The sequence below is a fragment of the Psychrobacillus sp. FSL H8-0484 genome (assembly GCF_038005325.1).
Lineage (GTDB): Bacteria > Bacillota > Bacilli > Bacillales_A > Planococcaceae > Psychrobacillus.
Genome location: NZ_JBBOSZ010000001.1, coordinates 2,173,675 through 3,096,420, shown reverse-complemented (window position 1 = coordinate 3,096,420; position 922,746 = coordinate 2,173,675). Strand labels below are relative to the sequence as shown.

Here is a 922,746-nt window from a genome sequence, read left to right as displayed (position 1 = left end):
TATCTGGATATATTAGTGAGCATGATCTGAAAATCGCGAAAAAACTTGCATATGTTATTGCAGGTGGGGAAGTTCCATATGGCACGCTAGTAGATGAGCAATATTTACTTAATTTAGAGCGTGAAGCTTTCTTAAGTTTAGTTGCAGAACCAAAATCACAAGCAAGGATGCAGCACATGTTAGTGAAAGGTAAGCCATTACGCAACTAAACATGTGTTAGGTAAAAGGAGGAGAACTCATGCGTGAAGCAGTAATCGTAGCAGGTGCTAGAACACCAGTTGGTAAAGCGAAGAAAGGATCTTTAGCAACTGTTCGCCCAGATGATTTTGGGGCATTGGTTGTAAGAGAAACGTTAAAAAGAGCCGGTGGATATGATGGCCCGATAGATGACTTAATTTTAGGATGTGCGATGCCAGAAGCAGAGCAAGGGATGAACGTTGCTCGTATTATCGGTGCATTAGCAGGTCTTCCAGATAGTACACCAGCTATTACGGTAAACCGTTTTTGTTCATCAGGTCTGCAATCGATTGCCTATGCAGCAGAGCGTATTATGCTTGGACATTCCGAAGCAATTATTGCGGGTGGAGTAGAATCGATGAGTATGGTCCCTATGATGGGAAATACAATTCGCCCCAATGCGCATCTTGCTCAAACAGCACCACAATATTATATGGGAATGGGTCATACAGCAGAGCAAGTGGCGAATAGATATGGTGTAAGCCGTGCCGATCAAGATGCTTTTGCCGTTCGTTCACATGAACTTGCTGCAGCTGCAATTGCCGCTGGAAAGTTCAATGACCATATTGTTCCTGTTGAAGTAGTGAAGTATTTTGTAGATGAAAATAACAAAGCTCAAGAGAAAAAGTTTTTATTTGAAATGGATGAGGGCGTTCGTGTTGGTACGACAGTTGAAACACTTGCAAAATTACGCCCTGCATTTAACGTTCGTGGATCAGTCACAGCAGGAAACTCTTCACAAACCTCAGACGGAGCAGGAGCAGTACTTGTGATGGACCGTGAAGTAGCAGAAGCTCAGGGATTAAAACCAATGGCTAAATTCCGTTCATTCGCAGTTGGCGGTGTGGCACCAGACCTAATGGGTATTGGACCAATCGTAGCAGTACCAAAAGCATTGAAACTTGCAGGATTATCGATAGAGGACATCGATATTTGGGAAATTAACGAGGCGTTTGCTTCTCAATCGATTCAAGTAGTTCGTCACTTAGGAATCGACATCGAAAAAGTAAATGTTAATGGCGGTGCAATCGCTCTAGGACACCCACTTGGAGCAACTGGAACAATTTTAACATTAAAAATGATGAGCGAGCTGAAGCGTCAAGGTAAGCAGTTTGGGGTAGTAACAATGTGTATCGGAGGCGGCATGGGGGCAGCCGGCGTATTTGAGCTTTTATAAGACAAACAGAATAACTATCACATAGGGGGATTAGGATATGACAAAGGTTCAAGATGTAGTTAAAGGTGGAAGCTTTTTAGTAGAAGATATTGATGCAAACCGTGTATTCACACCAGAGGACTTCACGGATGAGCAAATAATGATAGCAAAAACAACAGAAGACTACGTGATAAACGAAGTATTACCTGTTGTTGAAAACTTAGAACATCATGAGTTTGAACACTCAGTACGTTTATTAAAATCTGCTGGAGACCTTGGTTTACTTGCAGCTGATATTCCAGAAGAATACGGTGGTTTAGGTTTAGACAAAATTTCTTCTGCATTAATTGCAGAAAAATTATCCGTAGCTGGTGGTTTCTCTATTACACACGGGGCACATGTTGGGATTGGTACTTTACCAATTGTTCTTTTTGGAAATGAAGAGCAAAAACAAAAGTACTTACCAAACTCTGCTTCTGGAGACAAAATTTCTGCATATGCATTAACGGAGCCAGGTTCAGGTTCTGATGCACTTGGAGCAAAAACGATTGCAAAATTAAATCCAGAAGGCACTCACTACATTTTAAATGGTGAAAAGCAATGGATCACAAACGCAGGTTTTGCAGATGTATTTGTAGTATACGCAAAAGTAGACGGAGATAAATTCACGGCATTTATCGTGGAACGTGAATTTCCTGGTGTTTCCGTAGGAGCAGAAGAGAAGAAAATGGGAATCAAATCATCTTCTACTCGTACGCTAATTCTACAAGATGCAGAAGTTCCAGTAGAAAATTTACTAGGTGAAATCGGTCGTGGACACATAATCGCCTTTAACATTTTAAATATTGGTCGGTACAAATTAGGGGTAGGTACTGTAGGTGGTTCTAAGCGTGCATTAGAATTAGCGATTTCATACTCCAATCAACGTCAACAATTTAAAACACCTATTTCTTCATTTAATTTAACTAAGCAAAAATTAGCTACAATGGCATCTAAATTATATGCGACAGAAAGCTTAATCTATCGTACTGTTGGATATTTTGAAGACCGCATGGGCCAATTAAGTGAAGAAGAGCAAAAGGACGGAAAAGCAATTGCTGCTTCTATCGCGGAATATGCAATTGAATGTTCTATTAATAAAGTTGTTGGTTCGGAAGTGTTAGATTATATTGCAGATGAAGCTGTTCAGTTACATGGTGGATATGGCTTCATGCAAGAATACGAAGTAGAGCGTATCTATCGTGACTCACGTATTAACCGTATTTTCGAAGGAACAAACGAAATTAACCGTCTAATCGTGCCGGGCACGTTCTTGAAAAAAGCATTGAAGGGTGAATTACCGCTGCTTCAAAAAGCACAAAGCTTACAAGAAGAGCTATTAATGATGATGCCAGAGGAAGTTGGAGATGAAGCATTAGCTCAAGAGAAAGTATTAGTAGCGAATGCGAAGAAGATTGGTATTTTAGCTGCTGGCCTTGCTGCACAACGTTTTGGTACGAAATTAGAAGCAGAACAAGAAGTACTTGTGAATATTGCAAACATCGCCAACAACTTATTCGCAATGGAATCTGCCGTTCTTCGTACAGAAAAAGCAATTGGCCGTAGTGGTGAAGAAAAAGCAAACCAAAAACTTCTTTATACACAAATTTTCTGCCAAGAAGCTTTTGATGACATCGAAAAAGCAGCAAAAGAAACGTTAATTGCATCTGCGGATGGCGATAATTTGCGCATCATGCTTTCTGCTCTTCGCAAACTAACGCGCAATACGCCTTATAACTTGATTTTGAAAAAGCGTGAAGCATCTGTAAAGCTAATCGACGCTGAAAAATACATCGTTTAATCTAGAAGGGGGCTGTCCAATAAGCCCATAAATTGATCTGACCCAAAAAAGTTAGACATATTTAGTTAAGCAACTTCTAAGACCTGAGTTCGGTACTCCACCGGGCTTAGGTCTTTTAATTTTTCCTTCATTCGTTTGTGATTGTAATAGTGAATATAGTCTTTGAGTTCCTGTTCAAAATGTGCCATGGATTCAAACTCTTGTAGATACAGGAGTTCAGATTTTAATAAGCCAAAGAAATTTTCAATGACTGCGTTGTCCAAACAATTGCCCTTACGGGACATACTCTGCATTATCCCATGTTGTTTTAATGTTTGTCGATACTTTTTCATTTGATAGTGCCAACCTTGATCCGAATGAAGAATGACTTGATCACTTGATTGAAGGCGCTCCAATGCTTGTTCTAGCATATCATGGACTAGTTTGTACACTGGACGACTCATTACTGTGTATGCAATGATTTCGCCATTGCATAAATCAAGGACGGGTGATAAATAGCGTTTCTCACCAAATAGATGGAACTCTGTCACGTCTGTTACCCATTTCTCGTTCATTTTTTTCGCTGTAAAATCGCGTTGTAATATGTTTGGGGCAATTTTTCCGACGTTTCCTTTATACGAACGGTATTTCTTCATGCGGACTTCACATTTTATGCCAATGGCATTCATCAAATAATTAATCGTTTTAGGATCATAATGAAAGCCGTATTTTTTCAGTTCTTTGGCAATCCTACGATAACCATAACGTCCCTTATGTTCAAGATAAATGGACTGAATTGCGACTTTCACTTCAGCGTATTTATCAGTACGATTCAAACGCTTTTCCCAGTAATAATACGTACTACGTGGAATATCAGCGACTTTGATTAATTCCACTACTTCATAGATTTCCTTTAGTTCATAAATTACTTGCGCTTTGATTTGATTGGTAATTTTTCTTGCATTTGAACTAAAGTATTCAACTTTTTTAAGTACGCATTCTCCATTTCTAATTGTTTAATACGTGCCTCTAATGCCTCAACAGATCCTTCAATTGGTGTTGGTTTCGTTGTTCTATTTGTTTCTTTTTTCATGGATGGACGCCCCTTTTTCTTAGAAACAAGGGCATCATAACCACCAACCTCAAAATTCATTTTCCAATTCCGAATCATACCAGGAGATGAAATATTAAATAGTGCAGCTGTATTAATCGAAGATGTACCTGTCTCGTTCATATAATTAAGTACATTCATTTTATAGTCAGCTGAATATTTTGTATAGGACCTTAAGAAAGTCTCTACACCATTTTTTTGATAGCGGCGAACCCATTCATTTACAACCCGATCTGTCACTCCGATATCTTTTGCGATTTCAATCATAGATTCATTTCCATTTAAGTATCGTTGAACTGCTTGAATACGTTGTTCAGCCCTTACTTTTGCCATAAAAAACCCCCGTAAAAGTTAGATTGGTGTCTAACTTTTACGGGGCAGTTCACTTTTTCTACACCTGTTTTTTGTATACTTTTTATTAAAACTACTATTTTTTGTAAGCAATTGATTGTAGAGAAAGACGGCGACTCCAGCGGGAATAGCATGAGCTGAAGGCCCCGCAGGAGCGAAAGCGACGAGGAGACTGAAGCCATGCCCGCGGAAAGCGTCCGTCTGGAACGGAAATCAATTCATTGGAAAAGGGACCATCTCTCAGTCAATGTATGACTTTAGGGGCAGCCCCTTTTGTTTTAAGATATGAAAATCCAATGAATTACACGGAAAGCAGTGTTTATCTGTTAATAAGAATTTATAAAAATCCTTTTAAGAAAAGAATTTCTACCTCATTTCTCATACTTGTAATAAACACGAACATATTTTAAAACAGCAACAGAGCTCCCGACTCGCGCAGAAACCCGTGTGCTCCTGAGCAAAGCTCGTCGCAGACAACCCGTGTGCTCCTGCGCAAGCTCGTCGCAGAAACCTGTGTGCTCCTGCGCAAAGCTCGTCGCAGAAACCCGTGTGCTCCTGCGCTAAGCTCGTCGCAGAAACCCGTGTGCTCCTGCGCAAAGCTCGTCGCAGACAACCACTGCTTTTGGCAGTGGTTGTGTGCTATGATAAAAGAAAAAAGGTGAGATTTTATGACGATTCAATTTTTTGGATATCCAAAGTGTAGTACATGTAATATGGCTAGTAAATTGTTAAGAGACAATGGAGTAGAGTTTATTTATCACCATATAGTAGAAGATCCTCCTTCTAAAGAACTTTTAAAGGAAATGCTTGATACAAGTAATGTTGATTTAAAGACGTTTTTTAATACAAGTGGTATGAAATACCGTGAGCTTCAATTAAAGGACAAGCTTCCTACCATGTCGGAAGAAGAGCAACTGGCACTTCTTGCAACAGATGGAATGCTTATTAAACGTCCACTTGTTTTTGATGGGAAACAGCTTACGTTAGGTTTTAAGGAAGAACAGTTTACGAATAGTTGGATAAGCAAATAAAGCACCTTTCACACGTTGATAGTCATGCATGATCCTGCGCCATTTCATTTGCTCATCGCAGAAAAAGATTTGCAACCGTTGCGACATGGATGTCGCGAACTTAGGTTGCCTTCCTAGCCAAGCGTTTTCAAGACAGTCTAAGCTGAACCTTTAGAGATCAGACGTCTGACGCCTTAATACTACTTGTTTTTCCTAATAAAATATGTGACTATAATAAGTGGATGTATAACAATTTTGAGAGGGGTATATTTATGAGCGCACCTAAAGATTTAAAGTATTCAGCAGAGCATGAATGGGTAAAAACAGAAGGCGAGAACGTTCGCATCGGTATTACTCATTTTGCACAATCAGAACTAGGAGATATCGTGTTTGTAGAGCTTCCACAAGTGGGAGACGAGATTAAAGCAGGAGATCCTTTTGGTAGTGTAGAATCTGTAAAAACTGTTTCAGAACTTTATGCACCTATTAGTGGGAAAGTTGTGGAAGTTAATAGCGAATTAGAAGATAGCCCCGAATTTGTAAACGAGTCTCCATATGAAAATGCATGGATGATAGTAGTAGAGCCAACTGATGTAACTGAAGTGGATGCATTATTATCTTCAGAAAAATACGAAGAATTAATTTCATAGTAATAATGAAAACGCCGGTTAATTGTCGGCGTTTTTTTCATATAATGATTGAAAGAAAGTAGTAGGGAGAGAAGCTAAATGGCTAATGTATTTAGTGAAAAAGTAATTCTCGTCGAAGGCAGATCAGATAAGCTACAGCTTTTAACACTTCTGGATGAATCCCCAGAAATCATTTGTACAAATGGAACTATTTCTAGTGTAAAGCTAGAGGAGATTCTGAATCCCTATGTAGGTTTACCAATTTATGCTTTTTTGGACTCAGATAAATCAGGTGAGCAAATTCGTTCGATTGTTAGAAAAGAATATCCTGAAGCAATTCATTTATACACGAATCCAATGTATTGTGAAGTCGCTAATACCCCTTTTAAAGTTTTGGCTTCCATATTGAAACGTGTTAATATTAAAGTGAAAAAAGAATTTTTACTTTAGGATGATGCATTGTGAATGAATGGACACGAGAACAGTGGGAGCAACATAAAAATAATTCTCAGCTTTCTTTATTATATATTTATACACCTATGTGCGGTACTTGCCAGGTAGCAAGTAAAATGCTGAATGTCATAAATGAAATGGTTTCGTATCCATTAGGTCAAGCCAATATAAACTTTTTAGGAAACCTAGCTCAAGAATATGAAATTGAAAGTGTACCATGTCTTCTTATAGCGAAGAATGGGATTATTTATAAAAAAATATACGCTTTTCAAGCTGTACCATATTTGTTAGAGACAATAAAAAGTATTGACGACCAAGTAGTCGTATGATAATATTCGATTTGTACTAAAATTTAATAGTGTCGCTCTTATTAAGAGAGGTGGAGGGAAGTGCCCTACGAAGCCCGGCAACCGTCATGTAAATGAAATGGTGCCAAGTCACGCAAAGCGAATGCTTTGGGAAATGAGAGAATGGATGAGTGTTATTTAAATTGATAACCTACACCCCTTCTGCTCTTTTGCAGAAGGGGTTTTTTAATGAAAGGTGGTTAGATTTGCATGATTAGTTTAAAAGATATTTCCAAAAAGTTTAATACGAAGCAAGGGACGATTGTTGCTGTTGAAGATGTAAATCTTGACATTAAGCATGGCGAAATCTTTGGGATTATTGGATATAGTGGTGCTGGTAAAAGTACATTAATCCGATTGCTTAATGGCCTAGAGAAACCGACTTCGGGCCAAATAATCGTAAATGATAAAGAAATTACTTCCATTTCAGAAGATATGCTTCGCCAAGTAAGACAGAAAGTAAGTATGATTTTCCAACATTTTAACCTTTTATGGTCTAGAACAGTTGCTGAAAATATTGCATTTCCACTAGAAATTGCAGGTGTCCCAAAAGAACAGAGAACAACTCGAGTGAAGGAATTGATCGAGCTTGTTGGACTGGAAGGAAGAGGAGATTATTATCCTTCCCAATTGTCAGGTGGACAAAAACAACGAGTAGGGATTGCCCGTGCATTAGCAAATCGTCCGGAAGTATTACTCTGTGATGAGGCAACCTCTGCACTTGATCCGGAAACAACGGATGCTATTTTGGATCTGTTAGTCAGCATTAATGAGAAGCTAGGCTTAACGATTGTATTGATCACACACGAAATGCAAGTCATTCAAAAGATTTGTAATCGAGTGGCAGTAATGGAAGGTGGGCATGTTGTGGAAGAGGGCGACGTGTTAGAAGTTTTCCAAAACCCACAACAACCAATAACGAAAAGATTTGTTACTCAAGTTTCGGAATCTACACAAACAATTCAAACGATACAAAACCTAGTGGATTTATATCCAAATGGCAAGTTAATCAAACTCACTTTTGTGGGAGAGCAAACAGAACAGCCAATACTTTCTAGGCTGATCAAACAATTCGAACTAGAAGTCAATATTGTGCAAGGGAATATTTCGCACACAAAAAGCGGTGCATTTGGCACGCTAATTCTCCAAATAGATGGAGATGCTTTAGCAGTCGATGAAGCGATTCGATTTATTCATGAACAGAAAGTAAGTACAGAGGTGATCAACAATGATTAATACGCTTTTTCCGAATGTTGATTGGCCTAGAATGTGGGAAGCAGCACTTGAAACACTTTATATGACCGGAGTATCAACAATCTTAACAGCTGTCTTTGGTCTCGCACTTGGATTGCTATTATTTTTAACAAGTCCACATCAAGCATGGGCGAATAAAATGGCAAACTGGTTAACAGGAGCAATTGTAAATATATTCCGCTCTATCCCTTTTATTATATTAATCATTTTACTTATACCATTAACGAAGTTGTTAGTGGGAACAATGCGTGGTCCGAATGCAGCATTTCCTGCACTTGTCATAGGGGCAGCACCATTTTATGCACGTATGGTGTTAATAGCTTTAAGGGAAATTGATAAAGGCGTTTTAGAAGCCGCAAAATCAATGGGGGCTAAAACGTCTACGATTATATGGAAGGTTTTATTGCCAGAATCAATGCCAGCATTAGTGTCTGGGATAACAGTTACTTGTGTTTCACTTGTTGGATACACTGCGATGGCAGGAATTATAGGTGCTGGTGGTTTGGGAACTTTGGCTTTCCTAGATGGGTTTCAAAGAAGTAGAGAAGACGTTACATTAGTCGCAACCATACTAATTTTAATTATTGTATTTATTATTCAATGGATTGGCGATGCGATTACATCCAAAATAGACAAGCGTTAATAGGTGTTTGCGAGTTTACTCGATCAAATATAAATTGGGGAAATATAAAGGAGAGAATGAAAATGAAAAAGTTTTTAGCTGGGGCATTATTATCAGTAAGTGCATTAACTCTTGCAGCTTGTGGAAATGAAGAAAGCGGCGAATTAGTAGTTGGAGCTTCTAACGTTCCACACGCAGAAATATTAGAACAAGTAAAACCTATTTTAGAAGAGCAAGGCATTGAACTTAAAATTGAAACTTACCAAGACTATGTATTACCAAACAAAGATTTGGAATCTGGAGACCTAGATGCTAACTTTTTTCAACATATTCCTTATTTAGAGGGCCAAATTAAAGACAATGGGTATGATTTTGTAAATGCAGGTGGAATTCACATTGAGCCAATCGGTGTTTACTCGAAAAAATACAAGTCATTAGAAGAGTTACCTGAAGGGGCTACAATTATTATGAGTAATTCTGTTGCCGACCATGGACGTGTTTTATCTTTATTAGAAGCTAAGGGATTAATTAAACTTGCGGATGGTATAGATAAAACAGCAGCTGAAGTAAAAGACGTTGTAGAAAATAAGAAAAATCTAAAATTTGATGCCAACTATGAACCAGCATTACTTGTTCAGCTTTATGAAAATGAAGAAGGCGATGCAGTTCTTATTAACTCTAATTTCGCAATTGACGCTGGAATCAACCCATTAGAAGAATCAATCGCATTAGAAGATAAAGAATCACCATATGTAAATATTGTTGCTGTACGAGCTGAAGATAAAGACAAAAAAGAAATCAAAGCTTTAGTTGACGCATTACACTCGAAAGAAATTCAAGATTTTATTATTACTGAGTGGAACGGTTCTGTAGTACCAGTTAACTAATATTATAGATAGAGGGAAAGCAAGCATTGAAAAATGCTTGCTTTTTTTATAGGGGGAACTGAAAAACTCTATTACAGAATTTTTTATGATAAATATTTGATGTGACGATACTGTGTACTATAGGATTTAGCATGGCGGCGTGAGACTCCTGTGGGAAAGCGAGACAGCCGAGACCCCGCACGAAGCGATTGAGAGGAAGGAAGGCTAAGGGCGCCTCTTCCTGAGACAACGCCTTCCTGACCAACATCGTGTTGGCCCGAGGAGGCTCGGCGCTCGCCCACGGAAAGCGAACAGAGCCGTGCTAAATCCAATTAGCGGATATTTATTAGGAATTTTATTAGAATACCACTTTTTCAGTGCCCTCTTTTTATATGGATGTATTTTTCAATTACGAATATTACCTATATTAATAATGGAGCAATGTTAGGTTTAATGATTGCACTTGCGATTATTGTTGATAAATTTTCAAAAGAAAAATAAATGTTTAAAATGGAATGACATGGGTATGTACTATAGTGTAAGCGTTAATAATCGAAAGGACTGATTCATTATCAACTCAGAGGAGTTACCTTACACAGAACAAATGGACCACGCATTCAGGGGAGTACATGGATTTGGGTACGACGAATTACGAAACAGCCAAGCATTACGCTTAAAAGTTGAAAAGCGTCGACAAAAAGATTACGAGAAGAGTATTCAATTGGTTGCAAAAATTGATGCGCAAGCTTACCGAGGTTAAAATAATAAAGGAAGATCCATGAAGACAAATTTCTTCATGGATTTTTTCTGTTAACACTGTGTTCATAGTGAAATCGATTCTCAATTAGAGTACTCTTATTGAAAATGTAAGATATTACTACTCTTTAAGTAATGTAAGATGAAAAATCAGTAGAAATCATAACTATGAATGTTTTTTATTATAAATGGTAAAGTTTTTCAAAAGATTTGCAAGGGAATACAGTTTGGGTTAAGATTAGAATGATAATAAATTAGAATGGTTATACATTCATAGTTACTTAATGGAGGTTATTAAATGTCGACTTTAGTTATTAAGGATTTACACGTTGCAATCGACGGTAAAGAGATTCTAAAAGGTGTAAATCTAACAATTAATACAAATGAAATTCACGCAGTTATGGGTCCAAATGGTACTGGTAAATCTACTTTAGCATCTGCTATCATGGGTCATCCGAAATATGAAGTAACATCTGGTTCTGTTGAACTTGATGGTGAAGATGTATTAGAAATGGAAGTAGACGAGCGCGCACAAGCTGGTTTATTTTTAGCTATGCAATATCCAAGTGAAATTACTGGAGTTACAAATGCTGACTTCTTACGTTCAGCTATTAATTCACGTCGTGAAGAAGGCGACGAAATTTCATTGATGAAATTTATTCGTGAATTAGACAGCAAAATGGAATTTTTAGAAATGGATTTGGACATGGCACAACGTTATTTAAATGAAGGGTTCTCTGGCGGAGAAAAAAAACGTAATGAAATCCTTCAATTAATGATGCTAAAACCAAAGTTCGCTATCTTAGATGAAATCGACTCTGGTTTAGATATCGATGCACTTAAAGTAGTTTCTAAAGGAATCAACGAAATGCGTGGAGAAGGATTCGGAAGTCTAGTAATCACTCACTACCAACGTCTTCTTAACTACATCACTCCAGACCATGTACATGTAATGATGCAAGGTCGCGTTGTTAAATCTGGTGGTCCTGAGCTTGCTCAAAAATTAGAAGCACAAGGATATGACTGGATTAAAGAAGAGTTAGGAATTGAAGACGAGACAGTTGGACAAGAAGCATAAGAAAGGGGACGAATCAGCATGACGGTTGAAACGAAATTGGCATTAACCGAGCAGGATATCCGCTCCTTTTCAGAAGGCCACCAAGAGCCAAGCTGGATGACGGATCTTCGTCTAAAAGCACTAGGTGAATTTGAGACGCTTCCAATGCCAGCACCAGATAAAACAAAAATTACAAATTGGAATTTTACTGAATTTCCAACTCATACTGTAGAAAGCAATGTTTTCGCATCTTTAGATGAACTTCCTGAAGAAGTGAAGGCACTTGTAAATGCAGAAGAACAAAAAAATATTTATATTCAACATAATAACACACCAGCATTTCTTTCTTTATCGGAAGATTTACAAGCAAAAGGTGTTATTTTAACAGATATTTATACAGCTATCCGTGAGCATAGTGATCTTGTTCAAAAATACTTTATGACAGATGGCGTTAAAGTCCGTGAGCACAAGTTGACAGCACTTCATGCTGCACTTCTTAACGGTGGCGTATTTGTATATGTACCGAAAAATGTAGTAGTGGAAGAGCCAATTCAAGTTATTTATTTGCATGACAATCCTACATCATCTTTATTCAATCACACATTACTTGTGGCGGATGATAATAGTGCAGTTACGTATGTGGAAAACTATTTATCAACAGTAGAAAAAGCAAACGGCCTAGCAAATATCGTTTCCGAAGTAATTGTAAAAGATAATGCAAAAGTTACATTTGGAACAGTAGATGTACTTGCGGAAGGTTTCACTACGTATGTAAATCGTCGTGGGGTAACTAGCCGTGATGCAGTGCTAGAATGGGCACTTGGCATGATGAATGATAGCGATACAATTTCTGAAAATGTAACACATTTAGTTGGGGACAATTCAGAAGGTCATGTAAAAATGGTTGTTGTAGGTCGTGGAAAACAAAAACAAAACTTTACAACGAAAGTTATTCATTGGGGTAAACATACAGAAGGGCAAATCTTGAAGCACGGTGTGATGAAAGATGAAGCTTCTTCTATCTTCAATGGTGTAGGTAAAATCGAATTCGGTGCAACGAAATCAAATGCAGAGCAAGAGTCACGTGTACTAATGTTAAGTGAAAAAGCACGTGGGGATGCAAATCCGATTTTATTAATTGACGAAGATGATGTAACAGCAGGTCATGCAGCTTCTGTTGGCCGAGTAGATCCACTTCAGTTGTACTATTTAATGAGCCGTGGGATTTCAAAACACGAAGCAGAGCGTCTGGTTATTCACGGATTCCTTGCTCCAGTAGTTAACGAATTACCGATCGAAGGCGTGAAGAAACAGCTGACGGAGGTTATTGAAAGGAAAGTTCGCTAATGCTCAATATTAAAGAGATTCGAAGCTATTTTCCGATATTAAATCAAGAAGTTAATGGTCATCCACTTGTTTATTTAGATAGTGGAGCTACTTCTCAAAAACCTATTCAAGTAATTGAAGCGATGAAAAAATACTATGAATTTGATAATTCAAATGTTCACCGTGGTGTTCACACATTAGGCAATCGTGCGACTGAAAACTATGAGGGAGCACGTGAGAAGGTTCGTAAATTTATAAATGCTAAATCTACAGAGGAAATTATCTTTACACGCGGGACAACTACTGCCATCAATACAGTTGCAAAAAGCTATGGCCTTGCAAATGTAGCAGAAGGCGATGAAATTGTTATTACGTATATGGAGCACCATTCGAACATCATTCCTTGGCAACAACTTGCAAAAGAAACGGGTGCTATTCTTAAGTATATTGACTTAGAAGAAGATGGGACAATTTCTTTGGAAAAAGTCCGTGCAACCATTACGAATAATACGAAGATAGTATCTGTTGTTTACGTTTCCAATGTATTAGGTACGATGAATCCAATTCAAGAAATTACACAAATAGCGCACGAACATGGTGCAGTTATGGTGGTAGACGGAGCACAAGCTGCGCCGCACATCAAACTGGATGTTCAAAAACTTGGTTGTGATTTCCTTGCTTTTTCAGGACATAAAATGTGTGGGCCAACTGGTATCGGCGTTCTTTATGGAAAGAAAGAGTTACTGGAAGTAATGGAGCCGATCGAATTTGGTGGGGAAATGATTGACTTTGTAGGCTTGTATGAATCTACATGGAAAGAACTACCTTGGAAATTTGAAGCTGGTACACCTATAATTGCAGGTGCAATAGGTTTAGGAGCAGCAATTGATTTCCTAGAAGAAATCGGTCTTGATGCTATTGAAAAACATGAGCATGAGCTTGCTGCTTATGCGATGGAAAAAATGTCTACAATTGAAGGCTTAACGATTTATGGACCACAAGATCCGTCGCAAAGAGCTGGAATTGTAACATTTAATTTAGATGAAGTGCATCCGCACGATGTAGCAACTGTCCTGGATATGAGTGGTATTGCTGTTCGTGCAGGACATCATTGTGCTCAACCATTGATGAAATGGTTAGAAGTATCCGCAACTGCAAGAGCAAGTTTTTATCTGTACAATTCAGAAGAAGATATTGACCGACTAGTTGCTGGCTTACGCACTGCAAAGGAGTATTTCGGAGATGGCTTCTAATAATTTAGATCAACTATATCGACAAGTAATTATGGATCACTATAAAAATCCTCGTAATAAAGGCAGTATAGAGGATGGAGCTTTAACAATTGATATGAATAACCCAACTTGTGGAGACCGCATACATTTAACACTTCAAGTGGAAGATGGCGTAGTCCAAAACGCTAAGTTTGACGGGGAAGGTTGTTCCATTTCTATGTCTTCTGCATCGATGATGACGCAAGCGATAAAAGGGAAGAACATTGAGGAAGCACTTCAGCTTTCCACCATCTTTTCAGATATGATGCTTGGTAAAGAATACGATGATTCTATTGACCTTGGGGATATTGAAGCATTAAACGGTGTTTCTAAATTCCCTGCACGTATTAAGTGTGCAACACTTGCGTGGAAGGCGATGGAAAAAGGCGTTTCAGAAAAGAAATAAAATGAGAACGGAGGAAATACGATGGCAAAAAAAATGCCTGAAATTGGCGATTATAAATATGGCTTCCACGATAAAGACGTATCCATTTTCCGTTCAAAACGTGGTTTAACGAAAGATATCGTTGAAGAAATCTCACGTATGAAAAATGAACCACAATGGATGTTAGATTATCGTTTAAAAGCTTTAGAAATTTTCTACTCAAAACCAATGCCACAATGGGGTGGAGATTTAGGGTCATTAAATTTTGATGAGATTACGTATTACGTGAAACCATCAGAACAAACAGAAAAATCATGGGATGAAGTACCAGAGGAAATCAAAGCAACATTTGATAAACTGGGAATTCCGGAAGCTGAACAAAAATACCTTGCAGGTGTTTCTGCACAGTATGAATCAGAAGTTGTTTACCACAACATGAAACAAGAGCTTCAAGATTTGGGAATCGTATTTAAAGATACGGACTCTGCTCTTCGTGAAAATGAAGATATTTTCAAGAAACACTGGGGAACAGTTATTCCTTCATCAGATAATAAATTCTCTGCACTTAACTCGGCAGTATGGTCGGGTGGATCATTTATCTATGTACCACCAGGCGTAAAAGTGGATACACCACTTCAAGCGTACTTCCGTATTAACTCAGAAAACATGGGTCAATTCGAGCGTACGCTAATCATTGTAGACGAAGGCGCATCTGTACATTATGTGGAAGGATGTACAGCACCTGTTTACACAACAAACTCACTTCATAGTGCAGTTGTTGAAATCATTATCAAAAAAGATGCTTATTGCCGTTACACTACCATCCAAAACTGGGCAAACAACGTATACAACTTAGTTACAAAACGTGCTGTTTGTGATGCAAATGCTACAATGGAATGGATTGATGGTAATATCGGTTCTAAATTAACAATGAAATACCCAGCTGTTATCCTTAAAGGAGAAGGCGCACGTGGTATGACTCTTTCTATCGCGATCGCTGGTAAAGGACAACACCAAGATGCTGGTGCGAAAATGATGCATTTAGCTCCAAATACTTCATCTACAATTGTTTCGAAATCAATTTCTAAACAAGGTGGTAAAGTAACATACCGTGGTATCGTTCATTTTGGACGTAAAGCTACGGGAGCTCGTGCAAACATTGAATGTGATACATTGATCATGGATAATCAGTCTACTTCTGATACAATTCCATACAACGAAATCTTGAACGATAACATTTCTCTAGAGCACGAAGCGAAAGTTTCGAAAGTATCTGAGGAACAATTATTCTACTTGATGAGTCGTGGACTTAGTGAAGAAGAAGCAACTGAAATGATCGTAATGGGCTTCATCGAGCCATTCACAAAAGAACTTCCAATGGAATATGCGGTTGAGATGAACCGATTAATAAAATTTGAGATGGAAGGCTCTATCGGTTAATACAGATAGACCGTCCAAAAGGCAGCAGAGTGAATGTAATTTCATTCCTGCTGCTTTTTTAATTCTTTTATTTTGTCTGACAAGCTAACGCAGTGATATGATAATATAATTAACGAGGTGATTGCATGATTCAAATTGGTTTAACGGGTTGGGGAGATCATCCTGATTTATATGTATCCTCTGCTAAGCAAAAACTTCAGGATTATAGTGCGCATTTCCCTGTCGTGGAATTAGATACTGCCTTTTATGCCATTCAACCTATTAAAAATAGCTTAAAATGGATAAACGAGACTCCTGAAAACTTTCAATTTATTGTGAAGGCGTATCAGGGTATTACAGGTCATTTACGAGGAGAATTTCCGTTTAATTCGCAAGAGGAAATGTTCGAGCTATACCGACAGTCTATTATCCCTTTTCAAAAGGCTGGAAAACTTTCGATGATATTAGTTCAATTTCCTCCATGGTTTCAATGTGAGAAGGAAAACGTCGCTTATATTCGAAAAGTTAGAGAAGAACTAAAGGACTTTGAGGTGGCCATTGAGTTTCGCCATCAGTCTTGGTATGCACAAGAGTATAGAAAATCTACCCTTCAATTTTTAAAAGAAAACTCTTTTCACCATAGTGTTTGTGATGAACCACAGGTCGGAGATGGGAGTATCCCATTAGTGCCAGTCGCTACCTCTAGTAAAGTACTTGTTCGTTTACACGGAAGAAATACATACGGTTGGCTTAATCCAGGTAATAACGAAAAATGGAGAGAAGTTCGATATTTATATGACTATAATAAGGAAGAGTTAACATATATCCAAAACGTTTGTGAGCAATTACAGATGCAAGCAAAGGAAGTTATCGTATTATTTAATAATAATTCCGGTGGGCATGCGGCAAAGAATGCAAAAACATTTCAGCAAATGCTTGGAATTGAGTTTAATGGATTAGCACCAAAACAATTAGATCTATTCGAAGGAGGATTGTAAAATGGAATGGTTTTTATTAGCAGTAAGTGGACTTTTTTCTGGTATTATTGGAGCTTTAGTGGGTCTTGGCGGAGGCGTTATCTTAGTACCAGCAGTACTATTATTTGGTACTACTCTCGATTTAATTCCTAATATTACTCCACAAAGTGTGGTAGGATTATCTGTCGTAATGATGATCTTTACTGGACTCTCTTCTACCCTTTCTTATATGAAAACGAAAACAGTCGATTTCAAAAGTGGAGGTATTTTCTTTATTGGAAGTATACCTGGAACAATTTTAGGTGCTTGGGTGAATAAAGGATTAGACTTACCTTCCTTTAATTTATACTTTGGTATTTTACTTGTAATCTTATCTATGCTATTGCTTGTTCGTAATTATTTGAAGCCAGTCCATTGGTTTGTCGAGAATGGCAAGAAAAGAACATTCAAAGATGAGAATGGTACATATGTATATGGGTATCCTGTTTGGTTTGCACTTATATTAACATTTGCAGTTGGTTTTGCATCTGGGTTATTTGGTATTGGTGGAGGTTCGATTATCGTACCAGCAATGATTTTATTATTCCTATTTCCACCACACGTTGCAATTGGGACGTCAATGTTCATGGTGTTCCTTTCGTCGATCGTCAATTCAGTAACGCATATTTCGTTAGGAAATGTCCCTTGGTTATACACAATTCCAGTTATTCCAGCTGCTTATATTGGAGCAAAAATTGGAGCAAGATTAAACAAAAAGTTAAACTCAGAAACACTTGTTTTGGCACTTCGTATTGTACTGCTATTACTTGGTATACGCTCTATTATCGCTGGATTATTATAACTTTATTCAGGAATACGTCCAAACGTCTACTGTAGGCCTTTGTGAATATATATATAAATAAAGAGGTGGGTGGAGAATGAGAGAGACAATACATATTTATCATACGAATGACTTGCATAGTCATTTAGGAAACTGGCCTACAATTCATCAATTTCTCTCAGAACGCCGAAAAAATCATGGACCAACTGATTCCTATCTTACGCTAGATATCGGGGACCATATAGATAGATCGAATATTTATACTGAAGGCACTCTTGGAAAAGGGAATGTCCAACTACTAAATGATGCGCAATACGATTACGTAACGATTGGTAACAATGAAGGTATAACGCTGAGTCATGAGGAGCTGGACACTTTATATTCCGATGCTAAGTTTGAAGTCATCGTGTCCAATTTTACTGACTTAAAAGGAAATATTCCCTCTTGGGTACTTCCATATAAAATTCATACCACCCCCTCAGGAATTAAAATTGGTCTTGTCGCTGCAACCGCTGATTTTGGAGAGTATTATGAAAAATTAGGTTGGTCAATCCAAAATCCAATGGATCGCTTGAAGGAAGTTTGTAAGGAAATCGGAACTAGCGTAGATATATTAATTTGTATGTCTCATTTAGGCATTTCTCTGGATGAAACAATGTCCGTAGAAATACCTGAAATAGATCTTATTTTAGGTTCTCATACTCATCATATCTTTGAGGAAGGGAAAGTAATAGCGAATACATTACAAGCTGCTACGGGCAAATTTGGTATGTACGTGGGGCATGTGACGATAGAATATGACCTAGACAGTAAAAAAATTGTTTCTAGGCAAGCGACCTTGTATTCTACGGAAAATTTACCGGTTCCTAAAGAGGCAGAACTTCAGTTAGAAAAATGGAAGGAAATAGGGAATCAAAAACTTTCCACTATTGTATTTGAAAATCGCTCTCTATTAGCAAAGGAATGGTTTAGTGGCTCTGACTTATCCAGTTTTTTTGGAAAGGCGTTAATTACTTTTACTAATGCTGACTGTGCTATGTTTCCCGCAGGTATCTTTTTAACGGATCTACCGAAAGGTCCTATTACGGCTAGTGATTTACATGGTTGTTTACCACATCCGATTAATCCGTGTGTGATTACATTGACCGGATCAGAATTACTAGAAATTATAGAGACCTCTAAAAATGAAAAATGGCCGAGTCTAGAAGTAAAAGGACTTGGTTTCCGTGGGAAATATTTAGGTTCCATGCTGTATGAACAACTTATAGAAAATGAATTCGGTGACCTTTTTATTAAGGATGAATTGTTAAATCTCGATAACATATATACACTAGCTACGCTAGATATGTTTACATTTGGCTATTTCTTTCCTACGTTAAAGTTTGCTAATAAGCAATATTTTATGCCAGAGATGATTCGTGATGTTGTAAAATGGTATGGAAAAATAGAAGAACGTATATATTTGTCATGAAAATCCCTCCGTTTACATATTGTAACTAGGGGGATTTTTTGTTGTTCTATCGAAAAAAGAAGCGTTTCTCCATATTAACTACTCAGCGAAAATTAGCGATTTTTCTTGCATGCTTCATCCTATCGGTTGCGGGAGTTTTTTATTATGTGAATGCACAACTAACTCCAACCTATCTTCGATATGCGGAAGTCCAAACGAATAAAATTGCGTCCATGGTTATTAGTAAAGCCATTAATTCGAGAACGGCTAACGTATTAGATGTAAATGATATTATTGAAGAAGTGCCATCCGATAGTGCAAATATGGTCACAACGAAATTTAATACAGAGATCATTAATCGTGTTCTATCCGATACAAATAGTTTAGTACAATCGCATTTAGAGCAAGCTGAGCAAGGAAATTTATCGAGTTTGCCTTATTTAGATGACATCGAATATGACAAGCAAACGATGGAGGATCAAGGGGGAGTTGTATTTTTCGTGCCGATGGGGCAGGCAACGAATATTCCACTCATTGGTAACTTAGGTCCTAAAATTCCGATTCGGTTTCATGTAATCGGAAATGTCCAATCAAATGTAGTGCCAACCATTCAGGAATTTGGTATTAATAATGCGTATGTAGAGGTCAGTATCCATATAAAAGTAAATGTCCAAATTATCGTTCCATTGGCAAGCAAAATGAGTGTCGTAGAGCAAAATATTCCGGTTGCAATGGGATTAGTGCAAGGGCAAGTGCCTTATATTTACACGAAAGGTGAAGGGAACTCTCCATCTGTAGAAGTGCCTTTACCGTTGCCAGAAAAATAAAAAATATTAAGATGCATAGAAATTACTGATACTATAATGTAAATGAATAAAATAGGTAGAGGCTGCAGAGCTTAAAAGTACTATACGGTAGGATGACACCGAGGATCGTATACGAAAGGAAGTTTTGCCGAAATTAGATATGGTTGGTCAAACAATATTTAGTTGGGGTTATTTTGAATAAAAATAACACTGTCATTTATATGATTTATATAAATGGGGAGCTACAAAAATATGGATAAAAGTTTTAATACTTAAATTCAATAGTAGAAGCCAACCTATAATAATTAGGGTGGCTTTTTTTATTTTGAGGAGGAGCAGGTTTTGGAGAATACAATTTTTTCTTTAGTACCACCATTATTAGCAATTATTATGGTTTTAGTCACAAAAAGGGTTTTATTATCATTAGGAGCTGGGATTGTTTCCGCTGCATTACTTGTAGAGAGTTTTGCTCCTGTAGATTCTTTAACACTCTTATGGGAATCTTTTAAAACTTCTTTTTGGGATGAAGGGTTAAATACGCATAATATTTATATATTACTCTTTATATTGTTATTAGGCGTTGTGACAGCATTTGTTAGTTTGTCTGGTGGGAGTGAGGCATTTGCTGCATGGGCGGTTAAAAGAATTAAGACAAGACGGGGTTCAAAGCTACTTACTGTATTTTTAGGAATCATCATATTTGTAGATGATTATTTTAATGCACTAGCAGTTGGACAAATAGCAAGACCTATTACCGATTCACATAGAGTATCACGTGCAAAGCTGGCTTATTTTATCGATTCTACTTCTGCACCAGTTTGCGTGATATCACCAGTTTCCAGCTGGGGTGCTTTTTTAATTTCACAGCTAGGGGTTATTTTTACGACACACGCAATAACTGAGTATACACCCTTACAAGCATTTATGTTAATGGCGCCAATGAATTTTTATGTAATTGCAACTCTATCCATTGTATTTTTTATTGCATGGACAGACTTTGATATATTAGATATGAAAAAACATGAAAAAAGAGCGTTAGAAACAGGTCAACTATTCGATATGGAGAAAACAAATCCAGGGGATCTTCAAGGGGATTTCCCGGAAAATAATTATGGTAAAGTAATTGACCTAGTACTGCCTATCATTTCATTAGTTGTTGTAACACTATTAGCCATGTTTTGGACAGGCTACAACCTGTCTGGAAGAGAATTTAATCTACTGGTGATTTTTGAAAATATGAATGTTCCATTTTCTCTACTTATCGGAGGATTAACAGCAAGTACTTTATCTATATTATTGTATTTACGTCAGTTTAAAACAAATCCGGGTGCAAACATTAGCAACGTATGGAAAGCTCTAGTCACAGGTGTTAACTCTATGCTACCGGCAATCTTTATACTCGTATTTGCGTGGGCTTTGTCATTTTTAATCAATGAATTAGAAACAGGTGCGTTTTTAGCTAAATTGGTAACGGAAAACAATATCCCAGTTGGGGTCATTCCTTTCCTATTATTTGTCTTAACAGCGTTTATGGCATTTGCAACAGGTTCGTCATGGGGGTCTTTCGGGATTTTATTACCAATTGGAGCAAGTATTATAATGGCCATAGAACCCGAGTTATTATTACCAGTTCTTGCGGCTGTATTGGCTGGAGCAGTTTTTGGAGACCATTGCTCTCCTATCTCAGATACTACGATTATGTCAGCAACTGGAGCAGGGGTAAATGTAATTGACCACGTTACAACACAATTACCATACGCCATTATTAGCGCCGTAATTGCTGGAATTGGTTATTTAGTTTTAGGATTGACAGGGTCGGTAATGATTGGTTTTATATCAGTTGTAGTTATGATTATACTATTATTTACTGCTTGGAGAATTAGAGGTAAAAAAGCCAATTAATACATGTTACTTAGAAACCTCTCAATACTTATTTATACTAGGTAAATATAGATTCAGAAGGTTGTTTGAATTCTCATAATATGTTACATTGACAACAGTAAAGTTAGTTTATTTGGAATGGGGTCGAGAGTAGTGACATCGTGCAAACCAACAAAAACTGAGCATGAGCGCAAGCCTGATTGGTTAAAAATAAAATTAAATACAAATGAAGACTACAAGGGTCTAAAAAAATTAATGCGTGAAAATAATTTACATACAGTATGTGAAGAAGCGAGATGTCCAAATATCCATGAATGTTGGGGTTCGCGAAGAACAGCAACATTTATGATATTAGGAGCAGTTTGTACACGTGCATGTCGTTTTTGTGCAGTGAAAACTGGGCTACCAACTGAGCTAGATCTAGCAGAACCAGAACGTGTTGCAGATTCAGTAGTTATTATGAATTTAAAACATGTAGTTGTTACTGCGGTAGCTCGTGATGATTTAAAAGACGGTGGCTCGGAAGTATTTGCGGAAACAATACGTGCAATCCGCCGTAAAAATCCATTCACAACAATTGAAGTTTTACCTTCGGATATGGGTGGAATCGAGCAAAACATCCAAAATATTATGGATGCCAAACCGGATATTCTAAATCACAATATTGAAACCGTACGTCGTTTAACGCCGAGAGTTCGTGCAAGAGCAAAATATGACCGTTCGCTTGAATTACTTCGTCGTGCAAAAGAAATGCAACCAAGTATTCCAACTAAATCATCACTGATGTTAGGTTTAGGGGAAACGCATGAAGAAATTGTAGAAGTAATGGATGATTTACGTGCAAATAACGTGGACATCATGACAATTGGTCAGTATTTACAACCAACTAAAAAGCATTTACCTGTTCTAAAATATTACTCACCCGCTGAGTTTGGTGAGTTACGTAAGATTGCAATGAGTAAAGGATTCTCGCATTGTGAAGCTGGTCCTCTTGTAAGAAGTAGTTATCACGCAGATGAACAAGTGAATGCTGCTGCGAAACAAAGACAAGCACAAGGTGAAGAACTACTAGCTACTCAAAATATCTAATGGGTGGTGATTAAATGATAGTTGTGGAAGGTTTTACTTATGAAGTTTTAGAAGATTACCGAGATGCATTTAAAGAAGATGCTTTTTTGGATCGGTATAGCGAAATCTTAACGAAGTATGACTATATTATGGGTGACTGGGGATATGGACAGCTTCGTTTAAAAGGATTTTTCGAGGATCGTAACCATAAAGCAACTTTTGATACGAAAATAAGTACCATGAAAGATTATTTGTATGAGTATTGTAATTTTGGCTGTGCTTATTTTATTCTCAAAAAAACAGGAGTTGCCCCAAAAGTGGCTCCACTAGAAATTAATGAAAACCTTGAGCAAGATCATTCGTGATCATAGCTCAAGGTTTTTTTAGTTTAGCTCGAGTGACAAGTGTTTACCATTTGTTACTAATCTTAGCTGAGTAATTCTCTTAAGTAGTCTCTTAGTTCTTCTGCTTCTTCTTCTGTTCTATTATATACATGTTCGAGATAGCCTGGTTCCTCTAAATCGTCTGAACCTAAAATAGCTGCTCGACCATATTGAATATCCATAACAAGCACTTTCCCAAAAAAACGAGAGCTTTGTAAAATTGCTAAATCATATCGTTGAGAATCTCCTGTAAATCCAACAAATCTTGTTTTAGTATCTTCTACATCATCGTATAAAAAAAATCGTTCCACCCGGCAACACTCCTTCCTACCTATGAATTATGGTACTATAGAATAGAGGTATATATCAACTGAAGAAGAATTAGGAGGCTTTTCAATGTATTTTGTGGATCGAAAAAAAATTGCAATGACTTTAGCACATATGAAAGAATTGCTTGTCTTAATAGACCAAAAAACAGATTGGCATGCAGATGAAATATCAAAATTAGCGTTCGAACGAGTTGGCCAAAATATGATTGAATCGATTATTGATGTAGGGAATTCGATGATTGATGGTTTTATCATGAGGGATCCTGGTGGCTACGATGATATTATCGACATTTTAACTGATGAGAAAGTGATTACCCCTGAAATGGATGCTCCTATCAAAGAAGTGATCGAATTTCGAAAAGAACTTGTGCGTAGTTTTTATTCCGTTGATCATAAAAAATTAGAACATATACTTGTATCCAACTTAGTGTATTTAAAACAATTTCCTGAAAAGGTAGAAAGTTATTTGGTAAATGAACTTGGTCCAGTTTCTGCTTTTCTACCAGAGGATTCGAATGTTAAGTTATAAGGCTTACTGTCTAGACCTGGATGGAACGGTGTATAGAGGTAAAACGCCAATAAAAGAAGCAGTGGATTTTGTGCAGTATTTGCAAAGTAAAGGGGTGGAGCCTTTTTTTGTGACGAATAATTCATCCATGACCCAAAAACAACTGCAAGAAAAGCTAGCGAAAATGGATGTACATACGGATCAAGATCATATTATTTCTTCTTCGATTGCGGCAGCGAATTATATGGATGAATACTATCATGGGAAGTCAGTATTTATGATTGGAGAAAGTGGTTTACAAGATGCGCTTGATTCTAAACAAATAGTCATAACGGAAGATATTGGTGATGTGGTTATTATGGGGATTGATCGCGCCATTAATTACGAAAAGCTTGCAACTGCTTGTCTTTCGGTTCGTGCAGGAGCAACCTTTATTTCTACCAATAGTGATCATGCATTTCCAAACGAAAGAGGACTTGTTCCCGGAAATGGTGCTTTTACAAAGTTAGTAGAGCATTCCACTGGTGTAGAGCCAATATTTATGGGAAAACCTCAGCCGTACATGTTAGAGCTTATACAAAAGAAGTATGGATTTCAAAAAGAAGAAATGATTATGATTGGAGACAATTATCAAACAGATATATTGACAGGCATCCGTATGGGTATTCATACAGCACATGTGAATAGTGGTGTAAATCGTACAGAAGAAGTGCAATTGCAGAGAGAACAGCCAACGTATTTTCTACAATCGTTATTGGAGTGGACAAATTAAAAAGACTGCAGCAGCTATTGCTTGCAGTCTTTTTAAAATGACACTGTTATATTTTATTATTGTTTTTTAGCATGCAATTTTTGGTAGAATTCGTGCAGACTCCTGCGGGAATAAGAGACAGACGAGACCCCACAGGCGCAGCCGAGGAGGTCCTTAGGTTCGCCCGCGGAAAGTAAGCGAGTTCTACTATATAGATTAACAGGGCATTTAAAATAATGGATTTTCTTCAATATATGCATATATTTTAGCTACAAGATCAGCTGAAGATTCGCCTTCCACCACTTCGCCATTCACAATGGCGAATAAAGTTTCGGAGCACAAGGAACAATAGCTTAAACAGCCATATTCAAGTACATCTAAATTCGGATCTTGTTCTAAAATTTCAAAAGCTTCTTGAGAACCATTTGCAAGGTTGCTTATACAAAATTCAACCATAGGATTCATAGCTGTCACCTCACTACTTCGTCATGCTACTCTTTTTTTATCGAATCGTCAATAAAGAAGTTTTATTGTGAAATCCATCACAATCATTTATAATTTGAAATGACATTGAAAGAAAAGGGAGAATATTATGCGGAAATTAGTATTACTTGGTGGAGGATACGGTAATATGCGCGTGTTACTTCGTTTATTACCGAACAACTTGCCGGATGATGTAGAAATCACATTAGTAGACCGAACACCATTTCATAGCTTAAAAACAGAGTTTTATGCGTTAGCAGCAGGAACATCACCTGATAATGAGATTCGAGTAGCTTTTCCAGAGAGTACTAAACTAAAGATAACGTATGGTGAAATTGTAGAAATTGATGTAGAAACTAAGCAGGTTTTATTAGCAGACGGGCAAGCAGTTGCGTATGATGATCTAGTTATTGGACTTGGTTGTGAAGATAAGTACCATAACGTCCCTGGAGCAGATGAATTTACGTACAGCATTCAAACTATTGGGCGGTCACGTGACACGTATAATAAAGTTGGTGGATTATCAGCGGGATCTATAGTTGGCATTGTTGGTGCTGGACTAAGTGGGATTGAGCTAGCAAGTGAACTTCGTGAAAGTCGTCCAGATTTAAAAATTAAATTATTTGATCGAAGTCCACGCGTATTAAGAGATTTCCCAGAACGTTTAAGTAATTATGTGCAAAAATGGTTCGATACGAACAATGTAGAGGTAGTAAGTAACTCCAACATTACAAAAGTAGAACCGAACAAGTTATATAATCACGAAGAAGTTATTCCAGTAGATGTTGTCGTATGGACAGCTGGTATTCAACCAGCCGCACCAGTGCGTGCATTACCTGGAGAAAAGGATAATACAGGACGTGTTATCTTAACTCAATATCATGATCTACCTAATTTTGAAAACGTATTTGTCGTAGGTGATTGTGCTTCTCTACCATTTGCACCTAGTGCTCAATTAGCAGAAGAACAAGCGGAACAAATCGTAAAAGTTTTACAAGCACGCTGGAAAGACATGCCACTTCCAGAAAAAATGCCGGACATTAAATTAAAAGGTTTTATGGGATCTCTAGGAAAAAAACAAGGCTTTGCTTACTTGGCAGATATCTCCGTAACTGGCCGTATCGCAAGAATAATGAAATCCGGATTACTTTGGATGTATAAGAGACATAATGGGTAATAAAAAAACATTGAAATGTTGTTATATCAGCATTTTGATGTTTTTATTTTGGAAATAAAAAATAAAACACACAAAAAAACGAGCGTAGCTTATGCTTTGCTCGAATTTTAGCTCAGTTTGTACTCACATACCCATATTTCTCAAGTGCCGCATATACTGGTTTTAATTGAATATAACCTTCACCAATTACTTCCTCATTTATCATTACAAGTGGGTAGAAAAATTCATCTTCGGCAATACGATTGGCGATGTCTTGTTGTTTTTCATTCTCAATAGGTTTCTCGATATTTATATATGTGAATATAACTTGGTGATTTGGAAACTTTCGGTCGATTGCTGCTTGGAGCCATTCATATGTATCTTTAGAAGATGGTGCGTTCACGCAACTTGCGCATACTATGTCGGCACCGTATATTTCAATCGTTATTGCTTGTTGTATCATAATTGTTCGTCTCCTTTAGATTTCTTTATTGGATTTTTTTCTTCCTTCACATTATAATGATTATAGCGAAAGGAGTCGATAGATATGACTGATACATTAAATGAACAAGTTCAAGAAGTTTTAGATAAATTACGTCCATTTTTACTACGCGATGGGGGAGACTGTGAGCTTGTAGACATTGAAGACGGTATTGTAAAGCTACGCCTTCTAGGAGCATGCGGAAGCTGCCCAAGTTCAACGATTACATTAAAAGCAGGAATTGAACGCGCTCTACTAGAAGAAGTTCCAGGAATAATTGAAGTAGAACAAGTATTTTAATTAACTATATTAAAAAAGAAGCCTTATGGAGATAGGGCTTCTTTTTCTTTGTCTTCACGCATTTCTTGCCAGCGTTCTTTTGCCATTTCAATTATTTTCGGCTCAATCGATTTGTTTTGTTTTTCAATTACTTTGGAAAAATAGCGGGTTGCAATTTCATTTTCACCAATTCTTCTAGATAACTCTGCTATTAAATAAAGTATCCGTATTTCTGACATTTGCGTTCCACTATAATCATCACTTGAATAGGAATCTATGTATCGATCACGAGCAATTTTCATAAAGCGTTTTTCTTGCTCCTCTTCGTTTTCTATACGGTATAACCAAGCAGTACGTAAAGCTAAACCAGCAATATTAACATTTTTTTCTTTCTTTAAGGATCCACAATGGACTCCTAGTTTATATGCCATAATTCCTTCTTGTATAGATCTTTCATTCCCAAAAGAGTGCGGTACCCATTTAAATGCAACTTCCTGTTGAATTATTTCTTTTACTCCAGGCGCAAAGTATTTGGTGAAGTCCTCTGTGAATGAAAAGCCACAATGTTCACACACGAAAGTATTATAGAGAAGTGGATTCACTCCTTTGTTTTGATATATAGGTTGAAAGTCCGATTCATGGCTTTCTATTTTGACAAACCTAGAACGTACTTTTGTTGTTATAAACTTCTTTTTACAGTGCAAACATTCTATATCTTTTTGATAATATGGAGTTATTTCCAAAGTTGACCCTCTTTTCACTCAGTTACTTAATTAGTTCTATTATACTTGATTCGTTTATCGAAAGTGAAGTAATAGTTTGAGTAGTTTTCCTTGTATACATGGTGAAAATATTGATATGATAAATAAAAGGAAGGAATGGTGATTCAGATGACAGATGTAGTAGTTTTGTCTGAAGCGGCAGCTTACCGCGTTAAAGAAATGATGACGCACAACCGAGAAGAAGGCTCTTTACTTCGTGTATCTGTTAATGGTGGCGGGTGCAGCGGACTTTCTTACGGGATGGGTTTTGAAAAGGAAAAACAGGAAGATGATATAGAACTTCATCAACATGGTATTGATATTGTCGTTTCAAATGAAGATGCATCCATTTTAAGTGGAACTACAATTGATTATAAAGAGTCTTTAATGGGCGGAGGATTTACCATCGAAAATCCCAACGCTATCGCTTCATGTGGTTGTGGTTCTTCGTTTAGAACAGCGAAAAAAGAAGGCACACCCGAGAATTGCTAAAATAAACTAGGACATTTTCTTCTAAAAGAGAATGTTCTTTTTTACGCGGAGTTTTCAGTATATTCGAATGTTAATGATATCCTAATAATGTATTGAAATCATATGATAAAAGGGCTAATATAAGGAGTAAGAGATTTTTGTCGGATTATAGACAAAAAATGAAGAGCTTGATGATGAATCTTTTGTGTCGTTGTGCTTTTCTTAAAAATTATAAAAAGGTGGTTGCGATCTTCGTGAAAAGACCAACAATTCTAGTATTAGGTGCAGGATATGGTGGGTTATCTACTATAGTTAATCTTCAAAAAATAGTAGGCACCGATGAAGCAGATATAATTCTAGTGAATAAAAACGATTACCATTATGAATCTACATGGTTACATGAAGCTTCTGCTGGTACGTTACGCCCAGATCAAGTACGTTACGACGTAAAAGATGTCATTAATTCTAGCAAAGTAACGTTTGTAAAAGCGACTGTAGATGCAATTGACGTAAATACGAAAAAAATTGCAACAAGTGCTGGTGAGTATACTTATGACTACTTAGTCATTGGTTTAGGATTTGAAGGCGAAACTTTTGGAATTCCTGGTTTAGACAAGTATGCGTTATCGATTGCTAACGTAAATGCAGCTCGTCAAATTCGTGATCACATTGAATATCAATTTGCTACATGGTCAACAGAAGATGTACAAGACGATACTCGACTAACAATTGTTGTAGGCGGAGCTGGATTCTCTGGTATCGAATTTTTAGGTGAATTAGGTAATCGTGTTCCTGAACTTTGTAAGGAATATGATGTACCAAAAGAAAAAGTGCGCGTACTATGCGTCGAAGCTGCTCCAATGGTACTTCCAGGATTCGATCCTGAACTAGTAGAATATGCTGTAAGACAATTAGAGTCTAAAGGAATCGAATTCTCTATTGGTACACCAGTAGTAGAAGCTACTCCTGAAGGCGTTAAAATTAAAAAAGGCGAAGAAGAATTCGAATTCATCAAAGCTGGTACAGTTGTATGGGCTGCCGGAGTTCGAGGAAATCGCTTAATCGAATCATCAGGCATTGAAAACATGCGTGCGCGCGTAAAAGTTGAAAAAGATATGCGTGCTCCTGGATTCCCAGATGTATTTATCGTTGGGGACTGTGCACTTATGATCAATGAAGCTATCAACCGTCCATACCCTCCAACTGCACAAATTGCGATGCAACAAGCAGTAACTGTTGCAAAAAATATTGTTGCTCTAATGAAAGGGAATGAAACAGAAGAATTCGTTCCTGAATTAAAAGGAACAGTTTGTTCTCTAGGAGAACACGATGCGATTGGTGATGTAATGGGTAGAAAGATTACTGGAACTAAAGCATCTATCATGAAAAAAGTGATTGATAACCGTGCGCTTTACATGATTGGTGGAATTCCACTAGTTGTGAAAAAAGGTAAATTTAGTTTGTAATTTGAATAACAAAAAGCTCTCACTGTAAAAATTAGTGGGAGCTTTTTTTAAAGGGGATGTATTGCTTGGCAAGAGAAGATCGTGGAAATGTTTGGCTTGGGGTAGCTGGACTAGTGGAGAATTATAAAGGGGAATGGCTAGTAGTAAAGAAAAGATACGGAGGTCTTCACGGTCGTTGGTCTTTACCAGCAGGGTTTGTCAATAGAAACGAAACCGTCGATCAAGCCGTGCTTCGTGAAGTAAAAGAAGAAACGGGTGTATCTGCTACAGTACTCAAGATGATTGGCTTTCGAAGTGGGGTAATCCAAAATAAAACGAGTGATAACATGGCTATCTTTTTATTATCACCAATAGAGAAAGAACCGATTTTACAAGCACAACTATCGGAACTCTATGAAGTAATATGGGCACACCCATCAAAGCTAATAAAAGATAGTGACGCCTCAGTTATGCTTCATGAGCTAGCGAAGAAAACGATAGATGACGGATTTCAAACCATCGAAGGGATAAATCCGGGTGATGTATTTGGCTATACGAGTTATAAATTATTTATTAAATGAGTTAATTTAATAAATACTACCCTTTGTCATTAAAATACGAACATTTATTACTGTGTTGATTGAAGCGGCAGGCGGCGACTCCAGCGGGATGGGTGAAACAGATAAGACATCACAAACGGCGCATAGCTGCGGTGATGGCTTATCTGTCACATCGCGGAAAGAGTCCGCCTATAGCCGAAATCACCTATACTTTATTTCGCTCAAAATATATATTCTTTAGTATTGTTCGTGGGTTTTATGCAAATTGGAATGATGAAATTGATTCAAATAGTAGTAAAGAAAAACACAAATACAAGGTTTGTGTTTTTTATTTACAAATAAACATTTCCATGATATATTATCAGAATATTATAAAAAAACAAAAAGGAGGCGTTTTAATGCAAAAAACAACTAAAGAGGGCACAAAAAAATCCTGTCCATATTGTAAAGGAGAAGGTTACTTCCAGCTAAGGCTAGGTGGCTCAGAAACTTGTGGACGTTGCAATGGTTCTGGAAAAAAATAAAATTATTATGACAAAAAAGTGAAAACAGACAAGTAGATTGAATACTAACCTCCGTTAAGGTAAACTATTTAAAGATACTACGGAGGTAATAGATTATGGATTTTATGCTCGTACAAATGATACTTTCAGTTGTCATATTTTTTGTTATGTTTTTTGGAATCGCCTTCTTAATAAATATGTTACTTAGAATGACTTGGTTTATGGCAATTCTTTATCCGATTGTTGTCGTGTTTATAATTGATGAAGTTGGCTTTTTTGATTATCTAACAAAACCAAGTTCTGCTTTCCGGGCCCTTGGGGATAAAATAATTTCACTCCATGCAGCAGATATTATCATTTTATCTAGTGGATTGATCGGAGCAATTGCAGCAGGTTTTGTAATTAAATACTTAAGAAAAAATGGATATCAAATGTTTTAATTAGAAAAGGATGACTCTGTAATGGAGTCATCCTTTTTTCATACTATCGTTGTATAAATGATGATAGATATCAAGATTCCGGTTAGTGCACCCATAAAAACTTCAATTGGTTTATGACCGAGTAATGTCTTCAGCTCTTCCATCTTTTCCTCATTTTTTTTATGAGCCCACCCTTTCGTTTGTTCTATAAAAACTTGAAAGTCGGCACGCATTTGATTAATAATAATTGCTTGCTGTCCTGCTTGGAAACGAACGCCAGTTGCATCAAACATGACAATAACAGCAAATACTGTCGCAACTGCAAAGAGTGGTGAATCTAGTCCCGTTTCAAATGCAATAGCAGTACAAAGAGATGTTACAGCAGCAGAGTGAGAACTAGGCATTCCGCCAGTAGACGTGAATAACTTCCAATCTAATTTCTTTGTCATTAGAAAATGAATAGGAATCTTTACAAATTGTGCAAAGAAAATAGAAAATAGTGCAGCCATTAATGGAGTGTTTTGGAAGATTGCCAAAGTAGACACCGCCTTTCATCTAATACTTTAAGTAAGAATAGTATAACACATCATACAATTCGAAAAATTAATCTTCTTCCTATATAATAAGATTGTATCCGAATTTTAGGGGGAAAAATAATGATTATTAGTACAAATGCAGTTTTATTTGATGAAATCCAATCTGAAACACTTGTTGTTGGTGTTTCTAAACATCCTGAAAATACAACGAAATGGGAAGCTTTTTTAAGCTACTTTGGGGAGCATATTTTAGAGTGGGTTAAAAGTGGAGATATTTCCTCCGACCTGAAAAAAATTGTAAAAGTTCCCGTTGCAAATAAAGAAACGGTTAAAAGAATTTTGTTTGTAGGAATAGGTGACCGTAAACAATTAACACAAGAAAATATTCGAGAAGCATTTGGCCTAGTTGGGAAAGAACTTCTATCTAGTAAACCCGAATCTGTAGCAGTTTGGATTCCTTCTTTTACTTCTGATTCCACTGCTGATGCGGACGTAGCTTATTTAGCTGCGGAAGGCCTTGGAATGGGTTCTTTTACTTACGAGGGATATAAAACAACCTCTAATGTTCCGGACTATTACTTACCAGCTATTGAGCTTCTAACGGATGTAGATACAGAAGAAGTAGTGTCCTATTTTGAAGTTGGAAGTATTTATGCTGATGCTGTTAATGAAGCGAGAATATTAGTCAACACACCTGGTAATGTTTTAACTTCTACTCAATTAGGTGAGTATGCAAGAGAATTAGGAGAAACATATGAATTTGAAACAGAAATTCTAGGTAAAAAAGAAATAGAAGAATTAGGAATGGGTGCGCTTTTAGCTGTAAATCAAGGATCAGTAGAGGAGCCACGTCTAATCGTCTTAAAATATCAAGCGACTGAAGCGTGGGAAGATGTTATTGCCCTTGTCGGTAAAGGAATCACATTTGACACAGGTGGCTACTCCATTAAGACAAAAACAGGTATTGTAGGGATGAAAGGTGATATGGGAGGAGCAGCAGCTGTATTAGGTGCGATGCAAATTATTGGTGAGCTTCGTCCAAACAAAAATGTTATTGCAGTTATAGCTTCTACAGATAATATGATTTCCGGAAATGCATTCAAACCAGATGATGTGATCACATCTATGAGTGGGAAAACTATTGAAATATTAAATACAGATGCAGAAGGTCGTCTAGTTTTAGCCGACGCAGTTACATATGCAAAACAACAAGGAGCTAATTATATCGTGGATGTCGCTACCTTAACAGGTGGAGTTATTACAGCCCTAGGGTATGATAAAACAGGAGCTCTTACAAATGATGAGGAGTTTTTCGAAACATTTATGGAATCTTCTCTCGAAACAGGTGAATTTGTTTGGAGACTCCCATTAACGGAAAATGATAAAAAACGTATTCGTAAAAGTGATGTAGCGGATTTAAACAATTCTCCAGGTAGCGATGGTCATATGATTTTTGGTGGTGGATTTGTTGGTGAGTTCGTGGAAAATACGCCATGGATTCACTTAGATATTGCAGGTACTTCTGATACAAAATCTGCACATGATTTTGGCCCAAAAGGCGGTACTGGCGTAATGGTACGTACACTTGCAACGTTGGTTGAAAGAATGGCAGACGAAGAATAGGGAAAACGCACAACCTCCCTTTCCCTAGTAGCATACACTGAGGTGAAAGGAGGAGAAGCATGGTAAGATTTCAACGGGGTGGTTTTGGTGGTTTTAGAGGTCCCGGTTTTGGTTTTGGCTTTGGAAATTTTGGATTTCCATTTTTCGGAGGTTTCTTAGGGGGTCTATTAGGTTCTTCGTTAGGAGGTTACGGAGGGTATAGACAACCATATTATTCGTATCCACCTCCTTACTATTACCCGTATCCACCATATCCATATCCTTATTATTATGATGGTTATTATTAAAAAACAAAAGCTTTTGCAAGCGTAAATTAATGCGGCTTGCAAAAGCTTTCTTATTTTTCAAATTCTCTTTTTCTCTTAACGACTTCAGCGAGATCATCACGTACTGATTTATCCCACATTTTCACTCCAGAATAATATGCTGCTCGTCCCATCATATGTCCACCAACTGGTCCGGTGATAAATAAGAAGAGAATTCCTAGTAATATGCGAGAATTAAAATAACCTTCATTCAACCAAAAGTGAAAAAATACTCCTAGTAGGATGCTCATAACGCCTAGTGTTGCACTCTTGGAAGCAGCATGTGCTCTTGAATAGGCATCAGGAAGGCGAATTAATCCAATAGCAGTGACAAGAATAAATATTGTTCCAAAAGAAATAGTAGCAATGATAAGTAAATTAGCTATTACGGTCACGTTGAATGATTTCTCCCTTCTCCGTGAATTTAGAAAAAGCAACAGTACCTATGAATGAAAGAATTGCTAATAATAGAATGACCTCTAAGAAAAATCCAGTATCAAACAAAATGGAAATAAGGCCAATTAATGAAATTAAACCCACTCCAATTGCATCTAATGCAATTACACGATCCGGAGTAGAAGGGCCTATCACTAGACGATACACAAAGCCGAGGAGGGATATACTAATTAAAACGACGATTACCCATAGAAAGGCTGTCATGATCTACTCACCTCCAAAATTGCTTTTTCAAATGTGTTCTTTATAGAATCAATTGCTTCATCCACATCGTCAAATTCAATCGCGTGGATATATAGTGTTTTATTGTCATCGGATATATCTATTACTATTGTTCCTGGCGTTAAGGTAATCAAACTAGATAGGAGTGTTATTTCCCAGTCTTGTTCGAGTACAGTAGGCATTGCGAATATCGCCGGACGAATAGGCATATCTGGTTTAATAATAAGCTTTAACACAGAAATATTTGATAAGGTTAATTCTTTTAAGAATAACATAATTAACTTTATAACAGCCCAAACACGTCCCATATAGAATCGTGAATTAAAAGATTTACGAAGCATGAAAAGCATAAGTATCCCAATTAAATAACCAATAATAAATGTTGTTGGTTTAAAAGAGACGGATAAGAACATCCATGTTAGCGCAATAAATACATTTAATAAAATCTGAAAAGCCATTATTTCACCCCTCTAAATACAGCATCTACATAAACAGAAGGATCGAGCAGCACAGTAGTTGCATCCGTCATAAATGGAACTAAGTATTCTGCTCCAATTCCGAATAGGACTGTAAGACCAACCAACGTAATCGTTGGAGCTAATAAATGACGATACTTTTTCGCGTTAATAAGGTGTTCTCCTTTTTCCTCACCCCAAAATGCATAGATGAAAATGCGGATGGCAGAGAGTAGAACGATGAGACTGGAAGCTAAGATAAAAATACTTTGCCACAAAAGCTCGTCCTCAAAACCACCTTGCACAATGAGTAACTTTCCTACAAATCCACTAAGCGGAGGAATTCCTGCGAGACCAAATGCTGCGATTAAATAGCTCCACGCAAGAACCGGATAACGCTTCATAAGCCCTCCCATTTTACGTAAATCGGATGTACCTGTAATGCTAATAATAATGCCGATTAATAAAAACAAAGCCCCTTTAATGAGAATATCATGAATTAAATAAAAAACAGAACCCATCATTCCATTTTCATTCATAATGGATGCTCCAAACAAGATTACTCCAACTGCTATAACAATATTATAAATAATAATTTGCTTCACATCGAAGTATGCAAGAGCCCCAATAGATCCTACGATAATCGTTAGAATAGAGACAATCATCAAAAGCTCATGTGTAAATCCGGTATCTGTTGTGAAGAACAATGTGTATGTACGCATAATGGCATACACACCGACCTTTGTTAGCAGTGAACCAAATAACGCAAGTACTGGAACAGGAGGAGCAGCATATGATCCTGGTAACCAGAAAAATAGAGGGAAAATACCTCCTTTAATTCCAAAGACAATCAAGAACAATACAGCTATAACGGTTACAATTCCGGATGGACCGATTTCTGCTATCTTCACCGAAATATCAGCCATATTTAGCGTTCCAACTACGGAATATAAATACCCTACCGTAATAACAAACAAAGAAGAAGAAACAATATTGACAAGTATGTATTTAATCGACTCTTTTAACTGAACTTTTTCTCCCCCTAATACAATGAGTACATAAGAGGACATTAATAACACTTCAAAGAAAACGAACATATTGAATATATCGCCTGTTGTAAATGCTCCATTTACCCCTGTTAACATGAACATAATGGCTGGGTAATAAAATGTCTTTTCTCTTGCTTCTCCAATTGAAGTAAAGCTATACCATACAACAAATAAAGCAATAACTAGAGAGGAAGTGACAAGTAGTGCTGAAATCATATCCGACACCATCGTAATTCCAAAAGGAGGTGCCCAGCTACCTAACGTGAGTGTTTGAACGCCATCCGTTTTTACTTTTAGAAGTAAAACAATTGCAGAGAATAATGCAAATAGTAAACCAATAATTGTAACTACTCGTTGAGCCATCACTTTTTTCGGGAAAAATAACAATATCGCTGCAAATAGGAAAGGGATGAGAACCGGAAATAATAATAAATTAATCATTGTCTTCAGTTCCTTTCATTAATTCCATATTGTCCGTACCAACTTCTTTATAAGTACGATAAGCTAGTACAAGGGAAAAAGCTGTAACACCGAAACTTATTACGATTGCAGTTAAAATCAGCGCTTGTGGTAAAGGGTCTACGTAATCTGTAACGCCTTCTGCTAAAACAGGAGCAGATTCCCCGCCTAAACCGCCCATCGTTAATAAAAGCAAATGAGTTCCGTGACTTAATAAACCCGTTCCAATAATGATGCGAAGCAAGCTTCTCGAAAGAATTAAATAGACTGCAGCCATGAATAGAAAGCCGATTAAAATGGACATCAAGATTTCCATTATTCATCTCCCCCTATCATTTGAATAATCGTCATCGTTACCCCGACAACTACTAAGTAAACACCCGTATCAAAAAACATTGCTGTATGAATAGAGGTTTTACCAAGTAAAGGTAAGTAAAAATAATCGTAGACATGCGTAAAAAATGGAACATTAAAGAATATAGAACCGGCGGCTGTTGCAAGAGATATTAACAAGCCTACTGCTGTAACAACCGTATAATTTATAGGCAACATTTCTTGCACCGTTTTTAAATCGAATGCAAGCATTAATAAAACAATGGCACTCGACATTAATAATCCACCAACAAATCCTCCACCTGGCGTGTAATGACCTGCAAAAAAGATATGAATGGAGAATAGAAAAATGATGAAAAAGACTACTTTGGTGGTCGTTTGAATAATTAAATCATTTGTTTTCAATTTTTCTATCTCCTTTCTTTTTTGTTAGACGAAGCGTTATCATTCCAATAATACCAAGCGAAGCAATCGTTAAAACACTAATTTCAAACAATGTATCAAAGCCACGATAATCTACTAAAATGACATTTACGATATTTCCTCCACCAGCTTCCGTGTACACAGTTTCCTTGTAATACTTAGAAATCGAAGGAATAAGTTTTTGAGAGTGCGAGGAAATAGCTATTAACGTAACCATTACACCTACTCCAAGCGCAATAAGGAAGTTTCCTAACCGGAAACCGCGATCTTCTTTTCCTTTTTCATGTTTGTTCATTTTGGGAAGGTGGTAAAATGCACCTAAAAACAACGCGACCGAGACGGTTTCAATTACTAATTGAGTTAACGCAAGGTCAGGTGCTTTGAAGATAATGTAGAATAATGCCACCGTATATCCAACTGCTCCAAGTGCGATAATTGCAGTTAATCTTGATTTTGTAACTAAAATCGTAATAGTAGCTACTATTAAGATAAAAGAAATGAGTAGTTCAAAGAAACGAATCGGTGCTAAGTTGTCTGTGTTTAGAACAAATGCGTCTTTAAACCACATTGTACTTCCAAGTAATACAATAATCGCTGCAAACATGTATATTAGATAAGATCGAATAGATCCTGTCATATAAATAGATGAAAAACGATTTGCTCCACTATCTGCTAGTCCCATTAGTCCATCGTATATACGATTTAGTGAAATCTTTGACGGTACTTTTTCATAAGCGGGAGCCCATCTTGTAAGTGTTTTAAATAATATAAAACCAACTAAAAATACACCAAGTGTCATATATAAAGCAGGGGAGTCAAAACCATGCCAAGCTTTGATTGTGAATCCGACATCTGCAGGAACTTGATATGCTTCGGGTTGAATAGCTGCTACAGCTGGTTTAATAAACATGTTACCGAAGAAATTTGGAACAAAGAAGATTACAACTACTAGTGTAGCTAGAATACCAGGTGAAGCAAGCATACCAATTGGTGCTTCATGCGCTTTCTTCGGTAATTGTTCCGGTTTATGTTTCCCACGGAATGTATGGAAAACAAAATACAAGCTATAGACAAATGTAAATACACTTGCAATCCAAGCAACGATTGGGAATAAAACGCTCCATGTATCCATTGCATAAAGATCGAAATGTTGTAGAGCTAAAGTAGAGTCTAAAAACATCTCTTTACTTAAGAATCCATTAAACGGAGGAACTCCTGCCATCGATAAACTACCAATAAGCGCAATTGTAAAGCTTACTGGCATTAAACTCATAAGTCCTCCGAGTTTCCGGATATCTCTCGTTCCGGTTTCATGATCAACAATACCTGCAATCATGAACAAACTTCCTTTAAAAGTAGCATGGTTCATGAGATGGAAAATGGCAGCAAATGTTGCAAATGTATACGTGGTAACTAAATCACCTGTTACATGATAAGCAATAGAACCAATTCCAAGTAAAGACATGATTAAACCAAGCTGACTAACAGTAGAAAAAGCTAGAATTGCTTTTAAGTCTGTTTGTTTCACGGCAAAAAATGATCCCCAGAATAATGTGAGCATACCAATGCCAGTTACGAGCCACACCCAAACTTCAGAAATTGCAAAAATAGGGGTAAATCTTGCTACTAGATACAAACCAGCTTTAACCATTGTTGCAGAGTGTAAGTAAGCACTAACTGGTGTAGGGGCCTCCATTGCATCTGGTAACCAAATATAAAATGGGAACTGTGCTGACTTCGTAAATGCTCCGAGTAGTACTAATACAAGCGCCCAAACAAAAAGGTCTTGTCCAGCAAGTTCTGGAGCCTGCGCAATCAATTCACGTATGGAGAAACTGCCTCCAATAATACTAAGGATTAAAAATCCTCCGAGCATCATTAGTCCACCGAATACCGTAATCATCATGGACTTTAACGCACCAAATCGAGAACGATCACGAGTGTACCAATATCCGATTAAAAGGAAAGAGGAAATAGATGTAAGTTCCCAAAAGAAATACAGGCTGATTAAATGATCCGATTGGACAACCCCAAGCATCGCACTCATAAACATTAATAAGTACAGGTAAAAGTTCCCTAATTTCTCTTTTTTCTTATCCAGATAAAAGATGGAGTAAAGTACAACTAGTGCCCCGATTCCAGTTATCAACAAAGAAAACAGTAAGCTTAAACCATCTATGTAAGAGATAATGGATATTCCGAGTGATGGAATCCAGGGCATTTCGTTTGTATAAGTTGTTCCATCCATAACAGAAGGTATGTAAGTCCCATAAAAAACAACAAGTGCAACTGGAACTATTAAGACGAACCAGCCTGTGTGGATGTTAACAGCTTTTTTAAATAGAAATGGGATAAATATTGCTACAATAATTGGTAAGAATATTCCAAAAACTAATAACAAAAGAATCCTCCTTTCAAAACAATAGATTTAAAATGCATACTTAAAATTATAACGCAATTAAGCAGTAAATGCATGGAGAATTATTTACCTACTTGCAGAACTTATGCGCACTTCGATATGATACATAGGAAACTATTTTATAGAGTAAGAGGAGCAACTATGAAAAACCCATATGTGTTTGGTTTTCTACCATTAATCACAATCGTATTTTTTAGCTTAACCTTTTCTACCTTCACCATGAATAAAGCAATCGAGCTTTTCAAAGTCATTGGTGTATATAGCGGAATGAGGGAGTTTCTGTCGGATTTGGAGCTAAAATTATTCTTATTAATTTTATTAGCCCTTGTATACTTTATGCTATTTTCAGCAATGAAGCTAATTGCGGAAACAATTCATGAGTTAGGAATGTTGTTTTTCTCAAAGGATTACGAAGGGAAGACAATGGCACAGGCTCGTGGCGGATATGTTATCTTTTTTGTAGGAGCTGTCATTTCAGCTGTAGGCTTTCAATCTATTCAGATATTACTCCTTATTTTTCTTGCAACCGCATTTATTTATTTTGTATATGTTGTATATAAGCTAAGTAGCTCTATGAGCGTATTAGGTACACTTGGGTTAATCATGTTTGAAATTATTGTGTGGAGTCTTTTTTTAGCACTTGTGGTGTATGTTATTATTAAGCTATATAACGGAATTATTGCGAGTCTACCATTTTTATAACAAACGCTGTTAAATAACATGGTTGTTATTTGGTAGAATCCGCTTACTTTTCGAGGGCGAACCGACAAGCCTCCTAGTCTGCGCGGATTCTACCGCAAATTTTATGCTAATAAACTACAGTAAATATAACAGCACCATCTAATAAAAGGAAAGAGAAGCCAGCATGTAGGGGCTTCTCTATTTTGTGTTCATTATTTGATTGAAAATCCTATGGTGTATTTTTTTCGATTCAATTGTTTTCATATTTCTAGGCATATCATAACCAATCCATACTGCAGACGTATAGGTATCTGTAAGTCCAGCAATCCAATAGTCATAAAAATCATTCGTAGTTCCCGTTTTAGCACCAACGTAGGTAGATGGAATAGATATTCCTTTTCCTGTCCCGTTTTGTACAACATCGGAAAGTAATCCTCTCATTGTTTGTACTGTTTTTGGGGTCCAAACTTCTTTTTTTTCTTCCTGCCATTCATATAAAACTTCTCCATTTTTATCGACAACCTTACGAATGGCGTGAGCTGGTTTATACATACCATTGATAAAACTAGTATAAGCATCTGCCATTTCTAAAACAGTCACTCCATTAGTCAGTCCGCCTAATGCGGACGCATAGGAATGATCAGCCTCCGTTATATGGCTAAATTGAAATTGGTCTAGTTTGGCAAAAGCATTGTCAATTCCCACCGTTTCTAAAAGACGAACAGCAGGAGTGTTATGACTAAAGCGAAATGCTTGTTCAAGGGTTACATCTCCATAAACAGCTCCACCATAATTTTGTGGACAGAATGTACCGATACATAATTTCCCGCCGTTAATCGTATTATTTGCTGTTAACGAAGTCATATCAAAGACAGGTGCATAAACAAGCAATGGCTTTAATGCCGATCCTGGCTGCCGAACTGCTTGGTAACCACGATGAAAATCAAATTTCTTATAATCTTTTCCACCATACATGCTAATAATCTCTCTTGTTTCATTATTAATAACGACAGATGCTGCTTGTACATCGGATGTTTTATGTAACAAATTATTAACGTATGCTTCATCTTCCTTTTGCTTGAGAGGATCAAGTGCTGTATAAATCGTAACTCCTTGTGCAATGATTTCATTTACTCTTGTTTGAAGTTCATTTTCGAAAAAGATTTTTTGATGCTCATTTTGGGCATTGCTCATTTTTTCCTTGTAGCCCTCTTTTTCTGCAATGAGACTCTTTAATTCATCCAACACATATGTACTATAAGCAGGATAAAGCTGCTTTTTCTTTTTTGTCTGTAAAACAATTGGTTCCGCTTTTAATGCAACTGCTTGATCAGTGGAAATCCTTCCGTTATTCACCAACACATCTATAAGTAATTCTTGTCGCTTTTTGGTTGCCTCGAAGTTTTCTAAAGGATCATACATACTTGGATTATTCGGGATCGCACTTATAAATGCAAGCTCCGCTTCTGTTAATTGGTTTAAAGGGCGACCAAAATAATAGGTTGCAGCTGCGCCAATTCCATACACTTGGTTACTAAAGTAAATTTCATTTAAATAATTTAATAAAATTTCTTCTTTTGTCGACTTCTTTTCCATTTCATATGCATAAACAAGTTCGGTAACTTTCCTCTCGTAGGTTTTTTCCGTTGACAAATAGCGGAGTCTAACTAGTTGTTGGGTTATTGTACTAGCTCCTTGCTCATTTGCATTTGCAGAAGCATTGGCAAAAACCGCACGGAATATCGCGCTAAAGTTAAACCCAATATGATTGTAAAACTCTGCATCTTCACTTTGAATGAAAAGCTCTTGCACAAAGAGTGGGATGGATTCTATCGGTAGAGGATCTCTCCATTCCACATAATCTTCAGAGAAAATTTTATTATTTTCATCGAGCATTACAACCGGAGAAGCGAGACTAGGACTTGATAATTGAATGGATTGCTCCAAATTATCTTTGAAGGCTGAGGCAGTCAATAGCTCTGTGTGGATGAAGGAATACAATATCCATATAATTGGGAAGCACACAAGAATGATGAAAAACCCTATTGCTTGTCGCATATACTGCACTCCAATTCGTTTAATCTATGTTTGCTGTTAAAATAGATAGCGTTATTTGGTAAAATCCACTCGCATTCCAGCAGGAGTCTACCGAAAATTATTGCTAAAAAAAAACAGTAATATATAACAGCGCTAATCTATTAAAAAGAATAGCACACTTTCTATAGAAAAGTGTGCTCATGTTTTAAGATAATTTTGCGTGAAGCTCTTCCTCTAATAGGACGTTTTCAAAATTTTGGACTGGTTTTTTCCTTGCAAAATAAATAATGAAAAAGGCGATCATGAACAATGCGCCTGTTACGAAAAATACCGAGGATATTCCAATATAACCACTAATAAATCCGCCGAACATCGGTCCTATTATATTTCCTAAAAAGCGAAAGCTTGTGTTATAGCCAATTAATTCGCCCTGAACTTCAATCGGTGCTTCTCTTCTAATTATAGCTGTTGTGATTGGAATTAATCCACCAGATGCAATTCCAAATAAAAAGCGAAGAACGATTAATTGCCACAGTTCCGTTACGAATGCCTGAGGAACAATGAATAAAAAGGCAATAACAAGTAGGGCAGATAATACTTTTTCATACCCAATGGTATCACCGAGTCTACCCCAAGGTCTAGCGAACAGTAAACTACCTACTCCGGTAGCACTAAAGGTAATGCCTGCTAGTAACGCAACTTCACTGGAATCTGTTAAATGAGAAACATATAAAGAGAGAAGTGGTTGAATGCTAAATAAGCCAATTTGAATAAGGGAACTAATCATGAGTACATTTAAAATGAGTCGATGATGAAAAATACCTGAGATAACTGTTTTTCTAGTGTATTCATGATCTCCTTTATGCTTTACCCTTCGTATTTCATGTATTCCAAAAATAACGAGTAATGCTGCTAATGATACAGCAATGGAAGTGATGATAAATGTATATTGGAACCCGAAAGTATCTGCTAAAAATCCACCAATAATAGGGCCGAAAAGTGAACCTGAAACACTCCCCATTTGCAGAGTCCCCATCGTTTTTCCAGCTACATTTTTAGGAGTTTGTGAGCTTATGAAAGCAAGCGAGGTGGGGATAAATCCAGTTACAATCCCCATAAATAAACGCAGTACAAAAAATGCTTCAACAGAATGAACAAATCCCATTAGAAACACGCTTGTTGCGATACCGAAGCCATTAATAATAAGAATAGGCTTGTATCCATATTTATCTGCAATTCTTCCCCATACGGGAGACATTAAAAAGGCTGATACAAATGTTGCACCGAATACGAGTCCAGACCATTTTTGAACATACGCTTCCGAAAAATCGCCCATTGTATTAATATATAGCGACAGAAAAGGCATAATCATCGTCATTGTGCTGGATACAAGAAAGTTAGAAAACCACATGATCGTAAAGTTTCTTTTTTGTACGCTCATCGAAATCCCTTCTTTCTATTTGTTGCGTACTTAATCATTATTTATTATAGAACATTTCGTGTAACTAAGAAAGGTTAGATACTTTGTCACTGAAAATGCACTTTTAATATGGTAAACTATTTTGGGGTGATTAATTTATGAAAAAAGTCTTCATTTTTATGAGTATATTTACTGCAATAATCTTAAGTGCGTGTGGAAATGATTCAGTAGACACACCAAAAGAGAATGTAATACCCAAAGAAGAAACATCTGTAAATACAGATACCCAACAACAAGGAGAGAAAATCATGTATCCACAACTTTCAACGGAAGTTGCTTCAAACGAAGCATTAGTAATTATGAATACATCAATAGGCGCAATAAAAATTAAGTTATTCCCAGAACTAGCACCAAAAACGGTCGAAAACTTTTTAACACATGCAGAAAATGGCTATTATGACGGTATCATTTTCCACCGTGTTATTGAAGATTTCATGATTCAAGGCGGAGATCCGACTGGAACTGGTATGGGCGGAGAAAGTATTTATGGGGAAGAGTTCGAAGATGAATTTTCCATGAATCTTTTTAACTTACGAGGAGCTCTTTCGATGGCGAATGCCGGACCAAATACGAATGGTAGTCAGTTCTTTATCGTTCAAGCTTCACAAGCTCCAGGTACAGTGGAACAACTAAAATCAGGTGGTTGGCCAGATGAGATTGCAGAAGCATATGTAGAAATGGGTGGAACACCACACTTGGATCAAAAGCATACAGTATTTGGACAAGTGTTGGAAGGTATGGACATTGTCGATCAAATGGCGGCAGTTGAAAAAGATGCGAACGATAAACCAGTCGAAGATATTACGATAGATTCCATCGAAATTATTCAAAAATAAGTAAGGAAGTGTCAATGTGTTTACATTTTTACCGCTAGGTTTTCTCTATTTATATTTCCCAGAAGATAAAACGGAATATATTCCAGTAGTACTTGAATTTCTATTTTTATTGATTATTTGTATTCTGGTCTTTAGATGGATAAAAAAGAAATCGCACAAAGACGCTGAAAAAGCAAGAGAGATAGAAGAGAGAGTTTTGAAAGCGAGAAAAGATGAAATGGAAAAGCAGTTACCTCTACAATGAGGTAACTGCTTTTCATATTTGGGGTTAAGACAGTGCATGGATGAAGCGTGCGACACCATCTTTTAATGTAATAGGTGGACATGCAACGTTCATACGTAAAAAGCCATCTCCTGATTGTCCAAACTTCGTTCCAGGTTCGAGTGCAAGTTTGCCTTTCGTCAGTAAACGATTCATCATGTCTTTTTCAGAAAGTCCTGTACCACGGTAATCTATCCAAATTAAATAGGTGCCATCTGGTTTGGCTACTTTTATACCATCTAATTTGGAAAGATGCTCTATCACATATTCGATATTAGAGGATAGTACTTCTAACAGTTCATCTAACCATGGTGCCCCTTGCTCATAAGCAGCTTGCAAGGCTGTTAAGGAAAATACATTTAACCCCATATCGCCTCGACTCTTGGATATACTTTCTAATACCTTTCGTTTCTTTTCATCTGGAACGACGGTAGCAGCAGCTTGAATACCCGCTAAGTTAAATGTTTTAGTAGGTGCAAAAAAAGTAATGATATTATGCAAATCATCTGCTACAGAAAGCATGGGTGTATGCTTGTTGGGGTGGAATACTAGATCAGCATGAATTTCATCCGATAAAATTAGGACATTATATTGTTGACAGAGTTTTGCCATTTTCGCTAAGTCTTCTTTGCTCCACACCTTGCCACTCGGATTATGAGGATTACAAAGGATAAATAACTTTACGTTAGATCGTAAACACGATTCAAATGCTAACCAATCCACTTCATAAGAATTTTCTTTTTCAATTAGACGACATGTAACAACTTCTCGCTCTAGATTTTTGGGTATACTTGTAAAAGGAGGATAAACAGGTGTATGAATACATATTTTATCTCCTACGTCAGTAAAAGCTTCTATCGCTTCTGCTATTGCAGGGATTACTCCTTGACGAAATAGAATCCATTCGTTTTTGATCGCTAATTGATGTTTAGAATAAACCCAATTAGTTAGAGATGACCGTGTTTCTTCAGGAGCAATAGAGTATCCAAAAATAGGATGTTCCAATCTCTTCTGTATAGCGTCCTTAATAACGGGAGCAATAGCAAAATCCATATCGGCAACCCACATTGGAAGTATGTCAGTTGCATCATCTATTAAATATATTTTTTTTAAATTATCCCATTTCTCGGAATGCGTATTTCGTCTTTCATGTACGGTAGTAAAATTATACAAAATAATTACCCCTTTCAATTTGCTATTATTATGTTATTATATCCCTAACTAATAAAAAGTAATAAGGTGAATGTATGGACTCAATTGAAATGAATAGAAAAGCAGTGTGGATACTACAACAATGGGATCCATTCAATATTGGGGTAGATGGATACGAAACAGAAACAGCTGATGTAGTCACTGATCTACAAAGCATCGATCATCCATCTGAACTAGCGAAGCGAATTCAGGGGATTTATGAACATTCGTTTGAACAATGGATTCCGCTTGAGAAATGTGTAGAGATTTCATATAAATTGATTGCGTTAAAATATGAAATGAAATGTATCATTTAATAAAAATGCTCTATTAAATTAGGTTGTTGTTTTATAGAAGCATATATTTTCGGTAGGTAACAACATTATCTTTTAACTCAACCAATAAAAAAAGCTTTCGGTTATTACACCGAAAGCTTTTTTTTATACTTCTTGTACGCCATCCAATAGATTGGAAGCAGGAACTTCTAAAGCATTTGATAATTTTAAGATTGTTTGTACAGAAGGTGTTTCACTTCCAGATTCATACGCTTCAAGTTTCCCGGTACCAATTCTTGTTTTTAAGGCTAGTGTTTCTAAAGAAATATTTTTTTCTTCTCTTATTTGACGTAATTGTTCATGTAATTCTTTTTTCATAATTCCATCCACCCCTTTAGAAAGTCTTAATTGTTATTATATTATAGCACAATTTCTTTTAGAACGGGTTTAAAGTATTGTCAGAAAAAGCAAATTTTCAAATAAATAATTTAATAACGCCCTGCACAAATACGATTATAATAGCAATAGGAGCGGCATACCGCACAATAACATGCCAAGTATTTAATAAATAATTATTTAAATTTAATTCATTTGAGAGATCCATTTTGGAGAACTTAAAACCAGCAAATAGGGATATAAACAACGCTCCTAGCGGTAATCCAATGCTACTCGTAAAGAAGTCTGCAAAGTCAAAGAATGACATTCCTAATATCTGAATGTGAGATAGGACTCCAAAAGATAAGGCACTTGGGATTCCAACTAAAAAGATTAAAAATCCATAAACCCACGCCGCTCGTTTTCTTCGATCATAATTTGATTTAATGCCTATAGATACAACAATTTCTAACATGGTAATGGAAGAAGTCAGTGTTGCAAATAACAGTAATATGAAGAACAAAATTAAGAAAAACTGACCGAAAATAATCTGCTCAAACACTGCAGGTAAAATTATAAAGACTAATCCTGGTCCTGCATCAGGTGAAAAACCTAAAGCGAATACTGCTGGAAAAATAACTAGACCCGCCATAATGGAAATCCCGATATTCAAGAGAGATACACTAAGTGCTGAGCTACCTAAATTTGTTTCCTTCGGTAAGTAGGAAGCATAGGTGATCATTCCTGAGACGCCCACACTTAAAGAGAAAAATGCTTGTCCTAGAGCAAGTAATGCTGTCTCCCACGTGAAATAAGACCAATCTGGGACTAATAAGAATTTAACCCCTTCTATAGCGCCTTCAAGAGTTAAAGAACGAATCGCTAATACTACAAAGAAGATAAGCAACAATTGCATCATCCATTTACTTGCTTTTTCAATCCCGCCCTTTATACCACCAGAAACAATACAAATAGTTAACAAGATAAAAATACCCTGTCCGAGGAGCACTTCCCATGGGTTGGAAATAACTGTATTAAAAAGGTCTTCATAGAATGTCTCGCTATTACCATTTAAACTAAATGTAATCGATCGAACTAAATAGGATAAAATCCATCCTCCAACGACACTATAAAACGATAGTATGATAAACGAGAAGATAAAACCAGACAGCCAATTAAATACCAAGGTTTTCCGGGAGAAAGTTTTTTAAATCCCGTAACAGCGTCTGCCTGCCCTTTTCTTCCAATAATAAATTCGGCTAATAATATTGGTAGTCCGATAAGGAGTGTACATAAAATGAAAAGTAATACAAATACGCTACCACCGTTTGTTTCAGCCATATATGGAAACTTCCAAATAGCACCTAAGCCAATTGCACTTCCAGCTGCCGCTAAAATAAATCCGATTTTCGATCCAAAATGATCTCTTTTTGTCATAGTAATTCCTCTTTTATCCCGCATTAACGGGCGGTAAAACGCCCACATCAGGACTTAGAAAAACTAAAAATAATATGTGGGAGGTCATCTGCCCGTTAAAGCCCGAATGGTTCAACTAACAATCCGTATGAGATAAACCCATGCGGATTGAAGTTTCACTTTTTTATGACTGTACTATTGTACACGAGGTTTAAAAGAAAATGTATAAGTAATTGTGAAACATAATTGAACGGTCTTTCGTATCACCCATATGGAGAGAGTGAGGGGGAGCAATGTCCGAATACGAACTAATTGAGCAAGCACAGCAAGGAGACAAAGCTGCATACACGGCGCTTATTGAAAAACATCAACGAACAGTTGAGAAATTTGCGTTTCAATGTGGAGTTCGTGTAAATGACATTCCAGATGTCACACAAGAAGTATTTGTAAAGCTGTTTCGATTTTTACATCAGTTTCAGCGTGAGCGTTTTACTACATGGTTATACAAAATAACTTTAAATACAACGAGAGATTATTACAGGAAAGAAACAAGAGAGAAAGAAAAACAAGAAAAGCTAAATAATGACGTAGCTGTAACGTACTTCACAAAATCTGCAGAAGACCGAGTACTCATCTTTGAAGAAGACCGAGAATTACATCAAACAATCCAAACATTAGATGAAAAGTATCGTCATCCGATTATACTGTTCTATTTTCACGATTTATCGTACGAACAAATAGCAGATGTCTTAAATCTTCCTATCTCAACAGTTAAAACAAGATTACTCCGAGGAAAAGGACAACTAAAAAGCCTACTTTCAACAAACGGAGGTGCAAAGCATGGACGATAAACAACTCGAAGATCGATTGGATTTACTGAAAACATCTTATGAACGATTACCATCACAAATCGATGTAGATGACATATTAAACAAAATAGAGGAAGAACCACAGGTTACTGAAAAGAAAAATAAAGGAACCAAATGGCAACGAGTGACAGTGTGGACAGTTAGTATTGCGAGTGTTTTCATAATTGGTATACTTGGTGCAAGTTTACTACATGGTGCTAACGATAAAAGTACAGAAGACACGGAATATACCGAACAGGATATAGAAAAGTTAGTACAAAATTATGCAACAGAAAGACAGAAGCGTCAGAAACAACTTGAAATGACGGAGAAGGAGTTTTCAAGTCTAGGATTTGTTCAATATGCGGATTCTATTTTTTCAGCCCAAATAAGTCCAGGTACTTTAGAAGGGAAAAATGATGATCTCTTTATAGGAGATGCTTATGAAAAAGCGATAGAAGGATTAAAACTTCCATCAGAAATGATTGAAGAAGTTAAAAAGAAAGAAAAGATGGATTCAAAAGAAAGTATGATTTTTGTAGATGATTTCATTGCTAAAACAGAATATTTGATGGCACACTATGAGCAAATTCTTTGGGAAAATGAAGAAGCTCTCCAAATAGCAACATTCAACGATAAACCAAGTGCACACGTATTTATTTCCAAACGAAATGAAATGCCAGAAGAATTACAAACGATGGTCAAGGTATTACCGAAACAAGGATTAAAAGTGGCAGTCAATAATGAAGAGACCGGGTTCCTAATTCGACCAGATTTGACTATATATTATAGAGATTTGGTAACTGTTTTAAATGAGAATGAGTTCTCTTTTTTACTTCTTTATAATGAAATTCCAGGCAGTAATGGTTTAATGACATTATTGAATGAAAAACCAGTATCATCCCTAGGTTATTATTTAGGAGATATAGAAAAAACTTTGTTAAATACGGATATCTCATCAGCCCTACATCACAGATTCGAAAATTATTATTTTGAGCTAGCAGAGCAACTTCTATTTCCAAAGGAATCAAGCTTTGTATTTAACGAAAACAATGAAGTCGAGATACATGCGCGAATGGTTTGGGAGTCATTAGCTAATTTATCCGGAATTTCTCCATTAGGTACTTTTTTGAAGCCATTAATTACATCGATGGAGGCGAATGGATGGAAATATAACGCAACCTATAAAGAGTTAAATATCGAACAACTAAGATCCTATTATACTCAAGCGCTTAATGGTGAGCTTGGGATTAAAAAATTGGATTGGGATAGTGTTTTGCCACAAGCACTAATTAGTAATCTCCCAGATTCAATTGACCATAATGGTTTTGGGGAATTGTATGAAAAGTTTAACGAGGACTTTGATCCACTGGTACTTCATGGCATTGATCCAATAGGTATTGCTCTCTTATATGAATATGCGAGCAAGCAAAACAACCATGAAATGATGTGGGAGTTAATAAGTGAAGCGGCTATTTTAAGCTGGGATAAAGAGGCTTTCTTAAAAGATCCAGCTATAAGAAGTATAATAAATGATTCATCTGACAAAATTTATTATCATACATTTCAATCCAAGAAGGAGAATGGAGCATTAACAACTATTTTAGGTACAGAAATAGAGGGAAAAATAGAATTTAATATACCATTTAGACTTGATGGCGACGATATTTGGCGTTTAAACATTTCAAAGTATGTAAGTGTTGATGAAACAAAGGAACCGGAAGTTGATGTGAATGATGACTTTATACAACGAGTGCATACCTTGTATAAAATGTTTGCGGAAACACATGACCAAAAAATTTTAAAAGATGCGACTGCAAGTGAAATTGTTGGCCTATTCTATTATACAGAACAGTTGGAGGATTTTGAGACCCAATATGAGTTGTACATTAAGGGTGACAAGTACTATTCAATTCCAAAAGAAGAGTTGTTAAACGCTGACCGCTCAACTCCAATAGAAGTTCGAAATTTGTTTACTCATATTAGATTTGAAGAAAAGGAAGTAATGGATGGGAGTGAAGACAGATCAGGTGTAGCGTATTTGACTACTCATCCGGATCAGGTGGATGAAGGAAAGGACTTTATGATTGGTTTTCAACTCATCCATACTGAAAATGGTTGGCGGGCTGCCTTCATGCCGACTCAGTGAATTTTGCCCACTTACTTTCTACTATGTTATAATTTAACATGACTAAAACGTATATAAGAAAGTAGGAACGGGTAATATGGCAAAAAATTATAAGGTAGGAGATGTGATCGCGGGCAGGGTTACTGGCATTCAGCCCTATGGAGCGTTCGTTAGTTTAGATGAAAATACGCAAGGTCTCGTGCATATTTCTGAAATAACGTATGGCTATGTAAAAGAAGTCAGTGAATTTTTAACGATTGGTCAGGAAGTGGAAGTGAAAATTTTGGAAGTAGACGATGGAGCTGGGAAAATAAGCTTGTCTATTCGTGAACTGCAAGAAAAACCACCTGCTCCTAAAAAAGAGGATAGACCACGTAAAACTCTACAGGATCGTGTAGATGAACATGATGACGAAGGATTTAATACATTAAAAGAAAAACTAGCAGATTGGATCAAACAATCCATTCGATAATAGAAGCAGGGAAGGCTCTAAGAATTGTTTACTAACAATATTAGAACCTTCCTTTTTTTTGTAGTTGTTTTAGAAGAAAACGTTTAGGAATAAATCCTAAAATCGCTACATCCATGTGGAAACGGATTTGCGTATGTCGGTTTCGGCTTTCGACGCAGAAAGGGTTGTGACCAACATCCTATGTCCGAGGAGGCTTGGCAGTTGTCCGCGGAAAGCGAGCGGTTTTTCAAGAGGTAACAACATGATCGTTTAACAGAGCTTTGTGTTAAAACGCTTCCCTATAATTCACCAATTTCCTCCATTACTTTTTCATTTTCCGTAAGCGATATTGTAAATTTTGGCGACTCATCCCCAAAGCTTCCGCAGCCTTTGTAATATTGCTATCGTATTTTTCCATTGCTTTTTGTAAATAATAAAATTCCGCTTCTCTTAGATATTCATCCAAAGGAAGTAATTCTTTATCGGGGGAGATAACAAAATCCTCTGCTTTTTTAGAGGTTTCATTAAAATCCTGAACCTTCAATTTAAAGTGTAGAGGGAGCATATCAAATTTTAAAATACTTTCCGTTGTGATCATAGAGCTGATCTCATCTAAAAGTAGCTCTAGTTCTTTTAAATTCCCTGGCCATTCATAGGTTAAGAACGCTTGGATTACTTCATCTTCAACCTCTTGAATGGTCGAACCATAACGATTTAAATAACGATGAAAATAATCATGTATGATAGGTAAAATATCATCCGTTCTGTACCTAAGTGGCGGAATATTAATCGTAATAGTTGCAAAATAATAGTACAGCTCTTTACTTAATTGATTTTGATAAACTAAATCGATTGGGTCCTGTCCTATACTTGCGATATATAGATTTTGATCTCTATTTTCCATTAGGATTTGTAAAAGCTTATTTTGTAAGTCAATGGATAATAAGTCGATTCTTTCACAGAATATAGTGCAGTTAGATAGATGTAAAAGTTCTTGTTCAAATTTATTAATAAAGTGATCATCTGAACTATGGCAAGGAAGGTTAATAAATTGTTCATTTGTCGGAGAAAGTTGATTGTGAATAGCTTCTGCAATTAAATCCTTCCCAGTACCAGCTTCTCCTATTAAAAGGACGGGCATTCGAACATGGGCAGCTTTCAGCGAACGTTCTTTTACTTCCTTCATTAATTGAGATTCTGCGGCAATCGTGGAGAGTGTTATCGCTTCGCTGTTCCTTTTTAAAGGTTGAAAAATAAGTCTTTCTAATGTGGTGATATCTCGGGAGAACTCAATCGCACCAATCAGGTTACCTTGTTCAAAAACGGGGTATGTATCATTAATCGTAGTAATTTCTTGTCCATTTCGATTCCAATAGGTTTGTTTAACACTTAATACTGGCTTGCCACTATGCAACACTTTGAGTAATGTACTTTCTTGTTGCTCAAATTGAAAAACCTCCAGAATGGAACGGTCGACCACGTCTACAGAATTTAGTCCTTCAATTTCTTTCATTTTTTCATTATAAATGATTGTTTTACCCAAGATGTCGACGGCGTGGATCCCTACAGTCACTTGCTCTGTTGCAAATTTATAAAAAGGAAGAAGATTATCCATAGTGTTAGTCATTTGGCTCACCTCGAAAAAAAATTGTGATTTTAGAATATTTTACTTGATTAACGCAATAATCTTTTGCATTATTATATATGTAATTGAATTAAAAGCGCAAATTTTTTTTGCTCTAACAATTAAAGGAGGATTTACATGATACCTTATAAACATGAAGCATTCACAGACTTTTCGAAAGAAGAAAATAAAAAAGCAATTAAAGAAGGCTATAAAGTAGTAGAAGCATACTTAGGTGATGAGTATCCATTAATCGTTGGTGGAGAAAGAATTACAACAGAAAGCAAAATTGTTTCTTATAATCCAGCAAACAAAGAGCAAGTTGTAGGTTCTGTATCTAAAGCTTCAAAAGAAATTGCTGCAAAAGCAATGGATATTGCAGATGAAACTTTTAGCACTTGGAAAAAAGTTAAACCAGAAGTGCGTGCTGACGTTCTTTTCAAAGCTGCAGCAATTATGCGTCGTCGTAAATTTGAATTCTCTGCATTATTATCTAAAGAAGCAGGTAAAACTTGGGTTGAGGCGGATGTAGAAGCTGCTGAAGCGATCGATTTCCTTGAATATTATGGTCGTCAAATGCTTCGTTTGAAAGATGGTCAACCAGTGGAAAGCCGTCCAGGCGAATACAATCGTTATGACTATATTCCACTAGGAGTAGCAGTTGTTATTTCTCCATGGAACTTCCCGTTTGCAATTATGGCTGGTACGACTGTTGCGGCAATGGTAACTGGTAATACAGTATTACTTAAACCTGCTTCAACAACTCCAGTTGTTGCGTATAAATTTATTGAAGTATTAGAAGAAGCTGGAATGCCAGCAGGTGTTGTTAACTTCATTCCTGGTTCAGGTGCTGAAATTGGTGACTATCTAGTTGAGCATCCACGCACTCGTTTAATCAGCTTTACAGGTTCTCGTGATGTTGGTTTAGGAATCGTTGAAAAATCTTCAAGATTATCAGATGGTCAAATTTGGATTAAACGCTCTATTTTAGAAATGGGCGGTAAAGATACAATCGTTGTAGATAAAGAAGCAGATTTAGAATTAGCTGCTCAATCTATCGTGAAATCAGCATTTGGATTTAGTGGACAAAAATGTTCTGCTTGTTCACGCGCTGTAATCGTTGAAGATGTATATGATCAAGTAGTAAATCGTGTAGAAGAGTTAACTAACGCTTTAACAGTTGGTGTTCCTGATAATGATGAGCATTTTGTTGGTCCAGTTATCGATGGTGCTTCTTTCAAAAAAATTATGAGCTATATCGAAATCGGTAAAGGAGAAGGTCGCCTTGTTACAGGTGGTACTGGTGATGATTCAAAAGGTTTCTTCATTCAACCAACAGTAATTGCTGACCTATCTCCAACAGCACGTATTATGCAAGAAGAAATCTTTGGTCCAGTTGTAGGTATTACAAAAGCTAAAGATTTCGACGAAGCAATCGAAATTGCTAACAACACTGAATACGGCTTAACTGGTGCTGTTATTACTAATAACCGCATGAATTTAGAAAAAGCTCGTGAAGACTTCCACGTAGGTAACCTTTACTTTAACCGTGGATGTACTGGTGCAATTGTTGGATACCAACCATTCGGTGGATTCAATATGTCAGGTACAGATTCAAAAGCAGGTGGTCCAGACTATATCGGACTTCATATGCAAGCAAAAACAACTTCTGAAATGCTTTAATATTTACGGAGGTAGACCCATCACATTGATGTGTCTACCTACCCTTTAAAAACAAAGGAGTATGTATCCATGACTATTTCACAAAAAATGATTGAGCAAACTGAGAAATTTGGTGCTAATAACTATAATCCACTTCCAATCGTTGTTTCAGAAGCGGAAGGCGTTTGGGTAAAAGATCCTGAAGGCAATAAATTTATGGATATGCTTTCTGCGTATTCTGCAGTAAACCAAGGGCATCGTCATCCAAAAATTATTCAAGCATTGAAAGATCAAGCAGATCGAGTTACTTTAACTTCTCGTGCATTCCATAATGACCAATTAGGTCCTTGGTACGAAAAAGTTAGTGAGTTAACTGGTAAAGAAATGGTATTACCAATGAATACAGGTGCTGAAGCTGTTGAGACTGCTTTCAAAGCTGCTCGTCGTTGGGCATATGATGTAAAAGGTGTGGAAGCAGATCAAGCAGAAGTGATTGCATGTAATGGGAACTTCCATGGCCGCACAATGGGTGCAGTATCTCTATCATCAGACCCTGAATACAAACGTGGATTCGGACCAATGCTTCCAGGTATCAAATTAATTCCTTATGGTGATCTAGAAGCGCTTAAAGCTGCGATTACTCCAAATACAGCTGCTTTCTTAATTGAACCAATTCAAGGAGAAGCTGGTATCATCATTCCTCCTGCAGGATTCATGAAAGCTGCACTTGAATTATGTCGCGAAAACAATGTATTGTTCATTGCCGATGAAATTCAAGCAGGACTTTGCCGTACTGGTAAAATGTTTGCGTGTGAGTGGGAAGAAGTTGAACCAGATATGTACATTCTAGGTAAAGCACTTGGAGGCGGGGTATTCCCAATTTCTTGTATCGTTGCTAACCGTGATGTATTAAGCGTATTTAATCCAGGTTCACATGGTTCTACTTTTGGTGGTAATCCAATGGCATGTGCTGTATCTTTAGCAGCTCTTGATGTTTTAATTGACGAAAAGTTAGCAGATCGTTCTCTAGAACTAGGAGAATATTTTGCAAATGCATTAAAAGAAATTCAACATCCTTCTATCAAAGAGGTTCGTGGACGCGGTTTATTTATCGGAATGGAATTAACAGAAGAAGCACGTCCTTACTGTGAAGCATTAAAAGGATTAGGATTATTATGTAAAGAAACACATGATACAGTAATCCGTTTTGCTCCACCACTAATTATTTCTAAAGAAGAGTTAGATTGGGCTATCGAGAAAATCAAACAAGTTTTTAATAAATAATAATTGATAGACAAACATCTACTAATTTGTGTTACAATTGTTCCGAAGAAAAACATTATGAATTAAAGAGGCGAAATAATCAAATGGCTGAAAATTTAAACCTGTTCACATCAACTCAGGCTGTAATTAAAGAGGCTTTGCAAAAACTAGGCTACGATGAAGCGATGTTCGAATTACTAAAAGAACCACTTCGTATGTTAGAAGTTAGAATTCCAGTTAGAATGGATGATAATACAGTAAAAGTATTTACTGGTTATCGTTCACAACATAACGATGCAGTAGGTCCTACTAAAGGTGGAGTTCGTTTTCATCCTGGAGTTACTCCAGAAGAAATGAAAGCACTTTCTATGTGGATGACTTTAAAAGCAGGAATCGTAGATCTTCCTTATGGTGGAGGTAAAGGTGGGGTAGTTTGTGACCCACGTGAAATGTCTATGGGAGAAATCGAACGCTTAAGTCGCGGATATGTTCGTGCAGTTGGACAAATCGTTGGACCAGCAAAAGATATTCCAGCTCCTGACGTATTTACTAACGCACAAATTATGGCTTGGATGATGGATGAATATAGTCGTATGGACCAATTTAACTCTCCAGGATTTATCACAGGAAAACCTTTAGTTCTTGGTGGATCACAAGGTCGTGACCGAGCAACTGCACAAGGTGTTACAATTATTATTAACGAAGCTGCTAAAAAACGTGGTATTGATATGACTGGTGCTCGTGTAGTTATTCAAGGTTTCGGTAACGCAGGAAGCTTCCTTGCGAAATTCTTAAGTGATCAAGGTGCAAAAGTTATTGGTATTTCTGATGCATACGGAGCGTTACATGATCCTAATGGTTTAGATATCGATTATTTATTAGATCGTCGTGATAGTTTTGGTACTGTAACAACTCTATTTGAAAATACAATTTCTAACGAAGAATTATTAGAGTTAGATTGTGATATTTTAGTTCCTGCTGCAATTGAAAATCAAATTACTGCTGAAAATGCTCATAACATTAAAGCTAATATTGTGGTAGAAGCTGCAAATGGTCCGACAACTACTGAAGCTACGAAAATACTTTACGACAGAGGTATTTTGTTAGTACCGGACGTATTAGCTAGTGCAGGTGGAGTAACAGTTTCTTACTTTGAATGGGTTCAAAATAACCAAGGTTATTATTGGTCAGAAGAAGAAGTAGATGAAAAACTAAATAAAAAAATGGTAGAAGCTTTTGAAAATATTTATGATGTAGCTACTACACGCAATATTGATATGCGTTTAGCAGCATATATGGTTGGTGTACGTAAAACTGCAGAAGCATCACGTTTCCGTGGTTGGGTATAATCAATAGATAAACAATAATGTGAACCGCTTGAATTTTTCAAGCGGTTTTTTTATGATTAATAAAGTAGGTTAGAGGAGGAGTTTCGATGAATGCATTTTCATTTTATAATCCAGTAAAATTAATTTTTGGTAAGGGACAAATAGATAAGCTATCGGATGAGCTTTCTTTATACGGAAAAAAAGTACTTGTCGTGTATGGCGGGGGAAGTATTAAAAAAAATGGCTTATACGATCAAGTCATGAATAGTTTAAAGCAGGCTGATTTCAAAGTCTTTGAGTTAGCTGGTGTTGAACCAAATCCAAGACTTTCTACCGCAAAACGTGGAGCAGAGATTTGTAAAAAAGAAGGAATTGATGTTGTCTTAGCGGTTGGTGGCGGTTCTGTTATTGATTGTACAAAACTAATTGTAACAGCAGCGAAGTATGACGGTGATCCATGGGATCTTGTAACACAAAAAGCATTTCCGAAAGATGCACTTCCATTCGGTACCATTTTAACCTTAGCTGCTACAGGCTCTGAGATGAATGCAGGCTCTGTTATTACGAATGAAGAAACGCAAGAAAAGTACGGATGGGGTAGTCCTTTTAACTTCCCGAAATTTTCAATATTAGATCCAGTAAATACTTTTACAGTACCACTGGATCAAACAGTTTATGGTATTGTGGATATGATGTCTCATATGTTTGAACAATATTATCACAATGCAACAAATACACCTGTTCAAGACGAGATGATAGAGGGCGTTCTTCGTGCTGTTATTGATACTGCTCCAAAACTTATAAGGGACTTAGGGAACTATGAGCTTCGTGAAACAATCTTATTCGCTGGAACTATGGGATTAAACGGATTCTTACAAATGGGATATAACGGTGACTGGGCAAGCCATAATATAGAACATGCAGTATCAGCAGTGTACGATATTCCTCACGCAGGAGGCTTGGCTATCATTTTTCCAAGATGGATGCGCTATAATTTGAAAGTAAATCCAGAACGATTTGCGAAGTTAGCAACAAACGTATTTCATGTGAATCCTACAGGAAAGTCTGTAGAAGAAGTTGCACTAGAAGGTATTGACCGCTTAGCAGAGTTTTGGGCTTCATTAGACGCCCCAACAAATTTAGCGGATTACCATATTGATGGTTCTAAAATTGACCTAATGGTTGAAAAAGCGATGGCACGTGGAAATTTCGGTAACTTTAATCAATTAAATGCAGAAGACACGAAACAAATATTAACTGCATGTTTATAAAAAAGAAAAACACATGACTGGAAATCAGTCATGTGTTTTTAATACAGTTCGAGCATCCTTATGGGTCCAGTCTTGAACGCCATCATCTTCATCAAATGAGATGATTACATCTGTAACGCCCTGTTGACTTAAAATAAGGTCTTTTAATACATCACGGATGTCGTCTAGTTGTGCAAAGGTAAGGGTCGGATCGATTTCTGCAACTAACTTCACGTGCAAAAATTCTCCTTCTTTTATTACTTCTAATTCTTGAATATCTTTTACCTGTTCGTTTTCTGAAACGATAAGTGCTATATGAACAAGCATTTGCTCATCTGTTTCACCTAATGCGCCTCGTGCATTATCTAAGAAAACTTTTCCTACAACATAGAACATCATAAGTCCAATCATTATTGAAGCAATACCCTCTGCTTGTAAAAATCCTGTAAAATGAGAAATCAGTACCGCCACGAATGCCAGTACACCACCAGATGTAGCGACTAAATCTTCCATAAATACAAGTTTTGTAGCAGGTTTAGCACGTTTCAAATGAGCGATACTAGTTGTAAGCGGAGAAAGGAATGATGTTCCTTTAACACCAACATCGTGTAAGATTTCTTTTCCAGCCTTATATAGAACTACTGTTTCCAAGATGATACCAATTCCTAAAACGATAAGTGAGATAGCGACACCTGTTGATTCTGCTGGATGTTGGATGTGGTGCCAACCTTCTTTAATCGTCTCATATGAAAGGATACCAACCAAAATAACGGCTCCTAAACAAACGAGATTCACTAGTCTTCCAAAACCGTTTGGAAATTTGGGCGTAGGTGCTTTTTTGGATAATGCCGAGCCGATAAACACAAAAAACTGGTTAGCTGCATCTCCAATTGAGTGCATCATTTCTGCAAACATAGCTACATTACCTGTGAGAAAAAATGCTCCACCTTTTAAAGCAGCTATAATTGTGTTAACTATTGCTGCAATTAAGGAAGGTTTGTTTCCTCCTTTTAACAGTCTAAAAAATTCTCCCATATGTTAGCTCCTTTTGTTAAATAGATTCTACTTCTACAGTTTCGATGAACTCCAGATTTATGATGGAGTGATAAAATTCAACAGTATTTTTTTGGGTAAGTATAGATAATCGAATATAAATCTCATGCTTAACAATATTATTGTCTAAAATGATATCTTTAATCCGAATACTTTCTATATAGAAGCCATTAGCTTTTAAATACTCATACATTTTAGTAATACTGTCTGTATTTGAAACGACCACTTTTAATGATAATTCCTTGGATCTCAGTCTTTTTGGTCCAATTTTAGCTAAAAGCGGAGGAAGAACCTCAATACCAATTAAAACAATAAAAACGCTTAAAGTAGCTTCTAAATAAAAACCTGCTCCAATTGCAATTCCAATCCCACCAGCTCCCCAAATCATGGCAGCGGTTGTCAAGCCGCTAATGCTATCGTTTCCTTTACGCAAAATAACGCCAGCACCAAGAAAACCTATACCACTTACAATTTGAGCAGCTAAGCGTAGTGGATCCATTGTAATGTTAACACCTTCATGTCCATGGGCTTTGTATGCTGATTCTATAGATATGTATGTTAACAAACAGCTAAAAGTAGCGATAACTATACTTGTCTTTAATCCAATCGGTTTCTTCTTTAGTTCCCTCTCTATACCTATTATTAAACTTAATACTGCTGCAAAAGATAATTTAAATATGATTTCTGTACTTCCGTTTAAATTGGCAAACCAATCCATGATGTATACCTCCTCTTCACTTGCGATATATAACAATATGTGAAAATCGAATTCTTATTCTTACATACCCTTTTAAAAGATGTATCACTTACCTCATTAGAAAAGGGTGTTTCATTGAACGTATATTTTATAATCTATATTAATAAAGTACTTAGTTTAGTAGAAAAGCTAAAAGCTGTACGAGGAGAGTGTAATGTTCATTAGTGGAAGTTTGATTGAAGTGGTAATGTAATCAAATGAATAAGGAAGAAAAGTGTTTATAAGAAATCAAATTTCCATTTAAGTATATGTATTAATAGGAAATAGAGCTATTAATGAATTAAATATACCTTTTTAATAAAAAAGGGTTGCTTTTTATTTTATAAACATGTATATTAATACTTGTCCTTCGGAACGAGAGTTAAACAAATTTAAAAACTTTAAAAAAATGTTTGACATCACATTCGAAAGAAGTTATACTAATAAAGTCGTCAAAACGAGACAACAACATGAACATTGAAAACTGAACATGCAAAACGTTAAGAAATATAGTTTGAAAGACTAACTCCAGTTAGTCCAAAAACAAAACAATTTTTGACATCATTTAATGATGATGCCAGCAAAACAAATGAGCTTTTTAAGTTCTCTATTATGGAGAGTTTGATCCTGGCTCAGGACGAACGCTGGCGGCATGCCTAATACATGCAAGTCGAGCGAATGACGAAGAAGCTTGCTTCTTCTGATTTAGCGGCGGACGGGTGAGTAACACGTGGGCAACCTGCCCTGTAGATTGGGATAACTCCGGGAAACCGGGGCTAATACCAAATAATCCATTTCCTCACATGTGGAAATGTTAAAAGACGGTTTCGGCTGTCACTACAGGATGGGCCCGCGGCGCATTAGCTAGTTGGTAGGGTAACGGCCTACCAAGGCGACGATGCGTAGCCGACCTGAGAGGGTGATCGGCCACACTGGGACTGAGACACGGCCCAGACTCCTACGGGAGGCAGCAGTAGGGAATCTTCCACAATGGACGAAAGTCTGATGGAGCAATGCCGCGTGAGTGAAGAAGGTTTTCGGATCGTAAAACTCTGTTGTAAGGGAAGAACAAGTACGAGAGTAACTGCTCGTACCTTGACGGTACCTTATTAGAAAGCCACGGCTAACTACGTGCCAGCAGCCGCGGTAATACGTAGGTGGCAAGCGTTGTCCGGAATTATTGGGCGTAAAGCGCGCGCAGGCGGTCCTTTAAGTCTGATGTGAAATCCCACGGCTCAACCGTGGAAGGTCATTGGAAACTGGGGGACTTGAGTACAGAAGAGGAAAGCGGAATTCCAAGTGTAGCGGTGAAATGCGTAGAGATTTGGAGGAACACCAGTGGCGAAGGCGGCTTTCTGGTCTGTAACTGACGCTGAGGCGCGAAAGCGTGGGGAGCAAACAGGATTAGATACCCTGGTAGTCCACGCCGTAAACGATGAGTGCTAAGTGTTAGGGGGTTTCCGCCCCTTAGTGCTGCAGCTAACGCATTAAGCACTCCGCCTGGGGAGTACGGTCGCAAGACTGAAACTCAAAGGAATTGACGGGGGCCCGCACAAGCGGTGGAGCATGTGGTTTAATTCGAAGCAACGCGAAGAACCTTACCAGGTCTTGACATCCCGCTGACCGTTCTAGAGATAGATCTTTCCCTTCGGGGACAGCGGTGACAGGTGGTGCATGGTTGTCGTCAGCTCGTGTCGTGAGATGTTGGGTTAAGTCCCGCAACGAGCGCAACCCTTGATCTTAGTTGCCAGCATTTAGTTGGGCACTCTAAGGTGACTGCCGGTGATAAACCGGAGGAAGGTGGGGATGACGTCAAATCATCATGCCCCTTATGACCTGGGCTACACACGTGCTACAATGGACGGTACAGAGGGTCGCAACCCCGCGAGGGTGAGCTAATCCCATAAAACCGTTCTCAGTTCGGATTGTAGGCTGCAACTCGCCTACATGAAGCCGGAATCGCTAGTAATCGTGGATCAGCATGCCACGGTGAATACGTTCCCGGGCCTTGTACACACCGCCCGTCACACCACGAGAGTTTGTAACACCCGAAGTCGGTGGGGTAACCCTTACGGGAGCCAGCCGCCGAAGGTGGGACAGATGATTGGGGTGAAGTCGTAACAAGGTAGCCGTATCGGAAGGTGCGGCTGGATCACCTCCTTTCTAAGGATATATTACGGAATACAGATCTTTATCTGTATCTTAACGTTTTGCAGTTCAGTTTTGAATGTTCATTTTTATGAGCATTTGAAAACTTGTTCTTTGAAAACTGGATAAAACGACATTGAAAGAAATAAATTCAAGAAATTCGATTTATAATCACTTCGGTGATTATAGATTGTGTAGTACTTTTAACTACTAATTTTGAATGGACTCCAAGTAATTGGAAGCCATATTAGGTTAAGTTAATAAGGGCGCACGGTGAATGCCTTGGCACTAGGAGCCGAAGAAGGACGGCACTAACACCGATATGCTTCGGGGAGCTGTAAGTGAGCTTTGATCCGGAGATTTCCGAATGGGGAAACCCACTGTTCGTAATGGAGCAGTACATTTACGTGAATACATAGCGTATCTGTGGCACACCCAGGGAACTGAAACATCTAAGTACCTGGAGGAAGAGAAAGAAAAATCGATTCCCTGAGTAGCGGCGAGCGAAACGGGAATAGCCCAAACCAAGAGGCTTGCCTCTTGGGGTTGTAGGACACTCTACATAGAGTTACAAAGGAATGAGCTAGACGAAGCGATCTGGAAAGGTCCGCAGGATAGGGTAAAAGCCCCGTAGTCAAAAGTTCATTCTCTCTTGAGTGTATCCTGAGTACGGCGGAACACGTGAAATTCCGTCGGAATCTGGGAGGACCATCTCCCAAGGCTAAATACTACCTAGTGACCGATAGTGAACCAGTACCGTGAGGGAAAGGTGAAAAGCACCCCGGAAGGGGAGTGAAATAGATCCTGAAACCGTGTGCCTACAAGTAGTTAGAGCCCGTTAATGGGTGATAGCGTGCCTTTTGTAGAATGAACCGGCGAGTTACGATTACATGCAAGGTTAAGTTGAGAAGACGGAGCCGCAGCGAAAGCGAGTCTGAATAGGGCGAATGAGTATGTGGTCGTAGACCCGAAACCAGGTGATCTACCCATGTCCAGGATGAAGGTAAGGTAACACTTACTGGAGGTCCGAACCCACGCACGTTGAAAAGTGCGGGGATGAGGTGTGGGTAGCGGAGAAATTCCAATCGAACCTGGAGATAGCTGGTTCTCTCCGAAATAGCTTTAGGGCTAGCCTCAAACGTTAAGAATCTTGGAGGTAGAGCACTGTTTGGACTAGGGGCCCATCCCGGGTTACCGAATTCAGACAAACTCCGAATGCCAATGATTTATGTTTGGGAGTCAGACTGCGAGTGATAAGATCCGTAGTCAAGAGGGAAACAGCCCAGACCACCAGCTAAGGTCCCAAAGTATTTGTTAAGTGGAAAAGGATGTGGCGTTGCTTAGACAACCAGGATGTTGGCTTAGAAGCAGCCATCATTTAAAGAGTGCGTAATAGCTCACTGGTCGAGTGACGCTGCGCCGAAAATGTATCGGGGCTAAACAAATCACCGAAGCTGTGGATTGATACCTTTGGTATCAGTGGTAGGAGAGCGTTCTAAGGGCGTTGAAGTCAGACCGGAAGGACTGGTGGAGCGCTTAGAAGTGAGAATGCCGGTATGAGTAGCGAAAGACGGGTGAGAATCCCGTCCACCGTATGACTAAGGTTTCCTGAGGAAGGCTCGTCCGCTCAGGGTTAGTCGGGACCTAAGTCGAGGCCGATAGGCGTAGACGATGGACAACAGGTTGATATTCCTGTACCACCAAACCACCGTTTGAGTAATGGGGGGACGCAGAAGGATAGGGTAAGCGTGCTGTTGGTTATGCACGTCCAAGCAGTAAGGTGTGAATGTAGGAAAATCCGCATTCTATAACATTGAGCTGTGATGGCGAGGACTTAGTCCGAAGTTCCTGATTTCACACTGCCAAGAAAAGCCTCTAGCGAGGTGATAGGTGCCCGTACCGCAAACCGACACAGGTAGTCGAGGAGAGAATCCTAAGGTGAGCGAGAGAACTCTCGTTAAGGAACTCGGCAAAATGACCCCGTAACTTCGGGAGAAGGGGTGCTCTTTTGGGTGAATAGCCTAGAAGAGCCGCAGTGAATAGGCCCAGGCGACTGTTTAGCAAAAACACAGGTCTCTGCAAAACCGTAAGGTGAAGTATAGGGGCTGACGCCTGCCCGGTGCTGGAAGGTTAAGAGGAGTGCTTAGCGCAAGCGAAGGTGCGAATTGAAGCCCCAGTAAACGGCGGCCGTAACTATAACGGTCCTAAGGTAGCGAAATTCCTTGTCGGGTAAGTTCCGACCCGCACGAAAGGCGTAACGATCTGGGCACTGTCTCAACGAGAGACTCGGTGAAATTATAGTACCTGTGAAGATGCAGGTTACCCGCGACAGGACGGAAAGACCCCGTGGAGCTTTACTATAGCTTGATATTGAATTTTGGTGCAACTTGTACAGGATAGGCAGGAGCCTTAGAGCCCGGAGCGCCAGCTTCGGAGGAGGCGTCGGTGGGATACTGCCCTGGTTGTATTGAAATTCTAACCCATACCCGTAACCCGGGTAGGAGACAGTGTCAGGCGGGTAGTTTGACTGGGGCGGTCGCCTCCTAAAGTGTAACGGAGGCGCCCAAAGGTTCCCTCAGAATGGTTGGAAATCATTCGAAGAGTGTAAAGGCAGAAGGGAGCTTGACTGCGAGACCTACAAGTCGAGCAGGGTCGAAAGACGGGCTTAGTGATCCGGTGGTTCCGCATGGAAGGGCCATCGCTCAACGGATAAAAGCTACCCCGGGGATAACAGGCTTATCTCCCCCAAGAGTCCACATCGACGGGGAGGTTTGGCACCTCGATGTCGGCTCATCGCATCCTGGGGCTGTAGTCGGTCCCAAGGGTTGGGCTGTTCGCCCATTAAAGCGGTACGCGAGCTGGGTTCAGAACGTCGTGAGACAGTTCGGTCCCTATCCGTCGTGGGCGTAGGAAATTTGAGAGGAGCTGTCCTTAGTACGAGAGGACCGGGATGGACACACCGCTGGTGTACCAGTTGTTCTGCCAAGAGCATCGCTGGGTAGCTATGTGTGGACGGGATAAGTGCTGAAAGCATCTAAGCACGAAGCCCCCCTCAAGATGAGATTTCCCATTACGCAAGTAAGTAAGATCCCTCAAAGACGATGAGGTAGATAGGTTCGGGGTGGAAGCGTGGCGACACGTGCAGCTGACGAATACTAATCGATCGAGGACTTAACCAAATTAGAATTTACAGAATTCAATGTCTTTTATCCAGTTTTGAAAGAATAATTTTATTTTAAAAAAATACTTGTAATTTTCTACACAGTTGTTATAATAAAACTTGTCTTTCATTAATTATTCAAGTCTAGTGATGATGGCGAAGAGGTCACACCCGTTCCCATACCGAACACGGAAGTTAAGCTCTTCAGCGCCGATGGTAGTTGGGGGTTTCCCCCTGCAAGAGTAGGACGTCGCTGGGCTTGCGATAAGTACATAATAGTAACTTGTTATGAATTATATTACCCAGGAGGATTAGCTCAGCTGGGAGAGCATCTGCCTTACAAGCAGAGGGTCGGCGGTTCGAGCCCGTCATCCTCCACCATATATTTACTCCTGCCGGAGTAGCTCAACTGGTAGAGCAACTGACTTGTAATCAGTAGGTTGAGGGTTCAAGTCCTTTCTCCGGCACCATTTCTTTCGAGCCATTAGCTCAGTTGGTAGAGCATCTGACTTTTAATCAGAGGGTCGTAGGTTCGAATCCTACATGGCTCATCACTTTTAAGTGAATTATGTATGCGGGTGTGGCGGAACTGGCAGACGCACTAGACTTAGGATCTAGCGCCGCAAGGCGTGGGGGTTCGACTCCCTTCACCCGCACCATTTAATTTAATAACCGAGCGGAAGTAGTTCAGTGGTAGAACACCACCTTGCCAAGGTGGGGGTCGCGAGTTCGAACCTCGTCTTCCGCTCCAAAGATTCATTTAAGTGCCGGGGTGGCGGAACTGGCAGACGCACAGGACTTAAAATCCTGCGGTAGGTGACTACCGTACCGGTTCGATTCCGGTCCTCGGCACCATTTTTTAAAAAAAGAATTTAAGCGCCCGTAGCTCAATTGGATAGAGCGTCTGACTACGGATCAGAAGGTTGTGGGTTCGACTCCTGCCGGGCGCGCCATATATATCGGGAAGTAGCTCAGCTTGGTAGAGCACTTGGTTTGGGACCAAGGGGTCGCAGGTTCGAATCCTGTCTTCCCGACCAGTTATTATTACATTTGGGGCCTTAGCTCAGCTGGGAGAGCGCCTGCCTTGCACGCAGGAGGTCAGCGGTTCGATCCCGCTAGGCTCCACCAAATAATATTAAATTATAAAAAATATCATGGCGGCGTAGCTCAGCTGGCTAGAGCATTCGGTTCATACCCGAAAGGTCGTGGGTTCGACTCCCTCTGCCGCCATCTTAAGGACCTTTAGCTCAGTTGGTTAGAGCAGACGGCTCATAACCGTCCGGTCGCAGGTTCGAGTCCTGCAAGGTCCACCAACACAATAATACGGAGGAATACCCAAGTCTGGCTGAAGGGATCGGTCTTGAAAACCGACAGGCGGGTCATACCGCGCGGGGGTTCGAATCCCTCTTCCTCCTCCATTTTAACTTGTTGTTAGTGGAATTAAGAAAAAGATTGTCTTAATAAAAGCTTTGACGTATATTATTGTCGCGGGGTGGAGCAGTTCGGTAGCTCGTCGGGCTCATAACCCGAAGGTCACAGGTTCAAATCCTGTCCCCGCAACCAAATGGTCCCGTGGTGTAGCGGTTAACATGCCTGCCTGTCACGCAGGAGATCGCCGGTTCGATCCCGGTCGGGACCGCCATTTTTTTTGAAAATACATATGTGGCTCAGTAGCTCAGTCGGTAGAGCAAAGGACTGAAAATCCTTGTGTCGGCGGTTCGATTCCGTCCTGAGCCACCATAATAATGCGGGTGTAGTTTAGTGGTAAAACCTCAGCCTTCCAAGCTGATGATGAGAGTTCGATTCTCTTCACCCGCTCCAAATAATGGGCCTATAGCTCAGCTGGTTAGAGCGCACGCCTGATAAGCGTGAGGTCGATGGTTCGAGTCCATTTAGGCCCACCATTATTCCGAAGTAGCTCAGTGGTAGAGCAATCGACTGTTAATCGATTGGTCGTAGGTTCGAGTCCTACCTTCGGAGCCATATGGGGAAGTACTCAAGTGGCTGAAGAGGCGCCCCTGCTAAGGGTGTAGGTCGGGTAACCGGCGCGAGGGTTCAAATCCCTCCTTCTCCGCCATATGTTGGCCCCTTGGTCAAGCGGTTAAGACACCGCCCTTTCACGGCGGTAACACGGGTTCGAATCCCGTAGGGGTCATATTTTTAAGTGGAAAGTAATCACTTGCTTGATTACTTTTTTACTTCCAAGTAGCTAGTATGGCTAAAGGATTTTATTTATAGATTTAGGTCATACAGCTATTATACACACAATAATACGGAGGAATACCCAAGTCTGGCTGAAGGGATCGGTCTTGAAAACCGACAGGCGGGTCATACCGCGCGGGGGTTCGAATCCCTCTTCCTCCTCCATTTACAACTTATTGTTTGTTGATGAAACACTTAAAAAATAGTTTAGTATATTCTTTTTGAAATGACACTTTTAATATTATTGTCGCGGGGTGGAGCAAATCGTCAAACGAAGATGACGATTAACACCGATGCAGGCAAAGCCGAAGCAGGTGTCCAACTTTCTTCGAGCGTAGTAAAACTTAAACTGCAAGTATAATATTGTCGCGGGGTGGAGCAGTTCGGTAGCTCGTCGGGCTCATAACCCGAAGGTCACAGGTTCAAATCCTGTCCCCGCAACCAAATGGTCCCGTGGTGTAGCGGTTAACATGCCTGCCTGTCACGCAGGAGATCGCCGGTTCGATCCCGGTCGGGACCGCCATTTTTTTAAAAATACATAAGTGGCTCAGTAGCTCAGTCGGTAGAGCAAAGGACTGAAAATCCTTGTGTCGGCGGTTCGATTCCGTCCTGAGCCACCATAATATGCGGGTGTAGTTTAGTGGTAAAACCTCAGCCTTCCAAGCTGATGATGAGAGTTCGATTCTCTTCACCCGCTTAAATTAATTGGTCTATGCACAGTTAGTTAGAGTGCACGCTTCATAAGTGTGAGGCCAAGGATTCGATTTCGAATCATATGGGGAAGTACTCAAGTGGCTGAAGAGGCGCCCCTGCTAAGGGTGTAGGTCGGGTAACCGGCGCGAGGGTTCAAATCCCTCCTTCTCCGCCATATATTTGGCCCCTTGGTCAAGCGGTTAAGACACCGCCCTTTCACGGCGGTAACACGGGTTCGAATCCCGTAGGGGTCATCATTTTAAAGAAAAAGGTAATCATTCATTTGATTATCTTTTTTTTTGTAGAAAAGTATGGATATTTATTTTATATCTTTCTTCAGTAGTTGATTTCTATTAAGCTTACTCTACTTGGAATAACTTTGTTTGTGGAGGCAAGAAAGATATGAAATAACAGGACCAACTCTTTTAATTCACCATTTAAGAAGCAAATTTTATAATTATTCCACCAGTAAATGCCTTAATGATTGTACTGATTAACAAAGTGTTTGCAGCACCGGCCATGAATGATGTATTCGTGATTAATAAATGGAACAAGTGAGGATCAACAGAAAGCGTACTAACCCTATTAAGTACGAAAACCTTCCCTAAGCTTAAAATGACTATAATCCGAAGGATTTGTCTTACATATAAATTGGAGCTGATATGCGCGGATTCTACCGCAAATTATATGCTAAAAAACAACAGTAAAATATAATAGCGTCTTCAACTAAAAATGCTAGGAAGGTATATACCTTCCTAGCATTTTTATTGTTCTACTTAGATGAAATACCCTATAAGTAAGCCTATTCCAAGTAAGAAAACAAAAATAGTATTTGTGAGTGCAGTATCTTTCATTGCAAGCCCGACCTCTAGAGGGTTTTCTTTTTCTTTAAATAGTTTTATTGCATGCATTGGTTTTTTTATACTTAACAGTACAAGTAAAGCAAATGGAGTAACAACTTGCATCAAGACTAAACCTACTATCCAAAGGTAGGAAATGATAAAGAAGGAAGACAAAACCTTAATGGCATTTTTTCTTCCGACAAGAATTGCCATAGTTTTTCTGCCACCTTCCTTATCTTCCACTAAATCTCGAATATTGTTAGATAGCATGATAGCCGCTACAAGCAACGCACTTGGTATGGAGATTAAAATGGCTGAGTTAGGGATCGTACCAACTTGAATGAATGTTGATATAAGAACAATTAACATTCCCATGACTACACCACTAAATAGCTCCCCAAACGGAGTATATGCTATCGGGTAAGGTCCACCAGTATATAAATATCCTATTAGCATACTAACCGCTCCTACAACTAGTAACATCCAGGAAGACTCGTAACAAATATAGATACCTAGTAATGCTGCAACTCCGTATAGTAATAATGCTAATTGCATGACTGTTTTCGGTTTAACACCGTTTCGAACGATTGCACCGCCAATACCAACCGACTCTTCACTGTCTAGACCGCGTGCAAAGTCGTAGTATTCATTAAACATATTTGTAGCAGCCTGTATAAGCAAACAAGCAAATAACATAGCTAAAAATAATAGCCAGTTAATATTGGTGTCATAAAGAGCAATCATTGTTCCTAAAAATACCGGAGCAAATGAAGCAGTTAATGTATGAGGTCTTGTTAATTTCCACCAAATCCGCCAACCCTTATCGGCTTGAAGTTCATGTGACATAGGTTTTTTCTCTCCTTTAAAAGAATCAACCTCAATTTTAGCACATATTTGTTGCTAAATGTGTGCCGAAAAGTGTAGAAAGAGGTATGATTAAAGGTAGAGTATTTTAATAGATAAATTTATCAGTAAGTTATATTTACGGAGGTCATATTTATGCCGAAAACCACCGGTCAAATGAAAACAACATTACGTTTTTATACAGAAACAATAGAAGTATCTAGATTGTCCGCACATGCATTTTTTGAGGCGGGGGACGAATCTTATAAAGGAAAACGTTTTTTCTGGCAAAATAAAGAGAAGACTTTTACTTTAGTTGGATTAGGACACGCTCATATTTTCTCGAATGAATTAGAAGATACACGATACAGTGACATTGCAACTAAATGGAAAGAGATATGTCAAACCTCGTTAAAAGAGAAAGTGGATGTATCTCCAATCCTTTTTGGTGGCTTTTCCTTTGATCCAAAAAATAAGATTGCTTCTGAATGGGATACATTTCCTTCTAGTTTTTTTGTTGTATCTACATTTCAGTTGGTGATCAAAAATGAACAAGCTTATGTAAGTATTAATTATATTACAAATGAAGAAGAGAGTTCAGAAGCATTTGAACGATTACGTATGGAACGTGATGCCTTAATACACACTGCACAAGTAAAAGAACTTAAGGTCCATGCAAAACCTAGTTTAATCGGAAGAGAAGATCGATTGAAAGATGAATATTTGCAAGCGGTGGAAGAAGTTACGAGTCAAATTCGAAACAATGTAGTAAATAAAGTAGTAATTGGCCGATCGTTAAAGCTGACGTTCGACGATACATTTGCTTCCTCAACAGCTATTTATAATGCATCGATGGAGCAACCAGAAAGTTATTTATTTGGGTTAGAAAAAGATGATAAAATCTTTTTTGGTTCAACACCAGAGCGATTAGTAAAAGTAGAAAATGGACATGTTCAATCAGCAGGTCTTGCTGGTTCTGTTAGACGCGGAAAAAATTCCATGGAAGATAAAGAACTTGGGGATAGTTTACTTTCCGATCGTAAAAACTTAGGGGAACATCAATTTGTAGTAGATATGATACGGAAAGTATTTAACCAATATTGTGAAGATGTAAAAATTCCATCTAGACCAAAACTAATGAAAATAAGAGATATTCAGCATTTATTTACTCCTATTGAAGGGAAAATAAAAAAAGAGGCTTCCTTGTTTGAGTTTGTAGAATCTTTGCATCCTACACCTGCACTAGGTGGAGAACCTCGGAGAGAGGCAGTAGCTATTATTAGAGAATCGGAACAGATGAATCGTGGGTATTACGCAGCACCAATTGGTTGGATTAATGCAGAAGGCGACGGAGAATTTGCAGTTGGAATTCGCTCTGCATTACTAGAAAATCAACATGCTTATTTGTTTGCGGGCGGAGGAATAGTTGCGGAATCCTCCTCATTAGAGGAATTTGAAGAAACAAGAGTGAAGTTTCGACCAATGCTCCGAACACTTGGAGGAAATATGAATGAATAATATGGAGTATTTGACGTCTTATGTCAATCAATTTGTAGAAACAATAAAAAGAACAGGTGTAGAAGATGTGGTCATATGTCCAGGCTCTAGATCTACACCATTAGCATATGCATTTGCAAAAAGTGAAGGTTTTCAATTTTATCGTCAAATTGATGAACGTTCAGCTGGTTTTTTTGCATTAGGAATAGCAAAAGCAAAGAAAACGCCAGTTGTTTTATTGTGTACATCGGGAACAGCTGCCGCCAATTTCTTTCCTGCTATAGTGGAAGCTTATTATGCGCGGGTTCCATTACTTGTTGTTACAGCGGATCGCCCACATGAGTTACGTGAAGTAGGAGCACCTCAAGCGATTGACCAAATCCATCTGTTTGGAAAGCATGTAAAGTGGACTGTCGATTTTCCAATTCCGGAGGATAATGAAGAAAGTCTACCTTTTATAGAACGTCATATCTATCGTGCTGTTTCTACATCAAAAACTTCCCCTATGGGTCCAGTTCATATTAATGTGCCATTTCGCGAGCCCCTACTTATCAATTTGGATCAGCATCATTCTGCGTTACAAGTTAGTAAGGTGGAAATGGGGCAGCTTGTACCAGGGGAAGAGTTTATTCATTGGTACAAGGGTATTTTGCAAAAAGAAGAGAAGGGTTTATTCATAGTTGGTGATTCACTTCATACAACGGAAGGTTTTTGGGAATTTGTTAAAACGGTCCAATGGCCGGTATTGGCAGATCCATTATCTAATTTACGTAGCTCCGTTCCGGAAGATTGTATGCATTTATGTATTGATCAATATGATGCGCTGTTAAAAGAGAGTTCATTTAAAGAAAATGTTGTTCCGAATGTTGTCGTTCGATTTGGAGCACAACCAGTTTCAAAACCGCTCACACAATTTTTAAAAGCATGTAAACCAACCGTGTTTATAGCAGTAGATGAAAGTCCTATTTTCCGTGATTCTCTTCATATTGTGACGCATCATGTTCAAGTAGAAGCAACATCTTTATGGATTCCAATCCAAGATAAGCAAACGTCTAATTACTTAGAAAATTGGTCGAAAGCGAATGAAATTGCTACGACTCATATCCAAGCTTATTTAGAAATGGAAGAGGATGAAGGGGCACTTGCAGGTACATTATTCGAATCGCTACCAAACGGTGCGGATTTATTTGCAAGTAGTAGCATGCCAATTCGCGATGTAGATACATTTTTCAATAAAACATCCAAAGATATTCAAATTTACGCAAATAGAGGAACAAACGGAATAGATGGCGTTGTTTCAACTGCATTGGGTGTACAAGCAGCTACCGGTCGTCAAAGTTTTTTACTTATTGGTGATTTAGCTTTTGTACATGATGTGAATGGTCTAATCGTAAGTAGATTCCAGCAAACTAATATAACCATTGTTGTGATGAATAATGATGGGGGAGGTATATTCTCTTATTTACCTCAATCTACTGAGAAAAATTATTTTGAGCATTTATTCGGAACTCCAACAGGTCTTGAATTTTCGCATATTGCAGCAATGTATGATGCTCAATATGATGCGGTTCATACAAAAGAAGCATTTAAACATGCTTTGAATCAGACTAAAACAAAAGATGTGCGTATTATAGAAGTGTTTACGAATCGGCAAGTTAATACAGAAACGCATCGAAAACTATGGTCTGCCATTTCTAAGGAGTTAGACTCGATTTGGAGAGCATGAATGTAAATGTTCATAATATAAATATGCATATGAAAAGATATAATATAGGAGCAAAAGAAAAAGTTATATTTCTCCATGGGTTTACTGGATCTAGTGATACATGGAAGGAAGTAATAACGTATCTTCCTTCAACAGTGGAAGTACTAACAGTTGATCTAGTCGGACATGGACAATCATCTAAGCCAGAGCAGATTAAACCATATACTACGGAAGAACAAATAGAAGCACTACACGAATTATTACTCCAACTGAAGTGGAGTAATTTTACACTTATAGGCTACTCTATGGGAGGTAGATTAGCGCTCGCTTATGCTTCTAAATATCCTGTGGCCAAGTTAATTTTGGAGAGTAGTTCTCCAGGTCTAGCAAGTGAAGATGAGCGAGTAAAAAGAAAGCGTGCAGATGAGTTGCTTGCAGAAAGAATTACAAACGATGGAATTGTCTCTTTTGTAGATTTTTGGGAAGGTATTCCTTTGTTTCATTCACAAAAAAGCTTATCACTCGAAAAACAGCAAAAAATACGAGCAGAAAGACTTGCGGGATCCGAAGTTGGGTTCTCGAATAGTTTGAGAGGCTTTAGTACAGGCGTGCAACCTTCTTATTGGGACAAGCTAGTGAATATCAAGAATCCAACCATTTTAATTACTGGAGAGTTAGATCAAAAATTTTATGACATAGCAAAAGAAATGCAAAAACTTTTACCAAATTGTCATCATAAGCAAGTTAATGATGTGGGACATGCAATTCATGTGGAAAATGCCGAATTGTTTGCTACAATAGTAAAGGATATAATTTTGAAGGAGGATGAATGATGACTCGTGAATGGACAACATTACGTACATATGAAGACATTAAGTATGAGTTTTATAATGGTATTGCAAAAGTAACGATTAACCGTCCAGAAGTGCGAAATGCATTTCGACCAAAAACAGTGATGGAGCTAATTGATGCTTTCTCTCGTGCTCGCGATGATCAATCGATCGGGGCAATTATTTTAACTGGTGAAGGTGAGCATGCATTCTGTTCAGGTGGGGATCAAAAAGTACGTGGACATGGTGGCTATGTTGGGGAAGATGAAATTCCGCGTTTAAACGTATTAGATTTACAAAGATTGATCCGTGTTATTCCTAAGCCTGTTGTGGCGATGGTAGCTGGCTATGCAATTGGTGGCGGACATGTTCTTCACGTTGTTTGTGATTTAACCATTGCTGCGGACAATGCAAAATTTGGACAAACAGGTCCTAAAGTTGGTTCGTTTGATGCTGGATATGGTTCTGGTTATTTAGCACGTATTGTTGGACATAAAAAAGCGCGTGAAATTTGGTTTTTATGTCGCCAATATGATGCACAGCAAGCACTTGATATGGGCTTAGTAAATACAGTGGTTCCATACGCACAATTAGAAGACGAAACGGTTCAATGGTGTGAGGAAATGCTAGAGATGAGCCCAACTGCTCTTCGTTTCTTAAAAGCAGCGATGAATGCGGATACAGACGGATTAGCTGGTCTTCAACAAATGGCTGGAGATGCTACACTTCTTTATTACACAACTGAGGAAGCAAAAGAAGGCCGCGACGCATTTAAAGAAAAACGTAAACCTGATTTCGGTCAATTCCCACGTTTTCCGTGATTTAGCACGATGCAAAATCTGGAAGCAAATACGCAGGGCGAATTTGATATTAATGAAGCTGTCCTTCTCTAGGGCAGCTTCTTTTTCTAAAGGAGATAATGGTATTCAATGTATCCCAATCTATTATTGAAACGTGCAAGTTTAACACCCAATCGAATTGCATTACGGTTTTATGAGAAAGAATGGACATTTGCGCAAGTCTATACAGAAGCGAATGTATTTGCAGAAAAGCTTCGAACAAAAGGCATTTTACCCGGAATGAGAGTTGCTATTTTAGCATCATCTAATCCTCAGCTAGTGGTTGTATTACACGGTTGCATCCAGCTTGGTTGTGAGTTAGTGATGCTAAATGAAAGACTGACAGAGGAAGAACTGAGCTATCAATTGCAAGATAGTAATGCCGACTCTTTATTAGTAGATTCTTTTGAAAAAAGAAATTTAGCATACCCAAATAGGCTTTCTTTTGAAGATGTACATCTTGCAGAACAAACTGCTATTGAAATGGAAAAAGAGTGGCTAAAAGATCGTACCATTACGATCATGTATACGTCAGGAACGACAGGTAATCCGAAAGGTGTTCGACAATCACTTGAAAATCATGTGATGAGTGCGACTGGTTCTGCACTAAATTTAGGTGTACAGCCACATGATTGCTGGCTATGTACAGTGCCGTTATTTCATATTAGTGGCTTTTCCATTTTAATGCGTTCTGTGCTATACGGAATGACTGTCCATCTTCATACAAAGTTTGATGCGGAAAAAGTTGTAGAGGACATTTTAAGTGGTACTGTCACGGGAATGTCCGTCGTTGCAGTAACACTTGAAAGAATTATTACAGTACTTGAAACGAAAAATCTATCCTTCCCAAATACATTTAAATCCATGCTCGTTGGTGGAGGACCAGTTCCATTAAATTATTTAGAGAGAGCGATTAAACGAAATATTCCAGTGTTACAAACATACGGAATGACGGAAACTTCCTCTCAAACCACGACATTATCCAGCGAAGATGCTATTCGGAAATTAGGTTCTGCAGGTAAACCGTTATTTTTTGCCGATGTGCGTATTGATGGGGAAGAAAAAATCGGAGAAATTTGTATTAAAGGTCCTCATGTGACAAAAGGGTATATTGGTGCTTCTGAATCAAGAAATCCATTAGTTGATGGTTGGCTTCATACAGGAGATATGGGGTATATAGATGAGGAAGGTTATTTATTTGTTGTGGATCGTCGTTCTGACTTAATTATTTCTGGTGGTGAAAATATATATCCAGCAGAAGTAGAGCAAGCATTAGTTAAACATCCAGCGGTGAAAGAAGCAGGTGTTGCTGGAAGGTCAGATGACAAGTGGGGGCAAGTACCTGTAGCATTTGTAGTTTTAAAGGAAGATACTGGGGAAGAAGAATTGAATGCTTTTATGAAGACACAAATTGCTTCATATAAACAACCTGTGTCTTATTATTTTGTGGAGCAGCTTCCTAGAAATGCATCGAACAAATTGATGAGAAGAGAATTTTTCAAACATATAAAAGACACTTAGAATTCTAAGTGTCTTTGTGTCATTTTAATACAGTTTTTAATGTTTCAAGATTTTTATTCATTAGAGTAAAATACGTTTCCTCATTAGTAATATCTTCTTTCGAAAGCACGCCTAAGTTATGAAGAACTAAGCTTTTCGCACCAACCTCATGTTGAATCACTTCTGTTAGTTTAGAAGATACATTTTGTTCAAATAAAATGTACTCTATATTTTTTTCTTTCGCTAAATCAATAATTTTTGTTAATTCTTTTTGAGAGGGTTCATCTTGAGAATTAAGACCTGCCACTGCCACTTGCTCTAACCCATACGTATTAGCGATGTAACCAAAAGCGGCATGTGATACGAAGAATGTCTTATTAGTCGCATTATGGGCCATTTCTTCAAAGTTAGCATCTAGTTGTTGAAGTTCAGCGATTAAAGATTGGTAGTTTTTTTCAAACGTCTCTTTTTGATCTGGAGCAGCCTCTATAAGAGAGTTTTTAATAGACAAAGCAAGGCTTTGACTAATTTTCGGAGACATCCATACATGTGGATCTATTTTGCCATGGTCGTGTCCATCGTGACTGCTGTCCTGATGTTCTTCCGTTGCTTCATCATGCATCTCTTCTTCGCCTTCATGCTCATGCTCATCATGGGAGCTTGCTTCTAATTGATCATCCGAAACTTCATCAATCGTTGCAATCATTTTCACTTGTTCATCCGCTAATGTTTTTTTAGCATTTTCCACAAATCCTTCAAGTCCCAAACCTATGTAGAAAAATAAATCTGCATCTGCTAATGCAATCATATCTTTTTGAGTTGGCTCAAATGTATGTTCATTTGCTCCAGCAGGATAGATAGAAGATACAGTTACCTCTTCACCACCTATACGCTCTGCAAAATATTGTAAAGGGTATACGGTCGTATAAATTTGGAGATCATTTTCTTCTTCATTAATAGATTCTTCTTTATTTCCACAAGCCGTAAGGAATAATAAAAAGAATAATAAGCACACTAATGTAATGCGTTTCATATAAACTCACCTTTTCTAAATAGTAATGATTACGTTTTAAAAACAGAGAACTATATTAGCTTACAGTAGTTTGTGTAAAAAGGCAAGAAAAAATAGCCTTTGATTTATTTTTTCTTCAAAGGCCATTCTTCTGGGACTGGATCTACTCCACCTTCATGAAATGGATGACATTTAGATATTCTTCTAATGGTTAAATAACTTCCTTTAAGTGCGCCATGTTTTTGAACAGCTTCCACCCCGTAATGGGAGCATGTAGGATAAAAGCGGCAGCTGGGAGGGGACAAAGGAGAAATAAACTTCTGATAAAAGCGAAAAATACTTATAATAATATGCTTCATTTAAATATCCAGGTCCTTAGGTTTCGGGTCAATTTTCAATGGTTTTTCATTCATTGCCAATTTATATAAAAATGTAAAGCCAAAAATACTCAGTAATATTGCAGCGCCTAAAATCCAAAATACCATATTGCTTCACTCCAGTATAAGTTTCATTATTTTTATTGTATGAAATTAAAAGGTATATGAAAAGTGAAAGCAACTATTATTACAGGGAGAGTGACAACTTTATGTCGACAGCATTAAATAATGAATTAAACAAGCAAGTGGCAACATGGTCCGTTATGTATACAAAGTTGCACAATTTTCATTGGTATGTGAAGGGATCATCTTTCTTTACCTTACATGCAAAATTTGAAGAACTTTATAATGAAGCGACTTTAAATATGGATGAAATTGCGGAGCGCTTATTAACTTTAGGAGCAAATCCAGTAGCAACCTTAAAAGAGCACTTAGAGCTTTCCGAAGTTAAGGAAGCGAACAATAAAGAAACTGCAGATAAAATGGTTGAAATAGTCGTAAAGGACTTTGATCTAATTATGAAATCACTTAAAAAAGGGATGGATGAGGCTGCAAAAGATGAAGATGATATGACGGAAGATTTGTTAAATGCAATTTATCAAAAGATAGAAAAACATCAGTGGATGCTAAATGCATTTTTAGGTGATTCAAACAAATAAGTCAAAAGACCAACAATTCATGTAATTGTTGGTCTATTTGTGATATAAGTCACATCTGAGTACACTCTCTTTTGTTATGCTTGAATTAAGCAATGAAAGGAGAGATAAGCATGAATAACGGAATAGGAATTGCATTGGGGTTATTGTTTATAGGAACAATCATAGGAGCTGTGATGCTAACAGACAAAATGAGCGTAGAAATACCCGAACAGCAAGTAGCATCCTCAAACGGTGAATCTAGCAAAGAGGTTCTTGCTTATAACCCACCAAGTATGGAAGACGTACCAGAAGGCCCATTGGGGGAAGCTATTACTTATGGTTACGACTTGGTGAATGAAACATATTCTGTGGCGGATCCTTATGTAGGAAATAACTTATCATGTACAAGTTGTCATGCAGGAGCTGGATTAGATCAAAATTCATCTTCACTCGTTGGAGTCACAGCTGTTTATCCACAATATATAGAGCGTTCAGGCAAAATTGTGACAATAGAAGATCGTATTAATGGGTGTATGGTAAGAAGTATGAACGGGGAAAAATTTGAGGCAAATAGCGAAGAGTTAAAAGCAATGGTAGCATATTTTACATATATTTCAGAAGGAATTCCAGTTGGAGCCGATATCCCGTGGAGAAATACAAATTCTATGGATGACGTGCCTACTCCAAGTGTTTCAAGTGGAGAAGAATTATTTCAACAATCATGCATAGCTTGTCATGCTGGAGACGGAGCTGGGACTGGTCCAAATACTGGGCCGGCTTTATGGGGTGATAACTCTTTCAATGATGGAGCGGGACTTGCACGTATTTCAAAAATGGCAGGGTATATAAAAAATAATATGCCAGCAGGTGGAGAAGGAACATTAACAGATCAAGATTCTGCAGATTTAGCAGCTTATATATTATCTCAGGATCGACCAGAATGGAAAAATCACGATAAAGATTGGCCAAATGGTAGTAAGCCGAAAGATATAATGAACAAAGAACTTCGTGAAAAAGTGAAAGATGGAACAGTAAACTGGGACGAAGTATTGTCTAAGAATTAATAAATTGTTAGATTAGCCGATAATATGCATGTAAGAAGGAGGAATGACTATGGACATTAATTCCATTATGTCTTCTCAGTTAATGCAGCTACAACAAACCGTTCAAATGAGTGTGTTGCAAAATGCACTAAATATGGAAACGGTTGCTGCAGTACAACTTTTAGAAGATATGCCTCAAGCATCGCATCCTTATAAAGGATCGGTTGTAGACGTTCAAGCTTAATTGTAAAAAAGTATGCCCCAATTTTCTTGGTGCATGCTTTTTTACTTTTTACGCATACTACGTTAAAAGGATGTGTGAAAATAATGACAGTAAGCAAAGTGTACGTATCTGTTGTCCATCGAAAAGTGTATGCTTATCCCGATGAATCTCCTTGGGAATTTGAAATAAACGCAAATCAGGAAATTATTCCTGTGTTTGACAAGCTTTTCGACCAACTAAATGTTGTAGAAATAAAAGATTTTTGGCGATCACATATTCCGATCAAGCTTTATCATCATGATAAAGAAAATGATCAATATGACATAAGAATGAAGAAAGTATATGCGTTGATTCATGAATTTTGCAATCCTGAATCCAGATCATTTATCGAGCAACTACCATATTTTCAAGAAAGGAGGATGGAGTTCGTTGAGTAAAAACATTAACCGAAAAGGAAACGAGAACTCAAATTATCGTAATATCGCTCCTTTATTAAAGCAATCCCCTCAAATCAAAACAAAAGTAAATATTGCACAAAATAGAGAAGAAGGAAATGGACATTACAAATTAGATCAAGAAAAGGATTAAGTAACAATAAAGACTTAGCATTATTGCTAAGTCTTTTTTCCAAAGAATAAGAAAGTATATAATTTTCCGTTCGATAAATACTGCTGATTTCCGTTCCAGGCGGACGCTTTCCGCGGGGTGAGCGATGAGCCATCACCGTAGCTCACGCGTCCGTTGTGATGTCTCATCTGTCTCACTCATCCCGCTGGAGTCGCCACCTTCCACTACAATCAAGTAAATGTTTTCAAATCAATCATAAAAGAAAGGACAACTAAAAGATAAGGAAGTATATAGTTTTTGAGTGCATAAAGTCACTGGTACTTTGAACGATAGGAATATGCAGTGGGTTGTATAAAAGGTAAGGTAGAGGGGATGGACCTGTTAGCTAGCGAGAATCTTTAAGAAGAGCATTTCTGCTAATTTTCTTATACTGGTAAAGAGTATATGACTAAAATAGTTAGCATCTATTGTATAGAGGAGCATTAGAGCACCCGAAATTGCATCTTCGGGTGCTTTCTTTATGAGTTGGAAAGCATCTTTTCACTCATTATCCAAAAAGATCTAAACCTTATTCGTACTGTTGAAGGAGGGCGACGGACAGACAAACGCCATAAGATTACCAAGAAAAGAGAGGCTGGTCGTGACGTAAGTCACGACCAGCCTCTCTTAAAAATCAATCGGTAATGATATAGCAATAAGTCTGTCCAAAGACCTCCGAAAACGATGCAAAACAGGTTTTGCACTTAAAGGGTGCAATGCGCTTTTCTAGTTTATAATAGGCTTAGCAGTTCGTCTGCGGAAAGTGAGCGGATTTTGAGCGGTTAACTACATAATCGTATAACAGAGCCAAGCCATTTAGTAAGATTTAACTTACACCAAAAACCGAAAAGTAGGAGAAATTATGATAAGACAAATTATTTTATTAATAGCACCTACTGCCATGATATTCGTAGGTCTACCAATTTTAGATAATGTCACAATAACCTTTTTTCTTTTTTACGGATGGTTATTGTTTATTCCCCTTATAGTTACTTATTGGAACAAAGAGTTTAGGTATCCTCTCCAACTTCTTTTTTCCAAAAGGTCAATTGTTGTGGGGATTAGTAGCGGGTTAATCTGTTTATTGGCGATTTATGGCTTCGTCGCTATTCATCAATCGTCTGTTTTGGATATAGCGCAATTACGCAGACAGCTTATTGAATGGGACTTTATAGGTCGAAAGGTTATATTGCTTATATTAGTATTAATTCTTATCAATCCTATTTTGGAGGAGTTTTATTGGAGAGAGTTTATATACAATCGAATTTTTCCTAAAATGGGTAGTGTAAAAACTATTGTAATTACTTCTTTTTTCTATAGCTTGTATCATCTTATGGTTGTCATAGAGATTTTTAGTTTTCCATTCAATGCATTGGCAGTTATTCCAGTATTTCTTGCAGGCATAATGTGGGGGATTTTTCGCTTCCTATTAAATTCTATTACCGCATCCATTATTAGTCATTGTCTCGCTGATATTGGAATCATGCTCGTGTATTGGAATATTATTCTTTAATCTACTTTTACGTATGTTACACTTTTTATAAACAATATAAAGGGAGGATGAGAGCATGGTTTCTTTCCAAGATTTAAATGACCTACGTGTGGAATTATCATTTGAAAAAGGCACATTTCCTATCAAACCAATGCATGTGCTAGTCCTAGCGAAACACAACAACAAATGGTTATTAACGAAGCATCCGAAACGAGGAATTGAGTTTCCAGGTGGGAAAGTGGAGGCGCATGAAACACTTGAAGCAGCTGCGATAAGAGAAACGCTAGAAGAGACGAATGTGACAATTCGTCACGTAGAGTGGTTGGCTGAATACCTTGTATATGATAAGAAACCTTTTTGTAAGGCGGTTTTTATTGCACATGTTGGCTATATTAATAATGAAGGTACGAATTTTGAAACAGAGGGAGCAGTATGGTTATCGACAGATGAATTATTACGTTGTAATAACTTAAGTTTTCATATGAAGGATGATGGAATGAAAGTAATCTTAGAAAAGGTGAGTACGTATGAAGGGAAATGGAGAAATTGAGAAAGTTCGTGTGTATCCATCTCCTAATCCACATATCCGCTTAACTGAAATTACATATTGGTCATGTGGGTTGAGAGTGAAAGGATTACTCGCAACGCCTAAAAAGGAAGGTAAGTATGAAGGGATATTATATTGTAGAGGAGGCATGCAAAGCATAGGGATGGTTCGACCTGCTCGTATTGCTCAAATTGCATCCGAAGGTTTCATTGTCTTTGCGCCATACTACCGAGGAAATCGTGGAGGAGAAGGTAGGGACGAATTTGGTGGGGAGGATCGCTGGGATGCCGTTTATGCAGTGGATGTTCTAAAACAGTTTTGTCTACCAAGTCGCATTCATTTATTTGCTTTTTCTCGTGGAGGGATCATGGCTCTTTGGACTGCGATACTGCGGAAAGATATTACGAGCATTGTAACCTGGGCGGGAGTATCGGATATTTTCTTAACTTATGAGGAAAGACAAGATATGAGAAGAATGATGAAGCGTGTTATTGGTGGTACACCGGCCAATCGAGTAGACGAATATGAAATCAGAAATGCTCTTGCGCTCATCGAGGAAATCCACGCATCCACGCTTATAATTCATGGGCTTCAGGATACAAATGTTTCATTTGAGCATGCTCAAGCCTTAGAAGAAGCATTATTAAGGAATAACAAAGTGGTAGAAACATGGTATTACCCTGAATTTACGCATTTTTTCCCGAGCAAAGTGAACCGCCAAGTGGTGAAGGATGCATGTGTGTGGATGAAAATGCAGAAAGGGGATTAGTTAATGGGTAATATTACCGTTACAATTGAATCGAGTAGTGTAGAAGGAAAGTCTTCATGTCCAGTTGATACTAGTTTTTGGAAAAATATATGGGAACAATACACTACTGAATTTACTGAATTAATAATACATTGTTGGATGGAAGAGCAGGAAGTAGTGAATGAATTAGGGGCAAAGGCAGTAAACGTAATAAATGAAGGTTTAATGAAAGTATTTACGATCAATTTAAGTGAAGATAATCGCCTTTTCTTCTGTAATTATTCTATAGATCCGAAAGGTGGCTTAAAATGGTTTAAAATGTTTTTTCACGTGAATGGTGATGAACGATTAGAAATAGGTCATTATGGCTCTGAAATTACTTTGTACAATGTGGATAAAGAAAAAGCAACGGAGTTTTCTGCACTTTTTCCTAGATCATCTATCTCAAATTTCCATGATGATTATGAAGAATAAAGGGATGCCTTAAATGCCGTTTAAAAACGGCTTTAGGGCATCCCTTTTTGTATTATTTGCACTTACTTAAGGTGATAACAACTTGCACCCAACGGAGCACAATAACTGTGCTAGCTTGAGGATGATTATGCTATTGGACCGCCCTTAAGCGAAATGTCTTCTGATACTGTACCGAATTTGTTAAAGTTTTCACGGAAAGCTTGTGCAAGGTCCGCAGCTTTTGTGTCGTAAGCTTCTTTATCTGCCCATGCATTACGTGGAATTAATACTTCAGATGGTACGCCCTCAATATGTGTAGGGATTTCAAGACCGAATATTTCATCTTTAGCTGTTTCTACATTAGTTAGTTTTCCGTCAATTGCAGCGCGAACCATTGTACGAGTATAAGCCAGTTTCATTCGGCTACCTACTCCATATTCGCCACCAGTCCAACCAGTATTTACTAGGAATACTTGTGCACCATGCTCATCGATTTTCTTCCCAAGCATTTCTGCATACACAGTTGCGTGTAATGGTAAGAAAGGAGAACCAAAGCAAGTTGAGAATGCTGGTTGTGGTGATGTGATTCCGCGTTCAGTTCCTGCCAGTTTAGATGTAAATCCGCTTAAAAAGTGGTACATCGCTTGTTCTTTCGTTAATTTACTGATTGGAGGCAGTACGCCAAATGCATCAGCAGTTAAGAAAACAATTGTGTTAGGGTGACCTGCTACAGAAGGATCTACAATGTTTTCGATATTTTGGATTGGGTATGCTGCACGTGTGTTTTCAGTTAAAGAGTTATCCGCATAGATTGCAATGCGAGTTTCTGCATCAACTACTACGTTCTCTAAAACAGTACCGAATGTAATCGCGTCATAGATTTGTGGCTCATTTTCACGAGTTAGGTCGATACATTTTGCATAGCATCCACCTTCTATATTAAATACACCATTATCTGACCAACCATGCTCGTCATCTCCGATTAATTGTCGTCCAGCATCAGCAGAAAGTGTTGTTTTACCTGTTCCAGACAGACCGAAGAATAAAGCTACATCGCCTTCTTCCCCAACATTTGCTGAACAGTGCATTGGTAAAATGTTTTGTTCTGGTAATAAATAGTTCATAATAGAGAAAATAGATTTTTTCATTTCTCCAGCATATTCTGTACCACCAATTAGAACAACACGTTTTTCCATAGATACGATGATGAAGGTTTCTGATTTAGTTCCATCAACTGCAGGGTCTGCTTTAAAGTTAGGAGCACTTATAACTGTAAAATCCGCTTCGTGAGATGAAAGCTCCTCTGATGAAGGGCGGATGAATAATTGATGTGCAAATAAATTGTGCCATGCATATTCATTGATTACTTGAATGCTTAGACGGGATGCTTTGTCTGCACCAGCAAATCCTTTAAATACAAATAATTCATCTTGTTCCTTTAAATACTCTGTCACTTTAATATATAATGCTTCGAAAATTTCAGAGGAGATAGGTTGGTTTACTGAACCCCAATCGATTTTATCTTTGGAGATAGCTTCTTCAACAATATATTTATCTTGTGGAGAACGACCTGTGTATTTACCTGTCTCTGCTTTTACCGCTCCAGTAGAAGTTAAAACTGCTTCTCCTCTAGATGTTGCCTTTTCTACAAGTTGTGGTACTGATAATTGAACGCTAATGTTGTTACCAGCTAACAATTCGTTCAGTTCACTCACAGTATCGATTGAATTCATGTTGTCTTACCATCCTTTTTTTAATTATTGCCTCTTGTTTAGAGGATTTTTCATTGATATGTGAAATAGTATAACACATTTAACTAATTAGTCTACACTAATGAATTGAATATTTTTTGCATATGTGAAAACTTTTCAAAATAACGCTTGACTTCTACTTACTAAGTACGTATGATGGTAAATTGAACGGATACTCTTATCCCGAGCTGGTGGAGGGGTCAGGCCCTATGAAACCCGGCAACCTGTAATTAGCAATTTCATTACAAAGGTGCCCAACCTGAGACAAGGTGAAATCCCTTGATTGATAAGAGTGAAAGGTGCTTATGATATTAATCCTTTCCTCATGTATTTTTGCGTGAGCGGGAGGTTTTTTTATTTAACATCGCCCTTTATCCTTGTGTGCCAAGTCCGAAACGGCTTCAAGTTTAATCTAATTGAAATGGCTTGACATGGGAATGAGTACCGTATCAATTCTTGAGAGAAATCTCGCAGGATATAGGAGGAACAATCTATGACACAACGTCGATTATTTACATCGGAATCAGTAACAGAAGGGCATCCAGATAAAATCTGTGATCAAATTTCTGATGCTATTTTAGATGCAATTTTAACGGAAGATCCAAATGCACGTGTTGCTTGTGAAACAAGCGTTACTACTGGTCTTGTATTAGTTGCAGGAGAAATCACAACTTCTACTTATGTAGACATCCCTAAAGTGGTTCGTTCTACTATTAAAGAAATTGGATATACTCGTGCAAAATATGGTTTTGACTCTGAAACTTCAGCAGTTTTAACTTCAATTGATGAGCAGTCTGCTGACATTGCAATGGGTGTTGACCAAGCTTTAGAAGCTCGTGAAGGATCTATGACGGATTCAGACATTGAAGCAATCGGTGCAGGTGACCAAGGTCTAATGTTTGGTTATGCTTGTAATGAAACACCAGAACTTATGCCGCTTCCAATTAGCTTAGCGCATAAACTGGCACGTCGTTTAGCAGAAGTGCGTAAAGATGAAACATTAGATTATTTACGCCCAGATGGTAAAACGCAAGTAACAGTGGAATATGATGAGAATAATAATCCAGTTCGTATTGATACGATTGTTATTTCTACACAACATCATCCAGAAATAACGCTAGAGCAAATTCAAAAAGATTTAAAAGAAGTAGTAATCAAACCTATTGTTCCTGCTCATTTAATCGATGAAAATACAAAATACTTTATCAATCCAACTGGCCGATTTGTAATTGGTGGACCTCAAGGAGATGCTGGTTTAACAGGTCGTAAAATCATCGTAGATACTTATGGTGGATACGCTCGTCACGGCGGTGGTGCATTCTCAGGTAAAGATCCAACGAAAGTGGACCGTTCTGCTGCATATGCTGCTCGCTATGTTGCCAAAAATATTGTGGCGGCTGGAATTGCAGATCGTTGCGAAGTACAATTAGCATATGCAATTGGTGTAGCACAACCTGTATCTATTGCTGTAGATACATTTGGAACTGGGAAAGTAGAAGAGGCACAATTAGTAGCGCATATTCGTGAACTATTTGACCTTCGTCCAGCAGGAATTATTAAAATGCTAGACTTACGTCGCCCAATTTACAAACAAACTGCAGCTTATGGTCACTTCGGTCGTACAGACATCGACGCACCATGGGAAAAAACAGATAGAGCAGAAGCTTTAAAAGAAAAAGCTGGTCTATAATTAAAAAAGCGATACTTTCCTTGAGAAATATAGGGAAGTATCGCTTTTTTGGTATAGTTTTCTCATGGAATATAACTTTCGGTAAATGGCAGTTACTCTTATAAAAAAAAGACGCTCAAACCTTCTTCTACCATTACAACGCGCACGGAAGTGTCATTGCTTTAACCGATCAAAACGGTGAGAAGATAGCGACTTATGAATACGATGCATGGGGAATGTATTAAAAGTAGATGAAGCGGAAATTGCATCTTCGGGAGCTTGCAATAGGAATAGGAAAGAGTCTCTTCTTTTTATCCAAAAAGGCATTAACCTATTTTCGAAAGTTGTAGGAGTGCGACAGACGGACAAATGCCATAAGATTACCGAGAAGAAAAAAGAGGCTGTTCGTGACGTCAGTCACGAACAGCCTCTCACAAAAATCAAACGGTAATAATATGGCAACAAGTCTGTTCAAAGCCCTCCGGAAATGAAAGAAAATAGGTTTTGTTCTTAAAGGGCGCTTGCTCTTTTTTTATCCCTGTAACGATTTATAATACTGCCCTTTTTCTACATACTCACGAATAATACGTTGTACATCTTCTTTATCAGCATCCGTTAATTCTCGTACAACTTTCGCTGGGCTCCCCATAGCAAGGGAATTAGGTGGAATTTTCTTTCCAGGAGGTACAAGACTCCCTGCTCCGATGAATGCTCCTTCTCCTATTTCTGCGCCGTCTAATATGATCGAACCCATCCCGACTAAGGCACCCTTTCGAACAATACAACTATGTAAAGTAACTTGATGTCCAATGGTCACTTCATCTTCTATAATAAGTGATTTATTTGGACTTTGATGAAGGCAACTTAAATCTTGTATGCTCACTTTTCGTCCAATAATAGTAGGAGCAACGTCACCTCTAATTACCGTATTAAACCAAATTGTAGACTCTGGTCCGATTGTCACATCACCTGTTATTGTGACATAATCAGCTATAAACACTGATTCATCAATTGTTGGTTTTTTGTCTTTATATGGATAAATCAAGATATACACGCTCCTTATAAAATAGAATATAATTAATGGTATCAAACAAACAGTTGGAAAGAAACAAATTATACAGAGTATAGAGTGATAGAAAAGAGGTGTGATGTGCATGTGGAAATGGGAAACAGAAGAAAAACCAAAAGCCGTCATAGTCATTGTTCATAGTGCATATGAGCATCATAGAAGATATGCTTGGCTCATTGAAAAACTAAGAAGTTCCAATTACCACATTGTCATGGGTGATTTACCTGGTCACGGTGAGCTTAACAAAGCTAAAGTCCTTCATGATGAAACCTTTGAACAGTATAAAGAGTACATAAAACAAGCTCTTCAAGTTGCGGTAGCTTATGATCTTCCAATATTCCTACTAGGACATGGCCTCGGTGCCACATTGTTAGTAAAAGTTTTGCGCAAATTAGAAATAGAGTACGCAGGAGTTATTCTGACTTCGCCATGGTTGCAATTGCAAAAAATGCCGTCTAAATGGACAAATACTTTAGCAAAATTATCGGTTCAGCAAAAAATTAAGCATGATATACAGTTAAATGATTTAACAAGAAACTATGAAGTGTATCAACAATTTGTAGATGATTATTCTTATCGTACACTTATAACAAATGATTGGTATAAAGAACTCCAACATCTTATGAAAACGGTAGTTCAATCTACGAATTCCATACCCAATGTTCCTTTATTATTAATGACTGGCGAAAGAGACAAAGTTACGGACACAAAAGCTTCAGCAAGTTGGTTGAAACAGCAAGAGCTTTCAGAATATCAATTTAAAGAGTGGAAAAATTGTTTCCATGATTTATATCAAGAACCTGAAAGAGAAGAAATTTTTGCTTACTCACATTCGTTTATCAATAATGTCCTAAGATCTATTGGATATATTGTTTAATAACTCATTTTAAGTGTAAAATGAAGGAGAGAGAAATTACTATTTTCAAAACATAAAAGAATCTTCATTCTTTTCGAATGAAGATTCTTTTATGTTATAATTCAATGATGTAAATAGAGAAAAATTAAGGAGATTTGACATGGAAAACCAACATATCATTCGTAATATAATAGTAGAAACACCTTCTAAGCCTGGTAACTTTGCTAAAGTTGCTACTGCAATTGGGATGGCTGAAGGAGATATTGGGGACATTACTACTTTAAAAAGTGGAGCATTAACAACTATTCGAGATATTACAATCACATGTAAATCTAAAAATCAATTGGATGAAGTTATTACTAATATTCAAGCTATTGAAAATGGAGTAAAGATTCATGCGGTCACTGATGATGTGTTGAAAGCACATGAAGGTGGTAAAATAGCTATGAAGAGTAGATTAGATGTTCGCTCACTAGGAGATTTACAACGAATTTACACACCTGGTGTTGCAAGTGTTTGTTTGGATATTGTAGACAATCCTGAAAAAGCAAACTACTTTACGTCAATTGGGAGTTCAGTTGCAATTGTAACGGATGGAACAGCTATTTTAGGATTAGGTAATATCGGTCCAGTTGCTGGAATGCCTGTTATGGAAGGAAAAGCGGTATTATTAGACCAATTTGTTGGACTAAGCGGTATACCGATTTTATTAAACACTAGTGATCCGGATGAAGTAGTGGAGACAGTTAAACGTATTCATCAAGGGTTCGGAGCTATTTTACTAGAGGATATCGGATCTCCACATTGTTTTGAAATTGAAGAAAGATTGAAAGCAGAACTTCCTATACCGGTTATGCATGATGATCAGCATGGTACAGCTGTAGTTGCTTTGGCAGCAATTTTATCAGCTTGTAAGGCGACGAATGTAGACGTGAAAAAAGCCAAAATAGGTCAAATTGGTCTTGGAGCAGCTGGACTTGCGATTTGTCGTATGTTAATGGCATATGGTGTAGAAGAGGTTTATGGTCTTGATCGTCAGGAAGAAGCTCAAAATCGCTTAATTGGATATGGTGGACAAACAATTCCATCACTAGAAGAAATGATGCAAACATGCGATATAATTATCGCTACAACTGGGGTTCCTGGTCTTATTAAGCCAGAGATGGTTCGCCAAGGTCAAATTATTTTAGCACTTTCAAATCCGAACCCAGAGATTCTTCCATCTGCCGCAATTGCAGCCGGAGCAGCGTTTGCAGCCGATGGTCGTTCTGTAAATAATGTGATCGGCTTCCCTGGTATATTTAAAGGAGCATTAAATGCAGGTGCAAAGGAAATTACATATTCCATGTTAATTGCAGCAGCACAAGCAATAGTAGCACATACAAAACCTGGCGAATTAATACCTAATCCACTAGATCCAACAGTACATCATCTAGTAGCCAGAGCGGTTGAAGAAGCATCCAATAACCAAATCAATAATTAAGGTAGTAAATTTACAGATTATCAGAGGAAGTTTTGTTGCAAGTCACGGCTGTTGATTATCCAATTTGCACTTGTACGTTTTCGGTTCGCTTTGGACGAAATGATCACTACATCATAACCGAGGGCTAAGTGTAGCAGGAAGTGACTCCGTCAGTTCCTGTTACACTATTTTCGATCATCCTGTTGTGGATATTTAAAGGAGCACAGTCTAAGTACGCGACATCGTGTCGCAACGACTGTGTGACCTGCATCGTGCAGGCCTCCGTTACGTACCTACAACGCTCAAAAGAAAACCGAAATGGATTTGGAAAAAGAAAGAATAGCTACCTTTCTATTCATAGTGGAAGTGTCCGAAGATGCAATTTCGGGCACTCTATCGATTTCTATCATGCGTTCCTTGCTTATTTTGGCAAAGTTAATGACAGCAATAGGCTGATGCTATATAGAAAAGGGACACTTCCTTCCAATCGAAAAGGCGGAAATACGATAGAGAAAGACTGAGCAGCCAAAATTGCATCTTTGGCTGCTTACTGTATAAATAGGAAAGTGGCTATTCTTTCATTTCCAAAAGCTTTGGTACTTCTATTACAAGTAGCTGTGGAGAGTGACGGACGAACGGCTACCACACGATTATCGAAAAAATGGGGCTGTCCAATAAGCCCATAAATTGAAGCAGGTGTAGAAAAACGAGGCTTTTTCTACACCTGTTTTTTTGTATAATTTTTATTAAAACTACTATTTTTTGTAGGTAATTAATTGTAGTGAAAGACGGCGACTCCAGCGGGAATAGCAAATGTTTTCTGCACCGAAAGCGAAGCGGCAGGTGCATGAGCTGAAGGCCCCGCAGGAGCGAACAAAGGAACAAAGGCTAAGAACGCCACCTCGTGTGGCAACGCCTTTGTGACCAACATCGTGTTGGCCTGAGGAGACTGAAGCCATGCCCGCGGAAAGCGTCCGTCTGGAACGGAAATCAATACATTGGAAAAGGGACCATCTCTCAGTCAATGTATGACTTTAGGGACAGCCCCATCAAGAAATCCAGGTAATGGTGTAGAACTCGTTCCGTTCCAAACACTCCAAAAGCACCTAATATAGAGTGCTTAGTGTGTTATCACCATTTTAATAAGCAATTTACTGGGTACTCTTGGTTAATCAACACGTGTCGTTGCAAGTATAACTATATATTTGCGGCGAGCTTTGCGCAGGAGCAATTGAAATAATACAATAAAAAGAAGATTTAGGTTATGAAGCCGAAATCTTCTTTTTAAATTCTTTCGTATAATTAGTAGCTTCCATTAAAGCTTTTTCTTCAAGTGGAATTCGAACAGAAAGCATAGCAAGGTTTAATAAAGTAAAAGAGATAGCAGTTAAGTATGCTTGAAACATGAGTGGCAATAGAGCGATTTCAATACAAACGACTACGTAATTTGGATGTCGTATAAAAAGATATGGTCCTTTTGTTACCACATTGGCACCAGGTAAAATAATGATTTTAGTGTTCCAAAATTGACCTAAAGAAGTTAAACACCAAATCCGCAGGGCTTGCACAAATAGAAAGATTAGAAAAAACAGCGGAAATAAAGGAGATATGCCTCGGTTAAAGATTAACACTTCAGCAATCAGGCAAACAAAAAAGCTAACATGAAGAGCAATCATATATGGATAATGCGAAGCACCCACCTCATAAGCCCCTTGAGTAAGCATTCTCTTTTCATTTCGTTTGGCGACAAAAACCTCAATTAATCTTTGCGTGATGACTAGAGAAATGATAATGAAAAATAACAATTTAATCCCTCCACTTTAGTAAAAGTGCTTCTCCGCAAAATCCAGGACCTAATGCCACTAATAAACCGTAGTCATCTGGATTATTATCCTGCATCATAAATTGTTCTAATACGTAGAGAACGGTTGGAGAGGACATATTGCCGTGATTTTTTAACACTTCTCGAGAAATAGAGGTTTGATTTTCTGCTAATTGAAGGGTATCTTCGTACGCTTCCAGTACTTTTTTTCCTCCAGGATGAGCAACAAAATTTACGAGCTGATCTTTTCTTATTTCCTGTTCGTTTAAGAATTCATCTATGAATGGTCCAAGCCAACTGGAAATAATAGAAGGAATACTTTTCGAGAAAACTACATGTAATCCATTGTTTTTTATATCCCAACCCATGACATCTTCGGAATCAGGCATCCACTTAGAGGCTGTATTTACAATATAAGGGACGGTTTTTTTTGTTGTAAGTTTTACTTCATCTCCACAAACTAAAGCACAAGCTGCTCCGTCTGCAAAAAGAGATGCACCGATTAGATTGCTTTTAGAAAAGTCATTCGGTTGGAAGGTAAGACTACAAAGTTCCACACATACAACAAGTACTTTTGCAGTGGGATTGGCTTTACAATAGTCAAATGCTCTGCTAATCCCAGCAGCACCGCCAGCACAACCTAACCCCCAAATTGGGATCCGTTTCATCCTGTCTGAAAAGGGAAGATGGTTCATCACACGTGCATCAATGCTCGGAGTAGATATTCCGGTACTACTTACAAAGATAATTGTGTCAATTTCTTCGGGAGAAATGGCATTTTCTAAGAAAGAATTGTTTTGAAGGCATGCTCGAATTACTTCTACGCTATATTTGGTAGCCAAGTCTATATATATATTATTGCGTTCTTCAAAAGAATGCTCTGTCTGATGCCATTCTAATGGAACGCAAAAATTACGAGTTTTAATATCCCCATTTTCAAATACTTTTAATAAGCGTTCAAGCTGTGCAATTTTATCTTGAAAAAGCTCTTTTGTAAGTTGTTCAATATTTGATTGTTCTAATGCATACGGAGGATTATATGTACTAACAGAAGTAATTTTGGGCAAGGCAATTCTCCTTTTTTAGTGTTAGTTTCTCCATATTCTCTCTATATATACAAAGATGTATATTTAGATTTAATTAGCTTTCATTTTTTCAATTACAATAATAAAAGGTGGGTGGTTATGTTGATTTAAAAATTGATAAGATAGCACATGTGCAAAAGATTGAGGTAACTGCTGTACGAAAGATATTATTTCGTCTTTTTCCTGTTTACCACCCTCATGCCCATGATAAACTACCAAAACAATTAATCCCCCAATCTTTAATAGATCTAGAAGTGATTCAATTGCCTGAATAGTAGATGCTCCTCTTGTCACGACGTCTTGACTGCTGCCGGGCAAATATCCTAAATTAAAAATGGCTGCAGACACTTCGGAATGTACATAATTCGAAACATTTTCATGGCCATCTTGAATAAGTATCGTGCGTGTCTTCAAATTCGCTTGTTCCAATTTTTCTGCAGTAGCTTGAATGGCTTCTTCTTGTACATCAAATGCATATACATGTCCATTTTCACCTACTAACTCAGCTAAAAATAATGTATCATGTCCATTGCCTGCAGTTGCATCCACTACGGAATCACCTGCTTCAATAACACTAGTTAATAATTCTTTCGCATATGGCAGTATTCGTTTTAATTTCATTTTAAGGCACCAGCCTTTTCAAAAAATTTCCCTTGATAGCTATCACGAGTTGCTAACTCTGCATCAATTCCATTTAGCACATCCCATTTGTTGACACTCCACATAGGTCCAATCATTAGATCAATAGGTCCGTCCCCTGTAATGCGATGTATAATCATCTCTGGTGGCAAGATTTCTAATTGGTCTGCAACGAGCTGAATATAGGGATCTCGTTCCATAAAATCCAACATTCCTTTTTCATATTGCTTGACCATTGGAGTTCCTTTAAGCAAATGAAGTAAATGAATTTTAATACCTTGCACATCAAGTTTGGCTACTTCTCTAGCTGTTTCCATCATCATGTCGCGGTCTTCTAAAGGTAAGCCATTGATAATATGCGTGCATATTCGGATATTATGCTTTCTTAATTTGTTTACCCCTTCCACATAAGTAGCATAGTCATGTGCACGATTAACAAGCTTTGCTGTTCTTTCATGCACCGTTTGAAGACCAAGCTCTACCCATAAATAAGTACGCTTATTTAACTCGGCTAAATATTCCACTACGTCATCTGGTAAACAATCGGGTCGTGTAGCAATCGAAATCCCCACAACCCCTTCCAAAGCAAGAGCTGCTTCAAATTTTTCTTTGAGTACTGGAAGGGGAGCATGCGTATTTGTGTATGCTTGAAAGAATGCGATATATTTTCCTGTTTTCCACTTTTCATGCATCTTTACTTTAATTTTTCCAAATTGTACTGGAATCGGATCTACTTTATCTCCAGCGAAATCTCCACTACCAGCTACACTGCAAAATGTGCATCCTCCATAAGCCACAGTGCCGTCTCTATTGGGACAATCAAACCCAGCGTCTAATGCTACTTTAAAAATTTTCATATCAAATATATTTCGTAAATAACGATTCCATGTATAATATCGTTTTCCATCAGATGGAAAAGGAAGTTTGTTTTTCTCCATGTTCATTCACTCCTTAACAGGATTATTTTAACACGTCTTTTTAAATTTTTGTGAAACCTTCTTGAAGTGTTCTGCGAAAAGGAATACACTATTCTGAGCGTAGGGAGAAAAGAGGTGGTAGAATGCCAAAAGCTGTATGGTTTTTGATAGTAGGAATGTTTGTTAATACGATGGGAAATTCATTTTTGTGGCCTTTACATACTATTTATATACATGATTATCTTGGACAAACTCTCACGATGGCTGGAATTGTTTTAATGATTAATGCTGGTGCTGGGGTCATAGGTAACTTGTTAGGTGGATTTTTATTTGACCGTATTGGTGGTTATAAATCCATTATGATCGGTATTATTTTTTCAATAATTGCTTTAGCATTCTTAATATTTTGGCATGGATGGCCAGAATATATTTGGTTTGTTGCAATTTTAGGATTTAGTGGAGGGATTATTTTTCCTAGCATGTATGCGATGGTTGGAAGTGTTTGGCCAGAAGGCGGGAGAAAAGCCTTCAATGCCATTTATTTGGCACAAAACCTTGGGGTGGCCCTTGGACCAGCTATTGCAGGTCTTGTGGCGGAAAATAATATAAATAATATTTTTATAGCAAATCTATTTACATATGTATTATTTTTATTTATTACTTGGTTTTTTTACCGAAAAATCACGGTGGTATCGAATCTACATGCAACAGTTTCGAATGAGCAAAAGAATAGGAATCAGAAAGCACCTTTTTATGCAATGCTGATTGTGTCAGTTGGCTATTTGCTTACGTGGATTGTATATGTACAGTGGACTTCGACTATCTCTACTCATGTGTTAGATTTAGGCATTTCGCTAAAACAGTATAGTTTATTATGGACGATTAATGGAGCACTTATATTAGCAGGTCAACCACTTATCAAACCGATTATTAGCCGATTAGAGCATAAGATAAAAACACAAATGGTTATTGGTATCGTGATTTTCATGGGATCATTTGTCGTTGTAGCTTTTGCAGAAAGCTATGCAATGTTTATTACATCAATGGTGATTCTTACCGTTGGTGAAATGTTTGTGTGGCCAGCGGTACCAACCTTAGCAGGTCAGTTAGCACCTAAGGGAAAAGAAGGATTTTATCAGGGAATTGTAAATAGTATGGCGACAGTTGGACGGATGATCGGACCTTTTATAGGAGGAATTCTTGTGGAAGCTCACGGTACTCCTATGATGATCCTAATCCTTACATGCTTGCTGTTTTTTGCTATCTTTACAACCATCATTTACGATTTACCACTTAAAAAGCGCACCGAATGAATATTCGATGCGCTTTTGTTATTGGGAAAGTAGTAATTGTTATTCAAGCGCTGAAACGAGCATAGTAAGGTATAATCCAGACAAATCTAGATTTTATCCGAGCATAACCCCTTTTACTAATTTACTAATCTATAATAGCTAAATGATAATCTTACTATTCATAGATTAGTAATTGCTTAGTTGTCTGATATTTGAGAATATAAAATTAAGATGTTTAAAAAGGAGGGGATAGAGTGGAATCTCTGTTGAAAAACTTATCTGCATCCGTGCTTGCGCAAATATTAGAAAATGCTTTCCAATGGTTTGTTGTTGTAGATAAGCAATCCAATATACTCTATATCAACGAAGAGTATTGCCGCTTCCTAGAAGTAAAGAGAGAGAATGCAATCGGCCAACCAGTTGAGGATGTTATAGAAAATACAAAAATGTATGAAGTAATTAAGTCGGGAATAGCACATATTGCTTCCCCTCACTATATTAAAGGAACGTATATGCTCGCGAATCGTGTCCCGCTGGTTGTCGAAGGAGAAATTGTTGGGGCTTATGGTAGCGTAATATTTCGAGATATGTCCGATTGGAAAAAGCTAAGTTCTCATGTTCGAACAACAATGGAGCGCATTCAATTTAACAAAGAGGACAATAGTTATAAGGAGTATCGTTTAGCGGATATTAAAGGCACTTCTTCGGCAATGCGCAAAATAAAAGAAACGGTAGAAATGATTGCACCTAGTGACTTACCGGTTTTAATTGAAGGAGAAAGTGGAACTGGAAAAGAAATATTTGCACATAGTATACATCAACTTTCAGAACGTTCAGATGCCCCTTTTGTTAAGGTAAATTGTGCAGCAGTGCCACCAGAGTTATTAGAACAAGAATTGTTTGGAAAGATAGATGACCTAACTGGACAAATTCGAAAGGGAAGATATAAGCAAGCGGATAAAGGGACTCTTTTTATTGATGAAATTAGTGCACTCCCCCTTACATTGCAAGCCAAGCTTTTGCGTGCCATGCAGGACGGCGAGATTTTTTCTATGCTTTCAGAGCAAGGGGAAAAAGTAAATGTCCGAATTTTAGCTTCATCGAATCTATCTTTATCCAAGCTTGTTGAAGAAAAAAGATTTCGAGAAGATCTATTTTATCGTATTCAAGCAATTACTTTATGGATTCCTCCCCTGCGAGATCGCATGGAGGATTTCACAGAGCTTCTTAACTTTTTTTTACAGAAATTTGTTGTACAGGCGGGCCGAAGAAAAGTTGTGTTAGCTACGAAAACTAGGGATATACTTCAATCTTACCATTGGCCAGGGAATGTTCGAGAATTGCAAAATGTTTTACAAGCAGCTGTTTATTTAGCAGAGGATGACATTATTATGCCAGCTGCACTTCCTACACAGGTAAAGAAGCGAAATGCTATTTCCTTTCAAGAAACTGGGAAGTTAGCTGATATTTTAGTTCAAGTAGAAAAAAATATCCTTAGGGATCTACTTGAAGGAGAACCTGATAAAGCGTTAGTTGCTAAACAGTTGGGAATAAGTAGATCAACTCTTTATGAAAAAATAAAAAAATATAACTTATGACCTAATTCCGGTTTTTTGGACTATAATCCAGAAAATCGGAATTTTATATTTGCCGTAAACTATAATGTAACTTTATTTTAACGCAATAAAATTCCAATATTTCAGATTTTAAAGGAAATTTTGAGCCTAAAAGTTGTCACATGTGCTATTGCTCGAATATTTTGAATATGTTTTAATAACCTATGAAAGCGCTTTTATTATAGTGTCAATAATGTAAGGGGGACGTTCCAATGAAACCGATTTATTCTTCTGCAGAGGAAGCGGTAATGGAAATTCGAGATGGTGCAACAATAATGGTCGGTGGTTTCGGTTTGGTAGGAATTCCGGAACAACTAATTCTTGCGCTAGTGGAGAAGGGTGTTAAGGATTTAACTGTCATTTCAAACAACTGTGGAGTCGATGAATGGGGATTAGGGCTTTTATTGAATAACAAACAAATAAAAAAAATGATTGGTTCTTATGTAGGAGAAAATAAAGAATTTGAACGACAAGTATTAGCAGGTGAGATTGAAGTAGAGTTAACTCCTCAAGGAACGCTTGCAGAAAAAATTAGAGCTGGTGGAGCAGGTATCCCAGCATTTTTCACGCCAGCAGGAGTTGGCACACCGATAGCAGATGGAAAAGAGATTCGTATTTTTGATGGGAAAGAGTATGTTTTAGAAGAATCTTTACGTGCAGATTTTGCTCTTATTCGTGCTGCTAAGGCAGATAAATTTGGAAATCTAATCTATAACAAAACAGCACAAAACTTTAATCCAATGATGGCGGCGGCAGGCAAGTTTACAATTGCAGAAGTAGAAGAGATTGTGGAAACAGGGAATTTAGCCCCTTCCACTATTCATACACCAAGCATTTATGTACAAGGACTGTTACAAGCTAAACAAGAAAAACGGATTGAACGATTAATGACACGTTCATAGATGGGAGGTATGTAAAGTGACTTTATCAAGCAGAGAACGAATTGCAATTCGTGCAGAGAAAGAAATTGATGATGGGAATTACGTAAATTTAGGCATTGGTATTCCTACACTAGTTGCCAATTATATCTCACCAAATAAGACGGTAGTGTTGCAATCGGAAAACGGGTTGCTTGGAATTGGGCCGTATCCAACAGAAGAAGAAGTAGATCCAGATTTAATCAATGCTGGGAAAGAAACCGTGACAACGATACCGGGTTCTGCATTCTTCTCAAGTGCGGAATCATTTGCCATGATACGTGGAGGCCATGTCGATGTGGCAATTCTAGGAGGTATGGAGGTTTCTGAAAAAGGAGATCTAGCCAACTGGATGATACCTGGAAAAATGATTAAGGGCATGGGTGGTGCTATGGATTTAGTGCATGGTGCCAAAAAAATTATCGTTATTATGGATCATGTAGCAAAGGATGGTTCACCAAAAATAAAAAAATCATGTTCCCTTCCTTTGACAGGTAAAGGGGTAGTCAACAAAATTATTACGGAACGTGCCACTATTGAAGTGACACCAGAAGGACTTGTACTAAGAGAAGTGTTTGAGGGGTTCACTGTACAAGACATCATTGATTCCACAGAAGCTCCATTAAATGTAGATAATGTGCAAGAAAATGTTAGATTTTAACACATCTTTATAAAACATTCGGGGGGATTTGTTCATGGAAGCATTAAGTATGATCGGCCTTATTGGAGGCTTAGCTTTACTTATAATCTTGACTATGAAAGGTGTAAATATTTTAATAGCAGGACCAATATCTGCATTGCTAGTTGCGTTGACGAGTGGGATGCCGTTATTTAAGCAGCTGGCTGGTGAAGGAGAAGCTGATTTTGTAACAAGTTATATGACAGGTTTTACAGGATTTATAGCGTCCTGGTATATGATGTTCTTACTAGGGGCTGTCTTTGGTAAAGTCATGGAAGATAGCGGAGCAGCAGATTCAGTGTCCAAATGGATTGTCGATAAATTAGGGATGAAATTTGCAGTACTTGCCATCGTTATCGCCTGTGCCGTTCTTACATATGGAGGCGTAAGTCTGTTCGTTGTTGCATTCTCTGTATACCCAATGGCAATTTCATTGTTTAAGCAAGCAGACTTACCACGACGTTTTATTCCAGCGACATTAGCATTAGGTTCAGTTACGTTTACGATGACATCCGCAGGATCTCCTGAAATACAAAACTGGATTCCGATTCAATTTTTAGGAACCAACGCTTATGCAGGGTGGGAAGTAAGTATTATAGTAGCGGCATTTATGGCGATTTTTGGATATTGGTGGCTAAAACGTATTATCCAGGGAGCTGTTAATAAAGGTGAAAGATTTATGGGGCGTGAGACGGACCCGACATTTGATACAACAAGAAGTTTACCGAATCCATTTTTAGCTATGATTCCTTTGCTTGTTGTGTTAGTGATTTCATATATCTTCCATGATAAACTTGCGCAATCAGCCTTGATTATAGCGCTACTTGGAGGAGTTATCGCAACTTATTTTGTAGGCAGAAAGTATTCGAAAGATTTCTGGGAGGCATTTTCAGCAGGTACTGTCGGGGCAATTATTGCAATCGGTAATACTGCAGCTGTTGTTGGATTCGGAGGAGTTGCAAAAAATGTACCTGCATTCACAACTGCTGTTGAAGCAATGACAAATATCCCAGGCTCTCCTTTAATCGGGGCTGCTATTGCGGTATCCGTAATTGCTGGTATGACTGGTTCTTCCTCTGGCGGTCAAACAATCGCTTTACCATTATTGGCACCACATTATATGGATATGGGCGTAAATCCAGAGGCGTTGCATAGGGTAGTCGCTATTTCATCTGGTGCACTTGATTCACTGCCGCACAATGGATACGTTGTAACTACCATTCAATCAATCTGTGGAGAAAAACATAGTGCAGCATATTGGTCCGTTGGAGCAACAACTGTAGTAGTGCCAGCACTAGGAACAGCTATTGCAATTATATTATTCTCGCTTGGTTTAGGTATTTAATTTTTTCAGCCCAAAGAGCTTAATGGCTGATTTTTGGAGGTAAACGTATGGTAAAAGATAGAGTACTTCTCATCACTGGAGCAGCGCAAGGGATAGGGTTTGAAGTTGCGCAGGAATTTTATAAAGCTGGTGCGAAGATTGTTTTAACTGATATTAATGAAGAGAAGGTTAAGGATGCTGCATCATCACTAGGTAATGATGTACTTGGTGTGAAATGTGATGTGACAAACGAAGAAGATATTATCCATTCTATTAATAGAACGTTAGAAGAGTATGGACGAATTGATATATTAATAAATAATGCTGGAATGCAGCACGTTGCAATGCTAGAAGACTTCCCAACAGAACGCTTCGAACTATTAGTGAAAATTATGCTAACAGCTCCATTTGTGGCAATTAAGCATGTTCTCCCACATATGCGTAAGGAAGGCTTTGGAAGAATCATCAATATGGCTTCTATAAATGGTCTAATCGGCTTTGCTGGAAAAGCAGCCTATAATTCTGCCAAGCATGGTGTAATTGGTTTAACAAAAGTTGCTGCACTGGAAACAGCTGCCGATGGAATTACAGTAAACGCAGTTTGCCCAGGATATGTGGATACACCACTTGTACGTAACCAATTCCTGGATCTTGCAAGCACACGTAATGTTCCAGTTGAATCCGTTCTAGAGGAAGTATTATTTCCTTTAGTTCCGCAGAAACGTTTGTTAGATGTAAAGGAAATTGCTGATCTAACCTTATTTTTAGCAAGTGATGCGGCAAAAGGAATGACGGGTCAAGCGGTTGTATTAGATGGTGGATACACGGCGCAATAAAAACTTGCTATTTCATGATATTTCCTCTAAAATACGAAGTAATAGCAAGACGTCGACAAGGATTAGTAAATAGACTGTATTTCTTTAGAGAGCTAACGGTTGGTGAAAGTTAGTGAAATGCCCTATTGAACTCGCCTTAGAGTCTGTATAAGTGAACGAAAAGTAGCTTATACCGTTTTCCGCGTTAAGGAATCAAGTTGAGTGAAGTTTTCACTAATTTGGGTGGTACCGCGTGAGTATATACTCTCGTCCCTTAGTTTTTTAAGGGGCGAGTTTTTTTAATTTGAGGAGGAATTTATAATGAGCTTTAATCATGAAGTAATCGAAAAAAAATGGCAAAATTATTGGAATGAAAACAAGACGTATAAAATGATCGATGACCCTTCGAAACCTAAATTTTATGCATTAGATATGTTCCCATATCCTTCTGGAGTTGGTTTGCACGTTGGTCATCCACTTGGTTATATTGCGACAGACATTTTAAGTGCATTCAAACGTAAGCAAGGCTATAACGTACTTCATCCGATGGGTTGGGATGCTTTCGGACTTCCTGCAGAGCAGTATGCAATCGATACGGGTAACGACCCTGCAGAATTTACAGCAAAGAATATCGCTACATTTAAACGCCAAATGACAGATCTTGGTTTTTCATTTGACTGGGATAGAGAAGTAAATACGACTGATCCATCTTACTATAAATGGACGCAATGGATTTTTATCCAGCTCTACAAAAAAGGGTTAGCTTATGTTGATGAAGTGCCAGTAAACTGGTGTCCTGCATTAGGAACTGTTTTGGCAAATGAAGAAGTAATAGATGGATTATCAGAGCGTGGGGGACATCCAGTAGAACGCCGCCCAATGCGTCAATGGGTGCTTCGTATAACTGCTTATGCAGATAGACTTTTAGAAGATTTAGATGACCTTGACTGGCCAGAAAGCTTAAAAGAAATGCAACGTAACTGGATTGGCCGTTCAGAAGGTGCTGAGCTAGACTTTGAAGTAGACGGCACGAATGAATCGTTCCGTGCTTTTACAACTCGCCCAGATACTATTTTTGGTGCAACTTACGCAGTATTGGCGCCAGAACATAAGCTAGTAGATGCGATTACGACTACTGAACAGATGGATGCAGTGCAAGCTTATAAAGATCAAGTAAAACTGAAAAGTGATTTAGAGCGTACCGACCTTGCAAAACATAAGACAGGTGTATTCACTGGAGCTTATGCAATCAATCCGGTAAGCGGAGAAAAAATGCCTATTTGGATTGCTGATTATGTATTGGCGACATACGGAACAGGTGCAATTATGGCAGTTCCCGCACATGATGAGCGTGATTATGAATTTGCAAAACAATTCGACTTACCAATTGTAGAAGTTGTTTCTGGTGGAAGTATCGAGGAAGCAGCTTATACAGAAGATGGTACACTTATTAACTCAGACTTCTTAAATGGTTTAAACAAAGAACAAGCGATTGCCAAAGCAATTGAATGGTTTGAAGCAAACGGAAAAGGTGAAAAGAAAATTACGTATCGTCTACGCGACTGGTTATTTAGCCGCCAACGCTATTGGGGTGAACCAATTCCAATTATTCATTGGGAAGATGGCACTTCAACAGCAGTAGATGAATCCGAACTACCACTAATGTTGCCAGTAACAACGGATATTAAGCCAAGTGGAACAGGTGAATCACCACTAGCAAATATTACAGAATGGGTAAACGTTGTAGACCCAGTAACAGGGAAAAAAGGACGTCGTGAAACTAATACGATGCCACAATGGGCAGGTAGCTGCTGGTATTACTTACGTTATATCGATCCTAACAATGACGAAGCGCTAATTGATCCAGAACTAGTGAAACGCTGGCTTCCTGTCGATATTTATGTAGGTGGAGCAGAGCATGCTGTATTGCATTTATTGTACGCGCGTTTCTGGCATAAATTCCTTTATGACATTGGTGTTGTCACAACGAAAGAGCCATTCCAAAAGCTATTTAACCAAGGCATGATTCTTGGGGAGAATAACGAAAAAATGTCTAAATCAAAAGGAAATGTAGTGAATCCGGATGATATCGTGAAAAGTCATGGTGCCGATTCTCTTCGTTTATATGAAATGTTCATGGGACCACTTGATTCTTCTAAACCATGGTCCACAAACGGACTTGACGGATCAAGAAGATTCCTAGATCGCATTTGGCGTTTGTTGGTCGATGAGAATGGGAAGCTTAGCGCTAAAGTTAGTGATACTTCCTCGGAAAATATGGAAAAAGCGTATCACCAAACAGTCAAAAAAGTGACAGAAGACTATGAAGCAATGCATTATAATACTGCTATTTCACAAATGATGGTATTCATTAATGAAGGATATAAAGCAGAACGTATCGCAAAAGAGTATGTAGAAGGATTTGTGAAACTAATTTCTCCAATCGTACCGCATATTGCAGAAGAGCTTTGGAGTATTTTGGGTCATGAGGATACAATTACGTATGAAGCATGGCCAACGTTTGATGAGTCAAAATTAGTGGACAATGAAGTGGAAATTCCTGTACAAATTAAAGGGAAAGTACGCGCGAAGTTACTTGTTGCTAAAGATGCTACTAAAGATGAATTGGAAGCATTAGCGCTTGCTTCGGAACAAGTTCAACAATGGCTTGAAGGGCAAGAAGTGAAGAAAATCATTGCAATCCCAGGTAAAATGGTGAATATCGTTATCTGATAAAACAAAAGCTGCTTAGTCTCTAATTTTGAGATTAAGCAGCTTTTTACTATTTAATTGTATCTATAAACGCTTGAATTAATTGATCTCCTTGCTCTGTTCCAATAGATTCTGGATGAAATTGAAGTCCATAAATTGGGTAGTCTCGATGCTTAATGGCCATAATTTCCTTGTCATCTTCTGCTCTAGCAAGTACTTCTAATTTGTCACTTAATGTTTGCTCGTCAATGACAAGTGAATGATAACGCATAACAGAAAATGGTTCGTTCAACTGCGCGAATAAGGATGAGTGATTATGTTCAACCGTTGATAACTTTCCGTGCATGATGGTTTTGGCCTGTATAATATCTGCCCCAAATGCTGCTCCAATGGATTGATGGCCTAAACAGATTCCGAGGATTGGATACTTTTCATGTAGTTGTTGAATTACTTCGATCGATATACCAGCCTCTGAAGGATTCCCAGGGCCAGGAGATATAATTATCGCTTCAGGTTGTAGATTTTCAATTTCTTCGATTGTTATGGCGTCATTTCGCACTACTTGTACTTCTTTACCAAGGCTACTCACTTGTTGAAATAAATTATACGTAAAGGAATCGTAATTATCGATTAACAAAATCATCGTTGCACCTCCAGAAGTGCTTTCGCCTTATTCAATGTTTCTTCGTATTCACTTTGCGGTACGGAATCATACACAATTCCTGCTCCTGCTTGAACATGTGCTTGATGATCTTTTACAACCATCGTACGAATAGCAAGGGCTAAATCCATGTCACCAGTTACGGAGATATAGCCGACAGCTCCTGCATAAACACCACGTTTCGTATTTTCTAACTGATTAATGATTTGCATCGCTCGGATTTTTGGCGCACCAGAAACAGTTCCTGCTGGCAAACATGCAGTTAACACATCTAATACATGAGTGTCTTTTTTTAAACGGCCAGTTACTTCTGAGACGATATGCATGACATATTTATAGTATTCTATTTTCATATATTTTTGGATTTTTACAGAGCCAATTTCTGAAATACGACCAATATCATTGCGTCCAAGATCAACTAACATACGATGTTCCGCAATTTCTTTTTCGTCGTTCAGCAATTCTCTTGCTATTTGTGCATCCTCCTTAGGCGTTTTTCCACGAGGCTTCGTACCAGCAATCGGATTAGTTGTGACTAATCTATTATTTACCTTTACTAAGCTCTCAGGTGAAGTGCCTAATATCGTATATGTCTCAAAGTCCATATAAAACATATAGGGAGATGGATTGGAAGTGCGTAACTTACGATAAAGTGTAAATGGATTTCCTTCAAAGGGAGAAGTAAATCGTTGCGATAATACTATTTGAAATACATCGCCTTTCACAATATGCTCTTTTGCTTTTTCGACCATTTGTACAAATGCTGTCTCGTCAATCATTGGTTGAAATGAAAGCATTGCTTCCGTTTCATCTTCATGAATAAGACCTTTTTGTAAATCAGAACAGATGAATTCAATTGCATCGGACATTTCCTTCTGTGTCCGACCTTTTTGGAATAGATCAATTGCCGCAACCGTTACTGTTTGCTTTAAATGATCATACACAACAAACGTATCGTAAAACATTAGATGGATATCTGGCATTTCTAATTCATCTCGCAATAGTTCCCCGATTTTCTCACTATAAAAAGCAGTTTCATAACCAAAATAACCTATCGCTCCTCCAAAGAAAGAAAAGGGATAGCTTTCCTCATGAAAAGGTATCATACCTTTTAATTTTTCTAAAATAGAACCTGTTCCTTTTTCTAATTGTTCTCCAGTTACTTGTAGAGTATATCCTGACTGATCCCCAATTATTTCTGCAATTGGATTTAACGCAATAAATGAATAACGTCCACTTTCCTCATGCTTAGCAGATGATTCAAATAACATCTTTTTCTTTCCATTTAAGGAATGATAAATGGAAATGGGCGTCATCATATCCCCTTGGATTTCTTTCATTTCAAAGCTTCTCGTCTCAACTGTCATAACTCAGCTCTCCTTCTCTCTGCTCGTCTCTACTTGTATTCATTTGGCGTTTGGTCACCAGCTGAATAATGTTAAAAGAATACAAAAAGGCCCTCCATCGTAAAGGACGGAGGGCCGTGGTGCCACCTTTATTGATTACTATTGTAATCCTCTTAATTGCAAACTAACATTTGCGAGTCTTATAACGTAGACGGACGCCAAAGCCTACTAACATGTTCAGCCTTGGAGCTCAGAAGCCCATTCACTATATGTTTCGCACTGACTTGCACCAACCGTCAGCTCTCTAGCGCGTTACATAAAGTTACTATCCTTCGTCATTGCTTATTAAAGCCAATTGTATGATAAATAGTGTTAAAATTCAATTTTTATTTTAAAGATAGTTAACAAAGAGCAACATCTTCTAAAAATAGTGCGCAATAATGTGATTCTATTAGTTACCGCTAGGATTTAGCGCTCTGGCGTTCGCGAGCGACGAGCCTCCTCGGGCAAACACGATGTTGGTCATGAAGGCGTTGCCTCAGGAAGAGGCGCCCTTAGCCTTCCTTCCTATCTCGCGCTAGGTGCGGGGTCTCGTCTGTCTCACTTTCTGAGCAAGATCTCACGCCGCCGCGCAAAATCCAATAATAGTTAATATTTTTAAAAAATAAAAACCAATAAATGGTTGAACAAGACAAAACAAGTTACGAACGCGACAAATTACCCTTCGAACAAGACAAAGCCCATCTCGAAAGAGACAAACCGACCGCTGAACGCGACAAAACCATTCAGTCAGATGCTGTCTTACGCATTATTTCTATATTGTATCACGGCTGTTGATTATCCAATTTCATCCATTAAAATAACACTTGAAATGCGCAAGGATTCCATTTTGCACTTGTACGTTTTTGGTTCGCTTTGTACGAAAGGATCACTACATCATTATCGAAAAAATGCGGAGGGATGCGACTTTGTCGCATCCCTCCGCATCAAGAAATTTCGATAATGGTGTAGAACTCGTTCAGTTCCAAGTACTCCAAAAGCATCTATACATATAGTTCCTAGTGTGTTATCACCATTTTAATAAGCAATTTAATGGGTACTTTTGGTTAATCAACACGTGTGATATTGCATATAAGTTAGCGGGTAAATCAATTAGCTAGCGCAGCGCTCATGCCAGCAATTTTGCCAGTTACAAGCGCAGAAGTAATATTATAACCACCAGTATACCCATGAATATCCAAAATTTCTCCGCAGAAATAGAGTCCAGCTTTTTTCTTGGAAGCCATAGTTTTCGGTTCAATTTCTTTAATAGATACACCGCCACCAGTGACAAAGGCTTTTTCAAGTGGTTGTGTTCCATAGACGCTTACTGTAAATTGTTTCAACAAATGTGCAAAAGATCTAATTTTTTCATGAGCAAGGTTTTGTCCATCTTCATTTTCTGGAATACCAGCTTTTTGCAATAAAAATAAAAGCCATCTTTCTGGAACGAGACCTTTCCAAACATTTTTCAGGGCTTTTTTCGGTTCTTCTTTAATAGAAGAGAGAAGCGCTTGAAAAGTTTGTTCTTCGTTTAGATCTGGCAAATTATCAATGCGCACCTGTACTGGTTGGCCTCCATTTTTCTTCAGTTCTTTTACAACGAATTGGCTACAACGTAAAATAGCGGGGCCGCTTAGCCCAAAATGGGTGAATAACATGTCCATTTGATGGGTAATAATGGCTTTTCCTTTTTTATTTAATACTGAAACGGCTACATCTCTTAGTGCAAGACCTTGTAGTTCTTTCGATTTAATAAAAGGCTCATTTGATAATAAAGGAACTTCTGTTGGATATAAATCTGTAACCGTGTGTCCTGCTTTTTCCGCCCATGGATAGCCATCCCCAGTCGAACCCGTTTGTGGAACTGCTTTTCCACCAACTGCTACTACGACAGCACCTGCGACAATTTCTTCGCCTGTAGCTAGTCGTACACCAATTATTTTTTCATCATTCATCAAAAGTTTGGAAACTGGAGAACTCAATTTTATTTCCACATGCAGTCGTTTTAACTCATCAAGTAGTGCATTCACGACATCCATTGCTTTGTTAGAGACAGGGAACATTCTCCCATGATCTTCTTCTTTTAAAGGAACTCCTAAATTTTCAAAAAACGCAATAATATCTTCATTGTTAAAAACGGAAAACGGACTGAATAGAAATCTTCCGTTTCCAGGAATGTTTTTTACGATTTCTTCTTGAGGGAGCCTGTTTGTGACATTACAACGACCGCCTCCAGATATAGCAAGCTTTTTCCCAAGCTTTGTTCCTTTTTCAACTAGCAATACTTTTTTGTTTTCTGCACCTGCGGCAGCTGCGGCCATTAATCCTGAGGGACCCCCACCTATTACAATAACGTCATACATAAATAAAATCACACTTTCACTTTTTTCTTTATTATACATCATTGTGGTTTTGTTTCGACAGATGTACACTGTAGAGTAGACATTTTTATAAGATTGGGCGGGTTAGATGGCATCGAATTTATTAAAAGGGACAATGATCTTAACGGTTGGTCTCTTATTATCTAGAATACTAGGTGTGCTTTATGTTATTCCTTTGTATCAAATTGTTGGGGAGAAGTATATGGCGCTGTATCAATACGCGTATGTACCATATTCGATAATGCTTGCGATAGCCGTTTCTGGAATTCCTATTGCAGTTTCTAAGTTTGTTTCAAAATATAATGCATTAGGCGATTATGCCACTGGAAGAAAGCTAGTTAAATCAAGTATGGTTTTAATGAGCATAACAGGTATTTTAGGCTTCATAGTTTTATATTCATTGGCTGAACCTATAGCTCAACTTGTCATAAAAAATGATGAGTCCTTTTTTACGATAAAAGATGTAGCAAGTGTCATTAAGTATGTCAGTTTTGCCGTTATTATAGTTCCTTTAATGAGTTTAATTAGGGGCTTTTTCCAAGGGTATCAACATATGACTCCTACAGCTATTTCTCAATTACTAGAGCAGATTGTGCGAATTCTATTTGTTCTAGTGGGAGCATTTTTTGTCATTAAGGTCTTTAATGGGACAGAGAAGACAGCAATCTCTTTTGCTGTATTTGCCGCATTTATAGGGGCAATCGCAGGTCTAATTATTCTATATTGGTATTGGAAGAAATTGAAGCCAGAGTTTAATGATCTACTTACTAGTAGCGGTAATGTTACTTCGAATGTTTCTTTAAAAGAAATTTATAAGGAAATTCTAATATATACAGTACCATTTGCTTTAGTTGGAATAATTAATCCATTATTTCAATTTATTGATATGATTACATTTAATCGTGCAATGTTGATGATTGGCAAAACAGCTGACATATCCAACACATATTTAGGAATGCTCAACATGTATACCCATAAAATTGTGATGATTCCTGTTATGCTAGCTACAGGCTTTTCCATGACGTTAATTCCGTTAATTACAAGTTATTACGCAAAACAAGATTTCGGGCAAGTGAGAAAATCATTAGACCAATCATTCCAAATATTGTTATTTTTAACTTTACCAGCAGCATTAGGCATTTCTGTTTTAGCAAATGAATTTTATCATGTGTTTTACGAGCAAAGTGACACTGGAGCTACGGTTCTTGCACATTACGCTCCTGTAGCTATATTATTTGCGCTCTACCCAGTAACGACTTCGATTTTACAAGGAATTGATCGTCAGAAGCTAATTATATTAAATTTATTATTAGGAATTCTAACGAAACTTGTTCTAAATACTCCACTTATAAAAACATTTGAAACGGATGGAGCTATTTTAGCCACAGCATGTGGATATATTGTAGCTATCAGTTTAAATATGTTTGCCATACGAAAAACGTTACATTATAAATCTAATATGGTAATGAGAAGAATTTTTCTCATCATGGTTGTCAATGTTGGAATGCTATGTCTTGTATTTATTGTGAAGTGGGGCTTAGAAAAAGTCTTTTCAATTGATAACAAGTTTGAAGCCTTATTAGTAATTATTGTATGCGCATCTATAGGAGCAGCTTTTTATGGTTTTGTAACTTTGCGACTAGGACTCGCTCAAAAGTTATTTGGGGAAAGGCTTACAAGGTTCACGAAAAAAATAGGTTTTTAGGAGAATAAAATGCGATTAGATAAATTTCTAGCTCATATGGGCTTTGGAACAAGAAGAGAAGTAAAAGGACTAGTTAAGTCAAAGGCAATTCAAGTAAATGATGTCGCTGTGAAAGATAGCTCCATGCATGTCAATGAGCTTACAGATCAAGTAACTGTTTACGGAGAAATTGTGGAATATAAGGAATTTATTTATTTAATGATGAATAAACCAGCAGGAGTTATTTCTGCAACAGAAGATTCAAGAGATCAAACGGTTATTGATCTCTTAGACGATGATGTACGTCATTTCGAGCCTTATCCAGTTGGAAGACTTGATAAAGATACAGTAGGTTTACTTTTATTAACTAACGACGGTGCTTTAACGCATCGTCTTTTGTCTCCGAATAAGGATGTGCCAAAAGTATATTTTGCACAAGTAGAGGGCATAGTAAACGAAGCAGATATAGAAGCCTTTAAAGTTGGCGTCACATTAGATGATGGTTACCACACGAAACCTGGTTTACTACGTATTATTAGTAGTGGTCCAATCTCCGAAATTGAATTAACAATTACAGAGGGAAAATTCCATCAGGTGAAAAGAATGTTTGAGGCTGTTGGAAAAAAAGTAGTTTATTTAAAAAGACTTTCTATGGGTTCATTAAAGCTAGACGAATCCTTGCCAGAAGGAACATACAGAGAGCTAACGGAAGAAGAATTAGAACTAATACAGTAAAAGAATGACCTTGCTAATGCAAGGTCATTCTTTTCATATGGTTGAAGCTCTAGGATGTAAGTTTAACTCGTTTATTCGTCGTGGTCCATTTACCTCGTGTTGGGCTAATAATTAGGTCATTAAAAGCAAGTACATTCAAGTCTCTTTGAATAGTTCGAGGAGTGATGCCAAATTCATCGACCAAATCTTGAGTTGTAACAGTTCCGTTATCTCGGATGAACATATACATATCTTTAATTCGAGTGAGCATCCGATCAGTAGTAGGTTTCAAAAGTAACCACTCCTTCATCATCATATCTCGTGGCAGGACTAGCGGACGACTTGGGTGAAAAGCAACAAAGTAATTGCAATTTACAGCCCCTTTACTATATTGTTAGTCAGTACTTTATTATCTGACAATTTAATTATAGTAGATTTTCATTAAAAATTCTATAAAAAACACTTAATTTACAAAGGTTTAATAATAAATAGTGACAATTTTTTAAAAGACGTACTATTAAAATAAGTGTAAAATAGCTATATATCTTATATCGAAGGAGATTTGCATATGAATTGGTTAGAACGTGCAGAAGAGAAAAAAGAGGACATTATTGCAGAATTACAAAGCCTCATACAAATTCCAAGTGTGTTACAAACTGATCTGGCTACCTCTGATATGCCATTTGGGCCTAAACCTTTAGAAGCGTTACTTCATATGCTTCGAGAAGGAGACAAAGCTGGATTTAGAACGAAAAATATTGAGAATATGGCCGGACATATCGAAATGGGAGATGGAGAAGAAATTCTTGGTATCCTTTGTCATGTAGATGTAGTACCGGAAGGGAAGGGCTGGACATATCCTCCATTTGAAGGCGTCGTAGCTGACGATAAAGTGTATGGCCGAGGTGCAATTGATGATAAAGGGCCGACCATTGCTGCATGGATGGCAATGAAACTAGTAAAAGAAGCAGGAATTGAGCTTTCTAAAAAAGTGCGTCTTATTATTGGTACGGATGAAGAAAGTGGTTTCCGTTGTGTAAAACGGTATTTTGAAGAAGAGCAAATGCCGGAAATAGGGTTTGCCCCTGACGCAGATTTTCCTATTATCAACGCGGAAAAAGGAATAGCCGATTTGATTTTTACACAAACAGGTTCAACTGAGACAGAAACGATTCAATTTTTCCAAGCTGGAAAAAGAACAAATATGGTTCCAGATGAAGCATTTGCATATGTTTTTGGAGGAGCACACACAATAAAACAAAAATTTAATGAATTTGCTAAAGAGCACGGTATTACTGGGGAAGTTGTGCAGGAAGGTCCCGTAGTAAAAGTATTAGTACACGGGAAATCGGCACATGCAATGGAACCTAACGACGGGATAAATGCTGGAATTTTACTTGCAAAGTTTTTAAAAACCATTAGCTTAACTCCACACTCTAAAGCATTTGTCGAATTTTTAGTAACAGCATTCGGAGAGGAGAGTAGAGGGCACGCTTTATCATTAAACTTTGCAGATGAAGTGTCTGGTGAAACTACTCTAAATCCGGGTGTTATTCATTATGCTCCAGAGCAAGGGTCATGTACGCAAGTAAGCTTACGATATTCAGTTACCTATCCATTCGAAGAAAAATTAAGTGCTTGTAGAGAAATAATTCAAAATACAGGCATTACGCTGGATCTTGGGTCTAATTCTGAGCCACATTATGTCGATAAAGAGGATATACTCATAACGACTTTACAAAAAGTATATGAAAGACAAACAGGACAAGAAGCGAAGCTACTTTCCATTGGTGGCGGGACATATGCACGTGTTCTGAAAAAGGGTGTAGCATTTGGAATGCTTTTCCCTGGAAGAAAAGATGTAGCACATCAAGTGGATGAATTTGTGGATATTGAAGACTTAATAAAGGCAACAGCAATTTATGCAGATGCAATAGTAGAACTAGCAGGGAAAAATTAAACTAGGGGGAATTAGTAATGAAGATCTTATGGAATGATCAAATTGTGGATGAAAAAGAAGTGAAGATTGGTTACGAGGATCGTGGCTATCAATTTGGTGATGGCATCTATGAAGTAATAAAAATTTATAATGCTGATGTATTTACTGCCACAGAGCATATTGACCGATTATATGCTAGTGCAGATAAAATTCAACTAGTCATTCCATATACAAAAGATGTTTTGCACAAAATGCTCCACGAATTAATCGAAATAAATGAAGTACAAAACGGACATATTTATTTGCAAGTGACACGAGGCACAAGTCCAAGACAGCATAATTTTCCGTTGCCAGTAGTGGAGAGCGTATTAACTGCTTATACGAAAGAAACAACTCGTCCGCTAGCCGAACTAGAAAATGGAGTAAAAGTATGTTTTGTAGAAGATGTTCGATGGCTACGTTGTGATATTAAGTCATTAAATCTTTTAGGAAATGTCCTTGCTAAACAAGAAGCTGTTAGTAAAAACTGCTATGAGGCAATACAGCATCGTGGAGAAATCATAACAGAAGGTTCTTCTTCTAACGTCTACGGGATTAAAGATGGAGTGCTTTATACGCATCCTGTGAGCAATTTAATCTTAAATGGTATAACAAGAAAAGTTATTTTAGATTGCTGCCAAGAAGTAGGTATCCAAGTTGTGGAAGAAGCGTTTACAAAAGAGCAAGCATTAGAAATGGATGAGTTCATCATGTCCTCTACAAATGCAGAAGTAATGCCCATTATTTCAATCGATGGACATATGATTGGAAATGGTAAAAGAGGGGAATGGACTGAAAAGCTGCAACAAGCTTTTGAGAAAAAAATTCCTGCAACTCTGGAAGTATGAAATCCCATTACTTTTTAGGTATTAAAGTTCCGCCCTCTATTGCCAAATCTATCGTGGAAGCAAGAGATAAAACAAATTTGCGAGAGACACATAAAACTTTGCCAGTGGCAGAGGATTTGCATATTACCCTTTTTTATGTAGGAGCAATAGAACAAGCTGTATTAGAGCCAATTATCCAGTCGTTCCAAAAGATCGATTGGAGCTCTTTTATTTTAACAACCGCAGGACTTGAACATTTTGGAAATGATCTTACACCTAGAGTGGTGTATATAGGGTTAGAAGAAAGTGATTCTTTAAATCATTTACAGCAAGATGTAATGCAAAAAATTACTAATGTCATCGAAATAAATACTTCAAAAGACTTTCATGCTCATATAACAATTGCTAAAAAATGGTCATCCACAGCATCGCTCTTAATAGATGACTTCCTATTGACTAAAGAATCTTTCGAGGTTAGCAAATTTTCTATATTTAAAATAAATCCAACTAGAATACCTCGTTACGAGGAAGTTGGTTCAATACAGTGTAGGAGGGTATAAAGGAATGGCCCAACTCGTCAAGCTTCAAGATTATGTTTCTCGATATCAAATAGATTTGAAAAGATATCCAACTCAATTTGTTCGACTAAAACAGCAACAGTGGGAGCGAACAAAAGGAGAATGGGAAAAGGGAACACTCGATTCTTCTTGGATGGAACAAGAAGAAGTGGAAGAGGAAGAATTAGCTGAAAAGAAGTCATTTTTTTCAAAGTTTTTTACACGTACTAAGGTAGAAATGGAACAAGAGGAAGTTTGGGAAGAACATGAATTACTAGAAGAAAATTCAATCCCCGAAGAGTCCACCACCCTTCATTTTCAACCGAATATTGTGTATAATCCACAGTCAATAGAAGAGTTAAAACGAATGTATTTAGATCAACTTTTTCATTTTCAGTTAAAGTGGGCAAGCTCAACGTTGCGTGAAAAGTCTTATGTGGATCCGAAGTTTATGCGTGATACATTATTGCGGTCTCTGACACTTCGTCTCCCAGATAATTATTTTTTGTTTTATTATCCTATATTAAAGATAAAGCAAGCTCCTGTTGAACTGGAAGTAATCATTATTTTACCAACCGAAATTCTATGTCTTGTTGTACTAGAGGCAAATGATTTAGATGCTTTTATAGGTAGTAGTGATCGGTTTTGGCTGCGAAAAAGTGGCAAGGAGGAGAAAAAAATATTAAGCCCAATGATCGGCTTGAATAGAATGGAATCAATCTTAATGCAAATATTTAAGAAAGAAGATATAGACTTACCTATTAGAAAAGTCGTTCTATCAAGAAATGGTTATATTGATTATCCCGGTGCTTCATTTAACACCCAATTTGTTGATACTAGAAATTTTCCCGAGTGGTTTATGGCATTAAAATCCTCTCCTTCTCCTATGAAGCATATGCAGTTTAAGGCTGCTCAATCTATACTTGAGCTAGCGCAAACAACATCTTATTCTAGAGCAGGATGGGATGTAGATAGTGAGGAAAAAAATGAATAAAGTGGTCTTTATCCTCAATGAACATGCTGGCAATGGTCGATCCAAAAAAGTATGGGATTCCTGGAGGGGTAAAGTAACTTTCCCTTACACATTTTGTGTAACAGAGTACAGTGGACATGCAACGGAAATAACGAGGCAATGTGCTATAGAAAATCAGGAGCCACTCTTAATTGTTGCTATTGGTGGAGACGGAACCGTTCATGAAATAATCTCAGGAGCTACCGGTTATGAACATGTTCGAGTTGGAGTTATTTCTGCAGGAAGTGGAAATGATTTTGGTCGGACTTTTTCTGTATTTCAGTCCATCGAACAGTTAGAAGCGTATACATACGAAAAATATGATTTAGGTAAACTAACAAACGAGCGATCTACCTACAATTTTGTCAACAATGCTGGCTTTGGCTTCGATGCGAAGGTGGTATATTCTTCAAATAATTCCAAATGGAAAAAGTGGTTAAATGCATTTGGATTAGGTAAAATAACGTACATACTTTATGTTGTAAAAGAATTGCTAGTTTTTCAAACTTTTTCGTTCTCTTTACTTACGAAAGAAGATACGTTAAAGTTTGATGATGTTTGGTTTATTGTCGTTTGTAATCAAGCGTATTTTGGTGGAGGTATGAAAATTTCACCAAGTTCGCTACCTAACGATCAATTAATTGAAATGACAGTTGTCCATAAGTTAGCTAGATGGAAATTACTGTTCATTTTTGGGACAGTTTTTTTCGGTAAACACACTAAATACAAAGAAGTAAAACAACTTCAAGCTAAGGATTTTACTATTCGTATGCATGAGAAAGTTTATGGCCATGTAGACGGGGAATTCTCTTGTGTAACAGAGCAAGAACAGTGTTTTTCTTTTTCGGTTCAACCGAAAGCTTGGAATTTAGCAAAACCATTAAGAAGCAAAAGGAGTTAATGTAATGAGGTTAAGACACAAACCGTGGGCAGAGGAATTTATTCATGCTAACCCTGAAATCGTAATACCAAATCCAGAGGAGTTAATGGGGAAATGGGATACGGAGTTTAAAAACAATAACCCTCTTCATATTGAAGTAGGTACTGGTAAAGGACAATTTATCACTGGTATGGCTAAGCAAAATCCAGCTATTAATTATATTGGAATTGAATTATACGATAGTGTGATAGTTTCTGCACTTGAAAATGCTATTGCAGCCCAACCCCTTCCAAATTTACGCTTACTAAAAGTAAACGGTGCTCATTTGGCTAAGTACTTTGAGAAAAACGATGTAGACCGTGTGTATTTAAACTTCTCTGATCCGTGGCCAAAGATTAGACATGCCAAAAGACGTTTAACGCATGAAGGTTTCTTAAAGCTTTATGAATCTATTTTAGTAGACAACGCGGAAATTCATTTTAAGACGGATAATCGAGGATTATTTGAATATTCTTTAACTAGCATGTCGGCTTATGGTATGTTAATAAAAGATGTTTCACTCGATTTGCATGTAAATATGCCAGAAGATAATATTATGACTGAATATGAAGAAAAGTTTTCTGCAAAGGGACAACCAATCTATCGAGTAGAAGCAAAATTCGTATAATTACGAGAAACATATTTTCTGTGTAGCTGAACGAAGTGAAGCAGTAGTAAAATACGTCAAAAAGGGGACCTGGGAGTATGGATGCGTTTCAATTTCACGATATGTCATTGACATGGTTAAAAGGCGGTACTACTTATATGGATGGGGGAGCCATGTTTGGAGTTGTGCCAAAACCTTTATGGGAAAAGAAATATCCTGTGAATGAAAAAAATCAAATAGAATTATCGTCAGATCCACTATTCATCCAGTATAAAGGTCAGAATATTTTAATGGAAGCCGGGTTAGGCTTCGGGAAATTTACAGAAAAACAGCTACGAAACTATGGGGTGTCGGATCAGTCGATGGTGGAGGACAATTTAGTTGAACTTGGCTTTTTACCTGAGGATATTGATATCATTCTTATGACGCACCTTCACTTTGACCATGCTTGTGGATTGACGAAATGGGAAGAGGATAAATTAGTTTCCAGTTTCCCTAATGCTAAAATTTATGTATCAGATGTCGAATGGAATGAAATGAAAAACCCAAACATTCGGTCACAAAATACTTATTGGAAAGAAAATTGGGAGCCAATAGAATCCCAAGTAATCACTTTCACTGACAGGTTAGAAGTAGTCGAAGGAATTGAAATGATTCATACTGGTGGACATAGTGATGGACATAGTATTATATTGTTCAAGCAAAATGGAGAGACCATTATTCATTTAGCTGACTTAATGCCAACCCATGCACATCAAAATCCATTATGGGTTTTGGCTTATGACGATTATCCAATGACTTCTGTTTTTGCAAAAAAGAAATGGGTCACTGAAGGATTACAAAAAAACTATTGGTTTAGCTTTTACCATGATGCATTTAATCGGTTGATCAAATGGTCAGTAGACGGGAAAGAAATTGTAGATAGAGTAGAGCGAACAAGATAAAAAATCAGCTGCGCATTATGCGTAGCTGATTTTTTTGAATGATAAGTAAGAATATGAAGTTAGACTACCACGAATCAGAGTTCATGGTGTTTTGAAAATACATCCATGTGGCAACGAATTTTCGTCTGTCGGCTCTGCCTTACGTCCGGAGAGCGAGGCGGATTTTCGGCACGTAACAACATTCTCATTGAACAGAGCAAAATCTTACGTTCCATAAATCCAGTGTTTTAGATATTTTGGAGAAAAATATCGATTAATACTACTGTTGATTTCCGTTACAGGCGGACGCTTTCCGCGGGGTGAGCGATGAACCATCACCGTAGCTCACGCGTCCGTTGTGATGGTTCATCTTTCTCACTCATCCCGCTGGAGTCGCCGCCTTTCACTACAATCAAGTAAATGTTTTCAAATCAATCATAAAAGAAAGGGCAACTAAATGATTAGGGAAGTATATAGTTTTTGAGTGCATAAAGTTACTGGTGCTTTGAACGATAGGAAAATGCAGTGGATTGTATACAAGGTAAGGTAGAGGGGATGGACCTGTTAGCAAACAAGAATCTTTAAGAAGAGCATTTCTGCTAATTTTCTTCTACTGGTAAAAGAGTATATGACCTAAAAATAGTTAGGATCTATTATATAGAGGAGCACTAGAGCCCCCAAAATTGCATCTTCGGGGGCTTTCAACATGAGTAAGATAGAATCTATTCACTCATTATCCAAAAAGATCTTAACCTTATTCGTACTGTTGAAGGAGGGCGACGGACGGACAAACGCCATAAGATTACCGTGAAAAGAGAGGCTGGTCGTGATGTCAGTCACGACCAACCTCTCTTAAAAATAAACCGGTAATGATATAGCAAAGTCAGTCCAAAGTCCTCTGAAAACGATACAAAACAGGTTTTGCACTTAAAGCGCGCTTTACGCTTTTCTTAGTTTAAGTAAAATTGGTCTAGCTCCATTTATTGTCATTAAATTAACATTTTCTTCAAATAAAGAGAAGCCTATTCTACAATGCTTCAACTCTATGGCTAAACTTTCACTAAGTCTACAACCGTACCTGTTTTGGCATCTGCTGCAAACTCAAATTGTTCGAGTTCTCCGTTTTTTACGCGGGAAATTCCACCTTTGTATACATGTAAGCTAATTGCTTCTTTTTGAAAGGGTTCAGGGCTCATATATATCCACGAGCCATCAATAGGACCTTCTTCTTTAAATGATTTTTTTATATCGCTTAAAACAAGCTCTGCAGAACGATTAAAATTCATTTTACTGGCAGCTTGACTTGCGATAATACCAATAACAATTCCAGTCCCAAGACCCATCATATAATCCTTTAATTTCATTTTTGTTCCTCCCTTTCGCCTTTTTTTTAGTGTATCATACAACTCGCAACCGATTAAATTTTTCGATATCCGAAGGTTTATTGTAGTAAACTATTCGAAATTTTATTACAATAGAAGAGGAATCTTTTTGAAGATGAATATATTTATTACGGAGCTTTAGGAGGCTTTTTAACATGAATGAAGAAACACGCTCATTATTTAAAACATTAACAGAATTACCTGGAGCACCTGGAAATGAGCATGCTGTTCGTGCATTTATGCGCAGTGAGCTATCAAAATATTCGGATGAAATCGTTCAGGATAATTTAGGCGGTATTTTCGGTCTGAAAAAAGGTGATGAAAATGGTCCTAAAATTTTAGTTGCTGGACATATGGACGAGGTCGGCTTTATGGTTTCTGGGATTACAGACAACGGCATGATTCGTTTTCAACCACTTGGCGGCTGGTGGAGCCAAGTATTACTTGCACAACGTGTAGAACTTGTGACAAATGAAAAAACAATTCCTGGTGTCATTGGTTCTATTCCTCCTCATTTATTAAGTGATGAAGTGCGAAATAAGCCGATGGACATTAAAAATATGCTAATTGATGTCGGAGCAGACGATAAAGAGGATGTTCTTCGAATGGGTATTAAACCGGGGGATCAAATCGTTCCTGTTTGTCCATTCACACCAATGGCCAATGATAAAAAAATTATGGCAAAAGCATGGGATAATCGCTATGGTTGCGGACTTGCCATTGAACTGTTGAAAGAAGTACAAAATGAGCAATTACCAAATATGCTGTATTCTGGTGCGAATGTAATGGAAGAAGTCGGTCTTCGCGGGGCTCAAGCTTCCACGAATATGATTAAACCAGATCTTTTCTTTGCATTAGATGCTAGTCCTGCCAATGATGCTTCTGGTAATAAAAATGAATTTGGTCAGTTAGGTAAGGGAACATTACTTCGAATTTTTGACCGGTCTATGATTACCCATCGTGGTATGAGAGAATTTGTGTTAGATATGGCGGAAACACATCATATTCCTTATCAATATTTTATCTCTCAAGGCGGAACAGATGCAGGGCGTGTGCATACATCCAATGAAGGAGTTCCAAGCGCAGTAATTGGCATATGCTCACGTTATATTCACACATCTTCTTCGATTATTCATACGGATGATTATGCAGCAGCAAAAGAATTGCTTGTGAAATTGGTGAAAGCATGTGACCGAACTACATTAGAAACAATCAAAGCTAACGTATAATAAAAAGATGCCCTTTATGGCATCTTTTTTTATGAAGGGGAATAGAATGTATGAAAATATTAATAGGAACCAACAATAGAGCTAAAACAAAGGCCGTTCAGTCCATATCTAGTATTTATTATCCAGACGCTAGTTTTGTAAATAAAGAAGTACCTTCGCTAGTTTCCGATCAACCGATGAGTAATGAAGAGACAAGACAAGGTGCGATTAATCGTGCAAAGCAATTAATGGTACAAGCAGATGCCCATTTTGGTATCGGTTTAGAAGGAGGAGTACAAGAAATAGACGGAACAATGTATATTTGTAATTGGGGAGCACTGGCAACGAACGATGGAGAGGTCTACACTGCAACAGGAGCAGGAGTGCCTTTACCAGAAGAGATAGCAATTCAACTCCGTGAAGGGGCGGAACTTGGACCTGTCATGGACGTCTATACTAATAAGAATGATATACGACATGACGAAGGTGCAATTGGCGTATTTACGAACAGTTATGTAAAAAGAAGTGATATGTTTGAACATATTATGTTATTGCTAATTGGTCAGTATGAACTTTCTTTAAAGATGCGAAAATAATACTTAGTATATTTTTATATTCTAAGGTTTGTCTTTCGCTTTTCTTTTATAAGCTATAGTAGTTGCATGTAGTATCAATCATCGATAAAATATATAGCAGTCATGCTTTGAATGGAGGAAATCAAATGACTCGAAACTGGATACGAGTAATTACCGCTTCACTGGCAGTCATTTTATTATTTGGATGTGCAACATCAATAAACGATCAAACGACAGATGGTCTTGAAAAAGCAAAACTAGCTTTTCAAGGGGATGCTGAAAAACCTAATGAAGAAGTGAATGATGTAAAGATATTCATACCGAGTGGTTTTTCCATTGAAGAGGAGACTGATAAATCAAATATTATTTTATCCAAAGGGAAAGATTCCTATATATTATTTATTAATCCAAATGAGTTACCAAGCAGTGAGTTATACTATGATTTAATGATGGAAGATAGCAATTTAAAGGTTGTAGAAGAAAAGAAATTTGAACAAAATGGTCGTTTCGGGTTTGCGGCAATTATTGAAAATAGTGAAGACAAGTACGAGCTTATTACAAGTATTGGCGGTATCAAGCTTACGACCATTTCGAAACAGCAAAATATTGCCGATAATTTAGAACAGATGATGACAATAGTGAAATCTATAAAGACCAAATAGGGGGGATTTAGATGCAAAATTTAACTACAATGGAGCAATTTGAACAATTAAAGAATGAAGAAAAAGTAGTTTTCAAATTTACGGCGGATTGGTGTCCTGATTGCCGTTTTATCGACCCTTTCATGGGAGAAGTAGAAGAGAAATTTTCAGACTTCACATTTGTTTCAGTAGACAGAGATCAATTTATTGATTTATGTGGCCAATTAGACATTTATGGTATTCCTAGTTTCATTGCTTTTGAAAATGGGATAGAAACAGGACGTTTTGTTAGCAAGGATCGCAAAACGAAAGAAGAAATCGAATCATTTCTTCAAACTATTTAACTTTATTCAGTAGCCGTCCCAATGTAATAGAGTGGCGAGAGTGAAATTTGGACCCTAATATGCCAATGCTTATTTGATAATAATAAAACGGTTCACGACTTGTGGACCGTTTTGTTTATGGAAAGGAAATGTTTAAAGTGAAAGCACTTGAACTCATAAGGCTTCTAAAAACAAAGCTATCAGAAGAAATTTACACGTACGACTATAATCGAGAAACAAATAAACTTCGATTAGACCATAAAGAATTAGCAAAAGGAATTGATATTTCTATTCCTCCTATATTAGCTAAATATGAAACGAAAAAAGAGAAAGCGATTGAGGAAGTAGTTTATACAATTCAGCAAACCTTTCAAGCAATGGAAAAAGAAATCGCAGGAGAAATTGATCCTGCTGCCTCTATTTATCCTGTTATTCGTTCCACTTCGTTTCCACAGAAGTCCAATGAAGGGAACCGTTTTATCACGAAAGATCATACAGCAGAAACGCGAATATATTATGCATTAGACTTAGGGAACACGTATCGATTACTCGATGAAAAAATGTTAGCAGAATGGAATATTCGAGAAACTGAAATACGAGAAAGAGCTATTTTTCAAGTTAGAAATTTAGAAACAAATTACAAAAAAGATGAAGTAGCCGGTAATATTTTTTATTTCTTTAATAATAATGATGGCTATGATGCAAGTCGCTTGCTGAATGAATCGCTGCTAAGAGATATGAAAAAACAGATTGTTGGAGATATGACTGTTTCTGTACCCCATCAAGATGTTATGATAATTGGTGATATAAGAAATGAAACAGGTTACGATGTTCTCGCTCAAATGACTATGCATTTCTTTACTGTTGGAACCGTACCTATTACTTCATTATCTTTTATATATGAAAATGGAGATTTAGAGCCGATCTTTATTTTGGCAAAAAATCGAGTAACAAAGGAGAACGAAGACAAATGAATATTTTTTACAATGAAGTTGGCGTAGGGGACGTATTATTAGTACAGTTGACACCCGAAAAAACGGAAAAAGTTATTACAGAGTCAAAAGGAGATGTGACGTTAGTAAAAGACGCACAATCAAACGAAGTATTAGCGATTAACGTTTTTGGTTACAGTAAATATGACCAAATACAAACAACTGGACAAGTTTCTCTAACGGAGGAATTAGTAGCAAAAGTACAACATGCCCTGGCAGAAAATGGTGTATCTTACACGTTTGAAGTGGATTTATCCCCTAAATTTGTTGTTGGTTATGTGGAATCATTAGAACAACATCCGAACGCAGATAAATTAAAAGTTTGCCAAGTAAATGTTGGAGATACTACACTACAAATTGTATGTGGTGCTCCTAATGTAGAAGCAGGTCAAAAGGTAGTAGTAGCAAAAGTTGGAGCTGTAATGCCTTCTGGAATGGTTATTAAGGATGCAGAGCTTCGTGGAATTGCATCAAGTGGAATGCTTTGTTCTGCAAAAGAATTAGCATTGCCAAATGCACCAGAGGTAAAAGGCATTCTTATTTTAGATGAGCAACAAGAAGCAGGAAGTCCTTTTCCGCAATCATAAAAAGTAGGGCAAAATTACTTTATTTTTGTAAAATATCCAGTTTTATATCATCATTATTAGAGCATGCCGATTAGGTGTGCTTTTTTTTATGTTTTTCTATTATATAATAGGGACGTATACTGGTATTACTGGTAAAATAGAAGGTATCGATTAGAAAGAGTGATGAATTTGAATTGGTTTAAAAAACTATTTGCAGTTAATGAAGATGAATATAGAGATGAAACAGAGGTAGAAGTACAAGCTGTCCCAAAAACAACACAACCTAAAACACCATTTCGTTTCCCATTAATTTCAGATGAAGAAAAACATGAATTTTTATATGGGTTACCAAAAGAAGAAAAAGTGGTGGAAGAACCATTTTTAGAAAAAAAATCTAATGATACACAATCGTTTAAACCCTTACATACGCAAGGTATTTGGCAACAGCGGAAGCAGCAAACGGTTGTTCATCGTGCAGAAAAAAAAGAAATAGAAGAGGCTCCAGCAATTATAAGAAAAAAAAGAGCATTTACACCAACAGATGTACCTTCTCCTATTTATGGTTTTTCTAAAGAAAAAGAAAAGATAGTAGAACCAAAACAGGAAAAAGAAATAATAGTAGAAGACCCTATCGTAATGGAGGCTCCAATTCCAGTTCCACAGCAGGTTGTAGAAGAGTCTGCTGCACAAGTTATGGAAATCATGGAGAGAGTAGAAAGTGAAGTAGAACAATCTGTACTTCCAATGGAAGAAATTCATGAAGCTATAGATACATCACCAATCGAAGAGGTCGAAGAAACTAAGCCAACAGTTCCAAAAGAAAATATTCGACCTTTTAATGTACTCATGTTGAAATCAGATAAACAAAAGCAGGTGGAAGAAGCTGCTGCAACAGTAATGGAAATAATAGATGAGGTGAAAGTAGAACAAACTTCTCCTCTAATTGAAGAGATCCAAGAATTTAAGGTTAATATACCAATCGAAGAATATAAGGATACACCGCCGATCGAAGAGGTCCAAGAAGAAAAACCAACAGCTCCAAAAGAAAACATAAGACCATTTAATGTAATGATGCTGAAATCAGATAAACAAAAGATGAATAAACTAGATAATAATCCTATGTCACAGACTGAACAACCATCTGCACCAAAACCAGAAACACAAATAGTAACATCAAAAGAAGCGCTTATAGAAGAAGTGAAGCAGGAAATCGTTCCATCTTCTTATACAAGACCATCATTCAGTTACTTGCTTCCTCCGGAAATAAAGGATGAAGATAATGAATGGATGGAAGAGCAAGCATTTACACTAGTAGAGGCCTTATCCCATTTTCAAATAACGGGTGAGATTGTTCAAACTTTTCAAGGACCTGCTGTCACCCAGTTTGAACTAACAGTAGGACATGGGACAAAAGTAAGTAAAATTCGTAATTTAGCTGACGATTTAAAATTAGCTTTAGCAGCAAAAGATATTCGCATTCAAGCGCCTATTCCAGGAAAAAGTTCTATTGGTATTGAAATTCCCAATAGAAAGTCCCGAGCTGTCCGCATTTCAGAAGTTCTTAATACCGATGTGTTTACAAACTCTGATTCACCACTTGAAGTTGCACTTGGGTTAGACCTTACTGGAAAACCAGTGACACTTGATTTACGAAAAATGCCGCATGGTTTAATAGCTGGTGCGACAGGGTCAGGAAAGTCAGTATTCATTAATTCATTACTTGTTAGCCTGTTGTATAAAGCAACTCCAGAAGATGTAAAGCTGCTTTTAATTGATCCGAAGATGGTTGAACTTGCTCCTTTTAATCATATTCCACATCTAGTGAGCCCGGTAATTACGGACGTTAAAGCTGCTACAGCGGCTTTAAAATGGGCAGTGGAAGAAATGGAGCGTCGCTATCAATTATTTGCTCATGTAGGTGTGCGCGACATTAGTAGATATAATACGCTTGCGACAGAAAAACGACAATTCGCTCAAAAACTACCTTATCTTGTGATTGTCATTGATGAGCTTGCCGATTTAATGATGATGGCACCTGCAGAGGTGGAAGAAGCAATTTGTCGTATTGCACAAAAAGCAAGAGCCTGCGGAATTCACTTAGTATTAGCTACTCAGCGTCCATCTGTAGATGTCATTACTGGTTTGATTAAAGCAAACATACCAACCCGTATTGCATTTTCTGTTTCTTCTCAAATCGATTCTCGTACAATTTTAGATCAACAAGGTGCAGAGCGATTACTTGGTAAAGGGGATATGCTTTACCAAGGAAATGGCATGTCTAGCCCTGTTCGTATTCAAGGTACTTATGTATCGGACGATGAAATTGAAAGTGTTATCGATTATGCAAGAAGCCAGGGAACTCCTGACTATATGTTTGAGCAAGAAGAGTTAATGCAAAAAGCAGAAATAGCATCCGAACAAGATGAATTATTTGAAGAGGCATGTCGTTTTATTGTAGAACAAGGGTCTGCTTCGACCTCCTTATTGCAACGTAAGTTTCATTTAGGTTATAATCGAGCAGCTAGATTAATAGATGCCATGTATGAGAATGGATATATTACAGAGCAAAAAGGAAGCAAGGCGAGAGAAGTATTACTAACTAACGACAATTTAGAACAAATATTTAGTTAATATTGTTTATTAAATTTTTGTGTTAAAAAGTGATATAATTGGGAATACGTCTATTAAGACGATTGTATTAAAAAATGTATATAAGTGGGACTAATCCCAGGAGGGTTACAACGTATGACAAAGTATCATTTTACAGGCATTAAAGGGTCTGGAATGAGTCCGTTAGCACAAATCTTACATGATATCGGAAACGAAGTGCAAGGTTCTGATATTGAAAAGTATTTTTTTACGGAAAAACCATTACATGACCGACATATAAATGTTTTATTATTTGATGAAGCAAATATCGAAGAAGGTATGACAGTTATTGCAGGGAATGCATTCCCTGATAGTCATCCTGAATTAGTGAAAGCAAGAGAACTAGGTTTAAATGTAATACGTTATCACGATTTTTTAGGCGACTATATGAGTAAGTTTACGTCCATTGCTGTTACTGGAGCACATGGGAAAACATCTACCACAGGACTACTATCTCATGTGTTAAGTGGTTATAGCCCTACTTCTTTTCTAATTGGTGATGGTACTGGTAAAGGGGAACCAGATGCTTCTAATTTTGTGTTTGAGGCATGTGAGTATCGTAGACACTTTTTAGCGTACAGTCCTGACTATGCAATAATGACAAATATTGATTTCGATCATCCTGATTATTTTCAAGATATTGACGATGTATTTAGTGCATTCCAATCTATGGCGATGCAAGTTAAAAAAGGTATTATCGCTTGTGGAGATGACCACTATTTACAAAAGATTAAAGCTGCTGTACCGGTCGTTTATTATGGATTTGGCGAGCATAACGATTTTGCCGCAAGGAATATAGAAAAAACGACGGAAGGTACTTCTTTCGATGTATTTGTTCGAAATGAATATTATGAGCGTTTTACTATTCCTTTGTTTGGTGACCATGCAGTCCTAAATTCGTTAGCAGTTATCTCTCTATGTCATTACGAGGAAGTGCCAGCGGATATTATTCAAAAAGGCTTAGAAACGTTTGAAGGTGTGAAAAGACGCTTTACAGAGACTGTTATTGGAGATCGTATTATTATTGACGATTATGCACATCATCCAACAGAAATTAAAGCAACAATTCAGTCAGCTCGACAAAAATACCCAAACCGTAAGATTGTCGCTATATTTCAACCACACACGTTTACGAGAACGCAAAAATTTCTGCATGAATTTAGCGAGAGCCTAAGTTTAGCGGATCAGGTGTATTTATGTGATATCTTTGGTTCAGCACGGGAAAATGCTGGTACTTTAACCATCCAATCACTAGGTGACCTAATTGAAGGAAGCCATATTTTACATGAAGATACAGTAGATCAATTGCTGGTTCATGAAAACGCTACTTATTTATTTATGGGAGCAGGAGATGTACAGAAATACCAAGAAGCTTTCAGCCAAAAACTAAATAAATGATAAAAATGCTTAATCCATTTGTGATTAAGCATTTTTTTAAAGGAAATTTCAAAGAAACGTAGTATAGTATAAAGAAAGAAGTTTAGTTTGTTTCTTTTAGGGTAAAATTACAATATCACAATCAAGTTAGAGGAGAATGATCAATGGAAAATCTTTTATACATAGCTGCTATTATAGCTGCAATTGCATTTCTAGTACTTTGTATAAGCCTTGCTGTTACGTTATCTTCAGTTAAAAAGACTTTAAATAATGTTGCGGATACACTGGAAGGGCTAGATACACACTTACAAAATGTTACGAAAGAAACAGCGGAACTTCTTCATAAGACCAATGAATTAGCAGAAGATATCCAAGAGAAATCAGTACAACTAAACACAGTGGTTGCAGCAGTCAAAAATGTAGGAACTTCCGTAAATGGTTTTAATAATTCTATCCAACGTCTTACATCATCTGTTACAACAGAAGTAGAAAAAAATGAAGAAAAAATAGCACAAGTTGTTCAGTGGAGCAGTGTAATTCTAGGTCTACGAGACAAATGGAAAGAACGAAAAGCAATGGATCAAGCAGAGTTTTATTCCTTTGAAAATGATAATAAAACAAAAAACTAATAAATTGGAGGAATTTTAATGAGCAATCATGAACAAAACAAACCAAATTATAATGAAGCAAAATTTAACCATGAGTATTATGCAAACCAAGCTTCCTACGATCGTCAATCGCAACCAAACTATCCACCTGCTCCTTCTTATAACGAAACGAGAGAGAACATTTATCGTGATCAAGAAGTGAGTGGTAAGGACTTTATCATTGGAGTAATAATTGGAGGTATTATTGGAGCTACTACTGCTTTGTTATTAGCACCTAAAACTGGGACAGAGTTGCGTGGAAATCTTTCAACACAAGCTGGCCAAATTAAAGAAAAAACAATGGACTTATCTTCTACAGCTAAAGAAAAAACAACTAAAATCTCTAAGCAATTACAAGAACAATCCGAGCAATTAGTAGATAAAGTTAAATCCATGAAGGGAAAACCAATGTCACCTTTAGACGATGGAACTGCTTCCTCAGAAGGTGAAGAGCCAATGGAATTCATGGCAACTATTTCACATACAACGGAAGAATTAGCGGAGGAAGATGAAAATCTGACTGTAGTAGCCGAAGCAATTAAAGAAGCGGTTACAGAAGAAAATAATCCGAATAAGAATTAAAAAAAACGGGCCTTGTGCCCGTTTTTTTAGTTGAAAATTATTTCGAGTTCGTCTCCGCCAAAGATTTCTTCATCAAAGCGAGAGGGTTGTCCGTTTTTAATGATTTGGAAAGAACCTGCATTTTCTGGTAAAGTCCACTCGGAAAACCGAAAAACATCTTGGTATATCCAAGCAGAGGTATTAACCTCTTCCCACTGAAGCGCTGTTCCATTTGGAATTACGTCCGAGGGAGATAAAATAGTATTTTCACTGATTACCTTAGCACTTTCTTTAAAAAGTTCGATCGTTTCTTGTTGAAATTTGATTGTAATACGGTCTAGAAGTTTTTTCTCTAGATGATCTGAAAGTTGCTGCAAAGTAGGAGCAGTAGCTATATTCATTTGTAATACATCATTGTCTTGAACAGGATATTGTAGCTTTACAGCGTTCCCGTTTAATAATAATGTGGTGGAAAAGGATGGGATGTAATGATTTTTATTATTAATAGAAATTGTATAAGACTTTAATTGGTTTAAGTAATTTTCTTTTTGAATTGCATGCAAAAGTTGTTCAATCGTATGTGGAGTTTCAACTGTGATCTTATCTCTTTCTACAAGTGAAGTTTCTAGTGAAACTCTCTCTCCATTTACTTGAACAGTTGGTTCTACAATGTGTTTAACTCCCTGAAAGGTAATTGTTTTTACAGATGCTTCGTCTAGTAAATCTCGGACTGATGCTGTACCTGCATTACCATCTTTTCCTTCTATGAGTTCTATTTTATCTTTATTTTTTATTAGTGTTTTTGTATTTGCTTCCTGACCATTAAGCTCAATAACAGCGGGCTTTCCATGCTCTCCTGGAATATGGATTGTTTGTCCATTTACTTGAACGGAAAGAGCTGCTCCTGGTCTTCCATACAACTTACGAGTAGAAATATTTGCGGCAAGTAATGCATCTCCAATAGTCATTTCTTTTAATTCAAATAAACGAACAACCTGTTGGTTTACCTCAACAGACATATATTGAATGGGAGCACGTTTAGCAGCAATTGCAATTCCTATTGGTGTAACAAGTTCCGGAGATACAGGAATATGATCTTCTTTCGTTAGGTTTTGAATGGCGTCAATTCCTCGTACGGCAACTCGATTTACAGGTAAATTTAATTTTTCTGCAAGAAGTGTTGTGAGCGAAGGGGTTAAGCTTCCTCCACCTACTAGCATGACAGCCTTTGGTGGATGGTTATTATTTAATCGGAAAATTTCCGTTGAAACAGCCGATGCTAATTCCAACGTTGCTGGTCTTAACGCATCAATTACTTCTTCTTTAGGGATGTTTTGATCAAAGCCTAGAATATCTTTTATTTGAATAAATTCATTTGTATTTATTGCTCTCTTTGCATCTTCTGCAAGTGGAAAGTCTAGAAGATAAATGTCGCTAAGTGCTTCTGTTATTTCATCGCCTGCATAAGGTACCATTCCGTAAGCAACAACTGTCCCATAATTGGTAATGGCAATATCGGATGTTCCTGCCCCTATATCCACTAGTGCCACATTGAGGCGCCTCATAGTTGGTGGAATTAATACATTAATCGCCGCAATGGGCTCTAATGTTAAAGCTTCCATTTCTAAATTAGCTCTTTTCAAAGCAGAAAGTAATGATTCGACAACGACTCTAGGTAAAAAAGTGGCAATTACTTCAATAGATGCTTCATTTCCTTGTTGATCTACTAGGCTACCAATTTCTTCACCATCAAGTCTGTAGTAAAGTACACTATATCCCACACAGTAATAATGACTTGATTGTCTTTCTCTGTCATTTTGGACTAAATTATTTTGTGCTTGTTGAACTGCTGTGAGTTCAAGTCGGCTGATATCGTCTTCTGAAAAGATAGGTCGGTTTTTGATGTCCATTTTCATCTCTGCTTGTTCTGTTTTTAACGCTCGTCCAGCAGCCGCAACGCTTACTTTTTCCAAGGGTCCGTGTTTTTCTTCTAATTGTGTTTTTATAGATTGAATGACTTCCACTACTTTTAGCACATTATGTATTTGTCCATCCACCATCGCACGTTCTTTATGTTCTTCTACTAGAACATCAATTACATGAAATGTTTCATGGCGCTCTTCTAAAATAATTCCTACTACGGATCTAGTACCAATATCTAATGCAAATAATTTTGATGACAAATTTCCACGTCCTTTTCAGACAAATACTTTAGTGAGTTGAATCGCTAAAATAAAATGCGTGACATTCTTGTATACATTGATTATAATATGATTTATATCTTAAAATGTATCATAATTTTCAGTCGATAGAAAGTATCGATGGAGAGAAGAGAGGAGAAATATCTATGAGTCAAGTAGATTTAGAGGCTTTACGTAGTCGTGTAGATGAGATTAACGTAGAAATTTTACAGTTAATCAACGAAAGAGCTGGTGTCGTTCAAGAGATTGGAAGAGTTAAAGAAAAACAAGGTGTCAATAGATATGATCCCCTTCGTGAAAGACATATGTTAGATCATTTAAAAGAAAACAATTCTGGTCCACTTCCACAATCAACAGTTGAACATATTTTCAAGGAAATATTTAAAACTGCTCTAGAATTTCAAGTAGATGATCAAAAGAAAGCTCTTCTTGTTTCACGTAAAAAGAAATCAGAAGATACAATAGTTGAAATTAATGGAGAAAAAATAGGCACAGGAATACCTTCATTCGTATTTGGTCCTTGTGCAGTAGAATCTTACACTCAAGTGGCAGAAGTTGCTGCGGCAATCCAAGCTAAAGGCCTAAAACTTATTAGAGGTGGAGCGTACAAGCCACGTACCTCTCCATATGATTTCCAAGGTCTTGGTTTAGATGGATTAAAAATATTAAAACAAATTTCACAAAAATATGGCTTAGCGGTTGTATCTGAAATCGTAACTCCAAGCCATTTAGATGAAGCACTAGACTATGTGGATGTTGTACAAGTAGGTGCTCGTAATATGCAAAATTTCGAACTATTAAAAGCGGTAGGTTCTATTAATAAGCCAGTCTTATTGAAACGTGGTATTGCAGCTACGTTAGATGAATTTATCCATGCTGCAGAATATATTATGTCACAAGGAAATGACCAAATCATTTTATGTGAACGAGGTATTCGAACGTATGAGAGAGCAACCAGAAATACATTAGACATTTCTGCGGTACCAATATTAAAACAAGAAACACATTTACCTGTATTTGTCGATGTAACACATTCAACTGGACGTCGTGATATCCTTTTACCTGCTGCAAAAGCAGCAATTGCAATTGGAGCAGATGGAGTTATGGCTGAAGTGCATCCAGATCCAGCGGTGGCATTATCAGATGCTGCTCAACAAATGAACTTACAGCAATTCGATGAGTTTTATGATTCCTTACAAAAGTTTATGAAAACGCATGAAGTTCACGCGTAATTCGTGAAATAATTCACAAAACCGACTCTTCTTGAAGGGTCGGTTTTACTATTTAATTGAATGTTAGGAAGGAAATCAAGTATTATTTAATTATATACTTAATTAGACTAGTAAAGGAGGGTACGCGTTGACTATTACAATTTATGATGTAGCAAGAGAAGCGAATGTATCGATGGCAACTGTTTCACGTGTAGTAAATGGTAACCAAAACGTCAAACCAGCAACACGTCAAAAAGTGTTAGCAGTAATAGAACGATTAGATTATAGACCCAATGCAGTGGCAAGGGGTTTAGCAAGTAAAAAAACAAAAACAGTTGGAGTAATTATTCCAGATATATCAAATGTATTTTATGCTGAACTAGTGCGAGGTATTGAAGACATTGCTACTATGTATCGTTATAATATTATTTTAACAAACTCGGATCAACAAGAAGACAAAGAAGTACAGTTATTATCTACATTATTAAGTAAACAAGTTGATGGTGTAGTCATGATGAGTGACGAAATAACAAAGGAAATGCTGCGTGAAATGGAAAGGACGGATGTACCAGTTGTTTTAGCTGGAACAGTAGAAGATTCTAATTCTTTTCCATCAGTCAATATAGAATATCATGAAGCAGCTGTCGACGCGGTTAACCGCTTAATACAAAACGGTCATACTAGAATTGCATTTGTATCTGGGTCCATGTCTTCTACCATAAATAGAGTATACAAACTTTCGGGCTATGAAAAGGCTTTGAATGCAGCAAATATAGAAATTGACTCAGATTTAATCGTTGGCGTCGATAATACATATGACGATGGCCTTGTAGCGTGGGAACAGCTCCGCAATCTTAAAAATCCACCAACAGCATTTTTTGCTGGGAACGATGAAATTGCAATTGGGCTTATTCATGGTGCTCAAGATAGTGGGTTAAACGTACCAAAAGATATTGAGGTAATTAGTTTTGAAAACTCCAAACTTGCTCGAATGGTAAGACCTCAACTCACAAGCGTTGTTTTACCTTTGTACGATATCGGTGCCGTTTCCATGAGGTTATTAACAAAATTTATGAATAAAGAAAAAATTGACGAACAAACAGTAGTTCTTCCTTACCGAATTGAGGAAAGAGACTCTGTAAAATAAATCTTCTAATAAAAACCACCAGTAGGCACTAGACTACTGGTGGTTTTTATATGACTGTTGATTGCGTAACAAATACAACGCTTTATCTAACATTTGTTTATTTTTCTCCATTATTTCTAGTTTTCTTGGAATAGGCTCATATAATGGATGAGGATCCATCCAAGTAGAAATAAGAGGTATAGGTGACTCCTTAGCCCAACGATCAAGCCAAGATTTCGGCAAGTTACCTATCGGAGACTTTACATCATTCATTTCCATCCACAACAATGACCATGCACGTGGAACAACTCTCCAAATATCATAACCACCACCACCAACAGCAATCCATTTACCATCGCAAAACTCATGAGCAAGTTCATGTGCCAGTTTAGGTATCTCTTGGTATAGGTTCATCGTTCCATATAAATGGGTTAACGGGTCAAAATAATGAGCATCCGCACCATTTTGGCTTAAAATAATATCGGGTTTAAATGACTCAACTATCTCGCGAATACTTGTACGATAAATATCTAAAAATGACTCATCCTCTGTAAATGCATCCATTGGAAAATTAAAAGAAGTTCCATATCCTTCACCAGTGCCTCTTTCTGTAATATTGCCAGTTCCGGGAAATAGATACCTTCCTGTTTCATGGATGGAAATTGTACATACATTAGGATCATCATAAAAGCTCCATTGAACGCCATCCCCATGATGTGCATCCGTGTCTATGTATAAAACTCGTGCATTATACTTTTGCTGCATGTATTTAATTGCAACGGAACTATCATTATAGACACAAAAACCGGAAGCTCGTCCTCTAAATCCATGGTGGAGACCACCCCCTAAATTAAGTGCATGAGACGATTTACCCTCCATCACATAATCCACTGCAGTTAAAGTACCTCCAACAAGACCTGCGCTTGCTTCATGCATATGAGGGAAAATAGGGGTATCTTCTGTTCCAATTCCATAATTTTCATACTTCGTAGTGTCGCTTGTTTCCAAACTTGCTTTTTTAACAATCTCAATATAATGAGGATCATGTATTAAGCTTAATTCTTCATCTGTTGCAATTCTAGGAGCAACTATATCTGATAATGATAAAGCATTCATTTCCCTTAATAAATCGACTGTAAGTGTTAAGCGTTTTTGATTGAACGGATGGGTTTCCGAAAACTTGTAGCCTAACTGGTCCTCTGAAAAGACAAACACTGCATTTTTTTTCATATATTCATTCCTGGGTGATTTGGCCATAGCACTTCGAACCCTTCAGCTCTTATTGCTTCAATAAGCTTGAGTGGATTCATCGTCTTCACTCGAAGGACTAATATTTTATAATCACTTTTATCTTTATCTGGATATACTAGCACGCTTAACACATTTATTCTTTGTTCATAAAAAACTCTAGATACTTCAAACAAGACACCTGTTCTATTTGGAACGCGAACCTCTATTTGAGAACCAGGTTGATGTACACCTGTTAGTTCAATAAATTTGTACAATAAGTCGGACTCTGTAATCATACCGATTAGTTTCCCTTGGCTCACAATAGGTAAGCATCCTATGCGATTATCATAAAAAATGCTTGCCGTTTCTTCTACAAAATCTAATGGATGGCCGGTGATTGGGTTTTTCGTCATAATTTTTTCTAACGGTAAATCATAAATTTCTGCATTCTGACTGCTGATTAAGGAGGAAGGAGTTGCTTCTTTTAAATCGCGATCAGTTACAACACCTAATACTGCATTCTCCGAGTTAACTATTGGGATATGACGAATTCGTTTTTCCTTTAAAAGCTTTAGTGCATCATTAATTGTATGAGAGGGGCTTAAGGTTGGTACAGATGTATTCATGATTTCTTCTACAAGCATGTGAATGAACTCCTTTTTATAAGAAAGTTATACATTTTTGTTTTAATACATGAAACGGTTCATAAAGCGTAGTTGATCAAATTGCTGAATGGAATCATTATCCACTCTATTCCCTATTTTAGCCATTAAACAATTAGCGGGATGAGAACTAATTTCTGGATCGTCTGTTGCAAAATACATAAGTCCGCCAGCCTGCATCATTTTCTCCATCACTTTTCGGTATTCCCAGACATTTAATCCAGTCCCTTTTAAATCCCAATGCCAATAATATTCAGTAGTAATCGTTATATAGTCTTCCATCGCATCATCCATCATGGAAACTCGTAGAAGTGTTTTTCCTACTCCAGTTCCACGATATTTTGGAATGACTTCGATAGCACCAAGCTCTATCAAGTTTTCCATATTGCCTTTAGACCATGTTTCTAAAGGGTCTGGGTGTAAAAAAGTGCAGTATCCAACTATTGTTTGTTGATCTCGAACAATAATAATTCTTCCTTCAGGTAATTTTGCAATTCCAATAATTGCTTTATGCTGTGCGTCAGGTAATCGAAAAGCTACTAAGTCCTCATGAAATTCTAATTTTGCTATTTCCTCTGATACAATAGGACCTTCAATAACGACGGTGCCATGCTTTGTTTCTAATTCTACCGCATTATACGTTTTTTTGTGTATCACGAATTCACCACCTATAAATTAATTACAATTGAAACTATTATACATGATTTTAATAATAGAAAGCGTTATCTTCATTAATTGTAATAAAACATTCAAAAGAGTAAAAAAATTAGCAAAAATCGAAAAGAGTATTGTAAAATAAAAGATATAGTTATAGAAAGGGTGAATAGGATGAAGATAGAAGTGTTACCAGTTGTGCAAGGGGACTATCGCTTAAATGATTATGAAGCGACTGTAAAATCTTTTCAATGGGAAGATGCAGAAAAGTCTTTTTCATGGTATGAAACAGGAAAAGTAAATATGGCATATGAAGCTATTGATCGACATGCTGAATCTGATAAAAAGGACAAAATTGCACTCTATTATCAAGATGCAGACAGAAAAGAATCATATACATTTAATGATATGAAAAACTGGACAAACAAAGCTGCAAATGTCTACACCCTACATTCCAATTTAACAAAAGGGGACCGTCTATTCATTTTTATGCCTAGATCTCCTGAATTATATTTTTCTTTATTAGGTGCTGTAAAAATGGGTGTTATTGTTGGACCTCTTTTCGAAGCATTTATGGAAGGTGCTGTGTACGACCGTTTATTGGATAGTGCTGCAAAAGCAATTGTTACAACTCCAGAATTATTAGATCGAATTCCTTTGGATAAATTACCTGATCTTGAAACTGTATTTTTAGTGGGAGACAATATTGAAGAAAAAGATAAATTTATTGATTTTAAGAAAGCGTTAAATAGTGCTTCCGATTCTTTTACAATTGAGTGGGTAGATAAGGAAGACGGGTTAATCCTACACTATACATCTGGGTCAACAGGGAAACCTAAGGGGATTTTACATGTACATTATGCAATGGTTCAACAATATCAATCAATGAAATGGGTAATGGACATCCGTGATGAAGACATTTATTGGTGTACCGCAGATCCAGGATGGGTTACTGGAACTTCCTATGGAATATTTGGACCTTGGTTAACTGGCGCTACTTCCTTAGTACTTGGAGGTCGTTTTTCACCAGATGCTTGGTATAATGCCATTGAAGATTATCGTGTAACTGTATGGTATAGTGCTCCAACCGCATTTCGCATGTTAATGGGAGCAGGAGATGCGATTGTAAAAGAGCATGATTTATCCACTCTTCGACACGTTTTATCCGTTGGAGAACCATTAAATCCAGAAGTTATTAAATGGGGAATGCAAGTATTCAATAAGCGAATTCATGACACTTGGTGGATGACAGAAACAGGAGCACAAATGATTTGTAATTACGGTTGCTTACCGATTAAGCCTGGTTCAATGGGGAAACCACTACCAGGACTAGAAGCTGCCATTATTGATAACCAAGGAAATGTTGTTCCACCTTATACGATGGGGAACTTGGCAATTAAAAAAGGATGGCCATCCATGATGCGTCAGATTTGGAATAATAAAGAGAAATATGAGTCTAGCTTTATGAATGATGAATGGTATTTTTCAGGCGACTCTGCTTATATGGATGAAGAGGGCTACTTTTGGTTCCAAGGACGTGTAGACGATGTCATAATGACGTCTGGGGAGAGAGTAGGACCATTTGAAGTAGAAAGTAAATTACTTGAGCATCCTGCTATTTTAGAGGCTGGGGTGATTGGTAAGCCGGATCCTGTGCGTGGGGAAATTATTAAAGCATTTGTTGCATTAAATGAGGGATATGAACCTTCGGAAGAATTAATTGCAGATATTCAGCAGTTTGTGAAAAAAGGGCTTGCTGCACATGCAGCACCTAGAGAGATAGAATTTAAAGATAAGCTACCAAAAACGAGAAGCGGCAAAATTATGCGTCGAGTTTTAAAAGCCTGGGAATTAAAATTACCGACAGGTGACTTATCCACTATGGAAGACTAGAAAAGAAAAGCCACAGCGACCTTACATTTCAGGTCGTTGTGGCTTAAATAATTTAACTCTTATGTGTTTGTATCTTCGTCTTCAGGGGGTGCTTCTTCCTCAGGAGGAGTTGTTTCTCCATCTCCATCTCCGTCTCCGTCTTCATTACCCGGAGATGTTTCCTCTTCATTTTCCTCTTCTGGTATTACTGGGTCAGGTTTTTGTTCTTCTATCGATACAGTATTAGAAGGGACTGACAGTAAACCAGTAATATCAACAGAAACAATGACATACTGCCCGGTTCCATTAATGGTATAACTATAATTTTCCGCTTCTCGCTTGGATGCCACTTGAATTCGTTCACCGTTCACCACTTGATATATTCTATATCCTACAACATCAGAGGAGGCAGCTTTGGTCCAAGTAAGTGTTTGTCCGGAAAGAGTGGCTGTAACGGAAGCTGGAGCACTACCATCCGCTTCAAATACATCTTCAGATACTACGTTTCCAGCAAAAGTAGATTTTGTAGGGAAAAGTTTACTTGCATTTCCTCCAAATTTACCAAGCATCCGTTTGATAAATGCTTCGTTTACTCCATATCCACCTTTGATAACAAATTCATCAGGAGTAGAATCTAAAGCTCGGTATTTATTCCCATCAATTACTACAAAAGAAGCGGATATTAAACTATCATCTGATGCAGTTGGTAACATAGCTTTAGCATTAAACAAATCAGATTTGACTAATCCTGCTTGTTCGCATGCTTCCGAGGTAGCAAGTCCAGAAATACCACAGAACGACCTGGTTACAACACCTTCTGGAGCTTGGAATGCGTTAGGTGCATCTACTAGCTCTGGATTCACATCATACATGGCATTCATCATATTAGACCAAAGTGTATTTACACGTACGCTTGGGTGGTTATAACGATTATTCAGATGAAATAATGAAATACTGTTGTCGTCGTAACCAAGCCATACACCAAGAGAAACATTTGGGTTATATCCGATAAGCCATGAATCATTGTGATTTTGGGTTGTACCCGTTTTTGCAGCAAAATCTGACTGGAACTTTAGTCGTGAATTTGCAAGTTTTGCAGTACCTTCCGTTAATACATCACGAAGAATGTCTGTCATGATATAGGCAGTTTCAGGACTGAATACTTCGACTGGTTCTACTTCATGCTGATAGATAATATTTCCTTCCACATCTTCAATCTTTTCAATCATATACGCATCGATAAATTGCCCGTTGTTCGCAAATGTTCCATAGGCGTTTGTATTTTCTTCAACACTTGCACCATTGTCCATTCCACCAATCGATAGGGCATGGTTCGCATATTCGTTCTCGTTGATATGTTCAAAGCCCATTTTATATAAGAAATCAGTAGGCTTTCTATCCATGATCAAATCATAAAGGCGAATTGTCGATAGGTTTTGTGATGTCGTTAAAGCTTCACGTGCTGATATAATTCCTTTTTCTTGCTCAGTCGTATAATTCGAAGGTGATTTTGTCCATGTTGTACTGCTTAAATCTTCTAGTTTGACATCGACAACTGGACTTCCTGCACCAATAACACCATATTCAATAGCAGGAGCGTACACTAATAAAGGTTTAATCGTAGACCCCATAGATCGAACGGCTTGAGTAGCATGATTGTACTTTTCTACATTATAATCACGTCCTCCAAGGAAGGACAAGATTCTACCTGTTCCATTTTCGATAAGCATGCTTCCTACCTGAACAGGAAATTCTTGCATGATCATCTCACCAGTATTTGGATCCTTTACTTCTTTCGTGTGGGTATGCCCATAGGTTTCAAACTCATCTCTTACCTTAAGCATAGTTTCATACATCTCTCTATCAATTGTTGTATGAATGCGATATCCACCTGTACTCACTGCTCGTTGTGCTATAATATCATATTTTTCATAGAGTTTAGATTCGACTTTTAATCGTTCCGGATCAATACCATCTTTTTCTGCTAATTGTCCTCTTAAAATATCCTTTACTCTGTTTTCTATTTCAATAGTTAACCATGGATATTTTTCTTCTGGTAAAATTTCAGGTTGTCTAAAATCTTGTGTAATATCATATTTTATAGCAGAGTTATATTCTTCTTCAGTAATATAACCTGTTTCTTTCATCCGAAATAGTACTGTTTTCATACGATCTATTCCAGGTTGTAATGCCTTTGCTTCTTTTAATACCCCTCCTTGTCTAAAAGGAGTATAAGCGAAAGGAGCTTGAGGAATTCCAGCAATATAAGCAGCTTGTGGCAAACTTAAATCTATGGCTTTTACATTAAATATTCCATTGGCAGCTGTTTCAATTCCAGCAATATTTCTACCATTAGCGTTTCGACCATAAGGAATAATGTTTAAATACGCTTCAAGTATTTCATCTTTTGTCATAAACTTTTCCAAACGCATTGCTAAAAGGATTTCTTTTGCTTTTCGCTCATAAGATACTTCGTTCGTTAATATTTGGTTTTTAATTAATTGTTGTGTTAGTGTAGAACCACCTGTTTGTGTATCTGAATTCGAGACATCTTGAAGTAATCCACGGAAAATCGCTTTTGGTACAATACCATCATGCACCTCAAAATATTCATCCTCGGTTGCTAATACAGCGTCCAATACGTATGGAGAAACTGCGGAAAGTTTGGTTTCCGTACGTTCAAGGTCAGTCCGTAATTTACCTAAATAGACATTTTCGGCAAAGTAAATTTCGGAGGTTTCCTCATAGTTAAATACAGCAGCTCTCATTTCCTCTTTATCACGTAAAGGTTCTTCTTTCACTAGTGAAGCGAAATAACCAGCTGCAAGTGATGCAGCAAATATTCCAAGAGCAAGGCCTACTACAATGAATAGTAAACATAAATTCCATATAACGCTGGAAGAAATTCGTATGCTTTTTGCCCAATTTGTTGATTGCCATGTATCCAACTTATCTTTGTAAAATTGGAATTTCTCCATCCATTTATTCATTAATATTCCACCCCCAAATCATGAATTATTATACCATAATCGTTTATCATAAGACGATAGTTATTGACATACGTTTTAAATTAGGTAAAATAAAAATATATTTTAGCGAAGAAGAGTCCGAAGTAGTTATTATACAAACTGTATAGAGAGCTAGCGGTTGGTGAAAGCTAGTCAGTGTATAAGAACGAATTACAGGCTTGGAGTTAGACGTTCTCACAACGATATCGTGATTGAAGCGGAAGGATTTCTCTCCTTCAAGCTGGGTGGTACCGCGCTAATTAACTAAGCGTCCCTGCATGATATATATATATCGTGCAGGGGCTTTTTTTATTTGGCTCTGTTAAATTATGCTGTTGTTTTTAACATATAATTTGCGGTAGAATCAGCGCAGACTCCTGCGGGAAGCAAGCGGATTCTATCAAATAACAACAATGTAGTTTAACAGAGCATTTTATTTTAAAGGAGGAGTTTCAAATGACAAATTCATTATTAGAAGATTTATCTTGGAGAGGGTTATTGTATCAGCAGACAGATAAAGAGGGGATGGAAGAGCTATTATCCAATGAAAAAATTTCCTTGTATTGTGGTGTAGACCCTACTGCTGATAGCATGCATATTGGACACATTGTACCGTTACTTACTTTAAGACGTTTTCAACTACATGGTCATCGTCCAATACTTTTAGTAGGTGGAGCTACTGGTATGATAGGAGATCCATCTGGTCGGTCAGAGGAGCGTCAACTGCAAACTACAGAACAAATTGACAAAAATGTTCAAGGTATTAAAACGCAAATGGAGCAAATTTTCGACTTCCAATCAGAAAATGGTGCACAAATGGTTAATAACCGTGATTGGATTGGATCAATGAATGTAATCGAGTTTCTTAGAGATTTCGGAAAACTAGTGAATATTAATTACATGTTAGGTAAAGATTCCATCGCTTCTCGTTTAGATACAGGGCTTTCGTTTACAGAATTTACGTACACCCTAATTCAAGGTATTGATTTCAATCATTTATTTGATCATTACGGCTGCCGTGTTCAAGTTGGTGGGTCTGACCAATGGGGGAATATTACAACAGGATTAGAAGTGATTCGCAAAACACATGAAGAAGAAACAAAAGCATTTGGCATAACAATCCCACTTGTAACAAAAGCAGATGGAACGAAATTTGGTAAATCGGCGTCTGGTTCTGTCTGGTTAGATGCGAAAAAGACCTCTCCGTATGAGTTTTACCAGTTCTGGATTAATACAGCGGATTCAGATGTGATTAAATACTTGAAAATTTTCACATTCTTGGAACGTAGTGAAATTGAAGCGCTGGAAGTAACAGTACAAAACGAGCCGCATTTACGAAAAGCACAAATTACACTTGCAGAAGAAATGACTCGTTTAATACATGGTCAGGAAGCATTAGACCAAGCGATTCGTATTTCACAAGCATTGTTCAGTGGAAATTTGAAAGAACTGAATGCAGAAGAAATGAAGGATGCGTTTAAAGATGTACCTTCCGTGGAGATGTCAAAAGAAGAAAAAAATATTGTAGACTTTATTGTAGAAGCAAGCGTCTCGCCCTCTAAAAGACAGGGGCGTGAAGATGTGACAAATGGAGCTATTTCAGTCAATGGTGAAAAAATAACAGATGTTGGATATATAATAGGTAAAGATGACCGCCTTGAGGATGAATTTATGATTATTCGAAGAGGAAAGAAAAACTATAAAATGATTAAATTTGTATAAATTAAAAGCTACTTCTCATAATAATGGGAAGTAGCTTTTTAAATCTAAAAAAAATAATTCACACTATTCTAGCCTGTTTATAGCATTTTTTTTGCTATTTACCACATTTATCCTCCTGAATTATTTCTATAATTTTCTTTTGTTTACTTTAATAGGTTATTCGTATGGTAAATATTAATTATAATTTAAAAAATACTCAAAATAGATGATAAAAGAGTATGAGATAGTATAGAATAATAAATGTGGACAAATTTACATTAAAAATAAAATAAAATATTGTTATTTTATATATTAATTAATAATTTATTTAAAAGATCGAGGAGCTGTTCGTAGTGGAATCAAATAAGTATGTATTAGATCATTTCGATGATTTTTTTGTAATATTTTTCGGAAAAAATAATAAAGCCAACAAGCTAGTTATTTTAAAAGATAAGTTTACAATAGATGCAAAAGAAGGAGATTTGTTAGAAATTTGTATAAATAAAGACAAATCGGGTTATGACTTCAAGATTTTAAAAGAAGAAGCAGATGAAACAAAACAAAGACTACTTGATTTAATCGCGAACATGGAGAAAGATAAATAGTTCGTAAAAAAATTCCCCCGTAGAAGTTGATTAACACAACTTACGGGGATTTTATTTAAGTGACACTATGCAGCGTATTGGTAAAATGGTGAATTAATATAGGTGCAAGGAATTTTATATTACCCGAATCACAACATATTTTTGGTTTATCCTATTGTTGTACACGTGTTGATTAACCAAAAGTACCCAGTAAATTGCTTATTAAAATGGTGATAACACACCAGACATTCTATGTATAGGTGTATAGGTGCTTTTGGAGTGCCTGGAACTGAACGAGTTCTACACCATTACCTGGATTTCTTGATGCGAAAGGGGCTGTCCCTAAAGTCATATAGTGACTGAGAGATGGTCCCTTTTCCAATGTATTGATTACCGTTCCAGACGGACGCTTTCCGCGGGCATGGCTTCAGTCACCTCAGGCCAACACGATGTTGGTCACGAAGGCGTTGCCACATGAGGTGGCGTTCTTAGCCTTCGTTCCTTTGTTCGATCCTGCGGGGCCTTCAGCTCATGCACCTGCAGCTTCGCTTTCGGTGCAGAAAACATTTGCTATTCCCGCTGGAGTCGCCGTCCTCCACTACAATTAATTGCCTACAAAAAATAGTAGTTTAATGAACGGTATACAAAAAACAGGTGTAGAAAAAACTCGTTTTTCTACACCTGCTTCAATTTATGGGCTTATTGACAGCCCCCTTTCGCATTTTTTCGATAATCGTGTGGTAGTCGTTCGTCACTCTCCATAGCTACTTGTAATAGAAGCGTCAAAGCTTTTGGAAATGAAAGAATAGCCACTTTCCTATTGGATCATTTCGTCCAAAGGGAACCGAAAACGTACAAGTGCAAAATGGGATCCTTGCGCATTTCTTGTGAAATTTGAATAGTGGAAATTGGATTATCAACAGCCGTGCTATTGTTGGATATTAATTGAACAAATTTGAACTGTCGATTTCTTAGCGTAGAGAAAATCGACTTTTTTACCCCCTCATATCTAAAAGGGGCATGGAGATAGTGAGCAAGTTACTTCATTTTTATATGGACGGATTCAAACTAAAAATGTTAATTGGCTGGTCCATTTGTTAATAATACGAAGAGTTCCTTGTTTCAAAAATATGAAAGATGAATTATTTAAAGCTCTTCTAACCAGGGGCTTTTTTATGCTATATCGGAAAAAATAAAAAAACCTCCAAAACCCTGTATTATCAAGGTCTTGAAGGCTTTTAATATTACTCTTTGCAGAGTAATAAAATTAACGAGAGTAGTACTCAACGATTAGAGATTCGTTGATTTCAGCTGATAATTCGCTACGTTCTGGAAGGCGAACGAAAGTACCAACTTTTTTGTCTGCGTCAAATGTTACGTATTCTGGAACGAAGCTGTTCACTTCGATTGATTCGTTTACAACGTCCAAGTTTTGAGATTTTTCACGAAGAGAAATTTCTTGACCTGGTTTAACGCTGAATGAAGGAATATCAACACGTTTACCGTCAACCATAACGTGACCGTGGTTAACTAATTGACGAGCTCCACGACGAGTGCGAGCAAGACCTAAACGGTATACAACGTTATCAAGGCGAGTTTCAAGAAGAATCATGAAGTTTTCACCATGTTTACCTTGCATTTTACCAGCTTTGTCAAATAGAGTACGGAATTGACGTTCGTTAACACCATAAGTGTGACGAAGTTTTTGTTTTTCTTGTAATTGCATACCGTATTCTGTTAATTTTTTACGTTGGTTAGGACCGTGTTGTCCTGGTGCGTAAGGGCGTTTTTCTAATTCTTTACCAGTACCGCTTAGTGAAATACCAAGACGACGTGATAATTTCCATGCTGGACCTGTATAGCGAGCCATGAATGACTCCTCCTTTTGTATTGGTTTTATTTTGTTGTAAAATAAGACCAGATGTATTCAGACTAGCAGACATTTTGTTTTCATGTAACATCGCCCTAGCAGCCGAGGGTTACTTGATACACCATCTATTAAAATAGAGGAACAAAATGAGCAATCTAGGCCATACAACTGCTGCATTTATTTTACACAAAGTCAATTGTATATCTATAGAATGAGAAAGTCAATAAAATTCATTTCTTAATGATTGATATAGAACAGAAATCTATTTTCTGAAATTTGACAAATGGATGGTAATATAGTCAAATTGAATTATAAGTTGTATTGGGATAAAAGTATCACATCCACTCGTTGAAAGTTGAGAGGTGTAAAAATGAAAAATGATGTAAACATGATTCTGTTGAAAAGTCGTATTTTAGATATTTGGAATGAAAATGTATTTACGCATGAATCCAGTGCCAAATGGTTTGAAGACTTAAAAGTTATATTAACAGAATTTTTTGACGTTGAGTTTGCTAATTATTATATCTATGATACAGATACGTTTGTGCAGTTAAAATGGAATCATTCCTTGTCAAAAAAATTGAACGCGATTAAGTGGCAAGAAATAGAACCGTTTTTCTATGAGCAAGATTTTGTAGAAAATTCTTTTTTACAAAAAGAAGATAGAGTGAACCGAGAAGTTGCAATTTTACTAAAAGACGAAGAGAATCAAATTTTAGGATTACTCACCACGAATCTAACTGAGAAATGGCAAAAATTCTCTCAAACTCCACAAGTTAATGATTTTATAAAAACGATAAGCAAACTGGTGAAAACAATTCGGAGATCTGTCTTTTTAACGCAGCAGGAACATCAATATCGTAATTTGTTTAATGTAACGAAAATGTTTCACTCAACATTAGAGGTCGGGCAAATTTTAGAAGGCACTTTATTTGCTATAAATGATGCATTTCCGGATTTTGAGTCCATCTTAATATTATCGAATGACCAAGAGCGAAAAACTTCAGTACCATATAAATTATTTGACTACACCTCTGAGCGAACTGCTACAGTTGAAGCATATGTATCGGGCGAAATTACATCGGAGCTTGCAAATGATTTGGGCGTTCGACTACTAAATGTACCGATAAAAGGGAAACAAGGGATTTACGGTATATTACAAGTATCTACTCCGATTGATTATTTGTTTTCTGTCAGACAAAAAGAATTTACATCCATGTTGGCTTCAGCTGCAGGTAACGCATTGGAAAATGCTAAACTATATATCCAATCGCATCGCTTAGTAGCTGATTTGCAATTAATTAACGAAACCTCTCGTAAGTTAAATATGAATATTTCTTTAGAGGAAATGCTCCTTTTTTTAAGAAACCAATTAATGAAATCCTTCCATCCAGAACAAGTTTGTTTTGTGTTTATGGGAGTGGATGAATATAAAATATCAACAGCAAGCTCGGAATTTTTCCATTCAAATGGTGGGCAATTGTATATTCAGCATGTAGCTAATCATTTTATAAAAATGAAAGATTCTTTATTTGTTGCTGATTTAAATCGCTTAGCTGATATAAAATATGAGTATCGATCGTTAGTCGCTATTCCATTTAGAGAGCAGAATACAATTACTGGATTTAGCATTGTGTTACATAAAGAACCGTATTTCTTTTCGTTCGATAGCTTTAAATTAATGCAATCATTAATCCAGCATTCTTCTCTTGCGATTAGCAATTCTGCATTACGCAATAAACTGCAGGAAATGGTAAATCGTGATCATTTAACTAATTTGTACGCGCGTACATATTTAGATAAATTTGTGGAAGCCTCCATGGATGAGGAAGATAGTGGAGTGTTTGTATTAATGGATATTGATAACTTTAAACAGGTGAATGACACACATGGTCACCAAGTTGGAGATGAAATATTAAAGCAAATTGCTTCTATAATACAAAAGAAAGTAGATCAAATTGGTATAGGTGCTAGGTGGGGTGGAGAGGAGCTTGCATTATACTTTTCTCAAATGACCATTACACAAGGCACTGAAATCTGCTGTCAGTTGCTAGAATTAATACCTACCAATACAAATCCGAGAGTTACAGTTTCTATTGGCGTTTCTGGCTGGAAACAAAAAGACAACATAAGTTTCCACCAATTATTTCATAATACTGACACCGCTTTATATGAAGCGAAAAATAGTGGCAAAAATAAATTGAGTATTTTTGAGGCATCTCATCTTTCCTGATGAGTGCCTTTTCTTTTTTATATAATCCGTGTACACTATATGTAAGCGTTTACAAAAAGGGGTGCAACGTTTATGGATAAATTAAGTTATGAGAAGGAAACATTATATGTTCACAAGGGGTATAGTTCTAAAAATCACCAAGGAAGTTTGTCCGTTCCACTATATCAAACCTCTACTTTTGCCTTTGAAACTGCGGAACAAGGGGCAAGAAGATTTGCAGGAGAAGAGGAGGGTGGCATCTACTCCCGCTTAGGTAATCCAACTGTTCACGTATTGGAAGAAAGAATGGCTGCAATGGAGCATGGAGAAGGAGCACTTGCTTTTGGTTCTGGAATGGCTGCTGTTAGTACGATATTAGTGCACTTAACGAAAACAGGAGACCATATACTTTGTACACGAGGAATTTATGGTTGTACATTTGGACTTCTTAATATATTGGAAGAAAAATATAATATTACACATGATTTAGCAGATTTAACGACAGAAGAGAAAATTGAAGCTGCGATTAAACCAAATACAGTGTGTATTTATATAGAAACACCAATTAATCCAACGATGGAAATAGTCGATATTGCTCAAATAACGAGAATTGCTATAAAACATGGTATTCAAGTTGTTGTCGACAATACATTTTCCTCCCCTTATTTACAAAATCCATTAGAATTGGGAGCAGACTTTGTCTTGCATAGTGCAACAAAATATATTAATGGGCATGGGGATGTAATAGCTGGGATTTTAGTAGGAAAAAATCGAGAAGATATTAATAAGATTCGTTCTACCGTTCAAAAAGATTACGGTGGTATCATTTCCCCATTTGATGCATGGTTACTCATCAGAGGGTTAAAAACGTTGCATGTACGTATGGATAGACATTCTAATAATGCTGCAGATATTTTTACATTTTTGAAATCAAACCCAAAAGTAGAGAATATTTATTATCCTTTTGATGAAGGTAATCCTCAATATGAGGTTGCGAAAAAGCAAATGAAAACTGGAGGGGGGCTTATTTCATTTACAGTAACTGGTGGAATAAATAATGCCCAAAAGCTTATGAATGAATTAAGATTAATCAAGATTGCAGTGAGTTTGGGAGACGCGGAAACGCTTATTCAACATCCTTCAACGATGACACACTCGGTTGTGCCAGAAAAGGAAAGAGTCGAAATGGGAATTACCGACGGGTTGCTTCGCCTCTCTGTTGGACTTGAAAACTCTCTTGATCTAATAGAAGATTTGCAGCAAGCACTATCTAAAATATAGGCGTAGTTATATTTTACAGTTGTTTTTTAACATTTAATTTGCGGTAGAATCCGCACAGACTCCTGCGGAAAAGCGAGTCAGACGAGACCCCACAGGCGCAGACTAGGAGGCTCTTAGGTTCGCCCGAGGAAAGCAAACGGAATCTATTTTGGCTCGTTAAACTACATGAGTTAATTTCATAAATAGTACTTTGTCATTAAAATACGAACATTTATCACTTTGTTGATGGAAGCGGCAGGCGGCGACTCCAGCGGGATGAGTGAGACAGATAAGACATCACAAACGACGCGTGAGCGGCGGTGATGGCTTATCGCTCACCCCGCGGAAAGCGTCCGCCTATAGCGGAAATATCAACTATACTTTATTCCGTGTAAAAAATATTTCTTTAGCTTCCTTTAATAAAGTTCCAAGGGCTGTCTCTAAAGTCATAAAGTGACTGAGAGATGGTCTCTTTTCCAATGTATTGATTTCCGTTCCAGACGGACGCTTTCCGCGGGCATGGCTTCAGTCTCCTCGTCGCTATCGCTCCTGCCGGGCCTTCAGTTCATGCACCTGCCGCTCCGCTTTCGGTGCAGAAAACATTTGCTATTCCCGCTGGAGTCGCCGTCTTCCACCCCAATCAATTGCCTACAAAAAATAGTAGTTTTAATAAAAAGTATACAAAAAACAGGTGTAGAAAAAGACTCGTTTTTCTACACCTGCTTCAATTTATGGGCTTATTGGACAGCCCATTTTTTATATATGTTTTACTAATACTTCAATGAACTGCTCTAAGCCTGCTGCATCTTGGTCGGAAAAACGATCTTTAATTGGGCTATCGATATCAAGGACCCCTATTAACTTCCCATCTTTTAAAATAGGTAGAACAATTTCAGATTGGGATGCTGCATCACAAGCAATGTGACCAGGAAATGCATGAACGTCTGGAACAATAACCGTTTCTTTATTAGTTGCAGCTGTTCCACATACCCCTCTTCCAAGTGGAATTCTTACACAAGCTGGTAAGCCTTGGAACGGACCCAAAACTAATTCGCCATTCTCCATTAAATAAAAGCCAACCCAATTAATTTGATCAAAGAATTGATTTAAAAGTGCAGATGCATTACTTAAATTAGCAATTGCATTTGTCTCCCCAGTTAATAGCGCGTCTAATTGCTTTGATAACATCATGTAATTCGCTATAGCATCTTCTGAATAGGTTGATTTTGTAAACATGATCTATTCTCCATTCTCAAAAAAAGTACTTAATTCATTATAATACTGATGTAAATCATTTGCTAGATGCGCATCCGAGCCGAATACAAGCGGGACCCCTAGTTTTTTTGCGAAACCAATATAGGCTGGGGGTGGATAGCTTTCTAGACAATAAGCTTTCGCTAAACCGGCACTATTGACATCAAGGGCAAGGTGTTGGTTCTTCATCTCTGTTAATATAGAGTTTATTTCCTCGTGATCATCTACCTTTTCGTCCAGTGCATGTTGAAATTTATGAACAAGTGTAATATGACCGATTCGATTTGGTTTATATCTTCCTAATTCACTCGTTATTGAATCCATTACTGTTTTATAATACAATTTATACACAGACATCGGACTTCCCACTTGTTGAATAAAATCTAAGTAGGTAGATTTAGAAAAGTCGATACATGTGTAGGTTTGCTGAAATTGTAAAAAATGTACGGATAAAATAGAATCATCCAAGTATTTCCCGTATGAATTTAAAAAGGAAATCGTTTCTTGTTCAAAACCGGAAATAAAATCGATTTCTAATCCAGTTGAAATAACAATATCTTTTTTGTATTGTCTTTTCAATTTGACTAAATCGGAAATATAATTTTCCAACTGTTTGAAGTCCATTCCACTGTCTTTTTCTGGTGTTGGATCGATAAAATTAATAGGTAAGGGCGCATGCTCGGTAAATGAGATTTCATGAAACCCATTTTTTATAGCTTTTTCAATGTATAAATGGAAAGGGTCAAGCGTTCCATGAGGACAATATGGTGTATGTATATGACCATCTTTTTTCAAATAAACCGCCCTCCTTATCGTTGAAAGACAAATATTTCAAAGAATTCATTGCTTTTCTAGTGTTTTATGAAACAATAACATAAAAAGCATGGTAAGATATAGAGTAACATATAAATTGGAACTTTTTGATTTTGGAACAGGGGGCTTACGATGAAGTATATCATCCCAGCAATCATTATACTTTTAGTAATTGCAATTTTTGCGTTTATTATTAGAAGAAAACATAATTCAGAAATAGCGCGGTTAGAACATGAAAAGCATCAAATTCAAAATAAACCTATTTTAGAAGAAATGACGAAAGTGAAACAATTGAATATGAACGGGCAAACGGAAGAAATGTTCGAGGGATGGAGAAATACATGGACAGAAGTAATGGATGTTCATATGCCTAAAATCGATGTTCTATTATTTGACGCGGAAGAAACTGTAGATAGGTTTCTTTTCTTAAAAGCTTCCAAAGTTGAAAGGGAGATTCAAACATTAATTTCTCTATGTGACGTCAAAATGTCTGGAATTTTAAAAGAATTAGAAGAACTGATTGGCAGTGAAGAAAAGAACCGAATTGAAATGGAACAATTAAAAGAGCAGCATCGTGCTGCAAGAAAGACATTACTTGCTCATCAGTATTCATTTGGAGAAGCAGTGCCAGCATTAGAAAGAAAGTTAGAATCATTTATACCTCATTTTGAAGAGTTTGATAATTTGACTGAGACAGGCAATTATTTAAGTGCTCGAGAGATTGTAATGGCAGTTCAAGATGAAGGGCAAAAATTCTTTCAAAAATTGCATGTTATTCCGACAATACTTACGGAAATTCAACATAAGATTCCGGCTACTATTCACGAATTAAGAAATGGTCAAAAAGAAATGGAAGAAAGCTCGTATTATTTACAGCATCTTGAAATGACTAAAAAATTGGATGCGATTGAAATAGAGTTAGTGGATTTAAAAGCTGCGATTGTAGAGCTTGAAGTTGCTAAATCCATCACACGTGTGGAAGAAATAAAGGATGAAATTGAAACTTTCTATGATTTATTAGAAAAAGAAGTATTAGCTAAAAAGTACGTGGATAATTATAAAGATCAAACAGCTCATCGGTTGAGAGAAGTAACTTCTGTAACTAGAGCAATAAGTGAAGAAGCAGCTTTTGTGCAGCAAAGTTATCGTTTACCAGAAAAAGAAGCTGAAATTCCCCAAAGTTGCTTAAAAGAGCTAGAGGAATTAGAAAAGAAATTTGAACTTCTTTCCACTCGTGTAGAAGAAGAAAGATCCGCTTATTCTAGCTTACAAGAAGAGTTGAACGAAATAGCAGAAGAGATTGATCGTTTATATGAAGAACAAGACCGATTTGCAAATCGATTAAAAAATCTTCGAATTGATGAAAATCATGCACGAGAGAAGTTGGAAGAATTAAAGAACTTACTACATGATACAGATCGCATGCTACAAAAAGCGAATATTCCTGGAATTCCTGAAGAGATGGACATTCGGTTAGAAGAAGCAGAAGAACATATATATGTAGCCATGCAAAGTCTTCAAGAGGTTCCACTAAATATGACGTTAGTAGACAATTATTTAGAGAAAGCGGAAGCTTGTATGGAAGAAGTGCATAAAAGAGCAAAAGAAATGTTAGAAAATGTGTTATTAACAGAGAAAATTATTCAATATGGTAACCGTTATCGAGCAACTCACCCCACTATGCATGCACGCTTACTGGAAGCAGAAGAAGCATTTAGACAGCTACGGTACGCAAAAGCTCTGGAAGATGCTGCTACAGCGGTGGAAGAAGTAGAACCAGGTGCTTTAAAGAAAATTGAAGTTTTAATAAAGGAAACTGCTTGGCGTACATAACTATATGTCTGATAAATGGATAGGCATCTAGACTGGACTTAAGTATATACTTTAGAAAACAGATATATATACAAACGTGAACCACCTCACTATAATTGTGATGGTGGTTTTTTTCCGAAAAGGAGAGAGGAATACATTGATTTATTTTGACAATAGCGCCACAACAAAAGTGCATCCTGAGATTATGAAAACATTTGTGGCGGTAAATGAAAATTTTTGGGCGAATCCTGCATCCATTCATGAATTTGGTCATCAAACAAATGAGTTATTGCAATCTGCTAGAGAGCAAGTGGCAGATATTTTACACACGTCTAGTGATAAAATTTATTTTACATCCGGTGGTACAGAATCCAATAATCTAGCCATATTTGGATTGGCCACTAAATATAAGCATCGTGGAAATCATGTACTTGTTTCAGAAATTGAGCATCCATCTGTGCTAGAAGCTGCAAAACAATTAAGCAAAGTTGGATATGAAGTAGAGTGGATTCCTGTCGATTCGGAAGGAATTATATTATTAGATGCGCTAAAAAATCTACTTCGTGACAATACTGTTTTAGTAAGTGTTATGCATGTGAATAATGAGACAGGAGCAATCCAACCAATTCAACAAATATCGAGCATTGTAAGAGGGCAAGGTAGAGCGTTGATTCACGTAGATGCTGTACAAAGCTTTGGTAAATTACCGGTACATTTTCAAGCATTCGATATTGATGCTCTTACGATTTCTTCTCATAAAATCCACGGTTTAAAAGGTTCAGGCCTACTTGCATTAAATAAATTCATTGAAGTAGAACCAATCCTTTTTGGAGGTGGACAGGAATCAGGTATACGAAGTGGAACAACACCTGTTCCGTTAGCAGTTTGTACAGCAAAAGTAGTAAGACTTGCAAGTGAGCAAATGTCAGATGTTGCGGAAAAGATGCAAAAGATGACTAATAACCTTATTCATTTTTTAAATTCCTTTCCAAACATTAAAATTATTTCTCCCCCAGATAGAGCTCCGCATATTGTTTCGTTCTCAGTGAGCAAAATAAAAGGGGAAGTTCTAATTAATGCATTGCAACAAAAAGATGTTATTGTTTCTACGAGCAGCGCATGTTCATCTAGGCAAACGAAAACGAGCCATGTATTAAAAGCTATGCATATACAAGATGAGTACATTAAAGGAGTAATACGATTAAGTTTTAGCTCCATTAATACGGAAGAAGAAATAGAACAATTTAAAAATATATTTACACATGTGATGAATGTAATTAAAGGAGACTAAATTTTATGAAGTGGGAAAAAATATTAGTAAGATACGGTGAATTATCAACAAAAGGAAAAAATAGGAAACAGTTTATTAGCCATTTGAGAAATAACATCAAATTTTCATTTGTTGATCTACCAAATATTAAAGTACAGGCGGAAAGAGATCGAATGTTTTTAACTTCGACGGAGGACTCAGAGATTCAAGAGTTAATTCAACGACTTCCAAAAATATTTGGCATTCAATCATTCAGTCCAGTTGCATCTTGTTCACAGGGTTTAGAGGATATTCAAGCAACAGCACTGCAAATAATGGGAAGTCTAGATAGTCAAGATAAAACATTCCGTGTAACTGTAAAACGTACAGACAAACGTTTTCCAATGGATACATATGAATTGCAAAAGACCATTGCTAGCCATGTTTTAAGACATCATCCTACTTTAAAAGTGCAAATGAAAAAACCGGAAATTGACCTACGCATAGAAGTGTTGGCAGATGCGGTTTATATGATGGCGCAGGTAATTCCAGGAGCAGGTGGAATGCCATTAGGTTCAAATGGACGCTCCTTATTAATGCTTTCTGGTGGAATAGATAGTCCAGTTGCTGGCTATATGCTGTTGAAGCGTGGAGTTCGACTGGATGCAATTCATTTTCACAGTCCTCCATTTACAAGTGAACGTTCAAAAGAAAAAGTAATGGACTTAGCCAATCAGCTAAGTCATTTTGGAGCAACAGTGAGACTACATGTTATTCCTTTTACAGATATTCAACAAAGCATACAATCGCAAATTCCAGAAAATGTAACTATGACAACAACTAGAAGAATGATGATGAAAATTGCCGATATTGTTCGTGAAGAAATAGGAGCATTAGGAATAGTGACAGGAGAAAGCTTAGGACAAGTTGCAAGTCAGACACTTGAAAGCTTGACTGCAATAAATGCAGTTACTACGACTCCTGTTTTTAGACCACTAATTTCAATGGATAAATTAGACATTATAGATATTGCCCGGGAAATAAAGACGTATGAGACTTCCATATTACCATATGAAGACTGTTGTACGATTTTCACGCCATCTTGTCCAAAAACAAAACCAAAGCTTGAAAAAGTGGAGTATTATGAAAGCTTTAAGGATTTTGATGATCTGATAAAAGAAGCGGTTGAAAACAGAGAAGTGATTTCGTTCCCATTGAGAAAAAACAGTAATTTCGAAAACTTACTTTAAGAAATAGCTCTGTTAAACTTGATGGTTGTTATCTGGTAGAATCCGCTTGCTTTCCGAGGGCGAACCGATAAGCCTCCTCGGCTGGCTATCTTTCCCGCAGGAGTCTGCGCGGATTCTACCGCAAATTATACTAAAAAACAACAGCACAATATGACAACGCCTAAAAAATAGCAAAATATACCTCCTTGAACCTGTGCATGATTTGAATGAAAAAAGCCATTCTAATTTCACAAGGAGGTGAGAGACATGCCAAACAACAATAAACTTGTAGTTCCAGGCGTAAAACAAGCGATTGATCAAATGAAATATGAAATTGCTCAAGAGTTTGGAGTACAACTTGGACCTGATGCTTCATCGCGTGCCAACGGATCCGTAGGCGGAGAAATTACAAAGCGATTAGTGCAACAGGCTCAACAACAAATGAATGGATTTTTAAAATAATATAACACTGTAAAACCGGTAGCAATTATGCTGCCGGTTTTACTTTTTTATGCTTTAATAGACGTATAAAAATTACATTAGAATGATATCAGAAAATTAAATATATATTTAATTATTACATAATTTACTTTATAATTTAATGATAACTTAAAGGAGGAAATGGAATGATAAAACAAGATTTGATTGCTCCATTGCATTATAACCTAGTAAGTGAATTTGAAAAGTTTACTGCGGATGAAAACAAGTTAGCATTAATTTGGGAGTCAGAAAAAGGCGAGACGAGAAAAAGTACGTATAAACAATTAATGCAACGAGCAAATAAAATTGCTAATCTTTTTACGAGAAAAGGTCTTCAAAAAGGCGATGTAATTTTAGTAATGGTACCTCGATTAATTGAAGCATATGAAGTTTATATTGCAGCTTTAAAAGCTGGGTTAGTTGTAATACCTAGTTCTGAAATGCTAAGAGCAAAGGATATTGAGTATCGTTTAGAACATAGTGAAGCAAAAGCAATTATTGCCTATGAGCCATTTTTACATCAATTTAACGATGTAAAACACTTGGAGGAAAAATTATTATTAGTAATTGGGAATGGTCATGGAAACTGGTCTTCTTTAACGAATGAAATGGAAAATGAAAGAGATGAGTTTCAAGCGATAGATACATTGAAAGATGATATGGCATTCCTATCTTATACAAGTGGAACAACAGGTAATCCGAAAGGAGTTGTACATACACATGGATGGGCATTTGCACATTTGCGTACATCTGCTCCTAACTGGCTTGGTATCCAAGAAGGGGATATAGTTTGGGCAACTGCGAGTCCTGGATGGCAGAAATGGATTTGGAGTCCTTTCCTTGCAACGCTTGGTAGTGGGGCGATTGGGTATGTATATAATGGGAAATTTGAACCGAATATATATTTAAATATTATTCAAGAGAAAAAAGTGAATGTCATCTGTTGTACACCAACTGAGTATCGTATTATGGCGAAAGTTGAAGGGTTAACAAACTATAATCTTTCTTCCCTTCATAGCGCAGTATCTGCTGGTGAACCTTTAAACAGAGAAGTTATTGACACATTCGGTAAATTTTTCAATTTAGAAGTACGAGACGGCTATGGCCAAACCGAAAATACATTACTTGTTGGAACAATGAAAGGCATGGAAGCAAGACCAGGCTCTATGGGTAAACCGACACCCGGAAATACAGTGGATATTATTAATGAACATGGCGAAATTTGCGCACCGGGCGAGGTAGGAGATATTGCAGTCCACATAACAACTCCTGCACTTTTCAAGGAATATTTAAAAGATGCTGAAAGAACTTCGATGCAATTTAGAGGAGACTATTATATTACAGGTGACCAAGCGAAAAAAGATGAAGATGGCTATTTCTGGTTTGAAGGTAGAGGAGATGACATCATTATTAGCTCGGGTTACACGATTGGACCGTTCGAAGTAGAAGATGCACTAACAAAACATTCCGCTGTACAAGAGTGTGCGGTTATTGGAAGTCCACATGAAGTTCGTGGATCAATTGTAAAAGCATACGTTGTTTTAAGAGATTCAACTGTTCAAGGCTCAGCTGAATTAGTGAAGGAGCTGCAAAATCATGTAAAGGCCATGACTGCTCCTTATAAGTATCCACGCGAAATTGAATTTATAGCTGAACTACCGAAAACAACATCAGGTAAAATTAGAAGAATCGAGTTAAGACAGAAAGATCAAATGAAAAAATAGAAGAGAAAACACGGAGAGAGAATTAATCTCCGTGCTTTTTTTATTTACTTTAAAGAGCTTAAGCAATATAATGAGTCTATTATTTCGTGTATCAAAATAAAGAGGTGAAGTATTGCAAACGGAAGAAAAGCAAGGAATAATAATGGTTGTAATAGCTTATGTATTTTGGGGATTCATGCCAATATATTGGAAGTTACTAGACCATGTCTCCAGTGATGAAATATTATCAGGTCGAGTCATTTGGTCTTTTATATTTACTTTACTGCTTGTGATAGTTGGTCGTAATTTTAAACAACTTATGATGGATTTAAAAGAGTTATGGGGCAATCAGAAAGATTTCTGGAGCCTAGTCATCGCTTCGTATTTAGTAACAGGAAATTGGTTTACATACATATATGCAGTAAATGCAGGGTATATTGTACAAACAAGCCTAGGATATTACATAAACCCTTTACTCTCTGTCGTACTCGGTATAGTATTTTTTAAAGAAAAATTATCAAAGGCGCAACATTTAGCTGTTGTAATTGCTGCTGCTGGTGTATTAATTTTAACAATCTCATATGGTGAGATTCCCTGGATTGCCTTTACATTAGCAATTACGTTTGCATTTTATGGACTTATTAAAAAAAGGTTGAAGATTAATGCATCAAGGGGACTAACGATTGAAACATTTTTTGTACTTCCTGTAGCGCTAATTTATTTTGGATACTTGGTTGCAACGGACAAAGCAATGTTTTTCTCATCGGATTTATCTACGGTCATTTTGTTAATATTAACAGGTGTAGCAACTGCGGTCCCTCTTATATTTTTTGCAAAAGGGACTAAAACAATGCCACTTTATATGTCAGGATTCATTCAGTATATTGCACCAACGATTATGTTATTAGTAGGTATCTTCATGTACGATGAACAATTTAGTAAAATTGAGTTTTTGTCATTTTCTTTCATTTGGTGTGCATTAATCCTATTTACTATTTCAAAAATTGTGGAAGTACGAAAAAACAGGTAGTCACGTTTGACGACGAAACTACCTGTTTTACTTTCTAAAAGGCTCTGTTAAACGATCCTGTTGTTACTTGTCGAAAATCCGCTCGCTTTCCTTGGACGAACTGCCTAGCCACCTTGAGGCAACAAGATTTGTTCCTATAAGCTCGGTGCGGTGTCTTGGTAGCCGGTTTTTCCGCAGGTGTCTCGCGGATTTTCTTCAGAAAATTTATTCTTCTAATAAACAACAGAGTAATTTAACCTAGCCTTATAAAAAGGTACGTTTAACTTTTTCCCAATAGCTATTATTTTTAAGTTTTACTGTTTTTACTACTTTATCACTAAGTGAGATGGTGACAGACTCTACGTGTTGAATACTTAGCGCTTCATTATCTGTACTCATGGAAGGGTAATCGTTCCAATCTTTATGTAACTGAAGTTCTAATGATCTACTACCACTTAAAATAAATGAAGAACCTAATGTTCTAAACTCATTACTATTTATAGAAGCAATCTCTGCAACTTGAATACATGGTAGAAGTGGGTCGACGATAGCCCCATTTAACGATTTATTATAAGCGGAACTACCAGTAGGAGTCGATATGACCATGCCATCTCCTCTAAACGATTCAAAATGCTTATGGTCAATAAAAATATCTAATACAAATGCCTTGATAATATTAGACCGTATTGTAAACTCATTTAAGCATAAAAATTTTGGATTATTGTTTACCGAAATTTCTAGGACAGGATACTTACGAACTTCAATTTTATTAGTTAAGACAGCTTCTGCCATTGCCTCGATATCATCAGCAAGGAAATCACAATACATACTTAAGGAATCTGACGTTGAAATACCAGCATACAAGCAATCTTGTCTAAAACCCGTATTGCGAACGGCTTGTAAAAAAGAACCGTCTGTTCCAATGCTTACTATGATTGAAGCTTGATGATCTTCTTCTACGACTTTAAATCCATGTTGTATAATTGCTTTTTCCAATGTAGCTTTTATTTGCAAAGACTTTGTGTCATTCTTAGTATATAAATATATTGTATTTCTGGAGGTCATAAGTATTCTCCTTTTTATATAATTATATATATTTTAGCATTACATGAAACGTTTTGACATTTTTTACGTATAAAAAGAGGAAAGTTAAAGGAGGAGTAACATTTATGAATATGAAACGCTGGTTTGCTATTTTAGGGGCGACCATATTATTGGTAATTTCTATAGGCGTTAACACGCTTTCAAGTGCCTTTTCAACAGATTGGACAGCTTTTATGGATGATTTTGCATCTGTTGCCAGTTCAGATTTTTTTGAAACGGTAATAGAAGAAGGAAACGTGAACGAACGCGTAGCTTTATTAACAGTTGACGGAGTAATTCAAGATACAGGAAGTGCTAATACACTATTCGGAGCAGAAGGGTATAATCATCAATTCTTCTTACAACAATTAGAACAAGCGAAAACGGACGAATCGGTGAAAGCGATTGTACTACAAGTTAATTCACCAGGGGGTGGAGTTGTAGAATCAGCCCAAATTTATAAAGAAATTAAGGAAATACAAGAAGAAACAGCAAAACCAATTTATGTATCAATGGGAAGTATGGCTGCTTCTGGTGGATATTATATTTCTGCACCAGCAGATAAAATTTTTGTGAACAAAGAAACAATTACAGGATCCATTGGTGTTATCATGCATAGCATTAACTATGGAAAACTGGCAGATAAATACGGAGTAGAATTTGTAACGATTAAATCTGGTCCATACAAAGACATCATGAGCCCAACAAGAGAAATGACAGAAGCAGAAAGAAATATGCTGCAAGAAATGTTAAACGAATCGTATGAGGATTTTGTCGATATTATCGAAGAAGGTCGTAACATGACAGAAGCTGAAGTGAAAAAAGTGGCAGATGGAAGAATCGTAAATGGACGTCAAGCAATTGAAGCAGGTTTAGCGGATGACTTTGGATTTTTAGAAGACGTAGTGCAAGCTATTAAAACAGATTATAACTTAGAAAATGCTGAAGTATTTGAATATGGTTATACTCAAAGTTTTGGTTCAATATTTAAAATGAAAGCTCAATCAGTTTTAGGTGTTGATATGGAATCCAAGATAATTGCCAAGTTAATAACAGATAATAATGCACCAAAAATGATGTATTTATACGGGAATGAATAAGGAGGGGTCCAGATGAGTGAAGTTGTACAGACAGATGAGCATGATGTGCAAGAGAACACATCGATAACCCAAAAGGTTGTTGTTCATCGAACAGCACAATATGAACCGAAAGCTGCTGGTTTTTGGATTCGCTTTTGGGCTTATACAATAGACATCCTTATATTGTCATCCATCGGTATGTTACTAATAAAACCTGTGTTTCGTATTTTTTCATTAGCTCTTAATGATTCCAAATGGTACGCACCTTTTGCCATAATTACTGCAATCATTTTTTACACTTATTTTGTATTAATGACGAAGTTATGTCATCAAACAGTAGGGAAAATAATTGTTGGCATTCGAGTAGTTTCGAAGGATGGCGGAAAATTAACATGGAGTACTGTTCTGTTTAGAGAGTGGATTGGACGTCTTATTTCCGTAATTCCATTTAATATTCCGTATATTGTCGTGGGATTTACACCAAAGAAACAAGCAATTCACGATTATATCGCCGATACTTTAGTAGTATATGAAGCATCTTACGAGAAAAAGGAAAAAGTAGAATATGAACATCCTTCAACTGCAAAAGAGTTGCAAGAGCAGAATGTATTCTAGTAAGATAAAGATAATGAAAAAGGAGGCTACATATATGGCTCAAGTAACATTTAAAAATAATCCAGTAACTTTAGTAGGTAAAGAAATAATAGTTGGAGAAAAAGCGCCAAACTTTAAAGTACTAGCAAACGATTTATCAGCCGTTACACTTCAAGACTCTGCTGGTAAAGTTCGTTTAATCAGTGTAGTTCCTTCCCTTGATACAGGTGTTTGTTCTATCCAAACAAATAAATTCAATCAAAGCGCTGCTAGTTTAGGTGACGATGTGGTTATTTTAACAATCTCAGTAGACTTGCCATTCGCGCAAAAACGTTGGTGTGGGGCAAATGCAGCAGAAGCAATTCAAACTTTATCTGACCACAGAGACCTATCATTCGGAGAAGCTTACGGTGTATACATGGAAGAATTACGTTTACTAGCTCGCGCTGTATTTGTAGTAGATAAAAACGATGTTGTAACGTATGCTGAATATGTAAGCGAAGGTACAGATCATCCAGACTATGAAAAAGCTCTAGAAGCTGTTAAAGCAGCAACGAATTAATAATACACGAAACCCACTCGCAGTTGAGAGTGGGTTTTCATATGAGGGATATTTATGCATACAAATGTTGAACAAATTTTTACCTTTATTGACCAAGAAAGTACGTTTATAGAAGAACAACAATCAGCAACCTATTTAGAAGGCGTTGTTTACGCTCTTGAACTATGGCTAGAAGAGAAAAAAGTTCCTACCGTATATAATCCAGACAAAGAACAGATTCGAAAAGCAGTTCAGTTGGCCATCTTAAAAGGGATGAAAAAATCAGCTCAAGTGAATCATCAAATGACTCCAGATGCCATCGGTTTATTAGTAAGTTATTTTGTAAAAGAAATGGCGAAAGGCAAAAAAGAACTTTCTATTTTAGATCCTGCGCTTGGAACAGGTAATTTACTGTACACCATAATGAATGCCATACCTACAGAAAATTACGCTTTTGGTGTTGAAATTGATGAGTTACTGATTCAACTTGCAGCTCAAACAGGTGAACTGCTAACACATGATGTACAGTTGTTTCGACAAGATGCTCTAAAACCTTTATTAATTGATCCAGTGGACATCGTAGTAAGTGATTTACCGGTTGGTTTCTATCCGGATGAGGAAACTGCACAAGACTATTTTCTACAAAGTAAAGATGAAATGTCTTATGCACATCACTTATTTATGGAACAGTCGATGAAGCATGTGAAACCAGGTGGTTATCTATACTTTTTAGTCCCTGCTACTATTTTTGAAACCAAACAAGCAGCACAGCTTCATAAATTTATTAAGGAACAGGGATGGATCCAAGCAGTCATTCAATTTCCATCTTCCATCTTTAAAACTAAAGGACAAGAAAAAAGCTTGCTCATTTTGCAAAAGAAAAGTGAGGCACTGAAAGCACCACGAGAAGTGTTGCTTGCAAAAGTTCCTAATATGTCGAACAAAGAAGCAATGGAACTATTCTTCCAAAAAATAGATATATGGCAAGAAGAAAATTCCAAGTGAAAGTTGCTCGCCCCTAAAACGAACGGTACAATTAAAGTACTAGTTCAAAGAAGGGGCGTTTTTTTTATGCCAAATATTTTAGCAATAAATGCAGGAAGTTCTTCTTTAAAGTTTCAATTATATAAAATGCCAGCAGAAGTAGTAATTGCGAAAGGTTTAATAGAGCGAATCGGTTTAAGTGATCCAGTTTTTACTATGTCGACTAAAAACGAGCGTATTCATATGATTCAATCAGTTGAAAATCATGCACAAGCAGTCAAATTATTAATAAACATGTTATTGGATAAAGGTGTGATTGACTCGTTAGACGATATACAAGGAATAGGACATCGTGTCGTCCATGGAGGAGAGGTTTATAGTGACTCTGTACTTATTACGGAGGATGTTTTAGTGACCTTAGAAGAGTTGTCCGAGCTTGCACCACTTCACAATCCTGCAAATGTGGCAGGTATTAAGGTATTTGCAAAGGAATTGCCGAATGTTCCTGCCGTAGCCGTCTTTGATACTGCCTTTCATCAAACGATGCCAGAAAGTTCTTATCTATACTCTATTCCTTATAATTACTATGAAAAATATGGAATACGAAAATACGGCTTTCACGGTACATCTCACAAATATGTAGCGAATCGTGCTGCAGAACTGTTAAATCGACCGTTGGAAACTACTCGTTTTATCTCTTGCCATCTGGGCAATGGGGCAAGCATCGCTGCAATTCACCAAGGAAAGTCGATTGATACATCTATGGGCTTTACACCACTTGCAGGTGTAACGATGGGCACTAGGTCAGGTAACATTGATCCCGCTCTCATTCCTTATTTAATGGAGAAAACGGGAAAAAGTGCAGAGGGAATATTAGATGTGTTGAATAAAAAATCTGGAATGCTTGGTGTTTCTGGTTTTTCAAGTGATTTAAGAGATATTGTAGTAGAGGCATCTAAGGGGAATGATCGTGCTCAATTAGCACTTGATGTATTTGCTAATAGAATACATAAATATATTGGATCTTATGCTGCCCGTATGAACGGTGTAGACGCCATTATCTTCACAGCTGGTATTGGAGAGAATAGTGATGTTATTCGCGAAAAAGTGTTGACGGGACTTCAATTCATGGGTGTTTATATGGACCCTGATTTAAACAAATTGAATGGTAAGGAAGGGTTTATTAATTACCCACATTCTCCTGTTAAAGTCATCGTGATACCAACAAACGAAGAAATAATGATTGCGAGAGATACGATGAGAATTGCAGGGGTATAAAAAAGGATAGCCGCTTTGGGCTATCCTTCATGTATTAATCTGGTTTTTCTTCTGTACGAACTACTAATACGTCGCAAGATGCGGAACGAACGATATATTCGGATACACTTCCGATAAGAAATCTTTCCATAGCATTAAGACCAGTAGCACCACAGATAATTAAATCTGCTTCTACCCTTTTCGCGATGTCTTTGGAAATCATGGATTTAGGTGAACCGTAGTCCACTATAATATTAACTTTTTTAACCCCTGCTGCAATTGCTTGTTTTTTGTAGCCTTCTAGTAATTCTTCTGCAAATACTTGAGCTCTTTCGGCAATGGAACGGTCATAAGCTTCGATTGCAGCGAATGATCTAGTGTCGATTATGTTGATCAGATTTAAAGTTGCGTTATTTCTAGCTGCGATTGATGCTGATTTTTTAAATGCAAATTCTGCTTCCTTTGAACCATCCACCGCTACAATAATTTGGCTATATTTCAATGTCATTATTAAAACCTCCTATACTTGTTATATATATATATTTCGAGATTTATTGGTATATTCCTTCTACTATTATTTATTTAATTTGGATAATCTGTGAACATTTCCTTTTAATTAATTTATTTGTTGAGCATTTTTGATTTATTAATGATAAAATGGACTTGTTTGAATGTTTCATTTATTATTGCTTTGATTAAAATGCTTACATAGGGGGATAAAAAAATGCGTATTGGCGTTCCGAAAGAAACAAAAAATAATGAAAATCGGGTGGCAATGACACCAGCAGGAGTAGTAAGTTTAAAACTTTATAATCACGAATTATTTATAGAAGCTGGCGCTGGATTAGGCTCAAGTTTCACGGATGAGGATTATATTGCTGCAGGTGCAACAATTGTACAAACAGCAGAAGAAGCATGGAATCAAGAGATGGTGATGAAAGTAAAAGAGCCTACTCATGAAGAATTTGCACTTATTCGTGAGGAATCAATTCTTTTTACTTACTTGCATTTAGCTCCTGAAGAAGATTTGACGAGCGTATTACTGGAAAAGAAAGTAACTGCTATTGCGTACGAAACAGTTCAACTTCCAAATAACTCGTTACCATTGCTAACTCCTATGAGTGAAGTTGCTGGTCGTATGGCAACGCAACTTGGTGCTCAATACTTAGAGAAAATTAATGGTGGAAAAGGTATTTTACTTGGAGGAGTTCCAGGGGTACCACGTGCAAAGGTTACGATTGTAGGTGGAGGTATTGCCGGTACAAACGCAGCTAGCATAGCTATAGGTATGGGAGCACAAGTAACAATTATCGATTTAAATGCTGATCGTCTACGTCAATTAGAAGACTTATTTGGTAGCAATGTTCAAACATTAATCTCTAATCCTTATAATATTGGACAAGCAGTAAAAGAAGCAGATTTAGTAGTAGGAGCAGTTCTCATCCCTGGTGCCAAAGCTCCTAAGCTTGTATCAGAAGAAATGATTAAATCTATGTCTCCTGGTTCTGTTGTAATTGATATTGCAATTGACCAAGGTGGTATTTTCGAAACTTCTGATCGCATTACAACACATGACAATCCAACTTATGTAAAACATGGCGTAGTACATTATGCAGTTGCTAATATGCCAGGAGCAGTACCTAGAACTTCCACAATGGCGTTAACAAATGCTACTGTCCCTTATGCAGTTCAAATTGCAAACAAAGGGTATATCCAAGCATGCTTAGATAATCTTGCTTTACAAAAAGGTATTAATACTTTAGCAGGCCACGTAACATTTAAGGCAGTTGCGGAAGCACAAGGCTTGCCTTATGTTGATGTAGCAACTCTTTTAAACTAAATAGTAAAAGGTCTTCACCCAAACCTGTACAGGCTTGGGTGATTTCTGATTATTAGCATCAATGGAGATGAAAAAATGATGTTTTTTTACGTAGGGGTTGCAGGCGCAATGGGTGCAATTGCAAGATATGTTATAGGATATATATTTTTTTCACAATCAGTGTTTCCATTCGCTACATTATGTGTAAATTTAATAGGATGCTTTGCTTTAGCATTTATAACGTCTAGAAGCATGTTTTCTGAACAACTAAAAGTAGCAGTCGGGACTGGATTTTTAGGATCTTTTACCACGTTTTCAGCATTTAGTGTCGAAACAGTCCGTTTGTTTCACGATGGTAATACTATTCTTGCTTTCGTTTATATTGGAGTAAGTGTGGTCGGTGGAAGTTTAATGAGTAACATAGGGTGGAAAAAAGAGGTGAGTAGGTGAGTATCTCCTATTTGTTTGCTGTTGGCATCGCGGGATTTGTAGGAGCGATTGCTAGGTTTTACATTTCAGAGAAATGGAACAATAAATCGGATGGGTGGTTTCCTTACGGGACGCTTTCAGTTAATATTGTAGGTTCATTTCTTCTTGGGATAATTATTGGGATTAACATGGAAGAATTTTATTTATTAATGATTGGGACCGGTCTTCTAGGGGCGTTTACAACTTTTTCTACCTTCAATAAAGAATTATATACACTCCAAAAGAATCCGATTAGATGGCTTCTTTATTTTTCTACTACCTATTTAGGGGGACTAGCATTAGCGGTTATTGGCTATATGATTGGACAGTAAAAAAGCACCCTAAAAGGGCGCTTCTATACTATAGAATTTGTAATTCTTTTGGAAACTTAGTTAGCACTTCGACTCCATCAGCTGTTACTACAACGTCGTCTTCGATACGAACGCCTGTTATTTCTGGGTGATAAATTCCAGGTTCAATGGTGAAAACCATCCCAGCTTCTAGTTTCATATCATTTACTCCTGTAATAGAAGGAAACTCATGCACAGAAATTCCAAGTCCATGTCCTAAACGGTGTGTAAAATAGTCTCCATAACCTGCATTTGTAATAATATCACGAGCAATTTTGTCTAGTTCCATCGCAGTAATACCTGGTCTAACAGCTTGTACTGCAGCTTCTTCCGCTTGACGAACTGTTTCGTATATTTCACGTTTATCCGAAGTTGGTTCACCAAAAGCAACGGTGCGCGTAATATCTGAGCAATAGCCATTGTAGACAACCCCAAGGTCAAATAATATAAAGTCACCTTTTTGGATTTTACGATCACCTGGAGTTCCGTGAGGAGAAGCTGTCTTAGGTCCGCTTAATACCATTGTATTGAAGGACATTTGTGTCGCACCTTTTTCTTTTACTGCTAATTCAATCGCGTTTAATATTTCGAGCTCAGTCTTACCTTCTGCAATTTCATTGCATCCAACTTCAATTGCATAATCAGCAAGTTCTGCAGCTTTACGCATATTCACTAATTCTTCTTCCGTTTTGATCACACGAAGCTCGTTTATCTTTTCATCAATTCTAGAAACTTGTAAAGAAGGGATTCTTTCCTCCAGTGCTTCTAGTCTCTCCACAGTTACATGTGCTTTTTCGATGGCAAGCGTATTTATGCCTCCAACTTTTTCTTGGATCGTTTGAATAACGATATCCCAAGCATTTTCTGTATCTTGATGTCCTACAATATCACCTGTCCATCCAGCGGCTTTTGCGTCTGGAATTTCCATTTTAGGGCAAATAATAAAGGGAGCGGTATCTTTAAAAATAACAACCCCCAATAAGCGTTCATGTGGGTTGCTTCTAAAGCCGGTAAAATAAAACACATTGTCTGGAGTTGTTATGAAAGCAGCATCCGTATTATTAGATTGTAAAAATGATTGAATTTTTTCTATTTGATTCATAAAGACACCTCTTTTTAGTTTATATAATAAGAATAGCAGAATAAAGGAATTCTAGCATCTACGTTGAATGAAGAATAAGAGGAAGTTTAAAATTATTAAAGGAGATGATGACATGAGCATTAGCTATCATGGACACTCAGTAATCAAGATTAAAACAAACACACACACAATTTTAATTGACCCATTTATTACTGGAAATGGGCAAACAGATTTAAAAGCTTCGGAAGAAAGTGTCGACGTCATTTTATTAACGCATGGCCATAATGATCATGTGGGAGATACGGTTGACCTCGCAAAAAGAAATGATGCAGTCGTAATTGCTACATTTGAGCTTGCGAATTATATAGAATCACAAGGAGTAAAGGTGCATGCAATGGGAATAGGCGGAGCATTTGACTTTGACTTCGGAAAAGTCAAATATACACAAGCTTTTCATAGCTCTTCATTTACAACAAATGAAGGAAAGACCATCTACGCTGGAATGCCTGCGGGAATCCTGCTCACAGTTGGAGGAATAACTATTTATCATGCTGGAGATACCTCATTGTTCGGAGATATGAAGTTAATCGGGGAACGAAATAATATTGACGTAGCATTTTTACCAATTGGAGATAACTTTACGATGGGACCTGAAGATGCTGCATATGCTGTGCAATTACTTAACCCAAGAATAGTGGTTCCGATTCACTATAATACGTTTCCGGCGATAAAGCAGGATCCAAATGAGTTTAAAGACCTTGTGAAAACTGCAGATGTACAAGTACTGAATGCAGGGGACTTTGTCCAATTGTCACATAAATAGATATAGTGAAAATTGTGGTACAATAAACGTATAACAATCGTTTGGATGTGACTACATGACAACAAAACATGAGCAAATTTTAGCATATATAGAAAATCTTCCTGTTGGAGATAAAATATCCGTTAGACAAATTGCAAAGGATTTAGCAGTCAGTGAGGGTACAGCTTATCGAGCAATAAAAGAAGCGGAGAATAGAAGACTAGTTAGTACGATTGAACGAGTTGGTACAATTCGAATCGAACTAAAGAAGAAAGAGCATTTTGAAAGACTAACTTTTGCTGAAGTTGTAAATATTGTAGATGGACAAGTTTTAGGTGGTAAAACGGGTCTATATAAAACATTGAATAAGTTTGTAATTGGTGCAATGCAGCTGGATGACATGATGCGTTATGTGGAGCCTAGTAACTTACTAATAGTTGGGAATCGCTTAAAAGTCCATGAGACTGCATTACAAGCAGGAGCAGCAGTATTAATCACAGGTGGATTCGATGTTTTAGACAGTATTAAAAAGCTAGCAGATGAATTAGAGTTACCCGTTATTTCAACTAGTTACGATACATTCACAGTGGCAACAATGATTAACCGTGCAATAGACGATCAACTAATTAAAAAAGATGTTTTACTCATCGAAGATATTTATGTACCCATACAAGACACGTCCTTTCTATATACAACGGACCAAGTTAAGCAATACCGGGAGTTAAACCATTTAACGACACATGGTGGATTTCCAGTAGTAGATAAATCGAATAAATTAGTCGGGATCGTTACTGCTAGAGATGTAATAGGGAAATCAAGTAATGAATTGATTGAAAAAGTGATGACGAAAAACCCAATATCCATAACGATGAAAACAAGTGTTGCATCTGCTAGTCATCGAATGATCTGGGAAGGAATCGATTTGTTGCCAGTAGTGCGAGATAGTAATTATTTAGAAGGTGTTATTAGTAGACAAGATGTTTTAAAAGCTTTACAAGCCGCTTCTAGACAGCCGCAAAATGGAGAAACAATCGATGATATCGTTAAACAGCAAATAAAAGTTATATCCACGGAGGAATTTTTATTTGAGTTTGAAGTAACTCCGCAAATGACGGATCACTATGGAGCGATGTCTTATGGGGCTTTTACTATCCTGTTAACAGAAACTGGCGCGCAAACATTGAAGATTCGGAAGCGTGGAGAAAGTGTTGTTGAAAATATGACAATTTATTATACAAAACCAATTCAATTGGAAAGTATTCTTAGAGTTCACGCTCGTGTTTTAGAAATGAGCCGAAAAGTAGCGAAGATGGATATCGAAGTATTTAATGACAAACAACTAGTAGGGAAAGCAATGGTAACCTATCAGTTGTTAGAAAGATAAAGTGTAAGGATTCTATGTAAATAAAAAAATGATGCAGCATTTGGCTGCATCGTAGGCGATTATTGATTTAGAGAAACTTCCTCTTTTACAAACTGACCATAGTGTTTAGCAGCCTTAAAATTATGATACATAAAATAACCGCCTAGTAAAATGAATAATCCAGAAACAACATAGGTTACACCGGATTGGTAAACAACTAAAAAGTTAAGCCCAAAAAATAGTAAAAATGCTCCAAGACATGCAGAAGCTTTTGCTGCGAACCATTTTTTACGAATAGGTAAAGTTGTGCGTAGCTGTTTAGTTTTATAATAAAAATACCAAACAAATGAGACAACTATAGCAATTACGAATAGTACATTTAGAAACATAATGAACCTCCAATAAAAGATAATCTTCTATTATTGTAAAGGAAATTTCTAAAAATGCGAATAGTAAACGAGTCTCAATGGGGGAAAATAAATGAAAAGACAAATCATAGACACAATCGAACGCTATGACAAAATAATTCTACACCGTCATGTTAGGCCAGATCCCGATGCATACGGCTCACAAATAGGTCTTAAAGAATTAATAGCATTTAACTATCCAAGCAAAAAAGTATTTGCAACAGGAACCCATGAAAATACATTAGACTTTCTTGCTCATCCAGATGTAGTGACAGATGAAGACTTTCAAAACGCATTAGTCATTGTAACGGATACTGCAAATACGGAAAGAATAGATGATGAACGGTATAAGCTAGGTAGTTATCTCCTTAAAATTGACCACCACCCAAATGACGATGCATATGGAGATTTACTTTGGGTAGATACAGATGCCAGTTCTGTGAGTGAAATGATTTTTGAATTGTTTGCTGAGGCTAGAGAATATAAGGGTTGGAAAATGGATGCTGTCATAGCAAGATTACTTTACGCAGGAATAGTAGGGGATACAGGCAGATTCATGTTCCAAAGTACGACAGAACAAACGATGAACGTTGCAGGTGAATTAATTTCCTATGGTTTTGACCGTACAGCACTTTTTAATGGCATGTATGAAGTGGAAAGTAATATACTTCAACTCAAAGGCTATATTTATGCAAACTTTGAGATGGATGACAAAGGAGTCGGTCACGTGAAATTGACGAGAGAACTCCTACAAAAGTATAAGGTAGCTGAGTCAGAGGCTTCTTTATTAGTAAGTTCGTTAGCGGACGTTAAAGGAATGAAATGCTGGGTGTTTTTCATTGAAGATGCAGATGCTATTCGTGTTCGTTTACGCTCTAAAGGTCCGGTTATTAATGGAATTGCTAAGAAATACGGTGGTGGAGGTCATCCGCTCGCTTCAGGCGCTAGTGTTCAAACATGGGATGAAGCAGATCGAGTCGTGGAAGATTTGAAAAAGCTATAAATTGAGGTGTTTAATATGAAAACAGTATATCCACAAATTGTCACATCAGCGGATATGCTGAAAAGTACAATTCAATTGGAGCAGCTCATTCAAAAGCTGAAAGAAAATAATGCAAAGGCAGCTGCCATTACAAACAGTAGATTGTATGGGTTGTTGCCTTTTTGGCATGAATTAAGTAAACATCAAATTCAGCCAGTCATAGGTCTTTCCTTGAATGTCCAATTAGAAAGTAAATCTGTTGTTGTCGTTCTATATGCAAAAAATAATGAAGGTTACGAGAACTTATTGAAAATATCTAGTAGTCTTGAGACAAGAGAACTTACTATCCTTCCTAAAAAATGGCTACATGCCTATAAAACTGGTCTAATCGCTGTTTATAAGGCTGACAACCATTTTTCTGCAGAAGTACTTTCAGAGTTACATACTATTTTCGATATCTCTTCTCTATATATTGGAATGGAGCGTCCAAATGGTAGGAAGCTTGAATTGGAAATAGAAATAATACAGGCCGCGCAGCAAACCTCTACAAAAATAACCGTCTTTCATATGAGTCGCTATGTACAAAAAGAAGATGCATTTGCCTACGAAGTATTAAATGCTATGGACCAATCCGTGAAAATGACGGATCATAATCGACTAAAGCCTTCGGATCATTCGTATCATGTTTTAACAAATGAAGAATGGAACGAGTGGTTTTCAGACGTTCCTCACTGGCTTGAAAATACGCAGGAAATGTTGATAGGATGTCAAGTGAACTTTGATCAACAAGCACATATTATGCCGAAATTCCCCTTGCCGGAATCCGTGCTAGCAAAAGATTACTTAAGAGAGCTATGTGAAGCAGGATTAAAAATACGTTTACATGAAGTGAAGCAACAGTATAAAGATCGACTTCATTATGAACTTCAAATTATTAATCAAATGAATTATGAGGATTACTTCTTAATTGTGCAAGATTTTATGAAATTTGCAAAGCAAGCCAATATTTTAACGGGACCTGGTCGAGGTTCATCTGCAAGCTCACTTGTGGCTTATTCTCTATTTATTACGGATGTGGATCCCTTACCTTATGGGCTTCTTTTCGAGCGTTTTTTAAATCCCGAACGAATAACCATGCCTGATATAGACATCGATTTCGCTGATTCCAGAAGAATGGAAGTAATACATTACGTTGCTGAGAAATATGGGAAAAATTACGTTTCTCAAATTATTACGTTTGGAACCCTATCTGCTAAAGCAGTTGCTAGAGAAGTTGCGAGGGTGTTTGGATTTGAGTCTACTACATTAGAGGCTATTTCCTCTTTCATTCCAAATAAATTAGGTATCACCTTACAAGAAGCTTTCGAGCAATCACAAAAATTACGAGAATTCATACAGACAGAGGATATTCGAAAGAAATGGTTTCAAGTGGCCCTTGCTTTAGAAGGTTTGCCAAGAAATGCATCTACCCATGCAGCAGGTGTTGTGTTGTCTCCTGTTCCGCTTGTGGATGTAGTGCCTATTCAAAACGGACATGATGAGATATTTTTAACACAATGGCCAATGAAGGAAGTAGAACAAATAGGCTTGTTAAAGATGGATTTTCTAGGTTTAAGGAATCTGACGATCATTGAACGAATTTTAAAGCTTATTAACAATAATCGTTCTATGAATTTTTCTTTAACCGATATTCCTCTAAATGACGAACGTACATTTCACTTGTTACAACATGGAGATACGACAGGTGTCTTTCAGTTAGAATCAGCTGGGATGCGAAATGCGCTGAAACAAATACAGCCCACTAGATTGGAAGATATAGTAGCAGTAAATGCATTATATAGACCAGGTCCAATGGATAGTATTCCACTATACGCAAAACGTAAATTAGGTCAAATACCGGTTACGTATGAACATCCTGTTTTGCAGCCTATTTTACAAGAGACGTATGGCATTATAGTATATCAAGAGCAAATTATGCAGATCGCCTCCCAAATGGCTGGATTTACATTTGGAGAAGCCGATTTATTGCGAAGAGCTGTAAGTAAAAAAAATCGAGATATTTTACAAAAAGAGCGTACCCATTTTGTTCAGAAAGCAATTCAACTTGGTCATTCAGAGCAAGCAGCTTCTTCTGTTTATGACCTAATCGTTCGATTTGCAGACTATGGGTTTCCAAAAAGTCATGCGGTTGCCTATAGTCTCATATCCTATCAAATGGCCTTTTTGAAAGCCCATTTTCCACTGGCATTCTACTGCGCTCTATTAAGTACAGCTACAGGAAATCAAGAAAAGTTAAACCAACTAGTTATGGAGATGAAACAAAAAGAGATTCCGGTATTTCCTCCATCCATATTTAAAAGCCTACCATTTTTTACAGTTGAAAATGATGGAGTGAGATTTGGTTTACAAGCAATAAAAGGGGTTTCACATCAATTTACGCAGAAACTACTGAAGCAGAGGATGGATGGATCAACGAATTGGGAAGATATATTTGATTTTGCTGCAAGTATATCCGCTATTCATTTTACGAGAAAGAATATAGAGCCGCTTATAAAGGCTGGTGCATTAGATGACTTTGGTGTGGAACGTTCGACCTTACTTGCAACACTAGACGCAGCAGCAAAATATGCAGAGCTTGTAAGTCCTGCAGAAGAAACGGACTTATTTGGAGGAGATGCTTCACATTTTGGGAAATCCAAATATATAAAGTCAGAACCATTGCCTTTAATGCTAAAACTCCAATTTGAAAAAGAAGTATTAGGACAATATTTTTCTGAACATCCAACGATAGTTAAGAAGAAAAATATTACTGAACCAATTAATAATATATGGAACATACTGCAATCTACAAAAGACTCGAAAGTAAGAGTAGTGGGATTAATCCAAGAAATAAAAAGAATCCGTACGAAAAAAGGTGAAGCGATGGCTTTTGTCACTATTCAAGATGATACTGGAAGTCTTTCTATTACTTTATTTCCTGAAGAATACGCGAAGTACAATAATCTGCTAAGTGAGCTTTCTATTATTTTGGTCGAAGGCAAATGCGAAAAACGAAATGGAAAAGTTCAAATATTAACAAAAACCATTTTAGACTGTTGAAAAAAATACTTTTGAATAGAGTATGCAGACTGTAGACAAACTCAATTTTGGGTGCATAGAGTTGTAGATTAAATTCGGCAAGGACCACCACTTCGCTTTCCGTGGGCTTGGCTTCAGCCTCGGGCCAACACGAGGTTGGTCATGAAGGCGTTGCCGCAGGACGCGGCGTTCTTAGCCTTACTTCCTCAAGCGTTCCTGCGGGGTCTTCTGCTCAAGCTGTTCCCACAGGAGTCTTCGTGGTGGACCTTGCCTTATTAAACAATTCCTTATAGATATCCACTATCTTTACTTTTAATTAGATAAAGTTACCTCTTCAGGTGTATTTATTATTATTATTCATAATAATTTATAAAAATACTTTTGTCGTCAAGCTGAATACTCTTAAATAGAGTATGTTAAATTAGGATTTGTTTTTAGTAGCGTCTATTTTATGACGAAAATCTTCGATACTTATCCTGGAAAAACGGGCTGTCATGACCCCATAGCGGGCTTATGAGGGCACTGAAAAATGGTGATGTAGGATTTGTTCCGATAAGCCCGAGGGCACTGAAAAACTCTATTACAGATTTTTTTATGATAAATATTCGATGTGACGACACTGTATATTATAGGATTTAGCACGACGGCGTGAGACTCCTGTGGGAAAGCGAGACAGCCGACACCCCGCACTAAGCGTAGTGTAGGAGGAGGCTCGGCGCTCGCCCACGGAAAGCGAACAGAGTCGTGCTAAATCCAATTAGCGGATATTTAATAGAACACCACATTTATGTGGCGAATGTAGGATTTGCGTCTATCGGCTACGGCTTTCGACGCAGAAGGAGGGTCGCTGTGACCAACATCCTGTTGCCCTAGAGACTTGGCAGTTTGTCCGCGGTAAGCGAGTGGATTTTCGGCAGGTGATCACATGATCTTTTAACAGACCTTTTGAACAAAATATTAACTTTATCTCTAGACTGTACATTTTTTTGTACAGTTTTTTCTTTACGTTTTAATAAATCTTTTGTATGCTAATACATATAAGTGGTCAGACCACTTTGTAATAAATGGAAGAGTGAGGATTGGATGAATCCAAAAAACAACTCAAGAAAAATGTTTTTAGAAATAGTCAAGCAGCTAAGACAGCTTATTCATGATGAACAAGTTGCGGTGGGTGGTAAGCTACCTTCCGAAAGAGAACTTGCAGAACGTTTACAAGTAGGTAGATCAACTGTAAGGGAAGCACTTAGAAGCTTAGAGCTATTAGGATTAATTGAAACAAGAAGAGGAGAGGGAACTTTTCTTTCCGATTATCGTAAACATCAATTAGTGGAATTATTATCCACTTTTATATTGCAAGAGTCTAAGTCGAAGGAAGATGTTCACACGACAAGAGAGGCTTTAGAAAAAGATGCCATTCGAACGATTTGTCTGACAGAGCATCTTCAAAAACTAACAATTTGGGATGCATTTGTAGAAAGATTACTACAAGAAGAAGTGCTTCGAGAGGATATTATTAGAGAAATACTCATTATATCTGATAATAGACTTGGATTAAAAATTTGGTTTTTATTAAAACAGTTTGCTGGAGAGCCATATCGCAGTTACATGGATTCAGAAGAGAAAAGAGCCTGGATACAGCTTCTGACATCCTTGCAAAATGGGGATGAGCAGCTTGCCGTATCTTTTTATAATGAATGGCTTTTGTTAATGAATAGGGGAGAAGTTTAAATGAGTATTCGAGATATATTTAGAAAAAATCAGAAAAAGAAATATGCAACGATTCCTACCGAGAGAGCAAAAAATGATGTGCCAGAAGGAATTATGATGAAATGTCCGGAGTGTAGAAAAAATGTGTTTACAAAGGACCTCATGAAAAATTTAAAAGTTTGTCCTTCGTGTGATCATCATATGAAAATGACGGCTTTTGAACGCGTTGAAATCTTTTTAGATGAAGGGTCCTTTGTATCGATGGATGACCATTTAGAAACAATAAATCCACTAAACTTTCCTGGTTATACGGAAAAGGTTAAATCAGATGCAAAAAAGACTGGCCTAAATGAAGCTGTCTTAACAGGTGTTGGACAACTAGAAGGTCAACAAGTTGTAGTTGCTATAATGGATTCTCATTTTAGAATGGGTTCAATGGGCTCGGTAGTCGGGGAAAAAATTACAAGAGCGGTTGAAAAAGCGACAGAACTTCGTGTACCTTTCATTATTTTCACTGCAAGTGGTGGAGCAAGGATGCAAGAAGGGGTATTATCCCTCATGCAAATGGCGAAAACTTCCGTAGCGTTAAGAAGACATAGTGATCATGGTCTTCTATATATTTCGATTTTGACTCACCCGACAACAGGAGGAGTTTCTGCAAGTTTTGCTTCCGTTGGAGATATTAATATTGCAGAGCCAAAAGCCTTAATTGGATTTGCAGGTCGAAGAGTAATCGAGCAAACTGTTCGCGAAAAACTTCCAGAAGATTTTCAAACCGCGGAATTTTTATTGGATCATGGTCAGTTGGATGCGGTAATACACAGAAAAGATATGCGAGAAACAGTAGCATTACTTGTTCAAATGCATGAGCGTAAGGAGGTATCCCCATGGTAAAAGCACTACCGTTTGAAGAGCCAATTATTCAACTGAAAAATAAAATAATTGAACTAAAAGAATACACTGTAAATGCAGAAGTAGATATGACAGTAGAAATTGAAAATTTAGAAGATCGATTAAGAAAATTAGAACAAGAAATTTATGAAAATATGGAACCTTGGGACCGTGTACAAGTAGCCCGCCATCCAAATCGTCCGACGACAAGAGACTATATTCAATTATTATGTACAGATTTTATTGAACTTCATGGAGACCGTTTGTATGGGGATGATGCGGCAATCATAGGCGGAATAGCTTTATTAGACGGAAAACCAATTACTATTATTGGGCATCAGCGAGGCCTCGATACGAAAGAAAACATTAGACGTAATTTTGGGATGCCACATCCAGAGGGATACCGAAAAGCATTACGTTTAATGAAACAAGCGGAAAAATTTAATCGTCCAATTATATGTTTTATCGATACTAAAGGAGCTTATCCAGGTAAAGCTGCAGAAGAGCGAGGTCAAAGTGAAGCAATCGCTAGGAACTTAGTAGAAATGGCTGGCTTAAAAGTTCCGGTAATTAGTGTCGTAATCGGCGAAGGTGGTAGTGGTGGAGCACTAGCTTTAGGAGTTGCTAATCACATTCATATGTTAGAGAACTCTACTTACTCCGTAATCTCACCAGAAGGAGCAGCTTCTATTTTATGGAAAGATTCATCTCTTGCGAAGCAAGCTGCTGAAGCGATGAAGATTACAGCACCTGATTTAAAAGAAATGAATATTATTGATACGATTGTTCGAGAAGTACATGGGGGTGCTCATAGAGACCTAGATGCACAAGCAACGTATATGAAAGAAGCACTTATTAACTCTTTACAACAACTATGTGAGCTTTCAGCAGATGAATTGATTGAAAATCGTTATGCTAAGTTTAAAAATATTGGGGAGTTCACGGAGGGAAATGCGTCTAGATAAGACGCATTTTTTTTTTAAGCCATTTCGTGATAAGCTTATTTTATTAAATACATAGGGTGGAGGGGAATTAGTTGAAGCGCATAGGTGTATTAACAAGTGGAGGAGACGCTCCGGGCATGAATGCTGCAATTCGTGCAGTTGTCAGAAAAGCAATTTATGAAGGACTTGAAGTAGTAGGTATATTTCATGGCTATCAAGGCTTAATTGATGGGAATATGGAATTACTAAATCTCGGTTCTGTGGGTGATATTATTCAACGTGGAGGAACGAAGCTATATTCTGCCAGATGTCCAGAGTTCCGGACAGAAGAAGGACAACGCAAAGCAATAGAGCAGTTAAGAGCAAATGATATTGAAGGGTTAGTTATTATTGGAGGCGATGGTTCTTATCGTGGATCTATGACCTTAACGAAAAATGGATTTCCATGCGTTGGTATACCAGGGACTATTGATAATGATATTCCAGGTACAGATTATACATTAGGCTTTGATACGGCGCTAAATACGGTCATAGATTGTATTGATAAAATAAGAGACACGGCAACCTCACATGATCGAACGTTTATTATTGAAGTAATGGGAAGAGATGCTGGTGATCTTGCATTATGGGCAGGTCTTGCAGGAGGCGCGGAAACAATTATTATTCCAGAAATTAAAATAAATATGGAAGAAGTTGTGGAACGTTTACAAAGTGGACATGCACGTGGTAAGAAACATAGTATTATTATTGTGGCAGAAGGAGTTATGAGTGGCTCGGAATTTGCATTAAAACTAATGGAACATGCAAATATTGAAACTAGAGTTTCAGTGCTTGGTCATATTCAACGTGGCGGTTCTCCAACTGGTCGCGATCGAGTGCTTGCAAGTATGTTCGGTGCTAGGGCAGTCGAAGTTTTACTAGCAGGTAACGGAGGGCGTGCGGTTGGCATCCAGAATCATCAAGTGGTAGACTATGATATGATGGAAGCATTTGAAAAGATAGAAGATTTTGATACGAATATGTATCAATTATCGAAAGAATTATCTATTTAATCAGCTAAATATTTCTTTAATTAGAAAGGACTGTACTATGAGAAAAACTAAAATAGTTTGTACAATTGGACCTGCAAGTGAATCGGAGGAAATGTTAGAAAAATTAATTGAAGCTGGAATGAATGTTGCCCGATTAAATTTTTCACATGGTAGCCATGAAGAGCATGCGGCTAGAATTAAAACAATAAAAGCGGTATCTAAAAAACTAGGGAAAATTGTTGGGATCTTATTAGATACAAAAGGTCCTGAAATTCGAACACATAAAATGGAGAATGATTCTATTGAATTGATTTCTGGACAAACAATCGATATTTCCATGACGGAAGTGTTAGGAAACACAGAACGTTTCTCTATTTCCTATGAGAAGTTAATCGAAGACGTACAGGAAGGTTCTATTATATTACTTGATGACGGATTAATTGAGTTAATTGTGAAAAAGATTAATATAAGTGATGGAATTATTTCAACATACGTTCAAAATGCTGGTACGTTAAAAAATAATAAAGGTGTAAATGTTCCAGGAGTATCTGTCCAATTACCAGGAATAACAGAAAAGGATGCAAAGGATATTTTGTTTGGAATAGAGCAAGATGTAGATTTCATCGCGGCATCCTTTGTACGACGTGCAAAAGATGTATTAGAAATTAGAGAGCTTTTAGAAAAAAATAATGGTGCTCAGATTCAAATCATCCCTAAAATTGAAAACCAAGAAGGCGTAGATAATATTGATGAAATTATTCTAGTTTCGGATGGCTTAATGGTTGCAAGGGGAGATCTTGGTGTTGAAATTCCTGCAGAAGAAGTTCCATTAGTGCAAAAAAGTCTTATTCAAAAATGTAATGAAGCTGGAAAGCCAGTAATAACTGCAACTCAAATGTTAGATTCTATGCAACGTAATCCAAGACCAACTCGTGCAGAAGCGAGTGATGTTGCAAATGCAATTTTTGACGGAACAGATGCAATTATGCTTTCTGGAGAAACTGCAGCTGGTTTATATCCAGTCGAAGCAGTTCAAACGATGGACAAAATTGCAAAGCGAACAGAAAACGCTGTAGATTATCGGGCGAATGTAACGAAGCTAAGTAAAGCTAGAGAAGTAAACTTAACAGATGCGATTGGACAAGCTGCAGCGCATACAGCGATCAACTTAAAAGTGAAAGCTGTCATTGCTCCTACAGAAAGTGGCTATACTGCTAAAATGATTGCTAAGTTTAGACCGGGAGTTCCAATTATTGCAGTCACTTCCTCTATTACACCTTCTCGAAAATTGACGCTTGTATGGGGTGTTTACCCGATTGTTGGGAGGAAAGCACAATCTACAGACGAAATTTTAGAAGTAGCAGTCGAGGAAAGTATACTACATCATTATGTAACTCATGGAGATCTTGTGGTCATTACAGCAGGAGTTCCTGTTGGAGAAGCTGGTACTACTAACTTGATGAAAGTACATATAATTGGTGATATGGTTGCGAAAGGCCAAGGAATCGGTAGAATGACTGCATTTGGTAAAGCCCTTGTTGTAAATAATGCGAAAGAGTTAGAAGGAAAAGATACTTCCAATAGTATTATTGTAACAATTGGCTCCGACAAAGATATGATTCCTGGAATTGAAAAATGCAAAGGGCTTATTACGGAAGAGGGCGGCTTAACAAGTCACGCGGCAGTAGTAGGTTTAAGCTTAGGAATTCCAGTCATTGTTGGCGTTGAAAATGCGACTAAATTAATTGAAAATGGTCAAGAATTAACGATAGATTCTGTAACTGGTGTAATTTATCATGGTCATGCAAGTATTATTTAATAGTAATAGCCTCACCCAGTGAGGCAACACCTTTAAATTAAGATTTTTCTACAACATAATGCCTCACCCAAAAGGGTGAGGCAATTATTATATATATGGAAGGTGAATGTATGAAATGGATTATTAGTTTGTTCATCATAATTCCTGCAATTGAGTTATATATTTTACTCCTATCCGGTAAAACAATAGGTGTTGGAAATACGTTTCTTTTAATAATAGCAAGTGGAGTGATCGGTGGATATTTTGCGAAAAAACAAGGTATGAAAGCATTCCGAGAAGTTTCAGATAGTGTGAAGAATTATCAAGCACCCGGTCAAGCTGCCATAAATGGAATTTGCATTTTTGTTGGCGCGATTTTAGTAGTGCTCCCAGGTTTCATTTCAGATATCCTTGGCTTCATGCTTTTATTTGCTCCAACTCGAAAATTATTTAAACCAATTATTTATCGATGGATTCGAAAAAAAATGAAAAATGGTCAAGTTATTGTGATGAAGTCTTCGTAAGGCTCTCCCACTTATTTGCGAACAAATAAATAAATGGGCTAAATAATATACCTATAAACCCAAATAATAAAATGGCTGCCGCGCTTAGAAAGAATACGTGGACAGCCTTTATTTGCATAGAGGCAGACCAAAGCATAGAGTCGACAATATGTCTTGTTAATTGAACAAATAGATAGAGAAGTAAAATGATTGTGCCGACCATCTGTTCATCCATCAGAAAGAAATATACACTAAGCGGAATTAGAATGAGGCCAGTACCTAAAAAAGGGATACTATCTACTAATGAAATTAGAAAAGCGTATTTTATGGGATTATGTAAGCCTAAAACACTAAATCCGATGGATAATAGAATCAAGGTTAGTAAAAAAAGTTTTAACCCCACAGACAAAAATTTATTTACGACAACAGAGGCCTTTATCAGAGCCCTTTGAAAAAAGGAGCGAGATTTTTTAGGAAAGTAAACGAGAAACCAAAGACGATCTTTTGTAGATTCGGTTAGTGAAAAAAATAACCCAATACTAAAAAGGAACACTTCAAAAAAATAAGAAGGTAGATGGGTGAGATTTATTAATAGATTATTTAATAACTTATTTAATAATTCCTGAAACTCCCCTTCAAACATTAAAAAGATTGGATGCTTTTGTAATTGATCGATTGGTAATAGGACTACATGGTCGTGTATAAGTGGGATGAGATCGATTAATGTCTGCACTATAAAGAATAGAAATAATAAAACTCCTGTTAAAATCAGTGCTTCTGTTAACAAAACACTAAAAATAATTGGCATTTTTATTTTACTATAGAAGAAATTTGTAATTGGGAATAGAAAGTAACCACATAATATAGCCAATGAAAGAGGATAAGCAATAAATAATATTAGTATAATTATTCCAATTGGAACCCAATAAGTCACGATTTCTTTTTTATTTATTTGCAGAGCAATCATTTTCATCCATTCTTTTCAATAAATTAGGAGATTGAAATTTCTTATTTATTTTATTTCAAGCGTTTTCATTCACAAATTCGCCAATTATGATATATAATATGAGAGTAAAGAATTCAGGAAACATAATACATACAGATAGTATTTCGGTTTACGAAAGAGGTAGAGCGAATTATTGTACTGTTGAAAGGGAGATATAAAAATGACAGCAACTCGTGGTTTAGAAGGAATTGTAGCAACGCAGACAGCCATCAGTTCTATTATTGATGACACACTTACATACGTTGGCTATGATATCGATGATTTAGCAACTAATGCAAGCTTTGAAGAGGTTGTGTACTTACTGTGGCATAAGCGCCTACCAAAAGCAGCAGAGCTATCAGAACTAAAACAACAATTAGCTGATAATATGGCAGTCCCTCAAGAAGTTTTAAATCACTTCAAAACTTATCCAATTGATAAAGTTCATCCAATGTCTGCTCTAAGAACAGCAGTCTCTATGCTAGCATTATATGATGATGCAGCTGAAGATATGTCCGAGGAAGCAAACTACTTAAAAGCAATTCAACTGCAAGCAAAACTTTCCACTTTAGTTACTGCATTCTCACGTGTACGTAGAGGTCTAGATCCAGTTGCTCCTAGAAATGATTTAGGGTATGCTGCAAACTTCTTGTACATGCTTTCAGGTACACTTCCAGAAGATATTGAGGTCGAAGCATTTGATAAAGCACTTGTACTACATGCAGATCATGAGTTAAATGCATCTACATTTACTGCACGTGTATGTGTGGCAACTTTATCTGATATTTACTCGGGGGTTGTAGCTGCAATTGGCGCACTAAAAGGACCACTTCACGGTGGAGCTAATGAACAAGTAATGAAAATGTTAACTGAAATCGACTCACTTGATAAAGTGGACGAGTATATTAAAGCTAAATTAGATAATAAAGAAAAAATTATGGGCTTTGGTCACCGTGTATATAGAAAAGGTGATCCACGTGCAAAACATTTACGTGAAATGTCTAAAAAGCTGACTACACTTCGTGGAGAATCAAAACTATATGATATGTCGATTCGCATTGAAGAAATAGTTACTGGTCAAAAGAAACTTCCACCTAACGTAGATTTTTATTCTGCTTCTGTATATCATTCTCTAAATATTGATCATGACCTATTTACACCTATTTTTGCTGTTTCACGTGTATCTGGTTGGACTGCTCATATCCTTGAGCAATATGCAGACAACCGTTTAATTCGTCCACGTGCTGAATATGTTGGACCGGGTATGCAAACGTATATTCCGATCGAAGAAAGATAAGAATAATTTTTTAAATAGAAAGGGCTTTAACATATTGTCTTTATGGCCCTATGATTATAATAGTAGGAGGAAATAACAAATGTCATCAGGTAAAATTACAGTAGAAAACGGTGTTCTTAACGTACCAAACACAGCAGTAATTCCTTTCATCGAGGGAGACGGAACGGGTCCGGATATCTGGGCTGCAGCATCACGTGTATTAGAAGCTTCAGTAGAAAAAGCTTATAATGGTGAAAAGAAAATTGAATGGAAAGAAGTTCTTGCAGGTCAAAAAGCGTTCGACCAAACAGGCGAATGGTTACCTCAAGAAACTTTAGACGTTATTAATGAGTATTTAATTGCTATTAAAGGTCCTTTAACTACACCAATCGGTGGAGGTATTCGTTCATTAAACGTAGCATTACGTCAAGAGCTTGACTTATATACTTGCCTACGTCCAGTTCGTTATTTCACTGGAGTACCTTCTCCTGTTAAACGTCCAGAAGATACAGATATGGTTATCTTCCGTGAAAACACAGAAGATATCTACGCAGGTATCGAGTATGCAAAAGGAACAGACAATGCTAAAAAATTAATTGACTTCTTAAAAACAGAATTCGGTGTTAAAAACATTCGTTTCCCTGAAACTTCTGGAATCGGGATCAAGCCAATCTCTGAAGAAGGAACTAAGCGTTTAGTACGTGCTGCTTTAAACTACATCATTAAAGAAGGTCGTACTTCTTTAACATTAGTTCATAAAGGGAATATCATGAAGTTTACTGAAGGAGCTTTCAAAACTTGGGGTTACGAAGTAGCTGAACAAGAATTCGCAGATAAAGTATTCACTTGGAATCAATACGATCAAATTAAAGAAGAACAAGGCACAGAAGCTGCTGATAAAGCACAATCTGAAGCTCTTGCAGCTGGAAAAATCTTAGTAAAAGATTCAATCGCTGATATCTTCTTACAACAAATTTTAACTCGTCCAAAAGAGTTCGATGTAGTTGCTACAATGAACTTAAATGGAGATTATATTTCTGATGCATTAGCTGCTCAAGTTGGTGGTATTGGTATCGCACCAGGTGCTAACATTAACTATGTAACTGGACATGCTATTTTCGAAGCAACTCACGGAACAGCTCCAAAATATGCTGGTCTTGATAAAGTAAACCCATCTTCTGTAATTCTTTCAGGTGTATTAATGCTTGAACACCTTGGTTGGAATGAAGCGGCAAAACTAATCATGGATTCAATGGAAAAATCTATTGCTTCTAAAGTAGTAACATACGACTTTGCTCGTTTAATGGACGGCGCAACAGAAGTGAAATGTTCCGAATTCGCTGACGAACTAATTAAAAACATGTAAGCTGAAAACGAAATTTGGTTTTTAGGAAGGGAATTTCCCTTCCTTTACGTTAGAACAAAAGGAGAGTTTTCTAATGACATTAAAAAGAAATAAAATCTCAGTAATCGGTGGCGGATTTACAGGTGCTACAACTGCATTCTTATTAGCTCAAAAAGAACTTGGAGATGTTGTATTAGTTGACATTCCCCAAGCTGAAAACCCAACTAAAGGGAAAGCTTTAGATATGGCGGAGGCAGGTCCAGTTCAAGGATTTGACGCTAACATTATCGGTACTTCAAATTATGAAGATACAAAAGACTCAGACGTAGTAATAATTACTGCTGGGATTGCACGTAAACCAGGTATGAGCCGTGACGATTTAGTTCAAACAAACCAAAAAGTAATGAAAGCTGTAACAAGCGAAATCGTAAAATATTCTCCAAATACAACAATCCTTGTATTAACTAACCCTGTTGATGCGATGACTTACACGGTATATAAAGAATCAGGCTTACCAAAAGAACGCGTAATCGGTCAATCAGGTGTACTAGATACAGCTCGTTTCCGTACGTTTGTTGCACAAGAATTAAACCTATCTGTTAAAGATGTAACTGGTTTCGTTCTTGGTGGACATGGTGATGACATGGTTCCTCTAGTAAGGTATTCGTATGCTGGTGGTATCCCATTAGAAAAATTAATTGACGCTTCTCGTTTAGAAGAAATCGTTGACCGTACACGTAAAGGTGGAGCTGAAATCGTTAACCTTCTTGGAAATGGTTCTGCTTACTATGCTCCTGCTGCATCTTTAGTAGAAATGGCTGAAGCTATTCTTAAAGACCAAAAACGTGTTTTACCATCAATCGCTTACTTAGAAGGCGAATATGGTATGAACGGAATTTATCTTGGTGTTCCAACTGTCCTAGGTGCAGGTGGGATTGAGAAAATTATTGAATTAGAACTAACAGAGGATGAAAAAGCGTTATTAAGCAAATCTGCTGAATCAGTTAAAGCAGTAATGGACGTTTTAGCATAATCTATAATAAGATTGGGGCTGTCCAATAAGCCCATAAATTGAAGCAGGTGTAGAAAAACGAGTCTTTTTCTACACCTGTTTTTTTGCATACTTTTTATAAAACTACTATTTTTTGTAGGCAATTGAATGTAGTGGAAGACGGCGACTCCAGCGAGAATAGCAAATGTTTTCTGCACCGAAAGCGAAGCGGCAGGTGCATGAGCTGATGGCCCCGCAGGAGCGAACAAAGGAACAAAGGCTAAGAACGCCACCTCGAATGGAAGGCAATCTAAGTTCGCCGCGTCCTGCGGCAACGATTGCATGACCCACATCCTGTGGGCCTCAACGCCTTCGTGACCAACATCGTGTTGGCCTGAGGAGACTGAAGCCATGCCCGCGGAAAGCGTCCGTCTGGAACGGAAATCAATACATTGGAAAAGGGACCATCTCTCAGTCACTATATGACTTTAGGGACAGCCGCTTTTTGGGCTTTAGGAAATTATAAAATCTACGTCATGTGGATAACTTTCAGGGGCTATACGCTTTTCTTATTGTCTAGGTAATTAATGCTACATTAACCGTCAATACTCTAGCACCTTGCACTTTTATTGTACTTATTGTTAAGATAGAAGTAGTTTACTGACGAGGGGATGAAGTATCGTTGTTAGGTAAAATAAGGAAAATGGGAAGAAACATTGAAGAGTTAATTGTTGGAGAAAAATTAATGATTACTGAAAAAATAGAAGACAAAGACTTACTTCTTTATTTGGGGTTAACAAATGATAATAATCCTTTGTATATTCAGCGTGATTTTGCCTCTAAATCAATTTACGAAAATCCTATTGTTCCACCGATCATGTTGACGGGTATAATTACTTCTGCTTTATCAAAGTATTTGCCTGGACCAGGCTCTCATTTAACAAGGCAAATCGTCTCCTTTCCAACGCCAACCTATCATTATGCTATTGTAACGTTCAATTTTGAGGTAAAAGAGGTTCATGTACATGCTAATGAAGTAGTCATTTATGTAAACGCACAAAATGAGCAAAACGATACGGTCGTGGACGGTATATTTCATGTGACACCACCAGTTAAAGAAAACTAGAAGTTCCTATACAAAGTTCATGTTTCAGTCAATGATTTGGAATGGGGGTTTCAAATCGACTTTGGAGGCCAAAAAAATGAAAAAAGTATTAGTTGTAGATGATGAAAGCTCAATAGTAACATTATTAAAATACAATCTAGAAGATGCTGGTTTTGAAGTAATAACTGCTAGTGATGGGTTGGAAGGATTAAATCTTGCTCTAGAGGAGAATCCAGATGTTATCGTGCTGGACTGGATGTTGCCGCATATGGATGGAATGGAAGTATGTAAAGAGCTTCGTATAAAAAAAATCCAAACACCAATTATTATGCTTACAGCAAAAGATGAAGAATTCGATAAAGTGCTTGGCCTAGAATTAGGTGCGGATGACTACATGACAAAACCGTTTAGTCCTCGAGAAGTTACAGCACGCGTCAAGGCAATGATTCGTCGGTCTGGTATGTCATCTGACCACCAAAATAGCCAAAAGCAAACTTCCGAAGAAACTTATACATTTGGTTCATTACAAGTTTTCCCTGAGCGATTTGAAGTATTACTAAACAATGGACCAATTGAGTTTACTCCAAAGGAATTTGAGTTACTTGTTTATTTAATTGAAAATAAAAATAGGGTGCTTACGAGAGACCAACTATTAAGTGCGGTATGGAATTATGATTTTGCGGGAGATACACGAATTGTTGATGTTCATATTAGTCATTTAAGAGAGAAAATTGAAGAAAATACCAGAAAGCCTATCTTTATCAAAACAATACGTGGTCTTGGATATAAGTTTGAGGAGCCGAAGTCTTCATGAAGAAGACATTTCAATCCCAAATATTAAGAACGTATTCTATAATAATTGGGTTAATATTAGCTGGTCTAGGTCTTATTCTTGGACAGCTTTTTCCTATTTTTTGGGAACATTCAACAAAGGTCCATTTAGACGCTAAAATGGATGATGTAGCCGATTATTTAGAAGCAACAGGACTTTCTAAAAAAGAGCAAGCGGATATAACGGAAATATTGTCATCTACAATACATTATAAAGATATGACAAATGAACAACATTCGCTTTGGTTATATTTATTTTTTGCATTATTGATAGCGTTTATTCTTGCAATATTTCTTGGTTCCAATATATTTAAAAAATATGCACAACCTATTGAGCATTTAACGGAGACTGCAATGGAACTTGCAAGGGGGAACTATCGAATTAGAGCTTTTGAAGACGATTTTTCTGGTATGTCGAAGTTGAGTAATTCTATTAATATACTAGCCCGTAATTTACATGATATTTCAGTTATGCGAGAAACAGAGAAAGAGCGTTTGAAAACGTTAATTGAAAACATGGGTAGTGGTCTAATTATGATTGATCGTAATGGCATTGTCACTATCGTAAATCGATCATTTTTAAATCAATTGCAAATTTCATTGGAGGATGTAGATGGCAAACTATTTCGTAAAATCGGACTTCCTGAAAAAATAGAAGCTTTTATTGATAAGTTATTTTTAACAGAATCTTTAAATCGAGAGCAAATACAGATTCAACGTAATTTACATACCTATTATATGAATGCGTATGGGGCTCCTGTTATTGGTGAACATGGAAGATGGCTAGGTATTGTTGTGGTCATGCATGATATTACAGAGCTTGTTAAGCTAGAGCAAATTAGAAAAGATTTTGTTGCTAATGTTTCGCATGAGTTAAAAACGCCTGTTACCTCGATTAAAGGTTTTTCAGAGACGCTATTGTATGGTGCTTACAAAAATGAAGAAACATTACTTTCTTTTTTAGAAATTATTCATAAGGAAAGTAATCGTTTGCAAATGCTTATAAATGATCTCTTGGATCTTTCAAAAGTAGAGCAAGTTGGATTTGAAATATCACTCCAAAAAGTGAAGCTGAACAACGTGTTAAATCGAAGTATTGAAATGACAACACACTTAGTAGAAGAAAAAAATATGGATATAGCTGCAAACATAGATGATAGTGTAGAGGTTCTCGGAGATCCAAACCGCATCATGCAAATTATGATGAACTTACTGGGGAATGCGATTAACTATTCAACTGAAAATACTACTGTACATATTTCCATTTATAAAAACGAGAAATATGGCATCTTTCAAATAGAAGACCAAGGAATTGGCATTAGCAAAGAAGAAATTAATCGAATTTTTGAGCGTTTTTATCGCGTAGATCGTGCGAGAAGTCGAAACTCAGGTGGTACAGGTCTTGGACTTGCGATTGTAAAGCATTTAGTTGAAGCACATCATGGTTTGATAAAAGTAGAAAGTGAAGTTGGGAAGGGGACAAGTTTTACTGTGTCCATCCCACTTGTTAAAAGTTAATGGAGGTCAATATGAAGAACCAATCTTTTATCCCGATTATTATTGGGACAGATATAAATGCCTATAATATGGCAATTTCATTTCATGAAGAATACGGTATTAAGCCAATATTAGTTGGTAAAGAGGAAATGTCGTTTACTAAATGGAGCAGTATTATTGAACGAATAGAAATTCATTCTAACTTATGGGACAAAACAGAATTTGTTGCAGTTTTAAGTGAAGTGGCAAAAAAATATAAAGCACCTGGCAAACAATTATTATTAATCGGAACAAATGATTTCTATGTTCGTTTAATTATAGAAAATACAGAAGCCTTAAAAGAAATGTATGTATTTAACTATATGTCGGAAGAATTAATGAATAATCTTCTTGTAAAATCGAATTTTTATAAACTTTGTGAAGAGCATGGAATAGATGTCCCAAAAACCTATAACTATTCTTGTGCAAAAAAAGAGCCTTTTACAGAAGAAGTATTATTCCCATTAATTATTAAGCCAAGTAATGGTGTTCAATATTATAAAAATAAATTTCCAGGGCAACAAAAGGTTTACAAGGTAGAAACGCACGAAGAGTTAAATAATGTAATCAACCAAGTGAATGCAAGTGGCTATCAAGAGGATCTAATTATTCAAGATTTCATTCCTGGTGATGACACATATATGTGGGATTCTGTTTTTTATATGAATTCAAAAGGTAAAGCGCAACTGAGCACACTGGCACAAGTAGTGTTACAAGAACATACAGTGACTGCTATTGGAAATTATACAGCACTTATCACGAGATATAATGAAGACCTAATGAAAAAGCTTCAACACTTTTTAGAAGCGGTAGGATATGTAGGTTTTGCAAACTTTGATTTGAAGTTCGATGAACGGGACGGAAAATTTAAAGTGTTCGAAGTAAATATTAGACAAGGACGTTCTAGTTATTATACGACTGCTCTTGGGCATAATATGGCACGATATTTTGTGGATGATGTGATCCATGAAAAAGAAAAACCCCTTACGCTATTAAATGAACATTATTTGTTTACGGTAGTCCCTAAGATTGTATTAAAAAAATTTGTTGACAATAAAGAAATTCAAAAAGAAGTTCGCATGTTACTTAAAGCAGGAAAATGGGGAAATCCTTTATTTTATAAACAGGACAAAGATTTTAAGCGGAAGTTCTATTTGATTGCCCGCCAGTTTAATTATTATAGAAAATATAAAAATAATAATTGGTGATGAAAAATTTACAAATTATTCACAAAGTATTTACAATGGTCTGTTACATTTAATTAGACCCCTTTTCCAAACGATTTACCCAAAGAAGCTAGCGCTTGTCGCTAGCTTTTTTTATTATTTTGAAACTTATTACTAATGTATGCGTAAAGAAGGTATACATACGAAAGGGGAAAAGATATGAGTACAAAAAGATTGATGACGATCATCACTATATCCATTATTGGAATCATTTTATTATCTGCGGTATTTACTTCGTGGTATACAGTTGATGAATCGGAGCAAGCAATAGTCATAACGTTTGGAGAAGCAAGTGATCCAATCACAGAATCTGGTCTGAAATTTAAATTACCTTGGCCGATTCAAAAAGTAGAAAAACTTTCAAAAGAAACATTTAGTCTCAAATTCGGCTATAAACAAACACCTGATGGAGAGGTTACTTCTTTTGATAAGGACACAAAAATGATTACTGGAGACGACAATATTGTATTAACAGATTTAGTCGTTCAGTGGAAAATTACAAATCCAAAAGCTTATTTATTTAATTCAGAGAGTCCACAAGAATTATTACATGATGCAACATCAGCATCTATCCGTTCTGTAATCGGGAATTCGAAAATTGATGATGCCTTAACATCCGGAAAAGCACAAATAGAAGCAGATACAAATGAATTGCTAGGATCCCTAATAGAAAAATATGATATTGGAATAACAGTATTGACTGTTAAATTACAAGATGTAGAGCTACCAAATGCAGAGGTACGTTCAGCGTTTACAGCAGTAACAGACGCAGAGGAAACGAAAAATACGAAAGTAAACCAAGCAGAGAAATATGAGAATCAAAAAAAGAGTGAAGCAATCGGTGAAAAAGATGCCATTATCTCCAATGCAAATGGGTACAAGACAGCTCGTATCGAGCAAGCAAAAGGAGATATTGCGCTTTTTGATAAGCTTTATGCGGAATACCAAAATAATAAAGAGATTACAAGACAACGACTTGTAATGGAAACATTAGATGCTGTTTTACCAAATGCCCAAATCTATATTATGAATGACGACGGTGGCACGATGAAGTATTTACCACTTCAAACACTAGAATCTACAAAACAAACATCACCACCAACTTCAAAGGATACAGAAACTAAGGCTGAGGAAGGGAGTGGGCAATAATGGCAGATAATAATAATCCTTTTGCAAATATGGAATCCAAATTTAAAACCGTACAAAATAAAGCTAAAAAAGAAAAGACTCCAATTGACTATAAAAAATATACAAAGTCATTTATTGCTATTTTCATAATGTTTGTCGTTATTGTCATTGCATTTGCTAATATTTATGTTGTAAAAGAAGGCGAATACAAAATAATCCGCCAGTTCGGTGAAATTAAAGATGTAAAAGAGACGCCTGGTTTGCATATGAAAGTACCATTCATTCAAAGTGTCACAACAGTTCCAAAATATCAAATGAACTATAAACTTTCTGAAAAAGAGATTAACACGAAAGATAAGAGACGTATCATCATTGATAACTATGCAGTTTGGCGTGTTGTAAATGCAAAAGAAATGATTTCGAGTGCAGGTAGCTTAGTTGGTGCTAGTTCTCGTATGGAAGAGTTTATCTATTCTGTTGTTCGCTCAGAGCTTGGCCAACTAGAATATAGTGAAATTATAAATGATGAAAACTCATCTCGTGGTAGCCTAAACGATAAAATTACGAAGCATGTCAATGAACTACTCGAAAAGGATAAGTATGGGATCGAAGTAGTAGATGTGCGTATTAAGCGTATAGATTTACCAGAAGAAAATGAACAATCGGTTTATAATGAGATGATATCCGAAAGACAAAGTATTGCACAAAAATATTTATCTACAGGGGATGCAGATAAGCGACGTATTGAAGCTGAAACTGATCGCCAAGTGAGAGAAATGCTTGCAACTGCTAAAAAAGATGCTGCTATTATTGAAGCAGAGGGAGAAGCGGAGGCAGCGCAGATTTATAACAAATCTTTTTCAAAAGACCCTGAGTTTTACTCCCTATACCGTACGCTAGAATCGTATAAAAAAACAATTGGGGAAGATTCGATGATTATTATTCCATCTGATTCTCCTTACGCTAGAATTCTTTCTGGTTATTTAGAATAGGTTATGAATCGTCATTCCCCTTACTCTCATGGTAAGATATAGGGAATGACGGTTTTTATTTATATAAATAAATTCAGACGAGGAGCTGTCCCTGAGAATAGCTCTTCGTAAAAAATGCCACATTTCAAATTGAAGGAGTGAAATATATGTCATCCGAAAAAATTCTTTTATTAGATGGGAATAGTCTCGCATATCGAGCTTTTTTTGCTTTACCTTTACTAACAAATGAACATGGAATACATACAAACGCAGTTTATGGTTTTACATTGATGCTTCAAAAAATTATGGACGAAGAAAATCCTACTCATATGCTCGTTGCATTTGATGCTGGTAAAACAACTTTCCGACATTCTACTTTTGGTGAATATAAAGGTGGAAGACAGAAAACTCCACCAGAACTTTCCGAACAATTTCCGTATGTTCGTAAGTTAATCGATGCATATGGCATTAAAAGATATGAGTTAGAAATGTACGAAGCAGATGATATTATTGGGACGCTTTGTAAGCAAGCAGAAGCGAAGGGCCAACAAGTAATCGTAGTTTCTGGTGATAAAGATTTAACGCAACTAGCAACGGACAATACGACTGTGTACATTACGAGAAAAGGAATTACGGATATTGAAAAGTATACGCCTGCTCACGTGGGAGAAAAATATGGTTTAACTCCTCTTCAAATTATTGATATGAAAGGTTTAATGGGTGATGCCTCTGATAATATTCCAGGTGTTCCCGGAGTTGGTGAAAAAACAGCTATAAAATTATTAAAAGAACATGGTTCTGTAGAAAATCTCTATCAAGCACTAGATACAGTCAGTGGAGTGAAGTTGAAAGAAAAACTTACGGCTAATGAAGAGCAAGCGAAAATGAGTAAAGTTCTGGCGACGATTGAAACAAATGCACCAATCGATGTTTCTTTAGAAGATTTAACTTACAGTGGTCCGAATATGGATGAAGTGATCACTATTTGGAAAGAGCTAGCATTTAAAACACTTCTTGAAAAATCGGAGTATGTTGCAGAAGAACAAACTACAACAGAAACTAAGTTTGAAGTAATAGAGCAAATAGATGCTGCTATTTTACAGGATGAAATGGCCGTGCATCTTGAAATGTATGACGAACAATATCATACAACAGAGTTATTAGGGATTGCGTTATCAGATGGGGAACATTCATATTTCGTTCCTGAAGCTATTGCGTTTCAGTCAGATGCATTTCGTGCGTGGCTAGAGGATGATTCCAAGAAGAAGTATTTAGCAGACTCGAAAGCGACCCAAGCTGTAAGTAGAAAATACGACGTTAGTATTCAAGGGGTTGAATTTGATCTACTTTTAGCTGCCTATATTGTTAATCCGTCGATCTCATCTGATGACGTATCTATCATTGCAAAAGAATTTGGCTATTATAATGTGTTAACGAATGAAAATATTTATGGAAAAGGCGCGAAAAAGACAACTCCTGAACAGAACAAGCTTGCAGAACACGCCTCAAGAAAAGCGCAAGCGGTGTGGAAGTTAATGCCGATTCTAGAAGAAAAATTAGAAGAGAATGAGCAGTACGCTCTTTATAAAGAACTCGAATTACCACTCGCTTCCATTCTTGGGACGATGGAATCAGACGGCGTAAAAGTAGATAAACAAATTCTTGTGGAAATGGGCCACGATTTAGAAATAAAGCTGCAATCCATTGAAAAAGATATTTATGCATTAGCAGGAGAAAAATTTAATATTAATTCACCTAAGCAACTAGGCGTTATTTTATTTGAAAAATTAGGATTGCCACCTTTAAAGAAAACGAAAACTGGTTACTCAACTGCAGCGGATGTTCTAGAAAAGTTAGCAAGTGAGCATGAAATCATTGAACAAATTCTTCACTATCGTCAATTAGGTAAACTCAACTCAACTTATATTGAAGGATTGTTAAAAGAGATACATGAACAAGATGGAAAGATTCATACACGCTATCAGCAGGCGCTTACTTCTACTGGTCGTTTAAGTTCCATAAATCCAAATCTACAAAATATTCCAGTTCGTTTAGAAGAGGGGAGAAAGATTCGTAAAGCATTCGTTCCTTCTCATGCAGGTTGGGTTATGTTTGCAGCGGATTATTCTCAAATCGAACTACGCGTACTAGCGCACATGTCCGAAGATAAAAATTTAGTGGAAGCATTTAATAACGATATGGACATTCATACCAAAACGGCAATGGATGTATTCCATGTAGCAAAAGAAGATGTGACGTCGGATATGAGACGAGCTGCAAAAGCGGTTAACTTCGGAATTGTCTATGGGATTAGCGATTACGGCTTATCTCAGAACTTGGATATTACTAGAAAAGAAGCAGCAACATTTATTGAACAATATTTAAATAGCTTCCCTGGCGTAAAAGGATATATGGATGAAATTGTCCAAGAAGCTAAACATAAAGGGTATGTTACGACGATTTTAAATAGAAGAAGATATTTACCAGATATAACAAGCTCTAACTTTAATCTTCGCAGCTTTGCGGAACGAACAGCGATGAATACACCTATTCAAGGAAGCGCTGCAGATATTATTAAAAAAGCTATGATTAACATGGCTTTGCGTTTAAAAGAGGAAAATATGCAAACAAAAATGCTTTTGCAAGTGCATGATGAATTAATTTTTGAAGCACCACAAGAAGAAATTGCATTACTTGAAAAAATAGTTCCAGAAGTAATGGAATCTGCAATTAAGTTAATCGTTCCATTAAAAGTAGATTATGCATTTGGTTCATCCTGGTACGATACGAAATAAGGAGTTTTTTAGATGCCTGAATTACCTGAAGTGGAAGGACTCGTTCGTTCGTTACAACCCATTGTAACGGGTAAAATAATTCGATCGGTAGATGTTTCGGAAACAATTATTACTTCGAAAGCAAATGGGAAGGAAGCAATTATTAAAGGGGCGGACGTGGAGTCTTTTCGAAAAGCGATACCCCAAAAGACAATTGAAAGAATTGAGCGGCGTTCTAAATATATTTATTTTCATTTAACTAAAGACGGTATCCCACAGTTACTCGTTTCTCACCTTGCTATGTCTGGTGCCTGGTTTTACGTAAGAAATCTTCATGAAATAGTAGAAGAAAAATTTAAGCGGCACGTACATGTCATCTTTCATTTTGAAGAAGGTGACATGCTCGTATACGCTGATATTCGTCGTTTCGGAGAGCTTCGTTTATTAGAAAACGAAGCGGATTACCCTCCTTTATTGCTCATGGCCCCAGAACCTTTTGACCACGGTGCATTAGAGCATTTCCTGGAAATGAGCGTCTTGTCAAAGTATGAGAATAAAGCAATCAAAGAATTCATAATGGATGGACATGTTGTCTCTGGTTGTGGAAATATATACGCAACAGAAGCGTTATTTAATAAGAGAATTCACCCAGCTAGAAAAGTAAAACGTATTAGTAAAGAAAGAAGAATAGAGTTATTTAATGAAATCGTCCTTGTCCTATTAGATAGTATTGAACATGGAGGAAGTAGCATTTCCGATTATCGGTCGATTAACGGGGAAGCCGGGAATATGCAAAATAGACTACAAATGTATGGTAAAAAGAGTTGCCCTATATGTGGTACGAAAACGAAGCAGAAAACGATTGCTAGTCGAACTTCAACTTATTGCGGGATATGTCAGAGGTAACGGAGGATTCACATGATTATTGGTTTAACAGGAAGTATTGCAAGTGGGAAAAGCACAGTTTCGGATATGTTAAAAGCGTTAAACTATCCAATTATTGATGCTGATGTTGTAGCACGAGTTGTAGTGGAGAAAGGAACAAAGACGCTGGAAACAATTAAGGAAGTATTTGGGGAAGAAGTCATTTCAGAGGATGGTTCACTTAACCGTGAGAAATTAGGAACCATCATTTTCTCAACTCCACAAAAGCGAAAACAATTAAATGATATTATACACCCCGCAATTCGTGTGGAAATGATTCGTCAAAAAGAAGAACTTTTAAAAGATGGCCATCCAACGATTGTGATGGATATTCCTTTGTTATTTGAAAGTAAGCTCCAATCTTATGTAGATAAAATTCTCGTGGTTACAGTGACAGAGGAAACACAGTTGCATAGATTAATGGCTAGGAATAACTATTCATTAGAGGAAGCAAAAGCAAGAATCCAGTCTCAACTACCGCTTTCGATTAAAGAAAAAGGGGCAGATGCAGTGATTTATAATAATGAAACGTTACAATCTACAGAAGAACAGTTGAAAAAAATATTAGATAGTTGGGTCTGCTAATTGCTTACAAAGAGAACAAAAAAAATGTGTCAATTGGGAGTGCATAATCCGGAAAATGTGTTATACTAATTCATGGCAATAAAACATAAAGTATCACACAGTTACAGGAGGACTTTCAAATATGTCAGCTTCAATTGCAATTAATGGTTTTGGTCGTATTGGACGAATGGTGTTTCGCCAAGCAATAGTACAAGAGGATTTAAATGTTGTCGCAATCAATGCAAGATACCCATTAGAAACGTTAGCGCATTTGATTAAATACGATTCAACACACGGGACTTTCTCTGGTGAAATAGTGATTGAAGAAAATACACTTATTATAAATGGAAAACGTGTACAAATTGTAAACGAGCGGGATCCAGGAAAATTACCTTGGAAAGATTTAAATGTTGATATTGTAATAGAGTCAACAGGTCAATTTAATGATGGTGAAAAAGCATCTCTTCACCTAAAAGCTGGTGCGAAAAAAGTAATTATTACTGCTCCTGCCAAAAATGAAGATGCAACCATTGTGATGGGTGTAAATGACGACAAGTTAGATTTAGCCATTCACCATATTATTTCAAACGCAAGCTGTACGACTAACTGTTTAGCACCAGTTGCTAAAGTGTTAAATGACACTTTTGGAATTGAGAACGGTCTAATGACTACAGTTCATGCTTACACGAATGATCAAAATAATTTAGATAATCCACATAAAGATTTAAGACGTGCTCGTGCATGTGGGCAATCGATTATACCTACTTCTACGGGTGCTGCAAAAGCGCTAACATTGGTTTTACCTGAACTACAAGGGAAAATTCATGGTATGGCACTTCGTGTACCTACCCCAAATGTCTCTTTAGTAGATTTAGTAGTAGATTTGAAAAAAGATGTAACTGTAGAAGAAGTGAATGCTGCATTTATGAATGCATCGGAAGGACCTATGAAAGGTATTCTTGGTCTGACGATGGAACCACTTGTTTCTATCGATTTTAATACTTCAACAAACTCGTCAACTGTAGATGGCCTAACTACAATGGTTATCGGAAATCGTAAAGTTAAAGTTCTCGCTTGGTATGATAATGAGTGGGGTTATTCAGCTCGTGTCGTAGACTTAACGAAAAAAGTAGCTACTGGCCTTTAATAGTGGATCCTTTTTCTAATTTTTTTAGAAAAAGGATTTATTATATGTTGCATAATTTTCTAAAACAACATATAATGAGAATCGTGTTACTTAACGTACACAGACTACTTAAAGGGTTAGGACCTCTTAGGACTAACTTTCCCCCGTGGTAGTCAACTTTGATGTTCAAAATAAAACTAATCAAAGGGGGAAACGGACATTGGAAACAATGGGACGTCACATTATTGCAGAACTATGGGAGTGCGATTTCGACAAACTTAACGATATGCAATTTATCGAGCAAACATTTGTTGATGCTGCACTGAAATCTGGAGCAGAAGTCAGAGAAGTTGCGTTTCACAAATTTGCACCACAAGGTGTAAGTGGAGTCGTTATTATTTCCGAATCGCATTTAACGATTCACAGCTTTCCAGAGCACGGTTATGCGAGCATTGATGTATATACATGTGGTGATTTAGATCCATCAATCGCAGCTAACTATATTGCAGATGCTCTTAATGCTGGAATACGCGAAACGTTGGAAATGCCTCGTGGTATGGGTCCAGTAAATGCACCTAAATCACGTATGACAGTTCAAGCGTAATAAACTTTAGCCTAAATGATTGAGCAGAGGAAGAGATTCCTCTGCTTTTTCGATTTTATTGAAGAATGTTGCTATAATAGATATATAAATTAACGTGAAGATTTAGGAGAGGTCTATATGAGATGCCCAGCTTGCCATTTTAATGGGACAAAAGTTGTCGATTCTCGTCCAGTGGATGACAACAAGGCGATTAGAAGAAGAAGAGAGTGCGAAGACTGTGGGTTTCGTTTCACCACATTTGAAAAGGTAGAAGAAACTCCATTAATATTAGTAAAAAAAGATGGCTCACGAGAAGAGTTTAGTCGTGAAAAAATATTGCGTGGATTAATACGTGCCTGCGAAAAAAGACCAGTTGCGCTTGATCAGTTAGAAGATGTTGTGTTTTCCATTGAAAAGGAATTAAGAAGAACGGGTAATTCCGAAGTGAAGTCTGAGGAAGTAGGCGAAAAAGTGATGGACAAGCTAGCTGAAATAGATGAGGTAGCTTACGTTCGATTTGCATCTGTATATCGTCAATTTAAAGATATAAATGTATTTATTGATGAACTAAAAGAGATTCTTAAAAAGAATCCATCATTATAAGTAAGAGGAGAGTAGGCGCAATTGTCGATGTTATATAAGGAGCTACAGCCAGCAGATTTGTATATGATTCGGTTGCCATATTCTTTTTCAGACTATGATCGTCAGTTATTAACTTTATTTTATCAACCACTAGTTGGAGCTGAAGGCATTAGCCTGTATTTAACATTATGGGCAGATGGAGAATTAAGAAACAACGAACAATGGCCGCATTATCAACTCATGAATGTATTAGGTGTTTCAATAGGTAAGATTTTTCAGGCGAGAATAGCTCTCGAAGCTATAGGATTGCTTCGTACATGGCAAAAGTCAGGGGAAGATGGCCGTGTTTTTTACTACGAGCTCGCTGCTCCCTTAGACGCAGAGTCCTTTTTAAAGGACCCTCTATTGTCCATGTTTTTGCTGAATAAAATTGGAGAAAATGCTTATAAACAATTGCGAAACCGCTATATACATAAAGCAAATTGGAATAATGGATTTACAGATGTTTCTCGAACGTTTATGGATGTTTTTAAACCGTCTACGAAAACCGGAAATGTTATCTCCCATACAGATGAATTTGAATCAAAAGAAAGAAAGTCTTCTATTCCTTTTTACTATGAAGAATTCGATTTTGCTTTATTACAAGAAGGTTTATCCGAACAATTGGTACCAAAATCTGCGATGACCATTGAAGCAAAAGAAGTGATTGCTAAACTTGCTTTTTTATATAACTTAAATCCAATTGAAATGCAAAAAGTGGTTATCCTTGCTTTAGATGACGAATTACATCTTTCAGAGGCTAGATTAAAAAAAGCATGTGCAGACTACTATAAACTTACCGTTTCCAAAACTGCACCAGTCATTGAAAAAATAATGGAACAACAGGTAAAGCCAATTCCGAAAAATAGCCAACCTTTATCGAAAGAAGAGGAACTTATACATTATTTAGAAACAACTTCCCCAACAGTTGTATTAAAAGATATTGCAAATGGAAAAGAGCCCATTCTTGCGGATGTCCAACTAGCGAATTATTTCGTGACTCACTATAAAATGCCTATTGGTGTTGTAAATGTTTTATTGCAATATGTACTTCTTCGAACGGATATGAAGCTGACGAAAAACTATGCAGAAAAAATTGCTTCCCATTGGATGCGAAAAGATGTAAAAACAGCGAAGCAAGCAATGGAGCTAGCAAGAAATGAACATGAACAATATATTAAATGGAAAAACGAAGGCTCTAAGCAGAAATCCTATGCGAAAAAACCAACACGCGAAGAAAAAGTTCCGGACTGGTTTTACAAAAAAAATGGGGAAACAAAGCAATCTGGAAACGAAACAAATGGAATACAAAATATAGATGAAGAACGACAAAAACTACTAGCCGAACTAGGTGTCAAGAAAAGGTAGGTGACGCAGATGGAACGAATAAATGAAACATTAAAAAGAGTCATATCACCGGAATTTACCTCTAGATTAGATGACATGAAAAAAGAAGTTTTAGAAAATCCAGGAGTACAAAAGTTTTTGGAAGAAAATGCTGCCGATATTTCCAAGCAAATTGTCGATAGAAGCTTAAGTAAACTCTATGAGTATAAGTCCCAATCCCATGATTGTGTGTCCTGTCCTTCTTTAGAGCAATGCGTGAATCACCTAAAAGGATATGAACCAAAACTTGTATTGGATCGAAACTTAATTGATTCAGAATATGTACGCTGTAAGCGCGGCGTCATTGAGGATGAACGGAAGAAAGTAACATCTATGATAGATAGCATTCATATGCCAAAAGAAGTAATGGAAGCTAGTCTTTCTGGTGTTGATTTAGAGGATGGAAGTCGTGTAGTAGCGGTTCGCGCTGCAAAAGACTTTTTAAACGAGTGGGAAAGTACAAATGTATTGCCCGTAAAAGGGCTCTATATTTACGGACAGTTTGGGGTTGGAAAATCCTATCTGCTAGGAGCATTAGCAAATGAGTTGGCAGCTAGACATATACACTCGGTAGTTGTATACGTGCCGGAATTTTTAAGGGAAATGAAACAAGCAATTCAAGATCAGTCACTTGCTGAAAAAATTGAATTTGTAAAGCGTGCTCCTGTTCTTATGCTAGATGATATAGGTGCGGAAACGATGTCGAGTTGGACAAGAGACGAGATTTTAGGCACCATCCTTCATTACAGAATGTCGGAGCAATTACCTACATTTATGTCGTCCAACTTCAATTATGATGAATTGCAGCATCATTTATCGTTCACCCAACGTGGCGAAAAAGAAGTGGTGAAAGCCGGTAGAATAATGGAGAGAATCCGTGCCCTAACAACTCCTATTTCACTCAAAGGGAAGAACTGGAGAGAAAATTAACTTTATACAGCAATTTTCAGCGACAAGCTTGCACAGGAACAATCGTTTCGTCGGAATCGAACCAAAACGCTCAAGTGGAAGTAAATAAGCCTTGCCATTTTCTTAATAACGACTTGCAAATGGTTTTTTGGTGGCGTATAATCATTTTCATAAGAATAAGTAAATGCGTTGAAGAGGACAACAATCAGTTTGTACGACTTTTAAGAGAGAGAAGCCTTGGCTGGAAGCTTCTTAAGTATCGGCAATCGATTTACCACCTTGGAGCAATAGCTGTGAACAAATTATTTAGCAGCTGTCGGTCACCGGCCCGTTAGCCGATGCAGAGCTTCGTCTATTTTTATTTTGGATAGACAGAAGAAGGGTGGAACCACGATTGAACCTCGTCCCTTTTTAGGGATGGGGTTTTTTGTTTTTTTTACATTTATTTAAGAGGAGTGTTCAAAATGGCAGAAATTATTAAATTGCAATTCCCAGATGGAGCAGTAAAGGAATTTCCGATGTCTACAACAACAGAAGAAATAGCTCAATCGATTAGCCCGGGATTACGTAAAAAAGCTTTGGCGGGTAAATTAAGTGGTCAACTAATTGATTTAAAAACACCAATTACAGAAGATGGCGACATTGCAATTATTACACCAGAATCCGATGAAGCTTTAGAAATTCTTCGTCATAGTTCAGCTCACTTACTTGCACAAGCTGTAAAGCGTTTGTTTAAAGATGTAAAATTAGGAATTGGTCCAGTTATTGAAAACGGATTTTATTATGATATTGATTCACCTGAACCGATTACTGCAGAAGATTTAGTGTTAATCGAAAAAGAAATGAAAAAAATTATTAATGAAAACATCGAAATTGTTAGACATGACGTTTCACGTCAAGTTGCTTTTGATAAATTTAAAGATGATGAATACAAAGTAGAACTTCTAGAAGCAATTCCAGAAGGAGAACAAGTTTCTATATACGAACAAGGTGAATTTTTCGACCTTTGTCGTGGCGTACATGTACCATCTACAGGAAAGTTAAAAGAATTTAAATTATTAAGTATTGCTGGTGCCTACTGGCGCGGAAACAGTGACAACAAAATGCTTCAACGTATATACGGGACTGCATTCTTCAAAAAAGAAGATCTACAAGCGCATCTACAAATGCTAGAAGAAGCAAAAGAGCGTGACCACCGTAAAATTGGGAAAGAATTAGATCTTTTCATGAATTCTCAAAAAGTAGGACAAGGTTTACCACTATGGCTACCAAATGGTGCGACAATTCGCCGTGTAATTGAGCGCTACATAGTAGACAAAGAGTTAAAGCTAGGTTACAAACATGTATACACACCTGTTCTTGGTTCGAAAGAGCTTTATGAAACATCAGGTCACTGGGAGCACTATCAGGATTCCATGTTCCCTCCAATGGAAATGGACAATGAAACACTTGTATTACGTCCAATGAACTGTCCTCACCATATGATGATTTTCAAAAACGGCATGCATTCTTATCGTAATCTACCTCTACGTATTGCAGAGCTAGGTACAATGCATCGCTATGAAATGTCAGGTGCTGTGTCAGGTTTACAGCGTGTACGTGGGATGACTTTAAATGATGCTCACCTGTTCGTACGTCCTGATCAAATTAAAGCTGAATTCCAAAAAGTTGTAGAGCTAATTATCTCTGTATATAAAGACTTCGACTTAAAAGATTACTCTTTCCGTCTATCTTACCGTGATCCACAAGATACAGAAAAATATTTTGATGATGATGCAATGTGGGAAAAGGCGCAAAGCATGTTAAAAGAAGCAATGGATGAGCTTGGCTTAGATTATTTTGAAGCGGAAGGCGAAGCAGCGTTCTATGGACCGAAATTAGACGTTCAAGTAAAAACAGCTATTGGTAAAGAAGAAACTTTATCAACTGTACAACTTGACTTCTTATTACCAGAGCGTTTTGACTTATCTTACGTTGGGGAAGATGGAAAGCAACATCGTCCAGTTGTTATTCACCGTGGCGTAGTTTCAACGATGGAGCGTTTTGTTGCATTCTTAATTGAAGAATACAAAGGTGCATTCCCAACTTGGTTAGCACCAGTACAAGTCGAAATTATTCCAGTATCTAATGAAGTACATTTCGATTATGCAAAACAAATCGAAGAAAAACTAGTCGCTGCTGGTTTACGTGTGGAAATGGACGACCGCGAAGAGAAACTTGGTTATAAAATTCGTGAAGCACAAATGCAAAAAATTCCATACATGCTTGTACTCGGAGATAAAGAGTTAGAGGCTGGCAATGTAAATGTACGTAAATACGGAGAACAGCAATCAGAGAGTATTCCTTTTGAAGACTTCTTAGCGCGTATTCAGCAAGAAGTACAACATTAAGAAATATAGTTGACATGCTGTTAGGTACGTGCTATAGTTATTAAGGTTATTGAATACAAGTTTGTGGTATAAGAAGAGGCTGCCCGCTTCTCACCTGCTTGACACATTAAGTTGTTGACTGGTAAGCACACGATCGACTGTAACATGTAGTTGCTACATGTTCTCATATCGGCGGGCAGACATAAAACTTATGTCTGTCTGCTTTTTTTATTGGATCGAAAACGGCTAATTCGTTTCTACGGAATTTATGCCTCAAACCATGTATTCGCGACACTATCTGGAGGTGGATTGTTATTAGCAAAGACATGTATGTGAACGATGGCATTCGAGCACGCGAACTACGAGTTATTGATCAAAATGGTGATCAATTAGGTTTAAAAACACGTAACGAAGCACTTGAAATCGCAGGTCGTGTAAATTTGGATCTTGTCCTTGTGGCTCCTCAAGCCAAGCCACCGGTCGCTCGTATCATGGACTATGGTAAATTCAAATTTGAGCAGCAAAAGAAAGATCGTGAAGTTCGTAAAAATCAAAAAATCATCGTGATGAAAGAGGTTCGTTTGAGCCCAACGATCGATGAACATGATTTCCAAACGAAATTGAAAAACGCGATTAAGTTCCTTGAAAAAGGAGATAAAGTGAAAGCATCTATTCGCTTTAAAGGTCGTGCCATCACTCATAAAGAGATTGGTCAACGAGTTTTAGATAGATTTGCAGAAGCTTGTACGGAAGTATCCACAATCGAGTCAAAACCGAAAATGGATGGCCGTAGCATGTTCTTAGTGCTTGCACCAAAGAACGAAAAACAGTAATAGAGTACAATTGTTTAGGAGGAATTCGACATGCCGAAAATGAAAACTCACCGTGGAGCTGCGAAGCGTTTCAAAAAGACAGGTACTGGTAAATTAAAACATGACCGTGCTTTTGGAAGCCACTTATTCGCAAACAAATCTACTAAAGCAAAACGTAAACTACGTAAAACTAAAGTAGCTTCTTCAGGCGATTACAAACGTATCAAAACTTTACTTACTTACATGAAATAATAAAAGAAATTCAATCATTCGAAAGAATAGCAGGAGGTAATGAATCATGCCACGCGTAAAAAGCACACCAGTAACAAAAAGACGTCGTAAAAAAGTTTTAAAATTAGCTAAAGGTTATTACGGTTCAAAACATACATTATATAAAGTAGCAAACCAACAGGTTATGAAATCTTTAATGTATGCATACCGTGACCGTCGCAACAAAAAACGTGAATTCCGTAAATTATGGATTACACGTATCAATGCGGCAGCACGTATGAACGGACTTTCTTATAGCCGTTTAATGCACGGATTGAAAGTAGCTGAAATCGAAGTTAACCGTAAAATGTTAGCTGACCTAGCTGTGAATGATGCTTCTGCATTTACACAACTTGCAGATGCAGCAAAAAAAGCAATTAGTAAATAAGCATAGATGAAAAGGCTGATAGAGATTCTATCAGCCTTTTTTTGCAAATAAGAAAGTATAACTTTTCTACAAAGCAACTGTCCAGACTCCAGTGCCTGTGCTTCTGCACAAGCTTGTCGAAGGTCGTGCTTGTCGGGGCAGACATAGGGGCTTACGCTTTTCTTATTCAAGGAGGTCGAATCCAATGACAGAAATCATTCTAATATTTATTCTAGTAATGTCGATTATCGCATTCTTTGTAATGGGGTATGATAAGTCGCAAGCAAAAAAAAGAGGGCAACGAGTATCTGAGCGTACATTATGGATGCTAGCTTTGTTAGGTGGAGGAATTGGTGCATACTTAGGAATGCAATTATTTCGTCATAAAACAAAGCATACAAATTTTCGTGTTGGCTTTTTGATGTTATTAATTGCATATATATTCTTGGTTTTTTGGCTATTAAAAACAGACAGCCCTATTATTTCTTAGGACTGTCTGTTTCTATTCATCATTCATTAATTGTTCAATAGGGCTTTTCCAATTTATTTTGGCAGAAGGATAATTCATACGTATTTCATTTTGTAGAAATCGGAAGTCTTCTTTTGTGAAGCCTTGAAGTTTAGAGGAATCTTTCGTCCAAACGAAAATAGAAACGACTTCAAATGCTTGATCGGTCGTACCTAAATACTTTTCTCCTTCAAATAGAGCACCTTTATAGGTAATAAAAAAGTTTTTACGGACATTTTTTATATCATCATAATAATAGTAGCTTTCATTCTCGTACGCTTCATCTAATTTTCTTTTTGGATCAAATAAATAGCGAAGAATTTTATAAAATACATATATAATAATGACAATTATAAGCAATCGAAGTATATGGACCATCCTTAATGTCCTCCTTGTAAAATACATTGTATCTGCTATACGATAGAAGGAGTAGTTTGGTTTCAAAATAAATTAAATTTTTTGGAGGAAATAATGAATTTAGAAAAACTTTTTACAATGCAGCAAGCATTAGATGAATATATTCAAACTAATATGCAAGTGAATGAAGACGTTTTTATAAGAAAAGGATTGGCACTTCTTGTAGAACTTGCGGAACTAGCGAATGAAACTCGCTGTTTTAAGTTTTGGAGCACAAAAGGTCCTTCCGAACGGGTAATTATTTTGGAAGAGTATGTAGATTCGGTCCATTTTTTACTATCACTTGGAATTGAAAAAGATTTTCACGATTTAAAGGATTGGCCAAAAGATAAAATAGAAGAAGACTTAACAAAATTATTTCTTTTAACAAATGAAGCTATCTTAGTATTTTTAAACAATCCAACGAAAATTGATTATGAAAAAATATGGATTTTGTATGGAGCAATTGCTGAAAAATTAGGATTTAGTAGCGAGGAAGTATTACATGCGTATATTTCTAAGAACGAAACAAATTATGAACGCCAACAAAATGGTTACTAATAGTTTAGGAAGTGCAGAAGCCAATTAAATTTCTCTTCTATAAATTTTGAATATGCGCTTAATTTAGCATATAATATGTTTTGTAGGTATATATTTAGGAGGGCGAAATAATGACGAAGTTAGATGAAACATTAACAATGTTGAAAGAATTAACAGATGCAAAGGGGATTCCAGGGAATGAGCGTGAGCCTCGTCAAGTGATGGAAAAGTACATAACACCTTTTGCTGATAAAATAGAGTACGATAATTTAGGGAGCTTAATCGCTGAAAAAGTAGGCGATGCGAACGGTCCTAAAATTATGGTAGCAGGACATTTAGATGAAGTAGGATTTATGATTTCCAAAATTGATGAAAAAGGATTTTTAAGCTTCCAAACAGTTGGAGGCTGGTGGTCACAAGTTATGCTTGCTCAGCGAGTAACAATTGTTACGCGTAAAGGAGATACAATTACAGGTGTGATTGGCTCAAAACCGCCACATATTTTAACACCGGATGCACGAAGTAAAGCAGTAGCTGTAAAAGATATGTTCATTGATATAGGTGCCTCTTCCAATGAAGAAGCAATGGAATGGGGAGTATTACCGGGAGATATGGTCGTACCTTATTTCGAATTCTCAGTGATGAACAATGAAAAACTATTACTTGCAAAAGCTTGGGATAACCGCATTGGTTGTGCCATTGCAATCGACGTATTAAAAGGGTTAAAGGATGAAAAACATCCGAATATTGTATACGGAGTTGGAAATGTGCAAGAAGAGGTTGGCCTTCGTGGTGCAAAAACTTCTACCGTAAAAGTAAATCCGGATATCGGCTTCGCAGTAGATGTAGGTATTGCAGGGGATACACCTGGAATAACTGCAAAAGAATCGACAAGTAAAATGGGTGCAGGTCCACAAATTGTGTTATTCGATGCGTCTATGGTGTCACACAAGGGATTACGTGATTTCGTTGTAGATACTGCGGAAGAAAACAACATACCATATCAATTTGAAACAATTCCAGGTGGAGGAACGGATGCAGGTTCTATGCATATTTCTTTAAATGGTGTTCCATCATTGTCGATTGGAGTTGCTACTCGATATATTCATTCTCATGCAGGAATTCTACATCGCGATGATTATGAAAATACAGTCAAATTAATCGTAGAAGTAATTAAAAAATTAGATCGCGATGCAGTGAACAAAATTACGTTTGATTGATTTAATACGTCTAGAAGAGCATAAAGGATGCTTTTCTAGACGTTTTTTATTTAATATAGTGAATAAATAAATAATAGGGTTTTCCGAAGCTTACCGCTCGCTTACCGCTCGCTTACCGCGGGAGAAGAATTGAGCCTCCTCGTCGTTCCTCCTGCGGGGTCTCAATTACTCCGCTTTCCCGCAGGAGTCGAGCGGACGCTTCTCCAAACACTTATAAAGTTCAGACTTCTGATCATTCTTATTACTTCTGTAAAGAATATATTGTACGCAACATTGATTGACTTCACACAATATATGATTAGCTAGCAATTTTCCGTTGATTAGAGCGGAAGGCGGCGACTCCTGCGGGAATAGCTTGAGCTGAAGACCTCGCAGGAGCTAAGCGACGAGGAGACTGAAGCCAAGCCCGCGGAAAGCGTCCGCCTGAAGCGGAAATCCACTTTGTTCGGAAAACCTGATACACTTTTCTTTTTATTTTTGCATAAAAATTCAGTTGACTTTATGTTTATTCATAATTATAATGATAATTACATAAATATACGAAAAGGGGAGTTTTTATAAATGAAATTATTAGAATGGGTGAACTTAAAAATTGTCGACAGTTTAAAAGGAAAAGACTTATTGACGCTTTTTGATTACTCAAAAGAGGAGATAGAAGATTTAATTCAGCTTGCAGTTGATTTGAAAAATCTAACAAAAGCGGGGAAATGCCCCCCTCTTTTAGAAGGTAAAACATTAGGGATGATTTTTGAAAAACATTCTACACGAACTAGAATTTCGTTTGAAGTCGGCATGAAACAATTAGGTGGAAATGGTATGTTTATGCATGCACGTGATTTGCAAATCGGTCGTGGGGAATCGGTTTATGACACGGGGCATGTATTGTCAGGTTATTTAGATGGGATTATGATTCGTGCGAATTCACATGAAATGGTGAGAGAATTGGCAGAGCATGCAAGTATTCCTGTCATTAACGGATTAACGGATATTTATCATCCATGCCAAGCTTTAGCAGATATCCTGACCATTCATGAAGTGAAGGGATATACGAAAGGTTTGAAAATTGCGTATATCGGGGATGGAAACAATGTAGCACATTCATTAGTCATTGCTGCAGCATACATGGGTATGCATATTGCAGTAGCAACTCCAGTTGGATATGAAGCGAATGAAGAAATCATTCAAAAAGCTAAGGCAATTGCACTAGAATATGGAGGATCGCTATTTACTTCAAATGATCCATTAGAAGCGGTTGTAAATGCAGATGTGGTATATACGGATGTCTGGACTTCCATGGGTCAAGAAGAAGAAGCTTCAAAACGACTTGCTGACTTTAAAGAATTCCAGATCAATGATGAACTAGTAGCCAATGCAAAATCAGACTATATGTTTTTACATTGTCTACCTGCTCATCGTGAAGAAGAAGTGGCTACATCTGTAATTGATGGGCCAAACTCATATATTTTCCAACAAGCTGAAAATCGTTTGCACGCTCAAAAAGCAGTACTTGCTTCCGTAATGGCATAATGAACAACAGAATGTGATGGTAGGGTTTGCCTAGCAGTCTGCTATATACACGCGATGTCGATCGTCAAGATGGATGGCTTCATCGCTACATAGGAAGAGTGATTCGGGAGACGCTGAATCACTCTTTATTTTTGTTACGTAACAATATTCCTAAATATAGATATTTAAAAACAATATTTCCAAATAAATGTTATACTACTAATTACATTAAAGTGGAAAGGGTTTTAAAAGAATATGAGAACAATTTATATTTTATTATTTTCAATATTGTTAATGGTATTTATTCCGAATGCTTATGGAAACGTACTTGCAGCTAGTGATACTACCAACAAGATTCAAGAAGTTACAATGGACGCAAAATTTACAGATGTCTCCGATATATACTGGGCAAAAAATGAAATTATGCAACTTGTAGACATGGGAATAATGACTGGGGATCGTGATTTACAATTTCGACCCGATTTATTTGTGACAGTCGAAGAAGCTGAAGCAGTATTGACAAAAGCATTTAAACTAGAGCCACATATGTTAAGTAATTATCTCTTGGGAGATAAGAAAGACTTTGTAACGATGAAGCAAGTAGAAGCTGCACTAGAACACGCAATTAACGTGACAGAAACAGAGGAGAATAATAGTTCGCTTCTTGAAGGAAAAAGTGAATTAGTATCCCTACTTAGCACACCCTCCATTAATAAAAATAATTTCTCAAATTTGAATAATACGATCGATCGTGCTACATTCGCAGTTATGTTACATGAAGCACTAGTTAAAAGTGGAGCCATAAATACGATTAAGAATTACTCCCTAAAGAATTTATCGTTTTCAAATAATTACAGTCCACTCCATTCAGAAGCAAATTTAATGAAAGTTTCGTTTGATGAACACCCAATTTATTTAAGATCGACTGAAAATATTGTGTTTACAAATCATACAAGAATTGATAATTCATTTTCACGTGATAATGTTTATACCTATGATGTAGGTATGAACGGTGCGACAATAGAGTTAACTGTTCGTTCTTTTGATAATGGGGATTACTTTTTATTTTCCAAAATTGATAATCCAACTAACTCTGCTGTAGCAGTTGATGTTATTCAAAAGGAAAATCAAGTTGATTCATTAGAACTCTTCCGTTATGATCGCTACGAAATTAAACGCAGTAGTAAGGATGTTTTTGGAAGTGATATCACGTCTTATCCAACAGGATTACTTCGCTTTGTGAAGCAAGATGGTACAGTAGAAGAGCGTATGGTAGGTCAATCGTATATATCTAAACAGTTATCTTTAACGTATCCGAATAATGGACAAAGCTATATGCGCGATTTGCTTGCTGAAAAAGAAGCGTTATCGTATGCACAAGTTGGTGAGACATTAATGTCCATTCATACATTGGAATCTGAAGGTAAAGATATTGTTGAACAGTGGTACTTGAATGCAGATAATCCATTATTTGCTAGTAATGAGCATATGGAAAACTGGATGCTCGAATCGTCGGAGAACTACAAAAAGCGTAATAAGTGGTACACCGCAGACGGTCAATACAGTAAAATGGCTACAACAACCGAACCAATGCCAGAGTCTGGTCAAGGATACGGACGAATTTTATTATTACAAAAAGAGGATCGCGCATTAGTCTTATATAATCAACAAAAAGACCGTTATTTTGAGAACTTAATCTATAATTCTTTTGTTAACTTAAAGAACTTTAAAGGTGACAAGGGATATTGGGAAACAGAAGTAACAAGTACGTATTTGAAAAGTTTATATGAAATTACCGCTCCATTTATTGATACACGCTTTAATGAACAAATTGCGTTGTTTTATTATAATAGTGCGGATGCATTTGGAATTGAAAATGGAAAAGAGCCCCTTCGTAATTATGCAGACTTACTTGTATCACAGAAAAGTAAAGGCAATGTCATTCCAGTAGATGATGAATCTTATTACATTTCTGATTACTTCCCAGTCGTGCAAGATACCACAACACATGCTTCCATGAATCATGTGTTAGGAGGTATGAATATATTACTAATGGCTTACAATGAGTTTCATGATGAGAAATATTTAGAAGCGGCACATGCCATTCAAACAGCGATTGCAAAGGATAAGGATGATTGGATTCGAGATAACGGGGATATTTGGTACCGTATTTCTCCAGTGCAAGATTATAAAGGTGACGACTATAAGCACCTTACTTTAGAGGATTTAATTAATTCGTATAAGCTTTGGAAAGATATAGACCCAACCTATTTACCATTACTGGAGGAAATGATTGCTTCCAAAGCATCCTATTTATCGAATGAGAACCTAGGGTACACAACGAAAATTAAAAATGGATTAGCTGATATCGGGTTAATGCAATACCTTCCAGAAGGAAATGAGCAAACGGACGCATTATAAAAAAGATATTTTTATCATTAGAATAAGAGACTAACTCTGAAATTATCTCCTTTAATTGACGTTAAACAAATCATGTATTGTCATGGAAGTGCTCACTTCACTTAAAGGGGATTTTATTATGACGAAAAAAGAAAAAAATAATCCGTGAAGAGTTATTATTCTTCACGGATTATTTCTATTTGAATGCGGTCGCCACTTCATTTAATACGGAATTTCGTTTTGTATCATCCGCCATTTTCCACCATTTTTCAAAGATTACTCCAAGTCCAGGTAGTAAATGTTCTTCTCCTCTTTGAATGGCATCTTCGACTACCTCTCGAATATCAGTTGTCGAATTACCTTTCAAATTTGCAGTTATAGCTTCTCGAATTTGAAAATCCAATTTTCATCACTCCTCGCAATTATGTTATCCAAACTCTCGCAAGCTATACATGAATTTGTTACAATTAATCAAGAAAAGTGTAAGGTATTATTAAGCGGTCTCCAATGAGCGGCTTTACATATAAACTAGACAGATACTAAGTAGAAAAGCTATACTTTGTTATCTATAAAAAAGGCGGTCACACATAAATGAAACGAATTGAATCTCCACAAAATTCACTGGTGAAGCATTGGAAAAAATTATTAAGTGTTAGAAAAGAACGGGATAAAACAGGTGAATTTATTATAGAAGGCTTTCACTTAGTAGAGGAAGCAATTAAACAAAAAGAAAATGTGCTAACGATTATGATAAGTGATACTAGTGAGATTCCAGTGAATTGGGATGTAGAAAATATTGAAATGGTTGAAATAAATGATGTCATAAAAAAAGAACTTGCTGAAACAGAGCATACACAAGGTATATTTGCTCACTGTAAACAACAAACTGTGGTTGATCAAGAGCAAACGAACTGGAGTCGCCTATTATTAATTGATGCCGTTCAAGATCCAGGTAATATTGGCACAATGATACGTACGGCAGATGCTGCAGGAATAGACGCAGTGATTCTTGGAAAAGGATCTGCGGATGCATATAATTCCAAAACACTACGATCTGCACAAGGATCTCATTTTCATATTCCTGTAGTAAAAGGGGATCTACATGAATGGGTGGATCAGTTGAAAAATCGACATGTGCCAGTTTTCGGAACTGCATTTGAAAATTCTACACCGTTTAATGCAGTTAAAAAAGGTGATACGTTTGCGTTAATCGTTGGGAATGAAGGAAGCGGTATACATACAGAGCTACTACAGAAAACGGATCAGAATATTATAGTACCCCTTTTAGGTCAGGCTGAATCATTAAACGTAGCAGTTGCAACCGGAATTCTTCTATATGGATTAACATTAAAATAAAAGGCACTTGAAGATATGTCTAAAAATACGTATAATAGACTATAATTTGATAAATAGAAAAAGCTATGATCGGGAAAAGTATATATGATGATTCGAAAAAAGGGATTTTACACCGTGACTGAAAGTGTAAATAGAGAATGCATATAGAAGTTCACCCCGTTAGCTGCCACCGGGACCAGCGATTGCTGTAAAGGTGTGCCGGTGTAGAGCCGTTAGTCGAATTGAGTGATTGCACTTACTTTTGTGCAATAATCAGGGTGGTACCGCGAAATTAGTCCTCGTCCCTTTTATAGGGGCGGGGCTTTTTATTTTGTAAAATTTCATTCAGCCGAGTAATGTTGAATGAAATCATAGCCTCTGGCGGACGTCACAGATTTGCAAAGCAGGTCATCGAGCTAGCTCGATGCAAAATCTGGACTCCATTACGCCAAGGCGAATTTGATTAAGGAGGATTATCAGATGGAAGCACAACTTCAACAGTTGAAAGAGGAAGCAATTCAAAAAATTGCAGCTTCTCAAAATGTAAAAGAATTAAATGATGTGCGTGTTGCATATTTAGGTAAAAAAGGACCGATTACGGACTTACTAAAAGGAATGGGTAAACTTCCTGCAGAAGAACGTCCGAAAATGGGGGCACTAGTAAATGTAGTCCGTGAAGAAGTAACAGAAGTACTAGAAGCTCGCATGACATTGCTTCAAGACCAAGCGATACAAGAACAGTTAGAAAAAGAATCCATTGACGTAACATTACCAGGGCGTCCAGTGAAAACAGGTAATCATCATCCACTTACTCGTGTAGTAGAAGAGATTGAAGATTTATTTATTAGCATGGGATATGAAATTGCGGAAGGTCCGGAAGTGGAAAAAGACTATTATAATTTTGAAGCTTTAAACTTGCCAAAAGGTCATCCAGCTCGTGATATGCAAGATTCTTTCTATATTTCAGAGGATATTCTTCTTCGTACACATACTTCTCCAGTACAAGCTCGTACAATGGAAGCAAAAGAAGGCAAGCCGATTAAAATCATTTGTCCAGGTAAAGTGTACCGCCGTGACAATGATGATGCGACACATTCACACCAATTTACACAAATCGAAGGACTTGTAATTGGGGAAAATATTCGCATGAGTGATCTAAAAGGAACACTTTCTGTCTTTGCGAAGAAAATGTTCGGTGATGATCGTGAAATCCGTCTTCGTCCAAGTTTCTTCCCGTTCACAGAGCCATCTGTTGAAATGGATATTTCTTGCTTTAAATGTGGCGGAAGTGGCTGTAACGTTTGTAAGAAAACAGGGTGGATTGAGATTTTAGGTGCTGGTATGGTACATCCAAACGTACTTGAAATGGCTGGCTATGATTCGAAAAAACTATCTGGGTTTGCATTCGGTATGGGTCCAGAGCGTATTGCAATGTTGAAATATGGAGTGGAAGATATTCGTCATTTCTATACGAATGATGTGCGTTTCTTATCGCAATTCCACCGAACAGAAGTGTAAGGAGGAAATGACATGTTAGTTTCTACGAAATGGTTGGCAGAATATGTGAATACACAAGGACTTGATCCAAAAGAATTGGGTGAAAAAATCACTCGTTCAGGTATTGAAGTCGATGCAGTAATAGATCGCTCTCACGGTATGACAAATGTAGTTGTAGGTTATGTGAAGGAATGTGTGAAGCATCCAGAGGCAGACAAATTAAATATTTGCCAAGTAGATGTTGGAGAAGAAACAACACAAATTATTTGTGGAGCTCCAAACGTTGCAGCTGGTCAAAAAGTAATCGTTGCTCGTCCAGGAGCAGTGCTTCCTGGTGGCATGAAAATTAAAAAAGCAAAACTTCGTGGAGAAGAATCAAATGGTATGATTTGTTCGCTTCAAGAGCTTGGAATTGAAGGCAGACTGGTAGCAAAAGCTTATGCAGAAGGTATTTATGTGTTGCCAGAAACAGCTACTGCTGGAGAAAGTGCACTTCCACTACTTGGATTAGATGATACAATTCTTGAACTTGGCTTAACACCAAACCGTTCAGATGCTCTAAGTATGCTTGGAGTAGCTTATGAAGTTGGGGCAATTCTATCGGAGGATATGAAATATCCAGAAGCAACTTACACAGAAAGTAACGAGAAAGCTTCTGATTACTTAAGCTTACGTGTAGATGCTGCTATAGAAAATCCAATGTACGTAGCAAAAGTTGTGAAAAACGTAGTAATAAAAGAATCACCACTTTGGTTACAGCATCGCCTAATGGCAGCTGGCGTTCGTCCACATAATAACGTTGTAGACATTACGAACTATGTGCTAATGGAATATGGTCAACCACTTCATGCATTTGATTATGACCGACTGGAAACAAAAGAAATTGTCGTGCGACTTGCAACTGAAGGAGAAAAAATTGTTACACTGGATGATCAAGAGCGTACGCTAAAATCCAACCATTTAGTTATTACAAATGGCAAAGAGCCAGTTGCTATTGCTGGTGTTATGGGTGGGGCTAATTCAGAGGTGTATGAAGGAACAACAACAGTTGTCATCGAATCTGCATACTTTGTAGGCGGATCCGTTCGCCAAACTTCTAAGGACCATAACTTACGTAGTGATGCGAGTGCCCGTTTTGAAAAAGGTGTCGATCCGAATCGTGTTATTCCAGCTGCAGAACGTGCGGCAAGTCTTCTTGCAGAGCTTGCTGGTGGAGAAGTCCTAGCTGGTTCAGTGGTAGTTGATGAGCTAGATAAAACTCCAGCTGAAGTAGTTGTGTCGCCTGACTTTATTAATAATCGTTTAGGAATGAAAATTTCATTAGAAGAAATGACTTCTATATTAACTAGACTTAAATTTGATTTCGAAGCGGCAAATGGATACTTGTATATTAAGGCACCAACTCGTCGCCAAGATATTAAAATTAAAGAAGATATTGTAGAAGAAATTGCTCGTATGTATGGGTACGATGAAATTCCAATGACATTACCAGTGGAAGAATCAAAACCAGGTGGATTAACATCTTATCAAGCAAAACGTCGTCAAGTTCGCGCTTACTTGGAAAGTGCTGGTCTTTATCAAGCAATTACGTATTCATTAACATCAAAAGAAATGTCTCAAAAATTTGCATTAGAAACTGCTCCAGTAACTGAGTTATTAATGCCAATGAGTGAAGAACGTAGTATCCTTCGTCAAAGCTTAATCCCGCATTTACTAGAGGCTGTTTCGTATAATACGGCTCGCCAAGCGGATACAGTTGCTCTTTATGAAGTAGGTTCCGTATTCTTAGGTGAAACAGAATCAGGCTTACCTCATGAGCAAGAGCATTTAGCCGCTGTAATTGCAGGTAAATGGTTAGATCATAGCTGGCAAGGTGAGAAAAAAGTTGTCGATTTCTTCGTATTAAAAGGAATTGTCGAAGGATTAATGGAACTACTTGGACATACAAGTGAGCTTACATTTGAACGTTCAGTAGTAGACGGGTTACATCCTGGACGTACTGCTTCCATCAAGTTAGCTGGAGAAGAGATTGGGCTTATCGCTCAATTACACCCATCTGAGCAAAATGCACGTGACTTAAAAGAAACGTATGTAATGGAATTGAATCTAGCAAAAGTATTAAATAAAGAAGATGTAGCATTATACTATGCACCAGTTTCTAAATTCCCATCCATTACTCGTGATATTGCATTAGTAGTGGACAGCGAGAAAGCTACTGGTGAACTACAAGCAATTATTCAGTTATCTGGTGGAAGATTATTAAAAGGTGTGCATCTATTCGATTTATATGAAGGAGAAAAAATGGAGCCAGGCAAAAAATCGGTTGCATTCTCTCTCACATACTTCGATCCAGAACGTACCCTTACAGATGAAGAAGTAGTAAATGCACATAACAAAGTATTAAAAGCACTTGCAGAGCAAGCAGGAGCAGAGTTACGAGGATAATAAAAATAAACAAGAGCAACACCGATAATGGTGTTGCTTTTTTTATTTGATTTGATATTTGTGACCGGATAGGAAAAAATGTGACTGGATAAAAATATTTCTGACCGGATAGGAAAAAATGTGACCGGATAAATTTTTTTCTGTCCATATAGAAAATTTTTAGACCATCTTGGGTATGTTCAATATGAAAATAAACATAGGAGTAACACGAATTACTCGTGTTACTCCTATGTTTATTTATTTAATTTATGTTTACGAATCGTCAATAGTATACCAAATAACACGCCGATGAAGGACATAGCCGAAATGATGAAATAAAACGAATGCCCACCAAATTCATTATAAATATATCCACCTGCATAAGATGCGATGATACTCGATAATCCAAAAAATAAGAGTGCAAGAATGGTTTGTCCGGTAGCACGCCATTCCTTTGGCATAATTTGATATAAGTATTGAATTGCTGCGGTGTAAAAGATTGGGAACGTTAGCATTTGTAACACTTGTAGCAATGTAAGAACGATCGGACTCGTTACGAAACCTGAGGCCAAAAAACGTAAAAAGTAAAAAAATGTAGCAATCGTGATGATTTCCATTTCTTTTCCTTTGCGTAACCACCAAAAACTTAACGCAAAAATAACAATTTCACTTGTTGCAGCTATGAAGAAGGCGATTCCTACTAATGAAGTGTCCCCGCCAAGTGCTTTTATATGAATGCCTAAAAATGTATCGTTCATACGAGCCGGTATAGCGCTAATAAACACTAACGCTAAAAATAGAAGCATTTCTTTATTGTTTAATACTTGTTTAAAGCCTTCCATTGTCACTGGTTTTGATGAGGCTTGTACTTCTGGCATAAACCAAATAACTCCAAATGAAATAATTCCTACTATAATAAACAAAATAGATACACTGCTCACACCAAAATAATCCATTGCAAAGCCGGAAATTAATGCCAACACCGCATAACCTAGTGCACCATATGTACGAATAGACCCATAGCTAACACGTGCCATTTCAGAAACAGTAAAATTGAGGCTTTCAGTTAGTGGATCAATTGGCATCAAGAAAAAATAAACAAGCAGTGCAAAAATAATAAGTAACATGAAGCTATCTACGTTAAATAAAAAGTAACCGAAAATTGCTGTTAAACTAACGAGTAATAGCATTACCTTACGAATTGTTTTTGTTTTATCACTAATGAAACCCCATAACGGTTGTGCAATTAACGTCACAAAGCCCCCCGTTCCAATAATCAGACCTATTTCGCTCGCCGATAAACCCTGTTCACCCAAATATACAGGTAAAAATGGAATAAAGAGCGCAAGTAAACCGAAAAACAAAAAATTATAACCTTTTAATAATACTTGTACTTTCAATAAAATTTCTCCTTCTGAGGTAAAAATGCTTGCCTTCCATCTTTATTAAGATAATACCATTGATTATTGTAACTGATTTTCCTACCGAAAAGCTGTTTTTATTGTAATAAATGACCATTTTTCAATTTACTAATAAATCAGAAGAGTCCATCTGTTATAATTTGTAGTATTAAGGGGTGACAGTTAAAAATGAGAAGAGTAAATGTCGTGTATGCGTTGATTTTAAATGAGGATACGAAGAAAGTATTGATGGTCCATAATATTGGAGCAAGTTGGACACTTCCTGGGGGTGCAGTAGAAGATGGGGAGACCTTGGAACAAGCGCTTATTCGTGAGGTCAAAGAGGAGACCGGATTAGTAGTACAAGTGGGGGAAGTTGTATCAATTAATGAAAAGTTTTTTGAACAAAAGGGAGAACATGTTTTATTTGTAACTTTCTTCGTGAATGTAATAGAAGGAGAAATCTTCATTCAGTATGAGGACGAAATTTCAGAAATAAAATGGGTCGATAGGAAAACTGCTAATGAACTAATGCCTTATTATCCTGGTGGAGTAGAAGGTTTACTAAAATCAGCTGCTCCATACATATTTCAAATCTAGTCTAAATAACGTTAAGGAGTAAGATAGGATGTTTAATCTGTTTAAAAAAGAGGATCAAGAAGAAATTAATGATGGGGAAGACGAATTCATAGATGAAGAGGAAATAGGAATCCTTATTCAATATACATCTGTAGCGGTGTATATGTATCTCTGTTCAGATGGTCGCATTGAAAACGAAGACGTGCTTTTTGATGCGGCAGGAAGAGAAACGATCGTACAAGGTAATACTATATCGATAGTTGTAGAAAGACCAACTGAAATAGCCGAAATTATAGAACTTTATGGGTTGAATAAAATCAACCTTCCATTATTCACGATAGATGTGACATTGTATTGATTCAGAAAAAATAGTAATAAAGGGGGGAATGGATGTATAACCTGGCTTGGTCTCAAGCAAATAAAATTACTACTAGTAATACAGAAGGAAATTTTGATCTACTTAACTATTCAAAGATTCATAAGGAGATGTTAACGAAACTTCTTAAATAGAGGGAGGAAGATAGGAATGCGCAAAGTGGAGGTAATAGCATATTCAGAGGATTGGAAGAAAAAGTTTGAGGAAGAAGCAAAGCAGCTTCAAGCGATTTTTGGTCCAGAAATCATCGCTATTCACCATATTGGCAGTACTTCCGTACAGGCTTTATATGCAAAACCAATTATCGATATAATGCCTGTTGTTCGGGATATAACAAAAATTAATACATATAACCATGCAATGCTTGCTATAGGATACGAACCAAAAGGAGAAAATGGGCTTCCTGGTCGTAGATATTTCCAAAAAGGTGGAGATAATCGGACGCATCATGTCCATATGTATGAATCGGGAAATCCAGAAATTCAGCGACATCTTGCATTTCGAGATTACTTACGTGTATATCATGATGATGCAAAAGAATACGGAGATTTAAAAAAAGCGTTAGCAAAGAAGTTTCCTTATGACGTAGAGTCGTATATTAATGGAAAAGATCAATTAGCGATGGAGATCGAACAAAAAGCAATTAGATGGTATATGGGTAATGAAAAGGAAAGAAATTTTCATCGTGCATTTGGTGTCTATGGTATTTGCGTCCAAAATGAGAAGCTGCTAGTTATCAATAAAAATGGAGGTCCTTACATAAATCGTTTTGATCTCCCAGGGGGCAGTTTAGAAGAAAGAGAAAGTTTAACAATTGCAATGAAAAGAGAGTTTCTAGAAGAGACAGGTCTTGAAATTGAAATTATACAAAACCTAGGAACCACGGATTTCATGATTTCGTCTAACTGGAGAGGCTTGACGGATGTTCATCATATCGCTGTATATTATTTAGTTAAGCAAATAGGCGGCAGTTTAATAGAGCCCGAACAATTTGATGGCCAAGACTCACTAGGAGCTATATGGATTTCTGAAGAAGAGGTATCCGTTGAAAATGCATCACCTTTAGTGTTGAAAGCATTTGAATGGTTAAAAACAAATGATTTAGGGTTAGATGCGGTTTATTATAATGATTGGAAAGTGAAAACGAAATAAAGAAAGATTTCTTTAAATGTATAGAAATAATAGTCTTTCATATATGGTTCTCTTAAATGAAACACAGAAGGAAGTTTGATTTAGAAACTTCGATTCTGTGTTTTTTTATAAATCAAATAGTAGGTTTTTCAAGATCATGCTTTTTTATATGATATTGCAAGCTTTGCCGAGTGATACCAAGTTTTTGGGCAGCCTGTGATACATTCCAATTCGACTGTACCAGAGTTGTTTCAATTAGTTGCTTTTCCGAACTTTTAAAGATTTTTTTAAGAGGTCTTTTTATTTCGTTACTTTCTTCGAATGAAGTAGTGGAATGCACCACTAATATCTTTCCTCGCATATAGGATGGAAGATGATTAACTTCAATCGCTGTAGCATTTTCAGGCACACGAATAATTAGGTTTTCAATCATATGCTCTAACTCTCTTATATTTCCTGGCCAAGAATATTGAAGTAAACTTTTTTGTAATGAATTAGAAAGTATTGGAACTGATTTTGCTAGTTTTCTTTGATATGTATCTAAAAAATAATTTATAAAAAAATGTACATCTTCTATGCGTTCCCTAAGTGGAGGAATGTAAAGGCTTGTATGTGCAATTCGATAAAACAAGTCAATGCGCATTTTATTTTCCGCAATCAGTTTCTCCGGATCTTCGTTGCATGCACTAATAATAGTACATTTCACAGGTGCCACATCATTAGAACCTACTTTTCGAACTAACCTTTCTTGTAATACACGCATTAATTTGGTTTGCAAAGTAATAGGCATGGAATTAATTTCATCTAAAAAAAGGGTTCCATCTTGAGCGTATTCAAACAGTCCTATTTGATCCGTTGCACCAGTAAATGCACCTTTTACTGTTCCGAATAGAGTACTTTCCAGTAAATTCTCCGGAATTGCAGCACAGTTTATTGCCACGAATGGCTTATTAGCTCTAGGACTATGATTATGCATACTTTGCGCAAACAATTCTTTGCCAGTTCCCGTCTCTCCGACAATCAATGTATCGGCATTATGGATAGATACATTTTGGGCTTCCTTTATGAGATCTAAAAGTACAAGGCTTTTTCCTTTTATATCATTAAACGTAAAAATTGTACCGTTCTTTGAATGGACCTTCTCTTGGTGTGTAACATTTGCTTGTCTTTTTTGTTCGATTGTTTGATGAAGTCGGTCTTTAAGCTTTGATTCATTTGTACTCAGTGAAAACACAGAAATGGTTTTTCCATCTTTTTGAATTGGATATGTACTATAGTTTACATATTTCGGTATTCCGTTGATGGTAGAATGTGCACGATACCTTGAGAAAATTGGTTTTCCTGTTTTAATTGTATGCTTATGCTCGGAATATTGTGGATTGTAATTGTAAACAGACCATAAATGCTTGCCTATAATATTTTGACTGATTAAACCCTCCATTTTTTCTTGTGCTTCATTATATAAAGTAATTTCTCCTTCAGAGTTGCTCATCATGACACCTTCATCGAGAGAATCTATTATTTTTTCCAAGCAATACAATCGCTCTTCCATATTAGTCGTTTCATTAGTTAAATCTTTTAGACATAAGAAAATAATAGTATCCTCCGTAGATAAAACTTTGACGACAATCGATAATTGTTTTCCGTTTAAATCGAGAAGAAATGTTTCATTGTTTATAAAATGTTTGTTATCACATTCCATAAAACTACTAATAGTCATCCCTTTTGAAATATTAATAGGGATATCCTCTTTAATGTCATGCCAAAGAATTTCACGTTGCTCGTTTAAAGCAATCACTCCATCTACAAAACTTCTTATAATCGATCCTATAGACGCAACAGTCAAGGTAGTTTTACTCCTTCCTAAATTAAAATTATCAATAGTATAACATAATCTTCTGATTATTTAGAAGAGTCTGCATGTAAAATTTATCTGCACTAGATGAAAAGCATTGCCCGCAAGGAATTATAAAATATTTACTGAATTTTTAGATTAATAATGCGAATATATCTGCGCTATTGTAATGTCTTTTTGCACTGAAGACCATTTAAGATTTACTGATTCAATGATGAAAATAAAAAAATAACCACTGATGAGACACGATTATATGAAAATTTAACTTTATTTTTTGTCGAATGAAGAAAGTTGGCACGACTCTTGCAATATATAAAAGTGTAAAACACAAATTATTCTTTTAGGAGGAAATATCGATGACAACACCAGAAATCTTATACTCAGTAAAGGCACAAAGAGGTCCAGTATTACGTTGTAAAGGATGGAGACAAGAGTCGATTTTACGCATGCTAGAAAATAATATGGAAAATGCAGAAAAGCCAGAAGAGCTTGTTATCTACGGTGGAATCGGGAAAGCAGCCCGCAACTGGGAATCCTACCATGCAATAGTGAAATCATTAAAAGAGTTGGAAGATGACGAAACACTTGTCGTGCAATCTGGTATGCCAGTGGCTATCTTCAAAACACATAAATATGCTCCGACTGTAGTGATGGCAACGACAAACATTATGAAAGCAGACTGGCCAACATTTTATGATTTACAAGACAAAAACTTAACTATTTACGCCAACTATACAGCAGCACCATGGGAATATATCGGTACACAAGGGGTAATTCAAGGAACGTTTGAAACACTTTCTGCGATTGCCCGCCTGCATTACAATGACTCACTTGTTGGGAAAATCCTTTTAACTGCTGGTGCAGGGGGAATGGGTGGTAACCAAACACGTGCGATGACAATGCACGGAGGAGTAGCGATTCTTTGTGATTCGAATATTGAAATCATTCAACGTCGTATCGACAAAGGGTTTATCGATGAGGTGGCTAATTCTTTAGAAGAAGCAATTACGAAGGCAAAAGAATATGCGGCTGCAGGTAAACCACTAGGTATCGCTGTTGTAGGAAATGCCGCAGATATTTATGAAGAAGTACTTGAAAAAGGATGGTTGCCGGATATCTCTACTTCCATGACACCAGGACATGACCCAATTTCTTACTTGCCATCGGGCTATACAGTCCAAGAAGCTGAAGAGCTTCGTGATTCAGATCGCGAATTGTATTTAGAAAAAGCACGTGAAACGATGGTCCGCGAATTAAAAGCGTTAATTAAATTCATGGATCTAGGTGTTCACTCGTTCGAATACGGTACAAGCCATCGTAAAGAATGTATCGATGCAGGCATGGATGCAAAAGAAGCGAAGCGTCTTCCAGGTTTCGTAGCCGAATATATCCGTCCACTTTTCTGTGAGGGGCGTGGGCCGTTCCGTTGGATTTGTCTATCCGGAGAAGCGGACGATCTACGCAAAATTGATGACATGATTTTGGAAAAATTCAGTGATGATCACCTAGTGACACGCTGGATCAAGCTTGCAAAAGAGCATATTCCAATTGAAGCACTACCTGCTCGTATTTGTTATATGGGCTTCGGTCAGCGTAAGGCTTTTGCGCTGGAAGTGAATGATATGATTCGCCGTGGAGAGTTGTCTGGTCCAGTTGCATTCTCACGAGACAACTTAGACTCTGGTTCTATCGTGAACCCAACATTCGAATCCGAAAACATGAAGGACGGTAGTGATTTGATCTCTGACTGGCCGATGTTGAACGGACTTTTAAATGCTGTCGGTATGTGTGACCTAATTGCAATCCAAGCTAACTATTCTATGGGAGAAGCGGTTCATACAGGTGTAACAATGGTTGCGGATGGAACGGCTGAATCGGATATGAGACTCGAAGTGGCGATGACCGTTGACTCTGGAATTGGAGTTGTTCGTCATGCGCAAGCAGGTTACGAAATTGCCCAGGACGTTGCAAACGGAAAAGGAAAGTTAACGAAAGAGAGCATCCAAATACCATTATGGTGGAAACCTGAAGCTACATTTGGACCAAAGGATCTTCATAAAGAAGAAGTGAAGGCATAACAAACAAACTTAACAGATTATAGAGATCTAAGGTTACTTGGATCTCTCCCTCTACTTTACTCGAAATTTCAAATGAAATTATTTTTCTATTATGGGTCTAAGGGATAAAAAATAGATTAATTCTAAGGAGACAATGAAATGAAAAAGAAGGTATTTCTAACAATTGTCATGATTTTCTCTCTCATACTAGCTGCATGTGGGGATAATCAAGCTGATGCTGAAAAGAGTAGTGGTTCAAATGGGGAAAAGAAAAAACTTAAAGTTGCAACAGAAGCAAACTATGCACCATTTGTCTATTTGAATCAAGGGGAAATGACTGGATTTGACGTAGATTTTATGAATGCTGTTGCAAGTGAAGCTGGTTATGAAATTGAACTTGTCAATGTTGGTTGGGATCCTTTATTTGTTGAAGTCAAAAGTAAGCTCTCCGATTTAGGTATTTGTGCGATAACTATAAATGACGAACGGAAACAAACGTATGATTTTTCTGTTCCATACTATTTATCTACAAATAAAATTCTAGTACCAGAAGGCAGCGACATAAAGAGTGCTGCAGATTTAAAAAATGATAAAGTGGTAGCTGTGCTTGGTGGAACTACAGGTCAAGAAGCAGTGGAGAGCATTCTAGGTAAAAATCATGCGAATATAAAAAAATTCGATAATAATAATTTAGCAATTATGGAAATGCTAAGTGGCGGTGCAGATGCTGTTGTAGCTGATAATGCAGTTGTGGAGGAATATGCAAAAAATAATCCAGACCAAAACCTAGTTGTTATTACAGATGATGATGGTTTTGAAAAAGAATTTTACGGAATTATGTTTCCAAAAGGCAGTGAACTTAAATCGGATTTTGATGTAGCTGTTACTAAGGTTCTTGAAAACGGAACATATGCAAAAATCTATGAGCAATGGTTCGGATCAGAACCTGATGTAGCAACAATTCTAGCACAACAGAATTAAGTGAATAACCAAATTGCGTAACACTTCAAGAGTAGTTGCGCAATTTTGGTTTCACTAGGGGGGAAATCAATGGATTTTAGATTAGACATCATAGTAGAATATATCCCTTTCTTTCTAAAGGGGACCTTACTGACAATCGGGTTATCGCTTATAGGTATTTTAATAGGGACGGTACTAGGATTATTAATCGGTTTAGGTAAAATGATGCGCAATAAGTTTATTTCGTTTATTTGTAACTGCTATATTATATTTTTCCGTGGAACTCCACTATTCGTGCAAATTTTATTGATTCACTTTGGTCTCGTGCCTATGTTAATAGGGCATACAAACGGGATAGTAGCTAGTATTATTGCGCTATCGTTGATTGCGGGTGCATATATATCAGAGATTTTCAGAGCAGGAATCCAGTCAATTGATAAGGGGCAAATGGAAGCGTCACGTTCTCTTGGTATGAATCATATTCAATCAATGAAAGATGTTATTTTGCCTCAAGCCTTTAAAAGAATGATTCCACCATTAGGGAATGAATTTATAGTACTTATTAAAGAGTCCTCACTTGCAGCGATAGTTGCAACTCCTGAGCTTATGTATTATGGACGGGCACTGGCAAGTCAATATTATCGTGTATGGGAACCGTACCTTACAGCTGCGCTTATTTATCTAGTGTTAACTACTTCTTTGAGTTTCTTATTAAATCGTCTTGAAAGAAGGTTGGCAACTGAATGATTCAAGTAAAGAATTTAAAAAAATCGTTTGGAAGTAATGAAGTTTTAAAAGATATTAATGCATCCATTAAACCAAAGGAAGTTGTGGTGGTAATTGGACCATCTGGATCAGGAAAATCTACCTTTTTAAGATGTCTGAATTTACTAGAATCCATTACTGATGGTCAAGTTTTGATCGAAGGCATTGATATTACGGACAAGAAGACAGATATTAATAAAGTAAGAACCGAGGTAGGTATGGTATTTCAGCAATTTAATTTATTTCCACATAAAACCGTGATAGAAAATATAATCCTCGCTCCAATGAGAGTTAGAAAGTTATCTACAGAAAAGGCAAAAGAAAGAGGATTTGAACTTCTTCGTAAAGTAGGGCTAAAAGAAAAGGCAGATGCATATCCAGATTCGTTATCTGGTGGGCAAAAACAGCGTGTCGCAATTGCAAGGGCACTCGCGATGGAACCGAAAATTATGCTTTTTGATGAGCCGACCTCAGCGTTGGATCCAGAAATGGTAGGAGAAGTACTCGAAGTTATGAAACAGCTAGCCAATGAGGGAATGACGATGGTGGTAGTGACACATGAAATGGGTTTTGCTCGTGAAGTCGGTGACCGCGTGCTGTTTATGGATGGTGGTTTCATTGTAGAAGAAAATATCCCTAAAGATTTATTTGAAAACCCACAGCAAGATCGAACTAAATCATTCTTAAGTAAGGTTTTATAGTAAGTTGCAGAGAGTGAATAAAGATTTATAAATTTGCTATTACAGCATATGGGGTGAAAAAATGAACAGCATTCCAGAATCATATGATAATCGTCAAGTTGCCAAAGAAGAAAAACAAAATATATACTCGCTTCAAAACTTCTTGAAATTTTTCATTTTTAGTACAATTGGAATCTTTATGTTTTTTATTCCAATCGATATAAATGATAAAAACTCCATTCCGTTAGATCACTTAGTTACGTGGATTCGGTCGTTGTCTCATACTGTGAATGCCTACTATGCAATGATATTAGTAGTTTTAGGTGCAGCTTACCCATTTTACACTAAAACTTGGAGGAAAAGTAAAGTGGAAATGGTGTTATCTGGATTTAAAGTATTAGGAGCAATTGCTGCTTTTCTAGTCTTGTTTGAAATAGGTCCAGCTTGGTTAATGGCCGAAGACATGGGGCCATATTGGTATTATAGTTTACTCATTCCAATAGGAGTGCTCGTTCCAATCGGTGCAATCTTTTTAGCAATGTTAGTTGGATATGGGTTACTTGAATTTATCGGTATTTTCATGCAACCGATTATGCGTCCGATTTGGCGAACCCCAGGAAGATCTGCAATTGATGCAGTTGCTTCTTTTGTCGGTAGTTATTCAATTGGTCTGTTAATAACGAACAGGATTTATAAAGAAGGTAAGTACACAAAGAAAGAAGCTGTCATTATAGCAACTGGCTTTTCTACGGTGTCAGCTACATTTATGATTGTTGTGGCAAAAACTCTAGACATAATGCATATTTGGAATCTTTATTTTTGGCTAACTTTTTTAGTTACTTTCGTTGTAACCGCTATAACTGTTAGAATTTGGCCTATTAACAAAATGAGTGATGAATATTACGCAGAAGAAGGATTTCCAGAAGAGATTATTAAGGAGAATAGAGTAAAGTATGCTTGGGAGCAAGCAATGACTACTGCTCACAATGCTCCGAAACTAAAGGATAACATTTTGGAAAATGTTAAAGATGGCTTAGTAATGGCAATGGGTATTTTACCGTCCATTATGTCTATTGGATTATTGGGACTAATTTTGGCCAATTATACGCCTGTGTTCGATTTCCTTGGCTATATTTTTTATCCCTTAACTTGGATTCTTCAAATTCCAGAACCACTTCTTGCCGCAAAGGCTGCAGCAATTAACTTGATTGATATGTTTTTACCTTCATTGGTCGTACTAGAGGCTAGTTTAGAAACCCGATTCATTATAGGTTCACTTTCCATCTCAACTATTCTATTCTTTTCAGCGTTGATTCCATGTATTCTATCTACGGAAATACCGATAAAAATGAGTCATATGTTAGCAATTTGGTTTTTGAGAACAGTGTTAACACTCATTATTATTACGCCACTTGCATTTTTACTACTTTAACTTTATTACCAAAAGTTAGTTTGGAAGGAAAGGAGTTTTTGGAATGAAATCAAAAGTTGATTTAGTAATTAGTAATGCCGCTGAGGCCATTACTTGTACAGGTGAAGGCATGTCTGGCATTGGAGTCATCAAAAATGCTTGGATTGCTATAAAAGATGACAAAATTGTTGGAGTTGGTTCCGAAGAAGAGGTGAGCAACAATTTTGCTTTAGAGAATTCGACAATTATCGATGCAACTGGGAAAGTCGTTGCACCTGGGTTTGTTGATTGCCATACACATCTCGTCTTTAATGGTACACGTGTAGAAGAATATGCAGCTAAATTGACTGGTAATGACCCTGAAAAATTGAAAGAGCTTGGCATTACAACAGGACCTAATCGGACAATTGAATTAACACGTGATGCATCGGAAGAAGATTTATTTCAACAATCGAAAAAAAGATTGTTGTCCATGCTAGATTACGGAATTACGACAATTGAAAGCAAGAGTGGATACGGCTTAACGACTGAAAGTGAAATTAAAATTCTTGAAGTAGGCAGGAGACTTGGGAAAGAAACACCAGTAGATGTTCTAAACACATTTCTAGGTGCACACGGCTTTCCAAAAGGAATGTCGAAAAGTGAATACCTTGACATAATTATTAATGAAATGATTCCACAAGTTGGTGAGCGAGAACTTGCAGAGTTTTGTGATGCTTGGTGTGATGAAGGTTATTATACAGCAGCAGAATCGAAGCAAATTTTACAAGCCGCATTACAATATGGAATGAAACCAAAATTACATGCAGATGCGTATTCATACATCGGTGGTTCGGACTTAGCGGTGGAAATGAACATGGTTTCTGTCGATCATCTTAACTTTACACCTGTTGAAGTGATGGAGAAGCTTGCAAAATCAGAAGTAACTGGTGTGTTAATGCCTGCACTGGATTTTGCAGTTGGCCATAAGCACCCTTTTAATGCTAGGAAAATGCTTGACTTAGGGATGAATATAGCACTTGCAACGGATCTTTGTCCAGCATGTTATACAGAATCTATGCAATTTGTTATTAACCTTGCATGCCGTCTATATAAATTTACCGTAGAAGAAGCAATAAAATCAGCTACATATGGCGGAGCATGTGCTCTAAATTTAAGTGATCGAGGCGTTATTCAAGTTGGCAAACTTGCGGACTTGCAGATATGGGATATCCCTACATACCAGCATGTTGCCTATGAACTTGGAACGAATATTGTAGAAAAGGTTATTAAAGATGGAAAAATAGTTGTAAGTAGATAAAACAAAAATGAATTAATATTGGAGGACTTTCAATGACTAATAAACAAATTGTCTCTGCTGCTAAACAAGTAAATGAGGAACGATTGCTAGGTTTATTTCTAGAGCTTGCAAAAATTAACGGACCAAGCACGAAGGAACAACTGGTAGCCGATTATTTAATAAACGCATTACCTGAACTGGGATTTACACTAGACTTTGATGAAGCATATAAGCACTTTGACGGTGAAGTAGGGAACTTGATTGCCTGGCATGAAGGAACAGATTCATCTATACCTCCGTTATTTTTCTCTACACACATGGACACAGTACTTCCGACAGAAGGATTGAAACCGGTAATTAAAGATGATGTTATTTATTCAGATGGCACAACTATATTAGGTGCTGATGATCGTGCTGCATTGGCTGCGTATTTAGAAGGGATTCGGGCGATTATTGAAAGTGGCGCTCCACATGGTCCGATTGAATTTATTTTAACAGTGAACGAACAGCCTGGCCTTGTAGGAGCAACACATATGGACTATAGCAAGGTCAAAAGCAAAGCCGGTTATATTTTCGATAGCAGTGGTGACGTAGGGCAAATCATCTTAAAAGGGCCATACAGCAGTCGTATATGGATGGAGGTTGAAGGAAACGCAGCGCATATTGCATTGAATGCGGAAGAAGGGAATAGTGCATTTCTCATTGCTGCAAAAGGATTACTGAAAATGAATCTTGGTACAATTGATGAAGAAACGCTAGCTAATATAGGTATTATTAACGGTGGAGAATTGACATCTATTATTCCAGGTAGTGTAACGGTAGCGGGAGAGGTCCGAAGTTTTTCTAAAGATAAATTAGAACTTCAACTGAAGCACATGGAGGAAGCGATGCAAGAGGTAGTTACGAATAGTGGTGGGAAATTAACTGTACGAATTGAAAAGAAATACAGTGGATTTGATATTCCTAAAGATCATATTCTATCGGTAACCGTTGAAAAAGCGGCAAGCAACATTAATGTAAAACCTTATCTAACAAAAACATTAGGTGGAGCGGATACAAATGTGCTAAATGATAATGGATTAACTTGTATTACCCTCGGAAATGGATTTCAAAATATCCATTCATTTAGAGAGTGCATAAGTGTGGAAAACTTAATAAATACAGGTAGATTAACGGCTGAATTAATTGAACAATGGTATGTGAGTCATAAACAAAAATAATAGTATACGAACAAAATAGCAAAAGACACGGGGAGTGGACTTACATGGAAAGTGAAAAAATAGTTGAATTGGATGGTCTTACATTAGATAGACATAAGATAGAAATGGTTGTTTTTGGAAATGCAAAAGTGGTCATTCCGCAAGCAGATTTAATACGAGTTCGTGCTAGTCGCGAGAGAATCGAAAAACAACTTAATGATGGAAAAGTAATATATGGGGTTAATACAGGGTTTGGAAAATTAAGCGATATCGAAATTGAGAAGGAAGACATTGCTAAATTACAATTGAATTTATTACGTGCAGATGCTGTGGGTGTCGGGGAGCCATTGCCAAAGCCTGTGGTCAGAGCAATGATGATTCTCCGCGCCAATGCACTTGCGAAAGGGTTTTCTGGAATTAAAGAAGATACACTTTTATTGTTAATTGACATGATTAATAAAGGGGTCCATCCAGTTGTCCCTTGTAAAGGATCTGTGGGTGCGAGTGGAGATTTGGCACCTTTATCTCACATTGCAATCGTATTGATAGGTGAAGGAAAAGCGGAATATGAAGGAGAAGTTCTTTCGGGTGGGGAAGCACTTAAACGCGCTGGATTAAAACCTGTTTCATTGGAAGCAAAAGAAGGGCTTGCTTTGATAAATGGTACGCAGGCAATGACAGGTGTAGGAGTTGTATCCTTAAATGAAGCAGAGCGTGTAGGATTGGCTGCGGATATGGCTGCTTGTTTAACGATGGAAGCGCTGCAAGGAATTATATCTGCATTCGATAGTGAATTGTTAGCCGTCCGTCCTCATCCTGAGTTGGAATTCGTGGCATCACGAATGAGAAATTGGTTAGAAGGAAGTAAACGAATTACGCATCAAGGGGAAGTTCGAATGCAAGATGCTTATTCGATTAGATGCATTCCGCAAGTGCACGGTGCGTCTTGGCAAGCATTTAACTATGTAGAAGATAGACTGAAAGTTGAAATAAATTCAGCGACGGATAATCCGGTAATTCTGGAAAATGGAGAAATCATCTCAGGTGGGCATTTCCACGGTCAGCCGATTGCTCTTGCAATGGATTTCTTGAAAGTTGGTGCAGCAGAGTGGGCGAATATCTCAGAACGAAGAACGGAACGACTTGTTAATCCGCAACTAAGCGGTTTGTCGCCATTCTTAGCCATGGATCCGGGCTTAGAATGCGGGTTAATGGTTGCTCAATATGCAGCAGCTGCTCTTGTTTCGGAGAATAAAGTACTTGCACACCCAGCAAGTGTCGATTCTATTCCGACTTCAGCTAATCAAGAAGATCATGTAAGTATGGGGACAATCGGATCCCGCCAAGCGCGAGAAATTATTCATAACAGTGCTCGAGTGATCGCAATTGAACTGATCTGTGCATCACAAGCTATCTATTTAGAAAAAGCAGAAAACCAATTAGCACCGGCTACCAGAAAATATTTAGACGTCGTTCGAGGAATTTGCCCTCCTTTAGATGGGGACCGAGCTATTTCAGATCAAATGGAAGAGCTGGCACAATATATCTTACGGGCAGACGATTTAAAATAGTATCTGCAATAAGAACCAAGACTCACTTATGTTTAGTTAATAGTCAAATAAAAGTAATGTATACCAATAGAAAAAGAGGTTATGGGTGAAAATTGAAGTGCACCCGAAACCTCTTTTTCTTTTGAATAGAAACTCTAAACCCTAAAGATCTATTTCTTTACGTAGATTGGAAGAAGGAATATTAAGTTCTTCTCGGTATTTACTAATAGTTCTTCTAGAAATTGTAACCCCTTTTTCAGTGTTAAAATAATCTGCTATTTTTTGATCTGATAAAGGTTTACATTTGTTTTCTTTCTTAATAATTTTTTCTAAAAGGTCTTTAACTTCCGTTTGTGAAATGGAATTTCCGTCTATCGTTTCTAATTTGGATGTAAATAACTTCCGAATGTCAATCGAGCCTCGAGGGGTCTGGATAACTTTGTTCATAGTTGCTCTACTAACGGTTGACTCATGCATATCAATTTCAGTGGCTACTTCTTTTAATGTTAAAGGCTTTATTGAGCGAACTCCTTCTATAAAAAACTTTTCTTGTTTTTTCAGAAGTACTTCGACTATCTTCAAGATAGTAATACGACGTTGCTCTATACTGTTTAATAACCATTTGTAGCTAGTGAATTGATTGCTAATATATTTGGACGTTTCATCTTCTAAGTTAAGTAGATTCGAGTACTGGTTGTTAAAATGAATTTCTGGTAAATAACTTTCATTTAAGTAATAGACAAGATTTCCATCCTTGTATTCAACAATGATATCCGGACTTAAATATTCTACTGAAAAATCAGAAATATCAGAGCATGGGTTTGGATTAAGTGTTTGAATGAAATCATACGTTTCTTTTACACTTGCTAATGAAATCCTCATACAACGTGCGATATCGTTCCATTTTCTATTCGCTAATAGATCTAAATGATTTTCGATTAGGGTTTTCGCTAATTTTTTTTCCGGATATTCGTATGTTATTTGCAAGAGCAAACATTCCTTCAAACTTCTTGCGCCTATTCCAATAGGTCCAATCTGTTGTAGAAGATGAATCCCTTTTTCAATAGTAGTTTCATCAAAAAGTTCGTTTTCCTTTAAACGTAAATAGCCATTATCATCTAAATTGTTGATGAGATACTTAAGAAGTTGCTGATTTTGTTTATTTCTAAAAAGAAACTTAGCTTGTTCATATAATTTATGTCTCATTCCAATGTCATTACTTTTTACAAAGTCAATAAGTTGCTGAGATGAACTGGTTAATTTAGTTTTACCTTTCCATTTTTCCGAATCTATAAAATTATTTGTGCGTTCTACCAATTCTATTAATGGGTTTTCTAACTCTTGTTCTTTTATGTATTGATAAAGATCGTAAGTGGAATATTGTAATAATTCAATTGCCTGTCTTAATTGAAAAGTCATGACTAAACCTAGTTCTTGTTTTTGTTTAAGAACGAGTTCCATGTTATCCTCCTCCTTAACGCCTACATTTTTATACCTTATTATACTACAGTTTAACATTTTTATTAATATAAAATTAGAATATTTAGAATTATAAAAATTGGATTATACGAAAAATAAAGACTGTAGATAAGCGTATACGGTACGCTAATTCCACAGTCTATCTCAATTTTTTACATTATATTTCGTATTCATAGTATGGCTCTTCTTGCTCCGTATCATCAAAGTATCTCATCTCTTTAAACCTAAAACCAACCTTTTCCAAAATCTTTAAAGAGCCTTCATTTTCTGGGCTTGCTGAGGCTGTCACTAGTTGTACGTCCCCGTGGTTTTTAGCTACTTCCAAGCAAGCATTTGCAGCTTCCGTTGCGTAACCTTTTCCCCAAGAATTTTTACTAAAATGATAAATTAATTCTACTTCAATTAATGAACCAGATGTATTAAATCCAGCCGCTCCAATAATTTCATTGGTTTCTTTTTCTTTTACAGCGTAAACGGATAAACCATGGACATTATGACATTTGCGATATCCTTCGATAACTTTATGCAATACTTCATGGGAAGCAGGTCCAGCGCATAGTGTCATCACTTCTTCATCTCCCCAAAATTGTTTAGTTGACTCTAAATGAGCGTCCTCAAACACACATAAATACAAACGGTCTGTTTCATAAACAATTTCCATGTAGTCCCTCCGTATATTAAAATTTTCTTTTATTTGCAAGCTTCATTGCTTTTTGTGTATTCGCAAAATGCCATTTTGTAATGGACTTTAAAAATGCTTCTCCATGCTTCAAATATATACTTGCTGCGATTTCATCCACTTTTGCACTGGCACCTTTTGGGATGGTTGTATTTGCCAATTCGCTTAGACGGTCCATTTCTTTTAAGAATGCATATCTTGCAATAATGGAAGCAGCGGCAACAGAAACGTGCAACTGTTCTGCTTTTGTAGAGAACAGTACATTTTCACGTATGATTTCTTTTTCGGCTTTAATATGATTATAATAAATGCCTCGTTCAGCGAACTGATCAATTAAAATATGCGCAGGTTTTTCAGGGGCCATTTTACTCAAAACATGCTTAAGTGCTTGGTTGTGCATCAGTGCTTTTATTTTCCCTTGGGACCAACCTCGTCCCTGTATAGTATTATATTTTTCATTTTTTAAAACAAGAACGCTATGGGTTAAAGTGGCCATTAAATCAGTGGCCATTTTACGCATAACCTCATCTGTTAGCATTTTTGAATCTTTCACTCCAAGCTCTTTAATGAGTTCAATTTGATCTGCCCGTACAAAACATGCAGCGACTGTTATTGGTCCGAAGTAATCTCCTGTTCCTGTCTCATCTGAACCAACGACAGATAGAGAGGTGAAATTTGGTGGTAATGTATCACCTTTTGTCGTGCCACTATTTACTTTTTCTACTGATTTGCTAGTAGTTCCCCAAAGAGAAGCTTCACGAGCTGCTCCATTACCTTGAAACATGACTTTGCCAGATTTATAGACAGTAACTGCTGTATCTACGAGTTTTGCTGCAAACACGACACCTGGTGCTGATCTTTCTACTTTGTATTTTAGATAGTGAGCTTTTACTTTTTCTATTTCATGTGGTTGTAAAACTAGGACTTCATTTGCCATTCGTTTGTTCCTTTCTTCACATCGTAATCTATTTCGTGTATTATTATAATTAGGATTTTCTGGGGGAGGGCACGTCTTTGTCAGAACAACAAAAAACACGAATTTCTGTTGATATATATGGACAGAATTATAAAATAGTAGGTTCCGAATCTTCGGGTCATATGAGACTTGTAGCCTCCATGGTGGATGATAAGATGAGAGAGATTCATTCTCATAATGGTCAACTAGATATTGCGAAGCTTTCAGTGCTTACTGCTGTAAATGCAGTGCATGATTATATAAAGATAAAAGAACAACTAGAGTTTTTAGAAGAAGAATTGAAAAGGCTAAAGGACTGAAAAAATGATAGATATAATAATACTTATATTACTTTTAGCTGGTTTAATAACTGGTGCAAGGCGAGGACTAATTGTCCAACTTATTCATATGACTGGTTTTATAATCGCACTCATAGTGGCTTACACCTATTATAAACCACTTGCAGAGAAATTTGTGTTATGGATTCCGTTTCCAGCAATAACTACTGGTTCAAAGTTAACGATTGCAGTGGACAGCTTAGATCTTGATCAAACTTTTTATCGAATTATTGCGTTTGCCATTATTTTTGTCGCAGTTAAATTTGCACTACAATTACTTGCGTCGATGTTTGATTTTTTAAAGTATTTGCCAATACTAGGTTTTGTTAGCAATATTGTGGGGGCCATTTTAGGATTTATCGAGTTTTATTTTATTATGTTTGTTCTACTATACGTATTGGCCCTTTTACCAATTGATTTGATTCAGAATCTAATAGCTAACTCCGTATTAACAGGATGGATGCTTGAACATACGCCGATATTATCAGAACTAGTAAAAAAATGGTGGTTTATTTATATAGAAAAATAACTATTCTCAGGTAATCTGTGAACAATTTCAAATTTATATTAATGAGTTAATTTCATAATTAGTACTTTGTCATTAAAATACGAACATTTATCACTTGGTTGATTGAAGCGGCAGGCGGCGACTCCAGCGGGATGAGTGAGACAGATAAGCCATCACAAACGACGCGTGAGCGGCGGTGATGGCTTATCGCTCACCCCGCGGAAAGCGTCCGCCTATAGCTGAAATCAACTATACTTTATTCCGTGTAAAATATATATTCCTTTAGTATTGTTCGTGTTTTTTTTATGTAAATTGGAATTATGAAATTGATTCAACTACTTTTAATAAGGTGCTGTTCAACTACAAGGTTGTTATTTGGTAGAATCCGTTGCATTCCGAGGGCGAACTGACAAGCCTCCTCGGCTTCGTCTGTGGAGTCTCGTCTGTTTCGCTTTCCCGCAGGAGTCTACACGGATTCTACCGCAAATTGTACACTAAAAACAACAGTAAAATATTTCAGCGTCTCTAATAAAAACTTCTCTCAGTAGAGGGAAGTTTTTTTGAATGAAAGGAGTCCTAGTGATGGATAAAAAGACGATTATTAAAACATTAGAAAAAATTGCTTTATATATGGAACTACAAGGTGAAAATCCTTTTAAAGTGTCTGCTTTTCGTAAAGCGGCGCAAGTATTAGAATTAGATGCACGAAGCCTTTCAGAAATGGACAATATCTCCTCCTTAAAAGGTATAGGGGCTGCCACAGGTGCAGTTATAGAAGATTTAATGACAACTGGGGAATCCTCTTTACTAAAGGAACTACAAAATACCGTACCTAGTGGATTACTACCGATGTTAAAAATACCTGGACTTGGTGGCAAGAAAATCGCCAAGTTATATAAAGACTTACAAATAGATTCCATTGATGCATTAAGGGTAGCTTGTGAGGAAGGCAAAGTCCGAGTACTTCCTGGATTTGCTGCAAAAACAGAAGAGAAAATACTAGCAGAGTTAGCAAACTTTCAATCAAAACCGGAACGAACTGCGGTTTGGCAGCTGGAACCAATCGTGGAATTAATAGAAAATACATTAACTGCTATTCCGTTGATTGCAAAATTTTCGGTAGCAGGCTCTTATCGGAGAGTAAAAGAGGCCAGCAAAGACATCGACTTTATTATTGCTACTAGCTCTCCCCAAGAAGTTCGAGAAGAACTATTAAATAAGCTTCCCGTATTAAAGGTAATAGCAGCTGGGGAAACGAAAGTATCAGTTACATTGGACGTAGAAAATGAAGTAGATGTAGACTTTAGACTAGTGGAATTACATCAATTTGCTTCTGCGCTAAACCATTTTACTGGTTCAAAAGATCATAATATTAAAATGAGACAAATTGCAAAGGACCAAGGGAAGAAAATTAGTGAATATGGTGTAGAGCTAGAGGATGGAACAGTGGAGCATTTTGAGTCAGAGCAGGATTTCTATGCTTATTTTGACTTGCCTTTTATCCCTCCTACTGTTCGAGAAGATGGTTCGGAATTTACAAAGCTCGATCAATTGCCATTCCTCGTTACGTTAGATGATATTCAAGGTGATTTTCATATGCATTCCACATGGTCAGATGGGGCACACTCGATAGAAGAAATGGTGGAGGCCTGTCTAGCAAAAGGGTATTCCCATATCGTCATTACAGATCACTCAGACTATTTAAAAGTTGCAAATGGACTTTCAAAAGAGCGATTATTAAACCAAATCGAAACGATTCGAGCATTAAACGCCAAGTATACAAATATCGAAATTTTTGCAGGAACAGAAATGGACATTCTTCCGGATGGTTCGCTTGATTTTGATGATGAATTATTAAAGCAATTAGACTTTGTAATTGCTTCGATCCATTCAAGTTTTAGTCAGCCACAAGAAAAGATTATGGAGCGACTATTAAATGCAGTCAAAAATCCATATGTGCATATGATTGCGCATCCAACAGGTAGAATTATTGAACAGCGTAATGGCTATAATCCAGATGTCCCTACACTCATTGAGTGGGCAAAGGAATATGGAAAAATTTTAGAGTTAAATGCCAATCCGTACCGTCTGGATTTACAAACTGATTATTTAAAGATAGCACAAGAAAAAGGCGTACCAATTGCAATAAATACAGATGCACACCATATCAATCAATTAAAATACATGGACATTGGTGTCCGATATGCACAAAAAGCGTGGCTACACAAAGATAATGTCGTGAACACATGGTCATTAGAAAAGTTTAAGCAATTCATACAGAAATAAATAGGAGGTGCCTTAGTGATAGCTGAAAGAGCACTGAAAACATTAGAATATTTTAAAATACGAGAAGAAGTTTCGAAATACTGTACTTCTTCCGTCGGAAAAAGTCATATAGATAAACTTGTACCATCTGTCGATTTTGCAGAAGTGGCAAAGCTTTTAGAAGAAATGGATGAAGGACTATCGGTTCTTCGACTAAGAGGTAATGTACCGATGGGTGGGATTACAGATATTCGTCCTCATGCAAAACGCGCACAAATTGGTGGGATGCTAAGTCCCATCGAACTAATGGAAACAGCTAGTACAATTCGAGCAAGTAAAATTCTACGACTATTTTTAGAAAATGTAGCAGAATCAGAGGATGTAGAAATCCCTCATTTTATAGAGAAAAAAGACGCAATGCCAATATTAACTGCACTAGAGCATGAAATAAATGATTGCATCGATGAAAATGGTTCTGTTTTAGACAGTGCGAGCAGTACATTGCGTTCGATTCGCCAGCAATTACGAATCCAAGTTAGTCGTGTTCGCGAAAAATTAGAAAGCTATACGCGAGGTGCAAATGCATCTAAAATGCTTTCCGATTCGATTATTACCATTCGAAATGACCGATATGTTATTCCGGTAAAATCTGAATATCGAAGCCATTATGGTGGGATAATTCACGATCAGTCTTCTTCTGGACAAACTCTATTTATTGAACCATCTGCAGTTGTGCAAATAAATAACGATATTCGCGGTTTAAAAATAAAAGAACAAGAAGAGATTGACCGTATTTTAATTAGATTAACGGCAGAAGTAGAAATAGTAGGACATGAAATTTTCCTACTAGTCAATATTCTAGGGGAAATTGATGTCATTTTGGCGAAAGCAAAGTATGGACAAGCTGAAAAGTGTACGATGCCTGAAATTAATAATAGTGGATATATCCGTTTAGTTAAAGCAAGACATCCACTCATTTCGGTTGATCAAGCAGTGACAAATACGATTGAATTTGGAAAAGACATTACGGCAATCGTCATTACAGGACCTAATACAGGTGGTAAAACCGTGACGCTTAAAACAGTTGGACTATGTACGTTGATGGCGCAAAGTGGGATTCCTATACCTGCATTAGACGGTTCAGAAGTGGCATTATTTGAATCAGTATTTGCAGATATCGGAGATGAGCAATCCATCGAGCAGAGTCTAAGTACATTTTCATCACACATGGTCAATATTGTGGATATTTTGAAGAAATATGATGAAAAATCATTGATATTATTTGATGAGCTTGGAGCTGGAACAGATCCTCAAGAAGGAGCAGCTCTTGCAATTTCTATTTTAGATGCAGTACACGGAACAGGCGCGCGGGTGATGGCTACAACACATTATCCTGAGCTTAAAGCATATGGATATAATCGTCCAGGAGTGGCAAACGCAAGTGTAGAATTTGATGTTGAAACGTTAAGTCCTACTTATAAATTACTAATAGGTGTCCCCGGGCGTAGTAATGCTTTTGAAATCTCCGAGCGCCTTGGTCTTCCGGGACATATTATTTCGCAAGCACAAACGTTTACTGGAACCGATCGCGGAGAAGTGAATTCGATGATTGCTTCATTAGAAGATAGTCGTAGACAAGCCGAAAAAGATGCAGAAGAAACAGAAGTAAGATTAGAAGAAGCCAAACAAATACAAGAAGATTTAGAAAAAAGATTAGCTGAGCTCGATGAGAAAAAAGAGAAATTAGAGCAAAAAGCAAAAGATAAAGCGCGAAAAATTGTGGACGATGCACGTCGTGAAGCAGATGAAATTATTAGTGAGCTACGAAAAATGCAAGCGAATACCCATAAACTCGTAAAAGAGCATGAACTAATTGATGCTAAAAAACGTTTAGAAGAGGCACTTCCGAACAATCCAGTTCTTAAAAAGCAAAAGAAACTCAACGAACTTGGTAAAGAACTGAAATCCGGAGATGAAGTGAAGGTTCTGAGTTTTGGTCAAAGAGGAACATTATTAGATAAACTTTCTAATTCTGAATGGTCAGTTCAAATTGGTATGTTAAAAATGAAACTCGATGAGTCTGATTTAGAATATATTAAGCCGGAAAAACAAAAACAAACTGTTTCTGTCAATGCTGTTCGTGGTAGAGATTCACATGTGAAACTCGAGCTTGATCTTCGTGGAGAGCGATATGAAGATGCCATTATTCGGACAGAAAAATATCTAGACGATGCCATTCTTTCAAATTACCCGCGTATTTCCATTATTCATGGAAAAGGGACAGGTGTTTTAAGACAGGCGATTCAACAGTACTTAAAAAATCATTCGCGTGTCAAAAGCTACCGTTTTGGTGAAGCAGGAGAAGGTGGACATGGTGTAACGGTTGTTGAATTAAAATAATTGCCTCTTTATATTAGGCTGTTGTTATTTAGAAGCATATATTATTGACGAAAATTCGCGGAAAGCGAGCGGATTTTCGTTCATAACAACAGGATCGTTTATCATAGCCAAATAATAAAATAAATGAAACCTTTTATCGGTCTAACCGTATAGAAAGAAAAGTGTAAAAGGGGTTATTATGTTGCTACTATCTAGTTTTTGGTCAAACCCACTAGTGGAGTCTGCTGGTTATTTTAGTGTAGTCATTTTATGTTTAGTAGTATCAATGGTTTTATTTGAGATTGTGACGAAATATAAAAACTGGCAAGAAATCAAAAACGGGAATGTTGCAGTTGCTTTGGCAACTGGAGGAAAGATCTTTGGGGTTTGTAATATTTTCAGATTTTCAATCGCAGAGCATAATTCATTATTTGAAATGATTGGCTGGGGACTATTTGGATTCTCCCTGTTAATAGTGGCATACTGGTTATTTGAATTTCTAACACCGACTTTTAATGTTGATAAAGAAATAGAAAATGATAATCGTTCCGTTGGATTTATTTCTCTTATTATTTCCGTTGGCTTATCATTTGTTATTGGTGCAAGTATTTAACTTGATTCAGCAAAAATGTTTTTTGTATTTGATTAGGAGCGATCTAGATGGAGAAATTGTCGAAAATTTTAATTGCTGTAGGCATACTTTTTGTTGCTATCGGAATAATATATGTTGTAATGAATTAATAGAATGAGTATCAAATCATTCAGAGACTGTTAGTAACGCTTCCACTCATGTAAATGAATAAGCGAATTCAAGCAGTCTCTTTTTTAATTGAAGAATTGAATTGTCATTCATTTTTATCTATAATAAAAATATTAATATTCTTATTATTAAAAATAAAAGGGGGCAATAAGTTGACTGAAAAACCATGGCTGTCACATTATCCACCGGAAATATCGCATACGCTTAACTATGAATCTATTCCAGTTCAAGAATATTTAACGCGAGCATACAAGAGATTTCCACTGAAAGTGGCCATTCATTTTTTGGGAAGAGATGTATCATACAAAGAGCTATATGAATCTTCGTTGAAATTTGCAAATTACTTGAAGTCGTTAGGTATTCAAAAAGGGGACAGAGTGGCAATCATGTTACCAAACTGTCCGCAAGGGGTAATAGGATATTACGGAGCCTTATTTGCAGGGGCAATTGTAGTACAAACAAACCCACTTTATACAGAACGAGAAATATCGTATCAAATGAAAGACTCAGGTGCTAAAGTAATTTTAGCATTAGATATTTTATTTCCTCGAATTTCAAAAGTAATCAAAGACACAGATTTAGAAAATATTATACTAACAGGAATTAAAGATTATTTACCTTTTCCGAAGAGTCTTGTTTATCCTTTCATTCAAAAGAAACAGTATGGATTTAGTGTGAAGGTAGAACATCGAGGAATGAATCATTTATTCAATGAAATAATGAAGGTTGCGAAACCAAGTACAATCGAAATGCCTTTTGATTTTGAAGAAGATATTGCACTGTTACAATATACTGGTGGAACGACAGGATTTCCGAAAGGTGTTATGCTAACCCACAAAAACTTAATATCTAATGCGTCCATGTGCAACGCATGGCTGTACAAATGTAAAGAAGGCGAAGAAAGTATTTTAGGGATTTTACCATTCTTCCATGTGTATGGGATGACTGCAGTTTTAATACTTTCTGTTCTGTTAGGAAATAGAATGATATTATTACCAAAGTTCGATGTAGAAACAGCGCTTAAAACAATTGATAAGCAAAAGCCAACCTTGTTTCCAGGGGCGCCTACTATATACATTGGTATTCTAAACCATCCGGATGTTCAAAAATATGATTTGTCTTCTATTGTTGCTTGTTTAAGTGGTTCAGCAGCTTTACCGGTAGAAATTCAAGAAAAATTTGAAAAAGTTACTGGTGGTAAATTAGTAGAAGGTTATGGGCTAACTGAAACTTCACCTGTAACTCATGCAAATTTAATTTATAGCGATCAACGCGTAAAAGGTTCAGTAGGCATTCCTTGGCCGGATACAGAATCTGTTATTTTAGGAGTAGAATCTACAACCCCTCTTCCACCTGGTGAAATTGGAGAAATTGCAGTAAGAGGTCCACAAGTTATGAAAGGCTATTGGAACCGTCCGGAAGATACAGAAATGACGATGCGAGATGGATGGTTTTTAACAGGAGATTTAGGATACATGGATGAAAGCGGTTACTTTTTTATTGTCGATCGTAAAAAAGATTTAATAATTGCTGGCGGGTATAATATTTATCCTCGAGATGTAGAAGAAGTACTTTACGAACATCCGGCTATTCAGGAATGTGTTGTGGCAGGAGTACCAGATCCATATCGCGGTGAAACGGTTAAAGCATATATCGTATTAAAGGATGGAGTCGCTACAACGGAAGAGGAATTAGATAAGTTTTGTCGTGAAAACTTAGCAGCTTTTAAAGTTCCGAGAATATATGAATTTAGAAAAGAGTTGCCGAAAACAGCAGTTGGTAAAATATTAAGAAGAAGCCTAATAGAAGAAGAAAAAGAAAAATTGAAACAAGTGGCAATAGAGAGTTAATTGTTTATTGACATAATAGAAAATTAAATATAATATAAAAATATGAATGAATCATCATTCATATTTTTATTTTTGGGGCTGAATTCAATGAAAAAAGATAAACCTAAGTATAAGCAAATTATTGACGCTGCAATTATCGTCATTGCAGAAAATGGATATCATCAGTCGCAAGTTTCTAAAATTGCCAAGGAAGCTGGTGTAGCAGACGGGACGATTTACCTGTATTTCAAAAACAAAGAAGATATATTAATATCCGTATTTGAAGAAAAAATGGAGATGTTCGCTAATAATTTACAAGAAATAATAAAAGAAGATGTGAGCGCTTCAGAAAAATTATATAAGATGATTGAAAATCATTTTAAGGTACTTGCAAGCAATCATCACTTAGCAACTGTCACGCAATTGGAGCTGCGACAATCAAATCTGGCTTTACGTTTACGTATAAATGCCATTTTAAAAAACTATTTAGTTTTCCTAGAAACGATACTGAAAGAAGGCATCGAAAAGGGAGAATTTGAAAATAACTTGGATATTCGCTTAGCAAGACAAATGGTTTTTGGTACAATTGATGAGACGACAACTACTTGGGTCATGAATGAATATAAATATAGTTTAGTTGACTTAACAGAAAAAGTACATCGTCTATTGTTAAAGGGGATAAAGTGAAACTTCCATCAGTGGGGGGGTTCTTCATCCCACACTGATGGTTAGTTGAACCAATCGGGGATTACATGCTGTCTATCCCCACCTATTTTTTCTCGATTTCCTCTCGCAAAAGTTGTGGTGGGGGTATTACAGCCTGTTAAACCGGTATAAAAGCATAACAAAGGGGAAGTGAGCAAATGGAATTTTTATCATGGACTATTGAAGATCATGTAGCGATAGTTACGCTTAATCGTCCACCAGCTAATGCATTAGCTAGCGGAGTTATTTTAGAAATAAATAGCTTTCTAGACGATGTAGCAAATGATGATACCGTTCGAGTTGTTTTACTTAAAGGAGAAGGAAGATTCTTTTCTGCAGGAGCAGATATAAAGGAATTCACTTCTATATCAACAGGAGAAGAATTTTCGGAATTAGCTACAAGCGGGCAATTAATTTTCGAAAAACTTGAAACATTCCCAAAACCAGTGATTGCTGCAATTCATGGTGCTGCACTTGGTGGAGGTCTGGAATTAGCGATGAGCTGTCATATTCGACTTGTTTCGGAAAATGCAAAGCTTGGCCTTCCTGAATTACAGTTAGGGTTAATCCCTGGCTTTGCTGGAACACAGCGTCTTCCACGTTATGTTGGATTTGCAAAGGCGGCAGAAATGCTGTTAAGTAGCGATCCGATTAGTGGGAGAGAAGCGGCTCAATTTGGCTTAGCGAATCATGCTTACCCAGAAGAAGAACTATTTGCTCGCGCAAAGGAACTAGCAACCCAAATTGCAAAGAAAAGCCCTGTAGCTGTAAAAGCAGCTTTAGAAATGCTTCAATATGTGAAACCAGCTTCTTACTATGAAGGTGTGAAAGCAGAAGCAAATGCTTTTGGAACGGTATTCGTTTCAGAAGATGCAAAAGAAGGTATTTCAGCGTTCTTAGAAAAAAGACAGCCTATTTTTAAAGGGAAATAATTACTTGTTGAGAAGGAAACAACACTATACACATTGGGGGATTTCTAAATGAATATTTATGTTTTAGTGAAACGTACATTTGATACAGAGGAAAAAATTGTCGTAAGCGGCGGTAAAATTCAAGAAGACGGTGCAGAATTCATCATTAACCCATATGACGAATATGCGATTGAAGAAGCAATTCAAGTTCGCGACGCACAAGGTGGAGAAGTAACTGTAATCACTATGGGTGGGGAAGATGCAGAGAAACAACTTCGCACAGCGCTTGCAATGGGAGCAGACAAAGCTGTACTTATTAATTTAGAAGACGACGTAGAAGAAATGGACCAATTTACAGCTGCACAGATCATTTCTGAATACTTAAAAGATAAAAGTCCTGATTTAATTTTAGCTGGTAACGTTGCCATTGACGGTGGATCTGGACAAGTAGGCCCACGTGTTGCAGAATTATTAGGCATCAACTATGTAACAACAATTACAAACCTAGAAATAAACGGAACAACTGTTACGATTAAGCGTGACGTAGAAGGGGATACTGAAGTATTAGAAACTTCTTTACCACTTTTAGTAACTGCTCAACAAGGTTTAAATGAACCACGTTATCCTTCATTACCAGGAATTATGAAAGCGAAGAAAAAACCTTTGGATGAAATAGAATTAGATGATCTTGATATCGATGAAGACGATGTCGTAGCTAAAACAGAAACCCTTGAGATTTATCTTCCTCCTAAAAAGGAAGCAGGAAAAGTATTAGAGGGCGAATTAGCTGACCAAGTGAAAGAGTTAGTTCACTTACTTCATTCGGAAGCAAAAGTCATTTAACTTGGTTTAACAGATGGTCACTTCTGGAAGCAAGTGCTCCAAGGTGTATTTGATTCGAATTCATACTCAAACTGGGAGGAAAACAACATGTCTAAAAAAGTATTAGTATTAGGGGAAGCGCGTGAGGGTGCTTTACGTAATGTATCATATGAAGCTATTGCCGCTGCAAAGCAAATTTCTGATGGTGGGGAAGTAGTTAGTGTTCTACTAGGAGATTCAGTGAAAGAGCTAGCTGTTGAACTTGCTAAATATGGTGCTGACCGCGTGATCACTGTTGAGCACCCACATTTAAAACAGTATACATCAGACGGGTATGGCCAAGCTATACTTGCTGTCATTGAGCAAGAAAAACCAGGAGCGATTGTTTTCGGACATACTGCCCTTGGAAAAGACTTATCGCCAAAAATTGCAAGTAAATTACAAGTTGGTTTAGTATCTGACGTTACAGCTATTGAAGGGGAAGGCGATGAAGCTGTATACATTCGTCCAATCTATTCTGGTAAAGCGTTTGAGAAAGTTAAAGTAAAAGACGGAATCGAATTTATTACAATTCGTCCAAACAATATTGCTCCTCTTGCAAAAGATGATAGCAAAACAGGTGATGTCTCTTCCTTATCGGTAGATATAACGAACCTTCGTACCATTATTAAAGAGGTTGTTCGTAAATCTTCCGAAGGTGTAGATCTATCAGAAGCAAAAGTAGTTATTGCTGGTGGTCGTGGAGTGAAAAGTGAAGAAGGCTTTGCACCTTTAAAAGAGCTTGCAGCCGTGTTAGGTGGAGCAGTAGGTGCATCACGTGGAGCTTGTGACGCTGATTACTGTGATTACTCACTACAAATTGGCCAAACAGGTAAAGTAGTTACACCAGACCTTTATATCGCAGCTGGTATTTCAGGAGCAATCCAACATTTAGCTGGTATGTCTAACTCGAAGATAATCGTAGCAATCAATAAAGATCCAGAGGCTAATATTTTCAAAGTAGCAGACTACGGTATTGTCGGAGACCTATTTGAAGTAATTCCAATGCTTACGGAAGAATTTAAAAATTTAAAAGTGAATGCATAAAAATTGATACTCGGTTCTGTTAAAAGGGCCGAGTTTTTTCATATTACTTGCCTGTAAGCTAAAATGTAGAAGTAGCGTTTTTTGTCTGCTATAATCTATTTATAGTTAAAAAAAGGAGGAAATTTATAATGGCAATAGTTCACGGAACAGATCAAACTTTCAATCAAGATATAGAAGAAGGTTTAGTATTAGTAGATTTTTGGGCAACATGGTGTGGGCCTTGTAAAATGATTGCTCCTGTATTAGAAGAAATGGACGCTGAAATGAGCGATAAAGTCAAAATCGTAAAAGTAGATGTAGATGAAAATCAAGCAACTGCTAGCGAGTTTGGAATTATGTCAATTCCGACATTAGTATTATTCAAGGATGGTAAACCAGTAGATAAAGCTGTTGGATTCCAACCAAAAGAAGCATTAGTTCAATTTGTAGAAAAAAACGCATAATAATAAAACCGGGTCCTCTAAGGTCCCGGTTTTTTTAAACGGGTGATAAAATGAACGATTTAATCCAACAAAAATGTGCTATATTACCAGATCAACCTGGTTGTTATTTAATGAAGGACCGCCAAGGAACCATTATATATGTCGGTAAAGCAAAAATACTAAAGAATCGAGTACGCTCTTACTTTACAGGGTCTCACGATGGAAAAACACAAAGATTAGTACAGGAAATAGTGGACTTTGAATATATCGTCACATCGTCTGATATAGAAGCATTAATTCTCGAGCTTCATCTTATTAAAAAACATGATCCGAAATATAATATTATGTTAAAAGATGACAAGACGTATCCATATATTAAAATCACGGCTGAGAAAAATCCAAAGCTAATCATCACGAGGCAAGTAAAGAAGGATAAGGGCAAATATTTTGGTCCTTATCCAAATGTACATGCTGCAAATGAAACGAAAAAGCTACTTGATCGTTTATATCCTTTGCGGAAATGTCAAAAGTTACCTAACCAAGTTTGTTTATATTATCATATGGGACAATGTTTAGCTCCTTGCGTGAAAGAAATTGAAGATTCTATCTATAAAGAAATGATTCAAGAAATCTCTAGTTTTTTAAACGGTGGGCATACGAATGTAAAAAAGGACTTAACGGAAAAAATGCAGTCTGCAGCAGAACAATTAGAATTTGAACGTGCAAAAGAGTATAGAGATCAGATTGCACATATTGAAATGGTAATGGAAAAGCAAAAAATGACGATGAATGACTTCACAAATCGAGACATCTTTGGATATACGGTTGATAAAGGATGGATGTGTGTTCAAGTATTTTTTATTCGTCAAGGTAAATTAATCGAAAGAGATGTTTCACTATTCCCGATTTATCGTGATCCAGAAGAGGAGTTCCTGACATTTTTAGGTCAATTTTATGCCAAGCCAGAACATATTAAACCAAAAGAAATATTTGTTCCGATTAATACAGACTTGCATTTAGCTTCGGAGCTATTACAAATGAAAGTGATTATTCCGCAAAAAGGTACAAAAAAAGATTTAGTTGATTTGGCAGAAAAAAATGCAGTATTAGCATTAAGCGAAAAGTTTCATTTGATTGAAAGACGTGAGGAACGTACGATAGGTGCGGTAGAGGAATTAGGAAATATAATGGGGATTTCAACTCCAAATCGAATAGAAGCCTTTGATAATTCGCATATCCATGGTACGGACGCTGTTTCTGCTATGGTTGTTTTTGTAGATGGAAAAGCGTACAAAAAAGATTATCGTAAATATAAAACGAAGACTGCCGCGAAGCATGATGATTATGGTGCGATGAGAGAAGTTGTTCGTAGAAGATATACAAGAGTTCTAAAAGATCAATTACCTTTACCAGATTTAATCATTATTGATGGAGGGAAAGGACAAATAGAGGCTGCTCGTGAAATCATCGAAGATGAATTGGGCCTAGATGTTCCGATTGCTGGTCTTGCGAAAGATGGGAAGCACCAAACCTCTCAGCTTTTGTATGGAGACCCAATTGACATGATTCCGATGAAGCGTACGAGCGAAGCATTTTATTTACTGCAACGTATTCAGGATGAAGTGCACCGATTTGCTATTACATTCCATCGTCAACAACGTGGAAAGCATACAATAGCTTCTTCGTTAGACGGGATAGAAGGAATTGGACCAAAACGAAAAAAACTATTACTAAAGCATTTTGGATCTTTAAAGAAGATGGAAGCTGCTAGTAAAGAAGAGTTTATAGATGCTGGACTTTCCAGTAAGCTCGCAGACGTTATGATAAATCATTTTCATAAAAATTCGTTGTCTTCAGAATAATGTTGTGTTATGGTTGAAACAATTTAATATTCACTATTCAAAAGTGAAGATAGAGGTGCGAATTAACAAGAGTACTCATCAGGAGGATGAAAAGTTCCTAGGATTGTTGAGAAAAGGGTTATTCGCCGAAATATAGAAAAGCTTTTCCTTCTCTATGTTGGTCCTGCATTTAAGAGATGTAGGATTGTCAGAATTTGATATTCTGGAGGGCTATCTCACATGGACAATTACTTTTTGACCGTGTATGAGACAATGCTTTTCACAATATGTGAAAAGCATTTTTTAATCCTTGCAGATAAAAAAGGGAGATAATGTTCATGAGTAAAATTGTTATGAAGTTTGGTGGTACCTCTGTTGGGACTACAGAAAAAATTGCACATGTAGCTAATCGAATACGCAAAGAAAAAGAAAAAGGTCATGATATTGTGGTTGTCGTTTCAGCCATGGGGAAAACGACAGATGAGTTAGTGAAACTAGCACATGAAATAACGGAAAGTCCCACTAAAAGAGAAATGGATATGCTGTTAACCACTGGAGAACAGGTAACGATGTCTTTACTTGCAATCCAATTAAATGCTTTAGACATTGATGCCATTTCTTTAACAGGTTGGCAAGCAGGCTTACAAACAGACAATGTATATAGAAATGCTCGAGTAGAAAATTTGGATGGCTCTAAAATTCTGAACTTGTTAGAGGAAGATAAAGTAGTCATTGTTGCGGGATTTCAAGGGGTTTCAAGCGATGGAGAAATTACGACGCTTGGTAGAGGTGGATCAGATACAACTGCAGTAGCAATTGCTGTATCAATAGAGGCGGATATTTGTGACATTTATACAGATGTAGAAGGGGTATTTACTTCAGACCCACGATTCGTCCCAAATGCAAGGAAATTAGAGCAGTTGGAATATGACGAAATGCTTGAGCTTGCTAATTTAGGTGCAGGTGTATTGCATCCAAGAGCAGTGGAATTTGCAAAAAACTATAATATTCCATTAAGAGTTCGTTCCAGCTATGTAGAAAATGAGGGTACTATTTTAAAGGAGGAAGTAGACGTGGAAAAAAATTTAGTAGTTCGTGGAGTAGCATTTGAATCGGATATTGTTCGATTAACGATAGAGTACGAAGTTCCTTTTAACGGTTCGTTAGCTTCTATCTTTACTACACTTGCTAATAATCATATAGATGTAGATATTATTGTTCAATCCATTGTAGATGGTGTAAAACCAACTGTTTCATTTTCTATAAAAAAAGAATCCTTATCAGAAGCAATTACAGTTTTAGAAACTCATAAAGAAGTGCTTGGTTTTACATTTGCTGATTTTGAGGTGGGTCTAGCAAAGGTTTCAATCGTTGGGTCTGGTATGGTTTCTAATCCTGGTGTCGCTGCACAAATGTTCGATCGTTTGCGTAAAGAAAATATTCCGGTGAAAATGGTGAGTACTTCTGAAATAAAAGTTTCCGTCGTGGTACCCCAACAAAATATGATTCTTGCAGCTAATGCATTACACGATGAATTTAAATTAGGACTTAGCCAGTAAGAAGCGAAAAAAGCAATGTACATAGTCTATGACATGTACATTGCTTTTCGTTGGATTATTTACTTTTTATATCCCATTTAATATGAAAAGTAACGATTCCATTCTTTTTTAATTGTTCATCATAGCATTCAGTTAAGTAACCAGCTATTTTTTGTTGTTGCTCTGCTAAGAAGCCAGCTTCTAGTCGGTGGCTGCGACTTATCCCACTTTGGGGTAAATTATACGTATGTAATGTATAGTAAGCAGAATCCTTTGTTGTTTTATCGAGTTCTAGTGTACCCCATCCTGCTTCTTGGAAGAAAGAGATGGCTTCTTCCATCGAATAGAGTGGAAATTTGCGAGCAAGATCTTTTCCAGCCCAATATAATATGTCTTTTTCATGTTTTCCGAGAATAGAAGCAAGCACGTGGTCTCTTATTAATTCATATCCAAAGGAAGTTACATGTGAATGTTCTTTTTCATTCAAGTAGCAACCCATCTTTCCAAAAAAAATATTAATCTATCTTGTTTATTTTATCATAAATAAATTTGTCTTGGTAACCGAATAGTTTGTGAAAAAATAATTCAATCATTATAGAGGAATGAAAGTAGAAAGATTACTTAAATAATTAATCCTGCCTTGACGCTCAAAAATGTTGAGAGTACAATGGATATGTCATAAATTCGTAACATGAATATGTGAACAAGTGATGATACCTATTGTTCTATTACGATAGTAATTCATCTTTGTCAAATGTAAATATGAGGGAGGTACCTGTTTTGTCGAAAGATCGCGAATTTTACTTGCGCCGATTACATTCTTTATTAGGAATAATTCCTGTTGGATTGTTTGTGACGCAACATTTAGTAGTAAACCATTTTGCTACAAGAGGTGCAGAGGCATTTAATGGTGCAACACATTTTATGGAGAGTCTTCCATTCAAATTAATGCTGGAGATTTTCGTAATTTACTTACCATTAATGTACCATGCGTTTTACGGGATTTACATTGCATTTACTGCAAAAAATAATTCAAAAAACTTTGGAACACTTCGCAACTATTTGTTTATTTTACAACGTTTTACTGGGATTTTTCTTGTTGTATTCATCGCTTGGCATGTATTTGAAACAAGATTTCAAGCTGCAATTGGAGCAAAAGAAGTTAATTTTAATATGATGGCAGAAATATTATCAAATCCATGGATGTTAGGCTTCTATATTGTAGGGATAATTTCAGCTACATTCCATTTAGCTAACGGTATTTGGTCATTCTTAGTTAGCTGGGGTATTACTCAATCTCCAAAATCACAACAAGTTGCTACATATGTAACATTAGTAATCTTCTTAGCGTTATCTGTAGTTGGCGTACAAGCTCTTTTAGCATTCGTATAAGGAACCTTCTACACAATCAACTACTATTAAATAAGGAGTGAGAATAGCATGGCAAAAAGTAAACTTATTGTTGTCGGCGGTGGTTTAGCTGGATTAATGGCAACAATGAAAGCGGCCGAAGATGGCACACACGTAGATCTATTTTCATTAGTTCCTGTAAAACGCTCACACTCTGTTTGTGCGCAAGGCGGTATTAACGGGGCTGTAAATACAAAAGGAGAAGGAGATTCACCAGCAGTACACTTAGATGACACTGTCTATGGTGGAGACTTCTTAGCAAACCAGAAACCAGTAAAAGCAATGACTGATGCTGCTCCTGGAATTATTAGTTTGTTTGACCGTATGGGTGTTATGTTCAACCGTACACCGGAAGGATTATTAGATTTCCGTCGTTTTGGTGGTACTTTGATGCACCGTACAGCATTTTCTGGTGCAACAACTGGTCAACAACTTCTATATGCTTTGGATGAGCAAGTGCGTCGTTTTGAAGTAGATGGTCTTGTTACGAAATTCGAAGGATGGGAATTCCTTGGAATAATTAAAGATAGTGAAGGTGTTTGTCGCGGTATTAAAGCGCAAAATCTTCAAACAATGGAAATTCGTGCTTTCCGTGGGGATGCAGTAATTATGGCTACTGGTGGACCTGGTATTATCTTTGGGAAAACGACGAATTCAATTATTAACACTGGTTCAGCAGCTTCTATCGTTTATCAACAAGGTGCATATTATGCAAATGGAGAATTTATTCAAATTCACCCAACTGCAATCCCTGGTGATGACAAATTACGATTAATGTCAGAATCTGCACGTGGTGAAGGTGGACGTATTTGGACTTACAAAGACGGCAAGCCTTGGTATTTCTTAGAAGAAAAATATCCTGCGTATGGTAACTTGGTTCCACGTGATATCGCAACACGTGAAATCTTTGACGTATGTGTTAACCAAAAACTTGGTATTAACGGAGAAAACATGGTGTATCTAGATCTTTCACACAAAGATCCTCATGAACTAGACGTAAAACTAGGTGGCATTATCGAAATTTATGAGAAATTCACAGGTGATGACCCTCGTAAAGTACCAATGAAGATCTTCCCAGCGGTTCACTATTCTATGGGTGGACTTTGGGTAGATGAAGATCAAATGACGAATATTCCTGGTTTATTTGCTGCAGGAGAATGTGATTATTCACAACATGGTGCAAACCGTTTAGGAGCAAACTCACTACTATCTGCTGTATTCGGAGGAAGTGTTGCTGGTCCTAATGCAGTAAAATATATGAAACATCTTGATACTCATGCTGAAGATATGGACGCTACTATTTTTGAAGCGGAAGTTAAACTTGAGCAAGAGAAATGGGATAAAACAATGGCGCTGTCAGGTACTGAAAATGCATACTTACTTCATAAAGAACTAGGTGAGTGGATGACAGACAATGTAACAGTTGTTCGTTACAATGACAAACTGGAAGCTACAGATAAAAAAATTCAAGAATTACTTGAACGATATGAACATATCAATATGAATGATACACAACAATGGTCGAACCAAGGTGCTTCATTTACTCGTCAATTGAAGAACATGTTATACTTAGCTCGCGTTATTACGATTGGAGCACTTCAACGTAACGAAAGCCGAGGCGCACATTACAAACCTGACTTCCCAGAGCGTAATGATGAAGAGTTCATGAAAACGACAATGGCGAAATTTGATCCTGCAACAGGGACTCCAATTTTCCATTATGAAGAAATAGATGTATCTCTTATTGCACCTCGTAAACGTGATTATTCTTCTACGAAAGGAGAGAAATAAAATGGTTACAGCAACTGAAACGAAAAAAGTACAAATAGAAATTTTCCGTCAAGATACACCTGAATCCACACCCTATTGGGAAAAATTCGAAGTGAACTGGCGTCCAAATATGAATGTTATTTCTGCTTTAATGGAAATTCGTCAAAATCCAGTTAACGCTGATGGAAAAGCTACTACTCCAGTAGCTTGGGATATGAGTTGTTTAGAAGAAGTTTGTGGAGCTTGTTCCATGGTTATTAATGGTCGTCCACGTCAATCATGTTCTGCTCTTATAGACCAATTGACACAACCGATTCAATTAGCACCAATGAAAACATTCCCAGTAGTTCGTGACCTTCAAGTAGATAGAACGCGTATGTTTGATGCTTTGAAAAAAGTAAAAGCATGGGTTCCTATTGATGGTACTTACGATCTTGGAGAAGGTCCACGTATGCCAGAACGCAAACGCCAATGGGCATATGAATTATCAAAATGTATGACTTGTGGTGTATGTTTGGAAGCTTGTCCAAACGTAAACAGTGGTTCAAACTTTATAGGGCCAGCTCCACTTTCACAAGTTCGTCTGTTTAATGCGCATCCAACTGGCGCAATGAACAAAGATGAGCGCTTAAATGCAATTATGGGAGATGGAGGCCTTGCAAACTGTGGTAACGCACAAAACTGTGTAGTTGCATGTCCAAAAGGTATTCCTTTAACAACTTCTATCGCTGCTTTAAACCGCGATACAACAGTCCAAATGTTCAAAAACTTCTTCGGAAGCGACCATATGGTTGACTAATACTTTATTAGGAAGTCTGCGTAGAATATTATTCTATGCAGATTTTTTCTTTCTCTGATACAATAAGTGAATAATTATCCATTTTCAGAATGTTGCAAACCTGAATTATCCACTAATAATTCAACATAGGGGGATTAGTATATGAGACCTAGTTACATAGAAGATGCTGCAAGTTGGGAACAAGGATTTGCTTTTTACGCAGAGGTTAGCGTTCGTTTTTCAGAAACGGATATGTATGGACATTTAAATAATACTGTGACCTTTGCTTATTTTGAGTATGCACGCATTGAATACTTCAAACATATAAATCTAATGAACGATTGGTTAAATCCTAAAGGAGAAAAAATTCCTGTCGTAGCTGATTTGCAATGTGATTATGTAAAACAGGTTTTCTTTGATGAAAAACTGCGTATATATGTGAAGGCAAATACAATTGGGTCCTCCTCTGTAGATATTCACTACATGGGTAAAAATGAAAAAGGGGAAATTGTTTTCACTGGTAGAGGGGCAATTGTTCAAATTGATAAGAAAACAGGAAAAGCATCAAAATGGACAGAAAAAGATAAAGAAGTTTTTCAAAAGAGTGTTAACTAGCCGTCACCTACTATCCTCATGCTACATACGTTAGTAGGAGAGTGGATAGGGGGCTATGGCATTGTACGATAGTAATCAGCATCGATCAATACTGACGAACAGAGAACGTCAAATTTTTCAATTACTAGTAGAGGATAATTCTACGAAAGATATTTCAGTAACGCTATCTATTAGTGAAAAAACTGTAAGAAACCATATTTCTAATACAATACAAAAGTTAGGGGTATCGGGAAGGTCACAAGCAATTGTTGAACTATTAAGATTAGGTGAATTATCCTTAAATTGATTTGAATCCTTGCCATTTTCCTCAGAACAAGTCACAATATTAAATAGTTAGTATTGTTTTGAGGAGTGAAGGATTATATGGCAGATGAAATAAATAATATTAGACATGATCATAGTCAAGATGATGTTGCTTTTTTAGAAAAGGAACTCCGACATATATCAGGGATTATTAAGCAAAGAGGGCGTCAAATTTTAAATGCATATACAATTACGCCACCTCAGTTTGTAGCACTTCAATGGCTATTTGAACTTGGAGACATGACAATTGGTGATTTATCCAATAAAATGTATTTAGCTTTTAGTACGACGACAGATTTAATTGACCGAATGGAAAGAAGTGAACTTGTTCAACGAGTAAGAGATGAACAAGATCGTCGTGTCGTACGTATTCATTTATTAAAAGAAGGCGAACGAATCATCGAAGAAGTAATTGATAAACGACAACAGTACTTAAAAGATATACTAGATCAATTTGATCAAGACGAAGCAGCGAACCTAGCAATATTATTAAAAAAGTTACACCAAGAGATGAAAAAGAACTGAGGAATTAAAGTGAATGCCCCAATCGGTGTTATAGACTCTGGAGTCGGTGGATTAACCGTTGCAAAAGAAATTATGCAACTTCTGCCTAATGAAGAAATAATTTATATTGGCGATACAGCAAGATGTCCATATGGACCAAGATCAAGTGAAGAAGTACGAAAATTTACATGGCAAATGGCCATTGCTTTGTCTAAAATGAATATAAAAATGCTTGTTATAGCCTGTAACACAGCTACAGCAGTGGCGCTTAATTCATTGAACAATAAAATGCCTTTTCCTGTTATTGGTGTTATTTTTCCAGGAGCGAGAGCAGCTATTAAAGCTACAAAAAGAAATGAAATTGTAGTGTTGGGTACAAGCGGTACGATTAAGAGCGGGGCGTACGAAAAAGCTATAGCGGCTTTGAATACGTCAAGTAAAGTCATACCACTTGCCTGCCCTACGTTTGTTCCACTCGTAGAAAGTAATGAATATGAAGGGGAATTTGCTCGCAATATGGTATTTGAAACGTTGCTGCCATTAAAGTCAGAGCAATTTGATACGGTTATTCTTGGATGTACGCATTATCCGTTATTACAAAAGCATATCGAAGAAGTAGTAGGGAATAATGTTAGTGTGCTTTCCTCTGCAGAAGAAACGGCTCATGATGTCATGGAATACTTAGATTACCACCAAATGCACCATCCGATAAAAGAAGTGAAAACACCTGTATTTTATACGTCAGGCTCGGTACCAATATTTAAAACAATTGTAGAGAAGTGGTTAGAGTTACCGAATGCAGATGTACGAACAATTTCATTCAATTGACCCTGTTAGCTTGAGAAACCTCGATATAGCGGGGTCTTCTTTTGCGTAAAGGTATATAAAAAGGAGATATTTATGATTAGAACTGATGGAAGAGAAGTTAAGCAACTGAGAGATGTACAGATTGAAACGGATTATTTAATGCATCCAGAAGGTTCTGTTTTAATAACAGTAGGACGAACTAAGGTTATTTGTAATGCGACGATTGAAGATCGTGTACCCCCATTTTTAAGAGGACAAGGTAAAGGATGGATCACAGCGGAATACTCTATGCTCCCACGTGCCACAGAATCACGTACGCAACGTGAGTCTTCCAAAGGGAAAGTAACTGGTCGTACAATGGAGATCCAACGTCTTATTGGACGAGCATTGCGCTCCGTAGTTGATTTAGAAGTCATTGGAGAAAAAACGATTTGGATTGATTGTGATGTTATTCAAGCGGACGGTGGAACTCGAACAGCAAGTATTACAGGAGCATTTGTTGCTTTAACGATAGCCCTTGGAAAGTTATATGACAAGAAACAACTTCCTAAATTTCCGGTACGTGAGTATTTAGCTGCGACAAGCGTAGGAGTAATTGAAAACGTAGGAGTTGTTTTAGATTTAAATTATGAGGAGGATTCTTCTGCTTCTGTTGATATGAATATTGTCCAAACAAGCAACGGGGAATATGTAGAGCTTCAAGGAACTGGTGAAGAAGCGACGTTCTCTAAAAAGGAATTGTTGGAGTTATTGGAGTTTGGTGAAATTGGAATTCAACAACTGATGGCTATCCAACGTGAGGCACTAGGACAACTAGCATCTAAAATCGGGGAGAAAGGATTTGATTCCGAATGAAAAAAATTATTATAGCGACGAAAAATAAAGGAAAAGCAAAAGATTTTGAAGCACTTTTTGGTCCACTTGGGTATGAAGTGTTAACTCTACATGATGTAGCGGAAGAGATGGACGTAGAAGAGACGGGAACAACTTTTGAAGAGAATGCTCTATTAAAAGCGACAGCGCTTGCTGATCACTTGCAAACAATTGTCATTGCAGATGACAGTGGACTTGAAATTGACGCCTTAGACGGCCGTCCAGGCATCTATTCTGCAAGATACGCAGGCGAAGAGAAAAGCGACGAAGCAAATATCGATAAAGTGTTAGAAGAACTTAAAGATGTGAAAGATTTAGAACGATCTGCTAGATTTGTTTGTGCAATAGCTGTGGCTTCTCCTACGAAAGAGCCGTTTACTGTAAGAGGTACTTGTGAAGGTATGATTGCTACAGAAAGAAAAGGGAATAATGGTTTCGGTTATGACCCAATATTTTATGTTCCATCTGAGAAAAAGATGATGGCTGAGCTTTCAGGAGAAGAAAAAGGGGCTATTTCACATCGAGGAAATGCGATCAAACAGCTTGCTTCTAATTTAACTGACTTGCTACAAGATGCGTAGGTCTGGGAATGAAATTATTAGTACTTAGCGATACTCACCGAGATACAGAGACGATGGAGCAAGTAATTCAGCATTGCCAGGATGTAGATGCGGTTATCCATTGTGGCGATAGTGAATTAGATGCTGCTTATTTTGAAGGTACATCCATTCATATTGTTCGTGGAAATTGTGACTTTGATGAGCTTTTTGAGGATGAAGCTTTATTCGATTTAGCAAATAATAAAGTATTTGTGGTTCATGGCCATAAGCATAACGTAAAATCAACTCTTATGCCCCTTAACTATCGAGCACAAGAGGTACAAGCATCGATCGTATGCTTTGGTCATTCACATTTACTCGGTGCAGAATTGCAAAACGGCATCCTGTTTGTGAATCCAGGCAGCTTACATAAGCCTCGAGGGCGTAAAGAAAAAAGCTATGCAATCATTCAAAAACTGGAGAATGCATGGAGTGTTCTATTCTATACCGATGAACATAAGCTATTAGAACAAGTAAATCTTAACTTTATTTGAAATGTGGTTGACTTTCACTTGTGATCGTTATATAATAAATCTTGTCTTTCCTAACTGTATGGTGGGGGAGTACTTGTCTCAGTAGCTCAGCTGGATAGAGCAACGCCCTTCTAAGGCGTCGGTCGGGAGTTCGAATCTCTCCTGGGACGTATCGAAGTAAATCACAACTAATAAAGAAGAAAAAAATCCGCAAACGTTGTTACAACAATGTTTGCGGATTTTTTTATTTCGTAAAATCATTAAAAACAATGCAAGAAAAGAATGGATACTACACAAATGCAAGAAATGACTAGAAAGTTGTTATTCGGTCACATTTTTTTCTATACGATTAGAAAATGCCATATACGGTCAGAGATGAAAATGTTGATCACGATGGTGTGGTCTGACTGTGGTCTGACTATTTAAATTTAGTTATTTTGAATTCATTCCTTTAAAAAGAATTATGATAATTTTAAAAGGAAATTAATTTCACTGTGATAGAGGAGAGTGTACCTTACTTCAAGCTTAGTAACGATGCTTCATACTCCGTTAATGCTTCATCTAGCATTTGTAAGCCTGCGTCAATTTGTTCTTTTGTAACAATTAATGGTGGAATCATTCGAATAACCTCACCATGATTTCCGCATAGATAGAATAAAACACCTTTTTGAAGAGCTAAATCAAGAATTTTTAATAATCCTTCTCCGTTAGGACCACCAGTTTTAATATCAATAATTTCAATTCCAATCATTAAACCGACCGCACGAATACTTCCTATAACACTATGGCGTTGTTTAATCATTTCAAGTTGCTGAACTGCATAATTTCCCATTTGTCTTGTATTTTCTAATAGATTTTCTTCTTTCATTATTTCCAATGTAGTTAGTGCGACAGAACAAGCAATTGGATTACCACCGAACGTTGTACCGTGACTACCAAGTGGCCATTGTTTCATTAGTTTATTAGAAGCAACGGTTGCACTTAAAGGTAGGCCAGATGCGATTCCTTTTGCTATTGCCATAATGTCTGGGGTAACATCAAATGTTTGTGCAGCAAACCAATCGCCCGTTCTACCAAATCCAGTTTGGACTTCATCAAATATAAGCAAAATCTGGTGACGATCACATATTTCTCGCACTTTTTTCAGCCAACCTTTAGGTGGAACAACATAGCCACCTTCTCCAAGAACAGGCTCTAGAATAACGCAAGCCACTTCTTCAGGTGTTACTTGGTGGCTAAATAAGGAAGCGAAATCTGCTTCTAATTTATCGATGACATAAGTCTCCGGATCCGTACCAGGTGGGCATGCTTTCGTATTTGCATAAGGTATTTGATATGTAAGGCCTGATGGTTGCATAAATTTGCGATATTTACTTTTAGAAGTTGTTACACCCAACGCTCCTAATGAGCGCCCGTGAAAACCGCCAGTAAATGAAACCACATATGGACGTTTTGTCACATACTTCGCGAGTTTAAGAGCACCTTCTATTGCTTCTGTTCCACTATTAGCGAAGAAAAAGCAGTCCAAATCACCAGGCATAATCTCGGCAAGTTCATCTGCTAATCTTAAAATAGATTCATACATTATTACTCCTGATGGGCCGTGCATTAAACCGTCAGCAGCATCTTTAATAGTTTGAACAACCTTTGGGTGGCGATGACCGACATTTGTTACGGCAATGCCAGATGTAAAATCTAGATATTTCTTTCCATCTACACCGAAGTAGTAACATCCTTCTTCTTTCACAACGGGTAAATTTGGGTGATCCTTGGCCATACTCGGTGCTAACCGATTCGGCATGTTTTGTACAAGATGATCCCATTTGTTTTCCATACACTTGACCTCCATAGTCGTATTGCGATTTTTTAATAGTATGAAGCAGGGGAGTGCATTTATTTAATAGATTTCAAGCTTTCTTCTCGAATAAGAGATAATAATTCCTCTTTATAGTTTCCGAATTCTACAGTACTTTTCATACTGTATTCTCTCGGTCTATCTAATGTAATCGGTATTTTTTTCTTTAGACGTCCAGGTCTTGCTGTCATCACATACACGGAATCGGCTAAGAAGATAGATTCATCTACATCGTGTGTAATAAATAGTATTGTTTTTTTAGAGTCTTCCCATGCTTTTAGCAGTACCTCTTGCATAATCGTTCTAGTTTGGGCATCAAGAGCTCCGAAAGGTTCATCCATTAATAGAATTTTAGGATCGTTTGCCAAAGCGCGTGCAATAGCTACCCGTTGTTTCATACCACCAGACAACTGAATAGGGTAGTGCTTCTCAAATCCTTCTAAACCTATTAATTGTAAATAATGTCTAGCCAAATCGTCTCGTTCTTTTTGGTTAACACCTTTTAGTTTTAAACCAAACGTAATATTATCTTTGACATTTAACCATGGAAACAAGGTGTAGGACTGAAAGACCATTCCACGATCAGGTCCAGGGCCATTAATTTCTTGCCCATCTAAAAGAACTTTCCCCGAATTTGATTCTTCTAATCCAGCTACGATGCGCAAGATTGTGGACTTCCCACAACCTGAAGGTCCTAATATGGTCACAAACTCTCCGTCCTTGACGGTAAATGAAGTTTTTTCGAGAGCAACTGTTTCGCCAGATTTCGTCTTAAATATTTTCCCTACATCTTTAATTTCTAATTTTGGTGCGATGATCTTAGGAATTACTATTTCTTTATTGTTTAATACTGTATTCGTGTCGAGTTTTTGTGAAACCATCTTAAAAACCATCCTTTCTCATCCAAGAAAACGAAGCCCGGTAAATGGATTTGAAAATAATATCTGTAATAAGGCCTAATAAACCTATTATTAATATACCTACAATTATCTTGTCTGGTTGCAGGAAGCGCGATGCTTGCATAATCATATGCCCCAAACCGCTGGATGCTCCAACAATCTCCGCCACTACTAGATAAGTCCATGCCCATCCGAATGTAATACGAAGCGTATCTACAATTCCTGGTAAGGAAGCAGGGAGAATAACCTTCGTAAAAATCTGCGCATTTTTAGCACCTAACGTGTAAGAAACGTCAATCAGATCGTTTTGCACATTTTTTGTAACATCCATAACCATTAGAGTTAGCTGAAAAAATGTCCCTAAGAAAATAACTGCCATTTTTTCTGACTCGCCAAGACCGATCCATAATATTAATAGTGGGATAAATGCTGAAGCTGGCATATAACGGATAAAACCGATAATAGGTTCAAATGCGCCTTCCATAATTCGCAATGACCCCATAAGTATTCCTAAAGGTATTCCTATTAGTGCAGCTATAAGAAACCCTGTAAACACCCTTGAAAAACTAATGCCGATATCGGAAAAAATGTCGCCACTCACAAACAACTCTGTCGCTGTTGCTAACACAGTTGTAGGGGTAGGTAAAAATAAAGGATTAACTAACCCGCTATAGCTAAGCAATGACCAAATTCCGAGAACTAAAATAAATGTGATAAATCCAACTGAAGTATAAATTCCTTTAGATATTTCTTTTTTTGGAGTAAACCATTTCCCCATCATTCTATAACCTCCATCTTTGAACCTTTGTAAAATGTGTCGTTAAAAGCTTAACGACACATTCATTTCTTATTTTAGAAAGCTAGAATTGATAATATCTTCTGCTTTTAAGTCATTCTCCAGCATATCTTGGTCTTTGTAGAATTGAATAGCATTCTCTGCAGATTCATAAATCGATCCTTTTTTTGCATCTGTTCCGAATAGTTTATCGTTATCTTCTTTCAAGAAAAACTTCAAACCAGTTTCGGTTGCTTCAAATTCCGCTACATCAATTCCTAAACCTTTTGCCATGATTTCGTTTGCTTCTTTTTTATTGTCCTTCCAGAAATCCATCGCTTCTCCCATTGCCTTTACAAATGCTTTAACATCTTCGGGACGGTTTTTTATAACGTCTTCGTGAAAGGCAACGGTGTCGATGATAATACCAGGTAAGTCTTTTGTTGATAACAATACTTTCCCGTTCGCTTCCGCACCCTTAGATAACCAAGGTTCCCAAGTTACAGCAGCATCTACTTGTCCAGCTGCGAAGGCAGCTCCAGCATCACCTGCTGACATTTGTACGACTGTTACATCCTCTTCTGTTAGTCCACCTTGTGCTAATGCCGTTAATGCAAGCATTTGGCTAGTTGAGCCTACTTCGAAAGCCATTTTTTTGCCTTTTAAATCTTTTACACTATTAATATCATTTTTTACAAGAATTCCATCGCCACCATATGAATCATCAAATAACCATACAACTTCAACTGGGATACCAGCACCGGCGAAAGTAACTTGCACGTCTAATGCTGTCGCCATGCCATCGACTTTTCCACCAGCTAAAGCAGCTTTACGTTCGCCCAAGCCTTCAATAACAGAAAGTTCTACATCTACACCATTTTTTTCGAAAAATCCTTTTTCTTCAGCTAAAAAGAGTGGTCCGTATCCTGTCCATGTAGGAAGGGTCACTTTTAACGGCTCAGAAGACTTTCCGTTTACAGGAATTGCCTCATCATTTTTCCCACAAGCTGTCAACGTAATTAATATCACAAGCGAACATACAACTAATAACCATTTCTTCATCCTTATTCCTCCAATTTATTTGATTTTAAAATCTGAAGCTTCTGAGTAAGAATTGCCGTTCAGAGCGATGTACTTGGACTAGAGCCTCCTTTACTGACTGGTTAAATGCCATCAATCTTGCAGTTAAGTTGATATCATTCGATTTCATCTCCTAACGGTGCACTAGAGTATTTTTTTAGCTTACGAACGACGGAAGGTTGGCTAATTCCTAAAGCATGTGCCATCTCAGTAGTAGTCTTATAGCGTTTTTGCGTATTCAACATTACTTTCTTCTCAACAAACTCCAATATATGTGGTAATGTCTGCCCATCCAATTCAATACCAATTTGCTCTCCTTCAGAAGGTTGGTATTGTAATGGTAAGTCTTGAAGAGTAATGATATTAGTTTCACTTCCGATGACAAGCCGTTCCATCACATTTTTTAACTCTCGGAAGTTTCCTTTCCATTCAAGCTGAAGCAGATGGATGTAGACATCATCCGCTAATTTCTTCTTGTATTGATATTTTTCATTTAGTTCCTGCAAATAAAGAGAAATAGCTTTTTCGAGATCTTCAGGTCTTTCGCGTAATGGTTTTAGATATATCGATGCAATATGAAGTATGTAGAATAAGTCTTTTCGAAACTTCCCTTGGTTCACTATTTCATCTAATGGTGTCTCACTAACTGCAATGATTCGAGTATTTGTTTGATTGTTTAAAAGATGGAATAGTATTGATTGCGAAGCAAGAGACAGTTGGTCAATTTCTTTTAAAACAAGTGAACCACCTGAAGCAAGGGAGAGATAACCTTGTGAATTAGAGTCAGGGCGTCCAGTGAAAGCGGTTTCAATGATTGCGTCAGGTATAGTGCTGCAATTCACCTCTATAAATGCCCCTTCTCTTTGCCTGCTTTGTGAATGAATAAACTTTGCTAATGATGTTTTACCAACACCATGCTCTCCTTGAATGACAACAGAAGCATCGATACGTGCTACTTTAAGTGCTGTTTTTATCGCGTATGCGGAAGATTGACTTTCCATTATGGAACCGTCGATTTGAATATGCTGATCACGTAAATGAGCAAGCTCTTCTTTTACTTTGGACATTTCAGTTTCTAAATCTTGTAAATACTCTTTCATAACGATCAGTTCAGAAAGCTCGTAAGAATAACTAATTACGAATTCCACTTCACGCTTCTCATTGAAAAGTGGAATACCTGTAATTAACACTTTTCTACCTGATGGAGTCATTTGAACTGTCACGATTTTCTTTCTCTTATTCACCACTTCAGGAGTAATAGCTGGTGAGAAAATCCCTTGAGCTTGTAAGTCTAAAACGGACTTACCTAAAAGTTCTGAAGGAGACATTCCATAATGCTCGCCACTTATATGCGTAACTTTTATAATTTTTCCTTCTCGTGTAGTAATAATGATATCTTCGTCATGGGTATCCATGATTTCTTCATCTGTATTTGGAAGTAGGTGCATTGAATTCATAATTAACCTCCTTTTATTCATTCTTGTATAAAACTATACAATACTGAATAATCTTATTACAAGTAAAATTTAAAATATTCTTATAATTAAAGTTGTTTTATGAGCTCATAGTGCGATGAGATGGCGTTGGAGTAAACAAAAAAAAAAAAATGTAAAATAGGCTTGTAAAATATTGAATTTCCATTATAATATGAAAGTAGCTAATTTTGGTTGAGCACTTGTCAGTGCGTAGATTTGACCAAAAATACATAAGTCTCAGTAGCTCAGCTGGATAGAGCAACGCCCTTCTAAGGCGTCGGTCGGGAGTTCGAATCTCTCCTGGGACGTAAATAAAATAAGTAAAGAAAAGGCTGTACATGTTGTTAAACAACATGTACAGCCTTTTTTCTGTTTTCTTTTAAAGTATGTACATTATTCACTTTGGATAAATAGATAAATGGATTTTTATACATCTTGAGTTAGGTTATTTCATAAATTAAATACAGATCCAATTCTTGGAGGAATTTAAATGTATTTTGTGAAAAAAAGCATCGTCATTGTTATCGGTAGCATCCTTATATCTTTAGGGATAAATCTTTTTTTAGTTCCTTATAAGGTATTGGATGGGGGGATTATTGGAATTGGATTAATTTTAAATTATTTATGGGGTCTGAAAGCTGGACTTACAATTATAGTTTTAAGCATCCCTATATTTATTATTGCTTGGGTCTCTTATAGAGATTATTTCTATAATAGTTTACATGGCATGATTACATCTTCTCTTTTTATAGACTTCCTAAAAACAAATGACTCGCTATTTCCGATTAATCCTGTGTATAGCTCGATTCTAGGAGGGGTCTTAGTAGGAAGTGGTATAGGCTTAATGCTTCGATTTCGGACGAGTACAGGAGGTACGGATCTGATTGCGCAGTTCCTAAGTGATAAGACTGGTATAAATGTGGGGATACTCATTTTCTTCATTGATTCATTTGTAATATTGCTTGGAGGTATTTTATTATCGACCGATACATTGTTTCTCTCCGTTATTACAATTATGTTTGTTGCTCTTACAACTAGTTTATTTACTAGAAATGTAGTTCAAGCTTGAACAGTTTTTAATTGATGTAATTCCAATCGTTCTATTGATTTCGGTTTTTTCATATAATTTTCTCAAACACATAATAATTTTGAATATTTAAAATATTAACTTAAATATGGTGATAATACTTTAGAAATAAAAGGAGAGTAATTGACTTTGAAAACCATCTATATCAATGGAAATATATATACGATGAATCCTAACGAACCAATGGCACAATCTATTGTTACAAGTAATGAAAGAATTGTTGAGATAGGCAATGACGAAGATATGCTTCTTCAATGGGGGAGAAATGGAACAACAATTATTGATTTAGAAGGAAGAACCGTCCTTCCAGGTTTAATAGATAGTCACCTCCATATTTCGAGTGTAGGCATTAATTCGCAAGAGTTAGATCTTACTGGCGTAAATTCAAGAGATAAACTATTGGCTGCAGTTAGAGTAAAAGCAGCATCCATACATCCTGAAGAATGGATATTAGGTCGTGGATGGGATGAAAATATTTTTCCGGATAAACGAATTCCAACTATAGAAGAACTTGATTATGTTGCACCTTATTCTCCTCTTTTCTTGCCAAGAATATGCGGACATGCATTTTTGGTCAATAGTAGAGCGCTGGCTCAATGCGGATATCACTCCAATATGGCAATACCATACGGTGGTACTGTTGTCTTAGAACCTATTACAAAAAAACCTACCGGTCTGTTATTGGAGACCGCTTCAAATATTGTTACAAAACATATCCCTAAAAAGAATTACAATCAGTTAAAAAGTGCAGTAAAAATGGCACTCGATGACGCTGTTCGCCTCGGTTTAACGAGTATTCACACAAATGATCCGAATTATTTAGATGGTGCAAATCAAACTTATAAACTATTCGATGAGCTAGTTAACCAAGAAGGAATTGGTCCGAGAAGTAACCTTTTAATAGACTATACCTATTTGGACGAACTGAAAAGTTCTGGAATGTTTGCTGGCTATGGAAATAACAAGGTAATGATTGGAGCAATAAAGTTTTATGCGGATGGTGCTTTAGGAGGTCGTACAGCTCTTCTTTCAAAGACATACGAAGACGACCCAGGAAATTTCGGAAATGCCATGTATAACAATGAGGAAATATATCGAATGATTCAAGAGGCAAGAGGATATAAAATGCCAGTTGCAATTCATACCATTGGTGATCAAGCCTTAGCAAATGTGTTAGATGCATTAGATCAATTTGAACCTGTAGAACATCGTGATAGGCTCATACATGTTTCTGTTTTGAATGAAGAATTGATTAGTAGACTTAAGAATCCTCATCGTATTGCTGACGTTCAACCCAAATTTGTTCCTAGTGATTATCCTTGGATTGTTGATAGATTAGGTGAAGATAGATCAAATTATTCATATCCTTTTAAAAAGCTGCTTCAAGCCGGTGTATGGTGTGCGGGAAGTTCTGATGCCCCGATTGAGCCACTAAATCCACTGCTTGGTATTCATGCTGCTGTAACACGAAAGAAACATGGGGATACTCACAATGGTTTCAATGAGCAAGAAAGATTGTCGATGTACGAGGCTATTCAATTATTTACGTTAGGAGGTGCCTACGCAACAAACGAGGAGATGGACAAAGGAACACTCGAAATTGGTAAACTTTGCGATATGACTATCCTGTCACGTGATCCATTTTCCATGGACAGTGCTGACGAGCTTTTGACAACCGATGTGGAGATGACAGTTATCGGGGGAGAAGTGAAGTACCGAAAATAATGGTTTGGAGAATTGTACGTAAAAACTAAAGGGGGGCAAGAAAATGGATGCAATACTTGAAACGATTGTAGGGTGGTTATGGGGATTACCACTCATCGTTACTGTTTTATTTGTTGGTGTATATTTCACAATAGGCAGTAAGTTATTCCAGTTCGGCTATTTACCTCATATTTATAAACAGACTTTCGGAAAAGTATTTTCCAAACGAGACAAATCCGAGGACTCGAAAGGACTATTAACACCATTTCAAGCTGTTAGTACGGCGATTGGTGGCAGTGTCGGAGTAGGGAATATAGGAGGTGTCGCTACAGCGATTGCAATTGGTGGGCCTGGAGCAGTTTTTTGGATGTGGATCACTGCTCTTCTAGGAATGATAACAAAAACCGTAGAAGTAACATTATCCGTCTACTACCGGAATACGGATGAAAAAGGAAATCCATATGGCGGACCTACTTACTATATGGAAAAAGGGCTTGGAGAAGAAAAGAATTTTAAGTATTGGAAAGTACCTGCCATTCTTTTTGGTATCGGCATTTTTACAACGTTTTTTATTACGCTACAAAACTATACAATTTCGGAAGCGTTAAGCTCTACATTTAATATTGGAATGATACCTGCTTCGTTCATTTATTTAACGATTATTTATATTATTATTTACGGTGGAATTAAGCGAATTGGGGAGATTGCATCTTTACTCGTTCCTTTTATGTGTATGTTTTACGTTATAGCAGGCCTGTTTATTATCTTCAAAAATTATACTGAAATTATTCCTGTTTTCTCATTAATATTCGATAGTGCATTTTCCGGTATGGCAGCTGTCGGTGGTTTTACCGGTGCAGTTATTGCTCAAGTAATCCGGATGGGGGTTGCAAGGGCTGTTTATAGTAATGAGGCTGGCTGGGGAACTTCTCCGATGATTCACTCCACAGCGAAAACAGATCACCCGATTAAACAAGGGATGTGGGGATCAGTAGAAGTATTTGTGGATACCATTATTGTCTGTTCGATTACTGCTTTTACAATTATCATCACAGGCGTATGGTCTTCTGGACTTGATGGTGCGGCATTAACCTTGTCCGCATTTGAAATTGGGATTGGTGAGTTCGGTAGAATAATTCTCACCGTATCTATCTTTTTGTTTGGATTGACAACTTCCACAGGCTGGTATACGTACTATGAAATATTGTTAAGGCACGTATTTAATACAGAAAAAAAGATTACCTTAAAATATAAAATTCTAACTCTATTCAAGTGGCTTTACCCTGTACCAGGTTTTTTAATGGTTGTATATGCAGTAAAATATAACCTTCCAGGAAAAGCGGTTTGGTATTTTGCTGATATTACAACGGCGATCCCTACATTTGTAAACCTAGTCGTTATTTTAATACTAAGTAAAAAATTCTTTGAGTTACTTCGAGATTATAAAGCGAGGTATTTAAATATCGGTACCATCGACCCGAATTTCAGTGTCTTCTACGAAGATGAAGTGAAGAAACGGAAAAAGAAGTAAGCTTTAGTAGGCGAAAAACTTGATGAAAAGTGATTGAAATATTATGCAATAAAACAGCGACCTTCTCCGTTGAGTTGGTCGCTAGTTTATTATTTTAAGACGTTTTTGCCTTCGCGGTTCTTTTTCTTGTAGGAGGTTTTTTCGTTTTCGTTTTATCCAAAGAGGCCTGAAGGGCAGCCATTAAATCAGTCACATTAGAAGGAGCAGCTGGTTGTTTTTCGCTCGCTGCTACTGTTTGGTTACTAGCTTTTTTCTCATCAATTAAATCCATTAAGGCTGTACGGTACTCATCTGTATATTTTTCAGGGTCGAAAGCAGTTGTTAACTGATCCACTAACAGTAGGGCTGTGTCTAGCTCTCTTTGAACAACTGTTTGCTCACTAGGGATATTGGGGACGTCTGAGGCACTTCTTACTTCGTCAGGAAAATGTATGGTTTCCATCAGGAGCGTTTCTTTAAATACGCGCACTATTGCTAACTGTTCCTTCGAACGAATAATGATTTTGGCTATTCCAATTTTACCAGACTCCTGTAAGGCTTTTCTTAGAAGTGAATATGCTTTTCCACCACCACTATCAGGTGCCATGAAGTAACTTCGTTCAAAGTAAATAGGATCTATCTCCTCTAATTTGACAAAGTCTATTATTTCCACTGCTTTATCTTCGTTTTCTTTTTTTAACCTCTCTAATTCCTCCGCATCCAAAACGACAAATTTATTTTTGGAATACTCATAGGCTTTTACGATGTCTTCGTTCTGCACTTCTTTTTTACAACCCTCACAAACTTTTTCATAACTTATGGGTGTATGACATTCTTTATGAAGTTGACGTAATTTAATATCCTTATTTTCCGTCGCTGTATGAAGCTTTATTGGAATATTAACAAGACCAAAGCTAATACTTCCTTTCCAAACTGTATGCATTTATTTCCTCCTACTATTCCTTTTCTTCTTACTATGCAATCTTTTGGCTGTTTTTATGTATTAGGAATGTAAATTGATCAAAAGATAAACAAAATAGGAAAGTAGGTTAAACATTTGAAGCCAATGCTTTTAACTGTTGCAACAGAAATACCTTTAGGGAAAGACTGGCTGTATGAAGTAAAATATGATGGTTTTCGATGCATATTAGAATGGGAAGATGAACCTATTCTTATAAGTAGAAATGGAAATATACTTAATGCGATGTTTCCGGAGATTATTAGCTTCTGTCATGAAATGTATGAACGAATAAAACCTTTCCTACCCTTGACACTAGACGGAGAGTTGGTAAATCTAACGAATCATTTTCAAAGTAACTTTTCAATTGTTCAATTAAGAGGACGCATGCGCAACCAAGAGGTGATTGAGAAGCACGCAAAAGCATTTCCTTGCCATTTTATTGTATTTGATATACTGAATTATCATGGAGAAAATCGAACAAGTGACTCTCTTACTACTCGCAAGAAGCAACTTCATACACTATTTCAAAAGCTTCATCTTCCTATTTCTACAAACTATGAGGACATAAATCGAATTCAACTAATTGATGTGTTTCATGATAGTGATGTTTTATGGAACAAGATCGTTGTGAATCATGGTGAAGGAATAGTAGCCAAGCATCAAACGAGTAGCTGGAATAGCGATAAACGAACGATTAACTGGTTAAAAATAAAAAATTGGCGATATATAAGTGTAATCTTAATAAAATATGACGAAAGCAATAACTATTTCCATGGAGCAGTATACGAAAAAGAGGTGCTTGTAGAAGTAGTAACTTTCCGTCATGGCCTACAAGAAGGGGAGTTACATACATTAAAAACGTTGTTTCAAACTAATGGCACAAAAAGGACTGCAAGCACGTGGGAGATTGAACCGTCCATCTGTGTAGAGATAGCTTGTATAGACTTCGATGGAAAAAGTTTACGAGAACCACGGTTCCATGGATTTAATCTAGATAAAGAGCCTGGTGATTGTAGTTGGCAGCAAATGCAACGACAATTGTATCCACTTCCTGAAAAGCTACAAGTGACGCATCCGGAAAAACCTATTTGGCCAGCTAATGGTATTCAAAAAGACGATTACTTGTTTTATTTACAACATATATCTCCATATATACTTCCTTTTTTACGTGACCGTCAATTGACTGTTATTCGTTATCCACATGGCGTAATAGGTGAAAGTTTTTATCAAAAAAATTGGCCAGATCATCTTCCAGGCTTTATTGCAACGGAGCAGGTGGATGATATCCGTTATGTACTCTGTAATGATGTGGAATCCTTACTTTGGTTAGGAAATCAGCTGGCGTTAGAATTTCATATTCCTTTTCAACCTACTCAAACGGCTAAGCCAACCGAAATAGTATTTGACCTGGATCCGCCTTCTGTTCATGAGTTTTCATTAGCTATTGAAGCAGCTATACGAATGAAAGCTATTTTTGATCATTTTGAGCTCCCATCATTTGTGAAAACGTCCGGAGGGAAAGGGTTGCAAATTTATATCCCTTTACCAATAGATACTTATTCGTACGAAGACACTCGTTTATTTACGAAATTTGTTTGTGATTTTTTATGTGAGCAGGAACCACAATGGTTTACAACGGAGCGGCTGAAAAAGAATCGGCATCATAAATTGTACTTGGACTATGTTCAGCATCAGGAAGGGAAAACGATTGTAGCACCATATTCTCCAAGGGGAAATGAGCGGGGGCTTGTTGCTACACCATTAAATTGGGATGAGATATGTGAATCTTTAAGGCCAGATTTATTTTCCATCCCTTCTGTTCTAGAACGAATAAAGAAAAAGGGTAATCCATTTCGAGACTTTCGACAAAAAATAGATAATGAGCAATTTGCAGTTGTGCTTAGCCAACTAAAAGAACTATTAAATTCTAAAAAATAATAACTTTCATGTTTATTTCTTAAATCAGCGGGAATATAAGGACTAAGCTACTTTACTAGCTTACAGACTGTAGACAAACTCAATTTTTGGTGCATAGAGTTGTATATTAAATTCGGCAAGGACCACCACTTCGCTTTCCGTGGGCTTGGCTTCAGCCTCCTCGTCACTGCGTTCCTGTGGGGTCTTCTGCTCAAGCTGTTCCCACAGGAGTCTTCTTTACTAGCCTAATTTTTTTTAGAGAAGGATTAAATTTATGACTATCAAAGAAAACGATTCAAAAAGAAAGTATAGGGAAGAAGAGGAGCATTAACACGAAGAAGCTACCTCCAAAAAGTAGGGACAACAAAATGGCGGAGAACGTGATTTTAGTTTAGACGATACAACAAGCAGACAAAAAGATAGTAGAAGAGCTTGACATACTAAAAACTAAAGTTGGTTGGTTAGCGTTAGCCTAACTTTATTTAGTTGGAAGTATGAAATAAAGGAAGGATATCCTTTGTCTATCTTTGACTTTTAGGATATCCTTTTTCTTTGTACTATGCTCTTTTAACTTCTAGAAAACAACAGTCTAATTTAACATAGAATTGTACAAAGATAAGATAGTACATAAAATCGAAGTTCCTTGAATCCAGTGTTCGTGATATTTTGTAGGTTGAGATACTCTAATGAATTACATGTTTGTTTGCAAGTACTTTAAAGAACCACGATTAAGAAAATAATTCTCTACCTCATTTCTCACACTTGTAATATCACTAATGATGAAAAAATAGAGAGGGCAATTGATTGTAGTGAAAGACGGCGACTCCAGCGGGAATAGCATGAGCTGAAGGCCCCGCAGGAGCGAAAGCGACGAGGAGACTGAAGCCGTGCCCGCGGAAAGCGTCCGTCTGGAACGGAAATCAATACATTAGAAAAAAGACCATCTCTCAGTCAATGTATGACTTTAGTGACATCCCCTTATAAGTCTTCGATTATGAATGAGACAATGAAAATAACATGGTATAGTATTATGTATACATAGAACGTAAAGGCGGGCGATTAAATTGAAGAAAAAGCATCGTTTCCTTCAAAAAAAGGAAAACGTGATTGTTTTTCCTGGAATGGTAGAAACTTTAATTGCAGATGGTTTAGCGTTTGCGGAAGAAAGTAATTATATAAAAGCAGCATTGTGTTTTGATGAGGCAAAAAAGTATATTAAATTAGATGATATGATTCTGAGTGTGTATGTTCTCACGTTATTAGAAACAAGACGACCTCGAGAAGCGAAAGAGATATGTGAGAGTTTATTAGCGGAAAAGTCTCCCGTATTTGAACAAATGGTCGAATTATATTTAACGATATTAGTGGAGTTGAAAGAATATAAAGAACTCGATCATGTATTAATTCGTTTACTTAGAGACTATAACTTTTCACAAGATCGAATAAATAGTCTTCTCCAGTTAAAAGACTTGAGCATAAGACTTGCAGCTGAACAAGATATATTAATAGAAGTCGAAGATAGTCCTCTCGTGATCGAAATGGAAAAAGAAAAACTCGAGCTCGAATACTTTACAAGTCTTCGTTTTCCACAGCAAGAACAATTGTTACAACAGGCTTTTCACAAAAATATAATAGATTCAATTTCGGAGATTAAAGCAATTGCGGAAAGTGAAAGTATAGCTCCAACGATCCAAACACTAGCTCTTTTACTTCTTGGCAGTGCTGAGGTAAGCGATGAAGTTACAATGAAAAAGTTTGGTTTCAAGGGAAAAGTAAATCCTTCTGTACTTCCTGCTAATACAGCTATAGGCCGCAGAGATGCCATTACAGAGTATGTGCATGAATTCTTACAAAAAGATCCTTCCAAACTTGCATTAACGACAGAACTAGTGCATCGTCATGCATATGCCTTATTTCCTTTTGAGTGGGAAGGCTATCAGGATGAAACGGTTGCTTTAACGTATATTGATTATGTAGATACATTATTTGGAATAGGTTCATTGCAATCAAATCCGTTATTGGATTTAATCAAATTAGTGGAAGATTCTTTAGAAGTAGTAGATAATGAATAATGTTGAAACTCTAGTCATCTATGCTATAATATACAAGTTGTCAATATAATTAGTGTAAAACTGTCCTGTACTTGAAAATACAGGCTGCTAAATTATTGTAATTTATTTTTGGAGGTAGAATATATGTCAATGGATTTGTCAGTTAAATGGGAAAAACAAGAAGGAAACAATGGTTTACTAACTGTTGAAGTTACTGCAGAAGAAGTTTCAAAAGGATTAGATCAAGCGTTTAAAAAAGTAGTAAAACAAATTAACGTACCAGGTTTCCGTAAAGGGAAAATGCCTCGTCAAATGTTTGAAAAAATGTATGGTGTGGAATCTTTATTCCAAGATGCTTTAGATATCATTCTTCCACATGCTTATGGTCATGCAGTTGAAGATGCTGGAATTGATCCTGTAGATCAACCAGAAATTGACATCGTAACTATGGAAAAAGGACAACCTTTAGTATTTACTGCTAAAGTTGTTGTAAAACCTGAAGTTACATTAGGAGATTACAAAGGTCTTGAAGTAACAAAATTAGATGAAACTGTTACAGACGAAGAAATTGAAGAGCAATTAAAAAGCCAACAAGCTCGTTTAGCTGAATTAGTTGTTAAAGAAGATGCTATCGTTGAAGGCGATACTGCTGTAATCGACTTTGAAGGTTTCGTTGATGAAGTTGCATTCGAAGGTGGAGCAGGAACAGATTACGCATTAGAAATCGGTTCTAACTCTTTCATTCCAGGATTTGAAGAGCAATTAGTTGGTTTGAAAACTGGTGACGCAAAAGACGTGGAAGTAACTTTCCCAGAAGAATACCATGCAGCTGAATTAGCTGGCAAACCAGCAGTATTTAAAGTAACTATTAAAGAAGTAAAAGGGAAAGAACTTCCTGAATTAAACGATGATTTTGCTAAAGAAGTAGATGCTGAAGTTGAAGGTATCGATGGATTACGTGCAAAATTAAAAGAAGCTGCTGCTGAACAGAAGAAACAATCATCCGCACAAAATCTTCGCGATGATTTAGTAGAAGTTGCTGCAGCAAACGCAACAATCGATATTCCTGAAGCTATGATTCAGTCAGAAACTGACCGTATGCTACAAGAATTTGGTCAACGTTTAGAGCAACAAGGCATGAATTTAGACCTTTACTACCAATTCTCTGGTCAAGACGAAGCTGCTTTACGCGCTCAAATGGCTGAAGATGCGAAAACTCGTGTGAAAGTTTCTTTAACACTTGAAGCAATCGCTTTAAAAGAAGAACTTCAAGCTTCAGAAGAAGATATCACTGCAGAACTTGAAAAAATGGCTACACAATTTAACATGGCTGCTGAAGACATTAAAAAAGCACTTGGTGGTACTGAAGTTCTTGCTAATGACCTTCGTTTCCAAAAAACAGTTGAATTCTTAGTAGAAAACGCTAAAATTTCATAATTTGTCATTAAAGCGTTATAATATAAAACAAGGTACAGGAAATTGTCTGTGCCTTGTTTTATACCATACATAGTGTACCTGTCGTATAAAACATACTTAAACTTATTATTTGATTCCGTGTTAAGAATCTTGTAAGATAATGGCTTGAATAGGGGTGAATATTTTGTTTAAATTCAATGATGAAAAAGGGAATTTAAAATGTTCTTTTTGTGGAAAACCACAAGAGCAAGTTCGCAAGCTAGTTGCGGGACCAGGTGTATATATTTGTGATGAATGTATCGATTTGTGTTCTGAAATCGTAGAGGAAGAACTTGGAATAGAAGAAGCAGTAGAATTTAAAGAAGTTCCAAAACCAAAAGAGATTTTAGCTATTCTAAATGAGTATGTAATTGGCCAAGAACGAGCAAAAAAATCACTTGCTGTTGCTGTCTATAACCATTACAAACGCATTAATTCCAATAGCGTAATTGATGAAGTAGAACTATCCAAATCAAATATAGTTTTAATTGGTCCTACAGGTAGTGGTAAAACATTATTAGCTCAAACTTTAGCGCGTATATTGAACGTACCATTTGCTATTGCTGACGCTACTTCTTTAACGGAAGCAGGATATGTTGGAGAAGATGTAGAGAATATTCTATTAAAGCTTATTCAATCTGCAGACTACGACATTGAACGAGCAGAAAAAGGGATAATCTATATCGACGAAATAGATAAAGTAGCACGTAAATCTGAAAATCCTTCGATTACTCGAGATGTTTCAGGTGAAGGTGTTCAACAAGCACTTCTTAAAATCTTGGAAGGTACAGTGGCTAGTGTTCCACCGCAAGGCGGACGGAAGCATCCACACCAAGAATTCATTCAAATCGACACAACGAATATTTTATTTATCGTTGGAGGAGCATTTGATGGAATTGAACAAATTATTAAGCGTCGCCTAGGTGAAAAAGTGATTGGTTTCGGTGCAGATCCAAACAAAGCTCAAGTGGAAGCGGGTTCTGTACTTGCTCAGTTAATCCCAGAGGATTTATTGAAATTTGGACTTATCCCAGAGTTTATTGGTCGTTTACCAGTACTTGCAAGCTTAGAGCAGTTAGATGATAAAGCGCTTGTACAAATATTAACTGAGCCTAAAAACGCACTTGTAAAGCAATATCAAAAAATGATTGAATTGGATAATGTTAAGTTAACATTTGAAGATGATGCATTAGTGGAGATTGCAAAGCAAGCTATCGAACGTAAAACAGGTGCTCGTGGTCTTCGTTCTATCATAGAAAACACGATGTTAGATGTGATGTACGAACTACCTTCACGTGAAGATATTGTGGAATGTGTTGTGACGAAAGAAACAATTACAGATCACACACATCCAAAGCTATTATTAGCAGATGGAACTGAAGTAGAAAAAGATAACGAAAAAACATCGGCTTAAATTAGCCATTGAAGAAGCTGGCTTCCAAACTACGCGTGCTTAGCGTAAGCAAGGATGTCAGCTTTTTCTCCTTATGTGAGGATTCGTATTAACTGTCGGTTAATAATACATTCCTTAAATGATACGCTGTAACTGTATTATTACTTGATAAATCGGACAGAATAAGATGGAGGTGACTTCCCCAGATGACAAAAAACAATGTGACATATTATCCATTATTACCACTAAGAGGATTATTTTTATATCCAACCATGATTCTGCATATAGATATTGGACGCGATCGTTCAATCGCAGCTTTAAATGAAGCAATGGAGCGTGAAGAAAAATTATTTCTTTCTGCTCAGAGAGATATGAGCATAGAACAACCGACTGAACCAGAATTATATAATGTCGGTATTTTAGCGCATATTAAGCAAATCGTGAAGTTACCAAATGGAACAATGAGAGTCTTAGTAGAGGGTTTGCAACGAGCGATTTGGGACGATTATAAAGTCACAGAAACATTTGATGAGGTAACTGTAACTGCATATAGTGAACCGAAAACAGCAGACAAAGAAGACGAAGCGCTAATGCGTACTTTATTACATAATTTTGAAAAGTATTCAAAGGCATCAAAGCATGTATCGGAAGAAACGTATTTATCCGTTGCAGAAATACAGGAACCTGGTCGATTAGCTGATATGGTTGCATCAAGTTTGCCGCTGAAATTTTCTGGCAAACAAGAAATTTTAGAAATAATAGATGTAAAAGAACGTATAGAAACGCTAATAGGTCAATTGTATAACGAACAAGAGATACTAAATTTAGAAAAGAAAATTCATACACGTGTTAAAAATGCAATGGAAAGAACGCAAAAAGAGTTTTATCTTCGAGAACAAATGAAGGCAATTCAAACAGAGCTTGGCGACAAAGAAGGTAAAACTGGTGAAGTTGCAGAGTTGAAGAAGCGAATTGAAAAAGCGGGTCTTCCAGAAACAACTAAAATGAATGTCTTAAAAGAATTGGGGCGTTATGAAAAATTACCGACTCAAGCACCAGAAAGTGGTGTCATTCGGAATTATATTGAATGGATTGTTTCTATTCCATGGTCAAAATCAACGGAAGATCAGTTAGATATTAAGCGTTCTGAACAAATTTTAAATCGTGATCACGATGGATTAGAACCTGTAAAAGAACGAATACTAGAATATTTAGCTGTTCGCCAATTAACGAAATCCTTGCGTGGACCAATTCTTTGTTTAGCTGGACCACCTGGAGTAGGGAAAACTTCGCTTGCAAAGTCAATTGCGGAATCTTTGGGACGTAATTTTGTTCGGATTTCATTAGGCGGGGTTCGTGATGAATCGGAAATTCGAGGGCATCGTAGAACTTATGTAGGTTCGATGCCGGGTCGTATTATTCAAGGGATGAAAAAAGCAGGGACGATCAATCCACTTATTTTATTAGATGAAATTGATAAAATGTCCAATGATTTTAGAGGAGACCCTTCTGCAGCGATGTTAGAAGTGCTTGATCCTGAACAAAATAATACGTTTAGTGACCATTATATTGAAGAAACATATGATTTATCCAATGTATTATTTATTGCCACTGCCAATGATCTAAGTACCATTCCAGGTCCATTAAGAGACCGTATGGAAATTATTTCTATTGCAGGGTACACGGAAATCGAGAAGCTTTCTATTGCGAAAAATCATTTATTACCAAAGCAATTAAAAGAACATGGTTTGAAGAAATCGCAGCTTCAAGTTAAAGAGGACGCTCTATTAGATGTTATTCGATATTATACACGAGAAGCTGGGGTACGAAGTTTAGAGCGTGTGATGGCAAATATTTGCCGAAAAGCCGCACTTCAAATTGTTTCCCTTGATAAAAAGCGTGTATCGATTACGACCAAAAATTTAGAAGACATCATTGGTAAAAGAAAATTCCGATATGGACAAGCAGAAACAGAAAATCAAATTGGAGTGGCAACAGGACTTGCATACACAACGGTCGGTGGAGATACACTTCAAATAGAAGTGTCGTTATCGGCTGGAACAGGCAAACTCCAATTGACAGGTAAGCTTGGCGATGTCATGAAAGAATCTGCTCAAACTGCATTATCTTATGTTCGCTCAAAAGCAGAAGCATTTGGAATTGATCCAACCTTCCATGAAAACAAGGATATTCATATTCATGTTCCAGAAGGAGCGGTTCCGAAAGATGGACCTTCTGCGGGAGTAACAATGGTTACTGCTTTAGTTTCCGCTTTGTCGAAACGTCCAATTCGTCGTGAAGTGGGGATGACTGGAGAAGTAACACTGAGAGGCCGAGTATTACCGATCGGCGGTTTAAAAGAAAAAACATTAAGTGCACATCGCGCAGGTTTAACGACTATCATTTGTCCACAAGACAATGAACGCGATATTGAAGATATTCCGGAAAGTGTTCGCGAAGTATTAACGTTTCATTTTGTTTCCGATGCTGAAGAGGTGCTTCAAATAGCATTAGAGGAGGCAAAATAATGAAAATTCATAACGTAGAACTACTTATAAGTGCTGTAAGACCAGCTCAATATCCAGAAGGGGACTTACCCGAATTTGCTCTAGCAGGACGTTCGAATGTTGGGAAATCTTCTTTCATTAATAAAATGATTGGTCGAAAAAGCATGGCGCGTATTTCATCTAAACCAGGGAAAACACAAACATTAAATTTTTATAAGCTGGAGGAAGATTTAATTTTTGTGGATGTACCTGGATATGGTTACGCGAAAGTATCAAAATCAGAGCGTGCAGCGTGGGGTAAAATGATTGAGACGTATTTTACCTCTCGTAATGTGTTAAAAGCGGTTGTAGTAATTGTCGATTTAAGACATCCACCAAGTGCTGATGATTGCATGATGTACGACTTTTTGAAGCACTACAATATCCCTTGTATCGTAATTGCAACAAAGGCCGATAAAATTCCTAAAGGGAAATGGGATAAGCATAAAAAGATGGTAAAAGATGAATTGCAAATGGACAAAAATGACCCATTAATTGTATTTTCATCGGAAACAGGATTAGGCTTTGACGCTGCTTGGGCAGAAATAGAGAGCAGAATGTAATTACATACTGTTGTTAAACGCACTTTATTCGTTCTAAGTATCTAACTATAATGTAAGATTAGAACTGGTCTTTAGGAAATTATATTTTCTATACGACCAGTTTTAATATTTTGTACTGTTATGCAAGATAGCGTCCTTTTAATGGGGTTAGTTAGAAATTTATTAATTAGTTTTTTAGAATAGTTAGACTTCAATAAATTTGGGCAGAATGATTGTATCGGTATATAGTATTTGCTATTATTAATTTATAATAATTCTAATTAACATTTCATAGCTTGTTCACAAATGTATAATAAATGAAAGAAAAGCTATGATATAATAGGACTATGAAATGAACGTGAAAGGGTGACATGATTCCATGCATACAATCGTGGTTGGTGTCAATTACCGTACTGCTCCTGTCGAAATTCGAGAAAAGCTGTCATTTGTTGAAAATGAGCTACCGAATGCGATGCAAGCATTACAGGATCAAAAAAGTGTATTAGAAAACGTCATAGTCTCTACTTGTAATCGTACGGAGATTTATGCAACCGTAGATCAATTGCATACAGGGAAATACTATGTAAAGCAGTTTTTAGCCAATTGGTTTGATATACCTTTAGAAGACCTGTCTAGCTATTTGATTATTCACGAGGACGACCAAGCGAATAATCATTTATTTCGTGTAATAGCAGGTATTGATTCGATGGTACTTGGTGAAACACAAATTCTAGGACAAGTAAAAAAGAGCTTTCTAAATGGACAAGAAAATGGAACAACAGGTACTGTTTTCAACCAATTATTTAAACAAGCAGTGACGTTTGCAAAACGTGCCCATGCGGAAACGGGAATTGGTGAAAATGCTGTTTCAGTTTCTTATGCAGCAGTAGAACTAGGAAAGAAAATTTTCGGTTCTTTAAACAATAAGCATGTCGTGATTTTAGGTGCAGGGAAAATGGGAGAGCTTGCGATTCAAAACTTGCACGGAAGTGGTGCAGGAAGAGTGACGGTAATTAACCGTACATTTGAAAAAGCGAAAGAGCTTGCGGCTAAGTTTGATGGAAACGCCAAGCCAATGGACGAGCTTCAATGTGCATTGCTCGAAGCTGATATTCTAATCAGTTCAACTGGCGCAACAGAATATGTTATTGACTTTGAATTAATGCAATTTGTTGATCGCTTGCGTAAAGGGAAACCATTATTTATGGTAGATATTGCTGTACCTCGTGATTTAGATCCACGTATTGGTGATTTACCAAATGTATTCTTATACGACATCGATGATCTACAAGGAATTGTAGAAGCAAACTTAGCGGAACGTGAACGTGCTGCAGCACAAATTAATAAAATGATTGAAGCAGAAATTGTTCAATTTAATGATTGGGTAACAACACTTGGGGTCGTACCAATTATTTCGGCGTTGCGCCAAAAAGCGAATAGAATTCAAACGGAAACGATGAATTCTATTGAAAATAAAATGCCGAATTTAACCGATCGTGAACGAAAAATTCTAAATAAGCATACGAAATCGATTATTAACCAACTTATAAAAGATCCAATCTTGCAGGTAAAAGAATTATCTACAGGAAAAGGGTCAGCTGACCAGCTTAAACTATTCCAACAGATTTTCGGAATTGAAGAAGATGTGCAAAATGAAATTGTCGTTCAAGCAGAAAAAGCGAAAATTAATTTAAAACAGTCACTGGTGGAATCAAAAGATTTAGAAGGAAATTTATCATTTAACTAAGTAAAGGGAGGCGTTTTTGTATCTTATGGAAACTAATAGATATATGAAACGCCTTTTTATTGTGTAAAGGGAGAATAGTATGTCTGATTTGACGATGACAAGGCTACACGAGATAATGGTCATCCTCCAATCCGTTAGCCTTGTTTTTTATTTTATTGATTATTTGAATAAAGAGCGTCTAGCTCATCGCATTGCAGTGGGGCTGCTCTCCATTGTGTGGTTATTGCAAACGGTGTTCTTGGTTATGTATATGGTGGAAATGAAGCGCTTTCCAATACTCTCCTTATTTGAGGGGATTTACTTTTATGCATGGCTAATCATTTTGTTGTCACTTGTGCTACAATTCGTATTTCGTTTAGATTTGCCAGCATTCTTTTTGAATATCATTGGGTTCATCTTTATGACCATCCACACATTTGCACCAAATCAAATGGAACAGTCTCATGTTGGTGATGCACTTCGATCTGAATTATTATTTATTCATATCACGTTTGCATTTTTAGCATATGCAGCTTTTGCTTTAGCGTTTGTTTTTTCTATTTTATACTTGATATTGTTTCGAGTTTTAAAAAAGAAAAAGTGGACAAAGCAATTTTCAAGATTACCCTCCCTGAATCAAGCGGAGAATGGCATGACAATGTCCATTGTGACTGGCATTCCTTTATTGTTTGTAAGTTTAGTTCTAGGGTTACAATGGGGATATGTATCAATAGAAATGTTCTCTATTTTTGATTTCAAGATTGTCAATTCCTTTATAGTATTAGTTATTTATATTGTTGTGCTATTACTTAGGAAACGAGCAACTTTTATCGGGACAAACTATGCTTGGATTCACATATATGCATTTTTATTTGTCTTAATAAATTTTTTATTGGGTAGTCAATTATCACAATTCCATTTATGGTATTAAAGAGAGGTAGCGAAATAATGCGTAAAATTATCGTAGGTTCTAGAAGAAGTAAATTAGCTCTGACACAAACCAACTGGTTTATTCAACAAATGAAAGATATGGGAGCTCCCTTTGAATTTGAAGTGAAAGAAATTGTTACAAAAGGGGACCAAATCTTAGATGTAACGTTATCTAAAGTTGGGGGTAAAGGGCTTTTTGTAAAAGAGATTGAACAAGCTTTATATGATAAAGAAATTGACTTTGCAGTACATAGTATGAAAGATATGCCATCTGTATTACCAGCAGGATTAGTCATGGGATGTACGCCTAAACGGGTTGACGAGCGTGATGCATTTATCTCTACTGGTAATGTGAAATTTGCGGACCTTCCATCAGGTGCTATTGTGGGAACAAGTAGTTTAAGAAGAAGTGCGCAATTATTATTATTACGTCCGGATATCGAAATTAAATGGATTCGTGGGAATGTAGATACTCGATTACAAAAGCTGAAAGATGGCGAATATGATGCTATTATCTTAGCGGCAGCAGGACTAAAACGTCTTGGTTGGAGTGATGAAGTAGTAACGGAATATTTATCAACTGAAGATTGTGTGCCGGCTGTTGGACAAGGGGCTCTTGCGATAGAATGTCGTGAGGATGACGCTGAGTTATTAGCAGAACTTCGTAAGCTTTCCGATGAAGATACATGGAATGCTGTTCATGCGGAACGAGCATTTTTAGCAGCTATGGACGGTGGATGTCAAGTGCCGATTGCAGGCTATGCGACGATCAATGGTGATGAAATTACAATTACAGGTTTAGTTGCAGCTCCAGATGCATCTATTGTATACAAAGAAGTAATCACAGGTAAGGATGCAGAAGCAGCTGGTAAAGAAGTTGCTCGTCTTATTACAGAGCAAGGAGCATACGAACTAATCCAAAAAGTTAAGGCAGATTTAAATGTCTAAAGTCTTTCCTTTGCAGGATGAGTTTGTCATCTTTACTGGAATACCAAGATCAAAAGAAGCAGCGGACCTTACCTCAGGGCTTGGTGGAACAGCGGTAATTGCACCACTTATATCAACAGCAGAGATCGTTTCGACAGAGGATGAAAAGAAGCTTCTAGAAAGCCAAATGTACAATTGGTTTATTTTTACGAGTCAAAGCAGCGTGCAGGCTTTTCATGAAAAAATGAAACGCTATAAGCTAGATATCTCGTTTTTTCAAGCGAGAATTGCTGTAGTTGGCTCTCAAACAGCTTCTGCTATGGAGAGAATAGGCTTTACTGTAGATTTTACTCCAAAAACGTTTAGCGCCGATGAATTTGTGCGGGAATTTCCTGCTTTCGTCTCAGCGGATGATACTTGTTTATTTTTTAGAGGGAATCTTGCAAAGAATACAATCTCAGATGGTTTACCCAATGTTGTAGACGTCTGGACGATTTACGAAACAGTGGAATTGGAAGAAAATAAGGAGCAAGTACGAAAACTTTTAGAAAGTGACCAAAGCTGCTCGATTATTTTTACAAGTCCATCCACTGCCAAAGTATTTCACCAAAGTATTGGACAATATTTGGGTTATAATCGCTACACGATATGTGCAATTGGACATATTACGAAAGACTATTTAAAATCATTAGGTGTTACAGTTCATGTAATGCCAGACACATACACTTTAACAGAAGTAGTCAATAAATTAGCGCAATGGAAAGGGAGAGAGCAATGACAGAATTATTTTTTCAACGTCATCGTCGTTTAAGACAATCAGCTGGCCTACGAGCTATGGTAAAAGAAACTTACTTACATAAAGAAGATTTAATTTATCCGATTTTCGTCATGGATGGAGAAAATATTAAAAATCCAGTAGCTTCTATGCCGGGTGTTTTTCAATTTTCACTAGATCGTTTAGGAGAAGAAGTGGACGAGGTAGTTTCACTAGGTATTCCTTCTGTCATTTTATTTGGACTTCCAGCTGTGAAAGATGCGGTTGGTACACAGGCGTATCATGATCATGGCATCGTGCAAAAAGCAATTCGCTTTATTAAAGAGCGTCATCCTCAATTAGTAGTTATTGCAGATACTTGTCTTTGCGAGTTTACCGATCATGGTCACTGCGGAGTAGTGGATGCAAATGAAAGAATTCTAAATGACCCATCACTTGATTTATTGGCAAAAACAGCAATTAGTCAAGTACAAGCGGGTGCGGATATTATTGCGCCTTCCAATATGATGGACGGCTTTGTTGCTGCTATTCGTCACGGTTTAGATGAGGCAGGTTTTGCAGATGTGCCAATTATGTCTTATGCAGTAAAATATGCCTCAGCCTATTACGGACCTTTCCGTGAAGCTGCAGACGGAGCACCGAAATTTGGCGACCGTAAAACATATCAAATGGATTACTCTAATCGTATGGAAGCAATACGTGAAGCAACATCTGATATCGAAGAAGGAGCCGATTTCTTAATTGTGAAACCAGCACTTTCTTACTTAGACATTATTCGTGATGTGAAAAATAACTTTGCAACTCCAATCGTTGCGTATAATGTAAGTGGAGAATATGCAATGGTGAAAGCTGCTGCTATCAATGGTTGGATTAACGAAAAAGAAATTGTTTTAGAAACGTTAACAGGAATGAAACGTGCAGGAGCAGATATTATTTTAACGTATCATGCTAAAGACGTAGCGCGTTGGTTGGAGGAGAAATAATGACCAAATCATATGAATTATCCAAGCAGGCATTTGCAGAAGCGAAAGAGCTAATGCCAGGTGGCGTAAATAGTCCAGTCCGTGCATTTAAATCCGTAGATATGGACCCTATTTTCATGGAGAGTGGAAAAGGAGCAATTTTAACAGATATAGATGGCAATGAATACATCGATTATGTATTATCATGGGGACCTCTAATTTTAGGTCATACAGAGCCAAATGTAGTGAAAGCGATCCAACAAGTGGCTGAAACAGGCACTAGCTTTGGAGCCTCTACATTAATTGAAAATAAACTTGCCAAACTTGTGATGGAACGCGTCCCATCCATTGAAATGGTACGTATGGTTTCATCAGGCACAGAAGCAACAATGAGCGCACTTCGTTTAGCGCGTGGGTTTACAGGAAGAAACAAAATTTTAAAATTTGAAGGCTGCTACCATGGTCATGGAGATAGCTTACTAATTAAAGCGGGTTCGGGTGTGGCTACACTAGGCTTACCAGATAGTCCAGGTGTTCCTGAATCCATTGCGAAAAACACGATTGCAGTACCTTTTAATGATTTAGAGAGCGTTCGTTACGTATTCGAAAACTTTGGGGACGATTTAGCAGCAGTAATCGTTGAACCAGTTGCAGGAAATATGGGTGTTGTTCCTCCAGTAGAAGGGTTCTTAGAAGGTCTACGCGAACTAACAGAGCAAAATGGAACAGTATTAATTTTTGATGAAGTGATGACTGGCTTCCGTGTTGGATATAATTGTGCACAAGGCTATTTCGGTATTACTCCTGACTTAACATGTCTAGGGAAAGTAATCGGTGGAGGGTTACCAGTTGGTGCTTTCGGTGGGAAACGCGAAATCATGGAAATGATTGCGCCAAGTGGCTCTGTCTATCAGGCTGGAACACTTTCTGGTAATCCACTTGCCATGACTGCAGGATATGAAACATTAACGCGTTTAAACGAAGGATCATATGAGTATTTCATTAAACTTGGTGACTTACTGGAAAAAGGTTTCCGTGAAGCAGCAACGAAATATGATATACCACATACCGTGAATCGCGCAGGATCAATGATTGGTTTCTTCTTTACCAATGAGGACGTAATCTGCTACGATCAGGCGAAAAACTCGGATTTAGATTTATTTGCGAAATATTTCCGTTTGATGGCGGAGGAAGGTATTTATTTACCACCTTCCCAGTTTGAAGGAATGTTCTTATCTAGTGCCCACACAGAGGAGCATATTGAAAAGACTGTTCAAGCTTTCCATACAGTGTTTGAAAAATTATCAGCTAAATAATTTGTAAAAAGCCTTGCATATATTGCGAGGCTTTTTCATATTTTCCAATGTGTTTACATAAGTTGTCCTATATGAAGGAGGATGACAAATGGAAGTGAAAAATTGGGAAGTAAAAGAGCAATTTCGTTTTCCCCAAAGTTTTGGGATACCAAAAGAAATTAAAACGGTGAAAGTAACTCCACAATATGAGCAAAGTGAAGTAGAAGACGCGATTCAAATTGGTGGTATCTATCATATTACTTGTTACGTTAGGTTTGAAGAGGGAGAACATGCCCATCATGGGACAGGTGATTTTACTCAAATTGAGGATCTAGATGTGCAAGGAGAGCTTGGATATTTTGAATATGCAGTACCAATGAGCGTAGATATAAGTAAACAAAAAATCCAAGCAGGTAGCACACCTAGCTTAAGCGTCCAAAATGTCAATTCAAAAACGACAGGCCATGAAGGTATTGAAATATCTTGGATAGTAAACTGTGAATACGAAACGTCAAAAGAACAAATAGTAAAAGCTGACGTACAAGAAGCAGTAGCACAGGAAGAACAGGAAGAACAGGTAGCTCAGGTAGCACAAAAAGAAACAAAAGAATTGAACGCACAGGTACAAGAAGAAAGCGAGAATCTAGAGGAATCGGAGCTTCAATTTATTTTAAATTTAGATGATGGATATTCAAAGCTTACTTTCCCATCAAATTATGTCTTTGTAAAACAAAAAGCAGAAGAAGAGTAGAAAGATAAGTAAAAGAATATCCCAAGTAGTAGGAATAATTAATACACGTATGGTTTGGAAACCACAAATAGGAATAATTATCCCTTTACAATAAAAACGTGTTCTACGAAGCCACTCAGGTAGTAAATACGGGTTATATCTAGGCCCTTTTCTCATGATAATATCCTCCTTTCGCAAGACTGGACTTGACGGCATATAATAGTATTCGATACAATATAAACAACTATATATAGATGCTATGAATGGGAAGAGTAAAATGAACTGGTTTTCAAAAGAAAGGAAACAATTTGCTGAAATGTTTCTGTGAACCACCATTTGAAGGTAGCCCACGAGCAGTATTTGTGAACTAATAGTAGCAAATACCGGTTTGAAGCCGTTATCGAATTGAGAGCGTGATGCGTACTTTTGCATCTGCGAATAAAGGTGGTACCGCGAACAAACTCCTTCGTCCTTTAAGACGAATGGAGTTTTTTTATATTCTTTTTTAGGAGGAACAGAAAATGACAAATGAAACAACGATGCCAACGAAGTATGATCCACAGTCAATTGAAAAAGGTCGCTACGAGTGGTGGCTAGAAGGGAAATACTTCGAAGCACATCCAGAAAGCGATAAGAAGCCTTATACAATCGTAATACCGCCCCCGAATGTAACAGGAAAATTACATTTAGGGCACGCATGGGATACAACTCTGCAAGATATTATTATTCGTATGAAGCGTATGCAAGGATACGACGCATTATGGCTACCTGGTATGGACCATGCAGGTATTGCGACACAAGCAAAAGTAGAAGAAAAGCTACGTTCGGAAAATATTTCTCGCTATGATTTAGGACGTGAAAAATTTGTCGAAGAAACATGGAAATGGAAAGAAGAGTATGCAGGTCATATTCGTGCACAATGGTCAAAACTAGGTTTAGGCTTAGACTACTCTCGAGAACGCTTTACATTAGACGAAGGTCTTTCAAACGCAGTAAAAGAAGTATTCGTGAAGCTGTACAATAAAGGGCTGATTTACCGTGGTGAATATATTATTAACTGGGATCCTGCAACAAAAACTGCACTCTCTGATATCGAAGTAATTCATAAAGATGTACAGGGTGCATTCTATCATATGCATTACCCACTTGCAGATGGTACTGGTTCAATCGACGTTGCGACTACTCGCCCTGAAACAATGCTAGGTGATACTGCGGTTGCAGTTCATCCAGAAGATGACCGTTACAAACATTTAATCGGTAAAACAGTAAAGCTCCCTATCGTTGGTCGTGAAATTCCAATCGTTGGGGATGACTACGTAGATATGGAATTTGGTAGTGGAGCAGTAAAAATTACACCTGCACATGACCCTAACGACTTTGAAATCGGAAATCGTCATAATTTAGAACGTATTTTAGTTATGAATGAAGACGGTACAATGAATAAAAACGCAGCAATTTATGATGGAATGGACCGTTTTGCTTGCCGTAAACAAATCGTAAAAGATTTACAAGACGCTGGTGTTTTATTCAAAATCGAAGAACATATGCATTCAGTAGGACATTCAGAGCGCAGTGGAGCAGTTGTAGAACCATATTTATCAACGCAATGGTTTGTTAAAATGCAACCACTAGCTGAAGAAGCAATCAAATTACAACAAACAGAAGAAAAAGTAAACTTCGTACCAGATCGCTTTGAGAAAACATACTTACGCTGGATGGAAAACCTTCATGATTGGTGTATCTCTAGACAATTATGGTGGGGACATCGAATTCCTGCTTGGTATCATAAAGAAACAGGAGAAATATATGTTGGACACGAAGCTCCAGCAGATGCTGAAAATTGGAAACAAGAAGATGATGTTTTAGATACTTGGTTCTCTTCTGCACTTTGGCCGTTCTCGACATTAGGTTGGCCTAATACAGAAAACGAAGAGTTTAAAAAGTATTATCCAACGAATACACTTGTTACCGGTTATGATATTATATTCTTCTGGGTTTCTCGTATGATTTTCCAAGGGATAGAATTTACAGAAACTCGTCCATTTGAAGATGTATTAATTCATGGACTTGTTCGTGCAGAAGATGGAAGCAAAATGTCGAAATCACTTGGTAATGGTATTGATCCAATGGAAGTAATCGAGCAATACGGTGCCGATTCACTTCGATATTTCTTAAGTACAGGTTCATCTCCAGGGCAAGATTTACGTTATTCTACAGAAAAAGTAGAAGCAGTTTGGAACTTTGCTAATAAGATATGGAATGCTTCTCGATTTGCATTAATGAATATGGACGGCTTGAAATTTGAAGAGATTAATTTGGATGGGAAAAAATCCGTTGCAGATGCTTGGATATTAACTCGTTTGAACGAAACAATTGAACAAGTAACAAGACTTTCAGAGAAGTATGAGTTTGGTGAAGTAGGTCGTGCCCTGTATAACTTCATCTGGGATGATTTATGTGACTGGTACATCGAAATGGCGAAACTACCACTAAATGGGGAAGATGAAGAAGCGAAGAAAATGACACGTTCTGTTCTAGCTTATGTACTAGATAACACGATGCGCTTATTGCATCCATTCATGCCATTCATCACAGAAGAAATTTGGCAAAACCTTCCACATGAAGGAGAGTCCATAACAGTAGCTGCATGGCCAACTGTAAACGAAGCTCTTTCGAATAAAGAAGAAGCTGCTAGCATGAAGCTACTTGCTGAAATTATCCGTTCTGTACGTAATATCCGATCAGAAGTACAAACACCAATGAGTAAAAAAGTGCCATTGTACATTTCAGCTAAAGATGCAGAAACTCTTGCAGTATTAGAAGCAAATGCAAAATATCTAGAGCGTTTCTGTAACCCAGAACCACTTGTAATTGGTCAAAATATTGAAGCACCAGGTCAATGTATGTCGACCGTAGTAACAGGAGCAGAATTATTCCTTCCTTTACAAGGACTAATTGATATCGATGCAGAAAAAGCACGTTTAGAAAAAGAATTAGAAAAATGGGCAAAAGAAGTGAAGCTAGTTCAAGGGAAATTGTCCAATGAACGCTTCGTTTCCAAAGCGCCTGAAGCAGTTGTTGCAGAAGAACGTGCGAAAGAACAAGATTATCTAGAAAAACACGCAACTGTGTTAAAACGATTAGAAGAACTGAAAAACCTGTAAGTAGAGCTTTAAGAACTAAGCTTGTATGCCATTGTTTCCGGAGTGCTTTGGACGGACTTTGGCTACATGATTACCGTGGGATAATTTCGAATGGAGGGTCGTGACTTGAGTCACGACCCTCCATTCTTTTTTCGGTAATCTTGCTCGTTTAGTTAGAAAAAACATTAACGAAAAAAGAGTGCAGCCTCATTTAGATGGAGGCGCACTCTTTTTTCGTTAATTGATTATGGATATACTCCATGATAGGTATAGCAATGTCTTTTTGCGTTGTATGGAAATAAGATCTAGCACCAACTGGATCTTCTATTTCATTGAATAGCCAGCCACCGTTCGGTAATAAGAGAAAGTCGATTCCAATATAGTCACTTTTTAATGCTTTTGCTATTTTTTCTACATCAGCTAGTTGCTGAGAGTCCAACATATATTTTTCGACGGTTCCACCGAGTGTGAAATTCGATTTAAAGCTATTCTCAGCGCCAATTCTTTTCACGGCACCTATAACTTGCGTACCGAGCATAAATACGCGTACATCAGTAGCATTTGTTTCTATATATGTTTGGGCAATAATCGTTTGAGAATTATATTGTTTTATAAAAGCCTCTGCATCTTCTTTCATATGAAAAAGCTCTACCTGCATTCCACCATGGCCATCCGTTGTTTTTAAAACGACAGGATACTCGGAAATCTCTGAGATGCTTTGTATTTTCTTAGTTGGTACAGTAGCTATGCCAAGAAGCTGAACGAGCTGCATTGCTTTCCATTTATCATTGGCAATCACATTCACTTCTGCGCGATTGAACATGGGAATATTTCGTTGTTCTAATTGCTTTGAAAGCTTTGGGTTTCTAGCTCTAAAAAATATAAACTCAGCCTCTGGAATAGTAGACTGCTGATCATCTACAACAGAAAGTGTATGACCAAGATTTTCTGCAGCTATTATTAAACGGTCTATGAAACTACTATTTCGTTCTATTTCTTTTGGTTCGTAGATTAGTAAGCCGTTCATATTGCAGCGATCCTTACTTTAGACAGAATGTAACTAATCATCGCATCTCCTACGTTAATGCCTGTTACATTATATATATTACGAATATGGGCAACGCCGTTTACTTCACAAACAAGTGGTTCTTCATTTTCACCAAACAATAAATCGACTCCTGCAAATTCTGCATTTAATGCTTGAGCGGCTTGAATAGCAACTTCTTTTTGTCTTTCGGTAAGGATAATCTGAGATGCAGTACCTCCATTTGTAATATTGGCACGGAAATCAGTTTCAGAGTGGCGATGCATGCAAGCAACTACTTGTCCACCGACAACATTCACACGAATATCACGGCCTCTGCTCGAAGCTATAAATTCTTGAAATACGTATTCAATTCCTCTTAATTCTTCGACTTTTTCAAAAAACTGCTCTCTTGTCTCTATTAAATAAACTTTCATTCCAAATGAGCCATGCGCTTCTTTGATGATCATTGGAAGTGGAATTGTTTGTAGTACCTGTTCATAATAACCTGTATGCTGAATCGAGCAATCTGGATACACTTTTGGAGCAATAATTGTGAGAGGCATTGGAACTTGTGCTTTGGCTAACGCCATATATTGTCGCGCTTTATTATCACAAATTTCAATAACTTCTGGGTCATTAAAGACGGGTATGCCTTCATTTTTCAAATATTGTGCAAGTAAAATATCTTTATCAAGAAAAACAACAAAATCGGGTTTTGCATGTAAACTTTGCTGAACGTTCATTAGGAGCTCATAGTTTTTCACTAATGTTGCTTGAATTCCTTGCTTTTCAGCTGCTTCTTGAAGCAGGAGCGCTTGATCGATAAATTTATCATGTGTAAGACTACCGTTATAAACAATCCAACATGTCTGCATAATGAATGACCTCCACGGGTACGTGTTATAATATGTTTACAAGAAGTTTAGCACGAAAGTTGCTAAAATGGGAATAGGGTGGAGTAGTTGGAAATAAATAATTTTAATTTATATAAAAAAGAGTGGAAAGTAGAGAGTGAGACAATTATTAAGCCAGGACTGGAAGCCATCCAAAAAGCTTTAGCCAAGCTTGGAAATCCACAAAAAAAACATCGCATAATCCACATAGCAGGTACAAATGGAAAGGGATCTACTATAGCATTTTTAAGCGCCATTGCAAAAGAACATGGACTTGCATATGGCTCTTTTACATCTCCAAGCATTATCGACGTACACGATCAAATCCAAGTGAACGGTGTTCCTGTGACTCCGGAACAAATGGATCTTGCTTTTCAAAAAATGTTTCAAGCTGGCTTAAGTGGTATGTTAACCGATTTTGAATTGTTGACTGTTGTTGCTTTTCTCGTTTTGGAAGAAGAAACATTAGATGTTGTTTTTATAGAAGCAGGAATGGGCGGTAGATTTGATAGTACGAATGTGATAGATCGTTCTGTTGCGGTCATTCCAAGCATTTCCATTGACCATACAAATTTTTTAGGGAATACTGTCGAAAAAATAAGTTGGCATAAAGCAGGGATATTAAAAGATAATAGCAAATTAGTAATAGGGGCTTTATCCTTTGAAGCAAAAAAAATAGTCCTAGAAGAAGCAATACAGAAGAATTCAATAGTAATAGAATATAATAAAGCATTTTCTATAGGAGGACATACTTATACATATGAAGAGACCCAGTTTCATCATTTGTACCCACAAATGTTAGGAGAACATCAGTTATCCAATATGTCACTAGCAATAACTGCTCTATTAGAAAGTAGTTTTTCGTTAAAGGAATGCCATGTTCAAGCCGCTGTTAAAAAGGCTTACTTACCAGGTCGGATGGAAAAAATGAGTGAACACGTATACTTCGATGGAGCTCATAACAAAGCGAGTATTGACGCTTTAGTGGATACGATAAAGGAACAATTTCCGAATAAACGAATCCATTTTATTGTCGGTATTTTGAAAGATAAAGACTACCTATACATGTTGCGAAAGCTAGAGGAGGTAGCCTCCAGTTTTGAATTTGTAGATTTTCATCATGAAAGAGCATTATCAGCATCTATTTTATATAAACACTGTTCTCACAGTGCGAAAAGTGTTACTAAAGATGTAGGTGAAATTAATTTAGAAGAAAATTCTAGAATAGACATTACTATTGTCACTGGGTCTCTCTATTTTATTTCAGAAATTAAAGATAAAAACAGGTAAAAGGTAGTTAATAATAATTGGAATTTTCATGATATAATTTATTCGATAAGTGCTATTAGTACCAATAAAAATACACTAAAAGGAGATTAATAGTCCTATGGATATTTCGAAAAAAGCCAAGCAGAATATTTTCTTCATGTGGCTATTAGTTGTCCCAATCGGTACTTTTTTAGTGTATAGGTTCGCTTCAAGTAAGCCGATTGAATGGGATCTGTATTTTTATTATGTTGTACTTGCTTTGCTCACGACTATTTTTCCTTTTTTTATTGCAGGGGCGACAATGATCCTTGTTCAATGGGTCAACCTTGCACTCTTTTTGAATTACGGAATTTTAGCAGAACTTGTTGCGATGCAACTTTGTTTAATACCTCTTATATACCATATGAAAATAAATAAAGAGACTAGATATAAACTGTATTATAGTTCTTTTATGTTTTTTGTAATTTCTGTTGCGTGTGGCTCTTTTGTGATTTGGCTTGGATACGATATAGGTACTTTAGTCATTAAAGATGTTGTCATATACGGTTCCATTTATGCCTTTTTAAGTATTATTCTTAACCATGTTCTTTTATATGTTCGACAGGTAGCTACTGGATTAAAACCAGATTTTTTTACAAAAGATTTTGCATGGGATGTTATCTGTACAATGATTACGCTACCTTTTGGTATAAGCTTATTTTTCTTAGAAAGTTATGTTGGAGCTATTGCTTTTGTTCTATTAGGTGTTCCATTTTTAATGATTACATTATTAATTCGTATGTACAATGACTCGGAAAAGGTAAATGCAGATCTGAACAAGGCAAGTGAGTTCGGACATGAATTAGCAGAAAGAATGACAGGAAAAGAAATTATCGATATGTTTATAGAACGAATAGCAAATATGTTTCCTATGAATTCAGCCTATATTGTTGATAATATTAACAATCAGTTTGTTATTTTACGAGCAATAGAAGACGGAGTAAATAAAGAGATAAAATTTTCTCATGAAGATATTAAGCATAGTCTTGCTGGAAATGGCTATAAAAAGGGATATCCTATTTTATATAATAAACAGTCCGAGTGGATTCACATGAAGCCTCCATTTTTAACGTTGGATATGCAAAGCGTCATGTGTGTCCCAATCTATCGTAATCAAACAATAGAAGGCGTTTTAATATTAGCTTCTAGAGAGAAACATGCATTTCAAGCTTATCAACTAAAAATTGTACATTTGCTTTGTTCTTATTTTGCCGTATCAGTGGAGAAAGCAAATTATGTACGAGAAGCTGTTGCCAAAAGCGAAATTTGTGAGTTAACGAAGATTCATAATTATCGATATCTAGATAGACAGATTGATATAGATATGAAAAAATTATCGGCTGGTGTTTATCATTCTTTGTCTTTAATAATGTTGGATATTGATAAATTTAAGGAAGTAAACGATTCATATGGCCATCATAGTGGAAATCTTATTTTACAAGAATTTGCACAAATAATTAAAGCTGAAATAGGTCCGAATGGAACGGTTGGAAGGTATGGAGGGGAAGAGTTCGTTGTTATTCTTCCGAACTACACCAAGTTACAAGCAATGCGTATTGCTGAGCAGCTTCGATTAAAAATTGAACAAACACCATTTATAGTGCAGCTGGACTTGGCAGATGTTTCTCGAGATGAAATAATATTTATCACAGCAAGTATCGGTGTTTCCTCAGCACCAGATGATAGTGAAGAGGGTATGTCACTCATTCGAAACGCGGATCGAGCACTCTATATTGGTGCGAAACAGGCGGGTAGAAATCGAGTTGCGGAATATGTGAAATAGAACAAATGAAAAATGAGAGAATCCTGAAGTAAATGGATTCTCTCATTTTTTTCACCAGGAGTGCGGTTAATGGCATGCTAGGGACATCGCCGTTAGTCGGAGTAAGTCTTTTTTGTTTTCGTTGTTCCACTAAGAGATTAATCATTAATAATTGAGCAGCGGAAAATGAAATTTCGGTAGTTCTTTCACTTTGCTGTTTACTTATAAATTATTTCAGCAGTTAGACCATCTATTGAAGGTGAAATGGAATTATATGATCCTGATCCTAAGTTACAAAAACTATTAAAATCTTTTACAGGAAGATATTCAACTATTCCTGATTGTGTAGAACTACTAATATTTTCTTTTAATACATAAACGTTACTTGATCCAAGAAGTTTAATTTGACTAAGGGTTAAATCAGAAGGCTCTTTTTTAAGGCAAAAAGTGGTATCTATTAATTCTAAATCATACTTTTCGTTCTTTTTTTGTGTTATTTCTAAATAATTTGCCAATACCGTAGAATTTGTGAGCATTTTTTTATCTGATCCCGTGTTGAAATCAAATGTAATAGTTTTATTTGTTTCAATCAAACTATTTGTCATCTCAAAATGTTTATTAATGGTTAGGTTTGATTCGGTATATAATTTTATATCATTTCCACTAATGTGATCGAAATTCAATTCTGAATTTCCATAAATGTAAAGTGTTGAATGAAAATCATTGAAATTATTACTATTTGGAAATGTCTCATTTTTATTTAATTTAAAGTACAAAGTTTTGTTCTGGATACTATCTTTTTTAAAATCATTCAGACTTGTAAAATAACATTGGCTAATATCTGTGATATGACTACATTGTTTCTCGGGTAACGGTGGTGGTATTATTAAGTGACCGATGTTAGAGCTATCATTATTAGGATCATTTGAATTTTGATAATCTTCTAAGTCTGAAGGAATTTCAAATTTTGCTGTAATAATCTTTGATTTAGTTTTATTTCGTCCAGTTACATCAATTTCCAAAAGTCCTTGAATAGAATCTACTGGTTCAATAATATTAGAAATTTTGTAATTGATAAAATTGGAGTTATTTGTAAAGTTTTTCTCTACTTTTGAAGATTCTAAAAATGCGATAATATCATCGTTCATACTTCTTAATTGTTCCTGCTTGTATGACGTTTTTTCCGATGACTTTTCTGGTAAATTTAAATTGTTCTTTAAAATATAATCTTTAGTTTCTTCAGCATATTTAGTAATTACATTTAGGATTTTTGCTTGATAATACTCCACACCCATTTCAGCTATCGCTGTAACTTCGTAATTATCATCAGTCTGTTCCACTTGTTTTTGTTGACTCAGAGCTTTCATTGTAAAAGTTGCAAAGAGTAAAACTACTACAGTAATTAGAACCATTGTAAGGAGAAGAGTATAGCCTTGTTCATTATGAATTTTCTTCATTTTTTTACACTCCTTATTTTAATTTACTAAATGTCGTTTCTACTGGGAATTTTACAGACCCATTTGTTGAAGACACTAAAGTTAGCTTAAATTTGAACTCTTTACTAGGAACAATTGGTGGTGTATCTAAAATGTATAGAATATTTTTTTTATCAAAATCCACTTTTTTATTATCAATATCATAATCAATTGTCAAAGTATTATTGGAGGTAGAGCTAGTTATGCTATTTATCGTTGATTTTGTATGTAGTTGCTGAATAGTATTCACAATCAAATTTGCTTCTTGTTGTAATTGATTTTTTGTGACTTCTCTTTCATTGAAATTTAAGGCTTGAAAAAAGAAATTCCAAATAAGTACAGAAATTACTCCGAACAATGCAAGAGCGGCTAGTAATTCTACTAAAGTTATCCCTCTTTCATTCATTATTCTCTTCACATTATCACCTCTATCTTTCAATTACCCTTTATATATCCATATGTTGTCGTTAATGTAGGTGAATCTGTCTTTATTTCTTTCACATCCACATCAATGATAACTTGATGAAGTTGGTGAAACTGACTTTGATCAGGGGGAGGAAATTCTCCTATTTTTTTTATCTGTATTTTTATAAAAAATGTTTGCCCCAATTTGTCATATGTTCCTTCATATATAATGGAAGAAGTAAGGTCTTCTTTTTTAGTTAAGTTTCGAATGGTTGTTTTTATAATAAGATTCGAATCATTATTTAGAAAGCTAGTATAAGCATTCTTTTTAACTAACACCAGCAATTCTTTCCCCACATTAGCTGCATCCAAATTATCTCCAGTTCGATTATTCATATTCGCCATTTGGGGGAAAATAGATAGAAACATGGAAATAACTATAGTTAAAAGCACGACAGAAGCTAGAATCTCAATTAATGTAAAACCATTTTTGTTTTTGATATTATTTAACATAAGGGATTCATCCTTTGTGTTTGCGAAATTCGTGTATTTTTTTCTGATTAACAGTTCATTTCCTCTCTAAAATCTATTAGAAAAGTGCTTCTCCTATTAAATGCATAGTTCTCAATTCTTATATTAATTGTATGCCTTGGAAGAAGCTATGTTAAGATGGAATTAAATTTATATAACCTACTTTTTTAGTCTTGTAATTGGTAGTTTAATCATATATAAATAAGTATAAAGAATCAATTGTTATTAGTTGATTTAAAGGTTTTAGAAAATGGTGTTTCTAAAGTAATATGTACAATTTCTCTGAATGAGATATTATACTTTGTTTATATACATTAATTGGAATTTTGTTAACGCAACTAGAGTTATTTTGGCCTATATATTTGAAGGAGTTATGCATTGTGAAAGTTATTTGGAAAACTTCTATACTACTAATATTAACATTTTTTCTTTTTTATTTATGGTCTAGTAATAATTTCACTTCTTTGCAACAGTTTGCGAAAGCAGAGAGTGGGGTACCTAGTTCTACAATAGGTGGACAAGAAGTGGAATTGCTAAGGAAAGATGAAATAATATCTTTATTAAATACAAAAATTTTGGAATGGAAAGAAAAACCCATTCTTTTAACTGGAAACAATTCAGATCTGACATTACTTCCAGAATGGTTTACGTTTGATGTGGAAGCTACTGTTGATCAATATCTAATGGAATTGGACAAGCATTGGTATACTTTTTGGGAGTCAACTCCTTCTATTCATATACCCATGCAATTTAGCATGAATCCAGAAGTGAATAATTTAATTGAACAAAAGACTCAATTGAATAAGGAGGAAACTCTTGCTAATATCGTTTCTCAAGTTGGCTTACTTTCACCAAATCCAATTGAGACGGTGGCTATAGATTCTTCTGTATTTGAATTAGAACGACTTGCATTTGATATAGAGGAAATACCTGTGAATACAAATGATTTAGAGAACATCGTTTCTACTTTAAATGAACAAGTCATTGGAAATGGTGATATATTTTCTCTATTGGAACGATTAAATGATCTAGAGCTAGACGTAAATGATGAGAGTTCAGATTTTGTTGCTTCTGTACTCTATAGCGTAATTTTACAAACGAATTTTGAAATATTGGAACGACACTCGCAAGGAAAGATTCCAGATTATTTAGAGCCTGGAATTGAAGCGGAAATAAGAAAAAATACGAATGTAGATTTAAAATTTGTAAATAACAATGATGCGCCAGCAACTTTAAAAGTGCAGATAAAGGGTCCTAGTTTATTAGTAGAAATTTATACTCTACCTCTTGAAACAACAGCTACGTATCGAGTGACCGACCGAAAGCAAATTAAACCAAGAACAATTTACCGTTATTCAGCGGAGTTAAAAGCGGGAGAAGAGAAACTTGTTCACGAAGGGAAAGAGGGACTTCGAGTTTCTACCTACCGAACTATTGCAGACAAAACAGGACCATATCAAAACGAAGTACTTATTAGTCAAGATTTTTATCCACCGGTAAATAGAGTTATTCTTAAGTCTTCTCTCGTTCCAGAAACCACAACAGTAACTGATCCTGACCTAGAAATCGATCTGAATGGCGATGGATTACCAGATGTAGAGTCACCTACTACAACTCGAACAACACCAATAGAAGTGGATGGAACAAATGTTGAAAATCCACCAGAAGTGGATGAGTCTACCGGTTTATCAAAAGGTAGCTATTACGATAAAGCTGGAAATATTATCGTTCCAGAGTCTAAATGATGGCGTAGAGGGGCGAAGAGAATGAAAGCGAACACGCGGAAAAGGTTAGGAGATTTACTAGTTGAATCTCATGTAATCAGTAACGAGCAGTTAGAGTACGCGTTAACAACTAAAAGTCGAGATGAAAAACTAGGTGACTTTTTAATAAGAGAAAACTTACTTACAGAGCAGCAATTAATTGAAATACTAGAATTTCAGTTAGGGATTCCGCACGTAAGTTTAAATCAATTTTCAATTGAACCAGACCTTATTCATCTAGTACCAAAAGAGTTGGCAAAACGGACGAACATCATGCCAATACGAAAAGATCGCAATAAACTATTTATTGCAATGGCTGATCCAATGGATTATTTTGCTATTGAAGAAGTTCGAATGGCTACGGGATGCCAAATTGAAACTAGTATTGCTGCAAAAGATGACTTGTTTCGAACGATAACAAAATATTATGATTTACAAGAGTCCATGGATCAAGCATTAATGGATATGACGCCAAAAGAGTTGGAAAATGATACACAAATTACAGATGAAGATTCACCAATCGTACGACTGGTAAATCAAATTGTTGCGAATGGTGTTGCGCAGCGTGCTAGTGATATTCACTTTGACCCACAAGAAACGGAATTACGTGTTCGTTACCGGGTAGATGGTATGTTGAAAACGGAAAGAGCTTTACCTAAGCATATGCAAAATGTTATTTTAGCGCGTATTAAGATTATGGGTAATTTAAATATTACAGAAAATAGATTACCGCAAGATGGTCGTATAAAACTAGCAGTCAATATGAAGCCTGTTGATATTCGTGTTTCTACTTTACCAACAATTTACGGAGAAAAAGTAGTTATGCGTATTTTAGACTTAAGTAGTGCTCTAAATAATTTAGATAAGCTTGGATTCAATAAAGAGAATTACATGACATTTAAAAAAATGATTGAAAGACCAAACGGAATCGTCTTGATTACAGGTCCTACTGGTTCGGGTAAATCTTCTACTTTGTATGCAACGCTTAATCATTTAAACGGAGAAGATGTGAATGTTATTACCGTAGAAGATCCGGTAGAGTATCAACTGGAAGGTATTAACCAAATCCAAGTTCGTGATGAAGTAGGGTTAACATTTGCTACGGGATTAAGATCCATTTTACGACAAGATCCAGATATCGTTATGGTTGGGGAAATACGTGATTTAGAAACGGCACAAATAGCCGTACGCGCATCTCTAACAGGACATCTGGTGTTAAGTACGCTTCATACGAATAGTGCAGTAGAATCTGTTTCTCGTATGAAGGACATGGGCGTAGAACCTTTCTTACTTTCATCTTCATTGGTTGGAGTTGTTGCTCAACGTTTGGTTCGCAAGGTTTGCCGTGATTGTAAAGAAGTGCAAATGCCAAATGAACGTGAAAAAATTATTTTTGAAGAACGTGGGATGGAAATAAATGAAGTTCGTCGGGGAAGAGGATGTCCTTCTTGTAATAATACTGGTTATAGAGGTCGAGTAGCTATTCATGAAGTGCTAGCTGTCGATGAGTTTGTGAAAGATGTCATTTTAACTGGGAAGAGCACTGCAATTCTTCGTAATCATATGAAAGAATCTGGTTTTTATAGTTTATTGGAAGATGGACTATTGAAAGTACAACAGGGGTTAACAACAACAGAAGAAGTTCTTCGAGTTGCAACGACCGATTGAGGGGCGATGAGATGAAAATTTCAATAATCGACTTATTAGAAAAATCTTTTCATGATAGAGCATCCGATCTTCATCTTACAGTTGGTCTTCCACCTGTGTTTCGAGTAAATGGAGCATTACAAACTTTCGGAGATACGAATTTGGATGAAACCGATACAAGAGAAATGCTAAAAGAAATCTTACCTGCTTCAGAATTGGAGGAGTTCGATGAAAAAGGAGAGGTGGACTTTAGCTACGAATTACCAACTCTTTGTCGGTTCCGTATTAACGCCTATCATCAACAAAAACATGTGTCGATTGCAGCGCGTATGATCGATTTCAAAATACCAGCGATTGAGACACTTGGAATGCCAAATGTTCTTTATACCTTAGCAGATAAACCTCAAGGTCTTATATTAGTAACTGGTCCAACGGGTTCAGGGAAATCAACAACACTTGCATCTATGATTGACTATATTAACACAACACAATCAAAGCATATTATTACATTAGAAGATCCAATTGAATATGTGCATACCCATAAAAAGTCAGTTATTAACCAGCGTGAGGTCGGGTCAGATACACAAAGTTTTGCAAATGGTTTACGTGCTGCACTTCGTCAAGATCCGGATGTCATACTAGTTGGAGAGATGCGTGATTTAGAAACGATTTCTACTGCCATTACCGCAGCTGAAACAGGTCACTTAGTTATGGCGACTCTGCATACGAGTAGCGCTCCTACTACTATTGACCGAATTATAGATGTATTCCCTCCGCATCAGCAAGGGCAAATTCGTATTCAATTAGCGAATGTTTTACAAGGAATCATTTCTCAAAGGCTATTCGTTCGACATGATGCAAAAGGTCGAGTAGCGGCAACTGAAATATTAGTGCAAACACCATCTGTAGCGAACCTAATTCGCAATGAAAAAGTACATCAAATTCAAAACGTCATGCAAACAAGTCGAGCACTTGGAATGCATACACTCGAATCATCGATTCAAACTTTAGTCACTTCAGGTAAGATTTCGCTAGAGTCCGCAAAGCCGTTTATGAATGTAGGTGAGTATTGATGGTTGTATTTAAATACAATGGTCGAACTGCTCAAGGGGTATTAAAAAAAGGAACTGTGGATGCAATAAATAAACAAGCGGCGATAACGAAACTTCGTTCGCAAGGAATAAACCCAAGGGAACTGGAAGAGTCCAAAAGCATTCTACACAAAGAGCTATCCATTGGGGGAAAAGTAAAGAATCAAGATTTCGTTATCTACAGTCGACAATTCGCAACGCTCATCCGTGCTGGAGTTTCTATACTGGAATCTACTAGAATATTAGCGGAACAAACTGCAAGTAAACCTTTGAAAAAAGCATTGCAATCAGTAGAAGAAGATGTAAAATCTGGCTTGTCATTTTCAGACGCAGCAGCAAGATATCCGAAAATTTTTCCGCAGTTATTCGTGAATATGATTCGTGCAGGAGAAGCGACTGGTAATTTGGACGAGTCTTTAGAGAGATTAGCATTTTCATATGAAAAGCAATTCAACTTGAAAAAGAAAGTGCAGTCGACGATGGCATATCCAGTCGTTTTACTAGTTCTTACCGTTATTGTTGCAGGATTTCTGATGCTAACGATTGTCCCACAATTTGTATCGATGTTTGAAGATATGGGTGCGGAATTACCGACCATCACAAAAATGGTCATGGGTATTAGTGAAATATTACAATCATCTTGGTATATTGTTTTGGCGCTGATTATAATCGTAGTGATTGTTTTCAACTACTTATATAAGAAAAATGAAGCATTCAATTTTTCTATAAATGTCATGTTACTGAAAATCCCGATTTTCGGAAAGCTGCTTCAAAAGTCTGCAATTGCTCGAATGACTAGAACACTTTCTTCGTTATTCAGTAGTTCAGTGCCTATTTTACAAGCACTGACGATTGTCGAAAAAGTAATCGGCAATCCAGTAGTTGCAAAAGTAGTGCGTGAGTCGCGGACAAGCCTAGAACAAGGGAGTACTCTAACAGCTCCGCTTGAAAAAAGCTGGATTTTTCCACCATTAGTTACACAAATGACGGCAATTGGTGAGCAAACAGGTTCACTTGACTATATGTTAGAAAAAATTGCAGTATTCTACGAAGACGATGTAGATCGGACAGTAGATACATTGAAATCATTAATCGAACCACTCATGATTGTGATTTTAGCAGCAGTTGTAGGAACGATTGTTTTGGCCATTATGGTACCGATGTTTAGTATGTATGAACAAATTTAATCATTGTCTTCTATTAAAGGAGGTGATAAGTCGTGAAAACAATGATGAATGAAACACCGAACGAAATGATTGAAACTAATTCTAGGAGGACTAATAAAATGAAAAAATTCACAAAAATACTTAAAAATCAAAAAGGTTTAACACTTATCGAGCTTCTAGCGGTAATCGTTATTTTAGCTATTGTAGCTGCAATTGCTGTACCTGCGATTGGTAATGTTATTGATAATTCAAGAGATAAGGCAATATTAGCTGATGCATCAAGCGTTCTTTCGGCAGCGAAATTAGCAGCATTAGATGGTGCTTGTGAAGAAACCACAAATTCAACTACAAAAGTTAAAACTATAACTTGTGAAGATACAGATCTTACTAAGTATGTTGAAGGAGTTACTTTAGTAGCTGCAGATCAAGTTGTGAAAGTAGGAAATGTATGGACAGTTACTTATTCTAAACTAGCAGATATTAAAAATATTTCTAAATTTACAGTAGCTGTTGCAGGTAATGTTGTTACTGGATATACACCTCCCGCAACAGCAATCACAGAAAATGCACTTAATAAAGCAATGAATCAATAATAATATTCTACAGCAGACCCAGTCTGCTGTAGAATATTATTTTCACCTTTGAGCAAACGAACCATTCGTTTCCTGAAACGTGAAACTAACCATACATAATTATATAGATAGAAATATAGAGGGGGTAAACGGCTATGTTCAAAAGTAAAAAGAAGTGCTTTGTTGCTTTGGAAGTGAATGAATATCTGATCCGGGCAATCGTGATGAATAGCCTAGATTTGAAACAATCCGTCGTTCATGAACATCCGTTAAAACCAGGTATCATTGAAGGAGACACTATCCGAGATGAGATGGCATTATATGATGAATTGAAAGAGCTAGTTCCTACGTGGGGGATTAAACGCCATGATGTACGTTTCTTTGTGCCAGATCAGTCTGTTATGATGAAGACATTTGAGCATCCTTCTGATGTGACATCTTCTAAGCTAAAAGCTTACGTGGAAATGGAGTTAGGGCAAACCATTCATTTACCTTTTTCACATCCACTTATTGATGTGTATGATGAGAAACCGAATGACGGAGAGGCAACACTTTTTGCTGCTCCTTCGGAGGAAGTAAGTAAGATGGCTGGTTTATTAGCTGATGTCTCGCTAACTCCTACAGTTGCAGATGTACGTTCATTATCTACGATTCGTTTTTTAGAAAAGATAAATGCATTTACAGATAAAAAGAGTTATCTTATTACGGATTGGTCGATTACAGGTGTTTCCATTAGTATTTATACTCCTGGAAAACTAGAGTTCCTCCGCTACCAAACAATAGATACTCCTATGCAAAAATGGCAAGGGCGTCAAGTAGATGAGCAAACGGTTCAATTTTCATATGATGGCGAAATAGAAGAATATCGTATGCAATTAATGGATCAAATCGCTGAAATCGATCGAATTCTAAATTTCTATCGTTTCTCGCTTTATAAAGGAGAAAAGGCTGTAGACGAATTGATTGTTTTAGGAGATTCTCCAGATATGAGTTATATCTTATCCGAAATTCGTTCCAATTATGAAACTCCAGTTACATATATTGGGAATGAAGAGGTCCAGTCGTTATACCCTAATCTTAAAGCTAGACATGTTCCACTTATTGGACTTGTAACCAAGGAGGTAAATTAGTGGTTCCAGAAATTAATTTATTGCCAAAAATAGAAAGTAAAAGGTCCAATAATTTAGTAATTATCTTGGGTCTAATCGTATTTGGTGTAATTATTATTTTTTTAATCATGCAATCATTCTCTTTAAAGAAAGATATTAGCGCGTTAACGACTGAAGAAACACAATTGTTAGCTGAACAAGAAGTGCTAGCTGCTCAAATTTCTTCTACAAGTTCTGAAGATCAAGGAAGTCTATCTTCATCGGTTACTTTTGTAGAGAGTGTCTCGTATCCTGTCAGTCCTTTAATAGAAGAAGTACAATCATTGTTAGTAGAGAACACGTATTTACGTGACTATCAATTTGCAGAAATGGATGTTAATCTTACAGCTGATTTTGAGACGATGAATGACCTTTCTATTTTCATTGAAAAATTATTAAACAGTTCTTATTTTACAGATGTGAAAGTTCAGGAAATATCAACCTTTGAACCAGAAGTTAATTCAGAAGAAACTACGGATACGGATGAGACTGATTTTGATGTGCAACCGCGCTATTCTGCTATGATTGACCTCACAATTGACCAAGCGTATTTAAGTGCAGGAGGTGCCCGTTGATGAATGATTTAGTTAGTAATAAGAAAACGGGTTTTCTATTAATAGCAGCACTAGTAACAGTTGTCTTTGGGGCTATTTATTATTATGTTATTTATCCTTTAAACGAAGAAAAAAGTACGAAAGAAATAACGGTAAGCAATGTTCGCAATGAGATTGCCGTATTAAATGAGCAATTAACTGCTCCGAATGAAGAAGTAGAGCCAGAGCAAAATACGTTTGCTCTACAAAAGAAAGTTCCGTTAACACGTGCTTTAGACGAGCTAATTCGCTCGATTGAAGAAGTAGAACTTATTAGTGAATCTAAAATAGAATCTATAAATTTTAATAATTATGACGCAGCTGTTTCTGATTCTCCACTTGCCCCAACGCAAACGGAAGAAGGAACACAAACAGAGAATGCTGAACCAACAGAAGAGAATACAGCTACTGAAACACCTGTTTCACCAGTAGCTAATATTGTGCTTCCTCCTCAATTAAAGCTAATAACTTTTAATATTTCGGTACTAACAAAAGACTATGACCACCTAAAAGTATTTATCGAAGAACTTGAAAACTTAGAACGAATTGTTCGTGTCGATCAAATAGGGTTCTCCATGCCAGGTGAGGAACAATTGTACGAATTGGATTCAGAAGAAACGATTTCTGCTGAAATTCAATTGACTACGTTCTATTACGACGGCGAGTAAATGTTCAACTGTTTACTCGCTCTATTTTTGTGGATAACTACTATGTTAAGGAACTTTGAAGGGAGGGGTAAAGCGAATGTCTATTAGTCAGTTAAGTATATATTTGTGTGCATATATCCTCCCGGCTCTCTATTTATTTGGGATGGCTTGTGTCGTTATTTCGCAGCATCCGAAAAGACTAGAAAATAGACTGGTTGCTTCTGTCGTGTTCATCTACAGTCTCCTTTTTTTTGAAGAGTTTTTTCGACACTTATTACCAATGGAATATAGTGCAACTTTGACGAAACTGTTCTTTGGAAATTTAGGGTTGCTCGTTGTAGGTATTACTTTTCATTTATTTACATTTTTGGCCATTTCACATGAGCGGTTGAGAAAGCCTTTTTATCCGACTATTTTTTATGTTCCCTTCTTAGTAGCGATCGTTGCTCAATTATTTAATTACAATCTAATTTCCAATACACAGTATGAAGCAAAAGGAATTTGGTATGTTCCTGTTTTCAACATGCAATATTATGCAACGATGACGGTTTCAAATGTTTTTATCTTAGTGATGTTTTTTATATTAGTTGCTGGTTATCGGAAGACCAGAGTAATACAGCAAAGAAACTTACTTCGTTTTTTAATGACAAGTACGCTAGTTATCTTATTTTTGAATATTGGATTGGGGTATCCAGATTTTGCACCCGATCTTCCTCCCTATACGTTTATTTATGAAGGGTTTGTGTTCTCGATACTGTTATCAATTTCGGTGATGCGCTATCGTTTATTACCGAATGTAACTAAAAGGTATCAAACGATGTTCGACTTGAGTCCTGTGTCCATTATGATCGTTAATGCAAACTGGGATATTCTAGAGATAAATGAGCGCGCGGAGCTGATGTTAAATTTACATGATCAATTTGCTGTCAACATGATGAAATTTGCTCACACCAAGAACAATCAAAAGAAGCTCCGAAAACTGGCATTTGAGCTCCAAGAAAATGGAACGGTTCATGGGTATGAGATGTCTTTTGAGCTTTTGCATAGGGCTGGAGTCTCCCACTTTGCAATTGATGCATCGATAGTGTCTACTGGAGAGGAAAAAATCTATTACTTAATGTGGCGAGATGTTACGGACGAGGTAGAGAAGGAAAAGATTATTTTGCATATGGCTTATCATGATGCATTAACAAATCTACATAATCGTGCTTATTTTGTGACGAAAGTACGTAGACGATTAGTAGAAATAGCCAATCAAACAAATAATATGGGTGTATTAATTTTACTTGATCTGAATCACTTTAAAGAAGTCAATGACCAATTTGGTCACAGTTTGGGTGATCAAGTGCTTCAACATACAGCTAATATTTTGAAAAAGGCTGTTCGGAAGAATGATTTAGTTGCACGCTTTGGTGGGGACGAATTTGTCTTGTTTTTGCATGACTTCGCGTCAAGAGACTTATTTTATGAATGGTTAGTGCGTTTACGCTCTTTGTTTGCGGCAAACCGTTTTGAATCTAAGGGTATTATTGTAGAAATAGAACCTAGTATCGGTATTGCGTTTTATCCGGATCACGCGCTTACTTTTGAGGATTTATTCCATCAGGCGGATATGGATATGTATAAAGATAAAGAAAGTTTAAAAAGTATGAAATAAGGTGTTTATCATGGAAATTGCACTAATGTTGGTTATGTTTATATATGGGCTAGTATTTGGGTCTTTTTTTAACGTAGTGGGCTTGCGTGTGCCGATGGGGGAGTCTATTGTTCGTCCTCCTTCCCATTGTACGATCTGTGATCGAAATCTAACTGTGCGTGATTTAGTTCCTGTGTTTTCCTATGTGTTTTTAAAAGGAAAATGTAGAGGCTGTGGGACAAAGATTCATTGGGTGTATCCAGTGATGGAACTAGTAACGGGTTTATTATTTGCGTTTGCATTTGCTCAGTTAGGTTTCTCCAAAGAGTTTATTGTAGCCATTTTATTTATTTCCTTGCTTGTCATTATTACGGTTTCCGATATTGCGTATATGCTCATTCCGGATAAGATTCTATTATTCTTTTTAATTCCTTTAGTCGGTGCTAGAATTTTAGCTCCTCTTACCCCTTGGTGGGATAGTTTACTTGGAGCGGTAATTGGTTTTAGTGTATTGTTTTTAATTGCAGTATTGTCGAAAGGTGGAATGGGTGGCGGGGATATTAAGTTATTCTTCGTCATTGGACTTGTACTAGGTACAGTGTCTACATTATTGACATTGTTTTTAGCGTCCATTATTGGGACTATTTTCGGAATCATTTCATTACGAATTGCGAAAAAAGGGCGTAAGACACCGATTCCATTTGGACCTTCTATTGCCATTGCTGCAGTGATTTCGTATTTTTATGGGGGAGCACTTGTCGATTGGTATATGAATTTGTTTTTTTAACTCGATAAATTTTTAGGGCGAGCCGACATAGGTCTCGTCTTTTTTTATGTTTTTCGTGATAAGGTTGTGAAAAAAGAGGTGATATTATGCCGATTAGAAGGCGGAATCCTAGAAAAAAGATAATATTAGCAGCCGTTCAAGGGCTTGTTATTGGAGTAATTGGAGTTTTACTTTTTGGTTTTATATTAAATTTTGCGAATGAGAAAAAAGTAGAAAATGAAGAAGAAATTACTGCCCCTAATACTGTAAAGGAGAAGGAAGATGGAGAAGAAGAGAAAGTAGAAGTAGCAGCTGATGGATTGCTAGCTTTTAAAGCGAAACAATATGGAATGTTTACAACAAAGGAAAGTGCTATAGATTTTATGGCTACGGAACCGACTCTAGTGAAAGCGAGTATTGTTCAAGTAGAAAATCAATTTTTTGTTTGGAGTGAATTATTTGTGAACGACGTGCCTAGTTCTCAACAGGAAGCGCTCCCTACTTTTATTAAAAATCTATACATTTCAACAAACGGATGTGAAGATCCAAAAGTGAAAAAAATCATGACAGTTTTACAAGAAGAAAATATCTCGAAAAATTTCTTTGACTCTATCGTAAAAAAGGAAGATTATCCGGATGACCTAACAAGCATTGTGCAAGCGGTATCAACGTTTTCAGATGTTTCTTCGGTTATGAGATTACATGTTTTTTCTCATTATTTAGATCAGAATAGATGTGTAGAATTGAGTTTCTGAGCTTAAAAAGGGCCCAAAATGAAATAGTCGCGATTTCTACACAATTCCCATTTTTTGATTTCTTTTGTATGCTATTGAAAAGGGGGAATTAACCATGAAAATCATGACGAATCACCAAATTATTTTAGCAAGTGAATCTCCAAGAAGGAAGGAGCTTTTTGGTAAATTAGGAATTCCATTTGAAGTACAACCTTCAAGTGTAAATGAAGAAGTAGAAGGAGAACATACACCGGAAGAATTTGCGCTTTCCATTGCCAAACTGAAAGCAACTGCTATTGCAGAGAAAAATCCTCATGCAGTTGTTATTGGGGCAGATACAACGGTTCGTTTAGGAAATGAACTGCTCTCTAAGCCGGCAAATAATGAGGAAGCTAAAAAGTATCTGCAGAAGTTATCGGGTAAAGTGCATAATGTTATAACGGGTGTCTCCATTCAAGGGCTGGGAAGCAGTTTAGGTTTCACAGAATCTACACTAGTGAAATTTTACGATTTAACCGATGAGCAGATTGATGCTTATGTAGCTACAGGGGATTCTCTAGATAAAGCTGGTGCATATGGTATTCAAACAATGGGAGGATTATTTGTCGAAAAAATCCAAGGAGATTACAATAATGTCGTTGGGCTTCCAATTAGTCGCTTGTTTCAAACGCTATTAAATCTTCACATAATAGAATTTGATAAGGAGCTGAGTAAATGACCATAAACTTACCACCTGCTGCCTTAATGATCCGAGATGTACATATGGCCGATCGACCTCGAGAGAGACTTATTAGACAAGGTGCGCAAAGTTTATCCAACCAAGAGCTAATAGCGATCTTGCTTCGTACAGGTACGAAGCAAGAGTCTGTTCTACATCTTGCGAACCGTGTGCTTAATTTTATTGAACAAATACAAGAATTAAAAAATACTACCATGGAAGAAATTATGTCTGTGAAAGGTATCGGTGAAGCAAAGGCCGTGCAGCTCCTTGCAGCAGTTGAGCTAGGTAGAAGATTGTCTCAGCAAGTAACAGACGAAAAATTTACGATCCGCTCTCCGAAAGATGCCGCTACATACTTAATGCCAGATATGACCTCGTTAAAACAGGAGCATTTTGTAGTACTCTTCCTAAATGTCAAAAACCAAATTCTTCATAAACAAACTGTATTTATCGGCTCCCTTAATGCTTCTATCGTACATCCAAGAGAAATATTTCGAGAAGCTGTGAAACGCTCCGCTGCCTCTATTATCTGTGCGCATAACCATCCCTCCGGCAATCCCACGCCCTCTTCAGAAGATATTGATGTAACGAAACGATTGCTTGAGGCTGGACAGCTGATGGGAATCGAATTGATAGATCATGTCATCATAGGGGACCATCAATTTATTAGTTTAAAAGAAAAAGGGTATATGTGACACTGTGCTTTTTCTCTTCTATCCGTTATAATGAGAGTTATGACTTTAAAACAATTAAGTGAAACTTGTAAGAGATAGAAAGGGAGTAAGTAATAGTGTTTGGATTTGGATCAAGAGATGTTGGAATCGATTTAGGGACAGCGAATACGCTTGTTTTTATAAAAGGGAAGGGCATTGTATTAAGAGAGCCTTCTGTAGTTGCAAAAAATGTGCAAAACGGTGAAATTGTTGCTGTTGGTAACGATGCAAAAAATATGATCGGTCGAACTCCAGGTTCGATTGTAGCTATACGTCCAATGAAAGATGGTGTTATTGCGGATTTTGATACGACATCTGCAATGATAGAATATTATTTAAGAAATGCGATGAAGGCGTCTGGTATGTCTTGGAGCAAACCAAATGTGATGATTTGTGTGCCATTCGGAATTACTTCCGTAGAACAACGTGCTGTAATTGATGCTGCAAAACAAGCGGGAGCTCGTGATGCCATAACAATTGAAGAGCCATTTGCTGCTGCAATCGGAGCAAATTTACCTGTTTGGGAACCTACTGGAAGTATGGTCGTTGATATAGGTGGAGGTACGACAGAGGTAGCAGTCATTTCCCTTGGGGGAGTTGTAACGAGTGAGTCCGTTCGAGTAGGCGGAGATGCAATGGACCAAGCTATTACTAGCTATGTTCGTAAAACGTATAACTTAACAATTGGTGAACGTACAGCTGAATCGATTAAAATGGAAATTGGCTCTGCGAGAGTAACAGGAATAGAAGATAAAATGGACATTCGTGGCCGAGATTTAGTTACGGGATTACCGAAGACTATTGATATCTCTTCCAAAGAAATTGCAAGTGCTTTACGTGAATCTATTTCATCTATCATTGATGGTGTGAAGAAGACATTGGAGCAAACTCCTCCAGAATTATCTGCGGATGTAATGGAACGTGGTATTATGCTTACTGGCGGTGGAGCATTACTGAAAAATTTAGACAAAGTTATTAGTGACCAAACAAATATGCCTGTATTTATTGCCGAGAGTCCATTAGATTGTGTTGCTATTGGAACAGGAAAAGCACTAGATCATATGGGTCTATTAAAACGTCAACAAAACAAACATTAAGGGGAAGTGAGTTATGCCACAGTTTTTTTCGAATAAGCGATTAATTTTGCTGCTTGTAGGGATGATCTTTCTTGTGGCACTCATCAGCTTTTCTTTGCGCGATCGAAATCATGCATCATTACCAGAACAATTAATTAAAGATGTGGTCGGTTTTGGACAAACGGTGTTTTCTAAGCCGACCCAGTATGTTACTGGTATTTTTAACAATGTTGAGTCTTTGCTTAATACATATGATGAAAACAAACGATTGAAAGCTAGATTAGAAGATTATGCATCCTTACAGGCTGAAGTGAACGATTTACAGCTTGAAAATAAAGAGTTAAGAGGCATTGTAGATAAAGAAGAAAATCTCCGAGCGTTTAACCCAATTCAATCTACAGTGATTGCACGTAATCCCGATCAATGGGAAGAAAAAATCATTATTGATAAAGGTGAAATTCATGGAGTGGAACCAAATATGGCTGTTATGACTTCTAAAGGATTAATAGGGAAAGTCATATTGACTACACCATATACTTCTACTGTGGAACTTTTATCTACTCAAAATCCAAATTATCGTGTTTCTGCAGTTATAGCAGCTGAAGAAGAAGTTTTCGGGTTAATTGAAGGGTTCGATGAGAAGCGTAAAGAACTTATCATGAAAAGAATCGATTCAGACTTTGAAGTGAAAAAAGGTCAAAAAGTGACTACTTCTGGTTTAGGTGGTATTTTCCCAAAAGGGATTTTAATTGGAGAAGTGACAGAAGTAACAACAGATGATTATGGTTTAACACAACTTGCCTACATTAAACCAGCAGCAAGCTTCTCTATATTAGATCATGTCATTATTTCTAAACGGTCTATTACTTCTGTTGATGGTTCTGATGGAGATAATACAGAGAAGGATTTAACAGAAGGTGCGGGGGACGGCTCATGATTCGTTTTCTAGTAATTATTGTGTCGGTTCTATTATTTTATATGGAACCGATTTTTGGCCTATTTTCTCCAATTGAATTAAATGGAGATTTTTATGTTTTAGTACCACGCTTTTTAATCATGTATTTAATATTTGTCTCCATTTATTACGACCGCAAACGAGCGATGTTATACGCTTTGTTTTTTGGGCTCTTGTATGATGTCTTTTTCATTGATATTATTGGATTATATTCTTTTATTTACCCATTAATGTGTTTAGTTGCAAGCTTTGTTGTTAAGTTTGTCCATCAGCACTTAATAGTCGCTACTATTTTGACGCTAATTCTAGTAGCTGTAGTTGAATCATTATTATTCTTATTTTATACATTCATTGGTATTAAAACGATGTCGTTTACTGATTTTTATCAATATAATCTCATCCCAACGATGATTGCTAATCTAGTATTCCTATTAATGTTTGGGTGGGCATTTAAATATATTCTTCTAAATCGGTTTAATCAAAAAGCATTACTTCTTCAAAAATAATAGTTTTGGTTAAACTGTAGATCTGAGGTGACTTGATTGACGAAAAAGCAGTTAATATCGATTAAAGGAACGAAAGAGGGCCTTGTATTACGTTTAGACGATCAGTGTTCATATACAGAGCTTTTAGAAGAGTTAGCGAAAAAGGTATCTGATGAAGGTTTTGAAGGTCAAGCTGAAGTGCTATTACAACTTGGATATCGATATTGCAATGACGAACAGGCAAAAGAAATTATTAACTGTGTACAACAAACGGAACATCTTCGAGTAACAAAGATTCAAAGTGAAGTAATGACTGTGGAAGAATGTAATAGAAGATTACTAGAAAACCAGTCAGAAACGTACGTTGGAATTGTTCGATCAGGACAAGTAATAACGGCAGTAGGTGACTTAGTAATCATTGGAGATGTTAATCCGAATGGACGAGTTGTTGCTGGTGGTAATGTGTTTGTACTCGGTAGGCTAAAAGGTATTGCACATGCCGGTTCTAGTGGGAATAGAGATGCAGTAATAGCAGCCTCTTGGTTAGAGGCAACGCATCTAATCATTGATAATGTCGTTGAAATGATGACAGAGGAGTCAGGTATTCTATCAGAGAAACCAGAAATGGAATGTGCTTATTTACATACAAATGGTTCTATCGCAATTGACCGTTTACAAGACCTTCGATTGTTAAGACCAAATATATCAACATTTAAAGGAGGAAGCTAATGTGGGAGAAGCAATCGTAATAACTTCAGGGAAAGGTGGTGTCGGTAAAACGACTACAACTGCAAACCTTGGAACTGCATTGGCTTTGCAAGGAAAGAAAGTTTGTTTAATGGACACGGATATTGGTTTAAGAAACTTGGATGTGGTTCTTGGACTTGAAAATAGAATTATATATGACTTAGTAGATGTCGTGGAAGGTCGTTGTAAGATTCATCAAGCGCTTGTAAAAGATAAGCGTTTTGAAGATAAGTTATATTTATTACCAGCAGCTCAAACGACAGACAAAAACGCTGTCACTCCAGACCAAATGAGAGAGCTTGTGACAGAGCTGAAGCGTGATTATGATTATGTTTTAATCGATTGTCCAGCAGGGATTGAGCAAGGGTATAAAAATGCAATTGCTGGAGCAGATAAAGCAATTGTTGTCACAACGCCTGAGATTTCTGCAGTTCGTGATGCTGATCGAATTATTGGCTTACTAGAACAAGAGCAATCGATTGATCCTCCTAAGTTAATTATTAACCGCATTCGCCAACATTTAATGGTGAAAGGCGAAGCGCTTGATATAAACGAAATTACAACACATTTATCCATAGATTTATTGGGAATAATACCAGACGATGAGAATGTTATTACTTCTTCCAATAAAGGAGAGCCTGTTGTAATGGATCCAAGTAATAGAGCAGCACTTGGGTACCGCAACATTGCACGGCGTATTCTAGGTGAATCTGTACCTTTAATGTCAATGGATACGCAAAAAAAAGGTGTAATGTCTAAAATTAAATCTATCTTCTCTAAATAAAATAACTTGCGAGAAGCTAACTTCCATTAATAATTTGGAGTTAGCTTCTTTTATATTCATGAATTTGATTGGGTAGTCATACATTCTTTTTAGGGGGAATGTTATGCTTTCGAAAAAAAAATGGATGCTTGCATTTACATTGGTAATTTTGTTTGTAATGTTGGACAAATTCGAAAAAAATGATGTGTTATCTACTGATTACGCTACATCACTTCTGGCACCTCAAAAGCCATCTGAAGTATATAGGAAAGTCATGGAGTGGATTAATCCATCCGATGATTTAGTAAGTGTTAGTGCACCTGTGACGAATCCACCTTTAATCGAATATAAATCGATTCAACCTTTTGAAAAAGGAGCTATTTTAGCCATTGATGAAATACAAGAACTTTATGCTTCGGAAGATGGATTAATTATTTTCACAGGATATACAAAAAAAACGGGTAAAACGCTATCTATTTTGTATGATTCTGGAGAAACCGCTACCTTTGGTTTTGTAGAAGATTTTTACCAATTACCTTACACAACTATTAGTGCTGGAGATATTTTTGCGTCTGTAGAGAGCAAAGTTCTCTATATTCAAGTAGAAAAAGAAGGGGAGTTATTAGAAACGAGCGACCTAGTAGAATGGTTAACCGCATCGAATGAATAAGCCAGTTTACCGGGTACATCCTATTATGATTCCGTTTTTCCTCTTTTTTTATTTGTCTGGAGAAATTGCCATTTATTCGATCGTATTTGGCTCTTTGCTTATACATGAGGTAGGACATTTAATAGGAGCAAAGGTAGTTGGGGCAAGAGTTCGTTCTTGCACTATTCTCCCATATGGTGGAGAAATAAAAATAGAGCAGTTTTCCAGATTGAAAAGAAGCCACCAGCTTTTTATTATTCTAATGGGCCCTTTCTGTACATTATTATTAATGGTTTTTAGTGTTATTGTAGACTTTCCACAAGCAAATATACTATTTTTCACTCAGACGGTTATTTTAGGGTTAAATCTACTTCCTATTTTTCCACTGGACGGTGGACGAGCATTATACGTATTTTTCCCAAATTATTACGTGGAATTAATAAGCTTTTCGATTTGGATTAGTGTGCTTATTTTTTATGTCAGTTTATTTTACTTTCCTAAAGGTATGTCCATCTCGATTATTTTTTTATTTATCGCATTTCAAAACTATGCTTATTGGAGATTTAGAAAGTACAAACTTGCATTTGATCGTATTACTAGAAGTGCTTGACTCGTATTTTTATATGTGCTATTATTTTAATGTTATTGTTTGTAACAGCACCCGTTGTTACAACCGCTCTGAAAAGGTTCAAGTATACGAGTAATCGGATCACCTTTTGTAAGGCGAGTCTTAGTCTAAGAGGAGGTGCAAGTATATGTACGCAATTATTGAAACTGGTGGGAAACAAATCAAAGTTGAACAAGGGCAAGAAATCTACATTGAAAAATTAGATGCTAACGCTGATGAAGTTGTAACTTTTGATAAAGTTCTATTCGTAGGTGGAAATGATGTTAAAGTTGGTGCTCCATTCGTGGAAGGTGCTACAGTTACAGCGAAAGTTGTAAAAAATGGCAAAGCTAAAAAAATCATCGTTTTCAAATACAAAGCTAAAAAGAACTACCGTAAAAAACAAGGTCATCGTCAACCATACACTAAATTAGTAGTAGAATCTATTAGCTTATAATATGATTAAAGTGACTGTGATGAAAGATCAATCAGGTCTTATTCATTCATTTGAAATGAAAGGACATGCTGATTTTGCAGAACATGGGAAAGATTTAGTTTGTGCAGGTGCTTCGGCTGTATCGTTTGGTGCAGTAAATGCCATTATTGCCCTTACAGAAATCACACCTATAATCGAGCAAAAAGGTAACGGAGGCTATTTATACGTTGAAGTGCCAAGCATTACAAATCCGGAAAAGGCTGCAAATATACAGCTAATTCTAGAGGCGATGATTGTTTCTTTACAAACGATTGAACAAGATTATGGGAAATATATAAAAATAACCTTCAAACAGTAGGAGGTGGAACATATGTTAAAATTAAATCTTCAGTTTTTCGCATCCAAAAAGGGAGTAGGTTCGACTCGTAACGGTCGTGACTCTCAATCGAAACGTCTTGGCGCTAAACGTGCTGACGGACAATTCGTATCAGGCGGATCAATTTTATACCGTCAACGCGGTACTAAAATTCACCCGGGTGAAAACGTTGGACGTGGTGGAGATGACACACTTTTTGCGAAAGTTGACGGTGTAGTGCGCTTTGAGCGTTTCGGCCGCGACAAGAAAAAAGTAAGTGTATATCCTGTAGCTCAAGAAGCTTAAACAAAAAATCAAAGGACTGCATTTATGCGGTCCTTTTTTATTTTCAAAAAACATAAAAGTTATCCTATACTCTGGAGCAAAATGTAGCTATACCTGTTATACTAGACAAGGATAGTAAACGTTGGAGTGTGTATACTAATATGAGTCATAAACCAATAACAATAAATGAAATACTTCGCCATTCCATGCATGATTTTTTAAATCAAATGCATTTAATTCAAATGAATCTAGATATGGGTAGACAAGAGGAAGCAAAGAATTTAATTCATATGTATTCACAGAAATGTAATCAGTTCTTCGATATAAATAACGCTGGATTATTAACAACGAATGAATGGTTGCAGACGTTTACTATGAAGTATAATCACATGACTTTAGATGTTCAAACATCTCTTCTAAAACGTGGAGCAGAAAAATACGATGTTGCACTTCGGGATTATTTAGATCGGTTTGTTCAATCCATTTACCCGAACCTTAGAGGATATCAAGAGCAATTACTTAAAGTTCATATCAATTCAGATGAATTATTGGAGATTTTTATTGAAATCACTGGAGATTGGTCTCCCTATTCGTGGATGGAAGAAATATCGAATGAATTATTTCGAATAGAAAGACTGGTAAATACAGAAAACCAAATAAAATGTAAACTAATTGCAAGTGAAAGATTGGAGTGAAATATATGTTTGTCGATCACGTGAAGGTGTATGTAAAAGGTGGAGACGGCGGAGATGGTATGGTTGGATTCCGTCGTGAAAAATATGTTCCTATGGGAGGTCCCGCTGGTGGGGATGGCGGAAACGGTGGAGATGTTATTTTCGTAGTAGATGAAGGTTTACGTACGTTAATGGATTTCCGTTATAAACGCAATTTTAAAGCAACTCGTGGAGAACACGGGGGAAGTAAGAATATGCATGGTGCAAATGCAGATGATTTATTCGTAAAAGTTCCTCCGGGTACTGTTGTGATGAATGAAGAAACTGGACAAGTTATTGCGGACTTAGTAGAGCAAGGTCAAAAAGCAGTAATCGCAAGAGGTGGCCGTGGTGGTCGAGGAAACTCTCGTTTTGCAACGGCAGCAAATCCTGCTCCAGAGCTTTCAGAGAAGGGTGAACCAGGATACGAGTTAAGCGTTACATTAGAACTTAAAGTTCTAGCGGACGTAGGTTTAGTAGGATTCCCAAGTGTGGGTAAATCGACTTTATTATCGGTTGTGTCTGCAGCAAAACCAAAAATTGCTCCGTATCATTTTACAACAATTGTTCCTAATTTAGGAATGGTTGAAACAGAAGATCACCGTAGTTTTGCGATGGCTGATTTACCAGGATTAATCGAAGGCGCACATGAAGGTGTTGGCCTAGGTCATCAATTCCTACGTCATATTGAACGTACACGCGTTATTGTACATGTAATCGATATGTCTGGGATGGAAGGCCGTGATCCTTACGAGGACTATTTAACAATCAATGAAGAGCTAAAACAATATAATCTTCGTTTAACGGAAAGACCTCAGATTATTGTTGCAAATAAAATGGATATGCCAGATGCAGAAGAAAACTTAATTGCATTTAAAGAAAAGGTTGGCCCTGATATGAAGGTGTTCCCAATCTCAGCAATTTCCCGTCAAGGACTGCAAGAATTACTATTTGCTGTAGCTGACTTATTAGAAGTAGCTCCAGAATTCCCGTTAGAAGAATTGATGGAAGAAGAAACAGAAACATCTGTTATGTATAAACATGAAGGCCAAAAAGATGACTTCACGATTACTAGAGATGATGATGGAGCATTCGTATTATCTGGTGGGACAGTTGAAAGATTATTTAAAATGACTGATTTCAGTAGAGAAGATTCTATCCGCAGATTCTCAAGACAATTACGTGGTATGGGAATAGATGAAGCATTACGCCAACGTGGAGCAAAAGATGGAGACATCGTAAGACTATTGAAATTTGAATTTGAGTTTATCGAATAGGAGAAAGAAGGGAACCGCATGAAAGATGTTACAAACCAGCGCTTTTTTTTAGTGCGAGAGGATGTGCTTACTGAAGCAATGCAAAAAACTTTGGATGCAAAGCATCTTCTTCAATCTGGGAAAGTATCTTCTATTTGGGACGCAGTAAAAGAAGTTGACTTATCCCGAAGTGCTTTTTATAAATATCGTGATGCGGTTTTTCCGTTCCATTCGATTGTGCAAGAAAGAATATTAACGGTATTTTTACAGTTAGAAGATAGAGAAGGAACGCTCGCAAGATTACTCCAACTCATAGCAGACTCTGCATGTAATGTACTAACTATTCACCAAACGATACCAATTCAAGGCAGAGCAAGTGTGACGTTATCGCTAGATGTCACGGCAATGACAAAGGAATTAGAGGAATTCATAAATGAAATGAAGCGACTAGACTTTGTGGAATCAGCGGAAGTTATTAGTTCTGGTGCTTTATAAGGAGGATTTTAATTGTCAACTCAACAAGTGGCTTACCTCGGACCGGAAGCTTCTTTTACCCATTTAGCATCGAAGTGTTTATTCCAACATAAACAACTAGTTCCAATAAGAACGATACCAGAAGCCATTGAAGCAGTCGCTAGTGGAAAAGTGGATAATGCTGTCGTACCAATCGAAAATGCGTTAGAAGGTACAGTTCCATTAACGATTGATTATTTATTTCATGAAGCAGATGTGTATGTCATTGCTGAAATACTAGCTCCAATAGAACAGCATTTAATGGTACATCCAGACAATGAAAAAAGATGGGAAGACATAACGACTGTCTATTCTCATCCTCATGCTCTGGCTCAATGCCATAAGTTTTTGTATAATCGCTTTGGAAAAGTGCCACTTGAACAATCGACTTCAACAGCTGCTGCAGCAAAATTTGTTTCTGAAAATGAACAAGCATGTATTGCTGCAATTGGAAATACATCCGCTGCTACTGAGTATGGATTAAAAATCGTTGAGCATAATATTCACGATTTTCATTTTAATCACACTCGTTTCTTTGTACTCTCCCAAAAGAATAAGAGTATCCAACAACCTGGCCATACAGATCAAATAAAGACGACAGTGATGATCACATTGCCAAAAGACGATCGTTCTGGGGCATTGCATCAAGTACTTTCTGTTTTTGCATGGAGACAGCTGAATTTAAGCAAAATTGAATCCCGACCTTTAAAAACTGGACTAGGGCAATACTTTTTCATCATCGATGTATTAGAGGATGAAAGAACTCCTATGATGGTAGGTGCAGTGGAAGAATTAAAAGCATTAGGCTGTGAAGTGAAGTCTCTTGGATCTTACAATACATACGAAACGGAAACAGAAGCGCCTGCAGATTGAGGTGCTTCTGTTTTGCGTTTCATTTAATTTAGTCTCGCATTTACGGGAATTGGTCTCAGTTATTTGGGAAAGAATGTACTTTAAAAGAATTTGGTCTTTCTTTAAGCGAAAATGGTCTAGTTAAATCAATTATTGGATAAATAGACACCCTATTCTTCAATTACATATCCTTTTCTTTGAATAGCTCCTATTCCGCGGTTTAAAATTTCTTCTGTTGGTGCAGATAGAAGGTGGAGATGAATACCGGAAGTAAGTTCCAACAAAAAAGATGCTTCTGTTTCTCTAACTTTCTTTAAAAATATTTCTACATCATGACGGTTAGAAACCATGATGGCAGAGGTGATTTCTCCGTATACAGGATGCTCTACCGTGACATTTTCTACCGTAACCCCGGCGTCTACTAATGTGAGTAGCTCATCTTCCGAATCTTTTGATTGATGATTACATGCAACACGTTTTTGAACATAAGCACTATTCTCTTTGTCTGGTAATAAAATATACCCTTGACTTGTAGACACAATAGGGATGTTCGTTGCCTTTAATAAAGTAATATCATTTACAATTACCTGTCGGCTGACATTTGCTTGCTTAGCAAGCTCTGCCCCTGTTACCGGCTGATCTTGTTCTTTTAAATAAGAAAAGATCCAACTTCTACGTTCTGCCCCTTTTAACTTTTTCAACTTTAATCCCTCCAAACTTGCATAACGGTATAGTTCCTATTCATAAGTTTATCATGAAGGGAAGTGTGTTTGTTTTAAAATCTGTGACCAATTTTAGGTGTTACACATAATTTAAGGAGAAGGAAGGAAGGAGGAAGACTGTGCAGATTCATATTGTCAAAAAAGGTGACACCCTTTGGAAAATTTCAAGAAGCTATGGTGTTTCTTTTGAAGAATTAAAAAGGTTAAACGCACATCTCGCAAATCCGGAATATATTGTACCGGGTATGAAGATTTTTATCCCGGTTACACATAAGACGGAATCGATGGCTCATCCGTATAGCGAGAATCGGCCTGTTAAAAAAGAAATGACGAAGAAGGAGGGGGTAAAGGTTCAACCGATACAACCCAAACAAATAGTTCACCCAGTCCAACCAAAGCAAATAGTTCAACCGCAGCCACAGCCACAACCGATCCCGCAACCGCCACCGATGCCAGTGATGCCAGCGATGCCACAAATGCCGCAAATGCCACAGATGCCACAGATGCCACAGATGCCACAGATGCCACAGATGCCGCAGATGCCGCAAATGCCACAGATGCCACAGATGCAACCGGTTCAGCCAGTTTACCCTATGCATAAACCACAACCAATTCAGCCTTATTCGCTTCCATTTCATATGATGCCAGTACCAGACATAGATATGACACCATCTCCTCAAGGGTGGAGATTAGTGGAATCCACTTGTATTGAAGCAATTAGTGAAGAGTGTGAATCACCAGAAATGCCTTTACCAACACCAAGACCAACACCAATGCCAGCACCAATTGAGCAGGAAGTGTCTCCGATGATGGAGGAACCATCTCCTGCAATGCAGCCTATGTATGAGTATCCACCTATGCAGCAATTTGCATATTTGTGTTCATGTATGCCGCAAATGCACCCATGTATGCACCCACAGATACACCCATGGATGCATCCACATATGCACCCACATATGCATCCGCAAATGCACCCATACGGAGGATGTCCATGTTCACAATTATGCTACTTCCCAGTAGAATCATGCCCTCCATATCCACAACCATATCAAGCTTTTTAATAAGTGGACGATTACATTAAGCAAATTAAAAAGAATGTGTGGAAGTGGAAAAATGAAAATGGAGTATTTTCCGTAAAGAAATATCCTTCCGTGGTGCAGGCGGAAAAAATTCGTTTTATTCATAATGAATTGCAATATATGGAAAAACCATTTGTATTACCTGTTATCTCTTCTTCTCAGCCTGATTTTATCATTCAGCCTTGGTTTAAAGGAACGCACTCAGTTAATTATGGTAATGAAAAAGATCGGAAAGAGGTCTATTCATTATTGAATCGACTGCATAAAACAAACCGGATTACTTCTTGGGAAGATAGTAAAGTTCTATATCCATTCAATTTAGTTTCAAAGTGGCAAAATCGATTATTGAAAATAACAGAAATTGCATATTTTATCGAATCCTATATCGGTAATTACAAAACAAAGCATCTTTTGTTATATGGTGAGATTGCACTTCGAAACATTGGACCATTTAGTATGAAAGAACGTACTATTTTGCATGGTGATGTTGTCCACCATAATTTTTTATCGAATGGCTCTTCGTATAAGATTATTGATTTTGATCTTGCAGTTCTTGCTCCTAAAGAAATGGAATATATTTTATGGATTCATCGGGTACTTCCTGAAATTGAATACGATATTCATTTTTTACTTAGTGAATTTCCCGTATTAGAGGAAATTGTAAGCAAGCATAAAGAAGCTTTGATGTTTCCAAATGAATTATATAGAGAATGGTTATATGCATTTGGTTTACCGGTAGAAAGAAAACAAAAGTTTATTGATCAGTTAGTTCCATATACGAACAAAGCTTTAACCAATTGGACTAATTTGTGCTATAATTTAAGTCAGCTATAAGAGTTAAATGTGGAGTTGGTCGCTCATTTGGGGGCGGCCTTCTTTGTTTGATATGGTATAATAAGTGTATGGATTGTGAGGGATTTAGGGCATGTATGATTACATAAAAGGCCAGGTGACACGGGTGACACCTGAGTACGTAGTACTAGAACAACAAGGAATAGGATATCAGCTTTTTACACCAAATCCATTTGCCTTTAGAAAGAGTGAAGAAGTCATTCAAGTGTTTACGCATTTTCATGTAAGAGAAGATGCGCAGCAATTAATGGGCTTTTTGACATTAGCGCAAAGAGAGTTATTTCGAAAGCTTATTCTCGTATCTGGTATAGGTCCAAAAGGTGCCTTAGCGATTTTAGCTAGTGGCGAACCGACTCATGTGATTCAAGCAGTCGAACGAGAAGATGAATCATTTTTAGTGAAATTTCCAGGAGTCGGGAAAAAAACCGCTCGTCAAATGATTTTAGATTTAAAAGGAAAATTACATGATTTAATCGATATAGAACTGATGGAATTCGAAGACGACGAACCAACTTTATTTGTAGATAGCGATACAGAGCATGAATTAGAAGAAGCAATGCTTGCTCTGACAGCACTTGGCTATTCGGAACGTGAACTTTCAAAAGTCCGTCCACAATTGAAGACAAATAAAGAGCTTCAAACAACGGATGAGTTTATGAAAAAAGCTTTACAATTATTATTTTCCGGGAAATAAGTAAAGGAGGGACTTGGCATGACAGAACGTGTGATTTCGAGCGAAATTTCTAATTTTGATGAGCCATTTGAGCAATCACTCCGTCCGCAGTTATTAGCGCAATATATTGGGCAAGAGAAGATTAAGCATAACTTAGAGATTTTCATTGAAGCAGCGAAAATGAGAAATGAAAGTTTAGATCATTGTCTCTTGTATGGACCTCCTGGACTTGGTAAAACGACACTTGCTTCTGTAATTGCGAATGAAATGGACGTCCAGATACGCATGACTAGTGGGCCAGCAATCGAGCGCCCTGGTGATTTAGCAGCTATTGTTAGTTCACTAGAGCCTGGAGATGTATTGTTTATTGATGAAATACATCGCTTAAATCGCTCTATAGAAGAAGTACTATATCCTGCAATGGAAGACTTTTGCTTAGACATAGTTGTTGGGAAAGGTCCAGCTGCAAGGAGTGTTCGACTTGATTTGCCACCTTTTACATTGGTCGGCGCAACGACAAGAGCAGGTGCATTATCTGCGCCATTACGAGATCGTTTTGGTGTTTTACTTCGACTCGATTATTACGATGAAGCAGCACTTACGTCCATTGTTGTACGGAGTGCGGATCTGTTTAATGCGTCCATTGATCATGAATCCGCTGGAGAAATTGCTAGACGTGCCAGAGGGACACCGCGTATTGCCAATCGTTTACTAAAAAGAGTTCGAGATTACGCGCAAGTCCGAGGAAATGGGCATATATCAATCGACATGGCGAGGGAAGCTCTAGAGCTACTGCAAGTAGATCCTCGCGGTTTAGATCATATTGATCACAAGCTAATCAATGCAATGATTGAACGTTTTAGAGGGGGACCCGTCGGGCTGGACACAATAGCGGCGAGTATTGGAGAAGAGTCTACAACTATTGAAGATGTATACGAGCCATACTTGATGCAAATCGGTTTTATCCAACGTTCCCCACGTGGAAGAATTGTTACATCGCTCGCATATGAGCATTTAGGAATACCATTACCGATTGAAAGAAACAACTAATAAAGGATGTAAGCAAAATGAGAGTAGAAGATTTTGATTTTGATTTACCAGAAGAATTAATTGCACAAACGCCATTACTTGATCGGACAAGCAGTAAGCTGTTAATAGCTGATTATCCGAAGGGCTTCTATACACATGAAAAGTTCTCGGCCATATTGGATGAATTAAACGAAGGAGATTGCTTAGTATTAAACGATACTAAAGTAATGCCTGCTCGCTTAATGGGTGTAAAAGAAGAAACAGGTGCAAGTATAGAAGTTTTACTTTTAACACAAATTGAAGGTGACCATTGGGAAACACTTGTAAAACCAGCTAAACGTGTAAAGATTGGGACAAAAGTTACGTTTGGCGATGGTTTATTAAGTGCGGTTTGTACCGAATTAAAAGAACATGGTGGACGAGTATTCCGCTTTGAATATACAGGAGTGTTTTTTGAAGTACTGGATAAGCTTGGAGAGATGCCTCTACCACCTTATATTCATGAAAAGTTGGAAAATAAAGAACGTTATCAAACAGTATATGCAAAAGAACAAGGTTCAGCGGCGGCTCCAACTGCTGGATTGCATTTTACCGATAATTTACTTGATGACATTCGAGCAAAAGGTGTTAAAATAGCGTTTGTGACACTTCATGTTGGACTTGGAACATTCCGACCAGTAAGTGTCGATTCGATTGACGATCACGAAATGCATGCAGAGTTTTATCGAGTTTCTAAAGAAACGGCCGATACGATAAATGAAGTGAAAGCTTCTGGTGGTAAAATTGTTGCAGTTGGTACAACTTCTACACGAACACTAGAAACCGTAGCTACAAAATTTGACGGTTTGATAAAAGAAGATAGTGGCTGGACATCGATTTTCATTTACCCAGGGTATGAATTTAAATGTATCGATGGAATGATTACGAATTTCCATTTGCCAAAATCGACACTAGTTATGCTTGTAAGTGCTCTGACAGAAAGAGATTTTATATTGTCTGCTTATAAAGAAGCAATTGAGATGCGTTACCGATTCTTTAGTTTTGGGGATGCAATGTTTATAAAAGGAAGGAATTATTAAATGACAGCAATCACATATGAATTAATTAAAAAAGACAAACAAACAGGAGCTCGTCTTGGAATTGTCCATACACCACATGGCTCTTTTGAAACACCAGCTTTCATGCCTGTAGGAACACAAGCTACCGTGAAAACAATGGCTCCAGAAGAAATTAAAGAGATGGATGCTGGGATTATTTTAAGTAATACGTACCACTTATGGCTCCGCCCAGGTAATGATATTATTCGTGAAGCTGGTGGCCTGCATAAATTTATGAACTGGGACCGTGCTATTTTAACGGATTCTGGTGGTTTCCAAGTATTTAGTTTGAGTGATATGCGTAAAATTGAAGAAGAAGGCGTTCATTTCCGTAATCATTTAAATGGAGATAAATTATTTTTAAGTCCTGAAAAGTCCATGCAAATTCAAAATGACTTAGGTTCTGATATTATGATGGCATTTGATGAATGTCCTCCTTACCCAGCTACTTTTGAATATATGAAAGCATCTGTAGAGCGTACATCTCGCTGGGCAGAGCGTTGTTTAGAGGCCCATACAAATACAGATAAGCAAGGGCTATTTGGAATTATTCAAGGTGGGGAATACGAGGAATTACGTAAACAATCTGCAAAAGATTTACTGTCTCTTGACTTTCCAGGCTATGCAATTGGTGGCCTTTCAGTAGGGGAACCAAAAGATGTGATGAACCGTGTACTAGAATTTACAACACCTTTAATGCCTGACAATAAACCTCGCTATTTGATGGGAGTTGGATCTCCGGACTCACTTATTGATGGTGCAATTCGCGGAGTCGATATGTTTGACTGCGTGTTACCGACACGTATCGCCCGTAATGGCACATTCATGACTTCGAAAGGTCGTTTAGTTATTAAAGGTGCGGCATTCGCTCGTGACTTTGGACCAATTGATGACAAATGTGATTGCTATACTTGTAAAAATTATTCAAGAGCATATATTCGTCACTTATTTAAAGCTGATGAAACGTTTGGACTACGTTTAGCTTCTTATCATAATCTTCATTTCTTAATGAATTTAATGAAAGATGTGCGTCAAGCTATCCGCGAAGATCGTTTACTTGATTTCAAAGAAGAATTTTTTGAAGAATACGGTTATAATAAACCAAATGCAAAAAATTTCTGATTCTTGTATACTGTAAAGAGAGAAGGAGGGGAAATATATGAATATGGATTCATTAGTTGGTTTATTACCAATTATCGCGATGTTTGCTGTGATGTGGTTTTTTATCATCCGACCAGCACAAAAACGTCAAAAAAACACAGCTTCAATGCAAAATAGTCTAAAACGTGGGGACCAGATTATTACGGTAGGTGGTTTACACGGAAAGATAGATGCAGTGGATGATCAAACAATTTTTATCACGGTTGCGGACGGAACTCGTTTACAATTCGAGCGCGTAGCAGTTGGACGAGTTGTTTCAGAGTCTTAAGAAAAAAAGAACTTACTCTAAAATAAATGAGTAAGTTCTTTTTCATTGGGCAAAATAATGCTGAGGTGGTTAATGTGCACGACATACTCGTCATTATTTTGCGAACGATAGTCTTATATTGGTTCATTTTAGGCATACTACGATTAATGGGAAAAAGAGAAGTCGGTGAGTTGAGTATTTTTGACTTAGTCGTCTTTTTATTAATAGCAGAAGTAGCTGCTTTTGCTTTAGATGATCCGAATAGCAATTTTATTCATGCAATAGTTCCAATGGTTATTTTATTTATCATACAAATTGGCGTTTCCTATTTTTCTTTAAAAAGTAAAAAATTTCGCGACGTGATGGAAGGTAAACCTTCGATAATTATGAAGGATGGAATAATTGTTGAGAAAGAAATGAGAAAGCAACGATACAATTTAGATGATTTGCTGCAGCAACTACGGGAGCAGCAAATTGGTTCCATACAGTCGGTATCTTACGCTTTTTTAGAACCCTCAGGTAATTTATCTGTCTTCAAAAAAGAGGAAGAGCAATACGTATTTCCAATTATTATTGATGGGGATATACAACAAGATCATTTAGAACGAATTGGCAAAAATGAAAAATGGCTACTAGAAGAGTTAGAAAAAAAGTCTATTACCGATGTGAAGAAAATATTTTATTGTAGCTATGAACAGGATGCTTTATATATCCAACTAAAAACTTCTTTTTAAGACTTAGGCAATGTTAAATGAGGGCACTGAAACATCATGTCTTAGCGAGTCCTTGAACGACAAGTCGTTTAAGAACTCGCTTTTTGTTTAAATATGACATCAAGGTGATTCCGTTGCAGGCGGACGCTTTCCGCGGGCGGTCCGTGAGCCTCCTCAGGCCGACAGGATGTTGGTCACGAAGGCGTTGCCACACGAGGTGGCGTTCCTAGCCTTTGTTCCTATGTGCGCTCCTGCGGGGTCTCACCTGGACGCGCTTTTCCCGCTGGAGTCGCCGCCTTCCACTCCAAACACCATAAAATGGACGCAATGCGATTCCACCGATTCGCATGTTCAAATATCTAATATTGAAAGCGATTTTTGATGTATCAGATGTGGATGTAGTAGAGCGTTCGAAATATGATATGTCGATTAAATATTTCTTAAGATGGCTTCAGAAGAGCCAGTCAGTGGTGCCAGTGCATTAACGAAATTCCGTCGATTTCGTCTACAAGATAAAGCCTTATTAGACATGCTTATTGGAAAAACGGTAGAAATAGTACTAGAAAAGAACATCCTCACAACTTCAATCTGAAACGGATTTTAAATTACTAAACGAAAAGTAGAAGAAATAAACAAAGAAATCCAGCCCTTCCTGTTCAAACTTGAACAAGAAGGGCCGGTTTTTTGTTTAAAAAGAATTTACTGTTTTAAAAACGTAAGTTTTTCAGTGGCCTCTGTTAAATTAGGCTGTTGTTTTTTTAGAAGAATATGTTTTTTGACGTAAATCAATGAGACTCCTGCGGAAAAATGGGCTGCCAAGACCCAATAGCGAGCGGATTTTCGGCAGGTAACAACATGATCGTTTGACAGAGCTAAAACTAAAATCTATTTTTGGATGATTTGGCTATTTTAAAAATGACAGCTACTTCCTTACGTTTAATTTGTCTAAAGAGAACTAGCCCAATTGTTAAATAGACCATGGTAAACAAACAATCCATGATTAATGGACGGTCTCCAATGGATAAAATTAACGGACGAGAAATAATGGTAAGTAAAAAGACTACATACGGGAGAACAAAAAACGAGAAGCCAATTTGTGCTTCTTTTTTTTCTTTTAACGAAGCGATATGTAAAAATGAAGTAATTAACACTCCAAAGCCAATCGCAACTACAGCACCTTTTTCTTGTATGGAAGCTTGGGAGGCAAGGAAAAATAATAATAACAGTTTTCCTACACCACCATATAATGAGTTTAAAAACGCAGCTCTTGAATTGTTTAATGCTTGCAAGATAGAAAAAAGTGGACTTTGAATATAATAAAAGAAAAATATTGGGGAAAGAATTTTCATGTAAACTGTGCCATTTTCCACGTGAAAAAGTGCAGAAACTAGTTCACCACCATGTAAATAAAAGAGAGTGGCAGCATAGCAACCAGTTAACGTAGAAAATTTTAATGACAAATGAATTCTTTCTTTTAGTAAGGAGTAATTTTTTCTAGCAAACGCATCACTGACAGCTGGGATAAGCACAATAGAAAGAGCGTAAGGAATGAATGAAGGAAATAGTACTAATGGTATTAATACTCCTGAAATTACCCCATAAAGCGTAGTAGCTGCAACAGCTGTCATTCCTGTTATTGCAAGAGCTTTAATAAAAATAATAGGCTCTAAAAACCAAGTGAACGAGCCAAATAATCTACTTCCTGAAGATGGTAGCGCAATCGCAAACAATGGTGACAAAGGATAACCGCTTTTAGCTTTTGTGTAAGTTTGCTTATATTTCCATTTGTTATATTTCCATTTTAAATATAAGAGAGCGGCAAGTTCAGCCAAAAGAGATATAAACATTGCATAAGCTGCTGCTTCTTGTGGGGAAGCAGAAGTGAGAAAAAATGGTAGTAAAAAGCTAATGAGTATAATTCGAACAATCTGTTCCATAAGCTGAGCTACTGCAGTTTCCTCAAGTCGAGCAATTCCTTGGAAAAACCCTTTTAATATCCCACCCGCAGCTGCAATCGGTACGATGGCTATCGATACATAGAGCGTCATCGCTATCGCATCATTTTTCAAAAGATTTCCAGAAATAAATGGTGTGACATATAAAAAGAATGGTGTGAATGCTAAAATAGAAATGACTGTAACAATTACAGAAGTTCGCATGACCGAGAAATATTGAGAAATAGCATTCCTCGCCCGTAATTCAGCAATTATTTTGGACATGGCAACTGGTATTCCTAGTTGAATAAGCGATAGAAAGAATATGAAGGCAGGATATGCGGTCATATAAATACCTACTGCTTCTTCGCCTGTTAAGCGGACAAACTGCATTCGAAAAATAAAACCTAAGAACTTGGACAAAAAAATGGCAAGCATTAACAAAATAGATCCTCTTAAAAATGTAGACAATTGAACACTTCCTTCTCAAATACAGGAACTTCGTTTACAATAACAATATGCATATTACTTGGTACATTATTCTATAAAGGGGTGCGGTATTTTGGAAAACACATACGAAGATATTTTTACGCACGTATTACCTGCTTTAGAAAGTAAAAAAAGTGAATTTGAAGTATATCAATATGACACGGTTACCGAAAAAGACATATGGAAATATTGTGTGACAAAAAAGTGGCGAAAGCAAAACGTTCTTTCACTACCGTTATATCAAATTGTAAATGATGTTCTTTCTATTTCACCTGCAGAATATATGACTTTTGAACAAATCCAGAATTCTAGAACTTCGAATTGGTTTTCGGAAATCAATCAGGAAGAGTTACACTTATTATTAAACTCAAAAATTGAAGATAAATGATGTATCCGTTATTTGACAGTGAGCGCATCGTGTTTCATAATAAATATGTTGCGTTTTTTTTTTTTTGAATGAAATAGCAGGAATACTCTATTTCGTAATTGTTAAGCTCTAGATGTCAAATAAGTGATGTCTAAGTGCTTTTCTTAGGAGGAAACATACATATGAAAACTAGAGGACGCATAGTTGCGTTTTTATTGCTCATCGTAATTTTTGCAGGGACAATTAGCCCAACAGCTGCGAATGTTTTAAACAATATTAAACTAGGATTAGACTTGCAAGGTGGTTTTGAAGTACTTTATCAAGTAGAGCCATTAAAAGAAGGTCAAAATATAACAGAAGAGGTTGTTAGTGACACCGCTTCTGCTCTAACTAGTCGTATTGACGTACTTGGTGTTAGTGAGCCTAGTATTCAGATTGAAAATGGAAATCGTATTCGCGTACAGCTTGCTGGGGTGGAAGATCAGGATACAGCAAGAGAACTGCTTTCTACACAAGCAAATTTAACGTTCCGAGATTCTGAAGATAATATTATGTTGGACGGAACGGATTTAAAACAAGGCGGAGCGAAAGCGGCTTTTAACCAACAAGGACAACCAATTGTTACACTAAAATTAAAAGACGCTAATAAATTTGCAGAAGTTACTGGAGAAATTGCTGCTAAACCAGCACCAGACAATGTATTAGTAATTTGGTTAGATTTTGAAGAAGGTGTGGATTCATACGCTGCAGAAGTGATGAAGGAAAAACCTAAATTCACATCTGCTCCAAGAGTTTCACAACGAATTAGTTCAGATAGTGTGGAGATTTCTGGAGCGTTTACTGTAGATGAAACAAAAGATTTATCAGGTATTTTAAATGCTGGAGCTTTACCAGTTAAATTAAAAGAAATTTACTCTACATCTGTAGGTGCTCAATTCGGAGAACAAGCATTAAATAGTACTATTTTAGCTGGTATTATCGGTGTTGCAGCTATTTTCATTTTTATGCTTTTCTACTACCGTTTACCAGGTGCAATAGCGGTTATTTCGTTAATCGTCTACATTTTCTTGATTTTAGTTATATTTGATTGGATTAACGGTGTACTGACACTTCCTGGTATCGCAGCGATTGTGCTCGGTGTTGGGATGGCTGTGGATGCAAATATTTTAACCTATGAGCGGATTAGGGAAGAATTACGTGTTGGTAAATCTGTGAAAAAAGCATTTGACTCGGGAGCTAAAGAGTCATTCTCCGCTATTTTTGATGCGAATATTACAACGCTTTTAGCAGCAGCGGTATTGTTCTTCTTTGGTACAAGCTCTGTTAAAGGATTTGCTACTTTGTTAATCATTAGTATTTTAGTTGTGTTTATCACAGCAGTTTGGGCTTCACGTATCCTGTTAGGATTATTAGTTCATAGTGGATACTTTGATAATAAACCAGGCTGGTTTGGTATATCCAAAAAACGTATTCATCCTCCTGAAGAGGAAGTTGATACATTAGATTTAACAACTAAATTTGATCGTTTAGATTTCGTGCACAACCGTAAAATTTTCTATACAGCTTCTATTGTTTTAACAATAGCGGGAATCGTTGTATTGAGCGTGTTCAAATTGAATCTAGGAATTGACTTCTCTTCTGGTACTCGTGTACAGATCAATTCTGAAACTCCATTAACACAGGAAATTGTTTCCAAGAAAATTGAGAGTATCGGATTATCATCTGAAGATATTGTTTTATCTGGAGAAAATGGTGATAGTGCAGTTGTTCGTTACAAAGAGGAATTTTCACAAGAAGAGATTAAAACATTAAAAGCAGAGATGACAGAGCAGTTTGGAGAAGAACCTACAGTAAGTACAGTATCTCCAACAGTTGGTAAAGAGCTTGCTAAAAATGCTCTTAAAGCATTAATATTTGCGGCTATCGGAATTGTTATATATGTTGCGTTCCGTTTCGAATGGCGAATGGGTGTAGCTTCCATTGTTTCCTTACTACATGATGCTTTCTTAATGGTTGCTATATTCAGTATTCTACGTTTAGAAGTTGATATTACATTCATTGCTGCTGTCTTGACGATTGTTGGATATTCAATCAACGATACAATTGTAACGTTTGACCGTATCCGTGAGAACTTACTTCGTAGTAATAAAATTACGACCGAAGAAGAGCTAGCAACCATTGTCAATAAATCACTTCGTCAAACATTAGGACGCTCGGTTAATACGGTACTTACTGTTGTCTTAGTAGTTGTCGCACTTCTATTATTTGGTGCAGAAGGTATTCGCAACTTCTCCATCGCATTGTTAATCGGTTTAATAGCTGGAACATACTCTTCAATTTTAATCGCTACGCAATTGTGGTTCGATTTGAAAGTGAAAGAGTTACGCAAAACAGGTGGAATTGATGTGAAAAAAGAAGAAAAAACATGGGGTTCAGACGAGCCGGTAGTATAATAAAACGAAAATTCATTGGGGCGGTCCAATAAGCCCATAAATTGAAGCAGGTGTAGAAAAACGAGTCTTTTTCTACACCTGTTTTTTGTATACTTTTTATTAAAACTACTATTCTTTGTAGGCAATTGATTGTAGTGAAAGACGGCGACTCCAGCGGGAATAGCATGAGCAGAAGGCCCCGCAGGAGCGAAAGCGACGAGGAGACTGAAGCCATGCCCGCGGAAAGCGTCCGTCTGGAACGGAAATCAATACATTGGAAAAGGTACCATCTCTCAGTCACTATATGACTTTAGGGACAGCCCAATTTTTTTATAGAGTATGACCGGGGCCACTGGCGCTTTTCTTAAAATTTTATGGTAGAGTAATAAGTAAAAGGGGTGAAGGGATGAAATTTCAGTGGACATTACTATTAGGTTTAATTTTTGCTGTTATTATTGCTTTATTTGCTGTAAATAATGTTGGAGCAGTACCTGTAAACTATGTATTTGGAGAAGCGGACTGGCCGCTTATTTTAGTTATTTTAGGTTCTGCCCTATTAGGTGCCATGATGAGTGGAACTGTTGCAATTTATCGGTCCTTTGTACTTTCACGTAAGGTGAAGCAATTAAGTAAAGAGCTTGAAAAGAAAGAAGTATCTCTTGCAGCACTCCAAAATGAGCTTTTAGGCCAACATGCAAAACAAAGTGAGGTAGTTGAAAAATCAGTTAGCCTTCATGATGAGAAAACAACAAAATAATCCAAAAACCTTTTGGCTAATGTCAAAAGGTTTTTTTGCGTTATAATAAAGACAAGGAAGTGAAGAAAAATGATTCAATCTCAAAAAAGATGGCGTATTTCAAGACCCGACGAACAGCTAGTTTCTGCTTTAGAACAGGCACTTAATATCCAAAAAGTGTGTGCAAAAGTGTTAGTTTCAAGAGGTTTTGAAAACGTAGAAGATGCAAAAAACTTTTTACATGTAACGGAAGAACATATACATAACCCATTTTTACTAAATGGAATGGACGATTTAGTAGAAAGGGTACAGCAAGCAATAGATGCTGAGGAACGCATTATGGTATACGGAGATTATGATGCAGATGGTATTACAAGTACAACAGTGATGATGAAAACACTGGAGTCCCTTGGTGCGGATGTTATTTTTAAAATACCGAATCGATTTATCGATGGCTATGGACCAAGTGAGCGTTTATTTCAAGAAGCGTTTGACGAAGGGGTTAAACTAATCATTACAGTCGATAATGGTATTTCTGGTCTGAAGCAAATTCAATTTGCAAAAGAGTTAGGGATGGATGTTATCGTCACGGATCACCATGAACCAGGAGAAGAGCTACCTATAGCAGACATCATCATTCATCCTGGACTAAAAGACACTACGTATCCGTTTCCCCATTTAGCTGGAGTAGGGGTGGCTTTCAAGGTGGCTCATGCATTAATTGGGGAAATGCCAAAGGAATTATTTTACTTAGTAGCAATTGGAACAATTGCGGATTTGGTTTCATTGACAGGAGAAAATCGTTATTTCGTGCAGCAAGGAATAAAACAGATGCAACGAACCGATTCGGTTGCAATTGAAGCGCTCGCAAATGTAAGTGGTGTGGAAATATCTGCGATCAATGAGGAGACAATTGGTTTTATGTTTGGTCCTCGAATTAACGCGGTTGGGAGACTTGGCGAAGCCGCTCCAGGAGTAGAATTATTTTTAACCGAGGAGTCAAATTATGCACTCTCAATTGCCAATATGTTAAACGAAAAAAATAAAGAACGTCAAGCAATTGTCAAGCAAATTACCGATGAGGCGATTGAACTAATTGAACAAGAGAATAATATACAAGGTCCAAGTGTAATTGTGGTTGGAAAAAAAGACTGGAATCCAGGTGTATTAGGAATTGTTGCTTCCAAACTTGTTGAAAAGTATTATCGTCCAACTATTGTCCTTGGCTTTGATGAAGAAAAGCAAATGGCAAAAGGGTCTGCTCGAAGTATTGAAGGGTTCCATATGTATAAAGAACTCGCAAAAAATAATGATATAATTCCTCATTTTGGAGGACATCCAATGGCAGCTGGTATGACCTTTCCATTGGAACATCTAGAAGAGGTTAAAGTAAGATTGAACGATCAAGCAAAAGTTTGTTTAACAGAGGAGCAATTAGTTCCAGTCATTTTAATTGACGTTCCTCTCGAGATGGATGAAATTTCGACAGAATCTATTGATTCGCTTCGGAAGCTTGCACCATTCGGAATGGGTTTTGCAAAGCCTGTCTATTGTATAGAAAATATAGAAGTAGGTTCTATACGGAAAATTGGATCGGCACAAAATCATGTGAAGTTGGAGTTAAAGCAAGGAGCTACGGTATTAGATGCAATTGGATTTGGAAAAGGGGATTTAGCAGATGAAATCGCCCCGGCTACGAAACTATCATTTATCGGAGACTTACAAATTAACGAATGGAACGGCAGAAAGAAACCACAGCTAATGATTCAAGATGCAAGAACAAACGAATGGCAGCTATTTGATATAAGAGGAATTCGTCAAGTGAATCGCTGGCTACCAACCATTCCAGTAGGACAGACTATTTTTGTATCCTTTGATGAAGCTTCCATTAGTCATTTCCGTTCATTCATTCAGGAAAAGGTATGGCTATTTAAGGATTTGGTGGAGCAAAGGATCTATGCAGATTTCGTAACGGTTTTAGATTTACCTTCAGATGAAAAGCTACTGGTACAGTTGTTGGAACACCATCAATGGAAGCGAATATATGCACATTTTTATGCAACTGAGTCTACTTATTTTGAAGGGCTACCAACAAGAGAACAGTTCAAATGGTATTTTTCTTTTTTAACAAAACGAAAAACATTTGCACTAAAACAGCATGTACATGAATTATCGAAGCATACGGGTTGGAGTCAAGGAACAATTAATTTTATGTCAAAGGTGTTTTTTGAGCTTAATTTTGTTAGAATAGAGGGTGGGACGTTGGTCTTAAATGATAATATCGCTAAAAAGGATTTATCGGAAGCACCAGCTTATCACCAACGTGCTAAACAAATAGAGCTTGAACAAAAGCTTTTGTATGCGCCATATATAGAACTGAAACAATGGTTTGAAGAGCGAAAAGCAGTACAAACCGTTCCTGAGGAGGAGCAAAAATGGATTTAAAACAATACGTAACAATTGTAGAAGATTGGCCAAAACCAGGCATTCGTTTTAAAGATATTACGACAATTATGGATAATGGCGAAGCATACAAGTATGCGACGGACCAAATTGTTGAATACGCAAAACAAGTGGATGCTGATATTATAGTGGGACCTGAAGCACGTGGATTTATTATCGGGTGTCCAGTTGCTTATGCACTTGGTGTAGGCTTTGCACCAGTTCGTAAAGAAGGAAAGCTTCCTCGTGAAGTAATTCGTGCTGAATATGGCTTAGAATATGGAAAAGACGTTTTAACGATGCATAAAGATTCTGTTAAGCCTGGACAACGAGTTCTTATTGTTGATGATTTATTAGCAACTGGTGGAACAATCGAAGCCACGATTAAATTAGTAGAAGAATTAGGCGGAGTTGTTGTAGGGTGTGCATTCTTAATCGAACTAACATACCTAGATGGTCGCGACAAATTAAAAGATTACAATATTTGCACATTGATGCAGTATTAATTTCTGTTAAGATTATAGATAAGTGAAGCTATTTTCTACACAGTCTAAGGGTGGACTTTACAAGTCCCTCTTTTTTTTTATACAATATAGTTTATATACTATTTTGAAATATAACGAAATCAGGTGAATGGCATGGCAAAAGATCAAGTGAAGACAGCAGAAGATGTTTTCGATACACTTTCTACTTATATGAACAAACAGCATGTTGATTTTGTTAAAAAAGCCTACGCACTAGCAGAACATGCACATCGAGAACAATTTCGTAATTCTGGTGAACCATATATATTACATCCAATCCAAGTAGCCGGAATTCTTGCTGATCTTCAAATGGATCCAGAAACCGTTGCTGCTGGTTTTTTACATGATGTAGTAGAAGATACGGAGTTTACAAGAGAAGATATCGTTCGGGATTTTAATGAGGAAGTTGCGCTCTTAGTAGAGGGAGTTACAAAGCTCGGCAAGATTAAATACATGTCAAAAGAAGAACAGCAAGCAGAAAATCACCGCAAAATGTTTATTGCAATGGCACAGGACATTCGAATTATACTTATCAAACTTGCTGATCGTTTACATAATATGCGTACGCTTAAGCATTTACCAGAAGAAAAACAGCGTCGTATTTCCAATGAAACATTAGAAATTTTTGCACCACTTGCCCATCGTCTGGGGATTTCTGCAGTGAAATGGGAATTAGAAGACACTTCTTTACGTTATTTAAACCCACAGCAGTACTATCGTATTGTTAATTTTATGAAGAAAAAACGAACAGAGCGAGAGTCGTATTTAAGTGATGTCATGAACGACATTCGTAACCAATTAGATGAAATGGAAGTAGACGCAGATATATCTGGTCGACCGAAACATATTTATAGCATCTATCGAAAAATGGTCGTTCAAAACAAGCAGTTCAATGAAATATACGATCTTCTTGCAATGCGAATTATCGTCAACAGTATTAAAGATTGTTACGCCGTATTGGGGGTTATTCATACATTATGGAAACCAATGCCTGGTAGATTTAAGGATTACATTGCGATGCCAAAACAAAACCTATACCAATCTCTTCATACGACTGTGATCGGACCTAATGGAGAACCTTTAGAAGTGCAAATTCGCACGGAAGAAATGCATAATATTGCTGAATTTGGGGTTGCGGCACATTGGGCTTATAAAGAAGGAAAAAAAGTAGAGACAAACAAATTAACGGTTGATTCTAAGTTAACTTGGTTCAGAGAAATTCTTGAGTTTCAACAAGAATCGTCCAATGCAGAAGAATTTATGGAATCTCTAAAATTCGATCTATTTTCGGATATGGTATATGTGTTCACTCCAAAAGGTGATGTCATTGAGCTACCTGCTGGCTCTGTACCAATCGATTTTGCTTACCGCGTCCACTCTGAGGTAGGAAATAAAACGATAGGCGCAAAATTAAATGGCAAGATGGTTCCACTTGATACAAAGTTAAAAACAGGTGATATTATCGAAGTGCTCACTTCTAAACAATCATTTGGTCCAAGTAAAGACTGGGTGAAAATTGCCCAATCCTCACAAGCCAAAAATAAAATTAAACAGTTCTTTAAAAAGCAACTTCGTGATGAAAATGTTATTAAAGGTAAAGAACTTATTGAAAAAGAAATAAAAGCACAAGAGTTTGATATTAGGGTAGTATTAACTCCTGAAAATATAAAGCGTGTATGTGAAAAATATGCTTTTGCCGGGGAAGAGGATCTGTACGCTGCTGTTGGTTTCAACGGTATAACAGCGCAACAAGTAGTTAATCGACTTGCAGAAAAAATGCGGAAAATTCGCGATCAAGAAGAAGCGTTAGAAAAAATTACAACTGAAATGAAAACACCTAAGATTAAAAAATCGACAGATTCAGGTGTAGTTGTAAAAGGTATCGAGAACCTGCTTATTCGACTTTCCCGCTGCTGTAGTCCAGTCCCAGGTGATGAAATTGTAGGATTTATTACAAAAGGTCGAGGGGTATCGGTTCATCGTGGGGACTGCCCTAATGTACAAAATGACGATGCACACTCTCGAATTATTGAAGTCGATTGGGAACATTCAGATACACCAATGAAAAAAGAGTATCAGGTGGATATTGAAATATCTGCATTTGACCGTACTGGTCTTTTAAACGAGGTGTTACAAGTAGTAAATGAATCAAAAACAAATATTGCTGCTGTAACGGGAAGATCTGATAATGACATTGCTTCCATTCATTTAACGATCTTAATATCAGACATAGCACATTTGCATAAAGTAGCGGACCGTATTAAACAGTTATCAGATGTTTACTCCGTACAACGAATTATTAATTAAAGGAGTTATTTTTTCATGAAAGTGTTGCTTCAGCGTTGCAAAAATGCAAAGGTCACTGTCGATGGAGAAGTGACAGGGAAAATAGACCATGGCTACTTACTTTTAGTAGGTATAACGACAACAGATAGTGATAAAGAAATAACATATTTAGCAGATAAAATTGCAGGTTTGCGTTTATTTGAAGACGAGGATGGAAAGATGAACCATTCCATCGTAGAGGCTCGTGGTTCTATTCTTTCTGTATCGCAATTTACATTGTATGCAGATACGAGAAAAGGTAGAAGACCAAGTTTTACCGATGCGGCTCGTCCAGAAATTGCAAAGCCGTTATGGGAGTTATTTAATACAAAGCTTCGTGACAAAGGTTTTACCGTGGAAACTGGAGTTTTTGGTGCCATGATGGACGTCACCTTTACAAACGATGGTCCTGTTACAATCATGTTAGAGGCTTAAGAATTTGTATGAAAAAAGCTGTAATGACTCGTAGAGTTCACATTACAGCTTTTTTTGAATTTGCATGGGTAGATAGGATAGATTAATTCAAGGGCTCCCGAAATTGCATCTTCGGGAGCTTTCAACATGATTAAAAAAGATCGATTCAATACTACTGCTGATTTCCGGTACAGGCGGACGCTTTCCGCGGGGTGAGCGATGTGCCATCACCGCCGCTTGCGCGTGCGTTGTGATGTCTCATCTGTCTCACTCATCCCGCTGGAGTCGCCGCCTTCCACTGCAATCAAGTAAATGTTTTCAAATCAATTATAAAAGAAAGGACAACTAAAAGATAAGGAAGTATATAGTTTTTGAGTGCATAAAGACACTGGTAGTTTGAACGATAGGAAAATACAGTGGATTGTATACAAGGTAAGGTAGAGGGGATGGATCTGTTAGCTAGCAAGAATCTTTAAGAAGAGCATTTCTGCAAATTTTCTTATACTGGTAAAAGTGTATATGACCTAAAAATAGTTAGCATCTATTGTATAGAGGAGCACTAGAGCACACGAAATTGCATCTTCGGAGGCCCGCACGATGCGGGTCAGACAGTCGTTGCGAAATGTTCTTTTATTTTGCGACGAGCTTTGCGCAGGAGCACCACGATGTCGCGTTCCTAGACTGTCCTCCTTTATAAAAGGTTGGAAATCATCTTTTCACTCATTATCCAAAAGATCTTAACCTTATTCGTACTGTTGAAGGAGCACGACGGACAGACAAACGCCATAAGATTACCGAGAACAGAGAGGCTGGTCGTGACGTCAGTCACGACCAGCCTCTCTTAAAAATCAATCGGTAATGATATAACAATAAGTCTGTCCAAAGACCTCCGAAAACGATACAAAACAGGTTTTGTACTTAGAGGGCGCTTGCGCTTTTCTGAAAATTAATCTAATTGGCTATCAAAGTAATTGATTATTCCATTGTAAATTCCATGTGTTGCTTGTTCTCTAAACTTTGGCGTTGTCACGTTTCGTTCTTCCGTAGGATTACTTAAATACCCAAGCTCAACTAATACGGCTTTTTGCTTATTTTCTCGTAGAACTAAATAATTACCAGGTTGTGTGCCACGATCCTTTAATGAAATCATATCAGCTAGACCATCATGCACATACTGAGCTAATTCCTTTTGATAACCATGCATGTAATAGCTTGTAAAACCGCGAACAGAGCTATTTTCAACTGCGTCATAATGCAAACTAATAAATGCATCTGCTGAAACCTGATGGCCGATGGAAACACGTTTACGAAGGTCAACGTACTGGTCTGATTCCCTTGTCATGATCACATTTGCGCCAGCAGCTTGTAGTTTGGACGAAAGTAGTTCAGCTGTTAATAACGTAATGCCTTTTTCATCGGTCCCAAGAGCACCAGTTGTACCGCGGTCATTTCCTCCATGACCAGCATCGATGACAATCGATAATCCATTCAAAGTACCTTTTTTCCGATCTGATTCTACTTCTTTTTCAGGTATATTTTCATTCATTCCTTTAGTCGATGAAGAGGGAGAAACCACCCAACTCGCTACATAAGCAGTAGATTGATCGGCCAATGCAACTTTATACCAATCGTTGATTGATTCTAATACAACATAGGATTCCCCCGCATCTGCTCTTTTCACAACATTACTATTTGTTGCGCTATCAGAGCGCAAATTAGTACCATTATAAAGAACTGTAATGGTGCCATTGGAATCAGTAGATGGTGGTGATTCATCGACATCCGTAAATCTACCATAAAAACTATACAACCAACCTTTTTTTCCGTTTTCTAATTGTACTTGTACCCAATTATGATCTGTAGAAAGTATTTCAAATTGTTCCCCTTTTTCTACTTGTCCTATTTTTTTAGATGATAAATCTGCTTTTGCACGAACATTTAAAACATCGACAGACACAACGAATAACTTCTCTTTAGAAGGAGTAGGAGCAGGAGCTGGTTTAACCTCAGCAGAAGGTTGTTCAATTAGGGTAATATATGATTGATTTACCCAGCCTTTTTGGCCTTGAAAATCAATTTCCACCCATTCTCCTTCTGATTTGTATGCGATGAATTGATTTCCTTCGTTTATTTGGCCAATAGTGGCTGAAGAAGTGGAAGGTTCTGTTCGAACATTCAACCTATTCACCTTGGAAACAACTTGTTTATTGGTCATTTCTACTGTCTCACTTGTGGTATACCAATTAGCAACCCATCCTGTAGTATTTCCAAATTTAATATGAAGCCAGTCATTTTCTCTACCAATCACAGCTAATTTCTCGTTTTTTGTAACAGCACCGATTGTGTCGTATGTAAGGCCGGGACCTGATCGGACTTTCAATGTACTAACATTCACCGTTACTTCCTCTTCCTGTGCCTTAGCCTGCATTACTGGAACTAGTAGGATAAAAGCCAGGAAAATTAATGTCATTTTATGTAGTATTTTATCGTTCATTGGATTCACCCCTAGTCCTATTGTAAATAGTCTGATAAAAAAATTCTACCTTTTATTTAAAAGGGTTGACTTATTTCATTTACGTCATTAAGATAAAGTATAATCAAAAACTAAAACAAACCGATGACCGAAAAAGTAGCTGTTTAAAACGGATGACAAGAGAGGGAAAGACGTGGCTGAAATCTTTCCTACATACGAACTCAGTGAACAACATTCGAGAGGATTTTTGTCGAAAAAGAATTTCTTTAGTAGGCAAAAACGGAGCTGGCCGTTATCCAGAGTTGAGAGGGTCAATTTTTGGCCAACTAGGGTGGAACCGCGGAAGCTTATATAAGCTCTCGTCCCTTGCTATATGCAAGGGATGGGGGCTTTTTTTTTGTCTCTGTTAAATTAGACTGTTGTTTTTTAGAAGCATATATTTTCGGCAAGTAACAACATAGTCGTTTAGCAGAGCCTTATCTTTATATTTGAAAGGAGTCCTGAAAAATGGATATTAAAGTACCAAGAGGAACACAAGATATTTTGCCATCCGAAACGGGAAAATGGCAAGTAGTTGAAGATTTAATAAGAGAGCAATGCCGTATGTATCAATATAAAGAAATTAGAACTCCTGTATTCGAGCATACGGAACTATTTACGAGAAGCGTTGGAGATACAACTGATATCGTGCAAAAAGAGATGTATACATTCCAAGATCGTGGAGATCGTTCACTCACACTTCGACCTGAGGGAACAGCTTCTGCCGTTCGTGCATTTGTGGAACACAAAATGTTCGGTTACCCTGATCAGCCAGTGAAATTGTATTATATGGGACCTATGTTCCGATATGAGCGCCAACAAGCCGGAAGATATCGCCAATTTGTTCAATTTGGCATTGAAGCAATTGGTAGTGCAGATCCAGCAATTGATGCAGAAGTTATTTCACTTGCTATGTCTGTTTATCAAAAAGCAGGCTTGAAGAAATTAAAGCTCGTAATTAATTCCCTAGGTGATACAGAAAGCCGAGTTGCGCACAAAGAAGCACTAGTAAACCACTTTGCACCGCATATCAAGGAGTTCTGTTCGGACTGTCAAAACAGATTGCAAAAAAACCCACTACGTATTTTGGATTGTAAAATCGATCGCATACATCCTTTAATGGAAACTGCACCTTCACTAACTGATTATTTAAATGAAGATTCGGCGGCTTATTTTGAAAAAGTGAAGGAATACTTAACGATTTTAAACATTCCTTTTGAAGTAGATCCTAACTTAGTTCGTGGTTTGGATTATTACAATCACACCGCATTTGAAATTATGAGTGTTGCAGAAGGCTTCGGCGCAATTACAACTTTAGCTGGAGGCGGAAGATATAACGGCCTTGTGGAAGAGCTTGGAGGACCAGATTCTCCGGGTATTGGATTTGCAATGAGTATAGAACGATTATTGCTTGCGATGGAAGCGGAAAAAAATAATTGGGCTGATAACTCTACGTTAGATGTATATGTCATTGGCATGGGAGAAGCTGCGAAGAAAAAAGCGGTGGAACTTACGCATGAATTACGTCAAAACGCTATTACGGCAGATATGGATTATCTAGACCGCAAAGTTAAAACGCAAATGAAATCAGCAGATCGCCTAAAAGCAAAATTAGTGCTTGTAATAGGGGATGATGAACTGGAAAAACAAAGCGTGATGTTAAAAAATTTATCTACAGGAAACCAACAGCTAGTACCATTTAGCTCATTGATAGAGCAAGTAAAAAATAGTATGACAACAAAGGTGGAGGCAAAAGAACAATGAACAGAACCCATACAAGTGGAGAATTAAATGAACAACATATAGGTGAATCCGTCCAATTAATCGGGTGGGTTCAAAAACGAAGAGACTTAGGTGGACTAATATTTGTAGATGTGAGAGATCGTTCCGGACTTGTGCAAGTTGTATTTAATCCAGAATTCTCGGAAGAAGCAATTAAAATTGCAGACACACTCCGCAATGAATACATTATTGAAGTGCACGGAACAGTAATTGCGCGAGCTGCAAATCAAATAAATCCAAACTTGCCTTCTGGTGCAATTGAAGTACATGCAACAGATGTTTCTATTATTAATGAAGCGAAAAACCCTCCATTCGCAATTGAAAATCAATCAGAAGTTGGAGAAGATATTCGTTTAAAATATCGTTATTTAGATTTGAGAAGACCAGTGATGTATGACACATTTAAAATGCGTTCGGATATTACTAAAACAGTGAGACGTTTCTTAGATGACGAAGGATTTTTAGAAGTGGAAACACCAATATTAACAAAATCTACACCAGAAGGAGCTCGTGACTATTTAGTTCCAAGTCGTGTACATGATGGAGAATTTTATGCACTTCCACAATCACCACAATTATTTAAGCAAATGTTAATGGTAGCTGGATTTGAAAAGTATTATCAAATTGCTCGATGCTTCCGTGATGAAGATTTACGTGCAGATCGTCAACCAGAATTCACGCAAATTGATATGGAAATGAGTTTCTTATCCATGGATGATATTTTGGAAATGAATGAACGTATGATGAAAAAAATCATGAAGGATGTAAAAGGTATCGATGTAACTATTCCATTCCTTCGTATGAACTATGATGAAGCTATGGATCGTTTCGGTTCTGATAAACCAGACGTTCGTTTCGGTCTAGAATTAGTCAACCTTTCAGAACTTGTGAAAGATAGCGCATTTAAAGTATTTGCTTCTGCTGTGGAAACTGGCGGACAAGTGAAAGCGATTAATGTAAAAGGAGCAGCGGATAACTATTCAAGAAAAGATATCGATGCTCTTGGTGAATTTGCTGGAGTATATGGTGCAAAAGGGCTTGCTTGGTTAAAAGTAGATGCTGATGGCCTTAAAGGACCTATTGCTAAATTCTTTGAAGGCGAAGCAGCAGCTGGCTTAATCGAAGCACTAGAAGCAACTGCAGGAGACTTATTATTATTTGTTGCAGACAAGAAATCTGTTGTAGCAGATGCATTAGGTGCACTTCGTTTAAAACTTGGTAAAGAGCTGGAATTAATCGATGAAAATCGCTTTGAATTCCTATGGGTTGTAAACTGGCCATTATTCGAGTACGACGAAAAAGAAGGGCGATACTACGCAGCACATCATCCATTCACACGTCCATTCGACGAAGATCTACCATTAATGGATTCAGATCCAAGTAAAGTACGTGCACAAGCATATGACTTAGTATTAAATGGTTATGAACTTGGTGGAGGATCATTGCGTATTTATTCAAGACCGGTTCAAGAAAAAATGTTTGAAATACTTGGTTTCACGGATGAAGAAGCGAAAGCTCAATTTGGATTCCTAATGGAAGCATTTGAATATGGAACTCCTCCACATGGTGGTGTTGCATTTGGATTGGACCGTGTAGTTATGCTTCTTTCTGGCAGTACAAACTTGCGCGATACAATTGCATTCCCGAAAACAGCAAGTGCTAGTGACTTGTTAACACAAGCTCCAAGTCCCGTAGCAGATGCACAACTAGAGGAACTAAGTTTAAAGTTAAATATAAAGAATAAATAATTGCATTTCACATAACCTAAGGACCACTCGATCTACTGAGTGGTTTTTTTGATAACATTAGACGGAAACTATATTGATAAAAGTTAATACCCATACATAGAATAGAAAAGTATCTATTCTTGTGAGGGACGGTGGTCCAAGTTATTGAAAAAGCGTTACTATTTATCATTTTATTAAGGTTACTTTCCGGTAGTGTCGAAATAACAGCTGCAATGTTTATGTTAAAATTTAATGATTTGGAAAAGGCCTTTTATATCAACACTTTACTTGCTTTAGTTGGACCAGTTATTTTAATTGTTACAACATGGATAGGATTGATCGGCCTAGCTGAAAAGATTTCAATGACGCGGATAGTATGTCTGTTTGCCGGCATATTTCTCATTCTCTTCAGCTTAAACTCCAAATAAAAAAGGACTGATTCAGCTCATTGACTGTTCGGTCCTAATCATTACATAGTACAAGGGTGAAGTAGGTGTAGAAAAACGAGTCTTTTTCTACACCTGTTTTTTGTATACTTTTTATTAAACTACTATTTTTTGTAGGCAATTGATTGTAGTGAAAGACGGTGACTCCAGCGGGAATAGCGTGAGCTGAAGGCCCCGCAGGAGCGAACAAAGGAACAAAGGATAAGAACGCCACCTCCAATGGAAGGCAATCTAAAATCGCCGCGTCCTGCGGCAACGATTGCATGACCCACATCCTGTGGGCCTCAACGCCTTTGTGACCAACATCGTGTTGGTCTGAGGAGACTGAAGCCATGCCCGCGGATAGCGTCCGTCTGGAACGAAAATCAATACATTGGAAAAGGGACCATCTCTCAGTCAATGTATGACTTTAGGGACAGCCCCTTTCATTTTTCTATGCAGAATTTTTCTTTTGATCTATTTCATCTACCTTTACGCACTTAAACACAATGAATAAAAGGACAAGACCCAGTATACCAGAGGAAATATAGGTGACATTAAGATAGTCTGTCATTACAAGAGACATAACTGGAGGACCTGCAGCAACACCAATAAATCTGGCAGAGCTGTAAAACGAAGAAACGGTTCCTCTCTCTTCCTTTTGTATATTTTCTGTGATGATGGCGTCAAGTACAGGCAGTATTGCGCCAATTGCAATACCCACGATACTAGTTACTACTAACAAAAGTATAAGTTTTTCTTTGGTAAACCCAACAAAAACGACGCTTGCGGAAACAATTATCAAACAAAAGACTATTAATTTTTTTATCGTAGACAATTCACCTTTAATTTTTCGGCCCGTAATAAAAGACGCTATACATAGTAATAAAAGAGGAATGGCTAGTACAAATCCTTTTTTTATTCCTTTAATATGATGTACTTTTTCAAGATTCTCGGATAAAAAGAAAAGTACGCCGAATAATATAAACATAACAAAGATTCCATTTAGGAAAACGGAAAATAACCACTTTCCTTCCTGCTTAAATGTTTTTTTTATATTTCTTAAAAAGTCTTTTAACTTTACGGGCTCATCTTCTTCCTTCGGTGCTTTTACAAAGAAAAAAATAAGGGCAATAGAAATTAAACTAAATATAGAAATGGAGAAGAAAGGCAAAAACCATAATAGAGCGGCAAACGCTGAACCTAGAATAGGGCTTAACACTTTTCCGAACGTGTTGGATGTTTCAATAATTCCTAAAGTAGAGCTTGTTTTTTCATCGTCCCCTTTAAATAAATCGCCCACAAGTGGCAAAACAATAGGCATAGCTCCAGAAGCCCCAACACCTTGTAATATGCGTCCTATAATGATCCATGTAAATGGGTTATCCATTTTCCAGGAAGCAAAGCCGGCAATGAGACCTCCGATTAATGCAAGAATCAAACTAGGTAAGATAACCATTTTCCTTCCAAAACGGTCGGATAAATAGCCCGCAACAGGGATGAGAATGATAGCTGCAACCGAATAACTCGTAATAATCATGCTAGATTGAAAAGAACTGATCCCGACCTTTTCTTCCAAAACTGGTAGGACTGGAATAAGCATAGAATTTCCAAGTGTCATAACAAGCGGAATAGAGGCCAAACTAATAATACACCACTTGCTAACGATATTTTCACTTTGATCTGTCTTTTCCATAAACACACCTCAATAACATCAATTATTAAAGGTATGTTTACCTTACCTATTGTTTTTATGCATTTAGGAAAAGGAACGATTTAAAAATTATGTAAATTTATAAAGAGTTAAAATAAGGAATGATAAGCTTGGATGCCAAAATAAATTCCAAAACCAATCATGGAAATAGAAGATATAATAGAAATAGTTTTTAAAAACGAATTCGACAATAATTTACGTGAACCACTGGATATAGTTGCCATAGTTAAATCCACTAATGTAATGCCAAGTAAAATAGTTATACTAAATAAAATCACTTCAAATCCCGTTAAAGAACCGCCGCCTCCTACTAAGATAGAACCATATATACCCAACCAAAAAAGGATGGTCAATGGATTTAGAAGTGCCAAGAGAAAGCCAGCTAAAAATGAGTGTCTCAGACGAATTACTTTGCGAAATTTTGGATCCATCGAAATAGTATGGAGTGTCAGTAAATTTTCTATTCCTGTATACATAAGAACAAAAAAACCAAAGGACCATAAGAATGTTTTCATAAACGGATTATCGATAAATTGTCCGACTCCGAAATATACCATTAACATGTAAAGGATGTCGGTTGCGATAGCACCAAGACCAAAAAACCAAGCATGAAAAAATCCATTCTTAATACCTGTATTTAATAAGGTCGCCTTAACAGGGCCTATCGGTGCTGCTAATGAAACACCTAAGATGAAGTAGGTAATTAGGGAATTCATAAGGGAGCCCTCCGTAAATATCGTGTCTTTGCATAATATTCAACAAAGACAGGTTGTACGACTACTTCCAAGTTAATTTTTCATGGACTTTTTTTAAAGTGAACTCTAGTATATTTAAATTCTTTGGCACATAGGATAATTCATTTACTCATTTTCACAAGCGACTTATTGGAGAAAGAACCCGCTATGGATTAATACTTTGAGTATTTATTCCTACATTAAAATATTCAGAATAGTATAATTATAATGCGATAAAATAATTGAAGTTTATAAATCCATATGCTATCATACAAGTAATACGAATCCTGATGTGTTCGCTTCATGCCAATCAGTTTTGACCGAACAATTATATCGTCGGGAGTCTAACTTTTATTATGAATGACATGCCTTTCATTGGGACGTCAGAAGTAATAAAGAGGACACCCACCTGCTATATGCGGGTTCAAAACGATACGCTTTATGTGTCGGCACGATTGGGATTCGTCTAAAATTTTTAAATATCCTCTAGCAGTTTTTGCTGGAGGTTTTTTCTTGGGTATTATTCCTACTAATTTGATATTAATGGAGTGAATTAAATTGTTACATCAATTTTCTAGAAATGAACTTGCGATTGGTACAGAAGGTGTCGATTTATTAAGAAATACGACTGTCGCTATTTTAGGTGTTGGAGGAGTTGGTTCTTTCGCGGCTGAGGCTTGCGCGAGAAGTGGGGTAGGACGTATTATTTTGGTAGATAAAGATAATGTTGATATTACAAATATTAATCGTCAACTAGTGGCTTATATGTCAACTGTTGGTCGCTCGAAATCGGAAGTAATGAAAGAACGAATTGCAGATATAAATCCTGCGTGTGAAGTAATCGATATGCATATGTTTTATACAGAAGAAACGTATGAGCAGTTTTTTGCAATGAATATTGATTATGTCATTGATGCATCGGACACCATTATTTACAAAATACATTTGATGAAAGAGTGTTTAAAGCGTGGAATTAAGATTATTTCCAGTATGGGTGCAGCCAATAAAACAGACCCAACTCGCTTTAAAATTGTCGATATCTCAAAAACACATACAGATCCACTTGCGAAAGTCATTCGTACAAAACTACGTAAGGAAGATCGCATCACGAAGGGAATACCAGTCGTATTCTCTGATGAAAGTCCAATTGTAGTGCGTGAGGACGTGGTAGGAACTGTTGGAAAACCGGATGCAGCAATTCGTAAAGCAAAAATGCCACCATCTTCCAATGCATTTGTCCCTTCAGTAGTAGGTTTAATATGCGCAAGTTGGGTTATTAATGATATTACAAAGGACATTACGATTAATCGAGTACAGTAATTTGTTGCAGTTTTTTCCTTATCATTTATACTAAAATTACATAACTTATGAATGAGGTGGAAATAAAATGACGGAATCTACAAATCAAGAACAAACAAAAAAGAAAATGACTTTACAAGAAGCGGTGAAACAAAAGCTAGAAGAAAAGAAAAACCAAGCTTCGGGCGGAAAATCACAAGGTAACGGCACTGCTGGCAACCAAAAAATGAAAAGCCAGCAAACCAAGAAAGTAAGTAATACAAGACGTAAAATGGGTGTCTAAAAGTATTTGTGTATAGATAGTATTATCTATACAGTCTGCGACGAGCTTTGCGCAGGAGCACAACGAAGAAAGTGAGTAATACAAGAAGAAAAATGGGTGTTTAACCCTAAAGAATCCAGTCTATCTATAACGTAGACTGGTTTTTTTGTCTTCAGAAATTTATTTTGTTTCTCATAAGCTTCATAAATACAATGACAGAAAAATAGATAGCATTCCTCTTATAAAGCAGCAACATAGCTCCCGAAATTGTATCTTCGGGAGCTTAATTTATTTGTAGGATAGAATTAATTCTCTATTATCCAATCCAAAAGTAACATGTCTCCAAAAGTTACAGGAGAGCGACGGACAGACGACCGCCCCAAGATGACCGAAAAAAGAGTCGAGGGAAGTGACGTCTGTTACTTCCCTCGACTTTAACTTCCCTACGGTTATGATGTAGTAAAAGTCTGTCCAAAGCAATCTGGAAAGATTGAGAACAAGTGCTCCAAAAAAACTTCATTTAAGATGATCCGCCTTTTTAAAAGGTGGCGCATTGCATTTTCCTTATTTCTCCATTTTAAACTTCTCTAATCGGTTATAAATAGCTGCGAGACGTTTTTCTTCACCCGCTTCGATTGGTTTATAAAATTTCGTGCCAATGAGACTGTCGGGCAAGTACGTTTGATTAACCCATCCCCCGAAGGTGCCAATTTTATGATCGTGCGGATAAATATAGCCTCCGTGACCAAGCTCCGTTGCACCGGCATAATGAGTGTCTTTTAAATGACTTGGAATGTCACCCGTTTTTCCTTGATGAATACTAGCAATTGCCGCATCGAGAGCAGCATAAGCGGAATTAGATTTTTCGGACAAGCACATTAAAACAACGGCATTCGCTAAAGGAATACGCGCTTCTGGGAGACCAAGTCGTTCAGCCGCTTGTATGGCAGCAAGCACTTGTGACCCAACAGATGGGTTAGCAAGGCCGATATCCTCATAACTCATCACGAGCAGTCTTCTAGAAACAGCTACTAAATCTCCATTTTCAAGTAAATGGGCTAAATAATAAAGTGCAGCGTCCGTGTCACTGCCCCTAACAGATTTTTGTAAGGCAGATAATAGATTATAAAAGTGAGACCCTTTTTTATCTCCAAAAACGCCTACACGATCAATTAAGCTCTTAAGTGTGGCGTCTTCTACCTTTGTGGCTCCATCTTCCTCAAAGCTTGCAAATATAGTTGATTCTAATAGAGTTAATGCTTTTCGGGCATCACCATTTGCAGCATCTGCAATTTTTAATCGCTGTTCATCGGTAATATGTATGGATGTTTGACCAAGCCCTTTTTCTTTATCAAGTAAGGCTCTTTTTAAAAGCATATCTACATCTTCTGTTGTAAGACGCTTTAGCTGCTTTATCTCTCCACAACGAGAACGAATTGCCGGATTCACATCGTGAAATGGATTTTCAGTTGTCGCTCCAATTAATATAATTGAACCATTTTCAACATGTGGCAAAAGTGTATCTTGCTGCAATTTGTTGAAGCGATGTATTTCATCTAAAAACAAAATGACTTTTCCGCTAATACGAGCATCTGCAACCACATCTTCCACATCTTTTTTACCTGCTTTTGTTGCGTTTAATGCCACAAAAGGGAGCTTGGTCGTTCCTGCAATAGCAAATGCAAGAGAAGTTTTACCAACCCCTGGGTCGCCATAAAGAAGCATGGAGGGAACATGACCGTTTTTAATCATTTTATATAACGCTGTATTTTTTCCAATAACATGCTGCTGTCCAGCGAGTTCATCTATAGTTTGAGGTCTCATGCGATAGGCTAAAGGTTCGTTGTTCAAAATGATCACTCCTTCATTCGTACATTTGTTCTTTTATTATATAGAACATTGTTTAAAAAGTCATTTTGAAGTCGCTCGAACCAGTAACTATGCTATACTAGGGAAAGAATTTTTAACTGAAATTGATAACTAAAGAGGTGGAATATATTGAAATTTTCAACAAAAGGCCGCTATGGACTAACGATTATGGTTGCGTTAGGAAAACAATGTGGACAAGGACCAATCGCACTTCGTCAAATAGCAGCAGAGCATAATTTATCAGAAGCATACTTAGAACAAATTGTATCTCCTCTTCGAAATGCAGGACTTGTTAAAAGTGTGCGTGGAGCTTATGGAGGGTATATGCTATCAAAAGCACCGAATGAGATCACAACGGGTGATGTAATTCGAGTTTTGGAGGGGCCAATTCAAATCGTAGAAGGTATTGATGAGGAGGCGCCACCCCAACGCGAATTATGGTTGCGTATTCGTGACGCAGTGAAAAACGTGTTAGACACAACAACGATTGAAGATTTAGCGGAATATTCAGAAGAAAATCCAGAAGACCCTGGATATATGTTTTATATTTAAGGAGTTTACAATGACTAGAATATATTTAGACCATGCTGCTACAACGCCAATGGCTGAAGAAGTAATTAAAACGTTCACGGATGAGTTAAATCAAGTGTTTGGAAATGCATCAAGCATACATCAAACTGGTAGAAGTGCAAGAAAAAAACTTGATGAAGCAAGAACTATTCTTGCATCAAGTATTGGTGCACATGAGACCGAAATAACGATTACTAGTGGTGGAACGGAAGCCGATAATTACGCTATTTTTGGTACAACTTATGCGCGAATGAATGAAGGGAAACATATTATTACGACTCAAATTGAACATCATGCTGTGCTACATGCATGTGAACAGTTAGAGCGTGATGGATTTGAAGTTACTTACTTACCTGTAAACAAAGATGGACTGATTAATGTCGATGACTTGAAAAATTCACTTCGAGAAGATACTATATTAGTTTCTGTTATGTATGCTAATAATGAGGTCGGCTCGATTCAACCAATTCAAGAAATTGGAGATTTATTAGTAGATCATCCAGCTTATTTCCATACAGATGCCGTACAAGCTTACGGAAGTATTTCTATTGATGTACAAGCATTACACATCGATTTACTGAGTGTTTCTAGTCACAAGATCAATGGTCCAAAAGGAATTGGCTTTTTATTTCAACGAAAAGGTATTTTCTTAAAACCACTATTCTATGGTGGTCAACAAGAACGTAAGAAGCGTGCGGGTACGGAAAATGTTCCTGCAGTCGTTGCATTTGCGAAAGCTGTTGAATTAAAACAATCCAGTTTTAAAGATAGTATTAGTCATTATCAACAGTTAAAAAAAGCTTTCTTAAACGAGCTTGGAAATAAGGGCGTTCAGTTCACTATTAATGGATCAACAGATTACGTTTTGCCTCATGTATTGAACGTTAGCATACCAAAAACAGATGTGGAAACATTTTTAGTACAACTGGATTTAGCGGGAATTGATGCTTCAAGTGGTTCTGCATGTACAGCCGGTTCAATCGATCCTTCTCATGTGCTAGTAGCTATGTTCGGTGAAAATACACCAGAGCTTCGAAATTCTGTCCGATTTAGTTTTGGATTAAACAATACAGAGCAGCAAGTAATAGATGCTGCAACTAAAATAAGTAAAATTATTCTGTAGTTTGAACGAATAATCGAAATGAGTGAATATAAGTGAAAAAAATAGAAGATACACGTGTAGTTATTGGAATGTCCGGGGGAGTAGACTCTTCGGTCGCAGCTTATTTGTTAAAAGAACAAGGGTATGATGTAATCGGTATTTTCATGAAAAACTGGGATGATACGGATGCAAACGGTGTTTGTACTGCAACAGATGACTATGAAGATGTTATTAAAGTGTGTAATCAGATAGGTATCCCTTATTACGCAGTGAATTTTGAAAAGCAGTATTGGGATAAAGTGTTCACGTACTTCTTAGAGGAATATAAAGCAGGAAGAACTCCAAACCCTGATGTAATGTGTAATAAAGAAATTAAATTTAAAGCATTTTTAGATCATGCATTAGCGCTTGGGGCAGACTATTTGGCAACTGGCCACTACGCACAGGTGGAAGTTCGTGATGGACAAACTCGCATGCTACGAGGAAAAGACAATAATAAAGACCAAACGTATTTCTTAAATCAATTGAATCAAGAGCAATTAGAGAAAGTAATGTTCCCAATTGGTCACTTGGAAAAGAAAAAAGTGCGTGAAATTGCCTTAGAACAAGATCTTGCAACTGCAACGAAAAAAGATTCTACTGGCATTTGCTTTATTGGCGAAAGAAACTTTAAAGAGTTTTTAGGTCAGTATTTACCTGCCCAACAAGGTGTGATGGAAACAATGGATGGGAAACCAATGGGTAAACATGATGGATTAATGTACTACACAATAGGACAGCGTCATGGTTTAGGAATTGGTGGTTCAGGTGATCCATGGTTCGTCATCGGCAAAGATTTAGAACGAAATGTATTATTAGTTGGACAAAATATCAATAACGATGCATTGTTTTCGACAAGCCTAACAGCTACGGATTTATCTTTCACAACGACGCTAGAAAAACCAAAATCATTTAATTGTACGGCTAAATTCCGTTACCGCCAGGAAGATGTAGGAGTTCATGTAGAATTGCTATCTGAAGATAGAGTACTTGTCACATTCAATCAGCCAGTTCGCGCAATAACACCAGGCCAAGCGGTTGTTTTCTATCAAGGAGACGAATGTCTAGGTGGAGCAACGATTGATGAAGTGTTCAAAGATGGACTAAAACTGGATTACGTTGGTTAATGGAGGTTATAAACATGAATTATAATGAATTAGGTATCCAAGCGATTCAAGAAGAAAATTATGAAAAAGCAATGGAGCTATTTACAAAAGCAATTGAAGAAAGCCCAGAAGAAGCAATTGGGTATATTAACTTTGGGAATCTTCTTGCTTCCATGAATGAAAACGAACGTGCAGAACGATTCTTTCAAAAAGCTATTACATTAGATGAACAAGCGGCGACGGCATTTTATAGTTTAGCAAATTTATACTATAATGATGAGCGCTACGCAGAAGCAGCCAAATTATATGAAAAAGCGATTTCTAATGGAATTGAAGGTCCAGATGCGTATTTCATGCTAGGAAAAAGCTTTGATAAAGAAGGTCATACCAAGCTTGCCTTACCATACCTACAGCGCGCATATGAATTAGATGCATCAGATATACAAATTAAACTAACATACGGTATTGCGCTAGCGAGCATGGAAATGTTTGAACAAGCGGAACCTGTCTTTAAAGAAATTATAGAGGCTGATCCAGAAAATGCTGACGCTCATTACAATTTAGGCGTTTTATACGCTGTTTCAACATCGGATACGGAAGCTGCTCTTAAGCACTTAAAAGAAGCATTTACGATTCAACCCAATTATGATCAAGCACGATATGTGTACGACATGATTGCTCTTCGCAATTAACTTATTCAGACTCTGCTGAATTAAGTTAATGCCTCAGGCGGATGTCACAGATTTTGAAGGGAGATCATCGAACAAGTTCGATGCAAAATCTGGACCAATTACGCCAAGGCGAATTTGATTTATATTAATTGGAGGCGGTAGCATGATAAGCGAAATGAACAATGAAAAACAGTTTATAACGGGTCGTCCTATCGTCTCTATTTTTCATAATCCTCAAAACCTATTTTCTATTATTAAATTAAAAGTAAAATCTACTAATACTACATATACAGACAAAGAAATCATCGTAACTGGTTATTTCCCCTCACTTGTTCTAGAAGAAGCATATAAATTCACTGGACTTATTAAAAATCACCCTAAATATGGAGTCCAGTTCCAAGTGGAGACTTTTCAAAAAGAGGTTCCTGCTACGGAACAAGGAATCGTCCATTATTTATCCAGTGATATGTTCCCCGGTATTGGACGAAAAACAGCAGAACAAATCGTGAAAAAACTAGGTCAAAATGCGATAAATAAAATTCTGGATGATCCAGCTGCATTAGATGTGATTCCAAAACTCGGGGAAGATAAAAAACAAACTTTGCGAGCGGTGCTAGAGCAAAACCTCGGTTTAGAAAAAGTAATGATCCAGCTGAATGAATGGGGCTTTGGACCACAAATCGCCATGAAAATATATCAGGCATACCGAGAAGAAACAATAGTAGTACTGACGAAAAATCCATACCGATTAATAGAAGAAGTAGAAGGGGTAGGATTTGTTCGTGCAGATGAACTGGGGTATAAACTTGGTATTCAAGGAAATCATCCTGATCGAATCAAAGCCGCTATTTATCATTTAATACAATCAGCATCCTTAAGCGAAGGGCATGTATATATGTATGCTGAGCAACTATTAGAATCCGTCAAGAGGTTGCTAGAAAGCGCACAGCGGGAAGAAATTCCGTTTGAAGCAATAACGAAATGTTGTATTGAATTATCGGAGGAAAGCCGCATTGTAGGAGAAGTAAATCGTTTTTATATCCCTTCTCTTTATTTTTCAGAAGTGGGCATAAGCTCCAAAATCGAAACGTTACTTGGAGAGAATGATACCCATCATAAATTTCCACTAGCGGAGATGAAAAAGCAGTTGGGTGGATTGGAAGAACGTTTAGGTGTGCAATATGCTGCGACACAAATAAAGGCAATTGAAACCGCTCTAAATTCTAGTATTACTTTACTCACAGGGGGCCCAGGTACCGGGAAAACGACAGTTGTTAGAGGAATTGTAGAATTATATGCTGAACTTCATGGACTTTCTTTGGATCCAAAGGAATGGGCGAAAGACAAAAAGCCATTTCCTATTGTTTTGGCCGCTCCTACTGGGAGGGCAGCCAAACGATTAAGTGAGTCCACCGAGTTACCTGCCATGACAATACACCGCTTATTAGGGTTCACAGGGCAGGAAGATGCCGATGTGGAAGGAAAAGAAATTGAGGGGAAATTAGTCATTATTGATGAAACGTCAATGCTCGATACATGGCTAGGACACCAACTTTTAAAAGCAATTCCAAAAGACGCCCAAGTTATTTTTGTTGGCGACCAAGATCAATTACCACCCGTTGGTCCTGGACAAGTATTAAAGGATTTATTAGCTTCTAAACGAATTCCAACAGTAGAACTAAAAGATATTTATCGACAGTCGGAAGGATCTTCCATTATTGAACTAGCACACGACATGAAAAAAGGATCGGTGCCGTCAACTTTATTGGACAAAACAAGTGACCGTTCATTTATTAAAGCTTCCGCTGAACAAATTCCTAAAGTAGTGGAACAAGTGTTGAAAAGTGCACTTTCAAAAGGTCATTCCATTCGAGATATTCAAGTACTTGCCCCGATGTACCGAGGGCCTGCTGGAATAGATGCGTTAAATAAGATGATGCAAGAAATGGTTAATCCTAATACAGATGGCAAACGTAAAGAGATGGTATTCGGAGATACGATTTATCGAATTGGTGATAAAGTATTGCAGCTTGTGAATCAGCCGGAAAGTAATGTGTTTAATGGCGATATGGGTGAAGTTGTAAGTATTTTTAAAGCCGCTGAAACAGTTGAAAAGAAAGAAATGCTCGTCATTTCGTTTGATGGCAATGAAGTGACTTATGAAAAAAATGATTTGAACCAAATTACATTAGCTTATTGCTGTTCGGTTCATAAATCTCAAGGTAGTGAGTTTCAAACGGTTATTATGCCAGTGACAAGAAGTTACATGAAAATGCTTCGTCGAAACTTATTGTATACAGGTATTACAAGAGCAAAAAACTTTTTAATATTATGTGGAGAACCGGAAGTATTTAAGTTTGGTGTAGAGAGAACGGATGATCTCCAACGATTAACCACTTTAAAGAACCGATTAACGGTGAGGGAAGATCTATCAGAGGAACAGTCGGAAATAGTGAAGGAAGATTCTACTGAAGTTTTGGTAGAAGCTACTTACCTAACCGCTGATAATTACCATGTAATTGATCCATTAATCGGTATGAATGGTATAACGCCATATCAATTTTTGGATGCAGACAATTGACACAATGCAAATAGTTTTCTATAATCAATTGCATAAACGAAAATGATGACGGAGAAAGTACTATTGTTACCTGACTAGAGAAGGATTCCTTGGCTGGAAGAATCCACAGAGCCCAACAATTAGGAAAGCTACTCTTGAGTGCAATTAATACTTGCCGTATAGCCGCGTTAAGGCTTCTTGAGAGACACATTGGGCAAAATCCAGCGTGTAACTAGGGTGGTACCGCGAAATCATAGCTTTCGTCCCTTTTTTGGGATGAGGGCTTTTTTTTATTTCCCTAAAATATGTATCTTTCAGGCGTAATTCACATTTAAATTAGGAGGAATTTACATGAAACAATTAACAGGTGCTCAAATTAGACAAATGTATTTAGACTTTTTTATTGAAAAAGGACACACACAAGAGCCATCAGCTCCCCTCGTACCAATCAATGATCCATCTTTACTTTGGATTAATAGTGGTGTAGCAACATTAAAAAAATATTTTGATGGTCGTGTTGTACCAGAAAATCCACGTATTACAAATGCTCAAAAATCGATACGTACAAATGATATCGAAAACGTAGGGAAAACAGCAAGACATCATACTTTCTTTGAAATGCTTGGAAACTTCTCTATCGGAGAATACTTTAAAAAAGAGGCTATTCACTGGGCTTGGGAATTTTTAACGGATGAAAACTGGGTGGCTTTTGAAAAAGAAAAATTATCCATTACGATTCATCCTGAAGACGAAGAAGCATATCTTATTTGGAGAGACGAAATTGGTATTCCAGAGGAGAGAATTATTCGTTTAGAAGGAAACTTCTGGGATATTGGAGAAGGTCCAAGTGGTCCAAACTCCGAAATTTTCTATGATCGCGGTGAATCATACGGGAATGATTTAAATGACCCTGAATTGTATCCAGGTGGAGAAAATGAGCGTTATTTAGAAATTTGGAATTTAGTATTCTCGGAATACAACCATAATCCAGATCATACGTACACTCCACTACCAAAGCAAAACATTGATACAGGAATGGGCTTAGAACGTATGGCAAGTGTTGTTCAAAATGTTCCGACGAACTTTGATACAGACTTATTTATACCGATTATTCGTCAAACGGAAGCGATTTCTGGCAAATCATATCGTGAAAACAATGAGGATGACACTGCTTTCAAAGTAATTGCAGACCATATTCGTACAGTAGCTTTTGCGATTGGTGACGGCGCGTTGCCTTCGAACGAAGGAAGAGGATATGTACTTCGAAGATTACTTCGTCGTGCTGTTCGATTTGCAAAACAACTTGGTGTTGATAAACCATTTTTATATGAGCTTGTTCCAGTTGTTGGAGAAATCATGGAAGATTTCTATCCAGAAGTAACAGCAAAAAAAGATTTTATTATGCGCGTTATAAAAACAGAGGAAGAACGTTTCCATGAAACACTTCACGATGGTCTTTCTATTCTAGAAAAAGTAATAGAAGATCAACGTGCAAAAGGGGAGTCATTTATTCCTGGAACAACTACTTTCACGCTATATGATACGTATGGTTTCCCGATTGAATTGACGGAAGAATATGCGGAAGAAGCAAATATGACGGTCGACCATGAAGGATTCAAAGAAGAAATGGAAGCTCAACGCGCACGTGCTCGTGCTGCTCGTCAAAATGTGGACTCTATGCAAGTACAATCAGAGGTGTTCGGCAATATTCACGATGAAAGTGAATTTGTAGGGTATGATACATTAAGCGTTAAGACTACTATTACATCGATCGTTCTTGGTCAAGCACTAGTGAAAACTGCTCATGAAGGGGATGAAGTGAAGGTAGTTTTATCTCAAACTCCTTTCTACGCAGAGAGCGGTGGTCAAATAGCGGATCATGGAATGATTGGAAATGATACATTTAGAGGTTTTGTGAAAGATGTTCAAAAAGCTCCGAATGGACAAAATTTACACACCGTAGTAATTGAATCTGGTGAAATGATTGCAGATGCAGAAGTAGTGGCAACGGTAGATCAAGCACTACGAGGTCATACGATTAAAAATCACTCAGCTACACATGTACTGCACCAAGCATTAAAAGATGTGTTAGGAACACATGTAAACCAAGCTGGTTCTTATGTTGGGCCAGACCGCTTACGTTTTGACTTTTCACATTTTGGACAAGTAACAAAAGACGAGTTAGAGAAAATTGAACGCATAGTAAATGAAAAAGTGTGGGATAATATACCGGTAGTAACTGGATACCATAATATTGATGAAGCGAAGAAAATGGGCGCTATGGCTTTATTTGGTGAAAAATATGGCAATATTGTTCGTGTTGTACAAATGGGGACTTTCTCACTAGAGCTTTGCGGCGGTGTTCATGTGAAAAACACTTCGGAAATTGGATTCTTTAAAATTCTTTCCGAAAGTGGAATTGGAGCAGGTACTCGACGTATTGAGGCTGTCACTGGAAAAGGTGCTTTTGAAATTGTAAAAGAAGAAGAACAGATATTAGCAGAAGCATCGAATTTATTGAAGGCTCAATCGAAAGATTTGACTTCAAAAGTAGCACAAACGTTACAAGAATTAAAAAATGTACAAAAAGAAAATGAGTCACTTTCTGCAAAAATCGCGAATAGTCAAGCATCATCTGTTCTATCTTCAGCACAAACAGTGAACGATGTAACTGTACTTTCTGTCAAAGTAGATGCAAAAGATAATAACCAATTACGCCAAATGATGGATGATTTAAAACAAAAATTAGAAAAAGCAGTAATTGTCCTTGGTGCAATCGATGGGGATAAAGTATTGATTTCTGCAGGCGTGACAAAAGATATAGTAGGTGGGAACTATCATGCTGGAAATATCGTCAAATTAGTAGCGGAGCAATGTGGAGGTAAAGGCGGCGGCCGTCCAGACTTTGCAATGGCTGGTGCAAAAGACGGTAGTAAATTAGAAGCTGCGTTAACTTCTGTTTACGAATATATCAAATCAGTTTAAACAATTTCCAAATTAGGTTATACTATGTATAGATACGTAAAGTTACCTACCAAAATCGAAAGCGAGGTGCTGATCATGAGCTCATTTGATAAGACGATGAAATTTAATTTCCCTGAAGAATCTATGGAACAAGAAGTTAAACATGTGATGCTACAAGTTCACTCTGCACTAGAAGAAAAAGGGTATAATTCTATCAATCAAATTGTAGGCTATCTACTATCTGGTGATCCAGCTTATATTCCTCGCCACCAAGATGCACGGAACATGATACGAAAGTTAGAACGAGACGAAATTCTAGAAGAGCTAGTGAAGTTCTATATCAAAAAAAATAATGAGGCTTAAGCATGCGAATTATGGGTTTAGACGTCGGTTCTCGAACAGTGGGCGTAGCAATTAGTGATGCACTTGGCTGGACAGCTCAAGGTATTGAAACGATAAAAATAAACGAAGAAAATTTAGAGTTTGGTTTGGATCGTATTGATGAACTAGTAAAACAACATGAAGTAAAAGAATTCGTTGTTGGTTTTCCTAAAAATATGAACAATTCCATTGGTCCCCGAGCAGAAGCATCGGAACAATATGCAAAAATGTTAACCGACAAATATAATTTTCCAGTAACAATGTGGGATGAAAGATTGACAACGATGGCTGCAGAACGTATGTTAATAGATGCAGATGTTAGCCGTAAAAAACGGAAACAAGTGATAGACAAGATGGCTGCAGTAATGATATTACAAGGCTTTCTTGATAGAAAAAATAGATGAGGTGACTGGAAATGGACCACGGTCAAGAAAATATTACAGTTGTAGATGAAAACGGAAATGAGCAACTTTGTAACGTACTATTCACATTTGAATCAGAAGAATTCGGGAAGTCATATGTACTTTACTATCCAATTGGTGCGGAAGAAGATGAAAATGAAGAAATAGAAATTCACGCTTCATCATTCTCACCTAATGAAGATGGGGAAGACGGAGACCTACTTCCAATCGAATTAGATGCAGAATGGGATATGATCGAAGAAATGTTAAATACATTTTTAGATGAAGAAGAGGAAGACGAAGAGTAAAAGTAAGTGTTATTCTACTTAAAAGGATGGAAAGAGGTGCTCCTCATTCCTCCTTTTTCTTTTTGTCCATTATCTAGTATAATGAAATGGATATAAAGGGGGAGAACCCGTGGAAAATGAAACCAAAAAAGAGATCATGTTTGAAAAAATGAAAAAAAAGAAAAAAGAAGTGAAGCTTGTTAGACGAATTGTGTTAATAATTGCATTGGTAATATTAATTGTAGGTGGTATTGGTGGTTATATCACGTATAACTATGTAACAAGCGCATTAAAGCCTTTAGATCCTACTTCCGAGGAATTAATAAGTGTAGACATACCAATAGGATCTGGTTTAGACAGTATATCTGCTACATTAGAGAAGAACGGTGTCATTAAAGATGCTAAAATATTTAAATACTATGCAAAGTTTAATAATGAATCGAATTTTCAAGCGGGAAAATATGATTTAACAAAAGCAATGACATTAGATGAAATTATTGAAAGTTTAAAAACCGGTAAAATTTACCGAGAACCACTATTTACATTAACTGTTCCAGAGGGCTTAACATTGGAACAAATAGGACAAGTTGTAGAGAAGAAAACGGGTAGATCGGCTGAAGAATTTTTTAATCTCGTAACAAGTGATGAATTTGTTGATAGAATGATGGTCAAATATCCTAATTTATTAACAGAAGAGATTAAAGCGGAAAATGTTCGATATGCGTTGGAAGGATATTTATATCCTGCTACATATCCGTTTTTTGAGGAAAAACCTTCGCTAGAAGAAATTGCGGAAACAATGATAAAGAATACGGAAAAAACAGTTTCTTCGTATTACGATCTCTTGCAATCAGAAGAAAAATCCGTCCATTGGCTACTAACATTTGCATCTTTACTTGAGGAAGAAGCAACGGCTCAGACAGATCGAGAAACAATTGCAAGTGTATTTTATAATCGCTTAGATGCTCAAATGCCATTACAAACAGATCCGACGGTATTATATGCATTAGGCAGTCATAAAGAGCGTGTTCTTTTCGAAGACTTAGAATATGATAATCCATATAATACCTATCAAAATCAAGGGTTGCCACCTGGACCGATTGCGAATGCAGGTAAATCATCTATAGAGGCGGTTTTGAATCCAGAGGCAACAAATTACTTTTATTTTCTTGCGGATAAAACAGGAAAAAACCATTTTTCCGAAACGTATGAAGAGCATCTTCAAAAAATTGACGAATATCTAAAATAATACAATGCAGGAGAAGGAATGATGTCGCTTTCCTTCTCCTGCTATGTTATTATAAGATGTGTTTTTTACATACAAGAAAATGCGTAAGACGCTGACTGTAGCTTGATTAATACCGAATAAATGGTACGCACGTTAATATTTTCCCAAAGGGGTTAGCTTGGAATGAATATAAGTGATGATTTTTTAAAAGATCTAATAAAACCTCGATCTTCCATTTTCATGGAGATGGAACAGTACGCAAAAGAAAATCATGTACCAATTATGCAATTAATGGGAATGGAGTCATTACTTCAATTACTTTCCTTACAAAAACCTTCAACTATTTTAGAACTTGGTACAGCTATTGGCTATTCTTCTATGCGAATGGCGATGAAATTAGAAGAAGCAAGTATAGTGACTATCGAACGTGATGAACAAAAAGCAGAACTTGCAAAAAATTATATAGAGCGAGCAAATTTGCAACAACGTATTCAAGTAATTGTTGGAGATGCTTTAGAAATTTCATCGGAATCATTAGGTAATAAAAAATTTGACGCTATTTTTATAGATGCAGCAAAAGGCCAATATAAAAACTTCTTTGAAAAGTACGCACCCTTTTTACACGATGGGGGCGTTATTTACTGTGATAATTTATTGTTAAATGGTTTATCAGAATTACCTATGAGTGAAGTGCCAAGGCGTAAACGAACGATGGTGCGCAATCAGCATCAATTTATGGAATGGCTTATGAATCATCCAGACTATGACACAGCTTTCCTTCCTGTTGGAGATGGAATGCTAGTAAGTATTAAGAGGTGAAAAGATTGAAAAAAACAGAACTATTAGTTACTCCTGCAAGTATTGAACATATGAAGGAGTTAATCAGAGCTGGAGCAGATGCATTTTTAATTGGAGAACAATTTTTTGGCTTGCGTCTTGCTGGAGAATTCACTTTGGAAGATATAGAAGTTGCAGCAATGCTAACAAAAGAACATAATAAAAAAATATATGTTGCCATGAATGCTCTTTTTCATAATGATAAAATGGATGCACTTGTTCCTTATATGCAAAAACTGCAGGAAATTGGCGTAGACGGAATTGTTTTTGGAGACCCGGCGATTATTATAGCTAGACGTGAAGCAGGTGTCACAATTCCTCTACATTGGAATACAGAACAAACTGCTACGAATTATTTCACAGCGAATTATTGGGGCAAGCGCGGGGCAACTCGTGCAGTACTAGCTAGAGAACTCAGCTTAGATGAAATAGTAGAAATAAAAGAAAATGCAGATGTGCAGATTGAAGTGCAAGTACATGGGATGACATGTATGTTCCAATCTAAACGACCATTACTAGGGAATTATTTCTTATTCCAAGATAAAGCTATGGAAGTAGAAAATCGTGTAAACAACAAAAATATGTTTTTGCATGACAAAGAACGTTCGAACAAATACCCAATTTATCAAGATGAAAATGGGACGCATATTTTTAGTCCGAATGATATGTGCATGATCGATGAGTTAGAAGAGTTTCTAGATGCAGAGGTCGACAGCTTGAAAATTGACGGTATCTTACATGATCCTTCTTATGTAACGACAGTAACTAGCTATTATCGTCAAGCAATTGATGCTTATTACGAGTCAAAAGCCTCATACAAAGAAATTAAAAAAGATCTGTTTAAAAAATTGGAAGAAATACAACCTTCACTACGTCCACTAGATACTGGATTTTTCTTTAAAGAGACCGTCTACTAAAAACGTACATCGTAACAAAGGTAGACAGTAACTGATTGAAAAGATTTATTTTCTTAAGAAAGGGAAGGTTACAAGTGACAAATACAAAATTAGATAAAATTAGTGAACTAATAGATGGTAAAAGAGTAATTACCAAAAAGCCTGAATTATTAGCTCCAGCTGGAAGTTTAGAAAAGCTTAAAATTGCCGTACATTACGGTGCAGATGCTGTATTTATCGGTGGACAAGAATTTGGTTTACGTTCAAATGCGGGTAACTTTTCCATTGAAGAAATGCGCGAAGGTGTTGAATTTGCTAATCGTTACGGCGCAAAAATTTATGTTACAACGAATATATTTGCGCATAATGAAAACATGGATGGATTGGAAGAATTTTTGAAAGAAGTTGAAGGTGCTGGTGTAACTGGTATCATCGTAGCAGATCCATTAATCATTGAAACTTGTCGACTTGCAGCACCTAAATTAGAACTACATTTAAGCACTCAACAATCTTTGTCTAACTGGAAGGCGGTACAGTACTGGAAAGAAGAAGGTTTAAATCGTGTGGTGCTTGCTCGTGAGACAAGCGGTGATGAAATTCAACTGATGAAAGAAAAAGTTGATATAGAAATTGAAACATTTATCCATGGTGCAATGTGTATCGCCTACAGTGGAAGATGTACCCTTTCTAATCATATGACTGCTCGTGATTCAAACCGTGGCGGTTGCTGTCAATCCTGTCGATGGGATTATGATCTTTATGAGCAAAATGATGGAGAAGAACAAGCATTGTTTGTAGAAGCTGATACTCCTTTTGCAATGAGTCCGAAAGACTTAAAGCTTGTTGAATCTATACCAAGGATGATAGAACTAGGCATTGATTCCCTTAAAGTAGAAGGGCGTATGAAATCCATTCACTATATTGCAACAGTTGTGAGTGTTTATCGTAAAGTAATTGATGCTTACTGTGCAGACCCTGAAAACTTTATTATGCAGCAATCTTGGTTAGATGAACTTGAAAAATGTGCAAATCGAGAGACAGACACGGCGTACTTTGAGGGAGAACCAGGCTTTGAGCAGCAAATGTATGGGGTACATGATAAGAAATTAGGCTTTGACTTTGTAGGTCTTGTTCTGGATTATAATGAGGTTACGCAAGTCGTAACGCTACAGCAACGCAACTATTTCAAGCCTGGCGATGAAGTAGAGTTTTTTGGACCAGAAATAGAAAATGTTCGTTTAGTAATAGGTGAAATTACCAATGAAAAAGGACAAGTATTAGATGCAGCGAGACATCCATTAGAAATGATTCAATTCAAATGTCCTGTAAAGTTGTATCCAAATAATATGATGAGAAAAGGGATGAAATAATGTCTAAAAAAACCCCTCTTATTATTGGGATTACTGGTGGTTCAGGTTCTGGTAAAACGAGTGTAACAAAAGCAATAAGTGAAGTTTTTAAAAACCATTCTGTTGTTGTGATTGAGCAGGATTACTATTATAAAGATCAAAGTCATTTAAAGTTTGAAGAACGACTAAACACAAATTATGATCATCCATTGGCTTTTGATAATGATTTACTTATCGAACATGTGAATAATTTGTTAAACAATAAGGCGGTTGAAAAGCCTGTTTATGATTACGCACAACACACGCGTTCAGCAGAAACGATTACAATTGAACCGCAAGATGTAATAATTCTAGAAGGTATTTTAGTGCTTGAGGATGAGCGACTTCGTAATTTAATGGACATAAAATTATTCGTGGACACCGATTCAGATTTACGAATCATTCGTCGAATTCTGCGTGACATTAATGAAAGAGGACGTACAGTTGATTCAGTAGTTGATCAGTATATTAATGTCGTTCGTCCAATGCACAATCAATTCATAGAACCAACGAAAAGATATGCAGATGTTATTATTCCAGAAGGCGGTCAAAATGAGGTCGCTATAGATTTAATGGTTACAAAAATAAAAACTATTCTTGAAACTAATGTTATTGTATAATATGATGATTGAAGATTGACAATATTTTCATGGAAATTCATATCATGTTAAAAAGAAGCATATGAATGAGAAATGATTATTTATTAAGTGGTTATTTAAAGGAGTGTATGGGGATGTCAACTGAGAAACAATTTCCAATGACCGTTGCTGGCAAAAAAAAGCTTGAAGATGAATTAGAACAATTAAAAACGGTAAAACGTAAAGAAGTAGTAGAACGTATTAAAATCGCAAGAAGCTTTGGAGACTTATCTGAGAACTCTGAGTATGATTCTGCGAAAGAAGATCAAGCATTTGTAGAAGGAAGAATTTCTACAATTGAGTCGATGATTCGTAATGCAGTTATTATTGAAGAAGAAGATAATAATGATCTTGTCTCACTAGGAAAAACAGTAACTTTTATTGAAATTCCTGATGGGGATGAAGAAACATATACAATCGTTGGTTCGGCTGAAGCAGACCCGATTGAAGGACTTATTTCTAATGATTCTCCAATTGCTAAAGGGTTATTAGGCAAAACAATTGGAGATAAAGTAAAAATCCTAACTCCAGGTGGAGAAATGGATGTAGAAATTAAATCTATTCATAATAAGAAAAGCTGAAGACGCCTGAAAAATATAAAAAGAGGTAAACACCATTGTTTACCTCTTTTTATTTATTATGCTCTGTTATATTAAACTGTTGTTTTTATTGAAGCATATATTTTGAAACAAAAAGTAAGTTATAATCGTCTATAAGTAATATGTTCTCTAATAAATGGAGGAGGAATTGTATGCCAGAAAATAATCGAAGAATCAATTCACGCCTAAATCAAAAACATCGAAAGAAAAAAACTAATACGATGCTAAATGTGCTAATTGGTATTGTGCTCGTCCTTATTATTGTGACGGTTGTCAATATAGTTACTGACGATGAAGTGAAAGATAGTGCAGTAGAACCAAATACATCTCCAATAACGAATAACGAAGATGATACTACTGAAGACTCATCTGAAGACACTACTGATACAGAAGAAGAGAATAGTTCAACAGACCAAGTAAATGCACAAGACGAAACGAACACGGAATCATCTGTAGAGGATCAAGAAGAAGTAGAGTCAGAAACAATAGAGGAAAGTACAGGCACAATTACAACAGAACCATCTAGTGATTCAAATGTAGAATCAGAGATAGTAGATTCTGGTTGGCAACCAATTGGGACGACGCAAACTGGTGAACACGTTTCCAGTTATGATAAAAATTCCGTCGATTGGGCAGAAAAAGTGGAGGCATTAGCCTATGCCGCTAACCTAGATGCATCGAATATGTATGTTAAGCATCTTGGGAATGGCGGAAGTCCACAAAAATCGATTGGAACAGTTACATCTAAAGATGGAAGTGAAATTTACCGTATATCTTTAGAATGGGTAGATGGTCAAGGATGGAAACCAACTAAAAAAGAAAAATTAAATTCTCTAGACTAGGCATCTTAATAGACGGAGTGAGCCAAGATGCTTGTCGAATTGCCCGTGGGAAACAATCGGATTTTGTTCATAACAACATGACTGTTTAACAGAGACTAAAAAAAGACCCCTCCAGACTGGAGAGAGGGCACTGAAAAACTTACGTTTTTAAAACAGTAAATTCTTTTTAAACAAAAATCCGGCCCTTGTTGTTCAAGTTTGAACAGGAAGTACCGGATTTCTTTGTCTATTTCTCCTCTTTTTCGATCAATAATAGATATTTGAACATGCGAATCGGTGGAATCGCATTGCGTCCATTTTATGGTGATTGGAGTGGAAGGCAGCGACTCCAGTGGGAAAAGCGCGTCCAGGTGAGACCCCGCAGAAGCGCACATAGGAACAAAGGCTAAGAACGCCACCTCAAATGGAAGGCAATTTAAGTTCGCCGCGTCCTGCGGCAACGATTGCATGACCCACATCATGTGGGCCTCAACGCCTTTGTGACCAACATCCTGTCGGCCTGAGGAGGCTCACGGACCGCCCGCGGAAAGCGTCCGCCTGCAACGGAATCTCCTAGATGTTATCTTGAACGACTTGTCGTTCAAGAACTCTCTAAGAGATGATTAATAGACTTTTTCAGCTTCCTCTTGACTGGAGAGGTGTCTTTGACTTATTTTTAAAGAAGTGCTTTTTAGAGAGGAGTAATATTAAATGAAAATAGCAGTAATAGGTGCAATGGAACAAGAAGTAGAATTATTAAGAAGTGAAATTAAAAATGCAGAAACAAAGATAATCGCGAACAGTGAATTTACTGTTGGTACATATAAAGACCATGAGGTAATTTTACTTAAGAGTGGAATTGGTAAAGTAAATGCAGCAATGACTACTACCATTTTATTAAACGAATTTAAACCTGATTATGTTATTAATACGGGTTCAGCAGGTGGATATGATCCAAACCTAGAGGTAGGAGCAATTGTTATTTCGGATGAAGTAAGACACCATGATGTAGATGTTACAGCATTTGGTTATGAGATAGGGCAAGTGCCACAGCTACCTGCTGCATTTAAAGCAAATGTACATTTAATGGAACTTGCAGAAGCAGCAGTAAAAGAAATAGGAGAACATCAAACAGCAACTGGATTAATTGCAACTGGTGATATTTTTATGCATAATCCAGAAAAAGTGGAGATTGTTCGACAAAACTTCCCACAAATGAAAGCATGTGAAATGGAAGCAGCTGCAGTTGCACAAGTTTGTCATCAATTCGATGTACCTTTTGTCGTAATTCGTGCATTATCAGATATCGCTGGGAAAGAGTCTTCTGTTAGTTTCGATGAGTTCTTACCAGTTGCAGCGAAACACTCAACCCAAATTGTATTACATGTTATCGAGAGATTATCCTAACTTGTCATGAATTAGACAAACCCCTTAAATATTTTCATATTAATAATTATTTAAATATATGCTATGATGATAGCATCAAGCGCTTTCATATTGTAATAGGGGGAGATCGAATGGTTTTTATTATGGCTATGTCTATTTTAATTACTGCAGTATTGGCATTTGTAATGATAGCAGAGACAAGCGAAGATTAAATTCCTCTAAGCTCTTTTGGTGTTCGATACATCAAAAGAGTTTTTTTCATGAATATAATATTGATACAGTTTAACGAGAGCACGTTTTTCAATTCGTGAGACGTAGCTCCTAGATATCTTCAACTGTTTGGATATTTCTTTTTGTGTCATTGGCTCATGACCTAGTAAGCCATATCTACGAACGATAATTTCTAACTCTCGTTTTTCTAATTGAGATAAATGTGTATATAATCGATTTGTATCTTCTTCGTCAACAAGTTGTTCATCCGTACTTTTATCAATTCCTTGAAGTAAATCAGTTATTTCTAACGAATGGCCGTCTTTATCCATTCCGATTGGTTCATGTAAAGAAATGTCTTTTTGTACTTTTTTTAATGATCGTAAGTACATAAGAATTTCATTTTCAATACACCTTGCAGCATACGTTGCTAATTTCGTCTTTTTCGTAGGCGTGTAGCTATTTACAGCTTTCATCAAACCAATTGTACCAATGGAAATATAATCGTCTAAGAGCTCATGTTTTGGATGAAATTTCTTGACGACGTGAGCAACGAGGCGCATATTACGTTCGATGAGTTCATCTCTTGCGGATAAGTCTCCGTCTAAAAAACGCTCAATCATCACTTTTTCTTCTTCTGGCGTAAGTGGTTGATGGAACGCCTGACCTTTTAAGTATCCTAGAACAAGTGGAAGATCTGAGATGATGCCTATAAAAGCAGTCAAAAGACCAGAGATTATGTTCACCTCCATCTAGTTATAAGCTTAGTATATGTCGAAAAAAGGTAGAATATGAAAAAAACGACTGCAATAGCAGTCGCTTCAGAGAGTTTAAATTATTTGAAAAGTACGGTGAGCTCTTATACTTTTCGTAAAGTAAATGTGCTAATCATTAACAAAGATAAAATGATAAATAAAAACATGTAGGTTACAGAAGGAACAAAATTAATTGCAAAATAAGATAGTGTTAATATGACACCAGCAACTGTAATTGGAAGGCCAGTAAAAAATCCATTAGGCTCAGAAACATTAAATCTAGCAAGTCTAAATGCACCACATGCTATATAAATGACCGTCATAATCATTCCAGTAACACTGTATTCGTTCAAAATTAATGCATACATTAACAATGCTGGAGCTACACCAAAAGAAATGATATCGCTCATGGAATCGAGTTGTTTTCCTAATTCTGATTCTAGATTAAATTTTCTTGCAACCATACCATCAAATCGATCTAATAAACCTGCTATAAATATAAATAACACACTGAACGTGTAATGTTCATTCATTGTTGCTATAATTGCTGCCCCACCAAATGCAAGATTACAAATGGTAAGCATATTGGCTGCATGTGATTTCATTTTTTTTACTGTTTGAGTCATAGCATTGGGTAAATACATTGCAAATCACTCCTTTACAAATAATATATCTATTCATTATACTTCGAGTAAGCAAAAATTGTAAGTTATTTTTCATAAGGAGACAAAAATGAGAGAAAAATTATATCAATCAATGATCGAATTAACAAATGGGAAATGGTCGTCATCCATGATTAAAGCATTTTCACAGTCAAAAATGAGTAAAAAATTTATTCCCTCTTATATTAAATATTTTAATATTAAAACTCAAGAAGTAATCCGTCATGTTGATGATTTTTCTACATTGCATGATTTTTTTATTCGGGAAGTGAAAGAGGACAGTAGACCATTAGATGTTTCGCCATCTAGTGTTATAAGTCCCGTAGATGCAACGATTGAAACTTTCGGCGATATTACGTCCGAAGGGATTTTTTTCGTAAAAGGAAAAGCGTATACACTACATGATATGCTAGGGTCACAAAAAATAGCTAAAGAATATGAAAATGGGAAATACATTATTCTATATTTAAGTCCAGCTGAATATCACCGTATTCACGCACCAGTTGATGGCAAAGTGAAGCGTCAATTTGTCCTCGGAAAAAAATCATTTCCAGTTAATAAATGGGGACTTCAATATGGGAAAGAAACAATTAGTGGGAACTATCGTTTGCTAACAGAACTTCATATGTCAAATGGAAAGAACTGTTTCCATATTAAAGTAGGGGCAATGTTTGTCAATTCTATCGAACTTACGAATACTTCGCAGGAGTGGAAAAAAGGTGAAGAAGTTGGCTATTTCTCGTTTGGTTCTACAGTAGTTATGCTGTTTCAGGAGAATAGTATCGAGTTTTCGAATCATGTAAAACCTCGGAATTTTGTGCGAATGGGTGAGATCGTAGCAACTATGCTATAATCGTTAGAGAAAATGTGTCGAATTGGAGTGTTCGTCTTTGTATTCAAACTTTATACCAAGTGAATTTGTAAGAAGTGTCTTTCACATAACGCCGGAAATGTTAAAAGATAAAGGCGTTACAGCGATTATTACAGATCTGGATAACACATTAGTGGAGTGGGATCGCCCAGATGCAACACCTAAATTAATCGAATGGTTTGTTGGAATGAAAGCTGCTGGAATTCAAGTGACCATTGTTTCCAATAACAATGAATTGCGAGTGAAATCATTCGCAGACCCACTTGGAATCCCTTTTATTTTCAAGGCTCGAAAACCACTCGGGAAAGCTTTCCGACAGGCGTTAAATACCATGTCTGTGAAAAGAGAAGAAGTTGTTGTAATTGGTGACCAACTTTTAACGGATGTTTTTGGAGGAAATCGACAAAAACTCCATACGATTTTGGTGATTCCAGTCGCAAAATCAGATGGATTTTTCACAAAGTTCAATCGAATGGTTGAACGAAGAATTTTTAGTTACTTGGATAAAAAAGGTCAAGTGACATGGGAGGAAGAAGCGTGACAGAAGCACCAAAATGTATCGGTTGTGGTACAACGATTCAAACAGAAGTAGTAGGAGAACCTGGTTATGCACCTGTTTCTTCATTAGAAAAAGAGGATATTATTTGTCAACGTTGTTTTCGCCTGAAAAATTACAATGAATTACAACCCGTCTCATTGACAGATGATGATTTCTTACGTATTTTAAACGGCTTAGGGACACAAAAAGGCTTAATCGTGAAGATCGTCGATATATTTGATTTTAACGGTAGTTGGCTACCAGGATTGCATCGTTTTGTGGGGAATAATCCCATCTTATTAATTGCCAATAAAGCGGACTTGTTACCGAAATCCGTTAAGAAAAACAAAGTAATTAACTGGATGAAACAAGAAGCGAAGAAGTTAGGTTTGTCTCCGATCGATGTGTTGTTTGTTAGTGCACATAAAGGAACAGGTATGCCTGAAGCGATGGAAGCAATTGAACACTACCGAAAAGGTGAAAATGTGTATGTCGTTGGATGTACAAATGTAGGGAAATCTACGTTTATCAATCGTATTATTAAACAAGCTACTGGAGAAGATGCGGTCATTACTACATCTCATTTCCCAGGTACGACGCTTGATATGATTGAAATTCCATTAGATGACGAAAAATCATTGTACGACACACCAGGTATTATTAATCACCATCAAATGGCGCATTATTTGGATCCAACAGAGCTTAAATTCATTACGCCAAAGAAAGAAATTAAGCCGAAAGTTTTCCAACTCAACAGTGAGCAAACGCTATATTTTGGTGGATTATCTCGTTTTGATTTTATTAAAGGGGATCGCGCAGCATTTACTTGTCATATTGCGAATGATATTTTGATTCATCGTACGAAGCTCGAAAATGCAGATAATTTATATAAAGAACATAAAGGTAAGCTACTATCTCCACCTTCGGAACAGTTTGTTGACCAGTTCCCACCTTTAGTCCGCCATGAATTTAAGATTAAAGATCCAAAAACAGATATCGTATTTTCTGGTCTTGGTTGGATTACTGTGCAAAACGGGGGCGTAATTGTTGCAGCTCATGCACCGGCTGGCGTAGAGGTTTCCATTCGACCGTCGCTTATTTAGGAGGAATTGGAATGAAAAAATGGTTTGCGGTTATAGGAAATCCTATTGCACATTCACTTTCTCCATATATGCATGACACATGGCTTCAAGAGTTGGAAATGGAAGCAACGTATATTCCAATTCATGTAGAAGAAGGAAAGCTAGAAGAGGCTGTACAAGCTTTAAAGCTTCTCGGTTGCAGCGGTTGGAATGTGACCGTGCCATATAAAGAAGCGATTATTCCTTTTTTAGATGAAATTGATGAGTCAGCTAAACATATTGGAGCAGTAAATACGGTTGTGAAAACAGTAGATGGTAAATTTGTTGGCTATAATACGGATGGGTTTGGTTTTATCCAATCCCTCGGTCCTATTAAAGCAGATGATCGTATCTTAATGCTAGGTGCAGGTGGTGCAGCAAGAGGTATTGTCCATGCGTTCAAGCAAAGAGGCTTTAAAAATATTGCTATTGCAAATCGCACGTATGCGAATGCAGAAAAACTGGTGGAAGATTTACAAATTGGACAAGCATTGACTTTACAAGAGGCTGAAGACAATTTAGAACTATTTGATATTATTGTTCAAACGACTTCATTAGGTATGAAAAGCAACTCAACAACGCTACCAATTAAGCTAAATAAAATAAAAGAAGATGCAATTGTTGCAGATATTGTATATAATCCTTTAGTTACCCCATTTTTAGAGGAAGCCGAAAAATACAATGTTCGTACAATTAATGGCCTAGGCATGCTTGTTCATCAAGGAGCACTAGCCTTTTCATATTGGAATGAATTGAATCCAGATTCAGATGAAATGATTCTAAGATTGACAGAGCAATTAGGAGGAAATTATGTTAACAGGTAAACAAAAAAGATTTTTACGTAGTCAAGCACATCATCTATCCCCAATTTTTCAAGTTGGAAAAGGCGGCGTCAATGATGCAATGGTGAAGCAAATTAGTGAAGCGTTAGAAGTACGTGAATTAATTAAAATTAGTATTTTACAAAACTGCGAAGACGAGAAGCAGGAAGTGGCAGTTGCTCTTGCTAAAGGAACAAAGGCTGAGCTAGTGCAATTGATTGGTTTAACCGTTGTTTTATACAAACCATCGAAGAATAATAAACGAATCGAGCTTCCAAAAGCGAGCCGTGCATGAGTAAAAAAGTAGGGATTTTAGGTGGAACATTTAACCCACCGCATATTGGTCATTTAATCATTGCAAATGAAGTGTTACATGCATTGAATCTAGATGAAGTAAGATGGATGCCAAATGCAACCCCTCCACATAAACAAATGGACAAGCGTGTGACAGCTAACCAACGATTAAAAATGGTAGAACTTGCAATGGAAGGAATCCCCTATATGTCAGTTGAATTAATAGAGCTTGCACGTGGAGGAACTTCTTATACTTTTGATACGATGGAACTTTTGCAAAAGCGAGAGCCTGAGACGGAGTTTTTCTTCATCATTGGTGGAGATCAAGTGGAGTATTTACCTAAGTGGTATCGTATTGATGAACTTGTAAAAAAAGTGCGAATTGTCGGTGTATCTAGACCAAATACGACAATTGAATCAGCATATCCTATTATTACATTGGAGATCCCTCAAATTGATTTATCTTCTACCCTCGTTCGAAATCGACTAATGCAAGGTGAAACAACTAAGTTTCTTATTCCTGATGTTGTGCGAGATTTCATCCAAAAGGAGAAGTTATATGAAATTTGATCATGTATTGAAGCAGATGAAAGATCGTATGCCTGAAAAGCGATATATTCATACAAGAGGTGTCGCACTGACGGCAATTCATCTAGCAGAGAAATATGGGGAAGATACAGCGAAGGCAGAAATTGCAGGTATCTTGCATGATAGTGTAAAATATGCAGATAAAGAATGGTTAAGAGCAAAGATTCTTTCTGAAAAGATGGATCCAAATCTATTGAATTTCCACCATGAGCTTTGGCATGCGCCGGTCGGAAGCTATGTAGCAAAAAATGAATTTAACATTGATGATGAAGATGTTTTGCAGGCTATAAAGTATCATACAACTGGTCGTGCAAACATGTCCCCTCTAGAGAAAATCATTTACATCTCCGATATGATTGAGCCGAGCCGCAATTTTCCAGGAGTGGACCTTCTACGAGAAAAAGCAGAAAAAGATTTAGAAGATGCAATGATTAGTTGCATCCACCACAGTATTACATTTTTGATAGGAAAAAAACAGCCGGTATTTCCGGATTCATTTCATTGTTACAATGATTTGATACAAAAGAGAGGAAAAGTGAAAGAATGACTTCTACCCAATCATTAGTAGAGATTGCTTATAAAGCAGCAGACGATAAACGCGCGGAGGATATCGTAATATTAAATATGCAAGGAGTATCTTTACTTGCAGATTATTTTTTAATTTGCCATGCGAACTCGGATCGTCAAGTTCAAGCGATTGCTAAAGAGCTATCAGAGCAAGCACTTATCGCTGGATACAATGTGAAACGACTAGAGGGCTTCGATGAAGCAAGATGGATTTTAGTAGATATGGGCGATGTTGTGGCACACGTATTCCACAAAGACGAGCGTTCATATTATAACCTAGAACGACTTTGGGGAGATGCACCAATGATCGAAGTTGGGCAAGACGCATAATGTCCACTTACGACCAGTTTGCCTTTATTTATGATTCGTTAATGGCGGATATTCCCTATGAAAAGTATGCAGAATGGGTGCAATATCATGCACCTGTAACTGCAGGGAAACGATTAGTCGATATCGGCTGTGGTACCGGCGTTTTAAGTGTTCAATTTGCGAAGGCTGGTTACGAAGTAATTGGTGTGGATTTGTCGGAATCGATGTTAACGGTTGCACAAAATCGTAGTTTGGAGAATAATACGGCGATTTCTTTTATCTGTCAGTCAATGGCTGAAATGGATGGAATCGACGGTGTGGATGTGGCAGTAATTGCGATTGATTCCCTTAATTATCTCGAGACTTTTGAAGAAGTGGAACAAACTTTTCAACAAATTTTTGCTGCGTTAGCTACAGATGGTCAATTATTTTTTGATGTTCATTCACTTTATAAAATGGATGTCATTTATCCTAATGGTCCATTTACGTATGAAGACGAGCAAGTGGCGTATATTTGGCATACCGAACAAGGTGAAGACGAACATTCTATTTATCATGATATTACATTTTTCGTTCGAGATGATACTGGCTACTATGAACGCTTTGAGGAATCTCATTACCAGAGAACGTACCCCGTGGAAGCGTATATTGACTTGTTAAAACAAGTTGGATTCTCCTCTGTCACTATTTCTACCTCTATTTTTGGGGAGCAGGAAGAAGGCGCAATTGAACGCTATTTTATTCATGCAGTAAAATAAACTCTTTTCATCGAGAGGTAAATTTAGTATAGTTTCTATAACTCCATATAATTTACCTCTTTTCGAAAGAGGCTGATACTCCTGATTCGTATGTTAGTCCAGAAATACAAGAAAAAACTGTTGCTCCCAACAACAGTAATAGCGATTTTATTATTTTTCGTTATACAAGCTCAAATGGAATCAGCATCCCCCACAGCTGATCTAATTCAACCTCTCCCTACCAATGAATCCTATACAGAACAAGAAGAAACAACTGAATATATAGAAGATACGACCATTTATGTCGAAGTAAAAGGTGCTGTTCATAAGCCAGGAGTTTATGAACTATCCGAAGGAAATCGAGTATTAACGGCGATCGAACTAGCGGGAGGTTATTTACCGTCGAGTAATAGTAAAAATATTAACCATGCCCAAAGAGTAGAAGATGAAATGGTTATTTATGTACCGATAGAAGGAGAAGAAGTAGAGGAACTTTCTTCATCACCAGATCAAAAGTCCAATCTTGTTAATATTAATAAAGCAGAAGTAGCGATGCTAACTACTTTACCAGGAATTGGCCCTGCAAAAGCTGATGCTATTATTGCTTATCGAGAGGACGTTGGAGGCTTTAAGGAAAAACAAGATTTAATGAAAGTAACGGGCATCGGACAAAAAACCTTTGAAAAATTAGAACCACTTATTACTGTAAAGTAGTCATAAGTTATATTGAAGTTTTTTCGACAAACTACTAAACTTAAGAAAGTAATATATTTGGGAGGTAGTTATATGGAGCGAATTACATGGGATCAATTTTTCATGGCGCAAAGCCATTTACTTGCATTAAGAAGTACTTGTACTCGTTTAGCGGTTGGTGCAACAATTGTACGGGATCGTCGAATTATGGCAGGTGGATACAATGGATCCATTTCTGGTGGAGACCACTGTATAGATCATGGATGCTACGTGGTAGATAACCATTGCGTGCGGACAGTCCATGCAGAAATGAACGCCTTGTTGCAATGTGCGAAATATGGAATTACGGTAAGTGGAGCAGATTTATACGTGACACATTTCCCATGTTTACCATGCACTAAATCAATTATTCAAGCCGGGATTTCGCGTCTATATTATGCGCAAGACTACAAAAATAACGCTTATGCGATTGAATTGCTAGAAAAAGCAGGAGTGGAAGTAATTCATGTGCCATTTGATGACCGTAAAATTGACTTCTTAAGTGATGAAAAAATTGCACTTTACATGGAGCTTATGACAAAGCTGCGTGAGAAAGGGGCAAGTAGTGAAGAATTGGCACCTTATGAAACGAGGGTGGCTGAATTATTCGGTTTATAACAATTCAAGGTAATCTTATATATCTAGCTTTATCTATTGTAATAGCTACAGTTGCAGCTTATGAATCGGTAAGGCTATTACTTCTATTTGTCATGCTATGTAGTTGGTTAATATATAAACAAAAGCATGTACTATTTATTATTGGAACTCTTATATTTGGAATGCTTTCGTATGCATACGTTTTAGCGGTAATTCCTCAACCTGCAAATGAATGGAATGTAACGAACCTAACATTGACAGACGTTTACCGAATAAATGGACGTTTTATCAGAGGTTTTGCCGTTTCAGATGAAAATGAAAAATGGTATGTACAGTTGAAAATGAAATCTGAACAGGAAAAACTAGCTCTTATGAATACCTCCCTTGCGGGTATGATTTTCAAAGTAGATGCAAAAGAAGTTACGAAAAGACCCATGTCCCACCAATATGCTTTCGAAATGGATCAGTATATAAAAAGTAACGGAGCGGTCGGACAAATACAAGTAGACCAGTATGAAGTGATTGGTAAAGTTGAAGGCTTCTTGGCTTATATGGCGGAGAAACGTTTTAAGATGAAGCAGCATATACAAAATACTTTTCCTTTGTCTTTGCAGTCGGAAGCGGAAGCTTTATTGATCGGCAGTAGGGAACAAATGCCGTCCGACACTCAAAATGCCTATCAAACGTTAGGTATCACGCATTTGTTTGCTATTTCAGGCCTTCATGTAGCATTAGTTGTGTTCCTTATATATGAGTTACTTATTCGTTTGGGTGTTCGAAAAGAAACTGCAAATTGGATTTTAATCATTTCTCTTCCGCTGTATGGTTTTATAGCAGGAGGGGCACCGTCTGTTTGGAGATCGGTCTCGGTTACTGAGCTCGTATTAGTGAGTGTATTATGGAAGAAAAAACTTGCAGTAGATGATGCATTTTCAATTAGTCTTATTGGTTTTATATGGCTCTCTCCTTGGATAATCTTTCAATTGGGGTTTCAGTTGTCGTATTTAGCTGCATTCTCTCTAATCTATTCGTCTATACTATTAAAACATAGTACTTCTTATCTAGTTCAATCGTTTGTAATTACTTCTGTATGTCAGCTGATTGTGTATCCCATTCTTATTTATCATTTTTATGAGATTTCTATTTCTTCCTTCCTCGCTAATTTAGTTTTTGTCCCTTTATTTTCTTTCATCATTTTGCCAATAAATCTCTTTTTCTTATTCCTTACCTCTATATCTATCTCTCTAAGTCATCTCCTATTTTTGTTATACGAGCCCATTCGTACTTTGCTGGGAAATTTTATCATGTATTTAGGAACCTTACCTTATCAAATGTGGAATCCGATGAAACCTACGCTTTTATTTGTATTTATTGCGTATATGAGTGTTATTTTCTTTTTTATTTCCATGGAGAGAAAGCAAAAGAGATTATTTAGTATCTTTCTTCTTTTATTGCCAATGATAACCATTCAACTTACCCCATATTTAGATTCATCCACCAAGATTACGTTTCTAAATGTTGGACAAGGAGATTGTATAGTCATTGAAATGCCTTATAGAAAAGAGGTACTAATGATTGATACTGGTGGGTTATTACGCTTCGAGCAAGAAGCTTGGAAGGATACAAAGGAAGCTTATGAGATTGGAAGGCAGATTGTTGTTCCTTTTTTAAAAGGAAAAGGAATTACCAAAATAGATACGCTCGTCTTGACACACGCAGATGCCGATCATATGGAAGGGGCAGAAGAAATATTAAGAGAAGTGCAGGTAGAGGAAATTCATATTTCTCCAGGTTCACTGGACAAAGAAGTAATGAGGGACTTAAAGGAGGAAGTAGAGAAACTACAAATACCTATAATGGAAAAAAGAGCTGGAGATAAAATTGATTCAAAATATTTTCAACTGCAGTATATGTACCCATTTGATTCTGATTATGAAGGAAATAATGATTCACTCGTCTTATCGATGAAAAATAATTATTTTCATGGATTATTTATAGGGGACTTGGAGATTCAAGGAGAGCTAGAATTAGTGGAGAAGTATCCAAAAACTTTAAAAGAGATTACGTTATTAAAAGTTGGGCATCATGGAAGTAAAACGTCTAGTGATGAATCTTTTTTAGCGTGGACCAATCCCAAAATATCTATTATTATGGCTAGTTTTGATAATCGCTATGGTCACCCACATCCAGAAGTTGTTGAACGGCTAAATGATTTGAATATCCCTTTTTTACAGACAGGTATAGACGGTGCAATAGAAGTAAAAATAACGAAAAAAGGGGAGGTATTTGTTACGACCCCATAAAAAGGGAAAAGGGTTTTGCCTATAATAGACAAAACCCTTTTCAGTTATTATCGAGAAACAAACTCAATAACTACTGCAATTACAAACATAATTGTAAAAAATCCAAAGGAGACAGCGAAACCTACGCCTGAGTCGATCGCGTCGTTACGTTTCGACTGTACATTTTGTTCAAACTCGTTCATTGTTACCCCTCCTATTTCCACCTAATTATAAAGGAATGCCTATAAAAAATCTACATAGAATCTTTTCTTTTTCATTTTGCTCTCACAATGTCACAAATTATTCACCTATTTTACGTTATAATAAAGTTTAACTATAAGTAGCAAGGAGATCTAGTATGATTTCAGATAAATGGGCACAAATAACAAACAATAATTTATCCGATGTGTATTTATTATGTGGAACGGAAGCTTATTTTATTGAAGAAACATTGAAAAGAATTAAAAGACAGTTAAAGGAAAATGGGGAAGCAGAGGTTATTTCCTTTGATTTAGAAGAAAAAAATGTAGAAGAAGTAATGTATGAAGCAGATACTCTCCCTTTTTTCTCTGATAAAAAACTAGTCATTGCAAAAAATGCATTTTTCTTAAAAGCGACGGAAAAAGGAAAAGAGAAAATAATGCATGATACGACTGAATTAGAAAAATGGTTGCAGAGTCCTTCGCCAACGGCAGTTACCATTTTTATAGCACCTTATGAGAAGCTAGATGAACGAAAAAAAATAACGAAAGCAATGAAACAGTATGCAAATGTGATAGAAGCAATAAGTTTGCAAGCGCATGATTTAAAAAGTTGGGTATTACATGAAGTTTCGACATATGGAAAAACAATGTCTGAAGAAGCAATTAATTGCTTGATTGAACTTGGAGGTACGGATTTAGTTCACTTACAAACGGAGTTAGTAAAAATAGCGACGTATATAGGGGAAGATCAAGAAATTGACGCAGATACAGTGAAGCAATTATTAGTTCGAACTTTAGAGCAGGATGTATTCACATTAGGGAACGCTTATCTAGCAGGAAATAAAAGCGAAGCAATTGAAATTTACCATGATTTGTTGAAGCGTAAAGAGGATCCATTGAAGTTAAATGCATTAATTGCCACACAAGTAAGACTAATGGTGCAAGTAAGCCATTTAAAGAAAAAAGGATACCATGCACAGCAAATTGCCAATCAGCTTAAGGTGCATCCTTATCGAGTAAAATTATTATTTGACAATCCAATGCTGCATAATGAACAAAAGCTACTTCGCACATTAAATGATATAGCGACAGTTGATTTGCAACTGAAAACATTAAGTATAAATCGTGAGAGAATTTTAGAGTTGTTTTTATTAAAATGAAATTGTGACTAAATATTGACAAATAAATAAAGACTGGCCGAATAGAATCGGACCAGTCTTCTTTATTTTACGCTTTTTTCATTAATTGAGCTTTCTTACGACTAGCTGCGTTTTTATGAATTAAACCTTTTGAAGCTGCTTTTTCAACTTGTTGAATTGCAGTTTTAATAAGTTCTTTTGCGTTTTCATCGTTATTAAGTGCAGCGTTATCAGCTTTTTTCACAGCAGTACGCATCGCTGATTTAGCTTTTGCATTTTGAGCGTTTAACTTCTCATTTGTCTTAACACGTTTAATTGCAGATTTAATGTTTGGCATACCTTTCACCTCCTAATAAGGTCTGAGATGATACATTTTTTGTTGAAACTGTATTATACAACAAGCATTATTTTAACAAACGAAAAAACAAATTGCAATATATAAATGCAAAGAATATTTACTTGACACATCGTGCAAACTAATTTGGAGGTGAATTTTATGTGGGGACGAACAGATTTGTTAGATGAATCGGAAGAAATGGTCAAACATCGAACAAAAGATGAGAAAGACACTTTAAAAGAATCAGAAGGCATTATCTTTGAAGAAAGTCGAGAAGGTCCTGTTTTAATAACATCTATTGAAGTAAACGAGGAAGGAGAAAAAAAGCTAGGAAAGAAAAAAGGGAAATATATTACGTTAACGGACTTGACCGTTAGCCCAGATGAGGAACAAAGCTTTCAAAACTTAGAAAAATTATTCACGCGTAAGCTACAAGAGATGCATGAACATATTAAGTTAACCAAATCCTCTAAAATACTAATTATTGGGCTTGGGAATGCCACAATTACACCTGATGCTATTGGGCCTAAGGCAATCGAATACTTGCAAGGTTCGTCATTGACTCAAAATGAACAGGTTAAAGTAGTCATGTACGCACCAGGGGTGACCGGACAAACTGGATTTGAAACAAGTGATTTTATTGAAGCTATTAGCAAGGCATTTCAGCCAGATTTAATCCTTGTTTTAGATGCACTTGCTGCAAGGAATAGTGAACGACTATGTAAAACGATTCAGCTTACAAATACCGGTATTCATCCTGGGTCGGGTGTAGGAAATCAGCGAAAGGAAGTATCGGAAGAGGTGTATGGTGTTCCTGTTACAGCAATAGGAATACCCATGGTTGTCGACGGACCTGTCTTATATGCGGATGCAATGGAGCATGTTATTCATTATATTGCATCTAAGGTAGAAGAAAAAGGTAGGCCTTCATCTGCATTAGCAGTTACGCCGATGGTTTCAAGTAAAAAAACTTCCATAGATAAAACTGTTTTACAACCAATTTTCGGCGAATGGGTTACATGGTCAACGGATGAAAAAAGAAAATTGTTTGAGGAAGTATTTGTCGGAAAAAATCCATCTTTATTTGTCACTCCAAAAGAAACAGATGCCTGGGTTGAACAATACGCTTATTTGCTTTCCTCTGGGTTAGAAACATGGATAACAGGTAGATGATGTCGTTCTAAAATTCCACTTCTCCACATACGATTGTGTGAGGAGAGTGGAACTTATGGCAAATTCCCTAAAGAATTTAACAAGCATTTTATTACTTTTATTTTTAGCTCCCATTATCATAGCGACAATCCAGACACCTCTTTTATCGGCACCAACTGAAGAAAAGAAGAAAGAGGACACGCCAGTAGTATATGCAGCACAATTAGAGGCCAAGCCAACTGTAGCAGAAATAATAGCCCCTAAAAAAGCATTTGTTTTATTTACCCATTCGCACGAAGCCTATCTGCCTATACTTGCTTCACAAGGAGAAAAAGTTGCAGTTTATCATCCTGCAAATAATATAACTTCCTTTCAAGATCAAATAAATGATCAATTTGCATTTCATCAAATAGAAACGAAGTTTTTAGAAAATCATAATCCAAAAGAGATGGATGATTATGCTACTGTCAGACCGCTTGTTCAAGATGCATTAGCACATAATGAATATGATATTGTCTTAGATATTCACAGAGACGCAATGAAATCGAAAGTAACTACCCTTCAAACTGGAGAGGAAAGCTATGCGAAGATTCTGTTTGTTATTGGAGGAGAACACGATAACTATAAATGGAATGAGCAACTTGCTAATAATCTCTCGGATGAATTAAATAAATTAGTACCCGGGATATCACGAGGAGTTATGGTTAAAGCCGGTAAAGGTGTTGATGGGGTTTACAATCAAGACATCGCTAAAAATCTATTAGTGATGGAGCTTGGAGGTGTTGACAACACCGAACAAGAGTTAAATCGTTCCATCGCTATTTTAGCAAAAGCCATTTCTAATTTGTTCAATCAACAACTACCTTCTTAAAACAAAAAGAGATTGAGCGGAGAAAATGGAGGACCTAAAAAGTCTATTATTATTCATTTCATAGCGAGTTCTTGAACGACAAGTTGTTCAAGAACTCGCTTTTTTTGTTTAAATAAAACTTCTAGGTGATTCCGTTGCAGGATAATAATCACTTTGTTGATGGAAGCGGCAGGCGGCGACTCCAGCGGGATGAGTGAGACAGATAAGCCATCACAAACGACGCGTGCGGCGGTGATGGCTTATCGCTCACCCCGCGGAAAGCGTCCGCCTATAGCGGAAATCAACTATACTTTATTTCACTTAAAATAATATTTCTTTAGTTTCCTTTAATATTGTTCGTGTTTTTTTATGTTAATTGGAATTATGAAATTGATTCAAACAAAAGAAGAAATATTGATTGCACTTCCTGTTCAAACTGTTGAGTAACTCAGATTGTCTTACGAACAGAATTTTGGTAAGATTAAAGTCTGGCAAAAAAAGATGAAAATAACGAACAAATACATAGAAAAAATATTTTGAATAACAGACTTAATGATTATGCGTTACTTAGACGCGAGTTGTCTGTTATAATTCATAGTAGTTTAATTAGGAGTGAACAAGCATGAACAATGAAGATAGAATCGCGCGACAGAAGAAGATTCGTAATTTTTCCATTATCGCGCATATTGACCACGGAAAATCGACTTTAGCCGATCGTATTTTAGAAAAAACGAAAACATTAACTTCACGAGAAATGAAAGACCAATTGTTAGATTCCATGGACTTAGAGCGTGAAAGAGGTATTACCATAAAGTTAAATGCTGTTCAATTAACATACACTGCAAAAGACGGAGAAGAGTATATCTTTCATCTAATCGATACTCCTGGGCACGTAGACTTTACGTACGAAGTGTCTAGAAGTTTAGCAGCATGTGAAGGTGCAATTCTTGTAGTGGATGCAGCACAAGGAATTGAAGCCCAAACACTAGCAAATGTTTATTTAGCATTAGATAATGATTTGGAAATATTACCGGTTATCAATAAAATCGATTTACCTGCAGCCGATCCAGAACGTGTAAGAGGAGAAGTGGAAGAAGTAATTGGACTTGATGCTTCTGAAGCAGTGCTTGCATCTGCAAAAGCAGGAATCGGTATTGAAGAAATTTTAGAACAAATTGTAGAAAAAGTTCCTGCACCAACAGGGGATCCTTCCGCGCCTTTAAAAGCATTGATCTTCGATTCCTTATTTGACCCTTACCGAGGCGTAATTGTGTATATTCGAATTATGGAAGGTACAGTGAAACCAGGGGACACGATAAAAATGATGTCATCTGGTAAAGAATTCGAAGTCGTGGAAACAGGCGTATTTACACCAAAAACGACACAACGCTCAGAGTTGACAGTTGGAGACGTAGGATTCTTAACAGCATCGATGAAACATGTAGGAGATTCCAGTGTCGGGGATACAATTACATTAGCTTCTAACCCTGCAACAGAAGCGTTAGCTGGATATCGCAAAATGAACCCTATGGTATTCTGTGGATTATATCCGATTGATAACACGAAATACGTAGATTTACGTGATGCATTAGAAAAATTACAACTGAATGACTCTGCACTAGAGTTCGAACCAGAAACTTCTCAGGCGTTAGGCTTTGGGTATCGTTGTGGATTCTTAGGATTACTTCATATGGAAATCATCCAAGAGCGTATCGAACGCGAATTCAAAATTGATTTAATCACAACTGCACCAAGCGTTATTTATGACGTGAAGTTAACGAATGGTGAAGTAATCAAAGTAGACAACCCTTCTATGATGCCAGATGTGCAAAAAGTGGAAGCAATTGAAGAACCTTATGTAAAAGCATCGATTATGGTTCCGGAAGATTACGTTGGTTCTGTAATGGAGCTATGCCAACGTAAACGTGGAAACTTTATCACGATGGATTTCTTGTCTAAGGCGCGTGTTAATATCATTTATGAGATTCCATTATCTGAAATCGTATATGACTTCTTTGATTCATTAAAATCAAGCACAAAAGGCTATGCATCTTTTGATTATGACTTGATTGGATACAAAGAATCGAAATTAGTGAAAATGGATATCTTATTGAATAGTGAAAAGGTAGATGCTTTAAGCTTTATCGTGCATCGTGATTTTGCTTACGAGCGAGGAAAACTTATCGTTGAAAAACTAAAAGCGTTGATTCCAAGACAACAGTTCGAAGTACCAGTACAAGCAGCAATCGGTCAAAAAATCGTTGCTCGTTCAACGATTAAATCGGTTGGTAAAAACGTTTTAGCTAAATGTTATGGTGGAGATATTTCACGTAAACGTAAACTTCTTGATAAACAAAAAGAAGGTAAAAAGCGTATGAAACAAGTAGGGTCTGTTGAAGTGCCACAAGAGGCATTTATGGCAGTACTTAAGATGGACGAACCGAATAAATAAGAAAACCGGAAAGGGGGCACTAGTAGCCTCCTTTTTCTTTTATCCAGTTGTGACTTGTAGAAAAATCCTAGTTCAACTATCATTCAAGGAAATTAAACACTAGATGAAGTTGTGCTTTATATAGAAAGTAGGAATGATTATGGTACGAGGTGTATATATACATATTCCTTTTTGTCATCAAATTTGTAATTACTGTGATTTCAATAAATTTTTCTTTCATAATCAACCAGTCGATGAATACATTGAATCTCTTGGAAAAGAAATGGCTTTATGGACAGATGATTTAAAAAAGGCAAAGATTGAAACTATTTTTATCGGTGGAGGAACGCCTACTTCATTATCACTAGAACAATTAGAACGTTTATTTACACTCATCCACATGTATATTCCAATGGAACAAGTTATAGAATTCACATCGGAAGCAAATCCGGATGAAATCACGCTTGAGAAAATGCAACTTATGCGCAAATTTGGTGTGAATAGATTAAGTATGGGAGTGCAAACTTTTGATCAAGACTTGTTGAAAGTTCTTGGAAGAACACATTCCAATGAGCATGTTTATGAAGTGATTGAATTCGCAAAACAAACAGATTTTCCATCCATAAGTATCGATTTAATGTATGGCTTACCAAATCAAACGATGGAACAGTGGAAAGCATCTTTACAAGAAGCTTTTCGTCTAAAGATCCCACATATTTCAGCCTACTCATTATTAGTAGAACCGAAAACAATTTTTTATAATTTATTATCAAAGGGAAAGCTATCGTTACCAGGAGAAGATTTGGAAGCGGAAATGTATGGCTATTTGTTGGACGAGATGAAGCAGAACAGTTATCTACAATATGAAATAAGTAATTTTTCGTTGGAAGGCAAAGCTTCCCAACATAATTTACTCTATTGGAACAACGACGAATATATTGGATTGGGAGCAGGAGCACACGGTTATGTAAATGGTGTGAGATATTCTAATCACGGTCCTTTAAAAAAGTATATGCAAACAATCGATTCTGGTGAAAAACCACTGATGATGCAAAAAGAAGTAACACAGATAGAGAAAATGGAAGAAGAAATGTTTTTAGGATTGCGAAAAAATGCAGGGGTCTCCTTAGAAAGATTTGAAGAAAGATACGGACAAACTCTCCCACAAGTGTACGGTGAACAATTGGAAGAGTTGCTTCGAAAAGAATTAATCAAAATGGAAAATAACTTTGTAAAATTAACGACTCGTGGACGCTTTATGGGGAATGAAGTGTTTCAATATTTTCTTAAATAAATGGCTCTGTTTAATTGGCTGTTGCCTCGAGGAGGCTTGGCAGTTCGTTCGAGCAAAGCGAGCGGATTTTCGGTAGGTAACAACATGATCGCTTAACTTAGCTAAATAAATAAAACTAAATCGTTGACAGTTATCTATAGATTTGATAAATTTTATATGAGTATTAGCACTCTCTATAGACGAGTGCTAACAGAGGTGATGATCATGCTAACTAATCGGCAATTATTAATATTGCAAGTAACGGTAGATGATTTTATTGAAACCGCTCAGCCAGTGGGATCTCGCCAACTTTCGAAAAAGGAGGAAGTTTCATTTAGTCCTGCTACTATTCGAAACGATATGGCGGATTTAGAAGATATGGGTTTTTTAGAAAAAACGCATACATCGTCTGGCCGCGTCCCTTCAGAAAAGGGCTATCGTTATTATGTAGACAATTTGTTAACTCCCCAACGGATTACCAAAGACGAGATTAACCAGATTCGTTCTGTTTTTCAGGAACGGATGGGCGAGACGGAGCAAATAATTCGAAAATCGGCAAATATTCTTTCCGAATTAACGAATTATACCTCTATTATGTTAGGCTTAGATGTTAGAAAGCATCGTGTTAAAAGGTTTTCCATTGTTCCATTAACGGATGATTCCGCTGTTGCAATCATTGTGACAGATAGTGGGCATGTAGAAAATCGCGTATTTTCCATCCCGGAAAGTTTTACTGCATCTGACATTGAACGTATGGTTAATTTAATCAATGAACATTTAGTTGGTGTTCATTTACATGAGCTTCCAGCAAAATTAGATGCTGTCACATTATCGGTCTTGCGTCAAAACAGCGGTCGTTTAAATAATCTTCTAGGTTCATTAAACAAAGCTATGACAATCGAACATGAGGACAAAGTATACTACGGCGGAAAAATGCAATTGTTAAATCAACCTGAATTTAATGATTTAGAAAAAGCACGAAGTATCATGTATTGGATGGATCATGTAAATCAAATACCGGGACTTTTCCATTTAGAGAAAAAGGGAATTCAAATTCGAATCGGTTCAGAAAATAACCAACTAGGAATGGAAGATTGTAGTATTATTACTGCGTCCTATGAAATTGGGGATGAACAGATGGGTTCAATTGCAATCATTGGGCCTACTCGTATGGATTACAAACGAGTTGTTTCCTTGCTTGACGTAATGAGTGGAGATTTATCTCGGGAATTGTCCAAAATATTACATGGCCCACATGGATAAAGGAGAGTTGCTAGTAATGGAAAAAGAAAAAGATGAAATAGTTCTAGGACAAGAAATTGTGGAAGAACAACAAGAAACAGAAGCTACTGAAGTACTGGTAGAAGAAGAAATCGATGAATTGACACTTGTAAAGCAAGAACTTGACGAAGAAAAAGACAAAGCGATTCGTTTAAGAGCGGACTTTGAAAATTACAAACGTCGAGTTCAATTAGATAAGGAAGCCGATTATAAATATCGTGCTCAATCCGTATTAACGGAAATTTTGCCGGTGCTTGATAATCTAGAGCGTGCCCTTGCTGTTGAAGCAACAACAGAAGAAGCTGTTTCTTTAACAAAAGGTGTAGAGATGGTTTATCGTTCGTTATTAAGTGCAGTTTCAACAGAAGGCTTAGAGCCTATTGAAGCAGAAGGGGTTTCATTCGATCCTAATTTTCACCAAGCAGTTATGCAAGAAAAAGACGATTCTAAAGAATCTGGTATCGTGCTTCAAGAACTGCAAAAAGGGTATAAGTTGAAAGATAGAGTACTTCGCCCAACGATGGTTAAAGTAAACGAATAACAATCAGTCTTTTGAAATGCAGTTTATATAATAAAAAAATATTAATGATATCTCATATATCAGTTATATATTAGGAGGAAAAACGTATGTCTAAAATTATTGGTATTGACTTAGGAACAACAAACTCATGTGTATCTGTACTAGAAGGTGGAGAACCAAAAGTAATTCCGAATCCAGAAGGTAACCGCACAACTCCATCAGTTGTAGCATTCAAAAACGGCGAAAAACAAGTTGGGGAAGTAGCGAAGCGTCAATCTATCACTAACCCAAACACAATTGCATCTGTTAAACGTTTAATGGGTACAAATGAAAAAGTAACAGCAGAAGATAAAGAATATACACCACAAGAAGTATCTGCAATGATTCTTCAGTATTTAAAAGGATTTGCAGAAGAATATCTAGGAGAAAAAGTAACTAAAGCAGTAATTACTGTTCCTGCTTACTTCAATGATGCTGAACGTCAAGCTACAAAAGATGCTGGTCGTATTGCTGGTCTTGAAGTGGAACGTATTATTAACGAACCTACTGCGGCTGCACTTGCATACGGTTTAGATAAAATGGACCATGATGAAAAAATTCTTGTATACGATTTAGGTGGCGGTACATTTGACGTATCTATCCTAGAACTTGGTGATGGCGTATTTGAAGTACTAGCAACTGCTGGTGATAACCGTCTAGGTGGAGATGACTTTGACCAAGTATTAATGGACTATTTAGTACAAGAGTTCAAAAAAGAAAACGGCATTGATTTATCAAAAGATAAAATGGCTGTTCAACGTTTGAAAGACGCTGCTGAAAAAGCGAAAAAAGATCTTTCTGGTGTTACTTCAACTCAAATTTCACTTCCATTCATCACTGCAGGCGAAGCTGGACCACTTCACTTAGAAGTTACAATGACTCGTGCGAAATTTGATGATTTAACAGCTCACTTAGTAGAGCGTACAATGGTACCAACTCGTCAAGCAATGAAAGATGCTGGATTATCAGCTTCACAAATTGATAAAGTTATTCTTGTAGGTGGATCTACTCGTATTCCTTCTGTACAAGAAGCTATTAAGAAAGAAACTGGGAAAGAACCACATAAAGGTGTAAATCCAGATGAAGTAGTAGCAATGGGTGCTGCTGTTCAAGGTGGAGTATTAACAGGAGATGTGAAAGACGTTGTTCTTCTTGACGTTACACCACTTTCATTAGGTATTGAAACAATGGGCGGCGTATTCACGAAGTTAATTGACCGTAATACAACTATCCCAACATCAAAATCTCAAACGTTCTCCACTGCAGCGGATAACCAACCGGCAGTAGATATTCACGTATTACAAGGTGAACGTCCGATGGCGACTGACAACAAAACACTTGGTCGTTTCCAACTTGCGGATATTCCACCAGCACCACGTGGTGTACCACAAATCGAAGTTACATTTGATATCGACAAAAATGGTATTGTAAATGTTAAAGCGAAAGATTTAGGAACGCAAAAAGAACAAAATATTACAATCCAATCAAACTCTTCTCTCTCTGACGAAGAAATCGAACGTATGGTAAAAGAAGCAGAAGCGAACGCTGAAGCAGATAAAGTTCGTAAAGAAGAAGCAGAAGTGAAAAATGAAGCGGATCAATTAGTATTTATGACTGAAAAAACTCTAAAAGACCTAGAAGATAAAGTGTCTGAAGAAGAGAAAAAGTCTGCTGAAGATGCAAAAGAAGAGTTAAAAGCTGCACTTGAAGCTGGAAACCTAGAAGAAATCAAAACGAAAAAAGATAAATTAAATGAAATCGTTCAACAACTTACAATGAAGCTTTATGAACAAGCTCAAGCAGATGCTGCAAATGCAGGTCAAGCTGGTGGACCATCTGATGACGGTGTTGTCGATGCAGAATTTGAAGAAGTAAACGACGATAAAGACAAGTAAGAATGTCAACAGAAAAAGTCAAAGACCGTTTTCGGCTTTGGCTTTTTCAATGTTAAATAAGATAATGGTAAAATTTCTATTTGTTTTGCTATTCGGATTTTGTCCATGTTACAATAATTTTTATGTGTACGTTAACAGAGCAGGAGAGTGAACTATGAATAAACGTGATTATTATGAGGTACTAGGCGTTTCAAAAAGTGCTTCTCAAGATGAAATTAAAAAAGCTTATCGTAAGCTTTCTAAGCAATACCATCCAGATATTAACAAAGAAGCTAATGCAGAAGATAAATTCAAAGAAATTTCAGAAGCATATGAAGTATTAAGTGACGAGCAAAAACGTGCAGGGTATGATCAATTTGGTCACGCTGGTCCAAATCAAGGCTTTGGTGGTGGATTCAGTGGTGGAGACGGCTTTGGATTTGAAGATATTTTCAGTTCGTTCTTCGGAGGCGGAGGTTCTAGAAGACGTGATCCAAATGCTCCGAGAAAAGGAAATGACCTTCAATATTCTATGACAATTGAATTTGAAGAAGCTGTTTTTGGGAAAGAAAAAGAAATTGAAATTGCCAAAGAAGAATCATGTGAAACATGTAAAGGTACTGGTGCTAAACCAGGCACGCATCCTGAAACATGTACACACTGTAATGGCAATGGTCAAGTGAATGTTACACAAGACACACCATTTGGTCGTATTCAAACTAAACGTGCTTGTAATCACTGTTCTGGAACTGGAAAAATGATTAAAGAAAAATGTTCTACTTGTTCTGGTAAAGGTACGGTTAATAAACGCAAAAAAATTAAAGTTACAATTCCTGCAGGTGTTGATGATGGTCAACAACTTCGCGTAAGCGGTCAGGGAGAACCAGGTGTTAATGGTGGTCCAGCTGGAGACTTATATGTAGTATTCCGAGTAAAAGCAGATCCTCGATTTGAACGTGACGGCGACGATATTTACTATGAACTTCCATTAACATTTGCTCAAGCGGCACTTGGAGATGAAATTGAAGTTCCGACGGTTCAAGGGAAAGTGAAACTAAAAATTCCTGCTGGTACTCAATCACAAACGCAATTCCGACTAAAAGGAAAAGGCGTAAAAAATGTTCACGGGTATGGCATAGGTGACCAACATGTTGTTGTCAAAGTTATTACTCCGAAAAAATTAACAGAAAAACAAAAGCAATTGCTACGCGAATTTGCCGAAATCAGTGGGGATATTCCTGAAGAGCAAGGTAGCTCATTATTTGATAAAATTAAAAGAACGATAAAAGGCGAATAAAGGAGTTGGCGCAAGTGAAATGGTCTGAACTATCCATTCATACTACGAATGAAGCAGTGGAGGCAATTAGTAATATTTTGCATGAAGCTGGTGCAAGTGGAGTAGTTATTGAGGATTCAGAAGAGTTAGTAAGAGAACGAGAAGATGTTTTTGGAGAAATCTACAGCTTAAATCCAGATGATTTTCCAGTAGATGGTGTTCGAATAAAAGCTTATTTAGCCGAAACAAGTTTTTTATTAGAAACAGTGGAAGAGATCAAACTTGCGATTAACAACTTACTAAACTTTAATATCGACCTTGGACATAATATTCTTACTATACAAGAAGTAGATGAAGAAGATTGGGCAACTGCATGGAAAAAGTATTATCATCCTGTGAAAATATCGAACCGTTTTACAATTGTTCCAACATGGGAAGACTATGAGCGTGTCAATTCAGATGAATTGATTATCGAATTAGATCCAGGTATGGCTTTTGGTACAGGTACTCACCCAACAACTGTTATGTGTTTACAAGCACTTGAAAAAACAGTACAGCCTAACTCAAGCGTGATTGATGTAGGCACTGGTTCTGGGGTACTTTCAATTGGAGCAGCTAAACTAGGCGCTACTGCTATTCATGCACTTGACTTAGATGAAGTAGCTGTTAAATCTGCAAAAGAAAATATTCAGCTAAATAAGGTAGAACACTTAGTGCAGGTAACGCATGGTAATTTACTAGATAATGTGAAGGAACAAGCAGATATTGTTGTGGCTAATATTTTAGCAGAAATTATTATGACTTTTACAGACGATGCATTTTCGATTGTTAAAAAAGGTGGATTATTCATCACATCCGGCATTATTGCAACGAAAAAAGAGGATGTTCGCAATTCCTTGCAGCAATCTGGCTTCGAAATAGAAGAAGTGATGATGATGGAAGACTGGGTAACAATCATTTCTAAGAAGCCTGTTCAATAAAGGAGATTGTCATGCAACGTTATTTTACGAATGAAACTATCCAAGAAAATAATACAGTGACAATTTCAGGTGATGACGCGCATCATATGATTCAGGTGATGCGCATGTCTCCTGGAGATCAAGTATATGTAGTGGCAGATAGTAAGACGTATACGATGACGATTGTGGAAGGTACTTCTAAATCTGTCCTTCTACAAGTAGTTGAAATGCATGGGCAATCCAATGAAATGCCTATTAAAGTTTCTCTCGTCTGTGGTCTTCCAAAAGGTGATAAATTAGAATTGATCACGCAAAAAGCAACTGAATTAGGTATGCATACGCTTTATCCGTTTGAAGCTAAACGCTCTATTGTGAAATGGGATAAACAAAAAAATGAGAAAAAAATTGCGCGCTTACAAAAGATTGCTAAAGAAGCGGCAGAGCAATCTCACCGTTCATTTATCCCACATATACATAATCCAATCTCTTTAAAAGAGCTTTTGGAAATTTCTAAAGCATATGATGTGAGATTTGTTGCGGATGAAGAAGATGCGAAGCTAGAAGACCGACAAAAATTTGCGGACCAATTGAAAAAAGTATATGATAAACAATCGATACTGATCGTTTTTGGCCCAGAAGGCGGACTCGATCGTCAGGAAGTAAAACATTTACTAGAAAATGATTTTCAACCAATCGCTCTTGGACCAAGGATTTTACGAACAGAAACCGCTCCGCTATATGCGCTAGCTGCAATTTCCTATGAATATGAATGAAAGAGGTGTAAGGACTTGTCATCCGTTGCATTCCATACATTAGGCTGTAAAGTTAATCATTATGAAACAGAAGCTATATGGCAATTATTTAAAGAAAATGGTTATGACCGTACAGAGTTCGAAAAACAATCAGATGTTTATGTCATCAATACATGTACCGTAACTAATACTGGTGATAAAAAGAGTAGACAAGTAATTCGTCGTGCTGTTCGCCAAAATCCAGATGCAGTTATTTGTGTAACTGGTTGCTATGCACAAACTTCTCCCGCTGAAATTATGGCGATTCCAGGAGTAGATATTGTTGTAGGAACACAAGAACGCACAAAAATGCTGGAGTATATTGAGCAGTACAAAACCGAACGTAAACCAATTAATGCTGTCGGCAATATTATGAAAAATCGTGTTTATGAGGAGTTAGATGTTCCTGCCTTTACGGATCGCACTCGTGCATCATTAAAGATTCAGGAAGGTTGTAATAATTTCTGTACGTTTTGTATTATTCCTTGGGCTCGTGGACTAATGCGTTCTCGAGATCCAGAAGAAGTTGTTCGACAAGCACAACAATTGGTGGACGCTGGATATTTAGAAATTGTTTTGACTGGTATTCATACAGGTGGTTACGGAGAAGATTTAAAAGATTATAATTTAGCACAGCTTTTAAGAGATATCGAAGCAAATGTAAAGGGGTTAAAGCGACTTCGCATTAGTTCGATTGAAGCAAGTCAATTATCAGATGAAGTAATTGATGTATTAAGTGAATCGAAAATTGTTGTTAGGCATTTGCATATTCCCATACAATCTGGTTCAGATACGGTATTAAAAAGAATGCGTAGAAAATATACAATGGAGTTTTTTGCAAATCGATTAGATCGCTTAAGAGAAGCTCTGCCTGATTTAGCTATTACATCTGACGTGATTGTTGGCTTCCCAGGAGAAACAGAAGAAGAATTTATGGAAACGTTTAGTTTTATTCGTGATCAAAAGTTCTCTGAGCTTCATGTTTTTCCATATTCTAAGCGTACAGGTACACCTGCCGCAAGAATGGATGACCAAGTAGACGAAGATGTGAAAAATGAACGTGTTCACCGTTTAATTACGTTGAATGACCAACTAGCAGCGGAATATGCTGCCAGATTTGAAGGCAAAGTCCTAGAGATTATCCCAGAAGAAAAACATAACTTAGATGGCAAAGCTAATTTAGTTGAAGGATACACGGATAATTATTTGAAGGTTGTTATTCCTGGCACAGATGATTTAATTGGAAAGCTAGTCCGTGTGAAAATCACAAAAGCTGGTTATCCATATAATGAAGGTCAATTTGTCCGTGTACTAGATCATGTGGAAGAATTAGTTTAACCAATAAGCCTCCGATGGATGTTAGAGTCAGTGAGAATACTCTCACTGGCTTTTTTTTAATTTCTCTATTATGATAGAGAGGTACGTACAACTCGAGAGGGGAATATTTAATGACTCAAAATATTGCTGCATTAATCGATCATACATTATTAAAACAAGACGCAACTAAAAAACAAATTGAAAAACTTTGTGAAGAGGCTAAAACAAATATATTTGCTTCTGTATGTGTAAATCCAACTTGGGTAAAACTTAGTTCGACTTTATTACAAGATTCACCAGTAAAAGTATGTACGGTGATTGGTTTCCCACTTGGAGCAAGCACAACTGCTGTAAAAGTATTTGAAACAACAGATGCTATTGAAAATGGTGCAGATGAAATTGATATGGTTATAAACGTTGGAGCTTTAAAAGATCAAGATTATAACTTAGTACAAAAAGATATCGAAGCTGTAGTAGAAGCTGCAAAAGGAAAAGCGATTGTGAAAGTTATTTTAGAAACTTGCTTATTGACAGATGAACAAATTGTGAAAGCAAGTGAACTATCAAAAGCTGCAGGTGCAGACTTTGTTAAAACTTCTACAGGATTTTCTACAGGAGGTGCTACAGTTAACGCAGTGAAGTTAATGCGCGAAACAGTTGGACCAGACCTAGGAGTTAAAGCATCTGGGGGAGTTCGGAATCTGGAAGATCTACAAGCAATGGTAGATGCAGGAGCTACAAGAATAGGTGCAAGTTCTGGTGTAGAAATTATGCAAGGCATGGAAAGTAAATCCGATTATTAATTTAATTCAAAGTATTGACCAAGTCTAAAGTATACGGTATAATTTTTTAGTACATAACACTTGGTTATGTGCTTGACGTGTGTTCGGAGGGAGGGAAAAAGAGATGTCAAAAACTGTCGTTCGTAAAAACGAATCGCTTGAAGATGCTCTTCGCCGCTTCAAACGTACTGTATCTAAAAGTGGTACAATTCAAGAGGTAAGAAAGCGCGAGTTTTATGAAAAACCAAGCGTAAAGCGTAAAAAGAAATCTGAAGCTGCCCGTAAACGTAAATTCTAATTAATTGAAATTTACTAAGCTTCAAAGCTGAAGTTTTTATAACCCAAGCGTGAAACGTAAAAAGAAATCAAAAGATGCACGTTAACGTAAGTGGTATTTTTATCCCAACCATCCCTACGTTCAAAACACGTACTTTATGATTAACATTTACAATTATGTAAACCGAGAAAATTTATTTTCTCGGTTTATTTTTTTTGCTAATTTATTCAAACGAAGCAATTTACTGGGTACATTTGGTTAATCAACAAAAGTGACTGCAGAACAAACATTGGTAATTGGGTGTTGGAATATATAGGGTGATAATGTAAATTTAGTGATACAATAATATTAGAAAATTATTAAAATTCACTCAAAGGGGGAGGGTAAGTTGAAACAATTTATTCGAATATGTTGCATTGTATTTTTAGTCACTAGTTTACTAATCAGTGTGTTACCAGAAATAGTGCAAGCAGTCACTACTCAATCTGCAACAGTGAATACAAGTTTTGGATATGTCCGAGAGAAAGCTGATTTAACCTCTAAAAAGCTTGGAACAGTCGTTAAAGGTGATATCCTTACATTGTATAGTAGTTCGAAAACTTGGACAAAAATTGAATATAATAATTCAGTTGGGTATGTTTTGACGAAGCATTTAATTCTTCAGGAGCTAAATGAAACTTCTATAACAAAACAGGCAATAGTAAATATTGCCTCATTAAATGTTCGAGCAAAATCCTCTGTAACTTCCAAAAAGTTGGGGTCCTTAAAAAAAGGAATGACTGTTTCCGTTTATAGTACATCAAAAGGATGGGCTAAAATTATATTTAACAATCAAACAGCTTATGTAAGCGAAAATTACTTAACATTTGTGAAATCAACCACTTTAAAACCGAAATTTGGCATTGTGCAAAAAGAAGTAGCCGCAACTAAATATTCGAGTCGTTCTTCAGCGGTAATTGATACTTTGTCTGAAAAAGTTTCCGTATATGTATACGCTTCTAATAAGGGGGTTAGTCGTATTGATTTAAATGGTACTCCAGCATTTGTGCCTACTTCTAGCTTAAAGTTGTATGACTTTGATAAAGTCTCTGCAAAGGTGAATAGAATGTATAGAGGAAGTGGCTGGGGCTTAACTGATGATTTAAATGTATTTTCTAAACCAATCAAGCAATATGAAAAAAAATATGAAATCGGTAGATTAAGTCCAGACGAACAAATAACAATTCTAATGCCTAAAGATGCACCGAGATATGAAGTTGCCATTGTGGAGTATAAAGGACAATACGCGTATACAGCACAAGTAAACCTTTCCACTTTAGCAAATGATTCGACTGAGTTGGATGAAGCAGCGTATTATTCTACATTTGAAACGTCTAAAACAGGACACCAATATGGTATTAGAAACTATGATTCACTTGAGTCGCTTATGGAGAAAATGGGAGAGCCAAAATCGATTGATAAAATGGAACAGGATAATTATTATTTGTATGATGTTTTTCATTACGATAATTTACATGTAGGAATATCTAAAAAAACTAATACAATTCAATTTATGTATGAGTATTTTGAAAATGAAGAAGGGTATAATTCATCCGATATTCAAGCAGCTTTCCATATGTTTTCAGTTCGAAATCATACTAACTCTAAGTATGGTATAGTTATGGCAAATCGTTTTAACGTGCATAACGGTGGAATCGGTGTGTATTTTATTAATCCAGGGCCGGTTGGAGTAGATAATTCTGTTGAATATAACAGAATCTATCAAGAAATTGTAAATTTGAAACTGGTAAAGGGAAAAGCAACTGGCTATCTTGTTGGTCAACCATTTGATGATGGTATTTAATATATTTGAGTTAATTTCATAAATAGTACTTTGTCATTAAAATACGAAGATTTATCACTTTGTGGATTGAAGCGGCAGGCGGCGACTCCAGCGGGATGGGTGAAACAGATAAGCCATCACAAACGACGCGTGGCGGCGGTGATGGCCTATCGCTCACCCCGCGGAAAGCGTCCGCCTATAGCGAGCGGGAATCAACTATACTTTATTTCGCTTAAAATATATATTTAGTTCCCTTTAGTATTGTTCGTGTTTTTTTATGTAAATTGAAATTATGAAATTGATTCATTTGTAAATAATTTTATTTTAAATGAAACTTTATTCGTTCTATTCCGTAAAGAGTACTATACATATAGAAGAAGGGAGGTTTATATGTGAAATTGTCTCGGTATTTCATTTCAATCTGTATGTTACTTTTGTCATTTAGTATAGTAATTCCTTCGTTTGCTGCAGAAACTACAGTAGTTTATAAGATTCCCATATATAAAGAAGTGGAAAAAGGGTTACATGCTTTTTTGAAAAGGTCCATACATGATGCGGAAGAGGCTGGAGCCGACGCAATCATCTTTGATATTAATACACCAGGTGGATTTGTAGATTCCGCTGAAGAAATCATCAATTTATTAGATTCAACCCCCATTCGAAAAATCGCTTATATTAACTCCGAAGCATTATCAGCAGGTGCATACTTAGCGCTTCATACGGACGAAATATATATGTCGCCGAACGGTACGATTGGGGCAGCTGCTGTCATTGATAGCAGTGGAAATGCTGCGGATAAAAAAGCAACGAGTGCGTGGAAAGCGAAAATGATCAATGCAGCAGAACTTACAGGAAAAGATCCAATTTATGCACAGGCAATGGCCGATGAGACTGTTCATCTTCCTGAGTATAGGGCACCAAAGGGTGAATTGTTAACTCTTTCTTCCGCCGAAGCTTTAGAGGTGGAGTATTCGAATGGAACGGTCAGTTCTTTTGAGGAACTGCTAAAAGTGACGAATCTTTCCGGTGCGAAGGTTGTTGAAACGGAACAAGCATTTGTGGAATCACTAGCACGATTTGTTACGAATCCCATTATTGTGCCCATTTTATTATCCATTGCAAGTCTAGGGTTAATTTTAGAGTTATACTCGCCGGGATTTGGAGTGGCAGGGACCATGGGTCTTATCTCACTTGGTCTGTTCTTTTTCGGCCATTTAGTAGCCGGTCTAGCTGGTTATGAAACAATTATTATCTTTGTTATCGGAGCAATTCTGATAATTGCAGAATTTTTCTTACCCTTTGGAATTAGTGGTATATTAGGGGTAGCAGCTATTATTTTTAGTATAATATTAGCTGGAGGCGATCTTGTACAAATGAGCATCGCTGTTTTAATTGCATTAACAGTTGCTATATTAGGAATGGTGATTATGATGAAGTTCTTTCGAAAAGGACTAAAAGCATTGAATAAAGTGATTTTGACTGATGCAACTACTACAGAGCAAGGGTATGTATCTAATCAAAATCGATTGGATTTAGTCGGCAAATTAGCCGAAACAATGACACCACTTAGACCTGCTGGAACTATACGTATAGATAATGAGCGTATTGATGCAGTATCTGATGGAAGTTTTATTGGGAAAGACAAACTGGTTAAAATTATTAAGGTAGAAGGCTCTCGAATTGTTGTTCGAGAAGCTACAGAAGGGGAGGCAACATAATGTTTACAGGAACTACAATTGGACTAATAGTGGTGATTGTTTTAGCATTCATTTTGTTATCGGTATTTTTCACATTTTTCCCGATAGCATTATGGATTTCCGCACTAGCAGCGGGAGTTAAGATTAGTATTTTTACACTTGTAGGGATGAGGTTACGCCGAGTAATTCCATCGCGTATCGTAAACCCTTTGATTAAAGCACATAAAGCTGGATTGCAAGTTTCGATCAATCAACTGGAAAGTCACTACTTAGCAGGTGGTAACGTAGACCGCGTTGTAAATGCTTTAATTGCCGCACATCGTGCTAATATTGAACTAACATTTGAACGTGCAGCAGCGATTGATTTAGCAGGGCGTGATGTATTAGAAGCAGTACAAATGTCTGTTAACCCGAAAGTAATTGAAACACCGTTTATCGCTGGTGTTGCAATGAACGGTATTGAAGTAAAAGCGAAAGCACGTATTACAGTTCGAGCGAACATCGATCGTTTAGTCGGTGGTGCAGGAGAAGAAACGATCGTTGCCCGTGTTGGTGAAGGGATTATCAGTACAATTGGGTCAAGTACGAGTCATGAAAGAGTGCTAGAAAACCCGGATTTAATCTCTCAAACTGTTTTAGGAAAAGGATTAGATTCAGGTACTGCATTTGAAATTCTATCGATTGATATAGCGGACGTTGATATAGGTAAAAACATCGGTGCTGAACTACAAACAGAACAAGCAGAAGCAGATAAGAAAATTGCGCAGGCTAAAGCAGAAGAACGTCGTGCAATGGCTGTAGCATCTGAGCAAGAGATGAGAGCGAAAGTAGTAGAAATGCGCTCGAAAGTAGTAGAAGCAGAAGCTTCTGTTCCTTTAGCGATGGCAGAAGCACTTCGCGAAGGAAATATTGGGGTAATGGACTACATGAATTATAATAATATTAAAGCCGATACTGGTATGAGAGACTCCATCAGTAAAGTTGGAGGAGATAAACCTTCTACTGATGAGTTAAAAGACTAGTTATCATGCAGAAAGGAGGTCTTCTCCTTGGAATCATTAATTATTTTCGCTGTCATTGGTATTATTAGCGCATTGTTTGGCAAAAAAAAGCAGGAGCAAAAACCTGCTCCAAAACCATTTACAGCTACACCTCAGCGAAAGCCTATAGCTGACAATCCTTTTAAAAACTTAGGGGATCTAGCAAAGGAATTTAAGCGGGAACAGCAAGCTGAAATGGAACGAAAGAGACCTGTTTTGAAAGAAAAGCCAGTAGCTAAACCGGTAGTTATTGCTCCAAACACTGTAGAAAGACCTCAACGTGAGGTTAGCCGAGATCAAGGTGTTGCCAGAACCTCTGGACGCTTATCTGTCCATCAGGAAAATAAGGCTTCCTTAAATAGTGGTAAACCTATTGTTCATAGCATTTTACCGAATACAAAAGATGAACTTGTTCGAGCGATTATTTTCTCGGAAATATTAGCACCTCCAAAATCTAAAAGATAACTCATGAACACCCCTTTACATGCATAAATTCATGTAAAGGGGTGTTTTTTATAAAACAATTATTTCCACTCCATGCGAGTATTATGATTGATAATTTCAGCGATATTATATTAGATTACGAAATTACCCTTCTTCGGTTGAACGAAAACAGCTTAGTATGTTCTTACAATCAGTATCTTTTAGAAATAAATGCGGAAAATTTACAAATAAAGTCTCTATCCATTGATCGCCTTCATTTACATGTAGAAAAGCTTAACTATTTCAACCTAACTAGGAAGGATAAAACGTAATGTCACAGCTTATTCAAGTTCAAATACCAGCAAAAACAGATCAGTATGTATTGTTTCAACGTTTACTAGCAGCGAATATCGAAGTGTTTCGAATATATAGTTCAGAACAACACCTATTTTTTTCTATACAACGTAAAGATTTAAAATCCTTTCGAAAAGTTAGAAAAACAATGAAGATACCAGTTCAATTAGTAGATGAATCAACAAATGGAATAATATCTTTTTATTCTTTTTCTGTTATAGGTGTAGCATTATTTATAATAATTCCAGTTGTTCTAGCTCAATTTATATGGACAATTAATATCGATTCACATTCACCTGAAAGCAATGTCCTTATTTATGAACAGCTAAAAGAAATAAAAATTCAAGAAAAAATGCTTTCTTCATCTCTGCCACCGGAACAAGAAATAAGACAAAAAATTCTTTTAAAACATAAAGAGTTTTCATGGGTGCACTTTAATCAGTCTGGTTCTACTTTCACTGTTTCACCTATGTTAGCTCCAATTCAAACCGAACGAAAAATAAAAGAACCTCCACCTTCTCATTTAATTGCTAAACGAAGCGGTATAATAACGGATTTTGATTTAGTAAAAGGGGTAAGGGCAGTCGAAAAAAATGTCGCTGTAAAAAAAGGGGATATAATTGTTCATGGTTTTGTTACTCAAGGAGATAAAAGAATTATTACGAGTGCAGAAGGAAAAGTGTATGCAAGTTATTGGATTGAACTCAGCTTTGAGCTACCTAAAAAGGTAATCATAGTAAGACCGGCTGAACGAGAATTTTTAATTCAGAAAAAAAGTAATGCGAAACAACCCTATTGGAAAGAGATTGCACTACCTGCACCTCTTCAAAGTTATTTTAAAGCTGGATATGTTCAAAAAAATATCGAAGCATCATACGAATTAAATGAGCAATCAATCGACCAGTTAATAAGACCTCTGCTCTTTCAAAAATTAGTAAATGAAATGCCATCGGGGACTCAAATACTAGAAGATAAAGTTTTACAGGTATCCATACAAAATGATAAAGTAAATGGGAAGATCTTATTATTGATAAATGAAAATATTGCAATACCACAAGTTATACCCTAAGGAGACGAAGCATGAGCGATCAAAAACAACTGGATATAAATTTGCAAGATCCCACAGAGGCGGTAATGCTTCTAGGTATATCAGATAAAAATGTAAAGCTTATTGAAGAGGAACTAAAGGTACAACTCATCACAAGAGGCGAATTAATACAAATTGTTGGTGAACCGGATAATGTAGAAGAGGCAAAAAAATTAATGGTACAACTTCTTGCAGTTATTCGAAAAGGGATAAACATTAATTTAAGAGATGTTTCTTCTGCAATTGAAATGAGCTTAAATGGAACAATTGAATATTTTTCAAGTCTATATGATGAAGAAATTGCAAGAAATACAAAAGGAAAAGCGATTCGTGCGAAAACAATTGGTCAACGTGAATATATACAAGGTATACGTCACACCGATTTAACTTTTGGGATTGGCCCAGCAGGTACTGGAAAAACTTATCTTGCGGTTGTAATGGCTACCCAAGCTTTAAAAAATGCACATGTAAAAAAAATCATTTTAACGCGCCCTGCAGTAGAAGCGGGTGAAAGCCTAGGTTTCTTACCTGGAGACTTAAAAGAGAAGGTAGACCCATATTTACGGCCTTTATATGACGCATTGCATGATGTGTTGGGTACCGAACAAACAGAACGCCTAATGGAACGTGGAACAATTGAAATTGCACCACTTGCTTATATGCGTGGAAGAACACTTGATGATGCTTTTGTTATTTTAGACGAAGCCCAAAACACAACGAAAGCTCAGATGAAAATGTTCTTAACACGTCTTGGCTTCGGTTCGAAAATGGTCATTACTGGTGATAAAACACAAGTTGATTTACCAAAGGGCGCAGAGTCCGGACTAACGGTGGCGGAGAAAATTTTACAAAAGGTTTCTGGCATTCATTTTCAATATTTAGAGCAAGGTGATGTCGTTCGACATCCTCTTGTAGCCAAAATAATCCAAGCATATGAAGAAGAAAAATAATCATTCTATTTGAATCAAAGAAGCAACCGTCGGATAGTAGACAGTTGCTTCTTTTCATTTTGGAATTATTAGTGAATTGTTCAAATAATAAGGTATAATAAAAGAACTAGTTGTGAAGGGAATGAGGTTGAATGAAAACAATTATGTTGAAATGGAGAGGATGGCGCGAAAGTAAGTATCTCCCATTAGCCATCATTCTCTTAACCTCGGTTTGCATGTTTTTATTAATAATAGGAAATGTAAAAGAAAATAAATATGATATAAAACCGTTTCAACTCGCCCCTGATACAATCCGTTCTGTTAAAACAATGGAAGATCCATTGAAGACGGAAGAAGAACGTGAAAAAGCTGAATTGGAAGTTCTTCCAGTTTATCAATTTCAAGAAGAAACCTCTGATAATCAAGCAGCAATTATGGAATCCATTTTTGATAGTGTGATAGAAGTAAAGAAATCTCCGCCAACAGAAGCTGATCAAGAAGGGATGAATGAACAGTTAGGCAAGCTTAAAAAGGAAATGAATGTACTATCTGACAATGCAAGTTATGTTCCTTTAAGTGATGAAATGTTAAATGTTTTACTGAAGCAGACTTCTCCTTCCCTTAAGGTAACAAAAGAGAAACTATCTGTCCTTGTAGAGGAAGCATTGAATGAACCAATTCGCTCGGAAAATATTACTAGTGAGCGAGAGCAAATTGCTCAACAGGTAAGAAGGACGTTTAATTATTCTGATGATTACATGAATGTGCTTCTATTTATTGCGAGAGGAACCATTGTAGCAACAGAAGTAATAAATGAAGAGCAAACCCAGCTTCGCATAGAACAAGCGAAAGCAAGTGTCGATCCGACTCGAATTCTACAGGGGCAAATACTTGTACAAAAAGGAGAAATTATCGACAGGGAAGTCTATAGACAACTGGAACTACTTGGGATGCTTACAAATAAAGCATCTAAAGCATCCTATAAGCCGTATATTGGAGTCGGACTATTTGTCATACTTACCATGTGGGTATTATTTGGACAAACGATACATCGTCGAGAAAAAACGATTAATAATGCAAAAAATTTGATCGTTGTAGCTTTTAGTTTAATTGTTTCCGTATTAATGATGAAAGTGTTACAATCAGTTGCGAATAATTTTGATGTAATTATTGCGTTTTTGTTTCCAACAGCAATAGTTTCCATGCTTGTTTATTTATTAGTAAATGAACGTGCGGCATTTATAACAAGTTTTGTTGTATCAGCGTATGCAGGAATAATTTTTCAAGAAGGTTATACAAATGTGTTTCAAATGGAAATATCGTTATACATATTATTTGGAGGGATTGCAGGAATATTTGCTATGCAGCGCATGTACAATAATTCTCAAATATTACGCTCCAGTTTAATTGTTGCTTCGGTTAATACTTTATTTATTGTCTTTTATATATTAATGACGAAAACAACGTATGAATTTACGGATATTTTATTTTATATTGGTGCAGCTGTGCTGTCAGGTATCTTATCAGGAGCGTTAACAATTGGGATTTTACCGTTTTTTGAGTCTGTATTCGGTATTTTATCAACTATGAGACTGATTGAACTATCTAATCCAAATCATCCCTTGCTAAAAAAAATATTAACGGAAACTCCTGGCACGTATCATCATAGTTTAATGGTCGCAAACTTAGCGGAAGCGGCTTGTGAAGTGATTGGCGCGAATGGATTGCTTGCACGAGTTGGCTGTTATTATCACGATGTTGGTAAGACAAATCGTCCTGGATTTTTTATTGAAAACCAAATGAATGGGTATAACCCGCATGATAGCTTACCTCCTGAAGCTAGTCGCGATATTATTATTGCACATGCAGAAGATGGTGCGAAAATTTTACAAAAACATAAATTACCAAAAGAAATAGTAGATGTGGCGGCGCAGCATCATGGTACAAGTTTTCTAAAATTCTTTTACTATAAAGCAAAAGAAACAAATGAAAGTATATCGGAAGAAAGTTTTCGATATCCAGGGCCAAAGCCTCAAACGAAAGAAATTGCTATAATTTCGGTAGCTGATAGTGTGGAAGCTGCAGTTCGCTCGATGAAAGAGCCAAATGCAGAGAAAATTCAAAAATTAATTCAATCAATTATTAAAGACAAAATATTAGATGGACAATTTGATGAATGTGATTTATCTTTGCGAGAAATAAAAAAAATGGAAGAAAGCTTCTGCTCTACGATGAACGGTACATTTCATTCGCGAATTGAATACCCAAAATAGAAATGTTAGGAGAAAAAAATGATGTTAGAACTCGATTTAATGGACGAAACAAATACATTATCGGAAGAGACGATTGCCTTAGTCGAAAAAGTATTGCAATCTGCAGGGGAACAATTAGACATAAAAGAGGGTAGTGAAGTAAGTGTTACTTTTGTAACAAATGATGTCATTCAAGAAATTAATAAAACATATCGTAAAAAAGATATGCCGACAGATGTGATTTCTTTTGCAATGGAAGAAATGGGTGAAGGGGAAATGGAGATCCTAGATGCGGACATTCCAACAATGCTAGGAGATATTGTCATATCTGTTGAACGTACGAAAGAACAAGCAGAATCATATGGACACTCATTTGAACGAGAGCTATGCTTTTTAGCTGTTCATGGTTTTTTACACTTACTTGGATACGACCACGGTACGGAAGAACAAGAAATAGAGATGTTCGGTTTGCAAGAAACGATTTTACAAGCTTTTGGCTTGATGCGTGAAGGCCATGAACTTTCCTAAGTTTTTTAAGGCATTTGCATTTGCGTCTCAAGGAGTTGTGCATGCACTTAAAAGTGAACAAAATTTCCGTTTTCATCTAGGAGCAGCCATTATAGTATTGTGTGCAGGTTGGTTCACTGGACTGTCAAAATGGGAATGGATAATCATTGTGTTATTAATATTCGGGATGTTCATGATAGAATTAGTAAATGCGTCTATTGAACGTGTAGTTGATCTAACTTCTCCCGAGTTACATCCACTTGCAAAACAAGCGAAGGATTTAGCAGCTGGAGCTTGTCTAGTATATGCAATTGGTACGGTGATCGTTGGTTTAATCATATTTATCCCGAAATGGTCGGGAATCTTATTTTAGAGGTGTGAATGTATGAACAGAGAAAAATTATTAGAAGCTTCCAAAGTAGCAAGAGAAAAAGCGTATGTACCATATTCAAAATTTCCGGTTGGTGCTGCCTTACTAACGAAAGACGGGGAAGTTATTCACGGTTGTAATATTGAGAATGCATCGTATGGACTGACTAACTGTGCAGAGCGTACAGCTATTTTTAAAGCGGTATCAGAAGGGAAAAAAGAATTTTCAGCAATTGCAATTGTTGGAGATACAGAAGGTCCCATTTCTCCATGTGGAGCATGCAGACAAGTACTTGCTGAGTTTTGTGATGGAGATATGCCAGTATATTTAACAAATTTAAAAGGAAATGTATTAGAAACAACGGTCTCAGAATTGTTACCAGGTGCTTTTACAACGGAGGATTTAGACTATGCAGCAAAACAATGAAGGTTTTAAATCAGGATTTATATCGATTATCGGAAGACCTAATGTAGGTAAATCCACATTTTTAAATCGAGTAGTTGGGCAAAAAATTGCCATTATGAGTGATAAGCCCCAAACAACTAGAAATAAAGTACAAGGCGTAGTGACGCAAGATAATAGTCAAATGATTTTTATCGATACACCTGGAATCCATGTTCCAAAGCATAAGCTTGGTGACTTTATGTTGAAAGTTGCTAAGAACACTCTACGTGAAGTGGATGTCATTTTGTTCATGGTAAATGCAACAGAACCAAGAGGTAAGATTGATGAATATATTATGGAAATGCTTGAGCATAACGAAACACCTGTTTTTCTAATTATCAATAAAATCGATCAAATACATCCAGACGAATTAGTAAAAATTGTGGACTCGTATAAGAGCAAGTATAATTTTGCGGAGATAATTCCTATTTCTGCCTTACAAGGAAATAACGTAGATAGACTTCTTGAAACCATTCAAAAGTATTTACCTGAAGGTCCTCAATATTATCCTGCAGATCAAGTAACAGATCATCCAGAACGATTTATCATTTCTGAAATGATTCGTGAAAAGGTGCTCCATTTAACTCGAGAAGAAATTCCACATTCCATTGCAGTAATTATTGATAAAATAAAAAAAGAAGAAGACACGGAAAAAGATATGATTCGCGTCCAAGCAACCATTATTGTTGAAAGAGATTCCCAAAAAGGAATTGTCATCGGGAAAAGGGGAGCACTATTAAAAGAGGTTGGAACGAGAGCGCGACATGATATCGAAATGTTACTTGGTACGAGAGTATTCTTAGAGCTTTGGGTGAAAGTACAAAAAGATTGGCGTAATAAATCAACCCATTTGAGAGACTACGGTTTTAGAGATGACGAGTACTAAGAAATAAGGAAGCACTGAGGCTTCCACATATAGTGAAGAAGGAAGGGAAGGCTTTTGCTTCAAAAAGTAGAAGGGATTGTCTTACGGACTTCATCATATGGAGAAACAGATAAAATAGTCACTATTTTTTCGCGAGAACTTGGAAAGAGAGCGGCAATGGCTCGTGGGGCAAAAAAACCGACGAGCCGTCTGTCCTCTATATCTCAGCCTTTCACGTATGCCTATTTTCTAATTCAACAAGGTAGAGGAATGGGAACACTACAGCAAGGCGAGATCATAGACTCTATGCGCTCTATTCGTGAAGATATTTTCACTACCGCATACGCCAGCTTTATAATGGAACTGGTTGATAAGCTAATAGATGATGAGTATCCGAAACCGCATGTGTTTACTATTTTGCAACAAGCGTTGGAAGCTATTTCACAAGAATATGATCCGGAAGCAATTAGTTTATTTGTTGAGTGGAAAATGCTACCTATCGCAGGGATTCATCCTGTGTTACATCAATGTGTAAATTGTGGTGCGACAGATGGAGAGTTTGCATTTTCTTTTGCCCAAATTGGCTTTCTTTGTCACAGATGCTTTTCGATTGATCCGTATTTAATACGACTGACACCTGCGCAGGTCAAACTTATCCGGACTTTTTATACGGTTCCGATTAACCAGGTTGGAAAGCTTTCCTTAAAAAAAGAGTCAAAAGGGTTTATTAAAAAAATAGTTCGAACAATCTATAATGAGCAAGTCGGTATTCGTTTGAAATCGCAAGGTTTTTTAGATCAAATGGAGAAGACACCTGAGTTTTTCAATCCAAAAAAAGATCCAAGTTCAGAATAATTCTTCTGACTTGGATCTTTTTCTGTCATTTAAAGTCACGGTTGTTGATTATCCAATTTGCCTCATTAAAATTTCACAAGAAATGCGCAAGGGACCCATTTTGCACTTGTACGTTTTGGGTTCGCTTTGGACGAATTGAACACTACATCATTACGAGGGCACTGAAAAAGTGGTATTCTAATAAAATTCCTAATAAGTACCCGCTAATTGGATTTAGCACGGCTCTGTTCGCTTTCCGTGGGCGAGCGCCGAGCCTCCTCCTACGCTACGCTTCGTGCGGGGTCTCGACTGTCTCGCTTTCCCACAGGAGTCTCACGCCGCCGTGCAAAATCCTAAATGGAAGTGCCCGAAGATACAATTTCGGGCACTCTATCGTTTCTTATCATGTGTTACTTGCTTATTTTTGCAAAGCTCATGCTGGCAATATGGAGAAGCTATCTAGAAAAGGGACACTACCTCCAATCGAAAAGGCGAAAAGTACGCTAGAGAAGGACTGAGCAGCCAAAATTGCATCTTTGGCTGCTTATTGTATAAATAGGAAAATGGCTATTCTATCATTTCCAAAAGCTTTGGCACTTCTATTACAAGTAGCTATGGAGATTGATGGACGAACGACTTCCACACGATTAGCGAAAAAATGCAGAGGGATGCGACAAAGTCGCATCCCTCTGCATCAAGAAATCTCGATATGGTGTAGAACTCGTTCAGTTCTAAGTGCTCCATAAGCACCTAAACATAGTACAGAAAAAAGAAGGGAGAAAAGTGACGCTAGTCACTTTTCTCCCTTCTAAACTATCACCACTCGGTAATGTTGTACCACACGTCCCGTCCAAAGCACTGCGAAAACTAGCGCAACCAGGTTAGGCTTTTAAAGGACGCTTACCGCTATTTTTAAAATTGTAGATGGCCTTCAATATATGCTTTTACATCTGCGATTGGCATTCTTGTTTGTTCCATAGAATCACGGTGACGTACTGTTACTTGACCATCTGTTTCAGAGTCGAAATCGTATGTGATACAGAATGGTGTACCAATTTCATCTTGACGACGGTAACGTTTACCAATAGATTGTGACTCGTCATAATCTACCATAAAGTGTTTGCTTAAGTCCGCAAATAAAGATGTAGCACCTTCAGATAATTTTTTAGATAAAGGTAGTATCGCTGCTTTTACTGGTGCAAGTGCAGGATGGAATCGTAATACAGTACGCGTGTCATCGCCTTCCAGTTGCTCCTCGTCGAAAGCTTCACATAGGAAAGCAAGTGTAACACGGTCTGCTCCTAATGAAGGCTCGATGCAATATGGTACATATCTTTCGTTTGTTAATGGATCAATATAGTTAAAATCTTCACCAGAATGCTCCATATGCTGTTTTAGGTCAAAATCAGTTCTGTCGGCAATACCCCATAGCTCGCCCCAACCAAATGGGAATTTAAATTCGATATCTGTTGTAGCATTGGAGTAATGAGAAAGTTCGTCTTCAGAGTGGTCACGTAAACGAATGCTATCCTCTGAAACGCCTAATTTTAATAACCAATCTTTACAATAGCTGCGCCAGAATTCGAACCATTCCATATCTTCACCTGGTTTACAGAAAAATTCTAATTCCATTTGCTCGAATTCTCTTGTACGAAATGTGAAGTTACCTGGTGTAATTTCGTTACGGAAACTTTTACCTACTTGTGCTATACCAAAGGGCATTTTTTTACGCATCGAACGTTGGACATTTTTGTAGTTAACAAAAATACCTTGTGCAGTTTCAGGGCGTAAGAAAATTTCATTTGTTGAAGCTTCAGTCACACCTTGGAACGTTTTGAACATTAAATTGAACTGGCGAATTTCTGTATAGTCAAAAGCACCACATGATGGACACACAACTTCATGTTCCTTCATGATTTCTTCCATTTTCTCGAATGAAAGACCGTCAATAACCATTTCAATCCCTTTTTTCTCAAGTACATCTTCAATAATTTTATCGACACGGTGTCGTGATTTACACTTTTTACAGTCAATCATAGGATCGTTAAAATTACCGATATGTCCAGAAGCAACCCATGTTTTTGGGTTCATTAAAATTGCAGCGTCTAGGCCTACATTATAAGGAGATTCTTGAACAAATTTTTTCCACCATGCTTTTTTTACATTGTTTTTTAATTCCACACCTAGTGGACCGTAATCCCAAGTGTTCGCCAATCCGCCATAAATTTCAGACCCTGGGAAAACAAATCCTCTTTGTTTAGCTAAGCTTACTACGTTTTCCATTGTAAATTTCATAAAAATACCTCCATTTTATTTTATAAATGCTCTTAAAAGGAAAAATAGAGACAAAAAAACTCGTCTCCGGGCCATATTAGCCCGGGGACGAGTTTAATACCCGCGGTTCCACCCCGATTGATTGTAAAAACAATCCTCTTTAAAAGCATAAGCTCCGAGCTGCCGTTTTCCTGTCATGTGGACTTTCACTACCTCCACTCGCTACTGGTACAGTACTTATAATGCTCTTCAACGCTTTATTATTTGTTGCTATTGTATCACGAGCTTCTTTACTTCGCAATAACGGTTAATATAGTATATAATAAATGAGTATTAGTATAACACTTTGAGGCGGTGAGTCCAATCGAACTCAACAAACGGCAAGTCGAAATTTTGGACATTGTAAAAGGTAACGGCCCTATTACTGGTGAACAAATTGCAGAACGGCTTAAATTAACTAGGTCTACTCTTAGACCAGATCTTGCTATTTTAACAATGGCTGGATTTCTAGATGCTCGCCCGCGCGTTGGATATTTTTATTCTGGCAAAAAAACAAGCCAAGCAATTTCCGATAATATTGCACAAATGCTCGTAAAGGATTTTCAGTCTATTCCAATCGTGGTGGATGAAAGCATGACTGTATATGATGCAATCTGTCATATGTTTTTAGAAGACGTAGGATCATTGTTCGTCGTTGATAAAAAATCACTATTATCTGGTGTTCTTTCGAGAAAAGATTTTCTACGCACTAGTATAGGAAATCAGGATTTAAATAAAATCCCAGTACATATGATTATGACAAGAATGCCAAATATTACGTACTGTTCTAAAGAAGATACGATTATCGAGGTAGCAAATAAATTAATGAGTCGTCAAATTGATTCATTACCAGTTGTAAAAACAGGAGAAGATGGATTAGAGGTAGTTGGGAGAATTACGAAAACAAATATTACACGAGCTTTCTTATCTTTAGCTGACGACCATGATCTATGAGGAGTGAAACGATGAAAATGCTAAACCTGTTTATAGTCTCAGATTCTATCGGAGAAACGGGCGAACTAGTAGCAAAAGCGGCAATAAGTCAATTTAGACCTGGTCTACAACATACAAAATTGAAAAGATTTCCTCATATTGATTCTTTGGATCATATTAAAGAAATTACGGAACTGGCAAATGAACAAAAGGCAATTATTTTGTATACGCTTGTTCAGAAGGGCATGCGAGATGCTCTTATCAAATATTGCGATCTGTATAATTTAGAATCGGTTGATTTAATTGGTCCAGTAATCAATTTATTGGAGAAAAATTTAGAAGAAAAGGCTTTTGAAGAGCCTGGGTTAGTTCGGAAGTTAGATGAAGATTATTTTAAGAAAATCGAAGCAATTGAATTTGCAGTAAAGTATGATGATGGTAGAGATCCAAGAGGCGTATTACAAGCAGATATTGTTTTAATAGGCGTTTCTCGCACTTCTAAAACACCATTATCCCAGTATTTAGCGCATAAAAGATATAAAGTTGCTAATGTACCACTTGTTCCAGAAGTGGAGCCACCAGAAGAGCTTTTCTTAGTAGATCCTGCTAAATGCTTCGGATTAGTTATTACTCCAGAAAAATTAAACACGATTCGCAAAGAAAGATTAATAGCTATTGGTTTAAATGATGATGCAAGTTATGCTAAAATAGATCGTATCAACGATGAAATCGCCCATTTTGAAAAAATCGTACAAAAAATAGGGTGTAGAGTAATCGATGTAACAAATAGAGCAGTAGAAGAAACTGCTAATGTAGTGATTAACCATGTACAGCAAAAATAATTTTATGATATAAGAGCCGATTCACATTTGTGAAAAGGTTTTTTTGTATGGAGAATCGAATAAAGTATAGATTAATAAAATAAAATGTTTTATAATAGTTATTTGTGGAAAAAGGATAATAACTATATGAAACTTTTTTTTGAATTATTTTGTCGATTCTTGCAGGATTTTTCTTGATTCTCTCGAATTAATACAAAGTAGCAAGTAAAGCTGGTGAAATAATGACAAATCGTATAGAAGAACAAGTTATCGAACAAGTTAGAAATAACACAGATATTGTCGATGTAATTAGTGAATATGTTCAACTTACGAAAAGAGGTAGAAATTATTTTGGCCTATGTCCTTTTCACGGTGAACAAACACCCTCTTTTTCAGTAACCTCAGAAAAACAAATTTTTCATTGTTTTGGATGTGGGGCTGGCGGAAACGTAATTACATTTTTAATGGATATCGAAAATCTGTCTTTCCAAGATGCAGTAAGTAAACTTGGAAGTCGAATAGGTTTAACGATTGAAGAAAGCTCCTCCAATAATTCAGAAGTAAAAGCACCTGTCTCAAAAGAAGTGTCAATCATGAAAAAAGCGCATGAATTTGCAAGCGATTATTTTCATCATTTACTACTTCATACGGAGGAAGGGGAAAATGCATTAAATTACTTAGAAGAAAGAGGGTTTTCTACACAACTTATCGAAAAGTATAAAATAGGTTGGTCACTTCCTAATTGGGATGCTCTAACGACCTTATTAGAACGAAAAGGTATGGATTTACAAGAAATTGAGAAAACTGGGCTCATTATCAGAAAAGAAAATGAATTAAAGTATTTTGATCGTTTTCGAGGAAGAATAATGTTTCCCGTCTTTGATGAAACCGGGCAAGTAATTGCTTTTTCTGGAAGAATACTTGAGAAAAATGAAAATGAAGCAAAGTATTTAAATAGTCCAGAATCTCCTATTTTCCAGAAAAGCCAAGTACTTTATAACTTAGATAAAGCTAGACTAGAAATTCGAAAGCAACGCAATGTTGTTGTTTTTGAAGGTTTCTTAGATGTGATTGCAGCATCTAAAGCTGGAATAGAAAATGGCGTTGCAACAATGGGAACTGCATTGACGTCTCAACATATAACAAAACTGAATAGATTAACCTCAAACGTCACACTATGTTATGACGGAGATAAAGCTGGTATGGAAGCGGCTAAAAGAGCAGCAAACTCTTTGCAAGCTCAAAACATTCAAACTGAAGTCGCAATCATACCAGATGCAATGGATCCAGATGATTATATTAAAAACTATGGGGAAGAGGCTTTTCAAACGAAAATTATTGAGAAGCCCCATTCTTATTTATCTTTTATGATGATTGTTTCGAAAAGAGACAAAAATTTTAATAATGAAAACGATACGCTGCAGTATATTCAAGAGATCTTGGAAATACTGAGTGAAAGAAACTCTTCCGTAGAGCGTGACCTATATATTCGACAACTTTCGCAAGAGACGAATGTATCAGAAGAAGCAATTTATCAGCACTTACGAAAACTGCAAGGAAAAAAGGCAAAACAATTTAAGAATGAGCAGTCCGATCCTCTGCCACCTCAGCAAGAGATGACTAAAAAGAAGAGGACTATATCGGCAGATGAAAGAGCAGAAAGAATTCTACTTTCTCATATGCTACACAATGCACAAGTAATTGATATAGCTCGAAATAATAGTGGGGAACAATGTTTTATTAGAGATGCCTACGAGGCTGCTTATGTAAGATTAACTGGATATTATGAAGATTATCCAGACGGTGACTATCAGCGATTTTTAGAAGTACTAAACGATGCAGAGCTTAGGAAAATAGTTATGGAAGCAGCGCTCTCAGAACGTGATCCAGATCATGAAACAGAGGAAGTCATGGACTGTTTGCGCCATATTCGAAAATACCGGATAGAGCAACAAATTGAACGGAAGTTACAGGAAGCAAAAGAAGCAGAGAAAATGGCTGACATGGCAAAAGCACTAAAATTAGCCCAAGAGGCGATTCAGTTGAGAAAATCTTTAGCAACTTTTGTGTAATTATCCGGTAGTAAAAGGAGGAATTCTTATGGCGGACAAGTCTGAACGTACAAAAGAAACGGATATTGAATTATCATTAGCAGAAGCAAAAAAACAATTAATCGAACTAGGTAAAAAAAATGGTGAGTTAACTTATCACGATATAGCAGAGAAACTTGCTTCCTTTGACTTGGAATCCGATCAAATCGAAGAGTTCATTGATCACCTAGAAGGTAAGGGGATTGAACTTGGCCGAAAAGATGGCGATGAAGAAGACTTAGACCGTTTAATGAAAGGGAAAGAAGAAGAAACTTTCGATCTAAACGATTTAAGTGTTCCTCCTGGTGTAAAAATTAATGACCCAGTGCGTATGTATTTAAAAGAAATAGGTCGTGTTGATTTATTAAAAGCATCTGAAGAAGTTGCATTGGCTGAACGAATTGAGCAAGGTGATGAAGAAGCTAGAAAACGTCTAGCAGAAGCGAACCTTCGATTAGTAGTAAGTATTGCTAAGCGTTACGTTGGTCGAGGTATGCTTTTCTTAGATTTAATCCAAGAAGGTAATATGGGACTTATTAAAGCGGTTGAGAAGTTTGACCATCGTAAAGGGTTCAAATTTAGTACGTATGCAACGTGGTGGATTAGACAAGCGATCACTCGTGCGATTGCAGACCAAGCTAGAACCATTCGTATTCCTGTGCATATGGTTGAAACAATTAATAAATTAATACGTGTACAACGTCAATTACTACAAGACTTAGGTAGAGAGCCATCTCCAGAAGAAATTGGAGAAGAAATGGATTTACCTGCAGAAAAAGTGCGTGAAATTTTAAAAATTGCGCAAGAGCCCGTTTCATTAGAAACTCCTATTGGAGAAGAAGATGATTCCCATTTAGGTGATTTTATCGAAGATGCGGACGCTCAATCTCCATCGGATCATGCAGCTTATGAGCTTTTAAAAGAGCAATTAGAAGATGTGTTAGATACATTAACAGACAGAGAAGAAAATGTACTTCGCCTTCGTTTTGGTTTAGATGATGGACGTACGAGAACACTTGAAGAAGTAGGTAAAGTATTTGGTGTTACACGTGAGCGTATTCGTCAAATTGAAGCGAAAGCTTTACGTAAACTTCGTCATCCATCTAGAAGTAAACGTCTTAAAGACTTTTTAGAATAGAATTGAAAGACATCCACTATCTAAAGAGAGCAATGCAAAAAGGATAAAAACATCCAGTTTCATAATAAAAGCGCCCCCAAATTATGTGAAAACATAAATTGGGGGCGTTTTTATTGAATATGAATGATAGATTATACCTTTTACTGTGAATGGTCTTTTTGAAAGGCGTTTATTCGTATAAATGTTAGTGTCTTGCAGTGCCCCTAAAGGCTGTCTTTTTTTCAATCCAGTATAAATGGTATACTATTGTCAATTGTATAATGAAATGAGGATGTGTAATGTCACTTCAGCGTAAACAAATCATCTTAAATGAAATAGCTTTCTGGAAGAAAAATAAGCTTCTTCCGGAACATTATTGTGATTTTTTAACCGCATTGTATGCACAAGGAGAATTAGTAGAACAAGAGAAACCTACCAAAGCTGTACTTTCAAAAGAGAAGAAGAATTTGTTACTACCAGTGGCTATTGGAATCTTGACAGGCCTATTACTAGTGGCACTAATATTTATGTCTACTGCTGTTTTGATTCCTATTATTGCTTCTGGAATTGCTGTTTTCGCATTCTTATACATAGCTATTAAACTAGCAAAAACGAAATCGATTATGACTCCGCTATTATTCGTATTTTCCGCATTACTACTTTTAGGATTGTCTTTTAAAGTATGGGAGATTTATTTTGATAATTATCCTCTCCTGTTGATTGGATTAATCATCGGAAATTGTTTACTATGGCTATTTTCCGGATTACTACTGAAACTAGTTTATTTCAGCATTTCTGGCATTTTAGGAATTGTACTTATAGTATTCTACGTTTTTAAACTTTATCTTTAAGGAACTTGTAATTTAGCGAAAATACCAACTGATTAGCGAAAATCAGCATTCAAGCAAGCTTAAATGATAGAGAATCTTACTAATAGATAATAAGTTTCTTAAGCGTAAACTAGTGCACTATATAAAATTGATTGATAGAAAATTGGATAAATATAGAGTTGGAGTTGTCTTACTCTTAAGTTTATTTATCTAATAAAATCTGTCTTTCAAGTTCTTTTATACTTGGACTTGGAGAACAGATTTTTTATATACTGTAAATTTACAGTTTTTTTAGTATAATAAGAATGTAAGCGTTTTTTTTGCAAAGGGGATGGAAGAGATGAATTTCGATTTGACGCAAGAACAGCAAATGGTACGAAAAACAATTCGTCAGTTTGCAGATGAAGTGGTTGCTCCTGGTGCAATGGAGCGAGATAAAACAAAAGCATTTCCAAAAGAAATCTTCAAACAGTTAGCCGACATGGGGATGATGGGCTTACCGTTTGCAGAGGAGTATGGAGGAGCCGGTGCAGACACCATAAGTTTTGCGATTGTCACAGAGGAGCTAAGTCGAGCATGTGCTTCGACCGGTATAACGTATTCTGCTCATATTTCGTTAGGTGGTGCTCCTCTAAGTTTGTTTGGAACAGAAGAGCAAAAGCAAAAATATTTAGTTCCAATATGTACAGGTGAATCTTTTGGTGCTTTCGGATTAACAGAGCCTAATGCAGGATCAGATGCTGGAGGAACGCAAACGACTGCAAAAGAAGATGGTAATGATTTTGTGATAAATGGAAATAAAGCATTTATTACAAATGCTACCTATGCAAAACATTTAGCATTAACAGCTATTACAGATATAAAGGATGGCGAAAAAGAAATTTCTGCCATAATTGTACCAACTGATGCAGATGGATTTACAGTTATAGATAACTATGAAAAAATGGGATTAAATGCTTCTAATACAACCGAATTGGTTTTAGAAAATGTTCGAGTTCCACAAGAAAATTTACTTGGTAAACGAGGAAATGGATTTAGACAATTTTTAGTTACATTAGACGGTGGACGAATTGGTATCGGTGCTATGGCAGTAGGAATTGCGCAAGCTGCTTTTGATCGTGCGATTCGCTATTCAAAGGAGCGTAAACAATTTGGTAAAACACTTTCTGAATTCCAAATAACGCAGTTTAAGTTAGCGGATATGGCAATGAAACTCGAGCTAGCTCGAACGATGGTATACAAAGCGGCTTGGTTAAAGGACCAAGGGCGTGCATTTGGTAAAGAAGCTTCCATGTGTAAGTTATATGCTTCCGAAATTGCCATGGAAATAGCAGACCAAGCAATTCAAATTCATGGTGGCTACGGTTATATGAAAGAATATGAAGTAGAACGTTTTATGAGGGATGCTAAACTATTAGAAATAGGTGAAGGTACCTCGGAAGTACAACGTATGGTAATCGCAAGGCATTTAGGTTGTTAGTTTAATAATGTGTCGAAATTGTCACAAAGCGTGAAAACTTCCTCTTTAGGCTTTTCGTTTTCGTTAGAATGCAGTACAATATTAGTGTTGACTAATTCTATTAGAAAAGATTGTATTTAGAGGGAGGGTTTACAATGCAAAAGAATCCAATAATTCCATTTATCTTAATCATGGCATTTGGTATCGGTCTAATTTTCTTCTTATCTGTTGATGGAGTAAATAATAAAGAAGAAATGGCAACGGAGCATGCTGCTGAAGGTGGCGGTGAAGAAGCGGCAGCAGGTAACTTTGATCCTGAAGCTCTTGCTCAAGGTAAATGTATCGGTTGTCACGGTAACAGTTATGAAGGTGGTGTGGGACCAAAATTAGTAGGAACTGCACTTTCTGAAGAGGAAATTAAAGAAGTATTAGCAAAAGGTAGAGGCGCTATGCCAGCTGGCTTAGTACCAGAAGAAAACCTAGACGCTATGGCTACTTGGGTTAAATCTTTAGAGTAACCAATAATTCTAATAAAGAGGCCTCTGATTCTGTATAGAATCGAGGTCTTTTTTACTTGAATAGTGCGTAAGTATAAAATTTTGCTCTTAGAGATTACAGGCGTCATACGCTTTTCTTTGCTATAATGTTAAAAGAAGAGGTGTTTACTATTGAATGCAAAAAATTTATCGGAAAGACTAAAAACGGTCGCTTCCTTTGTTGAAAAAGATACTATTTTAGCGGATATCGGAAGTGATCATGCCTATTTACCTTGTTACTTAGTGCATGCAGGAATAATTTCAAACGCAATTGCGGGTGAGGTTGTAAAAGGACCTTTTGAATCGGCACAAAAGCAAGTGAAAAGTGAAAATTTAGAAGAAAATATAGATGTACGTTTTGGAAACGGTCTAGAAGTTGTAAAAGAAGAAGATAATGTAGGCACCATTACAATTGCCGGAATGGGAGGTCCACTAATTGCTTCTATTTTAGAAGCAGGAAAGAAAAAACTCTCCACAGTGGATACATTAATTTTACAACCTAATATTCATGCGAAAGCAATTCGGGAGTGGGCAATAAAAGAGAAGTGGAAAATTGTAAATGAAACGATACTAGAAGAACATGATAAGATTTATGAAATTCTAGTACTTAAAAAAGGTAAAATGGAACTGACTGATGAAGAACTGTTATTAGGCCCAATATTGCTGAAGGAAAAATCACCTGTTTATAAGAAAAAATGGAAGAATGAAATTAACGAATGGCAACGAATTATTGACCAGTTAAATAACATACCATTGACAACAGATGTTCAGTCGAAGAAAGAGGAACTGCAGACAAAAGTCGCATTGGTGAGGGAGTTGCTATAAAAAATGAAGGAAACAAATGGTCAACAGCTTATCTCACTATTTGAACAATGGGCCCCTAAGTCGCTTGCTGTAGAAGGAGACCCCGTAGGACTTCAAATAGGTACTCTAAATAAGCCTATCTCCAAAGTGCTCGTAACACTAGACGTCAACCCTGATGTAGTACAGGAAGCAATAGATAGCGATTGCCAACTTATCATCGCACACCATCCACCGATTTATCGAGGGTTAAAAAATATGCGTACAGATTTACCACAAGGAAGCTTAATAGAAAAACTAATTAAGCATGACATTGCAGTATACGCAGCGCATACTAATTTAGATATAGCTACTGGTGGAGTTAATGATTTACTCGCAAATCAATTACAATTGGAAAATGTGAAAATCTTAGAACCAACGTCTACCGAGAAGTTGATGAAACTAGCGGTGTTCACTCCAAAAGAATCGACAGAGCAAGTAAGAGGTGCTTTAAATACAGCAGGAGCTGGTCAAATTGGAGAGTATGATGCATGTAGTTTTACTTCGAGTGGGGAAGGGCGTTTTAAACCTTCTGAAAATGCCGATCCTTATATAGGTAAAGCGAATGAACTTACCGTAGTAAAGGAAGATAAAATAGAGGTTGTTTTTCCAGTTACTATGAAAAATCGACTATTAAAAGCTTTGCTGTCTATTCATCCTTATGAAGAACCAGCATATGATCTAATCTTATTAGAATCAGAAGTGAACGAAAAAGGACTTGGAAGAATTGGTACATTGCCAAACCCAGTCACACTTGCAGAATATGCACGAACAGTAAAACAGCAGCTTGGTGTCCCATTTGTACGGGTGGTTGGAGATATGAAGAAGACTGTTCAAAAAATTGCTGTGCTTGGTGGAGACGGTAATAAATACATTCAAATTGCTAAAAGAGCAGGTGCGGATGTCTTTATAACTGGAGATTTGTACTTTCATGTGGCGCAGGATGCAGAGGCTATTAACCTAGCTGTAATTGATCCAGGCCATCATGTGGAGCAGATTATGAAAGTAGGAGTTGCTGATTATATGAATTCAGCATGTAACGAAAAGAAACTTGCATGTACATTCATTCCATCTAAGCTTTCAACAGAACCATTTCAGTTAGTATAAGAAAAAGCTGCTTCCGAGGAAGCAGCTTTTAACTATTGCATTGTATATGGTTCAATTCGATTGACTGGTTTTGGAACTTTTATTTTCGGTAGAATCTTTTCCAACTGTACTTTTTTCGTAGTATCATGAGTAGAAAGGTCATTTGGGTCGTATTTCTCTAAAAATTGAATGACTTCTTTCACAATTGGTGTAGGAGTAGATGCTCCAGCGGTAACCGCTACATGCTGAACATTTTCTAACCATTCTAGCTTCAATTCCGAAACGTCTCCTATTCGATAAGAAGGTGTATCTGCAATCTCCTCCGAAACTTGTGTCAGTCTATTAGAGTTATTACTCATCGGATCACCAACAACAATTAATAGTTCAGCTTCGCCTGCTTGTTGGGCAACAGCTTCTTGTCTTACTTGTGTAGCAAGGCAAATTTCTGAATGCACATCAATATGCGGATACTTTTCTTGTAGTTTTTCCATCAAGTGTTTAACATCCCATTGGGACATAGTAGTTTGATTCGTTACGAGTAGTTTATCCGTATTTAGTGTTAAATGTTCAATATCCTCTAATGATTGGACAAGGTGTACCTTATCTGGCGCTACGCCGATAGCACCTTCTGGCTCCGGATGCCCTTTTTTACCAATATAAATGATGTCAAAGCCTGCTGCCGTTTTTTCTTTAATCAAATCATGAGTAACTGTAACGTCAGGGCAAGTAGCATCAATAGATACTAATCCTTTTTGACGAGCAAGTTCTTTTACTTCTGGGGATACCCCATGTGCAGTGAAAATTACAGTACCTTTGTCTACTTTGGAAAGGATATCCAAACGATTTTCACCATCTAACGTAATAATTCCATCTTTTTCAAAAGCATCTGTCACATGTTTGTTATGGACAATCATTCCTAAAATATATATTGGCCGAGGGAGAGATTTGTCAAGTGCAGCATTACGAGCAATTACCATTGCATCCACTACACCGTAACAATATCCTCTAGGCGAAATTTTTTGTACAATCATTTCTGAAACTCCCTTCAATACGAGCATACTCATATTATAACGGAGCACATAGATGATTACAAAAGATTAAAATGGTGGTTGAAAAATTCGTGGAAGAGAAAGCCCATTCGTCACGGCAGCTGCAGCACGTGCAACTGGAGCTGCTGCTGCACCTGCATTAGTAGCTGTTGTAGCTGCAGCGACATTTGGAGCGGCCTGAAACCCTCGATATAGCCTAAGAAGTGCTGGTACATTTTGAATCATTGGTGCAAACTGTCTAACCATTGGTGTAAGCTGTTGGGCTGTGTTAATAAATTTATCAGCGGTTTGTAAATACGACATGGTTCTACCTCCACCAGCACCAGCGCCTCGTTGTGGGGCACCTAAAGCACCGGCGCCTTGCTGAAATCCACCTGGACCTCCTTGCTGGAAGCCACTTGGGCCTCCTTGCTGAAATCCACCTGGGCTTCCTTGTTGGAAGCCACCAAAGGGTCCTTGTTGAAACCCACCTGGGTCTCCCTGTTGAAATCCACCTAGGGCTCCTTGGAACTGTCTAAACAGATTAGTTGCAGGACCGCTTGCAGGACCATTAGTAGGTGGGACAAACATATCTTGAGCAGGTGGGGGCGTATTGAGTGGTGCAGAATTGTTGATATTAAAAAAATCATTTCCACGTGGTTGAGCGAATGGATAAAAAGACTGGTAGCGCATTTTTTCATCTCCTTTCGAACAATACAGACTAATCTATTCTATGCAAATTATACGTTTTATGTACAATCGTGGTACAATAAAGAAATGTGAGGGAGGGACTCAAATGTCCAAATATACAGATTATAATTTTCAGCCTTTTTTGCAAAATGCAATTGATAAACTAGGCTTTCAAGAACCAACGCCAATTCAAAAAGAAATGATTCCTTTAGTTTTAAAAGGGAGAAGTGCGATTGGTCAAGCACATACTGGAACAGGAAAAACACATAGTTTTTTGATCCCAATTGTTGAAAAAATAGATGCTAGTAAACAAGAAGTACAAGCAATTATTACATCACCAACAAGAGAACTTGCAACTCAAATTTATAAAGAGTTGAATAAGCTAGTAGAAGGTACAGAAATACAAACAAAACTATTCATTGGTGGTACTGACAAAGCACGTTCCATTGAGAAATTAAAGACGCAACCACAAATTGTTGTTGGAACACCAGGAAGACTGCGTGACTTAACTGTTGAACAAGCATTACTTGTGCACACTTCAAAAATTCTAGTAGTAGATGAAGCGGATTTAGCATTTGACCTTGGATTTATAAATGAAATTGATCAGTTCGCATCTCGTATGCCAGAACAATTAGAGATGTTTGTATTCTCTGCTACTATTCCTGAAAAACTACAACCATTCTTGAAAAAATATATGGACTCACCAGTGCATATTAAAATGGGAGATAAACGTCCAGTTGCTGATGGAATCGACTTTACCGTTGTCCCAGTCCGTAGTAAATCACGTAAAAAACGTTTGTTGGATGTAATCGAAGGGATTAATCCATACTTAGCGATCATTTTTACGAATACGAAACAGCATGCGGATGAAGTAGCTAATTACTTACAAGGTAATGGAATAAATAAGGTTGGGGTTATTCATGGAGATATCTCTCCTCGTGATCGCAAACGTGTGATGAAACAAATTCATGAACTAGAGTTCCAATATATTGTAGCTACTGATTTAGCTGCACGTGGTATTGATATTCCAGGAGTAAGTCATGTTATTAACTACGAAATTCCAGAGGATTTAGAGTTTTTCATTCATCGTGTGGGAAGAACTGCTCGTGCTGGTTTAACTGGTACAGCAATTACTTTATATGAGCCTTCTGATGAAGATGCATTAGTTCGTATTGAAAAAATGGGCATACCATTAGAGCACAAGGATGTTGTAAATGGTGAGTGGTCTGAGTTAAAAGAAAGACACGCTCGTAAAAATCGTACAAAAAATGAAAATGAAATAGATGCAAAAGCGAAGTCTATGGTGCGTAAACCGAAAAAAGTAAAACCAGGCTATAAACGTAATATGAAATGGGAAATGGATAAAGTGAAGAAAAGAGAACGCCGTATTAAAAACCGTCAGAAATAAGGAGGTTTTCCATTGCTTTTAGGATCACATGTTTCGATGAGTGGAAAAGACATGCTTCTTGCATCAAGCAAAGAAGCAGCTTCATATGGTGCAAATACATTTATGATTTATACGGGTGCACCTCAAAATACTCGTAGAAAACCAATCGAGGAACTTAATATAGAAGCAGGCTTACAACATATGAAAGATAATGGGATGTCTAACATTGTTGTACATGCACCGTATATTATTAATCTTGGCAATACAACTAAGCCAGAGACATTTGCTTTAGGCGTTGACTTCTTACAAAAAGAAGTGGAACGTACAGCAGCAATTGGTTCAACTCAGATCGTGTTACATCCAGGAGCTCATGTTGGAGCAGGAGCTGAAGCTGGAATTCAGAAAATTGTGGAAGGCCTTAATGAAGTGTTAACACAAGATTTCCCTGTCCAAATTGCTTTAGAAACAATGGCAGGAAAAGGCTCTGAATGTGGGCGTACATTTGATGAATTAGCCCAAATTATTGATGGAGTTAGCAATAATCATCGTCTGTCTATTTGTTTAGACACTTGTCATATTCACGACGCTGGCTATGATATCGTAAATGATTTCGATGAAGTGTTAAATCAATTTGATAAAATTATCGGTATCGATCGTTTAAAAGTACTCCATATTAATGATAGTAAAAATGTGCGTGGAGCAGCTAAAGATCGACACGAGAATATTGGCTTTGGGGAGATTGGCTTTGATGCGCTCCAATACGTAGTGCATCATCCACAGCTAACGGATATTCCGAAAATCTTAGAAACACCTTTCGTAGGAGTAGATGCTAAATCGAAACAAGCTCCATATAAATACGAAATTGAAATGCTTCGTTCCAAAACATTTAACCCTGAAGCAATTGACGCATTACGAGATTAATTTAAAGTACCTTCTTCTTTTCAACGAAAAGAGGAAGGTGCTTTTTCTATTATTTCTTGATATAGCGCGCCTGCCCGTTGTTCTCCAAGTATTTGAATAAGTTTTTGTTGAATGGAAATTGGTACACCAAGCACAAGCCAGGTAATAGATATTTCTTTTAGCAATGGATAGACACCATCCAGTTCTTTATCGGATAATTTAATATCAAACCCTTTAATGATTGTTTTAAATTCTTTTTTGGAGCAACTTTGTAACTGAAGAACAAACTTCGCAATATCCATTAAAACATCCTTTCAAGCAATTTTATTTACACATGACGAGTTTTCCTCTATACTTTAACTTTGTAAATCGTAATCATTATGAATTGGAATAGAGGAAATAAAATGGCTACACCATTAATAAATTTAAATAATATTTCGTACCAATATGAACAAACGAAGGCATTGATTGATATTAATCTAACGATTGCAGAAGGAGAATTTTTAGCAATCATTGGGCCAAATGGATCTGGAAAGTCTACATTATTAAAAATAATGCTAGGCTTATTAAAACCGACTAAAGGAGAGGTATTTCTTTTCGGTAAGCCAGCCAATCAATTCAAAGGAAAAGAATTGATAGGGTATGTGTCCCAAAAATCAAATTCATTTAATACAGGATTTCCGGCGACAGTAGGGGAAGTAGTGCGAAGTGGATTAGTGAAAAAAATAGGATTATTTCATCGTTATCCGAAAGATGTGCAAATGCAAGTTCGACAAGCTCTAAAAGCAGTGGGTATGGAGCAATTCGCTGGGAAGAACATTGGAGATCTATCTGGTGGGCAACAACAGCGTGTTTTTATTGCAAGAGCCTTGATTAGTAACCCTAAAGTATTAATATTAGATGAGCCAACCGTTGGAGTAGATAGTAAAAATGTTCGTTCGTTTTATCATATGTTATCGCATTTAAATCGGGAACATAATATCACAATTGTACTAGTTACACATGATGTAGATGCGGTTTCCAAAAGTATTAGTCATGTTGCTTGTCTTAATCAGCGTATACATTTCCACGGATTTAAGAATGATATGGAAGCAATGAGTGAAGAACAATTAGAAGCGTGGTATGGCCACGCAGTTCGCAAAGTGGAACATCGAAGCGAGGTGCAATCATGATCGATTCGATCTTTCAATATCAATTTCTCCAAAATGCATTTGCATCCGGCCTAATCATTGGGGTTATTGTACCTCTTTTGGGCGTATTTATAGTTGTACGTAGACTTTCCCTAATAGCTGATGCACTGAGTCATGTTACACTTGCGGGGATTGCAGGAAGCTTGTATTTGAGTCAATCAATAGGTGCTTTAGCGGTATTAAATCCTTTATATTTGGGTATTGTGGCTTCGGTTACAGGTTCTTTATTTATTGAAAGATTACGCAGATTATATAAACATTATGAAGAATTAGCAATTCCAATCATTATGTCAGCAGGATTAGGTTTTGGAGCTATTTTTATCTCGTTAGCAGAAGGGTTTAGTTCTGATTTATTTAGTTATTTATTTGGCTCTGTATCTGCTGTTAGTCGGCAAGATTTGTGGATTGTATTATGTATAGCTTTTATCGTTGTATTATTTTTAACGCTATTTTTCAAAGAATTATTTGTTCTGTCGTTTGATGAAGAATATGCGAAAGCTTCTGGATTACCTGCGAAGTGGGTTCATTTGTTATTTATGATTGTAATTGCATTAGTTATTGCTGGGTCTATGCGAATTGTTGGCATTTTGCTAGTGTCATCGTTAATGACATTACCAGTAGCTGCAGCAATGCGTATTTCCAAAAGCTTTAAGCAAGCGATCATTTTTTCAGTATTATTTGGAGAATTAGCTGTCATTATTGGGTTAGTAAGTGCGTTTTACTTAGATTTAGCTCCAGGGGGTACCATTGTTGTAACATCTATTGTTATCTTACTTCTTACTATTTTGTCGAAAAAGATGGGGAGAAAGGGAGTTGAGTCTCCGTGAATATAGAAAAAGCATGGGATATTCTTAAAAAAGAAAGCTTTAAAAAAACAGATAAAAGAGAGCAAATCTTAAAAATTTTTTCAGAAACCACAAAGTATATAACAGCTAGAGATATTTTAAATGTCATGATGGAAGAGCATCCAGGGATGAGCTATGATACGATCTATCGCAATTTAAGTACGTTTGTAGAGCTTGGTATTTTAGAAGAAACAGAGTTAACAGGAGAGAAGCATTTCCGTATGCAATGTGAAATGGACCACCATCACCACCATTTTATTTGCATGAGATGCGGCAATATAAAAGAAATTAATTTTTGCCCAATGGAAGTAATTCAAAATTCGATACCAGGCTACCAAATTGAAAAACATAAGTTTGAGATTTACGGGAACTGTCCGGAATGTCATTGAAAAAAATAAGAAGTAGTGAGGGCCAATATCCATGGCTTTCACTACTTTTTTTATTATAGGCTCTATTAAATTAGGTTGTTGTTTTTTAGAAGTATAAAATTTGTGATGAATCTGCGAGATTATGTATCGCTTATATTACAAAGCCAATTGTACAATTTGTTCAAATCAAAAGATATTTATAACTGGAAGTGAAAAAATTAATCGGTAATTTTACCATATATCCTTCTTGTAAAAGAGCTAATGATCCGTTTTTTTTGAGAGGTACTAGAGCTCCCAAAATTTAGGCACTATATGTATAGGTGCTTTTGGAGTGCTTGGAACTGAACGAGTTCTACACCATTATCGAGATTTCTTAATGCAGAGGGATGCGACAAAGTCGCATCCCTCTGCATTTTTTTCGATAATCGTGTGGTAGTCGTCCGTCCGTCACTCTCCAAAGCCACTTGTAATAGAAGTGCCAAAGCTTTTGGAAATGAAAGAATAGCCACTTTCCTATTTATACAATAAGCAGCCAAAGATGCAATTTTGGCTGCTCAGTCCTTCTCTATTGTATTTCCGCCTCTTCATTTTGAAGGAAGTGTCGCTTTTCAATATAGCACCACTATATTGCAGGCATTAACTTTGCAAAAAATAAGCAAGGAACACATGATAGAAAGCGATAGAGTGCCTGAAATTGCATCTTCAGGCACTTCCACTATAAATAAAAAGGTAGCTATTCTTTCATTTTCCAAATCAATTGCCGTTTTATTTTGAACGTTGTAGGTAAGTGGCGGACAAATATCCACAACAAGATTATCGGAAATAGTGTAGCAGGAAGTGACGCAGTCACTTCCTGCTACACTTAGCCCTCGGTAATGATGTAGTGATCATTTCGTCCAAAGCGAAATCAAAAACGTACAAGTGCAAAATGGGATTCTTGCGCATTTCTCGTGAAATTTTTAATGGGGCAAATTGGATAATCAACAGCCGTGTAATGGATATTCTCCTTATACTTTTAATAAGAAGAAAAAAGGATAACCCTTTGAAAGGTTATCCTTATCTCGTTTATTTTATTGCCATCGCAAATTCTTTTTCAATCCATTCATTTGCTTCCAGCCAATTATTCACACGAATTACACCTTTTGGAGCAGCTTGTTGATTGTATGGTGTATTAAATAATAAAACAGGGATATCCAATTCTTCATGAATTTCCACTGCATTGTCATGCTTATCTTCAAAGAAGACATGGACGCCATGTTTTCTAGCAGTTTCGATTTTATTATGCGTGCCAATTAACTCAATATGATCATACAGTAACTCTTGTTCTTTAAACCAATTAAGCGTGACATCTCTTACATTTTCTCCACGTGCAGAAATGAAAAATAACTCATACTTTTCCTTCCATGCGGACAAAACAGCGTGTGCGTCTGGCTGAATTGGAGAAGTTGCATAAATAACTGATTCTTCTTTTTTAAACCATTCGTAAAACTCTTTTTCGGTCACTGGAAATGCTTTAGTTAAATCATATTCTTTAATGTCGTCTAATTGTAAATTGCAATTAAACGCACTATTAATATGAGGAAGCAAAGAAGTAGGGCATGTTACGGTCCCGTCTATATCGATTCCGAATCGAATGTTCGTCATTTCAACATCTCCTTATGCTTGTTGTTTCTCTATCTCTTGTTGTTTTTCTAATTCTTGCTTTGCAAAATACTCTGCAGCTATTTTATCGATTTCGATTTTTAATTCGTCAACCATAGTTGCTTCTGGTACTTTACGAACTGTTTTCCCTTTACGGAATAAAAGACCTTCTCCGCGAGCCCCTGCAATCCCAATATCTGCTTCTCGAGCTTCACCAGGACCGTTAACTGCGCATCCTAAAACTGCAACCTTAATCGGTGCTTTAATATGAGAAATATATTCCTCTACTTCATTTGCAATCGAAATTAAGTCGATTTCAATACGACCACATGTAGGGCAAGAGATTAAAGTAGCTGCATTAGATGATAAAGCAAATACTTTCAAGAGTTCACGAGCCACTTTTACTTCTTCTACAGGGTCAGCACTTAATGAAACGCGCATTGTATTTCCTATACCCATAGAAAGCAATGTCCCTAAACCAGCAGCACTTTTAATTGAACCGGCAAAAAGTGTTCCGGATTCTGTGATACCAAGATGTAGAGGATAATCAAATGCTTGAGATGCTTTACGATATGCTTCAATTGCTAGTGTTACATCAGAAGCCTTCATCGACACGATAATGTCGTGAAAATCTAAGTCTTCTAGAATTTTAATATGATGTAGTGCACTTTCAACCATACCATCTGCAGTAGGGTATCCATATTTTTCTAGAATTTTTTTCTCAAGAGAACCAGCATTTACTCCAATGCGAATTGGAATACCTTTTGCTTTAGCTGCATTTACAACAGCTTCCACTTTTTCTTTACGTCCAATATTACCTGGGTTAATGCGAATTTTATCTGCACCTTGCTCAATAGCAATAAGAGCAAGTTTATAGTCAAAATGAATATCCACAACTAGTGGAATATTAATCCGTTTTTTAATTTCACCGATTGAATACGCAGCACGTTCATCTGGACATGCGACACGAACGATTTGACAACCCGCTTCTTCTAGTCGCAAAATTTCTGCAACTGTTGCTTCTACATCGTGTGTTTTGGTTGTCGTCATACTTTGAATAAATAGTTCGTTACTGCCACCTATTGTTAAGTCTCCAACTCGAACGGGACGAGTTTTGGAACGATGAATTATTTCACTCATGAAATTCTCTCCTTCTTGAGGCTTTATGCCATCACTATCCTTCATTTTATCAGTCTTTCTAATGAAATGACAAGGAAGAAACTTCTACCTATTATTTTTTGCATTGCGCAGATGCTGTGTACACCGGTAACAATACTTTTTCTCCAGCTCTGAATGTTTGATTGACAAGGTGTGGATTCAATGTATAAAAGTCACTTAACCTTTCCGTAAAAGAAATGGATTCATTGGAAGGGTATATTGCAAATAAGGAATATATAGTATCTCCAGCAACAACCTCTACGGAAATAAAATCGAGCGTTTCTAAACATTTTTCGACTTCAGGTTCATTTGAATAAGCGAGTGGAATTGTTCCTTCAAATAAATCTACTTTCACAATATAGAACGAGATTAAGAGTAGAATAGTTGCTACGAATATTTTCATGAAAAAACCTCCTTGTCAAAAGTTATGCAGGACAAGGAGATTATATGATTATCTTTTAATAGGATAGTATTTAGAAGCTAGAGTTAAATAGATAATGGTAATCCCATAGATTATAAGCTGAATATAGGTACTCGACCATTGTAATAACGCGAAAATTATAGACAACATCATCGATAAAGTACTAGCAAAGAGTGTAGTTCGCCAAATATGACGATATTCACCTTTTCGTTTTCTCAACTGAAGTATAAGACTGCCAATATATGCAAATATACTTATGCGTACAAAGATTAATAACGTATTTAATACAAATAAAAAAACAAAAGCAAAAGGATAGAGTAACCAAAGAATTTCAGAAAAATATTCGAGTATTCCTTCCATACTTGTATGTTGGCCAGAAATTCCGTTTATAAAAAGAACGAAAGAAATAATAGACATAATGAAAATATAACAAAATATGTACTGCATCACTTTGCCAATCGTAATGAGTCGAAAAGCGGCAATTTTTTTTGGACTATGTAAACTTGCTTTGAAAATTTGGAATAAACTCATGGAAGACACCCTTTCTAAGTTATTTTAACATTTTTTGAAGATAGGAAACAAAAAAATGATTCGAAAGTGTTAAGAAATTATAAAAGTATATACATTCTCTTTACATTTCCTTTATACTTTAGTTTTGTAAAGTACATGTGAAAATTGTCGAAATGGGAGTTGAATTACGACATGGAGCTGAATTGGCAACAGATGCTCTTTGAATTTTTTGGCGGATTGGGAATTTTCTTGTTCGCAATTAAGTTTATGGGTGACGGCTTACAAAAAGCTGCTGGAAATAAATTACGAGACTTGTTAGACCGATATACAACTAATCCATTTATGGGAGTTATAGCTGGGTTACTTTTTACAGTACTAATTCAATCGAGTGCAGGGACGATTGTTATAATAATTGGACTTGTTAGTGCCGGTTTTATGACACTTCGACAGTCTATTGGAGTTATTATGGGTGCTAATATAGGTACAACTATTAAGGCATTTGTATTCGGTTTTGAAATAGGAGATTATGCATTACCAATTATGGCGATAGGTGCATTTTTCATTTTCTTTTTTAAAAAGAGGCCGATCCAAAACGTAGGAGAGGTGATCTTTGGATTTGGTGGACTATTTTTAGGTTTAGAATTAATGATGAGTGGGATGAGCCCACTTCAACAGCTTAATAACTTTACAGATTTCACTTTAAGTATGAGTAATCAGCCGTTATTAGGAGTTATTGCTGGAACAGTGATGACCATGCTTATTCAAAGTTCAAGTGCATCTGTAGCCTTTTTACAAGGATTTTATTCAGAGAATTTAATCTCTTTAAGAGGTGCGTTACCCGTTTTATTTGGAGATAATATTGGGACGACGATAACAGCGATACTTGCTTCTTTAGGTGCATCGGTTAGTGCAAAGAGAGCAGCTGCATCACATGTATTATTTAACGTCGTAGGCGCATTTGTCTTCCTAATTTTTTTAACACCATTTACGTTGTATTTAGAATGGATTTCGAGTGTTCTATCATTAGAAAATAAAATGCAGATTGCATTTGCACATGGTACGTTCAATGTTGTAAATGTTATTCTACAGTTTCCACTGATAGGTGCATGGGTATTTTTGTTAGTAAAATTATTACCTGGTGAAGATACGATGGTAAAATATAAACCAAAACATTTAGAAGAGGATTTTATAGAAGAAGCTCCATCAATTGCAATAGGGCAAGCAAAAGAAGAGATTTTAAGGATGGGGAATTTTAGCATCCAAGGCCTAGAAAAAACATATGCCTATTTAAAGTTAAGAAATAAGAATGATGCAGAAGAGGCTTATCAATTAGAAGATGCAATTAATCATTTAGATGCGAAAATAACAAATTATTTAGTGAAAATATCGTCACAATCTCTTTCAAGCCAAGATTCAAGTAGACATTTTATGTTATTGGACACGGTACGTGATATTGAAAGGATCGGGGATCATTTTGAAAATATTATTGAATTGATAGATTATCAAGGGGAACATCATTTTGAGCTAACAGCAGATGCAATGAAAGATCTGTCAGAAATGTTTGAGCTGACAATCGATACAGTTAAAAAGGCAATAGAAGCGTTAGATTTAAATGACAATCAATTAGCACGTGAAGTGGCGGAACAAGAAAATGTCATTGATCGAATGGAAAGACAGTTTAGGAAAAATCATATCCTGCGATTGAATGATGGGGTATGTGAAGGGCATGCTGGTGTTATGTATGTAGATGTTTTAAGTAATCTTGAAAGAATAGGAGATCATTCTGTGAATATTGCGGATGCAATTTTAGGTAATCGTGTATGATAGAAATTATCGGTTGGATTTTAATAATTACTAGTTTTATCATTGCTTTTGTTGGAACCTTTTATCCAATTATTCCATCAGTTGTTTTTATGTTACTAGGGTATATATTGTATGGATTATTTTTCAGTTTTGCAGAGTTAAACTGGCTTTTCTGGATAATTCAAGTACTATTCGTTGTTTTATTATTTAGTGCTGACATGGCGGCAAATGCTTTTGGGGTCAAGAAATTTGGAGGTACTAAAGCCGGAGTATGGGGAAGTACAATTGGGTTAATTTTCGGTCCATTTGTGATCCCAATTGCGGGAATTTTAATTGGACCATTCCTAGGAGCGGTCATAGCGGAACTAATCGTCACTCGAGAAGGCATTAAGCAAGCAATTAATTCGGGAATAGGTTCTTTAATAGGTTTTCTTACTTCTTCCGTTGTGAAAGTTATCGTTCTTACCGTCATGTTAGTTGTTTTTATTCTGTTTATCTAAGTTCGGTCAAAAGTATGAGGATATTTTCGGGTGTTTTTAATTGAACGTTTTCTCTTATTTTGATACGCTAATAAACGGAAAGAATTTTACTAAAATATTCTTTAGGAGGAAACAAACATGGCATACGAATTACCAGAATTACCTTATGCGTACGACGCACTTGAACCACATATCGATAAAGAAACGATGAATATTCATCACACGAAACACCACAATACTTATGTAACAAACGTAAATAACGCTTTAGAAGGATATGCAGATCTTCAAGGGAAATCAGTTGAAGAGTTAATTGCAGACATAGACGCACTTCCAGAAGGAATTCGCACTGCAGTTCGTAACAATGGTGGAGGTCACGCAAACCATTCATTATTCTGGCAAATCCTTTCACCGAACGGTGGCGGAAATCCAACAGGTGAATTAGCTCAAGCAATTGATGCAAAATTTGGTAGCTTGGATGCATTCAAAGAAGAGTTTGCTAAAGCTGCTACAACTCGCTTTGGTTCAGGTTGGGCTTGGTTATCAGTAGCTAACGGAGAATTAGAAGTTTCTTCAACAGCTAACCAAGACTCTCCAATCATGGAAGGTAAAACGCCATTATTAGGATTAGATGTTTGGGAGCATGCTTACTACTTAAACTACCAAAATCGTCGTCCTGACTATATCGGATCATTCTGGAATGTAATAAACTGGGATGAAGTATCAAAACGCTACGCTTCTGCGAAGTAATTAAAAATACTTAATAATTACCTCTGTTAAATTACACTGTTATTTTTAGAAGGATAAATTTTGTGACGAAAATCCGCGAGATCCCTGCGGAAAAACGGGCTGACAAGACCCCCAAGCGGGCTTACGAGTGAGGAGGCTTGGGAGTTCGTCCGCGGAAAGCGAGCGGATTTTCGTCCATAACAACATGAAAGTTTAACAGAATCCGATAAATAAAGAAACTTAGCACACACTTTTTCGTCTAAAAGTGTGTGCTTTTTATGTTACACTAATACATAAGTAAATTTAATAAATAAGTAGGTGAATCACATGCGGAAAATTTCGAATAAGCGTGCACAAAGTATAAAGGCAAAACAACGAGCTACTATTACATTTCGCATGAATATACTGTTCTTTTCAATATTCATCCTTTTTACGATCCTCATTTTGCGTCTAGGATTCTTGCAAATTGTTAAAGGCGAAGACTATACAAGAGCTATAGAGAGAACAGAGGAAGTTGCTGTAAATACAAGCGTACCGAGAGGACGTATTTTTGATAGTGAAGGTAGAATTTTAGTGGATAATAAGCCGCAACGAGCGATTACGTATACGAAAGTGCAAACAACGAAAGCAGAAGAGATGTACAAGACTGCAAAGAAGTTAAGTAATTTAATCGTAAAAAAGACAGATAATATTACTAAAAGAGACTTGCAAGACTACTGGCTTTACGTAAACGAAGAAGAAGCGCAAGATTTAATAACAGATGAAGCTCGTAACAAAATACTAAGTGATGAAGAATTATCGAAGAAAGAAAAAAATATTGCAATTGATCGACTGATTAGAAGCAAAATTTCCGATGAGCAATTAAACTCATTTACACCAGAAGAGTTGGAAGTAATTGCTATTTATCGCGACATGGCTTCTGGCTATGCACTTTCCCCACAGATCATTAAAGGGGATGATGTCAAAGATCCAGTAACAGTAGAAGAATTTGCTCAAGTTTCAGAAAGACTAGGTGAATTGAGTGGAGTAAATACAACCACAGACTGGAGAAGGGTGAAAAATTCATCTCTTGCTATTTTAGGTAGTACAACATCACCAAAAGAAGGGATACCAAATGACCGTTTAGATTATTTTTTATCTAGAGATTATACTCGAAATGACCGAGTTGGAAAAAGTTATATTGAACAGCAATACGAAGAAGTATTACAAGGTCAAAAGAGTGTTGTCAAAAACATTACGAATGGTAAAGGTAACGTCATTGATGTACAAACAGTGTACGAGGGTGAACCCGGAAAAGATCTAGTGCTGACGATTGACAGTGAACTACAACTAGAGATGGAGACTATCTTTGAAAAGAAATTAATAGAAATGAAAAAAAATGCAGGAACAAAATATTTAGACCGTGCATTTTTAGTAATGTTAGATCCTTATACAGGAGAAGTATTATCAATGGTAGGAAAGCAAATTGGAAAAGACTCGGTTACCGGAAAACAAACGGTTAATGATTATGCATTTGGTTCCTTTACAACTGCTTATGAAGTAGGATCAACCGTAAAACCAGCTACGTTGCTAACTGGTTACCGTGAAGGAGCAGTGTCAGTTGGTGACGTGTTGATTGATGAACCTATTCGCATAAAGGGATCTCAACCAAAAAGCTCTGTTTTTAATAGAAATTCCCGTATAGCACTAAATGATTTAGAAGCTCTTGAGCGTTCTTCCAATGTATATATGTTCAAAGTCGCGTACAGTATAGCCGGTCGAACATATCAACCAAATCAATCGATTAACTTTGGGACGGATGCTTTTAGCAAAATGAGAAATGGATATGCACAATTAGGATTAGGGGTACCAACTGGAATTGATCTACCAGGAGAGGTTTCGGGTGTAATGGGTGGAGTGGAAGATGGTCAATTATTAGATTTAAGTATTGGCCAATATGATACCTATACTCCACTACAACTTGCGCAGTTTGTTTCCACACTTGCAAATGGTGGTAGTCGAATAAAGCCGCATGTCGTGAAAGAAATTCGAGAGCCGTCTGTTGATGGTACACAATTTGGTACATTAGTGAAAGAAATAGAACCGACTATTCTAAATACTGTAGATAACACAAGAGCGGAAATCGAACGAGTTCGTCAAGGGATGCAACGTGTATATTTTGGTAACAATGGCTCCGCAAGAAGAGCTTTTTCAAACGCACCATACACGGCTGCAGGGAAAACTGGAACTGCTCAGTCCTTCTTTTATGATGCTGCGCAAGGAAAAAGTTTTCAAACAGTCAATCTAACCCATATTGGTTTTGCTCCTTATGATAATCCAGAAATTGCATATGCAATTGTCGTGCCTTGGGCATCGGAAGCGTCAGTTTATGAATCGAACTATACGAGTGCACTTGCGCGTGAGGTAGTTGACAAGTATTTTGAGATACAAAAAAAGAATGATGTGTTAAAAGAGAATGAATCCTCTTCTACGCCAACTATAAAACCAGCGTTTACTAATGATAAGATTGATGAAGAAGAAACCGAATAATGGTGAAAAAGAAGGTCATCCTAATATCTAATTAGGATGACCTTTTTCTGTATTATATAAACATCCTGAATACCCTCTTTACAAAACCTTTACAATACATTCATATCGTCTCAACATGTAACCTTTAAAGTAAGGTTTGTAAGAAAGAAAAACAAAACATTTAGGGGGATTTACCTGATGAAGAACTGGAAGTACTTATTAATGACAACAATGGTAGGATCAGCATTAACACTTGGAGCTTGTGGAAATGATACAACCCAAGAAGAGACTGCATCTGAAACTGCATCAGAAACAACTTCTGGTGACACACAAGAAGAGGCAGTACTTGAAGGACAGGTAGCTGGTGATGGTTCAAGTACAGTAGCTCCAATTATGGAAGCGATTGTTGAAGAATATGCTGGAGTACAAGATAAAGTTCAAGTAACTGTAGGTGTATCTGGAACAGGTGGCGGTTTTGAAAAGTTCATCGCTGGAGAAACTGATTTCTCTAACGCTTCTCGTCCGATCAAAGACGAAGAAAAAGAAGCACTTGCAGCAGCAGGTATCGATTTCACTGAATTCAAAGTTGCATATGACGGTTTATCATTAGTAGTAAATAAAGACAATGATTGGGTAGACTCTTTAACAGTGGAAGATTTACAAAAAATGTGGATTGAAGACGGTACAACGAAAAAATGGTCTGATATTAACCCGGAATGGCCAGATGAAGAGATCGTATTCTACTCACCAGGTACAGATTCAGGTACGTATGATTACTTCGATGAAGTAGTACTTGATGAAGCTGACTTAGTAAAATCTGCTACACTTTCTGAAGACGATAACGTATTAGTACAAGGTGTACAAGGCGATAAAAATGCAATTGGTTTCTTTGGATATGCTTACTACTTAGCGAACAAAGATACATTGAAAATTGTTAAAGTTGAGGGTGTAGAACCAACAAACGAAACAATTGAATCTGGAGAATATTCACCACTATCTCGTCCACTATTCGTTTATGCTAAAAATAGTGCTATTAAAGAAAATCCTGCATTTTATGATTTCATGAAATATACAATTGAAAATGCTGGAGCAATGTCAGAAGCAGTTGGATATGTAAAACTTCCAGATGCTGATTACGAAAAAGGTTTAGCTGATTTAGAAGCTTTAAAATAAATTAATAGGTCAATCTGAAAAGTAAGAAACGAGTAGCAGGGCTTGCTACTCTTTTCTTTCGTTTGGTAAAAGGGGGATTCACCATGGCTCAGAAGAAATTAACTGGTCAACCATCAGTTCAAGAGCTAATTGCTAGATCAAATAGCAAAAAACAGAAAAAAATAATAGAGAAAATCATTCCGATTATTCTATTACTTATTGCATCTGTTTCCGTATTGACGACTTTTGGAATCGTTTTTACTTTAATCGTGGAGACAGGAATATTTTTCTCAAGAGTTCCAGTAACTGATTTTCTATTTGGAACAGAATGGTTTCCTTTTGGAAATACGGAACAATTATTTGGCATTTTACCTTTAATAGCTGGAACATTAAAAGTAACATTCATAGCAGCTATTGTTGCAGTTCCATTTGGAATTGGTTCTGCCGTATTTTTAAGTGAATACGCAAGTGATAAATCACGAAGAATTATTAAGCCTATCCTAGAGGTATTAGCTGGAATTCCAACGATTGTTTATGGGTTCTTCGCTTTAACGTTTGTAACACCACTTTTACAACAATTTATTCCTGACTTAAAGATCTTTAATGCATTAAGTCCAGGGATTGTTGTAGGAATTATGATATTACCAATGATTGCATCATTATCGGAAGATGCGATGTCATCCGTGCCAAACTCGATTCGTGAAGGTGCTCTTGCAATGGGATCTACAAAATTAGAAGTAGCGCTAAAAGTAGTGTTACCTGCAGCTTTATCAGGGATCATTGCTTCCGTTGTACTTGCTATGTCTCGAGCAATTGGTGAAACAATGATCGTTTCGTTAGCGGGTGGATCAACGCCAAAATTCGATTTAAATGTGACAGATTCCATTCAAACAATGACTGCATATATCGTTCAAGTGTCATCGGGTGATGCAGGATATGGAACAACGATTTATTATTCAATATACTCAGTAGGTTTTACATTATTCTTGTTTACACTATTGATGAACTATATTGCTCACGTTATTTCGAAAAAATACCGGGAGGAATATTAAGATGAAATATGTAAATCACAAATCAGTCATTAAAAGAATGAATAATCGACTTATTATAAATCGCGTTTTTAAAACAATCTTCTTTATAGCAACATTATTTGCTTTAGTTACACTTGGTATTCTATTTTATCGAATTATCACACAGGGTGTTGGCTATTTGACACCTGAATTCTTTCAAAACTTTGGCTCTCGCTTTCCTGCCAAAGCAGGGATAAAGGCAGCTTTAGTTGGTTCCATTTGGTTAATGTGCGTTGTGGCACCTGTTTCCTTAATATTAGGAGTTGGTTCAGCTATCTATTTGGAAGAGTATGCTAAGAAAAATAAACTAAATGATTTTATTCGGATGAATATTTCAAATCTTGCAGGTGTTCCTTCTGTTGTATTCGGGTTACTTGGTTTGACTATCTTTGTTCGTACTTTAGCGCTAGGGAATAGTATTTTAGCTGCTGGATTGACGATGAGTTTGTTAATATTACCTGTCATTATCGTTGGAGCTCAAGAAGCAATTCGTTCAGTTCCTCAAGATGTTCGAGAAGCATCGTATGGAATGGGTGCAACGAAATGGCAAACCATTACAAAGGTTGTTTTACCTTCAGCTATTCCTGGTATTCTTACAGGTGCAATATTAGCTCTATCTCGAGCAGTTGGAGAAACAGCTCCTTTAGTAGTAATTGGAGTACCTGTTATTATTCAGTTTTTACCAGAGAATCTATTGAGCCAGTTTACAGCGTTACCTATGCAAATTTATGATTGGGCAAAACGACCACAACAAGAATTTCAATACGTTGCTTCTGCAGGAATTCTTGTTCTCATGATGTTCTTGTTGATCATGAACTCAATCGCAATATTTATTCGGAATAAATTCCAAAAAAGATACTAAGCTAAATCGTGATTAGGGGGAATTAATATGGTACAATCGTTAGAAAAAGGATCAATTTTACAAAATGAATCATCAAGTATCGTATACAATACACAACAATTGAATTTATGGTATGGAAATCATCATGCCCTTAAAAATATTGACTTACAAATAAAAGAAAATGAAGTAACGGCAATTATTGGGCCATCTGGTTGCGGTAAATCCACTTATATTAAGACGTTAAATCGAATGGTGGAACTAGTGCCTACAGTGAAAACTTCTGGGCAAATCTTATATCGGGAACGCAATATTTTCGATGCAGATTATGGTGTAGAAGAGCTACGTACAAAAGTTGGAATGGTATTCCAAAAACCGAATCCATTTCCAAAATCAATTTACGACAACATTGCCTATGGACCAAGAATTCATGGCATTAAAAATAAAAAAATTCTGGATGAAATTGTAGAGAAAAGTTTACGTGGAGCGGCTATTTGGGATGAAGTAAAAGATCGCTTAAATACGAATGCCTATAGCCTTTCTGGTGGGCAACAACAACGTATTTGTATTGCTCGTTGTCTTGCTATTGAACCGGATGTTATCTTAATGGATGAGCCTACATCAGCGCTTGATCCGATTTCTACATTGAAAGTAGAAGAATTGATCCAAGAATTGAAACAAGATTATTCGATTATTATTGTGACGCATAATATGCAACAGGCTGCACGTATTTCAGATAGAACTGCATTTTTCTTAAATGGTGAAGTAGTCGAATTTGATGATACAGATGTAATTTTTTCTACTCCTGAAGATAAGCGTACAGAGGATTATATTTCAGGGCGTTTCGGATAAGGAAAGGGGACATTGGAGATGGTGGGAAGAGAGAAGTTCGATGCAGATTTAAAAAAAGTACAGGAATTACTACTAGAACTAAGTAATGCTGCTATTCAAACATTAAATGATTCTATGGATCACTTACTAGCAAACAATATTGAAGGTGCACTTACAGTAATTAATAACGATGTTCATATTAATCGGATGGAAGAAGAGGTTAATGATCGTGTTATTTTACTAATTGCTAAGCAACAACCGGTTGCTAGAGATTTAAGAAGATTAATGGTGCTTGTAAAAATTGCTGCTGATATGGAACGTATTGGTGATTATGCTGTAAATATAGCAAAAGAAACAATACGGATAGGTAAGGATGAGCATATCGCACCAATTCATTTATTAGATGAAATGCGTATCAAGACTATTGCGATGTTAAAACAAATTTTAGACGCGTTTATTAATGAAGATATGGAAGAAGCTAAGAAAATTGCAAAGCAAGATGATGAAATAGATGAAATGTATGGTCATGCTATCAAAACACTTCTTGCAGTTGGAATTGAACAACCAACCCAAATGGGTCAAATAACTCAACTCTCTTTTGTTTGCCGCTACCTAGAAAGATCTGCAGATCATGCGACAAATATGGCAGAACGTTTATTATACCTGTTAAAAGGGAAGCATTACGAGTTAAATAATTAAAAAGAAAGCACATGAGCCCTCCTTCTAGGAGGAGTATCATGCGCTTTTTTTAGGGCTTTGTTAAACTACATTGTTGTTAATTGGTAGAATCCAGGCGGATTCTACCGCAAAATATATGCTTAAAAAACAACGGTATAATATGAGGCAACTGAAAAAGTCTATTAATCAAAAAGCGAGTTCTTGATTAAATATAACTTCTAGGTGATTCCGTTGCAGGCGGACGCTTTCCGCGGGCGGTCCGTGAGCCTCCTCGTCGCAAGCTCCTGCGGGGTCTCACCTGAACGCGCTTTTCCCGCTGGAGTCGCCGCCTTCCACTCCACACCATAAAATAAATACTCGAGTTAATTTCATAAATAGTACTTTGTCATTAAAATACGAACATTTATGACTTAGTTGATTGAAGCGACAGGCGGTGACTCCAGCGGGATGAGTGAGACAGATAAGACATTACAAACGACGCGTGAGCTGTGGTGATGGCTTATCGCTCACCCCGCGGAAAGCGTCCGCCTATAGCGGAAAACTACTACACTTTATTCCACGTAAAATATATATTTTCAAATCAAGTATACCTTCACTTAAGCCCTTACATGGCACTATACGAAAAAGATAATATGCTTCTCTAAATCAATGAACTGGTGGACTTTACTTTTATCTTGGAAGAATTAATAACAAAATACTGCTTAGACAATAGACGCAATGCGATACCACCGATTCACATGTTCAAATATCTATTATTGAAAGTGATTTTTGATGTATTAGATGTGGATGTAGTAGAGCGTTCGAAATATGAAATGTCGTTTAAATATTTCTTAGTGATGGTTCCAGAAGATCCAGTCATTGATAGCAGTTCATTAACGAAATAATTCCGTCGATTTCGTCTACAAGATGTCGGCTTATTAGACATGCTTATTGGGAAAACGGTAGAAATAGCACTTGAAAAGAACATCCTCAGAAGTAAAGCAATCATTGTTGATACCACACATACAAAAGCAAGTTATACTCAAAAATCACCAAAAGAATTTTTAGAAGAGAATTCACAAGATTACCGAAAAAGGAAAGGAGGATCGTGACGCTAGTCACGATCCTCCTTTCCAAATAATCGAGCGGTAATGATGATGTAGCTAAAGCCCATTCCAAAGAAATTCGGAAACGTCTGCGAACAGGTATTGTACTTAAAGGGAGCTTGCGCTTTTCTTATTTTTGTATATTATTTCGTTATTATTTCTGCTATTTGTTTGATGGTCATGGAAGAATGGAGTTCATATTCACCAATTTGAAGGCGACTAGATAAATCTTGTGCTTGTAAATAATCCTCTAAATCGAGTTTGTTTTGAATAACACCCGATTGTTCTAATAAAGAGCCGACATCATTTGAATTCATACCGGATTGAATGATGAGTACCATATTTCTTGTCCCATCAGACGCCGATTTTTCAGGTGTTTCTTTTTTCTGTGCTACAGGAGTAGTAGCTTGCTTTTTTTGTGCATTTTGTAAATCAAGTTGAAGGGCAGCTAATTGCTGTTTCACTTGTGTTAATTCTTGTTGCGCCTCATCATATGATTGTTGTGAAATTGCGCTTGTAGAGGCTATTTCTTTATCTTTAAGCATATGCTGCACTTGGAAAGCTGCGCCAGCTAAAAACAGTCCTATTCCAAAAAAACGGATGGCAGATCTATTCATTAAATGCCACCACCTACGACAGATTTTACTTCTTCTACAGTTAAAGAAGAGCGTATACTAATATCTTTTAAAGAGTAACCTTGTTTATGCAATTCCAATACTTGATTTTTAATTATTTCATGTATTATTGGTTTTTTAATTGGTGCCTTTTTCGGTATGGTAAGCTTTGTTGATTCAATCATTAATTCTTCTTCCACTACTTTAAGTCTACGTTTAATGGCACTCGTTTCTTGATACAATGTAAAAGAGAGTTCTTCGACTTCTGTTTCTACTTTTTTTGACGAATCTTTTACGAAAAACGAAATAACAATTAAAAGTATACCTATAATCATTATGATGATGGAAAAGTCCATTGTATTCACCTCAATTATTAAGTTCTTCTCCTTATTCTACCATATACTAAAAAACTTTGAATAATTTCTTGTATTAAGAGTAGATTTTATTTGATTATATGCTATAATTGGTTAGTCGTATAAATCATGCTCAAATTTTATATTTAATCCTGACAAAGAGTGGGAGGGACAACCATGCGCGTTAATATTACATTAGCTTGTACAGATTGCGGAGAGCGCAACTATATTTCTAAGAAAAACAAGCGTAACAATCCAGAACGTCTTGAACTTAAAAAATATTGCTCACGTGAAAAGAAATCGACTCTTCATAGAGAAACTAAATAATAACTTAAACCAAAACCAATTTCGGTTTTGGTTTTTTTCTATTGTATGGAGGAAAGGTAATGACGAAAAAAGAAGAAAGAGATAAGATGAAAGCCCACTTGTCTTCATTAAAGGAAGAATTATATAGAGCATACTCAAATGAAATCGAACAAAAATTTTTAATGGAAGAAAGCGTAGTGAATGCTTCTATAATTGGCATTACAATTTCTTCATTTCCAGAAGTTAATACAGAAGGAATTATTCAAAGTCTTTGGAAACAGGGAAAGACCGTAGTTGTCCCCAAATGCACACCTAGAGACCGTTCTATGACGTTTTATAAAATAGAAAGCTACAAACAGTTAGAAACAGTTTATATGCAGTTATTAGAGCCTAATCCAAATGTAACGAGTGCAATTGCTCCGAGCGATATTGACTTGCTTGTCGTCCCTGGGATTGTATACAGTAAAACGGGATTTCGCATAGGTTATGGTGGAGGGTACTTTGACCGTTTTTTAACAAATTTTAATGGCAATACCATCTCACTAGCGTTTGACTTTCAAGTAGTAGAAGTAGTTGAACATGAAATATTTGATTTGCCTATTGATAAAATAATTACAAATAATGCAATCATTCCATGTAAAGGGAATCGCGACAAGGATGAGTAATTTGAATTCAGTATATGATGTTATGCAGCTGTTAAAACGTTTCGGAATTTTTGTTTATACGAAAGATCGAATTGCTGATTTAGAAATGATGCAAGATGAGATAAGAGAACTGTATAGGATGCAGATGATAGAAGTAAAAGATTTTCAATTGGCCATTTTACTATTAAGGCAAGAGCAAAGTAAACTGAAGAAATAAAGAGCGTCAGATGCTATATGGGATCTGTCGCTATTTTTTATTAAAATATGTTTTTTTGTGCTTGTCCGAAACTTTTTTTGTTTAAGACCGTCTAATAGTGGGTATAAGGTAAAGGGATTGTAAATATATTAAATTCTTATTTCATTTTTGTTGATTTATTGTGAAGAAAGGATTAAGATATACTCTGTTACTTTTACTTATTTAATAAGATTGAAAAGGGGAGGATGTAGTCATGATGAAGAAAAAATGGCCGACACATTCTATTCTTGTTATAGCAATTGTGGCAACATGGATGAAGACGTATGTTGTTTACCACACGAGCTTTGATATGAAAATCGAGAATATAATGCAACAAGTGATATTATTTATTAATCCACTTAGTTTTCTATTGTTTATATATGGACTATCATTATTTTTCAAAAGTCCTAAAGCAAGAAATAGATATATAGTAATTACGAGCATCATACTAGCAGGTGTTCTTTATGCTAATGCAGTTTTTTACCGTTTTTTCAACGACTTCATTACGATTCCGGTATTATTCCAAACAAGTAATTTTGGAGATTTAGGAGCATCGGCGAAGGAAAGTATTCATGTAATGGACATTTTTTATTTTACAGATGTATTTATTATTTTGATAGCAATGAAATGGCTAAAAATTAATGAGAAAGTCTCACTTATTAAACCTGCTATGAGAAGAGCATATTTTGTTTTAGCTGCCGCAGTATTATTTTTAAACTTAGGTTTATCTGAAATTGAAAGACCGCAATTATTAACTAGAAGTTTCGACCGCGAAATGTTAGTGAAAAACATCGGACCTTACAATTATCATTTGTACGATTTGTATATCCAATCAAAATCGCATGCTCAACGTGCACTAGCTGATGGAAGTGAACTAGTTGAAGTGAACAACTTTGTTCGTTCTAATCAAGCAGATCCGAACGAAGAAATGTTTGGTATGGCAGAAAAACGCAACCTAATAGTTGTGTCGATGGAATCGTTACAATCATTTGTTATAAATAATGATATGAATGGGCACGAAGTAACACCTTTTTTAAATTCATTAACAAAAGATAAAGACACGTATTATTTTTCAAACTTCTACCATCAAACAGGACTTGGGAAAACATCTGATTCAGAATTTCTATTAGAAAATTCCCTATACCCACTTGGTGGAGGCGCTGTATTTTTTACACATGGTGAAAATACATTCCATTCGATGGCAGAAAGCTTAAATGAAGAAGGGTATTTTACAAATGTTATGCACCCAAACAAGAAGAGTTTCTGGAATCGTGATATGATGTATCAATCGCTTGCTATTCAAAAATATTATGATGTTAATAGCTATGAGGTAGACGAAGAAAATGCTGTAAACTGGGGAATGAAGGATATTCCATTCTTCGAACAATCAGTTGCTCATATGAAAGAAATGCCACAGCCATTTTATTCACGTTTAATAACACTTACAAACCATTATCCATTTACATTGGATGAAGAGGATAAACTAATTCCTGAATACGATTCTAACTCTAATACTTTGAATAAATACTTCCAATCTGTTCGATATATGGATGAAGCATTGAAGACTTTATTTGATGATTTAAAAGAACAGGGATTATATGATAATTCAATCATTGTGATGTATGGAGATCATTATGGTATTTCAGAAAATCATAATGTGGCAATGGAACAGTATTTAGGGAAAGAAATTACTCCATACGAATCAGCAAAACTTCAACGTGTACCTTTATTCGTTCATATTCCGAATAGTGGGCAAGGAGAAGAAATTACAGAGACTGCTGGTCAAATAGATCTACGACCTACTATTTTACATCTTCTTGGTGTAGAAACAGCGAAAGATATGCAATTAGGTGCAGACGTATTTTCGGAAGATCATGAAGAATTTGTTGTTTTCCGTGATGGTGGTTTTGTAACAGATAAACTAGTCTATACCAAAAATGCTTGTTATGACAATGCAAATGGTACTGAAATTGATATAGAAAACTGTCAGCCATATATTGACAGGGCTGCGCAAGAACTTGGTTATTCCGATAAAATTATTAATGGTGATCTACTGCGTTTTTATGATTTGAAAACAGGGAACCTCCTATTGGATGAAGCCGAGAAATTAAATCCATAAAGTACGAAAGGCACAGACAAAAATGTCTGTGCTTTTTTGTGAAACAAATGTAAAATTAGTACGTCTAATATATAACAAGAGGGGGGAGTAGATTGAAGAAAATTGGAATGCTTTTAATATGCCTTTTTTTATTACAAGCATGTGAAGAAAGTTACCCTCAAGTTGAAAATAATGGACCTAACTCAATAGAAAAAGTACCACAGAGTGTTCCAGGCAATCAGGTAGCTACTCCTACGAAAAAAATTCCATTGCTTAAGTTAAATCGATCTACGTTTCATAGTGTAATTGGGTGGATGTCTAATGATGAAATACTATTTATTTTAACAGAAGATGGCGATTGGACTGTTCAGTCGTATAACTTGTCTACTGAAACTTGGAAAACAATTTATAGAACAAACACTCCAATTATTCAAGGTACAATTCATCCATCAAAAGAAATGATTTTATTACATACATCTAGCAATTCGTCATCTGCTGAAATACAATTAATACATAAAAATGGCTACGTTGTACAAAGCTTATCCTTTGAATCAGCTGAAATTTACATGGATTGGCACCCAACAAATCCAGATTTAATCGTATTTTCTACATTTTATGATGATTGGTCTTATAGTACCTTTGTGTATGATGGGTCATCTCAACAATTAAAATCAATAGAAGTAGAGAATCCATTTGTGAAATGGTATGACGAACATCGTTTAATGGTTTTTAAATGGGGAGATTCTAGCTTGGATGGCAGTGATCTTCTCCTTTATTCTACAGCTGATGGAGGAACAGAAAGTACAGAATTTCAACATGTGTTAGATGTCCAAAATTTAGGGAATACGATGGTTTATGTTCAAATAAATGAAAAACAAGGAAAATTTGAATATCATATGGAGCAATCAGAAACTGGACAATATTTTGACTGGACCTCACCGGCTGTGAGCAATTATTCCGAGTGGGTTGTACCAACTTTTTCTGTCGTTCACCCAAATCAATTAATCGCAATTCGATCAAAAGCAGCAGGAAATGTGGATGAGTTTGATGATAAAGGGGTACTATCGAGTTATTCATTAGATGGTGAAAAAAGACTTGGTGAAATAGTTGATCAACCATTAGATTGTTCACCTAATGGAGAGGTTTGCCTAGGGGGATATGAAAAAGAAAACTGGATTCAGTTAAATCCGTTTAATGAACAGGCTTGGTTACAATTAATAGAATAGAAAAAAGCTGCTGTACGTTAAGTACAACAGCTTTTTCTTTTACATTTTAGTGTAAGCTTGGTGGGAAACCTTGGTTCACGATTGTCATGACTGTAAAGAAGCCAAAAACAGCAAATGTTCCAAAGTTAAATAAAACACCTAGCACATTCTTTTCTTTGAAAGCTTGGAAAGTGCCGACTACAGCTAAAACTGTAACTAGTCCAAAGATAACCATTAATAAGTTCATGAAAGACACTCCTTCCGACATCTGAAAATGAATGTCGCGTTTGCATATTCCTCTTCTATTGTAATTGTATTATTAACATTTGTCGAGAGAAAAAAGTGGCGAAGCATTGAACAAAGGAATCATTATCGTTTTAAATAAAAAAGAGGTGAAAAAGTACGTATCCATTCCCTAATCTTCCTTAAACACAAGTTAAAAAATCAGTAAAAATCTATCATGCTCTACGTATTGGAAATCAATTTTTGGACGAAAGAAATAATTGAATTCCTTTGAATAACTGCAAAAAAGACAGGTTTTTAAGACCTGTCTCAGATGTTCTGTAGATTTTGGTTATAAGCACAAAGTCAATAACCGCCGCCGTATCCACCGCCGTGGTCACATTTACTTATGAAACTTGCTCCAACAATAATCAAAAGAATAAACAGAACAACAATTAAAGCGAATCCGGATCCGTTGTTTCTATCTCCACCTACATTACTCATATTATACACCTCCTATATTTGAGTTAATTCATTCTATGTCTAAAATAGATGTTCACCTGATTCATTTGTTCGGTTTTAAGAAGATATTTTAAAACCACTGGAGGCACAGTCAGGGTGGTATGATGTGCCCTTCAGTTATAATAGAGTATTCAAGTTTTTATAAAGTGCAGAGGCATATACCTAAGAGTAATTAGTTGAGCTAGTTCGTTTGTGAGAAAGACGCATTAGTCAAATTAAGTGGAGTAAAAAGAGTTTACCCAACTATCTGTGCATAGCTTCTAATTCTTATGTAGAGGATTTCATAATGTTGGAGATAATTACTTTATTGGATTTGCAGTGTGGTCTTCAGACCTAAAATTCTGTACAATGTAATAAAATCAAAGAAAAGAGTGATTAAATGGCTACTTGTAGCATCAGAACTTATCCATTAGGTTTTATTCAGACAAATTGCTATATCGTATCGAATGCTGAAAAGCAATGCTTAATATTTGATCCAGGTGGAGAAGGAGAAAAGCTAATTAGCGAACTTCATCGATTAAAATTAAAGCCACTTGCGATCCTATTGACACATGCGCATTTTGACCATATTGGTGCAGTAGACGAAGTAAGAGATGCATATAGCATTCCTGTTTACATACACACTGCTGAAAAGAAATGGTTATTAGATCCTTCCAAAAATGGTTCTGCAAAGTATGCAGAAATACCATCTATTTCTGGGAAAGAAGCAGATAACATATTAAATAATGAATCGGAATTGCAAATAGGAAATTTCCATTTTCAACTTTTACACACACCTGGACATTCACCTGGTAGCTTAACGTTTTATTTTGAGGAAGATGGATTTGCTGTGGTTGGCGATACGTTGTTTCAAAATAGTGTTGGTCGGACAGATTTGCCGGGAGGGAATGAGCAGCAACTAATGAAAGCGATACACACAAAGCTTTTAACATTGCCTGAAACGACGATTATTTATCCAGGACATGGTCCAGCAAGTACAATTGAAGATGAAATGGAAAAAAATCCGTTTCTCAATGGATTTTAAACAATGGCTCTGTTAAATTAGACTGTTGTGTTCAACAAGAATATATTTGTGAAGAAAATCCGAGGACTCCTTCGGAAAAACGGGCTGCCAAGACCCGATAGCGGGCTTATAGGAACAAATCCTACATTAGCCACATTCATATGGCAACGGATTTGAGTCTGTTGGCTACGCCTTTCGACGCAGAATGGGCGCTGTGACCAACATATCGTTTAACAGATCCTAAGCAATAAAAAAAGCAGCCACAATGGGCTGCTTTTTTTAGACGTATTATCAATGTCCGCCAGGTACGTGCATAAACGTTGTGTAGTATGTAAAACCTGCGAAGAAGAACATTAAGTAAGCCCCGAAGATGTACATATACATACGCTCAGAAAGGTTCAAGAACCCTAAAAGTAGGAATAATCCCGTATTTGCTAAAAATAGTAAAGATGCTTCTGTCATATCACCTAAATAAAACATAACTGCAAAAATCCCTGTCCAGAAAGCCATCACTTTATACATATTGCCCATTTGTAAGTCCCTCCTTTTGCAACGATACAATAATTCTCCTATTCATTATAAATGAAAGTGTTCATACATGTAAACTGAATAATATATTTCCATATAGGATAAACATAAGATTGTCACAAATATGATTCATCTATTGTTTCATTATAGGACTTCTATTTGATATACGCAATTGTTACAGTGATTTTGCATACTTTCCACTTGTACAAACTCATTGGTAGGAAAAAGTGTATCAAACTGTCCTTTTAAGAAAGATTCATGCAGCCCACAAACTAGATGTGGGTATTTGTTTAGCTGATCCTTGTAAGGGCAATTGTAAATAGAAAACGTAATACTTTTTTTACCTTCTTTTTCTGTAATTTGTGGGAAGTAACCAATAGAATTTGCTGCTTGTGTTAATATTTCCAATTTAGTTTCAAATGTCTGTGTTGAAGTATTACCATGTTGTATACTCTTTTGTCCATTACGATAACTAATTTCTTTTGCTTTGGTGATAGCTATTTCACCGATGGAATCGACTAGTTCAAGCAACCATTGTAGCAGTAAATGATTTTCTTGTTTAGGAAAACTTAAATAGATAGGTTTTTCAGCAAGTAAGTAGACTCTTGCGGGTCTTCCGCCTTTTCCGTTTTTCACAAATTCGGATGAAAGTAATTTAGATTCGGTCAGTTTTGTTAAGTGCAGCCTAGCCACATTAGGGTGGATTCCAAACTGTTCGGCAATTTCTTGCACATTTACTTGTTTTTTCTCTTTCAATATATATTGATAAATGGAATATCTAGTTTCATCCGCTAACGTATTAGTAAGCTTTAATGTATCTGACATTATATCCCTCATTTCCCCTGTTACTTATTATTATAGTAAAGATTCTAAGAATGACAAAATAAATTAAAATCTTCTTTAATAATTTGAAAACTTTATAAAATCACTTTATTTATATGGCAATTACAAGTATACTAATTTTGTACAAGTTGTCTGCGGTCACGACTTGTATCTGGAGAAAGGAAAGATGCATGCAAAAAACTGAAAATATAGTAGAACAAAAATGTTTTCAATTACTGATAAAAGCACATCAATTTGGTGCTTCTGATTTACACATGATTCCAAACGAAGAGAGTTACTATTATTATTTTAAGAAAAATTCTCAAATGTTTGAAGCAGGGAAGCTTCCCCTAAACATGGGTGAACGTATCATTTCATTCTTCAAGTTTTTATCCTCTCTTGATATCAGCGAAAAAAGAAAGCCACAAAGTGGTTCATTTCAACAAACATTCAACTCTCAAAAATTTTCATTTCGAGTTTCAACTCTCCCATCTGTCTTTGGAAAAGAAAGTTTGGTAATCCGTCTGCAACAGCATGATAATGCAAAAATAATCCATTCATTGTCATTATTCCGGGATGCCTCTGAAAAAATTGTAGAGCTAGCAAAACAGCGACAGGGACTAATTCTTTTTGTTGGTCCAACGGGATCTGGTAAGTCCACTACAATGTACTCGCTCACAAAATACTGTTCGGAAAATTTAAATCGACATGTCATTTCTCTAGAAGATCCTGTTGAAAATAATCAGTCTCATTTACTTCAAATACAAGTGAATGAACGGTCAGGAGTGACATACTCTACAGGCTTAAAGGCCATTTTAAGGCATTCTCCGGATGTTATTATGATTGGGGAAATACGTGATGTAGATACTGCCAAAGCTGCTATTCAAGCAGCTTTGACTGGACATCTAGTTGTGTCGACTATCCATGCAAAAGATGGGGTGGGTGCTTTATATCGTTTAATGGATCTCGGGGTTTCTGTGGACGAATTAAAACAAACAATCACAGGAATTGTGACACAAAGGCTCGTCACCGTCATAAATACAAAAACCCCAGAGCTATCGGCTATATTTGAAATTATTTCAGAGGAATTTTTATCGGAAGCGCTAAACTCTCTTTTAACTGGAAGAAACTTTTGTGTACCACATACTAATACTCTTTCCTATCAAATAGAGAGAGGAGTTAGAGAAGGTGTTATTCAAAAAAATTAAAGCCTATCTCAAAAGGAAGGATGAAACAATTCCTTTAGATATGCAATCCTCTTTTTTAAGTAGGCTAAGCGATTTATTAAAGGAAGGCTATACATTTCATGAAGCAGTTACAATGCTTCTTCCATTTCATGTGAAAAAATCCGGGATTGTCATTCAAAAGATAACTGATATTCAAAAAAATGGGTTGAGTGTAACGGAAGTATTCAAATTACTAGGATTTCCTAGTAGATTGCTTTTACCGATTAATTTGGCTACGATCCATGGGCAACTACAAGAAACTGTAGCGGTTCTTGGGGTAAATGCAGCGATCTTTGAACGTGCAAAGAAAAGGTTAAATAACTTATTAATGTATCCACTTTTCTTATTCGTCGTTATCTTTTTGTTGTTTACGATATTTCGCCTCTATTTTCTTCCTAATATGAAGTCATTGCTCGGGTCAAGAGATGCTCTTCAGGCTGAAAGCTCTCTTGCATTAACAAACATGTTATTGCAATTACCGAATACGTTTTTAATGACTATTTCAGCGATAGCAGTGCTCATCATAATATTCCTGTTCCTATTAAATAATAAAAACATAAAAACCCAGCTTGATTTTTATAGAAAAATACCAGTAATGAAAAGTTGGTATCGACTAATACTTACAAGAGTGTTCTCTAGAGAACTGGGAGGGCTTATTGAGAGTGGAGTGTCGCTCCAGAAAGCATTAGACGCATTAATAGCGCAAGAAGAGCATAAAGGTCTTCAGTATATTGCCGGACAATTGAAAGAGAAAATTGTCCACGGGGAAACTTTCTCGGATGGTGTCTTATTACTCGACTATTTTACAAACGATTTTCACCATTTTGTCGTCCATGGAGAAAATAGTGGTTATCTTGGAAGAGAACTAACACTTTATAGCGAATTTTTAACAGAAAGAATGGAGACAAAGCTCTCCCGCTATTTAAGTATTATTCAACCAACGCTGTTTTTAATACTGGCGATTTTCATTATCGGTGCGTATTTAGCTATTTTATTACCAATCTATGAAATGATAAATATAGTATAAAGGAGTCTCATATGAAGAAGATATTAACAAATGAAAAAGCTTTCACTCTGGTGGAAATGATGATTGTTTTATTAATAATCTCTGTATTAATATTAATTACAATTCCGAATGTAACGAAACACTCGGCTTCCATAGATGAGAAAGGCTGCAAAGCTTTTGCACGGATGGTGGAAGGTCAGGTTGAAGCATATAAGATTGAAAAGAGAACTATACCCACATTAGACGATTTAGTTACAGAAGGTTTTTTAAAGGGCGATAAAACTTGTCCAAATGGTACACCAGTACTTATTGACCCGAATGATGGCAGGGTAACGATAGAAAATGAAGAGACCGCGGGATCTACTAGTGATGGTTAAACATTATGAAAAAGGGTTTACTTTAATTGAAACGCTGCTCGTTTTATCTATTGTGATGGTCATGTCGTCTTCGATTATATTTGTTACTTCTTCCAAGATGGAGGAAGTAGAGGAAAAACGATTTTTTAGACAGTTCCATTTAGATATGCAAAGACTCCAATCCATTGCGATTGGAGAATATAAGTATACGTATGTAAACTTTGTTGAAAATGGCTCGAAATATGTCGCGAAAAGTGCAAATGTACCTTTATTTGAATATAAAGTTCCAAAACATATGCGCCTATCAATGGATAGCCACTTAAAAGGAATTGCATTTCATCCTAACGGAACAGTCAGTCAGTTTGGATCTTTCCTATTTGAAACAAAAAAAGGTCACAAAAAAGTAACGGTGTATATTGGTAGAGGCCGACTAAGTTATGAAGAATAATGACGGCTTTTCATGGCCTGAAACCATACTATCGTTAAGTATAACTCTAATTATCGCAACCACATTACTTCCTCTACTCCATAATTTTACCGTGCAATTAGAAGAGAAGAAGCGGAAGTATCATGCCTCTATTGTGATGCATGAAGCAACGAAAATGTTCATAATGGAAAATATTTTGACTGGATCCATACACATTGAAAAAGTCGCTTATATGTTTGTAATTGATAACGAAAACATATGTGTGACTTATGAAGGGGTGCGAGAGGAGAAAACGAGTTGCTTAACTATTTCAAACAGAGAATCGTGGATGAGAAAGGATATACACTAATAGAAGGGATAATTCAACTCTCGGTCTTAATGCTTTTTTCGCAAGTATTTGCTGTAACGATGTGGTGGTTATATAAAATGGAAGAAAATGTGACTAATCCGATGGATACCGAATGGGCTTTATTTGTCCAAAATGTAGAGACGTACTTAAATGATATAGATTCATTAGTTATACAAAAAGAACAACCAGGAATTCGGTTTCATAAATTAGGCGAAGAGTATGACATTGAATTTTATTCAACTTTAATACGAAAACAGAAGAATAGGCTAGGACACGAACAGCTGCTGCTTCAAGTGGAGTCTTTGTCTGTGTCAATAGAAGGTAAATCTTTACGTTTTTTTGTCACATTTTTAAATGGCATGGAAAAGGAGCATACATTTTATGTTACGTATCGTGCAAAATGAAAAAGGAATCCTGTTGCCCGCGGCTGTTATACTCTTATTAATTGTTTGTTTTTCCCTTTTTTCGACAACTGCTGCATACCAATCAAAATATCGAACGTATGATTCGTTGGAAATGAGCAATATTAATGCTACTATCATTAAAATGGATAAATTTAAAGAGCGAGAAAATAATCCAGATATGTAGTGAGTTGGTGAATCGTGTACAAGGTATATTTAGTTGGCTTTATGGGAAGTGGAAAAAGTTCGGTCGGTAGGAGACTAAGCTATTTATTAAAGATGCCATATTATGATATGGATAAAGAAATAGTGAAAAGTCAAAAAAAGTCGATTTCTGAAATATTTGAGCAAGATGGGGAAGCGTATTTTCGAAATATAGAAACCGAGTTTCTTCAAAACTTTCGAGATGAGGCCTGTATTATTTCTACTGGTGGCGGAGTTGCCATGAAGGAGAAAAATATTCAAATTATGCGGAGTACAGGTTTAGTTTTGTATTTGGATGCATCATTTGATGATATTTGGATGAGAATAAAAAGCAATAAAAATCGACCAATCGTACTACAAAGCACCCGTGAAGAATTAGAACAATTATACAAAAGCAGAAGAAGAAATTATAAAAAAGCGGCACATATAACTATTCATACAGAATACCGTCCGCTTCGACAAGTAACGGAGTATGCTGGTTATCAAGTAAATCGGTTAAAAGGCGAATGAACTTTGTTTTTAAGTTAATATAGTTCGTGTTTTAATTAAATTATCAAAAAAGATTGCTTACTTTATGGTTCAATGTTAGGATATAGACAAAGCTAGTGATTATACAGATAGCGGATGAATATACGGGGAGAGAACGCTTCGATGCGTCGCCGAAGGAGCAAGTAATGAATTTTATGAATCTCTCAGGCAAAAGAACTCGTATAGGACGCAACTCTGGAGAGTGCTTTCGTTTAATTTTACGCAAAGCCACCAAAGAGGAAAGCCATATTTGGTAAACTTTCAGGTGCCAGGACAGAGAACCCCTATTTTTACAAAGGGGTTTCTCTGTCTTTTTTTATGCGACGGATTAGAAAGAACAGCTTTCGAACCTTGTTGCAGCATCATGGGGTCATTCGCTTTTTTATGTGTGTATTATTGAAGGAGGAGATCTTTTTGTCAGAGCAATTGAAACGAACACCTTTATTTGATGTCTACGCAGCCTATGGAGGAAAAACAATTGATTTTGGTGGCTGGGAATTACCTGTGCAATTTTCTAGTATTAAAGCAGAACATGAAGCGGTAAGAACAAAAGCAGGATTGTTTGATGTCTCACATATGGGAGAAATAATCGTTACAGGTTCAGCAAGTGAAGCATTTTTACAAAAATTAATGACAAATGATATCTCCAAGTTAGTAGAGGGTCAGGCGCAATATACTGCAATGTGCTATCAAGATGGCGGAATTGTAGATGATTTGCTAGTTTACAAATTAGAAGAGAATCATTACTTACTAGTAGTGAATGCAGGTAATATAGAAAAAGATTTTCAGTGGATGCAACAAAATGCATCGGGCGATGTTGAGTTAGTAAACAAATCCAATGAATACGGATTACTTGCAATACAAGGACCTCTTGCCGAGCGTATTTTACAAAAGCTTACTTCCCATAATCTTGAAGATATCAAATTCTTTCGTTTTGCGGATCAAGTCGAGATTGCAGGTAAGTCTGTTCTAGTTTCTCGAACAGGTTATACAGGTGAGGATGGATTTGAAATTTACGCAGCAAGCAGTGATGTTACGGAATTATGGAGCAGCATCCTAGAAACAGGTAAAGAAGAAGGAATTCTTCCCTGCGGCCTTGGAGCGCGCGATACTTTACGTTTTGAAGCATGCTTACCTTTATATGGTCAAGAGCTTTCGAAAGATATAACTCCATTAGAAGCAGGTTTAGGCTTTGTCGTAAAACTAAATAAAGAACAGGATTTCAACGGTAAATCTGTTTTAGCCGACCAAAAAGAAAACGGAGTACCTAGAAGAAGTATTGGAATTGAAATGATTGATAAAGGAATTCCACGCACTGGATACCCAGTCTTCGCAGGAGAAGAACAAATCGGTTTTGTGACAACAGGAACGCAATCTCCTACATTGAAGAAAAATATTGGTCTCGCATTAATTGACGCAAAATTTGCTGAAATCGGTAAAGAACTAGAAGTCGAAATCAGAAATAAACGATTAAAAGCTATTACGGTTGCAACACCATTTTATAAACGACAAAAATAATTTTGCAGAAAGAGGTTGTCCATTGATGAAGCATCGTTATTTACCAATGACTGAACAAGATCAAAAGGAAATGTTAGATGTAATTGGCATTTCCACTATTGATGAACTGTTTGCAGACATTCCTGAGAAAGTACGTTTTAAAGGTGAGTATAATATTAAACCAGCTAAAGCGGAATCAGCTTTATTAAAAGAATTATCTGCACTTGCGAATAAAAATGCAGATAGCAAAAAATACCCTTCCTTTTTAGGTGCTGGAGTTTATGATCACTTTAAGCCAATCATCGTTGATCACGTGATCTCTCGTTCAGAATTTTACACGGCGTATACTCCTTATCAACCAGAAATTTCACAAGGGGAACTACAAGCTATATTTGAATTCCAAACAATGATTTGTGAACTAACTGGAATGGAGCTTGCAAATTCATCTATGTATGACGGTGGAACTGCACTTGCAGAAGCAGGTAACTTAGCAGCAGGTCATACTCGCAGAAAAAAATTAGTTGTTTCGGAAGCTGTTCATCCTGAATATATTGACGTTGTTAAAATGTATGCCAAAGGTCAAAACGTGGAAGTAGTTACTGTTCCAACGAAAGATGGAGTAACTGATTTAGCGATTTTAGAAGGATTAGTAGATGAAGAAACAGCTGCTGTTTTAGTACAGTATCCGAACTTCTTTGGACAAATTGAAGATTTAGCTAAAGTAGAACAACTGACGCATGCTCAAAAAGCGCTATTTGTTGTTTCAGCTAACCCACTTGCATTAGGTGCGTTAACACCTCCTGGTAAATTTGGAGCAGACATTACAGTTGGAGATGCTCAGCCATTTGGAATTTCGGAAGCATTTGGTGGTCCACACTGTGGTTTCTTTGCAGTATCTTCTAAATTAATGCGTAAAGTACCTGGTCGTCTAGTTGGTGAAACAACAGATGAAGAAGGTCGTCGTGGATTTGTATTAACTTTACAAGCTCGTGAACAACATATTCGTCGTGACAAAGCTACTTCAAATATTTGTTCGAACCAAGCGTTAAACGCGCTAGCTGCTTCTGTTGCAATGACAGCACTAGGTAAAAAAGGCGTAAAAGAAATCGCGATTCAAAATATCACGAAGACACATTATGCTAAACAAGCGTTTGAAAAAGCTGGATTTGAAGTTCCTTTCCAAGGTGCTCATTTCAATGAAATCGTCGTAAAAGTGAACGGTACAGTTGCAGATGCAAACAAAGTACTTCTTGAAAAAGGAATTATCGGTGGTTTCGATTTAGGTAGAGTAAATGCAGACCTAAAAAATCATGTGTTAATTGCTGTTACAGAACAACGTACAAAAGAAGAAATAGATGCACTCGTGCAAGAAATGGGGGCTCTTTATGCATAAGGATAATCAACCACTAATTTTTGAAATTACGAAAGAAGGCCGTGTTGGGTATAACTTACCTGAACTGGATGTGCCAGAAGTAGATCTAGCTTCTCTATTACCACAAGGTGTGCTTCGCGAAGAAGAAGCAGAATTACCGGAAGTATCTGAGCTTGATATTATGCGTCACTATACAGCTTTATCTAACCGTAACCACGGAGTAGACTCAGGATTTTATCCACTTGGATCTTGTACGATGAAGTACAATCCAAAAATAAACGAATCAGTTGCTCGTTTCCCGGGATTTGCTAACATTCACCCGCTACAAGATGAGTCATCTGTACAAGGTGCAATGGAATTAATGTATGAATTGCAACAATCTTTAGTAGAAATTACTGGTATGGATGAAGTAACGCTTCAACCAGCTGCTGGAGCACATGGTGAATGGACAGCGCTTATGATGATCCGTGCATTCCACGAAGCAAATGGCGATACGCAGCGTACAAAAGTAATTGTTCCTGACTCTGCGCACGGTACAAATCCTGCATCAGCGACTGTCGCAGGTTTCGAAACTATTACTGTAAAATCTGATGAAAATGGTTTAGTAGATTTAGAAGATTTACGTCGTGTTGCTGGTCCTGATACAGCTGCTCTAATGCTTACTAATCCAAATACATTAGGTTTATTCGAAGAAAGCATTTTAGAATTAGCTGAAATCATCCACGGTGTTGGTGGTAAGCTTTACTATGATGGAGCTAACTTAAACGCTGTAATGTCTAAGGCGCGTCCTGGAGACATGGGCTTTGACTGTGTACACTTAAACTTACACAAAACATTTACAGGTCCACACGGTGGTGGTGGTCCAGGTTCTGGTCCAGTTGGAGTTAAAGCTGACCTAATTCCGTTCTTACCAAGTCCAGTACTTGTAAAAGAAGATGACAAATATACATTCGACTACAATCGTCCACAAACGATTGGTCGCGTAAAACCATTCTACGGAAACTTTGGAATTAATGTTCGTGCTTACACATACATTCGTTCAATGGGTCCAGATGGTCTAAAAGCAGTTACCGAATATGCAGTATTAAATGCAAACTATATGATGAGACGTTTAGAAGCGTATTACGATCTTCCATACAATCGTCATTGTAAGCATGAGTTCGTACTAAGTGGTCGTCGTCAAAAGAAATTAGGAGTTCGTACACTTGATATAGCAAAACGTCTTCTTGATTTCGGATACCATCCACCAACAATCTACTTCCCATTGAATGTAGAAGAAGGTATGATGATCGAACCAACCGAAACAGAATCTAAAGAAACATTAGACGCTTTCTGTGATGCAATGATTCAAATTGCAAAAGAGGTAGAAGAAAACCCAGAAATCGTTCAACATGCACCACACACAACGGTTATTAATCGATTAGACGAGACAAAAGCTGCGCGTAAGCCAGTACTACGTTACACAAAAGCATAAAGTAAAGAGCGCGATCCTGATATGGATCGCGCTTTTTTATATAGTAGAAATCCAAAAGTAATGAATATGTTGAAAAAATTAACAAATTTGAAACTTTTCTAACAATTTATCGTATTAAAAAAGATGGCGCTGTTAAACTACATTGTTGTAATTGATAATATCCGCTTGCTTTCCGCGGACGAACCGACGAGCCTCCTCGGCTTAGTCTGTGGGGTCTCGTCTAGCTCGTATTGGACGCAGCATGTTGTACAAGTTCTTCAAATGTTTGTCCATTTAGGGATATTATCTATTTTTGTTGGAGGTGCAAGTCAATATCCGGACACTCCTTGGCGTTTAGTTCCAGAAATATATAAGCTATCCGGTATGATTTCCATTTCTTGGGAAGTATTTATGACAAAGCAATTTTGGATGATCCTTCCCCCGTTATTTGTATTTATGTTACTAATCTATTGTTTCCATACAATAGCAGAGGGAATTGCATCGAATAGCTCAAGTTCTCTTCTGAAAAAGAAGCAAAAACGGGAGAGAGCCATAGTTAATAATTGGGAAGAACAAGAAACTGTGCCCAGTCATGATTATAGTCGCATCTCTGATGCAGTTAGTATTAAAGAGGAATGATCTAAGAGGATAAGAAGACGCTTTATATACGCATTTTAAGGGGCATGTTTACCATATTGGTTATTCTATCCAGAACGATCGGAATAACGAGCGAATATAGGAGAGCATGATTGAATTAATCCAGACATTTATTTTAGAAGAATCATAGAGATAATTTTTATATTACTTACTTGCAATATAGGGACTAGACGAAAGGGTGATAGAACATGTTGTGGGTTAAGGTATTTCTATTCTTTTTAATAGTTGCTAGTTTTTTAATTTTAGATAGGTTTGTCAAAAAGAAATATGATTTACCAAAGAAGCTTAAGTATACGAAACGATTTAACTCTGACCAGGTGATCGTGGAGACAGGACTATTATTTATTGCACTCGTCGGAATACTATTTGCAAGTATCTCGAGATTGGAAAATGGGATATACCGTCCGCTAAATCCCATTCCTTTAGGGATATGGCTATTTCTTTTTATCTCTGTTTTGTACGTTTACAGAGGATATATGGTAAAAAAGTATTTTCAAAAGAATATTATGTACATTTTGCTTTTGCAATTTGGCTCCCTTTTGCTGGACTTATTTTGGAACTATTATTTAAACTATGACAAGAAACGAGAAGCGTATTCTTGAACTTGTAGTAAAAATATAAACTATGAAGTTAAAAGCGGGACTGGGGCTCCCGAAATTGCATCTTCGGGAGCTAAATTTTTACGCATTGGAAAGTATTGATTCTCTCATTATCCAGAATAGCACTAACATGTTCTCAAAAGTTGCAGGAGAGCGGCGGAGAGACAACTGCCACAAAATTACCGAAAAAACGAGGGGAGGAAAGTGACGTCAGTCACTTTCCTCCCCTATGGTTTCTCGTAGGTAATGATGTAGTAAAAGTGAGTCCAAAGCACTCCGGAAACAAGTGCAAACAGGTTGGCTTTTAAAAGGCGCGATTAGCGCTTTTCCACTTTTTAAAAACCGATCGAATGCTCATCTTTATCCCATTCATTCTTGATCGATCGTTTATTCTGCTTGAGTAGTTCCTCGATACGTTTTTCGTAGGCTAGCTTTCCGTCGTAATGCCAGTTCAACGCAACAGACATATAGAGCTCATTTAACTGTGACATAGAAAGACCTTTTGTACGTTTGGCCATATCGACAAGTTGTTCGTCTGTAAAAATTTGCTTGATATCCAATTTGTGCAAATAGCTTTCTCGAACTTTTTCAGAAGGGGAAGGTATTTCATAGGCCCGATCAAATCGGCCAGCACGATTAATAAGCGCAGGATCGATTTTCTGAGGGTAATTAGTTGTACCGATGATAAATAATCCCTCTCTTGATTGAGCGCCGTCTAGCGTGTTTAAAAAGACAGAACGAGTGTATTCTGGCATCGAATCAATATCCTCAATTACTAATATGGCAGGTGCTAATCTCGTGACAATTCCAAACACTTCTTGTACAGAATGACTGCCAGTGAATTCGGTAATTTGCCAATACACTACAGGAGCTTTTGTTGAGCCTGTTATGGATTTAACTAAAGTCGTTTTTCCATTGCCAGGTGACCCGTATAGTAAAATACCACGTTTATAAGGGAGACCATACTCTTTAAAAAAATGTCCCTCTTCCTTAAAAAATTCATCAATGGAACGGAAAATATCCTGTTTAATATTTTCGTCTAGTAATACATCTTCTCTATTTACCGATGCTTGTTCCCCATATTTTCTACGTTGTACTCCATGTTCAGTATCAACCAAATACGTAACGGATTGCATTAATAATTGACGCATCTTTTCATTAATTTCTTTCAGAAAAGCAAGAGCGGTTTCGGTAGAAGTTGCAAAGAAATGATATTCTGGCCAAGTGTTACCACCAGAATAATTAAAAGCAAGTGTCATAGCTACATCATATTCTGGAAAAAAGATGAGATTATTATCAAACGTTTCCACAATTTCTAATTTGCTTTCAATCGACAATTGTGATTTACTTGTTATTTTGCCCTGAGATTTCGTTTCGAATATGGACGCTAATACTTCATACGTTATGAGATGGTTCTCCATCATTTCTAATAAATTACTATCCAGTTGCAAAATGGACTCTCCAATATCGATAGCTTGCCAATTGCCGAGACGACGTTCTTTTAAGAAATTAGTAGCTCGTTTAGAGACAATTGCGTAGTCTTCATAGTTCGGATGGGAATGTCTGAAATCTTCATCGTGTGAAAATAAAATATGCTTGTGCATGCAGTACCTCCAAAAGTGGGATGATTCAATAAGAAAAGTGCAAGGTGATAGGAGACTAGTACTTACTAATTACGGAAGAAGTTTATACTTTCTTCTCTAACAAAAAAGGTTCCTCTGAAATAGAAGAACCTTATGTATTATTTGGATTTAATCTTGCCAGTCCAACCGCGGAAACCGCCTTGAAGCTGGTGAATTTGCGTATAGCCTTTTTTCTTTAAAAACATTGCTGCACGAGCACTTCGAGCGCTGCTTTGACAATATAAATAAACTGGTTTGTCTGGGCGAATTTCTTTGAAACGCTGACGAAGTTGAGAGGATGGAATGTTTCTAGCTCCTAAAATATGTCCTCCATCAAATTCTTTTGGTTCTCTTACATCGATTAATTGCGCTTTACGATAGCCTTCGATGAATTGTTCTTGCGTAAGGTTAGTTACGGCTTTCTTCAGTCGGAATGCAGAAATACCTGCATAGACTAAAAAGATGACTAGCACTGCAATGATTATATACAGAAAATCTAACACGGTCTTTCCCCTTTCTATGTTTACATATTCATTATAAAAGATTTGCTAGATACAATACAATCTATTTGATAAAATGAATAGCATTGTGAGGGGGAGTTTTGATGGAAAAGACAAAATGGTATTATATTAATTCAGGTCCCTGTAGTCCATCTTATAACATGGCGCTGGATGAAGCGTTGCTAGATTGGCATAGTGAAGGGCTTATTCCGCCAGTAGTTCGATTTTATGAATGGAATCCTGCAACTTTATCCATTGGTTATTTTCAATCCGTTGAAAAAGAAATTGATATGGAAGCAGTAGAACGTTTAGGGTTAGGATTTGTTCGAAGACCTACTGGTGGAAGAGGCGTACTCCACGAACATGAGCTAACGTATAGTGTAATTGTTTCGGAGAGTTATCCAGATATGCCAGCCACGGTGACAGAATCATATCGTGTTATTAGTGAAGGCATATTATTAGGTTTTCAGAATCTTGGATTAGAAGCTTACTTCTCTATACCAAATACGGTAGAAAAAAAGCAGGATTTAAAAAAACCGAGAACCGCTGTTTGTTTTGATACACCAAGTTGGTATGAGCTTGTTGTAGAAGGTAAAAAAGTAGCAGGTAGTGCACAAACAAGACAAAAAGGTGTCATATTACAACACGGTGCAATTCTATTAGATCTAGATGAAGAAAAACTTATTCAAACATTTAAATTTTCTTCGGATGAACTGAGAAAAAGAGTAAAAAATAGCTTATCGCAAAAAGCTGTTGCCATCAACAAATTAATACAAAAACCGGTAACGGTCGACGAATGCAAAGTAGCATTTAAAAAAGGATTTGAAGATGCATTACAAATAGATTTAGTTGAATTTACGTTAACGGAGGAACAAGAAAACTACGTTAAAGACCTTGAAAACAGGCGTTATGCAAATGATGAGTGGAACTATAAAAAATAATTTATTTTTTTTTTGGTAAATTAGTCCATTGACTACTGATACATATAGGTTTTCATCATATCGGGTCATTTGCAAAATAACACAACATATAGTATCGTTTGTAAATGAAATTATACTATATATAGTGTTGAAAATTTTAAATTAAAGGGAGGCAATATGATGGTATTAGCATCTCAGAATAAAAATGCAACCATTAACATTGAACAGTTAAACAAAGACATTGAATTATTTCCACAAGTACACCCAATTACAGAAGACATGAAATTAACACACAAAGGTGTTTCCCGATTAGTTATGATTGACCGGTATTCATTTAAAGATACGGAAAAGAAAACGCTAAAAGCAGGAGATTTTGTCGTTTTGACGGTAAAAGCAGATCCTAAATTTCCTGCACGTGGATTAGGTCATATTGTATCGATTGATCAATCGACAAAAACTGCCGAAGTATTAATCGAAGAGGACTACCGTAGTGCAATCGATGACAATGACGAGTTACAGTCAGGTATTGTGAAACGTTCACTCAATATTATTGAAAAACCGCTTGAAGTGTTTTATGAACAAATTGCGAAACGTAATGCTACGGGTCTTGCTTCTGTGGAAAAAACAGAGGAAAAGCGAAAAGAATGGTTTGAAAAGTTTTATCAACAATTAGTTACATTAAAATTCATCCCTGCTGGACGAGTACTTTATGGAGCAGGAACTGGAACAGATGTAACATACTTTAACTGTTATGTGATGCCATTTGTCGCTGATTCTCGTGAAGGAATTAGTGATCATCGTAAACAAGTGATGGAAATTATGAGCCGTGGTGGTGGAGTTGGAACAAACGGTTCGACCCTACGTCCACGAAACACTCTTGCTCGTGGAGTAAACGGAAAATCTTCCGGATCTGTTTCTTGGTTAGATGATATAGCTAAATTGACACATCTTGTGGAACAAGGTGGTTCACGCAGGGGAGCACAAATGATTATGTTAGCCGACTGGCACCCTGATATTGCAGAATTCATCATTTCTAAGATGCAAAATCCGCGAATTCTACGTTTCTTGATTGAAAACACAAATGATGAAACGATTAAACAATTAGCGAAGGACAAGCTAAAATTCAAACCGTTAACAAACCAAGAAGAAGCAATGTACCAAGGTATTGTAAACTACAAAGCGATTCCTGGCTTAGGTGGCTTTAGCGATGAAATAATTCGTGATGCAGAAACAAAACTGCGTGATGAGGGAACTTATTCGGTTCATAATCCTGAATTTTTAACTGGTGCGAATATTTCAGTAACACTGACAGATGATTTCATGAAAGCAGTGGAGGAAGATGCTGACTTTGCATTACGTTTCCCTGCAACTGAATCTTACACTCCAGAGCAAATGGATTATTATAACAAACATTGGCATGAAATCGGAGATGTTCGTGAATGGGAAGAAATGGGCTACCCAGTAAGAACATATCGCACAATGAGAGCGAAAGAGCTTTGGAATCTAATCAATGTGTGTGCTACTTACTCTGCAGAACCAGGTATTTTCTTCATAGACAATGCGAATGAAAAAACAAATGCTCGTGCATATGGACAAAAAGTAGTAGCGACAAATCCTTGTGGGGAGCAACCACTTGCACCGTATTCGGTTTGTAATTTAGCCGCTGTCAATTTAGCACAATTTGCAAATAAAGAAACAAAAACAGTTAACTTGGAAGCATTAAAAGAAACGGTAAGCGTTGGTGTACGTATGCAAGATAACGTAATTGATGCTACTCCGTATTTCTTAGAGGAAAATAAAGTACAAGCCTTAGGAGAAAGACGTGTAGGACTAGGTGTTATGGGGCTTGCAGATCTTTTAATTTATTGTGAAAAGGAATATGGCTCGGAAGAAGGTAATGTATTAGTCGATGAGGTCTTTAAAACGATCGCTATTGCTGCGTACGAAACATCTGCTGAGTTAGCAAAAGAACGTGGAAGCTTCCCATTCTTAATAGGCGACACAGAAGACGAAACGAATCGACTTCGTAAAGCCTTTACGGAAACAGGCTTTATGGAATCAATGCCAGAAGAAATTAGAGCAACCATTTTAGAGAATGGTATTCGAAACTCTCATCTATTAACAGTTGCTCCAACCGGTTCAACTGGAACAATGGTAGGTGTTTCAACAGGTCTAGAACCCTACTATTCTTTCACTTATTACAGAAGTGGACGTTTAGGTAAATTTATCGAAGTAAAAGCAGATATTGTACAAGAATACTTACATGCAAATAAAAATGCAGATGAACAGAATTTACCAGAATGGTTTGTTACTGCAATGGAGTTAGCACCTGAAGCCCATGCAGATGTCCAATGTATTATTCAACGTTGGATTGATAGTTCTATCTCCAAAACAGTAAATGCTCCACGAGGATATACTGTGGAACAAGTAGAAGGGGTATATGAGCGTTTATACCGCGGTGGTGCAAAAGGCGGTACGGTTTACGTTGATGGCAGCCGTGATTCTCAAGTTCTTACACTGAAAGCGGAAGAGAATACGCTGGATGATCAAACACAAGAAGAAAAAGTATTTGAAAAACGACCGATCGTATTAATTGATACTATTCAAGACTTACGTTCTACGAATGTAACCATTGGATCAGAAGTAGGGGACACTTGCCCGGTTTGCCGTAAAGGAACGGTAGAAGAAATGGGTGGATGTAACACATGTACAAACTGTAACGCGCAATTAAAATGCGGACTATAATTTTTAACTAAAAGAAACACACGCTGAGTAATAGTTTTTCAGCGTGTGTTTTTATTTGCCTTTTTATTGTTTAATAATTTTCTTCTAAACACAAACTAAGTGAAAAAGGAGACTTGATTTATTTATGAAAACTTTATCTATTAGTACTAGTTTGGTTGCGTCTCTGGGAACAGTGATTATGCTGAAAATGTTATCGTACTTTCATTTTATAAAATGGAATCCGATTGGTTTTTCGCATACATTTGAGATGTTTAGTAAAAGTAATGCGTCCGTTAAATGGGGAGTTTTATTTCTATTTACTTGGGCTGTCTGTATTGCTTTGTATTATATTAGCATTTTATTCATGAAAGTTCCGGTGTCGATTACTAGCCTCGTATTAGGATTACTAATAGCATTTGCTTTAGAATGGATCATTTTAGATGCAGATTCAATTGAAAAGACGATTAAAAAACTATCCATACCTTTTATATGTATTGTTATTATATTCGTTCGATTTTTAATGGAATCAGCCATCTTTCATGCACAGGATACTCCATTAAGTAAATGAAAATTTACCGTCCTCGTTTCCTATGATAAAATAACAGATAGATGTTATTTAGAAAATGAGATGAGGGCTAAAGATGAAACTTGAAAAGTTACGTGCTGCATTAGAAGAACGAGGTGTTGACGCATTACTGATTACGAATGGACATAGTAGACGATACATGACCGGATTTACTGGTACTGCCGGTGTTGCGATTGTCTCTAAACAGGATGCTGTGTTCATCACTGATTTCCGTTATACAGAACAAGCAGCAAGTCAAATTAAAGACTTCCGCATTGTACAACATACGAAAACATTAATCGAAGAAGTGGCAAATCAAGTGAGTGAGTTAGGTATCCATTCTCTTGGTTTTGAAAAAGACGATGTGACTTACAGTAGTTTTGAAATGTACAAACTAGCAATTTCAGCTGATTTAGTACCACTTTCTGGGTTAGTAGAAAAAATTCGCTTGATAAAGACCGAAGAAGAGATTAGTATAATAAAGGCAGCTTGTCGTATTGCGGATGAAGCATACGAGCATATTGTTACATACATAAAACCAGGAATGACAGAGCTTCAAGTGTCCAATGAGCTAGAATTTTTCATGCGTAAACGTGGTGCAACTTCTTCTTCTTTTGATACAATCGTTGCTTCAGGTATTCGTTCTGCACTTCCACATGGAGTTGCGACGGATAAAGTAATTGAAGAAGGCGATTTTGTTACATTAGACTTTGGAGCTGTATACAATGGATACATTTCCGATACAACTCGTACAGTAGCAGTTGGAGAGCCGACCGAACAATTAAAAGAGATTTATCAGGTTGTTTTGGATGCCCAACTACTTGCTTTAGAAAAAGTAAAACCAGGTATGACTGGGAAAGAAGCGGACGCTATTGCACGCGATTATATTGCATCAAAAGGATACGGTGAAGCATTTGGACATTCTTTAGGACATGGCATTGGTCTAGAAGTACATGAAGGTCCTGGGTTATCTTTCCGTTCGGATGTTGTACTAGAACCAGGTATGGTTATTACGATTGAGCCTGGTATTTACTTGCCAAATATTGGCGGTGTTCGAATCGAAGATGATGCACTTGTAACTGAAAATGGTCTAGAAAAGCTAACACATTCCACAAAAGAATTATTAATACTAGCTTAAATTTGGAGGGAAAAGAATGATTTCAGTAAATGATTTTAAAACAGGGTTAACAATTTTAGTAGATGGAGTACTTTACCGAGTACTTGATTTCCAACATGTAAAACCAGGTAAAGGTGCCGCTTTTGTGCGTTCAAAACTAAGAAACCTACGTAATGGTTCTGTAAACGAAAAAACATTCCGTGCAGGTGAAAAAGTAGAAAAAGCACAAATCGATAACCGTAAAATGCAATATTTATATGCTAGTGGGGATCAACATGTGTTCATGGATACTGATTCTTACGAGCAAATCGAATTAAGCGAAAAGCAACTTGAGTACGAATTAAAATTCTTACGTGAAAACATGGAAATTCAAGTAATTCAGTACCAAGGGGAAACGCTTGGAGTAGAATTACCAAAATCAGTTGAACTAGAAGTAACAGAAACAGAACCAGGTATTAAAGGTGATACTTCTGGTGGTGGTTCTAAAACGGCAACGCTTGAAACTGGCGTAGTTGTAACTGTTCCACTTTTCATCAATGTTGGAGATAAATTAATCATTAACACGGATGAGGGTTCATACGTTTCAAGAGCATAATTTTTAAGGCTATGGCGAAATGTTGGCCATCAGGTTAAATAACACAAAAATATAGATACAAAAAGAGTCTCGCTTTTGCGAGTCCACTGAAAAGTCTATTAATCATTACTTAGCGAGTTCTTGAACGACAAGTCGTTCAAGAACTCGCTTTTTAATTACATATAACATCTGGTGATTCCGTTGCAGGCGGTCAGTGAGCCTCATCGTCGCAAGCTGAGTGCACTGAAAAAGTGGTGTTCTAATAAAATTCCTAATAATTATCCGCTAATTGGATTTAGCACGGCTCTTTTCGCTTTCCGTGGGCGAGCGCCGCCGTGCTAAATCCTATAGTACACAGTATCGACACATCAAATATTTATCAAAAAAAATTCTCAAATAGAGTTTTTCAGTGCCCTCCGCAAGCTCCTGCGGGGTCTCACCTGGACGCGATTTTCCCTCTGGAGTCGTCACCTTCCACTCTCATCACCATAAAATAAATACTCGAGTTAATTTCATAAATACTACTTTGTCATTAATATACGAACATTTATGACTTAGTTGATTGAAGCGGCAGGCGGCGACTCCAGCGGGATGGCTTATCGCTCACCCCGCGGAAAGCGTCCGCCTATAGCGGAAATCAACTATACTTTATTCCATGTAAATATATTTCTTTAGTTCAAGCGAAGACCTTCTATTTTAATATTGAAAAGTGTAAAGTTTGTCAACTGCGAGACGGCTGTTATAAGAAGGCACAAAAACTAAAACGTATTCAGTTTCGATTAAATCGACAGAACATCAAGAACAAGCAGCGTTTCAAGAAACGGAAACGTATAAATAGCTTGCGCGAAAACGCTATAACATCGAAGTGAAAAATAGTGAATGGAAGAATACTCACGGATACGATACAGCATCCTTTGGGGGTTATTTGGCATGGAAATACAAGTTGCCACAACGATATTCACCGTCAATCTGAAATGGATTTTGAAATTATTGAACGAAAAAGAGGAGAAATAGACAAAGAAATTCGGCACTTCCTGTTCAAACTGGAACAAGAAGTGTCGGATTTTTGTTTAAAAAGAATTTGCTGTTTTAACAACGATAGTTTTTCATTGGCCACGAATTTGCAAGGCTCTTTTTCATATTCTCTTTTATTCTTTCATATGCTACTTGTATGGAAGGGGGAGGCATTGTGGAACTTCACGATGTACTTCGAGTTGCGGGTATAGGCTTATTAATAGCTATTCTTCACTTGTTTTTTGAGTCAACTGGTAAGAAAGAATTCGCGTTTTTCTTGTTTTTTGTTGGGTATATTTACATGACAATCGAGTTATTACGTTTATTAAGACTATTCTTTTATGAGATTTCGTCATTTTTAGAATGGCTTCTGATGACGAGCTAACAAATGATTGTATATGTAACGATTATTCTCGCATTTTGTTTATTGCAGCTAGTAAAAGAAACGTATCCTCGGTTACATTCCATTATCTATACCATTTATATCTTTCTATTTCTAACTTATATTGTGACATCCATCGTTATTCCATTTGTTACACAGTATATTTCGATCGTACCAGAAGCCCTTCTACCCGTATTTAAACTTCTCCTTTTTTCGGTAATCTTACTTTTTATATCTCAAATTGTGGAAGAACTTCTTTTAGACTATGAATATACAAGCCTGGCTATCATCATTACATTTACAACAAAAGCAATCTTACTCGTTGTTTGGCTCCAACACATGAAGAAGTTTTATGAAAAGTTTTTATCGATAATGGGATTACTCTCTTGAAGGAATGAACTAGGATGGAAGAAATAATTTCAACTGTATTGCAGCCAGTGAAAGAAGTTATACAAACATTTACGTATATTCTCCTGTTTGGTTTTATTTTTGTTTGCTTAGAGTGGTTTATTCCGAGTAGCAAAAGACTCTTTAAATTATTATTTATCATGATTATTTGTTTTTATTGTTTAGAGCCCGCTTTTCGAACAGTAGGTATGATTCAAGCACTAACAAATCAGCTAGTTCATCTTTTTTTAGGTGTGTACCCTCTGCTTACGGCAGGTATAGCTATCTCAGGTGGCGCATTACTAGTAACTTCTTGGAACCCCGCGGTAATGTTATTTGCGACCTTTACGTCCATTTTGGCAGAAAGGGTATTAATACCAGCATTACTAGCAGCGTTTATTTTTGATTTAATAACGAGAATTCATCCAGCCACATCATTTTCTAAGATGTCGGATCTAATTCGAATGACGTTAGTGGGATCAACATCCATCATTCTTGTCCTGTATAGTTTCTTTATGACTGTGAATGGTGTCATCACATGGACTGTAAGTGGAGCAGTCAATGAAACGGTCAAACGCTTAATCCAAAATAATATACCCTTTGTCGGGTCGTTATTGACAGAAAGTATAAGTACGATGAAAAACTATTCATCCTCTGCATCCGTAGTTACTGGTAATGCCGTTTTGTTTTCTGTATTAGTGTTAGTATCTATTCCAACGATTCAAACGATCTTAATTGCTTTCCTGTATCGATTGCTAGGTGCTATTTTAGAACCTTTTATAGATGGACAAATTAGTGGACTGTTAGATGATATTGGAAAGACACTATTTGTCTTATCTATTATTTCGGTGTTAATCGCGTTTGCATTTTTCTTCACAATCATATTAACCATGCTTTTTGCAAAACTACTTATAAGTGTGAAAGGATAACTACAGTCGTTTCAACCCTTTTATATGGTATTTTACTCATAGTTGTCGTCGGTGAGATTCTCTCCATTCTATTAGAGCATATGGATAAGGAACGTACAGGCTTTCTTGTAAAAATTTCGATTATATTTTGGATTATGTCCTTTCTCTTCATATAAATAGGTTGTCTTGCATAAAGTATGTTATCCATTATGAAAAGAAGGGTGAAGTACAATTCCATTTAAACAAAAGCCCACTTTTCGTTTTGTTGTAATTAGTATAGCTGTTCTAATCATCAGTCTACTTTTTTCAGAAGTAATTGGTCGGAATGATGGTGATAATGCGAATACAGTTCAACCAGTTTCCCAATCTCCAGATGAACTTTCTACAATTCTGGAAAAAATAAATGGAGTTGGTAGAGTCGCAGTTTATTTTCATTACGAATCGAACGCTGAAAAATCATCGGAAAGTGACGTATCATTTTTCCAATGGACAAGTGACAGTGGGAAGGACAAAGAGGAACTGATTGGAATACTAGTAGTTGCGGAAGGAGCGAGCGATAAACGTATACAAAATAATTTAATAAAGACCCTGTCATCTGTTTTACAAATATCTCCGCATCGAATTGTAATAGAAGAAATGGAATTGGAGGATAAATGATATGAATAGAAAACGATCCGTTTGGTTTTTAACATTACTAAGTTTAGTAGCAGTAGTTACAGTATTTTATATGTCGGAACGACCATCACCGTTTGATGGAATCCAGCTTTTTTCTGATGATACATTAGATGAGGTAGGATTAGTAGAAACTTCATCAAATGAACAATCATTTCTTTCTAGTAGCAATGCTTTTGAAGAAATGAGGATGGAAGTACAAGAAAAACGCAGCCAACTTCGTGAACAACTCACAACTAAAGTAGGAAATAACGATCTTACAGCAGAAGAAAAAGATCAAGCTTACAGCGAAATAGAAGAGTTAGTAAATGTTGATTCTGCTGAAGCGATGCTAGAGTTAATCATTAAATCATTAGGTTATGATGATGCGTTCGTTCGCATTGAGGATAACAATGTATTAATAGATGTGGTTTCAAATGAATCGTCTCCAAAAAAAGCCTCTGATATTATTTACAATGTAAAACGAGAGTGGCCACAAGCTTATAAAGTAGAAGTGAAATTTGACGGACAATAACAAAAGAAAAGTGCCTTAGGGGCACTTTTCAGCTTGACGACAAAAGTATTTTTATTAATGATTATGAATAATAATATCAATAAATATTCCTAAAGAGGTTACTTTATCTAATTAAAAGTAAAGATAGTGGATATCTATAAGGAATTGTTTATAAGGCAAGGACCACCACGAAGACTCCTGTGGGAACAGCTTGAGCAGAAGACCCCGCAGGAACGCTTGAGGAAGGAAGGCCAAGAACGCCGCGTCCTGCTCCTGCGCAAAGCTCGTCGCAAAAGAACTTTTGCGGCAACGCCTTCATGACCAACCTCGTGTTGGCCCGAGGCTGAAGCCAAGCTCACGGAAAGCGAAGTGGTGTTTCCTTGCCGAATTTTAATATACAACTCTATGCACCCAAAATTGAGTTTTCCTACAGTCTGAAAAGTGCCTCGGGGGCACTTTTTTTGTTTGCATAAAAAAAATAGTGGTTTTTTAATGCTTAGGAACTTGAAAAATGCAAAAATATACCGGTTACAGGGAAATTTCATAAGAATTAATTGTTTCCTATTTCAAAATAGGCTGAAAACGTCTAGAATGGGTAGAGTAGTATTAATAATGTATTCAAAGGGAGATAGGTTATATGAAAATCCAAGAAATTAGAGAAATTATTAAATTAATCGATCAGTCTACACTAGATGAATTTTTATATGAATCAGAAGGTACTAAAATTAAATTAAAAAAGAATGATAAAGGTTCTGTACTAAATTCTGGACAAACATTTGAAAGTTCTTCCGTAGTTGTGGAACAGCCAAAAGTAGTAGAAGCTAACCTGCAACCTGTAAGTGAAACTCCAATAGAAAAAGTGGAAAAAATTACAGCACCTGTTTTGGAAGACAGCAATCTGCATAAAATCACTTCTCCAATGGTTGGAACTTTTTATAAATCTTCTTCACCAGATTCAGCGGCGTATGTAGAAGTTGGATCGAAAATTTCTTCCGAATCGATTGTTTGTATCGTAGAAGCGATGAAACTATTTAATGAAATCGAAGCGGAAGTGAACGGTGAGATTGTTGAAATTCTTGTAAAAGACGGACAATTAGTTGAATACGGTCAACCTCTGTTCCTCGTAAAAAACTAAGAAAGGAGCAAGGATGATGAAAAAAGTATTAATTGCCAATCGTGGTGAAATTGCAGTTCGTATCATTCGTGCATGTAAAGAATTGGACATCGAAACGGTTGCTGTCTATTCAGAAGCAGATCGTGATGCACTACATGTTCAAATTGCGGACGAAGCTTATTGTATCGGTCCTAGATTATCAAAGGATTCCTATTTAAATTTCTCTAATATCATTAGTGTTGCTAAACTTACTGGCTGTGACGGGATACACCCAGGTTACGGATTTTTAGCAGAAAATGCAGAGTTTGCGGAGCTTTGTGAAGAATGCGATATTACATTTATCGGACCAACTTCACAAGCCATTCGAAGTATGGGAATTAAAGATGTTGCGAAAGAAACCATGCAAAAAGCTGGTGTTCCAACAGTTCCAGGTTCGAAAGGAATCGTGGAAACAGAAGAAGATGCATTAAAAGTAGCAAAAGAAATCGGATTCCCTGTGATTATTAAAGCTACTGCTGGTGGTGGTGGTAAAGGGATCCGTGTTGCAAAAGACGAAGAAGATTTGATAAAAGGAATTAAAATTACACAAAAAGAAGCAGCAGCAGCATTTGGTAACCCAGGTGTGTACTTAGAAAAATATATCGAAGTATTTCGTCATGTAGAGATTCAAGTTCTTGCAGACGCGCATGGGAATGCGGTTCACCTTGGCGAACGTGATTGTTCTATTCAACGTCGCATGCAAAAACTTGTAGAAGAAGCGCCGTCTCCAGCATTATCAGAAGAACTTCGTGCCGAAATGGGAGAAGCAGCTGTGAAGGCTGCACTTGCTGTTGGCTATCGCAGTGCTGGTACAGTAGAATTTATTTTTGATCACATCAATCAAAAATTCTATTTCATGGAAATGAATACGCGTATTCAAGTAGAACACCCTGTAACAGAAATGATTACGGGAATTGACTTAATTCAGCAAATGCTGAAAGTGGCAGCAGGAGAAAAATTACCTTTCAAACAAAAAGATATTAAACTTAAAGGATGGGCAATTGAATGTCGTATTAACGCAGAAAATCCTGCTAAAAACTTCATGCCTTCTCCAGGTTTAGTTGAATTTTACTTACCACCAGGAGGACTTGGCGTTCGCGTCGATTCTGCTGTTTATCCAGGCTATACTATTCCGCCATTCTATGATTCGATGGTAGCGAAGCTTATTACGTATGGTGAAACGCGAGAAGAAGCAATTGCGAAAATGAAACGCGCTCTTGGCGAATTCGCCATCCAAGGTGTAGAGACAACAATTGGTTTCCATGAAAAGCTCATGAATCATGAAGTGTTTGTATCTGGAGATTTTGATACGAAGTTTTTAGAGAAATACGATGTAATGAATTCATAAAAAGGAGTGTTCTATATGACAGAAACAACCGAACAAAAATTTGTTCAAATGACTCCTGAAGGAAAAGAATACTTAGGAACAATTGAAATCGCTCCTGAGGTAATAACAGTAATTGCAGGTATTGCTACTAATGAGGTGGAAGGAATCGCAGGAACACGCGGTAACTTTGCTGCAGGAGTTGTAGAACGATTAGGAAAAAAAGTGCATGGTAAAGGGATTAAAACAGAGATTACTAATGATGGATTGTTCATCGACGTATATTGCGTAGTGAAATACGGCTCTTCAGTACCTGCCGTTGCAAAAGAAGTACAATCTCAAATTCGCCAAGCAATTGAAAATATGACAAGCTTAACACCTAAGGAAGTAAATGTGCATATTATGGGCGTACAATTTGATACTGCAGAATAAATGATAGAGAGCCTTCCATGAGATGGCTCTTTTTCTTATTTTCTTCTTTCTAATAACCACTGTACAAAAAAATATGCTATTATTGTGTAGATAGTTACATTTAAAGGAGAACTAAATAATGAAACGAAGAGAAGCGAGAGAATTAGCACTACAAGCACTATTTCAGTTAGACAATCACGAAATTACGATAGAAGAAGCAATTGGACATGTTACGGATGAACAAGACTCGTTTTTAACTCAATTAGTAACTGGAACAATTGAGCATAAAGAGCAAATCGATTCTACCCTAACAGACAAGCTTGAAAACTGGTCACTTTCTCGATTACCAAAAATCGAACGAACAGTTCTTCGTATAGCTGTATACGAATTATTATATACAGAAGAGACACCTGCTAAAGTAGTTATTAATGAAGCTTTAGAAATTTGCAAAGTGTTCGGAGATGAGAAATCTAGCCGATTTGTAAATGGTGTATTATCTAAATATACAGAGCAATAGTATACGTAAGTTTAAGGAGCGTTTTTAATGACTAATCATAAAATTGATGGCAAACTCATAGCAGGTCAAGTAACAGATAAAGTAAAAGATCGTGTAGAAAGCTTAAAAGCAAAAGGGGTAACACCTGGATTAGCAGTAATTTTAGTAGGAAGTAATCCCGCTTCCCAAACATACGTAAACAACAAGACGAAAACATGTGAAAGACTTGGCATGTATTCAATCATGATCGAATTAGAAGAAACTATTTCAGAAGATGAACTACTAAAAAACGTAGAGGCACTAAACCATGATGAAAAAATTCATGGGATTTTAGTTCAACTACCTTTACCAAAACAAATCGACGAAGATCGAGTAATTGCAGCTATTTCTCCACTAAAAGATGTAGATGGTTTTCATCCGCAAAGCGTTGGCAAAATGATGATCGGTCAACAAACCTTCCTTCCATGTACACCATTTGGCATAATGAAACTTTTAGAATACAGCGATGTAGATGTAGCGGGGAAACATGCTGTAATTATTGGTAGAAGTAATATTGTTGGTAAACCAATGGGACAACTATTACTACAAAAAGATGCTACGGTAACGTATTGTCATTCGAGAACGAAAGATTTACATGCATTCACAAAACAAGCTGATATTTTAGTTGTAGCAACTGGTCGAGCAAAAATGATAGACGCTAGTTATATTAAAGAAGGCGCTGTAGTGATTGACGTAGGGATCAATCGCGATGAGAATAATAAGCTTTGTGGTGATGTTGATTTTGCATCTGCGCAAGAAGTTGCTTCTAAAATTACGCCAGTACCTGGTGGGGTAGGTCCTATGACAATTGCTATGCTAATGGAAAATACATGCCTAGCAGCCGAAAATACATTAAGTAACTAATTAAGAGCTGTTCTTCAGAAAATCAGCTGAGGTTGAAGACAAAATCTAAATTCGGAGGTTTCGCTAGACTGTGGAAACGCTAGTCTAGGTAGCAACCTAAGTTCCTCGCATCCTTGCGGCAACGGTTGCTAATTTTTTTCTGCGACGAGCTTTGCGCAGGAGCACTGAGGCGGAAGCGAATAGAGCTAAAGTTCATGAGCTTACAACGATGTGTAAGTAACGAAGAATGAAAGCGTTTGTCAACAGTCTGAGCTGTTCTAGAGAAGAACAGCTTTTAACTTGTCACCAGTCTGAGGAGTTGTTTTTGTGTCTTCACATACATACTTAACTGTAAAAGCACTAACTAAATACATAAAAAGAAAATTTGATGCGGATACGCATTTGCGGGATGTGTACGTGAAAGGAGAGCTTTCGAACGTGAAAGTTCATTCTAGCGGACACATTTATTTCACGTTAAAAGACGATGCAGCACGCGTCACCTCTGTCATGTTTGCAATGAATGCAAAAACGTTAAAATTCACTCCAGAAAGCGGTATGAATGTACTTGTACGAGGCGATATTAACGTGTTTGAAGCAGCTGGACAATACCAGCTATATGCTGGAAGCATGCAACCAGATGGTATTGGAGAACTTTTCTTAGCATTTGAACAACTAAAAAAGAAGTTAGAGCAAGAAGGATTATTCCATCCAACCCGAAAAAAACCGATTCCAACTTTTCCTAAGAAAATTGGGGTTGTTACTTCTAAAACGGGAGCAGCAATCCGTGATATTTTAACTACTTTAGAACGACGATATCCTATTAGTGAAGTAGTCGTATTTCCTAGTATTGTGCAAGGTCCACAAGCTGCACCTTCCATTGTAAAATCCATTGAACAAGCAAATGGATTCGGAGATATTGATGTACTAATTGTAGGCCGAGGTGGAGGTTCCATTGAGGATTTGTGGGCATTCAATGAAGAGATAGTGGCACGAGCAATTGCCAATAGCCATGTACCAATCATTAGTGCCGTTGGTCATGAAACAGATACAACGATCGCCGATTTTGTATCTGACTTACGAGCTCCAACACCAACTGCAGCAGCAGAAATGGCTGTCCCAAGCAAAGAAAATCTGATGAAAAATATTTTATCCTATCAGTCTGCTAGCTTACACTTCGTATCCAAAAAACTTGCGGATGAAAAAAATAGATACAAACGAGCAATAGAATCTCCCGTACTGGCAACTCCGGAAAAGTTATATCGTCCTTTTATAGAAAGATATGTCCGAGCGGAACAACAATTACAAAGAGAAACGAGCCGTCTATATCGAGAAAAAGGCCGTCATTTTGCTCAAATACAAAATAGATTCATTCAACTGTCACCACAAAAAGTAATTGATCAACATCATAAATCAGTACATTCGATTACGAATCAATTAAACCAAGTAGTACTCTCCACTTTTGAAAAGCATCGTCAACAATTTATAGGATCTTTACGCACATTAGAAGCTTTAAATCCATTAAAAATAATGGACCGTGGATATAACATTACCTACAAAGACGATAAGTTAGTAAAATCGGTAGATGATGTACAACAAGGAGATTCTATATTTGTCACACTTTCAGATGGTCGTATCGAAGCGATTGTTCAACAAGTTGAAATGAAAGAGAGAGGAGATTAACTGTTATGACTAAAAAAGAAATTCCATTCGATGAAGCTATGCTACAACTGGAGGGTATCGTTCGTCAACTAGAACAAGGGGATGTACCGCTAGAAAATGCAATTGAACTTTACCAAAAAGGGATGGAGCTCTCCAAGCTGTGTAGTGACAAATTACAAAGCGCAGAAAAACAACTTGTCTCTTTCATGGGTGAAAATAAAGAAGAGGCTGGCCAGGCGAATGAGTAATGTATTGCAAACTTTTATCCAAGCCAATCAACCACTTGTAGAACATAAATTAGATATACTAATTAAAGAAATTAAAGCTCCTAAAGAATTAAAAGAAGCGATGTCTTATTCACTTCAAGCTGGTGGAAAGAGAATAAGACCACTTTATACACTAGCAGTACTTGAGGAACTGAACATAACAAACAAAGATGCAATAATAGTAGCTAGTACGGTTGAAATGATTCATACGTATTCTCTGATTCATGATGATCTACCAGCAATGGATAATGATGATCTGCGCAGAGGAAAACCTACCAATCATATTGTATTTGGGGAAGCGCTTGCTATATTAGCTGGAGATGCTCTCGTTACGCTTGCATTTGGAATCATCGCACGACTTCAACATCTTACAGCAGAACAAAAAGTACAATTGATGGACCAACTCAGTTTTGCAGCAGGTGCTGAAGGAATGGTAGGAGGGCAAGTGTTAGACATGTTAGGTGAGGGTAAATCATTAACTTTGGATCAATTAGAAGAAGTTCATGTAAATAAAACCGGCGCACTTCTTTCCTTTAGTATTCTAGCTGGTGGCATTATTGCAAATGCATCCGAGGAAGTAATGGATGCCCTCAAGAAGTATGCATTCCACATTGGATTAGCCTTTCAAATACAAGATGATATATTAGATATAGAAGGCACCTCTGAACAATTGGGCAAAACGGCTGGAAAAGATGTATTAAGTGAAAAAAATACATACCCATCTATTCTAACCTTAGATGGGGCGAGAGAGCAGCTACAAAAACAATATAATTTAGCGATTGTTGCTTTAGAAAAAGTAAGTCTTCATAAAGGGCTACTTTTAGAGATTGCTAATTATATTACAAAAAGATCGAACTAATAGCGTATAATTTTGTTTTACGCCTAGTTATTGATATGATATTAACTAGTCGTATAATAGGAAATCTAAAAGAAGGTGTGTGATGGCAATGGATTTAACTTCAATTTCTAGCCCATCCTTTTTAAAAAGTTTAGATAATGAACAATTAAAGGAACTAAGTGAAGATATTCGATCGTTTTTAATAGAGAAGCTATCCGTTACAGGAGGTCATATTGGACCTAATCTTGGTGTTGTTGAACTGACAATTGCATTGCATAAGTCTTTTAATAGCCCAGATGATAAGTTTCTTTGGGATGTTGGGCATCAAGCGTATGTGCATAAAATTTTAACTGGGCGAGCGGATCAATTTGATACATTACGTCAATTTAAAGGACTTTGCGGATTCCCAAAAAGAATTGAAAGCGAACATGATGTATGGGAAGCAGGGCATAGCTCTACCTCTCTCTCCGCAGCTATGGGTATGGCAAAAGCAAGAGACTTGCAAAAGAAAAAGAACTTCGTAATACCAATTATTGGAGACGGAGCGCTTACTGGTGGTATGGCATTAGAAGCGTTAAACCATATTGGTCATGAGAAAACAGATATGATCGTTATTTTAAATGATAACGAAATGTCAATTGCTCCGAACGTAGGGGCTTTGCACAATGTATTAGGTAAATTACGTACACATGGTACGTACAATAAAGCAAAAGATGAATTAGAGTATTTATTAAAGAAAATTCCTGCAGTTGGCGGTAAACTTGCTGTTACTGCAGAGCGAGTAAAAGATAGCTTAAAGTATTTACTCGTTTCAGGTGTGTTTTTTGAAGAAATGGGCTTCACTTACTTAGGGCCTATTGATGGCCATAGCCTGGAAGACTTAGAAGAAAATCTGCAATATGCGAAGAAAATGAAAGGTCCTGTCCTTCTTCACGTCATTACGAAAAAAGGAAAAGGGTACAAACCAGCTGAACAAGACAAGATTGGTACTTGGCATGGAACTGGTCCATATAAAATGGAAACTGGCGCTTTTGTTAAATCATCGACTCAAGCACCATCATGGAGCGGGCTTGTTGCTGAAACAGCACGAAAACTTGCTCGCACAGATGAACGTATTGTCGCAATTACTCCAGCTATGCCGGTAGGTTCTAAATTAGAAGGGTTCGCTACTGAATTCCCTGATCGAATGTTTGATGTAGGAATTGCTGAGCAACACGCTACAACTATGGCTGCTGGTATGGCTGCAGACGGAATGAAACCATTACTAGTGATCTATTCGACTTTCCTTCAACGTGCGTATGATCAAGTTCTACATGACATTTGCCGTCAAAACTTAAATGTTGTAATTGGTATAGACCGCTCTGGATTAGTAGGAGCAGATGGTGAAACACATCAAGGAGTTTTCGATATATCGTTTTTACGTCATATGCCGAATATGGTTATTATGATGCCAAAAGATGAGAACGAAGGGCAGCACATGGTGAAAACGGCATTTGATTATTCAGATGGACCAATTGCACTTCGTTACCCAAGAGGAAACGGACTAGGTGTGCCAATGGATGAGGAGTTGCGAACAATTCCTATTGGATCATGGGAAGTATTGAAAGAAGGCACTCAAGCTGCAATCTTAACGTTTGGAACAACAATACCTATGGCCATGAGTGCTGCAGAACAATTAGAACAAGCGAATATTTCTGTCGAGGTTATTAACGCTCGTTTTATTAAGCCGCTAGATGATGAAATGCTTCGAAATTTGTATGAGCGTAATATTCCAATCATTACGGTTGAAGAAAGTGCTCTACAAGGCGGTTTCGGTAGTGCAGTGTTAGAATTCTATAATGAACAAAACCTTATTGCCAATGTGAAACGAATTGGAATTCCAGATATCTTTATTGAACATGGAGATGTTAGCCAGCTATTAGAAGAAATAAACATTACAACAGAAGACATTGTAAAGCTTGTAAAAACTACAGTAAGTGATACTCAAAGGTATATTTCATCATGACAAAAATACCGAAAGAACGAGTAGATATACTATTAGTGGAACAAGGTTTATTTGAAACAAGAGAAAAAGCGAAGCGAGCTATTATGGCTGGGCTTATATATAAAAAAGAAGAACGAGTAGATAAGCCAGGAGAGAAAATAGAAGTTGATTCTATTTTGACTGTGAAGGGCCAAGTGTTGAAATATGTAAGTCGTGGTGGACTAAAGCTTGAAAAAGCAATAGAACAATTTGATCTTACTATTCAAGACAAGATTATGTTAGATATTGGCTCTTCTACAGGGGGCTTTACGGACTGCGGTTTACAAAATGGAGTTAAGCATGCATACGCATTAGATGTGGGAAGTAACCAATTAGCTTGGAAAATTCGTCAAGATCCTCGTGTTACAGTGATGGAGAAAACAAATTTTAGATATTCTACACCTGCTGATTTTGCTGAAGGATTACCTTCGTTTGCTTCTATTGATGTATCCTTTATTTCCTTAAAACTTATTTTTCCTACATTAAAAACTATTTTAGTTCCAAATGGTGACGTGATCGCGTTAGTAAAGCCACAGTTTGAAGCAGGGAAAGATCGAGTTGGGAAAAAAGGTGTAGTAAGGGACTCAGCAGTACATATAGACGTGTTAAATGACATTGCAAACTTTGCGGAAAGTCAAAACTTCCAATTGAAAAATGCTTCCTACTCACCAATTACCGGTGGAGAAGGAAATATTGAATTTCTATTTCATTTAATTAGCGTAAATGCAGAAGAGGTAATTCCTCATGGAATTGATTTTACAAAACTCGTCAACGAAGCGCATAATTCCCTAAAATAAGTTGCGGCTCATTTAAGAGCCGCATTTTTCTTGTGACTTTTAAGTCGAAATGCTAATGTAGAAAGTAAATAGAATAAATATACAATGAGGTGACTAATTTGAATAAAGGCCAGCGACACATTCGCATTCGTGATATTATTGCAAATTTTGAAATTGAAACACAAGATGATTTAGTTGACCATTTAAAAAATGCAGGATATAACGTAACGCAAGCAACCGTATCTAGAGATATAAAAGAGTTACATTTAGTGAAAGTACCACTCCCAAATGGCAATTACAAATATAGTTTACCTGCAGACCAACGTTTTAATCCGGTACAAAAACTTCATCGTGCTTTAACAGATGCCTTTGTTAGTATCGATGGAGCAAGTCATTTCTTAGTAATGAAAACTTTACCTGGTAACGCACATGCAATTGGTTCGTTAATCGACTATTTGGATTGGACAGAAATACTTGGGACGATTTGCGGAGATGATACCTGTTTAATATTATGTAGAGAAGAAGAAGACAGTGAAATAGTGAAAAATCGCTTATTAGAGATGCTTTAAAAAGAGGTGAAGGCTGTTGTTAAAGGAATTATCCATTAAAAATTTTGCCATTATTGATGAACTCACAGTGAGCTTTGAAGAGGGACTTACTGTGTTAACTGGAGAGACAGGCGCAGGGAAATCCATTATTATTGATGCTGTTCACTTATTATGCGGTGGAAGAGGCTCTCAGGAATTTATCCGTCATGGAGCTAAAAAAGCGGAACTAGAAGGCTTATTTATCATTTCCAATCCCAGCCATAGTGTCTTTAAAAAAATGACAGACGTTGGGATTGACATAGACGAAGATACAATTATTTTAAGAAGAGACATTAATGATTCTGGCAAAAGCGTTTGTCGAGTGAACGGGAAACTGGTCACTATAGGAATTTTGAGAGAAATTGGCGCATCCTTAATAGATATTCACGGTCAACATGAAAGCCAAGAACTAATGGATGACAAGGCACATATTTATCTACTGGATCAATTTGCAGGTGAAGAGCTAAAAGTTGTGAAAGAGGCGTATAAAGAGCTATTTGCAAAATATAAAAAGTGGAAAAAAGAGCTTGCTATATTAACAGAAAATGAGCAACAAATCGCCCATAAAATTGATTTATTTACGTTCCAAGTAGAAGAAATTCAAGAAGCCCAACTAAGGGTTGGGGAAGAAGACCAGCTACTGGAAGAAAAAAAGAAGCTACTAAACTTCCACAAAGTTTTCGACAAAATGAGCAGTGCGTATGAAGCTATCCTAGCAGAATCTAGAGGACTGGATTATATAGGTACAGCGATGGCAGATTTAAAGGATATTTCAGATGTTGATAAAAATATGCATGAACTTAGCGAAAATGTATCTTCGGCATTTTATATGCTACAAGATGCTGCATATCAATTAAAAAATGAATTGGACGAAATGGAATACGATAGTAATCAATTACTAGTTGTAGAGGACCGACTCGCGCTCATTCAAACACTGAAAAGAAAATATGGCGCTTCGATTGAAGAGATTTTACAATATCAAGAGAAAGTTCAACATAGCCTTGATCAGTTAGTTAATCGAGATGAACAAATACAAAGGATGACTGAAAAAATTCGTCAGATTGAAATTGATCTGGAGTTAGAGGCTAACGACTTAACGGACAAGCGTAAAATTGCTGCAAGTCTATTAAGTGAAGCGATTATGGAGCAACTGCAAGAGCTCTATATGGAAAAAGCTACATTCTCAGTCATGTTTCATGAGTCATTAAAATCAGCTTATAATGAAAATGGATTAGATGAATTATCTTTTTATATTTCAACTAATGTTGGGGAGCCGCCTAAAGCGCTCACAAAAATTGCATCTGGTGGGGAATTGTCTCGAATGATGCTAGCACTTAAAAGTATATTCTCTAAGCACCAAGGAATTACTTCTATCATATTTGATGAGGTTGACACAGGAGTTAGTGGACGCGTTGCTCAAGCAATAGCTGAAAAAATTGCAGCGATTGCTACTAATTCACAAGTATTATGCATTTCCCATTTGTCACAAGTTGCGGCGATGGCCGATCAGCATTTAATGATTAAAAAAGAGGTAGCGGGAAATCGTACATTTACGATGCTCGAAGAGGTAACTGATGAAAAACGAGCAGAGGAACTAAGTCGTATGATGTCTGGTGCAGAAATAACAAGTACCACCTTACAGCATTCGAAAGAACTGCTTAAATTAGCAAAAAATCGAAAAAAAGTTTTACGAAATGCGTGAAGACCTTATTCTATAGGGTCTTCTTTTTTTTATCAATTATTTACCTCACATAGAGTTCTTTCTGTAGGACATAGTATCAGTATGGGAGGTGAAATATGAAAAAAAGCTATCGTATTTGGTCGCTTTTGCCAATACTTTTCTTTACTTTATTCTTTGCAGGTCTACCTACTTTTGCTCAAAAAACCTCTGTTGTTCCACTCGGTCAATCGATTCAAATTGATCTTCAGTATGGAGCGGTATTTCTAAGCCACGATGTCTTGCTAACGGATGATTATTGGTTACGAACCGGTGATGCTATACACCAAGTAAACGACCAAACGATAACGAATATAGAAGATGTAAAAACCGTAGTAAAAGACAAAGAGCAAATTATTCTTCAGTATGAGCGTAACAAAAAAATGTATACAAAAGAAATTTATTCGGAACAGATGTTAAAACTTCTTCCTTTCCTAAGAGATGCCACAGAAGGGATTGGTACTTTAACATACTTTGATCCAACCACAAATGAATTTGGGGCATTAGGTCACCAAATAGTGGATCATACTTCCGGTATCACACCAAAGTTTTCACAGGGTTCAATTTATTTGTCTTCCATTGAGCAGATTAAAAAAAGTATACCCGGAAAACCTGGGTATAAAATTACTTCTCATCAGTCCAATACTACCCCACTTGGCGGTGTGAATGAAAACAATGTGTATGGTGTGTTCGGGAAGTTAGAGAAAAATGCATTGGAGAATATACCTAGGCAACAAGTAGATATTGCAGAAAAAGAAGAAATAATGACTGGTGAAGCAATAATGCGCACTTCCATCGATGGCGAAAAAGTTCAAGACTTCACTATAAAAGTAACGTCAGTAGATGGGCATGTTTTTCAATTCACTGTTACCGATGAGAACCTCATTCAGAAAACGGGTGGAATCTTGCAAGGTATGAGTGGAAGTCCAATTCTGCAACAGGAGAAATTAATTGGTGTTGTGACCCATATGTATGTAGATAAACCGAAAAATGGGGCAGCATTAGCAATTACTGAAATGATGAAAAAAAATCCTTAAAGATTGAGGATATTAATCGGAAGGCTACACCGAATTATGGTGTAGCCTTTTTTCTTTCCTACATATACAATGGAAATAGAGATAATTCGACAAAGTTGTTGAAAGATTTAACATAATGTCGGAATTCAACGGAAACGTATTCTAAAAGACTTATTTTTCAAAAAAATAAAGGATGCCGTCAAAAAAGAGCGAATAGTATCTAAGTCAAAATATACTAAAGGTGGATGAGTTTTATGGAAAAAATTAAAATTGCAATTGTGGATGATAACAAAGACTTGATTCGTACAATGGATTCTTATTTTGATCAACATCCAGAAATAGAAGTAATAGGTACTGCTGTAAACGGTAAGCTTTGTTTAGAAATGTTAGAAACCATTAATCCGGATGTTTTATTACTAGATATCATCATGCCACATTTAGATGGTATTGCAGTTTTGGATTCATTACAAAAAGATGATAAACTAAATGGCATTCAAGTTATTATGCTAACTGCATTTGGTCAGGAAGATGTGATGAAGCAAGCAGTGGATTTAGGAGCTTCCTATTTCATGTTGAAACCTTTCGAATTTGAAAGACTTGTGACACAAATTAAACAAGTTGCCGGTAGAAAAGGCACTGTTCAAGAAGTTCCAGCAAAATCGAACCCTGAAAAAGAAGCAGTGCAAAACAAACGAATGATAGATAATATTATTACAAATGTCATTAAAGAGATTGGAGTACCTGCACATATTAAAGGCTATTCTTATTTAAGAGAAGCCATTCAAATGGTCTACACCGATATCGAGTTACTTGGTTCTATAACGAAAGTATTATATCCAGAAATCGCTAAGAAATTCCAAACGACACCATCACGTGTAGAACGAGCAATTCGTCACGCAATCGAAGTCGCATGGAATAGAGGAAATTATGAAACGATCTCCAAAATGTTCGGTTACACGGTACATCACTTAAAAAGCAAACCAACTAATAGCGAATTCATTGCAATGATTGCAGATAAAATTCGTATGGAGAATATGGCTAGCTAAGCGTGTTTTTAGCTTTTGGAATAAAAGAATAATCACATATTGAGAGATTTTGGAATCTATACCACCAAACTACTTTTTGTACACAATAAATCTAAATGAATAGATGCAAAATATGAAACACCTTCATTTACAAGTTTTCCTTCAAGTGAGTAGAGGTGTTTTTTGTTGTGCCTGATTTAGTAATTTGTTTATGTTTGACTATTCGCTTACTGTTCAAACTATTTAAGAAATCTATATATAGCACTAAAGTGCTAATGATATATTAGAATTTTAAGTTATTTTTAAATTTTCTAGGTATTAATAGGTATATTCAATTTTCTGACCATTTTTTCTAACCTACTATTATTAATGGGGCGTATAATGAAAAATGAAGGGTGTGTGCGAATAATGATTATCGAAGAAAATGATGATATGTCGCTATTTGAAGATAGTGGACGAGTATACATTACGATTAAAAAAGATGGTTTTAACCTAAAGAAATTTGATGAAATGACTCGAAAATATCCGCGTTTAAAAGTATCTAATTTTATGGCGGTCAAAAAAGCTGTTGAAAGTAAATCTCATGAGGCAATTGAGATTGGCACTTGGATTGAAAGTATGGGACTGGATATTAGTGCAGATAAAATGGAAGCGCTTATTACATTTTATGAATCTCAAGCATATATTCATGAGAATATCATAGATGTTCAATCAGCTATTCAAAAATTATTAGTGGAACATCATATTACCTACGGTCAACAACCATTGGATTTTTTAACGATTAAAACAGGGAAATCATACATAATTGCACAAGGCTTACCTCCTCAAAAAGGGGAAGATGCGAAAATCTCCTACTTATCGCAGGCAGAAAAAAAGCCTGTTATTAATGAGGATGGTAAAGCAGACTATTTCGACATGAATTTTATTGTCGAGATTGAAGAAGGCTCTTGGTTAGGAGAAAAAATTCCTCCGAAAAACGGAACTCCAGGAAAAAATATTCTGGGAGAGCAAGTACCCGCTAGCCCAGGAAACGATCTTCCATTAAAGTATGATACGAAATGTGCCTATGAAGTTGAAGAAGTTGGTAAAACAGTTCTTCGTTCTAAAACAAAGGGTGTCATCGGCGAAGTAAATGGCCTGTTGTCGGTTCAAAAGCATCTAATAGTGGATGGTGATGTTGGATTGGAAACAGGAAATTTAAAGTTTGATGGGTCTATTCAAGTAAAAGGAACAATTATGCCAGGTTATTCTGTGATCGCATCTGGAGACGTTTCAGTAGAAGCTAAAGAGGGTGTAAATTCAGCGGAGCTAATCAAATCTACAGAAGGGGATGTCTTCATAAAGGGAGGCATTTTTGGGCGTGGTGTTACCAAAGTAGAAGCACATAAGAATATTTATATTAAACATGCAAATGAATGTTCACTTGAGGCGAAAGAAAATATTCAAATCGGATATTATGCTTTAGGGTCTACAATATTTGCAAATGAAATATTTCTAGATGAACGTAAAGGAAAAATTATTGGTGGTAAAGTGATCGCGATCAATTCTATTACAGCAGCATATTGTGGAAATAGCTTAGAAAGAAAAACAGAGCTCATTGTTCAAGGTATTGATCGCAAAATACTAACGGAAAATGCGAAAATACATGCTGAAAAAATGATGAAGCTACAAAATGAACTGACGAAACTGAATGTCCAGGTCAGCCAATTAAAACAATTAGAAAATACGATGTCCGTCCAGCAAATTGCTGTATATGAACAAACAAAGCAAAAATATAATAATATGCAACAAGAAGTAAAAGAAATAGATGCAGAGATTCAACGTATATTAAAAATGTTGCGACATACTGGGGATTATTATATTAACATAACCAAGGAAGCAAATGCGGGTACAATAATTCAAATTGGCAATAAGTCTTCTATGCTAGCAAGTCGAACAAATGGTAAATTTAAGTTAGAAAATGGGGAGTTAAATGTCTAAAATACCTGTATATGCACATCGTGGATACTCGGTGAAAACAGTCGAAAACTCCATGAAAGCCTTTAAAAGAGCGATCAAGATTGGAGCAGATGGCCTTGAATTGGATCTTCAACTATCTGCGGATGGTGTTGCATTTGTCACGCATGATATAGATTTTTTTCGATTAGCTGGAGATAAGCGCCGTATTACGGATATGCTGGCAGAAGAAGTATTGGACCTCAAATTAGGGAGAGTATTTTATCGTAAGTTTTTCTATAGTCGAGTGCTGACATTCGATGAATTTTTACAGTTTGTCGCACCAACAGGCATCAAGCTTAATGTTGAACTAAAAGAATCCTTTCTTGGCAAAAAGGAAAAAATTAGAGAAGTCGTCGAAAAAACAAAAGGGATTGCCGATGTCCATTTTTCTTCCTTCGAATTTAGCATATTAGAAACGATACATGAGATGCAATGGGATACACAAACAGCTTTTATTGGTAAAAAAAACTCTGAATGGGATTACGTCTTATCGTTAAAAGAATTAGACGCTATTCATTTAAACAAAAAGTTTTATGATTCTGAACTCATGCACAAAATATGGGATGCTGATTTTCCAATACGTTTCTATAATGTAAAAGGAAATGAAAAATATATCGAGCACCCACATGAATCAGTTATTGGCTGGATTACCGATTATCCTGAGAAAATATTGCAAAGACAAAAAAGACGCTGACCATGATTACAAGTCTGCGTCTTTTTTCTTTTGAAATCGTGGAGCAACTTTTCCGTTTTTTCGATCTCTGTTTAATAAAAACCCAGCAAAAAAGCCTAATCCTAAAACAGTGAAAATAATTCCGCTTATAAATTGAAAAGCCAAGCCCCCGATAGGGAGAATTTGTAAACCGAAAAAAGTATCTCTCATTAATTTAATCCCAAATGCTGCTAAAATTCCAGGAATTAATAATACGATTAAAGCCGCTAAGCGAGCCATTTTCTTCACTCCTGTTCCTACCAATATAATTTTACATGCAAGAATTTGATTGTCAATGGAAGAAACTTGCGTTATGATAAATGAGAAGTGCAATTAGTTGCATAACAAAAACGGGGGTGTGCATATTTTTGCAAAAAATACTCATTGTAGGTGCGGGTAAAGGTGGATATGCACTTCTGAAGTTGATAGAGCAAGCAGATTACCTACAAGTAACTGGTGTTGTAGATATCAATGAGGAAGCTCCTGGAATGATTTACGCTAAAAAGAAGAGAATTCCGACTTATTCAGATTGGACAGTTCCGTTAAGTGGTGACATTCAAATTATCATTGATGTGTCAGGACAAAAGAAAGTGTTTCAAGAGCTTCTAGCCAATCGGCCTGCCACAGCTGTTTTAATACCAGGTGGAATTGCAAACTTAATCGTTACATTAATTGAAGAGAAAAATGATTATATTCAAATCATTGATCATAAAACGATGATGCAAGAATTAATTTTTAATTCCATCGAAGAAGGTATGATTGGTATTGATGACCAAGGCATTGTAAACTTTTTCAATAAAAGTGCGGAAAAGATGACGAAAATGCCTGTAGAGGAAGCAATTGGGAAGCATGTACATGAAGTTATATCATTAAGCGAATTACCGAGAATATTCGAAACTGGTTGTTTCGAATTAAACAAAGAACTGACTCTTGAAAGCGGTACCAAAATTGTTACCTCTAGGTATCCGATGATTAATGAGGAAGGGAAACGAGTCGGCGCATTTGCCGTCTTCAAAGATATTTCGGAAGTTGTTCGACTTGCAGAAGAAATTACAAATTTAACGGAAATTCAAAAAATGTTAGAAGCTATTATTTATTCAAGCGATGATGCTATTTCTGTAGTAGATGAAGAGGGCAAAGGAATTCTGATTAATCCAGCTTATACTCGTATTACTGGTTTTAGCGAAGAAGAAGTGATTGGTAAACCTGCAACTGCGGATATTTCGGAAGGAGAAAGCATCCACTTAAAGGTGTTGCAAACAAGGAAGCCGATTCGTGGAGTAAATTTAAGAGTTGGAGAGCAGAAAAAAGATGTAATTGTGAATGTTGCACCAATTATTGTCAACAACCATCTGAAGGGTAGTGTCGGTGTTATACACGACATGACTGAAATGAGATTGTTAATGAAAGAACTCGACCATGCTCGTACGCTCATTCGAAATTTAGAACTTAGTTTTTCTTTCGAAGATATTATTGGGAAATCCGAACAAATTCAGTTCGCTGTCAACCAGGCCAAACTGGCAGCTAGTGTCCCTGTAACCGTTCTACTAAGGGGAGAAGTCGGTTCAGGGAAAGAATTATTTGCACATGCGATTCATACCGCAAGTAATAGAAAATATAATCAGTTCATTCGAGTAAATTGTAGCTCGCAAGAAGAGCATCTTCTAGAACGTGAATTATTTGGATACGAAGAGGGTGGAACAAGTTACCCTGGTCTATTCGATGAGGCGAATAATGGTACCATTTTCTTAGATGAAGTTGGTGAACTGACAAATAAAACACAGGCAAAGCTCCTAAGGATTCTAAGAGAAAATGCTATTATTCGAGTAGGCGGCACTACTTCTATTCCAGTGGACGTTCGAATAATAGCGGCAAGTTACTTTAATCTGGAGAAACTGATGCTGGAAGGAACATTCCGAGAGGATTTTTATTTTCAGTTAAATCGAATGCCTATACATGTGCCAGCATTAAGAGCTAGGAAGCAAGACATTCCATTAATTGCGAATCATCTCCTTGTTAAATTAAACAAAGAATTTGGACGCAACATAGAGGGATTTACCAAATCAGCGATGGAAAGCTTGCACTTTTATGATTGGCCAGGTAATTTAAGAGAACTGGAGAACATTATCAGCCGAACAATGATTTTCCTAGAAGCACAGGATCGAATAATAGAAGAGCATCACTTACCAAAGTATATTTTGGCTATGTCGGATGATGGCAGTGATGAAGAACAAATAGGGACGCTTGCAGAACAAATGGATGTTATGGAGAAAAAAGTATTACTGAATGCTCTCCGAGTTTGTGAAGGCAATAAATCACAAACAGCTAAAAAGCTGAACATCTCACTCCGTACCTTATATTACAAATTAGAAAAATATCATTTAGATTAACGTGATTTTTACATGGGGATGTTCAATCACTGGAAATGTTGGCGATTTATTCAAAGGGGTTTTAAACATATAAATTTTATTTAAACTACATGGGGATGTAATTTAAGAATATAATCATTTTCAAAAAAATATATAATTTCTTAACTACTAGGAGGAACTACAAATGGAAATTTTTAAATATATGGAATCTTACGATTACGAGCAATTAGTATTTTGCCAAGATAAAACATCAGGTCTAAAAGCAATTATCGCTATTCATGATACTACATTAGGACCAGCACTTGGTGGAACGCGTATGTGGAATTATGCTTCAGAAGAAGAAGCGATTGAAGATGCACTACGTTTAGCTAAAGGGATGACATACAAAAATGCAGCTGCTGGACTTAACCTTGGCGGCGGTAAAACTGTAATCATCGGAGATCCATTAAAAGATAAAAATGAAGAAATGTTCCGTGCGTTTGGTCGTTTTATCCAAGGGTTAAATGGTCGTTATATTACAGCAGAAGACGTTGGGACAACTGTTGCAGATATGGATTTAATTCATGAAGAAACAAATTATGTGACGGGTATTTCAGAAGCATTTGGTTCTTCGGGTAATCCATCTCCAGTAACTGCTTACGGCGTGTATGTTGGGATGAAAGCAGCAGCAAAAGAAGCATTTGGTTCCGATTCACTTGAAGGAAAAACAGTTGCTGTTCAAGGTGTAGGGAACGTTGCTTACACACTATGCGAGTTCCTTCATAAAGATGGTGCTAAACTGATTGTAGCAGACATCAATCAAGCTTCTGTTGACCGTGCAGTAAATGCTTTCGGTGCTGTACAAGTAAGCGTAGATGAAATTTATTCGCAAGAGGCTGATATTTTCGCACCTTGTGCACTTGGTGCAATTATTAATGACAACACAATTCCACAATTAAAAGCAAAAGTAATTGCAGGTTCTGCAAATAACCAATTAAGAGAGTCAAAACATGGAGATTTAATCCATGAAATGGGTATCGCTTACGCACCAGATTACGTTATTAACTCAGGTGGTGTAATAAACGTTGCAGACGAATTGTATGGCTATAACCAAGAGCGCGCAATGAATCGTGTAGCAGGTATTTATGATAAAATTGAACGTATCTTTGAAATTTCCAAACGTGATGGAATCCCAACATATGTTGCTGCGGACCGTTTAGCGGAAGAACGCATTGCTCGAGTGGGCAAATCACGCAGTCAATTTTTACAAAACGGAAAACATATATTAAATGGCCGTTAATCAATAATTTCATCGAGTAACAAAATGGCCGACTTTATAGAAACTTGTAAAGCGGCCTTCTTAAATGGAACACTAAGGGGATGTTAAACTTGGCAAAAGAATATGATGTAGTCATTATTGGTGGAGGTACAGGCGGGTATGTCGCTGCTATTCGATCGGCACAGCTTGGCTTAAAAACAGCGATTGTTGAAAAAGGGAAACTAGGTGGCACATGTTTACATAAAGGCTGTATTCCAAGTAAAGCATTACTTCGAAGTGCGGAAGTATTTAAAACAACAAAAAATCACGCTGCAGATTTTGGTGTCATGACAAGTGAAGTTACTTTAGATTTTAGTCGTGTGCAAGCACGTAAAGATTCCATTGTGGACCAATTGCATCAAGGTGTACAGGGTTTAATGAAAAAAGGGAAAATTGATGTTTTTGAAGGTACTGGAAGAATGTTAGGACCATCTATTTTTTCTCCTTCCCCAGGTGGGACGGTATCGGTTGAAATGAATAATGGCGATGAAAATGAAATGCTCATCCCGAAAAACGTCATTATCGCAACTGGGTCTAGACCACGAACATTGCCAGGGTTAACAATTGACGGAACAATAGTGATGAGCTCTGATGAAGCATTAGCAATGACGGAATTACCAAAGTCGATTTTAATCGTCGGAGGCGGTGTTATTGGAATCGAATGGGCCTCTATGTTAAATGACTTTGGCGTAGAAGTAACTGTTTTGGAATATGCAGATCGCATTATACCAACAGAAGACAAAGATATTTCAAAAGAAATGCAAAAGTTACTAGGGAAAAAAGGAGTAACATTTGCAACAAGTGCAAAAGTACTTCCTGAAACACTAGAAACGACAGATAACCAAGTAACGATTTCAGCAGAGACGAACGGAGAAACAAAAACATTTACTGCAGAGAAAATGTTAGTTTCTGTTGGTCGTCAAGCAAACGTTGAAGGTATTGGTATTGAAAACACAGATATTATGATCGAAAAAGGATATATTCAAGTATCAGAAACATTCCAAACAAAAGAATCACATATATACGCAATTGGTGATGTAATTGGTGGACTTCAGCTTGCACATGTTGCAAGTCACGAAGGAATTACAGCAGTTGAGCATATTGCAGGTAATACTATAACGCCAATTGACTACAACTTAGTATCACGCTGTATTTATGCAAGTCCAGAAAGCTCTAGTGTAGGAATTACAGAACAACAAGCAAAAGAACAAGGCTTTGATGTGAAAGTTGGTAAATTCTCTTTCAAAGCAATTGGCAAAGCGCTTGTATATGGAGAATCAGATGGGTTTGTGAAAATAGTTGCAGACAAAGCCACGAATGATATATTAGGTGTTCATATGATTGGACCACACGTAACCGATATGATTTCGGAAGCAGGTCTTGCAATGGTGTTAGATGCTACACCGTGGGAAATCGCTCATACTATCCATCCGCACCCAACACTTAGTGAAGTCATGGGAGAAGCGGCGTTAGCGGTAGACGGTAAAGCTATTCATATGTAAAAAGGGGGAGTTCTATATGACAACAAATCGTCACGAAGAATTAGGCTTAACAAATAAAGATGTGCTTAAAATGTTTGAAACAATGCTAATGGCACGTCGTATTGATGAACGCATGTGGTTATTAAACCGTGCTGGGAAAATACCTTTTGTTATTTCATGTCAAGGTCAAGAAGCAGCTCAAGTTGGGGCAGCATATGCTTTAGACAATACAAAGGATTATATTGCACCGTATTATCGTGATATGGGTGTTGTATTACATTTCGGCATGACGGCTAAAGATCTAATGCTTTCTGCTTTTGCAAAAGCGGAGGATCCAAACTCAGGTGGACGTCAAATGCCTGGCCATTTTGGACAAAAGAAAAATCGCATTTTAACAGGCTCTTCACCTGTTACAACCCAATTACCACACGCAGTTGGGGTAGCATTAGCTGCAAAGATGGAGAAAAAAGATTTTATTTCATTTGTAACGCTCGGAGAAGGATCCTCTAACCAAGGAGATTTCCACGAAGGGCTAAATTTTGCAGGGGTTCATAAATTACCTTGTATTACAATGGTTGAAAACAATAAATACGCCATTTCTGTTCCTTTTGACCGACAAGTTGCGAGTAAAAATATCGCGGACCGTGCTATTAGTTACGGAATGCCTGGTGTAGAAGTAGATGGAAAAGATCCAATTGCGGTTTACAAAGTAGTGAAAGAAGCAGCTGATCGTGCGCGTAATGGAGAGGGCCCAAGTTTAATCGAAGCAGTAACTTATCGTTTAACTGCTCACTCTTCAGATGATGATGACCGCCAATACCGTACTGCTGAGGATATTGCAGAAGGAAAAGCATTAGATCCGCTTATTACATTTGCAAACTACTTGAGAGACCTGGATATTTTACCAACAGATTTAGAGAAGGAAATTAACGATCGCATTATGAATGAAGTAAACGAAGCGACGGATTATGCAGAAGCTGCGCCGTATGCTGCTCCAGAAGATGCAATGAAACACGTATATGCGGAAAAAGATGGGGGGAACGAATAATGGCAATCATGTCTTATATCGATGCGATCACACTTGCAATGAAAGAAGAAATGACTCGTGATGAGCGCGTTTTCGTTCTAGGAGAAGACGTTGGGCGTAAAGGTGGCGTATTCAAAGCAACGAATGGTCTTTACGATGAGTTCGGGGAAGACCGCGTACTAGATACACCTCTTGCAGAATCGGCGATTGCTGGAGTAGGAATCGGGGCTGCGATGTACGGGCTACGTCCAATCGCGGAAATGCAGTTTGCTGATTTCATTATGCCAGCTGTGAACCAAATTATTTCTGAAGCATCACGTATTCGCTATCGGTCTAATAATGACTGGTCGTGTCCAATCGTTTTTCGTGCACCTTTCGGAGGCGGAATTCATGGTGCTCTATATCATTCACAATCCGTTGAAGCAGTATTTGCAAATCAGCCGGGGTTGAAAATCGTTATTCCTTCCACGCCTTATGATGCAAAAGGTCTATTAAAAGCAGCAATTCGCGATGAAGATCCAGTAATGTTCTTCGAGCATAAGCGTGCATATCGTCTGATTAAAGGGGAAGTTCCTGAAGAAGATTATACGATTGAAATCGGAAAAGCAGATGTAAAACGAGAAGGGGAAGATATTACAGTAATTACGTATGGTCTTGCTGTTCATTTTGCACTTCAAGCGGCGGAGCGTTTAGAAAAAGACGGAATTTCTGCCCATATTCTTGATTTACGTACAATCTATCCTCTAGATAAAGAAGCGATTATTGAAGCCGCTTCTAAAACTGGAAAAGTACTACTTGTTACGGAAGATAACAAAGAAGGAAGCATTATTGGTGAAGTTGCTGCAATTATCGCAGAGAACTGCCTATTCGATTTGGATGCACCAATCATGCGACTAGCTGGACCAGATGTACCTGCGATGCCATATGCACCAACGATGGAAAAATTCTTTATGATTAATCCAGACAAAGTCGAAAAAGCGATGCGCGAGCTAGCTGCTTATTAATAGGAAGGAGGATCTAACATGGCACTAGAACAAATCAAAATGCCTCAACTTGGGGAAAGTGTAACAGAGGGTACAATTGAAAAGTGGTTAGTTAAACCAGGCGATCACGTCAATAAATATGATCCACTAGCTGAGGTAAATACAGATAAAGTAACTGCTGAAGTACCTTCTTCCTTTACTGGAGTTGTTAAAGAACTAATTGCAAGCGAAGGAGATACTCTTGCAGTTGGTGAAATAGTTTGTACGATTGAAACCGAGGGTGGGGGTTCGGAGGAAGTAATTGAAGCTGCTCCGGAACAACCAACAGCAGAAACAGTCAAACCTGCAGAAGTGCAAAAGCATGCAGCCCCAGTTGAACGTGAAAAGGGTGCTAAAGCTCGTTATTCTCCGGCAGTACTAAAACTATCACAAGAACATGGTATAGACCTTACTTTAGTCAATGGGACCGGCAATGAAGGACGTATTACGCGTAAAGATTTGCTGAAGATTATCGAAAGTGGTGAAATTCCAGTAGCTGCTCCAGCGGAAACAATCGCTGCACAGGCTCCTGTAGCATCTCAAGCTTCAGCACCTACACCAAAAGCTGCTGCGCCAGCAAACATTCCTGTTGCAGTTGGAGATATTGAAATCCCAGTAACAGGTGTTCGTAAAGCAATTGCAGCGAATATGCTACGCAGTAAACATGAAGCACCTCATGCTTGGACAATGATTGAGGTCGACGTAACAAGCTTAGTTCAATATAGAGACTCTATTAAAAATGAATTCAAGCAAAAAGAAGGCTTCAATGTAACATACTTTGCATTCTTCGTAAAAGCAGTAGCGCAAGCTTTAAAAGAATTCCCAATGATGAATTCGATGTGGGCTGGCGACAAGATCGTACAGAAAAAAGATATTAACATTTCAATCGCAGTTGCAACAGAAGAGGCACTTTTCGTTCCTGTCATTAAACATGCAGACGAAAAAACGATTAAAGGTATCGCGCGTGAAGTGACTGAGCTTGCTGGAAAAGTACGTGCTGGCAAGTTGAAATCCGAAGAAATGCAAGGAGGTACATTCACTGTAAACAACACTGGGTCATTCGGTTCTGTTCAGTCAATGGGCATCATCAACTATCCACAAGCAGCAATTCTACAAGTAGAATCCATCGTAAAACGTCCAGTCATTATGGATGGTGGTATGATAGCTGCTCGTGATATGGTCAATCTTTGTCTATCTTTAGATCACCGTGTCTTAGACGGCTTAGTGTGCGGTCGCTTCCTATCGCGTCTGAAAGAAATATTAGAAAACATTTCGAAAGAAAATACATCTGTTTACTAAAATAAATTCAAAAGACGGAGCTCCCTAATCTCGATTTAGGAAAAGCTCCGTTTTTTATTGTTCTCGAATAGAGCAGTTGATTCACTAGATTAGATTACCAATAAGATTTCATTTTCACTTAATGATGAAAGCCTGAGGCCCATGTTATCTCCGTAGATATCTCGCCCGCATAAATGGAAGAAAATCCAGGCGCTAACTTTATTTTTATCAATTGAAATCCTGTAGTGAAAATTGTTACTGGATTTTTCTAATTACTAAAATTACAACTGGACTCATAATGTTTAGAAGACGGGTTTATGATTATACATCGTGGAAAGAAAAACTACAAAATGAATAAAAGCTACTCTCCAAAGGGAGTAGCTTTTACATTATCAATTACCTCCGCGTTCATCAACATAGTGATTATGTTGTCCATCCTTTACTTGGAGTATTTTCTTCTCTTCTTCACCTAATTTTTGAGGTTCCAAATACTTTTCACTTACACCTTTTTTATTCGTAGAATTGTTGAATAAACTAGTCATTTTATTATTTTTCACTTTATATCCTCCTTTTTAGCGATATCAATTTTTAGTATTTCCACAGACTAGACAAATAGTCATGAAATTTTTATTAAAATTTTTTTATAACTATCAAGTACTTTATTTAAGATAATTGAGCTACAAGGGCAGCTCTTTTTTGTTGAGCTAGAGTAGCTGTAAAGCACCAATAAAATGCTATAATATTATTGAAAGTAAAAAGTGAAATAGTCTCAATAAATTAGAAGGAGTGAAATTAATGATTAATAAAGTCGGTCAAATTATGTTGTATGTAAATAACCAAGATGAGGCAGTGAAATTTTGGACAGAAAAAGTAGGGTTTAGTGTAATTTCTGAAGAAGATAACGGTCAAGGAATGAGATGGATTGAAATTGCTCCATCAAAGGAAGCTGAAACAAGTATTATACTCCACAATAAGGAATTAATTGCTAAAATGGAGCCTCAATTAAATCTTGGAACACCTTCTTTGATGTTTTTTACAGAAAATGTTGATAAATTACATGAAGACTTATCAAATAAAAATATCACAGTCGGAGAAATTGTAGATATACCTTCTGGTAGAGTATTTAACTTTGCAGATAGTGAAGAAAATTACTTTGCGGTCATGGAAAAAAGGAAATAACATTAGAGTAGTTGAAACACCGTCCTACAATGGACGGTGTTTTATATTATTTACTGAATAAAGCACTATTAACCACTCTACAACATGGATTCAGGACTGCTAAAATCTTCCTCATAATCAGTTAGTATAAATACGATATTAATTCATGATGATCGTATCGACGCTTCAAGTCCCTTTTATTTACTTTTACTTCAGAGTTCGATAGATTTGATTCCGAGGACTATTATTTTCATTGAAAATGTTACCGAGCATAAATAAAAGGGGCGATAGATGAATGAGATTAAGTGTACTAGACCAAGCACCCATTACAACGGGCAACACGGCTGCAGGAGCGCTAAAAAAAGCGGAAGAACTTGCTGTTTTAGCAGATGAATTAGGCTATCACCGTATGTGGATGGCTGAGCATCATGGAACAGGTGCTTTTGCAAGCTCCGCACCTGAAGTAATCACAGCACATTTAGCAGCGAAAACGAACAATCTTCGTATTGGAACTGGTGGCGTCATGATGATGCATTATTCTCCGCTGAAACTTGCGGAAGTATTTAAAACACTAAGTGCTTTTTCACCTGGTCGAATTGATTTTGGCGTAGGCCGTGCACCAGGAGGAGATAACCATTCGATGTATGCCCTTTCCGAAGGTCGACAGCCAATGCTGAACAATATGTATGAAAAGCTGAAAACAGCACTACAACTTATAAATGATGAAGTGCCAGAGGATAGTTTATATAACCGAACGATTGCAACACCATCGAATATTGTATTACCAGAAGCTTGGTTACTTGGCTCGAGTGGGAATAGTGCCGTTCAAGCGGGGCGTATGGGTGTCGGATACTCATTTGCACAGTTTTTCCAAGGTGGAATGACGCCTGCCATTTTAGATACGTACCGCAACAATTTCCAGCCTTCTGCGTTTATGGAGAAACCCGAAATTAACGTCACATATTTAGTAACGATTGCGGAAACTAAGGAAGAAGCAGAGTTCGAAGCATTGCCACAGGACATTGCACGTCTCTCTCTAATGAAAGGTCAAATCTATCAAACTTTAACGCCAGAGGCAGCTCAAGATTATCCATTAACGGAAATGGACCGCATGATGATTCAGGAAAATCGTAAAATTCATTTAGTCGGAGCAGCTAAAGATGTAGCGACTATTTTACAAGAGGAACAAGCCCACTATGGCTTTGACGAAGTAATGATATGCAGCATTCCGCACTCGCAAGAAAAACGGTTAAATGTGTATCGTTTACTTGCAAAAGAATTAATGTAAGGTATGGGGAGACACGCTCTTTTTGAGCGTGTCTTTTTGCTTTGGGAATGGATGTCGCTTTGGAGGTGGTGTTTGTCGTGTTCGGGTGGTCAATTGTCACTTTCGCATTGCTGTTTGTCGCGTTGACTTCATGAAATGTCGCGCTAAGCCATTAATTCCCTGTTGAAATAAGAACAAGTGTTCTGTATAATGAGTGAAAAAGGATGAGTGATCAAAATGGCTAACTTCGAGGAAGATTGGAACCGACTAGATTTATCTCAAGTGCGCGACAGAGGGTCGAAAAAATGGGTAGCCATGATGCTGCCAGAGCATGTGAAAATGCTTCGAGACTACAACGAAGAGATAAAAAAAGTAGCACGTCCAGATTTAAATGAGTTTGACTACGAAGCAATTCAAGAGCAAATCGAACTTGCGATGAAAAGAAATGTGGAAATCAAAATCAAACGATGGAAGGAAGGCGAATTTCTGTATAACCGAGGCACTATCCAATGGATTGAATTAACTAAACGAACAATTGAAGTGGAAGATCCATTCCGTTGCTTTGAATTAAAAATAGATGAAATTATAGATGTGACTATATTAGAGTGATTTAACAAAAATATTGCACTTAGAAGGCCTCCGAGATGAGGTTTTTTTTATGTTCAATATTGTAAATTCCCATTAGATAAAAGCAGGATAATAAAAGGAAGATGTGGAAGATACTTCAAGAGAAAGATGGATAGGAAAGAAAGGTAATAAGAAAACAACATGTAAAAGGGGTTAGTATATGTTAACGCTATACATAACAAGACACGGCGAAACAGAGTGGAATACGCAGGAGAGGATGCAGGGCTGGAAGGATTCGGACCTGACTGAGATTGGAGTACAGAATGCGATTGATTTAGGAGAAAGGCTTCAATCCACTCCAATAGATGCTATTTATTCTAGTCCAAGTAATAGGACGCAAAAAACTACTAAATTGATATGTGGGAATAGAAATATTCCTATAATATTGGATGAGGATTTAAGAGAAATTAATATGGGCATCTGGGAAGGTAAAACGCAATCGTATATTAAAGAAAATTATCCAACAGAACACAATAATTTTTGGAACGCTCCCCGGTTTTATAACCCTATGGAGGGTGAAAGTTTTTTCGATGTGCAACGAAGAGTTCTAACAGTTTTAAATCGTATGAAGAGTGATAAATGTTCAGGAAATGTTTTGATCGTTACGCACTCGGTTGTCATTAAATGCCTTTTGTCGATTTTTAAGGACCTCCCGATAGAGAACATATGGGATCCTCCGTATATACACGATACAAGTCTCACCATTGTCGAAGTAAACGAAAAAGGTTATCGCATCCTTTTAGAAGGGGATACACTGCACAAGGAAACAGCCCGTTCATAAAAGGGAAGGAAAACAAGATTTAATGCAAGGATTCATTGATCCTATATGAAAGCAAGGAATCCTTGTTAATAAAGGTGACTTTCCCTAAAGGTATTAAGTTGCTTTGGCAACTCTTTTTCTTCGTTCAAGTAATATTAGAAATATGTTAAATTGTTTAATCAAACACTTCTGTTAAGCTTTGACATAACATTGCTACACTATTCGATTCATGATATAATAAAAAAACGTCAATAATTTGCGAGTGATAATGATGATTCGACTTACATCTAAAATAAAATATTTTAAAAGCCCGAAACCTCGACTACTATCAGTCGAGGTTTTTTGTTTCTCCAAGGAAAGAGTTCTAGCTAGACGACAAATTTATGGGTGAGGCTATCTATTTGAATATTACAGTTATTTTAATTTGGCTCTGTTAAATAAGGCTGATGTTATTTACGATGTTTGATTGCAGTAGGGGGAAATAAAATGGAAAATAAGAAGTATAATGATCTTAAATTAGGAGAGCGTGGAGCAATCATTAGCATTATTGCTTATATATGTCTTTCCATTATGAAGTTGGTTGTTGGATATATGAGTGACTCAGCTGCATTAAAAGCAGATGGTCTAAATAATACAACCGATATCATTGCATCCATTGCTGTCCTTGTTGGACTTAGACTTTCTCAAAGACCACCAGATAAAGATCATGGTTACGGTCATTGGAAGAGTGAAACAATTGCATCCATGATTGCATCTTTTATTATGTTAGCAGTCGGGATACAAGTGTTAACCGATGCAATTAGTTCTATGTTTGAAGGAAATAAAGAAACCCCTAACATTATTGCCGCATATGTAGGCATTTTTTCAGCTGTCGTTATGTATTTTGTCTATCGATATAATAAAAAATTAGCTACAAAAATTAATAGTAAAGCAGTTATGGCAGCTGCAAAAGATAACATTTCAGATGCTTGGGTAAGTATAGGGACTGCAGCAGGTATACTAGGCTCCCAACTAAATATGCCCTGGTTGGATACGATAACTGCTATTATTGTGGGATTATTGATTTGTAAAACAGCATGGGATATTTTTAAAGAAGCTTCTCATGAACTTTCAGATGGATTTGATGTAGATAAAATTGAACTTTATCGGAATGTCATTCAAAAAGTTGAAGGAATTAAAGGGATTAAAAAAATTAAAGGGAGAAACTACGGCAATAATGAGGTTATCGATGTCGTTATCCTTGTTAATTCTACGTTAGATATTAAAGAGGCTCATGATATAGCAACCCATGTTGAAAAAGTCATGATGAAAGATTATGGCGTATACGATGTTCATGTCCATGTAGAGCCAGATTAATTCAACTAAAAAAATTGCATGAATTATCCCCCACTTCTCGAGTTTTTTTCAAGCTGCATGAGGTTAGGGGATTGATGGTAGTATTTTAGGGGTTAGTAAACTAATAAATTATTAGAAACCAATAGGAAGGGATCAATATCATTCATTTTTCTTATTGGGCCGTGCAATATAAATAACAACTATCAATAAGCCTACAACTAGTAAAATTATATATAGAAGATTATTTGCTGAGTTATCAGAGGATGGTTGCTCTTCACCTTTTAAGTCGTTTAGGTTAATCGATACTTGCTCGGTTGGTTCCTCCCCGATCCCTAGTTCATCTAAATCCATGTCAGCTGTTAATAGCGGAGTGGTTCTGGAACAGAGACCCGTACTAAGTTCTCCATCCGTTTCGTTTGCGTATACTAGATATTCTTGATCTAAAGTAAATTCATAGCCACAACTGGCAGAATCTCTTGCTGTATAAATAATGACTTGTGTTTGATCGAGACCCTTCCACGTTTCTTTCACTTCAAATAGAACTGCAATTGGGTCAGCAGAGGATTGAATGGAATTATTTTTATTTACATCTACTATGTCGACAACTTTCCCAGAGAAAACCGCTGCACTTCGGTCCAATTCAGCCTGCGCAGTATCGGGCTGCATACAGGAACAAGCGAAGCTATTAATAGGGGAGTAATTAAACATACATAGAAAAGCCATCATGAACAGAAATGCAAACCTAACCTTACTCTTTTTTCGTGTTTCTTTTTCCAATGTTTTCCCTCCTTTTAATTTTAGACGGTTATACTGGATAACAAGTTACATGTGAATGAATTTTCTGTACTCTAATTATTTTTCGAACTTTAGATCATACAGAAGGGGAGATGAAATGTTTAGAAGAAAATTATTTGCATTTATGTTTACTGTAATAATATGTATGCCTATTATCGGTTTTTGTTTTATGCTCATTGAACAGAGTACGATAAGTGAGATACCAGGGTTAATAATATTTGCAAGTATGTATGCAATACCTGTAACTCTTTTATTTGGGGTTCCTGTATCTATTCTTTCAGATAAAATAAATGACAGATTAATTGGTATAAAACGAGTATTTTCTTCATTTGCTATCCATTTACTTTTCGGTATCAGTTTTCCCTTCTTTTTTATGCTGTTAGCTGATTCTAGGTCAATCTTGACTAATTTCAACTGGGATGATTTATATTTCTTAATACCTTCGACGCTTATCTCGTTTGTGGGGTGGGGAATGGACGAGGTTTTGAGAATCTATTTTAGAAACTGAGACCTTTTATAATTTCAAGGTCTCTTTCCTGTTTATTCACATATTGTAGGGGGATGATTATTCAATTCTTCCAAGATAGTACGCCGAGATATAGTTTTACGTTCAGTCATTCTTGGAAATGCAAATTCATGTTCTATCCGAAAAAATACTTGGAAATTTGGTTAATAAATTCTTCTTCCAAAGCACCTTTCTTTTTTACGATAATGAAGGTCGAGACAGATGGTAGCTCGAATAGATCGAAGTGTGGCTGCATGATTTTCCCTTCGATTAGTTCGCGTCTTACAATAGAATGAGGGAGAAAGGAGACGCCGAGACCGTCTTGGATAAATCGTTTTGTGATATGTGCTTGGGTTACTTTCATCGTGCGCAGTCCGACGACCTGTTTATGTAGTTTAAAAAGTAGGTCATCCCAAAAGACAGGATGATGGTGCGTAAATAAGTAATTCCTCTGTAGTATCTCTTTTACATCGATTGGTGGTCCACTTTCTTCATCATAGCCATCGACCGGCATAACGAATAATATCGGATCCTCATAAATGGAAATGGATTCAATATTTTTCTGCTTAGCATCTAATGCGGAGATACCGATATTCACTTCTCCTGCTTCGACGAGCTCTTCAATCATATAGGATTCCTCCACACGAATGTTTATCTCCAAGTCAGGATGAAGTTTCATGAAGGAACGCAAAAAATGGGGGAGAATCGTTTCAGCCATAAGAGGAGAAATGGCGATAGTCCAGTTCCGCCGATACCCTTGCGTAAATGCAAACACTTTATTGACGCTATTTTCAATGCTGTTCACTATTTGCTGTGCTTCAGGAAGAAAGAACCTACCAGCATCGGACAGCGATACGCGATTATTTTGTCTGTCAAAAAGAGTCGTACCTAAGTGTTCCTCTAATAATCGAATATGAACAGTAACGCTTGGCTGGGACATGACCAATTTCTCCGAAGCCTTTCGAAAGTTAAGCGTTTCTGCTGCTATACAAAACGTTTTAAGCCATTGATACTCCATATTTTCTCCGCCCCTTAATTAATAATATTAATTATTTCAATTATATATATTTAATTTTTATTATCAAGTTCCTCTAATATACTAAATGCAAGGAGGGATTTTGTATGTATCAAAAAGGATTAAAAGATGTTGTGGCAGTTCATACGCATATTGCTTCAGTAGATGGAGAAATTGGAGAACTTAGATACCGTGGAGTGAAGGTGGATGAGCTCGTCACAACAAGAACGTTTGAAGAAGTGGCGAATTTTCTATGGAGTGGGGAACAATCAAAAAACGAAGGAAATAGTTTAAATAAGTATAGAGAACTTCCTAATCATGTGAATGTAATTATTGATTTGCTTCCAAAGGGCGTATCCCTCATGGATGCGATGAGAACGGCGATCTCTTCTTATGCACATGAGGACTTTAAGGAGAAAACAATAGAGGAGCAGGCGGTGATTTTAACAGCAGCACTGCCAATTATTGTTGCAAGACATTACCGAAATCAACAGGCACTTCCGATTGTTGAATCAAGAGACGATTTATCACATACAGCGAATTACTTGTGGATGCTAAACGGAGAAGTACCGAGTGATGTGCAAGTAGAAGCATTAGAGACATATTTGAAGCTAACAATGGAGCATGGGTTGAATGCCTCGACATTTGCCGCAAGAGTGACAATTTCTACTGAATCGGACCTAACCTCAGCTGTTACTTCTGCACTCGGTACGATGAAAGGGCCACTTCACGGAGGTGCACCATCTGGAGTCATTTCCCTGTTAAATGAAATGAAAGATCCATCCATGATTCGAACAATCATAGAAAATAAAATGGAAAATGGGGAAAAGATAATGGGCTTCGGCCACCGCATATACAAAACGGAGGATCCCCGTTCCATCCTATTGCGTGAGAAATGTTTGAGCCTACAAGGAAAAGATCCATGGTTAGATATAGCAACAATTGCAGAAAAAGAAATTATTGATTTACTTGCAAAGCATAAGCCGGGGCGTAAACTCTACACGAATGTTGAGTATTATGCAGCAGCTATCATGCGTTCCATTGATATGCCAGCAGAACTATTTACCCCAACATTCAGTGTAGCGAGAATGGTTGGCTGGACTGCCCATGCTATCGAGCAAACAAGAGACAACACCATTTTCCGCCCGCAATCTATTTATGTGGGTGAGCTAAAATAACAAAAGTTGCAGACCAATTGATGTTGGTCTGTAGCTTTTTTTTATGCCAATAAAATACAGGATAAATAATAAATGATGGAGAATATACAACTAACTAGACATATAAAATTTATGAAAGTAAGGAAGTTGTGTATGAATGTCATAATTGAAACTGCCAAACTGGAACATTATGAAACGGTAAACCAAATAGTAAAGGAAGGCCACGATGAACATGCTTTAGCGTTACCTCACCTATTTAAAAAAGTGGAACATGTAATGCCTAGGAGTTACTTTAATGAACTTCTTGCGGATCCAGACTCAGATGTACTGGTAGCAACATTAAATGAAGAAATGGTAGGGTTTGCGGTAATGGAATTGAAAGTAGCACCTGATTTTGACTCAATGATGCCAAGAGTTTTTGCTTACATGAATGATTTTGGAATGAAAGAATCTTATCAAAAAAGAGGCTTCGGAAAAGAGTTATTTGATGCTTGTGTCAAGTGGGCAAAGCAAAGAGGCGCATCTTCATTGGACTTAAATGTATGGGAATTTAATCAAAATGCGATTTCCTTTTATAGTCAGAGAGGCATGGAGAGTGTAAGCAGAAAAATGACACTACCACTTAGAGATTAATTAACAAGTTTTCGCACCATCTAGCGTAACAACTGTTTGAAATACTAGAAGAAGCATTCTCGAAATATCGATCAACAGTTCTTCCAAAACAATAGAGGATAAATATCACCTACGAGTGTCACCGACTAACAAACAAGCCGTTTCTTTCTAATAAAAGAAGCGGTATGCAAGAACTTAAAATGGAGTTAGATGGGAAAGTAATAAGAATGGAAGGTTTAATATAAAGAACAAAAGACCTTCTAAATAAAAATAGGTCTATATGAAATTAGCGCTAATCCAATTAAATAGAATTACAATTACTAAAAGTGGTAATCCGATTATAATAAGCCCTGCGAAAAAATAAGAAAAATAATAAAAAATATCATGAATAGCTCCTGCTAAATCATCGATAAAACGTCTCATCTGTCTTCACTCCATAAAATATTATACATATTTTAACATAATTAACAAAGGAGCGGAAAGGTTTTAAAAGTTAAGGGTGGATGACTTGTTTGGTAGAATATACCATAATAAATAATCACTTGATTTTTTCTGAATTTTGCGTATTATATAATGTAAATTAAAAATAATGGCTATGAAGAGGAAAAGTAAAGTGATGATGTTATAAAGAGAGCTTCTGTCGGTGGAAATGAGGCAAACTAATCATTTGAACATGATCTCTGAGCTTCGTACTGAACGTTTAAGAATTAGTAGGCTACGACAAGGTTTGGCACTTGTTATCCATGTCAAAGTATAAAAGCATTTTTTGCTATGTACTTATGGAGTCAGGCGGTGTGAATCGTTTGAGCATTAAGGTGGTACCACGAGTCATTTAGACCTCGTCCTTATCGATTTTTCGATAAGGGCGAGGTTTTTTTGTATGGAAAAACATTTGGAGGGATTAGGATGAGTATTTTTATTGGAGGGGCATGGCCATATGCGAATGGCTCCCTACACTTAGGTCACATTGCAGCACTATTGCCAGGGGATATTTTAGCAAGGTATTTCAGGGCGAAAGGGGAACAGGTACTGTATGTTTCAGGAAGTGATTGCAACGGGACACCAATTTCCATTAGAGCGAATTCAGAAGGGATTACTACGAAAAAAGTAGCCGACAGATACCATGCAGAATTTGAGGACTCCTTTAAGCGACTTGGATTTACGTATGATCTGTATACACGAACAGATAGTGCGAATCATCATGAAGTCGTACAGTCTATTTTTTTACAATTACTCGAAAATGGTTTTATTTATAAAAAAGAGATAGAGCAAACGTATTGTGAGGTTGACCAACAGTTTTTACCTGACAGGTATGTGGAAGGTAATTGTCCAAACTGCGGAAGTCGAGCACGGGGAGACCAGTGTGATGTATGTTCAACTATTTTAGATCCACTCGATCTAAGTGACCGCACATGTAAACTTTGTGGAAATGAGCCGAGTATACGGACGACAGAACACTTTTATTTTTCATTAAGTAAATTTCAAACGCAGTTAGAAAGTTATGTGAGCAATGCAAAGACGAATGGAGCATGGCGAGACAATGCCATTCAGCTGTCTGCGCGTTATCTAAATGAAGGGCTACAGGATCGTGCTGCATCAAGGGATCTTCCAAATGGGGTTAGTATTCCAGTCAAAGGCTACGAGGAGAAAAAAGTATATGTATGGATAGAGGCAGTTTCCGGTTATTATTCGGCAAGTAAGCAATGGGCAAAATATCTCAACAAAGACGATGAAGCATTTTGGTCCGATCAAACAACATCTTACTATGTGCATGGGAAAGATAATATTCCATTTCATACACTTATATGGCCAGCTATATTGACGGGAATTAATAATAAGTCTCTACCAACTCATATCATCTCGAACGAATATTTGACTTTGGAGAAAAGAAAACTATCTACTAGTCAAAATTGGGCTGTCTGGGTCCCTTATGTATTAGACAAATACCATCCAGATTCTCTGCGATACTTTTTAACGATCAATGCTCCGGAAAATCGCGATACGGACTTCTCTTGGAGAGAATTTATTTACAGTCATAATTCAGAGCTACTAGGTGCCTACGGGAATTTTATTAACCGCACATTGAAGTTTATGGAAAAGTCCTTTGGAGGAAATATTCCTGAGAATGAAATAAATAAAGACATCCGTGATTTAACAGAGAAATTATATACAGATATCGGCAATCAAATCGAGAAAGGTCATTTCAAATTAGCATTAGAAACGATATTTACTTACATTCGCTACGCAAACAAGTTCTTTGATGAACAGAAACCTTGGATTCAGGTGAAAGAAAATTTACAAGCATGCAAGGAAACGATCGCAACTTCTGTGTACATCATTGCAAATGCAGCACAAATACTGTCACCTTTTTTACCTTTTTCCAGTGAAGAAGTGAGAAAAACCCTGCTCATAAATGAATTTAGTTGGCAGCCAATAACGGTGAAGCATAAACAATTGCATGATATAAAACCTTTGTTTGAAAGAATAGACACAAATACGATACAAGAGGAAATGGATTATCTAGTAAAGCAATCTATATAGAGATATCAATGAGGTAGCAGGGTTTCATGGATGGTTAACGGAGCAGTTTAGTTGAAGAAGGAGTATTTTGAAATGGTATTGAATAAGTTAATATATGTAAATTAACATTAGGAAACATGCTTTCAAACTTGTTAAAAACTTCTGATGAAGAGAAAAATAACTATTTACGTTATTTCATACACTGTGCAGAATGATCAAAAAAAGGGGATTGAGAAAGGGGATTTAAAAATGAGTTTACAAATTTACAGCAAAAAACGTTCTATACAAAGTTATCTTTTTGAAAAATATCTAACTTTGCGAAATACAAAAAAGGGTTTTTCCACTATTGAAAACACCTCGCAGTTCGTAAAACAAAGGGGAATTGAAAATATTAAGCCATATGTTATAGAGAAGGCTAAATTTTCTTGCGAAATTAAGGAGCAAGTAATTGAGGACATAAAGGTTTTCACATTAAATGACCAAAAATCTTTGAAACAAAAAGTAATTCTCTATATACATGGTGGTGCCTGGACTAATCAACCTTTAATATTTCACTGGAGGTTCATGGATAAAATGGCTCAATCATTAAATGCAAAAATAATTGCACCTATTTATCCTAAAGTACCTAATTTTAATTATCAGCACACCTACCCAAAACTCTTAAACCTATATAAAGAAATCCTTGGAACCGTTGAAAGTCCTAAACAATTGACCATCATGGGGGATTCGGCAGGCGGAAATATATCACTTAGTTTGGCACAACTTTTAGAGAGGAATAATATACCTCAACCAAAAGATATCATTTTGCTATCTGCATGTGTTGATATGGGGCTTGAAAACCCTCTTATACCTGAATATGAAAAAAAGGACCCAATGTTGGCTATTGGAGGTATGGAAGTGATTACAAGGATTTGGGCAGCTGATAAGAACATAGATGACCCATTAATTAGTCCAATCTACGGTAACTTTAAAGGACTTGGGAAAATCACTCACTTTATTGGCACGCACGAAGGTTTATATCCAGATGCTATAAAACTTGACGAAAAACTAACAGAGCAAGGAATTGAGAACAATACATTTGTTTATCCAAAAATGAATCATGTGTTTGTTGTATTTCCAATCCCTGAAGCTAAAGATGCTCAACAAAAAATTATTGAGATCATTAATAACTAAGTGAGGTCTTTCAACTGCAAATTAAGAGTGCTTGAGGTAAAGACCTAGTGCGTCATTTAGGCAGCATTTTGTCATTAAATGGTCAGAATATAAGATTGTAAAAGGTTTGCACTTAAACTAAAGGGTACTCTACTTCAAGAACGAGTAAAGCATTCTTTCTTATTGAACTAAAGCAGCAGGTTAGTTGAATAAGGAATATTAATTGGAATCTAAAATTTTATATATACATTTAAGAGGCTACTAGCAACTTGCTAGTAGCCTCTTAAAGCAACATGAATTAAAATCTTTTTACTTTAATTCGGTAAGATAAACAATTTGATAACGAAGTGACTTCTTCAAACTGCCAAGTATCAAAATTAATTGCTCCACCCGGGTAAAATGCAATTATTTGAAGACCCGCTTGTTGACATAAAGTATATATTTCATCTGTTGAATAGCAGGCTAGTGATTGTGTGAATGTTTCATTAGGTGAACTTCTTTGCCAAAGTGTATCTGTCATGCGACAGTTAATATCATCATAACCGTATTCTCTCATAATCTGAGTTTTTTCAACGACAAACATTTGTTGTCCCTTAACATTTCGCCAATAGTTGGGTTCGTATATATCAATAAGTGCATATCCGTCAACTTTCAGCCACTCATGTATTCGTTGTAAAAGTAATAGTTGGTCTTTATCTGTTCCTACGCCAAAACCATCTAGATAGAGAACTAAATCAAATTGTTTAGTTAGTTTTACCGAATAAAAGTTATCACACAAAATGTGTATAGATGGATTTGAGTGAGCTCTTGCGTATTCAACCATTTCGGATACGAGTTCAACTGTAGTTATATCCTTATTGGTTAGTGAAAGTGCGTTTGCAAGTATCCCTGAGCCAGCACCGATTTCAAGAACATCCTTAAAGGTTTTACCCACTTGTTCATGAATCATAGCTACTTCCTTTTTATTATCATTTAAATCGTCTAATGAATCCTGATAAAACTCAAATTGTCTTTTGTAAAAGGGTTGTACCCAATTATTTTTCATTAAATATCCTCCTGTAATAAACTATTCGTTTACAGGGAATTATTTAAATTTCTGATACCCATATTGAGCACCTCCTGTTATTATCTTATCATATATAGATGATAAAAAAACAGAAAATTTAGTTTTATGTAAAAGTATATCTATGTAGTTCAATTAACGTGGTGCTTTATAGGAAGATTGTTGATGTAAATATTTAGAGAATCATAAGGGGGATATTATTTGAATACTCCAAAGAATAATGGATTTGAATTTCTTGAATTTATTAGTTTAAAAGAGAAGGATATTGATGATTATCAGCCATTAGCAGGTTCTTACGCAGTAATAAAATGTAAAGAAAAATATCTTCTTTGTTATAACAATTATCGTAAACAATGGGAAGTGCCTGCTGGTCAAAGAGAAGAGAATGAAACACCGAAGGAATGTGCATTAAGAGAACTATACGAAGAAACTGGACAAATAGTAACAGATATAGAATTCAAGGGTTTATTAAAGGTGAAAAATACAATGAATGGGAACATTAAATTTAATCCCGTTTACTTTACAACAATTAAAAAATTACAACCATTTATAGAAAATGAGGAAACGTCAGATATAGTGCTATGGAACTTGTATGACGAAATAGGCAACATTGATTCGGTAGATATAAAGATTTTTGAATACGTCTAAATTGTTAGCTCTTTTTCCTTATTAATGAAAGGAGTAGTAAATTTGAAATCTAATATTCCTCTTTTTGTATCTTTTAACTTCATTATTATTAATAACTGATTGTACGCTTAGTAATTCCTTAGAAACATATGAAACAAAAAAGGAAAATGTAATCAGTATAAGAGAGGAGGAAGTATTATTGATCTATTACTTGAACTCCTCGGAGTAATTAAAATAGTTGCAGCAAAAGTTACAGAAGAAAATGGGGCTTGTAGGATTATTACAAACTTAGGAATTTATCAGGATTCTAAACATCTCCATTGGCATATCGTATCTGGAAAACCCGTTAAATAGAATATTTTTTATTGCACTAAAAGGTGAGCTTTAGTTGAAAATCGTTGAGCTGCTTAGACGGCTCTTTTTTCTTATTGTGCTAACAGTGCAGGATAGTTTAAGAAGGAATTCAGTATATGTGTTAAGAATAATATACTGATGAAGCGTTTATATTTTTGTTATATTAATTGAACAATCTAAAAGGAGTAATCACATGGAAAGATTTGAGTATATAAAAGAAAAAATAAATCGATTTGGACAAGGACATCTTCTCTCCTTTTATAATGTATTAAATCCAAAAGAGAAAGAAGCTTTAATAAATCAAATAAATGAAATTGATTTTGAAGATATTGAAATTGCATCCAGTCAACTTTCTATTCCACTAAACAATAAGCGAGAAATCGTTCCTATCGAATATGAATCTGTATTAAGTCTTACTGACTCAAAAAGAAAGATGTATGAAGAACACGGACTTAAACTTCTAAAAGAAAAGAAAGTAGCAGTGGTACTTATCGCAGGAGGTCAGGGAACTCGACTTGGACATGATGGACCTAAAGGAACCGTAAGCATTGGCGTTTCTTCCAATCAATCACTTTTCGCTTTACAGGCTGAGCGACTGCAAAAGATTGAAGAAAAAACAAAATCAATAATTCCCTGGTACATTATGACCAGCCCTATCAATGAGTTGGAAACAAAGAAGTTTTTCAAAGACAACGATTATTTCAATTGTAATCCGAGACAGATTTTTTTCTTCAAACAGGAACTTATTCCTACATTAACAACAAACGGTAAAATAATTCTTGAGAGTAAATCAAAAATCTCTATGGCTCCTAATGGAAACGGGGGGGTATTTGCTTCAATGAAGTCAAGTGGGATACTTAAGGACCTAAAAATGAAGGGTATAAAGTGGGTATTTTTCAATAATATTGACAATGCGCTTGTTCAAGTTGCAGACCCGTTGTTTATTGGTTTTGCTGATAAAAAAGGAACAGAAGTATCCAGTAAATCTGTAAAAAAGAGAGAGCCAGGAGAGAAAGTAGGGGTTTTTTGCTTATCTGAAGGTAAGCCTTCGGTTATCGAATATTCTGAAATGAGTAAAGAAGAAAGTGAGGGAGAAAAATTTACAAATGCAAACATAGGAATTCATCTTTTTCAGCTTTCATTCCTTGAGAAAACAATGGATGTTAAACTCCCTTATCACTTTGCTCATAAAGTTATCCCCTCAGTTAATGAACTTGGTCAGACAATCAGAAGCATTGAGCCGAATGGATATAAGCTCGAAAAATTTTATTTCGATATATTTCAATATGCTGAGAATATGTCTGTATTACAAGTAATAAGGGAAAATGAGTTTGCACCAGTAAAAAATAGAATAGGACTAGATAGTCTAGAGACTGCGAGAAAGATGATTTTGCAGAATAATAAAAGAGACAAATTCTAGGCTTCTATTTACCGGTGAGTTTGTCGTTTCAAACCAAGACAAGGACCTTAAATAAGGTCCTTGTTTTCTACTCGATTTTGGGTAATATATTTTTAAGGAAACAATTATAAATCAAGTTTGTGAACTATTTCGCTCAAACTAACGAGTGCTTTAGTGAAAGAACATTGGGTTGCTTAGGCAACTCTTTTTTTTTATTGAACTAACGAAGCAGGTTAAATCTCCTGTCGAATTAGTCAATTAAAGAAAGTTAGATAGGATGAAATTTATAAATTTAATTAAAAGCATTTTCCAGAAGATTTAGGAGGCAGATTCGAAGAAAACAGTTTATTTCTTAGCACCAGGACGATTAAATATCTCCATAAAATGGTTGAACGAAACGAAGAAGGATGTAAACGCGAAAAATAACACATCGAACTCGACAAACCCCATAAACAACCTTAATCTATGCAAAAACACACTTCTCCTCCAAGTACAACCCCTCACCCTAGAAAATATTTACAATAATATAAATATTTTAATTTCAAGTTTCCAAAATTTGCTTTATAATATAATTATTACCGAAAAAAGGGGAGAGATTTAATTTGAAGAAGATAGGGATTATATTTACTGCATCTGCTTTATCGATTGGGATGTTTTCATCTGCTGCTAGTGCAGCGAGTATAGTAGAAGGACAACCAGTAAAAGTGGTAGCACAGGTGGCTGCTACAGGGGAGGTTGTTACTAAGGAGGACTTGCTTAAAAAGTTCCGTTCTGCTTTTCCTGGGATTTTTGACTTTGTGAATGCGAGTGATTTTCATATGAGTTCTAATAATTATCCTGGAGATGAGACAACAAGGTATCATTTATTTTTTAGTAAGCTGCAAAATGGGAAGGATATTCATGGAAACATAGGGTTTTATGGAGAAGATTTAGAGATAGAATCCTTTAACTACGAGCCTGTTAGTACTCCAGATGCGTTGTTTCCAGCTAAGGTTTCTAAAGAGGAAGCTAAAAAAGTTGCAACCGATTTCGTTAAGAAATTTCTCAAAGATGGCAATTACAAACTAGATGAGGATTATAATGATTACTATAATTATTCAAAGCAAATTTTAACTAGGCCCATAAGTTATTCCTTTTCTTTCAATCGTATGAAGGATGATGTTGCAATTGCTGACCAAAGTGTAAACGTTACCGTTCTCGGAAACGGGGAAATTGTAAGCTTCAATGGTTCACAAATAACTAAATCTCCTACTTTTGAAGATGTAAAAAAAGTAAAAGATCAAAAAGAAGCATTAGAAAAAATAAAAGGAAATCTTACTGCGAAACTACAATATCAAGTTAACACCAACTATGAAACTGGGGAAAATGATGTGAAGCTGGTTTATGTGCCTGATGTTCTAAGCATAAATGCTATCACAGGGGAATGGTTTAACGGTAAAGAATTTGTAGCAAAACAACCAACTAAAAAGGAATATGTAAAGGTTACAGAAACTGCATTGCCAGCTAAGCAAAATGGGATAACAAAGGAAGAGGCAAAGAAAGCTGCAGAAAAGTTATTACAAGTGAAGTCTAACAAAATTAAGTTAAGCATTCAATCAGTCGAAGAAGTAAAAAACAGTTATGGCCAAGAAATATTTAGTGTTCACTATATGTATAACTACGGTAATAGTGGAAGTGGGGCTACATTAGAATTTGATAAGAAAACTGGTGAGCTGCTCCAGTATCATAATACACTAAATAGTTTATTGTCTGAACTAGATGGAACTAAAGAGGAAGTCACAATTTCTAAAGAAGAGGCGATTGCTCAAGCAGTTAAGTATGTAAAGGAATTGGTACCCTCTTACCTTCATGAGTATGCTATGCCTTTAGAGGAAGGTTATCAAGATGAAACAATGGGCAATTACTATATAACCTTCCCTCGCATTGTTAATGGAGTTATGGTTATGGGAGATCAGATTAGTTTAAGTATTCATAAAGACGGCTCCTTAGAGAGTCTGAATGTAATTAGACCACAAATTGACAAGTGGCCGGCTTTAGACAAGGTAATCTCTTCAAAAGAAGCTGAGGATATTTTGAGTAAAGCGCTAAGTATAAAAATGAGCTATATGAAAGAAAATCAAAAGAAAGAAAATAAACATTATAATTTAGTATACTCTCCAATTTTTAATGAAACTGCCTTTAATGTGTTAGAAGCCAATTCGGGCAAATGGATTAACCAGTACAATATGGAAGTGACCTCCGAGGTTTCTCATCCAACAGCAGCTGAAGAGCTGAACTATTTAATCAAGGCGAAGGTATTGACGGTTAGTGATCCAAAAACCTTTAACGGGGATGCAGCAGTGTCTAGAGGGGAAGCAATCAAGATTATGATGAATTCCTTAACGTATATTTATGAGACAAGCAGTTATAGAGAGTCAGAGAGTATAAAGCAATCCTATACAAACGTTGATCCTAAACATGCTTCTTATCAAGCAATAGAGCGTGCAGTGGAAGCGGGGATTTTGAAAACAGACCAGAAGACCTTTGATGTAGATAGTCCCATTACTAAAGAAGAGCTAGCAGTATGGTATATTCGAGCACTAGGTCTTGAGCAAGCAGCGAAACATAGTAATATTTTTAAAAATGATTTTACAGACAGCCAAAAAATAAAAACGGAAAACGCTGGATATGTGATTTTGGCGCACTCACTTGGATTAGTAAAGGCAGAAAAAAATCAGTTTAACCCAACAAAAGAAGTAACATATGCAGAATTAGCAGTGTCCTCTATCCGTCTAGCACATGAAATCTCCAATAAGGGAAGAGATTTCAGATATGGTTATTAAATCTCAACCAAATTAATAATCAATAATATAACAAGAGGGTTGTGATAACAGTCACGACCCTCTATTTTTAACGGGGCAGGTTAGTTGAAGAAGCAGTACTTTTTATATGTTGGATAATTCAAATTGGAGAACTCTCATGGTAAAGTACATTCTACTCTTGTTCCTATTTTTTTGTTCGCATCAAATATTGAACCAACATTTCACATTTGGTTTTCATTCTTACTTTCAGTACTAATATCAATTCAATCGTTTTTAGGTGCTATTCGGTTATTTAAAAAAAGTAAAAAAACCTAATTCAGCAAAAGTGTGCTTTAGTTGAAGAAGGAACACTAAAATAATCAAGCTTTTTTGTGAGACTGAATACTAAATCACAACGGAAGAATCCATTTTGAACAATCTTTTTTCAAAATGGATTCTTTTATTTTATGGTTATATAAGGGTTAAAGAGGAACTTTTAAACTTTGTTATTTTCAACATATGTCTTTTAAATCTCTTCTATTAAATATACTCTCCAAACAACTCTGGTTTCCAACTATGAATAGAATGATTTTCTTTTGCGAACATAGTCACTAGAAGGTTGCTGAAGACATGACAAAATGGACTATTAATTTTTTTAGATCGTAGACTTTTATTCGGTATCTTTACTTCATCTTTATTTCGTCAGGTTATACTTTTTTGAAACAGAATTTAAATTTATTGAAACTCAAATATTGAAAGAAGTTAGTACATAACCATTGGTAAACAATTAAATAACAATTGTAGAGTTGCAACATTTTTCTTATTACCAAGTTTGATAGGTTTTTTCCTTTTATATTTACTCTCGCTCGTAATGGGAACGATTTATGCATTTAAGGATGGAGTAATCGAAGAGTTATTGGATAATAAGAATAAAGAGTATCAAAAGAGAGTGTGGGGGTTTGAAAATGCAGTACAAAATTTTAATAGTGGAAGATGAAACTATTTTACGTGAGATAGTGAAAGATTATTTATTAAACGAGGGGTATACGGTAGTTGAAGCTATTGATGGTGAACAAGCAATAGAATCATTTCAAAACAATGCTTTTCATCTAATTATTCTTGATATCATGTTGCCAAAAGTAGATGGATGGACTGTTTGTAGAAGAATCCGTAAGGCATCAAATGTTCCAATCATCATGTTAACTGCTCGTATTGATGAGGATGATACATTACTTGGGTTTGAGCTAGGTGCAGATGATTATGTTGCAAAACCATATAGTCCATCAATTTTATTAGCAAGAGTTAAACGTTTACTTGAAAGTCGATATCGATTGAATGAAGGTTCAATTGATACTTTAACTAAAAATGGCATTTCAGTAGATTTTTCTTCAAGGTTAGTAAAGGTAGAAGGTGTAAATATTAATTTAACACATACGGAATTTGAAATCTTAACGTATTTAATGCAAAATCAAGGAATTGTGATTACAAGAGAACAACTCTTATATAAGGTTTGGGGACATGACTACTTTGGTGATGATCGAACGATCAATACACATATTCGTAATTTGCGAGCGAAATTAGGAACCAAATCAAAATTGATTTCAACGATTATTCGAACAGGGTATAAGTTTGAGGAGAGTTTATGAAATACGGTATTGTTTTAAAATTATTTTTATTAACAACAACGCTATGTTTGTTCATTACAGGTACGATTTATATTGGTCAGACCATATTCTTTAAGCAATACTATGAAAATCAGAAAGTAAATGACTTGAAATCAAGTATCAAATCATTTGAGAAACAATACTTAAAAAGTAATGGAAATGTGCAATCCATCCAGCAATTAGAACAAGATTTTTATCGTACTAACAATACATGGATAACCACATTGGATAAAAACGGAAATATCATATCATCAAATGATTACTATGTAGAAATTAAGATAAATGACGATAAAAATTCAAATCAATTAGTAACGATTCCACTGTATCATTTATTAAAAGGAGAAGATGTTTTTAAAGATACGCCAACCATTACATTAGGTGAGGAAGTGGATCTTTATACGATTGAAAAAAATAATATAATACTCCCGTTTTATCTATATTTTTTGCAGAATGATTCTGATTGGTTAAATCAATTTATTTGGACAAGAATTGATAATGAACTCCAAAAGAATAGTAAAGAATTTAATGAATATAATCTACATGAGAAAATAACATTATCAATTAAATATCATGATCATCCTAATTTTCGAATCAATCAATTTAAAGGAATCGTACAGAATGTCCGATTTCCTGATCAAAATGATGTTTCCAGTATCATTTATAGTAATAGCTTTTTTATGGAGCGTATTAGTGATTTCCAAACAGGCTTATTGTTTAATGGACAAAATCAATTCACAACATTCACAACAGATAATTATGAGAAAAATGGAATAAAATATAAACTGTTCATTGACCCGGTTAAAGATAAAAATGGAAACATTAGTTATATTTTTGCTATGGCTTCCTTACAACCAGTAGATGAAGCTGCACAAATGGTCAACGATTATTTTATCTATTTGATAGCTTTTGTGTTACTACTAACTATTTTGGCTTCCTTTTACTATTCAATCAAAATTGCAAGACCATTATTAAAAATCAACAATTCAACTAGAAAAATTGCAGGCTTAGATTTTTCAGAACGAATTGAATATTACTCTAAAGATGAAATAGGCGATTTATCTCAGAATATTAATTTACTATCGGATACACTACATTCGCACATTACTCAGCTACAGCAAGACATTGAAAAAGAAAAACAATTAGAGAATATTAGAAAAGAATTTATCTCAGGTGTCTCACATGAATTGAAGACCCCACTAAGTATTATGAAAGGTTGTATTTCGATCCTGAAAGACGGTGTTGCTAGTCATAAGAAGGATTACTACTTTGAAGCAATGGAAAAAGAAGTCGACAAGATGGATCGTTTAATTATCGATATGCTTGAACTAGCAAAATACGAGTCTGGAACGTACAAAATGAAAATGGAATCTTTTTATTTAGACAAAGTAATTGAGCATATTTGTCATCAGTTACATTTAGAAATAGAGAAAAAGCAATTAACCATTCATAAAGAATTGACTTCAATAAAAGTTTTAGCAAATCAACATCTTATCGAACAAGTCATTACGAACTATATTACAAATGCAATCCGTTATACACCTTTGAATGAGCATATCTATATTTCGACCATCGTAGAGAATGAACAGGTAAAAGTATGCGTGGAAAATAAAGGGTCACATATTCCAGGTGGCCAATTAGAAAAGGTTTGGGAACGATTCTATCGTGGCGATACGTCTAGACAACGATCAGAAGGTAGTACTGGATTAGGTCTTGCCATTTCGAAAAATATATTAGATCTACATGGTTTGCAGTATGGTGTCATGAATACTTCAGATGGCGTACTATTTTACTTTTACTTAAATACGAATCGTTGAAACGTAATGTATTTAAACATCAGGTTACCATCATATCTTTCATTTGAAGTAGATGACTGTTATTAAATGTGGTATGAAAGAAAAAGGCGTCCTCTTAGCGAACTGACCCAGTTATTGAGACAGGGAACAAATCTCAACTGTGTTTTGATTTGTGTTTTATTTGGTTTTACAGGTACTCCTGCTAATCTTAATTCTCCTGCTCTTAATTTAAATCTGCTGGATAACTTACTCTTGTACCCATAGAAAAACACCTCCAAGTTGTCTTAGGTAATACATACCTGTTTTTCAACTTAAGGTGTTTTTATTTGTCTCAATCTATGGGGTCTGTTCCCAGTCAATAAGAGGAGTCTTTTTTGTTTTACAAAAGAATTTAATATTCGAATTTTCTTAAATTGGTAAAGCGGTGAAACAGAACATTACCTCCAAGGTATTTCAGTTTTGTGCTCAATCATTTGTAATACTTTCGGTTCAATCTCTTTTAATCGTTGTTCCATTGAATGAGAGTTTTTAGGAACTTCTCCATTTTCTTCACCTTGAATCTGCACGGTAATCTGTGCTTTCGCAATGACCTCAAACACTTGTTGTGTAGAAACATTTTTAGATGATGCAATTTCAACAACCGATTTTCCAGTTGCTAATTCTTGTTTTAATTCTGCCCCATTCATATTTAATAAAGAAAATAGGTCCTGATTATTTAAAAAATTATTAGCATAGTAATCAGGCTGACCATCTCTTGTGAAAAAAGCCTCATCAGTAAAACTAAATTCAGTTGGTATTTTTATGCTTTCTTGTACTTTTACTTCTTGTTTTGTTGTATCATTCGATTCTTTGTTAACTATTTGTACCGCTTTTTCTGACTCATTTTTCTGAATTTGTGTAGCATAGGCACTTCCAGTTCCTACTAATAATGCTGTTGAAATACTAAGTACAGTGAATAAATTCTTTTTACCCATTTAAATTCCTCTTTTCATTGTTTTATTTGCCTTACAAAAACGATTATAATTGGACAATGTAAAGATGAAACCAAGACGATATCAATTGGAAATAAAGTTTTTTGTCTTTTGCGAAATTTTAAACCAAAAGATTGCGATTAACTTACCATAAAGATGAAATACATGTCGTTATTGTTTAATTTTTCAAATCCAATGAACCGAATATAGTTTGATTTAAATCCTGTATAAATTTAAACAAAAAAAAATTCTTTTTTCTGGTCTTGTCGATGTTGTAAAACCTATGGAAATTATATAAAGTCTTTCGCATACGATGTCGAAAGTCTTTACATTGATATATGTTTTGGATAGAAAAATTCGTAATTGTTTAATAGAAGTTATAAATATTGTTTTTCTTATTCAAGTAAAGGGAGCTTTAGCGGAAAATCGTTTAGCTGTTAAGACAGCTCTTATTGTACTTAAGAGCAGGTTTGTGAAACATTGACTTTTAAAAAAATTTTAAAAATAGGCTGATTAGAATAACTTATAAAAATAAAAAACACAAGTGGAATAATGATGCCACTTGTGTTTTTTGGCTTTGATTTTAGGTAAAATTTTTAAGCTATGTGTACTTAACAGACTTTTTTATTTCCTCCTTTCATAAATATTTAAAAATTCAAAATTAGGTATATTCATACTTTTCAATTACATGAAATCATGTATAATCATATTAATATTTTGGTTATTTATACTTAATAGACAATTATATTTATAGAAAGAGGGGGAATAGAGCATGGGGATACCTACACTGTTATTAAATGCATTCATTATTATCCTTTGTATTTTTTGCTATCAAATATTTTGGCTAGATAAAGATGGAAAAAAAGTGCGTAATAATGTATTAATTTCCTTTCTTTCATCAATTGCTACTGTTCTTTGTTTGACGTTCCCTATTAGTTTTCATTTCGGATATATTTATGATTTACGGCTTATTCCTATCATTCTAGCCTTTCTATATGGAGGTTTAAGAAGCTTTATTTTTGTCACCTTTGTATATCTTTCTTACCGTTTTTACTTAGGTGGAAACGGCTTTTTACCATCAGTTTTTATTATGGTTATAATGTTCTTTTCTAATATTGCAATATATTATTTTTTTCTACCAGCTTATATAGAGAAAAGAAGAATACTGTTTGGCTCACTGTTGATTCTCATTTGCACTAGTTCTTTTTCTGTTTTTGCTATAATGTGCGAAATAAAGATAAATGGAACAGTCAGCTCTGAATGGATGCAATTTTTATGTAGTTATATAGTAATCAATATTCTTACGGGATTGTTATCAATTTATTTAATTGAAGGAATGATTGAAAAGTTTAAAATGAAAGATAAAATTCAAAGGGCAGAAAAATATTATGTGATAAGTGAATTGGCCGCTTCTTTTGCTCACGAGATTCGAAATCCACTAACTACGGTAAATGGATTTATACAGTTGTTACATAAAAATAAAATCTCGGAAACACATAAGGATGAGTACTTACAAGTCATACTGCAGGAGATAGAAAGGACGCAACTCATTATTGATGAGTATTTATCATTAGGAAAACCACAAAATAATGATAAGAAAGACTCGTTAGATATTAACCTAATTGTCAATCAAGTAATTAACAAAATTTCACCGCTTGCCATCTTACATGATATTGAAATCAAAATAAGTAATAATGATTCGCTTTTTATAAATGCTAATGCTGATAAAATAAAAAAGTGTTTAATTAACATAATTAATAATGGTATTGAAGCGATGGCTAATGGTGGGATACTAAGAATTAATGTGAAAAAGAGAAAGAATAGTATTGTGATTGAGATTATCGATTCAGGCATTGGAATGTCTCCTGTAGAAATAAAGCGAATCGCCATGCCGTTTTATTCATTAAAAGAGGAGGGGACTGGGCTCGGCACTATGATTGCATATGGTATTATTAAAGAATTAAACGGAGATATAGAAATTAAAAGTGAAAAAGGAAAGGGAACATGTTTTTCAATTATTATTCCCTCATTATAAAAGAGCCCCTGTAAGAGTTAACGTTCTTGAACGATTTCCAATGCATTTAATTCACTGATTAATGTAATCATACGTGAATAAGAAGCTTCTGATGGAATGTCATCCGGGACGAGGAAACCACAATCAACTTTGAAATGTAAATCAGTTCTAGGGCGTATCGTATAATGGGGATAGAGCATTGATAGAGCATTCCTCCAGTCTGTTTATGTTTGTGTCGTAACTCTCATAATACAGGATTTGGGGAGGTGCTCTATTTACTTGTCATTTTAAGCTTAGAGCCGCAAGGGATCGATATTATGAAATAAACTCAAGTATAGCTATTATCTAAACAGCCAAGTGGTATGAGTTCATGCATAAAAAGGGGTATAGCCAAAGAAGGTATACCTACTAAATCTCGTATATGTTACTGGTTCTCATTCCCAATCAAACACAATATTTATTTTGATAAGCATTTTTTAATAGAAAAGGAGAAAAACTATGAACTTTGAACAATTACTATATATTGTTGAAGTCGCAAAACACAATTCCCTTTCTATAGCAGCACAGAATCTTTATGTGACTCAATCCGGTATTAGCCAATCTATTACTAGTTTAGAAAAGGAATTGGGGCTAAAAATTTTACATCGCTCAAGGGGACACGGTGCTGTACCAACCGATGAAGGTAGAATCATTCTGAAACAAGCCTACGAAGTGTTAAGAAAAATTGAGGAAATCAAAGAGACCGCCCACTCATTTAATTCCATGGTAGGAGGAGAACTAAAAGTATCTTCCATACCAGGATTGACGACGGTTCTATTAAAGTCTTTAGCTGCTTTTAAACAAGATTATCCACAAGTAAATGTAGAAATAAATGAAAAAAGCGGCTCTTCTGTGATTGAAGATGTTCGCCAGCATAAAACCGACATCGGATTGATTGCCTATTCACCAGATTGGAACATAAACATGGAAGGAATAGCTTTTGAATCACTATATGAAGGGAAGCAGAAAGTCTATGTTTCTAAACATTCTCCCTTAGCGTTTACAGGTGCCATATCTTCACATGAGATACTAGATCAAACGCTCGTTACATATTACGGTGAATTTATGCAATACTTTGTTCATGATTTCTTTAACAAATACCAGCCTATGAAAATTCTATTTACATCAAACAATTCGGACGGCATTCTCCAAGCTATCATTGAAAATTTGGCTATTACATTCGCTCCTGATTTCATCATGAAAAATTATCCCCCTGTCATTAATGGAGATATCATTCCTGTTGATTTGGTGAATAACAGGCGTCTAGATATTTCTTTTGGATTAGTTTTATCCGAAGATAAACATTTATCCATTTTAATAAACAAGTATATTCATTATCTAAAATCTGAAATTACGAAAATATAAGAAAAAAAGAGTTGCCACTTCGTCTAATAGAAGGGCTTCTCTTTTTTTATCAATCTAACTATTAAAATTTAGTCACATCTATAGGTGTAATTCCTTCGGCCGCACAATGATCATGGTATTTTTGCAAGAATGACTGCCAATTATCTCTAGCAATAATTTCTCCATTCTCATTCACATAGTCTAATGTTGCCTCAACAATATTTAACGTAATTACCTCTTCATCTCCTACAGATTCAGGTGTGTGTGAGGATCCAGCGGGCTCATAAACTACATCCCCAGCGTTAGAAACCCAATCATTCTCCATATATCTCCAAGAGCCATTAATGGTATACACAATAACCGTTCCAGGATGGAAATGGGTAGGAAGCTGTGTCCCCGCAGGAACTTTTAACAGGGTAATAGTTTGTCCTGTTACTGGATTAACCTTGAGTAACTTAAAATGAGCCACCCCAAAATAAGGAATCCACGGTAAATCATCTGGACAGATATTACCTGCATCATATACTTCTACAGCGTTTGCACTATTCATTTAAAATCCCCTCTTCTAATGTAAGTTTTGAAATTCGCACATTGATAGCGTATACACTAGGAAGCTCATTAACTATCGCGAATTCTTAATTTTGAGTATATTCGTAATTATTTGTTTATTCAAATTATGGTTTTTAATGTGCAGTTTAATTACATTAATATATACATGCAATTCCCTTACGATTATCATAATTGCGTTTTGATTTGGGCATTCCCTGATTTGAATTTCTAACTAGCTTCCTCCTTAACTTTTGTCGTTGTATGGTTTCGCTTAGTATGACGTACGCCAATGCTCTATTAGGATATCATTCATTTTTTCGGGTGTATTAGTAAGTGGAGATAGAATGTGGGCTAACTTAGCAACTGAATCTGTTGAGGGTAGAAATCAAAGAAATAATGTTAGTTATCGTTCAGCTTTGATTGCAATTCCAATTTTTGTGGTAGCAATTTTGTTTTACTTTTTATTGAACTTCGAGTGCTTAGTTGAATAACAGAATGTTGTTATAGTTAATAGGAAAAAGGATGTCTTTAGGCGAAGTATTACAAAAGGACTTTGTATGAAACGGGGTGACGACTATGTTAAATACGATAATTGATTTACCTGAAGATAAAAGAATTGCAGGTGTACATTGTATTCCAATAACAGAAAATGGAACAATTGTTATGGCGTGGGATAAAGAAGAAAAGCTATTAACGACTATTGGTGGAAGAATTGAAGAGAACGAAAGCATTGATGAAGCACTTGAACGTGAAGCTATGGAGGAAGTAGGTATGACACTTAGTACTAAGAGGATTCCATTTGCATCGTGGTATTGGCAAGCATCGGATACTTATACAGTGTGGTTTTTAGTAAAGGCTATAAGCGACAGGCACTGTTGACAGTCGAGATTTTTGTTCAAAACGGGCTAATAACACAGGTCGCATATTACGACGAACTTGACGCTACTGTCGTCATTGGAACCAGGCCCAACGTTTAGAGCTCTGTAGAACAAAAGAAAACCACTCCTCCCCTGAAGCAAAAGAGTGGTTCTCGTAAGAAAAACTAAATATAGACAACCACCACTTTTACGGTAGAAGTTGCATTTGAGGAGTGTTATGCGACACTTCTCATTTTATATTAATCACTAAAAAAAATCCGGGCGAAGCTTATGCAAGAATGTAGACATCCTAGCACATCCCAATTCACCTAGTTAGTCATTATTACTTGGAAATGCAAATGTTGAATGGGATTCGCTATTTTCTTCAAACCACTTCTCTGAAATTGTTTTTGCTTTTGTGAAGAAGCGGACTTGGTCTGGTCCAAACATATGACCCTCGCCGAATTTCGAGCGTTTCCAGCCGCCAAAGTTATGATAGCCGACTGGGATTGGAATTGGCACATTTACACCAACCATGCCGACTTCGATTTCAGTGGTGAACTTGCGAGCGGCAGCACCATTATTTGTGAAGATTGTAACCCCGTTACCTAGCTCATGCGCATTGATTAATTCGATGGCTTCCTCTAATGAATCAACACGAACCACATTACGAGCTGGTCCAAATACTTCTTGTTCATAAATCTCCATACCTGGTTTGACATTGTCTAATAGCGTAGGGCCTAAGTAGAACCCATTTGAGTTTTCCGCGATGTCTGGGTTGCGACCATCGCATACTAACGTAGCGCCTTCTTCTAAGCTGCGGTCGATAAAACCAATGATTGTTTCCTTGGATTGCTTTGTAATAACGGGTCCAAAATCAACTTCTGGATCTGTATATGGACCTACTTTTAATTTTGATATTTTATCAGCTAGTACTTTTACAAGGTTATTCGCTGTTTCTTCGCCAACCGGAATGATTGTTGAAATGGCCATGCAACGTTGGGAAGCAGACCCATAAGCAGCTCCCAAAAATGCGTTTGCGACTTGTTCTAAGTCAGCATCAGGCATGACAACCATATTGTTTTTACCGCCACCTAATGCTGTGACGCGTTTCCCATGTTTGGAACCTGTTGCATAGATATAATCAGCTACTGGTGTTGAACCAACAAACGAAATGGCTTCAACTGTTGGATTTTCTAGTAATTCATTGACAGTTTCCTTGTCGCCATTGATGACTGTCCAAACGCCATCTGGTAAACCAGCTTCTTTCCACAGTTCCGATAAAAATAGTGCTGAGCAAGGTACGCGCTCGGATGGCTTTAAAATAACGGAATTGCCGACTGCTACTGCCATACTTGTAATAGCAAGTGGCACCATCACAGGGAAGTTAAAAGGGGAAATCGCTGCAACAACGCCAAGTGGTGCTTTAGTTGAGTAAGCATTGATATCCCCACCAACATTTACAGAGTACTCGCCTTTTAGGAGGTGAGGGGCATTGATGGCTAAGTCAACAGACTCTAATCCCCGCGTGATTTCACCCCTAGCGTCTTCAATTGTTTTTCCACTTTCTGTACAAATCATGTCGATTAATTCATCTATATTTTCTGTCATCAATTGACGGAACTTCATGACAATTTCAGCGCGTTTACCAACGGATAGTGCACGCCATGCTGGAAATGCGGCTTTAGCTGTTGCAATTGCGTGTTGCACTTCTTCTTTAGTGGCGATAGGTACACGTGCAATGACTGACCCTGAGCTTGGGTTGAAGACATCTAAGAATTGACCACTCTTTCCAAGAGTGATTTCCCCATTGATGAAATGCCCCAGTTCTTTTACTTCTGTATTGGTTACCATAAAATTAATTTCCTCCTTTGTTTTCGGCTCTATTAAATTCCATTATGGTTTTTAGCGAAAATGGTTGCGCTTTCCAAGGGCAGTAGCTGAGCCAACTCGTCGCTACGCTCCTGTGGGGGGCTTTGCTATACTGCTATTCCCACAGGAGTCAACGCCATTTTCGCATAACAAGTTAACAGCTATAACATAGCCTAGTAATATTGTTTACGGCTGTTGTAAAAGTTCGTTTAAAGCGTTCGTGAATTTTTCTACGATGAAATCCTTTTCTTCCAACGAGATAATAAGTGGTGGTGAAAGTGTGAGAACATTGTTAAAGCCTGCAACAGTTACACCATTTTTTCCGATGATGAGACCCTGATCTTTACATAATCCAATCACTTTATTGACAGCAGCTACGTCGAGTGGGGCTTTACTGTTTTTGTCGCTCACAAGCTCAATGCCGAGTAGTAAGCCTTTACCTCGGATATTACCTACGTTTGGATGGTCTTTTAAACGTTCTTGTAACTCTGCGAGGATGATCGCGCCCATTTCTTCAGAACGTGCAAATAAGTTTTCATTTTCCATGATTTCAATATTTTTAAGGGCAACTGCACAAGCCGCTGGAGAACCACCAAATGTATTTACATGGCGGAAGAAGTCGTACTCCTCGCTACCTGCGAATGCCTCATAAATTTCACGTCGTACAGCTGTTGCAGATAGGGGCATATAAGCGCTTGTTAAACCTTTTGCCATTGTCACAATATCTGGCTGAATGCCATAGTTTTGGAAGCCAAATGCTTTGCCTGTACGTCCGAAGCCACAAATTACTTCGTCAACAATAAGAAGGGCACCATGTTTTTCACAAACAGCTTTCACCCCACGTAAATAATCTTCATGTGGCATAATCACGCCGCCGCCGGTAATAATGGGCTCCAGGATAACTCCCGCGATCGTATCGGAAAACTCCCACGTCATGACATTATCGATAGCCTGAACAGACGGTAGGGCAGAGGGTTCTGTAATATGGTCTTCATTTGCACGGTAAGCATCAGGTGGTGCGACATGAATAAAGCCTGGTGCTAACGGTTCGTATTTGTATTTGCGCTGTGCTTGACCTGTTGCTGCTAATGAACCCATCGTGCTACCGTGGTAGGCACGATACCGAGAGATAAATTTGGTGCGTCCTGTGTGTCCTTTTTGCTGATGATATTGGCGAGCGATTTTAAATGCTGCTTCGTTCGCCTCTGAACCGCTATTCGAGAAAAATACAACGTAATCGTCACCTAATACCTCGCTAATTTTTTCACTCAATTGAATGGCAGGGATGTGACCAACTGATAGCGGTGTATATGTGTTTTTAAGTAATTGGTCGTAAGCAACTTTGGCGATTTCTTCTCGCCCATACCCAACGTTTACACACCATAAACCAGCCATGGCATCTAAGTAACGCTTTCCATCGATGTCAGTGATCCAAGCCCCTTTTGATTTTTCTACGATCATTGTGGCACTTGGATTGTACGGCTTCATCGAATGCCAAACATACTGTTGATCTTTTACTTGCCAATTTTGACCCGTTAAATTCGTCATCGAAAATCACTCCTTTGCTATAAATCTATTATTAAATTTTGGGGAAAATTAAGCATTGTACAAAATGTAAAACAAATGGAATACAACTTTTTACATAAAGGTAAGATTAAGGAGAGGAAGACCATTCAGTTGCCACTAACATCAATTCGAGTGCTAATCGTTTTTCTGGTTTCATAAAATCATGACCAAGCAGTTGTTCGATTTTTTCCAAGCGATGGTACAATGTTTGTCTAACGATAAAGAGACGTTCAGAAGTTTCTTTTTTAAGCCCATTTGTTTGCAAATACACTTTTAAAGTTTCGACTAAATTGCTGTTATGTTTTTGATCATATTCGATGAGTGGATCGATATATTCTGCCACCATCTCCATAATGGCAGGGTTTTTTTGTAATTGAAAAATTAAATGATAAAGGTGTAAATCTTCGTAGAAATACGAAAGATCTTGCGATTTCCATCGGATTTGCAAAGTGTCTTTGGCTGTAGTGAAGCTATTTTTAACATTTTGTAAATTGGTAACGTATTTGCCAACTGCGAGTGAAATTTTGAGCTTAGCATATTTTTTATTATTATCGTGTATCCGTTCAATGGCTTGTTCGATACGATGCTTATATGTCCCTCGCTCACGTAGATTCGCTAAAATGAAGATAAGTTGGTGATTTTTTTCTACTATAAAAGGAAAAAAACCAAACTTCTCAAACACATTTCGTGTAAATAACTTATAGTACGTTAAATCACTATTTTTGCTTTTTTGGATTTGATGGATCATGACAATCCAATGATTCGTAGTGGTAGTTGCATGATGCTCTTGTAAGAAATGCGTCAACTCTTCAATATTGGATACACCATTCAACCATTTCTCTAAAATTTCACGATCCTCTAAACCTTTTTTCTCTTCTATATATAAATCTCGCAATAAATATTGAGATAGTGCAATAACAGTACGATCCAAAATAAGCGCATCGTATTCATTGATGACGCGCAGCGGAGAAAACAAACAAACCTCACCGTAGCGTTGATTGAGGATATTGACATCACAACTGATTAAATGTTTTTCTTTATATTCGACGTTCGATTGCTTTTGCATCATTTCATACTTGTCTTGATGAATATTTGGGATGAAAATCGATCTTTGTCCGTTGAAAGTAAAGATGACCTGCAAGCCTAGATGTTTATATAAATGCATTAAAATTTGCTCGTAGTTGTTGGCAGTGAGTGTGTATTTATTAATTTTTTGTGCATAATCTTCGAGGTTTTTAACGATTTCATATTGTTGATTGATGAGAGTGCTGTGTATTTCTTGTGTGATTTCGACAAAAGCGACTTCCTCTTGAAAAATGATGAGAGGGAAATGATAGTCTGTAGCCAATTGCTGTACTAAATCAGGGATAGTTTGAATGGAGCTACCCAGCTCTATGCATAATCCAGAAGCTTTTGACGCAATTAATTGGTGAATAAATTGTTTAAAGTCATCAACATTGTTTTTTAAATGAATACCGGTCGTTAATATTAATTCATTGCCTTTTAAAAGCTTCGTAGCATCCATATTTTCGACGATATGTACCCATTTGATGATATTTTGTTGTCCATTTGCACCTGCAATCAACTTCGCGCTACTGAATAACTTTTTCGTAAGTACATCTGCTACCGTGAGTGAAAAACCATTCATAATTTCCTCCTCCTAGAACAAGCAGCATTTCTAAAACAATTACGTCAATAAATTCTTTGTGAAAGTTAATGAGAGTTTGTTCAATGAACACGTTGATTTCCGTTACAGGCGGACGCTTTCCAGGGGGCGAGCCTTGAGCCGCATCGGGCCAACGTGATGTTGGTCACGAAGCCGTTACCACATGGATGTGGCGTATTTAGGCTGCGTTCCTCTAGTGCTCCTGCAGGGCCTCAAGTTGCTCGCTGATCCCCTAGGAGTCGCCGCCTTCCACTCAAATCAACTTGATATTTTTAGACAAATTTTTTTTTTACTTTACAAGATAGTCAACGGAGATGGGCCAATCAAATTTTGTGATAGATAGGTTGTAGTTTTATCAGGCGTGTTGATTAGATACACTGTAGGTGATGAGAATCGAGAAAAAATCGTTTTTTTATTAATTTCCCCTTGAAAATAGTATTCACTAAGTTGATGAGAACGAAGGACTGCGTGACTCCAGCGGGAATAGCGCGAGCCGAAGACCCCACAGGCTTGCGCTAGCAAGTCGAGGAGGCTGAGGCCGTGCCCGCAGGAAAGCGCGCAGTCCGAAGTGGACATCAACGATTTTCAAAGGTTAATCAACACACTTGTTGTTTAATATGATTCTGTAATGATTTTTAGAATAACATATTTTGATTGAATTTTCTGATTTATTAGGTCGTGAAAATACAAACTTCAATTATTGATGCGTTAATATATCCTCTATTAAAAAGGCCATGTAAAGATTTGTTTTTGTAAAGGGGTTACTTAGGTCCATATCTAATAGCATTTCTATTTTTTTGATTTTATAAAGGACCGTGTTGCGGTGGATAAATTGTCGTTCGCTAATTTTACTCGTGCTGCCGTTTTCTTCGAGAAAAATACGTAAAAACGATAAATAATCCGTGTTATGCAATTCATCATATCGATGGAGTTGTCCAAGTATATCTTGGCTGAATGATTCGATCAATGTCCGATTTTGCACACCCATAATAATTTTATATGCACCAATTTCTTTGTATTTGTATAAGAAGCGGTTGTTATGCAGTTGCGCTAATTGAATGACAGTGAGCGATTCATCGTAACTTTTTCGGATGTTTTCATAGTCCTTGTGAAAATTACCCTTGCCAATAATTACATTTAAGCTGCTATTTTTCTGTGTGATTTTTTCGTAAATTTCTTCAACTGTTTTTGAGAAGGGGATATTTGGTGTGATTATTTGTGCTCGGTCGATTAGGAAGATGAGGTGATTTTTATACTTTAATCTTAAAAAGCGTTTATATCTGTTTTGGAATGCGAATTGAATCATAACCTCATAGCGGTCAATCCTGCTTTGTGCATCTGTTGTTGTGCAAGTGATGATGGCTAATTCAGAGCCTGGTGGGAATCCGAGTTGTGTTAAGTTTTGTTTAATAGATTCAGCGTGTTGTTTGTAGTGAAACAGTAAGTTGTAAAGCACCTTATCTTCAGTAGATTGTTCTTGCTGGTGAGTGGCGATAAATTGAAATGTTGTTTTTAGAAGATCGGCGACACGACGATCCCAAGGCATTTGAAAAATTGGAAAGTCATGCTCATTGGCAAATTTAATGACCGATTCAGGAATGTCAGGAATGTATGGCCCTGTATTAACGATAAAACCTGCTACTTTTTTTGTGTACGCTAGTTTAACTAGTTGTTCTAAGGATGAATTTTGGTGTGAAAAATTAATGCCTGTTGTCACGACTAATTCATTAGGTCGGCAAAACATAATTAAATCAATGCTTTCTACTACGTTAATACCTGTAACTTTTCGATACATACCACTTTGTCCGGCTACTAATGTCAGCATAGGGAATAGAGCCCCCTCTACGATTTTGCGAATCGTCCCCATAACAACCCTCCCTTATTATGCAAATAATTTACCATAAATAATGTGCACTTGCACAATTTTTTTTAGTTTCCTATCCATATCTTGTAAATCTTTTCTATTTTAGAATTTTAATAATAAACACCTTTTTAGTAATTGTGAAAGAGAGGACTGGCATATGTATAAATGTAATAGTAGTCGTTTGCAAGAGTCAATTGAGCAATTTAGTCAATTTGGAGCTACTGCAAATGGTGGTGTAACGCGTTTGTCTCTTTCTAAAGAAGATAAATTAGCGAGAGACTATTTTTGTGAAGTATGTGAAGAGTTAGGCATGGAGATTAAAGTAGACGACATGGCGAATATCTATGCGATTCTACCAGGAAAAAAAGATTGCCCACCAATCGTAATGGGATCACATTTAGATTCTGTTGAAAAAGGTGGGAGGTTTGATGGCGTCTTAGGTGTTTTAACCGCAATAGAGGCTGTAAGAACGATTAAGGAAAATGACATTGAACTAGACATCCCATTAATGATTGTGAATTTTACGAATGAAGAAGGTGCTCGTTTTGACCCCGCGATGATGAGTTCTGGTGTAGTTGCTTCAAAATTTAGTAAAGACAAAATGATACAGTCTACTGATAAAAATGGCATCACTTTTAATGAGGCGCTTCAAGCTAGTGGTTATGTGGGGGAGAAAGAAAACCGTTTAACAGAAGCCCTCGCATACATTGAACTGCATATTGAACAAGGACCAGTATTAGAAGCGAAGCAACAAGAAATTGGTGTTGTCGAAGGCGTTTTAGGAATGGTTTGTTATGAAATTACGGTTACAGGTGAGTCAGACCACGCTGGAACAACGCCGATGTCGATGCGTAAAGATCCGTTGATTGTAGCGTCTCGCATCATTTCGTATTTACATGAGCATCTTGGGAAAATCGACGAACAACTTGTTTATACATTTGGTCGTATGAATGTTTCGCCTAATATTCATACAGTAATTCCAAACAAAGTTGCACTTACCATTGATTCTCGTCATCAAGATCCAGAAGTAATGCGAAAGGTAGAAGAAATTCTAAAAAGCTTACCGTCAGAGGAAAATGGTTGCTTCGTCCATCCAGTCAAGTTATGGGGGCGTGATACTGTGTTTTTTGATGTAACTATTTGCAATGAAATAGAAAGATCTTGTCAGGACTTTGGCTACTCAAGCCACCGAATGTTCAGCGGGGCCGGTCATGATGCGCAGTATATCGCGAGTTTTATCCCTTCTGCAATGATATTTGTCCCGAGTATTAAAGGGAAAAGTCATTGCGAGGAAGAGGAGACGACATTTGAGGACTGTGCGAAAGGTGCAGATGTTTTACTTGAAACCGTGCTGACGCTGCAAACAAAGTTCGTAATGGGAGAGACATTTACTTTACATTAAATTTTTTAACAGGTGACTTTTTACTTTAATAGTAAAGTTGAAAATAGATTAATCAACACACCAGTTTTTTACGATTAAATTTATCAAGTGAAGGGTGAGGGGTATAGTGAAAAAAATTATTACAGGTGGACTAGTTGCTACGGCTTCAGATGTGTATGAGGCAGATATTTTAATAGAAAACGGAAAAATTGTTCAAATTGGCAAGGATTTATCAGCAGAAGGAGCAGAAATTATTGATGCAACGGGCAAGTACGTGATGCCAGGAGGAATTGATCCCCACACGCATTTAGATATGCCATTTAACAACACAGTGACAGACGATGATTGGAAGTCTGGCACGATCGCAGCTGCATTCGGTGGTACGACGACTATTTTAGACTTTTGCTTATCTGCAGGTGAAGAGAAGCTTTCAGCAGCGGTGGAAAAATGGCATGAAAAAGCAAAGGGAAACTCGGCTATTGACTATGGTTTCCATTTAATGATTGGTGATTTAACGCCTGAGACAGAGGCGGAATTACCGTTATTACTAGAGCAAGAAGGCATAACTTCCGTGAAGGTATTCATGGCTTACGCGAAAGAATTCCAAGCGACAGACCGTACGCTTTTCAAAGCATTCAAAATTGCGAAAGACTTAGGTGCTGTCGTGATGGTGCACTGTGAAAATGGCTCAGTCATCGATGAACTAGTAGAGGAAGCGAAACGTGCTGGTCATACAGAGCCGATTTACCATGCACTGACTCGTCCGGCAGAGTTAGAAGGCGAAGCGACAAAACGAGCAATTGAATTAGCACATATCGCAGGTGCCAAACTTTATGTTGTCCATGTTACTTGTAAAGAAGCAGTCGATGAAATTATTGCAGCGCGTGAGAAGGGGTATGACGTATACGGGGAAACATGTCCACCATATTTAACGCTCGATCAATCTGCTTTAGCACAGCCAGGCTTTGAAGGTGCTAAATATGTTTGGTCACCACCACTTCGTCCTAAGTACCATCAAGAGCATTTATGGAATGCCTTAAAAGCGAAGCAACTGCAAACAATTGGCTCAGATCAATGTTCATTTAGCTTTAATGGGAAGAAGCAATTAGGTATAAATGATTTCTCTAAAATCCCAAATGGTGGACCATTTATCGAAGACCGCTTTGGTATTTTATATTCAGAAGGCGTAGCAAAAGGGAAAATTTCAATCAATGAATTCGTCGATATGATTTCAACAAGTGCTGCAAAGATTTTCGGTTTATACCCACAAAAAGGAACGATTGCAATTGGTTCTGATGCAGATATCGTGATTTTCGATCCTTCGGTAAAACGTGAAATTTCAGCGAACACACATCACATGAATGTCGATTATAACGCTTATGAAGGCTGGGAAGTGACAGGGGAGCCGGTCAGCGTACTATTGCGCGGCGAGTATGTCATTAAGAATAAAGAGTTCGTAGGGGTATTTGGCAGTGGACAATATATAAAACGCGAACTAAAACCAACTGTTACAGATACGATTAAGGTTTAACTAGAAATAAACACATGAGGGGGATGTGGAAATGGATTCAATGACTTCGCAGCTTCAACGAAATTTTGTTGAATTGACAAATAGGATGACAAAAAATGAAGCGCTAGAAGAGGCAAATCGCTGCCTCTATTGCTACGATGCACCTTGTATTAAAGCCTGTCCAACGAGTATTCAAATCCCAAATTTCATAAAAAAAATTGCATCTGGTAATATGAAAGGCTCAGCTACGACTATATTAGAAGCAAACCCGATTGGCGCAAGCTGTGCGAGAGTTTGTCCGACAGAGGAGTTGTGTGAAGGGGCATGTGTGTTAAACGCTTCCACAAAACCAATTAAAATAGGTCATTTGCAACGTTACGCAACTGATTGGGCGATGGAATCGGATGCCCAGCTATTTAGTAAAGGCCAAAGCAATGGACAAAAAGTAGCGATTATTGGCGCTGGTCCTGCCGGGTTATCAGCAGCACGTGATCTTAGTCGTTTTGGATACAGTGTCACAATCTATGAAGCTGAATCGAAAGCAGGTGGTTTAGGAAGCTATGGTATCGTGTCATTCCGTTTGCCGAACGAAGTAGTGGATTGGGAAGTTGAGCAAATTGCAAAGCTTGGCGTAGACATTAAAACGAATACAACAGTAGGCATTGATATTTCTGCCGAGGCAATTTTAGAGCAATACGACAGCGTTATTTTGGCGGTTGGCATGGGGGCAGTGCCGAATCTTAGAATTGAAGGGGAGGAACTAGCTGGGGTCCATGATGCAATCGAGTTTGTAAAGCAAACAAAAATGGGAGCGCTTACAAAAGACTTGGTTGGAAAGCGCGTTGCTGTTATCGGTGCTGGGAATACAGCAATCGATGGTGCTACATGCGCTGTTCGACTAGGTGCTGAAAATGTGAAAATTCTTTATAGAAGAACACAAAAAGAAATGACAGCGTACAAATTCGAATATGAATTTGCCAAGCAAGATGGTGTGGAGTTTAATTGGCTGACAGCTCCCCAAAAAATTATCGGTGACGAAGCAGGCCAAGTCGTAGGAATTGAATGCGTCAAAATGAAACTCGGGGAGGAGGGTGCAGACGGCAGACAAAGACCTGAAGTGGTTGAGGGATCCAATTTTATCATTAAAGTAGATGCAGTGATTAAAGCCATTGGTCAAACACGCTTTGTATCATTAATTGAAGCGTTTGGCTTAAAGCATACTGACGGTGTAGTTGATATTGATGAAACGACAATGCAAACCTCGAATAAGAAAGTTTTTGCATGTGGAGATGTCGTATTCGGCAACGGTCAAGGAGAAGCAATGGTTGTAACAGCGGCACAGCAAGGGAAAGACGCAGCACAAATGATTCATAATCGATTGAAAAAACCTAGTGAACTTGCGTAGGGGGGACAGGGCATGGCAGACTTACGAATTGACTTAGCAGGCATTAAATCACCAAATCCATTTTGGCTAGCATCAGCACCACCGACTAATTCAGGTTATCAAGTACAACGTGCATTTGAAGCGGGATGGGGTGGAGCTGTATGGAAAACATTGGGTGAACCGATTTTAAATGTTTCTTCACGTTTTGCGGCGGTGAGTTATAACGGGCAGCGAGTAGCAGGCTTTAATAATATTGAGCTAATTACGGATCGTCCGTTAGAGGTCAATTTACAAGAAATTTATGAAACGAAAAAAAGATTTCCAAACCATGCCATTATCGTTTCTTTGATGGTTGAGCCAAAGCAAGAAAAGTGGCATGAGATTGTAAAAAAAGTAGAAGATGTGGGGGTTGATGGTCTTGAGCTTAACTTTGGTTGTCCACATGGGATGGCAGAACGAGGAATGGGTTCTGCCTCTGGTCAAGTCCCTGAATTGGTTGAAAAGCAAACGTACTGGGTGAAAGAAGTTGCACGCACGCCAGTCATTGTAAAGCTAACGCCGAATATAACAGACATTACGGTAACAGCAGAAGCAGCAACACGAGGTGGAGCAGATGCCATCAGTATGATTAATACGATTAACAGCTTAGCAGGGGTGGATTTGGATACATGGAATACGGTTCCGCACGTTGGTGGTAAAGGTGCTCATGGTGGTTATTGTGGCCCGGCTGTCAAACCAATCGCGCTCAATATGGTAGCAGAGTGTGCACGTAATCCATCCATCAATGTGCCAATATCAGGCATCGGAGGTATTTCAAACTGGCAAGACGCTGCGGAGTTTATGTTGATGGGTGCAACCGGCGTGCAGGTTTGTACAGCAGCGATGCACCATGGATTCAGTATTGTAGAGGACATGATTGATGGACTTAATAACTATTTAGATGATAAAGGCATTGCCTCTGTGATGGATTTAGTCGGCAGGACGGTACCACGTTATTCTGACTGGGGTAACTTAGACTTAAACTACAAAATTGTCGCTGAAATTAATAATGATGTTTGCATTAACTGTAATAAGTGTCATATCGCTTGTGAAGATACGTCACATCAATGTATAGATCTGTATACAGAGAGTGGTCGTCCGATGCTAAAGGTTCGTGAACAAGATTGTGTAGGGTGTAATTTATGCTCAATTGTGTGCCCTGTAGATGGCGCGATTACAATGGTTGAAAGAAAATCAGCTATTGCACCCATGACTTGGAATGAACGCCAATCACTGATAAGCAATCTTGCTAAGTAAAAGAAAAGCGCTCAATGATTTGATGAGTAACTGAAATTCAACTTTATTCAGTAGATGTTATGGTGTCAACTGTATGGAGAGAAGGCTTAAGTGGATGTCACGGAAAATGAAAAATAAAAAGGAGAGACATGTATGGGAAATGATGGGAATTATTTAAAATCCCCAGATTTACTTCCTGTGACACATCAACAAAGAAACATCGGAGCATTTGGTTTTGCGGTAATTTGGATAGGGATGGCGATTGTATTAGCTGCATTTGCAATTGGCGGGTCGGCTATTATGAGTCTACCATTGCCCATGGTTATTTTAGCCACGTTAATCGGTTCTTGTTTAATCGGTGTGTTTATGACGTTAATTGGGGATATTGGCATCGAGCACGGCTTATCGTTCCCAGTATATATGCGCGCTCCATTCGGTATATTTGGAACGCATATCCCGTCACTTGTTCGTGGCGTAACGGCAGCATGTTGGTTCGGGCTTAACACCTATTTTGGCGCAATGGCGATTAACGGCATTTTAAATTTACTATTCGGATTTAATAATTGGTTTTTATGCTTCCTTGTCTTTGCCGCTTTACAGTTATTTAATACATCATTAGGCATAAAGTCGATTGAAAGATTTGCAGATTTAGCAGCGCCAATAATTATTTTAATTTCGTGCTGGATGTATATTACGCTTGCAGATAATGCAACGTCACAAGGAAAAGAAATTTGGACTTGGGTAGAATCACCGACAACAGGTGTAGCGGCCTTTACAGCATTTATGGTAGTGATCATGGCAAACATGGGATTCTGGGCTACGTTAGCGGCCGACATGCCGTCACTATCACGTTTCTTTAAAGCGCCAAAAAATGAGCGCAACTGGTTTAAACGAAATAAAACACAGCTAGTTGGTTCTATTATCGTAATGCCCATTACGAATACTTTTATGGTGACAATTGGTGCAGTTTGTTATATGGCCGTGTCATCTGCTGATCCGATCAACGCATTACAACAAAGTGCAAGTGGGATTGTATTAGGAATTTTATTGTTGATGATTGTATTAGCACAGTGGTCTACAAATACTTCAGCAAACGTCATTCCCGCAGCAACCATTTTCTCGAACATCGGTGGACCAAAAGTGCCGTTTTGGGTTGGGGTTGTTATTGCAGGAATTATTGGCGTTCTAGCACAGCCATGGAGCTTGTTTGACGTCTTAGTTAATGCACTGTTAATCATTGGCGGTATATTAACTGCAATTGTAGGTATTTTATTTGCTGATTATTATTTAATCCGTAAACGCCGCGTGAATGTAAAAGATCTTTACGAGCTAGATGGGCAATATAAATACATGCATGGCTTTAACTTTGCAGGTTTAATCGCTTGGGTTGTCGGAGGGGCCATAGCTAATATGTTCCCGACTTATTCTTCATTAATTGGTTTCTTCGTGGGGGCGCTCGTATACTTTGTGTTAGCGAAATATTGGTGGTTCAAAAAGTACCCTCAAGCTGAACTAATTGATCCGAGTGATGAAAAGTATTTAGGCATTACAGCTGGTCATAATCTGGATTGAATTTTTGGTCAAAAACCCGTACTCGTGCCTCCAATTGTACCAGCAGAAGTGGACCCACTATTTGAAATAAAAGATGAGGAATGAAGCAAAAAAGCGAGGTGATTTTATGTCGGATTACTTACAAAGTATAAGTGAAATAAAAAAAGTAGATGATTATTTAGACAGTGGCTATAAAATTCAATACGCGTATGAAAATTTAAGTGGTATGTTTGTAGAGTTTACAAGTCAGGAGGAAGTTGTTCATTTGCAGATTCTTACAGCAGATGCGCGTAAATATTTTTCGGCAAAGCTACAAGAACAAATTTCTTGCAATGAATGACAGAAATAAAGGTGAAGAAAAGCAATTTGCTTTTCTTCACTATTTTTATGTTACTAGGTGCTTTTATCGTTAAAGCACCGTCAACCAATACATATGGATGTAAGTTGCTGAGTTAACATGTAGGAATTAATAATCTATAGGAGAGGGCTATATGAGTATATACAAAACACAATCTGGAAGAGAAATGTCTTTAAAGCTTTATGATACTCAATTGAAGAAATTGGATTATTCATATAAGGATGTTTACGTGCATACTCGTTTTGGAAGAACACATATCATTGAAACTGGCAATCTATCGGGTGAACCATTGCTAGTATTTCATGGCGGAAATAGTACGACTGCCTATAATTTACTAATGTATAGATTCCTGCTTAAGAATTTTCACATCTATGCGGTTGATATTATTGGCCACCCTGGAAAAAGTGATGAAGTGAGTCTCTCTCCTAGAAATTATGATTATGGAAAGTGGGCAAGTGACGTTATTATAGGGCTTGGATTTGATAAAATAGCATGTTTTGGGGTTTCGTTTGGAGGCGGAGTTTTGGCAAAACTAATGTGTAACGCGCCGGAAAAAGTAGAAAAATCCGTATTAATTGTGCCATCAGGAATTAATAATGCTTTTCCAATCAGTACCGTGAAAATGATGATGCCACTACTCAAATATAAACTAACAAAGAATGAAAAATATATAAAAGAAACGGCCTTATTTATGGCTCTTAAAGAAGAGATTCTTGATAAAGATACTTTGGATATGTTGAAAGATAGCCTTGATCATGTAAAAACAAAAGTAGGAATGCCATCCAATGTGAATGAGAGATTAATGCAACAGTGTAAAGCACCGACACTTATTATGGCAGGAGAAAAAGATTGTTTATTTCCAGCGAAAAAAGTATTACCAAGAGCAAAAAGAATCATACCAAATAGCACGACTCATATGCTAAAAGGGTGCGGACACATGCATATGATGCCAAAGCGTGAAAAGAAAATAATCGTTGATTTCTTAAATGTTTAGTAACTTATAAAGTTATAGAAAGGAGTGCGATTGTTCAATTAGAGCAGTCGCTTCTTATGCTAACGAAGCAGTTTAGTTGAATAAGTATGTAATTGAAATTTGTTAATATGTGGTAGAATAGTGATTATTAAATGATAGGAAGGAACAATTTAGAGTGAAAATAGAGTGCACACGATTTCGAGTGAAACAAGGTAAAACAGAAAAAGTAAATGAATGGTTAGGCTTCTTAAATAAACATATGGAAGATGTATTAGTAACTCTTGAAGGCGAGAAAATGTACGTAGAAACCATTTTCCGAGAAGTTTTAAATGGAGAAGAATATTTATATTGGTATTCTGTTCAAGGTACAGGTGGAAATAAGGTTGATGAATCCGAACATTGGATTGATAAACAACACCTTGCATATTGGAATGAATGTATTGATGACACATATAAACCAGTTGATTTACAAACTGAAGTTGTGATGATTCTTGATAAAGTTCGAGATTCTATGAAGTAAGATATTAAAGTAATATGATTTTACTATAAAAGCAATGAGCTGTTTTAGACAGCTCATTTTTATTTACCTAACGCAGCGGTTTAGTTTAATAAGCAGAAATGGACTTCGTTAGTTTAAATCGGATAATTCACTTAATATTGGAAATTCCATTCATGTCAAACGTAAAGTAAAGGGATTATGTCAGTTCAATGAGATACATATAAAAAAATAATTATTAAAGGGGGAAATAAAATGGGTATTTATATGGTAATATTACCAATGATTAGTATACTGTTAGGTTTGTATTTAGTATGTCTGGGACTATGGGAATTAAGAGTTGGTTTAGATAGAAAAAGATTTATAACCTTCTCGTTTACTGGGCTATTTTTGATCTTTATATTACCCGTTATCTTTGGGTTTCAATTGATTATTAATAACTTTCAATAAAAATTTTTCCGCTTATTGAACCAACGAAAGTATTAGAAAAGATCAATGATCTGCATAGAGAGGTTCCCTTCTACTCGACTAGTGAAAGAACATTGAGTTGTTATTTCAGTACTTTTTTCTTTCTCAACTAAAGAAAGCAGTTTAGTTGAAAAAAGAATTGTAACATCCTTCCATTTTATTCGTCTAACTATAAAGCATGTTAGTTTAATAAAGATGAAAAGGACAGGATGGGATGTTACATAAATTTACTCGTGGAGGATAACAATGAATAAAATTAACCATTCAATAGTATCTTTCGCAAATATTGTTATTACTTGCTTAGCACAAGTATTTTTTGATGGTTCGCTTTTTTTTAAACTTCTCATTCTTCCTTTAGTTATTATACTTATTAACATTTTCTTTTTACTTATAAAATTTAAATTAGAATTCCATAAATACTTACTTTCTATCTATTTAGGATTCTTTTGTTCTGTTATTATTTATTCTATTATAATTTTATTTCCTTACCCTCCTAAAGAACTACCACCAGGTGAGATTGTATTAGGTGCGGATGTTATATTTATATTTTGGATATCAACAATACAGTTATTTCTTTTGAATTTGTTTACTGTCATTTTTTATTTATTTTATAGACTATTTCTGAAAAAATGAAGAATATTCATACTAGTGAAGTAGCTGCTTTGGCTATAATATAACTTATGAACTTGAAGAATACTGGTCTGTTAGATTGTGAAGCAAAATTAAACGAACGGGTGCGTTTCTACAATAAGTGGAGACGCTTTTTCACTAAAGGGGCAGTTTAGTTAATCGCTTGAAGAAGAATATTGGAATACTATGTTAAGATTTAAAAAAAGGATATAGAAAGGACTGATTTTTTAATGGATATTAGAAAACCTAATGATTCTGAACTTGAAAAGGTAATTTTACTTTCTCCACAAGCTTTATTTGATGGCACAATGGGTGAAGTAAAACCTACAAACGAAAAAATCAAACGTCTTATTGAACCATTACTGGAAAAGGGAAGCTATTATTTAATAGCAACAGAGAACGAAAAATTAATGGGCTGGATTCTTGTAGGTGCAGGTAAAGACCAATTTACTGACAAGATGAATGGATTTATTTATGAACTGTTTGTTATAGAAGAATTTAGAGGGAATGGAGTTTCTAAACAGTTAATGAGAACTGCATTTGACCATCTAAGACAGGATGGATATTCTGAAGTTCGACTTAGTGCGTTTGCAGGGAATCCAGCTATAAAACTTTACGAAAAAATGGGCTTTTACATAAGAACAGTTTCTATGAGTTTGCCTTTATAAATAATTGACTTCTTGTTCAACTACCAAGGAAGAATGTAGTTTTCTTCCATATTTTGTGGTAAATCAGGGCTTCATGTATGCCTAACGGGGCAGGTTAGTGGAATAAGAAAGTAATTTTAGTGTATTTAGAAAATTAATAGAAAAATATAGTATTATTAAATAGTCTAAAAATTTTTTCCTATTATTTCTAGGCAATAATGGTAGAGGGGGAGTTCATTATGACAAACAAAAGAATTTTTACTTTGAAAGATAACAAGGGGATAACGCCTAATTAACAAATTGTAAAGCGTTTTCCCAAATTTGAAAGGGGAAAATTATGAGTACAAAGCATGTGAAAATTGTAGAGTTAAATGCGGAAAATTGGTACGACTGTTGTGAATTAGAGCTATCAACAGAACAACAAGAATACATGGAGCCAAATGCTAGATCAATAGCTCAGTCAAAGTTTGAACCTTCACTAAAGCCATATGCTATATATGCTGAAGAAAAAGTAGTTGGATTTTTAATGTACAATTCTGTTCAAGAAGAACTTGATGGTTATTGGGTATATAGAATAATGGTGGATAAGGAATTCCAGGGTAAGGGTATAGGTAAAGCGGCAACTAAATTAATGATTTCAGAAATGGAAAAATTACCAAATGCAAATAAAATTATTGTAGGTTATCATCCAGGAAATTTGGGAGCACATAATTTATACTCAAGTTTGGGATTTATTGATAATGGTGATAGATTTGGTAAGGAAATGGCTGTTATTAAATATATCGAGTGATAAACCATAGATAGAATTATAAGTTAGACAATATGAAGAGGACCATTTTTTGGTCCTCTTCATATTGTCTAATCGGGTGGTTCACTTCAAGATTCTTTACAAACCTTAACTTTGCTTGCAACCTTTTTACCTTCATTTTTCTACCCTCAATATGATTTATTAAAGAATTGACACGAAATAATTTATTTGATACCTTTAACTGACGAACGTTCGGAAGGGTGAAGATATGACTTTAAATCGAATTAAGGAAGTTGCACTTAATCGTTTTACGGAAAATGGATATGATGGGACATCAATGGCGCAGATTGCTGAAGATGTAGGGATAAAAAAACAATCCATCTATACTCATTTCAAAGGAAAAGATGAACTTTTTCTTCAGGTTTGCAGTGATGTGTTTGCTAATGAATTAAGATTCATTAGCAATTTTATTGAAAGTAATAACACTCGATCTATAGAGGATTTCTTATTTGATTTTCTTTTGCATTATAAAAAGCGTTATGAGAAGAACGAGTATACTAAATTTTGGCTTCGCATTTCGTTTTTTCCCCCATCTCATCTCTACAAACAGGTCATTACATATGTCTATGAATACTGGGATAAGTTAGATGAACTTTTGGTTCCAATTATAGAAAAAGCTATGATGGAAGGGGAAATTAGTTCTTCCATTGGGGCTAGGCGAGCTACCGCTGCATTCTTGGGGGTATTAGATGGGATATACGTTGAAATGTTATATGGAGGGCCTGAGCGAGTGATTAAAAGATTAGATGCTTCTTGGTATCTGTATTGGCGTGGATTATCGAAAGATTAACTGATTTAATGGAGGGAAATTGAATGAATCGAAATTGGAGACTTGTAATAATTGCAGGTCTAATTGAAATTTTATGGGCGATGGGGTTAAAGTATTCAAATAGCTGGGTTTCTTGGATTGTCGTTGCTTTACTGATCTATTTATCATTTGTTGTGTTGCTTCGAGCTCTTCAAACAGTACCAGTCGCTACAGCATATGCTGTCTTTACAGGAATTGGGACAGCAGGAACGGTTTTGGTCGAGATGGTTGTTTTCGGAGAAGCTTTTAGTTGGACTAAAGTAATTTTTATTCTTTTACTTTTAGTTGGCGTAATAGGTTTAAAACTTGTCACTTCAGAATCAAGCGAGAAAGAAGGTATAGCATAAATGGATTGGATATACCTTATTCTGGCTGGCTGTCTTGAAGTGATTGGAGTTATAGGTCTGAACAGAGTCATTAAATACAAAAACATACAGTCATATATAATATTGTTTATAGGGTTTATTTTAAGTTTTAGTTTTCTGGCACTAGCTATGAAAACCCTCCCTATGGGGCTATCCTATGCAGTTTGGACAGGGATTGGAACAGTAGGAGGGACAATCATAGGAATGTTGTTTTATGGAGAATCGAAAGATTGGAAACGGCTTTTATTTATAGGCATGATTTTAGCATCAGTAATTGGTTTGAAATTGACATCTTAAATACAACACGTTATTAAACTAACGGAAGCTAGAGTTAAAAAGAGCAAGGCCATTATGAACTGCACCCAATTGTTAGACTCATTCTAACAATTGGAGGTACAGTTCACTTAGGTGGCTCTTTTTTCTTATTGAATCAAAGAGGCAGTAAAGTGTAAGAGGACATTTTCCTAAAAAGGGGGAGATATGGCTTTTGGAACACTATGAAGCGATTGTTAGATATGAGAAAAAGCGATTTTATAAAAAATGGTTAAAGGGCTTCATAATAATTGGTTTGTTATTTGTTGCCATGGTCGGATACGGGGGTTATTGGGCTTTCTTTGATATGAATAGGTTACCCACAGGAGAATATCTGACAGAAGAGTTATCACCTGATGGAAAATACACTTTAAAAGCATATGTTACAAATGGGGGTGCTACAACTTCAACTTCTGTTCGTGGTGAGTTAGTATTTAATGATGAAGATAATAAAACCAAAAATATCTATTGGAACTATCGGGAAGATACTGCAAATATTACTTGGACCGACAATAATACAGTGGTAATTAACGGACACTCGTTAGATGTACCAAATGATAAATTCGATTTTAGAAATTAATAATAATGCCTTTTGATAATAGATATCTTGGCATTTTAAATGAGCCCAATTCTATGTGAATTTGGGCTCTATTTGTACGTTTATTTTTGAAGTTGTACCATTTAATAGAACGATTTAATAAAAAAAAGTTGTCTGATTTTTCCAATTAAGATACAATAATAGTAAGAATATTTAAAGTATATTTGGATAGGAGTAAATAATGGAACTAAAAACAAGACTTAGAGAAATAAAAGAAAAACCAGCAAATGTAAGCTTATTAAATAACCTAGATGCGTTATTAGAGGAGATGCTACAGAATATTGGCACAACAGATTCGGAGCTAAGGGATAAGCTTATTTATTCAACTTTTTTTCAACTAATAATAGGAAACCATCTCAACAAACCACAACTTCTTAGAATGATTGAAGTATGTTTAGATGATCAGCATCTATTTTATAAAATTGGAGAAAAAAATACAGATTCTGTTTTTACACGATCCTTTTCTTCACTAGTAATTGACCTCATTTTAGAAAAGGATATGGAACTAAATTTCTTAGAAAAACATATTGCAAAGGAAGCATATAAAAAAACGATTCTTTACTTACAAAAAGAAGAGGATACTCGAGGGTTTGTAGATGGCAAGGGGTGGGCTCATAGTATTGCTCATGGAGCTGATCTGTTAACTTCGACAATAAAGCATCATTCGTTTGAACTTTCTAACACGAAAGAATGTTTAGATACACTTGCACATTGCGTATTAAAAGATTCAGTTTTTATCGATGATGAGGACGAAAGGCTAATTTTTGCTATAGAAGCACTTATTCAAAAAGGTTTGAAAGAAGATCAATTAAACGCTTGGGTTGGCTCTTTCTCTCTATTTTTAGAGGATCATTATGATAATAATGGTTTTTCATTAGATTATTTCAAATATAAATCTAATATAATGAACTTTTTAAAGTCACTTTATTTCAGACTATCTTATCTTAATAACGAGCAAAGCTCGCTTCAAGTTATAGAGGAAAATTTACAAAAAATGCACAAACGTGTTTATACGAATTGATGAAAGTATGAAGTTCCTGTTTTTCTATGAAAACAACGATTCAAGTAGGAACCCTTTTTTACATACGGTACAGAATTTTTGAAGAAAAATTTAGAAGTTATCTCTAATATACAAATCAGAGGTGTAGATCAATGAATCCTCCTATTTCTGCTATGCAAATAGATGTTGATTGGGGTGGCCATATTATAAGGTTAAAATGGCATCCCTTCAAAATCTTAGACAAAAGTGAAGTTGCTACAAGTGTGCATAGTTTTTGCTTTAACCAAGATAAAGTCTTGTTAGTTCACGTAAAAGATCGAGGATATAATATTCCAGGTGGTCACATAGATTATAATGAAACTCCTGAAGATGCTTTGCATAGGGAAGTTTATGAAGAAGGTTATGTAGCGGGGAACATAAAGTATCTTGGCGCCATCGAAGTCAATCACACAGACAATCCTTCCTTTGTTCAGGATGGACCATATCCACTAGTAGGTTATCAATTATTTTATAGAATGGATATTGAAGAGTGTTTCCCATTTCTGAGAGAGAACGAGACTACTTCTCGTATTTGGGTAGAACCTGAAGAAGTTCCATATGTGATAAGCGACCATGAACTAATTTTGATAATCTTAAAAGAAGCTTTAAAACTGAATAATATATAAATGACATATTAAAAGAGCACTCTAAATCTGTGAAGAAGGTGTACTTTTTACGGTTTTGGTATGATGTTCATCAGTCGATTTATCATCATGGACAACTGCATTAAAAACTGTCCATTAGTAATTATGAACGTTACAAATCCCAAAATGTGCATGGAGACATGCACAGTTTTTTAATTATACCAACACCGTTATATAGGAAAGATAGACAGACCCCCTAAATGATTGATTTAGGGGGCCTTAAAGTACTTATTAAAGGATAAATGAAAAAACTAGAAGAGAAATTTTAACAATTAACTAAATCATTGACTGGTGTCGTTGTTTCGCTATCAATTGAATTATTGGGGCGATTTCCTAATAAATCACAAGGTTTACCAATCAGTTCAATCGATCCATCTTTTAACTTTACAATACGATCAGCTAGTGCATGTGCATCGTTTTCATCGTGCGTAACAAAAATAGACGTGATCCTTGCTTTTTTCAAAATAGATCGCAAATCTTTTCGAATTTTCACTTGCAATTCCGCATCTAAATTGCTGAAAGGTTCATCCAATAAGATTAAATGTGGTTTTGGTGCAATAGCCCGGGCAATGGCAACACGTTGTTGCTGCCCTCCGCTTAATTGATGGGGATATCTCTTACCAAAGTCCTGTAATTCAACAAGCTCTAAAACTTCTTGTAGCCGCTTTTTTTTCTCTGTTTTCTTCATACTAAACAAACCAAATAAAATATTTTCCGAAACAGTCATATGAGGAAAGAGCGCATAATCCTGAAAAACCATCCCAATTCCACGTTTTTCAGGTTGACGAAATCTTTTTTGATCAAACATTATTTCCTCTTGAATTGTAAAGGATCCTCTTGTTGGATTTTCAAGTCCTGCAAGTAAGCGGAGGATGGTACTTTTCCCACTTCCACTTCTACCTAAGATTGAAATTACTTCTCCTTTTTCAATGGTTAATGAAAATTGATCTAGTGCATAACCTTCTGAGTTCGGATAGGAATAACAAACGTCTTGAATAGAAATAAACATATTATTTCGTCTCCTTATCTAGAAACTTATTAAAAATTACAATGGCAATGGCACTTATACTAACTATTAATAAAGAAGCTTGTGATGCTTCCATAATTTTTTCATCACTTGCATATTGAAAAGCTTTTGTAGATAGTGTATCAAAGTTAAAAGGACGCAAAATTAGTGTTAAAGGAATCTCCTTTAGTATGTCAATAAAAACAACAATAAATCCGCTAATAATAGCACCTTTCATCATCGGGACATCGACTTTAAAAAACGTTTTGGTTATTCCTACACCAAGTAATCTCGAAGCATCTCTAAAATTTGTTCCTATTTTATCATAACCGGATTCAATTGAATTATAACCAATCGCAAAGAACCTGATGATGTATGCCGTGATTAACATGACCAGACTAACGCTTAAAACTAAAGTTGAACTTTCACCGAGCAATTGATAAAGTGGTGTTAAAAATTGGTCGAGTGCGATAAATGCCGTAACAACTCCTACTGCTATGACGGCTCCTGGAATAGAATAGCCAAGTATCGTTAGTTTAGGTAATAATTTAGCGTATTTCCCATGAACAAGGCGTCCAAAGTTACCTAAGATCAATGCAAAAACTACAATACATGTGGCACTAATTCCAGCAACTAGAACTGAATTTTTTACGTATATCAAAAATTCATCCATTGGAATCTTGCCGAAAGTTAAGATTAACCAGTCCACCAGCTGGATAACTGGAATAAAGAAGCCCAAGCTTAAAATGAGGAAACCATATAAGGTTGCCAAAAATGCTTTAGCCCCTGTTAATTGAATAAGAGGCAAAGGTCGTACTTTTGTTGTCGAATAACTATACTGTCTTCGGCCTCTTAGAATCTTCTCTAGCATAAGGATAAAAATCACTAATCCCATGAGAGATGCAGCAAGTTTAATAGCAGTTTCAATATCACCTAAGCCAAACCACGTTTGAAAGATTGCCGTACTAAAGGTTTGGATTCCATAATATTTAACTACCCCATAGTCATTTAACACTTCTAATATAACTAAGCTTGCCCCACCAATTATAGAAACTCGTGAAACTGGTATTACGATCTGAAAGAAAACTTGCCATGGTCCTTTACCCAAGACACGTGCACTCTCAATCAGCGATGCGGATTGTTGTGATAGGAATATACGGGTAATTGTATATACATAGGGATACAAGAAAATGGTATAAATGAATATGGCGCCTGGCAGATTCATGATATCGAAATAAACGTGATTAAGTTCTAGTCCAAAACGCTCGCGTAGAGTTGTTTGAACAATACCTGTATAATTGACGATTCCATGATAAGTATAGGCACCAATAAATGGAGGAATCGAAAGTGGTAGAATTAATGCCCATTTTAAGAATTGACGAAAGGGAAATTGATATTGAGCAATAATCCAAGCTAAACTTAAACCAATTATTATCGATAAGATAGCTGTAAAACCTATCAGTATGAAGGAATTTTTAATATAAGTGCCCAAAACAAACTCTTTCATGTGTTCCCAGTTCTCATTGGACGGTGTGAAGATACCCGAAATAATGGTTAGATTCGGTAAAAATAAGAGAAGTATAATTATTCCTGCAATGACAGTCCAACTATTCACATTAGCTATTCTTTTCACGTTTAAAACACCTCTTAAAGAAATAGAAAGAAACCCCTTGCCAATGAGACAAGGGTGTTTAACATATTATTTCCAGCCTACTTCATTAAATATTAAAATTGATTTTGCATTATTCTCACCTAAAGCAGATAAAGGTATATCTTGTTCTTTAAACTCTCCCCAAGATTTTAAAAGCTCAGATGGTTCTACGGACTCATTCACTGGATACTCATAGTTTGCTTCTGCGAACGTACCTTGTGATTCAGGAGAAGATAAGAACTCAAGTAATTTAATCGCATTCTCTTTGTTCTTTGCCGCTTTAACAACTCCTGCACCGCTTACGTTAACATGCGTTCCAGTTGTTTCTTGGTTAGGAAAAAATACCCCTAATTTTTCGGCTACTTTTACTTCTTCTGGATCTTCTGAGTTTAGCATTTGACCAAAGTAGTAAGTGTTCATAATCGCTACATCACCAATACCAGCAGCAATTGCTTTTGCTTGGTCACGGTCGCCGCCTTCAGGATCACGTGCGAAGTTTGCTACTAGGCCAGCAGCCCACTCTTTTGCCTTTTCTTCCCCGTTAATTTCTATAAACGAGGCTAACAAAGATTGGTTATAGACATTTTCTGATCCACGAATCAAGATACGGCCCTTCCACTTATCATCTGTAAGTGCTTCATATGTAGACAATTCTTCCGGTTTTACAGTTTCTTTGTTATATACCATAACACGTGCACGTTTAGTTAAACCATACCACATTTGGTCTTTATCTTGAAAGTTCGATGGGATTTGCTCATCCAACACATCACTTGAGACAGGTTGTAATAATCCTGCGTCTTTTGCTCGGTATAATCGACCTGCATCCGCTGTTAAAAATAAATCAGCTTCAGTTGCATCGCCTTCACGTTTAATACGCTCAAGCAATTCGTCAGCTTCACCTTTAATGACATTTACTTTAATGCCAGTTTCTTCTTCGAATTTCGCATATAGCTGATCGTCCACATCATAATGACGTGCCGTGTATAGGTTTACCTCTTTGCTTTCGTTTGTTTCTTTTGTATTGACTTTAGAGGTTGTATCGTTGCTACAAGCCGCTAAAGCTACCAATGCAAAAGCTAAGATAATGAATAATGCCTTTTTCATTGATTGTGTCTCCCTTACTATGTAGATGAATCTCGAATGAAAACGATTCTCAATTTCAATTATAATGTTCAAATCATCTTTGTCAAGAAACTTTTTACAAAATAGTTAATTCATATTTCATTGGGAAGATACGAAAGGAATCTAATGATTGGAAAAAGTGTATATAGTATAAAATAGAAAGCAATATGATAGGGTTTCAAAGGAGATAGCACTCCTTTTCCATCACTTTGCTCAGCATTAGTGTAGAACAGGAGATAATGGTATGAAAGCTATCAATCAAAAAGTAAAATAGATGGTTTTGGTAAAGAACTAACGTGGGCATTACTTCAAGAAAGGAGTAATGCCTTTTTCTTCTTGAGCTAACGGAGCAAGTTAATACAATAATGGAGAGAAGATTTTTTACAATATGAAAAAAGACTTACATTAGCTAAGACATTGGGAGTGGAGATGGAACCCGACCTCATAAAGGGGGATGGAAGATGGCTAAATCACCTGAAGGAAATAATAGTAGTAAGAGTACAAGAATGGGCACTTATGTTAAAAATTAAGTTGAAGTAGGTGATTAAATGTATAAGTACCGTATTACAAAGTATGACCCCTCATTTAGAGATGAGGAAGGCAGATACCTAAAAGATGATTGGATAGCAATTAGTGATATTGGGAAAACCTTTGATGGTGAAAAGTTAACGATAGAAGGTTACCAAAAAACTGAGGATTGCTATATTAACGCTATACACTTAGTTATGAATTATTTAAACGTCCCTTATCTAACAATAAATGATGTTACCCAAACTTTTTCATTTGAAATGCTTCTAAATATAATAAAGAAATACCGAGAACTTTATACTGAGAAGATGTTGAAGTATTATTCGAATGTAAAAAATAATGAAAACTTAAATAAAGAAAACATAGATTTTTTATGCAGGTTTCTACTTAGAGAGGACATTCATGCAATGGTTTTTTATCCTAGAAAAATGAAAGTATTTATAGGGTATGACTATTTAATGGGTATTTATACGTCAAGACCATTAGACCCAATCATTCCTTTAATTGAAGAAATGGGATTATTTATTGAAGACTTTTCAAATTAACCCAAATAAATAGGATGTAATAAAATTCTTAAAAGTACTAAATGGAAAATAAGAGAATTTGATGTAGCATTACTGAAATGTTATGTGACTATAAAGGTGTTTATTATATTTTAAAGTCGTAAAAAAAATAAAATGAGCTCTATGTTCAAATTAATGGTACAGTTAGAAAGAATATTTTAAAAGTGAGTAGGGGAACAAACATGATTGAGGTAAAAACATCTCCAATAAGTGATGGAGAATTCAATAGAGGTATATTTGCAACTAAAGATATCAAAAAAGGCGAGCTTTTTCATGAAGCACCTGTCATTTCTTATCCAAACGAAGAGCATCAATACATTGAGAAAACCATACTAGGTGATTATGCTTTTGAGTATGGGATAGGTCAATCTGCTATCCTTCTTGGTTATGGAATGTTGTTTAACCATTCCTATGAACCTAATGCAACGTATGAAATTAATTTTAAAAATCATACATTTGACTTCTATGCTTACACAGATATAAAAGCAGGAGATGAAATTCTAATCAATTATAATGGCGACGTTGATGACAAAGATCAACTGTGGTTTAATCAGGAATAAAAGGATATGGAGGCGATTCTTGATGATTCGCCTTCCTATAAAATTTAGAAATGAAGAAAACTATTTTTTAAAACATCTTAAATAACCATCTATCAGAGAAACTGATAGATGGTTATTGTATTTTTAGGAACAAAATAAAACAACTTTATAATCTCTACACATCAAACGTGTGTAGAACAGCATAAAAAAGAATCCATACGAGTGGTCGTATGGATTCTTTTTTTGTATTTGATGTTTGGTTAAAGGAAAGATGTATTGGGTATTAACCTAAAAGCAGGTTAGTTGAATAGGCTACACTATATTGCACGATTAAAATATGGGCTCACTCTGTGCCTCTTCAGTCAAAAGAAGCTGGCTTTTAATATTTAATAATAGCTATATAAGTCTTTTCAAAAAACCTCCAAGAGTCAACTTAATAAAATAGGGCTGCAGGCTTAGTAAATAATTAGTCTCAAGCTGGTTAACCCAATAAATGCCATTTTGTATGATTACTTTAGTACTTTCAATAATCATTCAGGCAAAGAATACTAAGAAACCAGCATATACAGTTTGCTTAATCATCTCGAGCTGCTCAATCGTCTAAAAAGGAAGATATTGATGAATTCTTCACTACCTATATGGAACGTAAGGGGCAGTTTAGTTGAAGAAGGAACGTAAAGATATTGTTAATTCTTGTAAACCATAAAGGATTTTAGTATACCCCAAATGAATTATTAAAAAAATACTGGGTTTGTCTGAGGAAAGAATGAGTATTAATAAATATATTTAACATTAATTTTGTCATTCTAGCTTAATGCTTGTTCAGGAAATGAAAAGTAATAGAAATAGAAAAAATATTATCTATGTTGGAAGGAGAAAAAAATGTTTTTGAAAATGATAAAGAATGATTTCATCAGGAACAAAATTGTAACGATAACAGTATTTGTATTTATAACTATGGCTGTTATTTTGGCGGCTAGTGCAATAAATAACGTTGCCAATCTGATTCAGTCGATGTCGGACCTACAGGAACGTGCAGTACCAGCAGACATTACGCAAATGCATTCTGGAGAATTTGATCAGGGAGAAATCGATAAATTTACAGAAGAACATCGTGAGGATATAGCGATGCAGGAGACGATGGTTCTTCTGACATTGGATGGAAATAATATTCATTTCGGCAATAATCAAACGATGGCTGGAACTGTACAAGATATTTCATTTGTTGAACAGAATAAAAAATTTGATTTTATATTGGATCTGGATAATGAAAAGCTAGATATGACGGAAGGGGAAGTAGCGGTTCCCATCTATTTTATGCAACAATACGACTTAAAAATAGGTGATAAGATTACGGTGAAAAGCGGAGAGTATGAGAATGAGTTTGTCATCTCAGATTATGCAAGAGATTATGAGATGAACTCTTCTCTTACTTCTTCGAAACGGTTTGTTATTAATCAAGCAGACTATAATGAAATGCTTTTAAAGCAGGCCGGGGAACTGGAATATCTGATCGAATTCAAACTGAATGAAAATGGGGATTCTCAAGCTGTTCAGACTGCATATATCGAAGGAGGTCTTCCAGCAAACGGTCCTACAGTCGGAGGAAAGATATTTCTGATGTTTAATGCCATGTCAGATGCGGCAGTTGCAATGATTATTATACTTATTAGTATTCTGCTAATTATTATAGCTTCGCTCTGTATCAGACTTACGTTCCTAGCAACGATTGATGAAGATTTAAGAGAAATTGGTGTAATGAAAGCAATAGGGATATCCGCAAAAGATATAAATAAGGTATATCTTAACAAATACAGAGTCATGTCAGTAGCAGCTGGTATTATAGGCTATCTACTTTCCTTTGCGGTAGTAAATCTGTTGAACGGTAATATGAGACTTTACATATCTTCGGATTTATCAGGAAACTTAAAATATATACTATCTCTTATAGCACCATTATTGGTATATTTCATGATTGTGATGTACTGCAAGAAAGTACTGAAAAGAATCGATAAGATTTCTGCGGTGGAAGCCTTACGCTCAGATATTATGGAGCGTGGAAAGAACCGAAAATACAGTTTTCCACTACTTAAGAACAAATTCTTTAGAACCAATATTTATATAGGACTTAGGGATGTATGGAAACGATTCAAATTATATAGACTACTATTCTTTATTTTTATCGTATGTACGTTTATTGTAATACTTCCTATAAATATTTATAACACCATGAATTCACCGGAATTTTCCACATACATGGGAATAGGAAAATCCGACATGCGAATCGATCTACGAAAGACAGATACAATTACAGAAGATTTTAAAAAGCTGCAGGAAGAACTGAAGAATGATTACGATATTGAAAAGTATGCCGCTTACATCACAGGTTCCTACCAGGTCAAAAATGCAGAAGGTTCCTGGGACTATATTAATATTGAAACCGGAGATCTTTCCGTATTTCCATTAAAGTATCTGGAAGGGAAAGCACCGCAGGGTGAAGGGGAAATCTCACTTTCCTTTGCAAATGCGTCAAAAGATGGATTAAACAAGAAAGTGGGAGATGGAGTAGTAGTAAAGATTGCCGGGGCAGAAGTGACTTTGAAAGTAACTGGTATTTATCAAGATATTACAAATGGCGGGAAAACGGCAAAGGCACATACCAGTCTCGGATTAAATAAAGATGCCGTTCTTTGGTATATTGTGAGCATGAATGTGGCTCAAGGCGTCGATGTTCGGGAGAAAATGGACTATTATCAGAATACCTATGATTCAGCGCAGGTAAATGATATTAAAGAATATACACAGCAGACTCTTGGAAATATCATTGATCAGATGAGTCTGATTGTAATAGCCGGAATCGCAATAGCAGTAATCATTGCTGTATTGATCACTGCATTATTCCTTCGGATGTTATTATCAAAGGATATGTCTCAGATTGCAATCATGCGAAGTTTGGGATTAACTTCTAAAAATATTAAACATCAATATATGGCAGGAACTATGATGGTACTCATATTGGGAATTATAGTTGGAGTACTAGCTTCAAATTATTTAGGGGAGTTTCTTGTAAGTATGGCAATGTCCTCTATGGGAGCCGCAAAAATTGAATTAGTTAATGTTGCATGGCAGACTTGGTTGCTATGTCCGTTAGCATTGATTGTAGTGGTTGGATTTACTATTTCTGTGTGCTGTAAGGTAGCAGTAGAAGAAGATTTATCTGTAGTTTTAAGAAGTTAGTATGGTTGAAAAAAGTCCAGTCGGAGGCTATCCCCGAAATTGACAGAAGCCTCCTGCATGAAGACGCCGATACAGATAAGAATACAAGTTTCTGAAAAAATAAGGCATTCCTGGGTGCCTCTGTGGATATATTTTTGACATTGGAGGAGTATATAATGAGCAATATAATAGAAGCAAGAAGTATGAATAAAAAAGTAGAATTAGGAAAAGATAATGAGCTTCATATTTTAAAGGATGTAAACTTGGAGATAGAAGAAGGTGAATTCGTATCGGTCATGGGGCCATCCGGAAGCGGGAAATCAACACTGATGTATAATGTAAGCGGTATGGATAGAATTTCTACTGGCAGTGTGAAATTTAAAGGCCGTGAAATAGGCAATCTAAAAGAAGAAGAGCTGGCAAAGATTCGACTGAATCACATGGGATTTATCTTTCAGGATATTAATCTATTAAAGAATCTGTCATTGATTGACAATGTTATGTTTCCTGCTCTTGTATCAAAAGATGCGGATAAAAATGTAGTATATCAAAAAGCAGAAAAACTGCTTAAAATGACAGGAATTGAAAAGCTTGCAGATAATAATATCACTCAGGCATCTGGTGGCCAACTGCAGAGAGTCGGCATCTGCAGAGCATTGATAAATGATCCGGATATTATATTTGGAGACGAACCGACCGGAGCATTAGATTCCAAATCGACAGAAGAGATTATGTCAATTCTTGCAGGGATTAATAAAAAAGGGACAACCGTAATGCTCGTTACGCATGATGCAAAGGTGGCAGCAAAAACCGAAAGAGTATTGTTTATGGTAGATGGAAATCTTGTTACACAGAAGAAAATGAGTAAATACGATGCGCAGCATGACGATATGAAGAAAAGAGAAGAAAGCATTATGAAATGGTTAGTGGAAAATGGATTCTAATATTTCAATGGCATTCGCATAAAGTTCATATGGGAAATTATTAGGTAAGTTTGAAAGGAAAAATTAATGACATTCAATAGTTAAGAAGATCTCTCATCCAAACGTGAACTTGGAGAGAGGTCTTCTTTTTTGTGTTTAGATAGTTTATAAGCTCATGCGAAGACTAAGACACGAAACATGATGTTTTGATGAAATGCGGGGCGTGTACCAGATTTTAAACAATTAGAAATAGTGATCTGGTTGTGTGAGAACCTGGTACGCACCACTACCAAACTTTTGAGAAGCCTTTTTCTTTTGTAATGCGTTATATGAAACTTTCTCCTGTTCTAGTATAGATTTTCATGAACGTACAAATGGACCATTTCTGATAGAATTCGTTATCAAAATGTACAACACCATCGTTGTCACAAGTGTTATGGACAAAACGATACAGCTGGACCCAAGGGGACTGACGCCAGACCACAGCAACGTAAAATGGATAGCTGTGATAATTACCGGAATAGGCATACCGAATAAAAGACTCACCAAAACGTTTGGATTGGACTTGATAGCTTCGGAGGGGGTAGTCCAATCTGAACTTGGGTTTTTCATATCAAATAACGGAGTAAGTAGGTTATAACAGATAACTAAGCAAGTAATAACGAGCAATATCACCGTCGACTCCATGTTCCAATAGCCAAAAAGTGCATAAATTAAGAAGCTAATTAAAACAGCTATCATATTCAAAAAGAAGGCGAAACCTACCTTTGTTAAATACAAGATATAATGATCAAACGGCAAACTTTTTATCAAAAAATGATATTTACCTTCTCTGGAATAAGGTGTACCGCTAATATTGTTGATACAGCACAAAAATAAAACCAAATATGAAAAATATTTATCGAAGATTCCTTTTTTAGTAATGTTTAAATTATCCGGAATGACCCCATTTTGTATAGCGACTAGAAAAATTAAAGAAATAACAGGTGGCAATAAAATCGTTAGGACGACTTGCATTTTAAAATAAGCTTCAGATTTAATCACCCACAACTCTCTTTGTAGATAATTACGCCAATGACTTTTCGCTATATATGCTTTGGATTTCTTTATATTCGCTTGATTGTTTTCCGAAGACCCGTTTTTTAAGTAGTTCTTTGATATGTTTCCCTTAATTAAGCGATACAGTAACGTATTAATAACCAAAAAGAATACAACTAATAACAAAAAGGAAATGGTTATTTTTTCAGACATAAAAGTTAAGATTATTAAATGGATCATAGGCATTCCCTGGAAGGTTTCTTGTGAATAATTCAATAGGAGAACGAGTGTCTCTTTACATTTAGTTAAGGATGATAAATCAATTTGCGAAAATAACTCGGTTATGTTGAGTGTAGACTTGCTTATATAGTAAGCAATTACTACGGCAATCATCAAAAGAACAGTAAAAGTATTCGAGATTAAATAGGTGAGTTTATTTTTAAAGCGATATCTGTATCTATTAATAAGTGATAAAACAAATAGCATCATTAAGGCGGTAAATACGTTTATAATAGGTAAAAACAAGAGCAGTTTGGTTGCTATGAAGTACTTTCCATCCAATATTAGAAATAAAAGAGTGGGTAGTTGAAGAAGCATTGTTATTCCTAAAGGAACACACAAGCTACTTATCAATTTTGCAGAAGCAATCTTCTCATAGGATAATGGTAACGTTCCCAACACATTAAATTCGTAATAATTAAAAAACGTTGAAATGGATAAATAACATATTAACGAAAAGACGAGAATGTTAGATACCAGTAAATTATAAAGCAGTAAATCTTGTGTGCTTCCAAGGAAAAAAACAAACGCATTTATAATCGTGAGCTGCATGAATAGGTAGAAGAAGGCAATGATTAAGACAACTTGCATCATTGGTTGCGTTTGTTTTCTATAGAAGGTTGAAACAAGAAATTTGGTTAATTGAAATTGAATTTTCATATATGTTTCTCCATGAAAATGGATTCCAAAGTATACTCACCAATTACATTTTTTATTTCGTCATGTAGAATTATTTTGCCTTCCTTCAAAATGGCAACTGTCGTACAAATTTTCTCCACCACATCGAGTAAGTGTGTAGAGAAAAAGATCGTACCGCCTTCTGTTACATATTTTTTAAGGGATTTTTTAAATATAACAACAGCATTGGGATCCAGACCGTTTATGGGTTCATCCATAATAATAATTGGGGGATTAATAGTAAACGCTGCGATTAAAGCCACTTTGTGCATCATTCCAAAAGAGTACGTGCCCATTGGTTTGGATATGACTTCTTCCATACTAAATTGGTTAATATACTCTTTTAATCTTTCTATATCTTCTCTATCATATAGTTTCATTAAAAAAAGAATCCAATCGTACCCTGTAATATTTTTAAATACATCGAGAGTATCGGGTATAAAGAAAAACTGTTTTTTATAATCAAGTCCGTCTTTTTTTGTTAACCCATTAATCTCTACGGTTCCTGTATCAGATTCTAGAATACTTGTAATAATGTTTAAGGTCGTTGTTTTTCCTGCACCGTTTGCACCAACAAAACCGAGAATTTCACCTTTTTTAATATCTAATTGAATTCCGTTTAAAATTTTCTTGCCGAAACTTTTCTCCAATGATTTGATGCTTAACAACGATCTTCATCCTCCAATCATTCGTTACTGAATTTTTTATTAGAAATCCAATAGTTTGTTACAAAGATTGCCAAGGTTACACAAAGAAACGTCACCGCTAGATTGCCTATTGCGTTTGGATTTACAGATCCTGTTATGAGCACTTCCATTGCATGTTTACTCATACTGGCGGGATTTACTATATCTATCATTGAACTCAAGCCAACAATAACTCTGCAACCAATTAAAAAAGCAATGGAGATTAATGCAATAAGCCCTGGACTATTTATAAGAGTGCTAATCATCGTTGTAAACGAAACTATAAAAAGAACCCATACGAGATAAAACAATAGGGCTGTGAGCATATCGGAAACAGGAACATTTGTGAATAGAAAATTAACGTAAAGATAGGATGCAAAGTAACCAATAGCAATACTAATTCCTGTAATAAAATAGTTAGAAGCAATTTTACCTCCCACGTATGAACGAACAGCTACAGGTCTAGTTAAAATAAAGGCCAACATTCCGTTAGCTTTATCGGTTTGGATGATTCCCATCAAAGAGATTGCGATAATCATGATTCCAAGCTGATCAAATTGTGCACCTAACGTGCCGGCTAATATCTCTCCGCCTTGTTGAGCTGTCATACTTGGGTCAATTGTAATGCCTTGACCGCTTCCCAAAGCTTCTAATATGGTGGGCAAGTAATACGTCATTACAGGTTGTGTAATTCCTAATAAGATAAATACCAGCGGGAGCCATACAATTTTGAAATCTCGTACCATTTGGATAAATTCTTTGTTCATCAAGACTATAAAACTTCTCATTTCTCCACCACCAATTTCAAGAAAATTTCTTCTAAAGTATCGTTTCCGACTTCAAACTTTACGATATCTACATCATGCTCCAATGCATGGCCTAGTAGTAAGTTTTTGTTAGTTTCTAGGTTTTCAACTTTCACCTTTACCTTATTCCCAATGACTTCTACGTCTTTCACGTAAGGTAGTTCCTTTATAATGCCAATCCATTTTTGATCTCTTTCTGTAATTTCTATACTTAATTTATTGTCACTATTTCTTTGAAGGAGTTCAGTGATCGATGTGTCTTCTATTTTCAGTCCATTTTTAATAACTATAAATCGCTCACAGATTTCTTGTGCATCACCTAAAATGTGCGTTGATAATAGAATGGTCGTTTCCTTTTTTATTTCTTGAATAAGGTTTAATACTTCTCTTCTACCAATGGGGTCTAAGGCAGAGACTGGTTCATCCATAATAATGAGGGAAGGCTTATGTAGTAACGTTTGAGCAATTCCAAGTCGCTGTTTCATGCCACCTGAAAATGTGCCGACTTTCGAGTCTTCCTCTCCGCTTAATCCAACTTTTTTTAAAATGTTTGGAATAGAGCTTGTTAATTCACTTCTTTGTAGTCCCGAAAGTTTTCCCATAAACATAAGTGTCTCTTTGGCAGTCATCCAGTAAAAAAAGTTTGGATACTGTGGTAAGTACCCAATTTCTTTTTTCATCGAAGAAATCTTTTTTCCGTTTAATAGAATTTCACCAGTGTCCGGATTAATAATATCCGAGATCATTTTAATAAGCGTCGATTTCCCAGCTCCATTGGGTCCGATTAAACCGACACAATCTCCTGAATTGAGCTCCATCGAGAAGTTGTTCACGGCAGTTTTGTTTTTAAAAGTTTTCTTTACATTTCTAATTTCTAACTTCAAACTCGCTCACTATCCTTTCTTCCTATAACAAAATACAAAATGGGCCCAACTGTATTGCCTAAAATTATAAGTAGCGTCCACATGAGTACATTTTTCCTTCTATTTTTATTTCTGTACAAATCAATTAATGCAATCAATGCAAGTGTAAACCCTACTAAAATAACTGGAAGCACAATAGGTAGAAACGACATTAAATCAAAGTCTTTTAAATCATTTATTCCATAATGTAATTGCATAATCCCAACTCCTTTAATAATTTCATTTTCATTATTGATAATGATAACACGATGTTTTATATTTTGCACTAGTTATTCTTATTCTTTATAATGAGAATAAGAATAGACAAGTGAGGGGATAGAATGTTAAATAAAGTTGAAGTTTTAATGCATCCAGTACGAATGAAAATTTCTCAAGCATTATTAAGGAATAAAGAAAATGGATTAACACCATTGGAAATGGTCAAAATCATTAAAGATGTGCCTCAAGCAACACTCTACAGACATATACAAGTGTTATTGGACTCCGAGATAATTCGTGTAATAAAAGAAAAGAAGGTAAAATCCGTTTCCGAGAAATATTATGTATTAAATGAAGAAGAGTTAAAACTTGACCAAGGTGAGTGGAATCAAGCATCTCAGCAAGAAAAACTTGATTTCGTATCTTTTTATCAATTATCACTAATGACTCAATATCAAAACTATTTAAAAAAAATAGAGGAAACGAACAATTCTCATGATGGAGCAGCGTTTTCTTTAGTCGAATTAAAAATGGATGATGAAGACTTCTTGAATTTTCAAAATGAATTAAAAGAAATCTTGACTAAATACTACCTTTCTACAAGTAGCAAAGACGGAAAAGATATCCCCGTGCGAACAATTGCGGTTACAATTATTCCAGACACATGAAGCAGCATCAAAGTATGAAGGGAAGTTAAGAGGTAAAAAAATTTACAGTGGCTAGTTGTATAATCAAATACAATAGCTTTTTACGTAAAAACCACAGATAAACCTTGTATGATTGAGACAATGAAAAATGTGCGAGAACTTGATACCCACAAATTACTTAAGACATTCAATAGTTACGAAGACCTCTCATCCAAACATGAAGTATGAACTGCCCCGTAAATGTTAGACACCAACTAACATTTACGGGGTGTTTTTATGTCCAAAACATCAAGTAGATTTCGGCGATCCATTGTGAAATGTTACACTTAAACTAACACAGCAGGTTAGATAAATAATGGCTCTGGAAAATATAGGTTGGAGAAGTTATACTCTTAAACATAAACTAATTCGGCGGAGGATAAATATGGAATTAATTGTTGGAATAGCACTTTTACTCATAGTATTTTTTTCTTCAAGTATTATTGAAAAACGATTAAAGAATATAGAAAAACAAAACAATCGTGTAATAGAAATTTTAGAAGAAATTAGAGATAAGAAATAATGGTTCTTTAACTAACAGTTTTCTCTAATTGAACTACCATGGAAGAACGTAATTTTCTTGTATATTCTGTGGTGAAGCAGGGCTTCATGGATGGCTAACGGGTGCTTTACTTGAAGCTCATTGAGCTGTTTAGACAGCTCTTATTTTATTCTTCAACTAACGCCTCAGGAACTGCCGTTAGATATAGCTGACTCTGTTAAAAATAATGTAAAGTTCTATTGATAAAAGTAATTATTAGTTCGATGAAGTTGAGCTTATTTTACTGAAAATACTTTTTGACTAGGCAACTCTAAACAATTCAATTGTCCTCCGTATACAGCTCCACCATCGATACCGACGATTCGATTGCTTCCAAAATAGACATTGTTATTGTTGATATCCCTATGAAGAGAATTTGTTTCTGTATGTCCAAATATCACGATCTTTTCACCATTATAGCCTTTATGAAACTCGTCTCGAATCCACATTAAAATATGTGGATCTGTCTCAGCAATAGGTGTTGTTGGGTGTACGCCCGCGTGAACAAACATATAATCGGATGTTTCTATGTAATTTTCTAATCCTTGTATAAACTCTAAGTGTTTATTTAGTGTAGATGAATGTAGCTCTGGTTTTTGGAATTTTTCTTCACTTGCGGCTATATCAATTTCTGAAAAACCATAGCTAAATAAAGTTTTATCTCCACCACATAATTTAATCCAGTGGTTCCACGATCTTTCTATGTCAGTAGTTAAAGCTTTTATCATCAAATCTTCATGATTACCTTTAAGCAATAGAGCTCCGGCTTCTTTTAAACTCATCACCTTTTCAATAACACCTTTTGAATTAGGTCCTCGATCTACATAATCACCTAATAAGATTAATTGGTCAAATTCTGGATCGTATTCTACTTCTCCAAGTAACTGTTCAAACTTCTTTAATTCACCGTGTATATCACTTATTACAAGAGTTCTTTTCATTTTTTTCGCTTCTCTCTAATTGAATATGTAATTTCAAAACGATTTCTCGTTTTGCTTTTTTTATGTTAGATCTTCTTGAATTTTGTAAGCATTGAAATAGCTGTGCCAATAAGCGAACCGATTGTAATGCAAATAAACATAAAGAAAAAACTCATTGATTCCCAGCCGTCCAATGTGAAAAAACTTACGACTGCGATTACAAATAATATTCCTATTAATAGAACACTAGGTATCCAAAACTTGGTGTAATTCTTTTTTCGAAGAATAGATGATGAAATGGTAACTAAGAGGATTGTTGCTAAATTTATATAAATAAAAATTTGTAAAAAGTTTCTCTTCTTTCGGTATTATTTAGTGGTAAAATTATCTCCTATTTCGCTATTATATTCGAAAATTGAAATAAATAAAATGAATCTTGAAAATTTACAATTCCTAGTAAGTAATACAATTAAAGAAAGGTTAAATAGTTGAAAGTAAAAAGATGAACTGAAATCTCTTTTATAAAGGGATATCAGTTTTTCTTCTTGAAATAAAGGGGCAGTTTAGTTGAATAAGGAGGTAATTTTTGAAATGTTGTCGAAGTAGTTATTTTATGGAGAATTAAACTGGCAGTTTTTTTGAAAAGGGGGATATCTCTTGGAACAAAGCTTGCGATATAAAGAAGGCAAAGTATTAAAAAAGCAGTTATATACTTATATTTACCTTCCATTATATCTGTTATTTTATATGGGTTATATATTGCTTGATAGTTATCGGCTAAATAAGTCAGATTATTGGATAACGAAGAGTAACCTAACTCAAGAAGATATTCAAAGTATCAGTCAATTAGCAGCGTGGCAGTCGATTTTCGAAGTGATGTTCCTAGCTTTATTTATTATCGTAGCTAGCATAATTGTCTTTCCCAATCGTAAGGATAAGCAAGTGTTAAAACGTTTTTTATTCGTGCATATCAGCTTATTTATGACAATCCTACTATTGAGCTATTCATTAGCTTTTGTGACGCCATCACCTATTGGTAATTTAACACAACCCTTGATTACACCGACTTTACTATTGGGGATTATTTTGATTTATTTGGGATTATTGATGATAAAGGAAAAACGATATAAAAGTAGATAAGGGGGGCGGTATTTCAATAAATCAATGTCGCCTTTTCTTATTGAACTAAAGGGGCAGGTTAGTTCAATAAGGAATTTTATAACTCGACTCTGGAGGCAAGTTAGTTGAATAGTATTATTTCAATTTAAAAATATTTTAAGATGTAGGAGGTAGTTTTATATTGGAATCAATGACGGTTTTATTACCAGGTTTAGTATTTTTATTTTATTTGGTGCCAATTATTTTTGTGATTTGGTTTATGGTCACGCTCGTTAACCAGCTAAAAGTTCAAACTAAATTGCTTGAAAAAATTAATGAGAAATTGAAGGGTACTGTATAGAAAGAGATGTTTTGAAATGAGGTATATTTGAGTTTAAAAGTTAGTGAAATATGGAGGGTGGAAATGCTAAAAGAAAAAATTAAAAATTGTGATTAGCATTGTAGAGAAGAGAACTTTATTGGGATTGGCTTGACAAGAAAAGTATTCAGAATAATAATTTTCCGAAGTCATATTCAATATTAAATTTTTCGAATCTTTTTAAGCTGTTGTCTCGTACGTTAAAGTAGGAAAGGAAATGGAGGCTGGTAGAAATGGAAAAAACAAAAAAAATGATGGTCGGGATATCAGCAACAGCATTAACGTTAAGCTTAGCTGGCTGTGGCACATCTACAAGTAGCTTACCACCAACGCCTACAGATCAAAGTTGTCGCGATTGGGACTGGTCAGATGAAGATGGCGTATGGCAATGCGATGAAAGTAGTTCAGGCCATCACGGCGCATACTACTATGGGGGACGCTATTATAAAAATAAGTCCGCATTAAATAGTAGCACTGACTATACAAGTTATAAAAGTAGTGAGAGCTTTAAAGCGGTACAATCGAGCTCAGGCTTTGGCAGTGGCTCAAAAAGTTTTGGGGGATAAGAGAGGCGGAAAAACATGAATGTGTATGTAAATTTTTTATCATATTTAGGCGTATCACTAAGCTTATTAATTATTGGGATGCTGTTATTTACGTTAAGCACGCCCAAAATTAAAGAGTTTCAATTAATTGCCAATAAAAATGTAGCAGCTGCAATGCTTTTAGGTGGTAAAGTAGTGGGGCTAGCAATTGTATTAGGGGCTGCTGCCGAGTATTCCATATCGTTAATAGATATGGCCGTTTGGGGTGCAATTGGAATTGTAGCGCAAGTAATTGTATTTTTCATTGCAGAACTAATGACAATTCGTTTTAGTATTCAAAAAGCGATTGAAGAAGATAATCGAGCAGTCGGAACGATTTTATTATCGTTATCAGTAGCAGTTGGCTGGATTGTCGCGAAATGTTTATCTTACTAGCATGAGGTGGGGGTAGCTTTGAAGCAGTTAAGTTATTATATCGATAAAGGAAATGGCCGTTTTGAGCCATTTTATGAATATATGGCAACCAATGTAGGCTTCGATGAATTTTATGCACGACAGCTTTGTACATATTTTGTTATGCATGGTACACAATTTGAACTAATATCGAACGAAATGAAAGAAAATGAGGAAGTGCTTATACTAAAAGAGATGGGACGTAATTTATCTGGTGAAGACGAACAAAGCTTCCGAGGACGAGGCATCCATATCGAATTTAGAAGTCCAAATGAACGTGAAAATTACCGAGTGCTCTCACGTATTCCTTGTGAGACTCATTTTGAAGTTATTCGTTATTTACTAAAGGATGTTGTAGATATTCCTATAGTTGGACAAATGCTCGTTACTTCTACTGAAATTGACGAAGACCGTGGTGTATATGTGATGTATGTAACAGATTTGAAAGTGAGCTGAATGCCTTCATGTATAAAAGCAATCGTAAACAGTTTTATTCACAAATAGAACAGTTTTGGGCAGATTTATATGATGAGGAATATGCACTTTATGATTTATATGAAGTAACAGAAGATGAAGTGGAAAAAATTCGATTAGCGACGGAACGCACCGGCAAAATTTATTTTAAAATCGCACATTTGTTGCGTAATGTACCAGATGAAATATTACTTGAAATGGGCTATCCAGAACAAACCCTTCATTTTCTTCGGTTAAAAATTTTAGAGGCTGAAAGTGTAATCGCGCGCTTTGATTTTATTCCATATAACGACAGCTACAAATGTATTGAAATAAATGCAGATACACCAACATTTATTAAAGAATTGTTTTTTGTTAATGAACGTATATGTCATGCGTTTGCAATGGAAAATCCAAATGCTAAAATGGAGCAACTTTTAAAAGATATGGTTAGGAAAAGTGTTGCACAAAGTAAACCTTCACAAAAGGCACATATTGTCTTTACTGCGCATGAACAAAATATAGAAGACTATTATACAACGCTTTACTTAATGCAATTTATACCTGGAGCTAAATTTACACCGTTACATCAACTACAAATACAAAACGGAGTCGGATTGTTTGATGAGGATGGGAAGCAAATTGACGTTTTGTATCGTCAAACGTTTCCTATTGAAAATGTAATTCAAGATGTAGACGAAGCACAAAATCCAATCGGTTTATGGTTACTTGATTTAGTTGAACAAAATTTGTTAATAATTATTAACCCACCTTCTGCGTTTTTGCTTCAAAATAAAGCGGTACAGGCTGTTATTTGGGGCTTACATGAGGAAAGCAATGTATTTTTTTCAGCTGAGGAGCATGAGTGGATTGCCGAGTATTTTTTACCAACATATTTAGAAGAAAATTCATTTATCGAAAAAGGCCTGCCCTATGTAAAAAAACCTGTATTCGGTCGTGAAGGAAATTCAGTTGAAATTTATGACACGAGTGGACAGTTAATAAAAGAAGATATACAAAAATCTTATAATCAGTATATAAAGGTGTATCAGCAATATATCGAGCAACCAAAAGTAACCTTCCAAAGCGAAAAGGGTGAACAAGTAGGGGAAATGTTAATTGGCAGCTTTTTAATTAGTGGGAAGCCAGGTGCTATTGGATTGCGAGTAGGTGGGATGATTACAAACAATTTGTCGTATTACTTGCCCATTGGAATAAAAAGGACTATCTAAACAGGGACTAGTTTGGGTTCTGAACTATTTATGAGATTGTGAAGGAATGTACTTAAAGCAATGGGGTGCTCTAGTGAAAGAACATTGGGTTGCTTAGGCAACTCTTTTTTTCTTATTGAACTAACGCAGCAGGTTAGTTGAAGAAGAATCTCATGAAAAGTGCTATCAGAAAGGAATGGAAATTTTTGACGAAAGCACTTATTGATAAGGCAAAGAGTATTTTAAGTGGAATAGAAATTGGCTATTTTATTACAAGTAAAAAATGGACTAAAAATAACTATGATGATTATTATCAATACTTTTCGCATCCTGATTATGAAGTGCGAAAATATTCGCTTCTTGTCTTTGGGGCAGGACTTGGTAATTGGTCTGCTAAATCTGCTTTTATCTTTACTCATCGTCAAAGGAAAGACCCTGATTTTGACCCCCAAAAAATCTATCATTTGAAGTATTATATCAAGTCATTTCTAGATAATAGAGAGCCTATCAAACAAGAATTTCCATTTTTATATAAGGCAATCATATATTATTTAAACGAATTAGATTATGAAAAACCTTTTGAAGTTGTCTTTCCTTCAGTTGATGAACAACTGTTTATTTCTCTAAGAAAAGTGTTGAGGAATTCTGGAATTGACGAAAAATATGTATACGAATTCAATTTTAATGATATTTTAAGAGAAGTTGGGCTTCCCACTTTCTTTAAAAATTAATCATATTCCTCACTTAGAACCAGAAAACAATATGGAAATTTCCGTAACCTTTCCCCTTAGAGTTTTTTCGGACTCTTATAAAAGCTATCAAACAAACATTTATGAATAGAGATGGGTGAAGATAAGGTATTTAAGTAACAATTTTACTAAAAGAAAAACCTGTTGTTGAACTAAAGAAACAGGTTAATTCAAGAAGAATTTTGCGAAATATAATAATAAATATTTTTATGATAGTTAGTTTATTTTAAAAAGGTGTGAAAGTAATGAAACAAAATAAGCAAAGAATTAAACAAGTTTTGTTTGTCATCTTTATAATTGCAGTATTATATGACACCTTTTTTAATTTTTATGGTATCTGGGGGAAATGGGAAACTGGAGATACGGTATATGCATTTCTTTCATTAATTGTTTACATAGTGGGAATTTGGGCATTTGGTAAATGGATAAAAAGAGATTAGATTTAGTTAATCATCTTAAATAATTATGGAGTTGTTACTACGACTCCTTTTTTTATTGAACAAAGCGGTTGTGTTGATCAAGATAGAATGCTATTTTTGTCGAATATATTGTACTAACGTAGCAGGTTAGTTCAATAAGGAAATTAGATGGGAAAATGAAATATGTGCCAAAATACAAATGGAGGATAGGAATGAATCACCCTGAAGTCATTCACTGAAATATTTATTGAATCCATGTCTCTATACTTAAAAATCGACAAGTAATGTTTAAAACACATTACCTGTCTTTATGATTTCCACATTTACTTTTGGCTCTATTTTAGTATTTTTATAATCTTCATCCCAATTCATTTTCTTCCATACGTCAGGATGTCTTTTAGCTATTTCCATTTCAATCCCAAAGACATCGGAATTTGCTTCTAAAAGAATAGCAGTTATTTCCTTTGCTTGTTTAGTTAATCCTGCAGAAATTTCTTTATTTAATTTTTTTGTATTTAAATCTTCTTTTAGATTTTGTGGATAGGAATTTACTTCTACTTGGATGCTAATATCTATGGTACAAGTTATATCTCCACTTGTCTTGTCTACTGTAATCTCCATGTCTCTTTTTATCTTCCTTGTAGAAAAAGCAATTGATCGATCTTCACTCGTTGGATTTAGTATGAGTGACATGAAGTTCGTCTTTTTAAATCGATCGAGTAATAGTAATAATAACGTGCTTTGCTCCTTTGATAATGTTATTCCAGAAAACTTATCTCCATTCAATAGGGCTACCCCAGCAATCGCGATTTTATCTGATTCTGTCTTTTCTAAATATGGCAAGATAAAATCTTTGCCCGGAGTTAGAATTTTTGTCCATATATTAAAAATAGTTTCTTCCGGTAAAAAGGTAGTTTCCTCTGCTCCTTCAATCATTTGTAAAATAAAGAATGCAATCGGGCTTTTATCTTTTTCCGTTGATAAGACATCGTGTGCTTTACCTTTGGTAATCGCAATTTTCGCTGCAATATTTGAGTCTTTTCCACGATAAAAAGAATCTAGTGTTTGATGAATCCCTTGTTTAGCCAATTCATCACCGATTAAAAGAAGATGTGTTTGACTATAGTCCACCCGTCCCGCTGACTTGCTATCAATATCCATTGATAAACCAACCATAGTAGGTCTTTCAGCACTCACAAGTTCATCTTCAATTTCAAATTGGCCTCCTCCTTTACTTTTTATATTAATGTTACGAGCTTTCAAAAGTATTCTTCCTTCATCTGTTAAATCAAAACTGATTCCGTTAACGATTGTCTTATCAACGAGCTGGTGTTGATCCCAACAACCAGTCAAAAAGATGTTCAGGATTATCAAAATTAGTAGGAGTCTTTTATTCAAGCAGTCTCACCCGTTTCATGCTTTTTAAATATTAATGACAAAATTAAAAGGAGAACTGGAATGACATAGATAACAGCATAATTTAAATAAGAAATATATTTGGTAAAAAGATTGGTGATTTCATCAGTATGAGGAATAAGTGAAATCAAAAATATAAGAATTCCATTTATCACGACAATCTTTTTATAAGACTTTTCTTCATTGCTAAGACTTTTACTTGCAAGGAATAAATATGCAATAATTGTCGTTGTCATTGGAACAATCCAAAACGAGAGAAAAATTAAGTCTACACGTGCAAACATTTTAAAAGATAGTCCTCTAAAAAGAAATATCAATGGCTCTCTTATTAGATTCAATTGATCAGGACTAAAACTAATTAAACAAATGAAGACTATGAAGGTGTAAAATCCAGTGACAAAGATATTTGCCAATGAAATGGTTTTTAATACTCCTTTGTTATTATGAATAATAAAGGAATATAAAAATAATAATGCTTCAAAACCAACCATCGAAAATAAAGCACTATTGCTGCCAATTAGAATGTTTTTAATGCCGGAATTTCCAACTGGAAGAATAAATTGAATCTCTTGAGGGAGTAATAAAGTAAAAAGAGTAAGAAACAGTAATAAGATTATCAGAGTAAAAGCTAGGACAAAAAATCTTGCTATTATCTTTAAGTTGCTGATGGTCAAATAAATACAAGCGCTTAAAATAAGTAGGGATATCATCCAGTTAGGTGTTATAGGTAATAACTGTAAATTTATTAATTTCACCATTAAAATAGTCGATAAACTGCCCGTCATAATAAAATAAAAATAAAAGAAGAAATTTATTATTTTGCCTAACGTACGTCCAAGGATTTTTTGAGTTATTTGGGCAAATTCATCATTCGGAAATCTTTTCAATAAAAACAAATAGACAATCAGTAAAAATTGTACACCTGCTCCTGCTAAAATAATCGATATCCACGAGTCTCCTTTTGCTGATTCCTGAACAACATTTGGTAAAGAAAATAGACCTATGCCAATCTGGCTTTGAATTAATACAAAAAACAACTGAAACTTTGTTATGGAATATTTTTTAGTAATCACTTCTTCCACCCTCTTGTATGCCGTTGTTGTTGTTTGTATACAGGCTGTGAGTCTGTTGGTCGTGTTTTAAGCTTCCAAGTAGGGAGTCTTACAAATGTATCTTTTAAGTCCTCTAGTTTAAAAGGTGCTAATGGAGAAAAGTAATGCGTGCCAAAGGATTCTAATTTACATAAGTGCATAACGAGTACCATTAATATTAGTACAATTCCAAAAAAACCGAACAATGATGCTGCGATCATGACAGGAAATCCTAATAACCTAGCACTAGTTCCCATTTGATTTACTGGTGCTACGAATGAAGATATGGCAGTGAGTCCAATAACAACAATCATCGAATTTGAAACTAAATTAGCTTCCACTACTGCTGTACCAATTATAAGTCCTCCTACAATACCAAGAGTTTGTGCTATCGGAGTAGGTAAACGAATGGAAGCTTCTTTTAGTAACTCAAGAATGATTTGCATCACAATTGCCTCGACTAAAGGAGAAAAAGGCACATATTCTAATGAAACCCTAACTGAGTACAAAATCCCAATTGGGAGTACTTCAGAATGAAAAGAAATAATTGCAATGTAGATTGCCGGCAAACTGATAGAAATCATCAAACTGAAGAAACGAATAATCCTAAAAAAAGAACCTAATACCCAACGACTATTGTAATCATCTGGTGATTGATAAAAAGCGAAAAAGGTAATTGGAACAATTAAAATTCTCGGACTACCATCAACAATTAATATGATTTTCCCTTCTGTTAAGTATGACGCTCCTCTATCAGGCCTTTCAGTAGTTAACATTTGAGGAAAAGGAGAATGTGGATTGTCTTCAATGAATTCCTCTATATCTCCAATTGAAAGAAGATGATCAACATCGATAAAAGTAATTCTTCGTTCAACTTCCTCTAGAATTTTTTTATTAGCAAGTTTGTCAATAAACACCATACTAACTTTCGTATTTGTGATTTTTCCCAAGGTGAAGAATTTCACTTTTAACTGTGGGCTCTTAATCCTTCTTCTCAAGAGTAGAATATTAGTACTTAAATTTTCGACAAATCCATCATGAGAACTTAGAATATTCCGTTCATTAGCAGGTTCTTCAATAGAACGCTCTGCAATTTCTCCTACAACCACTGACTTTGCTATTGCATCATTTTCTATTAGAATAGTACAGTAACCTTCTAATAAACTAGCCCCTACTTCTGAAATGTTTGAAGAAAATTTCAGTTCAGTTGTCTTCACCACATTTTGAATTTCTCCGGATTTCTTTTCTAATATAGGTCCAATAACAGAAGATTGAAGAATATCTTTTTTCACCATTGAATCAAGAAAAAGAATAGTGCAACCCATTTTATTAAAACTCATTTTTTTAAACATTAAATCTTCTGTTTGACAAAGATATTCGTGAATCATCTCTATATTTTTTTTTAGATCATTAGTAAGTTGTTTATCGTTTTCATTGAGAGTAATATTTTGTTTTGGTGTATTTTTAAAGAAACTCAACTTAGAATACTCCTCGCTCTGCCTTCAAGTGCTATTATTCTTTCCGTATCTATTCGAAGTTATTCAAGATAGCCAAATGACATCAGCGTCCTGAAGAATTATTTGGGGTAATCAAAACCTCATTTCAAGAAGGAGAAACATCTAAGCCAGGAATATTATTAACAGTGTGAACAGTAATGATGTTGAAAAAACGGCAGGATATTACGATTATAAATATGAGAATACAATAATTTTAATACGAAAGAAGCCTTCTATGGAAACTTTGGATTTCCTGTATTTGTCTCTTTGTATATCTATTTATTAGATTTGAATAGAAATTCAGTGAGCTTGAAAAAGCCAGATTAGTCCTGGTTCTATGCTTAATGTTAAAAACGAATTAAATTTTCATGTAACATGAAGAAATGGAGTAATTTATTTGAGAAACTGTGACCTGTTTATATATGGGCTTTTCTTGAAAATCGTTGATCTATTTTTAGATGCTCTGTTCTTATTTTCATGGATGGCTAAAGAGGCAGGCTAGTTGAAGATGAGAGAGTAGATGTTTGAGCAAGAAACCAATTTAGTGGAAGATCGTTGAGCTGTTCAGACAGTTCTTTTTGAACTACCATGAAAATAAGTTTCCTCAAAAAAAAGAAAAATGACAACAGTTAAGAAGACCCTTCTCAATTGTTAATAAAAAGAGGAGGGCGTACATTAATAAGTCTATGGATTTCGGTGGACTATTAGTATTGATTACTCTTAACCATTTTCATACTCTGTGGTGCAGCACTATTTTGTGCTGTATGGATGGCTAACGGGGCAGATTAATCCAATAAAACATTAATTATTCGGAAAAAAACAAATAGAGAGAAGGTATTAAATCATGAAAAAAATTATGGTTGTTGGGGCATCTGGTGTTCTTGGAAAATTAGTTTGTATTGAATTACTACGGATATTTGATAATCAAATAAAGTTAATAGTAACAGACTATAAAACTGAAAGAGGGGTGAAATTAGCAAATTCTTTTAACAATAATGTTCAATTCCAATATTTAGATGTAAATGAAGAAGAAAATGTAAAGCAAGTGATTAAGAATATTGATATTGTAGTAGTTGTATTGAAACAGAAAATTCCAAATGTACAAAAGTGTTGTATAGATAATAAGATATTATGTGTAGATGTTACCCCGTTTTATGACTTTGTTGAGAAAGTAAATGAACTAAATAAAAGTGCAGAAAATAATGATGTAGGTTCTGTTGTAATGTCGGGATTTTTTCCTGGATTATCAGGTTTAATGGTAAAAAAAGCTGTTTCAGATTTTAAAGAAGTAACAGAGATAAACGTTGGATTATTACAAAACACTAATGCTAAAGCAGGAATATCTGGAATTTTAGATATGTTAAAGATAATTACTCAACAAGTACATTTTGAAAACAAAGTTATATCTGGATTTACTAAAAAAAGAAAAATATATTTTCTTAATCACCTCAAAGAAAAAGAGGTAAGACTAATAGACCATTCGGAGAAAACCTTGCTAAAAGATAAATTAAAAACTAATCCTATTAATTATTGGACTTCTTGGAATGTTAATGCTTTCAATAAACAGGTATCTTTACTAAGACAAATTGGCTTCATTGAAATTATACATAAGTTTAATAATAAATTTCTATCTAAGGTAGTAAAACATAATCCAAATAAAAATGAAAGTGCTTTTCTTACTGTTGAGGTAAAAGGAATAGTTGATACCAAAGAGAGGGTGAAATTACTATCTTTATCTACTTTTTCTGATTATCATACAACTGCAATGGTTACTGCTTCATTAGCAAAAATTGCTCAACAAAAAAATGTGAAAGGTGTAGTTTGCCCTTTTGAAATAACGAATTTAGATGAATTGTTATCGGAAATTAACTGCCCTAACATTGTAATTCAGGATGTTGAAATGTGAAAAATGTTATTGCACTAAAGAATCCCTTAAATGAAACAGGTGTAGAAAAACGAATTGTTTTTCTACACCTGTTTTTGTGTTTTTATCATTCTACTTTCAATAGATTGAAGACCATGGACATGATGCAAAAATTCGATTATTGTATAATCACTTTTCATATAGGTTCAAGTAAATAGTTGCTATTTCATTGTTTGAAAAAGCATGGGCAAGTCTCTGCAGTGAGGTGCGCTTGGCCGTTTAAAAAGTCCATGATCATATACTGAACTAAGTATTTACTATTTATAAACGCTCCGATGCTTTGTAGATGCCTTACGCAAGAAGTCGGGCAGAAAACTACTGCCAGTCTTTTCGCTCCGGCTACCAATTGAAAGGAGCAATCGCTAGTTCTGTCTAGGTATATTGATGACATCAATTTAGGAGGTACTGAGAAACTATACTGAGAAAAAATTTTACTAATTATTTGCAGAAACATTACTTTATATCACAGGATTTAGGGTAGGAGCAATTTTTTGTCGCGAACTTGCGCAATTCCCATACTCTGCATGGTAATTTTTAGAAAATTTCGGAAGAAGTCGAAACTCCTGCTGAATAACAATAGAATGGATTCTTATAGTCAATATCAACTAAGATAATAAACAATTACCGATTCTATGTTTAATGAAACAATCCAGACTGTCTGGACTTCTCCAGTAATTCATTTGTTTTCTTGTTCGACTTTTCTTTCAAGAAGGCACCAAAAAGTAGGAAGAGTATTCCTACGCATGATAGAAATAGGATGTCTAAGCCTGCTTTTCTCCAAATAATACCTCCAACTGCCTCGCGCATAAGATCTATTGCATAGGTGAACGGTAATGCAGGATTAATCCATTGGAAAAATTCAGGGAGCAATTGAACTGGATATGTTCCACCAGAACCAGCGATTTGTAAGACCAACATAATGATTGAAAATGCTTTTCCAATATCTCCGAAAACCGATACAAAAGTATAAACAATGGATATGAATACACTGCTGATAAATAACCCAAATAAAATAAACCAAAAGGGTTCTTGAACTTTAACTCCAAGTAAGGCTATATCTCCAACTGTGACAATGAGCGTTTGCATAATACCGATTGTCCCAAAGGTTAAAAGTTTACCGAAATAGATTTCACGTGCATGATATAAGTCTACTTGGTGAACGTTTACGGAAAGTAAGGAGATTAACAATAGGCAGCCAACCCAGATTGCTAGAACTGAATAAAAAGGTGTCATGCTAGTGCCATAGTTTTCTATTGGGAACAGTTTATGTTCATTTAACTCAATAGGTTGTTTGAGAAATTCACTTTCTGCACTTGGGTTATTTTGTAGAAGCTGAATAAGATCGTTAATATTTATTTCGCTTTGGAAACTTCGAATTCTCTTTGCAAGTTCTGTTACTTTATTGCTAATGTAGGGATATTCGTTTAACACAGTTTCGATTAGTTCTTTGCCGTCGTTGACGTGAGAAGAAGTACTTGTCAAAATGCGATCGACTTCAGGTAAAACAGTTTGGATACCATTCATAATACCTTTTGCTTCTGTTAACATTTGCTTTACCTTTTTTATTTCACTGAGAACAGTGGGCTCAATCGTATTCTTGTATTCATTTATAAAACTGTCGATTTGAACAGAAGTATTCTCAGCAATCTTTTGTAAATCAGTGATTGAATCTTTCAGTTGTGTTTCTTTTGAAAGTACTAGTTTATTTATATTTCTCGCATTTGTTTGTGCTTCCTGAAGAGTCCCTTTAAGTGCGGTTGTTTTTTGAATAGCATCGTCTAGTTTTCCTTTACTTTGAAAGTCTGTATTTTGCGCATTCATTTGTTTTAAATCTGTCAAGCTTTCTATAATTGTATCAACTGTACTGATTGCATTTGTCATTTGTTGATCCAACTTCTTTTGAGTGTTTTCCAAATCCGATGTGTCTACTTTAACGAGTTTTAGCTTCGTCAATAACGTATTAGCTTGTTGGGCGATGTCTTGAACTTTTTGTAGATCACGGTTGATTTGAGGCACTAATTCGTTAAATCCAGACTCAGCTTTCGTTAAAAAATCGGTTGTGTTTGCAATAGTTGATAATCCATCATCTGTAAGTTTTTTTACGTTTGAAAGACTACCTTGAGCACGTTGAGTAATCTTTTGAGCAGATGCAGCATCGCTTAAAGAAGCATTTAATGATTGATGTATATCCGGTAGTTTTTGTTCAATTTCGAATACGTATCGTTCAAATTTCTGAATGTCAGGTAAATCGGCTTCGATTTCTATACCCAATTTATTAAAAACATCAAAAATAGTTCCATTTACAATAGCAGCGAATTCGTTGCTCATTTGGTCTACAATGAGGCTGACACCAGTATCAGAAATTTTCGGTGCAATGGAGTTAATTTTTTCATTTACATAATAATCGACGTTTGCTTTCTGAGGTACTTCTAAAATGACCGATCCTAGTCTTTCCGTAAAGTTTTTTGGAATAATTATTACAGCAAAATAGTCCCCGTATTCTACTTTTTCCATTGCTTCATCTCTATTCGTGAATTGCCAATTCATATCATGATTACTTTTTAATGTTTGAACTAGTTCGTCTCCTGCATTAATATTTTCTCCACGAATGGATGCGCCAACGTCTTCATTGACAATTCCTATTGGAAATTGCCCAGTTTGCCCGTATGGATCCCACGATGCAAGAATATTGAGCCATGCGTATAGAGAGGGAAGAAAGATAAGACCACCAATTAGAATAGCGGCTACCCAGTTGGTACTGATACTTTTAACGTCTTTTATAAAGATATTTCTTATATTCCTCAACTCAACGTTCCTTCCTAATGGTTTATGAGTAAATTGCTTATTATAGAGTAGGTAATATTTAGGGTAGCCATTCTCTATTCATTTCAAACCGTTACCCAAAATGACGAAGTTTAATTATCTTATATGTCCATGGGGGGGACACGACAATCCATAAGGTTTATTTTCAAATACATACTGGTTACGCTTATAAACATGATTTAAAGGGAAAATATGAGCTTATATAGAATCTATTAATAACTAAAAAGAAAGCAGGTAAAGGTATGAGTAAAATAATTGATTATTATCAGAACTTCGATGAATGGGGTCGTTTAGATAGAGAGCCAATTGAATTTCAAGTGAATTGGCATTTTATCAAAAAGTATATACCTGAAAAAGGGGATGTACTCGACAATGGTGCTGGGCCAGGAAAGTATTCGATGGAACTCGCAAAAGAAGGATATATGGTCACATTGACTGATTTAACACCAAGATTAGTTGAAGTAGCAAAAGAAAAAGCACATGAACTTGGTTTGCAGAAACAGTTTAGTGGATTTCATGTTGCTGATGCTAGAGAGCTAACTAGTTTAGGTGATACACAGTTTGACGCTTCGTTAATGCTTGGTCCTATGTATCACTTACAGGATGTAAATGACCGAATAAAAGCAGTGCAAGAACTGCGTAGAGTTACCAAAGATGATGGCATTGTTTTTGTGGCCTTTATGTCTCGGATTAGGCATACGTTAACTTCTCTTATGTATCCGGAAAATTGGAAACCAAACAATACTCTGGATTCCATTAATGAGTTTTCTAAAACAGGATGCTTTAACCATTCGGATGAAGGGCGTTTTACAGGTGCATATTATTATAATATCGATGAAATAAAACCATTTATGGAAAAGTGCGGATTTGAAAGTATGGAACTAATTGGATCAAATGTAGGTGCAATTTTAACGAACGAACATTGGGATTACTGGAGAAATAAAGGAGGAGATGAGGTAGAGGAAATTGTACAACTAATAAAAGATAATGCTGCTAATCCTCATATTCTTGGTATATCATCTCATTTGCTTTATATTGGGAGAAAAAAATGATGAGAACAATCATAAGAGAGGCAACTATTGCTGACGCAGAAGGGATAGCAAAAGTACATGTAGATAGTTGGAAAACAACCTATAAAAATATTGTCCCAACTGATTTTCTAGATAAGCTTTCTTATGAACAAAGGACGGAATTATGGACAAGAAATTTATCGGAAGAGGGGAATATTGCGTTTGTTGTAGAAAATCTGGCTGGACAGATAGTTGGCTTCACTAGTGGGAGTATAAGTAAAGAGAAAGACACTGGCCATCTAGCTACTATCTATATACTAAAACAATATCAAGAGATGGGAATTGGAAAGAAATTGATAAAAGAAATCTTTTCAAAATTTAACGTGTTAGGATTTCAATCCATTATGGTTGAAGTATTGGAGGATAATGATGCACGACTTTTTTATCAGGCATTAGGTGCTACATTACTTAAAAGTGAACAAACGAAAATGGCAGGTACCGAATTGTGCCTTTTAATATATGAATGGAAAGATATTACCCTTTTATTAGAGAGATTAAGAGCTTCCGATTTTAACAACTGGAAAGGAATTCATTAATACTCGGTAAATCGGAGGAAAAATGAATAGTGAAGACAAAAGGAGAAACCTAATGATAATCAGAGAAGCTACCTTAGATGATGTTTCTGAATTGGCATTGCTAATGGAACAATTGGGATATCCAACATCTAGTGAGAATATGCAATTAAGATTTAACAATATTGAAACAAAACTAAACTACCACACTTTAGTTGCTGAGTATGAAGGTAATATTGTTGGCATGGTTGGGTTAAGTATTAATTATACTTATGAGATTGATGGTTCATATGCTAGAATTTTAGCTTTTGTTGTTAATTCTTCCTACCGTAATAAAGGGATAGGAACTAAATTAGTTCAAGAAGCAGAAGAGTGGGCAAGCAGACAGGGAGCTATTGCCATTGCGTTAAATAGTGGGAATCGTCCAGAGCGTATAGCTGCCCACAAATTTTATACGTATATGGGATATGAAGGGAAAAGTACTGGATTTGTAAAGAACCTATAAGTATTGATTCCTTCGGTTTGAAGAATACTCTAAATGCGATATCGATGGTTGGGGTTTAAAGTTTGGTTTTGAGATAGGCAGGGTAATTTCAAGAAGTCATTGCATAGTGATGATTTCTCATCTTAAATTCTAGGAAAGTCGTAAAAGATATGAGTATTGGGATGCGTTTAATATGGGGTTTGTTCACTAATAGGGGTGTTAATCCATGAAGGATTAACGCTTTTTTTATAGAACTTATTGAACTACCATGGAAGGATGTAATTTTCTTCCATATTATGTGGTGAAGCAGGGCTTCATGGATGGTTAACGGGGCAGGTTAGACGAACAATATATCCCTTATTCTGGTAAAATAAGAGTTAATAATGAAGACCAAAAGGAGGCAGACCATGAATGAGAACGAATTGTATGTTTATCATATCGTTACTAGGAATAAAATGAGTCTAGGACAGATAATTAACTTTGACAAGAACCAAAAAAATACCTTATATAGCTTCTTTTTTGAGAGGGAACAATTGAACTCTAAAGGTGAAGACTTTATTCAGATTTTATACGGTCATTATACAAATGACGGCTTGAACATTAATAAAGAGAATGCCAAAGTGGCTATTGAGTATGTAGGTCAAACAATCAGAGCTGTTAGAGAAGTGATAGTAGAAATGGTTAGACTACAAGAATATCATGAATATCCTTCAAGATTGTCTTGCTTATACGCTGCTAAAAGCTATGAAGACTCTTTGAAATGGAAAGAATTATTTGATTCTTACAATCGTAAAGTTTTGCAGATTGTAAAACTTCGAGTTATTGGGAATTATTTTGAGGGTGATGGAAACCTTTTACCAAAGGAAGATGGGGTTCCTTTCTCTCAAAAAATTGAACAAGCTAGAGAATACTGGAAAGGTAATGTAAAAAACGAGCTTCCTGAGCTTTTGATAAATGGAAAAATTGAAGTGGTAGAAATTATTGATGATTTCTCATCTTAAATTCTAGGAAAGTCGTAAAAGATATGAGTATTGGGATACGTTTAATATGGGCTTTGTTCAATTAATAGGGGAGCTAATCCATGATGGATTAACGCTTTTTTTATAGAACTTATTGAACTGCCATGGAAGAATGTAATTTTATTCCATATTCTGGTTAGTTGAAGAAGGGGTTTTGAGGAAAATATAGAATATATAGTAGAAAAGAGGTTCTATTGAAAAGAAATAAAATTTTTATTTTTGGTTCTGTGTTCATATTGTGACACCTGGATTAATTTAACGATCGAACGGTTAACTGTATATGTTTATTGGTTTGCTCAAACGAAGGAGGGCTTATATCCAACTGTTCCAGAAATTCCTTTGTTCGATAATTTATTTACTTTATCTTTTTAAATTTATCCAACTCTTTTAGAAACATAGTGTCTACTGATATATTATAGTTTTTTTATAGATTTCATTAATTGATTCTTAGAGAATTGTATATGTTATTCATTGACTGAGTGGTTATTGGAATCTGTTTGTAAAAAGAGGAAGGGGGACTTATATGAAGCATGTATTAGAGTCTATTTTGCGTTTTTTTTGCGTTGTCATTGGGTTAATTCTTTTAAGTGCGTTTGTAGGATTGTTTACAAAAGGAATCCAGTTAGATATCGGATTGTATATGGAGAGCATCATTCAGATTGTCCAATCATTGATTCGTCCCCAAAGCTTAGTGTTTATCGGGCCAACTGGATTTGAGTACTCTATTTTTATTAATTTTTGGGATAATTATTTCTATTCTATGGTTTTATTTCTTACAGCATTATTAATATCTGTAGTGATTGGGATATTTATAGCATATTTGACGACACTGTTACCCCAAAAAAATAATCAATTTATCGTTAAAACGGTTTCCTTGTTAGAATCATTGCCTGATTTGTTAATTATTATTGTTCTCCAATTATCAGCGATATTTTACTATAAGCAAACAGGAACATTATTGTTTTCAACTGCTAGTACCTCTCAAAATAAATCGTACTTTTTGCCAATAATTACGCTAGCATTAATCCCAGCTGTAATGGTTTTTAAAGTTATTCTTTACTTAGTAAATGAAGAGATGAAGAAAACCTATGTAGATTTAGCTAAAAGTAAGGGCTTTAACAGGTCCCATATATTTTTTTCACATGTTCTAAGAAATATTGCTCCTAATATTATTATTCATAGTAAATCAATTATTATTATTCTTTTATCTTCAATGGTAGTTGTCGAAAAATTGTTTAATATAAATGGGATATTTTCATATATTATTGCATATCCGAATCCTGACATTATTGCCTTTACGCTAATTTTGATTTATGTACCTATTTTCATAATATATACATTTATCACGAAAATTATTTATAAGCAAACAGGTCAAAGATTGGAGTGGTGATATAAGTGAGTATAATGAAAAGAGTTTTTAAAAATAAACTATTCCTTTTTGGTTTTAGTATAATTAGTGGAATTTTATCGATAAGTATTTTGTATTTTCTTGTTTTTCAAGATCGAATTCCTACGGCGGGGTTACTGTATGATAGTGCTGGAAAACCACTACCTGCCCCTTATAGTTGGAAAGTATATCCACCTTTAGGGACTGATAATTTTGGACGGAATATTGCAGTAGTTATGATTGTTGGGGCAAAATATACAATATTCGCAGCAATAGTTATTTCAATTATTAGAGTTGTTCCCTCCATATTCTTTGGGTTTATCATTCATTTTTATCTAAAAAAAATTAAGACACCAATTAAATATCTTGCCGATTCTTTTAATTATTTTCCAATTACTTTATTTGCATTTTTGATTTTGAGTTGGGCGATTTTTCAAGGAAGTTTTGAGGGGAAGAGGCCAGAATCCAACTTATCTTGGGAGCTAGTTTTGCTCTATATTATAGTAGTATCAATTGTTTATATTCCCTCCAATTCCATATTAATTGCTAATGAAGTGCAATTAATAAACAAGATGGAATTTATTGAATGCTCCCGAACTTTAGGAGCAACGTCTTGGCGCATTATTACAAAACATATTAAACCGTTTTTAGTTCCTCAGTTATATATAATTTTTATCAGAGAGTTTATACAATCGCTCATTCTCATGGCTCACTTAGGTGTTTTAAGTGTATTTATTGGAGGGATATACTATAAAGAAGATTTATGGGGATATTCTAATGCGGTTTCTCCATCAAGTGATTGGGCAGGTACATTAGGGATGTGGTGGAGGTTTCTCTGGACTTCTTACCCGTGGATTTCTTTAGTACCTATTGTTTTATTAACGATATTAATCTTAGCAGCTAAGTGTATATTAGATGGCTTGCAGGCTGTTCTTTCGTCGGAGGAACAAGTTGTTAAAGTGCCTGAACAAGAACCAGTTAGACGAATTGAAATGCTTGAACCATTTCAGTTAATCAAGGAAAAATCTACTTGATTGTTTTCTGGGAGAAGAAAACTTTTGGAGGTGGGAGACATGAAACAACAAGAGTTAAGTAAGATGAACGAAGCAGGATGGAATCAATCTGCTTATCAGGCATGGGTTAATCGCCACGGCTTACCTAAGGAGTATGCGCAAAAACTAATAGCAAATCCCACTCAAGCTATTTCACATTATTTGAAGTATATGGGTGACGTAAGAAGTAAAAAAATAGCTAATCTGCTAGGTTCAAAGGGTAATAAAGCAGTATCCTTTGCTTTGTTAGGAGCAGAAGTAACGGTTGTCGATATTTCCAAAGATAATAGTCGATATGCATTAGAGTTAGCGGGTGAAGCAGGAGCGCCTATAAAATACATAGTTTCTGATGTATTAGATATACCGGAGTACGAAAAGCTAGTAGATTTTGATTTTATCTTATTAGAATTGGGGGTATTGCATTATTTCGTTGACTTGCAGCCATTATTTGAGCTTGTATATCATTCACTTAAACCAGGTGGGAGATTTATCGTGAGAGACTATCATCCGTTTGTATCCAAGTTACTTTGTACAGAAGAAAATAAGATGATCGCAAGTGGAGATTATTTTGACAACGAGTTGGTGGAAGTAGATGTTGCGTACAGTATCTTATTAACAGATACAGAAAAAGCAAATTTAAACAAGAATACAATTCGTAGGTGGACATTAGGTGAAATAGTAACTGCCATTGCAAAGGCTGGTTTACGTATGGAAATGTTGGAAGAAGAATCAGGGGTCAGATGGGCATTCCCAAAAGATTCCCCAGGAAATATAGAAAAAAACATTCCAGGTTTATTTACGATTATTGCTAAGAAGTAACAAAAGCTCTATATCACCGACTTTAGTATTGCAGTTTTATGTTTTTTTTAAAAAGAAATAGAAAGATAATCGTTAACGGGCTGTTGACCCTAAAAAATTCATGTCGAATACATAGAAGCATGGAACTCCATGTATTCGACTGTACTTAATTCATACCAACCAAAACACTTCTTCTTTCTAGAAAAACATTATCCCTCCATACGCCATCCATTTTCCCGATACGTTCTCGTATACCTACTTCTCTAAATCCATTTTTCTGATGTAGATGAATACTAGCTATATTTTCTGGGAAGATGGATGCTTGAAGTGTCCAAAAACCATGTGCTTCGGATGCTTTAATTAATAATTGCAAAAGTAAATTTCCAATACCTTTTCCTTTTGAATCAGGATGCACATAAATACTAACTTCTCCTACACCTAAGTACACAGTTCTATCCGAAACAGGTGAAAGTCTGCACCACCCTAAAATTGTATTTCCTTCATGTAGAACTAGCGTACAGTCTTGGTGTGCTTTTGACAGCCACTTTTCATATGAAGGTGGAGCTTGCGATTCGAATGTCGCATTCCCAGTAGCAATTCCAGCCTTATAAATGGATTTAATTTGATTCCAGTCTTCTTTCGTTGTTTTTCTAGAAGAGTAGTTCATAAATTATTTCCTCCTTTACATTAGATTTTATTTTCATTACTTGTATTTTGCAAGTAAATGTTTTATAACTAAAGGAAGAGGTGAAAATCATGGAAAATAAACGTGAATTATTTCAAGTTTTAACTCGACGTTTTGGATTGTTGAACAAAAACTGTTGTTCCATTGGAGCGATTGATATTTCAGCTATTCAAAGCCATATTATTTATGAAATTGAGAAACAGCATACACCATCTATGCAACAAATTGCAGATACATTGGCAATGGATATCACAACGTTTAGCCGACAAATACAAACACTAGTGAAAATGGAGTTAGTAAAAAAAACACCTGCTGCTGAAGACAAGCGGGTTTCGATATTGAGCTTAACCGTCCAAGGGAAATTTGTTGCAACCACGATTGACGAATCAATGAATACCTATCTCGATGATGTATTCTCGCAAATGAATGAATTTGAACGAGAAACGGTCATTCGCTCGCTGGAATTGTTAAATAAAGCGATGTCTAAGTCAACTGTTTGCTGTTCTACAATGTGCTAAGATTTCTGCCTTATCTATCAATTACTTGTAATTTACAAATAAATTTTCCTGTGGAGGTTATGAAATGAAACAAATTGAACTAATAAACATTTCGGATTGCTGTGGAACTAAGCCTCAATACTTGCAAGGTAAGCCCTCGCAAACAGGTAAAAAATTACCGACGGCTATTATTGGTGCGGGTCCAGTTGGTTTAGCTGCAGCTGCTCATTTAGCTAATCGTGAGGAGCCTTTTATCCTCATCGAGGCAGGGGCACGAGTTGGGACGAATATTCTGCAATGGGGGCATGTGCGCTTATTTTCTCCTTGGCAATACAACCTCGATAAAATAGCAAAGCAGTTACTTGAAAAGAGCGGGTGGGTTGCACCTGATTCCGAACAACTACCATTAGGAAAAGAGATCGTGGAAGACTATTTAGAGCCCCTTGCGAATTTACCTGAAATTTATCCAAATATTCTATTCAACACCACCGTAACTGCTGTTAGTAAAAAAGGTTTAGACAAAATGAAAAATTCTAATCGTAAAGATGCTCCATTTGTTTTATATTTGGAGCAACAAGGTGAGACGAGACGTATGGAAGTGAAAGCTGTAATTGATGCAACTGGAACTTGGTCACATCCTAGTCCAGTGAATGCAGATAATAGTTGGACGAAAGCAGAAAAGGAATTAAACAAACATATTTACTACGGCATACCAGATCTAACCGGTGCTGAACGTGAGCGATACATGGGTAAACGCGTTGCAGTTGTTGGTAGTGGACATTCAGCTATTAATACTATTTTAGAACTTTCGCAATTAGGTCAACAGGTGGAAATCTACTGGATTATGAGAAAGGAAAATGTAGAGGATGCTTATGGCGGGCAAGAAAAAGATGCACTTCAAGCTAGGGGTGAGCTAGGAACCCGTATTCACCACTTAGTAGATACAGGTAAGGTAAAGGCAATTACTCCATTCCACATACATGAGCTGAAGCATTCAGATAGTGGGATCGAAATTATAGGAGAACAGAATGGAGAAGGTTTTTCACTAACAGGCGTGGGTGAAATCATTGCGAATACCGGAAGCCGTCCGGACTTTTCCTTTTTACGGGAAATAAGGCTTAGTGTAGATTCAGCAACGGAGAGTGTAGCAGCTCTTTCCCCTTTAATCGATCCTAATCTTCATAGTTGTGGAACTGTTCGACCACATGGAGAAGAAACGTTAAGACAACCGGAAAGGAATTTTTATATCGTTGGAATGAAAAGCTATGGACGCGCACCTACATTTTTAATGGCGACAGGGTACGAACAAGTTCGATCCATAGTAGCCTATTTAACAGGGGATTTCGAATCCGCACAAAAGGTAGAACTTGAATTACCGGGAACGGGAGTATGTAGCACCAATTTAACAAGTCAAAATGGTGGAGCATGTTGTGGCTCTTCTTGTTAAGGAGTGAGGAAACATGACGGTCAATAACGGTGGGAAATTATCAACAGAATATTTTGTTTCATATTTGAAGTTAATTATGAATGCAAGAAATTGTTCGCTAGAAACAGCTAGAACATTTATGTTCGACCAGTTCTTTAAAGGTAATAAAGATACATTTGGAACTTATAGTTACAGTAATTTTTTAAAAGCTTTCGAAGGCTTCTCATGTTGTAACTCGTAATATAATTTTATTTAAGTAAAGGAGAGGTCAAATTGACTGACGCGATTTTAGCATCCTTGATTTTCCTTTTAACACTGACGTTAGTTATTTGGCAGCCTAAAAATTTATCTATTGGATGGACTGCATGTGGTGGAGCTATCATCGCATTATTAGTTGGAGTTGTAGGAATTCAGGATGTAAAAGAAGTAATCGGAATTACGTGGAATGCAACATTGTCATTTGTTGCAATTATACTGATTTCATTAATATTAGATGAGATTGGATTATTTGAATGGGCTGCTCTTCATATGGCGAAGGCTGCAAAAAGTAATGGAATTAAAATGTTTGTTTATGTCAGTATTTTAGGTGCAATTGTTGCGGCCTTTTTTGCAAACGATGGAGCAGCACTTATACTGACACCAATTGTTTTAGCAATGGTTCGAAATTTGAATTTTAAGGAAACGATGATTTTTCCTTTTATTATGGCGAGTGGATTTATTGCGGATACAACTTCGTTACCTTTTGTTGTGAGTAACTTAGTTAATATTGTATCGGCTGATTTCTTTCAAATCGGATTTATAGAATATGCTTTACGGATGATCATACCGAACTTATTTTCACTTATTGCTACGATTGCAATACTGTTCTTTTATTTTAGAAAAAGTATTCCTAAATCGTACGACTTAACCAAATTACGAGAACCAAAAGAAGCGATTCGTGATGTAAAGATGTTTCACCTTTCCTGGTATGTACTTGGGATCTTACTAATCGGCTATTTTGCAAGTGAGTCTATTCATCTTCCAGTTTCAATCGTTGCTGGAGTGATCGCGATCTTCTTTTTACTAATGGCGAAAAGAAGTAATGCGGTGAATACCGCAGCCGTTATCAAAGGTGCGCCATGGAGTATCGTATTTTTCTCCGTTGGGATGTATGTTGTCGTATATGGGTTGGGAAATGCATGGCTAACACATGCGTTAGCAGGAGTAATTCAAGTAGCTGCCGAGCAAGGTTTATTCATTGCAACGATGTCGATGGGCTTTATCGCCGCGTTTTTATCGTCGATGATGAATAACATGCCAACTGTAATGATCGATGCACTCGCAATTGCTGAAACGAATACTTCGGGTACCATCCGAGAAGCACTTATTTATGCAAATGTTATTGGTTCTGACTTAGGCCCTAAAATTACGCCGATAGGGTCACTTGCAACCTTAGTATGGCTGCATGTTTTATCTCAAAAAGGTGTCAAAATTTCATGGGGAACTTATTTTAAAACAGGGATTGTATTAACAATACCGATTCTTTTCTTCACGCTATTAGGACTATATATAACATTACAATTCTTATAATGGAGACTAAGATGATGACTAAAAAAACAATTTACTTTTTATGTACAGGAAATTCTTGCAGAAGCCAGATGGCAGAAGGTTGGGCAAAAAATATTTAAGTGATGAATGGAATGTATAGTGGACAGGCTTTTTGAAAATGAATATGTGTAACAGGATAAACTAACATCATTATTATTATATACTTAAACAAGCCTGCTGATTAAATTTAAATCAGTCAGGCTTAATTTTTTTTTTACATACCATAGTAATTTATAATCCATTTTCTTACCTTGTTTACTTTTTTTATCTGTTACTATCCAATTACCATCTTTCTTTTGTACTTGATAAATTACATTTGTACCATCAGACCTTTTAAAGAGTATATAACCTGTGTTGCCTTTTATAAAGGTTACAGGGTCTATAACATTTTTGTAGGGTATCTTTCTCTCAGGAAGCAAAATGTTGGTTACAATTTCTTCAGCAATATTAAAAAGAGATTTAAATTCATTATTTATTTCTGATTGGTATTGCAACTGATTATATGTGTATGAAGAGTAAGGCTCTAAATTTAAATTAAAAGACTGTTTTATATCTGAAAGTGTTGCACTATAGAATTCATTAATTTCTTTTTCTTCTTTATCTCCCTTATGTTTAAAGCTAATTGTTTTAACCCCAAATGGACTTATTTTAAAAGTCATAATTTCTTTACCATAAGGAGGGTCATGTGCATGTTCAAATGTTGTGATTTGGATTTTTGCAATAAAGCTAAACTGACCCTCAGGTTCTCTGATGATACTCAGAATCTTAGCATCATATAAACCATATTGCTTGGGATAGCCATAGTAATTAATAATTTCCTGTTCTATGGATGGGTAAAGGGTTGTAATCAATGTATCATAAAGAAGTTTATAATCAGGTTGTTTACTTTGAGTATAAGTATTATTTGGAATTATCAGAAGAGTTATTGTGACAGTTAAGATAAAAGTTAATTTTCTCATGGGGTATTATGCCTTTCTAAAGTATTTTTCATATATATCTTGTGCCAATAAGAGCAAATTATCTAGAATTTTTTAAGGGAATTCGGGAAAAACTATTCTGAGGTGAGAACATGAGAAAAATCTTAATGACCTTAATTATTTTTATTTTTATTTGTCCAACAATCTCCTTAGGTGCAAAACCAGATGGCTTAGAATGTCCTAAAACAGAGATGCTGATGAAAACTACTGAAAAAGATAAAAATGAGCTTTTAAATGCTTTAAATGAAATTATCCCAAAAGTCTATGGCTCAAGTCCTGATTACAAAGAGTGGAGGATTAAGATTATTAATCCTATGCCAAACTTAACTGGATTTGAGGAGAATTACTATGAAATGGCTATTAACTTTTGTGGTAAAGAAGTAGCAGACCATTCTTGGTTTGTTAGGCTAAGGTTTCCAAGGCTATTACCAGCTCAAAGTGCATCATTAGGGGAGCTCTATATAGTTAAGAAAAAAATAATAAATGGTTTGCTTGGTTCCAATACCATTAAATTTAAAACAAGAGGAGTGGCAGTCAGTTTCTTTTGTTTTTTTAATATGGTTACAAGGTTATTTGACAAAGATAATAACTTGTTTATTGAAGGGTCTTTCAAAGTATTTACTCTGCATGTCACAGTTTAATAATCCACTCTAATTATAGCTCTGTAAGAACATTGCAGACAGGAGTGGGAACAGCATGTCAAAAGAAACAAATCAAACATCAGAAAATACTTTTGTCGTCAAGCTGAGCTGAGAGATATACTCTCGGCTTTTTTTAATTAGACTTAGTTTAAAATCATCATCGAAAGGTATTTAGAAATATTTATAGAATGTATGATAATCGCTAAAGTGTATGAAGGAGATTTTTATTCCCGCAAAGATTTAAATGTGTTATATCATAATCTTCAAGTAGATTTTAGAAGTTTACTTATGTCTTTTACTAGTTTTTACAAAGGCTATAAAACAATTGAATAACAAACCAGGATTGAGTGCTTACAATTATTATCTTTACAAATAATTAGATTGGTAATACTATTAGTTAGGCTAACTAACTAAATTGGATTATGAATTTGAAAGGAGAAATTATGTATTCATTTTTTTCGAAGTTAAAATTAATACATCGTCCTTATAGCAATCAGACAAACGAGGTACTTTTCCCTTATGAGTTGTCTGAAATTCAATGGGGATTGATCCGCTATCTCTCGGAAATAGGCCCTTCTACTTTTACAGATGTTGCAGCTTATTGGGGAGTGGAAAAACCATCGGTCACACCGATTGCTCAGAAGTTAGTGGAGCAAGAAATCATATATATTTCCCCTGGAATAGATAAAAGGCAGAAAGTTATGCACTTATCACCAAAAGGTATGGAAAAGTATGCACAAGGTAGGGAAGCGATGTATTTATTTCAAGCACAATTGCTAGAAGGAGTTTCACAAGAAGAAAGAAAAGTAGCAGAGGAAGTACTTGAAAAAGTGAGCGCGAATTTATTGAGAAGAGGCTAGTAAGTGATGAAAGAAAAACTATGGACAAAAGAATTCATGATTGTATCCACGATTAATTTTATAATTACACTCATATTTTTCTTATTAATGGTTACCATTGCATCGTATGCAAAAACTGAATATGGTGCATCTACTAGTACAGCCGGTTTAGTTTCTAGTATCTTTATTATCGGTTCTTTAATTGGTCGATTAGGAGCTGGTAGGATTATAAGTGATGTTGGTACTAAAAAAACGTTGTGGGCTGGTTTACTATTTTTCTCAGTCACATCGATTTTGTATTTCTTAGCATTCAATATAAGTCTGTTACTTGTTAATCGTTTATTACAAGGGATCGCAGTGGGTATTGCAGGTACGGCCACTGGCACTATTATTGCTCAAATATTACCGAAAACCCGTAAAGGGGAAGGGATTGGCTATTATAGTTTAAGTGCTATTTTAGCGACAGCTATAGGACCATTTATCGGTATATTATTGATGAAGTTTGAGAATGGATTCCAATGGATTTTTGCATTAGGTGTGACGTTATCTATCGTATGTTTAATCATTTATGCAACTGTTAAAATCGATGTACAAATAAATAAATCTAATGTATCTCAAGAGGAAAAAGGGGCGTTACTGTCAAAATTCATAGAACCAAAAGCGGTGCCAATCTCACTGATCGCTTTATTGATCGGCTTTAGTTATTCTGGCGTCATGTCTTTTTTATCGTTTTACGCAGAGGAAATTAATTTAGTTTCGGCAGCAAGCTATTTCTTTTTAGTTTATGCCATCGTTATTATTTTTTCTCGTCCATTTACAGGGAAATTGATGGATACAAGAGGAGCAAATATTGTGACGTACCCATGCTTAGTCATTTTTGCCGTAGGTATGTTCCTATTTAGTCAAGCTACAGCTGGTTGGATGTTGCTAGTAGCAGCAGCATTTATTGGATTGGGTTATGGTAACTTCAATTCCATTGCACAGACAGTAGCAGTCAAAGTAACACCTCCTCATCGCTTTGGCTTAGCGACTTCTACTTATTTCATTTTATATGATATCGGTTTGGGTGTGGGTCCATTTTTACTAGGATTTATTGTACCAAATACTGGATACCGCCCGATCTTTGTATCCATGGTCGTGGTCATTTTATGCTGTATCCCTCTATATCACTGGTTACATGGAAGAAAAGATAAAGAGTTGTTACAGGCATCTTAAATTTAGGTCTCTTAAAAAAGAATCCACTTTGAACACATTTTTGTTCAAAGTGGATTCTTTTTGTATTTGCTATGTTAGTAATAAATTTTTTAGTGATAATGGATCTAAATAAATGGTTATATGATCTTTATGTAGAATATATAAGGATACGCAAATGTAAGGAGGACTTTCAAGTGAAATTTTATAGATTTGATCAAGAGGTTGGAAAAGGTATTGCTCATTTTAATTCAAATTTCATCATGTCTCGAATTATAAAGACAGAAAAGCCAACGCAAATTGGTTGTATGCATTTAGGTCCAAACGGGATTGTGGGATTTCATCAAGCTGTTGTTTCGCAATTAATGCTTATTGTGGGTGGTGAAGGCTGGGTTCGAGGTGATGCTGCTGAAAAATATTTTGTTAAAAGTGGTGATGCAGTCTATTGGGAAAAAGGCGAAGGACATGAAACAGCAACGAATACTGGGTTAACTGCCATTGTAATTGAATCAGAAGAATTAAATCCCTCAAACTTTATGCCAGTCAAAGCAAGTGAATCCTTCAGTTTATGAATGGTAAATTAGCACTGGATGGTTAGAAAAGCAAAAAGGGGATCTAACATGTAGGAGGGGGGTGCAGCAATGATTTATGTGATTAGACACGGGGAGACAGATTTGAACAAAGAAGGAAGATTGCAAGGTAGACTGGGGTTACCATTAAATCCTTATGGTATTAAGCAAGCGGAACGTTTAAGTGACAAGCTTAGAGATATAAAATTTGATTTTGTGTTTTCCTCTCCACAAGAAAGAGCTATCCAAACAGCTGAGATAGCGACAGGTTTAGAAGCAATAGCTGATGACAGATTGGATGTTTTTGATTTAGGAGAGGCTGACAGATTAAAAAAAGGCGAAGTAAAAATGAATGGAATAGTTCCAGATACCAGTGTATATAAAGGTGTGGAAGAAATACAAAGTTATATGAAAAGGGTTTTTCAGTTCATGCAGGAACTAGAAGCGGAATATGGAAAAAGAGAAGTGAACATTTTATTATCTGGACACAGATGTACCACTGGATGTATAGGATCTTATTTTGAAGGCATATCAAAGGACGGGAATATTTTAAGGTTTTCATCCGAAAATGGGGAATATAAAAAATATGATTTCAATTGCCATAAAAACTCTTAAATGGAGAATTTGATGATTATTGCTCACCTATTAGGATAATAAAAAATGTTATCAAATTCATGAAAGAACCTAACCATTCGTAATAGTATACTTTCTTATCTCGGTGGAACAGCCATTCCTCCAATCCACGATTTAAACCTAACAAAAAAAACAGTCCAAACATTGGACTTACTACGATCAATGAGTAAGTTTGGAAATTAGACCTTTCAATCAAGCTCATAGTGCTAAAAATAAATAAGAAAATAATGACGATATCAATTGCGAATGAATATGGGTTTCTTTTTCAAGTAAAACTCGGTAATAAATAGATAGATCGCAAATACAATCAGTAAGCTTACTATTGTAAATGTATTCATTTGGTCTCTCCTTCCAATTATAATCCAGCCTCAATTCAAATAGCTCCTTAGTCAAAAGAGTTCTTCTACCACTGTCAAGAAGAACTATACTTTCCCGATTTTGAAAAGTTGAAAATACCTACAATTAAACATGTCATACTAAACGCCCAAATAACTCCGGCAATCCCTAGCTGAAGTGAAATTTCTTCAGATGCCATTGGATGATTATGATCAAAAGAAATTGCATGGAAGGCAAAGTATATAGCAATAGAGAAAAGTATTAGATGTAATAATGTCCAAACATATCCAGAGTTCTTGTTGTTATTTTTTATCCAAAGGAACAAAGTAACTATGATTGCAATTCCCATAACAACTGCGAAACCACCAATTAACAAACCATACACTTATTGCTCTAATGGCATATGACATCGCACCTTCAAGTGAATTGTATGGAATAATTGTAACATTCATTCCATTTAAATGTAAATTATTGTATGTAATAAATTCAATAAAGGAAAAAGGTATTCCTTTATAGAAGTATAGATTAACTAATATGAATGTGGGTGAGTGTATGAGTAAGATTATTAATTACTATGAGAAATTTGATGAATGGGGACGTTTAGATAGAGAACCAATCGAATTCCATGTGAATTGGCACTATATTAAAAAATATTTGCCTGAAAATGGATGTGTATTAGATAACGGAGCTGGACCAGGAAAATATTCCATGGAACTGGCTAAAGCTGGCTATAAGGTAACGCTGACAGACTTAACTTCAAAGCTAGTAGAGATTGCAGAAAAAAAAGCACAAGAACTTCATTTAAATGAACGGTTTGATGGATTTTATGTTGCAGATGCTAGAGAACTTACTAACCTAGCGGATAATCAGTTCGATGCATCCTTAATGCTTGGGCCAATGTATCACTTACAGGAAGCAAATGATCGTATAAAAGCAGTAAAAGAATTGAATAGAGTGACGAAAAAAGATGGAATTGTTTTTGAAGCTTTTATGTCCAGGATTAGACATGTTTTTTCATCCCTTATGTCTCCAGAGAATTGGAAACCAAATAATAATATGGATTCGATCTTACAATTCTCGGAATCAGGTTGCTTTAATCATGCAGATGAAGGGCGTTTTACTGGAGCTTATTATTATAATATCGATGAAATCAAACCATTTATGGAAGCACAAGGGTTTGAAAGTTTGGAGCTATTAGGGTCAAACGTAGGTGCAAACTTAACTAATGAAAACTGGAATTACTGGAGAAACAAAGGGGAACAAGAAGTAGAAAAAGTAATCAAACTATTGATAGAAAATGCGACAGATCCTCATATTCTTGGAATATCATCTCATTTACTTTACATAGGAAGGAAAAAGGATACTAGTACGAACTAAGGGAAATGAAAAACTCTATTACAGAATTTTTTATGATAAATATTTGATGTGACGATACCGTGTACTATAGGATTTAGCACGGCGGCGTGAGACTCCTGTGGGAAAGCGAGACAGCCGAGACCCCGCACGTAGCGTAGGAGGAGGCTCGGAAAAATTACAAGCGGAGAGAAAAGGAAATTAGAAAATAGCATGATATTCCAACATCTATGTATGCTAAAATTATATTCTATATTTTGGCAAGGAGGATTATGATGCATATATCTAAGCAATGGAATCAAGCGGATAGTGATTATATTAGACAGAAGGTTATTGAGTATAACATGTCGGTGCTACCTGATGAGGTAAAACATCCTGTGAAAAACGTTAGCTTTATTCTTCGAAATGATGATGGAGATATTATGGGAGGAATAACGGGGACAATTTTTTGGTATCACTTACATATTGATTTTCTATGGGTTGATCAATTACACAGAGGTAATGGATACGGGATAGAATTATTACATCAGATAGAGGCTACTGCAAGAGAAAATCAGTGTAGACTTATTCAATTGGATTCTTTTAGCTTTCAGGCTTCGGATTTTTATCAGAAGTTTGGGTATCAGGTTGTCGGGGTAATAGAAGACCATCCTAAAGGTTTTCAACAGTATTACTTAGAGAAAAAACTAATTTTATAATCTTTATAAAACAGAGGGGTAATAAGATGTCAAAGGGACTTATTCATCATGTGGAATTATATGTTTCAGATTTAAAAAGGTCCATTGATTTTTGGGGCTGGTTTTTAGAGAAGATAGGGTATTGTACTTTTCAAGAATGGGAAAATGGACAGAGTTGGAAATTGGGAGAAACCTACATTGTTTTCGTACAGGCAGAGGAAAGATTCCTCGATGTCCCATATCACAGAAGTCGAGTAGGCCTTAATCATATCGCATTTCATGCAGATTCTCGTCAACAGGTCGATGAGATCACAAACAGCTTACAAGATAAAGGAGTGCACATCCTTTATACAGATAAGCATCCCTTTGCGGGAGGAAATGACTACTACGCAGTTTTCTTTGAAGATCCAGATAGAATAAAGGTCGAATTGGTAGCGCCTCAACACGAATAGTATCTTATTTTTTGGAGCGCGAAGGGTGGGAGAGCGATGGAATATTGTAAAACCATTGTTAACCCGTTAATCATATTCAATAGTAGGACACGTATTACTTTTGCGTAATATGTGTCCTACGGGTTTATTTAATCTCTGGTCTCACCCAAAGCTTCGAAAAGTCGACATACCCGAAATGCTTAATTTTAATATTCATTAAATCTGCAGAAAAGGGAATTTGGCGTTTAGCATAATATAATGGAATGATAATCGAGTCCTCAATTAGTGCTTGTTCTACTTGTAAATTTAAGTTTGTCCATTTTTCAAAAGGAGTCTGAGCATATCTCGCCAATAACTTCCGATATTTGTTATTATTCCTTAAGATATCAGCTAGAGGGGAGTAGCCATTCATTAAAAAATGGAAAAATGAAAAGTTTTGATTCATCTCAAAAATTTCTCCGTGAATAAAAAGATCTACACTTCTGTTCCAATCCTTATTAGAAATATTATCCGCAAAGGAAACCCATTTTGTTTGAATGGGAATACCTTCTTTTTCTAAGATATCCTTTAACCAAATCGTTGTGTTTTTCGTGTAATTAACATCTTTTAACACAAGTGGCTTTGACAAGTCTGGACAAGCTACCTCTTTTACATCGTAAGACTTACTCTTACCAATTAGACAGCCTTGTGAATTCGGGACTATCCGCTCTCCTTCATCATGAATCTGATGCCGATATTTTGATACGACATAGTGAATATAATCTCGTACCTCTTTCCTATGGATAGCTGTTTGTTGAGCTATATTCATAATAACAACGCCAAAGCCTGAGTCACTTTCTACGGGGAAAAATGATTTTTCATTTGCATCGCTAGAGGAGCTATAGGCAATCACGAACTCTTCTGGTACTTGGACGAATTCAATGTTATCCAGTAAAGGCCTTTCCCCAAAGTAATCTTTAAATGCCCCTAATGTCGTTTTCGTTTCATTGTTTTTTTCGATATAAAAACAACCAGTTCCAATCAATGTATCATTCTTTTCCTTGTATATACTCGTATTCATCGTACCTAACATTTGTAAGCAATAGCTACACCCATTTGGAAAAATTATATCGATAACTAATGGAGCGACTACCTCAATATATTCAATAGGCTCCCACAGTGTTTGAAATTGCTGTTCAATACGAAGTCTATCCAAACAGTTGACCACATCTTCTGCAGTTAAGATAGAACCATCATGAAACCTAATGTCTTTCTTTAAATAAAGTCGAAGTTTCTTATCGGTCATATCCCAACTGTGCGCGAGTTCAGGTGAAACAACTCCATTTTCATCTACAGCAACTAATCGATTATAGATAGTTGATACAATGTTTGCACTAGATACGTCAGCTGCATATAACGGGTGCATGGTTAAGAATAGGTGTTTCCTAGGCACCACAAGCTTGTCATTTGAATTTTGAACATACCCGAATTTTGTACTGAATTTATTCATTAAACGCAGTTTGCTATCCATTGACCAGTCAAATAAGAGGTATTTGCTGCTCACTTCCACGGTTTCTTCCTCGATGGTCTGCATGACTTGTTCTTCGAAAATTGCTTCGACGTCCTTTAACCACTCAAGTTTAGAAACGTTACCTCTACCACGACCTGATGTAAAAATTAGCCAACCTTCCGCTGACCATTTCTGTATATAGCGCGTTGTTTGTTTTAGACTTAAGTCCAGCACTTCTGCTAGTTTATCCAGTTTCATATTTCCGGAGGGGACTGCATTCCATAAGGTTAATAAATGTTTATCCATCGAGTGCACCTCTATAAGTAGACATAATTGTTTAAAATGTCCATTTTTCATTTCAAAAGTCTAGTTTAATATACTAAAGACAGAGGAGGTATACAAGATGAAATGGAAAAACTACCCACAAAATATTAAGGTTCGATTAATTACCTCTTTTTTTAATCGAGCAGTATCATCTGCGGTAATGCCATTTATGGCACTATTTTTCGCACAAGAAATGAGCAAAGTTTGGGCTGGTATATTTTTAGTATGTACGGTAATTATAGGTTTTTTTATCAATTTAATTGGTGGCTATATGTCGGATCGATTTCCACGTAAAAGAGTGTTAGTACTAACGTCTTTATTAAGTGGTTTAATGTTTTTATTGATGACAATTAGTTTATTTCCTGAAAAGAATATCATCTGGTTATTTGCATTCGCGTATGTAGCTTTTATCATCACAAGTAGTCTTGGTCGACCAGCCATGCATGCAATTATTATAGATTCGACGACACCTGAGAATCGAAAAGAAGTGTATGCACTCGATTACTGGTTAGTAAATTTATCGATGGCAATTGGAGCAGCACTTGGGGGATTGCTCTATGTAAATCACCAAATCGAACTTTTTATGGTACTTTCAATTACATCCTTACTCCTTCCGATTGCCTATAAAATTTGGCTTCTAGACGAGCATACAAGCATTTTGGAAAAACAGCACCAAAATGTATTGCTGGATGTAATTCAAAATTATAAAGTGGCTTTTCAAGATAGACCTTTTGTAAAAGTCGTGATTGGCTCCATGTTTATTATTGCCGCAGAGTTTTCGCTGAATAGTTATATAGGAGTTCGACTAGCGGAAACGTTTAAGTCTGTACATATTGGAGATTTTGAATTAGCAGGCGTCCGTATGTTAAGTATGCTTAACATTGAAAATATGCTGCTTGTTGTTTGCTTTACATTTTTTATTAATAAAATAACAGATCGTTTCAGTAACCATAAAGTATTACTCGTTGGACTTATTGTATATAGTATCGGTTATGTCACGGTCACTTCAGCAAATACGTGGTACATTCTCATTTTGTTTAACTTTATTGCAACAATTGGCGAATTGATCTATTCTCCTGTACGTAATGCGGAGCAGGCGAATATGATTCCTGCTGACAAAAGAGGGTCATATTCTGCATTTTCGAATTTTTCCTTTAGTGGTGGAGACCTAATCGCTCGTTCTACAATTATTATTGGTGCTTACTTAATCCCAACAATGATGTCTGTCTATATAGGTGTCATTTTAATGTTCGGTATCTTCTTATTGTACACAGGCTTATTTTGGAGGAGACCCCTTGCAACAACTGTTTAGCAATTAATATTGTCCGAAGTGCTTCTTTTTACTGCAGGACTAATCATAATTCTGCATATCCTGTTCATATGTTACATAAAGGATGAAGGAGAATTGACAAGATGAAATTAATTGCCAAAGGTCATAGCAGGAAAAGTCCTTCTCTTTACTTACTAATCATTGCAGCAGTATTAATCATTGCAATTCCTACCTGGATACGAATACAAGGAGATTCTCCTAACGATCAGCTTAAGGAGAGTATACAAATAGCTGCTACTGAACTCTTTGAAAAGGATAATGCGATAGCCGAATTTAAGATTGATAGCTTAGAACTTAGCCATACAAATGAAGCATCAGAAGAGGTTTACCTCCTTATGTTTTCTATAAAACCAGCTGATCCAGAAAATTTTGTACTCGTTGGAGGTGGAATTGAAGGAGAAGAAGGATGGATTCATGAGCGAGTAAATTATGTAACTGTTAAAAATAACAACAAACTGATTTTTAGCACAAGTCCTTAATAATGAGAGCTACCTATTTATTTGGGTGGCTCTCCTTTTTTATTTTGGCTAAGATAAACGAATATGTTGTTACCTGTCGAAAATCCACCCGCTTTCCGCGGACGGAAGTGCCAAGCATCCTCGGGGCAACAGGATGTTGGTCCCAGAGCCACTCTGTGTCGAAAGGCGTAGCAGACAGATGCAAATCTGTTGCCACATGGATGTGGCGATTTTAGGATTTATTCCTATAACTTGGTCTTGGCAACCTGTTTTTCAACAGGAGTCTCGCGGATTTTCGTCACAAATATATTCATCTAAATAACAACAGCCTAATTGAACAGAACCTTTATTTTAGAATGCAACGTGAAAATTCTTTATTATGTTTCAAATGCATATATTGATGCAAATAAGTTAGGAAGAGGATGTACTTATTGGAGAAAGGAGAAGTACCTGCATGAGATTAATTGCTTCGACCCCTAACCAGAAAAGGAATGCCTATAAATTCAGTCTAATGATCATAACAATTATGTTAATCCTAGTAATTCCTAGTTGTATACGTTATATAAAAGCAGATTCTACGAATAGTCAACTTACGGATTATATAAAAACTGCTGCATTTGAATTACTTGAGAAGGATAAAGCAATATCTGATTTTGTAATTGATAGCCTAGAATTTAGCCATAAGACGGAAGAATCTGAAGAGGTTTACAAGATCATGTATTCTATGAAACCAGCCGACCCAAAAAATTTTGTACTAGAAGGTAGTGGAAAGAAAGGAGAGGAAGGGTGGATTCATGAGCGTGTAAATTATGTAACAGTTAAGAAGAATAGGGAACTAACTTTTAGCACAAATCCTTAATTATAAAATTGAAGAATGAAAGCCAATTTAATGTATTAGATGGCTTTCATTTTTTCCGTTTGAAAAGACTTTTCAATTAAGTCTTTTTTTTTTGCACATATATATCGCGTCGTGATATAGTCGTGTTACGACATAGTCGAAGTGTGACATATGTGAGGGGTGAATAAGTGGAAAAAGTAATTAAGAAGTATGTACCGATGACAGAAACGGCTTTTTATATATTGCTGTCCTTAACAGAACCAAGGCATGGGTACGGCATTATTAAACGAGTAGAAGAAATGACAAATGGAAGGCTTACACTAGGTTCTGGCACGATTTATGGAACATTAACGAAAATGCAACGAGATGACATAATAACAATTTATGCGGATGAAAAACGCAAAACCATTTATGAAATTTCGGATTTAGGTAAGCAACTTATGCAAGTAGAAATGAATCGGTTGAAAGAATTACATGACAATGTCTTACGTTATGAGGGGGACTTTCAGTGATAAAGAAAGTGAAAGGTCTATGGAGCTACAATGTAGATAACACGGAGAAGTGGCTTTCAGAAATGGCTATAAAAGGTTGGCATTTAACACATGTAAACAGATGGACGCGAACATTTACATTTGAAAAAGGCGAGAACAAGAATGTGAATTACCGAATCCAATTCAGGCAAAAAAATCACTCTTTGCCTCCAACGTTACAAAAAGCTGGATGGGAGATTGCAGTTTCATCCGGAAAATGGTTATTTCTAGTGAATGAAGAGCCAACCATTCGATTGTATCCATCAAGGGATGCTTATGTGAAACGAAATCGTACGCATGCATATGTATTGAGTCTACTTGCCACTTTGCATATATCAGCATCGATGTTACCAATCCTTCTCATAGGGATTCTTTCCTCTGCAATGGAGGAAGAGAATATTTTAGGTCATAATTTAGGAATACTATTATTTTTTGTTGCTGAAATAGTTTTAGTAGCTTGGTTTGCTATCTATGTGTTCAGAGCATATCGGCGATTCGAAATTCAAGAGTTTGATGCGAAAATAGATAGTATGTTAACAGGTAAAAAAATGCGTAAATTTAGAGGAGCCTGGATGTATCAACTTGAGGAAACAAGAGAATGGCTTGAACGTCTTGCAAGAGAAGGCTACGAGCTCGAGAGCGTCAAAGCTGCAATCTTCACATTTAGAAAAACGAATCCTTCTAATATAAAATATGAATGCATGTTTGAATATAAAGTGCACCCTTCCTATTTTGCAACACACAAAGAACTTGGGTGGCAGCTTAAATTTTCCTCCAATATGACATTATTGAATTATTCCATATGGGCTATGCATTATGAAAATGAAGAGGAAATGCCTCAATTCTCGTATGACAAACAGGAACAACGCCAATCGATTAAACGAGCTTTTAAAATGAATCTCGGTATGAGCATTTATCTTATCTTTATTTTATCTTTTTCTTTTTACACCAATATGTTAAGTAAATATGAGCCTTTTCTTGCTTGGAGCTTTGGGGGAGTCATGAGAGTATTATTATTTGTTTTTTTATTATTTTGGTTATATAAATTCTTTCAAATTTTGTTTAGCTATCGGAGAAGTTTAAAGGCCCTGAAGTGATAGAAGTATCACAAAACAATACAATGACTATCAGGTGGAATGATACTTTTGATTTGTAACATCATAAGTCAATAAAAAAAGCATTATCTCCAAAGAGATAATGCTTTTTTTCTGAAGAACCCTTCGTTCCTTAAGAGTTCTTGCGGGTTTGGCACCCAATAATGCCGACTGGAATCAAACCAGTGAAATTATTTCAATCGATATTATTGGATGTCAAAACGAAGTAATATTGTTTACTAGGTTAGTATAGCATAGGGAGTATATTATTACAATATAATATTGTCCAGTAACTTTGTATTAAAGTAGGTTACTGATATTTATAAGAAATTTTATAGAACTCAAAGTTTAGTTTGAATTTAATAAAGATGGTTAAAATCACCTACATTGCCAACCATATTTTTGCATGACACGCTGCACAGTTTTCTCACAAACTCCCGTGTATAGGGCGGCAATCTTTCGATAACCATATCGGAATTTATGTTGTTTACACAAGTCGCCAATCTGCTGGTCTCGATTTTTTTTTGTGTGAGTTGATCCGCATTCTTTTTCCAACGATAGTATGACGAGCGACCTACGCCTAGGTGACGACAGATCTCGCCAATTGGCATAACATCCTTTAATTCTTCGACTAATTGAATTACCACTTTTGGCGCCACTTCCTTTCCAAATCCGCGTACTTTTTTAAAACTTCAATCTGTTGCTTCAAATCCCGATTCTCTGCCTGTAGCTTGGCTGTCTCGCTTTCATATTCCGGTCCTTTGTCAAAGGCATATTGTTTACCAACTGGTTTTTTAAGACGGTGTATTTTTCCATTTCGATACCAATGCATCCATCTATTCAATTGCGTTTTGTTCCGAATGTTCAATTTTTCCATTACTTCTTTTACCGGTACCTTTGCCAATCGCATTTCAATCGCCATCATTTTCACTTTTACTGGATAACTGACTCTTGTTCCCATAGAAAAAACACCTCCGAATTGAATTTAGGTATTGTATACCCGTTTTTCAGCGAAAGGTGCTTTTATTTGTCTCATTTTTTTATGTCAGTGCGTTGTTTAGATAGCTCTTTTTTTTATTCAACTAACGCAGCAGTTTAGTTGAAGAAGAAGGTTTTTTTTCGATTGTGTTGAATAAGTTAATATATGTAAATTATTGAACAAAAGTGGGGTTTTAATGAAAAAAACACATTTTATTAAAGTGCTAATAATTAGTGTGGGAACAATTGTATTTATACTTTGGATTAGTGGATTACTGAATATTTGGATAAATGGAATTGGTTTTATTGCTGACGATGTTGAAGGTTATCAAATTCAATCATATCCTGTTGATGGAGAATATTCTGTGAAGATTGATTTGAGTGATTTTGATAGTAATGAGGGGAAAGTGCTTTATGATGATGGGGAGAACCAAATTTACGTAGAAAGAGTATTTGTCAATGGTAATTCAGATTACGAAGTTAGCTTTAGGTCTAGTGGAACTTATAGTTTAAGAGGTGCAACAGTAGTATCAGGCATTGAACACGCACGAACCGAAAATGGTTTTACACATATTAATCATGTTAACGCAACAGCAACATTTCAAGAGGATTCGTATAAAATATACCATTCTAGTTCATCTGGTTTAAATTATCGGGATGGAGATTCATTTGGATTTTATTTGTTTCCACATGATAAAGATGTAGAAGTTGATATTGAAAAAGATTCCATTATAGAAGTGAAACTTTCAAATTTATATATGCATAATTGGGAGAAGAAATAAATGCTTACTTTATAACTCTCTTCAACTAACGAGTGCTTTAGTTCAAGATCATGGTGTTGCTTTGGCAACTCTTTTTTCTTTTTGAACTAACGGTGCAGTTTAGTTGAAGAAAAAGAAGGGGGATTTAAATGGCTTTTGGAATATTAATGATAATTTTCGGGTTTAGCCACCTAATGAAGAGTGACTTTTTTTTATCAAAAAAAACAAAAGTTATTTTAGGTGAGAAAAAGTTTCAATCTTATCAAAAAGGATTAATTTTTCCTTATTTATTTTTAGGAACCTTAATGATTTGTATGGGAATAGTTGAGAATATGGAAATTCTCCAAACATCAATATTTATCACTTTATATATTATCTTAGGCATTATTCCTTTTATATTGTTGATTGCAAATAATAAAAAAAACACTGGTAGATATTGGTTTTGGGTAAAAGATATTTAAGTAAAGTGGTAACGTAAAATATTTCTTCTTCAACTAACGGGTGCTTTACTTCAAGAAGGGGTAAAGCCTTTTTTCTTTTTGAACTAACGTAGCAGGTTACTTTAAGAAGAGGATATGGTTTTATTCTGGGGACTTTTTGGAGGATTTATTACATACCTTCTTAACAGGAGGAATTGTATGTTAAAAAAGATATTGATTATTGCTGGAATACTCATAGTGGGAATAGCTTCATTTAGCCTGTTAAATAAGGCTTTAGAGGTTGATTCTTCTGTTGCAAATAAAGAAGAACAAGAACCTTTAGTTACTAAAGAAGAAGAACTATTGAAAAAGGTAAAAGAAAAACTTACTGAGAAATATGTGATTGATATAAAAACGACTTCAAAGAAAGAATTGTTGATACAAGTTATAGGAGATGAAGAGTATTTTAATTCCGTAAAAAAGGATATGGAGTCCATTGCAAAAACTGTAATTAAAACCTCCACATTAAAAGATTATACAGTTGTTTTTGAGAGATGGGATTTATTTAAGATGCCCGAAGAATTTAAAAAAGAACAAAAAGAAATTCTCCATTTAGGAAAGACTATAATGGAAGGACTTAAAGATTATGAAGTAATTGGAAATATAGATACTCATTATCAAAAATCCATTACCATTCATACATCATTAAAGGGTTCAGATAAAGATGCACATAAGTTAGCAATGGAAATTGAAGAGACAGTAAATGAAATCCTACATTCTAAGGAACTAAATTCTGTATCCCATATTGATTCTTATGAAATTAAAATATTGAATGTCAAAGGGAAAGTAGTAAATTAGTCAACCTTATAAGGCTAAACAATACTGGCATCCCTTTTTATTAAGCTAACGAGGTGCTTTAGTGAAACAAGATCATCATTTTGAACTGCCCCGTAAATGTTTGTTGGTGTCTAACATTTACGGGGCAGTTCATTTCGATGGTCTTTTTTGCGTCTAAAACATCAAGAAGGTTTCGGCGATACAATGTGAAATGTTACACTTAAACTAACGCAGCAGGTTAGTTGAAGAAGGATTTATTCAAATTTTGGTGAAATACTGTTTATGTGGAAAAAAATACAAGGTAGGAGGATATTAATGAATCGAACTGATTTGCTCTTAAAAATGCTTAATACTACGTTTGATAAAGAGAGTTGGTACGTGCCATTCAAACCTGCAATAGAAGGACTCACCGCAGAACAGGCTAGGTGGAGACCAGTAGGAGAGGCAACCAAAACAATTTGGGAAAATGTTAATCATCTGATTTACTATAAAGAGAGACTTGTAGCAAATTTAGAAGGCCGTGAATGGACAAATAATCTCGATGGTGATCAAACCTTCTACCTTACTGAACAATTAAATGACGACAAAGAATGGATAGCAGTCGTTGAACTTGCAGAAATGGTACAACGCAGATTAAGACAAGTGCTAAGTAAAACAACTATTGAAGAACTTCAACAAAATTCTCTTGAAGAAAAGCTTTTACAAGGATCTTGGCCATCGCATCGTTAATTGGTGGAAAAAGAATATTTGTGAAACATTATACTTAAACTAATAGGGGCGTTGATCCAAGAAGGATTAATGCCCTATTATGTTGAACTCTTTATGGTAGTAAAGGGGCAGAATAGTTCTGCAATTTGCCCGCATGAATATAATTATAAAAAGGTATATAGGATTTTTTCCTGAATGAACTAAACCTAATACTAATGTAGGATGATATGCGGTTGTAATGAACACATACCTAGGTTGAAAGGAGGTTTTTATTTGTGACACAAACATCAAAAACTATTCCTGGTGCCGCAGTACGCGGAACGGCATCTGGTGTATTTTTCATGGCGTTTTTCGGTACTCTGTGGGCGTACACAGGAATTATGGGATTACAAGGCTGGGGAGTTACATTATTGTTAGTTACTGCTGTTGCCATAGGTATAGCGCTGTTCATCGGCGGTATATCATTAATACGCGCATCGCGAGAATTGACGAATCAGGTTTCAAAAACAGACTTAAGGCGTGGGAAGCGTACAAGGTTTTGGTTTAACATTATTTTTGCGGCAGAGGGTTTGGCTATAGCAATCACGATTGCTGTCAGTAACGCTACTGGTCACTCTGAACTTATACCTGTCGTAATAGCTATTATTGTCGGTGTTCATTTTCTCCCATTGGCCCTTCTTTTCCAAGTCAGACTCTATTATTTTACAGGCGCACTCCTTTGTTTACTCGCTATTATTACATTGCTGTTTGTACCTGCGAAAGTCACACTAGGGGAACATCAGATCAATGCATTTATGTCTTTAGTAGGCTTTTGCTCTGCCTTGATCTTGTGGGGAACGGGTCTTGCAATTTGGCTAATGGGTAGAAGATTGTTAAGTATCGTCCCAAAATAAATAGCATAAAAAGGAAGATAGGACTTTACACCGAAAAAATATGTTTATTGTACAATAAAATGAAAAGCAGAGTTACTTTCTTATTCAGCTAACGGGTGCTTTACTTCAAGAAGGAGTAAAGCCATTTTTCTTGTTGAACTAAAGCAGCAGTTTAGTGAAAGAAAGTTTCATAAATATAAATAAAAAAATCCTTTTCTAACATGTAGGAAAGGACACATAAAGTTTTGTAGACTATTGATAAAGAAATCTACTCGTAGTTAGCCATGTAATTTCCTTCTTCAAATATTTCTTTCGGACTTTTGGAAGTCCATTCTTCTACTGTCATATCGGGATGCAAGTTTAAGTAGGATCTAATCATCTTGTAGCCCTCACTATAGCCATAATAATTGGGAAAACCATTAGTCCCACCTATCAGTATTTCATAAATCTGATCAGTAACAGAACCCTCAAGATTTGGTTCAATCCTGCTCCAATATTCTTTGTTAAAGTTTTCGTCGATCACATAAGCGGTACTATTTGAATCGGGATACACTAAGGTTTCAAACATCACGGCTTGCCCTTCCATTACTAAATAATCTAATAGTGTTGGATAATAATCTTCTGTATAATGTTTTTCGATCCAAACGCTATGATGATATTCATGAGAAATACCTGATTTATGATTATTATCAAGCTCACTCAAACTATAATAGTTATCGAAATCATTGAAAAAGACTAAGATTTTCCCTGACCCGGCTGTTATCATGTCAGATGGAAATCTTTCATTTTTAGGAAACACACATACATTTGTTTTTTTATCGGATGAAAGTATCTCGGAGGATTTAACAAGGGATTCCTCGTATAAATTATTTATATGATCTTTATCTATGGATTCAACTTGATTCTTGATACTATCATAATCACTTTCTTCCGGTGTCCATTCAAACAAATTAATTTCTAAATGTTCCGTATCTTTAAAACATGCATCATATATAGGTTCTATAATTTCTTGTTGATACAATTTATGGGGTGATTCATCTGGATTATCCTTTACAGTTTCAAAATAGTTCTCATATAGCATGTAAGCATGAATTATATTAAATTCTTGCCCTGTATTGGGGTTTTTAAAAGAATAGGTTATATTTTGTTTTTCATTTTCCATATTTATATTCTCGTGAGATTGTTCAGTTTGCTTACAGGCTGATAAAATAAAAATTAATAGAAGCATACAAAATAAAATAAAAACTTTATTTGTGATATTCAAAAACTTCATCTCCCTATTCAATATTAATCTACTTCCTATACATTCCATTTTGCCTAAAAGTTTCATTAGTATAAACTATTAATTTTAATAACATAAAACAAAACATATTTTTAAGATAATAGGTTGGCTTGAAATAGTTGGAGGGAAGAGTCTTGAAGAGGGAGACTACTTTCCAATTACAAATAAAATATTTGTGAAATAATGTACTTCAACTAACGAGGTGCTTTAGATTACTGCGTATTTTAAAGTTAAAACCATAACATTAAGAAAATCATTGAGTTACTAACTATAATGTAAAAACCTTAAAGTACGATTGGATGGGTTACAAACTATAATGTAAATTAAAGTTTTTTGAAACATCCGTATTTCGTTGCTGCTATTGAATTTTGGAGTTAACAACTATAATGTCACTGGACAATATTTTCATCTTTTACTACTTGTTCATTCCGATAGGGGAGAAAGTAGTATTAGATACAAAAAGAGTGACCCCGAGGGATCACTCTTTTTGTGCTGTCATAGCTGCTCGGAGGAGAAGAAAGGAAGTTTCAAATCCTATTGCACCTGTTATCCGAGATTTTATAGAATGTTAATCGTTGAATGTTGAACGTTACAAATTAAGAGCGTTGATGGTTAAGCTTTTAGATCTGAAGGTTAAGCTTTGAGCTTTTTACCTACTAGTACTATTAAGATTGGTTGTAGTGCAGGGTTTGACCCAGACCCAGCAAACGGGGAAACTTTCTTCTTTTTCGCTAGAACAGCAAGTCATTTGATTAGTTAACAGAAATAAAAGTACGCGCATTGATTTCGCTTAAAGCGACATCAACATCGTCTTCGAAAGTCTCAATATCTAGAGACATTTTTGTCGCAACTTCTTTTACACTGATCGGGTCAATCAGTTTGGTTTCTTCAGATTCCCAAAACAGTTTTTTATAGCCTTCCACAGCGGTTAAGTCCGTTTTTCCATCTTTAGAAATCATGTTATTTAGTTGAGTGTCTAGTCTATCTTGAGCTAGTTCATTATTTTGTTCAACTCGTACTTGAGATCGACCATAATCACTGTTCATTTTTCCTAGGAGTGTCTTTTCAATTTCGATAAAGTTTTTACGCTCAATTGCGTCAGCTACTGTCATTTTTACTCCGGAAACTTCTACAGTCGTTTTAGCATTTGATTCTACAATCGCTTTTTTAATCTGTTTTCTACGATCAATCAAATCTTTTATCGATTGCAGGTTTTCTTTTGCTTTGTTTTCGAACTCATCGACTGTTTTGAAGCCAGGGATATTTTCTTTTGGCTTTTTTGATGCGGCAAAAGTAGTTTCATTAATTTTCTTTAAAATGCGTGCATCCAATGTCTTTAATTCACGTAAAGCTCTTGTAATGGAGATATCCATCCATACGTCACTCCCATTCGTCCATTTATTGTAAATATTAGTCTATAGTAGTTTACGAATCTATTCAAGTAATCCTACTATTTTTCGGAATAATATGTGTGGGAGGGGCCAATAATTAGATAAAAGGCGCATTCATTGTATCTAATCCTGAGTTCCTTTAATATGATTTTTATATTCTAAAATACGAGGAGTAATAAAATGAAAGCACTAATTTTTGAAGCGTTTGGTGGACCTGAAGTGTTGCAATACAAAGAAATTCCTGATCCTGCAATGAATGAAAATGAAGTATTAGTGAGAATGAAGGCAATCGGAGTAAATTTTGCGGATATTTATAGACGAAGGGGGAATTATCATCTAGCCGGGAACCCACCTTACATTTTGGGTTATGAAGGCTCAGGTGTAGTGGAACAAGTAGGTGTTGGTACAACTAACATAAAAGTTGGAGATCGTATTGCTTTTGCAGATGTTCCGTTTGCAAATGCTGAATTAGTCGCAGTTCCTATGGAAAAAATTATCCCCTTACCAAATGACATTTCCTTTGAAACAGCATCTGCTGTTCTATTGCAAGGTTTAACAGCACAGTACTTAACAAGAGACAGTTATGAAATAATAGCTGGAGATACAATTCTAGTCCATGCCGCAGCAGGTGGTGTTGGTCAAAATCTGGTTCAAATCGGTAAACTATTAGGAGGGACAGTCATTGGTCTTACCTCGTCTTTAGAAAAGTCTGAAGCTGCATATGACGCAGGAGCAGATTTTGTATTTCTATACACTGATTCTTGGGTGGAAAAAGTAAAAGAAGTAACAAGGGGTCAAGGCGTAGATGTCGTATATGAATCAGTAGGTTCTACTTTAACAGAAAGTTTTGAAGCGACGAAAATAGGCGGTACAGTTGTATTTTATGGAATGGCTGGAGGAGACCCTACACCGGTCGATCCACGAATGCTGATGGATACTTCTAAAACTTTAACAGGTGGAGACCTATGGAATGTTTTGACTTCATTCGAGGAAAGAAAAATTCGTTCCCAACAATTATTTGAATGGATTTCCGAGGGGAAAATAAAAGTGAAAGAATCAACTATTTTTTCGCTAGAGGATGGCTCTAAAGCACACATTTTACTGGAAAGTAGAAAAAGCGTAGGGAAAATTTTATTGAAACCATAATAATAAAGGTGTGATCTAAATGAAAAAGGCAGTATTTTTGGATCGTGACGGTGTAATAAATGAAGTGCTAACGGATAGGGTTAAATTTGTGAATAAGCCCCATGAGCTATACTTTTTACAAGGTGTACCAGAAGCAATAAAAAAATTGAACTCTTTCTTTGATTTCATATTTGTCGTAACCAATCAAGGCGGAGTGGGATTGGGATTTATGAAGGAATCTCAGCTCCAAAATATACATGACCATATGATTGCTGAACTAAAGAAGGAAGGGGCAATAATCCATGATGTGGCTTATTGTCCGCATAAGCCAAAAGCAGGTTGTGCCTGTCGCAAGCCAAACAGCAAATTAATAGTCGATCTTAGTAAAAAGTATGATATTGATCTATCCCAATCCTATATGGTGGGAGATACCGATACAGACATTATTGCAGGGAAGAAGGCAGGAACAAAAGGGGTATTCTTGGGTAAGAGTGATCCACTTGCAGATGCTGTTTTCCCTGACCTAATTAGTGCTGCAGATTGGATTATAGGGGATGCAACTGCGAATTAGAACGTGCCTTTGGTATGTTCTTTAACGGTAATAATTTTTAAAAAACAGTTTACTTTTTTCTGCTTCTTATTTTGTATTAAGCATTCATCCTCTTTTTACTTTCTAATTTAGTTTCTAGATGCATTTTCCTCGTTTAAATTTGTCCAAAAATGGAATTGCTCAATAAAACGTTTCTGAGTTAGAAACTTTAAATTAATTGTATGAATTGCCATGTTAAATAAGAAAAAGCCTAGCTAAGTAGATTTTAGCTAGGCTTTTTCTATTAGGCTCAATAATTTCCACTTGAATAAGGTTTAATTGTGTGTATACTATAAAGTAATTATATAAATTAAATGTTTTCTAGGGTTCCGCAACAAGTTGTTGGTCTGGTCCGAGAGAAAACTCACAGCTATGCTGTGTCACGGAAGGATAAAAGCCTGGGAGAAACTGTTTAACAGTTATCTCTTAGGCTTTTTTGTTTTTTTGGTAATAATAAAATCGGAGGTGTTTGTTTAAATGAATACAAACTGGATTAAAGTATTTGTTGCTGCTTTCTTTGAAGTTTTTTGGGTTATTGGGTTAAAACACGCTGATGACTTTTGGACATGGACTGGAACTGTTATTTCTATCATCATCAGCTTTTATGTAATGATTATGGCAGGTCGAAAACTTCCCGTGGGTACTGTATATGCAGTTTTTGTTGGATTAGGTACTGCAGGAACTGTCTTATCTGAAATACTATTCTTTGGTGAACCATTTAAAATGGAAAAAGCGCTCTTGATTTTACTTTTATTAGCAGGAGTAATTGGCTTGAAGTTAGTTACAAAGGACAATGGTCAGAAAGGTGATGAATCCTAATGGCATGGATTTCTCTAATCTTAGCAGGTTTTTGTGAAATGTTTGGTGTTGCTATGATAAATAAATTGCATAAAGACCGAAATTGGCAATCATTACTTCTATTAATCCTAGGATTTGGAGCAAGTTTTCTATTTCTTGCTTATTCAATGAAAACACTTCCTATGGGTACAGCTTATGCAATTTGGACAGGAATTGGTGCGTCTGGTGGAGCAATTTTAGGCATGATTTTATATGGTGAATCAAAAGACTGGAGAAGACTTGTCTTTATAGGCATGGTTTTAGGTGCTGCAATAGGTCTAAAACTCGTCTCATAAAAGTGTTTTAGATTGTAGTATGAAGAAGATAATCTGTTTTTATTAAGCATATTATCTTCTTTATTTTTTTATTCTTGTTCAACAAAATGGCCCGATTGCTGAACTAGCAGGAATTATCGCCTTTTTTGTCGAACTTATTGAACTAACATGGAAGAACGTAAATTTCTTGCATATTCTGTATATAGTAAAGAAGCACATTAGTGATTTAAAAATAACAGTCAAAAGAATGTTAGGAGGTTTTTTATATGTCTGTTTCACTTCAAGAAGTATTTGAAAACGAGAAAACAATATTACGTAACTTATATTCCTATTATCTTCATGATCTTTCTAAGTTTACACCAAACCTTACTATCAATGAAAATGGATTCTTTGATTATGAGGATCTTAACTCATTTTGGACAAATGAGGGTATTTCTCCTTACTTCATCAAATTTGATGGGAACATCATTGGATTTATCCTTCTTTTGGAAAGGCCATTTTTAAAAAAAGAGAATGATTTCGGAATTAATGACATCTTTATTCTAAATAAGTTCAAAGGTAAGAGCTTCGGAATACAGGCAGTAAAAGCGTTATTTGAATGCAAAAAAGGAAAATACTTTGTTATTGAACTTGTTCATAACCTCCCTGCAGTATCCTTTTGGAGAAAGGTATACAAAGAATTTCAAATTGATTATAAAGAAGAAAATCAATTAATTGATGATGAACCTTGCGTAGTCCAAACGTTCAAAATCTAAGCTGTTTTAATAGATTTTGGCAGTTCGTCCGCGGAAAGCGGGCGGGTTTTCGGCAGGTAACAACCTCATCGTAACAGAGAAATTAATGAACCAAATGAAATAGGATACTCAACAAATAGCCCGTCATGGTAAATGTTACAACTGACCTCATTGGAATAACTCGAATATGATGCAGAATAAATTCTTTTACACTTGTAAACGCGATTAAGCTGATGGATACACCAATCAGAACACCTTGTCCCCTTGAAGTGAGGTGGACAAGATGTCCAAGCCAAATGAATCCACTAAAGCAAACAGATAAGCCAATAAAACAAATAAATAATCCCCATAGTTTTTCACCTTGCGAGAGAAATGCCGAAGTAAGAGCGAATCCTTCCGGGAGATGGTGAAGAATTGTGGAGGTCGTAATCGTACCACCGAAAGACGCATCCGGAGACAAATTTCCAATGGTCAGACTTAACGGAATGGTATGTATAAACAAGCCAATAAGAAGCAAGTAAATAGTGGGTTTATTTTGGCTAGTAGAATGGAGTAATTGGTACATTATCCGAAAAAGGAAGTATCCAATTAGACCGCCAATAATTAACGCTGGTAATTCATACATGTTGAAAGCAGATGGAATGATATCGGATGCTAGAAGTCCCACTAAAAATCCACCGCATAATAGTGCCAAACCTTCATTTGAATGTTGAAAAAATTTAGATACTAACAAGGCAAATCCTCCACCAACACTAACACTAATAAATAGAAATCCCCCAAGGATTATTGCGCTCAATTTCATCATTCTCCATCCCCAAAAAAGTAATTATCCTATCTCAAAATATATGCTCATCGATTTCAGGTATGAGCGTGTCATGACAAATGCACTTTCTTCCATCCACACACTCATGTAAAATGAAATTTGTACGAATGATTTTACGAGGGGGTAGCGGAAGCGTTCATATGACTATACAAGACATGAAGCAAACGGTATTTAAAGAAGCAAGTCTTGCAGAATGGGAGCAAGCTGCGATTAAATCCTTAAAAGGAAAATCGCTTGCATCACTTTCGACGAAAACGTTAGAGGATATCATTTTGAAACCGCTTTATTCTTTAGCGGATGTAGCGGATATTCCTGCAAATCAAACTAATACAATTCGCCAAACCAAAAAAAATTCCGAATGGTTAGTGGCACAAACGGTTACTGGTCATTCATGTGAAGAGATTTTGGCAGACATGAAAGATTCACTGGCTAAGGGGAATAATGTCATTCATTATGCAGTGGATAAAGACCATAAATGGAATAGTTCTCAGATAGAAGAGTTAAAATCTCTTTTTATAAATAATCAAGTATTACTGGACGTATCCAATAATCCTTCCTTTTTACATAACTTTCACGACATAAAAGGAAATATAAAAGGAGCAGGTGAAACAGATTTTACTAATGCACGCACGTATTTTCTAGACGGATCCAGCACTCATCAAGCGGGTGGAGACGCTGTAAGTGAACTTGTCAGTGTATTAGTTCAAGCGGATATACTTGCTCGCAAATCCAGCATCGATCAACTTGTACAAAAAGCATTTGTACAATTTTCGGTAGATAGTAATTTCTTTATGGAAATTGCGAAAATCCGTGCATTCCGCGTTTTATGGAAAGCACTTGGCGAAGCAAATGGACAGTCAGATGTAGCATCGATCCCTGTACATGCGGAAACTTCTTTACGATCATTTTCCGCACTTGATTCGAATGTGAATATTCTTCGCGCAGGAAATAGTGCACTTGCAGCCGTTTTAGGGGGGGCAGACAGTGTGACGACATATCCTCACGATGTTTTAACAGGAGCGACTTCTACTTCAAAGCGTATCGCTCGAAATATGCAACTCGTGTTAAAAGAAGAAACACATATCCAGCGTGTGATCGACTCAGCTGGTGGCTCGTATTATTTAGAAACATTAACAAAAGAGCTTGTGGAAAAAGCATGGGCATTGTTTTTAGAAGTAATAAAAGAAGAAACGCTTAAAGCAAGAGTCGTAAAACTTCAAGAACGTGTGGATGCTAAGTGGGAGCAACAACTAGAGGCACTTTCTAAACGGAAGAAGTCTTTAATTGGTATAAATAATTATGCAAATCCAGAAGATTCATTAGCATTTGAAATCATTCCTACCAATTATAAACGACTGGCGGTGCCTTTCGAGCAATTGCGTAAAGCCTTTCAAGAGTTTCCTTTACAAACAGCCATTATCCCTTATGGCGTTTTAAAAGAATATAAAGCGCGATTAGATTTTGTTAGTGGGTATTTAATCGCATTAGGAATTTCACCTAAAGTAGCACCTGAAAACTTAAAGCCGTTCGATCTGCAAAAGTGGATTGATGAACAGGGCATTGATTATGTTGTATTTGTTGGGAATGACGAGCAAACAGCTGGTCTCGTTCCTGCTTTATTAAATGAACAATTATCTGTTCCAATGGATGTTGCTGGAAAGTTTGAAGAATACGAAGACTGGCTGGATGCTGGACTTTCTGGACGTATATATGCAGGTCAATCTCTACTTCAAAAAGGAAATGAACTGCTAGCTCTTGCGAAAAAGGAGGATTCTCATGACAATGCCTAATTACGCTAATGTATCCATCCAAAAGCTATTGGAGAAAACGATGGACCGTGATCCAATAGAAACTACCTCTTTTATGACGAATGAAGGTATTGAGTTAAAAAAAATGTATGTTGAATCTGATAGAGCTAGCTTGAAGCATTTAAATGATCTTCCAGGTATTGCTCCAAATACTCGTGGACCATATCCAACGATGTATGTCGCAAAGCCATGGACAGTACGTCAATATGCCGGGTTCTCTACAGCAGAGGAAAGTAACGCTTTCTATAGAAGAAATTTAGCAATGGGTCAAAAAGGGCTGTCAGTTGCTTTTGACTTAGCAACTCACCGTGGATATGACTCTGACCATGAACGTGTAACTGGGGATGTAGGTAAAGCAGGTGTCGCGATTGACTCTGTCGAAGATATGAAGATTTTATTTGACGGAATACCGTTAGATCAAATGTCGGTTTCGATGACGATGAACGGTGCAGTGCTTCCAATACTAGCATTTTATATCGTAACTGCAGAAGAGCAAGGAGTAACTCCGGAGCAGCTTGCAGGGACGATTCAAAATGATATTTTAAAAGAGTATATGGTTCGTAACACCTATATTTACACACCGGAAATGTCGATGAAAATTATTGCAGATATTTTTGCGTATACAGCAAACTATATGCCGAAATTCAACTCTATCTCGATTTCGGGTTATCATATGCAAGAGGCTGGAGCGACCGCGGATATTGAGCTTGCGTACACATTGGCAGATGGATTGGAATATGTGCGTACTGGAATAAAAGCAGGAATTGAAATTGATGCATTTGCACCAAGGCTTTCATTCTTCTGGGCAATCGGCATGAACTATTTTATGGAAGTAGCGAAAATGCGTGCGGCACGTAAAATTTGGGCACAAATGATGCAAAGCTTCGATCCGAAAAACCCTAAAACACTTGCACTTCGTACGCATTCACAAACATCTGGCTGGAGTTTAACGGAGCAAGATCCATTTAACAATGTAACGAGAACATTAGTGGAAGCTAATGCAGCTGCCATGGGACATACCCAGTCACTTCATACGAATGCACTGGATGAAGCAATCGCACTTCCAACCGATTTCTCTGCTCGAATTGCACGTAACACACAATTATTTTTACAAGAAGAAACGAATATGACGAAAGTGATTGATCCATGGGGTGGTTCGTATTATGTGGAAACACTGACGAACGAGTTGATGGAGAAGGCTTGGGCATTAATTGAGGAAATTGAAGAACTTGGTGGCATGGCAAAAGCAATTGAAACTGGTTTACCGAAGATGAAGATTGAAGAAGCCGCAGCAAAAAAACAAGCACAAATCGACTCTTCGAAAGAGATCATTATCGGTGTCAATAAATACCGACTAGAACAAGAAGACGCGATTGATATTTTAAATATCGACAATACAGTTGTTCGCCAAAAACAAATGGAGCGACTAGCAAAGGTAAGAGCTAATCGCGACGAAATAGCAGTACAAGAAGCACTTGCGGCACTAACGGAAGCTGCAAAAACAGGTAATGATAATCTCCTAGCTTTGGCAGTGGATGCTGCGAGAAAACGTGCAACGATCGGAGAAATTTCCGATGCTATTGAAGTAGTAGCAGGAAGACATAAGGCGGTGATTCGTTCCGTGAGTGGTGTATATAGCGCAAACTTTAATGACGCGGAGGAGATCGAAGCTGTGAAACAAATGGCAGAGGATTTCCGAGGAAATGAAGGTCGACGCCCACGCATTTTAATTGCCAAGATGGGTCAAGATGGGCATGATCGTGGTGCGAAGGTGATTGCAACCGCATTTGCAGATTTAGGCTTTGACGTGGATATTAGTCCTTTATTCCAAACACCTGCTGAAACTGCGCAACAAGCAGTAGAAAATGATGTGCATGTAGTTGGAGTTAGCTCCCTTGCGGCTGGACATATGACACTTGTTCCTGCATTAAGAGAAGCATTAGCGAAACTCGGTCGGGAGGATATATTGATCGTTGTTGGGGGAGTTATTCCGGCACAGGACTATGCTTTCTTACGTGAAAATGGAGCATCAGCGATTTTTGGACCAGGTACAGTTATTCCAGTCGCCGCACAAAAAGTAATTGAAGAAATTTATAAGCGATTGGGTTATGAGGAAGTGGAAGGCTAATGGCTGAAACGGATAAAACAAACCAATCTTCGATGCATGTCATGGGTGGTATTAAGTCGCAGCATGATGGAATGGGAAAGGCTTCTGTCAAAAAGTTTTCTAGAAAGAAGCCATTTGTTATAGATGAGGAAGCATATATCCGAGACATCCGAAATGGGTCAAGACTCCATTTAGCAAAAGCGATCACGTTTATTGAAAGTACAGTAAACGAGCAGCAAACGATTGGACAAATGTTGTTAAAACAACTCCTCCCTTTCACGGGAAATAGTATTCGTATTGGCATTACAGGTGTACCTGGTGCTGGGAAAAGTACGTTTATCGAAGCGTTTGGGAAGATGTTATGCGACAAAGGTTATAAAGTAGCAGTACTCGCCATCGATCCAAGTTCGTCGTTAACAGGAGGTAGTATTCTTGGCGATAAAACGCGGATGGAGGAGCTAGCGAAGCATCCAAGTGCGTTTATCAGACCTTCTCCAACTGCTGGAACACTGGGTGGCGTCCATAAAAAATCTCGGGAGACAATGCTATTATGTGAAGCAGCTGGATACGATGTAATTTTAGTGGAAACGGTCGGTGTTGGGCAAAGTGAGACAATTGTTCGAGGAATGGTTGATTTCTTTTTACTTCTCGCATTAACTGGCGCGGGAGATGAACTACAAGGAATGAAAAAAGGTATCATGGAGCTTGCGGATGCAGTTGTGGTGAATAAAGCAGATGGAGCCAATGAAAAACTAGCGAAAAAGACGGTAGCTGAGTTTAAGCAAATCTTGCACTTTCTTGCGCCTTCCTCGCCAAATTGGACAACCCCTGCACTAGCCGTATCTTCACTCTATAAAATAGGTTTAGATACTGTGTGGGAAACCATTTTACAATTCCAGCAAATTATGATGGAACAGCAAACTTGGCAAAATAGGAGAAAAGAACAAACCGTCGATTGGTTTAAAACGATGATTATCGATCGTTTGTATGATGACTTTTTCTCTTCTATGGAAAAGAAACAAACGATGTCTGAACTAGAACAATCAGTGCGAAAGGAAAAGATAACGGTTTCGCAAGCAGTGGAAGAGTTATTTTCCTCGAATTCTAAAGAATAATCTGCTAAGATAAAACTAGTTTTAACTTTACTCAGCAAGTTCTAAAACCTTGCTGAATAAAGTTAAGCCTCCGGCGGATGTCACAGATTTTGAAAGGAGTTAATTGAGCAAGCTCAATTCAAAATCTGGACGAAAATACGCCGAGGCGCATTTGATAGGAGGAGTGTTGAACAATGAATATGGATTTTAATTTATTGATGAATGATATGTTAATACAAGCTCGTGGAGAAGTGGAAGCAAGCGGTTATGAACAATTAACTACACCAGAAGATGTAGATGCTGCATTTGCTCGCCCTGGTACTACACTAGTTTTAGTGAACTCTATTTGTGGATGTGCTGGAGGCATCGCTCGTCCTGCAGCTGCAAATGCTGTACATTACGATAAACGACCAGATCATTTAGTATCTGTGTTCGCTGGTCAAGATAAATTAGCGACACAACAAGCACGTAATTTCTTTGGGGATGATCACTTACCATCTTCACCTTCATTTGTTTTATTAAAAGACGGACAACTAGTAGCGGAAATAGGTCGTCACGAAATCGAAGGTCACGCACCAACTTCTGTTATCACGCATCTTCAAGGATTATTCGAAGAGTACTGCGAAGAAATATAAGAAAAGAAAAAACAGCGGAAGCATTTGTATGCGACCGCTGTTTTTTATACTTTCTTATAAAATAAAGCTCAACCCGAATAATAATGTAGACATTACCATTACAATAATCATTAAATAGACGACAATTTTACGAAATGTTTGATTGCGCATGAAATTCTCTCCTTTAGCTTGTACTTTTATTTTAACAAAAACGAAAAAATGCACAAGAGGTAGAGATTTTTTTTCGAAATATGTACAATAGAGTAGTGAATAATCAAACAATAAGGGGTGTGTGACAATGGAAAAGGTCGATCATATTGGCATTGCAGTGAAAAGTATTGAAGATTCCCTCCCATATTACACAGAAACGTTAGGATTGAAACTTATACATATTGAGGAAGTTCCTTCTGAAAAAGTACGAGTTGCATTCATCGATAGTGGAAATGTAAAGCTGGAGTTACTTCAGCCAATCGATCAATCGAGTGCGGTCTATTCTTTCATTGAGAAAAGAGGAGAAGGTATCCATCATGTTGCCTTCGGGGTAACAAATATTCAAGAGCGTTTAAATGAACTAAAGGAAAAAGGGGTTCGACTCATTCAAGAAACACCTAAGATTGGTGCTGGAGGAGCACAAGTAGCATTTATTCATCCAAAAGCATCTGGTGGCGTTTTATATGAATTATGTGATAAATCAGGGGGAGCGAAGTAAACAAATGGATATTTATGAGAAAATTAATGATTTATACGATCGTAAACGAAAAATCGAATTAGGTGGCGGAGATGCCCGTATTGAAAAGCAGCATGAAAAAGGAAAACTCACTGCTCGTGAACGGATCGAACTACTCGTAGATAAAGGCACATTTGTTGAATTAAACCCATTTATCCAGCATCGTACAGTAGATTTTGGCATGGACAAGCAAGAAGGACCAGGTGACGGGGTTGTGACTGGTTACGGAAAAGTAAATGGAAGACCCATTTATTTGTTTTCCCAAGACTTTACGGTTTTTGGTGGAGCACTTGGCGAAATGCATGCACTGAAAATATCCAATGTGATGGATTTAGCTGCTAAAAATGGAGCGCCTTTCATCGGGTTAAATGATTCAGGTGGAGCTCGTATTCAAGAAGGTGTTGTCTCACTTGATGGATATGGACAAATCTTTTATCGAAATGCTATCTATTCCGGTGTCATCCCGCAAATTTCGGTTATTTTAGGGCCTTGTGCTGGTGGAGCCGTTTATTCACCGGCTATTACAGATTTCGTTTTCATGACAGATGACACGAGTCAAATGTTTATTACGGGACCAAAAGTAATTGAAACAGTAACAGGGGAAAAAATTTCTTCGGAAGACTTAGGTGGTTCAAAAGTACATAATACGATAAGTGGAAACGCCCATTTCCGTGGAAAAACAGAAGAGGAAGTTTTAGCAAATGTACGGCTTCTTCTTAGTTATTTACCACAAAACTTTGAAGAAAAAGCTCCAATGACAGAAGTACCAGAGGGCGCGGACGATCGCCCAGATTTAGCGGATATCGTACCGTTTGAAGCAATCCGTCCGTATGATATTCGCAAAGTAATTGAACAAGTAGTGGATAGCGGTTCTTTCTTGGAAGTACACAAGGAATTTGCGAAAAATATTGTAGTTGGTTTAGCACGTATAAAAGGCGAAGTTGTTGGTCTAGTATGTAATCAACCGAAATTTATGGCTGGAGGACTTGATATTGACTCTTCCGATAAAGCAGCACGCTTCATCCGATTCTGTGATGCCTTTAATATTCCTATCATTACTTTTGAGGATGTAACTGGCTTCTTCCCAGGTATTAAGCAGGAGCATGGCGGTATTATTCGTCATGGGGCGAAGATCCTATATGCCTATTCAGAAGCAACTGTGCCAAAAATGACAGTCATTTTACGTAAAGCGTATGGTGGGGCATACGTTGCGCTAAACTCTAAATCGATCGGTGCAGATGTTGTATTCGCGTGGCCGAATGCAGAAATTGCGGTAATGGGTCCTCAAGGAGCAGCAAATATTATTTTTGCACGTGAAATTGCAGGTAGTGACAATCCAGAAAAAGTGCGTGATGAAAAAATTGAAGAATATCGTGAAAAGTTTGCCAACCCTTATGTAGCGGCATCGATGGGAATGGTAGACGATGTAATCGATCCTCGTGAAACACGTATTAAGCTTATTCAAGCATTAGAAATGATGCGCAATAAAAAAGAATCAAGACCAAAGAAAAAGCATGGAAATATTCCATTGTAAAAGGAGACTTTACACAAGATGAATCGATTAATAGAAGAATTTTTTGAATTAGTAAAAATAGATTCGGAAACAAAGCATGAGCAATTAATTGCGCCGATTCTAATGGATAAATTGGAGCAACTCGGCTTCTCTGTAATGCAGGATGATTCTGCAGAAAGAACGGGTCACGGTGCAGGTAATTTAATTGCAACGCTTAAAGGAACGAAAGCTGATACGGATACCATTTATTTCACAACTCATATGGATACAGTAGTGCCAGGTAAAGGGATTCAACCTGTTTTGAAAGAGGACGGTTATATTTATTCGGATGGAACAACGATCTTAGGAGCAGACGATAAAGCGGGAATTGCTGCTTTATTTGAAGCAATTCGCCGTTTAAAAGAGCAGTCGATTGCCCATGGAGACATCCAAGTGATCATTACAGCTGGGGAAGAAAGTGGTTTAGTCGGTGCAAAAGAAATGGATCCTGCTCTAGTAACAGCTAAATATGGATATGCCATTGATAGTGATGGTCCAGTTGGCGGTATTGTGACTGCAGCTCCCTTCCAAGCAAAGCTTTGGACAACGATTACAGGGAAAACGGCACATGCAGGTGTAGCTCCTGAAAAAGGTATTTCAGCTATCACACTTGCTTCTAAAGCAATTTCGGCGATGAAATTAGGTCGTATCGACTCGGAAACAACGGCAAATATTGGCCGTTTTGAAGGTGGACAAGCGACAAATATCGTTTGTGATGAAGTGCATATATTAGCGGAAGCTCGTTCGATCAATCAAGATAAATTAGATGCCCAAGTGGCGCATATGGTCGCAACGTTTGCAGAAACAGCCGAAAAATTCGGAGGAAAAGCAATAACGGTAACGCAATTGATGTATCCAGGCTTCCGATTTGAAGTAGACCACCAAGTGGTACAAGTTGCGAAACGCGCAGTTGAAAGTATTGGAAGAACTGCCGATATAAAAACTAGTGGTGGAGGTAGCGATGCAAATGTCATTGCTGGGTTTGGTATTCCAACCGTTATTTTGTCAGTAGGCTATGAGGAAATTCATACAACAAATGAACGTATGCCTGTTGTAGAGTTAGAAAAGCTTGCAGATTTACTTGTGGAAATTGTGAAAGTAGCTGCAGAGTAACACGTATAGGAGGTGCCGTTATTGACTAGTGAAAAAGTAGTTGTATTTCAATGTGGAAACGAAGACTACGCGGTTCCAATCGAGCATGTCGTGTCTATTGAAAAATTAGATCAAGTGAATCCGATTCCTCATTTGCCAAACTATTTAATCGGTCTAATGAAAATTCGAGGGGAGCTTGTTCCGATTATTGACTTCGAACAAATCCTGTATAATCGCAGCGGTTTAGACAATGAGCTTGCACGCGTTGTTACGTTGCATACACAAGATATGTCCATTGGTATTCTTGTGAAAGAAGCAAAAGAGATTCTCGATATCGCCTCGGAAGATTTAAAGCAAATTGGGTTAATGAACTATTCGAAAACACAATACTTCACAGGTGTTGCGAATTTAGAGAATCGCATGATTACCATTGTAGATCCTTCTATTTTAGTTCGTTCATTGGAAGGAATTAAGGATATTCAGTCGTACTTAGAAAATGCTAAAAAAGAAGCTTTAGAAGCAACAAAGCAATAGCTCTGCATAGCGTTCGGCGCAGGAATTATTTCAACAAGAAAAAGGTAGCTAGTAATAGCTACCTTTTTCAATGTGTAAGGTAAGCTTAATAAGAGAGAAAATATACAAAACATACAAAACATTATTATTTGATATTGATGATACATTATTAGATTTTGGAGCAGCGGAAAATGTTTCAGAAGATACAGGATTTCAAAAGCCAATGAAGGAATACTTTGAGTATGTCTTTGCTCGGATTCCTAATTTTTCTCTAGAAAGTGCATTGATTATAGGTGATTCCCTAAGTGCGGATTTACGTGGTGGTTTGCTTGCAGGTATTGATACATGCTGGTATAATCCAAAAAAGAAAATGAATGATACTCATATGGTTCCGACCTATCAAATACATAGACTAGATGAACTCTATCAAATATTAAATGTTTAAGTGCTTTCATATAATCGAAATGGAAAGAAGGGTTGTATAAATTGGAACCATTCATACACGGTTTTTTGTTGGCATTTGGTCTTATTTTACCTTTAGGTGTGCAAAACGTCTTTGTATTCTCACAAGGAGCACAGCAAACACGCCTTGTACGTGCGTTGCCAGCAACAATTATGGCTTCCCTTTCCGATACATTCCTCATTTTACTTGCAGTTCTTGGTATATCAGTTATTGTAAGTGAGGTAGAGCAATTGAAAATGCTATTAATGAGTGCTGGTGTATTATTTCTTCTTTATATGAGTTTCACCATGTGGAAAGCAAAACCAGAATTGCATGGGAATACAGAAGGCTTATCGATCAAGAAGCAAATCATTTTTGCTCTATCCGTCTCTCTACTGAATCCACATGCCATTTTAGATACAATTGGTGTCATAGGAACAAGTGCGCTAAGTTATGCGGGTACAGAAAAAGTCATTTTTACTGCAACCTGTATTTTCGTATCATGGTGTTGGTTTATCGGGCTTACGTTAGCTGGTAGTATTTTCAAACGATTGGATGGGTCAGGGAAAATGTTGGGCATTATCAATAAATGCTCAGCTATCTTTATCTTTTTGACTGCATGTTGGTTAATACGTGACCTTGTTTCTTAAGATAGTTGATATTTAATAGAATGATAGTTCGTATTTCGATGATTCAGATGTAATATCTGTTTACCTGAAAAGATGGATTCTTCCGATACGATGAAAGAGAAAAGAGGTGGAATTCCATTGCTTGAAACTTTTTTAATCAATATTTTGTTTTTAATACTCCCAGTGCTTCTTGTTGTGATCTTTTTTGACAGTTATCAAAACAAGTTTCTGTCTTTATATATCACATTTTTCTCCTCTATTTCAATGATTTTATGTATGATTTATCCTTTTAAATTGGAAATTGGATTTATTGTTGATTTACGTTATGTACCATTCATTTTAGTGGCGCTTTATGGTGGGTATAAACGTGTATTTCCAATGTATGTGATATTAAATATTTATCGATTGCTTATTGGTGGAGAGGGTTTGCTTCAATCATTTGTTTTTTCAACAGTGATTTTTATAGCAGTGCCGATGTTAAGCAAAAAATTTACTGGATACAATACAAATAAACGAATGATGACTGGGGTCACGGTAGCCCTTATGACAATGCTGTTTTATCTACTTACACTGTTGTCCTTTTTTGATGAACTGACGAAAGAATATTGGACGCTTGCTTTTTATGCACTCACTACTCATGCAATAGTTATTGGTCTAAATCTAAGTATGATTGAAAAGATAATTTCCAATTTTAATAAAAGAGAAAATTTCCTCCGTGCAGAAAGGCTGCATGTGATGAGTGAACTTTCTGCAAGTGTTTCGCACGAAATTAGAAATCCTCTTACGGTGACGAATGGATTTTTGCAGTTATTGAAGGTATCAAAAACCATTAATCCAGAAGATAAAGTATATATAGAATTTGCATTAAAAGAGTTGGTTCGAGCGGAAACTATTTTAAATGATTATCTTGCGTTCGCTAAACCACAATCCGTACATATGGTTCACTCGAATTTGAAGGAAGAAATGGAATATGTGAAGAATGTATTGATGCCATATGCCAAATTAAATAATGTGGAAATTGTCTATCAATTTTCAAATTCCCTCATGAAAAAATATGATCAAAATCAGATGAAGCAATGTTTGATCAACTTATTGAAAAACGCCATAGAAGCAATGAAGGAAGAGGGAGGTACCCTTTCGATACGAGTATTTGAGCAAAAAAAGAATATTGTAATATGCGTGAAGGATGAAGGGATAGGGATGTCGAAAGAGGAGGTTCTTCAATTAGGGAAGCCTTATTATTCCACAAAAACAGAAGGTACTGGTCTAGGCATGCTAATGGTATTTGGGACGATTAGTAAATTAAAAGGGAAAATTGATGTACAAAGCAAAAAAAGCGAGGGAACGACATTTACTATAAAGATTCCGACCTAATTATTCAAGAGGTAATATATTTGAATCAGACTTTCAATCTGAATTTATAACAAAAATGGATGAGTTTAACTCCTAAACGTTGTTCAACTAACTGGGGCATTACTTCACTAAGGAGTAATGCCTTTTCTTGTTTAATTAATGGGATAAGTTGGTTCTTGGTCTAATGGATTGGCGTATGAAATAAGTACGAAAGTCTCTTTCTTCCGAAGCAAGTTATTATTCAGAAGTTTTTTTACAGGTGAAATTATTTACTTTAATTTATGGAAAATTAAACCTATAATTAATTGGAGGTTGAGATTTAGTAGATTTGGGGGACTAGATGATATGAAGACATATGATGTTGTTGTGGTTGGGGCAGGACAAGCTGGTATAGCTATGGGCTATTCTTTAAAACAACAAGGAATTTCCTTCGTTATTTTAGATTCACAATCAAGGGTGGGGGATTCTTGGAGAAAACGCTATGATTCTTTGGTATTGTTTACACCTCGTAAATATAGCTCATTACCTTCCTTACCTATGGATGGCTCACCGGAAGGATTTCCAACAAAAGATGAAATGGCAAATTATTTAGAGAAATATGTAACTCATTTTGATCTACCGATAAAGCTTGATACATCTGTAACGGAAGTTAATAAGAAAAAAGAGGCCTTTGAAGTATTAACCAATCACGGGGTAATGGAAGGTAAACAAGTAATTATTGCTTCTGGCGCATTTCAAAAACCTTTTATTCCTGCTGTGATAGATAATGGTAATACGGATGTGTTCCACCTTCACTCTTCTTCGTATTCCACTTCCAATCAATTACCTCAAGGTTCTGTACTAGTTGTTGGAGGTGGTAATTCAGGCACACAGATTGCGGTTGAGTTAGCACAATCAAAAGAAGTGACTTTGGCGGTAAGCCATCCATTTAAGTTTTTGCCACTTCAATTTATGGGTAAAACTATTTTTAGTTGGTTAGAATTTGTTGGTTTATTATATGCAGGAGTTGATACAAGGAAAGGAAAATGGTTTAGAAAACAAAGCGACCCAATCTTTGGCTACGAGCTCAAAAAATTAATAACTAAGGAAGAAATAAATATTAAGCCAAGGGTAGTAAATATACAAGGGAAAGCAGTAACATTTGAAGATAACAGTAAAATGAATTTCGATGTCATTATATGGTCAACTGGCTTTGTCCCTTCTTATAAATGGATTAATATTGAAGGAGTTAATACACCAAGTGGACACCCTATTCATCAGAGAGGAATAAGTCCGATTAAGGGTTTATACTTTATTGGTTTACCTTGGCAGTATCAGCGGGGGTCAGCCTTAATTTGCGGAGTGAGTAGAGATGCTGATTATTTAATCCCTTTTATTATGAGTAATTCTTGAGAGGTTCTCCTTCGTTTAAAGGGGTAAGCAATTATTTAGTGGAGGGAATAAAAATGAAAATGGATCAAAAGGAATTTAGTGTTAACGGGGTATGCTACATAGTAAGATCTGCAATTAATAAAGACGCAAAAGATTTGTCTGAAATCAGATTACAGATTGATGGAGAGACTGAAAACCTCGATAGAGAAAAAGGGGAAGGATATCTAGACACACCTGGTTTTGAGAAATTAATCAAAACCGATACGGAGAATAAGAAAAACCTTTTTCTGGTTGCCGTTATGAACGACAAGATTGTCGGATTTTCAAGATGTGAAGGAAATCTCTTGAAACGATACGCTCATAAAGTAGAATTTGGAGTCTGTGTATTAAAAGATTATTGGGGCTTCGGTATTGGAACAACCCTTTTAAAAGAATCCATTACTTGGGCGGATTCAAACAGTATTAATAAAATAACTTTAAATGTATTAGAAACAAATGACAAAGCAATAGAACTCTATAAAAAATTTGGTTTTAAAACAGAAGGCATTTTAGAAAATGACAAAATCCTGTCAGACGGTCAATATTACAACACCGTTGTTATGGGAAGATTTAATGAATGATGCTTTAAAACTAATAAGGTCAACGTTTTTAATCTAATTCTCTAAAAATAAAATCAGAAGAGACAGGTTTCAATCCTATTTCTCTAGCCCAAACAGATAATTGTCCAATATGATGAATCTCATGTGAAATGATATGTCTTAGTATTTTATCGTATGAGAGGGATCTTGTAGTACCATTCTTACTTTTAATTACCAAAATTCTATCCTCAACTTCAGAAGTATTTGATTTTATAAAGCTCTGAGTGACTGGTTGTGTTAGATTAGAAAATGCTTTAACATCGTGAATGTTTAATATTTTATTTATATCTTGCAAGAAAACAGGTGTTCCTTGCATTTGATTAACCCATATTTGTTCGCAATCAATTACATGAAATAAGTTATGTAAAATGCTTCCCATACCACCGATACGTTTTTTTGTGAGTTCTTCATTTGAAATTGTCTCACACCATTTAAACCATTCTTCTCTGATTTGCCAATTATACAGAAACATATCTATCAATCAAATCACTCCCAAGTAAATGAATAAGTTGTAAAATATCTTAAGTTAATGCTTAAATGATTCCATACTTTTTTAAGGCATAATCGATTCCGTCTTCACTTGACTTTTTAGTAACGAAATCTGCAACACTTTTTAATTTTTCATTCCCATTTCCCATGGCTACACCAAGTCCTACTAATTCCAACATGTCAATATCATTCTCTCCATCACCAAATGCGATAGCTTCTGATCTATCAATATCAAAATACTGTAAAACTTTCATAATGGCTAAAGATTTAGACACCTCTTCTTGTAATACATTTAACACGAAAGGGTGCCATCTTTTAAAGGTTAGCTGCGGAAATTTATGCATGTATTTCTCAACCGCTTCATCAGTAGCATACAAACACATTAAGTATACTTCTTGTTGAAAAATTAGTTGATTTATTGCAGGATAATCATTTAATGACAAAGTTTCCTTCAATGCTTTTAGTATTTTAATATCTTTAACCCCGTTCATGCAAAAATCTTCCGTGAAGAATGACAGTCCGTGATTCTGTACTGACGCAAATTCAACCACTTCTTGCATTAAATCTTTATCTATCGGAACTTTATGAATCACCTTTTGATCGTGCTTCACATACCCTCCATTTGCTGTGATGAAAGTATCTATTCCTATTTCTCTTATTTCTTTGCACATAGATAAAGGTCTTCCAGTAGCGGCTACCACTCTTATTCCTTTGTTTTTTAATTTTTTTATTGCTTCTTTGGTATTATTCGAAATACTTCCATCTTCATGGTGCGTAATAGTTCCATCTACATCGAAAAAAACAACTTTGTAATCCATAAAAATCCCCTTTAATAAATCAAATATAGGAAAGTATGTACCTTGTAACTATTAATAAACTTATAGTTAATCAAATACTCCGACAAATATTACCACATGCTAATACTATAAACGTGAATTTAATATCTCGCAATATTTCGAAAAATATTCTAGTGAAAATATCTGAATAAAACCACTTTTGTACTAGAAAGTAGATCGACCCAAGCGAGTTACAATAAGGCTGACTAGGGCAGACGTTACTTACTGAACTTCCAGTTGCAAGCGTTGAAGTTTTAGATATGGATTGATTGCTCTATTCCTTTATGAAAACGTAACAGGTTAGCATTAATACAATATTTTGTGTCTTGGCGCAAAAGAGCGTTGATAAATGGTTTAAATTAAGTAATGATTGAATTAGTAAATTAATAGATAATTGGCTTCAATGTTGTTTGTTTAACTCTATTAATTCATGAGAGGAGAGAGAAGTTAATGGAAAAAGAATTTCCAATAATTGAAACAAGTAGATTAATTTTAAGAGAAGTAAAAAAAGAAGATGCATTTGATATGTTTACATATCTATCGGATATAGATGTTGTGAAACCTATGGGGTTAGAACCCTTCCAAACTGTAAAAGATGCATGGGATGAAATTAACTGGTATACATCTATATACGAAGAAGGCACAGGTATTAGATGGGGGATTACACTAAAAGATTCTGGTAAGGTGATAGGAAGTTGTGGATTTCTTAATATGCTTACCAAACATTCCCGAGCTGAAATTGGATATGAATTAAGCAAAGATTACTGGGGAAAAGGGATAGCAAGTGAAGCATTGGAAGCCGTTGTTAAGTATGGTTATCATCACTATCATTTAGAACGAATTGAGGCTTTAATTGAACCTGCTAATCTTTCTTCACAAAAACTAGTAGAAAAGCAAGGATTTAAAAGAGAAGGCTTGCTGAGACATTATGAATTTACTTGTGGTAAATTCGATGATTTATATATGTACTCAATCATAAAAGAAGATTTCAATCTTATTTAATGGCTTGTTGAACTTTCGGGGCCAAGTGTTCTAAAGTAGGTCGCTGCGACAACTTTTCTTACTCGACTAAAGAAACAGTTTAGTGAAACAAGGATTTATTAAAGTTCATACTGACTTGTGTTTTTAGCTACCAATTGGGAACCTTAAGGACTAAAGGAGAGTTAGTATGATAAACAAAATTTATCCAAGTTTTTTTATACTATTGATGTTAATTATGAATTTGGAAAAGAATGATGAGAGTGAACGAGTGGTGCTCTTAAGCATACCATCCGATATATGGTATAACAGAATTTACTTAATAGCCGATAAAAAAAGCTGGATGGATTATGAAAATTTTACCGTTCAAATTGGTGACCGAGGTGAATTAGTTTATAATTTTCCCCATTGGTACCATGGAAAGTACGATCCAGCATTATATAACCTAGATATAAATGGTGACACGTTAGAAGATGTTATCATTGTGTTAAATAATGATAAAGCTAGAATTGGAAAGCCTCTTAAGGATATTCATATCCTAAATCAAATACAAGATCCGTACCGAAGATATGAAGAGGCTCCAATTGAGCCAATTAACTTGACCATGGATCGCCTTGTAAAAATAGATCAGCATGGAAATATCGTGATTATTCTTGCAGACAAAAAGGAATATAAAATTGACCTTTCCAAGTATAATTTCTCCAATCCTCGTGATCCATATGTCAGTACCGACACCATAGAATATTCTATTGGAAATGGAACATTAAAAGGAAAGATCAATGCTTATGTAGTACGTGATAACAGTGTTTATGGAGGTATTCTTGGTCATTTGATTATTGATTACTTTTGGGACGGGAAAATGTATAAAGCAAAGTCCATTACATTCAAACAGGATGAACGTGAAAACAATTAATAATCAGTACATCAGAAGATTGGTTAATGGAGGAAACAAATTTTTTTTAAAGGAGCTTGAGGTGAAGTCGTGTATATTTTAGATCAAACAAACGAATGGGATGTCGATTTAACTGAGTTCGATGTGCGAAATGAAGAAATTAAAAATCAGCGAAAAATGCTTTATGATTATTTTGTTATGAAAGCCTCTACATTGGATATATTGGTATACAATGAAGATCATCTCATAAAGAAAATGAAGAAGTTTTTTAAAAATAAACGAGTTAAAACAGACCATCATGGTAAATGTTACAAGTTCTTTTTAGATGACGTAACAAGAAGTTGGATTATAGCAAATAATATAAGTGAATGTACAAGCGTTTTATATGATGAAAATAATAAAGTGATTGCGGATATTAATAGACATGTGAAGTTTTATGAAAAAGTGAACTTACCCTGTAAGGTGATGCTGGTAAAGGACCTTCCAATTCAACTTGACTTTTATATGCTTGAAAAAGATAGAGATTGTGATGTGGATTTAAAGGTACAAGCCAAATCGTATTTTATTAGTACGGACTATGATCATATCGAGCAACTTGCTTTTGAAACAATTGAAAGCCTTTATTCTTATCCATTGTCTATCTATATTGAAACGCACGATGGAGAGCAGGATCAAATGCAAAGGGATTGGGAGAAGTATGGTGTAGAATATATAGACTCCGGGCAACGTGTGTTAACTCTCTCTTCAAAAGGAATGTATCATGCGGAAGTCCCAGGCTTCTTTTTAACAATAAAAAATACCGATGGATTAAGAGGTGTATTCGAAGAGCTATTTTACTTAGCTTATCAAAACGATACATTCATCGTGTCGCAAAATAAGCTGGAAATTCGAACTGGCCGTAATCGAATATTCAAATCAGACGATGAAATGGTATTAACATTCGATCATGATGCACAAGGGATTGTCCTATACACTGCCCAAAATTTTGAAAAAGTAAAGAGCTATTTTACAAATAATATGATTACGCACGTACAACAAGGAAGTTAGGAAACTAACCCGCTTCTTTCAATCCTTACAAAAAAAGAGACAGAATTTATGTTAAGTGGAATTATTGATATTGGTTTACAACCTTTTATATTACCAGATTGAAACGCGCGAAAAAACGTTAGTGCGTTTTGTGAAAAGTTAATTTTAACTAAAGATGTGTTGCCTTAGTTTAGAGATGTGTATTTTGCTACGACTGTGAAAGCTTATCTAGAAGTTTCTTGAAATTCAATATTAACCACTTTTTCAGTTTCGGTAATAAACTCAATTCTTACAAAAACACCGAATTCTTTGTCCCCATCTTTTAACCATAGCTTAAACTTTTCAATTGTCGAATCCTCTTTAGATTCTCTTCCTTCATGCAGGTAGTCAATAATCTTCGCATTCGGATATTTTGCTTGTGTTTCTTTCATAGCGAGCTTTCCCCACTCAGCATAAGCCGGAATTTCCTTTTGTGAAGGAGCAATAGCTGGGATATGTGTTGGTGCTAAATTAACTGTAATAAAAATTCCAAATACAATAAAGATTTTCCGCATAATAGATTTCATCTCCTTTTTTATAGGATGAGTAATTTGCTAAAAATCATTCTATACTGAATAAAATAATAGGACGGTAAACTTTTCGAAATAAGGCCTCTAACATCTGCGGAGCGAATTGACCAGTTAATGTATTTCTTTTTTAACGAAACTATTTTTCCGTTCCTATAACCCGTAAGGAAATGAACTCAAAGATTTCCTTTTCTATAGGAGAAAAATAAGCTTCCCCGGGATTCGTTTACCTATCCTCGGTTCTTTTATCTTGGCTCCTGGATGGTTTTAGATATTTTCTTTCAAATTTTTCCCATGCTTTTGACAATAGCAAATGTATTCCTCCTAAAAAAGAGGAATTATTTGTGTTTTTATCGAAAAGTAAAACTAGGCCTTAATTTGGAGAAGAATAAGTGTAATTAAAGATTTTACTTATATTTTTTGTTGTTATTTTCATAGAAAGAAGAGTTGAAATGTAAAACGCGTTTAAACCATTACTGGATATGGAAAGAGGTATAGAATATTGTCTTTATTTTATTTATTTATTTTATTCATAATCTTGCAACCAACAATTCTTTTACATGAGATTGGGCATGCAATTGGAATAATTCTATTTACTAAAGACTGTGAAGCAAATATTTTTTTAGGTAAAGCGAGCTTCGAAAACAAAATTAAATTCAGTATAGGTAGGATGCATTTTTATTTATCTTTGGGTATTGTTGGTTTTTGTTTTATGACTGATAGAGAAGCAAGTAAAAATCTTTCAAGAAAACAGTTAATGATTATTGATGCTAGTGGTCCTTTAATGTCTTTGTTTATTTTCTTAATCGCAGTGATAGCTTCACTTATACTAGGAGAGTTTCATTTTCCATTAAAAGAACTAGCACTTCTTAACATTGTTATTTTTATAACATCGGCTTGTCCCTATACATATCCATCGTGGGAGGGAGCACTTGCAGGTATGCCCTCTGATGGTTTGAGAATCTTAAGATTAGCCAGAAAACAGGATGCTTGGAAGGGGAAAGTATAGTTAATCGTATATTAATATTTCTTGGTTCTGTTAAATTGGTTGTGTGTAAAACATTAACCTGCACAAGCAAAGGCATCTTTATTATGGTTTGTATAATCGGAGGGGCTGTCCAATAAGCCCATAAATTGAAGCAGGTGTAGAAAAACGAGTCTTTTTCTACACCTGTTTTTTGCATACTTTTTATTAAACTACTATTTTTTGTAGGCAATTGATTGTAGTGGAAGACGGCGACTCCAGCGGGAATAGCAGATGTTTTCTGCAACGAAAGCGAAGCGACAGGTGCATGAGCTGAAGGCCCCGCAGGAGCGAACAAAGGAACGAAGGCTAAGAACGCCACCTCGTGTGGCAACGCCTTCGTGACCAACATCCTGTTGGCCTGAGGAGACTGAAGCCATGCCCGCGGAAAGCGTCCGTCTGGAACGGAAATCAATACATTGGAAAAGGGACCATCTCTCAGTCACTATATGACTTTAAGGACAGCCCCTTTTTTCATTTATTCTCCCTTAACAATTTCATACAAGCCCACGATGTATCTTATTCTCTAGTTGAAAATCCTTTCGTAATGGTTTTCCTATTTATCTGATGCATGACACTTAACAGTTTTTGCATCAGGATAACTTATGGAAAAAATAAATAAATAAATAAATGTATTGACAAATATTTGTCCCATCGAATAAAGTGTTATTAAATACTTTTAATTTTCCTGAAGGAAACTTTTTTGAGGGGGTAAAAAACTGATGGACAAAAGCAATTTAACAAGAAGAGACATTTTGAAGTTAGGATCTGCAGGAGTTATTGGATTAGCGGGGAGTTATTTCTTAAATACAATTTCAGGACTTACGCCCACTGTAAATGCGGCTTCACACAACAAGAATGATCACAATCACATGAATCACAGCAATAACATTGGGGATACATCAAAAACTGAAGGCTATTTAATGGCTGAAAAGTTACTTACTACGTTTGACTATGGAAAAGTGAGTACTCTACCAAATGGTCAAACATTAAGGGAATATGATGTAATTGCGATTGATAAGGAAATCGAAATTGCTAAAGGAATTAAATTTCCTGGATGGACATATAACGGAACGATTCCTGGACCGACCTTTCGTTGTACGGAGGGGGATCTTCTACGGTTTCATTTTACCAATGGTGGAAGTCATCCTCACTCCATCCATTTTCATGGAATTCACCCACCAGAAATGGATGGGCTTGATCCCATTTATCCCGGACAAAAATTCACGTATGAGTTTGAAGCAAACCCATACGGATTGCAAATTTACCATTGCCATGTCCTCCCATTAGCACGACATATTCATAAAGGATTATACGGTAATTTTATTATTGATCCAAAAAAGCCAAGAGAATCGGCAATGGAATTGAACATGGTTATGAATGGATTTGACTTAGATTTAGATGGAGAAAATGAATTTTATACAGTAAACGGATATGCAAATGCATTTATGAATCATCCTATTAAAATCAAGAAAGATCAGCTCGTCCGAATTTATTTGAGCAATTTAACTGAATACGATTTACTAAATTCTTTCCACTTACATGCTAATTATTTTACGTATTATCCAACAGGCCGAAACGATAACCCCTCACAATTTACAGATACTATCATGCAATGTCAGGGAGAACGTGGAATAATAGAAGTTCGTTTTCCTTATAAAGGGAAGTATATGTTCCATGCTCATGTAAGCGAATTTGCGGAATTGGGCTGGATGGGATTTTTCGAAGTAGAGTAAAGGAGGTCCACTAAAATGAAGGTTAAATGGTTAATTTCAGGATTAATACCTCTATTGCTACTTATAGCAGTAGTAGCATGGGTGATGGTAAATGGCGCTGGTATTGAAAAAGACCCTGCTGCACCAATAGAGGTATTAAATATTGAACGTATAAAGACAACAAATAACGGATTTGAATTATCGATTAGTAATACTGGTCCGGAGTCAATTACGCTATCACAAGTAATAGTCGATGATTCAATATGGGGTTTTAGTGTCACTCCTTCAGCAACATTTAAACGTTTTGAAAAAGGAACAGTAACCATTAATTATCCATGGGTACAAGGCGATCCACATGTAATTAAGCTTATTACCGAAAACGGGATTATTACAGAGGGTGACATTGCAGCTGCTACGCTCACTCCAGAAAGAAGTTTGAGTAATTTCCTTAATTATGGATTTATCGGTTTTTATGTAGGGGTTATTCCAATTACATTAGGATTATTATGGTATCCATTTATGAAACGTTTCTCTCGAAAATCGATTAACGCAATCCTTGCTCTTACGGTTGGATTACTTTCATTCTTATTTATTGGAACTCTGGTTGATGGTTTTGAAATTGGTGCTGAAGCCCCCTTAGTTTTACAAGGACATATGGTGGTAATTCTAGGAGCACTACTAACTTTCCTATTATTAATTGGATTTGATCAGTACCAACAAAGAAAGCAAGAAAAGAAAGTTTCTTCCCCTTTCAATATCTCTTTGTTAATGGCTGCCGGAATTGGGCTTCATAACTTTGGGGAAGGTTTAGCAATAGGTACTTCTTTTTCCCTAGGTGAAGCTGCGCTAGGAACATTTTTAATCATTGGGTTTACTCTTCACAATATTACGGAGGGTATAGGAATCGCTGCTCCTTTATTAAAAATAAAACCTCGCATTCGCGATTTCGTCTTACTTGGATTAATAGCAGGTGCTCCTGCTATCTTAGGAACTTGGTTTGGCGGATTCATTTTTTCACCGATTATCGGAGCATTGTTTTTAGGAATTGGTGCAGGTGCCATTTTACAAGTAATTTATGTAATAACTAAAATGTTAATAAACGATCATAAGAAACATTTGGAACCAACTGTTTCTTGGATGAATTTAAGTGGCTTCTCGCTTGGACTACTAATCATGTATTTAACAGCATTTTTTGTTAAATATTAAATGATTCTAGAGTGAAGAATTTGAATAGAAATCTTCTTTAAAAAAATGAGTATTGAAGTTTGGCTGTATAGTCAAGAAGATATAAGCATATTTCTTTTAGAAAAAGCTTCTGGCATCAGTTACTCAACAATCTCTAAATTATGCAACAATCCAAAAAACTTACCGAGATTTTCAACGATTGCTAAAATGAATTAAGGTTTAAAAGCGCTTGGGAAGAGTATCAATTTAGATGATTATTTTTGATAAATAATTCAATAGGATTATATTAGTCCAGTAAAAAATAATTTTGAAAATTGGGGGATATCATGATTCAAAACTTAGGAATTCCAGGGTTGTTATTGATTTTGGTAATTGCTCTTATTGTTTTTGGACCATCAAAGTTACCTGAAATCGGAAAAGCATTTGGTTCTACATTAAGAGAGTTTAAAAACTCAACAAAGGATCTTTTATCTGAAGACGAAAACATTGCCAAAAAACAAGGAAAAGAAAATTCAAAAATAAATTGATTATTTATAATTAAATTATTTAACCTTCTACTCATGGGAAAATATTGATAGGTAATGACTTGAAAGATGCAGCATGTAGAAGTACTAAAAGGTTCACGAATTATCACTATAGTAGTTTTTCTGAGTAGATAGAGTCCTCTTGTATGATGTTGGTTCAATGGTTGTTGAAACTAATGCATCATACAAGAGGAGTTTTATTCTTCAAGCACTCGGTAGAGGGCTCGAATTAACTAAAGATGGAAATGAAGCGAATATAAAAGAGTTCTATACACGAAATTTCGCAACAATTGAGTTGGATAGCTACTAAAATGAAACCACGCTAAGCTATGTGGGTGTTTAAGATCAGCAATTCCAACGTATTGTCGTATTCCAAATCAAATTACATAAAATATGCAGTATGCCCACCTTTAGAAAAGGTGGGCATTATTCGTTTACTTTTATAAAAATATCGCAAAGGACCATATGTGCCGAAATGGAAGCTGATACAGGGCTAGAAGAAAATAAGGAGACAAATTAATACATATAAAGTCTGGGGATAGTGCAAAAGATATTTCAAAAGAATATAATTTAAGGAGAAGCATTATAAAGTGTACATAAATGAAAAGTATTTTAAAGAATGCATCAAATTGTAAATGAGGTGAGTAAGGATGCAACAGAAAGGGCGAATCATATTACATGTGGATATGAATAGCTTCTATGCATCTGTCGAGCAAGCGCATGATCCTACTCTTAAAGGAAAGGCAATCGCGATTGCTGGAAACCCAAAGGAAAGGCGAGGCATTTTAGTTACTTGCTCGTATGAAGCGCGTGCAAAAGGGGTTTACACAACAATGTCCGTTTGGGAAGCGAAACGTAAATGCCCTAATCTGATTTTATTGCCACCTAATTTTGAACTATACCGAGCAGCATCGAAGGCGATGTTTGATATTTTGCGCTCTTATACCCCGCTCGTGGAACCAGTCTCGATCGATGAAGGCTATATGGACGTGAGTAATTTGGAACTGAAGCAAGGTGCAGTCGCTTTTGCGGAATCCATTCAGCAGCGTATGATTCGAGAGCTCGACTTACCAAGTTCCATCGGTATTGCTCCAAACAAGTTTTTAGCTAAAACGGCTTCGAATATGAAAAAACCAATGGGTATCACTGTTTTACGCAAACGAGAAGTAGCGGATAAACTTTGGCCACTCTCAGTCATTGATATGCACGGGGTGGGAGAAAGTACAGCGAAAAAGCTTGCGGAAATTGGCATTCAAACCATTGGAGATTTAGCCAATGCACTACCTGGAGTGTTAAAAGAAAGGCTTGGAAAAGTTGGAGTCCGACTTTCCGACCGTGCCAATGGTATAGACATTCGTGCGGTGGATCCAGAATCTGTATATGATACGAAAAGTGTTGGGAACTCCACGACGTTGCCTTATGATGAAACGAACGTGGAAGAAATTGAAAAAGTATTAAAGCGCTTATCGAAAAAAGTAGAGTCTAGACTAGATGCAAAAAATTTGGCAGGACGATCGATTACGATTCATATTCGAGATGCCAATTGGAAAAATAAATCGAGAAGCAAAACAGTGTTGAATCGGCTTTACAAAGAACAAGAAATCTATCTGCTGGCATTGCAACTGTTTCATGCAGCTTGGAACGGTGATCCGATTCGATTGCTCGGCGTCACAGTAAATAATGTGTATGATAAAGGCGAATCGGTTGAACAGCTTTCCATTTTTAATTTTGAAGAGCATGCAAAAGAAGAACCGATTCTAAAGCTTGTCGAACAACTACAAGCAAAATTTGGAGAAGATAGCATTAAACGTGGGATTAAGGTGAAAAAGAAGCCTTCATTTGAATCCAAAACGAGTTTTAGTAAAGATTTTTTAGATGATCACTGATCATGAAAATCGGGCTGCCAAGACCCCACAACGAGCTTGCGAGGTAGGAGGCTTGGCAGTTCATTCGAGGAAAGCGAGCGGTTTTCGTCAACATTATTTAAAAGAGGCAATATAAAACATGGCGTTCCTACAAATTGATGTGGGGGCCTTTTTTGTTTTTAGAGGCTATCCGTATATCCATGCATTTTTTTCGAGCATTACAAAATGAAAAAACTCATCTGAGAAAGATTTAGGGAAAGAAATAAAATCCAGAAAATTCATGTTAATAAAACAAATCCCTTTACATACCCCTGGTAGGTACTATATAATGTGATTAAGAATAGGAGGTTGATTAGTTGGACAATGTAAAAGAAGAGGGAATAATTGCATCCGGCATAACTTGTCGAAAAAGTCATCATCCTGAACATGTAAAAAAAGATTTAACGAATCGATTAAACCGAATTGAAGGGCAAATACGAGGTATTAAAGGGATGGTAGACAAAGACGTCTATTGTGACGATATTATTACCCAGCTTTCTGCAACTCAATCAGCTTTAAACAGTGTAGCCAAAGTACTTTTACAAGGGCATTTAAAAGGCTGTGTTGTGGATAGGCTTACTGAAGGCGATGAGGAAGTTTTAGATGAGTTATTAATAACGATTCAAAAATTAATGAGAAAATAATAGGAGGAACAGAAATGGTCAATCAAGTAACGTTAAATGTGCAAGGTATGTCCTGTGGTCATTGTGTAAATGCAGTTGAAAGTAATGTAGGAAAGTTAGATGGCGTGGAGCAAGTGAAAGTGAATTTAGAATCAGGGAAAGTGGATGTATCGTTTGATGATGAGAAAGTAACAGTTGAAAAGATAAAAGATACGATTGATGATCAAGGATACGATGTTGAATAAATAGAGAAGAGTGCTATTTAAGGCACTCTATTTCTTTCTTAATTTTATACCCCCTAACCGTATATAGAGGAAGGTGAGATTGAAATGAGCAATCAGATAAAAGAAACAAGTCTACAAATTACTGGAATGACGTGCGCAGCCTGTGCAACAAGGATTGAAAAAGGCTTAAATAAATTGGATGGTGTAGAAGAAGCAAATGTGAATTTGGCTCTTGAAAAGTCATTAATTAAATATGATCCTGAAAAATTGAGTGATAAAGATTTAGAAAAGAAAATCCAAGACTTGGGATATGGTATTGCCAAAGAGAAAAAGGAATTTGCAATAACCGGTATGACTTGTGCAGCCTGTGCAACAAGAATTGAAAAAGGTCTAAACAAGATGGAAGGAGTAGCCTTAGCAAATGTCAATTTGGCACTCGAAAATGCAACGGTCGAATATAATCCTTCTCAAATTTCCGTTGCAGATATTATTGCCCGAGTAGAAAATTTAGGTTACAGAGCACATAACAAGGAGAATGAGAAGGATGCTGTAGATTACCGTGAACTGGCTATACAGAAGCAAAAAAGAAAATTTATCTTATCTGCGATTTTGTCGCTCCCATTATTGTGGAGTATGGTCGGTCATTTTTCGTTTACATCGTTTATTTATATGCCTGAATTTCTCATGAACCCGTGGGTACAAATGGCGCTTGCAACACCCGTTCAATTTATTATCGGAAAGCAGTTTTATATAAGTGCCTATAAAGCTTTGCGAAATAAAAGTGCCAATATGGATGTCTTAGTCGTAATGGGTACATCTGCTGCCTATTTTTACAGTGTCTATCAAGCTATCATAACTATCGGTGAACATCATGCTGCACAACTATACTTTGAAACGAGCTCTGTGCTGATTACACTTATTATATTAGGAAAGCTTTTCGAGGCGAAAGCAAAAGGTCGTTCCTCTGAAGCCATCAAAAAGCTAATGGGTCTACAGGCTAAAACAGCATTAGTTATTCGAAATGAAATGGAAATAGAAATACCGATTGAAGAAGTTGTTACTGGAGACACTATATTAGTAAAGCCTGGTGAAAAGATTCCAGTTGATGGAGAAGTCATGGAAGGCAATACAGCTGTTGACGAATCTATGTTAACAGGTGAAAGTATTCCAGTAGATAAAACAATTGGTGATTCATTATTTGGTTCAACGATCAATAAAAATGGTTTTATCAAAATGAAAGCAACGAAAATAGGTAGAGATACAGCTCTCTCTCAAATTATTAAAGTGGTGGAGGATGCGCAAGGCTCTAAAGCTCCAATTCAAAGACTCGCAGACAAAATATCTGGTGTGTTTGTACCGATTGTAATTGGTATTGCTATTATCACCTTTTTAGTTTGGGTTATTTGGGTCAATCCAGGGGAGATCACCCCAGCACTAGAAGCTCTGATTGCTGTTCTTGTTATTGCTTGTCCTTGTGCACTCGGACTTGCGACACCTACTTCGATTATGGCTGGGTCAGGACGTGCAGCAGAGCTTGGAATTCTGTTTAAAGGTGGAGAACATCTTGAAACGACTCATCATATTGATACAGTTATTTTAGATAAAACTGGAACTGTAACGAATGGTAAACCAGAATTGACCGATGTGATGGTAGCAAATGGTGTAGATGAAGTGGAATTTCTATCTTTAATTGGTGCAGCAGAAAAACAATCAGAACATCCACTTGCCGAAGCAATTGTTCAAGGTATTCTAGAAAGAGGGATTACACTTGGTATAGTTCAAGAGTTCGAAGCAATCCCAGGTTATGGGGTTAAATCAATCGTTAACCAAAAAGAAATCCTTGTAGGAACTCGAAAACTAATGAATCAGTATCGTGTAGATATTTCGGATATCTTAAAAGTAATGGAAGAACTAGAAGCTAATGGGAAAACGGCGATGTTGGCAAGTATTGACGGCCAATATGCGGGGCTAATTGCAGTTGCAGACACCATTAAAGAAACTTCTAAAAAAGCGATTAAACGTTTAAAAGAGATGAATATTGATGTCATTATGATGACAGGTGATAACCAACGTACAGCTACAGCAATTGGAAATGAAGTAGGTATTGACCATATCATTGCCGAAGTACTTCCAGAGGGAAAAGCGGAAGAAGTGAAAAAACTTCAGGCTGCTGGTAAGAAAGTAGCAATGGTTGGTGACGGGATTAATGATGCACCTGCACTAGCCGTGGCTGATATCGGAATGGCAATCGGAACGGGAACAGACGTCGCTATGGAAGCTGCAGATATTACGTTAATTCGAGGCGATTTGAACAGTATTGCCGATGCGATTATTATGAGCCGCAAAACGATGCGAAATATTAAGCAAAATCTATTCTGGGCTTTTGCCTATAACACACTAGGAATTCCCATTGCCGCAATAGGACTACTTGCACCTTGGGTAGCAGGAGCAGCTATGGCATTTAGTTCAGTTTCGGTCGTTCTGAATGCTTTACGCTTACAACGAGTAAAACTGGAGAAATAAGTTCGATATACGATCCACTCTGGTGGGTCGTATATTTCAATTATTGAATTGGTTTCGATTTTATATTTATCGTATGAAAAGGATTATTGATTTTTGTTTTAATTAGTAAATTTAGGGGAAAATGTTGTATGAAGTACTTACTATGCTAGGAGGATTATATTGAAAAAGACTGTCGTAATAGGTATTGTTTCTTTGTTTTATGTCTTTGTTTTATCCGGATGTGCCAGTGATAAAGAGGTGTCGAAGTCAAATGAAAATATGCATATGGTTCATTCTGACGTAAACCATTCTACTTCAGGAGAAATTCCAAAAGGTTTAAAGGTAGCTGATAATCCAACTTTCCAAGTGGGAAGTAAAGCGATTATGGAAGATGACCACATGAAAGGCATGAAAGGTGCTGAAGCAACGATTGTTGGGGCTTATGATACTACTGCCTATATCACTTCTTATACTCCAACAACTGGTGGAGAAAGAGTGGAAAATCACAAATGGGTGATTCAGGAAGAAATAAAAGATGCCGGTGACAAAACTTTAAAACCTGGGACCGAAGTTATAATAGAGGGAAATCATATGCCAGGGATGGAAGGTGCAACTGCCGAAATTGTTTCATCCGAAAAAACGACAGTGTATATGGTTGATTACACTCCGATAACAGGTGGAGAAGTAGTCAAAAATCATAAATGGGTAACTGAAAGTGAATTGTCACCGGTTAAATAAAGTTGAATAGCTCAAAATTCTTAGAAAATAAATAATCAACAGCAAAAAAGGGGCTGTCCAATAAGCCCATAAATTGAAGCAGATGTAGAAAATGAGTCTTTTTCTACACCTGTTTTTTGTATACTTTTTATTAAAACTACTATTTTTTGTAGGCAATTGATTGTAGTGAAAGACGGCGACTCCAGCGGGAATAGCAGATGTTTTCGGCACCGAAAGCGAAGCGGCAGGTGCATGAGCTGAAGGCCCCGCAGGAGTGAAAGGGACGAGGAGACTGAAGCCATGCCCGCGGAAAGCGTCCGTATGGAACGGAAATCAATACATTGGAAAAGGGGCTATCTCTCAGTCAATGTATGACTTAAGGGACAGCCCCCATTTAATAGTGTTGACTCTAGAAAGTGGTTTATCAAATCAAGCCCCAACATCGGTCAAAGTAGTGTTCTGCGCAGATTGCTCTTGTAAAACGCTCGAAATTGCTTTGGCAAGAACAGAGATCGTACGATTAATTTCTTCTTGCGTGTTATCAATTCCCCCAAGTTCAATTAACACCATATTATTAGCAAGGTCTTGATTATAGATACCGTTCACATTGTCTCCTTTTTTTCCTATAACGCCGCGTGATATTCCAGGAACCAATTCGTTCAAATTAGCGGAGAGTTGTTGGGCAAAGGATTTATTCAAAGCAAAATTTGGATAATCTTCTCCTACAACAAAATAGATTTTTCCAAAAGTCTCATTGTTGTAAGTTAGTGTTGATTTATCTCTAGTTGCAGCGTCTCTGTGTAAATCAATGATTATGTCATACTTATTTTCTTGAATTTGAGCTGTTAGAAAAGGGCGTACGACAGAATAGGCTTGTGAAAAAGTACGATTTGTTTTTTTCATTTCAGCCATTGTGTCGACAGCTAGAAACTCTGTTTCAATCGAGTTTAGGCTAAATTGATTTCTTATAATATCTTCAAAAGCAGTGATGTTGGAGGTTGAATGGTATACTGCTGTTTGACCATTCTCACTTTGTACGATTGGTAAAAAAGCTTCATGTGAGTGCGTAAATAGCAACAAAGCTTTTTTGGATTCCATTAGTTCTATAGTATTCGGGATTTCATTTTGAGTTGCAGAAGCATAAACGACTTGCTTATCTTCTATTGGCTCTGCAATTACTACTTGTTGAGGCTTACTAGAAAAAGTCGCTATTATTATTGGTGAAATAAATAAGAGTAAAAATAATCCGATTAATATCCTCGCTTTATTTGGCATGTTAAATCCACCTCAAACAACTATATGTTGGAGGAAAATAGAATAGAACTGAATTGCTCTGAGTACTTAAACCTTTTAGGAGATTTTCATTTTCTTTTTCATATGTAGTAACATTAGTATTATTATTAAAAAAGCTACAAAAACATACAAGTAATTCATCGGAAATTTTTGGAGAACCCCAAAGACTACAGCTACTTCAATAATGACCGCGGGAATTTTACCGATAGAACTTGCAACCATAAATCGCCATGCGCTAATAGAAGTCAATGAAGCGCCCGCAGTAACTAAACCAGAGGGAACAAACGGTAAAATTCGAAATAAAATAATTAGAATAAATGTATATAAAGGTGAGCTCTTTTGGATAGCTTTGAAAATAGAATGATTTATCCAACCAGTACGAATTTTAGAAAAGCCCCATCGATAAAGGTGAAATCCAATGAGTGCACCGAGAATTTCCCCTATAAATGTAAGAATGGAGCCTAATATCAACCCAAGAGAGTCGATATTAATAGCTGTGATAAAGAAACTTGGCACAAATCCAATTGCACCGATGCCTAAGTTGAGGATAAGTAATAAGATGAATTTGAGTGCTATGCCCAGTAATGGAATGAGCTGTATGGATTCATTCATAGGTTATAAATCTCCAATCGACTGAAACTAGTCTTATCATTCTTTTGATTGTTTTAGTTCAAGTTCTTCGAACGATTATTTAGATCTAATCGTGTATACTTTCATTACATATTCTTCTTGATAATTATAATTAAAATAGGGAAAAAATAATGAACAATCTTATCAATTTTAACATGAAGACGAATTATAAGTGTTGGAAATTTAACAACATTGCCGTATGATGAAACGAATGTGAAAAAGAATTCTAATTAATCCAGAACGTGTTTTAATATAGATTTATTAGATGATTAGGAAAGCAGGTTACACTATGCAATTATTATTTTTAGGAACGGGAGCAGGAATGCCGTCGAAACAACGTAATACGACAGCAACTGTTTTAAAATTACTAGATGAACGAGGCACATTTTGGATGTTTGATTGCGGGGAAGCAACACAGCATCAAATCCTTCATACAACACTTAAGCCAAGAAAACTAGAAAAACTATTTATTACCCATTTACACGGAGACCATATTTATGGGTTGCCTGGTTTATTGGGCTCTCGGTCGTTTCTAGGAGGAAACGAACCACTTACCATATACGGACCAAAAGGAATAAAGGCTTGGATCGAACTGACACTTGCCACTTCCAAAACGTATGTTAAATATCCACTAACGATTAACGAAATAGAAGAAGGCATTATTTTCGAGGATGACCAATTTATCGTAGAAGCAAAACCACTCGAACATGTTATCCCTTGTTTTGGATACAAAGTGACTCAAAAGACACTATCACCTGAGTTACTAATTGAAAAAACAGATGCCCTTGGGGTTCCGAGAGGCCCTTTATTGAGACAATTAAAAGAAGGCAAGGATGTAGAGCTTGCAGATGGACGAGTGGTGAAAAGTGCAGAGGTGACAGGTAAACCAAAAGAAGGTTTCCAAGTGACAATCTTAGGCGATACAAAATTTTGTGAGAATTCTATTTTGTTAAGTAATGGATCGGACATTGTGGTGCATGAAGGGACATTCGATCTAGAGACTGCTGATCTAGCTAGGCTTTATGGACATTCCACAATTGTTGATGCGGCAAATGTATGTAAAGAAGCTAATGCAAAGCATTTAATCATCAATCATATTAGTGCCCGATTTATGCCATCGGATATGAAGGAAATGCTTGCTCAGGTAGAGCATTACGATTTTCCAGTCTATGTAGCAGATGACTTTGCTGAATTTGATTGGTCCGATCGTACCTTAGTTAAACGAGGAAATTAATAAAGAATCCGAGTGAATAATTGATCACACTCGGATTCTTTTTATTTTTTTGCTCTGTTAAATTAGGCTGTCGTTTTTAGAAGAATATATTTTGTGACCACCATCCTGTTGTCTCAAGGAGGCTTGGCAGTTCGTCCGCGGAAAGCGAGCGGATTTTCGACAGGTACCACATGATAAACTTACCCTATTTTTTATCAAATAAAACTAAGCTCAGCGTTCCAATTGGTCCAAGGATGAGGGAAAGAAGAAACCAATTGAGTCCGCTTCTATTTTTTCCTTGTGCAATTCCAGCATTGATCAAGGCAAGTGTTCCCCAGCCAACAACATATGAGTTATCCATCTGTTCGTAATCACCTTTCTAATCGTTTGGTCTCGTTCAGCCCAAATAATTCATCATTACTCGTACTGCTTCCCGAGTTCACGTGATTTTTTTTGTGCTGCGTCAATGCAAGCGAAAATTGCTTCGTCTACTTTGTGCTTTACTAGCTGTTCAACTCCAGCTTCTGTTGTACCACCTGGACTCGTTACTTTTTTGCGGAGTTCTGCCGGCTCGACACCACCTTTTTTCAGCATCTGTGCTGCACCTTCCATCGTTTGGATGAATAATTGGCGGGCATCAACTTGGTTCATACCATGCTCTACAGCTGCTGCTTCAAACTGCTCTGCAAAAAAGTATAAATAAGCAGGCCCACTTCCGGCTAGTGCGGTAACCACATGTAAATCCTCTTCTTCAACAGCTTTTACTGTTCCAATAGATTCTAATAAGTCAATTATCGCTAGTTTTGATTCCTCTGAAACTAAGTCATTCCAGCTAACGGCGGATGCGCTTAATCCTACAGCTGCGGATGTATTCGGCATTACACGTGCAATAGGGCGTGAACCAAGATGAGCGGTAATTGTTTGAATGGACACACCTGCAATAACCGAGATAATCGTTGCTTCTTTGTTAATATATGCAGCTATTTCTAGGCAAGCATCTACTGCATCTTTCGGTTTCATTGCTAAAAAGACGATGTCTGCTTCTGTTAAGGCTTTCTTTTCTGCGCACACTAGTTGTACATGATATGTGCTTTCTAAATGCTTAAGCTGCTCCAAGTCTGATTTGTTTGTCACATGAATTTGCTCTGGTGATACTTTTTCCTTCTTCGTCAAACCCTTGATAATTGCTTCGGCCATGGCTCCTGCTCCAACAAATACGATCTTCGTCATATACAATCCACTCCTCTTTTGGTCAAATAATAGCTCTATTAAATTAGGTTGTTGTTTTTTACAAGGATATATTTTGTGCCGAAAATCTACGAGACTCCTGCGGAAAAACGGGCTGCCAAGACCCCGCAACGAGCGTGCGAGTGAGGAGGCTTGGCAGTTCGTCCGCGGAAAGCGAGCAGATTTTCGGCACGTAACAACATGATCTTTTAACAGAGAAATAAAAAAAGCGCTCTCATCCTAAAAAATAAGGACGAAAACGCATGTTTTCCGCGGTACCACCTAAATTTGCTGATCATCAGCACAACTTATACCTTCTTATCGCGAAGGTAACGACTATGTTTACACAGTAGCTCCGAAGTAGGTTCTACATATGAGCGGGAGGTGAAACTTACAGCGGGTCATTTCACTCTCTTTAACTCCATCATATATGTACTATTCTTCATCTTGGCTTTTATTATCTGAATTATAGAAATTATATGGTTGTTTCAAATAAAAGTCAATGTCAAATTAGTGACTGATTATGAAAAAGTCTGTACAATAGAATGAATAGCCATTCATTAAAAGGGGGATTTATCAAATGATACATAAAATCATCATTCCAACACCATTTGCAGTAGGAGATGTAAATTCTTATCTTATCAAGGGAGAGGTATTAACCTTAGTCGATGCTGGTCCTAAAACAGATCAAGCATTGCTTGCTTTAAAGGCTGGTATACAAGAAGCAGGCTACAGTCTGTCCGATATCGAGCAAGTCGTCCTTACACATCATCACCCGGATCATGCTGGGTGGGTGGATGCATTCGAACAAGCGATCATTTTAGGGCATGTCTATAACCAAGTATGGCTAACGAAGGATGAAGATTTCTTACAATACCATGATGAGTTTTACAAACAATGCCTAATAGAGGAAGGGGTACCTGCTCTTTATCTGGCATGGGTGGAAAAAATGCGACGACCCCTGAATTTAATTGGAAACCGCCCGCTGGACCGCTTTTTAGCAGAAGGAGATGTTTTACCAGGGCATCCCAATTTTCAAGTAATAGAAACGCTTGGGCACGCCCAAAGTCATATTTCGTTATGGTCCGAACAATCTGGTGTCCTAATTGGTGGAGACCACATATTAGAAAAAATCTCATCTAATCCGTTAATCGAACCGCCAATTGAAAGAGGAGCTGCGCGTTCAAAATCGATGCTGCAGTATAACGCATCCTTAAAACGAGTTCAAGCGTTAGATGTACAAAAAATCTATAGTGGCCATGGCAATGAAGTATATAATGTATCCGATCTCATTTCTTCTAGACTAGAAAAACAAAAAGAGCGTGCATTTAAAGTACTGGATATGATGAAAGATGGAGAAAAAACAATCTATGAACTTACCCAGCAACTATTCCCAAAAGTTTACGAAAAAGAGCTTGGTTTAACACTTTCTGAAACGATCGGTCAAGTCGATTATCTGATGGATGAAGGGCTTATAAAAGAGCTTGAAAACGAGAAAGGAATTTTATTGTATGAGCAAGCGTAAGAAACTATTGATTACCGGGGCTACAAGTGGCGTCGGTTTAATGCTTGCAAAAGAGCTCCAAACAGAGGGGCATGAAGTGTGGGCAACTGGTCGTAAGGTTCAAGTATTAGAGGAGTTGGCACAACTTGGCATACATACTATACAGGCAGATTTAACAACGGAACAGTCTTTTGACGAGTTATTTCATGAAATGGGTACGCCAGATACAATCGTTCTCTGTGCCGGCGTTGGTACTTTTGCTTATATAACGGAATTAGAAGAGGGTGACATGACGCAAATGATGCAGGTGAATGTGTTGGCACCCATGGTCCTTACTAAACATTTTGCAATCCAAATGAAAGAAAGAGGGAGCGGACATATCATTTTTGTTGCGTCCCAAGCTGGCAAAGTTGCAACACCAAAGGCATCGGTTTATGCTGCCTCGAAGCATGCAATTCTCGGATTCGCCAATGCTGTTCGAATGGAGCTTAAAGAATATGGGATTCAAATTACGACGATCAATCCAGGACCAATTGATACTCCATTTCTTGATTTAGCGGATCAAACGGGCAATTATCGAGAAAAGCTAAGTAGACATCTTTTATCACCCAGAAAAGTGGTTTCTACCATAATTAAAGCGATTGACCATCCAGTTCGGGAAGTAGACCTACCTTCGTATATGAGTCTTACAAGTAGGCTCTACGCTGTTTTTCCAAAGACCGTGGAAACCCTGGGAAAAGGATTTTTTAATAAAAAATAGTCTTTTATTCTTTATTTATTCACTGTTTAGTTCAGGAGGAATTTCAACATGATGTTACAAGATATTATTAAGTTAAATTTTGCTTATTTAGAGAGCTTTACCAAACGAACGGACACCGCTTGGGGATCATTATTCTGTAATGAAAGCCAGCCAACATACTATGATGCAAACCATGCACATATTAGTGAGACCTGTGCTAATTCTCAATTAATACTTGATGAAGTGGTTCGTTATTATGAAACTAAAAAGATTATACCAAGGTTTTATATGTATGATTTAGATAACCAACGCGATCTTATTTCCACGTTAAAATTAAATAATTTTGGCTATGAAGAATTAATTAGCCCTGTTCAATTGTGGGACAAAAAGATGTTGAAAATAGAAAAGAATGAGCGCGTGGTAATTGAACTTGTAACTAAAAATAATTATATAGAAGCTTTAAATATTGAATGCAGTATAAAAGAGTTTGGTGGTAAAGCGGTTAGGGAAAAAGCATTTGAACAGGAATTTAACCATCCAAGTTTTGTTCACTATTTACTCCGCTACAATGGCATTGCCTGTGCAACTGCTTGTATCTTTTTTCAAGACAATCAAGCTCGTCTAGAGAGTGTAGCTACCTTGGAAGAATTTAGAGGTAGAGGCTTAATCGGAGAGCTTATTCAATATATTCAAATGGAAGTTGCCAAAAAAGGGATAGAAAACCTTTGGGTATTTCCAATCAATGAAAAAATTGAAAAAGTGTATCAAAAATATGGATTTCATACAGTTGCAAAACTAAAAATGGGTCACGCATTTTTAGGAGGAAAAAGTATTAAAGAAATCCAAAGTTGAGAAAGGTGATGGATGAAATTATCCATTAGTAAGCACATCTCCAAATAAAAAACGATTAGTCGATACTTTCTAGCGACTAATCGTTTTTATTTCTTATAAAGATATTTATTCCTTTCAAGAAGCTTTGCCTTGATATCTATTGAGTAATTGATCTAGTTCTTGGCTGCACGCGACCACCAGTGGATGAGTAAAGCCTAGCATTTTAGCCTTTCGATACATGACTTTTCTCTTAATTCCGATCTGAATCAACAGTGCCTTTTCGTACATTAAGCTTTTCACAAAACTTCCTCCATATAGTATATTTAGCTTCAAATCATGAGGATATTTTCTAGAAAGTAGGGAAGCAACTTGTCCATTGTACGACATATAAAACGCAAATTTTGTCAAAGTGTGTAGGGAATGGCATATGTAATCAAATTGTAATAAAAGTAACAAATCGCCGTTTCATGCGTTGACAAAAAATGGCAGAATAAGACCACAAATGTCGGAATCGAGACGAAGCAGCTAGAAAAAGAGACCAATTTTCAAAATCCGAGAACAACTCGAAACAAACCGAGACTATATGACTATATGTTAAATTCCATTAGGCTAAGTGGAAAGCTAACACTCAGTAGTAGAGAACCCTCCGAGCCAAGATCTTTATGACCAGGACTTTTTTAACAATTGAACTCCTAAGAGAATTTGATCCGTTGATAAATTACTAAATCCAAGTTGAAGCATAGCTTCATGAGTTTGCTCTTTCACGAAGTAATGTGCAGTCGGATAAACCTTTACTCCATGGTCAAGTGCTCGTTTAATAAGTGTTTCTTCGCTAATGGAGTACTTTAATTGGATTAAAATATATAGCCCTGAATACGGGCCAATGATTTGAATACTTTCACCGAAAGCACCTTGTAAAGCAGTAACAAGTGTTTGCATTTTGCGTTTATATGTTGCACGCATCTTCCGAATATGGGAATCCCAATAGTCGCGTTCCATAAAATAAGCCATTGTCCGCTGATGAATGCTAGAAGCTGTTTGTTCCACACCCGAGAATTGCTGTTTGTATCGATAAAGTAATTCTGTAGGAAGCACCATGTAACTTAACCGAATGGATGGTAAAAACGCCTTTGAAAATGTGCTTATATAGATAACACGTGCTTCTTGTTGAAGTGACATAAGCGCTGGAATTGGTTGTTGCTGATACCGAAATTCGCTATCGTAATCATCTTCTATAATATAGCCATTTTGATCGTGTGCCCATTTCAGTAATTGAAGCCGTTCGGTAATTGGTAGGGTCACACCTGTTGGGAACTGATGGGATGGTGTAATATATACTAGCTTAGAGTCACTTTTCTTGAGTTGATTCATACAAAGGCCTTTCGCTGTTACATCAATCGGGTTAATTTGATATCGGTTTAACTGAAAAACGGTCCGAGCTCCATCATATCCTGGATTTTCAACTGCAATTGAAGCATATTCTTGTTGCAATAAAATTGCCAAGTGCATTAATAATTGTTGTGTACTACTACCAATGATAATTGAATCTTGACTAGTCGCTATACCTCTAGATTGTAATAAATAATGTGCAATTTTCTCGCGTAATAATGAATCTCCTTGTTTATCACCGTAAGTATATACAGTGTCTTCTTTTAAAACTTCATTGACACATTTTCGCCAAGCTTTTATGGGAAATGCCTGTTGGTCTACTGTTCCTGCTCGAAAATCAACCTTAATGTTCGGGTCAGCTGTAAATATATTCTCTTCACTCTGAATGGTCGTCGATACTCCAATTGGCTCAAATGTTGTGACAAAATAGCCTCTTTTATGCTCACTTCGAATATAGCCTTCTGCCAATAACTGTTCATATGCAATTAGAGTTGTGTTTCGACTAACATGTAAAATATCTGCAAGTTGTCGAATGGAAGGGAGTTTCGTGTTAGCTTTCAGTTTTCCATTTTCTATAAGTGTACGAATGGAATGATAAATTTGTTTATACTTTGGACTGTTTTCATGTAGATGAATCAATAATTCTTTCATAACGTACTCCTAACTGACATGTTGGAAGTGTTTAATCTGTATCTTTTTGTAATGTCACTTCTAGTGAATACTATAGGAAAGGAGTGAAGAATATGCAAGTCCAAAAAGTACAAACAAAAGATGACTGGAAAGTGTCCTTTTCACTTATTAAACAATTGCGCACTCATTTAACAGAAGAAAGCTATTTTGAACATTTACAACAAATGCCGAACTATCAAGGGTGGGTAGTGTTTGATGGGACGCCTAAGGCATTTATCGGCTTTGAAGAACGCCATAACTTTTACAATGAAAGACACCTATTTGTCCATGATTTTGTGACAGATGAAAAAGAGAGATCTAAAGGGTATGGGGAAAAGCTTATCGCAGCTCTTATTACATATGCAGAGAAACATCAGTTTTCTTATATTGCATTAGAATCAGGTATACAACGAACCGAAGCACATCGATTTTATGAAGATAAGATGGGATTCCATAAATGGTGCTACTCATTTAGAAAGGGGATTGACTGGTGAACGTTGTAAAAGGGAATATCAGTTGTCTGGAGGATCTAACTCCACTATTTAATGCGTATCGAATATTTTATGAGCAGCAAAGTGATGTAGAAGGAGCAAAAGAGTTTTTAAAAGCAAGAATTCAAAAGGATGAATCCGTTATTTTTATGGCATATGAGGAAGATATAGCAGTAGGGTTTGTGCAGTTATATCCATTTTTTTCTTCTGTTGGTATGCAACGAGCTTTTGTTTTAAATGATTTGTATGTAGATATGACCTTTAGAGGAAAAGGGGTAGGGAAAGTTCTAATGGAACAAGCTTTTCGTTTTTGTGAAATGGAAAAAGCAAGATTTGTCCTGTTACAAACAGCAACTAACAACCATACTGCAAAAGCTTTGTATGAGCAAATGGGTATGCAAATAGATCATGAAAATGATTGTTATATAAAATATTTATAGGTAGAAAAGATACTATCCGGTCATAAAATTTCTTATATGGACAGAAAAACATTTATCCGGTCACAAAATTATTTATCCGGTCACATTTTTTGCTATACGGTCACAAATCCAAAAAGTCCCCCTAAGAAGGGGGCACTGAAAAAGTCTATTAATTATTTCTTAGCGAGTTCTTGAACGACAACTCACTTTTTGATTAAATATAACATCTAGGTGATTCCGTTGCAGGCGGACGCTTTCCGCGGGCGGTCCGTGAGCCTCCTCGTCGCAAGCTCCTGCGGGGTCTCACCTGGACGCGCTTTTCCCGCTGGAGTCGCCGCCTTCCTCTCCAATCACCATAAATTCCTCTAAGAAGGGGAGAGTTCTTTGTCAAATCTTTTGGTATTCCATATGCAAACGTAGTAGCTGACAAAAAGGTAGCATATTTAAAAGAAAAATTGGGATTTGATCAGTAAAAAAGGTTCCCACGATAAATGGAAACCCTTAATCAGCACCTAAATAAGTTGTGTTAACCTCGGTTTCTACGGCCGCTTCAGATTTATTTGTAACGAAATAAGCTTTGGCATTTCTTCTAGAGCTCACCGCTGTATAGAAAGAATCATCTATAAAGTGTAAAGCAACGCCATCTTCTGCTGCATAGCCTGCTTGCATTTCACCCTTAGAAATCAAGTCATGATAAGCAGGTTTTCTTTTACTTTCACCGTTATAATGTGGACAATTGCTGCCCTTCAAAAATCCTAAGCAATCCATTTTGTATAGAGGGGCATTTAAAGGGTCGGTTAAACCTTCTTCGAACCAACAGATGGATCCAGCGCTAAGTCCAGCAAGGATTATCCCGCTTTCATATGCTTTTTTCAGCAAATGGTCTAAACCCCACTCTTTCCATAAGGTAAGCAGATTTCTTGTATTGCCTCCGCCAACATAAATAATATCATGTTCCAGTACGTATGCTTCTAAATCCTCAAAGTTTGGCTCAAATAACGATAAGTGTGTTGCCTTGCATGGCAAACTATTAAATGCTAAATAAAATCTTTTCACGTAATTATCTTGATCTCCACTAGCAGTCGGAACAAAGCAAACCTTCGGTGATTCTTTCTTAGCCTGAGCTAGAATATATCGATCTAGTAACAGGTTTTCGGCTTCCATAGAGAAACCACCGCCGCCCATTGCAATAATTTGTTTCATTAATCTCATCCTTCCTCTATATAATTTATACTACATAGCTTGAATAATATCCTTCCCAGGTTCGTTTAAAGGATTTATAAAGAAATATGGAGAATATTACGAAAGATAGTAACGATAGTGAGATTGGAAGTGTATACATAAAGTAGGGAGGGGAGAGTCTTGCTTAATGAGAGAGTCTTGCCGAAGCATGTAGGGATTTCGGTGGGGATTGGAATTATTATAATACTTACGCTTTTTATTTTCTTTCCCGGTGGTTACTCATTGAAAGAAATGAATGATAACAAGGTGACGATCTCCAAAAATGGTCTATTACAAACAGAAGCATTTACTGTAGAAGTCACCACTGAAAATGAACTTAGAATCGCTTTGTTACGTAATCTGATAAATAAATGGAAAGTAATAGAGTTGATTGTTTATATTTTTATTCCAGTAGTATTAATAAGTTTAGCTGTAAATTTTGTTAGTAGATCAAAAGAGGAATTCACGTTTATGTTTGTGCTTTCCGTATTATTGATAGCTGCAGCAACTTATTTATATGTGAATAATTTGCATTTAATGGACCAATTAGTGATGAAATTGAAGGTATAAGCTCCAATAATGCCAGACAGAATTTTTAAATCTGGCATTATTTTTTAAATTATTCTTTAGTAAAGTCCAAAATCCTTATTAGATTTCCAGAGTTGTCCTGGAAAATTGCATAACGGCCAGGAGGAATATCGATAGGCTCTTTAATGAATTTAATTGTGTCCTTATTGTCCTCAAAGTATTGATCTACACTATCAACTAAAAAAACTGCTCCAGGAGTTAAGCCCACCTCATCATTTTCTATCATTAATTGTACCTCTGAACCTGGCATTTTTAATGCAACGGTATGATCTCCTTCTCGCCAAGCTTCTTCAAAACCTAATACATCGCGATAAAAAGCAAGTGATTCTTTAAGATTTTCGACTGGATAATCCATAAACACTAATTTCATATACCTTCCTCCAATGTTTTGTATTTTAAGAATAATCTAATTATGTATTACGTAATTGAGTTATGTCAAGCGTAATTCATTTACGTTGTTTACTGGTTACGATATAATGAACGTATGAAAAATTGGATACCTATACCTGGAACGAACAAAGAAAAAATCATTAAAGTGGCGTTAGAAGAATTTAGTTTAAAGGGTTACAAAGGGGTTAATATTGCAGAGTTGGCTGCAATGGCGGACATGACTACGGGTGTCGTCTATCACCATTTTGGGTCTAAAGCAAAGCTTTATGAGATTATTAGAACCGATATGGAACAAAGAATAATTGATAGAATGGAGGGAGCAGCTTCTTTATTTGATCAAGAGGGAGAAGCATTGGAGGCAGCACTTGTAACAGGAATAAACTTTGCAGTGAAAATGAAGATTTGTAAGCTGTTAAGTGAAGAAAAACCATATACTAATCAAGATAAAGTAGAGGAGTTTTTAACATACATGCTACAAAAAGAAAACCTTCCGCTTGATATAGTTGTCCTTTCTTCCTGGCGTTCTATTTTGAATGCAATTTCATCGGACCAGATAACTCATGAACAAGGAATAAATTTAGTAAAATGGCTTTTTAGAAGCTAAGAAGAACGGTCAGAATAATTATAAAAATGGCCTTTCCCTGATATGTCAGAGAAAGGCCACTTTTTAAGTAATTATTGTTCTGTTAAAATTTTTACAAGATCGTCAAGCATTTGGTTTGCTGCTAATACACCACCAGCAGTATTCCAAGTCGCATCACTAACTTCGTATGCATTTCCATTTTTAACAGCATTTAAGTTTTGCCAAAGAGGGTCGTTTGTCCATTCTTTTGCAGTACTTAATGCTTGTGGATCTCCTGAGGGAGCGTAAGTAAAGTAGAATATAAGATCCCCATCCATTTTAGGAATAAGTTCTTTGCCTACCTCGATTGCTAGGTTTCCTAGTTTACTGTCATCCGTGAAAAGCTCTTCTTGTTGTTCTACTCGTTTAAATCCTAATTGATCAAAAATAACGCCCGAGAATGAATCAGTATAATAAATGCGAGTAGTACCTGCCATGAAACGTACAACAGAAACTTCTTGGTTTACTTTATCTCCAAGTTTTACTTTTACATCTTCAATTTTTGTATCATATTGCGCTAATACATCGTCGCCTTTTTCTTCAAGGTTTAAAGCTTTAGCATATAATTTGAAGTTCTCTTTCCAATCTCCTCTAAGTGTTTCAGCAAACACTGTTGGAGCTATAGCATTTAATTGATCGTATACAGCTTCTTGACGAATTTTATTTCCAATTATTAAATCTGGCTTTAAAGATGCAATCTTTTCTAAGTTTACTTCACTTTCCACACCAACAACTTCGACACCATCCATGTCCGATTTAATATGATCGTACCAAGGATCTCCAAGCCAAGATTGAACTGCCCCAACAGGCTTAACTCCTAAAGCAAGAAGTGCCTCAGTACCTTCATTTGTCAGAATCACTACTCTTTCTGGCGTTTTTTCCAACGTTGTCGTACCCATTGCATGTTCTACGGTATAGCTAGTATCTACTTTATTTTCTTCCTTATTTTCTGTTTCTGTGGATTGGTCACCTGTGTTACTTCCACAAGCAGTAAGAAGTAAAATTGCAAGTAGTGCCATCATGGTGCAAAGGGCCTTAATATTCTTCATCATTCATAACCTCCAAATTATATTGATAATGATAATCATTTACATTAGCAAACTAATCATAAAATTAAAATATCAAACTGTCAACTATTAATTGAAAATGATTATCAGAGTCATTGACAGAATCGCATTTCCACAACTACAATGAAAGAAACATTTAGAAATGGGATTCGGAAGGTAACTATACATGCTATTAAAAAATGCTAGGCAAAGATGGATTGGATTTGGTGTCACTATTATAATACTTATAGTTTTAATGAGTATAAGTATTGTGTACGGTTATACGAATACTACTTGGCAAATTTCATTTAACGCTTTTACTAATTTTGATGGATCAACGGAACATATAGTAATTCGAACTGTAAGACTTCCTCGTGCATTGATCGCTGCCGCTGTCGGAGCGAGTCTTGCTATTGCTGGTGTACTCATGCAAGCACTAACAAAGAATCCATTATCGTCTCCAGATATATTAGGTGTAAATGCTGGTGCCGCTCTAACCGTTGTGATTGCAATCACTATTTTTGGAGTAAGCAACCTACAGTTATTTACATGGGTTTCCTTTATTGGAGCAGCTATTGCAGCTATTAGTGTTTACATGATTGGTAGTGTTGGTCGGGACGGTTTAACGCCTATGAAGCTAACCTTGGCAGGAGCTGCTATGACGGCTATGATAGCATCGCTGACTCAAGGCCTATTAGTTTCAAATGAAGCTCTTTTAGACCAAGTGTTATTTTGGCTTGCAGGATCAGTTGCAGGAAGAAGCTTAGATAATTTGGTTGCAGTGCTTCCTTACTTGGTTCTTGGGTGGGTCTTAGCCCAGTTAGTATCTGGTAAGATGAATGTATTTTCTATGGGGGAAGATGTTGCAAAAGGACTTGGGTTAAACACGGCAATCCTTAAAATCACGATAGGAATAATTATTGTTTTACTTGCAGGTGGATCAGTCGCTGTTGCAGGACCTATTGGTTTTATAGGAATCGTTATTCCTCATGTTACGAGGTTCATTGTGGGGATCGATCATCGTTGGTTAATCCCTTATGCAGCGCTTAACGGAGCTATATTACTAATTGCAGCAGATATTGCATCGAGATATATATTGATGCCTCAGGAAGTTCCAGTTGGTGTTATGACGGCAATTATCGGAACCCCGTTCTTTATATACATTGCAAGAAAGGGGTTCAACAAAGGATGAAACACTATAAAAGCCTTCGTTTATTCAAAGAAAGATTTTCGGTTTTAGTAGACAATAAAGCAATGATGAAAACTCTTACTTTATTTTTATTAACAATTGCTGTTTTTGTTATAAGTACAGGGTTGGGTGAGATGACTATTCATCCTTTAAATGTTTTAAAAGTTTTCTTTGGTGGTGGTACGGATTTAGAACAGCTAGTGGTTCAGTCTTTTCGTCTCCCACGAATTATTATAGCTCTTCTAGTTGGGATGGGACTTGCGGTATCTGGGGCGATTTTGCAAGGGATGATTCGTAACCCTCTAGCGTCACCGGATATATTGGGGATAACTGGAGGGGCAACAGTTGCAGTTGTTGGTTTTTTGGCGGTTTTTAGTGATAAAAATCAATCATTAACTGTAAGCATCAGTTGGCTACCGCTTGCAGCATTTATAGGAGCAACAATTGTCGCACTTCTTGTGTACTTATTGGCTTGGAACAATGGAGTTTCTCCTATCAGGTTTGTACTGATTGGGATTGGAATCATGTCTTTGATGAAAGCATTGACAACAATGATGCTTATTTTAGGACCAATTTATAAGGCAAGCCAAGCAAACCTTTGGATAACAGGATCTGTATCAAGTTCAACTTGGAAGAACGTAGCGGTTTTGGGACCTTGGACGATCTTGTTTCTTGTAATTGCGTTTGTTTATGCAAGGAATATTAACATACAAGAGCTTGGGGATGACGTAGCAACGGGTCTTGGTGGAAGTGTTCAAAGACAGCGCTTCACATTATTAATGATCAGTACGGCATTAATTGGTAGTTCAGTAGCATTTGCAGGGGGAATAGGCTTTGTAGGGTTAATGGCTCCTCATATTGCGAGGAGACTTGTAGGATCAAATTTCGGTTCATTGTTACCGGCTTCCGCTTTGGTTGGAGCGATATTAGTAATGATTGCAGATTTAATTGGTCGTACTTTATTTTCTCCATTGGAGATTCCTGCCGGAGTTTTTACGGCAACAATAGGAGCACCATATTTTATCTATTTGCTGTATAAAACTAGAAACACATCAAAGTAAGAAGGAGTGGGGAAAATGGAGCAAGCCATTGAGACGAACAAATTAACACTTTCATACGGGGATACGATTATCATTAATGAGTTGGATCTTACTATTCCTAAAGGGGAGATTACTGTTTTTATCGGTGCTAATGGTTGTGGGAAATCTACACTTCTTCGTTCCATTGCCCGATTATTAAAGCCGAAATCAGGTGCTATCTTGTTAGAGGGAGAGGCTATTGCCAAGCAGTCAACAAAAGAAATAGCAAGAAAAATGGCAATTCTTCCTCAATCTCCTGATGCCCCAGAAGGCCTTACTGTACTTCAACTGGTGAAGCAAGGGCGTTACCCATATCAAACTTGGTTAAAGCAGTGGTCTTTAGAGGATGAAATGAAAGTTCAAAATGCATTAATTGCTACTAACCTGGAAGAATTAAAGGAACGACCAATTGATTCCTTGTCGGGTGGACAACGCCAAAGAGCATGGATAGCAATGACGCTAGCACAGGATACCGATATAATCCTGCTGGATGAACCAACCACATACCTTGATATGACACATCAAATTGAAATATTAGACTTGTTATTTGAGTTAAATAGTAAAGAACAGAGAACGATTGTCATGGTTCTACATGATTTGAATTTAGCATGTCGATACGCGCATAACATAGTGGCTGTCAAGAATCAAAAAATATTTGCACAAGGTAAGCCTGAACATATTATTAATTGTTCACTAGTCAAAAATGTGTTTGATATGAATTGTGAAGTGAGCGTAGATCCATTGTTCGGAACCCCTCTTTGCATACCACATGGAAAAGGAAGATGTATCAACCAAACCCTACTTCAAAAATAGCAGAGGTATTGAATCAATTTCATCATTCCAAATTACATAAAAAAACACGAACAATACTAAAGGAAACTTAAGAAATATATATTTTACATGGAATAAAGTATGGTTGATTTCCGCTATAGGCGGACGTTCCGCGGGGTGAGCAATAAGCCATCACCTCAGCTCCACGCGTCGTGTGTGATGGCTTATCTGTCTCACTCATCCCGCTGGAGTAGCCGTCTGCCGCTTCCATCAACGAAGGGTGATAATGTTCGTATTTTAATGACAAGGTACTAATTATGAAATTAGCTCATTTAAATATAATTAATATAATCATGCAATGACCTTGGAAAATAATTCTAAGGTCTTTTCGTTTCAGGTGAATTATTCTCAAAGTATTGAATCGACTCTTCTAAAAACTGCATCACTTCGTCTCTTATGGGATATAAGTTTAATGCTTCAGATCCTTTTGGAGATTTCCGAACGTTCCAAAACTTTTCTTCTAACTCACGATTTCCCCCAAATATTTCATCCGTCAGTATAATAGTATCCTCCGCAAGAATTTGTGCTTCTTCTGAACTTGAATCGATTTCTCTTTCCAAACAAATTTCAATTCTTTTAATCAGATTAATCCACTTCTTGATTTGTTTGTCATCTCGTTCCATTTTGGGTAGTTTTGCTTTTACCATTTCCTGCTCTTCCTCAGTAAAGTAGGTATCCCAACTATTTTGTTTTTCTTCTTTGTCCTTTCTAACTAATGGTATCAGTTGTTCCCAGTCTAGCTCTTCCTCAATCTTTAGTATGTTCAGCAACGTATTTGTATGTAATACGGATTTTTCTAAATCAGTCATCTTCTCTTTTAACAATCTTCTATTAGCCGTTAATATCTGTTCAATAGTGACTTCCGTCATTACTTTTTTTATATCTTCTAAAGACAAATTCAGTGTCTTTAAAATTGTGATTTTTTCTAAGGTTAGGATGTCATGGTCATTGTAAAACCTTTTACCATTGTCCTTTTTTAACGACGGTTTTAGCAAGTCGATTTGATCATAATATCGTATTGTACGTACGGAAATCTCTAGTTTCTGTGCTACTTCTCCTGTTGAGTAATAGTTCAAAAAAAATCCCTCCCTAAAAATGCTTGCAGGTGACGCAACGTAACCTATTAGACTTAATATAACACATATTTATTTGGGGGAATTTCATTGAATAATAGAGAACCGTATTTTAAGCAAACACCTTGGTCGTGGGGAGAACTTCTACTATTACTTGGATTAGTGCTAGTAGTGGTACCATATTTTATTGAATTTTTATTGGAAGGTTTTTTAGCAGAGCTGTTCCAAAATAATTTATATTCTGGAACGTTCGTCGGTTTTATTATGTCCATTATTTTCACTCTTGGAATCTACTATATAGCACTGAGACCTAATCGACTAAGTTGGAGTAACGTTGGGCTAACTAGGTTTCCAAGAAGCTATTGGATTCCTTTAGCTGGGTGGACATTTGTTTTAATTATTGTGAGCATAGCAATTGCAATAGGAATGGAAGTTTTAGGGGGGGAATTAGAAAATAGTAAAACGGAGAGTCTTCAGTCTAGAATGACTCCTATAAATTTTGTAATTGCATTTGTGTCGGCTAGCATTATTTCTCCTATATATGAAGAAATTTTTTATCGTGGCTTCCTATATAGATGGTTCAGAGGAAAATATGGGATTTTAATAGGGATGGTAGTCAGTTCTCTCATTTTTATGGTTGTTCACATTCCAACGTATAATGTATTACCAACAGCACTTGTATCTGGGTTATTTTTTTCGTGGACATATGAAAAGACCGGCTCCATTATTCCAGGAATCATTATGCATAGCACTTTTAATGGAATCGCTCTTATAGTTACGGTCTTTGCGTAAATAACTACGAAGGAGCTACCTTTAAATGTAACTTTATTTTGTAGCTAACGCCTTATTAGAAAAAGGGAGGCGATGGTTTTGAAATTAAAACATCTGATATTGTTAATTATCGTATTTTCTTCACTTTGGATAACTGGTTGTTCAAACGAAACGAATAAAGAAGGGGAAGTAAAAGAGAATGAATTTCCCCCATCTATGACAGGACTCATTCGTATTAATGAAACAGAATATGAAATGATCGTTGGGAATTATAAATGGGAAATAAAGCAAGGGTTAGAAACACAGGTTGTACAAACGGATGCAGCATCTCCATACCAAATAGCTGAAAATGTGAAAGCAATAATAATAGAGGAAAGCTCTAACATTAAAATCGAAATCGAAGGAAATCCCGAAATATCCGTCTATTTATGGAATGAAAACGGAAGAGAAAAAGAAGTTAAAGTAGATAAAAATCAATTATCAGTACCCACAAGTAAGGGGCAGTATATATATGAGGTATTAGCAAAATGGTCGAATGGGGAAGTATCCTATACATTTGTAATTGAGATTAGATAAAAGTCCATTATTTAATACTATTACAATGACAGTAGGAATTCAGTTCAAAAAATACGTTCTATATTAATTGATTTTTCTAAACAAAGTAAATATTATGATATAATTCTTATATATCTATGAAAGGTGTGATTTTTTATGAAGAACAATAACATGAATCAATTTGGCTTAGAGGAAATGATGGTCGACTAATCGAACTGTTTTAGAGGGTACTATCAAGTTCGATAGTTCGTCCAATTAATAGGAGGAACGTTCGTGCTAAATAACCAAGGATTTGACTTATGGGCAAATGATTATGACAAAACTGTAAAAGTAAGTGAAGAAAATAATTTGTATCCGTTTGCTGGCTATATCTTTAATGAAGTGATGCAAAAAAAGAAGTCTAGAGTTTTAGATATTGGGTTTGGAACTGGAGTTTTAACCAGTAAACTCTATGAAAATGGTCATCAATTGGATGGCATAGATTTTTCACCAAAGATGATTGCCATAGCAAAGGACAAAATGCCAATGGCAAATTTAATAGAGTGGGATATTTCAAATGGTTTACCAGGTTATGTGAAAGAAAATAAATATGACTCTATCGTAAGCACGTATACATTACACCACTTAACTGATGAAGATAAAACAGTATTTATAGAAAGTTTACTGTCGTTACTTGCTGACAATGGGAAAATATTTATTGGGGATATTGCTTTCCAAACACGAGAGAAACTTGAAATTTGTAGAAATAATAACAGGAGTTATTGGGATAATGATGAGTTTTATCTAGTGTATGAAGAGTTAAAAGCATCCCTAATAAACATATGTACATGTGAATTTCAGCAAGCATCTCATTGTGGTGGTGTATTTATCATTTCCAAGTAATGGTTTGTTAAAAGTAGTCAATGGCTGTCCTTACAGGGCAGCTTTTTCTTTTTGAATTAATAAAGAGTGTTAGTAGAACAGGCTATCAAACAAGCCTATATAGCTGAAAGGAAATTATCATCGAAGGAATCAAATCTGTTAATAGCAAGTGTCTGAGGATGCTTGTTTTTTTGGCAAACTATTTCCATTTGATAATCGTCTAATCATTATAAAGGAGGGAAATGAGTGAATGATGTATCACTACCTATAGAATCTATACATATCCCAATTGATGACATGATGCTTTATGGTCAAGACTTATTACAGCTTGTGTATACCTACGTAAAGGACAAGGCACTTGCACAAGATTTAACGCAGGAGATCTTTGTGAAATGCTACGAGGCATATCCAACATATAAAGGGAAATCCACACTGAAAACATGGATGTGGCGGATTGCAATTAATCACTGCAAAGATTATTTAAAGAGCTGGTATAACCAGCATATTCAAGTGGCTGTGGATGCTGGGGTAGACGTGCAGGCAAGCAGTAATGTGGAACAACAGGTTATTCAACAAGACGAGCAGGAAAGGCTCGCGAAAACGGTGATGCAACTACCCATCATGTACCGAGAAGTAATTTATTTATTTTACTTTGAAGACTATACGAGTAAGGAAATAGCGATTGTGTTATCGATTAATGAAAATACGGTCAAAACAAGACTCCGTAAAGCGAAGCAATTTTTAAAAGAGCAGTTGGAGGTGGGCGAATGGATTTAAAGAATTTAAAACAGGCGATGCAAAAGCATACATTCCAAGATGTGCAATTTGATGAAATGGAACAGCAAGCTGTGCATACGAAAATTCAACAACTCATTTCTGTCGAGGACTTAAAATCTGCATTACTTGGACTCACACAAACCGAAAAGTCCGGATTCGAATTAACAGAATTACTGCATATGCGCAGCGAGCAAGCCATTTTTCAAAATGAAGGATTGCTATACCAGTGTTTACATGAATTAGAAGCGGACGAATACATTAATGGCTTATGGAAGAATGGCGAGAAGGTATATTTTCTTTCGAAAAAGGGACAAAAGCAGCTCACATTGACTCAAAGACCAATCGGAGGTGTTAAATGGAACGCTTTATTCAGCAAGTAGCAAAGCTTATTCGATCCAAAGAAGCCAAAGCCACTGTAGCGGAGGAACTAAAGCAACATTTAGCACTAGCGCAAACAAAACATATGGAGCGTGGGCTTTCTAAAGAGGAAGCGATGAGAAAAGCGATTCAAGACATGGGAAGTCCCATCTCTCTTGGAGAATCAATGAATAAAATCCATAAGCCTAAAATTGATTGGCTGCTCATTGCTGCATTTAGTGCATTGTTATTATGTGGTTTCTTTCCACTTGAAGTCCCAGCGTATCCAAAAAAGGTATTTATCATTTTCCTTGGTGTAGGATTAGTCGTTGTTCTTTACCGATATGACTATCGAAAACTCACAAAGCATGCGGAGTGGTTTTTAGTAGTAACTATTGTGGTTTTGCTATTACTTGGTTATTTTCCAACATATTATATAAATGGCAAGCCAGAGCTGAAATTAGGTCCTTTCCGTATAGATAGTTTATGGACGTTACCGATGCTCGTCATCGGCTGGGCTGGCTACTTTTCGAAAAACCGTTCATTATTCGGTGGATTCGCGTTATTTACCTTCATTTCTATGTTATTTATGTTGCAACCACATTTAATTGCATTTATATTACATACCATAATGTTCATGGTTATTTTCCTATATAGTAAGCACACAATCAAAACGAAAGTTATCACAATAGTGTCAAGTGCTATAGCTGGTGCTACATTTATTGTATTTGTCTTAGCGAATGCTATGCCTTATCAGTTAATGAGGGTTTATGCGTTTATCAATCCGGCCAATGATGCAGAGGGTTCTGGCTATGTCTATATACGTCTACAGCAATTAATCAGAGAGGCAAAATGGTTTGGTGCTATTCCTTTTGAAGGGATACCAGAATTGCACACAGATTTTGTTTTTGCTGGGATTATTCGTTCCTACGGATTTGGACCTGCTGTATTCATCGCTATTTTATTATTTGTCTGTATCATTCGTTTACTCTTGATAATTCAAAAGGTTCGTGATCCATTTGGTCGCTATTTACTAACTGGTAGTATGACTCTATTTGCCACACAAGTTGTCGTGAATATTGGAATGATTTTCGGTTTTTTACCGATTATGGCGATGTCACTACCTTTTATTAGTTATGGCTTAATGCCAACGATTATTGCAGCAGCGATGATTGGCTTCGGACTAAGTGTGTGGCGTCGTAAATCATATGTCATATAAACTAATGCTGTGGTTGAGTAGTATGAAAACTTATTAAAAAAAGTATAGTTATTGAAAGATGGTGTGAAGTTGAACTTTCATTCCATCTTTTATTGTTTCTAAGTATCATTATGGTAAGGGAATCAGCTTTATTATTCCTTAGAAATGGTATTATGCCAATAATTATTTATTTTCAAATAATTTTAATAACCTCATAGAATTATCAAATATATTTCAATAGTAAGCGTGCGAATTAGATTACATATTAAAGGTATTTGTAGTAAACGTATAGAAATAAGAATGAAATGCTATGGGGGATAATATGAATTACATAAGTGAAATGAGAAAATTTATAGGGAATGAAACCCTTTTAACAGTTGGTTGTGGGGTTATTATTGAAGAAAATGAAAGAATTTTATTACAGCATCGTACGGATGAAGATAATTGGTGTATTCCAGGAGGGGTAATGGAAATTGGTGAGACCTTCGAAATTACGGCTAAGAGAGAGACCTTTGAAGAAACAGGTTTAATCGTTACCGGTTTAGAGTTATTTGGATTATATTCAGGTGAAAAATGCTTTGTACAATATCCAAATAAAGATAAAGTATTTAGTGTTCAAATAATATTTAAGACAAATAATTATTCCGGGGAATTGAAACAAGAAGGAATCGAAAGTAGAGAACATAAATTTTTCTCTAAAACTGAACTTCCAGTAAACTTGAATCCACGTCAAAAAGCTTTTATTTTAGATTGGAAAGAAAACAAGAAAACTCCGATTATTAAGTAATAGATAAGACTAACAAGAGATAGAGTAAATTATGGTGCATGTCAAAGAACTACGTTTAATAAAATGGATAATAAGGAGTTACCGATGGATAATCATACAACTAAGAACCTTAAATTAAATATTTTGGATGAGAATGATGTGGAAGGATTAATATCTTTATCTCAATCAGTTGGTTGGGATTATGACCGAGATGAAATTAGAACTGTTATGTCTTCGGGTAAAATTATCGGACATAAAAATGAGTTCGGTCACCTTGTATCAAGTGCGGCAATAATTCTTTATGATACGCATTTAGCCTCAATAGGGATGGTAATTGTACATAAAAAATATAGAGGCCGAAGTCTTGGAAAAGAAACTACTCAAGCGTGTATTGATCTTGTACCAGAAAAAAGATCTATCATGCTAATTGCTACACCCGAAGGAAAACCTTTGTATGTAAAAATGGGTTTTAAAGAAGTGGGTTGTGTACAAAAGTTCATCTGTAACAACTATATACCATCTAATCGATTACTTTTAGAAGGAATAAAAGCAGAGGTATTCAAGCAGAGTGATTTTGATAAAGTTGTTGAATTAGATACAGATGCATATGGGGATTCGAGGAGAAAATTCCTTGTAAATAGAATAAGACAGTCTCACCAATCGCTTGTCCTAAGTGATGAAAATGGAAGAGTTCTTGGATATGGTCTCTCTATCTTAGGTCCAGAAAATTTAGTATTAGGACCGATTGTTGCTCCTAATAACAATGCAGCTACCTTTCTAATAAATCAATTGGCCATAAATCATCATGGAAATCTAAGGATTGATACTTCAACAGGAGATGAAATATTTATTAAATTTTTATATGATAGTGGCTTTGAAAAAGTGAGTCAACCCCCAATAATGATCATTAATTCCGATACTATGCCTAGTCGAAATAAAAATTTATATGGTATTGCGGCACAAATTTTCGGATGATATTGATGAATATACAGCTCTTCTCGTTGAGGGAGATGGTTGAAGAAGGGGGCAATAAAATGAAAATATTATTAGGAACATTATTAGAACTACTACGTATAGTTATTATATTTGCATTTTTTGGTGCTTTGGGCTCGGTGATTATGCGAAACAGTTATACAAGATTAGAAGTAACTGAAACTTATTCATGGCTTGGTCAAATAGCTATTTTGTTAATACTCTTTGTTCTGTATAGGAATAAGTGGCAATTCTCTGGTTGGTACAATGGAAAGGCTAGAGAGAAGCTTCCAAAGAAAGTCTCTTTGACACTAATTTTAGTTTCTATAATACTAATTATCTCTCCAATTATATTAGGTTCTTAATTAAGCTAGTAATGGCTTTCTTTTAAGGTAAGTGAGTTGCTTAGGCGACTCTTTTTTCATATTGAACAAAAGTGATAGGTTAGTTGAATACAAATGTATTTCTGGACAACAACGAATTCTGATGAAAATTAAAGGAGAAAATTTCAATGATGAAAAAAAATGCCTTACTTGTACTTACTATCTTATTTTTATCCTTCTTTTTAAGTGGGTGTAACCAACCTGCAAAGATTGACTTTGCAGAAGTCCTATCAAAATCAGAGAAGGAATTTAAAGAGTCAGGTATTGAATGTGTTTCTGCCTTTGACGGTAAACTTGTAAAGTTTAGACTTTTACTTGAAGAACAACCAACAGATGAAGAAGCAACTAAATACTTTGAAAAAATATTAGATACTATAGCAACCTATTCAAATAATCCTGATACATGGGACTTCTATAATGCCGAATTCGATTTGGTGTATGAAGAAATCGTTATATATGAAGGTAAAAAAGAGGCAGGTAAAGATTTGAAAGTTAACAAAATCTAATGTATTCGCATTTTCACTTTTTATACTTAAGGGAGCGAACTTAATAAAATGGATAGGATGTGGTGGTAATATGTCTGAAGAAGAAAGAGAAAGATTAAAAGCAAAAGAACAACGAAAAAATCCAACCGGCACTTTAAATAATGCGTTAGCACAAGCAATCACTGGTGCACCAAGTGGTGGGTGTTTATTAAATATTACTTCCATCATTATGATGATCGTATTTGTATTAATAATTAGGGCTTGTTCGAATTAACTGTTACTTAACAAACCGGGCAAGCTAGTTAAATTAGAAATGTGATTATTCGACCAGAGAAAGGAAATAGCTAATAAGAGGGAGGGATAGTATGAGCATTAAAGAGTTTATTAACCAATTCATTGAAAAATATCCTGAGATTGATAGGATTGATGTTGCTACAGATGAAATGATTGCAACATACGAAGAAATACTTGGATATTGCCTGCCAGTTTCATTTGTGGAATTTTTGAAGAAATTCTCCAATGGTCTATTTTTATTGGATTGTGAACCTATTGGAGGTGTTAGTAAAGACTCTCCTTGTGGTGATATTTGTAATGTAGATAGGATTATTCTTGACATTCCGAATGAGGTTTTAATCGTAGAAACCAATGAGTGGATAGAATCTGAGCGGCTTATTTCCTTCACTACGTTTGATGCTGGAGAAACTTCGAACAACCACTGGGTATTCTTATGCGAAGATGGCGTTCCAGATCATGAATATAGGGTTGGGTTTGTTAGCCAATCTTCAACCAAGATTGTAAAGATTTTAGATAATTTCCAAGAATGGTTGACAATATTATGGGAACATGATGATGAGGACGAGATGACATATCCTGTGTTCCACATACTTTTCCCAACGTTTGAAGAACGTGGAGAAATACTATATGACTGGTGGTTTGATTGAACAATCATTTTTATTAAGTTGAAGAGTCACAGACTGTCAAGAAACCACAGATTAGGTTTTCATAGGAGGAAATAAGAAGGTTTTGATAATGTGATATGAAATAACGTCGGTATTACTTCTATAAAGGGTAATGCTTTTTTTTATTCTTTTTCCGTTTCACCAAAAAATATGAGGTGGAGTGATTATGTATCGCAAACCGTTTACTATACATTAATGAACTAAAAGAATGGGAGGCATCCGCCAGCCTTTTTTGTCCTTCAACTAAATGAAAGGAAAGTTGAAGAAGGGATTTTTGAGTATTTACAGAATAGTATTTTATAGATCAAAATTTTGCAGTATTGAAGGAGTACTAAATGAAAATAAAGTTCAACGATTTTTTTAGAGAAGAGTTAACGATTAATGAGATACAAGCAGCTGTCGAGAACGGAGAAGTAACCTATAAAGAGTTGGTGATGTATTACCTGGACAGAATAGCAAAGTATGACCAAGATGGTCCAAAGATAAATTCTGTTATTGAAATAAATCCTGATGCAATTTTTATTGCGGAAGCACTAGATTATGAAAGAAAGACAAAGGGAATTAGAGGGCCACTACATGGTATTCCTGTTTTTCTTAAAGACAATATCGAAACAAATGATTCCATGCATACCAGTGCAGGAACACTTGCATTAGAAAATCATCTTAGCAATCATGACGCATTTCTTGTGGAAAAACTTCGCGAATCAGGTGCTGTAATTTTAGGGAAGACAAATATGACAGAATTAGCAAATGGCATGTCAACTAAAATGTGGGCAGGCTATAGTTCCAGAGGAGGACAAGTGTTAAATCCATATGGGGATGCTGACCTTTTTGTTGGAGGATCAAGCTCTGGTTCTGCCGTGGCAGTTGCTACAAACTTTAGCGTATTATCTGTTGGCACGGAAACGGATGCTTCTATTCTTAGTCCTGCGATTCAAAACTCAGTGGTAGGAATTAAACCTACTGTTGGGTTAATCAGTCGCAAAGGCATTATCCCATTTACTTATTCACAAGATACAGCAGGACCTTTTGCAAGAACAGTTACGGACGCAGCTATTTTATTAGGTGCTTTAACGGGTGTAGATAAATTTGATCCAGCTACTTATAAAAGTGAAGGTATTTCAAAACAAGATTATACAATCTTTTTAGATTCTAAAGGATTGAAAGGTGCTAGAATCGGTATATTTAATCAAGCTTCGGAGGACTATTATAACTCAGGAGAATACGATGAAAATCTGTTTAAACATGTTATTCAAACCTTACGTCATGAAGGAACAGAAATAGTCGATAATATCGAAATACCTTCTTTCAATAGGGATTGGAGTTGGGGTGTACCAATATATGAATTGAAACATAGCTTAGGAAATTATTTATCCCTATTACCGTCTTACATACCAGTCCATTCTGACTCAGAATTAATTCAATTTAATAAACAGAATGAACAGAAAGCTTTAAAATATGGTCAGAATAAGTTGGAGTATAGAGAAAATCTACCAAACACTTTAAGAAATCCCGAATATTTGAATGCGAAATTAGAAGATTTGTATTTTTCTCAGGAAATGGGGATTGATTATACTTTAAAAAAGTATGACCTTGATGCGATAATTTTTCCATCTTATATTGGCTCAACCATATGTGCTAAAGCTGGCTATCCATCTATAGCTGTACCTGCTGGTTACATGGAAAGTGGAAGACCATTTGGCATAACATTTGCAGGTACGGCTTTTAGTGAAGGTGTATTAATTAAATTTGCTTATGCTTTTGAACAAGCTACAAAACATCGGAAATGCCCGAAGTTTATATAATTATTCCGATAGGAGGTTTTAATATTGTTAGATACTCAACAAATTCAATCTATTATTAGACACCGTTATCCATTCCTTTTAGTGGATTGAATTCTTGAATTAGAAGAAGGAGAACGAGCGGTTGGGATTAAAAATGTGTCAGGAAACGAAGCATTTTTCAATGGACATTTTCCTGGTTATCCAGTGATGCCAGGTGTTTTAATTGTAGAGGCACTCGCACAAGTAAGTGCAGTTATTATGCTTACAAAAGATGGAAACGAAGGCCGGCTAGGGCTTTTAGCTGGAATTGATAACTGTCGCTTTAAACAGCAAGTAAAGCCTGGGGATCAACTTCGACTGGAAGTAGAGATTACTCGTTTAAAAGGACCTATTGGAAAAGGAAAAGGAATCGCTACGGTTGATGGAGCGTTAGTTTGTGAAACAGATTTACTATTTGCATTTGGGAGTAGTATTTAAAAGGTGCATGTAAATCAAGGGAGTATCCAATTGATCTATTGAATAGAATAAATATCGTTACTATTCAAGGAGGGATAACTTGAGTAAGAAATCTGCAGAAATGAAAATGTTGAAACGGACCGTTCAGAAAGACGCTAACATTCAAAATGCATGCTTTCTTATCCATTCAGACAAACAAAATTTTCATTTATTTCGGTAATTTTGGCTCCACTGGCTCTTTTATGTTTTATCACCCCGATAGGGATATATACTTAATTGGTACTTTAAACTATATAGGATATGGTAGGAAAGGTATTCAACTAATGTTTAAGGCGCTCAATAAGCTATTCTAACTGAACAAATAACTTGAATAGGAGAATCGTATGAACGATTACAAAGAAATGATGAATAGGGTTAGGTTATGGGGTGAACAAGAGGATGATATTCGTTCTATCTTCGTTGTTGGATCAATGGCTCGTAGCGATAAACCTGCAGATGAGTGGTCGGATTTGGACTTAGCCATTGTGTCATCTGATGTGGATAAATGGTTGCATAGTGAAGAGTGGATTAGTCAATTTGGGAATCCTCAGGTCTCTTTTTTAGAAGAAAGCCCTGTTGGAAGCTTAATGGAACGACGTGTCATGTTCGCGGGAGGTAGTATCGTAGACTTTAATTTCTTGAAACTAGAAATGGCCAAACCATTTTTAAGAAGTGACGCAGTTCGAGAAGTAATTGCACGTGGAGTTAAAGTATTACTAGATAAAGATCAGCTTACGGAAGTGTTTCATTATTCTACTTCAGAGACAAAACGGATAGACGAACTAAAGTTTAGTGAATTTAAGAATGACGTAAATGACTTTTGGTTCCATACAGTTTTTATCGCAAAAAAGTTGCGTCGTGGGGAGCTGTTAGTTGCTAAATCTTGCTGCGATGGTTATTTGAAACGCCTGTTATTAAAAAATGTTAAGCTTCAATCTAAGATGAACAAGAGCAATAATCAGCAAAACTGGCATGATGTAAGATTCTTTGAAGACTGGGCAGATAAGGATGTTCTACAAGACTTTGATAAAATTTATGGAACATATGACGAAGAAAGTGTCTGGAAGGCATTATTCCAAACGATGGAGCTATATAGAAAGGTCGCTCAAAAAGTAGCAAATGAACTAAATTATACGTATCCCGAGGTAGCTGACCAAAGTTCTTCTGCGCTTGTACTTGATTATTTCAACGGGAGAACAAACACGGTGATGAATAAATGACACATTTTAGGTACAAAAAATGCTTCATGTGAAAGCATGAAGCCCAGAACTTATTTAGTGTTTGTGTAATCTCTCTCCACTTTACAAATCCTAGTTGTATAGGAAGAATACCAGTCTTGTTTGCCTTTTTCTTGGGCCTTTTTGTGAGCTATATTCTCTTTCCATAGCTTAATAGCTTCTAGAGATTCCCAGTAAGAGACTGTTATTCCTAATCCATTCTGTCCTCTTGCACTTTCCACTCCTAAGAATCCTACTTGTTTCGAAGCAAGTTCATCCATTAAATCAGCTGTTATGTTATAACCTTTGTTATCATTTTCTAATCTTTGAGAAGTGAAGACCACAGCATAATATGGGGGTTCTGGGGTATTTGCGAAAAACATATTACTATTCCTCCTTTTAGTTTATATTGGTAATTCTATCACATGTATCGTATAAACTTGCGTTCCAAAATTATGGTTTTTTCTTCAGAAGTATATAGTTTTAAAATGATTTAAATGTTCGAGATTCCCCTCATTCTCCTGAAAAATTACTTTTAAGCATTGATAACTAAAATGAATAAAACCGATCGAATTCCTTGTGGATTTCGGATCGGTTTTATTATATTAGGACACTTATAATCCTCTTCAATTAAGATTTAGCAACGCATCTAGCTCTTGACTAATTGAGACGACAAGTGGATGAGTGAATCCTAACTTTTTCGCCAACTTATACATATTTTTTCTCTTAGTCTCTATTCGAATGTCTAACGCGTTCTCGTTCATAAAACAATGCATAAAACTTCCTCCATGATTTATATTTGGCTTCAATTCTTAAGGAGATTTTCTAGAGGTAGGGAAGCAACAAGTTCATTGTATAATACCTAAAATGCAAAAAATGTCGGATGTTGTAATGAAAGTGAAAATTCATGAATTTGTCACAAATAGAAATTTTTAATTTACGTTGACATATTTCGAATCATTACTCTATTAGTTCAGTTTCAGTTTAGGTTACTCTTCTACAATAGGAACTTGTGTAAACTATATAGAAATACTGGTGGCAATTATGAAATCAATTTTACATGGAATTAGCGCCATCATCCTGAATTTTAGAAAGTAATGAAGTATTAACAGAAGAGCAAATGGAAGCAGTGAGATTAGAACTTGGTCTTTCCCTAGTAGATGGGTTATTTGGATACGATGCTGTAAGTACGCGTGTCCCAGTATACGCATTTATCTTCCTCGTAGCGTTAGGAATAGATTATAATATTATTTTAGTGTCTCGTTTCATATATTAAAAATTGCAATCCGTAATACTTGCGGTGTTATCTCTTCTGCTGGGTTAATTTTAGCAGCTACATTTGCGGATCTGTTTGTTTTCAGCTTTATCGTAGCTATCGGTATCTTAATGGATACATTCTTAGTACGTGGTATATTATTACCAGCATTGATTTTATTCATTGAAAAAGATAAAGCTTAATATTAGTAGTAACGCAGAGGCCTTTTAATATTTGTCTCTGCGTTTCTGTACATTTGGAGAGGCGGATTCATATGAAAATTTTAGTTGTTGATGATGATGTGCATATTCTTCAGCTCATCACGATCCATTTAACAAAAGAAGGCTATCAGGTGTTGGGAGCTACAAATGCGGATGAAGTTTTGATGATTTTGGAGAATCAGTTGCCGGATTTAGCAGTTGTCGATGTGATGATGCCAGGCATGGATGGTATAGAATTAACCACTATTTTGAATAAAGACTATCAAATTCCAGTTCTATTACTAACTGCTAAAGGCGAAATGGAAGATAAAGCAAAAGGCTTTTTAGCTGGTGCAGAGGATTATGTAGTGAAGCCTTTTGAACCGAAAGAGCTTCTATTTCGCGTAGCGGTAATTTTAAGGCGATTTCGAAAAGAATTCACTTCCATCATTGAAGTTGGGAACTTGACGATCAATCGAAATATGTTTGAAATTTCAACTGGTGAGCAATCCGCTGTCATACCATTAAAAGAATTTGAATTGCTTGCATTATTAGCAAGTCGAGTAGGATATGTCGTGGAACGGGGTACCATCATGGAGCAAATTTGGGGGTACGATTATGAAGGGGACGATCATACTTTGAATACGCATATGAAACGTCTTCGGGAGAAATTACAGCGTTTACATGCAAATGTGGAGATTCAAACGATCCGAGGTCTTGGCTATAAACTAGAGGTGGTATTTTGAAAACCTTATACCGACAATTTATTGTAACTACCATCGGCATTATGGTAATGAGTGCGGGAATTGGGTTTTTGATAACGAATGAGTACTACCATAATGTGACGAAGGAACAAATTGACGCCACAAATGTAACAATTGCTGAGGAAATCACCGATTATATAGAGGCTTCCGACAATCTAGACCTAGATGAATATTTAACGACGATCAGTAACATAGGTTATAAGGTATATATTATTAACGAGTCAGGGTATGAACAGTTTTTCGGGGAGAAGTATAAAGAAAAAAACTTATCTGAAGCTGCAAAGGAAATGGTTTTAGAAGGGAACAACTACCACGGGATGTTAGAATATCCCAAAAAATTCTTTATTACCGGTTTTTTTGCAAATGAATTACGTAATACTGTTGGTCTTCCATTCAAATATAATGGTGAAAATTATGGATTGTTCTTGCGACCGGATATAAACTTGCTTTTTTCGGGAGTGCATACTGTTTTAGCTGGTTTAATAATTTCAATTGCACTTATTAGTCTGATCGCTATGGTATTTGTGGCGAAGCAATTAATCAAACCAATTACGCAATTAACAGAAGCAACCAAACAAATCTCGCGTGAAAACTTTAATTTATTATTGAATATAAATCGTAAAGATGAAATTGGGCAATTAGCTAGAAGCTTTAATCTAATGACGCATCAATTACAGGAAAATGATCAAGCACGTAAAGAATTTATTAGTAATGTATCCCATGATTTTCAATCACCTTTACTCAACATTCAAGGATATGCAGATTTGTTGAAGTCTTCTTCGATTTCAGAGATACAACGATTATCATATACGACGGTGATTGAAGAGGAAACGAAGCGTTTATCCAATTTGACCAAGCAACTACTTCTTTTAACATCGCTAGATCAATCTTCCCGTACAATCTTAAGAAACGATATAGCGCTAGATCGACAATTAAAGGAAGTCACCGCAAAATATATGTGGCTTATACAAGAGTTAAATATGGATATCTATTATAATTTAAGTCCTATTCACTATTTCGGGAATGAGAGCTTACTTGAAAATGTGTGGGAGAACTTATTGTCGAATGCTATCAAGTACAATACAGAAAATGGTTCCATTGATATTTCGCTTTCACAGACCGAAAAGGACATCATAATAATATTTCAAGATTCAGGAATCGGAGTCAAGGAGGATGAATTACCTCATCTGTTTGAGCGTTTTTATCGTGCGGATACTTCTCGAACGAAAGAAGGAACAGGACTTGGTCTATCAATCGTTAAAGACATTGTCGAATTACATGGGGGGCAAGTTCAAGTAGAAAGTAAATGGCAGGAAGGCACGACATTCACCGTTATCTTACCAGTAAAATAGTAGAGCAAGAGACTAATTCGAACAAGAATCAAGTCTCTTGCTCTTTATTTTTGGCTCTGTTAAATTAGGTTGTAATTTTTAGAAGTATAAATTTTGTGACGTAAATCCGCGAGACTCCTGCGAGAAAATGGGCTTCCAAGACCCCAGAGCAGGCTTATAGGAACAAATACTAAGTTCGCCGCATCCATCTGGCAACGGATTCGTGACCAACAATCTGTCGCCCGAAGAGGCTTGGCCGTTCGTTCGTTGAAAGCGAGCGGATTTTCGGCAGGTATCAACATGATGGTTTAACAGAGCCTATTTTTTACAATATAAATGGAGGTATATGTTAAACACTGTATTTATACTAAGCACTAACCTAATAACATATAGTATGTGTAGGGAAGTTAAGACAGGGTGAAAGGGGATTACGTGGACAATTCGACGTCAAACCAAATGAACAATGTGGATAAAAACAGTAAGGAACGCCAACTGGAGCAGTTCCGTGTGAACAATGATGGGAAAAAGCTTACGACCAATCAAGGACTCAAGGTATCAAACGATGAGGAATCATTAAAAGCGGGTGTACGTGGACCAACATTACTGGAGGACTTCCATCTTCGAGAGAAAATCACTCATTTCGATCATGAGCGAATTCCAGAGCGGGTTGTGCATGCAAGAGGATACGCAGCTCATGGAGAATTTGAATTGTATGAATCAATGAAGGATTATACAAAAGCGGGATTTCTTCAAAATCCAGGTTCAAAAACGCCTGTCTTTACACGATTTTCGAATGTAGTTGGTAGCTTGGGTTCCGTTGACACAGCCCGTGATGTTCGAGGATTTGCGGTTAAATTTTATACCGAGGAAGGGAACTACGATCTTGTTGGAAACAATATCCCTGTGTTTTTTATCCAGGATGCAGTGAAGTTTCCAGATCTGATTCACGCAGTGAAACCAGAACCGCATAATGAGATACCACAAGCAGCCTCCGCTCATGATACATTCTGGGATTTCGTCGCGAACAATCAGGAGTCAGCCCACATGGTTATGTGGCAAATGTCCGACCGCGCAATTCCGAAAAATTTTCGAGTGATGGAAGGGTTTGGCGTTCACACGTTTCGTTTTGTTAATGCCAAAGGGGTTGCAACATTTGTAAAGTTTCACTGGAAACCTGTTCTAGGTGTACATTCGCTTGTATGGGATGAAGCACAGAAAATTTCGGGGAAAGATGGAGACTTTCAGCGACGCGATTTATGGGAATCCATTGAAGATGGTAATTATCCGGAGTATGAACTTGGAGTACAGATGCTTGATCAAGCGGATGAATTCAAGTTCGATTTCGATGTCCTTGATGCCACGAAAATTTGGCCGGAAGAGATTGTTCCGCTAAAAATAATCGGCAAGCTGACACTAAACCGAAATGTCGACAATGTGTTCGCAGAAACAGAGCAAGTAGCTTTCCATCCTGGAAATCTGGTACCTGGCATTGACTTTACGAACGACCCACTGTTGCAAGGGAGATTATTTTCGTATATAGATACGCAGCTCCTTCGTCTTGGGGGACCTAATTTTACTGAAATTCCGATCAATCGACCTGTTTGTCCGATTCATAACAACCAGCGAAATGGTTTTAGTCGTCAGACAATCAATGTAGGAAAAGTAAGTTATCATAAGAATTCGCTTGCTAATAATACGCCCTCTACGAGCACAGCAGCAGAAGGTGGATTTGTTCATTATGAAGAAAAAGTGGAAGGTCACGTCATTCAAGCAAGGAGCCCCTCATTCAATGATCACTTTTCACAAGCAAGGCTATTTTGGAACAGTATGTCACCTCCAGAAAAGCAACATATTATACTTGCATTCAGCTTCGAACTTGGAAAAGTAAATAGTCGTGATGTTCGCCAACAAGCAGTGGATATGTTCGTCCACGTGGATAAAGAAATGGCATGCATTATTGCAGATAATATAGGGGTAAAAAGACCAACTGGAGAGCAATCCCAAGTTACCGCGTCTTCACCCGCACTTAGTCAGGAAAATACAAGGAAACTTCCGCTTACGTTAAAGGTCGCTGTACTTCTTGGCAATGGTTTTGATGTGGATGAAGTGGAAGAGACCGTAAAAACGTTAAGACGCTATGGAGTACAATACCGAATTGTGGCGGAAAAACTGGGGCTTGTCAGAAGTCAAGATGGATTTAAAGTAAAGGTCAATGAAACCTACCTTACAACAGATCCTGTTCTGTTCGATTCCTTATACGTAGTTGGTGGCACGGCTGTCAATCAAGCTAAACTCAACTCTGATATCATTTACTTTATAAATGAAGCGTACAAACATTATAAACCAATTGGGGTAGCAAACTCAGGTATTCCATTTTTTAATGCTTCGAATGCAAAAGCGGGACCAGGAATCGTATTTGCCACAGGAAATCCTGAGTTTGGGAAGACATTTGTGAAAGCAATTGCACAACAACGTTTTTGGGACAGAGATATTTATTAGAATTGTATTGCCTTTAGAAGTCGCTCCAGGGTTTAAGTGGAGCGGCTTTTTATCTAACTTTTTCAAATGTATGTTACTTCTTGTAGTTTCATATAATGAAATAAAATTTCACTTTCTTGCATTTACTTTCGAATGTCCATTAGGATAAGTAAAATGCCGAGGAGTGCAAATACTTAAGCAATTATTCTCGATCCTAATGAAATGTTACCCTATCCTTTTTTCAAAAGTTAAGTAGGACAAGGAGCTTGCGAGAAAGAAAATAAAAAATGGTAATTATGAGGATCTGTTGCACTTTCAGTTACTTTTTGTAATTTAATTTATTGACACAATTAGATTACTAATATATAGTAAGTTACGAAATACAAGTAAAAGGAGATTGAAAGAATGAATAAACAAGACATAGGGACTTTAATTCTACGCGTATTATTTGGCTTTACCTTCTTACTGCATGGTGTAGCGAAATTCCAAGGAGGAATTACGAATACAGTAGGCTTTTTCGAATCATTAGGGATTCCAGGTTTTATGGCTTATGTTGTTGCTAGTGTTGAATTAGTAGGTGGATTAGCATTAGTACTGGGCTTAGGAACAAGAATTATAGGGGCAACATTTGCAATCATCATGGTTGTAGCCATTGTGACAGTTAAACTTCCTTTAGGATTACTTGGGGATGGTGTAGCAGCGGGTTATGAACTTGAATTAATTTTCTTCGCAGTATCAGCTTATTTTGTTTTTGCGAATCGTTCAGAAATATCACTTGATGCGAAAATTTTCTCAAATAATTAATAAATAGCTACAGCTGAAACTGTGTGATTAATGTACCAAATACATAGGGAAATTTCAGGCTCTTAACACATCCTGACATTACCATTGTCTACTAGGTAGGTAAAAAATAGAAGAAAAACATGTAACTAAGTTCTAATATAATGGGGCTGCCCAATAAGCCTATAAATTGAAGCAGGTGTAGATAAACGAGTCTTTTTCTACACCTGTTTTTGTATACTTTTTATTAAACTACTATTTTTTGTAGGCAATTGATTATAGTGGAAGACGGCGACTCCAGCGGGAATAGCAGATGTTTTCTGCACCGAAAGCGAAGCGGCAGGTGCATGAGCTGAAGGCCCCGCAGGAGCGAACAAAGGAACGAAGGCTAAGAACGCCACCTCGTGTGGCAACGCCTTCGTGACCAACATCGTGTTGGCCTGAGGAGACTGAAGCCATGCCCGCGGAAAGCGTCCGTCTGGAACGGAAATCAATACATTGGAAAAGGGAACATCTCTCAGTCAATGTATGACTTTAGGGAAAACCCCGTTTTTTTTTTTGAAAAGTTACCGATCATCTATGATTGATTTCAGGATGGTACCATTTGGAGGATCTTGTAAACAGTAAATCTATGTTAAACTGAATGCTATAGTTAAAATTAAATGGAACGAAAGGTCTTTTGATTAGAAGTATTCAAAAGCCCTTTCGTTCAAATTTTATTTTGTTAATAATTTAAAAGGAAAGTAGCTAATTGCAATAGGAGTATATCATTTGACTCTTTTTGCTTGTAATTATATACTAGGTTACGTTATGTAAGTGGTAATTTATAAAGAGAATATAATAGAAATAGGAAACAGGTCATTCAGCATGGAATGAAGACTGTTCACATTATAAGATAGATGGGTGAGAAAAAAATGAAAATATTAAAAGAAACGATAGATATATTACGAGATAAAATGAAACTAATTGAAACTACTGATCAGGAGAATTTATGTTTAGTTGGCCCAGTTAGAATGCCAATTAAACAAGATGATTTTACTGCAACTTTCAACTGGTATTCTTGGGTAAAGGTAGATAAAATGCTAACAATTGAAGAGGTTGTTGCTTCACTTGCAACGTCCAATTTAGCATTCGGTCAACAGTCGTCTGTTTTAGTATATGGAGACTTTGCTCAAGAGGAGGATGCACTCATTCGTATGCATAGCATTTGTCACACTGGTGATATTTTTGGTAGTCAGCGTTGTGATTGTGGCTATCAGCTTCACGAATCAATGAAAATGATAGCGGATAATGGATGCGGAGCAATCTTTTACTTAGCAGATCACGAAGGGCGAGGTATTGGCCTATTTTCCAAGTCATTGGCTTACCTTTTACAAGAAAATGGTCATGACACGGTAGAAGCGAATCAAGCACTAGGATTTGAGGATGATACACGTTCATACGAGGATGCTATTCGTGTACTAGAAGCGTTAAGAGATAAACCAGTTACGCTAATTACAAATAATCCAAAAAAGCTAGCTGCTTTAAAGGCTCATGGGTTATTAGCGGATCATCACGTACCATTATGGGGCGGGCTTACGGATACAAACCGTTTTTATTTAGAAACAAAAGTCCAAAAGTCAGGACATATTCTAGAAGAATTACCTACTTTAAACGTCTAAGGAGGGCAAAGTGTTGAAAACTGATCAAGACTATATGCGCCTAGCACTTGATTTAGCTGAAAGTGCAAAAGGTAAAACAAATCCGAATCCAATCGTAGGGGCTGTCCTTGTAAAAGATGGCGTCATTGTTGGTACTGGGCTGCACCGCAAAGCGGGAGAACCGCATGCAGAAGTCCACGCTTTTAATATGGCAGGGGAGCATGCAAAAGGTGCCACCCTTTACGTTACGTTAGAACCCTGCTCGCATTTTGGTAAAACACCACCTTGTGCGAACCTTGTGAAGGAATCAGAAGTACGTCGGGTTGTAGTAGCAGTGCAAGACCCAAATCCAGAAGTGGCAGGTAGAGGTATTAAGTTGTTACGAGAAGCAGGAATTGAAGTAGAAGTCGGCGTGTTAGAAGACGAGGCTAAAAGACTCAATGAACGCTTCATTCACAACATGATAACGGGGCGTCCTTTTGTCATTTCGAAATTTGCGATGACGCTAGATGGCAAACTTGCAGCACATACTGGCCATTCCAAATGGATAACAGGTGAAGAAGCTCGAGCAGATGTTCATATGCTTCGCCATCAAGTGGACGCAATTTTAGTCGGCGTGGGAACGGTATTAGCGGATAATCCATCTTTGACGACTAGATTACCAGAAGGCGGAGGGAAAAATCCAATCCGCATTATTCTAGATAGTGAATTACGCACACCATTAGATGCAAATGTCATGCAAACTGAAGTTGCTGAGACGATTATTGTGACAAGTCTAGAAGCCGATACAGAGAAGGTCAAGTTGTATAAAGCAAAAGGCGTTTCGATAATAAATGTATCAAGAGAAGAAAATGGCTTAAGTTTACAAGAAATGCTTGAAAAACTATATAAACGTGGAATTACAGATGTGCTCGTGGAAGGTGGAGGTGCAGTCAATGCCTCTTTCTTACGAGCTAATTTAATCGATAAGTACTTTATATATATGGCACCGAAAGTATTGGGTGGTAGCAATTCTGTCACACCATTTACAGGTAAAGACGTTGATACTATGGATGCTGCCATGCTTGTATCTTTTTCAGAAATTGAAAAGTTTGGGGAAGATATTCGGATTACAGCGTATCCAAAACATGGTGATCAGCAGTGAATGTGAAAGTAGATGTATGTATCGTTGGTGCTGGACCAGGAGGGGCACTCTTAGCGTATTTACTTGCAAAGAAAAACGTTTCCGTTATGCTTCTGGAGCGAACTCAAGAAATTGGAAAAGCATTTCGTGGAGAGCATTTAAACGAAGAAGGCGAAGCGGTTTTAAAAAAGCACGGTCTTTTTGATGCAATTGAGCAATTAGGGTTGTTACGTATGGAACAACTTGAATATTGGCATGCAGGAAAGCTATTTAAAACCATTTTACCTGATCCAAAAGTAGGTCATCTAGGCATCCACGTACCACAAGCACATTTGTTAACAGTGCTGATACAGGCAGCAGAGGAATATCCGAATCTAACTTGTCTGATGAATACTAGAGTAGTAGAGTTATTAAAAGATGATTCAGGATGTTTTTGTGGTGTCAAAGCAGTACAAGATGGGCAAGAAATGGTGATTGAAAGTCAACTTATTATCGGTGCAGATGGTCGTAATTCAACTGTACGAAAAAAAGCAGAAATTGATGTCACTATTCGTAAGCATGGCTATGATTTATTATGGGCTAGAATTCCAGCACCACAGAACTGGGAGCCTTCTATTAAAATGGCGCTTATAGGTGATAAACAGCTTTCTCTATTTACACAAGCAAAAGGCTATATACAAATCGGCTGGAATATTGAAGAAGGCTCGTATCCAACATTGCGTAAGGAGCCGTTTACTCCGTTTATTGAGCAATTGGTGGAAGCATTTCCTCAACTTAAAGAAACCGTTCCTCAACATATTCAATCATGGAAGGATTTTGTACTGTTAGATGTGTACAGTTCTACGAGTGAAAGCTGGGGCAAGGACGGTGTTGCGTTACTAGGGGATGCAGTCCACACGATGACTCCAACAGGGGCTTTCGGGTTAAACAGCGCATTAAGAGATGCAGACTGTCTAGCTACTCTAATTGATAAAGATTATGTATCACAACTTAGTTTTATTGATTGTGCGTCTAGAAGAAAAAAAGAAGTAGAAAAGATTCAAGCGATTCAAATTGAAAAAGAGCAGTCTTTTGCGTCACAATTTGTCGTAATGGCTTAAAGAGTAGGAGAATTTACGTGAAATTTGGTTTTGATATTGACGATACGTTAATCAATTTAAGAGAGTATGCCTTTCATTTATACAATAAAAAATTAAATCAAAGTATTGCTTTAGACGTGTTCCAAAGTTTAAAAACTGTTGAAATCCATGAAGCATTTGGACTTAAAAAAGAAGTTGGAAATAAAATGTGGACTGACTCGATGGAAGAGATTTACTTTACGGATTGCCCAGCATTTGAAGGGGCAATTGAAACGTTGCAGCAATTAAAAAAAGACGGACATGAGATCTTTTATATTACTTCACGTCCTAAAAAATACTGCACGCAAACACGCGAATGGATAAAGGCTCAAGGATTCCCTGTGGAAGATAACCATTTCTACTGTGGCATGGAAGATAATGAAAAAATTGCAACAATTAAAGAACTAGCGTTAGATTACTATTTTGACGATAAACCAGCAGTTCTTGAAACGTTAAGTGATGTTACAACGAAAGTATACATTATGGACCAATCGTATAATCAGCATGTAAATCTACCACGCATGAAGCAATGGTCAGAACTAGAAAAAATCATGATAAAGTAAAGTCCATATCTAAATGAAGTCGCTCCAGGCAGTTATTGGAGCGGCTTTTTTTTATTTTGGAGAAAAAGATTGATTCAATACTACTGTTGGTTTCCGTTACAGGCGGACGCTTTCCGCGGGGTGAGCGATGAGCCATCACCTAAAAAGTGTGAAATGTGATATCCACAGAGGGTTTACAAAGGAACGAAGGCTAAGAGCGCCACCTCATGTGGCAACGCCTTCGTGACCAACATCCTGTTGGCCTCCGCTGGAGTCGCCGCCTTTCACTCCAATCAAGTAAATGTTTTCAAATCAATCATAAAAGAAACGACATCTAAAAGATAAGGAAGTATATAGTTTTTGAGTGCATAAAGTCACTGGTACTTTGAACGACAGAAAATGCAGTGGATTGTATACAAGGTAAGGTAGAGGGGATGGACCTGTTAGCTAGCAAGAATCTTTAAGAAGAGCATTTCTGCTAATTTTCTTCAAGCATCTATTGTATAGAGGAGCACTAGAGCACTCGAAATTGATCATCGGAGGCCCGCACGATGCGGGTCAGACAGTCGTTGCAAAATGTTCTTTTATTTTGAGACGAGCTTTGCGCAGGAGCACCACATGTTGCGTTCCTAGACTGTCCTCCTTTATAAAAGGTTAGAAAGCATCTTTTCACTCATTATCCAAAATGATCTTAACCTTATTCATACTGTTGAAGGAGGGTGACGGACAGACAAATGCCATAAGATTACCGAGAAAAGAGAGGCTGGTCGTGACGTCAATCCCGACCAGCCTCTCTTAAAAATCAATCGGTAATGATATAGCAATAAGACTGTCCATAGACCTCCGTAAACAATACAAAACAGGTTTTGTACTCGAGGGCGCTTGCACTTTTCTTAGGGTTAGTTGACGCTTCCACTATACCATCGAAAATCAACTTATCGAACAATCCAAGGCGAAAGCTATTTGAAAACAACAAGTTTGGCTTGTTTACAGAAATCAAATAATCCGTTCTAAAATATATTGGAAATTCGACATAAATGTGGGGTATTATGGTATTGTTGAAGTATTTTTATACAAGAATATTTGATAATAGAGGAGAACTAAATATGCACTTTCACATTACAAAAGATCCAGATAAAGAAGCTAGTAACTATATAAATAACGAATTGTATCAATATAATTTGAAACATTTTCCAACAGATTTAAAAGGTAGGTATAAGGAAATAAAACTGTTCATAAGAGATGAAAACAACATTGTCCGAGGTGGAGTTATAGGGGAAGTATGTTGGAACTGGTTAGAAATTCAAGTATTCATGGTAGATGAGGATTTGCGAAAATTAGGGCTTGGTACAAAGTTGTTATTAGAAGCGGAACAAATTGCAAGAGAAAGTCAGTGTGATTTCATCAAGCTCGATACTCTTAGTTTTCAAGCGTTAGGCTTCTACGAAAAACATGGCTACGAAGTATATGGCTGTATTGAGAACGTCGGCAGAGATCATAAGCACTATTACATGAAAAAGGACTTGAATTAGCAAATCTTGATTTATAGTTATAGGAAACGAGCCCAATTCATATGCGAATTTGGGCTCGTTTTGTTCGTTAGTTTGGAATTTGTACCACTCAACTGAATGGGTTATGAATTATGTGTCGTATAGAGAAGCAGCCTTTTTACCATGGACAAAAGAGTATAAAACGATAGATAACATCACTGTCTCGCTTGCCCGCAGGAGTCTTGTGCGTCGCGCTAAATTCACTTAAATTAAATACAGCAAATAGTTCCTACAAAATACTTTTTTCTAGTTTTTCAGTACCATCTTATTGATCTATTCTGTTTTTCACCTTTTGAATATTTGCGATGGAGTATTTATGAAGTTTTACCATTTTTTCTTCTAAAAAGCTTGTTCGTTCAAACAAAATGAAACGTATATTATCTAGTTGTCGCATTATTTTTTCCATTAATCCTTCTTGATTATCTACCCGGTTACTTAATCCTTTTTGAGTCTCTTCCATATTACTAATTTGATCTGCCATTGTTTGATGAAGGGAATGTTGTTCCTCTATTTTTAAAATCATGTCTTCATTAGTTGAACCAACTTGTTCTAATCGATTAAGTACCTCCTCATTTCCCACTAAAAATTGATCCATACGATTAGCAACTTCCTCAGTTGTCACTTCCATTTGATTCAATTGATTGACGATTTCCCCATAAGAATGACTGATACTTTCTACTTGAGTAACTAAGTCTTTTTTTCCTCGCTGTTCATTCATCATAATCATTTGAAGTTTTTTATTTTGGTTCTCTAGTTTTTCTAACCAATCTATTACTTGGTGTTCCATTTTTTCATGTTGAGCATTAATTTCTTTTAACTCACTTAAACGTCCTTTTATTTCATTCCATTGTCTCCATTGTCGGCGGTCAAAGTTGTTTTGTGCATTTCTTAAACCATTAATCGCTACATGAAATGACTTATTGGACGCCTGTTGCTCCTTTACAAGCTCCGACAAATAGTCACTGCGACACTCGACTTGATTTACAGCGTTAAGTTCACCGGTATTTTTAAATACTGTCGGGTGTTGACTTTCATTAATGAATAATCCCATCGGTGTTCCCCCTTATAATTTACCCTCCTGTATACTATGCTTAGAATAAAAAGTGTTCATTAATTTGGGGGCAAAAATACAAATACTGAAAAGAATTCTAGATCGTATCGTATATTTGATCACAATGAATACACTTTCGTTAACATGCAACACTACTAGGGAACCAGTAACTTTCTAAATCTGATTTTACTTTTGTGGTCTAATCTTATTATCAAAAAGTCTCAGCTTGTCGTTTGTCCTGTTTTTTGTTTCGCATAATGAAACATCTGTTACTTTTTTTGCAATATACATAGAGAATTTATTATAATACTTTATGAGTTGAGGTGATGAGATGAGCCAATATGAAGTGACCACGTTAAAAAAAGGATTACAAATTATTGAGTTGTTAAAAGAACAAAACGGTTTATCATTAACAGAAATTACAAAGCACTTAGAACTGAGTAAAACAACTGCTTTTCGGATGCTAGCGACGTTAGAGGAAATGGGCTATGTCCAAAAATTTCAAAGCCGCTTTGAAATTAATCATAAAATGTTTTGTGAGCATTTTGAACGACGTATCGCATTAGACTGGGTTTCTTTAACGACACCTTATAAAGTAGCGAAGGAAATTGGAGAAAGTTTGTACATAGGGAAAATGGACGGTACAAATTTAGTGACGGTACATGCTGTACTAGCACCATATAAAGAGCCTGCTCGTGAAGAGATTGGCAATCGTTCATTTATCCATCAATCAGCTTTAGGGAAAATCATTTTAGCCAACCTACCATCTAAAACTCAAACAGACATATTACGAAAGTTGAACTTTACCAAAGCGACAGATCATGCATTTGAAGACGCTCATTTATTTGTCCATCATTTAAATGTTATTCAAAAACAAGGCTATGCCTTTGACGATGAAGAACGTATTGTAGGCATTCGGTGCGTAGCTGTGCCCTTATTCTTAGAAGGAGAAATAATTGCTTCCATAGCAATTGCCGCACCAGCTGAACGAATTACGAAAGCTAAAAGATCAAAAATTTATTTAAAGCTAATGGAAGGAAGCGAAAAGATTACAAGAGAGATCGAATCGCTTAGATAGAAGCTGAAATGATTTTCTATCCCAGATCAATCAACGTTTTGATTTTTGCTAAAATGTAAAGCCATTTTCAACAATAGGAGGAAACACACATGAAAGTAGTAGCAATAGTAGGAAGTATCCGTAAAGATTCATACAATTTAAAATTAGCACAACACGTACAAAACCGTTATGCAGATAAATTTGAGCTTGAAATTTTAAGCTTACGTGGAATACCAATGTACGATCAAGATATCGAATTAGATGCACCACAAATTGTACTTGACTTTAAAGCAAGAGTTAAAGCAGCTGACGCTGTTCTTTGGGTAACTCCAGAATACAATTCAACAATTCCAGGGGTACTAGGCAACGCAATTGACTGGATGTCTCGCGTGGACCGTTCAGTTAATGGTAAACCCTCGATGATCATGGGTGCTTCAATGGGTGCAATGGGTACAGTAAAAGCACAAATGCACTTACGTGACATTCTTTTCGCAAGTGGCTTAAACTCACCATTACTTCCAATGAATGAAGTATATGTTGGTGCAGCTCATACGAAATTTGATGAAGAAGGTAATCTTACAGACCAAGCAACTGTTGAGTTTTTAGATAAAGTTATTGAAAACTTCCTTAACTGGATGAAAACATTCGCTTAATATCGTGGAAACCTTATGCACCTATTGCATAAGGTTTTTTTGTATAAAGAATTAGATAATTCGGGCCGGTTGAGACTCCAGAATAATGGGGGAGGCGAGGATACGCATACAGCAGGAATGGAAAGTTTCCTCCCATCAGTATATGAAAACCTAGGTAACAATGGGAAGAGAAGATAATATAAAAGACTTGCCCTCAAAAAGGCAAGTCTTTTAAATTTGCTTATTATAAGCACTATCTCTTTTTCTTCTTACCAAGGTCTTTCGCGGCAGCTAGATTTTTAACAACTATTTTTTCAAACTCTACATGTACATGATAGATGTTTTCTTCCATCATCTTCACGCTAATAACTTTTCCTTTACGACCTTTAATTTTTAATTCCTCATCTACAGAAGGAATACGTCTCAAAGCTTGAATTAGTAATCTAGTATTATTTTCAAAAAAATGAATGGCAAACATTTTCTTATCCCCCTAATTCTCTATATTTAATTCCTAAAAGTTAGAATCTACTCATTTTATGATTATCATGGAGATATAGAACTTTAGAAATAATAAATAAGAGAGTAAAAGTATAAGTAATGTGATTAAAATTGTTATAAAACACATAAGTACTTAATGGGACTTAAAGAGAGCAAAGATTAAGGCATAAAGCACCAATCGTAGTTATGGTAGCCTTGTATTCTCCCAGGGTAAGAAAAACGCAAATGTGAGTTGTTGGAAATTGTGTATAACACAAGAGATTTTCTATGTCCAGCTGATAGAGTTAAGTCTATTAGTAGAACGTACGTGGGTAAAATTTAAACATAATAGATAGTTCACACGAGTATTGAAGCCAACGATCTTTTTTGAATACAAAATACAAATTTAAGCTAATTGGTATTAATAATAGTAGTAACCAACATTAAACATAAATTCACTTTACAAACTAAAATATTGAACCTCTAATTGTACTTGTTCTTAGTAATTGGTATTTATCTTTTACGCCGTTACTTCAATTAAATGTGCTGTTTCTAAGCGGCGACGTACGACAACGCCAAGATATGCAGCTAGTACTGCTTTTAATATGCCTACGATAATAAACGGTGCTGCTCCACCCATAAATGCTGCAGTCCACGTTAAGTCAGCTGCGATTTTTAACCAGGCTGTTCCGAGTGCTAATGTTACTATCATACCAATTATATTTGCCACAATAGCATGTGGAATTGTGATACCAAATTTTTTCATGTAAAGACCCATTATTACTGCTGATGGCAAGAAACCTACAATATAGCCGCCAGTTGGCCCAACCACAACCCCTAACCCGCCAGACATGCCACTGAATACTGGCATCCCTACTGCGCCAAGTAATATATATAATAATACCGATAATGTTCCTAATCTTGTGCCTAAAATTGTCACGATTAAACCGATTGCTAATGTTTGCCCTGTAATTGGTACGAGTGGTAACGGAATCGTCACCTGTGCGAGAATTGCGATAATCGCTGCACCAATTGCAGCTAATAAGTATTGATATGTATTTCCTTTTTTCAAAATGAACTGCCTCCCCTTGTTGTGTTAACCAAAATATTTTATTGGTTAACATGAAGATAAAGCAATTTAATAAGATTGTCAATCAGCTTTATGTTTTCAACCTTTAAAGAAATTTGTAGGGCCTTTTATTTTTAACAATAATACATAGTGTTTCCGATGTTGCAAATAAACTAAAACTCAGACCATGACATCCCCGTTGTAGGCATAATTAATGCCTATCTCAAAAGATCCTTTTCCAGAAAGTAAGGCTCCCTTCATAGGGTAAAGGGAGCCTTCGCTTTTTGATTAAATAAACATTCCTTTTATTATAAAGGTAACGCGCCTCTTTTTAGTTTAAAGCGTATTTATTTTATGGTGATGGGAGTGGAAGGCGGCGACTCCAGCGGGAAAAGCGCGTCCAGGTGAGACCCCGCAGGAGCGCACATAAGAACAAAGGCTAAGAACGCCACCTTGTGTGGCAACGCCTTTGTGACCAACATCCTGTCGGCCTGAGGAGGCTCACGGACCGAGTCCGCCTGCAACGGAATCTCCAAGAATTCCTCCACGAGCCCTTACATGGCACTGTACGATTTAATCGTGCCAAAAGATTATATGCTTTGCCAAATCAATGAACTGGTGGACTTTGTGTTTATCTTCGCTGAATTAAAAACAAAATACTGATTAGATACTGGTCGCAATGCGATTCCACCGATTCGCATGTTCAAATATCTATTATTGAAAGCGATTTTTGATGTATCAGATGTGGAAGTAGTAGAGCGTTCGAAATATGATAAGTCGTTTAAATATTTCTTAGAGATGGCTCCAGAAGATCCAGTCATTGATGCCAGTTCACTAACGAAATTCCTTCGACTTCCTCTGCAAGGTGCCACAACGATTATCGCCTTCAATCTGAAACGCATTTTGAAATTATTGAACGAAAAAGAGGGGAATTAGATAAAATAAATCCGGCAATTCCTGTTCAAACTTGAACAAGAAGTGCCGGATTTTTGTTTAAAAGAATTTACTGTTTTAAAAACGTAAGTTTTTCAGTGGCCTCTATCATTAGAAGGTACCTTTAGTAATCTAACCTATTTCGATGCTGGAGCTATAGTTGCTTCTGGTGTTGTTACCTTGTCATAAAAATCTACGAAATTATCGCGATCTTCGCTATTACGGTAAGCCATGGCGACACGTGGATGTTCATTAAGTACACCTGAGATCATGTAAGGGATAATATAACCCCATTCCCAATTTTGACGCATTTCTAACATATGCTTTTCAATGATACCAAGAACTGGCTTAATCTCATAACTAGGTTTTTGTATGTAGCTAACGAGTAGTTCTGTGTGACAATTACCAGCTGCACGCCCCATACCATAAACAGAAGAATCAAGGAAATTAACCCCATTTCGCATCGCTGTTAATGTATTTGCGAACGCTAATTGCATATTATTATGCGTATGAATACCAAGCTGTTTGTTAGGGAGCATTGCTTGGAATTTTTTTACTTGATGCTCAATATTTAAAGGATCTAAACTTCCGAAAGAGTCAACGATATAAACAACATCAACAGGACTTTCCAGCACCATTTCAAACGCTTCCTTAAGCTGGTGTTCAGGTACATTAGATAAAGCCATTATGTTAAGAGCAGTCTCATAACCTAAATCATGAAACATTTTCACAAGCTCCAAGCCTTTATCTACTTCGCGGATATAACACGCCACTCGAATCATATCTAAAACACTTTGCTCACGTGGTAGAATGTCATTTGGATCTACACGCCCAATATCTACTAGAGCAGATAGCTTCGTAAACTTTTTCTCAGGGATAATCTCTTTCAGGAAGTTATCGTCAAGAAATCTCCATGGATTAGGTTCAGTCGCTTTAAGAAGTTTAGGGGAATTTTTATAGCCAATCTCCATGTATTCAACACCAGCTGCACTTAGGCCATTATACAAGTCTTGAACAAATTCGACGCTGAAATCCCAATTGTTAACCAAACCTCCATCACGAATGGTACAGTCTATTATTTTGCTATTATGTTCCATAGTAGGCATTTCCTCCAGTTATTGATATCATTACTTACTTCTACGAAGTGACTTCTAATATTCGTTAGAATATTAGAAGTAATAATAATATTGCAATTTGATTTAATTTAAATAGTATGGCACATTTTACGAAAAAACATAAATACTATTTTATGCAACTTTTGCTTAACGATTTTGTTATATTGTGTAAGAAGAGGGGGGAGAAGCAATGTTTTTTCGGTATTACATCTCTCGTTGTGTCTAAATTGTGGACGTATGTGCTGGTTGAAACAAAAAAATCTTGAACTTTAGAATTTTTTTTTGTTATTTTTAAACAGACCGGCTCCCTTATTCACACGACTTTAATAAATTCGGTAAGAGTTTGGCAATCGTTTTTAATGGATCTGTTGATTTTTGCGTTAAACAAAGCATCATTGCACCTTCAATCGAAGCTGTCATCATCAACGAAATAGCGGAAGCTGATTCATTTGAAAAGCCTTCTGTTAGAAGTTTCGCACAGTAAATGTGTTGAATGTTTTCATATAGCGCACTACAAGCATTGCGGACAGGTTCACTCATCGTGGCCATTTCACTGACAATGCTGCTAAATGTATACCCAGTAATGGTACCGTCTTTTTCAAATTTGTGAATTAACGTATCAATCATTGATAGAGTAGCATCTATTGTCGATAGATGCCTACTGAAAATAGCTTCGATATCTGTCGTAATAGCTTCGTTTAATCCGTGTAAACAAGTAATTAACAGTTCTTCTTTTCCATTTGGAAAATGGTGATAAAGGGCTCCTTTAGTAACGTTACATGCTTTTAAGATTTCATTGAGTCCTACACTTTTGTAGCCTTTTTGCTGAAAAAGCAATGTAGCAGTATCAATCAATAGTAATTTTGTATCCATATTTGATGTATTTCTCCTAACATACCAACAGGTCTGTTTGTTAGTATAACAAATTTTAACATGTATTATAGTTTTTTATTTTATCAATCAAATCTGTACCAAATTTAGATGGTAAAAATTCTTTATTTGAAGGAGTTCATTCCAAATTTGGGGGAATTTTTATCATTTTTTGTGATAGTATGCAAAGATAAAATTCTTAAAATCGTTTGCAAATGAAGATATTTGTTTTTTAACCAGGATAATCCTACGATAAATTTGGAATGAGGGTCTGAAATTCTAATATAATTTAAGTCATATTTTTCACAAATAGTAATAGGAATTAATCCTACTATTTAGAAATAGACTAATGGTAAAGTAAGGGGTGAAGGAAACATCTTTAATCGTAAAAAAAGTACACCTTATATCGTTTCTGTTATTTTTACGTTACTCTATTATGGCATATTTTTATATTTATATCTTCATGATGTTATCGGTGGAGTTTCATTTGTCTTTTTATTATTGCTTAGCCTCATCATCTTATTAATTGTTCGCATTGTGCATCGAAAAAAGAATAGATATAAACGAAAAATCCCACTTTCTTCTTGCGTCATGCTCTTGCTGATTTGTTTCGAACTACCACTTATATTTTTTGAAGGATATACGCACAGGGTTTTTCTTTATAATGAACCAACAAACATATTCGTAAACTCAGGAATCTACTTAGTAGGGGTAAATAGTGTAGATTTTAAACATATGGAGAGCAAACAGTCCGTAGAGGACTCTTTAAACAAACAACATATACAATTCTTAGATATTATAGAAGTAACCAATTTTGATCTTTATGGAAGTAAAAACCGGCAATTATTGGATTGGCTTCTTCTTAAGAAAAATGACTTTGAACAAATGAGAGAAAGCGTGAATCATTACTTAGGCCAAGAAGATGCAACAATAAATGAATTTTTAAATAGAGATCATATTGGTGGAAATAGCGCAGGATTAGGTCTAGCGTTAATAGGGCTAATTATAAGAGGTGATTTGCAAAATGATTTATCTTTTGCAGTTACTGGGGCAATTAGTAAAACGGGAGACGTGTTACCAATAGGTCTTATCAAAGAAAAAATACAAATTGCTGAAGTATCTGGTTATTCCTATATGATTATACCGAGTGAAAATGCGGAAGAAGCAGCAATCATTCAAAAGGAACAAAACATAACCATGCAAATTTTTGATGTGTCTCATATCGATGAAGCAGTTCAAATGATCAATGAGTTGAACGATAAAAATAAATAAATATAATTTTCATAAGATCTGCTTCATACCCATGTACATGAATGAGTTGTTCTAAAACTTCATTGAATTATTTATGGGAACACTTGATGGGTAGGTCAAATAGGGGAAGGTTCTATGAAAAAGAGAAATCTAATCTTTGTTTTTTTAGTATTAACAGGTTGTTCTAGTGTCGAAGGTTATATTGTCGATAAAGAAGATGGTAGAATACTCATAGTTAATCCTGAACCAATTACGTATGGTGAATCAAAAAAATCCAATGAGCATTATGATGCGGTTTGGGTATCTACAAATGATAAGAAATATGAATTGGGACAAAAAGTGAAAGCATATTACAACAATATTGAAGAATCCTATCCTGGACAAGCTAGATCAAATCGCATTAAGGTTTTAGGTTCTAATAAACCGAATAAAGCAGATTTATCAGAGCAAGATGTCATAAAATTATTGTTAAGTGAACAGGAAGAGTTATTGGTACCTGCAATACAAAAGATAAATTACTCAGCCGAAAGTGATAATTGGGATATAACTGTTATAACTGACGGCGAAGAATTATATTTCCAAATAGAAGATGAAGCATCGCGAGATGAGTACTAGTCTCGAAACCTGCTCTCTCCTTCCATCATTATCAACATTCTCGACTTAAATGAATAAAAAGAAGGCCTTTAAGAGACATTACTTAATTTCTAATGAAGCTCCTATTGCTAGTTTTAGATGTTGTACAATTAAAGTTCCATAATTATTAATTCCAATAATTAGATGTGATATTTGAGTTTTAATATCTAAACAAGACTCTATCTATTTATTTATTGTTAAATGGTAGCTTGATATAAAAGAATCATTGGAGGACCAATAGTATTTGTTTCACTTGCCTATAAGAGAAAATTAATCCAATTGGATGATGTGCTTTTGGATACAGGTTACTTAGTTGAAGGCTGACAAAAATATATTGTAGTTAGCTTTAATTATGCCAAATAAAATATGAGGGTTTCAGGTGAAAAATGAAAACATATAAGTTTATTAAAGACTACAAAAACAACAATAACTATCGGGTATCATTTAACAATCTAGCTAAAAAGACCTTTGGTATTGATTTTGAAGAGTGGTATCAACAGGGCTTTTGGAATGAAAACTATATATGCTACAGCTATGTTAATAATAATGAAGTAATTTCTAATGTTTCGCTCAATACAATGGAACTGATCATTGATGGGAAAATACAGAAGGCTATCCAGATTGGAACGGTAATGACTGATCCTGAATTTAGAAGACAAGGATTAGCATACCAGCTGTTAAGTAAAGTACTTGCAGATTATGACCATCTATATGATTTATATTTTTTAGCAGCTGATGCTGAGGCAGTACCTCTCTATCAAAAATGTGGTTTTACGCACAATGATGAGAACCAATGTGTTATTGATCTAAAAGGATACCAGCTTATCGATGAACCGTTAGAAAAATGCATTGTTCCACCAAATATGATGCTAGAAATTAAAAAACAATCTCAACCTCACTCAAATATTTTATCCGCGCGAGGCGATGAGCATGTTCTGATGTTCTACTATACATTAGGTTTTAGGGACTTAGTCCATCGACCGCAGGATGATGTTTATACTATTTTTAAAATTGATGGAGATCAGCTGCATCTATATGACATACTGTCACCGAGGAAAGTAAATTTACAGGAACTTGTTGAGCTAATCACTCCGAAGAATGTGAAAACAGTAGTCTGTCACTTTACACCTGATCAACCTATTAAAAATTTAAAAGTAGCAGTAGATACATCTAGCAATTGGATGATCCGGACAACCACTAACAAAGGCTTTCCGACGCTCGCCCGATTTCCTAGGATATCTCAAACATAAAACGATTAAGTAGACATAACCTCATTTCGATTCGTCACGGTGAACCGTATCACAATAAGTGAGGTTTTTTTACTTAATGTTAAATTATATGTTTTAAAAGAAAATTACTGAAAATTGAACAATCATAAATGATCTAACTAATTTAGTTAGGTCTATTTTTTATATAATGATTTTACCTATGGAAGCAGCGATAGGACAATCTGTTTCTACTTTTTAGTCTAGCATCAAACGTATTCAATATTGCATTCCGGAACTGACAGGTTTTGTTACTCTCTTATTTCGTATAGAGAAACAAAAGGAGAAGGTGGCAATCCTTCTCCTGTGTTTTGGTACTCTCTCTTAAATTTTGATATAGCTTCATTAATAAGAGCAAGCTGTATTCCTGCTTCATTAAATAGAAAAGAATGATTTTGTATTATTAAAAATGTGATAATAAACTTCATCAATTGTAAGCTTTTTTATTTCGGATATCGTTTTAATAGATTCTTTTATCATGGAGGGATGAGTCATCTTTCCGGTAAAAGGTCCTTCAAACGGCCATGGACCATCTGTTTCGACCATGATTTGCTGAAGTGGATAGGATTGAACGAGCTGTTGAATCTCCTCCTCATACAAAACATCGGGCGTGACAGAAATGTAGTACCCGTTTTCTGCCATTCGCAGGACCGTTTTGGAATCACCTTTGAACCAATGAAAATGGGCTTTTGAAACTGAATATCTCTCTAAAAGATCACAAACGATGGGGGCATCTTCATAAACAGCATGAAGGACGATAGGTTTTTCAAATTCCTTACTTAGTTTAATAAATGCTTCTAATAGTTCAATGTACTGGCTGCGTTGAAGAGTCGATAGTTTTTGTTCTTTTCTTAAATAATAAGGAAGCCCTACTTCACCAATTGCAACCATGTCATTTTGATTGCTCTTTATCCAACTGAAAAGATCATCCAATTGCTTCTCCGTAGGGGGTGTTTGCTCAGGATGATAACCGAAAGCAGGCTTAACCTTTGAGTATATTTTGGCAAGCTCTTTATTTTTTTTACTTGAGTCTAAATCAAAAGAAACGGATATTAGTGCTTCTAAAGATGAGTCTCTTTCAATGATATCCTTTATTTCTTGATCGTTATAATGATCTAAGTGAATATGTGCATCAATCATTTTTAGCAACTTAATCACTCTCCTGTTTTTTTGAGGGAATAGTAAATTTTCCTTTTCCATTCTAAGAACTCGTCTTCTAGAAATAGACTTTCCTCCCTTGGACGTGAAAAAGGAACGTGAAATTCGGCTGCCACTTGAGAAGGTTTATTGGATAAAACAATAATTCGGTCAGATAGAAATAATGCTTCTTCAATATTATGTGTCACAAAAAGGATGGTTCTTCGATGTCCTTCCCAAATCGATAAAAGCCATTTTTGCATATCAAGCCGTGTTAATTCATCTAAGGCTGAAAAAGGTTCGTCCAAGCAAATGATGGATTGTGGACTTAATAATGCTCGAATAAAGGAAGCCCTTTGCTTCATACCACCTGATAATTCATGAGGATACGCATTTTCATAACCCGTTAATCCAGCGATATCGATCATTTCTAATGCTGCTTCTTTTTCTTTTTTTCCTTGAAGTTCTTGCCCTAGCAATACATTCTCAAGGATCGTTCTCCAAGGTAGGAGAGAAGGGGTTTGTGGCATATAGCTAATAAACCCCCGTTTTCCGTTAATGACTTGATGATCTAAGTGAATGGTGCCTTTATCTGGTGAGAGGATTCCTCCAATAAGACTAAAAATAGTACTTTTCCCACTACCTGATGGCCCAATAATCGAAACAAACTCATTCTCTTCAACTGTGAATGCGAGATTCTTGATAACTTCATTTTTGTCAAATTGCTTAGAAATATTGGAAACCGTAAGATGACTCACTTCCATTTCGCCCCTTTCAACTGCCACCGAACAAGCCAGCGCTCAATAAGAACAATTATAGAAAAAAATAATAAACTTAATGTCACAATAGCAAATATAGCCACAAATACTCTATCTGTTCGAAAGGATGAAGAGGCGAGTGTCATATAAACACCGATACCATCCTTCGCTCCAAGCCATTCAGAAATAACTGCCCCCATAACACTGTAGGTAGCGGATATTTTCAAACCTGAAAATAGTGAAGGAAGTGCATAGGGAAGCTCCAGCTTCCAAAATAATTGCTTTTTCGACGCACCTGCCATAATCATGTAATGCTTTAATTCATTGGAAGTTTGCTTAAAACCATCTAATGCGGCAACCGTGATTGGAAAAAAGCAAACGAGCGTGATGACGATTATTTTTGGTAATAATCCAAAGCCAAACCAAATCACTAAAAGAGGGGCCAATACAATAATTGGAATGTTTTGTGAGATGATTAGTAACGGATAAATCGATTCCCGAATGAAAGGGAACAAATGCAATAAAATAGCCGTAAGTAAACCGATTAGTAAACCTAGTGCAAATCCGAGTAAGGATAGTTTTATGGTTGATAATAAATGTGGGTAAAAATTGGACCAACCTTCGAAACCTTCATAAAATATTTTTGTCGGAGTGGGTAAAAGCCAATCTGGAATTCTAAATTTAATCACAATCGTTTCCCATACAATGAATAAAAGGAGGAGAACCAGTAAAGGTCTCCACCCTTTCGATACGATTTTCATCATTATCTATATTTCTCCGTAAGCTGATCCATTAAAATGCCTGATGGTTGGTACAATACTTTTATTTGAGAGATAACGTTACTGCTTCCCATCTCAATCATGCGATCGTTCATTTTCGTGATAACCTGAAGTAATTGCTGTAAATCGCCTTCCATTGTTGTTTCGAGAGGGTGTACCTCAAATTTTACCCCGGACTCTTGTATCACTCGGATTGCTTCATCTACATACGGAATAACACTTTCGCCATTTTTTGTTTTTGGTATGATTTGAATACTGATCAGTGAATTTGTCATTTTATAACCCCTTATTGTGGTAAAAATTCATTTGTAAATGCTTTTTTGGCATCAAGCTTTTTCTCAAGCAGGCCATTGTCAAACATCCACGAAGCATAATTTTCCCATACTATTTGTTTTTGCTCGCCCCATCTTGGTGCATCATCTTGATATTTAGAGGCTAGCCATTCTTGACTTTTTTTAACAAGCTTTGGATCCAAGTCAGGCACTTCTTTAATTAAAATGTCGGCAGCATCGGATGGATGTTTAATAGAAAATTCATATCCTTTGGATGCAGCTTTTACAAAAGCTTTTACTGTATCTGGGTTTTCTTTAATCATATTTTCATTAGTTGAGAGAACTGGCGTGTAATAATCAAGTTTATCAGAGTAGTCTGTTAAATATACCATGTTGAGCTTTTCTCCACGCAGCTCTGCCTCTACACCAGTCCAACCATAATAAATCCATGCGAAATCGATGTCTCGTTTCACAGCTGTAAAGAAATCAGTATCTCCCATATTAACAAACGAGACTTTATTTACATCAGCATTCTCTTCTTGCATCAAGGAAGAAATAACAGATTTTTCAACAGGTGATCCCCAGCCCCCATATGTTTTACCTACAAAGTCTTTTGGTGTAACAATGTTCTTCGCAGCTGGTGAGGCAAAACCAGATGTATTATGTTGAATGATGGCTGCAATGGAAACAAGAGGAACATCTTGTATACGTGCCTGTGTGATTGATTCTTGATAGCTTATGCCAAACTCAGATTTGCCTGAAGCCACAAGCTGATCTGCTCCAGCATCACCCGGCATAATGATGTCCACATCTAATCCTTCGTCTTCAAAATAGCCTTTTTCTTTTGCCACATATAAACCGGTATGATTCGTGTTTGGTGTCCAATCAAGTACGACAGATACCTTTTTAAGAGAGTTTGTGTCTTTCTTTTTCGTTTCCGTTTCCGTTGCTGATTTCGGATTACTACAACCTGCAAGTATTAATAAAGAACATAATACAATTAACCACTTTTTCATTTCTAATCCTCCTATTTACATAATAAAAAGCACCCTAGGGGAGAACCTAGGGCGCATATAAGTAAACAAAGTTAATTGTTCAAGATAATGTTCCCTCCGCTGGTATCAACCAGATCAGGTTCTAAGAGTCAACATCTCAAGGATGTAATCTCAACCGGCAACACCGGTCCCCCCACAATTCTAACTATTAAATTATATTCCAAACTCATTATAACAGAATCCTTTATTTTGACTAGTGTAAAATATGGGAATTTGGTGAAGAGGGGTGAAAAGAAGAAATGATTATTTTAGAAGAGATTTTGATAATAGAGTGAGGTCTACTGGCTTGTAAAAAATAATAATCAAAAAAGATAGAGCAAGGCATATAAATGAACCTCACTCTATCTTTCTAAATGATTATCAAAATTTTAGATTACTGCACTTTAGTTGAAAGTAAGGAGTATACGTTCGTATCATACGGAACATTATTTTGATACATATAATTTCTAAGAACCCCTTCTTTTTCAAACCCTAATTTTTCTAACAACACATTGGATGCATTATTTTCAGTAAAAACAACAGCTCCAATTCGAGTTAAATTTAGCTCATTAAATCCGTATGATAGAACTTTTTTAACCGCTTCAGTGGCATACCCATTTCCCCATTGTGCAGGCAAAATTGCATAAGCTATTTCTGCTCTCTTATGCTCAGAAGACCATCCATGAAATCCAATGGTTCCAATAATTCCTTCTGTTCCTTTTATCTCAATTCCCCATTTAATCCCTTGTTTTTCCTTATAGCTATTTGAAAAATTCCTAACAATATTTTTAACTTGTTCTATATTTGTTAATGGATTTTGCCCATAGTAACGTAATACATCTTCATTTGAAAAGCAATTCAAAATCCCTTGTGCATCGTCTTCTATTAGTTCTCTCAAAATTAGCCTTTCTGTTTCTAACACAGGAAACATTCTCCCACTCCTTTTTATACAAACATATTATTGTTTACACATTATTACAACATTATTGTAATAATTATTTTTAGGATCAATACCAAAGTCTGTTCTTGATATTAAAATCTGGTTAAGAACAGCAGCATTGGCAATGTATCGGGAAAGTAACCGGTAAGAATTTAGATATGATTAAGATAGAAGTTCTACTCTATACTGCACTAGCTATACATTTGTCAAAAGCCTTGATTGTGCGGCTATTTAGCTTAATTAGTTGGCATCATTGATTATATTTGTTAAATACTAAACTAACAGTTGTTAGAATTTTCCGATAAATGTATAATGAACAAAAGGATTCCACTTGAATTAACACATATTCAAAGTGAAAGGAGCAAGTGAATGCAGATTAAAGAAGGACCTTTAGTGGAAACAACGGCAGGATGGATTGAAGGTATACGGTTATCGAAAGTGGATAAGTATTTAGGAATTCCCTATGCTGCACCACCGATTGGACAGTTGCGATGGAAGAGGCCGCAAGATGTGGAGCCTTGGGAAGGAGTATACAAGGCAAATGCCTTTAAGGAGCCCTCTGCGCAACCCGGTACAATTTATGGAACTGCAGATACTAGTCTGTATGGGGAACTTGTTGGTTCTGAAGATAGCCTTTATCTAAATGTGTGGACACCAGTTAGAGATGGTAGCGAAAAAAGACCTGTTTTAGTCTTTATTCACGGAGGAAGTAATACTCGAGGAACAGCGAGTGATCCGATTTATGAGGCTTCTCGGCTTGCAGAGGAGGCGAATGTGGTCGTAGTGACGATTAATTATCGTTTGGGATTCTTAGGGGCGTTTTATCACCCTGCACTACAAACAGGTGATGCTGTAAATGATTCAGGTAATTTTGTGACGCTAGATTTGATTAAGGGCTTGGAGTGGATAAAGCTCAACATCGGCAATTTTGGCGGCAATGCAAGTAATGTCACCATTCAGGGTCATTCTGCTGGTTGTATGAATGTTTGGGGACTTATTCATTCACAAATGGCAACTGGATTGTTCCACAAGGCGATTGCGATGTCTGGATATCCACTTCTTCGTTCGACAGTGAAGGCCGAAGAAGCTGCAGAGGCTTTGGTTACAGTATTGTTGTTGCAGGATGGGTTAATTGATTCATCCAAAATGGCAGAGCAATATAAGCGTACTATGGGAGCGGATGGTGTTCGTCGGTATTTGTTAGGTAAAACAACAGAGCAACTTATAAAAGCAGGAGCAGGGGTAAAGCAGATTTCTCATATTCGCGATGGGGTGGTATTGCCTTTAGGGAGTGATAAAGAATTACAAGTATCAAATGCAGTTCCGATGATGATTGGTACTGTTCGCAATGAAGCCAGTCTACTGCTTGTCTATGGTTATAAAGGTCAGAAGGAATTGTGGGAGCTATTTAATCATAATGAGAAAAATTATAACAGGCGAGCTTTCTTAAAGTATCCATCATATCTGTCTTATAAATTGAAATGTACAGTATTCAATAGAACCCTTTTCTATTGGTTTAATAACAAGCTGATGCGAAGGGTTGCTGACATTCCAAAACCAATTTATCAATATAAGTTTACATGGGATGAGCTACCGTTACCTTGGGGAAAGGTATTTGGCACTTTTCATGGTTTGGATGTTATTTTTACGTTTGGGAACTTTTTAAGGGAAGTACCGAATTTAGGACGTTTTGTTTGGTCAAATGACAATCAAAAAAGCCGTGAAACACTCCATGCGGAGATTGTAAGTACTATTAAAGGTTTTATAGAAACAGAGAATCCTAATCTATACCGTCAAAAATCAGAAGAATGGCAACCAATAAGTAGCAATTCCAGAACTTATGTGGTTTGGAAGTAGAAATCCTCTTCCGTTGTTTTCCCCAAGAACTTCTTGGTTCTTTTATGATATTACTAGTTAGAGAATCGTAAGGAGAGAAACGATCATAGAAATCGGGAAAGTAGTAGATAAGAATATAAATACAATCAAAAAAAGAAGATACCTCCGATTGGTTACAGCTAATTGGTGGTGTCTTCTTTTGGGTAGAGATCTAAAGGGTATTATCCTATTTTTGGAGAATATTATTACATAAAAAGAGAGTAGCTGTATTAAGGGGAAGTTCTACATATAAGGCTATCGAGGAAGACATTTATAAAATCGAGTGGGGGTATTGAGTATTCTATATTCGATAAAGTGTTAATTAAAAAGGCATCGTATGCTGGTTTTCTTTAGGAATAAGAAAGTATATAAAATTTTATGCCAGGAACAGGTTAATTTCCGATCCAATTAACAGGTCAAATAAGAAAGACAATATGCTTCATACAATTTAATGAACTGGTTTACTTTCTTTTGCTTATTAATATGTAAAGTGGAAATAGAGAAAAAATAGGAAGGATCGATTGATAAAGAAGTGAAGCTGCGTCCGAAATTGTATCTTCGGACGCTTTTAAAAAAGTAGGGAAGTATTTCTTCTCTCATTGTCCAAACCAAATGATGCATCATGTCCATTTACATTCCAAGAGGGCGACGGACAAACATTCGCCATAAGATCACCGAAAAAGGAGGAGCTTGATGTGACGTAGTCACATCAAGCTCCTCTAAAAATCCCACGGTAATAGTATAGCCAATATTTCGTCCAAAGCCCTCGGGAATGTAGATGCCCTTAAAGTGCAGCAAATGTTGATTTTCTTATGAACATTGAATGTGACAGAATTAAGTGTTTAAGTAGTGATATGTCGTAATTTGTAAATAGATGTGGTTGTATTTGTTTAAGTGATAATGGTTTAATAGTAATAGTTAACTAAGGAAGGATGACATAGATTGCTTCACTATCGAACTTATGAAATTAGCCCAACTGCCCCATGGGTAACATTTATACACGGTGCGGGGGGGAGTTCTTCTATCTGGTTTAAGCAGATTCGAGAATTTAAGAAAGAGTATAACGTTCTTTTGATCGACCTCCGTGGTCACGGGAAATCCGAACGTGGCCAATGGAAAAAAGGAGATACGTTTAAAGATGTCTCTAAAGAAGTAATCGAAGTGTTGGACCAAATAGAGGTTGAAAAGACCCATATTATAGGAATGTCACTTGGTACGATTGTTGCGCAAACAATTGCGGATCATTACCCAGAACGTGTGAAATCACTGATTCTTGGCGGTGCAATCATTCGATTCGACATTCGTGCGAAAATATTACTATGGACTGGACGTGCAACAAAGTTGTTTGTTCCTTACATGTTGCTCTATCAATTATTTGCCTACATACTTATGCCACGTAAAGAACATGAAGAATCACGGTTAGCGTTCGTCAATGAGGCGAAAAAGATGTGCCAGAAGGAATTCGTAAAATGGATGTCCTTAACAAAACTCATCAATCCTTATTTGGCAAGCCTACAAGCATCTACAACTGCAATTCCGACATTGTTCCTGATGGGTGATGAAGATTATTTATTTATCCCTCCAATTGAGGAAGTTACTCGGAACAATAAGGGCTTTGAATTTATCAAAATAAAAAGAAGTGGTCATGTTTGTAATATTGACCAGCCTGAGTTGTTCAATACGTTTTCTATCAATTATATTTCGAAAATTGAACATAGTAGTGCTGTCATTTAATTGGATGACAGCATTTTTTTTAGAATAAGAAGGTCTACATTCCAAGAGGGCGACGGACAAACATTCGCCATATGATTACCGAAAAAGGAGGAGCTTGATGTGACGCATTCACATCAAGCTCCTCTAAAAATCCCGCGGTAATAGTATAGCTAATGTTTCGTCCAAAGCACCCCGGGAATGTAAAGGACAAGATGCACTTAAAGGGCGCTTGCGCTTTTATTAACCAAATAGCATCTAAACTTAAAAACGCAAGAATGTTGATTGATTTAACAGCATTCTTGCGTTTCACTTTATTAAAATTTTCGGGTGTATTACTCCTCTTTATTAAGGAAGTCCGACGCTCAGTAGTACTAATTTAACGACTGCTCTTAATGACAATCCCAGTTATACCAAACGTTTTCAAAGCTCATTCGTTTCAAATCATCTGGATGGATGAAGAAATTCCCGATTCCACAATCACCCCATATAATTTCTACCCCTTCACCCTGGCAAGAATCCAGTTGGAACAGCAGTATATCTTGTTGTAAATCTTCATTGTGAATACGTGGATCTTCCTGTGTAAAACTTGGAAAACCTCCTATTTTACCATCACCATCATTATCTGTCACAAAGTCGTAAATTTCATCCAAAAAATCATCTGCTGTATCATTAAAATGCTCTTCGATAAGTTCATAAATATTCTTACCATAATATTGCTCAAATTCAAAACAATCCTGTAGCAATAATGTCTCCCGGATTTCACCCGTCAATTTGTACTCACCTTCTACAACTACATATTCAGGTTCTTCAGTATAAAAATTAGCCTGCTCCTCTTTTGAATAAGAAGCTTCTGATGGATTTTCAAAATAATGAACGGCATAACCTGATCGATTCTTATAGTTGTTTAAATCCATACCAATCAAATCATCGTATAAATCCACATAAAATACCAAAATACCTGATGTAGGATAACCCGGCAACGGTGGCAATTCCGCTAAATTCAGCTGCGCTAATAAATACAATGGTTGGCCTTCTGAATTTGTTGGAAATGGTTTGTTTTTTGGAAAGTAGCCATAACCTCCTGCTTTAGATGCAGTTAATGGTAGTTCTCCAATATTTTCAACATTTAAAGCAATAAATGACTTGGAGGATTTCAACATTTGCTTACCTATATGAGCAGGAAATTTTTCTAAAATCTGTAGAGACATTGTTAGCACCCCTTAAATAAGACTGTACTATCATATTAAAATAGTAACCAATAAAAAGAAAGTAAGGTTTACACATTCACTTTTCCATTTTCCCGCAACGGGCAGTAATATCCCACAAACCACTCTTAGAAGATAACTCAAAAAAATTATTAGTATCAGTTAGGTTTACAGCTATTGGGGAGGAACTCATAGAGAAGGATGCTATTATAACCGTTGCCAAAAGCATTCTAAATTAATATATAAATTATCATACCTGTTGATTATATAATTTATATCATTATAATTTCGTTGGAAAAGTCCACTGCACCCTGTTTTGCATTAGAGCGTTATAGGTTTACTTAGGACGAAATAATCGCTATTCTGTTAGTGATTGTCAAAGTGCCCGAAGATGTAGTTTCGGTAACTCTATAGTTATTTAATGGTGTGTTTCTTGCTTATTTTCACAAAAAGCGCCTAGTGGGGTTAGCATACTCTATCGAAAAGGTATGCTCTTATTTAAATGACTAGGAATCAGTTCCCATGTTGGTCAGTGGAACTCGAAAAAAATAGTGAATATCCATAAGTAAAGAAGTGCAGAGCTTCCGAAATTGTATCTTCGGACGCCTTTAAAGAGTAGGACAGGATTTTTTTCCTCATTATTCAAACCAAATGATGAACCATGCCCATCCACATTCCAAGAGAGCGACGGACAAACATTCGCCATAAGATGACCGAAAAAGGAGGAGCTTGATGTGACGCAGTCACATCAAGCTCCTCTAAAAATCCCGCGGTAATAGTATAGACAATGTTTCGTCCAAAGCCGCCTGAAATAGGTGTAGGACATGTTGCACTTAAAGGGCAGCACATGCTGGTTTTCTCATTTGACAAGAATTGAAAAAGCACTATATACCAATAAAACTGCCATAATTATATTAAACTGTTTTCTGTATTGTAATAAAAACTTTTGAAAAATCGAGCCAAATAGCCCCCAAGTAAATGTACTTATTAAACCAACTACTCCTAAAAATAATGAGAAAAGAAGGTAGCTTAAATAGGAATCGTAATAGGGAAGAATGAAGGTTGCTACAACAGTTATCCCAAAAAGAATACCTTTCGGATTAACAAATTGTAACAAGCTACCTATTAAGAAAAAGTTTCTATTACCTACATCATTTCCGCTGTCATTGTCCTTACTTGTAAGTATTTTATAAGCCAAATATAACATATAACCTACACCTAAAATGGTTAACGGAAATTTAATTATTGGCAAAACACTTGTAAGTAAGATATTAAAAAAACTACACAATAATGTGATAACAAAAAATCCGACACCTACTCCTAAACAAAACTTAATTGTTTTTTTTAATCCATGTTTATTCGCAAACGCCATTGCCATGATATTGTTTGGACCTGGAGTAAAACTGGTAATAAAAACAAATAACAGAAATGAAAATAAAGGCATTTTTGGACCTCCCTTTTTATTTTGTATGTTATAATGACCGAAATAAACAATATAACGTAGTTCGTTTTATTATACATAAAGGTCGTTATATTGTACATAATGTAGGAGTGATTTTATGGAGGAAATCCAACTTATACTTGCAAGAAATTTAAAAGCTATCAGAGAAAAGGAAAAATTAAGCTTGGAGAAGGTCTCGCAATTAAGTGGAGTAAGCAAAACGATGATTGGGCAAATTGAAAGAGGAGAGTCAAGTCCAACACTTACAACTATTTGGAAAATAGCTAATGGTTTAAAGGTTTCCTTTACTACCCTTATAAATAATCCACAGCCCGATACCAAAGTTGTTTTTAAAAATGATATTCAAGTATTATCTGAAGACAATGGAAGGTATAGAGTATATCCCTACTTTCCTTTTCAAGAGGATAGACGCTTTGAAGTTTATTCTGTTGAAATTGAAAAAGAAGGGATATTAACTTCTGATTCTCACAGAGAGGGAACTGAAGAATTTATCACTGTTTTTGCTGGAGAACTAACTATTCGTGTCAGTGAATGTGAATATACATTAAAAAGTGGTGATTCAATCAGATTTAAGGCCGATAGACCTCACACATATTTTAATTCTGGAGAAACACTAACCAGATTAAGTGTGACGATACATTATCCAATCTAAAAGAAGCATAAAGGTATACGACTCAACTCGAATTACAACAAACGGGAAATATGTAAGGTGGAAGAATTCATAAAGATTTTATTAAAAGTATAGAATGTATGAAAAAAATCCTTTTGTATGATCCAGAACTATTACATGAACAGGTTGATTTTCGGTTCAGGCGGACTCTTTCCAGGGGACAAGCATCAAGCCGATTGGGCCAACACGATGTTGGTCATGAAGGCGTCGCCTCAGGACGAGGCGCCCTTAGCCTTCCTTCCTTTATCGCGCTCTGCCTAGGGTCTTGATTTGCTTCGTTCAATCAATGAACTGGTGTATTTTATGAATATGGCAAGTGGAAATAGAGAAAAAATAGGCAGTATCGATTGATAAAGAAGTGAAGCCGCGTTCGAAATTGTATCTTCGGACGCCTTTAAGAGAGTAGGAAAGTATTTTATCTCTCATTATCCAAAGCAAATGCACCATGCCCTTTCAATGTCCAAGAGAGCGACGGACAAACATTCGCCATAAGATTACCGAAAAAGGAGGAGCTTGATGTGAGGCAGTCACATCAAGCTCCTCTAAAAATCGCACGGTAATAGTATAGCCAATGTTTCGTCCAAAGCACTTTGGAATTGGCAAAGGTCAAGATGCACTTAAAGTGCGCTTGCGGTTTTCTAACTTGTGCAATTCAGAAATGGTTACAAATGAATAACCTTCACCTTTTAGGTAAGCAAGCACTGCGTCTAACCCTTCAGCAGTAGATGCATGAATGTCATGCATTAATATGATTGATCCGTTTTTTACATGTTGTTTCACGTGTTGAAGTAAGTGATTAGGATCGCGATATTTCCAATCCATTGTGTCAACATCCCAAAGGACAACAGGAAGTGCAGTCTGATTGCGAACTGTTTGATTTACTGCGCCATATGGTGGACGAAATACTGTAGGTTTGCTACCAGAAGCTTTTTCTATAGCATTGTCTGTATTATTAATCTCTAAAGCGATTTTTTCTGAAGAAGCCTTTGTTAAATCAGGGTGATTCCATGTATGGTTTCCTAATTCATGTCCGGCTGCTTTCATTTCTTGAACAATTTCAGGATAAAAAGAAACCCGGCTTCCTAGCATAAAAAAGGTAGCTTTTGCATTATACTTTTTAAGTGTCTCTAAAATTTTCACTGTTGTATCCGGATTAGGTCCATCATCAAATGTTAAGCTAACTACTTTGTCTTTTGGGGATACTTCGCCTGCTTCTTCTGTAGTAGTTTTCGGTACATTTTGTTCTTCTTTTGCAGGAACTTTTGTAGAAGGTTTAGAATCTACTGCTACGACAGGAAGTTTAAATGCATCTGCTACGAGATCATTGATTTCTGTGAGTGGTATCGTTACGATAGGTGCCCCTGCAGATCCTGTTGTAATTTCATACTCATCATAATAAAATAAGATGGAATCTTTTGTAAGGGCGAAATTAGAGAAATTCCCCCATTTTGGAGCAGTTTTTTCTTCCAATTGATCTTGTATTATATATGGTTTAATTTGTTTATCCATTGTTACTGCTTTTTTCACTTTTTCTGAAAGGGTTACGAGTGCTTTTTCATTTTTTCCTAGTAGTTCTTCTAACGTTAGCATATGTCCTGATTGGTTATGTAGACGGAAAATTTTCTTTTCGGATACTCCGTTAGCTCCACCTGTATACATACTAGAATGTAAAACAAATGAGTAATATCCAGTAGAATGTTGGAATACTTCAAATGAAATATTTAGCTCGCCTTTATTATGCTTATTCGTTTCGTTTATGTATTTTGTTTCTTCTAAGTATAGTGTTTTTAATTTTTGTGTATATGTTTTCACTATTTCGTTGAAACTTTGAACATTACTTTGCGGATATTGAATTGCATATGGGGCTTTTTTTTCGTTCGATGTTTCTGTGATAATACGAATTCCAGGATAAACCGAATTACTTTCTTTGATTTTTTCTTTAGCCTCAGGTGATTGCTTTGACGAGGCAACAATTTCTTGTTGTTTAGTGGAGGTAGATTTTAACAGAAGGAAGACTGTTAAACTACTTAATAAGATTATAGCGACGATACACAAGATATCGATCCAGTGACTTCTTTTTCTGGATCTTGGACTGATAGACATGATAATTCCCCTTTCAAGTATATAAGATTAGACTTACGAGCGTGTACGAAAGTTTTAAAATAGATTGTTTTTATTTTCATCTTTCGACAAGATTATCGTAATTAGGGGAAGGAGAGAGTTCTTTAGCAAATTTTATTAAACAACATACAATAAAAATCCACTTCTATCACTATTAATATCTATGATGAAATAGGCACTTTAGTAATATGCTATATCGAAGGAGGCGTAGTATGAAGCAACTTTATATAAAGCAGAAGGTATTCAGTCTAAGTGGCAAATTTACGGTAAAGGATCATCAGGAGAAGGATGTTTATTACGTGGAGGGCAGTTTTATGCAAATCCCAAAGACTTTCTCCATTATGAATGCAACAAGAGATGAAGTCGCACTTATTACGAAAAAGGTGTTCAGCTTTTTACCGAAGTTTTTTGTTGAGGTGAATGGTCGAGAGGTGTTAACGATTAAGAAGGAATTTTCTTTCTTTAAAGCACGCTATACGATTGATGCTGCTGACATTGAGGTACATGGTAACTGGTGGGATATGGATTTTCAAGTCTTACAGCATGGTGTAGTCATCGGTAAAGTGAACAAGGAGTGGTTCACTTGGGGAGATAGCTACAAGGTTCAAATATTTAATGAGGAGATGGAGGCCATCATCATTGCGTTCGTTGTCGCAATTGATTGTGTGAAGGCTGACCAAGCAGCTGCTTCCTCAGCAGCGACGTAATGTAGGGACTAAGAATATAAAATGCTGACGTTTTTTTTAGAAATTCAAAATAATAAATAACATCAAAAAAGTGGGGAAATCACGAACGAATTCCCTGCTTTTTATTATCGAGTTTTTAGTGATACAGTAATAAAAAAGAGAAAGGGGAAGCTACTAGATTAAATACCTAAAAATAAATAGTCAGAGTCCCTTGAAAGATTGGTATATAGGTATTCAAAGCTATTTTTTGTATATATCTATCTTGAGTAGCAGTGATAGAAAATGAAAAACTGGATTGATGGTGCAAAAAATAAAAAATTTATAGCCTCATATAGTGGAGGGAAAGACAGTACTTTAGCGTTATATAAAGCTATGCAAGAAGGAACAGCCATAGGAATTATTGTAATGATGGAGGAAACTGGAGAAAGGTCAAGATCACATAGTCTTATTCCATCGGTGCTTAAAGCACAAGCAGAATCTATAGGACTTCCGCTATATACAGGGGCTGCGACATGGGAAGGTTATGAAGGGGTATTTGTAAAGCTGCTAAAAGACGCGAAAGAATTAGGATCAGAGGTGCTTGTAACAGGTGATATTGATGTACCAGTACAAGATTGTTGGCATGAAAGAGTTACAAGCAGTGTAGGGCTTGAACTTGGTATGCCACTTTGGCAAAGAGGACATAAAGATGTAGTAGAGGAGTTTATCCATTTAGGCTTTATAACAAAGGTAGTGACAGTTAATTTGAAAAAAGGAATGAAAGAAGAAGATCTTGGACGTGTACTAACTTTAGAGTATATGAAAGAGTTAGAAGAAAGGGATATCGACCCTTGTGGTGAAGCAGGAGAGTTCCATACCACAGTTATAAGTGGCCCACTTTTTAAACAAGATTTAAAGGTTAGAAATGGTGAGATTACATCAAAAGGTGATTACATGTACCTAGCATTAGAATTAGAAAATTAATATTTTGAAAATAACCTCCTTTGGAGGTACAACGGAGAACCGTATCATAAGTAAAGGCGGTTTTTCTGAATTGAATAGGTATAGAATTAGTGAAAAAATTTTAGTTGGCAAATTAGATAATGAAATGAAACAAACGTTAAAAGAAATTAATAGTATATGTATGAGTATCGATGAAAAATTAGAAGATAAACAACTTGTATAGTATAAAGATATTCATAATGAAAAAGCGGTTTATGAAATTTTATGTTCTTATAAAAAGAAGGGCACTAATTTTATGCAAGCAAAGGGTTGCCTTCTGAATAAGAAGGAGATTTTATATTAGGGCGCTTTACTACAAAATTAGTTACCAGAATATTATCGCAAATGTAAGAAAAAAGAGAAAGAGGTGACAGATTTAATGGATCAAGAAACGATTCACAATCAACAACCACCAAAAAACCCGTACATAAAGCTATTTCTAGCCGCTGCACTGATCATTTTTGCGATAGGTGCAATACTTGTATTAACGAACTTATTGAATACCGAAGAGCCACAACAATTTGAAGACCCAGTAAGCTTTCGTATGTTTGATGATCGAACTATAGAAATCACAAAATATGAAATGTTTTATCGAGATCACTTTTTGTATTCTAAAGAAGCTGTTGAATTTTTTAGTCTAATTAAGACGATCGAGAAATTTGCACTTTTCCATCATTTAGAGCAGCATGATTACAAATGGAATGAAGAGAATCGTGATTTTTTCAGAGAACGTATCAAAATGGAGCTTGAATATGACAAGAAGGATGCTAATTTAAAAGCATATTATGAAAAAATGTTTGCTACGCTGCAGATTACAGAGGAAGAATATATTGAGTATTATGTACTAGTAAACAGAGAGTACGAAATGCTTTATCAAGATTTATTTAATAAAGGAATCGGCTTGGACGAAACAGGCGGATACCCGAGTGGAGAAGTGGCAATGGCCTATAGAGATCTTATGGGGATTACAGAAGATGAGATGAACGAGCTTGCAGAAAAGATTCCTAAACGACTCGACCCGATGGAACCACAGCCAGACTTGCCTTTTATTACAGATGATTTTGGGCTGAAAGTGACAACAAATGCGCAAGGGGAATATATTTTTGTAGAAAACATGTATTTGCCTATTTACCATGATGAACCGTATAACGATATTTTATACGAATTGAAGCGAGAGATTGTAAAGGAAGAGTTAACGCGCTATTCCATAAAGCGCTATCAGGAGGCAGTGGCATCGTACGAAAGCGATGATGCTCAAAAAATGAAGTCAGTAAAAGAACTCGGCTTAATTTTGGAAATTTTAGAGCGAACAATCGAATTGGAATTGTAGAATATGAACATAGTAATATCATAGAGAATATAAAAATGTGGATGATTGCTCAAGTATTAGAAGATAAACGGAATAGTAATTATGATGTAATAGAAATATATGTAGAACTAAAGCGAGGAGAGTTTCAAAAAATTCCTGGCGAGAATTTATTAAAAGCAGCCTACTATTGCGTATGTTTCCAAACATGTGGATATTTCCAGGCAAGCCACCCATAAATTCATAAAAAGCTTGGAAGCTAAAGGACTAGTTGAAATTAATAATGTGGAAAATAACTAGAAAGATAAATGTATACGGTTAACTAAATTAGGTGAAGAATGTTATGTGAAAAATGAATCGTTGTAGGCAAATTTAGAAAAAGAAATCGCTGATAAGATAGGTCCTGAACAGTTAAAACTTCTTAAAAATTTTCTAAAATTGGATAGGGGCTTATAGTTTCCAGTAAGAAAACATTTTAGTTGAAAACTTAAAGTAAAAATCACTATCCTTTCCATTTGGAAAGAATAGTGATTTTTAAATACAATGATGTTGGAATTGCTTACATTACAAATTGATGTATTTAATTTTATAAAACCACTAAACTAAAATTCTGTTTCTAATGTTGAATAACTAATTTCGAATTAGATAATCAAATGAGCCTAATGCTGCAGTTGCACCAGATCCCATAGAAATAATGATTTGGTTATAAGCACTGTCTGTACAATCACCAGCAGCAAATACACCAGGAATTGTAGTAGCTCCACTCTTATCAATGATGATTTCACCAATACGATTTCGTTCAAGCGTTCCTTCTAACCAATCAGTGTTAGGAACTAGACCGATTTGGACAAATACACCAGCTAATTCGATGTGTTTTTCTTCACCTGTCTCTCGATTTACGTAAGAAATACCATTTACTTTGTCAGTACCAGTAATTTCTTTTGTTTGAGCGTTTGTTAAGACAGTGACGTTTGGAAGGCTGTATAAACGTTTTTGTAGTACCTCATCAGCTTTTAACTCTGAGTTATATTCAAGAACTGTTACATGACTCACAATCCCTGCAAGGTCAATCGCTGCCTCAATCCCTGAGTTACCTCCACCGATTACCGCAACGTCTTTCCCTGCAAATAATGGCCCATCACAGTGAGGGCAATAAGCTACACCTTTGTTTTTGAACTCTTGCTCACCGGGAACATTAACATTACGCCAACGAGCACCAGTTGAAATGATTACTGCTTTACTCTTAAGAACAGCACCATTTTCTAATTCAACCTCAATTAGGTCTTTCTTTTCTAAACGTTTTGCACGTTGTAGGTTCATAATGTCAATATTATATTCTTTCACATGCTCTTCAAGTGCTTGCGCAAGCTTTGGTCCTTCTGTCTCTTTCACACTGATAAAGTTTTCGATTGCCAGTGTGTCTAAGATTTGGCCACCAAAGCGTTCTGCTACAATCCCTGTGCGAATACCTTTACGTGCTGAATAGATTGCTGCACTTGAACCAGCTGGACCACCACCAATAACGAGTACATCGTAAGGCTCTTTTCCGGAAAGTTCTTCTACATCAGGACCAGTACCAAATTTAGATAGAATCTCCTCAATCGTCATTCTACCATTTCCAAATGACTCGCCATTCAGGTAAACAGCTGGAACTGCTAATATATCTTTGCTTTCCACTTCTTCTTTGTACGCTGCACCATCAACCATGGTGTGTGTAATGTTAGGGTTTAGCACACTCATGATATTAAGGGCTTGCACAACGTCAGGACAGTTGTGGCAAGTTAAGCTAACAAATGTTTCAAAGTGATATTCACCAGTAATATTTTTAATTTGGTCGATTATACTTTGATCAACTTTTGGCGCTCGTCCACTCACTTGAAGCAGAGCTAACACTAAAGAAGTAAACTCATGGCCTAGTGGAACACCAGCAAAATTAATTCCAGTTTCTTCTCCAACACGGGTAACACTAAAGCTTGGTGTTCTTGGTAGTTCTACTTTTTCTACAGTAATTTTAGATGACATAGAAGCTAGCTCTTCAACTAGAGCTAGCATCTCATCTGAAACTTTGTCAGTGCCTACACTTACTTTTAGTACGATATCGTTTTCAAGCAGTTGAAGGTACTGATTTAATTGAGACTTAATTTCTGAATCAAGTGCCATTTAGTATCGCTCTCCTTAAATTTTACCCACAAGGTCAAGGCTTGGTTTAAGTGTTTCTCCGCCTTCTTGCCATTTAGCTGGGCAAACTTCCCCTGGATTGTTGCGAACATATTGTGCTGCTTTAATTTTGTTAATAAGAATGCTTGCATCACGTCCAATGCCACCTGCATTAATTTCAAGAGCTTGGATTATACCATCTGGGTCAATGATGAAAGTACCGCGGTCAGCAATACCTTCTTCTTCAATTAACACATCGAAGTTGCGAGAAATTACATGAGAAGGATCCCCGATCATTGTATAAGTGATTTTACCGATTGCATCTGAACTATCGTGCCATGCTTTATGAACAAAATGAGTATCAGTTGATACAGAATATACTTCAACACCAAGTTTTTGTAATTCTGGGTATTGTCCTTCAAGATCTTCAAGCTCAGTTGGGCATACGAAAGTAAAGTCAGCTGGGTAGAAGCAAACAACACTCCATTGACCTTTTAAATCTTGATCTGTAACTTCTACAAATTCTCCATTTTTGTATGCTTGTGCTGTAAAAGGTAGCACTTCTTTTCCGATTAATGACATAATTAAAATTCCTCCAAAATATTAGTTAATGATAATAATAATTATTATTATCAAGGTTTAATTGTTACGTAGGTGTCGATTTTTGTCAAATATAATACCTTTGTATTTTGTATTAACTTTAAAAAAATATACCTATAAATTGAATGAATAGCTTAATTGATACCGTAGGATAAAAGGGATTAGAAGTAATTATGGCATCAGTAAAAAATATTACAAAGTACCAATGGTATTTTCATTTATAAGAATCTGGGGTATTGGAGATGTTTTTAAGCTTGAAGGAAGACCTTTTTGTTATATATATATTAGAATCAATACGATGAATCGTATAATAATTTTTTGGCTTTCTTTTGCACCATTTTTCATTGTTGGTTTTATTTTGAGGGTTCTCATTTAGGAATCAGAGTAAATACCACATATAGGAGTATCACGGTGAACCGTAAAAAATGGGCGGAACCTCACGGTTCCAACCCATTTTTGACACAATTAGAAGATTGCCTTTATCCTTTTACTTCTCATCAATCCTGCACCTGGTCCATCGATTTTTTTCTAGTAAGCCAACGTGCCTGGATCGGTATTGCCAAATGTCAGATAAAACGGCGTGCCTAAAATTCCAGGAGGAACAAATACATCGAACGAGCCACTCTCAACGTCATAGCGCCGTACCGAGCCTGTATCGGGTCCGTTTCCAGTAATAGGGACAAAGAGTTTTCCTTCCGGTCCAAACAGGATAGCCTGCGCGAAGGCACGGGGCCCTCCGACTTCATCAAGGTCAATCTTTTTGATAAATGTACCCGTTTTGCCTTCAAAAACTAAAATTTTGTCGGTGTCTTCCGCGTCCGCTCGGAAACTGGTGATGTAGAGGTTACCGTCTGGACCGAAGACCAAACCTTCAGGTCGGTGAAGGTTGTTGACAGAATTGCTCTCAATGAACACATCAACGAATTCCCGTGTCTCCGGGTCGAAGCGCAACACAAAGCCATTAAGGGGGTCAAAAGGGTTAAAGACGGAGACATATAGCAATCCGTCTGGTCCGATGACTACACTGCGGGGAAAAAATGGTCCGTTGAATCCAGAGTGGTTGAGAGTGCCTAGAAAGTCACCAATCGCGCCATTATACGCTCTTAGTTCTCCCGGCTGGGGCTCTTCATTTGAACTGGCGCTCTGAAGGTCTGCCACAAACAGAACATTGCTATTAGAGAGGACGATGCCGTGCGGAGCAAACGAAGCGCCTACTTGAATGGAGCTAACGAGTTCACTAAGAAAAGCACCAGTCTCTCCATTGTACTTCAACACGTTGCCGTTTTGAGGTAGATCGACGTTCTGGTTAGAGACAAGGAGATTGCCCACATGGTTGAAGATAAGACCTTGAGGACCGTGTAAGCCGCCGCTTCCTGATGTTACAAAAGTGCCAATGAACCGTCCAGTGACTGCGTCAAAACGCTTCACTGTGTCGTCACTTTGATCACCAATATAGAGAGAGTCTCTACGAATACCCATAAAAAAACCACCTTCTAAAATAATTTAGTAAAAACTAATTTTCACATACTATAAAATATGTGAACGAGAGATTTGAGATATGGACAAACTCCCTAATGAAATAACAAAATTTCTAAATTATGTAATATTAATTTTGATTTCCGAAATAGTAAATGTAAAATATTATGTAAGTATGTAAAAACCTCATTTAATTAGATTCGCAGAACCGCACCACAAGTTAAGCAAAAATTAGATGGTGGCAGTTCACTGGAAACGGCAAACCAAAGACTTAACTCTTACAAGAAGGCGGGGCAAGGCATTTCTTTTTGTGTGTTTCTAGGTATGAAAGAGTTCTCACTTTTTGCTACCTTTTAAACAAATTTATAACTTTCATTTTATATTTGATGTTTTAATTATTAACTTATTTTGATAGACTATTAAAGGTATATAATTGATACAGAAAAGGTGTGTCACTGAATTGCGCCTTGGCTTGCTGTGAAACCTAAGCTGGTGCTTCTACATCATTTCTGAAAGTCTTATAGAATAAGGATGATAAAAATGAGCAACAAAGAAACTAAAACAGACGTTATCTTAATTGGTGCGGGAGTCATGAGTGCGACTTTGGGATCATTACTGAAAGAATTAGCACCAGACTGGGAAATCAAAGTGTTTGAGAAGCTTGCTAACGCAGGAGAGGAAAGCTCTAACGAATGGAATAATGCGGGAACAGGGCATTCTGCACTGTGCGAGCTTAACTATACACCCGAAAAACCGGATGGATCCATAGATATTAGCAAAGCTATACAAATTAATGAACAGTTTCAGCTTTCAAGACAGTTTTGGTCTTATCTTGTAGACACCAATTTGATCCGTAATCCGCAGGACTTTATCGTGTCTTTGCCTCATATGAGTTTAGTAGAAGGGGAAAAAGATGTATCGTTTTTGAAAAAACGATTTGAAGCATTGTCAAACAATCCCCTGTTTCAAGGGATGGAATTTTCCGATGACCCTGGAAAACTAATGGAATGGATTCCGCTTATTATGGAAGGTCGTACATCGAATGAACCGATAGCGGCAACAAAAATCGACTCTGGAACTGATGTCAACTTTGGGGCTTTAACAGGCCTGTTATTTGACCACTTAAAGAGTAATAACGTTGAGATAAACTACAAACATAGTGTTAATGACATTAAACGTACTACCGACGGCTCGTGGGAAGTGAAAGTACGTAATCTCGATAGCGGTAAGGTCGAAAGTCATACTGCAAAATTCGTCTTTATCGGCGGCGGTGGAGGTAGCTTACATTTACTACAAAAATCCGGTATTCCAGAATCAAAACATATTGGAGGATTCCCAGTAAGCGGACTATTTATGGTATGTAACAACCCAGAAGTTGTAGCACAGCATCATGCAAAAGTATACGGAAAAGCTAAGGTTGGTGCTCCGCCAATGTCTGTTCCGCATCTGGACACAAGATTTATCGACAACCAAAAATCATTGCTGTTTGGACCGTTTGCCGGCTTCTCGCCAAAGTTCTTAAAAACAGGTTCCATGTTTGATTTGATAACATCCGTAAAACCGGATAATCTCGTAACCATGTTGGCGGCAGGAGTAAAAGAGATGTCATTGACAAAATACCTAATCCAGCAAGTTATGCTATCGAATGAAAAGCGTATGGAAGATTTACGAGAGTTTATCCCGAACGCCAAAAGCGAGGATTGGGATATAGTGGTAGCGGGCCAACGTGTGCAAGTTATCAAAGATACGGAGACTGGCGGCAAAGGAACACTTCAATTTGGTACGGAAGTTGTTACTGCCGAAGATGGCTCAATAGCTGCATTACTAGGGGCTTCCCCGGGTGCTTCTACTGCCGTTCACGTTATGCTTGAGATAATTAATAAATGCTTCCCGCAACATATAAAAGAGTGGGAACCGAAAATAAAAGAAATGATACCATCTTATGGCGTTCCACTAATGGAAAACCCAGAGCTTCTGCATGAAATTCATACTTCAACAGCAGAGACACTTGGTCTAAACGAAAAAGAGTTAGTCTATAGTTAAATCTTTGGATATAGGAACAAAGCTATTTGATGAAAACATTTAAGTAACTTTTTTCATCTATGGAGAATAGTTTCTTTGATGAAGAATATAAAACAGAGAATCTTTGATCTATTTATAGATTGAAGGTTCTTTTTTAATAAAAATCGTAGTTAGATTGGATACAGTGAGTCTTATCATTAGAAACTAAGTTAATTTCATAAATAGTACTTTGTCAATAAAATACGAACATTATCACTTCGTTGATTGAAGCGTCAGGAGGCGACTCCAGCGGGATGAGTGAAGCAGATAAGACATCACAAACGACGCGTGAGCTAAATTGGATTTATGGGCTTTTTCACAGCTTTATTTAACAGGGTTGATACTACGCGTTTTGTAGATCAATCCCTGTTTTTATTTATCCAAGTGCACTAAAGAGATAACTCAGTAAGTAAGAGGGCACTGAAAAACGCTATTACAGAATTTTTTAAGATAAATATTCAATGTGATGATACTGTGTACTATAGGATTTAGAACGGTGTCGCTCGCCCACGGAAAGCGAACAGAACCGTGCTAAATCCAATTAGCGGATATTTATTAGGAATTTTATTAGAATACAACTTTTTCAGTGCCTTCGTAAGTAATGGTAAGCATTTTCCAAGATTCAAATGTAAGTTGATTTGAAATTATATCTTTGGGGTATTAGTAACATTGGATACAAACACACTGAATAGAATTTTGAATCGTGTTCATTTTCTATACTGAAATATTAAGTGTCGGCCAATGAACATTTTTGGGAATTGGGTATGCTTGCTTTTCCAAAAAACAATTTACTACATAAAATATAAATACTTAAATATCTTCATTTTAAAATGGAAGCGCTTTCTCGAAAAGATTTGTCTAGAATAAACGCAAATGGTTAACAATCACTGTAAAGGTATTATTTAAGGGGGTTCTCTTATATGAAAATTAACAATGCAATTGAGGTTTTAGATCGGATGCGCCTACCGAACGGCGCTTACACTGCCAGTATTTCAAAGGACTACAATTTTGTTTGGATACGTGATGTTGTATACACGGTTTTACCTTTCTTGCAAAGCCAATCTGAGCGGTATGAAAAAGCTTTTCATGCCTTATTTGACCTTTTTATAACTTATGAATGGAAAATCGACATTCACCGTGAACAAAAACCGGTTTATCTTTTTGAATATATCCACTCACGGTATTCCACAGATTTAAAGGAAATGAGCCAAGAGTGGGGTCATGCTCAAAATGATGCAATTGGATCCTTCTTATGGGGAGTAGGGGTGGGCATGAGCCATGGACAAAAGGTTATCCGTGATGACAAAGATCTCGCTATTGTTCAGAAGCTAGTCGACTATCTTGAATGTCTTCAATACTGGCAGGCAATGGATAATGGCATGTGGGAAGAGACTATGGAACTGCATGCTTCAAGTGTAGGTGCATGCGTGGCAGGCTTGCGTGCGGTGAAAATGCTCGTAAATGTTAAGGATGAACTGATTCAAAAAGGTGAGGAGACGCTGCGGTTTCTTTTACCAAGGGAAAGTGAAACGAAAGAAACAGACTTATCGCTGCTTTCACTAATCTATCCGTATCGGATAGTTGAAAGGAAAACGGCGCTTAAGATAGTTGAGATGGTTTCCAAACACCTTGAGCGGCCAAATGGCTGTATTCGTTATCAGAACGATCAGTATTACAACGAAGGAAGCGAAGCAGAATGGTGCTTCGGACTACCTTGGCTAGGATTGTGCTATTTTGAACTGGGCATGTATGATAAGGCTTATGAATATGTAAATAAAACGAAACTAATCGTACCAGATAATTGGGAAGTCCCTGAATTATATATTGGCGGTAAAAATGTGCCAAATGGCAACACTCCATTAGCTTGGTCCGTCTCCCTTTCCTATTTATTATTAAACCGGATGATTACTATGCCTTCTTCACAATGGACAGGAAATGATTGATCTAAAATACAGGTTTATACTAATAAATTCTTAGGGATCAGATTTAATATATTGTTAAAACACTTTTCACAATCAGTCATTTGTAAGGTGAGAAAAAGTATGGTGTGTGGGAACTCAGCAGATAACTGTGTAGACGAACTGCACATGAGAATTTATTATTTTTGACAGTACACGATCAAATAGAATGATACAAAAATCCTTCATTTCATGGAGGATTTAGCTTGACGACAAAAGTATTTTTATAAATGGTTATGAATAATAATATCAATAAATATTCCTAAAGAGGTTACTTTATCTAATTAAAAATAAAGATAGTGGATATCTAGAAGGAATTTTGTTTAAAAGGCAAGGACCACCACGAAGACTCCTGTGGGAACAGCTTGAGCGGAAGACCCCGCAGGAACGCAGGAGGAAGGAAGGCTAAGAACGCCGCGTCCTGCCCCTGCGCAAAGCTCGTCGCAAAAGAACTTTTGCGGCAACGCCTTCATGACCAACCTCGTGTTGGCCCGAGGCTGAAGCCAAGCCCACGGAAAGCGAAGGGGTGGTCCTTGCTGAATTTAATATACAACTCTATGCACCAAAAATAGAGTTTGTCTACAGTCTGAATCCTTCATTTCATGGAGGATTTTTTATTCTGTCTAAAATTATTATTATTATAATAAAAAGTAAAATATTTTAAAGGTGTTTTTTGATAGATGGCGAATAATTTAGGAGATGAACTGGTATATTAATTGAAATATTCATAGGGTGAAAGAGGTGTTGAAATGGTAGAAATTCTAAAGTTGAATAACCAGCTATACCCAAGTGATTTTGATGTATATCTTTTCCATGAAGGAACGCTGTTTGAAAGTTATAAGATGCTCGGCGCTCATATCCTTTATGAGAACGATATTCAAGGTGTGCGTTTTGCGGTCTGGGCTCCACATGCAAAGCATGTATCCGTCGTGGGTAATTTTAATAATTGGAATGGTACCCAGAACCAAATGGAACGCTTGGCTCACTCTGGAATCTGGTTTTTATTTATACCCGAACTTACACATGGAGACATCTATAAATATGAGATTACAGGACCAGATGGGCGGAAGGAATTAAAAGCAGATCCTTTTGCCTTTTATTCGGAGCTGCGGCCGTCAACAGCTTCTATCATCTACAATTTAAATACATTTGAATGGCAAGATCAAAAATGGATGGCACAGCGAATAAAGAAAGATATTTACCACAAACCGATGATGATTTACGAAGTTCACTTGGCTTCCTGGAAACAAAAAGAAGGTGGTGAATTTTATAATTATCAAGAACTTGCGGACGAATTAGTCGATTATGCAATTGATAATGGCTTTACACATATTGAGTTGATGCCTGTTATGGAGCATCCTTACGATGGTTCATGGGGTTACCAAATAACTGGATATTATTCAGTGACTAGCAGATACGGTACACCTGAGCAATTAATGTATTTTATAGATCAATGCCATCAAAATGGCCTTGGTGTAATTCTTGATTGGGTGCCTGCACATTTTTGTAAGGATATCCATGGTCTAGGACGGTTCGACGGAACGCCTCTCTTCGAATCAGCAGATCCCATGCGAGCCGAGAGGCCTATTTGGGGAACATATAGCTTTGACTATAGCAAGCCCGAAGTTGTCAGCTTCCTGATTTCAAACGCAATGTTTTGGATGGACTTCTATCATGTGGATGGTCTTCGGATTGATGCAGTTTCTTCCATGATTTATCTAAATCATGATAATCCACTTCCTGTAAAATTGAAGAATCAATATGGTGGCGAAGAAAATCTGGAAGCAATTGATTTTCTGAAAAAGTTAAATGAATCCATTTTCCAAAAGTATCCTGGTGCCCTCATGATGGCGGAGGAAGCAACCGAATGGCCGCTGGTTACAAGTCCCACTAGTACAGGCGGGCTTGGATTCAATTATAAATGGAATATGGGCTGGTCAAATGACGTACTTAAATATATGAAGCTTGATGTTAATGAACGACCAAAGTATCATCACCTATTGACGTTTTCATTTTTTTATGCATTTTCGGAAAATTATGTCCTTCCATTTTCACATGATGAAATGGTCCATGGAAAAAGGTCATTAGTAAATAAAATGCCTGGCGATTACTGGCAAAAATTCGCAAATTTACGCCTTTTATTCGGCTATTTATTCGCGCATCCAGGAAAAAAACTTTTATTTATGGGCAGTGAATTTGGGCAGTTTGACGAATGGAAATACGGGCAAGAAATGGATTGGATGCTTTTAGATTTTGACGCTCACTCCACTTTTTTTCGATACTATAAAGATTTAAATAAATTTTATCAGGAAACCAATTCCCTATGGCGTCTGGACCATGAGCAAGCAGGCTTTCAATTGATCGATGCTAACAATGCGAAACAAAGCGTGATTACTTTTATGAGAAAAGGAAAACGGAAGGGGGATTATTGCATTGTTGTTTGTAATTTTTCTGCCGATGTTTACCATAATTATCAAATAGGGGTTCCGTCCAATGGGAAATATTTCGAAGCATTTAATAGTGATGTTGCATCATTTGGCGGATCGGGACAGGTGAATTCTGCCCCAATGCATGCCAGTAAGGTCCCGCACCATAACCAACCTTGCAGTCTGGAAATAACCGTACCGCCGCTAGGGATTGCAATATTCATGAAAGAAACAAAAAAAAGGCAAAGGGGATTCAATACAAATGGCATCTAAAAAATGGGTTGCAATGCTTTTAGCAGGTGGACAAGGTTCAAGACTCGGGGAATTGACGAGTGACTTAGCTAAACCCGCAGTACCATTTGGAGGCAAGTACCGGATTATTGATTTTACTTTAAGCAACTGTACACATTCAGGTATTGATACAGTTGGCGTACTTACTCAATATCGTCCCCATATTTTGAATTCATATATTGGTAACGGACGCCCGTGGGATCTGGACCGCAATAACGGTGGGGTTTCTATGCTTCCACCTTATCAGGGGAAAAATGGTGGTGAATGGTACAAAGGTACAGCAAATGCCGTGTACCAAAATTTCCATTTTATCGATCATAATGACCCAGAATATGTACTTGTAATCTCAGGGGATCATATTTACAAGATGGATTATAATAAAATGCTTGAAGATCATATTGATAAGGGTGCAGATGCGACCATTGCTGTCATAGAGGTACCTTGGGAAGAAGCAAATCGCTTTGGAATAATGGATACCAACGAAACTGGTCAAATTATTGAATTTGATGAAAAACCTAAACATCCAAAAAGTAATTTGGCTTCGATGGGTGTGTATCTCTTTAACTGGAAACATCTCAAAAAATATTTAACAGAAGACGAACAGGATAGAAGTTCTACTAATGACTTTGGAAAAGACATTATTCCAAAGATGCTGAATGATGAAGCAAGATTACAAGCGTATCGATTTAAAGACTACTGGAAAGACGTAGGTACGATTGAAAGCCTGTGGGAAGCGCATATGGATTTGTTGGAAGAACCATCCGATTTCAAGCTCGGAGACCTAAACTGGCAAATATACGCAGGGAATGCCAACCACCCCCCACAATATATATCTGAAGATGCTGAGGTGACACAATCTCTAGTCAATGAAGGTTGTTTGGTATTTGGGAAGGTGGACCATTCTGTTCTTTCCTATAATGTCCAAGTAGGAAGTGGCTCTACCGTAAAGAATTCCGTTATCATGCCAAATGTGAAAATCGGGAAAAATGTAATAATCGAAAAGGCTATAATCGGTAGCGGTACAATAATCGAAGATGGCGCTGTGATCTCTGACTCTAAACAAGGGCTTACCTTAATTGGTCAAAATCAGCGTGTTTCTTCGGAAAGTGCTTTGCTGCAATCTTTATTATAGGAGGTAGCTTAAATGAGGAATGTATTAGGTGTAATTAATCTTGTAAATGAAAGACCCATATTAAAAGAATTGACCCATCACCGTTGCCTAGCCTCCGTACCATTTGGCGGACGCTATCGGATGATTGATTTCACCATGTCAAACTTTATGAATGTCTCCGTAAGTAAAGTTGCTATTTTCACAAAAGATAAATATCGATCGTTGATGGATCATCTAGGTTCTGGAAAGGAATGGGATCTCGATCACCGTTCACAAGGTCTATTCATTCTTCCTTCGATTCATCCTGATGAAAAAATTAAAGGAGATTTACAGCAGTTCTATGATCATCTAGAATTTTTCCAACGAGCAACTGCAGATACAGTAATTATTGCTCCTGGTCATCATATTTGTAAGATTGACTTTAACGATGTGATTAAAGAACACGAAAGTAATGAAGCTGATATTACAGTTTTGTATAAGGATTATGATGGGGTACCAGTTAAAAGACCTCTTTATCATCAATGTTCACTTGATGCAAACGGTGAAGTTCGTGATATAAACCTTTATACGTCACCTAAGAAAGGTGACCATATTTGTTTGGAAACATATGTGATTAAAAAACAACTATTAATAGATTTAATTAAGAATTGTATAGAGTATGATGAATATGATTTTTTGAAAGATATTGTTAAAGCAAATTTGATAAATCTAAAAGTGCAAGGGTATCAGTTCACGGGTTATATGCCATTTATTCATTCCCTAGAAACATACCATGCTAGTAATATGGAATTTCTTAACCCAGAAATTCTTCGCGACTATTTTTATGATTCATGGGAAGTTTTCACGAAAATTAAACACGAAGCACCTGCCGAATTTGCAAATTCCTCAAAGGTGTCTAATTCCTTAATTGCCAATGGATGTATTATTGAAGGCACCGTCGAAAATAGTATTATTTTCCGAGGAGTAAAAGTTAGAAAAGGTGCATTAGTTAAAAACTGTATCATTATGCAGAAGGGTGATATTGAAGAGGGAGCACATATCGAAAATGTGATTACTGACAAACAAGTAATCATTACTAAGGATCGAATCATTACAGCGAGAAATAAGCCGATGGTAATCAAAAAAGAAGAAGTAGTTTAAACTGGAGGAAATCGGGCATGAATGTTTTATTTGCAGCCTCAGAGTGTGCCCCATTTATAAAGACCGGGGGACTGGGTGATGTTATTGGCGCCTTGCCTCAATCTTTACATGAAAAGGGAGCAAACGTCAGTGTGATATTACCGAAATATGGCGATCTTCCATTACATTTTAAAGACCAAATGCAATGGATCAAAAGCATTGAAGTGCCTGTAGGTTGGAGACGTCAATTTTGCGGTATAGAAAAGTTTCATTTTCAGGGGATAACAGTATACTTTCTCGATAACGAATATTATTTTAGAAGGCATGGCAGTTATGGCTTTGGGGATGATGGGGAACGTTTCGCTTACTTTTCCCGAGCCGTACTAGAGGCTTTGCCATACTTAGAGGAACGGCCCAATATTATCCATTGTCATGATTGGCAAACAGGGTTGATTCCTGTTCATTTGAAGGCCCATTATGAAAATAATCCATATTATCAGGGAATCAAAACGGTATTTACCATTCATAATTTACGCTACCAAGGTGTATATCCTAAATCAGTGCTTTCCGATTTACTGAATTTAAGCGAGCTTTATTTTCACATGGACGCCTTAGAGTTTTATGGGGATGTCAGTTACCTCAAAGGAGGGCTGGCCTTTGCTGATCGCGTAACAACTGTAAGTTCGACCTATGCATCCGAAATACAATCTCCTTTTTATGGGGAAAGACTTGATGGGTTTTTACGAAAAAGAGGCGCTGAACTTCAAGGAATCGTGAACGGAATTGACAATGACTCCTATGATCCTAAACGTGATGAAAATTTATTCCTTCCATTCGACGATTATAAGGGGAAGTCTGTAAATAAAAAGCACCTACAGGAAACACTCGGGCTTCCTATGAACGCTGATATCCCAATAATTTCAATGGTTACAAGACTAGTTGATCAAAAAGGTATAGATTTGATTCTACATGTCTTCCATGAAATCCTCGGTTTGAATGTCCAGTTTGTTTTATTAGGTACAGGCGATCAGCAGTATGAAGAGGCATTCAGGTATTTTGAAGAAGTTTATCCCGATAAAGTTTCAGCAAACCTTTATTTTGATGAAGCTTTGGCACGAAAAATTTATGCCGGTTCTGATCTTTTTCTAATGCCATCCCAATTTGAGCCGTGCGGCATAGGACAGTTGCTCGCACTTCGCTATGGAACGTTGCCGCTTGTCCGTGAAACAGGTGGACTAAAGGATACGGTTATACCTTTTAATGAATTAACCGAAGAAGGAAATGGATTCAGCTTTGCTAATTATAATGCCCACGAATTGCTGTATACGATTGAGCGAGCAGTCGCACTTTATCGCTTCCAGCCTAACAAATGGAGAAATTTAGTAGAGCACGCAATGGATCTTGATTTTAGCTGGTCATCATCTTCGCAGCAATATATAAAATTGTATCAGGACCTCCTGAAATCTGATAAATAAAAAAGAACCGTTTTTAAATATATGAAAACCATTTATTTGTGTGCCACATAAATAAGGATTTTCATACACATTAAAAGATGACGCAGTCCTAAAGGGATGCGTCATCTTTTTTGCGCTTAGTACGGATGAGTCTTAAGGATACAAGTGCGCATTATTCCAAAGACCAAATAGCCAATGCAACAAGTTGGCAATGATTGATTGGATGAATTTTTAATAAGAGTCGTTCTACAATTGAAAATTACTGAAGTATTTAAATCATACTATCGTTCATTTATGTTATTAGTTGTATTATCGATTATTTTGGTTATTTTGTGGTGTGTCTTTACGTTTAGTTTGATTTAAATTTAGTTCTTCTGCAAATTCTTCACGAGTGTTGTTTTTTGAATTAGGTTCTTTCTTCTTAAAGTTTGGTTTACTTTTCTTCATGGTATCGTCACCTCCTAAAGTTAATGTGCTCAGTATAGTTGGTCTTATTCAAAATGATTTGTTCTTAGTAATACTTTCATGAAATTGGAATTGATTAATGAAGTCTTCTTCAAATAAAGGGAGGATTTAGTTAAAAAAAAGGGCTGATTCTACACGTTTTGTAGATCAAGCCCTGTTTTTATTTAAATCTTATTTAGCAACAAACTTTATGTTAATTATTTTATTATTTGATATTTTTCTAGATCTTTACTCGCACTATTAACCATCGCTGCTATTTGCGCCCTTTTAACATAATCGCTAGGGTAAAATCCTCCATCTTCTTTACCCTTAATAATCCCATTACTACTTAGTTTTAAAATGTCTGAATACGCCCAATGTTCTTTTTGTACATCATAAAAAGGAGACTCATTCGTATTATTTAATGGGTAGTCTAATATTCTCGATAATATTGCTGATAATTGAGCTCTTGAAATTTTGGCATTTGGTTGAAATGTGTGTGGATTCGTTCCATTAACAATATTATACTTATGTGCAATTTCAATATCTCGTTTTGCCCAATGGTTAGTAGGAACATCAGTAAAATAATTGGGTGCTTTTTCGTTTGTTTCGTCTAAACCAATAGCGTTTATAAGGATTTTAACAGCTTGTGCCCTTGTTAAATCACCATTTGGGTCAAAAGTGTATTCGGTTTTTCCGCTAATCCATCCCTTTCTATAAAGAGACATAATATCCTTATCAGCCCAATGATTTTCTGAATCTATAAAATTATGTTCTCCATTCGCCCATGACGAATAAAAATCCCATATTCCGTTATCTGCTTGATTTAAATCCCAACTACCAGTTCCTCTTAAATTATATTTCTCTACTAATCTCAATTTATATTTTAATGATAAATCATTTTCATACCATATTGTGTAATTGCCCGTAGTAAGTTTTTTACCACCAATATAAGTTGGTGAATCACTACTTTTAACAGTAAATTTAGCATAAGCTGATTTGGAGGCATTATCAATAAATAGTTTTCCTTTATGTTTATTTACTATGCTTTTGACAGATTTATTAGCTACACCTTCTCCTCCAATTTTCTCGTCATCGTTCCAGATTCGACCGTAAAAAGGTAGGCCTAAAACTACTTTCTTTGAATCCACACCTTGATTTAATAAAGATTTAATAGAATTTTCAACAAATGATAAACTAGCGACAGGACCTGCTGTGCCACCTTTCCAGCTTTCATCATATGCCATTAACATTAAGTAATCGCTATATTCACTTAGTTTTAAATAATCATATGACCCATGCCATCCTACCGTCCATCCATTTGGATTTGCAGCAACCGCTATTGATACTGTTTTATCATTAGGCATTTTTTCATTTAATAATCGTATAAAATCTGTGAATTCTTCCTTATCTGTATAGTTTAAATTCTCAATATCTATTTCTATTCCATCTAACTTATTTTTTACTACAGAATCTACAATTTGAGTAGATAAACTTTCTCTATTTTTCATAGCAATTTGAGCTAAATTTCTATCCCAATGGTTAGTAATAAATGGAACGACTCTTAATCCTCTATTGTGTAACGCTTCTATTAAACTATTATCAATTAAAGATTTTAAACTACCGTCAGCGTTTAAATTATAGAATTCTGGCGTAGCCGTATTTATCGCTCCTAATGTCATATCTATATTTTCTAAAGAGGAGCCAGAAGTTCCGCCATATATATAAGTCATGTGTATGTCATTTACCGAGGCATCAGCACTAAATGGATAGGCCAAAAATGTAATTAATAATGCCGGGATTAGAAAATATTTTTTTAATTTTTTTTTCATTGCTTACTTCCTTTAAAATAGATTTTATCAACTTTAATTATCTATTATTAGGGTCAAATAACAATGATGAAAATATGGTATCTTAGAGTTATTTAGTAAATTAGGCTATAAAATTATGAAGCTACCATTACAAGTTCATGAGGGAAATTCTTTAATTGATATTAAAAAATACTTTATTGATGTTAAATCGGAGTTTGTTAAGCTTTTCAACTTATCACCTAAGAAAGATGGAATTGTTGGACGCGTACAGTTAAAAGGGATAAATTTATATTTTGGATGGGTAACTGAGGTATAGAAAGTTTAAGCAGAAACAGATAACACTTCTCTAGGCGGTGATTCACAAATTGGCACAGCTTTTTTTGTATAGGATATGTTATTGATGAAGTGTGATTATCTGATTTTGTTGAATATGAATGTGCAGAACGTTCGTTCTTCTTCGTCGAAAGTAGGAGTTTAATTTTTGAAATGTAAGAATAGAACATTTTTAGAGGAATGTGAGTGAACTAATGAATATACTCACTTGAAGGACAAGTATGCTCAGTGAATCATATTTGATGCTTCACTGAGCAAAGGGTATATAGGCTGAATTTTAATTAAAGACTTTGGAGAAATGATATGACCTAAATATAGAAGAATGATGTCGGATTATGGTGTGTTTTAAGGTACTCAGGAGCGGTTTTTGTTAGTTTTTGCGGTTTCCCAGGAAATATTTCGTTTACGAATTATTCGCTCATTTCTTATTGAGCTACAAGAAAAGATTAATATATTTGGAGTGTCCCAAGTTGTGAGTTAGAAAGGTTATTTTCCGAAAGATAGAGTCGTTGCTAAATCAATATTATTTAATTGAATCTAAAATAGTAAAAGAATTGAGTGCAAGTTTTTAGGGATTAAGTAATATCAGTGACCATAACTCAGAAAGAGATACAACCTTGAAAAAAGGTTGTATCTCTTTCTGTAAAGAAATTCAAAGTGTCCAATCCTCATTAATACACTATAACTAGTTAGAAAGCGAGATGGAATTATGAATCTTCACTTTTGTGGCTTCAATTGCTAGAAATTTATACGAGATTTACAATACTTTATAAAAATATTAAAATTTTTTGCAACTTTTAGACAGGGTTCTGCGTTGTTTGTACGAATGGAGGCAGGTACATGGAAATTGAGGACATCTATCGTTTATATGTGAATGATTTGTACCGCTATTTGCTATCCCTTTCAAAAGATCATCATAGGGCGGAGGAACTTGTGCAGGAAACGGTTTATCGAGCTTTTCTTCATATAGAGGATTATCAAGGATACGTCAAGCCATGGTTGTTTAAAACAGGATATCATGTGTTCATTGATTCAATACGGAGAGATCGAAGGGTAGTACTTACGGATACGCCATTACTATCTAGTTGGGTGGCAAACGAATTAACGGAGGATGCGGTTATGGAGAAAGATGGATATAGCAAGCTTTTGGCATTGATTGAGGGGCTTCCCACAAATGAGAAACAAGCCATATTGCTCTGTGATGTACATGACTTTTCTTATAAAGAGGCATCCGAAATTCTCGTTCAAAATATGAATACAGTAAAAAGTCATTTGTTTCGAGGCAGAAGGAAATTAAGAAAAATGCTAGAAGGAAGGGTGGAAACTAATGAGTCATAAGGATAAAGCATATGAGAACTTAATAAATGGAGCAAAAAAAGAAATGCATGAACAAAATTTTCATATTTCTGAAGAACAGCAGCAAAAAATTATGAAGTTGGGTAAAATGCGTGCAAAGTGGACCACAGTAGTAACAATTTTGGCGATTCTATTATTAACCTTACCTGTTCTGACTCTGTTTTCATTTGGTTATTATGCCATTGGAGGCCGTGCAAATGAATTAATTGAAGTTGCCGATAAAACGATTTATTTAACAGAGCCAAATGTAAGTGTAGCGGAAAGAGAAGTAGAGACGACTATGGGGATTTTTTCGATGGATGTGCACTTAAACTTAGAGAAAAAAGTTGGCAAGGATACAATTAGATTTGGCGAATCCTCCGTTCCATTCTTATTCAATAATGCGGAGCAACCAGTTAGCGAGTATCGTGTTGATTCACCACCAAAGAAAATACCATATTTTAATGATGAATTGATTCATCCGAAAGCACCGCTACCTTATGCTGAAGGTGACGAGTGGGAGAAGCTGCAAGGTCTTCCAGAAGGTACAGTAGCAGAAGCATATATATCGTTTGATAAAGAATATTCAGTAGAAGAAATAGAGCAATTATTTGCGGATAAAGAAATGGAGCTTCGTTGGTATGCTGTTTATACAGGAAACGAAGATATTCAACAGGCGGAAAATGGAGTATATGTTTCTCCAATCGGCTTCCCAGCACAAATCGATTCAGATCAATGGTCTCCTTTTAACGGAGAGGAGTCGAATGAAAAAGTATTCCTTGATAGCTTAAAGTTTTTAAAAAATCATGAAGACGTGGCGACGATGGTTGCAAGGTCTAAGGAATTAGATTTAACGAAACGAGTACAATATGTCGAACAAAATGGCATTAAAATTTACGGAGCGGTAGTTACAGGTCCTTCTAAAGAAATCATGAAGTTACAAGAGGAGTCCTTTGTTAGAGGGATGAAAAGAGGAGAAGTGAGGTTATGGAATTGGAATTCGTAAAGGGAAAGGAAAAGCATACGTTTCGAACGAAAGAAACAATTACAGGTACTATTTCTACTCTTTTAGCTCTATTCGCGCTGTTCATGATTAATCTAGGATTAATCATGAAATCTTCATTCATGCCTACGGAAATCATTAAGTCTTTTCTAGTAGGAGCTACTATTTTTGGTGTGGCAGGGCTTTTCACCAGAAATGGAAAACGTACGTTTGCACTTCTAGGATTAGCAATTAGTTTTTTCATCGTTGTATTCATGTTCTTTATGATAGGCTTTGCATGGTCTATCAATCCAATGCCTTAGTAGAGTTAGCAAGAAAGGGTTTGTCTCATAAGTCGATCTTTCGACTATGTGGCAAACCCTTTCTTTGAAGAATAAGAAAGTATACAAATTTTTATGCCATGAACAGGTTGATTTCCGCTGCAGGCGGCAAGCATCAAGCTGCTTGGGCCAACACGATGTTGGTCATGAAGGCGTCGCCTCAGGAAGAGGCGCCCTCAGCCTTCCTTCCTTTATCGCGCTCAGTCCAGGGTCTTGATTTGCTTGCTAATCCCCTAGGAATTGCCGCCTTCCGCTTCAATCAACAGATCTAATAGAAAAGACAATATGGTTCGTCCAATCGATGAACTGGTTTACTATCTTTTGCTTATCCATATAGTAAGTGGAAATAGAGAAAAAATAGGCAGTATCGATTGCTAAAGAAGCGAAACCGCGGCCGAAATTGTATCTTCGGACGCCTTTAAAGATGTAGGAAAGGATCGTATCTTTCATTACCCAAACGAAATAATGCACCATGCCCTTTCACAATCCAAGAGGGCGACGGACAAACATTCGTCATAAGATAACCGAAAAAGGAGGAGCTTGATGTGACGCAGTCACATCAAGCTCCTCTAAAAATCCCGCGGTAATAGTATAGCCAATGTTTTTTCCAAAGCACTCGGCAATTGGTGAAGAACAAGGTGCACTTAGAATGGGATTTTAAGTACATACTCGTATCAACATGAACCTCTAGACGTATTAATAGAAATATTAACACCAACGTTTAACCTTGCTAAAGAAATTTTAATTTTAGGCTTTAAAGAAAAATTGAAATCAAGGGAGAGAGAATGATGAAAGCGAAAAGAGTTTCTGAGCATATTTGGAGTTTAAATACTTGGATGATAGTGCCGATTCATGTGTGGGTTGTTGTCGAAGAGGACGGGGTTACATTAGTGGATGCTGGGATGCCAATAATGGCGAAAGGAATCATGAAATTTTTAAAAGAACTAAACTTTGGACCATTGCAAAGAATTCTATTAACTCACGGACATGTCGATCACGTAGGTGCAATAAAGGCAATATTGACCGAAAATGAAGTGCCGGTATACGTACACCAAAAAGAAATCCCTTATATGGAAGGTGAACTTCTTTATCCAAAAAGGAAGAAGCTTGAGCAAAACGTCGAAAAAGGAATCGCGAAAGCTCTCGCAGAAGATGAGCTAGGAAACTTGAAAAAAATTGGTTCGTTGACACCATTCTGGACACCAGGCCACTCTCCGGGCCATGTCGTATATTACCATGAAAAGGATCAAGTGCTGTTAGCAGGGGACCTATTTTCATCTAAAAAAGGAAAGCTTCGTCCGCCGTTGTTTACACCTGAAATAGCTGAAGCAGTAAAAAGCAGTAGCATTGTAGGAACATTAAACCCGAAACGTTTAGAAGTATGTCACGGAAACACCGTGTATTACCCTGCCAATCAATTAGAGGAGTATGTAGGAAATATGGAAAAGAAATTAGGAGCAACGGAGTTTAGTTAAATATCAAAAGGATGTGATACTTATGATAATTAACCAATCCATAGTGCTTTCACTATTCTTCCTTATGGAATTATGTGCTCACGCAGCATTTTCCTATTGGGGCTTTCAGGCATCATAATTTCCGGCTGATAACTACGAATAAAGTGAATTAATTTTTCATAAGTAAGGTCTTCACCCCATTTACTCAATGTTTCTTTAGGTGTCTTGGAAAATCCAAAATCGAAGATGGGATCCGAAGTTGTTTTGCTTAAGTGATATGCTTTGACACCTGTAATTTTTGCGTCTTCAATCATTTGTTGGGAACGTATAATTCCTAACGTATTGTCGAGCTCATTGCCAATCTCATTTTGGGCCTTTTACCACGATTTGCAATTAAGCTAGGGGTTTTACACCTAATCCCGTGACAGATAGGCTATCAGGTCATTTCGTTCATCATCAGGATGTGCACCAGTATTTAGAAAAGTAACAGTCGTATCCAGTGGCTTTAATGAATTCCACAAGACCACATCTTGCTGTTCTGCGGATGTGTGATTGGAAAACCCACTACTGATAGAAAGGATTAAAACGAGTGAAACGAGTATTACTGTGAGTTTCTTCATAAGCATTTCCCCCTTAATTATTTGGACCGTTTATGGGTGTAAAAAAATGGTTCTTTATTCTTATCTGAAAATTCAAAATAATTGTTGACTGGAAAGCGTTTACAATCTACACTGATTTTGAAGGTTAGTTAACTATACTAACTAAAGGGGGGTGGGTGAAATAAGAGAAGTGGAGAAGGCGAGTCATCATACGATGAAACAGTCGAATCGTGAAATGATATTGAAAACGTTACGTACTTTTCCTTCTATATCACGAGCAGACCTTGCGAAAATAACGAAGTTAAGTAAACCAACAGTCTCAGCAATTGTACTTGAGCTAATAACGGAAGGGTTTGTTACAGAAATTGGTGCAGGTATATCGACTGGTGGACGAAAGCCTATTCTACTGCAGTATAATGCAACATTTCAATTTGTAGTCGGCGCGCTCATAGAAGGGGAGAGCCTTTCTTTAGTTCTTGCGAATCTGGATGGCAAAGAAATTGAACATCTTTCTATGAATTTGCAATTACCAATGTCAGTGAAAGAAATATTTTCCTTACTAGCAAGTGGGATTGAGGAGTTTGTATCGCATCACTGCGAAGGGCGAGAGCAGATATTAGGTATTATTTTAGGTGTTCCAGGTATATCAAAAAACCAGTCATCTGGTTTTCTCCATTCACCAGGTATCATTTCTGAATCCGATGATGAAATTGAAAGTACCATTCACAAATTGGGTATTCCAATTGTAATAGAGAATGACGTGAATTTAATGACGATTGGTGAATATGTTAAGAAAAAAGATAGACAGTTAGATTCATTGCTGTTCATTTTTGCTAGTCGTGGTGTCGGTTGTGGTTTAATCATGAACCAACAGTTACAACGGGGGCATTCCCAAGCTGCTGGTGAAATAGGATCGATGCTAATTGGTGACCCGCGGAATTTACAGTCTACTATGGGTGTCTTTGAATCGAATTACGGTGCTTTAGGTGTTTCAAAGGCGCTTCAACTTTCATCACCTGCAAAAGCAATTGAAACGATGGTAAAAAATGCTGATAAAGACTCTGAGATTAAAGTGATTTACGAAGATTATCAATGTCATTGGGAAAAAGCGATCCTTAGTGTTGTTTCAGTTACTGACCCTGAAATTGTAATATTGTCAGGTGACTTAAGTTATTTGGGACACGATTTTATTCAGCGTTTGAATGACAGTTGTTCGATTTACTTACCGATGAATCCGACTTTCGAGTTTGCGATAAAGTGTGATCGAGTGGGCCTAGTCGGGGCTATTGAACTTGCATTAGAATCCTATTCAATTTTTGGAGAAAATAGTAATTACTATTAGGGGGTAATAATTTGAAGAAGAAGAGCTTATTACTGTTTCTACTCGCATTTGTGTTCATCATTTTATCAGCTTGTAGCGATGACAAGGTCGAGAGTCCGACAGAAGAAAAGGAGACAGATACAGGCGCAACTGAAGAAAAAGAAGGGGATGCAAATGCTACTGAAGAGAAAGAAGCATCTGGCAAACTAGTAATTTATACTGCACGTGATGAAAGTGTTGTTGAACAGGTTGTCGGTATGTTCAATGAGAAGTACCCTGACGTACAGGTGGATGTGTTAACAATGGGTGCACAACAAATATTAGAACGTGTTCGAGGAGAAAAAGCAAACCCACAGGCTGATTTTTGGTGGGGAGGAACGCAGTCTGCATTAATGGTTGCAGCAAACGAAGAGTTACTAGCATCATTCAAACCTTCATTTGATGCCTCAGTTGCAGCAGAGCATAAAGATCCGGAAGGTCGATGGTATGGCGAAATGTTGCTACCAGAAGTTATTATGATTAATAGTGATATTTTGACAAAAGAAACTGGTCCACAAGACTGGGATGATTTACTCGACGAGCAGTGGAAAGATAAAATCATCATTCGTGGCGTATTGGCATCTGGTACGATGCGTACAATATACTCTTCAATGATTTATCGTCAGGATGCAACTAGCCCAGAAAAAGGCTACGAGTGGTTGAAAGCATTGAATGAAAACACAAAAGAATATACGCAAGATCCAACAAATTTATATTTGAAACTTGCACGCCAAGAAGGAACGGTATCACTATGGAACTTACAAGATATTCTTTTACAAAAAGAATTGAACAACCAACCATTCGATTACATCTATCCAAAGAGTGGTGCTCCAATTTTAGTTGATGGTGTTGCACTTGTGAAAGACGGTAAAAACAAAAATAACGCAGAGCTTTTCTACGAATTTCTCTTTGAAAAAGATGTTCGTGTGAAACTTGCTGAAGATCTATTCCAAATTCCAGCGCGTTCAGATATTGCTGTGGAAGATATGCCTGCTTGGTATAAGGAGCTTGACTTAAAATCGCTTGAAATAGATTGGACGTTACTAGCTGAGAAAGAAGCAGAATGGATGCAACATTGGGATGAAAAAATTAAGTCAAAGTAAGGCGTGATATGATCTTTTGAAGACCTCGATTACTCAAGTGCGGGGTCTTTTTTTAAAAGAGAAAAGAGGTGCTTTTATGAAGGGTGTAAGATTAGAAAATATTACAAAGAAGTTTGGGAAAGCGCATGGTGTAGCAAATTTAAATATTGATATTATGCCAGGAGAATTTTTTACGTTTCTCGGACCTAGTGGATGCGGAAAAACAACAACATTACGTATGATTGCTGGATTTTACTTTCCAACAGAAGGTGAGATTTATTTTGACGATCGAAATGTATCTACCCTTCAACCAAACAAACGTGAAATCGGAATGGTATTTCAAAACTACGCATTATTTCCACATATGACGGTAGACGAAAATATCGCATTTGGGCTTCAAGTTAGAAAATTATCGAAAGAAAAGATAAAAGAAAAAGTGGATAGAACTCGAACGATGGTCCGACTTGAAAAATACGGCTCCCGTAAAATCAATGAATTATCGGGTGGACAACAGCAGCGTGTAGCACTTGCAAGGGCTCTAGTAATCGAACCGGATATTTTATTGCTTGATGAGCCTCTGTCAAATTTAGATGCAAAATTACGAGAAGAAACGCGTGTAGAAATGAAGCGATTGCAAACAGAGTTTGGTGTTACAACAATTTATGTTACACATGATCAAACGGAAGCGATGGCAATGTCTGATCGGATAATGGTCATGGATAATGGCTATGTAAAACAAATTGGGACACCGCAAGAAATATATAATCGTCCAGAAAATCGTTTCGTTGCTTCTTTTATAGGAGATACGAATATGATTAAGGCCACGGTGAAAAATGTAACGGAGTCAGAAGTGGAAGTGGAAAGTGAAGAAGGAATTCGACTGGTAGGGATGCCGACGAATGCAGCTTCCAATGCAGAAATGAAAAAAGGAAGTACGATTTACATATCAATTCGTCCAGAGTCATTATGTATTGGTGCTGGAACTAATGGAATGATTGGAACAATTAAGTTTGTTGAGTTTACGGGAGTAAGTATTAATTACGTCATTGATGTAAATGGATTCCTTTTCAATACGATGATGATTAATAACGGAAGTGAGCTATTGTCGATCGGGGATACAATGTCTGTTCACGTCCCCATACGAAATGTGTATTTTTTGGGTGAATAGGAGGGTAAAAGATGAGAAAGGGAACGACGACAAAGGATAGTAAGCGGGCCCGTTTGACACGCTCACCTTACTTTATTTATGTACTAATTTCTCCACTATTTTTAATTTTATTGGGCTATGTAATTTTTCCGTTTTATCAAACCTTTATTCAGAGTTTTGTAGAGGGAAGTGCACTAAGTAATTATCGTCGTTTTTTTAGTTTGGAGAGCACAGCGAATTTAGAAGCCCTATGGACTAGTGTGTATATATCCGTTTTAAGTGTAATTACTTGTGCTATTGTCGGTGTTGCTATGGCTTTCTTATTGGAACGCTATGAATTCCCAGGACGTAAAATATTATCGATTTTAGTATTAGTTCCAATGGCTCTGCCTCCTTTAGTTGGTGTCTTATCGTTTACATTTTTGTATGGTGAAAGTGGAATCATTCCGCGTGGGATACAACATATTTTAAATCTGGAGGAAGTCCCATTTGCATTGAAGGGGGTTTGGGGAGTAATTGTCGTACATACTTTTACAATGTATACGTACTTCTATCTTACTGCTTCAGCCGCAATCAAAGGTCTTGATCCTTCCCTTGAAGAAGCATCCACGATTCTAGGAGCAAGCAAATGGACGACGTGGAGAAGAGTAGTATTGCCAATGCTGACACCTTCGCTGGTCGCAGCAGCGCTGTTAGTTTTTATGATTGCTATGGCTTCTTATACGGCACCGTTGATATTCGGAGTGGAACGTACGATGACGATGCAAATTTACTTGTCCCGTACAAATGGTAATTTGGACATGGCAGCAACACAATCCACGATATTGTCATTTGTTTCGATTTCATTCTTAATCATTATGCGTTGGTATCAAAATCGGAGAAACTACCAAAATCAAAGCAAAGGAATTTCTGTACATCGAACTGAAGTAAAGACGAAAACCCTGAAGTATGTATCTATGGTGTTGTCGTGTGTTGGTGTCATTATTTTACTATTACCAATTTTGGTGTTGATTTTAATCTCTTTCACAACAGATGGTTCTTGGACGATACAAGTTCTACCACCAGAATATACGTTAGATCATTATAAAGCTTTATTTACAGATGAGCGGACATGGAGACCTATTTGGAACTCTCTTCAGATGGGCTTTGTCGCTACAGTTGGTAATATTATTTTTGGTGTAGCCGCTGCGTATGCCATGGTACGGATGAATTTTAAAGGTAAAGCACTTTTGGATATTTTAATCATGGTTCCTTGGGCGCTTCCAGGTACTGTTGTTGCTGTTAACTTGATAGCAGCATTTAGTCAACCAAGCATCTTTAGTTTTAATCAGGTGTTAATCGGCACATTTTGGATTTTGCCGTTAGCTTATTTTGTTCGACATCTACCACTAGTTTTCCGATCCACATCGGCAAGCTTAATGCAATCAGATCAGTCGATTGAAGAAGCTTCTCGCAGTTTAGGTGCATCGTGGTGGACGACATTTCGAAGAATTGTCATTCCACTCTCTTTATCTGGTATTTTAGCAGGTACACTATTGGCGTTTGTTCAAAGTATTGGGGAATTTGTTGCATCTATCTTAATTTATAGCACATCAACAATGCCTTTATCAGTTGCGATATTCCAAAAAATGTATGCATTTAAATTTGGAACTGCTTGTGCTTATGGTGTACTTCAAATTGTCTTGATTTTATTCGTCTTAACGATTTCGGATAAATTGTCTAAAGGTAGTGTAGGCTCAGCGATTTAATGGATATTATGTGAATCGAAGGAAATGTTTTCAAAACAGAAAGGAGAGATACATGATGAATGGTTATAAAATGGAAATTGAAGCAAGAGAGGGGAGTGTATTTCCCTCTTTAACTTATAAGAACATGATACTTGAACCAGCTTATGATGAAGCAAAAAGAAATTTTGTCGATTATATGATGCAAATTAATATTGCGCATTTAGTCATGCTACAGGAACAAGGTTTAGTGAGTGTAGCTGAAGCAAAACAAATTGGAAAAGCAATTTCGGAAATAGATTCTGAGTTTTATAAAACGAGTGCGTATAGCTCTGAGTTCGAAGATTTGTTTTTTAGAGTGGAGCATGACCTGATTAGTAAAGCGGGTGATATTGCTGGGAATCTACATATTGCTAGAAGTCGCAACGATATGGGGATAGCTATCTATCGTATGACACTGCGAAAAAAGATATTGAAGTTAATGAAAGGCTTACTTGTTTTTCAAAATTCGTTGCATGTCTTTGCTAATGAACATATCGAGACAATTATGATTGGTTATACCCATACACAACAAGCACAACCAACAACATTGGCACATTATATAAGAGGATTGATGGATAAGTTAGATCGAGATTTTGTACGACTTCAAGCTGCATATAAAACAGTCAATCGCAGTAGTATGGGAGCAGCTGCACTTACGACTTCAGGGTTTGCGATTAGCCGTCAACGAATGCAAGAGCTACTTTCATTTGATGAAATAATAGAAAATGCATGGGATAGCGTTGCGGGTGCAGATTATTTAATGGAAGCATCAACAGCAGTCCAAATAGCCAGTTTAAATTTGGGACGTTCCATTCAAGACTTGCTAACATGGGCGACCAAAGAATTTAACGTGTTCACGTTAGCAAATCCCTATGTACAAGTTAGTTCTATCATGCCACAGAAAAGAAACCCAGTTTCCCTAGAGCATACGCGGGCTTTGTTATCATCAGTTGTTGGGGATACCAATACGGTATTAATGATGATTCATAATACACCTTTTGGAGATATCGTGGATACCGAAGACGATTTACAGCCTTATTTGTGGAGATCATTAGAGAAGCTTAATGGAATTTATGAGCTGGTTACGAGTGTAATTGCTACATTGAATGTCAATAAAAAGGGACTTGAAAAACGAGCGAGAGAAAGCTTTGCAAACGTTACGGAACTAGCGGATACATTAGTACGGGTAGAGAATATATCTTTTAGACAGGCGCATCATATTGTGAGCAATGCGGTACGAGCATTAGATGGAAGCGGACATGAAAAACTATCAGATTTAACCTACGATATGGTGAATAGTGTAGCCCAGAATATATTAAAAAAACCACTCACACTAACGGAAGCACAATTCCAAAAAGCAGTATGTCCACGAAACTTCATTGAATTACGTACAATCTTAGGAGGACCTGCTCCTCTTACGATGTCTACATCACTAGCAAACTACGAACATCGTTTGATTCAATTAAATGAATGGGTAGAAGGGAAAGAAAATGAAATTGAAAAAGCAGAAGAAGTATTAGAAAGTTTTAAAAATCATTGGAGTGAATCAAAATGACGACGTATTTAGTAGCGATTGATGGAGGTGCCACAAAAACAGTCGTAACTCTCAGGGATGAAAATGGAGCGATATTTTACGAAGGAGATTCAACAGGTTCTAATTATCAAGTAATTGGGATAGATGCGTTTAAAAAAGTCGTACAAAATCTATTAAAAGAACTTCTTCTAAAGCACCCTGTATCCACAATAAATGTTGGTGTATTCGCATTAGCGGGAATCGATACACTTGTAGACTATCAGGTTGTAAAAGAAGTAATAATAGAAATTTTGGATGAATTATCACTGACAATTGTTGATCTGATTGTTGAGAACGATGCATATTCTACATTAGTCGGAGTAACGAAAAACCAAGCTGGAATTTTAATAATTTCTGGAACAGGATCTATTGCATATGCACATGATGGAAAAGGAATTGTTGCTCGATCTGGTGGATGGGGCCATCGCTCTGGAGATGAAGGTAGTGGTTACTGGATTGGCAAACAAATCATAAAAACTATTTTCAGAATGGAAGATGGTCGAGGTCCCGATACCGCCTTGAAAGAGAAGGTGTTCGAACAGCTGGGCAAACAAACGATAAATGACTTCACGGCATGGTTATATGGAGAAGAGTACTCTGTTGATGCAATAGCAAGTTTTTCAACTTTATTGGATGAAGCAGTAAATCAAGGTGATCAAGAAGCCAATCGAATCCTTTATGAAGCAGTGGATGAATTAACAAATCTAACGACTTCAGTCATTCATTCAGCGAAATTGAATGATGCATATTGCACCATTTACTTAAATGGTGGAACGATAAAAAACTTTGATAAACTTTTCTATATATTGAAAACTGAAGTTGAAAAAAAAGACACTAAGAAAAAAGTAGTTCTTTGTAACGCTCCACCAATTGAGGCTATCTATACAAGAGCCTTAGTAAGGTTTGAAGAGCTTGTGAAAAAGGGTTAAATGCCTCGCAATAAAATAAATAGCATGATGAAAGCCAATCCTTCCTGTCAGTATAGTAATTGACAGTGAGGATTGGTCTTTTTGAATAATAAGCAAGTATACAAATTTTCTGCCAGGAACAGGTTGATTTCCGCTGCAGGTGGACGCTTTCCAGGGGGCAAGCATCAAGCCGCTTGGACCAACACGATGTTGGTCATGAAGGCGTTGCCTCAGGACGAGGCGTCCTTAGCCTTCCTTCCTTTATCGCGCTCAGTCCAGGGTCTTGATTTACTTGCTAATCCCCTAGGAGTCGCCGCCTTCCGCTCCAATCAACGGGTCAAATAAGAAAGACAATATGTTTTTTCTACTCAATGAACTGGTGTAATTTCCTTTGCTTATCCATATGGCAAGTGGAAATAGAGAAAAAATAGGTAGTATCGATTAATAAAGAAGCAAGGGGCGTCCGAAATTGTATCTTCGGACGCCTTTAAAAAAGCAGGAAAGATTTCTTCTCTTATTATCCAAACGAAATGATGCACCATGCCCTAGCAAATTCTAAGAGGGCGACGGACAAACATTCGCCATAAGATTATCGAAAAAGGAGGAGCTTGATGTGACGCAGTCACATCAAGCTCCTTTAAAAATCCCACGGTAATAGTATAGCCAATGTTTCGTCCAAAGCACGCTGGAATTGGCGAAAGACAAGATGCATTTAAAGGACAGCACATGCTGCTTTTCTTAAAAATATGCTAGATTTTAAACCGGTTTCTTTTAGAAGCCGGTCTTTTGTGTTTTTAAGCAAGATATTTAGTTTAATGTTTAGTTTTTTATTTTGAAACCATCAATTATTGCTTTAGTAATGGGAATAGAAAGTGATACTAAAGTTTTGTTAGTATCCTGTAATCCCCAGTGATAAATTATCCCCATATAGGACTGGTTAATTATTGTTAATGCTTCGTCTAAAGAAAGCTCCGGTTTAATTTGACCTTTTTCAATTGATTCTTCAACTATTGCTCGCAAAATTTTAAAGAGTGTGCGATTGGAATCTAAGAAATAGGTATGTTCTTTTGATTCCAATGCTGCTCTGTAAATAACCTTCATTAGATTTTTGCCCATTTCCTCTTCAAGAAAGTGCATTAGTTTTTGGGTGAAGATAGATAATTTTTCAATAGGATCCATGTCTACAGGGAACGATTGATAAACTTCCAAATAATAATTATCTACTTCCATAAATCGTACTAAAAATATGTCAGCCTTCGTTCGGAAATGTTGATAAAAAGATCCTTTTGATGTTCCACTTTTTTTGACAATGTCATCAACGGTTACTTTGTTAAATCCTTTCTCACTAAAAAGTTCTAAAGCGACTTTTAAAATTTTTTTCTTCGTTTCTTCTCCTCTACGTTGTTTTTTTACAGGCTCGAGCATAAAAATACCTCCAAACACTATTGACAGAATACTCTAACATCTATTAAAATCAGACTACAGTCTAATTAAAAGTAGACCGTAGTCTAATTTTTGGTAGGTGATGGTTCACTGAGTTATACCTAATTTATATTACATTCAATCTACTTTCAAGGATAATTAATAATTTATAGAGAAAAAGAAAGCGCTTTCTAACGGTGGAGGGAAAACAATGAATAAAGTAATTGACTCAAGGGAAATTCGAAAGTTATTTAAGAATGGTGATCAAATTTTATCAGGTGGATTTGGTTTATCTGGTACACCACTTACGATTATTGACGAATTGTTAGAAACAGATATTCAAGATTTAACTATCGTAAGTAATAATTTAGGAGATCTTGGGCAGGGTTTGCACAAACTGTTCATGCAAGGGAAAATCAAAAAAGCAATTGGTTCATTTTTTTCAATAAACAAAGAAGCAGTAATCGCCTGGTCTAGAGGAGAGCTGGAAATCGATTTGTTACCACAAGGCACATTGGCGGAAGCAATTCGTTGTGGTGGTGCAGGCATTGGAGGTTTTTATACAAAAACTGCAGTAGGAACTGAGTTAAGTGAAGGTAAGGAAGAAAGAGAAATAGATGGTGAAAGATATATCTTTGAAAAAGCAATTAAGGGCGACGTGGCGATAATTAAAGCTGCAAAAGCTGATAGATTAGGGAATTTAGTTTACCATACGACAGCTAGAAACTTCAATCCTATGATGGCTACTGCTGGGAAAATTGTAATTGCGGAAGTAGATGAAATTGTGGAGGTAGGGGAACTAGACCCGGAATATATTGTTACACCACATGCTTATGTTAATTATGTTATCCAAAGTAAGTATTCCAAAATAGGGAGTGAGTATGTTGATTCAAGATAAAAGACATGTCATTGCAAAAAGAATTGCGGAAGAGTTAGAAGATGGTCAAATTGTTAATTTAGGAGTTGGTATTCCTACAATGGTTTCGTCTTATTTAGGAAATAAAGAGGTTTTTTTACAAACGGAAAATGGATTATTGGGGATGGGACCTCCTGCAACGGAAGAGAATTTAGATATCGATTTGATTGATGCAGGAAAAGAGCCGGTAACATATTTAAAAGGTGCCTCTTTTTTTAGCAGCGCAGATTCATTTGCGTTAATCAGAGGTGGTCACGTAGATGTTGCAGTATTAGGAATACTTCAAGTAGACATTCATGGAGAAATTGCTAATTGGGCTGTACCAAATCAACCAATTTTGGGTGTGGGTGGAGCAATGGATCTGGTAGCTGGCGCAAAAAAAGTAATAGTTGCTGCCACGTTGTTCGCAAAAGATGGAACATCTAAATTAGTCAAAGAACTTTCTTATAAAACTAGTGGTATTCGAAAGGTTGACTTGTTTGTATCTGATTATGCTGTTTTTAAATTTACGGAAGAAGGTCCAAGAGTAGTAGAGTTGCTTGAGGATATTTCTATAGAAGAGTTAAGTGAAAAGGTAGATTTTCCATTAGAATTTGAAAAATCTTTTTCACTCAAATAATTTAAATTGAATAATGGGGGGTACCTAATGGATAAACAAAGAACCGTTCTGATAACAGGTGCAGCGGGTGGGATTGGTAAAGCTATTGCCTTGGAATTTAGTAATCAAAATGATTTTGTGTATGTAGCAGATCTGAACAAAGATGCTGCAGAAAAGACCGCAAACGAAATAGGTGGAAATGCAAAAGGAATTTATTTAGATGTCACGAATGAAGAAACTATTCAAACGGCTATAGCTAATATTATTCATGAAAGAGGATCCATTGAGGTTTTGGTTAATAATGCTGGACTACAATATCGTGCACCATTAGAATCTTTTCCTTTAGAAAAGTGGAACTTACTAATTGATGTCATGTTAACTGGTGTGTTCTTAATGACGAAGCACGTATTTCCACATATGAAAAAAGAAACGTACGGTAGGATTATTAATATTTCATCGGTTCATGGGAAGTTAGCTACACCAGAGAAGATTGCTTATGTTGCTGCGAAGCATGGTGTCATCGGTGTTACTGGAGTAACAGCGCTAGAAGGGGCTGCCTATAAAATCACTGCCAACTCGATTCTACCTGGTCCAGTGAAAACAGAGTTACTCATGAAACAGATTGATAGTTTAACAGCAGAAGGAAAAACTGAGAAAGATGCACTAGAGGCAATTATGTATCCTAAGCAAGCGATGGAGCGTTTTATTGAACCAGAAGAAGTTGCTTCAGGTGTTGTATATTTAGCATCTGATGTAGCAAGTGGCATTACAGGAGAACATATTAAAGTCGCAGGTGGAATGTAATACAAGGGGGAGAGCAGGATGACGACGTATATTATTGATGGTGCTAGAACAGCTTTTGGAACGTTTGGTGGTTCGCTAAAAGATGTAAACGAAATTGATTTAGGGGTAATTGCAACGGAAGAAGCGATTAAAAGGAGTGGTATTCCTGCTTCAGATATTGACGAAATTATTTTCGGAAACGTCATCCAAACAAGCGGTAACTCTGCTTATCTTGCAAGACATATTGGATTAAAAAGTGGGTTAGAAGAGTCATCAAGTGCACTTACGCTTAATCGATTATGTGGCTCTAGTATGCAGTCTATTGTGTCAGGGGCTCAGGCAATAGCAGTTGGTGATGCGAACGTCATTGTCGCTGGAGGAACGGAAAATATGAGTCTTGCTCCTCATGTATTGAGAGGAACTCGTTTCGGCTCACCTAACAAAGCACCACTAGTTGAAGATATGCTTTGGGATACTTTGACGGATAAATATGTTGGTTGTGGTATGGGGATGACAGCTGAAAATTTAGCTGTAAGATATGATATTTCTCGTGAAGAACAGGATGCGTTTGCTGTTCAATCACAGGAAAGAGCTATTCAAGCAAGAGACAACGGTAGATTTGCAGAGGAAATTGTGCCAGTAAAGTTACAAGGAAAAAAAGGCGAAGTTATTTTCGATAAGGATGAGCATATCCGTGATGGCACAACTGTTGATGGACTATCAAAGTTAAAGCCCACTTTTAAGAAAGACGGTACAGTAACGCCTGGTAATGCGAGTGGGATTAATGATGGAGCGGCTGCTGTTTTACTTGCATCGGCAGCATATGTAAATGAACATAATTTGAAGCCATTAGCAAAAATCGTTTCGTGGGGTGTAGCAGGTGTTGATCCGACAATCATGGGTATTGGACCTGTCCCTGCGTGCAAAAAAGCATTAGAAAAGGCCGGATTAAGCTTGGAAGAGATTGGCTTGTTTGAATTAAATGAAGCTTTTGCAGCACAATCCTTGGCTGTTATCAAAGAGTTAGGTCTAGATATGGAGAAAGTGAATGTGAATGGTGGGGCAGTTGCATTGGGGCATCCAGTGGGAGCAAGTGGCACGAGAATTACTTATTCTTTAGGTGTTGAAATGAAGAAAAGAAATGTCCGATATGGTTTAGCATCGCTTTGTATTGGTGGGGGACAAGGAATTGCGATTATTTTAGAAAATGTAAATTAGAAATATAAAGAATAGATTAATGAACGACTAAAACATTCAAAGGGGAGAAATGTTAATGAGTCAAACAATGAGTGCACTTGAAAAAAGAACTGTTAGAAAGACAATGCTACGTATTCTGCCATTTATATTAATTTTGTATATTGTAGCGTATTTAGATCGAGTTAACTTGGGGTATGCAGCTTTACAAATGAATGCAGAATTAGCATTATCGGCTGAAGTTTTTGGTCTTCTTTCTGGTATTTTCTTTCTAGGCTATTTCTTTTTCGAAGTTCCAAGTAATATGATTATGCACAAAGTTGGAGCAAAAGTGTGGATTGCGCGGATAATGTTTTCATGGGGAATTATCGTTATCTTAACTGGATTTGCACAGACGACTACTCATTTGTACATTTTACGCTTTTTATTAGGGGTCGCTGAAGCTGGATTTTTCCCGGGTATTATTTTGTATTTAACGTATTGGTTTAGATCTCGTGAAAGAGGAAAAGCGACAGCGGTATTATTACTTGCGTTACCAATTGGTGGTTTAATTGGAGCACCTGTGTCCACATGGATTCTTGATAGTATCTCTTGGTTTAACATGTCTGGATGGAGATGGATGTTTATCTTAGAAGGTATTCCAGCAGTTATTTTAGGATGTTTTGTTATTTTCTACTTAACGAATCGACCTGCTAATGCTAAATGGTTATCTCAGGAAGAAAGAGATTGGTTAGAAGGTGAACTAGATATTGAGCGACAATTAAGTATCAAAGTAAACAAAGTATCGAAAATTGATATGTTGAAAGATTCAAAAGTTTGGAAGCTTTCTTTACTTTACTTTGCTGCCTATACAGGGGTTTATGGTTTGTCATTCTGGATGCCAACCATTATTAAATCTTTATCAGAAACTGCAACAACCAACTTAGAGATAGGCTGGTTAGCAATGATTCCCGCTGTTGTTGGTATACCAGCAATTCTATTTGTTGGCTGGAGTGCTGATAGAACTAATGCACATAAATCACATTTACTTGTTTGCTTTCTAATTGCCATTATCGGATTTATAGGAAGTGGGTTTTCCAATAGCTTATTTATGATGGTTCTTATGTTAGCTATTACTTCTGCAGGATTATATGGATTTACTGGATGTTTCTTTGCATACTTAACATTCTTCTTCACCGAGTCCACTGCACCAGTTGGAATCGCTTTAGTTAATTCATTTGCAGCATTAGGTGGATTTGTAGGGCCGATGATTCTCGGTTCTGTAGCATTTACTACAGGAATGTTCATTATCGCTGGTATTCTTGTAATCGGTGTCATTACTCTTGTTACATTAAAATTGGCAACAGATCGAAAAGCAGAAAAACTTAAAGAAGTACAAGTCAACGTGAATCACATTTAATATTAATAGAAGACACCAGAGAAAACGAAAGAATTTCTCTGGTGTTTCATTGAGTAACTATACTGTACTGAATTATGGTATAAACTTAAGGGGTTGTCACAAAAGTCAGTGAAAAATGATTTTTGAAAAGACAAGAAAGTATATAAATACCATAAGCAATTTGTTTTCCGAAGCTTACCGCTCGCTTTCCACGGGGCGAGTGTCGAGCCGCTTCGTCGCTATGCTCCTGCAGGTCTCGACTGTCTCGCTTTTCACGTAGGAGTCGAGCGGACGCTACTTCAAACAAGCTAATGTATGCTCTATGAAAGCCTTATCCACTTCTGAAAATATAACATATTTTTACATCTTGCTAAAAGAAAATAAGCAGCATCTCTAAATTGAGAAGCGAAGAGCGCCCGAAATTGTATCTTCGGGCGCCGCTCTCCAGGTAGATAGTATCTATTCTTTCATTAACCTAAAGCAAAATTCACCTGACTCCAACCGTTTCAAGCGGGCAACGGACAAACGACAGCAATAGGATAACCGAAAAAGAGGGACGGGAAGTGGCTTGCCACTTCCCGTCCCTCTTAAAATTTATGCGGTAATAAGATGGCCGACATGCTGTCCAAAGCACGCTAAAAAGGATGAAGACAAGTTGCACTTAAAGGGCGTTTTGCGCTTTTCTTAAGAATAAGAAAGTATATACATTTTTATCCCATGAACGGGTTGATTTCCGCTGCAGGTGGACGCTTTTCAGGGGGCAAGCATCAAGCTTGGACCAACACGATGTTGTGTCGCCTCAGGACGAGGCGCCCTTAGCCTTCCTTCCTTTATCGTGCTCAGTCCAGGGTCTTGATTTGCTTGCTAATGCCCTAGGAGTCGCCGCCTTCCGCTCCAATCAACAGGTCAAATAAGAAAGACAATATGTTTTTTCTACTCAATGTACTGGTGTAATTTCCTTTGCTTATCCATATGGCAAGTGGAAATAGAGAAAAAATAAGTAGTATCTATCTATAAAGATGCAAAGTCGCGTCCGAAATTGTATCTTCCGACGCCTTTACTGATGTAGGAAAGGATTATATCTTTCATTACCTAAACCAAATGATGCATCATGCCCTTTTACAGTTCAAGAGGGCGACGGACAAACATTCGCCATAAGATTATCGAAAAAGGAGGAGCTTGATGTGACGCAGTCACATCAAGCTCCTTTAAAAATCCCACGGTAATAGTATAGCCATTGTTTCGTCCAAAGCACGCTGGAATTGGCGAAAGACAAGATACATTTAAAGGACAGCACATGCTGCTTTTCTTAAGGATTTTGTAAGGTTCACACAAAAACAATGTAAGGTTGATCTTTTATAGTTATAAACAAGCAAGACATCTATAGAAGAGGTGAACATTAATGGAAACATTACTACAAGTAACGAATGTGAACAAAGTATATGGGAAATCGTCCAATGCATTTACTGCATTAGAATCTATTTCATTTGAGATAAGTGTCGGAGAATTTGTTGGTATCATGGGTCCTTCCGGTGCAGGAAAGTCGACCTTATTAAATATGTTAGCAACAATTGATACCCCTACAGAAGGAACTATTGAGGTAAACAATCAAAGATTAGATAGCTTAAAAGAGAATGAATTGGCTACATTTCGCCGCGATAATCTAGGCTTTATTTTTCAAGATTATCATTTACTGGATTCGTTGACTGTAAAAGAAAATATATTATTGCCGCTTGCCATTGCGAAAACATCGTCAAAGGATATTGAACAACGTGTGCAGCAAATGGCGACATTATTTGGGATTGAGTCTCTTCTTGCTAAATACCCTTACCAAATTTCTGGGGGGCAAAAGCAGAGGACAGCTGCAGCTCGAGCATTAATTGCCCAGCCTAAGCTTATTTTGGCGGACGAACCAACAGGTGCGCTTGACTCGAAATCAGCCACAAGCTTGCTAGAAACCTTGGGCACTTTAAATGATCAGCATGACGCAACAATCATGATGGTTACACATGATGCATATGCCGCAAGCTTTTGTCGACGAATTATATTTATAAGCGATGGGCAGCTATCACACGAAATACACAGAGGCAATAAGACGAGAAAACAGTTCTTTCAGGAGATATTAGACATTCTCTCTACTTTTGGAGGTGGTGTGCATGACACTATTTAGTTTAGCGAAAAAGAATATGCGCCGTAACTTCTCGCAGTATTTTTTATATATGGCGTCGATGATTTTCTGTATCGTCATTTACTTTACCTTCGTTACGTTGAAATATAATGACACGATGGCGGAGCTTTCAAGCACATCAATGAAGGTAGAAGCATTAATGAGCGGAGCGGCCTTCATATTACTATTCTTTGTTACCATTTTCATCGCGTATTCTAACTCCTTTTTTATGCGCAAGCGAAAAAAAGAGGTTGCACTGTACTCATTATTAGGCGTTCGAAAAAAACAAATTGGTTGGATGCTTTTTAATGAAAACTTGATTATAGGGCTATTCGCATTGATCGTTGGAGTTGCTCTTGGCTTTTTGTTATCGAAGGTATTTTTGACGATTTTAATTCAATTAATGGGCTTCGAGACATTTGCAAGTTTTACGTTTTCAACTAAAGCGGCAATAAATACCGCGAGTGTCTTTTTAATTATTTTTCTAATTACTTCGTTTCAAGGCTATCGCTTAATTTATAAATTTAAGCTTATTGATTTGTTTCATGCGTCGAAAAAAGGAGAAGGCATTCCAAAGGCCTCCTTCGTAATGGTCTTTGGTGGAGTTGGTCTTATTAGTTTTGCTTATTGGCTAGCATTACAAGATTTATTTACATCCGAGGTATGGAGAAAAATAGGCATTGCTCTCACACCATTATTAATTATTGGTGCGGTCATGATTGGATCCTATTTGCTCTTCCATAGCGTGACTGTCTTTTTATTAGCAGGAATGAAAAAAAATGTTCGCTGGTTGTGGCGAGGATTGAATGTGATGACGGTTTCGCAGCTCCTTTATCGTATACGTGGGAATGCAAAAACGTTAACGGTTATTGCGATATTAAGTGCAACAACGATTACTGCTGGTGGTGCAGTGTATGGGCTTTATTACAATATAGAGTCGAACATTCAGAAAGCAGATCCAAATACGTTCATGTACCAGGCAACAGACGAAGCTTGGGCAAAAGAGGTAGAAGGTTTACTGGAAAAAGAGAATTATGTTTACAAAGAAAAAATCCATGCAATTACAGTGGAAGCCGAGGAAATAGAAGGCTCCGATATTAAGATGATGTACACCGTTTTGTCAGATAAACAATTCAACAAACTTGCTAAACTCCAGCAGCGTACAGATCAATTGAGCTTAGATGGCAATCAAACGATTATATTAGATGCTATGTACGATGAACGCTTTTCACCGAGTTATACGGGAAAGACCACGGTTGTGAATGAAAGAGAAAAGCTAACATATAAAGGCTTCAAGCAATATAATGTGCTAAATGTCGGTGTTTCAGGCCCAACACTCGTTGTCAGTGAAGAAACGTTTGAACAGCTGAAACAAGACGGTAAATCACTGGCGCTCGTCGCTTATGGATTCAAACAGAGCAAGGATCAGCTTGAGGTTTCCTCTCAAATACAAGATTTAGTGCCAGCGGAAGCTATGTTCAGTAGCTTTCCAAAAGATTATAAAATGAGTTTAGAATCTGTTGGATCACTCTTATTTGTGGGTAGTTTTTTAGGATTAGTATTTTTGGCTGCAACGGGTAGTATTATTTACTTCAAAATATTAACTGAAGCAGAAGAAGATAAAGAAAAATATAAAGTATTACACAAAATAGGGGTCAGTCAAAAAGATATATTGAAAACTATTGCAACACAAGTATTTTCTATCTTTGTGGCTCCATTAGTAGTGGGGATTATGCATAGTGCCGTTGCTTTAATTGCATTTTCTCAGTTGCTATCGATGAACTTAACAAAACCAGTTATTTTCTGGATGATAGCGTACACTGCAATTTACGGTGCGTACTATGTATTGACAGTATATTCGTTTAACCGGACTGTAAAACAAAATTACGAAAACGAGGGATTATAATGAAGAAATTAATTATAGGTGTAGTGGTAACAATCGTTTTAGTCGGAGGTATGTTGTTTGCTTTAAGAAATATTAATATTAATCGCATAAATACTAACCATTTTTATGTGCAAATTACGGAAGATGGAGTAAAAACAGAAGAAAAATTATCTTCTGGAGAAATTTTTATACAATATGAATATTCATTGGATGGTTACAATAAAAAGGGAGATAAACAAAAACTAGATTTCACAGCAGCAAAACAGCTTCGAAAAGATGCTTACTTGCAACTCTTTGTGAATGATGAGAATACTGTGAAATCCTATCAGGAAGTTAAGCTGGAAGAAATACCGGAAAAAGCTCAGTTGAAATTTAAAAAATAAAGAAGTAAATGAAAGTCAGTCAAGAGAATTTCTCTTGACTGACTTTTTTTAAAGAATAAGAAACAACCATGGCTCACGTTTCACGTAAGCCAAGGGGGCGACGGACAAACATCAGCCATAAGATTACCGAAAAAGGAGGAGCTTGAGGTGACGCAGTCACATCAAGCTCCTCTTAATCAAACAGAAATAGTGTAGTAGATGTATCGTCCAAGACACTCGGGAATTGGCAAAGCACATGAATATTAGAGCAGTTAGGATGAAGCTTTACCAAAAATTATAATCGAATCTCGATTGTCGTACCTTGTCCTTCTTTACTCATCAACTGAACCTCTCCATTATGTGCGACTATGATATCACGTGCAATTGCCATACCGAGCCCCGTACCATGTACATGATCCGTGTTCGTGCCACGATAATAACGTTCAAATACTTGCGGCAAGTCCTCATTTCGAATGCCTTTCCCGTTATCTTGAATCGTAATATAGGTCCGTTCTGCTTGGTTTATTCGAATAGAAACCTCGACATCTAAATCATTATGTACTAGTGCATTGTAAATAAAGTTTAGAATAGCCCGTTTCATTAATTGTTGATCAATCATATGCTCGATCACTTCGGAATCGGCTTCAAAATGAATAAGTCGTTCACTATATGAGGGATCATTTAGTATATCAATGGTCATTTCTCGTATGAAGGTTGTTAAATTGACCTTCTGAGTGTAAAGAGCTAGCTGTTGATTTCGTAAACGGGTAGTTAAATTTAAATCTTCTAGTAATTCTTTCATATAAATTGCTTTCTTTTCGATAATGCCTGTATATGCTTGCATTTCTTCTGTTGAAAGTTCGCAACCGCTATCCTTCATTAACTCAGCATATCCTTGAATGGATGCGAGCGGAGTTTTTATGTCGTGAGACATGTTACTAATCCATTCTTCGCGCATTTGCTCAAGCCTTTTACGGTTTTTCTCGTGCTGGTCAAGAGTTATGGATACTTCATTTAAATTTTGAAAAACTTCTTTATACATTCCCTTTGGAATTAAAACCTTTTCAAATTTTCGCTGCCTTAGTTTTTGAATATCATTCATAAGAAAGTATAATGGCTTGGTCAATTTCTGGCTAAATAGGAACCCTATGATAATGGCAATTAACAAATCAAATAATAAGAATAGTAAACCAAAAACGTTTAGCATTTTGAACACGCTGTCAATACGATAGTTAATCACATGCTTCGCGATGTATCGATCCTGTATACCGATGAAATAGCTAATCGAATCTTTTTTACCAATAAATACAGTCGTTTCAGCATCTACTTCTTTATATTTATACATTTGGATGATATCAACGGGAGTATAGTGTTTCTTAAGGTCTTTTGGAGTTAGAAAGCTCGCTACTTCATTTCCAGACTCATCTAAAAACTGAATCCAGGCATTGCGCTTTTTTAATGCTTCAAGCCCTATTTCACTGACAGAGACTTTCTCATCTTCAACAGTAACGTATTGTTGAAAGGTTCGAGTGAATTGTTCCTCAGAAGCGGCAGGAGACTCCAAAACGTTGGTGCTCTGTTGCAGTATGAAAATGCTAAGTAAGATCAATATATTAACAACAGATACAATGGCCACAATGGCAACAACTGATAATAGAAAACGCGTTGTTAGCTTCCATTTCATCAGGTCTTCTCCTTGATAACAAGCTTGTAGCCAAGTCCTTTAATCGTCGTTAAAAAGACTGGATTGGAAGGATCTTCTTCAATTTTTTCGCGTAATCTTCGAATATGAACCATTACGGTATTATCAGATCCAAAGAAATCTTCTCCCCAAACTCTTTGGAAAAGTGTCTCTTTACTAATAATTTGGTTTGGATTATGTAGAAAGCAGCGCATTAGACCGAGTTCTTTTACTGTTAATACCAAAAGACAATCGTTTTTCTGTACCTCCGTCTCATCTGCATTTAATAGGAATGGTCCAACTTTCAAAGATTGAGTACTCGTTTTTTCGGCTGCATAGCCCGCTCGTCTTAGCTGTGCTTTAATGCGATAAGCAACTTCTTTTGGGCTAAAAGGCTTCGTTATATAGTCATCGCCGCCAATCGCAAGACCTAAAAGCTTATCAATTTCTTCTGTTTTTGCGGACATAAATAATATCGGTACATTTGAAACCTGACGAATTTGCTTACACAAATCATAGCCTTCTCCATCTGGAAGCATAATATCCAAAAGCACTAAATCAGGCTCCCATTGTAAAAATTTTTCTAAGCCTGCTTTCAAAGTAAACGCTGTTTCTATTTGTGTTAAACCTTCTTTTTTTAAAACTGCAGTCATTAAAAGCACAAGATCTTCTTCATCATCGATTAATAAAATACGTGGATGCTTCACGGTCATTAGTCGGCCTCCTTTTTACATTTAGTATAGTACATGTTTAGGGTAAATGCTTTCTCTGTTTAGGAGAGACCCATGGAATTATTCCTTACAAGTAAATAAAAATCGCAATTGTGATATGAATTAAAATGGGGTTACAAAACCATATTAGTAAAGAATAAAGTTGTGAAGAAGGAGGCTTTATTATGGGCAGAGAAAATTGTAATGGAGCTAGAAAAAACGCTAGTTCTGCACCTAAAACGAAAGAAGAATTTTCTCTTGAGGTAGCTGAAATGGATAACTTGAATCCTAAGCAGGAGAGTATGAATCCGTATAAACGGAGTAAAAAGGCTTCAGGAAAAACGTATTAGTGAATAGAAAGTTTAACCACCCACAAGTTTCTTAAACACAGTCTTTGTTCATTTTTAATCACATCAAGTTAAGATGGTTTTTTTAGAATTTTAAAAAGGAAAGCACCGTTTAAAAGAAGATCAAACGGTGCTTTCCTTGTTTGATTTATAAATGCAGAGAAGATGGGGTAATGGAGTTGTGCTTGTACATAATCATATCAACAAGGTGATGATTAAGTTAATGGGTAAGTGGTAATAGTATGGCCAATGTTTCGTCCAAAGCACGCTGCTTTTCTTAAGGAATAAGAAAGTTTATTAATTTTTATGCCAGGAGCAGGTTGATTTCCGCTGCAGGCGGACGCTTTCCAGGGGGCAAGCATCAAGCCGCTTCCCTTGCTCCTGCGCAAGCTCGTCGCAAAAAATAATTTCGCTGCGCTCAGTCTCGGGTCTTGATTTGCTTGCTAATCCCCTAGGAGTCGCCGCCTTCCGCTTCAATCAACAGATCTAATAGGAATGACAATATGCTTCATCCAATTTAATGAACTGGACCAAATGCACCATGTCCATTCACAATCCAAGAGAGCGCCAGACAAACATCCGCCACAAGATTACCGAAAATAGAGGGTCAGTATGTGACGCAGTCACATACTGATCCTCTAAAGAAAGCAGTAATAGTGTAGCCGATGTTTCGTCCAAAGCACGCAGGACCTGGCAAAAGTCATGGTGCTCTTTTCTTAATGTGGTATACCAGATTCATCTGTAATTCGGAGTTTAATGAGAACCTGGTACCCTACACTTATTGTTGCATTACTTATTAATATAAAGATCAAACAAATCGCTAAAGTCTTTTCTAACGTACTTGTCTTTTTGTTCGATCATCCAGTCAGTTGAGAAGCGAGTAATTGCTTCGAATGAACCGGCAGGTGTGACATCTTGACTTGAGATTCTACCGATGGATTGAGCAGCGTATGATAGGCTTGCTTGAGCGATATCATATTTTTTCTCATTTTCTTTCCCTTCAATTGAAATAGCATGAAGTACTTTGTATAGATCTTTAATCTCAGTTGCAAATTTTTTGTGGATATCAATGGACTGAGGAACATCGCCGATTGTGAATTTGATTTCTACATCTAGGTCGATTGTGCCTGCTGTCTCTAATGCCACATTAGTTATTGGATGATATGCGTAGTCATATCTTCTAAGCATTCTTTTTTTACTAATTGCATTTTGACCATCAACGTGAATAAGTGCCTTATTCGTAAAGCAATATTCATCGGCTTTTGTTTTGATAAGGAAATAGATAACTTCACCTGATTCGTGCATGACAAAATCGTCTGCTTCTGTTTTATCAAAGTCCGCTTTTAGTACAACAACCCCTATATCTGAAAGTCCTAATGCATCTGCAGCCATTTTTTTAAACATGTGCAATTCCTCCTGTAAGAAAATTGATTATTCCCTTTCATTTTACAGGTTCCTTCATAAAAAAACATTACATTATATATTTCTAGTGTTTTCACTGAATTCAGAGTTGTGATAGAATCTATTACTCAAAACTACTTCTTTGCGATGAAATATACGTTTTGATTGAATCCAGAGTTGTATTAGAACCTTTACCCTACTTATTATGTTATGATAGAAGAACTTTTCCTTTCAGGGTGAGGAGGACCGGCAGTGGTGGGAGAACCCAATTATATTTACTACATCATCCAAGTAGGCGAGCAGTTTGCAGCGAACCGTGACTGTGAATATGCCCTAACAGAAGACGAGGAACAGGCACATGCTTTTCTATCGTATGATGCAGCTGTTTTGCAAGCGAACGGAATCAATGGGATTGTTCAACAAAGGACGGTCTACGAGACAGAACTACAGGCGTTAACTGAGCAGCACCATGCTGAATATGTAACCCTGCCACTAGCAGAACGAGAAGAAATCGCTTTGTTGTGTCAGCAACTAACAAAATTATGAAGAGCTAAGCCGAATATGTGCTTAGCCCTTTTTCTTTTAGATAATCCTGTGGCAGATTGCTCCCCCTATAACCACCGTGAACATGATGTTAAGCTTTGGGGAATGAGAGAATATGATGGAACAAGCGTGGGAAGGGCTTTCTGGATTAATTTGAGAAAAAATAATTAGTGTCGATGGATAAAAAAGCGGAGAGCATCCGAAATTGTATCTTCGGATGCTTTTAAAAAAGTAGGAAAGTATTTCTTCTCTCATTATCCAAACCAAATGATGCACCATTCCCTTTCAAAATCCAAGAGGGTGACGGACAAACATTCGCCATAAGATTACCGAAAAAGGAGGAGCTTGATGTGACTCAGTCACATCAAGCTCCTCTAAAAATCCTACGGTAATAGTAGAGCTAATGTTTCGCCCAAAGCACGCTGGAATTGGCGAAAGACAAGGTGCACTTAAAGGGCAGCGTATGCTCGCTTTCTTAATGCTTAAAATTATTAGGTATTCCTTCATTAATTTGAGAGGAAAATTAAATTATTAAGTTCATTACATATAATTCTTTAATTTTTACTGTATTTTTTTAACTTATATACTTTATTTAAAGTAGTTACGTATAATGAATTAAAATACAGAGAAAAGGAAGGGAAACTGATGGATCTAATAGATGCGAAGATTTTAGAAGTTTTAAAGAAGAATGGAAGGGCTACTGCATCTGAAATCAGCAAGCAAGTGAACTTATCAATACCTGCAGTATCAGAACGAATTCGTAAGTTAGAAGATGCAAAGATTATTGAGCAATACACAGTGAAAATAAATCGAGAAAAAATGGGATATAAATTATTAGCGATGATATTCTTGAATATTGACCATGCAGCGAATATAAAGAATTTCAGAGAAGCTATCATCCATTTTACAGAAGTAATAGAATGTCACCATATGGCTGGTGAGTATGACTATTTGTTAAAAGTATTAGTAGAGGATACAGCAGAATTAGAGATTCTACTAAATGACAGGCTAAAATCGATTCAAGGTGTTGTCACGTCCAATACGTTAATCGTATTATCCACACTAAAAGAAAACTCGAATAGGTAGGTGTGTAGTGGATGATTTGGAAAGGATTTCGATTTGGGATGTTCCTACAGATTGCTGTAGGACCTATCTGTTTATTTATTTTTCAGACTGCTGCAACATCAGGATTTGTTGCAGCAGAGGTTGGCATTTTAGGTGTAGTCATTGTGGATTGCTTATTCATTCTTGCTGCGATGTTTGGTATAGGAGCGATATTGAACAAATATAAAAAAGCAAAACAAATGATACATTACTTTGGAGCAGTTGTCCTAATTGTTTTCGGTTTAAGTAATATAGTAGGTTTCTTCGATGTGTCTCTAATGCCGAGTTTGGAACAAGGTACAGGGAGTGTTTTTTGGAAAACAGTTGTTTTAACTGTTTCGAATCCTTTAACGATCTTATTCTGGGCCGGTGTTTTCTCGACAAAAATAGTCGAAGAAAATATAACGCAACAGGACCTATATTCTTTTGGGCTCGGTGCAGTTTTATCGACGTTATTTTTTCTAACAATGATTTCGATTTTAGGTAGTTTTCTAACGATATTTTTGGCACCATTTATTCTGAAAGTATTAAATTTAATCGTAGGATTAGTGTTGGTCGGTTTTGGAATAAAAACGCTAATGAAAGTCAAGTCTGCATAAAAATCCTTAGCTATAAGTAATATCTTTTGTTTCCTTTGTCTCGGGAATTGGTGAAAAATAAAGGTGCACGGATAGACAATCAAAGCGCAATCATCCCAATGTTTTAGGGTGATTGTTGCTATGCATAAGGCCAAAGAATAGTAAAAAGCACGACTAAAAAGACCTGTTGTCCTTGTGTAGCCGAGCTCAATTCTTTGTTACCAATAGCCAAGTAGTTTCCACCATAAGCCACCGACTATAAGAAAAATGAGAATTGTAACGATAGAAACAATAAAGCCTACCGTCCACCATTTCTTCTGTTCAATATAACCTGCGCCAAAGAATACAGGGGCAGGACCAGCGCCGTAATGAGTTGTAGCACCAAATAAATTACTGAATGCTGCTAATAGGATCACCGCAAGCATGGCCGGTGATCCCGCTTGAAGCATAACAGATAGAAACGCGGCATACATAGCACTAATATGCGCTGTAGAACTTGCAAAGAAATAGTGTGAATAGAAATAGACAAGTGCTAATATCAATACCGCGAACATCCAGTTATAGCCAGACACAAACGAACTGACCTCTTTACTAAACCATGGAATCAGTCCAAGCTTGTTCATGTAAGAGGCCATCATAAAGAGCGTTGCAAACCAAATAAGCGTATCCCATGCTCCTTGTTCCTTCTTAATATCTGACCATGTCAGTACTTCTAATAATAAAAGTAAGGAAAGCCCAATTAAAGCAGCTGTTGTGGCACCAATGCCTAAAGCATCCCCACCAATCCAAAGTCCTAAAACAACAATAAACACTGCAATCATGCGTTTCTCAGAGCTTTTTAGTGATCCAAACTCATCTAATTTCTCTTTCGCAATTCGACTTGCTTCTGGAGTTTGTTTAATCTCTGGAGGAAAAATCTTATAGATAATAAATGGAACAACAATCAAGGCTGCTAATCCTGGAACAATCATAGCTGTTGCCCACCCAAACCACGTTATTGTCACACGAGCCGTATCACTCGCTAGCTTAACAATTAAAGGATTGGCTGCCATGGCTGTCATAAACATAGCAGATGTAATCAAGTTCCCTTGAAATCCTACCGTCAAAAGAAAGGCTCCCATTTTACGTTCTGTACCGTCTTCTGGTTTAGAACCAAATGTACGTGATAAGGATTGGATAATAGGAAAAATCACACCACCTGCACGAGCCGTATTACTCGGAATAGCAGGCGCCAAAATTAAATCACTTAACAATAAAGAATACGACAAGCTTAACGTTTTCTTTCCAAATAACCGAACAAATACATAAGCAATACGCTCACCTAATCCCGTCTTAATAAATCCACGCGAAATAAAGAACGCAATAACGATAAGCCAAATTGTTGAATTACCGAACCCACTTAGCGTTTCTTCAATTGTTAACGTATTAGTCACTGCGATTACTGCCATAGCAATAATTGAAATAGCTCCCATAGGTAATGGTTTTGAAATAAAACCGACAATTGTCGCAACAAACACAGCAAACAAATGCCATGCACTTTCTTCTACTCCAGCAGGTGCCGGTATAAACCAAATAATAATACCAATTGCAATGGTAATGAAGAAAGGAACCCACTTTATCGTACTTCCTGATGTTTCTTTCATGACAACAAGCTCCTTTCACGTCAGTCTCCTATAACAACAGCGTCTCCCATCTAAAATTTTTCCCGACATTAGCTGCTTACATTGAGTTTAACCAATCTAAGTTATTAACCATGCATCCCATTTACTAGTAAATAAAATTTTATATCTAGTCTAGTTCGTGTCCTAATGAAAAGAATTTTTTCATCATTTTGGATCTCACCAAAACTCGAAGTTAGAAAGATCACAATAGATTTACTCATTCATTAATTCAAACGTCTCGTGAATTCGTTACAACAGTGCTAAAATCTGATTTTTTCTCAAATAAAAAAGGGTCACCCTATTCTCAAGAAATAGGAATAAAATAGAAAGGTTTAGCGCGTAATAAAAGAGATTGGAGCGTGAAAGGAATGCTCGAAACAAAGAATACACTTGAAGAATAAGAAAGTATACAAATTTTTATGCCAGGAACAGGTTGATTTCCGCTTCAGGCGGACGCTTTCCAGGGGGCAAGCATCAAGCCGCTTCCCTCGCTGCGCTCAGTCCAGGGTCTTGATTTGCTTGCTAATCCCCTAGGAGTCACCGCCTTCCGGTCCAATCAACAGATCTAATAGGAAAGACAATATGCTTCGTCCAATTTAATGAACTGTTTTACCTTCTTTTGCTTATCCATATGGTAAGCGGAAATAGAGAAGAAGTAGGGAGTATCAATTGATAAAGAAGCGGAGAGCTTCCGAAATTGTATCTTCGGAAGATTTTAACGGTATAGAAAAGGATCATATCTTTCATTACCCAAACAAAATGCACCATGTCCATTCACAATCCAAGAGGGCGACGGACAATCATCCGCCACAAGATTACAGAAAATAGAGGATCAGTATGTGACGCAGTCACATACTGATCCTCTAAAGAAAGCGTTAATAGTGTAGCTAATGTTTCGTCCAAAGCACGCTGGAATTGGTAAAAGACATGTTGCACTTAGCGCAAGAAGGGGGGCTACTACGAGTTTGAATGCACTTTGCGTAGGACATACTTAGTATCAGTATCCTATAGGAAGAAGGCATACAATGTATAGGAAACAGTGGATAGTGACGCAAGAATGGCATGATGTATTATTTCTACATTGGCCAGTTTCTCCGGATGATTTACGAGAACACATTCCTCCTGAACTAGAACTGGACCTGTATAACGGTAGAGCGTGGATAGGGTTAGTATCCTTTGAAGTAAAAGAAAATCGACCAAGATTTTTTCCACTAACACTTGGTTTTAGATCTTATTTACAACTAAACGTTCGTACCTATGTTACATATAAGGGGAGAGTAGGGGTTCATTTCTTTAATTTACTTGCGAATAATTCGTTAATTGTAAAATTGACAAAACTCGGCAACTTTTTGCCTTATCGTTATGCAGAGATAAGCATGATGTGGGGTAAGAATACATGTACATTTCATAGCACGAGTAAAGATAGAAAAAACGTTACTGAAACGCTTGTTACTACATTTCAACCAATACCTAGCCCAATTGAATCTAACCAATTTGATCAATGGCTGACAGAACGTTATCATTTATGGACAAAAACGAAAGATCACTTATTTCGCATAGATATTAGTCATTCACCTTGGATTTTGAAAAATGTAACCGCGATGATTAACGAAAATACAATGGCATCATTTATTAAGAGTGATTATCGAGTAAACCAACCGATTGCTCATTATTCTAAAATGAAAAAAGCTAAAATGTTCCTGCCTGTAAAGGAAGATAGTGGAGAAACAGAAGTGTAAACCTGAGATCGCTTTGACTAATGCCCAAAAAACGTACAAGTGCAAAGCAGGTCGCTCGGAGATTTTCTTAAAGAGTAAGAAAGTAGATGTTTTTCTACTCAGTTCCAAGAGTGCGAAGGACAAACAACTTCCACAAGATTACCGAAAATAGAGGAGATGGATGTGACGCAGTCACATCCATCTCCTCTAAATCAAGCGGTAATAGTTTAGCCAAAATGCCGTCCAAAGCACTCTGCAATTGACAGAGGACAAGGTTCCCCTAAAGGTGCTTTATTATGAAATACATTAAAGATAATTCTCACGAATTAAAGTTTCACTTTATATAGAAATTTTGTTAGAAAACTGACTGTTATACAAATCGGCATAAAAGCCATTTTCATTTAGTAGCTCTGTATGAGAACCTTGTTCGATTACTTTTCCTTGATCCATCACTAAGATTAAATCAGCGTCCTTAATCGTAGAGAGGCGGTGAGCAATGACGAAGCTAGTTCTTCCCTCCATTAAACGATTCATCCCATGTTGGATGAGCAATTCAGTACGTGTATCCACACTTGAAGTGGCTTCATCTAATATCATAATAGGAGGATCTGCAAGAACAGCTCGAGCAATTGTTAATAGCTGCTTTTGACCTTGAGATATGTTCGATGCTTCTTCGTTTAAAACTGTTTCATATCCATCAGGTAATGTACGAATAAAGTGATCAGCACGTGCTGTTTTAGCAGCTGCGAAAATTTCCTCGTCTGTTGCACCTTTTTTCCCGAAAGCAATATTATCTTTAATCGTCCCGTTGAAAAGCCATGTATCTTGTAGTACCATTCCAAACGTTGTACGAAGGTCAGAGCGGGACATGCTCCGAGTGTCGAGCCCGTCTATTAAGATTTTCCCATTATTTAGTTCATAAAACCTCATTAATAGATTGATCAATGTTGTTTTTCCAGCGCCAGTAGGTCCTACAATTGCGACAGTTTGACCAGGTAAAACATGAATGTTCATATCCTCTATTAACAGGTTATCTCCATATCCAAAATCGACATGCTCAAAAGTGACTTCACCTTTTGCCCTTCCTAATTTCATCGTTGTTACTTCTTGGACTTCTTCTTCCTCATCGAGCAATTCGAAAACACGCTCTGCAGCTGCAATTGTGGACTGTAAAATGTTCGCAATGTTAGCTGTTTGTGTAATTGGCTGTGTAAACTGACGTGAATACGTAATAAATGCTTGAATGTCCCCAATTGAGATGGCGCGGTTTATGACTAAAATACCACCAATAATGCTAATTAGGACATAACTTAAATTCCCAATGAAAAACATTAAAGGCATAATCATTCCTGAGATAAATTGTGCTTTACGACCTGATTCATATAATTTTTCGTTGATCTCATCAAACTGATAAACTGCCTTTTTCTCGTGACCAAAGGCTTTAACGACTTGATGTCCGGTATACATTTCTTCAATGTGACCATTTAATTGACCAAGATTTTTTTGCTGGGATGCAAAGTGTTTTTGTGATCTTTTTAGTATAGGTCGAATAACGAAAATGGATAGTGGTAAACTTACAATGGATATTAAAGTTAAAATAGGGCTTATTGTTAACATCATAATGATAATTCCAATAATAGTAACGATCGATGTAATAAACTGAGTCACACTTTGCTGAAGTGTACTACCTATTGTATCGATATCATTGGTTACTCGACTTAAAGTTTCTCCATTTGGACGACCATCGTAATATTTTAATGGTATCTTCTCCAATTTTTCGTTTACATCTTGTCTTAAACTATAAACGGTTTTTTGAGCTACACTCGACATGATGTACTGTTGAATATAGCTAAATAGGCTACTGAATATATATAAGCCACCGAGAAGAAGCAAAAGTTGACCGATTCCATTAAAATCAATTGCAGCTCCGGGTACCCCTTTTAGCTTTCCATAAGCACCTTCAAATAATTTAGTGATTGCGTTCCCCATTATTTTCGGGCCTGCAATCATAAAAACTGTACTCAAAATGGCTGCAACAAATACTGCGAGCAACTGATTACGACGTGGTTTCAAGTAGGAGAGAAGGCGTCGAAACGTACCTTTAAAGTTTTTTGCCTTTTGACCACCCATCATCATCATATTTCCGCCGCCAGGTCCCATGTGGCCTCCACCTTGAGCTTGCGATTTTTTTTGCTTACTCATGCGATTTCCTCCTCTGAGAGCTGTGATTCAACAATTTCACGATACACACTATTATTTTCTAGCAATTCTTTATGAGTACCGATGCCTGCAATTTCTCCTTTATCTAACACGATAATTTGATCAGCATCAATAACTGTACTAACACGTTGTGCGACGATAATTACGGTTGAGTTCTGCGTTTCAACTTTCAACGCCTCCCGTAATTTAGCATCCGTTTTGTAATCTAGTGCAGAAAAGCTGTCATCGAAAATATAAATGTCTGGTTTTCGAACCAATGCTCGTGCAATAGACAAACGCTGTTTTTGACCACCGGATACATTAGAGCCGCCTTGCGTTATAACAGACTCATAGCCATCCTTCATTTTGCTAATAAAGTCTTCTGCTTGAGCTATGCGAGCGGCGTGCTCGATTTCCTCTAGTGTTGCATCTTCTTTCCCAAAGCGAACGTTTTCGGCAATTGTTCCTGAAAACAGTAATGCTTTTTGTGGGACGAATCCGATTTTTGAACGAACTTCTTCGTGTGAAGATTCACGAACATCCACACCATTTACTCGAATAGCACCGTTCGTCACGTCATAAAAACGAGGTATTAAGTTTACAAGTGTTGACTTACCAGCACCTGTACCTCCGATGATAGCGGTAATTTCACCTGCCTGTGCATGGAAACTAATATTCGTTAATGCGGATTCCTCAGCTCCAGGATAACTAAATGATACGTGGTCAAATTCAAGCGTTCCGTGTTCTAGGTTAGCTGACTTTGTACCTTCATCTAAGAATGTTGGTTTCATATCAAGCACTTCATTAATACGTTTTGCGGATACGGCAGCACGTGGTACCATAACAAACATCATGGACGCCATAACAAGCGCAAACATAATTTGCATAACGTATTGTATAAAGGCCATTAGGTCACCTATTTGCATGGCACCATTGTCAATGCGAATACCACCAAACCAAATGACACCAATAACTGTTAAATTCATAACAAGCATCATAACTGGCATTAAAAACGCCATGATTTTGTTTACTTTAATCGAAACATCTGTTAATTCAACATTAGCTTTTTGAAGTCGAGCTTTTTCTTCCTTCTCACGATTAAAGGCACGTACAACACGAATTCCAGTCAAGTTTTCACGTAAAACTAAATTCAATCTATCTAATCGTTCTTGAACTGTTTGGAAAAGTGGTACACCTTTATAAAGAATAAAAAGCACAGAACCAATAAGAAATGGCATAGCTAAAACAATGACAAGCGATAATTTCGCATCTTTTGATGTCGCCATGATCAGTCCACCGATAAACATAATAGGTGCACTAATAACCATTCGTAGCATCATAATAACTACTTGTTGGACTTGTGTAATGTCATTTGTTGTTCTGGTAATTAAAGAAGCGGTGCCAATCTTATCAAAATCTTGAAGCGAGAATTGTTCAACATGATTAAATACTTTAGAACGAATATCACGCCCAAGACCCATAGCGGCTTTTGATGAGTAAAAGCTAGCAATAATAGATGCTGTTGCTCCAAGAGCAGCAACTACAAGCATCAATCCACCGATATTCCAAATATATTTGGTGTCGCCTGATACTACGCCTTTATCAATAATATCTGACATAAGTGTGGGTAAATAAAGATCAGTCATGGACTGTATGAAAACTAATCCAAGGACTGCTAGAACTATCCACTTATATACGGAAAGATTTTTTAGTAACTTAATCATTCTTTTGGATCTCCTTTGTATTAGTTTCTTTTTCTATAAAATCTGCGATATGGAGAAGGGTAGTTTGTATCTCGGTACATTGTTTTTTAGTTAGTGTATCCATAACGGATTGGATAGTCTGATGAATACTTCCTTTTTGAGCACTCATTTTCTCAAACAATGCTACACCTTTTTCGCTAAGTATTAACTGTATTTCACGACGATTATCCTGAACTGGCTCCCTATAAAGCCATCCAGCTTGAACAAGACCATCTACCGCCTGACTTAAAGTACTTTTAGGAATTTGTAATTTCTCACCTATTTGCTTTTGAGTCATTTCTTTATGTGGTGCAATGGCTAGTATAAGAGAATATTGTGGTATAGATAAATCATTTTCTAATGCAGCTTTATGTACAAATCGCATAAGACTTCTACTCACATACCAAAGTGAATGTAAAAATTCTGATGAATCCATGTCAGACTGATTGTTCATTTTTATCACTCCGTTCTCATTAGAATTGTTCATTTACGAACAGTTCATTTGCATTCTTAAATTTACTCCTCCAAATACAGAGAGTCAAGTTTAAAGATATAAGGTAATTTTGTGGTTTATGCAAAAATAAAAAAGTGTAGACAATTCACCTTACACGAAATACCGACACTTAATGGATGTTTTTGAAAATGTTGATATTAGGAATTAATTCGCTATGTTCCGTCCAAAGCCCTTAAGAATTGGCCTATATCATGGACAGGTTGATTTCCGCTGCAGGCGGACGCTTTCCAGGGGACAAGCATCAAGCCGCTTCCTTCGCTGCGCTCAGTCCAGGGTCTTGATTTGCTTGTTAATCCCCTAGGAGTCGCCGCCTTCCGCTCCAATCTATGAACTGGTGTACTTCCTTTTGCTTATCTATATGGCAAGTGGAAATAGAGAAAAAATTGGTAGTACCCATATATTAAGAAGCAAAGTCGCGTCCGAGATTGTATCTTCAGACGTTGTTAAAAAAGTAGGAAAGTATTTCTTCTCTCATTATCCAAACGAAATGATGTACTATGCCCTTTCACAATCCAAGAGGGCGACGGACAAACATTCGCCATAAGATTACCGAAAAAGACAATCGATACTCAATGGTGGAGGTCTTGAATTGATGTTTGAACAATGCTCTTTGTTAAATATAGAAAAATACCACTTTTTAGAGATATATAGGTAGTTATTGTTGTTGTGTATTTTCTGTCTTATTAATACAGCTCCTTGCCTAAACACCCTTATTTAGGTTTTTTTGTTTATCAAATAAAGAAGATAGAATTTTTAGAAAACAATGTTGACAAAAAATTTTCACGATGTTAATATTTTTACAATAGCTAAGTTTTTTCACATTTAGTTAAAAATGAAGGGGGAATTTCAATGAAATTTATGACAGCAGAACCATTTAGAATCAAAATGGTTGAAAGGGTTAAAAAAACTACTAAAGAAGAACGACAAAAATGGTTGAAAGAGTCCGCTTATAATGCATTTAAATTACGAGCAGAGAATGTTTATATTGATTGTTTGACTGACAGTGGGACATCAGCGATGAGTAGTGAACAATGGTCTGCATTAATGCTCGGTGATGAATCCTACGCAGGGTGCAAAAGCTTCTATAAACTTGAAGAATCTGTGCAAGATATTTTTGGATTGCCTTATGTTCAACCAACTCATCAAGGTAGGGCAGCGGATTATATTATGGCCAAAATATATGCAAAAGAAGGTAAATATGCAATTGGAAATATGCATTTTGATACGTTTAGAGGAAATGCAGAAGTCTTAGGAGCACTTGCAGTAGATTATGTAGTCGATGAAGGTAAGGATACTTCAAGCCCTTCTCAACCATTCAAAGGAAATATCGATATCAATAAAATGAAAAGATTAATAGAAGAAAAGGGAAGTGAACAAATTTCCGTTGTAATAATTACAGTAACTTGTAATAACAATGGTGGGCAACCAGTATCTATGGAAAATATTAAGGAAGTTAGTGAATTGGCTAGGGAATATAAAATACCCGTAGTAATTGATAGTGCACGATTATCTGAAAATGCATATTTTATTCAGCAGCGAGAGGAAGGGTATAAAAACAAATCAATTAAAGAAATTACTAGAGAAATGTTCTCCTACTGCGAAACGGCTACTATGAGTTCAAAAAAGGATGGGTTGGTTAATATTGGGGGGCTATTCGTTACAAGAAACCATGAAGTGTTTCAGCAAGCACAGCAACTAGCCATTGTTCATGAAGGATTTATAACATATGGTGGATTAACGGGACGAGATATGGAAGCGCTTGCAGTTGGATTGCAAGAAGGGTGTGACCAACAATATTTGGAGTATCGTATTAATCAGGTGAAGTATCTTGGAGACCGACTTGAGGAAAATGGAATACCGATAATAAAGCCAACTGGTGGACATGGTGTTTATGTAGATGGGAGAAGATTTTTCCCTCATATATCTCAAGACCAATTTCCATCACAAAGACTTGTTGTTGCTCTTTATGAAGAAGCTGGGGTTCGTGCAGTAGAATTAGGGGCATGTGCATTTGGGTCCAAAAACACTATCACGGGAGAACCTATTTGGCCTGAGCTAGAAACAATGAGAATTGGAATTTCGCGAAGAGTCTACACAAATAGTCACATGGATGTAATTGCAAATGCTTTGGGGGAGATTTATAAAAATAGGGATCAATATAAAGGATTAAAACTTGTTTATGAAGGACCAATCGTTTCACTAAGACATTTTACAGCTGGATTTGATTTACTCTAATAACTTTAACTATCAATGATCGTTTAAATACAATTAGAAACTGGATTGCAAAAGTAATAGATTATTAAATTAATTCTATCAATCTCTTTGAATAAGCCTAATTTTACATTGTAAATATGAATATGATGAGCAAATTAACTTCAAATTATGGAGGAGCTATATGATAAATAAAGAAAGAGAACAATGGTCGTCCAGTTTAGGATTTATTTTAGCATCGATAGGTGGTGCAGTTGGTCTAGGTGCCGTGTGGAAATTTCCCTACACGGTAGGCCAATATGGAGGATCCGCTTTTTTAATTGTTTTTTTAATTGTGCTCATGTTGATTGCTACACCTCTTTTAATGATAGAATTTGCAATTGGTAGGAAAACAAAGTTAAATTATCAAGGGGCGTTAAAGTTATTATTTCCAGGGAAAAAATGGTATTTAATAGGGATGATTGGTTTAATTGTTTTGATAACAGTACTTTCATTTTATTTAGGAGTATCTGGATGGACAATTGCTTATTTATTTAAATCTTTATTTGGCACTTATGCTGGTGATGCTCCTACAGAGGTTGCTAATAGTTTTGGAAGTTTTTTAAATTCTCCTTTTGAAGTATTGTTTTGGTTGTTAGTAATGACGGTACTTACTGGGTTGGTTGTATTAAAGGGTGTTCAAAAAGGGATTGAAAAAGTATGTAAAATTTTAATACCCTTGCTGCTTATTATGATTGTAATACTAAGTATAAAAGCGATCTCTCTACCCGGGGCAGCACTTGGACTTGAATTCTACCTTAAACCAGATTTCAGTGCAATTTCATTTGAATCCATATTAGCTGCAATTGGCTTGGCATTTTTTACTTTAGGTGTAGGAGCCGGAAACTTAGTTATTTATGGAAGTTATCTGGACAATAAACGTACTATCGGCAGCAGCACTTTTATTATTGTGCTTGGTGATGCCCTAGTAGCGATTCTTATGGGATTCATTATTTTCCCAGCAGTATTCGCATTTGGAATTGAACCCACCGCAGGACCTCCTTTAGTTTTTATTACTTTACCTATTATTTTTGCTCAAATGAAATTCGGAATGTTATTTGCAGTAATTTTTTATCTCTTATTGATATTTGCTTGTCTTACTTCCACAATCGCAATATTGGAAGCGATTGTTGGTTATTTCGTAGATGAGTGGAAATGGAGTAGGAGAAAGACGGTTGTAATATCGCTAACGGGTATTTATATTCTTGGTGTTTTTCAAATGTTATCCTTTGGTCCATTATCTCATCTGACCCTATTTAATATGACTATTTTTGAGTTTTCAGATTACCTCGTAACAAATATACTATTGCCCGGTGGTGGATTAGCTCTATTAATATTTGCTGGTTGGATGTGGAAACCAAAAATGCTACTAGATGAAATTAATATTGGTGAAGGATTCAAAATTAACAAATATTACAAGATTACAGTAAGATATCTTGCCCCAATTGCATTAGCAATTGTATATTTACAGTTATTAGGCATTATTTAGACCTTATAAAGAGAAATGATTATCATAGGTTCTATGTTTACTTCCGCTTTAAGTAATTTAATTTTTCTAGATTATTTAAAGTGGATTTTATATTTTGGGGAATTCGTTTTCTAAACACTTAATTTTAAATACTGCTAGTCTAAGTTTCAATATACATAAGTAATCATAACCTAGTATACTTTTTTATTTTATTGAGCATTATTTTTTTTCCAATTATAATTGACATAGATTATCACTATAGACGTGAAGAACATGGATGTTCTATTTTACAGTTGTTCAGAGAGGAAGGTAATAATGGAGTTAAATTTGTATATTCCAATTGTCGAATTTTTAGAAGGATTTCTTGGACCTGAAGCAGATATTGTATTATTTGATACAAAAAAGGAAGAAGCAATTTTCGTAAACGCATTAAATAGGGATTTTTTTATTGGGAGTCCTATTCGTGAAATAGAACAAAAGTTTATCAAGCAAGAAATATATGTAAAACAGAATTCGGTATTAAATTATCGTGCTTTCTCTTCAGAAAGAAAAAAACTAAGATCAGCCTCATATTTTATTAAAGATTCCAACAATGAACTAATTGGAATATTAACTATTAACTATAAGGTCGATGGATTATTAGAACTTCGTAATACTTTGAATAACTTAATTAGTGGAACGAAAACTTCAGATATAAAAGAAGAAGAGTATTATGAGAGTTTTAATCTTTCTTTTGAAGATTTAATGACAACTACAATTCAAGATAGTCTCAATAAATTTAATGTACCACCCGATCGTTTATCTCATGATGAAAAATTGGAAGTGATACGCTCGTTAGATGAAAAAGGAACTTTTTTAATAAAAGGTTCTGTCATCGAATTGGCGAAAGTCCTTAATACATCCGAAACATCAATTTATCGTTATATTAATAAACTTTAGAGAGTCACTTTTGGGAGTTTTTAGTTCATGGTCACTATTATTCTACCATATGTATAAATTTGCTGAAGTACTTTATCTCAGATTATACATTTGGCCAAGTTAAACTACTCGATTTTTGGGTAAAACTAGCTGATTTTTGTGTATCATTTCCGCTTTATAGTTTGTAGAAAGTGTATCAACAAATAATTTTACGTAAAAGCCCTTCCTTCAGAAGGGCTTTTTTAGGTTTATTCCTCAACTTTCATTTCATTAGTAAGCGTCAAATAATGCCCACCTAGAACTTAAGTGGGAACTATAGACTCGTCTACACTTCCAAGAACTGAGTGATATTAGCAATTTCTTTATTGGAGAACGCATTTACTAGTAGGTGGTGTTTCTCCATAATGTATCTATTGTTTGTGGCAGACGTTTGTTTAATCCGGATTTTATATTCATAATAAAATATAATCACTTCTGTTATTTAAGATCAACTTTTCAACTAGATTACATTTCTTATTAACAAACTAATTCTACGACAGGTATCTTGTTTTCTTTTCCAAGTACATCCAAAAGTTTAAAAACACAACCCAAGAGCCATCAAATATCATCTTTTCCATTTAACGCACCACCTAATATACAAATTGTTCTTACAGCAGAACTAAGATCTACTAGTGGCAACTTTATAACGGCATTCTGTCGTGATTCATCAAACACAATAATACAAACAAAGATATTTAAAACTTTTTAATAATTCATGATATTATGGATATAAAAAAGGGTGGTTCTTTGGGTATTCTTATATTTGTTATATTTTCCTTGTGCATTTTTGCATTCTGCATTTTATTAGGAGTAATATATTCTTTTGGAAAAAGGGGGAAAAACTTTTTTTAAATTAAATGATATCCAAAACATCAAAACATATTAATAGGAACATAATGCACATTATTCCCTTAGGTGGGGAAAATTTGATTTCATTAATATCTTACCTTTTAGCTGTAATGTTACTAAAAAAAGTCTTAATTACATTAGTATTTAGCATACTTTATTAATAGTTATTTTCTTCTGCTTTTTCAAGGCAGGCTAATATAATAGTGTTGCTGTAGGGATGTTTAAACACAGATAGGATTTAGTATTGCTGGGAGATCTGTTATTATCGGTATTGCGTTTTTTTTATTAATAGTAATTAGGAAAAAAATGATTCGTCTGACACTGGACTAAATGCATAAACAATTGGAACGAGTCTAAAAGCGTTATTGGGATACAGATGGATGTTACGAATGGGAAGATGTTGCAGAAAAGTTGTATATGTCTCGGCATAAGGTATTGGGTAAGAGGAATATATTTAATTGATAAAACTGCCGAAAGGATAGGGTGGGTGTGAATGAGTAAAGAGAGATCGGTAAAAGTAACGACTAGCGGTATTGGTTTTGGAGTTGTATTAGCAATAGTTATCTCTTGGAGTGTCAACAAGTCAATACTGTGGGCAATCCTACACGGACTCTTTGGATGGTTCTATGTAATTTATTATGCAATAAAATACTGAACTTCTTAACACTAGCGATGTTCACAAATAAATGTAATAAAATAATAGCATGAGTTACTTCATAAACGACTCATAAAAGTTTTCACCCTTTAATAAAGCACTTAGGCTATTGGTCTAGGTGTTTTTTGATTATTATGGTGACAAACGCAGCGGTTTAGTTGAACAAGAAGGAGTTTAGATAAGTAAATCGAATTAGTATATAAAGGGAGATATTAAATTGGAGGGAATAGAAAATGGATGTAAAGACACTTTTGTTACAACAATGGGCAAGCTGCTTAGATGAAGAAGACTGGTTTCCACCACTTGAAAAAGTGCTTGAGGATATCACTTTTGAACAGGCAATTTGGAAACCAGCTGATGGGGCAATGAATTCCATTTGGGAATTAGTTTGTCATTTACTTTTCTATGAAAAGAGATTTCTGATGCGATTTCTTGGTGAAACAGCGAATGAACCACAGGCAGAAAATAATGAATCTACATTTCGATTACCAACTGAGACGTTAGAAAATTGGAAGGAAACAAAACAAGAATACTTTTATGTTCATCGTGAACTTGGAAAAATACTAGCAAAATCAGAACATGAAGATTTGTATAGACAGATCCCAGGAGAAGATAATTCATTAGTGCTTGAACTGAAGAGTTTAGCATTGCACGACGCATATCATATTGGGCAAATTGTATTCCTAAGTAAAATGCAAGGAGCTTGGCCAGGGAAACGCAGCTTTTAAAAAAGCTTCATTAGCTTTACAGTTATTCCATTATAGGGGGCTTTAATGGAATAAGAACGGGAACTTCCAAATCGGACGTTCCCATATTTTATACATGAAAAACAACAATACTACTTAACAAAGCATTTGATTATGAACACGTAATGGCATCTGAAGAAAATTCATTTCAAATAGAGGTTGCTGGAATTACTTGGGCTTTTAGTATGGTTTGTTATATAATAGGAATCTTTAAATTTTCAAACTCTGGAAAAGTAATTTCTTCTTAAATTAATGGAGGCTTTAGTTAAAGAACATGGATTGCTTAGGCAACACTTTTTTCTTATTGAGCTAACGCAACAGGTTAGTTTAACAAGAGAAGTGGAATTTTTTTCTCTTTTATATCGCATATGAGCAAAATTAATAAAAGCCTGACACTTTAATGTGAGGCTAGGGTATTATTATTCTAATTCATCTAATCTTTTCTATAATATCTTTATTTTAGATTTATTGGTAAATTCATTGAATAAAGAATTTGCTTAGGTTAATCTTTAAAAAAAGGGATTTCGGGTTTTATAAATGAGGGGTGGATAAAATGAAACAGTTTATGACGTTTATCGTTGCATTTTTGCTAACGATTCCTATGATATCCAACGCAAAAGCGGAGTCTAACCAAGCATTTTCAGATTTAAAAGGAAACAGTGCTGCCGAAGCAATTTTATATTTACATGACAAGCATATTATCAGTGGCTATCCAGATGGTACATTCAGGCCAAATGAACCTATAACGCGTGCACAGGCAGCGGCAATGTTATTGAAAGCACTTGATATAGAGGTAATTGAAAATCCTACCGTTCAATTTAAAGATGTAACACCCAAATCGAACTATTATTCCATACTAGCGACAATCAATGAAAAAGGAATAATTCGTGGAGAAAATGGTTACATGCGACCAGGGGAAACAACCTCTCGCGCACAAATGGCTGCCATTTTGCGGAGAGCGTTCGATATGCCTTTAGACAGTTAGCCAACTTTTACAGATGTATCTCCGGCACATTGGGCCTATTCAGATATAAATAGCATTGCTAAAAATCGGGTTGCAAGTGGTTATCCAGATGGTTCTTTCAAACCTTCTAATATAGTTACACGTGCACATTTCTCCGCATTTTTAGCTCGTGCAATGGAAGATTCGATGAAAGTGAAAGCTAATAAATCCTTTGTTGGTGAAATCGGTTCAGAAATTGTCCGAGACGGTTGGAAGTATACGACTAAAGACGACAAGCTAGTCAAAATAAATCAACAGACAAATGAAGAAATTGTCTTACTTTCAAGTAATAATTTTGACCGTGTAGATGGCCACTTTGAGGAGAGACTTGGAAGAGATTTCCCGATTATTTTATACAATAATGATCTCTATATCCCATATCAAAGAGTTATCGGAATGATGACTGAAATTCCTTCTTCATTTGGTTTGATGAAGACAACGATAGAAGGTGGAAAGTTTGAAGAAATTAATCTTCCGTTTATGTCGTATAATATAAGAGAAAGAAACATGTATGTATGGAATGACAGAATCTACTATACAGTAGAAAAAGAACCACGTGGTTTTGAGCATACCTATAAAGATGTACCCAATGTAGATGATCCCTTATTTCTTTATTCCATCAATTTGAGTGGTGGAGATTTAAAATTAGAATCCAAATTTAGTGCTCGATTCATTTTTGAGGATATTGGTGGAAAAATCGGTACATTCCCTTATACACAAAATCATAAATCCGTAGAGTATGAGCATTCAACCATCTACTATTTCAATAAAAAAGGGGTATTTAAATACAGTTTATTAGATAAGAAAACAGCTCAACTATCTAGCATTCAAGCAAAAGATATAATAGTAACAGATAAAGGACTAGAGATTATAGATGTACGAGATAAAAAACATATATTGAAAAAATAATTGATAAAAGCATCCTCAGGGGTGCTTTTTCTATTTATTTATAATCAATTAATCTCTAGAAAACTTTTCTTAACATAAGAAATTAACTTCGCCATACTAAAGTGAATCTAAAGAAAGAAAAAAGTCATGCTTTATTTTATTTTTTATTTAAATATCTTAGTATCGGCACGTTAGCTCCCCAAACGAACATGGCATATATATTCCATTTCTTCAACTGAAGATTCCACTTGTTATTACCAAATTATTCCTATCGATAATTGCATGTTCCCCTGGAACGCTTTGAATAATATAGCGTTTTCTCTTTAGAGCCAGAATTTATAATATGTACAAATTCTGAATAAATACCAACCCTAACATATACCGTCTCTCCTGGTCTTAATGTATCCGCTGCTTTTTGAATCGTATTCCACGGAGCTCCTATCAGAGTTAAATTTTATCATTTCAATACGTATTCTATTTGTGGTGATTGTTTCTCTAGTTTGACACCCTTTAGAAAACATAATTTCAAAAATCGCCATTTCCATTGAGGAATGAGAGGATTCACGAAGGTGTTCAATCTCTCTACCTTGGGCTCTTTAATTTTGGAAGTTGGATTCTTACTCAGGTAGCCTTCTTCATGAGACCAACGAAAAAACAATTTCATAAAGCGGATACGATGTGCAAGTCTGGCTGGTTTTAAATGCTTGCCGGATATAGCAAGATGTTCCTTTAGTTGATTTGTATCCAGCAAATCCATCTCTACATCTTTAAAATAACCAATTAGTAGCAAAGACTGTAACTGGTATGCCTTCAATGTTTGCGAAGAAAAACCTTCAATTCGCTTATAAGCTTCAAACAAAGCCCATGCTTTTGACAGTAACAATTCCATTTTCCCCCTAAAATAGTAATATTAAAGGGATTATTGCCAACTTAATAGAATTATAGCACAAGGAGTGCTTTTACTAACGGGGTATTATAGTTTAAAAATTTTCTACGATATAGGGGAGGAAAGTTAAAATTGGCTAATATAAAAAAAATATGTTTAATTGCAATGATAGTTATGACCGCTGTTTCATTTGCAAATTTTTTAGGATTTAGTATTGCTGGGATATCTGTTATTATCGGTATTGCGTTTTTCTTTATTAATAGAAATTTGGAAAAAAATGTTTCTGCTGACACTGGACTAAACGCAAAGGCAATTGGAACGAGTCTGAAAGACAAAACAATTTATTTTTGGATTGTTTTACCGCTGATTTTAAATGTTGTTTGTATTGTGTTGGCAAAATTAATTTTGCCCGAATACATAGAACATCTTTATGAAAGAATGGAGTTTGTTGTTTCGTTAGATAAGATAATATTTCTCGTCTTTCAACTTGCTATTTTAGCATTGGGTGAAGAAATTGCGTGGAGGGCTTTTTTCCAAAAGCAATTGAATAAAGCACTACCAATAATACCTACTTTAATTTTTACATCCATAATATTTGCATTTGGTCACATTGTGGAGGGGAATATTGTTGTAGTCGCTTATGATATTTTCTTTATCTTTATAAATAGTGTTTTATATGGTGTGATATTTAATAAAACAAACAATGCTTGGATAAGTGCTATATCGCATTTTATTGCAAATTTATTTAGCATTATTGTAATATCATTTTTGTTATGATAGTGACTTTGAGCATAATGTATTTGCCCATTTCGATTCCATTCTTAAAGAATAAGTTACAGATTTTCTTATTCTGCTAACGGGTGTTTTACTTGAAGATTATGTGCTGTTTAGAAAGCTCTTTTTTCTTGTCCAAATAAAGACGCAAGTTAGTTTAATAAAGGTACCTTAGTTATAATTGAAAATAAATTACTTTAGGTTAAAACACGGACAGTAATGTTAGGAAGTGAGTAACAATGAACAAATATAAAAACTATGTGAGTAAAGCGATTCGTTATGAAATATTTGGGTTTAGAAAAAAAGCCATTGAAATAATGGAAAAAGCAATGGAACAGCCATTTTCAAAATTAGAAATGGGAAGTGGATTGATTTATATAGGTTTAATGTATCGTAAATTAAATGAATTAAACACAGCGAATGAATATTTTGAGAAGGCATTAAATTTATGCAAAGAAGAACAATATCCTTATAGTTCTGACTTTAAAATTATTATTCAATGTTATTTAGAAAATGAAGAATTAGAAAAGGCAACTAAATGGATTCATCATTTAACAGAAAGAGCCAACTATGATAAGAAATTTTCTAAATTGAAAAAACTGAAATTGTATTGAGGTGCTGTGAGAAATATTTTGTATAGATTTATGATGTATTTTTAACTGTATAGGTTAAAAATACTTTTTTTATGGAAATATTCGGCTCATCAGCAAGAGTAGGGGATGATATCGCTATTCTATCACTTGTTGGATGTTCGCAGCAAGATGAAAAAGAAACAGCTAAAGATGATAAAAAGGTATTTACTTTTTCTTGGTCAGGAGATAATGGTGACGTTGTATAAATTATGCTAGAATGTAAGATAAGTGAATAAAAATTGCAGAATATAGGGGCTCTTTAACAGAGCTTAATAGGGAATTCGGTGCAAATCCGAAGCTGTTTCCGCAACTGTAAGTGTAAATGACCACAGAGTAATACCACTGTCGAATGAAGAAAAATGCTTCTAGTAGATGGGAAGGTTCTGATTAGGGATACACGAGCCAGGAGACCTGCCTATATTCATCGTATAACTCTCTTCGGAAGCTAGGAGAACTTACGGCAAATGGATGGACGGGCAAACTGTGTTTTGCGCCCTTTTTTCTGTTTTCCTAAGATGCTTCTCTTCATAAAAGAGAAGCATCTTTTTTGTCGTACGAGTTTAAAGCAAGTAATTTCACTAGAAAAAATTTTAGGAGGTAACAAATGAATACTTATAACAAATGGTTGAATATAGCGATTGTATTTATTTTATCATTCTCGCTATTATCACCTGCTGCAATTGCGGAAGTGCAGGAATCCGAACCAAACGAATTAGATACAAGTTCTAATACTAATAACTTCGATGAACATAGTATTCAATCTAATTGGGATACGTCACAAATATCGACTAATGCACTCTCCTCAAATATAACGAGTGATGGTGCAGAAATCGATGTTACAACACTAAACGAAGCCCAACCTTCAGGCTATGTGACGATTTCTGTTGAAAAGTTTACAATTGGCCAAGGATACGCAATTGAACCAATCCAAGTTCCTTTTTATGATGGTGAAATGGTAGGTCAAGTTGTTGCTAGATTACTAGAAAGTGGTAACTATAATAATGGTTCAACTGACGAAAACATTGTCTACTTAGCAAATATTAGAGATAGTGAAAGCATCGTTAATATTCCACAATATATACAAACAGAAATAGCAAAAGATGACCCTTCAATTCGTGGGAAAGCTGATAGTGACTGGCTTGGACAGTTTGACTACACAAATATGTCCGGTTGGATGTATACCGTAAATCACGAATTGCCGAGTTTCGGAATGAGTGAGTATGAAAACATAAACGAAGATGTTATTCGATTACAATTTTCAGTATATGGTTATGGTCGTGACCTTGGTTTCGGTTTCGATGATTGGGAGACTGGAGAGCCCATTAAACCTTATATTGAAGTTGCTAACAAAGACGCACTAACAGCAAAAATTGCTAAAATTAATAGTGCTCCAAATAAAGACGAAATTTTAGCAAATGCAAATGTAAAGTCTGCTTATGATGACGCATATGAACAGCTCACGAATATGGAGAGCAGTCAAACAAATGTCGATGCAGCACTCGCTCAATTAAATTCGGCCTTAAATGGAAATAATGAAGAAATTGTTGAAGCTGATACAACAGCTTTGCAATCAGCTATTCAACAAGCCGAGCTCAATAAAGCTTCCGTGAAAGTAAGTGAAGATGGACAAGATATAGACCCTACTGATTATTGGGTATCTCAAGCAGTGCTAGAGGCATATACAAATGTAATTGTAGAGGCTCAACAATTAATTGCGGATGAAAATGCAATTCAAACCGAAATTGATGCAAAGGTTTTAGCACTCGATCAAGCCACTGATGTATTTAATGCAGCAAAAAGTGCTGGTTTACAAACTGTTGTTACTAGCGAAATAAAATTCACTGTCGCACCTAAAGCAGTGAAATTAAAGCTTTATGATACGAATGAACAAGAAATAAGCATAGGCGTTGGTGTAGAAGGAACGTATAACGTATACACAGCAACAATAGCAACAGGCAATTATCGCTACGAAGGCTTTGATAGCAATAATAAAAGTGTTGGTGGTGGACAGCTAACAGTTACAACTGAAGCAAATCAAGAATTTCAATTCCGCCAACTTAATTTTAAAGCAAGTAATACAGGCTGGACTGTAGATAATGATTACACTGTCAAAGTTGGACAGGATATGCCAAGCGACACATCACTAAAGCTAGGTGATGTAACTGAACAAGGGCAGATTCCTGTATTAGCTCTTGCAGGAAAAACATTCTTCTATACATTTGAACCAGATGCTAAGCACACAGAATTTATTACATTAAGCGATAGTAGGACCATAACAATTGGAACATCAGCTCAAGCGATAAGTGCAGCAATTCCATTCTCAGGGAATATAACGTTCACAGTTCCGCAAGATGCACAATTATTTGTCGGAAAGAAAATTAAACACTTTATTTCATTTGAAGAAGTATTACCTAAGCGTGAAGCAGAGATTAACCAAAATGGTACAAAAACATACGCATTCAAACTAGTGAATGGTGGAAGTTATAACTACCGAGTGAGCCAAGAAGGTAAGCTGACAAATACAGGTACATTTACAGCGAATGCACAAAATGCAACACTAGAAATTACAAAAGAACAGCTCGAAATTCAATCACCACAAGCAATACTAAATAAAGGTACTTACCTTGAAGGTAATATTTATTTAAATATTAACGAACAAAATCATTTGAAGTTAAATCAAGGTGACAACTTTAAACTACTCCCTTTACGTAGCTGGCAAGCTTTAATTGAAGGAATTAACAACTACTTCTTTGAGCCTGATTTCCATTATGAAATTATTACAGGAAATGATGTAGTGGAAATTGAGCCAGGAAAACCAGGAAGCTCTGCGACAGTAAATGCTTTAAAAAATGGTACAGCGATTGTAAAAGTTACTTATGATGCTTTGAAAGTAAACGGTTCAACTTACATTAAAGATGCAAATGATGCATTTAGTGCAATTTGGCCAGAAAATGTTGGTCTATTCGTAGTAACTGTTGGACAAGGTGAAATGGGCATTTCAACAGGTATTGAAAGTAATAAAGAACGCAATCGAAAAGCAAATGAAGGTAAAACAGGCAATGCGATTATGAACCTTCAAAACGGTATTTTTGATGCTGATATTGATAGTGTTTATTATGTTCAAGGAGAACCAGGAGCATATTATACATTCAAACCAAGTTCAGGAAGCTCAGTAAGCGTTCTACGTCCTATTATTAATCATGATTTAGGTACTGTTTCTTATGGTGATGGTACGTTTTCAACAGAAAATGCAAAATTAAATATCGACGACTCTTTCACCATTTTATTAACTGAAGGACGTAATATCGTTAAGGTTGAAAAAGATGGGAAATCTGAATATCATGTGATGACAGCACGTCCACTTGACGTAATAATTGAAAATCTTACAACACCGAACAAAGAAATAGTTCCTGGCGATAAAGTAAATGTTACTTTAAAAGGCCTCTCTTTCCCAGCAAATAAGCTATCAGGAATTTACAATTTCCAGGGGCAGTTAAGATTCTTTGCTGGACCTGAAAATACTCTTGTTTTAGGTGATGCAAGACAATATAATATGACAACACAGGCGAATAGTATTACGTTTACAATTCCGTCAGAACATAATGGGGAATATAGTTTACGAAACGGTCATATTCGAGTAAGCTCATTCGGTAGTCCGATTGGTGACCACCGAAATATTGATCCAACAGTAGGTGCAAACCCTAACTTTACTGCATCAGGGAGAGAAGGATACTATAGCATCTTCCCAACGATCACAATTATCGACGGCCCTACAGATAAAGTAGAATTACAAACTGCGATTGAAAAAGCTGAACAAAACAAAGCTTCAGTGAAAGTAAGTAAAGACGGAAAAGATGTAGACCCTACAGAAAAATGGGTAACTCAAGCTGAATTAGATGAGTACGCAAATGTCATCGTATCTGCTCAACAACTAATTGCTGATGAAACGGCGACACAAGAAGGCATTAATGCGAAAGTTTTAGCACTAAACCAGGCAACAGATACATTTAATAAAGCTAAAAAACCAGGAACAAAACCTAATGTAAATACTCCAACTCAACAGGCTTATAATACCGTTGGTAAATACATGGTAGACAAACTGCATGATCCTAAGTTTGGTAATGAATGGTGGATTATTGCATTAGCTCGTGGTGGCTACGAAGTACCCGCAGGCTATTATGACACTTATTATAATAATGTTGTTGACTATGTTGTTTCTAAAGACGGTGAGCTAGATAAAAGAAAATACACTGAATATTCAAGACTAATTATTGCCCTTACTGCTATCGGCAAAGATCCGACAAATGTAGGTGGTTACAACTTAATTGAAAAACTATCAGATTTCGATAAAGTTGTTTGGCAAGGCATAAATGGTGCCTATTTCGCGTTAATTGCTCTTGATACTTGGGACTTTGAATTACCTGAAACGGCAACGACTACACGTGAAAAACTAATTGATTTCATTTTAGATAAGCAACTTGCCGACAAAGGCTGGGCTCTATCAGGAACTAAAGCAGACCCTGATATGACAGGAATGGCGATCCAATCGTTAGCGCCATATTACAACAGTAATCCAAAGGTAAAAGAAGCTGTTGATAATGCATTAACTACTTTAGCTGCTTTGCAATTAGAAAATGGTGGCTATAAAACATGGGGTATAGAAAACGTTGAAAGTGCAGCTCAAGTTGTCACTGCACTTGCTAGCTTAGGTCTTGATGCGAACAAAGACCCGCGCTTTAACAAAGTTATCGGGAATATTATGACTTATTATAGTGTAGAAGATGGTGGTTTTAAACATGTTCTAACTGAAACGAAAGCGAATGGTATGGCAACTGAGCAAGCTGGTTATACATTAGCTGCTTATCATCGTTTGCTAAACGGTCAAACAGCACTTTATGATACTTCTGATGCGAAGTCGAACAATCCATCTAACCCAGGTGATGGCGGAAATAACCCTTCTAATCCAGGCAATGGCGGAGATAACAACAATCCAGGTGGAAATCTCCCATATGGAGATACAAAGTTCTTAATTCGAATTTCATCTTCGGAAGTTCCATTAAGAGCAACAACTGTTGAGCTATACCCAGGGGAAACAGTATTCGACGTATTAAAACGTGTGACAGCTGAAAATGGTATCTCACTAAGCTACCGTGAAACTCAATATGGTACTTATATTGATGGCATCGCTGGTCTTTATGAGTTTGATCGCGGTCCTTTAAGTGGCTGGATGTATCGTGTAAATGGCAACTTCCCTTCTTACTCTGCGGCACTTTACACATTATCTCCTGGTGATTTTGTTGAGTGGCTATATACACTTGATTTAGGTAAAGATATCGGTGGCTATGTCGACGGAATCGAAAACGGTGGAGCTCCTGGTGGAGAAGTAAATGCAGAGTGTAAAAAGGGAAAAACAGAGGATTGTAAAGTAGTAGATAAAGATAGCACAGTAGTTGAGATTTCAACTGAAGAAGGCAGTGACAAAGCATTCATAACAGCTGAAAAAATTCAACAATTTATTGATAAGAATATTCAAAAGCTTGTTATTAAAAGTGAAAAAAATTTCAAGCTAGAGGTTCCTACATCTTCATTTAAAGGCATTACACTTGCAAAAGGTGAAAAAGTAGTTGTCTCTGTTACTACAGAGCCTGGGAGCAAACAGTTCACTGCGAATTTTGGAATAGAAACGGCTAAAGGTCGAATAAAGCCAATTTCTCTAGATAAAGACTATTTAAAAGTTACGCTACCAGCTGATGACGTAAAACCGAATACTGTTGTTTTACAGCTTGTTGGGGGCAAATATAAGCCTGTTCCACATAAAATTGCCAACGGTGAAATTGTACTATTCACAAAAACAAGCGGCACATTCATCGTGACTGAAAAGCATTTTACATTCAAAGACATCGAAAAGCTTGCAAATAAAGACGAAATTGAATTTTTAGCAAACCGTCTCGTAATTCAAGGTGTTACACCTGATACGTTTGAGCCAAATAAGCCGATTACACGTGCACAGTTTGCTGCACTCTTAAGTCGCTCGCTTGGCCTACAAATTTTAGGTGAAAATCCATTTAGTGATACTGCTGGTAAATGGTACGCAAATGACGTACAAGCACTATACGAGGCTGGCATTACGAAAGGAACAACTGCTTCAACATTTAATCCAGAGGATCCAATTACACGTCAGCAGGCAGCTGCATTTATGGCACGTATACTGGAGTACTTAAATATAGAAGCGCAGGTGACTGGAGAAGCTAACTTCAAGGACGCTGGCAAAATTAGCGCTGAATACTTGCCTTATATCGAGCTATTAAACAGCCTTGAGATTATGACTGGTAAACAAGATGGCTCATTTGATCCTGGAGCTTCTTTAAAGAGAGCGCAAACAGTTAAAATTTTAAAGCATACGTTAAATATTGCAGACATGATGTAATTTTCTTTACTAACCCAAATGCATTTTGCCTTTGGGTTAGTAACTTTTTATAGAATGGAGGATGTCTGAATGAAGAAAAAATTATCGATGTTACTTATGACGCTACTTGCCGTTTTGCTTATCAACGCTCCAGTTTATGCACAAAATATCTCTACATTAGATGCTTATAAAACAACTGGACAGTATATGGTAAAACAAGTGCTGAATCCTAAATACGGGGATGAATGGTTTATAATTGCACTTGTTCGTGGCGAATACAATGTTCCGAAAGATTATTATGAAAAATATTATGAAAATGTTATAACGCATGTTCAGTCTGTGAAAGGTGAATTACACAATCGGAAATATACCGAATATTCACGCCTAATTATTGCGCTTACTGCAATTGGGAAAGATCCAACAAATGTAGGTGGTTACAATTTAGTAGATAAATTAAGCGATTTCGATAAAGTAGTTTGGCAAGGTCCGAACGGTGCTTATTTTGCATTAATTGCGTTAGATACCTGGGGCTTTGAGCTTCCGAAAAATGCAACGACAACGCGTGATAAATTAATTGATCATATTTTATCGAAGCAATTAGCTGATGGTGGATGGGATTTATCAGCAACGAAAGCAGACCCTGACATGACAGCGATGGCAATTCAAGCACTTTCTACGTATAAAGATCAACCAAGTGTAAGAAAATCGATTGATCGAGCGTTAGTAACATTGCAAAAATTACAGGATGCTAATGGTGGTTATAAAAGCTGGGGAACAACAAACTCTGAAAGTGTTGCGCAAGTGATTACAGCACTTTCTAGCTTAAATATCGACCCTAAAGAGGATGCTCGATTCACTAAAGTGTTAAATAGCTTTTTGACTTTTTACAATGAAAAAGATGGCGCGTTTAAGCATGTATTAACAGAAACATCTTCTAACGGTATGGCAACAGAGCAGGCTTCCTATACGCTAGCAGGCTATAATAGACTTCTAGCTGGCAAAACAAAGCTATACGATATGTCAGATACTAAGAAAAATAAGCCTTCAACACCACTTGAGAAAGCTAGCTTTAAAGATATTCAATCGCATTGGGCGAAGGATGATATTGAGGCTGCTGTAGCTAAAGGTTTATTAAAGGGTTATGAGGACAATACGTTTAAGCCGAACAACCATTTAACGCGTGTGCAAGCTGTTTCCATTTTAGTTCGTTCATTAAATTTGACGAGCACAGGTGATGCCCCATTTACAGATATACAGGGTTACAATGAGAGCACGAAAAAAGAAATTGCCGCCGCTTATGAGGCAAATCTATTAACAGTTAAACTAGGTAAATTCTCACCATCTTCTCCTATTACACGTGAGGAATTAGCAATTATGCTCAATCGTGCCTATACATTCAAAACTGGTCAAGCTTATGCATCGAGTAAGATTGCACCATTAAACGATATTGCGAATCTTTCAAATGAATCAAAGAAGGCGATTACTTTTTTATATGATTTCGATATAGCTCAAGGCTCAAATGGAGCATTTCAACCATCAAATTCTTTAACACGAGCACATGCTGCAAAAATGTTTAATAATTTTTTAAAGGTAGTGGATGAATAATGAAAAAAACGTTGCACTTCCTTTCCGTTGCTGTATTCGCATTTTTATTAGCAGCATGTAATATTCAAACAGTTGAGCAATATGAACAAATGGAGGAGCAAGAGCGTAGTCTCGAATCTAAATCTACGTCAGAGCAAGAACAGCAAGCTACTCAAGAAGAAAATAATACAGAGCAAAATGATGAAAGCAGCGAGCAAAAAGAAGCTGAATCAGACAATGAAGAAGCCGAGCTAGAAAAGAAAGAGGATGCTCCTGCACAAAAAAATGATAAAAAGCAACAACAAGTAGAAAAGCAGGAAACGAAAACGGAAGAAAAAGAAGTAGCAAAAGATACGAAAAAACCTGAACAGCAGGCCAAAAAAGAGCAGCCATCTAACAAAGATACAGCGGCTATAAGGCCAAATAGCAATGAGCAAAAGCAAAATACTGAAAAACAAAAAGTAGAAAACCCAAAGCAGCCACCTGTTGAAAAAACAGAGCCTCCAGCTGAAAAAAAGCGAACTGTTACAATTGCTATCCGTGTAGACACTTTACTCAAGCATTGGGATATGTTAGATCCAGCACTACAAAGCGAAAAATATGTACCGAAAAACGGTGTCATTTTAAAGCCGACGACGTATGAGCTACTATCGGAAAAAGATACTGTATGGGACATCATACAGAAAGCGACGAAAGAGCATAAAATTCAAATGGAATTTCAAGGAGCAAATGAAAATATTTACAAAAGTGTATACGTAGAAGGAATTAACCATTTATATGAGTTTAGTGCTGGTGAATTAAGTGGATGGATGTATAAAGTGAACGGAGTTTATCCTAACTATGGCTGTAGCCAATATGTTTTAAAAGATGGCGATGTAATAGAATGGAATTACACAGTCGATTTAGGTCGCGATTTAGGACATTTCTGGGACGGTAATTAATGAAATCGTTTGAAACTTTTCATCCACTAGTTATTTTCGCTTTTTTTGCCGCAACAATTGGTCTGTCGATGTTTTTTATACATCCCGTTTATTTAGTGATTACGATTTTTTTAGCGATCAGCTTAAATATCGCTTTACGTAGAGGTCAATTTTTGAAAGATTGGAAGCTTTATGTTCCGCTTTTTTTCATGATGGCAATTATTAATCCTTTAATTAGTCATAATGGTGTGCTTGTTTTGTTTTATGTAAATGATAATGCCGTTACCGTGGAGGCAATTATGTACGGAATTGCCATTGCCACTATGATTGTTGCGATAATAGTATGGTTTAGCTGCTATAACGAAACGATGACGACGGATAAGTTTATTTACTTATTCGGTAAAATTTCTCCGGTACTCTCTTTAACGATATCGATTGCATTAAGATTAGTACCACGTTTTCAGCAGCAATTAAAGCAAATCGCCAATGCACAAAAAGTAATCGGTATGGATTATCGGAGTGGCTCATTTTTACTTCGTATTAAATGTGCGCTTCGTATTTTATCGATTTTAATTACGTGGGCGTTAGACAATGCGATTGAGACGGCGGATTCTATGAAGGCGAGAGGATACGGTGTTGGTAAGCGCACGTCCTTCTCTTTATTTATTTTTGAACGTCGAGATGGCATTGTGCTTGCTTCTATTATTGTTCTTTTTATGATAAATATTTGTGCAAGCATAATCGATGTAACGACTTTTTATTTTTATCCGACTTTTTCGGACATTCAATGGAATATTGCAAGTGTGTTTTTCTATAGTAGTTACTTTCTTATGCTCTCTATTCCATTAATAATCGAGATGAAGGGGGCAATACAATGGCGATTGTTAAAGTCGAAAATGTAAGTTTTACTTACCCAAATGAGACAAAGCCCATTTTAAACGATATTCATTTAACGATTGAGCAAGGTGAGTTTATTGTTTTAATTGGTCAATCGGGCTGTGGGAAAAGTACGTTACTCCGCCATTTTAAAAGAGAAATTTGTCCACATGGCACGAAATTAGGCGCGATTTTTTATGATGGACAGAAATTAGAGGAACTTCTGCCCGAAAAGGCTGCTTCAGAAATTGGCTACGTCTTTCAAAATCCAGACAATCAAATTGTGACGGATAAAGTTTGGCATGAATTAGCTTTCGGCTTAGAAAGCTTAGGGGTTGATGAGCAAACGATACGTCGAAGAGTAGCTGAAATGGCAAACTTTTTCGGTATTCAAAAATGGTTTCATCAAAAAACAACTGAGCTATCTGGCGGGCAAAAACAGCTATTAAATTTAGCTTCTGTTATGGTGATGCAACCGAAATTATTATTGTTAGATGAGCCAACATCGCAACTTGATCCAATCGCTGCGATGGAATTTATTCAAACGTTAAATCGTTTAAATAAAGAATTAGGCATAACTATTATTTTAATTGAGCATCGACTTGAGGAAGTGCTTCCTATCGCTGACCGCGTTCTTATTATGGAAGAGGGGAAATTATTGTTTGATGGTCAGCCGCGAGAAATTATCAAAGCTTTACCTGCTAATCATACAATGATTTCAGCTTTACCTTCAGCTACAAAAATGTATCATTTCTTAAATTGCGAAGGACCGATACCTCTTACAATTCGTGAAGGGCAAAAATGGCTTGTGACGAAACAATTCGATTTACATAAAGCGCATCAGCTCCCTACAGCTAGTGAGGCGCAAAGTATAGTCGTGTTAGAAGCGAAAGATGTCGCTTTTCGTTATGAGAAAACTGCTAATGATATCGTTCATCACTTGAATTTACAGGTGAAAAGGCAAGAGCTTTTATCAATTGTCGGAGGAAACGGCACAGGAAAATCAACGGTTTTGTCCTTGCTTGCGGGCTTACAAAAGCCTTATCGAGGGAAAATTTTATTGTTTGATAAAGCATTGAAAAGCTATCGTAATAAAGAGCTTTATCAAAATCATTTAACTTTATTGCCGCAAGATCCTAAAACATTATTCGTCCAAAAAACGGTGAAGCTAGAATTAGAGGATATGGCGAAGTTTCATAAAGTTTCAGAGGCGAAAGTTGCGGAAATGCTAGAACAATTTCAGCTAACTAGCTTGCTAGAGCGCCATCCTTATGATTTAAGTGGTGGTGAGCAGCAAAAATTAGCACTTGCTAAACTATTATTAATGGAACCGGAAATAATGCTACTAGATGAGCCGACGAAAGGGCTGGATGCTCATGCGAAAGAAGAGCTTGCTGCTATTTTGAAAAACTTACAAGCTCAAGGGATGACGATTATTATGGTAACGCATGATATTGAATTTTCCGCTCAACATAGTAACCGCTGCGCATTATTATTCGATGGAAATATAGTTTCAGAGGCGGAGCCACGTGCGTTTTATAGTGGAAATAACTTTTATACAACAGCTGCGAATCGGATTGCTAGAGGAATTATAGACGGTGTAATTATATGTGATGATGTGGTGATGTTATGCGAAAAAAATTAAGCTTCATCATTTCTCTAGTTATCATTTTTATATTTATCCCATTAACTTTATATATAGGCATTACATTTTTTGCAGATAGGAAATATTATTTTATTTCCATGATCATCATTATGTTAGCTTCGATTCCTTTTTTTCTTTCATTTGAAAGAAGAAAGCCACAGCCTAGGGAAATATTAATTATAGCTGTTATGTCAGCAATATCTGTTGCGGGTCGAGCTTTATTTGCTATTACACCCGGCTTTAAGCCTGTTGCAGCAATTACGGCAATAACAGGTTTTTCGCTTGGAGCGGAGGCTGGCTTTTTAACAGGTGCCATTTCTGCCCTTGTTTCGAATATGTTTTTCGGTCAAGGACCTTGGACGCCTTTTCAAATGTTTATGTGGGGTATCATCGGTTTTATTGCTGGGCTATTAGGAAAGACGGGAGTTATGCATAAAAAAATTCCACTCATTTTATTCGGAATTTTTGCGGGCATTCTGTTTTCATTCGGTATGGATATTTGGGGGACGATGTCTTTATATGGAGTGTTTAGCATGGAAGCATATATCGTTGCTCTAACTTCAGCAATTCCATTTACAATTATTTATGCGGTTTCCAACGTGATCTTTTTATTAATTCTTGCAAAACCTATTCGTGAAAAATTAGAGCGGATTAATAATAAATATGGGATCTTTCAGTAACGAGAAAGTTAGAAATTAGTAAAATAACAAAATAGACTTTATTAAAGCAATCGCCATGACAATTCATGCTGCGATTGCTTTTATTTTTCAAACATCTGCAGTAAGCCCGAAATATAAAAAAGCACATCTTTTTCGGTACGCGCGACGAATGGCCATCTATCCTGAAATTTTTTCGGATAGATGGCTATTTTACATATCCTATTAAAAATGCAGGCGTTAAAGAATGGGATTTTACTAGCATTTGAAAATGAAGAATGAAGAGAGAGCTAAAATGTATATAGAGAAAGTGCTGGAGAAATATCCACGTTATCGACGGGATCATTTAGAGAGTTTCCGTTCAGTCTCGACAACGTACTCAAACTATTACTGAAAGGATGAATTTAATTCCTGCATGATAAAAAATGTTGGTTGCACAAGCTCTGAAGAAATAAACATTATCTCATCAGGGATGTTATTAATAGGAGAGGACTCAAAGAGTAAAATGCATCTATTCTAAAGGACGTAAAACGTTAGGTCACATAGCAGCCTTAGCCTGAGGGCTAAGTTTATTTATTTCTTCTGGAATCGTTTGTTATTGTAGAATCAAAGGCAGTCCAAAATTTAGACTTTCTAGAAGATCGATTGAAAACGATTGGTTGTGAAATTGACATTTGGTGTTGATTAAATAAGATGCACTACTTTCTCAATGCTACAGCTGGCTCTGTATGTGGATAGACGCTGTTTAATGCCTTTCAATAACGGGTTTGAAGGAAATGATGGCTTTTCGTCCAAACTGCAAGATGGCTATTGAACCCGAACTAAAAGAAGTTATTTCCTCGACTATTCAACTTCGCTTCCCTTAAAGGCTGCGTGGTACATCCAGGTAATCGGAAATTGTTTTTTATAGAGTGAAAGATTCGCTTCTTACTGAGCCTGTACAAGTTGCCACTGCTCAAGTTCTTCTTACTTTTTACGCCTCGTTTTTGGTGTCCCTTTTTAACTTTATTTGTGTTGATTGGAGCACGATTATGTGATTCAACATGGGTTGCTTCAATGGCTATTGTTTCATTGGAGACAAATCCTTCCGATATTGTTTGTCGAAGAAGACCCTCTTGAACAATTTCTATTACATCCGATTCGTTAATCAGTGTGTTCATACGTGTATAAGAAACTTCCGATGGAATCTCATTCGAACCTAGGAAATCGCAATCAACCATTAATCTTACATTCTTATCGAGACGTCCCACCATCTCCATAATAAAAGATAAACTTTCATAGATTCGTATGATTAATGGTTAAATAATAGTGGAATAGTTCAGGGGTTTTTTTGGCCCAAAAAGGGACTTTTTAATGAACGCATCTAATAGTAGAGGGATATAAATACCTAATAAAATAGAATGACAATGATAACAATGTACTGAAAATTAAGAATATATATTATATTTAGAGATTGTTGTCGTATAATGGACATAAGTGTCTCCCTCTCATCAATAACACTTTTTTGCACTTATTAATTTCGAGAATTAGGAGGTACTCCTTTTTTATACTCTAATCCTTGTGTAGTAAGTTATGAAGGTCACGAAACTGATTCAAATAAAACATGTGGTGAACAGGCAAATGAAGAATACAATATTACACTAATATTACATCTAACCATTTAACCAATGTACAAACGGTGATTGGCTAATGGTACAGTGCCAGTTTTTTGTCAGATATTAATAGTCTAAAATAGAATCTTAAAGATAAAGAGAAGGTGACATTTTGGAAAAGTTAAGCTCTATTGCTATGAGGGAACATTTATCCAGTTTTTATATTTATTCTATTTCTTTTCTTGGTTTGATTGCTGTTATTGCCTCCATAATAATGAGTGAAATGCCTTCTGACCCTATAATCCTCTTGCTGTTAGCTGTATTTATGGGGATTATGGAGTATTTTCCTCTCCGTATTGGTAGAGGAGGAATTACACTTAGCCTTACGCTCATTTTTCCAATGATTTGGGAGTTCGGGATACATATAACTGTTATTGCTTGTGTGTGTGCAATGGTATTTACCCATTCCCTTCGCCGTTTGCCGATGCAAAGAACACTATTTAATTCCAGCCAATTTGCTATTAGTCTTGTTTTGGGAGAATGGCTCTCCCATAAAATTCTTCTTATTATTGGACCGAATCTGCCTATTTTATATGCGGGATTAATAAGTTTGCTATTATTCAGTTTATTTTTTTGCCTTTTCAACACGCTCTTTTTCGATTTTTTAATGGTGCTATTACCACAGCCATATTCGCTTGAACAGTGGCATAAGAAGAATAATTTAGTATTTTTCAGTGCAAGTTTTTGTTTACTCTACGCAGCTCTTATCTATCTATTAGATCATCAATATAATGAGGAATTTGGTAGAATTGCTATGCTGTTCTTCTTTTTCCCACTTGTAGCAATTTGCATTATAAGTTCTTTCTCTAGGCAAATACGGATAGAAAAGGAACGATTATATAAACTTTTTTCCATTACTACGGAGTTGAGCCAGGGACTGTCTGCTGGAAACTTACCTCAGATGAAACAATCACTTGAAGGTTTCTTAGGAATACAGGCATATGCTTTATGGGCAAAAGATGACGAGAATTGGAGAATTCTGCTAATGGATGGAAGCGTACATTCCAATATTTCAAGTTCGTCTGACATACAACCGAATTTTGAAGAGATTTCCGAAACCTTTGTTGTTAGAGATTGGAAAACGGGGACGGTTCCAGGAGATGAAGTATTTGAAAATGTCATACGGTCCCTCGTCTACTTACCTCTTAAAGTCAATCAGGAGTTGGTTGGAATGTTTGTAGCGGGTAAAAGCAGGGGGGCGAGTTTTATTGCCGAAGATATACAGTCTTTAGCTACATTTTCCAATCAATTGGGCGGGTTGCTTAAAACACAGTCTCTCGTATCCGAACAGGAAAAACGAATCATTCTAGAAGAAAGAAATCGACTTGCGCGTGAAATCCACGATGGAATCGCACAAGTATTAGCTGGGGTCATATTTCAACTGGAATCAGCTCAAAAGCAGTCAGCCTATCAATCAGGAAACTTGAAACAAGTGGTAGAAAAAAGTATAAAAAAATTACGGGAAAGCTTAGGTGATATTCGATATTCTATTTATGCTTTAAAACCGTATCCTACCCAACGATTAGGGCTAAAACAAGCAATTGCGAATAAAGTTCAATCTCTTAAACAAGAATATGATCTGGACATTAAATATCATGAAAAAGGCCGTTCTCGAACACTCAGTTTTTCAAAAGAAAGAGCAATCTTCGATACTTTACAGGAAGGTTTACAGAACATTACAAAACATGCAAAGGCAGATAAAGTTGAGATTCTTTTAACCTATCAACGTGAACATGTGCTTTTAAAGGTGAAGGACAACGGGATTGGCTTCTCCCTTTTTGAATCTATGATTAAAACGAAGCATGAGCCCCATTATGGCATCTTACATATGAATGAACAAGCTGAACAGCTGGGTGCAACCCTTCAGATTGATAGTTCAGTAGGAAAAGGTACAGTAATTACATTGTTAATTCCGGATTCAGAAAAGGGGGAGGATTACAATGATTCAAATATTATTAGTGGATGATCATACGGTCTTGCGTGATGGAATTCGGAGTATATTGGCTCTTGAATCCGACATCCGAGTCGTAGGAGAGGTTGTTTCCGGGGATGAGGTGTTGAAGAAAGTAGAGGAGTTTCAACCGGATTGTATATTGATGGATATTAATCTTCCTGGAAAAAGTGGAATTGAAGTCACATCACTCGTGAAAAGTCAGTATCCGAACTGCCGAGTGCTCGTATTAACTATGTTTGAACATGAGGAATACTTGATGGAAGCACTTCGGGCGGGTGCAGATGGCTATTTATTGAAAGATTCATCATCAGAAGAAGTGGTGGCAGCCATTCGAATGATATCACAAGGAAATTCTGTTATTCATCCTCGAATGACGAAAAAGCTGGTAACGTATCATCACCAGGAACCAAACGTAAATATGCTGACAGAGCGTGAAAAAGAAGTCCTATTTGAATTGGCCCAAGGTCTTAGTAATAAAGAAATTGCTGAAGCCCTATTTATTAGTGACAAGACCGTTAAAATTCACATCAATAACATTTTAAGAAAGCTGGAAGTGAAAAGCCGTACACAAGCAGTTATTTATGCCGTTCGAAATCAACTTGTTCCCTTTTCTTAAAGAACTATCCTGCGCCTAGACAAGGTGCGGATAGTTCTTTTGTTTTATGTTGGTTTAGAACCAAAAGCTGTAGCAATTATACCTTTTGATTAATTTTCAGAAAAGTAAAAAAGTGAAATAATAAAGATAGATTTGAAGTTTACTAGTTTCATCTATTTATTATTTTAAAAAGAAAAGGAGATAGGTTCATGAAAAAAAGAAAAATGAAGGCATGGAAAGTCATGACCACAGCGGCGATGACTTCCTTATTATTTTCATCACTTACCGTTTCTGCAGAAGGTGATGTTACGCAAGATGAGTCGCAAATGGTTGAAGAAATTGAGGAACAAGGAGGACAATTATTTTTTGATAAGGATAAAATCGAAACAGGTCAAGAAGATTCACTATATAAAGACGTTAAAAAAGAAGGTTTGGCTACAGCGTATAAACCGAATGATACTGTTCGCTTAATCGTAGAAGTTGAACAACCAACAGAAATTGAGCAAACAGCCAAAAGCAAAAAAGCTTTATATAAACAAAAACAAGATAAAGTAATCGAAGAAATCTCAAAAGAAAAAGATTCTAAATCAAATGCTCCTATTAAAGTGAAGCATCGTTTTTTCGAAGGGTTTAACGGATTCAGTGTAGAAACAGAGTTTCAAAATATAAAAGATATCCAGTCTATTCCAGGGGTTACGAATGTCCATATTGCCAGAATTTTTCAGGAAAATATGGCAGCAAGTAAAGAATTAGTACAAGCTCAAAAAGTATGGGAACAGTATGGTTATAAAGGTGAAGGATTAGTAGTAGCGGTCGTAGATTCCGGGATTGATTATACGCACAAAGATATGAATCTATCTGACACAGCCAAAGAGAAAGAAAAATGGACTCAAGATAAAATTAATCAAAAATTTACTGAGACAGACGTAAACGAAATTTGGTATTCCGAAAAAGTTCCAACAGGATATGATTGGGCAGACAATGATACCAATGTCATTCCGGGAACAAAAGGCAGTCCGCATGGTACACACGTGGCTGGTACAATTGGAGCAAATGGCGACGAAACGAAGGGTGCTGTCGCTGGAATTGCACCAGGTGTTCAACTATTGGCTGAGAAAGTATTTTCTGATAATGGTGGTGGTGCCTATGAGGATGATATTATCGCAGGAATCGAGCATTCAGTCACAATGGGTGCAGATGTAATCAACATGAGTTTAGGTGTTGATGCAGGCTATGTAGATGAAGATTTTGATCCGATCCAAAAATCAATCCGAGTTGCGACAGAACAAGGCACCCTTGTTGTAGTGGCAGCTGGTAATACAGCCTATAGTACAAAGAATAATATTATTCTCTCCTCAATAATACCGTATGCGGAAAATCCAGATATTGGAACAGTTGGTGCGCCAGGTGTAAGTCCATATGCATTATCGGTTGCTTCCTATGAAAATACTAAACTTCATTTAAATGCATTAGCAGATCCAAGTGGTTTTTCGGTGCCGTTCAAAGATCAAACGCAATTTCCAGCATCGTACAATTTTAAAGTCTCTAAGGTTCTTTCACCAGATGTACCTTATGATTTGTTATATGTTGGGGAAGGAAAGAGTGCATCAGATTATCCTAAAGGCAAAACTGACTACATTGCCGTAGTTAAACTATTAAATCCATATAGTACTGTTTCAACCATTCAGTTTACTGCAAAGAGTGCAGGAGCAAAGGCTATTATTATGATACCACCTGCAGTATGGTCAGATTATTCTTCTCTACCAGTAACGCCAACTGCAGTACCAACGGCTTCAACTAGCAAAGCTGAAGGTGAAGCATTACTGAGTAAAATGAATAGTTTGCCAAGTGGTCAATATTTAAGCATGAAATTTGCAGGCGATACTTGGGTAGAGAATCCGGCGAAGGACACGATGTCCTTATTTTCATCCTTTGGTTCTCCAAGTACATTAGATTTTAAACCAGAGATTTCTGCTCCTGGTGGAAATATTTATTCAACTATACCAGGAAATGATTATGAAGTGATGAGCGGTACATCGATGGCAACTCCTCATGTTGCAGGCGGCTCAGCATTGTTATTGCAGGCCCTTTATCAAAAAGGATTAACCCATTCAAAAGATACAGTTTTAAAAGCAAAACTTGCTTTAATGAATACAGCTAATATTGCCATGGATCCAAGGACAAATGGAGAAGTTCCATATTCACCACGTGTACAAGGGTCTGGGATAATGAAAATTCAAAATGCCATTAATACACCAGTCATTGTGACAAGTAGAAACACGCCTTTAGAACAAGCTGGAGCAGTTGCATTAAAGGAAATCGGTCAAAATACAAGCTTTAAATTAAACATGGAAGCATTCGACACTCCTAAGGGTAAAAATAATAGTGTTGATATTGAATACAATGTTTATGTAGATCTATTGAAAGATAAGACTGAAATGAAGGAATTCGATTTAGATAGTGATGGGCAATTGGATTCAAAAGAGTATTTAACATTAACAAGTGAACGAATTAATGGTGCGACTGTCACTGTAAATGATAATGTAGTAACAGATAAAACTGGAGCATTAATTAAAATCAAACCAGGACAAACAAAAATGCTTACTGTTAATGTGACGTTACCAGATTCCTTAAAGAAAAATAGTTTTGTAGAAGGATTTGTTCGTCTAGTCCCAGTAGCCAAAGACCAAGAAAAGGCAGTACCGTTAACGGTTCCATATATGGGCTTCTATGGAGAATGGGATGAACCAGGAAATATCGATGCTCCTGCATGGGAGAAAGATGCATTTGTGGGATATACGGCACTTTGGGATGAAAGTGCAGAAAGATATCCATTAGGATATAACCCGTATTCTGATACATTCTCTCTTAACCATATTGCCTTCTCACCAAACTATATTAATGATGGAATCTTTCCGTCATTCCAAGCATTACGTAATTTAGAAAAAGTTGAAATGTATGTTGAAGATCAATCTGGAAATCTCATAAAAAAATTAGGTGATTTTAGTGAATACACTGGAACACCATGGAAATTCAGAAAAAATATTATGTCATACGGGGATATAATGTATGGCGGATATAAATGGGATATGAAGGACTCTTCCGATCAATTTGTACCAGACGGTATATACCAATATGTTATCAAATCAACATTAGAATATGAAAACGCAAAACCACAGATTGTTAAAATGCCAATGACGGTAGATTCCATCGCTCCGACCGTATCAAATATTCAAGTAACACCAAAGAAGGGAAAATATGAAGTTTCCTTTGATGCGCAAGATAATGCCACTGACTTTAATTCGGCACTTCTTTGGGTTAATGGGAATTTTTATTCACCAGCAGTTGGAGTAAAATCTATACTCTCAAATACAGAACCGAAAAGTATTATTATTCTAGCCATTGATTATGCAGGAAATCAATCGTACGAAGTTTGGGGAGATCCGAGCTATATTAAATATACTATGGCCGTTCAAACGATCAGTATAACTCCGACTGCAAATATTAACAAAAGCAAACCTGCAAATATTAATGCCTGGGCTTATGCCAGAGTAGACTGGACGATTAATGTTAAAGATGCAAGTGGAAATATAGTCGATTCGTTTGAAGTGAAAAATGAACATTCACTGAAAACACAATGGGTACCTAATACGGACCTTCAAAATGGAACGTATTCTATATCAATTGATGTCGTGACAAAAGACGGTTTTAAAGTAACAACAACGCCTAAACAAGTAACGGTCCTCCAACAATAAATCGATTGCGACCCAAGTGAGAATGATTCACTTGGGGTTTTTCACGCCCAGTGCATGGTGCCATTTTTTACCCAAAAGATGAATGATTAAATAAAATGTCGTGGTGTAGTGCTTTTGTTTTATACTGGTATAGAACTAATAACGGAAAAATTTACATCCTATGTTTAATTTTAGGGAAAGTAGAAATATGGGATGATGAAAGACAGAATCGAGTTAACTAGTTTCATGGATTCTTCTTTAAAAGACTTGTTTGTAAAAAATATAAGTTAAGAGAGAAAGAACAATTACATAAGGACAAGGGGATGCGGTATGAAGAGGAAGAAAATCAATAAGTAGATAGTAATTAAAAAGTGGTTATTAAGCAGCCTTAGCCCTGTATTCTTGAGGGCTAAGGTTATTTAATTTCTTCCGGAACAGTTTGTTATTGTAAACCAATCTACATTCGTCCCATATTCAGCGATCAAACGCAGAATGCGTAATAACATATTCTTTAGTAATGTTCGCACGAGATTTACCATTTTCATAAAGCTTCACCGATTGCAGGTTAAATTCGGATGTAAAAGTTAGAACTTGACGTGTCATGGTAGCACGCTCCCTTAAGTTAATAGTCTAAGTTTACAAGCCCTTATTTTAATCTGATCTACTAAGTGTAGCCGTCCTCCTTCATGTTTAAGAGTTTGTTTAGTCACTAACTGATTACGACATTTGTGGAGGTCCTCCTTTTTCTGTGTTTGAAAGCCCATTGGTCATAAGGGCTTAGGGTTATCGATTTAATTACATTGTTAATTCAATATTTAAGAAACGAAGGAGGATTATCATGATTCAAATATTATTAGTGGATGATCATACAGTTTTGCGTGATGGAATTCGAAGTATATTGGCTCTTGAATCCGACATACGAGTTGTAGGAGAGGCTGTTTCCGGGGATGAGGTGTTGAAGAAAGTAGAAGACTTTCAACCGGATTGTATTTTGATGGACATTAATCTTCCAGGAAAAAATGGAATAGAGGTCACATCACTCGTGAAAAGTCAGTATCCGAACTGCCGAGTTCTCGTATTAACTATGTTTGAAGATGAAGAATACTTGATGGAAGCACTTCGAGCGGGTGCAGACGGCTATTTATTGAAAGATACATCATCTGAACAAGTGCTAGCTGCCATCCGAATGGTATCACAAGTAAATTCTGTTATTAATCCTCGTATGACGAAAAAGCTGGTAACTTATCATCACCAGGAACTAAACGCAAATATCCTAACAGAGCGTGAAAAAGAAGTCCTATTTGAATTGGTCAAAGGTCTTAGTAATAAAGAAATTTCTGAAGTCCTATTTATCAGTGACAAGACTGTTAAAATTCACATCAATAACATTTTTAGAAAGCTGAATGTGAAAAGCCGTACACAAGCAATCATTTATGCCGTTCGAAATCAACTTGTTCCCTTCTCTTAACTAAAATGTCCTGTACTTTTTATTCAGATTTAAGATAAGTGTTTGGAATAGTACTTTTGTTTTATCTGGTGTAAAACAAATAGCCGCGAAATTTACACCTTTTACTATATATTCACAAAATTATAAATATGGGATGATGAGGAAGTAGAATTTTGGGAGAGGAAAATGACAATTACATTAGAAAAAGGGGATGCGGTATTATGATGAGGAAAAAATTCAATAAAATCATGACAGGATCGTTAGCGGTTGGACTGTTATTATCTCAAGGTGCTCCATATAACGTATTGGCAGAAAGCCCATATGAGCTGAAATCGGTTAATAATGCGGAAGAAATTCTAAAGAACCTGTCTTCGGAACAAAGAAAGGCGTTAGAGCAATTAGAGGCAAGTTCAACCTTTACTATTTCTCCAGATATTAATGTGAATAGCCCTGAATTAGTCAAAGTCATCGTGGAATTCGAACAGGCACCAGTGAAAATTGAAGTGATGAAGCAAGCCGTGAAAGGAAAAGAACTATCTACTGCTACTGCAAATGAAAAAGTGGAGCAATCACACAAAGCTTTTAAAGAGCATGTGCAAGCATTGAAAGTGAAGAAGGACACGACCGAATACAAAGTGGAAGATGTAAACATTACAAGAGAATATAAAAATGCCATCAACGGTGTAGCGATGACGTTACCTGGTATGGCAGTAAAAGATTTGCTGCAATCTAGTGTAGTTAAACATATCTTTAAAGATTACGAGGTAAAAGTAGATCCACCGGTAGAAACGCAAGAAGCCATTGAACCTAAAATGGGAGATAGTATTCCGCAAATAGGCGTGGACAAGCTTCATGCCGAGAATATTACGGGTAAAGGCATTAAAGTCGGTGTGCTGGATACAGGGATTGACTACAATCATCCAGACTTAAAAGATGTTTATAGAGGAGGATATGATTTTGTAGATGATGATGCTGATCCGATGGAAACGACCTATCAGGATTGGATCGATGCTGGCGAGCCAATAGAACCAGGTTATGTGTATTATACGAATCATGGAACACATGTCGCAGGGACGATTGCAGCCCAACAGAAAAATGATGTGGACTATGCTGTGAAAGGGGTAGCACCGGAAGTAGATTTATATGCTTATCGAGTATTGGGACCTTGGGGTGGAGGAAATACAGCGGGAATACTTGCTGGAATCGATCAAGCGATTGCAGATGACATGGATGTCATTAATTTATCGCTCGGCGCCGCGACGAACGATCCTTTATACGCCACTTCTGTCGCAGTAAATAATGCTATGCTTTCAGGCGTAGTGGCCGTCGTTGCTGCAGGAAACGCCGGTCCGAACGAAAAAACGCTTGGTTCACCAGGAACAGCGGCTCTCGGTATTTCAGTCGGGGCGAGCGATGTTTCGATGACCATTCCTACATTTAGTGGGAGCGTTTTCACAAATGAAAATGATAATTTGCAACGTCAAGGCGAAGACCTTTTTCATCAATTAGAAGATTCAAAGCTTGACAGTGAGGACCTTTCTTCTCAATTAGAAGATTCAAAGCTTGACAGTGAGGACCTTTCCTCTCAGTTAGAAGATTCAAAGCTTGACAGTGAGGACTCTTCTTCTCAATTAGAAGATTCAAAACGCTTCGACACAGATTTTTCTTCTAAATTAGAAGATAAGAAGAAGGAGTTGTCTCACCAATTAGAAGATTTGCAACTTCTGGGCAAAGACTTTTCTGACCAATTAGAAGATTTACAAGGACAATCTTTACCATTTGTATATGCGGGACTGGGTAAAGTAGATGATTTTACAGGAAAAGATGTCAGCGGGAAAATTGCGTTGATTCAGCGCGGGGAAATTGCATTTGATGAAAAAATCAAAAACGCCAAAAACGCTGGGGCCAAAGCTGTGATTGTGTACAACAATGTCGACGGGCAAATACCTAGCTACTTGGGAGAGGTCGTCGGTTTAATCCCGTCCTTCCGTCTGTCAAAAGCGGATGGTGAGCAGTTAAAGGAGCTAGGCGAAGGTTCTTTCACATTTGAAACGTTACGTAATACAAAAACAGAAGGCGATCATTTAGCAGATTTTAGTTCACGTGGGCCGGTAAATGGAAATTATGATATCAAGCCAGATATAGTCGCTCCAGGTGTGTCCATCTTCTCTACTACACCGGAATTCATCAATGATCCAGAGGAAGGTATTAATTACGGGGATGCCTATGTACGTATGTCGGGGACATCGATGGCCACGCCACACGTGGCAGGTGCAGCAGCATTGATTTTACAGGAGAATCCCGAATACACGCCTTTCGATGTGAAATTGGCACTCATGAATACTTCGGTCGATTTACAAGGGGATAATTCTGTATACGAAGTGGGCGCAGGAAGAATCGCTGCCTATCAAGCGGTTCATGCAGATACCTCCATCAAAGTATGGGATAAAACACAAAATATCGAGAATGGAAACGTCGTAGAAATTGATGAAGAAACAGGTTCCATTGTATTCGGAAGACATTTTAAAAAAGATGATCAACCCATTGAGGCAAGTAAAAAGGTGACCGTTCAAAACAACAGCGAGGAAGAAAAATCTTATACACTAGAAGTGGAGTATCACGGTGAGCGTAATGGTATTCAAGATGCGGTGAGTAACGGTGTTACAGTGGATGTACCTTCATCCATTACAGTGGGAAGCTTCCAAGTGCAGGAGCTCCAGCCTACCATAACAATCCCAACCAGCGCTGCGGGAGGAAGATATGAAGGGTATATTCATGTGACCAATGCCAACAATCCAGACGAAACCTATCAAATTCCATTTGCTGTGATGGCGACGGAAAAAGGATTTGATTTTGTCAAAACGACTAGACCATCCGTGACAAATACGACAGCTTTCTGGGAACTTAATGACAAACAAATCCATTTCATCATGAAGTTGAATAGTCCAATGACAACCATGGATGTGCTTGTAAAAGACGGTAAAACAGGACAAGCTGTAGGGTTCATAGGGACAGCGAACACTAACTTCCCAATAGATAGACAAGTGTATCTTACTGGTGCGTTCAGCGGTACGGTCTTACCATTTACAAATGACCCGTCCAACCCAATCAGTGATATTCCTATAAAGCTTCCAGCAGGCGATTATATACTGGAACTGGTTGCACACGATGAGGATGGCAAATCGTATGTTTTCCAAAATCCGCTTATCGTGGACAATACAGCACCAGAAGTCAACATGGATATAAAATCGGGTGTAATCGAAGTCAATGATTCTATGTTTACAGTAGAAGATGGCCAAAAAGCAGTGTGGCTTCATGGAACAGCTAAGGATGCGACAGTAGATCTATTGCAATCTAAAGGGTTGGACGTCGATCAATCGTCCAACACTATGGCTTACTATACAGGTGACTCTGGATATATGGCTGGGTTCTTCCCGATTCAAGCGAATGGAGATGTGAAATTAGGAATTGAGGAAAGTGATATTGCAATACAACCTATGAGATTGTGGTTGAGAACGTGGGATACTGCAACGGCAGTTGGTTACCAAAAGTATTACTTCATGAAAGAAGGAACGGAATATACGACTACTAGTTATAACAAGCAAGAGTTGAGACTCGGTGATAACTTTACGATGACACTCAGCCTTAATAATGTGAAACAGCTTGTCTCCGGAGAATTTAATGTAGAGTTCTTAAAAGATTACTTCAAGTTCTTGAATGTGAAGCTGAACACTGCAGTCAAACAATATGCAATGGAAAAAGGCTTACAGGTATCACTAAATGAGCCTGTCGTGACGGAAGGTTTATACAATAATAGTTTGAACATCGGTGCTTCCATTACTGGAAATGCATTCAAAGGGCTGAACGGAGACATGCCGTTCCTCGATGTAACGTTTAAAGTAGTGAAAGGTGAAGTTTACGAAGATGTTCCTGGATTTGAAGTCAAGAAGGGGTCTTATAAGAAATCAGGACAAATAGCAAGCACTGCTATTCCTTTTTACAACACTCAAGATCTTAAAGTAATTCCTACACAGACACAGTTGATAGGATCCATCAGTCCGGAAGCATTTATTTTACAAGGTTCAGGGGCGGAATATTTGAAAGCGGCGGATTATTCGAAAATAGGGGCACAAGTATACGCTCTTTCCAGAAGCGGTAAAAAGTATAAAGGAACAATTAAAAGAAATGCATCTTTCGAGATCAATGGTATTCCGGCTTCCGATCAAGTGTATACAGCAGTTTTTGAAGTTCCAGGGCATCTTAAAGTGATGAAGAAATTCATTCCTGGATATCATGATGAAAATGGTGAGCTACGTGGGCAATTTCTAAGAATTGGTCAGAGAAGTCTTGCAGGGGATGTGAATGGCGACAAAATGATTGATATCCTCGATATCCAAAGTGTCGTGGATGCATACGGAACGAAAGATACTTCCATCGTGCCGCAAGATCTCAATCAAGATGGTGTGGTGGACGAGACGGATGTTCGTTTAATTGAGACTAACTTCTTAACGAAGGGACCTGACGCACCTGACAACAAACAGCCGAAAGAAAAAATCGGCAAAAAAGGGCTAGAATACTTCCTACGCCTTATCGGTCTCGAGGTGAAGCAATAAACATAGTATCATTAGGGATGTTCATAAAAGTAGGGGGCTCATAGAGTAAAATGCACCTTTTCTAATGAGTGTATAAGGTTAGGACACAATTGAAGATGATTTCTATAATCTGGACTTACCCCTCTCAAATAGATAGTAATAATAAAGTGGTAATTAAACAGTCTTAGCCCTATATTCTTCAGGGCTAAGGCTATTTAATTTTTTCTAAAATCGTTTGTTATTGTCGAACTAGACCATTTTCGTCCAATAATCAACGTTATTTGCTTTAATATCATTTTCTAATACTAAACGTTTGTTTTCTTTACGTAATCGAGCTATTTCGTTTTATTCTTCAGAGCGATTATCTTTGGCTGCGAATCTAGCAATGTATGCACGAGATTTCCCATTTTCATAAAGCTTCACTAATTGCAATGTCCTGTGCTTTATTAATCAGCTTTAATACTAGTGATTGGAATAGTACTTTTGTTTTACCGGATATAAAACCAATAGCTTCCCAATTTACACCCTTCGCTATATATTCAGAAAATTATGAATGCGTGATAATGAGAGTAGACAAGTTAACTGGTTTTCCTGAAATACTGGAATTTACTTGTTAAAAGAAACATCATTTTGGGAGAGGAGGATGACAATTACGTTAGAAAAAGGGGATGCAGTATGATGAGGAAAAATCGCAGTAAAATTATTACAGGAACGTTAGCTGTTGGAATGTTATTATCTCAAGGTGCTCCATTCAATGTATTGGCAGAAAGCCCATATGAGTTGAGACGGGTTGATCAGGCGGTAGAAATTCTAAATAACCTGTCTTTGAAATACAAAGAAGGGGGTTAGAGCAGTTGGATACAAATACAACCTTTACCATTTCTCCGGATATTGATGTGAATAGCCCTGAATTAGTCAAAGTCATCGTGGAATTCTATCCGGCACCAGCGAAAATTGAAGTGATGAAACAAGCAGCGAAAGGAAAAAAACTATCTTCTGCTGCTGCAATTGAAAAAGTGGAACAATCTCACAAAGCTTTTAAAGAGCATGTGCAATCATTGAAAATCCAAAAGAACTCGACTGAATACAATGTGGAAGACATCAACATTACAAGAGAATATAAAAAGGCCATCAACGGCGTAGCGATGACGTTGCCTGGTTTGGCAGTAAAAGATTTGCTGCAATCTGGAGTAGTTAAACATATCTTTAAAGATTACGAGGTAAAAGTATTTCCACCGATAGAAACGTAAGTAGCCATTGAACCTAAAAAGGCAGATAGTATTCCGTAAATTGGCGTGGACAAGCATCATGCCGAGAGTATTACGGGTAAGGGATCGGTGTGCTGGATACAGGTATTGACTTCAATCATCTAAACTAAAAAAATGTTATTAAAGGTGGATATGATTCACCATGAAAAGCGGCTCTCGGTATTTTCAGTAGGGTCGATCGATGTTTCCATGAACATTCCTACTTTTAATGGAAGCGCTCACAATAATGTGTTTGAGGATTTCTAACTTCTCGTCGAAGACTTTTCTGAGTTGATGCTAGATTAGTTGAAAAAATTTAATAACCTGATGTTGAAAGTCAGATCAGAGTATTAAATGTGAAGTTAAGTCATTAGCACGAAACCATCACATTTTTACAAATATATTAATCTACTATTTAGTAAGGAAAAGGGGGAAATTTAATGGGGAAGAGGAGAAACAAAAAAATTGTTAATGTAATGACCACAGGATTGGTATCTGCAGTACTTTTGGCAACAAGTACTGGTAATTCATTTGCTTATGATGACACCGTCGCAGAAACGCTGGTCACTCAGGGGTCTATGCAACTGCAGAACAACATGGTTGTCGACTCGCACACTGTTACCCTTATCACAGGCGAAGTTGTGATGCTCGACCGTTATGCCGACGGATTACAGGCAGCGACAATCGCACCGTCACCCGATGGCGAAGCAATGGAAATAACGAAGATCCAGTTGGGTGACGAAGTCTATGTCATCCCGGCTAAAGCGCAGCCGTATATCGAAGCGGATGAGCTCGACCGTGAATTGTTCAACATCACCAAGTTGGTAGAGTACGGATACGACGACTCCAATGGCTCCGATATACCGGTGATCGCGACTTACTCGGACACAATGGCTACAGTGGGCAAGGCATTAGAAAAGGTGTCTCCGGTAGGTTCTAAGAAGGACAAGATATTAGAGAGTGCCAACGCAGTTGCGCTAAAAGTGAACAAATCGGAGGCTGAGACGTTCTGGGAAGCAATCGACGACGACAGCGTCTCCGCAGCGACCGAGCCGGAGCTTGCTGGTGGGATAGAGAAGCTGTGGCTTGACAAACAAGTACAAGTGACGCTAGAACAGAGTGTTCCCCAGATCGGAACACCGACAGCATGGGAAGCTGGATATGATGGCGAAGGCGTGAAAGTAGCTGTCTTGGACACTGGAATCGATCCGAATCATGTTGATGTTAAAGCATCTATTATAACCGCTAAGAACTTCACGAACGATTCTGATTATACAGATGGTCACGGTCACGGAACGCATGTTGCTTCGACTATCGTGGGATCTGGCGCAGCTTCCGGCGGTAAATTAAAGGGAGTAGCTCCAGGTGCAGAACTTTTAATTGGGAAGGTGCTTAACAATGAAGGTTCAGGTCCTGAGTCGGGAATCATCGCTGCAATGGATTGGGCAGTCGAAGAAGGTGCCGATGTCGTCAGTATGAGTCTTGGTAGTCCTATTCCGAGTGACGGCACAGATCCAATGAGTCAAGCGGTTAACCATTTGAGTGAAACCACTGACACATTATTTGTTATTGCTGCAGGTAATACAGGACCAGATAAGAAAACTATAGGAGCACCAGGTGCAGCCGAAAAAGCATTGACCGTTGGGGCAGTTAACAAAAACGACGTGTTAGCTCCCTTCTCAAGCCGTGGTCCGATTATCGAGAATTACCGTGTCAAACCAGAAATTACGGCACCAGGAGTAGGAATCGTAGCTGCTCGTGCTGCAGGAACTTCCATGGGTACTGTCGTTGACGCCAATTACACGGCTGCTAATGGTACATCGATGGCTACACCACATATTGCTGGTGCTGCAGCCATTCTTAAACAAAGACACCCGGACTGGTCTGGTGACCGAATTAAGCAGGTGTTAGTTGGAACGGCTAAGACAAATGCCAACGATACGGCATATCAGCAGGGAGGCGGACGTGTAAGCATTGATAACGCTCTGGATGCGAACATCTACAGCAGTCCTGCAGTTGTCAGTCTTGGAAGTGCTGAGGAAACTAGTGAACCGCTCGAGCAGACATTTGACTATGTCAATCCATCAGATGTTGAAATGAAATTAACGCTTAATATGGTAGCTAAAAATGAAACGGGAGCCCCGGCTCCGGATGGTATGTTTACACTAAGCGAGTCAGAAGTAACGATTCCCGCTAATAGCAGCAGTGAGGTGAAAGTGACGTTTGATCCTTCACTTGGTACTGTAAGTGATTACAAAGCGGTGGTTACGGCTACTTCAAGTGACGATCAAATAATAACCACGACCATTGGTGCGACGAAGAAGGTACCGTCCGTGGATTTAACTATTCAAATGATTGACCGCAATGGAAACCCATCAACTGGAGAGGTCTTTGTGGTTAATCTTGATACGGGATTAAACAGAACAGTCTCCCCAAATAGAGACTCTGGGATTAAGATCGTCGAAGTGCCGGAAGGGCGTTACTCGGTAATGGGTACTGTGACCACATTCGATGAGGCTAAATGGCGAGCAGAGAACCATACACTTGCAGGTGTGCCTGAGGTTGTGCTAAGCGAGAACACCATGATCACGTTAGATGCACAGCTGGGCAAAGAGGTCCAGATCTCTACTCCTCAAGAGTCCGAGGGGAACGGATACAAATTAGGATACCGCAATACGCAGCAAATTAATGGCATCCCGTTTGTGATTGACTTCATGAAGGGCTTTACGGCACCGTACTGGGATCACGCATATGTAGTACCAACCGAGCCGGTGACGACCGGCACGTTCGAGTTCGACTTCCAGCAGCGCAGGTACGCCCCTTTGATCCGTGCATCTTATGACGGAAATGGTGGTTCAATCCCGCTCGAGCATGTACTGTATACGCCTAAGTTGGACGGCGATAAGACGCTGGAAGCTGTCAACCTCGGCTTTGCGCGACCTGATGACCTCAGTGGTAAGGATGTCAGTGGCAAACTGGTAGTCATCACTCGTGATACGACATCGACGGTTACTGACCAGATCAAAGCTGTGACAGCTGCCGGTGCAGTGGGTGTATTTATTGTCTACGACGGACCAGGTATTTTCTGGACTAGCGTATTTAAAACAGCTGGCATTACCATTCCGGCCTGGACTCTTCAACAAGACGATGGAGAAGTGCTATTCGATCAAATTGCCAACGGTCCTACTAGTATCAACTTGAAAGGTATTGCCAACAGCCCGTATGTGTATAACATGGCGATGATGGTTCCGGATGCGATCCCGGCTAACCCAGTCGACGCGGTGACAAAAGAAAACTCTGCAGTGGTGAATGCACACTACCGAGGGGCAAGAGGCAGAGTAATCAGTGAATCGTTGGCGCCGATCCGCCCGCTTGAGGCTTCGATCTTCCTATCTCCAGAGTTTCTCGATGCACCACTAGACCGAGAAGAGTGGTACTCAACCGGCAGCATGTCACCTACCATGAAAGATATGAAATGGTACCACGCGGTCTACGACGAAAATCGCATCAGCCGTAACATGAAGGATATATTCCGTAATTATCTGCCAGGTGAGCAGCGCGAAGAGACATGGCTGGGCGCGGCGAACGGTCCGGCTCAACGAGACACAACAACGGCGTTCCGTGAGGGAGACACAGTCACCCTCAACATGCAAGAACAGGGTGACAGCCAACCGGGGCACTGGGGCTATTTTGGATACCCTGAAGACACGTCGATGGTTCGGATGTATCAGGACGGAAAGCTCCTCACAGAGAGAAAGTATTTCTCAATGTTTGAACCGCTGACGGTTAGCCCTGACCCAACGACATACCAAATCACGATGGACACTGCGCACCCGACGGGGTTCAGAATGTCTACAAAAACAAGCACTGCGTGGACGTTCAAGTCTGAGCGAACAGCAAATGGGAAGGAAAACCTAGCGCTTCTGTGGCCGAGGTATGACCTTGAGCTGGATGAGGAAAACAAGACAGAGGGTGGAAAAACTTACCACTTTGACCTTTCATTCGCCCTTCAATCAGGTGATACCCCAGACATAAAAGGGGTTGAAGTCGAAGTGTCCACTGACGACGGCGTCATCTGGAACACTGCGAAAGTGTCGAGCAAGAAAGATGGTAACTACAAGGTGTCCGTGAAAAACCCAAAATCTGGTTACGTGTCGCTCCGCGTCAAGGCATGGGACGCAAATGGTAGCCAGATCGAACAGACTATAATTAAGACCTACGCTGTGCGCTAACACTCGCGGTAGATACAATAGATTTGCATAATGTGCATTGACACAGGATGACACAGGAATACATGGACTGGTATATAAAATATCGGATGTAAAGTAGTCAAAAAAAGACCAGGCGTCTTTTAAAATGTTCCCTATAGAGTAGACATGATAAAAAAAGTCTACTTTGTTGAAATGCCCCGTAATTGTTAGACACCAACTAACTATTTACGGGGTGTTTTTATGTCTAAATATACATTAGAAGTTAAATTACAAGCGGTGGAACGCTATTTAACTGGAAATATTAAAATCAGAACTGCTTTATTTACAAGAGTTTGAGAGCATGGCGCATTTTGAAAAGGAATTAGAAGAATATCTTGAATATTACAATCACAAGCGAATGAAGGCAAAATTAAAAGACCTGTGCCCGGTAGAATACCGAACTCAGATCTTAGTAGCTGCCGAAAATATTTGTCTAACTTTATTGGGTCAGATCATTTTAGTGGTCTACATTAATAAGATTTATCATGAATTATTGTGAATTTTAACCCCCTTCATAAAAATGGAATTAAAAGTAGTTGAATAAAAAAAGCCACAAACCCTTATGTATCAAAGGATGTGACTCTTCTGTATATATGGTCCCGACTGGTCTCGAACCAGCGACCCCCACCTTGTCGAAATTATCTCACTTATAAAATTTAGCTAAACTGAGTTTGATTAGGTTAAATAAGTCTGATTTAATAAGGTTTTCGCAGCTGTGAAAATCATTTGAGTAAAATAAGATATGTACAAAAAATTAATTATGCGGACAAATTGCGGACAAATGAGTGAACAGATGGTCTGTATTACTTTTTTGTTTAAAACAAGATAAAACAGTTGATAAGTGTCAATTAACAATTATTTCATTTCAATACTCCACTATTATAGATTAGCCAGATTATTTGAGCCAGCAGGTCGGAGCAGCCGAAATCTTTTCTCTCATTTAAATTATATGAGCATCATATACAGGGACAATTAGGGAAAGACTATCCGATTACCTATGAAGAAAAGTAGAAGACATTTTAAATTCATATCAAGTTGGTTATAACGGGAAATCAGTAGCATTATCCACCCATTGTTCATAAATTGTTTAGGAGGTGTATATGAACTATTGGTGGATTCACGTATTACCCAGTTGTTTTAGCTCATTTTTATTTTGTTTCCCCTTTCATGATCATAGCACTTCTTGTTAATTTAATTTCAGGAGGTGGCAAGAATGAATGATTTCCATAACGAACTCCAGATGTTGAATGTTGGCGATTTCAATACTAGTCAGCCAGTTGCTTTGGACCCAAACGGATCCTTTTCAACTCAAACTGCGCAGCTCGGTGGTATCGGTGGTGTAGGTGGTGTAGGTGGTATCGGTGGTGTAGGTGGTATCTTCCGTTGTTTTAGCTGTTTTAGCTGCTTTAGTTGCTTTAGCTGCTTTAATTGTTTTAATTGTTTTAATTGTTTTCGTTGCTCTAATTGTTTTCGTTGCTCTAATTGCTCTAATTGTTCTAATTGTTTTCGTTGCGGTGGTCACGGCCGCTAATATTTCTAGATTTCTAACAAAAATCGTGATTGCCAAGGTCCCTGCAGTTGTTGCAGGGACCTTTCTCTATAAGGTTAAACATATGAAACAAGCTACAGTACATAGGATGTAATGTTAAACATAATATCGATTTAGGAATAACTATGGTTAAGGAGGAGCAGAATGCCAAATTTGACCCCTATGATGCGTCTGAAAGTGAAAAGGGACACATTTTTTCTCCCCGATTCAAATAGTGGTGTGTATTTTCGAAATAATAAAAGTTCTTTTCATGTGGAAGGAAATGAGATCGTTCAGTGGATTGAAAAACTGATACCGATGTTCAACGGGAAGAACACGTTAGAGTATTTGACAGATGGATTACCTGGTCCATATCGGGATCGCGTCTATGAGATTGCGGAAGTGCTATACCGAAATGAATATGTTCGGGATGTGAGCCAAGATCTTCCTCATCAATTGGCGGATCCGGTTCTTAATAAGTATGCTTCTCAAATTGAGTTTTTGGACAGTTTCGGTGATTCGAGTGCGTACCGATTTCAAACCTATCGTCAGGCAAAAGTGTTGGCAGTTGGCTCGGGTCCTTTTTTTGTTTCGTTGGTTTCTTCATTACTTGAATCCGGATTGCCCAAGTTCCAAATTCTAATCACGGACTCGGTGTCGACCAATAGACGGCGGGTGATGGAACTCGTGGCACATGCACGTAAATCTGATACCGAGGTAGCGGTAGAAGAGGTTAGCCTGCAGAAGGAGGGAAGACATTTTTGGCGGGAGATTGTTCAACCGTTTGATTCGATATTGTATGTGTCTCAGGAGGGCGATATTGAGGAACTCCGAGTTCTTCATGAGGTTTGTAGGGAAGAAAAGAAGGTGTTTCTCCCTGCTATAAGCCAACAGCGTGTGGGCCTTGCGGGTCCGCTAGTGCATCCTGACTCTAAGAGGTGTTGGGAGTCTGCGTGGAGGCGCATGCACAGAGCTGTACTTTCCAAAGAGCAACAGTTCACCACTTTCTCTGCAACAGCAGGGGCAATGTTAGCAAATGTAATCACATTTGAATTGTTTAAAGAGATTACTGGAGTAACCGAATCTGAACAAAGGAACCTATTCTATCTACTTGATATAGACACATTGGAAGGAAACTGGCATTCGTTTTTGCCTCATCCGTTGGTGGATGGACACGTGTCTAGCGAATGGGTAACAGATTTGGATGTGCGTCTTGAACAAAGCTTAAGCAAAGATGAAACGAATGGATTATTACTTTACTTCAGCCTGTTGACATCGGAAGTATCAGGGATTTTTCATATTTGGGAGGAAGGAGATCTAAAGCAGCTGCCTTTAGCTCAGTGCCGCGTTCAGGCGGTTGATATGTTGTCGAAGGGACCCGCTGAGCTTTTACCAGACATTGTTTGTACAGGTCTGACGCATGAGGAAGCACGAAGGAAAGCGGGACTGGCTGGGATAGAATCATATGTGTCACGAGCGGTTGAACTACTCGTTGCGACCCTACCTTCATATCAGGAAAATGGGGAGAATGTGGTAGAAATAAAGGAATTCATCGGAGTTGGAGCGGGGGAAACGGTTGCGGAAGGTATTTGCCGGGGATTGCAAAAGTGTTTGGACAAAGAGCTAAGCATGCAGCTGATAAATAAAAAAAATCATGTTTCTCGGTTGCAATTGGATATGGTAGAAGATGAACGTTGCCGGTTTTATTTGGAGGCACTGACCACGATGCTTGGCTCACCAACGATCGGTTTAGGAGAGGAAGTGAACGGTTTCCCTGTCATTTGGGTCGGAACGAATGACGGCTGGTATGGTGGTGTAGATTTGAATATTACATTGGCGTTGCGAAAAGCGTTACAACAGGCGCTTATGAAGGTACAATCCCCTACGGCTTCCCACCCGGTGCAATCGCAGGAAGTTTCGGCCGTTATATTGGAAGAAAAGGTGCCCCTAAGCCTTGTTATCTCCGCTTGTGATGAGAACAGACAGTCCGAGATTTTGCAATCCGCTATACAAATTCTAGAACGGAATCACAAACGGCTTTTAGTGCTTGATCTAGCGTTTGAACCATTTTTGAAAGAGGGAATCGCAGGGCTGTTTGGCGTGTTGTTACGAGAGGAGAGAGGATTCCGGTGAGTGCCGTCGTGATGGTTGTTGGAGAAGGATTATTGGCTGATCGTGTGTGGGGGGATCTATCCACTCAATACGAAGTAATACGCCGCTCCGATTTCGAGGCGGGAGTACCAGAAACGACTAATCTGGTTCTGGTATTGCACGATACCTTGAATCCTTCCCTTCATAAAAAGTCGGAAGAGGTATTGCGGCCAACCGGCATACCTTGGCTGCGAGGTTTTGTTTCATATGGAGAAGGAGTGATTGGGCCACTAGTACGTCCGGAAATACCAGGCTGCTCCCAGTGTGCAGACAAACGACGTCTCATGGCCGGACGAGACCGTAAAGAGATGTGGGAGATGGAACAGAGACTTACGGCTCACGGTGGGATTTCGTGTGATGCTTGGGCATCGCGTACGGGACTATTGCAAATGGCGCACCTTCTCGAGGCGGAGGTACAAAGCATATTAGATGGAAATCAGGCTTATTCGGAAGGTCGTTTATGTTTAATCAATCTGAAATCGCTAAAGAGTTCGTGGCATCCGTTTCTTCCTGACCCGTTATGTCCGGTCTGTAGTCGATTACCCAATGATTCACCAGCCGCGGCCCGAATTACATTGCAATCTAGTCTGAAGATCAGTACTGACAGCTACCGCTGTCGTTCCATGGATGACCTGAAAAATATTCTAAGCAAGGATTATCTAAATGAGCGGACTGGTTTATTAAATGGTAAAATGTATGACCTCAGGCTACCATTTGCCGATGTAAGTGTTAATCTGCCGTTGTTTACGGGAGACGAGGGTGTGGCAGGACGAACTCATTCATACAAGGTTAGTGAGTCCACGGCTATTTTGGAGGGATTGGAGCGGTACTGTGGTCTTTCTCCAAGTGGAAAACGAACAGTGGTTCATGACAGCTTCCGCAATCTGGAAGACCGAGCGCTTAATCCTCTCAAGGTAGGTGTGCATTCAAAGGAACAGTATACGCTGCCTGATTTTCCGTTCAAACCGTTCAATCCTGATCGCTCCATCGATTGGGTTTGGGGTTATTCGTTTTTGCAAGAGTGTCCTATTCTGATTCCAGAGTTGCTTGCTTATTACAGCTTGGGCTACGATGAGGGATTTGTCTATGAAACTTCCAATGGTTGTGCGGTAGGCGGTAGTATAGAGGAGGCCATTTTCTACGGTATTATGGAAGTTGTAGAGCGTGATGCGTTCCTGATGACTTGGTACGCAGAACTGGCACTCCCACGTCTTGACCCTTATTCTACTAACGATCAAGAATTAAAGTTAATGATTGACCGTGTGCGTGCGGTTGGAGGATATGATCTCTATTTTTATAACTCGACGATGGAGAACGGAATTCCAAGTGTTTTGGTGCTGGCGAAAAACAGGAAAAAAATGGGGTTGAATATCATCAGTGCGGCCGGCGCTCATCTGGATCCAATACGAGCGGCGAAAAGCGCGATTCATGAGTTGGCTGGCATGATGCTAATACTTGATGAGAATTTAGAAGCAAACCGGGAGGAGTATGTGCAAATGTTGAAAGACTCTTCCTTGGTACGGAAGATGGATGATCATGGGATGTTGTATGGGTTGCCGGAAGCGCAAGAACGCCTACAGTTTTTGTTGGATGATAATCGGCCATTGCGAACGTTTGACGAGGAATTTAAATGGGAGGCAGTGCATGCAGACCTTACGGATGATCTGCGGGATATTCTCCAGGTGTTTAGGGGATTGAACCTCGATGTGATCGTGGTGGAGCAAACGACACCGGAAATCAAACAAAACGGACTGTTTTGCGTTAAAGTCCTGATTCCGGGGATGCTGCCAATGACATTCGGTCAACATCTTACGCGAATAACAGGGCTTGAGAGAGTGCTCCGGGTGCCAATGGAACTCGGATATAAGGAACAACCGTTAACACTTGGACAGCTCAATCTATATCCGCATCCGTTCCCATAACTAGTGGTTAGGAGGTAGGAGGATGAATCTTGAGGCATTTTTGCATAATCTCCATTTTGATATTGAAAAGGTAAGCCCGCCAAACTGGGAAGTGGATTGGGATGATGCACCGCTTACGTATAAGCTCTATCGGGGCGTACCTGTGATTCCGCTTTCTTTAGAAGTACCGTTGACGCTTAAAAGGTTAGAAGCAACTGTAAAGCCTGACCTAAGCAGAATCGGTCATTTTCTCTGGTATGTATTTGGTCTAACTCAATTTAGCGAGTCTGTGATGAACTTGGATTTCAGCGATCAAGCCATAGACCTAATGCAGTCGAAACGGCGGTTTGTTCCTTCCGGTGGGGCGCTGTATCCAAACGAATTGTACGTTTATTTGAAGATAGAGAATTTGCCTGCCGGTGTTTACCATTATGATGTAGCACATCATCGCTTAGTGTTGCTGCGAGAAGGAAATTTCGATTCATATATATCCCGGGCACTTGGCAATCGCTGTGACCTATCCGATTGTTTTGGTACTGTTTTTGTATCGACAATGTTTTGGAAAAATTTTTTTAAATACAATAACTTTGCCTACCGGCTTCAAGGGTTGGATGCTGGTGTGCTGATTGGACAATTACTGGAAGTAGCGAAATCTTTTGGCTTCGCAACTGGGGTATATTTCCAATTCCTTGATCGGGCCATCAACCACCTGCTTGGGCTTTCCGAACAAGAGGAGAGTGTGTATGCGGTGATTCCCCTATCGGCGGAATCAACAAACTGCTTCAACAGAAGTAACATAGATGGGGATGACTCTGCCACTGAATTATGCCAAGAGTTGACAGCAATTCAGTCTACTCATTACGTCCAATCACGAAGGGTTAAAGAGTTTCCAATGTTAACCAAGATGAATGAAGCGTCTATGTTGGAATCAACGAGATCGTTTCGGCAGATCAAGGATGAGCAAATAAATTGTGAGGGTCAAACATTGACTCTGCCTTATGTGAAGCAATTGTCGTATGATTTGGCGTCGGTCTGCCGAAAGCGATTTTCACCGGACATAGATTTCGTTTTGGGAAAGGTAAGTCAACTTCAGCTTGCCACACTGCTTAAGGGCGCGATGGATTCCTTCTCGTATCAAAATGATTTGGATGGAGTTCAAAAGAAACAGAAGTCCCGTGTTTCACTTTACGGATGTTTGTATAATGTCGAGGGCATTCCGAATGGTGCATATCACTATGACAGCTCTGCCCATGCGTTACGTCGAGTACAACTCGGAGATCAGCGATTACGGTTACAGCACGGAATGTCCGGAGGTAATGTAAATATGTTCCAAGTACCGCTTTGTCTACATGTGGTTGGGAACAAAAATCATTTCAAAACGGAAATGGGATACAGAGGATATCGCATCCAACAAATGGAAGCGGGTATGCTGGTGCAAAGAATCCTGCTAGTCGCGTCAGCCCTCGGATTCGGAGGACACCCACTCCTCGGGTTTGATGCGAACATATGTGATGAGATATACAAGCTGAGTCCACAAGGAAAAACCAGCCTTATCCAAATCCCGACAGGTCCGTATCGACACCGTCCTTGGTTAAGTGGAAGTCTGCATAGTTAAGTAAGTGGTAATGCCTCAATTTCCTTTTAGGAGTTGAGGTTATTTTTATTCAGAGAATTCAAACAATCGTGTAAGCAAAAATTGAATCGTGTCGACCGTTTTCGTTTAGATTTAAATTTACTCCCGTACTTTCTTATAAGATTTATCATGAATTATTGTGAATTTAACCCCATTCATAAAAATGAAACAAATGCGTTTAAATTAAAAAAGCCACAAACCCATATGTAGCATGGATTGTTACTCTACTTTAAATATGGTCTCGACAGGTCTCGAACCAGCGATCCCCACCTTGTCGAATTTATCTGGCTTAATAAACCTAGTTAAACTGAATTCAATTAGGTTAAATAAGTCTGATTTAATAAGGTTTTTGTGAGTGCTAAAGTAATTTCGGTAAAATAAGTTCGGTACAAAAAAATAATTCTGCGGACAAATTGCGGACAAAAGAGTAAACTGGTGGTCTGTAATACTTTTTTTGATTGTAACAGCGTGTAACAGCGTGTAACAGATATATATATAATGGATAATATTACTTTTCATAATTGTATTACCATTTCAGCACATTCATGGCAATATATTATATCTTGGTGCCAATAGATAATATGCTACGTCGAATCCATGAACTTGTTGACTTCTCATTTATTCATCAAGAATAGTAAACAAATTATTGTCTTGATAATGGGCGATATGCCATTCCACCAATCCGCGTGTTCAAAATATTGGAATGATGAGGACAATATTTATTAATATTCTAGAATTGTGAAAAAGAGCCTTGTTTAAAGCAAGGCTCTTTAAAAATTTCAAGTGTATTTAATTCTATTCAAGAACAACTTCCCATTCTAAACGGATGCTCTATTGTCACTCTCTTCTTTATTTGAGGAATCTTTTTTTTCTTTTTCAAGGAACATTTCATATACTGATTTTAATTGGTCGGCTTTTATTTCAATTTTGTTTTCATGCATATACTTAATGGCGTAACCTAAAGCAACTGTCGTTGCCCCAGCTACACTTGCTCCTATGATTGATCCAGCGCCAGGTACAAATTTTACAACTTGACGGAAAATAGTTTTGCCTACGTTACCAACAATAGTTGCTATAATAATTTCTTTGGCGTTTTCTTTTGAGATAGGTTTATCGTAAAGTGTAGAAAGTTTAATCATTAAGCTTACTTGAATTCCAGTCAATGGAATGAAATCCGAACCCGGAATAGGTGAAGCCCCAACTACAGCTGAGGAAGCTCCAGCAGCGAGAATCCATCGATTAGCAATTGAGGATTTATCCTTTAAATTCGTTGCGAACGTAATATCCTTTGACTTTTTTTCTAAAATATCAAGTAACTTATTTTGTAGCATGGAAATATTTTCACCAGTACGCGAGGAAATTGCAACTACAGGATATTTATAGTATGTATGATCTTGAATATATTTAACTAATTCTGGAATATCTTCAGCAGCATCTATTTTATTTAATACTATAATAATGTCTTGGTTAACTTTTTCAATTTCTTTTAAATTTTTAAGTTCATTTTCAGAGAGAACAGTCCCTGCAGCATTTAAAAAGAATAATATTACATCTGAATTTTTATAGTAATTCAAAGTGATTTCAGAGTTCTCTTTAACTACATCGTCTAGGCCAGGTGTATCAACAAAAATGATATTATCTTTATACTTTATTTCATTAATTAGAATAGTTTCACCAGGCTTTGACCCTACACTTGTTATATCTTCTTTCATAAGTTTATTAATAGTGGATGATTTACCACAGTTAACATCGCCTACCATTGTAATTAAAACTTCTCTGTTTAGTTGAGCGTTAATTTCCTCGCATTTTTGGTCAAACTCTTCATCAAGTGATTTTTCCAATTCATCAATACTAATATTCATTGTGAACAACTCCTTAAATATATTATTTTGCAATAGATTTTTGTGAAAATATTCAACACACCTAAAATATAACATAATTCAGAGTCTTTGTTTTTCAAATAATTCTAGTGAAATAAAATGTTTAGATAACATGGTATTTCCAAATTGAAAGGGTTACTCTTAAAAGTCGGTCTTCCGTGACTTTTGACTTTTGGGGGAGTACTTTAAATACGCAACTCATTTGTTGAATAATGGAGCTCCTATTGAAGTCATACAAAGTGCTGTGTCTAAGTTGATGTGGATGAATTTCTTTATTAATTTCCGTACGATTGGAGATCCGCTTGATAATGTATCGCATTTGGGCGAGACTCCTTTTATGTGGCTGTCTTGCTGTTACAAAGATAGCAGGATTATGGTCATTACGGCTTTCCATATAGCGTTTAAGCCATATGTCGCAACGTGTATTAAAATAAACTTCCCTTTCCTTATCACCTTTTCCTCTTACAATCGCGGATTGTTTGATCAATTAATATGGTTTTTTTCTAACGCAACTATTTCTCCAATTCGATAACCGGTAGAAAACATGAATTCAAAAATCGCTTTTTCCATTGGGGAATGACAGGATTCACGAAGGTGTTCAATCTCCCGTTCGGTTAAATAATTGGGTATCCGCTTACCTACTTTAAATGCTTGCCGGATATAGCGAGATATTCCTTCAATTGATTTGTATCCAGTAATTCCATCTCTACATCCTTAAAATAACCAATTAGTAGCAAAGACTGTAACTGGTAGGCCTTCAACGTTTGCGGCGAAAAGCCCTCTATTCGTTTATCAGCTTCAAACGAAGACCATGCTTTTGACAGTAACAATTCCATTCCCCCTAAAATAGTAATATTAAAAGGATTATTGCCAACTTAATAGAATTATAGACATATTGTGTATTTTTACTAACGAGGCAGTTTAGTTGAGTATAAAGATTTTTTGGGAACACCAGAACTTCTAATCGGGAGGTAATTTAGTGGAAAGAAAATATAATTTGTGGTCTTTTCTTTTATGCTTGTTAGTAACGGTTCTTTCTTTACAGAATTTATATGCTTCTTATAACCACTCGTGGTCAGTTGCACCACCTGCTTCGGTTTTATGGTTGCTCACTTTTATTACTTTTTTTATGGGTATTTCGGGATTTAGAGACAAAAGCAACAGGGGAGCAAGATGGCGAAGTTGGCTGACTGTCTTAATTGCATTTCCCCTTTCAGCAATTTTTCTATTAGGGATAGTAGTGAATACATTTGCAAGAGAACCCATTGCAACAACCCAATCACCCGATTCTAAAACGACAATCGACTTCTACACATTAAATGGTGGTGCAGCTACTTCTATTAGTGTAGTAGGAATAGTAGATGGTCCCCTTTGGTTCAAGAAGAATATCTACTATGATGACAATATGCACAAGGCAGATGTTGCTTGGACAAATAACCATATTATTATAATCAACAATCACACTTTGAACTTGGATAAAGGGGAAACTTTTTCGGATTAAAATATTCTTTTTACTAACTGGGTGCATTAGTTGAAGAACAATGAGTAGTATAGACGGCACTTTATTCTTGTTCAACTAAAGAAGCAGGTTAATGGAAGAAGGTTATTTTAAAAAAGTTATTTGCATAATTGTTGTTGACATATTTTCTTAATATTATACGATTCACAATTATATAAATCTTGGAGAGTGATGGGATGGTTAGGTTGAAATATTTTGCAGGGATCTTAGTTGCACTAGCTTTATGTGGATTTATATGGTTTGATCATCCGGCGAAAAAACAAGTTAAACAATTGGAAGGACAAATCAGTTGGCAATACATACACGCAAATTTTTTACTGTGGGATACGGTGGAAGAGATCCTCGAATGGAACTTTAGTCAGCCCTTAACCGATGAAGACAAGGTTTATTTAAGCGAACTTTCCGATGAGTTCCTTTACATAACGGGTCTCATTTTTAGTGGGAATGTAGTGCATCAAGAGTGGAGAAACCGAATGAATGATATACAAGGTTATTTGAATAATTATGTGTACGGCCCTTCACTTTCAGAAGAAGATGTAGCTGATTTACATCAGGCACTGCAAGCAACTCGTTTTATTTCTATGGATTTTAATGATTTTATTGAGAACAATCAAGACTTTTATGATGCGATGCATGATGAAAAACATGAAATGGTCGAAAGAGTTAAAAGTCGTCTAGCCACACAATATTGATCATATTAAAAATGAAAAACACCTTTCTTTATTGAACTCACCATGTGCTTGATTTTAATAAATAGTAGTTTGTGAATAAATGTACTTAAAGTAATGAGTGCTTTAGTGAAAGAACGGTGAACTGCTTAGGTGGTTCTTTTTTTTCTTATTGAACTAACGCAGCAGGTTAGTTCAATAAGGTAAGATGGACTTCACAACAGAAATTGTTTAAAATTGGAAGTAATGATGGGTTTGTTGGGTAATTGTACTTAATGAAACATGAAAACCAAGTTGCCATAGGTTAAGAAAAGGACTGATTAGGAGGTGTGCAAAATAGATAAATTCACGAAATGGTTTATAGCTTCATTTATATTGGGGATTGTAGGGTTAATAGCAGTATTTTTCGTGGAGGATATTGCAAGAGGGACTGGTGAAAAGAGTCGAAGGATATTGTTAGCTGGCACTCTAACTATATTCATTTTAATTCTATCTTCCTTATTTAGTATTGTTAAAGCTAATTCAAATAGAATCAAAAGAGAATTAGTTGTCTCAGCATTTGTTACCATAATCCCTTTAACAGCTTTAGTAATAAATGGGTTAATTTTTATAGTCTATTTTGTAGGCAAATAAAGGGTCTATTTTGAAGAAATGTTCTTAAAGTAATTTATTATTGATTTGTTCTACTGAACAAGCACTTGAGTTCGCACAGCATAAACAGAATTAAATAGTACCTTCTTCAACTAACGAGTGCTTTACTTCAAGAAGGGGTAAAGCATTTTTCTTATTGAACTAACGCAGCAGGTAGTTGAATAAGAAATGCTATAATAGCCTTAATTTCAAAACGATTTTAAGGAGTTAAACCGTATGATTATAAAAATTGACTTTGGTGATGATTTTATTCAATACATTTCTTGTTCAACAAAAGTAGGCAGGAAGATGAACAGTATTCAGGAGGACTTTCTAAATTGGATTTTTGACGAGGAAAAGAATACAGAATATTGGGCTTTAGAAAATGGGGAAAAAATTCACCCTAATTATGATGCAAAAGCAATTGTTGAATGGTTAAACAATGTAAGATTTAAGCGAGGAATAGCGAAAGCTAAATTAATCACGAATCCTCAATTATGTGTTAAAAAGAAATTATATTTTTAGAGTTTTCTTAAATGTTTAATGTTCGACCCATAAGATTGTGAAAAAATGTACTTAAACTAACGTTGTGCTTTAGTGAATTATAGAGCTGATAATACAGCTCTTTTCTCTTGTTCCACTAAAGCAGCAGGTTAGATCAATATTAATTGAAGAATAATGAGATAATGAATTAACTTAATTGTGGAGATGATTTAGTGTTTAAATATAATGTATGTTTTTTGAAAAGTAATGACCGAATCTTAATGCTAAATCGTGAAAAGCCACCGATTATGGGTGTGTGGAACGGGGTTGGCGGTAAATATGAAGCAGGAGAAACAGCTGATGAGGGTGCAATACGTGAAGTATTTGAGGAAACAGGTATTAAAGTAAACGAATATTACTCAAAAGGTGTAATTACATGGGATAAAAATGATGGGGAAAAAGATGGGTTACATGTGTACTTATTCGAAGTAGATGCGACATTAGGGAATGAACCCATAAAAAAAACAAGAGAAGGGATTCTCGATTGGAAACAAATAGATTGGATAATTACCCCAAATAACTTAGGGATTGCTGAAATGGTATTACAGTACTTACCTGTTCTATTAGAAAAAGAGAATGATTATTTATTTGAGTACAAAGACGGTATAGTAAAGCTAATAGTATAAGAAGTATCATATAAAAATTTATTGCCTTTAAAAGATAGATATTGTTTAACTAACGAGTGCTTTACTTCAAGAAGGAGTGAAGCTTTTTTCTTATTGAACTAACGGAGCAAGTTAGTTGAAGAAGGAATATTTCTTTGATGATACAATAAAAGTTATGATAAATGAATTTTATTGTATATTCGGAGGAGACATTATGAAAAATAGGTACATGAAAAATTATTTTGCCATCATCTATGAACAGCGAGAAGAATTTGCTAATGAGATAAAAAAATTTAAAAATAAAGAATGGGAACGTCCTCAAGAAAATAAGTGGTCTTTTGGAGAAACATATTATCATTTATACTTAATGGTTAGATTATTTAGACAGTTAAACAAACTGTATTTACCGATTTCTAAACCCCTTGCTACATTAAGAAGGGGAAAGTCATACAAATTTCATAGTGAAGATATATTCACTGAATACAAAGAAAAACACAACAGACCTATGAATGCACCTTTTGTTTTAGTGCCACCAAAAGATAGTAAAGAGAAAATTTCATTTGAATGGTTAGTAAACGAACTAGATAGCGAAACTAGGCAATTAGAAAAAATGCTTTCTAATTTTAGCGATAGTGTTGCTGGACATATACGTTACCCAGATCCAATAGCTCATTATCCAAATTTAATACAATGTCTTGCCATACTAGGTATACATGAAAAACATCATTTTTTATTATGCAAAAAGTATTATAACTTACATTAATATTTACCTATAAAATAGATATTTTATTTGAGAATTTCTTATAATACGAACGGGTGCTTTACTTCAAGAAGGAGTAAAGCCCTTTTTCTTATTGAACTAAAGCAGTAGTTTAGTGGAAAAAGAAGGTTTTTTTGGAAAGGTGTTGAATAAGTTAAAGCATGTAAACTTTTGAACAAAAGTGAAGGCGTTCTAAGGGTGCTTTACTTTCGGCTGGGACAGGCACTTTTATATTGAACTAACAAGAAGGTTTGTTGAACAAGAAGTTGGAGGGATAAGATGAAAGAATGGTTTGGTTCCGCAGCAATTTGTATTAATGAGGACAAAGCAGTTTTAATGGTAAAAAGCAGCTGCTGCTACGGAAAGTCAAGTAATTCAGGCGATTAATATGGCCGTATCTGTAATGGAGACTAAAAAAGTACCCGAGCAATTATTGGTTAAAAGGTTAAATGAAATTACTGAAGGTAAGTTTATAAGTTAAGTTTCTTAAACATGAGCCTTGAAATATAGCAATATAGACAAACACCCGCCTTGGGTGAAAATGAAGTCAGTTGGAGGAGATATTAATTATGAATCATAATGAAGTTGCTGAAATATACGAAGCTTATTTAAGTCCACTAGTATCAGAGTTGTACGAGTTGGAAGGCTATGAAACAAGTCTAATTAATGCTCATGCCGGAGGGCGGAATGTCGTTTATAACTGTGAGAAAGAGGGCGCTAGTGCAAAAATACTCAGAATCGCCTATTTAAATGACAGGAGCCGAGAGGATTTGTTGGGCGAAGTTGAATATATCCAATATTTATTCGAGCATGGCGGTAGTGTCTCGAATGTGATCAGCTCCCGGAAGGGGAATCTACTGGAAGAGATCACTCATAATAATCACAGCTTTTTTGTCTGCCTGTTCGAAAAGGCTAGGGGAAAAATGCTTGTAGAAAATCATTATCAGTATCGCGAAGGAGTTCCTATTACGGAGTACTATTATAACTGCGGTAAAGTTCTCGGGAAGCTGCACCAATTGTCGAAAGGCTATGCTCCTGTTCATCGCCGGTATAGTTTCTTTGATAAATACAATGTCGAGTATATCGATAATCTGATACCAGGTACGTTACCATTGCTTAAGGAGAAGATGGTAGAGCTTCTTAAAAACTTAGAAGGATTGGACAAGAACTCTGAGTCTTTCGGTATGGTACATTTTGATTACAATGATGGTAATTATATGATTGACTTTGATACCGGACAAATCACTGTATTTGATTTCGATAACTCTTGTTTCTGTTGGTATATGTATGACTTGGCGAATGTCTGGATGCTCGGATTGGGCTGGATACAATTCGAACCAGATGCCGTTAAACGAAAAGACTTTATGGATGATTATTTCAAAACAGTACTCGAGGGATACACATCTGAGACCAAAATCGAAGATTCGATGTTGAATAATTTGTCCTTATTTATCCAAATTACCCTCATGGAAAATATTATAGATGCAGTCGAGGTCATGCGGAACAACGGTGAAGAGCTGAAGTGCGATGAGGAGTTGTCATATAGCATAAAATGCCTCGAAGAAGATATCCCGTATAAGGGATTTTTCCATGAAGTTTTCTCGTGCGAAGAACCTTTCGAGTGTGAGGAACGAAATATTTAATCCACCAATTTCCGAAGATGACGACGGTGTATCGTCATCTTCAAGTTACTATTCTTGTTTGGCTGCTTCCACATATAAAATTATTAACGACTTTCGGGAAGTGGTTGGAAAATCATGGTGTTTTTTTGTCAAATACTGGCGCAAAAAGATGGTAGAAGTGGTAAATTCTAATGGCATTAATCAGATGCGGTCATAGACGGTCTTATTTATGGGATACACCTTGCTGAATTAGTGCGGTTTTACTCATAGAACAATATCTACTCATAGAACAATAGCGTGTTAGAATTTCTTATTGCGCTAAGTATACTTTTATAACCCACATGTAAATCGGTAAGTCAGTGGAAACCAAAAAGGAAATTTTAGTTTAGACTTTTTTGTCTCAAAATATTTGAAGAAGAAAGAGTTTAGACTTTTTTGTCCAGATTGTTTAGACTTTCTTGTCTTTGTACAAGAATTTTTTTGAAATAGTAATTATTATTTTGTATGTATTTTTTTTACTACGGGTGCTTTAGTTAAACAAGACCATCATTTTTCGATGGTCTATTTTTAAGTCCATAAAATTGTGTTTCGAATTCATCGTCATCACCTCAAGATTTTTATACTTCTATTTTTAAAACAAAAAAGACTGTAACCAAACTCGATTTTATCGAGTTTAACTACAGTCTCAACCGTACATTAAATATGCTTTTAAGTTTTTCTAAAACTAGTCATCTGGATTCAGGTTATTTTGCATAAGTTCCTGTACTTTGCCGACCTGCTCCTTAGATGCAAGCTCCGTCTTATACCAGCCTTTGTTACCCATTATCTTGAAAAGCTGATAATGGTTTGAGCTCGCATTTTCAAAACATTGTTCATAAATTTCTCGTAGCTGCTGATGTGTGGTCTCTAACATTGTATTGCTAATGCTGCGACAGCGTCCCTTCTCCAGCTCTAGACAAAGCTGGAGCATTTCACGGTCTGTTAAACCACGTCCTGCGATATTATTTGGCATATGAATCCACCTTTTGCAGTTATTGAGTGTTGTTAGTTCGATTGAAGTATTGGGAGAGGCTGCCAATTTTTAACTGGTGTTTTTCCGCTATTTCTTCGAGTGTTTTTCTTAGCTCTTGGTCTTTGCATTGTGTTGCACACCAGTTCATCGTTTTTGCGATTATCTCCTCTGCACGTATTTCATCTTCGATAAATGCCAATTCTTTCATCGTTAGAACGGTCATTTCATTTCACCTCCCAAACAATGGTACGTAAAGTTAGTTTGTTTGTATTGATCTATTTTATCCTTTATAAAAGTCTTTTAACTCTTTAATTAACGTCTCCGATTAATTACTTCAAAATTTTCCGTAAATTTTTCTGAAGTTCCTCTAGGCTTGACTGATTAGCTATCCTTATCAGTGATTTTAAAACCTAGGGTGTTATAATTGACGTATGTTGGCAGTACTTCCTCCTGGTTGTTTTCAGTATAGAATTCTTCTTGGATAGCAATATTTGCCTCAGCTGAAGAGCTAGCTCCTTTTTTGTAGGTAATTTTATTGTCCTCATTCACTAGTTTATTCAATTCAATGTTTGCTTCAGCTGTTTCCATATCTAAAGACTCTTCTTTTTTCATCCTTTTCACTCCTTTAACTATCAGTATGAAACAAAAATGGAGAAAAATTCGGTATCTAACTTGATTATTAATCCATTACTAAATAACTTTTGTGTGAACTGTTATTAAACTCATATGAAAATTAAAAACGCTCAAACTCTATAAAATTGCATAACAAAAGTGACTCAGAAAATGCTTTTTTAAAAAAAGCTGAGCCCTCTGAAAGATTAGATTGAGATGCTAGGTAAATCACGAACAAACTCTATTCTTTCTAGAATAAAGGCAAGGCTAGTGCAATAACTATAGTAGGATTAATCTCCCATGAGTGATACTCGTATTATGTGCGACAGTCTGTGATGCACCGTGGTCGTTGGAGTCAGACTAACGGATGGGCTCTATGGCACCATAGTTCATCGACCTTCCTCTCCCAGCCGTAGTATCCTATACTCATTCCGTACACATTTTCATCCTCTGTGGTGTAGCGCTGGTTTTGCGCTACATGGATGGGAGAAGTAGAGAATATAAATATAAGTAATTTAAAAGGAGTAGTAGTACTTCAAATACAGATTTCTAGTTTGAATGAAATACAAACGATTAGATCTCAAATAATGGATTCTGTGAGGCACCTATATATAACGATTAAGGATCTAACCATTGAATAAGATTATCTAAGTGACATTTATTTAAATGTTGCTTTTTACTTGGCTTTGTTAAAGAAAAGGTTGATTGATTAGTCGTTAATGAGTATGGAAAATGGGTTTCCCTATTATTACTGGATATTTATGTTAGTATATGCAAGATTGTGAAAGTGTTCACTTAAACTAACGGAGCAGTTTAGTTGAAGAGGGGGTGTGAGCTATACTGTGGAGATTAACTGGAATATTAACGAAGTAATTTTTTATAAATAGGACTCCAGACGTAGTTATAAACAGAACTTCGGACCCGCTATTATAAAACACTTCTCATGTATCATCGAAGCTAAGATAATCAAAGGAGTGGGAATTATTTATAATGGAAACGCATTTAATAGTAAATAGCGTTAATGGAGTAGTAGTAGGAGGAGTAGAAACATATGAGGTCGGAAATAGCTGATAAAACTTATTTCACTAAAGGCTGGGGCTATGTTGCAGCTCTTGCACTGTTACCGTATGCGATTTTAAAATCGCTTTGGGCATGGGGATCAACAATAGGACTTACAACAAAACAAGCTGTAGAAAATGTAGCAGGGTTAGCTGATACATTAAAGGAAGGACCTGCTTTTCTGTATACATTATATAACATCGGAATAGACTTCACAGCTATTTTAGCGATACTGGCATCTTTATTTGCTTTAGCTCTAGTGACTTCCTGGGGGGAGAAGCTATCAAAAAGGTTATTAATTATATCTGGATGGTCAGTTGGGGTATTGACAGTTCTAATTTGCTTCTTGACTGCTCTTCAATTTTTAGGAGTGCTTCCAAAAGGAGACACCGAAGGGTTAGCCATATGGGTGTATGTGGTAACGTACGGAGGATTGTTCTTGTGGGGAGTAACTGTATTTATAGCGACTCTGTCGTTCCAGCATCGAATTAAAAACAAACAGTCGATACATTAGAAGTTATAGGAATTATACCTGGAGAATAATAGTTCTTTTCTTCAATTAACGGATGCTTTAGTTAAACAAAACCATCATTTCGATGGTTTATTTTTTTATCCGAAACATCAAATAGATCTCAGAAATCCATTTTGAAATGTTACACTTAAACTAACGCAGCAGGTTAGTTCAATAATTATATGCATAAAGAATTGATGAAATAGACTATATAAAAGAGATAATTAGTGAATTGAATGATAAAGGGGGGATAAATAGTTGAGAGTAGGTTACAGTGTTTTAAAAGAAATCAACGAGAAAACCTTTACACCATGTGCATCTGATTATGGATTAACTCAAAGAGAATTTGAGAATTTTGTCCTTTTCCTCGAACACAAAGGATTTGTAGAAAGAGTATTGAGAGTGGATGATAATTTTTCTTTAAATCCTGCTCGTTTAACTAAAAAGGGTATAAAATTATTAGAAGATAACAATCAATATATGGAAACATACCCAAAAAGAAGTGATCTGAAAGTATGGATACAAGAAGATAAAGAACTGTATTCAAATAGTGCTGAGGAAGAATAAAATAATACCTGTTATTCAACTAACGAGGTGCTTTAGTTCAAGATCATGGGTTGCTTAGGCGGCCTCTTTTTTCTTATTCAACTAACGAAGCAGTTTACTTCAATACCTATTAGGTGAATGGGTTAATCTATCTGAAGATGATAAGTGTGTGATGGGACCTCATATGACTTCCCCTACATTGTGGTGGGAAGAAAACGCTGAAATATTTAGTCGCAGTAAAAGAGAAGAAGACACGATGTATCAACTTGATTACATCCACATTCTTTACAAAGGTAAAGATTATAGAATTAACCCGATTTTCATCCAAATCGTCGAAGGTTAAATTCAACCTCAACTAACGGGTGCTTTACTTCAAGATGGAGTAAAGCCTTTTTTCTTATTGAACTAACGCAGCAGGTTAGTTGAATAAAAATTTGAAACATTATTCCACTTTATTCGTTTTATTTATATGATTGTGGGGTGAGATTAGTGAGAAAAAAAACTACTGCTATCATACTTGGAAGTTTAATTTTAGCAACTATATTTGGTGTATTTGGTCAAGGAATGGCTTACTTTTTGAATGAAAATTTCGCTAAAATACCTCCAATATACTATTTAACTGTCCTAACGATAATAAGTGTTTTTTTATATTTAATTTCTTTTGTTATGACATATCTTCAATATAAGAAACAAGGAATTGAAGAAGTAAAATTGGTGTCATATTTTTCTGTAATCGGTTGTATTGGTATACTAACTTCTTGTTGGTCTATATTAGTTTTAGCTATGTGGTGGGGTTAATACGGGAGTTATTTTTCAACTAACGGGTGCTTTAGTAGAAGATCATGGGTTGCTTAGGCAACTCTTTTTTCTTATTGAACTAACGGTGCAGTTTAGTTTAAGAAGGAAATGACATAAACAGAGGGGAATATTATACTGAAGCTGTCTAACATTTTATTACGGGAAAGGATGGAATAAGTATGCAACTTCAACTTTTGATTGATAAAGTAAAAAACTTCCCAAACTGTATAGTTCATTCTCCTTCAGGTTATCCAGTTGTAGAAAAAGGTCATTCATTACCAAGCGATTTATATGAATTTTATAAAATATGTGGTGGAATTGATTTATTTAATGACTGTGATTATGGGATATCAATTGTTCCTCCTAAAGAGTTTGTACTAGCAAACCCTGTAATAATCGGTGAGAAAGCTGAATTTGATATTTCTTCAAATTGGTACATTATTGGTCGAGATAAGAATAATGATTATTTAACAATTGACCTAAACAAGTTACTTTTAGGTAGATGTTATGATAGCAATTGGGAAATTCATGGTGTAGCTGGCAGTTGTCCTGTAATTTCCAATTCCTTTACGGAGTTATTAAATAGCCTAGTAATGAATAACGGTAACCATTGGTACTGGCTTCAAGATGATTTTACCTCACTTGGTGATGCATATGATGAATAAATGAATGGTTTATTAAACTAACGAGGCTTTACTTCAAGAAGGAGTAAAGCATTTTTTTTTCTTATTAAACTAACGGAGCAGTTTAGTTGAATAAGCAATGAAAAAAAGTTATATATTTTTTGTCGGTGTAGAATTATAATATACAAAAATCAGGAGGTAATTATATGGTGAAATATATAAATTATACGACAGAACCCCCTATTAACTTTGACCAATTACTAACCCTATATGAATCTTTAGGATGGAATTCACTTAAATTAACAAGTAATGATTTGGAACGAATGTGCAATCAAAGTTGGTACGCTATTTACGCATTTGATGAAGAACAATTAGTGGGTATGGGACGTGTTATTTCAGATGGTGTAATTACTGGAGTTGTTTGTGGATTATGTGTTCTACCAAGCTATCAGTCAGAAGGAATCGGCAAAGAAATGGTTAATCGAATAATTCACCATTGTGAGCAAAATCGGGTAATTCCTCAACTAATGTGTGTGGAAAGTTTGGAACCATATTATGAAACCTTTGGGTTCAAGAAATTTACCATTGGCATGTCAAAAAATATAAATAGATAGATTTAATTTGATGTTTAACTAACGTGGTGCTTTACTTCAAGAAGGAGTAAAGCCTTTTTTCTTATTGAACTACCATGGAAGAACGTAATTATCTTCCATATTCTGTGGTGAAGCAGGGTTTCATGGATGGCTAACGGGGCAGGTTAATTTAATAAGGAATAGTGGTAAAATAAATGTAAAAACGGATTGCTCGGAGGAGAATAAATGTCGATAAATAAAGTTCTAGAAATTATAGAAGCGAACCAAGAAGAAGCTGATTTTATTGGTGAAATTGATGAACAAACAATTATTGATGCAGAAAATAAATTAAAGGTGAAATTTCCTAAAAGTTATAGAGAGTTTCTAAAGAAATATGGTTTGGGAGATATTTTTGGACAAGAAATTTATGGTCTAGGAACAGATGAAACGGGAATCCCGAATATGATTTGGATTACCAAAGAATTAAGGGAAAAAGAAAATTTGCCTAATAATCTAATTTGCTTTTATTTCGCTGATGATGGCGAATATTTCTGTCTAGATTGCTCCAAAGTACGAAGTAATAATGATGACGATGGACCTGTTGTTTCGTATATCAGTGGACTTCCGATAAAGGAACAACCATTTGAAATGATTGCAGAGAACTTTGGAGATTTTTTATCAGAGCTATTAATCAATTCTCTAGAGGATTAATTGCTTTATAAGAGGGACTACATATATTTATTCACGAGTGCTTTGCTTCAACAAAGGAGTAAGGCATTTTTCTTATTCAAGTAACGGGTGCTTTAGTTAAGCATGTGGCTGTATGTAAGGGTAGCTTTTTCTTATTGAACTAACGCGGCAGTTTAGTTGAACAAGAAGGTTTTTTTGCGATTGTGTTGAATAAGTTAATATATGTAAATTAATCTGCAGAAGGGGTCCTTTACTACAAGTCTAGGGGGCACTTTTTTCTTGAACTAACGTGGCAGTTTAGTTCAAGAGAGGTTTTAACTTGTATTCAACAATCGGGCCATCTAGTTGAAGAGGAAAAGTGAGGGAGAACTTGTATGATCTATGTAAATGTTAGAGCAATAATTGAAAGAAATGGACCAAATGGAACTGAAATCGTTATACAAAAAAGGGTTAAATCTAATGAGAATAAAACACCTTATGAGCTACCTGGAGGAAGGTTAGAGGAATTCGAGTCATTTATGGAAGGACTTAAAAGAGAAGTGCACGAAGAAACAGGACTTCATATAACAAAGATTTTTGGGGAAGAAACTAGAATTGAAACTAATGATGTGGACTCAAATGTTGAAGCTATGAAGCCTTTTGCTGTTTATCAAACGACAAATGGTCCAGTAGATTCATTAGGCGCTTATTTTCGATGTCAAGCCTCTGGTAATTTAGTTAAAGAAGGCGACGGTACTATGGATATAAAGTGGATTCCAGTAGATGAGCTACACCATTCACTAGAGAAGGATCTAATAGATTTTAGCTGGGTCGATAAGTCTGGAATAATGTATTATTTAAAATGGTATTACGCAGAAAAACAACAAATTGATTAGTATGATGCCTATTTTATTCTGGAAAAGCATTCATTAAATTTCCGATAATAACTTTACGGGACCTTTGTATAATATTGGAGTGGTTATATTGAAAAAATTGTTTTTGAAACGGATTGTGAAAGAAAGTACTTAAAGTAACGGGTGCTTTACTTCAAGAAGGAGTCAAGCCTTTTATTGAACTAAAGCAGCAGGTTAGTGGAATAAAAAGTGAATTAATCCATTATTATGTGTATTATGTTAACTGCATAAATCAGTTGTACAGAGGTAATAAAGTTGTTTAATTTGCAATTATTTTGCGGTAATGAAATTAAATATCAAATAAAGGAAATATCTTCTTGACAGTCGAATATTAGTATAGAACCATAATTAACTAGTCCGATGAGGAGGATTCTTGTGCGTCCACGACCATTATCTATTGAAAATCCAGAGCATGCTAGGTATGTTAGTCTTGTGCCAGATGGAGATATTGAAGAAATACTTAGTAAGCAACGAACTAAGACCATTACCCTCTTGAGCAGCATATCAGAGGAGTCAGCAAGGAAGGCGTACGCACCAGGGAAATGGACTTTAAAAGAAGTGATTGGGCATATGACCGACTCTGAACGTGTGATGTCGTATCGAATGCTTGCCATTGCACGAAATGAAAGTGCGCCACTCCCAGCAATGGATCAGGATCAATACGTTTCTGCAGCAAACTTCAACAAATTATCCTGGGAGCAGCTACTAGCTGGTTTAGACACGGTACGCTCCAACACGTTAAGTCTTATTTCAACCATTGATGATGCAGCATGGGATCGTAATGGAACTGTAATGAACAGCCCAGTTTCGGTAGGTACCCTTGCATATGGCATTGTCGGGCACGAGTTACACCATATGAAAGTGATTAGTGATAAATACTTATAAGTCTTTTTCTATTAATTAAAAAACCTAATTTCTCATTTAATGCTGAGAAATTAGGTTTTTTAATATTGAAACTTCCTTAAGGTTGTAAATCCGCATTTTCCTGACGCTACTGTACAGAGATAATAAAGTTGTTTAATTTACAATAAAGTCATTAAAAAATAATAATGTTGTTTAAAAATCCTTATGTCACAACGGGGCAGTTTAGTTGAACAAGTCTAGTTTATTTAAGGAGGCTTATTTTGCAACTCTTTACGTTTTGGAACGTATTAACAATTATAAAATAAAAACACGAAGGGGGTTGTTCATGAAAAAGTGGTCAACTTATATATGGAAATTAATTTGGGTAATTGGATTATTTTTATTAACAATCATCAGTTATGATACTAAAAATCAAATTAAAGATAGCTTTACATTTCATTCCGAAATGATTTATTGGACTAGGTTTATTATTCTCTTTATATGGGGTATCTATCTATCACTTATTTTTATAAAAAAGTGGTCATTTAAAATAAATCTACCTTTACTCACTTGCATATTCATTCCTTGTTTTTTCTTTTCGTTAATTATGCCATTATCAGCAACTTTTTCAATTTCTTTTTCAACAGGTGGTATGTGGTTAGTAAAAGTTTTAATTTCCAATTTGATTGAAATTGTTGCAGGTTTAACATTCATGCTAAGCATTTTTAGTAATTCAATAAGCAAGAGTGAATAAAACAGTTTGTGAATAAATGTACTTAAACTAACGAAGCAGTTTAGTTGAATAAGAATTTTTTAATGAACTCCAATATTATTTAATGGTTTTGAAAACGAAAAGACCTGTCTTTGGCAGGTTTTTTTGTTGTAGTTTAAGAAACAAAGGGAAAGGTATTCCGGCTTTATAATTTTTTTTAAAATCAAATTTTATTAAATGTGAGAAAAAAAGTGTATTTGTTACGTTGTATATAGTGTGAGGGATTTTACAAAAAGTAAGGAGACAAATCTTATGAGATCTACCGCCCATAATTTTATAAAACGGCTTAAACGTCAAAAAGAAGATGCTTTGGAATATGCAGTTGATAAATATTTACCGTTAGTTAAGGGCATTACCTATAAAGTATTGTCACCATTAGGAAACCCTGGTCTAGTTGATGAATGTATAAATGATGTTTTTTTAACTATTTGGCATCACGCAAATCAGTTTGAAGGGGACACTGATGATTTTCGGAAATGGCTCTGTGTGGTCACAAAATTTAAAGCAATTGATACCTTTCGGATAGCAAACAAACGTGTTGAAGTTGAAATTGTTGGTACGAATGATTTAGATGTAAGTAGTAGTCCTTCTGTAGAAAACGAAGTTCTCGTAACTGAAAATAAAAATGAACTATTAAAGTTAATGTATGGGTTTGAAGTGATTGACCGAGATATTTTTATTATGAAATTTTTCTTGGACATGACAAGTGAAGAAATTGCAAAAAATATTGGTTTAACGAAAGCCGCAGTCGATAATCGCATTTACCGTGGAAAGAAAAGACTAAAACAACAACGGACTACTAATAACTTAGGGGGGAATTTTGCATGAAAGATATCTTTGAGCATTTAAATAATCTCAAGCTGGATGATGAAGATTTTAAAGAGATGGAAGTAAGCGAAGTCGAAAAGGCAAGAGTAAAGGCAAAATTAAAGCAATCAATAGACAAGAAGCAGTCGCATAAGATGAGAAAACAATCAACTCGAAAAAAATGGGGTTATGGCATTGGGGCAGCAGTTTTGGCTTTTGGATTGTTAGTCGCTTCTGCGACGGTGTCTCCAACTATGGCACAGGTCGTCTCTTCTATACCATTAATTGGTCAAATATATAAGAACTTAGGCGATATCGGATTGAAAAATGTTTCGGAAGCAGGGTTGAGTGAGTTTTCCGGGGAATCTAAAACAATCAACGAGATTACGATAACACTCGGGGAAATCTATTACGATAATGCCCGGGTAACAGCCAGCTTTTCCGTCGATTCTGAAAAACCTATAACGTCGGATTATTTTAACATTAAACATAATTATAAAGGTGGAATGCCTTTATCGAATTATGGAATTACAACGGATGAAAGTTCACCGACAAATTGGACTGGAATCCTAAATATTAATTACTCTAGTTTTAACCCTGATACACTTGAATTGGGTATAACTTTTGAAGGTAAGCAAGGGGAGTTATTTGAGTTTAAGAAGGAAGTGGTTAAAGCTGAATATGATAATAAGATAGATATTGCAAAATCTCAACAAATAGAAAACTTGAAATACGAGATACATGATATTAAGTGGGGCACTCCTGGCATTCTTATTTCGTATGATGCCCAGTATAAGGAAGAAAATTATGGAAGAGGCGTTATACTTGAATTTGAGGTGGTCGACTCTTCTAACAAACGGTTAAAGGAGATTAGTGGGAAGTACGGTAAGCAATTATTTGAACCGCTCGAAAATGATGTGACTGAATTGACAATCACCCCTTATGCTAAATTTGATATTCAAAGAGGAGACGGTCATATAGAATGGAAGGAACATGAGTTGGAGCCCTTTAAAATAACGATCCCATAAGTATGTCGGACAGCCAGCAATGGTTGTCTTTTAAAGTTTAAAAATTATAGTATTCTGTTTGTCCTATCTCCATTGCTTTTCTGCTTGTAATAAAGCGTATAGTGATGCAAAGATTACGCTTCGTGGATTGCCAATAATAGTGGGCAAGAAGAAAAATACTACAAAAGAGCAATAGAGTTTAATGCCGATTATGAAGGTCTTATAACGGGGCTTTAGTAGAAGATCATGGGTTTTTTAGGCAACTCTTTTTTCTTATTGAACTAACGGAGCAGGTTAGTTGAAGAACGAATAAGTTAAATGGGGATGAGGAAATGTTATTATTATGGCAACTTTCATTATTTGTTTCAATTACAACTTTATTGGTGGGTGTTGTTAAAACGTCTTGGGTATTCTTACTAATTAGTACGATTACATTCATACCAATAGCATATTATTTTTCAGAGGCAAATAATGCTTGGAAATATGTTGGATTGACTCCTGTTATATTACTTGTTCTAACGATATTAATTTGGTTTATAAGTAAGAAAAAGATGAGTGCATTTAAAGGATAAATCGGAAGCGATTGTTTCAACGGGAACAGTCGTTTTTTTACTGGAGGAAACAGAAGAAAGAAGTTAAAAAGCCTTATTAAGCTAAAGGGTCTTTAGTTGAAGATCCTAAGGTTGCTTATGCAGCTCTTTTTTAACGGGAAGACTCGGTTGTAAGCCGAGTTCATTTTTTGTCTAAAATTGGTATCAATTTCTTGACAGCCTCTTGGTATAATTTACTTTATTAGAGGTGGGAAGAAATGTTTATTACTGTATTTTTTTATATTATGGCTCCTTTATTATCACTTTCGATAGGGAGACTAGGATTTTCAATGATTAATGGTAATTTTGTAAATCAAGTTGAAACAATTTTCTTAAAGCCAAATAAATTTGGATTTATTAACATTCTTACTAATATAGGCCCATTAATATTAGGTATATTTGTTATCATTGTTAATTTAATACTTCCAAATAATTTAGGGAAAATTATAACGAAAATTATTTATGTAATTATCGGATTAATGTTCATTATTTTAGCGATTCTAATGCTTTATATAATTATCACAGAGGGAAATTCAATTATATCTGATGTAAAAAAAGACAACCTCTAAGGCCGTTCTGATTAACTCATATAAAAAGGCAAGTGAAATTAAAGAAATAAAGAAAAATTATTTTACTAACGGTGTGCTTTACTTCAAGAAGGAGTAAAGCCTTTTTTCTTATTGAACTAAAGGTGCAGGTTAGTTTAAGAGGAACTGTTATAATTTGGAGATAGGTAGTGCATGAAAGAATACGCGAGGAAATGGGAGACAATTTAGTGAATAAAAAAATGGGTCTATTAGGATTATTGGGGTTATTGTTATTTATGTTCGGTATTTACATTTCACAATGGACACTTTTTGGCATGGTGATTGGTATTGGTGGAGGTTATGTCATGGGGTTTAGTTCATTCAAATTATTTAATTAGTTATTCTACTAACGAGTGCTTTACTTCAAGAAGAAGTGAAGCTTTTTTCTTATTGAACTAACGAAGCAGTTTAGTTGAATAAGAGATATGAATATTCCATTCTTTTTATGCCGCATTTGACACAAAATACGACATAAAAAAAGAGCTAAATTTCAGCTCCAAATTTGTGCGGTTTATCAACCTTGATGGATGCGACTTCTCCACAATCTTTACAGAAAGTATAGGTGAGTGATGATCCAGAAGAAAAGATTTTATTGATTGATCTTATCAAAGCGTAGCCATGACTAACTTTACCTTGGGTAAAAGTAGTACCAGCGCAGGATTTACAAACAAATTTCTGGTTTGACATATTATCACCTCACCACTTAAATACGGATAATATTGATATAAGTTTCAAAAATTCAGGGGAATATTTCACAAGTTTAGTCGTAGTTCGACCAAAATGTGAAGTAGAAGAAAAGGTGTTCCTCAACTAACGCAGCAAGTTAGTACAATAAGCACTGTGTTAAAATTCGGATAGAAAAAAGGGGAAGAGAGAGGTTTTTTAAATGAATAAAACTATGTTTTACTTTTGGATATTTGCTATTGCTGTTATTGCATTTTTTACAGGGGAAATTGCTACGGTTATGATGCTGTACTTAATTTTAATTACTCTAAATGCAATACATTCAACCATTAAAGATTTTTATGATGATTGGAAAAATAGGTATTAAAGTTGAAATACTGTTTATCTTTTCACTTTTTAAACTACCGGGTGCTTTACTTCAAGAAGGAGTAAAGCTTTTTTCTTATTGAACTAACGTAGCAGTTTAGTAGAATAAATCTGTTGGTTAATTGTGGTAAAATGGAATTAGATGTGGAGGGATTTCATTGGACTCATTTTTCATTTTAATGTTCGTTACGTTTGAAAACATAATTACTACTTTTTTTAAAAATGGTATTTGGGTAATCGGTTTTTTTTATTTGTTAAATAAAACATTTGAAAATAATAGACTTAAGTATTTTTCTAATATGCTATATGGATTGTTATGTCTATATTATGTATCCATTCAATACTAATAGGTATACAAACTTTATTCTTGTTCAACTAACGCAGCAGGTTAGTTTAACAATGGCAAATGGTTTTTATAAAAAATCAACTGGTGAAGGTGGAGTTTATTATTAGACAATTTATGGTTATTTTAATGGTTATAGCTATTTTTTTCATATCTGCCTGTAGTGATAAGGATAATATTGACCATTTCTCTTCTAAAGAAGAAACTTTGGAACATTTTTTTCAGAATGAAAATATTAAAGGGAATATTGATTTAATTACAACGACAAATGATGAAAGTTTATTAGTAATACAGTCAAGTGGAAATACATATTTCGTCGGTGAATTAGTGGAGGACAAGGAAGGATATTTCGCTAAGAGAATATCAGCCAATGTTGAAATGACGACAATAGGTGCAAGTTGGGAACTAAATACAATGGATAAGAATGAGTACACTATATTTTTTGAAAAGAACATAGAAGATGCGAATTACATACAGTTCTCTAATGGAGAATACGATATCTCGCTTGTAGAGGGACATACGATAAGTGAAAACACCTTTGCTTTAACAAGTGCGATAAAGGAAGTTGAAACAGTAAAAGATTAAATCAAATAACGGATGCTTTAGTTAAACAAGACCATCATTTTTCGATGGTCTATTATTATATACAAAACATCAAGTAGATCTCAGAAATCGATTGTGAAATGTTACACTTAAACTAACGGGGCAGGTTAGTTCAATAAGTGGTGTTGGAGTTCTGGATATCATAGAGGGCTAGAGGCGTTAATCCAATAATGGATTAATGCTCTTTTTGTTTGTATAATCATAAATCTTGATGAGATGATAAAAATTATTTTCAACACTTAAATAAGTAATTTGAAAAACGTGACGCTTTCATTTTAATTTACGTCTAAGTATATAGAAAGAGGTGAACATTTTGGAACAAGAAGAATTAACTAAATGGTTTGATGAATATGGCGAATCCATTTTAACCTACATACTATTAATAGTGAAAGACTACCAACATGCAGAAGATTTAACGCAGGAAACTTTTATAAAAGCTTATAAAAGTCAACATAAATTTGAACAGAAATCGACGGTGAAAACGTGGTTATTCTCTATCGCTTTTAATGTGATAAATGACTACTTTCGAAAAAAACATCCGTTACAACATTATTTGGGTATAACAATAGCAGAAAAAGACTACATGCCAATACCTGAACAAATCATAGTAATGAATGATCAAACTGAACAATTATATAGGTCTATTCAACAATTAAAACCTTCCTACAGACATGTGATCATTTTGCGGAAGTTAAAAGAATTCTCTACGGAGGAATCATCTATCGTTCTAAACTGGTCTGAAAGTAAAGTGAAAATGACTTTAAAAAGAGCTTTAGCAGAACTTAAAAATGAATTATTAAATGGAGGGTTTACCTATGACAACTTTCTTAGATGAACAATTTAGTGATATGGAACAAGAATTAAAGATGACAGAAAAATCCAAAAGTCTATTAAGAAATAAAGTATTGCAGAATACAGTTATAATCAAAAAACGTGATCTTAAAAATAATCGTGCTTGGCAATATAATACTATCACCGTCATATTAATAGCAGCCGTCATAATATTTCTTGATACACAGTCATTAGATACTTTAAGGGAAACTGCAAATAAAGTGTCATATAGTGATGAGATATTTGAACCAACAGAAGTTAAGATGATGGATAAAGTAGTAGTACAAGATTATATTGAATTTACGATACAAAGTAATAATTTTGGTAAAAAAATTAATCCATCAAATTCAGGACCTACTTCTAGTTATATGTTTAATGGTAATAATGGTGAAATTTATTTAGATATTTTAGTAACTGTACGAAACACATCATCTACTGAGTTATCTGAGGCAAATGATTTTATGAGTATTGAAATCATCTATGATGATAGAGAAGAATTTAATTCATTTACTAGGTTTGAAAGAGTCGGAGAGAGTAAATTTACTAGTTTAAACAATTCGATTATTAAACCGTTGCAGACTAGAGTGGTTCATTTTTTAACCTCTGTTCCAGCAAGTATAGAAAAAGATGGTAAACCATTGAAAGCAGTAATAACAGCCAATGGGGAAAAATATGAGTATGTGATTCGATAACGAAAGATTAAAGTATAATTTGATGATTTAAAAAATCACGTTCTTAAACTACCATGAAAATAAATTTCTTCAAGAATAGAAAAATGACAACACTTAAGAAGACCCTGCTCAATCGTTTAAAAAAAGAGGAGTGTGTAGATAAAGAAGTCTATGGATTTCGGTGGACTACTTGTATTGACTCCTCTTAACCATTTTCATTCTCTGTGGTGCAGCAATATTTTGTGCTGCATGGACGGCTAACGGGTGCTTTACTTCAAGAAGGAGTAAAGCCTTTTTTTCTTATTGAACTATAGCAGCAGTTTAGTTGAATAAGAAAAAAAGTAAAATGTTATATTTTACTAAATGATACAATGAAGGTATCGTCTTAAAAGGGGGTCAGTATATGAATAAACATTTAATGTCTTGTTCTATTATTTTCTTAGGAATATGTATTCTTTTAGGTTCATGGTTTATTTCACAGTCTTTAAAATCCGAACGAGTTATTAAAACGCAGGAAGAACAAGTTAGGTATGAGTTAATCTCACCAAATGATACTAATATCATTATATTTGATAAGCAAAGTGGAGAGTATTGGCGGAAGTTTATTGAACCTAATGAGGGACCATCTGATTGGGAAAAACAAATATCACCAATTTCTACATCTTCAAAATAAATCTGATATTTTTTAGTAATAACGTGGTGCTTTACTTCAAGAAGGAGTAAAGCCTTTTTTCTTATTCAACTAAAGCAGCAGGTTTGAAAAGGCTTAGATAAAAAAAGGGGGGGTTCCATGAACAGAAAAGTTGGCACTTTTTTACTTACTTTTTTTTGTTTTTTAATGTGGCTTTACTTTGCACTATATCACTCTTCAATAGATAATTGGTGGACAGTCAATGAGATAAAACAGACAAGTTTGGATACTACTCAAATAGGTGTTTCAATAGTAAAGGTCTTAATTGGAACAGTTCTATTCACTTTTAGTGGAATTATTATCTATTTATTAATTAGAAATAGAGAGTAGTTCTTATTAAACTACCATGAAAATTAGTTTCTTCAAGAAAAGAAAAATGACAATACTTAAGAAGACCCCTACTTAATCGTTAAAAAAGAGGAGAGCATAAATAAGTCTATGGATTACGGTAGACTGGATTAAGGTCAGTATCAGTATTGACACTTCCTAAACATTTTCATTCTCTGTGGTGCAGCACTGATTTTGTGCTGTATGGATGGCTAACGGGTGCTTTAGTAAAAAATCATGGGGTTGCCAGAGGTAACTCTTTGTCTTATTGAACTAACGCAGCAGTTTAGTTGAATAAGGCCATAATGAATTTACCGAAAGACGGGAGGAATTCAATTGAAGAAATGTATTCTGCTAATGTTATTTAGCTTCACCTTAATCTTATCTGCTTGTTCCCAAGCTGAAGAAGACACACAGGAATATTCAGGGATTATTGGTGATGAACAATCTTTGGGTTATGAGTACACCGTATTAAAAGAACAAAATAAATTTTCTTGGAAGGTTGGCTACAAAGGAGATATATCTATTATCGAAGAGAGTGCTGCCAATCAAGACGATTTAGTAAATTACATGAATGCTGTAAATGATAGTAAATTGGTATTGGCAAAACTAATTATATCGGTATCATACTTATTAATAATTATAATAACAACGCTTATCCTTTATAAGAAAAATAGAAAAATGCTTAAAGATAGCGGTGTAGTTATAACTATGTTATCAGGTATTGCAATATATATTGCCTTCAAAGCATCATTTGATTTAATTAGTTTATTACAAAATACAAAATACTATTACTTGATACTAACTAATTAAGCTAACGGTGTGCTTTACTTCAAGAAGGGGTAAAGCATTTTTTTTTATTGAACTAACGAAGCAGTTTAGTTGAAGAAGAAGTTTTTTTTGCGATTATGTTGAATAAGTGTTGTTTGACACGAAAATAGGCAGTGTTCTTCTATCGTAAGAACTCTGCCTATTTTTTCAATTTTATTTTAGGTCGATACGTATTGGATCCATCTCTTTTTTTTCTAGTCCTTTACCTGAACCAAAAGAAAAATATATAACGGGTATAATGGTTATTGATTTTGCATTTGGATCAATAGATTTAATCGTGCTACTCCATTTAAATGACAATCCGTTATCACGACTTGTGCCTCCGTTACCATCGACGCTATATTTATTTCCTAAATCATCTTGAACATTTATAATTTCTACGGTTACTTCTGGCCATTCTTCTAGAACGTGTTTTTCTACAGTTTGTTCATAGTGAATAACAGTCGATAAATCATTCGTTTCATATGAATTGATTTTAACTGTAACACCATTATTTGTTACTGATTGATTCACTAATTCTTTTTTGTTTACCAAAGCTGGTAGTTCAAATGCAAATTGCCAATCACCTATAATGGATTCATTTGTTTCCGTGATTACGAATGCATCCGGTTCCCAACTAATTTCAATAGTATCTGGTTTAGAACCATTAAAAATAGGAGTTATTTTTTCTGTACCTACATAAGTTGTTTCATTCACTTTTTCAATCGTACCCGTTGAGCCCATTCCCTCTGCACCTTGTACATCAAACATTGCTGACGTGCGAGGATTTAATCCTAAATCTTTATCGGTTTCAATTGCATAAGAAACAGTAATGGAAGAACCATCATATACAGCATCCTCAATTATGATGGATACACCATTACTTGATTTAACTTGTGAAATATCTGTTGCGACATCAGTAAAATTACTATTATAAGAATTTTCATCTGAAAAGTAACTCATAATATTATTGAAAATTGGAATCTGAGAAGCAAGTGATGGAACAGCAAAACTGGTAGCAATCGTTGCCCCGATTGTAATCGATGCTACTATCGCAATATACTTAAAGACATTTGTTTTTTTCTTTCTCCCCATTATATACTGTTTAACGCGTTGTTCTTCAAATACACTGACTTCCACAGGTTCAATTTCATCAATATTGAGTTCAACTAACTTTTTATAGTCAGTCATATAATAAATCTCTCCTTTAGTTTAATATTCTTCGCTAGTTTTTTCTTTCCGCGATACAATCGATTATCAACTGCTGATTTTGTTAAATGTAGTGATGTAGCAATTTCACTATTATTCATCTCTAAAAAGTATTTCATGATAAAAATATCGCGATCTAGTTCATCGAGTTTGCTTAGTTCAAAAAGTATCTCATTTTTTTGTTCGCGTTCTAAAATGGATTTTTGTATACTCGAATGAGTGCTGATTTGATTGAATTCATCGAAATGTTCTTCACGTGACACTTGTTTTTCATAGATACGATAGTAATCGATAGCTTTATACTTCGTAATTATGCCAATCCATTTTTTGAAATCAACTTCATCACCATTAAATTGATGGCTGTTTTTCCAAACTTCTAAAAATACGTCATTGATACAGTCATCTACTGAATCACGTTTTCCGAGTGGCTGTAACACTTTAAGTGAAATTGCTTTGACAAAAGGCATATACTCAACAATGATATATTCCAATGCGTCTTCTTTTTGCTTCTTTAAACGTTTAATAAAATTTTTGTTAGAAACGGCCATGTTTTATTCTCCTTATATGTTGAAAGAGCTCTTTCACTAACTATAACGAAGTGACCATCGTAATATTCGCATCTATTTTTGAATTTATATTTAAACAAGAAATATAACAACATATATTAAGTTCTATTTAAGTGGGCGTTCTTCGAAAAAAATTCTAAATGGTACTTCCTATAAGATTTCATAAGTTAAGTTCTTTGAGCTGCTAAACGGCTCTTTTTTCTTGTTCAACTAACGGGGCAGTTTAGTTGAATAAGAGATATGAATATTCCATTCTTTTTATGCCACATTTGACACAAAATACGACATAAAAAAAGAGCTAAATTTCAGCTCCAAATTTGTGCGGTTTATCAACCTTGATGGATGCGACTTCTCCACAATCTTTACAGAAAGTATAGGTGAGTGATGATCCAGAAGAAAAGATTTTATTGATTGATCTTATCAAAGCGTAGCCATGACTAACTTTACCTTGGGTAAAAGTAGTACCAGCGCAGGATTTACAAACAAATTTCTGGTTTGACATATTATCACCTCACCACTTAAATACGGATAATATTGATATAAGTTTCAAAAATTCAGGGGAATATTTCACAAGTTTAGTCGTAGTTCGACCAAAATGTGAAGTAGAAGAAAAGGTGTTCCTCAACTAACGCAGCAAGTTAGTACAATAAGCACTGTGTTAAAATTCGGATAGAAAAAAGGGGAAGAGAGAGGTTTTTTAAATGAATAAAACTATGTTTTACTTTTGGATATTTGCTATTGCTGTTATTGCATTTTTTACAGGGGAAATTGCTACGGTTATGATGCTGTACTTAATTTTAATTACTCTAAATGCAATACATTCAACCATTAAAGATTTTTATGATGATTGGAAAAATAGGTATTAAAGTTGAAATACTGTTTATCTTTTCACTTTTTAAACTACCGGGTGCTTTACTTCAAGAAGGAGTAAAGCTTTTTTCTTATTGAACTAACGTAGCAGTTTAGTTCAATAAGCCAAATGCATTTTTGAAAATTACTAATGGGAAATTTGTTTAATATTGGAACTTCTATTTATTTTAAACGTATTAAAGTAAAGCAGCAGGTTAGTTGAAGAGTGTTGTTTAACTTGTGTTCAACAATCGGGCATTTTGTGTATGGAAAATCAGGTGGACAGAAAAGGTGATGGAATGAGTCTAATTCAAGTTATATATATAGTGCTTATATGGGCAATTCCTATTCTGGGTTCTTGGTATTCCTTCAGAAAAATGGGGAAAGAGAAACAGATAGAGCTTATAAAAGAAATTAGACATCCTTTATCTATTTTAGGTATTATACCTATTTTTATTGGTTTGCTCGTATTTCTTACAGGCTCTGTTTCAGCATCTGGCATAGAAGTCTTACGCCATTTGGGAATTGGTTTAACGTTCTTTGGTTGGTTTGTAAATTGGTTGGTAGGTTTGATAAAAGGAGAGGAAAAAGCTTTTAAGAGTATTGTTATGATCTTAATAGGCGTTTCCGTACTAATTGCTTATATCTATCTGTTTTAACAAACGAGCAAGATTGTTTAATAAGCGTCTCTGTTCTTCTTAAACTAACGCAGAAGGTTAGTTGAAGAAGAATATGGGAGTGAAAAATAGATGATCAATAGTATTTTTAGAGTTATTGGTTTACTTTTAATGGCTAGTCCAGTTCTCTTGTATGGACAAAATATTGTTGGCGAAAAAGTAGCTATTATGATTCTTATTGTAGGTATAATAATTACATTTTTATTTAGAAAAAATAAAAAAATACAAAGTTAACGATGAAGTAAACTATGGACACATTTCGATCATAAAGTGTAATAAATAAGAAGGTGCTTATTCAACTAACGAGTGCTTTAGAGGTGATTTTATAAAATCCAATTAACGGGATATGAATCGATTTTTAAATTGGGGAGCGGGATTATTTGTTAAATGTGATGAGGGTTATTTTTGCGGTGATTACATTCAGTTTAGCAGTATACTTATTCATAACTGTTAAAGACCAGGTAATACCTTATATGTTGTTTTCTTTTGGTGCAATGGTATTGGTTACAGGAATTTCTGAACTAAAAGAAAAACGAAAGACAAATGCAATAATATCCTTCCTTGTATCTGCTTTTGTCCTTTTTGTTTTCATCAATACTTTTAATGCTTTTCACTAACGGTGTTCTTTAGTAAAAGATCATGGAGTTGCCATAGGTAACTCTTATTCTTATTAAACTAACGCAGCAGGTTAGTTGAAGAAGGCAAGTTATTAATAAGCACTGATTTGAACATTTTATTGCGTTTATCAATTTAAGGGGGCGATTTATTGAATAAAGTAGCTTTAATATTTCTATCATTGGTTTTCTTGCTGACTGCTTGCCAAGCAACAGATTCCAATGCAATTTCATTGGAAGAAGTACTATCTTCATTTGAGGAACAGGGATTGTCACTTAAAGAAAGTAAAGTTAGAGATAAAAACATTTTTGGAATGAAACTTAATGGAGTCAGACCTTCTGATTATGAACTGGATGGGAAGATGCTAGCGGTTTATATCTTTGATTCAACTAAAGAACGAGAAAAGGGTTTAGAAGATTTTCAGATAAAACAGCATCTGCAAATGTTGAATCTTATAGCCCATTTAATAAGTTAGAAGAAGAATTCTTGAATCGCTATATTGCCTTTGAATGCGAACCTGTTCATAAATAAGAATTTGTGAGACTATCTATTGGAAATAAAAATAGAAGTACAAGAATAATAAGATATAAAGAGAAGATATCGTTAACCATGTATATTATACGGTACGATCCTGCAATAATATCTTTTGATAAATTGTTTAATAATAAGGATAAGATAGAAATATTATCTAAAAATGATTGTGTGAATATCATATATTATGAAGGAAGTACCAATATAATACAATCGCTATAATAAACATAGCAAAATAAAACATAAAAAAGGAGTTTTTAGACATGAAATTTAAAAAATTATTATTATCTGCAGCAGCATTTGCTTTTGTATCTACATCTGTTTTAGGAGGCACAATGGAAGCTGAAGCTGCAACTTACAACAAAACATTTAAAGATGTTTCTAAAAGTAATGCGAACTATGATGTAATTCACACAATGGCTCAAGAAGGAGTTATTAGTGGGTACGAAGACGGCACATTTAAACCAAATCAAACAGTTAACAGAAAACAAGCTGCTGCATTAATCAATCGTTCTGTTAAAGATTTACCTAAAACAACTTCATTTAACAAACCAAAAGACTTATCAACATCAAATGTTTATTATACTGATATCAAGAAGTTAATGGAAGCTGGATTACTTGAAGCTGACAATAAAGGAAATATTAATCCTAATAAATCATTAACACGTGGAGAGATGGCAAAAATTCTTACAGTTGCTTACAATCTAGATACTAGAGGCTCTCATGAAATGAAAGATGTATCTAGCAAATATGATAAATATGTAACAGCTTTGTCTGTAGCTTATATAACATCAGGTTTTGAAGATCGCACATTCAGAGAAAATCAATCATTAACTCGTGCTCATTATGCTGCTTTTATGTACAGAGCTCAATATTTCAAAACAACAGAAGTGACATTAGATGATTTGAAAACTATGACAGATGCTGAAATTTTAGCTCTTGGCAATAACCAATTAGGTCGGTTAATTTTACCATACAGAAAAGCATTCTATGGAAAAGTAACATTACCAGAAGGACAAAATGATGCATCAGTATTGACTGAGCAGCTGAAGAAGCAATACAATGCTAAATTAGTTGAAATGAATACAAATTACAATATATCATACCCTATGAATTTAAGTGACACAGCAAATTTAAATCATAAATTTAATGGTCTATCAGGCAATGTACTTCAATTATCTCCATTAGATACTATTAATCTTATAAATGAAGCTTATACAACAGGAAAAGTAATGACTTTCGATAAAACAAGCAATTCAAGAAAATTCGTAATGTACTTTAATTATTTAGAAAGCCGTCTTTATATAGCTGTTAATTCAAATTAATGAATTTAATTTTAATGTAAAGGAGGTGAAATATTGAAAAAAATATTTTTTGTATTATTTCTGACATATTTATGGTTTAGCACTTCTATCTTTGTCTATTTTCCAATAACAGCAAATGCTGCATTGCCATCAGGTCCTTACACAATAAAAGATATCGTAGCTCATGATAGTAATCAACATCCTTCTACATTAGCAGAACTAAAAACATATCTATATTCAGGAGGAAAAATACCAGGCCGTACTGGATGGAGTGCATATGAATTAACATGCAAACCAAAAAGTTACGGTACAGGAAATTACTAGGAAAAAGGTATAGAAGTAAATACTTCAGATAGTGGAATGGATAAACACTACTCTGTTTCTGAATATCGTTCTGAAATTGTTGCGGCTTATGGTCAAGACATGTATGACGCGGCACTGGCAAGCGGTTTGACTTTACAATATCAAATAGGATCTAAAACAGAAGACCCAATGTTTTACTCTACTATGTGCATGGACTTGACCTAAGTTTAGTAGTTGAAGTTCATGAAGACATTCAAAAAGTAGTAGATGAATTAGATGAAAATTCGCTTTCATGCAATAGTTTCTTATTCCACTAACGAGTGCTTTAGTTAAAGATCGTGGGGTTGCTTATGCAGCTCTTTTTTCTTATTAAACTAACGCAGCAGTTTAGTTTAAGATGGTTATTTAAGAATGAGAAATGTAAGGGGTGTTTTTATTGAAAAGGCATACCAAGACTGGAAAAATCTTATTTTATTTAGGAGTATGGCTAATGGCAGCTGGATTTGCTTTTAATCAGACATTTGGAATTGCGGATACTCCTGAACCATATGCAACATTTTCTATACCCTTAATTGTTATCGGAATTATATTAGGGGTGGTATCAAACTTTTATAAGAAAAGTAAAGAGAGTAATTAGTGATTTCGAAGGCTTTTCTTATTGTGCTAACGGGTGCTTTAGTTAAAGATCATGGGTTGCTTAGGCAGTCCTTTTTTCTTATTGAACTAACGCAGCAGTTCAGTTGAACAAGGAAGTTTGTTAAAATTGTGATATATGTATGAGAGGATTAAACTCATGTCGATACAACTGGTTTACAGGGAAAGGGGAAACAAATACATGTCGATTTACCATAAAGTAATTGGAAAAGGATATCCCATAGTTATGTTGCATGGTTGGACACTTGACCATCAAGTGATGTTACATGCAATGGAACCGTTATTCGAGAAACGAAGCGGTTGGAAGAGAATATACATAGACTTACCAGGTATGGGGCATTCCGAGTCACAACCATCTATTCAGAACTCTGATGATATTTTAGAAGCTATATTACGTCTTTTGGACGAGATTATCCCTGGTCAACCGTTTATTATTTGTGGTAATTCATATGGAGGGTACATTGCCAGAGGTATAGTCCGTTCACGGCAGGACACAGTTCGTGGATTACTGCTGATGGCACCATTGACTATACCCGAATTAGATGAAAGGGTAGTACCACAGCAGACCGTTCTAAAAAGAGACAGCAACTTGATATCACATTTGTCTCCAGATGAAGTTGATGTATTTTGCTCCATGGGGGTAGTGCAAGGTCAAACTGAATGGGAGAGGTTTCGAAATGAAATTTTACTTCCTTCTAAACAAACAAATTATGAATTCTTAAACCACATTCGTCAAAATGGATATGGCTTTACCTTCGATATTTCATCTAAACTTGAGTATCCCACGCTAATTATCACAGGGCGTCAGGACAATGTAGTCGGATACCACGATGCGTGGCGACTAATTGAAGATTACCCAAGGGCAACTTTTGCAGTGCTTGATATGGCTGGTCACAACCTACAAATCGAACAAACCGATGTATTTAACGCATTAGTTCATAACTGGTTAAACAGACTTGAGTCGGAGAATTTTCGAACCAGTATCTACTGAAATAAAGTTAATCTTGGAATGTACTATTATCAATAGGTTAACAATGTTAATCTATGTTAACATTCCGAGATTTTTAGAATGAACAGTATGAAACTATTATAGGAGAGTCCTAAAATGAAAAAGAAAATGAACTATTTAATCTTACTTTTAACAACCATCTTTATGGTTGGTTGTACCAACTTAGAAGATGCATCCATTACAGATGTAGAAACAGATCCACAAGAAGTAACCACAGTTGAAACAAATAAAAATAGTGAAAAAGAAGAAACTATCACTACGGTTGTTGATGAACCAGTAGTAAAGGAAACACCAACCCAACCAAATAATGAACTGGCCAAACGGCGAGAAAATATCCTAAATGGGACGTATTCAGCTCTGATAATCGCCGTCCAATTGTAGAATGACTAATCGACTTTAATCCGAATTCTTCTAAAAACTTTGGTTTAGAACAAAGTAATAATAATCGACGTACTAACATATCATTCAAAGGATCTATACGTTTTTTTTCCATTGCGGAAGCTACTTAGCTTTGGACGCTGATATCCTAAAAATAATACATAATATTCAGAAAGATGTTGACATTCAGAAATAAGTAATGATATCCTATAGTAGTTAGATATTCAAATTAGAAATGGAGGTACGGAAAATGACTACATTTAGAACTTTAAAAAATAATCGTATAGTGATTTCGTGCCCAACCGCTAATTATTTTTTTGTAAATAATTAATACGGACGGCATGTTATGCCGTTCTTTTTCTATGAGCACACGCTTATGTAAAGAAGCGTGTGCTCTTTTGTGTGCATTTTTAGAAACTTTGGTGTTTTCACGCATTGCGTGTTGCATATATAAACAAAATAACAAGAAAAGGAGTGCTGGTGATGATGATCATAAAACAGCGAAGAAAGTTATTAAAAAAGGAATCTCTCGAAAGTGGATAGCACCGGTTGGGGAAAGATAAACCCCAGTTGACTAAAATGATGCTATTGGTTTAATCGGAAAAATAATAAATGAAGGAGGAAAAAAAATGATGATACCAAAAAAGAGTGGTAAGCAGATTAATAAATTTGTAGGTAAAAATAAATTGGAGTCGCCAACACACTATTTAGGTGAAAAGTGGCTAACAGGAATGGTGCTAGCCACACCTTAACAATATAATTGGACTTCTCCTTAAGGAGAAAAATAATGTTTACGATTAACGATATAGAATATACAAAGCAACGGATGGCTGACTTGGAAAAGGAAGCAAGACAATATAAATTAGGACATAACTACCTATCTAGAAAAAAGAAAATCCAAAAATCTTTTTTGAAAAGAGTCTTGAGTTATTTTACACGCGTAAATTTAAAATAACCTTCAGAATTGGTAACGATAAGTTGATATAAAGTGAACCTTTAATCAGTGGGGGTATTACTGCCAGTTAATGCGGGATAAAGAATCCCATTGAATTCGCTACGGCGCTAGGGATGCACCTCGCCATAAGACGCTGGTCTGATGACTTTGGCTACCCCTGTTAAGGCTCCTGCACTTAGTTCGTTTAGATATTCATTAGTTCGATTTATATAGATAGTAGTCAATTACCTATTCATAACTAAGAATAGATCTCTAGCGCGTGTGAGTACGCACTAGAGATCTTTTTGATTAGAAATATCGATAATTAAGTGAGAGGTACCCGCGTTCTAACACGATTATTATTGGAATTGGAGATATCCCCTTGAGTCTTTCGAGATTATGTTGTTCTCAGATATGCATTGTGAAATGTTACACATAAACTAAAGCCGCAGTTTAGTTCAACAAGAAAGCATGGAGAAATTCATAAAAATAATCGAGGTGATTTCATGAAATATACTTGTCCTTGCTGTGGATATAAAATATTAGAACAAGAACCAACTTATACAGATGCAATTTGCAAAATATGTTTTTGGCAGGATGACGGTGTTCAATTTCAAGACCCTGATTACGAAGGTGGGGCAAATGAAATTTCATTAAGGCAAGCACAAAAGAACTTCATTAAATTTGGGGCATGTGAAGAATATTGTATTAAATTAGTACGAAAGCTAAATAAGGAAGATATAAAAGACTCTAATTGGAAACCACTTGATTAGTGATTTCTTATTAAGCAAACGAGTGCTTTAGTTAAAGCAAGTGGCTGCCTGTATGGGTATTTTACGGGGTAGAGGGAAGGCGTACACCTTTCGCCTTAAACGAATAAAACCCCGCACACGCTAACGCTATTAAACGTTGACGTGACGGGGTTTTGAATACCGATATGGTCTCGACAAGTCTCGAACTTGCGACCCCCACCTTGTCGAGGTGGTGCTCTCCCAACTGAGCTACAAGACCGTTATATGTATATAAAAAATATATATACCAAATGTTGCTAATCTAAATAGTAGCACAAAATAAGGTGGTCGTACATACCTAATTTAGAAAGCATTATATAGTTTAGTCATTTAAGGTAAATAACCTCTGGATTACAGGCATTAGCTGGCTTTTTTTCTTGTAAATTAAAAGCTCTGTTAAATTAAACAAAGTTTCTATGGGAAAAATGAATTAAATTGCGAGGAATGATTATGTCGTTTTTCCATTGAGAAAGTACATATCTTTATTGATTTTTCTAAAGCTGCATATGATATAGCATTAGTTATTCGTTTCTTAAAGTATATAAAAAGATGCTAGATGCTTATTACAATGGGGGTAAATTGCAAAGAATTCTAGAAGAAATCGTAATTTTGATAGAGACTGTATGAATAAAATATAAAGTTCTCCATTTTGTTTGTTATTTATTTTTATGTTTTAGAAAAATCGATTTGAGGGAAACTAAAATAAGAAGGGGATTGTGATAGAGATTTTTACATTCCTTCATTAATTGTCCTGAAATTTTAGCAGAAGAGAGGTACTATAAAAATGAGTTTAACCCCTAAACAAAGAATTGAGTTACATGGCTTTAATAACCTTACAAAGACATTAAGTTTCAATATGTATGATATTTGTTTTACAAGAACGAAAGAAGAACGTGAGAAATATATTGAGTACATTGATGAGCAATATAATGCAGATCGATTGACAAAAATATTAACTAAAGTATCTGAGATTATTGAGGCAAATATTTTAAACATTGCTAAGCAAGATTATGAACCGCAGGGAGCAAGCGTGACAATCTTGGTTTCCGAAGGACCTGTCGATGATTCTTCCGTGGATTCTTTTAAAGAATCACCAGGACCTCTACCTGAAACCGTAGTGGGACATTTAGATAAAAGTCATATAACCGTTCATACTTATCCTGAATATCACCCGGATGAAGGAATTAGTACATTTCGAGCAGATATTGATATTTCCACATGTGGAGAAATTTCTCCATTGAAAGCGTTGAATTATTTAATTCATTCATTTGAGACAGACGTTATGGTTATGGATTATCGTGTACGGGGCTTTACTAGAGATGTAAGGGGTCATAAATTATTTATCGATCATGATATAAACTCTATTCAAAACTATATACCGGTAGGTTTACAAGAAAATTTTCAAATGATTGATGTAAACGTATACCAAGAAAATATATTTCATACAAAATGCAAGCTAAAGAAATTTGATTTAAATAATTACTTATTTGGTTATACAGAAGACGAGTTAACTGAGGATGAGAAGATATTAATCACGAAGAAGTTAAAAACAGAAATGGATGAGATTTTTTATGCTAAAAACATGGCAAGAACAGAATAAAATTTATATGTAACTAATGCATCCATAAGATCAAAAGTCAAAGTGTCTATCAAATTCATCGTTGATTTGGTAGACATTTTTTTTGTCTAAAAGAAGTGTAGTCAAGTAACAAGGAAATGTAAATTTATTTACAAATAAATATAACAATTAGGAACTCAAATATTCCCTTTACGTCTTGGTAATATACGGAATATTTTAAGCATGTTAGGGGGATGATTTTTGTTTAAATATATTATACAACTCATTATTGGATCGGTTGTATTATGTACTGCAACATTTATCGCTTGGTATGAAGGCAGTGCCATTATGAATCATCCATGGGAATGGAAGTATTCAACACCATTTACTAAATTATTACATATGGACATTATGGATGGTCGTGATATTAGCCAGCTAGATTATTTTGTTTATGCCGCTAAATTCCAACCATTATTTCCAACAATTATGATGGTCAGCGGAATCTACATTCTATGTGTAATTGGTTATTATCTATTGAAATGTAATTATGATTGGACTATAGGTTATTTTGGATTGATCGGGTGTATATTGCTAGTGGTAAGTGGTCTCGTTTATAATTCACCAACAAATGGTGGAAGAATTTTTTTCTGGCTCACCTCAGTATGTGGCTTTATATTTATGGCCGTTGCAGGTATGGGTTGGATAAGAAATGCTCAACAAAAGGAGACTATTAACACATAAAAGATGTACCTATGCCTGTAGGTTTATTTTGAAGAAAGGCAACCAGGCCGTTTCTTTTTAGATTGAAAGAAGGGTAGAAGAAGCTCTCCTACCCTTCTTTATATTATTAAATTTCTTCCATTGTTTTTAATGTTCGGTTTAGAATACAGCGAATTGTTGGCGACTGACAGGGCGTTTCGTTTGAAGTAGTATCCATTGAACCATACATGTCAGATGATAGCAATCACTTGAATGCATTTAATATAACCGTTGATTCTTCTAAACTATATGACCAAGAAGATAATAGTTATCGAAAGCTCAATTGCTTTCATTTTCATAGTATAATTCTCTTTTTTTTGTTTTTAATTAACTAAATATTTTTTATTGTATAATAATAGTGGATTAGGATGAATCCTTTGAAAAAAATACAAGGGGAATATTCGCCCTCAGATATTTCTTTCTATTTTAAATACTGTTAGTGTTCTTTATGCATTTATGCTATTCCTTTCTATTGAACTTCAGCTCAACTTCTATCGAATTTGGCGGTTAACGGGTTGGGAGGCAGATTTAATAACTGACTTAACAGCCGTTTTACATATTGTAGGTTTTTTCCTATCAACAATCCTAATCTACGTTATTAAAAGAAATTGGCTGCAAGGAAGAAAAGTTGGGTATTGGTCAGCAATTCTTTGGCTTCCGTATTTAATCTTCTTTCAGTTTCTTTTCGCATACCTATTTCCTATTACTTATCCAGGTGATAAACCTGCACCAGTACAAGGCCTTCTTATTATAGTTCAGCTAATTACTTTTCCGTTTTATTTGACATTTATTTATTTCTTTACATCTGTCATCGAAAGTGTTCCTAAGGAGGACTCCCAAATTAACTGAGAGTAAATCCTACTTTTATGTGAGCATCGTATTTTGTCCGAATATCTAACAAAAACACAAGTTAGGAGCTATTATGAATAAACAAATAAAACCCAATATTCCTGCACAGTTTGTTAATTACATAGGTAAAGTAATTTCGTTTTCTTATCCTAAAAGACAAGGTGCAACTTCTGAAGTAACGCTTCTTCATACGGATAAAGGTCAGTTTGTATGTAAAGTAGCCAGCAAATTAAAATATAGAGAATGGCTTTCGCAAGAAGCAGAAATCATGAAATGCTTGAATGAAGAAACAGACTTGCCTTTACCAACCTACTTTCATTTTGTAGAAGATGAAGATAAGAGTTATTTACTTATGAGTTTGGAGGAAGGAGTGACCTTAAGAGAAGCACTTCAACAATCTCCATCAGATGCTGAAAAATATGCTCTTATCCAAAGTTTTGGAGAGCTTTTACAGCAATTGCACAAAACACAACCGCCAACAGCTTGGATTACGGAAGGAAATTGGCTAGATACACAATTACAAAAAGCGGCTTACAACTTACAAAACTATGAAGTGGATGGGAATCAAGAGTTGCTGGATCAATTAATAAAACATCCACCTATTCGGTCTAAACAAGTGTTGATTCATGGTGATTGCACAATTGATAATGTCCTTGTTTCCAATGGAAGAGTTCAGACATTTATTGATTTATCTGGAGCAGCCAATGGCGATCCTCGCTATGATATCGCACTAGCCATTCGTTCTATTAAAGACAATGAAGCAATGCTAAAGGCTTTTTATAAGGGGTATAGTTTGCAAATGATTACGGCGGAAGAATTCGACTATTTTGATGGGGGTTTATACGAGTTTTTTTAAAATTTATCCAACGAATAGGGTGAAATAATCATGTGGAAGAAGACGATACTCTTTTCATTCAGCATAATAGTTATTAGTATTTTATGGGGTTGTGAGGATACTAGTTCAGTAGATAAACAGAAAGCATTAGAGGAAAACGGCTTATTAATAGAAGAACAAAAGGAACAAATAGATAAGCTAAAGAAACAAAATGAAGAACTGTTAAACGAATTAGATGCTCAAAATATTGACTTGAACTATGCAAAAGAACAAATAACTTATTATGAACAGTTTACGGAAGATGCATTGCTATTTTTAAGTGAATCGGAATTACTTGAGCTTGCAAAAAAACAATGGACTTATTCGTTAACAGTTAACAATCAGCCAATACCTAAGAATGGATACGTAGAAATCCAAGAAAATATAATGGAGATTTCCTTGGTTCAAATACAAGCGCCGTATAATCCATTGCCATATGACATTTATAGCCAAGGTGCAATTAGCGGGAAATATGAAGAACATTTACAACAGTTAACGCCACCCCCAACAGAAACATATTGGACGGATGGAACACTTACAACTGGATTACATTATAAATATGAAAAACTAGAAAGCGCTTCAACCATTTCATTTTTTATTACAGAAGAGTTAAAGGAAAGGTTAGGACTAGATACTACACAGATAGAGGTTGTTAAAAAGTAAAAGTTACTTTAAATGGTAATTTGGGGGAATAAAAATGAAAATTATCGGTCCGTTTATAGTATTTTTGGGTTTAGCTGGTATTACTTTTTCATTATTTGAGTTTCTAACTTTAGAAGGTTTTGAACAACCAAAGTATTTCTGGTTAGGTTTTGTCTCGATGCCTGTTATTTTTGTTGGATTTATCCTAACGGGAGTGGGATATCGAAAGAAAATTCAAAAGTTAAATGAAGATGTTTTGAGAGATCAAATGAGAGCTGCTGGACAAGGATTGAAAGAGGGATTATCGGATTCCATTCAGTATTGCTCCGATTGTGGACATGCAACTGCTCGAACTTCCAAGTTTTGTTCCGAATGTGGAAAGTCTCTCTGATATAAATTAACTGAAAATTATTATAATTAAAAGGTTATTTGCAAAAGGCATTACATTTAATTAATAGCCTAGTGAGAAATGAACTTAGTTAATTATTACTTAAAGTAGTGGAGGGATATGAATGTTTCCAAAAGCTAAATCATTAGGATTAATAGTTAAAGATAATATGATTCTCTTAGAAGAACAAAAAGGGAAACATTCAAAGGGAACAGGAATATTTTATCGGCCAATTGGCGGCACGATTGAACTTGGCGAAATATCAAGTGAAACGGTAATCAGAGAGTACCAAGAGGAAATAGAAGTAAAAATTGCTATTAAAAACTATATTTCTTGTTTAGAAAACATATTTAAAATAGATGAAACTATTGGTCATGAGATTATTCAAATTTATTTAGTGGAATTTGAAGATAGAAGCCTATATCAAAAAGAAAGTTTTAAAGTTGTGGAAGGAAGTAAAATTACATTAGCAAAATGGGTTCCTTTACAAGAACTTTTTAACGAAAAAAAGGTACTCTATCCAAACGGACTTAGTAACTTAATTCTAGATAATATGGAGATGATTGTATGAGCTACGATAATGAAACTGAAAATCAAGGAGTATATTAAACAACAATTATTTTAGTGAAAATATCAAAGGAGAAATTACGATGAAGAGTTGGAAAACGTTGAATTCGAGTTATGTATATAAAACTCCATACGGAAATCTGCGAAAAGATAGTTGTGAGCTACCGGATGGACAAAAAATAGAAAGCTATTATGTAAATGAATATGCTGATTGGGTAAATGCCGTTGTTCTAACAAAGGATAAACAGATTGTCCTCGTCAAGCAGTATAGGTATGCAGCTCAAGACTACTTTTTAGAAATACCTGCTGGTAAACCAGAGGGGAATGAAGCATATGAGACAGCTATTTTAAGAGAAGTTAGGGAAGAGACTGGCTTTATAACAGAAAGAAATCCAATATTACTTGGTGAGTTTTATGTGAACCCAGCAACACAAACGAATAAAGTAATTACCTTTTTACTATTGGATGCGTATAAAGCTTTTGAACAAGAATTAGATCCAACAGAGTTTATTGACATTCATTTGGTGGATTTTAATGATTTGGAACCGATGATTGCTAAAGGCGAAATCAATCAACTATTTACTGTGAGTGCTTACTATATGTCTAAATCGTTCTTAGATAATTGATCTCAACGGAGGGAGTGATGAAATAGTGATTAAAGGAATCATATTTGATTTTGATGGTTTAATAGTAGATACAGAGACAGTATGGTACGAATCGTTTAAAGAAACACTATTTGAAAAGCATGCGGTTTCATTAGATTTAGCAGGTTACTCCAATTGTATTGGAACAGGCAATGAAATCTTATATCAATACTTTCGTGAAATAGCAGGAAACTCAGTAGATTGTGAGCAAATAGAGGAAGAAGCATTCAATAAATATAAGGATAAAATGAAAGAACCTTTACTTAGAGAAGGAGTTAAAGCATATTTAGATGAAGCAAAAGAATACAACTTAGTAATTGGTTTAGCTTCAAGTTCATCTAGAGATTGGGTTCATTCATATCTAGAACAGCTACGAATTATTGATTATTTTGAAGTAATAAATACAAAAGAGGATGTGACTAGGGTTAAACCAGATCCTGAACTCTATATGAAGACATTAAGAGACTGCAATTTATTACCAACAGAAGTGATAGTGTTCGAGGATTCGTTAAACGGATTAAACGCAGCAAAACAAGCAGGTATTAGGTGTGTGATAGTGCCTAATGATGTTACTAGAAATTTAGTATTCAAAGATCATGATTATGAACTTCATTCTATGAGTCATGAATCGTTGTGTGATGTTATCAAAAAAACAGTTAGTACCTAAATGGAGCGTTTGCTTCTTACTATACAAAAAGCATATCCATTCAATGGTGTTCAAATCGAAAAAGGTCGAACTACCGCTAACTGGACCACGGTTAGAAAATAATCAAACTTTTTTATAAAAACTTTATATTAAAATTACAAGAAAGAATCCATTTTGTTAAATCTTTTTTCAAAATGGATTCTTCTTATTGACCCTAAAATACGGGTTTGTTAGGGGGTTATTGAACAAACATTATTTCAAATCAGCAAAGAGCTCTTTGCTTGTTGCTTGTTTAGACAGGGTTAAGCGAAGGTTAGGAGTACTTAGAAAAAACTTTAAAGCGAATTATGGAATCTGCTTTTGCCATAGGTAAGCATGAACTCCCTCATTAGCTGCTAAAAAAGATCCTACAATCTGTGTACGGTCATTAATACCCAAAGCATCAATGAAAGTTTCTGTACCGAGTTCGTTCATCACACCGTTTTGCCATAAGAAAGCACGAACTTCCCCATTTCCATTAGCTATTTCCGAAAATCCCACAACCTGTCTACGGTTATTAATATCAAAAGCAACACTGAAGGTTCCTCCGAGCGTACCGAGATCGATCATCACACCATTTTGCCATAGGAAAGCATGATCTTCCCCATTAGTCGTTAAAGAAGATCCCACAACCTGTTCACGTTCATTTATACTAGTAGCTCCACTAGTGCTACCACCGAGGGTACCGAGATCGGTCATCACACCGTTTTGCCATAGGAAAGCATGCGTTTCCCCATTAGCCGTTTCCGAAAAACCTACAATCTGTCCACGTTCATTTATACTAGTAGCTCCACTAGCGCTACCACCGAGCGTACCGAGATCGGTCATCACACCGTTTTGCCATAGGAAAGCACGATCTTCCCCATTAGCCGTTTCCGAAACTCCCACAATCTGTCCATGGTTATTAATACCAAGAGCTGCACTAAAGCTACCACCAAACGTACCGAGATCGGTCATCACACCGTTTTCCCATAGGAAAGCATGAGTTTCCTCAAAATTAGCCGTTACCGAATATCCCACAATCTGTCCATGTTCATTTATACTAATAGCAAAACTATAGATAAAGCTACCACCAAGCGTACCAAGATCGGTCATCACACCGTTTTCCCATAGGAAAGCATGCAGTTCCGAATCATTATCCGTCCTAGACGCTCCTACAATCTGTCCACGTTCATTTATATCATTAGCAAAACTGTTGGTTCCCCCAAGCGTACCCAAATCAATCAAATCAAATACGGTCTTATTCCCATATACATCATCCTTTCAAATGATAAGTACATTAAAGTATATGAAAGATTTAATATATTTGATTGTGCTAAACTCTCTTATAATATAAAAATCAGCTTTCTATAGTAGTTTACTAATCTATAGCTTTGAACGTAGAGATTATATTCACGATGAAAGTAGATAAAAAGCTTATTATTTGTTCCTAATATATTTAAGAAAAAACGCTTTAGCCTCTGAAAGATCATTTACGTTTATACTCACATGAAACATCATTAAGCCCAACTATTCTGTCTATCTGTTCTCCATCCAATTCCCATTCCGCTTGCACTTCAAGTCCTAAATAAAGGGCACGGAAATCTTTAGTGAGATACAGCAGTATGAAGAAAGTTATAAGTTATGTTATGTTCGTGGTCCAGAGGGAATTATTTTAGAGTTGGCCGAGAAAATCAGATAAATATTGAAATTGACTCCTCTTAACCATTTTCATTCTCTGTGGTGCATCAATATTTTGTGCTGCATGGATGGCTAACGGGGCAGTTTAGTTGAACAAGATGGAGTTTAGATAAGTAAATCGAATTAGTATATATAAAGGGAGATATTAAATTGGAGGGAATAGAAAATGGATGTAAAGACACTTTTGTTACAACAATGGGCAAGCTGCTTAGATGAAGAAGACTGGTTTCCTCCACTTGAAAAAGTGCTAGAGGATATTACTTTTGAACAGGCAATTTGGAAACCAGTTGAGGGGGCAATGAATTCCATTTCGGAATTAGTTTGTCATTTACTTTTCTATAAAAAGAGACTTCTGATGCGATTTCTTGGTGAAGCAGCGAATGAACCCCAGGCAGAAGATAATGAATCTACATTTCGATTACCAACTGAGACGTTTCAAAATTGGAAGGAAACAAAACAAGAATACTTTTATGTTCATCGTGAACTTGAAAAAATACTAGCAAAATCAGAACATGAAGATTTGTATAGACAGATCCCTGGAGAAAGATCATTAGTGCTTGAACTGAAGAGTTTAGCATTGCACGACGCATATCATATTGGGGAAATTGTATTCCTAAGTAAAATGCAAGGAGCTTGGGCAGGGAAACGCAGCTTTTAAAAAAGCTTCATTAGCTTTACAGTTATTCCATTATAGGGGGCTTTAATGGAATAAGAACGGGAACGTCCAAATCGGACGTTCCCATATTTTATACATGAAAAACAACAATACTACTTAACAAAGCCTTTGATTATGAACACATAATGGCATCTGAAGAAAATTCAATTCAAATAGAGGTTGCTGGAATTACTTGGGCTTTTAGTATGGTTTATTTGATAATAGGAATCTTTAAATTTTCAAACTCTGGAAAAGTAATTGAACTAAATCAGCAGGTTAAAGCAAAATGCTGCAAATGTATGCAAGGATGCTATAAAAATTGCCAAAGCCTTTAAAAACAAAAAAAAGGTAGGTTGTACATCATACTTTTGCCTAATTAGAATAAAATGGTAGTAAAAAGATATTGGAGGGGTTTTATGAAGCTAGTAGGGCAACAAATTTATCTTCGACTTTACAAAACGTCTGACGCCAGCGAGGTAGCTAACTTACATACTAGAAATCGCGAATTTTTTCAACGAGTTAGCCCATTACTCCCAGAAGCCTTTTATACAGAAGAACATCAAAAAATACGCATTGAACAGGCATTAAAAAAGACAGATGAAGGGCAATTATATGCCTTTGGAATCTTTTTAAAAGCAACTGATAAACTTATCGGAGACATTTCATTAACTCAAATTGCTAGGGGAGACCTCCAAAGCTGTTATACGGGATTTACTTTAGATAAGGAGTATAATGGAAAGGGCTATACAACAGAAGCTCTTCAACTTGTTGTAGACTTTGCTTTTAGAGAATTAAAATTACATAGAATTGAAGCAGGAGCTATGCCTGACAACATAGCATCTATTCGGGTATTAGAAAAAGTAGGGTTTAAAAAAGAAGGTATAGCTAAAGAAAATCTAAAGATCAATGGCAAATGGACAGATCATCAAATATTAGGTATCATCAACAGCTTGGATGTGTAAGCTCATTTCACTTCCGATAATATTATGTAAACAAACACAGTCTCGTGAGAGAATTTGGTAATTATCTAAGGAGTTGCTTGGCAACTCTCTTTTTTTTGAAGATTGTTAAATATATCACTTAAACTACCATGGAAGAACGTAATTTTCTTACATATTCTGTGGTGAAGCAGGGCTTCATGGATGGCACGGGGTAGTTTAGTTTAACAAGCTTTGTTCGTATGATATTATTAAATTCAGCATTTAATAATATGTTTTGGATAGTGATTGAAGCAAATATTGTACAGAAATGAGTTTGATAAAGGATTTATGGAGACAAAAGTTGTGATTTTATACGGTGATGTATTACCTCCATTTAAACATATTAGGAAAATCCTAATTAAGTACGGTAAATACTATTTAAGAGATATGAACATGGAAGACTTTCAAGAAGATAATTATTATGATGTACGGATAGAGGAACGACATACGGGTATTACATATAGAGACCAGCTTTTCGGTGCTCCTGTGGTCCCAGTGAAGAAAGAATATCTATCAAAGTTCTTAGACATATTCAAAGCTTTAAACGGAAATGTGTGCTTATGCAACGTAAACCACGAACATCCTATTGTTTGGGTTCAAGGGGTAGCATATGAAGGTTATTGTTTTTATTTAGATAATGGCGAAGAAAAGGTGCTTTTCTTGGAAGAGTACAGTGACAATGAGGAACAATATTTTGACGTGAAAGAACTAAATTGGTATAAGCGAATACCGCATGACAAACGATGGATTCAGATAGATGTAAATGAAAATACGGAGAAAGTATTTTTACAATGGTTGAAGGATCTCATTCCCTCAGAAGTATACCAAAAAGGTTAGAATATGTGTATCTTAAAGAACTACCATGGAAGAACATAATTTTCTTCCATATTCTGTGGTGAAGCAGGGCTTCATGAATGGCTAACGGGTGCTTTAGTTCAAAAAGGATAGTAAAATATTACATCAAAAAAAACGCTCAGATTCCTGAGCGTTTTTTTTGATATTGAAGTATATACTGATTAGTATGAAATTTACTTTGTTATTAACATTTTTCTCCCCAGCAACCAAACCCGTTAATTCAATGGACATGCTTTTTGTTTTAGCAAAAATCTTAGCAAATCTAGTATTTATTAGACTGTTCATGCTGAAGTAGCCATTCGTTTCTCCACAAACCACCAGCAAACCCTGTAAGCTTTCCACCTACACTGATATTTCGATGACAGGGACTAACGATACTTAATTAGTTTCGTCTGTGAACATAATAGAATAGATAGCTTCTTCCGTACTAAAAATCTCTATTATTCCAATGGGTGATTGATAATCTAATTTATACATATAGTGTCCTCCAAAGGTAAAAGGTAGTATGTCATTCGGATTAAAAAGGATTTCAACATATGAAAGAAGAATATAATTAGATGTAGATAAAAGAACGAAGGAATAAAATCGAAAAAAAGGTGGGGGAATTATTGACAACCGTAGGATTCATAAGGCACGGAATTACAGAGTGGAATGAACTTAAACGGGCACAAGGAATTTCTGATATCCCTTTAAATTAAACAGGTAAAAAACAAGCGTTAGCATTGGCAAATAGACTCTCAGTAGAGGGAAAGTGGGACGTTATAATAACGAGTGATTTATTGCGTGCCAAAGAAACAGCACAAATAATTTCTGATCAATTATATTTGCCTATTTCCGGTTACGACAAGAGAATTCGTGAAATTAACTGTGGAGAAATCGAAGGAACAACCGAAGAAGAAAGGCTACAAAAGTGGGGATGCACTTGGCGAAAATTGGAACTAGGTATGGAGAAGTTTACAGACGTATCTAAAAGAGGGTCTGATTTTTTAGAAGAAGCAGTAATTACGTATAAAGATAAGCGAGTATTGGTAGTGAGCCATGGTGCGTTAATTGGTCTTACGTTAAGACGTCTACTACCAGAGAAATTTACTAGTACACTCATCGATAATACATCTGTAACAATTATAGAAAACATTGAAAACCAGTGGGACTGTACTTTGTATAATTGCACAAAGCATTTAGAGGGATTTATCCAATAATATACTCATTACCATATGGAGGATTTTGTGAATATTAAAATGGTCTATTTTACTTTAATACTTTTTACCACATTTTGGGTTATCGGTTGTTCAAACATACAAGATGATATGAAAACGACAGATACGGATAATTATAATCATATAAGGGAAGTAGCGTGGGAGTTCATTAGAGAGAAAGGCTGGGATGACACAGCTAGAGAAGATTGGCAAAGTGCAGTAGTAAAGCAGAAAATTGCAGATAGTAGCTATGAAATGTTAGATCCAACTTTTGTGGGAAAAGAGGCCTTATCTGTTTCTTTTAAAGACAGAGGTAAAGTTGTCATAGGCACGCCATCCATACTTGTTGATCCTGCTACTAATGAAGTAATTGGCTATATGCCCGGGGAATAGAAAAAGTGTTTGCTTCTTCCATGTGTATAAGAAAGGTAGTGAAAAAAATGGGAAATGAAAGATATCCAATAGGGGAATTTCATTGTTCTACATGTATTTCAAACGAGGATATACAAGGGTGGATTAATGAAATAAGAACTTTACCAATAAGATTAAAAGAAGTGGTCCATGGCTTAGATGATCAAGCTTTAGAATATACTTATCGTGAAGATAGTTGGACAATTCGCCAACTTGTTCATCATATTGCAGATAGTCATATGAATGCCTATATAAGATTTAAATTAGCTTTAACAGAAGATAATCCAACGATTAAACCTTATGCAGAAGAGAAATGGGCAAGTTTACTTGATTCAAAACTGCCAATTTCAATCTCCTTGAAACTTATTGAAGCGTTACATGAGCGTTGGACGTATTTACTCGAAACTTTAACAGATGAACAATTAAAAAGAAGTTTTAACCATCCAGACTCCGGCATTACCTCTGTAGAAAAGAATATTGGTATTTATGCTTGGCATGGTAATCACCATTTAGCTCATATCAATAATGCTATAAATCGTTCTGTTAGCAAGTATTGAATAATCCTTTTCAAAATAGATTCTTTATACTGGCTATAACATGTTTTCATATACACTTCATTTTTTAACGCTGGCCTATTCATTTAGCATCAGCGTTTTTTTTATTTCCATATCCTCTACACGTATGAAACTGACGATCTCTTCCACCATTTTTACTTCTCCTCTAAACTCAAGCTCTGCTAAAAGTGAAAATTACTCTGCAGTTCATTGGCTAGTGTATATAGTTTAATTAATTTTAAAATTTCTGAATTTTTCGTTGACTTATTCTTTTTGAAATATTAATCTATAAACATATTACAAGTTAAATGATAACCGTTAATTAATTGTTATACGAAATATGTTTGAATACTAAATAGGAAATATAGATAAAGTAAACAGAGGAGGAATGATGTTTGTATAATCCATTAATGGAAACGATGAAGCGCGAAGATATGGAGAGTCTACAACTTGAACGTCTACAAGATACCGTTCTAAATGTTTATGAGCATGTTGAATTCTATCGTAATAAATTCATGGAACTAGGAATTACTCCGGACGATATACAAAGTTTAGATGATCTATCGAAATTACCATTCACGAAAAAACAAGACTTACGCGATCAGTATCCATTTGGTTTATTCGCAGTACCGCAAGAAGAAATTGTTCGAATTCATGCATCATCCGGTACGAGCGGCAAACCGACCGTTGTTGGATATACAGCAAACGATATAGAAATGTGGGCTGAAGTTGTAGCACGTTCGATTGTGGCTGCAGGTGGCAAAAAATCGGATATTTTTCATAACGCGTATGGCTACGGTTTGTTTACAGGGGGAATTGGCCTTCATTATGGTGCGGAAGTGCTTGGCGCTGCAGTTGTTCCAATGTCAGGAGGAAATACAGAAAGACAGATTACATTGATGGAAGACTTTAAACCAAGAGGAATATGTGGAACGCCTTCTTACATGTTGAACATAGCAGAGAAAATGAAGGAAATAGGAATTGATCCAAGGCAATCGTCCATGGAGTATGGAATTTTTGGAGCGGAGCCTTGGTCCGAAGAAATGCGGACAAAGCTTGAGAAAACGTTCAATTTAAAAGCAATCGATATTTATGGATTGAGCGAAATCATTGGACCAGGTGTTTCCATTGAATGTCACGAAGCACAAAATGGCTTACACGTGCATGAAGATCATTTCTTTATTGAAGTAATTAATCCTGAAACACTTGAACCGGTTGCTGAAGGGGTAGAAGGTGAACTAGTTTTTACGAGTTTAACAAAGAAGGCGCTTCCAATTATTCGGTATCGCACGGGTGATATCTCATCCATCACACGAGAGAAGTGTAAATGCGGCAGAACCTCAACGAGAATGTCGAGAGTAAAAGGTCGCACAGATGACATGCTGATTATTCGTGGTGTGAATGTATTCCCATCGGAAGTTGAACGAGTTCTACTACAGGCTGGAGAAGACAAGTTGGTACCTCATTATCAAATTCATTTATTAAGAAAAGATGCAATGGATATGGCAGAGCTACATGTCGAAATTAACAGTATGTTATACGAAACGATTGCAGGAGATTTGAATGATTCGCAGATAATTCAACTGAAAATAAAAATTCAAAGTTTGTTGAAAACGACTTGTTTAGTATCGATGGATGTCGTTATCAATAGTCCTAAAACGATTCCACGATCAGAAGGAAAAGCGATTCGGGTTGTAGATTTCAGAGATAAAAGTGCAATTGGCGTATAAGTCCATTCACAAGGAGGAATTAAATTTGTCTCAAAGCGAGGAAATTTTTGACGTAACTATTATTGGTGGAGGACCGGTCGGCATATTCACAGCATTTTATGCTGGCCTTCGAAATATGTCTTGCAAAATTATTGAAAGCCTTCCTCAGCTGGGAGGACAATTGTCCGCATTATATCCGGAAAAGTATATTTACGATGTTGCGGGATTTCCAAAAATAACAGCGCAACAACTCGTTGAGAGATTAATGGAACAAATGGGCCAATTTGAACAAACAGTTTGTTTGAATGAAGCGGTGGTAGAGATAGAAAAACAGCCAGACAGTTCTTTTAAACTAACGACGAACAAAGAGACACATTTTACTAAAACAATTATTATTACTGCGGGAAATGGCGCATTTCAACCAAAGAAGCTGGACCTAGCAGATTCTTCAAGATTCGAAAAAAGCAACTTGCATTACTTTATCAATGATTTACAACAGTTTGCAGGGAAAAAAGTACAGCTATTCGGTGGAGGAGATTCTGCAGTAGACTGGGCTCTTATGCTGGAACAAATTGCAGAAAAAGTAACGCTAGTGCATCGCCGCGATAAATTCCGAGCACATGAACATACAGTGGAAAAGTTGATGAATTCTTCTGTCACTGTTTTGACTCCATTTGTTCCATCAGAATTTATCGGAGAAGAAAAAATTACACAAGTCGTGCTTAAAGAAGTGAAAGGCGATGAAACAAAGGTTATTGACGTTGACAATGTCATTGTAAATTATGGTTTCGTATCTTCTCTTGGTCCGATCAAAAATTGGGGATTTCATTTGGATAAAAACAGCATTATCGTCAATTCCAAAATGGAAACTAGTATTCCAGGCATATACGCTGCTGGTGATATATGCACATATGAAGGAAAAGTGAAGTTAATTGCGAGCGGATTCGGCGAAGCACCAACAGCGATTAGCAATGCAAAAGTGTATATTGACCCGACATCAAAAGTTCAGCCGTTACATAGCACAAGCGTTATGGATAAAACGGAGAAGCCTGGTGAAAAAGCTTGATAAATGGCTCTGTTAAATAAGGCTGTTGTTTTTAGAAGATTAAATTTTGTGACGAAAATCCGCGAGACTCCTGTGGAAAAACAGGCTGCCCAGAACCCGTAATGTTGCCCCGAGGAGGCTTGGCAGTTCGTCCGCGGGATGTGACTTGATTTTCGTTAACATAATCGTTTTACAGAGCCTAATAAAAATAAGAAAGGGTGTACTTTATGCCTGTATTTACAACAGTTGATCAGGAAACGTGTATTGCATGTGGAGCTTGTGGTGCAAGTGCACCTGACATCTTTGATTATGATGATGAAGGCCTTGCGTATGCAATACTTGATGGAAATAAAGGGACGGCGGAAGTGCCGGAAGATTTTCGGGATGATTTAGAAGATGCGTATGATGGATGCCCTACGGACTCTATAAAAATGGCAAACGAGCCAATTATAAAAGAAATGGCTTAAGGGGTATGTATAGTAGTTATCAGAATTAACTCGCTATTTATATAACGGTATCATTTTATGACGTTAATTAATTGTTATGTGCAGTGCTGGCAATGCATAAATTAAATATTGGGGGGTTAGATATGAATAATTTACACAATACGGCAGAAGATCTACAAATGGCTCATTTCATGCAGCGTATTGAAGCTGGTGACAAAATTGAAGCGGATGATTGGATGCCAGAAGAATACAGATTGACATTGATAAGATTAATTTCCATGCACGGGATAAGTGAAATAATGGGTGCATTACCGGAGAAAGAATGGGTGCCAAAAGCTCCTTCTCTTAATAGGAAACTTGGCATTATGGCAAAGGTGCAGGATGAAATGGGTCATGGTCAGTTGCTATTACGCGTTACGGAAGACTTACTTCAACCGTATGGGAAAAATCGCGGGGATTTAATGCAAGACCTATTCAATGGCGATTTGAAATTTCATAATGTTTTCCATATGGAAACGAGAACATGGGCGGATGCAGGAATCATAGGTTGGCTTGTGGATGGTGCAGCTATTATTACGCAATCAAATATGCTTGGTGCTTCATACGGTCCATACGCAAGAGCACTGCAGCGCATTTGTGCGGAAGAAGTATTCCATGCACAACATGGCGAATCGATCATCATGGCGCTAGCAGAAGGAACAGATGAGCAAAAAGCAATGATACAGGAATCACTTAATCGTTGGTGGGAAGCCCTACTCATGTTTTTTGGACCAGCGAGCAAAGAAACGACGGGTTCATCGAAACAAGACTTGACGATTAAATATAAAATTCGCACGAAAACAAACGAAGAATTTAGACAAATCTTTTTTGACAAATACATTCCGCGTATTTTATCACTCGGATTGACAATTCCGGACCCAACTCTCCACTTAGATGAAGAAAGTAAACAATGGTCATATAAACAACCTGATTGGAATGAATTTAAGAAAATCATTAAAAACGGGGGTCCACGTTCACTTGCTCGCTTAAATTTACGTCGATCTTCGTACGAAAATAACGCTTGGGTGCGTGATGCATTAGCTGCAACGGTCAACTAAAGGAAGGAGTAAGGATAATGGCTGAAAACAAAACATTTTATCAAGAATATGAAATTTTTAGTAAGCGAACGCCAAGCTCTGCATTCCAACACCAGTTCAGCTTATTAGCTCCAAATGAAGACATGGCATTAATTTTAGCGCAGGAAAATTTCATGCGTCGCGAACCGGTTGCTGATATTTGGATTGTGAATCGAAAGAATATTCGAAAGATGGATGTCGAAGAGAAAATGACACTTGGCAGACTGGACAACAAAGACTATCGAACGACAAAAGGATACGGTTACTTAAAGAAAAAATGGCGTCAATACGAGCAGCAAATTTTGGATGAAAAAGAGATTCTGTCATGGGGAGGAGAACGCAAATGAGCGAAAAAGATACGGTCATGAGTCCAGAGTATAAAGAAGCACTAACTAGCTTATTACTCCAACTGGCCGATGATGATTTTTTGTACGCCTACCGAGGATCTGAATGGCTCGGGCTAGCTCCTCATATTGAGGAAGACGTTGCTTCTTCTTCCATCAGCCAAGACAGTATGGGGCACGCAGCTATGTATTACAAACTCCTAGAAGATTTAGAGGTGGGAAGAGCAGATGACCTCGCACATTTGCGTCCGGCTAAAGACAGAAAAAATAGCATATTGACGGAGCGAGTAAACGGTGAAGGCTATTATATGGAGACACCCGAATATGATTGGGCTTATCAAGTTGTAAGAAGTTACTTTTACACACAAGCGAAAAAAGTAAAAATGGATTCGTTATGTGAAAGCTCGTATAGTCCTATTGCAGAAACGGCAGTAAAAGTAAGAATGGAACTTTATTATCATAGGTTGCACTGGGAAATATGGTTTAAACAATTATTAAGCTCTACGGATGTAGCGAAAAAGAAAATGCATGATGCAATCAAGCTCGTGATGACTGATTTTGGTGATGTATTCTCTTATGGCAAAGAAAAACAAATAATTGAGAATAGTAGATTAATAGAAAGTGAAGAAATATTGAAAGAAAAATGGAAAGCAAGTCTTAAGCCATTGTTTGTTGCTCTTCAAATGGAAGTACCGGAGATTCCAGATCAACCTACAAAAAACGGCAGAAACGGCGATCATACAAAAGACTTGGATGATGCATTACTCACACTTTCCGAAGTTTACAAGCTTGATCCAGTAGCAGGCTGGTAGTCCGAAACCGAAATGAGGGGACCTAAATGACTGCATCTATAGAAGTATCTACCGATCGTGTATGGGAAGTACTTAAACATGTAAATGACCCTGAAATTGATTCCATATGCATTATCGACCTTGGTATGGTTGGAGAAGTTACTACACAAGGAAATAACGTAAAAGTTGTTTTACTTCCTACTTTTTTAGGGTGTCCAGCTCTCGAAATTATCAAGTCGAATACGATCAATGCTGTAAAAGAACTACCGGAAGTAAAAGATGTCGAAGTCGAATTCGTCTTTCATCCACCTTGGACGTCTGACCGAATAACGGAACAAGGACATGTGAATCTACGGAAGTTTGGAATAGCACCTCCACCCCGTCATTTTGAAGGGGACGGCTCTTGGCATGTTGATTGTGCATATTGCGGATCTACCTTTGTATCAATGGAAAATATTTTTGGACCTACAGCGTGCAGAAGTATTTTGTACTGCAAGAGTTGTAAAAATGTCTTCGAAGCAATGAAACCTGTTTCAACATTAATGTAAAAGTGAGGAGAAGAGAAATGGCTAAATTAATCGCATTATACAAACATCCTGAAAATAAAGAGGCTTTTGATCACCATTATTTCAACGTGCATGCACCACTTACAGCAAAAATTCCGGGACTTCGTGAAATGAAAGTGACCAAAGTGACTGGATCTCCGATGGGTGGAGAGGGAAAATACTATCTCACGTGTGAGATGCATTATGACAATTTGGAAGCATTGCAAGAAGGCTTACGTTCACCTGAAGGGAGAGCTTCTGGCAAGGATCTAATGGGATTTGCAGGTGATCTTGTGACATTAATGATCGGTGAGGAAGCATAATGAACAGTTTCGACTTCATTGAAACTTCCCTAACTGGAAATGTAGCAGTTATTGAACTGAATCGTCCTCGCCAGTTAAATTCATTGAATCGAAAAATGGTCAGTGAAATCGTCGTTGCGATGGAAGGATTTGACCGAGATGAAAACGTCCGAGTGATTGTACTTGCCGGTAAAGGACGTGCATTTTCAGCAGGCGCTGATATTGATGAAATGATGAATGATCATCCAATTAGCTTAGAAGTGCTGAATCAATTTGCTGATTGGGACCGTTTTGCACTCATGAAAAAACCGATAATCGGTGCAATAAATGGGTTTGTTTTTGGAGGGGGCTTTGAGCTTGCACTAAGCTGTGATTTATTAATCGCTGCAAGCGGTACGGAGTTTTCATTTCCAGAAGTAGGTCTTGGCGTCATGCCAGGTGCAGGAGGAACACAACGGCTGACGAAACTTGTTGGTAGGACGAAAGCTCTCGAATGGCTTTGGACAGGTGAGCGAATTTCTGCGGAAACGGCTCTTAAACACGGAATCATTAACAAAATCGTTGCACCTGAATTAGTAATGGAGGAAACGATGAAATTTGCAGTGCGTCTTGCAAAACAGCCGCCTCTATCGTTGCGCCTCATTAAGGATTCGGTAAACAAAGCAGTAGATTATCCTTTATATGAAGGAATGCAATATGAACGGAAAAACTTCTACCTACTTTTCGCTTCACAAGATCAGAAAGAAGGCATGAATGCATTTGTTGAAAAAAGGAAACCGAATTATCAAGGAAAGTAAGGAGGTAATTACATGTTTGAAACGATTCGATATCACGTCAAAGATGGTATTGCTTGGCTGTATTTAAATAGACCTGATAAATTAAATGCATTTATCGCACAAATGAACCGGGAAGTGAAAGAGGCAATTAAAGCAGCTACTTTTGATGACCAAGTTCGTTGTATTGTCATTACAGGTGAAGGCAGGGCATTTTGTTCTGGACAGGATTTAGCAGAAGTCGATGAAAATATGGATCTAGGTCAAGTATTAAGAGATCACTATGGACCGATGATTAAGCAAATTAGACTATGTGAAAAGCCCATTGTAGCAGCGGTAAATGGGGTAGCTGCTGGAGCAGGATTCAGTTTAGCGCTTGCTTGTGACTTCCGACTTGTTTCGGAACGTGCCAGTTTTTTGAATGCTTTCATTCATGTCGGCCTCATTCCGGATTCAGGTAATCTTTATTATTTGACTCAGTTAGTTGGTCAGTCTAAAGCTGTGGAGCTATCTATTCTTGGAGAAAAAGTTCCGGCTACAGATGCAGTGGCAATGGGTCTAGCGAACCGACTCATTTCATTGGATACATGGGAACAAGATGTTACCGCTTTTGCAGAACGTCTTGCTACTTTGCCAACAAAAGCTATTGGGTTAACCAAACGCTCGTTGAAGGCAATTACAGATCTTTCTTTTGAAGATTACCTGGAACATGAAGCACAAGGTCAGCGAATTGCAAGTTTAACAAATGATCACCGCGAGGGTGTCCTTGCATTTATAGAAAAAAGAAAACCTGTTTTTTCAGGACAATAGGGAGAGTAGAGCACATGACAATAATTGGAGAAAATGAAATCGAGCAAGAAGCGATGAAACGTGACTTTTACCATTTAATTATTAATGGAGAAAAAGTAAAAAGCAGTACAGGGGAAACAATTAAAACATACAATCCAGCAACAGGTGAACTTGTAGCAGAAGTGGCTAAAGCGTCAAAAGAAGATGCTGAAAATGCTGTTTCCGCAGCTCGATATGCATTTGATAACGGTAAATGGAAATTGTATCCGGTTGGTCGCCGTGCACAGGTCTTGAACAAAATTGCTGCAATCATGCGCGCTCGTTTTAAAGAACTTGTTGAATTGGAAATTCTCGATACAGGTAAATCTCTTCATGCAGCACAAGGTCAAGTTTCACAAGCAATTGAAGACTTTGAGTTTTATGCTGGAGCAATTGTTGGCCATAGAGGAACAGTAAACAATGTCCCAGGTCAATTTCACAACTATACAGAGAAAGAGCCAGTAGGGGTTTGCGCGCAAATCATTCCGTGGAACTACCCACTCATGATGGCTGCTTGGAAAGTGGCACCTGCTATTGCGGTTGGTTGTTCGGTCATTGTGAAACCGGCATCACTTACTCCCTTAACTGCTATTATTCTAGGGGAAATTTGCTTGGAAGCAGGTGTTCCTGCTGGCGTGGTAAATGTTATTCCTGGTTCAGGTGCTGAAATAGGAAATTTATTAGTGGAGCATCCGCTAGTTGATAAAGTAGCTTTTACTGGTTCTACTCCAATCGGGAAAGACATCATGGGCAAAGCATCTCAAACGTTAAAGCGTGTCACGCTGGAGCTAGGCGGAAAATCTCCTAGTATTGTATTTGAAGATGCAGATATTGACGCAGCAGTAGATGGTTCTTTGTTTGGTATTTTCTATAACTCAGGTCAATCATGTGAAGCTCGGTCTCGATTATACATTCATGAAGACATTTATGATGAATTCATGAGCAAGTTTGTAGAAAAAACGAAAAAACTACAGCTAGGAAATCCATTCGATAAAGGAACACATGTCGGTGCAATTATCGACCAAGGTCAACTAGATACAATCGATGGGTATGTCGAATCTGCTCGCAAAGAAGGAGCAGAAATTCTTGTTGGTGGTAATGTTGCGAAACCAGAAGGATACGAAAATGGTTTCTGGTATGAGCCTACTATTATTGCAAATGTTCATCACGATATGACAGTTGTGAAAGAAGAAATTTTTGGCCCAGTTGTCGTTGTGATGAAATTTAAAGATGAAAAAGAAGCAATCCGAGTTGCGAACGATACAGAGTTCGGATTAGGTTCCGCTGTTTGGTCAAAAGACGGAGCACGTGCTACACGCGTTGCAAATCAGATCCAAGCAGGAATTGTCATGGTCAACTGTCCATTTTCTGCATTTCCAGGAACACCGTTTGGTGGGTATAAGCAATCCGGATTCGGACGAGAGCTATGCATCGAAACACTTGACCTCTATTCCGAAACGAAAAGTATTTTATCATACTATGGCAGTCGCCCGATAAATCCGTTCGGACTGTAAAAATAAAGCGGGATTACGGACAGGGATCTTAAAAACCCTGTCCGTCTTCATTCATTACCAAAGGAGGAGTAGAACGATGATAAACCGAATTGTTATCGTAGGTTCAGGTGTAATGGGAAGAGGGATTGCTTATGTAGGGGCAGTTGGGGGATATGTAGTGACAGTTGTCGACAATAATTATTCTGCATTACAGAATGCGAAGGAAGAAATTGATCAAATTTTCGAAAAGAGTCTTGTCCGTGGGAAGATTTCATCTGATCAAGCTGAACAAGCACGTAGGAATTTAAGTTATGAAAGCGACCTTGCAAAAGCTGCAGGTATAGCTGACTTAATTATTGAGGCAGTACCTGAAAAGACTGCGATTAAAAAGATGGTGTTTGAAACGATGGAAGAGCATGCGCCTTCTCATTGTTATTTTGCAACCAATACATCAACGATGAGCCCAACAGAAATTGCTTCGTTCGCAAAACGTCCAGAAAAAACAATTGCGATGCACTTTTTTAATCCTGTACATAAAATGCCGCTTGTCGAAATTGTTCGGGGATTAGAAACGAGCAATGAAACGGCAGAAACGATTAGAGAAGTTGCTATCAAGATGGGAAAAGAAACGGTTGTCATTAATGAATTTCCAGGATTCGTCACGAGCCGAATTAGCGCACTTGTTGGCAACGAAGCTTTCTACATGCTCCAAGAAGGTTTAGGCACACCAGAAGAAATTGATAAAGCGATAAAGCTAGGATTAAATTACCCAATGGGTCCGTTTGAACTGGTAGATCTCGTCGGACTTGATACACGTTTAAATAACTTGAACTATTTACACGAAAAGCTTGGAGAGAAGTATCGCCCGGCACCTCTACTTGAGCAATATGTTAAAGCGGGGCGCCTTGGACGAAAGAGCGGTAAAGGGATATATGACTATACAAAAGAGGAAGAGCTGGTGACAGAATGAGAGAAGTGGTCATTGTAGATGCTGTCCGTACACCTATTGGGAGATACAATGGTGCATTAAAAGACGTGCGCCCGGATGATTTGGGAGCTATCGTTATTAAAGCACTCGTTGATCGAAATCCAAACCTTCCCAGAGAGAAAATAGAAGAAGTTGTATTTGGAAATGCAAATCAAGCGGGGGAAGATAATCGTAACGTTGCGCGAATGTCCGGCTTGTTAGCGGGTCTACCTGTTGAAGTGAGCGGTACGACTATTAATCGTCTTTGTGGTTCGGGTTTGGACGCTATTATGTATGCTGCTAGAGCAATTGCAGTGGGCGAGGGGGATATTTACATCGCAGGTGGCACAGAAAGCATGACGCGAGCTCCGTTTGTCATGGCAAAGCCAGATAAAGAATTTCCACGAGGTAATATGGAACTGCAGGATACAACAATCGGCTGGCGCTTTACAAATAAAAAGCTGAAAGAAATGTACGGTGTTGATACGATGCCGCAAACAGCCGAAAACGTTGCACAGCGGTATCGTATACCACGCGAAGATCAGGATTTATTTGCATTTGAAAGCCAGCAACGTGCAAAAAAAGCAATGGAAGAAAATCGTTTTGCGGAAGAAATTGTTCCGGTTGTTTATAAGGACCATAGAGGCAATGAAAAGATTGTAGATCGAGATGAACATCCGCGTCCAGATACAACACTTGAGAAACTGGGAAAGCTACAACCTTTATTTGCAAGTGGGACCGTAACAGCTGGCAATGCTTCGGGCGTAAATGATGGTGCAGCTGCTTTACTTCTAATGAGTGCTGAAAAAGCGAAGGAACTGAATTTAAAGCCATTAGCGAAATATGTTATCGGGGCAACTGCGGGACTAGAACCGGCTGTTATGGGTCTAGGTCCTATTTTTGCTTCACAAAAAGCATTAAAACGTGCAGGACTGACTTCAAATGATCTTGGACTCGTTGAATTAAATGAAGCTTTTGCATCACAATCATTGGAATGCATTCGTCAGTTAGATCTTGACCCTGATCTCGTAAACGTCAATGGTGGAGCAATAGCGCTTGGACATCCTTTAGGTGCAAGTGGTGCCCGAATCGTCACGACCCTTTTATATGAAATGAAGAAAAGAAACGTTCAATTTGGCTTGGCAACCATGTGTATCGGGGTAGGTCAGGGAATTGCAGCAATTTTTGAAAATATATCAGAATAGGTAGTTGAATAAGGCTGTCTTTTGATTGGGGCAGCGAGGCGATTTTGAGCAGGTTCCAACATAATTGTTTAATAGAGTTTGATTAAAAAGGAGATGTTATAGTGAAGACGATTTTACTAAATAAAGAAGACGGCATTGCTTACGTGACTATTAATCGTGAAGAAGCATTGAACTGTTTTAACTACGAAACATTGCATCAGCTTCAAGAAGTGGTAGATGCGATTTCACTTGATCCGGAATTGAAAGTGGTTATTTTTACAGGTGCAGGTGATAAATCATTTAGTGCAGGAGCTGATTTGAAAGAAAGGAAAACATTGAATGAAACAGAAGTTCGGAGGAATGTGAAAGCGATTAGAGATGTGTTCAACAGTATTGCAAATCTTCCACAGCCGACGATTGCTGCAGTGAATGGCTATGCATTTGGTGGAGGCTTTGAATTAATGATTGCGTGTGATTTTTCCATTGCAGCGGAAGGGGTCAAAATGGGCCTTACAGAAACGAGCTGGGCTATCATCCCAGGAGCGGGAGGAACGCAACGACTTCCTAGACTAGTTGGAGAAATGAAAGCAAAAGAGCTTATTTTTACTGCAAGGAAATTCACAGCGGAAGAAGGAGTTCAACTTGGGGTTGTGTTGAAAGTCGTGCAAAAAGAAAATCTTCTTGCGGCATGTGAACAATTGGCCAATGAAATGATGGCAAATGGTCCAGTGGCGATTAAACAAGCAAAATATGCAATCACCCAAGGAATGAATACGGACTTGCAGACGGGTCTCGCAATCGAATCCAAGGCATATGAATTAACAATCCCAACCGTGGATCGAGTAGAAGCGCTTCAAGCATTCGGTGAGAAAAGAAAACCGATCTTCTTAGGAAAATAAGAAGTCAAAGTTAATTCCTATAACAAATTAATGAAAGAAGGGTAGAAACGTGTTATATTGATAATTAGGGGAAAAAAGAAAGAGTGAGTTTATATGTCGAATACACAATCTATGATATTTACCATATACGGTGATTACATCCGCCATTACGGCAACAAAATATGGATTGGTAGTTTGATCCGATTATTGAAGGAATTTGGCCACCACGAACAATCGGTTCGAGTAGCCATTTCAAGGATGATGAAACAAGGTTGGCTCGAATCCGAGAAGAAAGGTAATAAGAGCTATTACTTTCTGACGACACGTGGAGAAGCTCGGATGGAAGAAGCTGCAATTCGGATATTTAAATTGAAGCCGAACGATTGGGATGGGAAATGGCGGATGCTTATGTATACGATTCCGGAAGAAAAAAGGCATGTTCGGGATGAACTACGGAAAGAGCTATTATGGAGCGGATTCGGCAGTTCTTCAAATGGGTGCTGGATTTCACCGAACAATCTTGAAAAAGAAGTAGAATTTCTTATAAAAAAATATGACATTCAAACTTACGTTGATTTCTTCGTATCCGAGTATAAAGGACCGCAGACAAACAGAGCACTTGTCGAAAAAAGTTGGCCGCTTCAAGAGATAGAAGGGAAATATAAAGAATTTATTTCGAATTATAGCCATCAATATATTATCCATCAAAGCTTGATAAACGATGGTCAAATGACAGATGCAGAGTGTTTTGTGGAAAGGACAAACCTCGTGCATGAATACCGCAAGTTTCTTTTTATGGATCCTGGGCTGCCGAAAGAACTGCTACCAGAAATATGGAGTGGGAACCATGCTGCTCTTTTATTCGAGCAGTACTATAAATTGCTCGCACCATCTGCAAGCTGTTTTTTCGAGGACGTATTCCAAGAAGATAATGATATGCGTAGAAAAGACAAAGGGTATGATGCTGGTGATCATCCACTTCTTAAAGACTAAAGCGAAGATTCTTCATATAAGCAACTTGTTCCGTTGAGTGGTATTAACCTGAAAATAATATCGTTATCAAATTAAATTAACCTAATAAATTTAAGTACAAATTAGCATTGCGTATAGCAGTGCTTTTTATTTTTAGTAAAATAATATTATATAAAAGAAAATTAATTAATAATATTGTGATAATTTAATAAGAAAAGTGATGAATATATTAATTTTGTTGCTGAAAGTTAATAGTTTATTGACAGTATACTAGAAGTTTTTTATAGTTAAATACTGAGCAGAATACTATTTTGTAAAAACTATTTACTTGAAGCTAATCTTCTGTATAATTCCTATCCACATCCATGCTTATGGGAATGAATTGCTTAGAAAGCAAGCAAGAGAAACAACGAGATAAATCTAAGTGATTTTTATATTGGAGATGAAAGAATGGCAGATTTAAATGGCCCGACCTCAAGGTATAGACCTGAAATTGAAGGTTTAAGAACTGTTGCAACACTTTTAGTAGCAATTTATCATATTTGGTTAGGAAAAGTATCTGGTGGAGTGGATGTCTTTTTCATAATATCCGGTTTCTTAATTACTACTTCTTTATTAACTAAAATGGAGAAGTTAGGCAGAATAAATCTTATAGAGTACTTCTTAGGGTTGGCTAGAAGGTTATTACCACTTGCCTTTACTGTCATTTTGGTTACATCTTTATTATCTATTCTGTTTATACCTCAAGTGCAGTGGAAGCAAATCATTTCTGAAATTTTTTCTTCTACCTTTTACTTCGAGAATTGGCAGTTGTCAATTAACTCAATTGATTACCTAGCTAAACATAATGAAGCTAGTCCCTTTCAGCATTTCTGGTCTAATTCTATACAAGGACAATTTTATGTTATATGGCCCTTCATAATTTTATTAGCATGTTACATTGCCCGAAAGTTTCTAAAATTGAATGTCCGGAAGACTCTATTGGCTGTCTTAGTCACCATTTTTACTGTTTCTATTAGCTATTCTGTATACATAACATCCGTCAATCAGCCCTGGGCGTATTTCGACACATTTGCTCGAGTTTGGGAGTTCAGCTTAGGCGGAATTTTGGCATTATTGATCCCTTATTTATCATTTAAAAAGTCCGTAAGTTTTGTCATTGGATGGGTAGGATTAGCGATTATATGCTTTACTGGTATTATTTTACCTGTATCTACTGTTTTTCCAGGGTATGCAGCGTTATTGCCAACTACCGGCGTGATGTTAGTGTTGCTTGCTGCTGAGAATAGTAGCCGATTTGGAGTAGACAAGTTGTTAAGTTTAAAACCATTTATATTTTTCGGTAGTTTTTCTTACGGGTTTTATTTGTGGCACTGGCCACTACTGATTTTGTATTATGCTTACATGGGGACTGACAGCGTATCTCTTCAAGGTGGCATTACTATTCTACTCATGACATTTGTTTTATCTTTTCTCTCTACTAAAATCATCGAAACACCAGTACGGAAAATTAATATTAAACAATCGAAAATCAAACTTACTACTGTTTTGTTAAGTTTCCTGCTTCCTGTGCTTATTGTTAGTATTTCTTGGGGAGTGTATATGGGTGAGACGAAAGATAGTCCAAATGAAGGGTATAATATAGCGAAATATCCAGGAGCACGTTCTATTTCTGATAAAATTGTACCTCCCACAGGTATAGAGCCAATCCCTTCGACTGCTCATGTGAAAGAGGACCTACCAGCATTCTATGGATATCCAGGTTGTGTCACTGAGAAAAGTACTGTAGTAACATGTTCTTTCGGAGAAACAGAGGATCCAGATTACACGATCGCGTTAGCTGGCGGTTCTCACTCAGGTCATTGGTTTCCAGCTCTAGAAGAAATGTCCAAAGAACTTAAAATAAAGATAGATGTATACAATCATGATGGTTGCCGTTTTACGGATGATGATTTTAACGGTGTAATGACAGAGGCTTGCATGGAGTGGAATGAAAATTTAATAGACATATTAATATTGAATCCTCCTGATTTAGTATTTACAACAGCAAATGTCAATTCAGGTGATACCATACCGGTTGGATACCTAAGTCAGTGGAAGAAGCTTGAAGGAATTACTGAAATATTGGCAGTTCGTGATAATCCAAGGATGTTAGTGGACATCCCTATGTGCTTGGACCAAGAAGAAAATCTTGATAATTGTTCCATGCCTAGAAATGAAGCCCTATCGGAAACTCCACCATGGGAGAACACGGATGGAATACCAAGTAATGTGACTTTTGTTGATTTATCGGAGTATTTCTGTGACGATGATACATGCTACCCTGTTATTGGAAATGTTATTGTATATCGTGACAACAACCATATTACAACCGCTTATTCCAAAACGCTGGCACCTGCTCTTAAAATACATGTCAAGGAAGCTTTAGAACACTGAAAAAAGCTATTGGTGTGACTATAGCTTGATTCACTGTGAGTTGAAGTGTATTGGGATCCAATTTGAGTTTAGTTTATATAAGATTTTTGCTAAGAATTATATTTTTATCCAGTAAGCTCATTAATATATAAATTATTTTAGAACCCAATTCCATTGAGGAATTTGGGTTCTTTTTCTGAATTTTATCAAAGAAAATAGAGCGGGTTACCCATTGTTATATTTTTTCATTGTTTTGAAAAATCTCACGATAATCGTATCCTTTTTGAACATACGTTTCAATGGATAACTGGATAAGTTCCAGATCCTTGTCAGTTAGTTCCCTTACTACTTTACCCGGTGAACCGACAACTAGTGAACGGGAGGGAATTTTCTTACCAGGTGGAATTAACGTGTTAGCACCGATAATACACTCTTCTCCGATTTCAGCATGATCTAGAATGGTAGAGCCCATTCCAATAATGGAGCGTTTCCCAACTTTACAACCATGTAGGATCACATTATGACCAACTGTAACTTCGTCTTCTACTACGACTGGAGCGTCCTCAAATAAATGAATGGTCGAATTGTCTTGAATACTACATCTTTTTCCAATCGTAATCGATCCTTCATCTCCACGCAGAACTGCATTAAACCAAATGGTGGATTCTTCTCCAACTAGGACTTCCCCGATAATTTTAGCCCCGGGAGCAACAAATACTGACGGTTCCAGCTCGGGTGCTTTCCCTTTATAAGTAATAATCATTAATTTTACCTCCGTTTTTAGACTTTTCCTAATTGTCATTCTACTTAAAATAGTATAACATATTTTAGTAGGGGTGGATAAAAAATGATATATGTTTGTGAAAAGCTACAAATAAAATATCCAATTATTCAAGGTGGTATGGGTAATATTAGCAATGCAAAGCTCACTGCGGCTGTATCAGAAGCTGGGGGTCTTGGCACAATAGGGTGCGGAACAATGACGCCAAATGAAGTAGAGAAGATAATACTTGAAACAAAAGAACTAACTGATAAACATTTTGCGATTAACATTGCAATTAGCGTCTCACCTTATGCGAGTGAACTGATTGATCTTGTTATTAAGCATAACGTTCCTATTGTTTCGTTATCAGCAGGTAATCCGGCGCCATATATTCCTAAACTGCACGAACATGGTGTCACAGTTATAGCGCTTGTCGCATCCGTAAAGCATGCTCAGAAAGCGGAAGCAGCTGGAGCGGATATTCTAGTGGCAGAAGGATTTGAGGCAGCTGGCATTAATTCAACTTTGGAGCTGACGACATTCACACTAATACCACAAATTGTGAAACATGTAAAAGTCCCGGTAATTGCAGCTGGGGGAATTGGTGACGGCAGAGGGTTGGCAGCTGCACTAATGTTAGGCGCATGTGGTGTACAGATTGGTACTCGTTTAATTGCGACTAATGAAGCTCCATTCCATGACACATACAAACAGAATCTTGTCAGAGCAAGTGATACAGATACATTACTTATAGGACGTAGCTTAGGGAGATTGAGGCGTATATTAAAGACACCCTATGCTTGGAGGCTAACTGATTTAGAGAAATCGGGAATGACAATTGAACAATACAATGAGATGACTTCAGAAAAACAACATGTTAAAGGTGCGATCGAAGGCGATATGGAAAATGGCTTTATCAATAGTGGGCAAATTTCAGGATTGATTGAAGACATACCGACTGTAAAAGAATTACTTGATAGTATGATGGAAGTAGCGGAAGATCAATTGAACAATTCTGTGATGGAATTTAGAAAAATACAAAACAACTAATTTCTCTCTAAAAGGCTCCGTTAAATTACGAGGGCACTGAAAAACTCTATTACAGAATTTTTTATGATAAATATTCGATGTGACGATACTGTGTACTATAGGATTTAGCACGGCGGCGTGAGACTCCTGTGGGAAAGCGAGACAGCCGAGACCCCGCACGAAGCGAAAGAGGAAGGAAGGCTAAGGGCGCCTCGTCCTGAGGCAACGCTTTCATGACCAACATCGTGTTTGCCCGAGGAGGCTCGGCGCTCGCCCACGGAAAGCGAACAGAGCCGTGCTAAATCCAATTAGCGGATATTTATTAGGGATTTTATTAGAATACCAATTTTTCACTGCCCTCTAAATTACGCTGTGGTTTTTTATAGAATATATTTTGTGACGAAAATCCGAAGACTCCTGCGGAAAAACTGGCTGTCAAGACCTCGCAACGTTTAACAGAGCCCTCTAAAAAAACGCCGACCTAATTCTAGGTGCGGCGCTCGTTTTAGATAGATTAATTTCGCTCTTTAAATGCTTCAAGTGTAATTAGTTTGTGTTTACGTGCATATTCTTCGATTTCCGAACTATCTGCGTGGTCTTTCAAAAGTTTAATGAGCGTAGAGTGTTCTTCGATTGATTGTGGTGTACGCTTGGGATAGAAAGTGAAACCTGCTTGTCTAACAATATCTAACCGATTCCATGTTTCTTGAATATTTTTTTTTAATAAACTGTTCGGACAATAAGAATAAATTTGGAAGTGAAATTCTCTATTTAAGGCTCCCAATTTATCCAGTTCATAGTTTTCAAGCATCTCTTTCATTTCGTTATTAATGTTTTCCAATGTCTTTATTCCATTTGATGTAATATGCGGAGCACTAAGTGCCGTTGCATGACCTTCTAATAAAGCTAAAACATGCATCGTTTCCATGTAAAGTTCGTTATTAATACCTCGAACAATTGCTCCGACATTTGGTTTAAATTCAATTAGTTGATCGGCCTCTAATTGATGGATGGCTTCTCTAACGGGTATATGACTTGAGCCGACCTCCTTTGCAATTTGATTAATTATTATCCTTTGGCCAGGGGAATAAGTACCGTCTACAATTCTTGTGCGAATCACTTTATAAGCATATTGGCGTTTATTCATATTATTTTTCATAGTAAGCAGATTGTATATCAATTAATATATGATTGCAATAATAGTTTTCTAAAATATCAGATTTCTATAAAAGGGTATGGTCAGAAATGTTATTTTAATATAATTCAGATTATAATAAAAATTCAGATAAGTACTTGAAATCATATACTATATCATATATGATAGTTGTAAATTAACGGTTATAATATAAGATTTTCGTAGACTGATTGTAAGTGAATACTTACTAATACAGTTATAAATTAATCGTTTCTTTGTAAGCGCTTCCAAGTTAACCTTTTATTCTTTATTCATTTTAGGCATTCAGTTGAGTTACTTAAAATATACATGAAGTAGGTGATACTTAATGAAACGTGGATTGAACTTAGGTAGACAAGAAACGATAGAGATAACTGTGACAGAGGATATGTTTGCATCATTTGAGGGAGTAGTCGTACATCCGGTCTATTCAACAGTTGCAATGACCTATCATATGGAATGGGTTTCTCGAAAAATCATTCTTCCATTTTTGGAAGACTATGAAGAAGGAATGGGTGCATCCGTGCAGCTGAAGCATCTTGCCGCAGCACCACTTGGATGTACTGTTATCTTAACTGCAACGTTAATAGAGCTTCGCGACAACAGAGTTATAACAAAAGTCACCGCAGAAAATCACTTGGGGATTATCGGACTAGGTGAAGTGACACAAGTCATATTACCAAAGGAAAAAATTGCGATGAGACTGAAAGAAGCTTCATCCAAAAAAGAGATAATGTAAGGTAGATCCGAAGGGGGAAAATCTTTATATGCTAGCTGAGAGAATGTCTATGACAAAGGAATTTGAACTTTTTGAACAAATGAGTGAGCATGAACAAGTCGTTTTTTGTAATGATCCTTCAACAGGCTTACGTGCAATTATTGCCATCCATAATACAACGCTTGGACCAGCACTCGGTGGATGTCGTATGCAACCATATAGCAGTGTGGAAGAAGCGTTAGAGGATGTTCTTCGCCTTTCAAAAGGAATGACATATAAATGCGCCGCTGCTGATGTCGATTTCGGGGGCGGAAAAGCAGTTATAATCGGTGATCCTAAATCGGACAAATCACCAGAATTATTTCGTGCATTCGGTCAATTTGTGAACTCACTAGGTGGCCGTTTTTATACAGGAACAGATATGGGAACGACGATGGATGATTTTATTCACGCGATGAAAGAAACGAACTTCATCAATGGTCTTCCAGAAGCTTATGGAGGTGGTGGGGATTCATCCATACCTACAGCTGCAGGAGTTCTTAATGGTATTAAAGCAACCAATCAGATGCTATATGGTAATGATGCATTAGGTCCACGTGTTTATTCCATTCAAGGTCTCGGAAAGGTTGGATTTAAAGTTGCAGTTGGATTGCTGGAAGCAGGTGCTCATATTTATGTAACGGATATTAGTGAGGAAAGTTTGCGAGCAATCGAAGAAGTAGCAGTAAAAACAACAGGCACAGTTCAACGGGTTGCAAAAGAAGCTATTTATTCGCAAAAAGCGGATATTTTCGTTCCGTGTGCATTTGGAGGGGTTATTAACGACACGACAATTCCTCTGTTTAAAGTTAAAGCAATCGTAGGTGCAGCTAACAATCAGTTATTAGATGCTAGGCACGGTAAGATGTTGCAGGATAATGGAATTTTATATGCACCGGACTATATCGTGAATGCTGGTGGTCTCATTCAAGTGGCGGATGAATTATATGGCTTTAATGCGGAACGTGTACTTGCCAAAACGAAACATATATACGATGCGGTTTTGGAAGTGTACAAAGAAGCAGTGAGTAGTGGAAAAACAACGGAGGAATCGGCGAATGCGATGTGTGAGAAAAGAATAGCAAATCGAGGGAAACGTAATAGTTTTTACTCAGTACCTCTGAAACCAAAGTGGTCCATTCGCAAACAATCCTGATAGGAGGCAAGTTAAATGGAACATCACTATCCTATAAAAAGAATCATAGACAATCAAGGCTTTCTTGTTGATGAGAGCTTGGAAAAACAGATAGATGAACAATTGGTTAAAGACCTTTATTATCACATGTTAAGAATACGTACATTTGATAGAAAAGCAATTAACTTGCAGCGACAAGGACGTTTAGGAACGTATGCACCTCTTGAAGGGCAGGAAGCAGCTCAAGTTGGTAGTTCACTTGCATTAAGTCCTGCTGACTGGGTTTTTCCAACTTATCGCGATCATGGTGCGACCATAACATTCGGAAAAAGTATGATGCGAACATTTTTATACTGGAACGGCAGAGTGGAAGGGTGTGTAGCTCCTGGAAATAGGAATATTTTCCCTCCAGCTGTTCCAATTGCAACTCAACTCCCCCATGCCGCAGGAGCTGCCTGGGCTGAAAAGAAAAGAGGAACACAAAATATTGCAATTGCTTATTTCGGAGACGGTGCTACTTCAGAAGGGGATTTTCATGAAGGATTGAATTTTGCGAGTGTATTGAAATTACCAGTCGTCTTCTTTAACCAAAATAATGGTTATGCGATTTCAGTTCCGATTGAAAAACAAATGAATTCTGCAACGATCGCACAAAAATCTGTTGCCTATGGTATTCCAGGGGTCCGGATCGATGGGAATGATTGTTTTGCCGTTTATTTTGAAACCAAAAATGCTTTTGAACATGCAAGAAGTGGAAATGGCCCAACATTAATAGAAGCAGTTACTTGGCGAAAGGGTGCCCATACGACTGCGGATGATCCCTCGAAATATCGTCCAGAAAAACAAGGGGAGGATATAGTTGATCCTCTTATACGATTAGAATTGTTTATGAAAAATTACGGCTACTGGAATGAAGATTGGATTCAAGCTACGAATGAAAGAACAAGTAGTGAAGTAGAAGCGGCTGTTGAAGAAATGGAAAAGTTCCCACCGCCAAACGTAGAAGACGTTTTCGATCATGTATACGCTGAAATGCCAGCTCAACTTGCTGATCAAAAAGAAGCATACCTTGACTATTTGGGGAGGCAGTGATTAATGGCACAAATGAAAGAGTTAAGTCAAAAAAATGAAACGACAAAACAGCTCACGCTAATTCAAGCAATCAATGAGGCTATGCGTTTGATGCTAGAAGAGGATGAGCGAACCATCATACTCGGAGAAGATATCGGTAAAAATGGAGGCGTGTTCCGTGCAACAGAAGGACTCCAGGAAGCGTTTGGTGATGACCGAGTAGTCGATACACCGCTTTCAGAAGCAGGAATTATCGGTACGTCCATTGGCCTTGCAGTGAATGGTTTTAAACCGGTTGCAGAAATTCAATTTCTTGGTTTTATCTATCCCGCATACGAACAGATTATGACGCATGTCTCCCGTATTCGAATGCGGTCAATGTCGCGTTTTACGGTGCCTATGGTTATCCGTGCACCTTACGGAGCGGGAATTCGTGCGCCTGAAATACATTCTGACAGTACAGAAATCTTATTTACACATATGCCAGGCATCAAGGTTGTTTGTCCTTCTAATCCATACGATGCAAAAGGATTATTGATAGCAGCAATGGAAGATCCAGATCCGGTGCTCGTTTTGGAGCCCATGAAAAACTATCGTGCCAAGAAAGAAGCAGTACCTGTTGGAAAATATACTGTGGAAATTGGTAAAGGAAAAATAGTACGTGAAGGAACGGATGTCACGCTTATTGCTTGGGGCGCTATGATTTCAATCGCGGAAAAAGCAGCAGAACAAGTGGAGAAAAAGGGGATTAGTTGTGAAATTATCGATCTGCGAACATTGTATCCAATTGATCGTGACATGATAGCGGAGTCCGTGCAAAAGACAACGAGAGCAGTCATCATACATGAAGCGCATAATACGGGGGGGCTGGGAAACGATATTGTGTCGATTATTAACGATACATCTTTTCTTTATCTACGAGCTCCAATAGAACGAGTTACCGGATTTGACGTACCGGTTCCATTCTTTACATTAGAAGAACATTATCTACCAACACCAGCACGCGTGGTTGAAGGAATAGAAAAAGTGGTTCATTTTTAAGGAGGAAATGGAATGTTCGAAGTAAAGTTACATGATATCGGGGAAGGAATGACGGAAGGGGAAGTGATCCATTACTTAGTTAAAGTTGGAGATTCGGTTAGGACGGATCAGCCGCTTGTCGAAGTACAGACGGACAAAATGGTCGCTGAACTTACTTCGCCCTGCTCAGGTTTCGTGAAAGAAATTCGAATTGAGGTAGGTGAAACCGTCAAGGTCGGAACAAGTCTACTCTACATTGAAGCAGATGAAGTTGCTCGAACTGAACAAAAAGCTCAAGTAAATTCGCAACAATATATGGAGAAGAAAGCGATTCCTGAGATGAACAAGGACTTAAAAGCTCTGCCCATTTCTTATAAGCGAGTACTCGCTGCACCATATACACGGAAAATTGCGCGCGACAACAACATAAATCTAGAGGATGTAAAGCCGACTGACCCTTCTGGAAGAGTAACAGAAGAAGATGTTTTCCGATTTATTAATGAATTGCAAACGAACGAGACTGCTGGGAAGAGTGTGGAGCAAGAAGTTGTTGTTGTTCAAGAAATCCCAGATGAAATCCCATATAGAGGGATACGCAAAAAGATTGCAGAAAAGATGAAGAAATCACTCTATACCATTCCTCATGTCACGCATTTCGATGAAGTTAATATGACAAACCTTTTTGAAATGAAGGAGCAGATGAAAATTGCTGGTGAATCTGTCAGTATTCCAGCATTTCTTATAAAAGCACTTGTTATTTCATTGAAGGATTTTCCGATTTTCAATGCTGAGTTGGATGAAGAAAATAGTCGGATACTCCTCAAGAAGAATTATCATATTGGCATTGCCACGAACACAGAAAGTGGACTTATTGTCCCTGTACTCCATGATGTCGATAAGAAATCAATTAAACAGATTAACCAAGAAGTCAAAGGATTAACAGAAAGAGCAATCGCTGGTAAATTACAACCGTATGAAATGCAAAATAGTACATTTACGGTGAGTAATGTTGGGCCATTAGGTAGTACAGGTGCGACGCCAATTATCAACTATCCAGAAACAGCTCTTATTGCTTTTCACAAAACGAAAAAACAACCCATCGTTAATAAGTTTGATGAAATCGTTATCGGCCATATCATGACACTTTCCATGGCATTTGACCACCGTGTTGCGGATGGAGCAACGGCTGTTAAATTTACAAACCGTTTTGCGAGCCTGATTGAACAGCCTCACAAACTGATGATGGAGATGATATAAAATGGTTGTTGGGGAAATCAGTCAGGAACGAAATCTAATTATTATTGGAGGAGGGCCAGGAGGTTACAGTGCTGCGATACGGGCTGCACAGCTTGGTCTTTCGGTCACGATCATTGAACAGGCTCATATGGGTGGTGTTTGTTTGAATGAAGGATGTATTCCATCTAAAATATTTACACATGCAGCAGCTAAACGCTCAGAAAGCGCTCATTTACAAGATCTTGGAATTGGAAATTCAGATAACCTATTCGATATGAAAAAGCTAAGTGATTATAAGTCTAAAGTCATCCATCAGCTTCGGTCTGGTGTAGAAAGTTTATGTAAATCAAACAAAATTGAAATAATCCGTGGGAAAGCTACTTTCCTTGCTATAGACAAAATTGGTGTAGTAAATGGTCATCAATTCGATATTTTTGAATTTGAGCAAGTTATTATCGCAACAGGAAGTTCCCCGAGCATGCCAGCTCCTTTTATAGACAAAGGGGAAAGAATTTTATTTCCACATGAATTATTTACATTGGATCAGTTACCGGAACACCTTATTGTAAGAGGCCAAGATTACATTGCCCTTGAAGTGGCTTCTAGTTTTGCGGCATTAGGGACACAAGTCAGTGTGGTTATAGATTACAAAGCTGGCTTTCCTTTCGATGAATCCATTAATAAAGAGTTAAGCCGCTTATTTAAAAAGCGAAAAATTAAAGTGTATAAAGAAATGGAATTAATTTCCTTTGACGAGACGAAAGATGGCATTTCGATATCGTTCCTAACAGATAAAAATGTAGAAGAATCAATAAGTGGATCTCATTTATTCGTTTCCGGAACAAGGAAACCCAACTTAGATTCTCTAGGAATAAGTCGTTTCGGAATTGCGAAAACAAATGAGGGCTTTATAAAGATAGACGTAAATATGCGATCATCGATACCTACCATCTATGCAGTAGGTGACGTAACGGAAGGTCCAATGCTCGCAGTTAAAGCAATCAAACAAGGAAAAGCTGCCGTAGCATCCATTGCAGGAGAACAAACAGAAGTAGACCCTACATTTATACCAGTTGTTGCTCATACCATTCCTCCAGTCGTATCTGTGGGGCTTACGGAACAAAGTGCACGGGATTACGGATTGGCTATTCGTGTCAGTCAATTTGCTCTTGGTACCAACGGTTATGCAGCCATTACTGGTAAAAAGGATGGGTTAATTAAAGTTATTTCGGATTCAACAACAGAGATAATACATGGGATTCATATGATTGGTGAAGGGGCTGTTGAAATGTCAGGGTCCTTTGTCCAGTTGCTAGAAATGGCCGCAAAAGAAGAAGACGTTAAATTCCCCCACTATGCACATCCAGCATTTAATGAAGCTCTACTTGAAGTGGTAGAGGGGTTAATCGGTCAATCCATTCACTCTACCAATGTTAATAAGGCTGAATATATTAAAATCTAATAAAATAACTCTATCAAAGTAGTGAAAGAAAATGTATAATAAACAAATTAATAATCAGAACATTCTAAATGATTTGAACTGGTCTTTATTAAGTTAGTAGTAAATGTATCGGCGCATTGGGTTCAAATAACTACTAAATAAAACAGCTTAAAGAGGGGGAAATGAAATGAAGAACAGATGGAAAAAAATGTTGGCTGTAATTTTCAGTACAACATTAGTACTTGCAGCATGTGGTGATGGAGGAGATAAGGAAGCATCCTCGAAAAAATATAAAATAGGTGTAACCCAAATAGTAGAGCACCCATCACTCAATGCAGCATACGACGGCTTTAAAAAGGCTTTAGAGGACGCAGGAATTGATGCAGAATATGATGTTCAAATTGCACAAGGGGATAACAGTGCCAATACGACAATTGCGACAAATCTTGTGAGTGAAAATGTGGATCTAATATTTGCCAACTCAACTCCTAGTGCTCAGGCAGCAGCTAGCGCTACATCAGAAATTCCAATCGTTTTCACTTCCGTAACAGATGCAGTTGGAGCGGAACTGGTTGACTCAATGGAAAAACCAGGAGGCAATGTAACAGGTACAATTGATGCACATCCAGATGCAATTTCTAATACAATGACGTTCCTGAAAGATGAATTAGGAGCAAAAAATGTTGGAATGGTATTTAACTCTGGAGAGCAAAATTCACGAGCTCAAGTAGATGCAGTAAAAGAAATGTTGAAAGAGATGGATATGACTGTTGTGGAAGCGTCTGTTGCTACTTCTGCAGATGTAAAACAAGCGACTGAATCATTGCTAGGTAAAGTTGATTCTATGTACATCATTACAGATAACACGGTTGTTTCCGCACTTGAATCTGTTATTTCAGTCGCAAACGAAAATAAAATTCCAATGATGGTAGGCGAATTTGACTCTGTTAAACGAGGTGGCTTAGCAGCATACGGATTTGAGTATTTTGATATTGGTTACGAAGCTGGACAAATGGCAGTTAAAATCTTAAAAGGTGAAAGTAAACCAGCTGATTTACCTGTTCAAATTCCACAAAAATTAAAATTGATCATGAATAAAAACACAGCATCCACAATAGGACTCGACATCAAAGACGAATGGAAAGCTGAATTTAGCGAGTAATTAGGAGGTGGTTCTACATGTTTTCAGCAGTATTTGGCTCTGTGGAGCAAGGAATCATCTATGCAATTATGGCACTTGGCGTGTATATTTCATTCCGAGTGCTAGATTTTCCGGATTTAACAGTAGACGGAAGTTTTGTAACTGGAGCTGGAACTGCTGCCACGATGATTATCTTCGGATATCATCCGGCAGTAGCTACAGCAGTAGCCATAGTTATTGGCTTTCTTGCTGGATGTGTTACCGGTCTCCTACATACAAAAGGGAAAATTAATGCACTTCTATCTGGGATATTAATGATGATCGCGCTATATTCCATAAATTTACGCATAATGGGACTCACCTCTCCGAATTCCATTGGTCGTCCAAATATACCTTTATTAAATGCTGAAACAATATTTATTCAGTTCCAAACCGTTTGGGGTAATTTAGGTATCGACAAGGCCATTACGAATTTTTTAAGCATGCTGGGTTTTCAGTACTTACCTTCAACTTGGGGTACTTTATTCATCATGACTATTATTGTTTTGATTATTAAACTTGTCGTTGATTGGTTTTTGAAAACCGAAGTAGGTCTTGCGATAAGAGCTACTGGCGATAATAAGAAAATGATTCGAAGCCTATCTGCTAATACAGACACGCTTGTGATTCTTGGTCTTGGCTTCTCAAATGCACTTGTTGCTTTTTCTGGAGCCCTGATCGCTCAGTATGCAAAGTTTGCGGACATCGGAATGGGAATTGGGATGATTATTATCGGACTGGCTTCTGTCATTATTGGTGAAGCGATATTTGGTACGAAAACGATTGTCCGAACAACATTTGCTGTAATTGCTGGAGCCATTATTTACAGAATTGTACTTGGCCTCGCCCTTAGAGTGGACTTTCTTGATACGGGAGATATGAAACTAATTACCGCTGTCATTGTCATTTGCGCGCTTATCTTGCCCCAGTTCTTTGAAAAGAAGCGGGAAAAAAATAGGAAAGCTAAACGCCATGCGGAAAGATTAGTCGAGGAAAAACATTTGCTAATGAAGGAGGGGAATGCCGTTGCTAAAGCTCAGTCAGATTAATAAATTGTTTAATGAAGCAACACCTGATGAAAAAATTGCATTGGATCAAATCAATCTGCAGTTAAATCCTGGTGATTTTATGACTGTGATTGGAAGCAACGGTGCTGGAAAATCAACTATGTTGAATATGATTTCTGGCGCTCTTTCTCCTGATTTTGGTGTAATTGAAATTGCTAATAAAGACGTTACAAAAATGCCGGAATATAAGCGTTCCCAGATGATTGGGAGGGTATTTCAAGATCCAATGGCAGGGACCGCTCCTTCGATGACGATTGAGGAAAACTTGGCAATGGCTTATTCACGAAACAAAAAACGCACATTAAAAAAGGGCGTTGACAAGAAACGTCGTGAATTTTTCCGTGCATCACTTGAAGCGCTTCATTTAAACCTGGAAAATCGATTGAATGCAAAAGTAGGAATGCTTTCTGGTGGGGAGAGGCAAGCACTTTCTCTATTGATGGCTACCTTTACACAACCGTCTATTTTACTTTTGGATGAACATACTGCCGCACTAGACCCATCGCGAGCAGAATTGATTACGAATTTAACGAAGCAGCTTGTGGAAAAGGACCAGCTAACGACTCTTATGATTACTCATAATATGCAACAAGCGCTAGACTTAGGGAACAGGCTTATTATGATGGATAAAGGTCAAATCATTTTAGAAATAGAAGCAGAAGAAAAGAAAAAATTAACCATTCCCAAACTGATGGATGAATTCCAACGGATTCGTGGCGAGAAATTAACAAGTGATAAAGCATTGTTATCCATATAGTAATTTGTTTCAGTTTGTGTTAAATAATGGACAACTAAATAAGGGTATTTTGAGAATATAGTTTCTGAAATGTAGGGGTACCTCTTTTAATAGTTTGTGGTTTGAAAACTTCATCCTAGAAGAAGGGTGCCCTTTTTTGTATCGTACTTAGTATTTCTTAGGAAATATAGTTGTTTCGCTATTGAAAATTAGCCTGGCAGCTGAAGGAGTGAAACGTATGACCAGGGCGAGGATCAAAGTGTTAGGGGAACGGAATTTAGCATTAGTGGATGTGCATGCAGGAACTAATACAGTTGTTTTAGGGAATAGGGTGTTGAGTGTTAATGAAATACAGTTCGACAACCCGATTATAGGTACAGTTTATGGGACGTTACTGAACTATAAGGGGGCTCTTGAAAAATTAGGAGATGCTGTAAATGACAAACCATATGGTTCGCCGCCACTCGCTCCTATTCTTTATATTAAACCAGCAAATACCTTTAAGCATTATGGTGCAGCAATCCCCATGCCACCAGGGATAGAGAAATTGGAGATTGGCGCAGCACTTGGATTAGTAATAGGGAAGCTAGCAGTTGCAGTCGATGAAAAGAATGCACTAAATTACGTGGCAGGCTATACGATCGTAAACGATGTCAGCGTACCAAATGAAAGCGTTTACCGACCAGGAGTTCAACATAAAGCACGTGATGGATTTTGTCCGATCGGACCATGGATTATAGATTGTCATGAAGTAGAGAATCCAGATGATTTAGCCATTCGTGTCTTTATCAATGGTATACTCCAGCAGGAAAATTCGACTTCCAATTTGATCCGTTCGGTATCTCGCCTACTTGCAGATGTCACAGAGTTCATGACATTAAGCCCTGGAGATGTATTACTAGTAGGAGTCCCTGAAGACGCTCCACAAGCAAAGGTAGGAGATAAAGTTCGCATCGAAATAGCTGGGATTGGGAGCTTAGAAAATGTGATTGTGGATGAAAGTGAAATCAATGGGAGGGGGAAGATATGAGAAAAGCGCGGATTGCATATGGGGGTGCCATTCATGAAGCGATTGAATGGGAAGGGCGACTTAAGTTAGATGATGGGCGAATAGTAGAAGCGAATAAAGTAACCTGGCTAACACCGATTGTGCCGCGTACCGTGTTTGCATTAGGACTGAACTATGCGGATCATGCAGCAGAACTGTCTTTTGATGCCCCATCGGAACCACTTGTCTTTTTAAAAGGACCGAATACGTTTATTGGGCATCAAGCATATACGCGTCGTCCTGCAGATGTCACCTATATGCATTATGAATGTGAACTAGCTGTAATTATCGGGGAAACAGCTAGACATGTGAAAAAAGAAGAAGCATACAAATATATTAAGGGGTATAGTGTAGCAAATGATTATGCCATCAGAGATTATTTAGAAAATTATTACCGTCCTAACCTTCGAGTGAAAAATCGTGATACCTGTACACCATTCGGACCATGGATCGTCGATGCAACAGATATCGAGGACCCAATGAATCTAAAGTTGACGACACATGTCAATAATAAACTGGTTCAAGAAGGAACAACAGCGGATATGATCTTTGATATTCCAGCGCTTATTGTTTATTTAACTAGCTTTATGACATTGAGTGAAAATGATGTCATTCTTACAGGCACTCCTAAAGGATCAGTGGATACTACCGTTGGAGATGTTGTTGTCACGGAAGTGGAAGGAATTGGTCGCTTAGTAAATACCATAATCGGAGATGATTCCTTTGCAAATCGATAGTGGAAAAGGGGGGGAGTTTTTTGCCGCATTTTATTGTGGAGTACACGGATAACATTAAAGATGAAGCCAATCTTGCAAAGTTACTAGAGGAAATCCATCGAGTTTTGATTGCACGAGCCCCTATTTTTCCAATAGGAGGTCTTCGCTCAAGAGCGATTGAATTAAAAGACTATCGAGTGGCGGATGGAGCCGAGGATGATGCATTCGTCCATGCAGTGTTAAAAATTGGAGCAGGACGTTCCGAGGAAATAAAGAAAGAAGTTTGTCATACGCTATTTGAAGTAATGAAAGATCATTTCTCCGAGCTAATGTCCAAACGATACTTAGCATTGTCCATGGAACTTATTGAATTTAGTGAAGCTGGAACCTATAAACAAAATAATATTCACACAAGATTTAAAAAGTAAACTGTGAAATTATAACTATAATCATATATTATTTCATATATCATTATACATTTGGAGTTCTGAAAATTATGAAAACACTATTTTAACATATCAAATAGCAATTAGAGGAGGGAATAGAATGGGCGCAAGAACGGGGAAAGAATATATCGAAGGCATTAAAAAGAGGAATACGGAAGTATGGATTCATGGGGGAAAAGTAGAAGACGTAACTACACATCCTGCATTTAAAAATGTAGTTGAAAGCGTTGCAGGTCTTTATGATTTACAGCATGAGAAGCCGGAAAAAATGCTATATACCTCACCGACATCTGGTAAAAAAGTGGGGCTATCTTTTATTGCTCCTAAAACAAAAGAAGATTTGTTTAAAAGACGTGAAATGCATACAGAATGGGCAACTTTTTCAGGTGGGATGATGGGACGTTCCCCAGACTACTTGAATACAAGTATTATGGCCTTCGGAACTGCTAGCCAGTTTTTTGCGCAAGAGGGCGGTGGAAGTGAGCAATTTGCTAAAAATGCTGCAGATTACTATGAATATGCTCGAGAAAACGACATTAGTTTAACCCATACTTTAATTCATCCTCAAGTAAATCGATCAATGTTAACGCAAGCAGAGCAAAAAGATCCATTTCTATCAGCACGTATAACAAAAAAGACCCCAGACGGAATTATAGTGAATGGTTGTCGTCTCCTGGCAACATTAGGTGGTATTACTGATGAACTCGTCGTATTTCCTTCTACTATAAATAGAACACCAGGAACTACAGATGATCCATTCGCATTTGCGTTTGCAATTCCAAATAATACAACGGGTTTGAAATTCTTATCTCGTGAATCATTCGACTATGGAAAAAGTAAATGGGATCACCCATTAGGAGCTAGGTTTGATGAGAGTGATGCAATTATTTCATTTGAAGATGTATTAGTTCCATGGGAAAGAGTATTTGTATGTGAAAGTACAAATATATGCAACCGTACGTATGCCGAGACAAATGCGGTTATACACATGACGCATCAGGTTATTTCGAAAAACGTCGTAAAAACCGAATTTGTCTTAGGTGTCGTTATAAGCATGATGGAAGCGATTGGTATCGACCAATTCATGCATGTGAAAGAAAAAGCAAGTGAAATCATGGTTATTTTAGAGGTTATGCGCTCTCATATATTCAGAGCGGAGCATAATGCCAAAATCGATCAGTATGGTAATATGACGCCTGACTTTGAACCATTAAATGCAGCACGTAACTGGTTCCCAAAAATGTATCAGCGTATGAATGAAATCATTAAAATTCTAGGGGCTTCCGGATTAATGGCACTACCAACCGAAGCCGACTTTAGCAATTCCGATGTTGGTCCGTTAGTCCATCGTTACACACAAGGTGCAAATATAAATGGTGAGGAAAAAGTACAGTTATTCCGCTTAGCATGGGATATATCCATTAGTGCTTTCGGAAATCGCCAAGCACTTTACGAATACTATTTCTTTGGGGATCCTGTGAGAATGTCGAATGCTTATTATGATGGATTTGATAAGCAACCTTATAAAGATATGGTGACAAACTTTTTAAATAAAGCCAAAAAGGAAGCGGGCATATTCTAAAATCAAGTAAATGTCTCCTAAAAGTAGAGAGGTGGATGCATGATGCAGCAAGAAAATCACGAGATTGATGATCGGTTATTCCGAAATGCGATGGGCAGTTTTTCAACAGGTGTAACGGTCATTACAACAAAAGTAACGGAAGAAATTTATGGCATGACTGCGAATGCTTTTATGTCCGTTTCTCTAAATCCAAAGTTAGTAGCAATTAGTATCGGGGAAAATGCAAAAATGCATCAGCATATAAAAGTTTCGAAGCAATTTGCTATTAATATGTTATCTACTAACCAGCAAAACGAATCGAAGCAATTTGCAGGTCAGATAGGTGCAAAATCTAACATTACATTCGCATCTTTTAAAAGCTTGCCAATTCTGGAAGATGCAATAGCAGTTGTTACATGTGAACTGCATAGCGAATATATAGTCGGAGACCATACCATTTTTATTGGTAAAGTGACTGGAGTAAAAATGAATCAAGGAGATCCTTTATTATTTAGTCAAGGAAAGTATCGCGAACTAAAAGAGCTAGAGAGGGAGTAGATTTTATTGGCATATGAAGAAGCTAAAAAGAAGTTAAGAGGTTCTATTTGTCCTGTAATTACACCTTTTACTGAAAGTGGTGCAATTGACGAAAAAGTATTCATCGAGCTGATCAATTGGCAAATTGAAAGCGGCAGTCATGGGATTTCAGTTACAGGTACGAGTGGAGAACCGAGTTCTTTAACAATAGATGAAAGAAAAAGAGTTATGAAACTTGCAAAAGAGACGATAGATGGACGTGTGTTTTTTGCACCAGGTACAGGGTCTACCAATCATGATGAAACAATGGAGCTAACGAAATATGCAGAGGAGCTAGGTGCAGATGCTGCAATGGTTATCGTGCCTTACTACAATAAACCAAATCAAGAAGCACTCTATCAGCACTTTAAAACTGTAGCAGATTCAGTTGAAACACCAATCATTATTTATAATATTCCAGGTCGATCAGCTGTCAATATGGAAGTGAGCACGATGAAGCGCTTAGTAGAAGATTGCCCAAATATAATCGGTGTTAAAGAAGCAAATAAAGACTTTGAGCACGTAAATCGGGTGCTTTTAAACTGTGGAAGAGATTTTTTACTATTCTCGGGGATTGAATTACTTTGCTACCCAATGCTTGCAATTGGAGGAGCAGGATTCATTAGTGCCACTGCAAATGTCGAGCCTGCAAAAGTAGCAGAACTATACAATGCATGGGAAGCTGGTGAAGTTGCAAGATCACAGGATCTTCATTTCGAATTAATGCCATTAAATGACGCGCTTTTTAAAGACACAAACCCTGCACCGGTTAAAGTGGCACTCGGCATGATGGGAAAAATTACACCGAAGCTCCGCTTACCTTTAGGATTACCTTCACCAAAAATACAAGAAGAAGTTCGGAAATCACTAATTGATCTTGCCATTTTGCCTAAGGAATCAGCTTTAAAACTATAATAAGAAACTAGGTGATTAGTTTGGTATCTTCTCAGAAGTTAGCTTCTTTAATACATGAAACACAAAAGAATATTTCACTGTATATAAATGGAGAATTTACTACCGCTTTAAGTGGAATGACGTTTAAAAATATGAATCCATTTACAAATGAACAAATTAATGAAGTTTCTGAAGGACAATCGGATGATATAAATAAAGCAGTTGCAGCTGCACGGGAAGCTTTTGATCATGGTCCATGGAAAACAATGAAGCTCACTAAAAGATTGGAATATATTTACCGTATAGCCGACTTGATTGATGAAGAAATAGAGAAAATCGCTTACTTAGAAGCACTTGATACGGGACTTCCCATTAGTCAAACGAGAAAGATGGTAAGTCGTGCTTCTGAAAACTTCCGATTTTATGCTCGTATGGTAGAAAATCGTTTGGTTGGTGATGCCTATCAAGTGGATGATGAATTTATCAACTACACAATTCATGCACCTGTAGGAGTGGCTGGATTAATCACACCGTGGAATGCTCCATTCATGTTAGAAACATGGAAAATTGCGCCAGCACTTGCTACTGGTAATACTGTTGTCTTAAAGCCAGCAGAACTTTCTCCTCTTTCGGCTAATTTATTGGCAGAAGTGATTCATAAAGCAGACCTTCCAAAGGGTGTTTTTAACGTTGTTCATGGTCGAGGAGAAATAGCGGGTGATGCACTAGTAAAACATCCTGATGTCCAACTTATTTCTTTTACTGGGGAAACGACTACGGGTTCAACAATTATAAAAAATAGTGCAGATACATTGAAAAGTTGCTCCATGGAACTTGGTGGAAAATCTCCTATTATTGTATTTGAAGATGCTGATTTCGATCGCGCTTTAGACGCTTGTGTCTGGGGAATCTATTCTTTTAATGGGGAAAGATGTACTGCGAACTCACGCTTGTTTTTACAAGAAGGAATCAAAGATAGATTTATTGATGCTTTAAGGATTCGAGTTGCAAATATTAAAGTTGGTGATCCACTAGACGTAAGTACAGAAGTGGGGCCATTAATTGATAAAGAGCATTATGGTAAGGTGAAAGGTTACTTAGAAATTGCAAAAGAAGAAGGCACTGAAGTCATTACAGGAGACATCCCACATGAACTCGCTAAAGGGAACTTTGTCGCACCTACGCTTATTCTAAATGCAAAAAATAATATGCGCGTTTCCCAAGAGGAAATCTTCGGTCCTATTCTGACTGTCATGACATTTAAAGATGAAGAAGAAGTCATTAAGTTGGCAAATGATATTAAATATGGACTTGCGGGTTATGTATGGACGAACGATATTAAACGAGGTCACCGCGTGGCGCATAAAGTAGATGCTGGGATGCTTTGGGTAAATGCCCAAAACGTTCGTGATTTAAGAACTCCTTTTGGAGGTTCAAAGTCCTCTGGAATCGGACGTGAAGGTGGACATTACGGCTTTGATTTTTATACGGAACAGAAAATTATTCATGTTTCAATTGCTGACCATCACATACAGCAGTTCGGGAAAAATAGTGGAAGGTAAGGTGAACACGGTGAATTTTTCAATCATTCGATTCGCGCGAACTGTTCTTCATGTATTGGATTTGGAGCTGTCCCGTAAATTTTATGTGGATGGCTTAGGCATGATTGAAACAGAAAGGGATGACAATCATATCTATTTACGAGGTTTAGAAGAACATTCGCATCATAGTTTATTATTGAAAAAAGCAGAAAAAGCCGTTGTAGAAGTACTTAGTTATAAAGTGGAAAAAGAACAGGACCTCGATGAAATTGAAGAGCTATTTATCTCCATGGGTCTAAAAACAAAGTGGATGGCGAAAGGTGAGCAACATGCAATGGGAAGAACCCTTCGAGTCCATGATATCTCTGGCATTCCATTGGAATTTTTTGCGGAAATGATCACTGTTGACCGGATGCTGCAGCGATACGACCTATATCATGGAGCGAAAATACAGCGCATTGATCATGCAAACTGTGCAGTACCCGATGTTCAAAAAGCCTATGATTTCTTTGTAAACCAACTAGGATTCTCGTGTTCCGAGTATACGGATACAGAGGACGGGGACTTATGGGCAGCATGGCTTTATCGAAAACCAACTGTTCATGACCAAGCCTTTATGAGTGGTCCTGGGCCAAAGCTACATCATTTTGCATACACATTAGCAGATCGACTAAGCGTACTCGATTGCTGTGACGTTTTAGCGAGTATGGGATATGCATATTCTATTGAACGTGGACCAGGTCGACATGGATTATCTAACGCTTTCTTCCTCTATTTGAGAGACCCAGATGGGCATCGCATAGAACTGTACACAGGTGATTATTTAACAAGTGATCCAGACCTAAAACCAAAACGTTGGGATCTAAATGACCCACTACGCCAAACATTCTGGGGACACCAAGCACCAGATCGATGGTTTAATGAAACAAGTACGTTCATTGATATTGAAACATGCGAAGAAATTGATAGTAAAGAACCGATTTTGGAACAAAGAAAACCAAAGATTATTGTATAAATACCATAACCCACCTATGAAAATGTTTGCTATCACATTTTCATAGGTGGTTTTGTATTGGCAAGAACATATATTTGAAGAACATGTTTTAGGTGAGTGAAAGCTTTTATCCAAGCAAAGCCTCTCGACATCCGAGCCAAGACGTTGCTTATCCGAATAAAATTTAATCACTCCTAAGGTTAATGTATAAAACGATTACTGCTTTGATAAAGGGTTTTATTGATAAGGAAAAGAATATAATAAATATAGGACTTATTCTCAAAAATAGAAAATGATTATATTGAAAATACAATTTTGGTCGCTTACATACTATTTCTCTTCTAACAAAAGGTGGTATTAAGGATGCGCGTCGAGGTAGTCAAACGTATTTTAATAGGAATAATAGCAACTGTCATATTCAGCTTTTCACTAGCTGTATTTACAGTTGTACCATTCTTAAATGGAGAATCTAACACTTTTGGTTTTTCGTTGCCAGCTTATTTTATCATCTTTTGCATATTCTCAGGGCCTGTCTTTATCATTGCTGGATTTATATGCTCGTTTATTATTGATACTTTATGTACTAAGTATTTACATGCTTTAATTGGTTATATTATTGCAGGAAAAATTACTGCCATCGTTATATTGTATTTCAATTTAGGAGGGCCACTTCCATTAAATGCAGATACTTTTAGCTTTTTAGTATTAGGAATACTTGCATCGCTTTTGTATTATCATATTTTCATTATTTGGAGGACTAGATTTTTTAAAAGATCTCTATCCCTCCATTAAATAAGTACTATGATGATTGACTCCAAAGAGAAGTTTCAACAGTGTGGGAGGGATTTTATTGAAACGTTTTATCTATTATTTTTCCTGGGTTTTAGTTATTGTTTTTATCTGTTATTTAGGTAGCAGATATTATTTGAGTTTAAAGGCCATCGCAGAGTCAACGTTTGATTATAAAGGAATATTTATATTCAATCTCATCTTTCCAATCCTCATGGGGATGTTATTAAAGTTTCCTGGATTGATCAAAGACATTCAGCACCAGAAAAAATGGACATTCGATTGGGTGAAATTGTTAGCAATTGGGACTCCAACTCTTTATATCGCTACTATTCCCATTTGGTCTTATTCATCATTTGGGCAAAACTTTTTATGGGGAACTTTGTTCACAGATTTACGAGAAGGATAAATCTATCGCAAAGGGGAAAGAACTTGAGTTTTATCTCTCCTTTGTTAAGGACAAAAACATGAAAGCATTAGAACCAATGTGTGGAAACGGAAGAATGTTGATTCCTTTTATGCAACATGGAATCGATATTGAAGGGTTTGATATGTCAGAAGAAATGCTGCAAGTATGTATGGACAAAGGAAATAGGTTAAATCTTAAACCAAATGTATCTTATGGAAAAATAGAAGAATTTAGAGATACAAAAAAGTATGATTTAATTATAATACCGTTTGGATCTTTTTCACTTTTATCTGATAGTTTAGCAAAAAATAGTCTTTTAAACATGAAAACGATTTTAAAAGAAGATGGGAAATTACTTTTAACAATCATGACGAAAAAAGACAAGTTGAAGAAATTCCGAAATGGATTGAAACGAATAAGCAGCATTTTGATAACTATGTGATCGTTGAACACAAGAAAGCCCTTTATGACGAGGAAAGCAAGTTACTAAATATGAAATTAAAATATCAATTGATGAAAGGAAAGCATATAGAAAAAACAGAAATAATGGATTTTCCCATTCGACTTTATGAACTAGGTGAATTTGAAAATATTCTCGAGTCGAATGGATTTCATAAAATTGTGCTTCACGAAGTTAAGAATGGATATGGAGAAGGAAGTTCATTTCATGTATTAGAGTGTTCAAAATAAACTGTAAAAAGGCCTATGTAAGGAGAAATACGGAACATGTAAAATAAAGAAATAGACTTTAAAGTTATAAGATGGGGGAAAATATATGCACAAACTACTGGATAAAAATGAGTACGCTCCATATTATTCTACTTATGTAGAGTTGGTACCTGATGGGGATATAATGATAATTTTAGAAAAACAAATGGAAGAGACAATTTCCTTACTTCAGGACATTACAGAACATCAAGCCCATTTCCGTTATGCTCCTGGTAAATGGGACATAAAAGAAGTGATTGGTCATTTGGCAGATACAGAGCGAATCATGGGTTATAGACTCCTATCCATAGCTCGTGGTGAGACAATTGCTCTTCCTGGTTACGACGATGTTGCATATGTTCAAAATGCAGAATTTGATAAACAGTCAGTAGAGGAATTGCTTCAAAATTTGTCTGCTGTCCGTCAATCAACTATTCATTTGATTAAGAGTCTAACAAGCGAAGATTGGCTTCGTCGAGGGATAGCAAACAATTATGAAGTAACTGTCCGTGCACTCATAGCGATTATTGCCGGTCATGAAATTCATCATCGCACCATTATAAGAGACAGATATATTTTGTCCGAAGCGTACCCAAGTAGCTAATATACAATATAAAAAGAGCGTCTCTGCAATAGCTGGAGACGCTCTTTTATTATCAAGATGGTAGAAATTAAATAGAAATGCAGGGATATACTTACTCTAAATAGAATAATTAGAAGAGGATAGTTAGGAGGATCTTTACATGGATAAAGATAGTCATTTTGCCTTTCTTCTTACTATTGATACTCAGATAAAACAATTTCATAATTCTAATTTACATAATGTGAGTGAAAGGAGGAAGAAATAGTGCAGATTAGGCTAGCTGAAAGGAAAGATATCGATCAATTGATTCAAATGAGATGGGATTTCACTGTTGAGCATAATGAAACGAAAACTTTTGAGGAGAGCGATTTGGAAGTATTTAAAATCGAGTGCCGTTCCTTTTTAGAAAATGCGATTGCGAGTGAAACTTGGTTTATTTGGGTTGCAGAGAAAGAATCAAAAATTGTATCTCATATCTACATAGAATTAATACAAAAGGTGCCACGTCCTGGCAGAGTAACTTACCCTTTTGCATTTATGACAAATGTCTTTACAGTGAAGGATTACAGGAATCTTGGTATAGGAAGTAAATTAATCACAACCATAAACGAATGGTCGAAAAATAGAAAATATGAATTTATCATTGTATGGCCAAGTGATGATAGCATCGATTTCTATAGAAGGAATGGATACATACATTGTAAAGAGCCTATGGAATACTTTCCTATATAAATATATATGCTCTATCAAGAGGTTTTTCTTTTTAGGTTAAAGAAGGTATTTTTGAAAGGACATCGAAATAGTTATTAAAAGGGGATGCAACTTGAGAAATGAGTTTTAAATTAAATTGAAAAGGAGTTTTTATAGTGAAACAAGCTTTGCTAGTTATTGATGCTCAACAGGAATTAATTGATGGAAATCAAAATGAAAAAAGTGTTTTAAATAAAGAAAAATTAGTGGATAATATTAATTTGGTTATTAATAAAGCATTAGAATCAGATGCTTTAATCGTTTTTATAAGAGATGTGGATGTCGCTGAAGGGACAGGAAAAGGGTTTCAAATACACGAAGATATTAAAGTACCTTCCATGTCAAAAGTATATGATAAAAAAGCAACAAATTCCTTTTATGGAACGCCATTGATGAGCGTTTTAAAGGAAAATGAGATCGAACATCTTGTAATAATGGGGTGTAAAACAGAGTATTGCATCGACACAGCGGTTAGAACTGCCACCATCAATGATTTTGATGTCACTTTAGTATCAGATGGGCATTCAACGACTGACTCTCCAACCTTATCTGCCGAACAGATAATCACTCATCATAATAAAATACTTCATGGGCATTACAATGTCGATCATTTTTCGGTTGTTAGAAATGCTCAGGAAGATCTGTTTCAACCAACTCATAACAGTTACCGTGAAGAAGAATGAAGGAATAAAATAAAAGAACCATAGTTATCTCCTTTCTCTTGAGAAGGAGATAACTATGGTTCAAATGCCTATGATAATTCTTTTACCATTAAAATATGCGGAATACCATCTTCCATAAATACATCAGATGAAGTCTGATAACCAAGTTTTTCATAAAAACCTTCTGCATGTGTTTGAGCATGTAATTTAACTTTACCTATTTCTTTTTCTGTCGCTATTTCTTCTAATGCGTTAATGATTATTTTTCCAAGCCCCAATTTTCGGTAAGGAACTAAGATACAAATTCTCTCCAATTTACCTATACCATCAACTACTCTTAATCTTCCAGTTCCGGCAGGTTGTTCCTCGGAATAGACTAAAACGTGTTCACATATTCCATTAAGTTTGTCGAATTCGTCAAATTCATATTCTAACGGTACCTCTTGTTCCTTTACAAATACTTCTTCTCTGATATAAAAAGCTTTTTTTAGATCGTCTTCTCGTGTTATTCTAATTGATTTCAATTATCTTCATCCGTTCTAGATTTATTTAATATACCAGTCCTTTTATTAGTTTAAGGTAAATTATTTTTGTTGTAAATACAACAAAAATTACGATATTAATGAAGGAAATTCAAATGAATAAATTCTAAATATAGAAGGAGGATTATATGTGTTTGATAAACAAAAAATTGCTACTTATATAGCGACAGGTATTGTGACCCTCTTATTATATCTAGTTTTGTGGTTTATATATTATCAGGATTTGATCAATGCTTTTGTACTGGTTGGAGTTTTATTAGTTGTATTAACTATCCAGTTAATATGCTTGATTATTTTTCGAAAAGATCAAGCAAAGATAGAGATAATGAGTATTTCCACAATCATAGTAGCAATACTATTATTCTTTGAATTTCTACTTTTAGAATATGAGGGTCATACATTTACAGCAAGTTTTTATGCGGATTCTATAGAAGTCATTGACAATTCGGGAATACACTTAATGGTTGTTAGAACGGAAGATATTGGTTACATAGAAGATCGAGAAGTAATTGTTAAAAGTTTAGAACAAGAAAACGATTTTATTAGCTTGCATAAAATAAACAATAAAGCCCGATATCAAAGTAAAAATGCTGAAATTCTTCGATTGTTAAGGATTAATAAAGATCATTTTACTCTTATGAAGCGCAATGTAAATCGTTATCTTGAAGGTGAAACTTCCAGTATTGAAGCGTTTTTAAATAGAGAAGATATTTCAGGAGATAGTGTGGGATTAGGATTAGCATTGACAGTTCTAATTGCACAAGGGGAGCTCTCAAATAAGTTATCCTTTGGTGTGACGGGTGCACTTAGTGAAACAGGTGATGTGTTACGCATAGGGATGATAAGAGAAAAGGTACTGATAGCGGAGGAAAATGGTTACCCATTCATGATTATTCCTATTGAAAATGCTGCTGAAGCTAGGGAAATAAAAGCATCACGAAATCTTAACATTGAAATATTTGATGTCAACCATATTGATCAAGCTGTTGTTTTAATTAAGAAGTTAAACGAGGAACATAGTAAATAATATGTATGGAGGAAATGAGAATGAACGTGGGAGAACGGCCAACTGGAATAAGAATTGTACCATATGATGAACAATGGGAATTTGAATTTCTTTTACTTCAACAAGTGTTATCGAATTCGCTTGGTGAGTTAGTAAAGTGCATCGAACACGTTGGGAGTACCTCAGTAAAAGGTTTAGCTGCTAAGCCTATTATCGATTTAGATTTGGTCATAAATGCTAATGATGATTTTGAAAAAGTTAGTCTTAAACTACAAGATTTAGGGTATTTATACGAAGGGAATTTAGGAATCGAGGGAAGAGAAGCCTTTGCCCGAAAGGATGAATTTGTTCCGTGGGGGGGCGATCAAACACATTGGATAGAGCATCATTTATACGTATGTACAAAGGATAGTGCGGAATTGCATAGACATCTTACTTTCCGCAATTACTTAAGAGAACACCCAGAAGTAGCAAGTTCATATGAACATTTGAAAATCTCTTTAGCAAAAAAATCTACATCTCGCTCGGAATATATGGAAGCAAAAGGGGAATTTATAAGGGGAATTTTAGAGCTAGCTAATTAAGCAAAATATCACGGTTGTATTATCCAATTTCCACCATTAAAATTTCGAAAGAAATGCGCAAGGATCCCATTTTGCACTTGTACGTTTTTGGTCTACCACACGATTATCGAATAATGCGGCTGTCCCTAAAGTAATACATTGACTGAGAGATGGTCCCTTTCCAATGTATTGATTTCCGTTCCAGACGGACGCTTTCCGCGGGCATGGCTTCAGTCTCCTCGTCGCTTTCGCTCCTGCGGGGCCCTCCGCTCATGCTATTCCCGCTGGAGTCGCCGTCTTTCACTACAATCAATTGCCTACAAAAAATAGTAGTTTTAATAAAAGCACCTATACATAGAGTGTTAGTGTGTTATCACAATAGTCTTGGTATAGGTAGTAAATTAATCACAACCATAAACGAATGGTCGAAAAATAGAAAATATGAATTTATCATTGTATGGCCAAGTGATGATAGCATCGATTTATATAGAAGGAATGGATACTTGAATTGTAAAGAGCCTTTGGAATTCTTTCCTAAATAAAAACCCCCTCTCTATCAAGAGCTTATTCTTTTTCAGGTAAAGAAGGTATTTTTGCAAGTACATCGAAGTTATTATTAAATGGGGAATTAGACCAGGAAATAGTGTAGTAACTGATTGTATCAGTGGAATGTAGTTTGAGGAGTTATTTTGTTTATGAGTAGTTTATAACTGTAATTAAAAACATAATAGATAAACAGGGTGGTGTTGGAATAAAATGGTGGAACCTTGGTGGAAACGAAGTGTGGTATATCAGGTTTATCCTCGAAGTTTTATGGATGCAAGCGGCGATGGTATTGGGGATTTACAAGGCATTATTTCAAAACTGGATTATATAGAGAAACTAGGTGTGGATGTCATTTGGTTAAGCCCAATCTATGATTCTCCAAATGACGATAACGGCTATGACATTCGAAATTACATGGCTATTATGAAAGAGTTTGGTACGATGGAAGATTTTGAGCAATTGATAGATGAAGCGAAACAGCGAGGGATTCGAATTGTAATGGATCTTGTAGTTAATCACACTTCGGACGAACATACTTGGTTTGTTGAATCACGATCTTCTAAGGATTCGACATACCGTGATTATTATATTTGGCGAGAAGGTGAGGAGGAAAACCCTCCAAATAATTGGAGTTCTATATTTTCTGGCTCTGCTTGGGAAAAAGATAACACCACTAATTCGTACTATTTGCATTTATTTTCAAAAAAGCAGCCAGATTTGAACTGGGAACACGAACCTCTTCGACACGAAATTTTTGATACGATGAAGTTTTGGTTGGATAAAGGAATTGGTGGTTTCCGAATGGATGTCATCAACTTTATTTCAAAAAATGAACAATTGCCAGATGGAATGATTCATCCAGAGCAAATGTTTGGAGATGGGAGTCCATATTTTATAAATGGGCCGAAAATCCATACTTATCTACGTGAGATGAATGAAAAAGTTTTGAGCAAGTATGACGTAATAACAGTGGGGGAAATGCCAGGAGCTTCGACCGAGGATGCCCAAATCTATACTGATCCAATAAATCAAGAAGTAAATATGATCTTCACATTTGAGCATATGAACTTAGACAGTGGACCGTATGAAAAATGGGATATTCAGCCGTTAAATTTGGTTGCATTAAAACGCAATTTAGAGAAGTGGCAGCACGCTCTTCATCAGGTGGGATGGAACAGCCTTTATTGGAATAACCATGATCAGCCACGCATTGTTTCACGTTTTGGTGATGATGACAAATATCGTGAAGTATCCGCAAAAATGTTGGCAATTTGCCTTCATATGCTCCAAGGTACTCCATATATTTATCAAGGTGAAGAGCTAGGCATGACGAATGTGAAGTTTGATACTATTGATGACTATCGAGATATCGAAACACTTAATATGTACAAAGAGAAACGTCAAAAGGGTATTGCGCATGTAGAGATAATGGCGAGTATTTATGCGAAAGGGCGAGATAACGCTCGAACTCCTATGCAATGGTCATCTGATGGTGGGTTCACTGCAGGGACACCTTGGATTCAGATGAACCCTAATACGTCTAACATTAATGCAGAACAAGCTCTTGCAGATCACTCATCGATTTTTTATACGTATCAAAAACTTATTCATTTACGAAAAGAGTCTGACATTCTTACAAACGGGAGCTTCCAATTGTTAATTCCTGATCATCCGCACCTCTTTGTATATAAAAGACAATCAGAGGAAGAAGAATGGATTATCGTAACAAATTTTTCCGCGCATAAGGAACAATTAGAGTGTGAACTATGTGGCGTACAAAACAGTAACGGAAAGATCATAATAGCTAACTATGAAACTCCAAATATTAATGGAGATATCATAGAAGTACGTCCTTATGAAGCTTTTGTACTCGCTTTTGAAAGGGGAAAATAAATTGAAAAAAGTACTTGGTGTGGACATTGGGGGAACAAAAATACGGATGGGTGTCGTAAATGAAAACGGCAATGTTATCTCTGATAGGACGATTCCCACATTGTTACCTTTATACCCTTATCTTGAAAAACAGATTTTAAAGGTCAAAACGGATTTTCCTGACCTTATTGGTATTGGTATTGGAACAAGAGGAATGGTAGATGCGAAAACAGGTGTTGTCACATTCGAAAAAGAGTTGGAAGGTTGGCAAGGGACCCCTGTGAAAGCTCAACTAGAAGTTGCTACTGGTCTTCGTGTAGAGATAAACAATGACGCCAATTGTGCTGCTCTTGCAGAGGCGCGACTTGGAGGAGCGGCTGGATTTCAAAGAGTTGTTTGTTTGACTTTAGGAACAGGACTTGGAGGCGGCTTCGTTTTTGATGGAGAAGTGATGAATGGGATACATGGTGGTGCTGGAGAAGTCGGTCACATGATTTTATATCCAAATGGGTTGCTTTGTAGTTGTGATAGACGTGGCTGCAGCGAACAATATGTTTCCGGAACTGCACTAAAGAGAATGATTCAAGAGGAATATGTTGTGGATCCAGAAACTGGAGATCTAGTATTACCGCAAAACTTGTTCCGACTTGCAGCGAGTGGTCATTCAAGAGCAATAGCAGTTCGTGATCAGTTTCTTTCTAATTTCGCAATTATCATTTCTACTCTTCAAGCAGTGCTGGATATGGATTGTGTTGTCATAGGGGGGGGAGTTTCAGATTCTGCAGAAGATTGGTGGGAATGTCTTCTTGAGCAAGTAGAACCGCTGAAACTGAAGCCATTAGAGCTGATACGAGCTGATTTTGGGAATGAAGCAGGTATGCTTGGGGCAGCTATGCTCGTTTTAGACACATCAAATGACATGGAATACAAAAAAATATAGATATGTCAACATTAACATTAAAAGGTGTTTCTAAAAAAATGATAATAAAGGTATAAGCCGCTCAGAACATAGACGTGGTCAATGAAGAATTTAACGTTTTTGAGTCATAGCCATACGAGGCAAGAATTTATAAAGTTAAAAAAAGACGTTTTGTCCACGGACAAAACGTCTTTTTTTATTGGCGCTGTTAATATTCATTGTTGATTTTATGGTATAAATAAATTGGAACTCAATTTTCAGAGTTCCAATTTATTTATTCTTTTAAAATCTTTATTCAGAGAGGATTTCTTCAATTTTCTACTTTTTAACAAATTTTTAATGTCAGAGACATTATCGTATGAGAGTTGAATGTAAAAGTAGTTAATAAACTCTAAAATTGCAAAGATATAAATGAAGAATGCAATTGATAATCCACCCAATGGAAAAGATGGATACCATTTAATGAAATCAAAAGCAAATGCAACAATTGCGGTAATAATCATAACTATATTAAGCGATTTTGAACGATGTAACAGTCGAACAATCTTAATCGGAGTTATAGCCGATTTCTCATTTCTTAGTCTATTAAGTTTTGCATACCAATAAATCGTTCCTTGTAATAAAAGAAACTCTAAAAGGATAAAGGATACCCAAAATGAATATAGAGAATACAATTGTAGATTAGGGTATGCATAATTTAATAGATAACTAACAAGGACAAAAACGATTATAGAAGATAATTCCCCAGAATATAAATAAGCTAATCTTTTTTCTAACATTTCCTTCAAATTTACTACTAACCTCCTGATAAACATTATGTGGGTTAAACTGGTTGTATAAGAAAACTACATATTGAATTTTGACAGTCTCAAACTGTCATATGTATCTGTCACTTCAAATACAAATGATGTTAATAGAAATTCTTTTATATGCTGTTTAGTGCTTTCGTTACTACGACTATCGACAAATAAGAACCAAGCAAGGTAATTATCAAGATATTTCGTAGCCACACCTTTAAAGCGGTCTATCCATTGTTTCATACGGGAATGAAGACCGTTTACATTTTGGATGTGGTATAAGCCTTTTATAACGTGTTTGCCATCATTTGATTTAATCCTATAATGTTCTAATCCTCTTTCTCTTGCATAGGTTTTATAGGCTCTCCAAGCATCTGTAACGAGTATATTATTAGATGTCAGTTTAGAACCAATCAAGTTGTCACCCTTAGTTTTCACAACACGACCCATACAAGCAACTTTGGATACAGTAGATTTTGTGCGGTCTCTGGCGACAAGAACACAGACCTGTTCGTGGCTAATGCCTCTGTATTTAGACTTCCCTACACGTTTTCGAGGTTTACGGTCAATAATGCCACGTTGTCCCTTTTGAGAGTACAGGAAATAGGTCTCGTCAATTTCAACGATACCATCAAAATGTTCAAAATCCATTTGTTTCAAATCACTCAACAATTTGTGTCTCCAATAAAAAAGCGTAACCCAAGTAATCCCTACGATTTCAGCCGATTTTCGCAGTGAATATCCTTTGAACATTCAATCAACAAATGTAATCCACTCGTTGCCTTTTCGGGTACGGTACAAAACGGTATTAGTTGTGTCAGTAAAGGTTTTGCTACAACATTTACACCGATACCGTTGCCTACCATTATATTTTCCGAATCGAACAACGTATTCTGATGAACAATGAGGACACACGAATCCTTCCTTGAATCTTGTTTCTCTCATTTCATCAATTAAACGACCAGCAGCAGAGGTAGAAGGCTCAACATAGCGTTTAACCCATTGGTCTAATCGAAAAGTTCAATCATAAAATTGGGTGATAAGCAGTGATAATCGGATGACTTTAGGTGATTACATGCATCTTCTCTACATTAGGATATATCCCGGTTTTTTTAGAATCTTAAAGATGTTTGATTTGTAATCTTCTACTCCTGGTTGATCGAACGGATTGATGTCTAGTAAGTATGCACTGTATGCACAAGCCATCATATAGAAGTATAAGAGGTGGCCTAAATGTTGTTCATCTAGTTGTTCGAAAGTGAGTGATATTTGTGGCACTCCTCCAGCAAGATGTGCCGTTTGGGTTGCTTCATGACATGCCGAGTTAAATTCATGTAGTGTAAGGCCACTCAAATAGTTCAATTCATCTCCGTCATTTTCTTCTTCAAAAACTGTCAAATCACCTGTCGGCTTTTCCACCATTAAAAACGTTTCAAATAACATGCGTTTTCCATCCTGGATGTACTGGCCTAAGGAATGCAGGTCGGTTGAATAAAGAACGGATGTAGGAAAAATTCCTTTCCCGCCTTTTCCTTCACTTTCTCCAAATAATTGCTTCCACCATTCTTGGACATACTTCAACTTTTCATCAAACGTTGCCATGATTTCGACTGGGTAACCCGCATTATACAAATAATTGCGGATGACTGCATATTGAATGGCAGGATTTGAATTTGTATCAAATACTCCAAATTCCTTCTCTGCTGTTCTTGCACCATTTATTAGTTTTTCGATATCATGACCTGCTGCTGCAATAGGCAACAAACCGACTGCTGTGAAGACAGAATATCTTCCTCCAATGTTACCGGGGATGACAAAGCGCCTATAGCCTTTTTCTATTGCTAGTGTCCGCAAGGCCCCTTTCTCTTCATCCGTAGTGACTAGTATACGGGATGCAGCTTGATTGCCATATCTTTTTTCCATGTATTGCTGTAAAAAGCGGAATGCAATGGCTGGTTCTGTAGTTGTGCCAGATTTTGAAATAATATTCAAGGTGACTTCTTTATTGTCTAAATATGCCATCAGTTGTTTTATATATTCCCCACTTACTAAATGACCTGCAAAAATTACTTCTAAGTCATTTGAATTCTGGAATGGTGTAGATAATGCCTCGATTACCGCTTTTGACCCTAAATATGACCCTCCAATACCAATGACAACTAAAACATCAGAAGTAGAGCGAATGCGTTCTGCAGTTTCTTTGATATCCTGTACAAACGCTGGACTAATAGAACTCGGCCACTCTGCCCAACCTAAATAATCGGCGCCTTCTGCAGATTTCGTATGAATTCCATGATGGATAGCTTGTAATTTTTTTTCCAACTCAGGTGTAAGTAGTTGTAGATAATCTCCTGAATAATTGACCAAAATGTTCATACTATTCTCCTCAGTTTTTCGTTTTGTCTTGCTATTAATATATAAAAGGTATAACTATTTAATTCGCTATTAGATGAAAATTTTCCTTTTTATTAGGGAGAATTATCTATAAAATTAGAATATTACTGAAATTGAATACTGCTGAGGTGAAGGCTGTACGATTCTCGATACTAAATGCCATTTGAAAAGCTCTCCAATTTGGCGTGAGGGTATATTTTAAAAAAAAGCTGTGGAGGTGCATTTGAGATTTATACAGACATTTCTTCGAAAGTTTCTTACTATAACAAATACTAGTAGTTTTCATTCTAATTTTCTCTTAAACCTTGTAATGAGGGGTGTAAACTTAATCGTTTCCAAGGATGCTCCATATCAAGGCACTGTAAATTAGGTAACTGGGTTATTCGCCCTTGCTACTGCTTTTTCAATAAAGGGAAATCCTTATTCGATATAGAATCTTATAATGATGAAATTATTACTATTGGATAAATGATTGATCAGAATTCAGAAATGACTTAAAGAGAGGTATATATGAAAATTGAAAATGGTGAATACCTAATAGATATTAATGGAATAAAACATTGGATAAAAGTGGAGGGAAAAGAACATAATACGATCCCTTTATTTATTATTCATGGTGGTCCAGGAGGAAACCTATATACATTTGAAAGAACTGCCGGTCCTTTTCTTTCTCAAGAAAGAACCGTTATATATTACGAACAACGTGGTTGTGGTAGGAGTGAAAAACCACTTTCTGATAAAGCTTATTCTATTAATGAATTAATTAATGACTTCAAGAAAATAATTGAGTGGATAGATGTGAAAAAAATCGATTTACTAGGCTACTCATTTGGAGGGGAGCTTGCTCTTGAATTAACATATGCTCTTCCAACTATTATTAACAAAATTATTTTATCTGGGCCAAGTTTAATGGCCTTAAAGACGCAATATATGATTCAAATAGCTGGTTTCGTTTCCGTCGCAAACCTTCCTTTGGCAAATAAAATGGAAGAAATACTACAAGAAGATACTTCAATTGAAGAAAAATATAAAAAAATATGGGGAATTGTTGATAATGAAACAGTGGATCGCTTATTTTTTTTGAATCAAGGTATTGCTAAAAAGTACCGCCAATTAGTAAAGGAAAGCAATTTGCATAACACCGGTCTTATGTTGGCTGCATTGCAGGAAAATCCAGTAGAGATACCCTTATATGAGCGTCTTCAAGAAATTACCCAACAGACATTAGTGATTACTGGAGTTCATGATAGGAATACTGGGATTCCCATTTCAACAATTATTTATAGAAACCTTGTAAACAGTGAATGGAACTTGTTTAACAGCAGTGCTCATTTTCCGGAGTTAGAGGAAACTGACAAGTTTGTTCGTATTGTATTACGATTTTTAAAAGCCTCATAAAGTTCAATGTTTCTTCGATTTACCATTATTTCATCTATACCTATCGTGGCATCTATGGAATGTAGTTCCCAATAAATAGTTAAAGTTAGAATACAAATATTATTTGGAGGTTTTATATGAATCATTTCCCAACAATTACTTTAGGTAAAGTATCGTTTCAATTAAAAGAGCTACATGATTTTGAGTGGCTTACAAGACTAGGACAAGTATTTTGTGTGTTTGACGAACAAGATTCTGGAAATATTAGTTTTGGTATTGAAATAGACGGATTGAAAAGGTTTGTAAAGTATGCAGGAGCAAAGACTTTAAGGTATTCTGGCTCTCCAGAAGACGCTATTGCTAGATTAAAAAGTTGTGCTTCTCTTTATGAAGATCTGAATCATCCTCATTTAGTAAATTTAGTAGAATACTTTGAGGTTGAAAAAGGGTATGCATTAGTGTTTGACTGGTTTGATGGGGAATGTCTACACCCACACTGGTCTTTTCCTCCACCACAGAAATATAATCACCCAGATTCCCCATTTTATCGGTTTAAGAAGTTACCTATTGAATATCGTTTAAAATCATTAAATAGTATCTTTGAATTTCATGTAAATGTTGAGAAGAACAACTACGTAGCTGTTGATTTTTATGATGGTAGTATTTTATATGACTTTAAAAATAACATTACAAAGATTTGTGATATTGATTTATATATGAAAAGGCCATTCATTAATTTTATGGGAAGACTTTGGGGTTCCTCCAGATTTATGTCACCAGAAGAATTTATGCTTGATGCTGTAATAGATGAAAGAACAAATGTCTTTAACATGGGTGCGATTGCATTTGGACTGTTAGGAGGAGAGCTGGACCGTTCCTTTTTAAAGTGGGATGCAGGACAAGAACTCTATGAAATAGCAGTCAAGGCTGTTGAAGAGGATAAAAGCTGCAGGTATTCTTCCGTGGAAGAATTCTACAAAGCCTGGAAAGTTGTTTTATTAAAGGCTAATTTAGATTTTTGAGATTAATTATTAACCCAAAAAGGGGCTGTCCAATAAGCCCATAAATTGAAGCAGGTGTAGAAAAACGAGTCTTTTTCTACACCTTTTTTTATAGGCAATTGATTGTTGTGGAAGACGGCGACTCCAGCGGGAATAGCAGTTGTTTTCTGCACCGAAAGCGAAGCGGCAGGTGCATGAGCTGAAGGCCCCGCAGGAGCGAACAAAGGAACGAAGACTAAGAACGCCACCTCGTGTGGCAACGCCTTCGTGACCAACATCGTGTTGGCCTGAGGAGACTGATGCCATGCCCGCGGAAAGCGTCCGTCTGGAACGGAAATCAATACATTGAATAAGGGAGCATCTCTCAGTCGCTATACGACTTTAGGGACAGCCCCTTTTTGTACTTCTATTAGATGGAAACTTAATTAGCTGTATACAATACTCTCAAATAATGCGTATTGAATAATACTGTCTCCAGTAGGTTCACTTGCATTTTCTATATTAATATCATGCGGTCTATTTTTAAAGTTTAATTCAATTCCCTTAAGTAATTTTTCCAAATTTAAAGACCAACATTTTTCTTCATTTTCTCGGTCAACAAATTCAATTGTTTCCCCATTTAATAACAAGTTAGTTGCCCATTCATATGTATATAGTCCTTTTGTTTTCAAATTCCATTTTTCCCCAGTTTTAATTACGTGTGCCCAATAGCCTATTCCGCCTTCTATGGCAGCGTTCATGATGCTTTCAATATTATTTTCCGTTACGATAACTTCCACTTTTATTTCTGCAATCTTAGTATTATTTGCCATTTTAACTCTCCTATTTCCAATTTTTATTGCAAATTAACTATAAACTTAAATGTAATGCTTTGTAACCAGGTAAGTTTTGGAATAAAATAATAAATTTAAATCATCTAACTATTTTATATGGTTTGATTGGTTTCCTCCTATTAAAATTGCGGTATAGGATTATAGGCAGGGGTAATACTTTAGAGAAGTAGGTCTTTTTGAAACAGTTTCGAAGTGTTAACTATTGATCTATTATTAATCCTAAGGACAAATTAGAATAATCCCGATTATCAAATTAATGCGGATAACTAATACGAAAAAATAATCTAAAGTCGTTGATCAATCCAAGGGAAGTCTATAGTGGGATTAAATGCTCTGCATCGAAAAAAGGTAAACCTCCCAAAAGCCTAGGAAGCAATCGGGTGGTTTACCTTTTGGAAGACATGTTTTTTCTACTGTTACTAATACAATTCTAATTTTCTTCACAAGCTATAAAGCATTTGACGTTAATTAATACCCTCTCTTATAAGGAGTAGGAGGTATTGCTTTACCTGTGATGGCTATTTCTGCATGAAGTGCCCAATATGGATCTTTTAACATGCCACGCCCAACTGCGACTAGTTCTGCATCTCCTTCGACAATGACTTTTTCTGCAAGATCCGGATTTTCTAGTATTCCAACAGCGATAATAGGTACATTTAGCGCTTGTTTGTATGCACGAGCAAAAGGAACTTGGTACCCAGGGGTGTTTGCAGGTTTTACTTTACCTGGAGTTGCCTCTCCACCACTCGATACATGGAACACGTCCACACCAGCTTCTTTATATTTTTTCGCAATTTCTATAGAATGCTCGAGGTCGTAGCCATTGTCTATATACTCTACTGCTGATATGCGGAGCAATAGGGGCATTTCTTCTGGCATAACGCTACGTACTGCTTGGATGACTTCTACTCCAAACTTCGACAAGTCCTGTCCGTATTCATCCGTTCTGTTATTAATCGCAGGTGAGTGGAATTGGTGAATTAAATAGCCATGTGCTCCGTGAAGCTCAATTGTATCGAAACCAGCTGTAACCGCTCTCCTTGCAGCGTCTTTATATTTATTGATCATTTCTTTAATTTCATCTATGGTTAACGGTCTTGGCTCTTTCCATTTGCCATTCGATTCCACTGGAATGTTGGAGGGACCTACTGGTTGAATAGCATCTTGCGCTTTTCTACCCGCATGTGCAATTTGAACCCCAATTTTAACTTCATATTTATGTACTTCTTTTACAATTCTTTCGTATGCAGGAATATGATCATCGGACCATAAACCTAAATCGTAATCTGTGATTCGCCCATCTGGTTCTACATCCGTCATTTCGACGATGATTAATCCTGTTCCACCAACTGCACGTGATACATAGTGAACAAAATGCCAGTCATTTGGCTTTCCATCCTTTGATTGAACGGAATACTGACACATCGGTGCCATTACTGTTCGATTTTTTAATGTTAAACCTTTTATACTTAATGGCGAGAATAAATGAGACATTTCTTCATCACTCCTTTTTTATTAGTATTACGTTTTTTGAAATATGAATCAATAATAGTGAACTGAGGATATTCATTGTTTGAAATATTTCCTGTCAGAATATTAGGTATAATATAAAGAGGAGGGGTTACATATGGTGAAAAAATTAAAGCAGTTAGAA

The 922,746-nt window shown here is 36.6% G+C and carries 886 protein-coding genes, 30 tRNA genes, 3 rRNA genes, 1 other RNA gene, 24 pseudogenes, 8 riboswitches and 11 other annotated features (2 of these 963 cut by a window edge); of the genes and pseudogenes, 743 read left to right on the top strand and 201 right to left on the bottom strand.

What is annotated here, in order from left to right; all coding sequences use genetic code 11:
* The 3 genes in view from MHH81_RS15150 to MHH81_RS15140 are tightly spaced (at most 37 nt apart) and all read left to right on the top strand, a layout consistent with a single transcriptional unit that may run on beyond the window.
* Positions 1 to 209, top strand: the 3' end of a protein-coding gene (locus MHH81_RS15150) for a 3-hydroxyacyl-CoA dehydrogenase/enoyl-CoA hydratase family protein (protein ID WP_445678099.1). It extends 2,176 nt beyond the left edge of the window; only the last 209 of its 2,385 coding nucleotides appear in the window; its start codon lies beyond the left edge, outside the window; it ends in the stop codon at positions 207 to 209.
* A gap of 29 nt (positions 210 to 238) precedes the next feature.
* Positions 239 to 1,414, top strand: a complete 1,176-nt coding sequence (locus tag MHH81_RS15145; protein ID WP_340922640.1) for an acetyl-CoA C-acetyltransferase — start codon at positions 239 to 241, stop codon at positions 1,412 to 1,414.
* 37 nt (positions 1,415 to 1,451) lie between these two features.
* Positions 1,452 to 3,233: an acyl-CoA dehydrogenase family protein gene (locus tag MHH81_RS15140; RefSeq protein ID WP_340922637.1), complete on the top strand. Its 1,782-nt coding sequence runs from the start codon at positions 1,452 to 1,454 to the stop codon at positions 3,231 to 3,233.
* Between the two features lie 65 nt (positions 3,234 to 3,298).
* Here the strand turns inward: MHH81_RS15140 and MHH81_RS15135 are convergent.
* Positions 3,299 to 4,656, bottom strand: a protein-coding gene (locus tag MHH81_RS15135) for an IS3 family transposase (RefSeq protein ID WP_340922634.1) whose coding sequence is annotated in 2 segments (ribosomal slippage) — positions 3,299 to 4,203 and positions 4,203 to 4,656 — 1,359 coding nt in all. Because the reading frame shifts where the segments join, the coding sequence is not laid out codon by codon here.
* 686 nt (positions 4,657 to 5,342) lie between these two features.
* Between MHH81_RS15135 and MHH81_RS15130 the strand changes: the two genes are divergently transcribed.
* The 19 genes from MHH81_RS15130 (at position 5,343) to MHH81_RS15040 (ending at position 23,436) form a co-directional block, all read left to right on the top strand.
* Positions 5,343 to 5,705, top strand: coding sequence for an arsenate reductase family protein (locus tag MHH81_RS15130; RefSeq protein WP_340922632.1), 363 nt, complete (start codon positions 5,343 to 5,345; stop codon positions 5,703 to 5,705).
* Positions 5,706 to 5,956: 251 nt separating this feature from the next.
* Positions 5,957 to 6,334 carry a glycine cleavage system protein GcvH gene (gcvH, locus tag MHH81_RS15125; protein ID WP_340922630.1) on the top strand — a complete coding sequence of 126 codons (378 nt, stop codon included), beginning with the start codon at positions 5,957 to 5,959 and terminating at the stop codon, positions 6,332 to 6,334.
* Positions 6,335 to 6,412: 78 nt separating this feature from the next.
* Positions 6,413 to 6,763, top strand: coding sequence for a hypothetical protein (locus tag MHH81_RS15120; protein WP_340922627.1), 351 nt, complete (start codon positions 6,413 to 6,415; stop codon positions 6,761 to 6,763).
* A gap of 11 nt (positions 6,764 to 6,774) precedes the next feature.
* Entirely contained in the window at positions 6,775 to 7,095 is a 321-nt protein-coding gene (locus MHH81_RS15115) for a thioredoxin family protein (protein ID WP_340922624.1), read from the top strand.
* A gap of 35 nt (positions 7,096 to 7,130) precedes the next feature.
* Positions 7,131 to 7,235: riboswitch (SAM riboswitch) on the top strand.
* An 88-nt stretch (positions 7,236 to 7,323) separates the two neighbouring features.
* Positions 7,324 to 8,349, top strand: coding sequence for a methionine ABC transporter ATP-binding protein (locus MHH81_RS15110; protein ID WP_340922621.1), 1,026 nt, complete (start codon positions 7,324 to 7,326; stop codon positions 8,347 to 8,349).
* Complete coding sequence (locus MHH81_RS15105; protein WP_340922618.1) at positions 8,342 to 9,010, top strand: methionine ABC transporter permease; 669 nt, start codon at positions 8,342 to 8,344, stop codon at positions 9,008 to 9,010. The genes MHH81_RS15110 and MHH81_RS15105 overlap by 8 nt, the downstream gene beginning before the upstream one ends.
* Positions 9,011 to 9,072: 62 nt before the next feature.
* Positions 9,073 to 9,876, top strand: a complete 804-nt coding sequence (locus tag MHH81_RS15100) for a MetQ/NlpA family ABC transporter substrate-binding protein (protein WP_340922616.1) — start codon at positions 9,073 to 9,075, stop codon at positions 9,874 to 9,876.
* Between the two features lie 1,033 nt (positions 9,877 to 10,909).
* Complete coding sequence (sufC, locus tag MHH81_RS15095; protein WP_340922614.1) at positions 10,910 to 11,689, top strand: Fe-S cluster assembly ATPase SufC; 780 nt, start codon at positions 10,910 to 10,912, stop codon at positions 11,687 to 11,689.
* A gap of 18 nt (positions 11,690 to 11,707) precedes the next feature.
* Positions 11,708 to 13,015, top strand: coding sequence for a Fe-S cluster assembly protein SufD (gene sufD / locus MHH81_RS15090; protein WP_340922611.1), 1,308 nt, complete (start codon positions 11,708 to 11,710; stop codon positions 13,013 to 13,015).
* Entirely contained in the window at positions 13,015 to 14,247 is a 1,233-nt protein-coding gene (locus tag MHH81_RS15085; protein WP_340922609.1) for a cysteine desulfurase, read from the top strand. Before sufD ends, MHH81_RS15085 begins: the two co-directional genes overlap by 1 nt.
* Complete coding sequence (gene sufU / locus MHH81_RS15080; RefSeq protein WP_340922607.1) at positions 14,237 to 14,671, top strand: Fe-S cluster assembly sulfur transfer protein SufU; 435 nt, start codon at positions 14,237 to 14,239, stop codon at positions 14,669 to 14,671. The genes MHH81_RS15085 and sufU overlap by 11 nt, the downstream gene beginning before the upstream one ends.
* Before the next feature lie 21 nt (positions 14,672 to 14,692).
* On the top strand, positions 14,693 to 16,090 hold the full coding sequence (gene sufB, locus MHH81_RS15075) for a Fe-S cluster assembly protein SufB (RefSeq protein ID WP_340922603.1): 1,398 nt from the start codon (positions 14,693 to 14,695) through the stop codon (positions 16,088 to 16,090).
* Between the two features lie 125 nt (positions 16,091 to 16,215).
* Positions 16,216 to 17,067 carry a DUF72 domain-containing protein gene (locus tag MHH81_RS15070; RefSeq protein ID WP_340922601.1) on the top strand — a complete coding sequence of 284 codons (852 nt, stop codon included), beginning with the start codon at positions 16,216 to 16,218 and terminating at the stop codon, positions 17,065 to 17,067.
* A gap of 1 nt (position 17,068) precedes the next feature.
* Positions 17,069 to 17,887, top strand: a complete 819-nt coding sequence (locus MHH81_RS15065; protein ID WP_340922598.1) for a sulfite exporter TauE/SafE family protein — start codon at positions 17,069 to 17,071, stop codon at positions 17,885 to 17,887.
* A gap of 76 nt (positions 17,888 to 17,963) precedes the next feature.
* Entirely contained in the window at positions 17,964 to 19,337 is a 1,374-nt protein-coding gene (locus MHH81_RS15060; protein ID WP_340922594.1) for a bifunctional metallophosphatase/5'-nucleotidase, read from the top strand.
* Positions 19,338 to 19,378: 41 nt separating this feature from the next.
* Positions 19,379 to 20,143: a sporulation protein YunB gene (yunB, locus tag MHH81_RS15055; RefSeq protein ID WP_445678098.1), complete on the top strand. Its 765-nt coding sequence runs from the start codon at positions 19,379 to 19,381 to the stop codon at positions 20,141 to 20,143.
* A 48-nt stretch (positions 20,144 to 20,191) separates the two neighbouring features.
* A riboswitch (Lysine riboswitch) is annotated at positions 20,192 to 20,375 on the top strand.
* A gap of 89 nt (positions 20,376 to 20,464) precedes the next feature.
* Positions 20,465 to 22,024 carry a Na+/H+ antiporter NhaC family protein gene (locus tag MHH81_RS15050; RefSeq protein ID WP_340922591.1) on the top strand — a complete coding sequence of 520 codons (1,560 nt, stop codon included), beginning with the start codon at positions 20,465 to 20,467 and terminating at the stop codon, positions 22,022 to 22,024.
* A gap of 132 nt (positions 22,025 to 22,156) precedes the next feature.
* Entirely contained in the window at positions 22,157 to 23,092 is a 936-nt protein-coding gene (gene lipA / locus MHH81_RS15045) for a lipoyl synthase (protein ID WP_340922588.1), read from the top strand.
* Positions 23,093 to 23,106: 14 nt separating this feature from the next.
* Positions 23,107 to 23,436, top strand: a complete 330-nt coding sequence (locus tag MHH81_RS15040; protein ID WP_340922585.1) for a YutD family protein — start codon at positions 23,107 to 23,109, stop codon at positions 23,434 to 23,436.
* A gap of 62 nt (positions 23,437 to 23,498) precedes the next feature.
* Here MHH81_RS15040 and MHH81_RS15035 read toward each other — a convergent pair whose 3' ends face one another.
* The gene (locus tag MHH81_RS15035) at positions 23,499 to 23,765 is read right to left on the bottom strand and encodes a DUF3055 domain-containing protein (RefSeq protein ID WP_340922582.1); all 267 of its coding nucleotides are present in this window, start codon (positions 23,763 to 23,765) and stop codon (positions 23,499 to 23,501) included.
* Positions 23,766 to 23,850: 85 nt separating this feature from the next.
* Between MHH81_RS15035 and MHH81_RS15030 the strand changes: the two genes are divergently transcribed.
* On the top strand, positions 23,851 to 24,312 hold the full coding sequence (locus tag MHH81_RS15030) for a DUF86 domain-containing protein (protein ID WP_340922581.1): 462 nt from the start codon (positions 23,851 to 23,853) through the stop codon (positions 24,310 to 24,312).
* Positions 24,299 to 25,063 carry a TIGR01457 family HAD-type hydrolase gene (locus MHH81_RS15025; RefSeq protein ID WP_340922578.1) on the top strand — a complete coding sequence of 255 codons (765 nt, stop codon included), beginning with the start codon at positions 24,299 to 24,301 and terminating at the stop codon, positions 25,061 to 25,063. Before MHH81_RS15030 ends, MHH81_RS15025 begins: the two co-directional genes overlap by 14 nt.
* Before the next feature lie 207 nt (positions 25,064 to 25,270).
* Here MHH81_RS15025 and MHH81_RS15020 read toward each other — a convergent pair whose 3' ends face one another.
* Complete coding sequence (locus MHH81_RS15020; protein ID WP_340922576.1) at positions 25,271 to 25,507, bottom strand: YuzB family protein; 237 nt, start codon at positions 25,505 to 25,507, stop codon at positions 25,271 to 25,273.
* Between the two features lie 127 nt (positions 25,508 to 25,634).
* Here MHH81_RS15020 and MHH81_RS15015 point away from each other — a divergent pair, with 127 nt between their 5' ends.
* The gene (locus MHH81_RS15015; protein WP_340922574.1) at positions 25,635 to 26,702 is read left to right on the top strand and encodes an NAD(P)/FAD-dependent oxidoreductase; all 1,068 of its coding nucleotides are present in this window, start codon (positions 25,635 to 25,637) and stop codon (positions 26,700 to 26,702) included.
* Between the two features lie 112 nt (positions 26,703 to 26,814).
* Here the strand turns inward: MHH81_RS15015 and MHH81_RS15010 are convergent, their stop codons facing one another.
* Positions 26,815 to 27,144: a YuzD family protein gene (locus tag MHH81_RS15010; RefSeq protein WP_340922572.1), complete on the bottom strand. Its 330-nt coding sequence runs from the start codon at positions 27,142 to 27,144 to the stop codon at positions 26,815 to 26,817.
* Between the two features lie 84 nt (positions 27,145 to 27,228).
* Here MHH81_RS15010 and MHH81_RS15005 point away from each other — a divergent pair, with 84 nt between their 5' ends.
* A complete protein-coding gene (locus MHH81_RS15005) occupies positions 27,229 to 27,462 on the top strand; it encodes a NifU family protein (protein ID WP_340922570.1) in 234 nt (77 codons plus the stop codon).
* Between the two features lie 23 nt (positions 27,463 to 27,485).
* Here MHH81_RS15005 and MHH81_RS15000 read toward each other — a convergent pair whose 3' ends face one another.
* Positions 27,486 to 28,184, bottom strand: coding sequence for a DUF2225 domain-containing protein (locus tag MHH81_RS15000; protein ID WP_340922569.1), 699 nt, complete (start codon positions 28,182 to 28,184; stop codon positions 27,486 to 27,488).
* 147 nt (positions 28,185 to 28,331) lie between these two features.
* Here MHH81_RS15000 and MHH81_RS14995 point away from each other — a divergent pair, with 147 nt between their 5' ends.
* The 5 genes from MHH81_RS14995 (at position 28,332) to MHH81_RS14975 (ending at position 31,621) form a co-directional block, all read left to right on the top strand.
* The gene (locus MHH81_RS14995) at positions 28,332 to 28,694 is read left to right on the top strand and encodes a HesB/IscA family protein (RefSeq protein WP_340925268.1); all 363 of its coding nucleotides are present in this window, start codon (positions 28,332 to 28,334) and stop codon (positions 28,692 to 28,694) included.
* A 233-nt stretch (positions 28,695 to 28,927) separates the two neighbouring features.
* Complete coding sequence (locus MHH81_RS14990) at positions 28,928 to 30,139, top strand: NAD(P)/FAD-dependent oxidoreductase (RefSeq protein ID WP_340922567.1); 1,212 nt, start codon at positions 28,928 to 28,930, stop codon at positions 30,137 to 30,139.
* A 65-nt stretch (positions 30,140 to 30,204) separates the two neighbouring features.
* Positions 30,205 to 30,699, top strand: coding sequence for an NUDIX domain-containing protein (locus MHH81_RS14985; RefSeq protein ID WP_445678097.1), 495 nt, complete (start codon positions 30,205 to 30,207; stop codon positions 30,697 to 30,699).
* Positions 30,700 to 30,791: 92 nt separating this feature from the next.
* Positions 30,792 to 31,202: a YuiA family protein gene (locus MHH81_RS14980; protein ID WP_340922563.1), complete on the top strand. Its 411-nt coding sequence runs from the start codon at positions 30,792 to 30,794 to the stop codon at positions 31,200 to 31,202.
* Between the two features lie 95 nt (positions 31,203 to 31,297).
* Complete coding sequence (locus tag MHH81_RS14975; protein WP_340922561.1) at positions 31,298 to 31,621, top strand: YuiB family protein; 324 nt, start codon at positions 31,298 to 31,300, stop codon at positions 31,619 to 31,621.
* Positions 31,622 to 31,659: 38 nt separating this feature from the next.
* Here MHH81_RS14975 and MHH81_RS14970 read toward each other — a convergent pair whose 3' ends face one another.
* The gene (locus MHH81_RS14970) at positions 31,660 to 32,136 is read right to left on the bottom strand and encodes a divergent PAP2 family protein (protein WP_340922559.1); all 477 of its coding nucleotides are present in this window, start codon (positions 32,134 to 32,136) and stop codon (positions 31,660 to 31,662) included.
* A 120-nt stretch (positions 32,137 to 32,256) separates the two neighbouring features.
* On the opposite strand from MHH81_RS14970, the gene MHH81_RS14965 reads away from it, so the two are divergent.
* Both MHH81_RS14965 and MHH81_RS14960 read left to right on the top strand, forming a co-directional pair.
* Positions 32,257 to 33,759, top strand: coding sequence for a leucyl aminopeptidase (locus MHH81_RS14965; protein ID WP_340922558.1), 1,503 nt, complete (start codon positions 32,257 to 32,259; stop codon positions 33,757 to 33,759).
* A gap of 59 nt (positions 33,760 to 33,818) precedes the next feature.
* Positions 33,819 to 34,046, top strand: coding sequence for a hypothetical protein (locus MHH81_RS14960; protein WP_340922556.1), 228 nt, complete (start codon positions 33,819 to 33,821; stop codon positions 34,044 to 34,046).
* 50 nt (positions 34,047 to 34,096) lie between these two features.
* Here the strand turns inward: MHH81_RS14960 and mnhG are convergent, their stop codons facing one another.
* From mnhG to MHH81_RS14925, 7 genes are read right to left on the bottom strand one after another with little or no spacing between them, the layout of a single operon-like run.
* Positions 34,097 to 34,459 carry a monovalent cation/H(+) antiporter subunit G gene (gene mnhG / locus MHH81_RS14955; protein WP_340922554.1) on the bottom strand — a complete coding sequence of 121 codons (363 nt, stop codon included), beginning with the start codon at positions 34,457 to 34,459 and terminating at the stop codon, positions 34,097 to 34,099.
* Complete coding sequence (locus MHH81_RS14950) at positions 34,443 to 34,724, bottom strand: Na(+)/H(+) antiporter subunit F1 (protein WP_340922552.1); 282 nt, start codon at positions 34,722 to 34,724, stop codon at positions 34,443 to 34,445. Before MHH81_RS14950 ends, mnhG begins: the two co-directional genes overlap by 17 nt.
* On the bottom strand, positions 34,721 to 35,200 hold the full coding sequence (locus tag MHH81_RS14945) for a Na+/H+ antiporter subunit E (protein WP_340922549.1): 480 nt from the start codon (positions 35,198 to 35,200) through the stop codon (positions 34,721 to 34,723). Before MHH81_RS14945 ends, MHH81_RS14950 begins: the two co-directional genes overlap by 4 nt.
* Entirely contained in the window at positions 35,200 to 36,633 is a 1,434-nt protein-coding gene (locus MHH81_RS14940; protein ID WP_445678143.1) for a Na+/H+ antiporter subunit D, read from the bottom strand. The genes MHH81_RS14945 and MHH81_RS14940 overlap by 1 nt, the downstream gene beginning before the upstream one ends.
* A 46-nt stretch (positions 36,634 to 36,679) precedes the next feature.
* Positions 36,680 to 37,021: a Na(+)/H(+) antiporter subunit C gene (locus MHH81_RS14935; protein ID WP_340922545.1), complete on the bottom strand. Its 342-nt coding sequence runs from the start codon at positions 37,019 to 37,021 to the stop codon at positions 36,680 to 36,682.
* Positions 37,021 to 37,443, bottom strand: coding sequence for a Na(+)/H(+) antiporter subunit B (locus tag MHH81_RS14930; protein ID WP_340922543.1), 423 nt, complete (start codon positions 37,441 to 37,443; stop codon positions 37,021 to 37,023). Before MHH81_RS14930 ends, MHH81_RS14935 begins: the two co-directional genes overlap by 1 nt.
* Positions 37,430 to 39,862 carry a Na+/H+ antiporter subunit A gene (locus tag MHH81_RS14925; RefSeq protein ID WP_340922541.1) on the bottom strand — a complete coding sequence of 811 codons (2,433 nt, stop codon included), beginning with the start codon at positions 39,860 to 39,862 and terminating at the stop codon, positions 37,430 to 37,432. The genes MHH81_RS14930 and MHH81_RS14925 overlap by 14 nt, the downstream gene beginning before the upstream one ends.
* A gap of 159 nt (positions 39,863 to 40,021) precedes the next feature.
* Here MHH81_RS14925 and MHH81_RS14920 point away from each other — a divergent pair, with 159 nt between their 5' ends.
* Positions 40,022 to 40,582: a DUF5366 family protein gene (locus MHH81_RS14920; protein ID WP_340922539.1), complete on the top strand. Its 561-nt coding sequence runs from the start codon at positions 40,022 to 40,024 to the stop codon at positions 40,580 to 40,582.
* Positions 40,583 to 40,759: 177 nt separating this feature from the next.
* On the opposite strand, the gene MHH81_RS14915 is transcribed toward MHH81_RS14920, so the two are convergent.
* Positions 40,760 to 42,619 carry a transglycosylase domain-containing protein gene (locus MHH81_RS14915; protein WP_340922537.1) on the bottom strand — a complete coding sequence of 620 codons (1,860 nt, stop codon included), beginning with the start codon at positions 42,617 to 42,619 and terminating at the stop codon, positions 40,760 to 40,762.
* A gap of 184 nt (positions 42,620 to 42,803) precedes the next feature.
* Positions 42,804 to 44,039, bottom strand: a complete 1,236-nt coding sequence (locus MHH81_RS14910) for an MFS transporter (RefSeq protein WP_340922535.1) — start codon at positions 44,037 to 44,039, stop codon at positions 42,804 to 42,806.
* Between the two features lie 137 nt (positions 44,040 to 44,176).
* Between MHH81_RS14910 and MHH81_RS14905 the strand changes: the two genes are divergently transcribed.
* Both MHH81_RS14905 and MHH81_RS14900 read left to right on the top strand, forming a co-directional pair.
* Entirely contained in the window at positions 44,177 to 44,914 is a 738-nt protein-coding gene (locus MHH81_RS14905; RefSeq protein ID WP_340922533.1) for a peptidylprolyl isomerase, read from the top strand.
* A gap of 16 nt (positions 44,915 to 44,930) precedes the next feature.
* A complete protein-coding gene (locus MHH81_RS14900; protein ID WP_340922531.1) occupies positions 44,931 to 45,158 on the top strand; it encodes a hypothetical protein in 228 nt (75 codons plus the stop codon).
* Between the two features lie 24 nt (positions 45,159 to 45,182).
* On the opposite strand, the gene MHH81_RS14895 is transcribed toward MHH81_RS14900, so the two are convergent.
* Positions 45,183 to 46,349, bottom strand: a complete 1,167-nt coding sequence (locus MHH81_RS14895; RefSeq protein WP_340922529.1) for a MalY/PatB family protein — start codon at positions 46,347 to 46,349, stop codon at positions 45,183 to 45,185.
* A gap of 74 nt (positions 46,350 to 46,423) precedes the next feature.
* Here MHH81_RS14895 and MHH81_RS14890 point away from each other — a divergent pair, with 74 nt between their 5' ends.
* Entirely contained in the window at positions 46,424 to 46,684 is a 261-nt protein-coding gene (locus tag MHH81_RS14890; RefSeq protein ID WP_340922527.1) for a DUF1871 family protein, read from the top strand.
* Positions 46,685 to 46,807: 123 nt separating this feature from the next.
* On the opposite strand, the gene MHH81_RS14885 is transcribed toward MHH81_RS14890, so the two are convergent.
* Complete coding sequence (locus MHH81_RS14885) at positions 46,808 to 47,020, bottom strand: helix-turn-helix domain-containing protein (protein WP_340922525.1); 213 nt, start codon at positions 47,018 to 47,020, stop codon at positions 46,808 to 46,810.
* A gap of 97 nt (positions 47,021 to 47,117) precedes the next feature.
* Positions 47,118 to 48,454 (bottom strand): annotated as a pseudogene (locus MHH81_RS14880) (sodium-dependent transporter).
* A 272-nt stretch (positions 48,455 to 48,726) separates the two neighbouring features.
* Between MHH81_RS14880 and MHH81_RS14875 the strand changes: the two are divergent.
* From MHH81_RS14875 to yugI, 3 genes are all read left to right on the top strand, one after another.
* Entirely contained in the window at positions 48,727 to 49,284 is a 558-nt protein-coding gene (locus MHH81_RS14875; RefSeq protein ID WP_340922523.1) for an RNA polymerase sigma factor, read from the top strand.
* Complete coding sequence (locus MHH81_RS14870; RefSeq protein ID WP_340922521.1) at positions 49,274 to 51,430, top strand: hypothetical protein; 2,157 nt, start codon at positions 49,274 to 49,276, stop codon at positions 51,428 to 51,430. Before MHH81_RS14875 ends, MHH81_RS14870 begins: the two co-directional genes overlap by 11 nt.
* Before the next feature lie 76 nt (positions 51,431 to 51,506).
* Complete coding sequence (gene yugI / locus MHH81_RS14865) at positions 51,507 to 51,881, top strand: S1 domain-containing post-transcriptional regulator GSP13 (RefSeq protein WP_340922519.1); 375 nt, start codon at positions 51,507 to 51,509, stop codon at positions 51,879 to 51,881.
* A 301-nt stretch (positions 51,882 to 52,182) separates the two neighbouring features.
* On the opposite strand, the gene MHH81_RS14860 is transcribed toward yugI, so the two are convergent.
* Complete coding sequence (locus MHH81_RS14860; RefSeq protein WP_340922517.1) at positions 52,183 to 53,487, bottom strand: sigma 54-interacting transcriptional regulator; 1,305 nt, start codon at positions 53,485 to 53,487, stop codon at positions 52,183 to 52,185.
* Between the two features lie 135 nt (positions 53,488 to 53,622).
* Between MHH81_RS14860 and pruA the strand changes: the two genes are divergently transcribed.
* From pruA to MHH81_RS14840, 4 genes are all read left to right on the top strand, one after another.
* Positions 53,623 to 55,167 (top strand): L-glutamate gamma-semialdehyde dehydrogenase, encoded by a 1,545-nt coding sequence (gene pruA, locus MHH81_RS14855; RefSeq protein ID WP_340922515.1) that lies wholly within the window; start codon positions 53,623 to 53,625, stop codon positions 55,165 to 55,167.
* 69 nt (positions 55,168 to 55,236) lie between these two features.
* Complete coding sequence (locus MHH81_RS14850) at positions 55,237 to 56,430, top strand: ornithine--oxo-acid transaminase (RefSeq protein ID WP_340922513.1); 1,194 nt, start codon at positions 55,237 to 55,239, stop codon at positions 56,428 to 56,430.
* An 83-nt stretch (positions 56,431 to 56,513) separates the two neighbouring features.
* Positions 56,514 to 57,758 (top strand): Glu/Leu/Phe/Val family dehydrogenase, encoded by a 1,245-nt coding sequence (locus tag MHH81_RS14845; RefSeq protein ID WP_340922511.1) that lies wholly within the window; start codon positions 56,514 to 56,516, stop codon positions 57,756 to 57,758.
* Positions 57,759 to 57,844: 86 nt separating this feature from the next.
* Positions 57,845 to 59,008 (top strand): iron-containing alcohol dehydrogenase, encoded by a 1,164-nt coding sequence (locus tag MHH81_RS14840; RefSeq protein ID WP_340922509.1) that lies wholly within the window; start codon positions 57,845 to 57,847, stop codon positions 59,006 to 59,008.
* A 24-nt stretch (positions 59,009 to 59,032) separates the two neighbouring features.
* On the opposite strand, the gene MHH81_RS14835 is transcribed toward MHH81_RS14840, so the two are convergent.
* A complete protein-coding gene (locus tag MHH81_RS14835; protein ID WP_340922507.1) occupies positions 59,033 to 60,022 on the bottom strand; it encodes a cation diffusion facilitator family transporter in 990 nt (329 codons plus the stop codon).
* Positions 60,023 to 60,038: 16 nt separating this feature from the next.
* Positions 60,039 to 60,758 carry an MgtC/SapB family protein gene (locus MHH81_RS14830; RefSeq protein ID WP_340922505.1) on the bottom strand — a complete coding sequence of 240 codons (720 nt, stop codon included), beginning with the start codon at positions 60,756 to 60,758 and terminating at the stop codon, positions 60,039 to 60,041.
* Positions 60,759 to 61,385: 627 nt separating this feature from the next.
* Between MHH81_RS14830 and MHH81_RS14825 the strand changes: the two genes are divergently transcribed.
* The 30 genes from MHH81_RS14825 to MHH81_RS14680 all read left to right on the top strand — a co-directional run bounded on the left by MHH81_RS14825 (position 61,386) and on the right by MHH81_RS14680 (position 69,233).
* A 16S ribosomal RNA gene (locus MHH81_RS14825) occupies positions 61,386 to 62,939 on the top strand.
* A 235-nt stretch (positions 62,940 to 63,174) separates the two neighbouring features.
* Positions 63,175 to 66,103 (top strand): 23S ribosomal RNA (locus tag MHH81_RS14820).
* A gap of 124 nt (positions 66,104 to 66,227) precedes the next feature.
* A 5S ribosomal RNA gene (gene rrf, locus MHH81_RS14815) occupies positions 66,228 to 66,343 on the top strand.
* The 16S, 23S and 5S rRNA genes sit together here with 27 tRNA genes alongside, the layout of an rRNA operon.
* 46 nt (positions 66,344 to 66,389) lie before the next feature.
* Positions 66,390 to 66,465 (top strand) — tRNA-Val (locus tag MHH81_RS14810).
* 13 nt (positions 66,466 to 66,478) lie between these two features.
* Positions 66,479 to 66,554 (top strand) — tRNA-Thr (locus MHH81_RS14805).
* A gap of 8 nt (positions 66,555 to 66,562) precedes the next feature.
* A tRNA-Lys gene (locus tag MHH81_RS14800) sits at positions 66,563 to 66,635 on the top strand.
* Positions 66,636 to 66,658: 23 nt separating this feature from the next.
* A tRNA-Leu gene (locus MHH81_RS14795) sits at positions 66,659 to 66,743 on the top strand.
* 17 nt (positions 66,744 to 66,760) lie between these two features.
* A tRNA-Gly gene (locus MHH81_RS14790) sits at positions 66,761 to 66,835 on the top strand.
* A 15-nt stretch (positions 66,836 to 66,850) separates the two neighbouring features.
* Positions 66,851 to 66,939: transfer RNA gene (locus MHH81_RS14785), tRNA-Leu, on the top strand.
* Between the two features lie 21 nt (positions 66,940 to 66,960).
* Positions 66,961 to 67,037, top strand: a tRNA-Arg gene (locus tag MHH81_RS14780).
* Positions 67,038 to 67,044: 7 nt separating this feature from the next.
* A tRNA-Pro gene (locus tag MHH81_RS14775) sits at positions 67,045 to 67,121 on the top strand.
* A gap of 15 nt (positions 67,122 to 67,136) precedes the next feature.
* Positions 67,137 to 67,212: transfer RNA gene (locus MHH81_RS14770), tRNA-Ala, on the top strand.
* A gap of 28 nt (positions 67,213 to 67,240) precedes the next feature.
* Positions 67,241 to 67,314: transfer RNA gene (locus tag MHH81_RS14765), tRNA-Met, on the top strand.
* A gap of 6 nt (positions 67,315 to 67,320) precedes the next feature.
* A tRNA-Ile gene (locus MHH81_RS14760) sits at positions 67,321 to 67,397 on the top strand.
* A gap of 12 nt (positions 67,398 to 67,409) precedes the next feature.
* Positions 67,410 to 67,502, top strand: a tRNA-Ser gene (locus MHH81_RS14755).
* 68 nt (positions 67,503 to 67,570) lie between these two features.
* Positions 67,571 to 67,647: transfer RNA gene (locus tag MHH81_RS14750), tRNA-Met, on the top strand.
* Between the two features lie 3 nt (positions 67,648 to 67,650).
* Positions 67,651 to 67,726 (top strand) — tRNA-Asp (locus MHH81_RS14745).
* Between the two features lie 22 nt (positions 67,727 to 67,748).
* Positions 67,749 to 67,824: transfer RNA gene (locus MHH81_RS14740), tRNA-Phe, on the top strand.
* Between the two features lie 7 nt (positions 67,825 to 67,831).
* A tRNA-Gly gene (locus tag MHH81_RS14735) sits at positions 67,832 to 67,905 on the top strand.
* Between the two features lie 6 nt (positions 67,906 to 67,911).
* Positions 67,912 to 67,988 (top strand) — tRNA-Ile (locus tag MHH81_RS14730).
* 4 nt (positions 67,989 to 67,992) lie between these two features.
* Positions 67,993 to 68,067, top strand: a tRNA-Asn gene (locus MHH81_RS14725).
* Between the two features lie 3 nt (positions 68,068 to 68,070).
* Positions 68,071 to 68,161 (top strand) — tRNA-Ser (locus MHH81_RS14720).
* Positions 68,162 to 68,167: 6 nt separating this feature from the next.
* Positions 68,168 to 68,239, top strand: a tRNA-Glu gene (locus tag MHH81_RS14715).
* A 119-nt stretch (positions 68,240 to 68,358) separates the two neighbouring features.
* A tRNA-Ser gene (locus tag MHH81_RS14710) sits at positions 68,359 to 68,451 on the top strand.
* A gap of 202 nt (positions 68,452 to 68,653) precedes the next feature.
* Positions 68,654 to 68,730, top strand: a tRNA-Met gene (locus MHH81_RS14705).
* Between the two features lie 3 nt (positions 68,731 to 68,733).
* Positions 68,734 to 68,809, top strand: a tRNA-Asp gene (locus tag MHH81_RS14700).
* A gap of 21 nt (positions 68,810 to 68,830) precedes the next feature.
* A tRNA-Phe gene (locus MHH81_RS14695) sits at positions 68,831 to 68,906 on the top strand.
* A 6-nt stretch (positions 68,907 to 68,912) separates the two neighbouring features.
* Positions 68,913 to 68,983 (top strand) — tRNA-Gly (locus MHH81_RS14690).
* A gap of 80 nt (positions 68,984 to 69,063) precedes the next feature.
* A tRNA-Ser gene (locus MHH81_RS14685) sits at positions 69,064 to 69,154 on the top strand.
* A 7-nt stretch (positions 69,155 to 69,161) separates the two neighbouring features.
* Positions 69,162 to 69,233, top strand: a tRNA-Glu gene (locus MHH81_RS14680).
* Between the two features lie 522 nt (positions 69,234 to 69,755).
* Here MHH81_RS14680 and MHH81_RS14675 read toward each other — a convergent pair.
* Positions 69,756 to 70,667, bottom strand: coding sequence for a 1,4-dihydroxy-2-naphthoate polyprenyltransferase (locus MHH81_RS14675; RefSeq protein ID WP_340922503.1), 912 nt, complete (start codon positions 70,665 to 70,667; stop codon positions 69,756 to 69,758).
* 153 nt (positions 70,668 to 70,820) lie between these two features.
* On the opposite strand from MHH81_RS14675, the gene MHH81_RS14670 reads away from it, so the two are divergent.
* The 5 genes from MHH81_RS14670 to MHH81_RS14650 all read left to right on the top strand — a co-directional run bounded on the left by MHH81_RS14670 (position 70,821) and on the right by MHH81_RS14650 (position 77,056).
* Positions 70,821 to 72,182 (top strand): isochorismate synthase, encoded by a 1,362-nt coding sequence (locus MHH81_RS14670; protein ID WP_340922501.1) that lies wholly within the window; start codon positions 70,821 to 70,823, stop codon positions 72,180 to 72,182.
* Positions 72,175 to 73,887, top strand: coding sequence for a 2-succinyl-5-enolpyruvyl-6-hydroxy-3-cyclohexene-1-carboxylic-acid synthase (menD, locus tag MHH81_RS14665; protein WP_340922499.1), 1,713 nt, complete (start codon positions 72,175 to 72,177; stop codon positions 73,885 to 73,887). Before MHH81_RS14670 ends, menD begins: the two co-directional genes overlap by 8 nt.
* Positions 73,884 to 74,699, top strand: a complete 816-nt coding sequence (gene menH / locus MHH81_RS14660) for a 2-succinyl-6-hydroxy-2,4-cyclohexadiene-1-carboxylate synthase (RefSeq protein WP_340925267.1) — start codon at positions 73,884 to 73,886, stop codon at positions 74,697 to 74,699. Before menD ends, menH begins: the two co-directional genes overlap by 4 nt.
* Positions 74,699 to 75,517 carry a 1,4-dihydroxy-2-naphthoyl-CoA synthase gene (gene menB, locus MHH81_RS14655; protein WP_340925264.1) on the top strand — a complete coding sequence of 273 codons (819 nt, stop codon included), beginning with the start codon at positions 74,699 to 74,701 and terminating at the stop codon, positions 75,515 to 75,517. Before menH ends, menB begins: the two co-directional genes overlap by 1 nt.
* Positions 75,518 to 75,625: 108 nt before the next feature.
* Positions 75,626 to 77,056 carry an o-succinylbenzoate--CoA ligase gene (locus MHH81_RS14650; RefSeq protein ID WP_340922497.1) on the top strand — a complete coding sequence of 477 codons (1,431 nt, stop codon included), beginning with the start codon at positions 75,626 to 75,628 and terminating at the stop codon, positions 77,054 to 77,056.
* Between the two features lie 19 nt (positions 77,057 to 77,075).
* On the opposite strand, the gene MHH81_RS14645 is transcribed toward MHH81_RS14650, so the two are convergent.
* The 3 genes from MHH81_RS14645 to MHH81_RS14635 form a co-directional block, all read right to left on the bottom strand.
* On the bottom strand, positions 77,076 to 78,068 hold the full coding sequence (locus tag MHH81_RS14645; protein ID WP_340922495.1) for a metal ABC transporter solute-binding protein, Zn/Mn family: 993 nt from the start codon (positions 78,066 to 78,068) through the stop codon (positions 77,076 to 77,078).
* Positions 78,069 to 78,172: 104 nt separating this feature from the next.
* Positions 78,173 to 78,406 (bottom strand): membrane protein insertion efficiency factor YidD, encoded by a 234-nt coding sequence (yidD, locus tag MHH81_RS14640; RefSeq protein WP_340922493.1) that lies wholly within the window; start codon positions 78,404 to 78,406, stop codon positions 78,173 to 78,175.
* Entirely contained in the window at positions 78,407 to 78,532 is a 126-nt protein-coding gene (locus MHH81_RS14635; protein WP_340922491.1) for a hypothetical protein, read from the bottom strand.
* A 101-nt stretch (positions 78,533 to 78,633) separates the two neighbouring features.
* Here MHH81_RS14635 and MHH81_RS14630 point away from each other — a divergent pair, with 101 nt between their 5' ends.
* From MHH81_RS14630 to MHH81_RS14590, 9 genes are all read left to right on the top strand, one after another.
* On the top strand, positions 78,634 to 79,083 hold the full coding sequence (locus MHH81_RS14630) for a Dps family protein (RefSeq protein WP_340922489.1): 450 nt from the start codon (positions 78,634 to 78,636) through the stop codon (positions 79,081 to 79,083).
* 110 nt (positions 79,084 to 79,193) lie between these two features.
* Positions 79,194 to 80,126 (top strand): c-type cytochrome, encoded by a 933-nt coding sequence (locus MHH81_RS14625; RefSeq protein ID WP_340922487.1) that lies wholly within the window; start codon positions 79,194 to 79,196, stop codon positions 80,124 to 80,126.
* A 49-nt stretch (positions 80,127 to 80,175) separates the two neighbouring features.
* Positions 80,176 to 80,349: a putative motility protein gene (locus MHH81_RS14620; RefSeq protein ID WP_340922485.1), complete on the top strand. Its 174-nt coding sequence runs from the start codon at positions 80,176 to 80,178 to the stop codon at positions 80,347 to 80,349.
* A gap of 83 nt (positions 80,350 to 80,432) precedes the next feature.
* On the top strand, positions 80,433 to 80,765 hold the full coding sequence (locus tag MHH81_RS14615; RefSeq protein WP_340922483.1) for a transposase: 333 nt from the start codon (positions 80,433 to 80,435) through the stop codon (positions 80,763 to 80,765).
* Positions 80,758 to 80,916 (top strand): hypothetical protein, encoded by a 159-nt coding sequence (locus MHH81_RS14610; RefSeq protein ID WP_340922481.1) that lies wholly within the window; start codon positions 80,758 to 80,760, stop codon positions 80,914 to 80,916. The genes MHH81_RS14615 and MHH81_RS14610 overlap by 8 nt, the downstream gene beginning before the upstream one ends.
* Before the next feature lie 880 nt (positions 80,917 to 81,796).
* Entirely contained in the window at positions 81,797 to 82,447 is a 651-nt protein-coding gene (locus tag MHH81_RS14605; RefSeq protein ID WP_340922479.1) for a CPBP family intramembrane glutamic endopeptidase, read from the top strand.
* Positions 82,448 to 82,502: 55 nt separating this feature from the next.
* Positions 82,503 to 82,976: an NUDIX domain-containing protein gene (locus tag MHH81_RS14600; protein WP_340922477.1), complete on the top strand. Its 474-nt coding sequence runs from the start codon at positions 82,503 to 82,505 to the stop codon at positions 82,974 to 82,976.
* On the top strand, positions 82,954 to 83,742 hold the full coding sequence (locus tag MHH81_RS14595; RefSeq protein ID WP_340922474.1) for an alpha/beta hydrolase family protein: 789 nt from the start codon (positions 82,954 to 82,956) through the stop codon (positions 83,740 to 83,742). Before MHH81_RS14600 ends, MHH81_RS14595 begins: the two co-directional genes overlap by 23 nt.
* Before the next feature lie 3 nt (positions 83,743 to 83,745).
* Positions 83,746 to 84,195, top strand: coding sequence for a hypothetical protein (locus MHH81_RS14590; RefSeq protein WP_340922472.1), 450 nt, complete (start codon positions 83,746 to 83,748; stop codon positions 84,193 to 84,195).
* A 125-nt stretch (positions 84,196 to 84,320) separates the two neighbouring features.
* Here the strand turns inward: MHH81_RS14590 and pckA are convergent, their stop codons facing one another.
* A complete protein-coding gene (gene pckA / locus MHH81_RS14585; protein WP_340922470.1) occupies positions 84,321 to 85,907 on the bottom strand; it encodes a phosphoenolpyruvate carboxykinase (ATP) in 1,587 nt (528 codons plus the stop codon).
* A gap of 193 nt (positions 85,908 to 86,100) precedes the next feature.
* A riboswitch (SAM riboswitch) is annotated at positions 86,101 to 86,218 on the top strand.
* Positions 86,219 to 86,418: 200 nt separating this feature from the next.
* On the opposite strand from pckA, the gene metK reads away from it, so the two are divergent.
* Both metK and MHH81_RS21390 read left to right on the top strand, forming a co-directional pair.
* Positions 86,419 to 87,615, top strand: coding sequence for a methionine adenosyltransferase (metK, locus tag MHH81_RS14580; RefSeq protein WP_340922468.1), 1,197 nt, complete (start codon positions 86,419 to 86,421; stop codon positions 87,613 to 87,615).
* Between the two features lie 104 nt (positions 87,616 to 87,719).
* A pseudogene (locus MHH81_RS21390) lies at positions 87,720 to 87,830 on the top strand (RHS repeat-associated core domain-containing protein); the annotation flags it as partial.
* Between the two features lie 296 nt (positions 87,831 to 88,126).
* On the opposite strand, the gene MHH81_RS14570 reads toward MHH81_RS21390, so the two are convergent.
* Positions 88,127 to 88,639 carry a gamma carbonic anhydrase gene (locus tag MHH81_RS14570; protein WP_340922466.1) on the bottom strand — a complete coding sequence of 171 codons (513 nt, stop codon included), beginning with the start codon at positions 88,637 to 88,639 and terminating at the stop codon, positions 88,127 to 88,129.
* 109 nt (positions 88,640 to 88,748) lie between these two features.
* Between MHH81_RS14570 and MHH81_RS14565 the strand changes: the two genes are divergently transcribed.
* On the top strand, positions 88,749 to 89,540 hold the full coding sequence (locus tag MHH81_RS14565; protein ID WP_340922464.1) for an alpha/beta hydrolase: 792 nt from the start codon (positions 88,749 to 88,751) through the stop codon (positions 89,538 to 89,540).
* Positions 89,541 to 89,679: 139 nt separating this feature from the next.
* Positions 89,680 to 91,002 carry an NAD-dependent malic enzyme gene (locus MHH81_RS14560; RefSeq protein ID WP_340922462.1) on the top strand — a complete coding sequence of 441 codons (1,323 nt, stop codon included), beginning with the start codon at positions 89,680 to 89,682 and terminating at the stop codon, positions 91,000 to 91,002.
* Positions 91,003 to 92,243: 1,241 nt separating this feature from the next.
* On the opposite strand, the gene MHH81_RS14555 is transcribed toward MHH81_RS14560, so the two are convergent.
* The 4 genes from MHH81_RS14555 to MHH81_RS14540 form a co-directional block, all read right to left on the bottom strand.
* Positions 92,244 to 92,786, bottom strand: a complete 543-nt coding sequence (locus MHH81_RS14555) for an isoprenylcysteine carboxyl methyltransferase family protein (RefSeq protein WP_340922460.1) — start codon at positions 92,784 to 92,786, stop codon at positions 92,244 to 92,246.
* A 1-nt stretch (position 92,787) separates the two neighbouring features.
* The gene (locus tag MHH81_RS14550) at positions 92,788 to 93,870 is read right to left on the bottom strand and encodes a type III polyketide synthase (protein ID WP_340922459.1); all 1,083 of its coding nucleotides are present in this window, start codon (positions 93,868 to 93,870) and stop codon (positions 92,788 to 92,790) included.
* 69 nt (positions 93,871 to 93,939) lie between these two features.
* Positions 93,940 to 94,509: a class I SAM-dependent methyltransferase gene (locus tag MHH81_RS14545; RefSeq protein ID WP_340922457.1), complete on the bottom strand. Its 570-nt coding sequence runs from the start codon at positions 94,507 to 94,509 to the stop codon at positions 93,940 to 93,942.
* The gene (locus MHH81_RS14540) at positions 94,506 to 95,465 is read right to left on the bottom strand and encodes a TIGR01212 family radical SAM protein (protein ID WP_340922456.1); all 960 of its coding nucleotides are present in this window, start codon (positions 95,463 to 95,465) and stop codon (positions 94,506 to 94,508) included. The genes MHH81_RS14545 and MHH81_RS14540 overlap by 4 nt, the downstream gene beginning before the upstream one ends.
* A 122-nt stretch (positions 95,466 to 95,587) precedes the next feature.
* Between MHH81_RS14540 and MHH81_RS14535 the strand changes: the two genes are divergently transcribed.
* The 7 genes from MHH81_RS14535 to leuS all read left to right on the top strand — a co-directional run bounded on the left by MHH81_RS14535 (position 95,588) and on the right by leuS (position 104,820).
* The gene (locus MHH81_RS14535) at positions 95,588 to 96,757 is read left to right on the top strand and encodes an MDR family MFS transporter (protein ID WP_340922454.1); all 1,170 of its coding nucleotides are present in this window, start codon (positions 95,588 to 95,590) and stop codon (positions 96,755 to 96,757) included.
* Positions 96,758 to 96,990: 233 nt separating this feature from the next.
* A complete protein-coding gene (locus MHH81_RS14530; protein ID WP_340922451.1) occupies positions 96,991 to 98,334 on the top strand; it encodes a sigma-54 interaction domain-containing protein in 1,344 nt (447 codons plus the stop codon).
* A gap of 230 nt (positions 98,335 to 98,564) precedes the next feature.
* Positions 98,565 to 99,254 (top strand): CoA transferase subunit A, encoded by a 690-nt coding sequence (locus MHH81_RS14525; RefSeq protein ID WP_340922449.1) that lies wholly within the window; start codon positions 98,565 to 98,567, stop codon positions 99,252 to 99,254.
* A gap of 16 nt (positions 99,255 to 99,270) precedes the next feature.
* Positions 99,271 to 99,930 carry a 3-oxoacid CoA-transferase subunit B gene (locus MHH81_RS14520; protein ID WP_340922447.1) on the top strand — a complete coding sequence of 220 codons (660 nt, stop codon included), beginning with the start codon at positions 99,271 to 99,273 and terminating at the stop codon, positions 99,928 to 99,930.
* A 34-nt stretch (positions 99,931 to 99,964) separates the two neighbouring features.
* Complete coding sequence (locus MHH81_RS14515; RefSeq protein ID WP_340922445.1) at positions 99,965 to 101,293, top strand: GntP family permease; 1,329 nt, start codon at positions 99,965 to 99,967, stop codon at positions 101,291 to 101,293.
* Between the two features lie 47 nt (positions 101,294 to 101,340).
* Positions 101,341 to 102,108, top strand: a complete 768-nt coding sequence (locus MHH81_RS14510) for a 3-hydroxybutyrate dehydrogenase (RefSeq protein WP_340922443.1) — start codon at positions 101,341 to 101,343, stop codon at positions 102,106 to 102,108.
* 43 nt (positions 102,109 to 102,151) lie between these two features.
* Positions 102,152 to 102,365, top strand: a binding site (T-box leader).
* Between the two features lie 43 nt (positions 102,366 to 102,408).
* Entirely contained in the window at positions 102,409 to 104,820 is a 2,412-nt protein-coding gene (leuS, locus tag MHH81_RS14505; RefSeq protein ID WP_340922441.1) for a leucine--tRNA ligase, read from the top strand.
* A gap of 49 nt (positions 104,821 to 104,869) precedes the next feature.
* On the opposite strand, the gene MHH81_RS14500 is transcribed toward leuS, so the two are convergent.
* The 3 genes from MHH81_RS14500 to MHH81_RS14490 form a co-directional block, all read right to left on the bottom strand.
* Positions 104,870 to 105,442, bottom strand: a complete 573-nt coding sequence (locus tag MHH81_RS14500; protein WP_340922439.1) for an anthranilate synthase component II — start codon at positions 105,440 to 105,442, stop codon at positions 104,870 to 104,872.
* Positions 105,439 to 106,827, bottom strand: coding sequence for an anthranilate synthase component I (gene trpE, locus MHH81_RS14495; protein WP_340922437.1), 1,389 nt, complete (start codon positions 106,825 to 106,827; stop codon positions 105,439 to 105,441). The genes MHH81_RS14500 and trpE overlap by 4 nt, the downstream gene beginning before the upstream one ends.
* Positions 106,828 to 106,926: 99 nt before the next feature.
* Positions 106,927 to 107,154 (bottom strand) — a binding site (T-box leader).
* Positions 107,155 to 107,954: 800 nt separating this feature from the next.
* On the bottom strand, positions 107,955 to 109,211 hold the full coding sequence (locus MHH81_RS14490; RefSeq protein WP_340925262.1) for a BaiN/RdsA family NAD(P)/FAD-dependent oxidoreductase: 1,257 nt from the start codon (positions 109,209 to 109,211) through the stop codon (positions 107,955 to 107,957).
* A 106-nt stretch (positions 109,212 to 109,317) separates the two neighbouring features.
* Here MHH81_RS14490 and MHH81_RS14485 point away from each other — a divergent pair, with 106 nt between their 5' ends.
* Together MHH81_RS14485 and MHH81_RS14480 are read left to right on the top strand one after the other, a co-directional pair.
* Positions 109,318 to 110,934 (top strand): putative polysaccharide biosynthesis protein, encoded by a 1,617-nt coding sequence (locus MHH81_RS14485; RefSeq protein ID WP_340922435.1) that lies wholly within the window; start codon positions 109,318 to 109,320, stop codon positions 110,932 to 110,934.
* A gap of 9 nt (positions 110,935 to 110,943) precedes the next feature.
* Entirely contained in the window at positions 110,944 to 111,648 is a 705-nt protein-coding gene (locus tag MHH81_RS14480) for a pseudouridine synthase (protein WP_340922433.1), read from the top strand.
* A 49-nt stretch (positions 111,649 to 111,697) separates the two neighbouring features.
* On the opposite strand, the gene MHH81_RS14475 is transcribed toward MHH81_RS14480, so the two are convergent.
* A complete protein-coding gene (locus MHH81_RS14475) occupies positions 111,698 to 111,919 on the bottom strand; it encodes a DeoR family transcriptional regulator (protein WP_340922431.1) in 222 nt (73 codons plus the stop codon).
* A 276-nt stretch (positions 111,920 to 112,195) separates the two neighbouring features.
* Here MHH81_RS14475 and pepV point away from each other — a divergent pair, with 276 nt between their 5' ends.
* The 7 genes from pepV (at position 112,196) to MHH81_RS14440 (ending at position 118,471) form a co-directional block, all read left to right on the top strand.
* Complete coding sequence (pepV, locus tag MHH81_RS14470; protein ID WP_340922428.1) at positions 112,196 to 113,587, top strand: dipeptidase PepV; 1,392 nt, start codon at positions 112,196 to 112,198, stop codon at positions 113,585 to 113,587.
* A 17-nt stretch (positions 113,588 to 113,604) separates the two neighbouring features.
* Positions 113,605 to 114,453, top strand: a complete 849-nt coding sequence (gene dat, locus MHH81_RS14465; RefSeq protein ID WP_340922426.1) for a D-amino-acid transaminase — start codon at positions 113,605 to 113,607, stop codon at positions 114,451 to 114,453.
* Positions 114,450 to 114,992, top strand: coding sequence for an RNA 2',3'-cyclic phosphodiesterase (thpR, locus tag MHH81_RS14460; protein ID WP_340922424.1), 543 nt, complete (start codon positions 114,450 to 114,452; stop codon positions 114,990 to 114,992). Before dat ends, thpR begins: the two co-directional genes overlap by 4 nt.
* A 4-nt stretch (positions 114,993 to 114,996) precedes the next feature.
* On the top strand, positions 114,997 to 115,983 hold the full coding sequence (locus MHH81_RS14455; RefSeq protein WP_340922423.1) for a nuclease-related domain-containing protein: 987 nt from the start codon (positions 114,997 to 114,999) through the stop codon (positions 115,981 to 115,983).
* A complete protein-coding gene (locus tag MHH81_RS14450) occupies positions 115,976 to 116,902 on the top strand; it encodes a diacylglycerol/lipid kinase family protein (RefSeq protein WP_340922421.1) in 927 nt (308 codons plus the stop codon). Before MHH81_RS14455 ends, MHH81_RS14450 begins: the two co-directional genes overlap by 8 nt.
* A gap of 4 nt (positions 116,903 to 116,906) precedes the next feature.
* Positions 116,907 to 117,548 (top strand): tRNA (guanosine(46)-N7)-methyltransferase TrmB, encoded by a 642-nt coding sequence (trmB, locus tag MHH81_RS14445; RefSeq protein WP_340922419.1) that lies wholly within the window; start codon positions 116,907 to 116,909, stop codon positions 117,546 to 117,548.
* Between the two features lie 77 nt (positions 117,549 to 117,625).
* Entirely contained in the window at positions 117,626 to 118,471 is an 846-nt protein-coding gene (locus MHH81_RS14440; protein ID WP_340922418.1) for a YtnP family quorum-quenching lactonase, read from the top strand.
* Positions 118,472 to 119,499: 1,028 nt separating this feature from the next.
* Here MHH81_RS14440 and MHH81_RS14435 read toward each other — a convergent pair.
* On the bottom strand, positions 119,500 to 119,814 hold the full coding sequence (locus tag MHH81_RS14435) for a hypothetical protein (protein ID WP_340922416.1): 315 nt from the start codon (positions 119,812 to 119,814) through the stop codon (positions 119,500 to 119,502).
* A gap of 173 nt (positions 119,815 to 119,987) precedes the next feature.
* Here MHH81_RS14435 and MHH81_RS14430 point away from each other — a divergent pair, with 173 nt between their 5' ends.
* The 10 genes from MHH81_RS14430 to MHH81_RS14385 all read left to right on the top strand — a co-directional run bounded on the left by MHH81_RS14430 (position 119,988) and on the right by MHH81_RS14385 (position 129,392).
* Positions 119,988 to 121,061 carry a M42 family metallopeptidase gene (locus MHH81_RS14430; protein WP_340922414.1) on the top strand — a complete coding sequence of 358 codons (1,074 nt, stop codon included), beginning with the start codon at positions 119,988 to 119,990 and terminating at the stop codon, positions 121,059 to 121,061.
* Positions 121,062 to 121,111: 50 nt separating this feature from the next.
* Positions 121,112 to 121,636: a DUF84 family protein gene (locus tag MHH81_RS14425; protein ID WP_340922412.1), complete on the top strand. Its 525-nt coding sequence runs from the start codon at positions 121,112 to 121,114 to the stop codon at positions 121,634 to 121,636.
* 125 nt (positions 121,637 to 121,761) lie between these two features.
* The gene (locus MHH81_RS14420) at positions 121,762 to 122,277 is read left to right on the top strand and encodes a hypothetical protein (RefSeq protein ID WP_340922410.1); all 516 of its coding nucleotides are present in this window, start codon (positions 121,762 to 121,764) and stop codon (positions 122,275 to 122,277) included.
* Positions 122,278 to 122,288: 11 nt separating this feature from the next.
* Complete coding sequence (locus tag MHH81_RS14415; protein ID WP_340922408.1) at positions 122,289 to 122,600, top strand: thioredoxin family protein; 312 nt, start codon at positions 122,289 to 122,291, stop codon at positions 122,598 to 122,600.
* Between the two features lie 128 nt (positions 122,601 to 122,728).
* On the top strand, positions 122,729 to 123,553 hold the full coding sequence (locus MHH81_RS14410) for a DUF1444 family protein (protein WP_340922406.1): 825 nt from the start codon (positions 122,729 to 122,731) through the stop codon (positions 123,551 to 123,553).
* Positions 123,550 to 124,158, top strand: coding sequence for a YtpR family tRNA-binding protein (gene ytpR, locus MHH81_RS14405; protein WP_340922405.1), 609 nt, complete (start codon positions 123,550 to 123,552; stop codon positions 124,156 to 124,158). The genes MHH81_RS14410 and ytpR overlap by 4 nt, the downstream gene beginning before the upstream one ends.
* A gap of 168 nt (positions 124,159 to 124,326) precedes the next feature.
* Complete coding sequence (locus MHH81_RS14400; protein WP_340922403.1) at positions 124,327 to 126,768, top strand: DNA translocase FtsK; 2,442 nt, start codon at positions 124,327 to 124,329, stop codon at positions 126,766 to 126,768.
* A 114-nt stretch (positions 126,769 to 126,882) separates the two neighbouring features.
* The gene (gene murC, locus MHH81_RS14395) at positions 126,883 to 128,184 is read left to right on the top strand and encodes a UDP-N-acetylmuramate--L-alanine ligase (protein ID WP_340922401.1); all 1,302 of its coding nucleotides are present in this window, start codon (positions 126,883 to 126,885) and stop codon (positions 128,182 to 128,184) included.
* A 143-nt stretch (positions 128,185 to 128,327) separates the two neighbouring features.
* Positions 128,328 to 128,792: a DUF948 domain-containing protein gene (locus MHH81_RS14390; protein WP_340922399.1), complete on the top strand. Its 465-nt coding sequence runs from the start codon at positions 128,328 to 128,330 to the stop codon at positions 128,790 to 128,792.
* A gap of 18 nt (positions 128,793 to 128,810) precedes the next feature.
* Positions 128,811 to 129,392 (top strand): YtxH domain-containing protein, encoded by a 582-nt coding sequence (locus tag MHH81_RS14385; protein WP_340922397.1) that lies wholly within the window; start codon positions 128,811 to 128,813, stop codon positions 129,390 to 129,392.
* Between the two features lie 26 nt (positions 129,393 to 129,418).
* On the opposite strand, the gene MHH81_RS14380 is transcribed toward MHH81_RS14385, so the two are convergent.
* Complete coding sequence (locus tag MHH81_RS14380; RefSeq protein ID WP_340922395.1) at positions 129,419 to 131,554, bottom strand: cell division protein FtsA; 2,136 nt, start codon at positions 131,552 to 131,554, stop codon at positions 129,419 to 129,421.
* Positions 131,555 to 131,718: 164 nt separating this feature from the next.
* Between MHH81_RS14380 and MHH81_RS14375 the strand changes: the two genes are divergently transcribed.
* On the top strand, positions 131,719 to 132,804 hold the full coding sequence (locus MHH81_RS14375; protein WP_340922393.1) for a bifunctional 3-deoxy-7-phosphoheptulonate synthase/chorismate mutase: 1,086 nt from the start codon (positions 131,719 to 131,721) through the stop codon (positions 132,802 to 132,804).
* A 127-nt stretch (positions 132,805 to 132,931) separates the two neighbouring features.
* Positions 132,932 to 133,930, top strand: coding sequence for a catabolite control protein A (gene ccpA / locus MHH81_RS14370; protein ID WP_340922391.1), 999 nt, complete (start codon positions 132,932 to 132,934; stop codon positions 133,928 to 133,930).
* Between the two features lie 33 nt (positions 133,931 to 133,963).
* Here ccpA and MHH81_RS14365 read toward each other — a convergent pair whose 3' ends face one another.
* From MHH81_RS14365 to MHH81_RS14355, 3 genes are read right to left on the bottom strand one after another with little or no spacing between them, the layout of a single operon-like run.
* Complete coding sequence (locus MHH81_RS14365; RefSeq protein WP_340922389.1) at positions 133,964 to 135,166, bottom strand: acetoin utilization protein AcuC; 1,203 nt, start codon at positions 135,164 to 135,166, stop codon at positions 133,964 to 133,966.
* Complete coding sequence (locus MHH81_RS14360) at positions 135,136 to 135,783, bottom strand: acetoin utilization AcuB family protein (RefSeq protein ID WP_340922386.1); 648 nt, start codon at positions 135,781 to 135,783, stop codon at positions 135,136 to 135,138. The genes MHH81_RS14365 and MHH81_RS14360 overlap by 31 nt, the downstream gene beginning before the upstream one ends.
* A gap of 42 nt (positions 135,784 to 135,825) precedes the next feature.
* Positions 135,826 to 136,458: a GNAT family N-acetyltransferase gene (locus MHH81_RS14355; protein WP_340922384.1), complete on the bottom strand. Its 633-nt coding sequence runs from the start codon at positions 136,456 to 136,458 to the stop codon at positions 135,826 to 135,828.
* A gap of 171 nt (positions 136,459 to 136,629) precedes the next feature.
* Between MHH81_RS14355 and acsA the strand changes: the two genes are divergently transcribed.
* The gene (acsA, locus tag MHH81_RS14350; RefSeq protein ID WP_340922382.1) at positions 136,630 to 138,348 is read left to right on the top strand and encodes an acetate--CoA ligase; all 1,719 of its coding nucleotides are present in this window, start codon (positions 136,630 to 136,632) and stop codon (positions 138,346 to 138,348) included.
* A 59-nt stretch (positions 138,349 to 138,407) separates the two neighbouring features.
* On the opposite strand, the gene MHH81_RS14345 is transcribed toward acsA, so the two are convergent.
* On the bottom strand, positions 138,408 to 141,317 hold the full coding sequence (locus MHH81_RS14345; RefSeq protein ID WP_445678096.1) for a transglycosylase domain-containing protein: 2,910 nt from the start codon (positions 141,315 to 141,317) through the stop codon (positions 138,408 to 138,410).
* Between the two features lie 99 nt (positions 141,318 to 141,416).
* Positions 141,417 to 141,614 (top strand) — a binding site (T-box leader).
* Between the two features lie 177 nt (positions 141,615 to 141,791).
* Between MHH81_RS14345 and tyrS the strand changes: the two genes are divergently transcribed.
* Complete coding sequence (gene tyrS / locus MHH81_RS14340) at positions 141,792 to 143,057, top strand: tyrosine--tRNA ligase (protein ID WP_340922380.1); 1,266 nt, start codon at positions 141,792 to 141,794, stop codon at positions 143,055 to 143,057.
* A gap of 332 nt (positions 143,058 to 143,389) precedes the next feature.
* The gene (locus tag MHH81_RS14335; RefSeq protein WP_340922377.1) at positions 143,390 to 143,641 is read left to right on the top strand and encodes a hypothetical protein; all 252 of its coding nucleotides are present in this window, start codon (positions 143,390 to 143,392) and stop codon (positions 143,639 to 143,641) included.
* A gap of 1,246 nt (positions 143,642 to 144,887) precedes the next feature.
* Here MHH81_RS14335 and rpsD read toward each other — a convergent pair.
* The gene (gene rpsD / locus MHH81_RS14330; RefSeq protein ID WP_340922375.1) at positions 144,888 to 145,490 is read right to left on the bottom strand and encodes a 30S ribosomal protein S4; all 603 of its coding nucleotides are present in this window, start codon (positions 145,488 to 145,490) and stop codon (positions 144,888 to 144,890) included.
* 370 nt (positions 145,491 to 145,860) lie between these two features.
* Here rpsD and MHH81_RS14325 point away from each other — a divergent pair, with 370 nt between their 5' ends.
* Both MHH81_RS14325 and megL read left to right on the top strand, forming a co-directional pair.
* Positions 145,861 to 147,723, top strand: coding sequence for a sensor domain-containing diguanylate cyclase (locus tag MHH81_RS14325; RefSeq protein ID WP_340922373.1), 1,863 nt, complete (start codon positions 145,861 to 145,863; stop codon positions 147,721 to 147,723).
* Positions 147,724 to 147,795: 72 nt separating this feature from the next.
* Positions 147,796 to 148,983 carry a methionine gamma-lyase gene (gene megL, locus MHH81_RS14320; protein WP_340922370.1) on the top strand — a complete coding sequence of 396 codons (1,188 nt, stop codon included), beginning with the start codon at positions 147,796 to 147,798 and terminating at the stop codon, positions 148,981 to 148,983.
* Between the two features lie 735 nt (positions 148,984 to 149,718).
* Here the strand turns inward: megL and MHH81_RS14315 are convergent.
* Both MHH81_RS14315 and hisJ read right to left on the bottom strand, forming a co-directional pair.
* Positions 149,719 to 150,198: a GAF domain-containing protein gene (locus MHH81_RS14315; RefSeq protein WP_340922368.1), complete on the bottom strand. Its 480-nt coding sequence runs from the start codon at positions 150,196 to 150,198 to the stop codon at positions 149,719 to 149,721.
* Between the two features lie 3 nt (positions 150,199 to 150,201).
* Positions 150,202 to 151,011, bottom strand: a complete 810-nt coding sequence (hisJ, locus tag MHH81_RS14310) for a histidinol-phosphatase HisJ (RefSeq protein ID WP_340922367.1) — start codon at positions 151,009 to 151,011, stop codon at positions 150,202 to 150,204.
* A gap of 150 nt (positions 151,012 to 151,161) precedes the next feature.
* On the opposite strand from hisJ, the gene ezrA reads away from it, so the two are divergent.
* The 6 genes from ezrA to rarD all read left to right on the top strand — a co-directional run bounded on the left by ezrA (position 151,162) and on the right by rarD (position 158,532).
* Positions 151,162 to 152,862, top strand: coding sequence for a septation ring formation regulator EzrA (gene ezrA, locus MHH81_RS14305; protein ID WP_340922365.1), 1,701 nt, complete (start codon positions 151,162 to 151,164; stop codon positions 152,860 to 152,862).
* A 136-nt stretch (positions 152,863 to 152,998) separates the two neighbouring features.
* The gene (locus MHH81_RS14300; protein ID WP_340922363.1) at positions 152,999 to 154,132 is read left to right on the top strand and encodes a cysteine desulfurase family protein; all 1,134 of its coding nucleotides are present in this window, start codon (positions 152,999 to 153,001) and stop codon (positions 154,130 to 154,132) included.
* Between the two features lie 5 nt (positions 154,133 to 154,137).
* Complete coding sequence (gene thiI / locus MHH81_RS14295) at positions 154,138 to 155,340, top strand: tRNA uracil 4-sulfurtransferase ThiI (protein ID WP_340922361.1); 1,203 nt, start codon at positions 154,138 to 154,140, stop codon at positions 155,338 to 155,340.
* 246 nt (positions 155,341 to 155,586) lie between these two features.
* Positions 155,587 to 155,781 carry an alpha/beta-type small acid-soluble spore protein gene (locus MHH81_RS14290; RefSeq protein WP_340922359.1) on the top strand — a complete coding sequence of 65 codons (195 nt, stop codon included), beginning with the start codon at positions 155,587 to 155,589 and terminating at the stop codon, positions 155,779 to 155,781.
* A 164-nt stretch (positions 155,782 to 155,945) separates the two neighbouring features.
* Positions 155,946 to 157,523, top strand: a complete 1,578-nt coding sequence (mbcS, locus tag MHH81_RS14285; protein WP_340922357.1) for an acyl-CoA synthetase MbcS — start codon at positions 155,946 to 155,948, stop codon at positions 157,521 to 157,523.
* Positions 157,524 to 157,635: 112 nt separating this feature from the next.
* Positions 157,636 to 158,532, top strand: a complete 897-nt coding sequence (gene rarD, locus MHH81_RS14280; RefSeq protein WP_340922355.1) for an EamA family transporter RarD — start codon at positions 157,636 to 157,638, stop codon at positions 158,530 to 158,532.
* A 243-nt stretch (positions 158,533 to 158,775) separates the two neighbouring features.
* On the opposite strand, the gene MHH81_RS14275 is transcribed toward rarD, so the two are convergent.
* Entirely contained in the window at positions 158,776 to 159,576 is an 801-nt protein-coding gene (locus tag MHH81_RS14275; protein ID WP_340922353.1) for an NAD kinase, read from the bottom strand.
* 104 nt (positions 159,577 to 159,680) lie between these two features.
* On the opposite strand from MHH81_RS14275, the gene sppA reads away from it, so the two are divergent.
* From sppA to MHH81_RS14250, 5 genes are all read left to right on the top strand, one after another.
* Complete coding sequence (gene sppA, locus MHH81_RS14270) at positions 159,681 to 160,694, top strand: signal peptide peptidase SppA (protein WP_340922351.1); 1,014 nt, start codon at positions 159,681 to 159,683, stop codon at positions 160,692 to 160,694.
* A 12-nt stretch (positions 160,695 to 160,706) separates the two neighbouring features.
* Entirely contained in the window at positions 160,707 to 161,288 is a 582-nt protein-coding gene (locus MHH81_RS14265) for an RDD family protein (RefSeq protein ID WP_340922349.1), read from the top strand.
* Between the two features lie 34 nt (positions 161,289 to 161,322).
* On the top strand, positions 161,323 to 161,829 hold the full coding sequence (gene tpx, locus MHH81_RS14260) for a thiol peroxidase (protein ID WP_340922347.1): 507 nt from the start codon (positions 161,323 to 161,325) through the stop codon (positions 161,827 to 161,829).
* Between the two features lie 54 nt (positions 161,830 to 161,883).
* Positions 161,884 to 162,813: a class I SAM-dependent methyltransferase gene (locus MHH81_RS14255; protein ID WP_340922345.1), complete on the top strand. Its 930-nt coding sequence runs from the start codon at positions 161,884 to 161,886 to the stop codon at positions 162,811 to 162,813.
* Between the two features lie 66 nt (positions 162,814 to 162,879).
* Positions 162,880 to 164,070 carry an acetate kinase gene (locus MHH81_RS14250; protein ID WP_340922342.1) on the top strand — a complete coding sequence of 397 codons (1,191 nt, stop codon included), beginning with the start codon at positions 162,880 to 162,882 and terminating at the stop codon, positions 164,068 to 164,070.
* A gap of 34 nt (positions 164,071 to 164,104) precedes the next feature.
* Here MHH81_RS14250 and MHH81_RS14245 read toward each other — a convergent pair whose 3' ends face one another.
* Positions 164,105 to 164,557: a universal stress protein gene (locus MHH81_RS14245; protein WP_340922340.1), complete on the bottom strand. Its 453-nt coding sequence runs from the start codon at positions 164,555 to 164,557 to the stop codon at positions 164,105 to 164,107.
* 216 nt (positions 164,558 to 164,773) lie between these two features.
* Here MHH81_RS14245 and ald point away from each other — a divergent pair, with 216 nt between their 5' ends.
* From ald to MHH81_RS14230, 3 genes are all read left to right on the top strand, one after another.
* Positions 164,774 to 165,889, top strand: coding sequence for an alanine dehydrogenase (gene ald / locus MHH81_RS14240; protein WP_340922337.1), 1,116 nt, complete (start codon positions 164,774 to 164,776; stop codon positions 165,887 to 165,889).
* Positions 165,890 to 165,964: 75 nt separating this feature from the next.
* A complete protein-coding gene (gene crcB / locus MHH81_RS14235; protein WP_340922335.1) occupies positions 165,965 to 166,318 on the top strand; it encodes a fluoride efflux transporter CrcB in 354 nt (117 codons plus the stop codon).
* Positions 166,315 to 166,668: a fluoride efflux transporter FluC gene (locus MHH81_RS14230; RefSeq protein ID WP_340922333.1), complete on the top strand. Its 354-nt coding sequence runs from the start codon at positions 166,315 to 166,317 to the stop codon at positions 166,666 to 166,668. Before crcB ends, MHH81_RS14230 begins: the two co-directional genes overlap by 4 nt.
* 28 nt (positions 166,669 to 166,696) lie before the next feature.
* On the opposite strand, the gene MHH81_RS14225 is transcribed toward MHH81_RS14230, so the two are convergent.
* Positions 166,697 to 167,788, bottom strand: coding sequence for a M24 family metallopeptidase (locus MHH81_RS14225; RefSeq protein ID WP_340922331.1), 1,092 nt, complete (start codon positions 167,786 to 167,788; stop codon positions 166,697 to 166,699).
* A gap of 112 nt (positions 167,789 to 167,900) precedes the next feature.
* On the opposite strand from MHH81_RS14225, the gene MHH81_RS14220 reads away from it, so the two are divergent.
* Positions 167,901 to 168,590, top strand: coding sequence for a metal-dependent hydrolase (locus tag MHH81_RS14220; protein ID WP_340922328.1), 690 nt, complete (start codon positions 167,901 to 167,903; stop codon positions 168,588 to 168,590).
* A gap of 55 nt (positions 168,591 to 168,645) precedes the next feature.
* The gene (locus MHH81_RS14215; RefSeq protein ID WP_340922326.1) at positions 168,646 to 169,953 is read left to right on the top strand and encodes a DRTGG domain-containing protein; all 1,308 of its coding nucleotides are present in this window, start codon (positions 168,646 to 168,648) and stop codon (positions 169,951 to 169,953) included.
* 59 nt (positions 169,954 to 170,012) lie between these two features.
* Here the strand turns inward: MHH81_RS14215 and MHH81_RS14210 are convergent, their stop codons facing one another.
* A complete protein-coding gene (locus MHH81_RS14210; protein WP_340922324.1) occupies positions 170,013 to 170,321 on the bottom strand; it encodes a YtpI family protein in 309 nt (102 codons plus the stop codon).
* A gap of 91 nt (positions 170,322 to 170,412) precedes the next feature.
* Here MHH81_RS14210 and MHH81_RS14205 point away from each other — a divergent pair, with 91 nt between their 5' ends.
* The 8 genes from MHH81_RS14205 (at position 170,413) to MHH81_RS14170 (ending at position 181,294) form a co-directional block, all read left to right on the top strand.
* On the top strand, positions 170,413 to 171,342 hold the full coding sequence (locus MHH81_RS14205; RefSeq protein ID WP_340922322.1) for a DHH family phosphoesterase: 930 nt from the start codon (positions 170,413 to 170,415) through the stop codon (positions 171,340 to 171,342).
* Between the two features lie 15 nt (positions 171,343 to 171,357).
* Entirely contained in the window at positions 171,358 to 174,420 is a 3,063-nt protein-coding gene (dnaE, locus tag MHH81_RS14200) for a DNA polymerase III subunit alpha (protein WP_340922320.1), read from the top strand.
* Between the two features lie 1,062 nt (positions 174,421 to 175,482).
* The gene (locus MHH81_RS14195; RefSeq protein ID WP_340922318.1) at positions 175,483 to 176,127 is read left to right on the top strand and encodes a FadR/GntR family transcriptional regulator; all 645 of its coding nucleotides are present in this window, start codon (positions 175,483 to 175,485) and stop codon (positions 176,125 to 176,127) included.
* Complete coding sequence (accD, locus tag MHH81_RS14190) at positions 176,128 to 177,000, top strand: acetyl-CoA carboxylase, carboxyltransferase subunit beta (protein WP_340922316.1); 873 nt, start codon at positions 176,128 to 176,130, stop codon at positions 176,998 to 177,000. It abuts the gene before it with no gap.
* The gene (accA, locus tag MHH81_RS14185) at positions 176,994 to 177,962 is read left to right on the top strand and encodes an acetyl-CoA carboxylase carboxyl transferase subunit alpha (RefSeq protein WP_340922314.1); all 969 of its coding nucleotides are present in this window, start codon (positions 176,994 to 176,996) and stop codon (positions 177,960 to 177,962) included. The genes accD and accA overlap by 7 nt, the downstream gene beginning before the upstream one ends.
* Before the next feature lie 71 nt (positions 177,963 to 178,033).
* Entirely contained in the window at positions 178,034 to 178,993 is a 960-nt protein-coding gene (gene pfkA, locus MHH81_RS14180) for a 6-phosphofructokinase (RefSeq protein ID WP_340922312.1), read from the top strand.
* Between the two features lie 37 nt (positions 178,994 to 179,030).
* Positions 179,031 to 180,791, top strand: a complete 1,761-nt coding sequence (gene pyk, locus MHH81_RS14175; RefSeq protein ID WP_340922310.1) for a pyruvate kinase — start codon at positions 179,031 to 179,033, stop codon at positions 180,789 to 180,791.
* Positions 180,792 to 180,901: 110 nt separating this feature from the next.
* Entirely contained in the window at positions 180,902 to 181,294 is a 393-nt protein-coding gene (locus tag MHH81_RS14170) for an FxsA family protein (RefSeq protein ID WP_340922309.1), read from the top strand.
* Here the strand turns inward: MHH81_RS14170 and MHH81_RS14165 are convergent.
* The gene (locus tag MHH81_RS14165; RefSeq protein ID WP_340922307.1) at positions 181,272 to 182,240 is read right to left on the bottom strand and encodes an AI-2E family transporter; all 969 of its coding nucleotides are present in this window, start codon (positions 182,238 to 182,240) and stop codon (positions 181,272 to 181,274) included. The two genes, MHH81_RS14170 and MHH81_RS14165, sit on opposite strands and share 23 nt — an antisense overlap.
* Before the next feature lie 199 nt (positions 182,241 to 182,439).
* Between MHH81_RS14165 and citZ the strand changes: the two genes are divergently transcribed.
* The 22 genes from citZ to MHH81_RS14055 all read left to right on the top strand — a co-directional run bounded on the left by citZ (position 182,440) and on the right by MHH81_RS14055 (position 205,862).
* Complete coding sequence (gene citZ, locus MHH81_RS14160) at positions 182,440 to 183,555, top strand: citrate synthase (RefSeq protein ID WP_340922305.1); 1,116 nt, start codon at positions 182,440 to 182,442, stop codon at positions 183,553 to 183,555.
* 79 nt (positions 183,556 to 183,634) lie between these two features.
* A complete protein-coding gene (gene icd, locus MHH81_RS14155) occupies positions 183,635 to 184,900 on the top strand; it encodes an NADP-dependent isocitrate dehydrogenase (protein WP_340922303.1) in 1,266 nt (421 codons plus the stop codon).
* Between the two features lie 73 nt (positions 184,901 to 184,973).
* Complete coding sequence (mdh, locus tag MHH81_RS14150; RefSeq protein WP_340922301.1) at positions 184,974 to 185,912, top strand: malate dehydrogenase; 939 nt, start codon at positions 184,974 to 184,976, stop codon at positions 185,910 to 185,912.
* A 661-nt stretch (positions 185,913 to 186,573) separates the two neighbouring features.
* A complete protein-coding gene (locus MHH81_RS14145) occupies positions 186,574 to 186,996 on the top strand; it encodes a MaoC/PaaZ C-terminal domain-containing protein (protein WP_340925259.1) in 423 nt (140 codons plus the stop codon).
* A gap of 76 nt (positions 186,997 to 187,072) precedes the next feature.
* Positions 187,073 to 187,789 carry a response regulator transcription factor gene (locus MHH81_RS14140; protein WP_340922299.1) on the top strand — a complete coding sequence of 239 codons (717 nt, stop codon included), beginning with the start codon at positions 187,073 to 187,075 and terminating at the stop codon, positions 187,787 to 187,789.
* Positions 187,786 to 189,324 carry a two-component system histidine kinase PnpS gene (gene pnpS / locus MHH81_RS14135; RefSeq protein WP_340922297.1) on the top strand — a complete coding sequence of 513 codons (1,539 nt, stop codon included), beginning with the start codon at positions 187,786 to 187,788 and terminating at the stop codon, positions 189,322 to 189,324. The genes MHH81_RS14140 and pnpS overlap by 4 nt, the downstream gene beginning before the upstream one ends.
* Positions 189,325 to 189,335: 11 nt before the next feature.
* A complete protein-coding gene (locus MHH81_RS14130; protein ID WP_340922295.1) occupies positions 189,336 to 190,550 on the top strand; it encodes a carboxylate--amine ligase in 1,215 nt (404 codons plus the stop codon).
* A gap of 177 nt (positions 190,551 to 190,727) precedes the next feature.
* The gene (gene hflK, locus MHH81_RS14125; protein ID WP_340922293.1) at positions 190,728 to 191,717 is read left to right on the top strand and encodes an FtsH protease activity modulator HflK; all 990 of its coding nucleotides are present in this window, start codon (positions 190,728 to 190,730) and stop codon (positions 191,715 to 191,717) included.
* 29 nt (positions 191,718 to 191,746) lie between these two features.
* Positions 191,747 to 192,688 carry a protease modulator HflC gene (gene hflC / locus MHH81_RS14120; RefSeq protein ID WP_340925256.1) on the top strand — a complete coding sequence of 314 codons (942 nt, stop codon included), beginning with the start codon at positions 191,747 to 191,749 and terminating at the stop codon, positions 192,686 to 192,688.
* Between the two features lie 146 nt (positions 192,689 to 192,834).
* Complete coding sequence (polA, locus tag MHH81_RS14115; protein ID WP_340922292.1) at positions 192,835 to 195,462, top strand: DNA polymerase I; 2,628 nt, start codon at positions 192,835 to 192,837, stop codon at positions 195,460 to 195,462.
* Between the two features lie 12 nt (positions 195,463 to 195,474).
* Positions 195,475 to 196,347: a DNA-formamidopyrimidine glycosylase gene (gene mutM / locus MHH81_RS14110; protein WP_340922288.1), complete on the top strand. Its 873-nt coding sequence runs from the start codon at positions 195,475 to 195,477 to the stop codon at positions 196,345 to 196,347.
* Positions 196,348 to 196,359: 12 nt separating this feature from the next.
* Complete coding sequence (coaE, locus tag MHH81_RS14105; protein ID WP_340922287.1) at positions 196,360 to 196,950, top strand: dephospho-CoA kinase; 591 nt, start codon at positions 196,360 to 196,362, stop codon at positions 196,948 to 196,950.
* A gap of 121 nt (positions 196,951 to 197,071) precedes the next feature.
* Positions 197,072 to 198,076 (top strand): glyceraldehyde-3-phosphate dehydrogenase, encoded by a 1,005-nt coding sequence (locus MHH81_RS14100; RefSeq protein ID WP_340922285.1) that lies wholly within the window; start codon positions 197,072 to 197,074, stop codon positions 198,074 to 198,076.
* A 199-nt stretch (positions 198,077 to 198,275) separates the two neighbouring features.
* Positions 198,276 to 198,659, top strand: coding sequence for an adenosylmethionine decarboxylase (gene speD / locus MHH81_RS14095; RefSeq protein ID WP_340922283.1), 384 nt, complete (start codon positions 198,276 to 198,278; stop codon positions 198,657 to 198,659).
* A gap of 117 nt (positions 198,660 to 198,776) precedes the next feature.
* Positions 198,777 to 199,241 carry a transcriptional regulator NrdR gene (nrdR, locus tag MHH81_RS14090; protein WP_340922281.1) on the top strand — a complete coding sequence of 155 codons (465 nt, stop codon included), beginning with the start codon at positions 198,777 to 198,779 and terminating at the stop codon, positions 199,239 to 199,241.
* A gap of 27 nt (positions 199,242 to 199,268) precedes the next feature.
* The gene (locus MHH81_RS14085) at positions 199,269 to 200,627 is read left to right on the top strand and encodes a replication initiation and membrane attachment family protein (RefSeq protein ID WP_340925255.1); all 1,359 of its coding nucleotides are present in this window, start codon (positions 199,269 to 199,271) and stop codon (positions 200,625 to 200,627) included.
* A 9-nt stretch (positions 200,628 to 200,636) separates the two neighbouring features.
* A complete protein-coding gene (dnaI, locus tag MHH81_RS14080) occupies positions 200,637 to 201,575 on the top strand; it encodes a primosomal protein DnaI (RefSeq protein WP_340922278.1) in 939 nt (312 codons plus the stop codon).
* 159 nt (positions 201,576 to 201,734) lie between these two features.
* Positions 201,735 to 201,966: a binding site (T-box leader), on the top strand.
* A gap of 52 nt (positions 201,967 to 202,018) precedes the next feature.
* Positions 202,019 to 203,944, top strand: a complete 1,926-nt coding sequence (gene thrS, locus MHH81_RS14075) for a threonine--tRNA ligase (RefSeq protein WP_340922276.1) — start codon at positions 202,019 to 202,021, stop codon at positions 203,942 to 203,944.
* A 305-nt stretch (positions 203,945 to 204,249) separates the two neighbouring features.
* Positions 204,250 to 204,756 carry a translation initiation factor IF-3 gene (gene infC / locus MHH81_RS14070; RefSeq protein WP_053588660.1) on the top strand — a complete coding sequence of 169 codons (507 nt, stop codon included), beginning with the start codon at positions 204,250 to 204,252 and terminating at the stop codon, positions 204,754 to 204,756.
* A gap of 30 nt (positions 204,757 to 204,786) precedes the next feature.
* Positions 204,787 to 204,987 carry a 50S ribosomal protein L35 gene (gene rpmI, locus MHH81_RS14065; protein WP_053588661.1) on the top strand — a complete coding sequence of 67 codons (201 nt, stop codon included), beginning with the start codon at positions 204,787 to 204,789 and terminating at the stop codon, positions 204,985 to 204,987.
* 46 nt (positions 204,988 to 205,033) lie between these two features.
* On the top strand, positions 205,034 to 205,393 hold the full coding sequence (gene rplT, locus MHH81_RS14060; protein ID WP_340922272.1) for a 50S ribosomal protein L20: 360 nt from the start codon (positions 205,034 to 205,036) through the stop codon (positions 205,391 to 205,393).
* Positions 205,394 to 205,577: 184 nt separating this feature from the next.
* A complete protein-coding gene (locus tag MHH81_RS14055; protein WP_340922270.1) occupies positions 205,578 to 205,862 on the top strand; it encodes a DUF1294 domain-containing protein in 285 nt (94 codons plus the stop codon).
* A 12-nt stretch (positions 205,863 to 205,874) separates the two neighbouring features.
* On the opposite strand, the gene MHH81_RS14050 is transcribed toward MHH81_RS14055, so the two are convergent.
* The gene (locus tag MHH81_RS14050) at positions 205,875 to 206,258 is read right to left on the bottom strand and encodes a sigma-w pathway protein ysdB (protein ID WP_340922268.1); all 384 of its coding nucleotides are present in this window, start codon (positions 206,256 to 206,258) and stop codon (positions 205,875 to 205,877) included.
* 93 nt (positions 206,259 to 206,351) lie between these two features.
* Here MHH81_RS14050 and MHH81_RS14045 point away from each other — a divergent pair, with 93 nt between their 5' ends.
* From MHH81_RS14045 to MHH81_RS14030, 4 genes are all read left to right on the top strand, one after another.
* Complete coding sequence (locus tag MHH81_RS14045; protein ID WP_340922266.1) at positions 206,352 to 206,837, top strand: dUTP diphosphatase; 486 nt, start codon at positions 206,352 to 206,354, stop codon at positions 206,835 to 206,837.
* Between the two features lie 110 nt (positions 206,838 to 206,947).
* On the top strand, positions 206,948 to 208,036 hold the full coding sequence (locus MHH81_RS14040) for a M42 family metallopeptidase (RefSeq protein WP_340922264.1): 1,089 nt from the start codon (positions 206,948 to 206,950) through the stop codon (positions 208,034 to 208,036).
* A 561-nt stretch (positions 208,037 to 208,597) separates the two neighbouring features.
* Positions 208,598 to 209,563 (top strand): ornithine carbamoyltransferase, encoded by a 966-nt coding sequence (argF, locus tag MHH81_RS14035; protein ID WP_340922262.1) that lies wholly within the window; start codon positions 208,598 to 208,600, stop codon positions 209,561 to 209,563.
* 234 nt (positions 209,564 to 209,797) lie between these two features.
* Entirely contained in the window at positions 209,798 to 211,963 is a 2,166-nt protein-coding gene (locus MHH81_RS14030; protein WP_340922259.1) for an S-layer homology domain-containing protein, read from the top strand.
* Positions 211,964 to 212,138: 175 nt separating this feature from the next.
* Here the strand turns inward: MHH81_RS14030 and sspI are convergent, their stop codons facing one another.
* The gene (gene sspI / locus MHH81_RS14025) at positions 212,139 to 212,345 is read right to left on the bottom strand and encodes a small acid-soluble spore protein SspI (protein WP_340922257.1); all 207 of its coding nucleotides are present in this window, start codon (positions 212,343 to 212,345) and stop codon (positions 212,139 to 212,141) included.
* A 188-nt stretch (positions 212,346 to 212,533) separates the two neighbouring features.
* Here sspI and MHH81_RS14020 point away from each other — a divergent pair, with 188 nt between their 5' ends.
* The 3 genes from MHH81_RS14020 (at position 212,534) to pheT (ending at position 217,219) form a co-directional block, all read left to right on the top strand.
* Complete coding sequence (locus MHH81_RS14020; protein WP_340922255.1) at positions 212,534 to 213,298, top strand: TrmH family RNA methyltransferase; 765 nt, start codon at positions 212,534 to 212,536, stop codon at positions 213,296 to 213,298.
* Positions 213,299 to 213,354: 56 nt separating this feature from the next.
* Positions 213,355 to 213,587 (top strand) — a binding site (T-box leader).
* 170 nt (positions 213,588 to 213,757) lie between these two features.
* The gene (pheS, locus tag MHH81_RS14015) at positions 213,758 to 214,795 is read left to right on the top strand and encodes a phenylalanine--tRNA ligase subunit alpha (protein ID WP_340922253.1); all 1,038 of its coding nucleotides are present in this window, start codon (positions 213,758 to 213,760) and stop codon (positions 214,793 to 214,795) included.
* 12 nt (positions 214,796 to 214,807) lie between these two features.
* Positions 214,808 to 217,219, top strand: a complete 2,412-nt coding sequence (pheT, locus tag MHH81_RS14010) for a phenylalanine--tRNA ligase subunit beta (protein WP_340922251.1) — start codon at positions 214,808 to 214,810, stop codon at positions 217,217 to 217,219.
* 233 nt (positions 217,220 to 217,452) lie between these two features.
* On the opposite strand, the gene MHH81_RS14005 is transcribed toward pheT, so the two are convergent.
* Together MHH81_RS14005 and MHH81_RS21385 are read right to left on the bottom strand one after the other, a co-directional pair.
* The gene (locus MHH81_RS14005; protein ID WP_340922249.1) at positions 217,453 to 218,598 is read right to left on the bottom strand and encodes an MFS transporter; all 1,146 of its coding nucleotides are present in this window, start codon (positions 218,596 to 218,598) and stop codon (positions 217,453 to 217,455) included.
* Entirely contained in the window at positions 218,595 to 218,675 is an 81-nt protein-coding gene (locus MHH81_RS21385; RefSeq protein ID WP_445678142.1) for a hypothetical protein, read from the bottom strand. Before MHH81_RS21385 ends, MHH81_RS14005 begins: the two co-directional genes overlap by 4 nt.
* Before the next feature lie 112 nt (positions 218,676 to 218,787).
* On the opposite strand from MHH81_RS21385, the gene MHH81_RS14000 reads away from it, so the two are divergent.
* The 4 genes and pseudogenes from MHH81_RS14000 to MHH81_RS13985 all read left to right on the top strand — a co-directional run bounded on the left by MHH81_RS14000 (position 218,788) and on the right by MHH81_RS13985 (position 220,705).
* Positions 218,788 to 219,198 (top strand): NUDIX hydrolase, encoded by a 411-nt coding sequence (locus tag MHH81_RS14000; RefSeq protein ID WP_340922247.1) that lies wholly within the window; start codon positions 218,788 to 218,790, stop codon positions 219,196 to 219,198.
* Positions 219,199 to 219,226: 28 nt separating this feature from the next.
* Positions 219,227 to 219,535: a hypothetical protein gene (locus tag MHH81_RS13995; protein ID WP_340922245.1), complete on the top strand. Its 309-nt coding sequence runs from the start codon at positions 219,227 to 219,229 to the stop codon at positions 219,533 to 219,535.
* A gap of 168 nt (positions 219,536 to 219,703) precedes the next feature.
* Positions 219,704 to 220,177: pseudogene (locus MHH81_RS13990) on the top strand (GrpB family protein); the annotation flags it as partial.
* A 30-nt stretch (positions 220,178 to 220,207) separates the two neighbouring features.
* On the top strand, positions 220,208 to 220,705 hold the full coding sequence (locus MHH81_RS13985) for an NUDIX hydrolase (protein WP_340925253.1): 498 nt from the start codon (positions 220,208 to 220,210) through the stop codon (positions 220,703 to 220,705).
* Positions 220,706 to 220,817: 112 nt separating this feature from the next.
* Here the strand turns inward: MHH81_RS13985 and MHH81_RS13980 are convergent, their stop codons facing one another.
* Positions 220,818 to 222,530, bottom strand: a complete 1,713-nt coding sequence (locus tag MHH81_RS13980) for a sigma-54 interaction domain-containing protein (RefSeq protein ID WP_340922244.1) — start codon at positions 222,528 to 222,530, stop codon at positions 220,818 to 220,820.
* A 365-nt stretch (positions 222,531 to 222,895) separates the two neighbouring features.
* Between MHH81_RS13980 and hutU the strand changes: the two genes are divergently transcribed.
* The 8 genes from hutU to hutH all read left to right on the top strand — a co-directional run bounded on the left by hutU (position 222,896) and on the right by hutH (position 232,461).
* Positions 222,896 to 224,617, top strand: a complete 1,722-nt coding sequence (gene hutU / locus MHH81_RS13975; protein WP_340922242.1) for a urocanate hydratase — start codon at positions 222,896 to 222,898, stop codon at positions 224,615 to 224,617.
* Positions 224,618 to 224,755: 138 nt separating this feature from the next.
* Entirely contained in the window at positions 224,756 to 225,577 is an 822-nt protein-coding gene (locus MHH81_RS13970) for a basic amino acid ABC transporter substrate-binding protein (RefSeq protein WP_340922240.1), read from the top strand.
* A gap of 69 nt (positions 225,578 to 225,646) precedes the next feature.
* Positions 225,647 to 226,303: an amino acid ABC transporter permease gene (locus tag MHH81_RS13965; protein WP_340922237.1), complete on the top strand. Its 657-nt coding sequence runs from the start codon at positions 225,647 to 225,649 to the stop codon at positions 226,301 to 226,303.
* The gene (locus MHH81_RS13960; protein WP_340922235.1) at positions 226,300 to 227,022 is read left to right on the top strand and encodes an amino acid ABC transporter ATP-binding protein; all 723 of its coding nucleotides are present in this window, start codon (positions 226,300 to 226,302) and stop codon (positions 227,020 to 227,022) included. Before MHH81_RS13965 ends, MHH81_RS13960 begins: the two co-directional genes overlap by 4 nt.
* Positions 227,023 to 227,083: 61 nt before the next feature.
* On the top strand, positions 227,084 to 228,433 hold the full coding sequence (locus MHH81_RS13955; RefSeq protein ID WP_340922234.1) for a YjiH family protein: 1,350 nt from the start codon (positions 227,084 to 227,086) through the stop codon (positions 228,431 to 228,433).
* A gap of 43 nt (positions 228,434 to 228,476) precedes the next feature.
* Entirely contained in the window at positions 228,477 to 229,712 is a 1,236-nt protein-coding gene (hutI, locus tag MHH81_RS13950) for an imidazolonepropionase (RefSeq protein WP_340922232.1), read from the top strand.
* Positions 229,713 to 229,744: 32 nt separating this feature from the next.
* On the top strand, positions 229,745 to 230,911 hold the full coding sequence (locus tag MHH81_RS13945) for a M20/M25/M40 family metallo-hydrolase (protein ID WP_340922231.1): 1,167 nt from the start codon (positions 229,745 to 229,747) through the stop codon (positions 230,909 to 230,911).
* Positions 230,912 to 230,955: 44 nt separating this feature from the next.
* Entirely contained in the window at positions 230,956 to 232,461 is a 1,506-nt protein-coding gene (gene hutH, locus MHH81_RS13940; RefSeq protein WP_340922229.1) for a histidine ammonia-lyase, read from the top strand.
* Positions 232,462 to 232,602: 141 nt separating this feature from the next.
* Here the strand turns inward: hutH and rpoN are convergent, their stop codons facing one another.
* The 3 genes from rpoN to rnhC all read right to left on the bottom strand — a co-directional run bounded on the left by rpoN (position 232,603) and on the right by rnhC (position 235,535).
* Positions 232,603 to 233,901, bottom strand: a complete 1,299-nt coding sequence (rpoN, locus tag MHH81_RS13935; RefSeq protein WP_340922227.1) for an RNA polymerase factor sigma-54 — start codon at positions 233,899 to 233,901, stop codon at positions 232,603 to 232,605.
* 175 nt (positions 233,902 to 234,076) lie between these two features.
* Positions 234,077 to 234,580 carry a GNAT family N-acetyltransferase gene (locus MHH81_RS13930; RefSeq protein ID WP_340922225.1) on the bottom strand — a complete coding sequence of 168 codons (504 nt, stop codon included), beginning with the start codon at positions 234,578 to 234,580 and terminating at the stop codon, positions 234,077 to 234,079.
* A 16-nt stretch (positions 234,581 to 234,596) separates the two neighbouring features.
* Positions 234,597 to 235,535, bottom strand: coding sequence for a ribonuclease HIII (gene rnhC / locus MHH81_RS13925; protein WP_340922222.1), 939 nt, complete (start codon positions 235,533 to 235,535; stop codon positions 234,597 to 234,599).
* 77 nt (positions 235,536 to 235,612) lie between these two features.
* Here rnhC and zapA point away from each other — a divergent pair, with 77 nt between their 5' ends.
* From zapA to MHH81_RS13860, 13 genes are all read left to right on the top strand, one after another.
* Complete coding sequence (gene zapA / locus MHH81_RS13920) at positions 235,613 to 235,873, top strand: cell division protein ZapA (RefSeq protein WP_340922220.1); 261 nt, start codon at positions 235,613 to 235,615, stop codon at positions 235,871 to 235,873.
* A 4-nt stretch (positions 235,874 to 235,877) separates the two neighbouring features.
* Complete coding sequence (locus MHH81_RS13915) at positions 235,878 to 236,420, top strand: CvpA family protein (protein ID WP_340922218.1); 543 nt, start codon at positions 235,878 to 235,880, stop codon at positions 236,418 to 236,420.
* A gap of 561 nt (positions 236,421 to 236,981) precedes the next feature.
* A complete protein-coding gene (gene polX, locus MHH81_RS13910; RefSeq protein WP_340922216.1) occupies positions 236,982 to 238,685 on the top strand; it encodes a DNA polymerase/3'-5' exonuclease PolX in 1,704 nt (567 codons plus the stop codon).
* A gap of 15 nt (positions 238,686 to 238,700) precedes the next feature.
* The gene (locus MHH81_RS13905) at positions 238,701 to 241,064 is read left to right on the top strand and encodes an endonuclease MutS2 (RefSeq protein WP_340922213.1); all 2,364 of its coding nucleotides are present in this window, start codon (positions 238,701 to 238,703) and stop codon (positions 241,062 to 241,064) included.
* A gap of 178 nt (positions 241,065 to 241,242) precedes the next feature.
* Entirely contained in the window at positions 241,243 to 241,656 is a 414-nt protein-coding gene (locus MHH81_RS13900) for a DUF350 domain-containing protein (protein ID WP_445678095.1), read from the top strand.
* 299 nt (positions 241,657 to 241,955) lie between these two features.
* Complete coding sequence (locus MHH81_RS13895) at positions 241,956 to 243,653, top strand: AMP-binding protein (protein ID WP_340922211.1); 1,698 nt, start codon at positions 241,956 to 241,958, stop codon at positions 243,651 to 243,653.
* Between the two features lie 87 nt (positions 243,654 to 243,740).
* Positions 243,741 to 244,319 carry a TetR/AcrR family transcriptional regulator gene (locus MHH81_RS13890; RefSeq protein ID WP_340922209.1) on the top strand — a complete coding sequence of 193 codons (579 nt, stop codon included), beginning with the start codon at positions 243,741 to 243,743 and terminating at the stop codon, positions 244,317 to 244,319.
* Between the two features lie 176 nt (positions 244,320 to 244,495).
* Positions 244,496 to 245,269, top strand: a complete 774-nt coding sequence (locus MHH81_RS13885; RefSeq protein ID WP_340922207.1) for an enoyl-CoA hydratase — start codon at positions 244,496 to 244,498, stop codon at positions 245,267 to 245,269.
* Between the two features lie 48 nt (positions 245,270 to 245,317).
* The gene (locus tag MHH81_RS13880) at positions 245,318 to 246,091 is read left to right on the top strand and encodes an electron transfer flavoprotein subunit beta/FixA family protein (protein ID WP_340922205.1); all 774 of its coding nucleotides are present in this window, start codon (positions 245,318 to 245,320) and stop codon (positions 246,089 to 246,091) included.
* Positions 246,092 to 246,178: 87 nt separating this feature from the next.
* The gene (locus MHH81_RS13875) at positions 246,179 to 247,156 is read left to right on the top strand and encodes an electron transfer flavoprotein subunit alpha/FixB family protein (protein WP_340922203.1); all 978 of its coding nucleotides are present in this window, start codon (positions 246,179 to 246,181) and stop codon (positions 247,154 to 247,156) included.
* A 128-nt stretch (positions 247,157 to 247,284) separates the two neighbouring features.
* Positions 247,285 to 247,599, top strand: a complete 315-nt coding sequence (trxA, locus tag MHH81_RS13870) for a thioredoxin (RefSeq protein ID WP_340922201.1) — start codon at positions 247,285 to 247,287, stop codon at positions 247,597 to 247,599.
* 50 nt (positions 247,600 to 247,649) lie between these two features.
* Positions 247,650 to 249,440: an excinuclease ABC subunit UvrC gene (uvrC, locus tag MHH81_RS13865; protein ID WP_340922199.1), complete on the top strand. Its 1,791-nt coding sequence runs from the start codon at positions 247,650 to 247,652 to the stop codon at positions 249,438 to 249,440.
* Positions 249,441 to 249,482: 42 nt separating this feature from the next.
* A riboswitch (Lysine riboswitch) is annotated at positions 249,483 to 249,661 on the top strand.
* A 96-nt stretch (positions 249,662 to 249,757) separates the two neighbouring features.
* Positions 249,758 to 250,978, top strand: a complete 1,221-nt coding sequence (locus tag MHH81_RS13860; RefSeq protein WP_340922196.1) for an aspartate kinase — start codon at positions 249,758 to 249,760, stop codon at positions 250,976 to 250,978.
* A gap of 55 nt (positions 250,979 to 251,033) precedes the next feature.
* Here MHH81_RS13860 and MHH81_RS13855 read toward each other — a convergent pair whose 3' ends face one another.
* The gene (locus MHH81_RS13855) at positions 251,034 to 251,444 is read right to left on the bottom strand and encodes a YslB family protein (protein ID WP_340922194.1); all 411 of its coding nucleotides are present in this window, start codon (positions 251,442 to 251,444) and stop codon (positions 251,034 to 251,036) included.
* Positions 251,445 to 251,737: 293 nt separating this feature from the next.
* Here MHH81_RS13855 and MHH81_RS13850 point away from each other — a divergent pair, with 293 nt between their 5' ends.
* The 11 genes from MHH81_RS13850 (at position 251,738) to MHH81_RS13800 (ending at position 259,259) form a co-directional block, all read left to right on the top strand.
* Positions 251,738 to 252,349, top strand: a complete 612-nt coding sequence (locus MHH81_RS13850) for a succinate dehydrogenase cytochrome b558 subunit (protein WP_340922193.1) — start codon at positions 251,738 to 251,740, stop codon at positions 252,347 to 252,349.
* A gap of 48 nt (positions 252,350 to 252,397) precedes the next feature.
* Entirely contained in the window at positions 252,398 to 254,158 is a 1,761-nt protein-coding gene (gene sdhA / locus MHH81_RS13845) for a succinate dehydrogenase flavoprotein subunit (protein ID WP_340922191.1), read from the top strand.
* A 1-nt stretch (position 254,159) separates the two neighbouring features.
* Entirely contained in the window at positions 254,160 to 254,936 is a 777-nt protein-coding gene (sdhB, locus tag MHH81_RS13840) for a succinate dehydrogenase iron-sulfur subunit (protein ID WP_340922189.1), read from the top strand.
* Between the two features lie 141 nt (positions 254,937 to 255,077).
* Positions 255,078 to 255,530, top strand: a complete 453-nt coding sequence (locus MHH81_RS13835; protein ID WP_340922187.1) for an acyl-CoA thioesterase — start codon at positions 255,078 to 255,080, stop codon at positions 255,528 to 255,530.
* A gap of 61 nt (positions 255,531 to 255,591) precedes the next feature.
* Positions 255,592 to 255,816, top strand: a complete 225-nt coding sequence (locus MHH81_RS13830) for a helix-turn-helix domain-containing protein (RefSeq protein WP_445678094.1) — start codon at positions 255,592 to 255,594, stop codon at positions 255,814 to 255,816.
* Positions 255,817 to 255,893: 77 nt separating this feature from the next.
* Positions 255,894 to 256,358 (top strand): MarR family winged helix-turn-helix transcriptional regulator, encoded by a 465-nt coding sequence (locus MHH81_RS13825; RefSeq protein ID WP_340922183.1) that lies wholly within the window; start codon positions 255,894 to 255,896, stop codon positions 256,356 to 256,358.
* Between the two features lie 9 nt (positions 256,359 to 256,367).
* Positions 256,368 to 257,165: a glutamate racemase gene (gene racE / locus MHH81_RS13820; RefSeq protein WP_340922181.1), complete on the top strand. Its 798-nt coding sequence runs from the start codon at positions 256,368 to 256,370 to the stop codon at positions 257,163 to 257,165.
* A gap of 72 nt (positions 257,166 to 257,237) precedes the next feature.
* The gene (gene rph / locus MHH81_RS13815) at positions 257,238 to 257,999 is read left to right on the top strand and encodes a ribonuclease PH (RefSeq protein ID WP_340922178.1); all 762 of its coding nucleotides are present in this window, start codon (positions 257,238 to 257,240) and stop codon (positions 257,997 to 257,999) included.
* On the top strand, positions 257,996 to 258,598 hold the full coding sequence (locus MHH81_RS13810) for an XTP/dITP diphosphatase (RefSeq protein ID WP_340922176.1): 603 nt from the start codon (positions 257,996 to 257,998) through the stop codon (positions 258,596 to 258,598). Before rph ends, MHH81_RS13810 begins: the two co-directional genes overlap by 4 nt.
* An 8-nt stretch (positions 258,599 to 258,606) precedes the next feature.
* Positions 258,607 to 259,110, top strand: coding sequence for a metallophosphoesterase family protein (locus MHH81_RS13805; protein WP_340922175.1), 504 nt, complete (start codon positions 258,607 to 258,609; stop codon positions 259,108 to 259,110).
* Between the two features lie 75 nt (positions 259,111 to 259,185).
* Positions 259,186 to 259,259: transfer RNA gene (locus tag MHH81_RS13800), tRNA-Arg, on the top strand.
* A 344-nt stretch (positions 259,260 to 259,603) separates the two neighbouring features.
* Here the strand turns inward: MHH81_RS13800 and MHH81_RS13795 are convergent.
* The 5 genes from MHH81_RS13795 to MHH81_RS13775 all read right to left on the bottom strand — a co-directional run bounded on the left by MHH81_RS13795 (position 259,604) and on the right by MHH81_RS13775 (position 265,155).
* The gene (locus tag MHH81_RS13795; protein WP_340922173.1) at positions 259,604 to 260,923 is read right to left on the bottom strand and encodes an aspartate aminotransferase family protein; all 1,320 of its coding nucleotides are present in this window, start codon (positions 260,921 to 260,923) and stop codon (positions 259,604 to 259,606) included.
* A gap of 59 nt (positions 260,924 to 260,982) precedes the next feature.
* Complete coding sequence (locus MHH81_RS13790) at positions 260,983 to 261,825, bottom strand: ABC transporter ATP-binding protein (protein ID WP_340922171.1); 843 nt, start codon at positions 261,823 to 261,825, stop codon at positions 260,983 to 260,985.
* 1 nt (position 261,826) lies between these two features.
* Complete coding sequence (locus MHH81_RS13785) at positions 261,827 to 262,624, bottom strand: ABC transporter permease (protein WP_340922169.1); 798 nt, start codon at positions 262,622 to 262,624, stop codon at positions 261,827 to 261,829.
* Positions 262,625 to 262,690: 66 nt separating this feature from the next.
* Positions 262,691 to 263,680, bottom strand: coding sequence for an ABC transporter substrate-binding protein (locus MHH81_RS13780; protein WP_340922167.1), 990 nt, complete (start codon positions 263,678 to 263,680; stop codon positions 262,691 to 262,693).
* A 134-nt stretch (positions 263,681 to 263,814) separates the two neighbouring features.
* The gene (locus tag MHH81_RS13775; RefSeq protein ID WP_340922165.1) at positions 263,815 to 265,155 is read right to left on the bottom strand and encodes a sigma 54-interacting transcriptional regulator; all 1,341 of its coding nucleotides are present in this window, start codon (positions 265,153 to 265,155) and stop codon (positions 263,815 to 263,817) included.
* Between the two features lie 252 nt (positions 265,156 to 265,407).
* Between MHH81_RS13775 and MHH81_RS13770 the strand changes: the two genes are divergently transcribed.
* From MHH81_RS13770 to MHH81_RS13755, 4 genes are all read left to right on the top strand, one after another.
* A tRNA-Arg gene (locus tag MHH81_RS13770) sits at positions 265,408 to 265,481 on the top strand.
* A 182-nt stretch (positions 265,482 to 265,663) separates the two neighbouring features.
* Positions 265,664 to 266,242 (top strand): YitT family protein, encoded by a 579-nt coding sequence (locus MHH81_RS13765; RefSeq protein ID WP_340922163.1) that lies wholly within the window; start codon positions 265,664 to 265,666, stop codon positions 266,240 to 266,242.
* A 147-nt stretch (positions 266,243 to 266,389) separates the two neighbouring features.
* Positions 266,390 to 267,985, top strand: a complete 1,596-nt coding sequence (locus MHH81_RS13760) for an amidohydrolase (RefSeq protein ID WP_340922161.1) — start codon at positions 266,390 to 266,392, stop codon at positions 267,983 to 267,985.
* Positions 267,986 to 268,028: 43 nt separating this feature from the next.
* Complete coding sequence (locus MHH81_RS13755; protein WP_340922160.1) at positions 268,029 to 269,495, top strand: alanine/glycine:cation symporter family protein; 1,467 nt, start codon at positions 268,029 to 268,031, stop codon at positions 269,493 to 269,495.
* A 94-nt stretch (positions 269,496 to 269,589) separates the two neighbouring features.
* On the opposite strand, the gene ku is transcribed toward MHH81_RS13755, so the two are convergent.
* Positions 269,590 to 270,417, bottom strand: coding sequence for a non-homologous end joining protein Ku (ku, locus tag MHH81_RS13750; protein ID WP_340922159.1), 828 nt, complete (start codon positions 270,415 to 270,417; stop codon positions 269,590 to 269,592).
* Between the two features lie 114 nt (positions 270,418 to 270,531).
* Between ku and MHH81_RS13745 the strand changes: the two genes are divergently transcribed.
* From MHH81_RS13745 to MHH81_RS13680, 14 genes are all read left to right on the top strand, one after another.
* A complete protein-coding gene (locus tag MHH81_RS13745; RefSeq protein ID WP_340922158.1) occupies positions 270,532 to 272,373 on the top strand; it encodes a DNA ligase D in 1,842 nt (613 codons plus the stop codon).
* Between the two features lie 1,043 nt (positions 272,374 to 273,416).
* Positions 273,417 to 274,424 carry a hypothetical protein gene (locus tag MHH81_RS13740; RefSeq protein ID WP_340922157.1) on the top strand — a complete coding sequence of 336 codons (1,008 nt, stop codon included), beginning with the start codon at positions 273,417 to 273,419 and terminating at the stop codon, positions 274,422 to 274,424.
* 135 nt (positions 274,425 to 274,559) lie between these two features.
* Positions 274,560 to 275,840, top strand: coding sequence for a trigger factor (gene tig, locus MHH81_RS13735; RefSeq protein ID WP_340925251.1), 1,281 nt, complete (start codon positions 274,560 to 274,562; stop codon positions 275,838 to 275,840).
* Positions 275,841 to 276,003: 163 nt separating this feature from the next.
* Entirely contained in the window at positions 276,004 to 277,272 is a 1,269-nt protein-coding gene (gene clpX, locus MHH81_RS13730; RefSeq protein WP_340922156.1) for an ATP-dependent protease ATP-binding subunit ClpX, read from the top strand.
* Positions 277,273 to 277,457: 185 nt separating this feature from the next.
* Positions 277,458 to 279,779: an endopeptidase La gene (gene lon, locus MHH81_RS13725; RefSeq protein ID WP_340922155.1), complete on the top strand. Its 2,322-nt coding sequence runs from the start codon at positions 277,458 to 277,460 to the stop codon at positions 279,777 to 279,779.
* On the top strand, positions 279,779 to 280,360 hold the full coding sequence (gene yihA / locus MHH81_RS13720; protein WP_340922154.1) for a ribosome biogenesis GTP-binding protein YihA/YsxC: 582 nt from the start codon (positions 279,779 to 279,781) through the stop codon (positions 280,358 to 280,360). Before lon ends, yihA begins: the two co-directional genes overlap by 1 nt.
* Before the next feature lie 358 nt (positions 280,361 to 280,718).
* A complete protein-coding gene (hemA, locus tag MHH81_RS13715) occupies positions 280,719 to 282,086 on the top strand; it encodes a glutamyl-tRNA reductase (protein ID WP_340922152.1) in 1,368 nt (455 codons plus the stop codon).
* Between the two features lie 79 nt (positions 282,087 to 282,165).
* Complete coding sequence (ccsA, locus tag MHH81_RS13710; RefSeq protein ID WP_340922150.1) at positions 282,166 to 282,996, top strand: cytochrome c biogenesis protein CcsA; 831 nt, start codon at positions 282,166 to 282,168, stop codon at positions 282,994 to 282,996.
* Positions 282,997 to 283,013: 17 nt separating this feature from the next.
* On the top strand, positions 283,014 to 283,943 hold the full coding sequence (gene hemC / locus MHH81_RS13705) for a hydroxymethylbilane synthase (protein WP_340922149.1): 930 nt from the start codon (positions 283,014 to 283,016) through the stop codon (positions 283,941 to 283,943).
* A complete protein-coding gene (locus MHH81_RS13700; RefSeq protein WP_340922148.1) occupies positions 283,936 to 284,700 on the top strand; it encodes a uroporphyrinogen-III synthase in 765 nt (254 codons plus the stop codon). Before hemC ends, MHH81_RS13700 begins: the two co-directional genes overlap by 8 nt.
* Positions 284,697 to 285,680 (top strand): porphobilinogen synthase, encoded by a 984-nt coding sequence (gene hemB / locus MHH81_RS13695; RefSeq protein ID WP_340922147.1) that lies wholly within the window; start codon positions 284,697 to 284,699, stop codon positions 285,678 to 285,680. Before MHH81_RS13700 ends, hemB begins: the two co-directional genes overlap by 4 nt.
* Positions 285,680 to 286,975, top strand: a complete 1,296-nt coding sequence (gene hemL, locus MHH81_RS13690) for a glutamate-1-semialdehyde 2,1-aminomutase (protein ID WP_340922145.1) — start codon at positions 285,680 to 285,682, stop codon at positions 286,973 to 286,975. Before hemB ends, hemL begins: the two co-directional genes overlap by 1 nt.
* Before the next feature lie 88 nt (positions 286,976 to 287,063).
* Positions 287,064 to 287,705: a hypothetical protein gene (locus tag MHH81_RS13685; RefSeq protein ID WP_340922143.1), complete on the top strand. Its 642-nt coding sequence runs from the start codon at positions 287,064 to 287,066 to the stop codon at positions 287,703 to 287,705.
* A 229-nt stretch (positions 287,706 to 287,934) separates the two neighbouring features.
* Positions 287,935 to 288,161 (top strand) — a binding site (T-box leader).
* A gap of 44 nt (positions 288,162 to 288,205) precedes the next feature.
* Positions 288,206 to 290,848: a valine--tRNA ligase gene (locus MHH81_RS13680; RefSeq protein ID WP_340922141.1), complete on the top strand. Its 2,643-nt coding sequence runs from the start codon at positions 288,206 to 288,208 to the stop codon at positions 290,846 to 290,848.
* 190 nt (positions 290,849 to 291,038) lie between these two features.
* On the opposite strand, the gene MHH81_RS13675 is transcribed toward MHH81_RS13680, so the two are convergent.
* A complete protein-coding gene (locus MHH81_RS13675; RefSeq protein WP_340922139.1) occupies positions 291,039 to 291,854 on the bottom strand; it encodes an ATP-grasp domain-containing protein in 816 nt (271 codons plus the stop codon).
* Positions 291,851 to 292,729, bottom strand: a complete 879-nt coding sequence (locus MHH81_RS13670) for an ATP-grasp domain-containing protein (RefSeq protein ID WP_340922137.1) — start codon at positions 292,727 to 292,729, stop codon at positions 291,851 to 291,853. Before MHH81_RS13670 ends, MHH81_RS13675 begins: the two co-directional genes overlap by 4 nt.
* An 87-nt stretch (positions 292,730 to 292,816) precedes the next feature.
* On the opposite strand from MHH81_RS13670, the gene MHH81_RS13665 reads away from it, so the two are divergent.
* Positions 292,817 to 294,037, top strand: coding sequence for a bifunctional folylpolyglutamate synthase/dihydrofolate synthase (locus MHH81_RS13665; RefSeq protein WP_340922135.1), 1,221 nt, complete (start codon positions 292,817 to 292,819; stop codon positions 294,035 to 294,037).
* A gap of 97 nt (positions 294,038 to 294,134) precedes the next feature.
* Positions 294,135 to 295,838 carry a sensor domain-containing diguanylate cyclase gene (locus MHH81_RS13660; RefSeq protein ID WP_340922133.1) on the top strand — a complete coding sequence of 568 codons (1,704 nt, stop codon included), beginning with the start codon at positions 294,135 to 294,137 and terminating at the stop codon, positions 295,836 to 295,838.
* Positions 295,839 to 296,035: 197 nt separating this feature from the next.
* Here MHH81_RS13660 and MHH81_RS13655 read toward each other — a convergent pair whose 3' ends face one another.
* Genes MHH81_RS13655 through MHH81_RS13645 form a run of 3 tightly spaced genes read right to left on the bottom strand, consistent with a single transcriptional unit; the run spans position 296,036 to position 298,210 of the window.
* The gene (locus MHH81_RS13655) at positions 296,036 to 297,274 is read right to left on the bottom strand and encodes a hypothetical protein (protein WP_340922131.1); all 1,239 of its coding nucleotides are present in this window, start codon (positions 297,272 to 297,274) and stop codon (positions 296,036 to 296,038) included.
* 13 nt (positions 297,275 to 297,287) lie between these two features.
* Entirely contained in the window at positions 297,288 to 297,710 is a 423-nt protein-coding gene (locus tag MHH81_RS13650) for a prepilin-type N-terminal cleavage/methylation domain-containing protein (RefSeq protein ID WP_340922128.1), read from the bottom strand.
* A 17-nt stretch (positions 297,711 to 297,727) separates the two neighbouring features.
* A complete protein-coding gene (locus MHH81_RS13645; RefSeq protein WP_340922126.1) occupies positions 297,728 to 298,210 on the bottom strand; it encodes a PulJ/GspJ family protein in 483 nt (160 codons plus the stop codon).
* Between the two features lie 398 nt (positions 298,211 to 298,608).
* On the opposite strand from MHH81_RS13645, the gene MHH81_RS13640 reads away from it, so the two are divergent.
* The 27 genes from MHH81_RS13640 to pheA all read left to right on the top strand — a co-directional run bounded on the left by MHH81_RS13640 (position 298,609) and on the right by pheA (position 321,138).
* Positions 298,609 to 299,973 carry a VanW family protein gene (locus MHH81_RS13640; protein ID WP_340922124.1) on the top strand — a complete coding sequence of 455 codons (1,365 nt, stop codon included), beginning with the start codon at positions 298,609 to 298,611 and terminating at the stop codon, positions 299,971 to 299,973.
* 21 nt (positions 299,974 to 299,994) lie between these two features.
* Positions 299,995 to 301,659 carry a GspE/PulE family protein gene (locus MHH81_RS13635; RefSeq protein WP_340922122.1) on the top strand — a complete coding sequence of 555 codons (1,665 nt, stop codon included), beginning with the start codon at positions 299,995 to 299,997 and terminating at the stop codon, positions 301,657 to 301,659.
* Positions 301,660 to 301,670: 11 nt separating this feature from the next.
* The gene (locus tag MHH81_RS13630; protein WP_340922120.1) at positions 301,671 to 302,711 is read left to right on the top strand and encodes a type IV pilus twitching motility protein PilT; all 1,041 of its coding nucleotides are present in this window, start codon (positions 301,671 to 301,673) and stop codon (positions 302,709 to 302,711) included.
* Positions 302,711 to 303,916, top strand: a complete 1,206-nt coding sequence (locus MHH81_RS13625) for a type II secretion system F family protein (protein ID WP_340922118.1) — start codon at positions 302,711 to 302,713, stop codon at positions 303,914 to 303,916. Before MHH81_RS13630 ends, MHH81_RS13625 begins: the two co-directional genes overlap by 1 nt.
* 98 nt (positions 303,917 to 304,014) lie before the next feature.
* Complete coding sequence (locus MHH81_RS13620; protein ID WP_340925249.1) at positions 304,015 to 304,488, top strand: type II secretion system protein; 474 nt, start codon at positions 304,015 to 304,017, stop codon at positions 304,486 to 304,488.
* A 134-nt stretch (positions 304,489 to 304,622) separates the two neighbouring features.
* Positions 304,623 to 305,597, top strand: coding sequence for a type IV pilus biogenesis protein PilM (gene pilM, locus MHH81_RS13615; RefSeq protein ID WP_340922116.1), 975 nt, complete (start codon positions 304,623 to 304,625; stop codon positions 305,595 to 305,597).
* The gene (locus tag MHH81_RS13610; protein WP_340922114.1) at positions 305,597 to 306,190 is read left to right on the top strand and encodes a PilN domain-containing protein; all 594 of its coding nucleotides are present in this window, start codon (positions 305,597 to 305,599) and stop codon (positions 306,188 to 306,190) included. Before pilM ends, MHH81_RS13610 begins: the two co-directional genes overlap by 1 nt.
* The gene (locus tag MHH81_RS13605) at positions 306,190 to 306,876 is read left to right on the top strand and encodes a potassium transporter (RefSeq protein ID WP_340922112.1); all 687 of its coding nucleotides are present in this window, start codon (positions 306,190 to 306,192) and stop codon (positions 306,874 to 306,876) included. Before MHH81_RS13610 ends, MHH81_RS13605 begins: the two co-directional genes overlap by 1 nt.
* Before the next feature lie 76 nt (positions 306,877 to 306,952).
* Complete coding sequence (locus tag MHH81_RS13600; protein WP_340922111.1) at positions 306,953 to 308,512, top strand: diguanylate cyclase; 1,560 nt, start codon at positions 306,953 to 306,955, stop codon at positions 308,510 to 308,512.
* A 10-nt stretch (positions 308,513 to 308,522) separates the two neighbouring features.
* A complete protein-coding gene (locus MHH81_RS13595) occupies positions 308,523 to 309,278 on the top strand; it encodes a prepilin peptidase (protein ID WP_340922109.1) in 756 nt (251 codons plus the stop codon).
* 86 nt (positions 309,279 to 309,364) lie between these two features.
* On the top strand, positions 309,365 to 310,012 hold the full coding sequence (locus MHH81_RS13590; RefSeq protein WP_340922107.1) for a hypothetical protein: 648 nt from the start codon (positions 309,365 to 309,367) through the stop codon (positions 310,010 to 310,012).
* Positions 310,013 to 310,106: 94 nt separating this feature from the next.
* The gene (locus MHH81_RS13585; RefSeq protein ID WP_340922105.1) at positions 310,107 to 310,709 is read left to right on the top strand and encodes a Maf family protein; all 603 of its coding nucleotides are present in this window, start codon (positions 310,107 to 310,109) and stop codon (positions 310,707 to 310,709) included.
* The gene (gene radC / locus MHH81_RS13580) at positions 310,706 to 311,407 is read left to right on the top strand and encodes a RadC family protein (protein ID WP_340922103.1); all 702 of its coding nucleotides are present in this window, start codon (positions 310,706 to 310,708) and stop codon (positions 311,405 to 311,407) included. Before MHH81_RS13585 ends, radC begins: the two co-directional genes overlap by 4 nt.
* A gap of 95 nt (positions 311,408 to 311,502) precedes the next feature.
* Positions 311,503 to 312,522 carry a rod shape-determining protein gene (locus tag MHH81_RS13575; protein WP_340922101.1) on the top strand — a complete coding sequence of 340 codons (1,020 nt, stop codon included), beginning with the start codon at positions 311,503 to 311,505 and terminating at the stop codon, positions 312,520 to 312,522.
* Between the two features lie 13 nt (positions 312,523 to 312,535).
* A complete protein-coding gene (gene mreC / locus MHH81_RS13570) occupies positions 312,536 to 313,438 on the top strand; it encodes a rod shape-determining protein MreC (RefSeq protein WP_340922099.1) in 903 nt (300 codons plus the stop codon).
* On the top strand, positions 313,435 to 313,962 hold the full coding sequence (gene mreD / locus MHH81_RS13565; protein ID WP_340922097.1) for a rod shape-determining protein MreD: 528 nt from the start codon (positions 313,435 to 313,437) through the stop codon (positions 313,960 to 313,962). Before mreC ends, mreD begins: the two co-directional genes overlap by 4 nt.
* 36 nt (positions 313,963 to 313,998) lie before the next feature.
* Positions 313,999 to 314,670 (top strand): septum site-determining protein MinC, encoded by a 672-nt coding sequence (minC, locus tag MHH81_RS13560; RefSeq protein ID WP_340922095.1) that lies wholly within the window; start codon positions 313,999 to 314,001, stop codon positions 314,668 to 314,670.
* A 1-nt stretch (position 314,671) separates the two neighbouring features.
* On the top strand, positions 314,672 to 315,472 hold the full coding sequence (minD, locus tag MHH81_RS13555; RefSeq protein WP_340922092.1) for a septum site-determining protein MinD: 801 nt from the start codon (positions 314,672 to 314,674) through the stop codon (positions 315,470 to 315,472).
* 103 nt (positions 315,473 to 315,575) lie between these two features.
* Positions 315,576 to 316,121, top strand: coding sequence for a hypothetical protein (locus MHH81_RS13550; RefSeq protein WP_340922090.1), 546 nt, complete (start codon positions 315,576 to 315,578; stop codon positions 316,119 to 316,121).
* On the top strand, positions 316,114 to 316,710 hold the full coding sequence (locus MHH81_RS13545; RefSeq protein WP_340922088.1) for a site-2 protease family protein: 597 nt from the start codon (positions 316,114 to 316,116) through the stop codon (positions 316,708 to 316,710). The genes MHH81_RS13550 and MHH81_RS13545 overlap by 8 nt, the downstream gene beginning before the upstream one ends.
* A gap of 51 nt (positions 316,711 to 316,761) precedes the next feature.
* Positions 316,762 to 316,841: a sequence feature (ribosomal protein L21 leader region), on the top strand.
* Between the two features lie 14 nt (positions 316,842 to 316,855).
* Positions 316,856 to 317,164, top strand: a complete 309-nt coding sequence (rplU, locus tag MHH81_RS13540) for a 50S ribosomal protein L21 (protein WP_340922086.1) — start codon at positions 316,856 to 316,858, stop codon at positions 317,162 to 317,164.
* A gap of 1 nt (position 317,165) precedes the next feature.
* Positions 317,166 to 317,501, top strand: a complete 336-nt coding sequence (locus MHH81_RS13535; RefSeq protein ID WP_340922084.1) for a ribosomal-processing cysteine protease Prp — start codon at positions 317,166 to 317,168, stop codon at positions 317,499 to 317,501.
* A gap of 12 nt (positions 317,502 to 317,513) precedes the next feature.
* A complete protein-coding gene (gene rpmA, locus MHH81_RS13530; protein ID WP_090564003.1) occupies positions 317,514 to 317,804 on the top strand; it encodes a 50S ribosomal protein L27 in 291 nt (96 codons plus the stop codon).
* Positions 317,805 to 317,944: 140 nt separating this feature from the next.
* Positions 317,945 to 318,478 (top strand): Spo0B domain-containing protein, encoded by a 534-nt coding sequence (locus tag MHH81_RS13525; protein WP_340922082.1) that lies wholly within the window; start codon positions 317,945 to 317,947, stop codon positions 318,476 to 318,478.
* A gap of 5 nt (positions 318,479 to 318,483) precedes the next feature.
* Positions 318,484 to 319,773 carry a GTPase ObgE gene (gene obgE, locus MHH81_RS13520; protein ID WP_340922081.1) on the top strand — a complete coding sequence of 430 codons (1,290 nt, stop codon included), beginning with the start codon at positions 318,484 to 318,486 and terminating at the stop codon, positions 319,771 to 319,773.
* Positions 319,774 to 319,791: 18 nt separating this feature from the next.
* Positions 319,792 to 320,247: an ACT domain-containing protein gene (locus MHH81_RS13515; protein ID WP_340922079.1), complete on the top strand. Its 456-nt coding sequence runs from the start codon at positions 319,792 to 319,794 to the stop codon at positions 320,245 to 320,247.
* A gap of 12 nt (positions 320,248 to 320,259) precedes the next feature.
* Positions 320,260 to 321,138, top strand: a complete 879-nt coding sequence (pheA, locus tag MHH81_RS13510) for a prephenate dehydratase (protein WP_340922077.1) — start codon at positions 320,260 to 320,262, stop codon at positions 321,136 to 321,138.
* Positions 321,139 to 321,287: 149 nt separating this feature from the next.
* Here the strand turns inward: pheA and MHH81_RS13505 are convergent, their stop codons facing one another.
* Positions 321,288 to 321,818, bottom strand: coding sequence for a transcription repressor NadR (locus MHH81_RS13505; protein WP_340922075.1), 531 nt, complete (start codon positions 321,816 to 321,818; stop codon positions 321,288 to 321,290).
* Between the two features lie 140 nt (positions 321,819 to 321,958).
* On the opposite strand from MHH81_RS13505, the gene MHH81_RS13500 reads away from it, so the two are divergent.
* From MHH81_RS13500 to MHH81_RS13460, 9 genes and pseudogenes are all read left to right on the top strand, one after another.
* Positions 321,959 to 322,900: a LysM peptidoglycan-binding domain-containing protein gene (locus MHH81_RS13500; RefSeq protein ID WP_340922073.1), complete on the top strand. Its 942-nt coding sequence runs from the start codon at positions 321,959 to 321,961 to the stop codon at positions 322,898 to 322,900.
* 3 nt (positions 322,901 to 322,903) lie between these two features.
* Positions 322,904 to 323,752 carry a phosphotransferase gene (locus MHH81_RS13495; RefSeq protein WP_340922071.1) on the top strand — a complete coding sequence of 283 codons (849 nt, stop codon included), beginning with the start codon at positions 322,904 to 322,906 and terminating at the stop codon, positions 323,750 to 323,752.
* Positions 323,753 to 323,843: 91 nt separating this feature from the next.
* Positions 323,844 to 324,464 (top strand): Holliday junction branch migration protein RuvA, encoded by a 621-nt coding sequence (gene ruvA, locus MHH81_RS13490; RefSeq protein WP_340922069.1) that lies wholly within the window; start codon positions 323,844 to 323,846, stop codon positions 324,462 to 324,464.
* Positions 324,465 to 324,482: 18 nt separating this feature from the next.
* Positions 324,483 to 325,493 (top strand): Holliday junction branch migration DNA helicase RuvB, encoded by a 1,011-nt coding sequence (ruvB, locus tag MHH81_RS13485; RefSeq protein ID WP_340922067.1) that lies wholly within the window; start codon positions 324,483 to 324,485, stop codon positions 325,491 to 325,493.
* 17 nt (positions 325,494 to 325,510) lie between these two features.
* Positions 325,511 to 326,551, top strand: coding sequence for a tRNA preQ1(34) S-adenosylmethionine ribosyltransferase-isomerase QueA (gene queA, locus MHH81_RS13480; RefSeq protein WP_340922065.1), 1,041 nt, complete (start codon positions 325,511 to 325,513; stop codon positions 326,549 to 326,551).
* A complete protein-coding gene (gene tgt, locus MHH81_RS13475; RefSeq protein WP_340922063.1) occupies positions 326,552 to 327,691 on the top strand; it encodes a tRNA guanosine(34) transglycosylase Tgt in 1,140 nt (379 codons plus the stop codon). It abuts the gene before it with no gap.
* A gap of 43 nt (positions 327,692 to 327,734) precedes the next feature.
* The gene (yajC, locus tag MHH81_RS13470; protein ID WP_340925247.1) at positions 327,735 to 327,998 is read left to right on the top strand and encodes a preprotein translocase subunit YajC; all 264 of its coding nucleotides are present in this window, start codon (positions 327,735 to 327,737) and stop codon (positions 327,996 to 327,998) included.
* A gap of 74 nt (positions 327,999 to 328,072) precedes the next feature.
* Positions 328,073 to 328,711 carry a DUF421 domain-containing protein gene (locus MHH81_RS13465; RefSeq protein ID WP_340922061.1) on the top strand — a complete coding sequence of 213 codons (639 nt, stop codon included), beginning with the start codon at positions 328,073 to 328,075 and terminating at the stop codon, positions 328,709 to 328,711.
* A 296-nt stretch (positions 328,712 to 329,007) separates the two neighbouring features.
* A pseudogene (locus MHH81_RS13460) lies at positions 329,008 to 329,267 on the top strand (transposase); the annotation flags it as partial.
* A gap of 301 nt (positions 329,268 to 329,568) precedes the next feature.
* On the opposite strand, the gene MHH81_RS13455 reads toward MHH81_RS13460, so the two are convergent.
* Positions 329,569 to 331,095: an oligosaccharide flippase family protein gene (locus MHH81_RS13455; protein WP_340922059.1), complete on the bottom strand. Its 1,527-nt coding sequence runs from the start codon at positions 331,093 to 331,095 to the stop codon at positions 329,569 to 329,571.
* Between the two features lie 91 nt (positions 331,096 to 331,186).
* On the opposite strand from MHH81_RS13455, the gene MHH81_RS13450 reads away from it, so the two are divergent.
* The 7 genes from MHH81_RS13450 to dtd all read left to right on the top strand — a co-directional run bounded on the left by MHH81_RS13450 (position 331,187) and on the right by dtd (position 340,374).
* Entirely contained in the window at positions 331,187 to 331,501 is a 315-nt protein-coding gene (locus tag MHH81_RS13450; protein ID WP_340922057.1) for a post-transcriptional regulator, read from the top strand.
* A gap of 161 nt (positions 331,502 to 331,662) precedes the next feature.
* Complete coding sequence (gene secDF, locus MHH81_RS13445; RefSeq protein WP_340922056.1) at positions 331,663 to 333,933, top strand: protein translocase subunit SecDF; 2,271 nt, start codon at positions 331,663 to 331,665, stop codon at positions 333,931 to 333,933.
* Positions 333,934 to 334,318: 385 nt separating this feature from the next.
* The gene (locus MHH81_RS13440; RefSeq protein ID WP_340922054.1) at positions 334,319 to 334,669 is read left to right on the top strand and encodes a LapA family protein; all 351 of its coding nucleotides are present in this window, start codon (positions 334,319 to 334,321) and stop codon (positions 334,667 to 334,669) included.
* Between the two features lie 69 nt (positions 334,670 to 334,738).
* Complete coding sequence (recJ, locus tag MHH81_RS13435) at positions 334,739 to 337,093, top strand: single-stranded-DNA-specific exonuclease RecJ (RefSeq protein ID WP_340922052.1); 2,355 nt, start codon at positions 334,739 to 334,741, stop codon at positions 337,091 to 337,093.
* On the top strand, positions 337,084 to 337,596 hold the full coding sequence (locus MHH81_RS13430) for an adenine phosphoribosyltransferase (protein WP_340922050.1): 513 nt from the start codon (positions 337,084 to 337,086) through the stop codon (positions 337,594 to 337,596). Before recJ ends, MHH81_RS13430 begins: the two co-directional genes overlap by 10 nt.
* A 132-nt stretch (positions 337,597 to 337,728) precedes the next feature.
* Positions 337,729 to 339,921, top strand: coding sequence for a RelA/SpoT family protein (locus tag MHH81_RS13425; protein ID WP_340922048.1), 2,193 nt, complete (start codon positions 337,729 to 337,731; stop codon positions 339,919 to 339,921).
* 15 nt (positions 339,922 to 339,936) lie between these two features.
* On the top strand, positions 339,937 to 340,374 hold the full coding sequence (gene dtd / locus MHH81_RS13420) for a D-aminoacyl-tRNA deacylase (protein WP_340922046.1): 438 nt from the start codon (positions 339,937 to 339,939) through the stop codon (positions 340,372 to 340,374).
* Positions 340,375 to 341,299: 925 nt separating this feature from the next.
* On the opposite strand, the gene MHH81_RS13415 is transcribed toward dtd, so the two are convergent.
* Positions 341,300 to 342,847, bottom strand: a complete 1,548-nt coding sequence (locus MHH81_RS13415) for an SH3 domain-containing protein (protein ID WP_340922044.1) — start codon at positions 342,845 to 342,847, stop codon at positions 341,300 to 341,302.
* Positions 342,848 to 342,961: 114 nt separating this feature from the next.
* Positions 342,962 to 343,196 (top strand) — a binding site (T-box leader).
* Between the two features lie 137 nt (positions 343,197 to 343,333).
* Here MHH81_RS13415 and hisS point away from each other — a divergent pair.
* The 3 genes from hisS (at position 343,334) to MHH81_RS13400 (ending at position 346,802) form a co-directional block, all read left to right on the top strand.
* Positions 343,334 to 344,629, top strand: a complete 1,296-nt coding sequence (hisS, locus tag MHH81_RS13410) for a histidine--tRNA ligase (RefSeq protein WP_340922042.1) — start codon at positions 343,334 to 343,336, stop codon at positions 344,627 to 344,629.
* Positions 344,626 to 346,395, top strand: coding sequence for an aspartate--tRNA ligase (aspS, locus tag MHH81_RS13405; protein WP_340922040.1), 1,770 nt, complete (start codon positions 344,626 to 344,628; stop codon positions 346,393 to 346,395). The genes hisS and aspS overlap by 4 nt, the downstream gene beginning before the upstream one ends.
* 131 nt (positions 346,396 to 346,526) lie before the next feature.
* On the top strand, positions 346,527 to 346,802 hold the full coding sequence (locus MHH81_RS13400) for a YqhV family protein (RefSeq protein ID WP_340922038.1): 276 nt from the start codon (positions 346,527 to 346,529) through the stop codon (positions 346,800 to 346,802).
* Positions 346,803 to 346,836: 34 nt separating this feature from the next.
* Here the strand turns inward: MHH81_RS13400 and MHH81_RS13395 are convergent, their stop codons facing one another.
* From MHH81_RS13395 to MHH81_RS13385, 3 genes are all read right to left on the bottom strand, one after another.
* The gene (locus MHH81_RS13395) at positions 346,837 to 347,094 is read right to left on the bottom strand and encodes a hypothetical protein (RefSeq protein WP_340922037.1); all 258 of its coding nucleotides are present in this window, start codon (positions 347,092 to 347,094) and stop codon (positions 346,837 to 346,839) included.
* 159 nt (positions 347,095 to 347,253) lie between these two features.
* Complete coding sequence (locus MHH81_RS13390; protein WP_340922035.1) at positions 347,254 to 348,495, bottom strand: MFS transporter; 1,242 nt, start codon at positions 348,493 to 348,495, stop codon at positions 347,254 to 347,256.
* A gap of 107 nt (positions 348,496 to 348,602) precedes the next feature.
* Complete coding sequence (locus MHH81_RS13385; RefSeq protein WP_340922033.1) at positions 348,603 to 349,229, bottom strand: LysE family transporter; 627 nt, start codon at positions 349,227 to 349,229, stop codon at positions 348,603 to 348,605.
* A gap of 299 nt (positions 349,230 to 349,528) precedes the next feature.
* On the opposite strand from MHH81_RS13385, the gene ssrS reads away from it, so the two are divergent.
* The 3 genes from ssrS to MHH81_RS13370 all read left to right on the top strand — a co-directional run bounded on the left by ssrS (position 349,529) and on the right by MHH81_RS13370 (position 350,829).
* Positions 349,529 to 349,713, top strand: a non-coding RNA gene (ssrS, locus tag MHH81_RS13380) — 6S RNA.
* 92 nt (positions 349,714 to 349,805) lie between these two features.
* On the top strand, positions 349,806 to 350,567 hold the full coding sequence (locus tag MHH81_RS13375; protein WP_340922031.1) for a tRNA threonylcarbamoyladenosine dehydratase: 762 nt from the start codon (positions 349,806 to 349,808) through the stop codon (positions 350,565 to 350,567).
* A gap of 67 nt (positions 350,568 to 350,634) precedes the next feature.
* Complete coding sequence (locus MHH81_RS13370; protein ID WP_340922029.1) at positions 350,635 to 350,829, top strand: hypothetical protein; 195 nt, start codon at positions 350,635 to 350,637, stop codon at positions 350,827 to 350,829.
* 543 nt (positions 350,830 to 351,372) lie between these two features.
* On the opposite strand, the gene MHH81_RS13365 is transcribed toward MHH81_RS13370, so the two are convergent.
* Positions 351,373 to 352,659 carry a replication-associated recombination protein A gene (locus MHH81_RS13365; RefSeq protein WP_340922028.1) on the bottom strand — a complete coding sequence of 429 codons (1,287 nt, stop codon included), beginning with the start codon at positions 352,657 to 352,659 and terminating at the stop codon, positions 351,373 to 351,375.
* Positions 352,660 to 352,806: 147 nt separating this feature from the next.
* Between MHH81_RS13365 and cymR the strand changes: the two genes are divergently transcribed.
* The 17 genes from cymR to mtnN all read left to right on the top strand — a co-directional run bounded on the left by cymR (position 352,807) and on the right by mtnN (position 370,572).
* On the top strand, positions 352,807 to 353,229 hold the full coding sequence (gene cymR, locus MHH81_RS13360) for a cysteine metabolism transcriptional regulator CymR (protein ID WP_340922026.1): 423 nt from the start codon (positions 352,807 to 352,809) through the stop codon (positions 353,227 to 353,229).
* A 10-nt stretch (positions 353,230 to 353,239) separates the two neighbouring features.
* Positions 353,240 to 354,370 (top strand): cysteine desulfurase family protein, encoded by a 1,131-nt coding sequence (locus tag MHH81_RS13355; RefSeq protein WP_340922024.1) that lies wholly within the window; start codon positions 353,240 to 353,242, stop codon positions 354,368 to 354,370.
* Between the two features lie 32 nt (positions 354,371 to 354,402).
* Positions 354,403 to 355,515 carry a tRNA 2-thiouridine(34) synthase MnmA gene (mnmA, locus tag MHH81_RS13350; RefSeq protein WP_340922021.1) on the top strand — a complete coding sequence of 371 codons (1,113 nt, stop codon included), beginning with the start codon at positions 354,403 to 354,405 and terminating at the stop codon, positions 355,513 to 355,515.
* A 14-nt stretch (positions 355,516 to 355,529) separates the two neighbouring features.
* Positions 355,530 to 356,186 carry a tetratricopeptide repeat protein gene (locus MHH81_RS13345; protein WP_340922019.1) on the top strand — a complete coding sequence of 219 codons (657 nt, stop codon included), beginning with the start codon at positions 355,530 to 355,532 and terminating at the stop codon, positions 356,184 to 356,186.
* 142 nt (positions 356,187 to 356,328) lie between these two features.
* Positions 356,329 to 358,746, top strand: coding sequence for an SF1B family DNA helicase RecD2 (recD2, locus tag MHH81_RS13340; protein ID WP_340922017.1), 2,418 nt, complete (start codon positions 356,329 to 356,331; stop codon positions 358,744 to 358,746).
* Positions 358,747 to 358,782: 36 nt separating this feature from the next.
* Positions 358,783 to 358,996, top strand: a binding site (T-box leader).
* An 80-nt stretch (positions 358,997 to 359,076) separates the two neighbouring features.
* A complete protein-coding gene (alaS, locus tag MHH81_RS13335; RefSeq protein WP_340922015.1) occupies positions 359,077 to 361,710 on the top strand; it encodes an alanine--tRNA ligase in 2,634 nt (877 codons plus the stop codon).
* Positions 361,711 to 361,785: 75 nt separating this feature from the next.
* Positions 361,786 to 362,052, top strand: a complete 267-nt coding sequence (locus MHH81_RS13330) for an IreB family regulatory phosphoprotein (protein WP_053588802.1) — start codon at positions 361,786 to 361,788, stop codon at positions 362,050 to 362,052.
* 2 nt (positions 362,053 to 362,054) lie between these two features.
* Positions 362,055 to 362,474, top strand: a complete 420-nt coding sequence (gene ruvX, locus MHH81_RS13325) for a Holliday junction resolvase RuvX (protein WP_340922013.1) — start codon at positions 362,055 to 362,057, stop codon at positions 362,472 to 362,474.
* A gap of 11 nt (positions 362,475 to 362,485) precedes the next feature.
* The gene (locus MHH81_RS13320; RefSeq protein ID WP_340922011.1) at positions 362,486 to 362,779 is read left to right on the top strand and encodes a DUF1292 domain-containing protein; all 294 of its coding nucleotides are present in this window, start codon (positions 362,486 to 362,488) and stop codon (positions 362,777 to 362,779) included.
* A gap of 109 nt (positions 362,780 to 362,888) precedes the next feature.
* Positions 362,889 to 364,007, top strand: coding sequence for an endolytic transglycosylase MltG (gene mltG / locus MHH81_RS13315; protein WP_340922009.1), 1,119 nt, complete (start codon positions 362,889 to 362,891; stop codon positions 364,005 to 364,007).
* A gap of 162 nt (positions 364,008 to 364,169) precedes the next feature.
* On the top strand, positions 364,170 to 364,805 hold the full coding sequence (locus MHH81_RS13310) for an O-methyltransferase (RefSeq protein ID WP_340922007.1): 636 nt from the start codon (positions 364,170 to 364,172) through the stop codon (positions 364,803 to 364,805).
* 5 nt (positions 364,806 to 364,810) lie between these two features.
* Positions 364,811 to 365,740 (top strand): peptidase U32 family protein, encoded by a 930-nt coding sequence (locus MHH81_RS13305; RefSeq protein WP_340922006.1) that lies wholly within the window; start codon positions 364,811 to 364,813, stop codon positions 365,738 to 365,740.
* Positions 365,741 to 365,814: 74 nt separating this feature from the next.
* Positions 365,815 to 367,089 carry a peptidase U32 family protein gene (locus MHH81_RS13300; RefSeq protein WP_340922003.1) on the top strand — a complete coding sequence of 425 codons (1,275 nt, stop codon included), beginning with the start codon at positions 365,815 to 365,817 and terminating at the stop codon, positions 367,087 to 367,089.
* Positions 367,089 to 367,727: a uridine kinase gene (udk, locus tag MHH81_RS13295; RefSeq protein ID WP_340922002.1), complete on the top strand. Its 639-nt coding sequence runs from the start codon at positions 367,089 to 367,091 to the stop codon at positions 367,725 to 367,727. Before MHH81_RS13300 ends, udk begins: the two co-directional genes overlap by 1 nt.
* Positions 367,728 to 367,840: 113 nt before the next feature.
* A complete protein-coding gene (gene greA, locus MHH81_RS13290) occupies positions 367,841 to 368,326 on the top strand; it encodes a transcription elongation factor GreA (protein WP_340922000.1) in 486 nt (161 codons plus the stop codon).
* Between the two features lie 170 nt (positions 368,327 to 368,496).
* Positions 368,497 to 369,186: a YrrS family protein gene (locus tag MHH81_RS13285; RefSeq protein ID WP_340921998.1), complete on the top strand. Its 690-nt coding sequence runs from the start codon at positions 368,497 to 368,499 to the stop codon at positions 369,184 to 369,186.
* Positions 369,187 to 369,876: 690 nt separating this feature from the next.
* On the top strand, positions 369,877 to 370,572 hold the full coding sequence (gene mtnN, locus MHH81_RS13280; RefSeq protein WP_340921996.1) for a 5'-methylthioadenosine/S-adenosylhomocysteine nucleosidase: 696 nt from the start codon (positions 369,877 to 369,879) through the stop codon (positions 370,570 to 370,572).
* 197 nt (positions 370,573 to 370,769) lie between these two features.
* On the opposite strand, the gene sigK is transcribed toward mtnN, so the two are convergent.
* Both sigK and pssA read right to left on the bottom strand, forming a co-directional pair.
* A complete protein-coding gene (gene sigK / locus MHH81_RS13275; protein WP_340925246.1) occupies positions 370,770 to 371,498 on the bottom strand; it encodes an RNA polymerase sporulation sigma factor SigK in 729 nt (242 codons plus the stop codon).
* Between the two features lie 122 nt (positions 371,499 to 371,620).
* Positions 371,621 to 372,160 carry a CDP-diacylglycerol--serine O-phosphatidyltransferase gene (gene pssA / locus MHH81_RS13270; RefSeq protein WP_340921994.1) on the bottom strand — a complete coding sequence of 180 codons (540 nt, stop codon included), beginning with the start codon at positions 372,158 to 372,160 and terminating at the stop codon, positions 371,621 to 371,623.
* Positions 372,161 to 372,248: 88 nt separating this feature from the next.
* Here pssA and MHH81_RS13265 point away from each other — a divergent pair, with 88 nt between their 5' ends.
* The 12 genes from MHH81_RS13265 to MHH81_RS13210 all read left to right on the top strand — a co-directional run bounded on the left by MHH81_RS13265 (position 372,249) and on the right by MHH81_RS13210 (position 381,656).
* Positions 372,249 to 373,031, top strand: a complete 783-nt coding sequence (locus MHH81_RS13265; RefSeq protein WP_340921992.1) for a phosphatidylserine decarboxylase — start codon at positions 372,249 to 372,251, stop codon at positions 373,029 to 373,031.
* A gap of 37 nt (positions 373,032 to 373,068) precedes the next feature.
* Entirely contained in the window at positions 373,069 to 373,590 is a 522-nt protein-coding gene (locus tag MHH81_RS13260; RefSeq protein ID WP_340921989.1) for a YqeG family HAD IIIA-type phosphatase, read from the top strand.
* Positions 373,587 to 374,690, top strand: coding sequence for a ribosome biogenesis GTPase YqeH (gene yqeH, locus MHH81_RS13255; protein WP_340921987.1), 1,104 nt, complete (start codon positions 373,587 to 373,589; stop codon positions 374,688 to 374,690). The genes MHH81_RS13260 and yqeH overlap by 4 nt, the downstream gene beginning before the upstream one ends.
* Positions 374,691 to 374,701: 11 nt before the next feature.
* On the top strand, positions 374,702 to 375,532 hold the full coding sequence (aroE, locus tag MHH81_RS13250) for a shikimate dehydrogenase (RefSeq protein ID WP_340921986.1): 831 nt from the start codon (positions 374,702 to 374,704) through the stop codon (positions 375,530 to 375,532).
* Complete coding sequence (yhbY, locus tag MHH81_RS13245) at positions 375,519 to 375,824, top strand: ribosome assembly RNA-binding protein YhbY (protein ID WP_340921984.1); 306 nt, start codon at positions 375,519 to 375,521, stop codon at positions 375,822 to 375,824. Before aroE ends, yhbY begins: the two co-directional genes overlap by 14 nt.
* Positions 375,821 to 376,393: a nicotinate-nucleotide adenylyltransferase gene (locus MHH81_RS13240; protein ID WP_340921982.1), complete on the top strand. Its 573-nt coding sequence runs from the start codon at positions 375,821 to 375,823 to the stop codon at positions 376,391 to 376,393. Before yhbY ends, MHH81_RS13240 begins: the two co-directional genes overlap by 4 nt.
* A complete protein-coding gene (gene yqeK / locus MHH81_RS13235; RefSeq protein ID WP_340921981.1) occupies positions 376,383 to 376,958 on the top strand; it encodes a bis(5'-nucleosyl)-tetraphosphatase (symmetrical) YqeK in 576 nt (191 codons plus the stop codon). The genes MHH81_RS13240 and yqeK overlap by 11 nt, the downstream gene beginning before the upstream one ends.
* On the top strand, positions 376,955 to 377,308 hold the full coding sequence (gene rsfS, locus MHH81_RS13230; protein ID WP_340921979.1) for a ribosome silencing factor: 354 nt from the start codon (positions 376,955 to 376,957) through the stop codon (positions 377,306 to 377,308). Before yqeK ends, rsfS begins: the two co-directional genes overlap by 4 nt.
* The gene (locus MHH81_RS13225) at positions 377,308 to 378,045 is read left to right on the top strand and encodes a class I SAM-dependent DNA methyltransferase (protein ID WP_340921977.1); all 738 of its coding nucleotides are present in this window, start codon (positions 377,308 to 377,310) and stop codon (positions 378,043 to 378,045) included. Before rsfS ends, MHH81_RS13225 begins: the two co-directional genes overlap by 1 nt.
* Before the next feature lie 120 nt (positions 378,046 to 378,165).
* On the top strand, positions 378,166 to 378,738 hold the full coding sequence (locus MHH81_RS13220; protein WP_340921975.1) for a helix-hairpin-helix domain-containing protein: 573 nt from the start codon (positions 378,166 to 378,168) through the stop codon (positions 378,736 to 378,738).
* 72 nt (positions 378,739 to 378,810) lie between these two features.
* Entirely contained in the window at positions 378,811 to 379,374 is a 564-nt protein-coding gene (locus tag MHH81_RS13215; RefSeq protein ID WP_340921973.1) for a ComE operon protein 2, read from the top strand.
* 161 nt (positions 379,375 to 379,535) lie between these two features.
* Complete coding sequence (locus MHH81_RS13210; RefSeq protein ID WP_340921971.1) at positions 379,536 to 381,656, top strand: DNA internalization-related competence protein ComEC/Rec2; 2,121 nt, start codon at positions 379,536 to 379,538, stop codon at positions 381,654 to 381,656.
* A gap of 47 nt (positions 381,657 to 381,703) precedes the next feature.
* Here the strand turns inward: MHH81_RS13210 and MHH81_RS13205 are convergent, their stop codons facing one another.
* A complete protein-coding gene (locus MHH81_RS13205; RefSeq protein WP_340921969.1) occupies positions 381,704 to 381,838 on the bottom strand; it encodes a YqzM family protein in 135 nt (44 codons plus the stop codon).
* Between the two features lie 155 nt (positions 381,839 to 381,993).
* On the opposite strand from MHH81_RS13205, the gene holA reads away from it, so the two are divergent.
* Positions 381,994 to 382,998 carry a DNA polymerase III subunit delta gene (holA, locus tag MHH81_RS13200; RefSeq protein WP_340921967.1) on the top strand — a complete coding sequence of 335 codons (1,005 nt, stop codon included), beginning with the start codon at positions 381,994 to 381,996 and terminating at the stop codon, positions 382,996 to 382,998.
* 67 nt (positions 382,999 to 383,065) lie between these two features.
* On the opposite strand, the gene rpsT is transcribed toward holA, so the two are convergent.
* Positions 383,066 to 383,314 carry a 30S ribosomal protein S20 gene (gene rpsT, locus MHH81_RS13195; protein WP_340921965.1) on the bottom strand — a complete coding sequence of 83 codons (249 nt, stop codon included), beginning with the start codon at positions 383,312 to 383,314 and terminating at the stop codon, positions 383,066 to 383,068.
* A 159-nt stretch (positions 383,315 to 383,473) separates the two neighbouring features.
* Here rpsT and gpr point away from each other — a divergent pair, with 159 nt between their 5' ends.
* From gpr to recO, 25 genes are all read left to right on the top strand, one after another.
* On the top strand, positions 383,474 to 384,487 hold the full coding sequence (gene gpr / locus MHH81_RS13190; RefSeq protein WP_340921963.1) for a GPR endopeptidase: 1,014 nt from the start codon (positions 383,474 to 383,476) through the stop codon (positions 384,485 to 384,487).
* A 55-nt stretch (positions 384,488 to 384,542) separates the two neighbouring features.
* The gene (gene spoIIP / locus MHH81_RS13185) at positions 384,543 to 385,337 is read left to right on the top strand and encodes a stage II sporulation protein P (RefSeq protein ID WP_340921960.1); all 795 of its coding nucleotides are present in this window, start codon (positions 384,543 to 384,545) and stop codon (positions 385,335 to 385,337) included.
* Between the two features lie 601 nt (positions 385,338 to 385,938).
* A complete protein-coding gene (gene lepA / locus MHH81_RS13180) occupies positions 385,939 to 387,768 on the top strand; it encodes a translation elongation factor 4 (RefSeq protein WP_340921958.1) in 1,830 nt (609 codons plus the stop codon).
* 139 nt (positions 387,769 to 387,907) lie between these two features.
* Positions 387,908 to 389,041: a radical SAM family heme chaperone HemW gene (gene hemW / locus MHH81_RS13175; RefSeq protein WP_340921956.1), complete on the top strand. Its 1,134-nt coding sequence runs from the start codon at positions 387,908 to 387,910 to the stop codon at positions 389,039 to 389,041.
* A 204-nt stretch (positions 389,042 to 389,245) separates the two neighbouring features.
* Positions 389,246 to 390,283, top strand: a complete 1,038-nt coding sequence (gene hrcA / locus MHH81_RS13170) for a heat-inducible transcriptional repressor HrcA (RefSeq protein ID WP_340921954.1) — start codon at positions 389,246 to 389,248, stop codon at positions 390,281 to 390,283.
* Positions 390,276 to 390,842: a nucleotide exchange factor GrpE gene (grpE, locus tag MHH81_RS13165; RefSeq protein ID WP_445678093.1), complete on the top strand. Its 567-nt coding sequence runs from the start codon at positions 390,276 to 390,278 to the stop codon at positions 390,840 to 390,842. Before hrcA ends, grpE begins: the two co-directional genes overlap by 8 nt.
* 86 nt (positions 390,843 to 390,928) lie before the next feature.
* A complete protein-coding gene (dnaK, locus tag MHH81_RS13160; RefSeq protein WP_340921950.1) occupies positions 390,929 to 392,755 on the top strand; it encodes a molecular chaperone DnaK in 1,827 nt (608 codons plus the stop codon).
* Between the two features lie 154 nt (positions 392,756 to 392,909).
* Positions 392,910 to 394,031, top strand: coding sequence for a molecular chaperone DnaJ (dnaJ, locus tag MHH81_RS13155; RefSeq protein ID WP_340921948.1), 1,122 nt, complete (start codon positions 392,910 to 392,912; stop codon positions 394,029 to 394,031).
* A 14-nt stretch (positions 394,032 to 394,045) separates the two neighbouring features.
* Positions 394,046 to 394,990 (top strand): 50S ribosomal protein L11 methyltransferase, encoded by a 945-nt coding sequence (prmA, locus tag MHH81_RS13150; protein WP_340921947.1) that lies wholly within the window; start codon positions 394,046 to 394,048, stop codon positions 394,988 to 394,990.
* A gap of 11 nt (positions 394,991 to 395,001) precedes the next feature.
* Positions 395,002 to 395,742, top strand: coding sequence for a 16S rRNA (uracil(1498)-N(3))-methyltransferase (locus MHH81_RS13145; RefSeq protein WP_340921945.1), 741 nt, complete (start codon positions 395,002 to 395,004; stop codon positions 395,740 to 395,742).
* 15 nt (positions 395,743 to 395,757) lie between these two features.
* Positions 395,758 to 397,098 (top strand): tRNA (N(6)-L-threonylcarbamoyladenosine(37)-C(2))-methylthiotransferase MtaB, encoded by a 1,341-nt coding sequence (mtaB, locus tag MHH81_RS13140; RefSeq protein ID WP_340921943.1) that lies wholly within the window; start codon positions 395,758 to 395,760, stop codon positions 397,096 to 397,098.
* Between the two features lie 110 nt (positions 397,099 to 397,208).
* Complete coding sequence (deoC, locus tag MHH81_RS13135; protein WP_340921941.1) at positions 397,209 to 397,880, top strand: deoxyribose-phosphate aldolase; 672 nt, start codon at positions 397,209 to 397,211, stop codon at positions 397,878 to 397,880.
* A gap of 103 nt (positions 397,881 to 397,983) precedes the next feature.
* Positions 397,984 to 398,157, top strand: coding sequence for a 30S ribosomal protein S21 (gene rpsU, locus MHH81_RS13130; protein WP_016426884.1), 174 nt, complete (start codon positions 397,984 to 397,986; stop codon positions 398,155 to 398,157).
* Positions 398,158 to 398,524: 367 nt separating this feature from the next.
* A complete protein-coding gene (locus MHH81_RS13125) occupies positions 398,525 to 399,979 on the top strand; it encodes an SH3 domain-containing protein (RefSeq protein WP_340921938.1) in 1,455 nt (484 codons plus the stop codon).
* A gap of 404 nt (positions 399,980 to 400,383) precedes the next feature.
* Positions 400,384 to 401,676 (top strand): NfeD family protein, encoded by a 1,293-nt coding sequence (locus MHH81_RS13120; protein WP_340925245.1) that lies wholly within the window; start codon positions 400,384 to 400,386, stop codon positions 401,674 to 401,676.
* The gene (gene floA, locus MHH81_RS13115; protein WP_340921936.1) at positions 401,676 to 402,677 is read left to right on the top strand and encodes a flotillin-like protein FloA; all 1,002 of its coding nucleotides are present in this window, start codon (positions 401,676 to 401,678) and stop codon (positions 402,675 to 402,677) included. Before MHH81_RS13120 ends, floA begins: the two co-directional genes overlap by 1 nt.
* A 27-nt stretch (positions 402,678 to 402,704) precedes the next feature.
* The gene (locus tag MHH81_RS13110) at positions 402,705 to 403,160 is read left to right on the top strand and encodes a hypothetical protein (protein ID WP_340921934.1); all 456 of its coding nucleotides are present in this window, start codon (positions 402,705 to 402,707) and stop codon (positions 403,158 to 403,160) included.
* Between the two features lie 289 nt (positions 403,161 to 403,449).
* On the top strand, positions 403,450 to 404,541 hold the full coding sequence (locus tag MHH81_RS13105; protein WP_340921932.1) for a sporulation protein YqfD: 1,092 nt from the start codon (positions 403,450 to 403,452) through the stop codon (positions 404,539 to 404,541).
* An 11-nt stretch (positions 404,542 to 404,552) separates the two neighbouring features.
* Positions 404,553 to 405,509 (top strand): PhoH family protein, encoded by a 957-nt coding sequence (locus MHH81_RS13100; protein ID WP_340921930.1) that lies wholly within the window; start codon positions 404,553 to 404,555, stop codon positions 405,507 to 405,509.
* Positions 405,510 to 405,640: 131 nt separating this feature from the next.
* Positions 405,641 to 407,761, top strand: a complete 2,121-nt coding sequence (locus MHH81_RS13095) for an HD family phosphohydrolase (RefSeq protein ID WP_340921928.1) — start codon at positions 405,641 to 405,643, stop codon at positions 407,759 to 407,761.
* Between the two features lie 18 nt (positions 407,762 to 407,779).
* Positions 407,780 to 408,268 carry an rRNA maturation RNase YbeY gene (gene ybeY / locus MHH81_RS13090; RefSeq protein WP_340921926.1) on the top strand — a complete coding sequence of 163 codons (489 nt, stop codon included), beginning with the start codon at positions 407,780 to 407,782 and terminating at the stop codon, positions 408,266 to 408,268.
* Positions 408,255 to 408,620 (top strand): diacylglycerol kinase family protein, encoded by a 366-nt coding sequence (locus tag MHH81_RS13085; RefSeq protein ID WP_340921924.1) that lies wholly within the window; start codon positions 408,255 to 408,257, stop codon positions 408,618 to 408,620. Before ybeY ends, MHH81_RS13085 begins: the two co-directional genes overlap by 14 nt.
* 12 nt (positions 408,621 to 408,632) lie before the next feature.
* Positions 408,633 to 409,043, top strand: coding sequence for a cytidine deaminase (locus MHH81_RS13080; RefSeq protein WP_340921922.1), 411 nt, complete (start codon positions 408,633 to 408,635; stop codon positions 409,041 to 409,043).
* Positions 409,027 to 409,947: a GTPase Era gene (gene era, locus MHH81_RS13075; RefSeq protein ID WP_340921919.1), complete on the top strand. Its 921-nt coding sequence runs from the start codon at positions 409,027 to 409,029 to the stop codon at positions 409,945 to 409,947. The genes MHH81_RS13080 and era overlap by 17 nt, the downstream gene beginning before the upstream one ends.
* A 54-nt stretch (positions 409,948 to 410,001) precedes the next feature.
* Positions 410,002 to 410,781 carry a DNA repair protein RecO gene (gene recO, locus MHH81_RS13070; RefSeq protein ID WP_340921918.1) on the top strand — a complete coding sequence of 260 codons (780 nt, stop codon included), beginning with the start codon at positions 410,002 to 410,004 and terminating at the stop codon, positions 410,779 to 410,781.
* Between the two features lie 891 nt (positions 410,782 to 411,672).
* Here recO and MHH81_RS13065 read toward each other — a convergent pair.
* Entirely contained in the window at positions 411,673 to 413,055 is a 1,383-nt protein-coding gene (locus MHH81_RS13065) for a glycine--tRNA ligase (protein ID WP_340921916.1), read from the bottom strand.
* Positions 413,056 to 413,388: 333 nt separating this feature from the next.
* Here MHH81_RS13065 and MHH81_RS13060 point away from each other — a divergent pair, with 333 nt between their 5' ends.
* The 9 genes from MHH81_RS13060 (at position 413,389) to MHH81_RS13020 (ending at position 422,806) form a co-directional block, all read left to right on the top strand.
* Positions 413,389 to 414,027 carry a helix-turn-helix transcriptional regulator gene (locus MHH81_RS13060; RefSeq protein ID WP_340921914.1) on the top strand — a complete coding sequence of 213 codons (639 nt, stop codon included), beginning with the start codon at positions 413,389 to 413,391 and terminating at the stop codon, positions 414,025 to 414,027.
* Positions 414,028 to 414,038: 11 nt separating this feature from the next.
* Complete coding sequence (locus tag MHH81_RS13055; RefSeq protein ID WP_340921913.1) at positions 414,039 to 414,848, top strand: pyruvate, water dikinase regulatory protein; 810 nt, start codon at positions 414,039 to 414,041, stop codon at positions 414,846 to 414,848.
* Positions 414,849 to 415,069: 221 nt separating this feature from the next.
* Positions 415,070 to 416,899: a DNA primase gene (gene dnaG / locus MHH81_RS13050; RefSeq protein WP_340921911.1), complete on the top strand. Its 1,830-nt coding sequence runs from the start codon at positions 415,070 to 415,072 to the stop codon at positions 416,897 to 416,899.
* Positions 416,900 to 416,927: 28 nt separating this feature from the next.
* A complete protein-coding gene (rpoD, locus tag MHH81_RS13045) occupies positions 416,928 to 418,055 on the top strand; it encodes an RNA polymerase sigma factor RpoD (RefSeq protein ID WP_340921909.1) in 1,128 nt (375 codons plus the stop codon).
* A 278-nt stretch (positions 418,056 to 418,333) separates the two neighbouring features.
* Positions 418,334 to 418,885: a hypothetical protein gene (locus tag MHH81_RS13040; protein ID WP_340921907.1), complete on the top strand. Its 552-nt coding sequence runs from the start codon at positions 418,334 to 418,336 to the stop codon at positions 418,883 to 418,885.
* 319 nt (positions 418,886 to 419,204) lie between these two features.
* A complete protein-coding gene (locus MHH81_RS13035; RefSeq protein WP_340921905.1) occupies positions 419,205 to 420,344 on the top strand; it encodes an acyl-CoA dehydrogenase family protein in 1,140 nt (379 codons plus the stop codon).
* Positions 420,345 to 420,478: 134 nt separating this feature from the next.
* Positions 420,479 to 420,841 carry a cytochrome c550 gene (cccA, locus tag MHH81_RS13030; RefSeq protein ID WP_340921903.1) on the top strand — a complete coding sequence of 121 codons (363 nt, stop codon included), beginning with the start codon at positions 420,479 to 420,481 and terminating at the stop codon, positions 420,839 to 420,841.
* A gap of 150 nt (positions 420,842 to 420,991) precedes the next feature.
* The gene (locus tag MHH81_RS13025) at positions 420,992 to 421,684 is read left to right on the top strand and encodes a tRNA (adenine(22)-N(1))-methyltransferase (protein ID WP_340921900.1); all 693 of its coding nucleotides are present in this window, start codon (positions 420,992 to 420,994) and stop codon (positions 421,682 to 421,684) included.
* A 3-nt stretch (positions 421,685 to 421,687) separates the two neighbouring features.
* Positions 421,688 to 422,806 carry a Nif3-like dinuclear metal center hexameric protein gene (locus MHH81_RS13020; protein WP_340921898.1) on the top strand — a complete coding sequence of 373 codons (1,119 nt, stop codon included), beginning with the start codon at positions 421,688 to 421,690 and terminating at the stop codon, positions 422,804 to 422,806.
* 32 nt (positions 422,807 to 422,838) lie between these two features.
* On the opposite strand, the gene MHH81_RS13015 is transcribed toward MHH81_RS13020, so the two are convergent.
* Together MHH81_RS13015 and vrrA are read right to left on the bottom strand one after the other, a co-directional pair.
* Entirely contained in the window at positions 422,839 to 423,816 is a 978-nt protein-coding gene (locus MHH81_RS13015) for a 4-hydroxy-3-methylbut-2-enyl diphosphate reductase (protein WP_340921896.1), read from the bottom strand.
* A gap of 66 nt (positions 423,817 to 423,882) precedes the next feature.
* Positions 423,883 to 424,506, bottom strand: a complete 624-nt coding sequence (vrrA, locus tag MHH81_RS13010; protein ID WP_340921894.1) for a VrrA/YqfQ family protein — start codon at positions 424,504 to 424,506, stop codon at positions 423,883 to 423,885.
* Positions 424,507 to 424,609: 103 nt separating this feature from the next.
* Here vrrA and MHH81_RS13005 point away from each other — a divergent pair, with 103 nt between their 5' ends.
* Together MHH81_RS13005 and MHH81_RS13000 are read left to right on the top strand one after the other, a co-directional pair.
* Complete coding sequence (locus tag MHH81_RS13005) at positions 424,610 to 425,911, top strand: DEAD/DEAH box helicase (protein ID WP_340921892.1); 1,302 nt, start codon at positions 424,610 to 424,612, stop codon at positions 425,909 to 425,911.
* Positions 425,912 to 425,923: 12 nt separating this feature from the next.
* Positions 425,924 to 426,811 carry a deoxyribonuclease IV gene (locus MHH81_RS13000; RefSeq protein ID WP_340921891.1) on the top strand — a complete coding sequence of 296 codons (888 nt, stop codon included), beginning with the start codon at positions 425,924 to 425,926 and terminating at the stop codon, positions 426,809 to 426,811.
* A 20-nt stretch (positions 426,812 to 426,831) separates the two neighbouring features.
* Here the strand turns inward: MHH81_RS13000 and MHH81_RS12995 are convergent, their stop codons facing one another.
* Complete coding sequence (locus tag MHH81_RS12995; RefSeq protein WP_340921888.1) at positions 426,832 to 427,092, bottom strand: hypothetical protein; 261 nt, start codon at positions 427,090 to 427,092, stop codon at positions 426,832 to 426,834.
* Positions 427,093 to 427,194: 102 nt separating this feature from the next.
* Here MHH81_RS12995 and MHH81_RS12990 point away from each other — a divergent pair, with 102 nt between their 5' ends.
* Genes MHH81_RS12990 through MHH81_RS12980 form a run of 3 tightly spaced genes read left to right on the top strand, consistent with a single transcriptional unit; the run spans position 427,195 to position 429,214 of the window.
* On the top strand, positions 427,195 to 427,962 hold the full coding sequence (locus MHH81_RS12990; RefSeq protein ID WP_340921886.1) for a metal ABC transporter ATP-binding protein: 768 nt from the start codon (positions 427,195 to 427,197) through the stop codon (positions 427,960 to 427,962).
* Positions 427,959 to 428,807, top strand: coding sequence for a metal ABC transporter permease (locus MHH81_RS12985; RefSeq protein ID WP_340921885.1), 849 nt, complete (start codon positions 427,959 to 427,961; stop codon positions 428,805 to 428,807). The genes MHH81_RS12990 and MHH81_RS12985 overlap by 4 nt, the downstream gene beginning before the upstream one ends.
* Complete coding sequence (locus MHH81_RS12980; protein ID WP_340921882.1) at positions 428,804 to 429,214, top strand: Fur family transcriptional regulator; 411 nt, start codon at positions 428,804 to 428,806, stop codon at positions 429,212 to 429,214. The genes MHH81_RS12985 and MHH81_RS12980 overlap by 4 nt, the downstream gene beginning before the upstream one ends.
* Positions 429,215 to 430,258: 1,044 nt before the next feature.
* Here MHH81_RS12980 and MHH81_RS12975 read toward each other — a convergent pair.
* From MHH81_RS12975 to MHH81_RS12960, 4 genes are all read right to left on the bottom strand, one after another.
* Positions 430,259 to 430,837 (bottom strand): hypothetical protein, encoded by a 579-nt coding sequence (locus MHH81_RS12975; protein ID WP_340921880.1) that lies wholly within the window; start codon positions 430,835 to 430,837, stop codon positions 430,259 to 430,261.
* 12 nt (positions 430,838 to 430,849) lie between these two features.
* Positions 430,850 to 431,974, bottom strand: coding sequence for a flavodoxin-dependent (E)-4-hydroxy-3-methylbut-2-enyl-diphosphate synthase (ispG, locus tag MHH81_RS12970; RefSeq protein WP_340921878.1), 1,125 nt, complete (start codon positions 431,972 to 431,974; stop codon positions 430,850 to 430,852).
* Positions 431,975 to 432,065: 91 nt separating this feature from the next.
* Positions 432,066 to 432,395: a hypothetical protein gene (locus MHH81_RS12965; RefSeq protein WP_340921876.1), complete on the bottom strand. Its 330-nt coding sequence runs from the start codon at positions 432,393 to 432,395 to the stop codon at positions 432,066 to 432,068.
* Between the two features lie 48 nt (positions 432,396 to 432,443).
* Positions 432,444 to 432,944: a DUF1189 family protein gene (locus MHH81_RS12960; RefSeq protein ID WP_340921874.1), complete on the bottom strand. Its 501-nt coding sequence runs from the start codon at positions 432,942 to 432,944 to the stop codon at positions 432,444 to 432,446.
* Between the two features lie 171 nt (positions 432,945 to 433,115).
* Between MHH81_RS12960 and MHH81_RS12955 the strand changes: the two genes are divergently transcribed.
* The 10 genes and pseudogenes from MHH81_RS12955 to MHH81_RS12910 form a co-directional block, all read left to right on the top strand.
* Entirely contained in the window at positions 433,116 to 434,747 is a 1,632-nt protein-coding gene (locus tag MHH81_RS12955; protein ID WP_340921872.1) for a Na/Pi cotransporter family protein, read from the top strand.
* Positions 434,747 to 435,226, top strand: a complete 480-nt coding sequence (locus tag MHH81_RS12950; protein ID WP_340925243.1) for a DUF456 domain-containing protein — start codon at positions 434,747 to 434,749, stop codon at positions 435,224 to 435,226. The genes MHH81_RS12955 and MHH81_RS12950 overlap by 1 nt, the downstream gene beginning before the upstream one ends.
* A 117-nt stretch (positions 435,227 to 435,343) precedes the next feature.
* Positions 435,344 to 435,952, top strand: coding sequence for a superoxide dismutase (locus MHH81_RS12945; RefSeq protein WP_340921870.1), 609 nt, complete (start codon positions 435,344 to 435,346; stop codon positions 435,950 to 435,952).
* Between the two features lie 306 nt (positions 435,953 to 436,258).
* On the top strand, positions 436,259 to 438,460 hold the full coding sequence (locus MHH81_RS12940) for a peptidoglycan D,D-transpeptidase FtsI family protein (protein WP_340921867.1): 2,202 nt from the start codon (positions 436,259 to 436,261) through the stop codon (positions 438,458 to 438,460).
* Positions 438,461 to 438,637: 177 nt separating this feature from the next.
* On the top strand, positions 438,638 to 439,612 hold the full coding sequence (locus tag MHH81_RS12935; protein ID WP_340921865.1) for a PstS family phosphate ABC transporter substrate-binding protein: 975 nt from the start codon (positions 438,638 to 438,640) through the stop codon (positions 439,610 to 439,612).
* Between the two features lie 83 nt (positions 439,613 to 439,695).
* Positions 439,696 to 440,643 carry a phosphate ABC transporter permease subunit PstC gene (pstC, locus tag MHH81_RS12930; protein WP_340921863.1) on the top strand — a complete coding sequence of 316 codons (948 nt, stop codon included), beginning with the start codon at positions 439,696 to 439,698 and terminating at the stop codon, positions 440,641 to 440,643.
* Between the two features lies 1 nt (position 440,644).
* Positions 440,645 to 441,523, top strand: coding sequence for a phosphate ABC transporter permease PstA (pstA, locus tag MHH81_RS12925; RefSeq protein ID WP_340921862.1), 879 nt, complete (start codon positions 440,645 to 440,647; stop codon positions 441,521 to 441,523).
* Between the two features lie 27 nt (positions 441,524 to 441,550).
* Positions 441,551 to 442,351, top strand: coding sequence for a phosphate ABC transporter ATP-binding protein PstB (gene pstB / locus MHH81_RS12920; protein ID WP_340921859.1), 801 nt, complete (start codon positions 441,551 to 441,553; stop codon positions 442,349 to 442,351).
* 18 nt (positions 442,352 to 442,369) lie between these two features.
* The gene (gene phoU / locus MHH81_RS12915) at positions 442,370 to 443,029 is read left to right on the top strand and encodes a phosphate signaling complex protein PhoU (protein WP_340921857.1); all 660 of its coding nucleotides are present in this window, start codon (positions 442,370 to 442,372) and stop codon (positions 443,027 to 443,029) included.
* A 548-nt stretch (positions 443,030 to 443,577) separates the two neighbouring features.
* A pseudogene (locus tag MHH81_RS12910) lies at positions 443,578 to 444,081 on the top strand (transposase); the annotation flags it as partial.
* Positions 444,082 to 444,236: 155 nt separating this feature from the next.
* On the opposite strand, the gene MHH81_RS12905 reads toward MHH81_RS12910, so the two are convergent.
* Together MHH81_RS12905 and MHH81_RS12900 are read right to left on the bottom strand one after the other, a co-directional pair.
* Complete coding sequence (locus MHH81_RS12905) at positions 444,237 to 444,710, bottom strand: hypothetical protein (protein WP_340921855.1); 474 nt, start codon at positions 444,708 to 444,710, stop codon at positions 444,237 to 444,239.
* The gene (locus MHH81_RS12900) at positions 444,710 to 445,063 is read right to left on the bottom strand and encodes a hypothetical protein (RefSeq protein WP_340921853.1); all 354 of its coding nucleotides are present in this window, start codon (positions 445,061 to 445,063) and stop codon (positions 444,710 to 444,712) included. Before MHH81_RS12900 ends, MHH81_RS12905 begins: the two co-directional genes overlap by 1 nt.
* Positions 445,064 to 445,237: 174 nt before the next feature.
* On the opposite strand from MHH81_RS12900, the gene rpmG reads away from it, so the two are divergent.
* From rpmG to MHH81_RS12875, 5 genes are all read left to right on the top strand, one after another.
* Complete coding sequence (rpmG, locus tag MHH81_RS12895) at positions 445,238 to 445,387, top strand: 50S ribosomal protein L33 (RefSeq protein WP_093265860.1); 150 nt, start codon at positions 445,238 to 445,240, stop codon at positions 445,385 to 445,387.
* 59 nt (positions 445,388 to 445,446) lie between these two features.
* Entirely contained in the window at positions 445,447 to 446,031 is a 585-nt protein-coding gene (locus MHH81_RS12890; RefSeq protein ID WP_340921848.1) for a 5-formyltetrahydrofolate cyclo-ligase, read from the top strand.
* Between the two features lies 1 nt (position 446,032).
* Positions 446,033 to 446,227 (top strand): YqgQ family protein, encoded by a 195-nt coding sequence (locus MHH81_RS12885; protein ID WP_340921846.1) that lies wholly within the window; start codon positions 446,033 to 446,035, stop codon positions 446,225 to 446,227.
* Between the two features lie 232 nt (positions 446,228 to 446,459).
* Complete coding sequence (locus MHH81_RS12880) at positions 446,460 to 448,364, top strand: LTA synthase family protein (RefSeq protein WP_340921844.1); 1,905 nt, start codon at positions 446,460 to 446,462, stop codon at positions 448,362 to 448,364.
* Positions 448,365 to 448,456: 92 nt separating this feature from the next.
* Positions 448,457 to 449,569 carry a YqgU-like beta propeller domain-containing protein gene (locus tag MHH81_RS12875; RefSeq protein ID WP_340921842.1) on the top strand — a complete coding sequence of 371 codons (1,113 nt, stop codon included), beginning with the start codon at positions 448,457 to 448,459 and terminating at the stop codon, positions 449,567 to 449,569.
* Between the two features lie 46 nt (positions 449,570 to 449,615).
* Here MHH81_RS12875 and MHH81_RS12870 read toward each other — a convergent pair whose 3' ends face one another.
* Together MHH81_RS12870 and MHH81_RS12865 are read right to left on the bottom strand one after the other, a co-directional pair.
* Positions 449,616 to 449,795 (bottom strand): DUF2759 domain-containing protein, encoded by a 180-nt coding sequence (locus MHH81_RS12870; protein ID WP_340921840.1) that lies wholly within the window; start codon positions 449,793 to 449,795, stop codon positions 449,616 to 449,618.
* A gap of 341 nt (positions 449,796 to 450,136) precedes the next feature.
* Positions 450,137 to 450,274: a YjcZ family sporulation protein gene (locus tag MHH81_RS12865; protein ID WP_340921838.1), complete on the bottom strand. Its 138-nt coding sequence runs from the start codon at positions 450,272 to 450,274 to the stop codon at positions 450,137 to 450,139.
* Positions 450,275 to 450,671: 397 nt separating this feature from the next.
* Here MHH81_RS12865 and MHH81_RS12860 point away from each other — a divergent pair, with 397 nt between their 5' ends.
* Positions 450,672 to 451,316, top strand: a complete 645-nt coding sequence (locus MHH81_RS12860; RefSeq protein WP_340921837.1) for an MBL fold metallo-hydrolase — start codon at positions 450,672 to 450,674, stop codon at positions 451,314 to 451,316.
* Between the two features lie 270 nt (positions 451,317 to 451,586).
* Here the strand turns inward: MHH81_RS12860 and MHH81_RS12855 are convergent, their stop codons facing one another.
* Together MHH81_RS12855 and MHH81_RS12850 are read right to left on the bottom strand one after the other, a co-directional pair.
* Complete coding sequence (locus tag MHH81_RS12855) at positions 451,587 to 451,826, bottom strand: DUF2626 family protein (protein ID WP_340921834.1); 240 nt, start codon at positions 451,824 to 451,826, stop codon at positions 451,587 to 451,589.
* A 141-nt stretch (positions 451,827 to 451,967) separates the two neighbouring features.
* Entirely contained in the window at positions 451,968 to 452,648 is a 681-nt protein-coding gene (locus MHH81_RS12850; RefSeq protein ID WP_340921833.1) for a helix-turn-helix transcriptional regulator, read from the bottom strand.
* 188 nt (positions 452,649 to 452,836) lie between these two features.
* Between MHH81_RS12850 and comGA the strand changes: the two genes are divergently transcribed.
* The 13 genes from comGA to MHH81_RS12785 all read left to right on the top strand — a co-directional run bounded on the left by comGA (position 452,837) and on the right by MHH81_RS12785 (position 462,723).
* Positions 452,837 to 453,853 carry a competence type IV pilus ATPase ComGA gene (gene comGA, locus MHH81_RS12845; RefSeq protein ID WP_340921831.1) on the top strand — a complete coding sequence of 339 codons (1,017 nt, stop codon included), beginning with the start codon at positions 452,837 to 452,839 and terminating at the stop codon, positions 453,851 to 453,853.
* The gene (gene comGB, locus MHH81_RS12840; RefSeq protein WP_340921829.1) at positions 453,834 to 454,898 is read left to right on the top strand and encodes a competence type IV pilus assembly protein ComGB; all 1,065 of its coding nucleotides are present in this window, start codon (positions 453,834 to 453,836) and stop codon (positions 454,896 to 454,898) included. The genes comGA and comGB overlap by 20 nt, the downstream gene beginning before the upstream one ends.
* An 11-nt stretch (positions 454,899 to 454,909) precedes the next feature.
* Entirely contained in the window at positions 454,910 to 455,254 is a 345-nt protein-coding gene (gene comGC, locus MHH81_RS12835) for a competence type IV pilus major pilin ComGC (RefSeq protein WP_340921826.1), read from the top strand.
* Positions 455,247 to 455,681 carry a competence type IV pilus minor pilin ComGD gene (gene comGD / locus MHH81_RS12830; protein ID WP_340925241.1) on the top strand — a complete coding sequence of 145 codons (435 nt, stop codon included), beginning with the start codon at positions 455,247 to 455,249 and terminating at the stop codon, positions 455,679 to 455,681. The genes comGC and comGD overlap by 8 nt, the downstream gene beginning before the upstream one ends.
* Positions 455,671 to 456,009 carry a hypothetical protein gene (locus tag MHH81_RS12825; RefSeq protein ID WP_340921824.1) on the top strand — a complete coding sequence of 113 codons (339 nt, stop codon included), beginning with the start codon at positions 455,671 to 455,673 and terminating at the stop codon, positions 456,007 to 456,009. Before comGD ends, MHH81_RS12825 begins: the two co-directional genes overlap by 11 nt.
* Positions 455,958 to 456,413, top strand: a complete 456-nt coding sequence (comGF, locus tag MHH81_RS12820) for a competence type IV pilus minor pilin ComGF (RefSeq protein ID WP_340921822.1) — start codon at positions 455,958 to 455,960, stop codon at positions 456,411 to 456,413. The genes MHH81_RS12825 and comGF overlap by 52 nt, the downstream gene beginning before the upstream one ends.
* Entirely contained in the window at positions 456,391 to 456,597 is a 207-nt protein-coding gene (locus MHH81_RS12815; protein ID WP_340921820.1) for a hypothetical protein, read from the top strand. Before comGF ends, MHH81_RS12815 begins: the two co-directional genes overlap by 23 nt.
* 14 nt (positions 456,598 to 456,611) lie before the next feature.
* Positions 456,612 to 457,124: a shikimate kinase gene (locus MHH81_RS12810; protein ID WP_340921818.1), complete on the top strand. Its 513-nt coding sequence runs from the start codon at positions 456,612 to 456,614 to the stop codon at positions 457,122 to 457,124.
* Between the two features lie 114 nt (positions 457,125 to 457,238).
* Positions 457,239 to 457,332: riboswitch (glycine riboswitch) on the top strand.
* Between the two features lie 224 nt (positions 457,333 to 457,556).
* Positions 457,557 to 458,660, top strand: coding sequence for a glycine cleavage system aminomethyltransferase GcvT (gene gcvT / locus MHH81_RS12805; protein ID WP_340921816.1), 1,104 nt, complete (start codon positions 457,557 to 457,559; stop codon positions 458,658 to 458,660).
* Between the two features lie 25 nt (positions 458,661 to 458,685).
* Positions 458,686 to 460,032, top strand: a complete 1,347-nt coding sequence (gcvPA, locus tag MHH81_RS12800) for an aminomethyl-transferring glycine dehydrogenase subunit GcvPA (protein ID WP_340925239.1) — start codon at positions 458,686 to 458,688, stop codon at positions 460,030 to 460,032.
* Positions 460,025 to 461,485 (top strand): aminomethyl-transferring glycine dehydrogenase subunit GcvPB, encoded by a 1,461-nt coding sequence (gene gcvPB, locus MHH81_RS12795; RefSeq protein ID WP_340921814.1) that lies wholly within the window; start codon positions 460,025 to 460,027, stop codon positions 461,483 to 461,485. The genes gcvPA and gcvPB overlap by 8 nt, the downstream gene beginning before the upstream one ends.
* Positions 461,486 to 461,608: 123 nt before the next feature.
* Entirely contained in the window at positions 461,609 to 462,103 is a 495-nt protein-coding gene (locus tag MHH81_RS12790) for a hypothetical protein (protein ID WP_340921812.1), read from the top strand.
* 206 nt (positions 462,104 to 462,309) lie between these two features.
* Positions 462,310 to 462,723, top strand: coding sequence for a DUF4181 domain-containing protein (locus MHH81_RS12785; protein ID WP_340921810.1), 414 nt, complete (start codon positions 462,310 to 462,312; stop codon positions 462,721 to 462,723).
* A gap of 332 nt (positions 462,724 to 463,055) precedes the next feature.
* Here MHH81_RS12785 and MHH81_RS12780 read toward each other — a convergent pair whose 3' ends face one another.
* The gene (locus MHH81_RS12780; RefSeq protein ID WP_340921808.1) at positions 463,056 to 464,324 is read right to left on the bottom strand and encodes an ATP-binding protein; all 1,269 of its coding nucleotides are present in this window, start codon (positions 464,322 to 464,324) and stop codon (positions 463,056 to 463,058) included.
* A 137-nt stretch (positions 464,325 to 464,461) separates the two neighbouring features.
* Positions 464,462 to 464,845 (bottom strand): rhodanese-like domain-containing protein, encoded by a 384-nt coding sequence (locus MHH81_RS12775; protein WP_340921806.1) that lies wholly within the window; start codon positions 464,843 to 464,845, stop codon positions 464,462 to 464,464.
* Positions 464,846 to 464,946: 101 nt separating this feature from the next.
* Here MHH81_RS12775 and MHH81_RS12770 point away from each other — a divergent pair, with 101 nt between their 5' ends.
* From MHH81_RS12770 to MHH81_RS12645, 26 genes and pseudogenes are all read left to right on the top strand, one after another.
* Positions 464,947 to 465,783, top strand: a complete 837-nt coding sequence (locus MHH81_RS12770) for a lipoate--protein ligase family protein (protein WP_340921804.1) — start codon at positions 464,947 to 464,949, stop codon at positions 465,781 to 465,783.
* Between the two features lie 159 nt (positions 465,784 to 465,942).
* On the top strand, positions 465,943 to 468,507 hold the full coding sequence (locus MHH81_RS12765; RefSeq protein WP_340925238.1) for a vitamin B12-dependent ribonucleotide reductase: 2,565 nt from the start codon (positions 465,943 to 465,945) through the stop codon (positions 468,505 to 468,507).
* Between the two features lie 124 nt (positions 468,508 to 468,631).
* Positions 468,632 to 469,054, top strand: a complete 423-nt coding sequence (locus MHH81_RS12760) for a hypothetical protein (protein ID WP_340921802.1) — start codon at positions 468,632 to 468,634, stop codon at positions 469,052 to 469,054.
* Positions 469,055 to 469,127: 73 nt separating this feature from the next.
* Positions 469,128 to 470,189 (top strand): M24 family metallopeptidase, encoded by a 1,062-nt coding sequence (locus tag MHH81_RS12755; RefSeq protein ID WP_340921800.1) that lies wholly within the window; start codon positions 469,128 to 469,130, stop codon positions 470,187 to 470,189.
* 16 nt (positions 470,190 to 470,205) lie between these two features.
* On the top strand, positions 470,206 to 470,763 hold the full coding sequence (gene efp / locus MHH81_RS12750; protein WP_340921798.1) for an elongation factor P: 558 nt from the start codon (positions 470,206 to 470,208) through the stop codon (positions 470,761 to 470,763).
* A gap of 656 nt (positions 470,764 to 471,419) precedes the next feature.
* Positions 471,420 to 471,756 (top strand): annotated as a pseudogene (locus MHH81_RS12745) (transposase); the annotation flags it as partial.
* 175 nt (positions 471,757 to 471,931) lie between these two features.
* Complete coding sequence (locus MHH81_RS12740; protein ID WP_142607633.1) at positions 471,932 to 472,141, top strand: SpoIIIAC/SpoIIIAD family protein; 210 nt, start codon at positions 471,932 to 471,934, stop codon at positions 472,139 to 472,141.
* 3 nt (positions 472,142 to 472,144) lie between these two features.
* The gene (locus tag MHH81_RS12735; RefSeq protein WP_340921793.1) at positions 472,145 to 472,528 is read left to right on the top strand and encodes a hypothetical protein; all 384 of its coding nucleotides are present in this window, start codon (positions 472,145 to 472,147) and stop codon (positions 472,526 to 472,528) included.
* Between the two features lie 14 nt (positions 472,529 to 472,542).
* Positions 472,543 to 473,454, top strand: a complete 912-nt coding sequence (locus MHH81_RS12730) for a stage III sporulation protein AE (RefSeq protein WP_340921792.1) — start codon at positions 472,543 to 472,545, stop codon at positions 473,452 to 473,454.
* 637 nt (positions 473,455 to 474,091) lie between these two features.
* Complete coding sequence (locus MHH81_RS12725) at positions 474,092 to 474,619, top strand: SpoIIIAH-like family protein (protein WP_340921790.1); 528 nt, start codon at positions 474,092 to 474,094, stop codon at positions 474,617 to 474,619.
* 616 nt (positions 474,620 to 475,235) lie between these two features.
* On the top strand, positions 475,236 to 475,733 hold the full coding sequence (gene accB, locus MHH81_RS12720; RefSeq protein ID WP_340921788.1) for an acetyl-CoA carboxylase biotin carboxyl carrier protein: 498 nt from the start codon (positions 475,236 to 475,238) through the stop codon (positions 475,731 to 475,733).
* Between the two features lie 13 nt (positions 475,734 to 475,746).
* Entirely contained in the window at positions 475,747 to 477,099 is a 1,353-nt protein-coding gene (accC, locus tag MHH81_RS12715; RefSeq protein ID WP_340921786.1) for an acetyl-CoA carboxylase biotin carboxylase subunit, read from the top strand.
* Positions 477,100 to 477,114: 15 nt separating this feature from the next.
* A complete protein-coding gene (locus tag MHH81_RS12710; protein WP_340921784.1) occupies positions 477,115 to 477,507 on the top strand; it encodes an Asp23/Gls24 family envelope stress response protein in 393 nt (130 codons plus the stop codon).
* A gap of 118 nt (positions 477,508 to 477,625) precedes the next feature.
* Positions 477,626 to 478,003, top strand: a complete 378-nt coding sequence (gene nusB, locus MHH81_RS12705; RefSeq protein ID WP_340921782.1) for a transcription antitermination factor NusB — start codon at positions 477,626 to 477,628, stop codon at positions 478,001 to 478,003.
* A gap of 27 nt (positions 478,004 to 478,030) precedes the next feature.
* Positions 478,031 to 478,885 (top strand): bifunctional methylenetetrahydrofolate dehydrogenase/methenyltetrahydrofolate cyclohydrolase FolD, encoded by an 855-nt coding sequence (folD, locus tag MHH81_RS12700; RefSeq protein WP_340921780.1) that lies wholly within the window; start codon positions 478,031 to 478,033, stop codon positions 478,883 to 478,885.
* A 306-nt stretch (positions 478,886 to 479,191) separates the two neighbouring features.
* The gene (gene xseA, locus MHH81_RS12695; RefSeq protein WP_340921778.1) at positions 479,192 to 480,544 is read left to right on the top strand and encodes an exodeoxyribonuclease VII large subunit; all 1,353 of its coding nucleotides are present in this window, start codon (positions 479,192 to 479,194) and stop codon (positions 480,542 to 480,544) included.
* A gap of 5 nt (positions 480,545 to 480,549) precedes the next feature.
* A complete protein-coding gene (gene xseB / locus MHH81_RS12690) occupies positions 480,550 to 480,771 on the top strand; it encodes an exodeoxyribonuclease VII small subunit (protein WP_340921776.1) in 222 nt (73 codons plus the stop codon).
* The gene (locus tag MHH81_RS12685; protein WP_340921774.1) at positions 480,764 to 481,648 is read left to right on the top strand and encodes a polyprenyl synthetase family protein; all 885 of its coding nucleotides are present in this window, start codon (positions 480,764 to 480,766) and stop codon (positions 481,646 to 481,648) included. The genes xseB and MHH81_RS12685 overlap by 8 nt, the downstream gene beginning before the upstream one ends.
* Positions 481,649 to 481,736: 88 nt before the next feature.
* Positions 481,737 to 483,632: a 1-deoxy-D-xylulose-5-phosphate synthase gene (gene dxs / locus MHH81_RS12680; protein ID WP_340921771.1), complete on the top strand. Its 1,896-nt coding sequence runs from the start codon at positions 481,737 to 481,739 to the stop codon at positions 483,630 to 483,632.
* The gene (locus MHH81_RS12675) at positions 483,629 to 484,447 is read left to right on the top strand and encodes a TlyA family RNA methyltransferase (protein ID WP_340921769.1); all 819 of its coding nucleotides are present in this window, start codon (positions 483,629 to 483,631) and stop codon (positions 484,445 to 484,447) included. Before dxs ends, MHH81_RS12675 begins: the two co-directional genes overlap by 4 nt.
* Positions 484,448 to 484,545: 98 nt before the next feature.
* The gene (gene ahrC, locus MHH81_RS12670; protein ID WP_340921767.1) at positions 484,546 to 484,995 is read left to right on the top strand and encodes a transcriptional regulator AhrC/ArgR; all 450 of its coding nucleotides are present in this window, start codon (positions 484,546 to 484,548) and stop codon (positions 484,993 to 484,995) included.
* A 16-nt stretch (positions 484,996 to 485,011) separates the two neighbouring features.
* On the top strand, positions 485,012 to 486,715 hold the full coding sequence (gene recN / locus MHH81_RS12665; RefSeq protein WP_340921763.1) for a DNA repair protein RecN: 1,704 nt from the start codon (positions 485,012 to 485,014) through the stop codon (positions 486,713 to 486,715).
* A gap of 95 nt (positions 486,716 to 486,810) precedes the next feature.
* Entirely contained in the window at positions 486,811 to 487,767 is a 957-nt protein-coding gene (locus MHH81_RS12660) for a SpoIVB peptidase S55 domain-containing protein (RefSeq protein ID WP_340921761.1), read from the top strand.
* 233 nt (positions 487,768 to 488,000) lie between these two features.
* Positions 488,001 to 488,792 carry a sporulation transcription factor Spo0A gene (gene spo0A, locus MHH81_RS12655; protein WP_340921759.1) on the top strand — a complete coding sequence of 264 codons (792 nt, stop codon included), beginning with the start codon at positions 488,001 to 488,003 and terminating at the stop codon, positions 488,790 to 488,792.
* A gap of 360 nt (positions 488,793 to 489,152) precedes the next feature.
* Entirely contained in the window at positions 489,153 to 490,751 is a 1,599-nt protein-coding gene (locus MHH81_RS12650) for a DUF342 domain-containing protein (RefSeq protein ID WP_340921757.1), read from the top strand.
* Positions 490,744 to 491,463, top strand: coding sequence for a glycerophosphodiester phosphodiesterase (locus MHH81_RS12645; protein ID WP_340921755.1), 720 nt, complete (start codon positions 490,744 to 490,746; stop codon positions 491,461 to 491,463). The genes MHH81_RS12650 and MHH81_RS12645 overlap by 8 nt, the downstream gene beginning before the upstream one ends.
* Positions 491,464 to 491,469: 6 nt before the next feature.
* On the opposite strand, the gene MHH81_RS12640 is transcribed toward MHH81_RS12645, so the two are convergent.
* A complete protein-coding gene (locus MHH81_RS12640; protein ID WP_340921753.1) occupies positions 491,470 to 491,721 on the bottom strand; it encodes a DUF2627 domain-containing protein in 252 nt (83 codons plus the stop codon).
* 128 nt (positions 491,722 to 491,849) lie between these two features.
* On the opposite strand from MHH81_RS12640, the gene MHH81_RS12635 reads away from it, so the two are divergent.
* From MHH81_RS12635 to MHH81_RS12610, 6 genes are all read left to right on the top strand, one after another.
* Positions 491,850 to 493,871: a sigma 54-interacting transcriptional regulator gene (locus MHH81_RS12635; RefSeq protein ID WP_340921751.1), complete on the top strand. Its 2,022-nt coding sequence runs from the start codon at positions 491,850 to 491,852 to the stop codon at positions 493,869 to 493,871.
* Between the two features lie 163 nt (positions 493,872 to 494,034).
* The gene (bcd, locus tag MHH81_RS12630) at positions 494,035 to 495,129 is read left to right on the top strand and encodes a branched-chain amino acid dehydrogenase (protein WP_340921748.1); all 1,095 of its coding nucleotides are present in this window, start codon (positions 494,035 to 494,037) and stop codon (positions 495,127 to 495,129) included.
* Positions 495,130 to 495,218: 89 nt separating this feature from the next.
* A complete protein-coding gene (lpdA, locus tag MHH81_RS12625) occupies positions 495,219 to 496,649 on the top strand; it encodes a dihydrolipoyl dehydrogenase (RefSeq protein ID WP_340921746.1) in 1,431 nt (476 codons plus the stop codon).
* A gap of 16 nt (positions 496,650 to 496,665) precedes the next feature.
* Positions 496,666 to 497,676, top strand: coding sequence for a thiamine pyrophosphate-dependent dehydrogenase E1 component subunit alpha (locus MHH81_RS12620; protein ID WP_340921744.1), 1,011 nt, complete (start codon positions 496,666 to 496,668; stop codon positions 497,674 to 497,676).
* Positions 497,676 to 498,659, top strand: coding sequence for an alpha-ketoacid dehydrogenase subunit beta (locus MHH81_RS12615; RefSeq protein WP_340921742.1), 984 nt, complete (start codon positions 497,676 to 497,678; stop codon positions 498,657 to 498,659). Before MHH81_RS12620 ends, MHH81_RS12615 begins: the two co-directional genes overlap by 1 nt.
* Before the next feature lie 18 nt (positions 498,660 to 498,677).
* Positions 498,678 to 499,976: a dihydrolipoamide acetyltransferase family protein gene (locus MHH81_RS12610; RefSeq protein WP_340921741.1), complete on the top strand. Its 1,299-nt coding sequence runs from the start codon at positions 498,678 to 498,680 to the stop codon at positions 499,974 to 499,976.
* 371 nt (positions 499,977 to 500,347) lie between these two features.
* Here the strand turns inward: MHH81_RS12610 and MHH81_RS12605 are convergent, their stop codons facing one another.
* Positions 500,348 to 500,512, bottom strand: coding sequence for a hypothetical protein (locus MHH81_RS12605; protein WP_340921739.1), 165 nt, complete (start codon positions 500,510 to 500,512; stop codon positions 500,348 to 500,350).
* A gap of 238 nt (positions 500,513 to 500,750) precedes the next feature.
* Between MHH81_RS12605 and MHH81_RS12600 the strand changes: the two genes are divergently transcribed.
* The 5 genes from MHH81_RS12600 to MHH81_RS12580 all read left to right on the top strand — a co-directional run bounded on the left by MHH81_RS12600 (position 500,751) and on the right by MHH81_RS12580 (position 505,123).
* Positions 500,751 to 501,134 carry a VOC family protein gene (locus MHH81_RS12600; protein WP_340921737.1) on the top strand — a complete coding sequence of 128 codons (384 nt, stop codon included), beginning with the start codon at positions 500,751 to 500,753 and terminating at the stop codon, positions 501,132 to 501,134.
* A 274-nt stretch (positions 501,135 to 501,408) separates the two neighbouring features.
* The gene (locus MHH81_RS12595) at positions 501,409 to 502,401 is read left to right on the top strand and encodes an LLM class flavin-dependent oxidoreductase (RefSeq protein ID WP_340921735.1); all 993 of its coding nucleotides are present in this window, start codon (positions 501,409 to 501,411) and stop codon (positions 502,399 to 502,401) included.
* 216 nt (positions 502,402 to 502,617) lie between these two features.
* Positions 502,618 to 502,989, top strand: a complete 372-nt coding sequence (locus MHH81_RS12590) for a YolD-like family protein (protein ID WP_340921733.1) — start codon at positions 502,618 to 502,620, stop codon at positions 502,987 to 502,989.
* Positions 502,990 to 503,167: 178 nt separating this feature from the next.
* Positions 503,168 to 503,788, top strand: a complete 621-nt coding sequence (locus MHH81_RS12585) for a histidine phosphatase family protein (RefSeq protein WP_340921732.1) — start codon at positions 503,168 to 503,170, stop codon at positions 503,786 to 503,788.
* Positions 503,789 to 504,253: 465 nt separating this feature from the next.
* The gene (locus tag MHH81_RS12580) at positions 504,254 to 505,123 is read left to right on the top strand and encodes a cation diffusion facilitator family transporter (protein ID WP_340921730.1); all 870 of its coding nucleotides are present in this window, start codon (positions 504,254 to 504,256) and stop codon (positions 505,121 to 505,123) included.
* Positions 505,124 to 505,261: 138 nt separating this feature from the next.
* On the opposite strand, the gene MHH81_RS12575 is transcribed toward MHH81_RS12580, so the two are convergent.
* Positions 505,262 to 505,879 carry a hypothetical protein gene (locus tag MHH81_RS12575; RefSeq protein WP_340921728.1) on the bottom strand — a complete coding sequence of 206 codons (618 nt, stop codon included), beginning with the start codon at positions 505,877 to 505,879 and terminating at the stop codon, positions 505,262 to 505,264.
* Positions 505,880 to 505,994: 115 nt separating this feature from the next.
* Between MHH81_RS12575 and MHH81_RS12570 the strand changes: the two genes are divergently transcribed.
* Positions 505,995 to 506,405: a hypothetical protein gene (locus MHH81_RS12570; RefSeq protein ID WP_340921726.1), complete on the top strand. Its 411-nt coding sequence runs from the start codon at positions 505,995 to 505,997 to the stop codon at positions 506,403 to 506,405.
* A 133-nt stretch (positions 506,406 to 506,538) separates the two neighbouring features.
* Here MHH81_RS12570 and MHH81_RS12565 read toward each other — a convergent pair whose 3' ends face one another.
* Positions 506,539 to 507,420, bottom strand: coding sequence for a LysR family transcriptional regulator (locus MHH81_RS12565; protein WP_340921724.1), 882 nt, complete (start codon positions 507,418 to 507,420; stop codon positions 506,539 to 506,541).
* Positions 507,421 to 507,524: 104 nt separating this feature from the next.
* Between MHH81_RS12565 and MHH81_RS12560 the strand changes: the two genes are divergently transcribed.
* Positions 507,525 to 508,595, top strand: a complete 1,071-nt coding sequence (locus MHH81_RS12560) for a citrate/2-methylcitrate synthase (RefSeq protein ID WP_340921722.1) — start codon at positions 507,525 to 507,527, stop codon at positions 508,593 to 508,595.
* A gap of 132 nt (positions 508,596 to 508,727) precedes the next feature.
* Positions 508,728 to 509,207, top strand: coding sequence for a GNAT family N-acetyltransferase (locus tag MHH81_RS12555; RefSeq protein WP_340921720.1), 480 nt, complete (start codon positions 508,728 to 508,730; stop codon positions 509,205 to 509,207).
* Positions 509,208 to 509,462: 255 nt separating this feature from the next.
* On the opposite strand, the gene MHH81_RS12550 is transcribed toward MHH81_RS12555, so the two are convergent.
* Positions 509,463 to 509,609, bottom strand: a complete 147-nt coding sequence (locus MHH81_RS12550) for a hypothetical protein (RefSeq protein ID WP_340921718.1) — start codon at positions 509,607 to 509,609, stop codon at positions 509,463 to 509,465.
* Between the two features lie 163 nt (positions 509,610 to 509,772).
* Positions 509,773 to 510,036: a binding site (T-box leader), on the top strand.
* A gap of 56 nt (positions 510,037 to 510,092) precedes the next feature.
* On the opposite strand from MHH81_RS12550, the gene metG reads away from it, so the two are divergent.
* Complete coding sequence (gene metG / locus MHH81_RS12545) at positions 510,093 to 511,727, top strand: methionine--tRNA ligase (RefSeq protein WP_340921716.1); 1,635 nt, start codon at positions 510,093 to 510,095, stop codon at positions 511,725 to 511,727.
* A gap of 228 nt (positions 511,728 to 511,955) precedes the next feature.
* Entirely contained in the window at positions 511,956 to 512,879 is a 924-nt protein-coding gene (locus MHH81_RS12540) for an alpha/beta hydrolase (protein ID WP_340921713.1), read from the top strand.
* A gap of 277 nt (positions 512,880 to 513,156) precedes the next feature.
* On the opposite strand, the gene MHH81_RS12535 is transcribed toward MHH81_RS12540, so the two are convergent.
* Positions 513,157 to 513,903: a class I SAM-dependent methyltransferase gene (locus MHH81_RS12535; protein WP_340921711.1), complete on the bottom strand. Its 747-nt coding sequence runs from the start codon at positions 513,901 to 513,903 to the stop codon at positions 513,157 to 513,159.
* A 219-nt stretch (positions 513,904 to 514,122) separates the two neighbouring features.
* Between MHH81_RS12535 and MHH81_RS12530 the strand changes: the two genes are divergently transcribed.
* The 6 genes and pseudogenes from MHH81_RS12530 to MHH81_RS12505 all read left to right on the top strand — a co-directional run bounded on the left by MHH81_RS12530 (position 514,123) and on the right by MHH81_RS12505 (position 522,559).
* Positions 514,123 to 514,569 carry an NUDIX hydrolase gene (locus MHH81_RS12530; RefSeq protein ID WP_340921709.1) on the top strand — a complete coding sequence of 149 codons (447 nt, stop codon included), beginning with the start codon at positions 514,123 to 514,125 and terminating at the stop codon, positions 514,567 to 514,569.
* A 180-nt stretch (positions 514,570 to 514,749) separates the two neighbouring features.
* Positions 514,750 to 514,902: pseudogene (locus MHH81_RS12525) on the top strand (HIT family hydrolase); the annotation flags it as partial.
* Positions 514,903 to 515,095: 193 nt separating this feature from the next.
* Positions 515,096 to 516,322: a UDPGP type 1 family protein gene (locus tag MHH81_RS12520; RefSeq protein WP_340921707.1), complete on the top strand. Its 1,227-nt coding sequence runs from the start codon at positions 515,096 to 515,098 to the stop codon at positions 516,320 to 516,322.
* Between the two features lie 581 nt (positions 516,323 to 516,903).
* Complete coding sequence (locus tag MHH81_RS12515) at positions 516,904 to 519,123, top strand: S-layer homology domain-containing protein (protein WP_340921704.1); 2,220 nt, start codon at positions 516,904 to 516,906, stop codon at positions 519,121 to 519,123.
* Positions 519,124 to 520,046: 923 nt separating this feature from the next.
* Entirely contained in the window at positions 520,047 to 520,727 is a 681-nt protein-coding gene (locus MHH81_RS12510) for a response regulator transcription factor (RefSeq protein ID WP_340921701.1), read from the top strand.
* Positions 520,724 to 522,559, top strand: coding sequence for a sensor histidine kinase (locus MHH81_RS12505; protein WP_340921697.1), 1,836 nt, complete (start codon positions 520,724 to 520,726; stop codon positions 522,557 to 522,559). Before MHH81_RS12510 ends, MHH81_RS12505 begins: the two co-directional genes overlap by 4 nt.
* A 416-nt stretch (positions 522,560 to 522,975) precedes the next feature.
* On the opposite strand, the gene MHH81_RS12500 is transcribed toward MHH81_RS12505, so the two are convergent.
* The gene (locus MHH81_RS12500) at positions 522,976 to 523,512 is read right to left on the bottom strand and encodes a hypothetical protein (protein WP_340921694.1); all 537 of its coding nucleotides are present in this window, start codon (positions 523,510 to 523,512) and stop codon (positions 522,976 to 522,978) included.
* 769 nt (positions 523,513 to 524,281) lie between these two features.
* Between MHH81_RS12500 and MHH81_RS12495 the strand changes: the two genes are divergently transcribed.
* Complete coding sequence (locus tag MHH81_RS12495; protein ID WP_340921691.1) at positions 524,282 to 525,544, top strand: ATP-binding protein; 1,263 nt, start codon at positions 524,282 to 524,284, stop codon at positions 525,542 to 525,544.
* A 17-nt stretch (positions 525,545 to 525,561) separates the two neighbouring features.
* Here the strand turns inward: MHH81_RS12495 and MHH81_RS12490 are convergent, their stop codons facing one another.
* The gene (locus MHH81_RS12490) at positions 525,562 to 525,723 is read right to left on the bottom strand and encodes a hypothetical protein (protein ID WP_340921688.1); all 162 of its coding nucleotides are present in this window, start codon (positions 525,721 to 525,723) and stop codon (positions 525,562 to 525,564) included.
* Between the two features lie 298 nt (positions 525,724 to 526,021).
* On the opposite strand from MHH81_RS12490, the gene MHH81_RS12485 reads away from it, so the two are divergent.
* A complete protein-coding gene (locus MHH81_RS12485) occupies positions 526,022 to 526,927 on the top strand; it encodes a LysR family transcriptional regulator (RefSeq protein ID WP_340921685.1) in 906 nt (301 codons plus the stop codon).
* A 61-nt stretch (positions 526,928 to 526,988) separates the two neighbouring features.
* Here the strand turns inward: MHH81_RS12485 and MHH81_RS12480 are convergent, their stop codons facing one another.
* Positions 526,989 to 527,456, bottom strand: coding sequence for a 2,4'-dihydroxyacetophenone dioxygenase family protein (locus MHH81_RS12480; protein WP_340921682.1), 468 nt, complete (start codon positions 527,454 to 527,456; stop codon positions 526,989 to 526,991).
* Positions 527,457 to 527,751: 295 nt separating this feature from the next.
* Between MHH81_RS12480 and MHH81_RS21380 the strand changes: the two genes are divergently transcribed.
* From MHH81_RS21380 to MHH81_RS21375, 3 genes and pseudogenes are all read left to right on the top strand, one after another.
* Positions 527,752 to 527,946, top strand: coding sequence for a DUF5316 family protein (locus MHH81_RS21380; RefSeq protein WP_445678141.1), 195 nt, complete (start codon positions 527,752 to 527,754; stop codon positions 527,944 to 527,946).
* Between the two features lie 85 nt (positions 527,947 to 528,031).
* Positions 528,032 to 528,334: an NUDIX hydrolase gene (locus MHH81_RS12475; RefSeq protein ID WP_340921679.1), complete on the top strand. Its 303-nt coding sequence runs from the start codon at positions 528,032 to 528,034 to the stop codon at positions 528,332 to 528,334.
* A pseudogene (locus MHH81_RS21375) lies at positions 528,316 to 528,432 on the top strand (putative protein N(5)-glutamine methyltransferase); the annotation flags it as partial. The gene MHH81_RS12475 and the pseudogene MHH81_RS21375, both read left to right, overlap by 19 nt.
* Before the next feature lie 213 nt (positions 528,433 to 528,645).
* Here the strand turns inward: MHH81_RS21375 and MHH81_RS12470 are convergent.
* The 4 genes from MHH81_RS12470 to MHH81_RS12455 form a co-directional block, all read right to left on the bottom strand.
* The gene (locus MHH81_RS12470) at positions 528,646 to 530,166 is read right to left on the bottom strand and encodes a CoA-acylating methylmalonate-semialdehyde dehydrogenase (RefSeq protein WP_340921676.1); all 1,521 of its coding nucleotides are present in this window, start codon (positions 530,164 to 530,166) and stop codon (positions 528,646 to 528,648) included.
* A 204-nt stretch (positions 530,167 to 530,370) separates the two neighbouring features.
* The gene (locus MHH81_RS12465) at positions 530,371 to 531,732 is read right to left on the bottom strand and encodes an aspartate aminotransferase family protein (protein ID WP_340921673.1); all 1,362 of its coding nucleotides are present in this window, start codon (positions 531,730 to 531,732) and stop codon (positions 530,371 to 530,373) included.
* Positions 531,733 to 531,838: 106 nt separating this feature from the next.
* Positions 531,839 to 533,398, bottom strand: coding sequence for a PucR family transcriptional regulator (locus MHH81_RS12460; RefSeq protein ID WP_340921670.1), 1,560 nt, complete (start codon positions 533,396 to 533,398; stop codon positions 531,839 to 531,841).
* Positions 533,399 to 534,113: 715 nt separating this feature from the next.
* Positions 534,114 to 535,283 carry a PucR family transcriptional regulator gene (locus MHH81_RS12455; protein ID WP_340921667.1) on the bottom strand — a complete coding sequence of 390 codons (1,170 nt, stop codon included), beginning with the start codon at positions 535,281 to 535,283 and terminating at the stop codon, positions 534,114 to 534,116.
* 154 nt (positions 535,284 to 535,437) lie between these two features.
* Between MHH81_RS12455 and MHH81_RS12450 the strand changes: the two genes are divergently transcribed.
* The 17 genes from MHH81_RS12450 (at position 535,438) to MHH81_RS12370 (ending at position 550,509) form a co-directional block, all read left to right on the top strand.
* Positions 535,438 to 536,682 carry a Zn-dependent hydrolase gene (locus MHH81_RS12450; protein WP_340921664.1) on the top strand — a complete coding sequence of 415 codons (1,245 nt, stop codon included), beginning with the start codon at positions 535,438 to 535,440 and terminating at the stop codon, positions 536,680 to 536,682.
* Between the two features lie 106 nt (positions 536,683 to 536,788).
* The gene (hydA, locus tag MHH81_RS12445; RefSeq protein WP_340921662.1) at positions 536,789 to 538,192 is read left to right on the top strand and encodes a dihydropyrimidinase; all 1,404 of its coding nucleotides are present in this window, start codon (positions 536,789 to 536,791) and stop codon (positions 538,190 to 538,192) included.
* Positions 538,193 to 538,223: 31 nt separating this feature from the next.
* The gene (locus tag MHH81_RS12440; protein ID WP_340921660.1) at positions 538,224 to 539,576 is read left to right on the top strand and encodes an NAD(P)-dependent oxidoreductase; all 1,353 of its coding nucleotides are present in this window, start codon (positions 538,224 to 538,226) and stop codon (positions 539,574 to 539,576) included.
* A 12-nt stretch (positions 539,577 to 539,588) separates the two neighbouring features.
* Positions 539,589 to 540,851, top strand: a complete 1,263-nt coding sequence (gene preA / locus MHH81_RS12435) for an NAD-dependent dihydropyrimidine dehydrogenase subunit PreA (protein ID WP_340921657.1) — start codon at positions 539,589 to 539,591, stop codon at positions 540,849 to 540,851.
* Positions 540,852 to 540,983: 132 nt separating this feature from the next.
* A complete protein-coding gene (locus tag MHH81_RS12430) occupies positions 540,984 to 542,402 on the top strand; it encodes an NCS1 family transporter (protein WP_340921654.1) in 1,419 nt (472 codons plus the stop codon).
* Between the two features lie 106 nt (positions 542,403 to 542,508).
* A complete protein-coding gene (locus tag MHH81_RS12425) occupies positions 542,509 to 542,721 on the top strand; it encodes a hypothetical protein (protein WP_340921651.1) in 213 nt (70 codons plus the stop codon).
* A 151-nt stretch (positions 542,722 to 542,872) separates the two neighbouring features.
* Positions 542,873 to 543,733: an alpha/beta fold hydrolase gene (locus MHH81_RS12420; RefSeq protein WP_340921648.1), complete on the top strand. Its 861-nt coding sequence runs from the start codon at positions 542,873 to 542,875 to the stop codon at positions 543,731 to 543,733.
* Positions 543,734 to 543,887: 154 nt separating this feature from the next.
* Positions 543,888 to 544,232 carry a DUF6176 family protein gene (locus MHH81_RS12415; protein ID WP_340921645.1) on the top strand — a complete coding sequence of 115 codons (345 nt, stop codon included), beginning with the start codon at positions 543,888 to 543,890 and terminating at the stop codon, positions 544,230 to 544,232.
* Positions 544,233 to 544,463: 231 nt separating this feature from the next.
* Entirely contained in the window at positions 544,464 to 544,658 is a 195-nt protein-coding gene (locus MHH81_RS12410) for a hypothetical protein (RefSeq protein WP_340921642.1), read from the top strand.
* 878 nt (positions 544,659 to 545,536) lie between these two features.
* Positions 545,537 to 545,974, top strand: coding sequence for a GNAT family N-acetyltransferase (locus MHH81_RS12405; RefSeq protein ID WP_340921640.1), 438 nt, complete (start codon positions 545,537 to 545,539; stop codon positions 545,972 to 545,974).
* 316 nt (positions 545,975 to 546,290) lie between these two features.
* On the top strand, positions 546,291 to 546,743 hold the full coding sequence (locus tag MHH81_RS12400) for a GNAT family N-acetyltransferase (RefSeq protein WP_340921637.1): 453 nt from the start codon (positions 546,291 to 546,293) through the stop codon (positions 546,741 to 546,743).
* A gap of 226 nt (positions 546,744 to 546,969) precedes the next feature.
* A complete protein-coding gene (locus MHH81_RS12395) occupies positions 546,970 to 547,551 on the top strand; it encodes a TetR/AcrR family transcriptional regulator (protein ID WP_340921636.1) in 582 nt (193 codons plus the stop codon).
* A 23-nt stretch (positions 547,552 to 547,574) separates the two neighbouring features.
* A complete protein-coding gene (locus tag MHH81_RS12390; RefSeq protein ID WP_340921634.1) occupies positions 547,575 to 547,916 on the top strand; it encodes a DMT family transporter in 342 nt (113 codons plus the stop codon).
* On the top strand, positions 547,917 to 548,231 hold the full coding sequence (locus MHH81_RS12385) for a DMT family transporter (protein WP_340921632.1): 315 nt from the start codon (positions 547,917 to 547,919) through the stop codon (positions 548,229 to 548,231).
* Positions 548,232 to 548,490: 259 nt separating this feature from the next.
* The gene (locus MHH81_RS12380) at positions 548,491 to 548,826 is read left to right on the top strand and encodes a DUF5412 domain-containing protein (RefSeq protein ID WP_340925237.1); all 336 of its coding nucleotides are present in this window, start codon (positions 548,491 to 548,493) and stop codon (positions 548,824 to 548,826) included.
* Between the two features lie 199 nt (positions 548,827 to 549,025).
* The gene (locus MHH81_RS12375) at positions 549,026 to 549,865 is read left to right on the top strand and encodes a DUF2785 domain-containing protein (protein WP_340921630.1); all 840 of its coding nucleotides are present in this window, start codon (positions 549,026 to 549,028) and stop codon (positions 549,863 to 549,865) included.
* Positions 549,866 to 549,996: 131 nt separating this feature from the next.
* Complete coding sequence (locus tag MHH81_RS12370; RefSeq protein ID WP_340921628.1) at positions 549,997 to 550,509, top strand: NUDIX hydrolase; 513 nt, start codon at positions 549,997 to 549,999, stop codon at positions 550,507 to 550,509.
* A 283-nt stretch (positions 550,510 to 550,792) separates the two neighbouring features.
* Here MHH81_RS12370 and MHH81_RS12365 read toward each other — a convergent pair whose 3' ends face one another.
* The 3 genes from MHH81_RS12365 to MHH81_RS12355 form a co-directional block, all read right to left on the bottom strand.
* Positions 550,793 to 551,536, bottom strand: coding sequence for an ABC transporter ATP-binding protein (locus MHH81_RS12365; protein ID WP_340921625.1), 744 nt, complete (start codon positions 551,534 to 551,536; stop codon positions 550,793 to 550,795).
* A gap of 1 nt (position 551,537) precedes the next feature.
* Positions 551,538 to 553,166, bottom strand: coding sequence for an ABC transporter permease (locus tag MHH81_RS12360; protein WP_340921624.1), 1,629 nt, complete (start codon positions 553,164 to 553,166; stop codon positions 551,538 to 551,540).
* Positions 553,167 to 553,232: 66 nt separating this feature from the next.
* Entirely contained in the window at positions 553,233 to 554,288 is a 1,056-nt protein-coding gene (locus MHH81_RS12355) for a Fe(3+) ABC transporter substrate-binding protein (RefSeq protein WP_340921622.1), read from the bottom strand.
* A gap of 434 nt (positions 554,289 to 554,722) precedes the next feature.
* Here MHH81_RS12355 and MHH81_RS21370 point away from each other — a divergent pair, with 434 nt between their 5' ends.
* The 5 genes from MHH81_RS21370 to MHH81_RS12335 all read left to right on the top strand — a co-directional run bounded on the left by MHH81_RS21370 (position 554,723) and on the right by MHH81_RS12335 (position 560,096).
* A complete protein-coding gene (locus MHH81_RS21370) occupies positions 554,723 to 554,836 on the top strand; it encodes a toxin C-terminal domain-containing protein (RefSeq protein WP_445678140.1) in 114 nt (37 codons plus the stop codon).
* 18 nt (positions 554,837 to 554,854) lie between these two features.
* Positions 554,855 to 555,379, top strand: a complete 525-nt coding sequence (locus tag MHH81_RS12350; RefSeq protein ID WP_340921620.1) for a hypothetical protein — start codon at positions 554,855 to 554,857, stop codon at positions 555,377 to 555,379.
* Between the two features lie 200 nt (positions 555,380 to 555,579).
* A complete protein-coding gene (locus tag MHH81_RS12345; protein ID WP_340921618.1) occupies positions 555,580 to 555,957 on the top strand; it encodes an SET domain-containing protein in 378 nt (125 codons plus the stop codon).
* A gap of 861 nt (positions 555,958 to 556,818) precedes the next feature.
* Positions 556,819 to 559,173, top strand: a complete 2,355-nt coding sequence (locus MHH81_RS12340) for an ABC transporter permease (protein WP_340921616.1) — start codon at positions 556,819 to 556,821, stop codon at positions 559,171 to 559,173.
* Positions 559,174 to 559,328: 155 nt separating this feature from the next.
* On the top strand, positions 559,329 to 560,096 hold the full coding sequence (locus tag MHH81_RS12335) for an ABC transporter ATP-binding protein (RefSeq protein ID WP_340921615.1): 768 nt from the start codon (positions 559,329 to 559,331) through the stop codon (positions 560,094 to 560,096).
* Between the two features lie 339 nt (positions 560,097 to 560,435).
* Here the strand turns inward: MHH81_RS12335 and MHH81_RS12330 are convergent, their stop codons facing one another.
* From MHH81_RS12330 to MHH81_RS12310, 5 genes are read right to left on the bottom strand one after another with little or no spacing between them, the layout of a single operon-like run.
* Complete coding sequence (locus tag MHH81_RS12330) at positions 560,436 to 562,052, bottom strand: hypothetical protein (RefSeq protein ID WP_340921613.1); 1,617 nt, start codon at positions 562,050 to 562,052, stop codon at positions 560,436 to 560,438.
* The gene (locus tag MHH81_RS12325) at positions 562,049 to 562,738 is read right to left on the bottom strand and encodes an ABC transporter ATP-binding protein (protein ID WP_340921612.1); all 690 of its coding nucleotides are present in this window, start codon (positions 562,736 to 562,738) and stop codon (positions 562,049 to 562,051) included. Before MHH81_RS12325 ends, MHH81_RS12330 begins: the two co-directional genes overlap by 4 nt.
* Before the next feature lie 17 nt (positions 562,739 to 562,755).
* On the bottom strand, positions 562,756 to 563,544 hold the full coding sequence (locus tag MHH81_RS12320) for an ABC transporter permease (RefSeq protein ID WP_340921610.1): 789 nt from the start codon (positions 563,542 to 563,544) through the stop codon (positions 562,756 to 562,758).
* Positions 563,541 to 564,446, bottom strand: a complete 906-nt coding sequence (locus tag MHH81_RS12315; RefSeq protein WP_340921607.1) for an ABC transporter ATP-binding protein — start codon at positions 564,444 to 564,446, stop codon at positions 563,541 to 563,543. The genes MHH81_RS12320 and MHH81_RS12315 overlap by 4 nt, the downstream gene beginning before the upstream one ends.
* Entirely contained in the window at positions 564,443 to 564,682 is a 240-nt protein-coding gene (locus MHH81_RS12310) for a PLD nuclease N-terminal domain-containing protein (protein ID WP_340921605.1), read from the bottom strand. The genes MHH81_RS12315 and MHH81_RS12310 overlap by 4 nt, the downstream gene beginning before the upstream one ends.
* 123 nt (positions 564,683 to 564,805) lie before the next feature.
* On the opposite strand from MHH81_RS12310, the gene MHH81_RS12305 reads away from it, so the two are divergent.
* Both MHH81_RS12305 and MHH81_RS12300 read left to right on the top strand, forming a co-directional pair.
* Positions 564,806 to 565,351 (top strand): helix-turn-helix domain-containing protein, encoded by a 546-nt coding sequence (locus MHH81_RS12305; RefSeq protein ID WP_340921603.1) that lies wholly within the window; start codon positions 564,806 to 564,808, stop codon positions 565,349 to 565,351.
* A 403-nt stretch (positions 565,352 to 565,754) separates the two neighbouring features.
* Complete coding sequence (locus tag MHH81_RS12300) at positions 565,755 to 565,892, top strand: hypothetical protein (RefSeq protein WP_340921601.1); 138 nt, start codon at positions 565,755 to 565,757, stop codon at positions 565,890 to 565,892.
* 254 nt (positions 565,893 to 566,146) lie between these two features.
* Here MHH81_RS12300 and MHH81_RS12295 read toward each other — a convergent pair whose 3' ends face one another.
* Positions 566,147 to 566,851, bottom strand: coding sequence for a metallophosphoesterase family protein (locus tag MHH81_RS12295; protein ID WP_340921599.1), 705 nt, complete (start codon positions 566,849 to 566,851; stop codon positions 566,147 to 566,149).
* Between the two features lie 65 nt (positions 566,852 to 566,916).
* A complete protein-coding gene (locus MHH81_RS21365; protein WP_445678139.1) occupies positions 566,917 to 567,159 on the bottom strand; it encodes a YesK family protein in 243 nt (80 codons plus the stop codon).
* A 328-nt stretch (positions 567,160 to 567,487) separates the two neighbouring features.
* Between MHH81_RS21365 and MHH81_RS12290 the strand changes: the two genes are divergently transcribed.
* From MHH81_RS12290 to MHH81_RS12255, 8 genes are all read left to right on the top strand, one after another.
* On the top strand, positions 567,488 to 567,970 hold the full coding sequence (locus MHH81_RS12290; RefSeq protein ID WP_340921597.1) for a hypothetical protein: 483 nt from the start codon (positions 567,488 to 567,490) through the stop codon (positions 567,968 to 567,970).
* Between the two features lie 160 nt (positions 567,971 to 568,130).
* Entirely contained in the window at positions 568,131 to 568,289 is a 159-nt protein-coding gene (locus MHH81_RS12285) for a hypothetical protein (RefSeq protein ID WP_340925376.1), read from the top strand.
* A 251-nt stretch (positions 568,290 to 568,540) separates the two neighbouring features.
* Positions 568,541 to 568,873 carry an aminotransferase yhxA gene (locus MHH81_RS12280; RefSeq protein WP_340921595.1) on the top strand — a complete coding sequence of 111 codons (333 nt, stop codon included), beginning with the start codon at positions 568,541 to 568,543 and terminating at the stop codon, positions 568,871 to 568,873.
* Positions 568,874 to 568,888: 15 nt separating this feature from the next.
* On the top strand, positions 568,889 to 569,287 hold the full coding sequence (locus tag MHH81_RS12275; protein WP_340921593.1) for a DUF350 domain-containing protein: 399 nt from the start codon (positions 568,889 to 568,891) through the stop codon (positions 569,285 to 569,287).
* An 18-nt stretch (positions 569,288 to 569,305) separates the two neighbouring features.
* The gene (locus MHH81_RS12270) at positions 569,306 to 569,761 is read left to right on the top strand and encodes an RNA helicase (RefSeq protein WP_340921590.1); all 456 of its coding nucleotides are present in this window, start codon (positions 569,306 to 569,308) and stop codon (positions 569,759 to 569,761) included.
* Between the two features lie 8 nt (positions 569,762 to 569,769).
* Positions 569,770 to 570,990 (top strand): glutathionylspermidine synthase family protein, encoded by a 1,221-nt coding sequence (locus MHH81_RS12265; RefSeq protein WP_340921587.1) that lies wholly within the window; start codon positions 569,770 to 569,772, stop codon positions 570,988 to 570,990.
* Positions 570,991 to 571,175: 185 nt separating this feature from the next.
* Entirely contained in the window at positions 571,176 to 571,700 is a 525-nt protein-coding gene (locus tag MHH81_RS12260; protein ID WP_340921585.1) for a hypothetical protein, read from the top strand.
* A gap of 263 nt (positions 571,701 to 571,963) precedes the next feature.
* On the top strand, positions 571,964 to 572,158 hold the full coding sequence (locus MHH81_RS12255; protein ID WP_340921583.1) for a hypothetical protein: 195 nt from the start codon (positions 571,964 to 571,966) through the stop codon (positions 572,156 to 572,158).
* Between the two features lie 267 nt (positions 572,159 to 572,425).
* Here MHH81_RS12255 and MHH81_RS12250 read toward each other — a convergent pair whose 3' ends face one another.
* From MHH81_RS12250 to MHH81_RS12240, 3 genes are read right to left on the bottom strand one after another with little or no spacing between them, the layout of a single operon-like run.
* The gene (locus tag MHH81_RS12250) at positions 572,426 to 573,535 is read right to left on the bottom strand and encodes a Ger(x)C family spore germination protein (protein ID WP_340921581.1); all 1,110 of its coding nucleotides are present in this window, start codon (positions 573,533 to 573,535) and stop codon (positions 572,426 to 572,428) included.
* Positions 573,532 to 574,635: a GerAB/ArcD/ProY family transporter gene (locus tag MHH81_RS12245; protein ID WP_340921580.1), complete on the bottom strand. Its 1,104-nt coding sequence runs from the start codon at positions 574,633 to 574,635 to the stop codon at positions 573,532 to 573,534. Before MHH81_RS12245 ends, MHH81_RS12250 begins: the two co-directional genes overlap by 4 nt.
* Positions 574,623 to 576,122, bottom strand: coding sequence for a spore germination protein (locus tag MHH81_RS12240; protein ID WP_340921577.1), 1,500 nt, complete (start codon positions 576,120 to 576,122; stop codon positions 574,623 to 574,625). The genes MHH81_RS12245 and MHH81_RS12240 overlap by 13 nt, the downstream gene beginning before the upstream one ends.
* Positions 576,123 to 576,984: 862 nt before the next feature.
* On the opposite strand from MHH81_RS12240, the gene MHH81_RS12235 reads away from it, so the two are divergent.
* Positions 576,985 to 578,046 (top strand): saccharopine dehydrogenase NADP-binding domain-containing protein, encoded by a 1,062-nt coding sequence (locus MHH81_RS12235; protein ID WP_340921575.1) that lies wholly within the window; start codon positions 576,985 to 576,987, stop codon positions 578,044 to 578,046.
* Positions 578,047 to 578,700: 654 nt separating this feature from the next.
* Here the strand turns inward: MHH81_RS12235 and MHH81_RS12230 are convergent.
* Positions 578,701 to 580,869 carry a YhgE/Pip domain-containing protein gene (locus tag MHH81_RS12230; protein WP_340921573.1) on the bottom strand — a complete coding sequence of 723 codons (2,169 nt, stop codon included), beginning with the start codon at positions 580,867 to 580,869 and terminating at the stop codon, positions 578,701 to 578,703.
* A 260-nt stretch (positions 580,870 to 581,129) separates the two neighbouring features.
* Here MHH81_RS12230 and MHH81_RS12225 point away from each other — a divergent pair, with 260 nt between their 5' ends.
* From MHH81_RS12225 to MHH81_RS12195, 7 genes are all read left to right on the top strand, one after another.
* Positions 581,130 to 581,939 (top strand): class I SAM-dependent methyltransferase, encoded by an 810-nt coding sequence (locus MHH81_RS12225; protein ID WP_340921570.1) that lies wholly within the window; start codon positions 581,130 to 581,132, stop codon positions 581,937 to 581,939.
* A complete protein-coding gene (locus MHH81_RS12220; protein WP_340921567.1) occupies positions 581,936 to 582,493 on the top strand; it encodes a GNAT family N-acetyltransferase in 558 nt (185 codons plus the stop codon). Before MHH81_RS12225 ends, MHH81_RS12220 begins: the two co-directional genes overlap by 4 nt.
* Before the next feature lie 52 nt (positions 582,494 to 582,545).
* Entirely contained in the window at positions 582,546 to 582,974 is a 429-nt protein-coding gene (locus tag MHH81_RS12215; RefSeq protein ID WP_340921565.1) for a GNAT family N-acetyltransferase, read from the top strand.
* A gap of 386 nt (positions 582,975 to 583,360) precedes the next feature.
* The gene (locus MHH81_RS12210) at positions 583,361 to 583,954 is read left to right on the top strand and encodes a DUF2441 domain-containing protein (protein WP_340921563.1); all 594 of its coding nucleotides are present in this window, start codon (positions 583,361 to 583,363) and stop codon (positions 583,952 to 583,954) included.
* A gap of 541 nt (positions 583,955 to 584,495) precedes the next feature.
* Positions 584,496 to 585,362, top strand: a complete 867-nt coding sequence (locus tag MHH81_RS12205; RefSeq protein WP_340921561.1) for an ABC transporter permease subunit — start codon at positions 584,496 to 584,498, stop codon at positions 585,360 to 585,362.
* 5 nt (positions 585,363 to 585,367) lie between these two features.
* Positions 585,368 to 586,393: a peptide ABC transporter permease gene (locus MHH81_RS12200; RefSeq protein WP_340921560.1), complete on the top strand. Its 1,026-nt coding sequence runs from the start codon at positions 585,368 to 585,370 to the stop codon at positions 586,391 to 586,393.
* A 39-nt stretch (positions 586,394 to 586,432) separates the two neighbouring features.
* Positions 586,433 to 587,230, top strand: a complete 798-nt coding sequence (locus tag MHH81_RS12195) for a class I SAM-dependent methyltransferase (RefSeq protein ID WP_340921557.1) — start codon at positions 586,433 to 586,435, stop codon at positions 587,228 to 587,230.
* Between the two features lie 145 nt (positions 587,231 to 587,375).
* Here MHH81_RS12195 and MHH81_RS12190 read toward each other — a convergent pair whose 3' ends face one another.
* The gene (locus MHH81_RS12190) at positions 587,376 to 587,876 is read right to left on the bottom strand and encodes a GNAT family N-acetyltransferase (protein WP_340921554.1); all 501 of its coding nucleotides are present in this window, start codon (positions 587,874 to 587,876) and stop codon (positions 587,376 to 587,378) included.
* Between the two features lie 89 nt (positions 587,877 to 587,965).
* On the opposite strand from MHH81_RS12190, the gene MHH81_RS12185 reads away from it, so the two are divergent.
* The 5 genes and pseudogenes from MHH81_RS12185 to MHH81_RS12165 all read left to right on the top strand — a co-directional run.
* The gene (locus MHH81_RS12185; RefSeq protein ID WP_340921552.1) at positions 587,966 to 588,412 is read left to right on the top strand and encodes a MarR family winged helix-turn-helix transcriptional regulator; all 447 of its coding nucleotides are present in this window, start codon (positions 587,966 to 587,968) and stop codon (positions 588,410 to 588,412) included.
* Between the two features lie 64 nt (positions 588,413 to 588,476).
* The gene (locus MHH81_RS12180) at positions 588,477 to 589,838 is read left to right on the top strand and encodes an NAD(P)-binding domain-containing protein (protein ID WP_340921551.1); all 1,362 of its coding nucleotides are present in this window, start codon (positions 588,477 to 588,479) and stop codon (positions 589,836 to 589,838) included.
* Positions 589,839 to 589,851: 13 nt separating this feature from the next.
* Positions 589,852 to 590,058: a hypothetical protein gene (locus tag MHH81_RS12175; RefSeq protein ID WP_340921548.1), complete on the top strand. Its 207-nt coding sequence runs from the start codon at positions 589,852 to 589,854 to the stop codon at positions 590,056 to 590,058.
* 32 nt (positions 590,059 to 590,090) lie between these two features.
* The gene (locus MHH81_RS12170) at positions 590,091 to 591,386 is read left to right on the top strand and encodes an arsenic transporter (protein WP_340921546.1); all 1,296 of its coding nucleotides are present in this window, start codon (positions 590,091 to 590,093) and stop codon (positions 591,384 to 591,386) included.
* A gap of 14 nt (positions 591,387 to 591,400) precedes the next feature.
* Positions 591,401 to 591,501, top strand: a pseudogene (locus MHH81_RS12165) (arsenate reductase/protein-tyrosine-phosphatase family protein); the annotation flags it as partial.
* Positions 591,502 to 591,568: 67 nt separating this feature from the next.
* Here the strand turns inward: MHH81_RS12165 and MHH81_RS12160 are convergent.
* Positions 591,569 to 592,363, bottom strand: coding sequence for a DUF3888 domain-containing protein (locus MHH81_RS12160; protein WP_340921542.1), 795 nt, complete (start codon positions 592,361 to 592,363; stop codon positions 591,569 to 591,571).
* 110 nt (positions 592,364 to 592,473) lie between these two features.
* Here MHH81_RS12160 and MHH81_RS12155 point away from each other — a divergent pair, with 110 nt between their 5' ends.
* The 5 genes from MHH81_RS12155 to MHH81_RS12135 all read left to right on the top strand — a co-directional run bounded on the left by MHH81_RS12155 (position 592,474) and on the right by MHH81_RS12135 (position 596,236).
* Positions 592,474 to 593,022 carry a hypothetical protein gene (locus tag MHH81_RS12155; RefSeq protein ID WP_340921540.1) on the top strand — a complete coding sequence of 183 codons (549 nt, stop codon included), beginning with the start codon at positions 592,474 to 592,476 and terminating at the stop codon, positions 593,020 to 593,022.
* Between the two features lie 443 nt (positions 593,023 to 593,465).
* Positions 593,466 to 593,882 carry a MarR family winged helix-turn-helix transcriptional regulator gene (locus MHH81_RS12150; RefSeq protein ID WP_340921537.1) on the top strand — a complete coding sequence of 139 codons (417 nt, stop codon included), beginning with the start codon at positions 593,466 to 593,468 and terminating at the stop codon, positions 593,880 to 593,882.
* Positions 593,883 to 593,888: 6 nt separating this feature from the next.
* The gene (locus tag MHH81_RS12145) at positions 593,889 to 595,076 is read left to right on the top strand and encodes an MFS transporter (protein ID WP_445678138.1); all 1,188 of its coding nucleotides are present in this window, start codon (positions 593,889 to 593,891) and stop codon (positions 595,074 to 595,076) included.
* A 173-nt stretch (positions 595,077 to 595,249) separates the two neighbouring features.
* Entirely contained in the window at positions 595,250 to 595,624 is a 375-nt protein-coding gene (locus tag MHH81_RS12140; protein ID WP_340921533.1) for a cupin, read from the top strand.
* 69 nt (positions 595,625 to 595,693) lie between these two features.
* Positions 595,694 to 596,236 (top strand): histidine phosphatase family protein, encoded by a 543-nt coding sequence (locus MHH81_RS12135; RefSeq protein WP_340921531.1) that lies wholly within the window; start codon positions 595,694 to 595,696, stop codon positions 596,234 to 596,236.
* A 16-nt stretch (positions 596,237 to 596,252) separates the two neighbouring features.
* Here MHH81_RS12135 and MHH81_RS21360 read toward each other — a convergent pair whose 3' ends face one another.
* Complete coding sequence (locus tag MHH81_RS21360; protein ID WP_445678092.1) at positions 596,253 to 596,456, bottom strand: DUF4181 domain-containing protein; 204 nt, start codon at positions 596,454 to 596,456, stop codon at positions 596,253 to 596,255.
* A 210-nt stretch (positions 596,457 to 596,666) separates the two neighbouring features.
* On the bottom strand, positions 596,667 to 596,975 hold the full coding sequence (locus MHH81_RS12130; RefSeq protein ID WP_340921528.1) for a hypothetical protein: 309 nt from the start codon (positions 596,973 to 596,975) through the stop codon (positions 596,667 to 596,669).
* Positions 596,976 to 597,142: 167 nt separating this feature from the next.
* Here MHH81_RS12130 and MHH81_RS12125 point away from each other — a divergent pair, with 167 nt between their 5' ends.
* The 3 genes from MHH81_RS12125 (at position 597,143) to MHH81_RS12115 (ending at position 599,072) form a co-directional block, all read left to right on the top strand.
* Positions 597,143 to 597,967, top strand: a complete 825-nt coding sequence (locus MHH81_RS12125) for a class I SAM-dependent methyltransferase (RefSeq protein WP_340921525.1) — start codon at positions 597,143 to 597,145, stop codon at positions 597,965 to 597,967.
* Positions 597,968 to 598,215: 248 nt separating this feature from the next.
* Complete coding sequence (locus MHH81_RS12120; protein WP_340921523.1) at positions 598,216 to 598,641, top strand: GNAT family N-acetyltransferase; 426 nt, start codon at positions 598,216 to 598,218, stop codon at positions 598,639 to 598,641.
* 26 nt (positions 598,642 to 598,667) lie between these two features.
* Complete coding sequence (locus tag MHH81_RS12115; protein WP_340921521.1) at positions 598,668 to 599,072, top strand: VOC family protein; 405 nt, start codon at positions 598,668 to 598,670, stop codon at positions 599,070 to 599,072.
* A 124-nt stretch (positions 599,073 to 599,196) separates the two neighbouring features.
* On the opposite strand, the gene MHH81_RS12110 is transcribed toward MHH81_RS12115, so the two are convergent.
* Positions 599,197 to 600,846, bottom strand: coding sequence for an ABC transporter substrate-binding protein (locus MHH81_RS12110; RefSeq protein WP_340921519.1), 1,650 nt, complete (start codon positions 600,844 to 600,846; stop codon positions 599,197 to 599,199).
* A 97-nt stretch (positions 600,847 to 600,943) separates the two neighbouring features.
* Here MHH81_RS12110 and MHH81_RS12105 point away from each other — a divergent pair, with 97 nt between their 5' ends.
* The 5 genes from MHH81_RS12105 to MHH81_RS12085 all read left to right on the top strand — a co-directional run bounded on the left by MHH81_RS12105 (position 600,944) and on the right by MHH81_RS12085 (position 605,117).
* On the top strand, positions 600,944 to 602,176 hold the full coding sequence (locus MHH81_RS12105) for an MDR family MFS transporter (RefSeq protein ID WP_340921516.1): 1,233 nt from the start codon (positions 600,944 to 600,946) through the stop codon (positions 602,174 to 602,176).
* A gap of 101 nt (positions 602,177 to 602,277) precedes the next feature.
* Positions 602,278 to 602,673: a hypothetical protein gene (locus MHH81_RS12100; RefSeq protein ID WP_340921514.1), complete on the top strand. Its 396-nt coding sequence runs from the start codon at positions 602,278 to 602,280 to the stop codon at positions 602,671 to 602,673.
* 433 nt (positions 602,674 to 603,106) lie between these two features.
* The gene (locus tag MHH81_RS12095; protein ID WP_340921512.1) at positions 603,107 to 603,511 is read left to right on the top strand and encodes a hypothetical protein; all 405 of its coding nucleotides are present in this window, start codon (positions 603,107 to 603,109) and stop codon (positions 603,509 to 603,511) included.
* Positions 603,512 to 603,708: 197 nt separating this feature from the next.
* Positions 603,709 to 604,002: a PadR family transcriptional regulator gene (locus MHH81_RS12090; protein WP_340925236.1), complete on the top strand. Its 294-nt coding sequence runs from the start codon at positions 603,709 to 603,711 to the stop codon at positions 604,000 to 604,002.
* Positions 603,999 to 605,117, top strand: a complete 1,119-nt coding sequence (locus tag MHH81_RS12085; protein ID WP_340921510.1) for a DUF2812 domain-containing protein — start codon at positions 603,999 to 604,001, stop codon at positions 605,115 to 605,117. Before MHH81_RS12090 ends, MHH81_RS12085 begins: the two co-directional genes overlap by 4 nt.
* Positions 605,118 to 605,492: 375 nt before the next feature.
* On the opposite strand, the gene MHH81_RS21355 is transcribed toward MHH81_RS12085, so the two are convergent.
* The 3 genes and pseudogenes from MHH81_RS21355 to MHH81_RS12080 all read right to left on the bottom strand — a co-directional run bounded on the left by MHH81_RS21355 (position 605,493) and on the right by MHH81_RS12080 (position 606,075).
* Positions 605,493 to 605,669 carry a transposase gene (locus MHH81_RS21355; protein ID WP_445678137.1) on the bottom strand — a complete coding sequence of 59 codons (177 nt, stop codon included), beginning with the start codon at positions 605,667 to 605,669 and terminating at the stop codon, positions 605,493 to 605,495.
* Positions 605,666 to 605,761, bottom strand: a pseudogene (locus tag MHH81_RS21350) (helix-turn-helix domain-containing protein); the annotation flags it as partial. The pseudogene MHH81_RS21350 and the gene MHH81_RS21355, both read right to left, overlap by 4 nt.
* Positions 605,755 to 606,075, bottom strand: a complete 321-nt coding sequence (locus MHH81_RS12080) for a helix-turn-helix domain-containing protein (protein ID WP_340921508.1) — start codon at positions 606,073 to 606,075, stop codon at positions 605,755 to 605,757. The gene MHH81_RS12080 and the pseudogene MHH81_RS21350, both read right to left, overlap by 7 nt.
* 214 nt (positions 606,076 to 606,289) lie before the next feature.
* Between MHH81_RS12080 and MHH81_RS12075 the strand changes: the two genes are divergently transcribed.
* The 5 genes from MHH81_RS12075 to MHH81_RS12055 all read left to right on the top strand — a co-directional run bounded on the left by MHH81_RS12075 (position 606,290) and on the right by MHH81_RS12055 (position 609,710).
* Positions 606,290 to 606,874: a hypothetical protein gene (locus tag MHH81_RS12075; RefSeq protein WP_340921506.1), complete on the top strand. Its 585-nt coding sequence runs from the start codon at positions 606,290 to 606,292 to the stop codon at positions 606,872 to 606,874.
* A 128-nt stretch (positions 606,875 to 607,002) separates the two neighbouring features.
* Positions 607,003 to 607,314: a hypothetical protein gene (locus tag MHH81_RS12070; protein ID WP_340921503.1), complete on the top strand. Its 312-nt coding sequence runs from the start codon at positions 607,003 to 607,005 to the stop codon at positions 607,312 to 607,314.
* 177 nt (positions 607,315 to 607,491) lie between these two features.
* Positions 607,492 to 608,130, top strand: coding sequence for a hypothetical protein (locus tag MHH81_RS12065; RefSeq protein ID WP_340921502.1), 639 nt, complete (start codon positions 607,492 to 607,494; stop codon positions 608,128 to 608,130).
* A gap of 294 nt (positions 608,131 to 608,424) precedes the next feature.
* Positions 608,425 to 608,838, top strand: coding sequence for a DinB family protein (locus MHH81_RS12060; RefSeq protein WP_340921498.1), 414 nt, complete (start codon positions 608,425 to 608,427; stop codon positions 608,836 to 608,838).
* Positions 608,839 to 609,092: 254 nt separating this feature from the next.
* Complete coding sequence (locus tag MHH81_RS12055; RefSeq protein ID WP_340921496.1) at positions 609,093 to 609,710, top strand: hypothetical protein; 618 nt, start codon at positions 609,093 to 609,095, stop codon at positions 609,708 to 609,710.
* A gap of 247 nt (positions 609,711 to 609,957) precedes the next feature.
* On the opposite strand, the gene MHH81_RS12050 is transcribed toward MHH81_RS12055, so the two are convergent.
* On the bottom strand, positions 609,958 to 610,953 hold the full coding sequence (locus tag MHH81_RS12050) for a DUF2268 domain-containing putative Zn-dependent protease (protein WP_340921493.1): 996 nt from the start codon (positions 610,951 to 610,953) through the stop codon (positions 609,958 to 609,960).
* A gap of 770 nt (positions 610,954 to 611,723) precedes the next feature.
* Positions 611,724 to 612,344, bottom strand: coding sequence for a hypothetical protein (locus MHH81_RS12045; protein WP_340921491.1), 621 nt, complete (start codon positions 612,342 to 612,344; stop codon positions 611,724 to 611,726).
* Positions 612,345 to 612,542: 198 nt separating this feature from the next.
* Here MHH81_RS12045 and MHH81_RS12040 point away from each other — a divergent pair, with 198 nt between their 5' ends.
* From MHH81_RS12040 to MHH81_RS12020, 5 genes are all read left to right on the top strand, one after another.
* The gene (locus tag MHH81_RS12040) at positions 612,543 to 613,508 is read left to right on the top strand and encodes a quinone oxidoreductase family protein (protein ID WP_340921488.1); all 966 of its coding nucleotides are present in this window, start codon (positions 612,543 to 612,545) and stop codon (positions 613,506 to 613,508) included.
* Between the two features lie 19 nt (positions 613,509 to 613,527).
* A complete protein-coding gene (locus MHH81_RS12035; RefSeq protein WP_340921485.1) occupies positions 613,528 to 614,058 on the top strand; it encodes a D-glycero-alpha-D-manno-heptose-1,7-bisphosphate 7-phosphatase in 531 nt (176 codons plus the stop codon).
* Between the two features lie 328 nt (positions 614,059 to 614,386).
* Positions 614,387 to 614,483, top strand: a riboswitch (guanidine-I (ykkC/yxkD leader).
* A 70-nt stretch (positions 614,484 to 614,553) separates the two neighbouring features.
* A complete protein-coding gene (locus MHH81_RS12030; protein ID WP_340921482.1) occupies positions 614,554 to 614,895 on the top strand; it encodes a DMT family transporter in 342 nt (113 codons plus the stop codon).
* The gene (locus tag MHH81_RS12025) at positions 614,895 to 615,209 is read left to right on the top strand and encodes a DMT family transporter (RefSeq protein ID WP_340921480.1); all 315 of its coding nucleotides are present in this window, start codon (positions 614,895 to 614,897) and stop codon (positions 615,207 to 615,209) included. Before MHH81_RS12030 ends, MHH81_RS12025 begins: the two co-directional genes overlap by 1 nt.
* 245 nt (positions 615,210 to 615,454) lie before the next feature.
* Complete coding sequence (locus MHH81_RS12020; RefSeq protein WP_340921478.1) at positions 615,455 to 615,943, top strand: GNAT family N-acetyltransferase; 489 nt, start codon at positions 615,455 to 615,457, stop codon at positions 615,941 to 615,943.
* 82 nt (positions 615,944 to 616,025) lie between these two features.
* Here the strand turns inward: MHH81_RS12020 and MHH81_RS12015 are convergent, their stop codons facing one another.
* Positions 616,026 to 616,727, bottom strand: a complete 702-nt coding sequence (locus MHH81_RS12015) for a zinc transporter family protein (protein WP_340921476.1) — start codon at positions 616,725 to 616,727, stop codon at positions 616,026 to 616,028.
* A 158-nt stretch (positions 616,728 to 616,885) separates the two neighbouring features.
* Between MHH81_RS12015 and MHH81_RS12010 the strand changes: the two genes are divergently transcribed.
* From MHH81_RS12010 to MHH81_RS11995, 4 genes are all read left to right on the top strand, one after another.
* Positions 616,886 to 618,535, top strand: a complete 1,650-nt coding sequence (locus MHH81_RS12010; protein WP_340921474.1) for a methylmalonyl-CoA mutase family protein — start codon at positions 616,886 to 616,888, stop codon at positions 618,533 to 618,535.
* Positions 618,536 to 618,575: 40 nt separating this feature from the next.
* Positions 618,576 to 620,681 (top strand): methylmalonyl-CoA mutase, encoded by a 2,106-nt coding sequence (scpA, locus tag MHH81_RS12005; RefSeq protein WP_445678136.1) that lies wholly within the window; start codon positions 618,576 to 618,578, stop codon positions 620,679 to 620,681.
* Complete coding sequence (gene meaB / locus MHH81_RS12000) at positions 620,681 to 621,775, top strand: methylmalonyl Co-A mutase-associated GTPase MeaB (RefSeq protein WP_340921470.1); 1,095 nt, start codon at positions 620,681 to 620,683, stop codon at positions 621,773 to 621,775. Before scpA ends, meaB begins: the two co-directional genes overlap by 1 nt.
* A gap of 173 nt (positions 621,776 to 621,948) precedes the next feature.
* Positions 621,949 to 622,389 carry a BrxA/BrxB family bacilliredoxin gene (locus MHH81_RS11995; protein WP_340921468.1) on the top strand — a complete coding sequence of 147 codons (441 nt, stop codon included), beginning with the start codon at positions 621,949 to 621,951 and terminating at the stop codon, positions 622,387 to 622,389.
* 54 nt (positions 622,390 to 622,443) lie between these two features.
* Here MHH81_RS11995 and prli42 read toward each other — a convergent pair whose 3' ends face one another.
* Positions 622,444 to 622,539 carry a stressosome-associated protein Prli42 gene (prli42, locus tag MHH81_RS11990; RefSeq protein ID WP_340921466.1) on the bottom strand — a complete coding sequence of 32 codons (96 nt, stop codon included), beginning with the start codon at positions 622,537 to 622,539 and terminating at the stop codon, positions 622,444 to 622,446.
* Positions 622,540 to 622,666: 127 nt separating this feature from the next.
* Here prli42 and mce point away from each other — a divergent pair, with 127 nt between their 5' ends.
* The 9 genes and pseudogenes from mce (at position 622,667) to MHH81_RS11945 (ending at position 630,667) form a co-directional block, all read left to right on the top strand.
* Positions 622,667 to 623,077, top strand: a complete 411-nt coding sequence (gene mce, locus MHH81_RS11985; RefSeq protein WP_340921464.1) for a methylmalonyl-CoA epimerase — start codon at positions 622,667 to 622,669, stop codon at positions 623,075 to 623,077.
* A gap of 4 nt (positions 623,078 to 623,081) precedes the next feature.
* Positions 623,082 to 624,629 (top strand): acyl-CoA carboxylase subunit beta, encoded by a 1,548-nt coding sequence (locus tag MHH81_RS11980; RefSeq protein WP_340925235.1) that lies wholly within the window; start codon positions 623,082 to 623,084, stop codon positions 624,627 to 624,629.
* Positions 624,630 to 624,647: 18 nt separating this feature from the next.
* On the top strand, positions 624,648 to 625,760 hold the full coding sequence (locus MHH81_RS11975) for a M20/M25/M40 family metallo-hydrolase (protein WP_340921461.1): 1,113 nt from the start codon (positions 624,648 to 624,650) through the stop codon (positions 625,758 to 625,760).
* Positions 625,761 to 625,781: 21 nt separating this feature from the next.
* On the top strand, positions 625,782 to 626,273 hold the full coding sequence (locus MHH81_RS11970) for a chemotaxis protein CheW (RefSeq protein ID WP_340921459.1): 492 nt from the start codon (positions 625,782 to 625,784) through the stop codon (positions 626,271 to 626,273).
* A gap of 172 nt (positions 626,274 to 626,445) precedes the next feature.
* A pseudogene (locus MHH81_RS11965) lies at positions 626,446 to 626,697 on the top strand (HAD hydrolase-like protein); the annotation flags it as partial.
* Between the two features lie 41 nt (positions 626,698 to 626,738).
* Positions 626,739 to 627,344: a LysE/ArgO family amino acid transporter gene (locus MHH81_RS11960; protein ID WP_340921457.1), complete on the top strand. Its 606-nt coding sequence runs from the start codon at positions 626,739 to 626,741 to the stop codon at positions 627,342 to 627,344.
* Between the two features lie 117 nt (positions 627,345 to 627,461).
* The gene (locus MHH81_RS11955) at positions 627,462 to 628,697 is read left to right on the top strand and encodes a HAMP domain-containing sensor histidine kinase (RefSeq protein ID WP_340921455.1); all 1,236 of its coding nucleotides are present in this window, start codon (positions 627,462 to 627,464) and stop codon (positions 628,695 to 628,697) included.
* 324 nt (positions 628,698 to 629,021) lie between these two features.
* Complete coding sequence (locus tag MHH81_RS11950) at positions 629,022 to 630,068, top strand: flavin-containing monooxygenase (RefSeq protein ID WP_340921452.1); 1,047 nt, start codon at positions 629,022 to 629,024, stop codon at positions 630,066 to 630,068.
* 53 nt (positions 630,069 to 630,121) lie between these two features.
* Positions 630,122 to 630,667: a GNAT family N-acetyltransferase gene (locus tag MHH81_RS11945; protein WP_340921449.1), complete on the top strand. Its 546-nt coding sequence runs from the start codon at positions 630,122 to 630,124 to the stop codon at positions 630,665 to 630,667.
* A 28-nt stretch (positions 630,668 to 630,695) separates the two neighbouring features.
* On the opposite strand, the gene MHH81_RS11940 is transcribed toward MHH81_RS11945, so the two are convergent.
* Complete coding sequence (locus MHH81_RS11940; protein ID WP_340925233.1) at positions 630,696 to 631,157, bottom strand: DinB family protein; 462 nt, start codon at positions 631,155 to 631,157, stop codon at positions 630,696 to 630,698.
* A 61-nt stretch (positions 631,158 to 631,218) separates the two neighbouring features.
* Positions 631,219 to 631,992, bottom strand: coding sequence for a Cof-type HAD-IIB family hydrolase (locus MHH81_RS11935; protein ID WP_340921446.1), 774 nt, complete (start codon positions 631,990 to 631,992; stop codon positions 631,219 to 631,221).
* A gap of 468 nt (positions 631,993 to 632,460) precedes the next feature.
* Here MHH81_RS11935 and MHH81_RS11930 point away from each other — a divergent pair, with 468 nt between their 5' ends.
* The 3 genes from MHH81_RS11930 to MHH81_RS11920 all read left to right on the top strand — a co-directional run bounded on the left by MHH81_RS11930 (position 632,461) and on the right by MHH81_RS11920 (position 634,927).
* Positions 632,461 to 633,012, top strand: coding sequence for a GNAT family N-acetyltransferase (locus MHH81_RS11930; RefSeq protein ID WP_340921444.1), 552 nt, complete (start codon positions 632,461 to 632,463; stop codon positions 633,010 to 633,012).
* Positions 633,013 to 633,178: 166 nt separating this feature from the next.
* Entirely contained in the window at positions 633,179 to 633,901 is a 723-nt protein-coding gene (locus tag MHH81_RS11925) for a hypothetical protein (protein ID WP_340921442.1), read from the top strand.
* Positions 633,902 to 633,970: 69 nt separating this feature from the next.
* Positions 633,971 to 634,927 (top strand): hypothetical protein, encoded by a 957-nt coding sequence (locus MHH81_RS11920; RefSeq protein WP_340921440.1) that lies wholly within the window; start codon positions 633,971 to 633,973, stop codon positions 634,925 to 634,927.
* Positions 634,928 to 635,130: 203 nt separating this feature from the next.
* Here the strand turns inward: MHH81_RS11920 and MHH81_RS11915 are convergent, their stop codons facing one another.
* Positions 635,131 to 635,460, bottom strand: coding sequence for a DUF3889 domain-containing protein (locus MHH81_RS11915; protein ID WP_340921438.1), 330 nt, complete (start codon positions 635,458 to 635,460; stop codon positions 635,131 to 635,133).
* A gap of 514 nt (positions 635,461 to 635,974) precedes the next feature.
* On the opposite strand from MHH81_RS11915, the gene MHH81_RS11910 reads away from it, so the two are divergent.
* From MHH81_RS11910 to MHH81_RS11865, 10 genes are all read left to right on the top strand, one after another.
* A complete protein-coding gene (locus tag MHH81_RS11910) occupies positions 635,975 to 636,481 on the top strand; it encodes a site-2 protease family protein (RefSeq protein WP_340921435.1) in 507 nt (168 codons plus the stop codon).
* Positions 636,482 to 637,218: 737 nt separating this feature from the next.
* Positions 637,219 to 638,232 (top strand): multicopper oxidase domain-containing protein, encoded by a 1,014-nt coding sequence (locus MHH81_RS11905; protein WP_340921432.1) that lies wholly within the window; start codon positions 637,219 to 637,221, stop codon positions 638,230 to 638,232.
* Between the two features lie 15 nt (positions 638,233 to 638,247).
* Positions 638,248 to 639,417, top strand: a complete 1,170-nt coding sequence (locus MHH81_RS11900) for a ZIP family metal transporter (RefSeq protein ID WP_340921430.1) — start codon at positions 638,248 to 638,250, stop codon at positions 639,415 to 639,417.
* Between the two features lie 45 nt (positions 639,418 to 639,462).
* A complete protein-coding gene (locus tag MHH81_RS11895; RefSeq protein WP_340921428.1) occupies positions 639,463 to 639,612 on the top strand; it encodes a helix-turn-helix domain-containing protein in 150 nt (49 codons plus the stop codon).
* A gap of 110 nt (positions 639,613 to 639,722) precedes the next feature.
* On the top strand, positions 639,723 to 639,923 hold the full coding sequence (gene tatA / locus MHH81_RS11890) for a twin-arginine translocase TatA/TatE family subunit (RefSeq protein ID WP_340921426.1): 201 nt from the start codon (positions 639,723 to 639,725) through the stop codon (positions 639,921 to 639,923).
* 647 nt (positions 639,924 to 640,570) lie between these two features.
* On the top strand, positions 640,571 to 641,806 hold the full coding sequence (locus MHH81_RS11885; RefSeq protein WP_340921424.1) for a DNA polymerase IV: 1,236 nt from the start codon (positions 640,571 to 640,573) through the stop codon (positions 641,804 to 641,806).
* 335 nt (positions 641,807 to 642,141) lie between these two features.
* A complete protein-coding gene (locus MHH81_RS11880) occupies positions 642,142 to 642,468 on the top strand; it encodes a metal-sensing transcriptional repressor (protein WP_340921422.1) in 327 nt (108 codons plus the stop codon).
* A 14-nt stretch (positions 642,469 to 642,482) separates the two neighbouring features.
* The gene (copZ, locus tag MHH81_RS11875; RefSeq protein ID WP_340921418.1) at positions 642,483 to 642,692 is read left to right on the top strand and encodes a copper chaperone CopZ; all 210 of its coding nucleotides are present in this window, start codon (positions 642,483 to 642,485) and stop codon (positions 642,690 to 642,692) included.
* Positions 642,693 to 642,776: 84 nt separating this feature from the next.
* Positions 642,777 to 645,194: a heavy metal translocating P-type ATPase gene (locus tag MHH81_RS11870; RefSeq protein WP_340921415.1), complete on the top strand. Its 2,418-nt coding sequence runs from the start codon at positions 642,777 to 642,779 to the stop codon at positions 645,192 to 645,194.
* 156 nt (positions 645,195 to 645,350) lie between these two features.
* Entirely contained in the window at positions 645,351 to 645,911 is a 561-nt protein-coding gene (locus tag MHH81_RS11865) for a YdhK family protein (RefSeq protein ID WP_340925231.1), read from the top strand.
* 408 nt (positions 645,912 to 646,319) lie between these two features.
* On the opposite strand, the gene spoIIP (MHH81_RS11860) is transcribed toward MHH81_RS11865, so the two are convergent.
* Positions 646,320 to 647,165, bottom strand: coding sequence for a stage II sporulation protein P (gene spoIIP, locus MHH81_RS11860; protein ID WP_340921413.1), 846 nt, complete (start codon positions 647,163 to 647,165; stop codon positions 646,320 to 646,322).
* 75 nt (positions 647,166 to 647,240) lie between these two features.
* Positions 647,241 to 647,795, bottom strand: a complete 555-nt coding sequence (locus tag MHH81_RS11855) for a TVP38/TMEM64 family protein (protein WP_340921411.1) — start codon at positions 647,793 to 647,795, stop codon at positions 647,241 to 647,243.
* Positions 647,796 to 648,102: 307 nt separating this feature from the next.
* Between MHH81_RS11855 and rnz the strand changes: the two genes are divergently transcribed.
* Positions 648,103 to 649,047, top strand: coding sequence for a ribonuclease Z (rnz, locus tag MHH81_RS11850; protein WP_340921408.1), 945 nt, complete (start codon positions 648,103 to 648,105; stop codon positions 649,045 to 649,047).
* A gap of 184 nt (positions 649,048 to 649,231) precedes the next feature.
* Here the strand turns inward: rnz and MHH81_RS11845 are convergent, their stop codons facing one another.
* Entirely contained in the window at positions 649,232 to 649,387 is a 156-nt protein-coding gene (locus MHH81_RS11845; protein WP_340921405.1) for a hypothetical protein, read from the bottom strand.
* 56 nt (positions 649,388 to 649,443) lie between these two features.
* On the bottom strand, positions 649,444 to 650,262 hold the full coding sequence (proC, locus tag MHH81_RS11840; RefSeq protein WP_340921403.1) for a pyrroline-5-carboxylate reductase: 819 nt from the start codon (positions 650,260 to 650,262) through the stop codon (positions 649,444 to 649,446).
* Between the two features lie 237 nt (positions 650,263 to 650,499).
* Positions 650,500 to 650,711 (bottom strand) — a binding site (T-box leader).
* Positions 650,712 to 650,833: 122 nt separating this feature from the next.
* Between proC and MHH81_RS11835 the strand changes: the two genes are divergently transcribed.
* The 3 genes from MHH81_RS11835 to MHH81_RS11825 are packed head-to-tail and all read left to right on the top strand — an operon-like array spanning position 650,834 to position 653,348.
* Positions 650,834 to 651,778 carry an MBL fold metallo-hydrolase gene (locus MHH81_RS11835; protein WP_340921400.1) on the top strand — a complete coding sequence of 315 codons (945 nt, stop codon included), beginning with the start codon at positions 650,834 to 650,836 and terminating at the stop codon, positions 651,776 to 651,778.
* Positions 651,765 to 652,517: an SDR family NAD(P)-dependent oxidoreductase gene (locus MHH81_RS11830; protein ID WP_340921397.1), complete on the top strand. Its 753-nt coding sequence runs from the start codon at positions 651,765 to 651,767 to the stop codon at positions 652,515 to 652,517. Before MHH81_RS11835 ends, MHH81_RS11830 begins: the two co-directional genes overlap by 14 nt.
* 48 nt (positions 652,518 to 652,565) lie before the next feature.
* A complete protein-coding gene (locus MHH81_RS11825; RefSeq protein WP_340921394.1) occupies positions 652,566 to 653,348 on the top strand; it encodes a GNAT family N-acetyltransferase in 783 nt (260 codons plus the stop codon).
* 114 nt (positions 653,349 to 653,462) lie between these two features.
* Here MHH81_RS11825 and MHH81_RS11820 read toward each other — a convergent pair whose 3' ends face one another.
* Together MHH81_RS11820 and pdxR are read right to left on the bottom strand one after the other, a co-directional pair.
* On the bottom strand, positions 653,463 to 653,615 hold the full coding sequence (locus MHH81_RS11820) for an aspartyl-phosphate phosphatase Spo0E family protein (RefSeq protein ID WP_340925229.1): 153 nt from the start codon (positions 653,613 to 653,615) through the stop codon (positions 653,463 to 653,465).
* Between the two features lie 372 nt (positions 653,616 to 653,987).
* On the bottom strand, positions 653,988 to 655,367 hold the full coding sequence (gene pdxR / locus MHH81_RS11815) for a MocR-like pyridoxine biosynthesis transcription factor PdxR (protein ID WP_340921392.1): 1,380 nt from the start codon (positions 655,365 to 655,367) through the stop codon (positions 653,988 to 653,990).
* A gap of 92 nt (positions 655,368 to 655,459) precedes the next feature.
* Between pdxR and MHH81_RS11810 the strand changes: the two genes are divergently transcribed.
* Both MHH81_RS11810 and MHH81_RS11805 read left to right on the top strand, forming a co-directional pair.
* Positions 655,460 to 655,879, top strand: a complete 420-nt coding sequence (locus tag MHH81_RS11810) for a GNAT family N-acetyltransferase (RefSeq protein WP_340921389.1) — start codon at positions 655,460 to 655,462, stop codon at positions 655,877 to 655,879.
* Positions 655,876 to 656,316, top strand: a complete 441-nt coding sequence (locus tag MHH81_RS11805) for a GNAT family N-acetyltransferase (RefSeq protein WP_340921387.1) — start codon at positions 655,876 to 655,878, stop codon at positions 656,314 to 656,316. The genes MHH81_RS11810 and MHH81_RS11805 overlap by 4 nt, the downstream gene beginning before the upstream one ends.
* A 480-nt stretch (positions 656,317 to 656,796) precedes the next feature.
* On the opposite strand, the gene MHH81_RS11800 is transcribed toward MHH81_RS11805, so the two are convergent.
* Positions 656,797 to 657,498 carry a Type 1 glutamine amidotransferase-like domain-containing protein gene (locus tag MHH81_RS11800; RefSeq protein WP_340921385.1) on the bottom strand — a complete coding sequence of 234 codons (702 nt, stop codon included), beginning with the start codon at positions 657,496 to 657,498 and terminating at the stop codon, positions 656,797 to 656,799.
* A gap of 159 nt (positions 657,499 to 657,657) precedes the next feature.
* On the opposite strand from MHH81_RS11800, the gene MHH81_RS11795 reads away from it, so the two are divergent.
* Complete coding sequence (locus tag MHH81_RS11795) at positions 657,658 to 658,086, top strand: hypothetical protein (RefSeq protein ID WP_340921383.1); 429 nt, start codon at positions 657,658 to 657,660, stop codon at positions 658,084 to 658,086.
* A 49-nt stretch (positions 658,087 to 658,135) separates the two neighbouring features.
* On the opposite strand, the gene MHH81_RS11790 is transcribed toward MHH81_RS11795, so the two are convergent.
* Entirely contained in the window at positions 658,136 to 658,474 is a 339-nt protein-coding gene (locus MHH81_RS11790; protein ID WP_340921380.1) for a VOC family protein, read from the bottom strand.
* A 114-nt stretch (positions 658,475 to 658,588) separates the two neighbouring features.
* Between MHH81_RS11790 and MHH81_RS11785 the strand changes: the two genes are divergently transcribed.
* The gene (locus MHH81_RS11785; protein WP_340921378.1) at positions 658,589 to 659,098 is read left to right on the top strand and encodes a TetR/AcrR family transcriptional regulator; all 510 of its coding nucleotides are present in this window, start codon (positions 658,589 to 658,591) and stop codon (positions 659,096 to 659,098) included.
* A 71-nt stretch (positions 659,099 to 659,169) separates the two neighbouring features.
* Here the strand turns inward: MHH81_RS11785 and MHH81_RS11780 are convergent, their stop codons facing one another.
* Positions 659,170 to 660,168, bottom strand: coding sequence for an ABC transporter substrate-binding protein (locus tag MHH81_RS11780; RefSeq protein WP_445678091.1), 999 nt, complete (start codon positions 660,166 to 660,168; stop codon positions 659,170 to 659,172).
* 181 nt (positions 660,169 to 660,349) lie between these two features.
* On the opposite strand from MHH81_RS11780, the gene MHH81_RS11775 reads away from it, so the two are divergent.
* The 3 genes from MHH81_RS11775 to MHH81_RS11765 are packed head-to-tail and all read left to right on the top strand — an operon-like array spanning position 660,350 to position 663,243.
* Complete coding sequence (locus MHH81_RS11775) at positions 660,350 to 661,354, top strand: FecCD family ABC transporter permease (RefSeq protein WP_340921376.1); 1,005 nt, start codon at positions 660,350 to 660,352, stop codon at positions 661,352 to 661,354.
* Positions 661,351 to 662,412: a FecCD family ABC transporter permease gene (locus tag MHH81_RS11770; RefSeq protein ID WP_340921374.1), complete on the top strand. Its 1,062-nt coding sequence runs from the start codon at positions 661,351 to 661,353 to the stop codon at positions 662,410 to 662,412. Before MHH81_RS11775 ends, MHH81_RS11770 begins: the two co-directional genes overlap by 4 nt.
* Positions 662,413 to 662,427: 15 nt before the next feature.
* Complete coding sequence (locus MHH81_RS11765) at positions 662,428 to 663,243, top strand: ABC transporter ATP-binding protein (RefSeq protein WP_340921372.1); 816 nt, start codon at positions 662,428 to 662,430, stop codon at positions 663,241 to 663,243.
* Between the two features lie 335 nt (positions 663,244 to 663,578).
* On the opposite strand, the gene MHH81_RS11760 is transcribed toward MHH81_RS11765, so the two are convergent.
* Positions 663,579 to 664,337 (bottom strand): MerR family transcriptional regulator, encoded by a 759-nt coding sequence (locus tag MHH81_RS11760; protein WP_340921369.1) that lies wholly within the window; start codon positions 664,335 to 664,337, stop codon positions 663,579 to 663,581.
* An 87-nt stretch (positions 664,338 to 664,424) separates the two neighbouring features.
* On the opposite strand from MHH81_RS11760, the gene MHH81_RS11755 reads away from it, so the two are divergent.
* From MHH81_RS11755 to MHH81_RS11685, 15 genes and pseudogenes are all read left to right on the top strand, one after another.
* Entirely contained in the window at positions 664,425 to 665,126 is a 702-nt protein-coding gene (locus MHH81_RS11755) for a CPBP family intramembrane glutamic endopeptidase (RefSeq protein WP_340921367.1), read from the top strand.
* A gap of 78 nt (positions 665,127 to 665,204) precedes the next feature.
* A complete protein-coding gene (locus tag MHH81_RS11750; RefSeq protein ID WP_340921365.1) occupies positions 665,205 to 665,681 on the top strand; it encodes a hypothetical protein in 477 nt (158 codons plus the stop codon).
* 252 nt (positions 665,682 to 665,933) lie between these two features.
* Positions 665,934 to 666,542, top strand: coding sequence for a class I SAM-dependent methyltransferase (locus MHH81_RS11745; RefSeq protein WP_340921363.1), 609 nt, complete (start codon positions 665,934 to 665,936; stop codon positions 666,540 to 666,542).
* A 276-nt stretch (positions 666,543 to 666,818) separates the two neighbouring features.
* Positions 666,819 to 667,298, top strand: coding sequence for a sigma-70 family RNA polymerase sigma factor (locus tag MHH81_RS11740; RefSeq protein WP_340925227.1), 480 nt, complete (start codon positions 666,819 to 666,821; stop codon positions 667,296 to 667,298).
* Entirely contained in the window at positions 667,289 to 667,678 is a 390-nt protein-coding gene (locus MHH81_RS11735; protein WP_340921360.1) for a helix-turn-helix transcriptional regulator, read from the top strand. Before MHH81_RS11740 ends, MHH81_RS11735 begins: the two co-directional genes overlap by 10 nt.
* On the top strand, positions 667,654 to 668,874 hold the full coding sequence (locus tag MHH81_RS11730; RefSeq protein WP_340921357.1) for an FtsW/RodA/SpoVE family cell cycle protein: 1,221 nt from the start codon (positions 667,654 to 667,656) through the stop codon (positions 668,872 to 668,874). Before MHH81_RS11735 ends, MHH81_RS11730 begins: the two co-directional genes overlap by 25 nt.
* Positions 668,875 to 669,175: 301 nt before the next feature.
* The gene (locus MHH81_RS11725; RefSeq protein ID WP_340921355.1) at positions 669,176 to 669,640 is read left to right on the top strand and encodes an NUDIX hydrolase; all 465 of its coding nucleotides are present in this window, start codon (positions 669,176 to 669,178) and stop codon (positions 669,638 to 669,640) included.
* Positions 669,641 to 669,724: 84 nt separating this feature from the next.
* Positions 669,725 to 670,594 (top strand): GNAT family N-acetyltransferase, encoded by an 870-nt coding sequence (locus MHH81_RS11720; RefSeq protein WP_340921353.1) that lies wholly within the window; start codon positions 669,725 to 669,727, stop codon positions 670,592 to 670,594.
* Positions 670,595 to 670,653: 59 nt separating this feature from the next.
* The gene (locus tag MHH81_RS11715) at positions 670,654 to 670,956 is read left to right on the top strand and encodes a monovalent cation/H(+) antiporter subunit G (protein WP_340921352.1); all 303 of its coding nucleotides are present in this window, start codon (positions 670,654 to 670,656) and stop codon (positions 670,954 to 670,956) included.
* A 146-nt stretch (positions 670,957 to 671,102) separates the two neighbouring features.
* Positions 671,103 to 671,480 (top strand): hypothetical protein, encoded by a 378-nt coding sequence (locus tag MHH81_RS11710; protein ID WP_340921350.1) that lies wholly within the window; start codon positions 671,103 to 671,105, stop codon positions 671,478 to 671,480.
* A gap of 70 nt (positions 671,481 to 671,550) precedes the next feature.
* On the top strand, positions 671,551 to 671,733 hold the full coding sequence (locus tag MHH81_RS11705; protein ID WP_340921348.1) for a DUF6366 family protein: 183 nt from the start codon (positions 671,551 to 671,553) through the stop codon (positions 671,731 to 671,733).
* Positions 671,734 to 671,824: 91 nt separating this feature from the next.
* Positions 671,825 to 672,400 carry an SMI1/KNR4 family protein gene (locus MHH81_RS11700; RefSeq protein WP_340921344.1) on the top strand — a complete coding sequence of 192 codons (576 nt, stop codon included), beginning with the start codon at positions 671,825 to 671,827 and terminating at the stop codon, positions 672,398 to 672,400.
* 353 nt (positions 672,401 to 672,753) lie between these two features.
* Positions 672,754 to 674,223, top strand: a complete 1,470-nt coding sequence (locus MHH81_RS11695) for an amidase family protein (RefSeq protein ID WP_340921342.1) — start codon at positions 672,754 to 672,756, stop codon at positions 674,221 to 674,223.
* A 24-nt stretch (positions 674,224 to 674,247) separates the two neighbouring features.
* Positions 674,248 to 674,679: pseudogene (gene fabZ / locus MHH81_RS11690) on the top strand (3-hydroxyacyl-ACP dehydratase FabZ).
* A 362-nt stretch (positions 674,680 to 675,041) separates the two neighbouring features.
* On the top strand, positions 675,042 to 675,917 hold the full coding sequence (locus tag MHH81_RS11685; protein ID WP_340921340.1) for an aminoglycoside 6-adenylyltransferase: 876 nt from the start codon (positions 675,042 to 675,044) through the stop codon (positions 675,915 to 675,917).
* A 50-nt stretch (positions 675,918 to 675,967) separates the two neighbouring features.
* Here MHH81_RS11685 and MHH81_RS11680 read toward each other — a convergent pair whose 3' ends face one another.
* Both MHH81_RS11680 and MHH81_RS11675 read right to left on the bottom strand, forming a co-directional pair.
* On the bottom strand, positions 675,968 to 676,297 hold the full coding sequence (locus MHH81_RS11680) for an antibiotic biosynthesis monooxygenase family protein (RefSeq protein WP_340921338.1): 330 nt from the start codon (positions 676,295 to 676,297) through the stop codon (positions 675,968 to 675,970).
* 243 nt (positions 676,298 to 676,540) lie between these two features.
* Positions 676,541 to 676,690, bottom strand: coding sequence for an aspartyl-phosphate phosphatase Spo0E family protein (locus MHH81_RS11675; RefSeq protein ID WP_340921336.1), 150 nt, complete (start codon positions 676,688 to 676,690; stop codon positions 676,541 to 676,543).
* A gap of 359 nt (positions 676,691 to 677,049) precedes the next feature.
* On the opposite strand from MHH81_RS11675, the pseudogene MHH81_RS11670 reads away from it, so the two are divergent.
* The 10 genes and pseudogenes from MHH81_RS11670 to MHH81_RS11625 all read left to right on the top strand — a co-directional run.
* Positions 677,050 to 677,372 (top strand): annotated as a pseudogene (locus MHH81_RS11670) (MMPL family transporter); the annotation flags it as partial.
* A gap of 71 nt (positions 677,373 to 677,443) precedes the next feature.
* On the top strand, positions 677,444 to 678,115 hold the full coding sequence (locus tag MHH81_RS11665) for a response regulator transcription factor (protein ID WP_340921334.1): 672 nt from the start codon (positions 677,444 to 677,446) through the stop codon (positions 678,113 to 678,115).
* On the top strand, positions 678,112 to 679,485 hold the full coding sequence (locus MHH81_RS11660) for a HAMP domain-containing sensor histidine kinase (RefSeq protein WP_340921332.1): 1,374 nt from the start codon (positions 678,112 to 678,114) through the stop codon (positions 679,483 to 679,485). Before MHH81_RS11665 ends, MHH81_RS11660 begins: the two co-directional genes overlap by 4 nt.
* A gap of 435 nt (positions 679,486 to 679,920) precedes the next feature.
* A complete protein-coding gene (locus MHH81_RS11655) occupies positions 679,921 to 681,963 on the top strand; it encodes a catalase (protein WP_340925226.1) in 2,043 nt (680 codons plus the stop codon).
* Positions 681,964 to 682,347: 384 nt separating this feature from the next.
* Positions 682,348 to 682,746: a DoxX family protein gene (locus MHH81_RS11650; protein ID WP_340921330.1), complete on the top strand. Its 399-nt coding sequence runs from the start codon at positions 682,348 to 682,350 to the stop codon at positions 682,744 to 682,746.
* 890 nt (positions 682,747 to 683,636) lie between these two features.
* A complete protein-coding gene (locus MHH81_RS11645; protein WP_340921328.1) occupies positions 683,637 to 684,383 on the top strand; it encodes a GTP cyclohydrolase II in 747 nt (248 codons plus the stop codon).
* A 13-nt stretch (positions 684,384 to 684,396) separates the two neighbouring features.
* On the top strand, positions 684,397 to 685,506 hold the full coding sequence (gene ribD / locus MHH81_RS11640) for a bifunctional diaminohydroxyphosphoribosylaminopyrimidine deaminase/5-amino-6-(5-phosphoribosylamino)uracil reductase RibD (protein WP_340921326.1): 1,110 nt from the start codon (positions 684,397 to 684,399) through the stop codon (positions 685,504 to 685,506).
* A complete protein-coding gene (locus tag MHH81_RS11635) occupies positions 685,503 to 686,585 on the top strand; it encodes an FAD-dependent monooxygenase (RefSeq protein WP_340921324.1) in 1,083 nt (360 codons plus the stop codon). Before ribD ends, MHH81_RS11635 begins: the two co-directional genes overlap by 4 nt.
* A 17-nt stretch (positions 686,586 to 686,602) precedes the next feature.
* Complete coding sequence (locus MHH81_RS11630; protein WP_340921322.1) at positions 686,603 to 687,166, top strand: 5' nucleotidase, NT5C type; 564 nt, start codon at positions 686,603 to 686,605, stop codon at positions 687,164 to 687,166.
* A 1,085-nt stretch (positions 687,167 to 688,251) separates the two neighbouring features.
* Positions 688,252 to 688,677, top strand: coding sequence for a GNAT family N-acetyltransferase (locus MHH81_RS11625; RefSeq protein WP_340921320.1), 426 nt, complete (start codon positions 688,252 to 688,254; stop codon positions 688,675 to 688,677).
* A gap of 283 nt (positions 688,678 to 688,960) precedes the next feature.
* On the opposite strand, the gene MHH81_RS11620 is transcribed toward MHH81_RS11625, so the two are convergent.
* Complete coding sequence (locus MHH81_RS11620; RefSeq protein WP_340921318.1) at positions 688,961 to 689,746, bottom strand: hypothetical protein; 786 nt, start codon at positions 689,744 to 689,746, stop codon at positions 688,961 to 688,963.
* Positions 689,747 to 690,077: 331 nt separating this feature from the next.
* Here MHH81_RS11620 and MHH81_RS11615 point away from each other — a divergent pair, with 331 nt between their 5' ends.
* Both MHH81_RS11615 and MHH81_RS11610 read left to right on the top strand, forming a co-directional pair.
* Positions 690,078 to 690,824: an IclR family transcriptional regulator gene (locus MHH81_RS11615; protein WP_340921316.1), complete on the top strand. Its 747-nt coding sequence runs from the start codon at positions 690,078 to 690,080 to the stop codon at positions 690,822 to 690,824.
* An 89-nt stretch (positions 690,825 to 690,913) separates the two neighbouring features.
* On the top strand, positions 690,914 to 691,456 hold the full coding sequence (locus MHH81_RS11610) for an NADPH-dependent FMN reductase (RefSeq protein ID WP_340921315.1): 543 nt from the start codon (positions 690,914 to 690,916) through the stop codon (positions 691,454 to 691,456).
* Positions 691,457 to 691,688: 232 nt separating this feature from the next.
* On the opposite strand, the gene MHH81_RS11605 is transcribed toward MHH81_RS11610, so the two are convergent.
* The gene (locus MHH81_RS11605) at positions 691,689 to 691,913 is read right to left on the bottom strand and encodes a hypothetical protein (RefSeq protein WP_340921314.1); all 225 of its coding nucleotides are present in this window, start codon (positions 691,911 to 691,913) and stop codon (positions 691,689 to 691,691) included.
* Between the two features lie 519 nt (positions 691,914 to 692,432).
* Complete coding sequence (locus MHH81_RS11600; RefSeq protein ID WP_340921313.1) at positions 692,433 to 692,984, bottom strand: biotin transporter BioY; 552 nt, start codon at positions 692,982 to 692,984, stop codon at positions 692,433 to 692,435.
* A 555-nt stretch (positions 692,985 to 693,539) separates the two neighbouring features.
* On the opposite strand from MHH81_RS11600, the pseudogene MHH81_RS11595 reads away from it, so the two are divergent.
* Positions 693,540 to 693,845: pseudogene (locus MHH81_RS11595) on the top strand (transposase); the annotation flags it as partial.
* 206 nt (positions 693,846 to 694,051) lie between these two features.
* Here the strand turns inward: MHH81_RS11595 and MHH81_RS11590 are convergent.
* Together MHH81_RS11590 and MHH81_RS11585 are read right to left on the bottom strand one after the other, a co-directional pair.
* Entirely contained in the window at positions 694,052 to 695,011 is a 960-nt protein-coding gene (locus tag MHH81_RS11590) for an aldolase catalytic domain-containing protein (protein WP_340921312.1), read from the bottom strand.
* Positions 695,012 to 695,338: 327 nt separating this feature from the next.
* Positions 695,339 to 695,902 carry a TetR/AcrR family transcriptional regulator gene (locus MHH81_RS11585; RefSeq protein ID WP_340921311.1) on the bottom strand — a complete coding sequence of 188 codons (564 nt, stop codon included), beginning with the start codon at positions 695,900 to 695,902 and terminating at the stop codon, positions 695,339 to 695,341.
* A gap of 732 nt (positions 695,903 to 696,634) precedes the next feature.
* On the opposite strand from MHH81_RS11585, the gene MHH81_RS11580 reads away from it, so the two are divergent.
* The 3 genes from MHH81_RS11580 (at position 696,635) to MHH81_RS11570 (ending at position 699,033) form a co-directional block, all read left to right on the top strand.
* Complete coding sequence (locus MHH81_RS11580; protein WP_340921309.1) at positions 696,635 to 697,171, top strand: S16 family serine protease; 537 nt, start codon at positions 696,635 to 696,637, stop codon at positions 697,169 to 697,171.
* A gap of 114 nt (positions 697,172 to 697,285) precedes the next feature.
* Entirely contained in the window at positions 697,286 to 697,765 is a 480-nt protein-coding gene (locus MHH81_RS11575; protein WP_340921307.1) for a DUF3221 domain-containing protein, read from the top strand.
* Between the two features lie 404 nt (positions 697,766 to 698,169).
* Positions 698,170 to 699,033, top strand: coding sequence for a GNAT family N-acetyltransferase (locus tag MHH81_RS11570; RefSeq protein ID WP_340921305.1), 864 nt, complete (start codon positions 698,170 to 698,172; stop codon positions 699,031 to 699,033).
* A gap of 390 nt (positions 699,034 to 699,423) precedes the next feature.
* On the opposite strand, the gene MHH81_RS11565 is transcribed toward MHH81_RS11570, so the two are convergent.
* From MHH81_RS11565 to MHH81_RS11540, 6 genes are all read right to left on the bottom strand, one after another.
* A complete protein-coding gene (locus tag MHH81_RS11565) occupies positions 699,424 to 700,197 on the bottom strand; it encodes a TatD family hydrolase (protein ID WP_340921302.1) in 774 nt (257 codons plus the stop codon).
* A 5-nt stretch (positions 700,198 to 700,202) separates the two neighbouring features.
* Positions 700,203 to 700,943, bottom strand: a complete 741-nt coding sequence (locus MHH81_RS11560; protein ID WP_340921300.1) for an ABC transporter ATP-binding protein — start codon at positions 700,941 to 700,943, stop codon at positions 700,203 to 700,205.
* Entirely contained in the window at positions 700,940 to 701,707 is a 768-nt protein-coding gene (locus tag MHH81_RS11555) for an ABC transporter permease (protein WP_340921298.1), read from the bottom strand. Before MHH81_RS11555 ends, MHH81_RS11560 begins: the two co-directional genes overlap by 4 nt.
* Complete coding sequence (locus MHH81_RS11550) at positions 701,707 to 701,997, bottom strand: thiamine-binding protein (RefSeq protein WP_340921296.1); 291 nt, start codon at positions 701,995 to 701,997, stop codon at positions 701,707 to 701,709. The genes MHH81_RS11555 and MHH81_RS11550 overlap by 1 nt, the downstream gene beginning before the upstream one ends.
* Positions 701,998 to 702,008: 11 nt before the next feature.
* Positions 702,009 to 703,010 (bottom strand): ABC transporter substrate-binding protein, encoded by a 1,002-nt coding sequence (locus MHH81_RS11545; RefSeq protein ID WP_340921295.1) that lies wholly within the window; start codon positions 703,008 to 703,010, stop codon positions 702,009 to 702,011.
* Between the two features lie 74 nt (positions 703,011 to 703,084).
* A riboswitch (TPP riboswitch) is annotated at positions 703,085 to 703,194 on the bottom strand.
* A 228-nt stretch (positions 703,195 to 703,422) separates the two neighbouring features.
* Positions 703,423 to 703,959, bottom strand: a complete 537-nt coding sequence (locus MHH81_RS11540; RefSeq protein ID WP_340921292.1) for a GNAT family N-acetyltransferase — start codon at positions 703,957 to 703,959, stop codon at positions 703,423 to 703,425.
* Positions 703,960 to 704,337: 378 nt separating this feature from the next.
* Here MHH81_RS11540 and MHH81_RS11535 point away from each other — a divergent pair, with 378 nt between their 5' ends.
* Both MHH81_RS11535 and MHH81_RS11530 read left to right on the top strand, forming a co-directional pair.
* Positions 704,338 to 705,825, top strand: a complete 1,488-nt coding sequence (locus tag MHH81_RS11535; protein ID WP_340921289.1) for a carboxylesterase/lipase family protein — start codon at positions 704,338 to 704,340, stop codon at positions 705,823 to 705,825.
* Positions 705,826 to 706,785: 960 nt separating this feature from the next.
* Positions 706,786 to 707,577 (top strand): alpha/beta fold hydrolase, encoded by a 792-nt coding sequence (locus MHH81_RS11530; RefSeq protein WP_340921286.1) that lies wholly within the window; start codon positions 706,786 to 706,788, stop codon positions 707,575 to 707,577.
* Between the two features lie 368 nt (positions 707,578 to 707,945).
* On the opposite strand, the gene MHH81_RS11525 is transcribed toward MHH81_RS11530, so the two are convergent.
* Together MHH81_RS11525 and MHH81_RS11520 are read right to left on the bottom strand one after the other, a co-directional pair.
* Entirely contained in the window at positions 707,946 to 708,764 is an 819-nt protein-coding gene (locus tag MHH81_RS11525) for a YwqG family protein (protein WP_340921284.1), read from the bottom strand.
* A gap of 856 nt (positions 708,765 to 709,620) precedes the next feature.
* Entirely contained in the window at positions 709,621 to 710,205 is a 585-nt protein-coding gene (locus MHH81_RS11520) for a LysE family transporter (RefSeq protein WP_340921282.1), read from the bottom strand.
* A gap of 115 nt (positions 710,206 to 710,320) precedes the next feature.
* Here MHH81_RS11520 and MHH81_RS11515 point away from each other — a divergent pair, with 115 nt between their 5' ends.
* Positions 710,321 to 710,875, top strand: coding sequence for a helix-turn-helix domain-containing protein (locus MHH81_RS11515; RefSeq protein WP_340921280.1), 555 nt, complete (start codon positions 710,321 to 710,323; stop codon positions 710,873 to 710,875).
* Between the two features lie 624 nt (positions 710,876 to 711,499).
* Here MHH81_RS11515 and MHH81_RS11510 read toward each other — a convergent pair.
* Positions 711,500 to 712,996, bottom strand: coding sequence for a polysaccharide deacetylase family protein (locus MHH81_RS11510; protein ID WP_340921278.1), 1,497 nt, complete (start codon positions 712,994 to 712,996; stop codon positions 711,500 to 711,502).
* 230 nt (positions 712,997 to 713,226) lie between these two features.
* Between MHH81_RS11510 and MHH81_RS11505 the strand changes: the two genes are divergently transcribed.
* From MHH81_RS11505 to MHH81_RS11480, 6 genes and pseudogenes are all read left to right on the top strand, one after another.
* Entirely contained in the window at positions 713,227 to 713,721 is a 495-nt protein-coding gene (locus MHH81_RS11505; protein ID WP_340921276.1) for an LURP-one-related/scramblase family protein, read from the top strand.
* Positions 713,722 to 713,982: 261 nt separating this feature from the next.
* Positions 713,983 to 714,663 (top strand): Dph6-related ATP pyrophosphatase, encoded by a 681-nt coding sequence (locus MHH81_RS11500; protein WP_340921273.1) that lies wholly within the window; start codon positions 713,983 to 713,985, stop codon positions 714,661 to 714,663.
* A gap of 70 nt (positions 714,664 to 714,733) precedes the next feature.
* A complete protein-coding gene (locus MHH81_RS11495) occupies positions 714,734 to 714,865 on the top strand; it encodes a hypothetical protein (protein WP_340921271.1) in 132 nt (43 codons plus the stop codon).
* 195 nt (positions 714,866 to 715,060) lie between these two features.
* A complete protein-coding gene (locus tag MHH81_RS11490; RefSeq protein ID WP_340921266.1) occupies positions 715,061 to 716,011 on the top strand; it encodes a hypothetical protein in 951 nt (316 codons plus the stop codon).
* Positions 716,012 to 716,046: 35 nt separating this feature from the next.
* A complete protein-coding gene (locus tag MHH81_RS11485; protein WP_340925374.1) occupies positions 716,047 to 716,226 on the top strand; it encodes a hypothetical protein in 180 nt (59 codons plus the stop codon).
* Positions 716,165 to 716,443 (top strand): annotated as a pseudogene (locus tag MHH81_RS11480) (MarR family transcriptional regulator); the annotation flags it as partial. The gene MHH81_RS11485 and the pseudogene MHH81_RS11480, both read left to right, overlap by 62 nt.
* Positions 716,444 to 716,617: 174 nt before the next feature.
* Here MHH81_RS11480 and ahpF read toward each other — a convergent pair.
* The 3 genes from ahpF to MHH81_RS11465 form a co-directional block, all read right to left on the bottom strand.
* Entirely contained in the window at positions 716,618 to 718,147 is a 1,530-nt protein-coding gene (gene ahpF / locus MHH81_RS11475; RefSeq protein ID WP_340921265.1) for an alkyl hydroperoxide reductase subunit F, read from the bottom strand.
* A gap of 15 nt (positions 718,148 to 718,162) precedes the next feature.
* Positions 718,163 to 718,726: an alkyl hydroperoxide reductase subunit C gene (gene ahpC / locus MHH81_RS11470; RefSeq protein WP_340921263.1), complete on the bottom strand. Its 564-nt coding sequence runs from the start codon at positions 718,724 to 718,726 to the stop codon at positions 718,163 to 718,165.
* Positions 718,727 to 719,272: 546 nt separating this feature from the next.
* Positions 719,273 to 720,223, bottom strand: a complete 951-nt coding sequence (locus MHH81_RS11465; RefSeq protein WP_340921261.1) for a Vgb family protein — start codon at positions 720,221 to 720,223, stop codon at positions 719,273 to 719,275.
* 537 nt (positions 720,224 to 720,760) lie between these two features.
* Between MHH81_RS11465 and MHH81_RS11460 the strand changes: the two genes are divergently transcribed.
* The 6 genes from MHH81_RS11460 to glgA all read left to right on the top strand — a co-directional run bounded on the left by MHH81_RS11460 (position 720,761) and on the right by glgA (position 730,661).
* A complete protein-coding gene (locus tag MHH81_RS11460; RefSeq protein WP_340921258.1) occupies positions 720,761 to 722,263 on the top strand; it encodes a malate:quinone oxidoreductase in 1,503 nt (500 codons plus the stop codon).
* 938 nt (positions 722,264 to 723,201) lie between these two features.
* Positions 723,202 to 724,224, top strand: coding sequence for a glycoside hydrolase family 15 protein (locus tag MHH81_RS11455; protein ID WP_340921256.1), 1,023 nt, complete (start codon positions 723,202 to 723,204; stop codon positions 724,222 to 724,224).
* Positions 724,225 to 724,988: 764 nt separating this feature from the next.
* Complete coding sequence (gene glgB, locus MHH81_RS11450; protein WP_340921254.1) at positions 724,989 to 726,938, top strand: 1,4-alpha-glucan branching protein GlgB; 1,950 nt, start codon at positions 724,989 to 724,991, stop codon at positions 726,936 to 726,938.
* Positions 726,928 to 728,088 (top strand): glucose-1-phosphate adenylyltransferase, encoded by a 1,161-nt coding sequence (locus MHH81_RS11445; protein ID WP_340921251.1) that lies wholly within the window; start codon positions 726,928 to 726,930, stop codon positions 728,086 to 728,088. The genes glgB and MHH81_RS11445 overlap by 11 nt, the downstream gene beginning before the upstream one ends.
* Before the next feature lie 12 nt (positions 728,089 to 728,100).
* Positions 728,101 to 729,207, top strand: a complete 1,107-nt coding sequence (gene glgD, locus MHH81_RS11440) for a glucose-1-phosphate adenylyltransferase subunit GlgD (RefSeq protein WP_340921249.1) — start codon at positions 728,101 to 728,103, stop codon at positions 729,205 to 729,207.
* 17 nt (positions 729,208 to 729,224) lie between these two features.
* Positions 729,225 to 730,661, top strand: coding sequence for a glycogen synthase GlgA (glgA, locus tag MHH81_RS11435; RefSeq protein ID WP_340921247.1), 1,437 nt, complete (start codon positions 729,225 to 729,227; stop codon positions 730,659 to 730,661).
* Between the two features lie 288 nt (positions 730,662 to 730,949).
* On the opposite strand, the gene MHH81_RS11430 is transcribed toward glgA, so the two are convergent.
* Positions 730,950 to 731,087: a hypothetical protein gene (locus tag MHH81_RS11430; RefSeq protein WP_340921245.1), complete on the bottom strand. Its 138-nt coding sequence runs from the start codon at positions 731,085 to 731,087 to the stop codon at positions 730,950 to 730,952.
* A 215-nt stretch (positions 731,088 to 731,302) separates the two neighbouring features.
* Positions 731,303 to 732,916 (bottom strand): glycosyl hydrolase family 18 protein, encoded by a 1,614-nt coding sequence (locus tag MHH81_RS11425; protein WP_340921243.1) that lies wholly within the window; start codon positions 732,914 to 732,916, stop codon positions 731,303 to 731,305.
* A 115-nt stretch (positions 732,917 to 733,031) separates the two neighbouring features.
* Between MHH81_RS11425 and MHH81_RS11420 the strand changes: the two genes are divergently transcribed.
* The 5 genes from MHH81_RS11420 to MHH81_RS11400 all read left to right on the top strand — a co-directional run bounded on the left by MHH81_RS11420 (position 733,032) and on the right by MHH81_RS11400 (position 737,361).
* The gene (locus tag MHH81_RS11420; protein WP_340921241.1) at positions 733,032 to 733,211 is read left to right on the top strand and encodes a hypothetical protein; all 180 of its coding nucleotides are present in this window, start codon (positions 733,032 to 733,034) and stop codon (positions 733,209 to 733,211) included.
* A gap of 857 nt (positions 733,212 to 734,068) precedes the next feature.
* Positions 734,069 to 734,566 (top strand): sigma-70 family RNA polymerase sigma factor, encoded by a 498-nt coding sequence (locus MHH81_RS11415; RefSeq protein ID WP_340921239.1) that lies wholly within the window; start codon positions 734,069 to 734,071, stop codon positions 734,564 to 734,566.
* A complete protein-coding gene (locus MHH81_RS11410) occupies positions 734,556 to 735,569 on the top strand; it encodes an anti-sigma factor (RefSeq protein ID WP_340921237.1) in 1,014 nt (337 codons plus the stop codon). Before MHH81_RS11415 ends, MHH81_RS11410 begins: the two co-directional genes overlap by 11 nt.
* Complete coding sequence (locus MHH81_RS11405; protein ID WP_340921235.1) at positions 735,551 to 735,868, top strand: hypothetical protein; 318 nt, start codon at positions 735,551 to 735,553, stop codon at positions 735,866 to 735,868. Before MHH81_RS11410 ends, MHH81_RS11405 begins: the two co-directional genes overlap by 19 nt.
* An 803-nt stretch (positions 735,869 to 736,671) precedes the next feature.
* Complete coding sequence (locus tag MHH81_RS11400; RefSeq protein WP_340921233.1) at positions 736,672 to 737,361, top strand: MBL fold metallo-hydrolase; 690 nt, start codon at positions 736,672 to 736,674, stop codon at positions 737,359 to 737,361.
* Positions 737,362 to 737,423: 62 nt separating this feature from the next.
* Here the strand turns inward: MHH81_RS11400 and MHH81_RS11395 are convergent, their stop codons facing one another.
* Together MHH81_RS11395 and MHH81_RS11390 are read right to left on the bottom strand one after the other, a co-directional pair.
* The gene (locus tag MHH81_RS11395; RefSeq protein ID WP_340921231.1) at positions 737,424 to 737,654 is read right to left on the bottom strand and encodes a hypothetical protein; all 231 of its coding nucleotides are present in this window, start codon (positions 737,652 to 737,654) and stop codon (positions 737,424 to 737,426) included.
* A gap of 99 nt (positions 737,655 to 737,753) precedes the next feature.
* The gene (locus MHH81_RS11390; protein WP_340921229.1) at positions 737,754 to 737,960 is read right to left on the bottom strand and encodes a hypothetical protein; all 207 of its coding nucleotides are present in this window, start codon (positions 737,958 to 737,960) and stop codon (positions 737,754 to 737,756) included.
* Positions 737,961 to 738,111: 151 nt separating this feature from the next.
* Between MHH81_RS11390 and MHH81_RS11385 the strand changes: the two genes are divergently transcribed.
* The 6 genes from MHH81_RS11385 to MHH81_RS11360 all read left to right on the top strand — a co-directional run bounded on the left by MHH81_RS11385 (position 738,112) and on the right by MHH81_RS11360 (position 745,796).
* On the top strand, positions 738,112 to 739,281 hold the full coding sequence (locus MHH81_RS11385) for an ROK family transcriptional regulator (protein ID WP_340921227.1): 1,170 nt from the start codon (positions 738,112 to 738,114) through the stop codon (positions 739,279 to 739,281).
* 11 nt (positions 739,282 to 739,292) lie between these two features.
* The gene (locus MHH81_RS11380; protein ID WP_340921225.1) at positions 739,293 to 740,402 is read left to right on the top strand and encodes an extracellular solute-binding protein; all 1,110 of its coding nucleotides are present in this window, start codon (positions 739,293 to 739,295) and stop codon (positions 740,400 to 740,402) included.
* 76 nt (positions 740,403 to 740,478) lie between these two features.
* Complete coding sequence (locus tag MHH81_RS11375) at positions 740,479 to 741,549, top strand: ABC transporter ATP-binding protein (protein ID WP_340921223.1); 1,071 nt, start codon at positions 740,479 to 740,481, stop codon at positions 741,547 to 741,549.
* An 11-nt stretch (positions 741,550 to 741,560) separates the two neighbouring features.
* Entirely contained in the window at positions 741,561 to 743,276 is a 1,716-nt protein-coding gene (locus tag MHH81_RS11370) for an ABC transporter permease (protein ID WP_340921222.1), read from the top strand.
* A gap of 52 nt (positions 743,277 to 743,328) precedes the next feature.
* Positions 743,329 to 744,849 (top strand): argininosuccinate lyase, encoded by a 1,521-nt coding sequence (gene argH, locus MHH81_RS11365; RefSeq protein WP_340921219.1) that lies wholly within the window; start codon positions 743,329 to 743,331, stop codon positions 744,847 to 744,849.
* Positions 744,846 to 745,796 carry an N-acetylglucosamine kinase gene (locus MHH81_RS11360; RefSeq protein ID WP_340921216.1) on the top strand — a complete coding sequence of 317 codons (951 nt, stop codon included), beginning with the start codon at positions 744,846 to 744,848 and terminating at the stop codon, positions 745,794 to 745,796. The genes argH and MHH81_RS11360 overlap by 4 nt, the downstream gene beginning before the upstream one ends.
* Before the next feature lie 798 nt (positions 745,797 to 746,594).
* Here the strand turns inward: MHH81_RS11360 and MHH81_RS11355 are convergent.
* The gene (locus MHH81_RS11355; protein WP_340921214.1) at positions 746,595 to 747,200 is read right to left on the bottom strand and encodes a TetR/AcrR family transcriptional regulator; all 606 of its coding nucleotides are present in this window, start codon (positions 747,198 to 747,200) and stop codon (positions 746,595 to 746,597) included.
* Positions 747,201 to 747,408: 208 nt separating this feature from the next.
* On the opposite strand from MHH81_RS11355, the gene MHH81_RS11350 reads away from it, so the two are divergent.
* The 8 genes from MHH81_RS11350 (at position 747,409) to MHH81_RS11315 (ending at position 756,501) form a co-directional block, all read left to right on the top strand.
* Positions 747,409 to 748,095 (top strand): CoA transferase subunit A, encoded by a 687-nt coding sequence (locus MHH81_RS11350; protein WP_340921212.1) that lies wholly within the window; start codon positions 747,409 to 747,411, stop codon positions 748,093 to 748,095.
* A complete protein-coding gene (locus tag MHH81_RS11345; RefSeq protein ID WP_340921209.1) occupies positions 748,079 to 748,732 on the top strand; it encodes a 3-oxoacid CoA-transferase subunit B in 654 nt (217 codons plus the stop codon). The genes MHH81_RS11350 and MHH81_RS11345 overlap by 17 nt, the downstream gene beginning before the upstream one ends.
* A 27-nt stretch (positions 748,733 to 748,759) precedes the next feature.
* On the top strand, positions 748,760 to 749,515 hold the full coding sequence (locus MHH81_RS11340; protein WP_340921207.1) for a 3-hydroxybutyrate dehydrogenase: 756 nt from the start codon (positions 748,760 to 748,762) through the stop codon (positions 749,513 to 749,515).
* An 18-nt stretch (positions 749,516 to 749,533) separates the two neighbouring features.
* Positions 749,534 to 750,712, top strand: a complete 1,179-nt coding sequence (locus MHH81_RS11335; protein WP_340921205.1) for an acetyl-CoA C-acetyltransferase — start codon at positions 749,534 to 749,536, stop codon at positions 750,710 to 750,712.
* Between the two features lie 55 nt (positions 750,713 to 750,767).
* A complete protein-coding gene (locus tag MHH81_RS11330) occupies positions 750,768 to 752,087 on the top strand; it encodes an MFS transporter (RefSeq protein ID WP_340921202.1) in 1,320 nt (439 codons plus the stop codon).
* 1,381 nt (positions 752,088 to 753,468) lie between these two features.
* Positions 753,469 to 754,236 carry an ABC transporter ATP-binding protein gene (locus MHH81_RS11325; protein ID WP_340921200.1) on the top strand — a complete coding sequence of 256 codons (768 nt, stop codon included), beginning with the start codon at positions 753,469 to 753,471 and terminating at the stop codon, positions 754,234 to 754,236.
* The gene (locus tag MHH81_RS11320) at positions 754,223 to 756,139 is read left to right on the top strand and encodes an ABC transporter permease (RefSeq protein WP_340921197.1); all 1,917 of its coding nucleotides are present in this window, start codon (positions 754,223 to 754,225) and stop codon (positions 756,137 to 756,139) included. The genes MHH81_RS11325 and MHH81_RS11320 overlap by 14 nt, the downstream gene beginning before the upstream one ends.
* Positions 756,139 to 756,501 (top strand): YxeA family protein, encoded by a 363-nt coding sequence (locus MHH81_RS11315; protein ID WP_340921195.1) that lies wholly within the window; start codon positions 756,139 to 756,141, stop codon positions 756,499 to 756,501. The genes MHH81_RS11320 and MHH81_RS11315 overlap by 1 nt, the downstream gene beginning before the upstream one ends.
* A 274-nt stretch (positions 756,502 to 756,775) precedes the next feature.
* On the opposite strand, the gene MHH81_RS11310 is transcribed toward MHH81_RS11315, so the two are convergent.
* Positions 756,776 to 758,164, bottom strand: coding sequence for a sensor histidine kinase (locus MHH81_RS11310; RefSeq protein ID WP_340921193.1), 1,389 nt, complete (start codon positions 758,162 to 758,164; stop codon positions 756,776 to 756,778).
* Positions 758,164 to 758,868, bottom strand: coding sequence for a response regulator transcription factor (locus MHH81_RS11305; protein ID WP_340925225.1), 705 nt, complete (start codon positions 758,866 to 758,868; stop codon positions 758,164 to 758,166). The genes MHH81_RS11310 and MHH81_RS11305 overlap by 1 nt, the downstream gene beginning before the upstream one ends.
* A 188-nt stretch (positions 758,869 to 759,056) precedes the next feature.
* On the opposite strand from MHH81_RS11305, the gene MHH81_RS11300 reads away from it, so the two are divergent.
* Positions 759,057 to 759,221, top strand: a complete 165-nt coding sequence (locus MHH81_RS11300; RefSeq protein ID WP_340921191.1) for a hypothetical protein — start codon at positions 759,057 to 759,059, stop codon at positions 759,219 to 759,221.
* A gap of 786 nt (positions 759,222 to 760,007) precedes the next feature.
* On the opposite strand, the gene MHH81_RS11295 is transcribed toward MHH81_RS11300, so the two are convergent.
* Positions 760,008 to 760,622: a PH domain-containing protein gene (locus MHH81_RS11295; protein ID WP_340921188.1), complete on the bottom strand. Its 615-nt coding sequence runs from the start codon at positions 760,620 to 760,622 to the stop codon at positions 760,008 to 760,010.
* A gap of 249 nt (positions 760,623 to 760,871) precedes the next feature.
* On the opposite strand from MHH81_RS11295, the gene MHH81_RS11290 reads away from it, so the two are divergent.
* The 3 genes from MHH81_RS11290 to MHH81_RS11280 all read left to right on the top strand — a co-directional run bounded on the left by MHH81_RS11290 (position 760,872) and on the right by MHH81_RS11280 (position 762,865).
* Positions 760,872 to 761,165: a hypothetical protein gene (locus tag MHH81_RS11290; RefSeq protein WP_340921186.1), complete on the top strand. Its 294-nt coding sequence runs from the start codon at positions 760,872 to 760,874 to the stop codon at positions 761,163 to 761,165.
* A gap of 642 nt (positions 761,166 to 761,807) precedes the next feature.
* Complete coding sequence (locus MHH81_RS11285; protein ID WP_340921184.1) at positions 761,808 to 762,248, top strand: Lrp/AsnC family transcriptional regulator; 441 nt, start codon at positions 761,808 to 761,810, stop codon at positions 762,246 to 762,248.
* Positions 762,249 to 762,259: 11 nt separating this feature from the next.
* Positions 762,260 to 762,865 (top strand): LysE family translocator, encoded by a 606-nt coding sequence (locus MHH81_RS11280; protein WP_340921181.1) that lies wholly within the window; start codon positions 762,260 to 762,262, stop codon positions 762,863 to 762,865.
* A 197-nt stretch (positions 762,866 to 763,062) separates the two neighbouring features.
* Here the strand turns inward: MHH81_RS11280 and MHH81_RS11275 are convergent, their stop codons facing one another.
* Positions 763,063 to 764,487 (bottom strand): anion permease, encoded by a 1,425-nt coding sequence (locus tag MHH81_RS11275; RefSeq protein WP_340921177.1) that lies wholly within the window; start codon positions 764,485 to 764,487, stop codon positions 763,063 to 763,065.
* A gap of 1,043 nt (positions 764,488 to 765,530) precedes the next feature.
* Between MHH81_RS11275 and MHH81_RS11270 the strand changes: the two genes are divergently transcribed.
* Positions 765,531 to 766,244: a YqjF family protein gene (locus tag MHH81_RS11270; protein ID WP_340921174.1), complete on the top strand. Its 714-nt coding sequence runs from the start codon at positions 765,531 to 765,533 to the stop codon at positions 766,242 to 766,244.
* 318 nt (positions 766,245 to 766,562) lie between these two features.
* Here the strand turns inward: MHH81_RS11270 and MHH81_RS11265 are convergent, their stop codons facing one another.
* Genes MHH81_RS11265 through MHH81_RS11255 form a run of 3 tightly spaced genes read right to left on the bottom strand, consistent with a single transcriptional unit; the run spans position 766,563 to position 770,618 of the window.
* Positions 766,563 to 768,425: an ABC transporter ATP-binding protein gene (locus MHH81_RS11265; protein ID WP_340921172.1), complete on the bottom strand. Its 1,863-nt coding sequence runs from the start codon at positions 768,423 to 768,425 to the stop codon at positions 766,563 to 766,565.
* Positions 768,422 to 770,146: an ABC transporter ATP-binding protein gene (locus MHH81_RS11260; protein WP_340921168.1), complete on the bottom strand. Its 1,725-nt coding sequence runs from the start codon at positions 770,144 to 770,146 to the stop codon at positions 768,422 to 768,424. Before MHH81_RS11260 ends, MHH81_RS11265 begins: the two co-directional genes overlap by 4 nt.
* Entirely contained in the window at positions 770,139 to 770,618 is a 480-nt protein-coding gene (locus MHH81_RS11255; protein ID WP_340921165.1) for a MarR family winged helix-turn-helix transcriptional regulator, read from the bottom strand. Before MHH81_RS11255 ends, MHH81_RS11260 begins: the two co-directional genes overlap by 8 nt.
* A 909-nt stretch (positions 770,619 to 771,527) precedes the next feature.
* On the opposite strand from MHH81_RS11255, the gene MHH81_RS11250 reads away from it, so the two are divergent.
* The 8 genes and pseudogenes from MHH81_RS11250 (at position 771,528) to MHH81_RS11220 (ending at position 779,515) form a co-directional block, all read left to right on the top strand.
* Positions 771,528 to 772,913 (top strand): tryptophanase, encoded by a 1,386-nt coding sequence (locus tag MHH81_RS11250; RefSeq protein ID WP_340921163.1) that lies wholly within the window; start codon positions 771,528 to 771,530, stop codon positions 772,911 to 772,913.
* Positions 772,914 to 773,073: 160 nt separating this feature from the next.
* Positions 773,074 to 774,417, top strand: coding sequence for a sodium-dependent transporter (locus MHH81_RS11245; RefSeq protein WP_340921160.1), 1,344 nt, complete (start codon positions 773,074 to 773,076; stop codon positions 774,415 to 774,417).
* Positions 774,418 to 774,711: 294 nt separating this feature from the next.
* Entirely contained in the window at positions 774,712 to 775,335 is a 624-nt protein-coding gene (locus MHH81_RS11240) for a helix-turn-helix transcriptional regulator (protein ID WP_340921157.1), read from the top strand.
* A 1,360-nt stretch (positions 775,336 to 776,695) separates the two neighbouring features.
* Positions 776,696 to 776,857, top strand: coding sequence for a hypothetical protein (locus MHH81_RS11235; RefSeq protein WP_340921154.1), 162 nt, complete (start codon positions 776,696 to 776,698; stop codon positions 776,855 to 776,857).
* Positions 776,858 to 777,090: 233 nt separating this feature from the next.
* Positions 777,091 to 777,585, top strand: coding sequence for a DinB family protein (locus MHH81_RS11230; protein ID WP_340921150.1), 495 nt, complete (start codon positions 777,091 to 777,093; stop codon positions 777,583 to 777,585).
* A 571-nt stretch (positions 777,586 to 778,156) separates the two neighbouring features.
* Positions 778,157 to 778,588 (top strand): S-layer homology domain-containing protein, encoded by a 432-nt coding sequence (locus MHH81_RS11225; protein WP_340921147.1) that lies wholly within the window; start codon positions 778,157 to 778,159, stop codon positions 778,586 to 778,588.
* Between the two features lie 15 nt (positions 778,589 to 778,603).
* Positions 778,604 to 778,708: pseudogene (locus MHH81_RS21345) on the top strand (S-layer homology domain-containing protein); the annotation flags it as partial.
* 45 nt (positions 778,709 to 778,753) lie between these two features.
* Positions 778,754 to 779,515, top strand: coding sequence for a hypothetical protein (locus tag MHH81_RS11220; protein ID WP_340921145.1), 762 nt, complete (start codon positions 778,754 to 778,756; stop codon positions 779,513 to 779,515).
* 436 nt (positions 779,516 to 779,951) lie between these two features.
* Here MHH81_RS11220 and MHH81_RS11215 read toward each other — a convergent pair whose 3' ends face one another.
* Positions 779,952 to 780,377, bottom strand: coding sequence for a hypothetical protein (locus MHH81_RS11215; protein ID WP_340921143.1), 426 nt, complete (start codon positions 780,375 to 780,377; stop codon positions 779,952 to 779,954).
* A gap of 135 nt (positions 780,378 to 780,512) precedes the next feature.
* On the opposite strand from MHH81_RS11215, the gene MHH81_RS11210 reads away from it, so the two are divergent.
* The 9 genes from MHH81_RS11210 to MHH81_RS11170 all read left to right on the top strand — a co-directional run bounded on the left by MHH81_RS11210 (position 780,513) and on the right by MHH81_RS11170 (position 793,897).
* Complete coding sequence (locus tag MHH81_RS11210; RefSeq protein WP_340921140.1) at positions 780,513 to 781,157, top strand: CPBP family intramembrane glutamic endopeptidase; 645 nt, start codon at positions 780,513 to 780,515, stop codon at positions 781,155 to 781,157.
* A gap of 236 nt (positions 781,158 to 781,393) precedes the next feature.
* Entirely contained in the window at positions 781,394 to 781,768 is a 375-nt protein-coding gene (locus tag MHH81_RS11205; protein WP_340921137.1) for a hypothetical protein, read from the top strand.
* A 71-nt stretch (positions 781,769 to 781,839) separates the two neighbouring features.
* On the top strand, positions 781,840 to 781,992 hold the full coding sequence (locus MHH81_RS11200) for a hypothetical protein (RefSeq protein ID WP_340921135.1): 153 nt from the start codon (positions 781,840 to 781,842) through the stop codon (positions 781,990 to 781,992).
* Between the two features lie 27 nt (positions 781,993 to 782,019).
* Positions 782,020 to 782,219: riboswitch (cobalamin riboswitch) on the top strand.
* A 171-nt stretch (positions 782,220 to 782,390) separates the two neighbouring features.
* Positions 782,391 to 788,213, top strand: coding sequence for an S-layer homology domain-containing protein (locus tag MHH81_RS11195; protein ID WP_340921133.1), 5,823 nt, complete (start codon positions 782,391 to 782,393; stop codon positions 788,211 to 788,213).
* A gap of 69 nt (positions 788,214 to 788,282) precedes the next feature.
* A complete protein-coding gene (locus tag MHH81_RS11190; RefSeq protein WP_340921131.1) occupies positions 788,283 to 789,797 on the top strand; it encodes an S-layer homology domain-containing protein in 1,515 nt (504 codons plus the stop codon).
* Positions 789,797 to 790,717 carry a DUF4430 domain-containing protein gene (locus MHH81_RS11185; RefSeq protein ID WP_340921128.1) on the top strand — a complete coding sequence of 307 codons (921 nt, stop codon included), beginning with the start codon at positions 789,797 to 789,799 and terminating at the stop codon, positions 790,715 to 790,717. Before MHH81_RS11190 ends, MHH81_RS11185 begins: the two co-directional genes overlap by 1 nt.
* Positions 790,717 to 791,598 (top strand): energy-coupling factor transporter transmembrane component T, encoded by an 882-nt coding sequence (locus tag MHH81_RS11180; RefSeq protein ID WP_340921126.1) that lies wholly within the window; start codon positions 790,717 to 790,719, stop codon positions 791,596 to 791,598. Before MHH81_RS11185 ends, MHH81_RS11180 begins: the two co-directional genes overlap by 1 nt.
* Positions 791,571 to 793,217 carry an ABC transporter ATP-binding protein gene (locus MHH81_RS11175; RefSeq protein WP_340921123.1) on the top strand — a complete coding sequence of 549 codons (1,647 nt, stop codon included), beginning with the start codon at positions 791,571 to 791,573 and terminating at the stop codon, positions 793,215 to 793,217. Before MHH81_RS11180 ends, MHH81_RS11175 begins: the two co-directional genes overlap by 28 nt.
* A complete protein-coding gene (locus MHH81_RS11170) occupies positions 793,202 to 793,897 on the top strand; it encodes an ECF transporter S component (RefSeq protein WP_340921120.1) in 696 nt (231 codons plus the stop codon). The genes MHH81_RS11175 and MHH81_RS11170 overlap by 16 nt, the downstream gene beginning before the upstream one ends.
* A gap of 797 nt (positions 793,898 to 794,694) precedes the next feature.
* Here the strand turns inward: MHH81_RS11170 and MHH81_RS11165 are convergent.
* Positions 794,695 to 795,093: a hypothetical protein gene (locus MHH81_RS11165; protein ID WP_340921117.1), complete on the bottom strand. Its 399-nt coding sequence runs from the start codon at positions 795,091 to 795,093 to the stop codon at positions 794,695 to 794,697.
* A gap of 568 nt (positions 795,094 to 795,661) precedes the next feature.
* Here MHH81_RS11165 and MHH81_RS11160 point away from each other — a divergent pair.
* The 3 genes from MHH81_RS11160 (at position 795,662) to MHH81_RS11150 (ending at position 801,829) form a co-directional block, all read left to right on the top strand.
* A complete protein-coding gene (locus MHH81_RS11160) occupies positions 795,662 to 797,491 on the top strand; it encodes a GAF domain-containing sensor histidine kinase (RefSeq protein ID WP_445678135.1) in 1,830 nt (609 codons plus the stop codon).
* Positions 797,466 to 798,095, top strand: coding sequence for a response regulator transcription factor (locus MHH81_RS11155; RefSeq protein ID WP_340921111.1), 630 nt, complete (start codon positions 797,466 to 797,468; stop codon positions 798,093 to 798,095). The genes MHH81_RS11160 and MHH81_RS11155 overlap by 26 nt, the downstream gene beginning before the upstream one ends.
* A 188-nt stretch (positions 798,096 to 798,283) precedes the next feature.
* Positions 798,284 to 801,829 (top strand): S8 family serine peptidase, encoded by a 3,546-nt coding sequence (locus MHH81_RS11150; protein ID WP_340921108.1) that lies wholly within the window; start codon positions 798,284 to 798,286, stop codon positions 801,827 to 801,829.
* A 453-nt stretch (positions 801,830 to 802,282) separates the two neighbouring features.
* Here MHH81_RS11150 and MHH81_RS11145 read toward each other — a convergent pair whose 3' ends face one another.
* On the bottom strand, positions 802,283 to 802,411 hold the full coding sequence (locus tag MHH81_RS11145; protein WP_340921106.1) for a hypothetical protein: 129 nt from the start codon (positions 802,409 to 802,411) through the stop codon (positions 802,283 to 802,285).
* A gap of 235 nt (positions 802,412 to 802,646) precedes the next feature.
* Here MHH81_RS11145 and MHH81_RS11140 point away from each other — a divergent pair, with 235 nt between their 5' ends.
* From MHH81_RS11140 to MHH81_RS21335, 10 genes and pseudogenes are all read left to right on the top strand, one after another.
* Complete coding sequence (locus tag MHH81_RS11140) at positions 802,647 to 803,276, top strand: response regulator transcription factor (RefSeq protein WP_340921103.1); 630 nt, start codon at positions 802,647 to 802,649, stop codon at positions 803,274 to 803,276.
* Between the two features lie 200 nt (positions 803,277 to 803,476).
* Entirely contained in the window at positions 803,477 to 807,868 is a 4,392-nt protein-coding gene (locus MHH81_RS11135; RefSeq protein WP_340921101.1) for a S8 family serine peptidase, read from the top strand.
* A gap of 654 nt (positions 807,869 to 808,522) precedes the next feature.
* Positions 808,523 to 809,222: pseudogene (locus MHH81_RS11130) on the top strand (protease inhibitor I9 family protein); the annotation flags it as partial.
* Between the two features lie 312 nt (positions 809,223 to 809,534).
* Positions 809,535 to 813,326: a S8 family serine peptidase gene (locus tag MHH81_RS11125; RefSeq protein WP_340921098.1), complete on the top strand. Its 3,792-nt coding sequence runs from the start codon at positions 809,535 to 809,537 to the stop codon at positions 813,324 to 813,326.
* Between the two features lie 277 nt (positions 813,327 to 813,603).
* A pseudogene (locus tag MHH81_RS11120) lies at positions 813,604 to 813,765 on the top strand (IS3 family transposase); the annotation flags it as partial.
* Between the two features lie 792 nt (positions 813,766 to 814,557).
* On the top strand, positions 814,558 to 814,875 hold the full coding sequence (locus MHH81_RS21340) for a heterocycloanthracin/sonorensin family bacteriocin (protein WP_445678090.1): 318 nt from the start codon (positions 814,558 to 814,560) through the stop codon (positions 814,873 to 814,875).
* A gap of 162 nt (positions 814,876 to 815,037) precedes the next feature.
* Positions 815,038 to 817,005, top strand: coding sequence for a putative thiazole-containing bacteriocin maturation protein (locus MHH81_RS11110; RefSeq protein WP_340921093.1), 1,968 nt, complete (start codon positions 815,038 to 815,040; stop codon positions 817,003 to 817,005).
* The gene (locus MHH81_RS11105) at positions 817,002 to 818,945 is read left to right on the top strand and encodes a TOMM precursor leader peptide-binding protein (RefSeq protein WP_340921091.1); all 1,944 of its coding nucleotides are present in this window, start codon (positions 817,002 to 817,004) and stop codon (positions 818,943 to 818,945) included. Before MHH81_RS11110 ends, MHH81_RS11105 begins: the two co-directional genes overlap by 4 nt.
* Before the next feature lie 22 nt (positions 818,946 to 818,967).
* The gene (locus MHH81_RS11100; protein WP_340921088.1) at positions 818,968 to 820,539 is read left to right on the top strand and encodes a SagB family peptide dehydrogenase; all 1,572 of its coding nucleotides are present in this window, start codon (positions 818,968 to 818,970) and stop codon (positions 820,537 to 820,539) included.
* A gap of 563 nt (positions 820,540 to 821,102) precedes the next feature.
* A pseudogene (locus MHH81_RS21335) lies at positions 821,103 to 821,258 on the top strand (IS5/IS1182 family transposase); the annotation flags it as partial.
* Between the two features lie 117 nt (positions 821,259 to 821,375).
* Here MHH81_RS21335 and MHH81_RS11095 read toward each other — a convergent pair.
* The 3 genes from MHH81_RS11095 to MHH81_RS11085 form a co-directional block, all read right to left on the bottom strand.
* On the bottom strand, positions 821,376 to 822,419 hold the full coding sequence (locus MHH81_RS11095) for a GTPase (protein ID WP_340921086.1): 1,044 nt from the start codon (positions 822,417 to 822,419) through the stop codon (positions 821,376 to 821,378).
* Positions 822,420 to 822,540: 121 nt separating this feature from the next.
* A complete protein-coding gene (locus tag MHH81_RS11090) occupies positions 822,541 to 822,924 on the bottom strand; it encodes a tyrosine-type recombinase/integrase (protein ID WP_340921084.1) in 384 nt (127 codons plus the stop codon).
* A gap of 151 nt (positions 822,925 to 823,075) precedes the next feature.
* Positions 823,076 to 823,267, bottom strand: a complete 192-nt coding sequence (locus tag MHH81_RS11085) for an integrase (protein ID WP_340921081.1) — start codon at positions 823,265 to 823,267, stop codon at positions 823,076 to 823,078.
* A gap of 149 nt (positions 823,268 to 823,416) precedes the next feature.
* Here MHH81_RS11085 and MHH81_RS11080 point away from each other — a divergent pair, with 149 nt between their 5' ends.
* The 6 genes from MHH81_RS11080 to MHH81_RS11055 all read left to right on the top strand — a co-directional run bounded on the left by MHH81_RS11080 (position 823,417) and on the right by MHH81_RS11055 (position 828,805).
* The gene (locus MHH81_RS11080; protein ID WP_340921079.1) at positions 823,417 to 823,938 is read left to right on the top strand and encodes a DUF5412 family protein; all 522 of its coding nucleotides are present in this window, start codon (positions 823,417 to 823,419) and stop codon (positions 823,936 to 823,938) included.
* A 194-nt stretch (positions 823,939 to 824,132) separates the two neighbouring features.
* Positions 824,133 to 824,648 (top strand): hypothetical protein, encoded by a 516-nt coding sequence (locus MHH81_RS11075; protein ID WP_340921077.1) that lies wholly within the window; start codon positions 824,133 to 824,135, stop codon positions 824,646 to 824,648.
* Between the two features lie 843 nt (positions 824,649 to 825,491).
* On the top strand, positions 825,492 to 825,779 hold the full coding sequence (locus MHH81_RS11070; protein WP_340921075.1) for a hypothetical protein: 288 nt from the start codon (positions 825,492 to 825,494) through the stop codon (positions 825,777 to 825,779).
* Positions 825,780 to 825,970: 191 nt separating this feature from the next.
* Positions 825,971 to 826,423 carry an NUDIX hydrolase gene (locus MHH81_RS11065; protein WP_340921073.1) on the top strand — a complete coding sequence of 151 codons (453 nt, stop codon included), beginning with the start codon at positions 825,971 to 825,973 and terminating at the stop codon, positions 826,421 to 826,423.
* A gap of 115 nt (positions 826,424 to 826,538) precedes the next feature.
* Complete coding sequence (locus tag MHH81_RS11060) at positions 826,539 to 827,165, top strand: DinB family protein (RefSeq protein ID WP_340921071.1); 627 nt, start codon at positions 826,539 to 826,541, stop codon at positions 827,163 to 827,165.
* Positions 827,166 to 827,731: 566 nt separating this feature from the next.
* On the top strand, positions 827,732 to 828,805 hold the full coding sequence (locus MHH81_RS11055) for a phosphotransferase enzyme family protein (protein WP_340921069.1): 1,074 nt from the start codon (positions 827,732 to 827,734) through the stop codon (positions 828,803 to 828,805).
* Positions 828,806 to 829,508: 703 nt separating this feature from the next.
* On the opposite strand, the gene MHH81_RS11050 is transcribed toward MHH81_RS11055, so the two are convergent.
* From MHH81_RS11050 to MHH81_RS11040, 3 genes are all read right to left on the bottom strand, one after another.
* Entirely contained in the window at positions 829,509 to 829,796 is a 288-nt protein-coding gene (locus MHH81_RS11050; RefSeq protein ID WP_340921066.1) for a spore coat protein, read from the bottom strand.
* A 19-nt stretch (positions 829,797 to 829,815) separates the two neighbouring features.
* Positions 829,816 to 830,019: a hypothetical protein gene (locus tag MHH81_RS11045; protein ID WP_340921063.1), complete on the bottom strand. Its 204-nt coding sequence runs from the start codon at positions 830,017 to 830,019 to the stop codon at positions 829,816 to 829,818.
* 158 nt (positions 830,020 to 830,177) lie between these two features.
* Positions 830,178 to 830,408 carry a hypothetical protein gene (locus MHH81_RS11040; protein WP_340921061.1) on the bottom strand — a complete coding sequence of 77 codons (231 nt, stop codon included), beginning with the start codon at positions 830,406 to 830,408 and terminating at the stop codon, positions 830,178 to 830,180.
* Positions 830,409 to 831,459: 1,051 nt separating this feature from the next.
* Between MHH81_RS11040 and MHH81_RS11035 the strand changes: the two genes are divergently transcribed.
* The 22 genes from MHH81_RS11035 (at position 831,460) to MHH81_RS10930 (ending at position 846,035) form a co-directional block, all read left to right on the top strand.
* The gene (locus MHH81_RS11035; RefSeq protein WP_340921059.1) at positions 831,460 to 831,981 is read left to right on the top strand and encodes a hypothetical protein; all 522 of its coding nucleotides are present in this window, start codon (positions 831,460 to 831,462) and stop codon (positions 831,979 to 831,981) included.
* A 255-nt stretch (positions 831,982 to 832,236) separates the two neighbouring features.
* Positions 832,237 to 832,545 carry a hypothetical protein gene (locus MHH81_RS11030; protein WP_340921057.1) on the top strand — a complete coding sequence of 103 codons (309 nt, stop codon included), beginning with the start codon at positions 832,237 to 832,239 and terminating at the stop codon, positions 832,543 to 832,545.
* 148 nt (positions 832,546 to 832,693) lie between these two features.
* The gene (locus MHH81_RS11025) at positions 832,694 to 832,867 is read left to right on the top strand and encodes a hypothetical protein (RefSeq protein WP_340925372.1); all 174 of its coding nucleotides are present in this window, start codon (positions 832,694 to 832,696) and stop codon (positions 832,865 to 832,867) included.
* Positions 832,868 to 833,013: 146 nt separating this feature from the next.
* Entirely contained in the window at positions 833,014 to 833,322 is a 309-nt protein-coding gene (locus tag MHH81_RS11020) for a hypothetical protein (protein ID WP_340921056.1), read from the top strand.
* A gap of 179 nt (positions 833,323 to 833,501) precedes the next feature.
* Entirely contained in the window at positions 833,502 to 833,987 is a 486-nt protein-coding gene (locus MHH81_RS11015; RefSeq protein ID WP_340921054.1) for an SMI1/KNR4 family protein, read from the top strand.
* 164 nt (positions 833,988 to 834,151) lie between these two features.
* On the top strand, positions 834,152 to 834,559 hold the full coding sequence (locus MHH81_RS11010) for a GNAT family N-acetyltransferase (protein WP_340921052.1): 408 nt from the start codon (positions 834,152 to 834,154) through the stop codon (positions 834,557 to 834,559).
* A gap of 204 nt (positions 834,560 to 834,763) precedes the next feature.
* Positions 834,764 to 835,228: an SMI1/KNR4 family protein gene (locus MHH81_RS11005; RefSeq protein WP_340921050.1), complete on the top strand. Its 465-nt coding sequence runs from the start codon at positions 834,764 to 834,766 to the stop codon at positions 835,226 to 835,228.
* 353 nt (positions 835,229 to 835,581) lie between these two features.
* Positions 835,582 to 836,082, top strand: coding sequence for an NUDIX hydrolase (locus MHH81_RS11000; RefSeq protein WP_038185063.1), 501 nt, complete (start codon positions 835,582 to 835,584; stop codon positions 836,080 to 836,082).
* A gap of 393 nt (positions 836,083 to 836,475) precedes the next feature.
* On the top strand, positions 836,476 to 836,985 hold the full coding sequence (locus tag MHH81_RS10995; RefSeq protein WP_034300905.1) for a DinB family protein: 510 nt from the start codon (positions 836,476 to 836,478) through the stop codon (positions 836,983 to 836,985).
* 304 nt (positions 836,986 to 837,289) lie between these two features.
* On the top strand, positions 837,290 to 837,697 hold the full coding sequence (locus tag MHH81_RS10990; RefSeq protein ID WP_340921046.1) for a hypothetical protein: 408 nt from the start codon (positions 837,290 to 837,292) through the stop codon (positions 837,695 to 837,697).
* A gap of 270 nt (positions 837,698 to 837,967) precedes the next feature.
* Positions 837,968 to 838,543: a sigma-70 family RNA polymerase sigma factor gene (locus MHH81_RS10985; RefSeq protein ID WP_340921045.1), complete on the top strand. Its 576-nt coding sequence runs from the start codon at positions 837,968 to 837,970 to the stop codon at positions 838,541 to 838,543.
* Positions 838,540 to 839,550, top strand: a complete 1,011-nt coding sequence (locus MHH81_RS10980; RefSeq protein ID WP_340921043.1) for a DUF4179 domain-containing protein — start codon at positions 838,540 to 838,542, stop codon at positions 839,548 to 839,550. Before MHH81_RS10985 ends, MHH81_RS10980 begins: the two co-directional genes overlap by 4 nt.
* A gap of 311 nt (positions 839,551 to 839,861) precedes the next feature.
* Positions 839,862 to 840,101 carry a hypothetical protein gene (locus MHH81_RS10975; protein WP_340921041.1) on the top strand — a complete coding sequence of 80 codons (240 nt, stop codon included), beginning with the start codon at positions 839,862 to 839,864 and terminating at the stop codon, positions 840,099 to 840,101.
* Positions 840,102 to 840,337: 236 nt separating this feature from the next.
* Positions 840,338 to 840,688: a hypothetical protein gene (locus MHH81_RS10970; RefSeq protein ID WP_340921039.1), complete on the top strand. Its 351-nt coding sequence runs from the start codon at positions 840,338 to 840,340 to the stop codon at positions 840,686 to 840,688.
* A 206-nt stretch (positions 840,689 to 840,894) separates the two neighbouring features.
* On the top strand, positions 840,895 to 841,044 hold the full coding sequence (locus MHH81_RS10965) for a hypothetical protein (RefSeq protein ID WP_162604545.1): 150 nt from the start codon (positions 840,895 to 840,897) through the stop codon (positions 841,042 to 841,044).
* A gap of 548 nt (positions 841,045 to 841,592) precedes the next feature.
* A complete protein-coding gene (locus MHH81_RS10960) occupies positions 841,593 to 841,757 on the top strand; it encodes a hypothetical protein (protein WP_340921019.1) in 165 nt (54 codons plus the stop codon).
* A 435-nt stretch (positions 841,758 to 842,192) separates the two neighbouring features.
* Positions 842,193 to 842,684: a hypothetical protein gene (locus MHH81_RS10955; RefSeq protein ID WP_340921035.1), complete on the top strand. Its 492-nt coding sequence runs from the start codon at positions 842,193 to 842,195 to the stop codon at positions 842,682 to 842,684.
* Between the two features lie 331 nt (positions 842,685 to 843,015).
* Positions 843,016 to 843,537 (top strand): RNA polymerase sigma factor, encoded by a 522-nt coding sequence (locus tag MHH81_RS10950; protein ID WP_445678089.1) that lies wholly within the window; start codon positions 843,016 to 843,018, stop codon positions 843,535 to 843,537.
* A complete protein-coding gene (locus MHH81_RS10945) occupies positions 843,518 to 844,225 on the top strand; it encodes a hypothetical protein (RefSeq protein ID WP_340921031.1) in 708 nt (235 codons plus the stop codon). Before MHH81_RS10950 ends, MHH81_RS10945 begins: the two co-directional genes overlap by 20 nt.
* Before the next feature lie 382 nt (positions 844,226 to 844,607).
* On the top strand, positions 844,608 to 844,877 hold the full coding sequence (locus tag MHH81_RS10940; RefSeq protein ID WP_340921029.1) for a hypothetical protein: 270 nt from the start codon (positions 844,608 to 844,610) through the stop codon (positions 844,875 to 844,877).
* 117 nt (positions 844,878 to 844,994) lie between these two features.
* Positions 844,995 to 845,225 (top strand): hypothetical protein, encoded by a 231-nt coding sequence (locus tag MHH81_RS10935; protein WP_340921027.1) that lies wholly within the window; start codon positions 844,995 to 844,997, stop codon positions 845,223 to 845,225.
* 333 nt (positions 845,226 to 845,558) lie between these two features.
* Positions 845,559 to 846,035, top strand: coding sequence for a hypothetical protein (locus MHH81_RS10930; RefSeq protein WP_340921025.1), 477 nt, complete (start codon positions 845,559 to 845,561; stop codon positions 846,033 to 846,035).
* A gap of 171 nt (positions 846,036 to 846,206) precedes the next feature.
* Here the strand turns inward: MHH81_RS10930 and MHH81_RS10925 are convergent, their stop codons facing one another.
* Both MHH81_RS10925 and MHH81_RS10920 read right to left on the bottom strand, forming a co-directional pair.
* Positions 846,207 to 847,223: a DUF4179 domain-containing protein gene (locus MHH81_RS10925; protein WP_340921023.1), complete on the bottom strand. Its 1,017-nt coding sequence runs from the start codon at positions 847,221 to 847,223 to the stop codon at positions 846,207 to 846,209.
* Positions 847,220 to 847,789, bottom strand: a complete 570-nt coding sequence (locus MHH81_RS10920) for a sigma-70 family RNA polymerase sigma factor (RefSeq protein WP_340921021.1) — start codon at positions 847,787 to 847,789, stop codon at positions 847,220 to 847,222. Before MHH81_RS10920 ends, MHH81_RS10925 begins: the two co-directional genes overlap by 4 nt.
* Positions 847,790 to 848,508: 719 nt before the next feature.
* On the opposite strand from MHH81_RS10920, the gene MHH81_RS10915 reads away from it, so the two are divergent.
* From MHH81_RS10915 to MHH81_RS10850, 14 genes are all read left to right on the top strand, one after another.
* Entirely contained in the window at positions 848,509 to 848,673 is a 165-nt protein-coding gene (locus tag MHH81_RS10915; RefSeq protein ID WP_340921019.1) for a hypothetical protein, read from the top strand.
* 249 nt (positions 848,674 to 848,922) lie between these two features.
* Positions 848,923 to 849,315: a hypothetical protein gene (locus MHH81_RS10910; protein WP_340921017.1), complete on the top strand. Its 393-nt coding sequence runs from the start codon at positions 848,923 to 848,925 to the stop codon at positions 849,313 to 849,315.
* A gap of 90 nt (positions 849,316 to 849,405) precedes the next feature.
* A complete protein-coding gene (locus tag MHH81_RS10905; RefSeq protein WP_340921015.1) occupies positions 849,406 to 849,567 on the top strand; it encodes a hypothetical protein in 162 nt (53 codons plus the stop codon).
* 155 nt (positions 849,568 to 849,722) lie between these two features.
* Positions 849,723 to 849,950 (top strand): YczI family protein, encoded by a 228-nt coding sequence (locus MHH81_RS10900; protein WP_340925224.1) that lies wholly within the window; start codon positions 849,723 to 849,725, stop codon positions 849,948 to 849,950.
* Between the two features lie 149 nt (positions 849,951 to 850,099).
* Complete coding sequence (locus MHH81_RS10895; protein ID WP_340921013.1) at positions 850,100 to 850,423, top strand: hypothetical protein; 324 nt, start codon at positions 850,100 to 850,102, stop codon at positions 850,421 to 850,423.
* Positions 850,424 to 850,742: 319 nt separating this feature from the next.
* The gene (locus tag MHH81_RS10890; RefSeq protein ID WP_340921011.1) at positions 850,743 to 851,804 is read left to right on the top strand and encodes an S-layer homology domain-containing protein; all 1,062 of its coding nucleotides are present in this window, start codon (positions 850,743 to 850,745) and stop codon (positions 851,802 to 851,804) included.
* A 33-nt stretch (positions 851,805 to 851,837) separates the two neighbouring features.
* A complete protein-coding gene (locus MHH81_RS10885) occupies positions 851,838 to 852,107 on the top strand; it encodes a hypothetical protein (protein ID WP_340921010.1) in 270 nt (89 codons plus the stop codon).
* Positions 852,108 to 852,143: 36 nt separating this feature from the next.
* The gene (locus MHH81_RS10880; protein ID WP_340921008.1) at positions 852,144 to 852,311 is read left to right on the top strand and encodes a hypothetical protein; all 168 of its coding nucleotides are present in this window, start codon (positions 852,144 to 852,146) and stop codon (positions 852,309 to 852,311) included.
* A gap of 211 nt (positions 852,312 to 852,522) precedes the next feature.
* A complete protein-coding gene (locus MHH81_RS10875) occupies positions 852,523 to 852,723 on the top strand; it encodes a hypothetical protein (protein WP_340921007.1) in 201 nt (66 codons plus the stop codon).
* 198 nt (positions 852,724 to 852,921) lie between these two features.
* Positions 852,922 to 853,731 carry an alpha/beta fold hydrolase gene (locus MHH81_RS10870; RefSeq protein ID WP_340921005.1) on the top strand — a complete coding sequence of 270 codons (810 nt, stop codon included), beginning with the start codon at positions 852,922 to 852,924 and terminating at the stop codon, positions 853,729 to 853,731.
* Positions 853,732 to 853,845: 114 nt separating this feature from the next.
* Positions 853,846 to 854,130 (top strand): hypothetical protein, encoded by a 285-nt coding sequence (locus tag MHH81_RS10865; RefSeq protein WP_340921003.1) that lies wholly within the window; start codon positions 853,846 to 853,848, stop codon positions 854,128 to 854,130.
* Positions 854,131 to 854,756: 626 nt separating this feature from the next.
* Entirely contained in the window at positions 854,757 to 854,879 is a 123-nt protein-coding gene (locus MHH81_RS10860; protein WP_282244160.1) for a hypothetical protein, read from the top strand.
* Positions 854,880 to 854,914: 35 nt separating this feature from the next.
* Positions 854,915 to 855,082, top strand: coding sequence for a hypothetical protein (locus tag MHH81_RS10855; RefSeq protein ID WP_340920999.1), 168 nt, complete (start codon positions 854,915 to 854,917; stop codon positions 855,080 to 855,082).
* 485 nt (positions 855,083 to 855,567) lie between these two features.
* Positions 855,568 to 855,834 (top strand): CPCC family cysteine-rich protein, encoded by a 267-nt coding sequence (locus tag MHH81_RS10850; protein ID WP_340920998.1) that lies wholly within the window; start codon positions 855,568 to 855,570, stop codon positions 855,832 to 855,834.
* A gap of 165 nt (positions 855,835 to 855,999) precedes the next feature.
* On the opposite strand, the gene MHH81_RS10845 is transcribed toward MHH81_RS10850, so the two are convergent.
* Positions 856,000 to 856,072, bottom strand: a tRNA-Val gene (locus MHH81_RS10845).
* Between the two features lie 564 nt (positions 856,073 to 856,636).
* On the opposite strand from MHH81_RS10845, the gene speD (MHH81_RS10840) reads away from it, so the two are divergent.
* From speD (MHH81_RS10840) to MHH81_RS10805, 8 genes are all read left to right on the top strand, one after another.
* Entirely contained in the window at positions 856,637 to 857,452 is an 816-nt protein-coding gene (gene speD / locus MHH81_RS10840; RefSeq protein WP_340920995.1) for an adenosylmethionine decarboxylase, read from the top strand.
* A 219-nt stretch (positions 857,453 to 857,671) separates the two neighbouring features.
* Complete coding sequence (locus MHH81_RS10835; protein ID WP_340920993.1) at positions 857,672 to 858,151, top strand: YjdJ family protein; 480 nt, start codon at positions 857,672 to 857,674, stop codon at positions 858,149 to 858,151.
* Positions 858,152 to 859,091: 940 nt separating this feature from the next.
* Positions 859,092 to 859,874, top strand: a complete 783-nt coding sequence (locus MHH81_RS10830; RefSeq protein ID WP_340920991.1) for an aminoglycoside phosphotransferase family protein — start codon at positions 859,092 to 859,094, stop codon at positions 859,872 to 859,874.
* A 30-nt stretch (positions 859,875 to 859,904) separates the two neighbouring features.
* Positions 859,905 to 860,555, top strand: a complete 651-nt coding sequence (locus MHH81_RS10825; RefSeq protein ID WP_340920989.1) for a hypothetical protein — start codon at positions 859,905 to 859,907, stop codon at positions 860,553 to 860,555.
* 34 nt (positions 860,556 to 860,589) lie between these two features.
* Entirely contained in the window at positions 860,590 to 860,925 is a 336-nt protein-coding gene (locus MHH81_RS10820; protein ID WP_340920986.1) for a hypothetical protein, read from the top strand.
* A gap of 121 nt (positions 860,926 to 861,046) precedes the next feature.
* Entirely contained in the window at positions 861,047 to 861,493 is a 447-nt protein-coding gene (locus tag MHH81_RS10815) for an NUDIX hydrolase (protein ID WP_340920983.1), read from the top strand.
* 79 nt (positions 861,494 to 861,572) lie between these two features.
* A complete protein-coding gene (locus MHH81_RS10810; protein ID WP_340920980.1) occupies positions 861,573 to 862,115 on the top strand; it encodes an NUDIX hydrolase in 543 nt (180 codons plus the stop codon).
* A gap of 28 nt (positions 862,116 to 862,143) precedes the next feature.
* Positions 862,144 to 862,800, top strand: a complete 657-nt coding sequence (locus tag MHH81_RS10805) for an HAD family hydrolase (RefSeq protein WP_340925223.1) — start codon at positions 862,144 to 862,146, stop codon at positions 862,798 to 862,800.
* Between the two features lie 324 nt (positions 862,801 to 863,124).
* On the opposite strand, the gene MHH81_RS10800 is transcribed toward MHH81_RS10805, so the two are convergent.
* Positions 863,125 to 864,045, bottom strand: a complete 921-nt coding sequence (locus tag MHH81_RS10800) for a hypothetical protein (RefSeq protein ID WP_340920977.1) — start codon at positions 864,043 to 864,045, stop codon at positions 863,125 to 863,127.
* A 343-nt stretch (positions 864,046 to 864,388) separates the two neighbouring features.
* Between MHH81_RS10800 and MHH81_RS10795 the strand changes: the two are divergent.
* The 4 genes and pseudogenes from MHH81_RS10795 to MHH81_RS10780 all read left to right on the top strand — a co-directional run.
* A pseudogene (locus MHH81_RS10795) lies at positions 864,389 to 864,499 on the top strand (VOC family protein); the annotation flags it as partial.
* Positions 864,500 to 864,664: 165 nt separating this feature from the next.
* On the top strand, positions 864,665 to 865,156 hold the full coding sequence (locus MHH81_RS10790) for a DinB family protein (RefSeq protein WP_340920973.1): 492 nt from the start codon (positions 864,665 to 864,667) through the stop codon (positions 865,154 to 865,156).
* Between the two features lie 413 nt (positions 865,157 to 865,569).
* Positions 865,570 to 866,115 carry a GNAT family N-acetyltransferase gene (locus tag MHH81_RS10785; protein WP_340920971.1) on the top strand — a complete coding sequence of 182 codons (546 nt, stop codon included), beginning with the start codon at positions 865,570 to 865,572 and terminating at the stop codon, positions 866,113 to 866,115.
* Positions 866,116 to 866,379: 264 nt separating this feature from the next.
* Complete coding sequence (locus tag MHH81_RS10780; RefSeq protein WP_340920967.1) at positions 866,380 to 866,970, top strand: hypothetical protein; 591 nt, start codon at positions 866,380 to 866,382, stop codon at positions 866,968 to 866,970.
* Between the two features lie 280 nt (positions 866,971 to 867,250).
* Here MHH81_RS10780 and MHH81_RS10775 read toward each other — a convergent pair.
* Positions 867,251 to 867,370 (bottom strand): annotated as a pseudogene (locus MHH81_RS10775) (MGMT family protein); the annotation flags it as partial.
* Between the two features lie 214 nt (positions 867,371 to 867,584).
* Here MHH81_RS10775 and MHH81_RS10770 point away from each other — a divergent pair.
* From MHH81_RS10770 to MHH81_RS10680, 19 genes and pseudogenes are all read left to right on the top strand, one after another.
* Positions 867,585 to 868,187: pseudogene (locus tag MHH81_RS10770) on the top strand (histidine phosphatase family protein).
* Between the two features lie 27 nt (positions 868,188 to 868,214).
* Positions 868,215 to 868,577: a hypothetical protein gene (locus MHH81_RS10765; RefSeq protein ID WP_340920965.1), complete on the top strand. Its 363-nt coding sequence runs from the start codon at positions 868,215 to 868,217 to the stop codon at positions 868,575 to 868,577.
* Positions 868,578 to 868,624: 47 nt separating this feature from the next.
* Positions 868,625 to 869,152 carry a YfiT family bacillithiol transferase gene (locus MHH81_RS10760; RefSeq protein ID WP_340920963.1) on the top strand — a complete coding sequence of 176 codons (528 nt, stop codon included), beginning with the start codon at positions 868,625 to 868,627 and terminating at the stop codon, positions 869,150 to 869,152.
* 407 nt (positions 869,153 to 869,559) lie between these two features.
* Positions 869,560 to 870,879: a phenylacetate--CoA ligase family protein gene (locus MHH81_RS10755; protein ID WP_340925221.1), complete on the top strand. Its 1,320-nt coding sequence runs from the start codon at positions 869,560 to 869,562 to the stop codon at positions 870,877 to 870,879.
* Positions 870,880 to 870,904: 25 nt separating this feature from the next.
* Positions 870,905 to 871,924: an NAD(P)/FAD-dependent oxidoreductase gene (locus tag MHH81_RS10750; protein ID WP_340920961.1), complete on the top strand. Its 1,020-nt coding sequence runs from the start codon at positions 870,905 to 870,907 to the stop codon at positions 871,922 to 871,924.
* 206 nt (positions 871,925 to 872,130) lie between these two features.
* The gene (locus tag MHH81_RS10745) at positions 872,131 to 872,370 is read left to right on the top strand and encodes a ferredoxin (protein ID WP_340920959.1); all 240 of its coding nucleotides are present in this window, start codon (positions 872,131 to 872,133) and stop codon (positions 872,368 to 872,370) included.
* Positions 872,371 to 872,492: 122 nt separating this feature from the next.
* Positions 872,493 to 873,446, top strand: a complete 954-nt coding sequence (gene paaA, locus MHH81_RS10740) for a 1,2-phenylacetyl-CoA epoxidase subunit PaaA (RefSeq protein ID WP_340920957.1) — start codon at positions 872,493 to 872,495, stop codon at positions 873,444 to 873,446.
* Between the two features lie 17 nt (positions 873,447 to 873,463).
* The gene (paaB, locus tag MHH81_RS10735) at positions 873,464 to 873,811 is read left to right on the top strand and encodes a 1,2-phenylacetyl-CoA epoxidase subunit PaaB (protein ID WP_340920955.1); all 348 of its coding nucleotides are present in this window, start codon (positions 873,464 to 873,466) and stop codon (positions 873,809 to 873,811) included.
* Complete coding sequence (gene paaC, locus MHH81_RS10730; protein ID WP_340920952.1) at positions 873,808 to 874,620, top strand: 1,2-phenylacetyl-CoA epoxidase subunit PaaC; 813 nt, start codon at positions 873,808 to 873,810, stop codon at positions 874,618 to 874,620. The genes paaB and paaC overlap by 4 nt, the downstream gene beginning before the upstream one ends.
* A 26-nt stretch (positions 874,621 to 874,646) precedes the next feature.
* Positions 874,647 to 875,147 (top strand): 1,2-phenylacetyl-CoA epoxidase subunit PaaD, encoded by a 501-nt coding sequence (paaD, locus tag MHH81_RS10725; RefSeq protein ID WP_340920950.1) that lies wholly within the window; start codon positions 874,647 to 874,649, stop codon positions 875,145 to 875,147.
* Between the two features lie 17 nt (positions 875,148 to 875,164).
* Positions 875,165 to 875,467, top strand: coding sequence for an EthD family reductase (locus MHH81_RS10720; RefSeq protein WP_340920948.1), 303 nt, complete (start codon positions 875,165 to 875,167; stop codon positions 875,465 to 875,467).
* Positions 875,467 to 876,243: an enoyl-CoA hydratase/isomerase family protein gene (locus MHH81_RS10715; protein ID WP_340920946.1), complete on the top strand. Its 777-nt coding sequence runs from the start codon at positions 875,467 to 875,469 to the stop codon at positions 876,241 to 876,243. The genes MHH81_RS10720 and MHH81_RS10715 overlap by 1 nt, the downstream gene beginning before the upstream one ends.
* Before the next feature lie 12 nt (positions 876,244 to 876,255).
* Positions 876,256 to 877,029 (top strand): enoyl-CoA hydratase-related protein, encoded by a 774-nt coding sequence (locus MHH81_RS10710; protein WP_340920943.1) that lies wholly within the window; start codon positions 876,256 to 876,258, stop codon positions 877,027 to 877,029.
* A gap of 14 nt (positions 877,030 to 877,043) precedes the next feature.
* A complete protein-coding gene (locus MHH81_RS10705) occupies positions 877,044 to 878,561 on the top strand; it encodes an aldehyde dehydrogenase family protein (RefSeq protein WP_340920941.1) in 1,518 nt (505 codons plus the stop codon).
* 76 nt (positions 878,562 to 878,637) lie between these two features.
* Positions 878,638 to 879,510: a 3-hydroxyacyl-CoA dehydrogenase gene (locus MHH81_RS10700; RefSeq protein ID WP_340920939.1), complete on the top strand. Its 873-nt coding sequence runs from the start codon at positions 878,638 to 878,640 to the stop codon at positions 879,508 to 879,510.
* Positions 879,507 to 880,712, top strand: a complete 1,206-nt coding sequence (locus MHH81_RS10695) for an acetyl-CoA C-acyltransferase (protein ID WP_340920937.1) — start codon at positions 879,507 to 879,509, stop codon at positions 880,710 to 880,712. The genes MHH81_RS10700 and MHH81_RS10695 overlap by 4 nt, the downstream gene beginning before the upstream one ends.
* A gap of 101 nt (positions 880,713 to 880,813) precedes the next feature.
* On the top strand, positions 880,814 to 881,590 hold the full coding sequence (locus tag MHH81_RS10690) for an enoyl-CoA hydratase-related protein (protein WP_340920936.1): 777 nt from the start codon (positions 880,814 to 880,816) through the stop codon (positions 881,588 to 881,590).
* Between the two features lie 93 nt (positions 881,591 to 881,683).
* Positions 881,684 to 882,562, top strand: coding sequence for a phenylacetic acid degradation operon negative regulatory protein PaaX (gene paaX / locus MHH81_RS10685; protein WP_340920934.1), 879 nt, complete (start codon positions 881,684 to 881,686; stop codon positions 882,560 to 882,562).
* Positions 882,563 to 882,991: 429 nt separating this feature from the next.
* Entirely contained in the window at positions 882,992 to 884,977 is a 1,986-nt protein-coding gene (locus tag MHH81_RS10680; RefSeq protein ID WP_340920931.1) for an acyltransferase family protein, read from the top strand.
* Positions 884,978 to 885,191: 214 nt separating this feature from the next.
* Here MHH81_RS10680 and MHH81_RS10675 read toward each other — a convergent pair whose 3' ends face one another.
* The gene (locus MHH81_RS10675) at positions 885,192 to 885,719 is read right to left on the bottom strand and encodes a gamma carbonic anhydrase family protein (protein WP_340920928.1); all 528 of its coding nucleotides are present in this window, start codon (positions 885,717 to 885,719) and stop codon (positions 885,192 to 885,194) included.
* Between the two features lie 84 nt (positions 885,720 to 885,803).
* On the opposite strand from MHH81_RS10675, the gene MHH81_RS10670 reads away from it, so the two are divergent.
* Positions 885,804 to 886,769 (top strand): NAD(P)H-dependent flavin oxidoreductase, encoded by a 966-nt coding sequence (locus MHH81_RS10670; protein ID WP_340920927.1) that lies wholly within the window; start codon positions 885,804 to 885,806, stop codon positions 886,767 to 886,769.
* A gap of 493 nt (positions 886,770 to 887,262) precedes the next feature.
* Here the strand turns inward: MHH81_RS10670 and MHH81_RS10665 are convergent, their stop codons facing one another.
* Positions 887,263 to 887,895, bottom strand: coding sequence for a GntR family transcriptional regulator (locus MHH81_RS10665; RefSeq protein ID WP_340920923.1), 633 nt, complete (start codon positions 887,893 to 887,895; stop codon positions 887,263 to 887,265).
* A 355-nt stretch (positions 887,896 to 888,250) separates the two neighbouring features.
* Between MHH81_RS10665 and MHH81_RS10660 the strand changes: the two genes are divergently transcribed.
* From MHH81_RS10660 to MHH81_RS10550, 23 genes and pseudogenes are all read left to right on the top strand, one after another.
* Positions 888,251 to 888,661, top strand: coding sequence for a thioesterase family protein (locus MHH81_RS10660; protein ID WP_340920921.1), 411 nt, complete (start codon positions 888,251 to 888,253; stop codon positions 888,659 to 888,661).
* 28 nt (positions 888,662 to 888,689) lie between these two features.
* Positions 888,690 to 889,835 (top strand): Leu/Phe/Val dehydrogenase, encoded by a 1,146-nt coding sequence (locus tag MHH81_RS10655; RefSeq protein ID WP_340920919.1) that lies wholly within the window; start codon positions 888,690 to 888,692, stop codon positions 889,833 to 889,835.
* A gap of 15 nt (positions 889,836 to 889,850) precedes the next feature.
* Positions 889,851 to 890,906, top strand: a complete 1,056-nt coding sequence (gene pdhA, locus MHH81_RS10650; RefSeq protein WP_340920916.1) for a pyruvate dehydrogenase (acetyl-transferring) E1 component subunit alpha — start codon at positions 889,851 to 889,853, stop codon at positions 890,904 to 890,906.
* Between the two features lie 3 nt (positions 890,907 to 890,909).
* Complete coding sequence (locus tag MHH81_RS10645) at positions 890,910 to 891,926, top strand: alpha-ketoacid dehydrogenase subunit beta (protein WP_445678088.1); 1,017 nt, start codon at positions 890,910 to 890,912, stop codon at positions 891,924 to 891,926.
* A gap of 12 nt (positions 891,927 to 891,938) precedes the next feature.
* The gene (locus tag MHH81_RS10640) at positions 891,939 to 893,162 is read left to right on the top strand and encodes a dihydrolipoamide acetyltransferase family protein (RefSeq protein WP_340920913.1); all 1,224 of its coding nucleotides are present in this window, start codon (positions 891,939 to 891,941) and stop codon (positions 893,160 to 893,162) included.
* A gap of 1 nt (position 893,163) precedes the next feature.
* Positions 893,164 to 894,603: a dihydrolipoyl dehydrogenase family protein gene (locus MHH81_RS10635; protein ID WP_340920912.1), complete on the top strand. Its 1,440-nt coding sequence runs from the start codon at positions 893,164 to 893,166 to the stop codon at positions 894,601 to 894,603.
* A 166-nt stretch (positions 894,604 to 894,769) separates the two neighbouring features.
* Positions 894,770 to 895,744, top strand: a complete 975-nt coding sequence (locus tag MHH81_RS10630) for an ABC transporter substrate-binding protein (protein WP_340920910.1) — start codon at positions 894,770 to 894,772, stop codon at positions 895,742 to 895,744.
* A 17-nt stretch (positions 895,745 to 895,761) separates the two neighbouring features.
* Entirely contained in the window at positions 895,762 to 896,811 is a 1,050-nt protein-coding gene (locus MHH81_RS10625; protein WP_340920908.1) for an ABC transporter permease, read from the top strand.
* Positions 896,789 to 897,586 (top strand): ABC transporter ATP-binding protein, encoded by a 798-nt coding sequence (locus MHH81_RS10620; RefSeq protein WP_340920906.1) that lies wholly within the window; start codon positions 896,789 to 896,791, stop codon positions 897,584 to 897,586. The genes MHH81_RS10625 and MHH81_RS10620 overlap by 23 nt, the downstream gene beginning before the upstream one ends.
* Positions 897,587 to 897,803: 217 nt before the next feature.
* Positions 897,804 to 898,595, top strand: a complete 792-nt coding sequence (locus tag MHH81_RS10615; RefSeq protein ID WP_340920904.1) for a fumarylacetoacetate hydrolase family protein — start codon at positions 897,804 to 897,806, stop codon at positions 898,593 to 898,595.
* The gene (locus MHH81_RS10610; RefSeq protein WP_340920902.1) at positions 898,592 to 899,350 is read left to right on the top strand and encodes a fumarylacetoacetate hydrolase family protein; all 759 of its coding nucleotides are present in this window, start codon (positions 898,592 to 898,594) and stop codon (positions 899,348 to 899,350) included. Before MHH81_RS10615 ends, MHH81_RS10610 begins: the two co-directional genes overlap by 4 nt.
* A gap of 20 nt (positions 899,351 to 899,370) precedes the next feature.
* Complete coding sequence (locus tag MHH81_RS10605) at positions 899,371 to 899,757, top strand: 5-carboxymethyl-2-hydroxymuconate Delta-isomerase (RefSeq protein ID WP_340920900.1); 387 nt, start codon at positions 899,371 to 899,373, stop codon at positions 899,755 to 899,757.
* A 118-nt stretch (positions 899,758 to 899,875) separates the two neighbouring features.
* The gene (hpaB, locus tag MHH81_RS10600; RefSeq protein ID WP_340920898.1) at positions 899,876 to 901,357 is read left to right on the top strand and encodes a 4-hydroxyphenylacetate 3-monooxygenase, oxygenase component; all 1,482 of its coding nucleotides are present in this window, start codon (positions 899,876 to 899,878) and stop codon (positions 901,355 to 901,357) included.
* Positions 901,358 to 901,399: 42 nt separating this feature from the next.
* The gene (locus MHH81_RS10595; protein ID WP_340925218.1) at positions 901,400 to 901,894 is read left to right on the top strand and encodes a flavin reductase family protein; all 495 of its coding nucleotides are present in this window, start codon (positions 901,400 to 901,402) and stop codon (positions 901,892 to 901,894) included.
* 6 nt (positions 901,895 to 901,900) lie between these two features.
* Positions 901,901 to 902,827 (top strand): 2,4-dihydroxyhept-2-ene-1,7-dioic acid aldolase, encoded by a 927-nt coding sequence (gene hpaI / locus MHH81_RS10590; RefSeq protein WP_340920896.1) that lies wholly within the window; start codon positions 901,901 to 901,903, stop codon positions 902,825 to 902,827.
* 20 nt (positions 902,828 to 902,847) lie between these two features.
* Positions 902,848 to 904,368, top strand: a complete 1,521-nt coding sequence (gene hpaE, locus MHH81_RS10585) for a 5-carboxymethyl-2-hydroxymuconate semialdehyde dehydrogenase (protein ID WP_340920894.1) — start codon at positions 902,848 to 902,850, stop codon at positions 904,366 to 904,368.
* A gap of 10 nt (positions 904,369 to 904,378) precedes the next feature.
* Positions 904,379 to 905,362 (top strand): 3,4-dihydroxyphenylacetate 2,3-dioxygenase, encoded by a 984-nt coding sequence (hpaD, locus tag MHH81_RS10580; protein ID WP_340920892.1) that lies wholly within the window; start codon positions 904,379 to 904,381, stop codon positions 905,360 to 905,362.
* 342 nt (positions 905,363 to 905,704) lie between these two features.
* Positions 905,705 to 906,133, top strand: a complete 429-nt coding sequence (locus tag MHH81_RS10575; RefSeq protein ID WP_340920890.1) for a hypothetical protein — start codon at positions 905,705 to 905,707, stop codon at positions 906,131 to 906,133.
* Between the two features lie 58 nt (positions 906,134 to 906,191).
* Positions 906,192 to 906,539, top strand: coding sequence for a hypothetical protein (locus tag MHH81_RS10570; RefSeq protein ID WP_340920888.1), 348 nt, complete (start codon positions 906,192 to 906,194; stop codon positions 906,537 to 906,539).
* Positions 906,487 to 907,229, top strand: a pseudogene (locus MHH81_RS10565) (class I SAM-dependent methyltransferase). The gene MHH81_RS10570 and the pseudogene MHH81_RS10565 overlap by 53 nt, the downstream one beginning before the upstream one ends.
* Before the next feature lie 85 nt (positions 907,230 to 907,314).
* The gene (locus MHH81_RS10560) at positions 907,315 to 907,851 is read left to right on the top strand and encodes a DinB family protein (RefSeq protein WP_340920886.1); all 537 of its coding nucleotides are present in this window, start codon (positions 907,315 to 907,317) and stop codon (positions 907,849 to 907,851) included.
* Between the two features lie 243 nt (positions 907,852 to 908,094).
* Positions 908,095 to 908,562 (top strand): GNAT family N-acetyltransferase, encoded by a 468-nt coding sequence (locus MHH81_RS10555; RefSeq protein ID WP_340920884.1) that lies wholly within the window; start codon positions 908,095 to 908,097, stop codon positions 908,560 to 908,562.
* Positions 908,563 to 908,696: 134 nt separating this feature from the next.
* Positions 908,697 to 909,263, top strand: coding sequence for a cysteine hydrolase family protein (locus MHH81_RS10550; protein WP_340920882.1), 567 nt, complete (start codon positions 908,697 to 908,699; stop codon positions 909,261 to 909,263).
* Between the two features lie 68 nt (positions 909,264 to 909,331).
* Here the strand turns inward: MHH81_RS10550 and MHH81_RS10545 are convergent, their stop codons facing one another.
* A complete protein-coding gene (locus MHH81_RS10545) occupies positions 909,332 to 909,766 on the bottom strand; it encodes a GNAT family N-acetyltransferase (RefSeq protein WP_340920880.1) in 435 nt (144 codons plus the stop codon).
* A gap of 148 nt (positions 909,767 to 909,914) precedes the next feature.
* Between MHH81_RS10545 and MHH81_RS10540 the strand changes: the two genes are divergently transcribed.
* From MHH81_RS10540 to MHH81_RS10525, 4 genes are all read left to right on the top strand, one after another.
* On the top strand, positions 909,915 to 910,811 hold the full coding sequence (locus MHH81_RS10540) for a S16 family serine protease (protein WP_340920878.1): 897 nt from the start codon (positions 909,915 to 909,917) through the stop codon (positions 910,809 to 910,811).
* 20 nt (positions 910,812 to 910,831) lie between these two features.
* The gene (locus tag MHH81_RS10535) at positions 910,832 to 911,374 is read left to right on the top strand and encodes a GrpB family protein (RefSeq protein ID WP_340920876.1); all 543 of its coding nucleotides are present in this window, start codon (positions 910,832 to 910,834) and stop codon (positions 911,372 to 911,374) included.
* A gap of 735 nt (positions 911,375 to 912,109) precedes the next feature.
* Positions 912,110 to 913,792: a glycoside hydrolase family 13 protein gene (locus tag MHH81_RS10530; protein ID WP_340920874.1), complete on the top strand. Its 1,683-nt coding sequence runs from the start codon at positions 912,110 to 912,112 to the stop codon at positions 913,790 to 913,792.
* A 1-nt stretch (position 913,793) separates the two neighbouring features.
* Positions 913,794 to 914,711: an ROK family protein gene (locus MHH81_RS10525; RefSeq protein ID WP_340920872.1), complete on the top strand. Its 918-nt coding sequence runs from the start codon at positions 913,794 to 913,796 to the stop codon at positions 914,709 to 914,711.
* Positions 914,712 to 914,947: 236 nt separating this feature from the next.
* On the opposite strand, the gene MHH81_RS10520 is transcribed toward MHH81_RS10525, so the two are convergent.
* The 3 genes and pseudogenes from MHH81_RS10520 to MHH81_RS10510 all read right to left on the bottom strand — a co-directional run bounded on the left by MHH81_RS10520 (position 914,948) and on the right by MHH81_RS10510 (position 917,863).
* Positions 914,948 to 915,478, bottom strand: coding sequence for a general stress protein (locus MHH81_RS10520; protein ID WP_340920869.1), 531 nt, complete (start codon positions 915,476 to 915,478; stop codon positions 914,948 to 914,950).
* A gap of 57 nt (positions 915,479 to 915,535) precedes the next feature.
* A pseudogene (locus MHH81_RS10515) lies at positions 915,536 to 916,492 on the bottom strand (IS1595 family transposase); the annotation flags it as partial.
* A gap of 81 nt (positions 916,493 to 916,573) precedes the next feature.
* The gene (locus MHH81_RS10510; RefSeq protein WP_340920867.1) at positions 916,574 to 917,863 is read right to left on the bottom strand and encodes a glucose-6-phosphate isomerase; all 1,290 of its coding nucleotides are present in this window, start codon (positions 917,861 to 917,863) and stop codon (positions 916,574 to 916,576) included.
* Between the two features lie 528 nt (positions 917,864 to 918,391).
* On the opposite strand from MHH81_RS10510, the gene MHH81_RS10505 reads away from it, so the two are divergent.
* Positions 918,392 to 919,279: an alpha/beta fold hydrolase gene (locus tag MHH81_RS10505; protein ID WP_340920865.1), complete on the top strand. Its 888-nt coding sequence runs from the start codon at positions 918,392 to 918,394 to the stop codon at positions 919,277 to 919,279.
* 116 nt (positions 919,280 to 919,395) lie between these two features.
* Entirely contained in the window at positions 919,396 to 920,280 is an 885-nt protein-coding gene (locus tag MHH81_RS10500) for a serine/threonine protein kinase (protein WP_340920863.1), read from the top strand.
* A gap of 404 nt (positions 920,281 to 920,684) precedes the next feature.
* On the opposite strand, the gene MHH81_RS10495 is transcribed toward MHH81_RS10500, so the two are convergent.
* Both MHH81_RS10495 and MHH81_RS10490 read right to left on the bottom strand, forming a co-directional pair.
* On the bottom strand, positions 920,685 to 921,071 hold the full coding sequence (locus MHH81_RS10495) for a hypothetical protein (RefSeq protein WP_340920860.1): 387 nt from the start codon (positions 921,069 to 921,071) through the stop codon (positions 920,685 to 920,687).
* Between the two features lie 489 nt (positions 921,072 to 921,560).
* A complete protein-coding gene (locus MHH81_RS10490) occupies positions 921,561 to 922,586 on the bottom strand; it encodes an NADH:flavin oxidoreductase/NADH oxidase (RefSeq protein ID WP_340920858.1) in 1,026 nt (341 codons plus the stop codon).
* Positions 922,587 to 922,719: 133 nt separating this feature from the next.
* On the opposite strand from MHH81_RS10490, the gene MHH81_RS10485 reads away from it, so the two are divergent.
* Positions 922,720 to 922,746, top strand: the 5' portion of a protein-coding gene (locus MHH81_RS10485) for a polyphosphate kinase 2 family protein (RefSeq protein ID WP_340920855.1). Its footprint extends 813 nt past the window's final position; the window shows 27 of its 840 coding nt (coding positions 1-27); it begins with the start codon at positions 922,720 to 922,722; its stop codon lies beyond the right edge, outside the window.

Excerpts from the sequence above, each read along its gene's own strand:
- MHH81_RS10880 (WP_340921008.1), top strand. The coding sequence starts at position 852,144 with ATGGATAAACACTACTCTGTTTCTGAATATCGTTCTGAAATTGTTGCG.
- MHH81_RS11110 (WP_340921093.1), top strand. The coding sequence starts at position 815,038 with ATGCCAAATTTGACCCCTATGATGCGTCTGAAAGTGAAAAGGGACACA.
- MHH81_RS12490 (WP_340921688.1), bottom strand. The coding sequence starts at position 525,723 with ATGCTCTATCCCCATTATACGATACGCCCTAGAACTGATTTACATTTC.
- MHH81_RS12420 (WP_340921648.1), top strand. The coding sequence starts at position 542,873 with ATGAGTATATACAAAACACAATCTGGAAGAGAAATGTCTTTAAAGCTT.
- MHH81_RS15060 (WP_340922594.1), top strand. The coding sequence starts at position 17,964 with ATGAGAGAGACAATACATATTTATCATACGAATGACTTGCATAGTCAT.
- ahpF (WP_340921265.1), bottom strand. The coding sequence starts at position 718,147 with ATGGCACTTGATTCAGAAATTAAGTCTCAATTAAATCAGTACCTTCAA.
- yhbY (WP_340921984.1), top strand. The coding sequence starts at position 375,519 with ATGTTAACAGGTAAACAAAAAAGATTTTTACGTAGTCAAGCACATCAT.
- MHH81_RS14600 (WP_340922477.1), top strand. The coding sequence starts at position 82,503 with ATGGTTTCTTTCCAAGATTTAAATGACCTACGTGTGGAATTATCATTT.
- MHH81_RS13955 (WP_340922234.1), top strand. The coding sequence starts at position 227,084 with ATGAACAGCATTCCAGAATCATATGATAATCGTCAAGTTGCCAAAGAA.
- MHH81_RS10615 (WP_340920904.1), top strand. The coding sequence starts at position 897,804 with ATGACCAGGGCGAGGATCAAAGTGTTAGGGGAACGGAATTTAGCATTA.
- MHH81_RS11155 (WP_340921111.1), top strand. The coding sequence starts at position 797,466 with ATGATTCAAATATTATTAGTGGATGATCATACGGTCTTGCGTGATGGA.
- MHH81_RS11335 (WP_340921205.1), top strand. The coding sequence starts at position 749,534 with ATGACGACGTATATTATTGATGGTGCTAGAACAGCTTTTGGAACGTTT.
- deoC (WP_340921941.1), top strand. The coding sequence starts at position 397,209 with ATGACTCAAAATATTGCTGCATTAATCGATCATACATTATTAAAACAA.
- hemC (WP_340922149.1), top strand. The coding sequence starts at position 283,014 with ATGCGTAAAATTATCGTAGGTTCTAGAAGAAGTAAATTAGCTCTGACA.
- MHH81_RS10660 (WP_340920921.1), top strand. The coding sequence starts at position 888,251 with ATGAAACGTGGATTGAACTTAGGTAGACAAGAAACGATAGAGATAACT.
- MHH81_RS11490 (WP_340921266.1), top strand. The coding sequence starts at position 715,061 with ATGGATCAAGAAACGATTCACAATCAACAACCACCAAAAAACCCGTAC.
- hisS (WP_340922042.1), top strand. The coding sequence starts at position 343,334 with ATGGATATTAAAGTACCAAGAGGAACACAAGATATTTTGCCATCCGAA.
- MHH81_RS11350 (WP_340921212.1), top strand. The coding sequence starts at position 747,409 with ATGAATAAAGTAATTGACTCAAGGGAAATTCGAAAGTTATTTAAGAAT.
- MHH81_RS11775 (WP_340921376.1), top strand. The coding sequence starts at position 660,350 with ATGCTATTAAAAAATGCTAGGCAAAGATGGATTGGATTTGGTGTCACT.
- queA (WP_340922065.1), top strand. The coding sequence starts at position 325,511 with ATGAGAGTAGAAGATTTTGATTTTGATTTACCAGAAGAATTAATTGCA.
- spoIIP (WP_340921960.1), top strand. The coding sequence starts at position 384,543 with ATGGCAAATTCCCTAAAGAATTTAACAAGCATTTTATTACTTTTATTT.
- MHH81_RS12565 (WP_340921724.1), bottom strand. The coding sequence starts at position 507,420 with ATGGAGTATCAATGGCTTAAAACGTTTTGTATAGCAGCAGAAACGCTT.
- mbcS (WP_340922357.1), top strand. The coding sequence starts at position 155,946 with ATGATAAAACAAGATTTGATTGCTCCATTGCATTATAACCTAGTAAGT.
- MHH81_RS13795 (WP_340922173.1), bottom strand. The coding sequence starts at position 260,923 with ATGGAAAACAAATGGGATCATCTTGTACAAAACATGCCGAATCGGTTA.
- MHH81_RS15005 (WP_340922570.1), top strand. The coding sequence starts at position 27,229 with ATGACTGATACATTAAATGAACAAGTTCAAGAAGTTTTAGATAAATTA.
- aspS (WP_340922040.1), top strand. The coding sequence starts at position 344,626 with ATGAACAGAACCCATACAAGTGGAGAATTAAATGAACAACATATAGGT.
- accC (WP_340921786.1), top strand. The coding sequence starts at position 475,747 with ATGATGAAAAAAGTATTAATTGCCAATCGTGGTGAAATTGCAGTTCGT.
- MHH81_RS13225 (WP_340921977.1), top strand. The coding sequence starts at position 377,308 with ATGTCCACTTACGACCAGTTTGCCTTTATTTATGATTCGTTAATGGCG.
- MHH81_RS14885 (WP_340922525.1), bottom strand. The coding sequence starts at position 47,020 with ATGAAAAAAGAATTACATGAACAATTACGTCAAATAAGAGAAGAAAAA.
- MHH81_RS11050 (WP_340921066.1), bottom strand. The coding sequence starts at position 829,796 with ATGCCAAATAATATCGCAGGACGTGGTTTAACAGACCGTGAAATGCTC.
- MHH81_RS10790 (WP_340920973.1), top strand. The coding sequence starts at position 864,665 with ATGGATGTAAAGACACTTTTGTTACAACAATGGGCAAGCTGCTTAGAT.
- MHH81_RS12595 (WP_340921735.1), top strand. The coding sequence starts at position 501,409 with ATGAGATTAAGTGTACTAGACCAAGCACCCATTACAACGGGCAACACG.
- MHH81_RS12465 (WP_340921673.1), bottom strand. The coding sequence starts at position 531,732 with ATGACGAATTTAACGGGTCAAAATTGGCAAGTAAAAGATCAACAGTAT.
- MHH81_RS11370 (WP_340921222.1), top strand. The coding sequence starts at position 741,561 with ATGAGAAAGGGAACGACGACAAAGGATAGTAAGCGGGCCCGTTTGACA.
- MHH81_RS11260 (WP_340921168.1), bottom strand. The coding sequence starts at position 770,146 with ATGATTAAGTTACTAAAAAATCTTTCCGTATATAAGTGGATAGTTCTA.
- MHH81_RS10980 (WP_340921043.1), top strand. The coding sequence starts at position 838,540 with ATGAAAGATATCTTTGAGCATTTAAATAATCTCAAGCTGGATGATGAA.
- MHH81_RS11160 (WP_445678135.1), top strand. The coding sequence starts at position 795,662 with ATGAGGGAACATTTATCCAGTTTTTATATTTATTCTATTTCTTTTCTT.
- MHH81_RS12890 (WP_340921848.1), top strand. The coding sequence starts at position 445,447 with ATGACGAAAAAAGAAGAAAGAGATAAGATGAAAGCCCACTTGTCTTCA.
- MHH81_RS14290 (WP_340922359.1), top strand. The coding sequence starts at position 155,587 with ATGCCAAACAACAATAAACTTGTAGTTCCAGGCGTAAAACAAGCGATT.
- MHH81_RS10610 (WP_340920902.1), top strand. The coding sequence starts at position 898,592 with ATGAGAAAAGCGCGGATTGCATATGGGGGTGCCATTCATGAAGCGATT.
- MHH81_RS11205 (WP_340921137.1), top strand. The coding sequence starts at position 781,394 with ATGAACAAATATAAAAACTATGTGAGTAAAGCGATTCGTTATGAAATA.
- MHH81_RS11785 (WP_340921378.1), top strand. The coding sequence starts at position 658,589 with ATGAAAAATTGGATACCTATACCTGGAACGAACAAAGAAAAAATCATT.
- MHH81_RS13785 (WP_340922169.1), bottom strand. The coding sequence starts at position 262,624 with ATGATGGGGAAATGGTTTACTCCAAAAAAAGAAATATCTAAAGGAATT.
- rpsU (WP_016426884.1), top strand. The coding sequence starts at position 397,984 with ATGTCAAAAACTGTCGTTCGTAAAAACGAATCGCTTGAAGATGCTCTT.
- MHH81_RS10915 (WP_340921019.1), top strand. The coding sequence starts at position 848,509 with ATGAATAAAACTATGTTTTACTTTTGGATATTTGCTATTGCTGTTATT.
- tpx (WP_340922347.1), top strand. The coding sequence starts at position 161,323 with ATGGCTCAAGTAACATTTAAAAATAATCCAGTAACTTTAGTAGGTAAA.
- MHH81_RS13590 (WP_340922107.1), top strand. The coding sequence starts at position 309,365 with ATGCCGATTAGAAGGCGGAATCCTAGAAAAAAGATAATATTAGCAGCC.
- MHH81_RS11165 (WP_340921117.1), bottom strand. The coding sequence starts at position 795,093 with ATGGTTGATTGCGATTTCCTAGGTTCGAATGAGATTCCATCGGAAGTT.
- MHH81_RS12730 (WP_340921792.1), top strand. The coding sequence starts at position 472,543 with ATGGAAGAAATAATTTCAACTGTATTGCAGCCAGTGAAAGAAGTTATA.
- MHH81_RS10495 (WP_340920860.1), bottom strand. The coding sequence starts at position 921,071 with ATGGCAAATAATACTAAGATTGCAGAAATAAAAGTGGAAGTTATCGTA.
- MHH81_RS12905 (WP_340921855.1), bottom strand. The coding sequence starts at position 444,710 with ATGAATAGATCTGCCATCCGTTTTTTTGGAATAGGACTGTTTTTAGCT.
- MHH81_RS14435 (WP_340922416.1), bottom strand. The coding sequence starts at position 119,814 with ATGAAATTAAAGGATTATATGATGGGTCTTGGGACTGGAATTGTTATT.
- MHH81_RS12480 (WP_340921682.1), bottom strand. The coding sequence starts at position 527,456 with ATGAATAGTGCAAACGCTGTAGAAGTATATGATGCAGGTAATATCTGT.
- accA (WP_340922314.1), top strand. The coding sequence starts at position 176,994 with ATGGTAAAAGCACTACCGTTTGAAGAGCCAATTATTCAACTGAAAAAT.
- MHH81_RS12865 (WP_340921838.1), bottom strand. The coding sequence starts at position 450,274 with ATGAGTAATGTAGGTGGAGATAGAAACAACGGATCCGGATTCGCTTTA.
- preA (WP_340921657.1), top strand. The coding sequence starts at position 539,589 with ATGGCAGACTTACGAATTGACTTAGCAGGCATTAAATCACCAAATCCA.
- ispG (WP_340921878.1), bottom strand. The coding sequence starts at position 431,974 with ATGAGTGAAATAATTCATCGTTCCAAAACTCGTCCCGTTCGAGTTGGA.
- MHH81_RS11055 (WP_340921069.1), top strand. The coding sequence starts at position 827,732 with ATGAATCATAATGAAGTTGCTGAAATATACGAAGCTTATTTAAGTCCA.
- MHH81_RS12355 (WP_340921622.1), bottom strand. The coding sequence starts at position 554,288 with ATGAAAAAGGCATTATTCATTATCTTAGCTTTTGCATTGGTAGCTTTA.
- MHH81_RS12450 (WP_340921664.1), top strand. The coding sequence starts at position 535,438 with ATGTATAAATGTAATAGTAGTCGTTTGCAAGAGTCAATTGAGCAATTT.
- yidD (WP_340922493.1), bottom strand. The coding sequence starts at position 78,406 with ATGAAGCATATTATTATAAGTATTTTTCGCTTTTATCAGAAGTTTATT.
- hemW (WP_340921956.1), top strand. The coding sequence starts at position 387,908 with ATGGTACGAGGTGTATATATACATATTCCTTTTTGTCATCAAATTTGT.
- MHH81_RS13515 (WP_340922079.1), top strand. The coding sequence starts at position 319,792 with ATGAAAGATGTTACAAACCAGCGCTTTTTTTTAGTGCGAGAGGATGTG.
- MHH81_RS14225 (WP_340922331.1), bottom strand. The coding sequence starts at position 167,788 with ATGAATCAAATAGAAAAAATTCAATCATTTTTACAATCTAATAATACG.
- MHH81_RS11525 (WP_340921284.1), bottom strand. The coding sequence starts at position 708,764 with ATGTCTCTACAGATTTTAGAAAAATTTCCTGCTCATATAGGTAAGCAA.
- hutI (WP_340922232.1), top strand. The coding sequence starts at position 228,477 with ATGAAATCAAAAGTTGATTTAGTAATTAGTAATGCCGCTGAGGCCATT.
- MHH81_RS14195 (WP_340922318.1), top strand. The coding sequence starts at position 175,483 with ATGAATCCAAAAAACAACTCAAGAAAAATGTTTTTAGAAATAGTCAAG.
- MHH81_RS12025 (WP_340921480.1), top strand. The coding sequence starts at position 614,895 with ATGGCATGGATTTCTCTAATCTTAGCAGGTTTTTGTGAAATGTTTGGT.
- argF (WP_340922262.1), top strand. The coding sequence starts at position 208,598 with ATGAAATTATTAGAATGGGTGAACTTAAAAATTGTCGACAGTTTAAAA.
- MHH81_RS13790 (WP_340922171.1), bottom strand. The coding sequence starts at position 261,825 with ATGGTTTCACAAAAACTCGACACGAATACAGTATTAAACAATAAAGAA.
- MHH81_RS14645 (WP_340922495.1), bottom strand. The coding sequence starts at position 78,068 with ATGAAACGCATTACATTAGTGTGCTTATTATTCTTTTTATTATTCCTT.
- MHH81_RS10855 (WP_340920999.1), top strand. The coding sequence starts at position 854,915 with ATGTTTACGATTAACGATATAGAATATACAAAGCAACGGATGGCTGAC.
- MHH81_RS11780 (WP_445678091.1), bottom strand. The coding sequence starts at position 660,168 with ATGATGAAGAATATTAAGGCCCTTTGCACCATGATGGCACTACTTGCA.
- MHH81_RS12645 (WP_340921755.1), top strand. The coding sequence starts at position 490,744 with ATGTCTAAAATACCTGTATATGCACATCGTGGATACTCGGTGAAAACA.
- MHH81_RS11650 (WP_340921330.1), top strand. The coding sequence starts at position 682,348 with ATGAATAAACAAGACATAGGGACTTTAATTCTACGCGTATTATTTGGC.
- ruvX (WP_340922013.1), top strand. The coding sequence starts at position 362,055 with ATGCGAATTATGGGTTTAGACGTCGGTTCTCGAACAGTGGGCGTAGCA.
- MHH81_RS12115 (WP_340921521.1), top strand. The coding sequence starts at position 598,668 with ATGTCAAAGGGACTTATTCATCATGTGGAATTATATGTTTCAGATTTA.
- holA (WP_340921967.1), top strand. The coding sequence starts at position 381,994 with ATGATTTCAGATAAATGGGCACAAATAACAAACAATAATTTATCCGAT.
- MHH81_RS15010 (WP_340922572.1), bottom strand. The coding sequence starts at position 27,144 with ATGATACAACAAGCAATAACGATTGAAATATACGGTGCCGACATAGTA.
- hrcA (WP_340921954.1), top strand. The coding sequence starts at position 389,246 with ATGCTAACTAATCGGCAATTATTAATATTGCAAGTAACGGTAGATGAT.
- MHH81_RS12785 (WP_340921810.1), top strand. The coding sequence starts at position 462,310 with ATGTTGTGGGTTAAGGTATTTCTATTCTTTTTAATAGTTGCTAGTTTT.
- MHH81_RS13550 (WP_340922090.1), top strand. The coding sequence starts at position 315,576 with ATGCTTTCGAAAAAAAAATGGATGCTTGCATTTACATTGGTAATTTTG.
- MHH81_RS13285 (WP_340921998.1), top strand. The coding sequence starts at position 368,497 with ATGCCAGAAAATAATCGAAGAATCAATTCACGCCTAAATCAAAAACAT.
- MHH81_RS14210 (WP_340922324.1), bottom strand. The coding sequence starts at position 170,321 with ATGTTTCTAAATGTACTATTCGTAATTGCTATAGTTGTCTCATTTGTT.
- menD (WP_340922499.1), top strand. The coding sequence starts at position 72,175 with ATGAATAATATGGAGTATTTGACGTCTTATGTCAATCAATTTGTAGAA.
- coaE (WP_340922287.1), top strand. The coding sequence starts at position 196,360 with ATGATTATTGGTTTAACAGGAAGTATTGCAAGTGGGAAAAGCACAGTT.
- MHH81_RS14245 (WP_340922340.1), bottom strand. The coding sequence starts at position 164,557 with ATGACATTGAAATATAGCCAAATTATTGTAGCGGTGGATGGTTCAAAG.
- MHH81_RS11580 (WP_340921309.1), top strand. The coding sequence starts at position 696,635 with ATGGAGAGCAAACAGTCCGTAGAGGACTCTTTAAACAAACAACATATA.
- MHH81_RS14840 (WP_340922509.1), top strand. The coding sequence starts at position 57,845 with ATGAATGCATTTTCATTTTATAATCCAGTAAAATTAATTTTTGGTAAG.
- rpoD (WP_340921909.1), top strand. The coding sequence starts at position 416,928 with ATGGCGGACAAGTCTGAACGTACAAAAGAAACGGATATTGAATTATCA.
- MHH81_RS11145 (WP_340921106.1), bottom strand. The coding sequence starts at position 802,411 with ATGACACGTCAAGTTCTAACTTTTACATCCGAATTTAACCTGCAATCG.
- MHH81_RS10530 (WP_340920874.1), top strand. The coding sequence starts at position 912,110 with ATGGTGGAACCTTGGTGGAAACGAAGTGTGGTATATCAGGTTTATCCT.
- MHH81_RS11695 (WP_340921342.1), top strand. The coding sequence starts at position 672,754 with ATGAAAATAAAGTTCAACGATTTTTTTAGAGAAGAGTTAACGATTAAT.
- ruvA (WP_340922069.1), top strand. The coding sequence starts at position 323,844 with ATGTATGATTACATAAAAGGCCAGGTGACACGGGTGACACCTGAGTAC.
- MHH81_RS10850 (WP_340920998.1), top strand. The coding sequence starts at position 855,568 with ATGAAATATACTTGTCCTTGCTGTGGATATAAAATATTAGAACAAGAA.
- sdhB (WP_340922189.1), top strand. The coding sequence starts at position 254,160 with ATGGTTACAGCAACTGAAACGAAAAAAGTACAAATAGAAATTTTCCGT.
- MHH81_RS12955 (WP_340921872.1), top strand. The coding sequence starts at position 433,116 with ATGGAGCTGAATTGGCAACAGATGCTCTTTGAATTTTTTGGCGGATTG.
- MHH81_RS11000 (WP_038185063.1), top strand. The coding sequence starts at position 835,582 with ATGATCTATGTAAATGTTAGAGCAATAATTGAAAGAAATGGACCAAAT.
- MHH81_RS13685 (WP_340922143.1), top strand. The coding sequence starts at position 287,064 with ATGGAAGTGAAAAATTGGGAAGTAAAAGAGCAATTTCGTTTTCCCCAA.
- MHH81_RS15110 (WP_340922621.1), top strand. The coding sequence starts at position 7,324 with ATGATTAGTTTAAAAGATATTTCCAAAAAGTTTAATACGAAGCAAGGG.
- MHH81_RS10825 (WP_340920989.1), top strand. The coding sequence starts at position 859,905 with ATGTGGAAGAAGACGATACTCTTTTCATTCAGCATAATAGTTATTAGT.
- MHH81_RS14975 (WP_340922561.1), top strand. The coding sequence starts at position 31,298 with ATGGATTTTATGCTCGTACAAATGATACTTTCAGTTGTCATATTTTTT.
- MHH81_RS11400 (WP_340921233.1), top strand. The coding sequence starts at position 736,672 with ATGATGAAAGCGAAAAGAGTTTCTGAGCATATTTGGAGTTTAAATACT.
- MHH81_RS12550 (WP_340921718.1), bottom strand. The coding sequence starts at position 509,609 with ATGAGACGTTTTATCGATGATTTAGCAGGAGCTATTCATGATATTTTT.
- MHH81_RS14605 (WP_340922479.1), top strand. The coding sequence starts at position 81,797 with ATGATAAGACAAATTATTTTATTAATAGCACCTACTGCCATGATATTC.
- rplU (WP_340922086.1), top strand. The coding sequence starts at position 316,856 with ATGTACGCAATTATTGAAACTGGTGGGAAACAAATCAAAGTTGAACAA.
- MHH81_RS14205 (WP_340922322.1), top strand. The coding sequence starts at position 170,413 with ATGAAAAGACAAATCATAGACACAATCGAACGCTATGACAAAATAATT.
- MHH81_RS11515 (WP_340921280.1), top strand. The coding sequence starts at position 710,321 with ATGGAGGAAATCCAACTTATACTTGCAAGAAATTTAAAAGCTATCAGA.
- MHH81_RS11235 (WP_340921154.1), top strand. The coding sequence starts at position 776,696 with ATGAGTAAAGAGAGATCGGTAAAAGTAACGACTAGCGGTATTGGTTTT.
- MHH81_RS13880 (WP_340922205.1), top strand. The coding sequence starts at position 245,318 with ATGAATATTTATGTTTTAGTGAAACGTACATTTGATACAGAGGAAAAA.
- MHH81_RS11710 (WP_340921350.1), top strand. The coding sequence starts at position 671,103 with ATGATGAAAAAAAATGCCTTACTTGTACTTACTATCTTATTTTTATCC.
- MHH81_RS15145 (WP_340922640.1), top strand. The coding sequence starts at position 239 with ATGCGTGAAGCAGTAATCGTAGCAGGTGCTAGAACACCAGTTGGTAAA.
- MHH81_RS12365 (WP_340921625.1), bottom strand. The coding sequence starts at position 551,536 with ATGTTTATTTCTATTCAAGACGTTTGTTATTCCTATCCGAACTCAGAA.
- MHH81_RS11855 (WP_340921411.1), bottom strand. The coding sequence starts at position 647,795 with ATGAATGAATCCATACAGCTCATTCCATTACTGGGCATAGCACTCAAA.
- MHH81_RS13385 (WP_340922033.1), bottom strand. The coding sequence starts at position 349,229 with ATGAATTCCCTAATTACCTACTTCATCTTAGGTGTTTCATTAGCAGCA.
- MHH81_RS12310 (WP_340921605.1), bottom strand. The coding sequence starts at position 564,682 with ATGCAATTACATTATGGAATAAATGATTTAAAAGACTTTGATTTAATG.
- MHH81_RS12160 (WP_340921542.1), bottom strand. The coding sequence starts at position 592,363 with ATGAGAAAATTAACTTTTATCTTAACTGTCACAATAACTCTTCTGATA.
- MHH81_RS14265 (WP_340922349.1), top strand. The coding sequence starts at position 160,707 with ATGAGTGAAGTTGTACAGACAGATGAGCATGATGTGCAAGAGAACACA.
- pckA (WP_340922470.1), bottom strand. The coding sequence starts at position 85,907 with ATGAATTCAATCGATACTGTGAGTGAACTGAACGAATTGTTAGCTGGT.
- MHH81_RS12385 (WP_340921632.1), top strand. The coding sequence starts at position 547,917 with ATGGATTGGATATACCTTATTCTGGCTGGCTGTCTTGAAGTGATTGGA.
- MHH81_RS12900 (WP_340921853.1), bottom strand. The coding sequence starts at position 445,063 with ATGGACTTTTCCATCATCATAATGATTATAGGTATACTTTTAATTGTT.
- MHH81_RS11505 (WP_340921276.1), top strand. The coding sequence starts at position 713,227 with ATGAAGCAACTTTATATAAAGCAGAAGGTATTCAGTCTAAGTGGCAAA.
- MHH81_RS11930 (WP_340921444.1), top strand. The coding sequence starts at position 632,461 with ATGGAAAAAGAATTTCCAATAATTGAAACAAGTAGATTAATTTTAAGA.
- MHH81_RS10575 (WP_340920890.1), top strand. The coding sequence starts at position 905,705 with ATGCGCGTCGAGGTAGTCAAACGTATTTTAATAGGAATAATAGCAACT.
- MHH81_RS12990 (WP_340921886.1), top strand. The coding sequence starts at position 427,195 with ATGGCTACACCATTAATAAATTTAAATAATATTTCGTACCAATATGAA.
- xseB (WP_340921776.1), top strand. The coding sequence starts at position 480,550 with ATGACTAAAAAAGAAATTCCATTCGATGAAGCTATGCTACAACTGGAG.
- MHH81_RS11610 (WP_340921315.1), top strand. The coding sequence starts at position 690,914 with ATGAAAGTAGTAGCAATAGTAGGAAGTATCCGTAAAGATTCATACAAT.
- MHH81_RS13700 (WP_340922148.1), top strand. The coding sequence starts at position 283,936 with ATGTCTAAAGTCTTTCCTTTGCAGGATGAGTTTGTCATCTTTACTGGA.
- MHH81_RS14415 (WP_340922408.1), top strand. The coding sequence starts at position 122,289 with ATGCAAAATTTAACTACAATGGAGCAATTTGAACAATTAAAGAATGAA.
- MHH81_RS14255 (WP_340922345.1), top strand. The coding sequence starts at position 161,884 with ATGCATACAAATGTTGAACAAATTTTTACCTTTATTGACCAAGAAAGT.
- MHH81_RS12570 (WP_340921726.1), top strand. The coding sequence starts at position 505,995 with ATGTTTAGAAGAAAATTATTTGCATTTATGTTTACTGTAATAATATGT.
- glgD (WP_340921249.1), top strand. The coding sequence starts at position 728,101 with ATGAGGAATGTATTAGGTGTAATTAATCTTGTAAATGAAAGACCCATA.
- ahpC (WP_340921263.1), bottom strand. The coding sequence starts at position 718,726 with ATGTCATTAATCGGAAAAGAAGTGCTACCTTTTACAGCACAAGCATAC.
- MHH81_RS14050 (WP_340922268.1), bottom strand. The coding sequence starts at position 206,258 with ATGGTCCATATACTTCGATTGCTTATAATTGTCATTATTATATATGTA.
- gpr (WP_340921963.1), top strand. The coding sequence starts at position 383,474 with ATGTGGGGACGAACAGATTTGTTAGATGAATCGGAAGAAATGGTCAAA.
- MHH81_RS14455 (WP_340922423.1), top strand. The coding sequence starts at position 114,997 with ATGGCCCAACTCGTCAAGCTTCAAGATTATGTTTCTCGATATCAAATA.
- MHH81_RS12620 (WP_340921744.1), top strand. The coding sequence starts at position 496,666 with ATGACAACAAATCGTCACGAAGAATTAGGCTTAACAAATAAAGATGTG.
- MHH81_RS14000 (WP_340922247.1), top strand. The coding sequence starts at position 218,788 with ATGAGAAGAGTAAATGTCGTGTATGCGTTGATTTTAAATGAGGATACG.
- MHH81_RS11225 (WP_340921147.1), top strand. The coding sequence starts at position 778,157 with ATGAAACAGTTTATGACGTTTATCGTTGCATTTTTGCTAACGATTCCT.
- leuS (WP_340922441.1), top strand. The coding sequence starts at position 102,409 with ATGAGCTTTAATCATGAAGTAATCGAAAAAAAATGGCAAAATTATTGG.
- recD2 (WP_340922017.1), top strand. The coding sequence starts at position 356,329 with ATGATAAGCGAAATGAACAATGAAAAACAGTTTATAACGGGTCGTCCT.
- MHH81_RS14375 (WP_340922393.1), top strand. The coding sequence starts at position 131,719 with ATGAGTCAAGTAGATTTAGAGGCTTTACGTAGTCGTGTAGATGAGATT.
- MHH81_RS10700 (WP_340920939.1), top strand. The coding sequence starts at position 878,638 with ATGATAAACCGAATTGTTATCGTAGGTTCAGGTGTAATGGGAAGAGGG.
- MHH81_RS12495 (WP_340921691.1), top strand. The coding sequence starts at position 524,282 with ATGGGGATACCTACACTGTTATTAAATGCATTCATTATTATCCTTTGT.
- MHH81_RS11645 (WP_340921328.1), top strand. The coding sequence starts at position 683,637 with ATGAAAATATTAAAAGAAACGATAGATATATTACGAGATAAAATGAAA.
- MHH81_RS11675 (WP_340921336.1), bottom strand. The coding sequence starts at position 676,690 with ATGCATTGTTTTATGAACGAGAACGCGTTAGACATTCGAATAGAGACT.
- MHH81_RS11900 (WP_340921430.1), top strand. The coding sequence starts at position 638,248 with ATGAAGGTTAAATGGTTAATTTCAGGATTAATACCTCTATTGCTACTT.
- MHH81_RS14215 (WP_340922326.1), top strand. The coding sequence starts at position 168,646 with ATGACAACAAAACATGAGCAAATTTTAGCATATATAGAAAATCTTCCT.
- MHH81_RS13970 (WP_340922240.1), top strand. The coding sequence starts at position 224,756 with ATGAAAAAGAAGGTATTTCTAACAATTGTCATGATTTTCTCTCTCATA.
- MHH81_RS14670 (WP_340922501.1), top strand. The coding sequence starts at position 70,821 with ATGCCGAAAACCACCGGTCAAATGAAAACAACATTACGTTTTTATACA.
- hemB (WP_340922147.1), top strand. The coding sequence starts at position 284,697 with ATGACAGAATTATTTTTTCAACGTCATCGTCGTTTAAGACAATCAGCT.
- MHH81_RS13535 (WP_340922084.1), top strand. The coding sequence starts at position 317,166 with ATGATTAAAGTGACTGTGATGAAAGATCAATCAGGTCTTATTCATTCA.
- lon (WP_340922155.1), top strand. The coding sequence starts at position 277,458 with ATGACAAAAAACAATGTGACATATTATCCATTATTACCACTAAGAGGA.
- MHH81_RS14950 (WP_340922552.1), bottom strand. The coding sequence starts at position 34,724 with ATGACAGCCTTTCTATGGGTAATCGTCGTTTTAATTAGTATATCCCTC.
- MHH81_RS14360 (WP_340922386.1), bottom strand. The coding sequence starts at position 135,783 with ATGCTTGTAGAAGAAATCATGAATACATCTGTACCAACCTTAAGCCCC.
- MHH81_RS11720 (WP_340921353.1), top strand. The coding sequence starts at position 669,725 with ATGGATAATCATACAACTAAGAACCTTAAATTAAATATTTTGGATGAG.
- MHH81_RS10625 (WP_340920908.1), top strand. The coding sequence starts at position 895,762 with ATGTTTTCAGCAGTATTTGGCTCTGTGGAGCAAGGAATCATCTATGCA.
- MHH81_RS12275 (WP_340921593.1), top strand. The coding sequence starts at position 568,889 with ATGAATGTGTATGTAAATTTTTTATCATATTTAGGCGTATCACTAAGC.
- MHH81_RS13755 (WP_340922160.1), top strand. The coding sequence starts at position 268,029 with ATGGATGCAATACTTGAAACGATTGTAGGGTGGTTATGGGGATTACCA.
- MHH81_RS14165 (WP_340922307.1), bottom strand. The coding sequence starts at position 182,240 with ATGATTGCTCTGCAAATAAATAAAAAAGAAATCGTGACTTATTGGGTT.
- MHH81_RS12710 (WP_340921784.1), top strand. The coding sequence starts at position 477,115 with ATGACAGAAACAACCGAACAAAAATTTGTTCAAATGACTCCTGAAGGA.
- MHH81_RS14960 (WP_340922556.1), top strand. The coding sequence starts at position 33,819 with ATGGTAAGATTTCAACGGGGTGGTTTTGGTGGTTTTAGAGGTCCCGGT.
- hutU (WP_340922242.1), top strand. The coding sequence starts at position 222,896 with ATGACAACACCAGAAATCTTATACTCAGTAAAGGCACAAAGAGGTCCA.
- MHH81_RS12735 (WP_340921793.1), top strand. The coding sequence starts at position 472,145 with ATGATTGTATATGTAACGATTATTCTCGCATTTTGTTTATTGCAGCTA.
- MHH81_RS12675 (WP_340921769.1), top strand. The coding sequence starts at position 483,629 with ATGACAAAAATACCGAAAGAACGAGTAGATATACTATTAGTGGAACAA.
- prli42 (WP_340921466.1), bottom strand. The coding sequence starts at position 622,539 with ATGCGCAATCAAACATTTCGTAAAATTGTCGTCTATTTAATGATTATT.
- MHH81_RS12860 (WP_340921837.1), top strand. The coding sequence starts at position 450,672 with ATGGCTACTTGTAGCATCAGAACTTATCCATTAGGTTTTATTCAGACA.
- MHH81_RS12095 (WP_340921512.1), top strand. The coding sequence starts at position 603,107 with ATGAGATTAATTGCTTCGACCCCTAACCAGAAAAGGAATGCCTATAAA.
- MHH81_RS11895 (WP_340921428.1), top strand. The coding sequence starts at position 639,463 with ATGAGTATTGAAGTTTGGCTGTATAGTCAAGAAGATATAAGCATATTT.
- MHH81_RS10990 (WP_340921046.1), top strand. The coding sequence starts at position 837,290 with ATGAAAAAGTGGTCAACTTATATATGGAAATTAATTTGGGTAATTGGA.
- MHH81_RS13330 (WP_053588802.1), top strand. The coding sequence starts at position 361,786 with ATGAGCTCATTTGATAAGACGATGAAATTTAATTTCCCTGAAGAATCT.
- MHH81_RS12040 (WP_340921488.1), top strand. The coding sequence starts at position 612,543 with ATGAAAGCACTAATTTTTGAAGCGTTTGGTGGACCTGAAGTGTTGCAA.
- MHH81_RS12850 (WP_340921833.1), bottom strand. The coding sequence starts at position 452,648 with ATGTCAGATACATTAAAGCTTACTAATACGTTAGCGGATGAAACTAGA.
- thrS (WP_340922276.1), top strand. The coding sequence starts at position 202,019 with ATGGCAGAAATTATTAAATTGCAATTCCCAGATGGAGCAGTAAAGGAA.
- MHH81_RS12685 (WP_340921774.1), top strand. The coding sequence starts at position 480,764 with ATGAGTAATGTATTGCAAACTTTTATCCAAGCCAATCAACCACTTGTA.
- MHH81_RS12725 (WP_340921790.1), top strand. The coding sequence starts at position 474,092 with ATGAATAGAAAACGATCCGTTTGGTTTTTAACATTACTAAGTTTAGTA.
- accD (WP_340922316.1), top strand. The coding sequence starts at position 176,128 with ATGAGTATTCGAGATATATTTAGAAAAAATCAGAAAAAGAAATATGCA.
- MHH81_RS10820 (WP_340920986.1), top strand. The coding sequence starts at position 860,590 with ATGAAAATTATCGGTCCGTTTATAGTATTTTTGGGTTTAGCTGGTATT.
- MHH81_RS12760 (WP_340921802.1), top strand. The coding sequence starts at position 468,632 with ATGAAAACTTTATCTATTAGTACTAGTTTGGTTGCGTCTCTGGGAACA.
- MHH81_RS13625 (WP_340922118.1), top strand. The coding sequence starts at position 302,711 with ATGGTTGTATTTAAATACAATGGTCGAACTGCTCAAGGGGTATTAAAA.
- MHH81_RS12430 (WP_340921654.1), top strand. The coding sequence starts at position 540,984 with ATGGGAAATGATGGGAATTATTTAAAATCCCCAGATTTACTTCCTGTG.
- pnpS (WP_340922297.1), top strand. The coding sequence starts at position 187,786 with ATGAAGAAGACATTTCAATCCCAAATATTAAGAACGTATTCTATAATA.
- MHH81_RS12405 (WP_340921640.1), top strand. The coding sequence starts at position 545,537 with ATGGATATTAGAAAACCTAATGATTCTGAACTTGAAAAGGTAATTTTA.
- MHH81_RS13900 (WP_445678095.1), top strand. The coding sequence starts at position 241,243 with ATGTTGCTACTATCTAGTTTTTGGTCAAACCCACTAGTGGAGTCTGCT.
- MHH81_RS10890 (WP_340921011.1), top strand. The coding sequence starts at position 850,743 with ATGAAATTTAAAAAATTATTATTATCTGCAGCAGCATTTGCTTTTGTA.
- MHH81_RS13370 (WP_340922029.1), top strand. The coding sequence starts at position 350,635 with ATGACGGAATCTACAAATCAAGAACAAACAAAAAAGAAAATGACTTTA.
- MHH81_RS12030 (WP_340921482.1), top strand. The coding sequence starts at position 614,554 with ATGAATACAAACTGGATTAAAGTATTTGTTGCTGCTTTCTTTGAAGTT.
- MHH81_RS11550 (WP_340921296.1), bottom strand. The coding sequence starts at position 701,997 with ATGACAAATTCACTGATCAGTATTCAAATCATACCAAAAACAAAAAAT.
- MHH81_RS12555 (WP_340921720.1), top strand. The coding sequence starts at position 508,728 with ATGAATGTCATAATTGAAACTGCCAAACTGGAACATTATGAAACGGTA.
- MHH81_RS10505 (WP_340920865.1), top strand. The coding sequence starts at position 918,392 with ATGAAAATTGAAAATGGTGAATACCTAATAGATATTAATGGAATAAAA.
- MHH81_RS11590 (WP_340921312.1), bottom strand. The coding sequence starts at position 695,011 with ATGGAACATAATAGCAAAATAATAGACTGTACCATTCGTGATGGAGGT.
- acsA (WP_340922382.1), top strand. The coding sequence starts at position 136,630 with ATGAAGATAGAAGTGTTACCAGTTGTGCAAGGGGACTATCGCTTAAAT.
- MHH81_RS12370 (WP_340921628.1), top strand. The coding sequence starts at position 549,997 with ATGAATCCTCCTATTTCTGCTATGCAAATAGATGTTGATTGGGGTGGC.
- menH (WP_340925267.1), top strand. The coding sequence starts at position 73,884 with ATGAATGTAAATGTTCATAATATAAATATGCATATGAAAAGATATAAT.
- MHH81_RS12765 (WP_340925238.1), top strand. The coding sequence starts at position 465,943 with ATGGTATTAGCATCTCAGAATAAAAATGCAACCATTAACATTGAACAG.
- MHH81_RS11605 (WP_340921314.1), bottom strand. The coding sequence starts at position 691,913 with ATGTTTGCCATTCATTTTTTTGAAAATAATACTAGATTACTAATTCAA.
- glgB (WP_340921254.1), top strand. The coding sequence starts at position 724,989 with ATGGTAGAAATTCTAAAGTTGAATAACCAGCTATACCCAAGTGATTTT.
- MHH81_RS11150 (WP_340921108.1), top strand. The coding sequence starts at position 798,284 with ATGAAAAAAAGAAAAATGAAGGCATGGAAAGTCATGACCACAGCGGCG.
- hemL (WP_340922145.1), top strand. The coding sequence starts at position 285,680 with ATGACCAAATCATATGAATTATCCAAGCAGGCATTTGCAGAAGCGAAA.
- MHH81_RS15065 (WP_340922598.1), top strand. The coding sequence starts at position 17,069 with ATGGAATGGTTTTTATTAGCAGTAAGTGGACTTTTTTCTGGTATTATT.
- MHH81_RS14055 (WP_340922270.1), top strand. The coding sequence starts at position 205,578 with ATGACAGAAATCATTCTAATATTTATTCTAGTAATGTCGATTATCGCA.
- MHH81_RS12410 (WP_340921642.1), top strand. The coding sequence starts at position 544,464 with ATGGGTATTTATATGGTAATATTACCAATGATTAGTATACTGTTAGGT.
- MHH81_RS13655 (WP_340922131.1), bottom strand. The coding sequence starts at position 297,274 with ATGAAGAAAATTCATAATGAACAAGGCTATACTCTTCTCCTTACAATG.
- MHH81_RS14905 (WP_340922533.1), top strand. The coding sequence starts at position 44,177 with ATGAAAAAAGTCTTCATTTTTATGAGTATATTTACTGCAATAATCTTA.
- MHH81_RS11680 (WP_340921338.1), bottom strand. The coding sequence starts at position 676,297 with ATGTTTTTCGCAAATACCCCAGAACCCCCATATTATGCTGTGGTCTTC.
- MHH81_RS10860 (WP_282244160.1), top strand. The coding sequence starts at position 854,757 with ATGATGATACCAAAAAAGAGTGGTAAGCAGATTAATAAATTTGTAGGT.
- thiI (WP_340922361.1), top strand. The coding sequence starts at position 154,138 with ATGAAGTGGGAAAAAATATTAGTAAGATACGGTGAATTATCAACAAAA.
- MHH81_RS12215 (WP_340921565.1), top strand. The coding sequence starts at position 582,546 with ATGATAATCAGAGAAGCTACCTTAGATGATGTTTCTGAATTGGCATTG.
- dnaE (WP_340922320.1), top strand. The coding sequence starts at position 171,358 with ATGAAAACAGTATATCCACAAATTGTCACATCAGCGGATATGCTGAAA.
- accB (WP_340921788.1), top strand. The coding sequence starts at position 475,236 with ATGAAAATCCAAGAAATTAGAGAAATTATTAAATTAATCGATCAGTCT.
- MHH81_RS12295 (WP_340921599.1), bottom strand. The coding sequence starts at position 566,851 with ATGAAAAGAACTCTTGTAATAAGTGATATACACGGTGAATTAAAGAAG.
- MHH81_RS12395 (WP_340921636.1), top strand. The coding sequence starts at position 546,970 with ATGACTTTAAATCGAATTAAGGAAGTTGCACTTAATCGTTTTACGGAA.
- MHH81_RS12225 (WP_340921570.1), top strand. The coding sequence starts at position 581,130 with ATGAGTAAAATAATTGATTATTATCAGAACTTCGATGAATGGGGTCGT.
- MHH81_RS12070 (WP_340921503.1), top strand. The coding sequence starts at position 607,003 with ATGGCTTTTGGAATATTAATGATAATTTTCGGGTTTAGCCACCTAATG.
- MHH81_RS12375 (WP_340921630.1), top strand. The coding sequence starts at position 549,026 with ATGGAACTAAAAACAAGACTTAGAGAAATAAAAGAAAAACCAGCAAAT.
- MHH81_RS12455 (WP_340921667.1), bottom strand. The coding sequence starts at position 535,283 with ATGGGGACGATTCGCAAAATCGTAGAGGGGGCTCTATTCCCTATGCTG.
- copZ (WP_340921418.1), top strand. The coding sequence starts at position 642,483 with ATGGTCAATCAAGTAACGTTAAATGTGCAAGGTATGTCCTGTGGTCAT.
- MHH81_RS10630 (WP_340920910.1), top strand. The coding sequence starts at position 894,770 with ATGAAGAACAGATGGAAAAAAATGTTGGCTGTAATTTTCAGTACAACA.
- thpR (WP_340922424.1), top strand. The coding sequence starts at position 114,450 with ATGAAATCCCATTACTTTTTAGGTATTAAAGTTCCGCCCTCTATTGCC.
- MHH81_RS14500 (WP_340922439.1), bottom strand. The coding sequence starts at position 105,442 with ATGATTTTGTTAATCGATAATTACGATTCCTTTACGTATAATTTATTT.
- MHH81_RS13430 (WP_340922050.1), top strand. The coding sequence starts at position 337,084 with ATGGATTTAAAACAATACGTAACAATTGTAGAAGATTGGCCAAAACCA.
- MHH81_RS13035 (WP_340921905.1), top strand. The coding sequence starts at position 419,205 with ATGAATTTCGATTTGACGCAAGAACAGCAAATGGTACGAAAAACAATT.
- MHH81_RS12975 (WP_340921880.1), bottom strand. The coding sequence starts at position 430,837 with ATGACGAACATTCGATTCGGAATCGATATAGACGGGACCGTAACATGC.
- MHH81_RS14890 (WP_340922527.1), top strand. The coding sequence starts at position 46,424 with ATGGACTCAATTGAAATGAATAGAAAAGCAGTGTGGATACTACAACAA.
- MHH81_RS12400 (WP_340921637.1), top strand. The coding sequence starts at position 546,291 with ATGAGTACAAAGCATGTGAAAATTGTAGAGTTAAATGCGGAAAATTGG.
- MHH81_RS11545 (WP_340921295.1), bottom strand. The coding sequence starts at position 703,010 with ATGAAAAAGTGGTTAATTGTATTATGTTCTTTATTAATACTTGCAGGT.
- MHH81_RS12335 (WP_340921615.1), top strand. The coding sequence starts at position 559,329 with ATGAGCAATATAATAGAAGCAAGAAGTATGAATAAAAAAGTAGAATTA.
- MHH81_RS12870 (WP_340921840.1), bottom strand. The coding sequence starts at position 449,795 with ATGAACTTATTAATGGTTATCTTTGGACTAGTTACAGTTTTAGCTGTA.
- glgA (WP_340921247.1), top strand. The coding sequence starts at position 729,225 with ATGAATGTTTTATTTGCAGCCTCAGAGTGTGCCCCATTTATAAAGACC.
- polX (WP_340922216.1), top strand. The coding sequence starts at position 236,982 with ATGGATAAAAAGACGATTATTAAAACATTAGAAAAAATTGCTTTATAT.
- MHH81_RS10810 (WP_340920980.1), top strand. The coding sequence starts at position 861,573 with ATGAAGAGTTGGAAAACGTTGAATTCGAGTTATGTATATAAAACTCCA.
- MHH81_RS11925 (WP_340921442.1), top strand. The coding sequence starts at position 633,179 with ATGATAAACAAAATTTATCCAAGTTTTTTTATACTATTGATGTTAATT.
- dat (WP_340922426.1), top strand. The coding sequence starts at position 113,605 with ATGAAGATCTTATGGAATGATCAAATTGTGGATGAAAAAGAAGTGAAG.
- trmB (WP_340922419.1), top strand. The coding sequence starts at position 116,907 with ATGAGGTTAAGACACAAACCGTGGGCAGAGGAATTTATTCATGCTAAC.
- MHH81_RS11255 (WP_340921165.1), bottom strand. The coding sequence starts at position 770,618 with ATGAACAATCAGTCTGACATGGATTCATCAGAATTTTTACATTCACTT.
- tatA (WP_340921426.1), top strand. The coding sequence starts at position 639,723 with ATGATTCAAAACTTAGGAATTCCAGGGTTGTTATTGATTTTGGTAATT.
- MHH81_RS12520 (WP_340921707.1), top strand. The coding sequence starts at position 515,096 with ATGGAAAGATTTGAGTATATAAAAGAAAAAATAAATCGATTTGGACAA.
- MHH81_RS12345 (WP_340921618.1), top strand. The coding sequence starts at position 555,580 with ATGATTGAGGTAAAAACATCTCCAATAAGTGATGGAGAATTCAATAGA.
- MHH81_RS14630 (WP_340922489.1), top strand. The coding sequence starts at position 78,634 with ATGTCGACAGCATTAAATAATGAATTAAACAAGCAAGTGGCAACATGG.
- hflC (WP_340925256.1), top strand. The coding sequence starts at position 191,747 with ATGGAATCCAAATTTAAAACCGTACAAAATAAAGCTAAAAAAGAAAAG.
- hpaB (WP_340920898.1), top strand. The coding sequence starts at position 899,876 with ATGGGCGCAAGAACGGGGAAAGAATATATCGAAGGCATTAAAAAGAGG.
- MHH81_RS13985 (WP_340925253.1), top strand. The coding sequence starts at position 220,208 with ATGGGTAATGAAAAGGAAAGAAATTTTCATCGTGCATTTGGTGTCTAT.
- MHH81_RS11415 (WP_340921239.1), top strand. The coding sequence starts at position 734,069 with ATGGAAATTGAGGACATCTATCGTTTATATGTGAATGATTTGTACCGC.
- MHH81_RS11935 (WP_340921446.1), bottom strand. The coding sequence starts at position 631,992 with ATGGATTACAAAGTTGTTTTTTTCGATGTAGATGGAACTATTACGCAC.
- MHH81_RS11820 (WP_340925229.1), bottom strand. The coding sequence starts at position 653,615 with ATGTACGAAAAGGCACTGTTGATTCAGATCGGAATTAAGAGAAAAGTC.
- MHH81_RS13675 (WP_340922139.1), bottom strand. The coding sequence starts at position 291,854 with ATGAACGGCTTACTAATCTACGAACCAAAAGAAATAGAACGAAATAGT.
- MHH81_RS21360 (WP_445678092.1), bottom strand. The coding sequence starts at position 596,456 with ATGAGCTTGATTGAAAGGTCTAATTTCCAAACTTACTCATTGATCGTA.
- obgE (WP_340922081.1), top strand. The coding sequence starts at position 318,484 with ATGTTTGTCGATCACGTGAAGGTGTATGTAAAAGGTGGAGACGGCGGA.
- MHH81_RS10635 (WP_340920912.1), top strand. The coding sequence starts at position 893,164 with ATGGTTGTTGGGGAAATCAGTCAGGAACGAAATCTAATTATTATTGGA.
- MHH81_RS11870 (WP_340921415.1), top strand. The coding sequence starts at position 642,777 with ATGAGCAATCAGATAAAAGAAACAAGTCTACAAATTACTGGAATGACG.
- MHH81_RS11040 (WP_340921061.1), bottom strand. The coding sequence starts at position 830,408 with ATGAAAAAAGAAGAGTCTTTAGATATGGAAACAGCTGAAGCAAACATT.
- MHH81_RS13145 (WP_340921945.1), top strand. The coding sequence starts at position 395,002 with ATGCAACGTTATTTTACGAATGAAACTATCCAAGAAAATAATACAGTG.
- MHH81_RS14385 (WP_340922397.1), top strand. The coding sequence starts at position 128,811 with ATGAGCAATCATGAACAAAACAAACCAAATTATAATGAAGCAAAATTT.
- MHH81_RS15130 (WP_340922632.1), top strand. The coding sequence starts at position 5,343 with ATGACGATTCAATTTTTTGGATATCCAAAGTGTAGTACATGTAATATG.
- gcvPB (WP_340921814.1), top strand. The coding sequence starts at position 460,025 with ATGCATAAGGATAATCAACCACTAATTTTTGAAATTACGAAAGAAGGC.
- MHH81_RS10815 (WP_340920983.1), top strand. The coding sequence starts at position 861,047 with ATGTTTCCAAAAGCTAAATCATTAGGATTAATAGTTAAAGATAATATG.
- MHH81_RS14510 (WP_340922443.1), top strand. The coding sequence starts at position 101,341 with ATGGTAAAAGATAGAGTACTTCTCATCACTGGAGCAGCGCAAGGGATA.
- yajC (WP_340925247.1), top strand. The coding sequence starts at position 327,735 with ATGGATTCATTAGTTGGTTTATTACCAATTATCGCGATGTTTGCTGTG.
- yugI (WP_340922519.1), top strand. The coding sequence starts at position 51,507 with ATGGCAAAAAATTATAAGGTAGGAGATGTGATCGCGGGCAGGGTTACT.
- MHH81_RS12960 (WP_340921874.1), bottom strand. The coding sequence starts at position 432,944 with ATGAGTTTATTCCAAATTTTCAAAGCAAGTTTACATAGTCCAAAAAAA.
- aroE (WP_340921986.1), top strand. The coding sequence starts at position 374,702 with ATGAAAAAATGGTTTGCGGTTATAGGAAATCCTATTGCACATTCACTT.
- sufC (WP_340922614.1), top strand. The coding sequence starts at position 10,910 with ATGTCGACTTTAGTTATTAAGGATTTACACGTTGCAATCGACGGTAAA.
- icd (WP_340922303.1), top strand. The coding sequence starts at position 183,635 with ATGTCATCAGGTAAAATTACAGTAGAAAACGGTGTTCTTAACGTACCA.
- MHH81_RS11520 (WP_340921282.1), bottom strand. The coding sequence starts at position 710,205 with ATGCCTTTATTTTCATTTCTGTTATTTGTTTTTATTACCAGTTTTACT.
- ytpR (WP_340922405.1), top strand. The coding sequence starts at position 123,550 with ATGAATATTTTTTACAATGAAGTTGGCGTAGGGGACGTATTATTAGTA.
- MHH81_RS13780 (WP_340922167.1), bottom strand. The coding sequence starts at position 263,680 with ATGAAGAAATGGTTATTAGTTGTATGTTCGCTTGTGATATTAATTACG.
- MHH81_RS15140 (WP_340922637.1), top strand. The coding sequence starts at position 1,452 with ATGACAAAGGTTCAAGATGTAGTTAAAGGTGGAAGCTTTTTAGTAGAA.
- hemA (WP_340922152.1), top strand. The coding sequence starts at position 280,719 with ATGCATACAATCGTGGTTGGTGTCAATTACCGTACTGCTCCTGTCGAA.
- sufU (WP_340922607.1), top strand. The coding sequence starts at position 14,237 with ATGGCTTCTAATAATTTAGATCAACTATATCGACAAGTAATTATGGAT.
- ybeY (WP_340921926.1), top strand. The coding sequence starts at position 407,780 with ATGATGTTAGAACTCGATTTAATGGACGAAACAAATACATTATCGGAA.
- hutH (WP_340922229.1), top strand. The coding sequence starts at position 230,956 with ATGGAAAGTGAAAAAATAGTTGAATTGGATGGTCTTACATTAGATAGA.
- MHH81_RS11275 (WP_340921177.1), bottom strand. The coding sequence starts at position 764,487 with ATGAAAGAAACATCAGGAAGTACGATAAAGTGGGTTCCTTTCTTCATT.
- MHH81_RS11625 (WP_340921320.1), top strand. The coding sequence starts at position 688,252 with ATGCACTTTCACATTACAAAAGATCCAGATAAAGAAGCTAGTAACTAT.
- MHH81_RS11295 (WP_340921188.1), bottom strand. The coding sequence starts at position 760,622 with ATGTTTAAAAAAATGGCTGCAGATGCATTAGGACTTTCAGATATAGGG.
- MHH81_RS13930 (WP_340922225.1), bottom strand. The coding sequence starts at position 234,580 with ATGGAAATTGTTTATGAAACAGACCGTTTGTATTTATGTGTGTTTGAG.
- MHH81_RS11420 (WP_340921241.1), top strand. The coding sequence starts at position 733,032 with ATGAAGCTACCATTACAAGTTCATGAGGGAAATTCTTTAATTGATATT.
- MHH81_RS12045 (WP_340921491.1), bottom strand. The coding sequence starts at position 612,344 with ATGGATATCTCCATTACAAGAGCTTTACGTGAATTAAAGACATTGGAT.
- MHH81_RS13015 (WP_340921896.1), bottom strand. The coding sequence starts at position 423,816 with ATGATTGTACAAAAAATTTCGCCTAGAGGATATTGTTACGGTGTAGTG.
- MHH81_RS11340 (WP_340921207.1), top strand. The coding sequence starts at position 748,760 with ATGGATAAACAAAGAACCGTTCTGATAACAGGTGCAGCGGGTGGGATT.
- MHH81_RS12425 (WP_340921651.1), top strand. The coding sequence starts at position 542,509 with ATGTCGGATTACTTACAAAGTATAAGTGAAATAAAAAAAGTAGATGAT.
- MHH81_RS11005 (WP_340921050.1), top strand. The coding sequence starts at position 834,764 with ATGTCGATAAATAAAGTTCTAGAAATTATAGAAGCGAACCAAGAAGAA.
- yihA (WP_340922154.1), top strand. The coding sequence starts at position 279,779 with ATGAAAATTCATAACGTAGAACTACTTATAAGTGCTGTAAGACCAGCT.
- MHH81_RS11355 (WP_340921214.1), bottom strand. The coding sequence starts at position 747,200 with ATGCTCGAGCCTGTAAAAAAACAACGTAGAGGAGAAGAAACGAAGAAA.
- MHH81_RS15105 (WP_340922618.1), top strand. The coding sequence starts at position 8,342 with ATGATTAATACGCTTTTTCCGAATGTTGATTGGCCTAGAATGTGGGAA.
- MHH81_RS12205 (WP_340921561.1), top strand. The coding sequence starts at position 584,496 with ATGAAGCATGTATTAGAGTCTATTTTGCGTTTTTTTTGCGTTGTCATT.
- MHH81_RS14835 (WP_340922507.1), bottom strand. The coding sequence starts at position 60,022 with ATGGGAGAATTTTTTAGACTGTTAAAAGGAGGAAACAAACCTTCCTTA.
- MHH81_RS12880 (WP_340921844.1), top strand. The coding sequence starts at position 446,460 with ATGATGAAGAAAAAATGGCCGACACATTCTATTCTTGTTATAGCAATT.
- MHH81_RS11825 (WP_340921394.1), top strand. The coding sequence starts at position 652,566 with ATGATGTTACAAGATATTATTAAGTTAAATTTTGCTTATTTAGAGAGC.
- MHH81_RS14560 (WP_340922462.1), top strand. The coding sequence starts at position 89,680 with ATGGAAAACCAACATATCATTCGTAATATAATAGTAGAAACACCTTCT.
- MHH81_RS10940 (WP_340921029.1), top strand. The coding sequence starts at position 844,608 with ATGAATAAACATTTAATGTCTTGTTCTATTATTTTCTTAGGAATATGT.
- MHH81_RS11730 (WP_340921357.1), top strand. The coding sequence starts at position 667,654 with ATGGAACGCTTTATTCAGCAAGTAGCAAAGCTTATTCGATCCAAAGAA.
- pilM (WP_340922116.1), top strand. The coding sequence starts at position 304,623 with ATGTTCAAAAGTAAAAAGAAGTGCTTTGTTGCTTTGGAAGTGAATGAA.
- MHH81_RS11280 (WP_340921181.1), top strand. The coding sequence starts at position 762,260 with ATGATTTGGAAAGGATTTCGATTTGGGATGTTCCTACAGATTGCTGTA.
- MHH81_RS10645 (WP_445678088.1), top strand. The coding sequence starts at position 890,910 with ATGGCACAAATGAAAGAGTTAAGTCAAAAAAATGAAACGACAAAACAG.
- MHH81_RS13605 (WP_340922112.1), top strand. The coding sequence starts at position 306,190 with ATGAATGATTTAGTTAGTAATAAGAAAACGGGTTTTCTATTAATAGCA.
- comGC (WP_340921826.1), top strand. The coding sequence starts at position 454,910 with ATGAAGAAGATATTAACAAATGAAAAAGCTTTCACTCTGGTGGAAATG.
- MHH81_RS11540 (WP_340921292.1), bottom strand. The coding sequence starts at position 703,959 with ATGTTTCCTGTGTTAGAAACAGAAAGGCTAATTTTGAGAGAACTAATA.
- MHH81_RS14020 (WP_340922255.1), top strand. The coding sequence starts at position 212,534 with ATGAAACGAATTGAATCTCCACAAAATTCACTGGTGAAGCATTGGAAA.
- dxs (WP_340921771.1), top strand. The coding sequence starts at position 481,737 with ATGGATTTAACTTCAATTTCTAGCCCATCCTTTTTAAAAAGTTTAGAT.
- MHH81_RS14995 (WP_340925268.1), top strand. The coding sequence starts at position 28,332 with ATGACAGATGTAGTAGTTTTGTCTGAAGCGGCAGCTTACCGCGTTAAA.
- MHH81_RS13240 (WP_340921982.1), top strand. The coding sequence starts at position 375,821 with ATGAGTAAAAAAGTAGGGATTTTAGGTGGAACATTTAACCCACCGCAT.
- MHH81_RS10910 (WP_340921017.1), top strand. The coding sequence starts at position 848,923 with ATGGAAAATCAGGTGGACAGAAAAGGTGATGGAATGAGTCTAATTCAA.
- MHH81_RS11190 (WP_340921131.1), top strand. The coding sequence starts at position 788,283 with ATGAAGAAAAAATTATCGATGTTACTTATGACGCTACTTGCCGTTTTG.
- megL (WP_340922370.1), top strand. The coding sequence starts at position 147,796 with ATGGATAAATTAAGTTATGAGAAGGAAACATTATATGTTCACAAGGGG.
- MHH81_RS15025 (WP_340922578.1), top strand. The coding sequence starts at position 24,299 with ATGTTAAGTTATAAGGCTTACTGTCTAGACCTGGATGGAACGGTGTAT.
- MHH81_RS11390 (WP_340921229.1), bottom strand. The coding sequence starts at position 737,960 with ATGAAGAAACTCACAGTAATACTCGTTTCACTCGTTTTAATCCTTTCT.
- citZ (WP_340922305.1), top strand. The coding sequence starts at position 182,440 with ATGACAGCAACTCGTGGTTTAGAAGGAATTGTAGCAACGCAGACAGCC.
- MHH81_RS11725 (WP_340921355.1), top strand. The coding sequence starts at position 669,176 with ATGAATTACATAAGTGAAATGAGAAAATTTATAGGGAATGAAACCCTT.
- MHH81_RS12535 (WP_340921711.1), bottom strand. The coding sequence starts at position 513,903 with ATGAAAAATAATTGGGTACAACCCTTTTACAAAAGACAATTTGAGTTT.
- MHH81_RS11460 (WP_340921258.1), top strand. The coding sequence starts at position 720,761 with ATGAGCAACAAAGAAACTAAAACAGACGTTATCTTAATTGGTGCGGGA.
- rnhC (WP_340922222.1), bottom strand. The coding sequence starts at position 235,535 with ATGGCAAATGAAGTCCTAGTTTTACAACCACATGAAATAGAAAAAGTA.
- sufB (WP_340922603.1), top strand. The coding sequence starts at position 14,693 with ATGGCAAAAAAAATGCCTGAAATTGGCGATTATAAATATGGCTTCCAC.
- MHH81_RS10960 (WP_340921019.1), top strand. The coding sequence starts at position 841,593 with ATGAATAAAACTATGTTTTACTTTTGGATATTTGCTATTGCTGTTATT.
- MHH81_RS11845 (WP_340921405.1), bottom strand. The coding sequence starts at position 649,387 with ATGGATAACTCATATGTTGTTGGCTGGGGAACACTTGCCTTGATCAAT.
- MHH81_RS11100 (WP_340921088.1), top strand. The coding sequence starts at position 818,968 with ATGAATCTTGAGGCATTTTTGCATAATCTCCATTTTGATATTGAAAAG.
- MHH81_RS13545 (WP_340922088.1), top strand. The coding sequence starts at position 316,114 with ATGAATAAGCCAGTTTACCGGGTACATCCTATTATGATTCCGTTTTTC.
- MHH81_RS11665 (WP_340921334.1), top strand. The coding sequence starts at position 677,444 with ATGAAAATTTTAGTTGTTGATGATGATGTGCATATTCTTCAGCTCATC.
- MHH81_RS12090 (WP_340925236.1), top strand. The coding sequence starts at position 603,709 with ATGACAGAAACGGCTTTTTATATATTGCTGTCCTTAACAGAACCAAGG.
- murC (WP_340922401.1), top strand. The coding sequence starts at position 126,883 with ATGACAAAGTATCATTTTACAGGCATTAAAGGGTCTGGAATGAGTCCG.
- MHH81_RS12010 (WP_340921474.1), top strand. The coding sequence starts at position 616,886 with ATGACTATACAAGACATGAAGCAAACGGTATTTAAAGAAGCAAGTCTT.
- MHH81_RS14220 (WP_340922328.1), top strand. The coding sequence starts at position 167,901 with ATGAGCATTAGCTATCATGGACACTCAGTAATCAAGATTAAAACAAAC.
- nusB (WP_340921782.1), top strand. The coding sequence starts at position 477,626 with ATGAAACGAAGAGAAGCGAGAGAATTAGCACTACAAGCACTATTTCAG.
- MHH81_RS14515 (WP_340922445.1), top strand. The coding sequence starts at position 99,965 with ATGGAAGCATTAAGTATGATCGGCCTTATTGGAGGCTTAGCTTTACTT.
- dnaK (WP_340921950.1), top strand. The coding sequence starts at position 390,929 with ATGTCTAAAATTATTGGTATTGACTTAGGAACAACAAACTCATGTGTA.
- MHH81_RS13390 (WP_340922035.1), bottom strand. The coding sequence starts at position 348,495 with ATGGAAAAGACAGATCAAAGTGAAAATATCGTTAGCAAGTGGTGTATT.
- MHH81_RS10720 (WP_340920948.1), top strand. The coding sequence starts at position 875,165 with ATGGCTAAATTAATCGCATTATACAAACATCCTGAAAATAAAGAGGCT.
- MHH81_RS15070 (WP_340922601.1), top strand. The coding sequence starts at position 16,216 with ATGATTCAAATTGGTTTAACGGGTTGGGGAGATCATCCTGATTTATAT.
- MHH81_RS11125 (WP_340921098.1), top strand. The coding sequence starts at position 809,535 with ATGGGGAAGAGGAGAAACAAAAAAATTGTTAATGTAATGACCACAGGA.
- MHH81_RS10655 (WP_340920919.1), top strand. The coding sequence starts at position 888,690 with ATGCTAGCTGAGAGAATGTCTATGACAAAGGAATTTGAACTTTTTGAA.
- MHH81_RS10535 (WP_340920876.1), top strand. The coding sequence starts at position 910,832 with ATGAACGTGGGAGAACGGCCAACTGGAATAAGAATTGTACCATATGAT.
- MHH81_RS11035 (WP_340921059.1), top strand. The coding sequence starts at position 831,460 with ATGAGGTCGGAAATAGCTGATAAAACTTATTTCACTAAAGGCTGGGGC.
- MHH81_RS13085 (WP_340921924.1), top strand. The coding sequence starts at position 408,255 with ATGAACTTTCCTAAGTTTTTTAAGGCATTTGCATTTGCGTCTCAAGGA.
- MHH81_RS10510 (WP_340920867.1), bottom strand. The coding sequence starts at position 917,863 with ATGAACATTTTGGTCAATTATTCAGGAGATTATCTACAACTACTTACA.
- MHH81_RS13825 (WP_340922183.1), top strand. The coding sequence starts at position 255,894 with ATGGCAGATGAAATAAATAATATTAGACATGATCATAGTCAAGATGAT.
- MHH81_RS11265 (WP_340921172.1), bottom strand. The coding sequence starts at position 768,425 with ATGAGTAAGCAAAAAAAATCGCAAGCTCAAGGTGGAGGCCACATGGGA.
- MHH81_RS10640 (WP_340920913.1), top strand. The coding sequence starts at position 891,939 with ATGTTCGAAGTAAAGTTACATGATATCGGGGAAGGAATGACGGAAGGG.
- MHH81_RS12330 (WP_340921613.1), bottom strand. The coding sequence starts at position 562,052 with ATGAAAATTCAATTTCAATTAACCAAATTTCTTGTTTCAACCTTCTAT.
- MHH81_RS10705 (WP_340920941.1), top strand. The coding sequence starts at position 877,044 with ATGACAATAATTGGAGAAAATGAAATCGAGCAAGAAGCGATGAAACGT.
- MHH81_RS10925 (WP_340921023.1), bottom strand. The coding sequence starts at position 847,223 with ATGACTGACTATAAAAAGTTAGTTGAACTCAATATTGATGAAATTGAA.
- MHH81_RS13105 (WP_340921932.1), top strand. The coding sequence starts at position 403,450 with ATGTCACAGCTTATTCAAGTTCAAATACCAGCAAAAACAGATCAGTAT.
- paaD (WP_340920950.1), top strand. The coding sequence starts at position 874,647 with ATGACTGCATCTATAGAAGTATCTACCGATCGTGTATGGGAAGTACTT.
- MHH81_RS14850 (WP_340922513.1), top strand. The coding sequence starts at position 55,237 with ATGACTATTTCACAAAAAATGATTGAGCAAACTGAGAAATTTGGTGCT.
- MHH81_RS11555 (WP_340921298.1), bottom strand. The coding sequence starts at position 701,707 with ATGATGAAAATCGTATCGAAAGGGTGGAGACCTTTACTGGTTCTCCTC.
- MHH81_RS14915 (WP_340922537.1), bottom strand. The coding sequence starts at position 42,619 with ATGCGACAAGCAATAGGGTTTTTCATCATTCTTGTGTGCTTCCCAATT.
- MHH81_RS14860 (WP_340922517.1), bottom strand. The coding sequence starts at position 53,487 with ATGACTAACACTATGGATAATCTTCTTCCTTTTTATAAATTTGCAACA.
- MHH81_RS10710 (WP_340920943.1), top strand. The coding sequence starts at position 876,256 with ATGTTTGAAACGATTCGATATCACGTCAAAGATGGTATTGCTTGGCTG.
- era (WP_340921919.1), top strand. The coding sequence starts at position 409,027 with ATGCAGCAAAACAATGAAGGTTTTAAATCAGGATTTATATCGATTATC.
- MHH81_RS14315 (WP_340922368.1), bottom strand. The coding sequence starts at position 150,198 with ATGTTTACAAAATCAACCTATTCAGAAGATGCTATAGCGAATTACATG.
- MHH81_RS14390 (WP_340922399.1), top strand. The coding sequence starts at position 128,328 with ATGGAAAATCTTTTATACATAGCTGCTATTATAGCTGCAATTGCATTT.
- MHH81_RS12125 (WP_340921525.1), top strand. The coding sequence starts at position 597,143 with ATGAGTAAGATTATTAATTACTATGAGAAATTTGATGAATGGGGACGT.
- MHH81_RS11300 (WP_340921191.1), top strand. The coding sequence starts at position 759,057 with ATGGGCAGAGAAAATTGTAATGGAGCTAGAAAAAACGCTAGTTCTGCA.
- mreD (WP_340922097.1), top strand. The coding sequence starts at position 313,435 with ATGATTCGTTTTCTAGTAATTATTGTGTCGGTTCTATTATTTTATATG.
- MHH81_RS10870 (WP_340921005.1), top strand. The coding sequence starts at position 852,922 with ATGTCGATTTACCATAAAGTAATTGGAAAAGGATATCCCATAGTTATG.
- MHH81_RS10760 (WP_340920963.1), top strand. The coding sequence starts at position 868,625 with ATGGGAAATGAAAGATATCCAATAGGGGAATTTCATTGTTCTACATGT.
- MHH81_RS10595 (WP_340925218.1), top strand. The coding sequence starts at position 901,400 with ATGCAGCAAGAAAATCACGAGATTGATGATCGGTTATTCCGAAATGCG.
- MHH81_RS11330 (WP_340921202.1), top strand. The coding sequence starts at position 750,768 with ATGAGTCAAACAATGAGTGCACTTGAAAAAAGAACTGTTAGAAAGACA.
- MHH81_RS12510 (WP_340921701.1), top strand. The coding sequence starts at position 520,047 with ATGCAGTACAAAATTTTAATAGTGGAAGATGAAACTATTTTACGTGAG.
- MHH81_RS11885 (WP_340921424.1), top strand. The coding sequence starts at position 640,571 with ATGCAACAGAAAGGGCGAATCATATTACATGTGGATATGAATAGCTTC.
- MHH81_RS11015 (WP_340921054.1), top strand. The coding sequence starts at position 833,502 with ATGCAACTTCAACTTTTGATTGATAAAGTAAAAAACTTCCCAAACTGT.
- MHH81_RS13965 (WP_340922237.1), top strand. The coding sequence starts at position 225,647 with ATGGATTTTAGATTAGACATCATAGTAGAATATATCCCTTTCTTTCTA.
- rnz (WP_340921408.1), top strand. The coding sequence starts at position 648,103 with ATGCAATTATTATTTTTAGGAACGGGAGCAGGAATGCCGTCGAAACAA.
- MHH81_RS10785 (WP_340920971.1), top strand. The coding sequence starts at position 865,570 with ATGAAGCTAGTAGGGCAACAAATTTATCTTCGACTTTACAAAACGTCT.
- MHH81_RS12825 (WP_340921824.1), top strand. The coding sequence starts at position 455,671 with ATGAAGAATAATGACGGCTTTTCATGGCCTGAAACCATACTATCGTTA.
- MHH81_RS11185 (WP_340921128.1), top strand. The coding sequence starts at position 789,797 with ATGAAAAAAACGTTGCACTTCCTTTCCGTTGCTGTATTCGCATTTTTA.
- MHH81_RS13805 (WP_340922175.1), top strand. The coding sequence starts at position 258,607 with ATGAAATTATTAGTACTTAGCGATACTCACCGAGATACAGAGACGATG.
- MHH81_RS11800 (WP_340921385.1), bottom strand. The coding sequence starts at position 657,498 with ATGAAACAAATTATTGCAATGGGCGGCGGTGGTTTCTCTATGGAAGCC.
- MHH81_RS12305 (WP_340921603.1), top strand. The coding sequence starts at position 564,806 with ATGTTAAATAAAGTTGAAGTTTTAATGCATCCAGTACGAATGAAAATT.
- MHH81_RS12485 (WP_340921685.1), top strand. The coding sequence starts at position 526,022 with ATGAACTTTGAACAATTACTATATATTGTTGAAGTCGCAAAACACAAT.
- MHH81_RS13885 (WP_340922207.1), top strand. The coding sequence starts at position 244,496 with ATGGAATTTTTATCATGGACTATTGAAGATCATGTAGCGATAGTTACG.
- MHH81_RS10975 (WP_340921041.1), top strand. The coding sequence starts at position 839,862 with ATGTTATTATTATGGCAACTTTCATTATTTGTTTCAATTACAACTTTA.
- MHH81_RS14480 (WP_340922433.1), top strand. The coding sequence starts at position 110,944 with ATGCGATTAGATAAATTTCTAGCTCATATGGGCTTTGGAACAAGAAGA.
- MHH81_RS14620 (WP_340922485.1), top strand. The coding sequence starts at position 80,176 with ATGGACATTAATTCCATTATGTCTTCTCAGTTAATGCAGCTACAACAA.
- MHH81_RS11175 (WP_340921123.1), top strand. The coding sequence starts at position 791,571 with ATGGCGATTGTTAAAGTCGAAAATGTAAGTTTTACTTACCCAAATGAG.
- MHH81_RS11615 (WP_340921316.1), top strand. The coding sequence starts at position 690,078 with ATGAGCCAATATGAAGTGACCACGTTAAAAAAAGGATTACAAATTATT.
- cccA (WP_340921903.1), top strand. The coding sequence starts at position 420,479 with ATGCAAAAGAATCCAATAATTCCATTTATCTTAATCATGGCATTTGGT.
- MHH81_RS13645 (WP_340922126.1), bottom strand. The coding sequence starts at position 298,210 with ATGTTAAATAATATCAAAAACAAAAATGGTTTTACATTAATTGAGATT.
- MHH81_RS12210 (WP_340921563.1), top strand. The coding sequence starts at position 583,361 with ATGAATGAGAACGAATTGTATGTTTATCATATCGTTACTAGGAATAAA.
- uvrC (WP_340922199.1), top strand. The coding sequence starts at position 247,650 with ATGAACGATTTAATCCAACAAAAATGTGCTATATTACCAGATCAACCT.
- MHH81_RS11310 (WP_340921193.1), bottom strand. The coding sequence starts at position 758,164 with ATGAAATGGAAGCTAACAACGCGTTTTCTATTATCAGTTGTTGCCATT.
- pssA (WP_340921994.1), bottom strand. The coding sequence starts at position 372,160 with ATGTATTTACCCAATGCTATGACTCAAACAGTAAAAAAAATGAAATCA.
- MHH81_RS13890 (WP_340922209.1), top strand. The coding sequence starts at position 243,741 with ATGAAAAAAGATAAACCTAAGTATAAGCAAATTATTGACGCTGCAATT.
- MHH81_RS14525 (WP_340922449.1), top strand. The coding sequence starts at position 98,565 with ATGAAACCGATTTATTCTTCTGCAGAGGAAGCGGTAATGGAAATTCGA.
- MHH81_RS12135 (WP_340921531.1), top strand. The coding sequence starts at position 595,694 with ATGATTTATGTGATTAGACACGGGGAGACAGATTTGAACAAAGAAGGA.
- MHH81_RS13265 (WP_340921992.1), top strand. The coding sequence starts at position 372,249 with ATGAGAGAAAAATTATATCAATCAATGATCGAATTAACAAATGGGAAA.
- MHH81_RS12650 (WP_340921757.1), top strand. The coding sequence starts at position 489,153 with ATGAAAAATGAAGGGTGTGTGCGAATAATGATTATCGAAGAAAATGAT.
- MHH81_RS12190 (WP_340921554.1), bottom strand. The coding sequence starts at position 587,876 with ATGAACTACTCTTCTAGAAAAACAACGAAAGAAGACTGGAATCAAATT.
- MHH81_RS12945 (WP_340921870.1), top strand. The coding sequence starts at position 435,344 with ATGGCATACGAATTACCAGAATTACCTTATGCGTACGACGCACTTGAA.
- nrdR (WP_340922281.1), top strand. The coding sequence starts at position 198,777 with ATGAGATGCCCAGCTTGCCATTTTAATGGGACAAAAGTTGTCGATTCT.
- MHH81_RS12255 (WP_340921583.1), top strand. The coding sequence starts at position 571,964 with ATGAAACAAAATAAGCAAAGAATTAAACAAGTTTTGTTTGTCATCTTT.
- MHH81_RS12815 (WP_340921820.1), top strand. The coding sequence starts at position 456,391 with ATGTTACGTATCGTGCAAAATGAAAAAGGAATCCTGTTGCCCGCGGCT.
- MHH81_RS14365 (WP_340922389.1), bottom strand. The coding sequence starts at position 135,166 with ATGGCCAAATCACCCAGGAATGAATATATGAAAAAAAATGCAGTGTTT.
- MHH81_RS12460 (WP_340921670.1), bottom strand. The coding sequence starts at position 533,398 with ATGAATGGTTTTTCACTCACGGTAGCAGATGTACTTACGAAAAAGTTA.
- MHH81_RS12300 (WP_340921601.1), top strand. The coding sequence starts at position 565,755 with ATGGAATTAATTGTTGGAATAGCACTTTTACTCATAGTATTTTTTTCT.
- MHH81_RS13320 (WP_340922011.1), top strand. The coding sequence starts at position 362,486 with ATGGACCACGGTCAAGAAAATATTACAGTTGTAGATGAAAACGGAAAT.
- MHH81_RS11585 (WP_340921311.1), bottom strand. The coding sequence starts at position 695,902 with ATGGATACAAAATTACTATTGATTGATACTGCTACATTGCTTTTTCAG.
- MHH81_RS10970 (WP_340921039.1), top strand. The coding sequence starts at position 840,338 with ATGTTTATTACTGTATTTTTTTATATTATGGCTCCTTTATTATCACTT.
- MHH81_RS11620 (WP_340921318.1), bottom strand. The coding sequence starts at position 689,746 with ATGGGATTATTCATTAATGAAAGTCAACACCCGACAGTATTTAAAAAT.
- MHH81_RS12505 (WP_340921697.1), top strand. The coding sequence starts at position 520,724 with ATGAAATACGGTATTGTTTTAAAATTATTTTTATTAACAACAACGCTA.
- MHH81_RS12185 (WP_340921552.1), top strand. The coding sequence starts at position 587,966 with ATGGAAAATAAACGTGAATTATTTCAAGTTTTAACTCGACGTTTTGGA.
- MHH81_RS14615 (WP_340922483.1), top strand. The coding sequence starts at position 80,433 with ATGACAGTAAGCAAAGTGTACGTATCTGTTGTCCATCGAAAAGTGTAT.
- MHH81_RS14425 (WP_340922412.1), top strand. The coding sequence starts at position 121,112 with ATGAAAATATTAATAGGAACCAACAATAGAGCTAAAACAAAGGCCGTT.
- MHH81_RS11095 (WP_340921086.1), bottom strand. The coding sequence starts at position 822,419 with ATGAATATTAGTATTGATGAATTGGAAAAATCACTTGATGAAGAGTTT.
- MHH81_RS10665 (WP_340920923.1), bottom strand. The coding sequence starts at position 887,895 with ATGAATAAACGCCAATATGCTTATAAAGTGATTCGCACAAGAATTGTA.
- paaC (WP_340920952.1), top strand. The coding sequence starts at position 873,808 with ATGAGCGAAAAAGATACGGTCATGAGTCCAGAGTATAAAGAAGCACTA.
- MHH81_RS14945 (WP_340922549.1), bottom strand. The coding sequence starts at position 35,200 with ATGGCTTTTCAGATTTTATTAAATGTATTTATTGCGCTAACATGGATG.
- MHH81_RS14910 (WP_340922535.1), bottom strand. The coding sequence starts at position 44,039 with ATGAGCGTACAAAAAAGAAACTTTACGATCATGTGGTTTTCTAACTTT.
- MHH81_RS14440 (WP_340922418.1), top strand. The coding sequence starts at position 117,626 with ATGGATGCGTTTCAATTTCACGATATGTCATTGACATGGTTAAAAGGC.
- MHH81_RS10500 (WP_340920863.1), top strand. The coding sequence starts at position 919,396 with ATGAATCATTTCCCAACAATTACTTTAGGTAAAGTATCGTTTCAATTA.
- MHH81_RS13095 (WP_340921928.1), top strand. The coding sequence starts at position 405,641 with ATGAAAACAATTATGTTGAAATGGAGAGGATGGCGCGAAAGTAAGTAT.
- MHH81_RS13860 (WP_340922196.1), top strand. The coding sequence starts at position 249,758 with ATGAGTAAAATTGTTATGAAGTTTGGTGGTACCTCTGTTGGGACTACA.
- MHH81_RS13635 (WP_340922122.1), top strand. The coding sequence starts at position 299,995 with ATGAAAGCGAACACGCGGAAAAGGTTAGGAGATTTACTAGTTGAATCT.
- MHH81_RS14675 (WP_340922503.1), bottom strand. The coding sequence starts at position 70,667 with ATGTCACATGAACTTCAAGCCGATAAGGGTTGGCGGATTTGGTGGAAA.
- MHH81_RS11835 (WP_340921400.1), top strand. The coding sequence starts at position 650,834 with ATGATACATAAAATCATCATTCCAACACCATTTGCAGTAGGAGATGTA.
- MHH81_RS14345 (WP_445678096.1), bottom strand. The coding sequence starts at position 141,317 with ATGAATAAATGGATGGAGAAATTCCAATTTTACAAAGATAAGTTGGAT.
- MHH81_RS14130 (WP_340922295.1), top strand. The coding sequence starts at position 189,336 with ATGAAGAACCAATCTTTTATCCCGATTATTATTGGGACAGATATAAAT.
- MHH81_RS12195 (WP_340921557.1), top strand. The coding sequence starts at position 586,433 with ATGAAACAACAAGAGTTAAGTAAGATGAACGAAGCAGGATGGAATCAA.
- MHH81_RS11360 (WP_340921216.1), top strand. The coding sequence starts at position 744,846 with ATGACGACGTATTTAGTAGCGATTGATGGAGGTGCCACAAAAACAGTC.
- MHH81_RS12060 (WP_340921498.1), top strand. The coding sequence starts at position 608,425 with ATGAATCGAACTGATTTGCTCTTAAAAATGCTTAATACTACGTTTGAT.
- MHH81_RS10680 (WP_340920931.1), top strand. The coding sequence starts at position 882,992 with ATGGCAGATTTAAATGGCCCGACCTCAAGGTATAGACCTGAAATTGAA.
- floA (WP_340921936.1), top strand. The coding sequence starts at position 401,676 with ATGTTTACAGGAACTACAATTGGACTAATAGTGGTGATTGTTTTAGCA.
- MHH81_RS11655 (WP_340925226.1), top strand. The coding sequence starts at position 679,921 with ATGAACAATGTGGATAAAAACAGTAAGGAACGCCAACTGGAGCAGTTC.
- MHH81_RS13100 (WP_340921930.1), top strand. The coding sequence starts at position 404,553 with ATGAGCGATCAAAAACAACTGGATATAAATTTGCAAGATCCCACAGAG.
- MHH81_RS14565 (WP_340922464.1), top strand. The coding sequence starts at position 88,749 with ATGTGGAAATGGGAAACAGAAGAAAAACCAAAAGCCGTCATAGTCATT.
- MHH81_RS12155 (WP_340921540.1), top strand. The coding sequence starts at position 592,474 with ATGAGAAAAATCTTAATGACCTTAATTATTTTTATTTTTATTTGTCCA.
- efp (WP_340921798.1), top strand. The coding sequence starts at position 470,206 with ATGATTTCAGTAAATGATTTTAAAACAGGGTTAACAATTTTAGTAGAT.
- MHH81_RS12150 (WP_340921537.1), top strand. The coding sequence starts at position 593,466 with ATGTATTCATTTTTTTCGAAGTTAAAATTAATACATCGTCCTTATAGC.
- vrrA (WP_340921894.1), bottom strand. The coding sequence starts at position 424,506 with ATGCGCTACCAGTCTTTTTATCCATTCGCTCAACCACGTGGAAATGAT.
- mdh (WP_340922301.1), top strand. The coding sequence starts at position 184,974 with ATGACATTAAAAAGAAATAAAATCTCAGTAATCGGTGGCGGATTTACA.
- MHH81_RS10920 (WP_340921021.1), bottom strand. The coding sequence starts at position 847,789 with ATGGCCGTTTCTAACAAAAATTTTATTAAACGTTTAAAGAAGCAAAAA.
- MHH81_RS13630 (WP_340922120.1), top strand. The coding sequence starts at position 301,671 with ATGAAAATTTCAATAATCGACTTATTAGAAAAATCTTTTCATGATAGA.
- MHH81_RS11715 (WP_340921352.1), top strand. The coding sequence starts at position 670,654 with ATGAAAATATTATTAGGAACATTATTAGAACTACTACGTATAGTTATT.
- udk (WP_340922002.1), top strand. The coding sequence starts at position 367,089 with ATGTCTAAAAAAACCCCTCTTATTATTGGGATTACTGGTGGTTCAGGT.
- MHH81_RS15100 (WP_340922616.1), top strand. The coding sequence starts at position 9,073 with ATGAAAAAGTTTTTAGCTGGGGCATTATTATCAGTAAGTGCATTAACT.
- MHH81_RS15120 (WP_340922627.1), top strand. The coding sequence starts at position 6,413 with ATGGCTAATGTATTTAGTGAAAAAGTAATTCTCGTCGAAGGCAGATCA.
- paaB (WP_340920955.1), top strand. The coding sequence starts at position 873,464 with ATGGCTGAAAACAAAACATTTTATCAAGAATATGAAATTTTTAGTAAG.
- bcd (WP_340921748.1), top strand. The coding sequence starts at position 494,035 with ATGGAAATTTTTAAATATATGGAATCTTACGATTACGAGCAATTAGTA.
- MHH81_RS15085 (WP_340922609.1), top strand. The coding sequence starts at position 13,015 with ATGCTCAATATTAAAGAGATTCGAAGCTATTTTCCGATATTAAATCAA.
- MHH81_RS11535 (WP_340921289.1), top strand. The coding sequence starts at position 704,338 with ATGCAGATTAAAGAAGGACCTTTAGTGGAAACAACGGCAGGATGGATT.
- MHH81_RS11170 (WP_340921120.1), top strand. The coding sequence starts at position 793,202 with ATGCGAAAAAAATTAAGCTTCATCATTTCTCTAGTTATCATTTTTATA.
- tyrS (WP_340922380.1), top strand. The coding sequence starts at position 141,792 with ATGACAAATTCATTATTAGAAGATTTATCTTGGAGAGGGTTATTGTAT.
- MHH81_RS11705 (WP_340921348.1), top strand. The coding sequence starts at position 671,551 with ATGTCTGAAGAAGAAAGAGAAAGATTAAAAGCAAAAGAACAACGAAAA.
- MHH81_RS14485 (WP_340922435.1), top strand. The coding sequence starts at position 109,318 with ATGGCATCGAATTTATTAAAAGGGACAATGATCTTAACGGTTGGTCTC.
- MHH81_RS12075 (WP_340921506.1), top strand. The coding sequence starts at position 606,290 with ATGAAAAAAACACATTTTATTAAAGTGCTAATAATTAGTGTGGGAACA.
- MHH81_RS13215 (WP_340921973.1), top strand. The coding sequence starts at position 378,811 with ATGGAGCGAATTACATGGGATCAATTTTTCATGGCGCAAAGCCATTTA.
- MHH81_RS15015 (WP_340922574.1), top strand. The coding sequence starts at position 25,635 with ATGCGGAAATTAGTATTACTTGGTGGAGGATACGGTAATATGCGCGTG.
- MHH81_RS12615 (WP_340921742.1), top strand. The coding sequence starts at position 497,676 with ATGGCAATCATGTCTTATATCGATGCGATCACACTTGCAATGAAAGAA.
- dnaJ (WP_340921948.1), top strand. The coding sequence starts at position 392,910 with ATGAATAAACGTGATTATTATGAGGTACTAGGCGTTTCAAAAAGTGCT.
- MHH81_RS11500 (WP_340921273.1), top strand. The coding sequence starts at position 713,983 with ATGAAAAACTGGATTGATGGTGCAAAAAATAAAAAATTTATAGCCTCA.
- MHH81_RS13345 (WP_340922019.1), top strand. The coding sequence starts at position 355,530 with ATGAATTATAATGAATTAGGTATCCAAGCGATTCAAGAAGAAAATTAT.
- spo0A (WP_340921759.1), top strand. The coding sequence starts at position 488,001 with ATGGAAAAAATTAAAATTGCAATTGTGGATGATAACAAAGACTTGATT.
- tgt (WP_340922063.1), top strand. The coding sequence starts at position 326,552 with ATGACAGCAATCACATATGAATTAATTAAAAAAGACAAACAAACAGGA.
- MHH81_RS11240 (WP_340921157.1), top strand. The coding sequence starts at position 774,712 with ATGGAGTTAAATTTGTATATTCCAATTGTCGAATTTTTAGAAGGATTT.
- paaA (WP_340920957.1), top strand. The coding sequence starts at position 872,493 with ATGAATAATTTACACAATACGGCAGAAGATCTACAAATGGCTCATTTC.
- MHH81_RS10745 (WP_340920959.1), top strand. The coding sequence starts at position 872,131 with ATGCCTGTATTTACAACAGTTGATCAGGAAACGTGTATTGCATGTGGA.
- MHH81_RS14590 (WP_340922472.1), top strand. The coding sequence starts at position 83,746 with ATGGGTAATATTACCGTTACAATTGAATCGAGTAGTGTAGAAGGAAAG.
- crcB (WP_340922335.1), top strand. The coding sequence starts at position 165,965 with ATGATGTTTTTTTACGTAGGGGTTGCAGGCGCAATGGGTGCAATTGCA.
- MHH81_RS14625 (WP_340922487.1), top strand. The coding sequence starts at position 79,194 with ATGAATAACGGAATAGGAATTGCATTGGGGTTATTGTTTATAGGAACA.
- MHH81_RS14545 (WP_340922457.1), bottom strand. The coding sequence starts at position 94,509 with ATGAAATTAAAACGAATACTGCCATATGCGAAAGAATTATTAACTAGT.
- infC (WP_053588660.1), top strand. The coding sequence starts at position 204,250 with ATGTATGTGAACGATGGCATTCGAGCACGCGAACTACGAGTTATTGAT.
- MHH81_RS13995 (WP_340922245.1), top strand. The coding sequence starts at position 219,227 with ATGTTTAATCTGTTTAAAAAAGAGGATCAAGAAGAAATTAATGATGGG.
- MHH81_RS14650 (WP_340922497.1), top strand. The coding sequence starts at position 75,626 with ATGTATCCCAATCTATTATTGAAACGTGCAAGTTTAACACCCAATCGA.
- rplT (WP_340922272.1), top strand. The coding sequence starts at position 205,034 with ATGCCACGCGTAAAAAGCACACCAGTAACAAAAAGACGTCGTAAAAAA.
- MHH81_RS11995 (WP_340921468.1), top strand. The coding sequence starts at position 621,949 with ATGAATATGGATTTTAATTTATTGATGAATGATATGTTAATACAAGCT.
- rph (WP_340922178.1), top strand. The coding sequence starts at position 257,238 with ATGATTAGAACTGATGGAAGAGAAGTTAAGCAACTGAGAGATGTACAG.
- MHH81_RS11075 (WP_340921077.1), top strand. The coding sequence starts at position 824,133 with ATGGTTAGGTTGAAATATTTTGCAGGGATCTTAGTTGCACTAGCTTTA.
- MHH81_RS14965 (WP_340922558.1), top strand. The coding sequence starts at position 32,257 with ATGATTATTAGTACAAATGCAGTTTTATTTGATGAAATCCAATCTGAA.
- MHH81_RS12855 (WP_340921834.1), bottom strand. The coding sequence starts at position 451,826 with ATGGGCAATATGTATAAAGTGATGGCTTTCTGGACAGGGATTTTTGCA.
- MHH81_RS11320 (WP_340921197.1), top strand. The coding sequence starts at position 754,223 with ATGACACTATTTAGTTTAGCGAAAAAGAATATGCGCCGTAACTTCTCG.
- MHH81_RS11375 (WP_340921223.1), top strand. The coding sequence starts at position 740,479 with ATGAAGGGTGTAAGATTAGAAAATATTACAAAGAAGTTTGGGAAAGCG.
- spoIIP (WP_340921413.1), bottom strand. The coding sequence starts at position 647,165 with ATGCCAAATAAAGCGAGGATATTAATCGGATTATTTTTACTCTTATTT.
- rpoN (WP_340922227.1), bottom strand. The coding sequence starts at position 233,901 with ATGGAACTCGTTCTTAAACAAAAACAAGAACTAGGTTTAGTCATGACT.
- rpsD (WP_340922375.1), bottom strand. The coding sequence starts at position 145,490 with ATGGCTCGCTATACAGGTCCAGCATGGAAATTATCACGTCGTCTTGGT.
- MHH81_RS12340 (WP_340921616.1), top strand. The coding sequence starts at position 556,819 with ATGTTTTTGAAAATGATAAAGAATGATTTCATCAGGAACAAAATTGTA.
- MHH81_RS15030 (WP_340922581.1), top strand. The coding sequence starts at position 23,851 with ATGTATTTTGTGGATCGAAAAAAAATTGCAATGACTTTAGCACATATG.
- MHH81_RS11975 (WP_340921461.1), top strand. The coding sequence starts at position 624,648 with ATGAATCGATTAATAGAAGAATTTTTTGAATTAGTAAAAATAGATTCG.
- MHH81_RS11195 (WP_340921133.1), top strand. The coding sequence starts at position 782,391 with ATGAATACTTATAACAAATGGTTGAATATAGCGATTGTATTTATTTTA.
- recJ (WP_340922052.1), top strand. The coding sequence starts at position 334,739 with ATGATTCAATCTCAAAAAAGATGGCGTATTTCAAGACCCGACGAACAG.
- MHH81_RS12105 (WP_340921516.1), top strand. The coding sequence starts at position 600,944 with ATGAAATGGAAAAACTACCCACAAAATATTAAGGTTCGATTAATTACC.
- MHH81_RS12755 (WP_340921800.1), top strand. The coding sequence starts at position 469,128 with ATGAAACTTGAAAAGTTACGTGCTGCATTAGAAGAACGAGGTGTTGAC.
- MHH81_RS11010 (WP_340921052.1), top strand. The coding sequence starts at position 834,152 with ATGGTGAAATATATAAATTATACGACAGAACCCCCTATTAACTTTGAC.
- MHH81_RS11140 (WP_340921103.1), top strand. The coding sequence starts at position 802,647 with ATGATTCAAATATTATTAGTGGATGATCATACAGTTTTGCGTGATGGA.
- MHH81_RS11245 (WP_340921160.1), top strand. The coding sequence starts at position 773,074 with ATGATAAATAAAGAAAGAGAACAATGGTCGTCCAGTTTAGGATTTATT.
- MHH81_RS12320 (WP_340921610.1), bottom strand. The coding sequence starts at position 563,544 with ATGAGAAGTTTTATAGTCTTGATGAACAAAGAATTTATCCAAATGGTA.
- MHH81_RS12120 (WP_340921523.1), top strand. The coding sequence starts at position 598,216 with ATGATGCATATATCTAAGCAATGGAATCAAGCGGATAGTGATTATATT.
- MHH81_RS12590 (WP_340921733.1), top strand. The coding sequence starts at position 502,618 with ATGGCTAACTTCGAGGAAGATTGGAACCGACTAGATTTATCTCAAGTG.
- pruA (WP_340922515.1), top strand. The coding sequence starts at position 53,623 with ATGATACCTTATAAACATGAAGCATTCACAGACTTTTCGAAAGAAGAA.
- radC (WP_340922103.1), top strand. The coding sequence starts at position 310,706 with ATGACCATAAACTTACCACCTGCTGCCTTAATGATCCGAGATGTACAT.
- MHH81_RS12035 (WP_340921485.1), top strand. The coding sequence starts at position 613,528 with ATGAAAAAGGCAGTATTTTTGGATCGTGACGGTGTAATAAATGAAGTG.
- MHH81_RS13915 (WP_340922218.1), top strand. The coding sequence starts at position 235,878 with ATGATAGATATAATAATACTTATATTACTTTTAGCTGGTTTAATAACT.
- MHH81_RS11045 (WP_340921063.1), bottom strand. The coding sequence starts at position 830,019 with ATGACCGTTCTAACGATGAAAGAATTGGCATTTATCGAAGATGAAATA.
- MHH81_RS14275 (WP_340922353.1), bottom strand. The coding sequence starts at position 159,576 with ATGACCTCCAGAAATACAATATATTTATATACTAAGAATGACACAAAG.
- MHH81_RS11810 (WP_340921389.1), top strand. The coding sequence starts at position 655,460 with ATGCAAGTCCAAAAAGTACAAACAAAAGATGACTGGAAAGTGTCCTTT.
- MHH81_RS11700 (WP_340921344.1), top strand. The coding sequence starts at position 671,825 with ATGAGCATTAAAGAGTTTATTAACCAATTCATTGAAAAATATCCTGAG.
- argH (WP_340921219.1), top strand. The coding sequence starts at position 743,329 with ATGATGAATGGTTATAAAATGGAAATTGAAGCAAGAGAGGGGAGTGTA.
- MHH81_RS10715 (WP_340920946.1), top strand. The coding sequence starts at position 875,467 with ATGAACAGTTTCGACTTCATTGAAACTTCCCTAACTGGAAATGTAGCA.
- MHH81_RS12475 (WP_340921679.1), top strand. The coding sequence starts at position 528,032 with ATGTTAAATACGATAATTGATTTACCTGAAGATAAAAGAATTGCAGGT.
- MHH81_RS11915 (WP_340921438.1), bottom strand. The coding sequence starts at position 635,460 with ATGCGGAAAATCTTTATTGTATTTGGAATTTTTATTACAGTTAATTTA.
- MHH81_RS14875 (WP_340922523.1), top strand. The coding sequence starts at position 48,727 with ATGTCCGAATACGAACTAATTGAGCAAGCACAGCAAGGAGACAAAGCT.
- MHH81_RS12015 (WP_340921476.1), bottom strand. The coding sequence starts at position 616,727 with ATGATGAAATTGAGCGCAATAATCCTTGGGGGATTTCTATTTATTAGT.
- MHH81_RS12440 (WP_340921660.1), top strand. The coding sequence starts at position 538,224 with ATGGATTCAATGACTTCGCAGCTTCAACGAAATTTTGTTGAATTGACA.
- MHH81_RS12600 (WP_340921737.1), top strand. The coding sequence starts at position 500,751 with ATGATTAATAAAGTCGGTCAAATTATGTTGTATGTAAATAACCAAGAT.
- MHH81_RS13395 (WP_340922037.1), bottom strand. The coding sequence starts at position 347,094 with ATGTGGGTCATGCAATCGTTGCCGCAGGACGCGGCGATTTTAGATTGC.
- MHH81_RS14845 (WP_340922511.1), top strand. The coding sequence starts at position 56,514 with ATGGCTGAAAATTTAAACCTGTTCACATCAACTCAGGCTGTAATTAAA.
- speD (WP_340920995.1), top strand. The coding sequence starts at position 856,637 with ATGAGTTTAACCCCTAAACAAAGAATTGAGTTACATGGCTTTAATAAC.
- MHH81_RS10755 (WP_340925221.1), top strand. The coding sequence starts at position 869,560 with ATGGAAACGATGAAGCGCGAAGATATGGAGAGTCTACAACTTGAACGT.
- MHH81_RS12940 (WP_340921867.1), top strand. The coding sequence starts at position 436,259 with ATGCGGAAAATTTCGAATAAGCGTGCACAAAGTATAAAGGCAAAACAA.
- MHH81_RS13960 (WP_340922235.1), top strand. The coding sequence starts at position 226,300 with ATGATTCAAGTAAAGAATTTAAAAAAATCGTTTGGAAGTAATGAAGTT.
- MHH81_RS14935 (WP_340922545.1), bottom strand. The coding sequence starts at position 37,021 with ATGGAAATCTTGATGTCCATTTTAATCGGCTTTCTATTCATGGCTGCA.
- MHH81_RS13680 (WP_340922141.1), top strand. The coding sequence starts at position 288,206 with ATGACAAATGAAACAACGATGCCAACGAAGTATGATCCACAGTCAATT.
- MHH81_RS11575 (WP_340921307.1), top strand. The coding sequence starts at position 697,286 with ATGAAAAAGAGAAATCTAATCTTTGTTTTTTTAGTATTAACAGGTTGT.
- MHH81_RS11945 (WP_340921449.1), top strand. The coding sequence starts at position 630,122 with ATGAAAATGGATCAAAAGGAATTTAGTGTTAACGGGGTATGCTACATA.
- MHH81_RS13310 (WP_340922007.1), top strand. The coding sequence starts at position 364,170 with ATGAATATAAGTGATGATTTTTTAAAAGATCTAATAAAACCTCGATCT.
- MHH81_RS14140 (WP_340922299.1), top strand. The coding sequence starts at position 187,073 with ATGAAAAAAGTATTAGTTGTAGATGATGAAAGCTCAATAGTAACATTA.
- MHH81_RS12500 (WP_340921694.1), bottom strand. The coding sequence starts at position 523,512 with ATGGGTAAAAAGAATTTATTCACTGTACTTAGTATTTCAACAGCATTA.
- ezrA (WP_340922365.1), top strand. The coding sequence starts at position 151,162 with ATGAAGTATATCATCCCAGCAATCATTATACTTTTAGTAATTGCAATT.
- MHH81_RS14920 (WP_340922539.1), top strand. The coding sequence starts at position 40,022 with ATGAAAAACCCATATGTGTTTGGTTTTCTACCATTAATCACAATCGTA.
- MHH81_RS13205 (WP_340921969.1), bottom strand. The coding sequence starts at position 381,838 with ATGAACGAGTTTGAACAAAATGTACAGTCGAAACGTAACGACGCGATC.
- pheS (WP_340922253.1), top strand. The coding sequence starts at position 213,758 with ATGGAAGCACAACTTCAACAGTTGAAAGAGGAAGCAATTCAAAAAATT.
- mreC (WP_340922099.1), top strand. The coding sequence starts at position 312,536 with ATGCCACAGTTTTTTTCGAATAAGCGATTAATTTTGCTGCTTGTAGGG.
- MHH81_RS12110 (WP_340921519.1), bottom strand. The coding sequence starts at position 600,846 with ATGGATAAACATTTATTAACCTTATGGAATGCAGTCCCCTCCGGAAAT.
- MHH81_RS11790 (WP_340921380.1), bottom strand. The coding sequence starts at position 658,474 with ATGAAATTAGTGTTTATGGATTATCCAGTCGAAAATCTTAAAGAATCA.
- rsfS (WP_340921979.1), top strand. The coding sequence starts at position 376,955 with ATGACTTCTACCCAATCATTAGTAGAGATTGCTTATAAAGCAGCAGAC.
- MHH81_RS13210 (WP_340921971.1), top strand. The coding sequence starts at position 379,536 with ATGCTTTCGTATGCATACGTTTTAGCGGTAATTCCTCAACCTGCAAAT.
- MHH81_RS11685 (WP_340921340.1), top strand. The coding sequence starts at position 675,042 with ATGAACGATTACAAAGAAATGATGAATAGGGTTAGGTTATGGGGTGAA.
- MHH81_RS11395 (WP_340921231.1), bottom strand. The coding sequence starts at position 737,654 with ATGATTGAAGACGCAAAAATTACAGGTGTCAAAGCATATCACTTAAGC.
- MHH81_RS13120 (WP_340925245.1), top strand. The coding sequence starts at position 400,384 with ATGTTACTTTTGTCATTTAGTATAGTAATTCCTTCGTTTGCTGCAGAA.
- MHH81_RS12585 (WP_340921732.1), top strand. The coding sequence starts at position 503,168 with ATGTTAACGCTATACATAACAAGACACGGCGAAACAGAGTGGAATACG.
- MHH81_RS12640 (WP_340921753.1), bottom strand. The coding sequence starts at position 491,721 with ATGGCTCGCTTAGCGGCTTTAATCGTATTATTAATTCCTGGAATTTTA.
- MHH81_RS12280 (WP_340921595.1), top strand. The coding sequence starts at position 568,541 with ATGGAAAAAACAAAAAAAATGATGGTCGGGATATCAGCAACAGCATTA.
- MHH81_RS11830 (WP_340921397.1), top strand. The coding sequence starts at position 651,765 with ATGAGCAAGCGTAAGAAACTATTGATTACCGGGGCTACAAGTGGCGTC.
- dtd (WP_340922046.1), top strand. The coding sequence starts at position 339,937 with ATGAAAGTGTTGCTTCAGCGTTGCAAAAATGCAAAGGTCACTGTCGAT.
- MHH81_RS12540 (WP_340921713.1), top strand. The coding sequence starts at position 511,956 with ATGAGTTTACAAATTTACAGCAAAAAACGTTCTATACAAAGTTATCTT.
- pstB (WP_340921859.1), top strand. The coding sequence starts at position 441,551 with ATGGTACAATCGTTAGAAAAAGGATCAATTTTACAAAATGAATCATCA.
- MHH81_RS11465 (WP_340921261.1), bottom strand. The coding sequence starts at position 720,223 with ATGGGTATTCGTAGAGACTCTCTCTATATTGGTGATCAAAGTGACGAC.
- rpmA (WP_090564003.1), top strand. The coding sequence starts at position 317,514 with ATGTTAAAATTAAATCTTCAGTTTTTCGCATCCAAAAAGGGAGTAGGT.
- MHH81_RS13810 (WP_340922176.1), top strand. The coding sequence starts at position 257,996 with ATGAAAAAAATTATTATAGCGACGAAAAATAAAGGAAAAGCAAAAGAT.
- MHH81_RS11770 (WP_340921374.1), top strand. The coding sequence starts at position 661,351 with ATGAAACACTATAAAAGCCTTCGTTTATTCAAAGAAAGATTTTCGGTT.
- dnaI (WP_340922278.1), top strand. The coding sequence starts at position 200,637 with ATGGAACGAATAAATGAAACATTAAAAAGAGTCATATCACCGGAATTT.
- MHH81_RS11425 (WP_340921243.1), bottom strand. The coding sequence starts at position 732,916 with ATGAAAAAAAAATTAAAAAAATATTTTCTAATCCCGGCATTATTAATT.
- MHH81_RS14490 (WP_340925262.1), bottom strand. The coding sequence starts at position 109,211 with ATGTATGACGTTATTGTAATAGGTGGGGGTCCCTCAGGATTAATGGCC.
- MHH81_RS12080 (WP_340921508.1), bottom strand. The coding sequence starts at position 606,075 with ATGGGAACAAGAGTCAGTTATCCAGTAAAAGTGAAAATGATGGCGATT.
- MHH81_RS13005 (WP_340921892.1), top strand. The coding sequence starts at position 424,610 with ATGTCCAAATATACAGATTATAATTTTCAGCCTTTTTTGCAAAATGCA.
- MHH81_RS11510 (WP_340921278.1), bottom strand. The coding sequence starts at position 712,996 with ATGTCTATCAGTCCAAGATCCAGAAAAAGAAGTCACTGGATCGATATC.
- MHH81_RS13620 (WP_340925249.1), top strand. The coding sequence starts at position 304,015 with ATGAAAAAATTCACAAAAATACTTAAAAATCAAAAAGGTTTAACACTT.
- MHH81_RS11410 (WP_340921237.1), top strand. The coding sequence starts at position 734,556 with ATGAGTCATAAGGATAAAGCATATGAGAACTTAATAAATGGAGCAAAA.
- MHH81_RS13600 (WP_340922111.1), top strand. The coding sequence starts at position 306,953 with ATGTCTATTAGTCAGTTAAGTATATATTTGTGTGCATATATCCTCCCG.
- MHH81_RS12965 (WP_340921876.1), bottom strand. The coding sequence starts at position 432,395 with ATGAAAATATTCGTAGCAACTATTCTACTCTTAATCTCGTTCTATATT.
- MHH81_RS12560 (WP_340921722.1), top strand. The coding sequence starts at position 507,525 with ATGTATCAAAAAGGATTAAAAGATGTTGTGGCAGTTCATACGCATATT.
- folD (WP_340921780.1), top strand. The coding sequence starts at position 478,031 with ATGACTAATCATAAAATTGATGGCAAACTCATAGCAGGTCAAGTAACA.
- lepA (WP_340921958.1), top strand. The coding sequence starts at position 385,939 with ATGAACAATGAAGATAGAATCGCGCGACAGAAGAAGATTCGTAATTTT.
- MHH81_RS14870 (WP_340922521.1), top strand. The coding sequence starts at position 49,274 with ATGGACGATAAACAACTCGAAGATCGATTGGATTTACTGAAAACATCT.
- dnaG (WP_340921911.1), top strand. The coding sequence starts at position 415,070 with ATGACAAATCGTATAGAAGAACAAGTTATCGAACAAGTTAGAAATAAC.
- pyk (WP_340922310.1), top strand. The coding sequence starts at position 179,031 with ATGAGAAAAACTAAAATAGTTTGTACAATTGGACCTGCAAGTGAATCG.
- MHH81_RS14420 (WP_340922410.1), top strand. The coding sequence starts at position 121,762 with ATGACTCGAAACTGGATACGAGTAATTACCGCTTCACTGGCAGTCATT.
- MHH81_RS13775 (WP_340922165.1), bottom strand. The coding sequence starts at position 265,155 with ATGAATTCAATGCACCTACTTCCAAATACAGATGAAGAAATCATGGAT.
- MHH81_RS13425 (WP_340922048.1), top strand. The coding sequence starts at position 337,729 with ATGGCAAAAGATCAAGTGAAGACAGCAGAAGATGTTTTCGATACACTT.
- MHH81_RS11230 (WP_340921150.1), top strand. The coding sequence starts at position 777,091 with ATGGATGTAAAGACACTTTTGTTACAACAATGGGCAAGCTGCTTAGAT.
- mutM (WP_340922288.1), top strand. The coding sequence starts at position 195,475 with ATGCCTGAATTACCTGAAGTGGAAGGACTCGTTCGTTCGTTACAACCC.
- MHH81_RS14535 (WP_340922454.1), top strand. The coding sequence starts at position 95,588 with ATGCCAAAAGCTGTATGGTTTTTGATAGTAGGAATGTTTGTTAATACG.
- MHH81_RS12780 (WP_340921808.1), bottom strand. The coding sequence starts at position 464,324 with ATGCACAAGCATATTTTATTTTCACACGATGAAGATTTCAGACATTCC.
- MHH81_RS11445 (WP_340921251.1), top strand. The coding sequence starts at position 726,928 with ATGGCATCTAAAAAATGGGTTGCAATGCTTTTAGCAGGTGGACAAGGT.
- MHH81_RS12660 (WP_340921761.1), top strand. The coding sequence starts at position 486,811 with ATGAAAAAAAGCTATCGTATTTGGTCGCTTTTGCCAATACTTTTCTTT.
- MHH81_RS13945 (WP_340922231.1), top strand. The coding sequence starts at position 229,745 with ATGACTAATAAACAAATTGTCTCTGCTGCTAAACAAGTAAATGAGGAA.
- meaB (WP_340921470.1), top strand. The coding sequence starts at position 620,681 with ATGGCTGAAACGGATAAAACAAACCAATCTTCGATGCATGTCATGGGT.
- pepV (WP_340922428.1), top strand. The coding sequence starts at position 112,196 with ATGAATTGGTTAGAACGTGCAGAAGAGAAAAAAGAGGACATTATTGCA.
- comGA (WP_340921831.1), top strand. The coding sequence starts at position 452,837 with ATGCAAAAAACTGAAAATATAGTAGAACAAAAATGTTTTCAATTACTG.
- MHH81_RS11285 (WP_340921184.1), top strand. The coding sequence starts at position 761,808 with ATGGATCTAATAGATGCGAAGATTTTAGAAGTTTTAAAGAAGAATGGA.
- ruvB (WP_340922067.1), top strand. The coding sequence starts at position 324,483 with ATGACAGAACGTGTGATTTCGAGCGAAATTTCTAATTTTGATGAGCCA.
- MHH81_RS12610 (WP_340921741.1), top strand. The coding sequence starts at position 498,678 with ATGGCACTAGAACAAATCAAAATGCCTCAACTTGGGGAAAGTGTAACA.
- MHH81_RS11405 (WP_340921235.1), top strand. The coding sequence starts at position 735,551 with ATGGAATTGGAATTCGTAAAGGGAAAGGAAAAGCATACGTTTCGAACG.
- MHH81_RS13355 (WP_340922024.1), top strand. The coding sequence starts at position 353,240 with ATGACTAGAATATATTTAGACCATGCTGCTACAACGCCAATGGCTGAA.
- MHH81_RS13440 (WP_340922054.1), top strand. The coding sequence starts at position 334,319 with ATGAAATTTCAGTGGACATTACTATTAGGTTTAATTTTTGCTGTTATT.
- MHH81_RS11735 (WP_340921360.1), top strand. The coding sequence starts at position 667,289 with ATGGATTTAAAGAATTTAAAACAGGCGATGCAAAAGCATACATTCCAA.
- yqeK (WP_340921981.1), top strand. The coding sequence starts at position 376,383 with ATGAAATTTGATCATGTATTGAAGCAGATGAAAGATCGTATGCCTGAA.
- comGD (WP_340925241.1), top strand. The coding sequence starts at position 455,247 with ATGGTTAAACATTATGAAAAAGGGTTTACTTTAATTGAAACGCTGCTC.
- MHH81_RS13835 (WP_340922187.1), top strand. The coding sequence starts at position 255,078 with ATGAGACCTAGTTACATAGAAGATGCTGCAAGTTGGGAACAAGGATTT.
- rpsT (WP_340921965.1), bottom strand. The coding sequence starts at position 383,314 with ATGCCAAACATTAAATCTGCAATTAAACGTGTTAAGACAAATGAGAAG.
- sdhA (WP_340922191.1), top strand. The coding sequence starts at position 252,398 with ATGGCAAAAAGTAAACTTATTGTTGTCGGCGGTGGTTTAGCTGGATTA.
- MHH81_RS12145 (WP_445678138.1), top strand. The coding sequence starts at position 593,889 with ATGAAAGAAAAACTATGGACAAAAGAATTCATGATTGTATCCACGATT.
- MHH81_RS12470 (WP_340921676.1), bottom strand. The coding sequence starts at position 530,166 with ATGGTAACCAATACAGAAGTAAAAGAACTGGGGCATTTCATCAATGGG.
- MHH81_RS15020 (WP_340922576.1), bottom strand. The coding sequence starts at position 25,507 with ATGAATCCTATGGTTGAATTTTGTATAAGCAACCTTGCAAATGGTTCT.
- rpmG (WP_093265860.1), top strand. The coding sequence starts at position 445,238 with ATGCGCGTTAATATTACATTAGCTTGTACAGATTGCGGAGAGCGCAAC.
- MHH81_RS11740 (WP_340925227.1), top strand. The coding sequence starts at position 666,819 with ATGATGCTTTATGGTCAAGACTTATTACAGCTTGTGTATACCTACGTA.
- MHH81_RS13415 (WP_340922044.1), bottom strand. The coding sequence starts at position 342,847 with ATGAACGATAAAATACTACATAAAATGACATTAATTTTCCTGGCTTTT.
- MHH81_RS13595 (WP_340922109.1), top strand. The coding sequence starts at position 308,523 with ATGGAAATTGCACTAATGTTGGTTATGTTTATATATGGGCTAGTATTT.
- MHH81_RS12580 (WP_340921730.1), top strand. The coding sequence starts at position 504,254 with ATGGAAAATAAGAAGTATAATGATCTTAAATTAGGAGAGCGTGGAGCA.
- MHH81_RS11325 (WP_340921200.1), top strand. The coding sequence starts at position 753,469 with ATGGAAACATTACTACAAGTAACGAATGTGAACAAAGTATATGGGAAA.
- MHH81_RS12100 (WP_340921514.1), top strand. The coding sequence starts at position 602,278 with ATGAAATTAATTGCCAAAGGTCATAGCAGGAAAAGTCCTTCTCTTTAC.
- paaX (WP_340920934.1), top strand. The coding sequence starts at position 881,684 with ATGTCGAATACACAATCTATGATATTTACCATATACGGTGATTACATC.
- greA (WP_340922000.1), top strand. The coding sequence starts at position 367,841 with ATGTCAACTGAGAAACAATTTCCAATGACCGTTGCTGGCAAAAAAAAG.
- MHH81_RS10985 (WP_340921045.1), top strand. The coding sequence starts at position 837,968 with ATGAGATCTACCGCCCATAATTTTATAAAACGGCTTAAACGTCAAAAA.
- MHH81_RS14170 (WP_340922309.1), top strand. The coding sequence starts at position 180,902 with ATGAAATGGATTATTAGTTTGTTCATCATAATTCCTGCAATTGAGTTA.
- MHH81_RS11345 (WP_340921209.1), top strand. The coding sequence starts at position 748,079 with ATGTTGATTCAAGATAAAAGACATGTCATTGCAAAAAGAATTGCGGAA.
- gcvH (WP_340922630.1), top strand. The coding sequence starts at position 5,957 with ATGAGCGCACCTAAAGATTTAAAGTATTCAGCAGAGCATGAATGGGTA.
- MHH81_RS11905 (WP_340921432.1), top strand. The coding sequence starts at position 637,219 with ATGGACAAAAGCAATTTAACAAGAAGAGACATTTTGAAGTTAGGATCT.
- MHH81_RS13765 (WP_340922163.1), top strand. The coding sequence starts at position 265,664 with ATGTATTTTGTGAAAAAAAGCATCGTCATTGTTATCGGTAGCATCCTT.
- MHH81_RS14540 (WP_340922456.1), bottom strand. The coding sequence starts at position 95,465 with ATGGAGAAAAACAAACTTCCTTTTCCATCTGATGGAAAACGATATTAT.
- MHH81_RS12180 (WP_340921551.1), top strand. The coding sequence starts at position 588,477 with ATGAAACAAATTGAACTAATAAACATTTCGGATTGCTGTGGAACTAAG.
- MHH81_RS10865 (WP_340921003.1), top strand. The coding sequence starts at position 853,846 with ATGAAAAAGAAAATGAACTATTTAATCTTACTTTTAACAACCATCTTT.
- MHH81_RS11950 (WP_340921452.1), top strand. The coding sequence starts at position 629,022 with ATGAAGACATATGATGTTGTTGTGGTTGGGGCAGGACAAGCTGGTATA.
- MHH81_RS14830 (WP_340922505.1), bottom strand. The coding sequence starts at position 60,758 with ATGGATTGGTTTGCCAATTTAAACGGAAGTACAGAAATCATATTTAAA.
- MHH81_RS13080 (WP_340921922.1), top strand. The coding sequence starts at position 408,633 with ATGAACAGAGAAAAATTATTAGAAGCTTCCAAAGTAGCAAGAGAAAAA.
- trpE (WP_340922437.1), bottom strand. The coding sequence starts at position 106,827 with ATGACAGTTGAGACGAGAAGCTTTGAAATGAAAGAAATCCAAGGGGAT.
- MHH81_RS11570 (WP_340921305.1), top strand. The coding sequence starts at position 698,170 with ATGAAAACATATAAGTTTATTAAAGACTACAAAAACAACAATAACTAT.
- MHH81_RS21340 (WP_445678090.1), top strand. The coding sequence starts at position 814,558 with ATGAATGATTTCCATAACGAACTCCAGATGTTGAATGTTGGCGATTTC.
- pstC (WP_340921863.1), top strand. The coding sequence starts at position 439,696 with ATGGCTCAGAAGAAATTAACTGGTCAACCATCAGTTCAAGAGCTAATT.
- metG (WP_340921716.1), top strand. The coding sequence starts at position 510,093 with ATGAGTATTTTTATTGGAGGGGCATGGCCATATGCGAATGGCTCCCTA.
- hflK (WP_340922293.1), top strand. The coding sequence starts at position 190,728 with ATGAGTACAAAAAGATTGATGACGATCATCACTATATCCATTATTGGA.
- MHH81_RS10830 (WP_340920991.1), top strand. The coding sequence starts at position 859,092 with ATGAATAAACAAATAAAACCCAATATTCCTGCACAGTTTGTTAATTAC.
- MHH81_RS12985 (WP_340921885.1), top strand. The coding sequence starts at position 427,959 with ATGATCGATTCGATCTTTCAATATCAATTTCTCCAAAATGCATTTGCA.
- MHH81_RS14030 (WP_340922259.1), top strand. The coding sequence starts at position 209,798 with ATGAGAACAATTTATATTTTATTATTTTCAATATTGTTAATGGTATTT.
- pstA (WP_340921862.1), top strand. The coding sequence starts at position 440,645 with ATGAAATATGTAAATCACAAATCAGTCATTAAAAGAATGAATAATCGA.
- gcvPA (WP_340925239.1), top strand. The coding sequence starts at position 458,686 with ATGAAGCATCGTTATTTACCAATGACTGAACAAGATCAAAAGGAAATG.
- MHH81_RS13040 (WP_340921907.1), top strand. The coding sequence starts at position 418,334 with ATGTCACTTCAGCGTAAACAAATCATCTTAAATGAAATAGCTTTCTGG.
- MHH81_RS12770 (WP_340921804.1), top strand. The coding sequence starts at position 464,947 with ATGGAAAAGACAAAATGGTATTATATTAATTCAGGTCCCTGTAGTCCA.
- MHH81_RS14040 (WP_340922264.1), top strand. The coding sequence starts at position 206,948 with ATGACGAAGTTAGATGAAACATTAACAATGTTGAAAGAATTAACAGAT.
- MHH81_RS14250 (WP_340922342.1), top strand. The coding sequence starts at position 162,880 with ATGCCAAATATTTTAGCAATAAATGCAGGAAGTTCTTCTTTAAAGTTT.
- MHH81_RS10695 (WP_340920937.1), top strand. The coding sequence starts at position 879,507 with ATGAGAGAAGTGGTCATTGTAGATGCTGTCCGTACACCTATTGGGAGA.
- menB (WP_340925264.1), top strand. The coding sequence starts at position 74,699 with ATGACTCGTGAATGGACAACATTACGTACATATGAAGACATTAAGTAT.
- pdxR (WP_340921392.1), bottom strand. The coding sequence starts at position 655,367 with ATGAAAGAATTATTGATTCATCTACATGAAAACAGTCCAAAGTATAAA.
- pdhA (WP_340920916.1), top strand. The coding sequence starts at position 889,851 with ATGGAACATCACTATCCTATAAAAAGAATCATAGACAATCAAGGCTTT.
- grpE (WP_445678093.1), top strand. The coding sequence starts at position 390,276 with ATGGATAAAGGAGAGTTGCTAGTAATGGAAAAAGAAAAAGATGAAATA.
- mtnN (WP_340921996.1), top strand. The coding sequence starts at position 369,877 with ATGAAAATAGCAGTAATAGGTGCAATGGAACAAGAAGTAGAATTATTA.
- MHH81_RS13055 (WP_340921913.1), top strand. The coding sequence starts at position 414,039 with ATGAAAATGCTAAACCTGTTTATAGTCTCAGATTCTATCGGAGAAACG.
- MHH81_RS12065 (WP_340921502.1), top strand. The coding sequence starts at position 607,492 with ATGTTAAAAAAGATATTGATTATTGCTGGAATACTCATAGTGGGAATA.
- MHH81_RS12995 (WP_340921888.1), bottom strand. The coding sequence starts at position 427,092 with ATGGATATTGCGAAGTTTGTTCTTCAGTTACAAAGTTGCTCCAAAAAA.
- mce (WP_340921464.1), top strand. The coding sequence starts at position 622,667 with ATGGAAAAGGTCGATCATATTGGCATTGCAGTGAAAAGTATTGAAGAT.
- MHH81_RS11940 (WP_340925233.1), bottom strand. The coding sequence starts at position 631,157 with ATGTTTCTGTATAATTGGCAAATCAGAGAAGAATGGTTTAAATGGTGT.
- MHH81_RS11430 (WP_340921245.1), bottom strand. The coding sequence starts at position 731,087 with ATGAAGAAAAGTAAACCAAACTTTAAGAAGAAAGAACCTAATTCAAAA.
- MHH81_RS10670 (WP_340920927.1), top strand. The coding sequence starts at position 885,804 with ATGATATATGTTTGTGAAAAGCTACAAATAAAATATCCAATTATTCAA.
- MHH81_RS14595 (WP_340922474.1), top strand. The coding sequence starts at position 82,954 with ATGAAGGGAAATGGAGAAATTGAGAAAGTTCGTGTGTATCCATCTCCT.
- MHH81_RS12220 (WP_340921567.1), top strand. The coding sequence starts at position 581,936 with ATGATGAGAACAATCATAAGAGAGGCAACTATTGCTGACGCAGAAGGG.
- MHH81_RS13670 (WP_340922137.1), bottom strand. The coding sequence starts at position 292,729 with ATGCAGACATGTTGGATTGTTTATAACGGTAGTCTTACACATGATAAA.
- MHH81_RS13525 (WP_340922082.1), top strand. The coding sequence starts at position 317,945 with ATGAGTCATAAACCAATAACAATAAATGAAATACTTCGCCATTCCATG.
- MHH81_RS14085 (WP_340925255.1), top strand. The coding sequence starts at position 199,269 with ATGTTATATAAGGAGCTACAGCCAGCAGATTTGTATATGATTCGGTTG.
- MHH81_RS12235 (WP_340921575.1), top strand. The coding sequence starts at position 576,985 with ATGAAAAAAATTATGGTTGTTGGGGCATCTGGTGTTCTTGGAAAATTA.
- MHH81_RS10560 (WP_340920886.1), top strand. The coding sequence starts at position 907,315 with ATGCACAAACTACTGGATAAAAATGAGTACGCTCCATATTATTCTACT.
- MHH81_RS12175 (WP_340921548.1), top strand. The coding sequence starts at position 589,852 with ATGACGGTCAATAACGGTGGGAAATTATCAACAGAATATTTTGTTTCA.
- MHH81_RS12265 (WP_340921587.1), top strand. The coding sequence starts at position 569,770 with ATGTATAAAAGCAATCGTAAACAGTTTTATTCACAAATAGAACAGTTT.
- MHH81_RS11070 (WP_340921075.1), top strand. The coding sequence starts at position 825,492 with ATGATTATAAAAATTGACTTTGGTGATGATTTTATTCAATACATTTCT.
- MHH81_RS11200 (WP_340921135.1), top strand. The coding sequence starts at position 781,840 with ATGGAAATATTCGGCTCATCAGCAAGAGTAGGGGATGATATCGCTATT.
- scpA (WP_445678136.1), top strand. The coding sequence starts at position 618,576 with ATGGACCGTGATCCAATAGAAACTACCTCTTTTATGACGAATGAAGGT.
- alaS (WP_340922015.1), top strand. The coding sequence starts at position 359,077 with ATGAAACAATTAACAGGTGCTCAAATTAGACAAATGTATTTAGACTTT.
- MHH81_RS15040 (WP_340922585.1), top strand. The coding sequence starts at position 23,107 with ATGATAGTTGTGGAAGGTTTTACTTATGAAGTTTTAGAAGATTACCGA.
- MHH81_RS12350 (WP_340921620.1), top strand. The coding sequence starts at position 554,855 with ATGTATAAGTACCGTATTACAAAGTATGACCCCTCATTTAGAGATGAG.
- pheT (WP_340922251.1), top strand. The coding sequence starts at position 214,808 with ATGTTAGTTTCTACGAAATGGTTGGCAGAATATGTGAATACACAAGGA.
- MHH81_RS13585 (WP_340922105.1), top strand. The coding sequence starts at position 310,107 with ATGAAAATCATGACGAATCACCAAATTATTTTAGCAAGTGAATCTCCA.
- secDF (WP_340922056.1), top strand. The coding sequence starts at position 331,663 with ATGAAAACTAGAGGACGCATAGTTGCGTTTTTATTGCTCATCGTAATT.
- MHH81_RS11180 (WP_340921126.1), top strand. The coding sequence starts at position 790,717 with ATGAAATCGTTTGAAACTTTTCATCCACTAGTTATTTTCGCTTTTTTT.
- MHH81_RS10675 (WP_340920928.1), bottom strand. The coding sequence starts at position 885,719 with ATGATTATTACTTATAAAGGGAAAGCACCCGAGCTGGAACCGTCAGTA.
- polA (WP_340922292.1), top strand. The coding sequence starts at position 192,835 with ATGTCATCCGAAAAAATTCTTTTATTAGATGGGAATAGTCTCGCATAT.
- ccsA (WP_340922150.1), top strand. The coding sequence starts at position 282,166 with ATGTCTGATTTGACGATGACAAGGCTACACGAGATAATGGTCATCCTC.
- MHH81_RS11455 (WP_340921256.1), top strand. The coding sequence starts at position 723,202 with ATGAAAATTAACAATGCAATTGAGGTTTTAGATCGGATGCGCCTACCG.
- ku (WP_340922159.1), bottom strand. The coding sequence starts at position 270,417 with ATGCATACAGTTTGGAAAGGAAGTATTAGCTTTGGTCTTGTTAATATT.
- MHH81_RS11135 (WP_340921101.1), top strand. The coding sequence starts at position 803,477 with ATGATGAGGAAAAAATTCAATAAAATCATGACAGGATCGTTAGCGGTT.
- MHH81_RS14450 (WP_340922421.1), top strand. The coding sequence starts at position 115,976 with ATGAATAAAGTGGTCTTTATCCTCAATGAACATGCTGGCAATGGTCGA.
- rpmI (WP_053588661.1), top strand. The coding sequence starts at position 204,787 with ATGCCGAAAATGAAAACTCACCGTGGAGCTGCGAAGCGTTTCAAAAAG.
- MHH81_RS13065 (WP_340921916.1), bottom strand. The coding sequence starts at position 413,055 with ATGAAATTTACAATGGAAAACGTAGTAAGCTTAGCTAAACAAAGAGGA.
- MHH81_RS11270 (WP_340921174.1), top strand. The coding sequence starts at position 765,531 with ATGTATAGGAAACAGTGGATAGTGACGCAAGAATGGCATGATGTATTA.
- MHH81_RS14045 (WP_340922266.1), top strand. The coding sequence starts at position 206,352 with ATGAATTTAGAAAAACTTTTTACAATGCAGCAAGCATTAGATGAATAT.
- MHH81_RS12790 (WP_340921812.1), top strand. The coding sequence starts at position 461,609 with ATGGCGCTGTTAAACTACATTGTTGTAATTGATAATATCCGCTTGCTT.
- MHH81_RS14100 (WP_340922285.1), top strand. The coding sequence starts at position 197,072 with ATGTCAGCTTCAATTGCAATTAATGGTTTTGGTCGTATTGGACGAATG.
- MHH81_RS12020 (WP_340921478.1), top strand. The coding sequence starts at position 615,455 with ATGTCTGTTTCACTTCAAGAAGTATTTGAAAACGAGAAAACAATATTA.
- phoU (WP_340921857.1), top strand. The coding sequence starts at position 442,370 with ATGGTGGGAAGAGAGAAGTTCGATGCAGATTTAAAAAAAGTACAGGAA.
- MHH81_RS12390 (WP_340921634.1), top strand. The coding sequence starts at position 547,575 with ATGAATCGAAATTGGAGACTTGTAATAATTGCAGGTCTAATTGAAATT.
- MHH81_RS12935 (WP_340921865.1), top strand. The coding sequence starts at position 438,638 with ATGAAGAACTGGAAGTACTTATTAATGACAACAATGGTAGGATCAGCA.
- MHH81_RS14430 (WP_340922414.1), top strand. The coding sequence starts at position 119,988 with ATGAATGAAGAAACACGCTCATTATTTAAAACATTAACAGAATTACCT.
- ald (WP_340922337.1), top strand. The coding sequence starts at position 164,774 with ATGCGTATTGGCGTTCCGAAAGAAACAAAAAATAATGAAAATCGGGTG.
- sppA (WP_340922351.1), top strand. The coding sequence starts at position 159,681 with ATGAATATGAAACGCTGGTTTGCTATTTTAGGGGCGACCATATTATTG.
- MHH81_RS13660 (WP_340922133.1), top strand. The coding sequence starts at position 294,135 with ATGGATATTTCGAAAAAAGCCAAGCAGAATATTTTCTTCATGTGGCTA.
- MHH81_RS14325 (WP_340922373.1), top strand. The coding sequence starts at position 145,861 with ATGAAAAATGATGTAAACATGATTCTGTTGAAAAGTCGTATTTTAGAT.
- MHH81_RS11765 (WP_340921372.1), top strand. The coding sequence starts at position 662,428 with ATGGAGCAAGCCATTGAGACGAACAAATTAACACTTTCATACGGGGAT.
- trxA (WP_340922201.1), top strand. The coding sequence starts at position 247,285 with ATGGCAATAGTTCACGGAACAGATCAAACTTTCAATCAAGATATAGAA.
- MHH81_RS11250 (WP_340921163.1), top strand. The coding sequence starts at position 771,528 with ATGAAATTTATGACAGCAGAACCATTTAGAATCAAAATGGTTGAAAGG.
- MHH81_RS13875 (WP_340922203.1), top strand. The coding sequence starts at position 246,179 with ATGTCTAAAAAAGTATTAGTATTAGGGGAAGCGCGTGAGGGTGCTTTA.
- metK (WP_340922468.1), top strand. The coding sequence starts at position 86,419 with ATGACACAACGTCGATTATTTACATCGGAATCAGTAACAGAAGGGCAT.
- MHH81_RS10490 (WP_340920858.1), bottom strand. The coding sequence starts at position 922,586 with ATGTCTCATTTATTCTCGCCATTAAGTATAAAAGGTTTAACATTAAAA.
- MHH81_RS11485 (WP_340925374.1), top strand. The coding sequence starts at position 716,047 with ATGTGGATGATTGCTCAAGTATTAGAAGATAAACGGAATAGTAATTAT.
- MHH81_RS14145 (WP_340925259.1), top strand. The coding sequence starts at position 186,574 with ATGGGAAGAAACATTGAAGAGTTAATTGTTGGAGAAAAATTAATGATT.
- MHH81_RS10935 (WP_340921027.1), top strand. The coding sequence starts at position 844,995 with ATGAACAGAAAAGTTGGCACTTTTTTACTTACTTTTTTTTGTTTTTTA.
- MHH81_RS14410 (WP_340922406.1), top strand. The coding sequence starts at position 122,729 with ATGTTTAAAGTGAAAGCACTTGAACTCATAAGGCTTCTAAAAACAAAG.
- MHH81_RS11315 (WP_340921195.1), top strand. The coding sequence starts at position 756,139 with ATGAAGAAATTAATTATAGGTGTAGTGGTAACAATCGTTTTAGTCGGA.
- MHH81_RS13020 (WP_340921898.1), top strand. The coding sequence starts at position 421,688 with ATGAAGGAAACAAATGGTCAACAGCTTATCTCACTATTTGAACAATGG.
- sufD (WP_340922611.1), top strand. The coding sequence starts at position 11,708 with ATGACGGTTGAAACGAAATTGGCATTAACCGAGCAGGATATCCGCTCC.
- MHH81_RS11980 (WP_340925235.1), top strand. The coding sequence starts at position 623,082 with ATGGATATTTATGAGAAAATTAATGATTTATACGATCGTAAACGAAAA.
- MHH81_RS11220 (WP_340921145.1), top strand. The coding sequence starts at position 778,754 with ATGAAAGTGAAAGCTAATAAATCCTTTGTTGGTGAAATCGGTTCAGAA.
- MHH81_RS10945 (WP_340921031.1), top strand. The coding sequence starts at position 843,518 with ATGACAACTTTCTTAGATGAACAATTTAGTGATATGGAACAAGAATTA.
- MHH81_RS14635 (WP_340922491.1), bottom strand. The coding sequence starts at position 78,532 with ATGGTATTTTGGATTTTAGGCGCTGCAATATTACTGAGTATTTTTGGC.
- MHH81_RS10905 (WP_340921015.1), top strand. The coding sequence starts at position 849,406 with ATGATCAATAGTATTTTTAGAGTTATTGGTTTACTTTTAATGGCTAGT.